This window comes from Desulfonatronum parangueonense (assembly GCF_054656975.1).
In genome coordinates this window covers 2,908,384-3,831,129 of record NZ_BAAHXH010000003.1, presented here as the reverse complement: position 1 = coordinate 3,831,129, position 922,746 = coordinate 2,908,384, and the positions used below count along the sequence as shown (strand labels likewise).

775 protein-coding genes, 10 tRNA genes, 1 other RNA gene, 1 pseudogene and 2 riboswitches (2 of these 789 cut by a window edge) are annotated in these 922,746 nt (G+C 56.0%); of the genes and pseudogenes, 368 read left to right on the top strand and 419 right to left on the bottom strand.

All coding sequences use genetic code 11. The annotated features are described in order from the left end of the window. The 12 genes from ACYQ15_RS17205 to ACYQ15_RS17150 all read right to left on the bottom strand — a co-directional run. Positions 1 to 715 carry the 5' portion of an FAD/NAD(P)-binding protein gene (locus ACYQ15_RS17205; protein ID WP_459938726.1) on the bottom strand. It extends 143 nt beyond the left edge of the window, so 715 of the gene's 858 nt are visible here — the first part of the coding sequence; it begins with the start codon at positions 713 to 715; its stop codon lies off the left edge, out of view. Then, positions 712 to 1,782 carry a 4Fe-4S dicluster domain-containing protein gene (locus tag ACYQ15_RS17200; protein WP_459938725.1) on the bottom strand — a complete coding sequence of 357 codons (1,071 nt, stop codon included), beginning with the start codon at positions 1,780 to 1,782 and terminating at the stop codon, positions 712 to 714. Before ACYQ15_RS17200 ends, ACYQ15_RS17205 begins: the two co-directional genes overlap by 4 nt. Further along, positions 1,782 to 2,738 carry a 4Fe-4S dicluster domain-containing protein gene (locus ACYQ15_RS17195; protein WP_459938724.1) on the bottom strand — a complete coding sequence of 319 codons (957 nt, stop codon included), beginning with the start codon at positions 2,736 to 2,738 and terminating at the stop codon, positions 1,782 to 1,784. The genes ACYQ15_RS17200 and ACYQ15_RS17195 overlap by 1 nt, the downstream gene beginning before the upstream one ends. A 12-nt stretch (positions 2,739 to 2,750) precedes the next feature. Continuing rightward, positions 2,751 to 3,209, bottom strand: coding sequence for a hydrogenase iron-sulfur subunit (locus ACYQ15_RS17190; protein WP_459938723.1), 459 nt, complete (start codon positions 3,207 to 3,209; stop codon positions 2,751 to 2,753). Continuing rightward, positions 3,197 to 5,155: a 4Fe-4S binding protein gene (locus tag ACYQ15_RS17185; RefSeq protein WP_459938722.1), complete on the bottom strand. Its 1,959-nt coding sequence runs from the start codon at positions 5,153 to 5,155 to the stop codon at positions 3,197 to 3,199. The genes ACYQ15_RS17190 and ACYQ15_RS17185 overlap by 13 nt, the downstream gene beginning before the upstream one ends. A gap of 28 nt (positions 5,156 to 5,183) precedes the next feature. Further along, positions 5,184 to 6,146, bottom strand: coding sequence for a CoB--CoM heterodisulfide reductase iron-sulfur subunit B family protein (locus ACYQ15_RS17180; protein WP_459939611.1), 963 nt, complete (start codon positions 6,144 to 6,146; stop codon positions 5,184 to 5,186). 11 nt (positions 6,147 to 6,157) lie between these two features. After that, positions 6,158 to 6,721 carry a 4Fe-4S dicluster domain-containing protein gene (locus tag ACYQ15_RS17175; protein ID WP_459938721.1) on the bottom strand — a complete coding sequence of 188 codons (564 nt, stop codon included), beginning with the start codon at positions 6,719 to 6,721 and terminating at the stop codon, positions 6,158 to 6,160. A 302-nt stretch (positions 6,722 to 7,023) separates the two neighbouring features. Next, positions 7,024 to 8,205: an iron-containing alcohol dehydrogenase gene (locus ACYQ15_RS17170; protein WP_459938720.1), complete on the bottom strand. Its 1,182-nt coding sequence runs from the start codon at positions 8,203 to 8,205 to the stop codon at positions 7,024 to 7,026. Between the two features lie 377 nt (positions 8,206 to 8,582). Then, entirely contained in the window at positions 8,583 to 9,935 is a 1,353-nt protein-coding gene (locus ACYQ15_RS17165; RefSeq protein WP_459938719.1) for a sigma-54-dependent transcriptional regulator, read from the bottom strand. Further along, on the bottom strand, positions 9,928 to 11,136 hold the full coding sequence (locus ACYQ15_RS17160; protein ID WP_459938718.1) for a two-component system sensor histidine kinase NtrB: 1,209 nt from the start codon (positions 11,134 to 11,136) through the stop codon (positions 9,928 to 9,930). The genes ACYQ15_RS17165 and ACYQ15_RS17160 overlap by 8 nt, the downstream gene beginning before the upstream one ends. Next, positions 11,136 to 12,287: an iron-containing alcohol dehydrogenase gene (locus tag ACYQ15_RS17155; RefSeq protein WP_459938717.1), complete on the bottom strand. Its 1,152-nt coding sequence runs from the start codon at positions 12,285 to 12,287 to the stop codon at positions 11,136 to 11,138. Before ACYQ15_RS17155 ends, ACYQ15_RS17160 begins: the two co-directional genes overlap by 1 nt. A 16-nt stretch (positions 12,288 to 12,303) precedes the next feature. Next, on the bottom strand, positions 12,304 to 12,753 hold the full coding sequence (locus tag ACYQ15_RS17150; RefSeq protein ID WP_459938716.1) for a hypothetical protein: 450 nt from the start codon (positions 12,751 to 12,753) through the stop codon (positions 12,304 to 12,306). Between the two features lie 123 nt (positions 12,754 to 12,876). Here ACYQ15_RS17150 and ACYQ15_RS17145 point away from each other — a divergent pair, with 123 nt between their 5' ends. The 5 genes from ACYQ15_RS17145 to ACYQ15_RS17125 all read left to right on the top strand — a co-directional run bounded on the left by ACYQ15_RS17145 (position 12,877) and on the right by ACYQ15_RS17125 (position 18,617). Further along, positions 12,877 to 13,233: a hypothetical protein gene (locus ACYQ15_RS17145; RefSeq protein WP_459938715.1), complete on the top strand. Its 357-nt coding sequence runs from the start codon at positions 12,877 to 12,879 to the stop codon at positions 13,231 to 13,233. Positions 13,234 to 13,484: 251 nt separating this feature from the next. Further along, positions 13,485 to 13,874 (top strand): hypothetical protein, encoded by a 390-nt coding sequence (locus ACYQ15_RS17140; protein WP_459938714.1) that lies wholly within the window; start codon positions 13,485 to 13,487, stop codon positions 13,872 to 13,874. A 160-nt stretch (positions 13,875 to 14,034) separates the two neighbouring features. Further along, positions 14,035 to 15,273, top strand: coding sequence for an MFS transporter (locus ACYQ15_RS17135; RefSeq protein ID WP_459938713.1), 1,239 nt, complete (start codon positions 14,035 to 14,037; stop codon positions 15,271 to 15,273). 303 nt (positions 15,274 to 15,576) lie between these two features. Beyond that, positions 15,577 to 15,936: a hypothetical protein gene (locus ACYQ15_RS17130; RefSeq protein WP_459938712.1), complete on the top strand. Its 360-nt coding sequence runs from the start codon at positions 15,577 to 15,579 to the stop codon at positions 15,934 to 15,936. Positions 15,937 to 16,028: 92 nt separating this feature from the next. Then, positions 16,029 to 18,617, top strand: a complete 2,589-nt coding sequence (locus ACYQ15_RS17125; protein WP_459938711.1) for a TIGR03960 family B12-binding radical SAM protein — start codon at positions 16,029 to 16,031, stop codon at positions 18,615 to 18,617. 311 nt (positions 18,618 to 18,928) lie between these two features. Here ACYQ15_RS17125 and ACYQ15_RS17120 read toward each other — a convergent pair whose 3' ends face one another. Further along, complete coding sequence (locus tag ACYQ15_RS17120) at positions 18,929 to 19,663, bottom strand: FlgO family outer membrane protein (protein ID WP_459938710.1); 735 nt, start codon at positions 19,661 to 19,663, stop codon at positions 18,929 to 18,931. A 258-nt stretch (positions 19,664 to 19,921) separates the two neighbouring features. On the opposite strand from ACYQ15_RS17120, the gene ACYQ15_RS17115 reads away from it, so the two are divergent. Genes ACYQ15_RS17115 through ACYQ15_RS17105 form a run of 3 tightly spaced genes read left to right on the top strand, consistent with a single transcriptional unit; the run spans position 19,922 to position 21,812 of the window. After that, positions 19,922 to 20,656, top strand: a complete 735-nt coding sequence (locus tag ACYQ15_RS17115) for a hypothetical protein (RefSeq protein WP_459938709.1) — start codon at positions 19,922 to 19,924, stop codon at positions 20,654 to 20,656. 12 nt (positions 20,657 to 20,668) lie between these two features. After that, complete coding sequence (locus ACYQ15_RS17110; RefSeq protein ID WP_459938708.1) at positions 20,669 to 21,508, top strand: FlgO family outer membrane protein; 840 nt, start codon at positions 20,669 to 20,671, stop codon at positions 21,506 to 21,508. Positions 21,509 to 21,545: 37 nt separating this feature from the next. Further along, entirely contained in the window at positions 21,546 to 21,812 is a 267-nt protein-coding gene (locus ACYQ15_RS17105) for a hypothetical protein (protein ID WP_459938707.1), read from the top strand. Positions 21,813 to 21,847: 35 nt separating this feature from the next. On the opposite strand, the gene ACYQ15_RS17100 is transcribed toward ACYQ15_RS17105, so the two are convergent. Further along, positions 21,848 to 22,036, bottom strand: coding sequence for a helix-turn-helix domain-containing transcriptional regulator (locus ACYQ15_RS17100; protein ID WP_459938706.1), 189 nt, complete (start codon positions 22,034 to 22,036; stop codon positions 21,848 to 21,850). A gap of 3 nt (positions 22,037 to 22,039) precedes the next feature. Continuing rightward, positions 22,040 to 22,282: a type II toxin-antitoxin system RelE/ParE family toxin gene (locus tag ACYQ15_RS17095; RefSeq protein WP_459938705.1), complete on the bottom strand. Its 243-nt coding sequence runs from the start codon at positions 22,280 to 22,282 to the stop codon at positions 22,040 to 22,042. An 81-nt stretch (positions 22,283 to 22,363) separates the two neighbouring features. On the opposite strand from ACYQ15_RS17095, the gene ACYQ15_RS17090 reads away from it, so the two are divergent. After that, positions 22,364 to 24,100, top strand: a complete 1,737-nt coding sequence (locus ACYQ15_RS17090; protein WP_459938704.1) for a solute carrier family 23 protein — start codon at positions 22,364 to 22,366, stop codon at positions 24,098 to 24,100. Positions 24,101 to 24,233: 133 nt separating this feature from the next. After that, the gene (locus tag ACYQ15_RS17085) at positions 24,234 to 24,356 is read left to right on the top strand and encodes a hypothetical protein (protein WP_459938703.1); all 123 of its coding nucleotides are present in this window, start codon (positions 24,234 to 24,236) and stop codon (positions 24,354 to 24,356) included. A 68-nt stretch (positions 24,357 to 24,424) separates the two neighbouring features. Here the strand turns inward: ACYQ15_RS17085 and ACYQ15_RS17080 are convergent, their stop codons facing one another. From ACYQ15_RS17080 to ACYQ15_RS17065, 4 genes are all read right to left on the bottom strand, one after another. Further along, complete coding sequence (locus ACYQ15_RS17080) at positions 24,425 to 24,631, bottom strand: hypothetical protein (protein ID WP_459938702.1); 207 nt, start codon at positions 24,629 to 24,631, stop codon at positions 24,425 to 24,427. Further along, positions 24,618 to 26,279, bottom strand: coding sequence for a PAS domain-containing hybrid sensor histidine kinase/response regulator (locus tag ACYQ15_RS17075; RefSeq protein ID WP_459939610.1), 1,662 nt, complete (start codon positions 26,277 to 26,279; stop codon positions 24,618 to 24,620). Before ACYQ15_RS17075 ends, ACYQ15_RS17080 begins: the two co-directional genes overlap by 14 nt. Further along, positions 26,162 to 26,992, bottom strand: coding sequence for a PAS domain-containing protein (locus ACYQ15_RS17070; protein ID WP_459938701.1), 831 nt, complete (start codon positions 26,990 to 26,992; stop codon positions 26,162 to 26,164). Before ACYQ15_RS17070 ends, ACYQ15_RS17075 begins: the two co-directional genes overlap by 118 nt. Positions 26,993 to 27,644: 652 nt before the next feature. Then, positions 27,645 to 30,263: a PAS domain S-box protein gene (locus ACYQ15_RS17065; RefSeq protein WP_459939609.1), complete on the bottom strand. Its 2,619-nt coding sequence runs from the start codon at positions 30,261 to 30,263 to the stop codon at positions 27,645 to 27,647. Between the two features lie 364 nt (positions 30,264 to 30,627). Between ACYQ15_RS17065 and ACYQ15_RS17060 the strand changes: the two genes are divergently transcribed. The 8 genes from ACYQ15_RS17060 (at position 30,628) to ACYQ15_RS17025 (ending at position 34,883) form a co-directional block, all read left to right on the top strand. Then, positions 30,628 to 32,142: a hypothetical protein gene (locus ACYQ15_RS17060; RefSeq protein WP_459938700.1), complete on the top strand. Its 1,515-nt coding sequence runs from the start codon at positions 30,628 to 30,630 to the stop codon at positions 32,140 to 32,142. A gap of 71 nt (positions 32,143 to 32,213) precedes the next feature. Continuing rightward, entirely contained in the window at positions 32,214 to 32,441 is a 228-nt protein-coding gene (locus ACYQ15_RS17055; RefSeq protein WP_459938699.1) for a hypothetical protein, read from the top strand. A gap of 68 nt (positions 32,442 to 32,509) precedes the next feature. Continuing rightward, positions 32,510 to 32,902: a DUF7680 family protein gene (locus ACYQ15_RS17050; protein ID WP_459938698.1), complete on the top strand. Its 393-nt coding sequence runs from the start codon at positions 32,510 to 32,512 to the stop codon at positions 32,900 to 32,902. Between the two features lie 88 nt (positions 32,903 to 32,990). Continuing rightward, entirely contained in the window at positions 32,991 to 33,218 is a 228-nt protein-coding gene (locus ACYQ15_RS17045; RefSeq protein WP_459938697.1) for an addiction module protein, read from the top strand. Further along, positions 33,215 to 33,394, top strand: coding sequence for a hypothetical protein (locus tag ACYQ15_RS17040; protein WP_459938696.1), 180 nt, complete (start codon positions 33,215 to 33,217; stop codon positions 33,392 to 33,394). Before ACYQ15_RS17045 ends, ACYQ15_RS17040 begins: the two co-directional genes overlap by 4 nt. A 130-nt stretch (positions 33,395 to 33,524) precedes the next feature. Beyond that, on the top strand, positions 33,525 to 34,007 hold the full coding sequence (locus tag ACYQ15_RS17035; protein WP_459938695.1) for a DUF1156 domain-containing protein: 483 nt from the start codon (positions 33,525 to 33,527) through the stop codon (positions 34,005 to 34,007). 307 nt (positions 34,008 to 34,314) lie between these two features. Beyond that, entirely contained in the window at positions 34,315 to 34,764 is a 450-nt protein-coding gene (locus ACYQ15_RS17030) for a hypothetical protein (protein WP_459938694.1), read from the top strand. Beyond that, positions 34,761 to 34,883 (top strand): helicase-related protein, encoded by a 123-nt coding sequence (locus ACYQ15_RS17025; protein ID WP_459938693.1) that lies wholly within the window; start codon positions 34,761 to 34,763, stop codon positions 34,881 to 34,883. The genes ACYQ15_RS17030 and ACYQ15_RS17025 overlap by 4 nt, the downstream gene beginning before the upstream one ends. Before the next feature lie 341 nt (positions 34,884 to 35,224). On the opposite strand, the gene ACYQ15_RS17020 is transcribed toward ACYQ15_RS17025, so the two are convergent. Continuing rightward, the gene (locus tag ACYQ15_RS17020) at positions 35,225 to 35,374 is read right to left on the bottom strand and encodes a hypothetical protein (RefSeq protein WP_459938692.1); all 150 of its coding nucleotides are present in this window, start codon (positions 35,372 to 35,374) and stop codon (positions 35,225 to 35,227) included. A 350-nt stretch (positions 35,375 to 35,724) separates the two neighbouring features. Between ACYQ15_RS17020 and ACYQ15_RS17015 the strand changes: the two genes are divergently transcribed. Both ACYQ15_RS17015 and ACYQ15_RS17010 read left to right on the top strand, forming a co-directional pair. Beyond that, the gene (locus ACYQ15_RS17015; RefSeq protein ID WP_459938691.1) at positions 35,725 to 36,162 is read left to right on the top strand and encodes an Lcl C-terminal domain-containing protein; all 438 of its coding nucleotides are present in this window, start codon (positions 35,725 to 35,727) and stop codon (positions 36,160 to 36,162) included. 134 nt (positions 36,163 to 36,296) lie between these two features. Further along, positions 36,297 to 36,752: an Lcl C-terminal domain-containing protein gene (locus ACYQ15_RS17010; protein ID WP_459938690.1), complete on the top strand. Its 456-nt coding sequence runs from the start codon at positions 36,297 to 36,299 to the stop codon at positions 36,750 to 36,752. A gap of 825 nt (positions 36,753 to 37,577) precedes the next feature. On the opposite strand, the gene ACYQ15_RS17005 is transcribed toward ACYQ15_RS17010, so the two are convergent. The 14 genes from ACYQ15_RS17005 to ACYQ15_RS16940 form a co-directional block, all read right to left on the bottom strand. Further along, positions 37,578 to 37,653: transfer RNA gene (locus ACYQ15_RS17005), tRNA-Glu, on the bottom strand. A gap of 5 nt (positions 37,654 to 37,658) precedes the next feature. Next, positions 37,659 to 37,734: transfer RNA gene (locus tag ACYQ15_RS17000), tRNA-Lys, on the bottom strand. A gap of 242 nt (positions 37,735 to 37,976) precedes the next feature. After that, on the bottom strand, positions 37,977 to 38,678 hold the full coding sequence (locus ACYQ15_RS16995) for a hypothetical protein (protein WP_459938689.1): 702 nt from the start codon (positions 38,676 to 38,678) through the stop codon (positions 37,977 to 37,979). 101 nt (positions 38,679 to 38,779) lie between these two features. After that, on the bottom strand, positions 38,780 to 39,376 hold the full coding sequence (locus ACYQ15_RS16990) for a hypothetical protein (RefSeq protein ID WP_459938688.1): 597 nt from the start codon (positions 39,374 to 39,376) through the stop codon (positions 38,780 to 38,782). Continuing rightward, positions 39,360 to 39,920 (bottom strand): orotate phosphoribosyltransferase, encoded by a 561-nt coding sequence (pyrE, locus tag ACYQ15_RS16985; protein ID WP_459938687.1) that lies wholly within the window; start codon positions 39,918 to 39,920, stop codon positions 39,360 to 39,362. Before pyrE ends, ACYQ15_RS16990 begins: the two co-directional genes overlap by 17 nt. Positions 39,921 to 40,031: 111 nt before the next feature. Further along, the gene (purB, locus tag ACYQ15_RS16980; RefSeq protein WP_459938686.1) at positions 40,032 to 41,339 is read right to left on the bottom strand and encodes an adenylosuccinate lyase; all 1,308 of its coding nucleotides are present in this window, start codon (positions 41,337 to 41,339) and stop codon (positions 40,032 to 40,034) included. A gap of 205 nt (positions 41,340 to 41,544) precedes the next feature. Continuing rightward, positions 41,545 to 41,862, bottom strand: a complete 318-nt coding sequence (locus ACYQ15_RS16975; protein WP_459938685.1) for an FmdB family zinc ribbon protein — start codon at positions 41,860 to 41,862, stop codon at positions 41,545 to 41,547. 878 nt (positions 41,863 to 42,740) lie between these two features. Then, entirely contained in the window at positions 42,741 to 43,871 is a 1,131-nt protein-coding gene (locus ACYQ15_RS16970; RefSeq protein WP_459938684.1) for a DUF362 domain-containing protein, read from the bottom strand. A 71-nt stretch (positions 43,872 to 43,942) separates the two neighbouring features. Beyond that, complete coding sequence (locus tag ACYQ15_RS16965) at positions 43,943 to 45,118, bottom strand: homocysteine biosynthesis protein (protein WP_459938683.1); 1,176 nt, start codon at positions 45,116 to 45,118, stop codon at positions 43,943 to 43,945. Positions 45,119 to 45,301: 183 nt separating this feature from the next. Continuing rightward, entirely contained in the window at positions 45,302 to 46,063 is a 762-nt protein-coding gene (gene surE, locus ACYQ15_RS16960) for a 5'/3'-nucleotidase SurE (RefSeq protein WP_459938682.1), read from the bottom strand. Further along, a complete protein-coding gene (locus ACYQ15_RS16955) occupies positions 46,048 to 46,632 on the bottom strand; it encodes a 2-oxoacid:acceptor oxidoreductase family protein (protein WP_459938681.1) in 585 nt (194 codons plus the stop codon). Before ACYQ15_RS16955 ends, surE begins: the two co-directional genes overlap by 16 nt. Continuing rightward, on the bottom strand, positions 46,629 to 47,462 hold the full coding sequence (locus ACYQ15_RS16950; protein ID WP_459938680.1) for a 2-oxoacid:ferredoxin oxidoreductase subunit beta: 834 nt from the start codon (positions 47,460 to 47,462) through the stop codon (positions 46,629 to 46,631). The genes ACYQ15_RS16955 and ACYQ15_RS16950 overlap by 4 nt, the downstream gene beginning before the upstream one ends. Before the next feature lie 6 nt (positions 47,463 to 47,468). Further along, positions 47,469 to 48,632, bottom strand: a complete 1,164-nt coding sequence (locus ACYQ15_RS16945; protein WP_459938679.1) for a 2-oxoacid:acceptor oxidoreductase subunit alpha — start codon at positions 48,630 to 48,632, stop codon at positions 47,469 to 47,471. Beyond that, on the bottom strand, positions 48,616 to 48,864 hold the full coding sequence (locus tag ACYQ15_RS16940) for a 4Fe-4S dicluster domain-containing protein (RefSeq protein ID WP_459938678.1): 249 nt from the start codon (positions 48,862 to 48,864) through the stop codon (positions 48,616 to 48,618). The genes ACYQ15_RS16945 and ACYQ15_RS16940 overlap by 17 nt, the downstream gene beginning before the upstream one ends. A 147-nt stretch (positions 48,865 to 49,011) precedes the next feature. Between ACYQ15_RS16940 and ACYQ15_RS16935 the strand changes: the two genes are divergently transcribed. After that, on the top strand, positions 49,012 to 50,052 hold the full coding sequence (locus ACYQ15_RS16935; protein WP_459938677.1) for a 3'-5' exoribonuclease YhaM family protein: 1,041 nt from the start codon (positions 49,012 to 49,014) through the stop codon (positions 50,050 to 50,052). Between the two features lie 358 nt (positions 50,053 to 50,410). Next, positions 50,411 to 51,055: a dTMP kinase gene (tmk, locus tag ACYQ15_RS16930; protein ID WP_459938676.1), complete on the top strand. Its 645-nt coding sequence runs from the start codon at positions 50,411 to 50,413 to the stop codon at positions 51,053 to 51,055. A gap of 106 nt (positions 51,056 to 51,161) precedes the next feature. Here tmk and ACYQ15_RS16925 read toward each other — a convergent pair whose 3' ends face one another. Further along, positions 51,162 to 51,707 carry a class I SAM-dependent methyltransferase gene (locus ACYQ15_RS16925; RefSeq protein WP_459938675.1) on the bottom strand — a complete coding sequence of 182 codons (546 nt, stop codon included), beginning with the start codon at positions 51,705 to 51,707 and terminating at the stop codon, positions 51,162 to 51,164. Positions 51,708 to 51,920: 213 nt separating this feature from the next. On the opposite strand from ACYQ15_RS16925, the gene ACYQ15_RS16920 reads away from it, so the two are divergent. Together ACYQ15_RS16920 and ACYQ15_RS16915 are read left to right on the top strand one after the other, a co-directional pair. Continuing rightward, the gene (locus ACYQ15_RS16920) at positions 51,921 to 53,609 is read left to right on the top strand and encodes an aspartate:alanine exchanger family transporter (RefSeq protein ID WP_459938674.1); all 1,689 of its coding nucleotides are present in this window, start codon (positions 51,921 to 51,923) and stop codon (positions 53,607 to 53,609) included. Positions 53,610 to 54,108: 499 nt separating this feature from the next. Continuing rightward, positions 54,109 to 54,489, top strand: a complete 381-nt coding sequence (locus ACYQ15_RS16915; RefSeq protein ID WP_459938673.1) for a cupin domain-containing protein — start codon at positions 54,109 to 54,111, stop codon at positions 54,487 to 54,489. Positions 54,490 to 54,512: 23 nt separating this feature from the next. Here the strand turns inward: ACYQ15_RS16915 and ACYQ15_RS16910 are convergent, their stop codons facing one another. From ACYQ15_RS16910 to ACYQ15_RS16900, 3 genes are all read right to left on the bottom strand, one after another. Then, on the bottom strand, positions 54,513 to 56,249 hold the full coding sequence (locus ACYQ15_RS16910) for a hypothetical protein (RefSeq protein ID WP_459936306.1): 1,737 nt from the start codon (positions 56,247 to 56,249) through the stop codon (positions 54,513 to 54,515). A gap of 65 nt (positions 56,250 to 56,314) precedes the next feature. Beyond that, positions 56,315 to 56,863, bottom strand: coding sequence for a hypothetical protein (locus tag ACYQ15_RS16905; RefSeq protein WP_459935726.1), 549 nt, complete (start codon positions 56,861 to 56,863; stop codon positions 56,315 to 56,317). Positions 56,864 to 57,460: 597 nt separating this feature from the next. Beyond that, a complete protein-coding gene (locus ACYQ15_RS16900) occupies positions 57,461 to 57,667 on the bottom strand; it encodes a hypothetical protein (protein WP_459938672.1) in 207 nt (68 codons plus the stop codon). 672 nt (positions 57,668 to 58,339) lie between these two features. On the opposite strand from ACYQ15_RS16900, the gene ACYQ15_RS16895 reads away from it, so the two are divergent. Beyond that, positions 58,340 to 59,398: a hypothetical protein gene (locus tag ACYQ15_RS16895; RefSeq protein ID WP_459938671.1), complete on the top strand. Its 1,059-nt coding sequence runs from the start codon at positions 58,340 to 58,342 to the stop codon at positions 59,396 to 59,398. 4 nt (positions 59,399 to 59,402) lie between these two features. Next, positions 59,403 to 61,499 carry a GspE/PulE family protein gene (locus ACYQ15_RS16890; protein WP_459938670.1) on the top strand — a complete coding sequence of 699 codons (2,097 nt, stop codon included), beginning with the start codon at positions 59,403 to 59,405 and terminating at the stop codon, positions 61,497 to 61,499. Between the two features lie 112 nt (positions 61,500 to 61,611). Here the strand turns inward: ACYQ15_RS16890 and ACYQ15_RS16885 are convergent, their stop codons facing one another. Next, on the bottom strand, positions 61,612 to 61,842 hold the full coding sequence (locus tag ACYQ15_RS16885) for a hypothetical protein (RefSeq protein WP_459938669.1): 231 nt from the start codon (positions 61,840 to 61,842) through the stop codon (positions 61,612 to 61,614). A 36-nt stretch (positions 61,843 to 61,878) separates the two neighbouring features. Then, the gene (locus ACYQ15_RS16880; protein ID WP_459938668.1) at positions 61,879 to 63,417 is read right to left on the bottom strand and encodes an FAD-dependent oxidoreductase; all 1,539 of its coding nucleotides are present in this window, start codon (positions 63,415 to 63,417) and stop codon (positions 61,879 to 61,881) included. Positions 63,418 to 63,953: 536 nt separating this feature from the next. On the opposite strand from ACYQ15_RS16880, the gene ACYQ15_RS16875 reads away from it, so the two are divergent. Together ACYQ15_RS16875 and ACYQ15_RS16870 are read left to right on the top strand one after the other, a co-directional pair. Then, positions 63,954 to 64,271: a hypothetical protein gene (locus ACYQ15_RS16875; protein WP_459938667.1), complete on the top strand. Its 318-nt coding sequence runs from the start codon at positions 63,954 to 63,956 to the stop codon at positions 64,269 to 64,271. Beyond that, the gene (locus ACYQ15_RS16870) at positions 64,268 to 65,041 is read left to right on the top strand and encodes an HD domain-containing protein (RefSeq protein ID WP_459938666.1); all 774 of its coding nucleotides are present in this window, start codon (positions 64,268 to 64,270) and stop codon (positions 65,039 to 65,041) included. The genes ACYQ15_RS16875 and ACYQ15_RS16870 overlap by 4 nt, the downstream gene beginning before the upstream one ends. A gap of 126 nt (positions 65,042 to 65,167) precedes the next feature. Here the strand turns inward: ACYQ15_RS16870 and ACYQ15_RS16865 are convergent. Further along, positions 65,168 to 65,244 (bottom strand) — tRNA-Arg (locus ACYQ15_RS16865). A 289-nt stretch (positions 65,245 to 65,533) separates the two neighbouring features. Next, complete coding sequence (gene murA, locus ACYQ15_RS16860) at positions 65,534 to 66,787, bottom strand: UDP-N-acetylglucosamine 1-carboxyvinyltransferase (RefSeq protein WP_459938665.1); 1,254 nt, start codon at positions 66,785 to 66,787, stop codon at positions 65,534 to 65,536. A 558-nt stretch (positions 66,788 to 67,345) separates the two neighbouring features. Here murA and ACYQ15_RS16855 point away from each other — a divergent pair. The 4 genes from ACYQ15_RS16855 (at position 67,346) to ACYQ15_RS16840 (ending at position 70,288) form a co-directional block, all read left to right on the top strand. Next, a tRNA-His gene (locus ACYQ15_RS16855) sits at positions 67,346 to 67,421 on the top strand. A 232-nt stretch (positions 67,422 to 67,653) separates the two neighbouring features. Continuing rightward, positions 67,654 to 68,961: an adenosylhomocysteinase gene (gene ahcY / locus ACYQ15_RS16850; protein WP_459938664.1), complete on the top strand. Its 1,308-nt coding sequence runs from the start codon at positions 67,654 to 67,656 to the stop codon at positions 68,959 to 68,961. Further along, complete coding sequence (locus ACYQ15_RS16845) at positions 68,961 to 69,536, top strand: 5-formyltetrahydrofolate cyclo-ligase (protein WP_459938663.1); 576 nt, start codon at positions 68,961 to 68,963, stop codon at positions 69,534 to 69,536. The genes ahcY and ACYQ15_RS16845 overlap by 1 nt, the downstream gene beginning before the upstream one ends. Continuing rightward, positions 69,521 to 70,288, top strand: a complete 768-nt coding sequence (locus tag ACYQ15_RS16840) for a purine nucleoside phosphorylase YfiH/LACC1 family protein (protein ID WP_459938662.1) — start codon at positions 69,521 to 69,523, stop codon at positions 70,286 to 70,288. The genes ACYQ15_RS16845 and ACYQ15_RS16840 overlap by 16 nt, the downstream gene beginning before the upstream one ends. Before the next feature lie 564 nt (positions 70,289 to 70,852). On the opposite strand, the gene ACYQ15_RS16835 is transcribed toward ACYQ15_RS16840, so the two are convergent. The 6 genes from ACYQ15_RS16835 to ACYQ15_RS16810 form a co-directional block, all read right to left on the bottom strand. Beyond that, positions 70,853 to 70,981: a DUF3096 domain-containing protein gene (locus ACYQ15_RS16835; protein ID WP_459939608.1), complete on the bottom strand. Its 129-nt coding sequence runs from the start codon at positions 70,979 to 70,981 to the stop codon at positions 70,853 to 70,855. A 99-nt stretch (positions 70,982 to 71,080) separates the two neighbouring features. Next, positions 71,081 to 72,238: a baeRF3 domain-containing protein gene (locus ACYQ15_RS16830; RefSeq protein WP_459938661.1), complete on the bottom strand. Its 1,158-nt coding sequence runs from the start codon at positions 72,236 to 72,238 to the stop codon at positions 71,081 to 71,083. 17 nt (positions 72,239 to 72,255) lie between these two features. Next, positions 72,256 to 73,446, bottom strand: a complete 1,191-nt coding sequence (locus tag ACYQ15_RS16825; RefSeq protein WP_459938660.1) for an anaerobic nitric oxide reductase flavorubredoxin — start codon at positions 73,444 to 73,446, stop codon at positions 72,256 to 72,258. 261 nt (positions 73,447 to 73,707) lie between these two features. Next, positions 73,708 to 74,373, bottom strand: a complete 666-nt coding sequence (locus ACYQ15_RS16820; protein WP_459938659.1) for a DUF3341 domain-containing protein — start codon at positions 74,371 to 74,373, stop codon at positions 73,708 to 73,710. 96 nt (positions 74,374 to 74,469) lie between these two features. Beyond that, entirely contained in the window at positions 74,470 to 74,922 is a 453-nt protein-coding gene (locus ACYQ15_RS16815; protein WP_459938658.1) for a hemerythrin domain-containing protein, read from the bottom strand. 416 nt (positions 74,923 to 75,338) lie between these two features. After that, positions 75,339 to 75,935 (bottom strand): hypothetical protein, encoded by a 597-nt coding sequence (locus ACYQ15_RS16810; RefSeq protein WP_459938657.1) that lies wholly within the window; start codon positions 75,933 to 75,935, stop codon positions 75,339 to 75,341. A gap of 388 nt (positions 75,936 to 76,323) precedes the next feature. Continuing rightward, a riboswitch (TPP riboswitch) is annotated at positions 76,324 to 76,425 on the top strand. A 191-nt stretch (positions 76,426 to 76,616) separates the two neighbouring features. On the opposite strand from ACYQ15_RS16810, the gene thiE reads away from it, so the two are divergent. The 3 genes from thiE to ACYQ15_RS16795 all read left to right on the top strand — a co-directional run bounded on the left by thiE (position 76,617) and on the right by ACYQ15_RS16795 (position 79,142). Then, positions 76,617 to 77,270, top strand: a complete 654-nt coding sequence (gene thiE, locus ACYQ15_RS16805) for a thiamine phosphate synthase (RefSeq protein WP_459938656.1) — start codon at positions 76,617 to 76,619, stop codon at positions 77,268 to 77,270. Beyond that, complete coding sequence (gene thiC / locus ACYQ15_RS16800) at positions 77,267 to 78,571, top strand: phosphomethylpyrimidine synthase ThiC (protein WP_459938655.1); 1,305 nt, start codon at positions 77,267 to 77,269, stop codon at positions 78,569 to 78,571. Before thiE ends, thiC begins: the two co-directional genes overlap by 4 nt. Before the next feature lie 85 nt (positions 78,572 to 78,656). Continuing rightward, positions 78,657 to 79,142, top strand: a complete 486-nt coding sequence (locus ACYQ15_RS16795; RefSeq protein ID WP_459938654.1) for a biotin synthase BioB — start codon at positions 78,657 to 78,659, stop codon at positions 79,140 to 79,142. On the opposite strand, the gene ACYQ15_RS16790 is transcribed toward ACYQ15_RS16795, so the two are convergent. The 3 genes from ACYQ15_RS16790 to ACYQ15_RS16780 all read right to left on the bottom strand — a co-directional run bounded on the left by ACYQ15_RS16790 (position 79,082) and on the right by ACYQ15_RS16780 (position 82,296). Then, positions 79,082 to 79,720 (bottom strand): 3D domain-containing protein, encoded by a 639-nt coding sequence (locus ACYQ15_RS16790; RefSeq protein WP_459938653.1) that lies wholly within the window; start codon positions 79,718 to 79,720, stop codon positions 79,082 to 79,084. The two genes, ACYQ15_RS16795 and ACYQ15_RS16790, sit on opposite strands and share 61 nt — an antisense overlap. Before the next feature lie 378 nt (positions 79,721 to 80,098). Next, the gene (rdgC, locus tag ACYQ15_RS16785) at positions 80,099 to 81,205 is read right to left on the bottom strand and encodes a recombination-associated protein RdgC (protein ID WP_459938652.1); all 1,107 of its coding nucleotides are present in this window, start codon (positions 81,203 to 81,205) and stop codon (positions 80,099 to 80,101) included. A gap of 341 nt (positions 81,206 to 81,546) precedes the next feature. Continuing rightward, positions 81,547 to 82,296 (bottom strand): sulfite exporter TauE/SafE family protein, encoded by a 750-nt coding sequence (locus ACYQ15_RS16780; protein ID WP_459938651.1) that lies wholly within the window; start codon positions 82,294 to 82,296, stop codon positions 81,547 to 81,549. Between the two features lie 199 nt (positions 82,297 to 82,495). On the opposite strand from ACYQ15_RS16780, the gene ileS reads away from it, so the two are divergent. From ileS to ACYQ15_RS16740, 8 genes are all read left to right on the top strand, one after another. After that, the gene (ileS, locus tag ACYQ15_RS16775; RefSeq protein WP_459938650.1) at positions 82,496 to 85,342 is read left to right on the top strand and encodes an isoleucine--tRNA ligase; all 2,847 of its coding nucleotides are present in this window, start codon (positions 82,496 to 82,498) and stop codon (positions 85,340 to 85,342) included. Between the two features lies 1 nt (position 85,343). Continuing rightward, complete coding sequence (gene lspA, locus ACYQ15_RS16770; protein ID WP_459938649.1) at positions 85,344 to 85,847, top strand: signal peptidase II; 504 nt, start codon at positions 85,344 to 85,346, stop codon at positions 85,845 to 85,847. Positions 85,848 to 85,919: 72 nt separating this feature from the next. Then, positions 85,920 to 86,135 carry a PLD nuclease N-terminal domain-containing protein gene (locus tag ACYQ15_RS16765; RefSeq protein WP_459938648.1) on the top strand — a complete coding sequence of 72 codons (216 nt, stop codon included), beginning with the start codon at positions 85,920 to 85,922 and terminating at the stop codon, positions 86,133 to 86,135. Next, positions 86,132 to 87,037: a tol-pal system protein YbgF gene (gene ybgF, locus ACYQ15_RS16760; protein WP_459938647.1), complete on the top strand. Its 906-nt coding sequence runs from the start codon at positions 86,132 to 86,134 to the stop codon at positions 87,035 to 87,037. The genes ACYQ15_RS16765 and ybgF overlap by 4 nt, the downstream gene beginning before the upstream one ends. Before the next feature lie 107 nt (positions 87,038 to 87,144). Beyond that, positions 87,145 to 87,594, top strand: a complete 450-nt coding sequence (locus tag ACYQ15_RS16755) for an NIL domain-containing protein (protein ID WP_459938646.1) — start codon at positions 87,145 to 87,147, stop codon at positions 87,592 to 87,594. After that, positions 87,591 to 88,124 (top strand): PilZ domain-containing protein, encoded by a 534-nt coding sequence (locus tag ACYQ15_RS16750; RefSeq protein WP_459938645.1) that lies wholly within the window; start codon positions 87,591 to 87,593, stop codon positions 88,122 to 88,124. The genes ACYQ15_RS16755 and ACYQ15_RS16750 overlap by 4 nt, the downstream gene beginning before the upstream one ends. After that, entirely contained in the window at positions 88,115 to 88,828 is a 714-nt protein-coding gene (locus ACYQ15_RS16745; protein WP_459938644.1) for an ATP-binding protein, read from the top strand. Before ACYQ15_RS16750 ends, ACYQ15_RS16745 begins: the two co-directional genes overlap by 10 nt. Beyond that, positions 88,825 to 89,127, top strand: a complete 303-nt coding sequence (locus ACYQ15_RS16740; RefSeq protein ID WP_459938643.1) for an MTH1187 family thiamine-binding protein — start codon at positions 88,825 to 88,827, stop codon at positions 89,125 to 89,127. Before ACYQ15_RS16745 ends, ACYQ15_RS16740 begins: the two co-directional genes overlap by 4 nt. A gap of 284 nt (positions 89,128 to 89,411) precedes the next feature. Here ACYQ15_RS16740 and ACYQ15_RS16735 read toward each other — a convergent pair whose 3' ends face one another. Both ACYQ15_RS16735 and ACYQ15_RS16730 read right to left on the bottom strand, forming a co-directional pair. Further along, positions 89,412 to 89,825: a Ros/MucR family transcriptional regulator gene (locus ACYQ15_RS16735; protein ID WP_459938642.1), complete on the bottom strand. Its 414-nt coding sequence runs from the start codon at positions 89,823 to 89,825 to the stop codon at positions 89,412 to 89,414. A 434-nt stretch (positions 89,826 to 90,259) separates the two neighbouring features. After that, positions 90,260 to 90,568, bottom strand: a complete 309-nt coding sequence (locus tag ACYQ15_RS16730; protein WP_459938641.1) for a hypothetical protein — start codon at positions 90,566 to 90,568, stop codon at positions 90,260 to 90,262. 1,188 nt (positions 90,569 to 91,756) lie between these two features. Between ACYQ15_RS16730 and ACYQ15_RS16725 the strand changes: the two genes are divergently transcribed. From ACYQ15_RS16725 to ACYQ15_RS16705, 5 genes are all read left to right on the top strand, one after another. Continuing rightward, a complete protein-coding gene (locus ACYQ15_RS16725; protein WP_459938640.1) occupies positions 91,757 to 92,551 on the top strand; it encodes a PEP-CTERM sorting domain-containing protein in 795 nt (264 codons plus the stop codon). Between the two features lie 360 nt (positions 92,552 to 92,911). After that, positions 92,912 to 93,607 carry an acyltransferase gene (locus ACYQ15_RS16720; RefSeq protein WP_459938639.1) on the top strand — a complete coding sequence of 232 codons (696 nt, stop codon included), beginning with the start codon at positions 92,912 to 92,914 and terminating at the stop codon, positions 93,605 to 93,607. Between the two features lie 391 nt (positions 93,608 to 93,998). Next, the gene (locus ACYQ15_RS16715) at positions 93,999 to 95,225 is read left to right on the top strand and encodes a glycosyltransferase (protein ID WP_459938638.1); all 1,227 of its coding nucleotides are present in this window, start codon (positions 93,999 to 94,001) and stop codon (positions 95,223 to 95,225) included. Continuing rightward, on the top strand, positions 95,222 to 96,832 hold the full coding sequence (locus ACYQ15_RS16710; RefSeq protein ID WP_459938637.1) for an FAD-binding oxidoreductase: 1,611 nt from the start codon (positions 95,222 to 95,224) through the stop codon (positions 96,830 to 96,832). Before ACYQ15_RS16715 ends, ACYQ15_RS16710 begins: the two co-directional genes overlap by 4 nt. Positions 96,833 to 96,975: 143 nt before the next feature. Further along, positions 96,976 to 99,243, top strand: coding sequence for an efflux RND transporter permease subunit (locus ACYQ15_RS16705; protein ID WP_459938636.1), 2,268 nt, complete (start codon positions 96,976 to 96,978; stop codon positions 99,241 to 99,243). A gap of 98 nt (positions 99,244 to 99,341) precedes the next feature. Here ACYQ15_RS16705 and purE read toward each other — a convergent pair whose 3' ends face one another. Together purE and purK are read right to left on the bottom strand one after the other, a co-directional pair. Further along, positions 99,342 to 99,848: a 5-(carboxyamino)imidazole ribonucleotide mutase gene (gene purE / locus ACYQ15_RS16700; RefSeq protein ID WP_459938635.1), complete on the bottom strand. Its 507-nt coding sequence runs from the start codon at positions 99,846 to 99,848 to the stop codon at positions 99,342 to 99,344. Then, positions 99,845 to 101,083 (bottom strand): 5-(carboxyamino)imidazole ribonucleotide synthase, encoded by a 1,239-nt coding sequence (gene purK, locus ACYQ15_RS16695; protein ID WP_459938634.1) that lies wholly within the window; start codon positions 101,081 to 101,083, stop codon positions 99,845 to 99,847. The genes purE and purK overlap by 4 nt, the downstream gene beginning before the upstream one ends. Before the next feature lie 376 nt (positions 101,084 to 101,459). On the opposite strand from purK, the gene ACYQ15_RS16690 reads away from it, so the two are divergent. After that, positions 101,460 to 102,263 (top strand): 2-amino-3,7-dideoxy-D-threo-hept-6-ulosonate synthase, encoded by an 804-nt coding sequence (locus tag ACYQ15_RS16690; RefSeq protein ID WP_459938633.1) that lies wholly within the window; start codon positions 101,460 to 101,462, stop codon positions 102,261 to 102,263. After that, positions 102,256 to 103,359, top strand: a complete 1,104-nt coding sequence (gene mltG / locus ACYQ15_RS16685) for an endolytic transglycosylase MltG (RefSeq protein WP_459939607.1) — start codon at positions 102,256 to 102,258, stop codon at positions 103,357 to 103,359. Before ACYQ15_RS16690 ends, mltG begins: the two co-directional genes overlap by 8 nt. Positions 103,360 to 103,783: 424 nt before the next feature. Here mltG and ACYQ15_RS16680 read toward each other — a convergent pair whose 3' ends face one another. After that, positions 103,784 to 104,197 (bottom strand): response regulator, encoded by a 414-nt coding sequence (locus tag ACYQ15_RS16680; RefSeq protein WP_459938632.1) that lies wholly within the window; start codon positions 104,195 to 104,197, stop codon positions 103,784 to 103,786. 216 nt (positions 104,198 to 104,413) lie between these two features. Between ACYQ15_RS16680 and ACYQ15_RS16675 the strand changes: the two genes are divergently transcribed. The 4 genes from ACYQ15_RS16675 (at position 104,414) to ACYQ15_RS16660 (ending at position 109,042) form a co-directional block, all read left to right on the top strand. Then, a complete protein-coding gene (locus ACYQ15_RS16675) occupies positions 104,414 to 104,611 on the top strand; it encodes a MoaD/ThiS family protein (protein WP_459938631.1) in 198 nt (65 codons plus the stop codon). Between the two features lie 2 nt (positions 104,612 to 104,613). Continuing rightward, positions 104,614 to 105,525 (top strand): PP-loop family protein, encoded by a 912-nt coding sequence (locus ACYQ15_RS16670; RefSeq protein WP_459938630.1) that lies wholly within the window; start codon positions 104,614 to 104,616, stop codon positions 105,523 to 105,525. A 27-nt stretch (positions 105,526 to 105,552) separates the two neighbouring features. Next, positions 105,553 to 106,872 (top strand): nickel pincer cofactor-dependent isomerase, group 22, encoded by a 1,320-nt coding sequence (locus tag ACYQ15_RS16665; protein ID WP_459938629.1) that lies wholly within the window; start codon positions 105,553 to 105,555, stop codon positions 106,870 to 106,872. 127 nt (positions 106,873 to 106,999) lie between these two features. Then, a complete protein-coding gene (locus tag ACYQ15_RS16660; protein WP_459938628.1) occupies positions 107,000 to 109,042 on the top strand; it encodes a SpoIIE family protein phosphatase in 2,043 nt (680 codons plus the stop codon). Positions 109,043 to 109,253: 211 nt separating this feature from the next. Here the strand turns inward: ACYQ15_RS16660 and ACYQ15_RS16655 are convergent, their stop codons facing one another. From ACYQ15_RS16655 to ACYQ15_RS16620, 8 genes are all read right to left on the bottom strand, one after another. After that, positions 109,254 to 109,688, bottom strand: a complete 435-nt coding sequence (locus tag ACYQ15_RS16655) for an MOSC domain-containing protein (protein ID WP_459938627.1) — start codon at positions 109,686 to 109,688, stop codon at positions 109,254 to 109,256. A 213-nt stretch (positions 109,689 to 109,901) separates the two neighbouring features. Beyond that, positions 109,902 to 111,029 (bottom strand): cobalt-precorrin-5B (C(1))-methyltransferase CbiD, encoded by a 1,128-nt coding sequence (gene cbiD / locus ACYQ15_RS16650; RefSeq protein WP_459938626.1) that lies wholly within the window; start codon positions 111,027 to 111,029, stop codon positions 109,902 to 109,904. 36 nt (positions 111,030 to 111,065) lie between these two features. Beyond that, positions 111,066 to 111,743: a precorrin-8X methylmutase gene (locus tag ACYQ15_RS16645; protein WP_459938625.1), complete on the bottom strand. Its 678-nt coding sequence runs from the start codon at positions 111,741 to 111,743 to the stop codon at positions 111,066 to 111,068. Between the two features lie 11 nt (positions 111,744 to 111,754). Then, entirely contained in the window at positions 111,755 to 113,173 is a 1,419-nt protein-coding gene (locus ACYQ15_RS16640; protein WP_459938624.1) for a cobyrinic acid a,c-diamide synthase CobB, read from the bottom strand. A 320-nt stretch (positions 113,174 to 113,493) separates the two neighbouring features. Next, positions 113,494 to 114,300, bottom strand: coding sequence for an NYN domain-containing protein (locus tag ACYQ15_RS16635; RefSeq protein ID WP_459938623.1), 807 nt, complete (start codon positions 114,298 to 114,300; stop codon positions 113,494 to 113,496). A 48-nt stretch (positions 114,301 to 114,348) separates the two neighbouring features. Continuing rightward, a complete protein-coding gene (locus ACYQ15_RS16630) occupies positions 114,349 to 114,837 on the bottom strand; it encodes a GNAT family N-acetyltransferase (protein ID WP_459938622.1) in 489 nt (162 codons plus the stop codon). A gap of 31 nt (positions 114,838 to 114,868) precedes the next feature. Then, complete coding sequence (locus tag ACYQ15_RS16625; protein WP_459938621.1) at positions 114,869 to 115,663, bottom strand: class I SAM-dependent methyltransferase; 795 nt, start codon at positions 115,661 to 115,663, stop codon at positions 114,869 to 114,871. Further along, positions 115,623 to 115,928 (bottom strand): helix-hairpin-helix domain-containing protein, encoded by a 306-nt coding sequence (locus ACYQ15_RS16620; RefSeq protein ID WP_459938620.1) that lies wholly within the window; start codon positions 115,926 to 115,928, stop codon positions 115,623 to 115,625. The genes ACYQ15_RS16625 and ACYQ15_RS16620 overlap by 41 nt, the downstream gene beginning before the upstream one ends. Before the next feature lie 450 nt (positions 115,929 to 116,378). Between ACYQ15_RS16620 and ACYQ15_RS16615 the strand changes: the two genes are divergently transcribed. After that, entirely contained in the window at positions 116,379 to 118,841 is a 2,463-nt protein-coding gene (locus ACYQ15_RS16615) for a mechanosensitive ion channel family protein (protein ID WP_459938619.1), read from the top strand. 110 nt (positions 118,842 to 118,951) lie between these two features. Beyond that, positions 118,952 to 120,082, top strand: coding sequence for an LBF_2804 family protein (locus tag ACYQ15_RS16610; RefSeq protein ID WP_459938618.1), 1,131 nt, complete (start codon positions 118,952 to 118,954; stop codon positions 120,080 to 120,082). Positions 120,083 to 120,109: 27 nt separating this feature from the next. Here the strand turns inward: ACYQ15_RS16610 and ACYQ15_RS16605 are convergent, their stop codons facing one another. The 7 genes from ACYQ15_RS16605 to flgB form a co-directional block, all read right to left on the bottom strand. After that, a complete protein-coding gene (locus ACYQ15_RS16605) occupies positions 120,110 to 121,435 on the bottom strand; it encodes a FliI/YscN family ATPase (protein WP_459938617.1) in 1,326 nt (441 codons plus the stop codon). After that, positions 121,435 to 122,163, bottom strand: coding sequence for a FliH/SctL family protein (locus ACYQ15_RS16600; RefSeq protein ID WP_459938616.1), 729 nt, complete (start codon positions 122,161 to 122,163; stop codon positions 121,435 to 121,437). Before ACYQ15_RS16600 ends, ACYQ15_RS16605 begins: the two co-directional genes overlap by 1 nt. Beyond that, on the bottom strand, positions 122,150 to 123,160 hold the full coding sequence (gene fliG, locus ACYQ15_RS16595) for a flagellar motor switch protein FliG (RefSeq protein WP_459938615.1): 1,011 nt from the start codon (positions 123,158 to 123,160) through the stop codon (positions 122,150 to 122,152). Before fliG ends, ACYQ15_RS16600 begins: the two co-directional genes overlap by 14 nt. Beyond that, positions 123,153 to 124,760 (bottom strand): flagellar basal-body MS-ring/collar protein FliF, encoded by a 1,608-nt coding sequence (fliF, locus tag ACYQ15_RS16590; RefSeq protein ID WP_459938614.1) that lies wholly within the window; start codon positions 124,758 to 124,760, stop codon positions 123,153 to 123,155. The genes fliG and fliF overlap by 8 nt, the downstream gene beginning before the upstream one ends. A gap of 124 nt (positions 124,761 to 124,884) precedes the next feature. After that, on the bottom strand, positions 124,885 to 125,190 hold the full coding sequence (gene fliE / locus ACYQ15_RS16585) for a flagellar hook-basal body complex protein FliE (protein ID WP_459938613.1): 306 nt from the start codon (positions 125,188 to 125,190) through the stop codon (positions 124,885 to 124,887). A gap of 58 nt (positions 125,191 to 125,248) precedes the next feature. Further along, positions 125,249 to 125,686 carry a flagellar basal body rod protein FlgC gene (flgC, locus tag ACYQ15_RS16580; protein WP_459938612.1) on the bottom strand — a complete coding sequence of 146 codons (438 nt, stop codon included), beginning with the start codon at positions 125,684 to 125,686 and terminating at the stop codon, positions 125,249 to 125,251. Continuing rightward, a complete protein-coding gene (flgB, locus tag ACYQ15_RS16575) occupies positions 125,686 to 126,096 on the bottom strand; it encodes a flagellar basal body rod protein FlgB (protein WP_459939606.1) in 411 nt (136 codons plus the stop codon). The genes flgC and flgB overlap by 1 nt, the downstream gene beginning before the upstream one ends. Positions 126,097 to 126,422: 326 nt before the next feature. Here flgB and ACYQ15_RS16570 point away from each other — a divergent pair, with 326 nt between their 5' ends. The 6 genes from ACYQ15_RS16570 to ACYQ15_RS16545 all read left to right on the top strand — a co-directional run bounded on the left by ACYQ15_RS16570 (position 126,423) and on the right by ACYQ15_RS16545 (position 132,581). Continuing rightward, the gene (locus tag ACYQ15_RS16570; RefSeq protein WP_459938611.1) at positions 126,423 to 126,986 is read left to right on the top strand and encodes a tetratricopeptide repeat protein; all 564 of its coding nucleotides are present in this window, start codon (positions 126,423 to 126,425) and stop codon (positions 126,984 to 126,986) included. Positions 126,987 to 128,576: 1,590 nt separating this feature from the next. Then, positions 128,577 to 128,984: a hypothetical protein gene (locus ACYQ15_RS16565; protein ID WP_459937797.1), complete on the top strand. Its 408-nt coding sequence runs from the start codon at positions 128,577 to 128,579 to the stop codon at positions 128,982 to 128,984. Beyond that, positions 128,981 to 129,772 (top strand): ParB/RepB/Spo0J family partition protein, encoded by a 792-nt coding sequence (locus ACYQ15_RS16560; protein ID WP_459938610.1) that lies wholly within the window; start codon positions 128,981 to 128,983, stop codon positions 129,770 to 129,772. Before ACYQ15_RS16565 ends, ACYQ15_RS16560 begins: the two co-directional genes overlap by 4 nt. Beyond that, positions 129,769 to 131,277, top strand: a complete 1,509-nt coding sequence (gene istA / locus ACYQ15_RS16555) for an IS21 family transposase (RefSeq protein WP_459937799.1) — start codon at positions 129,769 to 129,771, stop codon at positions 131,275 to 131,277. Before ACYQ15_RS16560 ends, istA begins: the two co-directional genes overlap by 4 nt. Next, positions 131,258 to 132,028: an IS21-like element helper ATPase IstB gene (istB, locus tag ACYQ15_RS16550; RefSeq protein ID WP_459937800.1), complete on the top strand. Its 771-nt coding sequence runs from the start codon at positions 131,258 to 131,260 to the stop codon at positions 132,026 to 132,028. The genes istA and istB overlap by 20 nt, the downstream gene beginning before the upstream one ends. Positions 132,029 to 132,350: 322 nt before the next feature. After that, positions 132,351 to 132,581: a hypothetical protein gene (locus ACYQ15_RS16545; protein WP_459938609.1), complete on the top strand. Its 231-nt coding sequence runs from the start codon at positions 132,351 to 132,353 to the stop codon at positions 132,579 to 132,581. Between the two features lie 428 nt (positions 132,582 to 133,009). On the opposite strand, the gene ACYQ15_RS16540 is transcribed toward ACYQ15_RS16545, so the two are convergent. Continuing rightward, on the bottom strand, positions 133,010 to 133,669 hold the full coding sequence (locus ACYQ15_RS16540) for a 3D domain-containing protein (protein WP_459938608.1): 660 nt from the start codon (positions 133,667 to 133,669) through the stop codon (positions 133,010 to 133,012). A 516-nt stretch (positions 133,670 to 134,185) separates the two neighbouring features. Here ACYQ15_RS16540 and ACYQ15_RS16535 point away from each other — a divergent pair. Then, positions 134,186 to 134,506, top strand: a complete 321-nt coding sequence (locus ACYQ15_RS16535) for a helix-turn-helix domain-containing protein (protein ID WP_459938607.1) — start codon at positions 134,186 to 134,188, stop codon at positions 134,504 to 134,506. 59 nt (positions 134,507 to 134,565) lie between these two features. Further along, positions 134,566 to 134,913 (top strand): HipA domain-containing protein, encoded by a 348-nt coding sequence (locus ACYQ15_RS16530; protein WP_459938606.1) that lies wholly within the window; start codon positions 134,566 to 134,568, stop codon positions 134,911 to 134,913. A 209-nt stretch (positions 134,914 to 135,122) separates the two neighbouring features. Here the strand turns inward: ACYQ15_RS16530 and ACYQ15_RS16525 are convergent, their stop codons facing one another. The 4 genes from ACYQ15_RS16525 to ACYQ15_RS16510 all read right to left on the bottom strand — a co-directional run bounded on the left by ACYQ15_RS16525 (position 135,123) and on the right by ACYQ15_RS16510 (position 141,987). Next, a complete protein-coding gene (locus tag ACYQ15_RS16525) occupies positions 135,123 to 136,454 on the bottom strand; it encodes a helix-turn-helix domain-containing protein (RefSeq protein ID WP_459938605.1) in 1,332 nt (443 codons plus the stop codon). 40 nt (positions 136,455 to 136,494) lie between these two features. Next, complete coding sequence (locus ACYQ15_RS16520) at positions 136,495 to 139,170, bottom strand: DEAD/DEAH box helicase (RefSeq protein WP_459938604.1); 2,676 nt, start codon at positions 139,168 to 139,170, stop codon at positions 136,495 to 136,497. A 333-nt stretch (positions 139,171 to 139,503) separates the two neighbouring features. Then, entirely contained in the window at positions 139,504 to 141,096 is a 1,593-nt protein-coding gene (locus tag ACYQ15_RS16515; protein WP_459938603.1) for an ISKra4 family transposase, read from the bottom strand. A 3-nt stretch (positions 141,097 to 141,099) separates the two neighbouring features. Next, positions 141,100 to 141,987: a Druantia anti-phage system protein DruA gene (locus tag ACYQ15_RS16510; RefSeq protein ID WP_459938602.1), complete on the bottom strand. Its 888-nt coding sequence runs from the start codon at positions 141,985 to 141,987 to the stop codon at positions 141,100 to 141,102. A gap of 444 nt (positions 141,988 to 142,431) precedes the next feature. Here ACYQ15_RS16510 and ACYQ15_RS16505 point away from each other — a divergent pair, with 444 nt between their 5' ends. Next, entirely contained in the window at positions 142,432 to 143,682 is a 1,251-nt protein-coding gene (locus tag ACYQ15_RS16505; protein ID WP_459938601.1) for a NupC/NupG family nucleoside CNT transporter, read from the top strand. Between the two features lie 200 nt (positions 143,683 to 143,882). Here the strand turns inward: ACYQ15_RS16505 and ACYQ15_RS16500 are convergent, their stop codons facing one another. Both ACYQ15_RS16500 and ACYQ15_RS16495 read right to left on the bottom strand, forming a co-directional pair. After that, the gene (locus ACYQ15_RS16500; RefSeq protein WP_459938600.1) at positions 143,883 to 144,989 is read right to left on the bottom strand and encodes a C-GCAxxG-C-C family (seleno)protein; all 1,107 of its coding nucleotides are present in this window, start codon (positions 144,987 to 144,989) and stop codon (positions 143,883 to 143,885) included. A gap of 209 nt (positions 144,990 to 145,198) precedes the next feature. Further along, complete coding sequence (locus ACYQ15_RS16495; protein WP_459938599.1) at positions 145,199 to 145,684, bottom strand: MarR family winged helix-turn-helix transcriptional regulator; 486 nt, start codon at positions 145,682 to 145,684, stop codon at positions 145,199 to 145,201. A 363-nt stretch (positions 145,685 to 146,047) separates the two neighbouring features. Here ACYQ15_RS16495 and ACYQ15_RS16490 point away from each other — a divergent pair, with 363 nt between their 5' ends. The 3 genes from ACYQ15_RS16490 to ACYQ15_RS16480 all read left to right on the top strand — a co-directional run bounded on the left by ACYQ15_RS16490 (position 146,048) and on the right by ACYQ15_RS16480 (position 150,304). Beyond that, on the top strand, positions 146,048 to 147,256 hold the full coding sequence (locus tag ACYQ15_RS16490) for an ATP-binding protein (RefSeq protein WP_459938598.1): 1,209 nt from the start codon (positions 146,048 to 146,050) through the stop codon (positions 147,254 to 147,256). 662 nt (positions 147,257 to 147,918) lie between these two features. Beyond that, positions 147,919 to 148,518 (top strand): ferritin-like domain-containing protein, encoded by a 600-nt coding sequence (locus ACYQ15_RS16485; RefSeq protein WP_459938597.1) that lies wholly within the window; start codon positions 147,919 to 147,921, stop codon positions 148,516 to 148,518. Positions 148,519 to 148,525: 7 nt separating this feature from the next. Next, positions 148,526 to 150,304, top strand: a complete 1,779-nt coding sequence (locus tag ACYQ15_RS16480; RefSeq protein ID WP_459938596.1) for a PAS domain-containing sensor histidine kinase — start codon at positions 148,526 to 148,528, stop codon at positions 150,302 to 150,304. A 440-nt stretch (positions 150,305 to 150,744) separates the two neighbouring features. Here the strand turns inward: ACYQ15_RS16480 and ACYQ15_RS16475 are convergent, their stop codons facing one another. From ACYQ15_RS16475 to ACYQ15_RS16325, 31 genes are all read right to left on the bottom strand, one after another. After that, positions 150,745 to 151,890: an IS630 family transposase gene (locus ACYQ15_RS16475; protein ID WP_459938595.1), complete on the bottom strand. Its 1,146-nt coding sequence runs from the start codon at positions 151,888 to 151,890 to the stop codon at positions 150,745 to 150,747. 99 nt (positions 151,891 to 151,989) lie between these two features. After that, positions 151,990 to 152,382, bottom strand: coding sequence for a DUF4150 domain-containing protein (locus tag ACYQ15_RS16470; protein ID WP_459938594.1), 393 nt, complete (start codon positions 152,380 to 152,382; stop codon positions 151,990 to 151,992). Positions 152,383 to 152,438: 56 nt separating this feature from the next. After that, entirely contained in the window at positions 152,439 to 153,170 is a 732-nt protein-coding gene (locus tag ACYQ15_RS16465) for a DUF3540 domain-containing protein (RefSeq protein WP_459938593.1), read from the bottom strand. Positions 153,171 to 153,538: 368 nt separating this feature from the next. Next, the gene (locus ACYQ15_RS16460; RefSeq protein ID WP_459938592.1) at positions 153,539 to 154,531 is read right to left on the bottom strand and encodes a pentapeptide repeat-containing protein; all 993 of its coding nucleotides are present in this window, start codon (positions 154,529 to 154,531) and stop codon (positions 153,539 to 153,541) included. Then, positions 154,528 to 157,155: a DUF2169 family type VI secretion system accessory protein gene (locus ACYQ15_RS16455; protein ID WP_459938591.1), complete on the bottom strand. Its 2,628-nt coding sequence runs from the start codon at positions 157,153 to 157,155 to the stop codon at positions 154,528 to 154,530. The genes ACYQ15_RS16460 and ACYQ15_RS16455 overlap by 4 nt, the downstream gene beginning before the upstream one ends. Before the next feature lie 8 nt (positions 157,156 to 157,163). Next, on the bottom strand, positions 157,164 to 159,830 hold the full coding sequence (locus tag ACYQ15_RS16450) for a type VI secretion system Vgr family protein (protein ID WP_459938590.1): 2,667 nt from the start codon (positions 159,828 to 159,830) through the stop codon (positions 157,164 to 157,166). Between the two features lie 60 nt (positions 159,831 to 159,890). Continuing rightward, a complete protein-coding gene (locus tag ACYQ15_RS16445; protein WP_459938589.1) occupies positions 159,891 to 160,367 on the bottom strand; it encodes a ribonuclease toxin HepT-like protein in 477 nt (158 codons plus the stop codon). Continuing rightward, complete coding sequence (locus ACYQ15_RS16440) at positions 160,336 to 160,725, bottom strand: nucleotidyltransferase family protein (protein ID WP_459938588.1); 390 nt, start codon at positions 160,723 to 160,725, stop codon at positions 160,336 to 160,338. The genes ACYQ15_RS16445 and ACYQ15_RS16440 overlap by 32 nt, the downstream gene beginning before the upstream one ends. Further along, positions 160,722 to 161,216: a hypothetical protein gene (locus tag ACYQ15_RS16435; RefSeq protein WP_459938587.1), complete on the bottom strand. Its 495-nt coding sequence runs from the start codon at positions 161,214 to 161,216 to the stop codon at positions 160,722 to 160,724. The genes ACYQ15_RS16440 and ACYQ15_RS16435 overlap by 4 nt, the downstream gene beginning before the upstream one ends. A gap of 111 nt (positions 161,217 to 161,327) precedes the next feature. After that, positions 161,328 to 161,783, bottom strand: coding sequence for a winged helix-turn-helix domain-containing protein (locus ACYQ15_RS16430; RefSeq protein ID WP_459938586.1), 456 nt, complete (start codon positions 161,781 to 161,783; stop codon positions 161,328 to 161,330). A gap of 106 nt (positions 161,784 to 161,889) precedes the next feature. After that, on the bottom strand, positions 161,890 to 162,324 hold the full coding sequence (locus ACYQ15_RS16425) for a DUF4150 domain-containing protein (protein ID WP_459938585.1): 435 nt from the start codon (positions 162,322 to 162,324) through the stop codon (positions 161,890 to 161,892). Next, on the bottom strand, positions 162,299 to 162,928 hold the full coding sequence (locus ACYQ15_RS16420) for a DUF3540 domain-containing protein (protein WP_459938584.1): 630 nt from the start codon (positions 162,926 to 162,928) through the stop codon (positions 162,299 to 162,301). Before ACYQ15_RS16420 ends, ACYQ15_RS16425 begins: the two co-directional genes overlap by 26 nt. 68 nt (positions 162,929 to 162,996) lie before the next feature. After that, the gene (locus ACYQ15_RS16415; RefSeq protein ID WP_459938583.1) at positions 162,997 to 163,878 is read right to left on the bottom strand and encodes a pentapeptide repeat-containing protein; all 882 of its coding nucleotides are present in this window, start codon (positions 163,876 to 163,878) and stop codon (positions 162,997 to 162,999) included. Further along, complete coding sequence (locus ACYQ15_RS16410) at positions 163,875 to 166,487, bottom strand: DUF2169 family type VI secretion system accessory protein (protein WP_459938582.1); 2,613 nt, start codon at positions 166,485 to 166,487, stop codon at positions 163,875 to 163,877. Before ACYQ15_RS16410 ends, ACYQ15_RS16415 begins: the two co-directional genes overlap by 4 nt. A gap of 175 nt (positions 166,488 to 166,662) precedes the next feature. Beyond that, on the bottom strand, positions 166,663 to 169,248 hold the full coding sequence (locus ACYQ15_RS16405) for a type VI secretion system Vgr family protein (RefSeq protein WP_459938581.1): 2,586 nt from the start codon (positions 169,246 to 169,248) through the stop codon (positions 166,663 to 166,665). A gap of 273 nt (positions 169,249 to 169,521) precedes the next feature. Continuing rightward, the gene (locus tag ACYQ15_RS16400; RefSeq protein ID WP_459938580.1) at positions 169,522 to 170,205 is read right to left on the bottom strand and encodes an AMIN domain-containing protein; all 684 of its coding nucleotides are present in this window, start codon (positions 170,203 to 170,205) and stop codon (positions 169,522 to 169,524) included. Next, entirely contained in the window at positions 170,202 to 173,705 is a 3,504-nt protein-coding gene (locus ACYQ15_RS16395; RefSeq protein ID WP_459938579.1) for a type VI secretion protein IcmF/TssM N-terminal domain-containing protein, read from the bottom strand. The genes ACYQ15_RS16400 and ACYQ15_RS16395 overlap by 4 nt, the downstream gene beginning before the upstream one ends. A gap of 44 nt (positions 173,706 to 173,749) precedes the next feature. After that, a complete protein-coding gene (locus tag ACYQ15_RS16390) occupies positions 173,750 to 174,466 on the bottom strand; it encodes a DotU family type IV/VI secretion system protein (RefSeq protein ID WP_459938578.1) in 717 nt (238 codons plus the stop codon). 7 nt (positions 174,467 to 174,473) lie between these two features. Further along, positions 174,474 to 175,871, bottom strand: coding sequence for a type VI secretion system baseplate subunit TssK (gene tssK / locus ACYQ15_RS16385; protein WP_459938577.1), 1,398 nt, complete (start codon positions 175,869 to 175,871; stop codon positions 174,474 to 174,476). Then, entirely contained in the window at positions 175,871 to 176,581 is a 711-nt protein-coding gene (locus ACYQ15_RS16380) for a type VI secretion lipoprotein TssJ (protein ID WP_459938576.1), read from the bottom strand. The genes tssK and ACYQ15_RS16380 overlap by 1 nt, the downstream gene beginning before the upstream one ends. A gap of 15 nt (positions 176,582 to 176,596) precedes the next feature. Continuing rightward, the gene (locus ACYQ15_RS16375) at positions 176,597 to 177,373 is read right to left on the bottom strand and encodes a hypothetical protein (RefSeq protein ID WP_459938575.1); all 777 of its coding nucleotides are present in this window, start codon (positions 177,371 to 177,373) and stop codon (positions 176,597 to 176,599) included. A gap of 332 nt (positions 177,374 to 177,705) precedes the next feature. Further along, positions 177,706 to 180,438 carry a type VI secretion system ATPase TssH gene (tssH, locus tag ACYQ15_RS16370; protein ID WP_459938574.1) on the bottom strand — a complete coding sequence of 911 codons (2,733 nt, stop codon included), beginning with the start codon at positions 180,436 to 180,438 and terminating at the stop codon, positions 177,706 to 177,708. After that, positions 180,435 to 181,541 (bottom strand): type VI secretion system baseplate subunit TssG, encoded by a 1,107-nt coding sequence (gene tssG, locus ACYQ15_RS16365; RefSeq protein ID WP_459938573.1) that lies wholly within the window; start codon positions 181,539 to 181,541, stop codon positions 180,435 to 180,437. The genes tssH and tssG overlap by 4 nt, the downstream gene beginning before the upstream one ends. Beyond that, positions 181,505 to 183,235 (bottom strand): type VI secretion system baseplate subunit TssF, encoded by a 1,731-nt coding sequence (gene tssF / locus ACYQ15_RS16360; RefSeq protein ID WP_459938572.1) that lies wholly within the window; start codon positions 183,233 to 183,235, stop codon positions 181,505 to 181,507. Before tssF ends, tssG begins: the two co-directional genes overlap by 37 nt. A gap of 6 nt (positions 183,236 to 183,241) precedes the next feature. Beyond that, positions 183,242 to 183,658, bottom strand: coding sequence for a type VI secretion system baseplate subunit TssE (gene tssE, locus ACYQ15_RS16355; RefSeq protein ID WP_459938571.1), 417 nt, complete (start codon positions 183,656 to 183,658; stop codon positions 183,242 to 183,244). Between the two features lie 308 nt (positions 183,659 to 183,966). Further along, on the bottom strand, positions 183,967 to 184,446 hold the full coding sequence (locus ACYQ15_RS16350; RefSeq protein WP_459938570.1) for an Hcp family type VI secretion system effector: 480 nt from the start codon (positions 184,444 to 184,446) through the stop codon (positions 183,967 to 183,969). A 37-nt stretch (positions 184,447 to 184,483) separates the two neighbouring features. Beyond that, positions 184,484 to 185,965 carry a type VI secretion system contractile sheath large subunit gene (gene tssC / locus ACYQ15_RS16345; protein WP_459938569.1) on the bottom strand — a complete coding sequence of 494 codons (1,482 nt, stop codon included), beginning with the start codon at positions 185,963 to 185,965 and terminating at the stop codon, positions 184,484 to 184,486. A gap of 11 nt (positions 185,966 to 185,976) precedes the next feature. After that, entirely contained in the window at positions 185,977 to 186,462 is a 486-nt protein-coding gene (gene tssB / locus ACYQ15_RS16340) for a type VI secretion system contractile sheath small subunit (RefSeq protein WP_459938568.1), read from the bottom strand. Between the two features lie 1,169 nt (positions 186,463 to 187,631). Then, positions 187,632 to 189,227 carry a type VI secretion system protein TssA gene (tssA, locus tag ACYQ15_RS16335; protein ID WP_459938567.1) on the bottom strand — a complete coding sequence of 532 codons (1,596 nt, stop codon included), beginning with the start codon at positions 189,225 to 189,227 and terminating at the stop codon, positions 187,632 to 187,634. 183 nt (positions 189,228 to 189,410) lie between these two features. Next, the gene (locus tag ACYQ15_RS16330) at positions 189,411 to 190,691 is read right to left on the bottom strand and encodes a CgeB family protein (protein WP_459938566.1); all 1,281 of its coding nucleotides are present in this window, start codon (positions 190,689 to 190,691) and stop codon (positions 189,411 to 189,413) included. Continuing rightward, positions 190,688 to 191,983 (bottom strand): glycosyltransferase family 9 protein, encoded by a 1,296-nt coding sequence (locus ACYQ15_RS16325; RefSeq protein ID WP_459938565.1) that lies wholly within the window; start codon positions 191,981 to 191,983, stop codon positions 190,688 to 190,690. The genes ACYQ15_RS16330 and ACYQ15_RS16325 overlap by 4 nt, the downstream gene beginning before the upstream one ends. A 116-nt stretch (positions 191,984 to 192,099) precedes the next feature. Here ACYQ15_RS16325 and serS point away from each other — a divergent pair, with 116 nt between their 5' ends. The 9 genes from serS (at position 192,100) to ACYQ15_RS16280 (ending at position 201,884) form a co-directional block, all read left to right on the top strand. Then, a complete protein-coding gene (gene serS, locus ACYQ15_RS16320) occupies positions 192,100 to 193,377 on the top strand; it encodes a serine--tRNA ligase (RefSeq protein ID WP_459938564.1) in 1,278 nt (425 codons plus the stop codon). A gap of 97 nt (positions 193,378 to 193,474) precedes the next feature. Continuing rightward, positions 193,475 to 194,665 (top strand): ABC transporter ATP-binding protein, encoded by a 1,191-nt coding sequence (locus tag ACYQ15_RS16315; protein WP_459938563.1) that lies wholly within the window; start codon positions 193,475 to 193,477, stop codon positions 194,663 to 194,665. A 74-nt stretch (positions 194,666 to 194,739) separates the two neighbouring features. Continuing rightward, entirely contained in the window at positions 194,740 to 195,696 is a 957-nt protein-coding gene (locus ACYQ15_RS16310) for a cation diffusion facilitator family transporter (RefSeq protein ID WP_459938562.1), read from the top strand. Positions 195,697 to 195,710: 14 nt separating this feature from the next. Then, entirely contained in the window at positions 195,711 to 195,902 is a 192-nt protein-coding gene (locus tag ACYQ15_RS16305) for a hypothetical protein (RefSeq protein WP_459938561.1), read from the top strand. Positions 195,903 to 195,905: 3 nt separating this feature from the next. After that, the gene (locus tag ACYQ15_RS16300) at positions 195,906 to 196,769 is read left to right on the top strand and encodes an EamA family transporter (RefSeq protein ID WP_459938560.1); all 864 of its coding nucleotides are present in this window, start codon (positions 195,906 to 195,908) and stop codon (positions 196,767 to 196,769) included. A 151-nt stretch (positions 196,770 to 196,920) separates the two neighbouring features. Then, on the top strand, positions 196,921 to 197,634 hold the full coding sequence (locus ACYQ15_RS16295) for a hypothetical protein (RefSeq protein ID WP_459938559.1): 714 nt from the start codon (positions 196,921 to 196,923) through the stop codon (positions 197,632 to 197,634). A gap of 36 nt (positions 197,635 to 197,670) precedes the next feature. Next, complete coding sequence (gene iorA, locus ACYQ15_RS16290) at positions 197,671 to 199,506, top strand: indolepyruvate ferredoxin oxidoreductase subunit alpha (protein ID WP_459938558.1); 1,836 nt, start codon at positions 197,671 to 197,673, stop codon at positions 199,504 to 199,506. A gap of 2 nt (positions 199,507 to 199,508) precedes the next feature. After that, entirely contained in the window at positions 199,509 to 200,099 is a 591-nt protein-coding gene (locus ACYQ15_RS16285) for an indolepyruvate oxidoreductase subunit beta (RefSeq protein ID WP_459938557.1), read from the top strand. A 207-nt stretch (positions 200,100 to 200,306) separates the two neighbouring features. Further along, positions 200,307 to 201,884, top strand: coding sequence for a sigma-54-dependent Fis family transcriptional regulator (locus ACYQ15_RS16280; RefSeq protein WP_459938556.1), 1,578 nt, complete (start codon positions 200,307 to 200,309; stop codon positions 201,882 to 201,884). A gap of 198 nt (positions 201,885 to 202,082) precedes the next feature. Here ACYQ15_RS16280 and ACYQ15_RS16275 read toward each other — a convergent pair whose 3' ends face one another. From ACYQ15_RS16275 to ACYQ15_RS16230, 10 genes are all read right to left on the bottom strand, one after another. After that, positions 202,083 to 203,279 carry a hypothetical protein gene (locus tag ACYQ15_RS16275; RefSeq protein WP_459938555.1) on the bottom strand — a complete coding sequence of 399 codons (1,197 nt, stop codon included), beginning with the start codon at positions 203,277 to 203,279 and terminating at the stop codon, positions 202,083 to 202,085. 447 nt (positions 203,280 to 203,726) lie between these two features. Next, the gene (locus tag ACYQ15_RS16270) at positions 203,727 to 203,999 is read right to left on the bottom strand and encodes a hypothetical protein (RefSeq protein WP_459938554.1); all 273 of its coding nucleotides are present in this window, start codon (positions 203,997 to 203,999) and stop codon (positions 203,727 to 203,729) included. Positions 204,000 to 204,315: 316 nt separating this feature from the next. Next, positions 204,316 to 204,690 carry a periplasmic heavy metal sensor gene (locus ACYQ15_RS16265; RefSeq protein WP_459938553.1) on the bottom strand — a complete coding sequence of 125 codons (375 nt, stop codon included), beginning with the start codon at positions 204,688 to 204,690 and terminating at the stop codon, positions 204,316 to 204,318. A 116-nt stretch (positions 204,691 to 204,806) separates the two neighbouring features. Next, positions 204,807 to 205,034, bottom strand: a complete 228-nt coding sequence (locus tag ACYQ15_RS16260; RefSeq protein WP_459938552.1) for a hypothetical protein — start codon at positions 205,032 to 205,034, stop codon at positions 204,807 to 204,809. Positions 205,035 to 205,639: 605 nt separating this feature from the next. Continuing rightward, complete coding sequence (locus tag ACYQ15_RS16255; protein WP_459938551.1) at positions 205,640 to 206,062, bottom strand: hypothetical protein; 423 nt, start codon at positions 206,060 to 206,062, stop codon at positions 205,640 to 205,642. Positions 206,063 to 206,238: 176 nt separating this feature from the next. Continuing rightward, entirely contained in the window at positions 206,239 to 206,553 is a 315-nt protein-coding gene (locus ACYQ15_RS16250) for a type II toxin-antitoxin system RelE/ParE family toxin (RefSeq protein ID WP_459938550.1), read from the bottom strand. After that, positions 206,541 to 206,798, bottom strand: coding sequence for a type II toxin-antitoxin system Phd/YefM family antitoxin (locus ACYQ15_RS16245; protein ID WP_459938549.1), 258 nt, complete (start codon positions 206,796 to 206,798; stop codon positions 206,541 to 206,543). The genes ACYQ15_RS16250 and ACYQ15_RS16245 overlap by 13 nt, the downstream gene beginning before the upstream one ends. A gap of 699 nt (positions 206,799 to 207,497) precedes the next feature. Further along, on the bottom strand, positions 207,498 to 210,218 hold the full coding sequence (locus ACYQ15_RS16240; RefSeq protein ID WP_459938548.1) for a UPF0182 family membrane protein: 2,721 nt from the start codon (positions 210,216 to 210,218) through the stop codon (positions 207,498 to 207,500). A 300-nt stretch (positions 210,219 to 210,518) separates the two neighbouring features. Beyond that, positions 210,519 to 211,775: an MFS transporter gene (locus ACYQ15_RS16235; RefSeq protein ID WP_459938547.1), complete on the bottom strand. Its 1,257-nt coding sequence runs from the start codon at positions 211,773 to 211,775 to the stop codon at positions 210,519 to 210,521. A 111-nt stretch (positions 211,776 to 211,886) separates the two neighbouring features. Beyond that, positions 211,887 to 212,324, bottom strand: a complete 438-nt coding sequence (locus ACYQ15_RS16230) for a hypothetical protein (protein WP_459938546.1) — start codon at positions 212,322 to 212,324, stop codon at positions 211,887 to 211,889. A gap of 44 nt (positions 212,325 to 212,368) precedes the next feature. Here ACYQ15_RS16230 and ACYQ15_RS16225 point away from each other — a divergent pair, with 44 nt between their 5' ends. Both ACYQ15_RS16225 and cysK read left to right on the top strand, forming a co-directional pair. Then, the gene (locus ACYQ15_RS16225) at positions 212,369 to 212,716 is read left to right on the top strand and encodes a hypothetical protein (protein ID WP_459938545.1); all 348 of its coding nucleotides are present in this window, start codon (positions 212,369 to 212,371) and stop codon (positions 212,714 to 212,716) included. 41 nt (positions 212,717 to 212,757) lie between these two features. Beyond that, positions 212,758 to 213,714: a cysteine synthase A gene (gene cysK, locus ACYQ15_RS16220; protein WP_459938544.1), complete on the top strand. Its 957-nt coding sequence runs from the start codon at positions 212,758 to 212,760 to the stop codon at positions 213,712 to 213,714. Here cysK and selA read toward each other — a convergent pair whose 3' ends face one another. The 3 genes from selA to ACYQ15_RS16205 all read right to left on the bottom strand — a co-directional run bounded on the left by selA (position 213,715) and on the right by ACYQ15_RS16205 (position 217,383). Next, positions 213,715 to 215,124 (bottom strand): L-seryl-tRNA(Sec) selenium transferase, encoded by a 1,410-nt coding sequence (gene selA, locus ACYQ15_RS16215; protein WP_459938543.1) that lies wholly within the window; start codon positions 215,122 to 215,124, stop codon positions 213,715 to 213,717. It abuts the gene before it with no gap. Between the two features lie 230 nt (positions 215,125 to 215,354). Beyond that, positions 215,355 to 216,620 carry a bifunctional folylpolyglutamate synthase/dihydrofolate synthase gene (locus tag ACYQ15_RS16210; RefSeq protein WP_459938542.1) on the bottom strand — a complete coding sequence of 422 codons (1,266 nt, stop codon included), beginning with the start codon at positions 216,618 to 216,620 and terminating at the stop codon, positions 215,355 to 215,357. Next, complete coding sequence (locus tag ACYQ15_RS16205; RefSeq protein WP_459938541.1) at positions 216,598 to 217,383, bottom strand: MBL fold metallo-hydrolase; 786 nt, start codon at positions 217,381 to 217,383, stop codon at positions 216,598 to 216,600. Before ACYQ15_RS16205 ends, ACYQ15_RS16210 begins: the two co-directional genes overlap by 23 nt. 412 nt (positions 217,384 to 217,795) lie before the next feature. On the opposite strand from ACYQ15_RS16205, the gene greA reads away from it, so the two are divergent. The 11 genes from greA to ACYQ15_RS16150 all read left to right on the top strand — a co-directional run bounded on the left by greA (position 217,796) and on the right by ACYQ15_RS16150 (position 228,470). After that, positions 217,796 to 218,269, top strand: a complete 474-nt coding sequence (gene greA, locus ACYQ15_RS16200) for a transcription elongation factor GreA (RefSeq protein ID WP_459938540.1) — start codon at positions 217,796 to 217,798, stop codon at positions 218,267 to 218,269. 20 nt (positions 218,270 to 218,289) lie between these two features. After that, positions 218,290 to 219,720: a 23S rRNA (uracil(1939)-C(5))-methyltransferase RlmD gene (gene rlmD, locus ACYQ15_RS16195; RefSeq protein WP_459938539.1), complete on the top strand. Its 1,431-nt coding sequence runs from the start codon at positions 218,290 to 218,292 to the stop codon at positions 219,718 to 219,720. 350 nt (positions 219,721 to 220,070) lie between these two features. Then, positions 220,071 to 221,303, top strand: a complete 1,233-nt coding sequence (locus ACYQ15_RS16190; RefSeq protein ID WP_459938538.1) for a sialidase family protein — start codon at positions 220,071 to 220,073, stop codon at positions 221,301 to 221,303. Then, complete coding sequence (locus ACYQ15_RS16185) at positions 221,303 to 221,968, top strand: hypothetical protein (protein WP_459938537.1); 666 nt, start codon at positions 221,303 to 221,305, stop codon at positions 221,966 to 221,968. Before ACYQ15_RS16190 ends, ACYQ15_RS16185 begins: the two co-directional genes overlap by 1 nt. Positions 221,969 to 221,997: 29 nt before the next feature. After that, positions 221,998 to 224,022 carry an LTA synthase family protein gene (locus tag ACYQ15_RS16180; protein ID WP_459938536.1) on the top strand — a complete coding sequence of 675 codons (2,025 nt, stop codon included), beginning with the start codon at positions 221,998 to 222,000 and terminating at the stop codon, positions 224,020 to 224,022. Between the two features lie 246 nt (positions 224,023 to 224,268). Next, positions 224,269 to 225,555, top strand: coding sequence for an O-antigen ligase family protein (locus ACYQ15_RS16175; RefSeq protein ID WP_459938535.1), 1,287 nt, complete (start codon positions 224,269 to 224,271; stop codon positions 225,553 to 225,555). Beyond that, complete coding sequence (locus ACYQ15_RS16170; protein ID WP_459938534.1) at positions 225,552 to 226,445, top strand: class I SAM-dependent methyltransferase; 894 nt, start codon at positions 225,552 to 225,554, stop codon at positions 226,443 to 226,445. Before ACYQ15_RS16175 ends, ACYQ15_RS16170 begins: the two co-directional genes overlap by 4 nt. Further along, positions 226,442 to 227,461 carry a glycosyltransferase gene (locus tag ACYQ15_RS16165; protein WP_459938533.1) on the top strand — a complete coding sequence of 340 codons (1,020 nt, stop codon included), beginning with the start codon at positions 226,442 to 226,444 and terminating at the stop codon, positions 227,459 to 227,461. Before ACYQ15_RS16170 ends, ACYQ15_RS16165 begins: the two co-directional genes overlap by 4 nt. Before the next feature lie 224 nt (positions 227,462 to 227,685). Then, on the top strand, positions 227,686 to 227,919 hold the full coding sequence (locus ACYQ15_RS16160; protein ID WP_459938532.1) for a CopG family transcriptional regulator: 234 nt from the start codon (positions 227,686 to 227,688) through the stop codon (positions 227,917 to 227,919). Further along, on the top strand, positions 227,906 to 228,163 hold the full coding sequence (locus ACYQ15_RS16155) for a type II toxin-antitoxin system RelE family toxin (RefSeq protein ID WP_459938531.1): 258 nt from the start codon (positions 227,906 to 227,908) through the stop codon (positions 228,161 to 228,163). The genes ACYQ15_RS16160 and ACYQ15_RS16155 overlap by 14 nt, the downstream gene beginning before the upstream one ends. A 232-nt stretch (positions 228,164 to 228,395) precedes the next feature. Next, positions 228,396 to 228,470 carry a hypothetical protein gene (locus ACYQ15_RS16150; RefSeq protein WP_459939605.1) on the top strand — a complete coding sequence of 25 codons (75 nt, stop codon included), beginning with the start codon at positions 228,396 to 228,398 and terminating at the stop codon, positions 228,468 to 228,470. A gap of 62 nt (positions 228,471 to 228,532) precedes the next feature. On the opposite strand, the gene ACYQ15_RS16145 is transcribed toward ACYQ15_RS16150, so the two are convergent. Beyond that, positions 228,533 to 229,708 (bottom strand): sensor histidine kinase, encoded by a 1,176-nt coding sequence (locus ACYQ15_RS16145; RefSeq protein WP_459938530.1) that lies wholly within the window; start codon positions 229,706 to 229,708, stop codon positions 228,533 to 228,535. Between the two features lie 241 nt (positions 229,709 to 229,949). Here ACYQ15_RS16145 and ACYQ15_RS16140 point away from each other — a divergent pair, with 241 nt between their 5' ends. The 15 genes from ACYQ15_RS16140 to ACYQ15_RS16070 all read left to right on the top strand — a co-directional run bounded on the left by ACYQ15_RS16140 (position 229,950) and on the right by ACYQ15_RS16070 (position 246,342). Beyond that, entirely contained in the window at positions 229,950 to 232,982 is a 3,033-nt protein-coding gene (locus tag ACYQ15_RS16140) for a PAS domain S-box protein (protein ID WP_459938529.1), read from the top strand. Between the two features lie 59 nt (positions 232,983 to 233,041). Continuing rightward, positions 233,042 to 234,754 (top strand): SpoIIE family protein phosphatase, encoded by a 1,713-nt coding sequence (locus tag ACYQ15_RS16135; RefSeq protein WP_459938528.1) that lies wholly within the window; start codon positions 233,042 to 233,044, stop codon positions 234,752 to 234,754. Positions 234,755 to 234,833: 79 nt separating this feature from the next. Beyond that, the gene (locus tag ACYQ15_RS16130; RefSeq protein WP_459938527.1) at positions 234,834 to 235,568 is read left to right on the top strand and encodes a sugar transferase; all 735 of its coding nucleotides are present in this window, start codon (positions 234,834 to 234,836) and stop codon (positions 235,566 to 235,568) included. A 242-nt stretch (positions 235,569 to 235,810) separates the two neighbouring features. Next, positions 235,811 to 236,152, top strand: coding sequence for an STAS domain-containing protein (locus tag ACYQ15_RS16125; RefSeq protein ID WP_459938526.1), 342 nt, complete (start codon positions 235,811 to 235,813; stop codon positions 236,150 to 236,152). Beyond that, positions 236,149 to 237,588 carry a GlgC family sugar phosphate nucleotidyltransferase gene (locus ACYQ15_RS16120; RefSeq protein WP_459938525.1) on the top strand — a complete coding sequence of 480 codons (1,440 nt, stop codon included), beginning with the start codon at positions 236,149 to 236,151 and terminating at the stop codon, positions 237,586 to 237,588. The genes ACYQ15_RS16125 and ACYQ15_RS16120 overlap by 4 nt, the downstream gene beginning before the upstream one ends. A 50-nt stretch (positions 237,589 to 237,638) precedes the next feature. Then, positions 237,639 to 237,863 carry a DUF4160 domain-containing protein gene (locus ACYQ15_RS16115; RefSeq protein ID WP_459938524.1) on the top strand — a complete coding sequence of 75 codons (225 nt, stop codon included), beginning with the start codon at positions 237,639 to 237,641 and terminating at the stop codon, positions 237,861 to 237,863. 43 nt (positions 237,864 to 237,906) lie between these two features. After that, entirely contained in the window at positions 237,907 to 238,152 is a 246-nt protein-coding gene (locus ACYQ15_RS16110; protein ID WP_459938523.1) for a DUF2442 domain-containing protein, read from the top strand. A gap of 76 nt (positions 238,153 to 238,228) precedes the next feature. Beyond that, positions 238,229 to 239,203, top strand: coding sequence for a glycosyltransferase family 2 protein (locus tag ACYQ15_RS16105; protein WP_459938522.1), 975 nt, complete (start codon positions 238,229 to 238,231; stop codon positions 239,201 to 239,203). A 5-nt stretch (positions 239,204 to 239,208) separates the two neighbouring features. After that, positions 239,209 to 239,724 carry a serine O-acetyltransferase gene (locus ACYQ15_RS16100; RefSeq protein ID WP_459938521.1) on the top strand — a complete coding sequence of 172 codons (516 nt, stop codon included), beginning with the start codon at positions 239,209 to 239,211 and terminating at the stop codon, positions 239,722 to 239,724. 417 nt (positions 239,725 to 240,141) lie between these two features. Further along, positions 240,142 to 240,858, top strand: coding sequence for a response regulator (locus tag ACYQ15_RS16095; RefSeq protein WP_459938520.1), 717 nt, complete (start codon positions 240,142 to 240,144; stop codon positions 240,856 to 240,858). Between the two features lie 64 nt (positions 240,859 to 240,922). Continuing rightward, positions 240,923 to 242,329: an ATP-binding protein gene (locus ACYQ15_RS16090; RefSeq protein ID WP_459938519.1), complete on the top strand. Its 1,407-nt coding sequence runs from the start codon at positions 240,923 to 240,925 to the stop codon at positions 242,327 to 242,329. A 222-nt stretch (positions 242,330 to 242,551) separates the two neighbouring features. Then, positions 242,552 to 244,174 carry a glycosyltransferase gene (locus ACYQ15_RS16085; protein WP_459938518.1) on the top strand — a complete coding sequence of 541 codons (1,623 nt, stop codon included), beginning with the start codon at positions 242,552 to 242,554 and terminating at the stop codon, positions 244,172 to 244,174. 43 nt (positions 244,175 to 244,217) lie between these two features. Continuing rightward, positions 244,218 to 244,475, top strand: coding sequence for a DUF433 domain-containing protein (locus ACYQ15_RS16080; RefSeq protein ID WP_459938517.1), 258 nt, complete (start codon positions 244,218 to 244,220; stop codon positions 244,473 to 244,475). Further along, on the top strand, positions 244,459 to 244,815 hold the full coding sequence (locus ACYQ15_RS16075; RefSeq protein ID WP_459938516.1) for a DUF5615 family PIN-like protein: 357 nt from the start codon (positions 244,459 to 244,461) through the stop codon (positions 244,813 to 244,815). Before ACYQ15_RS16080 ends, ACYQ15_RS16075 begins: the two co-directional genes overlap by 17 nt. 234 nt (positions 244,816 to 245,049) lie before the next feature. Beyond that, positions 245,050 to 246,342, top strand: coding sequence for a glycosyltransferase family 4 protein (locus tag ACYQ15_RS16070; protein WP_459938515.1), 1,293 nt, complete (start codon positions 245,050 to 245,052; stop codon positions 246,340 to 246,342). A 45-nt stretch (positions 246,343 to 246,387) separates the two neighbouring features. Here ACYQ15_RS16070 and ACYQ15_RS16065 read toward each other — a convergent pair whose 3' ends face one another. Then, complete coding sequence (locus ACYQ15_RS16065; RefSeq protein WP_459938514.1) at positions 246,388 to 250,842, bottom strand: response regulator; 4,455 nt, start codon at positions 250,840 to 250,842, stop codon at positions 246,388 to 246,390. 195 nt (positions 250,843 to 251,037) lie between these two features. Beyond that, a complete protein-coding gene (locus tag ACYQ15_RS16060) occupies positions 251,038 to 254,235 on the bottom strand; it encodes a response regulator (RefSeq protein ID WP_459938513.1) in 3,198 nt (1,065 codons plus the stop codon). Between the two features lie 686 nt (positions 254,236 to 254,921). On the opposite strand from ACYQ15_RS16060, the gene ACYQ15_RS16055 reads away from it, so the two are divergent. From ACYQ15_RS16055 to ACYQ15_RS15990, 14 genes are all read left to right on the top strand, one after another. After that, entirely contained in the window at positions 254,922 to 256,463 is a 1,542-nt protein-coding gene (locus tag ACYQ15_RS16055; protein WP_459938512.1) for a PAS domain S-box protein, read from the top strand. A gap of 63 nt (positions 256,464 to 256,526) precedes the next feature. After that, complete coding sequence (locus ACYQ15_RS16050; RefSeq protein WP_459938511.1) at positions 256,527 to 256,907, top strand: hypothetical protein; 381 nt, start codon at positions 256,527 to 256,529, stop codon at positions 256,905 to 256,907. Then, the gene (locus ACYQ15_RS16045; RefSeq protein WP_459938510.1) at positions 256,897 to 257,457 is read left to right on the top strand and encodes a DUF6036 family nucleotidyltransferase; all 561 of its coding nucleotides are present in this window, start codon (positions 256,897 to 256,899) and stop codon (positions 257,455 to 257,457) included. The genes ACYQ15_RS16050 and ACYQ15_RS16045 overlap by 11 nt, the downstream gene beginning before the upstream one ends. A 2-nt stretch (positions 257,458 to 257,459) precedes the next feature. Continuing rightward, on the top strand, positions 257,460 to 257,873 hold the full coding sequence (mntA, locus tag ACYQ15_RS16040) for a type VII toxin-antitoxin system MntA family adenylyltransferase antitoxin (protein WP_459939604.1): 414 nt from the start codon (positions 257,460 to 257,462) through the stop codon (positions 257,871 to 257,873). Beyond that, positions 257,857 to 258,276, top strand: coding sequence for a type VII toxin-antitoxin system HepT family RNase toxin (gene hepT / locus ACYQ15_RS16035; protein WP_459938509.1), 420 nt, complete (start codon positions 257,857 to 257,859; stop codon positions 258,274 to 258,276). The genes mntA (ACYQ15_RS16040) and hepT overlap by 17 nt, the downstream gene beginning before the upstream one ends. 58 nt (positions 258,277 to 258,334) lie before the next feature. Beyond that, on the top strand, positions 258,335 to 259,273 hold the full coding sequence (locus ACYQ15_RS16030; RefSeq protein ID WP_459938508.1) for a glycosyltransferase family 2 protein: 939 nt from the start codon (positions 258,335 to 258,337) through the stop codon (positions 259,271 to 259,273). A gap of 64 nt (positions 259,274 to 259,337) precedes the next feature. Continuing rightward, positions 259,338 to 260,480, top strand: a complete 1,143-nt coding sequence (locus ACYQ15_RS16025; RefSeq protein WP_459938507.1) for an SLBB domain-containing protein — start codon at positions 259,338 to 259,340, stop codon at positions 260,478 to 260,480. 64 nt (positions 260,481 to 260,544) lie between these two features. Continuing rightward, positions 260,545 to 262,779, top strand: coding sequence for a GumC family protein (locus tag ACYQ15_RS16020; protein WP_459938506.1), 2,235 nt, complete (start codon positions 260,545 to 260,547; stop codon positions 262,777 to 262,779). A gap of 158 nt (positions 262,780 to 262,937) precedes the next feature. Next, complete coding sequence (locus tag ACYQ15_RS16015) at positions 262,938 to 264,230, top strand: glycosyltransferase family 4 protein (protein ID WP_459938505.1); 1,293 nt, start codon at positions 262,938 to 262,940, stop codon at positions 264,228 to 264,230. Positions 264,231 to 264,485: 255 nt separating this feature from the next. Beyond that, positions 264,486 to 265,865 carry a hypothetical protein gene (locus ACYQ15_RS16010; protein WP_459938504.1) on the top strand — a complete coding sequence of 460 codons (1,380 nt, stop codon included), beginning with the start codon at positions 264,486 to 264,488 and terminating at the stop codon, positions 265,863 to 265,865. Positions 265,866 to 266,072: 207 nt separating this feature from the next. Next, the gene (locus ACYQ15_RS16005) at positions 266,073 to 266,987 is read left to right on the top strand and encodes an Rpn family recombination-promoting nuclease/putative transposase (protein ID WP_459938503.1); all 915 of its coding nucleotides are present in this window, start codon (positions 266,073 to 266,075) and stop codon (positions 266,985 to 266,987) included. A 340-nt stretch (positions 266,988 to 267,327) separates the two neighbouring features. Further along, complete coding sequence (locus ACYQ15_RS16000) at positions 267,328 to 268,767, top strand: oligosaccharide flippase family protein (protein ID WP_459938502.1); 1,440 nt, start codon at positions 267,328 to 267,330, stop codon at positions 268,765 to 268,767. 605 nt (positions 268,768 to 269,372) lie between these two features. Continuing rightward, entirely contained in the window at positions 269,373 to 270,152 is a 780-nt protein-coding gene (locus tag ACYQ15_RS15995) for a lipopolysaccharide kinase InaA family protein (RefSeq protein WP_459938501.1), read from the top strand. Next, a complete protein-coding gene (locus ACYQ15_RS15990) occupies positions 270,140 to 271,636 on the top strand; it encodes a WecB/TagA/CpsF family glycosyltransferase (RefSeq protein WP_459938500.1) in 1,497 nt (498 codons plus the stop codon). Before ACYQ15_RS15995 ends, ACYQ15_RS15990 begins: the two co-directional genes overlap by 13 nt. On the opposite strand, the gene ACYQ15_RS15985 is transcribed toward ACYQ15_RS15990, so the two are convergent. The 10 genes from ACYQ15_RS15985 to ACYQ15_RS15940 all read right to left on the bottom strand — a co-directional run bounded on the left by ACYQ15_RS15985 (position 271,633) and on the right by ACYQ15_RS15940 (position 280,953). Beyond that, a complete protein-coding gene (locus ACYQ15_RS15985) occupies positions 271,633 to 272,589 on the bottom strand; it encodes a metallophosphoesterase (protein ID WP_459938499.1) in 957 nt (318 codons plus the stop codon). The genes ACYQ15_RS15990 and ACYQ15_RS15985 overlap by 4 nt on opposite strands. 197 nt (positions 272,590 to 272,786) lie before the next feature. Next, positions 272,787 to 273,635, bottom strand: coding sequence for a glycosyltransferase family 2 protein (locus ACYQ15_RS15980; protein ID WP_459938498.1), 849 nt, complete (start codon positions 273,633 to 273,635; stop codon positions 272,787 to 272,789). Next, complete coding sequence (locus ACYQ15_RS15975; protein ID WP_459938497.1) at positions 273,632 to 274,810, bottom strand: glycosyltransferase family 4 protein; 1,179 nt, start codon at positions 274,808 to 274,810, stop codon at positions 273,632 to 273,634. The genes ACYQ15_RS15980 and ACYQ15_RS15975 overlap by 4 nt, the downstream gene beginning before the upstream one ends. After that, positions 274,807 to 275,820, bottom strand: coding sequence for a glycosyltransferase family 9 protein (locus tag ACYQ15_RS15970; protein ID WP_459938496.1), 1,014 nt, complete (start codon positions 275,818 to 275,820; stop codon positions 274,807 to 274,809). The genes ACYQ15_RS15975 and ACYQ15_RS15970 overlap by 4 nt, the downstream gene beginning before the upstream one ends. Before the next feature lie 4 nt (positions 275,821 to 275,824). Next, positions 275,825 to 276,682 carry a glycosyltransferase gene (locus ACYQ15_RS15965; RefSeq protein WP_459938495.1) on the bottom strand — a complete coding sequence of 286 codons (858 nt, stop codon included), beginning with the start codon at positions 276,680 to 276,682 and terminating at the stop codon, positions 275,825 to 275,827. Between the two features lie 13 nt (positions 276,683 to 276,695). Beyond that, positions 276,696 to 277,649: a DUF2334 domain-containing protein gene (locus tag ACYQ15_RS15960; protein ID WP_459938494.1), complete on the bottom strand. Its 954-nt coding sequence runs from the start codon at positions 277,647 to 277,649 to the stop codon at positions 276,696 to 276,698. A gap of 58 nt (positions 277,650 to 277,707) precedes the next feature. Then, the gene (locus tag ACYQ15_RS15955) at positions 277,708 to 278,892 is read right to left on the bottom strand and encodes a glycosyltransferase family 4 protein (protein WP_459938493.1); all 1,185 of its coding nucleotides are present in this window, start codon (positions 278,890 to 278,892) and stop codon (positions 277,708 to 277,710) included. A gap of 113 nt (positions 278,893 to 279,005) precedes the next feature. Continuing rightward, a complete protein-coding gene (locus tag ACYQ15_RS15950; RefSeq protein WP_459938492.1) occupies positions 279,006 to 279,338 on the bottom strand; it encodes a pentapeptide repeat-containing protein in 333 nt (110 codons plus the stop codon). A gap of 50 nt (positions 279,339 to 279,388) precedes the next feature. Continuing rightward, on the bottom strand, positions 279,389 to 279,865 hold the full coding sequence (locus ACYQ15_RS15945) for an RT0821/Lpp0805 family surface protein (protein ID WP_459938491.1): 477 nt from the start codon (positions 279,863 to 279,865) through the stop codon (positions 279,389 to 279,391). A gap of 89 nt (positions 279,866 to 279,954) precedes the next feature. Continuing rightward, complete coding sequence (locus tag ACYQ15_RS15940; protein ID WP_459938490.1) at positions 279,955 to 280,953, bottom strand: NAD(P)H-dependent glycerol-3-phosphate dehydrogenase; 999 nt, start codon at positions 280,951 to 280,953, stop codon at positions 279,955 to 279,957. Positions 280,954 to 281,273: 320 nt separating this feature from the next. Here ACYQ15_RS15940 and ahbB point away from each other — a divergent pair, with 320 nt between their 5' ends. The 5 genes from ahbB to ACYQ15_RS15915 all read left to right on the top strand — a co-directional run bounded on the left by ahbB (position 281,274) and on the right by ACYQ15_RS15915 (position 285,772). Then, positions 281,274 to 281,765 carry a siroheme decarboxylase subunit beta gene (gene ahbB, locus ACYQ15_RS15935; RefSeq protein ID WP_459938489.1) on the top strand — a complete coding sequence of 164 codons (492 nt, stop codon included), beginning with the start codon at positions 281,274 to 281,276 and terminating at the stop codon, positions 281,763 to 281,765. A 211-nt stretch (positions 281,766 to 281,976) separates the two neighbouring features. Then, positions 281,977 to 283,245, top strand: a complete 1,269-nt coding sequence (gene hemL / locus ACYQ15_RS15930; RefSeq protein WP_459938488.1) for a glutamate-1-semialdehyde 2,1-aminomutase — start codon at positions 281,977 to 281,979, stop codon at positions 283,243 to 283,245. Then, entirely contained in the window at positions 283,205 to 284,323 is a 1,119-nt protein-coding gene (locus ACYQ15_RS15925) for a cobalt-precorrin 5A hydrolase (protein ID WP_459938487.1), read from the top strand. The genes hemL and ACYQ15_RS15925 overlap by 41 nt, the downstream gene beginning before the upstream one ends. Before the next feature lie 7 nt (positions 284,324 to 284,330). Then, complete coding sequence (cobJ, locus tag ACYQ15_RS15920) at positions 284,331 to 285,110, top strand: precorrin-3B C(17)-methyltransferase (protein ID WP_459938486.1); 780 nt, start codon at positions 284,331 to 284,333, stop codon at positions 285,108 to 285,110. A 110-nt stretch (positions 285,111 to 285,220) separates the two neighbouring features. Further along, on the top strand, positions 285,221 to 285,772 hold the full coding sequence (locus tag ACYQ15_RS15915) for a hypothetical protein (RefSeq protein WP_459938485.1): 552 nt from the start codon (positions 285,221 to 285,223) through the stop codon (positions 285,770 to 285,772). 3 nt (positions 285,773 to 285,775) lie between these two features. Here ACYQ15_RS15915 and selB read toward each other — a convergent pair whose 3' ends face one another. The 11 genes from selB to ACYQ15_RS15860 all read right to left on the bottom strand — a co-directional run bounded on the left by selB (position 285,776) and on the right by ACYQ15_RS15860 (position 299,019). Next, complete coding sequence (gene selB / locus ACYQ15_RS15910; protein WP_459938484.1) at positions 285,776 to 287,683, bottom strand: selenocysteine-specific translation elongation factor; 1,908 nt, start codon at positions 287,681 to 287,683, stop codon at positions 285,776 to 285,778. A gap of 190 nt (positions 287,684 to 287,873) precedes the next feature. Then, positions 287,874 to 288,344, bottom strand: a complete 471-nt coding sequence (locus tag ACYQ15_RS15905; protein WP_459938483.1) for a metallophosphoesterase family protein — start codon at positions 288,342 to 288,344, stop codon at positions 287,874 to 287,876. 58 nt (positions 288,345 to 288,402) lie between these two features. Continuing rightward, entirely contained in the window at positions 288,403 to 289,218 is an 816-nt protein-coding gene (locus ACYQ15_RS15900; protein WP_459938482.1) for a glutaminyl-peptide cyclotransferase, read from the bottom strand. Between the two features lie 19 nt (positions 289,219 to 289,237). Continuing rightward, entirely contained in the window at positions 289,238 to 289,642 is a 405-nt protein-coding gene (mrtJ, locus tag ACYQ15_RS15895) for a JDVT-CTERM system glutamic-type intramembrane protease MrtJ (protein WP_459938481.1), read from the bottom strand. Beyond that, entirely contained in the window at positions 289,630 to 290,523 is an 894-nt protein-coding gene (locus ACYQ15_RS15890) for a hypothetical protein (protein ID WP_459938480.1), read from the bottom strand. The genes mrtJ and ACYQ15_RS15890 overlap by 13 nt, the downstream gene beginning before the upstream one ends. Positions 290,524 to 290,538: 15 nt before the next feature. Then, positions 290,539 to 290,946, bottom strand: a complete 408-nt coding sequence (locus ACYQ15_RS15885; protein WP_459938479.1) for a secondary thiamine-phosphate synthase enzyme YjbQ — start codon at positions 290,944 to 290,946, stop codon at positions 290,539 to 290,541. 99 nt (positions 290,947 to 291,045) lie between these two features. After that, positions 291,046 to 292,506: an NADPH-dependent glutamate synthase gene (gene gltA / locus ACYQ15_RS15880; RefSeq protein ID WP_459938478.1), complete on the bottom strand. Its 1,461-nt coding sequence runs from the start codon at positions 292,504 to 292,506 to the stop codon at positions 291,046 to 291,048. Positions 292,507 to 293,017: 511 nt separating this feature from the next. Beyond that, positions 293,018 to 295,531 carry a sulfide/dihydroorotate dehydrogenase-like FAD/NAD-binding protein gene (locus tag ACYQ15_RS15875; protein WP_459938477.1) on the bottom strand — a complete coding sequence of 838 codons (2,514 nt, stop codon included), beginning with the start codon at positions 295,529 to 295,531 and terminating at the stop codon, positions 293,018 to 293,020. Between the two features lie 3 nt (positions 295,532 to 295,534). Further along, on the bottom strand, positions 295,535 to 297,436 hold the full coding sequence (gene nuoF, locus ACYQ15_RS15870) for an NADH-quinone oxidoreductase subunit NuoF (RefSeq protein WP_459938476.1): 1,902 nt from the start codon (positions 297,434 to 297,436) through the stop codon (positions 295,535 to 295,537). Continuing rightward, positions 297,433 to 297,909: an NADH-quinone oxidoreductase subunit NuoE gene (gene nuoE / locus ACYQ15_RS15865; RefSeq protein WP_459938475.1), complete on the bottom strand. Its 477-nt coding sequence runs from the start codon at positions 297,907 to 297,909 to the stop codon at positions 297,433 to 297,435. Before nuoE ends, nuoF begins: the two co-directional genes overlap by 4 nt. A gap of 84 nt (positions 297,910 to 297,993) precedes the next feature. Beyond that, positions 297,994 to 299,019 carry an Lcl C-terminal domain-containing protein gene (locus ACYQ15_RS15860; RefSeq protein ID WP_459938474.1) on the bottom strand — a complete coding sequence of 342 codons (1,026 nt, stop codon included), beginning with the start codon at positions 299,017 to 299,019 and terminating at the stop codon, positions 297,994 to 297,996. A 272-nt stretch (positions 299,020 to 299,291) separates the two neighbouring features. On the opposite strand from ACYQ15_RS15860, the gene ACYQ15_RS15855 reads away from it, so the two are divergent. From ACYQ15_RS15855 to ACYQ15_RS15830, 6 genes are all read left to right on the top strand, one after another. Continuing rightward, entirely contained in the window at positions 299,292 to 299,447 is a 156-nt protein-coding gene (locus ACYQ15_RS15855) for a hypothetical protein (protein ID WP_459938473.1), read from the top strand. A 285-nt stretch (positions 299,448 to 299,732) separates the two neighbouring features. Continuing rightward, complete coding sequence (locus ACYQ15_RS15850; protein ID WP_459938472.1) at positions 299,733 to 300,821, top strand: ATP-binding protein; 1,089 nt, start codon at positions 299,733 to 299,735, stop codon at positions 300,819 to 300,821. 162 nt (positions 300,822 to 300,983) lie between these two features. Continuing rightward, positions 300,984 to 301,493 (top strand): GNAT family N-acetyltransferase, encoded by a 510-nt coding sequence (locus ACYQ15_RS15845; RefSeq protein ID WP_459938471.1) that lies wholly within the window; start codon positions 300,984 to 300,986, stop codon positions 301,491 to 301,493. A gap of 86 nt (positions 301,494 to 301,579) precedes the next feature. Beyond that, complete coding sequence (locus ACYQ15_RS15840) at positions 301,580 to 302,158, top strand: hypothetical protein (RefSeq protein WP_459938470.1); 579 nt, start codon at positions 301,580 to 301,582, stop codon at positions 302,156 to 302,158. Positions 302,159 to 302,228: 70 nt separating this feature from the next. Beyond that, entirely contained in the window at positions 302,229 to 302,414 is a 186-nt protein-coding gene (locus ACYQ15_RS15835; RefSeq protein WP_459938469.1) for a hypothetical protein, read from the top strand. A 269-nt stretch (positions 302,415 to 302,683) separates the two neighbouring features. Beyond that, a complete protein-coding gene (locus ACYQ15_RS15830) occupies positions 302,684 to 305,035 on the top strand; it encodes a TOTE conflict system archaeo-eukaryotic primase domain-containing protein (protein ID WP_459938468.1) in 2,352 nt (783 codons plus the stop codon). 167 nt (positions 305,036 to 305,202) lie between these two features. Here the strand turns inward: ACYQ15_RS15830 and ACYQ15_RS15825 are convergent, their stop codons facing one another. Further along, entirely contained in the window at positions 305,203 to 305,535 is a 333-nt protein-coding gene (locus tag ACYQ15_RS15825) for a nucleotidyltransferase domain-containing protein (protein WP_459938467.1), read from the bottom strand. Between the two features lie 135 nt (positions 305,536 to 305,670). Next, positions 305,671 to 306,741 (bottom strand): CgeB family protein, encoded by a 1,071-nt coding sequence (locus ACYQ15_RS15820; protein WP_459938466.1) that lies wholly within the window; start codon positions 306,739 to 306,741, stop codon positions 305,671 to 305,673. 336 nt (positions 306,742 to 307,077) lie between these two features. Here ACYQ15_RS15820 and ACYQ15_RS15815 point away from each other — a divergent pair, with 336 nt between their 5' ends. From ACYQ15_RS15815 to ACYQ15_RS15770, 10 genes are all read left to right on the top strand, one after another. Continuing rightward, positions 307,078 to 309,225: a class I SAM-dependent DNA methyltransferase gene (locus ACYQ15_RS15815; protein ID WP_459938465.1), complete on the top strand. Its 2,148-nt coding sequence runs from the start codon at positions 307,078 to 307,080 to the stop codon at positions 309,223 to 309,225. Further along, entirely contained in the window at positions 309,222 to 310,685 is a 1,464-nt protein-coding gene (locus ACYQ15_RS15810; RefSeq protein WP_459938464.1) for an RNA-binding domain-containing protein, read from the top strand. Before ACYQ15_RS15815 ends, ACYQ15_RS15810 begins: the two co-directional genes overlap by 4 nt. Further along, on the top strand, positions 310,682 to 310,819 hold the full coding sequence (locus tag ACYQ15_RS15805) for a hypothetical protein (RefSeq protein ID WP_459938463.1): 138 nt from the start codon (positions 310,682 to 310,684) through the stop codon (positions 310,817 to 310,819). Before ACYQ15_RS15810 ends, ACYQ15_RS15805 begins: the two co-directional genes overlap by 4 nt. After that, the gene (locus ACYQ15_RS15800; RefSeq protein ID WP_459938462.1) at positions 310,816 to 312,024 is read left to right on the top strand and encodes a restriction endonuclease subunit S; all 1,209 of its coding nucleotides are present in this window, start codon (positions 310,816 to 310,818) and stop codon (positions 312,022 to 312,024) included. The genes ACYQ15_RS15805 and ACYQ15_RS15800 overlap by 4 nt, the downstream gene beginning before the upstream one ends. Then, on the top strand, positions 312,021 to 312,257 hold the full coding sequence (locus ACYQ15_RS15795) for an AlbA family DNA-binding domain-containing protein (protein WP_459938461.1): 237 nt from the start codon (positions 312,021 to 312,023) through the stop codon (positions 312,255 to 312,257). The genes ACYQ15_RS15800 and ACYQ15_RS15795 overlap by 4 nt, the downstream gene beginning before the upstream one ends. Positions 312,258 to 312,399: 142 nt before the next feature. Next, on the top strand, positions 312,400 to 312,648 hold the full coding sequence (locus tag ACYQ15_RS15790; protein ID WP_459938460.1) for a hypothetical protein: 249 nt from the start codon (positions 312,400 to 312,402) through the stop codon (positions 312,646 to 312,648). 16 nt (positions 312,649 to 312,664) lie between these two features. Continuing rightward, positions 312,665 to 313,609: an ATP-binding protein gene (locus tag ACYQ15_RS15785; RefSeq protein WP_459938459.1), complete on the top strand. Its 945-nt coding sequence runs from the start codon at positions 312,665 to 312,667 to the stop codon at positions 313,607 to 313,609. Positions 313,610 to 313,636: 27 nt separating this feature from the next. Continuing rightward, complete coding sequence (locus ACYQ15_RS15780; protein ID WP_459938458.1) at positions 313,637 to 314,299, top strand: ATP-binding protein; 663 nt, start codon at positions 313,637 to 313,639, stop codon at positions 314,297 to 314,299. After that, on the top strand, positions 314,296 to 314,457 hold the full coding sequence (locus tag ACYQ15_RS15775) for a Fic family protein (RefSeq protein WP_459938457.1): 162 nt from the start codon (positions 314,296 to 314,298) through the stop codon (positions 314,455 to 314,457). The genes ACYQ15_RS15780 and ACYQ15_RS15775 overlap by 4 nt, the downstream gene beginning before the upstream one ends. Further along, complete coding sequence (locus tag ACYQ15_RS15770) at positions 314,454 to 317,702, top strand: type I restriction endonuclease subunit R (RefSeq protein WP_459938456.1); 3,249 nt, start codon at positions 314,454 to 314,456, stop codon at positions 317,700 to 317,702. The genes ACYQ15_RS15775 and ACYQ15_RS15770 overlap by 4 nt, the downstream gene beginning before the upstream one ends. Before the next feature lie 81 nt (positions 317,703 to 317,783). Here the strand turns inward: ACYQ15_RS15770 and ACYQ15_RS15765 are convergent, their stop codons facing one another. From ACYQ15_RS15765 to ACYQ15_RS15720, 10 genes are all read right to left on the bottom strand, one after another. Beyond that, positions 317,784 to 318,914, bottom strand: a complete 1,131-nt coding sequence (locus tag ACYQ15_RS15765; protein ID WP_459938455.1) for a CgeB family protein — start codon at positions 318,912 to 318,914, stop codon at positions 317,784 to 317,786. A gap of 203 nt (positions 318,915 to 319,117) precedes the next feature. Continuing rightward, the gene (locus tag ACYQ15_RS15760; RefSeq protein ID WP_459938454.1) at positions 319,118 to 320,209 is read right to left on the bottom strand and encodes a CgeB family protein; all 1,092 of its coding nucleotides are present in this window, start codon (positions 320,207 to 320,209) and stop codon (positions 319,118 to 319,120) included. A gap of 228 nt (positions 320,210 to 320,437) precedes the next feature. Further along, positions 320,438 to 321,502 (bottom strand): glycosyltransferase family 4 protein, encoded by a 1,065-nt coding sequence (locus tag ACYQ15_RS15755; protein ID WP_459938453.1) that lies wholly within the window; start codon positions 321,500 to 321,502, stop codon positions 320,438 to 320,440. A gap of 67 nt (positions 321,503 to 321,569) precedes the next feature. Continuing rightward, positions 321,570 to 322,562, bottom strand: a complete 993-nt coding sequence (locus ACYQ15_RS15750) for a Gfo/Idh/MocA family protein (RefSeq protein WP_459938452.1) — start codon at positions 322,560 to 322,562, stop codon at positions 321,570 to 321,572. A 13-nt stretch (positions 322,563 to 322,575) separates the two neighbouring features. Further along, positions 322,576 to 323,535, bottom strand: a complete 960-nt coding sequence (locus tag ACYQ15_RS15745; protein ID WP_459938451.1) for an MDR/zinc-dependent alcohol dehydrogenase-like family protein — start codon at positions 323,533 to 323,535, stop codon at positions 322,576 to 322,578. Positions 323,536 to 323,537: 2 nt separating this feature from the next. Further along, the gene (locus ACYQ15_RS15740; protein WP_459938450.1) at positions 323,538 to 325,628 is read right to left on the bottom strand and encodes an NAD-dependent epimerase/dehydratase family protein; all 2,091 of its coding nucleotides are present in this window, start codon (positions 325,626 to 325,628) and stop codon (positions 323,538 to 323,540) included. Between the two features lie 16 nt (positions 325,629 to 325,644). Continuing rightward, on the bottom strand, positions 325,645 to 326,760 hold the full coding sequence (locus tag ACYQ15_RS15735) for an NAD-dependent epimerase/dehydratase family protein (RefSeq protein ID WP_459938449.1): 1,116 nt from the start codon (positions 326,758 to 326,760) through the stop codon (positions 325,645 to 325,647). Between the two features lie 7 nt (positions 326,761 to 326,767). Beyond that, complete coding sequence (locus tag ACYQ15_RS15730) at positions 326,768 to 327,481, bottom strand: SDR family oxidoreductase (protein ID WP_459938448.1); 714 nt, start codon at positions 327,479 to 327,481, stop codon at positions 326,768 to 326,770. Between the two features lies 1 nt (position 327,482). Further along, positions 327,483 to 329,159: an FAD-dependent oxidoreductase gene (locus ACYQ15_RS15725; protein ID WP_459938447.1), complete on the bottom strand. Its 1,677-nt coding sequence runs from the start codon at positions 329,157 to 329,159 to the stop codon at positions 327,483 to 327,485. Between the two features lie 700 nt (positions 329,160 to 329,859). Beyond that, entirely contained in the window at positions 329,860 to 331,263 is a 1,404-nt protein-coding gene (locus ACYQ15_RS15720) for a sialidase family protein (protein ID WP_459938446.1), read from the bottom strand. Between the two features lie 423 nt (positions 331,264 to 331,686). Between ACYQ15_RS15720 and ACYQ15_RS15715 the strand changes: the two genes are divergently transcribed. The 4 genes from ACYQ15_RS15715 to ACYQ15_RS15700 all read left to right on the top strand — a co-directional run bounded on the left by ACYQ15_RS15715 (position 331,687) and on the right by ACYQ15_RS15700 (position 337,107). Then, positions 331,687 to 331,896 carry a DUF2905 domain-containing protein gene (locus tag ACYQ15_RS15715; protein ID WP_459938445.1) on the top strand — a complete coding sequence of 70 codons (210 nt, stop codon included), beginning with the start codon at positions 331,687 to 331,689 and terminating at the stop codon, positions 331,894 to 331,896. Between the two features lie 385 nt (positions 331,897 to 332,281). Next, positions 332,282 to 334,732 carry a fused MFS/spermidine synthase gene (locus ACYQ15_RS15710; protein ID WP_459938444.1) on the top strand — a complete coding sequence of 817 codons (2,451 nt, stop codon included), beginning with the start codon at positions 332,282 to 332,284 and terminating at the stop codon, positions 334,730 to 334,732. A gap of 20 nt (positions 334,733 to 334,752) precedes the next feature. Further along, positions 334,753 to 335,928, top strand: coding sequence for an AmmeMemoRadiSam system radical SAM enzyme (gene amrS / locus ACYQ15_RS15705; RefSeq protein WP_459938443.1), 1,176 nt, complete (start codon positions 334,753 to 334,755; stop codon positions 335,926 to 335,928). 117 nt (positions 335,929 to 336,045) lie between these two features. Beyond that, positions 336,046 to 337,107: a radical SAM protein gene (locus ACYQ15_RS15700; protein ID WP_459938442.1), complete on the top strand. Its 1,062-nt coding sequence runs from the start codon at positions 336,046 to 336,048 to the stop codon at positions 337,105 to 337,107. A gap of 255 nt (positions 337,108 to 337,362) precedes the next feature. On the opposite strand, the gene ACYQ15_RS15695 is transcribed toward ACYQ15_RS15700, so the two are convergent. The 4 genes from ACYQ15_RS15695 to ACYQ15_RS15680 all read right to left on the bottom strand — a co-directional run bounded on the left by ACYQ15_RS15695 (position 337,363) and on the right by ACYQ15_RS15680 (position 342,951). Then, positions 337,363 to 338,466, bottom strand: coding sequence for a DUF1786 domain-containing protein (locus tag ACYQ15_RS15695; protein ID WP_459938441.1), 1,104 nt, complete (start codon positions 338,464 to 338,466; stop codon positions 337,363 to 337,365). A 146-nt stretch (positions 338,467 to 338,612) separates the two neighbouring features. Beyond that, positions 338,613 to 341,216, bottom strand: coding sequence for an ATP-dependent chaperone ClpB (clpB, locus tag ACYQ15_RS15690; RefSeq protein WP_459938440.1), 2,604 nt, complete (start codon positions 341,214 to 341,216; stop codon positions 338,613 to 338,615). 397 nt (positions 341,217 to 341,613) lie between these two features. Then, positions 341,614 to 341,940 (bottom strand): chaperone modulator CbpM, encoded by a 327-nt coding sequence (locus ACYQ15_RS15685; protein ID WP_459938439.1) that lies wholly within the window; start codon positions 341,938 to 341,940, stop codon positions 341,614 to 341,616. A gap of 18 nt (positions 341,941 to 341,958) precedes the next feature. Further along, positions 341,959 to 342,951, bottom strand: coding sequence for a DnaJ C-terminal domain-containing protein (locus ACYQ15_RS15680; protein WP_459938438.1), 993 nt, complete (start codon positions 342,949 to 342,951; stop codon positions 341,959 to 341,961). Positions 342,952 to 343,196: 245 nt separating this feature from the next. Between ACYQ15_RS15680 and ACYQ15_RS15675 the strand changes: the two genes are divergently transcribed. The 3 genes from ACYQ15_RS15675 (at position 343,197) to ACYQ15_RS15665 (ending at position 344,569) form a co-directional block, all read left to right on the top strand. Further along, complete coding sequence (locus ACYQ15_RS15675) at positions 343,197 to 343,907, top strand: zinc dependent phospholipase C family protein (RefSeq protein ID WP_459938437.1); 711 nt, start codon at positions 343,197 to 343,199, stop codon at positions 343,905 to 343,907. A gap of 154 nt (positions 343,908 to 344,061) precedes the next feature. Then, positions 344,062 to 344,391 carry a type II toxin-antitoxin system RelE/ParE family toxin gene (locus ACYQ15_RS15670; RefSeq protein ID WP_459938436.1) on the top strand — a complete coding sequence of 110 codons (330 nt, stop codon included), beginning with the start codon at positions 344,062 to 344,064 and terminating at the stop codon, positions 344,389 to 344,391. Beyond that, positions 344,375 to 344,569 carry a hypothetical protein gene (locus tag ACYQ15_RS15665; protein ID WP_459938435.1) on the top strand — a complete coding sequence of 65 codons (195 nt, stop codon included), beginning with the start codon at positions 344,375 to 344,377 and terminating at the stop codon, positions 344,567 to 344,569. Before ACYQ15_RS15670 ends, ACYQ15_RS15665 begins: the two co-directional genes overlap by 17 nt. A 266-nt stretch (positions 344,570 to 344,835) precedes the next feature. On the opposite strand, the gene ACYQ15_RS15660 is transcribed toward ACYQ15_RS15665, so the two are convergent. The 14 genes from ACYQ15_RS15660 to ACYQ15_RS15595 all read right to left on the bottom strand — a co-directional run bounded on the left by ACYQ15_RS15660 (position 344,836) and on the right by ACYQ15_RS15595 (position 361,718). Beyond that, positions 344,836 to 346,746: a hypothetical protein gene (locus ACYQ15_RS15660; protein WP_459938434.1), complete on the bottom strand. Its 1,911-nt coding sequence runs from the start codon at positions 346,744 to 346,746 to the stop codon at positions 344,836 to 344,838. Further along, positions 346,739 to 347,179, bottom strand: a complete 441-nt coding sequence (locus ACYQ15_RS15655) for an SMI1/KNR4 family protein (RefSeq protein ID WP_459938433.1) — start codon at positions 347,177 to 347,179, stop codon at positions 346,739 to 346,741. Before ACYQ15_RS15655 ends, ACYQ15_RS15660 begins: the two co-directional genes overlap by 8 nt. Before the next feature lie 127 nt (positions 347,180 to 347,306). Next, positions 347,307 to 348,308: a helix-turn-helix transcriptional regulator gene (locus ACYQ15_RS15650; RefSeq protein WP_459938432.1), complete on the bottom strand. Its 1,002-nt coding sequence runs from the start codon at positions 348,306 to 348,308 to the stop codon at positions 347,307 to 347,309. 305 nt (positions 348,309 to 348,613) lie between these two features. Continuing rightward, positions 348,614 to 351,001, bottom strand: a complete 2,388-nt coding sequence (locus ACYQ15_RS15645; RefSeq protein WP_459938431.1) for a hypothetical protein — start codon at positions 350,999 to 351,001, stop codon at positions 348,614 to 348,616. Positions 351,002 to 351,018: 17 nt separating this feature from the next. After that, complete coding sequence (locus tag ACYQ15_RS15640) at positions 351,019 to 353,181, bottom strand: SUMF1/EgtB/PvdO family nonheme iron enzyme (protein ID WP_459938430.1); 2,163 nt, start codon at positions 353,179 to 353,181, stop codon at positions 351,019 to 351,021. A 151-nt stretch (positions 353,182 to 353,332) separates the two neighbouring features. Further along, positions 353,333 to 353,749, bottom strand: a complete 417-nt coding sequence (locus ACYQ15_RS15635; protein ID WP_459938429.1) for a cyclic nucleotide-binding domain-containing protein — start codon at positions 353,747 to 353,749, stop codon at positions 353,333 to 353,335. Positions 353,750 to 354,126: 377 nt separating this feature from the next. Next, positions 354,127 to 354,378 (bottom strand): nucleotidyltransferase domain-containing protein, encoded by a 252-nt coding sequence (locus tag ACYQ15_RS15630; protein WP_459938428.1) that lies wholly within the window; start codon positions 354,376 to 354,378, stop codon positions 354,127 to 354,129. Between the two features lie 345 nt (positions 354,379 to 354,723). Beyond that, on the bottom strand, positions 354,724 to 354,918 hold the full coding sequence (locus ACYQ15_RS15625; RefSeq protein WP_459938427.1) for a hypothetical protein: 195 nt from the start codon (positions 354,916 to 354,918) through the stop codon (positions 354,724 to 354,726). Between the two features lie 93 nt (positions 354,919 to 355,011). Further along, positions 355,012 to 355,404, bottom strand: a complete 393-nt coding sequence (locus tag ACYQ15_RS15620; RefSeq protein ID WP_459938426.1) for a type II toxin-antitoxin system VapC family toxin — start codon at positions 355,402 to 355,404, stop codon at positions 355,012 to 355,014. Continuing rightward, a complete protein-coding gene (locus ACYQ15_RS15615; protein ID WP_459938425.1) occupies positions 355,394 to 355,630 on the bottom strand; it encodes a hypothetical protein in 237 nt (78 codons plus the stop codon). Before ACYQ15_RS15615 ends, ACYQ15_RS15620 begins: the two co-directional genes overlap by 11 nt. A gap of 200 nt (positions 355,631 to 355,830) precedes the next feature. After that, complete coding sequence (locus tag ACYQ15_RS15610; RefSeq protein ID WP_459938424.1) at positions 355,831 to 356,112, bottom strand: nucleotidyltransferase domain-containing protein; 282 nt, start codon at positions 356,110 to 356,112, stop codon at positions 355,831 to 355,833. Positions 356,113 to 356,131: 19 nt separating this feature from the next. Further along, positions 356,132 to 356,548 (bottom strand): nucleotidyltransferase substrate binding protein, encoded by a 417-nt coding sequence (locus ACYQ15_RS15605; RefSeq protein ID WP_459938423.1) that lies wholly within the window; start codon positions 356,546 to 356,548, stop codon positions 356,132 to 356,134. Positions 356,549 to 357,029: 481 nt separating this feature from the next. After that, positions 357,030 to 358,397 (bottom strand): CoA activase, encoded by a 1,368-nt coding sequence (locus ACYQ15_RS15600; protein ID WP_459938422.1) that lies wholly within the window; start codon positions 358,395 to 358,397, stop codon positions 357,030 to 357,032. A 309-nt stretch (positions 358,398 to 358,706) separates the two neighbouring features. Then, complete coding sequence (locus ACYQ15_RS15595; protein WP_459938421.1) at positions 358,707 to 361,718, bottom strand: acyl-CoA dehydratase activase; 3,012 nt, start codon at positions 361,716 to 361,718, stop codon at positions 358,707 to 358,709. Between the two features lie 507 nt (positions 361,719 to 362,225). On the opposite strand from ACYQ15_RS15595, the gene ACYQ15_RS15590 reads away from it, so the two are divergent. Continuing rightward, positions 362,226 to 362,513, top strand: a complete 288-nt coding sequence (locus ACYQ15_RS15590) for a hypothetical protein (RefSeq protein ID WP_459938420.1) — start codon at positions 362,226 to 362,228, stop codon at positions 362,511 to 362,513. A 16-nt stretch (positions 362,514 to 362,529) separates the two neighbouring features. On the opposite strand, the gene ACYQ15_RS15585 is transcribed toward ACYQ15_RS15590, so the two are convergent. Together ACYQ15_RS15585 and ffs are read right to left on the bottom strand one after the other, a co-directional pair. Then, on the bottom strand, positions 362,530 to 363,240 hold the full coding sequence (locus tag ACYQ15_RS15585) for a queuosine precursor transporter (protein WP_459938419.1): 711 nt from the start codon (positions 363,238 to 363,240) through the stop codon (positions 362,530 to 362,532). A 411-nt stretch (positions 363,241 to 363,651) separates the two neighbouring features. Next, an RNA gene (ffs, locus tag ACYQ15_RS15580) (signal recognition particle sRNA small type) lies at positions 363,652 to 363,747 on the bottom strand. 182 nt (positions 363,748 to 363,929) lie between these two features. Between ffs and pruA the strand changes: the two genes are divergently transcribed. The 4 genes from pruA to mntA (ACYQ15_RS15560) all read left to right on the top strand — a co-directional run bounded on the left by pruA (position 363,930) and on the right by mntA (ACYQ15_RS15560) (position 369,871). Further along, positions 363,930 to 366,959, top strand: coding sequence for an L-glutamate gamma-semialdehyde dehydrogenase (gene pruA, locus ACYQ15_RS15575; RefSeq protein WP_459938418.1), 3,030 nt, complete (start codon positions 363,930 to 363,932; stop codon positions 366,957 to 366,959). A gap of 213 nt (positions 366,960 to 367,172) precedes the next feature. Beyond that, complete coding sequence (locus ACYQ15_RS15570; protein WP_459938417.1) at positions 367,173 to 367,763, top strand: glycine cleavage system transcriptional repressor; 591 nt, start codon at positions 367,173 to 367,175, stop codon at positions 367,761 to 367,763. A 187-nt stretch (positions 367,764 to 367,950) separates the two neighbouring features. Next, positions 367,951 to 369,324, top strand: a complete 1,374-nt coding sequence (locus ACYQ15_RS15565) for a PFL family protein (protein ID WP_459938416.1) — start codon at positions 367,951 to 367,953, stop codon at positions 369,322 to 369,324. A gap of 58 nt (positions 369,325 to 369,382) precedes the next feature. After that, positions 369,383 to 369,871: a type VII toxin-antitoxin system MntA family adenylyltransferase antitoxin gene (gene mntA, locus ACYQ15_RS15560; protein WP_459938415.1), complete on the top strand. Its 489-nt coding sequence runs from the start codon at positions 369,383 to 369,385 to the stop codon at positions 369,869 to 369,871. Positions 369,872 to 369,910: 39 nt separating this feature from the next. On the opposite strand, the gene ACYQ15_RS15555 is transcribed toward mntA (ACYQ15_RS15560), so the two are convergent. From ACYQ15_RS15555 to ACYQ15_RS15515, 9 genes are all read right to left on the bottom strand, one after another. Then, entirely contained in the window at positions 369,911 to 370,819 is a 909-nt protein-coding gene (locus tag ACYQ15_RS15555; protein WP_459938414.1) for a class I SAM-dependent methyltransferase, read from the bottom strand. Positions 370,820 to 370,844: 25 nt separating this feature from the next. Beyond that, positions 370,845 to 372,515 (bottom strand): dihydroxy-acid dehydratase, encoded by a 1,671-nt coding sequence (ilvD, locus tag ACYQ15_RS15550; protein WP_459938413.1) that lies wholly within the window; start codon positions 372,513 to 372,515, stop codon positions 370,845 to 370,847. Positions 372,516 to 372,975: 460 nt separating this feature from the next. After that, the gene (locus tag ACYQ15_RS15545; protein ID WP_459938412.1) at positions 372,976 to 373,857 is read right to left on the bottom strand and encodes a cell division protein FtsX; all 882 of its coding nucleotides are present in this window, start codon (positions 373,855 to 373,857) and stop codon (positions 372,976 to 372,978) included. 6 nt (positions 373,858 to 373,863) lie between these two features. After that, positions 373,864 to 374,544, bottom strand: a complete 681-nt coding sequence (gene ftsE, locus ACYQ15_RS15540; protein ID WP_459938411.1) for a cell division ATP-binding protein FtsE — start codon at positions 374,542 to 374,544, stop codon at positions 373,864 to 373,866. A 13-nt stretch (positions 374,545 to 374,557) separates the two neighbouring features. After that, positions 374,558 to 377,899, bottom strand: a complete 3,342-nt coding sequence (locus ACYQ15_RS15535; protein ID WP_459939603.1) for an LAGLIDADG family homing endonuclease — start codon at positions 377,897 to 377,899, stop codon at positions 374,558 to 374,560. A 283-nt stretch (positions 377,900 to 378,182) separates the two neighbouring features. Beyond that, positions 378,183 to 379,343: an ABC transporter substrate-binding protein gene (locus ACYQ15_RS15530; protein ID WP_459938410.1), complete on the bottom strand. Its 1,161-nt coding sequence runs from the start codon at positions 379,341 to 379,343 to the stop codon at positions 378,183 to 378,185. A 164-nt stretch (positions 379,344 to 379,507) separates the two neighbouring features. After that, positions 379,508 to 380,542 carry a thiamine-phosphate kinase gene (gene thiL, locus ACYQ15_RS15525; protein WP_459938409.1) on the bottom strand — a complete coding sequence of 345 codons (1,035 nt, stop codon included), beginning with the start codon at positions 380,540 to 380,542 and terminating at the stop codon, positions 379,508 to 379,510. A gap of 344 nt (positions 380,543 to 380,886) precedes the next feature. Continuing rightward, positions 380,887 to 381,855 (bottom strand): aldo/keto reductase, encoded by a 969-nt coding sequence (locus ACYQ15_RS15520; RefSeq protein WP_459938408.1) that lies wholly within the window; start codon positions 381,853 to 381,855, stop codon positions 380,887 to 380,889. 206 nt (positions 381,856 to 382,061) lie between these two features. Further along, entirely contained in the window at positions 382,062 to 382,259 is a 198-nt protein-coding gene (locus tag ACYQ15_RS15515; protein ID WP_459938407.1) for a hypothetical protein, read from the bottom strand. A gap of 232 nt (positions 382,260 to 382,491) precedes the next feature. On the opposite strand from ACYQ15_RS15515, the gene ACYQ15_RS15510 reads away from it, so the two are divergent. Both ACYQ15_RS15510 and ACYQ15_RS15505 read left to right on the top strand, forming a co-directional pair. Beyond that, complete coding sequence (locus tag ACYQ15_RS15510; RefSeq protein WP_459938406.1) at positions 382,492 to 382,890, top strand: PRC-barrel domain-containing protein; 399 nt, start codon at positions 382,492 to 382,494, stop codon at positions 382,888 to 382,890. Between the two features lie 92 nt (positions 382,891 to 382,982). Continuing rightward, on the top strand, positions 382,983 to 383,759 hold the full coding sequence (locus ACYQ15_RS15505) for a PRC-barrel domain-containing protein (RefSeq protein WP_459938405.1): 777 nt from the start codon (positions 382,983 to 382,985) through the stop codon (positions 383,757 to 383,759). A 167-nt stretch (positions 383,760 to 383,926) separates the two neighbouring features. Here the strand turns inward: ACYQ15_RS15505 and ACYQ15_RS15500 are convergent, their stop codons facing one another. The 5 genes from ACYQ15_RS15500 to cbiE all read right to left on the bottom strand — a co-directional run bounded on the left by ACYQ15_RS15500 (position 383,927) and on the right by cbiE (position 388,431). Continuing rightward, positions 383,927 to 384,499: a Slp family lipoprotein gene (locus ACYQ15_RS15500; RefSeq protein ID WP_459938404.1), complete on the bottom strand. Its 573-nt coding sequence runs from the start codon at positions 384,497 to 384,499 to the stop codon at positions 383,927 to 383,929. A 52-nt stretch (positions 384,500 to 384,551) separates the two neighbouring features. Further along, the gene (locus tag ACYQ15_RS15495) at positions 384,552 to 385,166 is read right to left on the bottom strand and encodes a Slp family lipoprotein (RefSeq protein WP_459938403.1); all 615 of its coding nucleotides are present in this window, start codon (positions 385,164 to 385,166) and stop codon (positions 384,552 to 384,554) included. 200 nt (positions 385,167 to 385,366) lie between these two features. Beyond that, positions 385,367 to 386,329, bottom strand: a complete 963-nt coding sequence (locus ACYQ15_RS15490) for a GDP-L-fucose synthase family protein (RefSeq protein WP_459938402.1) — start codon at positions 386,327 to 386,329, stop codon at positions 385,367 to 385,369. A 45-nt stretch (positions 386,330 to 386,374) separates the two neighbouring features. Further along, positions 386,375 to 387,163 carry a precorrin-4 C(11)-methyltransferase gene (cobM, locus tag ACYQ15_RS15485; protein ID WP_459938401.1) on the bottom strand — a complete coding sequence of 263 codons (789 nt, stop codon included), beginning with the start codon at positions 387,161 to 387,163 and terminating at the stop codon, positions 386,375 to 386,377. Beyond that, positions 387,160 to 388,431, bottom strand: a complete 1,272-nt coding sequence (gene cbiE / locus ACYQ15_RS15480) for a precorrin-6y C5,15-methyltransferase (decarboxylating) subunit CbiE (protein ID WP_459939602.1) — start codon at positions 388,429 to 388,431, stop codon at positions 387,160 to 387,162. The genes cobM and cbiE overlap by 4 nt, the downstream gene beginning before the upstream one ends. Positions 388,432 to 388,593: 162 nt before the next feature. On the opposite strand from cbiE, the gene ACYQ15_RS15475 reads away from it, so the two are divergent. Then, entirely contained in the window at positions 388,594 to 389,163 is a 570-nt protein-coding gene (locus ACYQ15_RS15475) for a helix-turn-helix domain-containing protein (RefSeq protein WP_459938400.1), read from the top strand. 74 nt (positions 389,164 to 389,237) lie between these two features. Continuing rightward, the gene (locus tag ACYQ15_RS15470; RefSeq protein WP_459938399.1) at positions 389,238 to 390,890 is read left to right on the top strand and encodes an AMP-binding protein; all 1,653 of its coding nucleotides are present in this window, start codon (positions 389,238 to 389,240) and stop codon (positions 390,888 to 390,890) included. 125 nt (positions 390,891 to 391,015) lie between these two features. Here ACYQ15_RS15470 and ACYQ15_RS15465 read toward each other — a convergent pair. The 4 genes from ACYQ15_RS15465 to ACYQ15_RS15450 all read right to left on the bottom strand — a co-directional run bounded on the left by ACYQ15_RS15465 (position 391,016) and on the right by ACYQ15_RS15450 (position 396,998). Continuing rightward, positions 391,016 to 391,106, bottom strand: a tRNA-Ser gene (locus ACYQ15_RS15465). A 336-nt stretch (positions 391,107 to 391,442) separates the two neighbouring features. After that, positions 391,443 to 391,907, bottom strand: coding sequence for a Holliday junction resolvase RuvX (ruvX, locus tag ACYQ15_RS15460; protein ID WP_459938398.1), 465 nt, complete (start codon positions 391,905 to 391,907; stop codon positions 391,443 to 391,445). 19 nt (positions 391,908 to 391,926) lie between these two features. Continuing rightward, positions 391,927 to 393,333, bottom strand: coding sequence for an NAD(P)-dependent malic enzyme (locus ACYQ15_RS15455; protein WP_459938397.1), 1,407 nt, complete (start codon positions 393,331 to 393,333; stop codon positions 391,927 to 391,929). 104 nt (positions 393,334 to 393,437) lie between these two features. Then, positions 393,438 to 396,998 carry an FAD-binding and (Fe-S)-binding domain-containing protein gene (locus ACYQ15_RS15450; protein ID WP_459938396.1) on the bottom strand — a complete coding sequence of 1,187 codons (3,561 nt, stop codon included), beginning with the start codon at positions 396,996 to 396,998 and terminating at the stop codon, positions 393,438 to 393,440. 115 nt (positions 396,999 to 397,113) lie between these two features. Between ACYQ15_RS15450 and ACYQ15_RS15445 the strand changes: the two genes are divergently transcribed. Further along, complete coding sequence (locus ACYQ15_RS15445) at positions 397,114 to 397,428, top strand: hypothetical protein (RefSeq protein WP_459938395.1); 315 nt, start codon at positions 397,114 to 397,116, stop codon at positions 397,426 to 397,428. A 27-nt stretch (positions 397,429 to 397,455) separates the two neighbouring features. Here ACYQ15_RS15445 and hypF read toward each other — a convergent pair whose 3' ends face one another. From hypF to ACYQ15_RS15430, 3 genes are all read right to left on the bottom strand, one after another. Beyond that, complete coding sequence (hypF, locus tag ACYQ15_RS15440) at positions 397,456 to 399,771, bottom strand: carbamoyltransferase HypF (protein WP_459938394.1); 2,316 nt, start codon at positions 399,769 to 399,771, stop codon at positions 397,456 to 397,458. A 123-nt stretch (positions 399,772 to 399,894) separates the two neighbouring features. After that, a complete protein-coding gene (locus ACYQ15_RS15435) occupies positions 399,895 to 400,377 on the bottom strand; it encodes a chemotaxis protein CheW (RefSeq protein WP_459938393.1) in 483 nt (160 codons plus the stop codon). 125 nt (positions 400,378 to 400,502) lie between these two features. Then, positions 400,503 to 402,530 carry a methyl-accepting chemotaxis protein gene (locus ACYQ15_RS15430; protein WP_459938392.1) on the bottom strand — a complete coding sequence of 676 codons (2,028 nt, stop codon included), beginning with the start codon at positions 402,528 to 402,530 and terminating at the stop codon, positions 400,503 to 400,505. Between the two features lie 383 nt (positions 402,531 to 402,913). Between ACYQ15_RS15430 and rpsU the strand changes: the two genes are divergently transcribed. The 7 genes from rpsU (at position 402,914) to gpmI (ending at position 412,319) form a co-directional block, all read left to right on the top strand. Beyond that, positions 402,914 to 403,117: a 30S ribosomal protein S21 gene (gene rpsU / locus ACYQ15_RS15425; RefSeq protein WP_092117883.1), complete on the top strand. Its 204-nt coding sequence runs from the start codon at positions 402,914 to 402,916 to the stop codon at positions 403,115 to 403,117. Next, entirely contained in the window at positions 403,114 to 403,560 is a 447-nt protein-coding gene (locus ACYQ15_RS15420) for a GatB/YqeY domain-containing protein (protein WP_459938391.1), read from the top strand. Before rpsU ends, ACYQ15_RS15420 begins: the two co-directional genes overlap by 4 nt. Positions 403,561 to 403,584: 24 nt before the next feature. Then, the gene (locus ACYQ15_RS15415; protein ID WP_459938390.1) at positions 403,585 to 405,891 is read left to right on the top strand and encodes an endonuclease MutS2; all 2,307 of its coding nucleotides are present in this window, start codon (positions 403,585 to 403,587) and stop codon (positions 405,889 to 405,891) included. An 84-nt stretch (positions 405,892 to 405,975) separates the two neighbouring features. Beyond that, entirely contained in the window at positions 405,976 to 407,751 is a 1,776-nt protein-coding gene (gene dnaG / locus ACYQ15_RS15410; RefSeq protein WP_459938389.1) for a DNA primase, read from the top strand. Then, on the top strand, positions 407,751 to 409,517 hold the full coding sequence (gene rpoD, locus ACYQ15_RS15405) for an RNA polymerase sigma factor RpoD (protein ID WP_459938388.1): 1,767 nt from the start codon (positions 407,751 to 407,753) through the stop codon (positions 409,515 to 409,517). Before dnaG ends, rpoD begins: the two co-directional genes overlap by 1 nt. Positions 409,518 to 409,522: 5 nt before the next feature. After that, complete coding sequence (locus ACYQ15_RS15400) at positions 409,523 to 410,218, top strand: thermonuclease family protein (protein WP_459938387.1); 696 nt, start codon at positions 409,523 to 409,525, stop codon at positions 410,216 to 410,218. 469 nt (positions 410,219 to 410,687) lie between these two features. Continuing rightward, the gene (gene gpmI / locus ACYQ15_RS15395; RefSeq protein WP_459938386.1) at positions 410,688 to 412,319 is read left to right on the top strand and encodes a 2,3-bisphosphoglycerate-independent phosphoglycerate mutase; all 1,632 of its coding nucleotides are present in this window, start codon (positions 410,688 to 410,690) and stop codon (positions 412,317 to 412,319) included. Positions 412,320 to 412,771: 452 nt separating this feature from the next. Here the strand turns inward: gpmI and ygeW are convergent, their stop codons facing one another. The 7 genes from ygeW to ACYQ15_RS15360 all read right to left on the bottom strand — a co-directional run bounded on the left by ygeW (position 412,772) and on the right by ACYQ15_RS15360 (position 419,382). After that, complete coding sequence (gene ygeW / locus ACYQ15_RS15390) at positions 412,772 to 413,971, bottom strand: knotted carbamoyltransferase YgeW (RefSeq protein ID WP_459938385.1); 1,200 nt, start codon at positions 413,969 to 413,971, stop codon at positions 412,772 to 412,774. 244 nt (positions 413,972 to 414,215) lie between these two features. After that, complete coding sequence (locus ACYQ15_RS15385; protein WP_459938384.1) at positions 414,216 to 415,430, bottom strand: YgeY family selenium metabolism-linked hydrolase; 1,215 nt, start codon at positions 415,428 to 415,430, stop codon at positions 414,216 to 414,218. Between the two features lie 55 nt (positions 415,431 to 415,485). Continuing rightward, on the bottom strand, positions 415,486 to 415,833 hold the full coding sequence (locus ACYQ15_RS15380) for an HVO_A0114 family putative DNA-binding protein (RefSeq protein WP_459938383.1): 348 nt from the start codon (positions 415,831 to 415,833) through the stop codon (positions 415,486 to 415,488). Next, on the bottom strand, positions 415,814 to 416,110 hold the full coding sequence (locus tag ACYQ15_RS15375) for a toxin-antitoxin system TumE family protein (RefSeq protein ID WP_459938382.1): 297 nt from the start codon (positions 416,108 to 416,110) through the stop codon (positions 415,814 to 415,816). Before ACYQ15_RS15375 ends, ACYQ15_RS15380 begins: the two co-directional genes overlap by 20 nt. A 121-nt stretch (positions 416,111 to 416,231) precedes the next feature. Next, positions 416,232 to 417,278 carry a TRAP transporter substrate-binding protein gene (locus ACYQ15_RS15370; RefSeq protein WP_459938381.1) on the bottom strand — a complete coding sequence of 349 codons (1,047 nt, stop codon included), beginning with the start codon at positions 417,276 to 417,278 and terminating at the stop codon, positions 416,232 to 416,234. Between the two features lie 255 nt (positions 417,279 to 417,533). After that, positions 417,534 to 418,820 (bottom strand): TRAP transporter large permease, encoded by a 1,287-nt coding sequence (locus tag ACYQ15_RS15365; RefSeq protein WP_459938380.1) that lies wholly within the window; start codon positions 418,818 to 418,820, stop codon positions 417,534 to 417,536. A gap of 19 nt (positions 418,821 to 418,839) precedes the next feature. Then, a complete protein-coding gene (locus ACYQ15_RS15360) occupies positions 418,840 to 419,382 on the bottom strand; it encodes a TRAP transporter small permease (RefSeq protein ID WP_459938379.1) in 543 nt (180 codons plus the stop codon). Positions 419,383 to 419,678: 296 nt separating this feature from the next. Here ACYQ15_RS15360 and ACYQ15_RS15355 point away from each other — a divergent pair, with 296 nt between their 5' ends. Then, complete coding sequence (locus tag ACYQ15_RS15355) at positions 419,679 to 420,953, top strand: phenylacetate--CoA ligase family protein (protein ID WP_459938378.1); 1,275 nt, start codon at positions 419,679 to 419,681, stop codon at positions 420,951 to 420,953. A gap of 92 nt (positions 420,954 to 421,045) precedes the next feature. Here the strand turns inward: ACYQ15_RS15355 and ACYQ15_RS15350 are convergent, their stop codons facing one another. Next, on the bottom strand, positions 421,046 to 421,357 hold the full coding sequence (locus tag ACYQ15_RS15350) for an IscA/HesB family protein (RefSeq protein ID WP_459938377.1): 312 nt from the start codon (positions 421,355 to 421,357) through the stop codon (positions 421,046 to 421,048). Positions 421,358 to 421,455: 98 nt separating this feature from the next. Beyond that, positions 421,456 to 423,978, bottom strand: coding sequence for a heavy metal translocating P-type ATPase (locus ACYQ15_RS15345; protein ID WP_459938376.1), 2,523 nt, complete (start codon positions 423,976 to 423,978; stop codon positions 421,456 to 421,458). Between the two features lie 15 nt (positions 423,979 to 423,993). Here ACYQ15_RS15345 and ACYQ15_RS15340 point away from each other — a divergent pair, with 15 nt between their 5' ends. The 3 genes from ACYQ15_RS15340 (at position 423,994) to pyrR (ending at position 426,173) form a co-directional block, all read left to right on the top strand. Next, the gene (locus ACYQ15_RS15340) at positions 423,994 to 424,194 is read left to right on the top strand and encodes a hypothetical protein (protein WP_459938375.1); all 201 of its coding nucleotides are present in this window, start codon (positions 423,994 to 423,996) and stop codon (positions 424,192 to 424,194) included. Positions 424,195 to 424,245: 51 nt separating this feature from the next. Continuing rightward, positions 424,246 to 425,343, top strand: a complete 1,098-nt coding sequence (ald, locus tag ACYQ15_RS15335) for an alanine dehydrogenase (RefSeq protein ID WP_459938374.1) — start codon at positions 424,246 to 424,248, stop codon at positions 425,341 to 425,343. A gap of 272 nt (positions 425,344 to 425,615) precedes the next feature. Beyond that, entirely contained in the window at positions 425,616 to 426,173 is a 558-nt protein-coding gene (pyrR, locus tag ACYQ15_RS15330) for a bifunctional pyr operon transcriptional regulator/uracil phosphoribosyltransferase PyrR (RefSeq protein WP_459938373.1), read from the top strand. Between the two features lie 125 nt (positions 426,174 to 426,298). On the opposite strand, the gene ACYQ15_RS15325 is transcribed toward pyrR, so the two are convergent. The 3 genes from ACYQ15_RS15325 to ACYQ15_RS15315 form a co-directional block, all read right to left on the bottom strand. Then, positions 426,299 to 426,655 (bottom strand): RNA-binding regulator, encoded by a 357-nt coding sequence (locus ACYQ15_RS15325; RefSeq protein WP_459938372.1) that lies wholly within the window; start codon positions 426,653 to 426,655, stop codon positions 426,299 to 426,301. 306 nt (positions 426,656 to 426,961) lie between these two features. Next, positions 426,962 to 427,038: transfer RNA gene (locus ACYQ15_RS15320), tRNA-Asp, on the bottom strand. Between the two features lie 9 nt (positions 427,039 to 427,047). Next, positions 427,048 to 427,123 (bottom strand) — tRNA-Val (locus ACYQ15_RS15315). 572 nt (positions 427,124 to 427,695) lie between these two features. Between ACYQ15_RS15315 and ACYQ15_RS15310 the strand changes: the two genes are divergently transcribed. The 4 genes from ACYQ15_RS15310 (at position 427,696) to thpR (ending at position 432,821) form a co-directional block, all read left to right on the top strand. Beyond that, positions 427,696 to 429,048 carry an alkaline phosphatase family protein gene (locus ACYQ15_RS15310; RefSeq protein WP_459938371.1) on the top strand — a complete coding sequence of 451 codons (1,353 nt, stop codon included), beginning with the start codon at positions 427,696 to 427,698 and terminating at the stop codon, positions 429,046 to 429,048. A gap of 5 nt (positions 429,049 to 429,053) precedes the next feature. Beyond that, the gene (locus tag ACYQ15_RS15305; protein WP_459938370.1) at positions 429,054 to 431,225 is read left to right on the top strand and encodes an ATP-dependent helicase; all 2,172 of its coding nucleotides are present in this window, start codon (positions 429,054 to 429,056) and stop codon (positions 431,223 to 431,225) included. A gap of 553 nt (positions 431,226 to 431,778) precedes the next feature. Then, positions 431,779 to 432,249 (top strand): cereblon family protein, encoded by a 471-nt coding sequence (locus tag ACYQ15_RS15300; protein WP_459938369.1) that lies wholly within the window; start codon positions 431,779 to 431,781, stop codon positions 432,247 to 432,249. Further along, on the top strand, positions 432,249 to 432,821 hold the full coding sequence (thpR, locus tag ACYQ15_RS15295; RefSeq protein WP_459938368.1) for an RNA 2',3'-cyclic phosphodiesterase: 573 nt from the start codon (positions 432,249 to 432,251) through the stop codon (positions 432,819 to 432,821). The genes ACYQ15_RS15300 and thpR overlap by 1 nt, the downstream gene beginning before the upstream one ends. Positions 432,822 to 432,853: 32 nt before the next feature. Here thpR and ACYQ15_RS15290 read toward each other — a convergent pair whose 3' ends face one another. The 9 genes from ACYQ15_RS15290 to cbiR all read right to left on the bottom strand — a co-directional run bounded on the left by ACYQ15_RS15290 (position 432,854) and on the right by cbiR (position 442,096). Then, entirely contained in the window at positions 432,854 to 433,351 is a 498-nt protein-coding gene (locus ACYQ15_RS15290; RefSeq protein ID WP_459938367.1) for a hypothetical protein, read from the bottom strand. Between the two features lie 85 nt (positions 433,352 to 433,436). Further along, complete coding sequence (locus ACYQ15_RS15285) at positions 433,437 to 434,198, bottom strand: prepilin peptidase (RefSeq protein WP_459939601.1); 762 nt, start codon at positions 434,196 to 434,198, stop codon at positions 433,437 to 433,439. Positions 434,199 to 434,267: 69 nt separating this feature from the next. Continuing rightward, complete coding sequence (gene argC, locus ACYQ15_RS15280) at positions 434,268 to 435,332, bottom strand: N-acetyl-gamma-glutamyl-phosphate reductase (RefSeq protein WP_459938366.1); 1,065 nt, start codon at positions 435,330 to 435,332, stop codon at positions 434,268 to 434,270. Between the two features lie 27 nt (positions 435,333 to 435,359). After that, positions 435,360 to 435,662 carry a DUF1844 domain-containing protein gene (locus tag ACYQ15_RS15275; RefSeq protein WP_459939600.1) on the bottom strand — a complete coding sequence of 101 codons (303 nt, stop codon included), beginning with the start codon at positions 435,660 to 435,662 and terminating at the stop codon, positions 435,360 to 435,362. Positions 435,663 to 435,920: 258 nt separating this feature from the next. Continuing rightward, positions 435,921 to 437,087 (bottom strand): pyridoxal-phosphate-dependent aminotransferase family protein, encoded by a 1,167-nt coding sequence (locus tag ACYQ15_RS15270; RefSeq protein WP_459938365.1) that lies wholly within the window; start codon positions 437,085 to 437,087, stop codon positions 435,921 to 435,923. A gap of 95 nt (positions 437,088 to 437,182) precedes the next feature. Next, positions 437,183 to 439,828, bottom strand: a complete 2,646-nt coding sequence (gene polA / locus ACYQ15_RS15265) for a DNA polymerase I (protein WP_459938364.1) — start codon at positions 439,826 to 439,828, stop codon at positions 437,183 to 437,185. 7 nt (positions 439,829 to 439,835) lie between these two features. Continuing rightward, positions 439,836 to 440,840 carry a DHH family phosphoesterase gene (locus ACYQ15_RS15260; RefSeq protein WP_459938363.1) on the bottom strand — a complete coding sequence of 335 codons (1,005 nt, stop codon included), beginning with the start codon at positions 440,838 to 440,840 and terminating at the stop codon, positions 439,836 to 439,838. 1 nt (position 440,841) lies between these two features. Beyond that, entirely contained in the window at positions 440,842 to 441,357 is a 516-nt protein-coding gene (locus ACYQ15_RS15255) for a bifunctional adenosylcobinamide kinase/adenosylcobinamide-phosphate guanylyltransferase (RefSeq protein WP_459938362.1), read from the bottom strand. Next, positions 441,332 to 442,096 (bottom strand): cobamide remodeling phosphodiesterase CbiR, encoded by a 765-nt coding sequence (cbiR, locus tag ACYQ15_RS15250; protein WP_459938361.1) that lies wholly within the window; start codon positions 442,094 to 442,096, stop codon positions 441,332 to 441,334. The genes ACYQ15_RS15255 and cbiR overlap by 26 nt, the downstream gene beginning before the upstream one ends. Positions 442,097 to 442,318: 222 nt before the next feature. Here cbiR and ACYQ15_RS15245 point away from each other — a divergent pair, with 222 nt between their 5' ends. Further along, positions 442,319 to 442,468: a hypothetical protein gene (locus ACYQ15_RS15245; RefSeq protein ID WP_459938360.1), complete on the top strand. Its 150-nt coding sequence runs from the start codon at positions 442,319 to 442,321 to the stop codon at positions 442,466 to 442,468. Positions 442,469 to 442,929: 461 nt separating this feature from the next. Here the strand turns inward: ACYQ15_RS15245 and ACYQ15_RS15240 are convergent, their stop codons facing one another. The 3 genes from ACYQ15_RS15240 to ACYQ15_RS15230 all read right to left on the bottom strand — a co-directional run bounded on the left by ACYQ15_RS15240 (position 442,930) and on the right by ACYQ15_RS15230 (position 447,197). Beyond that, on the bottom strand, positions 442,930 to 446,070 hold the full coding sequence (locus ACYQ15_RS15240) for a UvrD-helicase domain-containing protein (RefSeq protein WP_459938359.1): 3,141 nt from the start codon (positions 446,068 to 446,070) through the stop codon (positions 442,930 to 442,932). 56 nt (positions 446,071 to 446,126) lie between these two features. After that, positions 446,127 to 446,927 (bottom strand): MogA/MoaB family molybdenum cofactor biosynthesis protein, encoded by an 801-nt coding sequence (locus ACYQ15_RS15235; RefSeq protein WP_459938358.1) that lies wholly within the window; start codon positions 446,925 to 446,927, stop codon positions 446,127 to 446,129. Between the two features lie 111 nt (positions 446,928 to 447,038). Then, entirely contained in the window at positions 447,039 to 447,197 is a 159-nt protein-coding gene (locus ACYQ15_RS15230) for a hypothetical protein (protein ID WP_459938357.1), read from the bottom strand. A 509-nt stretch (positions 447,198 to 447,706) separates the two neighbouring features. Between ACYQ15_RS15230 and ACYQ15_RS15225 the strand changes: the two genes are divergently transcribed. Next, positions 447,707 to 448,864 (top strand): TraB/GumN family protein, encoded by a 1,158-nt coding sequence (locus ACYQ15_RS15225; RefSeq protein ID WP_459938356.1) that lies wholly within the window; start codon positions 447,707 to 447,709, stop codon positions 448,862 to 448,864. Between the two features lie 167 nt (positions 448,865 to 449,031). On the opposite strand, the gene ACYQ15_RS15220 is transcribed toward ACYQ15_RS15225, so the two are convergent. From ACYQ15_RS15220 to ACYQ15_RS15210, 3 genes are all read right to left on the bottom strand, one after another. Then, positions 449,032 to 450,006: an RluA family pseudouridine synthase gene (locus ACYQ15_RS15220; protein ID WP_459938355.1), complete on the bottom strand. Its 975-nt coding sequence runs from the start codon at positions 450,004 to 450,006 to the stop codon at positions 449,032 to 449,034. A gap of 35 nt (positions 450,007 to 450,041) precedes the next feature. Continuing rightward, positions 450,042 to 451,727: an FG-GAP repeat domain-containing protein gene (locus ACYQ15_RS15215; protein ID WP_459938354.1), complete on the bottom strand. Its 1,686-nt coding sequence runs from the start codon at positions 451,725 to 451,727 to the stop codon at positions 450,042 to 450,044. Between the two features lie 195 nt (positions 451,728 to 451,922). Continuing rightward, positions 451,923 to 452,414: a hypothetical protein gene (locus ACYQ15_RS15210; protein WP_459938353.1), complete on the bottom strand. Its 492-nt coding sequence runs from the start codon at positions 452,412 to 452,414 to the stop codon at positions 451,923 to 451,925. Positions 452,415 to 452,554: 140 nt separating this feature from the next. On the opposite strand from ACYQ15_RS15210, the gene ACYQ15_RS15205 reads away from it, so the two are divergent. Further along, positions 452,555 to 453,826 carry an RsmB/NOP family class I SAM-dependent RNA methyltransferase gene (locus tag ACYQ15_RS15205; RefSeq protein WP_459938352.1) on the top strand — a complete coding sequence of 424 codons (1,272 nt, stop codon included), beginning with the start codon at positions 452,555 to 452,557 and terminating at the stop codon, positions 453,824 to 453,826. Between the two features lie 50 nt (positions 453,827 to 453,876). Here the strand turns inward: ACYQ15_RS15205 and ACYQ15_RS15200 are convergent, their stop codons facing one another. Continuing rightward, entirely contained in the window at positions 453,877 to 454,839 is a 963-nt protein-coding gene (locus tag ACYQ15_RS15200; RefSeq protein ID WP_459938351.1) for a bifunctional riboflavin kinase/FAD synthetase, read from the bottom strand. A gap of 686 nt (positions 454,840 to 455,525) precedes the next feature. On the opposite strand from ACYQ15_RS15200, the gene ACYQ15_RS15195 reads away from it, so the two are divergent. The 15 genes from ACYQ15_RS15195 to ACYQ15_RS15125 all read left to right on the top strand — a co-directional run bounded on the left by ACYQ15_RS15195 (position 455,526) and on the right by ACYQ15_RS15125 (position 478,995). Next, a tRNA-Leu gene (locus tag ACYQ15_RS15195) sits at positions 455,526 to 455,612 on the top strand. A gap of 266 nt (positions 455,613 to 455,878) precedes the next feature. Then, positions 455,879 to 456,700, top strand: coding sequence for an SGNH/GDSL hydrolase family protein (locus tag ACYQ15_RS15190; RefSeq protein WP_459938350.1), 822 nt, complete (start codon positions 455,879 to 455,881; stop codon positions 456,698 to 456,700). Between the two features lie 299 nt (positions 456,701 to 456,999). Further along, a complete protein-coding gene (locus ACYQ15_RS15185; protein WP_459938349.1) occupies positions 457,000 to 458,457 on the top strand; it encodes an MBOAT family O-acyltransferase in 1,458 nt (485 codons plus the stop codon). 2 nt (positions 458,458 to 458,459) lie between these two features. Continuing rightward, positions 458,460 to 460,181, top strand: a complete 1,722-nt coding sequence (locus tag ACYQ15_RS15180; RefSeq protein ID WP_459938348.1) for an alginate O-acetyltransferase AlgX-related protein — start codon at positions 458,460 to 458,462, stop codon at positions 460,179 to 460,181. Then, complete coding sequence (locus ACYQ15_RS15175) at positions 460,178 to 461,350, top strand: alginate O-acetyltransferase AlgX-related protein (protein WP_459938347.1); 1,173 nt, start codon at positions 460,178 to 460,180, stop codon at positions 461,348 to 461,350. The genes ACYQ15_RS15180 and ACYQ15_RS15175 overlap by 4 nt, the downstream gene beginning before the upstream one ends. A gap of 69 nt (positions 461,351 to 461,419) precedes the next feature. Then, positions 461,420 to 463,498, top strand: a complete 2,079-nt coding sequence (locus ACYQ15_RS15170; protein ID WP_459938346.1) for a LamG-like jellyroll fold domain-containing protein — start codon at positions 461,420 to 461,422, stop codon at positions 463,496 to 463,498. 473 nt (positions 463,499 to 463,971) lie between these two features. Next, on the top strand, positions 463,972 to 464,334 hold the full coding sequence (locus tag ACYQ15_RS15165; RefSeq protein ID WP_459938345.1) for a hypothetical protein: 363 nt from the start codon (positions 463,972 to 463,974) through the stop codon (positions 464,332 to 464,334). 287 nt (positions 464,335 to 464,621) lie between these two features. After that, a complete protein-coding gene (locus ACYQ15_RS15160) occupies positions 464,622 to 466,982 on the top strand; it encodes a hypothetical protein (RefSeq protein WP_459938344.1) in 2,361 nt (786 codons plus the stop codon). A gap of 20 nt (positions 466,983 to 467,002) precedes the next feature. After that, complete coding sequence (locus ACYQ15_RS15155) at positions 467,003 to 468,205, top strand: glycosyltransferase family 2 protein (RefSeq protein ID WP_459938343.1); 1,203 nt, start codon at positions 467,003 to 467,005, stop codon at positions 468,203 to 468,205. Between the two features lie 100 nt (positions 468,206 to 468,305). Further along, positions 468,306 to 469,154 carry a glycosyltransferase family 2 protein gene (locus tag ACYQ15_RS15150; protein ID WP_459938342.1) on the top strand — a complete coding sequence of 283 codons (849 nt, stop codon included), beginning with the start codon at positions 468,306 to 468,308 and terminating at the stop codon, positions 469,152 to 469,154. Between the two features lie 140 nt (positions 469,155 to 469,294). Continuing rightward, the gene (locus tag ACYQ15_RS15145) at positions 469,295 to 470,395 is read left to right on the top strand and encodes a glycosyltransferase (protein WP_459938341.1); all 1,101 of its coding nucleotides are present in this window, start codon (positions 469,295 to 469,297) and stop codon (positions 470,393 to 470,395) included. Positions 470,396 to 470,452: 57 nt separating this feature from the next. Further along, positions 470,453 to 472,696 carry a hypothetical protein gene (locus ACYQ15_RS15140; protein WP_459938340.1) on the top strand — a complete coding sequence of 748 codons (2,244 nt, stop codon included), beginning with the start codon at positions 470,453 to 470,455 and terminating at the stop codon, positions 472,694 to 472,696. Positions 472,697 to 472,817: 121 nt separating this feature from the next. Beyond that, positions 472,818 to 473,816: a lysylphosphatidylglycerol synthase transmembrane domain-containing protein gene (locus ACYQ15_RS15135; protein ID WP_459938339.1), complete on the top strand. Its 999-nt coding sequence runs from the start codon at positions 472,818 to 472,820 to the stop codon at positions 473,814 to 473,816. A gap of 694 nt (positions 473,817 to 474,510) precedes the next feature. After that, positions 474,511 to 476,376, top strand: coding sequence for a glycosyltransferase family protein (locus ACYQ15_RS15130; RefSeq protein ID WP_459938338.1), 1,866 nt, complete (start codon positions 474,511 to 474,513; stop codon positions 476,374 to 476,376). 57 nt (positions 476,377 to 476,433) lie between these two features. Further along, positions 476,434 to 478,995: a glycosyltransferase family protein gene (locus ACYQ15_RS15125; RefSeq protein WP_459938337.1), complete on the top strand. Its 2,562-nt coding sequence runs from the start codon at positions 476,434 to 476,436 to the stop codon at positions 478,993 to 478,995. Between the two features lie 25 nt (positions 478,996 to 479,020). On the opposite strand, the gene ACYQ15_RS15120 is transcribed toward ACYQ15_RS15125, so the two are convergent. Genes ACYQ15_RS15120 through ACYQ15_RS15110 form a run of 3 tightly spaced genes read right to left on the bottom strand, consistent with a single transcriptional unit; the run spans position 479,021 to position 482,698 of the window. Next, positions 479,021 to 480,211, bottom strand: coding sequence for a glycosyltransferase family 4 protein (locus ACYQ15_RS15120; protein ID WP_459938336.1), 1,191 nt, complete (start codon positions 480,209 to 480,211; stop codon positions 479,021 to 479,023). 22 nt (positions 480,212 to 480,233) lie between these two features. Next, on the bottom strand, positions 480,234 to 481,904 hold the full coding sequence (locus tag ACYQ15_RS15115; protein ID WP_459938335.1) for a glycerol-3-phosphate dehydrogenase/oxidase: 1,671 nt from the start codon (positions 481,902 to 481,904) through the stop codon (positions 480,234 to 480,236). After that, positions 481,901 to 482,698 carry an acyltransferase gene (locus ACYQ15_RS15110; protein WP_459938334.1) on the bottom strand — a complete coding sequence of 266 codons (798 nt, stop codon included), beginning with the start codon at positions 482,696 to 482,698 and terminating at the stop codon, positions 481,901 to 481,903. The genes ACYQ15_RS15115 and ACYQ15_RS15110 overlap by 4 nt, the downstream gene beginning before the upstream one ends. A gap of 312 nt (positions 482,699 to 483,010) precedes the next feature. Here ACYQ15_RS15110 and ACYQ15_RS15105 point away from each other — a divergent pair, with 312 nt between their 5' ends. The 5 genes from ACYQ15_RS15105 to ACYQ15_RS15085 all read left to right on the top strand — a co-directional run bounded on the left by ACYQ15_RS15105 (position 483,011) and on the right by ACYQ15_RS15085 (position 489,008). After that, positions 483,011 to 483,571 carry a metal-dependent hydrolase gene (locus ACYQ15_RS15105; protein ID WP_459938333.1) on the top strand — a complete coding sequence of 187 codons (561 nt, stop codon included), beginning with the start codon at positions 483,011 to 483,013 and terminating at the stop codon, positions 483,569 to 483,571. Between the two features lie 193 nt (positions 483,572 to 483,764). Continuing rightward, positions 483,765 to 485,219, top strand: coding sequence for a B12-binding domain-containing radical SAM protein (locus ACYQ15_RS15100; protein ID WP_459938332.1), 1,455 nt, complete (start codon positions 483,765 to 483,767; stop codon positions 485,217 to 485,219). A gap of 152 nt (positions 485,220 to 485,371) precedes the next feature. After that, on the top strand, positions 485,372 to 486,394 hold the full coding sequence (locus tag ACYQ15_RS15095; protein ID WP_459938331.1) for an NAD-dependent epimerase/dehydratase family protein: 1,023 nt from the start codon (positions 485,372 to 485,374) through the stop codon (positions 486,392 to 486,394). Between the two features lie 113 nt (positions 486,395 to 486,507). Beyond that, complete coding sequence (locus tag ACYQ15_RS15090; protein WP_459938330.1) at positions 486,508 to 487,968, top strand: TolB-like translocation protein; 1,461 nt, start codon at positions 486,508 to 486,510, stop codon at positions 487,966 to 487,968. A 59-nt stretch (positions 487,969 to 488,027) separates the two neighbouring features. After that, the gene (locus ACYQ15_RS15085) at positions 488,028 to 489,008 is read left to right on the top strand and encodes a lysylphosphatidylglycerol synthase transmembrane domain-containing protein (RefSeq protein WP_459938329.1); all 981 of its coding nucleotides are present in this window, start codon (positions 488,028 to 488,030) and stop codon (positions 489,006 to 489,008) included. On the opposite strand, the gene ACYQ15_RS15080 is transcribed toward ACYQ15_RS15085, so the two are convergent. Together ACYQ15_RS15080 and ACYQ15_RS15075 are read right to left on the bottom strand one after the other, a co-directional pair. After that, entirely contained in the window at positions 489,009 to 489,893 is an 885-nt protein-coding gene (locus ACYQ15_RS15080) for a polysaccharide deacetylase family protein (protein ID WP_459938328.1), read from the bottom strand. Further along, on the bottom strand, positions 489,883 to 491,025 hold the full coding sequence (locus ACYQ15_RS15075; RefSeq protein WP_459938327.1) for a glycosyltransferase family 4 protein: 1,143 nt from the start codon (positions 491,023 to 491,025) through the stop codon (positions 489,883 to 489,885). Before ACYQ15_RS15075 ends, ACYQ15_RS15080 begins: the two co-directional genes overlap by 11 nt. Positions 491,026 to 491,503: 478 nt before the next feature. Between ACYQ15_RS15075 and ACYQ15_RS15070 the strand changes: the two genes are divergently transcribed. After that, positions 491,504 to 492,373 (top strand): ABC transporter permease, encoded by an 870-nt coding sequence (locus tag ACYQ15_RS15070; RefSeq protein ID WP_459938326.1) that lies wholly within the window; start codon positions 491,504 to 491,506, stop codon positions 492,371 to 492,373. After that, on the top strand, positions 492,374 to 492,802 hold the full coding sequence (locus ACYQ15_RS15065) for a GtrA family protein (RefSeq protein WP_459938325.1): 429 nt from the start codon (positions 492,374 to 492,376) through the stop codon (positions 492,800 to 492,802). Between the two features lie 679 nt (positions 492,803 to 493,481). Here the strand turns inward: ACYQ15_RS15065 and rfaE1 are convergent. Then, a complete protein-coding gene (rfaE1, locus tag ACYQ15_RS15060; protein ID WP_459938324.1) occupies positions 493,482 to 494,549 on the bottom strand; it encodes a D-glycero-beta-D-manno-heptose-7-phosphate kinase in 1,068 nt (355 codons plus the stop codon). A 196-nt stretch (positions 494,550 to 494,745) separates the two neighbouring features. Beyond that, positions 494,746 to 495,648, bottom strand: a complete 903-nt coding sequence (locus tag ACYQ15_RS15055; protein WP_459938323.1) for a ParB/RepB/Spo0J family partition protein — start codon at positions 495,646 to 495,648, stop codon at positions 494,746 to 494,748. 83 nt (positions 495,649 to 495,731) lie between these two features. On the opposite strand from ACYQ15_RS15055, the gene ACYQ15_RS15050 reads away from it, so the two are divergent. Continuing rightward, positions 495,732 to 496,127: a hypothetical protein gene (locus ACYQ15_RS15050; RefSeq protein WP_459938322.1), complete on the top strand. Its 396-nt coding sequence runs from the start codon at positions 495,732 to 495,734 to the stop codon at positions 496,125 to 496,127. A 415-nt stretch (positions 496,128 to 496,542) separates the two neighbouring features. On the opposite strand, the gene ACYQ15_RS15045 is transcribed toward ACYQ15_RS15050, so the two are convergent. From ACYQ15_RS15045 to ACYQ15_RS15015, 7 genes are all read right to left on the bottom strand, one after another. Then, positions 496,543 to 497,334 (bottom strand): ParA family protein, encoded by a 792-nt coding sequence (locus ACYQ15_RS15045; RefSeq protein WP_459938321.1) that lies wholly within the window; start codon positions 497,332 to 497,334, stop codon positions 496,543 to 496,545. 1,022 nt (positions 497,335 to 498,356) lie between these two features. Continuing rightward, complete coding sequence (locus ACYQ15_RS15040) at positions 498,357 to 498,626, bottom strand: GAK system XXXCH domain-containing protein (RefSeq protein WP_459938320.1); 270 nt, start codon at positions 498,624 to 498,626, stop codon at positions 498,357 to 498,359. 59 nt (positions 498,627 to 498,685) lie between these two features. Continuing rightward, positions 498,686 to 499,420, bottom strand: a complete 735-nt coding sequence (locus tag ACYQ15_RS15035; RefSeq protein ID WP_459938319.1) for a slipin family protein — start codon at positions 499,418 to 499,420, stop codon at positions 498,686 to 498,688. A 2-nt stretch (positions 499,421 to 499,422) separates the two neighbouring features. Continuing rightward, the gene (locus tag ACYQ15_RS15030; protein WP_459938318.1) at positions 499,423 to 500,748 is read right to left on the bottom strand and encodes an NfeD family protein; all 1,326 of its coding nucleotides are present in this window, start codon (positions 500,746 to 500,748) and stop codon (positions 499,423 to 499,425) included. A 402-nt stretch (positions 500,749 to 501,150) separates the two neighbouring features. Further along, entirely contained in the window at positions 501,151 to 501,723 is a 573-nt protein-coding gene (locus ACYQ15_RS15025; protein WP_459938317.1) for a hypothetical protein, read from the bottom strand. 316 nt (positions 501,724 to 502,039) lie between these two features. Continuing rightward, entirely contained in the window at positions 502,040 to 503,266 is a 1,227-nt protein-coding gene (coaBC, locus tag ACYQ15_RS15020; protein WP_459938316.1) for a bifunctional phosphopantothenoylcysteine decarboxylase/phosphopantothenate--cysteine ligase CoaBC, read from the bottom strand. Next, entirely contained in the window at positions 503,263 to 503,739 is a 477-nt protein-coding gene (locus tag ACYQ15_RS15015) for a hypothetical protein (RefSeq protein WP_459938315.1), read from the bottom strand. The genes coaBC and ACYQ15_RS15015 overlap by 4 nt, the downstream gene beginning before the upstream one ends. Before the next feature lie 208 nt (positions 503,740 to 503,947). On the opposite strand from ACYQ15_RS15015, the gene queA reads away from it, so the two are divergent. The 6 genes from queA to aroE all read left to right on the top strand — a co-directional run bounded on the left by queA (position 503,948) and on the right by aroE (position 508,678). Beyond that, entirely contained in the window at positions 503,948 to 505,060 is a 1,113-nt protein-coding gene (gene queA / locus ACYQ15_RS15010; protein WP_459939599.1) for a tRNA preQ1(34) S-adenosylmethionine ribosyltransferase-isomerase QueA, read from the top strand. 96 nt (positions 505,061 to 505,156) lie between these two features. Then, positions 505,157 to 505,414 (top strand): 4Fe-4S dicluster domain-containing protein, encoded by a 258-nt coding sequence (locus ACYQ15_RS15005; RefSeq protein ID WP_459938314.1) that lies wholly within the window; start codon positions 505,157 to 505,159, stop codon positions 505,412 to 505,414. After that, complete coding sequence (locus ACYQ15_RS15000) at positions 505,398 to 506,462, top strand: 3-methyl-2-oxobutanoate dehydrogenase subunit VorB (RefSeq protein ID WP_459938313.1); 1,065 nt, start codon at positions 505,398 to 505,400, stop codon at positions 506,460 to 506,462. Before ACYQ15_RS15005 ends, ACYQ15_RS15000 begins: the two co-directional genes overlap by 17 nt. Before the next feature lie 2 nt (positions 506,463 to 506,464). Further along, the gene (locus ACYQ15_RS14995) at positions 506,465 to 507,226 is read left to right on the top strand and encodes a thiamine pyrophosphate-dependent enzyme (protein WP_459938312.1); all 762 of its coding nucleotides are present in this window, start codon (positions 506,465 to 506,467) and stop codon (positions 507,224 to 507,226) included. Next, positions 507,226 to 507,774 (top strand): 2-oxoacid:ferredoxin oxidoreductase subunit gamma family protein, encoded by a 549-nt coding sequence (locus tag ACYQ15_RS14990; protein ID WP_459938311.1) that lies wholly within the window; start codon positions 507,226 to 507,228, stop codon positions 507,772 to 507,774. Before ACYQ15_RS14995 ends, ACYQ15_RS14990 begins: the two co-directional genes overlap by 1 nt. Positions 507,775 to 507,841: 67 nt before the next feature. Then, entirely contained in the window at positions 507,842 to 508,678 is an 837-nt protein-coding gene (aroE, locus tag ACYQ15_RS14985) for a shikimate dehydrogenase (protein WP_459938310.1), read from the top strand. A gap of 259 nt (positions 508,679 to 508,937) precedes the next feature. Here the strand turns inward: aroE and ACYQ15_RS14980 are convergent, their stop codons facing one another. Then, entirely contained in the window at positions 508,938 to 510,575 is a 1,638-nt protein-coding gene (locus tag ACYQ15_RS14980; protein WP_459938309.1) for a LysM peptidoglycan-binding domain-containing protein, read from the bottom strand. A gap of 157 nt (positions 510,576 to 510,732) precedes the next feature. Here ACYQ15_RS14980 and rlmB point away from each other — a divergent pair, with 157 nt between their 5' ends. Continuing rightward, the gene (gene rlmB / locus ACYQ15_RS14975) at positions 510,733 to 511,497 is read left to right on the top strand and encodes a 23S rRNA (guanosine(2251)-2'-O)-methyltransferase RlmB (protein ID WP_459938308.1); all 765 of its coding nucleotides are present in this window, start codon (positions 510,733 to 510,735) and stop codon (positions 511,495 to 511,497) included. A gap of 12 nt (positions 511,498 to 511,509) precedes the next feature. Here rlmB and ACYQ15_RS14970 read toward each other — a convergent pair whose 3' ends face one another. Next, positions 511,510 to 512,604, bottom strand: a complete 1,095-nt coding sequence (locus tag ACYQ15_RS14970; protein ID WP_459938307.1) for a microcin C ABC transporter permease YejB — start codon at positions 512,602 to 512,604, stop codon at positions 511,510 to 511,512. 194 nt (positions 512,605 to 512,798) lie between these two features. Further along, the gene (locus tag ACYQ15_RS14965; RefSeq protein WP_459938306.1) at positions 512,799 to 514,610 is read right to left on the bottom strand and encodes an extracellular solute-binding protein; all 1,812 of its coding nucleotides are present in this window, start codon (positions 514,608 to 514,610) and stop codon (positions 512,799 to 512,801) included. Between the two features lie 229 nt (positions 514,611 to 514,839). On the opposite strand from ACYQ15_RS14965, the gene ACYQ15_RS14960 reads away from it, so the two are divergent. From ACYQ15_RS14960 to ACYQ15_RS14930, 7 genes are all read left to right on the top strand, one after another. Further along, positions 514,840 to 515,610: a M48 family metallopeptidase gene (locus ACYQ15_RS14960; protein WP_459938305.1), complete on the top strand. Its 771-nt coding sequence runs from the start codon at positions 514,840 to 514,842 to the stop codon at positions 515,608 to 515,610. A 286-nt stretch (positions 515,611 to 515,896) separates the two neighbouring features. After that, entirely contained in the window at positions 515,897 to 516,178 is a 282-nt protein-coding gene (gene xseB / locus ACYQ15_RS14955) for an exodeoxyribonuclease VII small subunit (RefSeq protein ID WP_459938304.1), read from the top strand. Next, positions 516,159 to 517,034, top strand: coding sequence for a polyprenyl synthetase family protein (locus ACYQ15_RS14950; RefSeq protein ID WP_459938303.1), 876 nt, complete (start codon positions 516,159 to 516,161; stop codon positions 517,032 to 517,034). Before xseB ends, ACYQ15_RS14950 begins: the two co-directional genes overlap by 20 nt. Positions 517,035 to 517,093: 59 nt before the next feature. Continuing rightward, positions 517,094 to 519,115: a 1-deoxy-D-xylulose-5-phosphate synthase gene (dxs, locus tag ACYQ15_RS14945; protein WP_459938302.1), complete on the top strand. Its 2,022-nt coding sequence runs from the start codon at positions 517,094 to 517,096 to the stop codon at positions 519,113 to 519,115. Positions 519,116 to 519,187: 72 nt separating this feature from the next. Next, positions 519,188 to 519,391 carry a DUF2905 domain-containing protein gene (locus tag ACYQ15_RS14940; protein WP_459938301.1) on the top strand — a complete coding sequence of 68 codons (204 nt, stop codon included), beginning with the start codon at positions 519,188 to 519,190 and terminating at the stop codon, positions 519,389 to 519,391. 97 nt (positions 519,392 to 519,488) lie between these two features. Beyond that, entirely contained in the window at positions 519,489 to 521,063 is a 1,575-nt protein-coding gene (zwf, locus tag ACYQ15_RS14935; RefSeq protein WP_459938300.1) for a glucose-6-phosphate dehydrogenase, read from the top strand. Between the two features lie 68 nt (positions 521,064 to 521,131). Beyond that, positions 521,132 to 522,070: a histone deacetylase family protein gene (locus tag ACYQ15_RS14930; protein ID WP_459938299.1), complete on the top strand. Its 939-nt coding sequence runs from the start codon at positions 521,132 to 521,134 to the stop codon at positions 522,068 to 522,070. A 66-nt stretch (positions 522,071 to 522,136) separates the two neighbouring features. Here the strand turns inward: ACYQ15_RS14930 and ACYQ15_RS14925 are convergent, their stop codons facing one another. From ACYQ15_RS14925 to ACYQ15_RS14915, 3 genes are read right to left on the bottom strand one after another with little or no spacing between them, the layout of a single operon-like run. Beyond that, positions 522,137 to 522,994, bottom strand: coding sequence for an ATP-binding protein (locus ACYQ15_RS14925; RefSeq protein ID WP_459938298.1), 858 nt, complete (start codon positions 522,992 to 522,994; stop codon positions 522,137 to 522,139). Then, the gene (locus ACYQ15_RS14920; protein WP_459938297.1) at positions 522,984 to 523,565 is read right to left on the bottom strand and encodes a 4Fe-4S dicluster domain-containing protein; all 582 of its coding nucleotides are present in this window, start codon (positions 523,563 to 523,565) and stop codon (positions 522,984 to 522,986) included. The genes ACYQ15_RS14925 and ACYQ15_RS14920 overlap by 11 nt, the downstream gene beginning before the upstream one ends. Next, complete coding sequence (locus tag ACYQ15_RS14915) at positions 523,558 to 524,631, bottom strand: FAD-dependent oxidoreductase (RefSeq protein WP_459938296.1); 1,074 nt, start codon at positions 524,629 to 524,631, stop codon at positions 523,558 to 523,560. Before ACYQ15_RS14915 ends, ACYQ15_RS14920 begins: the two co-directional genes overlap by 8 nt. A gap of 190 nt (positions 524,632 to 524,821) precedes the next feature. On the opposite strand from ACYQ15_RS14915, the gene ACYQ15_RS14910 reads away from it, so the two are divergent. Continuing rightward, a complete protein-coding gene (locus ACYQ15_RS14910; protein ID WP_459938295.1) occupies positions 524,822 to 525,139 on the top strand; it encodes a carboxymuconolactone decarboxylase family protein in 318 nt (105 codons plus the stop codon). A gap of 19 nt (positions 525,140 to 525,158) precedes the next feature. Further along, positions 525,159 to 526,508, top strand: a complete 1,350-nt coding sequence (locus ACYQ15_RS14905) for a dihydrolipoyl dehydrogenase family protein (protein ID WP_459938294.1) — start codon at positions 525,159 to 525,161, stop codon at positions 526,506 to 526,508. Between the two features lie 328 nt (positions 526,509 to 526,836). Here the strand turns inward: ACYQ15_RS14905 and ACYQ15_RS14900 are convergent, their stop codons facing one another. Beyond that, positions 526,837 to 527,361, bottom strand: a complete 525-nt coding sequence (locus ACYQ15_RS14900) for a type 1 glutamine amidotransferase domain-containing protein (RefSeq protein WP_459938293.1) — start codon at positions 527,359 to 527,361, stop codon at positions 526,837 to 526,839. Between the two features lie 207 nt (positions 527,362 to 527,568). Between ACYQ15_RS14900 and ACYQ15_RS14895 the strand changes: the two genes are divergently transcribed. Together ACYQ15_RS14895 and ACYQ15_RS14890 are read left to right on the top strand one after the other, a co-directional pair. Continuing rightward, positions 527,569 to 529,521 (top strand): ABC-F family ATP-binding cassette domain-containing protein, encoded by a 1,953-nt coding sequence (locus tag ACYQ15_RS14895; RefSeq protein WP_459938292.1) that lies wholly within the window; start codon positions 527,569 to 527,571, stop codon positions 529,519 to 529,521. A gap of 56 nt (positions 529,522 to 529,577) precedes the next feature. After that, positions 529,578 to 529,988, top strand: coding sequence for a transposase (locus ACYQ15_RS14890; RefSeq protein ID WP_459938291.1), 411 nt, complete (start codon positions 529,578 to 529,580; stop codon positions 529,986 to 529,988). Here the strand turns inward: ACYQ15_RS14890 and ACYQ15_RS14885 are convergent. Next, positions 529,884 to 531,236: a transposase gene (locus tag ACYQ15_RS14885; protein ID WP_459938290.1), complete on the bottom strand. Its 1,353-nt coding sequence runs from the start codon at positions 531,234 to 531,236 to the stop codon at positions 529,884 to 529,886. The genes ACYQ15_RS14890 and ACYQ15_RS14885 overlap by 105 nt on opposite strands. A gap of 104 nt (positions 531,237 to 531,340) precedes the next feature. On the opposite strand from ACYQ15_RS14885, the gene ACYQ15_RS14880 reads away from it, so the two are divergent. Next, the gene (locus ACYQ15_RS14880) at positions 531,341 to 531,853 is read left to right on the top strand and encodes an IS5 family transposase (RefSeq protein ID WP_459939598.1); all 513 of its coding nucleotides are present in this window, start codon (positions 531,341 to 531,343) and stop codon (positions 531,851 to 531,853) included. Between the two features lie 110 nt (positions 531,854 to 531,963). Then, positions 531,964 to 533,029: pseudogene (locus tag ACYQ15_RS14875) on the top strand (IS3 family transposase); the annotation flags it as partial. A gap of 353 nt (positions 533,030 to 533,382) precedes the next feature. On the opposite strand, the gene bamE reads toward ACYQ15_RS14875, so the two are convergent. Both bamE and ACYQ15_RS14865 read right to left on the bottom strand, forming a co-directional pair. Beyond that, positions 533,383 to 533,772, bottom strand: a complete 390-nt coding sequence (gene bamE, locus ACYQ15_RS14870) for an outer membrane protein assembly factor BamE domain-containing protein (protein ID WP_459938289.1) — start codon at positions 533,770 to 533,772, stop codon at positions 533,383 to 533,385. Between the two features lie 284 nt (positions 533,773 to 534,056). Then, positions 534,057 to 535,043 (bottom strand): thioredoxin-like domain-containing protein, encoded by a 987-nt coding sequence (locus tag ACYQ15_RS14865; protein ID WP_459938288.1) that lies wholly within the window; start codon positions 535,041 to 535,043, stop codon positions 534,057 to 534,059. 337 nt (positions 535,044 to 535,380) lie between these two features. Beyond that, positions 535,381 to 535,467, bottom strand: a riboswitch (cyclic di-GMP riboswitch). A gap of 387 nt (positions 535,468 to 535,854) precedes the next feature. Between ACYQ15_RS14865 and ACYQ15_RS14860 the strand changes: the two genes are divergently transcribed. After that, the gene (locus tag ACYQ15_RS14860; RefSeq protein WP_459938287.1) at positions 535,855 to 536,118 is read left to right on the top strand and encodes a hypothetical protein; all 264 of its coding nucleotides are present in this window, start codon (positions 535,855 to 535,857) and stop codon (positions 536,116 to 536,118) included. A gap of 112 nt (positions 536,119 to 536,230) precedes the next feature. After that, complete coding sequence (locus tag ACYQ15_RS14855) at positions 536,231 to 538,645, top strand: potassium channel family protein (RefSeq protein WP_459938286.1); 2,415 nt, start codon at positions 536,231 to 536,233, stop codon at positions 538,643 to 538,645. Between the two features lie 165 nt (positions 538,646 to 538,810). On the opposite strand, the gene ACYQ15_RS14850 is transcribed toward ACYQ15_RS14855, so the two are convergent. The 8 genes from ACYQ15_RS14850 to hisS all read right to left on the bottom strand — a co-directional run bounded on the left by ACYQ15_RS14850 (position 538,811) and on the right by hisS (position 554,464). After that, positions 538,811 to 542,767 (bottom strand): tetratricopeptide repeat protein, encoded by a 3,957-nt coding sequence (locus ACYQ15_RS14850; RefSeq protein WP_459938285.1) that lies wholly within the window; start codon positions 542,765 to 542,767, stop codon positions 538,811 to 538,813. 279 nt (positions 542,768 to 543,046) lie between these two features. Beyond that, complete coding sequence (locus tag ACYQ15_RS14845) at positions 543,047 to 547,288, bottom strand: tetratricopeptide repeat protein (protein ID WP_459938284.1); 4,242 nt, start codon at positions 547,286 to 547,288, stop codon at positions 543,047 to 543,049. Positions 547,289 to 547,698: 410 nt separating this feature from the next. Continuing rightward, a complete protein-coding gene (locus ACYQ15_RS14840; protein WP_459938283.1) occupies positions 547,699 to 549,024 on the bottom strand; it encodes an RsmB/NOP family class I SAM-dependent RNA methyltransferase in 1,326 nt (441 codons plus the stop codon). 18 nt (positions 549,025 to 549,042) lie between these two features. After that, positions 549,043 to 549,873: a DUF116 domain-containing protein gene (locus ACYQ15_RS14835; protein WP_459938282.1), complete on the bottom strand. Its 831-nt coding sequence runs from the start codon at positions 549,871 to 549,873 to the stop codon at positions 549,043 to 549,045. Beyond that, the gene (gene fmt, locus ACYQ15_RS14830) at positions 549,873 to 550,883 is read right to left on the bottom strand and encodes a methionyl-tRNA formyltransferase (protein ID WP_459938281.1); all 1,011 of its coding nucleotides are present in this window, start codon (positions 550,881 to 550,883) and stop codon (positions 549,873 to 549,875) included. Before fmt ends, ACYQ15_RS14835 begins: the two co-directional genes overlap by 1 nt. Next, on the bottom strand, positions 550,856 to 551,368 hold the full coding sequence (gene def / locus ACYQ15_RS14825) for a peptide deformylase (protein WP_459939597.1): 513 nt from the start codon (positions 551,366 to 551,368) through the stop codon (positions 550,856 to 550,858). Before def ends, fmt begins: the two co-directional genes overlap by 28 nt. Positions 551,369 to 551,374: 6 nt before the next feature. Beyond that, a complete protein-coding gene (gene aspS, locus ACYQ15_RS14820; protein ID WP_459939596.1) occupies positions 551,375 to 553,165 on the bottom strand; it encodes an aspartate--tRNA ligase in 1,791 nt (596 codons plus the stop codon). Positions 553,166 to 553,195: 30 nt separating this feature from the next. After that, positions 553,196 to 554,464 (bottom strand): histidine--tRNA ligase, encoded by a 1,269-nt coding sequence (hisS, locus tag ACYQ15_RS14815; protein ID WP_459938280.1) that lies wholly within the window; start codon positions 554,462 to 554,464, stop codon positions 553,196 to 553,198. Positions 554,465 to 554,641: 177 nt separating this feature from the next. On the opposite strand from hisS, the gene ACYQ15_RS14810 reads away from it, so the two are divergent. From ACYQ15_RS14810 to ACYQ15_RS14800, 3 genes are all read left to right on the top strand, one after another. After that, a complete protein-coding gene (locus ACYQ15_RS14810) occupies positions 554,642 to 554,803 on the top strand; it encodes a hypothetical protein (RefSeq protein ID WP_459938279.1) in 162 nt (53 codons plus the stop codon). Between the two features lie 296 nt (positions 554,804 to 555,099). Beyond that, positions 555,100 to 555,843 (top strand): molybdopterin-guanine dinucleotide biosynthesis protein MobB, encoded by a 744-nt coding sequence (locus tag ACYQ15_RS14805; protein ID WP_459938278.1) that lies wholly within the window; start codon positions 555,100 to 555,102, stop codon positions 555,841 to 555,843. Further along, positions 555,840 to 557,084: a molybdopterin molybdotransferase MoeA gene (locus ACYQ15_RS14800; protein ID WP_459938277.1), complete on the top strand. Its 1,245-nt coding sequence runs from the start codon at positions 555,840 to 555,842 to the stop codon at positions 557,082 to 557,084. Before ACYQ15_RS14805 ends, ACYQ15_RS14800 begins: the two co-directional genes overlap by 4 nt. Positions 557,085 to 557,457: 373 nt before the next feature. On the opposite strand, the gene ACYQ15_RS14795 is transcribed toward ACYQ15_RS14800, so the two are convergent. Genes ACYQ15_RS14795 through ACYQ15_RS14785 form a run of 3 tightly spaced genes read right to left on the bottom strand, consistent with a single transcriptional unit; the run spans position 557,458 to position 558,758 of the window. Next, complete coding sequence (locus ACYQ15_RS14795) at positions 557,458 to 557,910, bottom strand: Hsp20/alpha crystallin family protein (RefSeq protein WP_459938276.1); 453 nt, start codon at positions 557,908 to 557,910, stop codon at positions 557,458 to 557,460. A 48-nt stretch (positions 557,911 to 557,958) separates the two neighbouring features. Beyond that, the gene (locus ACYQ15_RS14790) at positions 557,959 to 558,327 is read right to left on the bottom strand and encodes an Hsp20/alpha crystallin family protein (protein ID WP_459938275.1); all 369 of its coding nucleotides are present in this window, start codon (positions 558,325 to 558,327) and stop codon (positions 557,959 to 557,961) included. 17 nt (positions 558,328 to 558,344) lie between these two features. Next, a complete protein-coding gene (locus tag ACYQ15_RS14785) occupies positions 558,345 to 558,758 on the bottom strand; it encodes an Hsp20/alpha crystallin family protein (RefSeq protein WP_459938274.1) in 414 nt (137 codons plus the stop codon). A 160-nt stretch (positions 558,759 to 558,918) separates the two neighbouring features. Here ACYQ15_RS14785 and ACYQ15_RS14780 point away from each other — a divergent pair, with 160 nt between their 5' ends. From ACYQ15_RS14780 to ACYQ15_RS14770, 3 genes are all read left to right on the top strand, one after another. Continuing rightward, positions 558,919 to 561,543 (top strand): cobyric acid synthase, encoded by a 2,625-nt coding sequence (locus ACYQ15_RS14780; RefSeq protein ID WP_459938273.1) that lies wholly within the window; start codon positions 558,919 to 558,921, stop codon positions 561,541 to 561,543. Continuing rightward, a complete protein-coding gene (zupT, locus tag ACYQ15_RS14775; RefSeq protein WP_459938272.1) occupies positions 561,543 to 562,343 on the top strand; it encodes a zinc transporter ZupT in 801 nt (266 codons plus the stop codon). Before ACYQ15_RS14780 ends, zupT begins: the two co-directional genes overlap by 1 nt. 151 nt (positions 562,344 to 562,494) lie before the next feature. Next, positions 562,495 to 562,974 carry a nucleoside deaminase gene (locus ACYQ15_RS14770; RefSeq protein WP_459938271.1) on the top strand — a complete coding sequence of 160 codons (480 nt, stop codon included), beginning with the start codon at positions 562,495 to 562,497 and terminating at the stop codon, positions 562,972 to 562,974. 236 nt (positions 562,975 to 563,210) lie between these two features. On the opposite strand, the gene ACYQ15_RS14765 is transcribed toward ACYQ15_RS14770, so the two are convergent. The 11 genes from ACYQ15_RS14765 to ACYQ15_RS14715 all read right to left on the bottom strand — a co-directional run bounded on the left by ACYQ15_RS14765 (position 563,211) and on the right by ACYQ15_RS14715 (position 575,457). Continuing rightward, positions 563,211 to 564,665: an NAD-dependent succinate-semialdehyde dehydrogenase gene (locus tag ACYQ15_RS14765; protein WP_459938270.1), complete on the bottom strand. Its 1,455-nt coding sequence runs from the start codon at positions 564,663 to 564,665 to the stop codon at positions 563,211 to 563,213. Between the two features lie 578 nt (positions 564,666 to 565,243). Further along, positions 565,244 to 566,404 carry a UxaA family hydrolase gene (locus tag ACYQ15_RS14760; protein ID WP_459938269.1) on the bottom strand — a complete coding sequence of 387 codons (1,161 nt, stop codon included), beginning with the start codon at positions 566,402 to 566,404 and terminating at the stop codon, positions 565,244 to 565,246. Positions 566,405 to 566,407: 3 nt separating this feature from the next. After that, the gene (locus ACYQ15_RS14755) at positions 566,408 to 566,692 is read right to left on the bottom strand and encodes a UxaA family hydrolase (RefSeq protein ID WP_459938268.1); all 285 of its coding nucleotides are present in this window, start codon (positions 566,690 to 566,692) and stop codon (positions 566,408 to 566,410) included. Between the two features lie 582 nt (positions 566,693 to 567,274). Further along, positions 567,275 to 568,072 (bottom strand): HesA/MoeB/ThiF family protein, encoded by a 798-nt coding sequence (locus tag ACYQ15_RS14750; RefSeq protein WP_459938267.1) that lies wholly within the window; start codon positions 568,070 to 568,072, stop codon positions 567,275 to 567,277. After that, complete coding sequence (larAH5, locus tag ACYQ15_RS14745) at positions 568,069 to 569,352, bottom strand: nickel-dependent malate racemase, LarAH5 family (protein WP_459938266.1); 1,284 nt, start codon at positions 569,350 to 569,352, stop codon at positions 568,069 to 568,071. The genes ACYQ15_RS14750 and larAH5 overlap by 4 nt, the downstream gene beginning before the upstream one ends. Positions 569,353 to 569,356: 4 nt before the next feature. Next, entirely contained in the window at positions 569,357 to 569,632 is a 276-nt protein-coding gene (locus ACYQ15_RS14740; protein WP_459938265.1) for a MoaD/ThiS family protein, read from the bottom strand. A gap of 14 nt (positions 569,633 to 569,646) precedes the next feature. Next, complete coding sequence (locus ACYQ15_RS14735; RefSeq protein ID WP_459938264.1) at positions 569,647 to 571,533, bottom strand: aldehyde ferredoxin oxidoreductase family protein; 1,887 nt, start codon at positions 571,531 to 571,533, stop codon at positions 569,647 to 569,649. Between the two features lie 49 nt (positions 571,534 to 571,582). Next, complete coding sequence (locus tag ACYQ15_RS14730; protein WP_459938263.1) at positions 571,583 to 572,893, bottom strand: TRAP transporter large permease; 1,311 nt, start codon at positions 572,891 to 572,893, stop codon at positions 571,583 to 571,585. Positions 572,894 to 572,911: 18 nt separating this feature from the next. Further along, positions 572,912 to 573,418: a TRAP transporter small permease gene (locus ACYQ15_RS14725; RefSeq protein ID WP_459938262.1), complete on the bottom strand. Its 507-nt coding sequence runs from the start codon at positions 573,416 to 573,418 to the stop codon at positions 572,912 to 572,914. A gap of 30 nt (positions 573,419 to 573,448) precedes the next feature. Then, a complete protein-coding gene (locus tag ACYQ15_RS14720; RefSeq protein ID WP_459938261.1) occupies positions 573,449 to 574,447 on the bottom strand; it encodes a TRAP transporter substrate-binding protein in 999 nt (332 codons plus the stop codon). A gap of 152 nt (positions 574,448 to 574,599) precedes the next feature. Further along, a complete protein-coding gene (locus ACYQ15_RS14715; protein ID WP_459938260.1) occupies positions 574,600 to 575,457 on the bottom strand; it encodes an NAD(P)-dependent oxidoreductase in 858 nt (285 codons plus the stop codon). Positions 575,458 to 575,737: 280 nt separating this feature from the next. Here ACYQ15_RS14715 and ACYQ15_RS14710 point away from each other — a divergent pair, with 280 nt between their 5' ends. The 7 genes from ACYQ15_RS14710 (at position 575,738) to ACYQ15_RS14680 (ending at position 581,147) form a co-directional block, all read left to right on the top strand. Next, positions 575,738 to 577,354 (top strand): sigma 54-interacting transcriptional regulator, encoded by a 1,617-nt coding sequence (locus tag ACYQ15_RS14710; RefSeq protein ID WP_459938259.1) that lies wholly within the window; start codon positions 575,738 to 575,740, stop codon positions 577,352 to 577,354. A 346-nt stretch (positions 577,355 to 577,700) separates the two neighbouring features. Further along, entirely contained in the window at positions 577,701 to 578,069 is a 369-nt protein-coding gene (locus ACYQ15_RS14705; protein WP_459938258.1) for a response regulator, read from the top strand. Positions 578,070 to 578,079: 10 nt separating this feature from the next. Continuing rightward, positions 578,080 to 578,721 (top strand): chemotaxis protein CheX, encoded by a 642-nt coding sequence (locus tag ACYQ15_RS14700; protein WP_459938257.1) that lies wholly within the window; start codon positions 578,080 to 578,082, stop codon positions 578,719 to 578,721. Next, a complete protein-coding gene (locus tag ACYQ15_RS14695; RefSeq protein WP_459938256.1) occupies positions 578,721 to 579,038 on the top strand; it encodes an Hpt domain-containing protein in 318 nt (105 codons plus the stop codon). The genes ACYQ15_RS14700 and ACYQ15_RS14695 overlap by 1 nt, the downstream gene beginning before the upstream one ends. A gap of 23 nt (positions 579,039 to 579,061) precedes the next feature. Next, entirely contained in the window at positions 579,062 to 580,207 is a 1,146-nt protein-coding gene (locus ACYQ15_RS14690) for a PAS domain-containing sensor histidine kinase (protein ID WP_459938255.1), read from the top strand. 224 nt (positions 580,208 to 580,431) lie between these two features. Further along, entirely contained in the window at positions 580,432 to 580,851 is a 420-nt protein-coding gene (locus ACYQ15_RS14685; protein WP_459938254.1) for a pentapeptide repeat-containing protein, read from the top strand. A gap of 98 nt (positions 580,852 to 580,949) precedes the next feature. Further along, positions 580,950 to 581,147 carry a rubredoxin-like domain-containing protein gene (locus tag ACYQ15_RS14680; protein ID WP_459938253.1) on the top strand — a complete coding sequence of 66 codons (198 nt, stop codon included), beginning with the start codon at positions 580,950 to 580,952 and terminating at the stop codon, positions 581,145 to 581,147. 261 nt (positions 581,148 to 581,408) lie between these two features. Here ACYQ15_RS14680 and ACYQ15_RS14675 read toward each other — a convergent pair whose 3' ends face one another. After that, entirely contained in the window at positions 581,409 to 584,678 is a 3,270-nt protein-coding gene (locus tag ACYQ15_RS14675) for an efflux RND transporter permease subunit (RefSeq protein ID WP_459938252.1), read from the bottom strand. After that, entirely contained in the window at positions 584,675 to 585,844 is a 1,170-nt protein-coding gene (locus ACYQ15_RS14670) for an efflux RND transporter periplasmic adaptor subunit (protein WP_459938251.1), read from the bottom strand. The genes ACYQ15_RS14675 and ACYQ15_RS14670 overlap by 4 nt, the downstream gene beginning before the upstream one ends. Positions 585,845 to 586,799: 955 nt before the next feature. On the opposite strand from ACYQ15_RS14670, the gene ACYQ15_RS14665 reads away from it, so the two are divergent. The 5 genes from ACYQ15_RS14665 (at position 586,800) to ACYQ15_RS14645 (ending at position 590,843) form a co-directional block, all read left to right on the top strand. Continuing rightward, a complete protein-coding gene (locus tag ACYQ15_RS14665) occupies positions 586,800 to 587,606 on the top strand; it encodes an MlaE family ABC transporter permease (protein WP_459938250.1) in 807 nt (268 codons plus the stop codon). A gap of 7 nt (positions 587,607 to 587,613) precedes the next feature. Beyond that, positions 587,614 to 588,843 (top strand): ATP-binding cassette domain-containing protein, encoded by a 1,230-nt coding sequence (locus tag ACYQ15_RS14660; protein ID WP_459938249.1) that lies wholly within the window; start codon positions 587,614 to 587,616, stop codon positions 588,841 to 588,843. Beyond that, positions 588,840 to 589,289 carry an outer membrane lipid asymmetry maintenance protein MlaD gene (gene mlaD, locus ACYQ15_RS14655; protein ID WP_459938248.1) on the top strand — a complete coding sequence of 150 codons (450 nt, stop codon included), beginning with the start codon at positions 588,840 to 588,842 and terminating at the stop codon, positions 589,287 to 589,289. The genes ACYQ15_RS14660 and mlaD overlap by 4 nt, the downstream gene beginning before the upstream one ends. An 88-nt stretch (positions 589,290 to 589,377) precedes the next feature. After that, on the top strand, positions 589,378 to 590,019 hold the full coding sequence (locus tag ACYQ15_RS14650) for an MlaC/ttg2D family ABC transporter substrate-binding protein (protein ID WP_459938247.1): 642 nt from the start codon (positions 589,378 to 589,380) through the stop codon (positions 590,017 to 590,019). Continuing rightward, complete coding sequence (locus ACYQ15_RS14645; protein WP_459938246.1) at positions 590,016 to 590,843, top strand: MlaA family lipoprotein; 828 nt, start codon at positions 590,016 to 590,018, stop codon at positions 590,841 to 590,843. The genes ACYQ15_RS14650 and ACYQ15_RS14645 overlap by 4 nt, the downstream gene beginning before the upstream one ends. A 100-nt stretch (positions 590,844 to 590,943) precedes the next feature. On the opposite strand, the gene ACYQ15_RS14640 is transcribed toward ACYQ15_RS14645, so the two are convergent. The 5 genes from ACYQ15_RS14640 to ACYQ15_RS14620 all read right to left on the bottom strand — a co-directional run bounded on the left by ACYQ15_RS14640 (position 590,944) and on the right by ACYQ15_RS14620 (position 597,756). Next, positions 590,944 to 591,312, bottom strand: a complete 369-nt coding sequence (locus ACYQ15_RS14640) for a YidH family protein (RefSeq protein ID WP_459938245.1) — start codon at positions 591,310 to 591,312, stop codon at positions 590,944 to 590,946. Between the two features lie 52 nt (positions 591,313 to 591,364). Next, positions 591,365 to 593,473 (bottom strand): dipeptide ABC transporter ATP-binding protein, encoded by a 2,109-nt coding sequence (locus ACYQ15_RS14635; RefSeq protein WP_459938244.1) that lies wholly within the window; start codon positions 593,471 to 593,473, stop codon positions 591,365 to 591,367. A 276-nt stretch (positions 593,474 to 593,749) separates the two neighbouring features. Continuing rightward, on the bottom strand, positions 593,750 to 594,703 hold the full coding sequence (locus tag ACYQ15_RS14630; RefSeq protein WP_459938243.1) for an ABC transporter permease: 954 nt from the start codon (positions 594,701 to 594,703) through the stop codon (positions 593,750 to 593,752). Between the two features lie 26 nt (positions 594,704 to 594,729). Continuing rightward, complete coding sequence (locus ACYQ15_RS14625; protein ID WP_459938242.1) at positions 594,730 to 596,028, bottom strand: ABC transporter permease; 1,299 nt, start codon at positions 596,026 to 596,028, stop codon at positions 594,730 to 594,732. 75 nt (positions 596,029 to 596,103) lie between these two features. Continuing rightward, complete coding sequence (locus ACYQ15_RS14620; protein WP_459938241.1) at positions 596,104 to 597,756, bottom strand: ABC transporter substrate-binding protein; 1,653 nt, start codon at positions 597,754 to 597,756, stop codon at positions 596,104 to 596,106. A gap of 393 nt (positions 597,757 to 598,149) precedes the next feature. On the opposite strand from ACYQ15_RS14620, the gene ACYQ15_RS14615 reads away from it, so the two are divergent. The 5 genes from ACYQ15_RS14615 to lipB all read left to right on the top strand — a co-directional run bounded on the left by ACYQ15_RS14615 (position 598,150) and on the right by lipB (position 602,173). Further along, a complete protein-coding gene (locus ACYQ15_RS14615; protein WP_459938240.1) occupies positions 598,150 to 598,473 on the top strand; it encodes a hypothetical protein in 324 nt (107 codons plus the stop codon). 105 nt (positions 598,474 to 598,578) lie between these two features. After that, positions 598,579 to 599,550, top strand: coding sequence for a lipoyl synthase (gene lipA / locus ACYQ15_RS14610; RefSeq protein WP_459939595.1), 972 nt, complete (start codon positions 598,579 to 598,581; stop codon positions 599,548 to 599,550). Beyond that, positions 599,547 to 600,446, top strand: coding sequence for a carbon-nitrogen hydrolase (locus ACYQ15_RS14605; protein WP_459938239.1), 900 nt, complete (start codon positions 599,547 to 599,549; stop codon positions 600,444 to 600,446). Before lipA ends, ACYQ15_RS14605 begins: the two co-directional genes overlap by 4 nt. 7 nt (positions 600,447 to 600,453) lie before the next feature. Next, positions 600,454 to 601,521, top strand: a complete 1,068-nt coding sequence (locus ACYQ15_RS14600; protein WP_459938238.1) for an agmatine deiminase family protein — start codon at positions 600,454 to 600,456, stop codon at positions 601,519 to 601,521. Continuing rightward, positions 601,478 to 602,173 (top strand): lipoyl(octanoyl) transferase LipB, encoded by a 696-nt coding sequence (gene lipB / locus ACYQ15_RS14595; protein WP_459938237.1) that lies wholly within the window; start codon positions 601,478 to 601,480, stop codon positions 602,171 to 602,173. The genes ACYQ15_RS14600 and lipB overlap by 44 nt, the downstream gene beginning before the upstream one ends. Before the next feature lie 52 nt (positions 602,174 to 602,225). Here the strand turns inward: lipB and ACYQ15_RS14590 are convergent, their stop codons facing one another. Further along, complete coding sequence (locus tag ACYQ15_RS14590) at positions 602,226 to 602,603, bottom strand: hypothetical protein (protein ID WP_459938236.1); 378 nt, start codon at positions 602,601 to 602,603, stop codon at positions 602,226 to 602,228. On the opposite strand from ACYQ15_RS14590, the gene ACYQ15_RS14585 reads away from it, so the two are divergent. The 3 genes from ACYQ15_RS14585 to ACYQ15_RS14575 are packed head-to-tail and all read left to right on the top strand — an operon-like array spanning position 602,596 to position 606,145. Beyond that, positions 602,596 to 603,012 carry an SH3 domain-containing protein gene (locus ACYQ15_RS14585; protein ID WP_459938235.1) on the top strand — a complete coding sequence of 139 codons (417 nt, stop codon included), beginning with the start codon at positions 602,596 to 602,598 and terminating at the stop codon, positions 603,010 to 603,012. The two genes, ACYQ15_RS14590 and ACYQ15_RS14585, sit on opposite strands and share 8 nt — an antisense overlap. 32 nt (positions 603,013 to 603,044) lie before the next feature. Then, entirely contained in the window at positions 603,045 to 603,983 is a 939-nt protein-coding gene (locus tag ACYQ15_RS14580) for a M48 family metallopeptidase (RefSeq protein WP_459938234.1), read from the top strand. An 8-nt stretch (positions 603,984 to 603,991) separates the two neighbouring features. Then, positions 603,992 to 606,145, top strand: a complete 2,154-nt coding sequence (locus ACYQ15_RS14575) for a CHASE2 domain-containing protein (protein WP_459938233.1) — start codon at positions 603,992 to 603,994, stop codon at positions 606,143 to 606,145. 31 nt (positions 606,146 to 606,176) lie between these two features. Here ACYQ15_RS14575 and ACYQ15_RS14570 read toward each other — a convergent pair whose 3' ends face one another. Both ACYQ15_RS14570 and ACYQ15_RS14565 read right to left on the bottom strand, forming a co-directional pair. Continuing rightward, positions 606,177 to 606,923 (bottom strand): DUF2231 domain-containing protein, encoded by a 747-nt coding sequence (locus ACYQ15_RS14570; RefSeq protein WP_459938232.1) that lies wholly within the window; start codon positions 606,921 to 606,923, stop codon positions 606,177 to 606,179. 229 nt (positions 606,924 to 607,152) lie between these two features. Continuing rightward, entirely contained in the window at positions 607,153 to 607,512 is a 360-nt protein-coding gene (locus tag ACYQ15_RS14565; protein ID WP_459938231.1) for a hypothetical protein, read from the bottom strand. A 332-nt stretch (positions 607,513 to 607,844) separates the two neighbouring features. Here ACYQ15_RS14565 and ACYQ15_RS14560 point away from each other — a divergent pair, with 332 nt between their 5' ends. Then, the gene (locus ACYQ15_RS14560) at positions 607,845 to 608,774 is read left to right on the top strand and encodes a hypothetical protein (RefSeq protein WP_459938230.1); all 930 of its coding nucleotides are present in this window, start codon (positions 607,845 to 607,847) and stop codon (positions 608,772 to 608,774) included. Between the two features lie 443 nt (positions 608,775 to 609,217). On the opposite strand, the gene ACYQ15_RS14555 is transcribed toward ACYQ15_RS14560, so the two are convergent. From ACYQ15_RS14555 to tkt, 4 genes are all read right to left on the bottom strand, one after another. Then, a complete protein-coding gene (locus ACYQ15_RS14555) occupies positions 609,218 to 610,447 on the bottom strand; it encodes an MFS transporter (protein ID WP_459938229.1) in 1,230 nt (409 codons plus the stop codon). Between the two features lie 97 nt (positions 610,448 to 610,544). Beyond that, positions 610,545 to 611,549, bottom strand: a complete 1,005-nt coding sequence (gene gap, locus ACYQ15_RS14550) for a type I glyceraldehyde-3-phosphate dehydrogenase (RefSeq protein ID WP_459938228.1) — start codon at positions 611,547 to 611,549, stop codon at positions 610,545 to 610,547. Between the two features lie 74 nt (positions 611,550 to 611,623). Further along, the gene (gene fba, locus ACYQ15_RS14545) at positions 611,624 to 612,688 is read right to left on the bottom strand and encodes a class II fructose-bisphosphate aldolase (RefSeq protein WP_459938227.1); all 1,065 of its coding nucleotides are present in this window, start codon (positions 612,686 to 612,688) and stop codon (positions 611,624 to 611,626) included. A 274-nt stretch (positions 612,689 to 612,962) separates the two neighbouring features. After that, on the bottom strand, positions 612,963 to 614,960 hold the full coding sequence (gene tkt, locus ACYQ15_RS14540) for a transketolase (RefSeq protein WP_459938226.1): 1,998 nt from the start codon (positions 614,958 to 614,960) through the stop codon (positions 612,963 to 612,965). A 274-nt stretch (positions 614,961 to 615,234) separates the two neighbouring features. On the opposite strand from tkt, the gene glpX reads away from it, so the two are divergent. After that, complete coding sequence (gene glpX, locus ACYQ15_RS14535; RefSeq protein ID WP_459938225.1) at positions 615,235 to 616,227, top strand: class II fructose-bisphosphatase; 993 nt, start codon at positions 615,235 to 615,237, stop codon at positions 616,225 to 616,227. Between the two features lie 320 nt (positions 616,228 to 616,547). Continuing rightward, complete coding sequence (gene rpe, locus ACYQ15_RS14530; RefSeq protein WP_459938224.1) at positions 616,548 to 617,219, top strand: ribulose-phosphate 3-epimerase; 672 nt, start codon at positions 616,548 to 616,550, stop codon at positions 617,217 to 617,219. Positions 617,220 to 617,306: 87 nt separating this feature from the next. On the opposite strand, the gene bamJ is transcribed toward rpe, so the two are convergent. Next, positions 617,307 to 618,086: a BamJ family beta-barrel-assembly machinery protein gene (gene bamJ / locus ACYQ15_RS14525; protein ID WP_459938223.1), complete on the bottom strand. Its 780-nt coding sequence runs from the start codon at positions 618,084 to 618,086 to the stop codon at positions 617,307 to 617,309. 776 nt (positions 618,087 to 618,862) lie between these two features. Between bamJ and ACYQ15_RS14520 the strand changes: the two genes are divergently transcribed. The 17 genes from ACYQ15_RS14520 (at position 618,863) to ACYQ15_RS14440 (ending at position 635,296) form a co-directional block, all read left to right on the top strand. Beyond that, on the top strand, positions 618,863 to 620,017 hold the full coding sequence (locus ACYQ15_RS14520) for an ABC transporter substrate-binding protein (protein WP_459938222.1): 1,155 nt from the start codon (positions 618,863 to 618,865) through the stop codon (positions 620,015 to 620,017). 98 nt (positions 620,018 to 620,115) lie between these two features. After that, on the top strand, positions 620,116 to 621,003 hold the full coding sequence (locus tag ACYQ15_RS14515; protein ID WP_459938221.1) for a branched-chain amino acid ABC transporter permease: 888 nt from the start codon (positions 620,116 to 620,118) through the stop codon (positions 621,001 to 621,003). A 102-nt stretch (positions 621,004 to 621,105) separates the two neighbouring features. Continuing rightward, the gene (locus tag ACYQ15_RS14510; RefSeq protein ID WP_459938220.1) at positions 621,106 to 622,158 is read left to right on the top strand and encodes a branched-chain amino acid ABC transporter permease; all 1,053 of its coding nucleotides are present in this window, start codon (positions 621,106 to 621,108) and stop codon (positions 622,156 to 622,158) included. Between the two features lie 34 nt (positions 622,159 to 622,192). Beyond that, positions 622,193 to 622,927: an ABC transporter ATP-binding protein gene (locus tag ACYQ15_RS14505; RefSeq protein WP_459939594.1), complete on the top strand. Its 735-nt coding sequence runs from the start codon at positions 622,193 to 622,195 to the stop codon at positions 622,925 to 622,927. Continuing rightward, the gene (locus ACYQ15_RS14500; protein ID WP_459938219.1) at positions 622,920 to 623,627 is read left to right on the top strand and encodes an ABC transporter ATP-binding protein; all 708 of its coding nucleotides are present in this window, start codon (positions 622,920 to 622,922) and stop codon (positions 623,625 to 623,627) included. Before ACYQ15_RS14505 ends, ACYQ15_RS14500 begins: the two co-directional genes overlap by 8 nt. A gap of 6 nt (positions 623,628 to 623,633) precedes the next feature. Further along, complete coding sequence (locus tag ACYQ15_RS14495) at positions 623,634 to 624,542, top strand: restriction endonuclease (protein WP_459938218.1); 909 nt, start codon at positions 623,634 to 623,636, stop codon at positions 624,540 to 624,542. Positions 624,543 to 624,568: 26 nt separating this feature from the next. Further along, entirely contained in the window at positions 624,569 to 626,035 is a 1,467-nt protein-coding gene (gene guaB, locus ACYQ15_RS14490; RefSeq protein WP_459938217.1) for an IMP dehydrogenase, read from the top strand. After that, the gene (gene guaA, locus ACYQ15_RS14485) at positions 626,035 to 627,582 is read left to right on the top strand and encodes a glutamine-hydrolyzing GMP synthase (protein ID WP_459938216.1); all 1,548 of its coding nucleotides are present in this window, start codon (positions 626,035 to 626,037) and stop codon (positions 627,580 to 627,582) included. The genes guaB and guaA overlap by 1 nt, the downstream gene beginning before the upstream one ends. Before the next feature lie 73 nt (positions 627,583 to 627,655). After that, the gene (gene tatB / locus ACYQ15_RS14480; protein ID WP_459938215.1) at positions 627,656 to 628,156 is read left to right on the top strand and encodes a Sec-independent protein translocase protein TatB; all 501 of its coding nucleotides are present in this window, start codon (positions 627,656 to 627,658) and stop codon (positions 628,154 to 628,156) included. Between the two features lie 44 nt (positions 628,157 to 628,200). Then, on the top strand, positions 628,201 to 628,929 hold the full coding sequence (gene tatC / locus ACYQ15_RS14475) for a twin-arginine translocase subunit TatC (protein WP_459939593.1): 729 nt from the start codon (positions 628,201 to 628,203) through the stop codon (positions 628,927 to 628,929). Beyond that, a complete protein-coding gene (locus tag ACYQ15_RS14470; protein ID WP_459938214.1) occupies positions 628,926 to 629,846 on the top strand; it encodes a YicC/YloC family endoribonuclease in 921 nt (306 codons plus the stop codon). The genes tatC and ACYQ15_RS14470 overlap by 4 nt, the downstream gene beginning before the upstream one ends. A 62-nt stretch (positions 629,847 to 629,908) precedes the next feature. Further along, positions 629,909 to 630,178 (top strand): DUF370 domain-containing protein, encoded by a 270-nt coding sequence (locus ACYQ15_RS14465; RefSeq protein ID WP_092118652.1) that lies wholly within the window; start codon positions 629,909 to 629,911, stop codon positions 630,176 to 630,178. Between the two features lies 1 nt (position 630,179). Continuing rightward, complete coding sequence (gene gmk, locus ACYQ15_RS14460) at positions 630,180 to 630,830, top strand: guanylate kinase (RefSeq protein ID WP_459938213.1); 651 nt, start codon at positions 630,180 to 630,182, stop codon at positions 630,828 to 630,830. After that, positions 630,823 to 631,536: an orotidine-5'-phosphate decarboxylase gene (gene pyrF / locus ACYQ15_RS14455; protein ID WP_459938212.1), complete on the top strand. Its 714-nt coding sequence runs from the start codon at positions 630,823 to 630,825 to the stop codon at positions 631,534 to 631,536. The genes gmk and pyrF overlap by 8 nt, the downstream gene beginning before the upstream one ends. A 12-nt stretch (positions 631,537 to 631,548) precedes the next feature. Next, a complete protein-coding gene (locus tag ACYQ15_RS14450) occupies positions 631,549 to 632,331 on the top strand; it encodes a tetratricopeptide repeat protein (RefSeq protein ID WP_459938211.1) in 783 nt (260 codons plus the stop codon). 308 nt (positions 632,332 to 632,639) lie between these two features. Continuing rightward, positions 632,640 to 634,292: a single-stranded-DNA-specific exonuclease RecJ gene (gene recJ, locus ACYQ15_RS14445; RefSeq protein WP_459938210.1), complete on the top strand. Its 1,653-nt coding sequence runs from the start codon at positions 632,640 to 632,642 to the stop codon at positions 634,290 to 634,292. Positions 634,293 to 634,567: 275 nt separating this feature from the next. Then, positions 634,568 to 635,296 (top strand): glycosyltransferase, encoded by a 729-nt coding sequence (locus tag ACYQ15_RS14440; protein ID WP_459938209.1) that lies wholly within the window; start codon positions 634,568 to 634,570, stop codon positions 635,294 to 635,296. Between the two features lie 82 nt (positions 635,297 to 635,378). On the opposite strand, the gene ACYQ15_RS14435 is transcribed toward ACYQ15_RS14440, so the two are convergent. The 4 genes from ACYQ15_RS14435 to ACYQ15_RS14420 form a co-directional block, all read right to left on the bottom strand. Next, the gene (locus ACYQ15_RS14435) at positions 635,379 to 636,635 is read right to left on the bottom strand and encodes a M48 family metallopeptidase (RefSeq protein WP_459938208.1); all 1,257 of its coding nucleotides are present in this window, start codon (positions 636,633 to 636,635) and stop codon (positions 635,379 to 635,381) included. 231 nt (positions 636,636 to 636,866) lie between these two features. Further along, a complete protein-coding gene (locus ACYQ15_RS14430) occupies positions 636,867 to 638,714 on the bottom strand; it encodes a GTPase (protein ID WP_459938207.1) in 1,848 nt (615 codons plus the stop codon). 81 nt (positions 638,715 to 638,795) lie between these two features. After that, positions 638,796 to 640,649: a P-loop NTPase family protein gene (locus tag ACYQ15_RS14425; RefSeq protein WP_459938206.1), complete on the bottom strand. Its 1,854-nt coding sequence runs from the start codon at positions 640,647 to 640,649 to the stop codon at positions 638,796 to 638,798. A 68-nt stretch (positions 640,650 to 640,717) separates the two neighbouring features. Then, complete coding sequence (locus ACYQ15_RS14420) at positions 640,718 to 641,785, bottom strand: pyridoxal phosphate-dependent aminotransferase (protein ID WP_459939592.1); 1,068 nt, start codon at positions 641,783 to 641,785, stop codon at positions 640,718 to 640,720. A 1,028-nt stretch (positions 641,786 to 642,813) separates the two neighbouring features. Here ACYQ15_RS14420 and dnaN point away from each other — a divergent pair. The 8 genes from dnaN to ACYQ15_RS14380 all read left to right on the top strand — a co-directional run bounded on the left by dnaN (position 642,814) and on the right by ACYQ15_RS14380 (position 655,254). After that, complete coding sequence (dnaN, locus tag ACYQ15_RS14415; RefSeq protein WP_459938205.1) at positions 642,814 to 643,971, top strand: DNA polymerase III subunit beta; 1,158 nt, start codon at positions 642,814 to 642,816, stop codon at positions 643,969 to 643,971. Positions 643,972 to 643,981: 10 nt separating this feature from the next. Further along, positions 643,982 to 646,363, top strand: coding sequence for a DNA topoisomerase (ATP-hydrolyzing) subunit B (gyrB, locus tag ACYQ15_RS14410; RefSeq protein WP_459938204.1), 2,382 nt, complete (start codon positions 643,982 to 643,984; stop codon positions 646,361 to 646,363). 70 nt (positions 646,364 to 646,433) lie between these two features. Beyond that, positions 646,434 to 648,872, top strand: a complete 2,439-nt coding sequence (gene gyrA / locus ACYQ15_RS14405; RefSeq protein WP_459938203.1) for a DNA gyrase subunit A — start codon at positions 646,434 to 646,436, stop codon at positions 648,870 to 648,872. Between the two features lie 206 nt (positions 648,873 to 649,078). Continuing rightward, the gene (gene lolA / locus ACYQ15_RS14400) at positions 649,079 to 649,708 is read left to right on the top strand and encodes an outer membrane lipoprotein periplasmic chaperone LolA (RefSeq protein ID WP_459938202.1); all 630 of its coding nucleotides are present in this window, start codon (positions 649,079 to 649,081) and stop codon (positions 649,706 to 649,708) included. A gap of 493 nt (positions 649,709 to 650,201) precedes the next feature. Then, positions 650,202 to 651,197, top strand: coding sequence for a tetratricopeptide repeat protein (locus ACYQ15_RS14395; RefSeq protein ID WP_459938201.1), 996 nt, complete (start codon positions 650,202 to 650,204; stop codon positions 651,195 to 651,197). A 27-nt stretch (positions 651,198 to 651,224) separates the two neighbouring features. Next, positions 651,225 to 652,652, top strand: coding sequence for a sigma-54-dependent transcriptional regulator (locus tag ACYQ15_RS14390; RefSeq protein WP_459938200.1), 1,428 nt, complete (start codon positions 651,225 to 651,227; stop codon positions 652,650 to 652,652). Positions 652,653 to 652,761: 109 nt separating this feature from the next. Further along, positions 652,762 to 653,190, top strand: a complete 429-nt coding sequence (locus ACYQ15_RS14385) for a thioredoxin family protein (RefSeq protein WP_459938199.1) — start codon at positions 652,762 to 652,764, stop codon at positions 653,188 to 653,190. A 279-nt stretch (positions 653,191 to 653,469) separates the two neighbouring features. After that, positions 653,470 to 655,254: an ABC transporter ATP-binding protein gene (locus ACYQ15_RS14380; RefSeq protein ID WP_459938198.1), complete on the top strand. Its 1,785-nt coding sequence runs from the start codon at positions 653,470 to 653,472 to the stop codon at positions 655,252 to 655,254. Positions 655,255 to 655,262: 8 nt separating this feature from the next. Here the strand turns inward: ACYQ15_RS14380 and ACYQ15_RS14375 are convergent, their stop codons facing one another. After that, complete coding sequence (locus ACYQ15_RS14375) at positions 655,263 to 656,294, bottom strand: glucokinase (RefSeq protein WP_459938197.1); 1,032 nt, start codon at positions 656,292 to 656,294, stop codon at positions 655,263 to 655,265. 737 nt (positions 656,295 to 657,031) lie between these two features. On the opposite strand from ACYQ15_RS14375, the gene ACYQ15_RS14370 reads away from it, so the two are divergent. From ACYQ15_RS14370 to ACYQ15_RS14340, 7 genes are all read left to right on the top strand, one after another. After that, on the top strand, positions 657,032 to 657,655 hold the full coding sequence (locus tag ACYQ15_RS14370) for a TMEM165/GDT1 family protein (protein ID WP_459938196.1): 624 nt from the start codon (positions 657,032 to 657,034) through the stop codon (positions 657,653 to 657,655). A gap of 40 nt (positions 657,656 to 657,695) precedes the next feature. Beyond that, on the top strand, positions 657,696 to 658,667 hold the full coding sequence (locus tag ACYQ15_RS14365; RefSeq protein WP_459938195.1) for a UDP-glucuronic acid decarboxylase family protein: 972 nt from the start codon (positions 657,696 to 657,698) through the stop codon (positions 658,665 to 658,667). Between the two features lie 393 nt (positions 658,668 to 659,060). Next, positions 659,061 to 659,786 carry an acetolactate decarboxylase gene (budA, locus tag ACYQ15_RS14360; protein WP_459938194.1) on the top strand — a complete coding sequence of 242 codons (726 nt, stop codon included), beginning with the start codon at positions 659,061 to 659,063 and terminating at the stop codon, positions 659,784 to 659,786. A gap of 227 nt (positions 659,787 to 660,013) precedes the next feature. Next, positions 660,014 to 661,027, top strand: coding sequence for an amino acid ABC transporter substrate-binding protein (locus ACYQ15_RS14355; protein ID WP_459938193.1), 1,014 nt, complete (start codon positions 660,014 to 660,016; stop codon positions 661,025 to 661,027). A gap of 198 nt (positions 661,028 to 661,225) precedes the next feature. Continuing rightward, the gene (locus tag ACYQ15_RS14350) at positions 661,226 to 662,407 is read left to right on the top strand and encodes an amino acid ABC transporter permease (RefSeq protein WP_459938192.1); all 1,182 of its coding nucleotides are present in this window, start codon (positions 661,226 to 661,228) and stop codon (positions 662,405 to 662,407) included. A 3-nt stretch (positions 662,408 to 662,410) separates the two neighbouring features. Next, positions 662,411 to 663,853, top strand: coding sequence for an amino acid ABC transporter permease (locus tag ACYQ15_RS14345; protein WP_459938191.1), 1,443 nt, complete (start codon positions 662,411 to 662,413; stop codon positions 663,851 to 663,853). A 209-nt stretch (positions 663,854 to 664,062) separates the two neighbouring features. Continuing rightward, positions 664,063 to 664,791, top strand: coding sequence for an amino acid ABC transporter ATP-binding protein (locus ACYQ15_RS14340; protein ID WP_459939591.1), 729 nt, complete (start codon positions 664,063 to 664,065; stop codon positions 664,789 to 664,791). 193 nt (positions 664,792 to 664,984) lie between these two features. On the opposite strand, the gene ACYQ15_RS14335 is transcribed toward ACYQ15_RS14340, so the two are convergent. Continuing rightward, a complete protein-coding gene (locus ACYQ15_RS14335) occupies positions 664,985 to 665,878 on the bottom strand; it encodes a DMT family transporter (protein WP_459938190.1) in 894 nt (297 codons plus the stop codon). A gap of 411 nt (positions 665,879 to 666,289) precedes the next feature. On the opposite strand from ACYQ15_RS14335, the gene ACYQ15_RS14330 reads away from it, so the two are divergent. Beyond that, a complete protein-coding gene (locus ACYQ15_RS14330; RefSeq protein ID WP_459938189.1) occupies positions 666,290 to 667,390 on the top strand; it encodes an alanine dehydrogenase in 1,101 nt (366 codons plus the stop codon). Between the two features lie 113 nt (positions 667,391 to 667,503). Here the strand turns inward: ACYQ15_RS14330 and ACYQ15_RS14325 are convergent, their stop codons facing one another. The 10 genes from ACYQ15_RS14325 to ACYQ15_RS14280 form a co-directional block, all read right to left on the bottom strand. Next, positions 667,504 to 668,568, bottom strand: coding sequence for a class I fructose-bisphosphate aldolase (locus ACYQ15_RS14325; protein ID WP_459938188.1), 1,065 nt, complete (start codon positions 668,566 to 668,568; stop codon positions 667,504 to 667,506). A 494-nt stretch (positions 668,569 to 669,062) separates the two neighbouring features. After that, complete coding sequence (locus ACYQ15_RS14320) at positions 669,063 to 671,324, bottom strand: GspE/PulE family protein (protein WP_459938187.1); 2,262 nt, start codon at positions 671,322 to 671,324, stop codon at positions 669,063 to 669,065. Between the two features lie 333 nt (positions 671,325 to 671,657). After that, positions 671,658 to 672,647 carry a ketol-acid reductoisomerase gene (gene ilvC, locus ACYQ15_RS14315; RefSeq protein ID WP_459938186.1) on the bottom strand — a complete coding sequence of 330 codons (990 nt, stop codon included), beginning with the start codon at positions 672,645 to 672,647 and terminating at the stop codon, positions 671,658 to 671,660. Between the two features lie 122 nt (positions 672,648 to 672,769). Next, positions 672,770 to 673,255, bottom strand: a complete 486-nt coding sequence (ilvN, locus tag ACYQ15_RS14310) for an acetolactate synthase small subunit (protein WP_459938185.1) — start codon at positions 673,253 to 673,255, stop codon at positions 672,770 to 672,772. A 12-nt stretch (positions 673,256 to 673,267) separates the two neighbouring features. After that, positions 673,268 to 674,962, bottom strand: a complete 1,695-nt coding sequence (gene ilvB / locus ACYQ15_RS14305; protein WP_459938184.1) for a biosynthetic-type acetolactate synthase large subunit — start codon at positions 674,960 to 674,962, stop codon at positions 673,268 to 673,270. A gap of 1 nt (position 674,963) precedes the next feature. Continuing rightward, a complete protein-coding gene (locus ACYQ15_RS14300) occupies positions 674,964 to 675,194 on the bottom strand; it encodes a DUF465 domain-containing protein (protein ID WP_459938183.1) in 231 nt (76 codons plus the stop codon). A gap of 32 nt (positions 675,195 to 675,226) precedes the next feature. Further along, a complete protein-coding gene (locus tag ACYQ15_RS14295) occupies positions 675,227 to 675,544 on the bottom strand; it encodes a DUF167 domain-containing protein (RefSeq protein WP_459938182.1) in 318 nt (105 codons plus the stop codon). A 6-nt stretch (positions 675,545 to 675,550) separates the two neighbouring features. Further along, positions 675,551 to 675,850, bottom strand: a complete 300-nt coding sequence (locus ACYQ15_RS14290) for a YggT family protein (protein ID WP_459938181.1) — start codon at positions 675,848 to 675,850, stop codon at positions 675,551 to 675,553. 14 nt (positions 675,851 to 675,864) lie between these two features. Then, complete coding sequence (locus tag ACYQ15_RS14285) at positions 675,865 to 676,515, bottom strand: HAD family hydrolase (protein WP_459938180.1); 651 nt, start codon at positions 676,513 to 676,515, stop codon at positions 675,865 to 675,867. Further along, entirely contained in the window at positions 676,512 to 677,390 is an 879-nt protein-coding gene (locus tag ACYQ15_RS14280; RefSeq protein WP_459938179.1) for a hypothetical protein, read from the bottom strand. The genes ACYQ15_RS14285 and ACYQ15_RS14280 overlap by 4 nt, the downstream gene beginning before the upstream one ends. A gap of 568 nt (positions 677,391 to 677,958) precedes the next feature. Here ACYQ15_RS14280 and ACYQ15_RS14275 point away from each other — a divergent pair. The 9 genes from ACYQ15_RS14275 (at position 677,959) to mobV (ending at position 686,654) form a co-directional block, all read left to right on the top strand. Next, positions 677,959 to 678,165: a twin-arginine translocase TatA/TatE family subunit gene (locus tag ACYQ15_RS14275; protein WP_459938178.1), complete on the top strand. Its 207-nt coding sequence runs from the start codon at positions 677,959 to 677,961 to the stop codon at positions 678,163 to 678,165. 707 nt (positions 678,166 to 678,872) lie between these two features. Beyond that, positions 678,873 to 679,370, top strand: coding sequence for a ribosome silencing factor (gene rsfS / locus ACYQ15_RS14270; protein WP_459938177.1), 498 nt, complete (start codon positions 678,873 to 678,875; stop codon positions 679,368 to 679,370). Then, entirely contained in the window at positions 679,367 to 679,609 is a 243-nt protein-coding gene (locus ACYQ15_RS14265) for a hypothetical protein (protein WP_459938176.1), read from the top strand. The genes rsfS and ACYQ15_RS14265 overlap by 4 nt, the downstream gene beginning before the upstream one ends. 31 nt (positions 679,610 to 679,640) lie before the next feature. Further along, entirely contained in the window at positions 679,641 to 682,007 is a 2,367-nt protein-coding gene (locus ACYQ15_RS14260) for a cysteine synthase (RefSeq protein WP_459938175.1), read from the top strand. Positions 682,008 to 682,234: 227 nt separating this feature from the next. Then, positions 682,235 to 682,311, top strand: a tRNA-Met gene (locus ACYQ15_RS14255). A 573-nt stretch (positions 682,312 to 682,884) separates the two neighbouring features. Next, positions 682,885 to 683,505, top strand: a complete 621-nt coding sequence (locus ACYQ15_RS14250; RefSeq protein WP_459938174.1) for a hypothetical protein — start codon at positions 682,885 to 682,887, stop codon at positions 683,503 to 683,505. A gap of 11 nt (positions 683,506 to 683,516) precedes the next feature. Then, a complete protein-coding gene (locus ACYQ15_RS14245; RefSeq protein ID WP_459938173.1) occupies positions 683,517 to 683,756 on the top strand; it encodes a hypothetical protein in 240 nt (79 codons plus the stop codon). A 32-nt stretch (positions 683,757 to 683,788) separates the two neighbouring features. Then, positions 683,789 to 684,640 carry a hypothetical protein gene (locus tag ACYQ15_RS14240; protein WP_459938172.1) on the top strand — a complete coding sequence of 284 codons (852 nt, stop codon included), beginning with the start codon at positions 683,789 to 683,791 and terminating at the stop codon, positions 684,638 to 684,640. Positions 684,641 to 685,670: 1,030 nt separating this feature from the next. After that, positions 685,671 to 686,654 carry a MobV family relaxase gene (mobV, locus tag ACYQ15_RS14235; RefSeq protein ID WP_459938171.1) on the top strand — a complete coding sequence of 328 codons (984 nt, stop codon included), beginning with the start codon at positions 685,671 to 685,673 and terminating at the stop codon, positions 686,652 to 686,654. A gap of 764 nt (positions 686,655 to 687,418) precedes the next feature. Here the strand turns inward: mobV and ACYQ15_RS14230 are convergent. Next, complete coding sequence (locus ACYQ15_RS14230) at positions 687,419 to 688,816, bottom strand: winged helix-turn-helix domain-containing protein (RefSeq protein WP_459938170.1); 1,398 nt, start codon at positions 688,814 to 688,816, stop codon at positions 687,419 to 687,421. A gap of 96 nt (positions 688,817 to 688,912) precedes the next feature. Further along, entirely contained in the window at positions 688,913 to 689,119 is a 207-nt protein-coding gene (locus tag ACYQ15_RS14225; protein ID WP_459938169.1) for a helix-turn-helix transcriptional regulator, read from the bottom strand. Between the two features lie 554 nt (positions 689,120 to 689,673). On the opposite strand from ACYQ15_RS14225, the gene ACYQ15_RS14220 reads away from it, so the two are divergent. The 4 genes from ACYQ15_RS14220 to ACYQ15_RS14205 all read left to right on the top strand — a co-directional run bounded on the left by ACYQ15_RS14220 (position 689,674) and on the right by ACYQ15_RS14205 (position 695,141). Further along, entirely contained in the window at positions 689,674 to 690,360 is a 687-nt protein-coding gene (locus tag ACYQ15_RS14220) for a metallophosphoesterase family protein (RefSeq protein WP_459938168.1), read from the top strand. A gap of 264 nt (positions 690,361 to 690,624) precedes the next feature. Next, positions 690,625 to 691,932: a DNA cytosine methyltransferase gene (locus ACYQ15_RS14215; RefSeq protein WP_459938167.1), complete on the top strand. Its 1,308-nt coding sequence runs from the start codon at positions 690,625 to 690,627 to the stop codon at positions 691,930 to 691,932. Positions 691,933 to 691,935: 3 nt separating this feature from the next. Next, positions 691,936 to 693,777 carry an AAA family ATPase gene (locus tag ACYQ15_RS14210; RefSeq protein WP_459938166.1) on the top strand — a complete coding sequence of 614 codons (1,842 nt, stop codon included), beginning with the start codon at positions 691,936 to 691,938 and terminating at the stop codon, positions 693,775 to 693,777. 11 nt (positions 693,778 to 693,788) lie between these two features. Beyond that, positions 693,789 to 695,141, top strand: coding sequence for an LlaJI family restriction endonuclease (locus ACYQ15_RS14205; RefSeq protein WP_459938165.1), 1,353 nt, complete (start codon positions 693,789 to 693,791; stop codon positions 695,139 to 695,141). 363 nt (positions 695,142 to 695,504) lie between these two features. On the opposite strand, the gene ACYQ15_RS14200 is transcribed toward ACYQ15_RS14205, so the two are convergent. The 6 genes from ACYQ15_RS14200 to ACYQ15_RS14175 all read right to left on the bottom strand — a co-directional run bounded on the left by ACYQ15_RS14200 (position 695,505) and on the right by ACYQ15_RS14175 (position 702,005). Then, on the bottom strand, positions 695,505 to 696,761 hold the full coding sequence (locus ACYQ15_RS14200; RefSeq protein ID WP_459938164.1) for a tyrosine-type recombinase/integrase: 1,257 nt from the start codon (positions 696,759 to 696,761) through the stop codon (positions 695,505 to 695,507). 537 nt (positions 696,762 to 697,298) lie between these two features. Next, positions 697,299 to 697,955 (bottom strand): VOC family protein, encoded by a 657-nt coding sequence (locus ACYQ15_RS14195; RefSeq protein ID WP_459938163.1) that lies wholly within the window; start codon positions 697,953 to 697,955, stop codon positions 697,299 to 697,301. 206 nt (positions 697,956 to 698,161) lie between these two features. Further along, a complete protein-coding gene (locus tag ACYQ15_RS14190) occupies positions 698,162 to 699,208 on the bottom strand; it encodes a TRAP transporter substrate-binding protein (RefSeq protein WP_459938162.1) in 1,047 nt (348 codons plus the stop codon). A 177-nt stretch (positions 699,209 to 699,385) separates the two neighbouring features. Further along, positions 699,386 to 700,699 carry a TRAP transporter large permease gene (locus ACYQ15_RS14185; RefSeq protein ID WP_459938161.1) on the bottom strand — a complete coding sequence of 438 codons (1,314 nt, stop codon included), beginning with the start codon at positions 700,697 to 700,699 and terminating at the stop codon, positions 699,386 to 699,388. Positions 700,700 to 700,719: 20 nt separating this feature from the next. After that, positions 700,720 to 701,208, bottom strand: coding sequence for a TRAP transporter small permease subunit (locus ACYQ15_RS14180; RefSeq protein ID WP_459938160.1), 489 nt, complete (start codon positions 701,206 to 701,208; stop codon positions 700,720 to 700,722). 650 nt (positions 701,209 to 701,858) lie between these two features. Then, positions 701,859 to 702,005: a hypothetical protein gene (locus ACYQ15_RS14175; protein ID WP_459938159.1), complete on the bottom strand. Its 147-nt coding sequence runs from the start codon at positions 702,003 to 702,005 to the stop codon at positions 701,859 to 701,861. Between the two features lie 66 nt (positions 702,006 to 702,071). Between ACYQ15_RS14175 and ACYQ15_RS14170 the strand changes: the two genes are divergently transcribed. Next, on the top strand, positions 702,072 to 703,118 hold the full coding sequence (locus ACYQ15_RS14170) for a lipid II:glycine glycyltransferase FemX (protein ID WP_459938158.1): 1,047 nt from the start codon (positions 702,072 to 702,074) through the stop codon (positions 703,116 to 703,118). A 214-nt stretch (positions 703,119 to 703,332) separates the two neighbouring features. On the opposite strand, the gene ACYQ15_RS14165 is transcribed toward ACYQ15_RS14170, so the two are convergent. The 3 genes from ACYQ15_RS14165 to ACYQ15_RS14155 all read right to left on the bottom strand — a co-directional run bounded on the left by ACYQ15_RS14165 (position 703,333) and on the right by ACYQ15_RS14155 (position 708,663). Continuing rightward, the gene (locus tag ACYQ15_RS14165) at positions 703,333 to 704,661 is read right to left on the bottom strand and encodes a hemolysin family protein (RefSeq protein ID WP_459938157.1); all 1,329 of its coding nucleotides are present in this window, start codon (positions 704,659 to 704,661) and stop codon (positions 703,333 to 703,335) included. Positions 704,662 to 705,567: 906 nt separating this feature from the next. Further along, positions 705,568 to 707,190 carry a fatty acid--CoA ligase gene (locus tag ACYQ15_RS14160; RefSeq protein WP_459938156.1) on the bottom strand — a complete coding sequence of 541 codons (1,623 nt, stop codon included), beginning with the start codon at positions 707,188 to 707,190 and terminating at the stop codon, positions 705,568 to 705,570. Between the two features lie 291 nt (positions 707,191 to 707,481). Then, complete coding sequence (locus ACYQ15_RS14155) at positions 707,482 to 708,663, bottom strand: ATP-binding protein (protein WP_459938155.1); 1,182 nt, start codon at positions 708,661 to 708,663, stop codon at positions 707,482 to 707,484. 394 nt (positions 708,664 to 709,057) lie between these two features. Here ACYQ15_RS14155 and ACYQ15_RS14150 point away from each other — a divergent pair, with 394 nt between their 5' ends. Next, the gene (locus ACYQ15_RS14150) at positions 709,058 to 709,258 is read left to right on the top strand and encodes a hypothetical protein (protein ID WP_459938154.1); all 201 of its coding nucleotides are present in this window, start codon (positions 709,058 to 709,060) and stop codon (positions 709,256 to 709,258) included. A 16-nt stretch (positions 709,259 to 709,274) separates the two neighbouring features. Further along, entirely contained in the window at positions 709,275 to 709,937 is a 663-nt protein-coding gene (locus tag ACYQ15_RS14145; protein ID WP_459938153.1) for a Fic family protein, read from the top strand. A gap of 12 nt (positions 709,938 to 709,949) precedes the next feature. Here the strand turns inward: ACYQ15_RS14145 and ACYQ15_RS14140 are convergent, their stop codons facing one another. The 3 genes from ACYQ15_RS14140 to ACYQ15_RS14130 form a co-directional block, all read right to left on the bottom strand. Continuing rightward, positions 709,950 to 711,155, bottom strand: a complete 1,206-nt coding sequence (locus ACYQ15_RS14140) for an efflux RND transporter periplasmic adaptor subunit (RefSeq protein ID WP_459938152.1) — start codon at positions 711,153 to 711,155, stop codon at positions 709,950 to 709,952. Between the two features lie 351 nt (positions 711,156 to 711,506). Further along, complete coding sequence (locus tag ACYQ15_RS14135) at positions 711,507 to 713,870, bottom strand: ABC transporter permease (protein ID WP_459938151.1); 2,364 nt, start codon at positions 713,868 to 713,870, stop codon at positions 711,507 to 711,509. Next, positions 713,867 to 714,610 (bottom strand): ABC transporter ATP-binding protein, encoded by a 744-nt coding sequence (locus ACYQ15_RS14130; RefSeq protein ID WP_459938150.1) that lies wholly within the window; start codon positions 714,608 to 714,610, stop codon positions 713,867 to 713,869. Before ACYQ15_RS14130 ends, ACYQ15_RS14135 begins: the two co-directional genes overlap by 4 nt. Before the next feature lie 342 nt (positions 714,611 to 714,952). Between ACYQ15_RS14130 and metX the strand changes: the two genes are divergently transcribed. The 3 genes from metX (at position 714,953) to ACYQ15_RS14115 (ending at position 718,264) form a co-directional block, all read left to right on the top strand. After that, positions 714,953 to 716,146 (top strand): homoserine O-acetyltransferase MetX, encoded by a 1,194-nt coding sequence (gene metX / locus ACYQ15_RS14125; protein ID WP_459938149.1) that lies wholly within the window; start codon positions 714,953 to 714,955, stop codon positions 716,144 to 716,146. Next, complete coding sequence (metW, locus tag ACYQ15_RS14120; protein ID WP_459938148.1) at positions 716,143 to 716,793, top strand: methionine biosynthesis protein MetW; 651 nt, start codon at positions 716,143 to 716,145, stop codon at positions 716,791 to 716,793. The genes metX and metW overlap by 4 nt, the downstream gene beginning before the upstream one ends. A 193-nt stretch (positions 716,794 to 716,986) precedes the next feature. After that, positions 716,987 to 718,264 (top strand): ATP-binding protein, encoded by a 1,278-nt coding sequence (locus ACYQ15_RS14115; RefSeq protein WP_459938147.1) that lies wholly within the window; start codon positions 716,987 to 716,989, stop codon positions 718,262 to 718,264. 108 nt (positions 718,265 to 718,372) lie between these two features. On the opposite strand, the gene ACYQ15_RS14110 is transcribed toward ACYQ15_RS14115, so the two are convergent. The 3 genes from ACYQ15_RS14110 to ACYQ15_RS14100 are packed head-to-tail and all read right to left on the bottom strand — an operon-like array spanning position 718,373 to position 720,834. Beyond that, positions 718,373 to 719,050, bottom strand: coding sequence for an ABC transporter ATP-binding protein (locus ACYQ15_RS14110; protein WP_459938146.1), 678 nt, complete (start codon positions 719,048 to 719,050; stop codon positions 718,373 to 718,375). Between the two features lie 12 nt (positions 719,051 to 719,062). Further along, a complete protein-coding gene (locus ACYQ15_RS14105; protein WP_459938145.1) occupies positions 719,063 to 720,238 on the bottom strand; it encodes an ABC transporter permease in 1,176 nt (391 codons plus the stop codon). Then, positions 720,235 to 720,834, bottom strand: coding sequence for a Fe-S-containing protein (locus ACYQ15_RS14100; RefSeq protein WP_459938144.1), 600 nt, complete (start codon positions 720,832 to 720,834; stop codon positions 720,235 to 720,237). Before ACYQ15_RS14100 ends, ACYQ15_RS14105 begins: the two co-directional genes overlap by 4 nt. A gap of 361 nt (positions 720,835 to 721,195) precedes the next feature. Here ACYQ15_RS14100 and thiM point away from each other — a divergent pair, with 361 nt between their 5' ends. The 5 genes from thiM to mutY are packed head-to-tail and all read left to right on the top strand — an operon-like array spanning position 721,196 to position 726,220. Further along, on the top strand, positions 721,196 to 722,011 hold the full coding sequence (gene thiM, locus ACYQ15_RS14095; protein ID WP_459938143.1) for a hydroxyethylthiazole kinase: 816 nt from the start codon (positions 721,196 to 721,198) through the stop codon (positions 722,009 to 722,011). A gap of 8 nt (positions 722,012 to 722,019) precedes the next feature. After that, on the top strand, positions 722,020 to 722,418 hold the full coding sequence (locus ACYQ15_RS14090; protein ID WP_459938142.1) for a nucleotidyltransferase family protein: 399 nt from the start codon (positions 722,020 to 722,022) through the stop codon (positions 722,416 to 722,418). Then, positions 722,415 to 722,918 carry a ribonuclease toxin HepT-like protein gene (locus tag ACYQ15_RS14085; RefSeq protein ID WP_459938141.1) on the top strand — a complete coding sequence of 168 codons (504 nt, stop codon included), beginning with the start codon at positions 722,415 to 722,417 and terminating at the stop codon, positions 722,916 to 722,918. Before ACYQ15_RS14090 ends, ACYQ15_RS14085 begins: the two co-directional genes overlap by 4 nt. A 4-nt stretch (positions 722,919 to 722,922) precedes the next feature. Then, a complete protein-coding gene (gene rnr, locus ACYQ15_RS14080) occupies positions 722,923 to 725,121 on the top strand; it encodes a ribonuclease R (protein ID WP_459938140.1) in 2,199 nt (732 codons plus the stop codon). Further along, a complete protein-coding gene (gene mutY / locus ACYQ15_RS14075) occupies positions 725,114 to 726,220 on the top strand; it encodes an A/G-specific adenine glycosylase (RefSeq protein ID WP_459938139.1) in 1,107 nt (368 codons plus the stop codon). The genes rnr and mutY overlap by 8 nt, the downstream gene beginning before the upstream one ends. 228 nt (positions 726,221 to 726,448) lie before the next feature. Here mutY and ACYQ15_RS14070 read toward each other — a convergent pair whose 3' ends face one another. Further along, positions 726,449 to 727,078, bottom strand: a complete 630-nt coding sequence (locus ACYQ15_RS14070) for a hypothetical protein (RefSeq protein WP_459938138.1) — start codon at positions 727,076 to 727,078, stop codon at positions 726,449 to 726,451. A gap of 359 nt (positions 727,079 to 727,437) precedes the next feature. Here ACYQ15_RS14070 and ACYQ15_RS14065 point away from each other — a divergent pair, with 359 nt between their 5' ends. Continuing rightward, a complete protein-coding gene (locus ACYQ15_RS14065; protein ID WP_459938137.1) occupies positions 727,438 to 729,153 on the top strand; it encodes an IS1634 family transposase in 1,716 nt (571 codons plus the stop codon). 31 nt (positions 729,154 to 729,184) lie between these two features. Here the strand turns inward: ACYQ15_RS14065 and ACYQ15_RS14060 are convergent, their stop codons facing one another. Together ACYQ15_RS14060 and ACYQ15_RS14055 are read right to left on the bottom strand one after the other, a co-directional pair. After that, a complete protein-coding gene (locus ACYQ15_RS14060; protein ID WP_459938136.1) occupies positions 729,185 to 729,319 on the bottom strand; it encodes a hypothetical protein in 135 nt (44 codons plus the stop codon). A 228-nt stretch (positions 729,320 to 729,547) separates the two neighbouring features. Then, a complete protein-coding gene (locus tag ACYQ15_RS14055) occupies positions 729,548 to 730,081 on the bottom strand; it encodes a Uma2 family endonuclease (protein ID WP_459938135.1) in 534 nt (177 codons plus the stop codon). A gap of 948 nt (positions 730,082 to 731,029) precedes the next feature. Here ACYQ15_RS14055 and ACYQ15_RS14050 point away from each other — a divergent pair. Beyond that, positions 731,030 to 731,105 (top strand) — tRNA-Phe (locus ACYQ15_RS14050). A gap of 406 nt (positions 731,106 to 731,511) precedes the next feature. Here ACYQ15_RS14050 and ACYQ15_RS14045 read toward each other — a convergent pair. The 5 genes from ACYQ15_RS14045 to ACYQ15_RS14025 all read right to left on the bottom strand — a co-directional run bounded on the left by ACYQ15_RS14045 (position 731,512) and on the right by ACYQ15_RS14025 (position 739,040). Then, entirely contained in the window at positions 731,512 to 733,002 is a 1,491-nt protein-coding gene (locus ACYQ15_RS14045) for a DUF1302 family protein (RefSeq protein ID WP_459938134.1), read from the bottom strand. Between the two features lie 251 nt (positions 733,003 to 733,253). Continuing rightward, on the bottom strand, positions 733,254 to 734,030 hold the full coding sequence (locus ACYQ15_RS14040; RefSeq protein WP_459938133.1) for an outer membrane lipoprotein-sorting protein: 777 nt from the start codon (positions 734,028 to 734,030) through the stop codon (positions 733,254 to 733,256). 278 nt (positions 734,031 to 734,308) lie between these two features. Further along, on the bottom strand, positions 734,309 to 735,196 hold the full coding sequence (locus ACYQ15_RS14035; RefSeq protein ID WP_459938132.1) for an N-acyl amino acid synthase FeeM domain-containing protein: 888 nt from the start codon (positions 735,194 to 735,196) through the stop codon (positions 734,309 to 734,311). A 213-nt stretch (positions 735,197 to 735,409) separates the two neighbouring features. Next, complete coding sequence (locus tag ACYQ15_RS14030) at positions 735,410 to 736,456, bottom strand: NAD-dependent epimerase/dehydratase family protein (protein WP_459939590.1); 1,047 nt, start codon at positions 736,454 to 736,456, stop codon at positions 735,410 to 735,412. Next, positions 736,443 to 739,040, bottom strand: a complete 2,598-nt coding sequence (locus ACYQ15_RS14025; RefSeq protein WP_459938131.1) for a putative bifunctional diguanylate cyclase/phosphodiesterase — start codon at positions 739,038 to 739,040, stop codon at positions 736,443 to 736,445. Before ACYQ15_RS14025 ends, ACYQ15_RS14030 begins: the two co-directional genes overlap by 14 nt. Before the next feature lie 1,455 nt (positions 739,041 to 740,495). Between ACYQ15_RS14025 and prsR the strand changes: the two genes are divergently transcribed. The 3 genes from prsR to ACYQ15_RS14010 all read left to right on the top strand — a co-directional run bounded on the left by prsR (position 740,496) and on the right by ACYQ15_RS14010 (position 744,602). Then, a complete protein-coding gene (gene prsR, locus ACYQ15_RS14020; RefSeq protein ID WP_459938130.1) occupies positions 740,496 to 741,899 on the top strand; it encodes a PEP-CTERM-box response regulator transcription factor in 1,404 nt (467 codons plus the stop codon). A 130-nt stretch (positions 741,900 to 742,029) separates the two neighbouring features. Further along, positions 742,030 to 742,383, top strand: coding sequence for a hypothetical protein (locus ACYQ15_RS14015; RefSeq protein WP_459938129.1), 354 nt, complete (start codon positions 742,030 to 742,032; stop codon positions 742,381 to 742,383). Between the two features lie 590 nt (positions 742,384 to 742,973). Further along, positions 742,974 to 744,602: a sigma-54-dependent transcriptional regulator gene (locus ACYQ15_RS14010; protein ID WP_459938128.1), complete on the top strand. Its 1,629-nt coding sequence runs from the start codon at positions 742,974 to 742,976 to the stop codon at positions 744,600 to 744,602. 135 nt (positions 744,603 to 744,737) lie between these two features. Here ACYQ15_RS14010 and ACYQ15_RS14005 read toward each other — a convergent pair whose 3' ends face one another. The 38 genes from ACYQ15_RS14005 to wecB all read right to left on the bottom strand — a co-directional run bounded on the left by ACYQ15_RS14005 (position 744,738) and on the right by wecB (position 796,036). After that, a complete protein-coding gene (locus ACYQ15_RS14005; protein WP_459938127.1) occupies positions 744,738 to 745,931 on the bottom strand; it encodes a hypothetical protein in 1,194 nt (397 codons plus the stop codon). Then, positions 745,925 to 746,560 (bottom strand): GNAT family N-acetyltransferase, encoded by a 636-nt coding sequence (locus ACYQ15_RS14000; protein ID WP_459938126.1) that lies wholly within the window; start codon positions 746,558 to 746,560, stop codon positions 745,925 to 745,927. Before ACYQ15_RS14000 ends, ACYQ15_RS14005 begins: the two co-directional genes overlap by 7 nt. Before the next feature lie 48 nt (positions 746,561 to 746,608). After that, a complete protein-coding gene (gene cysC, locus ACYQ15_RS13995; protein WP_459939589.1) occupies positions 746,609 to 747,196 on the bottom strand; it encodes an adenylyl-sulfate kinase in 588 nt (195 codons plus the stop codon). A gap of 317 nt (positions 747,197 to 747,513) precedes the next feature. Beyond that, entirely contained in the window at positions 747,514 to 748,809 is a 1,296-nt protein-coding gene (locus tag ACYQ15_RS13990) for a polysaccharide pyruvyl transferase family protein (RefSeq protein ID WP_459938125.1), read from the bottom strand. A gap of 375 nt (positions 748,810 to 749,184) precedes the next feature. Beyond that, positions 749,185 to 750,795, bottom strand: a complete 1,611-nt coding sequence (locus ACYQ15_RS13985) for a hypothetical protein (protein ID WP_459938124.1) — start codon at positions 750,793 to 750,795, stop codon at positions 749,185 to 749,187. Between the two features lie 132 nt (positions 750,796 to 750,927). After that, the gene (locus ACYQ15_RS13980) at positions 750,928 to 751,878 is read right to left on the bottom strand and encodes a glycosyltransferase family 2 protein (RefSeq protein WP_459938123.1); all 951 of its coding nucleotides are present in this window, start codon (positions 751,876 to 751,878) and stop codon (positions 750,928 to 750,930) included. Positions 751,879 to 751,951: 73 nt separating this feature from the next. Further along, the gene (gene pelF, locus ACYQ15_RS13975; RefSeq protein WP_459938122.1) at positions 751,952 to 753,031 is read right to left on the bottom strand and encodes a GT4 family glycosyltransferase PelF; all 1,080 of its coding nucleotides are present in this window, start codon (positions 753,029 to 753,031) and stop codon (positions 751,952 to 751,954) included. A 102-nt stretch (positions 753,032 to 753,133) separates the two neighbouring features. Beyond that, complete coding sequence (locus ACYQ15_RS13970) at positions 753,134 to 754,375, bottom strand: glycosyltransferase family 4 protein (RefSeq protein WP_459938121.1); 1,242 nt, start codon at positions 754,373 to 754,375, stop codon at positions 753,134 to 753,136. Positions 754,376 to 754,405: 30 nt separating this feature from the next. Further along, positions 754,406 to 756,427 (bottom strand): glycosyltransferase family 2 protein, encoded by a 2,022-nt coding sequence (locus tag ACYQ15_RS13965; protein WP_459938120.1) that lies wholly within the window; start codon positions 756,425 to 756,427, stop codon positions 754,406 to 754,408. Between the two features lie 791 nt (positions 756,428 to 757,218). Further along, entirely contained in the window at positions 757,219 to 757,950 is a 732-nt protein-coding gene (locus tag ACYQ15_RS13960) for a hypothetical protein (protein ID WP_459938119.1), read from the bottom strand. Positions 757,951 to 758,328: 378 nt separating this feature from the next. Next, positions 758,329 to 759,489: a glycosyltransferase family 61 protein gene (locus ACYQ15_RS13955; RefSeq protein ID WP_459938118.1), complete on the bottom strand. Its 1,161-nt coding sequence runs from the start codon at positions 759,487 to 759,489 to the stop codon at positions 758,329 to 758,331. Between the two features lie 123 nt (positions 759,490 to 759,612). Next, positions 759,613 to 761,748 carry a hypothetical protein gene (locus ACYQ15_RS13950; protein ID WP_459938117.1) on the bottom strand — a complete coding sequence of 712 codons (2,136 nt, stop codon included), beginning with the start codon at positions 761,746 to 761,748 and terminating at the stop codon, positions 759,613 to 759,615. Positions 761,749 to 761,968: 220 nt separating this feature from the next. Then, entirely contained in the window at positions 761,969 to 763,117 is a 1,149-nt protein-coding gene (locus ACYQ15_RS13945; protein ID WP_459938116.1) for an NAD-dependent epimerase/dehydratase family protein, read from the bottom strand. 2 nt (positions 763,118 to 763,119) lie between these two features. After that, a complete protein-coding gene (locus ACYQ15_RS13940) occupies positions 763,120 to 764,211 on the bottom strand; it encodes a polysaccharide biosynthesis protein (protein WP_459938115.1) in 1,092 nt (363 codons plus the stop codon). Positions 764,212 to 764,504: 293 nt separating this feature from the next. Beyond that, positions 764,505 to 765,728 carry a glycosyltransferase family 4 protein gene (locus ACYQ15_RS13935; protein ID WP_459938114.1) on the bottom strand — a complete coding sequence of 408 codons (1,224 nt, stop codon included), beginning with the start codon at positions 765,726 to 765,728 and terminating at the stop codon, positions 764,505 to 764,507. 145 nt (positions 765,729 to 765,873) lie between these two features. Further along, a complete protein-coding gene (locus ACYQ15_RS13930) occupies positions 765,874 to 766,635 on the bottom strand; it encodes a PIG-L deacetylase family protein (protein WP_459938113.1) in 762 nt (253 codons plus the stop codon). 152 nt (positions 766,636 to 766,787) lie between these two features. Continuing rightward, positions 766,788 to 767,936, bottom strand: a complete 1,149-nt coding sequence (locus tag ACYQ15_RS13925) for a glycosyltransferase family 4 protein (RefSeq protein WP_459938112.1) — start codon at positions 767,934 to 767,936, stop codon at positions 766,788 to 766,790. Further along, positions 767,933 to 769,129, bottom strand: coding sequence for a glycosyltransferase family 4 protein (locus tag ACYQ15_RS13920; RefSeq protein WP_459938111.1), 1,197 nt, complete (start codon positions 769,127 to 769,129; stop codon positions 767,933 to 767,935). Before ACYQ15_RS13920 ends, ACYQ15_RS13925 begins: the two co-directional genes overlap by 4 nt. Then, positions 769,126 to 769,743 (bottom strand): GNAT family N-acetyltransferase, encoded by a 618-nt coding sequence (locus ACYQ15_RS13915; RefSeq protein WP_459938110.1) that lies wholly within the window; start codon positions 769,741 to 769,743, stop codon positions 769,126 to 769,128. Before ACYQ15_RS13915 ends, ACYQ15_RS13920 begins: the two co-directional genes overlap by 4 nt. Next, positions 769,740 to 771,014: an O-antigen ligase family protein gene (locus tag ACYQ15_RS13910; protein ID WP_459938109.1), complete on the bottom strand. Its 1,275-nt coding sequence runs from the start codon at positions 771,012 to 771,014 to the stop codon at positions 769,740 to 769,742. The genes ACYQ15_RS13915 and ACYQ15_RS13910 overlap by 4 nt, the downstream gene beginning before the upstream one ends. Then, positions 771,014 to 771,961, bottom strand: coding sequence for a glycosyltransferase family 4 protein (locus tag ACYQ15_RS13905; RefSeq protein WP_459938108.1), 948 nt, complete (start codon positions 771,959 to 771,961; stop codon positions 771,014 to 771,016). Before ACYQ15_RS13905 ends, ACYQ15_RS13910 begins: the two co-directional genes overlap by 1 nt. Before the next feature lie 421 nt (positions 771,962 to 772,382). Further along, positions 772,383 to 774,209, bottom strand: coding sequence for an ABC transporter ATP-binding protein (locus ACYQ15_RS13900; RefSeq protein ID WP_459938107.1), 1,827 nt, complete (start codon positions 774,207 to 774,209; stop codon positions 772,383 to 772,385). A 90-nt stretch (positions 774,210 to 774,299) separates the two neighbouring features. Then, positions 774,300 to 775,427 (bottom strand): glycosyltransferase family 2 protein, encoded by a 1,128-nt coding sequence (locus ACYQ15_RS13895; protein WP_459938106.1) that lies wholly within the window; start codon positions 775,425 to 775,427, stop codon positions 774,300 to 774,302. After that, positions 775,424 to 776,623 carry a DegT/DnrJ/EryC1/StrS family aminotransferase gene (locus ACYQ15_RS13890; RefSeq protein WP_459938105.1) on the bottom strand — a complete coding sequence of 400 codons (1,200 nt, stop codon included), beginning with the start codon at positions 776,621 to 776,623 and terminating at the stop codon, positions 775,424 to 775,426. Before ACYQ15_RS13890 ends, ACYQ15_RS13895 begins: the two co-directional genes overlap by 4 nt. Positions 776,624 to 776,628: 5 nt before the next feature. Beyond that, positions 776,629 to 777,687, bottom strand: coding sequence for a FemAB family XrtA/PEP-CTERM system-associated protein (locus ACYQ15_RS13885; RefSeq protein ID WP_459938104.1), 1,059 nt, complete (start codon positions 777,685 to 777,687; stop codon positions 776,629 to 776,631). Between the two features lie 4 nt (positions 777,688 to 777,691). Continuing rightward, positions 777,692 to 778,519, bottom strand: coding sequence for an XrtA system polysaccharide deacetylase (locus ACYQ15_RS13880; protein ID WP_459938103.1), 828 nt, complete (start codon positions 778,517 to 778,519; stop codon positions 777,692 to 777,694). Positions 778,520 to 778,602: 83 nt separating this feature from the next. Beyond that, positions 778,603 to 779,517, bottom strand: a complete 915-nt coding sequence (locus ACYQ15_RS13875; protein WP_459938102.1) for a VanZ family protein — start codon at positions 779,515 to 779,517, stop codon at positions 778,603 to 778,605. Positions 779,518 to 779,581: 64 nt separating this feature from the next. Then, complete coding sequence (gene prsK, locus ACYQ15_RS13870) at positions 779,582 to 781,642, bottom strand: XrtA/PEP-CTERM system histidine kinase PrsK (RefSeq protein WP_459938101.1); 2,061 nt, start codon at positions 781,640 to 781,642, stop codon at positions 779,582 to 779,584. A gap of 272 nt (positions 781,643 to 781,914) precedes the next feature. Continuing rightward, positions 781,915 to 782,547 (bottom strand): exosortase C-terminal domain/associated protein EpsI, encoded by a 633-nt coding sequence (locus ACYQ15_RS13865; protein WP_459938100.1) that lies wholly within the window; start codon positions 782,545 to 782,547, stop codon positions 781,915 to 781,917. 187 nt (positions 782,548 to 782,734) lie between these two features. Then, positions 782,735 to 783,583, bottom strand: a complete 849-nt coding sequence (gene xrtA, locus ACYQ15_RS13860; protein ID WP_459938099.1) for an exosortase A — start codon at positions 783,581 to 783,583, stop codon at positions 782,735 to 782,737. Between the two features lie 53 nt (positions 783,584 to 783,636). Then, positions 783,637 to 785,160 carry a porin family protein gene (locus ACYQ15_RS13855; protein ID WP_459938098.1) on the bottom strand — a complete coding sequence of 508 codons (1,524 nt, stop codon included), beginning with the start codon at positions 785,158 to 785,160 and terminating at the stop codon, positions 783,637 to 783,639. A 274-nt stretch (positions 785,161 to 785,434) separates the two neighbouring features. Continuing rightward, the gene (locus ACYQ15_RS13850) at positions 785,435 to 786,643 is read right to left on the bottom strand and encodes an XrtA/PEP-CTERM system-associated ATPase (RefSeq protein WP_459938097.1); all 1,209 of its coding nucleotides are present in this window, start codon (positions 786,641 to 786,643) and stop codon (positions 785,435 to 785,437) included. Between the two features lie 209 nt (positions 786,644 to 786,852). Continuing rightward, complete coding sequence (locus ACYQ15_RS13845; protein ID WP_459938096.1) at positions 786,853 to 787,716, bottom strand: XrtA-associated tyrosine autokinase; 864 nt, start codon at positions 787,714 to 787,716, stop codon at positions 786,853 to 786,855. A gap of 85 nt (positions 787,717 to 787,801) precedes the next feature. Beyond that, positions 787,802 to 789,337 carry an XrtA system polysaccharide chain length determinant gene (locus ACYQ15_RS13840; RefSeq protein WP_459938095.1) on the bottom strand — a complete coding sequence of 512 codons (1,536 nt, stop codon included), beginning with the start codon at positions 789,335 to 789,337 and terminating at the stop codon, positions 787,802 to 787,804. A gap of 89 nt (positions 789,338 to 789,426) precedes the next feature. Next, positions 789,427 to 790,317, bottom strand: a complete 891-nt coding sequence (locus ACYQ15_RS13835) for an XrtA/PEP-CTERM system exopolysaccharide export protein (RefSeq protein WP_459938094.1) — start codon at positions 790,315 to 790,317, stop codon at positions 789,427 to 789,429. A 22-nt stretch (positions 790,318 to 790,339) separates the two neighbouring features. Further along, positions 790,340 to 791,692 (bottom strand): TIGR03013 family XrtA/PEP-CTERM system glycosyltransferase, encoded by a 1,353-nt coding sequence (locus ACYQ15_RS13830; RefSeq protein ID WP_459938093.1) that lies wholly within the window; start codon positions 791,690 to 791,692, stop codon positions 790,340 to 790,342. Positions 791,693 to 791,720: 28 nt separating this feature from the next. Then, positions 791,721 to 794,432: an XrtA/PEP-CTERM system TPR-repeat protein PrsT gene (gene prsT / locus ACYQ15_RS13825; RefSeq protein WP_459938092.1), complete on the bottom strand. Its 2,712-nt coding sequence runs from the start codon at positions 794,430 to 794,432 to the stop codon at positions 791,721 to 791,723. Positions 794,433 to 794,896: 464 nt separating this feature from the next. Next, positions 794,897 to 796,036 (bottom strand): non-hydrolyzing UDP-N-acetylglucosamine 2-epimerase, encoded by a 1,140-nt coding sequence (gene wecB / locus ACYQ15_RS13820; RefSeq protein ID WP_459938091.1) that lies wholly within the window; start codon positions 796,034 to 796,036, stop codon positions 794,897 to 794,899. Between the two features lie 634 nt (positions 796,037 to 796,670). Between wecB and ACYQ15_RS13815 the strand changes: the two genes are divergently transcribed. The 9 genes from ACYQ15_RS13815 (at position 796,671) to ACYQ15_RS13775 (ending at position 807,416) form a co-directional block, all read left to right on the top strand. Beyond that, positions 796,671 to 797,381, top strand: a complete 711-nt coding sequence (locus ACYQ15_RS13815; RefSeq protein ID WP_459938090.1) for a VanZ family protein — start codon at positions 796,671 to 796,673, stop codon at positions 797,379 to 797,381. Between the two features lie 646 nt (positions 797,382 to 798,027). Beyond that, complete coding sequence (locus tag ACYQ15_RS13810; RefSeq protein ID WP_459938089.1) at positions 798,028 to 799,173, top strand: glycosyltransferase family 2 protein; 1,146 nt, start codon at positions 798,028 to 798,030, stop codon at positions 799,171 to 799,173. A gap of 617 nt (positions 799,174 to 799,790) precedes the next feature. Then, entirely contained in the window at positions 799,791 to 800,048 is a 258-nt protein-coding gene (locus ACYQ15_RS13805) for a hypothetical protein (RefSeq protein WP_459938088.1), read from the top strand. A gap of 470 nt (positions 800,049 to 800,518) precedes the next feature. Beyond that, positions 800,519 to 800,926: a class I SAM-dependent methyltransferase gene (locus tag ACYQ15_RS13800; RefSeq protein ID WP_459938087.1), complete on the top strand. Its 408-nt coding sequence runs from the start codon at positions 800,519 to 800,521 to the stop codon at positions 800,924 to 800,926. Between the two features lie 379 nt (positions 800,927 to 801,305). After that, positions 801,306 to 802,580: a glycosyltransferase gene (locus ACYQ15_RS13795; RefSeq protein ID WP_459938086.1), complete on the top strand. Its 1,275-nt coding sequence runs from the start codon at positions 801,306 to 801,308 to the stop codon at positions 802,578 to 802,580. Between the two features lie 12 nt (positions 802,581 to 802,592). Further along, entirely contained in the window at positions 802,593 to 803,786 is a 1,194-nt protein-coding gene (locus tag ACYQ15_RS13790) for a glycosyltransferase (protein ID WP_459938085.1), read from the top strand. A gap of 22 nt (positions 803,787 to 803,808) precedes the next feature. After that, positions 803,809 to 805,179 (top strand): O-antigen ligase family protein, encoded by a 1,371-nt coding sequence (locus ACYQ15_RS13785; protein WP_459938084.1) that lies wholly within the window; start codon positions 803,809 to 803,811, stop codon positions 805,177 to 805,179. Positions 805,180 to 805,279: 100 nt separating this feature from the next. Beyond that, positions 805,280 to 806,095: a sulfotransferase domain-containing protein gene (locus tag ACYQ15_RS13780; protein WP_459938083.1), complete on the top strand. Its 816-nt coding sequence runs from the start codon at positions 805,280 to 805,282 to the stop codon at positions 806,093 to 806,095. Then, entirely contained in the window at positions 806,082 to 807,416 is a 1,335-nt protein-coding gene (locus ACYQ15_RS13775) for a flippase (RefSeq protein ID WP_459938082.1), read from the top strand. Before ACYQ15_RS13780 ends, ACYQ15_RS13775 begins: the two co-directional genes overlap by 14 nt. Before the next feature lie 255 nt (positions 807,417 to 807,671). Here the strand turns inward: ACYQ15_RS13775 and ACYQ15_RS13770 are convergent, their stop codons facing one another. From ACYQ15_RS13770 to ACYQ15_RS13760, 3 genes are all read right to left on the bottom strand, one after another. Next, a complete protein-coding gene (locus ACYQ15_RS13770; RefSeq protein WP_459938081.1) occupies positions 807,672 to 808,958 on the bottom strand; it encodes a right-handed parallel beta-helix repeat-containing protein in 1,287 nt (428 codons plus the stop codon). An 895-nt stretch (positions 808,959 to 809,853) separates the two neighbouring features. Beyond that, positions 809,854 to 811,227: a VanZ family protein gene (locus tag ACYQ15_RS13765; RefSeq protein ID WP_459938080.1), complete on the bottom strand. Its 1,374-nt coding sequence runs from the start codon at positions 811,225 to 811,227 to the stop codon at positions 809,854 to 809,856. A 339-nt stretch (positions 811,228 to 811,566) separates the two neighbouring features. Continuing rightward, on the bottom strand, positions 811,567 to 812,253 hold the full coding sequence (locus tag ACYQ15_RS13760) for a CAAX prenyl protease-related protein (RefSeq protein WP_459938079.1): 687 nt from the start codon (positions 812,251 to 812,253) through the stop codon (positions 811,567 to 811,569). A 165-nt stretch (positions 812,254 to 812,418) separates the two neighbouring features. Here ACYQ15_RS13760 and ACYQ15_RS13755 point away from each other — a divergent pair, with 165 nt between their 5' ends. Then, on the top strand, positions 812,419 to 813,198 hold the full coding sequence (locus tag ACYQ15_RS13755) for an SDR family NAD(P)-dependent oxidoreductase (protein WP_459938078.1): 780 nt from the start codon (positions 812,419 to 812,421) through the stop codon (positions 813,196 to 813,198). Positions 813,199 to 813,219: 21 nt separating this feature from the next. On the opposite strand, the gene ACYQ15_RS13750 is transcribed toward ACYQ15_RS13755, so the two are convergent. From ACYQ15_RS13750 to ispG, 4 genes are all read right to left on the bottom strand, one after another. Further along, complete coding sequence (locus ACYQ15_RS13750) at positions 813,220 to 814,089, bottom strand: M23 family metallopeptidase (RefSeq protein ID WP_459938077.1); 870 nt, start codon at positions 814,087 to 814,089, stop codon at positions 813,220 to 813,222. 131 nt (positions 814,090 to 814,220) lie between these two features. Further along, positions 814,221 to 815,567, bottom strand: coding sequence for an exodeoxyribonuclease VII large subunit (gene xseA, locus ACYQ15_RS13745; RefSeq protein ID WP_459938076.1), 1,347 nt, complete (start codon positions 815,565 to 815,567; stop codon positions 814,221 to 814,223). Positions 815,568 to 815,579: 12 nt separating this feature from the next. Next, a complete protein-coding gene (locus ACYQ15_RS13740) occupies positions 815,580 to 817,322 on the bottom strand; it encodes a proline--tRNA ligase (RefSeq protein ID WP_459938075.1) in 1,743 nt (580 codons plus the stop codon). Positions 817,323 to 817,398: 76 nt separating this feature from the next. Further along, a complete protein-coding gene (gene ispG, locus ACYQ15_RS13735; protein ID WP_459938074.1) occupies positions 817,399 to 818,508 on the bottom strand; it encodes a flavodoxin-dependent (E)-4-hydroxy-3-methylbut-2-enyl-diphosphate synthase in 1,110 nt (369 codons plus the stop codon). A gap of 748 nt (positions 818,509 to 819,256) precedes the next feature. On the opposite strand from ispG, the gene ACYQ15_RS13730 reads away from it, so the two are divergent. Then, on the top strand, positions 819,257 to 820,051 hold the full coding sequence (locus tag ACYQ15_RS13730) for a CheR family methyltransferase (protein ID WP_459938073.1): 795 nt from the start codon (positions 819,257 to 819,259) through the stop codon (positions 820,049 to 820,051). A gap of 121 nt (positions 820,052 to 820,172) precedes the next feature. Here ACYQ15_RS13730 and ACYQ15_RS13725 read toward each other — a convergent pair whose 3' ends face one another. The 5 genes from ACYQ15_RS13725 to ACYQ15_RS13705 all read right to left on the bottom strand — a co-directional run bounded on the left by ACYQ15_RS13725 (position 820,173) and on the right by ACYQ15_RS13705 (position 827,691). Next, positions 820,173 to 821,201, bottom strand: a complete 1,029-nt coding sequence (locus tag ACYQ15_RS13725) for a glycosyltransferase family protein (protein WP_459938072.1) — start codon at positions 821,199 to 821,201, stop codon at positions 820,173 to 820,175. 9 nt (positions 821,202 to 821,210) lie between these two features. Then, on the bottom strand, positions 821,211 to 821,891 hold the full coding sequence (locus ACYQ15_RS13720; protein ID WP_459938071.1) for a phosphoadenosine phosphosulfate reductase family protein: 681 nt from the start codon (positions 821,889 to 821,891) through the stop codon (positions 821,211 to 821,213). 100 nt (positions 821,892 to 821,991) lie between these two features. Beyond that, entirely contained in the window at positions 821,992 to 822,537 is a 546-nt protein-coding gene (locus ACYQ15_RS13715; protein ID WP_459938070.1) for a hypothetical protein, read from the bottom strand. 219 nt (positions 822,538 to 822,756) lie between these two features. Beyond that, positions 822,757 to 826,323, bottom strand: coding sequence for an AAA family ATPase (locus ACYQ15_RS13710; protein ID WP_459938069.1), 3,567 nt, complete (start codon positions 826,321 to 826,323; stop codon positions 822,757 to 822,759). An 87-nt stretch (positions 826,324 to 826,410) separates the two neighbouring features. Beyond that, positions 826,411 to 827,691 carry a metallophosphoesterase family protein gene (locus ACYQ15_RS13705; protein WP_459938068.1) on the bottom strand — a complete coding sequence of 427 codons (1,281 nt, stop codon included), beginning with the start codon at positions 827,689 to 827,691 and terminating at the stop codon, positions 826,411 to 826,413. A gap of 376 nt (positions 827,692 to 828,067) precedes the next feature. Between ACYQ15_RS13705 and ACYQ15_RS13700 the strand changes: the two genes are divergently transcribed. Next, the gene (locus ACYQ15_RS13700; protein ID WP_459938067.1) at positions 828,068 to 828,745 is read left to right on the top strand and encodes a flagellar motor protein MotB; all 678 of its coding nucleotides are present in this window, start codon (positions 828,068 to 828,070) and stop codon (positions 828,743 to 828,745) included. A 28-nt stretch (positions 828,746 to 828,773) separates the two neighbouring features. Next, complete coding sequence (locus ACYQ15_RS13695; protein ID WP_459938066.1) at positions 828,774 to 829,631, top strand: motility protein A; 858 nt, start codon at positions 828,774 to 828,776, stop codon at positions 829,629 to 829,631. A gap of 703 nt (positions 829,632 to 830,334) precedes the next feature. On the opposite strand, the gene ACYQ15_RS13690 is transcribed toward ACYQ15_RS13695, so the two are convergent. The 13 genes from ACYQ15_RS13690 to ACYQ15_RS13630 all read right to left on the bottom strand — a co-directional run bounded on the left by ACYQ15_RS13690 (position 830,335) and on the right by ACYQ15_RS13630 (position 842,004). Next, positions 830,335 to 830,742, bottom strand: a complete 408-nt coding sequence (locus ACYQ15_RS13690) for a F0F1 ATP synthase subunit epsilon (RefSeq protein ID WP_459938065.1) — start codon at positions 830,740 to 830,742, stop codon at positions 830,335 to 830,337. An 18-nt stretch (positions 830,743 to 830,760) separates the two neighbouring features. Beyond that, positions 830,761 to 832,167, bottom strand: coding sequence for a F0F1 ATP synthase subunit beta (gene atpD / locus ACYQ15_RS13685; protein WP_459938064.1), 1,407 nt, complete (start codon positions 832,165 to 832,167; stop codon positions 830,761 to 830,763). A gap of 14 nt (positions 832,168 to 832,181) precedes the next feature. Further along, positions 832,182 to 833,063, bottom strand: a complete 882-nt coding sequence (locus ACYQ15_RS13680) for a F0F1 ATP synthase subunit gamma (protein ID WP_459938063.1) — start codon at positions 833,061 to 833,063, stop codon at positions 832,182 to 832,184. Positions 833,064 to 833,080: 17 nt separating this feature from the next. Next, positions 833,081 to 834,592 (bottom strand): F0F1 ATP synthase subunit alpha, encoded by a 1,512-nt coding sequence (gene atpA, locus ACYQ15_RS13675; RefSeq protein WP_459938062.1) that lies wholly within the window; start codon positions 834,590 to 834,592, stop codon positions 833,081 to 833,083. 5 nt (positions 834,593 to 834,597) lie between these two features. After that, a complete protein-coding gene (gene atpH / locus ACYQ15_RS13670; protein ID WP_459938061.1) occupies positions 834,598 to 835,149 on the bottom strand; it encodes an ATP synthase F1 subunit delta in 552 nt (183 codons plus the stop codon). Continuing rightward, complete coding sequence (gene atpF / locus ACYQ15_RS13665) at positions 835,146 to 835,712, bottom strand: F0F1 ATP synthase subunit B (protein WP_459938060.1); 567 nt, start codon at positions 835,710 to 835,712, stop codon at positions 835,146 to 835,148. The genes atpH and atpF overlap by 4 nt, the downstream gene beginning before the upstream one ends. Positions 835,713 to 835,741: 29 nt before the next feature. Further along, positions 835,742 to 836,167, bottom strand: a complete 426-nt coding sequence (locus ACYQ15_RS13660; RefSeq protein ID WP_459938059.1) for a F0F1 ATP synthase subunit B — start codon at positions 836,165 to 836,167, stop codon at positions 835,742 to 835,744. Between the two features lie 135 nt (positions 836,168 to 836,302). Next, positions 836,303 to 836,677 (bottom strand): bactofilin family protein, encoded by a 375-nt coding sequence (locus tag ACYQ15_RS13655; RefSeq protein ID WP_459938058.1) that lies wholly within the window; start codon positions 836,675 to 836,677, stop codon positions 836,303 to 836,305. Positions 836,678 to 836,743: 66 nt separating this feature from the next. Next, entirely contained in the window at positions 836,744 to 837,862 is a 1,119-nt protein-coding gene (rodA, locus tag ACYQ15_RS13650; protein ID WP_459938057.1) for a rod shape-determining protein RodA, read from the bottom strand. Continuing rightward, entirely contained in the window at positions 837,849 to 839,597 is a 1,749-nt protein-coding gene (mrdA, locus tag ACYQ15_RS13645; protein WP_459938056.1) for a penicillin-binding protein 2, read from the bottom strand. Before mrdA ends, rodA begins: the two co-directional genes overlap by 14 nt. A gap of 37 nt (positions 839,598 to 839,634) precedes the next feature. Beyond that, positions 839,635 to 840,120: a hypothetical protein gene (locus tag ACYQ15_RS13640; protein WP_459938055.1), complete on the bottom strand. Its 486-nt coding sequence runs from the start codon at positions 840,118 to 840,120 to the stop codon at positions 839,635 to 839,637. A 2-nt stretch (positions 840,121 to 840,122) separates the two neighbouring features. Then, positions 840,123 to 841,079: a rod shape-determining protein MreC gene (gene mreC / locus ACYQ15_RS13635; protein WP_459938054.1), complete on the bottom strand. Its 957-nt coding sequence runs from the start codon at positions 841,077 to 841,079 to the stop codon at positions 840,123 to 840,125. After that, entirely contained in the window at positions 840,964 to 842,004 is a 1,041-nt protein-coding gene (locus ACYQ15_RS13630) for a rod shape-determining protein (RefSeq protein WP_459938053.1), read from the bottom strand. The genes mreC and ACYQ15_RS13630 overlap by 116 nt, the downstream gene beginning before the upstream one ends. Positions 842,005 to 842,151: 147 nt before the next feature. Here ACYQ15_RS13630 and mnmL point away from each other — a divergent pair, with 147 nt between their 5' ends. The 10 genes from mnmL to ACYQ15_RS13580 all read left to right on the top strand — a co-directional run bounded on the left by mnmL (position 842,152) and on the right by ACYQ15_RS13580 (position 852,571). Further along, positions 842,152 to 843,063 (top strand): tRNA modification radical SAM protein MnmL/YtqA, encoded by a 912-nt coding sequence (mnmL, locus tag ACYQ15_RS13625; RefSeq protein WP_459938052.1) that lies wholly within the window; start codon positions 842,152 to 842,154, stop codon positions 843,061 to 843,063. 637 nt (positions 843,064 to 843,700) lie between these two features. Beyond that, positions 843,701 to 844,060, top strand: a complete 360-nt coding sequence (locus ACYQ15_RS13620) for a methylated-DNA--[protein]-cysteine S-methyltransferase (RefSeq protein ID WP_459938051.1) — start codon at positions 843,701 to 843,703, stop codon at positions 844,058 to 844,060. 54 nt (positions 844,061 to 844,114) lie between these two features. Continuing rightward, positions 844,115 to 845,035 (top strand): TIGR01777 family oxidoreductase, encoded by a 921-nt coding sequence (locus ACYQ15_RS13615; protein WP_459938050.1) that lies wholly within the window; start codon positions 844,115 to 844,117, stop codon positions 845,033 to 845,035. After that, a complete protein-coding gene (locus ACYQ15_RS13610) occupies positions 845,032 to 845,781 on the top strand; it encodes an acyl-[acyl-carrier-protein] thioesterase (protein WP_459938049.1) in 750 nt (249 codons plus the stop codon). Before ACYQ15_RS13615 ends, ACYQ15_RS13610 begins: the two co-directional genes overlap by 4 nt. 218 nt (positions 845,782 to 845,999) lie before the next feature. Further along, the gene (locus ACYQ15_RS13605; RefSeq protein ID WP_459938048.1) at positions 846,000 to 847,439 is read left to right on the top strand and encodes a sigma 54-interacting transcriptional regulator; all 1,440 of its coding nucleotides are present in this window, start codon (positions 846,000 to 846,002) and stop codon (positions 847,437 to 847,439) included. Between the two features lie 712 nt (positions 847,440 to 848,151). After that, complete coding sequence (locus tag ACYQ15_RS13600; RefSeq protein WP_459938047.1) at positions 848,152 to 849,465, top strand: KamA family radical SAM protein; 1,314 nt, start codon at positions 848,152 to 848,154, stop codon at positions 849,463 to 849,465. Further along, positions 849,462 to 850,481, top strand: coding sequence for a D-alanine--D-alanine ligase family protein (locus tag ACYQ15_RS13595; RefSeq protein ID WP_459938046.1), 1,020 nt, complete (start codon positions 849,462 to 849,464; stop codon positions 850,479 to 850,481). The genes ACYQ15_RS13600 and ACYQ15_RS13595 overlap by 4 nt, the downstream gene beginning before the upstream one ends. Continuing rightward, positions 850,478 to 851,545, top strand: a complete 1,068-nt coding sequence (locus tag ACYQ15_RS13590; RefSeq protein WP_459938045.1) for a D-alanine--D-alanine ligase family protein — start codon at positions 850,478 to 850,480, stop codon at positions 851,543 to 851,545. The genes ACYQ15_RS13595 and ACYQ15_RS13590 overlap by 4 nt, the downstream gene beginning before the upstream one ends. Then, positions 851,520 to 852,026 (top strand): GNAT family N-acetyltransferase, encoded by a 507-nt coding sequence (locus tag ACYQ15_RS13585; protein ID WP_459938044.1) that lies wholly within the window; start codon positions 851,520 to 851,522, stop codon positions 852,024 to 852,026. Before ACYQ15_RS13590 ends, ACYQ15_RS13585 begins: the two co-directional genes overlap by 26 nt. A 305-nt stretch (positions 852,027 to 852,331) precedes the next feature. Continuing rightward, on the top strand, positions 852,332 to 852,571 hold the full coding sequence (locus ACYQ15_RS13580) for an antitoxin (RefSeq protein WP_459938043.1): 240 nt from the start codon (positions 852,332 to 852,334) through the stop codon (positions 852,569 to 852,571). Between the two features lie 338 nt (positions 852,572 to 852,909). Here ACYQ15_RS13580 and ACYQ15_RS13575 read toward each other — a convergent pair whose 3' ends face one another. The 11 genes from ACYQ15_RS13575 to ACYQ15_RS13525 form a co-directional block, all read right to left on the bottom strand. Further along, positions 852,910 to 853,572, bottom strand: coding sequence for an arginase family protein (locus ACYQ15_RS13575; protein ID WP_459938042.1), 663 nt, complete (start codon positions 853,570 to 853,572; stop codon positions 852,910 to 852,912). 30 nt (positions 853,573 to 853,602) lie between these two features. Further along, the gene (locus ACYQ15_RS13570) at positions 853,603 to 854,637 is read right to left on the bottom strand and encodes a TIGR03943 family putative permease subunit (protein WP_459938041.1); all 1,035 of its coding nucleotides are present in this window, start codon (positions 854,635 to 854,637) and stop codon (positions 853,603 to 853,605) included. 13 nt (positions 854,638 to 854,650) lie between these two features. Further along, entirely contained in the window at positions 854,651 to 855,550 is a 900-nt protein-coding gene (locus ACYQ15_RS13565; protein ID WP_459938040.1) for a permease, read from the bottom strand. A gap of 60 nt (positions 855,551 to 855,610) precedes the next feature. After that, on the bottom strand, positions 855,611 to 856,771 hold the full coding sequence (locus ACYQ15_RS13560) for an ATP-binding protein (RefSeq protein WP_459938039.1): 1,161 nt from the start codon (positions 856,769 to 856,771) through the stop codon (positions 855,611 to 855,613). A gap of 717 nt (positions 856,772 to 857,488) precedes the next feature. Next, a complete protein-coding gene (locus ACYQ15_RS13555) occupies positions 857,489 to 858,835 on the bottom strand; it encodes a TrpB-like pyridoxal phosphate-dependent enzyme (RefSeq protein WP_459938038.1) in 1,347 nt (448 codons plus the stop codon). Between the two features lie 211 nt (positions 858,836 to 859,046). Then, complete coding sequence (gene rfaE2, locus ACYQ15_RS13550; RefSeq protein ID WP_459938037.1) at positions 859,047 to 859,550, bottom strand: D-glycero-beta-D-manno-heptose 1-phosphate adenylyltransferase; 504 nt, start codon at positions 859,548 to 859,550, stop codon at positions 859,047 to 859,049. Continuing rightward, positions 859,550 to 860,206: a redox-sensing transcriptional repressor Rex gene (locus ACYQ15_RS13545; protein ID WP_459938036.1), complete on the bottom strand. Its 657-nt coding sequence runs from the start codon at positions 860,204 to 860,206 to the stop codon at positions 859,550 to 859,552. Before ACYQ15_RS13545 ends, rfaE2 begins: the two co-directional genes overlap by 1 nt. Positions 860,207 to 860,306: 100 nt before the next feature. Continuing rightward, positions 860,307 to 860,630 (bottom strand): ATP synthase F0 subunit C, encoded by a 324-nt coding sequence (gene atpE / locus ACYQ15_RS13540; protein WP_459938035.1) that lies wholly within the window; start codon positions 860,628 to 860,630, stop codon positions 860,307 to 860,309. Positions 860,631 to 860,692: 62 nt separating this feature from the next. Continuing rightward, positions 860,693 to 861,385: a F0F1 ATP synthase subunit A gene (atpB, locus tag ACYQ15_RS13535; RefSeq protein ID WP_459938034.1), complete on the bottom strand. Its 693-nt coding sequence runs from the start codon at positions 861,383 to 861,385 to the stop codon at positions 860,693 to 860,695. 4 nt (positions 861,386 to 861,389) lie between these two features. Then, positions 861,390 to 861,812 (bottom strand): ATP synthase subunit I, encoded by a 423-nt coding sequence (locus tag ACYQ15_RS13530; protein WP_459938033.1) that lies wholly within the window; start codon positions 861,810 to 861,812, stop codon positions 861,390 to 861,392. After that, complete coding sequence (locus ACYQ15_RS13525) at positions 861,787 to 862,065, bottom strand: AtpZ/AtpI family protein (protein ID WP_459938032.1); 279 nt, start codon at positions 862,063 to 862,065, stop codon at positions 861,787 to 861,789. The genes ACYQ15_RS13530 and ACYQ15_RS13525 overlap by 26 nt, the downstream gene beginning before the upstream one ends. A 403-nt stretch (positions 862,066 to 862,468) precedes the next feature. On the opposite strand from ACYQ15_RS13525, the gene ACYQ15_RS13520 reads away from it, so the two are divergent. The 3 genes from ACYQ15_RS13520 to ACYQ15_RS13510 all read left to right on the top strand — a co-directional run bounded on the left by ACYQ15_RS13520 (position 862,469) and on the right by ACYQ15_RS13510 (position 866,743). Continuing rightward, a complete protein-coding gene (locus ACYQ15_RS13520; RefSeq protein ID WP_459938031.1) occupies positions 862,469 to 864,949 on the top strand; it encodes a Lon protease family protein in 2,481 nt (826 codons plus the stop codon). A 406-nt stretch (positions 864,950 to 865,355) separates the two neighbouring features. Beyond that, a complete protein-coding gene (locus ACYQ15_RS13515) occupies positions 865,356 to 866,516 on the top strand; it encodes a tetratricopeptide repeat protein (RefSeq protein ID WP_459938030.1) in 1,161 nt (386 codons plus the stop codon). Positions 866,517 to 866,524: 8 nt separating this feature from the next. Further along, on the top strand, positions 866,525 to 866,743 hold the full coding sequence (locus ACYQ15_RS13510) for a hypothetical protein (RefSeq protein WP_459938029.1): 219 nt from the start codon (positions 866,525 to 866,527) through the stop codon (positions 866,741 to 866,743). 38 nt (positions 866,744 to 866,781) lie between these two features. Here ACYQ15_RS13510 and ACYQ15_RS13505 read toward each other — a convergent pair whose 3' ends face one another. Then, positions 866,782 to 867,735 carry a hypothetical protein gene (locus ACYQ15_RS13505; protein ID WP_459938028.1) on the bottom strand — a complete coding sequence of 318 codons (954 nt, stop codon included), beginning with the start codon at positions 867,733 to 867,735 and terminating at the stop codon, positions 866,782 to 866,784. Positions 867,736 to 868,977: 1,242 nt separating this feature from the next. Here ACYQ15_RS13505 and ACYQ15_RS13500 point away from each other — a divergent pair. After that, positions 868,978 to 870,237: a M23 family metallopeptidase gene (locus ACYQ15_RS13500; RefSeq protein WP_459938027.1), complete on the top strand. Its 1,260-nt coding sequence runs from the start codon at positions 868,978 to 868,980 to the stop codon at positions 870,235 to 870,237. 436 nt (positions 870,238 to 870,673) lie between these two features. Here ACYQ15_RS13500 and recR read toward each other — a convergent pair whose 3' ends face one another. From recR to ACYQ15_RS13455, 9 genes are all read right to left on the bottom strand, one after another. Beyond that, positions 870,674 to 871,279 (bottom strand): recombination mediator RecR, encoded by a 606-nt coding sequence (gene recR, locus ACYQ15_RS13495; RefSeq protein WP_459938026.1) that lies wholly within the window; start codon positions 871,277 to 871,279, stop codon positions 870,674 to 870,676. 11 nt (positions 871,280 to 871,290) lie between these two features. After that, complete coding sequence (locus tag ACYQ15_RS13490; RefSeq protein ID WP_459939588.1) at positions 871,291 to 871,602, bottom strand: YbaB/EbfC family nucleoid-associated protein; 312 nt, start codon at positions 871,600 to 871,602, stop codon at positions 871,291 to 871,293. A gap of 187 nt (positions 871,603 to 871,789) precedes the next feature. After that, positions 871,790 to 873,613 carry a DNA polymerase III subunit gamma/tau gene (gene dnaX, locus ACYQ15_RS13485; protein WP_459938025.1) on the bottom strand — a complete coding sequence of 608 codons (1,824 nt, stop codon included), beginning with the start codon at positions 873,611 to 873,613 and terminating at the stop codon, positions 871,790 to 871,792. Positions 873,614 to 873,818: 205 nt separating this feature from the next. Beyond that, on the bottom strand, positions 873,819 to 875,225 hold the full coding sequence (der, locus tag ACYQ15_RS13480; protein ID WP_459938024.1) for a ribosome biogenesis GTPase Der: 1,407 nt from the start codon (positions 875,223 to 875,225) through the stop codon (positions 873,819 to 873,821). A gap of 145 nt (positions 875,226 to 875,370) precedes the next feature. Then, positions 875,371 to 876,399: an S-methyl-5-thioribose-1-phosphate isomerase gene (gene mtnA, locus ACYQ15_RS13475; RefSeq protein WP_459938023.1), complete on the bottom strand. Its 1,029-nt coding sequence runs from the start codon at positions 876,397 to 876,399 to the stop codon at positions 875,371 to 875,373. Positions 876,400 to 876,657: 258 nt separating this feature from the next. Then, a complete protein-coding gene (gene gatB, locus ACYQ15_RS13470; RefSeq protein WP_459938022.1) occupies positions 876,658 to 878,088 on the bottom strand; it encodes an Asp-tRNA(Asn)/Glu-tRNA(Gln) amidotransferase subunit GatB in 1,431 nt (476 codons plus the stop codon). A 406-nt stretch (positions 878,089 to 878,494) separates the two neighbouring features. Next, complete coding sequence (locus ACYQ15_RS13465; RefSeq protein WP_459938021.1) at positions 878,495 to 880,315, bottom strand: ARMT1-like domain-containing protein; 1,821 nt, start codon at positions 880,313 to 880,315, stop codon at positions 878,495 to 878,497. Between the two features lies 1 nt (position 880,316). Next, complete coding sequence (locus ACYQ15_RS13460) at positions 880,317 to 881,222, bottom strand: NAD(+)/NADH kinase (protein ID WP_459938020.1); 906 nt, start codon at positions 881,220 to 881,222, stop codon at positions 880,317 to 880,319. A 15-nt stretch (positions 881,223 to 881,237) separates the two neighbouring features. After that, positions 881,238 to 881,489, bottom strand: coding sequence for a hypothetical protein (locus ACYQ15_RS13455; protein WP_459938019.1), 252 nt, complete (start codon positions 881,487 to 881,489; stop codon positions 881,238 to 881,240). A 154-nt stretch (positions 881,490 to 881,643) separates the two neighbouring features. Here ACYQ15_RS13455 and ACYQ15_RS13450 point away from each other — a divergent pair, with 154 nt between their 5' ends. Beyond that, positions 881,644 to 882,147 (top strand): CinA family protein, encoded by a 504-nt coding sequence (locus tag ACYQ15_RS13450; RefSeq protein ID WP_459938018.1) that lies wholly within the window; start codon positions 881,644 to 881,646, stop codon positions 882,145 to 882,147. Positions 882,148 to 882,228: 81 nt separating this feature from the next. Here ACYQ15_RS13450 and ACYQ15_RS13445 read toward each other — a convergent pair whose 3' ends face one another. After that, positions 882,229 to 883,017: an HD-GYP domain-containing protein gene (locus ACYQ15_RS13445; RefSeq protein WP_459938017.1), complete on the bottom strand. Its 789-nt coding sequence runs from the start codon at positions 883,015 to 883,017 to the stop codon at positions 882,229 to 882,231. A 136-nt stretch (positions 883,018 to 883,153) separates the two neighbouring features. Here ACYQ15_RS13445 and ACYQ15_RS13440 point away from each other — a divergent pair, with 136 nt between their 5' ends. The 3 genes from ACYQ15_RS13440 to ACYQ15_RS13430 all read left to right on the top strand — a co-directional run bounded on the left by ACYQ15_RS13440 (position 883,154) and on the right by ACYQ15_RS13430 (position 886,979). Next, complete coding sequence (locus tag ACYQ15_RS13440) at positions 883,154 to 883,423, top strand: hypothetical protein (RefSeq protein WP_459938016.1); 270 nt, start codon at positions 883,154 to 883,156, stop codon at positions 883,421 to 883,423. Positions 883,424 to 883,695: 272 nt separating this feature from the next. Next, on the top strand, positions 883,696 to 886,278 hold the full coding sequence (locus ACYQ15_RS13435) for a M16 family metallopeptidase (RefSeq protein WP_459938015.1): 2,583 nt from the start codon (positions 883,696 to 883,698) through the stop codon (positions 886,276 to 886,278). Between the two features lie 59 nt (positions 886,279 to 886,337). Next, positions 886,338 to 886,979: a YkgJ family cysteine cluster protein gene (locus ACYQ15_RS13430; RefSeq protein WP_459938014.1), complete on the top strand. Its 642-nt coding sequence runs from the start codon at positions 886,338 to 886,340 to the stop codon at positions 886,977 to 886,979. Positions 886,980 to 887,243: 264 nt separating this feature from the next. Here the strand turns inward: ACYQ15_RS13430 and ACYQ15_RS13425 are convergent, their stop codons facing one another. Next, complete coding sequence (locus ACYQ15_RS13425) at positions 887,244 to 888,803, bottom strand: sigma 54-interacting transcriptional regulator (protein WP_459938013.1); 1,560 nt, start codon at positions 888,801 to 888,803, stop codon at positions 887,244 to 887,246. A 281-nt stretch (positions 888,804 to 889,084) separates the two neighbouring features. Here ACYQ15_RS13425 and ACYQ15_RS13420 point away from each other — a divergent pair, with 281 nt between their 5' ends. The 4 genes from ACYQ15_RS13420 (at position 889,085) to ACYQ15_RS13405 (ending at position 894,698) form a co-directional block, all read left to right on the top strand. Beyond that, positions 889,085 to 889,384 (top strand): hypothetical protein, encoded by a 300-nt coding sequence (locus ACYQ15_RS13420; protein ID WP_459938012.1) that lies wholly within the window; start codon positions 889,085 to 889,087, stop codon positions 889,382 to 889,384. A gap of 100 nt (positions 889,385 to 889,484) precedes the next feature. Beyond that, entirely contained in the window at positions 889,485 to 890,606 is a 1,122-nt protein-coding gene (locus ACYQ15_RS13415; protein ID WP_459938011.1) for an efflux RND transporter periplasmic adaptor subunit, read from the top strand. Further along, positions 890,606 to 893,749 (top strand): efflux RND transporter permease subunit, encoded by a 3,144-nt coding sequence (locus ACYQ15_RS13410; protein WP_459938010.1) that lies wholly within the window; start codon positions 890,606 to 890,608, stop codon positions 893,747 to 893,749. Before ACYQ15_RS13415 ends, ACYQ15_RS13410 begins: the two co-directional genes overlap by 1 nt. A 520-nt stretch (positions 893,750 to 894,269) precedes the next feature. Continuing rightward, positions 894,270 to 894,698 (top strand): hypothetical protein, encoded by a 429-nt coding sequence (locus ACYQ15_RS13405; RefSeq protein ID WP_459938009.1) that lies wholly within the window; start codon positions 894,270 to 894,272, stop codon positions 894,696 to 894,698. Between the two features lie 3 nt (positions 894,699 to 894,701). Here ACYQ15_RS13405 and ACYQ15_RS13400 read toward each other — a convergent pair whose 3' ends face one another. Further along, the gene (locus ACYQ15_RS13400) at positions 894,702 to 895,136 is read right to left on the bottom strand and encodes an NfeD family protein (protein WP_459938008.1); all 435 of its coding nucleotides are present in this window, start codon (positions 895,134 to 895,136) and stop codon (positions 894,702 to 894,704) included. A 193-nt stretch (positions 895,137 to 895,329) separates the two neighbouring features. Here ACYQ15_RS13400 and ACYQ15_RS13395 point away from each other — a divergent pair, with 193 nt between their 5' ends. The 20 genes from ACYQ15_RS13395 (at position 895,330) to ACYQ15_RS13300 (ending at position 914,713) form a co-directional block, all read left to right on the top strand. Next, positions 895,330 to 895,908, top strand: coding sequence for a hypothetical protein (locus ACYQ15_RS13395; protein ID WP_459938007.1), 579 nt, complete (start codon positions 895,330 to 895,332; stop codon positions 895,906 to 895,908). 85 nt (positions 895,909 to 895,993) lie between these two features. Further along, positions 895,994 to 896,422 carry a 50S ribosomal protein L13 gene (gene rplM / locus ACYQ15_RS13390; RefSeq protein ID WP_459938006.1) on the top strand — a complete coding sequence of 143 codons (429 nt, stop codon included), beginning with the start codon at positions 895,994 to 895,996 and terminating at the stop codon, positions 896,420 to 896,422. A 12-nt stretch (positions 896,423 to 896,434) separates the two neighbouring features. After that, complete coding sequence (rpsI, locus tag ACYQ15_RS13385) at positions 896,435 to 896,827, top strand: 30S ribosomal protein S9 (RefSeq protein WP_459938005.1); 393 nt, start codon at positions 896,435 to 896,437, stop codon at positions 896,825 to 896,827. Between the two features lie 94 nt (positions 896,828 to 896,921). Further along, the gene (locus ACYQ15_RS13380) at positions 896,922 to 897,947 is read left to right on the top strand and encodes a DUF58 domain-containing protein (RefSeq protein ID WP_459938004.1); all 1,026 of its coding nucleotides are present in this window, start codon (positions 896,922 to 896,924) and stop codon (positions 897,945 to 897,947) included. Further along, positions 897,947 to 899,941, top strand: coding sequence for a transglutaminase TgpA family protein (locus ACYQ15_RS13375; protein ID WP_459938003.1), 1,995 nt, complete (start codon positions 897,947 to 897,949; stop codon positions 899,939 to 899,941). Before ACYQ15_RS13380 ends, ACYQ15_RS13375 begins: the two co-directional genes overlap by 1 nt. A gap of 493 nt (positions 899,942 to 900,434) precedes the next feature. Next, positions 900,435 to 901,214, top strand: coding sequence for a flagellar biosynthetic protein FliR (gene fliR / locus ACYQ15_RS13370; protein WP_459939587.1), 780 nt, complete (start codon positions 900,435 to 900,437; stop codon positions 901,212 to 901,214). Positions 901,215 to 901,241: 27 nt separating this feature from the next. Then, positions 901,242 to 902,309 carry a flagellar type III secretion system protein FlhB gene (gene flhB / locus ACYQ15_RS13365; RefSeq protein WP_459938002.1) on the top strand — a complete coding sequence of 356 codons (1,068 nt, stop codon included), beginning with the start codon at positions 901,242 to 901,244 and terminating at the stop codon, positions 902,307 to 902,309. Positions 902,310 to 902,396: 87 nt separating this feature from the next. Continuing rightward, positions 902,397 to 904,502 (top strand): flagellar biosynthesis protein FlhA, encoded by a 2,106-nt coding sequence (gene flhA, locus ACYQ15_RS13360; protein ID WP_459938001.1) that lies wholly within the window; start codon positions 902,397 to 902,399, stop codon positions 904,500 to 904,502. Beyond that, entirely contained in the window at positions 904,492 to 905,571 is a 1,080-nt protein-coding gene (locus ACYQ15_RS13355) for a flagellar biosynthesis protein FlhF (RefSeq protein WP_459938000.1), read from the top strand. Before flhA ends, ACYQ15_RS13355 begins: the two co-directional genes overlap by 11 nt. Positions 905,572 to 905,700: 129 nt before the next feature. Then, positions 905,701 to 906,516, top strand: coding sequence for a MinD/ParA family protein (locus ACYQ15_RS13350; RefSeq protein WP_459939586.1), 816 nt, complete (start codon positions 905,701 to 905,703; stop codon positions 906,514 to 906,516). Beyond that, on the top strand, positions 906,470 to 907,300 hold the full coding sequence (locus ACYQ15_RS13345; protein WP_459937999.1) for a FliA/WhiG family RNA polymerase sigma factor: 831 nt from the start codon (positions 906,470 to 906,472) through the stop codon (positions 907,298 to 907,300). The genes ACYQ15_RS13350 and ACYQ15_RS13345 overlap by 47 nt, the downstream gene beginning before the upstream one ends. Beyond that, a complete protein-coding gene (locus ACYQ15_RS13340) occupies positions 907,287 to 907,667 on the top strand; it encodes a chemotaxis response regulator CheY (RefSeq protein WP_092123646.1) in 381 nt (126 codons plus the stop codon). Before ACYQ15_RS13345 ends, ACYQ15_RS13340 begins: the two co-directional genes overlap by 14 nt. A gap of 53 nt (positions 907,668 to 907,720) precedes the next feature. Further along, entirely contained in the window at positions 907,721 to 908,401 is a 681-nt protein-coding gene (locus ACYQ15_RS13335; RefSeq protein WP_459937998.1) for a flagellar basal body-associated FliL family protein, read from the top strand. After that, positions 908,402 to 908,722, top strand: coding sequence for a hypothetical protein (locus ACYQ15_RS13330; protein ID WP_459937997.1), 321 nt, complete (start codon positions 908,402 to 908,404; stop codon positions 908,720 to 908,722). A gap of 487 nt (positions 908,723 to 909,209) precedes the next feature. Further along, complete coding sequence (locus ACYQ15_RS13325; RefSeq protein ID WP_459937996.1) at positions 909,210 to 909,632, top strand: hypothetical protein; 423 nt, start codon at positions 909,210 to 909,212, stop codon at positions 909,630 to 909,632. Beyond that, positions 909,629 to 910,480, top strand: a complete 852-nt coding sequence (locus ACYQ15_RS13320; RefSeq protein ID WP_459937995.1) for a hypothetical protein — start codon at positions 909,629 to 909,631, stop codon at positions 910,478 to 910,480. The genes ACYQ15_RS13325 and ACYQ15_RS13320 overlap by 4 nt, the downstream gene beginning before the upstream one ends. Continuing rightward, positions 910,477 to 911,517, top strand: coding sequence for a tRNA dihydrouridine synthase (locus tag ACYQ15_RS13315; protein WP_459937994.1), 1,041 nt, complete (start codon positions 910,477 to 910,479; stop codon positions 911,515 to 911,517). The genes ACYQ15_RS13320 and ACYQ15_RS13315 overlap by 4 nt, the downstream gene beginning before the upstream one ends. 21 nt (positions 911,518 to 911,538) lie before the next feature. After that, entirely contained in the window at positions 911,539 to 912,396 is an 858-nt protein-coding gene (gene ispH, locus ACYQ15_RS13310; protein ID WP_459937993.1) for a 4-hydroxy-3-methylbut-2-enyl diphosphate reductase, read from the top strand. Between the two features lie 40 nt (positions 912,397 to 912,436). Then, positions 912,437 to 913,396, top strand: a complete 960-nt coding sequence (locus ACYQ15_RS13305; protein ID WP_459937992.1) for a chemotaxis protein — start codon at positions 912,437 to 912,439, stop codon at positions 913,394 to 913,396. A 15-nt stretch (positions 913,397 to 913,411) separates the two neighbouring features. Further along, entirely contained in the window at positions 913,412 to 914,713 is a 1,302-nt protein-coding gene (locus ACYQ15_RS13300) for a nucleotide sugar dehydrogenase (protein ID WP_459937991.1), read from the top strand. 491 nt (positions 914,714 to 915,204) lie between these two features. Here ACYQ15_RS13300 and ACYQ15_RS13295 read toward each other — a convergent pair whose 3' ends face one another. Both ACYQ15_RS13295 and ACYQ15_RS13290 read right to left on the bottom strand, forming a co-directional pair. After that, the gene (locus ACYQ15_RS13295) at positions 915,205 to 916,410 is read right to left on the bottom strand and encodes a pyridoxal phosphate-dependent aminotransferase (RefSeq protein WP_459937990.1); all 1,206 of its coding nucleotides are present in this window, start codon (positions 916,408 to 916,410) and stop codon (positions 915,205 to 915,207) included. A gap of 19 nt (positions 916,411 to 916,429) precedes the next feature. Continuing rightward, on the bottom strand, positions 916,430 to 917,920 hold the full coding sequence (locus ACYQ15_RS13290; RefSeq protein WP_459937989.1) for a sigma 54-interacting transcriptional regulator: 1,491 nt from the start codon (positions 917,918 to 917,920) through the stop codon (positions 916,430 to 916,432). Positions 917,921 to 918,507: 587 nt separating this feature from the next. On the opposite strand from ACYQ15_RS13290, the gene pgl reads away from it, so the two are divergent. Further along, entirely contained in the window at positions 918,508 to 919,254 is a 747-nt protein-coding gene (gene pgl / locus ACYQ15_RS13285) for a 6-phosphogluconolactonase (protein WP_459937988.1), read from the top strand. 195 nt (positions 919,255 to 919,449) lie between these two features. Further along, on the top strand, positions 919,450 to 920,727 hold the full coding sequence (purD, locus tag ACYQ15_RS13280) for a phosphoribosylamine--glycine ligase (protein ID WP_459937987.1): 1,278 nt from the start codon (positions 919,450 to 919,452) through the stop codon (positions 920,725 to 920,727). A gap of 603 nt (positions 920,728 to 921,330) precedes the next feature. Here purD and fusA read toward each other — a convergent pair. Then, positions 921,331 to 922,746 carry the 3' portion of an elongation factor G gene (gene fusA / locus ACYQ15_RS13275; RefSeq protein WP_459937986.1) on the bottom strand. Its footprint extends 648 nt past the window's final position, so only the last 1,416 of its 2,064 coding nucleotides appear in the window; its start codon lies beyond the right edge, outside the window; it ends in the stop codon at positions 921,331 to 921,333.

Here is a 922,746-nt window from a genome sequence, read left to right as displayed (position 1 = left end):
TGTCCTTGAAGCCCAGCTTCTTCAGGGCCTGCAGGGTGAACTTGATCATGATGGGGGGGCCGCAGGTCACGGCCACGGCCTTGCGCGGCTTGGGCGCCATTTCCAGCAGCACGTTGGGAATCAAGCCCACCCTGTGCTCCCAGCCCTCGGCTTCCCGGTCGATGGTCAGCACGGTTTCCATGTCCTTGCGCTCCAGCCACTCCGGCAGTTCATAGCTGAAAGCCATGTCCTGGGGGCTGCGCGCTCCGTAGAGCACCCGGATCTTGCCGTAGTCCGCCCGGTTGTCCAGCATGAACAGCAGCAGCGTACGCAAGGGGGCCATGCCGATCCCGCCGCCGATGAACACGATGTCCTTGCCCTTCATGGATTCGTAGGGGAAAAAGTTGCCCAGGGGGGCGCGCACGCCGACCCGGTCTCCCTTGGAAAGGGTATGCAGCTTGGTGGTCACTTCCCCGGCCCGCATCACGCTGAACTGGAGATACTCCTTGCGCGTGGGCGGGGAATTGATCACGAAGGTGGCCTCGCCGATGCCGAACACGGACAACTGGCCCACCTGACCGGGCTCGTAATGGAAGTCCCGCATCCGTTCTTCATTGCCCAGAACAACCCGAAACGTCTTGATGTTGTGGGTTTCCTGGATGGTTTCAACAATCGTCCCGATTTCCGGGAGATACGGGTTGGCCGCCAGTGGGGATCGTTGCGGATTCTCGGTCATTTTGCGGCCTCCTCAACAGCCTTGGGTTGGTAATCCATGGCCCTGGTCACGATTTCCCGGATGTCCACGCATACCGGACAACTCTTGATGCAGCGCCCGCACCCGCAACAGGCGATGACCTTGTCGTGCAGATCCGGATAGTAGCTGAACTTGTGCCCGACCCGGTTCCGGAGACGATGGGCCTTGGTCGGGCGCGGGTTGTGCCCGCTGGCTTCCATGGTGAACTGGAAGGACATGCAGTTGTCCCAGGACCGGACGCGGCGCCCGGTCAGGCCGGCGTTCTCGTCCGTGATGTTGAAACAGTAGCAGGTCGGGCACAGGTAGGTGCAGGCCCCGCAACTGATGCACTTCGCGGACATCTCTTCCCAGAACCCCAGGTCGTCGAACAGGGCCAGCAGTTTCTCCCGGGCAGGCCCGAAATCCTGCGGTTCGCCCATCTCCTGGAGCGCCTTCTCGCGCACCGACTTGGCCTGATCGGCCTTGTCCCCAGCAGCTTCGAGCAGCGAACTCTCCAGTAGCGGCGCGGCCTTGTCGCTGACCGCCTCAACCACATATCCGCCCTCCACCGGCGTGAGCAGCAGATCCGAGCCGGTTGCATCGCCGGGAGCGGATCCCACGCTGTGGCAAAAACAGGAGTTCTCGGCCCGGCTGCAGGCGATGGTGGCGAAAAGAGTGGCCTCGCGACGGGCCAGGTAGTAGGGATCCTTGTATTTCGCTCCGTCGTAGACCCGGTCGAAAATCAGAAATCCTCTGGCCCCGCAGGGACGGGAGCCGAAAACCAGGGTCGGTTCCGGGGAAATAGTGGGCAGCAGCTCCACCTCCACCTGACCCAGATTCTCGGGATCCTTGCGATAGTCGTAACGCAGAAGTTCCTCGCTGGCCGGAAAAACCGCGCTTTTCGGCGGGGTCGTGGCTTCGGCGTCCAGTTCCACAGGCTGTCCAGGGGCGTAGGGCGCGAAGACCACGGCATCGCCCTGTCGTGTGGGAGCCAGAACGCGCATTTGGCCCGACAGATCGTCCAACCATGCCGTCAGCTTGTCGTTTGCTATGAATTTGGCCTCGGCCATTACCAACCTCTCTCGTTGATGTTCTCTTCCTCCACCTGGAAGGAGAGCAACGGCGGTATCGCCTTGGGATCGACACCGGCGTCGTAGTCGAACAGTTCCTTGATTTCCTTGTTCAGCTTGCGCTTCAAGGCCAGGACGGGAATATCCACCGGGCAGGCCCGTTGGCACTCGCCGCACTCCACGCAGCGTCCGGCCAGGTGCATGGCGTGGATCACCTGGAACATCCATTTTTCCCGCACCTCGTCTTCCTGGGTCACCCAATGGGGTTCCCGGGACTGGGCCACGCAATGATCCCGGCATACGCACATCGGACAGGCGTTGCGGCAGGCGTAGCAGCGGATGCAGCGGTCCATCTCTTCCTTCCAGTGTTCGAACCGGGATTCCAGGGACTGGGATTCGAAGTCCTGAACATCGCTGTAGTCGTCCACCGCGGCATGAGGCTCCCGCGGTTTGCCGGCGAAATGATCGTGAACCAGGGCATTGGGGAACCGACAGCGCAGACACTTGTCCGCCAGGACGTCCGCCAATGGGATGTCGGTTTCCCGGCCGTCGTGATGCAGCCGCAGGCTGTCGGGGGAGAGGTCCACCTGGCTGACCCGGCCGATGTCGCCGAGCTTGCGGCGGACCTTTGTCAAATCGGCCACACCTTCGCAGGGGAAGCCGAAGACCACGATGTTTTCCTGGTTGATCAGCCCTTCCTGCACCAGCTGGACCACGGCCCGGCTGTCGCAGCCCTTGACCACCAGGCCGACCTTCTTGTTCTTCAATCCGGTAAGATATGTCGCGGTATTGTGCACGGCCAACGGACCGATCTGGAGGCGCTCCACGTCCTCGGCGCTGCGCATGAACAAGGGCGTGGCGTGCAGCGGATCAAAACCCTGCTCCCAGCCGATGACCATGTCCAGTTTCGGCAGTTGCGCCGTGATCTGTTCCTTGAGTTGCGTGAGAATCGTCACGGTATCAGCTCCTTAACACGCGGCTGCGGCAGCCTTGTTCTGTTCGTGGACCGTTCCGATACGCGGCGCGGGCCCAAGCTTGTGAATCTGCTCGGTGAAGGTGGTCACCACTTTCTGCCAGCGCTGACCTTCGGACGCGGAAACCCAGGTGTACTCGAAGCGGTCCGGATCGATGCCCATGGTGGGCAGGAACCGTTTGAAGATTTCCAGCCTGCGGCGGGCGTAGAAATTGCCTTCGGCATAATGGCAATCCCGGGGATGGCAGCCGGAGACCAGGACCCCGTCCGCGCCGGACAGCAGGGTCTTGGCCACGAACAAGGGGTTGATCCGTCCGGAGCAGGGCACGCGGATGATCCGCAGGTCCGTGGGCTGGGAAAACCGGCCCACTCCGGCCGTGTCCGCCCCGCCATAGGAGCACCAGTTGCAGAGAAAACCGACGATACGTAGTTCCTTTCCGGCTAGAGCTGACATAATGCATTGACCTCGGCGAGAATCTGGTTGTCTGTAAAGTGCGAGAGCTGGATGGCGCCTTGCGGACAGGTCGCGGTGCACAGGCCGCAGCCCTGGCAGACGGTCTCAATGACTTCGGCCTTGGGCTCGCCGCGAAAATCCACTTCCTTGATCGCGCCGAAGGGGCAGACCTGGATGCACTTGGCGCAGCCCACGCAACGCTTGATGTCCACCATGGAGATCATGGGATCGTTTTCCAGCTTGTCCTTGGCAAACAGGGACAGGACCTTGGCCGCGGCCGCGCTGCCCTGGGCCACGGAAGCCGGAATGTCCTTGGGACCCTGGCACGATCCGGCCAGATACACGCCGGCCGTGTTCGTCTCCACGGGACGCAGCTTGGGATGGCTCTCCATGAAGAAGCCGTATTTGTCGTAGGAAATGCGCAGTTTCTCGGCCAGTTGCGGTGCTCCGACAGCAGCCTCGGCCCCGGCCGCCAGAACCACGAGATCCGCCTCCACTTCCACCTGGGCGCCCAACAACGTATCCACGCCCCGGACCAGCAGCTTGTCGCCCTTGGGGTAGATCATGGAGACCCGTCCCCGGACATAGTTGGTGTCGTATTCTTCCATGGCCCGCCGGGTGAACTCGTCGTACATCTTTCCGGGCGCCCGGATGTCCATGTAAAAGACGTAGGAGGTGGAATCCGGGATGTGGTCCTTGGTCAAAATGGCCTGCTTGGCCGTGTACATGCAGCAGAATCCGGAACAGTACGGCCGGTCCACGCTCTTGTCCCGGGAGCCGACGCACTGCACGAAAACGATGGTCTTGGGTTCCTTGCCGTCCGAGGGTCGCTTGACATGGCCGCCGGTGGGGCCGGAGGCGGAGAGCAGACGCTCGTACTGCAGGCCGGTGATCACGTCCGGCAATCGTCCGCCGCCGTATTCGCCGTATTTGCTGATGTCGAAGAGGTCATACCCCGTGGCCGCGACGATGGCGCCCACTTTTTCCGTGACCACCTCTTCCTGCTGTTCGTAGACAATGGCCTTGGTAGGACAGACTTTGGCGCAGATCCCGCATTTGCCCTTGGTGAACTTAAGGCAGAACTCGGGATCGATTACGGCCTTCTTGGGAATGGCCTGGGGAAAGGGAATGTTGATGGCCGTGGTCATGCCCACCTGTTCGTTGAACCGGTCCAGGGACTTCTTGCTCGGACACTTTTCCATGCACAGCCCGCAGCCCGTGCACAGATCCCAGTTCACGTAGGCGGCCTTGCGCCGGATCTTGACCTCGAAATTGCCCACATAGCCGCTGATGTCCTCGACCTCGGACATGGCGTAGAGCTTGATCTTGGAATGCTGGGCCACGTCCACCATTTTCGGACCGAGAATGCAGCTGCTGCAGTCCACGGTGGGAAACGTCTTGTCCAGCTTGGCCATCTTGCCGCCGATGGTGGATTCGCGCTCCACCAGCACGACTTCGCGGTCTCCGTCCGCGCAGTCCAGGGCAGCCTGGATTCCGGCCACTCCGCCGCCGATAACCATCACCCGCTTGTTGATGTCGAACTGTTTGGCGAACAGCGGTTTGTCCTGGCGCAGCTTTTCCACGGCGATGCGGGTCAGCTCGATGGCCTTGTTGGTGTTCGCTTCCTTGTCCTTGCCGATCCAGGAAACATGCTCCCGGATGTTGGCCATCTCGAACATGAACCGGTTCAATCCGGCCCGTTCCACGGTGCGGCGAAAAGTGGGCTCGTGCATCCGCGGCGTGCAGGACGCCACGACCACGCCGTCCAGTTCGTTTTCCTTGATGGCCTGGATGATTCCTTCCTGTCCGGGCTCCGAACAGGCATACATGGTGTCCGAGGCAAAAATTACGTCGGGAAAGGCGCGGGAAACTTCGGCCACCTTGGCCGCATCCACCGTCCCGCCGATATTGCTGCCGCAGTGACAGACAAAAACTCCGATCTTCATGAATGTTCCTCCGGCTGTGCCTTGCGGATCAGGCGGCCTTCACCTTGCTGGTTTGCTTTGCGGCCTGCGCCTGAGCCTGTGCTTGGGCCTTGGCCGCCGCCTTTTCCTGCTCCTCGTCGCGGGCCTTTTGCATGGCGTCCAGGGCCAGTCTCGGCGAGACGCACAGCTTGGACAGACCCAGTTCGTCCTGGGGCAGCCGCAAGGCTAGGCCGATCAGTTGGGTGTAGTAGAAAACAGGTAATTGAAATTTGTGTCCCGCGGCCGCGGAAGCCTGACCCTGGCGCATGTCCAGATTCATCTGGCACAGCGGGCAGGCCGTGACCACGGCATGCGCCCCGAGGCCCTCGGCCGCTTCCAGAAGCTTGCCGGACAATCTGGCCACGATATCCTTTCGGGCGATGCCGTAGGATGCGCCGCAGCATTCGACCTTGAGCGGAAACGGCACCACCTCGGCCCCCAAAGCCTGCATCAGCTTATCCATGGACGTGGGGTTTTCGTGGTCGTCGAACTGCATCACCTCGGGCGGCCGGTTCATGATGCACCCGTAATAGGGCGCCAGCTTCAAGCCGGCCAACGGCTTGTCCGGCAACATTTCGGCCACGGCTTCGGGGCCGATGTCCTCGGCCAGGACCTGCAGCACGGATTTGACCGGCACGGTGCGCTGCGTAGGCTTGTCCAGCAGCTCATTGACCTGGACCCGGAACTCCCGGTCGCTCATCCGGTGCACGGCCACCTTGAGATTGGTCAGGCAGCTCGGGCAGGGGGTGATCACCGCGGCCACGTCCATATCCTCGGCCAGCGCCAGATTGCGCGCCGCCAGGGCTGAAGAGAGCAGGTGATCCACGGTATGCGCCGGCGTGGAGCCGCAACAGCTCCAATCAGGTATGTCCAGCAGATTGATGCCCAGGGCACGGCACACCGCCCGGGTCGAAACATCGTACTCAACGGAAGTCCCCTGGCCGGAACAGCCCGGGTAATAGGCATAATTCATCGTTTGTCGGCTCATCGGCGCGCCTCCTTCTCCCTGAAGCGTCTGAAGATCTCGGCGACCTTGTCCCGGCCCTCAATTTGATGCGGCTTGAAGGAGAGCTTGCCTTTGGGCAGAATTTTGGGTCCGAGTTCGATGTCCGTCCAGAACCGTCCGGTTTTGGCGACATAGGTAGCCAGCAGACCCATTTCGAAAACCCGTCCATGTTTTTCAACGGAATCCAGAAAGGTGTCCCAGAAGGCTTTGACGTTCTTCTCGGCTGCGTACCCTTCGCGTCGGGCCATGTGCCGCAGCACGTCCATGATTCGGGCCACGTCGATTTCGTTGGGACAGCGTGTGGTGCAGGATTCGCAGGTCGCGCAGAGCCAGATGGACTTGCAGGACAGCAGGCGTTCCTTTTGTCCGGCCTGGAGCAGGCGCATGACCTGGCTGACCGGAATATCATAGGCAAAGGTGTACGGACATCCCGCGGTGCAATTGCCGCACTGGTAGCAGAGACGAACCTTCTGTTCGCTCTCTTCTTCAACCATGGCAATGAATTCGCGGTCGCAAGAGGCGTGAATATCAACAACTTCCATGTGTATATAGCTCCTTGAAGGGAGGGGGTTGGCGCAAGGGACAAAAGATTGCCGGGTCAGGTACGCACGGCAGTCCGCCAGATAATGCCGAAATCCAGCATGACAATGTTTTCACAAAATTTTCTGGATCGATTGGATGTGCAGGATTCAGCAGATATGATTTCCACGTTGAGTATTAGGAATAAATGATGGAAAACACAACCACGGATCATGCCCCCTCACACCGCGGCCATGAGCGGCTCCAAAACAGGAAGGCCGGACATGCGACCCGGCCTTCCCGAACAAACCATGCATTGAATACGTTACAGGGCGGCCTCGTAGATGGCGGTGACATCGGCATCCTTGGGGCAGCGAGGATTGGTGAACCCGCAGGCGTCCTTCTGGGCGTTGCCGGTCATCACGGCAATGTCTTCCTTCTTCACGTCCTTGCCGTAGCGCTTGCCGAGTTCGATCAAGCCGCTGGGGATACCAACGTCGGCGGAGAGTTCCTTGATGGCGTCCAGCGCTTTTTCGGCCGCGGCGCGGGGGCTCAGGCCCTCGATGTTTTCGCCCATCAGCTGAGCCATCTTGGCAAAACGTTCCACCTTGGCAATCAGGTTGAACTTTTCCACGTGGGGCAACAGGATGGCGTTGCACTCACCGTGGGGCAGGTCGTAGAAGCCGCCCAACTGGTGCGCCATGGCGTGGACGTGTCCCAGGCTGGCATTGTTGAAGGCCATGCCGGCCAGGTACTGGGCGTAGCACATGCCTTCGCGGGCGTCGATGTCCTGGCCGTTGGCCACGGCGGGACGCAGATACTTGAAGATCAGCTCGATGGCCTTCTCGGCGCAAGCGTCGGTCATCGGGGTGGCGATAGTGGAAACATAGGCTTCCACGGCGTGGGTCAAGGCGTCCATGCCGGTGGCCGCGGTCAGCGCCGGAGGCATGCCCATCATCAGCAGCGGATCGTCAACAGCGACGCCGGGGGTGACGCGCCAGTCCACGATGGCCATCTTTACCTTGCGGGAGGTGTCCGTGATGATGCAGAAGCGGGTCATTTCGGAAGCGGTGCCCGCGGTGGTGTTCACGGCGACATAGGGAGGCATGGGCTTGGTGGACTTGTCAACGCCTTCGAAGTCATGAATCTTGCCGCCGTTGGCAATGACCAGACCGATGCCCTTGCCGCAGTCGTGGGAGCTGCCGCCGCCCAGAGTGATCAGGCTGTCGCACTTGTTTTTCTTGTAGACTTCCACACCGTCATGAACATTGTTGTCCGTGGGGTTCGGAATGGTTTCATCATAAACGACGCAGTCCATCTTTTCCGACTTCAGAAGCTTGACGATCTGGTCGGTCATGCCGATGCCGGTGATGCCCTTGTCAGTTACCAGCAGAGGCTTTTTGCCGCCCAGGGCCTTGATTTTACCAGGGATTTCCTTGTGGGCGCCAATACCGATCAGGGTAACACTGGGAATAAAAAAACCATAAACTTGCTCACGTACGGCCATAACAACACCATCCTTTCCGGTTAGAAGGGGAAAAACAGGGGATCCATACTCTTGATGATCACGCTGCAGCAACAATTTCCCATTCCAAAAGCAAGTTCAGTGCCACAAATAAAGATCAATTATTTCAATAGTATTTGATACAGATTTGTCTCTGGAGGCTTTCAGAAAGGTGCTCTTTGTCTCCATCTGCCGGACAGGTCCCCACGAACACACGGAAAGAAAAACAAAAGCCTTTATTTTCAGCAGTTTAGATTCCAGTGTCACTTTGACCCTGAAAAATGCGACAAATGAGTCAAAAGGATACACCGTGCATGTTGCTCCAGGCTGGGTATTGATTCGGCACAAACTGCGCAGATACCAAGAGGAACAATTCGGCATCAGTCCAGCTCGTATTCCTTAAGTTTCCGGTACAAGGTCTTGCGTCCGATGCCCATGGCCTTGGAGGCTTGATGCCGGTTTCCCTCGAAGTAGCTCAAAACTCGGGAAATATGGTCGCGTTCCATGGTCCGCAGGGAAAAGACACCTGTATCGCCGGCGAGAATATCGCCTCCGGCCAGGGATTTCTCCACGAGTTCGCGGGGCAGGGCTCGTTCCGTAATGATTCCCTCGTCGCTCAGAATCATGCTTCGCTCCAGAACGTTGCGCAGTTCCCGGACATTGCCCGGCCAGGAATAGCTCAACAGACAATGCATGGCCTTGTCCGTGATCCGGTAACGCGTCGTGGTGCTGGAAAGGCTGGCCAGAAAGTGCTCCACCAGCAAGGGGATGTCTTCCTTGCGTTCCCGCAGCGGCGGCGTCTCGATGTTGAAGACGTTGATCCGGTGCAGCAGAGCTTCCTGAAACCGGCCTTCCTCCACCTCGACATGCAGGTTGCGACTTGTGGCGAAAATGAAGCGGATGTCGATGGTCCGCTCGTCCTTTTCCCCCACCCGGCGGTAGGTCTTGTTTTCCAGGACCCGCAACAAAGAGGCCTGGACCTCGAGAGGCAGTTCGCCGATTTCATCCAGGAACAGCGTGCCCTTGTGGGCGAAGGCCATCAATCCTTCCCGGGATTCCGTAGCGCCGGTGAAGGACCCCTTGATGTGGCCGAACAGTTCGCTCCGGGCCAGTTCCTTGACCAGGGCGGCGCAGTTCTTGATGATGATTGGTTTGTCGGCCCGTCGGCTGCCGGAATGAATGGCCTGGGCCGCCACGTCCTTGCCCACGCCGCTCTCCCCGGTCAACAGAACGGGGACCTCCGTAGGCGCCACCCTTCCCACTAGGTAGCGTATCTGTTTGATGCTCTCTGAATTGCCCACCATGCGATGTGCTTGGCGGCTTTCGCTTGAAAGGCGAAAACTGCGGTTCTCTCGCTGCATGCAGGCCCGCTGCCAGGCTCGTTCGATGACCAGTTCCAGCTTGTCCAGATTGAAGGGCTTGGTGATGTAGTCATACGCACCCAACTTCATGGCTTGCACGGCGCTGTCGATGTTTCCATGGCCGGTGATCAGGATGATCTCCACGTCCTGGAGCCGTTCCTTGAATTCAGCAAACAGGTCCAGGCCGTCCGCGTCTGGAAGGCGGATGTCCAGGATCACAACGTCATAGAGATTGCGCCGGGTCAACTGCCGGGCCTGGGCCGCGGAAGCCGCGCTGTGAATCGTTCGCCCGGGCCCGATGAATTCTTTCTCGAAAAGTTTGCGGATCGATTCTTCGTCGTCGACGACGAGAACCGAATAGTTCTCACTCACGTGCACCTTCTTCGGAATTTAGGGGGAGGCAGACCGAAAAGCGGGAGCCCTTGCCCACCTCGCTGGTTACCGTAATTTCGCCTCCGTGTTCCTGGACGATATTGTAGCAGGAGGCCAACCCGATTCCGATCCCCTTGCCCACGGGTTTGGTGGTGAAAAAGGGCTCGAACATCTTGTCCAGGGTTTCCGGTGGAATACCGCAGCCGGAGTCTTCGACGCAAAGGCAGATCCGTTGCGCATCCGCGGCAAAAGTTTGAATCAGAATGGTTCCCGTGCCCTGGATGGCATCCAGCGCATTGACCAGCAGATTGAGAATGACCTGCTTGAGCTGGGATTCGTCGCCGTAAACTAAAGGCAGTTCATCCGCCAGATTGAGATGGATTTTCAAGCCGTCACGCTTGCGAAGATGATGATCCACCAGACGCAAGGTGTCCGTGACCACCTGGTTCAGGGCCAAAGGAGAGAACGCGGAGGAAAAGGGACGGCTGAAGGTGAGCAGGGTCTGGATGATCTGCTGGCAGCGGCGGCATTCCTTGAGAATGATGTCCGTGTATTCCCGGAAATCCTGGGCCAGTTCGGGCTCCACAGAGGCCTCGATTTTCGGCAGACGGCGCTGCAGTCCTTCGGCAAAGCCGTGAATGGCGGCCATGGGATTGTTCACCTCATGGGCCACGCCCGCGGCCAGCATGCCCATGGTAGCCATCTTTTCCACCTGATAATACTTGGCCTGATATTCCTTTTCCAGGGTCACGTCCCGTTTGAATATCAGCACCCGATGTTCGGGCCATTCCGGATTCTTGAGCGGCGAGGCGACCATCTCGAATTGCTGGTTACGCCCCTTGAGCTTGAAAATCGCCGTGTTCCGGCAGACGGAATTCGTGGCCAGGGACCGAAAAGCCGGACATTCCGGGCAGGGATGGTCCTGGTGACGGAACAGTTCGTAGCAGAACTTGCCCTCGGGACGGGGATCGTCGAACAATTTCCGGAAAACATGATTCACTGAAATGATGCGCAGATTTTCCGACAGGACCATCATCACATCCGTGATGCCATCCAGAATTGCGGCAATTTCCCGGCGCTGCTCCTCGGAACGCTTATGGGAATCCTTCAGTTCCTCGATCTTCTGGCGCAGTTCCTGAAAGAACCCGAGCTTGCTGTGCTCGATGCCGATCAGGTCATTCAGGTCCGTGGGCCGCGGCATCACCACGCCTCCCGGCAGATGGCCAGCAGATCTTCCCAGTCCGCCTTGCGCGGGTTAGTGAGCATGCAGGCGTCATGCACCGCCATCTTGCAGATTGCTTCCAGTTTGGAATCGTCCGGAACGATGTCCCGCATGCGATGCGGAACATTGAGCTCGGCGAACAATTCTTCCAGTTTGGCAATGCCCTCTTCTCCCTGACTTCGGGAGCAACTCTGGGGCGATCCCTGGATAATCCGCCCGATGACGCACATTTTCTCCGGACAGGCCGGCAGATTGTAGCGCATCACCACGGGCAGCACGATGGGATGGACCAGCCCGTGGAGGGTGTCGAAAATGCCGCCCAGGGAATGGGCCAGGGCATGGCCGATGCCCAGCCCGGCATTGCTGAAGGACATGCCCGCCGCGGTGCTGGCGATGGAAAGCTGCTCCATGATCTCCGGAGTGCGGTTTTGAATGGCCGGCTGCAGATTGCGGGCAATCAGTTCAATGGCTTTCAGAGCCTGGATCTCGGTAAACGGCGAGGCAAGAGGCGAGACAAAGGACTCAATGGCATGCGCCAGGGCGTCGATGGCCGAAGAAACGACCAGATTGTTGTCCTTGGTCATCAGCAAGGCAGGATCGATGATCGAAACGTTGGGTACCAGGGACCGGCTGATGATGGACATTTTCACCTGCCGTTCCACGTCGGTGATGATGCAGAACTGGGAAATGTCCGATCCGCTGCCGGCGTTGCTCGGAATGAAGATCATCGGAGGCAGAGGGCGCATCACCTTGTTCGCCCCTTCATAGTCGCGGATTCTCCCTCCATTGCCGGCAATGGTGCCGATGCCCTTGGCGGTGTCCATGGGGCTTCCGCCCCCCAAAGCGATGATCACGTCGGCCTTTTCCCGGAGGTAAAGGTCCGCACCCTCATGGACCTGGTAGTCCCGCGGGTTGGAGTTGACCTTGTCGAACAGCAGGTAATCCAGATCTTCACACCGCAGGATGTCCATGACGTGACCGGCCCATCCGGAACCGATGAGTCCCTGGTCCGTGACCAGCAGCGCCCGTTTTGCTCCCAGTCGCCTGGCGCATTGCGCCAGATAACGGATACTGCCCTGTCCGAAGATGATCTCGGGAATGGCAAATTTCGTAATGGGATGATCAGACATAGTTTTCCGCCCCGGTTCAGGTTTGACCCAATATTTCCGATGCCGGCCCGGAATGGTCAGAATTCCGGGCGAGGACAATGGCGTGGGCTTGGGCGATCCTGTCGAACAGATACTTCTCGTATTCGGCATCTGCACCGTCCACGTCGAAACAATAGCCGTCTTCGCCCAGCAGGCCTTCGGGAACAAGATTGCCCAACTCGTTCGGATCATCGACCGTGTCGGCATAAAAACAGACCGAAAGCCAGCGGCCGTCCGCATCCTCGACAATGTCCACAAGACAGAACAGCGGTCTTGTCGCTTCAGTGGTCGTAACGCCGGCACGCAGGCTGGCGCTGACTCCTTCACGCACCACAAATTCCAATTTCGGCTCGAACTTCTGCAGTTGCTCCAGCAAGCTCGCAACCACGGGGCGGACGCCCCTGGAATCTTCCCGCCATGAATCCAGATATGCATGAATGTCGTTCATGATTGTTCCTTTCAGGTTGTGATTGTTTGTCACTTTCGGTCCAGCTTGTTCGACATAGGAAATTCGTCCTTCAGCACCCGGAAACCGATCCATTCGGACAGGAGCAATACTCCAGGATCTGTCATGTGCCCCTTTACCGAGGACCATCATCAATCGCGATCGCAATCGCAATCGAAATCGCAATCGAAACCCAAACCTGAAATTATCAATAACATTCAACACATCCAGTGCTGGGCCGTCCATCTGCACTGGATTCCGGCTTTCGCCGGGATGACTTGTCGTGGCAAGTCGTACTCCACGGGCACACTCATACCGGCGAAAGCCGGTATCCAGATCTTTTATCGAATCTTGGAACAGATACAACCGATTTCGATTTCGATTGCGATTTCGATTTCGATTGCGATTGCGATTGCGATTGCGATTGCGATTGCGATTTCGGTATCTGCTCCAAAAGGTCAGGTGATTGCGATACCGATCTGAATATCCCCCAAGGATTGAAAACAAATCTGCCCTGGCTCAGCAGCCGACAAGATTGATATTGTCGAAAAAAGAACGCATCATCAAGGCGATTTTTTGTAAGCTCTTTTTGCATGATGCAAGGCATGCATGGTTGCGCGGCTTTTGACTTTTCATCCCGCGCCACATAGACGACGGGTGCCCCGGGATGATTCATCAAAATAGTATTCCCATGAACCCGCCGGTCACAAGTTCCCATATTTTGGAGTAGGCCCATGAAAATCTATTTTTTTCTGCTGTCCGTGCTCTTTGTATCCGCAACGATCACCAGATTGCTGTCCCTGGCAGTGGAAAGCGACCCCCTGCTTTCTCTGAAAGTTCTCGTGGACATCGCTCTTTTCGCCGTATGTCTGGTTGCCTGCCATGGACTGGCCTTCAAGCGGCGTTATCTTTCCCTGACGTTCTGGGCCTGGCCGGGGCGACTGACTTTGGTCATGGGGGGGATCCACGTCATGGCGACGCTCTTCCGGCTGGATAAAACCACCTCGCCCTTCTGGCCCATCGATCTCGGCATGGCCGTCATCATCTACGGCCTGTTCGCCGTCCCCGCAATCCTCTATGCCGAAGCTCTGAAGAACGACCCTGAGTTGAAGCCCAAAACGTAGCTGCAAGACTTTATCGCGAACCTTTCCTCCTTCGTGCTCTTCGTGTCCTTCGTGGTGTAAGATCGTCAGGCAGTCTTAAAACAAGTCCAGATTCTACACTTGTTCAATTTGCTCACGAAGTTGATTCCGAACAGGCATCCTTGTCGAACCCGGATGAACCATGCCGACTCCAGCCATTCCCATTGCTCCAAACAACTCAACACTTCCGCCATTTCGATCCGTGGTTCCCGGGCTGCTCAGCCTGACCGGCATTTTTTTCATCAATTTTCTGACCCGGGTCATCCTGGCCCCGTTTCTGCTCCAGATCCGCGAAGATTTCGACCTGACCAAGGCGGAAGCGGGAGAACTCTTCTTCATCGTCTCCCTGGGCTACAGCATCGCCTTGCTGGGATCCGGCTTTTTGTCCTCCCGTCTGGAACATCGCAAGGTGATTGTCGTTTCCGCGGTGGGCATTACCATATCCCTGGCCTTGGCGGCAATGAGTCCGAACCTGTTCTGGCTGCGCACTTACCTGCTGCTGGTCGGCCTGTTCGGAGGCCTGTACTTTCCCTCGGGATTTGCCGTGCTCACCTCCATGGTGCCGCCCACCAACTGGGGCAAGGCCATCGCCATCCATGAACTGGCTCCCAATCTCAGCTTTGTTCTCGCTCCACTGATTGCGGAGCTGCTGACCAGCCTCGGCTTGAACTGGCGAGCAGCCCTGGCCGGCAATGCTGTTTTCTCCCTTGTTGCCATGCTTTTTTTCCTCAAATTTTGTTCCAGCGGCCACGAAAAAAGCATCCCCCCGCGACCCGCCGCCTACCTGCGGACCCTGGGCCAAAAGGAATTCTGGATCCTGGCCGTTTTTTTCGCCTTGGCCATCGGGGCCACCCAGGGCGTCTACTCCCAAACCCCTCTCTATCTCGTCAGCTCCAGGGACATGCCCCCGGACTGGGTGAACTACCTGCTGGCGGCCTCCCGGTTTTCCGGCCTGTTTTTGGTCTTCTGGGCCGGAATGATCGTGGATAGGCTCGGACCCATTCCGGCATTGCGCATCTTTGTCGCTTTGACCGGAGTCGCGACGATCACCTTCGGTCTTTTGCCGGGCAGCTGGGTCACACTGTCCGTTCTGATCCAGCCGACCATGGCCGGGTGCTTTTTCCCGGCCGGTTTTGCCGTGCTGTCCATGATTTTTCCCGCCCAGACGCGGCCCCTGGCCATCTCACTGATCGTCCCCATGGCCGTCCTCGCGGGAGGCGGGCTGATCCCGGCCGGCCTCGGCATCTTCGGCGACCACGACCTCTTTTCCCTCGGATTCGTGATCCTGGGAGGCGTCATCTTCGGCTGCGCCGCCCTGACATGGGCGTTGAAAGCTGCCGGCCCCGGAGAGCAGCAGCCTGATTCGGCCCAATCAGGGTAAACCAGCCTGGAGAACAAAGCTGACCTAACACGGCAACGACATTTTGATGCACCAATCGTCACAGTTTATGGTTTAACCACGGGGATCACGGGGGGCACGGGAATCTTTTGCGTTCAACCATAACTCCGTTTCCTGTGTTCCCCGTGTGCCCCGTGGTAAATAATACCTGGTCAGACGATGAAAAATGAACGTGTCGCTGTAGTGCAAAAATCAGCCGCAATTCAGCCGCATCATTCCTTGACAGCAGCGTTTACAGCCCATACTCTGCTTTGTTTGTCACTTTTTTGAAAAGGAGAACGATCCATGGCGTACGATATTCGCTTGGTAAAACTGATCACCGGTGACCTGGCCCTCGGCAAGTGGGAAGAAGAAGAGCGTAAACTGAAGGACATCGCCGTCATTCAGACGGTTCCCACCCAAAGCGGCGGGGTGCAGATGATGCTTCTGCCCTTCGGCTACCCCTTTGAAAATGAAATCACCGGAGAAATTTCCCTGGACCATGTCATGTACGTGTACAAGACGTTCCCGGATGAGTTGAAAACCAAGTATCTGGAAGCCAGCAGCAACCTGACCTTGTCCTCCCCCGGCGATCTGCAGCGTCTGAAGAACATGGGCGGCCCCGGCGGAAAACCCGGCGGACCAGGAATGTCGCTGATCAAATAACATCTGTTCATTCATATTCACATCATATTTCCTTGACATCCAAAGGGCGGCGGAAACAACACCGCCGCCCTTTGCTTGTTCTGAGACCAGACATGCAACACCTTCTCCCCCTGCTTCCGCGCCCCAGCCAGTATCTGGGCACCGAACCCAATGCCGTGCACAAGAATCCGGCGGACGTGGATGTCCGGATCGCCATGGCGTTTCCCGATCTGTACGAGGTGGGCATGTCCTATCTCGGAGGCCGCATTCTCTATCATCTGGTCAATGCGCACCCCAGATTTTGGGCTGAACGCGTCTTTGCTCCGCCGCGCGAGGCCGCCCAGATGCTTCGCGATACGGCCACGCCGTTATGCACGCTGGAATCCGACACTCCCTTGCGGAAGATGGACGTCCTGGCTTTCAGCCTGACCCATGAGCTGTGCTATACCAACATCCTGTACATGCTGGATCTGGCCGGCATTCCCTTTCGGGCCGCGGACCGGGATGCAGGCCATCCCTTGATTCTCGGAGGGGGTGGAGTGGTCTTCAATGCCGAGCCGGTGGCTCCGTTTTTTGATCTGTTCGTGGCCGGCGACGGCGAGGAAGCGCTGCCCGAAGTCCTGGCTCTGGTTGCCGAAGCAAAGGTCCAGGGACTTTCCCGCAAGCAGCTTCTGCATGCCGCGCGTAACATAACCGGCTGCTACATCCCGGAATTTTTCCAGGAGGTAGCGCCCGCCGATTCACCAGGAAAAACGTCGGTTCTGCAGGCCGTGCATGCGGACTACACCCAGGTGGAAAAGCGCATTCTGCCCGACCTGAACACGGTGGATTTTCCAGCGGCCCAGGTCGTTCCCTTCGGCCCGGTGGTTCACGACCGGCTGAGCATTGAAATTTCCCGCGGCTGCACCCGGGGCTGCCGGTTTTGTCAGGCCGGCATGATCTATCGGCCGGTCCGGGAGCGACGTCTGGACAATCTGGGTCAAATCCTGGATCAGGCCCTGAACCGCACCGGGTTTGACGAACTCTCCTTTCTCTCCCTGAGCGCCGGGGATTTTTCCCATCTGGACAGTCTGTTCAAGCAAAGTTTCAGCCTGTGCCGTCAACGACAGGTCTCGGTGTCCCTGCCCTCGTTGCGCGTCGGCTCGGTCAGCGGCGAGGTCCTGGACATGATCGCCGACATTCGACGCACCGGCATCACCCTGGCCCCGGAAGCCGGAAGCCAGCGCCTGCGGGACGTGATCAACAAGAACGTGACCGAGGAAGCCCTGCTCACCCATACCCGGGAGTTGTTTTCCCGGGGCTGGTCTTCAGTCAAGCTCTATTTCATGATCGGGCTGCCCACGGAAACCGACGCGGATCTGCGGGCCATCGTCGATCTCTGCCTCAAGGTGGCGGCCACGGGTGGCGAACGGTACAAACGGCTGCAGATCACCGCGGCCATCTCGCCCTTTGTTCCCAAGCCCCAGACCCCATTCCAATGGGAGGAGCAGATTTCCTTCGAAGAAACCAGGTATCGTCTGAACCGGCTCAAGGACCTGTTCCGGCCGCACAAGCGCTTGACCATGCGCTGGCACATGCCGGAGATGAGTTTTCTGGAAGGGATCTTTTCCCGGGGCGACCGCGCCCTGGCCGATGTCGTGGAACGCGCCTATCATAAGGGAGCTCTTTTTTCGAGCTGGTCGGACTCTTTGGAACTGCAGTCGTGGCTGGAGGCCATGCAGGAGTGCGGACTTGATCCTGCCTGGTATCTGCGCGCCAGAAGCCCGGAGGAACCGTTGCCCTGGGACCACGTTTCCAGCGGAATTCGCCGCTCCTTCCTGCTGCGGGAACGACGTCTCGCTCTGGCGTCCAGGACCACGCCCGACTGTCGACAAGGCAAGTGCCTGGGGTGCGGCGTGTGCACCACAACCAGGGTCAAGACCGCGCTCCAGCGCCAGACAAATCTGGATATCCGGCCTCGAGTCGATCAGGACCCTGAAGAGGCCGTCACCAGCACCTCAGTCACCCTGCCGCAAAACCGCGAACTGCCCGGCGAACAGGATCAGGACGATCTGGGATCCAAGGCCGCGGCTTTCCGCATCACCTATTGCAAGCTGGGGCCGGCAGTGCATTTCAGCCAGCTGGAGCTGACCCGGCTTTTCGAACGCTGCATGCGCCGGGCCGGCATTCCCATGAGCTTTTCCCAGGGTTTCCACCCCATGCCCCGAATGTCCTTCGCCCGGGCCTTGCCGGTGGGCGTGGGCAGCGTGCACGAAGAAATGATCATCGTCCTGCGCAGCCCCATGACCGCGACCCAGGTGCAACTGCATCTCGCTCCGGCGATGCCCAAGGGCCTGGAGCTGCGGGCCGTGGAAGAAGCACCGCTCAAGGCCCGGGCCATCCAACCCCCTTTCGAGGAATATCTGCTCCACTGCACCAAAAAGGATTCGTCCCGCATGGATGAAATTGCCGCGACAATGGCCACATGGCGATCATACCGGGATCTTGAGCACTTCGATTTCGAGAAAAAGACCAAACGCGGCACCCGCCGGATCAACCTCCGCCCGCTGTTCCAGGAAATCCGCTTTCTGGGCGACAATAGGCTCCGCCTGACATTCGACTTCCGGGAAGACTATCTCAACCCCTGGATCGCCATCCGCGCCGTGACTCCGGAACTTTCCTTCGAGCACGTCCGGCTGACCAAAATTCGAACTGGAGACTGAGTATTACCGGGAATCAAACACGCTGTGCAAGAATATTCGACACGATCAATCAAAAACAGGGGCATCTCCCACGGATGCCAAACGTTCGGCTTGTGTCGATTGACCTGCGAATTCCTGCCTCAGAATATCCGCGAACAAGAGTTGAGAGCTTCCATAGAGGTTGGCTGAGGCTGAAAGAAGCAAAGGGTTGCAACCAAAGCTTGCACCCTTTGCTCATCAATGAGTTCCACCTGGTTTTTCAAGTGTTCAGCGGTTATGCATGAGCATTTGAAGGAGCCGCCTGCCATGCGGTGAGACGTTCAAACGGGCTGTTACAGTATTCTCTGTGGGGACAGTCGTGTAATTACCGAGGGCTGAATCGTACCGTCAAATGGGTCCGGCAGTTCTTCAGGCAATGTGAGCGGGATGCCTTCCAGAGTCCCTGTGCGCAGCGATCTGCGATCCACGGGAAGATAGTAGTCCAAGGAAGCCAGCAGAGCGCCGTCGGTGCTGCGCAGGATCATGGCCGTGACGTAAACCCGGCCGTAAACCACGGAGTAGGTTCCGGTGAGCACGGCGAAGGCGTTGACGTCCCGGTTGATCTTGTCCAGTTCGCGGGATAGCGCGAACTCGCCTTGACCCTTGCGTATCAGCAGAGATTGGGTGCGCAGGCGCACGTCCACCATGTGCAAACCGTGCTGAGCGAAGCGGGAGCCGATCTGTTGGGGGATGATTCGCCCCAGCGGGCTGGTCCGGTCCAGGTTGTCCAGCATGACGAAGGAGGACATCAGCAGGGGCATCTCACACGTTTCCGGCTTGCACAAAGCCTCGATCAGGGTGTCCGCCACAGTGTAGTTCACGGTGATCAGTTCCACTGGAGGCTGATGCACGATGTAGGACGGCCGCGAACAACCCGCCGACCAGAACCCGACAAGCCAAATCAGGGACAACCAGAACACGGCCAAGGCAAAGCCGCGTTGAGACAAATTTCCGTTCCGACCGGGAGAGGCCCGGTGATCCGACGTCACACTCAATGATCTGGGTTCATGGATTATGTTCCTGGACATGCTATGACTCCATCTCCTCCATTGCGCAATTGAGTACTATACTCCTGGCCCTAAAGATAATCGGACGATCGCCGATAAGATGTTCAATCAAAACAATCGCCCATTCCCCGGCTTCCTGCTCCGTACTCCAGTTGCCGTCTGGAATGCAGATTTTGCCGTTCATCTCCGATTGTTAGCAAGTTTCGATCCAACCCCATGTCGACGAGTCCGGGCCTTCAACGTTGCGAGCCCTGACCGCAACCAAAGGAATCACGTCATATGCGGACAATGTTGCTTGGTATTCTCCTCGGCTGCGTCCTCCTGTCAGGATCGGGATGCGCACATCCGCAACCGGTGCAAATGGTCTATACTCCGCTGCCTGTCTTGTCCCAGGTTCCGGTTCCCACGGCCTATCCACTGAATACTCAACCCAAGATGCAGGCCGTGCATCACTGGGAAGTCCTGGCCGAGGACGTGGCCCGCCGGGTCCATGAAGCCCTGGAACGCCGGGTTCTGGAACGTCAGTTTCCCGTCCATGTGGCCCCGTCCGGCACGACTCCCTTCGCCAAATCCTTTCATGCCCTGTTGATCACCAAGCTGGTGGAGCGAAACATCGCCGTGTCCAGCGGCTTTATCAACGCCATGGTTCTGAGTTTCGACATCGAGATGGTCCGCCACGGCCACCGGATGTTGCGTACGGGCCAGGGGGTCTACAAGGCCCTTGCTCCGGACGTTTTCGTTCAACGATCCTCTTTACTCACACCTGGCGGGCAAGGGGAGCTGGCCAACCAGGCCATGTTGCATGCGGCCGAAGTCAACGTGGAGTCCGGAGCCTATACCCACGAGCTGCCCCGGATGGAGGTCCTGATCACCTCGTCCCTGGTCTTTGAGGAACATTTTCTGATGCGGGATTCTTCCATCTACTACATCAACGATTCCGAATGGTGGCATTACAAGCAGCACGCCCTGCCCAGCCAGCCGGCAACGGTCAACTATCAGCTCGTGGACCGCTAGGGGGAAGCAATCATGCTCAAAAACCTCATCACCGCTCTTCTTGTCAGCGCGATACTGGCCTTTGCCCAACCCGCCGCGGCAGTCCATCCGTATTTCGGCTCCGGCCCCTACGCCTATGTCCACGGATTCCAAGGGCTGACATATGCACTGGCTGACGGCCTGGAGCACAACCTGGTCCAATACGTGGACCGGACCCGGCCCATCCTGTTCACCAGCTTCGTGGACCTGGACGACCTGAACACGTCCAGCACTTTTGGACGCTTGCTGGGTGAACAGGTCGCCTCGCGGATTTCCCAACTCGGTTACCGGGTCATTGAACTCAAGATGCGTCAAGGATCCCTTGTGGTCAGTCAACGAACCGGGGAGATGATCCTTTCCCGGGACCTGCGGGAAGTGCGAACCAACCACGACACCCAAGCCGTACTGGTGGGGACCTATGTGGTGACTGAAAACGCCGTGCTCGTTTCCGCCAAGCTGCTCAGCACCCTGGACGGGACTATTCTGGCAACCCGGGACGCAACCCTGCGCAAAACACGCGAAATTCAAGAACTCGTATCCAAGAACGCAACAACCTTTCAGCCCACGCGCTCCCAACCTTCCGCAGTGCAACCGGAACGCGAGGGGCCTCTTTCCCGCGGAACAATCCTCCTGGACCCGAAGAACTCCCTGGCCGCCCGCCTGATCCAGGCCCGACTTGCGGAACTGAACTACTATACTGACCGGATCGACGGAATCTGGGGGAAAAATTCACGGGCCGCGTTGAACCGTTTCAAGTCAAACCGCCAACTCGCCTCTCCCACGACGTGGGACCTTTCGGCGCAACGGGAGCTGTTCAAGGGAACAGGCCAATAACATCCGGATTTCCTCATCCGACTGCATGGAGAGCCCCATGAAATACCACCTGACGATCATCCTCATTCTGGCCGGCATGGCCCTTGCCGCGTCCTCCTGTTGCCCCGCGCGCATCTCGTGCGGACCTACGGTGGTTGCCCAGCCCATGCCGGCCGCCGTACCCGTCCTCCCCACCTACGGACCTCACCGTTGCAATCCCGGATATGTAGGCTACTGCACGCCATACCATCTGCCCCATGTCACAAGGACCCGTTTTGTGAGTCCAGTGGTGCCGTTCTACGCCCCCTGCAATCCCTGTTACTGAAAGCGGATTCCCCCCAATTGTCAGCTGAAGGGTGTTCAAACACGGCAAAGCGCCACTCGGCCTAGTCCAGCATCCCGCGCCACTACGCCGAGCGCGTGGGCCAGTTCCGAAGAGTCATTTTCTTCAATCACCATGGTCAGGTAGGCAGCGATTGCTTCCGCACTGCCCAGATGTTCAGTGATGTCGAATTTCGGCAGGTCAGCTCTTTTGATTTTTTGGGACATGGTTCAATCCTCCAGGTTGGCAGCAAATTCGATGGACTTGGCGATGTCGGCTCCCTGCGTGGATTTGTCACCTCCGCCGAGCATCACGATCAACGTCGAGCCCCTCTGGACATAGTACATGCGCCAGACATGTCCAAAGTCCTCGCGCATCTCATAAACGCCATCGCCCAACGGCTTTACATCTCCCAGCAGACCGCGCTCCGCTTTACCCAGGCGTTTAGCCACGCGCAGTTGTGTCAGTGTCATGAACGCAACAGCCATTCGGCAAAATCTGGAAGCTGCTCGAATCTCTCATATCTACTCGATAGCAAGGAATAAAAGATTCCCATGAGCCAAAAGCAGGGTCCGTTCAGGCCTGATGGCATTACTTACTGGGTTGATGAGCGCCCGCCTTTGGGCATGACCATTATGGTTGCGCTCCAACAGTTGGCGTTTCTGGGTTCCATAATGACCTTGCCGGTGCTCCTGGCCCGACAGGCCGGACTTGATGCCGCCGGTGCCGCCGGGCTGGTTGCCCTCACCATGGTTGCCGCCGGTTGCGGCGTTATTTTGCAGGCCCTGAACCGGGGTGGAATCGGAATCGGACTGTTCAGTCCCATGCATACATCCGCCATCGCCTTTCCGGCATCCCTTGCCGCCGTCAAGATGGGGGGGCTTGGTTTGGCTTTCGGCATGATGACCATTGCCGCCCTGGTCCAGATTGCCGCCTCGCGGCTCATCACCCAGCTACGTCCCCTGTTTCCCGTTGAGATTGCCGGGCTCATCGTTCTGATGCTCGGTCTTGGCCTCGGCCTCATCGGCATGAGAGCCTTCCTGGCCATTGACACTCCTTTTCATGGCGAACCCTGCGCACTGGCAACCGGGATCCTTACCCTTGCGGTCATCGTGACGATCAACGTATGGGGCCGTGGGAAGATCAGAGCCTTCGCGGTTTTTAGCGGCCTGCTCATCGGGCAGATGTTCGCCGTTTGGCAGGGCGTTGTCGATGCATCGCTCATCAAGGATATCCGTCAGGTTCCCCTTTTCGCATTGCCTCCGGTGGGCCAGTTCGGCTGGTCGTTTGCATGGGAAATGGTGCCGCATTTCGCACTGCTCGGGCTGGCTCTTTCATTCAACTGCTTCGGGGTTCTGACCGTTGCCCAGAGGGCCAACGACTCTTCGTGGAAGCGGCCGGACATGGAGGGGATCAAAAGAGGGCTTCTGGCCGAAGGCATGACAAATGCCCTCTGTTCCATGCTCAACGGCATGGCCCAGACCGCCAGCGGCGGGGCCGTCGGTCTTGCGCAGGCCAGCGGCGTTACCAGCCGCATCGTGGCCTACGTGCTGGGAGGGCTGTTCATCGCCCTGGCTTTTTTCCCTCCCTTCGCGGCGTTCTGGATTTCCCTGGCAATGCCTGTAATCGGCGCTGTACTGATGTTTGTGGCTTCATTCATCATTGTGGGCGGAATCAAGATCATCACGTCACGCCTTCTTGACTCGCGCAAGATCATCACAATAGGCCTTGCGCTCATAGTCGGCATCGGCCACGACCTGCTGCACATGGGACATGAAGGACACCAAAGTCTGCTGTTTTCCCCCCTGTCGACCACAGTGGCGGCTGCCTTGCTGGTGGCGATTGGACTCAATGCGCTTTTTCGCCTGAACATCCACACAACAATAACCAAATATATTGTCTTGGATGCGACCTGGCAGGAAAAACTGAACCAGCTCCTTTGGAGTCTTGGGCACCAATGGGGGGCCAGGACAGAGGTAGTCCGCCGTCTCAATCATGCCGCGCATGAGCTCCTGGAAGCAATTTACGCCTACGATCTCATGGACTCGGGGAGCGAAAAGCCTGTTGTGGAATTCAGGGCCGTATTTGATGAGTATCTTTGCCAGATAGGCGTTGTTTATACAGGACGCCCGCTGACAATACCGCGGAAGCGGCCCGATCCTGAAGAATTACTGAATGGCGCCGAGGGCGGACAGGCCATGGCGGGCTTTCTGGTGAATCATCTGGCGGATGAAGTCCAGGTGGGGCACAAGAACGGCAAATGCACGGTGACGCTGAAATTCCGGGATTAACATATTCACACTTCGGAGCGCCGGTTTTATTTTATCAGCAATCCCAAACACTTACACCACCTGCATCGACTATACAAAAATCTATTCATTTTTTCACGATGTCATCGGCATAGAAAAAAACATGAATCGGCATATGCCCGTATCTCATGACTGTATACATTTTCCAGGAGGACACATGGCCGGAACGCTGAACAAGGTCATCCTGGTCGGCAGGATGGAAGTCACCCTGGAACTCAAGTACACAGGGTTCTTTTAAAATTTGCTTTAATATTTAGTCGTTCTTGATGATTTTTCCTGTGTGCATTCAAACAGCCACCAAATTATTCATTGTCCCTCGACCAATCTCTCCGCATCCGCCTCATCCTTCAGAATCTCCATCGCCTCATGCGGGATAAGGTTCAGCATTTCCTCATACTTCTCTTTCGTCATCCCGGCTTTCTTCCATGCCCTGGCGGAGGCGTACTGCTTGCGGGTGAGGCCGAGGATGGCCCAAGGCTTTTCGGCGCTGAGCTTGGATTTAATGTTGGGCATGGGCTGTGGTTATGGGTTCATCTTCTCTGGCCATAATCAGGTCCCGATTATGCTTAATTTTCGAGGAAACAGCCCGCTCCAGCGCCTTCACCAAGTCTTCCATCTTCACCGGTTTGGCCAGATAGTCATCCATTCCGGCTTCCAGAAACTTCTCCCGGTCTCCGAGCATGGCGTATGCAGTCAGGGCGATGATCGGAATGCCCTTCTTATCACCAAGAGTTGTTGACTCGCGTATGGCCTTGGTCGCCTCAACCCCGTTCATCACCGGCATCTGAATATCCATGAGGATAGCGTCAAAATCGTGAGCCTCGAGCAGATCCAGGACCTGCCGGCCATTTTCGGCTATGGTCACGACATGTCCAACTTTTTCCAGGAGTTTGCCTGCGAGCAAAGAGTTGGACGGTTCATCCTCGGCCAAGAGGATTCTCAGGCTCTGTGTGGCTTTGGTAAAGTGTCTCGGTCCTCGTGCATCGGCAATGCTTGCTCCCTCAGGTAGCTTAAAGCGCAGAAGCACATGGAAGGTGGTACCCTCGCCGAAAGTGCTGGCCATGGAAATTTTCCCGCCCATCAAATCCACAAGCCGTTTGACAATCGCCAGCCCGAGACCTGCTCCCTGGAAAGTTCGGGTATAAGAACCATCCACCTGAAAGAACGGATCAAAGAGATGCTCCAGCTTGTCTTCAGAAATCCCAATTCCTGTATCCACAAAAGTGAATAGCACATTGGCACTGTCATCCTTTCCAGATGCCAACAAATTTATTTCAATACGGACACTTCCCTTATCAGTGAACTTCAGGGAGTTGCCCACCAAGTTGAAAAGAATCTGGCGAACCCGCGCTTCATCGCCGATAAGTCTGTCAGGGATGGCGGGATCGACGATGCATTCCAAGGTCACGCCCTTGGCTCTGGCATTGAAGGTAAACAAACCGGACACGGAATTAGCAATTTCCTGAATTTCAAACTCACCCTCGTGGATCGTCATCTTGCCCGCCTCGACTTTGGAAAGGTCCAAAATGTCCGAGAGCAGCTTGGTCAACCGCTCTGCCGAGGATCTGCATAGCTGGACGTACTGTATTTGATCGTCATCCAGGGTTGTCGGCTCAAGAAGTTGCAGCATGCCCATGATCCCGTTGAGGGGGGTGCGGATTTCATGAGACATGTTGGCTAGAAATCCGGACTTAGCTTGATTAGCGGCTTCGGCCTGTTGTTTGGCCTGAAGCAGGTCTTTTTCGGTCTGCTTGAGACCAGTCAGGTCGATATCAATGCAAAACAATTCAGGCTTTTGACCAGGTCTTTGAATAATGGCATGGCTGGAATAGACATGGATACGCGACCCGTCTTTCCGTTTCAGATAGAGCTCCGCAGCTGGAATAGGTATTCCGGCTTCGGACATGGATTTGATTTCCTGTACAACACCGGCTCTCATTTCGTCTGGTATGATCAGATCGATAAGGTTTTTTCCTATGGCTTCATCCGGTGAATATCCATAAAATTTCTCTGATGCCTTGTTCCAAAAGAGCGTCTCGCCGTTCATTCCATAACCTTGAACAGCAACTGTGGGGACATGTTCAAACAAACTTTGGAAACGAGCTTCACTCTCGCACAGCGCCTCCTCGGCCAGTTTCTGCTGAGTGATGTCCGTGAGCACGCCGACAACGCCGACGACAGCACCGTCTTTATAAGGGGACGACTTGATGTCCTCACCCACATGGTCTCGTCCGGTTTCAGACAGAGCCTAAATTCATCGGGCTGCAACCGGCTCTGCAGAACATTTATCCAAGCGTTTTTGACCAGAGTGATGTCCCTGGGATCAATAAGTTCGAAAAAATTCCGGCCAAGTAATTTTGTGGTGCTGTCTCCGAAGATAGTCTTTGCTGAGGGGCTGAGGTAGGTTATCAGGTTTTCCATGTCTATGGAAAAAATGACATCGTTGATGTTTTTTAAGAGATCCTGGTATAGTTCTTCGGTCTGCTTGCGGTCGGTAATATTCGAGGTGAACCCATGATAAACCACTATCTGCCCATTCCCATCCTGTAGTGCGCGAACATTTCTGGACACCCAGATGATTGTCCCATCTTTACGCTTGAACCGACATTCGTGCTCAACCATCTTCCCGTGCTCTTCCATCAAGCCCATGAATTCCACGCGGTCCGCCGGATCGACATATACCTGCCTGGCGATGTCAGTAATAGACGCTATCAACTCTTCCGGACTCGCGTAGCCGAGCATCCCAGCCAGAGCATGATTGGCCGCAATGTATCTCCCCTCCGGCGTGGACGTGGAAATTCCGATGGGAGCATCCATCAAGATGTCGTGGGGAGCCTCAAAGACTACTTGGGCAGTGTGTTGCATCTCGGTCATGCTGTGTTCCTCGTGGCTGAGCTTTGAGGCAAGAGTTGGTTAAAGAGGGAGCCAAGCCAGGCTTACCTTTCTAATATCTTCAGCCGTAATCTGTACATATTAATTAACCCTGGACCTTCAAAAACTTGGCTCTCGGGGCCAGCTTCAAAACTTCTTCAAGAAAAAAGGGAGCTCAACGGACTGATACAAAATGGCCTCAACCATGCCATCCTTGGACGTATAGAGCACATCTGTCGTGAATTTTAAAACGTTCAAAATACAACATCTGATGTTGTATTTTTTCAAAATATTCATATCATGGCACGAATTTCTTCAGGTAGTTCCATTTCAGTTTGTGCGTCAAGTTAATTCTGAAGGGTTTAGAGATAATTCGAGTGGCACATGGAATTCGAGTTTGGACGATACTTTATCGAAAAATCATGTAGCCAGTTGCTATGGCCGATATGATTTAGTGCCATTCCAGATAGTGGAACAGACTATATTCCTGTGCTGATCTTGTATTCATTATGAGCAGCACTCAATACGGCAGGTCGGAAAGGCGAATGGGAGCCGGAGATGAGCTATGCGAAAGAAGGGATATTCATATATTTTCAAGATGTCCTTCAGCCTAAAGCCCCACGCGTGCTAGTGCTGATATTTACGGAACGTAGCTCTACTTGTCCGCAAGTGGGAGCGCGAATAAGAACGTGCTTCCCTTTCCGAGTCGGCTTTCCGCCCAGATCCGGCCGCCGTGCTTTACGATGAAATCCTTGCACAGCAGGAGCCCCAGGCCGGTACCCAGCTCACCTTGCGTACCCTTTAAAGATTTTTTGCGGGTCAAAATGAACAGGTTAGACAGATGTTCCTCATCAATACCGGTTCCCGTGTCCTGGACGGTGACAACAGCCATGTCCTGATCCTTGAACGCGGAAATGATCACGATTCCGCCACCCATGCTGAACTTGATGGCATTGGAAACCAGATTGCGCAAAATGGTGTCCAGCATCTGCTTGTCCGCGAAAACCAGGAGATTCTGATCAAGTTCGCTTTGCAGGAATACGTTCTTGTTCCCGGCCGTGGTCTGGAACAGTTCGATGGTATTCTCAATGGAATCCGCCAACAGACTGATCACCGGGTCGTACGTCAGCATTCCTCGCTGTAGCAGTGACCATTCCAGCAGGTTCTTCAGCAGACTGTGCAAGGTCTCCGTGGCCTGGGCCAGTTCAGAAATCATCTGCCGCAGATCCTTGATAAGCAGAGTGTTGAATTCGTCAGCCAGCATTCTGGTCAGGACCATGAAGCCGGCCAATGGACTTTTCAGGTCGTGGGCAATGATGGAGAAGAACTTGTCCTTTTCATCCAGAGCCCTTTGCAACTGCTGATTGTTCTGGAACAGGGCCTCCTTGTCCCTGATTCGGTCGGTGATGTCACATAAAGTCCCATACATCATCAACGGCTTACCATCTTTTGTACGTGTTACGACTTGCCCCCTATCCAGGACCCATACCCAGTGGCCACTCTTGTGTCGCATACGATATTCAGCATCAAGAAAGGGTATTTTGCCGGTAAAATGGAGATCAAGTTGTTTGCCCACCTCTTTCTGATCATCAGGGTGTACATTTTTTTCCCAGGTCTGAATGGTAATGGGTTCTAACTCCTTCAGCGTGTAGCCGATTATCTCCGCCCAGCGCTCATCAATGACATGTTCGCCGCTTTGCACGTTCCATTCCCAGGTTGCGACATTGGTGCCCCTGATGATGTTGTCCAAGCGTAATCGCTCTTTCCGTAGCGCTTCTCCGGCTCGCTTACGCTCGGTGATATCTTGATGGGTGCCTATCATGCGAGTTGCCTGCCCTGATGGATCCCTGGAAACAGCTCGACCACGACCTAAAATCCATATCCAGTCTCCATTTTTGGCTTGCATGCGAAATTCGACCGCAAAAGATTCCTGGCGGTTCTCAATGCATTCCTTGTTCGCCTTGAAAGCTTTTTCCATATCTTCAGGATGTATCAGATCAAGCCATGTTTTCACATGCTGAGGTACTTCATTCGGCTCGTAGCCCAACATCCTTGTATAGCCTGTGCTGTAGTAGACATGATTGGTCTGGATATTCCAATCCCAAACGCCATCACTGGTGGCCTCCATGCTCAACCTAAACCTTTCTTCGCTTACTCGTAGCGCCTTCTCGGCCTGCTTGCGCTCGGTAATGTCCGTGCCAGTACAAAAGACCACAGACTGGCCATGCCATGTTCCAGGAGTGAGTGTCAGGACCAGGGTCTTGATCTTGCCATTGACAAAATATTCTCTCTCCAGGACACCGCCTGTTTCCCATAATGGCATTATCTTTTCCAACATTTTGTCATTGTCGGGGGGTATAAAGTCGATCACATTCTTTTTCAGCAATTCCTCGCGTGAACACTCCAGAAATTGCAGGGCAGCCTCATTGGTGTCTATGTAGTTGCCCGTGACATCAATAACCGCGATAGGGTTGACCGTTCTCTCAAACAAGGTGCGGTAGCGTTTCTCACTCTCCCGTAGCGCCTCCTCGGTTTTTTTCTGATCGGTGACGTCCTGAAAAATGCAATGCGTTCGCAGAAACCGTCCTTGGTCGTCGTGTTGAATCTTACCATTGAAGAAGACGAGAATTGTCGAGCCATCCTTTTTGACCATCTCGAATTCAACGCCCATGATTTCACACACTGCCTTGAATTTGGGAAAATTCTCCTTGAAATGCTCACTCCAGTCAGGATGCAGAATGTCTCCAAAATTTTTGCCGACAAGTTCCTCCCGGCTGTAGCCGAGTACATCCAGAAATGTCTGGTTGATGTCCAGGAAATTGCCCTGCTCGTCCAAGGATTGGTAGGGCATGGGGGCATTCATAAACATCAGCCTGAACCGTTCTTCACTCTCTTTTTCTCTCTGCTCGACGATTTTTCGCGCGGAAATGTCCGTGACAAATCCATGAAGGCGCGTGATGTTCCCTTTCTTATCTCGAACCAGGTGGACCGATTCCGAGATCCAGAACGTTGAACCGTCTTTGCGCTGATGAAGGGTTTCGAAATCCTTCGCTGTCTCACTGGCATCGAAGCATTCGAACAATCGGCGTCGATCCTCCGGGTTGACGTATATCTTTGTAGTGATATCCGTGACAGATTCGATCATTTCCTGTGCAGACGCGTATCCGTACATGTCTGCCATGGCAGGATTAGTGTAAAGAAACCTCCCCTCTGGCGTTGACGTGAAAATGCCGATGGGGGCGTTTGTCAGAATGTCGTGGGCGTTGCAAAGCATATCTGAGGGGAGTGATGGTTCTGGGATTTGCTTCTTGACCATACTGGCCTCCGAAGTCTTGCTGGGAGTTAGTGTATAAGAAACCAAGAGCATGCAGCGCGGAGATGTATAGACCTACCTGGGATTGTTTGAATGTGCTGCCAACGTTATCCCATAATTATTCAAGGATAAATTTTTTGCTTTTCCGTACCATTATTCTGGAAATACTGTAAACAACCTAAGAGGTTGCTTTTTGTGATTTTTTTACATCACCTCAAAGAGACGGCCTTGAGTACGAGTTCACGACGGTTCTGGAACTGTCCGTGGACGGGCAGTTCACCTGCACCACATCAACCTCTGTTCCAGCCCCATCCGCCAAGAAATCGTGACCAAGCTCGGGCAAAAGAGCTTTGTCCCGGCGCTCAAGGCAGACGTGGCTGCAGTGGAAGGCGATGCTCCCTCCATAGCCCAGGAAATGGACTCGGCCCAGTACAAGGGCCTTGCGCCTTACGGCTCGTATGTGACCAGGACCATCTTTTTCCACACCCTGGCCTTCAATGAAAACCTCAAAGGGCTCTCTCGGGAGGAGTTGCGTTACGCCATCCTCTCGCCAGGCACGGACGTCAGTTTCGTGGATGACGCTCTGCGCCGCTTCGTGCAGGCCTCGGCCTATCTGGACGACCGGCCCAACGTCCCCTTGCGCTTCCTCACCGAGGCCAATCTGACCCAGATGATCCGCCGCCAGGAACGCCAGGTGGATCACGGCGAGGTCCGTGCCCAACTCAACGACCGGATCAGGAGCATCTTCAGCGGAAACAACTTTCAGCTCGCGCCTTTTCCCAGCCTGCCCAACGACATCACTGACGATGCCGGTGACGGCAAACCCACCCTGGGCGTGATCAGCTATGATGCCGACGAGGTGGACGGGGAACGCGTTGCCTTGCCTGATCTGGTTCGCAGGTTGTATCGAGAAAAGGGATCAAGCGGCGATGTGCGCATGAACCGGAACAACCTTGTCTTCGTCGTTGTGGACGCCCGGCGAAAGGAGGACATGAAACGCAAAATGATCCGCCGTCTGGCCCTGGAGGACCTGCGTCGGCCCGAGCGTCTGAGCGATCTGGCCAAGCACCAGCAGGATCGGCTCCTGGAGTTGTATCACAAGTCCGAGCAGGAACTGGCCGTGGCCATCCAGCAGGCCTATCGGCATGTGTTCTACCCGACCAGGAATCGGGTTGACGGGGCGGATGTGGACCTTGGGCACTCATCCATCGAGGTCCAGAGCGCCTCGGCCAATCCCGGCGATGGACAACGTCAGGTTCTGCGTGTGTTGCGGGACATCCAGAAGCTCCGCTTGTCCGAGGACAACCCGGACTCACCGCAGTTCATTCGCGACAGAACGCCCCTGAAAAAGGGGCAGATCAGCACCGCGGCCCTGCGAGACGAATTCCGCCGTGACGCATCCCTGCCGATTCTGGTGGGCGACGATGTCTTCGTCAAAGGCATCCGCCAGGGCATCGAGCAGGGCGAGTTCGTCTATCGCAGCGGGGAGTTGATCTGGGGCCAGTGCGATCCCTGGGCCGAGATCAAGATCAACGAGCAGTCCTTCGTGCTAACGGCCTCGTTTGCTAAGGAACACAACATCTGGCCCAGGCCGAAAACGAAACCTGAACCGATTCCACCGGTTACGCCAACTGATCCACCTGATCCCATTGATCCCATTGATCCCCCCATCCTGCCGCCCCCGGTCTTGCCGTCGGACAGAAACATCTCCGCCGAGGGCGTGCTCAAGGGGGCGTTGACCAGGATTTGGGATTCTGCCCGGACCAGGAAATATGCCGCTATTTTCTCCCTGCATCTCTCTTTTTTTGATTTGCAGACGGCTTCAAACTCCTGGGGCTGATCAACACCATCCCCAAGAGTAAAAAGAAGGTTGAAATCAGTGGCGACTACGCCACCCGTGAGGGAAGCGAAATGGGATTTGAGTTTTCCGGTCAAATCCAGGACGCCCTGCCGGTCAAGGATTTTCTGGAGCAGCAGATTCGGGCCGCATCGGATAAGCAGGGCAAGATTGTCTTTAACGTGCTTTTTCCTGAAGGGCTGACCATGAAAGGCGACGAGCCGGAAAAACTGACCGAGCGGCTGACCAGGTTCGGGGCCGGGGCTGCCTACGTCACGGCTGTTGCGGAGGGTGATCAATGAGCGCGGCCTTGCCAAGCATTATTACGCTATCAAAACCTGACGCACTTCCTGACAGGAAGAGTGGCGGCATGCCGCGTTACGAGCTGCGGGCTCGCAACCACGGACCGGATAATCTGGAACTGGAGGTCTGGCAGCTTCCCTCTTCTGCTACGCCACATATCAAGTCCTCTCTGCGTCTTGCCGGCCGCAATCTTTCCTTGGTGGAGCATCGTGTGCTGCGCCGTCTGGCCAAGGCGGGGATTCTGATCAGCCCCGCGAACGGCGCGGCAACCCGTCACGAGCTGGACGAGGACCTGGCCCGCATGCGCAGCCGGACCAATATCCGCCAGGTTACGGAAGGCATCGAGGCCATGGGCAAGGAAGAGGCCGCCTACTGGCTGGGCATGGCCATGCACCGCAAATACCCCCGCCGGGTGCTCATGGCCCTGCGTTTTCTGCTGATTGATCCCCGTAGCGAGTAAGACTATCCTTGACTGCGAATGGATCGTTCCAAAATGGTTTCCAGACGGTAGACATACCACACAACACTTTTCGCATACTGAGGCGCTTATGCAAAGCACGGCACGAATCATTGAGGAAGCAAAATCATTGCCCGTCGAGGAGCGGACTCTCGCGGTGGACTCTCTGCTCCGTTCCCTCAATCAACCAGACAGCGAGATCGACAAGAAATGGGGCCAGGTCGCCAAGCACAGGCTGGAGGAACTTCGTTCCGGGAAGGTTCAGCCTGTTCCGGGTGATGAAGTCTTTGCCAGGATTTACGCGCGGTACGCAAGGTGAAATTCACCTTCAACCCCGAGGCGGAAGAAGAATTTGAAGCCACCATTGCGTATTACGATGAATGCGATCCGGGACTTGGCCTCGACTTTGCCCGTGAAGTCCACGCCGCAATTCAAAACGCCCTCAATTACCCCCCCTGTGGTCCGAAATCGAACCCCATGTCCGACGATGCTTGACGCATCGCTTTCCGTTCGGGGTGCTTTACAGCATAGAACAGGATGAAATCTTCATCCTCGCCATCATGCATCTCCATCGTGAACCTGGCTACTGGAAGCACAGGTCTCCAGGCATCGCATAAGGATCATTATGTCCAAACGCCTCATCGAACACTGGCTGCCCATAGCCGAAATCGGAATCGAGAGCCTGCGCGAGCGAACACCAATGACGCCCTTCCCGGCTCCGAATAGGCTGCACGTCTGGTGGGCCAGACGCCCCCTGGTGGCATCCCGCGCCGCCATCTTGGCCTCCCTGCTCCCGGCGGATGCGGATCAGGACAAGTTTCTGCATGCGTTGGGGATTCATGGGGACCCGGTTGCTTCACGACGGAGGATTGATGCTGCAAGGCAAAAAGGTGAACGCTTCGAGGGGCAGGCTTATGAATATCCACGGGCGTTTTCATACAGGCCAAACTATCCGGATTTGGACTGGATTTCCTATGAAACTCGGAGGATTGGGTTAGATAATGCTGTATTTTTAGACCCGACTGCCGGTGAAGGAAGCATTCCTTTTGAAAGTACTCGTCTTGGACTGGAAACTTATGCAATGATATTAACCCGGTTGCAACGCTGATATTGAAGAGCACTATTGAATCGCCTCTTGTGTTTCACACAAAGGTACATAACGCCTTTCTTCAACTTCGGGAAAAATTTCTGAAGGCTCGCGAAGAAAAGCTTACCGAGTTCTTCCCTTCAAAGCCCGACCCCAGCTCCATTCCAACGAACTGGATATGGGCACGCACCATCATCTGCCCCTACTGCGACGGCCTGCTTCCCTTGTCCCCCAACTGGCGACTGGCTCCGGACGGCACGGGAGTCCGCCTTGATCCGCAAACCGCGGACGGCCCGAACACGCCGGGCGGGTCTGTGAGTTTCAGATCGTGTCCACGAACAAGGAGCAGTCCGAAGGCACGGTAGCCCGAGGCACGGCTACTTGTTCCTTCCCGGACTGTGGCCGAGTTGTGGACGGGGACGCCATCAAGGTACAGGCCCAGGCCGGAAACATGGGCGAGCAGCTTTATGCTGTGGTATTCAAGAAGCGGGTCGTAACCACGACAAAGACCAGGAAGAAGCGTGAAAAATGGGAACGCGGCTATCGTGCCCCTCGGCCTGCGGATGATGTCAGTGATCGGATCAAGACTACTCTAGAGGAGAGGCTGCCGGAGTGGGAAGCGCTGGACATGGTGCCCAATGAACAAATTCCGGAAGGCCAGAAAACTGCTGAACCCATCCGCTACGGCATGAACAAATGGCGTGATCTCTTTTCCACAAGGCAGCTTTTGTGTCATGGGACCAGCTTCCAGGTCTTTCGAGAACGGCCGAAGGCTTGAACTTTCAATTCTGCGGGGCGCTGGTCAACTACGACATGCCCTGGAACCCCATGAAGGTGGAGCAGCGTATTGGCCGCATCGATCGCCTTGGCCAGGCTTTCCGTCCCAGCCCCGCATAAACGCCTGACGACGGCCTGGGTCCGGTGGCTTGCGCCGGTCCGACCGGCCATCTCGCAAGATCCTGGGAGCGCCCCTGGGCAAATCCATCGGATACAGGGCCGTATGGATACCCTGCTCGAGACAATACCACTCCAGATCAGGATTACCGAAAGCACAGACCGCCACGCCTTGGACTGAGGCAGGGCTGAAGTCGCGCCTGAACAAAGCCAAGCCCACCTGGACCTGATCGATAACCGTCCTGTTGAGTTTCCGCTTGGCTTCAAGGACATGAACATCCTGCCCCTGCACGGTGGCGGCAATGTCCGCACGGCTATATGAGCCCTGGACGCGGACATGAGTCTCACCGCCAGGAATCAGCAGGCCATCCTAGTCGCCTCGGGCCGCAATAGTCGTCGCCCTGGCCGACCTCGACTTCCAGGAACAGCAGGCCGGGGTTGGCGGCAAGGTAGTGGGAAAGGAGGCGGTCTTCAGGCGTTCTGGGGGTCCACATGGGGGTTGCTCCGGGGTCAAAGCATGAAGAGGCTGGGCGGGTTCCAGGCCAAGTGGTCCAGAAACAATCCCTACGCTGGATCATCCCATCTCATTGCACCACCAACTGCACCCTGATATTCACATCCATCCCAAAGTCACACCACACCAGCGCGGCCAATAAACACCATGGGCGCTTAGATGATTGCCAGAAGTGTCGGCAGTGCCAACAAAATGGGCGCAAGCAGTACGGCCTCGAATGGTTGACACATTTCGTCAACACTTTGGAATAGTGGAATTTATTTTATGGCATGGAACGTGCTAAATGAGATGCAAGACAATACCGGCCCAACCACAACAGGAGAAATGATCATGAAGAAGCTTTTCGCAGTTGCAATTCTGGCGGTTACGTTTTGTCTGGCCGGGCTGGTCATGTCCGGCACGGCTTTTGCCGAAAGATGCGTGGATAACGGGGACGGGACCGTGACGGACAATGGCACCGGTCTGATGTGGCAGCAGGGACATCCGAGACATGGCATAATGACCTGGGATTCAGCCATGAGTTACACATCCAGTCTTTTTTTAGGCGGACATTCGGACTGGCGCCTGCCGACAAAGGATGAATTAGTGGTACTGTATTGGTATTCGCCATGTAGATATTTAACTCATTTGGCACAATCTTATTACTGGTCGTCTACTCCCGCCAGCATGCCGGAAAATATGAAGGTCGTCCCCTACGACACCGGACGCGTGTACTATGCCAATAAGTCGAATAGAAGGCATGTTCGTGCTGTGCGTTACCTACCGTGATCATTGATTTCATTCTGCGGTTATTTGACCATTCAGTTGGATAGGGTTGTCGCTAAAGACAGCATCATCTTACCAAAGCAGAAGGCTGAAAACATTCAACTTGTGAATACCATTCCCAACCAAGGAATATCGCCATGCGGGAAATGTGGAGAAGGATTTTTGGAACAGCAGCCCTGGCCTTCATGCTCTGCCTGACCGGGCTGGTCCTGTCCGGCGAAGCCCAGGCCCAAAGGTTCGTGGACAATGGGAACGGTACGGTGACGGATACAGTGACGTGGCTGATGTGGACAAAGGACGCCAACCCGATTGGACAGTTGAACTGGCATGACGCCATGTCGAGATGCAGCTCTTTCAGCATCTCTGGAATTGGCGGTTGGCGTCTGCCGAGCAGGGATGAACTTGTGGCATTGTACCATCCAATGCAAGGAGGACATCCGTTCTCCGGGGTCCAGTCGTCCTACTACTGGTCGAGTACGACCCACGCGGGCAGCACGGACAACGCATGGAACGTGAGCATGAGCTACGGCTCCGTGTACACCGACATCAAGTCCTACTCCTTCCACGTGTGGCCCGTCCGCGCCGGACAGTGAGGTGCTTCGAAGCTTTGAACATTTGAGTTATTTGGTCCTTGGGCGGGATGAGGATGTCACTGATTCGGCCCCCGCTTCAGGCCGCCTGTCCTTCGGGATGAGAGGCCTTTCTCTTTCTGGCGTGGACAATCCTCCGAGGCTCGAGGATGCCCTGTGCGGGCTCCTGCATACGGCTGACAGGGCTCTCAATATGCTCCAGGGCCGGGGGAGGTGATCAGCGGCGTCTGAGATCGGAAGCGGTCAGGGAGGGGATGAAGGCGATTGCGGTATGAGCATCTGGCCGAGCCTCAGTCACAACGCCCGGATCCCCCTCGGCCCTGGCGTGGGCGGGCTTGGGGGGCAAGGAGCGGCTGGGTGACATGGGTGGTCGGCTGGGGTGCACAGAAGCTGGGGAGTCTGGAAGTGTCTGGGCGAGGGATCGGTGCGGCGGGCGGAGGACATGGAGCGACCGAATGAGAGAGGTCCAGAATCGCCTCAGATGGAATTACATGCCAAGGAAAATCTGAAGGCGAAAAGCTGGGTAACTACTCAGCTGAGGTCCGGGTTGCTTTGATTTTGCGGCCTCGCCAAATCCTTCGCCGGCTTCGTAACACCGAACCATTGCGTGAATAAACAACACTCGTGCTCCAGGAGTCCGGCAATCGTTCGGTGAACGAATCCCGGCTCAGTCAAACAGGCGAGACCGCAAAATCAAAGCAACCCGGACCATCCCTGCTTCAACTGCTGAGTAGTTACAAAGTTGGAAACTGGCCCTGGAGGTTGGAAATAGGGTTGGAAAAGAAAAAGGGTTCCAAGCATATTTGCTTGCAACCCTTTGATATTCTTTGGCGTCCCCAAGGGGATTTGAACCCCTGTTACCGGCGTGAGAGGCCAGCGTCCTAGGCCACTAGACGATGGGGACTGGTATGGTGGGCCGTGAAGGACTCGAACCTTCGACTCTCTGCTTAAAAGGCAGATACTCTACCGACTGAGTTAACGGCCCTAAAAAGGGAATCTTTACGTCCTACGGGGAGTCATGTCAAGTTGTCGTTGGACAAGGTTTCGATTTTGAAGCAGTTGGTCGGATATTACGTGAAAAGTCATGGAGTTGGTCTCGCGGGCATGATTGGACTGGAGTAGCCATGAACTCGACAAGTCATGTACACGGAGCCTGTTTACGTTGTGATGAGGAGAATGAACCAGTTTAAGAGAGGAGGCATCCTAGGAAATATGCTGTGGAGTTGGTCACGTTGTAAGGATGCTGTGCACCGGATAGGTCTGGATGAAAAACACGTCGTCCTTTTCGTTGCCGATGATCACTCTCAAGGCGAAAATTGACTCCAGTTCCATTCCTGAAGGGAGTTCCAACAGCGAGTTGACTCTACGAAAACGTTGGATTTCAAAGGACAACTCGTTTTCATCTCCCTTGGCTTCAATAACATTTGCCTGCTGGGTGACGAAATAGATTCTGATTGAACCGGAAAGCGTGTCGTCGGACAGGTTGTTCAGTTCGAATTGAATGCGCAGATCGTCGCCGGCTTGGCTGAGTTGCAGGTTTGAGACTCCCGCCATCTGCAGATCCCGGGAGTGGAAGACTTCCTGAAGATTGACCACCGGGGCGTTTACCTGCCGCTCCTTGCTTACAGCACTGAACAAGGCTTGAATTTCCCCTGGGTCGCTGGTGTTCAGGATCTCCTGGATGTTTTCCAGACGTTCCAAACGAATGGCCTTGTCGGCAATGTTGTCCTGCAAGGCTTTATTTTCATTTACAAGTTCGAGGTGCTGCCCCCAAAAGGTGATACCGGCATAAGCACCGCCAAAAGCCGCGAGGAGCAGAAATACCTGGATATAGAGAAAAAGCCTGAACCATGCTGTCCTGAACCTGTATCGACGAACCGGGCTGTCATCGCGCATGATGAGCAGGCTAAGTTTATCGTCCTTGTTCACAACAACCTCTTCGGGGTCGGGAGTGGAATGAATTGACGTCAGATGGAAGCATGAAACGTTTCATGGGTTCACGCTGCGATTTCAGAAAAAAACGAGAAAGCTCAGATCCGCTCTCCCCATGTGAGCTGGATTTGGCCTTTCGGTCCGGTAAACACCATCACCAGGGGGCGATCTTTTTTGGGAAACCGAACTGTGTAGTAGCGTTGCCAGGGATGATATTCCGGGTAAAAGGCCTCAAGCTTTGACCGATGGACTTCCATGGGGCGAATTTCCAGAGGAGAAACGGTCTGGTCAGAGTTCTCCAGAAGCAGGATCCGCCATTGCGTCAAGCGATGGGTCAGGCGGGCATCTTCAGGGTAGGTGCTGGCAACGGCCAGAATGAGTTCCGTATATTCCTGGGCGGCGCGGAGTTGATCCGCAAGCATCTTCTCCGTCTCTGCATCCGTCAAAGCAAAGATTTCGGCATAGCGCCGGACATATCCTCTTCTCCACTCTTCAGACTTCAACAGGGCAACGACCCGGGTTTCCGATTCCAGTCCGTGCCGGACGACCCCAGAGCGGCTCCATATATCAGTGAGCTGAAAATAGGGATCATGTTGATCCGGCCAAAGCGTTTCGGGCAGGGAACGGAGTTGGCAACCGGCTTGCGAAACAGCACAGATCAGCAGCAACAAGATCAGGCTACGAGTCAGCCTCATGGAATAACCGGCTCCGCGTGTAAAGGGCGTTGAAAGGAAGACCGGCTGCCGAAAGAGCATCCGCGGCCCCTTCTTCGCGATCCAGAATGCAGCAAACCCGAACCACCTTGTATCCGGCGTCCGCCAGTCTTTGGCAGGCTCGAAGGGCGCTGCCGCCGGTGGTGGCGACATCTTCAAGCACTGCCACCCGGTCGCCGGGTTGAAAATTCGCCACGCCTTCCAGGTAGCTGTTTGTCCCGTGCCCCTTGGATTCCTTGCGAACAATCATGGCCGGCCAGATAAAACCCTGCATCCTGCCCATCAGCGATGTTGCCGTGACCAGCGGATCGGCACCGAGAGTCATTCCGGCAACGCCATGGATTTGTTCGTTCCGTAACATTTCCACGAAGAGGCTGCCGATGAGAAAAGCGCCTTCGGGATGCAGTGCGGTCTGCTTGCAGTCAAAATAGTAATTGCTGCGCTTGCCGGAAGTCAGCACCACATCCTTTTCCAGATAGGATTTTTCAAGAAGCAGGGCAGCCAATTTCTTGCGCCAATCGTTCACATCGCCTCCTGGCAGCAGACAGTATATGTCTTGGATTGTAGAAGTCCGGAAAGTGGCGACTTGTACTGTTATCGAGCACTTAAGCCGCAAGTCAAACCGGAAAGCCAACTCTTATTGCTTGGCGTCCTGGGTGAACACCCGATGGAAAATCAATTCAACATGACGGAAAAAGTAGGACAGGTCAAAAAGGTCGTCCAGTTCCGCGGATGATAGGTATTCACCGACCCGCGCATTTTGGCGCACCAGATCGGCGAACTGCGTTTTATCTTCCCAGGCCTGCATGGCCAAGGCCTGGACCAGTTCGTAGGCCTCCTGACGCTGCAGCCCCTTTTCGATCAATGCCAAAAGAACTCGCTGGGAAAAGAAAAGGCCCTGGGACGCGTTCAGGTTCCGGGCAATGTTCTCCTCGTGGACTCGAATCCCGGAAACAAGGCCGGTCAGACGGTGCAGCATGTAATCCATCAGGATCGTGGAATCCGGCATGATTACCCGTTCCACCGAGGAATGGCTGATGTCGCGCTCATGCCACAGGGCCATGTTCTCCAGGGCAGCCAGGGCATTGCTTCGCAGCAAGCGTGACAGTCCGCTCAGGTTTTCCGCGGAGATCGGATTCTTCTTGTGCGGCATGGCCGAGGAACCTTTCTGCCCCTTGCCGAATCCTTCCTCGAGTTCACGGACCTCGGTTCGCTGCAAATGGCGCAGTTCCACGCAAAGCCGCTCCACTCCTCCGGCCATGACGGCCAGAGTGGTGAAATACTGAGCATAGCGGTCCCGCTGGATGATCTGGGTGGAAATGGGATCCACTTTCAGCCCCAGTCGTTCGCAAGCCAGGGTTTCAAGTTCGGGCTCCAGGTGCGCATAGGTGCCGACAGCCCCGGAAATCTTGCCATAACGAATGTTCTCAACGGCTTCATGCCAGCGATGGCGATGGCGGTCAAATTCGGCGTAGAAACCGGCGAATTTTAATCCCAGGGTGATCGGCTCGGCATGAATTCCGTGCGTACGGCCCATTGCCGGGAGCGTCTTGTACTTCCAGGCCAAGGTATGCAGCGCATCCAACAATCTATCCAGGCCTGAAGCGATGGCCTTCCCGGCTCTGACCAGGAGCAGGGCGTTGGCCGTATCCACAATGTCCGATGAAGTGCATCCCAGGTGGATGTATCTTGCTGAAGGTCCGGTCTTTTCTTCGACGGCGGTGAGAAAGGCAATGACGTCGTGCTTTGTACGCTTTTCAATTTCGAGAATCCGCTCCAGATCGAATCCGGCCTTGTTGCGGATGGCCTGAATGTCCTCGTCCGGGATGGCGCCCAGCACATGCCACCCTTCACAAATGGCAAGTTCAACCTCAAGCCAAGCCTGAAAGCGGGACTCGATGGTCCATAAACGACCCATCTCCGGAAGCGTGTAACGATCAATCATCTTCAATCCTGGAGGTCCGCCTTCGCGGGAATGATTTTATCTGATAAGAGGCAACGCAACATCAACTCTTTCGCGCTCTGCCCCTTCGTGTCCTTCATGGCTTAAAAAACAAGGATCCAAAGCTTAAGGTTTTCTTCCGTTTGCCGGCTCTTGATCCGCAATTTGCAGGAAAACAAAAAGGCAGTCCCGCAAGACTGCCGATAATTTATTCCGTTGAAGTCGAACTCGAACCAGTGCTGGCGGGAGTCGAGGATTCAGCAGGCTTGGTCGAAGATGCGGCGGGCGCATCTTTTGTCGCCTCGGCGCCTTCGGTCTTCTTGCCGTTCCCTTTAGATGGGTTCTCCTTGTTACAGTAGTCCGTAACATACCAGCCGGATCCCTTCAGGACGAAGGAAGTATTCGAAATCAGACGCTGTGCGTGGCTTCCGCAGACAGGACAGATCTTGTCCTGTTCACTGTAATCCTTTTGCCATTGCTCAAATACCTGCTGACATTCCTGACAGCGATACTCATAAATGGGCATATTCTCGGCTCTCCTTGAAAAGTAATGTTGACAAGGGTTTCAAATTATTTGGCGGCCTTTGCTTCCTTGATCCGCTGTTTAAGCCTTTTTTCTCGGCGTTGACGGCGACGATCCAGTTCTTTTTTGCGCTCAATTTTCTTGTGGCTGCCCATTTTGTCCTCCAGATGATTATAAATAGTTAAAAATGCCAAACCATTGGCATGAACGAATGTATAATAAAGACCGTTGTATATATTCCCTTCGACTCATGATGTCTACCTCCCCAAACAAGACAAGCGAATCTTGTCACCCCTCAATCGCAATCGCAATCGAAATCGAAATCGAAGAAACTCCCAATGGGCATTGAATGGCAGGTCGTCAAGGCGGAGACAACATTTGGATTACGACAGAGCTGACTGTATACCGGCCTTCGCGGGCATGACTGATTTGGAGATTTGGAAAAAGCTTGCCTCGATATATCATTCCAGCGAAAGTCGGAATTTAGGGGCAAGCAAGGTGTATGACTCCGCTGTATGTGCTGAATGGTTACCATCATGATTCGATTTCGATTACGATTTCGATTGCGATTTCGAGAAAACAGGCAATTCCGTTACATTGGCTGTAATTGCCGTAACTGCTCAAAAAGATCGGGCGATGAGGTTTCCTGAGCAAGGATTTCCGGTCGACGCAGAGTTTCGTGACCAAGCTAGGGGGGCCATGCTCCAGCCGAAACTTTGTCCGAGTGCGTTACATCGTTGCCGCACTGGGGTGCGGCGCTCCCAGGATTTACCTCGTTGATTGCCACAAGTTTTTGAGCAGTTACCAATTGCCTGATTGTCATTGCGATTACGGGGCAGTCCTCATCAAATCTATTGATTCGAGATGAAGAGTTGCGGCTGTCAGATCTCGCGGATGATGTACTTTCTGGAGCCGAGTCCGAGGTGCTGCGCGTAGTCCAGGCCGTAATCCTCAGGAACATGAGGGTGCATGGCCCGGAACTTGTCCTCACCGGCCGCCAGACCAGAGGGGAGGTGGCTGGGATGCAGGGCTTCGGCCTTGTTCACCATGTCCAGGCAGGCTTGATCCAAGGCAACCGGATCACGCGAAGCCAGGATGCCGATGTCCGGGCAGATGGGTTTGTCGCTGTATCCGGCGCAATCGCACTGCGGGGTGACCTGGGTGACGAAGCTGATATGCGCGCCGGCTCGCAATTTCGTCATGGACCGCGCCACGGCCGCGGCATACTCCATCATCCGTTCCATGAACGCGGTGATGTCGGTCTTCCAGTCAATGGCAAAGCAATTTTCCCGGCAGGTGTGCAGGCAGGCGCCGCAGCCGACGCACAATTCCGGATTCAAACGAATCTTCTTGTCTTTATCAAGATGAAGAGCTTTGGCAGCGCAGACCCCCACGCACGAGGCGCACCCTCGACACTCCTGGGCGTGAACCATGGGAGCCAGACAACCATGCTGGTGCATCTTGCCCTGGCGGGTGGCGCACCCCATGGCCAGATTTTTCAGGCTGCCGCCGATACCCGCCAGCTCGTGGCCCTTGAAGTGCGATATGGTCAGCAGGGAGTCGGCTGCAAGAATATCCCCGGCTAGGTGGGCTTCCCGAATCTGCCGTCCGGAAAAGGGCACCGTGACCTGGTTGCGGCTGTTCAGTCCGTCCGCGATGATCACCGGCGCTCCGAGCAGAAGCGGATCAAAGCCGTGCATGGCGGCCTGCAGGCAATGGGAAACCGCCTCTCCACGGTTGCCCACGTACAAGGTATTGGTATCCGTCAAAAAAGGTTTGGCCCCAAGTTTCCGCAAAAAGGCAATGATCGGGCGAAGCCATAAGGGCGAGACAAAACCAGTGGTCCCAGATTCCCCGAAGTGCAGCTTGACCGCGGTCAGGTCGCCGGATCGCACCGCGTCGGACACCCCCGCGGCCTTGAGCAGACGACGCAATTTCACCTCATACGTCGCCTTGCGGGTCGTACGCATGTTCCAGAAAACGACTTCGCTGGTCATGTCGGCTTTACTCAATTATGATGCTCCCGGATGATCATGATTACCCCGCCGATCCGTCAAGCTGATCGTCGATGAACCGGCCATGCTCACTCGGAATGAATCATCTCCTGGGGCTCGCCAAGGGTGAATGTTCCCTGTTCGATCCATTGCTTGAGGGTCTGGGCGATCTCCAGGGAATACGTATAGCTGGTCAAAGGAACAGTGGCGGTATCCCTGTCGCCCACGCGAATGGTCCCGGAGCGCAGTTCGGCATAGCTTACATGACCATGATTCTTGGGGACGCCATTGGGATAGTCATGGCCGTAATCCACAATGGGAATCATGATGTCCTCGTCCGCCACGCCGGTGAACCAGGCCATTTCCTCATCCAAAATGGGGATGGGGATGCCCAGGCCCACGCTCAGCGAACAGCCATAGCCCAGAAAACTCACGCCGCGCAGGTAGCGGGCCTGCATGCCCTTAAGATCGCCCTTGACCATCAACGTTCCCGAGGGAGTGAGAGGAATGCCCCGCGGAGTCCGTTTGGGCTTGGGATTGTGCTGGGTTCCCGCGCCGATGACCCAGCCGACGCCCCCACCCAGAAAAATCTTCGTCCCCAGGCCGATGGTCCGGAAGTAGGGATCGTTGAAGAGCGGGCTCAATGCACCGGAAGTCGCGTAATTGGCATTGGCGCAGCGGGGTTTGACAGGCCCCATGTAGGTATAGACGAGCTTATCGCCAAAATTCACGGCGCAGTTGTAGTTCTGGTAGCCGTTGCGAGGGTTCAGCAGATCCACGCTGCGGAAATCCTCCAGGGCCATTTCCCGTTCCAGCAGTTTGCGGGGATAGCAGTCGGTGCCGTAACCTGCGGCCTTGACGCGGACCTTCTGGCCATTGAGCAGGTCTTCGATCACATGACCGCCGCCGTACTTGAAACGGCCGGGAAAAACCTTGTTCAGGGGATCGTCTTCAACCGGCTCGGTCACCCCAAGATACCCGTCCGCGGCAGCCAGCCCGCCGTAAGCTGGAACATCGTTGAGCCAGATCTTGCTCGCCTTGATCAGGGGCGGTTCCGGCTGGCCGATATTGAAAAAAATGCCCGAGGAACACATGGGCGAGAAGGTGCCCGTGGTGACCACGTCCACCTCCTGGGCCGCCTTGACCTTGCCCATGGATTTCACGGCCTCGATCATTTCCTTGGCCGTGAGCACCACGGCCTGTCCTTTTTGAATCCGATCGTTGATCTCTCGGACGGTTTTTCTGACTTTTTTCTGTTCACTCATGAATTATGACATTTGGATGCCACTACCGGCTCCAGGTTTTGAAGTTCAGAGCACGCCATATCCCGTAATCGAAACTCAATCGAATCGACCCGATGCGACGGACTGTTTCGTGTTACTTGCCGCACTGGGGTGCGGCGGTCCCAGGGAGGGTCGACTTCCGATTTCGATTTCGATTTACTGGATTTACATTGTTTTTTCCATGGTGCGCTGGAGGTGCTCCATGGTGGCGTAATCCGTGAAGTCGAAGCGCAGGGGGGTCAGGGTGATGAAGCCCTGGCTGAGCAGGCCGCGGTCTGTGTCCTGGCCAACGTCGATGGGGGGAATTTCTCCGTGCAGCCAATAATACCCGCCTCCACGGGGGTCGATGCGGTGGTCGTGCTTGTCGTGATAGACGGCCTGGGTCTGGGGGCAGAACCGCAAGCCCTGAACGGACGCGAGGTCGCACTTGGGAAAATTCAGGTTCAACAGGCAGCGCTTGGGCAGCGATGTCCAGTCCAACTCCTCAAGCAACCGGGCCGTGTATTCCGCCTGGGGGTCCAGGTTCACCGGGTGGAAGTCGTCCATGGATACGGCCAGGGACGGCAACCCGGCCAGGGCGCCTTCCGTGGCCGCGGAAACGGTACCGGAATACAGGATGTCCACGCCCACGTTGGCTCCGTTGTTGATCCCGGAAATGATCACATCCGGCGGTGATGTCAACAGGGTGCTCAGGGCCAATTTGGCGCAGTCCACCGGAGTGCCGAAAACCCCGATGCCTTCGAATTCAGGTTCCTGAATTTTCTTGATCTTGAGCGGCATGCTCAAGGTGATGGCGTGCCCTACTGCGGATTGTTCGGTCAGCGGCGCCACGACATGCACCGTATGGCCGGCCTTGCGCAGGGCCCGGTACATGGCGCGCAGTCCCAGGGCGTATATGCCGTCGTCGTTGGTCAGGAGGATGTCCATTGTGATCCTACATCCGGGTATTTTTTCTTGGCCTGGGTCAGCCCGAGCTGAAAGGCCTTGAGGTTGGATTCCAAAAAGCGTGGCGAAAGGCTGGTTTCCAGCCCTTTTTTCATGGCCCGGGGAAGTATGAAGGGCACCAGGTGGGCCAGAGCGCCCAAGAGAACCATGTTGGCCGCCTGGGCCATGCCCAGTTTATCCTTGGCCAGGGTGGTGAAAGGCAGTCCCCAGTAGATGTTGGTCGGTGTCTGCTTGACCAGGGAGTCGTCCACCAGCAGGAATCCGCCGTTTTTCAGGTTCCGGTAGTATTGGTTGCAGGCTTCCTGGCTCAAGGCCACCAGCAGGTCGAGCTGTTCCGGCTTGGGATAGCTGATGGGATGGGAACTGATCACCAGATCAGAGCGGCTGGCGCCGCCCCGGGCCTCCGGTCCGTAACTTTGGGTCTGGGCCACGTAATAGCCCTCTTCCAGGGCCAAACCGGCGCCAAGCACCTTGCCCAGGGTCAGTATGCCCTGCCCGCCCAGGCCGGAAAGCCGCAGTTCAAAGCGTTGAATCTCTTGAGGGGATTTCATGATTTGGCACCCTCCAGGCGGGATTTCATCATGGCATACCGCTCTTCAAGCGATGGCCTGGTTTCCTCGGAGATGATGCCGATGGGCGTGCGCAATGCCTGCTCGGCTTCCGGAAGTTTTTGGTACGCATCAATGGGAATGGCGTTTTTCTTGTACCACTTGTACATGTCCACGGTGGTCTTGAACTTGTTCTTGCGGCCATACTGGGTATGGCACGGAGTGAGGGCCTCCACGAGATTGAAGCCGGGGCGCTCCAGAGCCGTGGTGATGACCCGGTCCAGCAGTTTGACGTGCAGCACCGTGCTGCGGGCCACATAGGGCGCGCCCGCGGCCTTGGCAAGCTTGACGATATCGAAGGACTGCTCCTGCTGCCCGAAAGGACTGGTGGTGGAGTAACTGCTCTCCGGCGTGGTGGAGGACGTCTGCCCGCCGGTCATCCCGTAGATATTGTTGTTCAGGATCAAGGCGGTGAGGCCGATATTGCGCCGGGCCGCGTGCAGAAAATGATTGCCGCCGATGGACAATGCGTCGCCGTCGCCCATGACCACGATGACCTTCAGTCTGGGGTTGGCCATCTTGATACCGGTGGCAAAGGTCAGGGCCCGGCCGTGGGTCGTATGCACGGTGTTGAAGTCGACGTAGACCGCGATCCGGCCGGAACAGCCGATCCCGGCCACGATGACCACCTCGTCCTTGGTCAGCCCGAGTTGGTGAACGCTGCGCACCAGGGAGCCCAGGACAATGCCGTGGCCGCAGCCCGGGCAGAGCACATGCGGAAAACGCTTGTTGTGCCGCAAGTAATGATGAATCAATTGAGTGACTTCTGCCATGGTCGTCTACGCCTTTTGGAGCTGTTTGAGAATTTCAGCCGGAGTGATGATTTGCCCGTCGATGCGGTTCAGGGTGCGAATCTGGCTTTGACCATTGTTCACGCGCTTCACTTCCCGGGACATCTGCCCCATGTTCATTTCCGGCACGATCACGGTCCGGCACTGCCGGATCAGCTTTTCCACGGCCGGCCGCGGGAAGGGGAACAGCGTTTTCAGCTTGAGCAGCCCGGCCTTGATGCCCAGTTCCCGCGCCTGCAGCACGGCCAGATGCGCGGACCGGGCCACGCAGCCGTAGGCGATGACCAGAACTTCGGCATCATCACAGGCGGTTTCCTCGACGATCTGGATGTCGTAGAAGAACTGATCGATTTTTCGGAACAGCCGCTGCATCAACTTCTGCACTTCCTCGGGCCGCGAAGTGGGGTATCCGTTGACGTCGTGGGTCAGGCCCGTGACATGGAAGCGGTATCCGTCCCCCAGCGCGGGCATGGGCGGAACCCCGCGCATGGACTCCTCGTAGGGCACGAACCATTCCGGCGGCATGGAGGGTTTGATCCGGGAAAATATCTCAAAGGTGTCCTTGTTCGGGATGTGGATCTTCTCCCGGGTGTGCGCCGTGATCTCATCCAGCAGCAGGATGACCGGGCTGCGATATTTCTCGGACAAATTGAAGGCCGTGACCGTCATGTCCAGGCATTCCTGCACGTCGCTGGCCGAGAGCACGATGATCGAGTGGTCGCCGTGGGTGCCCCATCTGGCCTGCTGCACGTCGCCCTGGGCCGGACTGGTGGGCAACCCCGTACTCGGCCCGCCGCGCATGACGTTCACTATGACCAGGGGCGCCTCGGTCATGCATGCGTACCCGATGTGCTCCTGCATCAGGGAAAAACCTGGGCCCGACGTGGCGGTCATGGATTTGCGGCCGGCCAGGGATGCTCCGATGATCGCTCCCACGCTGGCGATTTCATCTTCCATCTGAATGAATACGCCATCAGGAATTCTTGGCAGACGGTCGGCCATGATCTCGGCGATTTCCGTGGAAGGGGTGATGGGATACCCGGCGAAGAAGGAACATCCGGCCAGAAGGGCGCCCTCCACCACTGCCTCGTTCCCCAGCGCGAATAGGGCTCGCTCTTCCTTGCGCTGACTTTTTTTAACCTTCATGGGCATGGTCGACTTCTTTATTGGCTGTGTTGCGTTTCATTTTCACCACAATGGCGAAATCCGGACAGTGATGTTCGCAAAAACCGCAGTTCCGGCATTCCATTCCCTGGATTGCCCTGGCTTTGCCGTCCGGCCCCAGTTCCAGGACATGACCGGGGCAGAAGGCGACACAAATTCCGCAACCCTTGCACCAGTCCGGATAGATGGAGACTTCAGCTGATTCTTTCTTTTTGGTCATAACCGCGCTACATGCGTTGAACAGGTCCGTCGCCATGAACCCAGCGACTTGGAATGCAAGCCGCGGCCTGCATTGGACAAATTACCCACTCCGTCTATTGCAAAAGACGGAGTTTAGCCCTTAGCTCAACCCTTCAAGGATTTCAACATGGTTGCGCAAAAAAAATTATTCATCCCGGATTTCCAAACCGGCTCAAAGATAGACGAGATTTTCGTCCTGGTGGAAGCCAGGCAGGGGCAGGCGCGAAACGGCCCCTACTGGCAGGTCCGTCTGCAGGATGCCCGAGGGGTGCTGGATGGAAAGATCTGGAGTCCAGCCAGCCAGAATTACCCTGAGCTTCCGGTGGGCGAACTGGTTCGGGTTTGCGGCGCGGTGGATCTTTTCCGGGAACAGATGCAACTGCGCATCGACTGCCTGGAGCCCCTGATCATCGCTGCTGAGGAGATCGACTGGTCGCTCTTTCTGCCGCGCAGCGTCCGGGAACCGGAAGAAATGCTGTTGGAGATCGAAGAATTGTGCAAGCGGGAACTGCTCCATGGGCCATGGCGCAAACTTTGCCGCAAGGTTCTGCGGGAGCCGGAGATCCGTTCCCGGCTGCTCCTCGCTCCCGGGGCCAAAAGCATGCACCATGCCTATATCGGCGGACTTATCGAGCACACCCTGGCTGTCTGCCGTCTCTGCTTGTCCATCAGTGAACTGTATCCCCAGGTGGACAGGGAAATTTTGCTGGTGGCCGCGATATTCCACGATCTGGGCAAGGCCTGGGAATTGAACGCCGGCATCCAGCGCGACTATACTGATCCGGGGCGACTCCTGGGGCATATCATGCTGGGAATAGAGGTCCTGGAGCCGTTCCTGGCCAGGACGGACCTCTCTCCTGGGCTGAAGATGCATTTCAAGCATCTGCTGATCAGTCATCACGGGGAGTACGCCTACGGCTCGCCCAGGAGGCCCAAGACCATGGAGGCGCTCATCCTGCACTATGCGGACAATCTGGACGCCAAGGTGAACATGACCGCCCTGCTCGTTGACGCCCTGCCCGAAGACACTTCCTGGACTCCCTACCAACGCAGCCTGGAACGACAAATGTTCCGCCCGGACCGGACTCCGCGGCCGGAAATCAAGCAACCTTCGGCGCCAAACCGCACAGAACGTCCCGGCGTCCTGAATTTCCTGGATCAAATATGACAAATGAACCGCCCGCTCCGCTCGAGACACAAAGGGCGCCAAGAAAAGATGTAACTACTCAATAACTCCGGGCAGTGAACCATAGAAAAAACACCTGGACCCCGGCCTGCGCCGGGGTGACGACCGAGAGAACTCGCTTTCGAGGTACTCCACTCCGTCATACCGGCGCAGGCCGGTATCCAGGCAGCACGGATCCGCGGTGGTTGGTTGCCCTGCTTTATTGAGCAGTTACGAAAAGATTTTGACTTCCGCAGGAAAGAGGCGGAAGTCAAAAAGGTTTCACACCGAACTGCGATGTTTCTATCGCCCATCTTGGAACGGCAAAGCATATCCAATCACAATCTATCAGGGACAGTGAATGTTCATCACCTTTGAAGGCATCGAGGGCTGCGGGAAGAGCACGCAGAGTCGGATGGTCCGCGACAATCTTCAGGACCGTGGAATACCGGTGATCTGGACGCGCGAACCCGGCGGGTGCGAGTTGGGAGTGCGGTTGCGGGCCATGCTGCTGGGGCGGGAAGGAGCCGACCTGACGGCCCATGCCGAATTGTTCCTGTATCTGGCGGATCGTGCTCAGCATGTGGCTGAGGTCATCCGACCGGCTCTTGCGGCAGGCCATGTCGTGCTCTGCGACCGGTTCACGGATTCCACAGTGGCCTATCAGGGCTATGGCCGCGGCCTGGATCTGGCAATGCTGCACGCCATGAACACGGCGGCCATAGAAGGATGCCTGCCGGATCTGACCCTCATCCTGGATCTGCCCGTGGAAACAGGGCTTGCCCGGGCACGCAGCCGCAACACGGAACAGGGTCAAAGTGAAAGCGAAGGACGTTTCGAGGCCGAGAGCCTGGCCTTTCACCAGCGCATCCGGGATGGGTATCTGGCCCTGTCCGCAGCCCTGAAGACCAGATATGCCGTAATCCCGGCGGACGGCTCCCCGGACCAGGTTTTCGCCAGGATCATGCCGCTACTTTCCTCCAGACTCGGCATGAAGACGGAGTAGTCTTGGTTATGGTTATCTGTTATCTGTTATCTGTATCATTTTATCAATATTTATTTCTGCCCCTGATAACTGATAACTAATAACCAATAACATAAAAAAAGCATCCTCACCCCGGCTTCCGCGCCACGATCCGCGCCATCGCCCGGTCGGGATCCGTCAACTCACCCTCGAAATACTCCAGCCTGTCCCAATCCGCGAAGAATACGGCCAGTTCTCCCGGTTTCAGCAGATGCGCCGGATTGCGCGGCGGACCGTATTTGGTCTGTTCCACCGTGAACGTCTCATAGAAGACGTACCCTCCGGGCCGAACGGCTCGAAGAATTTCCGGCATCAACGGCCTGTGCAGGTAGCGGAAAACAAGAATCGCTCCGAAAGCGTTCTCGGGTAAATGGGTTTCGCCTTCAACCTCCAGGTCCTTCCACCACAGCCTGATCTCGACTTCGGCGTCTCTCGCTCCAGCCCGTGCCTGACGCAGAGCCTGCCGTGAACGATCGCAACAAATGACGGTCAAGCCCCGGCGCGCCGCGAAAATGCCGTTTCGCCCGTCGCCACAGGCCAGATCAAGCACGGGGCCGGGAATTGTTCGCGGGTCAAGCAAAGAGCACCACGCCCTGAGCAATACTGACTCTTTTGCACTGCCTTCTTCTTTCATTATTCATCTCCGCATCAGCTTCAAGATTGCCGTTATTACTCCGTCACTGCGGAATTACCTGCCATTTCGAACTGAAAAGGCACATTTTGCATGTTTCTATCTGTTTTTCAGCCCAAACATTCCCTGAACAGCCAAATACTCTGATAATTCCTGCCGAAATCGTCAACATCTCCGGATTTGCAATCAAAACTGAATAGATTTACGCTTTGATACATGGTTATCGATATTGGCGCCCTGTTGCACGCGAATTATCTGTTGGTCTTTTTTCTTGTTCTAGGCCTTGGTTACCTGATCGGCAACCTGAATTGGCGTGGCTTGGAACTTGGCGCCACGTCCGGGGTTTTGCTGGCGGGCCTGTTTTTCGGGCATTTCGGTTTTCAGGTTCCCCATGCCGTCCAGGAAATCGGGTTCGTCCTGTTCATTTATTCCGTGGGGCTGCAGGCCGGTCCACGCTTTTTCAGCGTTTTTGCCCGGGATGGCCTGAAATATCTGGCCCTGTCCCTGGTCGTGGCCGCCGGGGCCATGGGAGCGGTTCTGTTGCTGGGTAGATTGCTGGGCTTTGGGCCGGGCATGATCGCCGGAATGCTTGCCGGAGCCCTGACCAGCACGCCGACGCTGGCTGCGGCCGAAGCCGGCATCCGGGAAGGGCTGGCCCAGGTCTTGTCCGCCGAGCAGGTGGAAATCCTGCTCGGAGACCTCACGGCCAGCTACGCCATAACCTATCTCTTCGGCCTAGCTGGATTGATCGCCTGCATCCGCTTCCTGCCCCTGCTGCTGCGCATTGACCTGCCATCGGAAGCCGCCAAACTGGCCCAGGATAGTCGGCCGGGATTCAGCCCGGACGAAGGTGAGGAACAGGACCTGGAAGAAACCCGCAGTCTGCGGGTGAGGGCCTTTGAAATCACCAACCCGGAAATCATGGACCGCCCGCTTCGGGATCTTCAATTCGTGCGTACCACCGGATGCGTGATCCAGCAGGTGCACAGAGGCGAGGAAATCTTCCTGCCGGATGCCCAGACAAAACTGCAACAGGGGGACACTGTCTCCGTTGCCGGGCCTCTGCCCAAATTGCAAACCCTGTCCGATTATCTGGGTCCAGGAATCTTCGACGCTCAGCTCCTGGAAACACCCATTGACACGGTGGCCGTGGTCATCAGCAAATCCGGGGTCGTGGGCAAGCGCATCAGCGAACTGCACATTCCGGCAGCCTACGGCTGCTTCATCACCAGAGTCATTCGTACCCAGATCGAGCTACCGATGGATTTGGATTTCCGTATCGAGAAGGGCGACGTCCTGATCGTCACCGGCCTGAAAAATCGACTGGAACGGCTGGTGAACGCTTTCGGCTACGTGGAGCGCCGGTTTGTGCAGACCGATCTTTTGACATTTGCCTTCGGCATTGTCGGCGGGATGCTCCTGGGGCAGATCAGCGTCCAGATCGGCGATGTCGCCCTTGGTCTCGGCACGGCCGGCGGCCTGCTCTTTGCCGGCATCTGCGTCGGCTTTCTGCGCTCCATGCATCCTACGTTCGGACGCGTTCCGCCAGCCGCCCGCTGGATACTGCGGGAACTGGGCCTGCTTTTCTTCATGGCCGGTATCGGTGTCACGGCAGGCGCGGGAATCGTGGACGCCCTGCTCTCCGTCGGCCTGATATTGTTCTTGTGCGGCATAGTGATCACCCTCACGCCCGTGGCCCTCGGTTTCCTCTTCGGACGATACGTGCTGAAGATTCAACCCGTCCTGTTGTTTGGAGCCATCACCGGGGCAATGACCAGCACCCCGGCACTGAACGTAGTCACCCAGGCCGCCAAAAGTCCCATCCCCGCCCTGGGCTACGCCGGAACCTACACTTTCGCCAACGTCCTGCTGGCAATGGCCGGGACCATCTTGATCTATCTCTGAGCAGGCCGGTTCGCACTTGACGATGAAAACCGGACGCTGATCCTCAAGCCAAAGCATATTCGTCTTGAATCAACGTGACAGATTTCGGAACCGAAAATTCCTGGACGATCATTGCCGCTGCGCTTATGAACATGACGATAAAAGGGGGCATCGGCGAAAATACCTGACATGCCATCTCAAGGGATTGCTGTACGATACTTCCGCTTCTTGACCATTTACCGACTCCATCATGTCCGACGCCGCTTTTTGCTATTCGATCGCCCAGGCATGAATCAAAAAAATGAAGTTAGGCTGACGGCATCCATCAGCAAAATTCGAGAAAAATGGGCCTGGGTAGCATAGCCACGGCGTTCCCCGGGATGGCTGATGTGGAAACGCCTTGCTGTGACAAGTCATTCCGGCAAACCGGAATCCAGTGCAGGTGAATGACCAAACTCGGGATGTGCCTATAGTTGCGGCAGACGTTGGTGATTACGGAAACATTAAGGGAGGATGCAGGATGAGCGCACAGACACAAGACCATCATCAGGAAGCGAGCCAGGGATTGTTTTCGGTTGGACGGACCAGGGAATTTGTTGATCATCCAAAGTTTTCCGGGGTAAAGATCGCCGTTTTGGTCCGGGGGGCGGATTCAGACAGGGTAAGTGTTTCGCAATTGGAAATTGATCCGGGAGTGGAAATCCCGATACACATCCATGATCCGCAACTGGATTCCATCTTCGTGCTCTCCGGCATGGGCGAGGCGTATTTCAATGGGGAATGGCGGGTCTTTGGGACGGGGGATCACCTTTTTGCTCCGACCGGTGTGGAACATGGGGTGCGCAATACGGGCAATGAACCGTTACGGCTGTTCATCCACCATAGCCCGCCGTTGCTGTAGCATTTTTTCTATGGTTACAAAATTCAGTTGGATTGACTGTCTTGAGCTGATTTCGTTTTCATGAACAACTCGAGGATCTGTTGTGGTAACCCTTGCTTTTTGATGATTGCACGCCCACCAGGGAGTATCCGGTCGGTGTCTCCGTTTGAACTGTTGCTGTCCTTTTCGTCCTCGTACCTGATACTGGCAAAGAGTTCCTCCAGGCTGTCTTTTCCGTTGAGAAGCACTTCCATGTATGCGGGATTGTCCAGGTTTTTGACAAGCGGAGTATCGGCGATCATCGCCTGTAGTGTTCTTCGCATGGAATTGTTGCCGGTTTTGCGGCGATGGCCTCTTCTCAGGCCGCGGAATAAGCGTTCGAGAATGTTATTGGTCCGCTGAGGGTAGATTGTGACAAAGCCTTGCGGACTGGCTACCATAATGGGGTCGGCAAAGAGCTTTTTACCGTATTTATCAATTTGTTGCTCCATTTTGAGGCAAAGCTGGTCATCAGCCAAACGGCTTTCCTTTTGGAGCCTATGTCGGAACTTTTCAACACCCTGGCGGATGGTTGACATGGCTTCAGACGAACCGTCATCGTTGAGGCCGTTATTTTCGTCCGGCGTGGCAATGCGCATGGCGTTGCGCAGATCGTCAAACACTTCGACGCGCCATCGCAGTTCTGTCGTTGCCTGGACCAATTCGGGATCATTGGCGATGTTGGATATCTTTTTTGCCAAGACGCGCAGAGGTTTGTGGTTATCTTCAAGGCCGCAGGGGTGTTCAAGGAGCCTGGGCAAATACCGGTCTAATTCAAGCATTCGCTCAGTAAACTCCAGCAACGGACGATCAAAGGGAAAGCCATATCCGTTGCCGTTGTTTTTGCCCTGCAAGGCCCATAGCGCCAGAGAATACGCGGACAAAGACGGCAGCATTTCGACATTATGGGGCGGAGTTTTTGTATTCACTGCATCAACCAGCAAGGGTAAATCAGGGCTTTGCCCCAGCGATTGCCGTATTTGCCGAATGAGTGCTCGCAGGTTGGTAGTCGCTGCAAATGATTTCAGGCGGTTTCTCAATCGCGAGTATGCCGGTTCCAGGAAGTCTTTGCCGGCATCACGCAGAAAGTGGAAATGGCAGATGAAGTCGGCAATGCCGGGGAAGGTTTCGTTGACCGCCTTGCAAATGCCGGTGCCCATGTCATGGACGCAGGCAACCGGCGTACCATACGTGTCTTGAATGTTCTTCAGGAACGGTTTGATGTGGACGGCGTTTTCGCTGGGTGCTTTGATGTTGCCCAGAACAAATTGACTCAGACTGTCCAGGCCGCTGAACAAGGTTGGCGCATCTCCTTCATGGGCGGCGTCCAGGTGGAGGACATATCCGCCGGCCATCCGCATTTTCTGGCGGATGCAGGGCGCGGCTTGGGCATGAGCAAGGGCCAGATACTTGATGAACTTGCGGCCCAGGTAGTCGATCTCTGAGAGGCTGATGTGCGTGTTGCGCATTTTCAGTTCAGTTTGCACTTCGTCGAGTGTGCGGAAGTTTCTGAACAGAGCCTGGCCGACAAAGACCAAGACGTCATAGGCCACGTTGCATCGAGTCGGCACCATTCGGAGCAGCGTTTCGGAGCCCATGGCTCGTGAGCATTGAGGGCAGTTAAGTACGGTTTCATGTGCGATGAATGGTCCGGCCATGCTGTAAACAACTTTTCTGCGCGTTTTCTGGACAAGTCGCGGATGGGTGCATGTGCAGTTTTCCTGCTCCGGAACAAAAGACACCACTGGCGGTTTTGGGAATAATGCCGCCGGGGATATTTCCCGTTGCAGAAGCGCCTGACATCGTTTCAACGCCTCGATTGCTTGCGGGCCGTAGTTTCTGGAGTTTTTTTTAACCCGTGCTGCGCAAACAGCTTTTCGATCTGGGCTGCTTTGATGCTCACATGCCTTGTGCGCTTTATATGCATTGCCAGTTCCTCGAAGCTGAGATTGGGGGACCGGATGAATTCCGCCAAGACGAAAACCGCGATCTCGGCAGGAAGCAATTCCGATGGCATGGCCCGATTTGCCGCGGATTGGCGTTGCTTGTCGGCAGTGGTCATATCCTGGGAAAAATAGACGAAAGAACGTCCAATTTTGTCCCGCTGCAACCGCCCCTGCCTGCACAACTGGACAAGCACCGAATGACATCGACAACGCAGTATTTCTCCCAAGGCCTCGGCAGTAATTCCCTTGGGGCTGCGATTGACCAGCCTGACAAGGGTTTTGTTGAGATTGCCTACCCTGGAAAAGCCGATGTCGTCCGAAAACCATAACCCGTCGTGGCCGAACTTGGGAATGCTTTTCAGAGTGTACCATTTGCCATTGTGGGAAAAGCTTCTGTGGTATCCAACCACGCTCAAAAAACGCCGTGTAGAGGGAACTGAGTAGTTGAGTCGAGTTGCAAGGGGTTCGATTTGCCAGCATGGTTGTTCCGAGAAGGGAGGGGCAAGCTTTTGATCTGGCGATAGACAAGAAGACATGTTGGCCTCCTGGTAAAGTATTGCATATCGTAGCGAGAGGGATAGCATCATGCAATACTTTGTCAAATTTCAAGCCAACAAGCTGGATCACGATCGAATTGCCCCCACCTCAAAAACCAATTAAATCATCATTGATTTTAAATAATTGTTTGCAAATTATTAAAAAGGTCGCCGCTCGCGCTTTGGTGAATCACTAAACAATAAGATGAGAAAGTATAGCACAGCTTGCCGCCTAACATACTGAAATTTAACGATCCAACCGTATATTGTAATCATAGCATTTTTTTGTGATCAACCAAGATCATTTCCTGAGGAAACCTCCCTGCTTTGTCGGGAGGGCCTGGAATTCCTGGTTTTCCATCAACACCAGAGTTGCTGATGCATTGACGCGACCCGACAAGACGTTCCGGGTCGCGCCAATGCAAATCGGTTGCGCGGCGGCAGATTGATCGGACAAAGCTGCCCAAATACTCAGGAGTACTGAGATCCCGGTTGGCCCTTGAAAAACTCGTTCACTGTTTCGCTGACATACAGCTTGACCTCTTCCTCTCCTTCCTCCAGCAAAACATTGGATTCGGCGAGCAGGCCCAGATCCTCGGCCACATCTTCCCAGTGCTTTTTCGTCCGGGCAATATCCGGATCTCCAACCTTGAAACGCCTGACAGCTACCCACGACATGTTTACTCTCCTCTTTAGATTTTTTCTTCGTTATCGGCCATTGCGCCGACACAGCTGAAAGTTACCAAAGTAATCCTTTGAACCATCCGCTTGGGTGGCTTGAGGGAAGCGGGCGGTTCATTGTTTTTTTATAACTACTCAGCACATACTGTGCATAACCATTCTTCAGCACTGGATTCCGGCTTTCGCCGGAATGACGAATCGGAGCAAGCCGTTTCTTCGTTAGTCATGCCGGCGAAGGCCGATATCCAGGTCATTTTCTGGTTCTGCTGAGTAGTCACATTTTTTTGTAACCATTCAGCTGCGTTCCGGATTATCTCGAATTGCTACATCCCAACTCCTTCTCCGGCTTCGTGACATCGAACCATTGCTCAAATTAACCTTTATCCGGAGCTTCGGGCGTTCGGCAATGGTTCGAGTGAACAATCCTGGCTCAGTCAGACAGGCAATGCCGCAAAATCGAGACAATCCGGAACCTCCAGCCTTACCCTGAAAGTGCTGAGTCGTTTCCTTTTTTAACCATGCTCCCGCCGGATGAGTCGCAATAATTGCAAGAATGGTGCAAGTCAATTTGGTTGCATTTCCTCATTTCCGGCGATAATTGCAATGGATGCAATGGAAGCTTCAGCGAATGTCGATTATCTTCAAAGGCTCAATAAACTGAGGTCGGTTATGGAAACGTGGTGCAACGAGGAAGAGCCGGAAGATCTGAACGTCTCCATCCTCCTGATTGAATCGGATATTGATCTGGGGAGATCAATGGAACTGGAACTGCGAAGGAGCGGTTTCAAGATCTTCACCGCGACGAGCCACCTGAGGGCGTTGAGCCTGTTGGAGGATCACAGGAACTTAAGAATTGTTCTTGTCCAGGTGGAGGCCACGGATATCGGCGGCTTCGATTTTGTGCACCTCCTGCGGCACCGCAACCGCTTTCAGAATCAGCATCTTCAGATCATAATGATCGGCTCGGGGGAAGATTTCGCCAGATTTCCTGCTGATGACAATTCCATCGACGATTACCTGCTGCGGCCGTATTTTCCCGGAGAACTTTGCTGGCGGGTCCGGAAGGCCCAGAAACATCTGCTTCATCAAAAACAGAACACCACCGTGCACCAGATGAACATTTTCGCCGGCATTTTAACCTCTTCGGGCCTGAAGCGGGCACTCCATGAAGAATTGAACAAGGCTTTCCGCAAGCGCAGCTGCTTTTCCCTGGCCGTATTTGAGTTGCACGGCCTGGAAAGCGTTCATCTCAACCACGGATTGATGATGGCCCAATGGATGGAGCGGGATCTTTCCGCCCAGATCCGCAACAGGCTGCGCAGCTATGACCGGCTGGGCAGGCTGGACTGGGGTCGCTACTGCCTGATCGCTCCGGAGATCGATCAGGAGCACCTTCGGTTGCTGCTGACCCGCTTCAGCCGGCAGATCACCGAATGGAACGAATCCGTCTGCCGCAATTCCCACATCCGGATTCCACTGGAACCGCGAGTTCGCCCACTGACTGTCGTCCCCGAGTTTGAACCGAACCATTTGACCCAGGCCGCCAACGTGTTGTGGGACTGGATTATCCGGCTCGACGGCCAGGTTCCTGTCGCTGCCGCCGATTATTCGAGCATCGTGATGACTTCGGAAATTATCGCGGATGTCCTTGTCGCCGGACAGGACGACTCGGCTCAAACCCGTCTCGCGGTCAAGGAACCAGGCTTGACGCAATCTTTACCTCAATGAACCAATGACGACTGCGCCATCAACCAACCTTCAAGGGGAAGCGCTCTTCCGGCAGGGAAGATTTCAGGAAGCCGCCCATTCACTTCTCGACGACTATCGCAGCGGCAAGAGAACCTTTGCCGTGATCACCCTGCTGATTCAGTCCCTGCGGGCGCTGGGCCAGCACCGGGAAATGGCCGACTTCCTGGCCAAGGCCTTGATGGAATCATCCCTGAGCGTGAACGAACAGGCGGCATTGTACTATCAGCTCGGCCAGTCCCTGTTCCAGGCCAAGGATCTGGTCCAGGCCAAGCAGGCCTTTTGGCAGGCCCACCGCCTGAACCCGAACCACCCGGGTTTGGCTGAGAGACTCAAGGCCATAGGTCACAAGGAAACCCGCCCCCAGCATCGCTACAGCCTGCTGATCTCGTCCGGGGCCCTGGCCGAGCAGCAGCTTGCCGAGCTGACACAGTCCGCCAAACAGAACAACGAAGACCTGGACCAGTTGCTCCTGCGTGAAGCCAAGATCAGCAAGCAGGACTTGGGCGAATCCCTGGCCATGTTCTATGAAGTGCCCTTTGTGGATTTCGATCCGAATATGGATGCCCCGTTTGAACTCCTGGAAAAGCGCAAGCTGGACCCGGAGTATCTGAAACGCTCCGGATGGACACCCCTGGCTGTGGACGGGAACACCATTACGGTGCTGATGGCCAACCCCTTCGATCATGCCCGACTGGATGAAATCCGCTTCATATTCGGAACCAGCCGGATCGAGCCGAAGGTTGCCCTGATTTCGGACATCCATGGGTTCATCGAGCTGTTCTACCGCCGCCTGGGCTCCGAGGAACTGATGGAACTCGGAGATTCGGTGGAAGCCCGGGTCGATGAGGAGGTAGAATCGGACCTTGACCTGGAGACCGGAGTCACGGATTCCGAGGTCGTGCGGCTCGTGAACGCCCTGCTGGTGGAGGCTTGGCGGCGCAATGCCTCGGACATCCATATCGAACCCGACCCGCGCAACCGGTTCTGCTCGGTACGGTTTCGGATCGACGGCACTTGCCATGAGTTTCGCAAAATTCGCGCCGGCATGGCCAAGCCGCTCATTTCCCGGATCAAGATCATGGCCCACCTGAACATCGCGGAGCGCCGTCTGCCTCAGGACGGCAAGATCAAGATGCGCCTGCCCGAATTGGGCAAGATCGTCGAATTCCGGGTGGCCATCCTGCCGACCATTGAAAACCATGAGGACGTGGTCCTGCGCCTGCTGGCCTCGGGCAAGCCTCTGCCCCTGGAAAAGCTGGGCATGTCCGACGACAACCTCGCCAAGTTCAAGAACGCCGTCTATCGGCCCTACGGGCTGATCGTCGTGGTCGGCCCCACGGGTTCCGGCAAGACCACCTCGCTGCATTCGGCCATCAGCTACATCAACACCCCGGAGCGCAAGATCTGGACTGCCGAGGATCCGGTGGAAATCACTCAGGAAGGCCTGCGTCAGGTCCAGATCAATCCCAAGATCGGCCTGGATTTCGCGACCACCTTGCGATCCTTTCTACGGGCTGACCCGGATGTGATCATGATCGGTGAGATGCGAGACGCGGAAACCGCGCATATCGGAGTCCAGGCCTCCCTGACGGGTCACCTGGTTTTCTCCACCCTGCACACCAATTCCGCGCCCGAAACCATCACCCGCCTGCTGGACATGGACCTGGATCCGTTCAACTTCGCGGACTCCCTGCTCTGCGTCGTGGCCCAGCGGCTGATCAAAACCCTGTGCACCCACTGCAAGGAAGCCTATCGGCCCGCCAGGCAGGAAGTGGACGATCTGCAAAAGGAATTCGGGCCGGGATTTGACCAGTACATTCCCATGTCCAGGGAAATTTCCCTGTACCGGCCCAAGGGATGCGGCCAGTGCAACCATGGGTACCGCGGCCGGATTGGCGTTCATGAACTGATGGCCAGTTCGACGCGGATCAAGAACCTGATCAAGCGCCGCGGCCATACTGAGGAAATCCGGGATCAGGCCGTGGCCGACGGCATGCTGTCCCTGAAACAGGACGCCCTGCTCAAAGTGCTGCAGGGCGTGACCGACATGTCCCAGGTCCGTTCGGTGAGTGGGTGGTGACGATTGGCTGTTATTTGTTATTTGTTATTGGTTATCTGGTTTTTTTATCATCGACAGGAGAGGGCAAGGTTGGGCAGCTGAACTCATAGCATGCCGAGGGATCATGGCAGCATCAACAAACTACACTGACAATAAAACAGACAACCATTACAACCATTACAACCATTACAACCATTACAACCATTACAACCATTACAACCATTACAACCATTACAACCATTACAACCATTACAACCATTACAACCATTACAACCATTACAACCATTACAACCATTACAACCATTACAACCATTACAACCATTACAACCATTACAACCATTACAACCATTACAACCAGCACCATTAACTATTAACCGATAACTGATAACAGACAACAACCTCACTCCCTCGACAAATCTTCAAATATGCTCAAGGCTGCCACGGAGCCCTGGCCCACGGCCGTGACGATCTGGCGAACGCCGCCCGTGACGTCTCCTGCTGCATAGATGCGGGGGTGGCTGGTGCGCATCCGGTGGTCCACGAAAATGCTGCCGTCCTCGTTCAGTTGGAGGCCGAGATCCCTGGCCAGATCCGCATTGGCCGTCTCGCTAATGGCCACGAACACGCCGTCCGTCGGAACTTCTCGCTGCTCCCCGCTGCGCACGTCGCGAATCCGCACCGCCCGCACCGCCTCTTCGCCCAGGATCTCCTCCACCACGGTGTTCCAGTAGATCGGGATGTGCTCGCGGTCCAATGCGTCCACCAGATGCTGCTCGCCCCGAAAGGCGTCGCGGCGATGGATTACCGCCACGGAAGCGCCAAGGTTCTTCAGGTACAGGGCATCGGTAAGGGCCGTGTTGCCACCCCCGACCACAAGGACGTTCCGGTCCCTGTACAGATAGCCGTCACAGGTGGCACAGTAGTTCACGCCATGACCGAAAAACCTGTCCTCTCCCGGCACACCCAGTTTGCGCCACGTAGCCCCGGTGGCCAGAAGCATGGCCCTGGCCCGGAACAGCCCCCGATCCGTCAGGGCTTCCACGCGCCTGCCGATCTTGGCCTCGCGAACAGGCACGCCCTGGAGGATCTGGACATACTGCCGGGCCTGCTCGGACATCATTTCCACCAGCTTAATACCGGAAATGGAGGTGAACGCGGGATAATTTTCCACCACCGGCGTAATCACGATCTGTCCGCCCACGGTCTTGCCCTCCAGGATCAGCGTATTCAGTCCGCTGCGCGCCGCGTAAACCGCCGCGCTGAGCCCAGCCGGACCGCCGCCCACGATCAGCAGGTCCACCTCCACGGCTTCCTGACCGGAGAGACCCGAAGCCGGGGGCGCGGAGGACTGGGCCACCGGCTGGAGCGTCAACACCTCGGCCGTGAAATGCTCTTCCGGAACCAGGCCGATGATGTTGTGTACGGCATTGATCAACGTGTGGGGAACGGCGCCGATGTTGTATCTCTGGGCCAAATCCTGGTTCTCGCCGGTTTCCACACATTCCGCGGAGATCAGATCCGGGCGCTCGATGGCCGCGCGAAAGGCATGCATCACCTGCTGCGGACAGTAGGGGCAGACGGGATTGACGAAAACCTGGATATCTCGGGGCTCGTCAATCTGCGCCAACACGTTTATGGATGTCTTCGAGAGTCCGCTTTCCTGGCGTGAAACCAGCAGGATGCATTCGATTAATGACTTGCCTTCTTCCCCGGCGGGCGCTCCGGTAAAGCGGATGCGATAGCTCTCCGGCTGTATGAGGATGGTCGGCGAGCGGTGTACGGAGTAATTCTCGGCCTCTTTGGAGTCCATGGAAGCGAACGTCGCCTTGATTTTCGGGCTGATCCGGGTCAAGTCCTTCACAAAATCCATGCAGAACCGGTTATAGGGCTCGTTCTCCCCCTCTTTGGTGAAGACAAAAAGACTTACATCCCGAGTCATTACCCGAAAGAGGTCTTCAAGGTATATACGGCTTTTCTCTGGAAGGAGCCATTTCTGTGGGGATTCTGTGCTTTCGCGAGCATCGTGGTCGGAGGATTTTTTGTTCCAGAAAGCCATGGCAACTCCTCATGATGGGTAATGGCTAATTTGCGTTAGCACGAGGCAGATACACCGGGAGGACGATACTGAAGACCCGAAATCATGACAATTCATGATTTTTTGCCCACAGATCACACTGATGACAGAAAAAAACTTCAACCTCTCAGCGGGCTTTGCCCGCAACCCGGTTACCAGTTATTTGTTATCTGGATTTTCCTGATAACGGATAATGGAACGGATGTTGATAACAATTTCTTGTTTTTTGCGAAAGGGCTTGAAGCAGTAAATCACTAAGAGGTAAATAGTTGCCCCTTGTGGCACGCCCTGATGGGCGCGGCAACACAGGGTCCCAGGCTGGGTCTAACATGTTGAACGCCAGGTTGAGCCGGGGGAATCATTTTTAAACCGATAATCAGGAAAAATCAGGAGAGATAACAATGGAATTATTGTCCGTCTTTGAATTGATGTTCACGGCACAGGGGCCGTCGGAATGGACGCACTGGCCTTTTGGACCAACGATCGTCGGCAGCTGGCTGAATATGTTGACGAAGTTTATCTTCATCGGCCTGATTCTGGCCTTGATGATGTATATGTTGCGCTACCTGTTCGGTCCGGGAGGGCCGATGCGTGAGGAGCCTGAAATGTCCGAGGAACAGAAGGCCGACCTGGCAATGGAACTGCTGCGCAAACGGATGGAGGAGGGACGTATCGATACAGTGGAGTTCGAGCGGATCAAGCAGTTGTTGCGGCCATGACCACAACAGAGCTGGAACGCGGAGTCCTGGAACTGGAGCGCTTTGCCCGCGGACATTTTCCCGAAAAACCGTCGGAACGAGCGAACATGGCCCTGAAGCTGGACCATTGCCTGCGGGTTTTTCAGGAAGCGGAATCCATCGCAACAGAAGAAAAGCTGGAACCGGATGTCCTCCAGTCCACAATGTGGGCGGCGCTTTTTCACGATGTCGGCAGATTTCCGCAGTATCACGCCCACAAGACCTTTGACGATCGCAAATCCGTGGATCATGGGCGCCTGGGTGTATGTGTCTTGAAAAGACATGGCTTTCTGAACGGCCTAAGCGATCAGAAACAAAAGGCCGTACGTACCGCGATCATTTTGCACAACAAGCGGTTCCTGCCGACCGGATTGCCAGAATGGGCAGCCGTTCCGGCCAGGGTTGTCCGGGACGCGGACAAGTTGGACATCTACAAGGTCATGCTTCAGCATCTGCGCCCGGATGCCGCCAAAAACCCTGTCGTCACCCTGGAATTGCGCGATGAGCCGGACACGTACAGCGAGGAGATTGTCCGGCAGATCCTGGCTGGGGAACTGGGAGAGTATTCCCGAATGCGGACCTTCAACGACTTCAGGCTGCTGCTCTGCAGTTGGGTTTACGACCTTAATTTCTCCGCAACGAAAAAAGCCGTTGTTCAGCGCGGCTATCTGGACGAACTTCTATCCAACCTCCCGGACACGCCCCGGATCCGGCAAGTCCGGGACACAGTGCTTGCCCGGATCGAGAAGTAATGAACCGCCACTTCCCTTTGGTTACTCAAGGCGCTAAAACTCATCAGGGAACATTTTGAATTGGTGAGAACAAAACCGATAAATAAAAAAACCACTGCCAAAGGCAGTGGTTTTTTTATTTATATCTGGTGCTCCCGGTAGGATTCGAACCTGCGGCCTATCGCTTAGGAGGCGATCGCTCTATCCACCTGAGCTACGGGAGCGGAATCTGAATTCCTAAACCCCGAAGTACGTTCGCGTCAAGTCGATGTTTTCCGGATCCTTTCCAGACTGGGTCGAGTCATGTTCAAAAGTTTCATGCCACGGAATACAGGTTGCCATTGGGAGCGCCGCACTCCAGTGCGGCAAGTTGCGGATTTTCGCGTCATTCAGGATGTTCCGCGCTTCACCGCGGGCCGCACTGGGGTGCGGCGCTCCCAAGTAAAGCTCGAACGTTCTTATCTCATGATCTATGACATCCGACTTCTGACAACTGACCCCTGACTTCTGCCCCTACTGGGCCTCGCGACGGATTCGGGCACCCACCTGGGACAATTTGGACTCCAGTTCTTCATATCCCCGGTCCAGATGATAGATACGTCGCACTTCGGTGGTTCCCCTGGCCGCCAACCCGGCCAGGACCAGGGAGGCACTGGCCCGCAGATCCGAGGCCATCACGGGCGCGCCGTTATAATGATCTACGCCGCGAATCATGGCGTTCTGGCCGGAGACCTTGATCTGCGCTCCCATGCGCACCAGCTCTTGGACGTGCATGAACCGGTTCTCGAAGATGGTTTCCTTGATCACGCCGGAACCGGCGGCCAGCCCCATCAAGGCCATGACCTGGGCCTGCATGTCCGTGGGGAATCCTGGAAACGGCTGGGTCATCAAATCCACTCCCACCAGCTTTGCGCCGCGTTTGGCCAGCACCCCGCTCTTGCCTTCCTGAATCCAGACCCCCATTTCCCGCAACTTGTAGACCACGGCATCCAGGTCGTTCATGGAGCAATTTTCCAGGTACAGCTCTCCATCGGTGATCACCGCGGCGACCAGATAGGTGCCGGCTTCGATCCGGTCGGGCATGATTTGAAATTCGGCGCCTGTCAGGCGTTCAACGCCCTGAATGCGGATGATGCTCGTGCCCTGACCCTGGATCCGGGCTCCGCAGGCGTTCAGGAAATCGGCCAGATTGACCACTTCCGGTTCCCGGGCCGCATTTTCCAGGATCGTTTCTCCTTCCGCTAGGCTGGCCGCCATGAGCAGATTCTCGGTCCCGCCCACGGTGGGGAAATCGAAATGAATATGAGCGCCTTTAAGACGATCACATCGTCCGATGATGTTTCCGGCCTCCAGATCAAACTGCGCCCCCATCCGCTCCAGGCCCCGCAGATGCAGATCCACCGGCCGCGAGCCGATGGCGCATCCCCCGGGCAGGGCCACCACCGCCTTGCCCAGCCGGGCCAGGAGCGGCCCCAGGCACAATACGGATGCGCGCATGGTGCGGACCAGATCATAGGGCGCTTCAGGTGTCAGGTTCGCGCCGACACAGGTTTCCACCGCATTGCCGTCCTGTTCTGCCTCGCAACCCAGCAGCCGCAACAGTTCAAGAGTGGTGGATATGTCTCGCAGTTTCGGCACGTTCCGCAAACGCACCGGCCCCTCGGCCAAAATGCAGGCCAACAGAATGGGCAAAGCCGCATTCTTCGACCCACTCACCCGCAACCGCCCCCGAAGAGGAACATTGCCCTCTATTACCAGCTTATCCATTAACTTCCTCCAAAATTTCGAATCTCATCATACTCTGCGCAAAATAATCGTACTCAAGGGTTTTACTGTTCTCCTGTTCGCAATCGCAATCGCAATCGCAATCGCAATCGAATATTCTGTCTTCCTGCTCAATACTCCGGACAATTGCTTCTCCTCGTAATAATGCAATCCCGGATTTCAAACACGAAAAGTCTAAGCCCTTGCGTCCACCTCAGGGCGGCCTCAAGAGTACGCCCCTACAGATGCAAGGGATCGTGGGAAGTGGTGGAGGTTACATCCCCTTGCCCGAAATGGGACCTGTAGAGGCTCCCATTTCGGGTGCCCAAGGTTGCCGCGAGATAAAGCTCCACATGATTTCGATTTCGATTTCGATTTCGATTTCGATTTCGATTTCGATTTCGATTTCGATTTCGATTTCGATTTCGATTTCGATTCAATTGAGGAGGGGGATGGTATGAGCAGAAGGGAGAATTGTCACGTCATTATGACGGACATTTTAATTCGGCCTGCATCTTGACGAGAACATGGCGTATGGTTTAATGATACTTCCTTTACACGGTGGGTGTAGCTCAGTAGGTAGAGCACCTGGTTGTGGCCCAGGCGGCCGCGCGTTCAAGTCGCGTCATCCACCCCATGTATTTCCAGGGGTCAATCCAAACACGGGTTGACCCCTTTTTTGCTTTATTCGCTCTTGACCCATGGGATGATATAGGTTTTCCTCCGTTTTTTTCAAACCTGACATCAAAAGTCCGAGTCCATCGCCCATCGCCCATCGCCCATCGCCCATAGCCCACAGCCTCTAGCCCATTACCCATCACCCATCGCCTAGAACCAAAAAAAATTACCAAGCAAAAGGAGTACAACCCATGACGAGAATTCCCGATACCAAAACGGACTTCAAAGTCCGCGATCTTTCCCTGGCCCAATGGGGTCGTCAGGAAATCGAGATCGCGGAGACGGAAATGCCTGGCCTGATGGCCCTGCGTGAGGAATTCGGCGCTGATCAGCCCCTGAAAGGCGCGCGTATTGCCGGCTGCTTGCACATGACCATCCAGACGGCCGTGCTGATTGAAACCCTGATCCATCTTGGGGCGGAAGTCCGCTGGAGTTCGTGCAACATTTTCTCCACCCAGGATCACGCCGCGGCCGCCATTGCCGCGGCCGGGATTCCGGTCTTTGCCTGGAAGGGCGAGACGGAAGAAGAGTATTGGTGGTGCGTGGATCAGACAATCCAGGGACCGGATGGCTGGGTTCCGAACATGCTGCTGGACGACGGCGGGGACCTGACCCAGGTCATGCACGAGAAGCACCCCGACGCCATGGCTTCCTTGCGAGGGTTGTCCGAGGAGACCACGACGGGCGTGCATCGTCTGTATCAGATGGAAAAAGCGGGTACTCTGAAATGCCCCGCCTTCAACGTGAACGACTCCGTGACCAAGAGCAAGTTCGACAATCTCTACGGCTGCCGGGAATCTCTGGCTGACGGCATCAAGCGGGCCACGGACGTGATGATGGCCGGCAAGGTCGTGGTAGTGGCCGGTTACGGGGACGTGGGCAAGGGCTGCGCCCAGGCCATGCGTGGCCTCGGAGCCAGAGTCGTGATCACGGAGATCGATCCGATCATCGCTCTGCAGGCGGCCATGGAAGGATATCAGGTGATCACCATGGAAGAGGCCGCGCCCATGGGAGACATCTTCGTCACCGCCACGGGATGCCGCGACGTCATCACCCGCGCCCACATGGACGCGATGAAGGATCAGGCCATTGTCTGCAACATCGGCCACTTCGATCTGGAGATCGATGTTGCCGGCATTCGTGAACTGGCCTGGGTCAACATCAAGCCCCAGGTGGATCACATCGTTTTCCCGGACGGCAAGCGGATCATTCTGCTGGCCGAGGGCCGCTTGGTGAATCTGGGCTGCGCCACCGGCCATCCCTCCTTCGTCATGTCCGCCTCGTTCACCAATCAGGTCATCGCCCAGATCGAATTATGGACCAATCCCGGCAAGTACGAGAACAAGGTCTATGTGTTGCCCAAACTGCTGGATGAAAAGGTGGCCCGTTTGCACCTGAAGAAGCTCAATGTCGGTCTGTCCTCCCTGACCGAGGCCCAGGCCGATTATCTCGGCGTTCCGCTGGAAGGGCCCTACAAGCCGGATTACTACAGGTATTGATGTCAAAAAGAATTCTCCGCTCCCGGCTGACGGCGCGGCGACGCAGCATGCAGGCCGAGGACGCCCTGCGACGAAGCCATGCCGTTCAGGAACGCGTGCGCGAGCTTCCCAACTGGGAAGCCATGCGCACGGTCCTGGTCTATCTTCCGTTTCAAAACGAAGTGGACACCTGGGAATTGATTCATGAACTTTGGGGCCGGGGCGTACAGACCCTGGCCCCTTGTTGCCGTCCGGACTGCCCGGGGGAGATGGATTTTTACCGGTTCCGCTCTCCTGAAGACCTGCTTCCCGGCAGCTACTCGATTCCCGAACCAGACCCCGGACGTTGCTCCATGGTCGATCCGTTAATATGCGATTGCATCCTGACCCCCGGCGTGGCTTTTGACCGCCAAGGATTTCGTCTTGGCTTCGGCGGGGGCTACTATGATCGGCTCTTGGCCCTCACTGGAGTCGAAGTGCTGACCATCGGGATGGCCTATGATTTCCAGGTCCTGGACGACTTGCCCCGGGAACCCCACGATCAATCCGTGCAGGTCCTTTGCACGGACAAAGAAACGATATGGGCCTGCACATAGACTGCATCCCCTTTTCCTTTCCCGGATTGCCGAAAATTCGCGCTGTCTTCACCACCCGCCGAGGTGGCTTGAGCCGAGGCCCCTATTCCGGCGCCAATCTGTCCTGGGAGGTGGGAGATGCAAGGAATGATGTGCTGGATAACCGCAATGCCTTGCAAGAACTCGCGGGCTTCCGGCACTGGGCCGAAGCGCGACAGGTCCACGGGGTAGAGGTGCTGGTTGAGCCGAACCCCATGTCCTCTGACCAATGTGCCGAGATCCAGGCCGACGGACTGGCAACTTCCCGTCCGGATCTGGCCCTGGTCATCAAGACGGCGGATTGTCAGCCCATTCTCCTGGCCCATAACGGCGGACGTCATATAGCGGCCCTGCATTGCGGCTGGCGGGGCAACCGTCAGGACTTTCCCCAGATAGGCGTTCGGACCTTCTGCGACACCTACGGCTTTCCGCCGCACGAGGTGCTGGCCGTGAGGGGCCCGAGCCTTGGCCCAGGCGCCAGCGAATTCGTAAACTTCGATTTGGAGTGGGGAGAGACCTACAGAAAGTTTTATGATCCACAAAGCCGAAATGTCGACCTGTGGCGTCTGACCAAGGAGCAACTGCTACAAGCCGGCCTGCTCGAAGAACGCATATTCAGCATCGACCTCTGCACCTCCAGTCTGCCGGAAACCTTTTTCTCCTATCGCCGCGACAAGACCACCGGACGACAAGCCGGGTTGATCTGGATGGATTCTGCTGCTGACTCTGATTGAATCTTTTTTTTTCACCACAGAGGCCACGAAGAGCACGAAGGGGCAAAAGAATACAAGACATGGCTCCGCAACTGAGGTCAGATTTTTGTGACGACATCAGTGCGCGAGCAAGTATTAACCTTCGTGTCCTTCGTGCTCTTCGTGGTGAAAACTTCTTGACGCTTCAAATCTTTTTCACCACAGAGGCCACGAAGAGCACGAAGGGGCAAAAGAATACAAGACATGGCTCCGCAACTGAGGGTCAGGTTTTTGTGACGACACAGTGCGCAAGCAAATATTAACCTTCGTGTCCTTCGTGCTCTTCGTGGTGAAAACTTCTTGACGCTTCAAATTTTTTTCACCACATAGGCCACGAAGAGCACGAAGGGGCAAGAGAATACAAGACATGGCTCCGCAACTGAGGTCAGATTTTTGTGACGACATCAGTGCGCAAGCAAGTATTAACCTTCGTGTCCTTCGTGCTCTTCGTGGTAAAAACTTCTTGACGCTTCAAATCTTTTTCACCACAGAGGCCATGAAAAGCACGAAGTCAAAGCCACCAAATGGTCTTCAACGTCATCCAGATCAGTCTATCAACCGGAGAATACCGAAGACAATCAAATAAATGGCGACAATGTAATTCAGCAACCTGGGAAATATAAGAATCAAGATTCCCGCAATGATGGACACGATCGGTTCGGCCGCAATGTTCATTTGCATGATTTCCCACCCTTCACCAGATTTTTTGGAATCAAACGGAACAGGACACGGAACCTGATCATTCCGTGTCCCTCCAGCTTCAGAATTTCTTCACTAAAATCGATAAATCGCTGCTATTCCCGTCTTTGTCGGCATCCGTTCAGCAGGGACGACCACGACTGTTCCGCCTTTTTTCAGAGCAAGTTGCCCCAGGTCGTCGAGCAGATCATCCACCTTGGGATCCATCATTTCGCCTTGCTCGACCTCTCCTGTGGCCGGATCCACTCTGCCGGGAATTTCACGGTCAGCCTCCACCAGCAGCGTGCCGACCCTTCCATCAATAATCGCCTTGGCAACCTGTGACAGGTCGTCCTCACCCAATCCTTCTGCCCTTGCCGAGCCGAATTTATCCACGTACCCCGCCAAAATTTTCAGGTATCTCGGCTCAACCAGCCCCCAGGCGAGTTGGCGCAGTTCGTCCAGGGATGAAAGGGAATCCGGGTGAATGGTGATGCCTTCCGGCAGGAGAGAGGGGTTGCGGCTGATATCGTGAAACAGGTGGTGGTGCTCCGGAAGCGCGGCCAGAATCAGCGGCAATCCGGACGGCTGGGAATGGTGCTCCATGACGGCGCGATCCACGGTCCGAAAGAACCGTTCCGCGTCAAGGTCCACCTGATCTTTTTTTCCGCCATGACCGTGATGCATGGCATTTTTGCCCACGCCCACACCGCCGTAGGAGGAGACGGTCAACCGAGGATCGGTCAACTCTTCTCCCAATGCCTCCACCAGCGTTTTGGGAACACCCGGAGCCGGCATGATCTCATCCAGGGCGTCCCGATTGCCTTCGAACAGCTTCATCTCCTTCCGGTTTACCGCGAGAATCTGATAGCGATCGGCGGATTGCAGAATGCGCCACAGGGGCTTGGTGTGGAAGTTGTCCGCCGCGACGGCCAATTCGGGAACCGAACGCTGGAAGGTGTAAACCTGAAAGAACCCTTTTGAACCAAGCACTGCCAATCCGTCCAGGGTGTGATTCCAAAATTCCCGGTCCTCGCTCAATTCCCGAAACTGCTTGAGCAACGGCCCAACGTCCTCCTTTGGGTATTGCCGCAACAGTGACTCCTCAAGCTTCTTCACCAGATTCTTGAACCGGATGGGATCCTGCTTGTTCTCCGGAAAATTCCGGTATGTCGGCTGGTACAGGGAAAGGCAAGGTGGTTCACAGTTGTCAAACAAACCAGCGGCGTAATCTTTTTCCAATGTGTTGTTCATTCAGACCTCTCTCTGGGTTATGTTAGACTCGACGCGAACTCTCTGCCGAACCGAATGCAATTCTCCACGGCTTCATTGTTGGGATTCCACTTTGCACGAATTCCCTCATTGACCAAATGAAAGCCGCCTTCCCGCAACCTGTCGGATATGATCTTCAGGGATTCCCCGCTCCATCCGAAGCATCCGAAAGCCGCCGCCTTCTTGTTCTTGAACTGCAACCCTCTGATTTCCTCCAGAATTGCAGCGGTGGCCGAAAGGATGCCCTGGTTGATGGTGGGCGAGCCCACAAGAATTGCCTTTGATTTGAAAACTTCCGTCACCACGTCGTTCTTGTCCGACTTGCCGACGTTATAGAGTTTCACATCAATATCGCTGTTTTCTTCGGCTATTCCCTTGGCTATGGCCTCCGCCATTCTCCGGGTTCCGTCCCACATGGTATCGTAAATTATCGTGACCTGATTCTCTGCATAGGCATTCGCCCACTTCAGATATTGGTGCACGATCTGCAGGGGATCCTTCCGCCAGATCACTCCATGGCTGGGGCAGATCATGTCTACAGGAAGCCCCAGCTCCAGGATTTCCTTGATTTTCTTATCTACCAGCGTACTGAACGGAGTCAGAATGTTGGCATAATACTTGATTGCTTCCTGATACAACTCCGCCTGGTCCACCAGATCATTGTACATCCGCTCGGATGCCAGATGCTGCCCGAAGGCGTCATTGCTGAAAAGAATGTTGTCCCCGGTCAGGTAGCACATCATGTTGTCCGGCCAGTGCAACAGTCTCGCCTCGACAAACACCAGCTCCTTCGATCCAAGGCTGACTTTGTCGCCGGTTTTGACGACCTGGAAATTCCAGTCCTGGTGATAATGTCCCTTCAGCGAGTTCACCCCGTTTGCGGTACAATAAATGGGCACATCCGGGATATGACGCATCAGTTCGGGCAAAGCGCCGCTGTGATCCGTTTCCGCGTGATTGGCGATCACGAAGTCGATCTTTTCCAAGGGTATTTGCTGTTGCAGTTCCGCTAGGAATTCATGGGAAAAGTTGCCCCATACCGTATCGATGAGAGCGACTTTTTCATCCCGGACCAGGTAGGAATTGTAGCTGGACCCACGATGAGTAGAGTATTCCTGCCCATGAAACGTCCGCAGTTCCCAATCGACCTTTCCGACCCATGTGACATTGTCATTGATTTTAAAAGCCATCCAAGGCCTCCAATTGGTTGCATGACCAGGGTGTCCGGTCATGATTCATAAAGAATTGTTTACCAATGATATAATTCCATAAACAATAGGCGCAAGCATTGCCGTCACCTTCATCGACTTGTTGCACATATTCCATGTCGGGATCAGCAGGAATGCCGGAATGTTCCACATGATGGCTAAATAGGATTCAAAATCAAGACAATTCAACCAGTAGGCATCTCCCCTGACAGAAAAAACATGCCAGCGTGCCAGACGGTTCATCTAAACGTTTGGGGTGCGCGGATCATTGCTCCACTTGGCCACTGGGTCTCCCGAACTCGTTTCCTGCGGGTCGCCGTGGGCGGTCGTGGTATGCGATACAGCCTTCTCGCCCTCGGGATAGGGTTTGTCCGTTGCATCCAGATCCGCTCTTGATTCTGCCTTGGAACCAATATCTTCCGCTTCCGTCCGCTCCAGGATGTCCATGGCCTTTTTCTTCCAATCCCTGTCGTCGGCATGCACGGAGAGCAGGATCCCGCCCTGCTTGATCCGGCCTTCGTAGCGATTGGCTTCGTATTCAGGGATCCCCATGCCCACCAGGGCTCCGGCGATTCCCCCCACCAGCCCTCCGGCGCCGACGCCGGCCAGTGCCGCGATAATTGGACCCGCGGCAACGAAGGGACCAACTCCAGGAATCGCAAACAACCCTATCCCCGCCAGCCATCCCAGGCCTCCCCCGATTACCGCGCCGGTTCCGGCCCCTGTGGCTGCCCCTTCGGGAGCTTTCGTGGATTTGTCGATGGCGAATTCCTTGTTGCCGATATTTTCAGGAAAAAGGACGGAGATATCCGTGTTGCGGAAGCCTTCATTTTTCAACTCGTCCACCGCCCTTTCAACCATTGGACGACTTGGGTAGATGCCGTAAACGGCGATGTTTTTTGAAGCCATGATCGTTCTCCATTTTATAACATTGCTGCCTGTCAGTTTGCCTTCAACATCGACATGGAGGGAGAAGAAACCTTCAACCTCTTCCCTCCATTGCGCTTACTTCAGTTTTTTCTTGATTTTCTGCTTTTCCTCTTCAACCTTCTCCGCCATCATATCGAGCTCATCTTTGCTCATCGCCTTTTCCGCGGCCTTGAACAATTCCGATTCTTCTTCCTTGATATGATGCTCCACAAGTTCCTTGAACACCTTCACCTTGGCCCCCCACATGTCATCGTCCTTCGCCATCTTATCAAGTTCTTTCAGGACCAGCTCACTCACGTGGTGTTCTTCCATGCCTTCCATGGCCTCTTCACGGGCCTCTTTCTTGGCCATCAACGGCGAGTAGAAGATGGCCTCCTCGGCCTTCATATGCGGCACCAGTTCCTGCTTGAGTGTATGAAACAATTCTTCACGTTTCTTGTGATCGCTTTGCTTGCTCTCCTTCAGTTTCCCGAGGATACCCTTTACCTCTTGATGATCTTTCTTAATCATCTGAAATAACCTGTTCATTTCTGTTCTCCTTGAAGGTTGAAGATTGTACCTGACTCATGAGAATCATGAAACTCAGATCGAATTACAGATGATAGCTGCAACATCGAACTGACGCATCGGGAAGGTTCCAGAGCCGGTTATGCAAGTTTTTACCTTTCCCTCGACAAAATCGTCACTAGGGAAAAGCCGTAATTATGGTGAAGGGATAATGTATAGCGGCATTCTTCATCGTAGCGGAGGCCGATTCGGTTTTCTGACCAAGCTAAACTCTTTGGAAATATTGTGCTTCGCCGTGCGATTCCAGACGTGCCTTCAGCTCAGACCGCAAAAAAAAGCCCGGAACAGGTTCGACCTGTCCGAGCTTTGCTGATAGCCGCAATACGGTACTATCAAAAAAATATCGCAAGCTTGCTAGCGGGATCTCGATGCGGATGCTACTCCACCTTGGCCAGTTCCTGAAAATCCATTGCGCTGACGTACTTCGTCAGATCATCCTTTTCGACATTATAGCCTTTGACCACGACCAGGATGCGGTTGGCCACCACAATGCTGATCTCCCCGCGCCGATCGCCGGGAGTGTAGTTGACCACGGCCCGCTGGCCGGCAATGGTTTCCATCTTCGCACCCGCGGAGGCGGCGATCATCGGATTGCTGAACATCATCATGATACCCTGAAGCATCGGCGAATCGGCCATTATTGAAATGTTGATCTCGCCTTCGCCGTCGTCCCTGTGATAGGCTCGTTCGGCAGTGACGCCTCCGCCCATGAACATTGCCGCCATGGCCGAGGATTGTGCGTCGTCGGCCGTCCATCCCGGCTGAGCATCGGGAAGAAAGCTTTCCAACCTTCCGCCTTTTTTCTGGCGAACCAATTGGGCCGCATAATCCAGATTCCCCGCTGCTGCGGTATAGTCTCCCTGTTTGTACAAAGTGAGCGCCTGTTCAATGGTATCCAGAACATCATCGGCCATGACGGAAAGAGGTGAACAGAAAAGAAACACGGTAAACATCAATACCAAAACACGAAGCATCGCACCCTCCAAGTTAGTAAAGGTTGAAAACCCCAAAGCCTAACTGTTCGCCACACACCGCAACCACTCCAATCAATTAAATAACACCTATAAGGAAGTCGCTCAGAGCGTGTCAATGCATTTGATCAACCGCCAGGACGGATTTGTTCTCTGAAATATTATACTCGCAGAACGGTAGGTGCATGAAGGGTGCAAGGCGTGTCTCCAGGGTGGACATCAATCGAAATCGCTATCGAAATCGCAATCGTAATCGGAAAGTTTCAGATTCGACTTCGATTACGATTTCGATTTCGATTTCGATCCGGATAGCGCCTGAGGATTGGGAGCGAAACTGCCCGGGCCATGCCGCGGCTTCTCTTTACAGGTCCTGAAGGATGCAGTACGTGTCTTTCATTGCTGGGGGAGCCGTGAGGCTGAGAGGGGGCGTCTGCCCCGACCCTTGGAACCTGATACGGACCATGCCGTCGTAGGGAAGCAGCCACATACTGCCTTTTCGGACCGCCATGCCGCATTTCCAGGTCCCGAAAAGGCGTTTTTTTTTGGCCTCCGGTTTTCGCCGATTTCGCCTTCCCCTGCATGACATTTCAAATTTTTCGCCCATGGATTTTGACTGACTCTTGAGGCCAAGCAAAATCCGCATCAATTTCAACCGCTGATTGCGATATAATGAGAGGACCATCCATGAACAATCCGCTGCACAACGTTGATCTCTACTGCCTGACCAGCGAGGAGCACTCCCTGGGACGGTCCAACGTGGCCGTGGTTCAGGCCATGCTGGACGCCGGCGTGAAGCTGGTCCAGTACCGGGAGAAATACAAACATGCCGGGGAGAAGCTCCGGGAATGCGAGGTCATTCGGGAGATGACCCGCAAGGCCGGTGCGCTGTTTCTGATCAATGACGACGTGGCCGTGGCCCAGGCCGTGGACGCGGACGGCGTGCATGTCGGACAGGACGACCTGCCCGTTCCCGTGGTCCGTCGCCTGCTCGGGCCAGGCAAGATCATCGGCCTGTCCACCCACTGCCCGGAACAGGCCCGGGCCGCGGTGGAAGCCGGGGCGGACTACATCGGCGTGGGCCCGATATTCGCCACCAAAACCAAAAAGGACGTTTGCGCGCCTGTGGGATTGGAGTACCTGGAATGGGTCGTGGGTAACCTCACGATTCCTTTTGTGGCTATCGGAGGAATCAAGGAGCACAACATCGCGGAAGTGGTCCGGCGCGGAGCAGCCTGCGTGGCCATGATCACGGAAATCGTCGGCCACAACGACATCGCCGCGCAGGTTCGGATTCTACGCAACCGCATGCACTCAGCCTCAAAGGAGATCGGATCATGAGCTGGACCACTCAGATGGACGCGGCCCGCAAGGGCATCATCACCCCGCAGATGCGCATCGTGGCGGACAAGGAGAACATGGCGTTGGAAACCTTGGTCCAGCGCATGGCTCAGGGCACGGTAATCATTCCGGCCAACCGCAACCACGCCCATCTCGATCCTGAGGGCGTCGGGCTGGGACTGCGCACCAAGATCAACGTCAACCTGGGCATTTCCAAGGACGCCTGCGATATGGACCTGGAGATGGAAAAGGTCCGTCATGCTCTGCGCCTGGGAGCCGAGGCAATCATGGATTTGAGCTGCTTCGGCAAGACCCGGGAGTTTCGCCAGACATTGATCGCCGAGTCCCGGGCCATGATCGGCACGGTGCCCATTTACGACGCCGTGGGGTTTTACGACAAGAACCTGTCCGACATCAGCGCGGATGAGTTCTTTGACGTGGTCCAGGCCCATGTGGACGACGGCGTGGATTTTCTGACCATCCATTGCGGATTGAACAGGCTGACCGCCGAGCGGATTGAAAAAACGCAGCGCCTGACCTCCCTCGTCTCCCGGGGCGGCTCTCTGCTCTACGCCTGGATGAAGGAGAACGACGCTGAAAATCCGTTTTACGAACACTACGACCGGCTGCTGGAGATCTGCGCCCAGCACGACGTCACCTTGAGCCTGGGCGACGGCTGCCGGCCCGGATCGTTGCACGATGCCACGGATGCGGTCCAGGTCCAGGAGATGATCGTTTTGGGCGAGCTGACCAAGCGGGCCTGGGAGCGCAACGTGCAGGTGATGATCGAAGGTCCGGGCCACATGGCTCTGAACGAGATCGCCGCGAACATGGTCCTGGAAAAACGGCTCTGCCACGGCGCGCCCTTCTACGTACTCGGCCCCCTGGTCACGGACGTGGCCCCTGGCTACGACCACATCACCAGCGCCATCGGCGGGGCCGTGGCCGGCGCCGCCGGCGCGGACTTCCTGTGCTACGTCACCCCGGCCGAGCACCTGCGCCTGCCCACGCTGGACGACATGAAGGAAGGGATCATGGCCGCCCGCATCGCGGCCCACGCCGCGGACATCGCCAAAGGCATTCCCGGCGCGCGGGACTGGGACGACAAGATGTCCAAGGCCCGAGCCGACCTGGACTGGGAGGCCATGTTCAGCCTCGCCCTGGATCCGGAGAAAGCCCGCGCCTACCGGGAGTCCTCCCGACCGGCCCACGAAGATTCCTGCACCATGTGCGGCAAGATGTGCGCAGTGCGAACCATGAAACGGCTCAAAGAAGGCAAGGACATACGACTGGATGATTGAGAGGACAAAAATATAACTCAGTATTCCGAACTGACAATCATTTTACGACATGTTCTTCGGAAAGGAGCCTCACATACCATATTCCATGAGCACAAATATTTTCTTTGAACATGCGGCCGAACAGGCTTCACGGCGAGGGCTTTCCCGAGCGGAACTGCATGAACTGACTGAAGCGGGCTACAGGCGGACAGGTCTGGATGGGAGATTCCTCAAGGCGGCTCATGCGTTGAAAGAGGCCTCGTTTCCGGGACAAATCCATGTCTGCGCCACTGCCAGCGCCAAGACCGGACGTTGTGGTGAAGATTGCGCATTCTGCGCCCAGTCCGTCCATTATCCTACAAATCTGTCCCCGCTTCCTCTGCTTCCCGAGGATGAACTGGTCCGGCGAGGGGAGACGGCCTTTGCATCGGGCATCCCCCGCTTCGGCCTGGTCACCAGCGGCGGTCGCCTGTCTCCCAAAAAAGTAACTTACATTGTTTCCGGGCCTCCAGGCAGTGCGAAGCCTTCGAATCATTTGCTGTCATCTTGCAGAAACTCAATAAGACTGCTCTCCACAGCATTATCGTCCTGAATAAGTGGTTCGATAAGGGTGACCAGCACATTGCGCTTGACCCCGATGGAAATCGCCGTGTCCACGTCGGGTACGAGGATATCTATTGATTTGGAGAAACGGGCATTCATCAGGTCGCTGACTATACGCACTCCGAAACCCTCAATGTAGACCCGTTTGCCCAACCATCCGCGGAGATCGTGAGAGACGGCCACTGTCCAGCCAGGTCTGGGCGTCTGCATGATTGCGGTGTTTTCCACGTCATCGTTGGTCTCCTCGGGGCGAGCCGTATACGCGGACAACCTCAGCCGGTGAGTGTTGGCCGCCTTGTATCCAGCCAGCACCGTCTTGAGTTCCTCTATCTCTTCCAGGGCCTGCTGCAACTGGGCGGGATGACTTTTCCCTTCCCGATACCCGTCCAGGATCATCCGCAGGATCACGATTTCATCCCGTGCCTTGAGCAGCTCCAGGTTGTTCGACTCCGTGCAAACCATGGTTGTGTCGCTGTCGAACTGGGTGCCGTCACTGATGACGACCTTGAGAACAAGGTAGAGGTTCATCAGAGTTAATAAAAGTATTATTGGCACCGTGAAACGCATGATTTCTTTCCATTATAAGATCATGGGTAACGACTCAGTGAGGGGCATCGGAAACGATGTCGTATCTGGATCGGTATCGGGATGCGGGGGGGAGCATCCCAATGTTTCCGAGACCAATACGGATTTCGACCCCGACCCGACCCAGATTCCGATGCCGATTACCCGAGGAAGAGCGCAGAACAGAACGTGTATTGAGTTGTTGCGATCAGGAACTATTCAACGGGCGGTTGAGGCGGTGACGGATGAGGTTATGTTTGTCGGGAGCCGGAAAAGACTCTGCTGGCCGGATCTGTTGCTGGCCAAAAATTTATAGATAATGGCCCGGATGAAACCTGCAAGTGGTAGGTCCAGGCCATTGCGGACGCAGCTATGGAAATGTCATGGATTTTGACGATCTGAACGAGGAACGTCGTCTCTGCTTGGAGCAAGGCCTTGGGCCCAGGCTATGATTTCGTTTTCCAGAGCCGGTGTCCAGGATGTCAAAAAATCCCGGTAGAGATCGTCCCACATCTGGAAGAAGCGTTCAATCAGGAAGAACTTTTCCAGAAACAGACCGTCGACGTCTTCCTTGTCCTGGATGTCCACCTTGGGCGTTTTGACCGTGGTTTCAAAGCCCGCAGTCACCCCGGCGTTCCAGGATTCCTGGGTGGATTCATCGTTCAGGATCAGGGTGGCCGCTGATATGCGTTTGGCATCGGCCATGGCGATGAGCAGCTCACCCATGGGATCGCCCTGCCAGCCGGAAACGCTGCATTTTTCCATACTCTCGCCAACGAGCTTTTCCAAGGCCACCTTGCCGCCGCTGTCCAGATGCACGCCGTTGATGGATTCGCCCGCCACCGCTGTTTTCAACAAATGGGCCAGGAAGAGCGCCGGGACGGTATTCGGCAAGGGCACGTCATACGCGTCGATTCCGGCCTCAAAGACTTCCTCGGCCCTCTTTTGCCCTGCCAGTCGTCGCGCCAGCCAGGCCGGGGTCAGACGCTCCAGTTCCGTCCCGAAGGTTTTTTCGAACAGCTCGCTGACCGTCTCCAGGGCGAACTTGTTGTTGGAAAACACGTACAGCAGACCGTCCTGAGGCGCGTGCACCAGATCCACCACCCTGGGCTCGGGCGGGGTCTTGGTCAGCAGGTGCAGCTTGGTCTGGTCCTTGATTTCCTGACGCCGATCCTTGGATAAGGCCTTGCCTTCCCTCTCCGATTCCTCGGCGATCCGTTTCTTGACCAGCCGGCTCAAGACCGCGGGTTTGATCTTGCGGGTGTCGATGCGCAAGGACCAGCCATGCAGCGCCCCACGCTCAACGGGCGAACGCTCAAAGGCAGTGTCGTCCATGTCATCGATGGATGTCCAGCCAAAGGAAAGCTCCTCGGCCGTATCTTCGATATCCTGAAATGAAAAGGCCGTAAGCTGTTCCTTGAGGTCGGAAAGCTCCAGCTTGCCCACTATGAACCGGGCCACCTGCGTCGATGTGCTCCAGAAACCCATTTATGCTCCTTGTTGTTTGATCGTAACCACCCAGCGTATCCGAAAACGGGCTGGATTCCGGCCTTCGCCGGCATGACTAAACTTGGCAAGGACGTGGTACGATACGTCATTCCGGCGAAAGCCGGAATCCAGAGCTGGCGAGTGAGCACAGAGTATGTGCTGAATGGTTACGTTGGATCTTGAAATTTCGTTATCGTGTCGGTTCAATCTGCCCATGATCCCGCAAGCTCAAGCCGGTTCTTACTCGCATGGGGGAGGATTGAACAGAAAAGAGGCGCAACTTGTCCATTTCATCTTGCGTCGGCGTTGCCGGGATAAATGCCGGAATAACGGGTCCGCGTTTATCCCATGATGACCTGGTGAAGCAAGTTGGCACTCAGGACAAGAAGAACCAAGCCGAACAGGATGCGGATCGAACGGCTTTGGAGTTTTTGGATCATGATCCTGGAGCCGATCTGGCCTCCGGCAATGGCGAGCAGGGATGCAGTGAGGATGAACGTCCAGTCGGGAGAGGCCAGACTTGAATGAGCCAGGAAACCAGCGAAGGACGAAAAACAGACGATGAAGGCCGAGGATGCAGCGGCAATTTTCGTGTCGATCTTGAGTACGTAAATCAGCAGGGGCACCACGAAAATTCCGCCGCCGATCCCCAGCAACCCAGCCAGAAACCCGATCAGGATGCCGATCAACACCCCCAGGAAAACTTTCCGCAAAACGCTCATTTCGTTTCGTTGCGGCGTAACCTTGCCGACAAAAAGCATGCGCAAGGCCGCCAGGAAAAGAATCACCGCCATGGCCGCGAAAATAAAATGAGCGGATAGATGATGGGTCAAAAGTGCGCCCAACGGAGCAGCCAGCACGGAGCCGCCGATCAGGGGCACGGAAACGGGAATGTCCACGAGGCCGTTGCGCATGTAAACGAAGGTGGCGGAAAGGGCGGCCAGGCCATTGAGGAGCAACGAGGCGCTCACGGCCTCGGTCTGGGGCATGCCCAGAAGCAGGAAGGATGGAGCAAAGATCAAACCGCCGCCCAGTCCGATCATCGTCAGCACCAAGGCCGCGAAAAAGACAATGGCATATGGGAATATCATCAGATCATTCCAATGGCTGATGTGTTGGAGGTGTATTTCTTTGAAGAAAGATGGTATATCTAGAGGTTGCTGTTCGAAGTCCGAGTTTCGGTGCCGGCAAAGCTGATCACCTTGACTTCCGGGGCTGCATAATTCAAATATTTGCGGTGTTTTTTAAGACTGCTCTTTTCACACGATACCTTAATATGAAAGGCATGCCATGACCGAATACAAAAAAACATTGAATCTGCCGCAGACAACTTTTCCGATGCGTGCCAACCTGAATCAGAACGAGCCGAAGATGCTGGCTTTCTGGGAAGAAATCAATGCATATCAATCCATGATCGAGGCCAATGCCGGAGCACAGGAATATGTTTTGCACGACGGACCTCCCTATGCCAACGGTCATATTCACCTGGGAACGGCTTTGAATAAAGTCCTCAAGGACATTATCGTCAAATCCCGCAACATGCAGGGCTTGCGCGCGGAATATGTTCCCGGCTGGGACTGTCACGGCCTGCCCATCGAATTGAAGGTGGAGCAGGAATTCAAGTTGAAGCAGAAGTCCGTCTCCACCCTGGAAATCCGGCGGCGCTGTCGAGAATACGCCTGGAAATACCTTGACATTCAACGTGAGGAATTCAAGCGTCTGGGAGTGTTTGGAGCATGGGGCGATCCCTACATGACCATGAAGCCGGCTTACGAGGCAGCCACGGCCCGGGAACTGGGCCGTTTCATGGCCAAGGGCGCGGTGGTGCGCAACAAGAAGCCGGTGCATTGGTGCTGCTCCTGTGAAACCGCACTGGCCGAAGCCGAGGTGGAATATGCCGAACACAGCTCACCGTCCATCTATGTCGCCTTCCCGCTGAACGACCCCAAACTGGGTGAAGTTTTTTCAGATACGGACTGCGCCAACGCCTCCATTGTGATCTGGACCACCACGCCCTGGACCATCCCGGACAACATGGCCGTGGCCGTGCATCCGGACTTTTCCTACGTCCTTGTTCGCGTTGCGGATCAGTGCTTCATCGTGGCCGAGGACCTGGTTGCCAAACTGCGGGAAACCTTCGCCTGGCAGGAAGCCGAAGTGGTGGGCAAGGCCCCGGGACAGCAGCTGGAAGGCCTGCAGGCGAGCCACCCCTTTTATGATCGGCCCTCCCCAATAGTTCTGGCCAGTTATGTTACTCTGGAAGCCGGCACAGGCTGCGTGCACACGGCCCCCGGCCATGGACGCGACGACTATGAAACCGGCCTGCGCTACGACCTGGAAACCCTGTCCCCGCTGGACGACCGCGGCTGCTTCTACGCTCAGACCGAGATCGTGGGCGGCTTGAACGTCTTTGACGCCAACCCCAAAGTCATCGAGATTCTCACCCAATCCGGCCGCCTGCTGGCCCAGGAGCGCATCGCCCACTCCTATCCCCATTGCTGGCGTTGCAACAAGCCCGTCATTTTCCGGGCCACCATGCAGTGGTTCATCTCCATGCAGGTCGATGATTTGCGCCAAAAGGCCCTGCATGAGATCGACGAGAACGTGCGCTGGATTCCTTCCTGGGGTCGGGAGCGCATCCACAACATGATCGCCAACCGCCCGGACTGGTGCATCTCCCGCCAGCGCAACTGGGGCGTGCCCATCGTTGCTCTGATCTGCAAGGACTGCGGGCATACTTATACCGATTCGGATTGGGTCTTCTCTGTGGTGGACCGGTTTGCCGATCACGAACGCGGAGCCGACTACTGGTTCGAGGCGCCCCTGGAGGATGTCGCGCCTCAAGGTTTGGCCTGTCCGGACTGTGGTGCGGCAAACTGGGAGAAAGAGGACGATATCCTGGATGTCTGGTTTGATTCCGGCACAAGTTTCGCCGCGGTTCTGGAACAGCGCCCGGAGTGCCGCTTTCCTGCGGACCTGTATCTTGAGGGCTCGGACCAGCACCGGGGCTGGTTCCACAGCTCCCTGCTGGCCTCGGTGGGCACCCGGGACATTGCCCCGTACAAAGCGGTCCTGACGCATGGCTACGTGGTGGATGCCAATGGCCGCAAGATGTCCAAATCCGTGGGCAACGTTATCGCGCCCCAGGAAATCATCAAGCAGTTCGGCGCGGAAATTTTGCGGTTGTGGGTGGCTTCGGAAGATTACCAGGACGATGTGCGTATTTCCACGGAAACCCTGAACCGGCTCGTGGACGCCTATCGCCGGATTCGGAACACCTGCCGCTTTCTGTTGGGCAACCTGTTTGACTTTCGTCCCGCGGAACATACCGTGGCCTTGGAACAGATGCCGCCCCTGGACCGCTTTGCCCTGGACCTTTTCGCCAGGCGGCACGCCAGGATTGTCGAGGCCTACAACCAGTACGAATTCCACAAGGTCTTCCACACCCTGCACAATATGTGCGTCACGGATCTGAGCGCGTTTTACCTGGATATCGTCAAGGACCGGCTCTATGTCTCCGGCACGGACAGCCTGGACCGGCGTTCCGCCCAGACCGTGCTCTGGCGCCTGCTGGAGGGGTTGCTGGCGGACATGGCTCCAGTTTTGAGTTTCACCGCTGAAGAAATCTATCAGCACCTGCCGGAAGAATACCGTGCGGGCTCGTCCAGCGTGTTCGGCTTGCGTTTTCAGGCTGATGCAGCAGGGAAAATGCCCGCCGAGGAGCGTCAGGCCTGGGAGACGGTGGTCCAGGTTCGCTCGGAAGTGACCAAGGCCATTGAACCGGTTCGCAAATCAGGCGTTGTCGGGCATTCCCTGGCCACAGAAGTGACCCTCTACGCCCATGAGGATCTGCTGGAGGTGCTGCGGTCCATGTCTTCGATGCTGCGGGAAGTGTTCATCGTTTCCAAGGTGACGGTAAAACCGGAGAGTGATGCTCCCGAGGACGCCTTCACCAGTCAGGAGGTCAGCGGATTGCGCATCGGCGTGGCCCCAGCGCCCGGAGAGAAGTGTCCCCGTTGCTGGGTGTTCAGCGAGGAACTTGCGCCGGGGATTGAAAATGGCGAGGATGCGGCGAAGCCCTTTATCGGTCCCAGCGAGGTCTGTCCCCGCTGTCAGGCAGCCTTGGAGGACCGATAAGATGCAGCCTCGGTACCGAATCGTTTTATCTCTAGGCCTGGTCGTGCTGGTGCTGGACCAGATCACCAAGCTCTGGGTGGCCTCCGCATTGCCCCTTTGGTCTTCCAAGACCGTCATCCCAGGTTTCTTCAATCTGGTACATGTGTTGAACAAGGGGGCGGCCTTCGGTTTTCTGCACGACCTGGATGCCGCGTGGCGCCCGTATTTTTTCATGGCCGTCACCGCCCTGGCTGTTGTCCTGATTCTGCATCTGCTGCGCACGGTACCCCGGGAAGACAACGTCCTGTTTACTGCCCTGGGATTGATTCTGGGCGGCGCAATGGGCAATCTGGTGGACAGAATCCGGTTAGGGGAAGTGATTGACTTCCTGGATTTCTATATCGGCCAGTATCACTGGCCGGCGTTCAATGTCGCGGACGTGGCCATCAGTATCGGGTCCATCCTGCTTCTGGTGTCGGTATACCGCACGCGGCGATACGGCCTGACCGAGGATAAGGACAGCTAATCGTAACCATGTTCCATGCTGCTTGCGCACGCATGGGGCGCTCTTCAATCACTTCATGAACAAAGGAAGACCATGTTCGACCTGCCGCCGTCGCAACTGATATTGATTCTGGCCTTGCTTGCCTTGCCGATTTTACCAAATTTGTGGGCCATCTGGCACTCTTTTCATGCCGATTTCGCCACGCATCAGGAAAAGATGGTCTGGATCGCGGTCAGTGTATTCGTACCTGTACTGGGCGGTCTGGCATATTTGTTCTGGGGACGTAAAAGAGCTCGGAGGAAGCAATGAAACTATCTTTGATCATACTCATATTTCTCAGCCTGCTCGTATCTGCCTGCACGGTTTCCAGAACCGAAGTCGACACCCTGTCGGCTCGTGTTTGGGATCAGGATCAGCAGCAGCGTCGGCTGCAGGGGCAGTTGACAGCGCTGGATCAGGAGTTAACGAGCCTGCTGGCGGAAATGGAGGGCGTGAGCACTCCTTTGCGCGCCACCCAGGCCAACTTATGGGCTGAAATCGAAAGTTTGCGGATACAGACAGCCACCATGCAGGGTCAGATAGAGGAACTCCAGCTCATGCTCCAGAATGATCGCCGGGGACAAGGCGAGGGGCAGGTCGCCGATCTTGGGCGCCAGGTTGCCTTTCTGGACCGATCCGTGACCATGATCGCCAGCCAGCTGGCTCTGGATCTGGGACCGCGACCGACCGATGCCCCAGGCGCGGAGCCGGGCACAGCGGGCCGACCTGATCAGCGCGCCATGCTGGAGCCTGATCTGTCCGCGCCGGGACGGCCTCAACCGCCCATAACCGACGACACGGCTCAGGCTTTATACGACCGGGCCCTGGATGCTTTCCACAGCCGCGATTATGCGCAGGCCCAAAGAATGTGGGATGAATTCGCCCGCACCTTCACTGATCACCCCCTGGTTTCCAATGCCCTGTTCTGGCAAGGCGAAAGCTTTTTTCAGATGGAGGACTATGGGCAGGCCGTGCTTGCCTACCAGGACGTAATCAGCAAGCATCCACAAAGCAACAAGTATGCTGCCTCGATGCTCAAGCAGGGCGTCTCCTTTTTCCGGCTGGGCAAAGATCGGGCCGGCACCCTCGTTCTGGAAGACCTGATCAACCGCTTCCCGGATCAGCCCGAAGCCGCCAGAGCGAAAAATTTACTGGCTGAGCAGAGGAATTAATAAGGGCGAGGGGCAAGGGGCGATAGGCGATAGTCCAGAACCAACGTTCATCCCATAGCCCATAACCCATAACCCCTTGCCCTTTGCCCCAACTCAAGGACCCATCAATGTCAGAAACCAAGGAAACCATCTGCCTGTCCTTTCCCCCCGACGTCTCCAACCAGCCTGTGGTTTGCAATTTGGCCCGGGTATACGGGTTGACGTTCAACATACTCAAGGCGCGCATTTCTCCAAAGCAGGAAGGCCAGATGACCATCGAGATCATCGGCGAAAAGGAACAGTGTCGCCAGGGCCTCCGTTACCTGCGTGATCATGGTGTCAGCATCACGCCGGTTGCGCACAAGATCCGTCGGGTGGAAAAATCCTGCGTTCATTGCGGGCTGTGTACAGCCCTTTGTCCCACCAAATCGTTGCGCATGGATGTTGCTACTCGTGAAGTCCTGTTTTTGCGTGAAAAATGTTCTGTTTGCGGCTTGTGCACGAGTCTGTGTCCGGTGAAGGCCATGGTGCTGGAAACGGAAAACGGAATCTGGGAGGCGCTTACGGAGGAGGCATGAGCGAGCAAAAGAGGAACTACTCCAGGGTTGACACATTTTTTCAAGGCAGATTGCGCATTCTTCCGCCTGGAGATGCGCTACCCCTATATCGAGGCTGTCACGGCTGCGAACAGACGCAAAGCATGGCTACCCGTCCCAAGGCAGGAAATCTGCCGGAAGCACTGTTGGACTTCCTGGAAACCATCAATTCCAAACTGGACATGCTGCTGAGTCTTGCCAACCAGGAACTTATCCAGAATACCTTTCCGGTACCCATGAATATCATCGAAATCAGCGGAGCCGGCCTGATTTTCCTTGCCGATCGGGAATTCATTTTGGACGAGCGACTGGAGATGGTCCTGTTCCTGAGTCAGTTCCCGTTACAGATTGCCGGAGCCATGGGCCGCATTCATCGCCGGGACGAACGCAATGGGTCGGCGGCCTGGGCCGTTGATTTCACGTCCATTCGTGAGGCGGACCGCGAAGCCATCGTTCGCTTTGTCTTTCAACAACAGCGTGAACGGATCAGGGAGAGCAAACAATGGTCCTGAGCGATTCCGCTTTGGATTTCGCTGCCGAACGCTCTCAGAGTGCTGCCGGAAGCATGCTCAGCGGCATAGTGCACAACCTGAACAACCCCCTGCACGTCCTGACCATGCAGACCGAACTTTTTTTGAACGCTCTAGCCAAAAATGACCTGGAAGCCAGTCGTTCCACCCTGCGCGACAAGTGTACCCGGCTGCAACACATCGGGGAGGACTTGAAGTCACAGCTTGATGTGCTTTCCTGGCGCGATGTCTACACAAGCCGAGATAACCAGTTGATCGACCCCGTACACTACGGAAACTGGTTTCTCGAATTCTGGCGGTGTCATCTTTTTTTCAAGCATAATTTCACGTCGACCATTGTCCTGAACCCGGCACCGCCGCACATTCGGGCAGTGCCTCTGGCCATTACATGGTGTCTGGAGGAACCGTTGATTGCCCTCCTCGATCTCTGTCAAAAGACGCATGCTCAGATCACGTATCGATTGCGCTTGCAAATCCGCCCCATGCCAGAAGGAGTCGAGTTTCAGTACCATATCGCTCCTGAATCCAAGGCGGTGCAAGAGTCAACTTTGCCCATCCGGCATGAATCCGATGTGCTGGCTTTGACGTCAAGCCTGGGTTGGGACTGGAAGGCAGCTTTGGAGGGCGATTCGTTATCCGTGCAACTTATTGTTCCGGCACGTCCCGGAGAGAGAGGAACATCATGAATGTACTGGCGGAACTTTCCATTTTTCCCATGGACAAAGGCGACAGCCTGGCGCCGTACGTGGCTAGGGCCGTGGCCATCATTGAGCAAAGCGGCTTGGAGTATCGATTGGGCCCAATGTCCACAGTCATTGAAGGTGAATGGCATCAGGTTCTGGATGTAGTCAGCCGTTGTCAAAGCGATCTGGCCAAGGACTGTGACCGGATTCTGGTCTATCTCCGTCTGGATTGCCGCCGCGACCGTGTTGATGCCATGCAGGCAAAAGTGCGATCGGTTCAGGCGCATCTGACGTCGACTTGATGTCCCCACACCCAGCTGGTCCTTCAACCTGGTGAGATTTGAAGTCCCAGAAACCGGAACGGCATTGGTGTCGTCACGGTTGTCGATACCGTGGCCCAAAAAAAGGCTCTCTGTTAAGAGAGCCTTTTTTTTGATCCTGTTCCGCTGGAAGATCCTGCCGGAATTCCTTGTCACTCTTCCTGTCGATGGCAATTGCCTGAGTATCGTCGCAACCGAACCCTTCCCTCATCTCTGCATACAGCTGCGTTCAAAACGAGATGATAACGGAGAAATGTCGAAAAACATTATTTCCCGGGCTTGGTTCCGCGTTTCTTCCAAAGCTCCATCTCCTGCATTTTCTTTCGCCGCGCCTTGGAAAGACCTTTGGCGATCAAGGAAGTTCCCTTCTTGTAGCCGTATTTTTCTCGATACTCATCCGGAGTCATTTCGTGAGAGGCAAGGTGCTTTTTTGTCAGCACTTTGAAGTTCTTGCCACATTCTAGGCAAGTTATGGATTTTTCCTTGATCACTTTCCTGGGATCACTCTGCAGCTCGGGACTGGATTCATCCATGCTGGCAATGCCTGATCCGATATCCGAAGCAATCTTTAAGCTGGACGACATCTTCATGACCATGGAAGTCATTTCTTCTTCCGTCATCGGTCGGATTCCAGCCTGTGCTTTCACGATTTCCAGCGATTGTTTCACGAATTCGTCCATGGTTTACTCCTGTGTTGAATGTTGATTCATGTTAAAAGGGAAGTATTTGTCCACAACGCGAGGCATTTTAAACATGAGTCTTTCGCGCTGCATCTCCGTTCACTGATTGAAAAGAAATTTCGCTTGCCGGCGACTCACTGCCTTCGGCAGAACTTACGAGCCGAAAGTCCAACTCAAGGTTCCTGAGAAAGGTGCCGCAGTCCGACTTGATTCGAAGCGTATATCGGGATTGAGTCAGCGGCCTTGCACATCCATTCCTTGTTATCTGCTGCCCTATATGGGGTGTCCACATTTGATCGGCCAAAACCGTTATCCATATTGACGTCCTACTTAGCAACTTCCATGCCCATCTGCTTCAAGTCTTTGTTCGATGCGCCAATGTGTTGTATTTCTACTATGTTGTTAAGGTGTGGCAGGTACATGAAAAGGGTCAATCATGCACCAGACACATGCGTTGCATGCAACAAAAGTGTTGCAAGTGTGGTGTTTGAACACAACAAAAATAAACTGTTCAAGGTACGTGGATAATCGCGTAATACGTTCAGCGGGAGCTGTTCGGACAAAAAAAGCGGTGAATTGAAACCCAGCGGGTTGCAAGCAGAAACCTGATCACTAAAAATTTCATTTCCGTCGTAAACTGCAACTTCCAGAGGGTTGCTGAAAACATGGGATGCAAGGAAACGGATGATGCGGTTGCCGGACACCAGGCGCGCGGTGATTTCAAATCCGGGTTCGATGTACAAGGCTATGGATTGTCAGGCTTTCAAAAACCTTCCTGGACAGGTGTTGAACACTTTTTTCTCTCGTTGGCGTAAAACTCTCAATCCTGCTCTTGAACATTTACCCTGCGGGTAAAGCTTTTGCTCCTGATCAGCCAAGCAATGGACGGCTATTGGCAACGCCATCTCGGTCCTCATCCCAATGAGGCGCGGCGAACACCTGTCGCACGTTTCATGTGTTTGTCGGAGAGGATTGCAAGAGATGCTCATATTTGCCGGACAACCGGTATTTATTCGTATCGGCCTTGTTTTTGAACATCATAGATGTTGTCAGGTTTAAGCTTTACTCCTCATCAACCCTACCCAAGAACAAGTCACAATCCCTTCCATACCGCCAGGCTCAGCAACCCCATGAGCCAACTAGGCGAATCTCTCTCACAGTCTGCAATTCGGCCCTGTGCAAGCAGGATAGAGACCTCATGATTCGCCTCATGGTCAGGGTGCGTGATGGTTTGCCAAAGAGAGAGTCGCTGAGGAGAGAGGGATGGTAGGCAACAACCAAGATTTATAGCGATGCAATTTGTAGCTGAGGCCGGCCGGCGTGTTTACGCCTCGCAAAAATTCCTCGACGCCTTCGTTCCACCAGATGCCTCTTCCGATCTGTTCAAAAACAAACTGGCTACCTGGAGAAACGGGTGTGGGATGAACGATTTTCGAATCAACCAGCCATCAGAGAGCGGAAAAACCAACAACCAGATCCTTCCGTGAATGATCTGAAGGCGTAATTATTTCTTGTCGAGTTTTTTTACACTCAGGCTTGTCAGGATTCTTTACACTTATTTTTCAATGATATCCCGAAGTATTATGAAATATTCAGGCAGATCGCCAGGGAAAGGGATGAATAGGTAGATATGAAACGGCGATGGAAATGTAGTCATTAAAATTGAATGTCGGGGGCGGGCTTCTCACAGGATCTTGAAATATTGAACAGTTTTGTTCTGTCGGATGGTTGCGGACCAAGAGCTTCGACTCGTTCATCCTCCAGGATATATTGTGTCGATAAATTTTACAGTTCATTTTTTGTGTTCATCCAGAGGCATTATTGTTCCATAATTTCAAGTAATTATTTTATGGCATGCCCTTTGCTCTCACTGGCAATAGGACAAAAGGCGGCAGTCATAACTTCAAAATTTTTCAAAAGGAGTGAAAGTCATGAAACGGATTCTTACGATTTTTATGGCAGCGGTATTGTTAAGTGGAATGTTCTTGGTCGGAAATGCCAAGGCCCTTACCTTCACACTGGGTGGAAAGCAGTTTCTCATGAATGGCTACTCACACACGGATGTGGATACAGGTGCGCTTTGGGGAATTTTAGCTGTTCAAACGATCCAGGAGTGGGATCCAGATACTAATGAAGCTTCAAACGAAATCTGGATCAGAGGTGAGGAAACCCAGCACCTAAATGTTCGCTTCGGTGGCCTGACACTTTACCAAGAACCGGTAGCTAACGTCGGATACCTCACAGGCGGATGGGCACAGATGTGGCTGAACGATCCGAGTGTGTATCAGACAGCCAATTCACAGGGCCCATTCCAGTTCGGAAACGCTCTTACCGCAGGAGACCTCATTCTGGATCTCGAATTCGCTCCTGGCTCAATCGAAACAAGACAGAGCGTTTTAGGTGTACCTACAGGTGCTGTACCTGCTGATGAAAATGTCACGATGCAGATCAATCTTTTTGATGGTAGCACAACCAACCAAACCATATCATATTTGAACGTAATTGGCGGAGAGTTCGAGAAGTTATTTGACTCCAACCTCTTCTTCGGCCTTTATGATGTCTTCCTGGAAAGCTTTAATTCGCCTTCCACTGGTACCTGGAACTTCAATACCCAGAGTGCTTCCGCCCAGGCGTACGTGATTCCTGAACCCGGAACGATCCTCTTGCTGGGCATCGGCCTCCTGGGGTTGGCCGGCGTTGCAAGAATCAGGCGGCGTGAAGGCTAGTTTTTGATGGCGCCAATTGCCAAGCGAAAGCCGCCTTGCTATGCAAGGCGGCTTTCTTGCTTTGGAGCACAGAGTACAACCAAAGTTCACATTAAAAATTGGATTGGCCCGAGTCTGGTCTTTGCGCTCTCGAATGTTTGATTGAGTCAGGATTCGTTCACGTATCATTTCCGGACACTTAATGCACAAACGTTGATTGTGAGAGCAATGGATTCAATGTTTACCAAGCCGGCGAGAAGTTTGCGAGGCCGCTAAATCAAGGCAACTGGGTTTTAGCTGCGTAGTTACAGTACATCTACATCTCAAATAACTTCGAGACGCATGAGTAGGTGATTTTTTCATGAACCATTGGAGAAGGTCATGAAGATAACGTTTTCGGATATCCTGCTGAGCACCTGTTGCAGCGCTGCATGTGTGGGCTTGGGGGTGGGCGCCGCCTGGCTGACACATGGTCCGGTGATGTTGCCTCATGGATTTCAGGCTGTTTTCCTGATCGTAATTTTTTGTATTGTCTTCGTCTTGTCAACCATTGGCATCTTGTATTTTCTCCGTGTATTCTGGCCTCTTGAAGAAGGCGTCTTCGTCCTGGGAACCGATAGTCGATCGCTGGTCTGGAAGTTGCTTGGTTTTCTTTATGTGGTTCATCTCTGGCCATTGATCAATGCCAGTCTCGTCCCCGTGAACATGCGCGGCATGGCCTATTCCATGATCGGTGCCAAAGTCGGAAAATCCGTCATGGTCGGAGGTAAAATTCTGGAGCCGACATTGGTGGAAGTCGGCAACTATTCCATGCTTGGAGAGGATTGCATCCTCACAGCGCACACTGTTGTCGGCAATGAGGTGACTTTGGGGCGAATCATTGTCGGCGACGAGGTCACAATTGGCGGGACCTCCGTCATATTGCCGGATGTCCGGATCGGAGACGGAGCCATTGTGGCACCTGGCGCGGTTGTCACGAAGGGGAGCAGGGTCGGGCCAGGAGAAATATGGGGCGGTGTTCCAGCCAAAAAGATCGGACAGCGAGATATGCAGCCTGAGAGATCAACTCAGACGTAACAAACAGATTGGACAACATGTGGGGTACCACGAAGAGCAGGAAGGACACGAAGGATGGAACATCTATGAAACATCTACGGATAGCTTGAATTGGGGTAGCTATTCAGCTCGTGCTCTGTGCTCGCTCGCCAGCGCTGGATTCCGGCTTTCTCCGGAATGACGTATTTTACCATGTTCTTTACCAGTTCAGTCATGCCGGCGAAGGCCGGTATCCAGTCCGATTTTTCTCGGATGAGTTGAACAGTTACGAACTGGGGAATGCCCAGTGCGGCTTCAAGAGTTTTGTTGCTTGCTTTGCCGTCCTTTGTGCATTTTGCGTACTCTGAATTGTATGACTCAACGTCAAATCAAATCAAGTCTGCTTTAATTAGCTGAATTACCACATCCACACATGAACATTCTGATCTTGATCATCGGCATCCTGGCCTTGGCGGCCTCAACCATGCCCATTGTTCTGGCCCACCGGTTCAGGCGAGACATTTCCGAGGATCTCGGCAAGCCACTTGGTCACCACGGCCCCAGGGCTTCCGTGATTGTCCCATGCAAGGGACTCGATCCTGATTTCAAGGCCAACATCTCTGCGCTGTTCAAGCAGGATTATCAGAGTTTTCAGCTCATATTCGTCACGGCTCAGGACGATGATCCGGCCTATCCGGTGCTTCGACAACTGATTCACGAACACCCAGAAGTGTCCGCGCGGTTGGAAGTCGCCGGGGTGGCCCAGGGCCGCAGTCAAAAGGTGAACAACCAATTGCGGGGCCTGGAGGTTGTGGCTCCTGATTCCGAAATTTTGGTTTTTCTGGATTCGGATGCCCGGCCTGATCCGGATTTCCTGCAACGTCTCGTCCAGCCCCTGAATGAGACCGGCGTGGGACTTTCCACGGGATTTCGCTGGTATCTTCCGGTCAAGGGCGGGCTCTGGTCCTATCTGCGTTCGGCCTGGAACGGAGGCGGCGTGGTCTTTCTCACTGATCCCCGGGCAAATTACGCCTGGGGAGGGGCCATGGCGATTCGCAAAGCCGTCTTTGATGAATGCGGCATTGCCGGGATCTGGCGCACGGCCCTTTCCGACGATATGACCATCACCCTGGCCGTACGGGAAAATGGCTTGAAGATCCGGTTCGTGCCCCAGTGCCTGGTGGCCATCCATGAAGACTGCAGCTTTTCCGAAATGCTGGAATGGACCAATCGCCAGACCCTGATTACCCGGATCTATCACCCGGCGCTGTGGCGGACCATTGCCCTGGCGCACGGGTTGGGCAACGCCATTCTTTGCCTCGGTGCGATTCTGGTGGTCGCCTTTTTGTTGGGAATTGTGCGTGATCCGTTGATCGTGGCTGGCGCACTGCTGATGCTGGCCATGGCGCCCATGGAAATGATCGGCGGGTATCTCCTGCTTCCGGCCGTGGAGCAAATGCTGCCCAGATTCAGGGAACGAATCCGTGGCGCGGCCTGGAAATACCTGCTGCTGGCGCCTCCGGCATCCATGCTGGCCCTGGTGAACACAATCCATTCCCTGTTCACCAATCGCATCACCTGGCGCGGGGTGACCTATGAGATGCGCTCACCCACGGAAACCGTCATTATCCATAAGATCTCATCAAAGGATTTGTCGTGAAGCCGGATATTGATCAAGCTTTCCAGGGATGGCAGGCATTGCTCGGTCCGGAACGGGCCCGCCGGGATCAGGACGTCATCAGTTTGTACTCCCGCTGCACCTTGCCGGCAGGCACCACGCCCCTGGGTGTTGTTTATCCCCATACCACGCGGGAGGTGCAGGAAATCGTTGCCATTGCCCGCCGGACCGGGATCAGTCTTTATCCCATCAGCCGCGGGAAAAACTGGGGCTACGGGGATGCCTGCGCCGTGACCAGCGGGCAGGTGATCATGGATCTCGCCGGGATGAACCGCATTCTGGAGGTCAACCGTGAGCTGGCCTATGCCGTGATCGAACCGGGCGTGACCCAGAAACAGCTCTACGATTATCTGCAAAGCAGGAACTTGCCGCTCTGGTTCGACTGCACCGGTTCCGGCCCCGAGGCTAGCATAGTCGGCAATACTCTGGAGCGAGGCTTTGGCCACACACCGTATGGGGATCATTTCTATCACTCCTGCGGCATGGAGGTGGTTCTGGGGGACGGGCGGGTGCTCAGGACAGGCTACGGCCATTATCGGGAAGCCAAGGCCACCCATGTCTTCAAATGGGCGATCGGCCCGTATCTGGATGGTTTGTTCACCCAGTCCAACCTGGGCATTGTCACCCAAATGGGAATCTGGCTGATGCCCAGGCCGGAATGCTTCAATATGTTCTTTTTGTCCATGCCCAAGGACGACGATCTGCCCCGGATGGTTGAGGCCCTGCGGCCCCTGAAGCTGCGCGGACAGGTCAAAAGTCTCGTGCATATCGGAAACGACCTGCGGATCATCTCATCCTTCCAACGCTATCCCTGGAATCAAGCCGAAGGGAAAACGCCGCTTCCCGAGGAACTACGTCGATCCATGCGAGAGAAGGGCGGCTTCGGAGCCTGGAATGTCAGCGGCGCCACCTACGGCAGCAAAAGCGAAGTGCGGGTGACTCGCCAGGAGATCCGCAAGGCTTTGCGCCCATTGGGCCGAGTGCGGTTTATCGGGACGACGTCCCTTTCGTTGGCCCGCAATCTGCTCGGAATGCTGCAACGGCGGGGATGGTTGAAGGAGTGGCAGGTGAAGCTCGGCGCCCTGATCAAGGTTGGAGGTCTGCTCCAGGGACAGCCCACGGATGCGTTTTTGTACGGAACATTGTGGCGCATCAGCGGTCGGGAGGAGCCGACTTCCCTTGATCCACTGGAAAACAACGCCGGTCTGTTGTGGATTTCACCGATCATGCCCATGACCGGGACTGCCGCCGCGGACCTGGTGCGCAAATTGTCGCCGATTTTTCTGGAATACGGCTTCGAGCCCCTGATCACCGTGTCCCTGATTACGGAACGCGCCATGGTGGCCGTATCCACCATCGCCTACAACCGCGACGATCCGGAAGAAACCACCCGGGCGCTGGCCTGTTACGAAACCCTGTTCGATACAGTGATGCGCGCCGGCTACATTCCCTACCGGACATCCATCGCCTCCATGCCCCATCTGGCCCGGGAATCAGATGTCTTCTGGGAGGTTGTGCACGACCTGAAGAAAGCTCTGGACCCGGACATGACCATCGCCAGGGGGCGCTACGATCCATTCGGCGTCTGATTTGGCTTGGTTCGGCGTCTGGTTCGGCGTTTGGTCGTTACATCCCAAAGTCCTGCTCCATCGTGAGGCAAGCCTGAAATGCGGACCCTCGACCTGATTTTTTTCCAGACATCTCCATCAGCCGCTGTCAGCGAGGCGTTGCCATGAAGCGGATCAGTGGATTCGTCGTGGGACACCCCGTGGCCTCCCTTGTGATCAGTGTCCTGGTGGGGCTGTTTTTCTTTCTCCAAATACCTTCGCTGACCACCATCGACAACGTGGATTATTTTGTGGTCGATGATGACCCTGATTTTGCCTACTACCAGGAAATTCGTTCAATTTTCGGGGAGGATGAGTTCTTTGTCATCGCCTTTCGGCAGCCGGACGTCTTTACCGTGCAGAATCTGCACCGGTTGCGTGATCTGACCCGGAAGCTGGAAAGCCATTCCGGCACAAGAAACGTCAAGAGCCTGGCCAATGTGGACTATGTCGACGGAGCCCAGGAATTTTTTGATGTGCGGCCGTTTCTGGAGACCATTCCAGATACCAGGGAAGGATTGGAGCGACTCAGGGAACAGGCAATGTCCACGCCGCTGTATCTGGACAACCTGATTTCCAGGGATGGTCAAACCCTCGCGATCATCGTCTATCCTCATGAATATCCGGAAGACCATGAATTCCGGAAACGGTTCCTGGATGACGTCGCCACCATGTTGGCAGAACATGAAGTCGAAGGCGTACGGTTTCACCTTGCCGGAAACACGGTCAGTAATGTCTTTCTGAGCCGTTATGTCCAGCAGGATCTGGCCACGTTCATTCCCCTGACCATCACCCTCGTGGCATTGGTCATCCTGGCGGTTTTCAGAAATCTTCGGCTGACAATTCTGGCCATGGTCAACATCATGTTCTGTCTTGGAGCCACAATGGGCTTCATGGCCCTCACCGGCACGGCAATGCACAATGTGACGTCGGTGGTGCCCTCATTGGTCATGGCCCTTGCCCTGGCCGACACGGTCCATATTTTTTCTTATCTCGACAGGAATATTTTGGAGGCTGAACCGGACAAGCACGCGGCCCTGAAACGGGTTCTGGACAAGGTGATCCTGCCCTGCTTTTTGACATCGCTGACCACAGCAGTGGGGTTTTTCTCGCTGTCTGTGAGCTCCCTGCTTCCGATCCGCGAGTTCGCCTATGTGGCCTCCATGGGGATGCTCCTGGAATTCTTTTTTTCCTTTTTTCTGCTTCCTCCGCTGATTCTGTTTTGCAACCCATCGAAGCTTTACAGAGACAGACGTACTGATCACGGGCTTTCCGGAATCTTGCATGCGACAAGCCGATTTGTGCGAAAACAGCATGTCCGAATCTGTTTCGTAATTCTGTTTGTAGCCATTGGCTCCGGATGGTTTGCCGGCAAAATCCAGATGGAGACGAATCTGCTGGAATATTTCAAGAAAGAAAGTCCGTTGCGCCAGGATCTGGATTTCGTGCAGCAACACCTGAGCGGTGTGGCAACCATGGACATTTCGCTTCGCGCCGCCTCGGATTTCGCGTTCAGCGAGCCGGAAAACCTGCTGCTTCTGGACGCCATCCAGTCGTTCATGCACGATTTGCCCGGCGTGGATACCTCGCTTTCGTTTGCCGACTACATCAAGGACATGAACAAGTCCTTTCACGATGAAGACCCGCTCTATTACGTCGTGCCAGAGAACAGGGAGCTGATCGCCCAGTACCTGCTGTTGTATGACTCACGAGACATCGACGACTACATCAACAGAAGCTTTGATCATGCCCGGATCGTGCTGCGCCTGTCCGAAACCAGCTCGGCCAGGCAGGCGGAGTTGATTGAGGCGACGCAAATATTTTTGGCAGGACTGGAAACCGAAGGCATCACCATTCGGATCACCGGAAACGTGGTGCAGCAGGTCAACGTGATCCAGGCCTTGCTGGACAGCCTGATGGCCAGTCTGGCCTTGGCGGTGGGCGTTATCGCCCTGATCATGTTCCTGGTGCTGCGTTCCATAAAGATGGGTTTGCTCAGTTTCGTGCCTAACATTTTTCCCCTGCTGGTCAATTTCGGCATCATGGGTCTGTTGGGCATTCCACTGGATACATCCACGGCATTGATTGCAGTGGTTGCCCTGGGAATTGCCGTGGACGACACGATTCATTTTCTGATGGAGTACGACACGCAACGTAAGGCAGGTTTGCCCATTGCGGCGTCTTTGGAACAGGCCGTGGTGAACAAGGGGCTGGCCATTGTCACGACATCCGTCATCCTGAGCATCGGATTCGGCGTACTGGTCTTCAGCAATTTTGTGCCGACAATCTACTTCGGTCTGCTCAGCGCAATGGTGATGATCACGGCCCTGATCGGAGACCTGATTCTTCTACCGGCGATTATCCTGCTGAAAAAAGATCGCCCAGCGACGTAACTACTCAGCACGCGAACTATTGAGTCATTCGAGAAAAACTGCCTGGATACGCGCCTTCGCGGGAAGGAGTCGCCTCATTTTTTTGAGCCATTATCGTGTCATACTTGATTCTGCTGTTGTTCCATGGCGGCGGCCTTTTCCAGCGTGGCTTGGGTCTGGCGGTGCTTGAATGCCTCGACCGCCTCGCGCACGGCCCGGTGCTTCACGCCGAGGATTTGCGCGGCGAGAAGCCCCGCGTTTTGCGCGTTGTTGATGGCCACGGTGGCCACGGGGACGCCCCGCGGCATCTGGACGATGGAGAGCAGGGCATCGAGACCCTGCAACGATGTGGCATTGACCGGCACGCCGATCACCGGGAGCGCTGTGCAGGCGGCCACCATGCCCGGAAGGTGCGCAGCGCCGCCTGCTCCGGCGATGATGACCTCGAGACCGCGCTCAGCAGCGGTTTTTGCGTACTCAAAGAGCCGCTCCGGAGTGCGATGGGCCGAAACAATGGTCATTTCGTAGTGCACCCCAAGCTGCGCGAGAACCTCCGCCGCCGGCTCCATAACCGGCAGGTCCGAATCGCTGCCCATGATGATGCCGATTTCCGGCTTGCTCTTCACTGTTTTTCTCCATGAATTTTAAGGATATTTCTCAGGCGGCGCGCCGTGGCCAGCGCCTGCTCGGGATCGTCATCCACCGCCACGGCATGTCCCATTTTGCGGAAAGGGCGGACTTCGTGCTTGCCGTAAAGATGCACGCTGACGCCTGGAAGGGCGAGCGCTTCAGCCAGTCCCTGGATCACGGGACGACCCTCGGCGTCGGGCTCGCCGACCAGGTTGATCATCGCCGCCGGGGTATGCTGTTCGGTAAGTCCCAGAGGCAGCCCGGCAATGGCCCGCAGATGCTGCTCATACTGACTGGTTCGACAGGCTTCGATGGTGTAATGGCCGGAATTATGCGGCCGGGGAGCGACTTCATTGACCAACAATTCCCCATCGGTGGAGAGAAACATTTCCACGCCGAAAATGCCCACGTCATCCAGTGCCCTGGCGGTTTGCACCGCCAGATCGCGGGCTTGTCGGGCCAGTTCGTCGCTGAGACGCGCCGGCGCGAGCAGCAGGTCCAGAGCGTTGCTGCGCGGATCGAAGATCATTTCAACCACTGGATAGGTTTGAATTTCCCCGTCAGCCCCACGGGCCGTCATGACCGCCAGCTCCTTTTCCACCGCCACATGGCGCTCCAACATGGTAGAGCCCTGCAGAGCGTTTCCCAGGTCGGATTCATCTTGCAGAATTACGACACCTCGGCCGTCATAGCCGCCACGACGGCTTTTCTGCACCAAGGGAAAACCAAAGGCGCGCGCGGCATTTTCATCCCAGGCGTCCAGGCGGGTGAAGGCAGGCTGAGGCAAACCGTTCGCGGCCAGAAGTTCTTTCTGAAGGAGTTTATCCTGCAGGATTCCCAGCAGGCGCGGCGAGGGATGGATGACGGCGCCTTCGGCTTCCAGGTCATGCAGAGACTGTGCATCGATATGCTCCAAGTCGTAAGTGAGCACGTCGGATGCTTCAGCCAGTTCTCGAAGCTTTTCGCGATCAAAAAAACCGCCGACGATCTGCTGGTCGCAAATCTGCCCGGCCGGAGATGCGCCGGTTGGATCGAGAACCCGCACTTCAAAGCCGATTTTCTTGGCTTCCATCGTCATCATTTTCGCCAGTTGCCCGCCTCCGATGATTCCTAGTCGCAGGGGCGGACATATATAACGATCATGGGCAGGGTTCCAACGGGAGCGTTGCGAGGTTTGAGATTGTGACGTCAATTGATATCTTCCTTTCAGCTGGATCAGGTAGAGAAACACATAAACACGGACTCTAAAGCATTATCATCCTCAATTTCCAAGTCAATAACGTCTGCGAAAAATTCAAAAGCGGTTGTCTGCCTGAAGGCATGGGTTTACAATCGATTGTTTTTGCTGTCATCCGCTTCTTTAACCTGTCGGGAGCAAATCATCATTTTTTGCACCTGACTCCGTCAAAGGAAACGAGCGAGAATACAACCAGTCGATAATAACTTATCCCATCCGCCCGCTATTGCCGACCGGATTCAACGGTCTGCCCCTTCGGCGAATGGGAGCCGCTCGAACTTGATTTTTGCAACCACTCTTGAGTAAATCTCTTCACCAGATTCAACATTTCCGCAGTATGCCACCTCAACCGCCTCACAGGAGCAGCGCCATGCATCTTGGAAAACAGATCAGATTGGAACGGATACTGAATCGCAACACCCGGCGGGCCATCATTGTTCCCCTGGATCATGGCGTGACAGTGGGGCCGTTGTCGGGCTTGATCGACATGCGCCAGACCCTGAGCCGGATAGCAGGGGGCGGGGCCAATGCCGTGGTCATGCACAAGGGACTGGTGCGCTGCGGGCACCGGGGCAGCGGACCCGACATCGGCCTGATCATCCATCTTTCGGCCAGCACGTCCCTGTCTCCCTTTCCCAATGCCAAGACGCTTGTCGCCACGGTGGAAGAGGCCATTCGATTGGGCGCGGACGGCGTTTCCGTGCACGTCAACCTGGGGGATGAAAACGAGCGGATCATGCTCGAGGACATGGGCAAGGTCAGCGCAACGGCCGCCTCCTGGGGAATCCCGATGCTGGCCATGATGTACGCCCGCGGCCCGAAAATCGTCAATGAATTCGACCCGGCCATTGTGTCCCACTGCGCCAGAGTGGGCGTGGAACTGGGCGCGGATCTGGTCAAGGTGCCCTACACCGGCGACATGGACAGCTTCCAACGGGTGATCGAGTCCTGCTGCGTACCCGTGGTCATTGCCGGCGGACCGAAGATGAACAGCGTCCGTGACGTGCTGCGCATGGTATCCGACTCCGTCAAGGCCGGCGGCGCGGGACTTTCCATGGGTCGAAACATTTTTCAGGACGATGACCCGCAAACACTGATCAAGGCGCTGCACGGCATCGTGCATGACGACATGAGCGTGGATCAGGCCTTGGAAATGTTGGGACGTGATGACTGAGCATTCCAATACCTTTTCTCAACCCGAGCAAAACGGATCGTACAAGCCCTCACTCTCACCTCGAGGTCGGGGAAGCCGACGGCTGGGCAAGGTCCTGCTTTTTCTGCTGGCGCTCGTGATCGTTGTGGGCGGAGTTGCGGCATGGGACGTCTACCGTTTTCTGCACGTTCCGCCCCAGGAACCGGGAGAGAGCCGGATCGTGACCATCACGCCGGGCATGTCCATGGTCCGAATCAGCAACCTTCTTGAAGAGGAAGGCGTGATTTCCAGCGGGCTGCGTTTTCGCCTCTACGCCCAGGTCATGGGACAGGCAGCTTCGGTTCAGGCCGGGGAGTTCGCCTTGCACACCTCGTGGCTGCCCGAAAGAGTCCTGGACATGCTGACCTCCGGACGGGTCTATCTGCATCGGTTGCAGGTGCCGGAAGGACTGACCTGGTGGCAGGTCGGACAGATCGTGGAACAATCCGGACTGACCGATTTCGAAAGCTTTGCCCAGGCCGTGGCCGATCCGGACATCTTGCGCAAGCATCATATTCAGGCCGAGAATGCCGAGGGGTTTCTCTTTCCGGAAACCTACTTCCTGCCGCGGCCCCGCAACAATGACGCCCGGCCCATCGTGGAAATGATGCTCGCCTCTTTCTGGCGTGTCGCGGATGCGCAGTTGTGGCCCGAAGGCAGACCATCCTGGGATGAGGTTTGGGAGACGGTGGTCCTGGCCTCCCTGGTGGAAAAGGAAACCGGCCTGGCCGAAGAGCGAGAACGAATTGCGGGCGTTTTTGCCAACAGGTTGCGGATCGGCATGCGACTGCAATGCGATCCCACGGTCATTTACGGTCTGGGACCGGATTTTTCCGGACCATTGCTGCGGGTCCATCTGCAGGACGCCGATAATCCCTACAACACCTATGCCCACCCGGGTCTGCCTCCCGGCCCCATCGCCTCCCCCGGGCTGGCGTCAATGAGGGCCGTTCTGGAGCCGGAAGAGCACAATCTGTTCTATTTCGTTGCCGCCGGAGACGGGTCCCACAACTTCAGCCGAACATTGGAAGAACATAATCGAGCCGTCCGGCAGTTCCGGATGCTGCGCAACAATTAGTTGCGGTCAACCATGCAGGAGGCCATTGCAAAAGTCCGTGGCTGCCCCCACAACCTTGCAAGATTCCGTCAACATGTTGAATTTACTGACCGCTAACCACTGATCTCTGACCACTGCTTGGTGCAAATGACTTTTTTCACCAAGCTCATGCAGATGCTTGCATCACAAGTCATCCGACACTGCGTCCCGCAGGGACGCCTCCCCGGAAGGCCCAAAAAAAAACCGGATGAGAATCCGGTTTTTTATTAGCTAATCAGCACATGCGGAGCATGACCATTTCCCAGCACTGGATTCCGGCTTTCGCCGGAATGACGAATCGGAGCAAGCCGTTTCCATATTGGTCATACCGGCGAAGGCCGGTATCCAGATCTTTTTCTGGATCTGCTGAAAGTTACTTTTTTATAATTCGAGAGAGAAACGGAGGTCAAAAGTACGAGGGCTGTGCCTCGCCGGAAGTGGAACCGGACTGTTTCTCGGCTTTTTTGAGGGCTTGTTCCACCTTGCTTTTCAATTCAGTCAGATCCACGGATTTGACGACATAAAAATCAGCGGCGATGGATTTCAGGTCATGCTGGAAACTGTCGTAGGCCGTGCACAGGATCACGGGAATGGATTGATCCTGGCTGCGGATTTCCTGCAACAGATCCAGGCCGGAGCGGTTACCTTCCAGCTTGATGTCCAAGACCACCACCTGCGGTTTTTCCCGGGCCAACACCTCCAGGATATTCTCCGAACCATCAGAAGTGACAACGTCATAATCTTCCACCTGAAGTTCTTCCTGATACAGCAGGCGAATATGATGTTCATCGTCGACTACGAGTATTTTTCCCTTGGCCATAGTGACCTCCTTGGTGGGACGCATTCATTTCCATAGCTTCGCAGGATGATGCGACGGTTAGAGCGGATTGTATGTTGCAGCGCCGTTCATGCGCTGTAATGGACACGGCGGCTTTCATGGTACACAGAACGTTCGTGGGCCTCAACTCCAAAGAAACAGTTGAGTTTGACCGGCCACATGGATAGACAAAGAACAACTTTTTGTCGAGGTAACATTATGATATCTGTTCGTTTGGAACCCAAAGGCCAGGAAATTCAGGTCACCAAGGCGTCGACGGTCCTGCAACTGCTCCGACAACTCGGGCTTGGACCGAATGCGGCACTTGTAATCCGCAACCAGGAGTTGCTCACTCCGGATCGCAAACTCAACCCGGGAGACGACATCATCGTGCGCGGCGTCTCTTCTCGAGGGTAATCATGAAATGCCGCAAATGCAAAGCCCTGGCCGCGGTTGCCCTTCCCAGCCACAACACCGCCTTTTGCGCCGAGTGTTATCCTGATTTTTTCCGTTCCCAGGTGGAACGGTCCATTCATCGCCACAAGATGATCGCGCCACAGGAGAGAGTCCTGGTCGCCGTAAGCGGAGGCAAGGACTCGCTGGCGCTGATCATGCAACTTCAGGAGCTTGGCCATGACGTGCACGGCCTGCACGTGGACTTGGACATTCCGGACTCATCTCCGGAAGCAAGGCGTGTTTGCGAAACGTTTTGTGAAGCCTTGAAGGTGCCGTTGACGGTTGTCGAGCTGCGCCGGGAGGGGCTGTCCATCCCTCTGGTCAAGTCCCGGCTCACGCGCCCGATCTGCTCGGTATGCGGCAAGCTGAAGCGCTACTACTTCAACAAGTTCGCCATGGAGAACAACTTTACCGTTCTGGCCACGGGGCACAACCTGGACGATGAAGTCAGCCGGCTCTTTGCGAATACCATTCGCTGGGACTCAGCCTATTTGAGCGACCAGGGGCCGCTTCTCCCCGCCACAGCCGGATTCGCCTCCAGAATCAAGCCCTTGTATCGCCTGACCGAATTCGAGATCGCCAATTTCTGCTTCCTGCGCGGCATCGAACACGTCACGGCGCCCTGCCCCTACAGCGCCAAGGCCAGCTTTCCCGTTTACAAGGGGCTTTGGTCCGATCTCGAAACGCGCATGCCCGGGGCCAAGGTCCAGTTTTACGAAAACTTCCTGCGCGACGGCCGCCCTGTCTTCGCGGCCTGGGCTGACCGGCAGGAGAGTGAGTTGTTGGCCTGTTCCAGCTGCGGCTATCCCACCTCCGCGGAAACATGCGGGGTATGCAGGATCAAGAACATGGTCGGACAGGAGCAAGAGGCATGAATCGGTAGCAGCGGCATGGAAGACTCCTTGAAATTCGCTGCGCTGAGCAACCTGCTTGCTTCGATCCGGTTCCCGGACATGGCTCTCGTTCGACAAAAGCTGGACAGCACGGAACTTGGCAGTGTCGCCGCAGTCCTGGCCGTCCAGGCCAATGCGTTGAATTTCCGGGAAAAGGTCAAACCCGGTCAGACCGTGGCCATTGCCGTGGGCAGCCGGGGCATCCACCGTCTTGACCAGGTGGTGTGCGCTTTGGGCGATCTGTTCCGAAGCCTGGGCGCCCTGCCGTTCATCGTCACTGCCATGGGCAGTCACGGCGGCGCCACGGCCCAGGGCCAGGAGCAGGTCCTGGCAACCTTGGGCATCACGGCGCGGACCATGGGCATGCCTGTCCGATCAGGCATGGAGACGGTGGACCTTGGAACCACCGCCCAGGGGATGCCCGTGCTGGTGGACGCCCTGGCAGCACAGGCCGATCACCTGGTGGTCGTCAACCGCATCAAGGCCCACACCAAGTTCAAGGGTCCGGTGGAAAGCGGGCTGATGAAAATGCTGGCCGTGGGTTTGGGCAATGACCAAGGCGCCCGTCTGCTGCACGGCCTGGCGCCGGTGCATGGGATGTTCGCGCTGATCGAATCCGCGACCCAGGTCATCCTGAAAAAAGGCAATGTGCTGTGCGGCGTGGGGCTGGTGGAAAACGGGGCAGGACGGCTGCATTCGCTGCGCATCCTGCCTGGCCGGGAGATCCCCTGTCAGGAGCCGATCCTGCTGAACCTGGCCAAACAACTCGCCCCGAAGCTGCCCTTCCCCGAACTGGATTTGCTGATCGTGGACCAGATCGGCAAGGACATCAGCGGCACGGGCATGGACACCAATGTCACCGGACGCAACCGGGACATCCTCGGCGATTTTGCAACGGACACACGGGTCAAACGAATATTTGTACGTGATCTCAGCCCGGGAACCCAGGGCAACGCCCTGGGCATCGGTTTTGCCGACGTGACCACCGACAGGGTGATCCACAGCCTGGACTACTCCAAGACGATAATCAACGCCCTGACCGGCCTCAGCCCGGAAAAAGCCGCTCTGCCCCTGCATCTGCCCACAGACCGGCTGGCCCTGGCTGCCGCTATCCACACCCTGGGCGCAATCCCCCCGGAAGAGTTGCGCATGGTCCGCATCCAAAACTCCAAAAGCCTGCAGCTCCTGTACGTCTCACCAGTTCTCCTGCAAAACTTACCTGTTGATCTGGAACTCCTGCATCCCCCCAGGGTCATGGACTTTATCGGCGATGACCTGGCTCCCTTTGCGGACACGCCTCAGTATCCGGCGGGAGCACTCTCGCCGTAAGCTCAAAGGACGCTCAAAGGATGCTCAAATTGTCGAAGAGCTGCATGATGCCCAGCAGAAAGACCCGAAATAGAACTGCGCATGTTTTTTCCGGCTTTTTGTTCCGAAGCCGCCACGGGAGGAAGAATTGTTCCATTCGTTGAAGTCCAAGATTTTTTTGCTGATCTGCATGATTCTCGCCCTGGTGGCTGTTCTCGTTCTCTACTTCACTCACCGGGATGTGGAAGAAGCCATGTTCGACGCGGAACAACGCAGCGCCCGTAACGTTTTGGAGCTGGTGGAGCTGAACATCCAGAGCGGATACCGGGACCTGTTGCACAGTCGGATGGATGCGGTGAACGCACATCGCCGCACGCTGCAGGGCATGACCATGATGGTCCATACCGGCTTGGACGAGATATTTGCCGCCGACCCGCAAGCCGAGGAAGTCGGGCAAGAGGCCATGCAACGTGCCCTGAACTGGTTGAGCGTTCCCACCTTTGTGGAAGGAACCGAGTTTCTGGTCTTTGACCTGCAAGGCGTGCTTTTGGCCCATCCTCACGAGGAAACCCGGGGCTTCAATCTGAACCGGATTCGGGACATCAAGGGCCTGCCCCTGGCCAAATCCGTGGAGGAGGATATTCGTCGGCAAGGCCAGGCTTCGGCCACCTTTTTCTGGCCCTGGACCGATCACGACCGTCCGGTCAAAAAGTTCGGTTGGTTCGTTCACTATCCGCTCACGGACTGGATTATCGGAGCGGCCGTGGACATCGAAGAACTGGAACGGGAGGGTGAACGCAAGCTGGAGGAGCTGATAAACAATCTGCGGGTCAACTTCAGCAAGATCCGCATCGCCAAATCCGGCTCAATATTCCTGTTCAACGCCCAGGGCGAGATGCTCATTCCGCCGGCATATGAGCTGCTGGATCTTGAAAATGCGGTCAATGAACTGACAGGCGGCCTCATTCTGGAAGAACTCAAGGCCGCGGCTCAAAGCAGGGAACGGACTTCGATCCGCATCGTGCCCCGGACCGAGGAGGGCACCCAGGTCCGTGAAATAGAAGCGTTCAGCGGCTACTTCAGAACCCTGGGCTGGTATGTGGCCGCCATGGGTTATGTGGATGAAATCAACGCCCCGGCCCGGGATCTGGTTTCGCGCCTGAGTCTGATCATCGCCGGCGTGCTGCTGGCCAGTCTGGCCCTGGGTTTGGTGCTGTCCATTCGATTGACCAGGCCTCTGAACGCCTTGACGGAATACGCCAAATCCATGCCCGAGACGGACTTCACCTCTGCCGATCCGCGCAGCACGGCCATTGATCACCTGCCGCGTCAGAACAAGGACGAGGTGGGCAGGCTCGCAGAAGCCCTGATCTTCATGGACCACTCCCTGCGGGACAACGTCCGCTCCTTGCTCGAAACCACGGCCCTCAACGAGCGCATGGAAACAGAACTCAGCGTGGCCCGGGAAATCCAGCTCGGCCTGATCCCCAAAACTTTTCCGCCCTATCCCGACCGTCCCGAATTCGACCTTTTCGCCGTGCTGGAACCGGCCCGGGAAGTCGGGGGGGATCTTTACGACTTCTTCATCGACGAACATCACTTTTGTTTTGCCGTGGGCGACGTCTCGGACAAGGGCGTTCCCGCGGCGCTGTTCATGGCCGTCAGCCGTACCCTGTTCCGGATCGCCGCGGTGGAAGAATTGAATCCGGCCCGGATCATGGAAACCATGAACAACAACCTCGCGCCCAACAATCCCAACTCCATGTTCGTGACCTTATTCATCGGAGTCCTCGACGTTCGCACGGGCCATCTGCGATATTCCAACGGCGGGCACAATCAGCCGGTCATTGTGGACAGGGACGGCAAGGCCCGCTTCCTGGAAGGCCGAAGCGGCCCCATGGTCGGCGCCATGGAGGATCTTCCCTATCGTCCCCTGGAAACGAATCTGGCACCCGATGAACTGCTATTTCTCTACACCGACGGCATCACCGAGGCCATGAACACCAACAAGGATTTATACTCCGACGAAAGACTGCTGGCCACAATGGAGACGTTGCCGGAGCGCGATGCGACCGCTGCAATCCGGCACGTGCAGACAGACCTGGCCCTGCACGTGGCAGAAGCGGACCAGTCCGACGACATCACCATGCTCTGCATCAAGTTTCACGGCCAAACGTCGCAGGCGGCATGAACTTTTGCACGGGGGGCGAATCCGATGGATGTGGACAAAGACATCCACGGATCGCCCCTATCTGAATGTTGAAAAATCCTTTTCCGGCAGTTCACACAAAAACCCAAGTGCAAGGGCAGAAAAAAGCTCAAGGTCGAAGGGTAGTTACTCATACGTGAGAGTTTGAAACTTTTTGCGGCGACGCCGCAATTGGGAATTTTTCAACGGACTGCTATGGGATCACCTCCACCGAGTCCCCGACCTGAATAGGACCGCCCTCGAGCACGCGGATGAAAATGCCCTCCTTGGGCATCACACAGTCCCCGGCCTGATGAAAGATGGCGCACCGGGTATGGCACTCCTTGCCGATCTGGGTCACCTCTCCCAAGGCCTTTTCCCCGATGCGCAACTTCGTGCCCAGCGGCAGAACAGGCAGGTCGATGCCCTCTGTGGTCAGGTTCTCGGCAAAGTCTCCCGGTCCGACCTTCAACCCGGCATCCTGCATTTTCTTGATGCTTTCCATGGCCAACAGGCTGACCTGGCGATGCCACGGCCCGGCATGGGCATCGTCCTGCAGCCCATGTTCCGCCACCAGCATGCCCTGATCAATATTCTTCTTGCGTTGTCCCTTTTTAGGACTGGTGCAAACCGCGATAATCTTTCCCATGCGATCCATCCTCAAAAGTTAAAAATTTTCTTCATGTAACTACTCAGCGATACTAATGTTGTTGCCGGGTTTGGCTTGGAATCGGGGTCGGTATCGGTATCGGGATCGGTATCGAAGCGAACCCATGTGGAAGGGCATTCGTTTTTTTTCGATACCGATTCCGACCCCGATTCCGATTACCGGAGAAAGAACGTGTGCTGAATAGTAACTTCTTCACTTGCCACTGCCCTTCGGGCACTGCATACGTTGCATCACGCATCCGTCATAATCCAGCAAAACCAATTCCAGGTCCATTGCCCCCCGTGCCCAGCAACGACAATGGCGGCAGGCCGCCTCCAGAACCGCGCGGACAGCCTGCTCACAGCAGCAGGAGGTTCGCAACAGCTCCAGGGCGTGCCGCGCCGTGTTCGCCCCGGCGACGGCCGCGGCCAGCTCCTGTTCCACGCCTGAGCGCAGGGCCAATTCGGCAAGCTTGTCCAGATCCACCGGGAACAGGCGGGCATGGGTCTGGGGGCGGCCCTGGGCCATCTTGACCAGCTTGCCCCAGAATCCTCCCCAGACCAGCCGGCGCATGCCCCGCTGGGCAGCCTGACGCAGGGCGAAACCCGGATGATCTCCGGCCTGGATGAAAGCTGACCCAGGAAGCTCCGGCAGGACGGTTTCCAGAAAACGCTGCCCCCTGCCGCCGGTACTCAAGGCAACAGTGTCCAGCTGTTCCGCCAGGGCCACGTCCAGGCACTGGCGAATCGTATCCTTCCACGCCGCATGGCTGAACGCCTTTACCGTGCCCCGGGTGCCCAGAATGGAAATGCCGCCGATAATGCCCAACCTGGGATTGAGAGTTTTCTCCGCCAGGACATGTCCCTCCGGAACCTCCACCAGAACATGGACCCGGGAGGACAGGCCAAGTCGTTCCAACGTCTCCAGCAGGGCGCGTTGCATTTGCCGTCGCGGTCCGGGATTGATGGCCGCCTCGCCCACCGGCACGGGCAGCCCGGGACGAGTGACCGTGCCCACGCCCTTTCCTCCCTGGACGACTATCTCTGGACACGCCGCCGCCTCCAATCGGATGCGAACCACGATGGCGGCCTTGTGCGTGGCGTCGGGATCGTCGCCGGCCTGTTTGTGAACAGTGACGCGCACCGCCGGCCCCGCCGGGTCCTCCGTTTCCGGCTCCAGATGACTAACCGGGATGATCAGACGCTCATGCCCATCCGGACAGGGAATGCAGACCCGTGCAGCCCTTTGTCCGGCAGCCAGAAACAATAGCCCGGCCTTGGCCGCGGCAACCGCGGCGGAACCGGTGGTGAAACCGATGCGGACCTTGCCCCGTCGGTGCATGTCAAGGCACTTCCGGTACGAGCTGGATCAGGAGCATCACAAATCCGCCTGATCCGGCAAATGAGCCGCCTGCAGAGCCATCCCGGCCAGTGCATTCAGAGCGGCGGCGGCCAGGGCGGACCCTCCCTTGCGGCCTCGAATCAGGATGGAGGCAATGTGATTATGCTCCTGCAGCGCCTGTTTGGATTCCGCGGCCTGGACAAAACCCACGGGCATGCCAATGACCAGAGCCGGGACGACCCGGCCGACGTCCACCAACTCCAACAGCCGCAGCAACGCCGTGGGTGCGTTGCCCACCACCCAGATCGCATCGCGGTGCTCCGCCGCAGCCACGTCCACGGCTGCCGCGGCCCGGGTGCTACCCGTGGCTTTGGCTCGCTCCAGGGTTCGGGGGTCGTTGATCAGGCAATACCTCTCGCATCCGAGGGGATCGTAAAGCCGGGCTGAAAGTCCGGCCAAAGCCATGCGCGTATCCGTAATCACCGCGCACCCACGTCGAAGCGCGTACACCGCCGCGACCACGGCCTGGGGATGAAACCAAACCAGATCCAGGAGTTCAAAATCCGCGCTGGCATGGATCATCCGGCGGACCACGGGCCACTGGGTTTCGTCAAATGGACCGGGGGCAGGCGCCTCGGCATCGATGATCCGCATGGACTCATTTTCAATGTCCAGCCCGGCGGCGTTCAGAGGAATCGCTGTATGATCCGGCATGTTCAGGATCCTTATGAAACGGCTCCAGCCCAGTTTTCGCAGGCGCGGACAAAGGAGGCCGCGGCTGGGGGATGGGAACCGAAATGCAGGTGAATGTATGAGGCCAGCACGTTGGCGCGCTGAAAACCCTCCAGGGACTCCCGGCCCCGGCTGTCCGTGACCTTGTACACCGCAGATGCTTCGTCTGCCTGGGAAACGTCGAGAGCGGAATAGTGAAACTCGTGGCCCCGCAGGAGCGTACCGGACGGACCGAAGAGGCCCGCGGAACGAAGTTCAACCTTTCGGTAGCCCAACGCCTGGAATCGGGGATGCATTTTTGAGCGGGCCGGGAAAAGGCCGACCATGGGAAAAACAGCACCCTCCACATCCTCCAGTTCGGCCAGCAAATACTGCATCCCGCCGCACTCGGCATAAATGGGCATTCCGGCCTCGGCTGCCGCGGCCACGGCAGCTCGCATGGCATGGTTTCCCGTCAATTGAGCGGCATGCAACTCCGGATACCCGCCACCCAAAAAAAGGCCATGAACATTATCGGGCAAGGCCCCATCCATGAGCGGCGAAAAAAAGACGAGTTCCGCCCCGGCTTCCTCCAGAAGGCGAAGATTTTCCTGATAATAGAAACAAAAGGCCCTGTCCCGAGCTATCCCCAGTCGAACTCTTCCGCCTTGTTCATTGGCCGTGTCCAGACACGGAACGGTATGCAATGTCGAAGCGGATTGCCGGGAAATCCGCTGCAGCTGATCCATGTCCAAACCCTGTTCGCCCCAGTCGGCCAGAACTTGCCGTTGCGCCGCATCCCAGCCCAAGTCATCGGCCATGTGCAGGCCCAGGTGTCGGGAGGCAAGTTCCAGTTCGGAACGCCGAGGTAAAAAACCCAGGCAGGGCAGTTTCGGGAGATGGATTGTCACGGCTTCGCGCAGCATGGCTTCATGCCTCGGCCCTCCGACCTGGGTGAAGATCACCCCGGCCAGATCCAATTCCGGGTCGAAGTCCCGAAAACCTTGAACCAGGGCCACGGCCGAACGACCTTGAGAACGGGCGTCCACGACCAGGAGCACCGGCAACTTCAGCCATTTGGCCATCTGGGCTGTGGAGCCGGTTTCATCCGCACCGGAAGCTCCGTCGTACAGCCCCATCACCCCCTCTACCAGGCAAAATTCCACTCCCGCTGCATGACGGTGAAAGATCTCCAACACCCTCTCCCGGCTCAGCATCCATCCGTCCAGATTGTGCGCCGGACGGCCACAGAGCGCGGACATGTGAGTGGGGTCGATGAAATCCGGTCCAACCTTGTATCCTTGAACACGCACCCCCCGTTCCCGCAACGCAGCGGCCAGACCCAGCGCGACCATGGTCTTGCCGCACCCGCTCCGGGTTCCGGCGATCACAACACCGGAGGAGATTTGTTTATCTGCATGGGTTCGATTCATGTTCACATCGGCAAATTCAGAAAGCGGAAACGTCCGCTAACGCTCAAGGCGTCAGGTTCGGAAAGTTGAATAATAACTACTCAGCTCATCCGAATAAATACGAGCTGGATACCCGCCTTCGCGGGTATGACTGGTCTTGAGACGGCATAAACAAAGTCATTCCCGCGAAGGCGGGAATCCAGGTCATGCTTGCCCCAAGTTTGTGCTAAACTAACTTCTTCCCGTAATGAAGCTAGATAGTTACGATAAATATTCACCCTGTGCACCCAGTGGTTTAATCTTCAGCGTTGCGACATGTTCCAAGCAGTGTCGCTGCAGAATTATTTCGCACGCAGATACAGAACCTTCTGCCCTGATCCCGGCGACTCCCTTTCCTCGGTTACGAAGAGATCCGTCTTGGCTTTCACGAGTTCGGAAAGTTTCTTGTACCCGAAAAGCCTGGGATCGAAATCCGGCTGCAGCTTGGTGAGGTAATTGCCGAAGGTTGCCAAGTGCGCCCAGCCTGAATCGTCGGTCGACTGATCGAGGGCTGTCAGCAGAAACTTTTGCGGAAAAGCATGTTTTTGCTCCGTTTGCTCCGTTTGCTCAGGAGGCTGTTGCTGGGTGTGGCTGGGACCATTTTCTGTTTTTGATTTTGTCTTGCTCTGTTCTCCGGACGGACGCAGGACTTCCGTAAAAATGAATTTATGGCAGGCGTTGCGAAAGGCGTCCGGTGTTTTTTTTCCACCAAAGCCCAGCACTGTCAGACCCTCTTCACGAATGCGCATGGCCAAACCGGTAAAATCACTGTCGCTGGTAATCAGGCAAAAACCGTCAAATTTTCGCGTATACAGCAAATCCATGGCATCGATGATCAGCGTGCTGTCCGTGGCGTTCTTCCCGGTGGAATAGGCGAATTGCTGAACCGGCTTGATGGCGTAGCGCTGCAAAACCTTCTTCCAGGACGAACTTGTCGGCGCGGTAAAATCCCCATAAATGCGTTTTACGGTCGCTTCGCCGAACCGGGCGATTTCCGCGAGCAGTTCCTCGATCACGGCAGCCTGCGCGTTGTCTGCGTCAATAAGTACCGCCAGGCGAAGCGAGGGTTCTTCCGAATCGTTTTTGGAAATCTGTCGAGCATTTGTCATGGTCCCTCCTGGTCTCGGGGATTATCCGCCGAAAACTGTCCGGCCGGATCATGATTCTATCCGGAGCGGCAGGCGGAAATGGATCAGTGCCGCTCTGCGGCCTGCGTCGTCGCGGCGTTCTTCAACGGCAAACGGCTGAAATCCCAGCTTCGTGTAAAGCAGCATGCCGATGACGTTGGCATTGAAGCACGAGATATGCACCTCTGTGGTCCGGTGTCGGGATACGGCAATATCAATCATTTCCAGAACCAAGGATCGCCCCACGCCGCGGCAGCGGACCTCCGGTGCAACCGCCACATTGCCGATGGCGCAACTGCCTCCGGTTTCCCAGCGATAAAAATTGGCAAAGGCCGCTGCCTTGCCGTCAAGCTCCGCCACAGTGGAATCCGAGCGGACTTCAATGGCCGCGGTCAGCTGTGAAGGCGTTAGCGGGAATGCGGCCCTGGGGAACATAAAGAACAATTCCTTTGCGGTTTGCGGAAAGCTGCAGATGACAGGAATATCCCGCTTCTCCACCGGGCGGAAACGCAAATTCACCAAATTCAAACCAACCCTTTGCGTTCATTGTTCAGTTGGAAGTATCGGTTTTCTTGATGCAGGCGAATGTAAGGTACTCGCTCTCCCCGTCGGCATAGGCAGCCCGGTGAACCTCAAAACCGATGTCGGACAGGATATCCATCCAGGCATCCAGGGAAAAAATCCCGAGTTCGTGCCGATCCGTCTCCACCCGCAACCGGCCCTGCTCCCGGATCAGGTAGATCATCGTCGATTCATACTGTTCATCAAGTGGGTCAGGGTCATAGACATTCTGGACAAAAACCACCTCGATTCCTTCCGGTTGATACTCGCGTACGCCCGGGGTGCAGGTCGTCAGGTTTTGCCGGAAGGTCTCGGTGGTGACGTCCGGGGTGGCGATCAGGACGCCCCCGGGTTTCAGATGGTCAAATGCATTGCGCAGAGCTTCGGCCAGATCAGTCCGGTTCAGCATGTAGGAAATTCCGTCATCCATGACGACGGCGTCAAATTTGCGATCCAGCGAAAAGGTGCGCATGTCTCCGATGACGAATTCGCATTCCGGGTTGAGCGAGGAGGCGAGATCGAGCATTGCCGGACTCAAATCCAATCCGGTGACCTGAAATGCGTGCTTCAGATTGAAAACATTCTTGCCGCCGCCGCAACTGATGTCCAGCAGTGTTGCCGCGGGACGTCGCGCATGTCTTTGGATAAGCCGGGTCACATGAGCACAGTACCGCGCATACTCATCCCTGTAATCCCCCCACATGGGCCAAAGCCACGCCAGATCCGCATACAGGCGCGGTTTTTCACCCACAACCGCCTCCTGATCCGAAAGATGCTCTTTCATGAAGCATTTCCTTACGTTCACGGGTGTAACTCCACCATGGCATGCCCGGCGCTCCTTCCATATAACGGACGGCGGAAATGAAAACGTCGAGCAGGCAGGGGTCGTGCTTCTTTTCCGTCAGATCCTGCAACTGCTCGAAAAGGACATACGGATCCCGGCCGAGGAGATCACCGGGCTGGTCAATGCCGATACAACGAAACTTTTCGGCAATAATCCGCCCGACATTCGGGATGTCCTCCAGTTTCTTGACGTCCTCGTGCTTCATTAGCTGTCCCTTTGCGCATCATGTTGCGATTTCTTGTGCTATCTTCAAGCGCGTCCATCCGCAAGAACTGATTCTCCCACAGGAAGAACCCTGATGACTATTCAACTCATCCGGCGTAGCCGGACCGAATACCCTCTTTCGCGGGCATGACTGGTCCGAAACGGAGTAAAAACAAAGACCTTCCCGCGAAGGCGCGAATCCAGGGCATGCTTGCCATGAGTTTGAGCCAAGCCAACCTCTTCCCGGTCCAAAGCTGAGTAGTTACGAATCCTGAACATCACATTTCCATTATTCCGAACCATTCGACGGAGAAACCTTCAAGCTGAACAGGGCGCTGCGCCTTCCAAGTTTCGAATGAAGGACTTTGACAACATTATCAAGCAAAAGGCAAAATTCCAGACTCCCGCAGTGTGATATCGCATTGCGATTCAAAATATTCAAGGAGATTTCATGTTCCGCCAAGTCATCCTCGCAGGATTCACGATACTGTCCTTTCTGAGTTTATTGATGATCGTCATTCCTCCTGCTTCTTCTTACGCGCAGCAGACGTCAATCCTTGAACAGTTCGGAGTTGCACTAGGCGGCTCGGCACAGCCCGGCATCACCCAGGCTGGCGTTGAACGGCTTTTGAGAGATCTGGAAGACCCTGAACAGTTGGAACGATTGAAAGAAAATCTTCGTCTTCTTCTCGCTGCCCAGGCGGCTGATCCGGACTCCCCGGTATCCGACCCTGAAGGACTTGTCGTGGATCTGCTTTCCTCCGTGTCCGGATCCATGCAGGAGGTGAATCGGCTTTTTGCCGAAAGCATGGACAAGTTGCTGGAGATACCTGCGCTTCTCGGCGATTTGGCCGTACAGGCACAGGATCCTGCCGTACTGCGGACATGGGGAGAAATGCTTGGGAAGATCGTCCTGGTACTGGTGGTGGGCTTGTTGGCCCAGATGCTGGTTTCGCGACTTTTTGGCGGAATCCATAAAACTCTTGAAGACCGCGAGGCGGACAGGAAATGGTTCAGAATCCTGCTGCTGTTCGGGAGAACCTTGCTGGATCTGATACCGATCATTGCTTTTGGTCTTGCTGCCTACGGCATGCTGTTGCTTCTGGATCCACGGGTCGTCACCAGGCTGGTTGCCCTGACCCTGGTCAATTCCAGCGTACTTGTGCGTGTCATCCTGACGTTCACCCGGCTGGTGCTGGCGCCGAAAGTGCCCTCGCTGAGCATTTTGCCCATGCGCAGTGAATCGCAGCGTTACTTGTACATTTGGATGCGTCGCGTCGTCAGAATAGGCGTCTATGGATATTTCCTCCTGGAAGCAGCGTTCATTCTCGGCATTCCCGCCAACTTGCATCTTTTTCTGTTGAAAATGCTCGGCCTGATCATTACGCTTATGGTAATCATTTTTATCCTCCAAAACAGAGCTGACGTTGCGTCATGGCTACGCCGTGGTCAACCCGCTCCAGATCACATCCCCTCTGAACCAGATGCAAGCGACCCTGCCGTCCGGCAGCACCAGGTGGCGGATGCCCTGCGCCGACGTCTCGCTTCATTTTGGCATATCCTGGCGGTGATGATTGTCGTCGGCATTTACGGAACATGGGTTCTGGAGGTTGAAGGTGGTGCATATTTTGTCGTCAGGGCTGTGATCCTGACCTTGCTCATTGTTGGCTTGACGGCGTTGCTCGACCGCATGAGCCGACGAAGCATTTATCGGCTGTTCAAGATCAGCGATGAACTCAAGGAGGATCATCCCCTTCTGGAAGCCAGGGCCAACCGATACCTACCGCTGTTCAGACATACAATCCACACCCTGCTCTATCTTGTTGCTTTTTTCTCCATCATGCAGGTCTGGGGACTCGGAGCCTTCAACTGGCTGCTGTCGCCCCAGGGTTCGGCGATCATTTCCAGTCTGTTGGTCATTTGCTTGATCATTGCCGGGACATTCCTGGTCTGGGAACTCATCAGCGCCAGGATTGAAATTTCCTTGGACAAGGAGCGTCGCAATGCAGCGGACAGAAAAAGCAGTACCCGCGCTTTGACCCTGCTGCCCATGCTCAGCAATGTTTTTTGGATCGTTCTGGTAATTATTGCCGGCATGAGCGTGCTGGCCCACCTGGGTTTCAATATTGCGCCCCTGCTGGCCGGCGCCGGAGTGATCGGCCTGGCAGTCGGTTTTGGCGCCCAAACCCTGGTCCGGGACGTGATCTCCGGGGCCTTTATCCTGCTGGAGGACTCCATTGCCGTGGGAGACTGGGTCGAGGCAGGCGGCCACTCCGGCACGGTCGAGCACCTCACCATCCGGACGATGACCCTGCGTGATTTGGCCGGCACTGTACAGATCATTCCTTTTGGGGAGGTCACCGCAATCCGCAATTTCAACCGGGGCTATGGTTACGCGCTGATCGATGCCGGGGTGGCCTACCGGGAAGACTACGGAGAAGTTGTCCAGGCCTTGCAGGACGTAGCCGCGGAATTGCGCCAGGATCCCCTCTGGGGACCTGAAATTCTGGATGATCTGGAAGTATTCGGACTCAACAACCTCAGTGATTCCGCCGTGGAGATCCGGGTGAGGCTAAAAACACTGCCCAGCCGCCAGTTTTCCATCCGCCGGGCGTTTCTGGAAAAGATGAAGCGAATTTTTGATGAACGCGGCATTGAAATCCCATTCCCGCATCAAACCATCTGGTTCGGTGAGGATAAGAAGGGCTTTGCACCTCCGATGCGCGTCATCAGGGAGTCCAAGGATTACCAATCATCTCCCGCGCCCATCACATCCTCCGAAAGGCCGCGTCAAAAGCAGGAAATCCAGTACACTTCAGAAACCCAGGCTTCCAAGGAAGTGGTCCGGGAACAGGAAAAAAATGCGCTGGAGCAGGAAGAAACCGAGCGGATTGCCATGGAGAGAAAGGGGTAACGGCTCAGCACATTTTTGGCCTGACTGTATCTTCCGCGGGTTGCTGATGGATGAAGGTGTGCTTACCTTTCATGGTCATGAGAACATGTCGGCAAGGAGTTGAACGATAAATGCGTCCAGCGGCACCGCATACGGACACCCTGAACATCTTTGAAAGATGGGGACTGCACTGGATGCGCAGGCATTCACGTTCGGATCAGCCTGCATTAAGCCACTGGCCCAAAGAGGTTCTCCGCAAAATCCAGAGGATGGAGCGGAGCACGATCATCCAGGCATCCATCCTTGGAGCTGTTTCCGGAGCTCTCTTCGGGCTGACTGAAATGGGTCTCGAAGAATGGTTCGGGGACGATCAGGGATGGCGGTACTGGGTGATCTTCTCCGTCCTGGGGCTGGTGATCAGCGGAGCGGAGATCATCATTCTCTATTGGCGGATTTTTCGAACCGTCGGGCGTGCCGCCACCCAGGCCGGTCTGGACATCGACCGTGACGACGTGGAAAGGATGATGGTCCTGGGCTTGTCTCGAGCCGCGTTGGATATGCCGAATCCCCGTGCCGAATTCCACGGCGTCGATCCCTACTCCAGGCTGCCGCGATGGAAACTGCTCATGTACACGGTTTTCTACCGGCTCAAGGTTGGTGCAACCAGCATGGCCCTGCGGGTGATCATGCGTCGTGTTCTCGCCCGGGCCGCTTTGAGATCGCTGATTCCCTTCGCCGCAATTGGAGTCTTCGCCTTCTGGAATGCCTTGATCACCTATTGGATCCTGCGCCAAGCGCGCATCCGGACCGCCGGTCCCGTGGCCATCCGCGATCTGGAAGCCATCACCAAGGATGATTGCGATTCCCTGGACCAGTCCCGGAAAGAACTCCTGTACAAGGCCGTGGGGGAAAGCGTGATCCGCAGCCAGGACGCGCACCCGAACCATGTTCTGCTGCTGGGGCAGCTCCTGGAGAGATGGAAAATTGACGAAGAAAAGATCAAAGGCGAGTGGCGGGAAGGCGCATTGAACGAAACCGAACTTGGCAAGGCCGGCACAAAGGCCTTGTTGCGCATCCTGGTTGCCGCCACCATCCTGCGCGGCCCCCCGCGCAAGGGCCAACGGAAATTTCTTGTCGAGATGGCGGAGCGCCTTGGCCGCCAAGTGGACAAAAAGGCATTGAAAGCTCTGCAAGGCGACGTTTATGACGGGCAGGGCCTGGAACCCGAGCGGCTCGATGCGGTCGCTCCGCAGGTCTCTTGATCGCCAGCGCCTTCTCGGCACGCACCGTCACTTTGCGGCAGTTTTCTCCAGCAGAGCGTGCAGGGCTGTGTAGCTTTCCTCAAGGGTTTGGCATTCATCAACCTGTTGGCGCAAATAGGTCTGGATCGGACCAATGCGCTGCAACGCCAAGTCAATTTCCTGACTGCTGCCCTTGGCGTATGCCCCGATGTTCACCATGTCCTCGACCTTTTTGAAGGTGGCCAGGGTGCGGACGAATTCCTGGCCGCAGCGGACGATGTCCGGCGGAGAGACGTCGGCGCGCAGCCGGCTGACGCTCTTGAGCACGTCGACAGCCGGATAATGGCCCTGATCGGCCAGTTCCCGCGTCAGGACAATGTGCCCGTCCAGAATGGAGCGGACCGAGTCCGCCACGGGCTCGGAAAAATCGTCACCCTCCACAAGGACAGTGTAAATTCCAGTGATGCTGCCTTTTTCGCTGTTTCCAGCCCGCTCCAGCAGCCGCGGCAGCATGGCGAAAACCGTGGGCGTATATCCCCGGGTGGTGGGCGGTTCGCCGGCAGCCAGCCCCACTTCCCGGGCGGCCATGGCGAAACGGGTCACGGAATCCATCATCAGGATCACGTCCTTGCCCTTGTCCCGGAAATATTCAGCCACGGCCGTGGCGGCAAAGGCGGCGCGCATCCGGACCAGGGGGCCCTGTTCCGAAGTAGCGACGATGAGAATGGATCTAGCCAGACCTTCCGGTCCCAGATCCTTTTCCATGAAGTCCAGCACCTCCCGCCCACGTTCGCCCACCAGGGCGATCACGTTGATGTCCGCCTTTGTATACCGGGCCAGCATGCCCATCAGAGTGCTCTTGCCCACGCCGGAACCGGCCATGATTCCCACCCGCTGCCCCTTGCCTAGGGTCAGCAAGCCGTTGATGGCCCGAATGCCGGTATCCAGGGGCGCCATAATCCGGGGCCGCTTCAGGGGATTCAAGGGATTGGCATGCAGCGGATAATACTGGGATGCCCGCAAAGGAGGGCCGGCGTCCATGGGTCGTCCAAAGGCATCCACCACGCGGCCGAGCATCTGGTCGCCCACGGGAAACAACGGCGGCGTGTTGGAGTTCTGGATCAAACTCCCCGGGCGGATGCCCCGCATCTCGCCGTACGGCATGAACAGCACGGACCCATTCCGAAAACCCACCACTTCCGCCGGGATGTCCTCCTTTCCGTCATCAGACAGGAGGCGGCAAAAAGATCCCAGGGAAGCCTTCATGCCCCGACCTTCGACCAGCAGCCCGACCACCTTGGACACCTTGCCGTAGGTTTGGATCGGGTCCGTCTCCCGGAGCACATTGATGCAATTCCGTGGCGACAGGCCCATCAGGTGCCTTCCTCAAGAGTGAGTTGCGCCACGATGTCCTCCAGACCGGCTCTGCGCGATGCAATGGTGTTGTCTACCATGCCGTGGTCGCATTCCAGAATCAGCCCGCCTTGTTCGATCCGCGGATCCTCCTTGACCTTCCAGTTTTCCAGCTGATCCTCCCCGTTGCGGTTTTGACGCAGCATCTCCTCCATCAGTTCGCGATCCCTGGGATGCACGGAAAAGACCATCTTGCGCTTCGAGTCGATCATGTCCACGGCCTGATCCAGGAGCATGGCCAGACTCTCCCGGCGATGCGCTTCCAACTCCACGGCAATGATCTTTTCCACCATGATGTGCAGCAGCGAAATCAGATCTGCCCGGTGCGCCCGCCACACCTTTTCGCCTTGCTCCTGAATAGCGTTCAAAATGGCGGAGCACTGGCTTGCAGCCTGTTCCCGGACCACCATCAGTTCGGCATCCGCTTGGGCCTGGCCGGCACGATACCCTTCCTCGTGAGCCTGGGCGCGGATCTGCTCCGCCTCGGCCATTGCCTGGGCCAGAATTTCCCTGGCCATGTCCTGGGCTCGACTTCGCACACGCGTCAGATACTCCTCCTCGGTTTCCATGCTCCAGGCATCCTGACGCCTGCTGTTCAAGGTCAGCTCACCCAGACCCACGGAACGAGGACCGATAATGATCCTGCCTTCCGGTTTCCCATCGGCGCCCGGCCTGCTAGAGAAGGACATCTCCCCCTCCCTTGCCCGTGATGATGATCCGGCCTTCCGCTTCCAGTCTGCGGACGACCTTGACCACGTTCATCTGCGCCGCTTCCACTTCCGAAAGCTTGACCGGTCCCATGATTTCCAGATCTTCCTTGATCATGGTCGCGGCACGTTCCGAAAGATTGGAATAGAACTTGTCCCGAAGGTCCTCGCTGGCTCCCTTCAAGGCCAAGGTGAGTTCGTCATTGCTGACTTCCTTGAGCAATTCGCGAATGCTGCGATCGTCCAGCTGCTTGATGTCCTCGAACACGAACATCAGCTGACGGATATCTTCGGCCAACTGAGTGGACTCTTCCTCGATGTCCGAAAGGACCTCTTCTTCCGTGCTGCGATCCACGGCATTGAGGATCTCCGCAACCGCGGGGATGCCCCCGACCTTCTTGCCCTCGCGACCTCCCATGGCAATCAATTGCCGCTCCAGGATTCTGCCCACTTCCACCAGCATGTCTTCGGGAACAGCCTCCAGCTTGGCCAGACGGATCAGGACCTCCGCACGCACGGCCGTGGGCATGCTCTGGAGCAGACCCGCCGCCTGTTCCGAATCCAGATGCCCGAGAATCAAGGCCAGGGTCTGGGGATGTTCATTGCGCAGGATCTGGGCCAGCATCTTCGGACTCACGTTCTCCAGGGACTTGAACGGCGCCGGACCGGCGTCCAGATCCAGTGAATCCAGGACGTATTTGGCCGTATCACTGTCCAGCCCCTGCAACATCCGTCGCACCCGGTCCGGACTGCTGACAAGCATGTTCTCGCCCAGCGACAGGATCTGGTTGAATTCCCGGAGCACGTTCTCAACCATTTCCTTGGGAACCGTGTCCATTTCGACCATGGCCTTGCTTACCCGGGAAATTTCCCGCCGGTCCAGGTGCTTGAACACGTCCACGGCATACTTGTCGCCCATGGCCAGAAGCAGGATGGCTGTCTTTTGGGTGCCGGAAATTTTTTCAGCCACGTCAGGCATTCTCCTCTTTCAACCAGATCTTGAGCACGTTGATGCTTTGCTCCATGTTCTTCTGCAACAATTCTTCGGTCTGCTGCTTCAGCTGCTCCATGCGCCGCTGGGCCAGAACTGTTTCGCTCTCCATCGCCTCGGCCTCTTCCAGGGCCATTTGTTCCATATCGCCGCTGGGCAGACCTTCCACCGCCGAATCGTCCTGCTCGGCGACACGGGGCCGAATCATGGCCAGAACCACCGGTCGGAGCACCAGGAGCAGGAAAAGCAGAACCAGCAGAAAATTGAGTATCGGCTTGCCGAACTGCCGGCCGTAATCCAGGATGATGTCCGCCAGTCCCGGCGCAGGAAGAACTTCCGGGCCGCCGAAGGAAATGCTGGAGACCTCCACGCTGTCCCCCCGCGCTCCGTCATAGCCGATGGCGTTGCGCACCAGCTGCTCGATGCGCTGCAGCTCCTCAGCGCTCCGGGGGATGAAAATATGGCCCGAGCCGTCAGGTGACGCTTCATAGGTGCCGTCGACGATAACCGCAACACTAAGCCGCTGCAATTGCCCCATGGGCATGATGATCTGCTGCTCCTCGCGATCGATCTCGAAATTGATCGTGGAAGACGAGCGCATGCTCTCTTGGATCGTTCCCTGTCCCGCGAAGCCCTCGCCGCGAAACTGCGGTTCCGGCACTCCGCCGTCCAGGTTGGACTGCCCTGAACTTGTTTCATCGCTTTTTTGTTCGCTGCGGACCACGGCGCTGTCCGGATCAAACATTTCCCTGCGAATGGTGCGCTGACTGAAATCCAGATCCGTATTCACCTTGGCTATGACCTGGCCGTGTCCGAACAGCGGAATAAGCATCTGATCGATACGGCGCTCCAACGTCTGTTCCAGCTGCAGCTTGTACTCCAGCTGCGTGCTGGACAGTCCTTCGAAGGTATCCGATGCCCTTGGCTGATAGAGCACCCGGCCGCTGGTGTCCGACACGGTGATGTGTTCCGCCGTCAATCCTTCCACCGCGGAGGTTACCAGATTGACGACGCTCTGAATCTGTCGGGATTCAAGGCGGGCGCCCTGGCGCATGGTCAATATCACCGCGGCTGAGGGCGGACTTTGTTCTTCAATGAACAGGCTGCGATGCGGAATGACCAGATGGATTCTGGCGCTGTCGACTTCCGGAAACTCACTGATGGTTCTGGACAATTCACCTTGCAGCGCCCGCTGGTAATTGATGCGCTGGATGAAATCCGTCTGCCCCAGCTTGACGTCGTCAAAGATTTCAAAACCAAGCCCTGATCCGCGCAATGCCCCTTCTCCGGCGATCCGCAAGCGAAGTTCATGCACCCGATCCATCGGAACAAGGATTGTTTGGCCGTTGTCCGTCAATCGAAAGGGCTCGTTGGCGGCTTGCAACGTACTCACCACCCGGTTGGCATCCTCCGGAGCCAAGCGATCATAAAGCACGGCGTAGTCCGGTCTTCCCATCCAGTACAACAAAAGAAAAAAAACAAGGACCATGGAAAAGGCCAGTCCTCCGACCATGATGCGCTGAGAAACGCTGGAATCATTCCAGATGAGGAGAGCTTTGGCTTTCAGATTTTCCAGAAAGGGAGGCATGGTCTTTTCTCCGGATCAGGGGATTATGGTTTGAAATCGACAATCAAGGCAATCAGCGGTCCGTCAGGAATTACAGGGTACGAAAAACAGCACCCGACGCTCTTCAGGCTGCATATACCTTGTCTCAGAAGGGCATGCGCATCACTTCCTTGTAGGCTTCCATGAGCTTGTTGCGTACCGCGGAGGTCATGCTCATGGATAAACTTGCCTTCTGCATGGCAATCATCAACTCGTGCACATTCTGGTTTTCACCTGCGGCAAAGGATTCGATCATTCCAATGGATTCCTGACGCAGATTGTTCACGTTGCGCAATGAATCCTGAAGCGTGGAGGTGAATGACTTTGTCTCGGTATGGGGCTGAACGGTTTCGGGGCGCGGCATTTTTGCCGCTTGAGCGTACGCCTTCAGGGCGATGGGTGAAATGGCCATTTATTCCTCCAAATGCAGGGATGCTCATCGTTGCTGTGATGGACAGTCGTAACGCAGGTTACCTGCCCAGTTCCAGAGCCTTGTTGAACATGGCCTTGGCTGAGGAAACCGTGGCGGCGTTGGCCTCGTACGTGCGCAAGGCCGTCATCATGTTCGCCATTTCCTCAACCACGTTGATGTCCGGCAGGCTGACGTAGCCCTGCCCATCCGCATCAGGATGGCCCGGATCATAAACCCTTTTCAAGGGCCGTTGGTCCGTGACGATTCCGCTGACTTTCACGCCCTGCACCTCCCGCTCAAGCTCGGAACGCATGGCCTTGGTAAATGGTGAATCCAGGGGGGTGGACTGAAAGACAACGCTTTTTCTGCGGTATGGTCCGCCTTCAGGGGTCCGAGTGGTATTCACGTTGGCCAGATTCATGGATATGACGTTCAAATGCGTCCGTTCGGCACTCAATCCGGAAGCACCGATATCCAGTGCGGTCATGAAATCCATTATTTGCCTCCTTCCATTATCACTGTCTTCAATCCTTCAAAATTCTTCTGCAACGTTGTAATCAGCGTATTGTAGAGCAACGTGTTCTTGGCCATGGTTGTCATCTCCTTGTCCAGATCCACGGCATCTTCCCCCTGCGTTACGCGCGGCTTGAGATCCTTTATGAAATCAGCGGAAAAATTTTTGGCATCGAATTCCGCCGGCATGTGTCCTGCGTTGGTTCGGGTCATCTTTCCCCGGGCATCCAATCCCAAAGCACGCTGCAGATCTTCCTCGAATTCCAGCCTGCGGGCCTTGTAGCCAGGCGTCTTGATGTTCGCCAAATTCCCTGCGACGACATTTTGACGTTCAAGACGCATATCAAGAACCTTCGCCTGAAGATGAATATGTGAACCGAACAGGCTTTTCACGTTGTATTTCCTCCATTTTCTTCCACTGTGCCATGACTGTGACACTTGGGTTGCGTGACGATCCAAACGTGGTTTTCGTCCGGAATTAGCAACTCCCGTTCCAAAAAAACGCTCGCAGCCATTTGGCGTTCCCAGTGCAATCTGCCGCCCCATGCGCCGACTGCCGAACCAACAATTAGCGACCGCTATCGGCGTCTTGTCTCTCCAGGAGGCAATCATTGCAGTCCATAATTGGCATGAAAGATGCTTATGCCAAGAAAAACAGTCAGAATTAAGACAGGAGCAATTGTTGAAGAACCCATTATCTATACAGAGGAGATACCATCATGACCAGCCATCTTGATTATGAAATCAACAAAGAACTTGGAGAATGTTATCTGTTTATGGGCGAGCTGGACAAGGCGGAGCAGTACTATGAAAAAGCCGCCAACTCCAACGGTACGCATCCCGATCCATACCTGGGACTGGCAACGGTTGCTGTCCAACGTGGTCACCTTGAGAATGCACTCAGCCTCTACAGGCGGGCGACTGAAATTCAATCAACTGATAAATCACTTGCGGGCATGGCTTTGGTGGAGATGGAGACCGGCGCCATGAATGATGCATATGAACATTTTTCCCAGGCCCTGGAACTCAACCCCGAAAACCTAGTGGCCCTCTACGGGCTGGTCCAGGTTGCCCACAGCCTGAACTGCCTGGACAAGCTCACCGCACCCCTGGAAAATTTCCTGGAACTCAACCCGGACAAGGCCGAAATACGCTTCACCCTTGCAGGCGTTCTGATCAAGCTCGGCAAAGTCACTCAGGCCAAGGAACAGCTTGAGCGGTGCCTGGAAATCGACCCGACCTACGATCCTGCCAAGGAACTTCTTCTCGAGATGGCTCAATAAACCGATCCTGTATTGCTCCTCTGCGGACCATTGGGACGCCTGATTCTGTTACTGGCGTCCCAATGGTGAAGGTATTAGTGATCAGCTTGATGGAGTTTCTACGTTACCAATGTATGATGCGGCCTGTGAAATTCCTCGACGGATCAAAAATCAGTCCGACAGCCTGACATGACCATATCGTCCAAAGAAACCACAACCTGAATTGATCGATTGAGAATCCAAGTAAGCCATTCAGGCCAATCTGAGGTTAGATTTTTGACTTTATGCCAGAACAATTCCCGCTCAGTGAGCAGGTAGACTTAATTTTTTAAGTTTTTGGCAATTTTAATATTTTTTTAGCATTTTAACGTTTTTTGGACGCAATACTCCTGTCTTATTACTACCAAGCACCAAGCTCTGAATTATGTCCAGAGTAAACGCGCGGGTGTAATGTCCAATAAAAAGCTGCACTCTTTCCAGTGACCAAGTCACATAATTTTTTAAGAATCGTGCCACCCAGAGCCAGTATATCGCGCTCATTTTCCCTGCTCGGTCACAGATTTTTTACAAATCCAAGTTCGCGATCAGTTCAAAAACCAACATTCAAGCTATCCAAGCCAGCCGTAGGACGCATCAATCCCTCGACTGCCGTACGCCGATCCGAAGACTTCGAACACTTTCAGGCTTTTGTCCTACGCCCAGGCGTAGCTGTGATGCAGGCCGTTCAGCCAGGAATACGACACCAGCTTACGGCCAGCAAAGCCTTGTGTCAGAACGCGACTCGAGCATTTCTCTTGGGCACGTGACTTTACCGGAGGGAAGCCAGCCTTGGCCATATTGACACTGCCACCCCAGACCGGACCCATGTGAGTCAGTTTGGATGAAATCCTGGTGTGGCGGAAGTGGTGCTTGTGTATTTCCTTCCTTTTTTTTCTTCCGTATCTTCTTTTTTCTCTTGTGTGTGCAAACACACTCGATTTACTTCCTGTTTTTCTTCCGGTTGATATGACGGTTCGGGTTGCTTGCCCCTGACCATCTGACTTCGCCGCACACATGGTGAGGCATAAAAAAGGCTCGGAGTCTGAACCCTCCGAGCCTTCGTCGTGGTCAACCGCTAATGACGGCAGCCCACACTTTCCACTTCCTTTGATACTCCGGCTGTCGTTTCCTTGCAAGGCCGGAGGTCGTCACCATCGTCCCGCTCATCACTGTACCATGCCGACGTTGTCGGGTGAAATTTTGCGTTTGCCGGTCTTGCTGGCGAGGGCAGGCCTTTTGCTGCGCACGTTGCCGATCCGAGGCCAGGCGCGAATCGCTCAATCGTTATCAGAGGCGATACCGCAAGACGCGCAAGGGTAAGGCGCAGCACTGTCTTGGCGAGAGACGTCGCCGGTTGAAAAAAAAATCAAAAGGCATGGATGATCAAGGTTCACCACCTTTGGGCGGTTGCGTTAATCTCCCTTGCAACCTTGGTCCGGGAACCGAAAACAGCGGACCGAGGGCGGGCTATCTCCCGCATCGTTGCCGATTTTGCGGTGCTGCCGGAGAGATAGTGAAGGGGTTTTGGGTCAGGGGCGGCAGGATGCGTCCTGAAAACCACAGGAGGGGACCATGGTGGAAAAGAGAGTGATCAATGCGCAGCGTCAGCGGAGCATTCAAGGCAGCTTTGCCTTCATCCAGCATCGTTTCCTGCGCGACGGCTTCTGGCAGAAGCTGTCCGTGCAGGAGCTGGTTTTGTATTTTTTTCTGATCCTCGTCGCGAACGACAAAGGCCTGTCGTACTACAGCTACGAGAAAATCCTCGCCATCACGGGGCTGAACCTGGATGAGTACATTCAAGCCAGGGACGGGCTAATCGACAAGGATCTGCTGGCCTTTGACGGACGCCTGTTCCAGATCCTCTCCTTGCCGGTGAAACCGGTGGGTCGAGAGTCTCGTCATGTGTCCATTCAGGAAGAACAGTACGCGAAGAACCTAGCCGGGGCTCGGCGCATCCGGCAGGCGGTTCAGGGCAGATGAAAAGCTTTTCCCTGTCTCTGGACCAGATCGACATGCGCCTGCTTCCCTTGCGCAGGCCGCCTCAGGTCGCGGTTGGGCGCATGACCGACGCCCTTAGGAAGCAAGGGCAACTGACTCCGGCCATTGTCGCGGACAAGGTGCTGGTGGACGGCTTCAAGCGGTATGCCGCGTCCCAGGCTCTGGGACGTGACCGCATCGAGGCCATGACCATTGATGCGGACCTAGTGCGGGCCAAGGCCATGACCTTGCTCTTGAATCTCGGAAGATCCCCAAGCCTTGTCCAGGAGGCCCTGCTGGTCAAGGAACTGGTGGAGGTCGACGGATTGAGCCAGACCGAGGCCGCCTCACTCCTGGACAGACACAAGAGCTGGGTCAGTCGGCGGCTGCTGTTCATCAATTCCCTGGGGCCGGAGATCATCAAGGACATCCAGCTGGAACTGCTGCCCCCAGGGTCCGGTGTGCATCTGGCGCGGTTGCACACCTGCAACCAGCCGGACTTCTCCGCGGCCATTCAGGGCCATCGGCTCAACGTCGGCGAGGTCCGGACTCTGGTTGATCTGTGGTCCAAGGCCAAAGACCAGGAACTCAAAAAATACCTGCTCCACGATCCCAGGCAGGCCCTTGCTGTGCATCAAGAACAGCAGAGCGTGCAAAAAGTCTTGAACCGTCTCTGGAAGATGTTCGCATCCTTGGAAAAAAACCTTGCTCACCAGGAACACTGCCGGTCTGCCCTGGAACTGGTCAAAAAATCCCTACAAACCCTCAACACGATACTGGAGGAAACATGAGCCGCATCAGTGAAGAACAAAGAACCATGGTGCGCCGAGTCTTTCAGGAAACGGGCTCGTTACGCGCCACGGCAAAACAGACCGGGGTCAGCCGCAATGCCGTGCGGCGCGAGCTCAAAAGAAGCAGCTCGCCGGCACACGCCGTCAAAAAGGCCTCGTTCAGGAACGGCAAGCTGACTCCGTTCAAAAGCAAGATCGAGTATCTGGCCCGGGAGAAAGATCTTTCCGGGGTGCGCATCCTGGAGGAGATTCAGGAACTCGGCTACAAAGGCGGATACTCCATCCTCAAGGAGTATCTGCGCAAGGTCCGGCCCAAGCCCCGCAAAAGAGCCACAGCGCCCATCGACCATCCGCCGGGACACGAGGGCCAGATGGACTGGAGCGAGCATAAGGTCGCCATGGGCGGTCGCGTTCTGAGCGTACAGACGGGCTCCATCGTTTTGTGCTTCAGCCGGTGGATCTTCACCCGCATCTTTCTGGACCAGACCCTGGAGAGCGTCATCGCCCTGCACGAGCAGGCTTTCCAGGAACTGGGGGCCGTGCCTGAAATCATGACCTACGACAACATGACCACGGTGGGAAGGCATGTCGGGCCGGGAAAGGTTGAGATCAATCTGAGCTTCGAACGCTTTGCCCAGGAGTACGGGTTCAAGATCGTCATCCTGCCACCGGGCAAAAAAGAGCGCCACGGCATGGTGGAACGCCCCTTCCACTACATCGAGAACAACTTCCTCAAAGGCAGGGAGTTCAGGGATTTGGAAGACCTCAACCAGCGCATGGATCACTGGAGGACGAGCAAAGCCAACGTCCGCATCCACGGTACGCTCAGGGAAAAACCCATGGCCCGCCTGGAACGGGAACGGTCGTTTCTCAAGCCCCTGTCCCGCAACCTGTCCGACCAAGTCTACAAGGAAGTCCAGCGCCTGGTCCACGCCGATTTCTGCATCGCAGTGGACCGCAACCGCTACAGCACGGACCCAAGCCTCATCGGCGAGCATGTCCAGGTCCGCCTCTACAAGGAGCATCTGGAAATCTGGCTGCACAACCAAATGCAATGCCGGCATGTCTATGCAACGGGCCAGGATCAAAGACAGATCCTGCCCGAGCATCAACAGCGCTACAAGAGCATGTCCGGGCAAAAGCATCTCCTGGAGCAGGCTTTCCTGCGCCTGGGAGAAACGGCCAGGATGTACTACCAGGGGCTGCTCAACGAAAAAAAAGGAGCTGCCGGCTATCACATGCAGCGCATCCTCAAGCTCGCCGACCGCCACGGCCAAGAGGTCGTACTCGGCGCCCTCAACTACGCTGCCAAGTACGGCGCCTACGACGCGCAAACCGTGTTACGCGTCATTAGTGGCCAAAAGTTGCGGTCTGGGCAAGCCGCGGCCATGCCCGACAACGTCCGCCAATGGCTCAAGGCCCAGGCCGTACAACAGCATGACCTGGGGCGTTACGACAAACTGATTCAAGGCCAGGAGGTACAGGATGGACCAAATCCTGCTTGAGAAAGTCCAAAAGGATCTGAAAACCCTCCTGCTCAAGGATATGGCTGAGTCCCTGGTGGCCAGCCTGCACCACGCCGTGCAGGAAAGGCAAGGCCATTTGGAGTTCATCAGCCACCTGCTGGACGCTCAGATCACCGGAAGGCGGCAACGTGCCGTGCAGCGCCGCATCGACAAGGCCTGCTTTCCCAGGCACATGACCTTTGAAAACTTCGACTGGAACTTCCAGCCTGGGCTCAATGTCGAGCACCTCAAAAACTTGCGCCAGCTCGCCTTTGTGCGCGACAAAAGCCCCTTGCTGATCCTCGGCGCTTCCGGGTGCGGCAAAACCCATATCGCTGCGGCTCTCGGCATCAAGGCTTGTGAACTCGGCATCAAGGTCAGGTTCGCCAGGTTGCAGGAAATCCTGGCCCAGCTTTATGCCAGTCTGGCCGACGACTCCACCGACGAACTCCTGGTCGGATTGTCCAAACTGGACCTTCTAATCCTCGACGACGTCAGTTATATCCGCACCAAGCACGAATATCCCAGCCTGTTCCTGGACTTGGTCAACGCATGCCAGGACAAGGCCTGCCTGGTCGTGACCTCCTACCTCAGCATCGAAGACTGGGGCACGGCCCTGGGAAACCCCTCCGTGATCAACGCCGTGGTCGATAGACTCTTCCACCGCGCCGAAATCCTGCACATCCACCCAGCCGTAAGCTATCGCACTCACGGCCCACACGCCCCTAAAATCCCGACTAGAATCGAGTAAGCAATACTCTCATCCGTCTTCGAAAAAGGGTCAGGCTTTCCATCGAAAGCCTGACCCTTTTTTTACGTTATCCACCCGCATTCAACCTTATCCCTGCAATGCACAGGTCGAACAAGACGTGGCCAGATTGCGATCTCGCTGTACCTGGCTACAGACAACACCGGGCCTGGATGTTGACCTTCATAGTGCATCAAAAATCACTGCGAAAGCGCAATTCAGGTGAAATATCATCAATGCAAGAAAATTGTTGCAAATTCCTGTGAATCATATCCATAAAATCGAATATTAACCAAGCACAAAATAAAAAAAGATATGTAGCAGAATGCTGGAAGGTGGGTTCGATTGGAAACCGGCAGGCAAGGGTCCGGTGCAGACCGGCGGTGACATCCACACCGGGCCGCTCTTCAATCTGGATCCCATTGAGCTGTTGAACGACGTGACAATTCTGCCTCCCGGAGCGTACACCTTGTTCTTCGGTGTCAGTTATCCGAACACCGGGATTTTTGATGGGTCCATATTGGGCGATATGGCAACAATCACAGTGACTCCGTAGGGAAATGACTCCGATGCGAATCTTCTTGCTGCCATGGTAACTGCTCAAAAACTTGCGGAAACATAGGTGGCAAACCCTGGGAGCGCCGCATCCCGGTGCGGCAACGAAGCAACGCATTCAGAGCTGGATTTCGGCAGGAGCTTGGCTCCAGAAGCTGGATCACGAAACGCCGCGCAAGTGGGAATCCTTGCACCGGATATTTCATCGCCCGACATTATTGTACAATTACCTGCCATGGTCGTTTTCAGGTCAGGTCGTTGCCATCGCACCCAGTGACTGGAACCAAGAGGAAACGGCTTGCATCAGGAAACGAGTGGGAAATTCCTGAAGGTCTGCTTGAAGAAGTCAATGATTGTCATGAAGGCCTATCTGGAGATGGAGGACTGACTCAGCGGGCGCAGTGCTGGAATCCAAGCCGAGAGGTCGGGTCAATTCTCTTCCATAACGATGACGGCGGGTTTTGATTCCATTGATGCATGCAGATCGTGATCCAGGCCGGTGTCATCCGCGGCCAGAGGCTCGATGAGCGTGACCAGCACATTCTTCCTGACTCCGATGGATTTCGCCATGGGCACGTCCGGCACCAGGATGTCGATGGACTGCTTATGGCGGGCATGCATCAGGTCGCTGACCAGGCGCACTCCGAATCCTTCAATGTAGACTCTTTTGCCCAGCCAACCGCGCAAATCATGGGAAACGGCCACTGTCCATCCCGGAGTCGGCTTCTGCATGATCGCCGTGTTGTCCACGTCCTCGTTGCACTCCTCTTTTCTGGCCGTGTAGGCGGTCAATCGCAACCGAAGCGTATTCGCCTCCTTGTATCCGGCCAGAATCTTCCTGAGCAGTTCATTCTCTTCCCGGATCTGCATCAGCTCTGCTTGATGATTGTTGACTATACGATATCCTGCGAGAATCATCTCGAGAATCTGGACTTCATCCCTGGCTTTCATCAATTCCAGATCCTTCTCCATGCTGTACCGGTATTCCTTGACGTGACCGTACTCCCTGCCGTTTCCATCAACAGGCTTCAGAATATGATAGGCGTTCCCAAGGGCCAATATCGTGAGGACAGGCAAGAGAAACCGCATGTAAAACTCCTGTTTGTCGAAGATGATCATCCGCTCTCGGCCGGACTTGCATCCGTGTCTGAGGACGGCTCATCTGCCTGGCAACAGGCACTCCATATTCAATTCGTCGCCGATTCCTATTGCAACAAAGGTTGGCGGATGGTTCAAGCCAGTGGTCGGACCAAAGTAGCGTCCAGAATGTGCCAAAACGTGCTGGAAGATAGTGTATACCGGGTAATTTGCGTTGATGTCTTCCTAACTTTATTTCTCTAGCCTCGCAAACTCCCATCACCGGCTTCGTAATACCAAGTCGCCGTGCTGTAACAACAAGAAACCTGTACTCTCTGCGTTTGGCAACAGCTTGATGAACAATGCCCAGCCCGATCAGGCAGTCGCTCCAACAAAATCAGGGCAAACCAGGGTCGTAAGCTGAGGACAAAATTGTCCTTAAAGCACGTCAAGCTTATTGACCTTTTTCGCTTAATGATGTTAATCTTTGGCATTATACAATTTAATGCCAATCTTAATCAGCATATCATGACGAAACTCAAACCTCCATTCAGCGTCCGCCAAGGTCTCGTCCATCTCGGAGAAGATCTCCGTAGGGCCAGATTGCGTCGAGGGTTGAAAATGGCCCTGGTGGCGGAACGGGCCGGCATCAGTCGGGAGACCTTGGCAAAAATCCAGAAAGGGGATCCCGGGGTGAGCATGGGGGCCTATGCCGCGGTGATTTTCGCTTTGGGCATGGGCACGAAATGGATGAGGCTGGCCGATATCGGCAACGATCCGGTGGGCCAGGCCCTTGAGGCCGAACGGTTGCCCAAACGAGCTCGAGGCTTGAAAATACTGGGGGAATAAATCGTCTTGTCCAGGGAAATTTACGTTCACTTCGATTCACGCAAAGGCCCTATTTTCGATTGGCGTTCAATATTCTGATCGCCAACGTGGATGACCATTTACGCAACCATGCTTTTCTCTATTTCGGGCCGGAAGGCTGGCGACTTTCTCCCGTTTACGACCTGGAACCAACGCCGGAGCATGTCAAACCGCGCATCCTGCACACCAGGATCGACTTTCACGACGGAACTGCCAGCCTGGAACTGGCTTTTGACGTGGCCGCCGAATTCGGCTTGGAGGCCAAGGAAGCCAAAACATTGGCCAAAGTCATTGCTACTGCCGTTCAGAGTTGGGAAGAAGAAGGACTGCGCTGGGGAGCGAGCAGGCACGAGATCGAGTTCATGCGGTCAGCGTTTGCCCCTGAATAATCAACGGACCAGCCTGAAGACGGCAGAGACGGTTGTTGCGGTGTGGTATTACTGACAGGAAAAGAGACTGTTTTTCAAATTCAGCCCATTCAGAATATATACCCCTGTTGTTACAGTCAGCAAGCCAGCTTGTGCGTTCCAGCGTGCTCCATGGAAACGAAGAGCGTCAACTTGAACAGGACCTATTTCCACGTAACCGACAACATCGATCAGGCGGTTTCCAGCTCGGCGTGCAGGCGCTGCAGGGCCTCCACGCAGCGTTCGTGAATGGATAACCGGCCGCGGGAGTTTTCCCAGCGGTAGACGCTGCCCGCGCTGACGTTCAGCCGGGCGGCGAAATCCGGGACTGAGAGCCCGGACTGGCGGCGCAGCCTGGCGATGCTCGATCCGCTGGGCACGAAGGGTTTCGGTTTCGGCGGCTGAATGGATGGCTGTGCGGATTTGGTCTTGGCTTTTGACTTTGCCGCCCTGGCCGGCGTTTCGATTCCGGCATCCGCCTGGGCGGACGCTTCAAGAACCGGATTGGATTTCACTTTGCTGGGTTTATCGGGGCCGGTGGCTTTGGAATCTCTGCCGTTGCTCGCCCTGTCCTTGCTCGTTTTCCGAGATCTTGTCGTGGGTTCAGCAGTGGCCCTGCTTGAAATTGAGGGCGGGGATTGCTCTACTGCCGTGGATGCCGCTCTCCTGGTTGCCGTGGTCCGAGATCGGGATTGCTTTTCGGATGCGGCTCCAGCCGCGGTGGCGGTTATGGTCCTGGGTTTGACAGTGGTCTTCTTGGTCGGAGCCTGGGCCTCTGCCGCCGGCAGGTGGTCAGAACCCCGTTTCACGGGCTGAACCGGGTCTTCCAGGTCGATCCCGAATATGTCGGCCAGGGAGTCCTCGTGCAGGACGTCAGGTCGGCTTTCGGCGGCTTCGGGCAGCAGCACGCCCTGGGCGATGAGTTCCTGGGCATCCACTCCGCGCAGGACGAAGAGCAGGCCCGGATCGCTGTCCAGCCGGCTGCCCACGCCGTAGAGCACCGCGGCCACGTGCTTGCACATGGTCGCCCAGTCCGGGCAGGAGCAGTCCAGTTCGATCTCGCCGGGCAGGGGAAACAGACCCTGCTGTCGCTCGGTGACCACGCTCATGACCTCGGAAGACAGCTTGCCCTGCAGCAGTTCGATGAGCGAACCGACCTTGCCGGCGCAGCCCTGCTTGATCCGCTCCCATTTGGATTTCTCCAGCTCCTTGATGGTGATGGTCACCGTGTACATGTCCGAACCGCTGACCATGGCCTCGATCTTCCCCGCCGACACGGCCAGATGACAGACGGACCCGTTGCGCACATAGGTCCGCCCTCGGGGCAGGCGGTTGTCGTAGTCGGAAAAAGACTCCAGGTGGTCGCACCAGCCCTTGCCCCAGAAGCTCTTGGAAATGGTCCGGCCGGCGATGACCACCGGCTCGATGCAGGCCCCCTGCTTCCGCAACTTCTCGATTTTCTTCTTGGCCCGTGCTTGGCGTGTCGCCACTGGCACATAGGGGTTCCATCCCCATCTGGACATGGTCGGTTCTCCGATTATGGTTTGCGATCAGATGACAAAATCACCCCTGCACCGCGCTGTTGACATCCAGGCTGACCAGATGCAGCAGTTCGGCATCGGAGAGTTCGGTCAAATTGAATTCGGCGTCCAGGGAGAGCACCTGTTCCACCAACTGCTTCTTTTCCGTGATCATGGCGTCAATGCGTTCCTCGATGGTTCCTCGGGTCACGAACTTGTGCACCAGGACGTTGCGCTTCTGGCCGATCCGAAAAGCCCGGTCCGTGGCCTGGTTCTCCACCGCGGGATTCCACCAGCGATCGAAATGAATGACATGGGAGGCGGCTGTCAAGTTCAGCCCCGCACCGCCGGCTTTCAGGGACAGGATGAAGAAAGGCGGGCCGTCCTCGTGCTGAAAGCGGTCCACAATGTCCTTGCGTTTCTTGACGTTGACCGCGCCGTGAAGCACCAGGCCGGGCCGACCGAAAATTCCTTCCAGGTGGTCCTCCAGAGCCGGAATGATTTCCCGGAACTGGGTGAAGACCAGGGTCCGTTCCTGGCGGGCCTGCAATTCTTCGCAGATTTCAGTAAGCCGGGCAAACTTACCGCTCAAACCGGCGGAAAAATCGCCGTCCCCGGAAAACTGGGCCGGATGATTGCAGATCTGTTTCAGGCGGATCAGGGTTTGCAGCACCAACCCGCGCCGGGCCATGGCTTCCACCTGACCCAACGACCTGGCCATGCCCTGCACCACCTGCTGGTAGAGTTTGGCCTGGGTCTTGGTCAGAAAGCAGTACCGCACCGTCTCGGTCTTGTCCGGCAGATCGGCGATGATCCGACGGTCGGTCTTCAGCCGGCGCAGGATGTACGGTCCGGCCAGGCGGCGCAGGGGACCAAAAGGATCACTTTCGCGCTCCTCCAGGGATTTCACGAAGCTCTTGAACTGCTTGGCCGTGCCCAGCAGGCCGGGGTTCAGAAAATCGAACAGGCTCCAGAGTTCGCCGAGACGGTTTTCCACCGGGGTTCCGGTCAGGGCGATCCGCGTCCGGCCGGCCAGCTGCTTGACCGCCTTGGTCTGGGCCGTGGATGGATTCTTGATGGCCTGGGCCTCGTCCAGAATCACCAGGCGCCAGGGCTGCTCCTTCAGCCAGGCCAACCGCCCCACCAGGGAATAGGTGGTCACGGCCAGGTCGATGTCGGCCAGAATCTGTTGATGATTTCCGGCCAGGACGTCCAGATCCCGGCGAGGAGTCTCCGAGGGATGGATGAACAACAACCGCAGGTCCGGCGCGAAGCGGGCGGCTTCGGCCCGCCAATTGCCCAGCAGGGAGGCCGGAACCACCAGCAATGACGGCAGGCGAGACGACTGATCCGGAGTCTCCATTTTCAGCCGGTGCAGCAGGCCCAGCACCTGGAGGGTCTTGCCCAGGCCCATGTCGTCGGCCAGGCAGGCGCCCAGGCCCAGGCTGGCCAGAAAATGCAGCCAGACCACACCGGCCTGCTGATAGGGCCGCAGCGTGGCCCGCAAACCGGACGTTTCCGTCTGGGCGGCCAATCGTGCCGGATCCCGGAGATTTTCCAGGATGTCGCGCAAGGCCGGACCGGCACTGATCCGGGTCCATTCCTGAACCGCCTGGTCCCGACCGTCCTCGCGCAGGTCCGCCGAGGTTCCGGCCAGCAGGCGCATGCCTTCAATGAAGGATATCTCGCCGTCCCGGGCTTCCTTTTCCAGCCGCTTCCATTGCTCCAGAGCCGCCTGGAGCTTTTCCCGGTCCACCTCCACCCACTGGCCCTTGAACAGCACCAGGTTCTCGGTTCCGGACAGCAGAGCGCGCAATTCATCCTCGGTCAAAGGCATGTCGCCCAGGGCGGTCTGAACCTGAAAGTCCAGCAGGGCGTCCGCGCCCAGGTTGGCCTTGCTTTGGGTGCCGATGACCACGCTGACCTGAGGCTTGGGCCGTTTCTGCCACCAGTTGGGCAGGCGCACGGACAGTCCGCTCTCTTCCAGCAGCGGAGAGGAACGCAGCATTTCATAGGCCTGGGAGGGACTCCAGGCCATGGGCCGGTAGATGTCCCGGCTTTCCACCAGCGTCCTGACCCATTCGCAGCGTGACGCGGCCTCGTGGACCGGCGTCAGCAGCTTGAGCAGGGCGGCCTTGTTGCCTGCCCCGGCATACACCTCCAGGGCCTTGCCCAGGGGCAGATGCCGGACCTGACCGGCAGCGTCCACGCTGGTGCTGAAGCTGGCCATGAAGGCGAAAGGACGTTCCTGATCGTTCTTGTTCTCGGCGAGATGAAAGGTGACCCGGCCCACCTGTCGCCAGCGCGGGGCGCGCTTGTGCAGGAACGCGGCAACCCCGCCGTCCTCGCGCATCCTCTGACCGGCCCACTCCGCCAGTTCGGACCAGGTTCCGGCCAGCAGGTCCACGCTGAGATACTCGCCGCCGACCATGGGCGGGGCCGTCTCCACCCAGTCGGAAAGCTGCTCCGGAGAAGGCTTAGCGAGCTGCTCCGGGTCCTCGCCCTCAGGCAGGTGGCAAAGCCGGGTCAGGAAGGCCGCGGCCAATCGCGACCAGAAACGCACCGTGGGCGTGGGCGGCATATCGCCGCGAGCTGCCAGCAGGAACAGCCCGTGCCACCAGTCCTGGGCAAAGGCCTCGCCCAGGCCGGCGGGTGCGGGATGTGTTTCAGAGTCATGCAGGACCAGACGGCCGGTGGGTTTCAGGATGATTTCAGACATGGAATGCAGCAGGGAAGTCAAAATGGACCATGAATGTGAATGTGGATGAGACTGAGATGAAAGAGATCAGATATCCGCTCACGTTCTTCATGCATCGGCGGAAAGATCATCTGGTTGTCCTGGTGTTGCGCGTTGAACAACAAAAGCATCATATCCAGAACTGACATAGCAGTACAGGGCGGAGGAGGTGGTGGAATAAAAGACGCCGCATCTGCTTGCAGCTAATCAGCTTAATTGTGTATGACCTTATCCAATTCAGGATATCCCGGTGGGGTACGGCTCTTTTCGGACGCATATTAACGCACAACCCTGCCCAAGCAACATCCGTTTTTTTTAATTTTTGATCAATTTTAACCTGGAGTCTTTCCTCGGGTGTCTTGCTGAGAGGGTTGTTGGGATAATGCCGTCTTTATAACGAGACTGGTGGTTCCGCTCCTGTTCCCTGGTTTCATGGAAGACCCAGTACTCATCGAAGTCCTTGCTATATTGCAAAGCCCGCAATTTAAGCACGGCCTCGGCACCGACCAGACTCCATCGGGCTCCGCTGTTTTCCATGCGTTTTTTGACCAAGTGCCGACAGGCGCCCTCGATGACTCCTGTGGCGATAGGGAAACCCGATGCGAGATATATATCGTACTTGAGGAAATCTTTATGATTTTTCAAATACCTGGCACATGATTCCGCATTTTTTCTAGTATTTGCATCCAGGTTGCGCATTGTGATGCTTCGGCGGATTCCGGCGGCAACATGTCCGGATTTTCCCAGGAGGATGCTCAGGAGGCGATCTTCAACCCAGACCTCCTGTTTAGCTTTTGATTCCGGGTGAAAAACGCGTGCCGCCTTCCAAAGGTATACGAGGACATGGTATATATCCAGGACAATCGTCAGCTCGACATCCTTGTCTTTAGCAATTTTTCGCAGCACCTTGATCTGTGTTTCATTGCCGTCAACAAGGGCCACCCATTTCTTTCTCTGATCAGGGTCTCGGGCAAAGGCTTCCTGGAAGACCACCCTGATCACCTCCTCCGGCTCCTTTTCGAGGCTTGCCCAGACGCGTTTGCATTCAGGCTTGGGGCGTTGGGATTCGATCTTTTTTCTTGCGTCAGCGTTTTTCCTCTTCAGGATGATGTCTTCAGCTTTGCGGACGAACGGTTCGACGGTGTAGACTGCGGCCACCGTGGACATTCGCTTGTTGTTTTTTTTCTGTTCACCATCGGAAAGAGGCGATTTCTCCGAATCAGCTGCCTCAGCAGCCTTGCGTGTTGGCTCTCGCAGGTCTTGCTTGCGCATAACCACGCCCTTGCCGTCCACGGTCAGTACCAGGATATCTCCCGTTTTTTCAGTAGAGGCAGGGTCCCATCGCCGTTGGTCGTAAAAAGCATCGAAATCCACCGCCGCACGTTGCACCAGTTCCTCAGACTGGCGCTTTGGCACGTGTCCGCCCGTGAATTGTTTTATAATTTCAACTGTATCATCAAACGAGTTGCGCGCAGCCTCAAGAGCAACTCGTCGTCTCATCTCCAGAGAATAGAGTTCTTCGGGAAGATTGAGGTCCGCATCCAAGAGATGCAGACTTGTCAGTCCTTCCTGCCTATACCCGATACGACTTACGTTGACCGTCCCGAAAACGCTCTCCAGGTTTCTCTTGTGCAGACGCAACCGGGTGCGCTGTTCGCCGTCTTGGTCCCTCACGGGAATGGCTGCTTCTCCTGGGCCGCGGCTGTCGATATGCTCCTGAAACAACTTGCGCATCAGTTCTTTTGCTCGTTGGGCGAGTTCTCGCTCCATGTCGCTGTGGGACATCGTATGTGCTTGCTCCGATTCGGCAAATCCTACCAAGTGTCTTTCAAAATACGCAACCGAGTCCGCATACCTCGACTGCGGGGGGACTGGGGGATTATTGTACGCTTCAGCTACGGCCTGCATCGTTCACCCCTCCTGCCTGAGGCGGCTGACCGCATTTTTAACCAGGGGACGGACGAAGATCGTCTTCGTCTGCGAACCGTGGAGTTCATGCTTTCGATCCATACGGCCCCGGCCACTGGTCTCCCCAAGCAGTATCCAGTTGGCCGCCACATAGCACCCGCCGTGAAAGCGAGAACGATCCACAAGGGTTTCTACAAGCAAAGGCTCAACGAAATAGCGCTCAAGCCAATCGGCGCGCAATCTTCGCATAACCAGGGAAAGCGCCATACTCGCCAAGTTGCGGACCCTGGGCAAGATCAGCAGACGGCTGTTGTTCACCACGTGCTGCAACCGTTGCGCTCGCACGCTATCGTTCCAGCCGATCCACTCATCACGGGCTTTCATCCGCCAGGCAGGACTGGAAAACTGCACACAGGCCACCACCTCTCTGTGCGGCCGGGTTGCAAAAATCAGATACTGCAAACGAGCCCCAAAGGGCGTGGCATAGCCCAGATAGTGGTGCCGGGCGAGAAGTTCCCGGAATTGTTCCCGCTGCTCCCGACTCTCGACCAGTTCGACATCCAGGGGAGAAATGTGATCAACGCTTCCGGTCAAAACGCTGCTGGAATCTTCTGGAACTTCGGCAACGCACCGCTTGGGGCCTTTCCAGCCAGCGGTGCGGCTTGCCGGAAGATCAAACAGTCCCTGACCAGCCAACTTGTCCAGGAATTCGATGCACTCTCTATCCTTAAGTCTTCCTCCTGGCCGCTTCCAATCAAGCAGTTCGCTTACGGTGTGAGCAAGCTCGGTCCGACTGATACCCGGACAGTTTCGAACTACCTCCTGGATCAGGCCAATCTCCTTCTCACTGAAATTTCTGCCACAAAAACGTTGCGCGGTCGCGATGGTCATGGCTTCCTCCTTGCGGGACGATTTTATCCTAACAAAGAGGTGTTGCCTTGTCCAGCGGTTGGGGAAAAAAGTTATAGATCGCGAGCCATTTTATAAGTTGGCAAAAAGAGTCCAAAATGGAAACAATAAAAACGTAGCACGCTGAATTAAATAGTTAACTTTGCGTTCTGAAAGAGCCATACCCTCCCGGTGTCCAAGGAAGATCAGCTTGGGATTCAGGTTCTGGAAATGCAGCACTCCTTGATTCCGTAAACAGATACATCTTGATGCTACTGCAAAAAGTCCGTGGACTGAATCCACAACCTTGAGAGCTTCCGACAACATGTTGTTTTTCTGACCACGAACAACCAATCACTCACCACTGCTCGGAAGCCTGCATAACCTTTCCGGAACCTCGGCCTTGAAGTCGGGGAGGATGGCAACGACACAGACAAAGGAGAGCAGATGACGCTTCTCACCTTGCAAAGCGCCTTGGGTCTGATGGTCTTTGTACTCATTGCCTGGGCCTTGTCAGAGAACAGGGGGGCAGTCCGGCCTCGATTGATCCTTGCCGGGATCGGCTTGCAGCTGGTCATGGCCCTGGTCCTGCTCAAGGTTCCGCTGTTCACCGACGTCTTTCTGCTTTTGAACAGGGCCGTGGAAGCGCTGGAAAGCGGCACCCGTGCCGGGACCACCTTTGTCTTCGGCTATCTCGGAGGCGGGCCTTTGCCTTTTGCGGAGCCGTATCCCGGAGCGGCCTATGTATTTGCGTTTCGGGCCCTGCCCGTGATCATCGTCACCGGAGCCCTGACCGCCTTGCTCTTTCACTGGAAGATCATCCCCGTCCTGGTCCAGGCTTTTTCCGCCATGCTGCGGCGGAGCTTGGGCATTGGCGGGGCCTTGGGGGTGGGCGCCGCGGCCAATGTGTTCGCCGGAATGGTGGAGACTCCGCTTTTCATTCGCCCCTATGTCGCTTCGCTGACCCGCAGTGAACTGTTCGCGCTGATGACCTGCGGCATGGCCACCATCGCCGGAACCGTGCTCGTGCTCTACGCCGGGATCATCGGTCCCCTGGTGCCGGGAGCGCTGGGACACATCATGGCGGCGTCCCTGATCAGCGCCCCGGCCGCGATCTTGATCTCGGGCATCATGATTCCGGAAACCGAATCACCGACCTTGGGCGAGATCGTCCCTCCGGTGGAGACGGTTTCTTCCATGGACGCCGTGGTCAAGGGAACGAGCTTCGGCCTGCAGATCTACCTGCAAATCGTTGCCCTGCTGGTGGTCCTGGTGGCTCTGGTCAGCATGGCCAACGCTGCTTTGGGGCTGTTGCCCGGTCTGGGTGGAGAACCGCTGACCCTGCAGGGCCTTCTGGGATACGTGATGATGCCTCTGGTCTGGCTGGCCGGCGTTCCCTGGAGCGAAGCCCATGCCGCAGGGGGCCTGATGGGCGTGAAGGTGGTGCTCAACGAACTCCTGGCCTACCTGGAGATGTCCGCCCTGCCCGAGGGGACGCTTTCCCCGCGCAGCGCCCTGATCATGACCTATGCCATGTGCGGGTTCGCGAACATCGGCAGCCTGGGCATCCTGATCGGCGGGTTGACCCGCATTGCCCCGGAACGCAGCCGCGAAATCACCGCCCTGGCACCGCGCTCCATCCTGTCCGGAACGCTGGCGACCTTGATGACCGGGGCCGTGGTCGGCATTCTGAACTGAGAGATCCTCTTCTTATAACCACGAGGGACGCCAGGGATGAGCGCTTTCATGAAACCGCTCATCCCTGGCGGGATACGATGTTTTTCCTGGCAAAGGCCTATTGCTTCCTCCTCTGCGTCCACTGCGCCTCTGCGAGAGAATCACTCTTTCTCCTCTCGCCAAGGCGGGAATAAAAACTTTTGCCCCTTACCCGAACCACCTCAATGCTCTTGTGGACAAGCTGCCCCAAGAACGATCCGCTGCACCATCCCCGCCGTTTCGCGGGTCACCAGGATGCAGCGTCTGCCTCCCAGTCCTTGCTCCTGGAACATCCGTCGCCCTTCGTCCGAGGACAGGTCACACCCCGTGATGTCCCGGCAGTTGATCGAGCCGAAGCGGTTCTTGAATTCCTGAACCAATAATTGAACCGGATCATAACAATCCAGAACGGATTCCTGGGCGCTGGACCGCCCTCGTAGCATGCCCAAGGCCATGACCCCGCCCAAGAGCGCCCCGCAGGGGCCGCAGGTCCGGGCCAAGCCGCTGCCGAATCCGGTAGCCAGAGCCGGAAGCAGTTCACTTTGCACGCCGTGGGACCTAGCCATGGCCAAAAGCACGCTCTCGGCGCAATACAAACCGTCGGCAAAATATTCTTCGGCCAGTTCGGCCACTTCTTCCGGTCTCCGGTGCATGGGATGAGGTTTTTTCCCAATCGCCAGAAAAATGGACACCTTCGCCGCCTGGTCCGTGCGGCACGAAGCGGCGCAGCAATTTTGGCCGACTGATTCCACCCGTGCCTCCTCCAATCCAGCGGCTTGCAGCCATTGGAGCACCTTCTTCCGCTTGAACCCCATCCAGCGATCGTGGTGTTCCGTGCTTAAAAAATCGTGTTCATGTGCGTCCAGATCGGTGAGCGCCATCACCCCGCCGGGCTTGAGCACGCGGGCCATCTCCAGAATCACCGCTTCCGGATCCGAAACATGGTGCAGGAACATGTTCGCGAACACATAGTCCACGCTTTGATCCTCCACGGGAAGACGGTCATCGTGGGTCAGGCGGCAGTCCACCGCAGGCAGTTTTCGTTGCAATGCGTCAAGCATGGCTTGGGATTGATCCACGGCAATGATCCGCAGGTTCCGCTTCGCCAACCCCCGACTGACGAACCCTGATCCCGCTCCCACGTCCAGGGCCGTGGCCGTGGCCTGACTCGTTATCGGACAGAGTCGCATCGCCGCGTTAATGGCGGCTTCGCGCACGTCCTCGCTGAAAAATTCCTGGCGCATGTCTTCCCATTGGTCAGCCACGCTGTCGAAATAGTCCTTGCTCATGAATGTTTGGCTCCTTGTTCAGTAACTGCTCAAAAACTTGTGGCAATCAACGAGGTAAATCCTGGGAGCGCTGCTGGGAGCGCCGCACCCCAGTGCGGCAACGGTGTAACGCACTCAGGCAAAGTTCCTGCTGGAGCATGGCCCCTCATAGCCTGATCACGAAACTCCGCGTCGATGGGAATCCTTGCTCAGGAAACCTCATCGCCCGGTCATTTTGAGCAGTTACCTTGCTCACGGTAACATGCCTGGTTTCTTGCACGGCTCTGGTGCTCGGCCGCCATGGCCGAAACCAGCTTGCTGAATCCCACGACCACCCCTTCACCCTCATCCCCCAATCTTTTCAGGGTCGCCTCAAAGAGCGCGTCGTTGCGCTCGTTGATCGCCCGGCATGTATTTCGCCCTTTCCCGGTCAAGCTGAGCAGGACCATACGTCGATCCCCAGGAGACGGATTCCGGGAAAGCAATCCTTCTCGGACCAAGGCTTCAACGGTCCGGCTGAGCGTGCTCTTGTCCAGGTCCAGGAACGCGGCCAAATCCCCAAGAGAGCATTGCTCCATTTCCTCCAAGGCCAGCAGCGCGTGACATTTGGGCATGGTTATTCCCAGCTCGCAGCAGTCCTGGTTGATCCAGCCGTCCACTAGCCGTTCCAGAATCCTGAGGTGCTTGCGAAACCCTCGCACAATTTCCTGGTCCATACCTGCTCCCTGATGTTGCACAATCCAACTGTTGGATTAAGCAACTAAATTGATATATGTCAAGCCTGACTGACACTTGTCCGAAGATTCATCATGCCAATGACCAGGCCTGTCGGTACAAAATACTATTTCAGTCTCAAAACAGATCACATGAAACAGCGGCACGTCCGCGTGCCATTAGTCATTCCTTCGCAGGCGGGAATCATGTGGCAAAAAACTCTTCAGGGTTTCGACCGGTCTTTTTGAGCAATGACTGGACCGGCACGTCGATTTTTAAATCGCCATGGATGGCTCAAGAAATCCATACGATGTCATCATATAAAATTGTTGCATTTTATACGATGCCATCGTATGGATTCATACATGGACGATCTGCTGTATCAATACAATCCCTGGTGGGAGCAGGCCCATGACCTGTCCATGGTTCGCCCCAGGGATGCCCAGGTGGAGGCTATCCTTGCCAGGATTTCGGAGAAACGCATCGTCTTTCTCTCGGGCTTACGGCGAGTCGGCAAGACCACGCTGATGCATCTCGTCGTCGAGCGCCTGATCGCCGCGAGCACCGAGCCCAGGGACATCTTCTACGTCAGCCTCGATGATTACATGCTTCGCAGCCACTCCCTGCTTGACGTCGTTTCCATGTACAGGGGCCTGCACAAACTCAGCGTGGACCGTCCGATCATGCTTTTGCTCGATGAAATAACCTCCCAGGAGGACTTTCAGCAACAACTCAAGAATCTCCTGGACCGGGAGCGGGTCACCATCATCGCCGGCGCATCCTCGGCCTCGCTGCTGCGGGATCAGAAGGCCTTGCTCACCGGGCGTTCTGTGACGTTCGAGGTCCAGCCACTGAGCTTTCCGGAGTACCTCGCCTTCAAGGGCATTGAACTTCCCCGCCGGGACAGCCGGCTGCTCGATCGGTATTTTCTGGACTACATGCGCGACGGGGGGCTGCCGGAGCATGTGCTGGGCGGCGGCCGGGAATATTTAATGGGCTTGGTGGATGATATCATCCAGAAGGACATCGTCGCCTTTCACGGCCTCAAGGACCAACAGGTTCTTCGTGATTTCTTCACGCTCCTGATGGAGCGCGGCGGAAAGCAGATCAGCGTGAACAAGATTTCCAAAATCCTGAAAATCTCTCCGGACACTGCCCGTCGATACCTGGGCTTTTTCGAGGAGACCTTCCTTGTGCATCTCGTGCCGCGCTGGGGCACGACCAATGAGCGTATCCTCTCGCCAAAAAAGGTCTACGCCTGCGACCTCGGGGTGAAGCATCTATTTATCGGCCCACGTGACCTGGGCAGCTATTTCGAGAACTACATCTACCTGCGGATTCGCAAGCACCAGCCCGTATTCTACTATAAGGACCAGGACGTGGAAATCGACTTCATCACCCAGGACCAGACGCTCATCGAGGCAAAATACAATGCCACGATGGAGGGCCGACAACAAGAAGCGTTCGACAACCACCCGGCCCGAAGAAAATACGTGATTGATTCCGTGCGTTCCCTGACCGTGATCGACGAATTGTGGGATGTTTCGCGGGAGGCGGGCGCTGCGGAAGTATGACGGGCATGCGCATGGACTCCATTGAAGTCGATTGATCCGGCCGCACCGCTGGCCATGTACTGGAAGACCGCCGCGAATTGACGCAGTTGAAGCCGGAGGCGTCTACCTCTTCTGCGTCGAGCACCGCGCTGAATACCTAGTTTACTGAACGGAGTCATGCCGGCTTCGAATCGAACGCGATACCGGCTTATCATCCAACGGGAGGAGGTGCCGGATGAGGCCTTCACGGTCGTGGTTCCGAACGCTTACGCCTTGCCTGATGAAGACGGCGCGGCGAGATATCGGGACGAGTTCGATCAGTCTTGCAAAAATTAAGCAGGGCTCGAGATGTTGAGTCGGGATGCCTTTGCGTATAAATGTATTAACCTCCCGAGTTGGTCGGAAAAAGTTTCGCGCTACATTGATAGAGTTTGCCCTGGCTGCATTATCACAATGAGAAAAACTCAGGTTTGAACAGTCATCCCTCATCATGCACAAAAGGTGTGTTCCGAACAAACATGGGACAAAATTGCAAACGATGTTTGACAACGGCACACCATTGCGGAAAATTGATTTTTTCGTGAAATTACGTTGCGGCACTATAGGCTTCAGCCCCTTCCCCCCTTGCGGATCCTCCCGTCGTTGCGGGAACGGCTCCGTCCGAAAGCATCAAGGAATTCTTTATGAGCCATGAAACAGTTTGCATATTCGAACCCAACGACCACGAATCCGCGCTCTGCCATACAAGGGGCATTTGCGGCAGCCGCAGAAAGCTGCTGCAGGCTGGATTGGGCGCGGCTGGATTGCTTCTGGCATCCCCGGGCCTGGCCTGGACCCGTGACGAATCGTTTGTGCAGGCGCGAGGAACTAGCACGGGACTGAGCAAGGTCGAAGAACTGATAACCATGGCCTTGCAGCATGAACACGGGGCCATGGTCCAATACGCCAACCATGCCGGGTTGCTGTCCCACTGGGTAAACCCGGCTTTTGCCAAGACCATCCAGGAGATAATCGCCGACGAAGTCGACCACGCCGTCACCCTGGCCAATGCGCTGATCGCCTCGGGGGTGACGCCCACCCTCGCGGTCTGGCCGCCTCGTTCCGGGGACGATCCCCGCAAACTTGTGCTGTTGGATATTGCCGCGGAACAAGGCGCCGTGGACCTGTATACGGAAATCCTTGAGCATGACCTGCCTCAGCCCTTGCGAACCAGGATTACGGCCATCCGAGATTCAGAAATCCTGCATCGCAATCTTTTCAACGATCTTCTGGAGAAGGTTTAGGCATCTCGTGACGCATCGCATTTCCAGTTCATCCCTGCGGACACGACTTGCAATCTGGATTGCCCTGATTGCCGCGGGCATGACCTTCATCGGCGTCAGCGTGGGTTTCTTATCCGGCTACAATTATCTGGCCCGCAGCCATGAGCAGAGCATCCGCTCGCACATGCGCCTGGCAGCGGTTTCCCTGGCTCCCGCCATTGAGGCCGTGGACTACCTCGGCTTGCGGCGTCAGCTTGAACTGGTGATGGAATATGAGGGTATTGAAGGGATTCGCATCCAGGACCAGAACGGGCATCAGATCATGGAACGCGGGGTGATGACCGCGCATGTGCTTATTGAACCCATTTTCGTGAACAGCCAATCCGTGGGATGGATCGAGGTCGGGTTTTCCAGATCGCCGCTCCAGACGGGCATCCTGTATATCCTGATGGTCGGCGTGCTCTTGTTTCTTTGTTTTGTCCCCATTTTCATCTATCTGGTCTGGCGCATCAGCGGCCACTACCTCCTGGACCTGTCCCGACTGACCACCCAGATTTCAGCGGATTTCCAGGAGGATTTGCCGGACTACCCAGGTGAAACAAGACGCGATGAAATCGGGGTTCTTGCGTCCGCCTTGCGCCGCCGGGATCAGGCCCTGGCATCAAATATCCGGGCCCTGGAACAATACAAAACGCAACTTGAGGAAATGGTCGAACAGCGGACAGCTCAGTTGCGCCAATCTGAATTGCTGAGCCGGACGATCCTGGGCAGCATACCGGAAGCCATTGCCCTGGTGGATATGGACAGCATGTCCATCCTCGACGTGAATCACGCCTTTACGAAATTTTACCGGATGAGTCGCTCTGAGCTGGTCGGAACGGATTTTCAAAATGTCGCAAAGCGCGCCGGCTTGAGTGACGGTTCCGAAAACGCCTGTCCCATTCAAAAATTTCTGGAAACCCGCTCACCCTGCGTGCTGCAAAAAGAGCATCAAGACGCCGAGGGGGAAGTCCTGTTCCTGGAAGTCTCTGCCTGGCCCGTGTTCAACGATCAGAATGAAATTCGGCAAATGGTCTGCGTTCAACGCGATATTACCGAACAGCGCCGAGTGGCCAACCTGCGCAAGGACGTCGAACGCATTGTCCAGCATGACCTGAAAACCCCACTGGTCGGCATTATCGGGCTCGCAGGCCTGCTGGAAGGGGAAACTCCGGAGCGGCAGAAGGTCTTCATCAGCCACATTCTCGATTCCGCCAGGCGGATGATGGAAATGATCACCAACTCCATGGACCTGTTCAACATGGAAGAGGGCCGATACATCCTGCAGCCTGCTCCGTTCAATCTGACGGCGGTGATCCGGGCGCTGGACCAGGAAACCGAGTCCCTGCGCAACCAGAGCAACCTCAGTGTCGTCTATCTGCTGAACGATCATCCCCTGGACTGGAACACGCCGCTGGAGATGCTCGGCGAGCGGCGCAACATCCATTCCATGCTTACAAATCTGCTGAACAACGCCCTGGAGGCCGCCCCGGCCGGGAGCCAGGTCAGCCTGAACATCCGGCCATCGGAAGAGAACTGGGTCATGGACATCCACAACCTGGGCGTCATCCCCGAAGAAGTCCGGGAACGCTTCTTTGAACGCTACGCCACCGCGGGCAAGTCTCGCGGCACGGGACTTGGAACCTACAGCGCCATGCTCATCGCCCGCACCCACGGCGGCAAGATCTCCTTCACCTCCACCGAGGCGGAAGGAACCCATGTAACGGTTACTCTGCCAAAAAACGACCACACGTCTGCTCTACTCTGATAATTATCAGAATAGGTCTTCGAGATTCTCCTTCATCGCCACAGTTTCGTTAGCTCAAGTCCTTTGGGGAGACTACATTCATCACGATTGAAAATTGATCCGGCTTGCAAGGTATTGTTTTCGATACCGATACCGATACCGACGGCGATGCCAAACTCCGCCCGGCAGTAGCATGATGAGTAGTTACTGAAAAAGTAACTACTCAGCTTCGTTCCGGCTTGTCTCAATTTTTCGGCATCGCAACTCCTTCGCCGGCTTCGTAACATCGAACCATTGCGTGAATAAACACATTATGTGCTTCATGCGTCCGTAAATGGTTCGATGAACGAATCCTGGCTCAGTCAGACAGGCGATGCCGAAAAATCGAGACAAGCCGGAACAATCCAGGTTTTGTTGCAAGATGTGCTGAGTAGTAGATCGTTTCATTAAAATATTTATAATTAAGCGATGCCCAGGTCGAACTTCTTCCATCGGAACACCACTGGTGACTCATTCATCTCCTGTATTCCTTTCATGATGCGTTCTTTTAGTTCCTCTTTGGAAGCCACACGGATATGCCTTAAGAAAGAACGAGCCATCTTCGAGAATGCCATTTCAACCAGGTTGAGCCAGGAGCCGTGCTTGGGAGTGTGAACATATACAAAGCGGTTTGGCCTTGTGGCGAGGTAGCTCATGGTTTCCTTTGAAACATGAGATGAATGGTTGTCGAGGACAAGACGGATAGTGCTTTCTTCGGGATACTTTTTATCAAGCTCTTTCAACAGTTCAATAAATTCTCGGCTACGATGTCGGTCGTGTACTTGCGCTGTCATTTTTCCATCATGAAGATCAAGTGCCGCCAGTATGGAAACCGTCCCATAACGTTTGTATTCATAATCACGGCTTGTACAGCAATGTTTCCCAGGTGATGGAGGAAGGTCTGGAGCAACAAGCCCCAGCGCTTGCACACCAGGCTTTTCATCAACTGATACAGTTATTATTTTCAGAGGTTCTGTCGATCTGGATGCTTCGACGTTTCTGTTTTGAAGATTAACCTCTTGATAGACAACGAGCACTTCTTGCATTTTTTGCTCAAAATCAGGGTCTCTTCTTTCAAGATAATACTTGATTTTGTGTGGACGAATATCATGCTCAGAAAGAATGCGCCAGATAGTGGCCTTGGCCGCATTAGACAGGCAATGGTGGCCATCTGTCGGGGCCTGATTCCTTGTAAACTTGGCAAGTTCACTATATGTCCAAAGTTCAGCTGCAAGACCGTGGTCTTTCGGTTTGGTACATGCAAGATTGACAACCCAGGCCTTGGCAGCATCGTCAATTATAGGTTCAAAAGGTCTATGGTAGTAATCCTTTAAACCGGCTTCAGGTCCGGCAGCCAAGGCCTTCTCAATACACTTGTAAATGGTTGGTCTGCTTGCCTTAGCCAAATCCTGAATCTTCGTAATTGAGTGCCCGTCGTTATGCAGCAATATTATTGAAGCTCTTTGTACTTCTCGAAAAGGAGCAGTTCTGGATTTGCTGATGGATTCAAGTTTTTTGCGATGCTCCTCAGTCATGTTGACTTTTGGAAGGCAGGTTTTTCTGGCCATGACTACCTCCTTTTTGATTTCGATTCAGAGATAGCCGAAAAACTTCAAAATGTAAATATATTATTGAAACGAGCTAGTAGTTACCCGAAAAATAAAATATCAGGACAAAATCATGACCTTGCCCTGACTGGGCTGGAGGACCTGACCCACGGCATTGCCGCCGTTGTGGGCCGTGACGTCATTCAGGCGGACAGCCGGACTGCCTTCGATCATCACCTTGGCGCTGCCCGTGGTGAAGGATGCCGCTCCCTTGACCGCACCGGAGACCACCCCTCCCCCGGTTCCCTGCTCGTTGCCCGAGCTGGGCTCGCACTTGGAATTTTGATGCAGCGCGGGCATGCCGACAACGAGCAGTTTCCTGGCTCGCGGCTGTCCCTGGGCCGGAGAGACGGTGTTGGGGTAGACTGTCGGGGCTGACCCCGCCGGCGAGGGCGTTTGGCAGACATCCAGACTTGTGCCGATCTGGCCGGCATCGGTGGTTACTGCAAACATGACAACTCCATGGTCAAGCTCCTCCTGGAATGCTGTCGCAACATCCCGCGACGATGTCACCCAAGGTGAATTTTTTCGGCATCTACCGTGACCTCGTCCTTGGCCAGGATGCTGACTTGTCCGGCTTGGACGGCGAAACGTTCTTCCACCTCCGTGGATACGGACCTGGCGCGGTGCAGTTCAAAGCCGGTCAGGCGGACAACACGTCCCAGGCGAGCCGTGAGATGCGATGCGGCCAGGCGGATTTTTTCGCAGAATGCCCGCACGCTCTGGATCCGGGCTTCCATGGTCTTGGCCATGACGTCCAGGCGGAAAAAGCGCATCCGCCCTTCCTGTCCGGCCAGGGTCAACTCCCGCGCAGACATCATGCCTGACTTGTTGGCTGTCAGGGCCAACTCTTCCGCCTCCAGCGAACATTTGCCTCGGGAAGCGACAATGGACAGATCCCCGGGAAAACGAAGCAAGGAGGCGGTTTCTTTTTTTTCAAGCACATGGAGCAGGTAATGCACTCTCCCGGGTTGCCGCATCACCAGCACCAGATCCCCTGGCGCAGGTTCCAGCAGACAGCCCGCCGCCCGCGCAGCGACCATTACGTCCTCACCGGCAGCGCCATCCAGCGGCGTCACGTGCCACTCCATCCTGCCATCCCCATCAGCCCGGCCCTCCCGGACCAGGGCCGTGCACAGCTCCGGCGCCTGAACAGGCGCGGCGTTTTGCCGCCGGCAATGCACCACCCGCAGAGGTTGGCGCTCCGGGATGCTCCGCTGAATCACTGCTGAACTGGACATTTCAAGAATACTCCTGTGGATGATTGATCTGAAAGTGCAAGATTGTGTGTAACTACTCAGCACACTTTATGTGAATCGACCTCCGGCAATCGGGGTCGGTATCGGAATCGCTTTCGAGAATGTTGAAGCTCCCTCCGTTCGGCTTCGCTTCCGATCCCGATATCGATACCGATAGCGAGCCGAATTGGGCAACGGCAGCTTATGCTGAATAGTTACGATTTTGTGAGCTGATTCCATTGTCCGAAAAGGATTTTTTTAACCACGGGGCACACGGGGAGCACAGGGGGGGTGACATGCCTGAAATAGTGACTTCTTTCCCCGTGCCCCCCGTGTTCCCCGTGGTTAAACCCCAAGAATGTCGAGTGCGGCTATCCGGGCTGCCACGTTTCCGCCGCGGCCAGTTGCGGGTCGGTCCGGCAGATGGTGGACAGATCCGTGCCGCGAAACAGGGCCGTGGAGACGTCGGCGCGGTGCATGTTGGTCATGTGCAACCGGGCGGCGCAAAAGTTGGTCTTTTGGAGCTCGGCCAGGGAAAAGTCGGCAAAGTCTAGGCCTGCCCGCCGAAAATCGGCCCGCGTGCAATCGGCTTCCCGAAACAGGGCCGCTTCCAGCCTGGCCCCGCGCAAATTGGCCTTGACCAGGGCGGCTCTGGAAAAATTCGCCGTATCCAGGCTTGTGCCCTCCAATCGGGCCTGTTGCAGATCACTCTGGATGAACAGGGCATATTGGCCATGAACCCCGTTCAATTTGGCTTCTCGCAACGAGGCCTCGCTGAAATCGCACTGGGTGAGATCGTGCCCGGCCAGATCGGCCTTGTTCAGCCTGCTCCCGGAAAACATGGCCTTTTGCAGATTGCAGCCGGAAAAGGCACGGCCGGAGAAATCGCTCCCTCCCAGCTGAGCCATGGTCAGATCAGTCCTTTCAAGAATCAATGTCCTGCAATCCATGGACATCAGACTGGCCCGCTGCATGCGCGCGTCACGAAAAATCGCCCCGTTCAGCTCGCAGCCTTGAAACACGGCCCGGCGCAGATCAGCACCGGAAAAATCGGTCCGGCTGCAGGCCGTCTGCCGCAGGCAGGCCATGGGCGCGATGCCGGCGGTCAGATCCGCGCCGGAAAGATCCGTGGCCGTCAGACTGGCCCGGTCCAGCCTGGCCTGGGCAAAGGTCGCGCCCCTGGCCGAACATTCGCTGAAATGCGCACCCTGGAGCAAGGCTCCCCGGAACAGGGCCCCGTCCAGTCGAACACGCTCGAAAACGACATCCCGCAAGTCCTGTCCGGAAAAGTCCAGGCCCGTGCAGTCCGCTCCCTCCAGGCAACGGTTTTCCTGAATGCTCTTGATGATTCCAGACAGGCTCATCCCCTCTGCTCCAGGAGCCCCGGTTGCAGCAAGGTCCGGCCCAGTTCCACATCCTTGAGTTGCGCGGGATCGAGAATGCACCGGTAGAGATCCACGCCGAACAGGTTGGCGTTTTCGATCCGGGCCGCGGTGCAGTCAGCATGGCGCAAGGAGCCCTGGAAAAGATTCAGGCCCACGAGTCCGGCATGCCGCAACCGGGCCTTGATAAAGCGCGCTTCCCTGGCCGTGGCGTGAAACAGGCTGGCCCAGTCCAGATCCGCCTTGCACAGATCCGCGCCGTCCAGGACCGCATGGCTAAAATCCGCCCGGCTGAACGTGGCTCCGGCAAGGCGGGCGCCCTGAAGATTCGCGCCCTGAAAACGGGCTTCGGCAGCGTTTGTGCCCGTGTCGGCCCTGATGCCCTGCAGGTCGGCCCCGCTGCAGTCCGCAAAGTGGAGCATGGCGCTGTTCAGCCGGAGATCCCGGCCCCTGATTCCGGTCAGTCTGGCCTTGCCCAGATCGGCACGGGTGCAGTCCGCGGACTGCAGGTCCGCCTGGTCCAGATCCGCCCGACGCAAGTCCGCCCCCATGAACCGCGTCCGACGGGCCGTGCAGCCCTGGGCCGCGATGCCGCGCAGGCAGGCCTGTTCCAGCACGGCCCCGCTCAGATCGGCGCCGGTCAGAATCGCGCCGCGCAGATCGGCCCGCTGGGCCATGGCTCCGCGCAGGTCGGCCCCGGCAAGAAGCACGTTCGGCCAGGCAACCCCGTCCAGAATGGCCCGCCGCATATCGGCTCCGGACAAGTCCAGCCCGGCGAAGTCACATTGACTCAAATCACAGCCGGCCAGGCCCATCCCCTGGCTGTGACGCTCCAGGGCCTGTTCGGTAGTCAGGGGGCCGGATAATTCGGTCGCGGGCCTGGAGGATTCTTCGCGGGACGATGGATTTGCGCGCAGCGGCGCGGGCAGGATCCGGGCGGCCAGCAGAGCCAGGGCGGCCTGAACTTCCTGAAATCCGGCCAGGGTGGAACGAATTGCCCCGCGTACATCCTCGGGCAGGTCTTCCCGTTCCAGCAGGTCGTTGAGCCCCTGCAACACCTCTTCTTCCGCGACCTGGCCCGACTCGCCGTTCGTGCGCAGCACTTCCTGCACCATTTCCGGATTCAAACCATGTCGCCGGAACAGGGCTTCGGTCTCGGATTCCAGATTCCGCGCTGTTAGCTGGAGCTGGTCCAGCATTTCCCGCGGGGATTCCACGGGCTCGGGCAATGGAGGCTCCTCCGCGGCGGACCGGGTCAGGAAAGTTGCGGCCTGTTCCTCGCTGACGCCGATGGCCTCCAGGTGTTGCCGGATTTCCGTTTCCAGCCGGGCCGCCAGGGACTGTACTTCCGGGATATCCGGTCCACTGACCTGGTCGGCCCGGACCGTTGAGGATGCCGCCATGCCCAAAGTTGCTCCGGCCAAAGTTGCTCCGGCCAAAGTTGCTCCGGCCAAGTTTGCTCCGGGCCAGGATGCCTTGGTCGGGCCGGCCGCGGTTTCGGGCATTCCGGAGCCGGAGGCTTCTGACGGGCCGGCCTTGCCGTCCAGGTCCACTCGCTGTGTCCGGCCGCGCCCCAGGGCCGCGACGCAGCGTTCCTGGTAGCAGGCCGCGGGGAGGGGAGGATGGTCCAGGCTTTCCAAATCGCACAGCAATGCGCCCACATCCGCGCATTCCTCGTCCCTGGCTCTGGTCACGCCCCGAAAGAGCAGCACGCCGGTCTCGGATTCCGGAAACAGCCAGAAGGTTTCCAGGCGACAGGCGACTTCCTCGAATGCGGCACCGGGCCCTCCCGCGGCATCGCCCTTGCGCTGCACGAACAGCCGCGCCCGCAGCCGCGGCAGCGCACCCCGCACATGTTCCTTGTCCGGATGCATCCCGCTCACGGCAACCGGCTCGCCGCCTAGCAGGAATCCGGAAAAACGCTGATCCGGCGGAGCGGTACAGGCGTGTTCGGCCTGATAGTCCCGGGGCAGTCCGGGCCAGCTTCGCTCCAGCCAGCGCGCATCCACCGTGCCCAGATATTGCCGGCGCTGGGGCCAGTGGGACGGAATGGCCGTCAGGCCGACGGGATTGTCTTTCCAGGAAGCCACGTCCGCCGAATGGCCCGGGGCCGTCACCAGGGGCAGGGGCTGGAGGCCGCCTGGCAGACGCGCATGGCCAAGCCCCAGGGGATTATCCGGATACCCCTGGCCGCCATATGCATGCTGCCAGACCACGGGAATCCGGGTGAACTCACGGGGCCGGCCCGGGCCGCGCATGCGCCGGAACCGCGGCCCGGTCACATGCAGCCGCTTGCCCAGATTGCCGACCCGGACCCGGATCTCCTTGCCGGTCACCGGGTGACGGGAACAGCAGGCCCCGTAGACCAGATATTCGGCCCGAGGCTTGGGCAGGCCCTGGTCCAGGATCTCGCCCTCGGGCAGGGCTTCCTGGATGCGCTGCCAAAGGATGTTTTCCGGCAGCAGTTCCGGTTGCCCCGTGGCAAGGGGAAAACCAGCCATGACCGCCACGACCAGACAATGGTCGCCCGGCTTGTCGGCCACGCCGGGAAGATCGGGAAAAACGCTGTAGCGCAGGGAGAGATTGTCGGGTTTGACGACTTTCATGCAGCTGCTCATCCCAGCCTGATGAACCCGTCCGCGTCGATCTGCACGCTGCCTGGCGCGGCAGCGTTATCCGATGTGCCGGCGTCAGAGTCCGGCGCAGGTGGGGCAGGAGCGGAAATGGTCACGCCCGTGGGGCTGACCTGTACATAGTGGTCGCCGCACTCCAGTCTGGCGCTGTTGCGTTTCGCGCTGACAATGCCGGGCACCAGGGCCACGTCCTGCAGTCCCAGATCCGCCACGAGCTGCTGGGCGTCCTCGTCGTCCGGCTCCAGCCGCTCCATCACGGCCCCGGCCTTGTCCAGCACGATCCGCGCCCCGCCGGGCTTGACCAGGGTGATGCCCTTGGCGCCGAGAATGATCCGCACGGCAGCGGCTTCCCCGTCGTCGTCCGCATCAGTCTTGGTGGTATTCTGGAGTACAATGGCCTTTTCCTCGTCCAGGGAGATGGACAAAGTGGACTCCTGGATCCGGCCGAACTTGTCGGTAATGGCCACACGGGTGGAAAAGATGGCGTCCGGACTGACATTGCAGTTGACCACGACATGCGCGCCCGTGGGGTCAAAGGTCATTTCCGCGGTGCTCAAGGCGCCGGTTTTCTCGGCTACCGTGGCCACCAGCTTTTCCACTTCCTTGGCCGCCTGCATGGTCAGCCATCCACCGGCCAGAAGCGCGGCCAGGCCGCCGAAAAAGGCCGAGCTTTTCCAGAGCATGGAAGCGTCCTTCAGAAAGTGCTGGTCAAAGGGCGCGGACACGCCCATGATGCCCAGTCCGGCCGCCGCGGTGCCGCCGATGCCCATGGCCAGCGCCTTCTGGGCTGCCTTGAACTGCTTGTTCATCTCCGGGTCGTAGCCGCCGGAGATGGTAAAGGATTTCATGCCGATGGTGTTGATTTCCTGCTTGACCCGGCTCTCGCTCTCGCCCAGATAGAACTCCGGCCCCTTGTCGTATTCGATCCGGGTGGCCAGGGTGGTTTCAAAACGCATGGCCGCCACCAGGTCGCTTTTCAGCCCCGCGCAGATGTCGTTGACCACCCCGCCGGTCAGGTTGTTTTTGGCTCCCAGCACGGCCTGATTGGCCGCCCCCATCACGAACAGCTCGTAGCCGCCCCCGGTGCTCACGCCGATGCTGCCCCCGCCGCCCGGGACATGGGAACCCAGGACAATCCCGCTCTCGTGAAAAGGCGAGTACAGGCCGATGAATTCCTGGCCCTTCTTGTCGCCCATGACGATCTGGTTGCCGCCGGCGCTGCGGATGGCATTGGCCGGGCTGTTGGCATCCTGGATCACGCTGCGCTTTTCGAAATTGGGCACCGCGTGGGCGATCACCGGTTGATCCGGATCGCCGTCCAGAAAGGTCAGCAGGACTTCCGTGCCCTTGATCAGCGGAAAGTGCATGCCGCAGTTCTCCCCGGCATAGGGCGTGGCCATGCGCAGCCAGGCGGAGGCCTTGCCTCCGCCCCGTTCGGAACGGTCAAAGGGCAGACGGACCTTGTATCGGCCATGCTCGTCCAGTTCCGCGTACTGGCCGGAACCGGCGGCATCGATGGTCGCGGAAATCGTTCCGGCGATGCGCGGCTTCGGCGATGTCCGGGCCGGACGAAACTGACTGGCGGCCGGAATGCATCTGAAGGTGTTCCGATAGGAAGGACTGTGGCTCTCTTCGGCCTCAAGGCCGCCTTCCCGGCCTTCGTGCCGCACGAAGGTGGTCAGGTACTGCTGGTTGAAGTCGGCGCGGAAATGACGCTGGAGGGCGAAAACATATCCGGGACGGATGGCCGGCAAGGCGCTCCGGCCGTGGAAGATCTTCTGCCGCGAGCTGTATTCCCCGGCCCGGACCCGGGCCAGGCGTTCGGCCTCGGCCTTGTTCCGGATCTGCTCGCCGTACAGGTACACCTCGCCCAGTCCGTGCTCCTGCACCTGGGCCTGCCCGGACATTTCCAGGCTGGGCTTGCGATAGTCGTAATCCCTGATCAGGACGTTTCTGGGCTGGCAAGTCTGCCGCAGACTGAAGGCGAGCACGTTCTTGCCCGAAGGAACATCGGTCTGCTCGACCTGGGGCAGATAGTTCAGCATTTCGTATTCCGGCAAGGGCACATGGGCGATGTACGTGTCCGTCACCAGGAGTTTTTCCAGCCGTTCTCCCTGTTCGAACCAGTAGTAGGCCCCTTCCCGTTCCAGCCGGCGGGAAAAGAAGTCCAGGTGGGATTCCGCGTACTGACAGACGTATTCCCAGGGCAGGTAGCGTTCCTTGAGTCGGAATTCGAAATCCTGGTTCAGGGCCAGACCGGCATCCCCGAGCACATCGGCCAGGAATTGATCCACACGCTTGTCCAGAAAGACCTGGTTGTGCCGGATCAGACTCAGCCACCACAACCTGGGCCGGATTTCCGCCCGGTAAAAGACCATCTTCCCGGCCTGGTGCAACTGTTCAAAGCTGGAGAGAATGCCATGGTAGGCCATGTCCGGCCCCTGGGTAACCTGGCTCTTGAGCACCAGCCTGACCGGCTCACGCATCACCATGTCCATGTCCAGATCCACCACGTTGGACTTGAGCAGCACCTCGAATCGGTAGGCCAGCCCCAGCTCTTCCTCCCCGGTAAAGCTGACCACCGTGAAGGTTTCCTCGGGAAAGCCCTGGCTGATGAAGACGAACGCGCTGTCTGTTTTACGTGGCATGGGGACTCATGATTCCCAGCTGCTCCAGGACGGGGATTGTTGGATCTTGCATACGCTGTTCTATTCCTTGAGACGTTCGAGAAATGCCGTAAAATTTTTGAGTTCTTTGGGGTACCGCTGGGATAACTGATCGAATTTCTTGGCGAGATAGTCGATACGGTCCCAGTCATAGTCCATGCTGAAGTAATAGCGCTTGAAATGCCGGAACCTGCGAAACTCATCCAAGAGGGCGAAGGTTTCATCGGATATCACGGGTTCTCTGATGTCCGGGATGCGCAACCGCATCTTATCCAGCAGTTCACGATGCCACTGTTCCTGGGTCAGTGAATTCTCAAAAAACTGCGAGATGCGAAAAAAGAGAGTTTCCAGGCACGTGTAGGTATTGACGAAAACTTCCGAGAGAAAAACGGCCTTTTCCAGTGTCCGCTGGTCGTCGGCAAGCTGGTTCGTGGACCGCTTGTATAAATCTTCCAGCCGTGCCAACTGGTCGAGTGTTTTTTCAATTTCACCGATCAGCAGGCTGATTTTCCCGTTCATACACCACGATACCTTTCATTTTGATGATTTCCGCGAATTCCGGAGCGATCTTTTCGATGTCCAACAAATCCAGTGAGAAGTCCGTCATGCGCTCCGCATCTCCGAACATTCGAAAAAATTGTTCCGGTTCACGCACGCCCTCCACGGCCAGGTCGATATCCGAGTACTCCCGAAACAACTCCGGACGCAACAAGGAGCCCCACTGATAAATACGAATGGGATTGTAGCGCTGGACGATCATGCGCACAATGGCGGAAGCGTCGGCCACGGCCCTGGCATGGAGCCGGCTCAAATGATCCTGGCGGGCCTGCTGCTTGCGCTTGAGGAAGGCTCGCGCCTTGTCGATGGAGACGGTCATGTTCGCTCCGGCGCTTTGGAAACCGCGTCGTGAAATGTGCCGTTTTCGGAAGTCGGCTCCGCCACGTTACTCTCGGACAGTGCCTGCTCTATGTAGGCTTGCTTCTTCTCTTTGGATTGGTTCCATCGGAAATGTCTGGCACAGGCCTGCTCAACCCCTGGATCGCCACTGAGTGAAAAGCGCAGGGTGCGTTTTGTGCCGTATTGCCTGTAGGTGTGCCGGCTGGGGACCATGTTCAGGTCGTGGACGTGAAAACGCAGTATCCGGAGATACCGGTTGGCTTTGGATAGATTGCCCTGGAAGACACGTTCAAGACACGGCACCTGACCACGACGCCAAGCCTCGTAGTCCTTGGGGGCAAGATTGCCGGTTTGCATGAATTCGGCGACCGGCGATATCTCGTCCGAATCCCGCAACAAGGAAGCAACAGCCCGCACCACTCTTGGGTACAGCTTGTCTTTTCGATATGTGCCGATTGTGACGGTCTTCATCATTTTATCCCATCAACGGGCTTTTGGCTTATGATCCTATAGGGCGAACCGGATCTCATGTCCTCAAGCGAGATGGTCTCATCTGCTTCCAGAGAAAGGAAGGGCGAGTCACTACAACACCTCCCAGCGACCTTCCTTTCTTCCTCCGATCCGGCGCAACAAACCATCTTTTTGCAGGTTTTGAATATTCCGTTGCACCGACCGCTCGGTAATCCCGATCAATTCCGCCAGCTCGAAAATGGTAATAGACGGTTTTTCCCGACAGGCATCCAGAATCTTTCCCGACGTTTTTTTTACGCTTTCCCGACACTTTCCCGACACTTTCCCGACGTCTTTCCCGACGTCTTTCCCGACGTTTTTCCCGACACTTTCCCGGCGCTCTTCCGTCTCTATCTGGGCTTTCAATGAAACATCCGGCGCGATGTTCACCAAATCCAGCTCTTCCCTCTCTTTCCGGTGAACCGTGACGGTGAACAGGCAGCCGTCGTGGTCGTCGGAAAAGTCGATGGCCGGCCACTTTTCCAACGCCCGTTTGATGCCCGAGCCCAGGCCGCCACCTTCCAGCACTTCGGACAGATACTCCTGCAGCTTCTTGCTCAGAAAAATCTGGCTGTGATGGGTCAGGGCCAGCCAACAGCCTTTGAGCCGCAGTTCGGCATCTGGTCCCCTTCACTCAGGACATGATCATCACCTTGTTCTGGCTGGGGGCGATGTTGCTGCCTACGGCATTGCCGTCGTTGTGCTTGGTCGGGTTGCCCATGAAAACGGCCGGATTGCCCTGCAGCTTGACCTTGGTGCTGCCCATGATGAATTCCGCCGGGCCCATGATTTTTCCGGACACCACGCCCCCGCCGGCTGTCCCGGCCTGATCGCCGTTGGTGGGCTGCATCTTGGAAGCCTTGGTCAGGGCCGGCATGCCGTTGATCAGGACCTTGGTGGTGGCGGGGTTGCCGGTCTGGGGCATGCCCATGTTCGGGTAGGGAATCGGTACGGGCCCCCCAGGGGTCGGGGTCTTGCAGACGTCGGGCATGGCGAAGGCCTGGCCCTTTTCCTTGGTGGTGGCGAACATGATTTGTCCCTTGTCATCCGATATGGATTCGCTTGCCATCCATGACGACCTCTTCCTCCGCCTGGAGGGAGACGTGCTTCGCCTTCAATGAGCAGCGCTGGCTGACCCTGGTGCGGATTCTCCCGGCATCGAGGCTTTCCGTGTCCTCGACCGTACGGAAACAGTTTTTGACCCGTTGCGTGACCCGCTCCATGACCGAATCCAAAAAGCGAACAACCACCGAGGCCTTCTGGATTTCAGCCCGGCACGATCCGGCCTGGAGGCGCAGATCCAAGAAGCCGACCCTGCCGTTGACTCCGGCCAATTCGACGCTCGGCGCTTGCATGGACAGGGACTCCCGTGCCGTCAGACTGATTCCGTCGGCCTGAATCGTGGCCTCCCCGGGGAGGACCATCGTTGACTGTTTTCCCCGCTTGATCAGGACGCTGAGAATGAAAGCCTCGGTCCCACCGCCCGCGGCCACGAGCACAAGGTCGTCCATTGCCGGCTCAAGCAGACATCCGTCCGCCCTTCTGGCCCAGAGCGAATATCCCGTGTCCGTTTCAACACGAAAGCGCTCTTCCACGCGTCCGCTGATCCGTCCGTGGGACAAGGCCAGGGGGCGGACCTCCCGGTTGATTTCCACCGCGACTGCATTGTGCATTTGATCTCCTGTGCATTTCCAGAGTGGTTGCATCGTTCCCTTCATGTAATCCGAACTTCCATGAAGAGTCATCCATCTGGTTTTGGTTGCCAGCCTTCCGCCTGGAGAAGGTCCAGGTCCGTGCCCATGACTCCGGTCAGGTCGGCTCCGTCCCATAGGGCCTGTCCGGTATCCACCCCGTGCATGTTGGCGTAGGCGAGGTTCGCCTGGGAAAACATCGCTCCCTGCATCTTGGCGTGGGAAAAATCCGTGTAGGGCAGGGAGGCTTTCCTGAAATCGGTCCTGTTTAGGTTGGCCCCGTTGAAAAGGGATTGTTCAACCCTGGCCTCGTGAAAAACGGACCCTTCCAGCACGGCTTTCTGGAATGCGGCCATGAGCAACGCGGTCCTGGTGAAGTTGGCCGATGGCCCCGCGGCTTCCTGAAAATTCGTGTATTCCCCGGTGCTCATGGCAAAGTTGGCATAAGCGATGCGAGCGCCGGAAAAACTTGTCTGGGTCACGTCCAGACCGCTGAAGTCGGCCCGCTCCAGATTGCACCGGTCCAGCATGGCCATGGTCAATGTACAGCCGGTAAAGGATTGGCCTGCCAGATTGGACCCGACAAGCCATGCCTTGGTCAGGTTGGTGGCGGAGAAAACGACGCCGCTGAAGTCCGTTTCCATCGCGCTGATCCTGGTCAGGTCCGCATTGGTGAAATTGGCCTGGGCAAGGCGGCACTGGTGAAAAATGGTCATCTCCATTACAGCGCCGACGCATCGGGCTCCGGAGAGATCGCATTCGCTCAGGTGGGCCCGGGCCAGGTCGGCGTTGTCCAGGATCGCGCCGGAAAGGTTGACCCGGAGAAAGGATGCTTCCTTCAGGTCGGCCCCGGTCAGGTCAATCCCGGCCAGGTCGACATCCTGAAGAAGTCCCTCGACCTTGACCATGTCCAGCACGTCTTGCGCATTCATGACAAAAATCCCATGCTCAGCAGGGTTCTTTTGAGGTTCGCGCCCCCGAGGTCGGCATTTCCGAGGGAGGACTTGTAGAAATCCACCCCGTAGAGGTTCGAGAATCGCAATTTGGTGTTGACCAGACTGGCCTTGCGCAGGTTGCCCTTGAACAGATTGATGGACGTCAGGTCGGCATCGTCCAGGATTGCCTTCATGAAATTCGTTTCCCGGGCTGAAGCCCGGCGCAAGTTCGCTTTGGCCAGATTGGTCCGGGTGAAGTCCGCGTTGTCCAGCACGGCCCCGGTCAGATTCGAGCCGGAGAGATCCACTCCGTCCCAGCAGGCCTGGCGCAGGTCTGCTCCGCTCAGGTTTGCGTCCGCAAAGGACGCTCCCTGGTCTGACCGGGAGGCCTCGAGTCTTGCGTTTCTGAAATTGGTCTCGGTGCATTGGGCGCCATGCAGGCGCAGTTCTGGAGCGATGATGCCCGTGAGATCCGCCCTTGTCAGATTGGCCGCGGAAAAATCCGCCTCTTCCAGGTTGGCCTCGGTCAGGTCCGCTTCGGCCAGATCCGCGGCCATAAAACCGGCCCTGGCCGCCTGGACTCCGCGGGCCTGAACCCCTGTCATGCCGGCCTGCTCGAAGATTGCGTCATGCAGAACGGCTCCTGTCAGGTCGGCGCCGGCCAAATCCGCCTCCGCGAAATCACCCTGAGTCAGGTCGGCCCCTTTCAGGTCGGCCTTGGAGACGCTGGTCCGGGAGGCATGAACATCGCGCAGGTTGGCCTGGTGAAGATCCGCCCCCGTCATGTCCGCCGCGGTGAGGATTGCGGCGCTGAAAACAGCCCCGGCCAGGTTCGCCCCACGGAAAATGCACCGGTCCAGAACGGCTTCCGTGAAGTCGGCGCGGGAGAGATCTAATCCGGAAAAATCCAGACCGGTCAGGTCCAGGCGGGCCAGGCTTTGTCCCGCGGCGTGCATGGCCATGACCTGTTCGACGTTCAGGGGCGAGCCGGCCACGAATGCTTCCGACTCCGCGGAAGAGTCTTCATCCGGCGCCTCGGGAGTCGATTGCCGTTCAGACCGGGGATCGTCAGCCGCGGAGGCGGCCTGTGCCCGCTGGGCAGCAAGGCCGGCGACGATCCCGGCAGCCTCTTTCAAATACCCGTCAGCCTCCAGGAACCTGGCCTCGATTTCCGGATTGTTGATCCCTGAAGCCCGCAATTCTTTAATGATTTCGTCCACGGAAGGTTGATGCGTTTCAGGCCTGGGTTCCAGGAGCTTGAGCGCCTCCTGTTCGTCCACATTGAATCTGGCCAGAAGATCTTTGGACTGTTTTTCCAAATCCGTCATCAAGACGTTGATATCCTCCATTTCGACGGATTCCGGCGCTGACTCTCCGGCAAGGGCCGTCTTGAAAACCTCGTCTGGGTTCAACCCTGCCTTGGTCAACATATCCGCGGTCTGGGCCTGCAGGGTCTCGGCCTCCCGCACCAGTTGCTCCAGCATGGCGTCGGCTGCGGCCAGGGTTCCCGCACCGGCAACAGCGGAGGCGGAGGCAGTGGCCGCCGGGTCGGACACGGCTTGTTCCCTGGAGGCCTGAACCGGCTCTTCCTCCTGGGTCTGCTGGTCCGGGGGCGTTTGCGGATCCTGCGCGGACTGCAGTTCCTCCTGGAAAAGGCTGAAATAGTGCTCCAGGGGCTTTGGCGGTTCGCTCAGGGTTTCCCAGCGGGCAAAAAGGTGCAACATGTCGTCGAGTTCTTCACTTTCCGTTTCAGCCTCGCCCCGAAAAAGAAGGATGCCCCGTTCCTGCTCCGGAAAAAGCCAAACCGTCTCGGCCCGGCAGGGGACTTCCGTAAAAACTTCACGCCCGTCATCAATGCGGTGGATGAACAAGCGAACCCTGACCCCGGGTAGACTGGTGGTGATTCGGGGCCGTTCGGGATGCATGTTCAGGATCTCAACGACTTCATCGCCCTGGAAAAAACCCTGGATGCGCTGGTCTTCCGGGGCAGTGTTGAAATACTCGGGATTCGTGCCCCGAGGCATGGCCGGCCAGTTCTCCAGAAGATACCTTTCATCCACCGTCCCCATGTAGCGCATTCTCTGGGGCAGGGTCATGGACCAGGCCGTCAGACCGGCCGGGAAGGGCCGATCCCCGGGTGCGCCCACAAGATTGCCGGGGGTCTGGATGTTCGGCAGGGGTTGGAAGCCCGAAGCATCGGCAACCGAGCCTTTTCCCTGAGGATTTTCCGGAACGCCCGGGCCTCCGAAGGCGTTTTCGCTGCAAATACGCATGGACTTGAATGGTTCCGGCTGAGTGGGAGAGCCGCCGGCCGACCAGTGGCGATTGCCGAAGACATCCAGGGACTTGGCGTACCTGCCCACCCGGACCTGCACCTGCAACGCCCTGGCGGGGTTTGGCGACCAGGCTGAGCCGTAAACCAGAAACTCTCCCCTGGGCTTGGGCATGCCGAAATCGAAAAGCTCGTCCCTGGCCACGGCGGCCTCGATGGTCGGCCACAGGGTCTGGAAGTCAAGTATCCGCTGGTCCCGCTGTTGCAATGCAAAGCAGGCTGAAACCGAAATGACGGCAGACCATCCTTCGCCCAAGGTAAAAGATCGATGCATGACATTCATGTCATCCGACGTGGAAATTTTCATATGCTTTGAACGGGCTGAATGTGAGATTTTGGTTCACGCAAGTTCGATTATCCGAACGTGCCCACGCTCCAGCTTGGAAACAATTGAAGTTCTGAACCATCTCGGCAAAGGGCTTATGTTAGGACACCGTAAGAGACAGGGGTCAGCCAAGGCGGATGATGGTTGCGCCTCCCCGAATTCCCGCGGGGCTGAGCGAAAACTCATTATTTTGAAATTTCATCTTGATCCCGCTATTATTTATGAATATGGCGCTTGTTCCCTGCTCCATCTTGACCGAAGTTCGCGTCAGGGCAACCTTGCCCTCGGTGCCACCGCCCGCCTGGACCTCTACACCACCATCATTCACACTGATTTTTCCGCTTCCCTTGGTCAACACGACCTTCCCGGCATCCGGACCCGTGCCATTTTCAACGTGAATCGAGCCTCCGCCGGTTTTTTCCAACCCCACTCCTCCACTCTCCACGACAATCTTGCCGCCGTTCGCTCTTTCCAGGACAATGGAATCCTGGGGACTCGGTTTGACCTTGATGGAGGAAGTCGTATCGGCTTCAATGGTGATGCCCTGAGCAGCACTCGGCAAGGTTTTCAAGCTGATTCCGTTGTTGTCCAGCTTGATTTCCGAGTAGGCTTGATCGAGTGCGTCGTTCATTTTTGCCAAAAGGATACGCATGGCAATGAACTGGGCAAGGATTCCCACTCCAACAGGAAGCATGCTCCACAATCCTGCCTTTGCCGCATCCCACCCCTCTTTTTCTTCAGGAAAACCAATGGTCACAAGATCGCCGCCAACCGCTGCCAAAACCGCTCCAGTGCCTGCAAGCGTGCTGCTCAGGCATTTCCTGGTAGCGGATAACTTCAGCTTCTGCGCGGGGGTGAGTCCGGCCCTGATTTCCACCTTATCGACTCCAAGCAAGTCCGAGGAATCCTTGATAGTTTCGGTAGACTTGCCGAATTCCAAATGTTTGCCGAACTTGAGTTCCAGCGATTCAGAAATGGAAAAGGCAAATTTCTCTGCCAGGGTATACTCGGATGCCAACCCCATCTTGAAATCCGCACTCGATCCGATGACGACGGAGTTCTCCGAACCCAGGACAAAGGAGTCGTCCTGACCGCAGACCATCTCCCGCTTGTCGCCTTTGGTTTTGATCTGAAAACTTTCCGGGCTGCGCTTGCCCATCCACATCCAGCTCCCGTCGTCCGCTCCGTTCGAGGCGAAGATGCCGACGCCTTCCTTGCCCTCCTGATCCTGGAGCACGACCTTGTGGCCTGAGCCGGACTCTATCCTGCTGGAGGTCTGTCCGGTCGAGGTGACCACGCTGGGGGTTTCGAAATTGGGCACGGCGGACTGGATCACGGGCCGGTCCGGGTCTCCGTCGATGAAGGTCAGGAGAACTTCTGTCCCCTTGTGCAGGGGAAAGTGCATGCCGTGGCCCTCCCCGGCATAGGGCGTGGCCATGCGCAGCCAGCAGGAGGCCTTGCCTCCGCCTCGGCCGGACAAATCAAAGGGCAGGATGACCTTGTAGCGGCCGTAATCGTCCAGTTCAGCGTACTTTCCTGACCCGGCGGCATCCACCTTGGCCGAAATGGTTCCGGCAATGCGCGATTTGGGGGTGCCGCGGCGGGGGCGGAACTGGGTGCTGCTGGGGATGCACTCAAAGGTGTTCCGGTAGAACAACGCATCCCGATCCTCCAGATCCCGAATGCTCAGCCCGCTGAGCAGGTACCGTTCCTGACTGCCCTCATGACGAACGGCAATGGTCAGATATTCCTGATTGAATTCCTCACGGAAATGGCGGTTCAGGGTGAACAGGTATCCCGGACGGATGGCCGGGATGGCGGACAGGCCGTGAAAGACTTTTTCCCGACACCGATACTCTTCGGCCCGCACTCCGGCCAGACGGTCTCCTTCGCTCTTGCTGGCAAAATTTTCACCGTACAGGAATATCTCGCCACGACCCTTGTCCTGAACAGCGGCCTTGCCCTCCAGGTCCAGGCTGGGCTTCATGTAGTTGTAGTCCTTGAGCAGAACGTTTCTGGGCAAAGGGCTCTGCTTCAGGGTGAAGCGCTTGATCACCTTTCCGGCGCCCGCGGCGTCCAGGCCGGACGGCGGCGAATAGAGGAAGGTTTCATGGCCGGGCAGGGGGGCATGGGCGATCAGCGTGTCCGAAGCGATCATCTTTTCGGATTGTTCACCCTGCTCGAACCAGTAATAAGCGCCTTCCCGCTCCATCCATCGGGAAACAAAATGGAAGTGGGATTCCCCGTACTGGCAGACATACTCCCAGGGCTGGTATCTGCCCTGGAACTGGAAGGCGAAATCAAGACCTGGAGCCAGGCCCCCGTCTTTGAGCACGTCCCCCAGGAACTGATCCACCTTTTTATCCAGAAAAACCTGGTTGTGATGGGTCAGGGTCAGCCACCATAGCTTTGGGCGCAGTTCGGCCCGGTAGAAAAAATAGGTGTCGGCCTGGTGCATCTGCTCGAAGCCCGAGAGAATACCGTGAAAGGGCAGATCCTCGCCGCCGGAAAACCTGCCCTTGATGGTGAAGGTGACCGGATTCTGCAGCACTGCGGTCAGGTCCAGGTCTTCCTTCTCGGATACAAGCAGGATTTCGAAGCGGTAGAGGGTGGACAGCCCTTCTTCCCCGGTAAAGCGAACCACGGTGAAGGTTTCCTTGGGCAGGGCCATGCTTTCGAAGGTGAACGCGTTCTCAATGAGCTGGGGCATGTTGTTTCCTCGAATGTAACTATTCAGCTGCGTTCCGGATTGTCTCGATTTTTCGGCATCGCAACTCCTTCGCCGTCTTCGTAACATCGAACCATTGCTCGAATAAACCTCATCTGGCGCTTCCGGCGTTCGGCAATGGTTCAATGAACGAATCCTGGCTCAGTCAGACAGGCGATGCCGAAATAGAGACAATCCGGAACACTCCAGTTATATCCTGAAAGTGCTGAGTAGGTACCCTCGAATAAGCGAAGCTTCGGGCGATTGCGGCCGATATTACCGTTCCGGAGCCGCGACAAGGATCGCAAATCCATTGTCCTGTCGAGTGACCTGCGGGGCCTTGGCGGTCCTGGCGCGGCCCGTGTCCCGGAAGTGGAACACCACGCGCAAATAGTTTTCATGCTCGCCAAGGACGACCCTGCTGATGAAACCTTCGGCAATGGCGTTGTTGTAACGGGCCGTATTCACCCAGGAACCGGGCACGTCCACCACCCACCGGGCCGGCTCCGCGATGAAAAATATTCTGGGTTCAGGAACGGGACGGTCCGTGACGAAGGTTGCCTGAAGGCCCTGGTCCATCAGCGAGAAGTCGTGCGTCAGGACCCTGCCCGGGATGTCCGCGGCCGGCTTCTGCGCCACGGAAGCGGGGACGGCCGCGGGCGGTGGCGGTTCTGCCGCCTGGGTATCGACCCCAGACCTTTCCTGTAATTGTTGACCGGCATGTTCCAATGCTTCACCCGCTCGATGCGCGAATTCGTGTTCCATCTCCACGATCCGCTCTTCCCCCCGATTGATGACCCGCCGGATTTCGTGGCTCACGGTGCCGGCGCCCCCGGACCTGAACACCGAGGGGATCAGCCCCATGTCCTGCTCCACGGCAAGAAGGAACAGCATCGAGGCGCTGACGGTGAAAATCGCCAGCATCGCCCAGGAAGTGCGGGTGGAGTGCAGGATGCTCACTGTTCTCCTCCAGGTGCAGCCTGGACAGCGGTTGCCTGCCGCAAATCGCCCATGCCCAGACCGGCCCAGCAATGGGCGGCCTGCCTTGGAACCGTCAGCGGCGGATAGTCCGTAATGGCCAGGACCGGATCCACGTTCTGCATGGAGTAGTTGACCTGGATCCGCTGCACGCCGAGCCCCTCCAGGATACTTTTCTGTTGCGGGAAATCATCCGGGGTGTACACCTTGCGCCCGGCCCGGAAGTCGCGCAGAAAATCGCGGAATCCCCATTCCCCGGGCCAGGTCCGGGACAGCGTGGCCTCGCGGAAATAGATCCGCAGGTTCACGTCGTCGCAGGTGGCCGGTTCCCATACGAAATCCAGCGAGTTCGGGAAGTTGAAGTTGTCCAGGGTCTGGGGCTGGGCCGCGCATTGCAGGGTCAAAGTGGTCTGGTAGGGTTCGCTCTTGGCTTCAACGTTCACATTGGTGGGCAGGGTGGTGACGGGCACGATGTATTTGGGCTGGAGCTGTTGGCGCCGAACCGAGCCCTGGTCCAAAAACGTCAGGAAATCGTGTCGAAACGGGAAGGGGATGTTCAGCCAGGTCGAAGGGCCCCAGCCGTCCTGGGTCCGCCGCAGATAGGGCCTGGCCGTTCCGGCCAGAAATGCCGGAACCACGCCTTTATCCCCGAACAAAGTGGGCCAGAGTTCCCGCGCGGGGATGTTCACGGTCTCGGCCAGCACCTGGGATTCCCAAAGCTCGTTCACGGCGCAGGCCGTTTCGTAGATGATCATGGTAACCAGAAAATACAGCGGTCCCTTCACTATGTTCCAGAATTCAACGTTTTCCGCGGACCTGCCTTTGACCAGCAAGTGGGAGATGGTGTCCGCCGCGGCCAGGGCGAGATCCACCGGAGATTGCACGTTGCCGTCCATGCCGAATTCCTGGGAGGCGAAACGGAAGGCCACCTCCGTGGAGGTGCTGATCTGCTGCAGGGCCTTGAGTTGCTCCATGTACGTCTGGAAATGCTCCACCGCGGCTAGGCTGTCCTCCAGGTTGAACACCCGGGCTTCAAGCTGCCTGATTTTCTCGGAAATGCGCGCGTCCAGGCTGGTTCCCATCTGTTTGGCCCGGTAGTTCTCCACCAGGAACTCGATTTCCCGGTAGTTCCGTTCAGTCATTTCGACGACCTCGGGTTCGTAGAGCACGTTTCTGATGGCCGAGTATTCGTCCCGCAACCGCCAGATCAGGTTGAAATACGGATTGTCCAGGGTGGCCATGCCGGCGCTGGTTTTCAGCCAGTCGTCCCGGGTCACCAGCTTATCCATGCCCAGGTCGAAATGATTCACGATCTCATCCCACTGGAGGTCGAACTGTTTGGCGTACCACTTCCAGAAAGCCTGCTTGCGCTTGCTGAAGGCCTCCGGATCCGCGGACGTCAGGGCGACCTGTTCCAGGAGCTTCTGGATTTCCTGTACGCCCCTGCGGGTGAACGCCCTGGAGACCCACGGTTCTCCAGGGACCTGCCCCAGGCCGGCCCAGAAATCGTTCAGGGTCACGTCATGCAGGTTGGGCCGGGAGGCGGCCCAGTCCACCAGCCAATGCAGATCCTGGCCCTCGATCTCGATGATCCGGTTGGCCCACATCTGCATTTCCCGGCGCTCCCGGCTCAGGATGCCCACGTCTCCCTCCCAGACGGCGTAGGAACGGTACATGTCCGGGAAAAAGGCGGCCACATAGGGCAGTCGACCGCCAAAGGCCAGGGCCAGGGCCTGGATCGGGCCGTCCTGTCCAGGCTGGTCCGTGCGGGGGCGGCCGGCCTCCCGTGCCTTGAGGGTGTCGATCCGCCAGACCAGGTACTCCAGGTACGGGGCAAGGATCTCTTCCTGATCGTGGATGCCCAGGTTGACGAATTTCTGGCCCATGGCCTCGTCCGTGGGCGTGAGGATGTAGTCGCGAAACCAGGCGTTGTAGGTATTTTTCAGCCTCGTCAGGGCCGACTGCCCCTGGTAAAAGCCCATTTTCGGCCAAATTCCGGTGTGCAGGTCATGCTGCATCCCGGCAATCCGATCCCGCATCAACCCAACGGAGACCATGTCCTGAGCCAGGTCAGCGCCCATGGGCGGAGCCTGGGGAAAGGCCTCGTGCACGGGCTGCATGGCTTGGCGGATCTGGACGTAGGACAGGCTGGACAGGCCGATGAACGTGAGCAGCAGGAGCATCCACGCCCCCAGGGCCAGGTTGGTGGTGGCCGTGCGCCAGGACATGTACTCCCCCAGCATCCGGAAGCCGAAGCGGTCCTTGGGCAGGATGGCCGAGAAAAAATCGTGCAGAAAAAGACCCAGGCCCGTGTCCGGCAGCCGCCACTGGCGATCCTTGAAGCTTTCCAGGGCTCCCAGCACGCCGGAGCGGGTCAGGCCGGACTGCCGGCCGCTGGAGATGAACAGCCCGCGGAAAAACGGGGTCTCCTGATAGGGATTTTCATGGAACGCGCCCTGGATGAATGCCCGAATCTGAGGCGTCAGCCGTTCGAATTCATCCGGGAACAGCGCGGCCCGGCCTCCGGAAGCCCCGGCGCCGCCGGCCAGCAGCAGCCGCAGATCCTTGAGCCTGCGGGCAATATGCGCCGTGGCCTCATCCAGGAATTCTTCGGGAGCCCGCTTTTCAATGTCATTGAGCAGCCCCATGGCCTGGCCGCGCTGACTCTCCGGAAGCAGCTCGGCCAAGGCGGTCATGCCCATGACCAGGTCCAGCTTGGTCACCAGCACGTACACCGGAAACTTGGCCCCCAGCACCCGCATCAACTGGTCCAGGCGCATCCGGATGGACCGCCCGTAGGCGACCAGGGCGTCCTCGTCATCGGCCAGAAGCCGGTCCGCCGGCAGGGTGACGATCAGCCCGTTGAGCGGTTCCTTGCGCCGGTACTTGGCCATCAAGGTCAGAAACCGTTCCCACTCCTCCCGGTCTTCTTCCTCCAGGGGCACGGCATAGCGACCGGCCGTGTCCAGGACCACGGCGTTCTCGAAGAACCACCAGTCGCAGTTCCTGGTGCTGGCAATGCCCCTGGTGGGGCCGACGTCCGTGAGGATCGAGGTCAGTCGGGCATGGGAGACGGCCGTGGATTTCCCGGAACCGGTCTCGCCGAAGACCATGAACCAGGGCAGGGTGTACAGCGGGTCGCCCCGGTGGCGCAGCCGGGATGAGCGCAGTGTCTGCACGGCCGCGGTCCAGCGATCCTGAAGCTCCTGGAGCCGGCGGCGTTCATGGGCCGGAGCGGCCTGAATGGAAGCCTGATCCTGATCCACCACCCGCTTGACGAACTTTTCCTCCCTCCTGCGGTAGTAGTAGCGGCGCAAAAACAGGACCAGCACCACCGCGAAAAACACCCCGCTCACGGCCACGCCCACGATCCACCGCGGCCATTGCATATGGTCCGCGAGCAGCAACGCCCCGAAGCCCACGGCCGCGGCCAGGGCCAGAAGCAGAAAAATCTTCAACGCGGTGAACAACAGTCTGGTCATGTCGAGCGCTCAGGAGTGTTCAGGGGCATGGGGTAAGATCTCTCTCACCCCAGCAGCCTCAGCCAGTCGGTGACAAAGTTGGAGAGCATGGACGCATAGGCGATGTATATTCCCAGGGCCAGAACTCCGGGAGCCAGGAACAGGATGACGGTTTGCAGGCCGGAGGAAAGCCGGGAGGAGCGGTCCCTGGGTGCGCCTTTGGCGTAGGCTTCCGGAAAAAGCCTCTCCGCCGGGGAATGCCGCTCGCCCTGAAGCTGATCCAGGTTGGTCCGGGTCAGTTCTTCGAGTTTGGCTTGGCCTTCCGGCCCGTAATACCGACCGGTGAAGCCCAGAGTCAGGCAGGCCACATAGACCTCCAGGACGTCTCTCCCCGCTGATTTCGGGTTCTGTTCGATGTTTTCAAACAACGACATGTCCAGCGGCTCCCGAGTCGGCTTGCCGCACAGGCCGGCCAGCCTTTGATAGAACTCCTCCCCGGCATTGACCGTGTGGAAGTGACGCTGTTGCAGCTTGTCGCGCATCCACTCCGTGCGTCCAGGCCAGGCCGAGGACAGGACAGCCTCGTCGGCAAACGCGCAGACCGCGAACAGGGCCTGCTCCGCCAGGACCGGATCACGACGACCGGCCCGGTCCATGCCTTGGCGCAACAAGCGATCCATATCGGCTCGGGCCGTGGCGTAGGGCGTTTCCGCCAGATTGGTCTCCGAACCGAGCATGGCCGCGAAGGCCAGGGCAGGGAGAAAGTCGTCGATCAGGGCCACGAAGCGCCTACCTTGTCAGCACGGCCAGTTGGGCGTCCAGATCTTCCGGGGCCTCCGGCCAGTGCAAAGCCATGCTGCCGTTCTTTTCGACTTCCCCCCACAGCGGGCTTTCCCGGCCGATGCGGAAATAGATCGCCCCCTGCCGCCTGGGCATTCCAGCCGGCGGGCTATCCGATGCAGCCAGAGGGATGCCCGGCAGGGCCCGGACCAGCAGCGAACTCATGCCGCTGGTGGCGGAAAGCTTGAGCATCCTGGAGGCGGAATCGCGCATGGCTTGCGCACTGGCGGAGCTGGAATGGAGCACCAGCCAGAATTCGCCGCCGGAGGTCCGGGTTTCGGCCAGGATCTGGTTCGGAATATCCGCGGTCCAGTAGGGATCGCGGAAATTGAAATGGGTCACGAAACGCGGCCCCGCTGAAATGCCTTCCAGCAGGTTGACGATCAGATCCCGGATTCCGCGAAAACAAAAACCCAGATCAGTGTGCGCATAGTCGGGGACCAGCTTCTCGTCGTGCCAGTTTTCGCCCAGGGCGCTGATGTCCAGGGAAAACACCGAAAGTTCGGCCACCAGTTCACGCAAAATGCCGTAGGCGATCCAGGGCGAGAGACAGGTGGTTTCCACGGCATGGTCCAGTCTGGCGGTGAAACGGGACAGGGAGCGCAGGGCCATCAGCAGCAGGGTGAAATCCGGGGAGGCTCCGCTTCCGGCGGAAAGATTCTTGTACCCTTCCAACTGGCGAGCCTTGCCCAGCACCCTGTCCCGCAGCTCCTTGAGCAGGGCGGACAGGGCCGGGGAGCCGGAAAGCGTGAGGCAGGGCGGAACAAAGGATCGATCCAGCACGGCCATGTCGCCGTCACGGACCAGACGGGCCACGGGCAGCAAGTCCAGATCACCGGCCTGGGACAGTTCGTGCTCATAGACCAGGTTCACGACATAGGCCATTCGACGGACCTGGGCCGATGGCCCGTCGCTGTAGCTGTCCGGAACATTTTCCGGTTCCACGGGCACGGCCAGGCGGGTCGGCGCCGCGGCCATCTGAGCCTGGGTTTCGGCCACGGTGACATTGGGCTCGCCCGGCTTCAGGGCCCGGATGCCCAGATAGACGGTCAGGGCGCCGTCCACCGGGATGGCTTCCAGCGGGAGCTGGCGGCCCGCGCACACGGCATTGCCGGGATAAACGATCATTTCCGCCGTGGAAGGAAACAGGGCCTTGACCTGGTTCAATTCCAGACGTCCTCCGACCAGTGCGGCCTCGTTCACGCTGCCCTCGGCCAACCCCCAGAAGTACGGGGTCAAACTGTCGAGCAGGGGGGCCAGCGTGTCCCCGAACTGGCGATTCAGGATCTGGAAATGCTGGGGCTGCAAAAAGAGGCCCTGATGCCAGTAGATGGGACCATTGCCCATTATTCGACCCCCATGCGCTGGATGGAATTAGGGCCCAGCAGAATGTCCATGGTCAATGTTCCCGGATTGTACACATTGGAGGACCATGGCCAGATCCCGGCCCGGGCGGTGGTGACCGGAAACGTGTACATGGTCGTGACAAGACCGGGCTGAAGGTCGAAGTAGCCGGCGACCAGCCCCACATGCCGCGCCCCCTCGGCCCGATCCAGGACAAAGCTGGATTCCTGGCCGGGGCTGATGAACCGCCGCTCCACGTGGACCACGGTCTGGTCGAAACGGGCGCACTCCAGCAGTTTACGGATTCCGCCGACATTGGCCGCCAGTTCCTGGAACGCGGCCGGAGCGCTCATCTGGTAGGTGCACAGCAGGATGTTGTGGGAAAAACCCTCAAAGAGGTTCAGATTCCTGTCCGCCTTGAGGTTCATGGTCAACCCGCCGGGCAGGTAGGTCCATTTGACCTGGTCCGGACTGGCCGCGTTCTGCGGCGTTTCCCAGGGCTTGGGGGGCTGTTTCGCCCCCGGAGGGGGATATCCGTGACAGGCGGTGAGGGCGAACAGCAGCAGGAGAATAAGGGCTGAAAGCTGAAGGCTGGAAGCTGAAGAGGAAGCATCGCGAGGTGCGGCCAATGTTTCTCGCTGTCCCATCTGAACAACCTTGAACCGTGAACCGTGAACTTCATTACACCACGTCCTTTTCACGTCTGTACGCATATCCGGCACCCTGCCTCAAACCAGAGACACAGTAAAGACGTCGGCGGCGTCCTGGTCCGGGAACGGACCGAAGACCAGGCCGTCAGGAGTGCCGGCGACGCGGACATAGTAGGATTCGGCCGGGGAGAGTTCGTTGTGAACGCCCCAGGCCGTGGCCTCCCTGTCGGCCAGGGCCATTTTCATGCCTTGCACCGGGTAGTTCAGGGTGGAATTCCGGGGGATGGCTCCGGCCAGACCCACGCCATGGGCGTCCGGTACGGCGTCCTGGTCGCCCATGCATCCCAGAAAAGCTCCCTTCCAGGGATCACGTCCCGGGCCGACCTCGAACCAGAGGCCCAGGCCAGGCAACGGATGGACGGTCAGGCGGTAGTCCAGAGCCGGCTCCGCGGGTTTGGCGTTGGCCCGGGCCACGGCCTTTACGCCCAGGCCGCTCTGAACCACCTCGGCCCCGCGCAGCGGGGTGGGCAGGTCCCCTGCCTCAACCTTGCCCCCGGAGGGTGAAAGCAGGATCGGAAAACCGTGCCCGTGGGCGGTCTGGGCCGCCAGGGCCAGCAGGGCCAGGCCCCGCCGGATCGTGGGCTCGGCAAAACTGGCGGCCTGGCCCACGATCAGCCAGACCCTGCATTCGTCCTTGGCCAGCTCCGGCACGGCCCCGGCCCAGGCCTGCCTGGCCAGGTCGTCCTCCCAGAAATGGCCGCCCGGATTCAGGCCGTACCTGGCCGTCTCCTCGAAAATCATCCGTCCCAGCCCCTCGTTCTTTTCCAGAATGGTGATCCAGACGCTTTTTTTCATGCATTCTCCTGGTGACTATTCAAAATTCAATGTAACTATTCAACACAACTCAGTGGTCACTCGCCAGAGCTGGATTCCGGCTTTCGCCGGAATGACGTATCACACCAAGTCCTTTCCAATTTAAGTCATACCGGCGAAGGCCGGTATCCAGTTCGATTATTCTCGGATGAGCTGAGTAGTTACAATTCAATGAAGCCTGGAAACCGGTCCGGCCAGCGGTTGGTCCTGATGATGCGCCGAGGCATTGATTGCCGGCCGCGCCGCGGTCAAGGCCGGAGGTCCCGCGGCCAAAAGACCACTTGGGCGCATGGATGCGATTTGAACGCATTGCGTCAATCCGCGAAGGTCATGGCGAATGTGCCGTCCTGGGCCACGTCCAGGGCCATGGACCGGGGCATGCCCCCATCGGTCATATGTCCAAGTATTTCCTGGGACATCCGCGGCAGGATGGTTCCGGAAAGGATGTACTCGATGTTCCTGGCCCCGGTTTCCACCTCGATGCAGCGGGCCGCGATCTGCTCCGGCACGAGGTCCGTGTAGGTCATGGTCATCTTGTTGTTGACCTGCAGCCGCCGGACCAGGGCGTCCAGCTTGAGTTTGGCGATGCGCTGCATGGCTTCGCCGGACAGGCTCCGGTAGGGCACAATGGACATCCTGGCCAGCAGTGCCGGCTTGAAGTGCTCCGAAAGGATGGGCCGTATCGCGGAAAGCAGGGTGTCCAGTTCCAGTGCCGTATCGTCCCTGGTCATTTCCTGGATCACGTCCGAGCCCAGGTTCGAGGTGAGCATGATCACCGTGTTCCGGAAGCTGATCTCCTTGCCCTCCCCGTCCGTGAGCAGCCCCTTGTCGAAGACCTGGTAGAACAGGTTCATCACGTCCAGGTGGGCCTTTTCCACCTCGTCCAGCAGGACCACGGAATAGGGGCGCTGGCGCACTGCCTCGCTGAGCATGCCGCCTTCGCCAAAGCCCACGTAGCCCGGCGGGGAGCCGATCAACCTGGAGACCGTGTGTTTTTCCTGGAATTCGCTCATGTTGATGGTGACCACACTCTTTTCGTCCCCAAAGAGGACATCGGCCAGAGCCAGACCGGTCTCGGTCTTGCCCACGCCGGAGGGTCCGACCAGCAAAAAAACGCCCGCGGGCTGGTCCGGGCTGCGCAGACCGGCCTTGGCGGCCTTGATGGACTCAGCCACGGCCTGCAGGGCCGCGTCCTGGCCCTTGATCCGCCGGCCCATGCGCTGCTCCAAATCCGCGACAACAGCCGCCTGCTCCCGGGCCACCTTGCCCACGGGAATGCCGGTCCAGTCGCTGACCACCTTGGCCACCACGTCCGGAGTCACCTCGATGGACACCAGACCATCGCCCACCCGGGCCGCGTCATATTCGGCCTGGGCTTCGACCAGGGCCGTGCGCAAGGTATCCTGGTTCGCGGTTTCTTGTGGGGGTGTCACATGGGAGGAATGGGACTCATGGGACGAATCCGTCCCATGAGTCGTATCCGTCCTATCCGGTGCTCCGGCTTTGTCGCCCTGCACTGACGCGCCTTCATTCAAAGCCGTGCGGGCGTCGATCAGGGCTCTGGCCGCCGTCAGTTCCACCTGCCAGGCGGCACGCAGTTCTTCGGCCTGGGCGCTCAATGCGTCAATTGTTTGTTCCAGCTCCTGAATCCGGTCCATGTCCACCGGAGCGCCGTTGGTCAGGTCCCGCTCCAGGGCCTTTTTTTCGCGCTGGGCGGCCTGGATGGACCGCTCCTTGTCCTCCAGCTCGCCGGGTTTGGAGGACAGGCTGACCTTGACCCGGGCACAGGCGGTGTCCATCAGGTCAATGGCCTTATCCGGCAAGAAGCGCCCGGTGATGTAGCGGTTGGAGAATTCCGCCGCGCATTCCATGGCGTCATCCCGGATGACCACGCGATGGGCCGCTTCGTAGGAATCACGGATCCCCCGCAGAATCAGGGCCGTGGTGGTCACGCTGGGCTCGTCCAGTTTGACCAGTTGAAACCGACGGGCCAGGGCCGGATCCTTCTCGAAATACTTCTTGTATTCCTTCCAGGTTGTGGCGGCGCAGGTCTTGATCTCCCCCCGGGCCAGGGCCGGCTTGAGCAGGTTGGCCGCGTCCGAGCCTCCGGCCGTGCCGCCGGCGCCAACCAGGGTATGGGCTTCGTCGATGAACAGGACAATGGGCTTTTCGCTGGACTTGATCTCGTCCAGCACCCCTTTCAGGCGACGTTCGAATTCGCCCTTCATCCCGGCGCCGGCTTCGAGCAGTCCTATGTCCAGGCCCAGCAGGGTGACGCCCTCCAGGACCTCGGGCACGTCCCCCTGGGTAATGCGCAGCGCCAGCCCCTCGATGACCGCGGTCTTGCCCACCCCGGGTTCGCCCACCAGAATCGGGTTGTTCTTGCGCCGCCTGGCCAGAATGTCCACGATCTGTCGGATTTCCGCATCCCTGCCGAAAACCGCGTCGATTTTGCCCGAAACGGCCTTGGCCGTGAAATCTTCACAGAACTTGGCGATAAAGCTTTCCCCGGTGCCGCCGGGACCGCGCACGGCGTCCCCAGAGGTTTTCGCGGATTCGCCGGGACCATCGCTTTCCGTGGAAATTTTGGCCAGATCCCAGAAACTCCTGCGCATCTCCTCCCGGTTGATCTGCCCGATCTGGTCCGTGTATCCACCCTGGGCATACAGGGCGGGCTTGCCCAGAAAGGCCAGCAGCACGGCGCCCGAGCGTATCCGGGTCAGGCCCAGATCCACCGAGGCCACGAGCCAGGCCGCCTCCAGCAGTTCCATCAGCAACGGAGAAAATACCGGCCGGGAGGAGTTGCCGGCCCGAAAGTCTTCCATGGCATCGTTGATGGCCGCCTTCAGCCGACCCATGTCCACATTGTAGCGGGCCAGGGCCAAGGGAATGTCCGCGCCCTGATCTTCCATGCAGGACAGCAGCAGGTGCTCCACGGTGACTTCATAGTGGGTGCGGTTCACGGTCAAGCCGGCGGCCGTGTGCAGAGCCTGCGTGCAGAAGCTGTTGCACTTTCCCAGAAGAGCTTTCATGTCCACGCCGATCATAGCACGATGCTCCTTTGTTGATGGTCATCCCAGATGCGTCTGCGCTCGGGAAAAACAGCCCGGCCCTGAGACAGCGGCCGCGAGGTCAGCCATACGTCGCACCCCAGCCGGGACCACTGCTCCTCGCCCAGGCGTCCGGGCAGGGCCTCCTCCGGGGCCAGAACGAATTCCAGGTCGAATTCCAGGGGCTGGGTGCAGTAGAAACGGACCAGCTTGAGCAGTTCGTCATGGTCTGTCCTGCCTGGAATGAAGCGGGCGAAGGTTGCTCCGTCCACGGGACCGATGATGATCCGAATCTTGCCCATGGCGTCCCCGACCTGGCTGCCCAGCCAGGCATTGAGACCCAGGGCGTTGGCTTCCCGGCCGAGTCGGCACTGCTGATCGGCGGGAACTCCGGCCACGCGGGGTTGACAGGACAGAACCCGGACCGGTGCACCGATCCGGTCCGCCAGTACGCCGCGCAATCCCGCGGCGGAACGGGGAAACTGGGTCAGCAGCCCTGTGGCCCGCAGCAATGATCCGGGCTGGCGGAACGAGGCGTCCAGCATCTCCTGATGGCCAAGCCCCACCAGGGCATAGAGACGCAGCAGGATATCCTCGTCGCCTTCCTCGCAGGCCTGATGGCAGAGATTGTAGTGGGCGTCAGCCAGGGCAAAAAGGGCGAAAAAGCCATGGTTCAGGATGTCCAGAAAGTCCCGGCTGACGCTTTTGTCCTCGCCTTGTTCATCCAGCAGCTCTTCGGTGTAGAACGTGGGCAATGGCGAGGACGGGCCGTACAATCCCAGAAAGGTGGCCGTGACCTGGAACCGGTGCAGCGGGTTGCCATGCTGATCCGTTTGCGACGCCAACTCCTTGATCTCCACCAGATCCGTGGGCGGGAAACCCAGGGAGAGATAGGGCCGGACCCGGAGCTGTTCGCGCATGAAGGTGCGCGCACCCGCGGCGCCGCGATTCCCATGGGCCTGGCGCAGCAGGCGCACGGCCTGCAGAAAGGAAAAACTCCGCGGATTCCGGAACAGCTCCTCCAGTACGGAAAGCTGTTCCCGATGCGACCGGGTTGTTTTGCCTACAGGAGGATTCTGTCGCCCAGGCGAATCGGCCATGAAAACTGCTCCTTGCGCAACGAATCGTCCACGGTCAGCCGGGTATAGGCGTTGATGGCCGCGTAATTGCCCAGAAAAACATCCAGAACCGAGCCGAACAGGTACATGTCGCCCTCCCCGGTAAAGCCCTGCCTGTCCAGCTGGACCCGGATATCCTGCCCGCGCAGCAGATACCCCTGAACGAAGCGGTCCGAAGCCCGCAGGTCCATGCCCACGATGCCCTCCACCCGCTGGGCGTTGGCCAGCACGCTGGCCCGGTCCCGGGTTTCCGTGAAAATGTAGAGTTTTAGAACCGAACGCAGATTCTCCGCCGTGGCCACGGAGAGATAATTCAGAAACAGGTGCGAAAGAAGCCGCCAGAGCAGGTTCTTGCCCAGGGGCGGCTGGACAGGTGCGGTGGGTGAACGGATATTGGCGAATTCCGCCAGTTCCGTGGAGGATTCGGTGGGCATGCGCACGTCGCCCACGCGTAGGGTTTCCGGGAGCGAGGCATTGGTGCAGAGAATGTCCAGGGACAGGGTCTCCAGGCTCAGTTTCTTGTCGCTGCCGGGATAGGCCACGGAAAGGTGCAGTTCGGCCTTGCCGTCCAGGGGAGAGAGGCGATGGTGCACGGCATAGACGGGAGTCGCCTCCACTTGCGGGTTGAACAGCTCAAAGGGCAGGTACTCGCGTTCCTGGACCGTGCCCTGCACGAACCCAGTGACTTTGTTCACGCCGTAAATCTGATAGTGCCGGGGGTTCTCGCCGCTGGCGCGAATGGGGTAGTCGGCCCGCTTGTGGTCCAGGAGAATCGGGTCGGCATGATGCGGGAAGAGGTTCAGGGCCGGGGTGACGAAAAGCTGAAAATGCTCCCCGCGCATGGGCGGAATGTCCTGGGGCAGGTCGGCGAAATCGAATTCCAGGGCAAACCCGGAGTCCGTCCCGCGATTGCGCCACTGGTCCAGGCCGTTGACGTCAAAAAACAGGAATTTTTCGGGCAAAAGGAAATATTCCTGCAGGATGCGATATCCCGGAAAAGAACGGGCCGGAAAGGGGATCAGGGATTCGCTTTCGCCGAAGCCCACCGGGGTCACGCAACGGCGTCCCAGCTGGACAACCCTTCCGTCCGCGGCAACCAGACGGACGTCCCGCAGGCGGGTGAAAAGCAGCCAATTGCGCCGGGAGGCTTCGGCATAAACGCCGGCCAGATGAAAGCGCAGGGTATCGGTCTTGAAGGAACCAAGGTCCATGCCGCTCAGGGTCAGGTCGATCCGCAGTCTGCCCTGGCCGCCGCCGGGAGCTGAAAAATTGACCGAAGCCACGGACAGCGGATAAAGCCGCACATCGTAACTGGTGGTGAAGGTGCAGCGCGTGCCTTCGGATTCCACGGAATCCACGGCGGTTCCCTTGGGAACCACGATGCCTTCGCGCAAGCTGCGTTTGGGTGTGAAGCGGATCAGGGTGGCCGAGGGAATAGGCCGCAAATAATGCGGAAAAATGAGCTGGATCAGGCCGTGGACGATTTCCGGAAAATCATCGTCCAGTTTTTCATAAATCAGACCCGAGAGAAAGGCAGTCCCTTCCAGGAGGCGCTCGGCGTCCGGATCGGCGGACTGGCCGGAAAGCATGGGGGCCAGGGCCGGATGAGCCTTGGCGAACTCCGATGCCAGGTCGCGCAGATTGGACAGCTCCCTCTGGTAGTATTTCTCGATCAATTCAGGCTACTCCTGAACCGTGATATGACCGTCCGGATTGAGCACGGTCTCGAAAACCACGGGCATTTCCTTGTCTTCCACCCGAACCCTGGCCGTCAGCTTGAAGGCGATCATGAACGGCCTGTCCGGTCGCGGCTCGAAATTCACTTTCACATTCACCAGGCGTGGTTCATATTTGCCGATGACCTTGCCGATGGCGTCCTCGATTTCGGGCAGGGAGTCCGTGCCAAAGGAGCTGGCAATGCTGGAGAAGTCTGGCACGCCGTAGTCCGCGGCAATAAGTGCGCTGCCCTGCCGCGTATTCAGGATCTTGGCCATGTGATCCAGAACCGAAGAGATGGCGATTTTCGGATCCGTCTCGCCGCGCCAGTCCGGGTCCTGTTCAATGGCCCGCAAGCGTTCCAGAAGTCGTTTCTCGCGCATCGCTCCTCAATGGGTTCAGTAAGACCTATGGTAACTGGTCAGCATGCTGCCGCCCTGCGAATGGTATCAGAGTCGGGGTCGGTATCGCAGGCAGAGCCATGTGTAGATCTTCTCAACATTTTTCGAACCGATTCCGACCCCGACACCGACCCCGATGTCGGAGGCAGATCGCACAACATGTACTGAATAGTTACTCAACTTTGCCCCATGATCCTCAACCCATCGAAACTTGAACGGGCACGAAGAGTCATGTCTCCGCTCTTCGTGCCCTCCACGGCCAGGAACAGGGGACTGCGTCGGCAGTCAGACTACTTCTTCCAGTCGTCCGCGTACTCGATGTTGCCGTCGTTGTATGTCCAGGTGATCTTGGAATAGGTCATGGAGACCTCCTCCATGTCGTGATAGGGCTTGTTTTCCGGGAGAAAGGTCAGCGGGGTGTGCTCTCTCATGCTGACGATGATCGCCGACTCCATCTTGATGGTGTAGAATTTTTCCTCGGTTCCGTCGTCCTTGATCCGGTAGTAGTCCAGGGTCACCTCGCACTGTTCGCCGGTGCAGCAGGCCATGAACAGCTTGGGGGAAGCCTGGTCCTTGTGCTTGGTGATGGTGAAGGGGTGATGGATGCGCTGTCCCGTGGGCAGGCCGGTATGGGTGTCCTTGGGGATCTCCACCAGGTGATCCGAGCCGTACACCAGAATCTTGTCCTTTTTGTCCCCGCCCTGGGCGCAGTCGCCCTTGATTTCCCCTTGGGAATTGCCCTTTACCGCCATGTAAGCCGTCATTGCCATGGTTCCGACCTCCGGTTGAACGAGTTAATCAGGATTATTATTCCTTATCCAATTTGCCGACCAGGGAAAGAGTGAAGCTGGCGCCCATATATTTGAAGTGGGGTCTGGCTTTCAGGCTGACCGAATACCAGCCGGGGTCACCGGCCACGTCCAGGACCTCGACCTGGGCCATGCGCAAGGGCCGCTTGCTGCGGGTGGTGGGATCGGGGTTGTCCATTTCCGTGACATATTGGCTGATCCATTTGTTCAGCTCCCGCTCCAGATCCACGCGCTCCTTCCAGGTGCCGATGTTCTCGCGTTGGATCACCTTGATGTAGTGGGCCAGACGGTTCATGACCATCATGTAGGGCAGCTGGGTGGAGAGCTTGAAGTTCAGTTCCGCGGCCTTGCCCTCCGGGGTGTCCGGAAAAGTCTTGGCGGCCTGGGCTGAATTGGCGGAAAAAAATGAGGCATTGTCCGAACCCTTGCGCATGGTCAGGGCGATAAAGCCCTCTTCGGCCAGTTCGTATTCCCGGCGTTCGGAAATCAGGACCTGGGTCGGGATCTTGGTCTGGGTCTGACCCATGGCCTCGAACTGGTACAGAGGCAGGTTGTCCACCTCGCCGCCGCCCTGGGGGCCGATGATGTTCGCGCACCAGCGGTACTTGGCAAAGCTGTCCGTGAGCCGGGAGGCAAAGGCAAAAGCCGTGTTCCCCCAGCAGAAATGCTCGTTCTCCTCGGCCTGTTCCTTGAATGTGAAGGATTTGGCCGGAACCGTGGTCGGCGAGTAGGGCAGGCGCAGCAGGAACTTGGGCAGGGTCAGCCCCACGTAGCGCGCATCCTCGGATTCCCGGAAGGAACGCCACTTGGTGTATTGGGGCATCTCGAAAATGGAGTGCAGATCCTTGAGGTTGGGAAGTTGCTCCCAGGTGTCGATGCCGAAAAAATCCTTGCCCGCCGCGGCAATGAACGGGGCGTGGGCCATGGCCGAAACCGAGGCGACATACTGGAGCAGGGATACGTCCTGCGGGCCTGGACCGAATTCGTAATTGGCCACCATGGCCCCGATGGGCTGCCCTCCGAATTGCCCGTATTCCGCGGTGTAGACCTGCTTGTACAATCCGGATTTGACCACTTCAGGAGCATCCTCGAAATCCGACAACAAGTCCTCCTTGGACACGTTGATGAATTCCAGCTTGATGTTCTGGCGGAAATCCGTGCGGTCCACCAAAAATTTCAGGGAACGCCAGGAACTTTCCAGTTGCTGAAACTGCCCGTCGTGCATCACCGCGTTGACCTGGGCCGAGAGCTTCTGGTCGATCTCGGAGATCATGTTATCCACCAGCGCCCCGGAAATCTTGGCATCGGTATTGCGCTCAACTATTTGGCGCAAAAAAGCCTGCAGTCCGGTCTTGGTCAGGGAGTAGCCCTCGTCCGTGGGTTTGACCTTGGAAGCTTCGACAATTTCATCCAGGAGGTTGACCTCCCCGGGGGTCTGCGCGGCTTCGGCCTGCTGCGCTTGAACCTGTTCTTCAGCCATGACTTTTCTCCTTACTCCTCGATTCCCAGTTCCTTGAGCAATCTGGCACGCGCCCCTTCATCCTTGACCATCTCCTGGACCTTTTTGCGGAAATCCGGGACGTTGGCCAGCGGGCCCTTGAGCGCCTTCAAGGCCTCGCGCAATTCCATGAGCCTGGCCAGTTCAGGAATCTTCCGGACGATGGCGTCCGGTTCGAAATCCTTCATGCTGTCGAACTTCAGGTTCACGGCCATCTGGTCATCGTCCTGGCCGGAAAGCTTGTTGGGCACGTTCAAGGTCAGTTCCAACCCCTGGCCCTTGAGGACATCATTGAAATTGTCCTTGTCGATGGATATCGGGTTGCGATCCTCCAGCATCCGATCGTCGGCTTTTTGGGTAAAATCGCCCAGAATGACCATCTTGAGAGGCAATTCCACCTCTTCCTTGGCATCTCCCGTGGCTGGGCGATAGACGATGTTCACCCGCTCCTTCGGAGCTATGGATCCTTCCTTTGGCATTTCAGACCTCCTCGTCGCTGAGAATGAGCGATATCTTCAAACAGTTTATGCCGTGCTACTCCTCATCCGCGATTGCGGTTTGCCCTGATTTTTGAATTTGCTGTATCTACGGATTTCGAGTCACCGGTCTCTTGCGTGAAAAAGTGCAGCATTTGGTGCTTCAGATTTATGCAAATTCGATGAACAATTTTTGTCAGGCAAGGGATGTCAAATCAGAACAAGACGGACCATTTCATGCCCTGCAACGTCAGCGGGTCAGCAATGCCCGCCTGCCTGCCTCGTTATAGATGCAGCGACAACTTTCTTCATTGCGGCACACGAATTTGATGCGAATATACATTGGCAAATCTTCATAAACCATTACGCTTCGCAAAACGAGAAGTCAACAAAACCGCCAATATTCATAGGGTTGATATGTTCTGACGATGGGATACGCTCTTCTGGCCGGATCGAAACGCCCTCGCCTGCCTCGCTACATCAAAACCATGAGCAAAATAAACAACAAACTTTGCCCCTTGCTTTGGCAAAGGCTTGATGAAGATCCAAGGCTCGGTTAGATGTCGATACAAATAGTGAGACCCAAACCTCAGTGTTTCAGGAGGTCAGCTGAAAATAATTGCCATACCAGCAATCAGTCACACAAGTTTTGGCTGAAAGAATGATCTTTTGATTGGGGAGATTGAGAGGGATATGGCTGCAAGGTACCGGCTTATAAGGCAGAAAGGTTTGACCGAAAGAGGCCGGTTGCCGTGCCGTCCGGGACGGCTTTTGCATGCCGGGTGGCGCAATTCTGCATTGTCGCGGCTCATCAATGCTTTAGATGCACATAGGCAGCACATATCCGAGTTGGATCATGAAACGAGTCGATGATTTCACACAGCGAAGGCGATGCCGGATATCCAGATATTCCTGGATTTTACCCTTGCATGAATGTTCGAGTAGTTGAGGATGCCTTGAGTAACTGCTCAAAAACTTGTGGCAGTCTATGGGATAAAACCCGGGAGCGCCGCACCCCAGTGCGGCAACGGTCTAACGCACTCAGGGCAAATTCCGCCTGGAGCATGGCCCCCGCAGCTTGGCCACGAAACTCCGCGTCGACGGGAATCCTTGCGCAAGAAACCTCGTCGCCCGATCTTTTTGGTTTACTGCCTTGAACATCTCAAAACATGTCATGCGGGAAGATTCAAAGCCGCGGAAGGATGCAAACGGGCGATGCGGGCGGTCAATTCCCGGGATATGGTCAGATTTTTTTCCCCACCGAGTCCGACAAAGGCCTCCTGACAGCCCTGGAGCGCCTGGACTGCCAGAACCGGATCCCAGGTTTCCAGCCCCCGAATCTCGATTTCCCCCAGCAGTTCCTCCGCCAGGGCAGTGGCCAAGGCAAACCTGCCGGCTCGGCACATGAATGCTACCTGAAGCATGCGCAAACGCATTGCGACAGGACCGTTGCGCGTAGTTTCCCTGGCTTTGGAGAGCACATCCAGCGCTCCGGCTTCATCTTTTTTGACAAATCGGGATTCAGCCTGCTCACGAGCCGTTTGCACAAGCCCGTCCTGTCTTGAGGTCTCGCCGGCCTGCTCAGGGCCATGATGACCTTGCGTCGCAAGTGAATTAATCCAGGCTCGGGTCTCCGGGTCGGCAAACGGCGTTCCGTCGGCAAAACAGAACTGCTCCAGCCCCCGGAAGCGCTGCACCAACGCCTGCGTCTCACCGCGGACGACATCCGCGGCCGCTGCGAATTCATCGCCAAGACCGGCCAGGGCCTTGGCAATAATGCACTGCAAATCCAGCCAAAAAATGGAGCCGGGAAAATGGCTTTCCGCCTGCATGGCGGCTTCACGCAGTTTGCCGTCGCTGAGCTGTTTGTGGAGCGCAGTCTTGATGATCGTGTCCGGTGCGGGGATCATGGTCAGCCCGCCCTGGGCCGGGGGCAGGGCCTTCAAATTGATCCAGGCTGCCATACGGGTTGCTTTCCAGACCCAAGGATCAGCAAGATTTTCAGCCCGCCCCAGGATGGCGAAATTGACTGCTGCTTCGATCAAAACCTTGCGGGCGGCATTGACATTCTCCGGCAAGATTCCGCGTTCAGATCCTGCCGGCGCAGTTTCAGACCGGCCCTGTTCCGTCGGCTGCTTCTTCTGCACGGTATTGTGATCATCCGACTGATCCGTTTTCTCGGACAAGTTGCCCTGTTGTTCCATTTCCTGCGGGTCGCTCCGGGGCGAACGTTCCACAGGTAAACGGTTCAGGGCGTTCAGCAGATCCCGCATGGGCGGCAGGTCCGGCATGACCTGACCAAGAACCTGGTCAAGAGCCTGCACGTTCTCAATGATCCGCTGGTGCAGCTCACGGGGCACGGCCTGGTCGGAGGGCAGCTTCTTTACCCAGACAACGGTTTTTTCCTGCCACCAGGAAAATGCGTTCATCCTGCCCCGCAGGCGGTTTTTGGGAGGAAATGCATCTTCCCAAAAGGTGTCGACCATGTTCCGCAAGAACTGTGTCCCGGAGGCCAACCCCTCCAGCCCGGCGTCGTGCGTCAGCCCCACGCACGTATATACGGCAACCAGCAAATCCTTGGACTTGGCAGCCAGGATGCCTGACCCCAAATCCACAACCCGTTTCCAATTCACATCCGCGATATTTGTCACGGAATTCAATTTATCAATCTCACCCTGAAGCTGGGCATAGTCCGGATCGTAACGGGCATCCTGCCCAGCGGGAGATTCGTTGGAAACAGGTTCTCGACCTAGCTCCTCCAGATGCATACCATTGCTCCTGACGGTGTTTTGCAAATTATTGTCCGAGGGTAACAACTCAGCATATCTCGCAACAAGATTTGGATTGTTCCGGATTGTCTCGATTTTTCGGCATCGCCTGTCTGACTGAGCCAGGATTCGTTCATCGAAGCATTGCGGACGGCGCCTTGCATCCAGTCGTTCTGGCTGAGACTATCCCTTCCCAACATATTGCTTGCGCCACTCGTCCAGAAACAGCAGGGCGGTTTCCAGTTCGCTGAGGGTGCCGCTGCGTTGGCGAATGGCCCAGATCAGGTCGGGAAAGCTGACCGATGACCGCAGCTCGAGAGACTGGAGCAGTTGCAGAATATCCTGGCTTAGGTCCGGGGAAAGCTCCGACAAGGCGGAATCATTCAGGTCCGTCTCGGCTGCCGCTTCCTCGAGCGCCCCGCGTTCGCGGATGAAGGCCAGCAAGGTCTCCATCCGGTGCTGATAGGTATGTTCCCGCAGCACCCGTTCCCTGGCTCTGCGGCTCATTTCCAGCCGCTCCTCCGGGCGGGCAAGATAATGATGCACCGCGGCGTGCAGCCCCTCCATGTCCTCGAACACGGCCACCTCCCCGTCCGTGAACAGCTCGCCCAGCAGGGAACGGCGGTCCACCAGCTGAAAAGCCTGGCAGGAGGCCAGCTCAAAGGTCCGGGGATTGACGAAGTCGCCACCGGAGACCATGGGCTCCACCTTCACGCTGGAGTGCAGATTGAGATTGATCCTGGAGGCATTGAATATTTTGACCGCTTCCTCGGCGCTGATGCGCTCTCCCGGGCGCTGCAGGAGCGGGGTCAGCGCGCCGTGAGCAGGCCAGTCGTTGCCCCAGATCTTGAAATCCAGGGACAGGAACTGCCGGAAAGCGGCCAAACGGTTCGGATATCCGGCGCCCAGAAAGGAAATGTCCGCGCCGTAACGACGCTGCTCCACGGCGGAGAGTTCCAGAGGTCGATGGAAATTCGGATCCGCGGCCAAGGGCAAATACAGCGCATTTTCCTGCCCCAGCTCCGCGAGCATATCCAGAAACGACGCCTTTTGAATGACCGCGAAAAAGTCGTAATGCCGGGCAAAGGCCTTCCAGTAGGGAAACACCTGAAAGTCCTCCACGAACCACATGGCCGTGGGCACCTTGTCCCGGCGCAGGCGCTGCAAAGCCTGGCGGCTCAACGGCGCCTGGGCCAGGGCCAGGACCAGGTCCGGCTGGAACGATTCCACCTTGGCCAGGATGGTCTGGGCCACGACCTGCAGAAAGCTGTTTTCCAGGGATATCAGTCGTTCCGTGGCAATGCGCTGATCCTTCAAGGCCACAAAGGCGCCGTGAAAGGCCGGCGCGTCGAAGATTTCCACGATATGGCCAAGCTCCTTCAGGGCCTGGGCGCAGTAGCGGCCAATGGGCAGGGAGCCGCCGTACATGGGGAGAACCGTGAGAATACGCAGGGAATGGCTCATGTCTTGTCGATCATCCAGTCGGTTTCGTGATACAAGGCGAAGGCGGATTCCTGTTCCAGGGCCGGGTTGCGCGGCGGCATCCGCAAACAGTGGGACCGGAGCAGTTCCCGCCTGCCCAGACGCGGCCCCTGTTCAGGCAGCTCACCCGCGAGGATATTGAATTCAACCCCGAAGTCGTCCAGCCCTGTCCGCAGCAGGCAGAGCGCCTCGGGAAGCGGCCGACGATCATCTCCGCTGAGACGGGCCAATACCGCTTTGTCCGCGAACGGCTGGATACAGGCCGTGGCACGCGGACAGTTCTCCGACTCCAGGCAGGGGGCACAGGATTCCACGGCCTGCCAGACATGGTGACCCTCGCCGTAGGGGCCTGTTTCGAAACACCAGGCCGAAGAAAGAAAAAAGGCCGTGACCGGGATTCCCAGGTGCGCCGCAAGGTGCATCGTTCCCGTATCCGGAGTCAGCAGGAGGTCCAGCCCCTGGACAACATCGCACAAGGCCGCCCAGTTCGTCTTGCCTGTGAGATCCTTCAGCCGGCTTTGGGTCGTCGTGGAGAGATGGTTCCGAAGCTGTCTGGCGGCTGAATGCTCGACCTGTGTTCCCAGCAGATGGATCGGTCCGTCCGATCCGGCCGCGGCCGCCTGCACAAGACGGCCAAGCACGGGAATGGGCAGACTGCGCCGGGCATGCCGCCCGGCCATGACCACGCCCAGACCGCCGCCCCTGGGCCGGGCAGGAGGATTCACCAGTTCCGGCGCCAGGGCAGGCTGAAGAAAGTGGCCCCAGTAGTCCATCAGATTCAAGGGATTGGCGAGCCGGTTGGCACTCAACCGGAAAACCGTCTCCGGCCAAGGCCCACGAAGGGTCTGCCCATGGTGCCAGTGATAGCCGATGACCTGCTCCGGAGCGAAAAGCCCGGCCAGGACATGGTTGCATCCGCCATGGTTGCAATTGAAGACACGGTGAAAATCAGCACCTTTCCAATCCGCGAAGATCGTCCTGCAGGTGCGGAGCAGAACGTGCGGATCGAACCGGGAACCATGCACCGGCAGACCGTGAATCCGGACATCGGGATAAAGCAGCCCGGCCAAATCGGCCAGACCTGCATCCACGGCCAAATGCACCTCATTCTCCTGGTCCGCGCACAACCCCCGGATCAGCCGCTTCGTCTGAACGATGTCCCCGAACCGGGCCAGTTGAATGACCAGATATCTGTTCATGATGAATCGTGTTTGGTCGAGAGCCTGCCTGTTGAGTGCCCGCCTCAGGGTCTTGATGCAGCGGGCAGCCTGCATGTGTTTTTCGCCTAACGCCATTACCGCAGAAAGTCGAGCTTGTTCCGGAGTTGCGGCATGGGGGACGGGGTGGTAGACGCACAACTTTACGACAAATTCAAGGACAGAGGATTGCCATGCTTGACGCGAAATTTATTCGTCAGTCTTCGGAACGCGTACGCAAGGCCCTGGAGGATCGCGGGGCCGATATCGACCTGGATGCTTTTCTGGCCATGGAGGAGCGGCACCGCTCATTGCTGCAGGAAGTGGAAACAGGCAAGGCGCGGCGCAACCAGGCTTCCGCCGAGGTGGCCAAGCGCAAGCGGGCCAAGGAAGACGCGTCCGCTCTGATGGACGAACTTTCCGAGCTGTCTCAGAGGATCAAGTCTCTGGATACCGAACTGAAATCCCTGGAGCAGCAAGTCCAGGACTGGCTGCTCAGCGTGCCCAACCTGCCGCACGAAACCGTTCCTTTCGGACGCAGCGAAGCCGATAATCCCGTTCTGCGCACCTGGGGCGAGCCGGCTACGCCGGATTTTGCCCCCCTGGAGCACTGGGAACTGGGCACACGCCTGCAGGGGCTGGATTTTGAGCGGGCCGCGAAAGTCACCGGAGCCAGGTTTGCCCTGATGACCGGCTGGGCCGCCAGGTTGGAGCGGGCACTGATCAACTTCATGCTGGATCAGCATACCCGGCGCCATGACTACCTGGAAGTCCTGCCGCCGTTCATCGTGAACAGGGACAGCATGACCGGTACCGGCCAGCTGCCCAAATTCGCCGACGATCTCTTCAAGCTGGAGGAGACCGACTACTTCCTGATTCCCACGGCCGAGGTTCCCCTGACCAATATCCACCGGAGCGAAATCCTCGGCGAGCACGACCTGCCCCTGGCCTATGCCGCCTACACGCCCTGCTTCCGCTCCGAGGCCGGTTCCTACGGCAAGGACACCAAAGGGCTGATCCGGCAGCATCAGTTCAACAAGGTCGAGCTGGTCCGGTTCACCCATCCCGATTCCTCCTACGACCAGTTGGAACTGCTCCTCGGACACGCCGAGGCCATCCTCCAGCTCCTGGAGCTGCCGTACAGGGTGATCACCCTGTGCACCGGTGATATGGGTTTTGCGGCGGCCAAGACCTACGACATCGAAGTCTGGCTGCCCGGCCAGAATGCCTTTCGGGAAATCTCCTCCTGTTCCAACTTTGAAGACTTCCAGGCCCGGCGCGCGAACATCCGGTTCAAGCCCGCCGGCGGCGGAAAGAATCTCTTCGTGCACACGTTGAACGGCTCGGGACTGGCCGTGGGACGAACCGTGGTGGCCATTCTGGAAAATTGTCAGCAAAAGGACGGCAGTCTGGTCATCCCAAAGGTGTTGCGGCCCTTCATGGACGGGAAGGAAGTCGTGGAGCCTCGATGATTGCCGCCCCCAGGGCACGACGGGCGCGGCGGGCGCGGCCCCAGTAAGCCTCCTGCGGCACCAGGCAATTGCAACAGCAAAGGTGTGAACTGAAAACATGTATGCCATCGAAGCGGAAAACGTGGGGAAGCGCTACTATGTCCAGAGCATCGGGCAACAGACGTTGTTCAGCACCCTTGCCGGAGCCTTCAAGGGCGGTTCGAGGCAGGAATTCTGGGCTCTGCGGGGCCTGAACTTCAAGGTGCGCAAGGGCATGACCGTGGGCGTGGTCGGCCCCAACGGCTCAGGAAAAAGCACGCTGCTCGGCCTCGTGGCCGGGACCATTACGCCCACCGAGGGCGAAATACGCACCCATGGCCGAATCTCGTCCCTGCTGGAACTGGGCGCGGGTTTTCACCCTGATCTTTCCGGGCGGGAAAACGTGTTCCTGAACGCATCCATTCTGGGCATTCCCCGGGACTATGTCCTGAAACGCTTCGACCACATCGTGGATTTCGCGGGCCTGAGGGACTTCATCGATACGCCGGTGAAGCATTACTCCAGCGGCATGTACGTGCGGCTGGGATTTGCCGTAGCCGTGGAGATGGATCCGGACATCCTGCTCATCGACGAGGTTCTGGCCGTGGGTGACGCGGCGTTCCAGATGAAATGCCTGGACCGGGTCCGGCAGTTCCAGAAAAAGGGCAAGACCCTGTTTCTGGTTTCCCACGCCCTGGAAACCGTGGGCGAGTTCTGCGACGAGGTCATGCTGATCCATGACGGCCGCTTGCTGGACCAGGGCGATCCATCAACGGTGATTTTGAGTTATCTGAAGTCGTACATGGTGCGCATCGGCATGCTCAACGTGGAGGAACACGGCACCAAGGACGTGGAGATCGAGGAAACCCTGCTCCTGGATGAATCCGGCAAGGAGACGAACATTTTCGAGGCAGGGCAGGAAATGATCGTGGAAGTTCATTACCATGCCAGGAAACGGATCGAGATGCCGGTTTTCGGCTTCAACATCAAGACGGGCAACGGAATCTACGTTTTCGGCTCCAACACCCAGATCGCCAAAACATCTTTGGAGTTCATCGAGGGCCGCGGCGTGATGCGCCTGCGCATTGCCCCGCTGACCCTCAAACGCGGCAATTTCTTTCTCTCTCTGGCCATCCACTCCTGGGACCATACCGTCCAATTCCACCGCCGCGAGGACTGGTACCCCTTCATCATTCGCGATGCCAGCGAGTCTCCGGGCCTGGTGCACCTGAACACGACCTGGAAGCTGGAGCCGGAACACGCCGAATAGAATCGCCGCCAGATACGCATCGAAGATTTCCTGATCCATTAGACAGCCAGCCCCTTGTGTCTTACAAATCATCCATGACCATACTGAAGACACCCGCGCGCTACGCCCTGGTTTCCGTGGCCGCCTCGTTGGTGACCATGGCCCTGAAATTTTGGGCTTTCTGGATGACCGGCTCCGTGGGCATCTTTTCCGATGCCGCCGAATCCGTGATCAACCTCGCGGCAGGGCTGGTCACGTTTACAGCGCTGATCCTCGCGGCGCGTCCCGCGGACAAGCGGCATACCTATGGGCATGACAAGGCAGAGTACTTTGCCAGCGGCGTAGAGGGCACCCTGATCCTGATTGCAGCCGTGGCGATTTTCTACACGGCCCTGCAACGGCTGTTCGCGCCGGAACCCCTGATGAGCCTGGGGCTTGGCGCCGTGGTGCTGACTGTCGCCGCCTTGATCAATCTGGGTGCGGCCCGGCTTTTGTTGCACGGCGGCCGCAAGTTCGACAGCATCGCTCTGGAAGCGGACGCCAGGCATTTGATGACCGACGTCTGGACGTCTTTTGCCGTTATCCTGGGCGTTGCGGTGATCATGGTGGCTCCGGAAGAATGGGTTTACCTTGATCCGCTGATCGCCATGGCCGTGGCCGTGAATATTTTGCGTTCCGGAGTCGACCTGCTGCGCCGTTCCTGGTGTGGCCTGATGGACCACACCCTTCCCGCGGCCGAGATCCAGATCATCAAGGATGCCCTGCAACAGCAAGCGCCGGACGCTCCCTTTCACGGATTGCGTTCCCGTAAATCCGGCTCAAAGCGCTTCATCGACGTCCATTTGCTGATTCCAGGAAAATGCACGGTGAAGGAGGCACATGATCTGTGCGACCGCATTGAAAAACGTGTTGAATCGCAGCTGGACAATGCCTTTTTGACCATTCACGTGGAGCCGGTGGAAGACGTTTCTTCCTGGGACGGGCACTGCATCGGCGGCGTAGCCAATGACGGATCGGATCAGGAGGCAAAACCAGCCAAGAACTATTCATAACCACGGAGGACGACATGGAGTTCGGACGGATGATCCAGCTTGCCGGCGTATTGGGAGTTCTTGGGCTGCTCGGTTTTTTCAAGCCCATGTTCAGTGCCTTTTCCGCCTTTGCCGCCTTTGGCGCCTGGGGGGCTCCAGGACGGTGGCGCTGGCTCGGATACTTCGGCTTTCTCGGCTTTCTCGGCCTGCTCGGATTTTTCCGCTAACGCATGCTTTGGGCTCTGCTCGCCCTGGGCACGGCTTTTTTCGAGGCCGTCAAGGACACGCTCAGCAAACGCCAGTTGGTGCTGGGCGATGAATATCTGTTGGCGTGGTCGTACTGCGTCTTTGGATTGCCCCTCACCGGTCTCTATCTCATGTGGGACGGCATCCCGCCTATCGGGGACGACTTTCTCTGGGCGCTGTTCCTCGGAGTCGGCCTGAACATGGTGGCCGTGACTCTTTATATGAGGGCGATCAAATCTTCGGATCTTTCGTTGACACTGCCCATGCTTACGTTCACTCCGCTGTTCATGCTGGGCACCTCGCCGCTGATCCTGGGAGAATTCCCTGAGCTGCGCGGGGCGATGGGCATGCTCCTGATCATCACCGGGGCCTACGTGATGCATCTGGGGCGCCAGGCGCCGGGTCTCCTGGCTCCATTTCGGGCCTTATGGGACGAACCGGGCCCCAGGATCATGCTGCTGGTGGCCTTTTTGTGGAGCTTTACGGCCAATCTGGACAAGGTTGGCGTGACCAACTCCTCCCCCGCCTTCTGGCTCTTTTGTTTTTTTATCGCCATGAGCCTGGGCCTCCTGCCGGTGGTGCTGCTGAAATCGCACCGTCCGCGGCAGCAACTGCGCCGTAATTTCAAAGCCCTCTCTCTGGTGGGTCTGTTTGGGGCCTTGGCTCTGGTCCTGCAGATGTGGGCCATTACCCTGACCTTGGCAGCCTATGTGGTTTCCATCAAGCGCATGAGCGTCGTCTTTGGCGTTTTTTTCGGCCACTTCGTTTTCGGCGAGAAAGACTTGGGGCGACGAGTCGCCTGCGCCGCCTTGATGGTGGCTGGAGTCGCCTTGATCTCCATAAACTAGATTGAAGCGAAATTCCTCATCCGTTATCCACATTATCTCCACGTTTTTCATCGAAATAAGATGTCTGTATGTCGGACATGCTTTACCTTTATTACATTTCTGTGTACCTGAGCACTCAGTCACAGTATTCTAATGCTTTCATGAGGGAGAAATGATGTCGCAAAAATCTGCAAAAGATCACAAGTCCGCTCCGGAGCAGGGGCCGATTCCGGATAAGGGTCTGACCGATAAAATTGAAGCGGAAATCGGCGCCCAGTCCAGACAATTTTATGACAAGCTTGTGGAGCACTGGCAAAAGTTTGCCGTTGCTGTTGCGGCGCTGGTGCTGCTGATTTCCGGAGCCGCGGGCTGGGGCGCCTATCAGGAAAGGCGGCTGGCCAACAGCGAACAGGCTCTTGATCAGGTGTTGCTGTCAACTCAGGGCACGCAGCGACTCAATGCCCTTATGGAAATCGAAGGACGAATGGTCAAGCCCCTGTTGCCCCGCCATCATCTGGAGACGGCCAGGACGGCCCAGGAGGTTCAGAACTGGGCCACGGCACTGGAGTACTGGAATCAACTAGCGGCGCTGACCCCGATCAACTGGATGACCACGGCTCGACTCGGTCAGGCCACGGCTCTGCTGCACCTTGGTCAGGCCGGCGAGGCCGTGACGGAATTGCAGTCATTGCGCAACAGCGTTTCGGAAGAGTTCTTGCCCATTGTCCTCTGGCAGCTGGCCGAAGCGGCGGAAGCAGCCGGGAACTGGGAAACAGCCCTGAACACCTATGACGAACTCAAGGCTCGCGGCGCCACTCAACATGCGGAATTCCTTGAGTTCCGGAAGACCAGAATTCGTCAACAAATGGCCCATGAAGCATCATAAAAAGTAAACCCTAACTGTTACTGAACAGGAATTGCCATGGACTTACTACTTACAGGACAAGCGGGAGAAAAACATCTCCTATTGGGCAATGAGGCCATTGTCCGCGGCGCTTTGGAGGCAGGCATCAACTTCATTGCATGCTATCCGGGAACGCCGTCTTCCGAAGTGCCGGACACTTTCTTTCGCTTGAGCGAGAAGGGTTCTTACACTTTTGAATACTCCGCCAATGAAAAGGTGGCCCTGGAGGTCGGCATCGGCGCCACGGTGGCCGGCGCATTGACTCTGGTCACCATGAAGCATGTCGGCGTGAACGTCGCGGCCGACGCATTGATGAGCGTGGCCTATTTCGGTTCGCCCGGCGGCCTTGTGCTGCTCAGCGCCGACGATCCCGGTTGCCATTCCAGCCAGAACGAACAGGACAACCGCTACTATGCCCGCCTGGCCGGCCTGCCCTGCCTGGAGCCCTCCTGCGCCCAGGAGATGAAGGACATGACGAAAACGGCCCTGGAACTGTCCAGAAAGCACGAGCAGCCGGTCATGCTGCGCACCAGCACCCGGGTGAACCATCAGCGCGGGGAAGTGGTTTTCGGCGACATGCGTGAACCTCTTCAGGTCAGTGAGTTTGTCACGGACCCGCGGCGCTTCGTCATCATCCCCGCGGTAGCCCGGGCCCGGCACAAGATTCTGCTGGAAAAGCTGAAGCAATACCGGGAGGAAGCCGAGAATTCGCCTTACAACACCGTCTCCGGTCAGGGCGAGGTCGGCTGCATTGCCTCGGGGATCAGCCGGGCCTATCTGCAGGACGCACTGATGGACCTTGACCTGAAGGACAAGATCCGGGTCCTGGAGCTGGGTTTTTCGTACCCACTGCCCGAGCGGATGATCGAGGACCATCTCCGGAAGCTCTCCAAGGTAATCATCGTTGAAGAGGGCGAGCCTGTTCTGGAAACCGAAATCCGGGCCATGGCGCAACGACTTGGCCTGTCCCTGGAAATCCATGGCAAGGGAGAGCATCTGCCCCTGTTCGATGAATACTCCTCCCTGATTCTCAAGCAGGCCCTGACAGCGATCCTGGATCTGCCGGGCGGGATGGCCGCCTCCTGTCCCACGCCCCAGCAACTGCCCATGCGGCCGCCGAACATGTGCCCGGGCTGTCCGCATCGTTCCGTGTTCTACAGCGTGCGCCAGGTCTTTGGCGATGATGCGCTCTATTCCTCGGATATCGGCTGTTACACCCTGGGTGTTCTCCCGCCGCTACGGGCCGCGGACACCTGCGTCTGCATGGGTGCCTCCATCTCCACAGGCTCGGGTCTGGCCAAGGTCAGCGGACGCACCGTGGTCGCCTATATCGGCGACTCCACCTTTTTCCATTCCGGAATCACGGGGTTGGCCAATGCCGTCTACAATCAGCGCGACATGCTGGTGATCATCCTGGACAACAAGACCACGGCCATGACCGGCCAGCAGCCGCATCCCGGCGTGGAACACAGCTTGCTGGGGCCCAATCCCGCAAGAGTGGACATCCTGGCCCTGGTCAAGGCCTGCGGCGTTGAACACGTCCTGGTGCAGAACCCTCTCAACCTGAAGGCCACCAAGCAGGCCCTGGAAGAGCTGAAAGCGCTCTCCGGCGTCCGGGTGCTGATCACCGAAGAGCCCTGCCCGCTCTTTGCCCGCAGAGCGCTGGGCCGGAAACGCGCCGCCGTGGCCGTGGTGGAGGAAGGTTGCGATGAGTGCAACGAATGCATGGACCATCTGGCCTGCCCCGCTTTCTACGTTCAGGACGGGAAAATGGCCATCAGCGAGAGCCAATGCAACGGATGCATGTTCTGCGTTCAGATCTGCGATCACATCAAACCCCGGAAAAGGAGCTGACCATGTCCCGCATGAGAATTTTTTTTACCGGCGTGGGCGGACAGGGCACGGTCACGGCAACCCGGCTCCTGGCCCAGGCCGCTCTGGATGAAGGCATCCAGGTCGTATCGGGCGAAGTGCACGGCATGGCCCAGCGTGGTGGTATCGTCGAGTCCACCGTGCTGATCGGCGGCTATGTCAGTCCGCGCATCAGCCCCGGTGAAGCGGATGTCCTGCTCGGCTTCGAACCCTTGGAAACACTGCGCGCACTGGCCTACCTCGCCCCTGGCGGCCTGATCCTGAGCAGCAGCGACCAGTTGCCGCCCATCAGCGTGACCTGCGGCCGCGAAAAGGCTCCGTCGTTTGAGGACATGGAGCGCATGGTCAGGGAATGCACAAGCAATGTGCACTTCCTGCCCTGCCAGCGCCTGGGCTCCGAGGCCGGATCATTGCCAGCGGGGAATCTCGCCCTGCTGGGCGCGTTGTGCGCCCTGGACCGCCTGCCTTTCGGCCTGGAGAGAATGGAGAAAACCGTCTCCTCATCCATAGCCCCGAAACTGGTGGAAGCAAACATCAAGGCCCTGCATCTCGGCGCGCAAGCCGTACGTAGCTGAACGCGATGCGCTGATTTCCCGGCCGAAACATGCTGGAAGTCAGTCGAAAATATAAATCCCAAACAGCCGACTGCCGGCTACTGAACTCTCGCTGCTCGACAACCGGCGGTCTTCACCCATGGAAGCAATTCCTGATGAAGACCGCCGGTCCTGTTGCCGAGCCCACCAACACGAACGCCTTCTCCATCCGAACCGTCAAAGGACGCCATGCCATCCCGTGCAGTAACACTGGACAATCTTTCCCTTTGCCTGGACACCTTGAAACAGATTCTGGACCAGATGCAGCCGGATGTGCATCTGGAAACCAGTCTGAAATCGGTGCTCCAAGTCTTGTCCCACAATCTGGGATATGTACGCAATTTCCTGGCCATCTACGATTCCGAAACCCACAGTCTGAAGCTGAGCCTGACCCACGGACCGCAAAAACCGACCCAGGTATCCTATGGCGAAGGACAAGGGGTGACGGGGCAGGTGCTCTCCACCGGCGAGCCGATCATCGTCCCGGTTATCGGAGAGCATCCTGAATTTCTGAACTGGGCGTTCGGGCGAAGCAAGGAGGAAATGGCCAGCCTGGCCTTTGTCAGCGTTCCGGTGGTGCATGAAGAACGAGATGGGCAGGGGCGGGAAATTCTTGGCGTGCTCAGCGTGGATCTGCCCATCGCGCCAATGCAGGTCCTGCAGACCCATTGTCGATTTCTGGAAGTGGTGGCCAGGATTATCGCCCACCGCGTGGCCCGCCTGCAGGAGGACATGGCCAGACAGCAGCACTTGATGGCCCAGGGTCTAGCCATTTACGACGCGGGTTTTTCGCCGAAAAACATTGTTCATGCCTCAAAAAGCATGCGGCTGGTGCTCCAGCAGATCAGTCAGGTCGCCCCAAGCAGAGCCACTGTGCTGCTGCGGGGAGAATCCGGCACGGGCAAGGAACTGCTGGCCGAGGCCATTCATATGGCCAGTCCGCGCGCCGGAAAGCCGCTGGTCAGGCTGAACTGCGCCGCCCTGCCCGCGGAACTGGTGGAGAGCGAACTGTTTGGGCATGAAAAAGGCGCCTTCACCGGAGCGGTGCAGAACAAGAAAGGTCGCTTTGAGCTGGCGCACCAGGGCACCCTGTTTCTTGACGAGATAGGGGAATTGAGTCTGGATGCGCAAGCCAAGGTGTTGCGGGCGATCCAGGAAAAAGAGATTCAGCGCCTGGGCAGCGAGCAGACCATCATCGTGGATACGCGGCTGGTGTGCGCCACAAACCGTCAGCTCGAGGACTTGATTGCCGCCGGACAGTTCCGCGAAGACCTGTTCTACAGAATCAACGTCTTCCCGATCTACGTTCAACCCCTGCGGGAGCGCCGGGAGGACATCCTGCCCTTGGCGGAACATTTCCTGGATACCTTTTCCAAGGAATACGGCCGGCAGATCCGGCGCATCTCCACTCCGGCCCTGGACCTGCTGACCCAGTACCACTGGCCCGGCAATGCCCGGGAACTGCGAAACTGCCTGGAACGGGCAGTGTTGCTGTGCACCGAGGAGGTCATCAGGACGTATCATCTCCCGCCGACCCTGCAGACTGCGGAAAGCTCGGCCACGGACACGGATCTGTCCTTCGGAGAGGCCGTGGCCAAGTTCGAGCAGGAGATCATCGTTGATGCGCTGAAAAAGGCTCGCGGCAACATGCTGCAAACCGCCCGCGATCTGCGCATCAGCTACCGCATCGTGAACTACAAGATCAAGAAATACGGCATCGATCCCAAGAAGTTCGCCACCCGCCCCGTCGCTCCCCAGCCCAAATAACCATCTCTGCTCGTAAACCGCTCAGCTTCAGTGCGAGAAGAGGTTAAGCTGAGCGCAAACTTGTGGCAGGCAGGACCTGGATTCCCTACCTCGCGGGAATGAATGGCCTTGCTTTATGCCAACGTCAGACCAGTCACACCCGCGAAGGCAAGTATCCCGGTTAATTCGGATGAGCCGAGTAGTTACCCCGGCTCATGTTCACGGTATCAGCGAAGCCAGGATCTTGTCATGCGTCAAGGTCAGCAATGCCGGCATGCCGAGAGTTGTTTTCAGGAATTCTTTCATGACCAGGCTTTGCAGGGCATAGTCGGAGTAATGCTCCAACGGATCTTCCTCGGCCAAAAGCCGCTGGAATGAGCGTCTGGAGAGAACGGGGTCCTCTACGCTGATATTGCGTAGATTTTCAATATATGGGCCCAATGTTCGCGACAACTCCAGGCGGTCCATGTCTTGAACATGCCTGGTCATGGCTTGGAATGTTTCGATGTCCGGCAACCTGTCGGACTCCATCAACTTGATCAGGCTTTGAGCATATCGCTGACAGCCCTCGCGGACATGCCCGCTACGCACCATGTTCATCCCGGACCAACCGGCTCTGACCCACTTGAACATGACATGCTGTGAGCGTTCCGGGTCGGATTTGTCAGCGGAAAGGACGGTCACGGAAAATGAATCGAACATATAGGAGTTGACCCAGCCGAGTCCGCCTTTTGTCAGTCCCTCTTCATCCGTATAGAAATAATTCCAGTCCGCATCATCGCCGATGACCACGCCCTTTCTGCCCACACTGGACTGATCTTTCTGTTTGCTGATGGAAAGCAGATATTTTTCGCCGCCATGGTTGACCAGCAAGATCAGCCTGTTGGTCTGATAGGTATAATATCCGCCGGTAGTCACGTCCGGCGTATTCTCTTCCGTTTCCTGACCGTAAACAGGGACCACGGCATTTTCGGGCAAATCATGCCAGAGCGCGGGGATGTCTTCGGAGGGTTGTTCATTCCATTTGCCGACACGAACCACAGATGGATGAAAAATTGAAGGCGGCAATTCGGGGTGATAGAGATATTTCACGATCCGATCCACAGGTGATGCAATAGTGTAGCCGAAGTAGGCGCCTGTGGCTTCATGAAAATTCTCCACTTTCCAGTTGTCGTTGGACAAGGCGGTATTCTTCGCGAAATCAAGAAGTGGCGCCACTTCACCGAGCATGATTTCTCCACGATCCTGGACCCGTTGGACAAGGGCGGCAAGACTCGTGGAAACTGTTTCCGGAAGCTCTTTCTCCATTGAATGGGAAGCCCGAAGAGCTTGAGGATTGAATAAAAAGGCGGTCATGATCATTAAAACCAAAGCCATGGTACAGAAACCGGATCGCTGTAATTCTCGTCGCGTCATGCCGTCGTATGCTCCTCAACTAGAGGTAAAAAAGAAGGACCGTGCGGGCTCGAGCAGGCCAGCAGGTCCTGGACCATAAACTTGCCATGTGCCAAGTGCAAACCAAGTAACAATTATCACCACAAAACAAAAGGCCGCCGCGGTTCGGGTCGGCTGTGCCACTGGCGCTTCGGAACAGGCACGGCAGGTAACTGCTCAATAACTTGTGGCAAGCATGACCTGGATAGCGGAACGCGCCGGCTTTCGCCGGTATGACGTCATCATGCAATGACTAGCCAACTCAAGTCATTCCGACGAAAGTCGGAATCCAGATGTTTTCCTTCGGCATCAAATTGCCCGGTGTTATTGAAGAGTTACCACGACAGGACAAAAAAGAGGATAAACTGATCGCTATTTTTTGACGCCTACCGTGACAGTCGAATAATTCGCTCTGACAGAAAAAATGGCCTAAATGTTCAGCACATACAGACCAAGAAAACTTGTGGCAATCAAAGGATAAATTCCTGGGAGCGCCGCACCCCAGTGCGGCAGCCATGTAATGCACGCAGGGCAAAGTTTCGGCTGAAGCATGGCCCCCCTCGCAGCTTGGTCACGAAACTTCGCTAAAATGGGAATCATTGCACCGGATTCCGTGTCGGCCGATCTTTGAGCAGTTACATTAAAATTTTGTAACTGCTCAGCATCAAAGCAGGAAAAGGTTGCTTTTACATCTTGTGGCAAGCATGATCTGGATTTCCGCCTTCGCGGGAATGACTTGTTTTTCAATGCGTCACCGAGTCCGTCATACCCGCGAAGCCTGTCCTCGTGCGGACGGGGATCGGGTATTCGGTCCACTTGTGCTCGGATGAGCTGAGCCGTTACCTTTTTCTTGAATTTGCTGAATAGATAAAAAAAAAGCCGCTCAAAAGGAGCGGCTTTTTTTGTGAAAAAGTGGCAAGTTAATCGTCAGTATATCCATGTCCCTGCATCATTGGACAATGCATCATGCGGCCCATTCCGTGTACACCCTGGCCTTTGCCAAGGGCACCGGCTCGGATCAAATGACCTTTTCCTCGAAAACACCACGCCGCAAGTCCGTATTCACCCTCAAGATGTCGCCGTACAACTGGGTAATTTCCTGGATTACCTCATTGGCGGCATCCTGATTTGCTTCGGGAGAAGCCAGAAGGACGTCCAGTTCCGCCTGCTTGGCGCGCATGCGCAAGTTGTAATGCATGACTTCCTTGCGGTGGGATTCGATCATGTTCGTGAGAGCCTCACGCTGTTCTTCGGACAGATCTCCAAGAACCGGATGCGCTGCCATACCCTGTGTTTCCTGATCTTGAACTCCATGCTGGTGCTGAGCGAAAACAGGAGCGGACAACAAGGCCAGTACAAGAAGCGCAGCGCTGATGGTAGTGAGTTTTTGCATAACGACCTCCGGAATAGGTTGCGGTTGACAAACGTATGATACGCAGATGAGTTCGCTTCGTGAAAAACGCTGAAAGATAATGACTCAACTCAAGCTGTACATGCCCAGTCTGAAAACTATCGCCATGATCCAGGGCCTTCCCTGTAGACCGTGGACAGTTCCTCGCTGATCACCACCCGTACCTCTTTCTCCCCCTCCTGGAGAAAAACGTTCTTGGCAGGATCCAAGCCTTGATCCAGAGCCAGTTCCTCCCAGTGCTTGCGAACCTTTTCCGCTGCGTCGAGAATTTCTTGATTCTTGGCGGGGAGTTTGATGTGCCGGAATACCGGACTGTAATCGATCATGGTTCCACCTCCTGTTGGCGTTGGGCCGTTGGGCGTCTGATTGTTTTCCTTTTCATAGATTCGTGAATCTTGTTGTCAAGTAATCAGTCGTGTGGCTGCATTACAGGAGAAACAGACCATTCATTACCTGGCGCCCAAGTGGTAAATTGTCAGGAAAAAAACCGGGTGTTCAACTCAGTTGCGGCTAATTGCTATAAAAGTTGTCTTATCGAAAATGGATGTCTACGACCGGTCCACATGAGTTCGGCGGCGGCGAGCAGAGTTGCAGTAACTGGCCAAAGGAGTTTCCTCTCTCAGCCCGGTCCAGGAAACGGGAGTCGAAACGCTCAGTCTCTGCCCCGACAAGATCAAGATTCGCTCGTACTTTCGCAAGGGTGGGAATATCTCCTCATGGCCAACGACACCTTTCTTGGCTTGACCAATTTTAGCGATACCTTGTGTAGGGATTTCGGGACAAATGCCACAGCTCATTCAGCGCTGGGCCGGTGTAGCGGTGCGAGGTCGGTGAAATTCATTGCCCGTCGTGGGGCTCTTCATTCATGAAATCTGAAATCTATAAGATTCTGATGGCGGTTCGTCTGAGTCATAGTTGAAATCAACCATCCTTACATCGTAAACGCCACCCTTCTCAAGCCCCCGAATCTCAAAAAGTCTGACTGTCCCAGATAGATTACATGTTCATATCCAATAACATGCTCCACCAATGCAGCGGGTACCCAGCCTTTTTCGTCATACGTCTTGTTCAAGTTCACAATAGGCCTAATTTCAACCGACGCATTGAAGTGTGATGTCAGCTTTCCCCAAAAAGAGTAGTAATAGATTCGCACCACTACCCTGCCACCGATTTCTAGGAACTCCACCCGTTCGATTGTGGCGATGTGTTTTTTTAGATATCTTTCATCATATTGGTCCTTCTTTTCTTCGGCCTCCCGTACATCATTGAACGCCCTGAGTATTTCTTCTCTTACACCAGCCTGTCGCTCTGTGTCATTCCCGCCTGAAATCCAAGAAACAATAGCGAACAACATGGAAACGATGCTGATTACCAAGCCTACCGTCGTGTATTTGCTTGGGAGGCTCCAGTCTTTCCATTGTTTTCTGCTCGGAATCATTTCTTATCAGCTCACCGGCGCAAGTCGCCTGACAGAGAAAAGACAGCTCGGCGCTGTTTCACTGGCACGGTAAACCTAGTTTGTTGGAAGCATCACTTCTGGTGTTTTCTTTGGTCGAGCAAGTACGCTTGGAGTAGTCGTTCTGACCGTATTATATGCAGAATGTAGACAGTTTCTCCATCGACACGGTAGAATACGCGACATGGAGGAACAACGACTTCGCGATACGATGAGCGAGGGAGTTCCCGAGGTATCTTCCCCGAATTCGGGTAGAATTCGAGTCGCTCGACGCAATCGAAGACCCTCTGGACATACCGAGATGCGGCATGGGGATTGTCGAGCGCGATGTACTCGGCGATCTCATCAAGATCGAGCAATGCGGGCTCAGTCCAGATCAGCCGAGCCATTTCCTCATTTTCTGCTTGGCCTCAGCATTCGAGAAGGTGCGGTTCTCCATCACTGCGCGCTCCCCACGCGCGATTCCCTCCAAAATTTGCATTCGGGCCAGCATGTATTCGTAGGAATCCACGTCGACAAGGTAAGCAGAGGGCTTTCCGTGTTCTGTAATGAGTACCGGCTCGCCCGTCTCGCGAAGCTCGGCCAGCACCCGAGTGGCTTGGCGTTTAAGCGTGGTAACGAGTTCAGTTTTCATGTTGTAATGATACTATTGTGTCACTTCCGCGTCTAGTCATTCTTTCGCATTCAACGCTGCAGGTCCGGAAACTGAGCGCCACTGCTTGAGTTCACAATCTTCTTGAACAGATTATGGCACTTTGTTTCGATGTAACTATTCAGTACATGATGTGCGACCTGCCTCTGACATCGGGGTCGGTGTCGGGGTCGGAATCGGTTTCGAAAAATGTTGAGAAGACCTATGCATGGCTCCGCCTGCGATCCCGATTCCGATACCGACCCCGACTGCGATGCCAAAGTCCGCAGGGCAGTAGCATGCTGAACAGTTACGTTTCGATTTCGAATTAGATATCGATCCGACAGCGCGTGAGACTCGAGAATAATCTTCATTAGCCAGGGCAGACACTCATGGCCTGGGACTCCTGTGCGAGGGGGGGCGATCAATGTCGAAAAAGATTTTTTGACCAGGAAAAAACCGTTGCTTAGGCTCGAGGCCTCCAATTAAACACCACGAAGAGCACGAAGAAAGACGAAAAGGATACACCTGTCGCCGTGCTGCGCATTCGCAAGTATCACACAGACCCCGCCTTCGTATCCTTCGTGCCCTTCGTGGTTAATCATCCTGAACATGGATTAGCTGAGTAGTTGCGCCTCAATAAAAAACGAGCCGGCAACCTTTGAGGTTGCCGGCTCGTTTTTTTGTTGTTTGGAATGGGATCTACTGCATCAATCTGCGCAACTGGTCCACAACCTCTTGGAGCTTGTCCACCGCGTCGCGCAATCCCTGGTTGAAATCAGGGAGTCTCAGGAAAGGCTCGGGTTCGTCTTCCGGAAGCTCCACCACCGGCGCAACCGGAGGCAGATCGCCGACCAGGGCGCTGATGGACGCGTCCAGGGTCTGGTGCATGACCACTTGCCTTGAGTCCGCCAGAATGATCCGGCGCAGTTCCGGAAAGTCGATGGTTTCCGGACGCAGGAAGACCGGTTCGGCGTAGAGGATGGAATCGCCGATGGGGATGACCAGGAGAATGCCCCGGAAGACCTCCGATCCGACCTGGCCCCACAAGGTGAACTGCTCGGAGATGACCGCGTCGTTGTCGATGCGTGCCTCCACCTGGCTGGGACCGTCCACGTGTCTTCCCGTGGGGAAGCGGTACAAGACAAGGTCGCCGTAGTGCTCCCCGTCGCTGCGCGCCGCCATCCAGCCCACGAGATTGTGCCGGTTGATGGGCGTGAAGGGCTGGATCAGCAGAAACTCCTCCCGCTCGGCGCCGGGCAGACGGGCCACGATGTAGTAGGGCCGCAGGATTTCCGTCTGGCCGAAGGAGTGCTGCATGGGCACGGACCACTGGTCTTCCTTGTTGTAGAAGACCACCGGATCTTCCATATGGTACTGCAGAAGCATCTGGGTCTGCACCGTGAACAGATCCTGGGGAAAGCGCACATGACGCCGGAGATATTCCGGCAACTCATCTTGCGACTTGAACAGGTCGGGAAACATGTCCTGATAGGTGCGAATCAAAGGATCGTTTTCGTCGTAGACGTAGTAGGTGATGGTCCCGTGATACGCGTCGACCACGGCCTTGACGCTGTTGCGTATATAATTGAAGCGACGGTCCCAGGGAGTGGAATAGGGGTAGCGGTTCGTGGTGGTGTAGGCGTCCTGGATCCAGAACAGCCGGCCGTCAGCCACCACGGAATAGGCTTCACGATCACGCATCAGGAACGGAGTCACCGTGGCGAAGCGTTCCGGCACGGTGCGGCGGTACTGGATTCGGCTTTCGGGGGTTACCTCGCCGGAAATGAGAATGTTCACGTCTTTGAACTGCCAAGCGTACATCAGACGACGGAAGAAGGAACTGAGCTGAATTCCTCCGTCGCCTTGATAATGCGTGTACACAGGACCGTCCGGGCCGGGAAAGTTGAATTCCTGCATCCGGCTGTTCACGATGAGGTATTCCAGGCTTTTCAGGCCGTAATATATCTCGGGACGCTCCAGGGGGATTTCCCCTGCCGGAGGCAGATCGCGGATGAAGAAGTCCGGTCGGCCGCCGGGCTGGATTTCAGTCACCGGACTCATGGCCACGCCATATCCGTGGGTGAACTGGAGATGGCGATTGACCCAGCGCTGGGCCTCTGCCGGCAGTTTTTCCGCGGAGAGCTCTCGCGAAGCCAGCATGACCTGGCGCAGTTCGTCGCCCACCTGATAGCGGTCCGTATGCACGGCCAGGAAGTCGTAGTAGAGCCGGAAGAATTGAATCTGGTTGTAGCTTTGGAGCAGCGGCCCTTCGTCCCAGAGGCGGATATTCTGAATCGTGCCCTGGTTGGCCTCCAGCGTGGCGTGATCAACCTCGCCTATTGCCGGGTGGCTCATGGATCGGAGCCGGTCCAGGCCGAAAGCCTGGCGCGTATGAGAGATGTTGTTGGCCAGAAACTCGGTTTCCCGGGCCAGTTCGCTGGGCTCGACAAGCAGGCGCTGGACCACGGCCGGAACCAGACTGCCGAGAACGATGTTCAAGCCGAACCATGCGCCCACGGACCAGATCACCAGCTCCTTGCGGTGGGAACGGGCGGCAACGAGCAGCGCCGCGGCGACCAGCAGGGCCACGACGGCCATGAACGCCCTGGAGGGAAGATTGACCAGATTGTCCGTATAACCAACTCCGTAGACCGCGCCCATGGTCGAATAGAGCAGGTCGTAGCGGCTCAGCCAGTGCCCGGCGGCCACCAGCACGAACAGGAACGCGCCCAGGATGGCCAGGTGGGACAGGATCGCCCCCTTCAGGGCGAAGAACTCGCCGCGCAGCATGCTGTTCAGATAGTAGAACGCAGCCACGATGACCATTATCAGGACGGTCAGGCCAACCAGCCAGGAACGAAAGAATTCCAGGGCCGGCAAGGTGAAGATGTAGAAGGAAAAGTCATTGTTGAAGATGGGATCCGTGGTGTCGAAGGGTACCTGGTTCAAATAGCGCAGAACCGTGTTCCATTCCGCGGCGGGACCCGCTGCCAGAAGCAGGGCTGCCACCGCGGCGACGCCGCCCGTAAGCCAGATCAGCACGTTTCTGGCTGCGTTGTAGATGTGTGGCGGTAATTTATGGCCGCCGAGGGGGAACATTCGCCCCGTAACCCGTATGGCTGCTACAATGTTGGGTACGGCAAGGGCCAAAAACAGCAATGCCGCGCCGAGATACAAGGCCGCACGCGTGGAGACGATCTTAAAGAGCACCGCCTCATGGCCGACCTCGCTGAACCAGAGCCAGTCCGTGTAGAAGGACATGGCCCAGTTCAGTCCGGACCAAAGCACGATCAATGCCAGAACAAACAGACCCAGGCGGAGCATGCGATGGAACTTGGAAAAGTCGATCTCTTCGATCTTGAACTGTGAAAACGGGTCCTGAGGACCATGCGGCCCTTGGGGACCAAAAGAGAACAACATCAATGGACCTCCTTGATGGAGATTTTAGGTTAAATTGGACCGAGTTGGTTGGATATGGTTATGTTGCGGTCTTTATCGAATTTTCCTGGAAAAGGCCAGACGAAAGTCTCTTCAATGTGAGATCATCTACTGAAAACCGGAGCGGGAGTGAGGGATGATTATTGGTGCGGGGGTGGGTGGAATGGTTTTGAAGTTAGATTCGATTGCGATTGCGATTGCGATTTCGATTTCGATTTCGATTTTAAATTAAACGTATTCGCTAGAATTGAAAGGGATGCTGTTTGTATCAGCCTGCGGCTTTTACCGAGGGTGCAGGAAGCCGCGTACCAGTATTAGAACGACAAGGCCGGTCACGGCCGCGGACGCGGCCACGGCGCTGAAGCCGTAGGCAACGTAGAGCCAGCCGGACAGGGCGCCGCCCGCGGCATACCCCATGTTTTCGAAGGCCGCGGACAGACTGAGGTAACGGCCAAGATCACTCGGCGGAACCAGTTCGGTCTGCAGGGCTCGAAAAGCGCTGCCTCGGGCAGCCGCGCAACCCATGATCAAGGCGAAAAGAGGGTAGGCGCCCAGAGGCCAGTAGGCCAGCAACGGCGTGACCAGCATGAACATCCCGACACCGAGGGATCCGAAGATAATCAAACCCTGTCGCCCGATCCGGTCAGAAAGTCGCCCCAGGACAACGCTGCTGATAACCACGGCAACCCCGCCAACAGAGAAGACCCAGGCCACATCCTGACTGGAGAACATCAGGGAGCGCTCCATCCATAACGGGAAAAACGGGATGAACAGCCCCATCCCACCGAAGAGGCAAACTCCCACACCGCATGCGGCCAGGAGGCGGGGCGACGACAGGTAGCGCCGATAATCCAGAATCATTGTCGCCCAGGCAATGGACGGAGCGGGATCAAGCCGGGGCAACAGGCGCCAGGTCAGCCACGTCGCTCCGACCATGACCAGGCCGAGCAGGACAAAGGGCAGACGGTCGTCCATGAAGCCGGACAAGAAGACGCCGGCCGGGATGCCCACAATCTGTCCGGCGGCAAAGCCGCTGATGATCCACCCTGTGGCCCATCCGCGATGGGAAGGCGGAATATAATCGCCCACGGCGGCCAGGGTTCCCGTGGTCAATGCGCCGGCAATGGCGCCGGAAAGCACCCGCATGACCAGCATGGCCGTAAAGCTGGTGGCCCACCAGTGCGCGAAAAGTACAAGGGCCAACAGCATGCCGGCCAGGGTCAGAAGTCGGCGGCGCCCCAAGCGGTCGGAAATCGGTCCCCAGAGCAGCGTGCAGACGCCCATGGAGATGCCGTATCCGGAAATCAACCATCCCAGGTGCATCTCCGGCACGTCCAGCCGGATGCTGATGCGCGGCAGCAGCGGCGCAATGAGCATGAACTGGCTCCATGTGACAAAAAGGAGCACCCATAAAACCAGCAGAACCGCCCGGAAGGAAGCTGGATTGAACTGTATTGGAGCTCCGGGCGAAGGACCCGGTGAGGATTCTAGGGGAGGTGACGCGGCGGAAACGGAAGCCGATGATTTAATGGGGGACATGGCGGGATCAGGCTGCAGGAGGCATGGCGACCGTCAATGCCCTTGTCCCGGCCCTGAGCCATGATCCCCCTGGTTCATCGCTGTGATCCATTTTTTGGGATCTGTCGGACCTCAAGCGCAGCAGCGCAGCATCTTCACGCTGTCCTGAAAAAGCACTTCGATCATGTTCGGCTTGATGAACTGCTGGACGTAACCCGGGCCAAAGGTGGCGTGATTGATGACGTCACCGGGCTGGAAGGCTCCGGACATGGAATAGGGCAGCATGTTTTCCTGGGGAATGGTCTGAACCATTTTTTCCCAGTGGGCCGTCACTTCGGGAGACAATTTTTTGGGTGCGACGGCTTTCTTGCCCGTGGCCGCTTTTTTGACGCGAGGGGCCTTAGGCTGGGGTTCTTCCTTGGGAGGACGATACGCATGCTTTCCATTACAAACCTTGCATTGCACTTTTCCAATTTTATCATCAATCATGACCACAACATGGTGGTCGGTTACGGTTTTGCATTTCCGGCAAGCGGACTCCACCGAGCTGCCCGCCTGTATTTGTTCCATGATCATAACAATCCTTTCGGCTCTGCCCGGCGCGGCCGGACTTGGTGAGTAAAAAAAGCCACAAGGAGCAGCACCCTTGTGGCAAGTACGGAATGGTCATTCTATCCGTTTCCAGGGAAACAGGCAATGGCGGGCCGAAAAATACGACAAGACACGATTATTTCATCAATTTTTTCCGCTGGCGGTCTGGGATGCTTGAAGCCTGGCATGGTTGCAAGGTACAGGTTAATCAGCTTTCTGAAATGACACATGATGCTTGGATCATCGCCACGTGCCTCAACCTGTGCCGTCCTTCCTCCAAAGCGGGCTTTGCCCGCAACCCTGTTATCAGTTATTTGGATTTCCTGATAACCGATAACAAACAACTGATAACAATTTCTCGTTTTTTGTGACATCCTTGAAGCAGTAAGTCACTAACCACGGAGGTTTCATAATGGGTCGCGTATATGATGATAATTCCCTTTCCATAGGCAACACTCCCCTGGTGCGGCTGAACCGCATCATTGGGAACAGGAAGGTTCGAGTGCTGGGCAAAGTGGAAGGGCGCAATCCGGCCTATTCCGTCAAATGCCGCATCGGCGCGGCCATGATCTGGGATGCGGAAAAGCGCGGCATGCTGAAGCCGGGGGTGGAAATCGTCGAGCCCACCAGCGGCAATACCGGCATTGCCCTGGCCTATGTCTGCGCGGCGAGGGGCTATGGTTTGACCCTGACCATGCCGGACACCATGAGCATGGAGCGACGTCGGGTACTGGCGGCTTTCGGCGCCAAGCTGATCCTCACGCCGGGCACGGAAGGAATGAAAGGCGCCATCAGCCGTGCCGAGCAAATGGCCGCTGAAGATCCTGAGCGCTGGTTCATGCCCCAGCAGTTCATGAATCCGGCCAATCCGGCGATCCATGAAGCCACAACCGGACCGGAAATCTGGAACGACACCGACGGTGAGGTGGACGTGCTGGTCTCCGGTGTCGGCACCGGGGGGACCATCAGCGGCGTTTCCCGCTTCATCAAGCTCCAGAAAGGCAAGAAAATCCTGTCCGTGGCGGTTGAGCCGGCGGAAAGTCCGGTGATTTCCCAGACGCTGGCCGGACAGGAGCCGCAACCCGGAGCGCATAAGATCCAGGGGATCGGCGCGGGCTTCATCCCGCAAACATTGGATTTGTCGTTGGTGGATCGGGTGGAAAAGGTGGAGAGCGCCGAAGCCGTGGAATACGGCCGCCGTCTGGCCCTGGAAGAAGGCCTGCTCTGCGGCATCTCCTGCGGCGCGGCGGTTGCGGCGGCGGCCCGGCTGTCCTCCACCGAGGAATTCGAGGGCAAGACAATGGTCGTGATTCTGCCCGATGCCGGCGAACGGTATCTTTCCAGTGTGCTCTTTGAGGGAATCGGGTAGCTATTCCCGGATTTCCAGGGCAGCCGCCAGGGCCCTGGCTACCAGGGCGTGTTCCTTGGCGGCCAGAGTCCGGGGATCCAGGCAAAGGGCATCCTGTTCGATCCGTCCCACCAGTGGAGGGTCGGTTTCCAGGAGCCTGTCCCGCAGCATTTCCACGCCCAGATTCGGATTGCTTGGGCGGATGGCCACCAGGGTCGTGGGCAGATCCCGTTCCGGATAGGCCCCGCCGCCCACCCTGGACGCGCCGGGCAACAGCCGAACCTCGGCCTCCCCTCCCAGAACCCGGCGCAGGACTCGGGCCAGCTTGTCGGCCTGGCGTTTCAATTCCTCGGCCGAAGCGGTGATCATCCGCAGCGTCGGGATTTCTTTACGGGCCGACTCCGGGTCAAGATAAAGGCGCAACGTGGCCTCCAGAGCGGCCAGGGTCATCTTGTCGATGCGCAGAGCCCGGTTCATGGGGTTCTTTTTGATGGGGTCGATATATTCCTTGCGTCCGACAATGATGCCGGCCTGGGGGCCGCCCAGGACCTTGTCTCCGCTGAAGGTGACCACATCCGCGCCGGAGGCCACGGTTTCCTGCACCGTGGGTTCGTGATCCAGGCCGTAGGGCGTGAAGTCGAACAGGTTGCCGCTGCCCAAATCCTCCAGCACGGGCAGCCCGTGTCTGGCTCCCAAAGCGACCATGTCCCGCAGGCTGACCTCCTTCTGGAAGCCGATGATCCGGAAATTGGAGGTGTGCACCTTGAGCAGGGCAGCGGTTTCCGGTCCTATGGCCCGTTCGTAGTCATGCAGGTGCGTCCGGTTGGTGGCGCCCACTTCCCGCAGCACGGCTCCGCTTTTGGCCATCACGTCCGGGATGCGAAACGACCCGCCGATTTCCACGAGCTGTCCCCGGGAAACCACCACCTCCCTGCCCTTGGCCAGAGTATCCAGCATGAGCAGCACCGCGGCGGCATTGTTGTTCACCACCAATCCGGCCTCGGCCCCGGTCAATTTGCACAACAGCTCTTCCACATGCGCGTATCGGCTGCCCCGCTGCCCCGTGTCCAGAGAAAATTCCAGGTTTGAGTAAAAGGCGCAGGCCTCGGTCACGGCCTCCACTGCCTGCTGGGCCAGCAAAGAGCGCCCCAAATTGGTATGAACCACCACGCCGGTGGCGTTGATCACCCTCCGGAAGTGCGGCCGGGAAGAACGTTCCAGAAACGCGAGCAACGGCGCCTGCAACGCCGCCCAGTCAAGCTGCCCGGGGTCGGCGATGCGCCCGGAACGAATATCCGCACGCAACCGGTCAAGAAACACGTTCACTAGGTCCTTGAGCAAGGGTCGGGGCAGATGGGCGTAATGTTCCGCCTCGTCGATACGATGCAAAATCAGATCAACCGAGGGCAAGAGGCGGAAAAGTTCAGACATGGGGGCTCCATTGGAGATGATGCAGGAATTAAAACAACTTAACAATCAAGTCAGTAATTGCTCAATAAGATCGGGCAGCCTATCGTCGGGACTCGTGCTGCCTGGATACCGGCATGCGCCGGTATGACGGAATGGAGTACCTCGATAGCGAGTTCTCTCGGTCGTCACCCCGGCGCAGGCCGGGGTCCAGGTGTTTCTGTGTCATCCACTTGCCCGGAGTAATTGAGCAGCTACTCAAGCCATTCCGGATGCAGAGCATACGTCTCGGCCAGCAGGTACAGCGACCCACAAATCAGGATTGAACCGGTCAGCTGCCGGGCCTGCAGCAGCGCCGTCGCCGTATCCGGGACGGCCTTGGCTTGATGGCCGATTTTTTGGCAAATCTCGGCAGCCTGGCGGGTACGTTGATACGAGGGCAGCTCAGGAACGAGGATCGGCCCACGTGTCAATGCGCGGACAAGCGGAGCCATGGCTTTCAGATTCTTGTCCTGAAGACAGGTGAAGATCGCGGCCGCGGGACGAATTTTCAGCTCTGCCAGAGCCGCGACAAGGGCTTTCAGGGCCGGGGGGTTGTGAGCGCCGTCCAGGATAAATTCCGGAGTTCCGGGAATGCGCTGCAGACGCCCGGGCCAGCTCGCGTCGGCCAGAGCCTGGCAACATGCCTCGGGCCCCATGGTCCAGCCTCGATGGTTGCAGAGTTTTTCCCAGCCTTTCAGGGCCAATCCGGCATTGGCTTTTTGATGCGCGCCCGGCAACCCGGGGAACGGTTTCCATTGCTCTTGGGGACACGTGTCTGAAATGCCGGAAACATCCCGCTGTTCTTGGGTCAGGAACAGATTTGCGCCGTCCAGGGCGGCCGCTGTTGCCAGGGTGACCAGTACCGAGGGCTCCTGACGTGCGGAGACGACCATAATCCCAGGCTTGATGGCGCCGGCCTTGTCCAGGGCGATGTTCACCATCCCGGGACCAATGATCTGCTCGTGATCCAAACCTATTGGAGTAATCAGCAGCAGATCCGGGTCCCAGGTGGTGGTGGCGTCATTGAGCCCGCCCAGGCCGGCTTCCAGCACAGCCAGGTCAACCTTCTCCCTGAGAAAGCCCACCATGGCGATCAGCGTAATGGTTTCGAAATAGGTCAAGCCCAGGTCGGAACACTTCGCCTGCACGATATTCGCCCACTCCAAAACCTTTTCTTCCGAAGCAGGCCGGCCGTTGATGCGGATCCGCTCCCTGAGCGTCAGAAAATGCGGCGAGGTGAACAAGCCTGTGGTCAGTCCGTGTTCCTGGGCAATCCGGGCAAAGTAAAAGCTTGTAGACCCTTTGCCGTTGGTGCCCACCACCTGGACCAGGGTCATGAACGGACGGGCAATATCCAGCCGCTGCACGGCTTGACGCATCCGGTCAAAGCCCAGACGCATGTGAAACATGCCCAGTTGGTCCATGTGCCGCTGGAAGGCTGTGTAGTCGGGAAATTCAGAAATTGATGTCTTCGCCATCGCGCAACAGGTGGTAGGTATACCCCTCAAGGGCATGGTTGAGCTGTTCCTGGATCTCGCTGGAAAACGTCGACTTCATGTGCGAAATGCAGATCTTAGGTCGTGCATGCAGCTTTTCCAGTTCGGTACGCAGCAGGGCCGGGGTCAAATGCTTGGACAGCAACGCCAGCTCCTCCATGGAATTGGGAAAAGAGGCTTCAATGATCAGATGCTCCAAGTCAAAAGGCAGGTCGTTCAAAAAATGCCACCAGTCCTCGGTTGGACCGGTGTCTCCGGTAAAGGCGAAATTCGCGCCGCTTGCCTGTTCACGCAAAACGTAACCCGAGGCCGCTTTGGCATGGTTGACCGGGAATGTCGCCACCTGAAGGCCGTTGACGTCAACCCATGCACCCGGATCCAGCGGATTATACGCCAGCACGGGATTGCCGATGGCGGGCAGAACGGTAAAGTCCGGCCAGATCGTATCATTGAGCAGGTGGGTGCGGATGCTCTCCAGCACCGGAGCCAGGCCCTGGATGCGGACAGGACCATGCTCGTTGCGGACCACCAACTCGATCAGGTTGTCGGCCAGGAAAAGAATGTCCTTGATGTGGTCCAGGTGGGCGTGGGTGACCAGGATATCCTGTATTTTAGCCTGATCCGTCGAGGACAGGCTGGAGGTCACGGAGCCGGCGTCCAGGAGTATGGTCTTGTTCACAAGGAAAGAAGTCAGATTGTATCCCGGAAGATCTGAACCGGAACAACCCAGCACGTGCAGACGCATATTCTCCTTGCCTCCTGTGATTGATTGGGTAGGGAAAGTCAGGCCCCGCCTCACATGAAGTGAACCGCCCATTCCTCGTCCCGCAACAACGTCCGACTGTATCCGAAACTCTCGATGATGTCGCCCTGCATTTTTTGCACAATGCGGAGGCCAAGGTCAATTGTTTGCCGCTGGTTGCGGAAGCAAGCCGGAAGCCGCCCGGATGCGAGGAATCGCGAGAATTTGTCATTGAAACACGGGTTGACCACGTCCCTCCCATGGGATACCAGTCTGAAAAAAATATACGACTTCCCCGAAGGGGGAATTTCATGGCCAGGGCTGCCCAAACCAATCCAATGGGCGTCCTGGCTTTTCGTCATTGGGAAAACGAATTGAGCGCAGCGCTCACAACCGTCAACCAAAGGAAAACGTGATGGATTCCATCCCCATTTCCGTCGAAGGATTCCGGAAACTGGAGAAAGAGCTTGACCGGCTGAAGAGAGAGCGTCCGGAGATCATCGAGGCGATCAAGGTGGCCCGCGAGGAAGGCGATCTCCGGGAAAATGCCGGTTATGACGCGGCACGGGAACGCCAGGGCATGCTTGAGGCCAAGATCAAATTCATTGAATCGCGGATGTCCCGCTTCAATGTCATCGATCGCAAGACCCTCGGCGGATCGCGTATTGCTTTCGGGGCTACCGTGGAGCTGGAGGACCTGGATACCGAAGAACAAAAAAAATACACCCTTCTCGGTCCGGATGAGGCCGATCCCAACGAAGGCAGCATCTCTCTCGCCTCTCCCGTGGCCAGGGCGCTGATCGGCAAGGAGGAGGGAGACGAGGTGGTTGTCGACGCTCCCCGGGGCAAGATCCGCTACGAAATCGTTTCCGTCAGCTACGAGTTTTGATCTGAAAAGGAAACCTGGACTTGCGGATTGAAACCGGCCAAGAACTGCTGCTGAGCGTGCACAAGCCGACCCTCGGCGGCGATGGTCTGGCCCGTCATGAAGGCATGGCCGTGTTCGTGCCGGGTGTGCTGCCGGGGCAACGGGTTCTGGCTCGAGTTGCCTCGGTCAAGACCCGTCATGCCAGGGCGGAGCTGCTGGAGGTGGTGGAGCAGTCCCCGGAGCATGTTCCTCCGGAATGTCCGCATTTCGGAATTTGCGGCGGATGCGACTGGCTGCACATGGAGTACGGCCGACAGCTGCACTGGAAGCGCGAGCTGGTCCGCGAAACCCTGCGCCATATCGGCGGAATAGACGTCGAGGTCGCATCGACCATTGCCTCGCCATCCATCCGCGAGTACCGCAACAAGATGGAGTTCGCCTTTTCGCCCCGGGCCGTGACAATGAGCCGGCCTGACGATTTCAGCAAAAGCCCCCGGATCCTGTCAGCCGGCCCGGCCATCGGCCTGCGGCCCCGGGGCATAGCCAACCTGACGACTCCCATCCGGACCTGCATGCTCTGTCCGCAAGAGATGGTGGACGTTCAGAAGATTGTCGGCCAATGGGCCGCAAAGTCCGGCCTGGACGCCTATGATCCGGACTCCGGAAAAGGGTTTTGGCGACATCTTGTGCTGCGTCAAGGCGACGACTCGAATCATCTCATGGCCTGCCTGATCACCAGCGACGATCTCCGTGGAAAAGACATGGGCCCCCGTTTGGCCGAACACCTCGCCGGCCATGCCCCGCGGGTGAAGACCGTGGTGCATGAAGTGCGCAGGGGACGCAGCCCAGTAGCCCAGGGAGAACGTGTCGTCTCGGTTACCGGCCCGGACGAACTGCTCTACGAACTGGGCGGCATGACCCTGGCCATCTCCAGCCGGTCATTTTTTCAGACCAACACCCGTTCCGCCCTACGCCTCTACGAAGTAGTCCGCGAATTCGCCGGGTTGACCGGCGGGGAAACCCTTTGGGATCTGTACTCCGGAGTCGGCGCATTGGCATTGTATCTGGCAATCGGAGCCTCGGACGTTCTGGGGTTCGAGGTGGAGCCCGCGGCTGTGCGAAACGCCGAAGCCAACGCAGCCCGCAACGCCCGAGGTCTGGGTCAGACCAGGTGCCGGTTCCTGGCCGGCGATGTGGCGAAGACCATCCCCCGGGCCATGAATGCCAACCTGACCACCAAACCCGATGTGATCGTGGCCGACCCGCCTCGTGCAGGCATGCAGCCCGCCATCATCGCAAAGCTTCTGGAGATCGGCGCACCAAGACTGATCCTGGTCTCCTGCAACCCCGCCACCTTGGCCCGGGACGTCAAAAACCTCTCACCACATTATGTTCCCGGACGCATCCAGCCTGTTGACATGTTCCCCCATACATCGCATATCGAATGCGCTGTGGAATTGATTATGCGGTAATGTGGGCCTTCTTCATGATCGAGCAATTCCATAAATGACAAAACGACATTATAGCACCGCCTTATAAAGCTCATTCTGAAGTAAAAAATCGTAACTACCCAGATCATCCGGTAAAATCGACTGGATACCGGCCTTCGCCTGTATGACTGACTTGGTAAGAACATAGTACGATACGTCATTCCGGCGAAAGCCGGAATCCAGCACTATTGAGTGTCCACAGAGTATATACTGATTACTACAAAAATCTTTGGAACATGTTACGATTCATCCTCAAACCGCGATTCAAATTCTGGATAGGAGCATTGTTCCTCGCTCTTGGCCTGGTTGTCGCATTTCACCACCAGGGACAGATGCAACCGCTTTCAAGTTCCTTCCTCGCTCCGAAAGAACCCGCCGTTGATCCGGAAGAGCCGTTCTACAGAACCCATTTTGTCACAGATGGAGACACTCGGCTGGTCCATGCGGCCACCTCCGTGCATCGCCGCGACGGAATGCTGCAGGCCTTCTGGTTCGGCGGCACGCGAGAGGGGCACAAGGACGTCAAGATATACACGGCTGAGTTTGATCCCGATGAACAGCACTGGCATGATGAAACGGTCCTGGTGACCAGAGCATGCACCCAGGCCGGTGAAGGCCGATATATCAGGAAGCTCGGCAATCCGGTGGCCGGGATTGATCCGGACGGCCGGATCTGGCTGTTCTACGTCAGCGTTTCCTTCGGCGGCTGGAGCGGCAGTTCCATCAATTTGATCATGTCCGAGGACAACGGCCGGACCTGGACCGAACCGCGGCAGTTGATCACCTCCCCGTTTCTGAACATCAGCACCCTGGTCAAGGGGCCGCCCGTCTTTTTCACGGACGGAACTCTGGGGTTGCCCGTTTACCATGAATTCCTTCGTAAATTTTCTGAATTTCTGCGCCTGGATCATCAGGGTCGCGTCGTAAGCAAGACCCGCATTACCTGGGGCAGGTCGGCTATTCAGCCTGTGGTTTTTCCCAAAGATGAGCACAACGCCGTGGTCCTGATGCGCAACGTTGATTCCGATTGGCCACGTAGAGCCTGGATCAGCGCCACTACAGACGCGGGGCGAACCTGGTCTCAACCTGAACGTACTGAAATCGCAAACCAGGACTCCGCCCTCGGCGGCCTTGCAGCCGGACCGAGGACGCTGCTGAGCGTGGCCAATGTTTCGGAACACCGCCGCTCCGCCTTGAGTTTGCTGCGTTCACGTGATCAGGGTCGATCCTGGTCCTTCGTGCATGACGTGGAGCCTCCTCAGGCTTCACTGACACCAGAACATTTTCCCAACGAAGTGGTGCGCATTCTTGCCGACCAGTTGCCTGCCGACCTCTCGCCCGGCACGGTGGCTGCCGCGGCCGCCGACACCCAATGCGAATACGGTCGGCCGCATTGCCACTTCCGCTTTGATTACCCGTGGCTGATGAAGGACAATATTGGGCGTTTCCATCTTTTCTACACCTGGAACCGATCCTTCATCCGCCATGTGACCTTCAACCAGGCATGGCTGGCTGAACAATCCGACCAGTCTCTGACCAAACTCGCGTATCAAGAATATCGGTGATGATTCCGTCCCCAGTCCATTTTGGTCTCCTGATCAGTGCCGTGGTCGCCGCCTGTTGCCTGGCAGTGGCTGTTCCCGCATTGTCCTCCGTCTTCCGCTTTCCCGCTGCCTTTTGGACGCCAGGCAGGCTGTCGCTCCTGTTTTTTGCTGCACTGACAGGACTTTTCGTTCCCACCTCGGGAACTTCCGCCCTGTACCACCTGCGCGGACTCGTGGGGGAATTCAGCATGACCACGCTGATCCTGGCCATGGTTCTGTTCATTTCCCGCCTGCGCGGCCAGGCATTGATCGATCCGGCGCAGTGCCTGATCATCCTGTTCGGTCTTTCGGCAACAGGTCTGTTGTTCTATCCGCCGGCCCTGGGCCTGACGCGGTTCGATCCCTATGTCTGGGGGTACTTTACGACCCCGCTTCTTCTTGGACTCGGCCTGGCGGGCGGCATCGCCCTGGCTCTGCGGCTGTACTGGATCGTCTTCATCCTCGGCACGGCCCTGCTCGCCGCGAGTCTGGAATTGCTGCCGTCGTCGAACATCTGGGACTACCTGATGGATCCTGTTGTCGTCATCGCAGCCATCGTCGCCGCCCCCGTTTTCCTCTATCAACGACGAGCGAGCGCCCCCCGAAGCATGGCATCGCCCCGCTCCGAGCAATCAACCTTTCAGTAAATCCCCCCAATCATGATTCAGGTTCAACCATGATGCATCGCATTCCGCCCCTGATACGCTTTCTGTTGACCATCACCATTTGCTTCCTGACGGTTTTCACCCTGGCCCGGTTGGCCTTCTGGCTGACCTTCGACAATCCGCACGATCCCCTTGGCCTCGACCAACTGCTCACGGCGATGTACATCGGCCTGAAATTCGATCTGCGGCTGACCCTGCTTATCCTGGCGCCGATGTATCTGCTGGCCTGGATCAAATGGATCAATCCCCTGACGACGCGGTTCGGTCGCCTGCTCTGGGGCGTCTACCTGGGGCTGATCAGCCTGGGCGCCGTAGCCTTCTACGTCACGGATTTCGGCCATTACGCCTACCTGATGACCCGGGTGGATTCCACGGCCCTGCGATTCCTCTCCAATCCCATGATTTCCGCGCAAATGGTCTGGGAGAGCTATCCGGTCCTGCCCTGGCTGCTGGGACTGGCCGCATTGCTTTGTCTGTTCGCCATCTTATACACGCGCCTGCTGCGCCGCTGTGCGGGGGCAGCCTATACGCCCCTGCGCCTCCGGGATCGCGCCGCCATGGTGTTGATTCTCCTATTGATGATTGCGGGCGGCATTTACGGCAAGCTGTCCTGGTATCCGCTGCGCTGGAGCGACGCCTTTTTCTCCACCCACGCCTTCGCGCCCGCCGTGGCTTCCAATCCGGTGTTGTACTTTTTCGACACGTTCAAGACCGGGGCATTGGAGTACGATATCGCCGCTGTCCGCGATTCCTATCCGCTGATTGCTGAACACCTGGGAGTGGACCAGCCTGACCCGGAAGATCTCGATTTCGCCCGTTTTGTATTGCCCGTGCTTCAGCCGGAACGTCCCCAGAACGTGATCATCGTGCTCCTGGAATCCTTCACCACCTACAAGACCGGTTTGACCCGCAATCCCCTCAACCCTTCGCCCCATTTCGACCGCCTGGTCTCGGAAAGCCTGGTCTTCCAAAATTTCTTCACTCCCACGGCCGGCACGGCCCGCTCCGTATTCACCGCGGTCACGGGACTGCCCGACGTGCAGTTGCGCAGCACAGCCTCGCGCAATCCGACGATCATCAACCAGCACACGATCATCAATGCCTTTGAAGGATACGAGAAGTTCTTCTTTCTGGGCGGCAGCGCCAGTTGGGGGAACATCCGCGGTCTGCTGCAGGGGAACATTGCCGGCCTTCGCCTCTACGAGGAAGGCGATTACGCCTCCCCTCGCAACGACGTCTGGGGCATCTCCGATCTGGCCCTGTTCAAGGAGGCCCACGCAGTACTCGAGAAAGAGACCGGGCCTTTCCTGGCGATTTTGCTGACCTCTGGCAATCATCGTCCCTACACCATTCCGGCGGACAACGAGGGTTTTGAGATCGTCGGGGACGTCCCCCAGGACGCTCTGACCCGCTACGGTTTCCACTCCCTGGAGGAATATAATTCCTTCCGGTTCATGGATCATGCCCTGGGACATTTCATGGATCTGGTCAAGGGATCGGCATATTACGAAGATACCGTCTTTGTCTTTTTCGGTGACCATGGCCATCTCACCGAGGCCGCGGTCCACACGTACCCCTCGGAAATCCAGCTCGGCCTGGCCCAGTTCCGCGTCCCCCTGGTCATCCATGCGCCCGCCCTGTTCCCCCAGAGCCAAATACTGGACACCGTGGCCTCGGAAATGGACGTGCTGACCACCGTGGCCGCCATCACCGGCCATGCCCATCTGAATACCACGCTGGGGCGGAACCTGTTCGACCCGCAATTCGATCCGGATCGCCATGCCTTTGTCATGACCCACGGCGCCGTGCCCAATATCGGGGTGATCAACGACGAGTTTTATTTCCGAATGAACCTGGACGATTCCGGACAAGGACTGTACCGGATCCATGCGGATGATTCCCGGCCGGATCTTTCCCACCGGTATCCGGACCAGGCGCTCCGGATGCGGGAACTGACCCGGGGGCTGTACGAGTCCACCCGCTATATCGTGAACCACAATCCACACCGGGACCACAGGCCTGTTCCGGTCGACTGAGCTTGCGGCATGCGCGCCACCTTGAGCCAGTCAGTGGATGCCCTTCGATATTTATCAGGTCGGACGCAGTCTGAAGTACCCTTGTATCAGGATTACCGCCTTCGCGGGAATGACTCCAATGGGCGTGCATTCAAGCTCGTGATGCCCACGTCGACAGGCATCCAGGCCATGCTTGCCACAAGTTTTTGAGTAGATGCGTCCCTCCTTGTTGACGCCTTGACAGAAAACGGAAATTCTACGCGCCGCATGCACCCAAGATACCTTCTGGCCCGTCTGAACGAACTGCGCCACCACTCGGACCTGGAAAAGGTCAATTTTTTCTGGGCGGTGGTTTTTTGTCTTTTTCTGGGCTCCATTTTTCTGACCGCCAATCCCCGCCTGCACCGGAACATCTACTATGTTCTGGTGGTCGTGCCGTTTCTTTTTCTGGCGCCGTGGTCCTTCTGGTCAGCGATGTCCAGATCACCGGTGTTTCTCGGTAGCCTGGCCTTTCTGGGCTACCTCTGGATCAGCCTGCTCTGGGTTCCGGATACCTCGCTATACACGTTCTATAACGAGGCCCGGACCCTGGCCCTGCTGCTCATCTTTCTGGCCATCAGCGCCTATTGTTTCCTGAGCATCGAAAATTTCACCAGGATGCTGGCCCGTACCCTGGCCTGCGTAGCCGGCGCGGCGTCCATGATCTCGATATACGTTTTCTATTCCGGGAAAGACATTCCCATGATGGGCGGCCTGGAGAGCCGGGCTGTGGACATCGGTTTGGCGGCCCATCCCATTGATTCCGCCGGCTTGTATGGGGCCGTGGCCATTTTCCTGATCTTCTCCCTGTTCGTGCAGGCGGAAAAGAAGGGCATCTGGACCTGGATCTCGGGCATATCCTTGCTGAGCATCCTGACCTTCGTGGGGTTGACCCAAACCCGCGGGGCCATCGTGGGAATCGTCCTGGTTCTGGCTCTGGGACTTCTGTTCCAGGGCGGCAAGCGGCTTTGGCTGGTCCTCGGGGCCTTGACCGCCGTGATCCTTGGCGTGGTGCTGCTCTCCTTTCACCATCCCGAGGGCATGATCGGATTCGAACGGCGGCTGGGCGTGCGTGGTGAAATCTGGATTCTGGCCTTGGAGCGGGCCTGGGAGCAGCCCTGGTTTGGTTTCGGGCTCAATCAACACCAGCAGTTGTTTCTCTCCGCCGGCGATTACCACGGCGTGGCCCACAACCTGTACCTGGAGAATCTCCATTTTGGGGGAGTGGCCGGAACGGTGCTACTTTTCGCCCTGATCGTCCTGGCTGGCCGGGGCGCCTGGCGGGAATACCGCCGCACCGGCAGCTTTCTGTTGCCGGCGATCTTCATCTATCCCTTGATATTCGGCTTGTCCGCCGGTTACCTCACCCTGTCCAAAATTTCCCCGATGTGGATTCAATTCTGGCTGCCCATCGGCCTGATCATCGGCTCCGAGATTCGCCAACGGCAAAAGAGTGCGCGGACTGGCGGTCATGACAGCCGGCCCGCGCCGGAACCAAATTCGGCAACCACATGAGCCAAGAAACCGGCCAGAGCCCTGAAGTCACTCTTTCGGAGCCGTGCCGGATTTGCGGCCAAGGCATGGAATCCATCTTTCAGGCCCTGATTCTGGGCAAATACCATGTCGACTACGGACGCTGCCCCGGCTGCGGCCTGATCCAGACAGAGACGCCATACTGGCTGCCCGAGGCCTACGATCAGGCCGTGAGTGCGCAGGATGTCGGACTGGTGCGCCGGAACATGGAATTGTCCGCGCGGCTTCAGGACATCATTCTGTCACACTTTGATTCCAGGGGTCGTTTCCTGGATTATGCCGGCGGCTACGGCTTGATGGTCCGCATGATGCGGGACGCGGGATTCGATTTTCATCGTCATGATCCCCTGTGCGCCAATATCTTTGCCCAGGGCTTCGAGATCCCGGAACTGGCCGGGAAGCGGTTCGAGCTGATCACGACCTTTGAGCTGCTCGAGCACCTCCAGGAGCCGGTCCGGGAAGTCCATCGCCTGCTGGAACACGCGGATTCCCTGCTCTTCTCCACCCGCCTCCAACCGGACCAAACTCCGAAATCCGCGGAGGACTGGTGGTACTTCTGGCCGCAAACCGGGCAGCATATCACCTTCTACACGTTGTCGGCCCTGCAGATACTCGCCGAAAAGACCAACTCGCAGCTGCACTCGGACGGAACAGCCCTGCATCTCCTGACCAGACGGGATTTCTCGCTCAACCCACTGGGACGCCCCCGGGGCGTGGTTCGCCTTCTGGAGCGGTTCTTGAAACGATTGTTGAATTCCCTGCGCAAACGCATGTACCGCGTCAAGCCGCCCGCAAGTCTGCTTCCCGAAGACAGCCTACGGATCGCCACGAAACCGTCCGCAATCAGTGCACGGAGCGGAACAAATAAATGACTCCGCTGCCCGCTTTCTGCATGCCCTGGCATACTTCGGTCAGCAATGCCTTCCAGGAAATCCTCGTCGATCCGTTGCGGGAATTCCTGCCGATCAACCTCGTCCCGTGGGACCAGGATCCGCGGCTGCCGCTACGATATTACCACGACGATCCCCAAAGCCCCCTGATCTTCTGTCAGCTTCCCCCTCCGCCCGAACTGCTGCGCGAAAACAGTGCACGAATCGTCTGGCTGCCGATGTGGGACAACATCGCCAAATGGCCCCATTCTTTCTGGGCAGGCCTGCCCAAGCAACTACGCATCGTGGCCTACTCCGCTCCGGTACGACGACTTGCCGAACAATTTGCGCTGCCGGTGCTGCCGGTGCATTTTTTTCTCGATCCTGATCGATACCAGCCCGTCCCCCATGACGGGCAGCGGACCATGCTCTACTGGAACCGGGTCGGGCTCTACAGTCCGCGGGCCCTTCTGCGCATCTGTCAAGCCCTGGACATACAGCGCCTGATCCACATCCATCGCCCCGATCCGGGATACGATCATCCTGCCCTGAACCTGCCCGATACCCTCGCCAGCACCGAAGTCGTCACCATCCGTTCATTCCTGCCGGATGCCGAACATGCCCGGTTGCTGGATCAAAGCACGCTCTGCCTCGGCCCCAGACCCTTCGAGGGAGTGGGCCTTGCGGTCCTGCAATCCATGGCTCGCGGAGCCTGCGTTTTGGCCTATGACGGTCCGGCCACCAATGAGTACGTCATCCATGGCCGCAACGGCCACCTGTTCCGAGCCTACTCAAAAACCATGCACAAATGGCGCAAATCCCTGGGCAAGCGCTGGCATCACCTGGTGCACCGGCACCAGGCATACCATTACCACATGGTCAGCGCCGGCCAGGTTGGAAACCTCGCCGGGATCAATCCGGAAGCTCTGGGCAGAACTGCCCGATCCGACCACGAACACGGCTACCAGCTCTGGCAGCAGGGTCTCAAAGCCTACGCCGAGTTCATCACGTCCTGGTAACCACCGCAGCCACCCATTATTTCGCTTCAAATGGGCACCGTGATTTGAGCGCACACCGGGGCAATCGAACTGAACTCACCGGGAAACTTTTTTTAATCGCTCCATTGCAACCTGGTTCAGCCGGCCCTGAATGCCGAGGACTTCACAATTGCTCAAGGTGCAAACGTCCTGATGCTAAAACGTCATGGCGCCATAATGCATTCAAAAATGGAGGAGGCGAAAATATGGATTCAACGGTGAAGCGCACCACGATATATCTGGACGAGATTGTTCATAAGGCGCTGAAAATGAAAGCATTGGCGACATCACGATCCGTTTCGGATCTTGTCAATTCCGCTGTGAAAAATTCACTTGCCGAAGATGCCGAAGATCTTGCGGCGTTTGAAAACCGGGCAAACGAGCCTCTGCTCAGTTACGACGAAATGGTGAAGAGGCTCAAGAAAGATGGTATGTTATAGCATATTCTTCAGAAAATCCGTGGAAAAGGACCTGTCCAAAATCCCCAAAAAGGATGTCCCGAAAATCCTTGACCGCATAAAAGACCTGGAAAAAGACCCCCCTCCGCCGGGCTGCGAAAAGTTGACCGGGCAGGAGCGGTACCGCCTGCGCCAGGAAAATTATCGCATCGTTTACTCCATCCAGGATGGTGAACTTACTGTATGGGTTGTCACGATTGGCCATGGAAAAGATGTTTATCGCTGAAGTAACCAGTTTCGTGGCGTGACATCTGGAATACGGACCTGCAGCATGGTCACAGCATCCTGCGCCGGATTCAGTCCAGGCTGAAGGTGAACAAGGTCCTATTCCTTGCACTTTCTGGACTTTAAAACCATGCAGTTCGCCGTTCCCATCTGGATTGGCACCCGACCCTACGAACAGCTTCCGTCCCAGGGAAATTGCCCGCTGGACACTCTCCTGGGGCGGCGACGCCGAGGTGCTTGCGCCGGAGGAACTGCGGAAGATGGTGGCGGAAGAGGTAGGCAAGATGGCTGGAGCGTATCGTCTTTAACTCAGATGAATGTCTCTTTGCCAGGCCCGCCTCTGCAGTTCCGGGTTCTGGAGCTTACATTTTCAGAACGGCCTGGATTCCGCCCTGGGTAATGACATCCTGACCCTGGTCCCCTCCCCGCTGCTGCTCTCAATGCTCAATGATCCGCCATGATCAGCCAAGATGCGATGAACCATGGCCAGCCCCATGCCTGCGCCAACAGCCTTGGTGGTGAAAAAGGGATCGCAGACATAGGGCAGGTCTTTTGCCGGAATGCCGCGGCCCTTGTCGGTGATGATAAGGGCAACCTTTTCGTCCTGGCTCTGGACTGAGATGGTGATGGAACACTCCTGTCCCGGCAGGTTGTCATACGCTTCAAGCGCATTTTCCAGGACAGCATCCAAAACCCGACCGATTTGTTCAGGATCGGCCTTGATGCCCCATTGCGGTGAAAGGTCGTGGCTGACCTTCAGGGAAACGTTCATCTGCAAGGCTTTCGCCTGCACTCGTCGCAGCGCCGGAAGGAGAATGTCGGACAGGGAAATGTGTCGGATGTCGCCAGAGGCAATAGAAACATATTCCCGTACGGATCGGGCCATGCGTTCCATGCGGGCTGCTGATTGCAGCACGGTTTCCAGATAGGTTGCCACCTTGGCCGGATCGTCCCGGTTCTTCACGGCCAGATTGGCAAACCCGGCAATGGCCATGATGGGATTGCGGATCTGGTGGGCAATGGACAGGGCCAGGTTGTTCAGGCTGTCCGCCCGCTGCTGCTCGGCCAGTCGTTTCTGCTCCAAGGCCGACTTCTCCCGTTCATGCATCAAGTGGAGGTCTGTCAGGTCCTGGACCAGCACCACCAGGACCCAATTATCCTGATCGACCTGGAGAAAGGATGAGATGATCTCCAGGAAAAGGCGTTGGCCATCCGATCGACTGTACCAGACCTGGCGGCTGTGCCGGACCTGTTTCTTTTGAATGACGTCCAGGAGGGTATTGTTGAAATCCTCGTTGTCTGGGTGTTCGATGAACAAGACGCTCCAGCCCTGTTCGATCAGGATTTCTTTCGAAAAACCGAGGATGGATGCCAATATCGAGTTGACCTGCAAAACCCGGCCATGTTCCCCGACAATCATCAACCCTGAGGGCATGCTTTCCAGAACGTTTTCCCGAAGCATCTCTTGCAGGGCAGGTGCAATTGGGGCATTTTGCAGCAAGGCTGAATTATCGCGAAACTCATCGATAGTGGTTGGTGCGCCCACGATTCTCACCTCCGCTGTATTAGCAATGCAGTCATATCCATTGGCATGTGTGATTTTCAGCCGTTTCGTTACGACAGAAGCATCCAGTTTTTCAATACCTGAGCTTGGTGCGAAAGACTTTTCGCACTGCACTCATACCAGCAGAAGGTCAAACTTTCCACAGCACCACTTTTAAGCCCCGCCATTGCTGTAACAGGGTATGCCTGGATGAAGACAAGAACGACAATCCCGCGGTTGGCCCATGCATTCTGACACCATACGACGCAGCATTCTGCTCGAGTTGGCCATGTCCATCGGAGGAGAATTCGATCTGGACATTCTTCTCGACAGATGTCTGCCAATTTTCCTGCGCAAGCTCAACTGCACCATGGCGGGCGTCATTCAAGTTGAAGACCAGGCTTGGGCAACGGTCAAGGTTCTGCCCACCATCATGATCCGCATGCCGCAATGGCAGCAGGTCGCTGCTGATTTTTCCACAAAATTCATAAGCAGTCACGAAACCTGTTCGGAATTGGCGTCCGAGAACAGAAAGATTTATGGATTCTGCCTCAATGACTTTGGTCTCCTGATTTTGGGCCGGTCCACCGAATTCAGCACGGATTTCCAAAAAGAACTGCTTCCTGTCGTGGACCAGCTGGCCAGGGCCTGTCGGTCCTGCCTGGAGGCCCAGCGAAGACGGGAAGCCGAAGAACGGTTGCTGTTCACCCAGGCTCAGCAAAAGGCGCTCCTGGACAACCTGCCGTTCATGGCCTGGCTGAAGGACGATCAGGGACGGTATCTGGCGGTGAACCAGATTTTCATCGCCGAATGCGGACGCTCCATGGAAGAGATCATCGGCCGGACCACCGTGGAGGTTTGGCCCGGGCTTCTTGGCGCGCGCTACCACGAACAGGACAAGCACGTGCTGACCTCCGGCGAGCAGCTGAGATGGGAGCAGAAAGGCGGAGCAAAGGATCCGGACAAGTGGATGGAATACTACAAGGCGCCGGTCTTCGGCCCGGATGGCAAGATTGCCGGCTTGGCCGGCTTTCGGCGCGACATTACAGAAAACAAGCGCAAAGAGCTGGAACTGGAAAGCCAGAAGAAACTGGTCAACGCCTTGGTGGACAACGCGCCCATCAGCATCTGGCTGCGCGACGCCCATGGCGGCCTGCTCCTGGTCAACAAGCATTTTCAGAGCCAAACCGGCCTTGGCACGGACAACCTGAGCATCACAAAAGAGGAACTGGCCGGATGTGATCAGACTGACTTCCTGACCCTGGAGGCCGACGAACCCCAACAGTTCGAGGAACACATCACCTTTCGCGACGGAAACCGGCATATCCTGCAAACCATGAAGTCCAAGCTGCGGATGCCCGACGGCAAGACCATGGCCGTTCTGGGACTGGGGCTGGACATCACGGACAAACGACGCATGGAAGAGGATCTGCGCCAGAGCGAGGAACGCTACAGAGGCATTGTGGAGTCCCAGGCTGACCTTGTGGTCCGGGTGGACAGCCAGGGCCGGTTCACCTTCGTCAACGAGGCCTATTGCCGGACGTTCGGCAAAACCCGGGAAGAACTCATCGGCCGGACCTTCATGCCCCTGGTTCACGAAGACGATCTGCCGGCCACTCTGAAGGCCATGCAGGCCCTGGAAAAACCTCCTCACCGGACCTCCCTGGAACAGCGGGCCATGTCCGTGGACGGTTGGCGCTGGCTGGCCTGGGAAGACTTTGCCATCAAGGATGAAACCGGAACCATCGTTGAAATCCAGGGCGTGGGCAGGGACATCACCGCGCTCAAGGAGGCCGAGATCCGGCTTCGGTTCCAGGCCGACCTGGAAGCCTTGCTTGCCCGGATTTCCACCCGATTCATCAACCTGGGCGCCGAGGACATGGACCAGGCAGTCCAGTCCTGCCTGGGAGAGATCGGGGAACTGCTGCGAGTGGACCGGGTCTATGTGTTTCAATGCGCCCCGGACCATCGGTTCTGGAGCAACACGTTTGAATGGTGCGCCGAGGGCATCCCGCCGCAGATCGGCAAGCTCCAGGACATTCCCCTGGACATTCTGCCCTGGTGGCATGACAGGATGTCGCGTCTGGAAAGCATTGTCATCCCGGACATGACCGCATTGCCGCCCGAGGCCGAAGTCGAGAGGCAATTCCTGGAAAACCAGGAAATCCTGTCTTTGCTGGCGGTGCCCATGATCTGGGACAGCGCCCTGGAAGGGTTCATCGGCTTTGACTCGGTGCGCCGACCCATCGATTGGCAGCCTTCCGACGCCGTCCCGCTGGAAATGCTGGCCAGTATTCTGATCAACGCCCTGAAGCGCAAGGAGACCGAACAGCGCCTGATGCTAAGTCAGATGCAACTTCAGGAGCTGAACACGTCCCTGGAAGCGCAGGTCGAAGTCCGGACCAGACAGCTGGGCGACGCGCAGCGGCAGTTGATACTGGGCGAAAAAATGGCCGCCATCGGCCAGTTGGCCGCGGGCATCGCGCATGAATTGAACAATCCCGTGGGCTTTGTTTCCATGAACTTCCAGACCCTGGAGGAGTACATCCCCTTGATCGTGGAGGTCTTGCGGGACTACAAGCAGGCTCTCCATGAACCGCCGGGTTCGGAAAAACAGCGCGAACTCCTGGAAAAGGCCCGTGCGCTGGAGGAGGAGTCCTCGATGGACGTGATCATGGACGACATCCACGCGCTCTTCGATCAGTCGCGGGAAGGCTTCCGGCGGATCACGACCATCGTGAACAGCATGCGGGACTTTTCCCGGACCGATCCCCGCGAGGAGTTCGTTCAGGCCGATCTGAACAAGGGGTTGCGCGACACCCTGGTCATCGCGCGGAACAGTTACAAGAACGTTGCCGAAGTTGAACTGGATCTGGGAGAAATTCCGCATGTGGATTGCATTCCCGGCCAGATCAACCAGGTTTTTCTGAACATCATCATCAATGCGGCCCAGGCCATGGCCAATGCCGAAATGGACCAGAGGGGCATTATCCGGATCCGGACCTGGTTTATCTCGCCCGATGTTTTCTGCGCCATCAGCAATACCGGACCGGTCATTCCCGACCAGATTCGCGGCAGGCTGTTCGATCCGTTTTTCACCACAAAACCTCCCGGGCAGGGAACCGGGCTGGGGTTGAGCATTTCCCACGATATCGTGGTCCGGAGCCATCACGGAAGCCTCACGGTGACGAGTGATACAGAAAATGGAACGACCTTTTTGATCTCCCTGCCCATGAAGCAGGCCGTGAAAAAGAAGGGCCTGAGGGCTGAAGACTGAAACCAGACAAAGGTTGTCACTGCCCGGCACGCCGGTGCACGGGCAACTGGAGACCCGCCATGAATGACATGCCTCTTGCTCCCCCGAATCCGGAACCTACCGCCGTGGCCGACGCCCCGGACGCTTCCCGCGTGACGGTTCTGTTCGTCGACGACGAACAGGAAATCCTGGACTCCCTGCGGCGCAACCTGATCCGGGAACCCTATCGCAAGCGGTTTGCCTTGTCCGCCGCGCAGGGGTTGCAAATCCTCGATGACGAGCCGGTCCACGTCGTGGTTTCCGACATCCAGATGCCGGAAATGGACGGGTTCGCGTTTCTGCGGGAGGTACGCAAACGTCGCCCGGATATCGTGCGCATGGTCCTCAGCGGCACGGGCAACCTGGATCAGGTCGTGAACCTGATCAACACCGGCGAAATCTATCGCTACGTGACCAAGCCCGTGCACAACGTCAAGGAGCTGCGCACCATTCTGCTCCAGGCCGTGGAGCTCCACCAGATCAAGAGCCAGCGCTGGGAACTGATGCGGGAGTTGGAGCAGCGCAACCAGGAGCTGCGGCAATGGCAGACGAAGATCCAGCACGAATTGACCCTGGCCGGGGCCATGCAGCGCAAGATCTTCAACCTGAATCCCTTCCTCCACGATCGCCTGGAGATTTCCGCGGCATACGAGCCCCATATCTCCGTGGGCGGGGATTTTTTCGATGTCATCGATCTGCCCGGCAACCGGGTCTGCCTGTTCATCGGCGATGTTGCCGGCCACGGCGTCGCCCCGGCCATGATTTCGGTTCTGCTCAAGGTGCTGGTGGAGGAAACCGTGCGCAGTATGTTCGATCGGGGTCCCGCGACGATCTGCAACGCCATCCACCAGCGATTTCAGCAATACGTCCAGAATCCGGAATCCTACGCCACCATGTTCCTGGCCATGTACGACCCGGATGCCTCGACCTGGAGATGCATGAACTGCGGCCATCCCCCGCCGCTGCTGCTCGGGGCCCCCGCCGGAATCGTTCTGGACAAGGGCGGGTTTCCCGTGGGCATGTCCGTGGCCGCCGGGAACATCTGCAGCCCGGAAGACGAGATCGGTATCCCGGCAGATCCGGGAATCGGCATCCTGCTGTACACCGACGGATTGTCCGAAGCCCATCCCAAGGGCAGGGACATTCTCTGCGACGGTTCCGGCTTAGAGTCCCATGCCGCCATGGTGTTTTCACCCGCGGTTCTGAATCCGGCCCGCGCGCTCCTGGACCGGGTCCAGGCCCAGGGATGCGACATCAGTCAGGATGACTGCAGCATCCTTTTCGTCCAGATGACGGACCCGGCCTCTCTAATCTGGTCCGGCAGCTTGCAACAGGACCGAAGGGTCGTGGAAGACGTGGCCCGGGAAGTCCAGGAGCTGCTGATGGGCCGGGGGGAGGCGGAGCATGGCGCCTGGGCCGTGCGGATGGCGGTCCATGAATACGGGATGAACATCATCGACCACGCCAGGATGTCCCCGGAAGTCCAGTTTCAGCTGCATGTCCGCTGCCAGGGCAATGTCTGCCGAATTCTGTTCCGTGACACCGGAATGGAGTGGGATTATCAGGCCCGCAAGGCCATGCTCGCCCACCGCCCGCTGGATTCGGAACGCGGACGCGGCCTGGAGCTGCTGGCTCACCTGAGCCGGGAGATCCTGTTTTTTCGCCGGGGAACCATCAACCACGCACTGTTCATCGTGGCCCTGAACGAGGAGATGGCCGTAGATAAGGATTTGGTTCGAGCCGAGGAACAATGATCTTTACCGGTCCCGAAAACATGAGTACCAGCTTTCTGAAAGACCTTTTCCCAACAAAGCTCCGAGAGCGAGGCACGCCATGAGTGAGGAAAGATTCCGGGCCCGTCAGGCCCTGTTCGCCCAGCTGGACCTGCCGACCTCCCGGGCCAGTCTGCGCTTGCTCCGCTTTCGTCACCAGGTGAAGATCCTGGTCTGGGAGATCGGTCTGGGCAGCCTGTTCGCCGTCAAGCGGGTCATGGACATCCTGGGGGCCGGCCTGGGCCTGCTGCTGCTGTCCCCGTTGCTGATCCTCGTTGCCGTGGCAATTGTTCTCGAGGACGGCCGCCCCTTCCTGTTCCGGCAGCAGCGCGTCGGTCTGAACGGTCGTGTCTTCCCCTTCTACAAATTCCGCTCCATGTACCGAAACGCCGAGGCCATCCGGCAGGAGCTGCTGGCAAGCAACGAGTCCAGCGACGGGGTGATCTTCAAGATGAAGCAGGACCCCCGGGTGACCCGGGTCGGCCGGTTTATCCGCCGATTCAGCATCGACGAGCTGCCCCAGCTGTTCAACGTGATCACCGGCGACTTGGCTCTGGTCGGTCCCCGCCCGCCGCTGCCTTCGGAAGTGGCCGAATATACTCTGGAAGACCGCAAGCGCCTCCACGTCAAACCCGGCCTGACCTGCTTCTGGCAGATCCAGGGCCGCTCCGAGATCCCCTTCAAGGACCAGGTTCGCCTGGATCTGCAATATATCCAGAGCCAGAGCATCCTCACGGACATCTGGATCCTGCTCAAGACCATTCCCGCGGTCTTGACCGGCAAGGGTGCGTATTGACCATGTTCATTCGGCTCATTTTGCCCATAATCCGTAATTGCTCAAAAAGGTCGGCAACCAAACCATCGCGGGTCAGTGCTGCCTGGATAGCGGCAACGCGCCGGCCTGCGCCGGTATGACGGAATGGAATGCCTTGTTGGCGAGCACCCTGGGTCGTCACCCCGGCGCAGGCCGGGGTCCAGGAGAGGCTGCCCAGAGTAATTGAGCAGTTACCACAATTCCTCTCAACAAGTGAGTATATTATGCAAACAGCCAAAGCCGGCGAAGGCGTCATTGTCCTGACACTGCCGGAAGGAACGCTGACCGCGGCCAATGTGGATCCCTTTCGGGAGCAGTTTCATGGCGCACTGGCCGGCATGGCCAGTGTCAAGACCGTCGTTCTGGATCTCAGCGGCATTTCCTTCATGGACAGTTCCGGCCTGGGCGCGCTGATCGCCATGCTCAAAAGAACCACCGAGTCCGGGGGCGACATCAAGCTGGTCGGATTGCGCAAGGAAGTCCGGCTGGTTTTCGAGATCACGCGGGCCTACAAGATTTTCGACATTTTCGACTCCGTGGAGGAGGCCCTGCGGGTCGCTTCATGAAAGCCGTCATCCATACCGGCGTCCTGACGGCCTGGACAGCGCAACTGCGGCCGACGCCCTGGCCCCTGCTTCCCTTCGGCAACCGGCCCTTGCTGGAATACTGGCTGGAGTGGTGCGTTGACCTGGGCATCAGGGATGTCCGCCTGGTCCTGGACGAAGGCGCCGACCGGATCGAGGCCTATGCGGGCGAGGGGGAGCGCTGGGGGCTGAACATTGCCTACAGCTTCCTGCGCCAGGGGCAGGACCTGGCGGCGTTCCTGCGCCGCGCCCCCGGGGAATGGACCGGGCAGGGGCTCCTGCTGGTCCATGGCCCTGTTTTCCCGCGCAAGACGCAGGACGGTCCCGCAACCCAGCCGCCGGAAAAGGCCACGTTCCTGCACCGGGATGCGCAGGGAGGCGGCTGCATGCTGACCACGGATCAGAATTTTTTGGAGCACCTGGTTCAGGATTCCGGGGCCACGGCCCAGGATTCGCGTTCCTTCACGGAACTGAGCCGGGAAATGATCACTGTCGACTCCGTGGCCCTGTTCCATGAGCTGAACATGCGCCTGGTGTCCGGGGAGATGGAGCGGTATCTGCGACCCGGCTACGCCTCCAGGGACCAGGCCTGCATCGGCTACAACGTAATCACTCCGGCCACGGCAAACCTGCTCCCGCCCCTGGTGATCGGCAACGACTGCCGGATCGGCCCCCTGACCACCATCGGTCCCAACGCGGTCCTGGGCAACCATGTTATCGTGGACCGCCAGGCCGAGGTGGCTGACGCGGTGATCCTGGACGGGACCTTCATCGGAAGGAACATGGAAATCCGGGGCAAGATCGTCTCCGGGAACATGGTCATCGACCCGGGCAGCGGCGCGGCGGTGGCCATTCCGGACCCCTGGATGGTCGCCGCGGTGCATCGCCTCCCGGGACCCGCGGAATTGATCCACCGGCTGTTCAGTCGGATCGCGTCCGCCGTGATCGCCCTGACCCAGACCGTGCCCTTTGCCCTGCTCTTCGGCTGGCTGTTGACCAAAGGCGCGTCTTTTGCCGTGCGCCCGGTCCAGGGCAGGAAGGACAGCACGATCACATTGCCGATCTTCACGCCCCATGCCGAAGCCGTCGGCCCCGCCCTGAAGCTGTTCACGGCCCTGGGCCTGGATCGCTACCCCCAGTTCCTGCTGGCTGCCGCCGGCCGGCTCTGGCTGTGCGGCCATCGCCCCAAGGCCGACAGCCCGGCGCCGGTAGCCGCCTTCGCGGAGCGGCCCCCTGACGCCGAACCGGTTCCGTTTCCCGCCGTACTCAGCTATGCCGACCTGCGGGACGACCCCGGCGATCCTGTGGTGGACCGGGTCGAGGAGCACTACTACAGCCACCACCGCTCCATCCTCGAAGACCTGCGCATTTTGGGACGCTTCGTGGCCAGGCGGTTTGCGGGATTGTTCAGAAGCTGAGCCGGCCAATTTTGCTTCCGGAAACCAGTCTTGGAAACAAGAGGTATCAGATGCCCCGTGTATCCATGTTTTTTGGAATCGTGATCTACTTCTACTACGATGACCATCCTCCACCTCATTTTCATGCGCTGTATGAAGGTCTCGACGCGCAATTCGACCTGCAGGGCAATCTGATCCAAGGCTACATGCCGTCAAAACGGTGCGGTTATCCAGGAATTGGCGCTGAAAAACGGCGAGGCCCTTATGGAGAATTGGAAAAGGTCACGAAACAATGAGCCTCTGAACTGGATACCGCCGTTGCGATAAAAGGAGGTCGCCATGAAAAAATCACCTCATGTTATTGATGCAAGATACCTGGAAGGTTTTCGCGTGGAGGTCTGGTTCGACGATGGAAGTCAAGGCGTTGTCGACCTGGGGGACTATCCTCGACGGGGAGGAGTGTTCGCGCCTCTCTCCGATCCGGGGTATTTTCGATCCTTTTTTATCGACTTGAACACCCTCTGCTGGCCCAATGGCGCGGACATCGCGCCGGAGCGGATATACGAACGTCTTGCGAAGCAATGATCTTATCCGCATTCCATGCGAGAGCAATGAACCCACTGTTGCCACTTCATCCATCGCTCATTCCACAGGACTCCGCATGATCTCAGTCGTCATCGTCAGCTACAATACCCGTGACATTCTGCGTCAATGCCTGGAAGCGCTGTTCGCTCACGCATCCGGTTTGGAGATGGAGACGTTCGTCGTGGACAACGACTCCCGGGACGGTTCCCCGGACATGGTGCGCCAGGAGTTCCCCGGGGTCACCCTGCTGGCCAACACCGTGAACCTGGGCTTTGCCGCGGCCAACAATCAGGCCTTTGCCCTGGCCAGGGGCGAATTCATCCTGCTGCTCAATCCGGATGCCTTCGTCAAGGAGGGCGCCATGGCCGGCGTCCTGGATTTCATGCGCCGCATGCCCCGGTGCGGAATTTGCGGGGGGCGCATCGTGGACCAGGATGGCGGGGTGCGTCCCTCGGCCCGGCGCTTTCCCAACGTAATGGCCAAGTTTTTCGCGCTGAGCGGCTTGAGCACCAAATATCCGGACTCCCCGCTGTTCAACCGGCGTGATTTCGGGGGCTTTGCCCATGACCAGGTCCGGGAAGTGGACTGGGTTCCGGGCACCTTCACGCTGCTGCGCCGGAAAATGCTCGAGGAGATCGGTTTTTTCGACGAACGGTTTTTCATGTACTACGAGGAAACGGATCTGTGCCTGCGTGCCAGAAAGGCCGGATGGCAAGTCTGCTTCACCCCCGAGGCGGAGGTGGAGCACATCGGCGGAGCCAGCAGCAAGACCAGGGAGGACAAAGCCTACGATCAAACCTCCTCCCAGGTGGTCAATTTCCGGATCCGCAGCGAATACTTGTACTACCGCAAACACGGCGGGCTCGTCTCGGTGCTGGCCAATGCCGGCCTGGAGCTGATCTGGCACCGGTTGCGCATTGCCGTGAAGTCCTTGTCCAGGGACGCGCTTTCCCAGGCCAAAACCACACATTCCCAGGCAATCATCCACTTGATCCGTCAGGCCCTGAAAGACACGCAATGGGGCAAGACCGCTCCCGCAACCCCCTGGTGACGATCATGATTTTTCCCAACATCCGCGCGGACTTGAAGGCCCACAAGGGGGACTGGGCTGCCCAGGGATTCTGGGCCATGGTGGTTTATCGCTTCGGGCGCTGGCGCTACGGCCTGCGCCCGAAGATCATCCGGATGCCCTTTTCCCTGCTGTACAAGATCCTGTTCAAGCTCGTGCAGATCGTCTGCGGCATCCAGATGCCCTGCGAAGCTCCCGTAGGCCGCAACTTCCGAATCGATCATTTCGGCAACATCATCATCAGCGGTTACGCCTCCTTTGGCGACGACTGCGTGGTCCGCAACGGCGTTACCATCGGCATCAAAAACATGGATGAAAAGGTCGCCCCCCGGATCGGCAACAATGTGAACATCGGAGCCGGAGCGAAAATCCTGGGCGGAATCACCATCGGCGACAACGTGTTCATCGGTGCCAATGCCGTGGTCATTACCGACGTTCCGGACAACAGCATTGCCGTGGGCGTTCCGGCGAAGATCAAGCCGAACAGGAAGTTGGGTGGGTGAGGGGTTATCGGTTATCGGTTAATTACTATTCAGCATGAGCCGCAGTTGCCCAGTTCGGCTCGCTGTCGGTATCGGGATCGGGATCGGAAGCGAAGCCGTGCGGAGGGAGCCTCAACGTTCTCGAAACCGATTCCGATACCGACCCCGACCCCGATTGCCGGAGGTAGATCACATAACGTGTGCCGAGTAGTTACATCGGTTATTGGTGCTCGATGGCGGTATTATGTTGGCCTGCAAGGCTGCTGAAGATGAAACCACAGGGGGCACGGGGCACACGGGGAAGGACAAGCTGGCATTTTGCTAAATGTTCCCCGTGCTCTCCGTGTCCTCCGTGGTTCAATATCCTGATCCGGCGATTAAAGCGAAACAATGCAATTGTCATTGGCGATGCAGAAGTTGTGCTATGGGTGAGTGGGCATGGGTGAGCATGTGTTGAGCAGGGAGGGACTGGTTCGGGATTCCGTGGTGCTGATAGCCGCCGCTGACGAGTCGGTGCGGTCGGGATTGGCCTCGGCCCTGGCAGCGGATTTTACCGTCGTTCCGGTGTCCTCGGCCCACGAAGGAGAGCGGGAACTGGCTCGTGGAGGGGTCGGCGTCGTGCTCTGCTCCACATCCCTTGCGGACATGTCCGGCCTAGCCTGGCTGGGGCAGTTGCGGCGCCGGAGCGAGATTCCGGCAATCCGGATCTTCGCGCCGGATACGTCGCGTGAGGATCTGGCCGTGGCTGCCGTCAACGAGGCCGGGGCGTTTCGCTATATCGCTGATCCCCACGATCACGGCGCATTGCGCAAGGCCGTGGCCGAGGCGCTGCTTCTGGTGGGACACCGGGCCGGGCCACCCTGCATGCGCGAGGCCGTGGGCAAGGCCATCAAGGCCCATGCCCTCTGTCGCGGGTCCAAAACCGGTTGCCTGCTCACGGCCAAGCAGGAGGAAACGGATCCGCCTCCCTGGCTCGTGCGCCGGTTCAATGCGCTGCTGGGCTGGACCGGCATGGGCATCCTGAGCATGGCCCTGCTGATGCTGGCCGGCCTGTTCATTGGCATCGGGGTGTTCACCGTGCTCTACGTTTTCAAGTCCGCCCTGGGCATCGACCTGGTCCAAGGCTGGCATTTGATGGACTGGCTGCACCGGTGAGCTGTCGCGTCAAGGAAAGAGCGGAATTTGGAACTGCTGGCGGAGTTGAAGGCGATCCTGGAGAATGATGATGCGGCTCGATGAATTGCAGGAACTGGTCACCAGTGGCGAGTCGGCAACACTGGAACTGAAAAAGTCCACGGCCCAATTGCGCCGGGCGGCTGAAACCCTGTGCGGCATGCTCAACGCCAGCGGCGGCAAGGTGCTGGTTGGCGTGACCGCTGAAGGCCGGATTGTTGGGCAGCAGTTCACGGACAAGACCCTGCGGGAGCTGGCGGATATCCTGCAAAAATTCGAGCCTGCCCCGACCATTGCGCAGCAACGCGTCATCCTTGAAAACGGCCTTGCGGTACTGCTACTGGAGGCATTCACCAACGTCGAAAGCCAACCGTACATCTTTGACGGCCGACCCTATCAGCGCATCGAATCCACGACGTCCATCATGCCCCGGGAAGTGTACCAACGGCTGCTCAGCGAACGCGCCACCGGGCGGCTGCGCTGGGAAAACCAGCCTGCCGTGGCGGTTCAACTCGCTGACCTGGATCAAGAAGAAATACTGCGCACTGTTCGTCTTGGCCTTGCCGCTGGTCGATTGCCGGAATCCACTGGCAGCGACGTACCTGACATCCTGAACCGCCTGAACCTCGCTCTATTGGACAAACCCAACAATGCGGCCATCGTCCTCTTCGGAACCCGCTTCATGCCGGATTATCCGCAGTGTCAGTTGCGCATGGCCCGTTTTCGGGGTGTAAACAAGTCCCTGTTTCTGGATCAGCGCCAGATTGAAGGCCATGCCTTTGCTCTTCTTGAGGAAGCCATGCTCTTTCTGCGCCGCCATTTGCCCGTGGCGGGCCGCATCATTCCCGGGCTGTTTGAACGGGAGGACGAACCGCTTTTTCCTCTGGAAGCCCTGCGGGAAGCCCTGGTCAACGCCTTTTGTCACCGGGATTACACCATCATCGGCGGCGCGGTCAGTCTGGCCATCTATGACGACCGCCTGGAAATCTGGAGCGACGGACTTCTGCCTTTCGGCCTCAAGCCCAAAGATCTCAAACGCGAGCACGCCTCCAGACCACGCAACCCACTTATCGCCCAGGTTTTCTATCTTCGCGGAATGATCGAGCGCTGGGGGCGCGGCACCCAGAAAATCGTGGAACTTTGCGTCAAGGCCGGTCACCCCGAACCGGAATTCGGCGAACAAGCCGGCAGCGTCTGGGTTCGCTTCCTCCCCAGCGGCTACACCCCTCCACTCCGGGTGGCCCACAACCTGACCAAACGGCAACGAATCATCCTCCACGCCCTCGCCAACTCAACCTCGTTGGCGTTCCGAAAAATCCAGGAAAGCCTTGAAAACCCCATACCCGAGAGAACGTTACGAGACGACCTTCAGCACCTTAAGCGCCTGGGTTTGATTGATTCTTTCGGGCGAGGCAAAGGGGCTGCCTGGCGTCTGAAAAGAGCAGAGGAATAAGGCGGAATAAGGCGGGAATAAGGCGGAATAAGGCGGGAATAAGGCGGAATAAGGCAATCATCTGCAATCATTTATCTTTTCTGAAACCAAAGTGGCGGGTCTACAGCCTCACGCATATTACGGAAAGATGAGTTGGAGATCAGCATACTGGATCTGCGGCAAAAGGTCACAAATTCAGAACTTGCGAAGTATGCCGACAAAAACATCCCTCCAGGAGATCATATGAGCGAAAGTGATCACGCCTTGCAGATTCCCGTGGGCCTCGTAGTCATCGGCCGCAACGAGGGGGAGCGGTTGCGGGGGTGTCTGGAGTCCTTGCAGGGGCAGGGGGGGCCGCTGGTGTATGTGGATTCGGGGTCCACGGACGGCAGCACGGAGTTGGCCCGCAATCTGGGTACGGACGTGGTCGATCTGGACATGGCCAGGCCTTTTTCCATGGCCCGGGCGCGCAACGTCGGGTTCCAACGAGTCCGAGAGCTGGTGCCGGACGTCAAGTACGTGCATTTTTTTGATGGCGACTGCAGCGTGGTTTCCGGATGGGTGGAAACGGCCTTGCGCTTTCTGAAGGATCATCCCGAAGTCGCGGCCGTGTGCGGACGCCGCCGGGAACGCTATCCGGAACGCTCCATCTATAACGCCATGGCCGACCGGGAATGGGATGCGCCGCTGGGTGGCGTAGCCTCCGTGGGGGGAGATGCCCTGTACCGCGTGGCGGCCTTTTCCAGCGTGAATGGTTTTGACGAGACGCTCATCGCCGGCGAAGAACCCGAGCTGTGCTTCCGGTTGCGCCGGGCCGGCTGGAAAATCCAGCGCATCCCTGGCGAGATGACCGTGCATGATGCCCAGATTCTGCGCTTCGGCCAGTGGTGGCGGCGCATGGTCAGGGGCGGGTACGGGTCCATGGACGTTTATCAGCGCTGCCTGAAAGTGGGCGGAGCCAAGTCGGATGTCCCCTTTGCGGCCATGGTCCGCAGTACGCGCACCTGGACTATGGGCTGGTCGGCTCTTGTCGTAATTTTGGTGCTCATATCCGCATTTTTCGCGGGTATGACGGGCGTTCTGCTCGCCCTGGCCATTGCTCTGATGATGTGGACGACCCAGGTGCTGCGCATAGCCCGCAAAGAAGGAGCATGGCGGCACGACCGGCGCCAGGCCCTGCTCTTCGGCCTGCTGACCATGCTGGGCAAGTGGGCCCAGCTTGTCGGCCATCTGCGCCATGCACGGGATCACCGGGCTGGACGACAGGCCCGGCTCATCGAGTACAAAGGCGCGGCTCTGGCCGGCGGACCGGCAAGCGATCCGCCTACCGGCGGCGTTCCCCGGAGCGAGGCTTCAACCTGGGCCGCGGACCGGGCCCGCTATCCGCATCATGCCTTTTTCCGGGAGCAGTCCCTGTGGGCCCTGGCCGTGTACCGTTTCGGCCAGTGGAACGACCGCCGCGGGCGCGGCCCGTCCCGCTGGTTTCTGGACCGTCTGTACTGGCTGCTGTTCCGGATCGTGGAAACCCTGACCGGGGTCAGCTTCACCAAGGAAACGGTCATCGGCCCCGGCTTGCGCATCCACCATTTCGGCAATATTTTCATCCATTCACAGGTCCGGATGGGCGCGGGCTGCACCTTGCGCCAGGGCGTGACCATCGGCAACAAGGTCGAGCACGGGCCGGTCCCGGTGATCGAGGACAACGTGGAGTTCGGAGCCTACGCCCAGGTCCTGGGCGACATCCGCATCGGCCAGGGCGCGAAGATCGGGGCCATGAGCGTGGTTCTTCAGGACGTGCCTCCTGGACATACCGCAGTGGGCATCCCGGCCCGGATAATTCCGCCCGCTGAGGAGAGAGGTTCTTGAGCAGGGGCGGAACCATTATAAAAATTGAAAATGGAGAGAATCCATGCGTTGGCAAGACAGAATTATCATTGACCCAGGCATCCTGGTCGGAAAACCCGTGATCAAGGGAACGCGAATATCCGTTGAGTTTGTGGTTGATCTGCTGGGACGCGGCTGGAGCACTGAACAAATACTTGCGGAATACGACCATTTGTCACGCGAGGATATTCTTGCGTGTTTGGCCTATGCCGGGCAAATGTTGCAATCTGAAAGAGTTTATTTGACGCCAGGAAGTGAAGCTTTTCATGCGCATTATCGCTAACGAGAACATCTCGGCGGGCGCGATTCAAAAACTCCGTTCAGCGGGGCATGACGTGATCTCGGTTAAAGAAACCATGCGCGGTGCGAAGGATACGGAAATTCTCCAATATGCCCAGTCAGACCAATGTCTTGTCATCACCAATGACAAGGATTTCGGTGAACTGGCCTTCCGCTTCAGACTGCCCTCGCGGTGTGGAATCGTGTTGTTCCGATTGACTGGAAGCGATCCGCAATCGGACAATCAACGTATGCTTGAAGTTCTTGATAGCCGTGACGACTGGCAAGGTCATTTCGCCATCGTGGATGATTGGAGAATCCGTATCCGCCCTTTGCCAGCGTGAATCACCAGCTTTTGGTCCTTTGCTTCGGCTTTTTGTAACTGCTCAAAAAGGTCGGGCGAGGAGGTTTACCGTGCAAGGAGTGTCTCCGGGATGGAGTTTCGTGACTCAGCTACTGGGGCCACGCTCCAGCCGGAACTTTGTCCTGAGTGCATTACACCGCTGCCGCACTGGGGTGCGGCGCTCCATGGATTCAACCCGCTGATTGCCACAAGCTTTTGAGCAGTTACGTCTTATTTGACCAAACGCTCCAACAATACATTTCACGTGATCATGCCCAATTCTTCCTCGATCCTCTTCATCGCCCCCTGGCTGCCCAAGCTTTCGGAGACCTTTGTCTACCGGGAGCTGTTCGGCCTGCGGGACTATGGGGTGTCGGTTCTTGGGGCGTCGGTGCATGCTCCGGAGCAGTCCTGGGACGAACCCCGGCTGCAAGACCTGGCCAGGGAGGTTGTGCCGGTCTATGGCCCAGGGCCGTTGCGTTTGCTCCTGGATGCCGCCCTGGAAACGCTTGGGCACCCTGTGTCCGCGCTACGGACGGGAATGATTGCCCTGGGTGACGCGGTCAGGGCTGGGGACATATCCGGCATCAGGCGGGTCAAGGTGCTCTGGCAGGGGCTGGCCGGTCTGGCTCTGGCCCGGCGCATTCGCGGACGCGGCGGCGTGGGCCATATTCATGCCCACATGGCCCATGTGGCCACGACCATTGCCATGTACACTGCCCGGCAGCTTGGTGTAGGCTTCAGCTTTACCGGCCATGCAGCGGACATCTTCCGGGATCGCTCCCTGCTGGCGGAAAAGCTGCAACGGGCTGTGTTTGTGAGCTGCATCAGCCATTGGCACCGTGAATTCTACAAGACCATCGTGGACCGGCCGGACCAGGAGTATCCCGTGATCCGCTGCGGGGTGGACGTTTCCGAGTTTGCACCGCCCTCTGACAGCTCGGCCGGGTTTTTGTCCGAACCGCCGCTGATCCTGGGCGTGGGGCGCCTCGTGCCCAAGAAGGGTTTTGACCTGCTGCTGCACGCCGTGGCTGCCGTTCGTGACCAGGGTTTGCAGTTGTCCTGTCGTATCGTGGGCGATGGTCCGGAGCGGGAGGCCCTGCACAGGCTGGCCGCTGACCTGGACCTGGGGGACGTGGTGACCTTTCTCGGCTCCCGGCCCAATTCCGAGGTCCGAAAACAGTTGCGCCAGGCCGCGATTTTCGTCCTGCCCTGCCGTACCGACGCTTCCGGGGACAAGGACGGGATTCCCGTGGTCCTGATGGAGGCCATGGCCTGCGGGGTCTGCGCGGTCAGCGGCGACCTGCCGACCATCCGGGAACTGATCGACCACCGGGAAAACGGCCTTCTTGTCCCCCCGGACGACGTCCCGGCCCTGGCCAACTACCTGAAAGATCTCCTGGCCGATCCGGACCTGCGCAGGACCATGGCAGCCCGGGCGCGGCTGCGCATCCAGGAGGAATTTGCCCTGGACGTGAATGTCGGCCGGTTGCGAAGGGCGCTCAAACTGGATGCGGACAACCAGTAGCCCGTCATTTTTTCCGTCCATGGGCATCATGACCTCAACACCCGGCTACTCCGATTCCAGTACAGCGCACAGGCGCTGAAACTCAAACTCCACTTGCGGCATCAACTCCCGACAGGCGGCAAGGTCGTCCGCCCTGCCGGCCTGCTCCATCCGGCTGGCCGCATCACTCAGGGCTTCGGCCGAGACGAGCAGGGCCGTTCCCTTGAGGGCATGGGCATGTTCCCGAACAGCAGCGATGTCGCCTTCGTCGGCCACCTGGGCCAGTTTGGCCACCCGCGTCCGATTCTCTTTCACGAATCCTTGAAGAATCCTGGCGGCCAGCTCTTTCTTTCCGGCAACACGAGCCATGAACGCCGCCCTGTTGAACACCGCGAGTTGGGCGTCTTCATGTGCCGCGCCACCTGTATCCAGTCCTCCGGTCTCGGCTTCCTGAAGGCCGCTTTCTGATTTCCCGTCATCCTCTCCAAGCCTCCCCGCTTCATCCCGCGCCGTCTGCACCTCGTCCCGCACCGGCAGCCATTTCTCCAACATTTCCGTCAATTGCGCCGGTTCCAGCGGCTTGGTCAGATAGTCGTCCATCCCCGCCTCCAGGCACTGCTCCCGATAGCCCTGCATGGCGTGGGCTGTGAGGGCGATGATGGGGATTCTGGAATGGTGGGATGCTGGAATGCTGGGATGCTGGGATTTTTGAATGGTGGAATGTTGGGATGCTTTCGGTAATGATGTTGGTTCTGCCTTGTGCTGGTCTGACTGGGAAGGGGATATGATATTCGTCACCCCGCCTTCAAATCCAGCATTCCAGCATTCCAGCATCCCAGCATTATCTTTTTCTCTTGCCCTGATCTCCCGCGTCGCGGCCAGCCCGTCCATGACCGGCATCTGCATGTCCATCAACACCAGGTCGTAGGGGATGGTGCGCAGGGCCTGGACGGCTTCGGCGCCGTTGGCCACGGTGTCGGCGGTCAGGCCGAGGTTGTCCAGCATGGCCAGGATCACCTGCTGGTTGGTGGGGTTGTCCTCGGCCAGGAGGATGCGGGTGTTGGACCGGGAAAAATCTCTGCGGGCTCCGGCGGATTTTCCGTCCGGACGTTGGGTGATCAGTTCCGCGGATGAGGCTCCGTCCCTGGCCATAACCATGGTCAGGCAGTCGAAGAGTTCCCCGTGGAGTACGGGTTTGGTCAGGTGGGCGGAAAAACCGGCTTCCTGCAGACGCTTCGCATCGCCCTCACGGCCCGTGGAGGTCAGCATCACGGTCCGCAGGGAGTGCAGCGTGGGCTCGGAGGAGATGATTTGCCCCAGGGTTTCGCCATCCATGCCGGGCAATTGCATGTCCAGGATGGCCAGACGGTACGGGTCACCCTGGGCCACGGCCTTGTGCAGGAGGTTCAGGGCCCGAGCGCCATCCGGGGCCTCGTCCGGACGCATACCCCAACCTTGGCAGCGGTTCATCAGGATTTCACGATTTGTCGCGTTGTCGTCCACGATCAGGGTGCGGACGTCTCGCAGATCAGCGGGTTCCGGCTTCTGAGCGGCCTTGGCCAGTCCCAGCCGGACCGTGAACCAGAAGGTGGAGCCTTGGCCTTCGACGCTTTCCACCCCCACTTCGCCGCCCATCATTTCGGCCAACTGTTTGGAAATGGCCAGCCCCAGCCCGGTGCCGCCGAACTTCCGGGTGATGGAAGCGTCCACCTGGGAAAAACTCTGGAACAAATCGTCCAGCTTGTCCGCTGGAATGCCGATGCCGGTGTCGCGGATGGTGAAGAGCAGTGTGGTTTGTAGCTGGTGGCCGGCGGCTTCCGCATCAGCGTGGCCAACCACGTGCCGTTCGCTTTCCCCTTCCCGCTTTCCGCTTTCCGCTTTATCAATTTCAGCATTCCAGCATTCCAGCATTCCAGCATTTCCATCCGCCACCTGCACCCGCACCACCACCTCGCCCTGCTCGGTGAACTTGACCGCGTTGCCGACCAGGTTGGTCAGGATCTGGCGGAGGCGGCCGGAGTCGCCGGTCAGGCGGTCCGGAACGTCCGGGTCCGCGGCGCAAATGAATTCCAGACCCTTTTCCTCGGCCTTGAAGGCCATCATGGTCGCGAAGCTGTCCAGCATGTCCCGGAGGTCAAATTCCAGGGCTTCCAGTTCCAGCTTGCCGGACTCGATCTTGGAGAAGTCCAGAATGTCGTTGAGCAGCGCCAGCAGGGTCTGGCCGCTGGCGCGCACGGTTTCCGCGTAGCGACGCTGAGTGTCGTTCAGGTCCGTTTCCAGAAGCAGTCCGGTCATCCCGATCACGCCGTTCATCGGGGTCCGGATTTCGTGGCTCATGTTGGCCAGGAATTCACTTTTGGCCCTGCTGGCCGCATCGGCCTGTTTTCTGGCCTCGAGCAGGCGCTCCTGGTCTTGGACCCTCTCGGTGATGTCCTGCTGGATTCCGAACCAGCGGCTGTCGCCGTTGTCAAAAAAAACAGGATTCGATTCCAGCAGTGCAAAGCGGACCTCCCCATCGATGACAACCCGGCCTTCCCAATGAAAGCGCTTTCGTTCTCTGACAACTTCCTGGTTAAGTAAAATGAAATTTTCCAGCTCTTCGGGATGGATCATATTGAAGGCAACCGTGGGATCGGCCAGCACTTCTTCGCGACGCAGGCGGGTCATATCGCACCATCCGTCGCTGAGATATTCGAACTCATGTCGTCCATCGGCCCGGATCCAGAACACGTACACCCCCACAGACATGTAGGCGACCAGGTCGCTGAAGCGTTGCAAACTTTCGCTCAGCTCGACCTCCGCGTGTTTCTGGGCGCTTTGGTCGTACATGTAGCTGCGGATACCCGCCAGGCGTCCTTTTTCATCACGAACCAGCAGGGTGAAATCGTAAACCCAGATGAAGTGACCGGTTTTGGTCCGCAATCTGTAGGATGTTTCGAAGGTATCAATGTGATTTGCGATATTGTGTTTGAGTTCGTTGATGATACGGTCCTGATCATCAGGATGAATGATTTCTGGATACAGAAAATCCAGGTGCATCATTTCTTCCGGACTGTATCCAAGAATCCTTCCAACATTGGATGAAGCATACTTTACAGGACATTTTCCATCTCGTTGCGAAGTCCATTCCATGGTGAACACGGGACCGGCGGCAAAAAGATTCCGTTCATTCTCCAGGTCTTCAACAGCTTTCTTGTGCTCGGTAATGTCCCTGCTGATGCCGAAAATGCCGATCACTTTTTGCTTGTCGTCAAAAACCGGCCATTTGTTGGTCTGGACATATCCTGTTTCACCGTTTTCCTTGTAGTATGGATTGACCTTGTTCAGAACCGGCTTTCCTTCTTTGAAGACAGGTTTTTCTTCCTCATTGTAAATCGTCGCAGTATCATGCGGAAACACCTCAAAATCGTGCTTTCCGATCATCTCCTTCCAATGCCCATGATTGGTGATATCAGCCAGCGTCTGACTGCAGAAAATGAACCTGCTGTTGATGTCCTTGTAATAGACAAAGTCAGTTGTTTCTTTCAAAAAAACTTCGAGACTGCGGGCAAAAATGGTTTGTTCAATCTCCATCCTGTCCTTCTTGCGCAGCAGGAAAACGATGAATGCGGTGAAGGCAAGAATGGTGACTGCTCCAAGAACATAGACCCAGAGCAGGGGCGTGAAGAGTATCGGGGACGCGTGCCACCCCGCGGAAGGTATCGCCGCGATCTGCCAGCTTCCGTAGGGCAGTTCCATCACCTTGGTCAGTGGAGAATGTTCAAAGACCACCGGATCTCCAAAAAACACATCCCCCTTGTCCCCGAGAGCGTCCCTGCCCCGAATGGCGACGCGCAGACCATCCCGCTCTTCCCGAATTCCCGCTCCGGCAAAAATTTCGTCACTGTTCATGACCACCGAAGCCATGCCCCAAAATTCTTCCTGACCAGTGCCCTCGTCCCTTCTGGCTATGGGAATCCGGGCGATGATTCCCTCACCCCCCTGGACAAGTGCAAGAGGTCCGGCAAGCACGATTTCATTGACTCTTCGAGCCAGATCCACGGCTTCGAACTGGGCGGGAAGGGTCGTATAGTCCAAACCGACCGCGGCTTCGTTGCCTTCGATGGGGTACATAAATTGAATGACCATGTCGCGGGCAAGGCCGATGTTCCGCAGATCTTTTTCTCCACGAAACTGGACTTCCATGGCCCGGGCAAAATCATCCTGGGTCAGATCGGGGTTCATGGCCACCAGGGCTTTCACGGCGGAGACTTTATGGATGTTCGCGAACAGTCGCGACGCGAGGGACGACTGCATGACATCCAGGGCCTGCTGGACGTTTTCCCTCTCCTGCCGCTTGTGACGATCAGATTCAAAATGGGAAAGGAGCACGCCGATCAGGACAAAGAGCCCAAGAAGCGTGACAAACAGGAAATTGGCCAGCACGACCGGGCTGTTCTTGGGGGTGTTGGAATCCAAGGTTTTTTCAGGGGAAATTTTGGAGGTCTGGGCCAAATCTTCAGATGTCTGTCCTGGTTCCACTTTCAAACTCCCAAGGAATGCAAGAAGTTACGAATTTGACTCACAACTGCTCAAAAGGGCCGGGCACTTCCTGAAAGCAGCCTTGTCTCTGGATACCCGCCTGAGTGGGAATGACGCGAAATGTTCATGTCGTCATGCCCGCGAAGGCGGGCATCCAGGTCGTGCTTGTCGCATTTTTTGAGCAGTTGCCTTGACTCATCCGGGCTTCGTGATGCCCGGTTCCGCGAGCAGACGCTGAAATTCCCATTCCAGCCGCGGGCCCAGGACCTTGCAGGCAGCAAGATCTTTATCCTTCCCGGCAGCTTCCAACCGCCTGGCCACTTCCGCCAGGGCATTGGCGCTGATCGTCAGCGCCGAGCCTCTGATCGCATGGGCATGCTCGTGCACGGCCGCAAAATTCCCCTCCGCGATGTGCCGCAGCAGGAGCCCCGGACGTTTCATGTTCTGCTCCACAAATCCCTGAGTAATTAACTGGATAAGCTCCTGGTTCCCACTCATTCGGCGCAACAGTTGCTCCCCGTCGTAGACCGGAATGGCATCAATCCCCTGCACCTCATCCCGTTCCCCGCATTCCACAACCGTTTCTCCGCCTGGTGTATCTACAGGCCGCCCGGCGGAAGCAGGGGCATCCCCATGAACATGGTCCCGGGGCTCCGCCTCTTCCTTCCCGAGCCACTTTTCCAGCATCTCCGCCAACTGGCTCGGCTCCAGCGGTTTGCTCAAGTAATCGTCCATCCCCGCCTCCAGGCACTGCTCCCGGTAGCCCTGCATGGCGTGGGCGGTGAGGGCGATGATGGGGATTCTAGAATGCTGGGATGCTTTCGGTAATGATGTTGGGTCTGCCTTGTCGTGGTCTGACTGGGAAGGGGATATGGCATTCGCCACCCCGCCTTCAATTCCAGCATCCCAACATCCCAGCATTCCAGCATTATCTTTTTCTCTCGCCCTGATCTTCCGCGTCGCCGCCAGCCCGTCCATCACCGGCATCTGCACGTCCATCAGGACCAGATCATAGGGGATGGAGCGCAGGGCCTGGACGGCTTCGGCGCCGTTGGCCACGGCGTCCGCGGACTGGCCCAGGTTTTTGAGCATGGCCAGGGCCACCTGCTGGTTTGTGGGATTGTCCTCGGCCAGGAGGATGCGTGATCTGCGCGGGATGAAGGTTTTTTGGGAACCGGGCTCCCGGACCAGCCGTCGAGACATGATCTCCCTGGAGGAACTCTGACCATCCCTGGCCAGAACCATGGCCAGACAGTCGAACAGTTCTCCGTGAAGCACGGGTTTGGTCAGGTAGGCGGAAAAACCGGCTTCCTGGAGGCTTTTCGCATCGCCCTCGCGGCCCAGGGAAGTCAGCATCACGGTGGGCAGGGGTTGCAGCGCGGGTTCTGAAGAAATGACCCGTCCCAGAGTTTCCCCATCCATGCCTGGCATTTGCATGTCCAGAACTGCCAGCCGGAAGGGGTCGCCCTGGGCCAGGGCCGCGTATAGCAGCTTCAGGGCCGTGGGGCCGTCGGGCGCCTCAGCCGGGCGCATGCCCCAGCCCTGGCAGCGGGCCAGCAGGATCTCCCGGTTCGTGGCGTTGTCGTCCACGATCAGGGTGTGGACCCCGTGCAGATCCGCGGGATCGGACGCGGGCGTCTCCACGGCCTCGCCCAGCCCCAGCCGGACCGTGAACCAGAAGGTGGAGCCCTGGCCTTCGATGCTCTCCACCCCCACTTCCCCGCCCATCATTCCGGCAAGTTGCCTGGAAATGGCCAACCCCAACCCCGTGCCGCCGAACTTCCGGGTAATGGAGGCGTCCACCTGGGTAAAACTCTGGAACAAGCCGTCCAGCTTGTCCGCTGGAATGCCGATGCCGGTGTCCGAAATCCTGAAAAGCAGTGTGGTTTGTGGTTGATGGCTGGCGGCTTCCGCATCAGCGTGGCCATCCGCGTGCCGTTCGCCTTTCCCTTCCCGCTTTCCGCTTTCCGCTTTATCAATCCCAGCATCCCAGCATTCCAGCATTCCAGCATTTCCCTCCGCCACCTGCACCCGCACCACCACCTCGCCCCGTTCCGTGAACTTGACCGCGTTGCCGGCCAGGTTGGTCAGGATCTGGCGGAGGCGGCCGGGGTCGCCGATGAGATTGTCCGGGACGTCCGGGTCCGCGGCGCAGATGAACTCCAGGCCCTTTTCCTCGGCCTTCAAGGCTGTCATGGACGTGAAATTGTCCAGCATGGGTCGCAGGGCAAAGTTCAGGGACTCCAGGTCCAGCTTGCCGGACTCGATCTTGGAGAAATCCAGGATGTCGTTGATCAAGGCCAGCAGTGCCTCGCCGCTGGATCGGACGACTTCGGCGTAGCGCCGCTGGGTAGCGTCCAGATTCGTATCCAGCAGCAGGCCGGTCATTCCGATCACCCCGTTCATGGGTGTTCGAATTTCGTGGCTCATATTGGCCAGAAATTCGGACTTGGCCTTGTTGGCCTGCTCGGCTTCCTCCGCGGCCCGCCGCTGGTCAGCGAAGCTTTTCCGGAGCTGTTCCAGGCTCTCTCTTCTCAGAACCAGCAGCCGGCAAGCCACGGCCACGGGCAGGACCAGGGTCAGCCCTCCGACAAGGAAGAACAGCCTGATCACCCAGGCATTGGAGGCCTGTCGCGGCCAGCCTTCTTCCGGAACCGCCGCCACCTGCCATGAACCATACGGCAGATTGACCAGGGCCAGCACCGGATCAGCGTCAAATACCTCCTGGGAACCGAAAAACAGATCTCCATCCGGCCCCTGGGCGTCATTTCCACGAATGGCGATCCGCAAGGCCGGTTCAACCTGAAACAATCCACTGGCCGAATAGAACTCCTCCAGGTCAATGACCACCGAAAGAAGGCCCCAGAACGTCCGGAAGTCGTCATCCAGAAAAACCGGGATGCGGCCGATAAGCCCCTGCCCTCCCTGGAGCAGGTTCACCGGGCCGGCCAGAACCAGCTTCCCCGTCTCCCTGGCGTGCAGGGCCGCGGCAGCCTGCTGAGGCACGTCGCGGAAGTCGACGCCGATTATGGCCTCATTGCCCTCAATGGGATACATGTACGTGACAACCAAGTCCGGAGCCGCGCCGATGTTGCGCAGCTGCGGATAATTTTGGATCAAGGGGGCGGCCAGGGCGGCATACCGCTCCAGGGACATCTCCGGCTCCAGGCCAATGGCAATGACCATCCCCTCCACCCTGCTGGAATTGACATGAATATTTCTCTCCATCTCCGCCCGCAGCGAGCTCAGCTGATAGTGAACGGAGCGGCGGGCTTCTTCGATCTGCTCATTGGTGGAGAAACGCTCAAAATAATACCACCCACAGAACACGGCCAGGCCGACCAGGACAGGAGGAATCCAGAATTGAATTTTTCTCAAGAGAACCAAGGTCATGGCACACTCCTCTGTAACTGCTCAAACCTTACGGCAATTTACGAAGCAAATCCTGGGAGCGCCGCACCCCAGTGCGGCAACGGAGTATCGCATTCAAAAACAGGTTTCGGCTGGAGCCTGGCTCCGGAAGCTGGATCGATCACCGTGCAAAATTTATCTTGCACAGGAAATCCATCGCATGATCTTTTTGAGCAGTTACTCTCCTCTTGGGCAATGCTCCTTTTTGTCGTCGCCTTGCCGGTGGCAATTTTCCGTCTGTTGGAACCTATGCCATAATTTATGCAAAGCTGTCGACAATGTGGAATCCTTCTTTTATGAAATTACCGGGATGGTGTGGAACACATTGACGCTGGAGTACGGGTTGCCTTTAGGGCTGTTTTGTTCTCGAACCTTGTGCATTCTGCATGCTATCGATATCGAATCCGGCAACTTTTCGATTCGATATGTGCAAGGGCGAACGACCGATCGCCCCTGCACATGATTGAAAAATTGTAACCATTCAACACATACTCTGTGGTCACTCGCCAGAGCTGGATTCCGGCTTTCGCCGGAATGACGTATCATACCACGTCCTTTCCAAGTTAAGTCATGCCGGCGAAGGCCGGTATCCAGTCCCTATTTTTCTCGAATGAGCTGAGTAGTTACAAAACAAATCCTGAATACAGGGATGGCAAGGAGGTCCGACCATGTGGACGCACAGCAATGGGCAACGCCTTAAATTCCATCGTTCCCTGCGCGGCCTGACCCAGGATCGGCTGGCCGTCCGGCTGGAGACCAGCAAGCAGCATCTGGGCGAGGTGGAGCGGGGGCGCTGCAACCCCTCCCTGGATTTGCTGGCCAAGGCCTGCCGGGAGCTGAACATCGACCCGGCCAGTCTGTTCGTGGTCCGCGATGGGGAGTCCGACCGCCCGGCCGGGGATGGTGCGCTGGAGAGCCAGGCCAATCGCCTGGTCGCGGCCGCCGCCACATGGTCCATTGATCTTGCCGACGGCAGGACGGTCTGGTCCCGGGCCATGTATCGACTGCTGGGGGTTATTCCCAGCCGCAAGCCGTCCCTGAAGCTTTTTCTGAAGCGCCTTCGCGAGCAGGACGCAAAGACCTTTGCCGCCTTTCACCAGAAACTGCTCCAGGGCGAGCTGCCCCGGCCCATGACCTGCCTGTTGCCGCGTAAAAACGGCAGGCACAGAACCCTGCATGTCCATGCGGACCTCTTGCCGGGCAACGTTCCGGGAGAAATAGGCCGCGCCTGCGCGGTATTCCTGGATGTGACCGCTGGCATGGCCTATCACCGGCACATCCTGGAGCGGCAGGAATCGCTGCAGGAGATCATCGAGGACAAAGTCCGCGCCCTGACCGCGGCCATGGTCCAGACCCGGAAGGAGCTGGAGCTGCGCACCGCCACCGAGGCGGTTCTGCGCCACAGTGAGGCTACGCACCGCGCCGTTGCCGAGGACACGCCGGTGATGATCTGCCGCTACACGCCGGATTTTCTCCGAGATTACGTCAACAAGGCCTATTGCGACTATTTTGGCGCATCCGCGGAATCGTTGCGCGGAACGTCGATGCTGGAAATGATCCAGGAAGCGGATCGGGCCGCATTCATCATGAACATCACCCGGCTCACTCCGATATCCCCGGTTATGGTCAACGAATACCAGGTTTTGGCCCCCGGCGGGGAACTCCGTTGGCAGCGCTGGACTGACCGGGCCTTGTTCGGTGATCTTGGCGCCGTCGTGGCGTACCAGGGCGTGGGTGAGGACATTACAGAGCGCAGGCGGGTGGAGGATGCGCTGCGGGAGAGCCTGGCGCGCTACGACGATCTGGTGGCCAAGGTGCCGGTGGGCGTTTATTCCTTCTGGATCCGGGCGGACGGCGCCTTTGAATTCGAGTTCGTCAGCGACCGGTGGTGCGAAATCCACCAGCTCCGACGCGATGACGCCCTGGCGGATACCATGCTGGTCCACAACCTGGTCCATCCTGATGAGCGGGCGGCATTTGACGCGCGCAATCTCGAGGCTTTTCGGGAGCGCAAACCCTTCTTCTGGGAAGGACGATGCCTCATCGGCTGCGAACTGCGCTGGCTGCGCGTGGAGTCCACGCCCACGATTTACGACAATGGCGACATCCGCTGGTCCGGCGTGACCCAGGACGTTACCGGGCAGCGTCGGACGGAAAAGGCCTTGCGGGAATGCGAAAAGAGACTCAAGGCCTTGCAAGGAATGCAATAGGCCATTATTCCGCTTTTTGGTGTTACTTCTGGACATGACAATAAAAAACAGGAACAAAGGGCCATGGATCGCAATGAACGTCCCCCCGGCTACGGCCTGTTCAAGTCCCTGCGCTATCACGCCGTCATTGCCCAGGAACTGCGGAAAAGGCCGGAAGCAGTCATGGCCCAGGCCAGGGCGATCATGGAGGGATGGGGGTGGTATGATCCCAGCCATGAGGCATATCATGCCAAGTATGCTCGTCAGTGGCGACTGGCCTTGGAACGGGGGCCGGAGCATGTTGTCGAACTGATTGAGCGTCCAACTGGCGACGAGCATTCGGAATGGATGCGGTCGTGCACTCCCTTGATCGGCATCCTGGACAGACGCGTGATCCGGGATCTGCAAAAGCAATGGCGCCGGGAATATCAGGCGTTGCATGGGAGCCCTTCCGATGCGACATGATGAATTGGCCCATGTTCTGATCACGATCATGGCCCTGACCAAAGGCGAAAAGGCCATTGTCCTGGGCAGTCAGGCCGTGCTGGGCGGCATTGCCAGAGAACAGGCGCAATTGCTGGACGACGCCGCCAAACAAGCCCTTTTCCAATCCATGGAAGTGGATGTGGCCTTTCCCGGCAGGCTGGATCTGTCGGCGCTGGTGGATGACACGATCGGACTGGATTCTCCTTTTTATGAAAGATTCGGGTATCATGCCGAAGGCGTTGAAATGGAGATCGCGGTTTTGCCCAGGGGGTGGGAACAGCGATTGACGCCGTTCACGGATCAAGACAAGAGTCTTCTCGGCTACTGTCTCGATCTCCATGACCTTGCGACAGCCAAGCTCGCGGCCGGTCGGAACAAGGACGAGCAGTTCATCCAGGCCCTTGTGCGGGCAAAATTGCTGCATCGCGATGTCCTGAAAACGCGCATCCTGTCCACGACTCTCCCGGAGGATCGCAAAGAACTGCTTGCGCAGCGGGCCGCGTTGTTTTTTGAGCCGGAGGATTCTTGACGATGGAGCACCAGGCTTTTTCCCAGCTCGAACAACACAAGCTGCTCGCCCTGCGGCAACGCCTTCAGCAGGACCAGCGGGTGCTGGCGGCATACTTGCTGGGCAGCGCGGCTTCCGGGCGGATGCGTCCGGACAGCGACCTGGATCTGGCCCTGATGACCATGCCGGGCAAGACGCTGCCTCCCCTGGACCGGATTGCCCTTGCCGCGGAACTGGCCTTGGAAGCGGGTATTGTCGTGGATATCGGGCATCTTTCCTCAGATAATCTGGTCTACGCCAAGGAAGCCATCCTCACCGGGAAACGCATTTTTGCCCGTGATCCACTCCAGGCGGATTTAACCGCTTGTACGCTGCTGGGGATGTATGTGCGCTTCAACGAAGAGCGACGCGAGGTCCTGGATGCCTATCGAACCTGATGATGTCTGCCTGAACAAGGCTGCCATCATGGAGCGGGCGATTCGTCGAATACACGAGGAACATGCCTTTGATCCGGAACTCATAAACTGTACCCATATCGATGCCCTGATTCTGAATATAGAACGGGCCTGTCAGGCTGCCATTGATCTGGCGCTGCACCTGGTGGCCAGGGAACATCTGGGCATGCCCCAAAACAGCGCTGATGCTTTCAGGCTGCTGCGTAACGCCGATCTGATCAGCGAGCAAACAGCTCTGGCCATGGTGGCCATGACGGGATTTCGCAATGTGGCCGTTCATGAGTACCAAGGATTGGACATGGACGTGGTCCGGGCCATTGCCCAGGAACACTGGAAATCCTTGGTCGTCTTTTGCGCCGAGGTTGGATTGCGCATTCACCCGTAGCCCTGGCTGGGGTTGTTGACTGGGCTGTCCTGATTCTTTCACTCGCTTGGAGTTTGCCATGCCTTCTTCCAATTACGTCCTGATCACCCCCTGCCGGGACGAGGCCGAGTACGCCCGGCAATGCCTGGACAGCGTCCTTGCGCAAACCGTTCCTCCGACCCTGTGGGTCGTGGTGGATGACGGTTCCAGGGATGAAACCCCTGCCATTCTGGCCGAGTATGCGGCCAAGGTGGACTGGATACGCGTTGTCCGCCGGGAGGACCGCGGGAAGCGGGCCGTCGGTCCGGGAGTGATCGACGCCTTCTATGCCGGGCTGGACACCGTGGACCTGAGCGGCTTCGCTTATCTCTGCAAGTTCGACCTGGATCTGGACATTCCGCCGCGGTACTTCGAGACCCTGGTGTCCTGGATGGACCAGGACTCTCTGCTGGGGACGTGCAGCGGCAAGCCGTATTTCACCGATCCGCAAAATGGGAAACTGGTCAGCGAAAAGTGCGGGGACGAGATGTCCGTGGGCATGACCAAGTTCTACCGCCGGGAGTGCTTCCAGGAGATCGGCGGCTTCGTACGCGAGGTGATGTGGGACGGAATCGACTGTCACCGCTGCCGCATGCTCGGCTGGAAGGCATGCAGCCGTGACGCTCCGGAAACGCGGTTCATTCATCTGCGGCCCATGGGCTCCAGCCAGCAGAACATCTGGGTGGGACGGATGCGCCACGGCTTCGGCCAGTATTTCATGGGTACGGGTCTGGCCTACATGACCGCCAGCGCCCTCTACCGGATGACCCGCCCGCCGCTGATCGTCGGCGGCCTGGGCATGTGGTGGGGCTATGTGCGCAGCATGCTGGACGGCAAGGCCCGTTATGAGGACCTGGAGTTCCGCCGCTTCCTGCGCCGCTACCAGTGGGCCTGCCTGTTCCAGGGCAAGCACCGGGCCACGCGCAAGCTGGATGAAACGGCCATGCAGCGCAAGAAGATCGGCCCCCGGGGTGGGTGATGAAAGCAACAACGACTCGCTCCCTTGAGCAACCTGTCGCATTTCGCGGCAGGACGGGTGAATCATGCGCATGATTTTACTTGTTTTGATGGTCCTGGTGCTTCCAGCCTGTACGCATCCCACGATCAAGCCAGGCGTCTATGGTCCGGATGCGGCGGCCCTGCCTGAGCAATTGCCGGAGACCACGGCATATGTCCGTCTGGACCAGGAGGTTCCGCCGGATTTCTTTACGCCGAGTACGGCCAAGACCTCCGCGGATTATGCCACCGCCGACCAGGTGGCCGATTTTTCCGCGGACCTCTCCACGACCTATCGTCTCGGTCCCGGGGATCGGTTTGCCTTTTTCGTCCGGGGCCGGGAGGACATCAGCGTGGACGAGGTCATTGTCGCTCCGGATGGGCAGGTGGCGATCCCCCGCGTGGGCCTGGTGAACATCCAGGGCATGAGTCTGGCCGAAGCCACGGACCAGATGCGGACGGTTCTGGAGCAGTTCTACGAGCATCCGGACGTGACCCTGATCATGCAGCAGTTCAACAACAACAAGGCATACGTCCTGGGGCGGGTGGCCAATCCCGGAGCGGTGCACTTTCACGGCCCCGGAACGGTGCTCGAAGCCCTGGCCCTGGCCGGCGGACTGCCGGCGGACACCCAGAAGTCCTTCCTCAGCCGGTGCATGATCGTGCGCGGCAACGAGATGGTGGTCTGGATCGATTTGCGGGAGCTGCTGGAGAACGGAAACATGGCTCTCAACGCCCGGCTGCAGAACGGCGACGTGATCTACATTCCCCAGAGCGAGGATTCCGTGGCCTATGTCATGGGCCAGGTGTTCACCCCGGGGGTCCTGCTGCTGCGTTCCGAGATGACCGTTCTCGACGCCCTGATGAACGCCGGAGGGGTCACGGCAAATGCCGACCCGGAACAGATCTTCCTGGTCAGGACCCAGCAGGAAGGCGGCGTGGTGGAGCAGATCGATCTGACCGCCTTTGTCATGCACGGCGACCTGCGCAAGAATTTCGTCCTGCGCGAGGGGGACATCCTCTTCGTCGGCGAGCGGGGCATCAGCCGGTTCAACTACTTCATGACCCAGCTCCTGCCCGCCATGCGGGCCATCGACTTCACCTTGGACACGGCCGAGCGTTTCGGGCTGATGCAGCAACTGCGCAACAAGATCTGGGGGCAGGAAGGCTTCGTGAACACGTCGCACTAGATCTGAGAAGCGACAGGAAGTCCCGGCCGCCTTTGAGCGGATATTCATTTTCGATTCAGATTCCATGGCCGACACGCAACAGCAACCATCCATCCGTCCTGGAAGCGTCCTGGAAGGAAAAAAAAGCAAACCTTTCCAGGTGGTGGGCTTTGCCCTGCGCCGCGGGCCGTTGATTTTCCTGCTGGGCGGACTGCTGTTTCTTCTGCTGTTGCCGCTGCTCATGCAACGGGCCAGCCCCATCTATGAAACCGACGCCCTGCTTCTGCTCGATCCGGCCAAGGAGCCGACCCTGACCGGACGCGAGCGTGATGCCATTCCGGGCACTATTGCCGACTACATGCGCACCCTGGTCAACCGGATCAACAGCCATGACGTCCTGGCCGAGGCGCTTTCCCGCCTCGATCCCGCCGAATATCCGGCCTTCCTGAATCCGGATCACCCTCTCGAACGCAATGTCCACCGGCTGATGAGCCGCATCCGGGTGCGCGAGGTTTTACGCACCTATCTGATTTCCCTGACCATCACCGCGGATCAGCCCCAGGGCCTGGGTCCGGTGTTGAACCAGGTCATGCTGGTCTTCGTGGAAAAAATCCAGGCGGAACAGGAACGCCAGTACGAACGTCGGCTGAGCTACCTCAGGGACGAACGGGACAAGCTCCTGGCACGGCTGGATGACGAGCGCAACGCCTTGCTGGTCCTTGCCGAAGGCATGGACCAGAAGGCCTTTCTCCACGAGACCTACTCCCTGCACGTCTACAAGCAGGACATGATCCAGCGCCTGTTCTGGGAAGCCGAGGCCAAACACTCGGAACAACTCTCCCTGCTTGAAAAGGCCCTGGCGGACAGGGAGGCCGTCCGCCAACTCGATCTGCAGCCCTTTGCCGACGAGCGGGTGGCGGACAACTTCGGCATCAACCGGATCGAACAATGGACCTACGAGCAGCTCCAGAGCCTGCGCACGAGCATTGACGGCCTGACCCCAAGCAATCCGGATCGGATTTACGTCGAGGAGCGGATGCGGGCCATGAACGCCTTCCTGGAGTCCTACAAGCAGCAGGTCAACGAGGAAACCATTCGCAACATCCGGGAAAAACTGGAGTACGAACTGGACCTGGACGTGATCAGGGCCCGCAGTTCCTATGAAGCCGCCAAGTCCAACGCGAACCGCCTCAAGATCTTGCTGGACCAGGCAACCGTCGAAGCGGCCGAGACTTCCGAAGCCATCTATCTGGCTTCGGAGATCCTTTTTTCCATGGAGCAGTTGCGCAGCCGCCTGGCTGCACTGAACAACCGCATCGACGACTCGGAAATGGAAGCCAAGGCTCCGGTTCGCCTGGATATCGACAAATGGGCAGTGTCCCCGGTCGAGCCGGCCAGAACCAACACCAAATCCCTGGGCATGATGGCGCTGGCCTTGAGCTTCGGGTCGGTCTTCGGCTTCATTTTCGTCTTTGATTTTCTGGACAACCGGCTGCGTGAACCGGAGGAAGTGACGAAAGGGCTGGGTGGCTCCGGTCCGGCGCCCATCTGGCACATGGGTCTGGAGGACGTCGAATCCGGGAACATTGCCGAAGCGAGTCTGGTCAACCCTCTCGCGCCTGCTGTCCAGGCCATGCGCTCCCTGGCCGTGCGCCTGGAACGGGAGCGGGAAAAACACGGAGCCAAGGTCGTCGCCCTGGCCGGACTCAACCCGGCGTGCGGCGTCAGCTCGCTGGCCTTGAACCTGGCCCATATCCTGCGCTTCGGCTGTGAACGAGTCCTGGTGCTCGAATGCAACCTGCTGCGCCCGGGGATGGCCAGGCTGGAGAGGGGACTCAAAGAGGCTCCAGGACTCTGGGAACTGTTGTCCGATCTGGAAGTGGACGACTGGAAGACGGCTGTCCAGCACGATGCGCAACGGCGGATCGACGTGATCACCGCGGGCAGGCCTTTGCCGCTCCTGCCCAGTCGGGCCAGGCTGCTGACCTTGCTGAACCAGGTCCGCCAAGACTACGACATGGTTTTGTTAGACGTGGCTCCGGTATTGGAAGACGAATTTTCCAGCCATGCGGCGATGCATGCGGATGCCGTCCTGCTGGTGGGCCGCGAAGACGTCAGCCTGTTCCGGGACCTGCGCCAATCCATCGACCTCCTGGTCCAGGCCGAGGTTCCGGCCGTGAGCGCGGTGCTCAACTTTGTCCGCCCCAAACGGTCCGAGCAGATCCGAACGATAATGCAGCATCACATGCAGTTCATCTCCAGCGTCCACCGCAAGCTGCACTCCATGGTCCGCCGAACGTTGCGCCGGGCGCCGCGTTAGGAGCTGCTTTGGTTATCAGTTGTCAGTTATCAGTTATCAGTTATTTGTTATCGGGTTATCAGTTATTTGGGCTATCGGATGTCAGGTAAGATATCGGAACAACTGCCTTCTTATCCCCAGATAACAGATAACCAATAACAGTCATACAGGAGACACCGGTGATCGCTGCGCCATATCAGGAAACGGCCGGCCGTCGGCTTCGCGTTCTCGTCATTGCCGAGGCCGCCAATCCGGAGCTGATCAGCGTGCCCTTGGTGGGCTGGTCCCATGCCGAGGCCCTGGCCAGGGTTGCCGACGTGCATCTTGTGACCCAGGTCCGCAACCGCGATGCCGTTGTTCGGGCCGGATGGCGGGAAGGAAAAGACTTCACGGCCATCGATTCGGAACGGGTGGCCGGTCCGGCCTATCGCCTGACCCGCTGGCTGCCGGGCGGCTGGACAACCAAGATGGCGGTCACGGCTCTGACTTACCGCTACTTTGAAAGACTGGTCTGGCAACGCTTCGGTCCGGATCTGCGGACCGGGCGGTGGGACATCGTCCACCGGCTCACGCCGCTTTCGCCGACTGTGCCCAGCAGCATCGCCTCCCGTCTGGCCCGAATCAACGTGCCCTTCGTGATTGGCCCCCTGAACGGCGGCGTGGCCTGGACCAGGGAATTCGACGCGGCCCGTCGCTCCGAGCGGGAATGGCTTTCCTACGTCCGTGATGCGTACAAACTGATTCCGGGCTACCGCGCCACCAGGAAGCACGCTGCGGCCATCATCTGCGGATCCCGGGCCACTCTGGAGCAGATGCCCGTCTGGTGCCAGGCCAAATGCCGCTATCTGCCGGAAAATGCCATCGACCCGGCCAGATTTTCCCGGCAAGTGAACGGTCCGGTGCGGATGCCCCTGCGGGTGGCCTTTGTCGGCCGTCTTGTGCCCTACAAGTGTCCGGACATCCTGATCGAAGCCGCGGCTCCCCTGATCCGCGCGGGAAAAGTCGTGGTTGACATCCTGGGCGACGGGCCGTTGATGCCCCAACTGCAACAGATGGTCGCGGAATTGGAGGTCGGTCCCGGAGTCCGCCTGGACGGCTGGGTGCCCCATGAAAACCTGCAAGTCCGGCTGGCCGAATCGGATGTTTTCGGTTTTCCGAGCATTCGGGAGTTCGGCGGGGCCGTGGTCCTGGAAGCCATGGCCCTGGGCCTGGTTCCGGTGATCGTGGATTACGCCGGCCCCGGCGAGCTGGTCACCACGGATACCGGCTTCAAGATGCCCATGGCTTCCCGGGAAAAGCTCGTGGCCGCGCTGCGCGGCATTCTCGAGGATCTGGTCACGCACCCCGAAACCATTCGGCCCATGGGCCAACGGGCCCGGGAGTGGGTATTCCGGGAGTTCACCTGGGATGCCAAAGCTCGGCGGGTGCTTGAAATCTATCAGGAGTGCCTGCCTGAACCGTCGCGGGCTTAGCCGCGGGTGAGGTTCGAGTAACTGCTCAAAAAGATCGGGCGAGGAGGTTTACCGTGCAAGGAGTGTCTCAGGGGTGGAGTTTCGTGATTCAGCTACTGAGGGCCACGCTCCAGCCGGAACTTTGTCCTGAGTGCGTTACACCGCTGCCGCACTGGGGTGCGGCGCTCCCAGGATTTGCCCCGCTGATTGCCGCAAGTTATTGAGCAGTTACAGGTTCGACGCTTAAGGAACTGCGATCAAGGGAAAAACCGCCCCATGACTCCGATGATCCCCGTGGCCATGTTCGGGTGGCTTCCCTTTTCCATCTGGCTCTTCTCCAAGCTGCAGGCCCGTCATGCCGTCATCGCCGGATTCCTGCTGTCCTGGATGTTCCTGCCGCAATACTCTTACAATTTTTCCGGCATCCCCGACTACACCAAGGTCAGCGCCATGAGCTACGGCGTGCTGCTGGGCACGCTGTTCTTCAACAGCGAGGCCTTTTCGCGATTTCGACCCCATGTTTTGGACCTGCCCCTGGTCATCTGGTGCGTCATCCCTTTTTTCACGTCCCTGTCCAACGGGCTCGGGGCCTACGACGGGTTGTCCACGACCCTGGCCCGGTCCACCATGTGGGGCCTGCCCTACTTCATCGGCAGGCTGTACTTCTACAACCGCCAGGCCCTGACCGAACTGGCCTTCGGCATTTTCCTGGGCGGCCTGATCTATATTCCGTTCTGTCTGTGGGAAGTGGTCATGAGTCCGCGGTTGCACCGGATCGTGTACGGGTTTCATCCGCACAGCTTCGGCCAGACCAAGCGCGGGGGCGGCTGGCGGCCCGTGGTGTTCATGGAACACGGCCTGATGGTGGCCATGTGGATGGTCACGGCCTGGCTGAGCGGCTACCAGCTCTGGAAATCCGGATGGCTGGGAAGGAAGTTTCCCCGGTGGAAACAGCTCTGGGGACCGGTGGTGCTGGGCCTGCTGGTCACGGTGGTCCTGTGCAAGTCCACGGGAGCGCTGGGGCTGCTGGTCTTCGGCGTGTTCGTACTCTACCTCGTCCAGTTGACCCGCTGGGCCCTGCCCATGAAAATCGTCCTGCTGCTGCCGATCCTGTATGTCCTGGCCCGGGGCAGCGGATACTGGGACGCCCAGAACCTGATCGACGCCGCGGGACGCATCGCCAGCGAGGATCGCACCGCCTCCCTGGCCTACCGCCTGCAGAACGAGAACATTCTCTCCGACAGGGCCCTGGAACGGGCCTGGCTGGGCTGGGGGGAATGGGGCCGATCCTTTGTGCGCGACGAGGATGGCCGGGCCATCTCTGTTCCGGACGGATTATGGATTCTGGCCTTTGGCCAGAACGGGATTGTCGGGCTGAGCGCCCTGCTGGTCACGCTGCTCCTGCCGCCGCTGCTGTTTCTGATCCGCTATCCGCCCCGGCGCTGGCGCGACCCCCCGGTGGCCGCCATGACCTCCCTGCCCCTGCTGATGGGGCTGTTCACCATCGACAGCCTGTTCAACGCCATGTTCAACCCCCTGATCCTGATTCTGGCCGGAGGGCTCACCGGACTCTGGCTGGAAGGACCGGAAACTGACGCCGCGTTCGCGGCAAGCACTGCTCCTCATCCGGTGGAACCGAGAACACGGTTGTTTTAAGCGGATTTGATACTGTCGTCGTCATCCGCCGACTGTCAGTTTCTTACCACCGGTCTCCCGTGGCGGCTTTTCGACACATCATGTCAGAATAATCCCGAAATGATACGCACAGATCCCCTGTACAACGGCTTTTTTTCAAGCTAACTCGGAAGATGAGCAAACCCGACAACTAACTGCTCAACCATCAGCCTTTCGGGAGAGAATACGATGACCTACCTGACGGATAGATATGTCAATTTCTTCACGGATTACGGCTTCAAACGTCTGTTTGGCGAGGAACCGAACAAGGATCTGCTGCGGGATTTTCTCAACGAGCTTTTGAAGGAAGAGCAGGGCCGGATTATCGACCTGACATATCTCAAGGATGAAAATCTGGGTGGCACCAGCCTGGATCGCAAGGCCATTTTCGATCTGTACTGCGAAAACGAGCGTGGGGAAAAATTCATTGTCGAGCTGCAAAAGGCCAAACAGAATTATTTCAAGGACCGCAGCATCTATTACTCCACTTTTCCCATCCAGCAGCAGGCCCGGCGAGGCGCCTGGAATTATGAACTCAAGGCTGTCTACACCATCGGTATTCTGGACTTCGTTTTTGACGAGGACAAGAACGATCCGGAAAAATACCGCTACGACATCAAACTTCAGGATATCGTCACCCACAAGGTCTTCTACGACAAGCTGACCTTCATCTATCTGGAACTGCCCAAATTCACGAAGACGCTGGATCAACTGGAAACCCGTTTCGAGAAATGGCTGTATGCCATCAAGAACCTGGACCGTCTCGACCGAGTTCCGGATGCCTTACGTGAACAGGTCTTTGAGAAATTTTTCGCCGTGGCCGAGATCGCCAATTTCACACGGGACGAGGTACTCAAATACGAAGATAGTCTCAAATATTACAGAGATTTGAAGAATTCCTTCGATACGGCTCGTGAAGCAGGCCGAGAAGAAGGCCGAGAAGAAGGCCGAGAAGAAGGCCGAGAAGAAGGCCGGGAAGAAGGCCGGGAAGAAGGTATTCTGACAGTGGCTCGGAATCTTCTGGATATACTGGATGACCGAACAATTGCCGCGAAAACGGGTATGAGCGAAGAGGCCGTCGCGGCATTGAGGAAGGGAGCGTAGCCATAGAAAAGCCCATCCTCTTCCACAAGCCCTTTTCCCCGCCCCTCACCCATGGTCAGAGGGAAGAAATCACTCCGTCATTCCATTTGGAACCACCGAGTCCACTGCTTGAAACCACCGAGTCCACCGCTAAATCGTTGTCCTCAACCTGCGCAATGTATCGAATTGGCCACTTTGACACGATGAGTTCGCGTTGGAGCTCGAGAGGGCAACATGTGCGAAATCTTCTTTCAATCTGTCACCGCGTTTGGAGTGATGACCGGCGAGAGCAAAGCTTTTCACATTCTGTTGGTGGGGGATGGGTGCTCGATTTCGACGAAGATGCTGATCTCCCCGCCCCATGACCGCTCCTGACACCTCGTCACGCAAGGACCAGGCCGTGCGCGGCTCCCTCTGGACCCTGGTCGGATATGGCGGGTCCCAGGTGTTGCGTCTGGGCAGCAATCTGGTTCTGGCCCGGCTGCTCTTTCCCGAAGCCTTCGGCCTGATGGCTCTGGTCAACGTGTTCCTGCACGGGTTGCAGATGTTCTCCGACGTGGGCATCGGGCCGAGCATCATCCAGAACAAGCGCGGCCAGGAGCCGGCCTTTCTGCGCACGGCCTGGACCATTCAGATCGGCCGGGGAATCATTCTCTGGCTGGCCACCTGCGCCTTGGCCCTGCCCGTGGCGGCGTTTTTCGCGGCCAACGATCCCATGGCCGGGATGCTGACCGTGATGCTCCCCGTGGCCGGATTGACCGCCCTGATCAGCGGGTTCGCCTCCACCGGGGTCTTTCTGCTCAACCGGAAGATGGCCCTGGGCCGGGTCACGGCCCTGGAGCTGATCCCCCAGTTGTGCTCCATTGCCGTGATGATCGGCTGGGCCTGGATCGACCGGAGCGTCTGGGCCCTGGTGGCCGGCGGCCTGGCTTTCAGCGTGGTCCGGGTCCTGCTCAGCCATCTCTGGAACCCGGGCCCGGGGGACAGGCCGGGCTGGGACAGGTCGGCCCGGACCGAGTTGTTCAGTTTCGGCAAATGGGTCTTCCTGAGCACCCTGGTCACCTTCCTGGCCTCGCACCTGGACAAGCTGATGCTGGGCAGGCTGCTGACCATGGCCGAACTGGGCGTCTACAGCATCGGCCTGACCTTTGCCCGGGTAGCCATCCATGTTTCCAGCCGGCTCAGTTCCGTGGTCATTTTTCCGCTTCTGTCCCGGCTGCAGGACGAACCCCGGCGTCTGGTGGACGCCTGCCTCAAGGCCCGCGCCCCGGTCCTCTGGCTGAGCAGCGCGGTCTGTGCCGGGTTCGCCCTGGGCGCGCCCCTGTTCTTCGGCACCCTCTATGACAGCCGGTACGCGGATGCCGGGGTGATTTCCCAGTGGCTGGCCTTGTTCACCTGGACCCATGTCCTGGTCTCCAGCATGGACCGCATTCCCCTGGCCCTGGGCAGGCCTAAGGTCCTGTTCTCGGCCAACCTGCTGACCACCTGCGCCATGATCCTGGCCCTGCCCGGATACCTGATCCTGGGGCTGCCGGGCTTCATCCTGGGCATGGCCGCGGCCAATCTGGCGGCCCATGTCTTTCTTGTTTCCGCCCTGCCCATGCGGAACAGGGACATGGCCAGACAAAGCGCCCTGTTTTCCCTGGGCCTGCTCTGCTACACCGCGCCCCTGGTGCTGCTCCTGGATCACGTGCGCGTCACGGCATCTCCCTGGACCTACGCCCTGGCCGTCTGCTGCGCCGCGGCCCCGCCCCTGCTGCTCGGAGCCTGGAAGGCATGGGGGACGATCCGGAAACGGTAGTTCGGAGAAAAAGCGGCATGCGAGAGCCGTCAAGACACAAAGGCGCATCAAGTCGGAGACTGACGTCCCCTTACGGCGTAACTGCTCAAAAACTTGTGGCAAGCAACGGGTTCAACCCTGGGAGCGCCGCACCCCAGTGCGGCAACGGTGTAACGCACAAAGGGCAAGGTTCCGGCCTGAATATGGCCCCTGCAGCTTGGTCACGAAACTCCGCGTCGATGGATACAGGAAACCTCATCGCCCAATCTTTTTTGAGCAGTTACGATAAAGTCCTGGGAGCGCCGCACCCCAGTGCGGCAACGGTGTAACGCACAAAGGGCAAGGTTCCGGCCTGAATATGGCCCCTGCAGCTTGATCACGAAACTCCGCGTAGATGGAGTCGTTGCACGGAAAATCTCGTCGTCCGATCTTTTTGAACAGTTACGGTCGATTAACGCAATGTGCTGCATAACGATTTTTTCAAGACTTGTGGCAAGCATGACCTGGATTCCCGCCTTCGCGGGAATGACTTGTACTCATGCCGCCACCGGGTAAGTCACACCCTGAAGGTGGATAGTCAGTCCGCTTTTACACAGATGAGCCGGATAGTTACGGAGTGGCATGCCATGCAAAACACTGAATGGATCGAACTGGCTCGGACCGTCAGTCTGGGGACGTACCAGGGCATGGAAATCTTGCGGGAGCGGGGCGGAGATGTGCGCATCGCACGGGTTGCCGGGCCGGACGGGGACAGCGTGGTGGTCAAGCTCTGGAACCGTCCCGGGCCGCGGGGCGCCCTGCGGCGCTGGACCCGGACCAGTTCGGCCCGCCGGGAGTGGCGCACTCTGTGCCGACTGCACCGGTCCGGCCTGTTCGTTCCTCGGCCTCTGGCCTACATGGCCAGGCTGGGCCAGGGCGCAGCGCATACCGAAGGGGTGGTGAGCGGGGATCTGGGCCGCTGTTCCGATGCCGTGGAACACTTCAAGGAACTGATCCGGTCCGGCAGCGGCGACCAGGAAGCCGAATTTGTCCGGCAGGTGGTGCGGGCCACGGCCGTCATGGTCCGCCTGGGTCTGCTGGACACGGACCACCGTCTGCCCAATTTCGTGGTCACCCCGAACGGTCGCCCGGTCCGCCTGGATTTCGAACTCAACGTCCGCACCCCCTGGCCTCGATGGTGGACCAAAAAATACGGCCTGATGCTGGGCACGCTCCTGGGCAGTTTCGTCTTTGCCGTCCAACCGGACCGGGAACGGGCCGTCGCCTTTGCCGCGGCCCTGCGGCGGGAACTGAATCCCCCCCTGCGCGTGCTGCGGGCAGCCGAGACCCGGATGCGGGAAATGCTCCAACGTCAGGAGCGGGAAATCGGATTGCGCATGGAGGTGGACAATCCATGGAAGCTGTAAACGAAGCCGGCAACAAGAAAATGCCTCACCACCCGACCCCGCTGGTCATTCTGGGCATTCCCTTTCACGACGTCACCTTTGCCGAGGCCGTGCAGTGGTGCCTGGAACGGATGCGTTCCGGCCGTCCGGGCTACGTGGCCACGGTCAACCTGGATTTCGTGATGCAGTCCCGCCGGGATCCGGAACTGCAACGGATTTTGCTGGAAGCGGACCTGGTGGTGGCCGACGGCGCGCCCTTGATCTGGATGTCCGGCCTGTTCGGGCCCCGGCTGCGGGAACGGGTCACGGGGAGCGATCTGACGCCCCTACTGGCCGAGGCCTGCCGGGATCACGGCTTCGGCGTCTTCGGCCTGGGAGCGGCCCCGGGCGTGGCAGAAAAAGCCCTCAAGGAACTGGAACGCCGCTATCCCGGCCTGCGGGTGGCCGGCTGGCATTCCCCGCCCAAGGCGGACATCCTGGACATGGATCACGAGAGCATCCTGGACCGGTTGCGCCAGGGCGGGCCGGACCTGCTCCTGGTGGCCTTTGGCGCGCCGAAGCAGGAAAAGTGGATCAACATGCACTTCCGGCAGTGGCGGATTCCCGTAGCCATAGGCATCGGAGGGACCCTGGACTTCCTGGCCGGAGTCCAGCGCCGAGCTCCGAAGCTGGTGCAAAAGATCGGCATGGAGTGGTTCTGGCGGCTGCTCACCGATCCCCGCCGGCTCCTGGGCCGCTATGCCGCGAACCTGCTCTTTCTGGCAACGGAATCGATCCGCCTGAAACGCCTGGCCCGGCCGGACACCCGGTCCGGCCCGAAACTGCCCGCCCCTGACGCCGACATCCTGCGGCACGGCCAGGCCCGGATGATCCCCTTCCAGCCGCTGACTTCCCCGGAGCAGGCAACAGCGTTTTTGGAAACGGCCATGCCCCTGATCGCCACCCATACCCTGGTCCTGGACCTGGCCCGGGTCGAGGCCTTGAGCAGCATCGAACTGGGAACCATGATCCATCTGGACAAGGCCTGCCGGGCCCGGCAGCGACGGTTGCTGCTGTGGAATCCGCGGCCCAGAGTTGAACAGTTTCTCAAGGCCAGTGGGCTGGCCGACTATCTCGGCGTGGTCTCCTCCCGGGAGGATCTGGAGAGCCATCTGGCCAAGCTGAACGTGCTCATCCGCGACGGCACCGTCCTGGGCCTGGGCAGCGGGGTCATGACGATCCGCCTGCCCCTGGAATTGACGGTGACCAACCTGGACGCCTTCCGGGAACGCATTGAACGGGAGTGGAAAAAAATGACCCGGACGGGCCGGTTCTTCGAGATGGACATCAACGCCGAAGGGCTGGAATTCCTGGACAGCGCGGCCCTGGGATACCTAGTGGGGTTGAAAAAACAGGCTGATCACGCCGGGCTGGCGTTTCGCTGCCACGGCTTCCAGGGCGCTGCCGGCCGGACCGTCAGACTGGCCCGGCTGGAAGCGCTGCTGGGGGGCGCAAAGAGGGGTTAAGCCTGCCTGGCCAGGACATGGATGGCGACTTCCGGGGGGCAGTTCAGCCGGGCCGGCAGACCGGACGCCCCGGCTCCGCGGGAGGTGTAGCCCAGCATGCGGTCGTACTTCCAGGGGCCGCTGACATAGCGCCGGGGAACCGCGGCATTGGTGATGACCGGCAGGCCGCCGGGCAGGCAGAGCTGGCCGCCGTGGGTGTGCCCGCAGAGGTAGAGGTCGATCCCGGACAGGGCCGCCTCCTGTTGCGCCTCCGGGGAGTGACAGAGGAGAATGGTCGCGGCGCTTGCCGGTACCTCGGACAGGGCCTTGGCAATGTCCTGGGCCGCATAGAAATGCGGATCATCCGTTCCGGCGATCCAGATCCGCCGGCCGCCGCGTTCCAGGAACAGAGCTTCATTGATCAGCATCCGTACACCCAGGGCTTCCAGCCCAGGAACCATTTCCAGAAAATCATGATTGCCCAGAATGCCGATCACGCCCAAGGGGCAGGATATCGGCTCGAGCAGGGGGACGAGGCGTTTCAGGCTGGTATCGTACTCCCGGCTGGTCTGGAACCGGTAGTCGCCGGTCAGGACGCAAAGATCGTACGTCCCATGCAATTTCTCGAGCAGGCCGGCCAATCCGGCGCCCTGATCCGGGATGACGTCGGCATGAATGTCCGACAGATGCAGGATGCGCAGCCCATGAAACGGCTCGGGCAGGTTCCGGATCGGGAACGTCTGCCGTTCCACCCGATACTCCAGGCAGTTGCGCCGCGTCAGGCCGGCCAGGCCGGTCAAGCGCAGGGCGAAACCGACCACCATGGGCAGCAGTTCGCTGTTTTCCGGATGCAAGCGCAAGCGCCCCCGGCCGCCATAGACGTTTGCCGAATGCCGGGCCTGCAGCATCATCCGCCGACCGACATGTTCACGGCCGAGACGGGAAAGCAGCAAGGCGAACTGGTCGTTGTTCATGCGGTGGTCTCAAGTGAAGAGCAATATAGGTCGAATGTCCATATACATCCCCAAAGAAAACTTAAATCACGCAAAACACCGTCGCGTAACTACTCAGCACTTTCAGGTCGTTCCACCAATGAAAAGAGTCGCCCTCTGCTTGCCAAATTGAAATGGGCGGCTTCATTATTGGATTTTCTCCTGAATGAACGCCAGAACTAGAGATCAATCCATGCCATGGGATCGGGATGCAATGCGCCGTTTTTTTCGCGCAGTGTTTGAATCTTCAGTCGCAATGGCACGAAGCAGTTCAGGAGGGTCGCGCCGAAGGGAACCTTGCGCAGCAGGTTGCGATACAGCCGGGCAGCCTTGATTTCCCGCCGGGAAAAATATCTCTGCGTCACGAGCTTGCGCTCCCGGCGATGGGCCTGAGCGGACTCGCCGTCGTTGGATACACCGCCGATTCGAAAGACGGCGACGGGTCGTTTCAGATAGGCGCCTTGAATGTCGTGGTGCAGGAAAGCCCGGAGCAGCCATTCATGGTCTGCGGCAATGCGCAGTTCCTGGTCAAAATTGCCGCATCGTTCGAAGGCCTCTCGACGGTAGAGAATGGCCTGCTGGGTGATCGTCCGCTCCACCAGGGTCAACCTGTTGACCTGTCGGTGACGGCGATAGTTGCGTCCCCCCGTGAGACCTTCATCAAGGAGAACCACATCCCCAAAAATGATGTCCGCATCCGTGAATGCCAGACACCGTCCCATCATGGACAGCACCTGGGGGTCGTGCAGCATGTCGTCGTCGTTCAGAAAGTGCAGAGCCTCCCCCGTAGCAAGCGCAAGACCCTTATTCATGGCCTGATATATGCCGCCGTCCGCCTCCCGGACATGGCGCACCGGATAGGGCGCTGTTTCGGCGTACTCCAGAACAAGTTCCTGCGTGCCGTCCGTGGACAGGTTGTCGACGATGACGTGTTCCCAGGGCAAGGTCTTTTGGCGGGCAACGCTTTCCAGGGATGAACGCAATTGCGCCATCCGGTTCCATGTCGGCGTGATAATGGAAATTTTCATGTCGCAACCGCCTTCCACCATTGCCTGGACCGCGATTCCCAGGAAAAATCATGTCGCCGATCGTGGCAGTTGGACACCAGCGTGTGCGCGAGAGAATGGTCCTGAACCAGTCGGCTGATGGTGGCGGCCAGGCCTGCGGCATCTTCCGGCGCAAATAGCAGGGCCTCTTTTTCCGGACGCAGGACTTCAGCCACGGAGGGCAGATCGGAAGCCAGGATGGGCCGGTTCAAGCCAAGATAGTCGTAGGCCTTGGTCAGGGCCACGTAAGGCATGCGTCCCCGATACAGTGCCGGGATGACCAGGGCATCCACGTGCTTGAGCATGTCCGGCAGATCTCGAGGCTGAACCGGGCCGCGCACCTGGATCGATCCCTGCCGCTTGTTTGCCAGCAACCGTATTTCCTCCACCTCTGCCGGCTTGCCGCCGGCAATGATCAATTCCAGGGGCACACCGACATGACGGGATATTTCGTCCCAGGACAGAACCAGCCACTGCACGCCTTGTTCCGGATACAATGAGCCAATGTAGCCCAAGGTGAACGGACGCGTCATGTCTAGAACCCGCTCAGAAATCAGGCCGGGTTCAAAGCCGCAGGCCAGGCCGATATTCACGACATGTCTACCCGGAACCGTCTTTTCCAGCTGCCGGCGCAACTCCGAAGTGGTGGTCACCAGTATATCGCTGGCGGCAAGCACATCGCGCTCGATCCCAGCATCCGCGGACCGTGCTCCGCGCTCCAGGCACAGCAGCTGATGCGCTTCGTAGACCCGGCGCAGACCGTCTGTCGCCTTTTTACGGCGATAAAGAAAACGCATTAATTTCGGAAAACCGGCCCCGGCCAGGATATCTCGAGGCTGTTTCCATTTTCGCAGAAAAAATGTCAGCGACCAGTAGTAGACGGCATTGACGGTTATCCCGCGCCCGCCTCTGGGCTTGCGCAGGGCAGGCAGGGCGTGCAGGCGAAGGTTGGGCAGCGGGGCAAGTCCGGCTCGGTGGAGCATTGTTTCGGTAGTGCTCTCGGCGGCGAGACCACGAGAACGTGGACGTGGATACGCCAAAAGAACCGTCTCCCGCGGCTCCATCGCGGCCAGCCACCAGCAATGGCGCAGACAGTACAGGCCGTGGGCCGAACCGTCGCCGGGGTCCTGGTTGATGACGAAAAAAACAGTGCTCATGGCCCCGGTTCACCCTGGAGCAACGTATCGCAGGCATGGAGAACCTGTTCCAGGGAAATCCGCTCCGCGGGCGATTGCTGCCGATCCGGGTCCGCTTGTCCGGGCTGTACCACGATGTTCCGGGTCTGCCAGGGCGCCCACTCCACCGGGCTGGAGCCGATGAACAGGGCCACGACGGGAGAGGAGCAGGCCGCGGCCAAATGCATGGCCGCGGTATCAACGCCGACGAACAGTCTGGCCCGGTACAGCAGTCCGGCCAGCTGGGCCCAGGATGCGCGCCCGGAAGTGCTCATGATGCGCCTGGGCTCCACCTGACTGAGTCGCGCACATAAATCCACTTCCCGGACATCCGGACCGCAACTGAGCACGATGGCCGGAACACGGCGCAGCAACTGGACGCACAATTCCCGCCAGCGTTCCTCGGGCCAGCGCTTGATGGACCAGCGTGTTCCGGGGTGCAGCAGGACAAAGTCAACTAACTCGCGGGCAGGCGGCCAGTCTTGAGTTTTTTTCCTGACGAACTGCAGCGGAGGCAGTGGAGGGGTCAGTGGTGCAGGCAGACAGTCGCTGACCGTATGAAATTCCTTGTCCACCTGATGGCTCTTGTACCACCAATAGGTGGAAAAATCAGTGAAAGTTCGCCGCCACCACCAATGCAGGGGCCGACCGGCGGCATTGGCGCAACGATGACGCGCGCCGCTGACAAGGGTCAGCCAACGGCCTCGATCTCCATCACCAAGTTCAAAGGCGTAGTCGAACTTCTCCCGACGCACTGCCGCGGCCAGGGCAAGGTCGGAAACCCAGTTCCATGGGCGGCGTTTTGCTTTTTCCGGGGCAGCGGCCGTCAGAATCCGGTCAATATCCGGGCATCCGGCCAGGATGCCCTCGCAGCCTTGACGCACCACCACCCAGATCACGGATTGGGGATAGGTTTGCCGGACCTTGCGGATTACCGAGGTCATCAGCAGGGAATCGCCGATATGTTTGAGCTTGACGAACAGAATTTTCATCTGCTCAGCGCTCTCCCACCAGCCAGCGCCAGTACCAGGATTTCTGCCAGAGCGGATTTTTCCTGCGCATAATTCTGACTGCTCTGGATCTGTCCAGCAGGATCTCCCAGCGGAATCGCAAAAACATCCGGCTATGTCCGGCGTCGCCGCCATACTGCTTCATCTCGTACTCTTTGCGGGCATCAATGGGCGTATTGTGGGACAGGTCACGCTCCAGACCGTGATAGGCCTCTTCGCGGTTCACGTCGATGCGTGGAATGCAGCGATATTTCTTTGGAAGATAGCGCTGCCGTGACCCATGATATTTCTGGAACTTCACGAACCGGTAATCCTCGGCGCCGTAGTGGCCGCAGAATTCCTCGTCGTATCCGTACAGGCGCAGGAACCTGGCTCGCGAAAGCAGAAACGTGTTGGAATGGCCGTGGCGCATTTTGCCCGTGGTCGGATCCGTCCTGTAAATTTTGAAAAAATCGCGCCCGCACTCCCGCTTCCGCACCATATACTCCAGGGTGGGTTCGGGAAATTCATGGTCGATGTCCGTGAGCAGCACCTTGTCCGAGGCCGCGTAGACCACTCCCAGATTCCGCGCGCCGCCCTGGTTCCAGGGAATGTCGTCCGTGATGCGCAGCCAGGTCAGGTTCAGATCCAGGTTCGGCAGCGGAAAGCGCAAGGGGGAACAATCGTCCACGACCACGAACTGAATCCGGTCCAGCAGCTCCGGTGCGTACTCCTGGTACCGACGGAAAAGGTCCAGGACCGTGTCCGGCTTTTTCTGGTCCAGGTAGAAGTGCGTAACGTAGCTCAGGCCGATATGTGATTTGTCGACCACCTGTCTGGACTGGCTGGTGGAAATGTCGTTCATGGTGAGTACCCAGTCACATGACGATATTGGCGGTAGGCGCTGCCAACAGTCTCAACGCGAGATAGACAATGGATGCCGCGGATGCAATCACGAACACGAAAAAAAAGACTACCTTGAATACCAGGCCATGAATCGCCGAGCCGCCGTGGTACAGGCAACCCTCTCTGGAAAATGGCGGGTAAAACCTTTTCAGTTTTTGCATCATTCCGGCTCTCCGCAATCGGCGACTGCTCAGATCGAGACGTCCAGCAACGGCCTGCGTAATCGAAAGGACCCGAACGTCATCGAGCGCCATGAGCCAGGCAAGCAGCCCGTCAAGCTCCCCAAGGGACAGATGTCCCCGCGAGGCATCGTGCTCAAGGAAGTCGTAGACGTGGAAAAGAACGACAATGATTGGCTGGGGATCACTGGATTCTCGAGCGATATGGATCGCATCCCGAAGCTGATGCAGTGAACATGTGGCCGGAACAAAGGCCAACGCCGAATTCTTCGGGGCCACGCCGCGGCAGTCGGCTGACATGGCAGAGAAACCAAGTTCCTCGAGGGCTGTCAGCGTCTGGAAATCATATGCGTTCCATGGGGGAACGAACACCTGGGTGCGAACTCCGACAACCTGTTCAAGGTGTGACCTTGCACTGGCCAACTTTTCAAGCTGGACCGCCCGCTCGAGCCCGGCAAACTCGCTCCTCCGGTCAGGGCAAGATGATTGGTGCGCATATCCATGCAGTGCAATTTCGAGCGTGCCGTCCTGATGGCCGCGCCTGAGAATGCCGGCCTTGTCTTCCTGCAGCGGAACAAGGGCTTGCGGGGACGGGTCGAGCACATTTCGGGATGCAATGAACGGGATGGCGCCGATGGTCAATGAAGCAGCATGCTTTTTAAACAGGGCGATGATCTTCTGCTCCATCCCGGTTGGACTGACGGAAGAAAAATCGTCATATCTGAAGATCACGTGAATAATTTTCATCCTGATCAAAGTGCTCTTCTAAAAGCAACAATTTTTGACGTCTGAATCGTCGATTGTTTCAGGAGCGCCATGTCCCAAGGCCGTGCGGCTTGTCACGAGGACCGTTCTTGGTGTTCCGCCCGGCGTCGGCTTCTCGCATGACTCTCTGCATCAACTTCGCTACCTCCTGTCCCATTCGCTCCAGGGAAAAATGTTCCCGGACCAGTGCCAGGGCACTGCGCGTCATGTTGCGTACCAGGTCCGGTTGATGCAGAACCCGTGCAATCGCCGCGGCCAAGGCTTTCGAATCGCTGGGCGGGACAAGAAGTCCGGTGCGCTCGTGATCGATGATTTCCGGGATTCCACCGACAGCGGCGCCTACGAATGGACATTCGGCGAACATGGCTTGCAATCCGGCTTGGGGAATGCCTTCGTTTTTCGTGCTGGCCAGCACGGCTACGTCGAGGCCCCGGAAAAACTGCCAGACGTCATCCTGATGTCCGGGCAGAAGGATGCGCGAGGCAAAAGGGCTTTCCCGGCTGCGCTTGGAATAATCCCCCATGACCGGCCCGCCGCCCACCAGAAGCAGACGGGCCTCGGGCAGTTCGTTTGCCAGACGCTCGAAAGCGTCGATGAGCACATATTGCCCTTTCCAGCTGCGCAGAACAGCCACTTGGCCGATGAGCAGGGCCTTGTCCGGGAGGTTGAACCGCTCCAGTAGAGAGGTCCGAGCCAGCTTTCGCGAGGGCAGATCCGGATGGGCGATGCCGGTGGGGATCGAGCTGATCCGCGTGGAAGGCAGATCAAACGCCTGTTGGATGTCCTTCTGGATCGCGACGGCCGTTGTCACGACATGGTCGCACAGCCGGCGATACTGCCAGCGGTTCATGAAATTGCCACCCACCGGTGTGCTCACGTGGCGGTAGCGTATCGTCGCCGGAACCTTGCAAGCTCTGGCCGCGGTCAAGCCCACCCAGCTGTCCACGCTGCTGTGGGTGCAGACCACGTCAGGTCGAAGGGCCTTGAACCGCCGCGCCAAGCGCAAAAAATCGACCGCCTGGGTCCGCTTGGCAAAGGGGATCGCCTCGCAATCCAGTCCCGCTGCACATGCCCGCCGGAACAGTTCGCCACGGGCCGGAGTGAACAGGTGCACCCTATGCCCCTGGTCTCGAAGCCAGAGCGCTTCGTTGAAGACCCGAATATCCTGTCCCCCCCAGGCATCGGAGGCTTCGGTGTGGATGATGGTCAGGGGAGGAGCTGACATTCAGGAATTGAAAAAAGTGCATGTAACGGTTCAGGCCGCCTGAGCGGCGGCCTGAACAGAAGGGGAAAAAGTTGGAAAATACTGAAGGTTCATGAATATATTGCAGCAGTCTGCTATCTGCAGAACCCGATGGAGTCGAACCCGCAGGTTCGGCCATCCGGCCAGATGGCCTTGCTGAAATTGGCGCCGTCCATTTGGGCGCCGCTCAAGTCGGCGTCATACAGGTAGGCATCGATGAGAACAGCGCCTCTGAGATCGGCGTTTTGAAGCTTGGCGCCTTTGAGATATGCTCCTTGCAGATTAACGCCCGCCAGATTCGCTCCCTGAAGATTGACTCCAGGGCAATGGGTGTAGGGCTGGATGGGGCAGTTGTCGATGGTCTGTTGCGCGAAAAGTGGAGCAGCTGCCAACAATATAGCTAACATCAATAGCGTGACCCTGGTCATCGTCTTTGTCCTCCTGTCTGCAGATCCGGGCAAAGCCACCCGTATCAGGTTTATCCTTGAACTTTCCAGGACCCGTCCGGCATGCGGCAGGCGGTTCCAAAGGCTTCTTCTATCTTGCCGCCCACTTCGACCTGGGTTCTGAATTCACGGCAGTACTGCCCATCAGGACGTTGAAACGTACTCACCGGAGTGACATGAAACTGATGGCCCGTATCAGGGTTTCTCCATTGGGACGTTTGTCCCGTGGGCTGGGTTTCCAGGGTGCGGCTGACCTGTTGCTGGTCCATCCGATCCATGTACCCGCCGACATAACTGCCAAGCGCGGCTCCCAGGATGGTGCCGCCGATAATCGCGGCCACACGACCGCTGCCGCCGCCGATCTGGGCGCCGGCAATACCGCCGCCGATGCCTCCCAACAGTCCGCCGCCGATCTGGTGAACCTGGCCTCCTCCCTGTACGCCTCCGCATCCGGCGGCCAAAAGCGCAAGGATCGCCAACAATGCCAAAGTCTTTCTTGTTGATCGCATGATTTTACCTCCAAAAAAACAGGATATGCGTTCTCTGACAATTGATTGAATGTGAGCTGTTACGACGAGCCGAACTCATTGCCTCTTTTCTACTGCTGTTCACTCTTCAGTTCCCGGTGCATCAACTCATGAACAGCCTTCAAGGGATCTTTGTCTTCATAAAGCACCTGGTAGACCTGTTCCGTAATGGGCAGTTCCACCTTATGCTTGCTGCCCAGGGCATGCACGGATTCCGTGGTCTTGACGCCCTCGGCCACCATTTTCATCTGACCGAGAATATCCAGGAGCTTGTGCCCTTCGGCCAGCTTCAGGCCGACCTGGCGGTTACGGGAAAGATCTCCGGTGCAGGTCAAGACAAGATCGCCCATGCCTGACAGGCCCATGAAGGTCTGCGCCTGCGCCCCCATGGCCATTCCCAGACGGGACATTTCCGCCAGGCCCCGAGTAATCAGCGCGGCCCGGGCGTTCGTGCCGAAACCGAGACCATCGGAAATGCCCGAGGCAATGGCGATGATATTCTTGAACGCGCCGCCCAGTTCCACTCCCCGGACATCCTTGTTGGTGTAGACCCGGAATGTCTCCGTGGAAAGCAGATCCTGGATGGCCCGGGCCGCGGTTTTATCCTTGCAGCCCAAAGTGACTGCCGTGGGCAGGCCCTTGCTGACCTCCTTGGCAAAGGACGGACCGGAGAGCATGGCAAAAACAGGCTTCAGGCCGAGCAGTGCATCTTCGGTCACTTCGGACATGGTCTGCAGCGTGTCCAGGGTGATGCCTTTGCTTCCAGAGATAATAACAGGTTTTTTGGGGAGATACTCTCGGACCGTCTTCAAGACGCCACCGTAGAACTGACTGGGAACCACAAACAAAAAGTACTCCGCATTCTCCGTTACCTGGGCCAGATCGTCGCTCACGAAAAGATTCGGCGACAATTCCAGTTCCGGCAAGTACCAGGGGTTGCATCCTTTGGTCCTGATCAGCGACGCAAGCTCCTTTTCCCTGACCCAAAGCCGTGCCGAGCCGTTCTTCCGCGCCAAGAGATTGGCCAGAGTCGTACCCCAGCTTCCACCTCCGAATATCGCCGTTTGCATGATTTATGTCTCGTTATTGAAAGGAGTTAAGAGGATTTTGAGCCGCGTTGCCCAGATTTTGGCTGAAATTAAAATCCGCGTGATTTATAGTGCGGTTTGATGATTCACGACGGCACTTGTTGTCGGCAAGAGCTTTCAATTATTACCCCAAGGCGTCAGCTCAATCAAGTATAATGCGCTTGAATAAGGGCACGTCCTTGCGATCAGACGCGGAAAGCTCTAAATGGGGAGGTGCCCAGGTGATCATCCTCACAAATGGATCGATCCGCAAATCGCACGAACACCCTCCACTTCAACGCAAGAATTCAATGGATCAACACATGCCTAAAACAGACCCATCTTCAGCCCACAGCGAGGCGGAGCAGGTCGCTCTGCGACTGCTCCAGGCGGATATTCCGGATTCGGTTCAACCGTACAAAGACATCGCCGATCAGGCCGGCATGACCGAGGAAGCCGTGATGGAGCTTCTCCAAGGACTCAAGGAAGAGGGCATCATCCGCCGATTCGGGGCGACTCTGCGTCACCAGCAGGCCGGGTACGGCGCCAATGCCATGGTGGCCTGGTACGTAGAACAGGACAGGAACCTGGACGAAGTGGGGGCAATCATGGCCCAGCGTCCGGAAATCACCCATTGCTACGAGCGGGTGAACTGTTACGATTGGCCTTACAACCTCTACACCATGGTTCATGCCCGTAGTCGTGAGGAATGCCTGAACGTGGTGGAGACCCTATCCAAAATCGCCCAGGTGCCGCAATACGATATCCTGCTCAGCCGCAAGGAACTGAAAAAGACGTCCATGGCGTATTTTTGATCATCGCCTGCAACGGAAGAGATCTATCCGCAGATTACGCAGATGTTCGCGGAACATAGGGCAGCATGATTCGGTATGGCGTTTCGTGTAACGTCGGAATCCCGGCTGCACTGTGATCCTTATTTCCGCGGAACATTTATCTGCGAAAATCTGCGAAATCTGCGGTTAAACCCTGCCATCAAGATAATTAAACATATCGAGAGGTAAAATCATGACGGACTCCAGAACATTGTTTTCCAAGGCCCAGGAACTGATTCCCGGCGGCGTGAACAGCCCGGTGCGCGCCTGCCTGAGCGTGCAAAGCGAACCCCTGTTCATCAACCGCGCCAGTGGTTCACGGATGTGGACCGTGGAGGGCCAGGAACTCATTGACTACGTCATGTCCTGGGGACCGATGCTTTTGGGACATTCGCATCCCGCCGTGGTGGACGCCGTGCATCAAGCCGTGGATCGGGGAGCAAGCTTCGGCGCTCCCTGTCCGGCCGAAATCGAGCTGGCTGAAATGCTGGTGGCCGCGCTGCCCGGGGTAGACATGGTGCGGATGGTCAACTCCGGCACCGAGGCCACCATGAGCGCATTGCGTCTTGCGCGGGGTTTCACCGGCAGGAACAAGGTGCTCAAGTTCGAGGGCTGCTACCACGGCCACAGCGATGCATTTCTGGCCAGCGCCGGCTCGGGTGTGGCCACCCTGTCCATCCCCGGCACTCCGGGAGTGCCGGAAGCCGTTGTCGCGGATACGCTCCTGGCCCCGTACAACGATCTGGATGCCGTGGAGGCGCTTTTCCGAACCCACGGCGACGACATTGCCGCGGTCATTGTCGAGCCGGTGGCCGGGAACATGGGCATGGTCCTGCCGCAACCCGGTTTTCTGCCCACCCTGCGCGTGCTGACTCAGCGCCATGGCGCCCTGCTTATCTTTGATGAGGTCATCACCGGCTTCCGCCTGACTTACGGCGGAGCACAAAATGTCTTCGGCATTGTTCCGGATCTGACCTGCCTGGGCAAGATCATCGGCGGCGGTTTTCCCGTGGGCGCCTATGGCGGACGCCGCGAGATCATGTCCCGCATCGCGCCCTGCGGCGACGTCTATCAGGCCGGAACGCTCTCCGGAAACCCCGTGGCCATGGCCGCGGGCGTGGCGACTCTGCGGGAACTGGCCAAGGCCGATTACATGGAGTTGACCAGGAAAACCAAGGCCCTTGCCGGCGAGTTGAAGAGCATTCTGGAAGAGCGCGGTGTGCAGGTGCAACTGAACTGCATGGCTTCCCTGTTCACGCTGTTCTTCGCAACCAACCCGGTAACTGATTTCGCATCGGCCTCCAAGGCGGACGCAACAACCTATGCCTCTTTTTTCCGCCAGATGCGCGAAGCAGGCGTGGCCTTGGCTCCGTCCGGCTTTGAATGCGCCTTTACTTCCTTTGCCCATACGGACGAGGATTTTGAGCAAACCCTGGACGCCTGCCGCACCGTGCACTTCTAGCGAGCGCCTGTCCGCTGAGGGCTCGGAAGCATCCACCGCGGTCTGGGCCCTGAGCGCAAAGGGTTGCGATCTCGGGCGGGCGCTGGCTCAGCGATTGGGAGCTGCCCTTTTTGTTCCGCAAAAGCACCTCCGTCGGGATTCGGAACGGTCGTTCCAGGGTTTCGCCCAGGCTTTTGCTACGCAGTTTCACTGCTTCCGGCGCCATGTCTGCATTGCCGCAACCGGCATTGTGGTCCGCTGCGTGGCTCCTGTCCTGAACAGCAAGATCACGGACCCGGCCGTGGTGGTCCTGGACCAGAACGGGCGCTACGCGATCAGTCTCCTGGGCGGGCATCTGGGCGGAGCCAATGCCCTGGCCGAAAAGATCGCGCGGATGACAAACGGAGAGGCAGTGATCACCACAGCCACGGATACCGAAGACCTGCCGGCTCTGGATCTTCTGGCCAGGGACCTCAACCTGGTGCCGCATCCACCACAACTGCTCAAAACCGTTGTCGCGGCCATGCTGGACCGGGTGGCCGTCCAGATCTGGGATCCAGAGAATCACCTCTGGCCTTCGCTCCGCGTGTCCGGCCATACGGCGCATTTCACGCCAGTGGACAACCCCGCGCAATGGGAGGATGAGCAACCCGGCATCTGGATTTCCTGGCGAACGGATACTCCGGAGGGCGCTTTGCAGACCTTGTGCTTGCATCCCCGGTGTCTGGTGGCCGGATTGGGCTGTCACCGCGACATCAAGGGTGAGGTCATCCTTCGATTCATCGAACAGGTCTTTGCTCTGAATGGGCTGGCTCTGCAGAGCTTGGCCGTTCTGGGCACGATCCGGTCCAGGGCTGACGAGGCTGGAGTGCGGGAGGCTCTGGACGTATTGCAGGTCGATGCCGCCTTTTTTTCAGCTGAGGAACTCGCCGGGGTGTCCACTCCGCACCCATCGGCCGTCGCACACCGGTTGGCCGGCACGGCCAGCGTCTGTGAAGCCGCGGCGCTGCTTCTCGGAAAGACAACATCCTTGCTGGTCCCCAAGGTCAAGGGCCATGGCCTGACTGTGGCCGTGGCGCGTAAGAATTGTGACAATTGAATGAAAAATGACTGGAACTGAAAAATCCCCCGCAAATGCTCCCTGGCTTGGCTGGTTGAAGATCGTCGGTCTCGGACCGGGAAGTACGGATCTGCTGACGCCCCAGGCTTTCCAGGCTCTTGAGCAGTCTCGGGCCATTGTGGGCTACAGCGTGTATATCGACCTGATCCCCATGGAGATTCTGGCCGGAAAAGAGGTGCTGGCCTCGGGCATGCGTCGGGAGATTGAGCGTTGCCAACAGGCTGTTGAACTGGCCCTGCAGGGAGTGGATACCGCATTGGTCAGCAGCGGAGATGCCGGGATCTACGGCATGGCCGGACCATGCCTGGAAGTCCTGGAACAGCTTGGCGCCTTGGACCGGGTGGAATGTGAAGTCATTCCCGGCATTCCGGCTCTTGCCGCGGCGGCAGCACTCCTGGGCGCCCCATTGATGCATGATTTCGCGGTGATCAGCCTCAGCGATCTGCTTACGCCCTGGGAACGAATCGTCCAGCGCATCGAGCACGCCAGTCGGGCTGATTTCGTTCTTGTCCTCTATAATCCCCGCTCCAGGGGCCGAGACCGACAGCTTGCCCAGGCAGTGGACATCGCATTGCGCTTCAAGCATCCTGAGACCCCGGTGGGCCTGGTGCGTAATGCTTATCGTCCGGGTCAGGAAGTATCCGTCTTCCCTCTGCACAAGATGCCCGTCGAGCGCGTTGACATGCTCAGCATTCTGTTCATCGGCAACAGTCAGACCCGCTTTCTCGGCAACCAAATGCTCACGCCGAGAGGTTACCCTCTGTAATGCATTGTCCAGAACATCCCCATCTGCCGTCAAATTGCCATTGTCGCTGAGGGTATGTCGATGCGAAGCGCTTTCTTTATCAACAAGAATATTCCATGGAGCTCTGAATAATGGACGATACAGTCACCCAAGATGCCATCATCAACCCCTATGCGGAAAATCTGTATAATTTTGCTCTGGAACGCGAAGACATCAAGTGGCTGCTCCAGGGCCTGCCCCAGGATGGGCAGGTGGATCTGAACACCGTGGAGTATGAACTACAGCTGCTCAAAATCGTGAGCACGGGATGGGCTATTTCCTTCTATCTCCAGGAGGATCCGCTCAAGGACCAGATCCAGGAACCGTATTGGCAGGCGATGCGGGATTTTTCCGAGAACATTTCCCAGACCACGTCCCTGCTTATCGGCAAGGACATCGAGTACTTCAAGATCCTGAAGTCGCGCCTGGAAACATACGTCCAGGCCATGGCCGCCCTGGAGCAGGACAGCGATCCCACCCAGGCCATCGGACCGGCCTTCGCCTATTGCTGCGGAGACCGGGACAATCCGTTCACCTCTCTGGCAGGGGCAAAGCTCTTCGCGAACACCTTGAGCAGCGTCCGCGAATACCTGGTCAAGGCCGTGGGCGAAGACGAGGGTTCCTGCAACGTCACCGTGCAGTGAACCTCATCCTCCGACGCGCAACCGGCGCTTGTCGCCGACGCGCACGGTCATCTTCTCCTTGTCCAGGTATTCCAGCACGGGAATTGAATATTTGCGGGTCAGTCCGGTGACGGTCTTGAAATCCGAAGGCTCCATTTCTTCCTTGTCGCGGAAGAAGCTCCGGATCATTTCCTTGAGCTGGTTCATGGCCCCGGTAGCGAAGAACATGTCCTCCTTGACCTTGACCAGCTCGCCCTGCTCCTGAAGCAGGCGAAAGACGGGCGCGGCGTCCTTCATTTCCAAATTCAACGGCCCCAGAACATCCTTGACGTTGGGCGGAGTCACACCGCCTTTTTGATACGCTTCCAGAATTATTCCGCGCAGCTTGGCTTGGTCCGAAGCCAGGGAAACCTTGTGGGTAGGAAGACGAAACAGGTCGCCGTCCGCGGTCAGTTCGTCCTGCTTCTGGGTGCGTTCCAAAACGAAATGAAACAGCTTCGGGTGCAGCTTCCTGCCCCATCCGGAAGCCAGGGCGCTCCGGGAAATACCCTGCTTCATGGGTTCCTTGCGGTGAAAATCAGCCGTGAACTCCACGATGCCCGCGCACAGATCCTGCACCAGTCGGCCATGGACATAAGTCCGGTTCTCCCGTTCAAACAAAAAAGCCTCCTGTCTGCCGCCCAGGGTCTGGAGGCTTTTTTCCAGTTCCCTGGTGTCCAGGCAAGTCAGGGCGCGCAGTTGGGCGAAAGTCAGTCCGGACAGGCCGGCAAGCTCGAGCTGGAGCAGAATGCGCTGGTCTCCTGAAGCCTCGCCCAGTAGAGCCAGCTTGTCCACGACGGTGGAAAAACGCTTTACCTTGCGGCCCAGAGGATTGACCACCTTCCCGCCGGCCACGGTGCGCAGTGGGGAAAAGGACCGTAGTACGCACCGGTCGCCGTACATGCCGACCATGGGTTCTTCGAAGCGTATCTGGGTCATGGCCGTATCCCCGGGTTCCAGTTTGTCGCGGTCCAGGAAATAGATACGGGCCAATGTCTCCCTGGTGCCGTGGTGAAAGTGGATCTGGGTGCGGTGTTTCAGGGCCTTGGGCGTGGAGGGCAGGCAGGTCAGTTCCACATCCCAGGTGGTGCCGGGGAACAGACTGCCCGGATGGGTCAGCACCATGCCCCGTTCCAGGTCTTCCACCTCCAGTCCGTGCAGATTCACGGCCGTTCTCTGCCCGACCTCGGCCCGTTCCTGGGAATCGCCGTGCACCTGAAGGCCGCGGACCTTGCTTTTCAGGGCCCACGGCGCGATCTCAAGATCGTCGCCCACCTTGAGCGTGCCGGAGATCAAGGTGCCGGTGGCCACGGTACCATGACCGCGCATGGTGAAAATCCGATCAATGGGCAGGCGAAAAACATCTGAGCGGGAATCCCGCTGAAACTCTCCCGCCAGCACGGCGATCTGTTGCCGGAGTTCCTCCAGTCCCAGCCCCTTGTGCGCGGAAACGGGAATCACCGGGGCTTCACCGAGAAACGTCGGCGCAAGAAAGGCGCGCACATCTTCCTGAACCAGCTCCAGCCACTCCTCATCGACCATGTCCACCTTGGTCAAGGCCACCAGCCCGCGCGGGATGCCCAGAAGGGTGCAGATTTCCAGGTGCTCCCGGGTCTGGGGCATGACGCCTTCGTCCGCAGCAATCACCAGAACCACGAAATCGATTCCCGCGGCGCCGGCCACCATGTTTTTTACGAATCGCTCATGGCCGGGCACGTCCACCACCCCAAGCCGAATGTCGCCGGGCAGATCCAAAAAGGCAAAGCCGAGTTCGATGGTGATGCCCCGCTTCTTCTCTTCCTGCAGGCGGTCGCAGTCCGTTCCGGTCAAGGCTTTGACCAGGCTGGTCTTGCCGTGGTCGATATGGCCCGCCGTGCCCATGATGATCGGCATTATGAGTTTGCCTCCATTTGCTTCGGATAATGTAACTATTCAGTACATCACGTGTTAACTCATACACATGTACTGGATTCCGGCTTTCGCCGGAATGACTTGTTGCAGCAACCTGTTTCCACGTTGGTCATGCCGGCGAACGCCGGCATCCAGCTCAATCATCTCGGCTGGCTGAAGAGTTACCCGATAATTACCGTTGCTCGTTCAGAGTAATAATTTCGGGATGCAGAGTCTGGTTCTCGATTCGGATCACCGCCATGGAAATGGGCAGTGTAAATCGTTTCGGACCTATGCTGCCGGGATTGAGAAAAAGGACTCCGTCCCGGTAGGCGATGTCCGGGCTGTGGGAATGGCCGTAAATTACCACGTCGATTCCCGCGGCTATTGGATCCAGGTCCAATTCGGACACGTCATGGAGCATGAAGAAATGCTTTCCGGCGAATTCCACGGATGCGGTGCCGTGAATCGGACCGCCGGGAGGGAACCGGTCCATGTTGCCGCGCACAAAGACGGTCCGTTGCAGGGCCTGCAACGCGTCGATGATCTCCTGGCCGCAGATGTCGCCGGCATGGAGGATCAGGTCGCAGTTTTTGAGTATGTTCACGGCGCTGGGACGCAGCAGCCCATGAGTATCCGAAATCACGCCGATGAGTTGATTCATGTACATGCCTTTGTGCGCGCACCCGCTGGTTGTTGTAATTGCCAGGAAAGAGGTGTGCTTACCCGGGAATGACCTGAATTTCAAACAGAAGCGGCCATAGTTTGCCCGTGACGAAAATGCGTTGCGTTGCGGCATCGTAGGCAATACCGTTGGGCACGGCTTCCGAGGACCGCCGCCGCGGGCCGAGAATGCCGGCAAGGTCCACCCGGGACAGGACATGTCCGGTTTGTGGATCAATGCGGACCATATCGTCCGTGGGGAATACCTTGGCCCATATCTCGCCCTCGATATATTCCAGTTCATTCAGGCCACGCATGGGTCGACCCTCAAAATGCACCGCGATCCGACCCGTCTCCTGAAAAGTATCCGGATCGATCCGTCGCAGGGTGTTGGAGCCGTCGCTGAGAATCAACCCCTGCTCGTCCTGGGTCAGCCCCCAGCCTTCTCCGGAATAGGAAAAGGTCTTCAACTGGGCGAAGGTATTCAGGTCATAGACAAAGCCGGTACCGGATTTCCACGTGACCTGGATCAGACGATTTTGCCACAACGCCAACCCCTCTCCGAAGTATTGCGCGGGCAGATGATGTATTCTGAGAACCCGGCCTGTCTCCAGTTCGACTTCACGTAACGAGGAGCTGCCCCACCCCCCGGTGCTCTCGTAGAGCAGGCCGTCGTGAAACAGCAAACCCTGGGTGAATGCCTTGGGGTCATGAGGAAAGGTGTTGATCACCCGAAACGTTTTCTGACGAGGTATGGGGAAAACCTGTTCCGCGCGAAGAGCCTGGGGAGCAAAAAAAGGAACGCCGAGGGCACTCACCGTGATGGCTCCGGCGGCCAATCCAGCGGCCATGATCAGGAATTGACGGCGTTGCATGCTGGTTGCATTGAAGTGGTTAAAATCGGTAAAAGAAACAGAGATTGTAAAAGAAATGAATCACGGTGCAGGGAAGAATCCGACCATGCCGGTCCCATATCCACCCGAAAATCAACGACGGAACAAAAACAGCCGCGGCCCATGCAGGGGGTTGCGCGACCAGATGCGCCAGCACGAAGAGGATGGAAGCGCCCACGTTGGCCATGGTCAGCGGTCCAAGGCGGTGTTGAAACCAAGGCCGGCGCAATAAGAACTCTTGGATCAACGCGCGAAAGAGCAGTTCCTCGGCCAGGGCCATGACCGCCAGACGCCAAATCGCGATGCCGAACACGGGCTCCGGAAGCAGCCAGGCCAAGGGGCCCAGAGCCAGGAGAGCGTAAAACCACGGGTCCCGGTACCACCAGCCGGAGGTTAGAGCTTGCAAGGGTAGCCGCAAACCCACAAACTCGCTCCAGCCAGCTTGCGGGCCAGCAACAGGCTGATAGCCCCAAATTGCTGTTCGGCCATCATGCCCCGGCCGGATCCGGCGCGTCCCACGGCCACAACGGCGTATTCGCCTCGTTGCGCCTCTTCAAGAATGCCTCGGGAATAATCCTTGTCCACAAGAACCTTGGTCCTGATCCGGGATTCGGGAATACCGTTCACCTGGAGCATCTTGACCGCATTATCCAGAATCAGGATTTCATCCCGATAGTCCCGCTTAGCCGGATCGGCAATGTAGGCGACGCAGACCTGGTGCCGGCTCTCGGAAGCACAAATCCAGCCGACGTGGTCCGCGGCGCACAACCCAGGCTTGGAACCGTCCACGCAGAGCAACACGTTGACGCGGGTCGTATCCGGCTCCCTGCAGATCCAAAATGGAAAGTCCAGGTGCCGGTCAAAAACAGTCTCGTTGAATTCCGTATCCAGGTGCTCTTCCAGGTGATGAATCGCCCTGCGGCCAAGAATAACGGCATCGTATCGTTTTTTTTCAGCGATCCGGGCAATTTCGCGGATGCTCAGAACAGGCTCCCAGACGTCGTCGCTGCGTGGCGCGTCCACGATGAAACCTTTATCCATGAGCATGGATGTGGCCCATTTCCGCGCCTCATTCGCCGAGAGGCGGTTCGGATCGCCATTGCGGAGTCCGGTTCCGGGCGTGAAGGCCAGATAGATGCGCAGATCAGGGGCCGGCTGGAAGAAACTGCTCACGAATCGGACGCCATGAAGCAACGCTGGGTCCTCCCCCACACAGATCAACAATCTTCGATCCGTGACGCAATATTCCGGCATGCTCTGCAGCAGGTCGTCAGTTGGCTTGGGCATGGAGTCAGACCATTGTCAGCCGGCTGCCGAAGAGGAGAACCACGTGACCCATACCTTGCGGGATCGCGGTCCGTCGAATTCCGCCAGAAAGATTCCCTGCCACATCCCCAGCACCAGTCGACCTTCCTCCACCAAAATCCGGAGATCCGAGCCCAGGAGACCGGTCTTGACATGGGCGTCGCTGTTGCCTTCGGTATGCTGGTAATCGCCCCGATGCGGGACAAGCCGCCTCAGTGTCGTCAGAATATCCCGAGTCACAGTCGGATCGGCATTTTCATTGATGGTCAGCCCGGCAGTCGTATGGGGACAGAACAGAACCACCATGCCGTTCTTGAGGTCTCGATTGCGCACAAAATCCTGAACCTGGGCCGTGATATCGACCATGAACTCACGTTGCGGAGTCTGGACGGATAGTTCATGCATATTTCCATCTCCTTTCAGGGTTGAAGCTTCCCGGCGTATAGGACAGCCCGACGAGAGCATCCGAAGGTTTGGAAAGGTAAGTCTGTTCGGGTCTGAAAATCAGGCGCACGGAGGCTCTTCGCCGGTCATGTATTTGTGCATGGCCCGGGCGGCCTGTTTGCCTTGGCCCATGGCGCTGATCACGGTGGCTGCGCCGGAAACAATGTCCCCGCCGGCAAAGACACCGGGCTTGGAGGTCATCATGGTATTTTCATCCGCGATCACGGTTCCCCAGCTGCTCACTTCCATGCCCGAGGACGTTCTCGGCACCAGGGGGTTGGGGCGGTTGCCGATGGCAACGATGATGGTGTCCGCCGGAATGATGAATTCGCTGCCTTCCACCGGGACGGGGCGCCGGCGGCCGCGGGGGCCGGGTTCCCCCAGTTCCATGCGCAGACATTCCATGCCCGTGACCCGGTTTCGGTCATCCGTGACCACCCGTTTGGGTGCGGTCAACAGATTGAACTCCACGCCTTCCTCCTGGGCGTGATGCACTTCCTCGACCCGGGCCGGCATTTCCGCCAGTCCGCGGCGATAGACGATCACGGACTTTGCACCCAGGCGTAGCGCCGTTCTGGCCGAATCCATGGCCACGTTCCCGCCCCCGACCGTTATGGCTCGTTTCGGACGGATCGGAGCCGTGGCGTATCGCGGAAAGTCGTAGGCCTTCATCAGGTTGATCCTGGTCAGGAATTCATTGGCCGAAAAGACTCCGATGGCGTTTTCCCCAGGAATGTTCAAAAACATGGGCAACCCGGCCCCGGTTCCGACAAATACGGCGTCGAAGCCGCCTTCCAGGAGCTGATCCACGGTTTGGGTCATGCCGATGGCCATGTCCGTGCGGATCTCCACGCCATGCTTTTTCAGGTTGTTGATCTCGTACTGCACGATTTCCTTGGGCAGCCGGAACTGCGGAATGCCGTACATCAGCACGCCTCCGGCCAGGTGCAGGGCCTCGAAGACAACCACATGATGCCCCCACCGAACCAGATCCCCGGCTACGGTGATGCCCGCCGGACCGGCGCCGACCACGGCCACCCGTTTGCCGCTGGGCTCAGCGGCGCAAGCCAAGGGTTCATGGCCATGAATCCGGGCGTAATCCGCGGCAAAGCGTTCCAGACGGCCGATGGCCACAGGGTCGCCTTTTTTGCCCAGGATGCATCCGGCCTCGCACTGGCTCTCCTGGGGGCAGACTCTGCCGCATACAGCCGGCAGGGCGTTCTGCTCCTTGAGCTTGTCCGCGGCCTCGACAAATTGGCCCTTGGCAATCAGATCGATGAAGGCCGGAATGTCGATGCTCACCGGACAGCCCTTGACGCAGCCGGCCTTCTTGCATTGCAGACAACGGCCGGCCTCGGCTTTGGCGATTTCCTCGGGATATCCCCGGGGAACCTCCTCGAAATTGTACCGTCGCCGCCGGGGATCCTGCTCCGGCATGGGCTGACGGGGAACCATCGGCCGCTTGGCTTTTTTCGGCTTGGACGGGTTATCCGGAGATGATATTGCTTCTTCAGCCTGCATGTAGCCTCGCTCTATAAAAAACTGATATAACTGTTCAGTATGCTACTGCTGTTGCCGAGTTGATATCGGAGTCGGTATCCGGGTCGCTATCGGTATCGGTATCGAAAGCGAAGCTATGTGAAGGCTCCCCAACACTTTGAAACCGATTCCGATACCGACCCCGACCCCGATTGGCATAGGTAAAACACAATGTGTGCTGAGTATCTACAAACTGATATCCTGTTCAGCAGATGTAGCGTGATCATTCGTAACTGTTCAAAAAGGTCGGGCACAGACTGCTTGTTGCCTTGAACTGGATGCCCGCCTTCGCGGGAATGACTTCAAGGAAAAGCACACGTCATGCCCGCGAAGGCGGGCATCCAGACCATGCTTGCCACAATTCATTGAGCAGTTTCGATTATTCACCTGCACTGGATTCCGGCTTTCTCTGGAATGAAGTCTCGTTGCAAAGCCTTTTCAAATTGAGTCATACCTGCGAAGGCCTGAATCCAGTGTGTTCTCAATCCTGATCCTAACGTCCGCACCCGCAGCCCTGATGCGCGGCCTCGGGGAACAGCAGCGCATTCAGGTCCACGACCTGGGGCAAGGCTTCCACTTCTTCCCGGGCATAGGCGCTGCGCCGGCAGTCCAGTTCGTCCCAATCCACGCCGTGAGCGTCGAAGAACGGACCGTCAATGCAGGCGAACTTCGTCTCCTCGTGAATGGAAACCCGGCAGGCTCCACACATCCCGGTGCCGTCGACCATGATCGGATTCAGGGCCACGAAGGTGGGTACCTTCCAGGGTCTGGTCAGCTCCGTGGTCATGCGCATCATGAAGGTACAGCCCATGGCAATGATCATGTCCACCGGCCCTTCGTTGCGGTACAGCTGTTCAAAGACTTCCTGCACCCCTCCCCGGGTTCCTTTGCTGCCATCCTTGGTGGCGATGCGCGTCTCATCGCTCACGGCCCGCAGTTCCTCTTCCCAGAAGAGCAGATAGGAGCTGGATGCCTCGATGACGCTGATCACCTTGTTCCCCGCCTCTTTCAATGCCCTGGCCAGAGGCAGAATGCCGCCGATGCCGTAGCATCCGCCGCCCAGGACCACGGTGCCCTTCTTTTGGATGTCAAAGGGCTGTCCCAGCGGCCCGCTGACGTGGGCCAAATGCGCTCCGACGGGCAGGGAGATCAATTCCCGACTGGAGCGGCCCACTTCCTCGATGATCAGGGTAATCTCGCCCTGGTCGGCATTCCAGTCGGCAAGGGTGAAGGGCGTGCGTTCCGAAGTTTCCCTGGCCATCAGGATCACGAATTGGCCGGGCTTGGCATGGGCGGCGATCTGCGGCGCCCTGATCCGGAGCAGGTGCATGTTCGGGACAAGTTCCCGTTTCTCCAGCAATTCGAAGCCGTCCACCGGCGCGACGCCAGGAGCCACCTCCGGAACGGACGTGATTGGAAGCCCAAAAGCCTCCAGAGCAGGAACGATGTCCGCCACACGATGTCCCCGGTAGAAGGCCGGCAGGGCAAAAACATCATGGCGCGGCGCGCCGGGAAATGGTTCGGGAGCCGGTTCATCGCCTATGGCGCGGTTGACTTCCTCCAGGGAATCGAAGTGCATGGCCTTGGAATCCAGTCGCTGCCCAAGGTCGCGCAGGATTTCCCACTCCGGTCTGGCCTGTCCCGGCGCGGAGCTGACCTGGACCAGGGGCTTGACCTCGCCCGCAGCGTTGCGAAATGTGCCTGAAGTTTCGGAAAGCAGGGCCACGGGCAGCAGCACGTTGGCTACTTCCAAGAATCGGCCCGGCAGCCCGTCGAGAACCACAAGAAAATCCAAGGCGTTGAGCTGTTGCTCTTTCAGAAAATCACCGCCGAGAAGCATCGCCGTGAGCGTGTCGGTTCCGATTTCAGCGAGCCATTCCGGCAAGGGTGATTCCTGACCGGCGGGTACGGAGGGTACAACCGCGAACCTGGCGTCCAGCGCCCGGGCAAGCTGTTCGTAAAGATACCGCTCCTCGCGGGATATGGCGGCGCTGACCACAATGCCGATCTTTCCGACATGCCCGCGAAGTCCGCTGGCGGCGGCATCCAGAGCCGAGGTCCAGTCCACCGTGAAGGCATCGCCGTTTTCTCGGATCGTGGGACGCAGCAGCCGCGTGGGCGCGTTCACTAGCTGGGCGTAGCCGAACCGTCCCAGTGCGCACAGGCTGGCCTCAGGTTGGAAGGCGGTCATGGTCGCAGCCACCAGTTGCCCGGACCGCGCCTTCGCGATCATGGAGCACCCCTCCGGGCACAGCTGACAGGTGGAGACGATCTTGGTGTCCGGCTTGCCGTGCCAGCGGGCGAAGCGGTCCGTGAGGGTCCCGGTGGGGCAGATGTCGATGCACGATCCGCAGAAGGTGCACCCCGAATGGACGTGGCTCTTGTGAAACGACGTGCCCACGCGGGCTTCCTTGCCCCGGTTGATGATGCTGATGGCCGGTTTGCCGTGAATCTTTTCGCAGATCCGCCAGCACCGGGCGCAAAGGATGCACAGATTGTAGTCCCGGTCCATGAACGGATCGCCGCGTTCAAGGTTATGCGCGCCGTAGAGAGTCGGCAGGTTCAGATCCCGCTCGCCGGCTTCCAGGGCCATGGTCCGCAGATCGCACTCCTCCCTGTTGCTGCAGAATCCGCAGCGCGTGCTCCGGCCGGCCTTGGTCGCCTTGGGTCGGAAGGACTCGCAGGCTTCCCGATGCGCACAGACCAGGCAGCTGTTGGGGTGCCCGGAAAGCATCAATTCCAGGGTCCGCTTGCGCAGCGTTTCCAGTTCCGGCGACTGTGTGCGCACCTGCATGCCCTCGGCCGCCGGAGTGGTGCAGGACGTGGGATACCCCCGCACGCCCTCGATCTCCACGATGCACATCCGGCACGCGCCGTAGGGGCTCAAGTCCTTGTGATCGCAAACGGTGGGGATGGTGATGCCCGCCTCCCGGGCCGCGTCCAGCACGCTGGCCCCCTCCCGCACGGCCACAGTCCGGCCGTCAATGGTCAAATGTATTGCATTCATATGCTATTCCACCACCACCGCACCGAACTTGCAGGATTGGCGGCAAGCACCGCACCGGATGCAGATCTGTTGATCGATGTGATGCGGCTGCTTTTTCGTTCCGGAAATCGCCTCCACCGGACAGACTTTGACGCAGGCCATGCATCCGGTGCAAGCCTGGGAATCAATGGAAAAGCTGATCAGAGCCTTGCAGACCCCGGCCGGGCATTTGTGATCCCGAATGTGCGCCAGGTACTCGTCCATGAAGGAGTCCAGTGTGGTCAGGGCCGGGTTCGGAGCAGTCTGGCCCAGGCCGCAGAGCGAAGCCTTTTTCATGGTGTCCCCGATCCCGCGGATCGTTTCCAGATCTTCGGCGCTGCCACGGCCCTCGGTAATGCTCGTGAGCAGGCGCAGCAGATGCTGGGTGCCCATGCGACAGGGCACGCATTTGCCGCAGGACTCGTTTTCGGTGAAGCCCAGGAAGTACTTGGCCACATCCACCATGCAGGATTCCTCGTCGATCACGATCATGCCTCCGGATCCCATGATCGAGCCGACCTGGGCCAGGTGTTCGTAGTCCACGGGCAGATCGTAGTGTTTGGCCGGCACGCAGCCGCCGGAAGGCCCGCCGGTCTGCACGGCCTTGAAGGCCTTGCCGTCCAGCACGCCGCCGCCGATGTCCTCGATGATCGTACGCAGGCTGATGCCCATGGGCACTTCGATCAAGCCGGTGCGGGTGATCTTGCCGGCCAGGGAAAAGGTCTTGGTGCCCTTGCTTTTTTCCGTGCCGATTCCGGCATACCAGGCGCCGCCTTTTTCCATGATCGCAGACACGGCGGCCAGGGTTTCGACGTTGTTGATGTTCGTGGGTTTGCCGAAGAGGCCGGATATGGCTGGAAAGGGCGGTCGCGAACGCGGCATGCCCCGCTTGCCCTCGATGCTCTGCATCAGGGAGGTCTCCTCGCCGCAGACAAAGGCGCCGGCTCCCATCTTGATGGTGATGTCGAAGTCGAAGCCGGAACCGAGAATGTTTCTGCCGAGAAATCCTTTGCCGCGCATCTGCTCGATGGCGGTTCGCAAATGCTCCAGGGCCAAGGGATACTCGGCCCGGCAGTAGACGTATCCATGGCCGGCGCCAATGGCATACCCCGCGATAAGCAGCCCCTCCAGCACGGCATGGGGATCGCCTTCCAGCACCGAGCGGTCCATGAATGCTCCGGGATCGCCCTCGTCGGCGTTGCAGATCACGTACTTCACGTCCCCTTGGGCCTTGCGGGCGAAACTCCACTTCAGGCCGGTGGGAAAGCCTGCCCCGCCCCGGCCGCGAATGCCCGACAGCTTGATCTCCTCGATCACGGCGTCCGAGCCCATGTCCACGGCTCGGGCAAAGCCGGAATAGCCGCCCCGGGCAATGTAGTGGTCGATGTTCGTGGGATCGATGAAACCGCAGTTGCGCGTCACGACGCGCAACTGATGCCGGATCATGGGCAGATCGACAAATCCGGGCAGTTCCTCGTTCTCAACGTCGTTCTCAGCGTTGTTCTTGGAATCGTTGTTCTTGGCGGCCTTGCCTTCCATTCGGCAAAGGGCATGCTTGTCCACGGGCCGACCTTCAAGGAGGTGACCACGGACCAGGTCCGGGACCATGTGAGCCGGCACGCCCTGGTACAGGATTTGTGCCCCGTCCGGTCCCTGGATTTCCACCAGCGGCTCGGCATGGCACATGCCCAGGCAGCCCACCTCGCAGATTTCCACGTCGCGCAGTTCAGGAACCTTGGCGCACTCCTCACGAAAAGCCCGCACCACTTCCACGGCCCCGGCGGCCCGGCCGCAGGTGGCCGCGCCGATGAGCACGCGCATCCCTTGCGGACGATTGAAGCGATCCCAGACCTGCCGGGCCTGTTCCTGGATATTGGCAAAGCTCATTCCAGATCCTCGAGCAATTTTTCCGTTTTTCGGGCGGTCATCTTTCCGTACACCTTGTCGTCCACCACGACCACAGGAGGCAGGGCGCAGGATCCGAAACAGGCCACCCGCTCCAGGCTGAAATTCTTGTCCTCGCTGGTTTCTCCCGGCGAAATGCCGATCTTGCGCACGATGGCGTCCAGGACCAAGCCGCCGCCGCGAACGTGGCAAGCCGTGCCCTGGCAAACCTTGATCCGGTGCCGTCCCGGCGGATGAAACCGGAACTGGGCGTAAAACGTGGCCACTCCGTAGACGTCGTTCTCCGAAAGGTTGAGGTGCGCGGCCGCCATGGCCACGGCCTCCGGAGACAGATAGGACATGCGGTCCTGGATTTCCTGGAGCATGGGAATGAGATTTTCGCGGCCCCGATCGTATTTTTGAAGAACTTCGGCAAGAATTATTCTGTCGTCTTCCGAAGTCGGCATTGTTGTCATACAGTCTCCGTCAACCCGGCTCTGAGCGCGGCATGATCATTTTGATGTCTTTTCGCAAGCTCTTACCTGTCCCACAGGTATTTCTCAACCATTATCCGGTCCCCGAACATGATCACCGGCCACCGGCCAGACCAGAAAATCGGGGTTTACCTTGAAGCCGACACCCAGCGCCCCTTTGTGCAGATAGAGCACCCAGGCCCAGTCCGTCTCGAAATAGCTGGTGGTGGACGACCAGTATCCTTCTCCGACATCCGAAAAGGGATGATCCGGCGGAAGCGCCGGGTTGTGCCGTGAACAGTCCACCAGGGATTCAAGCTCGTTGATGTTGGGAAGACGCCAGTCGCTGATCCCCGCAAAGCGCTCCAGACGCAACGCTTCAACGGCCTCCAGGCAATGCTTCCAGGAGACAGGCCCCCGGGTTAAATCCGCGCGGCGCAACCAGGTCAGACCGGTCAGGCGGTCCAGGACAACCTCGCTCCGGGTTTCAAGACGAGGTTGCGGCCAGTGCGCGCCAAAGCCAAATTCGCCGTCGTGCCCTGTCCCTTCACAGGCAATGGCTTGTCCGTCGGGATCGTAACAATGCCGCTGGCCTGTCCGGGGCATTATTTCCGGGTTGCCCCCGCGCACCGGCCACAACATATAGTATTGATTCTTGCGCCCATAGAACATCCGCGCTCCTTCCAGATGCACATACCACGCGTAGGCAGGATTGATCGCAGCGGAAGTGGAGGTCCAGTACCAGCCCAATACGACATCCGTGAAGGGATGACCCTCCGGCAAGGATGGTCTCTTCGTCTGGTAACTCATCAAGCTCCGCAGTTCTCGCCGGTTGGGCAACCGCCAATCATCATGCCCCAGGGCCTGTTCCCGGTTCAATTGCGCCACGAAGTCCAAGGCCTCGGACCAAGTCATGGGGAACTCGCCCAGGTTGGCGTTGCGCGGCCAGACCAGTCCGGTCAGGCGGTCCAACACCAGGTCCGCGTCAACTTGAAACCGCGGTTCCGGCCATATCAGGCCATGGCGGAACCGCCCATCCTGGATGGTTTCTCCGCAATCCAGCTCCCTGCCTCGCTCGTCATAGCACTTCGTCTGTCCAGTCTGAAGAATCATGGTTGTCGCAATAGTCCTTTTTGGCTCAAGCGTATGTATTCAAAAACCGATACGGATACTGAACCGCTTTCATCTCTTGTAGTCACTCAAGCCCCTAAGGGGATCCAAATTTTAGACTCAAGCAGATAGATAAGGCCAAGCAGTTGCCGGCGCAATTTAACGTGATGGAGCGGGTCCAGAGGAGCAGATCCAAGTACCACTCGGCAAGTTTCTCGTCCACGAAACTGTCCTTGATGATAATCAGCTTATCCAGCCGGATATGCTGGAGCTCCTTGGCCGGAAGAGTTGTCCTGGAAGTCGGCGGCGGCTTCCTGGTGGATCATGGCCTCGAAAGAACGTGCATGGATGTTGCACTGGACCAGCAATACATGTCAAAGGGTGAATTTGATGGCAATTATGAGAAGCCTGAAGAGCCAGAGCCGCAATGAACCATTGCGAAAAATTTGTGAGGCTGGAGAATCAAGGCAAACCAGTCCTCAGCTGTTGGAGTATAGAGCAGTTACGGACGCGGAAGCAGAGATAATAGGAGGTATGGCACCACATTTTTCACCCGACGTTTTTTTGTCCACCTTGATGGACAAAGATATTTTTGTCCACTAGAATGGACAAAAAAACGACTGGACAGAACGATGCTCGACGACGAAATTCTGCAACGCATAATAGATGACTGGTCAGATTGGTCACAGCGGCCCACTGACACCGTGCCGCGCGCCATGATTGAACAATGTGTGCTGACGCCGGAAGTCGTGACGGTGATCCAGGGCGTACGCCGTTGCGGCAAGTCCACGCTTTTGCGCCAGTTGGTGACGGCCAAACGCATTCCGGAAGACCAGGCGTTTTTTATCAATTTCGAAGATCCGCGCCTGGTGAATGACCTGGATTCTGCCTTGCTGGAACAGCTTTTACAGCTGGCAACGGCCCGCGGTGGTGAGCGACTGACATTCTTTCTTGATGAAATTCAGAATGTGGCCAACTGGCAAAAGTGGCTGAACACCCAACTCGAAAAGAAAAGCGGGCACTGCTTCGTAGTGACCGGCTCCAACAGCCAATTGATGGGCGGTGAACTGGCCAGCTCTCTCACCGGACGCCATCTGCGTCATGAACTGTTTCCCTTTGATTTTGCGGAGTTTCAGCTCTGGGGCCAAGCTGCCGAACTGGAACAATTTATCCATTTGGGCGGCTTTCCGGCGGCATTGGGTTTTCCTCAGCCGAAAAAACTGTTGCAGCAGTATTTCTCGGATATCATTGAAAAAGACATTCGCGAACGGGTTTCGGCCCGATCCAGCCGCCCACTGCAGGCAGTGGCCAAGATGGTCATGGAATCAGCGGGCTCGACGTTGAGCCTGCGGCGCATTGCCGGCGCATTGCAATTGAGCCCGGAAACCGTCAGCCATTATCTGCAAGCCTGCGAAGATGCCTACCTGACTTTCAGCTGCTCCTACTTTGCCTATTCCGAGGCGAAACGGGTGCGGCACAACCGCAAATACTACGCCATCGACACTGGACTACGCCGGGCAATCAGCACCCGGGTCGGGCAGGACCTGGGCAAGGACTTTGAAAATCTCGTTTATCTGACACTACGCCGCAAAACCACGGATATCAGCTACTGGAAAGGCAAAGGGGAAGTGGACTTTGTGGTCAACACCACGAATGGCATTACTCCGATTCAGGTGACCTACAGTGAACCACAACAGCGTCACGACGATGCCCTGGCAGAGTTCTACGGCCAATTCCCCCACGCCAATGAAGCGATATATGTGTCGCCCGAGTCTTTCGATGAGTTGATGAGTATGAGGTTGTGAGAGAAATTTCATGGACATCGCTTCACCGCATCGCACGTCTTGCCGCTCATGATGCGGAAATGATCGTGGAGAGGTCCCGGCTGAAATGAAAGCGTGGTGACGTGAATGGCCAATGAGGAGTACTCATCCGCGTTATGCAATCACCCAGGAATAAGGACCCCAATGATCAAAATCAGACCAGAAAACCCTCAAGATCAGGAGGCAGTCCATCACCTGAACCTGGCCGCCTTCGAGTACGGCCCGGAAGCGGCCCTGGTGGACAAGCTCCGTAGTTCCTGCAACGAGTATCTTGCCTTTGTCGCTGAGGAAGACGGTGATGTGGTCGGCCACATCCTGTTCACCCCGGCCACCGTGGACGGCTCGGACGTTGCGGGAATGGGCTTAGCGCCCATGGCGGTGCTGCCCTCCCATCAGCGCAAGGGCATCGGGTCTCGGTTGGTCCGACACGGGCTGGACCATCTGCGCCAATCCGGCTGCCCTTTCGTCATCGTCCTGGGCCACCCGGAATACTACCCGCGCTTCGGCTTCGAGCCGGCATCCAGATATCGGCTTCGTAGCCAATGGGAGGGGGTGCCGGATGAGGCCTTCATGGTTGCCGTGCTGGATCGCGACGCTTTGCCTGAAGAGGGCGGCACAGTGCGGTATCGGGACGAGTTTGATGCCGCGATGTAGGCGATTGAAAAGCGCCATTCGTGAAACTATTCACCCTTGATGGCAAGAGTCGAATACATAAGTATTTTTTAAAAGGCGGTTAAGACATGATCCTCCCTCGCCCGAGAGCATATATTGACTGGACGGTCCCTCTTGACGAATTTGGAAACGAAATCGGCGTGTGCCAAGACACGGCGACCTACCTCAAATATATCGAATGGCTCGCTGATTACCTTTACCACGCTGAGATTCCAGTTCCGGAAAACCAACTGCAAGACTTGGCGGAATTTGAGGCCAAAGAAGGAATCGCAAGCGCCGTATTTTGGCTTTCCGACGACTTGGGCTATTCAATTTGGCAAACTGAAATGATTGAAAGGTGCTTTCTGGATGGCATGTCGTACGAAGAACTTCACCAATCAGAAGTGGAACATTGGAACGAGATGCCTAATAATGAACGCGAAGCGTTTGAGGATACGGGAGAGGAATTCTTTACGCCAGAAGCGGAGTACAAGAGAATTGGCCAGGAGGCGGTTGAGGCCAAAAAAGTTCCTCCACATATTAGTCATGCCGACATTGCTTACCGCCCAATATTTGCAAAATTAATCAAGAAAGTGGCAAGCAAGGAGGAGCGGATAAAACATCTGAACTATTTTTATCACAATTACAATGAGTGCGCATCAAAATGAAGGCGGTGATACGACGGATCACCAGGGAGAAAAAAACTGAAATTTTGTACAAGTGCTCTGGAGGAACGCCATGTCCACGGCAAAAGAACCTGTTCGCGAGGTGCTGGAAATCCAGCCGGATGACGCTACTTATCCGAAGATCATGCAGGAACTGGCCTTTGATCGAATGGTGGCCAGGGGACTGGAGGATGCCCGGGCCGGTCGGATGATCGACAACGAAGATCTGCAAAGACGGATCAGGCAATGGCAAGACTGAAATGGACGCAGGAGGCCGAGCACTGGCTGCACGACGTTTTTACTATATCGCGCAGGGCAACCAAAACGCCGCGGCTTGTGTGGTCCACGGCATATACGACAAGGCCCAAATCTGACCGTTTTTTCTGAAATTAGCTACCGTTACCGAATCGTGGATGAAGGGGAAATACGTGTGCTGCTCTATGGTCATTACCGAATTGCCTATCTTTGCCACATCAATGCGGATTATGTCGCTGGTCGATATTTTTATCAGGTCAAGCGGTGGCAGAGATGGAAGATGAATTGTTGCGACTGCGCAAAGAAAACGCCCACCTCAAGGCTTTGCTGACCCAGCACGGCATTGAATGGGAAGCGCCTCCCGCCCCAGAACCCGTCACGACATCTCAGAAATCTCTATCCCCTGCCGCTCACTTCACCATTGCCGACAAAATTTCCCTTTTCCGCCGCCTGTTCAGGGGACGTGAGGATGTCTACCCAAAGCGTTGGGAGTCGGCCAAGAAAGGCACTTCCGGTTATTCTCCGGCCTGCGGCAACGAGTGGAAGCCTGGGGTCTGTCACAAACCCAAAGTCAAATGCGGCGACTGTAATCAGCGTTTGCTGCAACCGGTGACCGATCAGGTGTTTTACGATCATCTTGCCGGAAAACAGACCATCGGGGTCTACCCGCTGTTGACCGACGAAAACTGTTATTTTCTGGCGGCTGATTTTGATGAGGTCGGCTGGCGCGAGGATGCCGGGGCCTTCATGCAGACTTGCCGAAAGTTGGGAATTCCAGCGGCACTGGAGATCTCCCGTTCCGGCAATGGCGCGCATGCTTGGATATTCTTCGCTAGCCCGATTCCAGCCTACGAAGCTCGGCAGCTCGGGTCAGCGTTGATCAGCTACACTTGCGACCGCACCCGGCAACTGTCCTTGACCAGTTATGATCGCTTGTTTCCCAACCAGGATACACTTCCCAAGGGCGGCTTCGGCAACCTGATCGCGCTTCCCTTGCAAAAACAGCCGAGGACTTTGGGGCGCAGCGTATTCGTTGACGAACAGCAAGAACCTTATTCAGATCAATGGGTCTTTTTGTCATCGATCCGCCCCTTGTCGCGGAGAGATGTGGAGGATGCCATGCTTCGGGCCAGCGGTGGTCGTCATCCTATGGATGTGGCTTTCGCGACCGAGGATGAGGACAGCAAGCCTTGGCAACGCCCAACGCCCGATTCCAACAAGATACCTGGCCCGTTGCCGGACTCTCTGCACTTGGTGCTGGCCAACCAGATTTTCATCTCCAAGGCCGATTTGCACCAATCGCTGGCCAATCGCCTGATCCGGCTTGCAGCTTTCCAGAATCCGGAGTTCTACAAGGCCCAGGCCATGCGCTTTCCGGTTTGGAACAAGCCCCGCGTTATCGGTTGCGCCGAAAACTACCCCCAACATATCGGCTTGCCGCGTGGCTGTATCGATCAGGTGATGAGTTTGTTGCAGGAGAACGGCGTCCGCCCTGAACTGCAAGACGAACGTCTGCTGGGGCGGAAGGTAAGTGCAACGTTTTCCGGCTCGTTACGGAAGGATCAAAAAGCGGCGGTGCGGGAGATGCTCAAACACGAGGTCGGCGTACTTTGCGCCCCTACGGCATTCGGCAAAACCGTCACCGCCGCCGCTCTGATCGCCCGCCGCAAGGTCAGCACGCTAGTGCTGGTGCATCGCACCGACCTGCTGCGCCAGTGGGAGGCGAGATTAGCCGGTTTTCTGGAGCTTCCGAAAGACGAACTGGGCATTATCGGCGGCGGCAGGAAGAAACCTTCCGGCAAGATCGACATCGCTGTCATGCAGTCGTTGTCTCGCTGTAAAAATTTAGGACTACTCCTGGACGAATACGGGCAGATCATCGTGGACGAATGTCATCATCTGTCGGCCTTTTCCTTTGAGTCGATCCTCAAGCAGGCCAAGTCCAGATACGTTGTCGGTCTGACTGCCACGCCGATGCGACGGGACGGGCATCAGCCGATTATCTTCATGCAGTGCGGACCGATTCGCCATAACGCCGTCCGCCCTGAAACCGCCCCTGCTCAACTGGAGGTCTGGCCGAAGATGCTGCCCACTCCTGAGATTCCGCCGGATTCAACTATCCAGGATATATTCCGTATCCTCGCAAATGATCCCGAACGCAATCGACGGATTGCCGAGGACGTGTTGGCCGCTTATCGGGAAGGACGAAAAGTGCTGGTTCTCTCTGAACGAACGGACCATCTGCAGCTGTTGCGAGACTCTATGGGGGACGAGGTGGACCACTGTTTTGTTCTGCATGGCCGTTTGTCAAAAAAACATAGAACGGAAGTGCTCACTGAATTGAATGCACTGGCGGAATCGTCCCCCAGAGTTCTTTTCGCCACCGGTCGCCTGATTGGAGAAGGATTCGACCACCCGCCGCTCGATACCTTGACCCTGGCCATGCCGATCTCCTGGAAGGGAACCTTGCAGCAATACGCAGGACGTCTGCACAGGGAACATGCCGCCAAAAAAGATGTGCGGATCTACGATTATGTCGAGACGGATAACTCCCAGCTTGCCCGCATGTGGGAAAAGCGTCAGCGTGGCTACCGGACGATGGGGTACCAAGTCCGTTCCATGTAGAAATCGATTCGATGCCCCTTCATTCCACCACACCAGGACAGCGTCCCGGAGTTGATGGGCGAACTTGAGAAGTTCTGGCACAACGAGAAGATCGTGGTCCCGCATCTGGTACGCTTCGCCATCAGCCACTACCGATTCGAGACCATCCGCTCCTTCCTGGAGGGCAACTAGGATATTCGAATTCCAACCTGCTTTATATTCAGATAGAAATGTGAAGGGTCAGTCTGTACGTCATGCAAGGCGAATGGATGGATTTCCAAACGCAGATCAACCCGTCTGCGATGCTTGCCGATTCTTAGCATGTCAAAATATGGAACACCTTGAAAATCCTTGGAAACCACAGCGACATCAATATCGCTCTCGTCGCTGGCCCTGCCCTCCACCACGGAACCGAACAGGTAAGTAACCGCGACATCAATGCCGTCCTGGCGCAAGAAGTCGAGAAACATTTTTGCCTTGTTTATGAATATATCTTTTTCAGTAGGCATTGCAGTGGACATAGGGCATGGCGGGTCTCCTGGGGAGCAGAACGGACGAAAGGGCAATCGGTAAACTGATTTTTTTCATACCCTGTGGTCAAAAAGAGGGCAAATGAACGATAAGGTGAGAGGTTAGGCGATTAAGCGCCTAACCTCTCACCCAATGATTTCCTCGAAATACCCCACCAATTCCCGAGCCCGCTGGCGGGCGGTGTGTTTGGCCAGGATTTTTTCTCTGGCGTTGTGGCCGATCCGGGTTCGTTCCTCTTCGGGGATCTCCTTCAGAAAGGCTAGGGTGTCCGCGGCGGAGTGGGAGATCAGGATTTCCTTGCCGGGCGCGAGCAGCTCGTCCAGTCCCTGCCAGTAGTCGCTGATGATGGGCACGCCGCAGGCGCCCGCCTCGAACAGGCGCACGCTGGGCGAATATCCAGACCTGATCATGTCAGATCGGGTAATGTTCATGGTGTAGCGCTGGGAGCAGTAGAAATCCCGGTGTTCGTCGGGGGGGACATGGGGCAGGTACCGCAGGTTCTCCGGCCACTGCACGCTTTGCGGATACTGGGCTCCGGCGGCCGTGAACCGGCCTTCCGGCCAGCTCCGGGCTGCATCGAGCATCAATCTTTCCAGGGGCGGCTGACGGTCGTCGCTGTAGGTGCCCAGGTAGCCGAGATCCCAGCGCATCGGGGCGGGCGTCGGATAGTAGAAGTCCGGGTCCACGCTGCAATACAAAGCCCTGGCCGCCGGTGAACCGTACTTGCGTTCCAGCAGTTCCAGGGTTGGTCCGCCGGTGAAGGACAGGTACAGATCAAACCGGGCGATCTGGTCAGTGGCCAGGTAAGGACAGTCGTTGTTTTCCAGTCTTGCCAGAGTAACGGGCGTGTCGATGTCGTAGAAGGCTTTCACTCCCCTGGCTTGCCGGATCACGAATGCGCAGACCTCCACTCCTTCCGGCACGTAGGAGCCCACGATCACCAGGTCCGCGGTCCGGATTGTTTCAGCATGCGCACCCTGCAGTTCGGCAAGGTCCTCATAGAGTACCAGGCGGCAATACTCCGGATTGGGTAGATCCCGGTTGCCGGAGTACCAGGGCACGTTGCGTTCCAAAAACGTCACCGCGTGCCCGGCTTTGTCCAGTTCCTTCACCAGCCCCCGGAACGTGGTGGCATGCCCGTTGCCCCAGGACGAGGTGATGGACAGGCCCAGGATGGTGATTTTCAGAGGCGTCATCGGCTTTCTTCCTCCTCGGCGAAAAATTTGCCCGAAAACGCAGAATGCAAGCTTCGGACCATGGTTGTCGACCCGCCATACCCATTCCGCCGACCCATTCGCCCTTGGCCCCTTCTGACAGGGCCGACTCGTTGCCATTGCGGCGTTAGCGGAAAGAATGCTAAGCGGACACACATCACCCACATTCTTGTCAAGGGATAGGCAGGGGCGCTTTGCGTACCGCCCCTCCGGCAGGCCGTGCATCCGCATGGGGTTGCCCAAGACAGCTTTCGACCGCCAAATGCCAACCTGCTCTGAACCATCCCTTGCCAAGACACCCAAAACCGGAGCACCACCTTGGCCCAACTGGAACATATCGAAGCCATTGAAAAACGACTCTGGAGCGCGGCGGACACGCTGCGGGCGAACTCCAACTACGCCAGCAACGAGTATTTTCTGCCCGTAATGGGCCTGATCTTTCTGCGGCATGCCTACAGCCGGTTTCTGGCGGTCAAGGACGCCATCGAGGCCGACCTGCCCACGCGCGGCGGAAAGACCCGTGCGCTGACCAAAGAGGATTTCTCCCAAAAGAGCGCCATTTTCCTGCGTCCCGAAGCCCAGTTCGACTCTCTTGTCGCCCTGTCCGACGGAGACGACCGGGCCAAAGCCATCATCGAGGCCATGGAGTCCATCGAGGCAGACTATGAAAGCCTGCGCGGCGTCCTGCCCAAGAGCGAATACCAGGAGTTGAGCAATCCCGTCCTCGGCCAGCTGCTGCGCACCCTGAATCCGGATGAACTGAAACAGGTCTCCGGCGACGTGTTCGGGCGGATTTACGAATACTTCCTGACCCAGTTCGCGGACCAGAAGGCCCACGACGGCGGCGAATTCTTCACCCCGGTGTCCTTGGTCTCGCTCATTGCCCATGTCATCGACCCGCAGGGCGGCAGTTTGCTCGATCCGGCCAGCGGCAGCGGCGGCATGTTCGTGCAGAGTGCCCGCATCGTGGAGGAGCAGGGGCGGAATCCGGTGGACAGGCTGACCTTTTACGGCCTGGAAAAGAACGCCACCACCATCCGTCTGGCCAAGATGAACCTGGCGGTGCACGGCCTTGAAGGCGACATCAAGCGAGCCATCACCTACTACGAGGATCCGCACGAACTGCTGGGCAAGGCCGATTATGTTATGGCCAACCCGCCATTCAACGTGGATGAAATTGATGCGGACAAGGTCAAGACCGATCCCCGTCTGCCCTTCGGCCTGCCCGGTGTGAACAAGAAGGGCAAGGTCTCCAACGGCAACTACATCTGGATCAGCTACTTCTACAGTTACTTGAATGAGCATGGACGGGCAGGATTTGTCATGTCCTCCCAGGCCTCCAGTGCCGGGCGCGACGAAGCCAAGGTTCGTCAGAAGCTGGTGGAGACCGGCGACGTGGACATCATGATCGCCATCCGCTCCAACTTCTTCTACACCCGGACCGTCCCTTGTGAACTCTGGTTCCTCAACCGGGCCAAGCCCGAAGCACACCGCGACAAGGTGCTGATGGTCGACGCCAGGAACATCTATCGGAAAGTCACGCGCAAGATTTACGATTTTTCGCCGGAGCAGGAAAAGAACATCCTGGCCCTCGCCTGGCTCTACCGTGGCGATACAGAGCGATATCTCAGTCTCGTGGCTGGTTATTGCCAACGTGTGCTGGCCGAGGGCGCGAACTGTTTTGCGACAATGGCCGACAAGGGCGATACCGGGGCGACCGGCCGGTCGCCCCTGCCGGATTTCACGGACGCAATGGCCACGCTACGTGATGTCGTTGATATTGAGGCGACCGGCCGGTCGTCCCTACACGAAGAATTCGACGAGGCCATGTCTTTGTTCACGGCGGACGCAGACGCCTTCCGGAAATCCATCACCCAGCAGCAGGCGCAATGGGACGAGCAAAATCCAACCAATGGCGAACTGAAAGCAGCCGTTGATCGGCTTTCCCCGCTGGTGGAAACAAGCCGAAATCTGGTCAAGCAGAGCGACATGCTGTTCAAGCTGGCCTCCAGGCTGACACAATCCGAACCCTCAAACGGGCAAGACCATCCCCCCTCTCCCCCTGGGAGAGGGGCCGGGGGTGAGGGTGCGCCCGCATGCATACGCCCCAACGACCTCCGCAAACGGATCAAGGCGCTTGATGAAGCCCGCGCCCTGGCCGTGGAACAACTCAAGCAGGTCCGCTATTTCTGGAAGCAGGCCAAATGGCTGACCGAACGTTTCCCGGATGCGGAACTGCGCGATGTGGAAGGGCTGGCCAAGCTGGTGGGCCGGGCCGAGATCGCGGCCAATGACTGGAGCCTGACCCCCGGCCGCTACGTAGGCGTAGCCCCGGAAATGGAGGAGGATGGCTTTGACTTCGAGGAAGCCCTGCGGGAAATCCATGTCGAGCTGGAGGACCTGAACACCGAAGCCGTGCGTCTCGCCGCGACGATCAAGAAGAATTTCGAGGAATTGGGGATATGAGTATTGCCGAGCTGCTTAAGGCCGACGAGGGCAAGACCCTGGAGTTTAAGCAGGATCTTTCTTCTCCCAAAAACCTGCTCAAGACCCTGGTGGCCTTTGCCAATACCTCGGGCGGCAAGATCGTCATCGGCGTGACGGACACGAGTCGCGAGGTGGTGGGAGTGGACAATCCACTGGATGAGGAGGAGCGGCTCTGCAATCTGATCGCGGACTCCATCAGCCCCCACCTGGTGCCCAATGTCGAGATGACCACGGTTGAGAGCAAGACCCTGCTCGTGATCGAAGTTTTTCTCAGCAACTCCCGCCCGCACTATCTTCGCTCCGCTGGACCGGAAACCGGGGTCTACGTCCGGCTTGGCTCCAGCAACCGCCAGGCCGACCGCGAGCTGATCGCCGAGCTGCGCCGTTCGGTGGAAGGCGTTTCCTTCGACGCCCTGCCCATGCCGGAGTTGAGCCTTGCCGATCTGGACCACGAAGCACTGCAAGCAGCCTTTGGTACGAGCCGGAAGCTGGATGACCAGGCCTTGCTGACGCTGAAACTGCTGACCCGCCATCAAAACAGGCTGGTGCCCACGAAAGGTGGGATTCTGCTTTTCGGCCGACAACGGACGCAGCATTTTTTCGATGCCTGGATTCAGTGTGGCCGTTTCTATGGAACCGAGAAAATTGATATTTACGACCACATTGAGATCGACCTCCCCCTGCCCAGGGCCGTTGACGAGGTCCTGCTGTTTCTCAAAAAACACGCCTACCGCGGAGCCGATCTCTCCGAGGTGCGCCGCAAGGACGTCTGGAGCATTCCCCTGGGGATTTTGCGCGAAGTGATCATCAACGCCCTTGTCCACAGCGACTACTCGCAACGGGGCGCTCCCATCCGGGTGGTCTTTCTGGATGACCGCATCGAGGTGGAAAGCATGGGTATTCTCCTGCCCGGCCTGACCATCGAAGAAATGAAGGAAGGCACCTCCCGGATTCGCAACCCGGTCATCGCCCGCGTTTTCAAGGAACTCCACCTGATCGAACAATGGGGCACCGGCGTGCGCCGCATATTCGCGGAAGCCCGGGAAATGGGACTACCGGAACCCAAGATCGAAGAAGTCGCCATGCGCCTGCGCTTCACCGTCTATCTGGCGGAACCGCACCGCATTTCGACAGACATACGTAAGGCGGGGCCTGAAGAACAGGCAGAGGCAACCACACAGCAAGTAACCCAGCAAGTAACCCAGCAAGCAACCCAGCAAGTAAAAAGACTGCTGGCCGTTTGTATTGGAGAAGTAAGCAGGGCCGAACTGATGAAAGCCACTGGCCTGAAAGATCGCGTAACGTTTTCCAAAAACTACCTGGACCCGGCCCTCGCAGGAGCTTTCATCGAAATGACCCAGCCTGATTCCCCCACAAGTCCGACACAGAAATACCGGTTGACCGAAAAAGGGAAACAGGTGCTGGAGGATGGGATATGAAAAATTGTGAAACAGCCTGTTTCGCTTTTTGTGCAAGAGAGGCTTACACATTCTCCGTAATGGAAGACCTGAACGCCGGATCCATGCGCCTCGCCGCGACGATCAAGAAGAATTTCGAGGAGCTTGGGGTATGAGAACCAAGGTTCAAACAGTCCCGCTTGCCTCTGAAGTTTCTTTCCTTTCGGGCGGCACACCTCGGATGAGTGATTCTCGATTTTGGGGAGGCGACATACCGTGGGTATCTTCAGGAGAAATGACCGAAAGCCGCATTTCGCTTACTGAGCGCCGCGTCACAGAGGAAGGAGCGCAAAACGGTACAAAGCGAGTGCCTGCGAATACAGTGTTGGTGGTTGTTCGTGGAATGTCGCTGGCCAAAGAGTTTCGCATTTCGATTACAGAACGAGATGTCACGTTCAACCAAGACATCAAGGCTCTACGACCGTCTGAAAGAATCGACCCTTGGTTTTTGTTTTATTATCTGAAATCTCAACGGCATTCCATCCGAGATTCTGCCACGGATGCTTCGCACGGCACCAAGAAACTGGAAACCCGTGTGCTTGAGCAGTGGCCTCTTCCATTACTCGATATCCAGACTCAACGGTTCATCGCTTCCGTCCTCTCCACCTACGACAACCTCATCGAAAATAACCGCCGTCGGATTCAGTTGATGGAGCAGGCGGCGCGGCTGCTCTACAAGGAATGGTTCGTTCACCTTCGTTTTCCTGGCCACGAGCACGTCAAGATTGTGGATGGGGTGCCGGAGGGGTGGGAGAAGAAAAACGCCTTTGATGTAATAGATGTACTCAGTGGCGGAACACCCAAGACAACGAATCCGTCTTTTTGGAATGGGGATATCCCTTTTTTTACTCCTAAAGACGCGACCGATTTTGCTTATGCGCACGACACAGAGAAGTCCATCACCGAAGCCGGATTAAAGAACTGTAATAGCAAACTTTATCCGAAGGGTACCGTTTTCATTACTGCCAGAGGGACGGTTGGCAAAATCAATCTCGCCCAACGCCCCATGGCAATGAACCAGTCCTGCTACGCGCTTGTTGCTCATCCACCACTTAACCAGCAGTTTCTCTTTTTCGCCTTGGTAGATGGAGTAGAACAGTTTCGTAGCCGTGCTGTCGGCGCGGTATTCGATGCGATCGTCCGGGATACATTCAAGTTGATTCCTTTCGTTGTGCCGGAAGAAAAGCTGATTTCAGCTTTTATGGGGCACGTATCCCCAATGCTTGCTCAGGTTGATAACCTTTCTGGACAAGTTCGAAGCCTAAGAAAAGCCCGCGACCTCCTCCTGCCCAAATTGATGAACGGAGAGATAGCCGTATGAGCCATGAGGACCAGCATACAGACCGCAAATCGATCAGGGTCGTTACCGGCAAGAATCCAGCTTGGCAGGAGATCGCCAAGGATTGTGTGTGCTTTGCCAACGGCAGCGGCGGCCGACTACTGATCGGCATCGAAGAAGGTGAGAGCGAGCCTCCGCAAGGTCAGCGTATTGCCCCCGCCTTGCCGGAAAAAGTGCAAAAACGGGTTGGTGAATTAACCGTGAACGTTCCTTGAACTCATCATTCATCGTGCTCCTGGCGTCGCCTCCACCAGCGATGGCCGCTATTTCCTGCGGATTGGTGATTCCTGCCAACCAGTACTGGGTGATGATGTCTTGCGGTTGGCCAACGAACGACCAGGACGCCCATGGGAGACAATGGACAGCTTCGTTTCCCGCAAAGCGCTGGATGCCGAAAAAATGACGTATTTTGCCTCGGCCATTCTGACTTCGGATCGCGTTAAAGAGTCGGTCAAGGAAAAAAGCGCCGATGAATTGCTGTACCATTATGGCCTTTCTATGGAGACCAACCTGACCAACCTCGGGGTCCTCTGCTGGGAACGGCCGTACAGCGTCGCAATCTTGGGACCGCTCCGGTGGTACAGGCTATCAAGTATGACGAACTGAACAACAAGATTAACAAATGGGTGTGGGACGATCACGCACTGTCGCCTTTGAGCAGATTGATGCCATCTGGCGCGAAATCCCGGATTTCCGTGAATCCTACGAAGTCGCGGAAGGATTCTTTCGACGTAACGTACCCGCTTACGATGAAAAAGTGGTGCGCGAGTTGTTGGTAAACGCCTTGGTCCACCGGCCATATACGCAACGAGGCGATGTCTTTATCAACCTCTATCCGGAACATTTGGAGGTAATCAATCCAGGGCGCTTGCCATTGGGGGTGACGCCACGCAACATTCTTCATGCAAGTCGCCGCCGCAACGACGAATTGGCTAGGGTTTTTCATGATCTTGGTTTGATGGAGCGAGAAGGTAGCGGATTCGATCTAATCTACGACCGTCTTCTTTCTCAAGGCCGGGCCATGCCTCACCTTGAAGAAGGGGCAGACTGGGTCAAGGTGACCATTCAAAGGCGTATTTTGAAACCGGAAGTGATGAAAATGTTGACCGTCGTGGATGCACGATATCGTCTGACCCAGCGCGAGCGCATTACTTTGGGAATCCTGGCGCTCAGCGAAGGCATGACGGCAAACGAACTGGCTGCAGGTTTGGAACTTGGCAGCACTGATGCGTTGAAGCCTTGGCTTGGACGTTTGCAACGGTTTGAGATTGTGAATCAAACAGGCAGGACCAAAGGCACTCGATATTTCGTCGCACCTGGCCTTTTACGGCGGCTTGAGTTTCCCTCTCAAACCAGCCTTGCCCGGATTGAGCCGCACCGTCTGGAAGCCTTGATCTTGGAGGATCTACACCGCTATCCAGGATCAGCGATCGGGGAAATCCATCATCGAATCGGAAAAGAAATTATACGGCGACAGGTGAAATCAGCACTGGATCGACTGCGGATCAAGGGGAATGTTGAACATAAAGGTGATAACCGTGGCAGAAGGTATTGGGCAGTCGGGTAAAGAAATCAACATGGATCCTCTCAAATAATGCATAATACAATCGCCCGAATCGACGCCAGACATCCATTCCTCATGAATAACAAACAGTTAAACCTCCCCAAATCAAGGTCTACAACGTCGATAAACGTTGATAAGCGTCGATATCTTCCAAGGCTTTTGTTGAGAGGATTGATTGATGGGCTACAGCGAAGATACTTTTCCACGGCCAGCGTGCACGTTTATCTGTTCAAGGACCGGCTTGAAATCGTCAGACCCGGCGGCCTGCCCGCCGGAATGACCGAGGCCGATCTCGGCACGAAGAGCATCCCGCGTAATCCCTCGCTCTTTGCCATGCTGCACCGCATGGAGGCGGTGGAACACATCGGCTCCGGCATCAAGCGCATCCGCAACCTCTGCCGTGAGTACGGGGTTGCCGAACCGAAGATTGAGGTGTCGGAGCATTGGTTCACCATGGTTTTCCCACGTCCGGATTTGCCGGAGGGCGGTGAGCAGGCTGGAACTTGGGCGGAAGGAGGTCGAGACCAGGTGAAAGCCCAAGCGGACCAAGTTGGGCCCAAGTCGGGACCAAGTCAAAAAGGAAGAGAAAGCAATGCGACCCAGTCATCGACCCAGTTGCCGACCCAGTCGTTCGGTTGCTGCGCGAACTTTAGCACGGGGAGAAATCATCAAGCGAACTGCGAGAGGCATTGAATCTTCGCCATCGGCCCACGTTTCGCAGCAATTACCTACACCCGGCCCTTGAAAACGGCCTGATCGAATTAACCATGCCCAAAAAGCCCACCAGCAGTAAACAGAGATTCCGGTTGACGGCCAAAGGCAAGCAGGTGTTAGGGGGGGACGAGGAATGACCTCGACCCCTTACACCGAAGACACCCTTGTCCAACAAACCACTGCCGAGTTCATGGAGCAGGAACTCGGGTGGAAGTCCGTTTATGCATACAACAACGAGGACTTCGGACCAAATAGTCTTTTGGGGCGTGCCTCGGATCGGGAGGTGGTGCTGGTCCGCACGTTGCGGGTCAAGCTGGTGGAACTGAATCCACGTTTGCCGGATGTTGCCTATGACGAGGCCGTGCGCCAGATCACGACCACCAGTGCGACCCAATCGCTCCTGGCGACGAACCGGGAGAAATACAACCTGTTCCGGGACGGGGTGCAGGTGGGCTTTCGGAATGCCAAGGGCGAATTGGAACGCCAACGGTTGCGCCTGTTCGACTTCAACGAGCCCTTGAACAACGACTTCCTTTGCGTGCGCGAGCTGTGGGTGCGCGGGGATCTGTACCGTCGCCGGGCCGATATCGTGGGCTTTGTGAACGGCCTGCCGCTGCTCTTCATGGAGTGCAAGAACGTCTACAAGGACCTGCAAACCGCCTATGAGCGCAATTACAAGGACTACCTGGACACCATCCCCCACCTGTTCCACCACAGTGCCCTGATCGTGCTGGGCAACGGCATCGAGGCCAAATTGGGCTCCCTGGGCAGCCCGTACAAATTTTTCCACGACTGGAAGCGTTTGGACGAGGGCGAGCCGGGCGTCGTGGATATGGCTACCCTGCTCATTGGCGTTTGCGCCAAGGCCAATTTCATGGACCTGGTGGAAAACTATATTCTTTTCGATGAATCCGTCGGGCAGGCCAGGAAAATTCTGGCCCGCAACCATCAGTTCCTGGGCGTCAACCGGGCGGTGGCGGCTGTTCGCGACAGGGAGGCCAGGGATGGAAAGCTGGGGGTATTCTGGCACACCCAGGGCGCGGGCAAGAGCTACTCCATCGTCTTTTTCACCCGCAAGGTGCACCGCAAGCTGGGCGGCAACTTCACCTTCCTGGTTTTGACCGACCGAGAGGATCTGGACACGCAAATCTACAAGACCTTTGCCGGCTGCGGCGTGGTGGATAGCGACCGTGATCCATGCCGGGCATCCAGCGGTGATGATCTCAGGCAATTGCTGGGCCAGCACAAGTCCCATATTTTTTCGTTGATCCAAAAATTCCACAAGGATGTCACCCCGGAAGAGGGGTACACCTTGCGGGACGATCTTATCGTGATCACGGACGAGGCCCACCGGACCCAATACGGCACATTGGCCCTGAACATGCGCAATGCCCTGCCCAATGCCGGCTACATCGGGTTCACCGGCACGCCGCTGTTCACGGACGACGAGATCACGCGGCGTGTGTTCGGCGATTATGTCTCGACCTACGACTTTCAACGGGCCGTGGAGGATCATGCCACGGTTCCGCTGTACTACGACGCCCGGGGAGACAAGCTGGGCGTGGCGGTCAATGACCTGAACGAACGAATCGCCGCGAAACTGGAAGAACTGGAAATCGACGCCATTGATGTGGAGCAGCGCCTGGAGCGGGAACTGAAGCGGGACTACCACATCATCACGCATGGAGATCGGCTCAACCAGGTGGCCCGGGATTTCGTTCTCCATTATTCCTCGGCCTGGGAGTCCGGGAAGGCCATGTTCGTCTGCATCGACAAGATCACCTGCGTCAGAATGCATAAACTGATCGAATTCTACTGGGATCAGCGCATTCGTGAGCTGGAAAAAGAGCTGTCTTGCGCAGCGGACGAGCAGGACGAACAGTACCGGCTCCGTCAGATCGAGTGGATGCGCCAGACGCGCAGGGCCGTTGTGATCAGTGAGGAACAGGGCGAAGTGGAGAAATTCAGAAAGTGGGATTTGGACATAAAGCCGCACCGCCGACTGATCAAGGAAGGCATGGACCTGCCCGAGTCCATGCGCGGCCTGCCCCAGTACAGGAATATGCAACGGCTGGCCCTGGACGACGCCTTCAAGGAGCCGGAACATCCTTTCCGGATCGCCATTGTCTGCGCCATGTGGCTGACCGGCTTCGACGTGCCCTGCCTCTCCACCCTGTACATGGACAAACCGCTCAAGGCGCACACCCTGATGCAGGCCATCGCCAGGGCCAACCGCGTTCACGAAGGCAAGAACAACGGTATGGTCGTGGACTACTGCGGCATTCTGAAGAGTCTGCGTAAGGCGCTGGCCACATTTGCCGGGAAAAGCGACGGCGCAGGCGATACGGGCGGGGAGATCAACCCGACCAGGCCGGGCGAGGAGTTGCTGGCTGAGTTGGCCGAGGCCATTGGCTTTGTGCGGACATTTCTCGCTGAACGGGGAGCCTCTCTGGACGATATCATCAGGCAGGGAGGTTTTGACCGCAACGCGGCCATTTTGGCGGCCAAGGAGGCGGTCAACGAAAACGACGAGACCCGCAAGCGGTTCGAGGTCACCTGCCGGGCCGTTTTCGTGAAATTCAAGGCCTGCATCAATGAAAAAGGCGTAAACGCCCATCGGGCGGACCGCGATGCGATCAATGTGATCTACAAAAGCCTCCAGCAGGACCGTGAGGAAGCGGATATCACGGACATCATCCGGAAATTGTACGAGGTGGTGGACAAGGCCATCAAGGTGCGGCCGACTCCCGCGACAGAAAACACGGAACCCTATGATATCAGCAAGATCGACTTTGACAGGCTGCGCAGGGAATTTAAACGTATCCGGGCCAAGCGAACCACTGTTCAGAACCTGAAAGCCGTCATCGAACTCCGCCTCCAACGTTTGCTCCGGCAAAATCCGCTGCGCACGGATTTCCAGAAACGCTACGAAGAAATCGTTGCCGACTACAACCGGGAAAAGGACCGGGTAACCATTGAGCAGACGTTCGAAGAACTGATGCGGATTATTCGGGATATTGACGATGAAGGGAGCCGGGCCGTTCGTGAAGGCCTGGATGAAGAGTCGCTGGCCCTGTTCGACCTGTTGCGCAAACCGGAGCTTTCGGCCCAGGAGATCAAACGGATCAAGTCCGTGGCAGTGGACCTCTTGCAAACCGTCAAGAACAGGATCAGCATGATCGAAGACTGGGAAAGCCGGGAAGCGACCAGGGACAGTATCCGTCTGACGATCCGGGATTTTCTGTGGAGCGACACAACCGGCCTGCCAGCCGACCACTATTCCGAGGACGACGTGCTTGCCAGGGCCGAGGAGGTCTATCGTCACGTCTATCGCGTCTATCCGACTCTGCCTTCGCCCTTCTATGAATTCCGGGCTGCATGAGTTCGTGGGGATATCCCCTGCTTTGACCTGATGGAATGTCGCTGTATAGTCAACCAACCTCTTCAATGACAAAGGGCGGCGTCACGATTTGTTGCTCCCTGTCAGGGTCATCGAATGCTGCTTGCGTGCCCCGGCCATTCTGGCGAGAATGCCCTCCAGATGATCGGTTCGGTGGGCATAGGTATGTTCGGAGAGCATGCGCCGCAGTGCCGCGTCGCCGATGGACTTGGCCCGTTTCGGCGACAGATCCTTGAGGATGTCCACGACATCTTCGCCGTTGCGGGCGATGAGCACTTCCGTGTCCGGCTCCAGAAACAGCTCGATGCCCTCCCAGTGATCGGTGATCAGACATGCCCCGGCACCCGCGGCCTCGAAGACCCTGGTGGCCGGGGAGAATCCCGTGCGGGCCATGCTGTCCCGGCTGATGTTCAGGACCGCCTTGGGTGACGCATTGAAGGCGTTGTGATCCCTGGTATAGACATGGTTCATGTACCGGACGTTGCGGGGCAGCTGCTTGTCCGCCCATCCGTTGCCCCCCAGGATGAAATCACTGTCAGGAAGCCGTGCAGCCGGCTTCAGGAAAAACTCCTCCACCCGCGCCTCCCGGTCCGGAAGCCGGTTGCCGAGAAAGGCAAGATCGGCCTGAAATCTGGCTTCAGCCGAGACGCGGTGATGGGTTTCCGGATCCAATGCATTGTAAATGGGAATGCACTCCTGGGCTCCGAAAGCCGTATAGGCATCGACCACCGGCTGTCCTCCTCCGTAGGTGAGTATAGCATCGTAGCGCGGCACAAGGTCACGGAAAGGATCATGCGGATTTTCCTCCATCCGCTGGAGTGTGGCCGGAGCGTCCACATCCCAGAAGACGCACGCCTGTTCCCTGCCCCGACCATGCAGAATCTCAGACTCCAGTAATTCATCGAACACGCCCACCCCGCTGGCCTTGATCAGAATGTCGGCATCCATGGCCCTGCGCACCATTGCCAGAACCGTCTGTTCCTCTGGCTCGTAAACCACTACTTCCGCCCAATCCGGATCGGGCAGATCCCGGTGTTTCTGCCGCTCGTAGGCGTCAGGTTCATAAAAACTTACCCGGTGCCCCTTCCTGTGGAGCTCCTTGATGATCCCCCGGTAATAGGTCGCCGCGCCGTTCCAGTATGCGGACACCAGGCTGGAGCCGAAGAAGGCGATGTTCAGGGAGAGTTGATTCATGAGTGGTCGTACCTCGCGGCGGCTTAATCGCGCTTTTCGTAACTATTCAGCATATCACTTATTTGGTCGTTCACCTGCACTGGATTCCGGCCTTCGCCGGAATGACTTGTTGCGGTAAGCTGTTTCCACGTTAGTCATGCCGGGGAACGCCGGCATCCAGTCCAAATCATCTCGGCTGAGCTGAAATACTTACCCACTTTTCTTCAGGACCTGAGCTGGTCCAGAATCACCAGCAGTTCATCAACCCTGTGGGCGCAAGAATGCCGACTCCGAATGGTTTGCAGGCCGTTTTCAGCCAGGGCGCCTGACAATTTGCCGTCATCCAGGATTCTCGAAAGATGCATTTTCATTTCCTCCTTGTCCCTGGCTACAAGATAATCCTTTCCCGGAGCGAACAGATCCTCCGTGTCCTGCCAGGGCGAGCAGACCAACGGGATGCCGCAGGCCAGGGCCTCGAAGGGCCGGATGGTGGGGATGCCGGGCAGGGTTTCGACATAGGGCTTGCGGGGTACATGCACCGTCACTTTGTACTGGGCGAAAACTTCAGGAACCCTGTAGTTGGGCAGCCAACCGCCGTACTCGATTCCCGCGTCCGACAGCGCTTGCAAGGCGTGCTCCGGGTACCTGACACCGTAGACCCTGGCCTTGAGGTTCAGCTCCCGAACCGGAACGATGAGGAACTCGAACAGCTCCCGCGTTCTCTCCTCGTCGCCCCAGTTGCCGATCCAGACCAGATCTCCGGCAGGCGTTCCATTCTCGCGGGGATAAAAAACAGCGGCATCCGCCGCTTCATGCCAGGTCCAGGCGTGTTTGGCCCATCTGTTGGCGAGATATTTGTTCCGGATCACCTCGCCGAACGCGAGCACGCCGTCATAGGCCAAAAGATCATACCCGCTGATTCCCTCCTGATCCGTCATGGATCTGTGATGCGTGTCGTGGAACAACAGAACGTACTTTCCGCCGGAGGCCTTGTGGCGTCCGATGGCGTTGACCACGGACAACTCGTTCCATTCATGGACAATGACCAGGTCCTGGTCCTCAAGAATCTTTTCCGGCTCCAGGCTGCCGGGATCATAAAAAATGCTGCGCAAGGAAGGAAAAGAATCGTTGAACTCCGCAACAGCCTTCTCGCCCGCGGTTTGCAGCAGATTGCGCAGGCTCCAGTTGTTTTCCGGCTCATAGATCGAGACATCATGTCCGCGCCTGACCAGCTCCGATGCAACTCCCCGCAGGAAGTGCGCATTGCCGTGATTCCAGTCCGAGATCAGGGAGTGGTAAAACATGGATATTTTCATGGATTTCCCAGCATGCTTTGCAAGTAACTGTTTCAGTATGCTACTGCTGTTGCCGAGTTGAATATCGGAGTCGGTATCGGTATCGGAATCGCTATCGAAAGCGAAGCCATGTGGAGGCTCCTCAACGTTTTAGAATCGATTCCGACCCCGATTCCGACCCCGATTCCGACCCCGATTCCGATTGTCGGAGGCAGATCGCACAAGGTGTGCTGAGTAGATACACAATGTTTAGGCAATAAGCTCATGATACAGCCTGATATAGCGCTCGGCCATCCGGTCCGAGGAGTAATGTCGCGCCTTTTTGACCGCCAGCTTTCGACGCTGCGCCAGCAGTTCCGGGTCCGCGATCAGGGTCTTGAGATGGCATTCCAGTTCATCCGCATCATCGGGACGGAAATAGATCGCCGCATCGCCCCAGATCTCCCGCAGGGTGGGAATGTCGGCCAGGACCAGCGCGCAACCTGAAAATGCGGCTTCCAGGGCTGAGAGCCCGAAAGGCTCGTACTTTGCCGGAAGCACGTAGATGGGCGTCCTGCTCAGAACTTCCCGTATCTTGTCCCGGTCCAAACGCCCAATGAAAACTCCGGCGCCATCCTGGCCATCCTCGGCGCCATCCTCGGCGCCATCCTGGTCCACGCTTCCCGCAATCCGCACCGGCCACGCTATTCTGCCGTGCATTAACGCCAGGGCCTGCAGATTCTTGCCCTCGTCCCAGATCCGACCCATTCCGAACACCAAGTCCTGCTTTTCCTTGATCTGATAATCGGTTGGATCAAGTCCGTTATGGATTATTCGGGTCTGCTTGAACGGGCCGTACAGTGCGACCATGTCATCCAGAAAAGCGCGGCTGACGCTCACGACCATGTCCGCGTTGCGCAGACCCGCTCCGACCTGGTCGTAATATGTTTTCCATTCATCAGGCGGTTCTTCGCCCTTGACCGACCTCCACCAGGTGAAGACGCAGGAATGGGCCACCATGAACACGGGAACGTGCCGTTCCAGTTCTCCGTGGACATAGTTGTTCAGGTGGACGAGGTCCGGCTCAAGGCGGGCCTCCAGTTCCTTGAGCCAGTTTCCGGCCTTTGCAACGTCCTCCCAGGGATCGGCCATCCACTCCAGCTTGTAGCTGCTTGAATGGATGTGCAGGTTCCGGATTTTCGCCGCAAACAGCGCCTGGTCAGGAGACAACGGCTTGCCCATGCATGCCAGGTGGACCTCCACGCCGTATGGGGCAAGCGCCCTGCTCAGTTCGCAGGCATAGGTCCACACCCCGCCGATGGTGTCCGTGGTCATCAGAATCCGCATCAGGCCGAGGGGTAAGGATGAAGAAAAGAACCGGACAAATCAGCCTGCACCATGATCAACCCCTGCCATAGACTGCATCAATAACTCGTGCCACATCCACATAATGAAAGGCTTCCTCACTGAAATCACTGTTTCGTGACAATTTTACGAGCCAGTCCACCGTGGTTCTGCCTCCCCAGTCATCAGGACCATTGCTGATCATTTGTGTGGATGTTCCGTGAAATTGATGGGCGACGAAATCGTAGAAGGAGCCGTCGATGTTGACGAAAGAAACGCCGCCATTTTGGCCGTAGAATTTCGCCTTGATCACGGCATCGCGTCCGGCCGGCAGGTTCCAGGAGCAGGCAAGACGAACCGAAAGGGCACTCTCGAACAGCAGTTGAGCGGAGACGTAATCCTCCACGGCGCTCTCTCCGGGCGCCAGCACCCTGCCTCGCGAGAAAACATGGCTCTGGACGGCGGTCAATCGCGGCGAATCGAACAGCCACAGGACAAGATCAACCAGATGAATGCCCAGGTCGATCAGGCAGCCGCCGCCGGAAAGTTCCGGGTCATAATACCAGGGTTTGTCCGGCCCGTATCCATTGTGGAAGACGAGATCCACGGCGTAAATTTCCCCGAGCTCTCCGGAATCAAGAACCTGTTTCACGGCTTGGATGGTGCGGGTATGGCGGTAGGAAAAGTCGACTCCCAGCAACTTGTTGTTTCTTTTGGCTGCATCGACAACTTCCTTGGTTTCCCGGGCATTCCTGCCCAGGGGTTTCTGACAGAAGACAGCCACGCCCGCATCCAGGGCCTGGATGCACTGCCGCGCATGCAGGGCGCTGGGTGTGGCGATGATCACGCCGTCAATGTTTCGGCTGGTCCATTCTTCTTCGTTGTCGAGAATACGAGCCGTGGAAACCATTTCCCGCGCTTTAGCGCACAACTGCGGGTTGATATCCTGGATCCAGACGATTTCCGCGAGATCGCTCCGGACCACGGCCTCCATCCTGTTCCGGCCGATCCATCCGACCCCCGCAAAGCCCAGCCTGATTTTTTTCTTCATAGCCAATGTCATATCAGCGATACTTCACGATTGCCTTGACAAAACCCGGAGGCGCGGCGGCGTGAACCTGAAACGCTTTCTGAATGTCATCGAAGTCGAACTGGTGCGTGAAAAGAGGGAACGGATTCATCCGGCCGCTGACCACCGCATTCATGGCCTTTTGGATCCCGGTCACGTATTTGCGAGGGTCCCGTTCATGGGCGTTGATGATATCCAACCCCTTCCAGTTCCAAAGCTGAACATTGACCTGGCGCAGGCCGTCCTGGTGATAGCCGGCGATGATGATCTTCCCCCTGATCGCGGCCAGTTCTCCGGCGAGATTCAGGGGGCCTTCCTTGCCCGTGGCCTCGATCACCTTGTCGCAGAATCTGCCCCGGGTCAGAGATTCCACCTTTTCCACGATCCTCTCGTCGTCCAGGCTGATGGTTTTTTGCGCTCCGAAACTTCTGGCCATGTCCAGGGAGGAGGCGCGACGGGAAATGGCGATCACTTCGGCTCCGGCATTTTTGATCAATTGGGTCAGCAGCGATCCGAGAAAGCCGATTCCGATCACGGCGACGCAATCCCCAGCCCGGATTTCGCTGCGTTCAAAGATGTTCCAGGCACAACCCAGCGGTTCGCCGGGAAAAGGGCGGTTGTGAAGCTGCTTTGAAAGTACGGTCACGTTTTGGGCATCCGCAACGTCATATTCGGCATAGGCGCGGTAGGACACCACCGCGACTTTGTCTCCGACCCGCGGCACCCGGACTGCATCGCCAACTGCGGCAATCTCGCCCCAACCCTCATGCCCAGGAGATCCGGCCTCTCGCGGATACGTAAACCAGTCCCTGCCCTGCCATACGGGAAGATCCGAAGCGCAGACGCCGCACCCTTCCATGCGGATCAAGACTTCATTCGGGCCCGGCTTTGGAATGGGCCTGGACTCGAGAACGATGCTCCCTGGCGCCGAGATGACCGCCGTCTTCATGCTCATCGTCAATTGGCCAGCTTTTGATACGGTTGACGGATCCGGTCCCATGCAGGTGGCCATTTCGCGGGATGGACCAGATTGCGTACCGGCTGCGCCTCCTTCAGCCACCGATGGAGCATGGGCACGCCCTGACCTGCTGGTATTCGCGGTTTCCAGCCGGTTAAAGCCTGGAATTTGCGGCAGTCCGCGACAAAATACTTCTGATCGCCTTTTCGCCAGTCGCCATATTCCACGTCCACATTGGTCCCCTGAAGCTTTTCGACGACCTGGATCAGCTCCCGAAGGCTGATGCTGTTTTCCGTCCCGCCGCCGATGTTGAATGCCTGCCCTGCCAGCCGACTCATGTTCTTGACTGCCAAGTCGAAGGCCCTCAGCAGGTCGTCCACGAACAGGATGTCCCGGACCTGCAGACCATCTCCGTAGATGACGATGGGTTCGACCTTCAAGGCGCTCAGCAGAAAATGGGCAACCCAGCCTTGATCCTCGGTGCCGCATTGGTGTCGGCCGTAGATGCAACTCATCCGGAACACCACGGCCTTGATGCCGTATGTCCGCGCATAATCCAGAACGTACGAATCGGCGGCGCCTTTGGAGCACCCATAAGGGCTATGGAAGTCCAGCGGCCTGTCTTCATCAATGCCGTGGGCCGCATACTTCTTGTCCCGGGGCATGTAGCGGGACGCGGCGGTCTGCATGGGAATGTCTTCGAGGGCGCCGTAGACCTTGTTCGTTGAGGTAAAAATCAATGGCGGCGGGTGGTCCGCCTTGCGCACGGATTCAAGAATGTTGAGGGTTCCCCGGGCATTGACGTCAAAATCGCCCGCCGGATTTTCGCAACTTGTGGTGACAGCAACCTGGGCGGCAAGATGGTAAACCTCGGAAGCCACGTTCACCAATTGTTGTATGGCGTATTCATTTCGGATGTCCGCGACTTCAACGCCAAGCCGGCCCGTATTCATTCGGCGTAGCCACAGCACGTTGTCTTCAACGCCGGGACGCGACAGATTGTCGAGGATGGTGACCTGCGCGCCCTCCCGCAGCAGTTTTTGAACAAGATTGGTTCCGATGAATCCGGCGCCTCCGATCACCAGTGCATGTTTTCCGGAGGTGGTCTCGACCGATGCCCGGTACGGTTCGGCCAGTTGCCGGCTGTTCCTGATGTTCTTGATTCCCTGCGCCGCCAGCAGCCTGCAAAGCAACTTCTTGTGACCATGCTTCCCGATCAGACCAAAATGGTATTCCCGCTCATCGAGATGAAACCCGTTGACCGTCGGCAGCCCCGGATCCAAATCGTTCAGGCTGTACCAGTAGACACGTTGGACCGGGGCTTCGAGAGCATCGAGAAAGGTCCGCAGCTGCTGTTGCTCGTCGTGCTGCCACGTGGAAAATCCGGCTTCCGTCACCCAGATTTCCTGATTCCCTCCGTAACGGTCAACAACCTTGCGGATTCGCTCCGCGTTCTTTGCCCATCCTTCCCACACCGGGTCGAAGACATTGGGAAATCCGTGAAAGCCAACGGCATCCACATACTGCATCACCCCGTTCTGGTACATCATTTCCAGCCAGTTCGGATCCACCGGACTCATCCCGCCCAACAGGGTTTTCTTTTCCAGCCGCCGCATCCAGTAGGCGGCCTTGCCGATCATCTCGGAAAAAATGCTCCAATTCTGGTCAAAGGTGAAGTCGTATTCAGCACGATTGTTCGGTTCGTTCCATAGTTCCACCCATTCGAAGTACCCGTCGAATCTGGTGATCATGACGTCAAGAAAGTCCGCGTAGTCTTTCGGGTTTTTCGGAGGAGAAGAAGCCTTCGGCTCTATCCCGAGGGAAGGCGGCGTATACAGGAAACAGGGCAACATGTTCATCTTCCGACAAATGGTGGGGACCAGCCAGTCGAACCATTGCCGGCCACCTTCAGCATGGTAGTCGGCCCAGGAGATCCCCGTCCTGATGTGCTCAAAGGAGAGCGCCGACAGCTCTTCCAGTGCTTTTTCCACCTGCTCGTGCTCGCCGACCCGGAACCATTCGACGATTCCCACGGCTTGAGGCGTTACATGGCCTTGGGACGTCCTGTTCGGGAATGGAGATGTCTTCATGATGTTCCACGCAGTGCTAGATGGTCAGGCCTCGGGCAGCGAGTTCGGTTCCCGCATAGTCCACCCTGTCCACGGCCAATTGCGGATCGAGCCAGGCCGACAACTCTTCCAGGCCCTCTTCCAGCGAAACCTCGGGCTGGTACTTCAGGATCTTTTGGGCCTTGGAGATGTCCGCGAAACAGTTCCTGATGTCTCCGACGCGGTACTTGCCGTTGGTGACCGGCTCGATGCCGGGCTTGTCCAACAGGTCGCACATCCGTTGGGCTATTTCGAGAATCGTATAGCTTTGGCCGCTGCCGATGTTGAAGACCTCGTGTTCCGCCGCGGCCGTTTCCAAAGCCAGCCGGCATGCCCGCGCCACATCGAGAACGTTCACGAAATCTCTTCGCTGCAGGCCGTCCTCAAAGATCAGCGGCGGGTTGTCGTTCAGCAACCGTGAGGCAAAGATCGCCAGTACGCCGGTGTAGGGATTGGACAGGGACTGCCGGGTTCCGTAGACGTTGAAGAATCTCAAGGCCACAGTTGGAATGCCGTATGCTTTCCCGCACAGGAAGCACATGGTTTCCTGATCGTATTTCGACAGCGCGTAAATGGAGGCAAGAGACGGTTTTTTCGATTCCGGGGTCGGCAGAGGGCGCAGCGTTTCGCCGGCACGATTCTTCAGTTCCCAATCGCCCGCCCGGAGCTGGCGAAGTGTTCTTTCCGCATCTTCATGCAGCGTTTTGTCCTCGCCAGCGTACAGCCCTTCTCCGTAGATGCTCATGCTCGAGGCCACCACCAGCCTGGCCACAGGACGGCGCATCAGGCATTCCAGCAGCACGGCGGTGCCCATGTTGTTCACGTCCGTGTATTTCCGGATCTGATACATGCTCTGTCCGACACCGACGCAGGCCGCGAAGTGGAAGACAGCATCCATGTCCTTCAGGGCTTGATCCACAATTTTCGGGTTTCGGACATCGCCATGCATGAATTCCACATCATGGAGATGAACCTGCCGTGCTCCATTGTTGCCGTGAACCTGCTCCACAAGGTTATCCAGCACACGAACCTTGTAGCCGTGCCGAAGCAGTTCGTCGCACAGATGCGAACCGATAAAACCGGCTCCGCCTGTTATCAAAATGTTCTTGCTCATTTTCGCCTCACATGGGTTGCGCCACGGGCCTGATCACCAGATTGTTCACGGCCACGCCAGGGGGACGACTGATGGCGAAGCACACGGCTTCCGCGACATCATCCGGTTCCAATGCACCCCAACCGATGCTTTCGGGAGTTTGATCGCCATGGATGATGTTCACAAAAAAGGGGGTATCCACCACACCCGGAGCAACATTCGTGACCCGAATCACCGGCTGGACTTCAAGCCGCAAGGTTTCGGCGATCATGTCGATGGCGGCCTTGGTCGCGGCGTAGACGCCGCCGCCTATGTACGGGCGTCGTGAAGAAACCGAAGAAATGAACACGATGTCTCCGTGACCCTTTTGGAGCATTCCCTCCAGAAATCCCCGGACGATCCGCAGCGCCCCGAACACATTGATCCGGAAAATCATTTCCCAGTTTTCCGGATCACCTTCCTTGAGCAGTTCGTGAATCCCGCGGCCGGCGTTGCAGACAATAATGTCCGGAATACCCAGAGAATCGCCGACATCATTGATGAAGCCGCACACCTGCACCGGATCGGCGATGTCCACCTGATAAAACGCCGCTCCTTGGATTTCTTCCCGCGGCACGGCAATGTCCGCGAACGCCGTCACAATTCCTTCGTCACGGAATTTCCGGACCAGGCTGTTCCCAATTCCCGAGCTTCCGCCGGTGACGACCGCGGTCCGTCGGTCGTTGGAATCCGATTCACGCATCTCAATCTTCCATCTTCGTGAGATCCTTGTTCGCCGGTCCGTTGATTACCTTGCCGCGGCTGTCATAGCGCGACCCATGGCACGGGCAGTCCCAGGACTTCTCCAGGCTGTTCCAGCTCACGACGCATCCCAGATGCGTGCACCGGGCCGAGAGCTTATGCGCCGTTCCCTGCTCGTCGCGGTAAACCGCCATCTTCTTCAGGCCCTGCCGCAGGACCGCCCCTTCGTTGACCGGGATTTTTTCCAGAACATCCATGCTCTCACCCGCGGACAGATCCTTTACGAAGCGGGATGCGACGTTCAGATTCTCCTCGGTCCATTTGTTGAGCGCGCGCAGTGTCCTGCGAGAGGGATCATACAGTTTGGCCCACGGATTCTGTCGTTCCATGACCAGATCCGTGATCAGCATGCCGGCAATGGTGCCGTGGGTCATGCCCATGCCCGTATCTCCCGTGGCAATGTAGATATTCTGAAAACCTGAAGGGTTGCGGCCAATGAAGGCAATGCCGTCAACCGACTCCATGACCTGTCCCGACCACCGGAACTCCACGCTCTCCAGCATGGGAAATCGTTCCCGCGCCCAGGTCTCGAGACGGGCATGGCGCTGCGTGCCGTCGTCGAACTGCCCGGTCTTGTGGTCTTCGCCGCCCACGATCAGCAGGTCGTGTTCGCCGTTTTCACCAGTAACGCCATGGATACGCACATAATGATACGGATCCTCAGTGTCCCAATACAACGCCCGCTGGACCGATCCGCGGGGGATGCGGGCGGCGACCACATAGGTTGTGTACGGGGCCTGTTTGGTGTGGATCGTTACGATGTCGTTGATCGGGGAGTTGGTGGCAATGACGATGGACGCAGCGGAAACCGTCTGCCCTGCATCCGTGCGAACATATGCCGAGGAGCCGCCCTTCATGTCCGTCACTCTTGTTTGGAGAAAGATTCGACCGCCAAACCGCTCAATGGCTTTGGCCAATCCGGCAAGATATTTCAGGGGATGAAACTGGCCCTGATCGGGAAACCGCAGGCATGGGCCGGTTCGCAAGCCTTGTGGTGGCGAATCTTGCAGCAATTCCACGCCGGTCAAACCCGCCCGATGCGCTGCCTTCAATTCCAACTCAAGTTCCTGTTTGGATTCGCCGGGAGAAGTGAAAAGGTAGCCATCCACGCGCTCGAAATCACAGTCGATGGCTTCCTCGGAGCTGACCTGCCCGATGCGCTCAATGGCCGCGGTATGGCTTTGCGCTGCGATTTTGGCGCCTTCCTCTCCGTGGAGTCGCTCGATCTGATGGTACCCGCCGTCGATGGCATTGGAGAGATGAGCCGTGGTCCGCTGGGTCATGCCGCCGCCGATTTGTCCCGCATCGAGAACGATAACGGACTTGCCCTCCCGGGCCAGGAGATAGGCTGTGGTCATGCCGGCTATGCCCGCACCCACGACGCAGACGTCCGTTTGCGTATCCGCGGTCAGAGATTTTGCATCCTGTGCTTTCGAGGATTGCCGGCCGATCCTGAACGATGTTTCGCAACTCGCCTTGATATCCTCGCCCTGATGTTCAGCCTTGGGAAACCGAGCGACGTGAACCCCCTTTTGGGGCTGTTCCGCGAGAGGGCGATCTTCCTGAACCTCAGGCGCGTCCATCCATACGGATCGTGTTGTTTGAGATGAGGAGCTCATATTGTTCTCTTTACCTGATTTTATAGTTTGAAATCCGTAACTATTCAGCACATACTCTGTGATCACTCGCCAGAGTTGGATTCCGGCTTTCGCCGGAATGAGGTATCATACCACGTCCTTTCCAAGTTAAGTCATGCCGACGAAGGCCGGTATCCAGTCCGATTTTCTCGGATGAGCTGAGTAGTTACTGAAATCCTTGTATTCGATTCGACCCAACCCATTTTGCATCAATGCGTCAAGCAACATCCAAACAAAGGAGGTGCGTTGATATGATCGCATTATTGTACCTGAGTTCAACGGGCGGATGAGAACCAACAACAGGCAACAACAGGACACAAATGGAATTTTTAAGAACACATATTATGATTTTATTGATACTGTTCGGTACGAATTGGAACAATAAGGGGAACTACCTATTTTTTTCCTTCAAAACCTTTAGATGAAGAACATCCGTTTCATGAAAGACTGATGCCGAAATAGGTGCGCTCAGTTGGGAGGCATGCGCTGAGGACGAAGGAGAGATGGTCCGTGATTTGTCCGTCTGACGAATCTATGGACACCGCGGAATTTGGGAGATGAAATTGAAACGGGCTGGACGCATTTGATTGCGCCCAGCCCGTTGATTGGTCCGAAAACGGTTCAGTGAATGTGAAACAGGCAACGGTCCCCGGCTGGAAGCTGGTGAACGAAGTTGTTTGAACTACTCCTGCGTGGCGATCCTGCCGCGAATCAAACGGATACGACTGGATTCGCCGTCTTTGAAGGTGCTGTTGACGATGGCCAGCTCACCATTATGGTTCACGGCCAGCTTGTTCATGAACATGCCCTGCTGACTTCCGTTGAAGCCCAACTCCGGATCATCCGTTCCGGGAACGATCACCGGCTCGACAAAAGTCCGGCCATTGTCTTCGGAAAAGGTAAAGCCCAATCCGCTGGGATGCGTGAATCCTTTTTCCGGAAAGATTTCCCAGAGAACGTAAATGTTGTCCTGGCCGTCCAGCGCCAGGGAAGGAAAACCGGCGCCGGCGAAGGTTTCCGTGTGGGCCTGGGAAATTTCCATGGGTTCGGGAAACAGGCCGTCGTTTACGGATTGCGAGTATCGAATGTGCAGGCCCTGTAACGGTCCAAAGGGGCCCTCGGTGTAGGCGATGTGCACGGTTCCTTGGTCGTCCGCAACAATTTTCGGTGCATCGGAGAATCCGTCACTCGGGACGATAAACCGGTGCTCAGCGAAAAATGATCGGCCATGATCCGTGGATCTGGTGTATCGAATATCTGCTGCACCTTCCTCCCCCACGGACCACGCCAGATGGATCACGCCGTCCGGACCGACACTCAGGCTGGGGCCCCGGGCCGGCGGGTCGCTGCGACCACCCGCGATCAGCAATGATTCGGAAAAATTTCTACCCTGATCCGTTGAATGGCTGAAGCGCAGAGAGCCCTCAAACTCGGTCCAGACGACATAAACATGTCCCTCGAGGCCTACAGCCAGGTCCAGACTGCCATTGAACCAGATATCCCGGGAAAGACGCCCCTTGCCGGCTCCGGCAATGGTATTGGAAAGATTCAGCGGTTCGGAAAAGGTGCGTCCGCCGTCTTCGGACCGGGCGAAGAGGATGTCCCCTCCATGGGAACCGCCGGAGAAAATAATCTCCTGCCAAAGAACATGCACAGTTTCCGGTTCGCCGCCGGTCATGATCACCCGGGGCAGCCAGGAAAAAATGTCCGGACTTTGGGATACGTTCACCGGCTCGTTGAAGCGCGGTTCTCCGTCAGGGCCGTATACCTGAAAAAAAAGATCCTGCCGGGCCTGATCGATCCAGACCACACCGGCCTGACCGTCCTCCGTGAGCGCCACGGACGGGTCGTCCACGAAGCGCCAGTCCGACTCGTTCATCTTCCAGGGCCCACGAAAGGCCTCGCCTTCGGCCACTTCAATGGGATCGTCCCATTGAATCCTCTGCGCGTCTCCCCAGGCTGGAACAGCCATGAAGATCGCAATGACGAACAGGAGCAAGGCCGGCAACACGAAAGACAAGAGCCCATTCAACGCGTTCCGTAAGGTCAATAATTCCTGAGAAGAGATAAATCTTTGAATTTGCATGGTTAACCTCCCTTTCTCGTTGGCTATGCCGCTGGATACCATCTGACTGCCCTTTTGTACTTGATTTTTGAACAATCTGCCGTACAAGAATCTTTGCAACTATTCAGCACTTACGTCGCATGACCATTCTCCAAACCTGGATTCCGGCTTTCGCCGGAATGACGAATCGCAGCAAACCTTTTTCTTGTTAGCCATACCGGCGAAGGTCGGCGCTGACGTTATCCAGGTCTTTTCTCCGGCACTGCTGAGTGGCTACTGATCTTTTTGAGCGACAGTAGAAAAATACGGCGGGATCAGGCAAAGGCAAGAGAAAGCGGATCAATCTTGCCGCAACCACTTCTGTCGTCTTGGATGTTTGAGCCGGCTTGCATATCATTGGAAAAGTGCGGCAGGCGGCCGACATCATAATTCCGGAGGCATCCCATGGCTCGACTTCTGATCATCGCAGGTTGCCTGCTCATCGCCCTGGGACTCGTCTGGCAATATGCGCCCTGGCTTTTGAACTGGTTTGGAAAGCTCCCCGGCGACATCCGCTACGAGTCCGGGCGCAGCAGGGTTTTCATCCCCATAACGTCCATGATTCTTGTCAGCATAGTGATATCGGTGCTGATCAACCTTTTTTTCAGGCGATGAACCGTTTGTCCTGAAGAAATCGTAGCATTTCATCAAGTTGGAACCGGCCTTTACCGGGAAGTTCCTGACCAGATGTCCCCCGGCTCTGGAAAATGAAATCTGAGCCTGTCCCAAAGCCTTGCCCCGGCCAACGAGCAAACTCCTGACGCGCCGGCTTCGCACGAATCAAAATCAACGTCGTGCCGATGCTCTCACATCGGGGAGGCGTGCCACCCTACGAAAACCAAGACAACCTGACATTCATTTTCTGGCTGGACTTTTCGCGCCCCTTGCGGTTCACTGTCATTTCATGCCTCATGTCGAACGCTCCAGCCCTCCAATGAGCCCACCAGGGCAGGTAACAAACCTGCCGTTCCCTGCGCACCGGCTGCTTGCTACGGTTCTCATGCTGGGCCTCGTTTCACAGCTGGCCCAGGTAGTTCTGTTGCGGGAACTGCTCATGGTCTTTCAGGGCAACGAGCTGTCCATCGGGATCATCCTGTCCTCCTGGCTGGCCTGGACTGGAGCGGGCAGCTGGCTTGGCGCCAAAATCGCGGAACGGATCAAACATTCCCAGTGGCCGCTGACCATCAGCGCCGGCTGTCTGGTTCCCGTCCTGCCGGCAACTATTGCCCTGATCAGAAATCTGCGCGGGTTCTACGACGTTCTGCCAGGCGCCTACCTTGGGCTGAGCGAGATTGCCCTTTCCTGTTTCCTGGTCATGGCGCCGGCCTGTTTGCTCCTCGGGGCGCAATTTGTCTTTCTCGCCAGGATCTGGCGGGAACGGGACAAGACCTTGGGCGCTTCCGGGGCAAGCAAGACCTACATGGTCGAAGCCGTGGGCAACATGACCGCGGGCATCTTGTTCACCTTCGTTCTGGTCCGGCTGCTGAACCCGTTTCAGATCATCACCCTGGCAGCCCTGCTCATGACCGCGGCAGCCGTGTTCCTCCACCGACACGACTCGGTCATCTCCAGCAAGAGTCGCGGTATCGGCTTGTTCGGCCTCATGTTGGCTGCTTTACTGCTCAGCGGCTTGGTTTCCGCTCTGACCCATGTGGACCGCTGGACCGCTGAGATGCAGTGGCGGCAGTTTGCCCCGGATCATGAGCTGGTGGAAACCCGCCCTTCACCACACGGCGCTATTGCAGTCCTTCGCCGCGACGATCAGTTCAGTTTCTTCCAGAGCGGTCATCTGATTTTCAGCACCGCCGGTCTGGAGACGGCCCTGCCGGGACTGGAGGAACAGGACGCCGTGACCGCGGCTCATCTGGCCATGGTCCAGCACCCCGCCCCCGAACGCGTCCTGCTCATCGGCGGCGGACTTCGCGGCATGCTCGCGGAAATCCTCCGGCATCCGGTTCGGGAGCTGGACTATATCGAACTGGACCAGGTGCTCACCGATACGGCCCGGCGCTATGCACCGGCCAGGACTTTCGAGGCCCTGGAACACCCCACAGTGCGCATGATCCACATGGACGCCCGGCTCTTCGTCAGGTCAGGTTCCGCGGACGGCTACGACATGATCATCGTGGATGCTCCGGACCCGGCCACCGCGGTTCTGAACCGCACCTACACACGGGAATTCTTCCTGCAGGTCAGGAATCTGCTCGCCCCGGACGGCGTGCTGGCCATTGGCGTCGCCTCCACGCCGGATTTGAGGGGGCGAGCCATATCAAACCGCAATGCTGCGATCCATCATACCCTGAGCGACGTATTCAGCCATGTAGTCGCCGTGGGTGAACGCCAGCTCCTGTTTTTCGCCACTGATGAACGGGACAACGTATCCACGGATCCCCGGCTGCTGCAGGAGCGCTTTGAGCAACGTGAAATCACCGCTGAAGGTTTTTCGGGCCTGCACTACCATCTTCTGCTGCACGACCCGACCCTGCGCCGGATCAACTGGATCTTGCGCCACCACGGACGCAGCCCGGGCGCCCACTTGGACGGACCGCCGGCTCCGCCCCTGCTTCCTGGCCCCCTGGAGACGCAGATCCAGGCCCAGGACGCTCTGCCCCCGGTAAGTGAGCGTTTCTTCATCAACTCCGATTTCCGGCCCATAGCCTATTTCTACACGTTGATGTTCTGGAACGAACTGACCCGGACCGGAACCAGGAACACCCTGGAACCCGCACTCCATGTTCGCCCCTGGTGGATCCTGCCGATGCTGCTGCTTCCGGCCTTGGCGGTACTGGCGCTGACTTTTTCGCGAGCTGCGAATCAGGCCGGCCTGAAGAGCGCCGTGCACCTTGCCGCCCTGACAACCGGCATGTCTACCATGCTGATGCAGGTAGGCTTGCTCTTCGCCTTTCAGAGCATATATGGCTTCGTATATGAGACCGTGGGCCTGATTGTGGCCGTGTTCATGTCAGGTCTGGCCATGGGGACGTTCCTGGGACAGCGGTATGTGCTTAAGGCATCAGACGAAAACCCATTCAAACCCCGCGCTCTTGCGCTCATCCAGTTCGGCATTGCCGGACTTGCCTTGACCGTTGCTCTGCTGCTGCCCCAAATCACGGAGCTTGCCGCTCCCTTGGCAGTGTTGACCCTGTTCGCGACCCTGACCTTCACCGCCGGGTTGGCGGGCGGAATTGACTTTCCTCTGGCCGCGGCCTGTTCCACGGCCTTGACCGGAAGGCCCGAACACTCCGCTGGGCGGATTTATGGCCTGGAACTGACCGGAGCTTGTGCCGGCGCAGCCCTGGCCGGCGCGGTAATCGCTCCGGTCCTGGGCATTCCAGCCTGCTTCCTGCTCGCCGGGGCACTGAACGCCATGGCCGGGTTCACGCTCCTTGGAGCGCTCCTCCTCGATTCGACCCGGGGGAGCGGCCCTTTCGCCGCCATGGCCAATGAATAGCACAATACGAGGTTTTTCGCATGACAAACAAATCTTCTTCCGACTCGACCATGACCAGAAATCAATTCCTGAAGCTGGCGGCCTGCGGAGCCTGTGCACTGGCCGCGTTTCCACTCATGGGACGGACGGATCACGGGCACGCCGGAGAGATTGCTTCCTCCCAGGCAGCTCAGAGAGGTCTGGTCCGGCCGCATCCCTCGCCTTGGTTCAGTCCAGTTGCGGACGGCGACTTGCAGTGTCGACTCTGCCCCCACCAATGCACCTTGGCCGTGGGGCAGCGATCCGCTTGCCGAGCCCGGGAAAACCAGAACGGACAGGGCGTCACCCTGACGTACGCCAACCCGGCCCTGATCCAGGAAGACCCTGTGGAGCGCAAACCTTTTTTTCACGTGGTCCCAGGCAGCAGGGCCCTGTCCGTGTCCACGGCCGGCTGCAACCTGCATTGCAAGTTCTGCGAAGTCTGGGACATGGCCCTGGTCCGACCGGAGGACGTTCATGCCTACGACATGCCGCCGGAGGCGGTGGTGGCCCATGCCCGGGCAGCGGGTCTGCGCTCGGTGAGCTTTGCTTTCGGCGAACCTGTGATCTTCTACGAATACATGCTGGATGTGGCCCGGCTCGCACGGGAAGCAGGCATGCTCAACCTGCTGCATACGGCGGCCTACATCCGTCCTGAGCCGCTGCGGGAACTGTGCGAGCTGGTGGATGCCGCCAACGTGGATCTGAAGGGATTTGATCCGGAATTCTACCGGAACGTGGTCGGGGGGGAGCTGCAGTCCGTGCTGGACGCGCTGCGAATCATCAGAAAGTCCGGGGTTCATCTGGAAATCACCAGCGTCGTGATTCCCACGCTCAATGACGACATGAAAGTGCTGGGTGAAATGTGCCGCTGGATTGCCGGGGAGCTGGGACCGGACACTCCGTTGCACCTGGCCAGATTCTATCCCCTCTATCGGCTCTCGGCTTTGCCCCGCACCCCGGTTTCCATCCTGGACAGGGCCAGGGATACGGCCCGGGAAGCCGGGCTGCGGTTCGTCTATCTGGCCAAGGTACCGGGCCATGAAGGCGAGAATACGTTCTGTCCGGACTGCGACCGGGCGATCATCACCCGAGTGGGGTTCATTGTGGATCAAATGGAGGTCAGTGAAGGCCGCTGCCCTCATTGCCAGCGAGAGATCCCGGGCATCTGGGTCTAAGCGGGCTTTTATGCCGTCTCCTCACCAGTCTTACTCGCGAATACGGATATTTAGCCCGGCTTCATTCGGACGAGCTGAGTAGTGACTTCTTTTTTTCTCAAGTTTGGGAGGGAACATATGTCGACGACACGCAGACGCTTTTTGCAAATGATGGCTCTGGCAGCCGGATCATCATATATCGGCTCGGGGTGTGCTTCTGCACTGGACAATGGTTTGGGCGACGATGCATGGCTTCCGGCCTACTCAAATCTGGAGGATGCCGGCCTGCTGTCCGGACGGGTTGAAGAAGCGTACGCCAAGCTTGAAAAATGCGATCTCTGTCCCCATGAGTGCGGTGTAAACCGGCTTCAGGGAGAAAAGGGCTTTTGCGAGGCCCTGGGGCAGGCCGTGGTCCACAGCCATGGCCCGCATTACGGCGAGGAACTGCCCCTGGTCGGCAGGGGAGGCTCGGGAACCATCTTCTTTTCCCACTGTAACCTGCGATGCGTCTTCTGCCAGAACTGGCCCATCGCTCACCTGGGCCGGGGACGGACGGTGGAGGATGCCCAGCTGGCCGAGATGATGCTGGATCTGCAGCGCCGGGGCTGTCACAACATCAATCTGGTCACCCCCACGCACTTCCTGCCCAACATCCTGGGCGCGGTACGCATCGCACACGGTCAAGGTCTGCGCTTGCCCTTGTGCTACAACACCGGTGGCTATGACAGCGTGGAGAGCGTCCGACTTCTGGACGGGGTGGTGGACATCTATCTGCCGGACTTGAAGTTCATGGGCCGGGAGGAGTCATCCATGTTCGTGATCAAGGGACGGGGAGACTATCCGGAGTCGGCCAAGGCGGCCATTCTGGAAATGCACCGTCAGGTGGGTGATACGAAGGTGGATGGCGAGTCTGTAGCCCGGCGCGGCCTAATGATTCGCCATCTGGTGATGCCCAACGGGGTTGCCGGCACCAGGGAATTCGTCAATTGGGTGGCCGCCGAGCTGCCCCTGGACACCTACGTGAACATCATGTCCCAGTACCGGGTGGAGCACATGGCCTTTGACTATGAACCCATCTCACGGGCCATCACCTCCCGGGAGTACGTGGAGGCCATGGAATGGGCCAAGGCCGCCGGGTTGACCAACCTGGACGTCCGTTCCCTGGCCAACCTGGAAATCCATCGCCGAATGCTCGGTTAGTGACTTATTCCTAATAGCCCGCAAAAAAAAGTTTTGAACCGCCCCCGCACTCACTTTGTCCGGCTGTCCGTGGCAAATGACGACTTTCCTGAACAAAGTGAGGGCGGGGCAGGCCGTTATGCTCAAGGCGCAGGGGTGATGTCACTTCGCCGTCAGGCGTGAAGCCTTTTGCCTGCAGCATTTTCAGCGGAAGACAAAAATTCCTCTTGGCGTCCTTCCAGCACCTCGAGCCAAGCGGCCTGCCCCGGCATCACTTCATAATGCTTCTTCATGGTATTCATTCCGCCCAGCGGCGAACCGCCAGCCCTGGAGCAGGCCGAAGCATCCGGCAAGCATCATGTCCCCGCCGGGAGCGAGAAATGTCGCGCCTGTATTTTGCAGCAGCTCCCGGCGCGGGCCGAGGACATAGGTGGGGGTGAAATTTCCGGCTTCGGGGGGCAGATTCAGCGTCAGGCAGCCGTGACCGAAATGGTCCATGACCTGCTCGTGGGGAAGTTCACCGCGACGGAAAAGATCCAGGTCGGACAAAACGTCCTCCCGGCTTCGGTTGGAATGTTGTTCATAGACCCCCAAAACCTGATCCTGGTAGAGCAGGAAGCCCAAGACGTGACTGTTGCCTACATTGACCACGCAAATGCCTTCCCGGCGGTTGCGTTCCCGGACATCGGTCTCGTGAAGCGCTCCCAGGACCGCCGCCGCGCCGGTATCCGCAACCAGCCCGGCGCCGATGCGGCTTTTGAGAGTTCGCAGTCGGGTCAGTTCCTCCGGGGGCTCGGCAAAGACCAAAGCCTCAGGTTGGCCCCGTGCCTGGAGCAGGAAGTTCCGCCAGAGCCGAAAACGGCCGATGCGGTTGCTGGAATCCGGATGATAGCCGTGATCCTGGGCCGCGGCCAGGATCAGGTCAGGATAGTCCAGGCCCGCGGCGGCCAGGAATGTCCGCCAGAATCCCGGATCAAAATCGCACAGGTGCAGCGGTGAGTAGCCGGACGGGCACTGCGTCGCCAAAGTCACTCCCAGAGCCCGCACCCGGTCCGGATTGTCTCCCAAGGACATTGCCGCCTCAGGGTGAGCGGCCAGGGGCAGACCCTGCTCCAGGTGGCGCTTTACATCCCGGTAGAATCCACCGCCCATGTTGTCTCCGTAAAGCCAGACCGCTCGGCGAGCTTCGGTCAGGGCACCCAGGCGTTTGGAAACCATCCTGGCCGGAGAGGGAAGGACGAACTTGGGACAATTTTCCGGCTGCTCGCCAGGAAGGTGAAGCAGGACGTCCTGGGTCCCGCTGCCGATGTCCAGGCACAGCACGGAACGAGGATTCACATCCATCCCACCGGACTTCACGTTTTTCTCTCCAACCATCATGTAACCCCGTCCTTTACCACAATCTCCACCTCATGCTTCCCATGCTTCCACTTAATCGCAATTTCCTTGCGTCCATGACGCATTCAACTCATTACACTGCCATGACTCGAGCTTCCAGCTTGCTGCATTCCACGACTGCTTGAATCTCAGTTCCCCAAAACAAGCCCTTCGTCGTCGACATCAATCCGGATCGACTGGCCGCCCATAATCCGTCCGGCAATGATCTCCTTGGCCAAGGGCGTTTCCAGTCGGGCCTGGAGATAGCGGCGCAGGGGCCTGGCGCCGTAAATGGGATCATAGGCCTCGCGGGCGATGAAGTCCCGGGCCTGATCGGTCAGCTCGACCTCGATCTTGCGATCCGCCAAGCGTCCGCGGAGCCCCTGGAGCAGCAGATCGATGATCTCCTTGATCTGCTCGAGCAGCAGCGGCTTGAAGAGCACCACCTCGTCCACCCGGTTCAGGAACTCCGGTCGGAAATGCGCCCGCAGGGTGCCCATAACCTCATCCCGCGTTCCGGGACGCAGTTCGCCTTCCGGCGTGATGCCCTCCAGCAGGTACTGGGAGCCCAGGTTGGAGGTCATGATGATGATTGTGTTCTTGAAATCCACGGTTCGACCCTGACTATCGGTCAGTCGGCCGTCGTCCAGGATCTGGAGCAGGGCGTTGAACACGTCCTGGTGCGCCTTCTCCACCTCGTCAAAGAGGACCACGCTGTAAGGCTTGCGGCGCACCGCCTCGGTGAGCTGGCCGCCTTCATCGTAGCCGATGTATCCCGGAGGCGCGCCGATCAACCGGGCCACGGTGTGCTTTTCCATGTATTCCGACATGTCCAGGCGAACCATGTTCTCCTCGGTGTCGAAGAGCGCCTGGGCCAGGGTCTTGCAAAGCTCTGTCTTGCCCACTCCGGTTGGGCCGAGAAAGATGAACGAGCCGATGGGCCGGTTGGGGTCCTTCAATCCGGCCCGGGCACGGAGCACGGCGTCGGCCACGGCCTGAACCGCCTCGTCCTGACCGATGACGCGTTCATGCAAGGTGTCGCCCAGGCGAAGCAGCTTCTCCCGCTCCCCCTCCAGAAGGCGAGACACCGGGATGCCGGTCCAGCGCGAAATGATCTCGGCCACGTCGTCCGGACCCACCTCCTCCTTGACCATCCGCGCTCCGCCGGCTTCGGTGGTCATCTGGTCGTCCTGTCGGGCAAGGGTCTGCTCCAGTTGGGACAGCTTGCCATAGCGCAGCTCGGCCACGCGGTTGAGGTCATAGGCCCGTTCGGCCTCCTCGATTTCCAGCCGGACCTTTTCGATTTCCTCCTTGACGCTTCGCAGTTCGTCGATGGTCTTTTTTTCCTTTTCCCACTGGGCCAAAAGCTCGTTTTGGGAGTCCTTGAGATCGGCCAGCTCTTTCTCCAGCTTGCCCAGCCTGTCCTTGGAACTTTCATCAGTCTCGCGCTTCAGGGCCTCGCGCTCGATTTCCAACTGCAGGACCTTGCGGTTGATCTCGTCCAGCTCCGAGGGGAGGGAGTCGATTTCCGTACGCAGCATGGCCCCGGCCTCGTCGATCAGGTCGATGGCCTTGTCCGGGAGCTGGCGGTCCGTGATGTAGCGATGCGAAAGCACGGCAGCCTCGACAATGGCGCTGTCGTTGATGCGCACGCCGTGATGCACCTCGAACCGCTCACGCAATCCGCGCAGGATGGAGATGGTGTCCTCCACGCTGGGCTCTTCCACCAGCACGGGCTGGAAGCGTCGTTCCAGGGCTGGATCCTTCTCGATATGCTTGCGGTATTCGTCCAGGGTGGTGGCGCCAATGCAGTGCAGTTCGCCCCGGGCCAACATGGGCTTGAGCAGGTTGCCCGCGTCCATGGCTCCTTCGGCCTTGCCCGCGCCGACAATGGTGTGAATTTCGTCGATGAACAGGAGAATCCTGCCCTCGGACTGTTGGACTTCCTTGAGCACGGCCTTGAGCCGCTCCTCGAATTCTCCCCGGTACTTGGCGCCGGCAATGAGCGCCCCCATGTCCAGTGAAAAGACGGTCTTGTTCTTCAACCCCTCGGGTACGTCCTGCTTCAGGATGCGCTGGGCCAGCCCCTCGACGATGGCCGTTTTGCCCACGCCGGCCTCACCCACAAGCACGGGATTGTTTTTGGTTCGCCGGGAAAGGACGCGGATGCAGCGGCGGATCTCCTGGTCCCGCCCTATGACCGGGTCCAGCTTGCCCTTGCGGGCTTCCTCGACAAGATCACGCCCATATTTCTGCAGCGCTTCGTAGGTGTCCTCGGGATTGGCCGAGGTGACGCGCTGATTGCCGCGCACTTCGGTCAAGGCTGCCAGGATGCGGTCCGCGGTCAGGTTGAACTGGCGGTTGACCCGCCCCGCGGCCGTGGACGACGGCTCATCCAACGTGACCAGCAGGAGGTGCTCCACGCTGACGTACTCGTCCTGCATTTTCTTGGCTTTTTCCATGGCCTTGAGCAGAACGGCGCTCAATCGCTGGGTGATGGTGATCTGTCCCGGCTGTACCCCGGGTCCGCTGACCTTGGGCAGCTTGCCGACCTCGGCCTCCAGGGCCTGGAGATAATTCTGTGGAGAGATGCCGGCCCGATCCAACAGCCGCGGGACAAGTCCATTCTCCTGCCCCACCAGGGCCAGCAGGAGATGCTCCACATCCGCCTGCTGATGGCCGAACCGGATCGCGACTCCCTGGGCTTCGGCCACGGCTTGCTGCGATTTTTGCGTGAACTTGCTCATTTCCATGCGGATTCCTCCTGAGGATGATGAATTGGTAACTACTCAGCTCATCCGAGTAAAACCGGGCTGGATACCCGCTTTCGCGGGTATGACTGATTCGGAGACGGCATAAAACAAGTCATTCCCGCGAAGGCGGGAATCCAGGTCATGCTTGTGTCACAAGTTTGTGCAAAGCTAACCTCATCCCGTTCTGAAGCTGAGAAGTTACATGAATTGTATGATGCTATGAGGCCACTGCAAAAAGTCCGTGGGCTGAACCCACAACATTGCGAGCTTCCGGCAACATTTTGATTTTACTGACCACTAACCACTGATCACTGACCACTGCTTGGTAGCCCGGATATCAGGGCCGCCGTCCATGTCATTTCAATTGCTTGCGAAAACAGTGAGCCGAGAGCCAGCGTCACAGCAGCCGACGCAGATCCCGGACCTGACGGTCCAGATCGTCGATGCGTTCCAGCAGGTCGACGATGATGGTCCCGGCCAGGGCCGGCAGTTCGAAATCCCGGCACAATCGCTCCAGTTTGCTGACCCTGTAGACGTCCCTGGGATGAAAGAGATAGCATTCACCATCCTGCTTGTCCGGCATATCCGGGCAAATCCACCCCAGTTCCACAAGTTCTCCGAGACGGGTGGGATGGATACCGGTCAACTCTACGAACTCCCTCCAAACGACCAGTTCCGAACGAACGGGAAGCTCTCCGTCGTCAACTTTGATATGTAGCGCCATAGATCATGCTCCCTTGAATTACGATGAGGAATGTTCCCTGGGTTGAAACCCGGAGACCTGGGCAAGCTGTTCCCACAGGGCCCGCTCCTCGTCCGAAGGCACGGGCGGTACCGTGATCATGATCCGAATCAGCTGATCGCCCTGATCCGCGTCCTTGCCCAGTCCCTTGCCGCGCAGACGCAACTTTTTGCCACTGCTGGAACCGGCCGGAATGTTCATATCCACGGCGCCGGACAGGGTGGGAATACGCACTTTGGCTCCGAGAGCCGCTTCCCACGGCGCCAGCCTCAGATCATAGACAATGGAATTGCCTTCCAGCTTGAACAGGGGATGCTGCGCGATCTGTATTTTCAGGTACAGGTCGCCGGAAGGACCGCCGCGCAACCCCGGCGAACCCTGCCCGGCAAGACGGATTCGTGAACCGTTCTTGATCCCGGCGGGAATGTTCACCTGGAGCGACTTGGTCTCCATGCGCGGCATGCCGTCCGGCCCCACCACCTGCTCCTGGAACGAAATGGTCTTGGAACCGCCTGAATAGGCATCCTCCAGCGGCAACTCCATGCCCACCTCCACGTCCCGACCCTTGGTCTGCCTGGGCCCGAAACCACCCGAACCGAAGGGATCACCCTCGTAACCCTGCTGGCGGAACTGACCGCCGAAGATGGTTTCAAAAAAATCACTGAACCCGCCGAACCCGCCGGCTTCAAACTGCGGGCCTCCGGCCGAGCGGGAGCGGAAACCGCGCTGATCAAACCCCGGCGGCGGCTGGAAATTCTGGCCGTGCTGCCAGTTCGGTCCCAGAGAATCGTACAGTTTCCGCTTTTCAGGATCCTTGAGCACTTCGTACGCTTCATTGATCTCCTTGAACTTCTTTTCCGCCTCCGCATTGTCCGGATTCAGATCCGGATGATACTTCCGGGCCATCTTCTTGAAGGCCTTGGATAGCTCATCCTGGGACGCGGTCTTGGGCACGTCCAAAAGCTGATAGTAATCCTTGAAAGAAACGCTCATTGTGCTTGTTCTCCTTGCGCCAAAGTCTTGGAAGGCAAGATGGTTACGTGTGGTGAGATATGAATGATTTTTTTCAGGTCAAGCTTTTGACATAAAAGTCCATACTCTGTTGCCCTGGACAAATTCGAAGAATTCCCTATTTTCAGCTACTACCTGCTGGTGAGAATGGGTAGGTTCAGGTCTTGTGAAGTCATGCTTGATCGGATATTGAACTTGAAACGTATTATCGGAGGAAGCTGAATAGAATGATCATCAAGTGCCTGTTTGTCCTCATCTGCCTGCTCGTCATCCCCTCCTCGGCCTGGGCCTGGGGGCCGTTGACGCATATTTACGTGGCCAGTGAACTCTTTGCCTACGCCTCCATAATCCCGCCCGCCATATTTGGGTTGTTGTCGCGCTATCGTCAAGACTTTCTGTACGGAAACCTGATGGCGGACATGATTTTGGGCAAAAGCCATCTGCCGGAGGACAAAAGTCCCCACAGCTGGGCGACCGGGATGCGCTTTCTGGAACATGCCCAAAACGAGTCGGAACAGGCCTTTGCCTACGGGTATCTCTGCCACCTCGCCGCGGACACCGTGGCTCACAGGGTCTTGCTGGAGGAACAGCAGGACGTCTCCCACGCCTGGCTGGAAATGCAGGCGGACGCCATGATCCACAAGGCCTACTGGCTCCAATCCGTGAGCTTCAGCCGGGCCGTGCAGCGCCGCAACGACCGCTTCCTGGAAAACTCGCTGGACAGCTACATTTTTTCCTTCAAGACCAACCGCAGAATCTACAAGAGCTTCGTCTTCCTCTCCCTGCTCAACTTCCGCCGCAAGAAAACCTGCGTGACCCAGGACTACATCCACGAACTCCACGATCATTCCCTGGCCAGAATGATCTGCGTGCTCCGCGACGGCGAAAAATCCCTGGTCCTCCAGGAAAACCCCATGGCCGCCAAGCCTGTCGTATAAATTCCTGCAAATGCCCGGTGAGGCCTACCCATTTGAGACAATCCGAAAGTGATTTTCACGAAATCGATCCGCGGTTGACGCTTCCGGCTTTCTGATAGATGGCTTGCTCATGCCCTGGTCCGTCATATTCTGTGAAGAGTTCGTTGAGGACTTCATGGCCATGCCGGAAGAATGGCAGGACGAAGTGAGAGCCAACGCGGGCCTCCTGGAAGAGTTCGGTCCAGCCCTCGGGCGGCCCAAGGTGGATACGCTCAGGGGATCGGCCTTCCCGAACATGAAGGAATTGCGGTTCGATTGGATGAACGGCATATGGCGCATCGCTTTCGCCTTCGATCCACAACGCAAGGCGATCTTGCTTATGAGCGGCGACAAGCGAGGGACTGACCCAAAAAAGTTCTATCGCAATCTTGTTCGGCATGCTGATGAACGATACCAGAGACACTTGGATAAAATAGCGGGTGCAAGCCATGACAAAAACTCTTGAAGAAATGATGGTCGGTCTTTCCCTTGAACGGCGGGAACGAATCAAAAAGCGGACGGCTGAATTGATTGCTGAAGAATATGCCCGGCGTGAACAGCGGGCCAAGAATAACCGGTCAAAGGCCGCAAACGGCCCTGGTCGGTCTTCTAACGATTTGCCACAAGCAGCGGCAAACGGATAAACTCCGTTTGCATGATGGCGAACGTCGTCTGCACGGCCTGGGGCTTTTGAGGACCCCGGTTAAATCGCCGGATGGATGTCCGGCTGGAAACGTTTTTTTTTGTTCAGGCGATGACGGGCCAAGCTCGAACGTTCCTGAATACCTGAATCCACGGATTTCGACCAGCCCCCCGAACCCACCTGCTTCGAACTCATCCCTGGCTACCCGGCAAGCTGCTCACGCCAGTTTGGGTGAAAGAGAGTGCCCATCCCGGACGAATCTCCGGATCACGCACATCCACGCAGCTTTTCCATGAACTCTGCCCGTGACTCGGCTATGGCCTCCATGATTTCGGCCTTGAATTTTTCACGGCTGAAAGCTGATTCCAGCATCAGCAGCATCTTGTCCATGGTTACACCCGCGGCAATGCCGCCGATAATCCCGCCGGCAACCGCCCCGGCTGCCGTCCCCAGGACGGGAATCACGGAACCCGCGGCGGCCCCCACCGCTGCGCCGGCCGCTGCCCCGGTTGCGCTGCCCGCGGCTTTGCCGGCCGTGACCTTGGCCAGGGCTTTGGCGCCGTATTTCAGCGCCCCCTTGCCGGCCACCTTTCCCGAAACTTTCTTGGCCACCACGGCGGAAGCCATGCCCGCGGCGGCCCCCGCGCCGCCAAGTCCGCTGCCCGCAAGCCGGGTTTTGAAGCCGATCAGGTCATCGTGCTGCAAGACATCCCCCAAGGCGATCCGCCGGACCACATGCATGCCTGTGGTCTGGCCCGGATCGATCCGGTTGTCGGACATGATTCGCCGGGCATGCTCCTGGTACGCCTGCACCGCGGCCTCGTGCTCCGCCAGCATTTCGCGCAGCGCCACCTCCACCGGGGCGAACGGGTCGCCCTGGAGCAGCGAATCTTCCAGTTGACGGGCCATGTAGTCTTCCAGTTCGCCGAGCAGCAGGTTCATGATCCGGGCATACTCGCCGGGCAGGCTGTAGTACCAGTCCAGATAATGGTCTACATTGTTCTCCATCCGGTCAAAGGCCCGTTCGGCCTCGACCTCCACCCTGGCCAGGGAGAAGTCCAGACGGCGCAGGGTTTCCAAGCGAGCCGATTCCAGTTCATCGAGGGTCCCTTCCCGGAAAAAATCCTCGCCGATCTGCTCCACCCGGACCACCTGGACCTCGGTCCAGGCCCGGGCCTGCGTCACCTCCGGCGTCTGGCGGACCCAGGCTTCCAGGGAGGTCATCAGGGGCAGGTACAGGAACAGGACGCCAAAGGTGAACACGGCCGAGACCACCGCCATTCGCATAGGGCGCAGCGGAGGAGGGATTTCCTGTTCGGTCAATGGCCCGAACACCCTGCGGTACTCCGCGATTGGGATCAGGAAACAGGACAGCATGGCACAGGCGTTGAAGAAGATCACCATGCTGCCCACCCCCAGCATGGCCGCGGCCGGCAGGGCGTCTTCCCGACCCAGATGCCCCAGGGCATAGACCTTGGCGCCGTTGAACACCGCGGCATATTGGGCCGCCTCGAAGACCAGGGCGCTGCCGGTTATGTGAACGCTCCTGGCTTTCTCGGCGTCGATGGCGGCCTGCAGGGAGTCGAACCGGGGCTGGTCGGACAGGAAAAACAAGGCTGCCACGTATAGTCCGGCCATGAGCAGCGGCGCGATTCGCCGGGCCCCGGCCAGAGCCATGCTGGTGACCAGATACGGCTTCAACTCCCGGACGATCATCCGGCGACAGACCAGAAATACCAGCCAGAATACGGGCACAACCAGGAAAAAGGCCGCCCATTCCCATTGGCCGTAGCCGTGGAACTGAACAAGCATGAAAAATGAGCTGACCAGGGCCCAGCAGACCCAGAGCACTCCCTTGAGCAGCCTGCGGGACAGGAGCATGTACAGCCAGCCCCGGCGCGTGAAAAACGCCAGTCGCTGGATTTGGTTGATGGTCGCGGCGTAGAACCCGCTCAAGGCAATGGGCAGGCCGAGCAACAGGACGCCCAGCACGTACACCCAGTATTCATGCCCCCGGGCCGCATTGCCCAGCAGATAAACGACCACCCCCCAGGCCAGGGCCTTGAGTACAAAGGCGAACAGCCCAACAGTTCCGGCTTCCGGGCCGGCGGATTCGCCGTGGTGGTCGCACGTCGGCCGTGTGGAACTACCTTGTTGTCGGATACGAACTTCAGTCATGATCATCTCCAGGTGCCCGGCCATGTGACCCACAATCCTTCCGTGACGTCCAGCCTCTCGCGATTCCTTTCCACTGCTCCAGCCCGGCCACCCAGAGATCGAAGGACCGGGCCACGACATGCCGGTGTTCCAGACAATCCACCTCCAGCACTGCTCCGTTGGCGCAATCCAGGACGTACAGCGAACCATTTTCCTGGGCCAGAACCAATTCGTCGCGGCGCAGTCCATGGATGGGACGCAATCTTTTGGTGGCTCCGATGACGCAGGGAACGGCTTCGGGATCGGTCATTTCCTGGCTGTAGCCGTAGATCGTTACTCCGGCTGTCACGGCCTGGCCGTGCCGGTCGATAAATTTGGCGTAATCGGTTGGCAATCGAATCCCCAGCTCCGCCTGAACACGTTCCACGCGATGCGAAGTGCCGTCCTGATCCATGATGAGCCTCCTTGTGCTGTACATGAAAAGGAAGCTGTTCATATCATGAACCGTTGGCCGGGCAAGGCCGCCCGGTTCACACAGGTGTGGACCGGGAATGAATTGGACGACTGGCCGGCAAAGCAGCTCAAATCCGAGGAGGTGCTTCGTATTGCGTCATCAGGGTCCGGGCCTGCGCGGTCGCTTCCCGGCGCAGCCACTCCGGCTCCAGGACCTCGACCGCGTCCAGGCCGAAGCCCGTGGCCCAGCGCAACACTTCACCGGGCGCGGCAACCTGAACAGTGAACAGCAGACAGCCGTCGGGTTCGAAACGCAGTTTCTGGCTGTGGTGCCAGAGCCCTTCAGCCACATACTCCGAGGCCTGGGGACGGAAGCGGATCACCACCTGCTCGGTTTCGTCGCCCATGATGTGGATGAAGGCGTTTGCCTGCTGACGATGGAAGCATTTCTCGTAGGGGATTTGGGGGGAGCGGACCGGGGTGAAGCGGACTTCGCGCACCCGGTTCAGACGGAAAGTCCGGAAACTGGGATTCTTGTCCGGACAGCGGGCATAGAGGTAGAGGCTGCGTTGCAAAAAGTAGATCCGCAAGGGGTCGATCTCCCTCCAGGAGTACTCCCCGGAATGGCGGGATTCATAGAGAATGCGCACCCTTCGGCGTTCGAGCACGCTTTGTTCCAGGGCGTCCAGCACTTCCGGGCGGCAGCCGTACCCCTCGTGCATTACCACCCGGTCGAACTCGTCCAGCACCTGGCTGCGGAAAGGCTCATCCAGCCCGGCGGCCAGCTTCCGCCCCACCCGCAATGCCCGAGCCACCAGATGCCCCTCCCCCGAGGACCAGAGATGCCCCAGGGCAAACATCAGCAGCAGACGGTCCGAAAGGGTCAGATCCAGGGTCGGAGCCAGGGCGTCGGCCGTAATGGAGAAGCCGTGCTCCGTGCTGTAGGTAAAGCTGAACCCCATGTTCGCCAGAACCTTGCGATCCTTGTAGAACTGGGTCCGGGAAACGCCCAGCCGCTCCAAAAGTCCGGAAAGTTCCTGGCGTGGATTGTCCCGGATTTCCCGGATGATCAGCAAAAGGCGATGAATGCGGCGGGCATGAACGGTATCATTGCGTGTCGTTTCGGGCACGACGTCCTCCTTGCGGCATTTGCCGACGGCCCCCACATACCACCGTCCCCAGCCAACACAAGCCCTTGCGGTTCACTCAGGGGTGGACCGGGCAGAAAAAGACGGTCACAACCCCTTTCAAAATCTTATCAGTAATGGATAACTATTGAAGGGCTTACCATTGGAAGGCATTTCATCAACTATATTAGGACTTACAGCAGTCCATGACTGGGTTGGAATAGAAAGTTGTTGTCTTCGCGGTCTCTACCTGCGTTCTCTTACCCTCTCTTCGAACCAGAGCCAGATGTCGAAAACGAAATATCGATTCACGTCTGGGCATCAATTTTCAGCACAAAGTCTTTGGCTTCCCGTGAGTAGGTGGGATCGGTCAGGACAAGGTCCCGAAGTTGACGATAACGAGAAATGTCCAGCTTGTTCAGAAGCAGGAGATAGGCTCTGATGCGAAACGTGTCGTCCTGGACGGGGTGTTCGCTGAGGACGTAAAGGGCGTCGTTGTAATAACCGTCATGGATCAATCGGCGAACGGCGAATTTGAGCAGTTCCGTGTGCCGGTAGCGGTTCAGAATCTGGAAAAAATCCATGGGTGACGGCCTGTCGGCGAGGATGTTGCGAACGGCATCCGTATCCGCTTCAGCTGGAGCCATTGGCCCACCTTCAGCCAGCACCGCCATCAGCAGCCGAAAATCATCATCCTCTAAGCCCAAAAGGCCGACCTGATCCCTGCCGCTGGTAACGAATTCGGCCACGGCTTTTCGAAATTGACGCGCTTGATCCGTACCCAGGAGGGATTCCAGGTAAAGGGCCTGAGCGAGGGCCATATCCATCTCCCCCACTTCCAACTGGTGACGAATAGATTCCTCGGCACGGGATTGGATGATGCCCGCTGCCTGGTCCTCGGTGTCCGCGTCCAGAATCGTCAGGTAAGCCATGATCAGAAAATCGAGGTTGACGCTACGCTCACTGAGAGTGACAAACTCGGCCACGGCGCTCTGAGCGTACCCGGTATTGCCGGTTTCCGTGAAATAGTCGGCATGAACCGCGCCACGGTAATATCTGGCCAACAGCAACAACTCATCTTCTTCCATGGTCTTGGTGCCGATTCGTTCGAACGTGTTGATGAATTCGGTAAAGTAGCCCAGGGATCGCCCAAGATGCCGTCGCTCTCCGGTCTGGTCGTACAGGTTCAAGAATTCGAGACCACTGTCGAAGGCGGACTTGAGAGAAGCGTCCAGCCGCTCCAGTATCTGATCCACCCGCGCCGAAATGGAGTCCAAGGTCTGGACCATGCTTTCCAGTTGCAGCCCCATGGCCTGCACGCCGCCGAGAATGTCCATTCCCAGGCCATGCAAGTCCGCATGCAGCGCATCCACCTTGCCTTCCACGCGCAGGGCTATTTCCTGGTTCTTCACGATCTCGGCCAGATTCAGGCCAATGGCCGCCATCTGGGCTTCATGCCTGTACTGGATGTCCTGCCCCAAAATGGCAAACTCCTGGACCATCCGGTTTTCGACCTGACTGATCCGCTCCTGCGTCTCACGGGCCGTTTTCTGCACGACCCGACGCACTTCATCAGGGCTCAAGGACGATGCACCAGCGGTTTTTTCGGTTTCAACGGCCTGTTCATCGGGCGCGACCGCCGCGTATGCCGTATCAACGGTTGCATCCATCAGGTAGTCCGCGGCCATGCTCACGGCAACGCCGCCCACGAATCCGGCAGCTATGGCGACAGGGCCTCCCAAGGAAAGGGATGTGGCGCCGGCAGCACCGGTTTTGAGGTTGCGCCCCAAGCTTTTTATAAAACCTTTTGAGGCCCGTTTGGTTGCCGGCGTCGATTTCACTGTAGAAGTGGATGGATTAGCAAGCTGTTGGCGTCCCGTGCTTGGCAAGGATCCGGGAGGCGTCCGCAAACTGTACTGACGCAGACCTGTGGTGATTCTGGACGGATCATTTCTGAAATCTCGCATCATGCGGGCACGGTCAGCATCAGGAACGCCCTGTGTCTTCAGGCTGTTATCCAGGTTTGTAAAGTAGCTGTCGGCAATTCGCTGCTGAAAGGAATTTTGCGGGGTCTTCAAATCGATAAGCGTGTTTCCTTGAGATTGGATACGATATCGTTCCCCTCCGGACAAACGACGCAAATCCACCGACTCCCCTTTGCTTTTGACGTCCTGAACGTCCACGCTGAGTTTGCCGTTTACCACGTTCGCGTTCCACAAGCGGCCACGGTAATTATTGTTTCCCACATGCCTTTTGATCTGCTCGTACTGACGAATCTGCTCCGGGCTGTTCCCGCGTCTTTGCGCTTGCTTTATCAAATCGTCCAGCTTGCAGTTCAACCAGGATTGAGACATTTGTTGCCCGCCACAAATCAGGTTGCCGCCGAGTCGGCTTTTTCCATACTTGCTCTCGACCATCATGACATCCCTGACCACGCCGTTCTCGACTTTGACGAACAGTCCATCGATGCCCTGCCTCCCGACCTGCCCCTGCTTGGACTGCCACCCCCCGGCCTTGAAGTAGTCCTGCATCAGGCCCTCGGCCGAATCGCCGAGAACATGCCGCGTGTCAAAGGCCCAGGAAGGCTGGGACGCGAGGAGGATGAGCAACAGAGCAAACAGCGAAACGGTGCGCTGAAATAACCGCATTTCCTGATCAAGAGTCGGGAGTTTGGCCAAGATGGTGGAGGAAAACATGGCAAAGCCTCCTGTTCTTACGGAACAAGTTCCGAACCACGCCGCTCGACTCGCACTTGGCTGCCGTCAAAGGCAAACGTGAAGTCATGCGTTCTGCCGTCCTCGGCCAGGATGTTCAGACGCATGGGACGTTGGGATCTGGCTTTGGGGATGCGGAAAGCGAGGGTGTATTCCCGACGTAACTGCGGCTGAAACACGACACGTCCCACGGTCATCGTCGCCAGGGACAGTTCCGCACCATCCAGCAGGATTCGCTCCGGTGTAAAGTCGGAGAGCAGGCGTAGCGTAAAGACGACCGTATTGCCGACAACTTCGTGTTTCCCCAGCGCTTCCACCGAGTTTCCGGCAGCCAGGCTGCCCGGGGCTAATGATATCCCCGGATACGGATACCGTACCTCGCCGCTCCGTGGATCAAAGAGCAGCCCCTCATCGCTGAAAACCATCTGTTGTTCACCATCAATGATGAGAAACGTGGGGCTTTTCAGATAGCCCACAGTATAGGTTTGGGCGTGGGCTATCTGTTCTTGATTGTTCACAGGGCCGACTTCCAGGGGGACGCCTAGCAAGGCCGCTGTTTCCATGACCGGAACCAGGCATTGCGGGCAGTGGGTCACAATCTGACTGTCGGTCTCTGCTCTCAATCCTTCCTGAGTCACATTTTGCATGGCCTCTTCAGCCCTCGAATAATCCTTCAGCATGAAATGGGCATGGGCCATGCCAAGACTGGTCAGAGACTTTCCCGACCCCTCGTCATGCGCTTGAGTGAAACATGCCAAGGCATCCGAGTACTCCCGATTGCTGAGCAACAGCCAGCACTCCAACGAGTGAACCTCTTGCGCTACGCTCGGCAACTCATCACGCAAGCTCCGGAGTGTCCCCAAAGCTTTTGCTCTCTCGCCCAAGCCCATCTGGGCCAAGGCCAATTGAGTCATGATCTCCCCGCACAGCTGCTCTTGATTGCATGAACCTTGAAACAGTTTCAAGGATGAGGAAAGAGCTGTTTCCGCCTCGGCATATCGGCCATTCTCAAGGTGAATCCGACCAAGCAAGACAAGGGCGGATAAGGATTCGGCCTCCAAGTCCAATACCGTAGCAAGAACCGCACGAGCACCGTCCGTATCCCCAGCTTTGAACTTCATTTCGGCCTGCAGCAGGAACATCGGTATAAATTCTCGTAGTTTTTGCTGGGCTTCGAGATGGCCGAGTGCAGCAGCCTTTTGGAGAAATTTGATTCCTGTCGGGATATCTTTATCAGTGCCTTGGCCTTCAATTTTCATTCTGCCGAGATAAAAAAAAGCTATATCATTATTCTGTTTTTCATAAAAATGAAATATATTCATTGCGCCAATATAATCATTATTATAATATTTTGTTAATGCTTGTTCAAGATTATCTGTTGTAATTACTGAAACAAGCCTAAATCCTATCGCGCTACTTCTTTCATTAATACCATTATAAAATCTAAATAAAGATCTATTTCCAAACGACTGGCTCATGAAAGAACCACCTCTGGATATTTTAATAACATGGCTATCAATATTTGAAGGGTTTCTCTTATTAAACCTTCTATATGCCTGCTGATTGTAACTGTCCGAGGTCCATTCTCTAACGTTTCCACTCATGTCGAATATGCCAAGATCATTGCTTTTTTTTCTTCCAACAGGATGTGTTGACCAGTAGCTGTTCAGGACAAACCACGAAAGTTCATGAATATTTTCTCCTCCACAAAATTTTTGATTTTTTCCCCCACTTCGACAGGCATACTCCCATTCAGCTTCCGTAGGCAGGCGGAACTCATAAAGATGGTTTTTGGTGTTGAGTTTATGGATATATTCTTGAGCATCATTCCATGAAACGTTTTCCACTGGATAATTGTCACCTCTCTGGAAGTGTGCGGGGTTATGGCCCATAATGGCTTTCCATTGGCCTTGTGTGACCTCGTATTTGCCCATCCAGAATTCATCAATGCAGACATTTGTAGCTGGTTTTTCATTGTCATAGCAATTATTAGCCCAAGAACCGCAACCCAAATAAAAACATCCATCAGGCACCCGAACGAACTCCATGCCAGTAATTGGCTCCGTGAAACTGTCCTGAGCGATAGCAGGGAGGTTTGACAAGAATAGAAATGCTATGGTTAGTGCGACTGCTGTGTTGCTGAACCGAGTGATGGTCCACATGATGGTTTTGTTCCTGAAGTTGTATAACGATGAATTATTGGAAGGCAAAGCATCAACATAATATCAAAAAAGTCATTTTTTCGAAGGTTCAATGGCTGCTCTTGAACCTTTCCTGGCTGGAGTCATAACCTTGGAACCTTATGGGATCAACCTATTTTAACAATGTGAGGCCAAGGAAGCATAGCAGGAATAAATCGTCGGGCAATCCCCTCCAGTCCTCCCAGGTGTGGACTGGGTATTTTTTCATTGCAGAAACGACTCTCGAACCGCCCCTGGAATCATTGACCGGATTCTGCAGTCTTTGCCGATTGACGCCCGCTTTCCCAAACCGGACGCTTTCGCCGCATTCATCGCCTGCTTTAGACGCAGGCCCAAAGAACTGATGAATTGCGGGACACGGAGAGCAGCTGTGGGACAGGAGGCCTTCGGACGTGTTGGCGGAAAGGAGCAAGAGTTCGGAGTCGGTTTCGGCTCGGGCCGTGGAGAGGCGAGGTTGGTCCAGGAGGTAGGCGCTTTCACCAAAAAACTTACTCGGTTCGATGACAGGCAGGGGCTTGGAATTCGACATTGGTTTTCGCCGAACACACCTTGCAAACCTTGTAGAATCAAGTCCGGGAAACGCCCAGACGCTGCAGCAACCCGGAAAGCTTCTGCCGTGGATTGTCCCGGATTTCCCGGATGATCAGCAAGAGGCGATGAATGCGGCGGGCGTGAACGGTGACGTGTGGTTTCAGGTAAGGCGTCTGCTGGGGGGAATACTACGAGTTTGGGAAGAGTCCCTTCAGATAAAAGGATACCCCTGAAAGGCGATCCTTACACCACCTTGGCAATACGCCGTCGAGGGCGTCCCTTCATCCCCGTGCAGGCGTAAATTCAGCTTCAAGGTTATTATGGGGCCGTTCCCGGGACTCTAACCCAGGCTGCGAGTGAGCGTTGCATCGTTTCTCATATTTCCACCCCATGCTCGTCGATATGTTGTTTCAGAGCAGGGGACTCAATTTGAGCGTAGTCAACAAGATCAAACTGATAGGGAAGAGGCAGGTGCTCGTTGAGGCAAGCTGACAGATAGACGATGGTTTGCGGAGACACGCGATCTCCCTTGATGGCGATATCCGACCCTTTCCGGTAACTACCCATTGCCCGGAAGCCGAACAAAATGGCCCGCTCCACTTCCGGAAACCCGGCAAGAGTCTCCAAGAGGAGCCTCCAGTAACGCTCGTACAGAAACCAGGCGATGCATGTTTTCCAGACGGGCCGCTACCAGTTCATTCGAGTGTCCCTTCCCGCAACACTTCACCGGGTGCGGCAATCGGACAGTGAACAGCGGGCAGCCGTTCGGCTCGAAACTCGGTTTCTGACTGTGGTGCCAGAGTCCCTCGGCCACATATTCCGCAGCCTGGGGACGTAAACGGATCATCACCTGCTCGGTTTCTTCGCTCATGAAATGAATAAAGGCATTGGCCAGTTGGCGATGAAAGTTAGAGTCCAACGGCGTGGTCTCGTTCGCCGCGGTTTCGTGGCCCGCAAATTGCCGCTTGTCCGTTACCCCAGGCTTGTCCTGGCAATCCCACGGCCCGTCAAATCCGGCCCCTGGCCGCCCTGCTTCGCATCGGCCGATATGCTTCGCGTCAAAGCTCTGCCGCTCTCCCGGCACGTCGAATCCGCCGCGTCCCTAGCTACTTTGCGTGCCGCCTCGTCCACAGCCTTTCTGCCCATATCTCCAGCCAGTATGCTCATGAAAACGTCTCATTGCGCAGGCTCGAAACACGGCGTGGCCAGTTTCCTCGTAATCACTCGGAAGCATGGAGTCATGCCCCCTGTCGAAATTGCTCACCAGATACTTTGGACATGCCGGGAACTGGTGATAACCGGATCATTGGTGATCAATACGGCGTTCAGGCACAGTGCCGTGGCGGCTATCAGCCTGTCATGAAGTTCAGGGATATCGGGAATGAGGAAAGCCTGCTCGACGACATGGCCAGTCATTGCAGAGATGGAGCATCGTTCATGCTGCCGAACATACTTGAATAGCTCGGGCAGGGTTGCGTCAATCCGACGCCGTTCGGAGAGATAGGCCAATTCCGCGACGGTCATGGCTGGAACAGCAAGCGATATCAGACCATTCTCAGCCTGCTCGAAAATTTCCTTGACGCTTCCGGGAAGTCTGCGTTTTTCAAGCCGTAAAATCACGGCCATGGTGTCGGCGACATAATCAGTCTTCACGAGGATATATCTCTTGGTAGGCGGCAAACTCCTGTTCCAAATGCCTGGCTTCGGACATGTCCAGTTGCCGCAACTCCAAATCGATGTCCGTGGAGCAAGACTGCCTCGCGGCGGCCTCGCGCATTCGCAGAAATTCAATAAACAGCTTGACCTCTTGCAAGGCGTCTCCAGGCAAGGATTGAATGCCTTGCTGAATATCAAATTGAAGCTGATCCGTTGTAGGCATGATGTTCCTCGCTATTGTGTCGTTGCGTGGATTTTTGCGTGCCGCGCTCTCCCGGCTCATCCCGGACCGAGCACGCAGTAAGGCAGTTCGCTGCCACCTAGCCAGTCGTAGGAATGAAATAGGCACACAGAGGGCTCATCACGTCTGCCTCGTTCAAGCTGCAAAAAACAAGGTCATGATATCGGTGAGTAAAACAGTCTTCAAGAGGAGAAATCTTCACTTCTCCAAATTTCCACGCCATGCTCGTCGATGTGCTGTTTCAGAGCCAAAGACTCAACATGTGAGTAATCAACAAGATCAAAGTGATAGGGAAGAGGCTGACGCTCGTTGAGGAGGACCGACAGATGGGCGATGGTTCGCGGAGATACGCGGTCTCCCATGAGGGCGATATCGATATCCGACCCCTTCCGATAATTCCCCATTGCCCGGGAGCCGAACAAAATGGCCCGCTCCACCTCCGGACACCCGGCAAGAGTCTCCAAGAGGAGCCTCCAGGAACGCTCATACACTCCGAAGGTGTTCACGCTCGAAATACCGTTGCAGTTCAACAAGTTGATCAAAGTACACGGCAACGATGGCCTCCACCGAGTGTCTGAAGTCGGCCTCGTTGTACGTGTGGGCTAGGCGGTTCCGCTGGTCCAGCATGTCCAGCCATGCTTCGCCGTTGTCGATGACCCCTTCGCTGAACGCCCTCTTGATGACATCTCGCGGAAACCGCACGTCCACGCCCTTGGCGTTGAGAAAGTCCTTGAGAGTCTTCCAAGCCAGTTCAAAGGTGTACTCGAACCGTTGCACCAGCCCTTCCTTGCTCAGATCGTCCAGACCGTCAATCCGCTCCACGGCCTCGGTCAAAAGACGCAATGCATGCTGATAATTTGCAAACCGCTGCTCCCAGCGGATCTGCTTGAGATTGTCCATCTTCTTTTCTTGTCGCTCAGGGTTGCTCACGAATCAATTAAAAATAGTTCAGCATTTGGTGAACATTGACATGCTCTGCCTTGTGGTCGTTCAGTGTCCTACATTTTGTAGGGGCAGCCTCTATTTGAGTGGCACGGTAAGGATCAATCAGGCACGTGGCTTTCGTGGCCAGCCATGTCCGGCTGGAAAAGTTGACTCTGGTCGCAAATGCAAGACGCTGACTCGCCATGTCCGGGATGCTATGCCAACGTCATCTCCCGCTGTGAATTCATCTTGAAAATTCAACTGCTCAAAAAGATCGGGAGATGAAGTTTCCTGTGCAAGGATTCCCATCGACGCGGACTTTCGTGACCAAGCTGCGGAGGCCATACTCCAGCCGGAACTTTGCCCTGAGGGCGTTACACCGTTGCCGCACTGGGGTGCGGCGCTCCCAGGATTTATCCCGTTGATTACCACAAGTTTTTGAGCAGTTACTTGAAGATCATGCCCCCTCCCGCGCTGCCTTGTGCTGGGCGGCCTGGTACATGAACGTGCGGAGGGCGACTTCGCGGTTGGGTTGGATGGCGCCGTCGTAGGAGGCGTCGATGTAGGGCACGTTTTTCTTGAGGAGCAAGGGTTTGAGCACGGCCGAGGCAATGGTGCTGGGCATGCAGGTGAAAGGATAGACGTTGACTACGCCGTCGAAGTTGTCATGCACGAATCCCAGCGCTCCGCCGATGCTCAGCGCTGCTTCGGTTCCGATATCGAAGGTGAAGAGACGGTCGTTGTCCAGTTTTTTCTCCACATCTGGGATTGGGTGGTCGCCCTGGATGTCCAGATGCTTCATGGCCTGTTCGTAGACCTGGTTCTGTCGCCATCCCTGCCAGGCCATTTCGATTTTGCTTTCCGCCCACTTGCGTGTGGCATCGGCCAGGGTAGACATGTCCTTGCGCTGCCAGGCCTGCTTCCAGTCCTTGCAGATTTCGCGGTACTGCTCAAAGGCCACGTAGTTGACCCACTCGCCAAGGGAGGCGTCGACAACTTCCGCGTCGAAACGTTCCAGTTCGGCAATGATGTTCTGGTTCGATTCCGGGTGGGTGCGCAGGTAGATTTCTCCGATGATTCCGATCCGCGGCTTTCGAGGCTTGGCCGGATCGATGATGGTCTTGGCATGGGCTGCGATCCGGCCGAGCAGTGCGTAGATGGCGTCAAAATCTCTGGCTGCGCCGCGTTTTTCTACCAGATCCATCATTTCCCGCAGAGCCGTGGCCATATAGGCGTCGGCCTGCCCGGGCTCCCGCTCGTAGGGCCGGACCCGCCAGGTGATTCGATCCAGAACATCCGCCACGATCATGGTCACATAGGCCAGCCTTCGAAAGTACTTGGACTTTTCCCCGGGCAAAATGCCGGTGGAGGCATAGCCGTCCGACGTTGACATGTAGAGAATGGGAATGTCCTTGAAATCCGGAAAACGGTCCAGAACCAGCCGGTGCATCTTGTTGTACATCCCGAAACGGCAGGGGCCGTCGGCTTCGGGCATGAAGTAGACGTAGTCGGAGACGTTGAAGCTGTCGCCCTGACGCTTTTTCTCCTCCTCCAAAAAGCCGAGAATGTCGCCCAGGGTGACCTGACAGGGAAAACACTCCTTGCCGGAGGTGAACTCCTTGCCGAGATGGAGATGGGTATAGGTGGGCATGACCACGGCGGGAACGCCGAAAGCCCGAAAACTGGCGGCCAGGAGTCTAGAGCCCGTGGGCGACATGTCCGGTATGAGCAGGGTTCTGCCGGCAACATCGAACCTGCCGACCTTGTTGACCATGCGATCCGCAAAAGACGTTGAGGGCTTAGGCTTGTGGGGTGACATTTCCATGAACGTATCCGTTGGTTCAGGTGGGTTCAGCGAAAGGCGGAATATGACGGAGCAGGTTTGTGAAGGCCTCCGGATCTTGAGGGGTGGCCGACTGAAAGCTTGTTCGCGTTATCCGGGCAATTCGTAACTGCTCAAAAAGGCCGGGCACTATCGGAAAGCTCCCTTGAAACTGGATTCCCGCCTTCGCGGGAATGACTTTGGAATGTGGTGTTTCACCATAGCGCGTCATGCCCGCGAAGGCGGGCATCCAGGGCATGCTTGCCACATGTTTTTGAGCGAACGGCAATTCTTCGCAGACAAGGACAAATATCAGTTCTGGCTCGCTGCATTCTGGACATTCTTGACCACGTTTTGAAACGCCTCGATCCGGGTGAGCATGCCGGCCACGGCGCTGTGTTCGTCGAGTTCCAGGATCAGGAAAGGCTTGTCGTTGAGCACGTGGCTGTAGAAATGCTCGATGAACGAATCCGGACCGCAGGAAAAATTGGTCAAATGAAGACCGTACCAGTTGGGCATGCGGGCGATTTTCTTCGTGGCCCGCAAAATCCGCGCTCCCAGTCCCCAGTACATCCGGGGAAAATCTTCCAGCGACTCTTCGTCAACATCCAGAAAGTCCAGTGGCAAAGCCTTGATACCCAGCTTGGCCATCTGGCGGCCCATCTGCAGATTGAGTCGTTCGTCGTAGAGGTTGTAGGGCCGGCCGGTGATGATCCAAACGGTTTCATCTTCAGTGGTACTGTTCAGGATCTCCCGACCGCGGCTGCGCAGATCCTCCCGGAAGGCATACTGGCGATCCCAGGCTTGTTGCAGGGCGGTGGCGATTGTTTTTTTCGAGGGCCGCAAGTTCACGGGCAGGCTGTGGTACATGGCGTCCACCTGCATCTCAGGACCGTCCTTGAGGAAAAACGTCGGCTTGATGATGCGATGGTCATCAATACGCAAAGCCGACCGAACCAAATATTGCGAACTTTCGACGAGCGGGCACAACTGGCCTTTTTCCTTGGGATCCGCCGTGGCCATGTTGATCACGTTGGGCAGGAAAAGGTAGTCCGTGTTCTTCAGGAGATGATCGACATGACCGTGAAAAACTTTTACCGGAAAACACATTTCCGCGGTCATGCTCTCCACGCCGGCCATGGCCATGGCCTGTGTGGTGGGTGGGCTGAAATAGACGGCAAATCCCAGACCTGAAAGCAGGTGAGACCAGAATACTCCCCAATCCATTGAGTGCAGGCTGAGGGGCACTCCGACCAAGGGACGGTTGTCACGTTCCGGAATGCCGTTGCCCAACTGCGCGCCGGTGCTGGTCACGGCTTCATGAAACAGCTTCCAGCGCAACTGAAAATAATCGGTTTCCTTACGATCGCTGTGCTGGGTCGTTTCATAACGGCCGCAGTCGCCGCCCCAGACGCTTTTGCGCCCGCCGAAGTTGTAGATCTTCAGCTTGCATTCGTTGTGGCAATTCCTGTCGACCTGGCAAACCTTTTCCTTGAAAGCGACCTCCAGGCCGGCGAGATCTTCCAGGTTGCGGGGTTTTTCTTCCATCTTCCCGGCTTTTGCCTGTTCCCGGACCGCCAGGGCCGCTCCGAAGGCACCCATCACCTCCCGGTGCTTGGGCACCAGGATGGGCTTGCCGAGCACCTTCTCAAAGGCGGCAACGATGCCTTTGTTCAGGGATGGTCCGCCCAGGAACATGATCCGTTGCCCGATGTGCCTGTTTTCCACAACCCGGTGGAGGTAGTTGCGCACAATGGCATAGCAGAGGCCGGCGATCAGATCGTCCCGCTCCGCCCCTTTCTGGGCAAAGGCGGTCAAATCCGATTCCATGAACACAGTGCAGCGTTCAGCAAGGTTGACCGGCTTTTTTGCGGAGAGAGCCACCTCCTGAAACTCGCCGAAGATGTTGATCTTCATCTTGTTGGCCAGTTCGTGCAGAAAGCTTCCGGTACCCGCGGCGCAGACCTTGTTCATCATGAAGTCAGTGGGATGGGTCCGGTTGATGGCGATGTACTTGGAATCCTGTCCACCGATCTCAAAAATGGTGTCGATCTTCGGGTCCACAGCCACCGCGCCGCGGGCATGGGCAGTGATCTCGTCGATGATCAGGTCCGCGCTGACAAAATCCCCGACCACGTTGCGACCCGAACCGGTAGTGGCCACGGCCTTGATGCGGACTTTGGAGCCCACCTCGTCCTTGAGGTGCCGCAACAGATTCTGCGCAACCTCAATGGGTTTGCCCTGGGTGGGAACGTAGCGTTTGTGGATGATTCGCCCCTGGTCGTCGATCAGGGCGTACTTGGTGGATGTGGAGCCGATATCAACTCCCAGGTAGGCGTCAATGAACTCGTCCGTATCCGGGAGCGGGTCCAAGGTATTGTCCGGGTCAAAGTTTGTAAATTGCAGGGAGAGCGGTTCGGCCCTGCCGATGGCGTCCACCTTGGAAGCCGCGGGTGAACGCAGCGAGGCCGGATCAAAAGAATTGCGAACATCATTGCGCAGAGATTTCAGGGCCGTACCCAAAGCGCCCAGCGAGGCATGGTGCTGGGGAACGGTCAAATTGGGATAATATTTGCGGAAAGCCTCCACCTGCAGCCGATTGGACGCCATGCCGCCGACGAAAACCACGGGTTCGGCCAGTTCCCGATTAGCTACGATGGTGCTCATGTAGTTGGCCGCCGTACCGTGATGCAGTCCCGCGATGATGTTCGGCAGGCTTTCGCCCTTGTTCTGCAGGTGGATCATGTCCGATTTGGTGAACACGGTGCAGCGGCAGGCCACGGGAGCCGGATAGGTGCTGGCGGCGCCCAGCTCGATGAAATCATCGAGAACCTTCTGCAGCTTTTCCTGATCCATGTCGAAATTTTCGCCGTACATGGCAAAGGTGAGGCGTTCGGCCTGCTGATCGATGAAGGAACCGGTTCCCGAAGCGCATGGGCCGTTGACATTGAAGGCCGACAGCCGCCATTGGCCCTGGTCATAGTCCAGTTCGAAAAGTGCTGCGTCCTGGCCTCCAATGCTGATGATGCTGCGTACGTCGGGAACAACCGTGGTTACGCCAAGAACCTGGGCAATGGTCTCGACTTCAAAGGGTGCGTCGAACAGTTCGCTGATGGCCTGGCCCTGATTGCCGGTAAAGGAAATGGAGCGGACTTGTTCTTGCGGAAACTGGGCGAAAACTTCTTCCAGAACTCTGGCGGTCTCTTCAAGGACCAAACCGAAATGGCGGCGGTAGGGGGCTTCGTGAACAAGATTTTCAGATTCGTCGACAACAACGCAATTGACGCTGACGGATCCGACGTCGACGCCGATATGATAGGCCATGTGAAAGGACTCCTTCAAAAACGGAAAAACCTGCGTGACAACCGAAATAGCATATTGCCGGGCCGGTGGCGGACATGGGCAACACCCATTCGCCCCGACTTCATATAACCACCTGACAGCATTCGGGCAAGTGGAAGCTGCCCCTTCACAGGCCAAATTTGCTCTCCAGGCTGGTTTATCCTGTTTTTGCCGGATCGAAACTTCCTCTCGGTCTCGCTACAGGAACCGGCCCCATTATCCTATAATAATCGGCTGGGAACAGTGCCCGGATCGGGTGCAAAGCTGCTGGACAAAGATGCGACAAGTCCTTTAGAGGCCGACTGATCACATGTGGTGCGGCAAACGAAAATGTCCATAACTACTCAGCTTCGTTCCCGCCTTCGCCGGAATGACTTTTGTTTGAACAGTCTCCAGACCAGTCTTACCCGCTAAGGCGGGTATCCAGCACGGTTTTACTCGGATGAGTTGAGTAGTTACAAACGTCCAGCGACGTAATGAAGGTGGCTGATGCGCGAAAAAGCAAAGCAATATCTGGAATACTTCACCCTGGAGTTCTGCAGGGACGAAATGCAGATCCGACTGGCCGAGGATGCCCCCCGGCCTTTGTCGAAGCTGGTTTCCCGTATTGAATCTGGCAATGAAAATGTGCTGGTTTGCATCTACGAGGCGTTGAACTCCATTGCGGATGCGGATGCGCCGTCATGCTGCGAATTTGATGAGAAAGTTTGCCCTGAGGAGATTTTCCGGAGCGTGCTGGCTGAACTGGGCAAAACGAAGCATTCCGAAATCTCGTAGCTTGCGCGGGGAAGACTCAAGCTGCCGGGCCAGGCTTGTTTGCGCGGGCCGAAATTACGTCCCGCGGCTTGAAACGCGCAGCCAGGTAAATGAAGGGCGTGTCCAGGAAAGCGACCAGCAGCTTGATCACATAGGTGCTGACAACGATCTGTATCCAGACGTCCATGGGGAAGATCCCGATAAAGGCGATGGAGCAGAAAATCACCGTGTCCAGCAGCTGGCTGACCAGGGTGCTGGCATTGTTGCGCAACCAGAGATGTTTGCCGGCGGTGCGGTTTTTCCAGAATTGAAAAGCCCAGATGTCGTGCCATTGCGAGACCAGATAGGCAACCATGCTCGCCAGAACGATGCGGGGCAGAACGCCGAAGATGGCTTCCAGGTGCGGCTGGGCAAAGTCCGTCGGAGAAGGGATAAAAATCAATGCGATCTGCATATAGGCCATGGCCAAAATCAGGCTGAGAAACCCCAGTATGACGGCTTTCTTGGCCTCTTCTTTTCCGTAGTGCTCGTTCAGCAGGTCCGTGGCGAAAAAGACGCTGGCGTAAAGGATGTTGCCGAGAGTGGTGGTCAAGCCGAACAGTTCGATGGTTTTCAGCACCTGGACATTGCACAGGATCAGGTTGAACACGATCAAGGCAAACAAACCCGGTTTGCCGAAAAATCGAAAAACCACCAAAACCATGATCAGGTCCACCAGGGCGAATCCGATCCATAGCGCTTCGTTCATTTGCTTTGTCCAATCCTTTTTGTTTGGTAACTACTCAGCTCATCCGAGAAAAATCGGACTTGATACCGGCCTTCGCCGGTATGACTTACCTTGGAAAGGACGTGGTGTTACGTCATTCCGGCGAAAGCCGGAATCCAGTTCTGGCGAGTGACCACAGAGTATGTGATGAATAGTTACTTTGTTTGTAAATATGTAACCATACCAGCACTTTCGGCATTTTGCCATTCACCTGCACTGGAGTCCGGCGTTCGCCGGAATGACTTGTCGCAGTATGCCGGTTCCACATCAGCTTGCCGGCGAACACCGAGATCCAGGTCCTTGCTTGTATGGTTACGTTTCTCATGTGAACAGCTTCAGGTTACCCAGAGCCGATGTCCGAGTCATAAAAAAAGCACGGACAATTCGTCCGTGCTTTCAAGGAAGCCAGGCACCCACAAGCCACTGTTACCGCTGCTCCCTTTCGGGCCTGACGGGGTTGGCAGCACTCATGCCACCCGGCTTCCTTCACTTTTCTTGCAACCATTGCTCCAAAAAAATCTATTAACAAATGGCGCTGTCTCTGTCCATCATCGATGTAGCCGCAATTGACCCGAAAACACTCCCGGCTTAGAGAAGAACGTTTCCAGACGCCGCATTATATTGATAATGGATTGCAGACAACAAATTCAACCTTCTTGGAGGTGAAATCGATGCATGACAAGGATTTCGAAGGCCGAGTCGTTGCCCGGGGGCGGCAATTTTTTGGTTCAATCAAGGGGGAGGCGCCCAGCGTTTTCAACAAGGGATTCTGGACCGGCAAGGTCATGGATTGGGCCATGCAAAACGAGGATTTCAAGATCCAGCTGTTCCGTTTTGTGGACGTCTTGCCGTACCTGAACACTTCGGAATCCTTGCAACGCCACATCGAAGAATATTTTTCCGGTCAGGGCAGCGGGGACATCCCTCCGGTTTTGAAGTGGGGCGCGGAAAAATCCGGCGGGCTTTTTGGTTCGTTTGCGGCCAAGGCCATGGGCAAGCTGATCCGGGCCAACATCGAAGGCATGGCCCGGCAATTCATCATCGGCCAGAACACCAAGGAAGCCGTGTCCAGCCTGCAGAAGCTCCGCAAGGACGGGTTCGCCTTTACCGTGGACCTGCTCGGCGAGGCAACGGTCAGCGAGGAGGAAGCCCAGGCGTACATGCAGGGCTACATGGAACTGCTGGACGCCCTGGCCAAGACCCAATCCACCTGGCAGCCGCTCAAGCTTAACGGGGTCGCTCCCCTGTCCGAACTGGACTGGGGGCACACGCCCAAGCTGAATGTTTCCATCAAACCATCAGCGCTCTACTCCCAGGCCAAGGCCGTGGACGTGGAGGATACGGTCCTGGGCATTCTGGCCCGGCTCAGGCCGATATACCGAAAGGTACGGGAGCTGGGCGGCGCCTTGTGCATCGACATGGAGTCGCTCAAGTTCAAGGAAGCCACGCTGGAACTCTTCAAACGCCTGCGCACGGAACCGGAATTCCGGGACTACCCACACCTGAGCATCGTGCTCCAGTCCTATCTGCGCTGTACGGACGACGATCTGTCCGACCTGCTGGCCTGGGCTCGGGAGCGCGGTCTGCCCATCGGCATCCGCCTGGTCAAGGGCGCGTACTGGGACCAGGAAACCATCGTCGCTGTACAGAACGGCTGGCCGGTTCCTGTCTGGACCAGGAAACCGGAAACGGACGCGGCCTTTGAGCGCCATGCCAGAATGATTCTGCAGGACCATGAACGGGTCTACTTCCAGTGCGGCTCGCACAACATCCGGTCCATCGCCATGATCATGGAAACGGCGCGGGACCTGGGCGTCCCTCCGGAACGCTACGAATTCCAGGTGCTCTACGGAATGGCCGAACCGGTGCGCAAGGGCCTGAAGAACGTGGCCGACCGGGTCCGGCTGTACTGCCCCTACGGCGAACTCCTGCCGGGCATGGCCTATCTGGTGCGCCGCCTTCTGGAGAATACGGCCAACGAATCCTTCCTCAAGCAAAGCTTCGCGGACCAGGCGGACATGGATCGGCTGCTGGAAAATCCCCTGACAACCCTGGAGCGGGAAAAGAGCGCGGCCGCTTCGCCCCAGGCCGCGGCTCGGGAGTTTGCTCCGGGTGGCGCTTTCAAGAACATGCCCCTGGTGGACTTCACCGTGCCGGAAGCACGCAAGGCTTTTCCGGATGCCATTGCCCACATCCGGAATCAACGCGGCAGAACCTGGCCGCTGTTCATCAACGGCCGGGAAGTGGTTACCCAGGATGCCATAGCCTCCTACAATCCCGCGAATCCGGATGAAATTCTGGGCAATGTCTGCCAGGCCGGCCGCGACGAGGTGGATCAGGCCCTGCTGGCCGCGCAGCAGGCCTTGCCGGCCTGGCGGGACACGCCGCCTGACGAGCGGGCCGCCTACCTGTTCAAGGCCGCGGACATCTGCCGCCGCCGGGTGTATGAACTCTCGGCATGGCAGGTTCTGGAGGTGGGCAAGCAGTGGGATCAGGCCTACAACGACGTGGCCGAGGCCGTGGATTTTCTGGAATACTACGGTCGGGAAATGATCCGTCTGGGAACGCCCCGCCGGATGGGCAACGCTCCCGGCGAGATCAACGAGCTGTTCTATCAGCCCAAGGGAATTGCCGCGGTGATCGCGCCGTGGAATTTTCCCCTGGCCATATCCGTGGGCATGGTTTCCGCGGCCATTGTCACGGGCAACCCGGTCATCTACAAGCCTTCCTCCCTGTCCTCCATCGTGGGCTACGGTCTCGTGGAGGTCTTCCAGGAAGCCGGACTGCCGGCCGGAGTGTTCAACTACTGCCCGGGCCGCAGTTCGGTGATGGGCGACTATCTCGTGGAGCATCCCCAGGTCAGCCTGGTCGCGTTCACCGGATCAGTGGACGTGGGATTGCGGATCATGGACAAGGCGGCCAAGGTCCACCCGGGCCAGGATCAATGCAAGCGGGTGATCGCCGAGATGGGCGGCAAGAACGCCATCATCATCGACGACGACGCGGATCTGGACGAGGCCGTGCCCCAGGTGATGTACTCGGCCTTCGGCTTCCAGGGCCAGAAGTGCTCGGCCTGCTCCCGGGTGATTGTTCTGGACGCGATCTACGACCGGTTCATGGACCGGCTGCGGGAGGCGGCCCTGTCCGTGAAGATCGGCCCCAGCGAACATCCCGGCAACTTCATGGGGCCGGTGGTGGACCGCAACCAGCAGAAAAACGTGCTCGCGGCCATCGAGACGGCCAAGGAGGAAGGCCGGATCGCGGTGCAGCGGGAAGTCCCGGAAAATGGCTGCTACGCGCCCATGACCATTGTCGAGGGCATCCGCCCTGAACACCGCACGGCCCAGGAGGAAATCTTCGGCCCGGTGCTGGCCGTGATGCGAGCCAAGGATTTCAACGAGGCTCTGGAAATGGCCAACAATTCCCGGTTCGCCCTGACCGGCGGGGTGTTCTCGCGCAGCCCGAAACGCCTGGAGCAGGCCAAAAAGGATTTTCGCGTCGGCAATCTCTACCTGAACCGCAACAACACCGGCGCGCTGGTCTATCGCCAGCCCTTCGGCGGCTTCAAAATGTCCGGCGTGGGCTCCAAGGCCGGCGGCCCGGACTACCTGCTGCAGTTCATGGATCCGCGAGTGATTACGGAAAACACCATGCGCCGCGGCTTTGCACCCATCGCCAGCGACGACGAATGGGTGGGTTGATACGACGGATATAAATAACTTTATAACTACTGCAGCTTTAGAGCGGGAAAGAGGGTGGTCATCACAAACTTGTGGCAAGCATGACCTGGATTCCCGCCTTCGCGGGAATGACTTTTTTATGCCGTCTCCCGACCAGTCATATCCGCGAAGGCCGGTATCCTGCCCGGTTCTACTCGGATGAGTTGAGTAGTTACACAACTGTTAGGAAATACAATGCAAGACAATGTTCAAAAAATGATGATCGCGGTTTTCGGCCGGGATCGGCCCGGGATCGTGGCCCGGGTGTCCGGGTTGCTGGCCGCCATGGGCTGCAACATCGAGGATGCCACCCAGACCATCCTCCATTCCCGCTTTGCCGGAATGTTCGTGTTCCAGCCCAAGGCAGACAGCCTCTCCCCGAGCGATGTGCTGCGCGCCCTCGAAAAGGGCTTCGCGGGAGAGGAACTCACCTTCTGGGTCTCGCCCCTGGATGAGGCCATGCCGCCAGGTTCGGCCGAGGCCGGGCAAACGGGCTCCTCCGAAACAACGGATCCCTTCGTGATCACCACCATCGGCCCGGACCAGGTGGGGCTGGTGGCCGGGATCACCGAAATCCTGTTCCGCTTTGGCGTGAACATCACGGCTTTGCGGGCCAACGTCAAAACCGAGGATGCCTCCCAGTGGGTGATGATCTACGAGGTCGACGTGCCGCGGCAGGTAGACCGAAAACATTTTCGAGAAGCGTTGTACGGCAAGGCTCAGGAACTGCAACAAGTCCTGAGCCTGCAGCACCGGAACATTTTCGAGGCCGTGCATCGAATATGACGAGATATTTTATTTGTAACTTCTCAGCTCATCCGAGAATAATCGGACTGGATACCGGCCTTCGCCGGTATGACTTAACTTGGAAATGAATGGTATTATACGTCATTCCGGCGAAAGCCGGAATCCAGCTCTGCGAGTGACCACAAAGTATGTGCTGAATAGTTTCTTTCATTTGGAGAAATCATAAATGCTTACAGAAAAGGAAGTGTTGGGCACGCTGGAAATGCTGCGCAACGAGCACCTGGACGTGCGCACCGTGACCTTGGGGCTGAGCCTGTTTGACCTGGCGACCCATGACATCGGACGCTTTCAGGATCGATTGATGTCCAGGATCACGGGGATGGCGGCCACGCTTGTGGACGTCTGCGACGAGGTGGGCGACGTCTACGGCATCCCCGTGGTCAACAAGCGGATTTCCGTGAGTCCCATGGCCGTGGTGGGCGCGCCGTTTTCCTCCCGTGAACTGGTTCAGGTGGCCATGACCCTGGACCGAGCCGCCCAGGAAGTGGGTGTGGATTTCATCGGCGGGTTCAGCGCCCTGGTGGAAAAGGGGCTGGCCCGGGGTGATCTGAGCCTGATCGAGGCGGTACCCGACGCCTTGACCGCCACTTCACGGTTGTGCGCGTCCTTCAATGTGGCCACCACCGCCGCCGGAATCAACATGGACGCCGTCTTCTTGATGGCCAAGACCATCAAGGCCGCGGCGGCCATGACCGCGGACAAGGACGGCCTGGCCTGCGCCAAGCTGGGCGTGTTCGCCAACATTCCGCAGGACGTGCCGTTCATGGCCGGGGCCTATTTGGGCGTGGGCGAGCCCAATGCGGTGATCAACGTGGGCGTCAGCGGGCCGGGAGTGGTCAAGCGGGCCCTGGAGCGGGCCATGCAGGAGGACGACCATCTGGCCCTGGACGAGATTTCCCACGTCATCAAGCGAACCGCCTTCAAGGTGACCAGGGTGGGAGAGTTGATCGGCCGGGAAGTGGCCAGGAGACTGAACGTCCCCTTCGGCGTCGTGGACCTCTCACTGGCGCCGACGCCCAACGTCGGCGATTCCGTGGGCGAGATATTTCAGGTTCTCGGGCTCGCGCACATCGGCGCGCCCGGTTCCACGGCCGCCCTGGCAATGCTCAACGACGCGGTCAAGAAGGGCGGCGCTTTCGCCAGCTCGTCCGTGGGCGGGTTCAGCGGAGCCTTCATTCCGGTGAGTGAAGACCTGAACATTGCCGAAGCCGCGGCTCAGGGCCACCTGACCCTGCACAAGCTGGAAGCCCTGACCAGCGTCTGTTCCGTGGGCCTGGACATGGTCGCCCTGCCCGGCGACACCTCCGCCGAAACCCTGGCCGCGATCATTGCCGATGAAATGGCCATCGGAATGATCAATCGCAAGACCACGGCGGCGCGACTAATCCCCGTTCCCGGCAAAAAAGCCGGCGAAAAAGCCTTTTTCGGAGGACTGCTGGGCGAGGCCGTGATCATTCCCGTGTCCGGAGCCGGCGGCTCCAACCGGTTCATCAATCTGGGAGGACGGATTCCAGCGCCGCTGCAGAGCATGGGGAACTGATCTTTCGTACCAAGCATATGCCTGGTCCGGGAAGCGCGGAATTGCAGGAGGCTTGAAGATGAACCAGCACAGGTCTCAGTCCGGCTTACATCCAGAAATGTATGCCGACCACGCGAAGCAGGGGCACTCCAAGCCAAACAGCAACCTTGCCGCCGATGAGATCCGGGCGACGCTTCAGCCTGTGCTGGCGCGGGAGGACACGATCATTGCCTCCTATCTCTTCGGCTCAGCCGCCAAGGGACAGATGCGGCCCGGAAGCGACATAGACGTTGCCCTGCTGCTTGATGAAAACGAACAGAGATTGGATCGGAAACGACTGCTGGACCGGTTCATTCCACTTTTGAGCCGCGCTGTGCGACATGACATCCATATTTCCATTCTCAATGACGCATCCTACCTCCTCCGAGTCCAGGTCATCCACACCGGCAAGCTGATTCATGTCACGGACAAGGAAAAGCTGGCTCAATTTCAGATGATCAGCACGTCCCTGTATGCGGATTTCGCTCATTACCTTGAGATGATGCGTAACGGGCTGCAAAAAAAATGAGGCGACATGATGGTGGATAAATCATTAACGTCTTCTGTACTACAGCAATTGATGATTATCAGGTTTGCTCCTGTTGGCCCCGGATGACGCGGGTTGTTCAATGGGGCGGAGTTTGGCCTTTTCTTTCCAGGCCATGATCGGCGTGAGCGGAGTGTCGCCGACAAGGTCGCAGCGCACGCCGGCATAGGCCCCCAGGTACGGCGGCCACAAACTGCAGTTGAGCCTGCGCCATCTGGACTTGGCCGACCAGGTCCGTTGCGGGCCGATGAGCACGGAGCGGGAGTGCATGGGCCGCGGCCCGGCCTGTTTCCAGAGCAGCGAGTTGATCTGCCACCAGGAGAACCAGCGGGCCTTGTCCAGGAATCCTTTTTTGTCGCGTCGCAGGGAATTGCGGCGGGCCATGGCGTAAAGGGAATGCCTGTTGAGGAAAGTGACCAGGATGGCTTTTCTGGCCACACGCAAGGCTTCGCTGATGACCTTATCCGGATCGGAGCAGAATTCCAGGAGCGTCAACAAGGCCACCACATCGAATTCCTTGTCTCTGAACGGCAGGTGCTCGGCCTGTCCCAAGTGCAGATCGGCACGATTTTCCATTCGCTCTCTGGCCAGTTCAAGCATGGCCGGAGACGCATCCAGGCCAGTGATGTCGAATCCGCTTTCCCAGAAAAACTGCAAAAAACGACCTGGCCCGCAACCTACTTCCAGCAGTTTTTGCTGCCTGCGGGTCCAGGGGGCCATGAAATGCTGCAGCAGGCGTTTTTCCTGGGCCAGGGCAAAGGTCCCGACTTCGGTCTCGTGCCAGCGGTCATAAACCACGGCCTGTTCACGGTTGATGCGCTCAGTGATGGAGGTTCTCCGGCGGATTTGCGTGTTGCATGCATGTCGGCCGCCCGCTAGGGGCGCTCCTGCATGAAGGATGAAGATCGAGACACTCTGGTGATCCCTCAATGCTCTCTCACGAACAGCCCCCTTCCTACGACGTCTTGAACACCGCGCCCTTGGCCGCGGATGAAGCCAGCCGGGCGTAGCGCCTCAGAAAAGGCGACGTGATGTCGCGGTCCCGCGGCTGCCACCGTGCGCGTCGTGCGGCCAGCTCTTCTTCGTCCACCAGCAGGTTGAGCTTTCGCCCCGGAATGTCGATTTCAATCCTGTCTCCTTCCTGAACCAGGCCGATGGGGCCGCCCTCCACCGCTTCCGGCGAGACATGGCCGATGGCCGCGCCCCGGGTGCCGCCGCTGAACCGGCCGTCGGTGATCAGAGCCACGTCCTTATCCAATCCCATTCCGGCAATGGCCGAAGTGGGAGTCAGCATTTCGCGCATTCCCGGACCGCCCTTGGGGCCCTCGTTGCGGATGATCAACGCATCTCCGGGATTGATTGCGCCACCCAGAATCGCGGTTACCGCCTCCTCTTCGCCCTCAAAAACCCGGGCAAGGGATGTCCGAACCAGCATTTCCGCGGCAACGGCTGACTGCTTGACCACGGCGCCGTCCGGGGCAAGGGAGCCTTTAAGAATCGCGATGCCCCCTTCCGGACTGTACGGCGCATCAATGGAGCGGATCACATCGTTATCCAATATTTTGGCCCCGATGGATTCCAGGTTCTCACCGAGGGTTTTCCCGGTGACTGTCTGGACGGAGAGATCCAGTAGGCCGGCTTTGGCCAGTTCGGTCATCACCGCCGGGATGCCCCCGGCACGCTGCAAGTCTTCCATGTGATGGCTGCCGGCGGGAGAAAGACGGCACAGATTGGGCGTCCGCCGGCTGAGCTGGTCGAAGATGTCCAGGCTCAGATCCAGACCTGCCTCGGCAAAGATGGCCGGCAGGTGCAGCACCGTGTTCGTGGAGCAGCCCAAGGCCATGTCCGCTGCCACGGCATTGCCCACGGACGCAGGAGTGACGATGTCCCGGGGCCGAATATTTCTGTCCAGGAGGTCCATCACCCGTGAACCGGCCTGCTTGGCCAGCCGGACCCGGGCCGCGGTGACTGCGGGAATGGTTCCGTTGCCCGGCAGGGCCAGACCGATGGCCTCGGACAGGCAATTCATGGAGTTGGCCGTGAACATGCCCGAGCAGGATCCGCAGCCAGGGCAGGCGCAGGCTTCCAGCTCCTCCAGTTCCTCGTTGCTCATCTGACCCTGGCGCACCCGGCCCACGCCTTCGAAAACCGAGATCAAATCCACGGCCTTGCCCTGCCATGCTCCCGCGAGCATGGGGCCGCCGCTGACGAGAACGGCCGGAATGTTCAACCGGAGCATGGCCATGAGCATGGCCGGCACGACCTTGTCGCAGTTGGGCACGCAGACCAGGGCGTCGAAGGGATGCGCCATGGCCATGGCCTCGATGCTGTCGGCGATGATTTCCCGGCTGGGCAGGCTGTAGCGCATGCCTTCGTGGTTCATGGCCAAGCCGTCGCAAATACCAATAACCGGAAATTCCATGGGCGTGCCTCCGGCGGAGCGGATGCCGTCCTTGACCGCCCGGGAGATGGTATGGAGGTGGATATGGCCGGGAACAACCTCGTTGGCGGAATTGACCACGCCCACCAGCGGCCGTCGCATTTCCTCCCTGGTCATGCCCAGAGCGTGCAAAAGGGAACGATGGGGTGCCTTTTCCAGGCCCTTGGTCATGATCTCACTGCGCATGGGAACTCCTTGTCTGTTGTACTGTGACGAATTGACGGTAACAAAATATCTTTTGGTTGAAAAACGGTAATTACTCAGCACACGTTCTTTCTCCGGTAATCGGAATCGGGGTCGGGGTCGTAATCGGTATCGAAAAAAAATTGAATGCCCTTCCACATGTCTTCGCTTCGATACCGATCCCGATACCGATACCGAGCCAAACCCGGCAACAGTATTAGTATCGCTGAGTAGTTACGAAAAACGGTAATTACTCAGCACACGTTATGTGATCTACCTCCGGCAATCGAGGATCGGGGTCGGTATCGGAATCGGTTTCAAGAGCGTTGACGCTCCCTCCGCACGGCATCGCTTCCGATCCCGATATCGATACCGACAGCGATGCCGGAACTGAACATCTGGCAGCGTATGCTGAATAGTTACGAAAAAAGGACCCGGGAGGGATCGGAGTGATTGTGAAAGGTTATTTTTCACGCAGGGCCACCCAGCTGCTGAGAATGCCCACGAATACGAGGACCATCAGAAAAAGCAGCGTCTGATCGGCCGGCAGATAGTCCAGTTGCAGCCACAGGGGCGGGAAATGGAGCAGATCCTTCAGGCTGAGCTGGACCCCCTTGAGCATGAGCAGGGCCAGCACACCGCCCGCGAAACCGAGCAGCCCCCCGGAAACCAGCATGGGCAGTTGAATGTACCAGCGGGAGGCCCCCACCAGGCGCAGAATTTCCACTTCATTGCGGCGGTGCAGTTGGGAAAGCTTGATGGTGTTGCCCACCACCAAGGCCAGGACAAGTCCGAGAAACAGGATCAACGGCCAGATGACCTGGCTGCTGAAGCGGGCCCACCCCCTGGCCAGATCCAGTTGCAGCGGATTGAAGCTGACCTTCTCTACCCCTTGCAGGGCCTCCAGATAGGCATAGGTGGACTTGGCCCAGGTCTGCTGATCGTCGTCCCTGACTGCAAAAGTCAACAGCGCGGTGGCCGGTAGCGGGCTCTGGCCCTGCAGCCAGGAGAAATCGCCGGAAGCACCCAGGCGCTGCATGAGCAGATCCAGTCCCTGGTCTGCGGAGTAGGTTTTCATTTCCACGAGATGGTCCATGGTGCCCAGGGCGGTCTCCCACTGGGCCTGGATGATCTGCTGATCCGTTCCGGGATGCCAGTAGACCTGGAACTGGATTTCGCCCTGGGACCGTTTCAATTCCTGATCAAGATTGTGCAGGACCAGAAGGAACAGGCCGGCCAGAAAGGCCACCAGTGTCACGGCCGCCAGGGTCAGGACCTGAATCCAGGGATGATGGCGGATATCCGTCAGTCCCTGCAAAAAGAGCTTGCCGATGATCTGGAACACGTCAGGCTACTCCGTATCGGACAGAGCCCAGTTGGCCCAGGTAACGGAACCGTCCTCGAGATGCAGGATCTTGGCCGAGGGGAGGCAGGAGAGGATTTCCTGGTTATGGGTCGCCAAGACGATGGTGCTGCCATGGGCGTGAAACTGGAGGAAGATGCTCATCAGGCGCATGGCCAGCTCCCGGTCCAGATTGCCGGTGGGTTCATCCGCCAGCAGCAGCTGCGGCCCCACCACCACGGCCCGGGCCACGGCCACGCGCTGCTGCTCGCCTCCGGACAGTTCGGCACATGAATTCTGGGCCTTGGCTTCCAGGTCCAGTCCCCGCAAAACCGCCCGGACCCGGCGCTCGGTATGCGTCCGGGGCATGTTGCGCACTTCCAGGGCCAGAGCCACATTGGCGAAAACCGTCCGCTCGGGGAGAATCTTGAAGTCCTGAAAGACAACGCTCACCTCGCGCCGCAGCCGATGCACATTGCGCGAGGTGAGCTTCTGGAGGTCGAAGCCCGCCACCGTGGCCTGTCCGCGTTGGAGGGGAATGGCGCCATGCAGCAGGCGGAGCAGGGTCGTCTTGCCCGCGCCGCTGGGGCCGACCAGGAAGAGGAAGTCACCCTTGCACACATCCAGGGAGATGTTTTTCAGGGCCCAGTGGGTCCCGAAATTGTGAGACACATGACGCAGGGTGATCATATCCGCCGGAGAATCAACCGCATTTGGTATATCCGCATCCCGGGCATACAAAGCAGCCTTCCTGAAAGATCAAGGGCTTTTTACATTCCGGGCACTCCGGTGAGGACAGGGTGTCGGTCATTTCCGCCTTGCGGCCCTGAAGATAGCGGGTTTCCAGAACCCAGGACACCGCGTCCGGAATGGAAAGCAGAATGTCCTTTTTCTGAAAGACCGGATGCTCGCCGCCGATGCCCTTGAGCTGGCTGACGATATCCTCGACGCCGATCCCGGAGCGCAGAGCCAGTGATACCAGGCGGCCAATGGCCTCGGCCTTGGCCGTGATGGATCGTCCGGACTTGCCGATGGTGGTGAAAACCTCGAAGGGCCGCCCGTCGACCTCGTTGACCGTGAGGTAAAGAAATCCGTACCCGGTCTTGACCTTCTGGGTAAAGCCGTAGACCACGTCCGGACGTTCCCGGACCACCCGCTGCGCCTTTTCAGTCTCCTTGGGCTTGCCGCCGTCCCCGGTGCACAGCACCTGGGTGCTCTTGCAGCCGTCCCGGTAGACCGTGACGCCCTTGCAGCCCATTTCATAGGCCATCCAGTAGATCTGCCAGATGTCTTCCCGGCTGGCCTCGTGGGGCAGGTTCACGGTCTTGGAAACCGCATTGTCCGTGAATTTCTGAAATGCGGCCTGCATCTTCAGATGCCATGTGGGCTGGATGTCGTGGGCCGTGACAAAGACCTTGCGGACCGCTTCGGGAAGATAATCCAGGTGATGGATGGTCCCCTTGGCCGCGACTTCTTCCATCAGTTTCGGGCTGTAACACTGGGCCGCATGCAGCGCCTTCTCGAACCAGGGATTGGCTTCCAGCAGCCGTTCGCCGTCCATGACCTGACGCACGAAACTCAGGGCGAAGAGCGGCTCGACTCCGGAGGAGCAGCCGGCCAGGATGGACAGCGTGCCTGTTGGAGCAATGGTCGTGGTCGTGGCGTTGCGGAACGGGCCCTGCTTGTGTTCGGCGAACGTCGATTCCTCGAATCCGGGAAACGGACCGCGCTCCTCGGCCAGGGTCTTGGATGCGCTCTGGGCCTCGAACTGGATGAAGTGCATCACCTTTTCCGCAAGGTTCAAGGCTTCCTGACTGTTGTACGGAATGTTCAGGCGGAACAACATGTCGGCCCAGCCCATCACGCCCAGGCCGATCTTGCGGTTTTTCTGCACCGTTTCCGTGATCTTTTCCAGAGGATAGCGAGAGGCGTCGATCACGTTGTCCAGGAAACGAACCGCCAGATGAATGTCCCGCTTCAACTCATCCCAGAGAATGTCGTCCTTTCCGGAATTCTGGATGTACCTGGAAAGATTGATGGAACCCAGATTGCAAGCTTCGTACGGAAGCAGCGGCTGTTCGCCGCAGTTGTGAACCATGAATCCATTGGCATCAAATGCATGCACCTGGGGCACCGTCACATCGAACACCGGCTGCTCGCCTATCAGAGAAAGCGAATCAACCGTGGCCAGAAAGCGTTCGCGATTCATGTTGCGCCGGTAACTCCCGAGCAGGGTTTTCAAACGGCTCTGTTTTCGGGTGTCGCGAAACCCGATGATGTCGGCGAACCGTTCCAGGTTCTCGGCACTGATGACTAGTTCATGCTGCGGCAGAATCGGATATGATATCTGCCCTCCCTTGCCGTCGGGCAATATTTTATGCCCCGCCGGGCGTCGGTTTTCATAAATGGTGCTTGCGATTCCCAGCCGCAGCAGCATGCGCTGCACGACCCGCAAACGCTGCATGTCGCTCTGGGAGAGCCGAATACTGACCCCTTTGACCTGATTGCCCTGAATCGATCCGTCCGCATCGAACACCCCGCCCAGAAAACCCTTGTAGAATTCAGAAGACGTTTGTTCCAGTTTTTCCGTCAGCGGCTTGCAGCCTGGGGACATTCCGAGCGCAAAGGCAGTGTCTCGGATGGAACTGAGGCTGAGGCGATATTCGCTCCGGCCGGCAACAGGATGCCAGCCCTGAAAATCACTGCGATGGGGCAGTGTTCGAGCACAATCGAGGGCCGCGGTCATCACGCCGGTGATCCCGCATGGTTCGCAGGAACCGTTCACCGCCTGGGGCTGGGTCCAGACGGACAACACGACCTTGTCCGATTTCAACGTGCCGTCGCCGACCAGCAGGCCCAGGAGGTAGCCCTCGGCTTGGCCGTATGCCCCCGGCCAGCCCGCCAGCCGACGATGGTCGTGCAGCACGATCTTGTCGCCGGAAACAAGGTTTTTGGCGGGGGTCCACTGCGGGTTCAATGCGTATCTGGTCGGCGATGCAGCCAGAAGAACAGGATGGTCCTCCGTCAGCAGCAGACTGTATCCCTCTTTGGTCTGCAGGCGGTAAACCGGTTTCACTCCCGTGGAAAAAAATCCTTGACCCGTGCTGGGGTAAACCTGTCCGTTCACAATCAGGTTCACGGGTTGATGCAGCAGATCCCGGACCTGGCGAGGTCCGGCGTCCGTGAGGACAAAGGTGTCTCCTGTAACGCAAGGGTTCGTACTCTCAATTTCACCCTGGCTGGGGGTGGGATTGTCGCGGTTGATGCGGTCCAGGAAGATGATCCCGGGATCGCCGCTTTCCCAGGCTTTTTGGACCAGGAGGCCGAAGACCTCTCTGGCCTTGAGTCGTTCCTTGACCTGCCCTGTATGGGGCGCGATCAGATCATATTCCTCGTCCTTTTCAACGGCCTGCATGAAAACTTCAGTCAGTCCTACGGAAAGGTTGAAATTGTTCAGGTCGCCTTCCCGCTCCTTGGCCCGGATGAATTCCAGGATGTCCGGGTGGTCCACCCGGAGGATGCCCATGTTCGCGCCGCGCCGCGTCCCGCCTTGTTTCACCTGTTCCGTGGCCGTATTGAAAATCCGCAAGAAGGAAATCGGGCCGGAAGCGATGCCGCCGGTGGAGCCGACGCGGCTTTTCTGGGGCCGGAGGCGGGAGAAGGAAAACCCGGTTCCGCCGCCGGACTTGTGGATCAGGGCGGCGTACTTGATGGCGTCGAAAATATCCTCCATGGAATCGCCCACGGGCAGCACGAAGCAGGCAGCCAACTGGCCGAGATCCGTGCCCGCGTTCATCAGGGTGGGTGAATTGGGCAGAAAGCGGTAGGTGATCATCAGATCATAAAAATGGCGGGCCAGCTCTTCCACGGAGTAGGATGAATCGGCATATTTGGCCTCTTCGGAAGCAATGGCCGCGGCCACGCGCCAATAGAGCTGCCGCGGCGTTTCCAGAACTTCACCCTGAGGGCCCTTGCGCAGATAGCGCTTGGTCAAAACCACTTCTGCATTGGGCGGCAGAACTGGATCCGGAAGGTTTGCGGGCATATCAGGCAAAGTGGACAATTCAATGGACGACGTCACGAAAAGCTCCTCTAAAAAAAACAATATGTTAATCTGGTCATGGTTCCTGGCGATCCCAGCAGGTTCACTTGGCCGGGCATCCTGTCATGAGTCCGGAGAACTGGCAACAGGCGATCAGGGTAGCCATAAGCCTGCCGTGCATTCCACCATCTCTCATCATTTGAAGGGGCGCCCCATGTGGGTGAACGCCGTCTGTGGGGTAGCCGGCTCATGTGCAAAAACCAAGGGCAAACGCAAGATTTGCACCTTACTGCATGACCCAAGCGCCCTGTTCTACCTTGACGATGATCAGTGAATCAGTGTCCAGGCCGTTATGATCTTCCTCGGACAGGGTGAAAATTCCGCTGACCCCGACAAATTCTGAAGTTTGGCGCAGGGCGTCGCGGATCGCGGTGGGGTCGCTGGGGCCAACCTTGCGCAGGGCTTCGGCCAGAAGCATGATCGCGTCCCAGGCGTATCCGGAATGGGTGTTCATGGGGTACTGACGTTCGATCTGGTAGACGTCCTTGTACAGGCGGATGAACTCCATGACCACGGCCTTCTGGGGATCGTCGTCGGGCAGTTGGTCCGCGGCCATGAGCTTGGTTGAAGGCATGTAGGTTCCCTCTGCCGCATCTCCAGCCAGCTCCAGATACTTGGGATCGGGAATGCCGTGGCAGTGCATCAGGGGAATGGTCAGTCCCAGCTGCTGGACATTCTTGCTGACCAGAGCGGCAGCCGGACCGATGGTCCAGCAGATGATGAACTCCGGATTGGTAGCCCGGATTTTGACCAACTGGGTGGTCATGTCCGTATCCGTGGGGGCGAATTGTTCATTGGCCGTAATGGTGATGCCGTAATCTTCAGCCAGGCTGATCAGCCAGGACAGGCCGTCCCTGCCGAAGCCGTCGCTGGCCGTGAGCAGCCCGACCCGGGTCACGCCGCGGCTTTGCAGGTATTCATAGACTCGGCTCACGGCCACGGAAGATCGTTGCGGGCTCTTGAAGATCCAATCAAAAGGACCGAAACGGTCGCCCATGATCACCGGATCGCCGCCCACGGTCATCACAGTCGGTACCCGTCTCTGATGCAGATATGCCTTCACGGCCATGCCGGTGTCCGTGCGGGTGGGTCCCACCAGGGCCGTGACCTTTTCCCGCTCCACCAGTCTCCGAGCCGCCAGCAGGGCTTTCTGAGGATCGCTCTCCGTGTCCGCCACCACCAACTCCAGCGGGCTGCCATTGATGCCGCCGTCCTTGTTGATCTGCTCAACCACCATTTCAGCCACCAGCTTGGTGGGCGTGCCGATAAATGCGGCCGGCCCGGACAACGCGAAAAACGCCCCGATCTTGATGGGCTCGGCACTGAGGGCGGAACCCGGAAGAGCGATCAGGGCCACGAGCAGAAAGGCAACCAGTTGTTTTTTCATACTTCAGTTCCTCCAGCTAAATGTAAGTCACACCGAAACAAGTCGCACCCGGGCCACATGTCCAACAGGGAAAACTGCTTGAGATGGATTAACCCTTCAACATGACCATGTCTTGCAGGAGTCGGCCCGATCGAGTGGCTGCGAGAGATGGAAAGGCAACGGGGCTACTGGCCGAAATGATCAAAACCCAGAAACTGAAGCCTTTCGTCCCTGAGCATGATTCCCGGGGTCGAGGTCACATCGCCAAGTCGCCGGGCATTGGGTACAACGGTTTGCAAAGCTTTCCAATCATCCGCGGCAACGGCGCCGAGAAGCGCATAGTCCTCGCCTCCCAGCAGCGCCCACTCCATAGCGTCGATTTCTTTATCGACGGCGAAACCGCGTAATTCAGGATGCAAGTCATGTTCAGTCAGTATGATGCGGCAGCCCAGCCGCGGGCCGAGAAACCGCGGCAGATCCCGGGCCAGGCCGTCGGAAACGTCCATCAGGCCGCGGATTGATCGCATGGCTCCCAGGGTGCAGGCCTCCGCCACATGCATGGCGGGTCGGAGATGGGCTTGAATTGCTTGTGGGTACAGGGCCTGTGAGCGTGGGTTCTCTTTTCCGAATTCATTGTGCTGAGCTTGGCCTTTTCCGCTTTGATCCAGACTTCCTTCCAACTGAGTCAAGCCCAGACGGGCCAAACCAACATCTCCGACAATGAAAAGCACGTCTCCGGGCAGTGCCTGGGCCCGTTGCAGGTACCGACCGCCGGAAACCCGTTCTCCCCAGATGGTGATGGCCGCTCCCAGACAAGAGGCTCGGGACAGATCGCCTCCGGCAAGCACAAGGTCGTGCTCCTCGGCCAACTCTGCCATGCCCTGAAAGAATTCGCTCCAGTACGCGTCGTCAACTCCCCCCGGAATCATGAGATTCAGAACGAAAGCAGTCGGCCTGGCGCCCATGGCGGCAATGTCGCTGATGTTCACGGCCAGGGCCTTGTACCCAAAATCCCCGGCGCTGAAATATTCACCGCGAAAGTGCACGTCCTGCAGGAACAGGTCGGAGGAAACGCACAGGGAATCGGTGCAGAAAAAAACAGCACAGTCGTCGCCACGGCCCAAAAGCAGCCCTTCCTGCCTTGGAAAACAGCGATTGATGAGAGCCAGAAAGGCATCTTCGGATTGCAAATTCGATGTTTTGGGAGTCTGATTCTTCATGAAGCTGATGGAAGACTTCCAGAAAAGGCATTTAATTCAAGGAATTGTATCGCAGTCGCTCATTCAGCGGGGACGACAACGGTAGCGCAAGTGCGTTTGTCTTTTCGCTTGAACCGCGAGAAAAAGCAAATGGATTTCTCTTGACTCGGAAAATCTTCACCGAATGAAGAGGGTACTGTAAAAAGTACGTGGGTTGAAACCACTCATTGTAAACTTCCGACATCATGATGATTTTGCTGACCACAAACAACTGATCACTGTCCCTGCTTGGTGCAAAAAGACTTTTTGCACCAAGCAGGGGGGAGAGTTTGGAACTGAGCGTGTGCTGAGGGATCACGCTCTCCCTACCAATAATGTTTGAAGAAATTTGCATCGTCGTGATACGGTTGCACCTTGGACTCTATGGAGGCCATTTCCTGCCTGGAAAACGGTTCGAATTCCTTGGCTATTCGAACGTTTTCCTCAAGCTGCTCAAGGTTGGAGATTCCCACGATGGCGGTACTCACGGGAAAACTGAGGACATACCCCAATGCTTCGCGCATGGAATTCAGTCCGTCTGACCGGAAAATTCGATTCACCGCGGTTACCTTCATGGCTATGATGCCCATCTGTTTTTCTTCGGCCTTTCGCAAGAGATCCTTCTGAAAAGGCTTGAAATGAATATCCCCGGCGTTGAGGCTCAGGAGAACGGCGTCAAAATCGTATAATCCCAGGGCATGCAGCAGCACCTCCGGATCCCGGTGGCCGGTGATGCCGATATGGCGGATCACCTTTTCGGAGCGCAGCCGCTCCATGGCTCGGAGGGCGCCCTGCTTGCCCAGGGCCATGTCGACATCATCCATGATCCGCACGTTATGGATTTGATACAAATCCAGATAGTCCGTCTGCAGTCTCTCGAGACTTTGCTCCACAAGCCGCATGGTTCCGTCGTAGCCACGGTCATGGGTTTTGGAGGCCAGAAACACCTCGCTGCGCCTGCGCGCCATGACCTTGCCGATATTGGCTTCGCTGCCTCCCGCACCGTAAGTCGGTGCGGTGTCAATGTAGTTGACCCCAAGGTCCAGGGCGCGATCAATCAGGGCAACGGCTTCGTATTGATTCCCCCTTCGCTCCAGAGCCGACTCCCCACCCAGACTGAACACTGAAACTTCAAACCCGGTTGTTCCCAGCTTCCGCCTGGGCATTGTGGCCGAAGGCATCTTTGCCGCGGATATTCCTGAACGATCAGTTGAGATGAGACTGGAAAGCCCCAGTCCGGCAGCCGCTCCCACTGTGCTCCGCAAAAATTTTCTGCGATTCATTATTCCGGACATACGCACCTCCATGCACTTTGAGCTTAATTATCGAGCCGGTTTTTTGGCTCAATATCACTTGGTCGCCGATAATTTATGCTGAGTTGATAATGGAAGAGTTGCTGTCAGCAGGCTCAGAGTCAACCCCTTCCAGCCAAAACCTGCTGTCCCCAGTGTATTCTGCTCAACAATATAAACAGATGTTGCGCATAATCCCGGTCCTTTCATCAATTACGTGCTTCCATAAAGCCGGATACAGGAACGCCCTCATTTTCATGAGCGTGAAGATTGATGATGGTAAAAACGAAAGAGGGGGTCGATCGTGCATCAACGATGGATGGGCGAAAGGCTTTTCGGGTATCTTGTACCCACTCATCAATATCAAACTGAGGAGGTTTTTTTATGAAAACTTTGATCATCAGCATGATCGCCGGCTTGTTGTATCTCAATCCTGCATTTGCACAGACCCAGGACACTGGCCCCATGCCCGGTCAGCCCGGGCAAGACACGGGTATCCATAGCGATCGTACCGGACCCGCCGGCTCGAATGATGGGATTTGGACTCCCGGAGAACAAAGAGAAATTGATCGAAACCGATCAAAACCTGATTTGGAGAGAGACACCAGGGACCAAATGAGCCCTGCTCCGGGGGAAGGAATGAACTATAACCAGCAGCCCCAGCCGCGTGACGCACATGAGCAACAAGAGCACGCAACGGATGCGACTCGTCCGCACCAGATAACCGAAATTGAGCCCCAAGAGGGGTTCGATCGGGTAACGCCCGACAAGATCAACCAGGACGAACTCCGAAACGCTGTTGTTTATGATGACAACCATGAAAACGTGGGCCGGATTGATCAGGTTCTGGTCAACCCCGATGGCGAAGTCGAGCGCGTGGTTGTGGATGTCGGTGGATTTCTTGGAATCGATGCGCACAGCGTGGCCTTCGACATAGCAGACGTGGATATCCACAAGGATGAGGAAAAGGATGAATTGCGCGTCTACATTCCCATGATCGAAGAATTGCGGACTCAGCAGGAAGAAAGAGACAATTAGCCGTTGTGCTCAGCCACATCTGTAGTTCGGGTGCTGAACGTAAAGATTGTTAAACTTTTTTTGTCACCATTATCAACCCAGGGAGGGTTCTCATGAAAGCTTTAGCCATCAGCATTATCGCCGGCTTGTTGTATTTGAATCCAGCATTTGCTCAAACCCAGGACACCGATCGCACGACCCGTCAAACCCAAGAAGACAGGGGCATTCAGAGCGACCGTACCGGTCCCGCTGGCCAGGATGACGGGATGTGGACTCCGGGTGAACAGAGGGAAATTGATCGGAACCGTGCAACTCCAGACCTGGGCAGGGATGCCGAGGATCACACCGGGGAAGCAGCTCAGCCAGAAATGAACAGGGAGCAGCGACAAACTGACCAGGACGGTCGGCAGACCTACGGCGATCAGCAAGAGCAGCGGATGAACGAAACAAATCGTCGTACTGCTCCGGACGAAGGCATGAACAATGATCAGCAAGTCCGACCGCGCGACGCTCATGAACAAGAACAACCCACCACGGATCCGACTCGTCCGCATCGGACCAGACAGGACGTGGAGCCGCAAGAGGGCTACGCGCGGGTTTCGCCTGACCTGATCAGCGTGGACGATTTGCAGAATGCCGATGTTTATGACAGCAATCACGAAAACGTGGGCAATGTGGATCAGGTCCTGATCACGCCTCAAGGCGACATCGAACAAGTGGTCGTGGATGTCGGCGGCTTTCTCGGCATCGGTGCGCACAGCGTGGCCATTGACATAGACGAGGTGGAAATCCACAGGGGTGAAGGGGATGATTTGCGCGTCTATGTTCCCATGACCGAGCAGGAACTGGAAGCCATGCCTGAATACCAGGAAGGCAACGGCATCTGGTAGCAGTCAGCATAACCAAGCAGCAAAGCCGTCCAGGTGCGGAGCAATCCCGCGCCTGGACGGCTTTTTTACGTCCTGCGCCCAACGCTAAGACCGTAATTCCAGCGAGCGCGAAATACCAAAACTTGCCGCACTTAGGTGCGGTGCTCCCAGGGATGAATGGGATGCGCTCACCACCACCAGGGCGAATAAAACGGGTGCCGCCGGTAGGGGAAAAAAGCGGGATGTCCGCGATGCCTTCCGTACCAGGGGTCCCAGAAAGGACCGTAGAACGGATCATAATATGGATCATGGCGAGGCTGCGGTCTCTCTGACCAGAGTTGGATTTCCAGGGCCTCGATATAGGGATACCGGTATTCCAGATTACCCATATCACCGACCATTTGGCCGATAACTCGCCCTGCCACGGTCACCCTGCGCCCTTTGCGATAGATTTCCGGCTCCAGCACCGTGGGGTGATAGACCATGAAGCGACCGCCCGAAATGTCCAAATCCACAGGCTCGCCCAGGTGATTGGTCCTGGTCTGGTAGACTTCCAGCAAGGAGCCCTCGTCGGAGTGCAGAACCTGGACGATGACGCCGCCGAGAACGACAACTTTCCCTTGATGAGCTTGCGGGTGTTGTCGCAGTTCAGCAAACGTCAGATTCCGGTCCGCCATGTTCAGCAAGGCGGGGGAAACGGCATGCGTACACCCTCCCAAAAAAGCGAAAGCCAATATCGACAGCACAACCACTATCCGCATGACTCACCTCCTCATCCTTCCCTGAGGATGAAAGTGTCTTTGCAGTCCACAGTTATAGGCCAATGCCGATTCCCAGGCCGAAATGGAGCCGGCTCCTGCCTGGAACATTCTGGTCCAGAGGCCATAGATGCAGTTCCTCGCCGGAAATAACCGGGTAAAGATAGGAGGTCTGTTGCAGGGGACGTTGTTCTCCGCCGATCACGGCCCCCAGCACGGTGATCCATCTCCCGGGAGAGTAAATCGCCGGATCGAGAAATTGCGGCATTCGCGCCAGAAATCGTTCACCGGAGGGGCGGCGATGGTTGGGCCTGTTTGTGAAGCCGAGTTCATGGTGCAAAACCACAAGTTCCGTATGGTCGGCGAAGTTCTCCACGGCAATGATGGCACCTCCCAACAGGACGGTGCGTCCCACATGCATCTGCGGATTTGCTCGCAGTTGCTGAATGTTGATATCCGCATCCACGGCGCGTAGTCCTTCCCTGGTGAAGGTGGGGGCGCAACCGGAAAGCATGAGGAGAGAAGAGATCAGGAGCAGGGCAATGAAAGATGAAGCAGGCTTCATGGCTGCTACCTCCAGAAATGCCGCCATCACGGAAAACAGTCGCAAGGTTGAAAGTTGCACATGACGGGCTTTCGAATTGTCCCGGCTTGATCGTTCGGAGAGCATGGCAGGCTGCTTGGAACCGATCGGGATCAACGGCTGATGCCAAGCGCTTGTCGCGCAGGAATGAAAAAACCAGGAATGGGATGCGAGGCGGCCGTGCTGGCGCCGCCTCGATTGCAGTTCTGAATTAAGTATTTCTCAGGAGGGGGAAGTCAATCGGAAAGGGAACGTGGACTGGGCGTCGGTAGAACCGGGATGCCGGTTCAGTTGACCGGGCGAGCGAGAAAGTCCTGGTATGTCATGACCAGACCTTCGCGCAGGCTGAGACTCGGCTGCCAGCCCATGGCATTCATCTTGGCCACGTCCAGCAGTTTGCGCGGCGTGCCGTCAGGTTTGTCGGTATCCCAGACAATCTCGCCTGTGTAGCCCACGACCTCACGCACCAGCTCCGCCAGTTCACGGATGGTCTGGTCAATGCCGGAGCCTACATTGATTAACGGCACATTTGCCGGATCCAGCAAGGCGTCCTCGCCTGACTCCTCCAGGCGCATCAGGTGCATGCAGCCCCGAGCCAGGTCGTCAACGTGCAGGAATTCGCGCCGGGGGCTGCCGGTGCCCCAGAGCACTACCTGCCCGGAGCCGGCAGCCTTGGCTTCGTGAAACTTGCGGATCATGGCCGGAATCACGTGGCTGCCGGTCAGATCGTAATTGTCGTTGGGTCCGTACAGATTCGTGGGCATCACCGCCAAATAGCGGGTGCCGTATTCCCGGTTGTAGGCCCAGCACATCTCAATGCCCGCGATCTTGGCAACGGCATAGGGCCTGTTGGTGGGCTCCAGCGGTCCGGTGAGCAGATACTCCTCCTTCATGGGCTGGGGGCATTCCCGTGGATAGATGCACGATGATCCCAGAAACAGCAGGCGTTGCACGCCGTGTTGCCAGGCCGCGTGGATCACGTTGGTCTGGATGGCCAGATTGATGTGGATGAACTGGGCCGGATAGGTATTGTTGGCCATAATGCCGCCAACTTTGGCCGCGGCCAGAAAGACGTATTCCGGACGTTCGCGCTGGAAGAATTCCCGCACCGCAGCCTGATCCGTCAGATCCAGCTCAGCACTGGTCCGCTTGAGAATCCGGGAGTAACCCTCGCCTTCCAGGGCCCGTACCAGGGCCGATCCCACCAGCCCACGGTGGCCGGCAACGTAGATGGGTGCATTTTTGTTCATGGTAGTTGTTCCAGATCCGGGTGACGGTGCAAGACAAAAAATGGGTCACTCTCCCGTAGCAGGATCGACGGCATCGCGAAACCCGTGTTCAAATTCCGGTGCATAAAGACGCGAGGATACGGATTGCTCCTGTCCCGGCAGAACAAGAAAAACCGTCTGCCGCTTCCAGTGGTTCTTTGCCTCGGTTGCGGCCAGTTTGTCCAGAGTCAGGCGCTCAATCCGCTCTTCAGGCCAGCCGACCCGATGCGCCGCAATGACCATCGTGTCCGGCGGATAGCCGCCCTGCAGCAATTCATTGGCCATGTCCAAGTGGCTGGGGCCGCTGAGATAGACAGCCAGGGCCGCCCGGTGCACGGCCAGACCACGCAAACGTTCGCGTTCCGGCACGGTCGTGCGCCCGCCCATTCGCGTCAGAATCAGCGTCTGGCAGGTCTGCGGAATGCTGAACGAAACCTTTGCCGCGGCCGCCGCGGCCATGGCCGCGGTGACGCCCGGAACCACGGCGTAGCTGATCCCCTCCGCCTCCAGCAAGCGGGCCTGTTCGCGAACAGCCCCGTAAAGACCGGGGTCGCCGGTGTGCAGCCGGACCACGCGCCTGCCGGAACGGACCGCGCTCCGAATCAGGTTGTGGGTCTGTTCCAGGGTCAGTCCGGCGGAGTCGTGAATTTCTGCTCCAGGCTTGGCCTGCCACAGCATGGTCCGGGGCACCAGCGAGCCGGCATAGATGATCAGATCCGCCTCGCGGATGAGGCGCTGAGCCTTGACGGTCAGCAGTTCCGGGTCGCCAGGGCCGGCGCCGACGAAATGGATGAGGGGGTGGTGATGATCGTTCATGGTGCTTCGTTTCCCGGTTTGCGGCCGCGAACAAGGAAGACCGGATTCTGAGCCTGCAGGCGATGCCCGCCGGCCAGCGGCACGGCAAGGCTGGCCTGGACCTGCAGTATTTCCAAAGGCCAGCCCAGGTGCTCCAGATGGTTTCTGATCCGATCAAGGCTGTGCAGGAGAACTGCCGCGGCCACGAGACGCCCACCGGGTCTCAGGCGTGAACAAGCCACCTCCAGGATGGACGTGCCGCCGGACAGGCCTCCGCCGATAAAGATGCGATCCGGAACCGGCAACCCGTCCAGGCAAGCCGGCATCCGGTCCTGAACCACCTGCACCCAGAAGGCATAGGTCAGGCGGATGTTCTCCCGAATCATGGCCGCTCTTTCCGGATCCTTCTCCACGGCCACAACGCCGCCTTGGGGCAGCAGCAACCCGGCCTCAATCCCCACGGAGCCGCATCCGGCTCCGAGATCCCAAAGCAGATTGTCCGGCTGCAACGCCAAGGCCGCGATCACCGCGGCGCGAACCGTCCGCTTGGTGATCAGCCCCTGCTGATGGATGTAGGCTTCTTCATCCATGCCCAGGCAAATTCGCAACTCCGGCTCCGCGGTACGTTCCAGAAGAACCAGATTCAAGGGTGAAAACTCAAGTTCCCGGGCCTGCTCCAGAGAGTATTGCCCCCAGCATTGTTCAGGCGTACCCAGGTCTTCAAAAACCCACATTCGAAAATTATCACCGTCGCGCTCCAGGACCATTGTCGCGACGGCTGCCGGTGTATTGCGGTCGTCGGTGTACACGGCAACATGTGGATGACGGGCCAGAGCGGCAAAAAGCAACGTTGCTCCATTTCGGCCATGCAGGGAGACCGCGGCGATATTCTGCCATGCCAGGCCCAACAGGGAAGCCGCGGCCTGGAGCGTGGTGGTTCCGGGATAAAGCCGCACCCGCTCAGGGCCCAGCCGTTGCACCAAAAGCGGACCTATGCCGAAGAAACAAGGATCTCCGCCAACCAGCACCACGACCCGAGGACCATGATTGACCACGATCCGTTCCAGTTCATCCAACACCTGGACCAAGGGGGCCTTCAAGTTGATTCGCCGACCCTGGTAGTCGGGAAATGCCTCATGCAGCCGTTTCCCGGCCACAAGCAACTCCGCGGAGCTGATCAGCTCCATGCATGATGTGGAAATCTCTCGAACCGACTGCCCCAGTCCAATCACATGGACAAGGCCGTTTTCAGCTGAGAGTAAATCCTGATAAGTATTGTTGAGGCACATCGGGTGAACTTGGGGTTGCACGAGGGCGGGATGCTGAATATGACAACCTTTTTTTAACGACACGTACATCATTGGTCCGGCCGGATTCTCGAAGAAGAGTAACCGGCCGGCGTCCGTTCAATCAGATCGCTGCCGCGGTCATGCATACCAAAGGTAACAAACATGAGCAAAGAAAACGTCGGTGTCAGAATTCGGATATTGCGCGAAGAACGTGAGCTGAGCCTGGAAGACCTGGCCGAACGCAGTGGCCTGGCCGCGGATTTTATTGCCAGGATGGAAGATTCGGGAAACCCTCCGTCCCTCGGGCCGCTTTTGAAAATCGCCCGGAGCCTGGGCGTGCGCCTGGGGACATTTCTGGATGATCACGTCAGTCATGACCCCCTGATTGTCCGTCTTGAAGAGCGCCAGGCCGGCCTGAACATGCATCACGATCACGGCGGCCCCGTGGCCCTGCGCTTCTTTCCCCTTGGCCAGGGCAAGACCGACCGACACATGGAACCGTTCTTCATTCAGGTTCTTCCCGAGTCCTCCACGGAAAAAAAGCTGTCCTTTCACGAGGGCGAGGAATTCATCATCGTGGCCTCAGGTGAAATCGAGATCCTTTACGGCCAGGAAACCTATCGCTTGAAGGCTGGAGACTCGGTATACTACAATTCCGCGGTGCCGCATCACCTGGGAACGGCAGGTCCGGACCCCGCTGAAATCTACGCCGTGCTCTATATCCCGGAGTAGCGGTCTGCTGAAGGGTTTGGTCGGTTCACCCACCGACCGGTTGTCAATAGTCGGATCAATGCGAAGGAGCTCTTGTGGACGATTCCATTCTTCGAGAAATAACTCTGGGCCAACTCCTGGACGAGGCCGTCAGGAACCATCCGGATAATGACGCCGTGGTCTATGTGGACCGCGGCTTTCGCCTGACCTATCAAGAATTCGGCGAGGTGGTCGACCAGCTGGCCAAGGGACTGATGCACCTTGGCGTTCGTCGCGGCGAAAAGGTAGCCGTCTGGGCCACCAACGTGCCCTACTGGGTGGCGCTGCAGTTCGCCACGGCCAAGATCGGCGCGGTGCTGCTGACCGTGAACACCAACTACAAAACCAATGAACTGGCTTACATTCTTGAACAGTCCGAGGCCGAGAACATTTTCCTGATCGACGGTTTCCGGGATACGGATTACGTAGCTACCATTAATGAACTGGTCCCGGAACTGCGCACCATGCCCCGCGGTCACCTGAAAAGCGCGCGCTTTCCAAACCTGAAGCGCGTTCTTTTCCTGGGCCCGGAAAAGCATCGCGGCATGTACTCCATTCCGGAGCTGCTCGCCCTGGGGCACATGACGCCGCAATCCGATTACCAGGCCCGGCAGGACTCCTTGAGCCCCCACGACGTTGTGAACATGCAGTACACTTCCGGCACCACGGGTTTTCCCAAAGGGGTGATGCTGACGCACTACAATATCGCCAACAACGGCTACTGGATCGGCGAGAACCAGCTTTTCACCCACAAGGACCGGATCTGCCTGCCCGTGCCCCTGTTCCACTGTTTCGGATGCGTGCTCGGCGTGCTGGCAGCGGTCAGCCACGGCAGCACCCTGGTCATTCTGGAGGGATTCAACCCGGTGCACGTCATGGCCTCGGTGGAGCAGGAGCGCTGCACCGCCCTCTACGGCGTGCCGACCATGTTCATCGCCGTGCTGGAGCACCGCCTGTTTCCCAAGTTCGATTTCAGCTCCCTGCGCACCGGAATCATGGCCGGATCGCCCTGTCCGGTCCGCGTGATGCGCCAGGTCATGGAAAAGATGTACATGAACGACATCACCATCTGCTACGGCCTGACCGAAACATCGCCGGTGATGACCCAGACCAGGGTGGACGACGATATCAACCGCCGGGTGGCCAGCGTGGGCCGGGCCATGCCGGCCATTGAAGTCCGCGTGGTGGATCCGGATACCAATGAGCCCGTGCCGAGCGGCGTCCAGGGCGAAGTCTGCTGCCGGGGCTACAATGTGATGAAGGGCTACTACAACATGCCCGAAGCCACGGCCCAGACCATTGACGCGGACGGATGGCTGCACTCGGGAGACCTGGGCGTGATGGACGAGGATGGCTATCTGGCCATCACCGGACGCATCAAGGACATGATCATCCGGGGCGGGGAAAACATTTATCCGCGGGAGATCGAAGAGTTCCTGTACACCATGGAGGGCGTCTCGGACGTCCAGGTGGTGGGCGTGGCCAGTCGCAAGTACGGCGAGGAGGTGGGCGCCTTCATCATTCCCAAACCCGGCGTCACCTTGACCCCGGAAGAGGTCCGCGACTTCTGCCGCGGCAAGATCGCCCGCTACAAGACGCCGCGCTACGTGGCCCTCGTGGATTCCTACCCCATGACCGCCAGCGGCAAGATCCAGAAATACAAGCTGCGCGAAATGGCCGCCAAGCTGTTCCCCGAAGCCATGCGCTGACCCCGCGCGGTTCGCCGCACACCCTTGCCCTGGTTCCGCTCCACCCCAGTGAACCATACACTGTGGTGCGGTGGTCCCAGGGCACAAAAAAAGCCGCCCTGATGGGCGGCTTAAATGCCTGATAATGGCGGAGAGGGTGGGATTTGAACCCACGGTACGGGGTTAGCGTACACACGATTTCCAATCGTGCTCCTTCGGCCGCTCGGACACCTCTCCACGCGAAACGCTGATACTTAAGGTAATATTTTTGAATTTGCAAGCAAATTTTCACTGGGATATTTTACCGATGTGGGGGATAGAAAGCATAGCTTCTCGGTATACAGAAACTCTCAGCGAAAGCGCTTATTATACTCCAAGGATTTTCCTTCAGATAAGGTAGGCTCAAAGTACCTGAGTTAGTCGCCTAACCGTTTTTGCTTTTCCCCTTGCCTTGCGGCTTCTTCTCTTTCTGCTCTCCAGGTTGCGGACCGCAACCCTTGGCCGGGCCTCAGCCGGAAAAACCGCCGCCGCGGCGCATGATGTACGCAAAAATGAACACTACAAGGATGATGATTATCGGAGATAGGATTGATTCCATGGACCCTCCTGAGAGACGTCGGTTCGGGATTCTCTGGCGTACTCCAGATAGTCATTGAGTATAATCACGGCGGATTGCCGGTCCAGCACCGGACGCAGCTTTCGGCCGCGGCGTCCACATTGCCGCAATTGGGATTCAGCTTCCCGCGAACTGAACGCTTCGTTTTGAAAATATACCGGGACCGTGGTGCGCCGTTGCAGGCTCTGGGCGAAATTGCGAACCTGGCGTGTCGTCTCGGTATCTTCTCCGCTCAGGGATTGGGGCAAGCCAAGCACCACTGCCCCAACGTCCTCCTTGGTGATGATCGCCAGCAGATCGGAAAAAAGCCGATCCCGGGTGGTTTTTTCCAGGGTTGCATACGGGTGGGCCAGAAGCCCCAGGCCGTCGCTCAATGCCAGGCCCACCCGTTTCGTGCCGTAGTCGATGCCCAACAGGCGCATTCATTTTCCCTTGAAATCCTTAAATCCTGGCGACTCCGCTGTCCCGTGCGGCCTGCTCGACGCGCTCGGCCACGGCGTCGGCCACGCCGGGATGGAATGCGCTGGGGATGATGATGCCCTGAGCCAGTTCTTCATCGTCCACGCAGTCCGCAATGGCCTGGGCCGCGGCGAGCTTCATGGCCTCGTTGATGTCCGAAGCGCGGCAGTCCAGCGCCCCGCGGAAAATGCCGGGGAAGCAGAGCACGTTGTTGATCTGGTTCGGATAGTCGGAACGTCCGGTGGCGATCAGGCAGTCCAGGTCGGCGATTTCCTCGGGCAGGATCTCGGGAATGGGGTTGGCCATGGCGAAAATGATCGACTTGGGCGCCATCTTCAGGACATCCTCCCGCTTCAGGGTGCCGGGCCCGGAAAGGCCGATAAAAATGTCCGCCCCCTGGATCACCTCGCTCAAGGAACCTTGTTCATTATTCGGGTTGAAGAGCTGGGAGCATTCTTCCTTGACGGAATTCATGCCCTGGGTGCGCCCGCGGTAGATCGCGCCGGCGCGGTCGCAGGGCACGATGTTCCTGATCCCGGCTTGGGCAAAAATCTTGGCGCAGGCCACGCCCGCTGCTCCAAAACCGTTGATCACCATCTTCAGGTCCTCGATTTTCTTCCCGGTCAACTTCAACGAGTTGAGCAGCGCGGCCAAGGCGACCACGGCCGTGCCGTGCTGATCGTCGTGAAACACCGGAATGTCCAGACGCTTTTTCAACTCCTGTTCCACCTGGAAGCAGGCCGGCGCGGCAATGTCTTCCAGATTGATGCCGCCAAAGGAAGGAGCGACTTTTTCCACGAAGTCGATCAACTCCTCCGGCGTCTTCGTTTTTACGCATAGCGGGAACGCGTCCACCCTGCCGAAGGCCTTGAAGAGAACGGCCTTGCCCTCCATCACGGGCATGGCCGCCAGGGGTCCGATGTTGCCGAGACCGAGTACGGCGGTGCCGTCGGAAACAACGGCCACGCAGTTCTGGCGGATGGTCAAATCAAAGGCCCGCTCCGGATTCTTGTGAATCTCCTGGCATACTCTGGCCACGCCAGGAGTATAGGCCATGGCCAGTTCGTCGGCATTATCCACGGAGGATGTGGGAGCGATTTCCAGCTTGCCTCCGTCATGGATGGCCATGGTCGTGTCCGTGGCCCAGGATTCCAGCACGCCTGGCAGGTCCTGCAGGGCGGCAACCACCTTTTCCCCATGCTCCACGGAGGTAGCATAGAACTCCAGGGTGATTTCTTCGGTCTCCATGTTGTCGCCCATGCGGAAAAACTGGATCAGTCGGGCGCCCTCCCGGCCCAGGACCTCCAGCAGTCGAATGCGGTTCTCCTGCGTTTTTTCCAGTCGGATGTCCATGGTAAAGCTGTAACTTGCCGAAAAATGCGTGCTCATCGATGATCGCTCCTCAGTGGTTTCTGGTTCAATGCCGCTCTGAAAGAATGCCTTTCGTTCTGCTCAAAAAATCCGCGAAAAGTCTCTGCCTGAAAGAAACTTCATCAAGTTCTGGTTTCACGCTGGGCAAACCGGGACAGAGCGATCTCCTTGGCGGCGTGCTTTTCCCAGTCCTTTCCGACAAGAAGGCCAGCCATGTATTCCATGGTATGCAAAACCTTTTTCTGCTGCCCCAATTCCTGCAGGCACCTGGTCAGGCCGATCCTGCAGGATGGACATCCCACCAGGATCGGTTCCGGTGTATCCATCTGCTCCATGTCCGACCGCAACTGGTCCTTTTTTCGCAACCGCAACTTGTTGTAGACGGCCGGAGACGTCATGGCGCCCAGGCCGCTTTCGCCGCAGCAGTGAGGGCTGATCCGCACGTCTGTTTTCAGCAGCTTGGCCAAGGCTTCGGCATAGATCTTCCCGGATTTGACGCCCTCCACGCCGGACCATTCGTTATGGCAGGCGGCATGATAAAGCAACGGCGACGGAGCCTGAAGCGATTCCGGCAGCTTGTGACCAAGACGCTGCAAAAGAAACTGCAGGGAATCCTGATGCTTCAGGGCCAGTCCGGCTTTTGTCGCCAAATGGTAATCCTTCACGCCTTCCCGGCAGGATCCGCAGGCCGTGATGATGTGCGACACGGTGAACCCCTGTCCCTTGGCCTTGTTCAACAGGCGGGTCAGGGCCGTGACGTTTCGTTCCTTGTTGGCCTGGAACGCCTTCTCGCTGCCGCCGGCCAGCAGGGGATAGCCGCAGCACAGGTGGTTTTCCGGGAGAATGACCTGACAATCGGCCTTCAAGAGCAGGCTGATGGTGGCCAGGCCGATGGAGCGGAAAAACAGGCCGGCTCCGCAGCCCGGAAAATAGAGCACCGCCTCCTTGTTCTGGACGGATTTTCCGTTGCCGGAGGGAATAAAGATGCTGCCCTTGGACAGGTTCAAGCTTTCGGACAGATTCTTGAATTCCAGCTGCGGTCCCTTGCCGCGCAGCAACGGGCTTTCGGCCCGCTGCCGCCACTTGGTCGGAACAAGACCAATGGCCTTGTTCTGGATATTCTGGGCCACGGCCATGAACTTTGCGGCCCGCGGCAGGCGGCAGGGCGGATCCTTGGCCAGATATTCCAGGATCCGGTTCTTGAAGGGATGGCCATCCGCGCCCTTGCCCTGCAAATAGCCCCGCAGTTCCAGGACCACGTCCGGGGTGTTGATCTTGACCGGACATGCGGATGTGCATTTTCCGCATCCGGTGCAGTGCTGCATCAGTCTGCCCAGTTCCTTGAGCAGACGCGGCTCGGGCTGACCGGTATGCGTCTGGCTATAGTAGATCGCCTCGATCATCGCTCCCAGGCTGATGTTCTTGTTGCGGGGATGGAACAACAGCCCCTGAGCCGGATGATACATCGGGCAGACCTGCTTGCATTTGCCGCAACGCGAACAGGTCTGAATATTGGTCAGCAGTCTGATCAACCGCTCCCGTTCCGGCAAACCGCTGCGGCTCAAATCCTGGATCAGACGATTGAAGGAAAAGGTGAACGGAGGCTGGGGCTGCTCGCGCAGGGTCAGCTTTCCGGGATTGATGATATTGTTGGGGTCCACCTTGTTCTTGTAAACTTTCAGGGCCTGGATCTTTTCCTCGGGCAGAAAGGCGATCTTGGTGATTCCGATGCCGTGTTCGCCGGACACCGCGCCCTTGAGTTCCAGGACCTTCTTGAAGACTTCGCCCGCTGCTTCCTCCGCCAGGTGCAGCATCTGAGCGTCATTGGAGTTGACGGGGATGTTGACGTGGCAGTTGCCGTCCCCGGCGTGCATGTGGTTGGCCACGATGATCCGCGTGTTCCGCATCCGGGTCAGGATCTCGTCCAGTTCCGGCTGCAGGCGGGGATAGCGGTTGCGCAGGTCCTGAAAGAAAAACTGGGTCTGGATCTCGAACTCCTGGTCCGAGAGTTCCTTGGCCGTGATTTCGTCTTTCAGAATCCGAGCGCAATAGTCCAGCTCCATTTCCACGAACTCATCCTGATCCGCAACGCCCTGCAAACTGGCGACTTCCTGCAGGGCCTTCCGATAGGCCTTGGCCAGATACCGCAGATTCAGATGCTCCAGAAAGTCTGAAAACTCGGGAATCACCTTCAGCGGGATGACGATGTCCTCGTTGATCTTGAAACCGCTGGTCCGGCGGGTGATGGCGCTGAGGCGGTGGCGGTCCTCCCAGAATATTTCGGCCTGCTTGGCGTCCGTGGCCACGAAGACGTCCACGTTCTCATACGGACCGACAATATCCACCACCGTCCCCACGGCTCCGTCCAGCGCGGCTTCGTCGTCCGAATCCATCTGGATCAGGAGCACCGAGATCGGATCGCCTTCATAGCGGGTGGATTTCTTCTGGTACTCGATGGCCTGGACATATTTCGTACCGAACTCTTCCAGGGCGGACATCTTGACCAGGTCCCCCTGCTCCCGAATGGTGTCGCGCATGGCCACCAGGTCGTTGATCACCAGCATGGCCGGGTGCATGCTCCGTCCGTAGAACTCCAGACACAGCGTGCGGGAATGCACGGGCTTTTGATACAGAATGAAGCAGGCTTCCGTGATGATCCCGTCCACGCCCTCCTTCTGGATGCCGGGCAGGCCGCCGAGAAACTTGTTGGAAACGTCCTTGCCCAGGTTCTCGCCGCGAATGTCGCTTCCGTGCAGGGAAATGGTCTCCCGCGGCTGTCCCTTTTCGTCCAGCACCTCGAATACGGCGACTTCGTTGGGCAGTATCTTGTGCTGGGGGTGATTTTGCCGCCGCACCTCGATGCAGTCGCCGCTGGGCAGGACCATGACGTAGCTGAGAATGTTGTCCAGGGTGGTCCCGTATTCAAAGGCAAAGGGACCGCCGGCGTTCTCGGAGATGTTCCCGCCCAGGGATGAGGCTGCCTTGGACGCCGGATCAACGGTGAACAGCATTCCCTGAGCGGCAGCGGCCTGAATCGCGTTCAACGTGATCACGCCGCTCTGGGCGCACAGGATTTTCTCCTGCTTGTCGACATTGATGATGTTCTTCATCCGGCTCAGACTGAGCATCACGGTGCGCTTCCCGGCCGGGATGGCCCCTCCGGTCAGGCCGGAGCCGCCGCCGCGAGGCACGATGCTGAAGCCAATTTCATTGGCCAGACGGATGATGCACTGAACCTGTTCGGTATTTTCCGGAGCCACCACCAGCAGCGGCAGTTCCAGGCGCAGGTCCGTGGCATCCGTGGAACATTCGACCAGGGCATTGGGATTATTATTGATGCACTCCATGGGCAGACATTCCTGGAGGCGCTTGATCAGATCGGATTTGAAATTCTGTTCAGCCTCGTAATCCTGCCAGAAATGATCCACGGCCTGTTCCAGAGCCGTGGCGTATTCCGAGTCCAGTGAGGGAGCGTTGGCGGACAGTTGCGCGTTCACGCTGCGCCGAACCATGTCCGGAGCAATGAACGGATTGTAACGCAACAGGAAAAGTTCCGCGGCCATTTCCACGGCCAGAGTACGAACGCTTTCCGGCCAGGACTCGACTTGTTCCTGCGTTAAGTTGAATACCCGGGGCAAAAGACGAATATGCGGAATGGAAAGATGCGGTCCACGTGATGTCATGAAATACCAACCTGAAAATTGCGAAAAGGAGTGGATGTTAGTTAAGACTGATGGGAAACACAAGGTGATAGTCTGGGACTTAAAGGCAATCCCGATTTAATCATGAAAAACCGGGATGATGAAGACACATCCGAACGCGATGGTCCACATATTCGCAATCGAAATCGAAATCGAAATCGAAGGCCTTATACATAAGGATCACGCGCAAAGGCGGGAAAGCTTTTTTCCGATTTCGATTGCGATTTCGATTTCGATTGCGCAAATGAAGCCCGGACAGATAAAGCCCGAGAAATGTCCTACGAATCCTTGCCCGGAGACTTTGCCAGGCGGCCATCAAGGTAATAGGAACAAGGATCGAAAAAGCAAGCGAATAGCTTGCGATGAAGGCGTCGAAGTTGGTGGTCGAACTACGGCCGCTGAAAACGGCTGACCGGATCTTAAACTTGCCGCAGCGATTCTAACCCCGTTGCAGCATGATCCGCCCATGAACCGCCTGACCCAGGGCGATGCAGGCATCATTGGGCGGCAGATGGACATGGACCAGAGGGGAAAGTCCTTTTTTCGCCAGGGCAGCCGGAAGGAGAGACGCCAGTGTGGCGTTCTGCATCACTCCGCCGCTGAGACCCACGTCCTTCACGCCGGTTCGCTGGGCCAAGGCAAGCGCCAACTCGACCAATCCCTGAATCAGGCCCAGGTGGAACCGGCGACTGATCTCTCCCGCGGGCACGCCTTTCTCCCAGTCGGCATGAACCTGGGAAAAAAGTGACAGGGTGTCCAGCTGCACCGGTTCGAGGTCAGCACGCAGCGGACAGGAATAGGGTTCCAGATCGCCGGGATGCTGGATCCGTTCCAGAATGATCGCGGCCTGGCCCTCATAGGCCATGACGTTCTTGAGTCCCAACAGGCCGGCCACCGCATCAAAAAGTCTGCCACAGCTCGTGGTTTGCGGGGAATTGATCCGCTTGCGAAGCATGGTCTCCACCATGACGTCGGCCTGGGCATGGTTTTCAAGCCAGGGCCAGGGCCGACCCGACGAAGCGTTGATCCCGATGCCCCACAGATAACTGCGAGCCATGCGCCATGGCTCCCGGGCCGCAACTTCCCCGCCGGGCTGCATCACCGGCGTGAGATGTCCCAGCCGGCCATATTCGGGGCCACATGGATCAACCAGCAAGGCCTCGCCGCCCCAGATGGTGCGATCATCACCCAGTCCTGCCCCGTCCAGAGCCAGACCCAGCGCCGGCCGATCATGCCGGTTCTCGGCCAGGACCGAATGGATATGAGCCACATGGTGCTGGAGTTGAAACAGCGGACCTTCCAGTTCCCGGCCATGCCCGGTGCTCATGTAGTCCGGATGCAGATCGCTGACCTGGGCTTCAGGGCGAACCTGCAGAATGTGCTGCATGTGGCTGATGGTTTCCCTGTAAAAGGCAAAGGTCTCCAGGTTCTTCAGGTCGCCGATATGCTGACTGACGAAGGCCTGGTCGTCCTTGGTCAGGCAGATCGTGGCCTTCAATTCCGGTCCCAGGCCGAGCACGCAGGGACCAGGCTGATTCAGGAAAATTGGAGACGGCGTGTATCCTCTGGCCCGTCGAAAAAACTCGGTTTGCCCGCTGCCGGCGTTCACGCGCAAGACGGAATCATCGCAACGAATCAGGATGTCCCGGTTGTGCAGGAGAAAGAGATCCGCAAGCGGCGCAAGGCGGTGCAAGGCCTCCCGGTTGCCCAGGGCAATGGGCTCACTGCTCAGGTTGCCCGATGTCATTACCAGAACCGGCGGCCATTTCGATCCGACGGCACGGCGGAACATATCCAGAAGAACATGGTGCAGCGGCGTATAGGGCAGCATCAGGCCCAACTGGTTCGTGTCCGGAGCCAGATGTTCGGACAAGGTACCGTTGTGAGCCGCGGGCAGCAGCACGATGGGGCGCTGAATAGAGTCCAGTTGCTCCTGCGCCGCGGGAGACACCCCGGCTATACAACGTGCGGTCGCCACATCCGGCGCCATAACGGCCAGTGGTTTTTCCCAGCGCTGCTTGCGCCGCCGCAGTTCAGCCACGGCCTGATCACTTCCCGCCGCGCAGACCAGGTGAAAGCCGCCAAGTCCCTTGACGGCGAGGATCTTGCCGCCGGCCAGAGCCAGGGCAGCCCCTTCCAGGGCGCTTTGCGCCTCGGCCAGACGGTCGCCCTGGGGCGAGGAAAGCCAGACCTGGGGGCCGCAGACAGGGCAGCAGTTGGGCTGGGCATGAAAACGGCGATCCAGAGGATTTTCATACTCTTGCAGGCAATCTGGACACTGCGGAAAACAGGCCATGGACGTCAGCGGACGGTCGTAGGGAATGCCTTGCGTAATGGTCAGCCGGGGGCCGCAGTTGGTGCAGTTGATGAATGGGTAACGGTAGCGCCGGTTTTGCGGGTCAAAGAGTTCGCGTCGACAGTCCGCGCAGGTGGCGGTGTCAGGACTGATCAGTACCTGGTGACCCGTTGCGGAGACGCTTTGCAGAATCCGGAACCCCTCCTCCCCAGGTTGAGCCGGAATGGAATTCGTTGAAAGGGATGTGATCCGGGCCAAAGGAGGAAGGGAATTTCGCAAACGATCCGCGAAGGTCGCAGCCAGCGAATCCGTCCCCTGGATCTCGATGGCCACCCCTTCTGAGGAATTGAGCACGAATCCGGTCAGCCCCGACTCCAGAGCCAGCTTGAACACCGTGGGCCGAAACCCCACGCCCTGAACCTGGCCGGTGACGAGTAGTCGATAACGTTGCAAACCCATGAAAAGTAAAGAAGCGCCATTAAATACTGAATGGCTTTTAAATACGTTGAAACCCCGAGGCGCGAGGACGCCCCGGGGTTAAGGAGGAGGAAGAGAAAATTGTCACACAGGCAACTGACGTCGCTAGACTCCGGCCAGCATGCTCTGCTCGCCCTTGCTCAGCAGTCTGTCCAGATCCAGCAGGATCAGCAGGCGATCGGCCAGCTTGCCCACTCCGCTGATGTACTCTGACTCGATCCCGGAAATGATGGGCGGCGGCGGTTCAACCGTACTCGCCGGAATGCGCAGAACCTCGGAGACGGAATCCACGACAAAGCCGACAATGACCTTGTTGATTTCGATGACGATAATCCGGGTGTGCTTGTTGTGCTCCTGGGCGGCCATGCCAAATCGTTTTCGCAGATCAATGATCGGAATGACCTTGCCCCGCAGGTTGATCACGCCCTCCACGAAATCCGGCGCCTTGGGCACCCGCGTGATGCCCATCATCCGGATGATCTCCTGAACCTTGAGAATTTCCACGCCGAACTCTTCATCGCCAATGTTGAAGGTGACCAGTTGAAGCAGTGCGCTGTCCTTGTCCTGTCGCGTGTATTGCTCTTGCATGTGATTTCTCCGGAAACGATGAATGATGCAGGGTCCATATCAGTTGCGCTAAATGTCGGCAACTCCGGCGCACATGACGAACATCATCAACGAATGTCGGGCCATGTGCGCCGGATGGACAATGATCAGGAATCTTTCATCTGCCGCACGAGATTCTGCAGATCCTGGGATTGCCTGGCCAGATCGGAAACGGCCTGGGCTGACTGGCTCATGACTTCGTTGGTTTCCGAGGCAATCCTGTTGATGTCCTCCACGCCGCGATTGATTTCTTCGCTGGTGGCGGACTGTTCCTCCGCGGCCGTGGCAATGGAGCGGACCTGATCCGCCGCCTGCTCCGCCAAAGCGAGAATCTCCTTCAGAGCCTGGCCGGATTGGTTTGCCAGATCCGTGGCCTGCTCGATGGCTTGCACGGATTGATCCATGCCCTGGATATTGACCTGGGTTCCCTGTTGAATTGCCGAAATGGCCTGGCCGACTTCCTTGGTGGCATTCATGGTCTTCTCCGCCAGCTTGCGCACCTCGTCGGCCACTACGGCAAATCCGCGACCGGCATCTCCGGCCCGGGCCGCTTCAATGGCCGCGTTCAGCGCCAGCAGATTGGTTTGGTCGGCAATGTCCTCGATCACGTTCATGATCCGGCCGATCTGCTCGGCCTGCTGCCCGAGTTGATTCAAATTGTTTTTCATCTCCGTGGCCTGTTGCTGGACCTTGTTGATGGCCGCAACGGAAGCGGTGACCACCTTTGCCCCGTCCTCGGCCTTGGTTCGGGACTGATCCGAGGCTTCGGCTGCCTGGGAAGCATTCTTGGCCACCTCAAGCACCGTTGCGTTCATTTCCTCCATGGCCGTGGCGGTTTCGCCGGTTCTGGCCCGCTGTTCCTCCGAACCGCGGCTGGCCTGCTCCACCTGGGCGGCAAGCTGTTCCGAGGCCGAAGTCATCTGCTCGATCACGCCTTCAAGTTGCCCGGCGGCCTGCAGCATCCCCTCACGCTTGGCCCTTTCAGCCTGATCCTTCGCCTGCATGGCCTCCTCGGTTGCTTCACGGGCCTGCTTGGCAGCAATATCCGCCTCTCGAGCCTTTTCATCCGCCTCCCGGATTTTGACTTTCAGATTGCCGACCATGGTATTCAACGCCCCAGCCAGGACACCGACCTCATCCTTGTTCCTGATCTCAAGCTGCTCGTCCAGGTTTCCCTCCGCAACATGAGTGGCGAAATTGGTAGCTTTGCGGATGGGCAGGGCAAGACTGCGGGCGAACAGGATTCCCGCGGCGATCATGATCAATCCGACCACCAGACTGACCAGCAAAATTGACGTGAGGATGTTGTTCTGGGCTTGCTCCACCACGGTTCTCGGAACGCCGATAAAGAACATCCCGCCCACTTCGCCCCTGCTGTTGATGATCGGCCAGTAGGCCGTGTCGTAATTCTGACCGAGGATCATGTTCCTGTCGAAATAGGTTTGGCGCTGCTGCAGAACCGTGGAAAGAACACGGGGATTGTCCATCCGGGTGCCCACCACGCGCTGGCCGTCGCGCATGATCGTGGTGGCCAGACGGGTATCTCCCTCGAAAATCGTGGCCTCGACCCCGAAACGGCGCTTGAGGTCGTCCACGAAAGCGAAGGAGCCAAGATTAAAGCCGGGCGTGACGACCCCCAAAATCCGGTCGCCCATCTTGACTGGAAAACCGGCGCGGATGGAAAATTTGACTTCCGTCCCGTGCTCGATCCCGACGCTGGATTCCCCTTTGAGCGCTCGCTGCACGTTGACCTGATCGGCGACGCTGTCTCCGGTTCGTTGCGAATGGCCCCTGGCCAAGACCACTCCGTTGCGATCGGATATGGTGAGAAAATCGACACCGGTTTGCTGCATGACGTCTCTGGCAAAGCGTTGCAGGAACTGGGCGTTGTTATCCTGTAAGGCATGCTGAACATCGAAGTTGGAAGCCATCAAAAACCCTACGCTTCCAAGCAGTACTTCCCAATCTTCAATCTGCGCCTCCACAGCACCCTTGAAACCGCTCAGTTCCTCCAGAGCTTTTTCATCAAAACCTCGGGAAACATAATGGTTGGTTGTGAAAAACAAGACGCTGCTCGTCAGCAGCACCGCCAGGACGATAATCCCGATCAGCTTGCCGAAAATCGATACTCTCATTGACTGCTCCCTTTGGATGATTGTTTCGGCTGTGCATGTTTCCCGGAAGCCTTGAATGCCAAACCCACTGCATGCTGAACCGTCAAGCCCAAAAATCCTTCTTTCCCAAGAACCGAAGTTATGCCGCATATTGGCCATTAATACCCGACCAAACAGGTAAGAATTACACATATGACGGAGGCCTTCTATCATCCTTCACTCGACCTGTAAACCCCCCATATGAAATACTTTGCTTGGAACAGCAACCTTTGCGTCGTCCCCGCGATGCAAGTAAATTTTTATCGCGCAACCACTTGCCTCTTGCCGACAATTAAGCTACAGTCGAAATCTTTTGAAAGTTCCCCTCGCGTCCCCCCGGCGTGAGGCCGGGAGGTGAATACAACTTGCCAGGAATTGTTTTAAGTGAGAACGATCACTTTGATTTTGCATTGCGAAAGTTCAAAAAACAGGTGGAAAAAGCCGGCATTCTTTCCGAGCTGAAAAAGCGGCAGCACTATGAAAAGCCCAGCGTCCAGAAAAAGAAAAAGGAAGCCGCGGCCCGCAAACGTGCAATCAAGAAAAGCAGAAAGACAACATCTTTCCGATGAGCCTACTCGAGCGGATTGAGGGCGACTACATCGTCGCCTACAAAAAAAGAGATCACGATTTGACGGCTGTCTTGAGAATGCTCAAGGCAGCCGTCAAAAATCGTCAGGTTGAGCTGCGACGTCCCTTGACGGACGACGAAGTTCTCGACCTCCTACTCAAGCAGATCAAGCAACGCCAGGAGTCCATCGACATGTACTCCAAGGCCGGCCGGACCGAGCTGGCTGCCAAGGAGGCCCTGGAGCTGGAACTCTTGCGGGCCTACCAGCCACAGCCTTTGTCCTCCGATGAACTGTGTGCGCTTGTCGAGGCGGTGACAGCCGAGCAAGGCGCCACATCCATCAAGGATATGGGCCGGGTCATCCAGGCGATCATGAACACCCACAAAGGGCGGGTAGACGGCAAGACCGTCAGCGAACTGGTGCGGAACCGCCTGTCTTCCTGAAAAACACGCCCGGTTCCATTTCCGATGGAATCACGAACATATCTTCTTTTAGAATTTCCCAAAATCCTTGAGGCCCTTGCCGCCTGTTGCCGTTCCGATTCCGGACGGCAGGCGAGCCATACGCTGACTCCGGCCGGCGATGTCGCAGACGTTGCCCGCCGGCAGAGTCGTCTGCGCCAGGGCATGGCCTGGGCCGGGGAAAGCCGCGTGGATTGTCCCTCTTTTCCGGATCTGGCCGGGGTTTGGACATATGTCCTATCCCCATCGCGCATACTTGATCTGGACGCGCTCTGGGCAGTTGGACAATTCATTACCGCAGCCAGGCATGTGCGGCAAGCTCTGCTTGCAACGGAGGGCTCCCGCTGGCCTGATCTGCATGAAGAGGCCGCAAGCCTGACCTGGCCGGAGATGACCGCGGCCTCGCTGAAGCGTTGCCTCAGCGACGACGGAAACCTCAAGGACGAAAGCTCCCCGGAACTGTGGTCCGTGCGCCAGGAAATCCGGGCAATCCACCAGCAGTGTACACGGCGGGTCAAGGACTACGTCACCGAGCAGGGGATCGGCGCCTATCTGCAGGACGACTTCATGACCATCTCCTCGGATCGCTATGTGCTGCCGCTCAAAAGCAACTTCAAGGGCAAGGTCCCCGGAATCATCCATGATTATTCCCAGACCGGGGAAACCTGCTATATTGAGCCGCTGTTCCTGGTGGAGGTAAACAACAAACTTCAGGAATTGAAACAGGAAGAACGCGAAGCCGAAGCTCGGGTCATGGCCCATCTCACCAGCCTGATCCGCCAGGAACTTGACCAGTTGCAAGCCCTTTTCAGTTGGCTGGCGTCCATGGATCTGCTCCTGGCCAAGGTCCGGCTCGCGGACCAAATGCAGGCTCGTCCCATCGATGTCGTTTCCGACGGCGAGTTGAACCTGAAAACGGCCCGGCACCCCCTGCTGATCCTGGCCGGGCATGCAGCCAAGCCGGTGGATGTCCAACTCAAGGGTGAACACCGCGTTTTGATCATCAGCGGCGGCAATGCCGGCGGCAAGACCGTGGCTCTGAAATCGGCCGGGCTGCTGGCCCTGATGGCTCTGTCCGGGCTTCCGGTGCCCGTGGGCGAAGGCAGCAGCCTGCCTTTTTTGCACGACATCCATGTCTTCATGGGCGACGAGCAAAGCCTGGAAGGTCAGCTGAGCACCTTTTCCGCCCAGATCAGCCATGTGGCCGCGGTATGGGAACGCATCGATTCGCGAAGCCTCGTCCTGCTGGACGAGTTTGGCGCCGGCACCGACCCCAGCCAGGGCGCCGCCCTGGCCCAGGCCGTGGTGGACGGGTTGCTGGAAAAAGGGGCCTGGGCCGCCGTGGCCACCCATTTTCCGTCCCTGAAGGCCTATGCCTTGACCAGGGAAGGCGTGCGCTCCGCATCCGTGCTTTTTGATCCAAAAACCAACAAGCCGCTCTACAGTCTGGCCTATGATCAGGTGGGAGCCAGTCAGGCCATGGAAGTGGCCAAGGAATATGGACTGCCGGAAACCATTCTGGCCAAGGCGGAGCAGTACCTCCTGGTGGACGGCGCGGATACGAGCCGATTGATCGAACGACTCAACGCCCTGACCGTGGAACGCGAGGAGGAACTGGACAAGGCCCGGGAGCTGCGCCGCGCCCTGGACGACCAGAAGGCCAAGCTGCGGGCTGGTTTCGAGCGGGAGAAGGCGGCTCTGCTTCAGGAAATCAAGAAGCAGGCCCAGGACGTGCTGGTCCGTCTGCGGGAAGAGAAAATTTCCCGTCGCCAGGCCCTGCGTGAACTCGCCCAAACCCGTAAAGAGCTGGAGGCCGAGTCCAAATTGCCGCCCCGGGGAATGGAAAAGGCGTGGGAAGATTTCCAGATTGGTGAATCCATTTCCTACCCCGCTTGGAACAAATCCGGAACCATCCAGGAAAAGGATGAGCGGCGCAAGGCGTTGAAGGTCGAACTGGGCGGCGTTTCCTTGTGGCTTCCGTACCAGGATGTCGCCTCGCTCGGCCCAGGGAGGCAGGCCCAGCAGCCTTCTTCCGGAGCGGTTCTGGTCAAAAAATCGCCGGATCAAGCCATGCCCCTGCGCCTGGATCTGCGTGGTCAACGCGCTGACGAAGCCCTCAGCCTGCTGGCGGGTTTTCTGGACCGCGCCCTGTTGCGCGGTTCGCATCAGGTGGAGATCATTCACGGTCGGGGTACCGGCGCCCTGCGCCGGGAAGTGCACCAATTCCTGAAGAATCATCCCGTAATTGCCTCGTATGCCTTGGCCAACGAGGACGAGGGCGGCGACGGGATGACCATGGTCACGCTGCGCTAGATTCACGATCCGGATGTGATCGATGCCTTCGGCGGCGTCACCCATCCGAACCTCGGACTCCCATTATACCCTTATTCCGGCATTATGAGCAAAACCGCCATCCAGCAGATCAAATCACGGCTCGATTTCGTGGAGCTGGCCGGGCGCTATCTGGAATTGCGGCCCAATGGCGAACGGTGGAGCGGTCCCTGCCCCTTTCATCACGAAACCCACCCCTCCTTTCACGTCAATCCGGGCCAGGGTTTCTACTACTGCTTTGGGTGTCAGGCTTCCGGGGACGTCATTGATTTCTATGCCCGCATCAACGGGCTGGACTTCCGGCAGGCCCTGAACCAGCTGGCCCGGGAGACCGGCGTGGAGATGGAAGGCGGGCCCATGAATCCCCAGGAAAAAAAGAACCTGGAGGACCGGGATGTGTACCTGCGCATGTATGCCCGAAGCGCGGTCCATTTCCGGGAAAATCTCGCTTCTTCCAGGGGGGGGACGCACCACAAGTATCTGCTGGATCGCGGTGTCAGCCCGGAAATGATTGATGCCTTCCAGATCGGTTGCAGCCATGAGGATTGGCACGGGCTGGAAAAGTTTCTGCTCTCCGAGGGATATGGTCTGGATAAGGCCGTGGCCTGCGGGCTGCTGGTGCGCAATGACAAGGGCAAGGTCTACGACCGTTTCCGGAACCGGATCATGTTTCCCATCCACGATCTTTCCGGTGGAATCATTGCTTTCGGCGGCCGGGCCATTGACAGTTCCGAACCAAAATATATCAACAGCAGTGAAACGCCGATCTACACCAAAGGCAAGCATCTCTATGGGTTGTACCAGGCCAGACGGACCATTGTCCGCGACAAGCGGGCGCTTCTGACCGAGGGCTATCTGGACGTGATGGCTCTGCATCAATTCGGATTCACCGGCGCGGTGGGAGTCCTGGGAACGGCATTGACCCAGGACCAGGTCAAACGCCTGGGCGGTTTGTGTTCCCGGGTCGACCTGCTTTTCGACGGCGATCAGGCCGGGATAAAGGCCGCGGTGCGTGCCGCGGAAATGTTTTTGGCGCAGGGAATTGCCTGCTATGTGGCGACCATGCCCGAAGGCCGGGACGTGGATGACGTCCTTCATGACCAGGGGCCGGATGCGCTGGGGAAAATTCTCGATTCCTCACGGGCCGGCCTTGAGTTCTGTATGCAGACCATTTCCAGGTCCTATGCTCCCAGGGATATCATGAACTGGGTGCGTCATTTTCTGGACTCCATACCCGGCGATGACCTGCGGGCCTATTATCTGCCGCGCCTCGCCACCGGACTCGGCATGTCCGAAACGGAACTGCGCCGCAGCAGATTCGCGTCCACATCGCAACCAGTTTCCGAAGCGGCTGTCGCAACCCCGGCTGCCGGCCAGAGCACTTCCGGAAAACCGCGGCTCACGGGCCGCGACCGGCAGTTGCTCGCCTTTGCCGTGAGTTGTCCGGAATACCGTCCTCAACTCGCCGCCGGCGACCTGGACGCGGTCCTGGAAGATCCATGGGCCAAACGGCTCTGGGCTAAATTGCGCGCTCTGGATGCGGATCTCCCCGCCGGAACAGAAGACGGCTCGTCCGGGAGTTCCGTGCAAGCCTTTGATTTTTCAAGTTTGGATGAGGACGAACGCCGCGTCTGCTATCAGTTGCTCGCGGATGTGCAACAGCGTGGAGAGCCGGATCGAAGCGTACTCTGGACGGAAATCCAAACTTGCCTGAACAGGAATCTTCTCAAGAAAAAACAACAAGACATGTTGCGGGCCATGCGTGAAGCCCAGAACCAGGGCAACCAGCAACGTGTGGCCGAACTGCTTCAAGCCTATCAAGATCTCGCCATGGAGGCATAATGAGCAATATCAAGGAAATCCAACAGATCAAAACGTTGATTGCCGAAGGCACGAAAAAGGGCTTCCTGACATTTGAGGAGCTGAACAAGGCTCTGCCTTCGGAAATCAGCAATCCCGAGCAGATCGAAGAAGTCATCAATATTTTTGATCAGTTGGATATCACAATCATCGATGCGGGGAAGGTGACCAAGGGCATCCTGACCGAAGAGATTGACGAAGCGCCGGCAACCGAGAGTGTCGGGGTCCAATTTGCCGAAGGCGATGATGCGGAGTACGCCCCCCGCGGATCCGATCCGGTCCGGATGTATTTGCGTGAGATGGGCGCCGTGCCTCTCCTGGACCGGGAGGGCGAGGTGCATATCGCCAAGAAGATCGAGGTCGGCGAAATGGAAGTGCTCTACGCACTGGTGGAAGTTCCCGTGGTCATCGACGAGTTGATCAAGATCGGAGAAGACCTGAAACAGGGTCGGATCAAACTCAAGGACGTGGTCAAAACCATTGAGGAAGACGACCCGTCCGAGGATCAGATGAACCAGCGCCAGCGCGTGCTGTTCCTGCTGGATGAAATCCGCGGCGTCTACCGCAAAAAACGCAAGGTATACATGAAGCTGGACCAGTGCGCCCGGCTGGACCGCCGGGTCTATGGCCTGCAAATGGAAGTTATGGTCTTCAAGGAAGAAATCGTGACCTCCCTGCGGGACATCAAGCTGGAGAAAACCCTGATCGACCGGCTGATTGAAACCGTGGAAGATTTTGTGCGACAGATGCACAACTGCCAGCGCGACATCAGCGCGTACATTCTGTCCGTGGGCAAGAACCAGAACGAGATCAAGGAGATCTTCTCCTTGTTGGACAAACGGGAGATCAGTCCCGTGGCCGCGGCGGACTCCCTGAACATGACCATGGACGAACTCTTTTCCTTCAAGGAAATGCTGGCCGGAAAGATGGAAATTCTGGAACGGCTCCGGGACCAGTGTCACCATAACGTTCATGACCTGGAAGAGGTGCTCTGGCGAGCCAAACGCGGCAACATCGCGGCCATGGCCGCGAAGCAGGAGCTGATCCGCTCCAACCTACGTCTTGTGGTCAGCATCGCCAAAAAATACACCAACCGCGGCCTCCAGTTCCTGGACCTGATCCAGGAGGGCAACATCGGCCTGATGAAAGCCGTGGACAAGTTCGAGTACCAACGCGGGTACAAGTTTTCCACATACGCCACCTGGTGGATCCGCCAAGCCATCACCCGGGCCATTGCCGATCAGGCCCGGACCATCCGCATTCCCGTGCACATGATCGAGACCATCAACAAGCTGATCCGCACCTCCCGCTACCTGGTCCAGGAACTGGGCCGCGACCCGTCTCCCGAGGAAATCGCCGAACGGATGGATTATCCCCTGGACAAGGTCAAGAAGGTTCTCAAAATCGCCAAGGAACCCATTTCCCTGGAAACGCCCATCGGCGAGGAAGAGGACAGCAGTTTGGGCGATTTCATTGAGGACAAGAAGGCTCTGGCTCCTGCTGAAGAGGTTGTCAATGCAAAGCTTTCCGAACAGATTGCGGAGATCCTGTCCGAATTGACTCCCCGGGAGGAACAGGTGCTGCGCAAGCGGTTCGGCATCGGCGAACCATCGGATCATACCCTGGAGGAAGTGGGCAAGCTGTTCAACGTGACCAGAGAACGAATCCGACAGATCGAGGCCAAGGCCTTGCGCAAACTCCGCCACCCCGGTCGCAGTCAGATCCTGCGCTCGTTCTACGACGGGTGATCTCCATGACGCGCCGTCACGCCATGAATCATGCTCACGCCATCGCGGCCGGACGGATCAGCCTGCGAATCATTTCGCTGTTTCTGGTCTTGTGGCTGCTCTGGCCCCTGCCGTCTCAAGCCGATGAAGCGCGGGTGAAATGGGTTCCGGACGGCGACACGATTCATCTGGAGGACGGTCGCCGGGTCCGGCTGCTGGGCATCGATGCACCGGAATTCGGCCGGGACAATGCTCCGGATCAATATTATGCCCGGGAATCCCGTGATTATCTGCGCCGACTGGTTGGCTCCAGGCCGGTTCGCCTGGAGACCGACGATCAGGGTCCGGATCGGTACGGCAGGGTTCTGGCGTACGTTTTTCTGCCCGACGGACGAATGGCCAATCAGGTTCTCGTGGAAGAAGGACTGGCCTTTTTCTATCCCCATGCCCACCAGAGCCGGGACTTCCAAAGGCAGATGCTCGAAGCCCAGAACCGGGCCATCTCGGCTCAGAAAGGGTTCTGGCCGCGCATCCTCTCCCTGCCCCAACCGCTGACCGGCTGGGTGGGCAACCGCCGCAGCAAACGCTTTCACCACCCGGACAGCCATTATGCCGCGCGCATCAGCTCCGCGAATCGCGTAGTCCTCTTTTCCCTGGAACAGGCCTTCCGGGAAGGCTATGCTCCGGCCAGAACCAGTTCGCCCTGGCCGGACGCCCGCTGATGTCTCAATCAAGTCCAATTGTGACGACAACTTGAAGCGGTAAAAGGGCAACTGCTCAATTAGGCAGGGCACCAACCACCGCGGATCCGTGCTGCCTGGATACCGGCCTGCGCCGGTATGACGGAATGGAGTGCCTCGATAGCGAGTTCTCTCGGTTGTCACCCCGGCGCAGGCCGGGGTCCAGGTGTTTTTGTGTGGGTCAGTGGCCCGGAGTTATTGAGCAGTTACGTAAAAGGCAGCTTCAATAAATTAGTGACAAGCATGACCTGGATTCCCGCCTTCGCGGGAATGACTTTTTAAATGCCGTCTTCGAGTCATCATGTCCACGAAGCAAGCATCCACCCCGCTTTTACTCGGCTGAGCTGAATCGGATAGTTCGCTTAATCAAAAAAACTACCGAACAAGGCTGTGCGCTGCCGGAGAACCGGCAGCAACGCTTTGCTTGGCTTGAAAAATAAGGAGACTCTTCATGTCTACGCACCAGCTTACTCCATTGCCCGGAGCCCGCCCCTGTCCCGGCCCGCTGGTCCTCGTCATCCTGGATGGCATCGGACTCGGATCACGGGATGAACGCGACGGCGTGTTTGTTTCCCATACCCCTGTGCTGGACGCCCTGCTGGAGGAGCCGCTGACGGTTTCGCTGAAAGCCCACGGCACAGCTGTTGGATTGCCCTCGGACGATGACATGGGCAATTCCGAGGTCGGCCACAACGCCCTTGGGGCTGGCCGGGTTATCTCTCAGGGCGCGAAATTGATCAACGAGGCCATTGCCACGGGCCGTGTTTTCCAGGGTGACGCCTGGCAGCGGGTGATCCAGGCCGGGCTGGACGGCAACACGGTCCACTTCATCGGCCTAGTGTCCGATGGCAACGTACACAGCCATATCGACCAGCTCCATGCCCTGCTGGACGGATGCGTCCGGGCAGGAGTGCGCCGGGTTCGGGTGCACGCCCTGCTGGACGGCCGGGACGTGGACCAGAAGAGCGCGCTGCGCTATGTCGAACCACTGGAGGCACGGCTTGCCGAGCTCTCCACCGACGGCCGCGATTACCGGATCGCCTCGGGAGGAGGACGCATGGTCACGACCATGGATCGGTACAATGCCAACTGGCCGGTAGTGGAAAAAGGCTGGCAGGCCCACGTTCTTGGGCAGGCCCGGGAATTCCCGTCGGCTTCGGAAGCCATCAGCACCTATTACCGGGAAGACCCCAAAATCACTGACCAGTACATGGATTCCTTCGTGGTCGCCGACAAGGACGGTCCGGTGGGTCCCATCGAGGACGGCGACGCCGTGATCTTCTTCAACTTTCGCGGAGACCGGGCCATTGAGATTTCCAGGGCCTTTGAGGAGCATGATTTTACGGAATTCGACCGGATCCGCGTTCCCAAGGTCTTTTACGCGGGCATGATGCAGTATGACGGAGACGCCATGATCCCGAAGAACTTCCTGGTGGAGCCGCCCACTGTGGACAGGACCCTGGGCGAATATCTCTGCGGCTCCGGCGTCACCTCCTTTGCCATTTCCGAAACCCAGAAGTTCGGGCATGTCACCTATTTCTGGAACGGCAACCGTTCCGGATACATCGATAAAAACCTCGAATCCTACGAGGAGATTCCATCAGACCGGATCGCCTTTGATCTGCGGCCCTGGATGAAGGCCGCGGAAATCACGGACCGCGTCCTGGAGATCATTGCCGAAGGAAAGCACCGTTTCATCCGGCTGAACCTGGCCAACGGCGATATGGTCGGCCACACCGGCGTGGAACCGGCAATCCGTATTGCCGTGGCCACGGTTGATTTCTGCCTGGGCCGCATCCTGGATTCAGTGCGCCAGGCCGGGGGCGTTGCAGTGGTCACTTCGGACCACGGCAACGCGGACAGCATGTGGTCGGAGAAGAAAGGCCAGGTCGCTCCCATGGTTGCCCACACTCTCAACCCGGTGCCCTTGATCATCAAGGACTATTGCGGTGCCAACAATTTCCGACTGACCGGCGTGAACCAGCCAGGGCTGGCCAATGTGGCCGCGACCCTCTGCACCCTGCTGGGCTACGAACCGCCCGAAGGATATGAGCCGTCTTTGGTGATCCTGGACAGCCAATAACAGCATTGCGATCACCAACAATATAATAAATAAAGCGGTAAATACTCAGCATACGTTTTTCCTCCGATATCGGTATCGGGGTCGGTATCGGTATCGAAAACATTGGATTGCCTACACATGGCTTCGCTTCGATACCGACCCCTACTCCGATACCGATACCGATGCCAAACTCGGCAACAGCATTAGTTTTTCTGAATAGTTATAAAAAGCGTAACTTTCAGCAGAGTCGGAAAAAGATCTGGATACCGGCTTTCGCCGGTATGACCACCATGGAAACGTCTTGCTCCGATTCGTCATTCCGGCAAAAGCCGGAATCCAGTGCCGGGGAATGGTCATGCACCGTATGTGCTGAATCGTTACAAAAAAAAGCGGGCTCTTTGAGCCCGCTTTTTTATATGGCAATCACTACCCAGCCGAACCGGTACTGACCGCTGTCATTGATACCGTTTGTTTTACGCAACGCGGCGCGTCCGACTCCTTTCCAGGATTCCCTGCAAGGCATCCGCCGGATGCTTCAGACGGGCGAGGAGGATCATGGCGGCAACGACATAGGGCTTATAGCCGGCCTCTTTGTAAGTGTTGATCCGGTGGCGTTCGAAGACCGACGCCTGAACCTCGCCCTGTTGACAACTGACGCCGGAAATATCCGCGGGCAGGCAGTGCATGTACAGGGCGTCGCCGTTTCTGGTTTTTTGCATCAGCTCTTCGGTGCATTCCCAGTCCACGAAGCGCTTGTTGTTCTCCAAGCAGCGTTTTTCCAGTTCCTTCAGGCCGGCGGTATCATTGTTTGTCAGCAACTCTGTTCGTTCCTGCATCACCGCAAAGGGCGCCCAGCTTTTGGGATAGACGATGTCCGCGTCGGCAAAGGCCTCGGCCATGGAATTGACAACCTGGAAGGAACCACCGGATTCAGCAGCCTGTTTCCCGGCCATGTCCTCCACTTCCGGCAGCACGTTGTACCCTTCCGGATGGCCCAGAACCACGTCCATGCCCAGCCGGGTCATCAGGCCGATAACTCCCTGGGCAACGGAAAGGGGCTTGCCGTAGGACGGCGAATAGGCCCAGGTCATGGCGATCTTCTTGCCCCGAAGCTTGTCCAGGCCGCCGAAATGATGGATCAGGTGCAGGGCGTCGGCCATGGTCTGGGTAGGATGGTCCAGATCGCATTGCAGGTTGACCACGGTGGGCCTGGTGGGCAGCACGCCCTGCTGGTACCCGTCCTGCAGGGAGGCGGCCACTTCCCGCATGTAGGCGTTGCCCTGGCCCAGGAAGATGTCGTCGCGAATGCCAATGGCCTCGGCCATGAACGAGACCATGTTCGCGGTCTCGCGCACGGTCTCCCCGTGGGCGATCTGGGATTTTTCCTCGTCCAGGTCCTGAACGGTCAAACCCAATAGATTCGCCGCCGCGGCAAAGCTGAACCGGGTCCGGGTGGAGTTGTCCCGAAAGATGGAAATGGCCAGGCCGGAATCAAACAGGCGCGGCGAAAGGTCCTGGCCGCGCATGGCCCGCAAAATCTCGGCCGTATCAAAAATCGCGGCCAATTCCTCCATTGACTTTTCCCAGGTCAGCAAAAAATCCTGATGATGCATGCCGTCGATGCGACGGTCGGCCAGCCGACGGATGGCCTGCTCGATACCGATTTTAGCCATGATTGGATCCTTTTTAGAAGTCAGATTCAGGAAACAGTTGAAAAAGGGACGAGGCGATTGGACCTTGCCTTCCCTCTTTGTAACTACTCAGCTCATCCGAGAAAAATCGGACTGGATACCGGCCTTCGCCGGTATGACTTAACTGGAAAGGCCGTGTTATGATACGTCATTCCGGCGAAAGCCGAAATCCAGTGCAGGTGAATGACCACCCTCCGGATGAACTGAAAAGTTACCCCCTCTTTTTCTATTCTTTGGTTCGCTCAACATATACCACAGGGATCATGGCGTACATGGCCGCGGCCTGAACCAGTTCGTTCTTCCATGTTTTTTCGTTGGGCGCATGGGCCTGATCTTCGTGTCCAGGACCGAAGCCGACGCAGGGGATGCCAAGGCGGCCCATGATTGACACGCCATTGGTGGAAAAGGTCCACTTGTCCACCAGGGGCTTTTTTCCAAAAAGTCGTTCATAACTCTGGACAAGTGTTTCGCAGACCGGGTGGCTTTCTTCCAGGACCCAGGCGGGAAAGTAGCATTCCGTGGGATAGACCAGGCCGGTGTAGGACTGCTTGTCGTAGTTGTACATGCTCACTTCGGCTCCGGCCGCCTGCACCGCGGGCAGGTCGCGGATCTGCTGCAGCGCTTCCTCCCAGGTCTCGCCCCAGGTCAGGCGACGATCCACGGAAATCCAGCATCCGTCCGCCACGGCGCAGCGTGACGGGGAGCAGTGACCAATTTCGGAGACAGTCAGGCTGCCCTTGCCCAGAAAGGGATCAGTGCGCAGGTTGCCGTGCAGGGTCTGGAGTTCGCTCAGGATCGGCCCCATCTTGAAGATGGCGTTATCCCCGCGTTCCGGGGCCGAACCATGGCAGCTCACGCCCCTGGTACCCACCCGGATTTCCATTCGTCCGCGCTGACCGCGAGAGATGTTGCAGGAGGTGGGCTCGGTGGAGACCACGAATTCGGGCCGCAACTTGCCCTCGTTGATGATGTACAGCCAGCAAAGCCCGTCGCAATCCTCTTCCTGGACCGTACCGGCCATCATCAAGGTCACGTCCGGGGGCAACAGATCCAGTTCCTTGATGATCTTGCCTGCATAAACCATGGAGGCCATGCCTCCTTCCTGATCGCTGGCCCCGCGTCCGGTAATGGTTTCCTCGTCTTCATCGCCGAGAAAAGGGTCAACGTTCCATTGGGTCCTGTCGCCAACGCCCACGGTGTCCACATGGGCATCCAGGGCAATCAGCCTCGGTCCGTTGCCGATGAACCCCAGGACATTGCCCATGGGATCGATTTCCACCCGGTCGAACCCGACCTTTTCCATCTCGCGCTTGATCAGTGCGCAGACTTCCTTTTCCTGCCCGGATTCGCTGGGAATGGCGATCATTTCCCGCAGGAACCGACTGATCTCCGGCTTGTAATGCTCCGCTCGTTCAAGAATACGCTTTGGATCTACAGTCATGCCCGCCTCATTGTAGCATTATAAGTTAGTGCAACACCGCGTTTAGCCGCATTCATCATGCGGCCTTCAGATAAAACTCCACCTTCACGGCATCGAATGGAAACTCTATACCCCCGGTTTCGGCACGACTCAGCAGGCCGGCTTGCAGGAGGGCAGTGACATCTCCATGAACGGCCTTGACGTCGCGATCGACCCGACGGGCGGCTTCTCGAATGGAAACCGGTCCGATACCGCACAACGCCTTTAATATTTCCCAACGCTTTGCTGTCAGCACCTGCCAGAGCAACTCAGGTGATGCAAAGGCTATATGCACATCCTCATCAGCCTGACCGGTTTTCATGGAGTGCGCTGCCCGAGCCAGGGTTTTCTCCAGTGTGCTCACCTCAAGAACGACCGTGCTCATGGTTCCACCTCGCAATGGCGGCCTGAAAATCATTCATCAACTGTTCAGGACCTGAAAAGACATATGATTCTTGCACTTCTCCAAAATGGCGATGATCCCCTTTGCCTCGTTCATTGTCGAACCGCACCACGCATTCCCCGCCGACGACATACGCCAAGCGGTACTTGAATTCATGATTCGATGGCGACACAGACGCCGGAACGCGCCATATCACGACTTCCGCGAAGGCATCCGGAGCAAGAACGATACGATGATGGAAAATCGAAACAGCCTTCATGTTGGATTTGATACCAACACAAAAAGCCTCCTGTCAACAACTATCGAGATGATGGTCGTGAGGCTGCGCAAAAACAACGCGCCCGGAAAGCCGGGCGCGTTGTGGAAAGTGGATACTGCGATTAGTTGCCGACCTGCTCGATGGCCTCCAGAAAAGCGTTCATCATGGCCACGCCTTCGTCGCCGTGCTTGTCGGCAATGATCTGTTTGACCGCGGGCATGGCCTGGGCCTGGAAGGCGGCTTTTTGTTCCGGGGTCAGGGCGTTGACTTCCATGTTTTTGGCCAAGGCCGGAAGGCCGCGGTCCGAGGCTTCGATGATCCGGGAAATACCGCGACCGGCCACAATGGCGGAGCGGGCGGCGTTCTGGACAATGGTCTGCTCTTCAGAAGTCAGGGAATCCCAGAATTTCATGTTCACGGCCCAGACATACGGGGCGAACAAATGTCCGGTCAGGCTGAGGTACCTCTGGACCTCGTTGAACTTGGCAAAGGCGATGATCGGCACCGGGTTCATCTGGCCGTCGGCCACGCCGGTCTGCAGGGCGGTGTACAATTCGGCCCAGGCAATGGGAGCAGGCTGGGCGCCCAGGGCATTGATCATGGCCTGGTGGGTGTCCAGGGTCATGGTCCGGATCTTCAGGCCTTTCATGTCATCCGGCGTGGTGATGGCCCGCCGGGAGTTCGTAAAGTGAAAGAATCCCCCGGAGTCGCCGAAGCCCAGGATTTTCAAACCAGTCTTGGCTTCCATGTCCGCCGCGAACTTCTGACCGAAGGGGCCGTCGAAAACTTCGTAGGTGGCGGCAATGTCCGGAAAGGCGAAAGGCACGTCGATGATGCCCATCATGGGATAGATGCTGGCAAATCCACCAACGGTGTGAATGCCCATTTCGATCACGCCGGCCCGGACCTGCTGGAGCACTTCGTTGTCCTTGCCGAGCTGCCCGTTGGGAAAGGTCTGCACCCTGATCTGGCCGTTGGTGCCGGCTTCCACCAGACTCTTGAACACCGTGGCCATGGCTCCGGTGGCATTGTCGAAGGGATCGTCATTGTTCAGGTGATGCAGCTTGATGGACTTCTGGGCCGCGGCCTGGGGAGCCGTTCCCAGTACCAGGGCCAAAGCCAGAACAGGCGCCAGAGCCAGCACGAAAAACTTGGTCGAAAGTTTCATCCTCATCCTCCACTCGGTTGATTGTGCAGCAAAATTTATCACTCATCTCATCCAAATCCAAATCGAAATCGAAATCGAAATCGAAAAAATTCAGTAACTGTTCAGCAAACAAATCGACCCCGACCCCGGCCCCGGCCCCGATACCGATACCGATACCGATACCGATACCGATACCGATACCGATACCGATTACCAAGGATGAGCGTGTGCTGAGTAGTTACAAGGAACAACGACATATCCCCTTCATCGCCAAACCTACCCTATCCCCAACAACAGACGCGGCAGGAACATGGTCAGCTTTTCAAAATACGCCACGCAAAACAAAATCCCCACCTGCAGCAGCAAAAAAGGCCACAGGGCTACGGCGATCCGCTCGATGCGTTCGCCGGTGACCGAGGACAATACAAACAGACAAGCTCCCACGGGCGGGGTCATCAGGGAGATGTTCAGGGCCAGAACGATCATGATTCCGGCATGGACCGGATGCATGCCGATGGCCTGGGTCAGGGGAACCAGGACAGGAGCCAGAATGATCAATGCCGCGTTGATGTCCATGAACATCCCGATGATCAGAAGCAATCCCAGAATCATGGCGATGATCATGTGCGGGTCCTGGCTGATGGTCAGAAAAAAAGCCGCAATGGACTGGGGGATCTGCATGAAGGTCATCCACCAGCTCAGGATCGAGGCCGAGGCGATGATCAGAAAGACCACGCCGGTGATCCGCGCCGTGCGGATGAGCATTTCCAGAATGTCCTGCAGAGACAGGGATCGGTAGATCACAATGGCGATGAAGAGGGCATAGAATACGGCAATGGCCGCGGCCTCGGTGGGCGTGACAATGCCGCCGAGAATGCCGCCGAGGATGATCGCCGGCATCAGCAAGGCCAGGATGCTGTCCTTGAAGGCTTGCAGGATTTTCCACAGACTCGGCCCTCCTTCGCCCTTGGGCAGTTTCCAGCGCTTGCCCATGGCCGCGATCAAGGCCATGCACAGCAGGCAGATCAGCAGTCCCGGCAGGATGCCCGCGGCAAACAAACCGGCAATGGAGACGCCCATCAGGGAGCCGTAGATGACCATCAGGTTGGAGGGGGGAATGGTGGGCCCGATGATAGAACCGGCCACGGTCACGGCGCAGGCAAAAGGCCGGTTATAGCCCTTTTTGACCATGGCCGGAACCAGGGTATTGCCGAAGGCAGCGGTGTCGGAGACCGCGGCCCCGGTCATCCCGGCGAAAAGCACGGAGGCGACCATGTTCGAATGGGCCAGGCCGCCGCGCAAATAGCCCACCAGAGCATCGGCGAAATGGGCCAGGCGTTCGGTGATCCCGGACCGGTTCATGATCTCCCCGGCCAGGATGAAGAAGGGCATGGCCATGAAGGTGAACAGATCCAGTCCCTCGAAGAAACGCTTTGGTGCCATGGTCAGGAACTGCTCCCCGCCGATCTGGAGCAGACCCACGGTTCCGGCGATGCCCAGGGTGAACCCGATGGGCAAACCCAGGAACAACAGGCCGAAAAACACCGTGGCGACGAGGATCATGCTAACTTCCTGGCAAGGATCACGGTTTCTCCTGAACAGCGACGTTCGGGGCGGACATGGAAAAGAGCGGGGGCGGAAGTTCCGCGAGGTCGCGAATCATGGCCACCAGGATTTGCACGCAGGCCAGACCGGCGCTCACGGGCACGGAAGCAAAGGGAAAGAACATGGTCATCCCGAAGATCGTGGCAAACTGGGAAGCCCCGGCCTGAGTCATGCCGATACCGTAGATGGTCAGGAACAAAAAAAAGGAAAAGCCCACCAGGTCCAGCAGGGCGCGAAACCATTTCTGGAGCTTTTGCGGAAAAAAGCGAAACAGGATGTCCAGGCCGATATGCTCCCGGCGGTAGGCGCCCACTGGAATTGCCAGCAGAGCGGCCCAGATCATTACGTACCGCGAAAGCTCCTCGGTCCAGATACCTCCGGAGCCGATAAAATAGCGCGTGACCACGCCCCACCAGATGATGACGACCATGGCGGCCACCAGCAACGCGCAAACCCGCTCCGTGACCCAATTCAACAAGGCCCCGAAACGATCAATGGCGACAGCGGTCTGGTGGAACATGAGCACGTAAGGAAATGACGGCCGGAATGAATTGTAGTGTGGCGGTATTGCGAAAGGTTCATTTCAAACAACAATAATTCGTGGATGTACTTACGCATTTTGAAAATGACGTCAAGACAGAAACCAAACTGCGGCCCATACATAATCTGACGGCCAAGACATCCATGCCGGTCAATTGAACATTTTTCGAGTTCAGGGTAACAATTGCCGGAGGAAGCTGGGGACGCCAGGCTCCGACACACGTACTTGCGGATAATCAAATCCAAACATCATCCGACCAGCAGAGGGAGCGACGCATGGACGACGCAACGCGACGAAACGGCATGTACCACGATCTGGAACAGGAACCCGAAGAGCAGCGCCGGGAGCGCAAGTGGCGGGAGGCGGTGGAACTGGTCCGTCAGGCCTGGACTTCATCCCCGGCGTTCAAATCCAGACTGGAGAGCGCGGGAATGAATCCGGAGGATCTGCGATCCGCACAGGACTGGCCGCGCATTCCGATGCTGCGCAAGAAACAGTTGATCGACCTGCAGCGCTCCGGACCACGTCTGGGCGGCCTGCTGACCACGGATCTGGGAGATCTGCAGCGGCTCTACTTTTCTCCCGGTCCCATCGCCGACCCTGAAGGCCGCGGCAAGGACTTCTGGGGCTGGACCGAGGCCTTTCACGCCGCTGGATTCCGAAAGTCGGACCTGGTGCAGATGACCTTCGGCTATCACCTCACTCCGGCCGGCCTGATGCTCGAGGAACCGCTGCGCGAACTGGGTTGCGCCGTGATTCCCGCAGGACCCGGTAATACCATGCAGCAGGTGGAGATCATGACCTCCTGGCCGGTGACCGGATTTGTGGGCATGGCCAGTTTTCTGAAGATTATCCGGGACAAGGCAGTGAGCCAGGGCAGAAATCCCCGCGCGGACTTTCACTTGCGTACCGCCTTCGTGGCCGCGGAACGGCTTACCGAGGCCGTGCGCGAGGATCTGGAAACAAGTTTCGGCATGCTGGTCCGCCAGGGTTACGGCACCGCGGATCTCGGCTGCATCGCCTACGAATGTCCGGACCTGGGAGGAATGCACCTTTCTTCCCGCTGCCTGCTGGAAATCTGCGATCCGAAAACCGGCGAACCGCTTCCGGCCGGGGAAATCGGTGAAGTGGTGGTCACCCCGTTCAACCCGGTGTACCCGCTGATCCGCTTCGCCACGGGCGATCTCTCCCGGTTGGTCACCCAACCCTGCGCCTGCGGACGCACGGCGCCCAAGCTGGCCGGCATCCTGGGACGGGCAGACGACACGGCCAAGGTCAAGGGCCAGTTCATCTACCCCCATCAGGTGGCCCAGGTAATGTGCCGCTTCCCCCAGGTTGTCCGCTGGCAGGTGGTGGTTACCAACCCCAAGGGCAAGGATCGTCTGGAACTCCGCCTGGAAATCGCCGACAATGTCGACCTTGCGATCGTACAGGCCGCTTTTCAGGATGGATTGAAGCTCAGGCCGGAGATCTGCGTACTGGCTGGATCGGAAGGGCTTTCCGAGAATGCGCCGGCCATGGTGGACGAACGAAGATACGAAGACGCATAAGCATATTCATCGAGCGTTGCGTCAAATGCAACAAAAAAAAGGCACGCCGATGGGCGTGCCTTTTCAGCGTCGTATGAACGCTTGAATTCAGTTTAACATGAAGAACAGGATCCGCTGCAACCGCCGCCACCGCCGCCACCCAAATTGACAGCGGAACTGACGGCAAATCCGTAGGGGGTCATGTCCACCTTGATGCCGCCGGAATTTTTGAGAAGTTCCTGTTCAATGACAAACTTGTACCCATCAACCTCATGCACGCTGTCGGAATCCTTCTGCTCATCCAGAGCAAGAGCAAGCTTTGGACCGCCTCAGCCGGGCGCCATATAGACACGAATCGGCGAGGTGTCCTTGTCCTGGAAATAACTATCCAACTGCTGCTTCGCAGACAATGTCAGTTCGAACATACAATCTTACCTCCAAGTGAAATATTGTGTTCAACAGCTTAGATAAATACACCACTTTGCTTTGTCAAACATCGGAACCAAAACGTAACGCCAATCCGTTATGAAGGCTGAAAAAATCGCAGCCGCAACGCATTGCTGACCACGGAGACGGAACTCATGGCCATGGCCCCGCCGGCGATCATCGGGCTGAGGGTCGGCCCGCCGAAAGCATAGAGCAGGCCGGCAGCCACGGGAATGCCCATGACATTGTAGGCAAAGGCCCAGAACAGGTTCTGCTTGATGTTGCGAACCACTGCCCGGCTCAGGGTCAAGGCCGTGATCAGGCCGTTGAGATTGCCGCTCATCAGCACCATGTCCCCGGACTCCATGGCCACGTCAATGCCCGTGCCCATGGCAATGCCCAGATCCGCCTTGGCCAGGGCCGGCGCGTCGTTGACCCCGTCTCCGACCATGGCCACCTTGAGACCCTGCGCCTGCAGCTCATCGACCATCTCCTCCTTGTTTTCCGGCAGCACTTCCGCCCGGACCTCGTCAATGCCCGCCTGCAGGGCGATGGCTCCTGCCGTGCGGGCATTGTCTCCGGTAAGCATCACAACCCGCAGGCCCATGGCTTTCAGATCCGCGACCACCTGCCCCGCCTCCGGCTTGATGCGGTCCGCCACAGCCAGAATGCCCGCGGCCACCCCGTCCACGGCCACCAGCAACGGGGTTTTGCCCTCACCGGCCAGTCTGTCCCGGGTCTCCCCGAGCACGGCCGCACCACGTCCGTCGACGGCATTGCCTTCAAACAGCTTGTCGTTTCCCAATAGCAGCGTCCGTCCATCCACCAGGGCCCGAATGCCCTGCCCCGGCACATAGACGAAATTTTCAGCTTGCGGCGCCTGGAGCCCGCGTTCCTCCGCCGAACGGACCACGGCCGCTGCCAGCGGATGCTCGGATTTGGCTTCCGCCCCGGCTGCCAGACGCAGCAATTCATCTTCCGGCATGGATTGTCCGGGAAGCAGGATGATGTCCGTCACCGCCGGCCGGCCTTCAGTCAAGGTGCCTGTCTTGTCCAGAATCACGGCCTGGATACCTCTGGCCGTCTCCAGGGCTTCCCCGCCCTTGATCAACACCCCGAGTTGCGCGCCGCGTCCGGTGCCGACCATGATCGCCGTGGGCGTGGCCAGCCCCAGGGCGCAGGGACAGGCGATGACCAAAACCGTGATGAAAATGCGCAGGGCAAAGGTAAAGGGTTCGTTGCCGACAAAATACCAGGCCAATCCTGATACTACGGCAATAACGATCACTGTTGGCACGAAGTACAGACTGAGCTGGTCCACAAGTCTGGCAATGGGCGCCTTGGAGCCCTGCGCCTCCTGGACCAGCCGAATGATCCGCGCCAGCACCGTGTCCTTGCCGACGCGCTCCGCGGTCATGGTGATGGAGCCGTGACCGTTGAGGGTGCCGCCGATCAACTGATCGCCCTCCTTTTTGGCCACGGGAAAACTCTCGCCGGTGAGCATGGATTCATCCACGCTGGACTGACCTTCCGTCATCCGACCGTCCGCGGGAATACGTTCCCCGGGCTTGACCAGAAGCACGTCGCCAGGGCGGATCTGTTCCAGGGGAATGCTCTCAGGGCGTCCGTCCCGAATGCGGGTGGCCGTGTTGGGGGTCAAGGCCATCAACTGCCGAATGGCGTCCGAAGTGCGGGCCTTGGAACGGGTTTCCAGATATTTGCCGAGCAGGACCAGGGTGATGATCACGGCTCCGGACTCAAAATAGAGGTCCATGGCCCGAGACATTGCATCATGGCCAAGAGCGATTTCCACAAGGTTCCAGATGCTGTAGATCACGGCGGCGCCGGTGCCCACGGCAATCAGGGAATCCATGTTCGGAACCCGTTTCCATAAATTTGGAAACCCGCGCAGGTAGAACTCCCGTCCGGCCCAGACCACGGGCACGGTGAGCAGGAACTGGGTCAAGGCAAAGGAGAGTGGAGCATGATGTGGACTGAGAAAACCCGGCATGGGCAGTCCCACCATTTCCCCCATGGAAACAATGAACAAGGGTACGGAAAAGAATGTGGCCAGCAGGAGTTTCAGGCGCAAGGCGGCAAGGCGTTCCGTCATTTCTTTGCGTTGGGCGTCCACGAGAGAATCCGGACCGGATTCCAGCGGAAAAGCCTCGTACCCGGCATCCTGGATGGCCTCCAGAATGGCCTGAAGATTGACCTTTTCCGGTCGGAAGCGTACCTGAGCCGTTTCAGATGCAAGATTCACGGTGGCCTCTTCCACACCATCCAGGGAACTGATCGCGCTTTCCACTCGGCGCACGCATGCAGCGCATGTCATGTCCCTGATGTTCAGTCCCATAAGACCGTCATCGGTTTTGGAACGCAGACCGTACCCGGCCTCTTCCACCGCGGAGACGATTTTTTCCGGCTGGAGAGCTTCCGGATCCCACTCCACGGACATGGTTTCCGTGGCCAGGTTCACCGAAACGGTGCGCACGCCGGGCAACTCGGACACGGCATTTTCCACCCTGCGTACGCAGGCGGCGCAGGTCATACCCTGGACGGCATATTCGGATCTGCGATTTTGCTGTGCGTCAAGACGCACCTCGGGCTCGGGAATCATGCGAAGCTCACCTCCATGCGTGACGCATCCATCCGCAAGAGCAATTTCTTCGCGACGGATTGCGCCCAACGGTTTCGAAGTGTAGTGATTTTCTGCCCTGATTTGGATATTGTCGGCTTTGGCTTCCGTTTGACAGCCCCAGGCTACCAGCCTGTGATCACGGCGACGTCCATGGTCAAGGTCCTTTTTGAGTACGTTTTTTCTCCGTCATTGTGAATCTTTTGCCGCCGGTTTCGGCCAAATCATGCTTTGCAAAGGAGAGACGACATGCGGGTTGGAGTGCCCAAGGAGATCAAGGCCCAGGAACGCAGGGTGGGGTTGTTCCCCTCCGGGGTGAAGGCGCTGGTGGAACATGGACACCAGGTGGTGGTGGAATCAGGCGCCGGCGACGGTTGCGGCGCCTCGGACGACGTCTACCGTTCCCAGGGCGCCCGGATCGGAACAGCCGAGGAAGCCTGGAGTCAGGAACTCGTGGTCAAGGTCAAGGAACCCCTGGGCCAGGAATACAGGCATCTGCGGGAAGATCTGTGCCTGTTCACCTACCTGCATCTGGCCGCTGACAAGCCCCTGACCGACGCACTGGTCCGCTCCGGGTGCGTGGCCATTGCTTATGAAACCGTGCAGCTGCCGGACAACAGCCTGCCGCTGCTGGCGCCCATGTCCGAAATCGCGGGCCGGATGTCCGTAACCAAGGCCACCGAAATGCTCTGCCACAACAATGGAGGCTGCGGTGTGTTTTTGGGCGGGGTGACCGGAACCCTGCCGGCCCGGGTGATTGTCATCGGCGCGGGCATTTCCGGAGCCGGCGCGGCCCAGATGGCCGTCGGTCTGGGAGCGGACGTGCTGGTCCTGGATGTGGACATGGCCAAGCTCTATCGCCTGTATCACCATCTCAACCAGCAGATCAAAACCCTGTTCTCCAACGCCATGAACATCGAGGACCAGGTGATCAAGGCGGATGTGGTCATCAGTTGCGTGCTCATCCCCGGCGCATCGGCGCCGAAATTGATCACCAGGCAACTACTGGATGCCATGAAGCCCGGAGCGGTGATCATGGACATCGCCATCGATCAGGGCGGCACCACGGATCTTTCCCGGCCGACCACCCATGACAGTCCTTGCCTTCAGGTGGGCAACGGGGTCAACCTCTATTGCGTCTCGAACATGCCCGGCGCCTACCCCCGAACCGCTTCCGAATCCCTGACCAACGCCACGCTGCGGTATGTGCTGCAGTTGGCCGACAAGGGCTGGAACAGGGCCTGTCGGGAAGATCCGGCCTTGGGGCGAGGCCTGAACGTGGTTGGCGGCAAGGTCGTCTACAAGGCCGTGGCCGAGGCCTGCGGCTATGTCTGGAAAGAATTGTAATAAACTACTCAGAAAAAAACGAACTGGATACCCGCCTTCGCGGGTATGACTGATCCGGAGACGGAATAAAACAAGTCATTCCCGCGAAGGCGGGAATTCAGGGCATGCTTGCCACAGATTTGTGAAAAACCAACCTCTGCCCGCTCTGAAGCTGAGCCGTTATGAATTATAAGCTCATTCGTCGAGAAGAGATGAATCAATTACTGCTCATCGCCGCAGCTCGCTTCTTTGGAAATAAGGTATCTGATTTCGTGCTCGATTGGAGGTGAAACATGACCAGATCAACCACCCACCCCCGCGGAAAAGTTTTGTTGCAGGCTGAAGAGGTCCGAAGGACCATGGAACGTCTGGCCTATGAAGTCATCGAACGTCATGGTGAAGGCGCCCCCTTGGCTTTGATCGGCATCCAGCGCCGCGGGGTGGAATTGGCCAAGCGCCTCAAGAGCGTTCTGGAAAGTCGATTCGGGTCCGAGATCCCCTTGGGCAGCCTGGACATCAATCTCTACCGGGACGACTGGACCAATATGGACAGCCAGCCCCAGATCCACAAAACGCAGATTCCCTTCAACGTGGACGATCGCGAAATCATCATGGTGGACGACGTGCTGTTCACTGGGCGGACCATCCGCGCGGCTTTGGAGGCGATACTGGACTACGGTCGACCGAAACGGGTGGAGCTCCTGGTTCTCGTGGACCGCGGCCACCGTGAATTGCCCATTCATGCGGATTATGTCGGCAAGAAAGTGAATACATCCCAACATGAAAAAGTGGATGTTTTCGTGCGAGAACAGGACGGCGAGGACGTCGTGGTCCTGAACGGACAGACGTAGCCTTTCGGATTGCTATCACATATATTCCGGACCGGGTCGAGTGCCTGGACCAGTTGCATAAAAAAACCGGCCGGACTTGTCACAAGTCCGGCCGGTTCGTGAATCAAATTCCGTTTCGGGCAGTACTACCAGCCGCGCTGTCTTCCACCGCCACCGCCACCAGAACGACCGCCACCGGAGCGGCCTCCTCTTCCTCCACCTTCATACCGATCACCGCCACCGCGAGGACGATCTTCACGGGGTCGGGCGATGTTCACCGTCAGTGGACGGCCCTCGAAATCTTTGCCGTGAAATTGCTCAATGGCCTTTTGCGCATCATCCGTCGAGTTCATCTCGACAAACGCAAAACCTTTGGAGCGGCCTGTGTCGCGGTCTTTGATCAAGGCGACTGACTGCACCGCGCCTGCTTCCGCGAAAAGTGAGTGCAGGGCATCTTCGGTGACTGAATAGGAAAGGTTGCCAACGTACAGTTTGTTTTCCATGCGAGAATCTCCAGTTAACGTTTGACCGCTTTCTACTGAGGCCGGTCGCCCGAATTCGGGCCAATTCAGGTAATGTCCTTTCCAACATGCCAAAAAGCCAAGAAGATCGGAAAACAAACGCACGATGATCTTCCGTCCTCATTTCCGGCTACTTGAAAATCAAAAAAGGCACAAGTGGCAGAAGTGCAGCTCGGCCCGTAGCGACGGGAGTTGCCGGAATCTGGGACAGATAAAATCTAAACATAAAAAGGCCGGAAGCAAGCTTCCGGCCTTTAAATAAGTCCTCTCGAAGAGGAACTTGAAATCTGGCGGGGCCGACGGGACTTGAACCCGCGCCCTCCGACGTGACAGGCCGGCGTTATAACCAGCTTAACTACGGCCCCGCATGGTAATGGTGGGCGGAACAGGGATCGAACCTGTGACCCTCGGCTTGTAAGGCCGATGCTCTCCCAGCTGAGCTATCCGCCCATCCCGCCCTGAAGGATTTGGTGTATAGTCAAAACCCGACCATGTTGTCAATAAAATCTTCGCAACAGGAAAAAAATATTTTCCTTCGCTACGAGCCACAGCAAAATCATAACCGCCGCCAAGTTCGCAAGAAAAAAATAGCAAGCCATACCTAATCCAAATCCAAATCCAAATCCAAATCGAAATCGAAATCGAAATCGAAAAAATATCTTCCCCCCTCACTCGACAGATCGTTCTGGATTCTGTTCATTTGTAAATGTTCAGCTTATCCGGGTAAAAACGGACTGGATACCCGCCTTCGCGGGTATGACTGATCGGAGATGTCATTGAAAAAAACAAGTCATTCCCGCGAAGGCGGGAATCCAAGAGATTGCCACAAGTTCTTGAAAAACTACCTTTTCCCGCCCAAGCTGAGTAGTTACCTTTCAGGATGAAATTAAGATCGATTTCGATTGCGATTGCGATTGCGATTTCGACAAAGAATGGGGGTCGCGATATGACCCCTCGTGCCTTGCGGGGGATGAGCAACTCGCATAGGTTGCGGTTTTTTTATCGCCGCAACCATAATAATCATGTCCCATCTCCCGCAACGCACCAGGCTGCTCGTGCTCGGACTGGATGGTTTGCCCTTCAGCACGGCTATCCGGTTATGCCGAGAAGGGCGCCTGCCCAATCTGGCGCGGATCGCCTTGACGACCGAAGCCCGTTCCTTCCAGGCAGAGCTTCCGGAGTTGTCACCCGTGAACTGGACCTCGTTTTTCACCGCTGCCGGACCGGAGGAGCATGGGATTTACGGCTTCACCAGCCTCGACCCGCACAGTTACGCCTTGCGCTTTGCCGACTTCACCCAGATCCGCGTCAGAACGATTTTCGACCGGCTGGGCGACCGTGGCCTGACCAGTCGAGTGGTCAACCTGCCCAATACCTATCCGGTCAAACCCCTCAAAGGCATGCTGGTGGCAGGATTCGTGGCCCATGAAATGAGCCGGGCGGCGTTTCCTCCGTTTCTGGCCCACCAGCTCCGCGCGGTGGGCTATATGCTGGAGGCCGACACAAGCCGCGGGGGCAAAGACCCGCAATATCTGCTGACAATGCTGGACGCTGCCCTTCGTGGACGCAGGGCGGCCCTGGACCTGCTCTGGCCGGATCTGGCCTGGGATCTGTTTGTATTCGTTCTGACGGAAACGGATCGCCTTGGCCATTTCCTCTTTCCGGCCTTGGAAGATCTCGGTCATCCCCAGCGGGATGCATGCCTGGCCTTCATGCGTCGTTGGGACGACCTGATCGGTCACGTGCTGGATCGGTTTGACCGTCTTCCAGAACCGAAACGACTCATTGCCCTGGCCGATCACGGCTTTACGAGCCTGACCGTCGAAGTTGATCTCAATGCCTGGCTGCGCCAACAGGGATACCTCACCCTGGACGCACCGCCGGATCACGAACTGGACTGCTCGAACATCAGTCCCCGGAGTCGGGCCTTTGCCCTGGACCCGAGCCGAATTTATCTGCATACTCCCCGCTTCAGCCGGGGACGTGTTTCCCCTGCTGAAGCGCCGGGACTGCGTGAATCCGTCCGCGCCGGCCTTCTTGACCTGCAATGGCATGGGGAGCCGGTCATCGCCGAGGTCCTGCGGGCGGAAGAGCTGTATCCCGACCTGCGGGAGAAATCTTTCCCCTCCGCCTTGGCGACCCACGACCCCGCCATCCCGGACCTGGTCTGCGTGCCCCGCAAGGGCTTTTCATTGCGGGCCAAGTTCGACCAGACCGCCATATTCGGCCGGGCCGATCGTCAGGGCTGCCATACCCGGGATGATGCCTTCTTTTATGATTCCAAAGGAACGCGACCCCAGAGGGTTCGGGATGTGGGCCGAACCGTGCTGGAACATTTCAACGCCTTGGATTCGGTCATTCTAACTGCTCAATAAACTTGATGTCCATTGATTTTGAAAAACAACTCAATCCCGCCCAGTGGCAGGCAGTTCGTGCCCCCCATGGACCGCTTCTGGTCATTGCCGGGGCCGGCAGCGGCAAAACGCGCACCATTGCCTACCGCCTGGCCTATCTTGTCCAGAACGGCGTTGCTCCGGAAAACATCCTGCTGCTCACCTTCACCCGTAAGGCAGCCCAGGAAATGCTTTTTCGGGCCTCCAATCTGATCGGCCAGGAACTTGGCGGTGTGGCCGGCGGCACATTCCATTCCTTTGCCGGCTCGATCCTGCGACGTTATGCCCCGGTGCTGGGGTATCCGGACCGGTTCACGATCATGGACGGCCCAGACATGGGCGAAATCCTGGGACAGGTTCGCGCTGAACTGGGAGTGGGCAAGGGAGACAAGGCGTTCCCGAAAAAGAAGACCATTCTGGGCCTGATCAGCAAATCCCGGAACAAGGAAATCGACCTGGCGATGCTTCTGGAGCGCGAATCCCCGCACATGCTGCATTACGCCGAGGACATGATCCGCATCGCCCATACCTATGCGGAATTCAAGCTGCGGCACGGATTGATGGATTACGACGACCTGCTGTTCAATCTGGAACGTTTGCTTCTGGAGCGAGAAGACCTGGCGGAATTCTTGCGCATACGCCACAACCACGTGATGGTGGACGAATTCCAGGACACGAATAAGGTGCAGGCTCGACTGGTCCGGCAGGTGGCCGGCGACGGCCGGGGAGTGATGGCCGTGGGCGACGATGCCCAGTCCATCTATGCCTTTCGCGGGGCCGAAGTTCGCAACATCCTGGCCTTTCCGGAAACCTTCCCGAACACGACCATCGTCCGGCTGGAAGAAAACTACCGCTCCGCCCAGCCCATCCTGGAATTGACCAACGCCTTGCTGCGGAACGCGACCACGAAGTTCGACAAGAATCTTTTCTCCCGCCGGACGGAAGGCCACAAGCCCCAACTGATCAACACGGTCAGCGACCAGACCCAGGCCAAGGTGGTGGTGGATAAAATCCTGGAGCTTTCCCAGCATTGCCGCTTGCGGGACATTGCCGTGCTTTTCCGGGCCGGATACCAGTCCTATCCCGTGGAAATGCTCCTGAACAAGATCGGCCTGCGCTTTCGCAAGTACGGCGGCCTGAAGTTCACCGATGCCGCGCATGTCAAGGACGTGCTGGCCTACCTGCGGCTGATCGTGAATCCGGCCGACCTGCCGGCCTGGCAACGGGCAGTGGCCCACGTCAAAGGCATGGGGCCCAAGACCTGCAACAGCTTTTGCCAGGCCCTGCTGGAAGGGGAGCAGAACCAGATCGCCCGGACCGCCAAGAAATTCCCGGACGTGGCCGCGGCCTTCGGTCTGATCAATGCCCTGCGCCAGGAGAAGCCCGCTCCCACCGCTGCCTTGCAGCGCATTCTGGAGTTCTACGCGCCGCTCTTCCAGGATCGCTATCCGGACGATTATCCCCGCCGCCAGGCCGGACTGGATCAACTGCTCCAGATAGCCTCCGGATTTCATGACCTGGACGCCTTTTTGGCCGAACTGACCCTGGAAAGCCCGGAGGAGGGCCGGGAAGAGGATTGCGACGTCGAGGACCACGTGGTCCTGTCCACCGTGCACTCGGCCAAAGGCCTGGAGTGGTCCGCCGTCCTGGTCATTGACTTGGTCAACGGACGATTCCCCTCCCGCCATGCCATGGAGAACAGCGACGATCTGGAAGAAGAGCGTCGCCTGCTCTACGTGGCCTGTACCCGGGCCAGGGACTACCTTGGTCTGTTCGTCCCTTCCTCGGTCTACAACCGGTTCATGGGCGGCAGTGAGCCGGCCCAGCCCAGCCTCTTTGTCAGCGAACTGCAACTGTCCTGCTATGAGGAATTGCGGGAAAACTACCTCGGCCAGGTCAAGCCGCGCACACCGCTCCCGGCGCGGGAGTCGCGGAAGCCGCGGCAGTCCAGCGACAGGCCCGGCACGCCGTCTCGCTCGGTTCCCCCCTCACCTCCCGTCGCCGCCTCGCACAGAAAAAACACCTTCGGCCATTGCCGTCACAAGATCTTCGGTCGCGGCAAAATCGTCGAGTTCCTCCCCCCCAACCGCTACCGCATCAACTTCCCCGGCTTCGGCCTGAAGATCATCATGGTTGATTTTTTGACCATGGAGGACTGAAATGGGAGCCTCAACACCCTAGCCGATAACGACCCAGCCCATCTCTGCCGAAATGAACATGTCTGGGAGATTCTAAATTGTGATGACGGTAATTACTCAGTGAAATGCAGTTGCAGAGTTTGGCTTCAGAATCGGGGTCGGAATCGGTATCGGGGTCGGTATCGGAAGTGAATCCATGTGAGGCATTCCCAATGCTTTCGAAACCGATTCCGATTCCGATTACCTGAGAGGAAGAGCGGTAACTGCTCAAAAAGATCGGGCGACGGGGTTTCCTGTGCAAGGATTCACATTGATGCGGAGTTTCGTGACCAAGTCTACGGAGGCCATGCTCCAGCCGGAAATTTGCCTTAGTGCATTACACCGTTGCCGCACTGGGGTGCGGCGCTCCCAGGATTTATCCGTTAATTGCCACAAGTTTTTGAGCAGTTACGAAGAGCGCAGACAGATCGTGCTCTGAATAAAGTTACTCTGGCCGATTGAAAAACAAAGGGCAAAGCGCGAAATGTCTTACCGTGAGCTGACCCTGACTGACTCAGGATGGGCAGGAAACTTGATGACGCTCTCAACTCCTTTCGATGGCTCTACCGGACGCGACGTCTGGAAACCGGCAACGGGATATACCGTACTGCCGGCAATGTTGTTGCGTCTGGATCAGGGCAATGGTTCCGATCAGGATCTGGGCGAAAAAGCAATCGATGAATCGAGAACGGACGATGAACGGGCACTGCGCTGTCGCAACTGCGGATTGGTGGTCACGAAGGATGAGAACCGCATTTCAGTGAACGGGCGTCACGATCACGTCTTTTTCAATCCCCATGGCCATGTCTTTGAGGTCGGCTGCTTTGGGCAGGCCCCCGGAGCGACTCCCCTGGGCCCAAGCAGCGCGGAGTTTTCCTGGTTTTCCGAATGTACTTGGCAAATTGCCCTTTGCAATCGTTGTCGCAATCATCTGGGATGGTTTTTTGCCGGCCCGAATGGCTTGTTTTTCGCCCTGATTCTGGATCAGCTGACCAAGGAAGGATAGTGCGCTGTTTTTTCGGATTGCCTCTGCCGGCGCCATACCAGGAAGCCCTGGAGGCGCTCATCCGCAACTTGAAACCGGGGCTGCGTTCCAAAATATCCTGGACCAGGCCGGACAATTGGCATTTGACGTTGAAATTTCTGGGGGAAGTTTCCCCTGAAAAGCTGGAATCCCTGTTGGGATCTTTTCAGGCTCCCCTGGGCGAGTCCTTCACCTTGCAGGGACAGGGAGGAGGTTTTTTTCCGGACCGGCGACGCCCCCGTGTCGTATGGGTGGGCGTGGGGCAAGGAATGATCGCCGTCCAGGATCTGGCTGCTGAAACCAATCGAAGATGCGCCACCCAGGGCTTTGTCCCTGAAAGCCGCCCCTTTCAGCCCCATCTGACCGTGGCCCGCATCAGGCAAGCCCTGGATGACCCATGGGCAAGCCTGCTGTCGGAGTTGCAGGGAGTCTCCTGGCCGGAAATCAGGATGGATAGGGTCGTGCTATGGCAAAGCCGGCTGACTCCGGTCGGTCCATGCTATCAGCCTTTGGCCGAATTCGAACTTCAGCCGGCGAATGATCAGGTTCCATGAGACGAACAGCGGAAATTGGAGTAAACTCGGCGCTACAGATAGTCCCCGCGATTGAACTTGATTCTCTCGGTGACCGCCATGACTTCCAGTTCGTCAAGCATGCCCCGCAACTCCGGTCCCAGAGGCTGTGCTGATCCCTGCTGTGGCCAGTTGGCTTTCAAGGTTCCAATCTCCTCGGAAATCTCTTCAAGAATGCCGTTGGCGTTCCGCAGCCCTTGAGGATCAGCGGACAACTGGTGGGCATAATTTTCCCACCTTGAAAGCAGATTGTCGAAGGTGTCCATGGCTTTGCTCTGGAATGCCGGCGCATTTTCAACAGGAAACAGCATTTGCGTCGGCGTGAGGTGCATTGGGGACATGGGGCCTGACGGCTGCGACACGGCGGAAGACGGGGAATCCTGAGGCGATGCTCCGCTTCTCGAAGCACGGAAGAGAAGATCTTCAAAGCGTTCGCCATTCTTGTTCACCTTGCGGGCATCCCGTTCCGCATCTGCCTTGAGAGCCGAAATTTGTTCGGGATTGATTTTCATTGGCATACTCCTGGTGACGGTGAAATCCGGCTGCTATCCGCTTTGCAATTAAATTGCCAATATTACTGCTGCTGGTCAAGCCGGATCAACCCAGGGGCATCCAAAGCACCATGAGTTGTTGACCGTAAAGGATTTGCAGCATTGCGCCCAGGCTGAGAAACGGGCCAAAGGGAATCCTGGTCTGCATGCCTTGATGGGCATTTTTTGCCATATACCCCAAGCTTGCAGCCAGTGCGGTGAATGCGGCCAGAAAAATCATCATCGGCAACCCCTGCCAGCCCACCAGGGCTCCGAGCATGAGCATCAGCTTGATGTCTCCCGTGCCCAGTCCTTCCACTCCCCGCAGTAGATAATACCCTTTCTGCAGCAGCCAGAACGCTCCGGCGCCGAACAGGGCGCCCAGCAGGGAATCCTGCCAGGACACGTCCGCCAGGAGAAACGAGCCACCAAACGCGAGCAGCGCTCCGGGGAAGGTGAAGACGTCCGGCAGGATGTACTCCTGAAAGTCGATAAAGCTCATGATGATCAGCAGTCCGCCTGCCGCCATGTACACGAGCCATGCCCAGCCGAAACCGAACTGCAAGGCCAAAAGCAGGGCCCACAGCCCGGAAACCGCCTCGACCAGTGGATAGCGCCAGGAAATGCCCTCGCCGCAGGAGCGGCAACGTCCCCGTAGCAAAAGAAAGCTGAACAGAGGGATGTTCTCCCACCAGGACAGCCCATGCCTGCACTTGGGACAGTGCGATGCCGGGAGGATCACGGACTGTCCTGTCAGATACCGGTGAACGCAGACATTGTAAAAACTTCCCAGCAGCAGCCCCAGGGTCAGGGAAAGCAGCGGAAACACGGAGAGCAAGGGAGTCACTTTTGTGAGGGCAAGTATTTATCTGGAACGCCGGACGGCGAGGGAAAGCCTCTACGGCACCAGGGGCGCGACAGGCAGCCCCTGATCCGGGGCCAGCCCGAGCATCAGATTGGCATTGGCCAGAGCCTGGCCGGAGGCGCCGCGGCAGAGGTTGTCGATGGTGCTGACGATGAGCAGGCGTTTGGTGCGTTGATCCACCAGCAGGCCCAGATCACAGTACATGGTTCCGCGGACGAATCGCGTTTCCGGCCAGACGCCCGGCGTCTGGATGCGCACCCAGCGGACATCGAGGGGCGTCTGGGCATAAAAATCCTGGTAGAGTGCATGCACATCTTCAGTGGAAGGAGAGCTTGTCAGCCGTGCGTAGATTGTGGAAAGAATTCCCCTGCCGATGGGCAGCAGATGGGGAGTGAAGGAAAGCTGAACCTGCTTGCCTGACAACACGCCGATTTCCTGTTCCATTTCGGGAGTGTGACGGTGTTTCCCGAGGCTGTAGGCCCGGAAATTATCCTGCACTTCGCAAAAAAGGGTCGCCGTGGATGGCTTGCGCCCCGCGCCGGTGGCTCCGGACTTGCTGTCCACGAGGATATCCTCGGGGTCCACCAGCCCGTGGCGCAAAGCCGGCGCCAAGGCCAGCAGCACGCTGGTGGGATAGCAACCGGGATTGGCCACGAGATTGGCTGCGGCGATCTCCTTGCCGTAAAGTTCCGGCAAGCCGTACACGGCATGTTCCAGCAAGGCGGCATGGCGGTGGTCCAGGTTGTACCACTGAGAATACGTCCCTGGATCGCGAAGGCGAAAATCCGCGCTCAGATCCACGACCCGAACATCTCTCTGCACCAGGTCCGCGGCCAGATCCATGGCCGTTCCATGGGGTACGGCCAGAAAAACAAGCTTGCAGGTCTGAGCCAGGTCCTGCGTATCCGGCGCGGTAACCACAAGTTCCGCCAGCCCGGTTCCGTGCAGATGGGGCAGGATTTGCCCCAACTTCTTGCCTGCCTCGGTCCGACTGGTGGCCCGGACCAGTTCCATCTCCGGATGTGCGGCCAGCAACCGGCACAGTTCCATGCCGGTATAACCGGCCACGCCTACAAGTCCGACGGGAATGCGTTGCATTGGTTTCCTTCTGGAGGGTGTTGGTTGTCAGGACGACTTGCGAACGAAATGCATGCGCAATTCGAAAAGCATGTCCTTGAGCAGCTTGGATTCTTCAAAATCGAGATTGCCTTTGGTCTTTTCCTCAAGCATGGCCAGGATATCGATGGTGTGTTTGGCCAGGGAAATATTGACCGCTGTATTTCCATTGTCCGGATCCGGAACCTCCCCCAGGTGAACCAGGGCGGAGGAACTCAAGGAGAGTACGAACGTGGAAAAACAGACATGGGGCATGAAGCATTCCTGGAATGCCCCCCGTTGAGCTTGATGATCCGCCTGGGCTTGTTCCATAACGGACGGCCCCTGTTCCGTGCCGACGGTTCCATGATCAATGCGGCGGTCAGTAATTCTAGCGTCTCCGGTCATCACACACCTTCCTTCTTGAATATTCTCAGCGCTGTTGCGCCTGCCTTCTCCCGGAGAACAAGCATGGAACGTACCAGTTCATGCTGACACTCCAGGTAAACCCAATGCAATAGATGGCTTTTTGCGCAGATAGTGGCTTTGTGCCATTGCGAATACGTCACGCAACTGCACCGCGACGAGCGGTCACCCGATCATGTTCCGTGGATCAAGCGCCTGCTGGTACGCGGCCAGGCTGATTTCCAAATAATCCCTGCTCCCGGAATGTCCACCGCAGGCCTTGAAGGATTGGCGCAAAGCGTAGATGCCGGCCAGAATATCCGCGTAATCCACATGCCCCATATGGCCAAGCCGAACAATTCGCCCTTTGAGATGATCCTGTCCGCCTGCCATGACCACGCCGTAATCCTGGGCGGCAATCTCCAGCAAGCGTTGGCCGTCCATGCCCTGCGGCAGCAGAATGCTGGTCAATCCCCATGTATAATTTTCTTTGACCAGCAGATCCAGCCCCAAGGCCTGAACGCCGGCACGGGTCATAGAGGTCATGGCCCATTGCTTGCGAAAGACTTCCTCCAGGCCTTGTTGCCGGAACAGTTGCAGGGAAACATCCAGACCATTGAGCAGATTGATGGCTGGAGTGAACAGGGTCTGATTCTTCCTGCAGTTCTCCCGCTCCCGGAGCAGATCAAAATAGCTCACGGCGCTGGGATGGCGTTCCACTACGTCCCAGGCCCGCCGGCTCAAGGCGATGAAGGCCAGTCCAGGCGGCAGCATCAACCCTTTCTGGGAGCCGGTCAGCAGGCAGTCCACCCCCCAGTCGTCCATGGGACAAGGAGAAATGGCCACCGCGGAAATACCGTCCACCACCAGCAGCGTTTCCCGCGCCTTTGTGATTTCCGCGATTTCCCGGATCGGGTGGAGCACGCCGGTGGACGTTTCCGAAGCCTGGACCAACACGCCTCGAATGGATGCGTCATTCTCAAGTTCTTCACGGATTTGTTCCGGTGAAACCGCTGCTCCCCATGGCAGACGGATTACCGACACTTCCAGACCGCGGGACTGGGCGATATCCGCCCAGCGTTGGCCGAATTTTCCGGCATCGACCACCAGCACCCGTTCACCCGGAGCAAAGAGATTCCACAATGCCGCGTTCATGGCCCCGCTACCGGAACAGGTCAGCGGCAGGACCGGCTGACGCGTGCCGAACAGCCACTGTAAGCCTTCCTGAACGCGGTGCAAGACTTCCTTGAAACCCGCCTTGCGATGATGAACCATATCCTGGGCCAGGGCCAACCGCACCTCTTCGGGCAAGGGGGTCGGACCGGGAGTGAGGAGACGAAGTTTATTGCGCATGTTGTTCTTTTTCCTTCATTATTGATATCTGAGCTGCCGATCCTGATGCCAGCACAGAAGCTGGTCCGGCTGCAATTATGTCAGCCAGGATCTATTCAGCCATGCCCCGTGGCCCAGTTGGGTCCGTATCCCCAGTCCACGATCAGGGGGACATCCAGATTGACCACTGTGGCCATCAGGTCGGCGATCCGGGCTCCGGCTTCCCGGCAACTTGCCGTGGGAACCTCCAAAAGAAGTTCGTCATGGACCTGCAAAACCATTCTGGCGCCTAGATCACGCAGGATTTCATCGTGATGCACGCGGATCATGGCCATTTTGATGATGTCCGCCGCCGAGCCCTGGACCACGGTATTGATGGCCATCCGGCGAGCAGTTTGGGCCATGTTGTCGTTGCGGGAATTGATGTCCGGGAGCATCCTGCGCCGTCCGGCCAGGGTGAATACCGCGCCCTGTTCCTTGGCCTGGGCCACGATATGTTCGTAGAAGTCGCGAACCTTCTGCAGCCGCATGAAATACAACGCAATGAATTCCTTCGCTTTCTGAAGACCGATACCCAGGTCCCGGCCGAGTTTCTGGGGGCCCATGCCGTAGAGCAGCCCGAAATTGATGGTCTTGGCCTTGCGACGTTCATCCGCTGTAACCTGCTCCGGATCCTTCACGAAAAGAATGGCCGCCGTACCGGCATGAACGTCAACTCCCCTGGTGAACAGGTCCCGCAGATGAGGGTCTTCGGAAAGATGGGCCAGCACCCGCAGTTCAATCTGGGAATAGTCCGCGCTGATCAGCTGATGCCCTTCCGGCGCGGTGAAACAGGAACGCATCCTCACGCCCAGCGGCCCGCGAATAGGAATGTTCTGAAGATTGGGATTGCTGCTGGACAACCGTCCCGTGGCCACGGCCAACTGGTTGAAGGTGGTATGCACCCGGCCTTGGCGATCCATCAACCTGGGAAGGGGCTCAAGATAGGTGGAACGCAGTTTTTCCAGTTTCCGATACTCCAGGATTTCAGGAACGATGGGATGCTCTCCGGCCAGTTTTTCAAGAATCTCAACGCTGGTGGAACGGCTTCCGCCGGGTGTCTTGCGTCCGGTTTTCAGACCCAGACGCTGGAAAAGGACTTCCGCCAGTTGCTGGCTGGAGCGCAGATTGAATTTCGTTCCGGCCTTCTCGCAAATGGAACAGGAAAGCCGGGCCAGGGTTTCTTGAACCTCATCAAGAAAAGCGCTCAAAGCTTTTTGATCCAGCAGTACGCCGTTGCGTTCCATGTCCACCAATACCGGGATCAGCGGCATTTCCAGCGAGGCGACAAGCTCACTGAATCCGGCCTGCGCCGTGCTGCGCCGCAGGATGACGGCCAGTTGCAGAACCAGTTGAGCAGGGTTGGCCGGCGAGGCTCCCTCGGCAAGTTCATGCTGATATCTGCGTGCCAGAGCAGTCAATCCATAGTCCCGTTCCTCAGGCTGAAGCAGATAGGCCGCCAGGCTGACGTCAAACCGGCGGTCCATGTCAATGCCTGCCCAGGCAGGCTCTGCGGCCAGCAGATCCTTCCAGGAATGCGCCGCAACCAGATCCGAGCCCTTCGCCGCGGCAATCAAGGCATCCATTGGACCGGTCCAGAGCAGTTCGCGGCCATCCATCCCAAGGCCCCACCCATCGGGAATTCGAAAAATGCTGATGGTTTTCCCGGCAAGATCAGGCAGTTCCTTCAACTGCTCGGCACGACCTTGCGCCTCATCATGCTGCGTAAGGGATTCGGGGATGGCCAATCCCACGGACTGCGCCGCCTTGGAAGTGCCAGCCGGTCGAAGAGGCTTTGTCGTTCTCGGTCGAAGCACATCGCCACTGCCGGACGGCTCAGGCGTCAAGGCCAGAACTTCCCGCTCCAGGGAACGAAACTCATAGGTGCGCAGAAAATCCCTGAACGCATCACCTTTGCGTGGTTTGCAAAGGTATTCGGAAATCCGGGCTTCCGGCTGCAGATCCGTACGCAGGCGGGTCAACTCCCGATAAGTGAAGATATTTTCCAGGCTTGGCTCGATTTTCTTCTGTTCCTTGGGCAAAAGGGCCGAAAAATTGTCCCGCAAGGCTTCCAGCGAGGGAAAACGTTGCATCAGGGTCTTGGCTGTCTTGGGGCCGACACCGGGGACACCGGGGATATTGTCGCTGCTGTCGCCCACCAGAGCCTGAAAATCCGGCCACTGTTCCGGATCGAGCCCGTGTTCTTGCCGAAAAGATTCCTTTGTGACCAGCTTCTCGTTTTTCAAGCCTGGATCCCAGAGAAAAACGTTGGTATCCAGACACTGCAGCAGATCCTTGTCCGAGCCGACAATAATCACCGGGCGCTGTGATTTGAACCGGGAGCAGAGGCTGGCAATGAGATCGTCCGCCTCGACGCCATTGGATATCCGTGTCGTCAACCCAAAAAGACGAACGCCTTGCACCAAAGGCTCGATCTGCTGCACCAGCCCCTCCGGCGTGCTCTGACGTTGCGCCTTGTAGGGGGTAAAGAGTTCATGGCGAAAGGTCGCCCCTCTTCCGTCCAGGAAAAACCCGGCGTACTCCGGGTTTTCCTCTCGCTGCAAGCGCAAGAGCAGGCGCAAAACAATGAACAGGGCATTGGTGGGGAAGCCATCCGAGCGTTTCAGGTCCGGAAAGGCGTAGAAGGCCCGATAAAGAAACGACGTTCCGTCGATCAGGAAGATGGGATCCGCATTCAGGTTGAGTCTGGATTTCAAGCTCATAAGTACTCTAAGATTGGACGGGAACGGCAACAGGGCGGACCTTCGAGGGGCACAAACGGTGCAGAATAAAATCCTCCGGCTCTTGATCCCCGATATTTTCCAGCGGGATTTCCGCCCGGGCCATGGTTGCGTGTCCTCCGGCCGAGCCAACGTCACCGAAGAGCTTGGCGGCCAGCTTGCCCATGTCCCGGTGCAGTCCGTCGCCACGGAAAATCAGGATCATGGTATTGTCGCAGATGCCGCAGGTCACGGTCCAGGAAATGCCGTAGAGACGCAGGAAAAAATCGCCAAGTATGACCAGAATGTCCGGGGAATCCAGGCGGCCCATGAACACATGAAGGCAGTGACCGCTCACCCTGAGCTTGCGAAAGGCCAGCGAAAAATATTTCAGCCAGTCCAGCCGGAACTCGCTGCGCGTGATCTTGCGCAGCAGGTTGTGGTTGCCGAACTTGCTCAAGTATCGAAAGGCACGCACGTCGATATCGGAAAACGAACGTTCAAAACTTTGGGTATCGGTTTTGATGCCGTAGAGCAAAGCCGTAGCCAGCAGTTCACCGGGCCGGATCTTCAGGTTGTAAAGATACTCCGTGAGCATGGTGCTGGTGGCGCCGTAACCCGGCTGGATATCCTTGAACTCCGCTTCCACGGGATTTTCCGGAACCAGTGGGTGATGATCGATGACCACGGAAAATGCATACTCCCGGAAAGCCGGATGATGGTGCGGCTGGGAATCCACCAGGGCGAACCGATCGTATTGCGCGGCCAGGTTCGGCGTCAGGCGCTGCGTCGGAATGCGCAGGGACTTGATCATGGTCAGATTGTCGGGACGCGAAATCTCGTTCACCTGGGCACAGTCCACAGCAGCCACTTTTCTGGTCATGATCCGGCGCAGGGCCTGAGCTGACGCCAGCGCGTCGGGGTCAGCGTTCATCATGATCAGCCAGCGATCCGATTTGCGCCATAATCCGCTCAGCACCTCCAGCTTGGCTTCCAGTGAACGAAAATAGCCCATTTCAATTCCTCCCCTTCAACCAGAGCGGCAACCCGGCCACAATCAGCGTGACTTCGTCCGCAAGAGCGGCCACCTGCTGGTTGAGCAGACCCAAGGAACGGACAAAAGACCGAGTCTGCGGAGATGTTTGAATCGGTCCGAAACCGATTTCGGAGCTGACCAGGATTATATGCGTGGTGGACGTCGCAACGCGCAGACACTCCAGCAGGCTTTCGCGAAGCGACTCCTCCTGATCAGCCTGGATGCAGGAGAAAAGCCAGAAGTCCAGGCTGTCCACCAGAATCGCCGCATGATTTGGAATTTCCTGCGCCAGGATGGCGGGCAGGTCGATGTCCGCCTCCCGGGCCGGCAAATGGGCGGGGCGATCACGGCGATGCTCCCGGATGCGCCGTCGCATTTCCAGGTCCTGGGCTCTGGCCGTACCGACAAACAGGCGCGGCTCTGGGGCTTGCAGCAGATGGTGCAGTGCCCATCCGGATTTGCCGGATTTTTCACCGCCAAGAATCAGGGTGATCATTTGCGGGACCTATCAAGGCTAGAAGGATGTCGAGTGATTCCATAAAGTCTTTGGGGTTGAACACTTCAACCATCAATACGCAGTCCCGGTGGACCTGACGCAGGATTTCCCGCAGGAGGGTCAATCCACGTTCATCCAGTTTTCGCAACGAATGATGCTCTCCGTGTGGCCCTGGCGCACAAAGATGAAGCATCCGCACATGGGGCCAGACTCCGGGAATTTTGTGCGTCTCTTGGCCATAGGCGAGCAGGTGGCCCAAATCAAGACAAATACCCAGCTTGAACGATTGAATCAATGGCCACAAGACGATCAAATCATTTTCCCTGATATTCTCCAAGAGCAGATTTCGCGCTTGTGCCCCTGATTGCAGCCAATACTTCGCAATAGTCTCCAATGGTTCGAGCACATTCTTTTGCAGGGATTGTATTCCCTCCAGGGAGGGGGGATGAAGAACAGCCCCCCAGGGATTGAGAAACTCCGCTTTCTTTATGAGACCGCCAATAATGTGCCACACATGATCCGGCCCGTTGTGCCATGGCAGGTCCAAAGGCAAATGGATATGAAACCGCAGTCCCGTCTTTCCAAGAAATTCCGGCAGGTCGAGGTCGGTATAGGCCAGACAGGTTTGCGATTCCAGGAAAAGCAGGCCGACTTCATCGACAATTTTCCTGAGACGAAGGCAGTTGCCGGCGATGTGCTCCGGCCAGACAAAGGACGGAGCGGCAATTATTGCTCGCATTATGGCAGGATGTTCCTGCTTTTCAGAAATGAGCGAACTGACACAAAAACTGCCGGTTTGTTTACCTGTCATGGCGTATGGCTGATTGACACAAGGAATATTTTACAGCAATAGATTCCTTGCGCAAGTTTTGATGAGCAAGAAATGGCACATACGTTGCAGATGTATACAGAGATCAAAATCTACATGTAGTTCGTCACTGAAACGAAAGGCCATTCGGGAATGCGCAAAGTTCGTATCATTTTTCAACATTATTTCAACCCCTTGCACGTCTACTGCAGGTTGCGGGAGATCGGCGTCGGCACCTGCACGGCTCAAAAGGTCTGTACCATCTACGAACGTCTCATCTACCGTGCCTTGCGTTTTTTCTAGTTCCAGCTGCATCTTTCTGACAGATCAAACTTCCTCTTCGCTTCCTTTCCTGTTGCACTCAGTTCGGACATGGGTTTTGGTTGCTTTTTTTTGCCCAATCGACCCTATGCTGACATTTACCTGATTTTCTCACAATAGAGAATCAACACGTTGTTGAGATAAATCCAATCCTTCTCAGGCATTGCATATTGAGCATTTGGACAACGAACCATTCAGCAGACAATGCTGTTGCCGGGTTTGGCATCGGAATCGGGGTCGGAGTTGGGGATGGTATCGGAAGCGAAGCCATCTGACGGGGCATTCTCATGTCGCAACCGATCCCGATCCCGATTCCCGGGAAGAGCGAAGATCAGAATGAGTGCGCAGTGGCGACTCACAACCACACGGACAAGCCGGACCACTTCATGCCTCGCAATGAAAATCTGCAGGCATGTCCCATGAGGAAAGGGAGTAGTTTCTCTTCATGAAAGGAGGGAAATACGCTTTTGACGACGTACTGTCCGCTCCACGGTTTTACTGCGCTGGATTCCTTGCTCCGGTAAATTATCGAGAAAACGGGAGGGCTTGAGTCTCAGGCTTCGCCCAAAGAGATTACGTTTTCCGGCATGGCTGAGAAACAACCATCTTTTGGCCCTGCTCAATCCCACGTAAAACAGCCTGCGCTCTTCTTCCAGGTCCGTCGAGCGTCCGGCAAGCATATTGGCCGTGTTCCCGTCTGACCCTCCAAACAGTTCCAAGCCAATCATGGGCAGCAAACCGTCTTCCAGGCCCGACAGAAAGATCGCCTCGAACTCCAGGCCCTTGGAAGCATGCAGGGTCATCACCTGCACTGTTTCCGCGCGACTTCGCACAAGTTCCAATTCCGATTGAAAATTGATCCAGGTCAGCAACCCCGCCCAGCCTTGATGTCGTGCATAGGCCTTCTTGAGGGCCAGGAACTCCTTGCTTTGCCAGAACAGTCGATCAAACGGCATCACATCCTGAAGGTGCGCCGCCAGAGCCACAGGACCTTGAACGACAACCTGTTGCGGACACTGCAGATCGCCTTCTTCCTCTGCGCCAAGCCCAAGGATTCCCGATGCCGCCTGGAGCAGCATCGCAATTCGGGGTTCTTTCCAGAAGGGCTCTGCTTCCGGGGCTGAACAAGGTATCCCAGCCCGCTGCAAGGCTTGCATTATCGGTGGAATCAGGGTTTTCATCCGAACCAGAATTGCGATGTCGCCGGGGCTGATGCAGCCATGCCGCCCATGATCCGATTCCCAGTGTCCCGTTCCGCCAAGCAGTCCCCGGATCTGGTCGGCAATCCAGGCCGCTTCCCGCATCTCGGTGGATGCTTGAAACAGCGCAATTCGCCCGCTTGATTGCTCATGGCATTGCATTGCCTGCTCTTCAGGAAACAATCCGCGGCAGAGTTGCGTCAGATTGGAGGCGGAACGGTAGTTGACGTTCAGGGGGATGATTTCCAGATTTGACCATTTGGAGCGCATGGCTCCGGAAATATCCGGCACGGCGCCCCGAAACCCATATATGGATTGACGAGGATCCCCGATGGCCCAGAACCCGGCGCCGTCGGCAGGGGTCAAATGCTGCAGCAGTTCCCATTGCAGGAGTGAAAGATCCTGGACCTCGTCCACCAGAATGTGCGTATAGGGGCTGGAAGCCTGATCATTCGCGGCATGAGCCAGCCAGAATTCCAGGAGATCGGTATAATCAACCAGGTTCCAGTCCTGTTTTTGGCGCGCATAGCGACCAGCGGATTCCATCGTATTTTCGGAAAAGATTCGCCGTTCCCTGGCCTGGGAAAGTTCATCCCACATCTGCTTCAGCTGAGCGGAAGTCAACTCTGGGTTGGCCGCGGCAAAGACGCGCCGGGCCGCGTCTTCGGAGAGCAGGACCGGAGCCTCGCCCTGAACACGGGTCCAGGTTTCATAAGCCATGGCATGCAGCGTATCAGCCTGGGGTATGGCCTCGGCTTCGCCCTGCATGTGCACCAGTCGCTCGCGAAGTTCCTGGGCGGCGCGGCGAGTGAACGTGACCACCAGCATCCGTCGGGGATGGACTCCCTGGCGCAGGAGATGGGCGATTCTGCCCATCAATGTTCTGGTTTTTCCCGTGCCCGGTCCGGCAAGTACCAGAACCGGATGCGGACCGGCCCGAAGAGCCCGCTCCTGCTCTTGATTGAACGCAAGGACGGGCGCGGCGTCTTGAAGCGGGTGTTCCGCAATCCTGGTATCCGTGACCGAGTATGGTTCCGCGCCCTGTGCCGCTGCCGCGGGAGATGCAGCCGCTGCCGGCTCAGGGACGAAGAAGGACCGGCCGCGAAGAAATTCACGTTGTTCCTGTGGCGTGAACATGGAGATCTTGCCGTAGTTTCCGTCAAAACCGGATTGACGAAGGACCTTTCCCTGGCGCATGCGGCTGATGGATTCGGCCAGGACCGGCCTGTTGCGACTGAGCTGGTCCAGCGGCAATGCACTGAGAATGTGCAGCTCCGACCCATGGGAGGCGATCAGTCTGGAATACTCGTTGCGTACCCGTTTCGTTGCCGGCCCCGTGCCCACGATCTCGGCAATCAACTCGTTGAGCGGCACCAGGGAATGAAAACCAGGTTGATTATCCGGCTGCAGGGGCAAGTCCCGATCGGCGAGTTCGAGTACGCGGTGCAGTACACCCAGGGTCAACGGCTGCCCGCATACCGGGCAAATGTTCCGATGAGCTTTGGACTCTTTGGGATCCAGCACCACATTGCAGTTCCGATGGCCGTCCAGGTGATACTTCCCTTCCTCGGGAAAGAATTCCATGGTGCCCAAGAACTTGTGACTATGGTCTTCACCGCGCAAGGCTCGATAGATTCCTTCAAAACTTATCTCGCCACTGAACAGGTTGGCTTCGCGGGCCAGCTTCTCCCCGGAGTGGGCATCAGAGTTGGAGATCATCCGGAATCGGTCCAGGGCGCTCCATTGCCAGTTCATCGCCGGGTCCGAAGAAAGTCCGGTTTCCAGGGCAAAAATTTCCGAAGCCAGGTCGCCGTAACATTCCTCAATGGTGTCGAAGCCGGATTTGGAGCCGAACAGGGAAAACCAGGGCGTCCAGATATGAGCTGGAACAAGAAAGGCCAGCGGATGGATTTCAAGGACCATCTCCAGCAGATGGCGGGAGTCGAGTCCCAAAATAGGTCGACCGTCCGATCCAAGATTGCCGATCTGGGCCAACTTGGCGTTCAGGGCCCGGACCTGCTCCAGGCCGGGCAGAAAAACCAGGTGATGGACCTTGCGAACCTTGTCTCCCCGCTTGTAGATGGTGCTGATTTCCGCGGAGAGGATGAAGCGGACTCGAGATTGTGGAGGATCGACCTCCAGCCAGGGAATTTCAGCGGCGACATCAATGGGCTGCCTGGGAGCCAGCAGTCCTGATCCGTCTTCTTCCAGATCGTTTTCCAGTTCCGACAGCCATCCGGGATGGGTGAAATCACCGGTGGCCACCACATCCAGCCCCTTGACCCGAGCCCAGGCCGCGAGCAGGCGGGGCGAGAGGTTCCGGCTGGTGGCGCGAGAATGGCGTGAATGGATGTGCAGATCAGCTCGAAACAGGTCACTGGACATGGTAGATGCCAATCGGGATTTGCGAATAATGCTCGTTTTTGGAAGTCCGAGCGCCTTCAGCAGACTTGGGCGCAGTCGGATGGATCGCCTTGGAGCTTGGCCAGAGTGTGAGAAAGAGCCGGCAGGAGCGCTTCGAGATTTTCGCGGACCGCCTTGGGAGAACCGGGCAAATTGATAATCAGGCTTTGTCCGAGTGTGCCGACAACGGCCCTGGAGATGACGGCGTGAGCTGTTTTGCGCAATGCCGCCTGGAGCATGGCGGTTTCCATTCCCGGAAGCCGCTTTTCAATCACCGACAAGGTCGTTTCAGGAGTGAAGTCGCGAGGGCCGACACCGGTCCCTCCGGTGGTCAGGATCAGGTCGAACTGCTGTTCCAGGGCCAATCCCACAAGGAGCGAGCGCAGTCGCTTTGGATCATCCGGGATCAAATACCCTTGCACAAATACCACCGGAAGATCCCGGCCGATCAGTTCGCCAATCAGGGGGCCGGCCTGATCTTCCCGTTTGCCGGCATAGCCCTTGTCGCTCAGGGTAATCCAGGCCAGAGCGTAGCCTGGCTTCTGTACCGTCCAGGGTTGCGCAAGGGAATCCGCTTTGAAATCATTCAGTGCCTTCGCCCAGCAGCACTCTGCGCTCGGAAGGGTCGCGGAATCCCGTGGCCAGTAGAATTTGCCCACCACCTGGAAGCCTCCTGCGCCATCCGGACTCCTCAGCATGGAGCCTACGCCGGGCAACGCCCCATGATCGAGAATGCAGCAGAGTTCGGTGCAATTTTGCGGAGCAACGGAACTGAAAACGGGGAGGAGTTGGTCGCGGACGATCGCCCCGTCACGTGACGACCGGAGGATCACGTTCATGGCGGCTCCCGTCGGTTGGAAAGCCGAACATCCTGGCTGACACGACAGAAATGCCCGGCTTTGATGAAGATCACGTCCTGATCAGCACAGTCAGGACGTTGTCGGGATGGATCAATGATCCATGTGCTTGCCCTGCTTGATGCGAACCAGCGCAGTGACGACGATAACGGTCAGGTAGGTGAAAATGAAACCGACGCCGATGACGCTGGTCAGAGAGGCTTCCTTGGCTGCGTTGCTGATCAGGGTGGGGATGATTTCAGTAATGCCCATGAGTGCGCTCCTTTGCGATAAAGTTCACATGCGCTTGTGTTTGGTCAATCTCCGGAAAAAAGTCAAGGCGATGATATTCGGATTTTTAAGCCATGCCTGTTACGGCGGGTCACACATGACGTTCAACTACCTCAGCAGCTTGCTCTCCTTTGCCGCCCGGTGTAGATTGGCGGATTACAGCCAGTCGATCGGGGCCGCTGGATCGCTGTTCAGCGTCCATACCAGTTATTATATGCAAGTTTATGCAAGTAACTGTTCAATAAAATCTGGCAAGCATGGCTGGATGCCCGCCTCCGCGGGCATGACGTGACTCAAATTCGTTCTCACTGAAGTCATTTCCGTGCTCTGCGGGAATCCAGCTCCAGAGTAACACGTGGTCCGTGCCAGACCTTGGCGAGCAGTTGCGCTGCAAGGAACTATCACTTTTCTCCAAACTTTTTCCGGCAGATCCCATCTCCATTTTCCGCACAATGAACCAAGCACAAATTCCTCCCACCGAGACCCCTGAATTGCCATCCTCCGTAAAACTTGTCCGCGTTGATGATCGAGACGTGTATCTTGTGGGGACGGCCCATGTTTCCAAGCAAAGCGTGCAGGATGTCCGCCTGACCGTCGAAGCCGTCCACCCGGATACCATCTGCGTTGAACTGTGCGCGTCCCGCCACCGGGCCATCGTTGACCGGGACGGATGGCGCAAGATGGACATCATGCGCGTGATTCGCGAACGCAAGACCCCTTTTCTTCTGGCCCAGCTGATACTTTCCTCATTCTACCGCAAACTGGGCGACCAGCTCGGCATCCAGCCGGGAGCGGACATGGCCGAGGGGATCCGCCTGGCCAAGGAGACAGGGGCGCAACTGGTTCTCGCGGACCGGGAAGTGGAAATTACCTTGAAGCGAACGTGGCGGCATCTGGGATTTTTGGAAAAATTCAAGATGGTCGGCCAATTGCTGATGGGACTGTTGTTTTCCGCCAAAATCGACGATCAGGTCGTTGAAACGCTGAAAAGGAAAGACCAGCTGGAAATTCTGATGGAGGCTTTCGCGGATGAGTTTCCCCAGGTCAAACGGCGCTTGATCGATGAGCGCGACATCTATCTGGCCCAGAAAATTCGCCAGGCGCCGGGAAAAACCATCGTCGCCGTGGTCGGTGCCGGCCATGTCGGCGGCATTGAGGCCCACATTCACCAGGACATGGACCTGAAGCCCCTGACGGTTCTACCGCCCAAGACCAACACCTCCACATTCCTGAAATGGGGCATTCCCATTGCCATTCTGGCCCTGATCGCGTGGGGTTTTTTCAAGGAAGGCCAGAGCCACGCCGTGGAATCAGCATTCATCTGGATCGGCCTGAACAGCGTCCTGGCCGGACTGGGCGCCGTACTGGCCTGGGCTCATCCATTGACGATTCTCACGGCCATGGTCGCCTCGCCGTTCACCAGCCTCAATCCGATGATCGCCGCCGGATTCGTGGCCGGGTTCGTCCAGGCCGTAATCCGCCGCCCCACCGTGGCCGACCTGGAAGATCTCCCCCAAGCCATCACGACCTTGAAGGGCTTTTGGACCAACCCCCTCTGTCGCATCCTGCTTGTGGTCGCTCTGGTCAACCTGGGCAGTTCCCTGGCAGCCTTCATCTCCGGGGGATGGATCGCGGCTCGGACTTTTTAAAATCCCGGTATTTATTCAGCAAATCCGCGAAAAAGATCTGGATACCGGCATTCGCCGGTATGACTGGTGTAAATACGGCTTGCTTCGATAAGGCATTCCGGCGAAAGCCGGAATCCGGTGCAGCTGAATGACCATCCCCCGGATGAGCTGAATATTTACAAATCCCGTCAGACCCCAGTGGTCCCGCAACCCAAATCCCCCCGACCCGGCATCGCGACAAACTCCCTGGTTCGTTGCAGCAACACGGACTCGGAAACAACCCGCGTAATTGCCCAGGGTCCCTGCCAGTCCGGCAAAAGCTGAAACTCCCGGCCAGGCCAGCAGATGTGCCAGGCGTGCAGCAGCATGCCTGACGGGCAGGATGGACCACCGTATTTACGGTCGCCGATCAAGGGATGACCACGGCTGGAGAGTTGGATTCGGATTTGGTGGGTCCGTCCGGTAATCGGTGCAATCAGCACCAGGCTGCCGGAATCGGAGTGATGGATGGTGCGAACCAGGGAACGACAGGGTTTGCCGTCGCCGACAACCATTCGCTCCCCAACGTCGCTTGGAACTTTTCTTGCCGCATCGTCGAGAAGAGTCGGCGCCGGCCAGTGAGGCGCCCCGTGAACCCATGCCAGATACGATTTGCTGACGCGCCCCGCGCGCCAGTGATCGTGCAGCATGCGCAGGCAGGAGTAGGTCTTGGCGACAATCAGCAGGCCGGAAGTATCACGGTCCAAACGATGGACCAGGGTCGGCTTCCATGAACTGTGGGCAAATTTGGCCGCTAATCCGGCAACAACGGAGTCTTTGTGCCCGGTGCCGGCATGGACGGGCAAGCCCCGCGGCTTGGCCAATACAAGCAGGTCATGGTCTTCGTAGACGGCATCCGGCTTGAGTTTGGCTGGCGCACTCACCACCGGCGTATCTGACCGCACCGCTTGTTCAGCGGAATAGGGGGGAACGCGAATCGCCTGCCCTTCATCAAGACGGGTCCCGGGCTTGGCCCGGGACCCGTCGACACGCACCTGGCCGGTGCGGATCCAACGTTGCAACGCCGAAGGGGGAACGGCTTGGTCCAGGCGTCGGCGCAAGAACTGGAGCAGTTTCTGTCCCGCCTCGGCCCTGCTCACCTTCCAGAATTGAACCGCGGACATGGAGTTGCAATGCCCTTCCGTGATGATGGCTCCCCCTAGTTCAACCCCATGTCCAGCGTGGCTCCCTCTTCCATTTCCGTATCCATATCCAGAGTATAGGAAAGCAGCACTGTACGGCGCTGGGTGAAACCGGTGGCTCCGGGGTGGGTGTTCACAAGTACGTACAGTTCCGTCCTGCCGTCATTCATCACATCTGCCAGCCCGTAATCCACCACGGTTCCACGGATGCGACGGGTCTTCCAATTGATGTTCAGGTTGATGCCGTCCCAGAACAAGGCATGAATTTCGCCCTGCGGGAAATACCGATACCGAGCGAAAAATTGGGCCGAAAGGGAAATATTCCGGTTCACGAGCAGGTTCCAGGAAGCGCCCTGTCCCAGTCTGACCGGTACCAGACGCGACGGAATATAGTAGTAGCTCGTCATGTCCCCATCCAGATCCTGCCGAATGCCAGGAAAAGACTCGTCCACTTCCAGCCCCAGGGAAGATCCGGCGTAGGATTCCTCGGTAACGGACTGAAAGGTGTTGCCGGATGAAAAGACGCGTAATTTGTCCCTGTTGTCGGCAACGACGATCTTGAAATCATCGTCCTGGGGCAGGAAGGCAAAATTGAAGACGTTGGTCCCCTGCGGCAGATTCAGGGCCCGCCCCAGGTCGAGCTTGCCGTTCATGCGCAAAATCTCATGGACTCCCGAGTCGAACAACCGTACGCGCCCCTTGCGCTGCCCGATCAGCGTGGTCATGTATTCCGGGGGAATGCGAACCACGTTCATATAGAGAGGAATGCGGTCTTCGGCCAGAACAAATCTGCCGTCAATGAAATTCAGAATAAAGGATCTGGGTGTTTCATCCATGATGGCGGAGACAATAATTTCCTGAAAGCCGTCGCCATTCATGTCCATCAGGTTGATGTTCAAGCATTGCAGGCGAAGAGGCGCGGCAAATTCGCCCAGGGGCATCAGCCTGTTGTCGACGACATGATAAGCCAGAACCTTGTTGTCCGTGAGGATGAAAATCTCATTTCGTCCATTGCCGTCGGCGTCGCCGACCACCATGCCGAGGGAAGCAAACGGGAGGGCCTGGCTGCGCCAGCGCCCCGGGGAATCAGCGGCGCCGGAGTAAATGATGTCCGGATTGAGATGATAGGGAGTCCTCTCCGGTCCATATTCGTTGTAGATCAAGTCGGGATGCACTGGGCCCGCGGGTCTGGCTGGCTGGGCCTGCTGTGGAGTCTGGGCCTGAGGCCTCCCAAATACCTGGGCATTGATTTCTCTGGCCATGCCTTCCAGGGCCGGAATCAGATCATTCAATTTGACCTGCGCCGATTGCGGAACGTCCCGTCCCTGCGCATCCACAACGTGAGCGTCCAAGCTGGCTTGATCGCCCAGGATGGTCACGCTGCCGAAAATCAAATAGTCCACTTCCAATGCAGTGATCGCCGAAAGGGCTTCTTCCTGCGAACGCGGAATGGAGGTCACGACCTGGGCAATGGCCGACCTGTCCAGATCCTCGAATCGATCAGTCCACTTCAAACGCGAAGTGAGCATGGTTTGGACGCCCTGACCGAGATAGGCATACTGATCCGGTCCATGGACCGCGAACGGCAGCACCGCGAAGCGTTTGAGCCCTTCGTCCGTGTCTGCGGCGGACTGGGCCCAGGCAAATGTCGCGCTGCTGAAAAAAATGAATGCAACAATCATGAAGCGAAACAAATGACGCATAAATTCTCCTTTCATTGGCGGGGAGAGAAAGAAATGAGGATTAACGAATTATTCACCATAGGCAACGACTCTTCAGAACCTCTCTGTAAGCAATTGGCAGCCGTTTGCAGGAAGTTGAGCCAATGCTGAAACAGAAAAACCGGGAGTTGTATCTGCTGACGCAGTGGGCTTGCCGACAGTCATCACATCTTCAGTTCAGCACAAAATCACGGCGAGATGACCAGGTTGGGATTCTTTGACGACAACATCGGCCGACGCGTTCACGGTTCGCGCCAATAGCTGCATATCTTCAACTATTGCCGAGGGTGTCACGGAGACGCTGCCCTGCAGGATCAATCGAAGATGACTTCCCGTATCATCACTGAACAGGTCCGGTCCGATCCAGATTTGCACATCACCCTGGGGATAGGCTACAAAGGAAAGATACAGCAACCACAAGCCCTGAATTTTGTCCTGGCTGTCCAGTTCGGGAGCTAGCAAGGCACGAACCTTGCCGGACAAGTCATCATGAACAGACCCAAGCCGGGGTTCCAGCGTATCGAGAATGGTCGCCCGTTGTTGCGGATCACAGGACTCAAGCGCCTGAAACAAGGCAGCGAACAAGGCGGCCGGAATGGTGTGACTGGACGTATTTTGAGAATTTGCGGAAGGAACAGAATGGAACAATGGCGCACGCAACCGTTTCATGGTTTGGGACAAGTGCCTTTACTAAACTCTTTCCCCCACCAAAGCAAATAACCCACCGCCTGCAAACCAAAAACTCCACGATGCAAGTCCGAAAATGACGACAATCTCCCATCAAATTCACGTATAAGGGCATGAAGCGAATGCCGAGAAGCTTTCGAATCGTCTGCCAGCCTGAACAGGTTTCCCTGGTGGAAGATCTGCTCCGATCCCAGGGGTATACTTTTTCCCCCGAACCGTTCTCAGCCTTGGCCTATCAGGTGCATAAACAGCCCAGGCCTCTGGGTTCGTCCATCGCGGCGGCATTCGGCCTGATCTACATCCAGGACCGTTCGTCCATGCTCCCGCCTCTGCTGCTCGCCCCTCCCGCGGGAGCCATGGTTCTGGACATGTGCTCCAGTCCGGGCAGCAAAACGGGTTTGCTGGCCCAGCTTGTGGGGCGAAAGGGCCTGGTTTTGGCCAATGAGCCCAACGAACAGCGGTTGGCGACACTGCGACACAATCTGGCGGCCTTGAACCTGGCGCATGTGACCACCTGCCGCTATCCAGGACAGGACCTGCCTCTGCCGGAAGGGATGTTTAGCCATATTCTTCTCGACCCCCCCTGCAGCGGCTGGGGAACCGTGGAGCGCAACCCGCGGATTCTGGAAATGTGGCCGCCGCACAAGCTCAAGCCGCTCATCTCCCTGCAACGTGAACTGCTGCGCAAGGCCTCCCTGCTGCTGGCTCCGGGCGGTCGATTGCTGTACTCCACCTGCACGACCAATCCCCAAGAAAACCAGGACCAGATCCAGTGGGCCTTGGCCGAACTCGACCTGAACCCCGCGCCCCTTCATTTTCTGCCGGGGTTTGACGATTCCTCCACAAAGTCCGATCTGGCCGGCGGCTGCATGCAGGTCCGTACCGAGGCCGGAGAAGGGCAGGGCTTCTTTCTGTCGGCCCTGATCCGGGAGAAGGGCGACGACCCTCCGGATATGCTTTCGGACCGGGACGATTTGCCCGGCAAGCCCCTGGATATGAACAGGTATGCCGACACGGAGGATATTGCCTGGGCAAATCTGCCCTCCGGCGAAGTGCGCGACTTCAAGGGCCGGATCATGTTTTTGCCCCAGCGCACAACTGGCTTCCCGCATGCGCTCCGGTGGCAAGGTTTCGAGCTGGGCCGATTCCAGGGCGGGGCACTGCGTCTGAACACCCGGCTGCGCATGCTTCTTCCGGAATACTCGCCGGAACGCGGAATAAACATCGATGATGTCGATGACCTGGTCAGACTACTGCAAGGCCAGAGCCTGCATCTTTCAGCCGGACAAATCCCATCACGCAAAAAGAGCGGGCCGTTCGGCCTCTACTGGCGTGGACTGCCCTTGGGCTGGGCAACGGTCAAGGGGAATCGCTGCCTCTGGTCGCCTCGTTGACGCGAAAACTTGCATGATGAAGTTTTTTCTTCCGCCATGGCCTGAGACTGCTAAACGCAGTGCCGCGCTTCGACCAGGTGCGCTTCCGGAGAGCCGAGAATGCGGCGGGCCAAGAGGATGTCTTCCTGGATGCGGGAAACCAGGGCCTCCAGATTCTCGAATTTTTGTTCGCTGCGCAGTCGTTGCACGAAATGGATACAGACTTCCTGATCGTATATGTTTTGATCAAAGTCCAGAATATGGGCTTCCACGGAAAGCACGTCGTTACCGAACGTGGGGTTGAAGCCGATATTGGCCACCGCCGGATAGGTGCGGCCGAGATATTCGGCCCAGACCGCATATACTCCTGTCTTGGGGAACAATTCGTCCAGAAGCCGCAGATTGGCCGTGGGAAAACCCAGCAACTTGCCTCCCCGGTTGCGTCCCGTCACAACCTTGCCCTGAACACGATAAAATCTGCCCAGCAGAGGACGCACTTCCCACACCAGACCGGCCTGGACCATGTCCCGGATCCGTGAAGAACTGACCACCGCGTCATCAATCAGGACAGGACCGATTTGTTCCACGTCAAAGCCGTAACGCTCACCCAGTTCGCAAAGCATGACATAATCGCCCTTGCGGTTGCGCCCGAAAGCGTAGTCGTAGCCAATGACCATATTTCGCATACCCAGTCCATGGATAAGGTGGGTGCGGACGAATTCCTCGGGCTCCAGCCTTGCCAGTTCTTTTGTAAACTCGACGCAGAAGGTGAAGTCCATGCCCAGAGTGGCGATGGCTTCCAGCTTTTGGTGGGGCAGGGTGATGAACGGGGGTGTATGCGCCCCGACAAGGACCCGCAACGGGTGCGGCTCAAAGGTCACGGCTACGCTGGAAAGACCGTTCAGTGCGGCTTTCTGTCTGGTTCGGCAAAGCAGTTTTTGATGTCCCATGTGGACACCGTCAAAATTGCCGATGGTGACGCAGGACTTCGAAACGATATTCAAGGCCTCTTGAAGGCTACGCAAAACTTGCATGCGAAGGGGATGCTCCTAAAAAGAAAGGTCTTGCCTTTGCCGACCTAGGAAAAACCGGGAGGCAAGTCGGCAGGAGGCGAATCTCTGTTGTGTACTGGAAAGCGGTGGGACCTTCAACCGGGCGATCATTACGATGACTGTCTCCGCAGCATGGCAGCTCATCGCCTGAAACCGCCAAACCAGCCTCTGTACGGGAACTTGTGGTAACTACGCAGCGCTTTCATGCCCAGGACTGGAGTGATCCGGATTGTCTGGATTTTGCGCATCGCCTGCCTGACTGAGCCAGGAATCGTTCATCAAACCATTGCCGGACGCCCAAAGCGCAAAGTGAATTTTATACGTAACTACCCAGCTCATTCGAGAAAAATTGGACTGGATACCGGCCTTTGCCGGTATGACTTAACTTTGAAAGTACGTGGTATGATACGTCATTCCGGTGAAAGCCGGAATCCAGCTCTGGCGAGTGACCACAGAGTATAGTTACGTTTATACAAGCAATGCTTCGATGCTCCGAAGCCGGCGCAGGAGTTGCGATGTCGCAAAATCCAGACAATCCGGAACGCCGCTGAGTAATTACAACTTGCCCAATTGAGCAGCAGACCTGCTGCCTTTGAAACCATGTTGAAAAAAACTTTTGCCCAAACCCTTGCCAACGGAAATCAATCAGCGTAAATGCTTTCCTTCGTGCCGAAGTGGTGGAATTGGTAGACACGCTAGGTTCAGGGTCTAGTGGGGGTTTCTCCGTGGGAGTTCGACTCTCCCCTTCGGCACCAAAATCATCAACAAAAGGCTTCAACTGCAACAGTTGGAGCCTTTTTTTGTTTTTCTCCAAACGGCACGAAAACTCCAACCATCGGTCATTCACCAATCCGAAATTCACGTACTACTCCAGTTTCCTCAAAACGCTGAGACGCGCATAGCGACTTTCTCCTCTATATTGACAATTCTTTCATACCAGGACAAAGAGCTGTGGGTCATAAAGATCATCCGTGCAACAACTTTTGCCCTACGGAGTACTTTCATGCCACATCTTAAATCCATGGTGCTGGTCTTCTATTTCGTTTTTTTTCTTTCCTTGATACCCAATGCGTCCGCGGATCAAGGCCAGGTTCCCACCAGCAATGTCACACCGGTTTCTGAGCAAGCTCCCACAAGTCCTTTTTTACCTGGACTGCAACATGACTTCGGCGACAACAATCCAGACGTTTATCTCTGCCTTGGCGACAGCATTACGTACGGATACGGCCTGCTCGACCTTTCGCAATCCTATCCGGCCCAGCTCCAGGCGCTTCTTGGAAAGACGGTCATCAATGAAGGAATATCAGGTACCAGGAGCAGCTTTGGCGCGATCAGAGTGAACCGACTCCTGGACAACAACAAACCTGGATACCTGCTTACGCTTTATGGAGTAAATGATATTGGTGAACGCAGAAATGATGCCATTGTCGAAAGTCTGCGCCAGATTATCCATGCCGCAAAAGCCAATAAAACCACTTCTGTCGTAGCCACCTTGACTCCGGTTTTCCACGGACGCGCCTGGAAAGAGCCTTACGTCCGCGACCTGAACATCAGGATACGCGCCTTGGCCGCCGAAGAAGGCGTTCTCTTGGCTGATCTTGAAGAGGCTTTTGCCTGGGATCCCAGCTATCTGCTTGATGATGGACTTCATCCAAACAGCCTGGGTCATGAACTCATGGCCAAAACCTTCCATGAGGCATTGAAAGATGAGCCAAGCTCAGGCGGGGGATGTACCGTTAACCCTCAGGGATCTTTAGGACTGGAATGGATCGCCTTGTTTCTCGCAATATTTTTCAAGCTCGCATGGGGTCAGTATAGCCGGCGTTATAATCAACACCATTAAGCTCTGCGTTTACGATATCCCTGCTGAACTCGAAACATCTGAAATCCCAATGTCCTCAAAAATGAATTATCAGATATTTCTTCACGACATACTCCAATAATTTCCTCCCCTTTTTTTCTGTTGATGGCCTCCGCTTCGCAGGCCCCTTCAGAATACCCCCCTTCACTGCTTTTCTTTGATCGCAAGTGGCGCTTTGATTTTGCACTTTCAAGCGTTCAAATTGATCTTTTTATTCTTGCCAAGTATTAATTTACTCTTCAGTTCAGTCTTGCGGTAAACAAGGTACCCATAGTTCCTCAATGGTTTTCAGTTCTCATATTTTCCTTTTTTATTTCCTGCCTCTGGCTCTCGCCGTCTACTATCTGATGCCGCAACGCGGCAGGCATTTGAGTCTGGCCGCGCTCAGCTACCTGTTTTACGGCTGGGCGAATCCCCTGTTCATGCTGATCCTGTTGACCTCGACAGTGGTGGACTACTTCTGCGGCTTGCTGATTGCCCGACGAGGCCTCTTCCGTGACTCCCGGCCCATTGAGGAACTCGACCCCAAAGGGGAACGAACGAGGGGACAGAAAATCGCACTGGCGATTTCCATTGTCACCAACCTCTCCCTTCTGGGTTTTTTCAAATACTTCAATTTCGCCGTGGAAAACTACGACCTGCTGCTTGGCTGGTTCGGATTGCACGGTCTGCAGCTGGAAACGGCTCTGCGAATCACTCTGCCCCTGGGAATCAGCTTCTATACATTTCAGTCCATGAGCTATTCCATTGACATCTACCGTGGTCAAGCCAAGCCCCTGCGCAACTTTATCGATTTTGCCTGCTATGTTTCCATGTTCCCGCAATTGGTGGCCGGACCGATCATCCGCTTTCGTGAGGTGGCGGATCAACTCCTGCACCGCTCGCATACCCTGGTCAAATTCGCACGGGGCACAGCTTTCATCAGCCTTGGTTTGGCCAAGAAAATCCTTCTGGCCAATCCTTGCGGAAAAGTGGCGGATACCATTTTCGACGCTGCCGCCATCACAACCGTGCAAGCCTGGTACGGCGCGGCAGCCTATGCCTTCCAAATATACTTTGACTTCAGCGCCTACTCGGACATGGCCATCGGACTTGGATTGATGCTCGGCTTTGTCTTTCCCAAGAATTTCGACTCACCATACATTTCCAGATCCATCACTGAGTTTTGGCGACGCTGGCACATATCCCTGTCCACGTGGCTGCGCGACTACCTCTACATTCCCCTGGGCGGAAACCGCAAAGGTCCTCGGCGCACGGCCATCAACCTGGGGCTGGTCATGCTCCTGGGCGGTTTGTGGCACGGCGCCGCCTGGAACTTCATCATCTGGGGCGGTCTGCACGGCGTTCTGCTGGGCCTGGAGCGGACCAGGGGCAAGACCAGTTTCTATTACCGCCTCCCGGTTGCGGCGCAAATTGGGATCACCTTTATCCTGATCTTGATCACCTGGGTCTTTTTTCGGGCCGCCGACCTGCCCGCGGCCCTGGCCTACCTCGGCGCCATGTTCGGCATGGCCGGCGCTCCGCCGGAGGCTGAACTTTTGAACGGCTTGATCTACCAGCCGTATTATCTCGGCACGTTTCTCCTGGCGGCTATTGTGACCTGGTGCTGCCCCCAGACCTGGGACTGGACGCGAACCATCACGCCGATCAAGGCGGCCCTGATCCTGGCACTGTTGCTTCTATCCGTGGCAATCCTCGCCACCCAGGCCTACAATCCTTTCATCTATTTCATTTTCTAGCCATGGCCGATTTTGATCTTCAGCGCTCCCGCGAACAGACAGCAAACGAGCAAGTCGGTGTAACCCATATCTCGCGGGTCACAGCCTGGATCCTGTCCGGGGTCCTGCTCCTGCTGATCGGACTTGTACCGCTTAGTCAAAAGTTTCATGAAGTGCGCGACCATGTCCTGGGTGAGCGCCCTATTTTACTGCCCCAGGCATTGGAAATATTCACCGTTTTTCCAATGGTCTTTCAGACTCTGCTCCACGGAGACGGCATGTTTTTCTCTCGCGTTCTGGAGGCCAATCGACTGCTGCTGCGCGAGATGAGCCGCTTTGAGGATGATTTGGAAGATGAATCATTGCTGGGTCAAACAATTCGCCCAGGGATGCAAAGCACATTGGTCCGCCTTGGCGTGGGCAACGAACAGGCCTATGTCGGACGGGACGGCTGGCTGTTCTATCGCCCGGGACTTGAGTACCTGACAGGTCCCGGTTTTCTGGAACCACGACAACTGGCGGGACGATCTGGCGTCGGCAACGAGTGGCAGCCCGCTCCTCAGCCCGATCCGCGCAAGGCGCTGGTTGACCTGCACCGCCAGTTGCAGGACCGGGGCATTGCTCTGGTGGTCATGCCGACCCCCGTGAAGCCCATGATCCACCCGGAAATGTTTGCTGCCGGCATTGCCGGGACCAAGCCCCTGAACAACTCATCCTTCGATGTTTTCATCCGTGATCTGAAAGATGCCGGAATTCCTGTTTTCGACCCCACGCCCCTATTGATTCGAGAAAAAACAGTCACAGGACAGCCGCAGTTTCTGGCCACGGACACCCACTGGCGACCCGAAGCGATGCAGATGGTCGCGCAGCATTTGGCTGACTTTCTGCATCAAGGCAACCTGGGCGACGATGCTTCGCCCAGCGGACAACAGGCATCTTTCACGGCTGTGGAAATGGAGCTTGCCAACATTGGCGACATTGCGGCCATGCTGGATCTGCCCCATGATCAACGTCTGTTTCCGCCGGAATCCGTTCGGCTGAAGCAGATCCAGGATGCCAGAGGTGATTTGTGGCGGCCGGACCCGGATGCGGAATTGCTTCTTCTGGGTGACAGCTTCACCAACATCTTTTCCCTGGAACCCATGGGCTGGGGAGAGGCTTCCGGTTTTGCCGAGCATCTCAGCCTGGCCTTGCATCGTCCCGTGGATCGCATAGCGCGTAATGACAATGGTTCCTTCGCCACCCGGGAGATCCTTTCCCGGGAACTCGCTCGCGGCCGGGATCGATTAGCCGGAAAGAAGGTGGTTGTTTATCAGTTCGCGATCCGTGAGTTGGCAATAGGTGATTGGAAAATGATTGATCTGAAACTGGGCGACCCCTTACCGGATCGTTTTTTTCAGCCGCCGCCGGGCCGGACGGTGCAGGTCCGGGCCATTGTCGCTGCCACGTCCCCGGTTCCCAGACCGGGAAGTGTGCCCTACGCCGACCACATCTTGAGCCTGCACCTTGTCGATCTGGAGCAGGACGGCCTGCTCCTTGAAGATCCGCAAGCCGTTGTCTATACATGGGGTATGCGGGATAACACCTTGACGTCCGCCGCAAGGTTGAGGCCTGGGGATGAAGTTACCCTGCAGCTCAAGTCCTGGATGGATGTGGCGGACATCTATGATGGGATCAATCGCAGCGAACTGGATGATTTTGAATTACAGCTGGTTGAACCGGCATGGGGAGAGATGGCGCCATGAAAAGAAATGATGTTCAATTAATCAATGATGGCCACAAGATTGTTGAGGACGAAGTGACCGCAACGTCAAGGAACAGCGATCAGCAACTCAGGTCCACCGCGGTTTCTTCAAACTGGCTTTGTGGTTTTATTATCTGGGTCATGTTGACAGTCATGCCGGCAACCCAGGCCGCTGCGGATGAATTAGCTGATTCCTTCTTCTCCGAGGCAAATCGTCTGGCTGAGGAGGCAAGAGAGCGACAAACCATGACGATCCAGGGGAAGGATGGATGGCTGTTTTTTGACCAGGAACTGGCGCACATCGGCGCCGGCCCGTTCTGGGGAGAACAGGCAGCTCAGGTCAGTCGTGCGACCAACCCCGACTTTGCCGATCCCTTGCCGGCCATTCTGGATTTCCATTCCCAGCTTCAGGCCCAGGGAGTGGATTTGCTGTTGATCCCTGTGCCGCCCAAGGCGATCATATATCCGGACATGCTCAGCGATGCGATTTCCTTTGACTCCTCGCCTCCGCGGCTGGACAAGGTTCACCAGGAGTTCTACGCCCTGCTGCGCGAGAACAATGTTCAGGTGCTGGATCTGACCGAGACATTTCTCGCTGAGCGTTTTCAGGAGCAAGGTCCTCTGTATTGTCGGCAGGACACCCATTGGTCGGGACTCGGTTGCGTCAAAACAGCCCAAAAGATCTCCAATATTGTCCAGGGAATGCCTTGGTTTGCTGAGCTTGCCCAGCAGTCGTTTGAACATCAGTGGCAGGATGTCCAGATCAGCGGAGATCTCTGGCGCGCCCTGAACGAGCCTGGACTGGAGCGTGAAACCCTGGCCCTGCGACACGTTGGTCATGAATCCGCTTCCAGCCTTGAGCCTATGGAACCGGATCAGGCCAGTCCAATCATCCTGCTTGGCGACAGCCACAACCTGGTCTTTCAAGCCGGCGGCGACATGCATGCCCGGGGTGCCGGACTGGCCGATCAGCTGGCCCTGGAACTGGGAATGCCCGTGGATCTCATCGCCGTACGCGGCTCCGGCGCCACACCAGCCCGAATCAATCTTTTCCGACGGGCTCAACGTGATCCCGACTACTGGCAGGGCAAGAAGCTGGTCATCTGGGTGTTTACGGCGAGAGAATTCACTCATAGCGACGGCTGGCGCATGGTACCGATTCAACCGTAACGCTGTAAAAAGGTTTTCTTATTTATGATGATTTTTCGAATATGGCTGGCTTTTTTTTGTGTATTGTTCATGGTATTAACCGGATGCTCCCAGGAGAAGGATCCTCGTTCCGAAGAGCAAAGAGCAGCCGACTTTGGCCTTGCAAGTGAAGTTCGTGAATTGACCGGCGGGCCGACGCGACTTGTCTGGATTCAGGACATGGGGCAAGGTACGGATTTCCTGGCGCAAGGCACGGAGTTGCGCATGATGGCCCTTGACTCAGATGATGGCCGCGGCAAGCGTGTGTTGCTGGACGGTCCGCGCAACATGGCCAAGCCCATGTTCACGGCAAACGGTGAATGGATTGTTTTCTCCGATCGTGACAACCATCGCGTCCACGCCCTTCGCTGGGATGGGGCCAGGCTTTTAGACCTGGGCCCAGGGTTTGGGTTGACTTCGTGGGTTGATCCGGAAACGGGAATCGAGTGGCTTTATGTGGCCAGGGAGCAGGTGGACAAACATCGCACGCTGGCTTCCTATGAATCATTGTGGCGGTATCCTTTATTCAGATCCGCGAGAGCGAGCAGACCGCAGCAGTATTCCAAGAGGACCAGATCACGCGAAGAGTTGGTTTGGAACCAAACCAAGGTCAGTGAAGACAGCTTCCAGATTTCCATGGACGGACGCTACGCCAGCACGGCATTCCCCTGGCCCCATATGGGGATTCTCGATCGAGAGACCGGACTTTGGAACCGCCTCGGCCAAGGGTGCTGGGGGGCCATGTCGCCGGACAATGACCATCTTTTTTGGATTTTTGACGGTCCACATCGCAACGTGTCCATGTTTCGGGTAGGTACGGACGAGAATTGGACCGTGAACGTGAACAGCGCCCCAGGCATGGACGGATACGAGGTCTATCATCCACGGTGGTCAAATCACCCCCGGATTATCGCTGTTACCGGCCCCTACAAAGTTGGGGAAGGTTCAAACAAGATTCATGGAGGAGGGAACGAGGTTAAAGTCTACCTGGGGCGGCTCAACCAGGAACGGACCGAAGTCGAAGCCTGGGTCATGGTCACGGACGACAAGCTTCCGGACTTTTATCCAGATGTCTGGGTCCAAGGAGGTCTTGTCGAAAAGATGGCTGACCAGGAAGTTCAGCAAACGAAAGAACCTGTCGCCTTTGCATCAAGATGGCCGGCGAATCCTGAAGGCCTTGTGTATATTTGGGAAAACGCCGCAGGCAAGCATGAAGTTGTCGACCCCCAAAGCAGGTCGCAGTTCATTTTTCGCCCCGAACCACGTCACCTTGCCCGGTACGACCGGAATCATGCCATGCTTCTTGATGGTGGTTTTTTTATCGATGATACGGCCGGCAGCCATTTGACAAGGCATGCACCCATGGACTCTTTTGCATTGGAATTTGTTGCCACGCAATCAATGGTGCAACCTTTCGACGAAAGCTGGTTTTTTTCAGTGATCACAGCTACCGGGCCTGAATTGACCATAGCTTCCAGCCATGGAACCTGGAAAATGCAATCCCGGGATATGGAGATCAATCTCGGACCGGCTGATGCGGAACAGCCTGCCCACATCGCCCTGTCTTATTCAGCTGGAAAATTGCACGCATTTATAAATAGTGAACTCGTGGTTTCCGAAACAGTTGCCTTGGATCCCAATAGCTGGGGAGACGCCGCATTTCTGTTCGGGGGGAACAGCAACGGCAATTTTGACTGGCAGGGCAGCCTGGAGAATTTTGCCTTCTATGACAGATCGTTGGGCAAGGAAGAAATCATAGTGAATCACCAGCTTGTCGAGACCAAGCTGTCGCAGCGCGACGTTCCGAACAGGGTCCTGGTCCGGGCAAGTGTCAGCCAGGCATCGGCCGTGCCCGCCCCCAAGGATATCGCACCGTATCAACGAGGTTTGGTGGTTAACGAGTACGAAGTGATCGAAGTGCTGAAAGGCAAACTCAACGCTGACCAATTTCTGGCTGCGCACTGGGCGATTCTGGACGAAACGATCCTGGATACGGCCTATCGTATTCCTGGATCAGAACACGTCATGCTTCTTGAACGCTTTGACGAGCGTAAGGAACTTGAAGGGGAGCGCCTGGCCCAGGAAATAGATAATTTTTTTCTGGAATTGTATTTTGATTTGTACCTATGATGCCTGTGCAATGTATTTCCGAAGGCCATCATCTTCGACATGGACGGCACATTGTACGATCAGCCTCAATGTGTCGAAAAATGCGCCGTGAGCTTGCAATTCACTTTATCCATTCTCCACTAACCGGCTTGAGAACCATCAAAACTCTGGCCACCTTTCGCCGTCTGCGCGAAAACTTGCCATCAATGGAAGTCCAGCAATCTGGCTCAGGCACAGTATGCAATGGTCGCGCAACGTATCAACTATCCTCGCAACTACTCAGTTGAGGTCCGTGTTACTTTGATTTTGCGGCCTCGCCAACTCCTTCGCCGGCTTCGTAACACCGAACCATTGCTTGAATAAACAACACTCGTGCTCCAGGAGTCCGGCAATGTTTCGGTGAACGAATCCTGGCTCAGTCAAACAGGCGAGACCGCAAAATCAAAGCAACACGGACCATCCCTGCTTCAACTGCTGAATAGTTACCTACCCTCTTGAAAAAGGTCTACACTCATTACACTCATTTAAAAGTCGAGCTTCAACGGTCTTTACGTCATTTGCCATCCTGTAAATTCTCCGGTTTGGAATCGTTTCTCAATCACTTGGCCGATCAACGTGTTGCAACGACTGTTTTTTCCGACTATCCGTCACAGGCAAAAGTTCAATGCATGGAGTTGGAGTTTTTCTTGCTTCTGGAAGCCGAAGATGAGCGGAGTGAACCGCTTAAGCCGGATCCTAAAGGATTAAATGTCTGCGCTGAACTCCTCGGTGTTGATCCGGCGGAATCTCTTTTGTCGGCGACTGGGATGGCCGGGATGGCGAGTGCGCACGAAGATCCGGCGTGCCGTATCTTTTAGATTCCACAGCATCGACATCAGAATACATTTTGTTCCTACAAGCAACTGCTTGAGTCATTTCAGTAAAAACTGTATGGAAATCATCCTGATTCTGCAGAAGCACAAAATCCTTCGCCGCATCGCAATATCGAATCATTGCGTGATGAACTACATTTTGTGCTTCAGGTCCTGCAGTGGTTCGACAACCAAAACTTGGCTCATTCAGTCATGAGAAGCTGTAACCCAAGCAAGCCGTAGTTTTTCGGTCTGCGGCAGGTTCGCTGGATTTATTTGCCAAAGCTTGAGAGATGAAAAAATTTTTGGTTGAATTTCGTTATTTTTTTGCCGCGCTGGTCGGCATCTCCCTCGGTATCTTTTATACCGTTTACTTCCTTCTGCATCCCCCGGTGTACGCCTTTCGTCTCAAAGCAGAGGGGTTGAGTTTCGCGCTTTGGCCATCAGACCAGATTATGAATCTGCGTTGGATTTTGGCGTTTTTGGCTCTTCTCCTGGCAGGCGCGGCCGTGACCCTTTGCCTTTGGGCCGCGAAAAAAGCGCAATCGTGGGAGCACCCGCGGGTTCGACGGGCCATTGATGCCCTTACCCCTCTGAGTGTGCTGCCAATCGCATGCGTGCCGCTTTTCACGGCCGATCTTATCCCACCAGTATTGAGCACCAATGTACCGCTGTTCATTCTGCTTGGAGCGTTTTCCCTTTCCCTGGCAACATTTCTCACTCCGCTGCTTGATGCGGGGACAGTCAGCAATCAAAAGACATGGCCTTGGGCATGGAGCATTTTCTTGATTGCCCTGATCGGCTATGCGCACGGAGGCTACCAGTTTTCCAAAGCCGTTGGCGAGCATATCGGTGATGAAGGGCACTATCTGATTCAGGCACAAAGCCTTTACGAAGATGGGAACCTTGATATCAAAAATCAATTAATGAGTTCTTTAGGTTTGGACCCTTCTCATATTGATCGAGGCTATTATCACGTCGCCTGGCAATCACGTGACGACGCTTGGTATAGCTGGCATCCCTTTGGCCTGTCACTGCTATTGGCGCCATCCTGGAAGTGGGGACTTGGTGGCAGGCATATTGTTTTGGGTATCATATCCGGGGCTGGCTTGGCGGGCCTTTTTTTGCTTTGCCGCCGAATGGGCGCCGGAACAGTCGCTTCCTCATTGGCTGTTCTTTCTTTGGGAGCCAGTACCTATTGGATCTTGTACTCATTTCGAGCATTACCAGAAGTCCTGGGCGCAACACTGATCATTTGGGCTTTTTGGGCAATAGCTGCACAGAATCATCGGCCTTGGACGACGCTCTTCGTTGCGGCAGCCTGCTGCATATATCTCCCCTTTGCGCAAACCCGTTTCATTCCCATGAGCTTGATGGCGATTGGGCTTTACGGGCTGTTCGGCCTGCTTGGAAACGAAAAACTCCGCCCGAAGTTGATCCGCCTGTCAACCTTTACTGCTTGTTGCCTGGCGGGATATGGAATTTATCTTGCCGTCCAGCTCTCCATGTTTTCAGGAGGAAGCTCCTACCCGATAAGAGACGTCCTGCTTTCTTATCCCTTCGGTGCATGGGCTGCGATTGCCAGTGATCGTGGCATCATATCTTTACTACCCGTCTTTTTCTGGCTGTTCGGGGCCATGGTCGTCTGGTTTTGGGTGGACAAGAAAAATCGTCTTTTTTGTTTTGGGATTAGTGCGACGTTTCTCGCCTGCCTGCTGACGTCTACAACATATTATGGCTGGACAGGAGGTTCCAGCGTTCCCGGACGCTACCTTGTCGCTGTTACGCCTCTACTCTTTGTTGGTAGTGCCGTGATGCTTGAGAGGGTTAGTGTTGTGGCTCGTTCATGGTTTATTTTTCTGAGTCTCTTTTCCGTGATGATTTTCTTTCTGTTGTGGAATCATCTTCCCCTGATAGGTCGATCATTCATTTTTCCAAGACATGAAATCAGCATGTTCCCGTTATTGCAAGATTTTATTTTTCCACATTCTTCCTTTTTGAATCCACTCAGTGAATATTCAAAATATACCCATCTATTCGTTGTTTTTTCTCTTGCTTTAACTATTATGGTTATAGCAATTCGCAATAAGTACCAACAAATCTCTTACTTTTTAATAACATCAATGCTATTATTGGGACTTTTTATTCATGATAAGATTTCCCTTGGTAGATTTTCATTTCAAAAATATATCAGATCATTAGAAATTGATAAAATGAGCACCATAAATATAAATCATGGATCAGAAAGATCCCCATGGAAGCAGCACCTCGGGTTACACGCAATGCCTGCATTCACTGGGAAAAATTTTCATCTTGATGGTCTGAATATACGTGTTGCCTCACAAGATACAGATCCTGCAGGCTTTATGGCTTTCGGAAACTATATCTACATTTTTCCTGGAAGTTTCAAAGTGAACTTTGGTTTCATGACAGAAAACTGTTTCGATAGCTGTGTCGTCGCGTCGCTGGATGTTTCAAGTGACGATGGACGATCTATTCTGCAAAAAACCGATATTCCATGTCAAAACAACAAGAATACGGAAAAACTACATATATTTGCAGATCGTTTCCTGGTGGTCGAGCCAAGAGTCTATTATCATGGATGTGGTGATGTTGTTTTAAAAGATATTTATATTGAAGAGGTTATAGATTGACAGCGAGGGGGAGCAAGCTGATGCTTCAAAAGGAGAATGTCGAAGTCAAGTGTCCGGAATCAGGCGTGTGCGAGCTTTCCATCATCATGCCATGTCTCAATGAAGCGGAAACGCTTGCTGTTTGTATTCAAAAAGCTCAGCAATTTCTGAAAGCACATTCGGTTGCCGGAGAGGTAATCGTCGCGGACAATGGAAGCAGCGACGGTTCCCAGAAAATCGCCCGCGACAACGGTGCGCGTGTTGTTGACATTGCTGAGCAGGGCTACGGGAGCGCCTTGATGGGCGGGATCAATGCGGCACGGGGCAAATTCGTTATCATGGGTGATTCGGATGACAGTTACGACTTTTCCGCATTAATGCCTTTTCTGCAGAAACTCCGCGAAGGAAATGAATTGGTCATGGGCAACCGGTTTCGCGGTGGAATCAAGCCAAGGGCCATGCCCTTGCTGCACCGATACCTCGGAAATCCCGTATTGACCGGCCTTGGCCGTCTGTTCTTCAAGAGTCCGATAGGCGACTTTCATTGCGGACTGCGCGGATTTCGCAAGACAGCCATCCAAAACCTGAACCTGCGGACAACAGGCATGGAGTTCGCCAGTGAAATGGTGGTCAAGGCAACCCTGAACAAGCTGCGCATTGCGGAGGTTCCCACCACGCTCTCTCCGGATGGCCGCAGTCGTCCCCCGCATTTGCGCAGTTGGCGCGATGGCTGGAGGCACCTTCGGTTTCTCCTGATCTACAGCCCTCGCTGGTTGTTCCTGTATCCCGGGATCGGCATGTTCTTGCTGGGCGCACTCGGCATGTTCGGACTGGCTCTTGGCCCCGTCCGGATCGGGGGCCTTGGATTGGACATCCACTCAATGCTGTATGCAGCATTGTTCATCATGCTTGGGCTGCAAAGCATTTCTTTTGCGGTTTTTTCAAAAATTATTGGTATTTCCATGGAGTTCTTGCCCCGAGACGAAAAGGTCGACAACTTTCTCAAATTATTTACCTTGGAGCGTGGTCTTGTTCTCGGGCTGACCATCATTCTGGCAGGACTTGCAGGATCGGCGTATGCCTTGGCGATTTGGAAAAATACTTCTTTCGGCCCACTTGCCCCCCAACAAGTCATGCGCATCACGATTCCGTCACTGACGTTCATCGTTATCGGGATTCATCTGGTATTCAGCAGTTTTTTCCTCAGCATTTTTTCAGTTCGGCACAAGGCATGTGAATCGTGACTTTTTCTGTTCTAAACGGCTTGCGACAACGTCGTCTCATCCTCACCGTGGAGAGCATCCAGCTTCCGCCAGGGAGCCCCTATTCAAAATAATAATTCCTATGAGCAGCCACGACGTTCCTCTTTCCATTTGCATTCCAGCGTACAATTCTGAACGCTTCATATCCGAGACCATCCGGTCCGTTCTGACGCAGACACGCCAAGATTTCGAGCTGATCATCGTTGACGATTGCTCAACGGATAAGACTTACGAGATTGTCACATCCCATGACGACCCGCGAATCCGCCGTTACAGAAACCTGCGCAATATTGGCGCGGAGGGGAATTGGAACAAATGCCTTGAGTTGGCAAGAGGAAGATATATCAAGATTCTGCCGGGAGACGACACACTCTACCCCACCTGTCTGGAGCGTCAGGCTAACGTTTTGGACGATCCGGACAACACGCAGATTGCGTTGACCTACTGTTCCCGCGACGTGGTTGATGCGAACGGGGCTTTTGTCATGAAAGCGAGATTTTCCCGGACCGGAAAAGTCGGCCGTCGAGAAATGGTCAAAAAAAACGTTCGCCATGGCATGAACGTAATCGGGGAACCGGGTGCCGTGCTTTTCCGGTCTGAAGCAGCCAGAAAGGCCGGCCTTTTCGATGCCGGCCTGCCCTACATCATCGACCTGAACTACTGGTTGCGACTGCTTGAACACGGCGACGCCTACGCTATATCCGAACCTTTGTGCACATTCAGGCTGACCAACGCGAACTGGAGCGTTGTTCTCGGCAAGTCGCGCCGCGGCAATTATCTGCGCTTCATTGACCGTCTTCGAAACGATCCAGCAAACGGCGTCACATTCAGCGATGCCTTCATCGGAAAAGGACGGGCGTACATCAACGAGTTGCTCCGCTCCCTGATTTACACCTATGTTCGAAAACGCACTGATGCAGCCATTCGGTAACAGACCTGCATCTTCACTCGATCATTTTCCTGTTTTTCGGAGAGAGGTCTTGGCGTACCCAATTTCCTAAATTTCGCGTTGTATGAAAGCGCCATGACAGGAATCACGCTTTATTGCTGAGCTCTGCCTTTCGTTAAGATATGAATATCACTCTGGCACATCACTGGCTCGTGGACATGCGAGGCGGAGAAAAAGTTTTGGAACAACTGTGCTTGTTGTTTCCGAGAGCACAGATCCTGACCCTTCTCGCGTCGCCAAACAACTCCAGTGACATCATTTCCCGCCACTCGATTCGACAAACACTGCTCGGACAACTACCGCAGGCACACCGTTACTATCGCTATTGCCTGCCGCTGTTCCCGCTGTTTCTTCTGAACAAAAAGGCCTCCGGCGATTTGCTGATCAGTTCCGACGCCTCACTCATCAAGGCCATTGGCAAAGCTCCGGGAACTCAGCATGTTTGTTATTGTCACTCACCGCCACGTTATCTTTGGGATCTCCAAGAGGAATACCTGAAGAGCATGTCCAGGGGCCTGGGAACTATTCTTAAAATGTGCACGGGATATCTTCGTGCTTTTGACCGCAGGGCATCCCGCAACGTAGATCATTTTATTGCCAATTCCTCCTTTGTCGTGGACCGAATCCGCAGATGCTACGGCCGAAAAGCCAGCGTAGTCTATCCACCCGTCGATGTGTCCGGATTTACTCCTGGTGCCTCGCCGGAAAACTTTTATCTCATTGTTTCAGCTTTGGAGCCCTATAAGCGCATCGACATTGCCGTGAAAGCTTTTAATCGACTCGGACTGCGGTTGGTTATTATCGGTGAAGGACCGGAACGCCGAAGACTTGAATCTCTGGCCACAAGCAGGATCACCTTTCTCGGAGCGCAACCCTTTGAGATTTTGCGAAGTCACTACCAGCGGTGCAAAGCTTTTGTTTTCCCTGGCATTGAAGACTTCGGTATATCTCCTCTGGAAGCTCAGGCTGCTGGGCGTCCGGTCATTGCATTGGGGCGTGGCGGCGCCCTTGAAACCGTCATTGATAATGCGACTGGAATATTCTTCACCGAACAGACGGAAGATTCCTTGATCGAAGCCGTTGGACGCATGGAGCGAGAAGCCGGGGATTTTGATCCTCGCAGCTGTCGTGAAAATGCGTTGCGATTCAGGCCGGAGGTTTTTCGCAGCCAAATGTTGGCAACGTTGGCGGCCTTCTATCCAGATCTTTTTAGAGCCGGGTGAACTGTGCGAGCAAGGGAATTGCGAGAAAAAGAATTACTCTGTTGGGCCTTGTGGTTCATGTCTCTGGCAATCGGCGGCGCATCTGTTGCATGGTCTCCATGGATGCCAGAGGCCGGATTTGAATTGCTTAATCTTGATGCGTCGGCCATGACGTCCTTCCAGGTACGTTTTATTTCAACGATTCTCCTGGCCGTTTTTCCACTGACTTTTGTCTGGCTTTTCAAAAAAAAGGATTCACTCGGGCACGGTCCACTTAACCTGCTAGCACCTCTTGCCGCCTTGCCGATCGTGGGCATTGTCTCCATCCATTATGAACTCTTGACGATTTCTTTTGCCACCAACTTTCGTTTCTTCTTTCCCTTGGCCTTGCTCGCGATTGTCATCGGACGCTTCTGGAAAGGGGACCTTCCGTCCACGCACCCTGCGCGATACTGGTTGGCGATTTTCCTGCTTCCAGTCTGGGTCTTTTCAGCTTGGCTCTGCTTTTACACGGACCGACAAGTTGGAACGAGTTCCGGGGATGAAGTTGTCTACATCATCAAGACCGACAGTCTATTCACGGATAGAACTCTGGATATGAAACAATCCTGGGCGCGCTTGCTGCATGGGGGGGATGTCGAGCAACTTGTACCTCGTGAACACATGCATCTGGACCCAACAGCTCGTGACGGTCACTGGTATTCCTGGCACCCCGTCGGACTTCCGCTCCTCCTGGCCCCCTTTTGGCTGATTGCTGAAGACCAGGCCAACCTGCTCGGGCGAAGTATAGGAATGGGGCTGCTAGCCACGCTGGGTGTCTTGGGGCTTTGGCTGCTGTGCAAACGTGCAGGTGCCTCGGACAAGGCAACACTGCTGACGCTGACCATCGTTTGCGGGAGCGTCTACTGGCTGAGTTTTTCGAGTCGGGTTTTGACGGAGATACCCGGCGCTGCCTTGTTGATCTGGCTGTTTTGGGCGATTTCCGCCACGAAAGATCGTCCATGGTCCGCACTTGTCGTCGCCATCCTCACCACCGCCTACTGTCCTTTTATGCATCTCCGTTTGCTCCCACTGGGCATGACCGGAGGTTTCTTCTACCTGCTTGCGGTTTTCAAAGGTCCTGGTGAACGTAACGACAAACTGCTTCGTACTGGCCTGTACGTCGGTGCGGTGGCTGTTGCGTATGCTGGATGGGTGTATCTGCAATGGCGACTATTTGAAACCCCGTCCCGTCCGGTCTCAGAAAACCTCTTCTACTACCTGCCGGGGGTATGGCAAATTTTTTTAGACAGGTACGCCGCTGGCGCAGGTTTTTTGGCTTTGTACGCCCTGCTTGCCGCACAGGTGGTCTGGCTGCTTCGCGAAAATACTCAACGGTTGGTTCAATACGGTATCATGGCGGTTTTTGTCGTTTGCGTAATTTTGAACTGTACGAATATCTACATGTTCGTTTCCTGGTGGGACAGCACTCCAGGGCGATATCTTTTCTTTGTTGTTCCATTGCTGGCACCTGGTCTTGCCGTCACCCTGACAACTGCCTCTCGGCCGGCACGAACTTTTTTTCTTTTCTTGGGGCTGGTATCCCTGGCCACCACCTTCGTCTACTTCAGTAACCTTTCTGAGGCACCTAAACGGACACTGGCCCACCACCTTTTGTTTCTGGCCCAACAGCCGGAAATGCTCGGTTTTTTCATGCCCTTCGCCACCTACTATGAACACTCTCCGCTGGTCGCGAGAATTGCCACCGCAGTTTTCGCCGTAACGTTTTTCTTTTGCAGTTATGTCCTTCTACGTCTGAAAACGGATTATTGGGGCGCTAAAGGGCTGACTTGCGTCGCCTTGCTTGTGCTCACGGGAGTCATCGCACACGCCGCACAACCCGTTAACCCCAACCTGCGCGTACTTGAGCCGACTCGTTTATACATCGAGATACTGGCTGTGAATACGCACCAACTGACCGGAAAGAACGCGCCCAATCCAGATCGTGATGAGCATATGGTTCGCATAGGCCTTACTGATGAACATCTACCTGACTACTTGGCTTTCGGGCGCCACACGGCCCTTCCGGAAGGACAATATCTTGTCGAATTCGATTTCAAATTAGAACCGGAATCAGTGAACGAACCAATAATTACCCTTGAAGTGGCAACTGATGAAGGAAAACGAATACTCCTCAAGGAGTATGTCTCAGGACAGTCCGGATGGACGACAAAACGGTTGAATCTAAATATTGATGAACCGACGATTGTGGAGCCGAGGGTCTTTTATCATGGCACTGGTGACGCAATGTTAGCTGAAATACGCATTCGCCAAAAGGATTAAGTCTCTTTCACTGATCAGCAATGGACTCCATAGAGCGTTTCAACGCATGGTCTATAACTCACTTCTTTTTCAACAAACCTCGCGCATCAACATGTTCAATTGGAATTTGTAATCACTCACCGTGTCCAAAACAAAACTCCCTTCTTTAGTCAAAATTTTTATAATTATCGTCTGTTTTTTGGTAATTTCCTACTCTGTTGATCTTTCTGAAGTTCCATCTACAATTCAAGGGATTACAAAGCCATATTTGATAGCCTCCTTTCTATTTCTGTTCGCGGATACGTTTCTGATGGCAATCAGATGTCTTATTTTATTTAAAAGTAAAAACATATTAATCAAACCACTTCATTTGCTAAGAATTTTTTTTGTAAGCAATTTTTTAAGTTTGGCTGTTCCTAGCAGCGTTGGCGCAGATGCTTTGCGAATCATCATGCTGAAAAAAGAGAACTATTGCCTGACCCATAGCACAAGCATAATGGCCATGGACAGAATCATATCCGTTTTGTCCATGGCCTTGTTTTCACTCATCGGCGTGGCAATTATCTGGAACACGTTTCCTGACACTAGAACTCTTTATTTTGTTGTTTTTGCATGCCTTTCTTCGGTGCTTGCATTCGCAATGGCAGTTTCCCGCTTTCCTCAAGACTTCTTGCGGTGGCTGCTAACTCGCTGCGTCTATTTAAAAAATTCCTTTTTGAATCGATATCCAAGAATAATATCTTCGATCGAAAAACTGCTTCATTCTCTCACTGAGATTCATCGCTCCTTCGTTGACTTTCTCTCCAAACCACTCGTGCTTGGGCATGTTTTTTTATGGAACGCCCTGAACCAGATATTCCGGATATTTCAGGTACATTTTTTGTTTCTTGCTTTAGGTTTTCCTGTATCCTTGTACCTGGAATTTGCTTTTGTCCCTATCATCATGCTGCTGACCTTGCTTCCAATCACCTATTTCGGCCTCGGTGTGCGAGAAGGCGCCTTCATATTCTTTTTCTCCCAGGTCGGTGTACCTCCCTCGGTATCTCTTTCCGTGGCTCTACTGACGTACCTTCTGATTGTCGTAGGAATGCTTCCTGGCGCCTTGCTGTTGTGGTATCGCCCTCCAACTGAACCGAGCTGACAAGCACTCGTTGCTTGTACTCTCCATTCAAATAATCACAGCAGGAACCGATCATCATGTATGTATTCAGCTTGCACCATATATCCATATTGCTCGGCCCGATCACTGGATCAAAACTTCTTCGTGGTGCCTGGCGATCAATAGTTCTATCCGGTTTGCTCTGGATGGTTCTCGTAAGCATGGTCGCTGCCCCCCCTTGCACTGATCATAGCTTACTGGATGTTCGGAACTTTTCTCATGGCGGCAAAACGATTTGCCGAGTATCGAGAAATTTATGATCCTGCTCGTGCCGCTAAGCACGCGAAATCACTTTGGATACTGAAATGAACGAAGGTTGATTGTAAATATACTTTATTATACGACATTGTTCTTCTTGATGAGTGGTTATTTCATTTCCAGTTATCGTTTTGAACTGCTCCTCGCGGCACCGCTGATAGCGTATTCCATGGCATACTATCTCCGCCTCGGCTTCATCAAAAACAACTTTATTCAGTATCCGGAACGCCTTTTTCGTGAAAAGAGGCTGATGTTGACTGTCGGAATGGTATTCTTGGCCTGCACTGTGCACCTCTTTTTTGATATGGAGTGGCTCAAACTGTTCCTTGCACCAAGAATACAGCCTGATGTGTTTCTTCAGGTTTGCATATCATCCCTCTCACCAGCATAAGTCATACTCACAACCTTGGATTAAACAATGAAACATGATGGCGGGTTGCGTACGCTTGTCGCTCCCATTGCCCTTGCCGTACTTGCTGCTGTTTTTTCATACGGCATAGCTACGCTTGTTTTTCAACGGGCAACCCTTAATGCCGACGAAAACAGTTATGTTTTCCAGGCCTATAATTTTCTGGATGGTGTCGTCGCAAGACCATCACCTCCATATCCCGAGGCATTTCATCATGAAATGATCATTACTTCTCCCGAGGTGGGCTGGCTTTCCAGATATCCTTTCGCACATTCCCTTTTTCTGGCTCCAGGAGTTCTGATTGGTGATCCTTACCTTGTCGTTGCCCTTGCAGCGGGCCTGACCGTCTTTGTAATTTTTTTATCCGGGCGAATGCTCCTTGACCCATCGACTGGCATTATCGCTGCAATATTACTTCTTTTTTCCCCATTTTTTCTGTTCTACAGCGGAACTCTCTTGAGTCACTCCAGCGCATTGCTGGCTGCATCAGGCATGCTTTACGCCTACATCTACTGGCGAAAACATGGCGATATTCGCTTTGCGTTCTTGTCTGGATTATGCTGGGCATTTTTGTTCAACAACAGGACCTATACCGCGCTTCTGATGGCAATGCCCTTCGCGGTTGACTCCCTCTGGCACCTCTATCGCGAACGTACCTGGCGCATGCTCAAAGCCACCAGCTGCTTCGCTCTCGCATCAGGTACCGGAGTCATATTGCTGCTTGCTTACAACTATTTGTCCACCGGCGATCTTTGGACAATGACCTACCTCAAATACACCGACACCCAACGTCTGGGCTTCGGAATTCGACATTTTGGCCGGATCGATCATTCTTTTTTACGTGGAGTTGAGGTTCTTTTTACCAATCTCACGTTGTTGAATACCTGGCTGTGGGGGTTCGCAGGCTCTCTTATTCTATGGGTTGGTCTGACGGTTTTCGGTTGGCGAAAGCAATGGACTCCTTTGTTTGTCGGCACCATCCTTTCGGTATGTCTTGGATATATCTATTTTTGGTATGCTGGGCCACGGGACGCTGGGCCGAGCTACTACTTCGAGTTGCTCCCTTTTTTTGTTCTGAGCGCTGCGTTTGGTGTTCAAAAGATGCTCACCCATGTCCGAACAAGACACGTCGTCGTGGTCATGGCTGTCTGGCTTGTTTTCAACGCCGTGTTCACCTTGGATGCCGCGAAAGGATTTTATGAGCGAAACGCACCGCGCAGAGACTTTCTCGATGCCCTTGAGCACGCTCCCCGACCATCTTTGATCTTCATTTCCAAAGCAGAGCACCATGAAGCATTCAAGGACGGCAACGACATGGTCTTCAACCCCCGTGGTCTCAAGGAAGACATTGTCGTCGCGCGTTGGAACGAACATTCCAACCAAGCCTTGATGCGTCGTTTCGAAGATCGTGTTTCCTTGAAATTTGCTATGAGCAATGGGATGTTTTCGTTCATGCCCATGCCGGAAAGAATGAACATCGAAAGCCCCATGGGCGGTTTTTATCGCTTCACAGGCACGGATGTCTCCGACTCGAATATTCGCGGCGGATTGCTGCGGGTTGCTCGGGAAGGTGAGCATGTCCAAGGCTTTCTCGCTTTCGGCAGTTATTATCACTTGTATCCAGGACGATTTGCCGTGGAGTTTGACATCAAAGCCAACTCCGGTCATGGCGACTCACCAGCGATGCTTCTCGAGGTGGTTCATGACAGCGGGCGTGAAACAATTGCCTCAAGAAAGGTCGGGTTTGGCGAAGAATGGAGAGTGGAACGTTTTGAGTTCGATGTGGACGAGTTCATAACCGCGGAGCCGCGAGTATTTTTTTACGGCAATGGTGAAGTTCAAGTTGCCGCGGTGCGCGTTATGGAAATCCAGTAATTTGGCTGAGGATGTGGATCTTGCATTCCCAGCAAAGCGTTTAAAAAAAGAGTTGACATGAAAACACGACAGTTGATTCCCGTAACCCTGTTGTTGTCGATATTCGCATGGATAGTGCTCTCATGGCCGCTCCCCATGCACATGAACAAGGCGATCACGCTTTCAGCGCACCAAAGCACGGAAAGTATCGTCTACATGATCCCTGGTGACTCCCTGCAGTTGCTGCACTATTTTGAGCTTGTCCATGAATGGATTACGGGGGGGACGCCCTGGTTTTACAACCTTTACGAATTCAACACCGGCGACGATTCCGAGCGTTATTCTCCTGGCGGATACTATGTACCTTTTTCGGTGATTTACAGCGCTGTCAGGTCGTTCACCACGCAAGCCCTAGGAATGAACGTGGCCGGAATCTTTTCCCTTTGGGCTACGGTTTTCGCCACGTGGTTGCTGCTGCGGCGCTACACCAAGGATGAATGGGTGGTCGCGCTGTTCAGCCTTTTCGTGATCTTTTTTCCGTATCGCTGGTCGACGTTATTCGACTCCAGTCCTACAGGTTACGCCATGATGTGGGTTCCAGTCTTGATCCTGGGCCTGGATATCGCGATTCGGGATGGAAAGGCACTAGGCGGGATGTTGGCGGGAATTGCCGTCATTTTTACCTATCTTTGCGATAGTCATGTTTTTTTCTTCAGCGTTCTTATCATTCCTGCATGGTGTTTGCTGGCCATGACCGCTGAATCACGGATTCCTGCACTGGGCATGGAACGAATCAAGCGCATTATTCGCGCCCTGATCCCCGTTGCCGCGACCGGTGGCGTCGTGGTCCTCGCGGTACGAGCTCAAGCCAGGTTTTTGAGCGAAACATCCATGGCTCAGGGGCGAAGCGTCTCCGAGGTCATGCTCTTTTCCCCCCAGGCAAAAGGCTTCTTTGCCTGGCAAGGTTCAAACATTTCCAGTCAAGTCTATGTCGGGTGGAGTATCACGATAATCATCTGTCTAGGCTTGCTTGCCATGACGTGGTCGTTTCTGCGGCGCCCTCGCGAGCAATTCCAATCCATTGTTTTTATCAGCTTGCTCTGTCTGGGCATACTCACTGTAGCGGTTCTGGCCCTGGGACCACACGGACTCCGGTCCGGCGGACTTTTCCTGTTGGCGCGCGAGTTGGTGCCTCCCTACGCCATGATTCGCCAGGCCGGTAAAATTTTCAGCATCATGCCGACATTGCTGGCCGTTGCCGGAGTTCTGGCTTTGACGGCTCTTATCAAGGTCGGCGTCGCGAAAGCCTGGTGGCGCGGGTTCTGCGTCGCCGTTGCGGCTGTGGCATTGTTCTGGGAATACACGGCCCTGAGCACTCCGGATCTCTTGTATCTGCAAGACGAGCAATCGGCATACAGGGCAGTGGCTGAGGACGCACGGAGTCGCGACGTGAATCCTCACATTCTGGTGATTCCGTTATGGCCCGGCGACAGCCATTATTCAGCCACCTACCAACATTTTGCCCTGATGTACCGAATCCGGATGATCAACGGCTATACCCCGGCTGTGTCCATGACCTATTTTGAAGAGGTCTTTCTGCCTTTCCAGAGCATCAACCAGGGTTATCTTTCCACGGAGCAGGTTGGATTACTCCGATCCATGGGAGTCGGACATATTGTCGTGCATGAGGATCTTTATCCTGAAAAAGTCGCACCTTTCCCTGTCAGCTATGCTATCAAACAGTATCTCCAGCATCCTCATCTGGAGTTTTTAGCCCGGGGTGACAGCGTATGGGCTTTCAAAATCCATGAGAGCCCCCAAGTGCAGGACGGATATGTGAGCAAGACGGCTCCAGAGCACAAGCCACCACTTTTTCCCGCCAGGCATTGGGAGATGGAGTGGTCCGCCCACGAAAAGGCAACGCTGATTGAAGACGCCTCTGCAAGCAACAAGAACTACATCATCTTGGATAGGGAAGGGTCCTCGGTCCATCTCGCCCATACAGGGGCTCCGCCTGCCCCTGGATTGCGGTGGATGATCAGGTGCCGGGGCCAGGGACACCTCAAAGCGGAAACACGCTCCGGACCTCACCTCATCAAGGCGGAGCCCGTTGCCGTTGATCATCAGGATTGGTTCTGGCTGGAGTTGCCTGTGCACATCGAGACGCATTCCGATTTGTCCCTGCGTCTGCTTCATGTTTCCGGAATTGTGGAACTTGATTCGGCCTTGATGTCAGCCGGGGATTGGCCACTGCTCCAGCCGGGCGAGACGCTGACCCTCCCGGCCGCGAGCTTTTTCAGGGCGGGTTATACGGATCTCGATCAGCATCAGGTTGTATTCCTGAAGAAATTCTATGCCGAAAGGGTGGTGTTCTATGGCCCGAGAATGCCCTTGGAGCCTGGTCTGTACGAAGTGAGTCTGGCCTACTCCTCAGATGCGGCGCCAGGGGTTGAGATCGGCTCACTGCACGTAACGTCGGACACAGGAACCATGGCCAAGGAAGGCAAGCCTCTCTACCAGGGGCAGGATTGGCGGTTTGAGATGAGGGTGGACAACAATCTTCCGTTCAATATGGATCTTTTTTTCACGGGACAGGCCGACTTGCTCCTGGATTCCATAACGTTCAGACGTCTCGAGTAGCCTTCAAGCCGGTACCGGCACCGGTTCACGCATCTGGTCCACGATCCGTCGTCAGGCGGCGGTATATTACTTCTAGTGCCTTTGCCTGATCTGATGCCGAATAGTTCGCGAATGCCCTTGCCTGATTGTTTGCTCCGATACGCTGTGCTTGCTGGGGATCCTGGAGGAGTCCGACAATTTTTTCCGCAAGATCCCTGGCATCGCCCGGAATTGCGTAAACCCCGTCGTCGCCGAGCAAGGCGTGGTTGGCGGGAGTGTCAAAACAGACCACGGGCAATCCGGCGGCCATATAGTTGAGGATTTTTCCGCTTCCTTCTCCCGTCCCTTCCTCTTTCGGGTCGACAGCCACGTCGATCACGGCCAGGTGGGAGAACAGCTGAAAATAATCCACTTTGCCGCAGAGGGTGGTCACGTCGCCGGCGCCCATCGCGGTTACGCGTTCCCGGCACTTCTCGAACGGATATCCTGCCAAAAGAAAATGGACGTTTTCCACGCGCTGTCGGATGACGGGCATGGCCTGGATCAAGAGGTCAATCCCCTTGGCCTGCACAAGCGAACCAATGTACCCGACCACCTTTTTTTCCCGCGGGATGCCCAAACGCTTGCGCACGGAGCCCGTGTCGTCCACTGAACAGGTGGATGCGTCGATACCTTCGCGAATCACACTGATCTTGGCTTCCGCCACGCCAAATTCGGACTTCAGGAGATCTGCCGCGGCCTCTGAACTGCAGACGAAAAAATCCGGCAGCCTGCAGACCAGCTTTTCCAGCCAGACAAAGAGAAACACCAGTTTTTTGAGCGGTCCCAGCGAGCCGTAAGCTTTTATTTCCCCGCTCAGGCTGCCCTGCACGTCGAAAACCACGGGGATTTTGCGGGCCGAGGCAAGCAGGCTCGTCGCCCAGCCGAGGGCGGCGCCCTCATGCAGATGCCCGTGAATGACGTCGGGCTTGAAGGTCAGGCAGGCGCGCAAAACCGTGAAGAACAGCAGCACGTCAAGGTACATTTTGTGCCAGGAAAAACCGGCATCAACCTTGGTATACCAGGGCACGCGCAAGCTGCGCCGGGTCGGAATGCCCGGAACGTCCCGCCCGTGATGATAGGTCGTCAGGAGTACCTCATGGCCTTGGCGCTGCAATGCGGCGATCTGATCGTGGATGCGGATGTGGCAGCCGCGATCGGAGAAAAAAGGCGTGGGCGCGATGTGCAAAATTTTCATGGTCACGTCCGTGAGCCAAGGCTCATTTGACCAGATAGCGTGCTTCAACCGCGAGGACTTCCTCTTCCAACCTGGCGTCGTCCCACCCCAGTTCCTCGCCCATGATTCGAGCCAAACCGCGTAGGGCTTCGGGAGCAGGCCGGCCCATACAGCCTAGAGGCGTGCGCCGAAAGACGACGTCCTGAAGGGTCTGAGCCATTTCCCGACGCACGGCATACACGACTTGGGCTTTGAGAAGAGGGCTTGCCGCGTCAGTGCTTTCGTCAAGTCCCAGTTCTTGATGGTATAATTCGATAATTTGCGTGTAGTTCGTGCCATAGCAGTTTATCAATTCAGCAACCTGGGATTCAGAGAAAACGCCCTCCCATCGCCCGGATTCACGCGTGACAAAGCCCTTGAGGTTCGAGATGTCGCCGCCAAACAAGGACGCGTTTTCCGTGCGACAGGGTCTGGCCGATTGCGCGAGCTTGCGGCATGCCAGGTCCACGATCTTCTGGGCCAGGAAGCGGGCCGTGGTGTACTTCACCCCGATGACTGAGATGAGGCCTTGTATTTTCTGGGTGTCGCCGTGATCGATGATGTTGTCCTCCCGGGATCCCTGATAGCCCGAACCGGGAGGACGGGACGGATCGTCCGGATAGAGGCCGCCGTAAAAATATCGTACATCGTCACGGCAAAGTCCGGCCGCCGGATACACTGAATTCACGTCATCGATCAGACCAAGAATATCCTCCTCGGTGACGATGCCGTCGTCGGGAGATCCGTTGAAAGGACTGTTGGTGGTTCCGATCAGGGAAAGGTCCTGCCAGGGAACGATGAAAAAATGCCGGCCGCCTCTGCTCAGCCACGCACCGGAGTGCTTGTGGCGGGTAGCCAGGGCAAGCGCATGTCCATTGGTCAGGGCGCGGGTGATGATGTGAATCCCTTTGGAAAGAGCCCTGGCGGCGCCTGCGGCGGTATCAGCCAGCCCCGCGGAATTCAGCATGGAGCTGACCCATGGGCCGGCGGCGTTGACCGTTACGTCCGCGTTAACATTCAGTTGCCGCCCCGTAAGCACGTCCAAAGCATCTGCCCCGGTGACCCGGCCGTCGCTTACACGCAGATCCTTGACCTGCAGGTAATTCATGACCACGGCTCCTTCTTGCTGCGCGGCAAGGACAATGGCCAGAGTCAGCCGCTCCGGAAAAGGCATCTGGCAGTCGTAAAAGCGGATGGCGCCGGTGAGCCCGTCCGCGGACAAATGCGGCTCCGCGGCCAGGGTTTCGCGGCGGGAAAGCCGCCTGTGACGAGGCATTGCAGCAGGAAAGTCCTTGCCGCCTTTGGCCCGTGAAAGCAGATCGTAGATGGTCATGGCCAGTCCCAGAGCCTCTTTGCCCTTGAGGCCATGGCCGGATGTGGGAATCAGAAAGGGGACCGGATGAACCAGGTGCGGTGCTGAGCGAAGAAAAAAATTTCTTTCGTGCAGGGAAGACCAGACCCTGCCCAAGGCGAGATGTTGGAGATAACGAATACCGCCGTGGATCATCCTGCCAGTGGCCGCGGACGTCGCCGCCCCGAAATCACCTTTGTCCACCAGGGCCACGGACAACCCGCGCATGGCCGCGTCCCAGGCGACGCACGCGCCGTTGATACCTGCGCCGATGACCAAAAGGTCAAAGTGTGTTGAGGCGAGTTTCCGCAGGTCCCGCATCATAACCCGGTTTGTTCCGAAGGCTGGTTTTTGCCGGGCAGGGGACGATATCTCACGATTTTGGCGGGCACGCCCATGGCCACGGCATAGTCGGGCAGATCCTTGGATACAACGGCTCCGGCACCAATGACGCAACCCGTCCCAACCCGCACGCCGTCCGGTATGACGACTCCCGCGCCCATCCACACATCGTCTCCCACCTCGACAGGCCCACGGGACGTCCAGCCCAGATCCATCATTGGGATATCAGATCTGTCAATTTTGTAGTGCCCTCCGCCAATGAGACAATGGGGGCCGATCAAGCCGTATTTTCCGATTTCAACCTTGGAGATGGATGAAATGATCGTATTGGCGCCGACTTCCGTACGTGAGCCGATGGTGGTGGAACCGATCTTGGCCTGGACCATGCAATTACGGGAAACGATCACCTCGTCGTGGATGAAGATTCCTTCGCTTTCCAACCCGGATGCGTCCAACAAGACGTTGTCGTCCACGCCGACCCTGTGGCCGAGGGTGATTTTGCCGGGATGACGAATGCTCACGCCGCGCCCGATGATCAGGCCGGAGCCGGCGGAACGAAACATGCGACGATAGAATGTCCGACGCAAAAAAAAGCCCAGGCTCGAGGGCATGTTGCAAAAAAGCAGGTTGACGAGTTCATAGTAGACGAGGGACAGCACGCCCACATCGCCGACGACCTTTCTGGCGTAGCAGCGTAGCGGCGATGAAGACACGTCATGAAGTTGCTCCGCCAGAGTGCGATGGACAGGTGGTTTTTGGGGAATAGGGTCGGTCATTTTTTCTCTGAGGAGGTGCGTGCCGCAGGCGAGGACTTTTCTTGAGCTACTCTCGAGGCGAGACGACGGATGTTGGTCGGAACGCGGAAAAGATGAATTGAGAATCGGCTCCGGTTGCTTTGGGCGGGTTGCCTGGGATGGCGGCTTCGGGTAATGAAGCGGGATTTATAATTCCATGAACATGTCTTCCGACAACTGCCATCAGTGCTGTGCACCAGAGAATGTTTAAAACAGCGCAAAGCTGAATTACCTGCCAGAAATCGAATCGGAATACAAGATTCACGACTGCCGTCTTTCAGGACCAACAGAACCATGCCTTCACCGCTCGCCCACCTTGCCGCAGGTGCAGCCGTCGCGACCTTGTTCGTCCGCAAAGACGATTCCACGCTCCACCGTCAGTACATCTGGGGCACGGCCTTATTCTTCTCTATCGCTCCGGACCTGGACGCGATCCCCGGGTTCATCACCGGCAACATGGCCATGTACCATAACCAATTCACCCATAGCTTTTTTTTCGGGTTCTCTCTCTGTCTGCTTGCGGCAGGCGTGTTTGGAGTGTTTTCCAGGCGCTTTCTTGACTGGCGGAGTTATCCGCGTATAGCCTTCGTGGCTTTGTTTTCCTATGGCTTGCACCTGGTCATGGACGCGATGACGCTCGGCCCCGGTGTGAAGCTGCTGTGGCCCTTCTCGGATGAGCGTTTTTCCGCACCCGTAACGCTGTTTTACGGCGTGCGCCATTCCGAAGGATTGTTCTCCCTGTCTCACCTTATAACCATCGGCAATGAACTGATGATTATTGGAGGCTTCCTCCTCCTGGTACGCCTTGCCTTACGGACTCGGCAGCACTTTTTCGGCACGGTTCCCACTAGGTAACAGCAGCGGCCGACAACCCAGACTTATTGACGGCCCTGCCCAACAGGAACACGAACTGTTTCCGGTCACCGGTTTCAACCGGACTCCAACCATTGGTCAAACTTCAAGATCACGGACAAGGGCAAACTGGCGAAACGCTGCACTGCGCGTTTGTAACCCAGGAAAGCCTTGATCCGCTCAACAGGTAATTTGCATGAAATGTTTGTTCATCTACCGCACTGCATCTTTGGACATCACCGACCCCATGGGCATCATGTGCCTGATCGCCAGCGCCAAGCAGGGCGGACATGAAGCGGATCTTATGTTGACCAATCTGGAAAAGGACCTCTTCAAGGCCGTCAAGGCATACCAGCCCGACGTGATCGGCTTTTCATTGACCAGCGGTTCCGAGGATTACTACCTCGAACTGATCCGTCGGCTGCGCAGGCACGTTTCCTTCCTGTCCATTGTCGGCGGTCCGCACCCGACCTTTTTTCCCGAGATCATCGAGGCGCCCGAAGTAGACATCATTTGCCGAGGCGAAGGGGACGAGGCCATTGTGGAACTGCTGGACAGCCTCCAGAAGGGCGAAGACTATTCTGGCATCCGTAATTTGTGGGTCAAAAAGGATGGGCAGGTAGTCAAGAACCCGATGCGCCCGCTGGTCCAGGATCTGGATTCGCTGCCCTATCCGGACCGGGACTCCTTCCTCAAGTACTACGCCTACGCCAACAGCAGCACGAAGCATTTTCTTTCCAGTCGCGGATGCCCTTACGACTGCACCTACTGCTTCAACCACATGCTCAAGCGGTTGTACAAGGACGAGGCCGGGCCGGGCAAGTATTGCCGACTGCGCAGCGTGGAGAACGTGATCCGTGAAGTGGAACATGTCCGGGACAACTACCCGCTGAAGATCGTCTACTTCCATGATGATCTGTTCATCATGAACAAGGAGTGGCTCAAGGAGTTTTCTGCGGCCTACAAGGCCAGGGTCGGCCTGCCCATGATCTGCTACGTCCGGGCCAATCTTGTGAACGAGGAGGTTGTCCGCTACCTGAGCGAGGCCAACTGCATCACCATCGCCATGGGCGTGGAAAGCGGCAACGAGACCATCCGCAAGAACGTGCTCAAACGGAACATGACCGACGGACAGATTCTCAACGCGGCTCGCCTGTTCCACAAGTACGGCATTTCCATCATGACCCAGAACATGGTCGGCCTTCCGGACGAGACCATCGAAAACGCCTACGAGACCATCCAGTTGAACATCCTGGTCAAGCCGTCCTACGCCTGGGTTTCCATTTTTCAGCCCTACCCGCGCACCGAGATGCACGCCTATTGCATCGAGAAGGGCTATCTCGATCCGGCCCACCAGCAGCACGCGTCCTATCAGGTGGAATCGCCTATCAACACGGGGATGACCAAACGCGAGTTCGAGAATCTGCACAAGTTCTTCGCCCTGATCATTGAATTCCCCTTTCTGATGAACCTGTCCCGCAAGCTGATCCGCTGGCCCGGAAATATCGCCTTCAACGTGATTTACCGGGCGTTCAAGGGGTATACGCACATCTTCCGTCTGAAGATGAGCAGCGGGGAGATCGGTTTCCTTGGATACCTCTGGGATCTCATGGGTTACAAGATTCGGCGCTGGCGGGGCAAAACGTTTTAGAGCAAGCAGGCAACCTTCCCTGGTTCTTTCCGATGTAAGAGGCGGATTTTGCGCTTTTGTCTGATTGGAAAAACAGCGAAATCACGCCGAGTCTCCCTTATTCGCGTCTTGTCGCTTTTTTCATGCAAGACCGTAATGCAGCAAGGAATGTCATGAATCAATCCGTATGCAACATCCCCGCGGGCGCCCCGGTCCTGGTCACCGGCGCCACCGGCTTTACCGGTCTGGTGCTGACGCGCAAGCTGGTGGAGGCAGGAGCGAAGGTCAGCGCCGTGGCTCGTTCGAGTTCAAATCTTGCCCCTCTCAAGGATCTGGACATCAAATGGTTCACTGGAGATGTCCATGACGACGACCTGATTGCCAGAGCGGTTTCCGGTCAGGAGTACATATTCCACGTGGCCGCCGCGTTTCGGCAGGCTCGCAGCTCGGAGCGGGACTACTGGAACGTGCATGTCAAAAGCACGCAACTTCTGGCAACCGAGGCTTTGAAGAATCCCCGGTTCAAACGGCTGGTACACTTCTCCACCATTGGAGTGCATGGACATATTGCATCTCCACCCGCCACGGAGGATTCCGCGTTTGACCCTGATGACGAGTATCAAAAAACAAAGCTGGACGCCGAACTCTGGTTGAAAGACTTTTCCGGCAAGCACGGCCTGCCATATACGGTAATCCGCCCGGCAGCCATCTACGGCCCTGGCGACAAACGACTGCTGAAACTTTTCCGAATGGCTCTTAAACCGGTGTTCATCCTTCTGGGCAAGGGCAAGTGCATGTACCACCTTGTACATGTGGACGACCTGACCAACGCGGCTCTTGTCGCCTCCACCCATCCCGATGCTTCCGGCGAGGCGTTTATCGTTGCCGCTGATGAACCATTTGCCATTGTTGACATTGCTCAGATCGTCGCTGAGCATTTCGGCAAGACGTTCCGTGTCTTGCGCCTTCCCATCGGACCTTTTTTTCTGGCCGCGGACCTTTGCGAACGGATATGCCGTCCCTTGGGAATCGAACCGCCGATCTATCGACGCAGAGTGGCGTTCTATTCCAAGGACCGGCATTTTGATGTCGCCAAAATGAAGAACGTTCTTGGATACCACCCACGACACACCAATAGAAACGGAATTGTCGAAACGGCTGACTGGTATGCTGGACAAGGCTGGCTGACACCTTAAATGAAACCTGTACTGTGACGATTCAATGGCATCGTCGTTATTTTCGTGCATTCGCGACAACCAGACTAACCTGATGTGGGAGACCGCCTCAGTACAGGAGATTCGGCTAGGCAATGAATTTATATTTCCTCAGATTGACGAACGCGATTGCTTTCTTGGCCCTGCTGGTTTTATTTTCTTTTGGCTGTTCACGGGCCGACGAGGCGCACCAGGTCTACCCGGAAGGCTCTTCGTACGCTCAAATTGAAGTTATGACCGATTCCCACACTCGGGTTGTCTGGGTTCGAGACATCAAGGAGGGCTCGGATACATTCGCTCAGGGGACTGATTTGGTCTTGATGGGTTTTGATTCCCGAGACGGACGCGGAGAAAGAGCAATTCTTGAATCATCCGCGAACTATTCCAAACCCTTCATCACGCCTCGAGGAGACAGGGTCGTCTATACCGACCGCAGTCGGGAAGCAGTCATGATTGTTGATTGGGACGGCTCGAACCAGACACAGGTTGTTCCCGGGGTGGCCTTGGCCGTCTGGATCGATCCTGAAAGCGGAAACGAGTGGCTCTACGTTGGGACTGAACGTACCCAGGACAGGGCTCCCTCGTATCATCGCATCGAACGCCTGCGCCTGGACGATTGGGCCGTGCGGGAGTTGGTCTGGGACCTGACTCCAGTCAGCGAGGACAATTTTCATTTGTCCGTGGACGGCAGGTTTGCCAGCGGCCTTTTTCCCTGGCCCGATGCCGGCGTTGCGACCCTGCCCAACGTTGGGCGCACGGTCCTGGGGCGGGGGTGCTGGGTCTCCTTGTCTCCGGATGACAGACGTTTGCTTTGGGTCTTCGACGGCGCGCATCGCAATCTGACCATCTTCGAGTACGGCACAAACCAGCGATGGCAATTGCCCATCAACCAGGCCCCCGGCATAGATGGTTATGAAGTCTACCATCCCCGCTGGTCCAACCACTCCAGATTCATGGCCATGACCGGCCCCTATACCGTTGGCGGCGGTGGGAACAAGATCCGCGGCGGCGGCAAGGACGTGTCCATCTATGTCGGCCGGTTCAGCGATGACTTCCGGTCCATCGAGGGTTGGGTCCGATTGACCGGCGACCAATGGGCGGATTTTTATCCGGATGTATGGCTTGAATCCGGTCTGAACGCATCTCTAGCCCATGCAACCACGGAGCAGGTTGCGCGGAAAGAGAACATCCCCGCCACTGAGGCACAGGAATCCATGGACACTCTTCCAGGCCGAATTCTGGAGATTCAGGCCCGCCTTGTGGAGAACAGCGTCGTTCCGTCCCTTGAAGCCATCGCCCCCTACGACCAGGCTCTTGTGGCGAACAAATACGTTGTGGAGGAAGTCATTTCCGGTGAGTATCCACATCCTGAAATCATGGTCGCTCATTGGGCCATAAGGGACGGAAAAAAACTTGATACGGCGGAGCGGACCAAGGGGGAGACATTTCACCTTGTACTTGCCCCTTACGAGGACCGTCCCGAGCTGGAAGGAGAGCGACTGGCCATGGATAGCGACGAATACATGATCCCGCTCTTTTTTGACCTTCAGAGCTAAAACGGATTCACGGGCATGCTTTTCCATCTGTCGCTTTGTTGCGGCGCACCGAGCGACGCGTGAAAAGCGCACCAAAAAACCACATCAAGCTGCTGATCAGGGTTGTCATGACCCTGGGCCTCTTGACCCTGTTGGCCATCAGCATTGACCTCACTGAAACAGGCCGGCTTCTGGCCGGCCTGCGCTTTGAAATCTTCGGCCTATTGATCGTCCTGTCCGTATTCGAGAGGATTCTGAGCACGTGGAAGTGGCGGATCCTTCTGGCCCAGGGCGGGTGTACCCTGAGTTTGTGGCAGCTGTTCCGGATTCAAATGACATCCGGGAGCTTTGGGCTGTTTCTCCCTTCTGCCTTGGGCATGGATGTGCTGCGCATGGTGGCCGTATCCCGGTGTTCGACAAACCCGGCCCAGGCTGTAGCTGCTTCGGCGGTGGACAGGGTGGTATCGGTGCTGGTGACCCTGTTGCTTGCGGCAATTGCCGCCCTTTTCGCGGCAGGGACGTATTTACCCTGGTCCGTGGCCCTCGTCTTCCCAGCTTTTTTTCTTGGGTTTTGCGGCGTGGGGGCGGTATTGATGCAGCCGGCACTCAACAAATGGGTCGCGCCCCTGCTTCGTAAATTATTGGGAGAACCAATAACGGAAAAGTTGCGGGGGTTCTATGCCGGTCTTGTGATGTTCCGCCACCAAGTGTGGCCTATGATCCAGAACAGCCTGATTTTCGGGCTGATGATCTGCGTCCGGATCGGCATGGTATATCTGCAGGCTTTGGCCTTGAATATTCATGTGGACCCACTGCTGCTGGCACTGGTTCTGCCCTTTGTATGGGTGGCCTTGATGCTGCCCATCTCCATCGGCGGACTGGGGCTGCAGGAGGGTGCCTATTTCACCTTCCTGGGGGCTATCGGCGTGGCCGGTTCCGCGGCTGTGGCCATTTCAATCCTTGAACATGTGATCGTACGGGTGGCCAGTCTCCCCGGGTTTTACTTCTATCTTCGAGGTGGTCTTGTCGGCGGGGAAGTCAAGCCGGTAAACCCAGCCTGATCACATCTCGCCACGCATACGGCGCAGCGCGAGTCCGTACCTTGCACGCAGGATTTCCGCCAGTGGCCTGCGTTCTGTACCGGGCAACCTGCGCAGAAATTCACCGCTGATGCGCACGATGCGCTCCGGTGCATCACCAGGTCGGTTGGTCGGACGTCCGGGCAGCACCCCCCACCAGAATCCTTCATAGCCCAGGGCATGTCCGATCCTGACGGCCTCATCGGTTCCATCGTACCTCGGAAACGCCAGATGCCTGATTTCTCCTCCCAGCCGCTTCTCCAATATTTCCTTCGATTCGCGCAGATCCTGTTCCATGGAGCGGGAGGCATTTTGAGAAACCGTGGCGTTGAGAACCGAGTCCGCGCCACAAAGCGGTACGGGCTCCGGCCAACGAGGGAAATAGCGATGTTCCAGAGAGTGGGACTGAAAATTTACAATCCCGGATAGACTCATGATCTTCATTTCTTCCCATGTACATGGTCGCAGTTCATGATTTGCGCCTTGTCCGGCATGATCATGGAAGTGCGGAGCTACGAAGGCCACAGCATGGAAACCGTATTTTTCAAGCAGGGGAAAAGCCGTCGTAAACAGGTTGCGTGAACAGTCGTCAAAGGTCAGCACCACCGAGGGCTTTTCCACGCAAGCTTGTCCGGACAGGTGCGTTAGGAGGGCGTCCGCGGTTATCGTGCCGTAGCCGTTTTTTGCCAGGTAGCGCAGATCATCTTCAAAATCTGAGCTGTCCACCACATGGTAGCAAAACACAGGCACCGAGATCCCAAGTGGTTCCGGGGTGCGGGACAGGACGAAGTCCGGCAAAGAACCGGTAACAGCGCAGCGAATCTCCGGCCAGTTTTTTTCCCAGCTGTTCTGGAGTTTACGGAGCATTACGCGCCCCCTCCCGAGGTTGTGAGAGGACTTCCTGATAAATGTCGAGCAGGCGATCAACGTGTCCGGTTACTGAGAAATTACTAGCAAAAGACCGAGCATTGGCGACGATTTCTGCCCTCAGGGCCTGATCATCAAGAAGACGGCGGACCTGATCCAGGAGACCCGCCACATCCTCTCCTGGGGCCAACAGTCCGGTCTGCTCGTGGTTGATCAGTTCCGGCAGACCTCCAACCCGAAAGGCCGCCACAGGCCGGCCGGCCGCCATGGCTTCTATTGCGCTGAAGGAGAGCCCCTCCATCAGCGACGGGATCACCAGCACGTCGATGGCAGCGAGAATATCCGGAATATCGTTACGGTGCCCACAGAATCGTACGGCATGAGCGATGTCAAGTTCGGCAACAATCTTCTCGCACGATCTGCGAGTCGGTCCCTCGCCGACCAGCAGGAAGATACTCTTAGGATGGGTCGTCAACATGAGTGGTATTCCTTTCAGGAGAATTTCCTGACCTTTTTCCGGAGACAGGCGGCCGACAACTCCCACCACCGGTACGTCCAAGGAAATATCAAACTCACGGCGGATACGCTCTCTTGCCCCTGCAGCAGGGGTGGCAATCTTGTCCAGGGCAATGCCATTGTAAAGTACCGTCACCCCGTCAGGGCGCAGACGGAATTCCGCACGGGCCACCTCACTGACAGCATTGGAAATAACCAGACACCGGTCAGTCCAGCCAGCCATGGCACGATGAAGATATCGGAAAAGGGGGCCGGGTACGTTGGTGTCGTGCAAATGCATGATGAACTTGCAACCACGGGCGCGACTTGCCGCGCGTCCAAGCAGGATGCCTTTCATACCCGCGGCGTGGACAAGGTTAACGTTGTGCTTTTTGATCAATGCGATCAAATCTGACAAAGCCCGTGGATCCCATTTCCCACGTTCCAAAAACTTGGGTTGAATACCATGCTCTTCCAGTTGGTCAGCCGCTGAATGGCGTCCACGCAGAAAACATACATGGAGATCAAGTTCTTTTGTTTTCAATTCCGGCAATACATTCATGAAGTATGTTGTTGCCCCATGAGTCACGCCTGAGGAATATCCAAGGTGGTCGCTTAAAAAAAGAAGTCGCATCATATTTAATTCCAATTAATTACAATTAATTCTGCTTGTCTTTTTTTTTATGAAAACTTGCTATCACTATCCATCTTCTATAACTAGCAAGCAAAAAAAACGTAGATGTCTTGTGACTATTCAGCATATGCTGCCGTTGCCCAGTTCGGCATCGCTGTCGGTATTGGGTTCGGGATCGGGATCGAAAGCGAAGCCGTGCGGAGGGAGCCTCGACGTTCTCGAAACCGATTCCGATACCGACCCCGACCCCGATCGCCGGAGATAGATCACTGAACGTGTGTTGAGTCGTTACGATGTCTTTTCCCTTGTAACTACTTAGCAGAACCATAAAGAAGATTCGGACAGTTATAGCGCCGGCCTTCGCCGGTACGATTATTTTGGAACGGCTTGCTCCAGTTCTTCATCCAAAAAGTCGGAATGCAGACCCTGGGAGGGGTATTAACCGTATACGGTGTTTTTTTAATTCAAAGCTACCACTGCCATGTCAGTTGGTTTAGCCTTTCTTGCCTATCAGACGTCAACCAACAGCTTAGTTTATCGCAAGGTTTATATGGGTATTTTTCAAACGATATTCCAATTCAGAGAACTGCTTCTCAACCTCGTAAAAAGGGAACTGAAAAGCAGGTACAAAGGATCTATCCTCGGCTTCCTGTGGAGCATCCTCAACCCTTTGTTCCTTGCGATCATCTATATAGTCTTTCTGCGACTTTTGGTTGGGCGAGGGGTTCCCACTGAGGAGATCATCATCGGTGTGTTTGCATGGCAATTCACCGCTATGAGTGTCTCCAGCGGAATGACCTGCATTACCGGCAATGCGACTCTGATCAAAAAAGTTTTTTTCCCGCGGATTGTCCTTCCCATTTCCGTCGTCGCCGGAACGCTGATCAACTTTGTTCTTACGCTGATCGTTCAGACAATTCTCTTGATTGCCATCCTGGTCTGGAAGGGCAGTTTTCTCAGCATGGGAATCATTGCTGTTCCGATGATCATATTGTACCAGTCCATGTTCAATCTATCCCTGGTCTTGCTGGTTTCTTCCGCAAACGTCTATTACCGTGACATTCAGCATCTGGTAAACCTGTTCCTGACGGCATGGTTCTTCATGTCTCCGGCCATGTACAACCTCAGCTTTATCCAACCATTTTTTGAAAGAGCTCCATGGCTTGCGAACATCTATTTTTTGAACCCCATGGCATCCATCATCACCGGATACAGGGCTCTCATCCTGCCTGATAGTGCCTTCATCTGGACTTGGGGCGCCGTGGCTGGGCTCATCTGGCCAGTACTCATCTTTTTTGTCGCATTCAGGATATTTCAGCATTCACAACGAAATTTTGCCGACCTTGTTTAGTTGGAAACACCAATGCAACATCCGCAAGAATCCAAAAAGATTTGCCTGCAGGTTTTTGATTTCCGAGTTATTCGCTATTTTTTTGTCGGCGGGATCGCCGCTGTTGTTGATATTGGCTTATTCTTTGTGTTCGCCAAGATCCTGGGGTTCAATTATCTGATTGTGGGTGCAGCAGCGTTCACTGTAGCCGCCGTAGTCAACTATATGTTGTCGATTCGCCTCGTCTTTGTCAGCGGAACGAGATTCTGCAAAGAAAAGGAGTTCTTCTGGGTATACATAATCAGTTTTATCGGCTTGCTTTTCAATCAAATTATCCTGTTCATCGCCATTGAATTCCTGGACATGGAAATGATGATCTCAAAAATGGTTGCCATTGGAATGGTTTTTACATGGAACTATCTGGCTCGAAAACATTTTGTCTTCAAGTAAAATTGTACCGGGTCAACATCTGAATTTTTCCTGAGTATCTGTCCCAGGCATTTTTTGCGGCACGGAGAGACTCCAGGCATTGTGTGGCAGCATAGACCTGGTTGAGTCCGCCCCTAATAAACCATTAAAATTTTGTAACCATTCAGCACATCATCCGTTTGGTCATAACTCCCCACTGGATTCCGGCTTTCGCCGGAATGACATATTGAAGAGCACGTTTCCACGTCATTCATGCCGGCGAAAGCCGGTATCCAGGTCTTTTTTCTGACTTTGCTGAATAGTTACAATTATTTTTTAGAATCTACTCATCTTCTGAGCGGCAAGATGTTTATTTCGAAAACTTGTACCAGCATGACCTGGATTCCCGCCTTCGCGGGAATGACTTCTTGTCGCCATCCGTTTCCACTTCCTTCATACTAGAGAACGCAGGTATCCAGCGCATATTTCGTCTTTGCAGAATAATCGTAATTTTTTGGTAACTGCTCAATAAGGCAGGGCAACCAACCACCGTGGATCCGTGCTGCCTGGATAGCGGAACGCGCCGGCCTGCGCCGGCATGACGGAGTGGAGTACCTCGAAAGCGAGTTCTCTCGGTCGTCACCCCGGCGCAGGCCGGGGTCCAGGTGTTTTTTCTATGGTTCACTGCCAGGAGTTATTGAGTAGTTACATTTTTTGTTGGTCAGGACGAGAACTGACGAACTTCTGGAAGCGGCCATGTAAGAATGGCTTCATTGAGTTGTTCCGGGCTCACTGCGGTCGCGCCGACTTGGCCCACCACGATGCCCGCTGCGTAATTTGCCAACAAGCATCCACTCAAAGGATCAAGTCCCGATGCCAGAGCCAGTCCGAGAACAGCAATGACCGTATCCCCAGCACCGGTCACATCATAAACCTTGCGAGCCGCTGTTGGTATATGGATGGCTTGGTGTTGCGACATGAACAGCATCATCCCCCTCGCCCCCATGGTAATGAGCAAGTGCTGACTTTGCAGTTCTTCCATCAGTCGGTAACCTACGGCAAAGATTTCTTCATTCATGGCGACTCCGTCCTCTCGCCTACCCGCCACGGGGAGCAAATCAATGCCGGCTTCTTTGGTATTCGGAGTCAACATGGTGACCCCTTTATAAAAAGGAAAATTCCTGGGTTTGGGATCAACAATGATTCGAGGCTTATGCTCTAAAGCTTCACAAATCAATCGAATCTCATTCATCACTGAATCAGTAATAAGACCTTTGCCATAATCGGAAATGATCAAGATTGAACTGGTGCGCAATGCATCCGCCACGCCGAGCAACAGTTGCCGAACCCCTCCCTCCGACGGAATGCAGGCGGACTCACGGTCCACACGTACCACCTGCTGCTGCTGTGCGATGATCCGCGTTTTACGTGTTGTCGGTCGCTCACATTCCTGAATGCAACAATCGTCTATTGCATGGGCTGAAAACATGTCAGAGATACGTTTTGCTGCCTGATCCTGCCCCAGAAAACCGAAGAGTTGGACCTGTCCGCCAAGAGCGGTTATGTTTTTGGCCACATTACCCGCTCCGCCGAGTCGGAATTCCTCATTCTCCACGCAGACAACGGGCACAGGGGCTTCCGGAGAAATCCTCTCCACCGAGCCAAAAATATATTCATCCAGCATGACATCGCCAACGATCACGACCTTGTTTTTTATCATGCTTTCAATCGCCGCAAGCAATGCGCCACGGGTGATGTTGAAGTCTGCTTTATCTTGATAGTTTATCAATTGATTCTCTCTGGCAAATGATGGAAGCGAGGCAGCAAAGCCATACGTTTCGAGCCGAGCCTCTGGTGAAAAGAAACAAGCTGATCACGGTCAACAAGTGTATTACGTTTAATGTATTCGAAGCCGAATCGTCAGAATTCCTCAATGCCCAATTCACCTGCCAAAGCGGTTGCGGTACATAAGCCGCTCCTCTTGATCATGAATCCAGGCTTTCTTCGTTAACACCCAATTTCGCCAGCAGTCGTTCAAATTCCTCTTTTGACCCGTAACTCATGGACATTGTACCTTTTTCTTCTGATCCGCGAAAAGTGATTTTTTTAATTCCGATCTCCTTGAGAAGCAGCGACTCATACTTCATTTTCAAGAGATTTTGTGATTCACGGCTCTTCACACCGGCTTCCCTGGCTTGAAACGTAAAACAACCATTGGCTTTCCAGTATGCTGCATGCTGTTCACATTCGCGCACCGAAAGCCCGAAATCCATGATTCTCTTTCGGAGGATGTTCTGATATTCAGGATCGGTAATGGCTGCCAACGCCCTGCCATGACCGGCTGTGTAACTATTTTGCTGAATATCCATTTGAATACTTTCCGGCAAGTGCAACAACCGCAGCAGATTGGTGATATGGGAGCGGCTCAGTCCTGTTCGTTCCGCCAGATCGTTTTGAGTCGCCTTGAATTCTGTCTGCAGTTGTTGCAATGCCATTGCCTGCTCGATGGCATTCAGATCCTCGCGCTGCACGTTTTCAATCAATGCAAGGGCAAGGCTTTCGCGGTCGCTCAAATCGCGGATAATCGCCGGTATTTCTTTTAAACCAGCGATCTTGGAAGCTCGCCAGCGGCGTTCACCGGCAATAAGCTCATAGCTGCCATCATCCTGACCTGGACGGACAATTATCGGCTGCAAGACCCCTTGGGCCTTGATCGACGATGCCAACTCCGCCAAAGATTCCTGTGAAAAAGTTTTTCGGGGCTGGTATCGATTCGGATGCAGAGCATCTACGGAAATCAAAGTAGAATCACGTGCAGGAAGTCCCTGCTCTTGGCTATCCTCGCCAAGCAAGGCTCCAAGCCCTCTCCCCAATCCGCGTAAAGCCATTTATCTTCTCCCATTGACTTGACATTATACACAAAAAGATAATTTCTTTTCAAAGCAAACGCATAATATTCAAAGGAGTCCCCATGTCTGAAAACTCAATCATTCATGCATTTGATGCATCTGGAAAACGTTTAGGGGTTTTTATTCCTTCATCGCTTTGGGATCAACTTGACAATCAAGTCAAGAATGCTCTCACCAATCCAGTGATAAAACCCAAACAGATCAAAGAACCCATCGCTGACTGGGATACACTCGTGGCATGCTGGGATTTCCCCTACCCTGTGGACAAAGATGTCATTTGCCAGCATTGCGGAATGACAACTGAAGATTGGCAACACGACACGCCGCGCAAGTTCCACCTCAAGGCCGCAAATCTTGGCGGTCTCGTATCATTTGAATGCTGCGCATGTCATACCCGAATCCGAAAAAACCACTTCAAGGATGCCATTGAAGTAACTTGCACTCCACCTATCAAGTAAAATCCTTGGACTTTCTCCTTGCTGCAAAAGGCATAAGCCCGGGAGGCTTTAATACCCAGGTATGACTCAACTTTGAAAGGACGTGGTATGATACGTCATTCCTGTGAAAGCCGGAAACCAGTTCCGGCGAGTGACCACAGAGTATATGCTGAATAGTCACCCACACCTAATCATCCACCCGTGTTTGATTCCTGCTTTTGCCGCAAAGGCTTGTCGCGTCGTGTGTGCCACAGCAATACCGGCAAAAGCAGGTATCCAGTTCTTTTCTTGAGTTCTACTGGATGGATCTATTCAGCAGAACTTGGGTAGCTATCATTCCGATTCGCACAACCGTCACTGCGGGAATGACTTTTTTCGGATCTCAGTCATCCCAAAGATGGAGACACGGCTTTCGTTTCCGGTTGGTTGATATGCTTCAGGTAGGCGGATCAGGCATCCGGGCTTGTCCCAGACGGCTGATACACTCTTCGGCAAGCTTCAGATAGGCTTGGGAGCCTTTGGATTTGATATCGTAGTTAATGACCGGCAAACCATGACTTGGCGCCTCTGATAACCTGACATTTCTTGGAATTGTTGTTTCGAAAACCTTCCCGGAAAAGTGACCTTTAACCTCACTTTCAACATCCTTGGTCAAATTGCTCCTCGCATCGTGCATTGTCAAAACAATCCCCAGCATCGACAAATTCGGATTCAATCGCTGCCGGATCAACTTGAAAGTACGCATCAACTGAGCCATGCCTTCCAAGGCGAAGAACTCGCACTGCATGGGGACGACGAGATATTGCGCGGCGCACAAGGCATTCACGGTCAACAAACCTAAGGAAGGAGGACAATCAATTATGACATATTCAAAATCATCTCCAACCTGATTGATTCCATCCCTTAAAAAAAATTCCCTACCTACCCTACCCACAAGCTCGAGCTCAACTCCCACCAAATCAGAAGTTGCCGGAAGAATTGAAAGGTAAGGAAACGAAGTTGCATGAACGGCATCCTGAAAACAAGCCGGCTCAAAATATGCTGAAAACAAGTTCTGCTTTCGTGAAGTCTTGTCCCACCCAACGCCACTTGTTGCATTCCCTTGCGGATCGCAATCCACTAAAAGAATTTTCTTTTCCATCACGGCAAGGCAGGCCGCCAAATTGACCGCAGTGGTGGTCTTGCCCACCCCGCCTTTTTGATTGGCAACAACAACAACTTTGGCCACCTATCCCTCACTTTCCATTAATGGATTAATAACCTACTGCCACTATGTGAAACAACCAACTGCTGCTGAACATGGGGGTTCGCGAAACTGCCCCAGAACATTACCCAAAAATAGACGTAACTACTCAGCACATCTTGCAACAAGACCTGGATTGTTCCGGCTTGTCGTGATTTTTTGGCATCGCCTGTCTGACAGAGCCAGGATTCGTTCATCGAACCATTGCCGGACGCATGAAGCACATAATGATGTTTATTCACGCAATGGTTCGATGTTACGAAGCCGGCGAAGGAGTTGCGAAGCCGAAAATCGCGACAAGCCGGAACGAAGCTGAGTAGTTACAAATAGACGCGCATCCGCACCAAGAGAGCCTCTTACTCGCCCAAGGCCTTATTCCCCTTCTGTAACCACTGCATTAGAAAGAATTCTCCTGCCTTGCCTGGAACTGCTGACCAGAGGCGGGGATTTGCCGAACCACTTTCCGTCTCACGTTCAAAAACACAAAATGCCATACACTCTCTTTTCACGCAATGGCTCAGAGTATAAGCGACTAGGGAGCATTGACGTGGTGAGTAAGATGCTCTCATACACTGTCTCAGGAAGATCAACTATATCTTAGTGGCGACCATCAACTTACCCGAGAATATTCCTCACTGGATAACTGCCTTCACCGGCATGTTGACATAAACGATGATACGCCACGTCATTCCAGAGAAAGCCGAAACCCAATGCTGGAGGGCGGCCTCTATCGTGAGTGCTGGATGGTTACATTTCGATGGCTTGTTATGCGGGGATATTGGTCAAAATAGAAAGAATGGTCCGGCTTGCCGTAATTCATGGCCTCGCATGACGACTGAGTCAGATTGCTCACCTGCTCATCGAACCCTTGTCAGACGGCACATATGCTGATGAGAGCCGCAATGGTTCAAAAACTTCAAGCGGTGATGAATTCGAGGCCAAAAATTGCAGCGCAAGCCGGACCTTGGCTGGCGGTTAGGTAGAAAGTCAATGTTTCACGTGAAACATTAACTTTCTACCCTGAATGACTTGTGGCAAAAGGTTTGTGCATCATGAAGGGCATCAATCAACAAGACTGTCTCCTGAAAATTTTGTTTCTTGACAACCATGAGTAACTGCCGGGTTAAATGCAAAAAATCTTCTGCCTCGGAGTGCCATGAATCATCAGCATGCATGGCCATCTTTTCAGATAGGTGCAGAAAAGAATTGACGTCATTTACTGTTGGCAGTTCGCCCGATTCAGCGGTTTGCTGAAGGGAAGCAAACAACTCACGCATTTGGTTTTTATGAGCTGCAAAATTCATCGGGATTAAGGTGTGGTTAGAGGATTGGCAGTTTAAGATTTATTCACAAACTTGAGAAAATCGAGTGGTATAGGAAGAACCGTGGATTGACTGGAAGAGGCCATTTCACGCATGGTCTGAAGGTATCGGAGTGAAAGGGCATCTGGATTTCTTGAAATAATCTCAGCAGCTTGTGTTAACTTCTCAGCCGCCTGGTATTCACCTTCGGCATTAATGATTTTTGCTCGACGTTCACGTTCAGCCTCAGCCTGCTTTGCCATGGCACGTTGCATTTCCGTTGGAAGATCGACATGTTTCAGTTCAACACCGGAAACCTTGATTCCCCATGCGTCGGTTTGCGTATCAAGAATGGTTTGGATTTGCATGTTGACTTCTTCACGTTGTGACAGAATTTGATCAAGCTCAACAGATCCACACACGCTCCGTAATGTGGTCTGCGACAATTGAGATGTAGCAAAAAGGTAGTCTTCAATTTGCAGCACAGACTTGGAGGGATCAACCACACGAAAATAAATGACTGCGTTAACTTTTATGCTGACATTGTCCCGGGTAATGACATCTTGATGCGGAACATCCATGGCAACGGTACGCAAACTTGTCTTGACCATCTTATCTAGTACTGGAATTAAAATGATCAATCCAGGACCCTTTGTCGCTACATAGCGACCTAGTCGAAAAATAACGCCACGTTCATACTCATTCAAGATTCGAATTGCCGAAAAAAGAAAAAAAGCGACAATGAGTATTAATGGTAAAAAAGAAGCCATGGTCATCCTCCGTTATCGTTAGGTTGTTGATTAAGGGCTATTTTCAATACAAGGCCGTCGGCTTCAGTCACTGTTACCATGTCATCAGATTCAAGATTCAGAGGCCTGTCGCTTTCCGCGCTCCAGGATTCACCATGTAAATGAACCATGCCTCGCTGCCCTGACCAGCGTAAAACTTTCGCGTTACTGCCAACAAGCTGATGCGGTCCTGAAAAAGGTTTCCGTTGATGCGCTCTAGCCACAAGGTAAACACACAAAACCATAAAAGCGGAAATGCCTGCTGTGGTGACCAATATGGTAGTCATGTGCACGCCACCAAGTCCGTACTCGAAGCGAAAAAGTATTACAGACCCGAAAAATATGGCAATGGTTGCGGCAATACTCAATAAACCAAAACTTGTAACCATCAATTCCAACCCAAAGAGCATAAGCCCGAAAAGGATTAAAAGAAGGCCGGCCACGTTTGTCGGCAGGATGGATAAAGCATAAAGTCCTAGCAGTAGACAAAGGCCTCCAAGGACACCTGGAAAGATTGCCCCGGGATTGGTCAACTCGAAAAAGATGCCGGCGAGTCCACCCATAAGCAAGAAATAGGCAATTTGCGGGTCAAGCATCCAAGATAAAATGGAATACCAAAGCCCAGGTTCAATGTCGATAAATTGAACGTCATCGAAATGGAAATAAACTCTTTCATTTTGCCATTCAAAACCGCGGATTCCGATTTGCTCTACAAAATCAGGAATGCTGATGGCGACATACTCGACGACGCGCTCCATAGCAGCTTCCGTACCGGTTAAATTGGCACTTTCGGTGACAGCGCTGATGTACCACTCTACGTTTCGACCGCGGCTTTGCGCTGATGCTCGAACCAGACTGAGAAAATCATTAAGGATCTTGTCAGCCATGGCTTCGGGGATATCCTCGCCGCCAACACCTACGGGACGTGCGGAACCAATATTGGAATTTGGACTCATGCCGGCTACTGCCGAAGCTGCTACGAGAAAAACCCCTGCTGAAGCGGCTCGAGATCCATCAGGACCTACCCATATTGCGACAGGCAGAGGAGCGTTCAGGATTTGACTGACCATATTTCTAGTGGTTTCGCCGAGACCGCCCGGAGTGTCGAGTTGGACTACAAGCATCATGGATTGCTCCCTGAAGGCTTGCGTAATTGCTTCTTGCAAAAGATCTTCCTGGGCTGGATTAATGGAACCGCGAATTTCCAAGGTATGAACAGACAGCTTTTGACCTGAGTGGGCAATTGCTGGAAAGAAGGAAGTCCAGCAGAAAAGAAGTAAGGAAATAAACAAAATTGGAAGATGTGGCATATTCAACTCTTGTGTTTATGGATATCTATTCAAAAGATAATCACAAAGAACAGATAAACGATTATGGTAATTTAATTATAGAGCAGGATAAGGGCAAAATTCAAACTTGTGGCAAGCATGTCCAGATGACTCCTGCCTTCACAGGAATGGATGGTTTCATATACTTTCGAAACAGTCATATCAGGCCGGAGGATCTTAGCGCTTTTGGCTCTGGTAAACTTTGGTCATGATAATACGGCAACTTCTCTGAACATCAAATCTTTGGTCAGTCAACAGCGATGGATTCAAAGGTTTGCATGAAAGACTTGGCGCAGTTAACCATGTTCACTTCTCTGATTCCGGTAAATGCCGCGGTGTTCGCTAAATCCTCTACTCAATTATGCTGAATGAATATTCAAATTACTAAATTTCCAAAGGGCGTAACAAATCCCAGGCTTTTCTTTTTGCGGCTTTATTATCTGGCAACATTTCATCAGCTCCCGGGAGGAAAACGATAGGTACGGGTGGGTTGGAGAAAAGTGCGCTTGATTGCTCCTGAAGCAGTCTCTGGGCAGCATAGCCGAAACAAAATATAAATCTTGGATGTATCTGGCTAATAAATTTGAAAAAGTAACTCACACCTTGCGTTGTCGGCTTGGTGTTGAGAGGGTGTAGCTCAATGGGCCAGAAAGCTACTTGGTGCTTTTGCAAGCCTTTCGCCTTCATGATTGAGAACCAAAGATTCAAACGTTGCATATTTGGGTTGACTCGAAAATCCTCGTCAAGCTCAATGTATGTCCATACGACTTTAACGGGTTCAGAAATCTTTTTCAGGTAAAAATTGTAGGGTTCAGGAAAACCTCCCTCAGAATTACCCTGTTCTTGATTCTGAATGGGTATGTTTTTGGAATCAATTTCAGTGGAAGATCCTTCCTGAGCAGGCTGGTAAATATACACCAGTCCCATTTCACGAAAAATCCTGACATATTCTTCCAAGTAAGTGTTCGACATTGTTCAATCGTGAAAAAAATTATTTTGGTGAGTATGCGTTCAGGTCGTATGGTTATAAGAATTGTAACTACTTGGCATTTTCAAGATGGGACTGGAGTGTTCGGGATTGCCTCACCATTAGACATTGCCTGTTGACTGGGCTTGGATTCGTTCATCAAGCCATTGCTGAACTACCGAGCGCAAGATGAGGCTTATACGAGCATTGATTCATTGTTACGAAGCCGTCGAAGGAGTTGGGATGCCAAAAAAATCGATAATATCCGGAACATAGATTAATAATCTAAAAAGATGTGATATCATGCTAATTAGAAGAATCAATAATCCACTCCACAATCCGCATTCCGACTTCTGGTTTTGGAAGAACAGGCCAACTCTCTTGCCTGCCATGAGCATCAGCTATAAAAACCGAATTCCGGCTGGAACCGAATCCGCAATCAGGAATGGTAATGGGATTGGCAACAATCATGTCCAAATTTTTAGCACGTAATTTTCGAAGTGCTTCAGTCTGAATATTACAGGATTCAGCGGCGAACCCGATAATAAACTGGGAAGATCTCCTTCCCTTGCTGATATCGAGAAGAATATCAGGGTTTTGGTGCAATTCAAGTACCAGGGTTGACCCAAGATCAGCCTTTTTTGCCTTTTCCTGCGGCCTGTTCGCGAAACGATAATCAGAGACCGCGGCGGTACAACAAATAATATCCATGTTCGCAGCAATGTCGAGACACGCTTCGTGCATTTGCAATGCACTGGTAACTGTGTTGATGTCGAGAAAGCGTGGGAGCCACAAGGACGGAACAGGCCCAGCGACCACGGTGATCTCCGCTCCTTGCAACCATGCAGCCAGGGCAATGGAAGCACCCATTGTTCCGGATGAAGCATTGGTCAAAACCCGAACAGGATCCCAAAATTCTTGAGTTGGCCCGAGATTGACAAGGAAGCGCTTTCCGGCGAGTTTTTGCGGTAACAGTGCTTTTAAAGTCTCCAGAAAAATTTCCTCGGTTTCCGCGAGTCTGCCCTCTCCCACTTCTCCACACGCCATTTGCCCCGTTTCAGGGGGAACGAAGACAATGTTCCGGTTTTTCAACACGGTGACGTTTGCCTGCACGGCTGGATTGGACCAGATTCGAGGGTTCATCGCCGGAGCATGAATAGTGGTCCCTGCAAACGAGAATAACTGTGAACTGAGGAGATCATCACCAATACCATGGGCGTGCTTGGCAAGCATGTTTGCTGTTGATGGGGCGACGAGCAAGACGTCGGCATTTTGCGCAGGTTCGAGATGCGCATATTCAGCTTGATTCGTCGCGAAAAGTCCTGCATAGACCGGTCCGGAAGTCAGGGCTTGAAACTGAAGCGGGCGAATGAATTCCTGCGCCGCCTCGGTCAACGTCACACCGACAGTTATGTCCGCACGTTGCAATCGGCGCATGATATCCACGGACTTAAACGCAGAAATGCTGCCGCAGACGCCAAGATGGACTCTTGTTCCCGCGAAGCCGGTAAAATCAGTATGGCTGAGATTCATTGGGTCAATATCCGCTCATGTCGGACCGGGCCAGCCGCGACATTGCCCTTGGGTGCGATCCAGATCTCCATGGTTGTTGTAAATCGCCCATCCTGTATGTTGATAATGCAGTCTCGGTCAGGCTTCGTAAAAACCATGATCGTCCTTTGGTAGCGAAAGGAACTGCTCATTTGCCAGCCATCTTTGAGCATGTTGTTGGTGAAAAAGGTGGTTAGCGAAACAGGGTCGACCCTGCCCCTGAAGACGAGAACTCCGGCTTTGACACCGGGTGTCTCAACGACAAAGGATGATCTAGGCTGAAGCTCCATGTCCCTGGGTACAAGAATATCGTCAAAATCATAGTAATAGTTAGCTAATCCTTTGGATGTTACTTGGGGATCGGAGACATCATTTTCTGACGCCAAAAACTTACCAGAGCAGGAAAAAAGAAAAAAAGTGAGCATTACTGGAACAAGACGAGGAAACATTTTCATGGCTTTCTCCATAAAGATTGCATGTCATTAATCTGTTGAATGGACATAAAATGATAACTTTTCGACAAATTCAAAACACCAGGCGTGAAAACGAGTTGCTCTCATATTTCATTCCGACGAAAGCCGGAATCCAGCGGGAGTTATGGCCATACGGATAACGTGCTGAGTAATTACGTTAGATGAACTAATAATGAGATTCAACAAAAATTTGAAGGACATGGAAACAGTGTGTGACTCAAGTAAAGACTTCCACTTGGATGATTACGATTATCACCTACCTGAGGAATTGATCGCTCAAACTCCTCCTCCGAGGAGAGGCGATTCCAGATTGCTGGTTGTCTCGCGACATGATTCTTCCGTTCAATTCAGCACGTTTAATGACCTCATAACCCATTTTCCGAAAAAAAGCCTTGTTGTCGTAAACAATTCCACGGTTGTTCCGGCCAGACTCAGGACCAAGACCGTAACGGACAGCGAACTGGAAATGCTTTTGCTGACCCCCTTGGATCTTTTGCAGCAAAACTTGGCGGTAACAGGGTCATCATCCCATGTTGACGCAACGGCCCTCCTTCGGCCGAGTAGGAAAATCAAGGTAGGACAAAAAATAAATTTTGGTCAGCTTTCAGTTGAAGTAAAAGAAAAACAAAGATTTGGGCATTGCCGAATCGTACTCCATTGGACTGGAGATAATCTGGAAAGCCTCCTGAATCAAGCCGGCGAAATGCCCCTGCCTCCATACATTCGTCGCAAACCAAATTCGGGCGACTCGGATCGTTATCAGACGATCTATGCCGACGCGTCAGAAAAAGGTTCCATAGCCGCACCGACCGCTGGTTTGCATTTCACCCGTGAGATGCGGGAGAACTTGCTCGATGCGGGTCATTCATGGGCCGAGGTTACTTTGTATGTAGGGTACGGCACCTTCAGCCCCATTCGTGAAGCGGATATCCGCAATCATCAGATGCATTCCGAATACGTGAAAATTGACGAGTCTTGCGCGGAGATGATTCTCAAGGCCAAAAAGGATAAAAATCCCGTCATAGCCGTGGGTACGACATCGATGAGAACACTCGAAGGGGTCGCAGCAATGAAAGGAAAGATTGAACCCTTTAAGGGATGGCTGAATACGTATATCTTTCCTGGATTCGAGTTCAAAATAGTTGAGGGTTTGATCACTAATTTCCATTTGCCGAGATCCAGCCTTCTCGTTCTTGTCAGCGCGTTTGCCGGTCGAGAGCGAATGCTCGCCGCCTACCGAAAGGCAGTGGAAGCACGCTACAATTTTTTTTCATATGGCGACGCGATGTTTATCAAGCCGTAATTCGATAGAATTTGCTGAATAGTCTTCATCATCTTTTCAAAAAAAGTCGGATCGAGTAAGAATCATGAATCAGACCATATCAGAGGAGTGTGAGTAATGAAACCAGTTACATTTCGGGAAGATCGGTGCAAAGGATGTTCCTTGTGCATCACGGTTTGTCCCAAGGAGATCATCACCGTGTCGCCGCGTTTCAACAAATCAGGTTACAAGGTTGTTGAAGTTACTGACGACAGCATGGAAAGCTGCACAAGTTGTGCCGCCTGTGCTTTGATCTGTCCGGATTATGCCATATCCGTCTGGAGAAATCCTGCCAAGGATAAAAAAGGAGTACAAGCAGATGTCCTCGAAGGTTGAACGAATCCTGGTCAAGGGCAATGAAGCCATTTGTCGAGGCGCCGTGGATGCCGGCTGCCAGTGTTTTTTTGGTTATCCTATTACACCCCAGAACGACATTCCGGAATACATGTCCAAGGTCATGCCGCAGTTGGGGCGGGCTTTTGTGCAGGCTGAAAGTGAAGTTGCCGCCGCAAACATGCTGCTCGGCGCAGCGGCCTGTGGTGTCCGCGCAATGACGTCATCTTCAAGCCCGGGAATTTCCTTGAAACAGGAAGCCATTTCCTACATGGGCGGAACCGAACTGCCGGCCGTTATCGTGAATATCAGCCGCGGCGGTCCCGGACTTGGCGATATCGGCCCCTCCCAGGGCGATTATTATCAGGCCGTCAAAGGCGGTGGGCACGGTGATTATCGGCAGCTTGTCCTGGCTCCGGGAACGGTTCAGGAAGCCTATGACCTTGTACTCAAAGCGTTTGATTTGGCTTTCGCCTATCGCAATCCGGTCATGGTTTTGGGCGACGCCATCATCGGACAAATGATGGAACCTGTCACTATAGCACCCAAAAAAGCTGCCGAGGAATCAACAGACCTCGGCTGGAACCTGACCGGCAAGGGACAGCGTGATCCGAGGCTTTTGAAATCCCTGCACCTGGTCGACGGTGCCCTGGCGGGGCATAACTCGCGTTTACGTGAAAAGTATTTGAACATGGAGCGTGAAGTCCTGTTCGATAATTTTCTTGTCGACGATGCGGAACTCGTTGTCGTGGCCTTCGGATCCATCGGACGGATCGTGAAAAGCACTGTCCGCAAGCTCAGGGCCAACAGTCATAACGTGGGCCTGCACAGGCCGATCACCTTGTTTCCGTTCCCAAATCTGGAACTTGAACGTCTGGCGAAATCCGGTAAACGCTTTTTGACCATCGAACATAACCTGGGACAAATGGTTGATGATGTTCGGTTGGCCATCCGAAGACATGCGGATTCGGACTTCCATGGTCATTTGCCTGGAAATCTGCCGACGCCGGATGATTTTGAACAGCCTATTCTTCGGGCATTGGGAGTCTGATCATGAAAAATGGAAAAGCAGCTTTCACCTTGCCAAGCGTCCTTGCGGACATCCCCACCCACTATTGCCCTGGATGTCAACATGGCGTGGCCCAACGACTGGTAGCGGAATGTCTGGAAGAGCTGGGACTTGTGGAAAAGGCAATCTGTGTCGGATCCATAGGATGCTCTGTTTTTATCTATAACTATATCAAGGTAGACGCTGTTGAGGCGCCGCACGGCAGAGCACCGGCCGTGGCTACCGGCGTCAAACGGGCAAGACCCGAGGCAGCCGTGTTTACGTATCAGGGGGATGGCGACCTGGCATCCATCGGTTTGGCGGAAACAATGCACTGCGCCAATCGCGGAGAACGCGTGAGCATCATTTTCGTAAACAACACAGTGTACGGGATGACAGGCGGACAAATGGCTCCGACAACCATGGTCGGACAGAAAACCACGACCTGCCCTGGAGGCCGATGCGCCGACAACGAAGGCGAAGCCATAAAAATGACGGAAATCATTGCTTCTCTCGGCGGGACAGCTTATGCCGCCCGTGTAGCAGTGGACACGGTGAAACGGTTAAGAGACGCCAAGAGGGCCGTACGAAAGGCATTTGAGGCGCCCTTGAACAATCTCGGTCTTGGTTTCGTGGAAATCCTGGCCACCTGTCCGACAAATTGGAAAATGACCCCGGTCCAGGCGAACAAAAGAATATCCGAAGAACTGATTCCCTATTTTCCATTGGGTACGTTCAAGGATCTTTCGGATAAGGAGGTTGCGTAATGAACTCCTATCAGGATGTAATCGTGGCCGGTTTCGGCGGACAGGGAGTCATGCTGATCGGAACGTTGCTGGCCTATGCCGCCATGGAAGATGGTCAGAATGTAACGTATCTTCCGGTCTACGGCCCCGAAATGCGGGGAGGAACGGCAAACTGCACCGTGGTGGTGTCAAAGGAAGATATCGGTTCACCGATCATTCACAATGCCCGCTCGCTTATCGCCATGAACCGTCCCTCGCTGGTAAAGTTCCAGCCCAGGGTCCAGGATGGTGGCATTGTGGTCATTAATTCATCCCTGGTCGACATGGAGCTTGCTGATGCCGAGCGCGTGCGTACGGTCGGCGTGCCGGCAAATGAAATTGCCGACAGCCTCGGCAATACCCGCATGGCGAATATGGTCGCCATTGGTGCGTATGTGCAGTTGACCGGAGTAGTCCCATTGAGCGTTGTCAAGGAAAGCCTAAAAAAGGTGATCTCGCCGAATTACGCCAAGATGATCCCGGCCAATGAACAGGCAATCCAAGCCGGGGCGGATGCGGTCAGCAAATAAGCACCAATCCGGAATCTTTCATATCAATGGCCCTGGGGCTTATGCATCAGCCCCAGGGCAAACAACCATGACATTCACTGATCAAGAAGTCTTCGTACCCAATGCTCTTTACGGGATCATTGGCCATCCCCTTGGACACACCCTGAGCCCGCTGCTGCACAATTGGGGCTTTCAAAGATACGGGCTCAAGGCCGCCTACTTTCGCTGGCCCCTGCTGCCCAAGGATCTGCCTGAATTCATTGTCGCGATGCGGACCCTTCCCATTTCAGGCATCAGCGTGACCATCCCCCACAAACAGACTGTCATGCCCTACCTGGATGAATGCTCTCAGGATGCCAGGCAGGTCGGCGCGGTAAACACATTGTATTGGAAAGACGGGAAATTATGGGGCGAGAACACGGACGTGCTGGGATTCCTGAAGCCTCTTGAAAACCATTTGGCATTGATGAAATCGGCCCTGATTCTCGGAGTAGGAGGAGCGGCGAGAGCGGCAATTCGTGGATTGAAACAGGCAGGACTGGAACAGGTTGCAATAACTGGTCGAAAACCCGAGGTCGTCGCGCAGTTGGCTCAGGAATTTGGCGTGAAGTGTCTGGAATGGAGTGAGCGTGGTGACTGGCGGGGAGATCTTTTGGTCAATGCCACGCCATTGGGAATGATGGGGCACTTGGTTGAGCAATCGCCATGGCCCGACGAAATAACGGGTATCCCGTTTGTTTACGATCTCGTCTACAACCCTCGCAAGACCGTATTTCTGCTTCAAGGCGAATCCTCAGGCGCACATGCCTTTGAGGGCTTGGAAATGTTTTGCGCCCAAGCCCTCGCCCAGTTCCAACTCTGGACCGGGATCACTCCAAATTCTAAAGAATTTCGCGATTTTGTAGGATTCGCCTTGCCTGCCTAGCAGTCCGTTTCACGAGTTTGGCTGAAATGCTTAACGAGGTTTCCGTTGGCCGGCAATCGCAGTGGTCGGCAGAGCATCGTACGCAAAGAGGATCTTCACGTTGGCCAGTTCCTCATGTGAGCCAACTGATGATGTAACACTTCAACACACCTGAGCAAATACGTACCGGATTACTGCCTTCAGGTATCCTAGACAATCACGGCATTATACAGCGAAGGTCGGGTATCAAGATCAGACTTTCTCGAGAAACCTAAAGCAGTTACGGGACATAAATCTTCAAGTTGTCGCCTGGACGAATTAGGCCGTTGCGAGGCAACTTGTTCCAGGCTACCAGATTGTTGGTAGTAACGCCGAAGCGCTGGGCTATACGCCACAAGTTGTCACCGTTACGGACTCTGTATTGGACGACTTTGGGCGCAACGGAAGCACGACCAGTGGCGCCGGAGCGATCAACCTGGGGTATATACATGCGTTGTCCAACCATGAGAGTCTGTTTTTCAGAGATCCCATTGGCTTGGGCCAAAGTCTGGACAGTTACTCCGAACTTTCGCGATAATTGCCAGAGTGTATCGCCGGATTGAATGACATAATTGGCTCGCTGGCTGGCCCTCTCTCGCGTTGAAGCCGTATTGCCGGCACCCTGCGCCGTCGCGACGGCTGCTGGAGAGCCGGGAACCATGAGCGACTCGCCAATGCGCAACGTATTGGAGGTTTTGTTGTTGATGCGTTTCAAGACATCAATGGGCGTATTGAATCGCGATGAAAGCACCCACCATGAGTCGCCACGCCTGACCTGATAACGTTGGAAGCCGGTTAACGTAGTGGATGTCGGCTTTTTCAAATAGGCAGCCACAAGCTGCTGCTTTTCCTCGGGAACATAAATTTTCAGCTTGCGCTCAGGAGGGCTGACCTGACGGCGAAACGTGGGATTGAATCGGCGGAAGGTCTCCCAATCCATGCCGCATGAGTTGGACAACGCGACCAAATCCGTTCCGCCCTTGATCTCCATCTCCACCAGGGCCGGCCCATTGGACCAATTGATGGGTTCAAATCCTAGCTCTTCAAGATTCTGGATTATTTTGAGGATAGCCATGAATTTGGGAACATAGTGACGCGTTTCGTTGGCGAGAAGATTATTGATGGCGGCAAGATCAAAATAGTTGTCTGTTCCGCTGCGCTGCATGGCTCGGGATATGCGCCCTTCTCCGGCATTATAGGCAGCCAGGGCCAAATGCCAGCAGTTGAACATTTCATAGAGCCGAGAGAGATATGCGGCCGCAGCATGGGTGGAGAGTCGCGGATCGCGGCGCTGGTCTATCCACCAGTCAAACGTCATTCCATACATTTGTCCGGTTGCGGGCATGAATTGCCACATTCCGCCGGCGCCGGCTCTGGAATAGGCCATGGGGTTGTATCCGCTTTCCAGGAAGGGCAAGTAGATCAAGTCATGAGGCAGTCCATAACTGGCAAAAATTTCACTGACCTCGGGCAGAAACTGCTCGGAACGTTTCAACCACATTTCAAATCGGTCACGACCCTCGTGGGTGAAATAGCGAAAAAACCGCTCGACATCCTTTGTTTCCTTGATATCGAGCACAAATTCAAACTGCGTGGGTGTGTCTAATGCCCGCTGTTCCGCTTCCGTCAGAGGTGTCTCCAAATCAACCATGGGTTGTCCAAAGGCATCAAGCGGCGGATCAGGCAGATACGTCAGATCTTCTTCATCAAACAATATCAATGAACTGGATTGATCATCCGGAACTTGTTTGACATCCTTGCCTTGTTGCGCATGCGAGGGTAGCGGAAGTGGAGATATGGGCGCCTGCTTTTGATTATTGGCGCAGGCCGAGAGAAGTAGAGTCATTATCAGGACAAGAAGGGTGGAACGTAGGGGCATGCGTAGTCTCCATCAGGTTGACATTGACGACTTCTCGACGCTCCCATCATGTGAATAATGGGGGTAATGGCAGGCTGTCGACGTATTTTCTATGGCGAATGATTAGCGGAAAAAAAAATGAAGTGCAAGATAAAAAATATCAGGATGTTGGGAAAACATGCTCGACAAGACTAACCATGACCAGGATTTTTGGACCATTGGCAGGAAACCGGTACAGGAAATTCTGCTTGCCAAGCCGGAACAGGTCGATCTCGTATACGTTCAGGAAAACATTCGTTCCAGGGCTTTGGAGCGGATCATGGAAATCTGCAAAAGCCGGAAGGTGCGATATCGCATGGTTTCTGAGGGAGAACTGCAGAAAATACACCCGGGCAATCATCAGGGTGTCATTGCTCGAATTTTCCAGCCCGGCTTCACGGATATGGGAGCCTTGATTGAACAGGTTGGGAGAGCGCCACTGCCTCTGATTCTTGCCCTGGATCAGGTCCAGGACCCGGGAAATCTTGGTACTCTGGCCCGAACCTTGGTCGCACTGGGTGGAGCGGGGATGATTCTTCCCAAAAACAGGTCTGCTTTTCCCGGAACAATTGCAGCAAAGGCAGGCGCCGGGGCACTGCATAAACTGCCCATCACGCATGTGACCAACTTGGCCCGCAGTCTTGATTATTGTCAGGAACAGGGATTCACGATTTACGGGTGTTCCGTTGATACGGAAGGAGAAAACATCTTCAGGATGACTCCAGTCTACCCGGCCATCCTTGTCCTGGGCAACGAGGACAAAGGAATCCGGCCAAACGTTCTGAAACGCTGCGACCACAAAATTTACATCCCCATGCCCGGTATCATGCAATCCCTGAACGTGGCCCAGGCCGGGGCCATTGCTTTGGGCATGTTCGCCAGAAGCAGGAGCGAAAAAACCTGAATCCGACCTGGATCAACCTCTGGATTCGAAATCGATCCGTGGATCGATCAGGGTGTACATCAAATCCCCGACCAGATTGAGAACCAGTCCGAGCAGGGTGAAGATGTACAGCGTGCCGAACATCACCGGATAGTCCCTGTTGATGGCGGCCTCAAAGCCCAGGAGTCCGAGTCCGTCCAGGGAAAAGATGACCTCGATGAGCAACGCGCTGGTAAAGAGGATGCCGATGAAGGCGCTGGGAAAGCCGGCGACCACGATGAGCATGGCGTTGCGGAACACATGACCGTAGAGCACCTGGGATTCGTTGAGCCCCTTGGAGCGGGCGGTGATCACGTACTGCTTGTTGATCTCTTCCAGGAAGGAGTTCTTGGTGAGCATGGTCAGGCCGGCGAAACCGCCGATGACCATGGCCGTAACCGGCAAGGTCAGGTGCCAGAAATAATCCAGGATGCGCATGGGCCAGCTCAGTTCATGCCAATGCTCCGATGTCAGGCCGCGCAGCGGGAAGAGATCCAGGAAGCTCCCGCCGGCAAAAAGGACGATCAGCAAGACCGCGAACAAAAAACCCGGAATGGCGTATCCGATGATCACCATGGCGCTTGTGGCCACGTCAAAGGTGGAACCGTCGCGAACCGCCTTGCGAATCCCCAGCGGGATGGAAATGACGTAGACGAGCAGCGTGGTCCACAGCCCCAGAGATATGGAAACCGGCAGCTTCTGAAGAATCAAGGAAATGACGCTTTGATCCCGGTAGAAGCTTTCACCGAAATCAAAGCGTGCATAGTTGCCGATCATCTGCACGAATCGAGTCAGGGGCGGCTGATCAAAACCGTAAATCCGTTCCAGTTCGGCAATCAGTTCCGGATCAATGCCCTGGGCGCCCCGGTATCTGGATTCAACCGGACCGGTCATGTGCAGGGCCTGATGCTCCCCCCGCTCCGACCCGGCAAACCGCGCCGTTGCCGTGACGTCATGTCCGCGCAGTTCCGCGATGACGCGTTCAACCGGGCCGCCTGGGGCGCCCTGGATAATGATGAAGTTCAGGACCATGATCCCCAGAAGCGTGGGGAACATGAGCAGAATGCGGCGCAGGATGTAGGCGGACATAACGTTTACGCTGTATTGAAGATTCGAGTAACGACTCAGCTTGAGAGAGAGGGGTAAGGGCAGCGCTAAAAACTTGTGAAAACGTAACTACTCAGCTTTAAAGCAGGAGAAAGTTACTTATAAAACCTGTGGCAAGCATGATCTGGATTCCCGCCTTCGCGGGAATGACTTTGTTTTTCATGCCGCCTTCCGAATCAATCACCCCGCTTTACCCACCACGCATCAAGAGCCAGCCCATACTTTGGAGTGATTTCCGGCCGGGCGAACTTGTCCCAATAGGCCACGCGGAACACCCTGGAGTGCCAGTGCGGAACCACGTAGTGGTTCCAGAGAAGAATTCTGTCCAATGCCCTGGTCCGGGCAATCAGGCTGTCCCGGTCAGGGGCAGCGATGATCAGATCCACCAGCTTGTCCACCACCTGGTCCCGGACCCCCGCGATATTGCGTGAACCAGGGGTCGCGGCGGATTCGGAGGTCCAGAAGTCGCGCTGCTCATTGCCTGGAGAAAGCGATTGCGGAAACAGTCCCACGGTCATGTCGAAGTCGAAGTCGTTCATCCGATTCTGGTATTGGGTCGCGTCCACGGTGCGCACCCGGGCGACGATGCCCAGACGTTCCAGATTGCGCACATAGGGAAGGCAGACCCGTTCAAAGGTGGGGCTGTTGAGCAGAATTTCGAACTCCATTAATTCCCCGGTCACTGTGTGCCGCAGTTGGCGATCCCGCTCCGAGACGGACCATCCGGCTTCCTGCAGCAGGGCCAGGGCGCGCCGGATGTTGGGCCGAATGTTGCCGGTGCCGTCCGTTTCCGGCGGCTGGTATTCCATGGTGAACACCCGTTCCGGAAGCTGATCGCGATGGGGCTCCAACAATTCCAGCTCATACTCTGAAGGCAGACCGGTGGAGGCCAGCTCTGAATTGGAAAAATAGCTTCTCGTCCGGGCATATGCTCCGTGGAAGAGATTCTGATTGGACCACTCGAAATCGAAAACTTCCGTCAGGGCTTCACGAACCAGAGGGTCCCGGAAAGCCGGACGCCGGGTATTGAAGACGAAACCCTGCATTCCCGTCGGCAGTTCATGGGGTATCTCCTCCATGATGATCCGCCCCTGGCGCAGCGCCGGCCCATCATAGCCCGTAGCCCAGAGTCGAGCCACGTTTTCCTGCCGGAAGTCGTATTGTCCGGCCTTGAAAGCCTCCAGGGCCACGTTGACGTCACGGTAGTATTCGTAACGGAAGCGATCGAAGTTGTGCCGCCCCTTGTTCACCGGCAGGTCCGCGGCCCAGTAATCCGCAACGCGCTCATAGGTGATAGATCGCCCGGCATCCACTCGCGCAATGCGATACGGTCCGCTGCCCAGGGGGATGTCCAGCGTGGTGCGGTCAAACTCCCGATCCTGCCAATACGCCTTGGACAATACAGGCATCTGCCCGACAATCAGCGGGAGTTCGCGGTTCATCGTCCCGCCGAAGTTGAAGCGAACCTGCCTCGGACCGATTTCCTCCGCGGAGACGACATTGGCGTAATAGGCGCGATAAAATGGATGTCCCTGGGTCTGCAGGGTTTGCAGGGTGAAGATCACGTCGTCCACGGTGATGGGCGACCCGTCGTGAAACCGGGCTTCCGGACGCAGAGAGAAGGCGACCCAGGAGTGATCTTCAGGAACCTGAATGCTTTCGGCAATCAGCCCGTATTCCGAGAATGGTTCATCCTGGGACTGGACGGTCAGCGTATCAAAGGTCATGCCCAGCCCAATTGGCGGTGTTCCGCGCAGAATGAACGGATTCAAGCTGTCAAAGGTGCCGATTCCAGCCAACCGCATCTCGCCGCCTTTCGGGGCCTCGGGGTTCACGTACTCGAAGTGGGTGAAGTCCGGTCCGTATTTCAAGTCTTCATGCAACGCGAAGCCATGTCTCCAGGGAGCGTCTTCCGACCAGGACAGGGACGGAAAAAAAAGCAAGGCGAGAACAAAAACATGTATGAAATAATAATTTTTTGATGGCATGATACCTCTCGGAAAAAAGCGATGTGGATGAGCCCTATTCGCTGTCGGGGCAAAAACAAAACGAAGATACTTCCATTGGTTTCACGAAGAATAAGGAAGCATTCAACGGGAAGCAAGCTTTCAATCATTGACGTTCCATGACGATAACCTGAACGGTTCAAGGCAGCGGACTATTCCTGGTACTCATATGACAATGACATCGAAGAGCAAGTCGAGTAAGGATAAGGACATGCACAGCATTCAGCTGGATGACGGGCGATCATGCACGTACCGGATCAGGGAATCGATCCGGGCAACGCGGATTCGGCTTCGTCTTTCTTCCAGGGAAGGAATGGTGGTGATTGTTCCCAAGAGCGTGTTCACCCCGAAGGTCGATCTGGAAATGCTGATTCGGAGCAAGTCATCCTGGATCATCCGCCATCTGGACAGATTCAGGAGCAGGAAGACCGAATCGGACTCTCCTGAGTCGCTGAAGCTCCCGGACTCACTCGATCTCCAGGCCATTCGGGAACAGTGGTTCATCACCTACGCCGCGTCGCACGGTTCAAGGCATAATGGTCAGGTGCGGATACGTGAAGCAGGTCCGAATACGCTGCACCTGACCAGTGCCGTGGCCCAACCGGCGACATGCGCCGCGGCATTGCAGCAGTGGGTCCGGCAACGGGCTGCCGGATTCCTGCCTGCCTGGCTGAAGCAGATATCGGATGAGCTGGATCTGCCATTTTCCAAGGTGACGATCAGGAATCAACACACCCGCTGGGGAAGCTGCACCCGAGGAAAAAACATCAGCCTGAACTGCAAGCTGCTTTTTCTTCCTCGGCAGTGGGCGAGATATGTGCTCGTCCATGAACTCTGCCACACCAGAGTCATGAACCATGGCCCTGACTTCTGGAGCCTCATGCACAAATATGAACCCCAGTCGAAACAGATTCGCCAGGCCATGCGCCTTGCATGGCAGGAACTCCCGGCTTGGATGGTCAGGAAGGATCGCATAAATTGAACCTGGATACATTCTCGGCATTTGTACCGATCATTACATTGTTCTTTTTGTTCCGAATAAAGCCCGCGAACTTGTATCCATTTATCATTTTTCTTCTTGAGTGTTCCAACTCCCGCTGTTAATGGTGTCAACAGTCAATCACTTCATTATGAGAAACTTGCAGTGGGTTGATGCCAGAATGAATCAAGACTACCGGATGTTTCGTCCGATATGCGGTTCAAAGACCTTCAGTCCGGGTTACGGCATGGTCCGCTTCGGTTGCAGAGATACGTTGAGGTAAAAAACAATGAGCGGCAAGAAGAAAGAGCCGGGCTTCGACGTCCGGCTGTCGGAGTTGCAGCGGATAGTCGCGCGACTCGAGGCAGAGGATCTGCCCCTGGAGGAAGGAGTGGCCCTTTTCAAGGACGGCGTTGTCTTGGCGAAAAGCTGTCGTCGGCAATTGGAAACGGCCCGCAACGAAGTGATGGTTTTATCCCAGGGCCTGCTCGAACCCTTTGAACAGGCGGATGGGACCGTTGATCAGGAGAGCGCTTTTTCGGAGACCAAAGATGAAGGCATACCTTTCTGAACTTGGCAGCGAGGTGGATCGCTTCCTGGCCGATTGTCTTAAACGCGCGGGCGTTCCGGCCATTCTGCTCCATGCCATGGAATACAGCCTGCTGGCCGGCGGAAAGCGTCTGCGGCCCGCGCTGTGCATAGTCTGGGCCGAGATGACCGGTGAAAACAGAAAAAATGTCCTGCCTGCCGCCGCGGCCCTGGAATGCATCCATACATATTCCCTGGTGCATGACGATCTTCCGGCCATGGATGACGATGACCTGCGCCGCGGCAAGCCGTCAAACCACAAGCAGTTCGGGGAGGCCATGGCCATCCTGGCCGGGGACGCCCTGCTGACGGAAGCTTTCGGCTTGTTGTTTTCATGCAATGTCTCCGCGGATCGGATTCTGGGTGCTGGGCGGGAACTCGTCCTGGCTGCCGGCGCGAGCGGCATGGTCGGCGGACAGGTTCTGGACATGGAATGGACCGGCCGTGATGCGGTTCAAGTACAGGATCTGTCCCGGATGCAGGAGTTGAAAACCGGAGCCATGATCAGGGCGTCCTGTGTTTGCGGGGCTTTGCTTGGCGGGGCAGGGGCGAACGATGTGGAGCGAGCCGAAGCCTATGGAATTCACGTGGGCAAGGCCTTTCAAATCACTGACGATATCCTTGATGTTACCGGAGATGAACGCGTGCTGGGCAAACCCGTGGGCAGCGATGAAGGCATGGGCAAAGTGACCTACCCCGCCCTGCTTGGTCTCGACGCCAGCCGCCGCCTGGCTCGGGACCATACCGATCAGGCCTTGGCGTCCTTGCAGTCGTATGACAACCACCATGCGCTTTTTTTACGTGAACTTGCCGAATACATCCTGATCCGAGCTGCATGAGCAATGACTCTTTGTCAGACAATTACCACTAAAACCAACAGAATCCACAGCAAAAAATCATGCATAGCAATTCCACCGCCACGTACATGTCCAGGGAAGCCACTCAATTGCAACAGTCCGCGGACGGCAACACTCCGGCTTTCGGAAACGCGGCACCAGAAAAAGGAAAAACAGCCGCCCCCAAGTCCGGAAGATTGGATGGACATGCGCTGTTCTCCGTGATCAATCATCCCCGCGACGTCACTTCCCTGGCAATTCCTGAACTCGAGGCCGTAGCCTCGGAAGTTCGGCGAATGATCATCTCAACGGTTTCGGCAAATGGCGGCCATCTCGCACCATCCCTGGGAGTGGTTGACCTGACACTGGCCCTGCTCAACATCTTCAATCCCGAAAAGGACCGTCTGGTCTGGGATGTGGGTCATCAGGCCTACGCCTACAAGATTCTGACCGGCAGGCGGGAGTCCTTTCACACCTTGCGCACCATGGGCGGAATCAGCGGTTTCCCCAGAATGGCCGAAAGCTCCTTTGACCATTTTGGCGTAGGCCATTCCAGTACCTCCATTTCCGCCGCCTTGGGCATGGCCATAGCCCGCGACCTCGCCGGCCAGGACCATTCCGTGGCTGCCATTATCGGCGACGGATCAATGACTGCCGGACTGGCATACGAGGGTTTGAATCAGGCCGGAGATCTGGGTGTGGATATGACTGTTGTGCTGAACGATAATGAAATGTCCATCTCCCGAAATGTCGGAGCACTTTCATCCTTCCTGAGCCGTAAGCTGTCCAAACGCTGGGTGCAGCGGTTCAAACAGCAGATGGAAACATGGATGCGCCAAGTCCCGCGGTTCGGCGACGACCTGGCAAACTATGCCCGGCTCAGTGAATCGTCCTTGAAAAGCTTCTTTACGCCGGGGATGATCTTCGAGGCCTTCAAATTCAACTACATTGGGCCGATCAACGGGCACAACATGCAGGACATGGTGAATATTTTCCGGCAGGTGAAGGAACTCGACGGACCAGTTCTGGTGCACGTACTCACGACCAAGGGCAAGGGCTATGGTCCGGCGGAAAAGAACCCCACCTATTTTCACGGTGTCGGATGCTTCGTTCCCGAAACCGGCGAAGCAAAGAAATTATCCAGCTGCCTGCCCCCCTATACGGATATATTCGGCCGTACTCTGGTCGATCTGGCCGAACAGAACCCGAAGATTGTCGCCATCACAGCGGCCATGCCGGAAGGAACAGGATTGAATTTTTTTGCGGACACTTTCCCCGACAGATTTTTTGACGTGGGAATTTGCGAGCAGCATGCCGTAACCATGGCCGCCGGTTTGGCATCACAGGGCTTTCATCCCGTGGTAGCCGTCTATTCGACCTTTTTGCAGCGATCCTACGATCAGGTGGTCCACGACGTCTGTCTCCAGAATCTGCCGGTAACCCTCTGCCTGGACCGCGCCGGCCTCGTCGGCGAGGATGGAGCCACACATCATGGCACTTTTGATATTTCCTATCTGCGACATATCCCGAACCTGTTGTTCATGGCGCCAAAGGATGAGAGCGAGCTTCAGCAGATGCTGGCCACGGCCATGAGCCATGACGGTCCATCTGCCATTCGGTATCCGCGCGGGGTCGGAATCGGCGCCAAGTATCAAGGGACTCCGCACCCCCTGCCCCTGGGCCGGGGAGAATTGCTGCGAAGCGGTGAAGATGCCCTGATCGTGGCCATCGGCAGCAGGGTACATCCAAGTCTTGAGGCGGCCGAGGAAACGAGCATGGAAATGGGCAAGTCCGTCGCCGTTTTCAACGCCCGCTTCATCAAACCCCTGCCGATAGAACAGCTTCTGGACTTGGCCGCCCGGTATGAACGGATTCTCATGGTGGAGGAAAACGTCGTCGCCGGTGGATTCGGCTCTGCCGTACTGGAACTGTTTGCCGCCGAGAACATGCTCAAGGGACAGCGCATCAAGCTGCTGGGCATTCCGGATGCCTTCGTGGAACACGGTCCCCAGCGATTGTTGCGCAAACAGCTCGGCCTGGACAAGCATGGAATTAAAAACGCATTGTCAGATCTCTTTGCTTGAATCCGGCAGAATTCATGATGGTCACACAGGAGTGGTCGTGCCGCATGCCCGGAACAAAACCGGGATATCCCCATGTTGTTGAAGCTCTTGACCTTGATTGTCGTTTTTCTTGTGCTCACCGGGCTGTACCGAAAGGTGATCCAAAAACTCAGACTCGGCAGGCTTCCCGGCGACATCCTGATCCAACGGGGAAACCTGCGCCTCTATCTCCCGGTGACCACCTCTCTCCTGGTCGGTTCTGCGGCATTGCTGTTGATATGGTTGATGCGTCATTGAACCCGCCTGGCAGAAACAAATTCTGAAGTCGCCTGTGTCGCTCCACATACCCAGGCACAGGCAGAACCGTCGGCTGTAGCACCGACCAATGGGAGCCATGACAGAACACGAACCCCAAAACCTGTTCATGAACACGGTCGTACAAACGGATTTTTCCGGCGATCCGCTGCTGCGAGGCCGGAGTCGCCTCGCGCCGTGCGTCATCGTTGTGTTCGGCGCATCCGGCGATCTGGCGACACGCAAGCTGTTTCCGGCATTGTTCCACCTCTTTTCTGAAGGTCACCTGCCGGATCATTTTGCCGTTATCGGGTGCAGCCGAACCGCGTACACCGACTCCGCCTTTCAGGACCGCATCAAGGCCATCTTGCCTCCCCCCATCGAGGGCCTGCATGACCGACGAGAGGAGTTCATCGGCAAAATCCGCTACCAGACCCTGATTTATGACAATGTCCAGGACTATGATCGATTGAGCCTTCGGCTGGAATCGGTCAACGCCTCATTCGGTACTCAGGGCAACAGGCTTTTTTATCTGGCCGTGCCTCCGCAACTGTATCCGGTGATCTCCACCCTGCTTGGCCAAAGCGGGCTGTCCCGTGAGCGGGATCGGCATCATGGATGGTCCCGAATCGTTCTGGAAAAACCTTTCGGCCACGACCTGCCCTCGGCCCAGGAACTGAGCGATGTGCTGCACCAGCATTTCAGCGAACACCAGATTTTCCGGATCGACCACTACCTAGCCAAGGAAACCGTGCAGAACCTGCTCATGTTCCGGTTTGCCAACACGATTTTCGAGCCGCTGTGGAACCGCAACTTTATCGAATACGTCAGCATCACCGCGGCGGAAACGCTTGGAGTGGAAAAAAGGGCCGGGTACTACGAACAGGCCGGGGTAATCCGGGACATGTTCCAGAACCACATGATGCAACTTCTCTCCCTGGTAGCCATGGAGCCTCCCTCCCGCTTCCAGGACGAGTCGGTTCGCGACGACAAGACCAAGGTCTTCAACTCCCTGCGTCCTTTTGAACTCCAGGGCCGGTTCAGGGATCTCGTCCTCGGACAGTATGCTTCCGGAAGCATCAACGGCCATGCCGTGCCCGGCTACCGGCAGGAAGAAGGCGTCGCTCCAAACTCCCTGACTCCCACATTTGCCTTCTTGCGCTCCTACATCGACAACTGGCGCTGGCAGGGAGTGCCCTTCTATATCTGCTCGGGCAAACGCCTGGCCCGCAAGTTGACCCGGATCGTCATCCAGTTCAAGGACGTGCCGCATTCCATGTTCCGGCATATTCTCGGGGAAAAAATCTCTTCGAATCGCCTGATTCTGGGCATCCAGCCGGATGAGGTGATCAACCTGACCCTCCAGACCAAGTCGCCGGGGATGAGCAGCATCCTGCGCACCGTGACCATGCGCTTCGACTACAGCCATGAAACGGTGGATTCCAGGTTGAAGGATGCCTATGAAAAGGTGCTCATGGATTGCCTGCTGGGCGACCAGATGCTGTTCTGGCGCCAGGACGCGGTCAAGCGCTGCTGGGCCTACCTCACTCCAATCCTGGAAATGTGCGAATCTTGCGGAGACAGGGCCGAGCATCTACACTTCTATCCAGCCGGCACATGGGGTCCCAAGGAAGTCGAGGCTGCCTACGAGAACTATCTTCAGGATCATTTGTAGCATCCAAAAAACCGCCAGACCATCGGGCAAAAAGCAATCAGTTTCATCTTCGCCAAGGAGACGATCCAATGCATACGGCGCTGCTTTACGATTCCGTATTTGCCGTTCATGACGCCGGTGCTGGGCATCCGGAAAGCCCGATGCGCTACACCGCCTTGGTCCGCGGCCTGGAAGACGATCGGACGGCCTCTGTTCTGCCGCGATTGTCCCCCAGGCCGGCGACGACTCGGGAACTGGCCTACTGCCATGGCGAAAGGTACATCGAGCTGGTTTACAGGCGCATCACGGAAGGTCACCGCAGCCTGGGCTACCCGGATACCAACGTCGGCCCCGGCTCCTGGGACGCGGCGCTGCATGCGGCCGGAGGCGCCATGACGGCCGTGGATGCCGTGATCAATGGCCCAAGTCGCAGCGCCTTCTGCGTCATGCGGCCTCCGGGACACCACGCCCGCCCAAGGCAGGGCATGGGGTTCTGCATTTTCAACAACATCGCCCTGGCTGCCCGCCACGCCCAGTTGGCGCACGGCATTGAACGCGTCCTGATCGTGGACTGGGACGTGCATCATGGCAACGGCACCCAGGAAATGTTTTACGATGACCCCTCCGTGCTCTTCTTCAGCACCCATCAGAGCAACTGGTATCCCTATTCCGGTGCGGCCAAAGAAACCGGTGAGGGTGCCGGCGAGGGCTATACCATCAACTGCCCTTTCCCCGCCGGTACCGGTGTGGAACCGATTCTGGAGGCGTTCCGCGACCGGCTTCTTCCGGCGGCTAGGGAGTTCAAGCCGGAGCTGGTCCTCATTTCTGCGGGATTTGACGCTCTTTCCGTCGATCCCTTGGGCGCTTTCCGGCTGCATCCCGAGGATTTCGACGAGCTGACAAAGCTGACCATGGAAATCGCCGACGAAAGCGCCAAGGGGCGCATCGTCTCCCTCCTGGAGGGCGGGTACGACCTGGAAGGCCTGACCTCGGCCGCCTTGGTTCACGTCCATGCCCTTGCCGCGTGAAGTCCTCGCGACAAAAGCAGGTGCCCCGGACCTCAGCTGAACAGTTGCCCGAACAGTTGCATGCGGTCAGTCCTCGCCATGCGGCGACTGCGCGGCATAAATCGTCAGCATCAGTTCGGAGTCATCAAGAAGCCTGTATTCCGGTTTCCTGCCTGACAACTTCTCGCTTTCAGCGATAATGATCGGAACCCCCTCGCCACGCTTGTCCATGATGTAGTTTCGCTGGCTGCCGATGGCGTCCACATTCATTGGGCATCGGGCCAGCAGGGAGCTGATCAATTCATTCCGTGACGATTGCCGTTCCGAAATACTCTCGATGGTCATGGTGTTGGGGATCGAACCAGGTGAGAAGATCTCCAGCCGATCCGAAAAGAGGTGCAGGCGAATCTTGGAGCCATAGATGGAGTAATCCCTATGGGCTACGGCATTGACCACCGCTTCGAAGACCGCGTTCATGGAAAACTGTGGGGTCTCAATCCGATAAGGCGCTTTGACGGCAAAGACCCGCATGTTTTTCTCGATAAACTTGCAGGCGTCCCGTATCTGTACGTCCAGTGGACCTACGACATCCTTGGCGTCCAGCTGATAGGCGCCGTTGCGCTCGGCGCCCCGATAAAAGACAGCCTGGATGAACGCACTGGACATGAATGATTCCGGAACATCCGAGGCCATCAGAATGCCGCTGACCGTTGCCCGAGTGATGCCGTCATCATCCCTGGCAACCAGTTTCATCTTCTCGAGAAATTCCTCATCGTCCTTGGGTGAAATCACCGTCCTGAAGCGACGCCAAAGCTTGGGATTCAGATCGTTGACCGATGTGCCCGGCACGGTTTGTTCATCAAAGCGGATGAGTCGCGCCTGGCTGCGTTGCTGGAATTGCCGCCCAAACGTATTGACCATAAGGTTGCTTATTTCATTGTTCATCTTCTGTAACCTGACCCGTTCCCGCGGAATACCCTTCCACGTTCACGGACTTTTTCATGGCTCTCAGCCCGACCTGGGTGCCGAAGCGTTCCGGGTGCATGTGGGCCTGGACGATTCCTTCGGCGACCCGTTGCCGGAGTTCGGATTCGATCTCTTCCGGACTGCCGAAAAGAATGGCGCCGCAGGGACAGATTTCCACGCAGGCCGGGATCATGCCTTTGGCCCGTCGTTCGGCGCAGAGGTCGCATTTGGCAACGGGATTGGGGCCCGTGCGGGAATGGGAAATGGCCGCGAAAGGACAGACCGAGAGGCAGACCATGCAGCCGACGCAGGCCTTGGGCTGCAGGATGACCGCACCCTCCTCGTCCTGGTAAAAGGCGTTCACGTTGCAGGCCTTCATGCAGGCCGGATTGGAGCAGTGGTGGCAACTGATGGGCACGGTGATCCCGTCGCTGGTCCGGGTCATGTGAATCCGCGGTTGCCCGTATAGATAGCCGCAGACCGCCTCGCAGCTTTCGCAGCCGATGCACAGGTTGTAATCGATGTAGAGCGTCTTCTTGGATTCAGGCATGGGCTTGCTCCTCGGGGGCTGTTTCGGCTTGGCCTGCGTGGGCCTTGATCCATCCATCCAATGATTCCGCCGCCCGCAAGCCGCTGAGAATGGCCCGGCCGATCTTCGAGGGGCCCGTCAGCACATCCCCCGCCACGAACACTCCCTCGAACTTGGTCATCTGCAGCCAGCCCTCACCCTTTTTGGAAATGTCTTCCAGCCGCAGCTCGCGGGGAAAAGGATTGGTGGGCACCTCGCCGATGGCCGCCACCACCAGATCCACGGCCAGTTCCCGTTCCGCCTGCTGTTGCGATCCCGAATCACCAGCCTCGGATTCCCCGTCCTGCCGGTAGATCAGCCTTTCAACGTTTTCCTCGCCCTCAATGCGCAATGGCGTGACCCGCTCCACCCAGTGCACGCCGCGCTGGCGCAGCAGCTTGATCTCCATTCGACCGGCCGGCGCCTCGTTCACGGTTTTGCGGTAGAGCAGATACACCTTTTTCGCACCCAGCCGCAGACAGCTCTGCACAACGTCCACCGCGGACAGGCCCGCCCCGATGACGGCGACCCGCCGTCCCTCCACCTGGGGAGCGACCACCTGACTCTGGGACATCCTGCACGCCCGGAGCGGAAACAGAAACTCAAGAGAGGTATAGACGCCGGGCAGGTCCTCTCCGGGGATGTTCAGCTTCCTGGAACGCCAGCTGCCCGTGCAGATCAGCACTGCCGCGCACTCGTGGAGCAGTTCGGAAAGGCTGACCATTTCCTGGACAAACTCGTCTCCAGATTCGCAAACCTTGTCCTGGGTGCATATTTTGGTGCAAAAGTGAAATTGCACACCGTAATCCTCGCTGAGCTTCAGGGCGGCATCCTCAATACGCCGGGCAGGAATACGAAAACCCGGGATGCCGAAAACCAGCAGTCCTCCGGCCTTGGGCAGCTTGTCGTAAACATGGACCTCGTAGCCGGCGCAGGCCAGCCACCCGGCCGCGGACAGTCCGGCCGGACCGGAACCGACAACGGCCGCCTTCAGTCCGTTGGATGGAGCCGGAGTCGCGCACATGAACGCGTAATTCATCGTATTCATTCGTACCCGCCTTTGTCTTGGTATGGCTGGGGTTGATCGTCTCTCGACACGTACTATGTTGCTGGATAACCTATTCCTTCTTTGATAGATTGCAAGTCTGCCAGCACGATTTCATTGGTCGACGGACGATTCGCATGGCAGATGGTACAGGAGCACCCTGCCATAACCTCAAACGCAAGGAGAGACGAACATGTCCGCTGAAAAGCTTCCCCCAAATTTTCAGAGAATGATGGACAACTACCCTGGGTACATGTCAGCGGTTGCGGATCTGGGCAAGGCGGTACGGGAGGCCGGACCTCTGGATGAAAAGACCGTCAATCTCGTGCAGCTCGGGGCCGCGGCGGCATTGCGTCTGGAGGGCGCCGTCCACAGCCACGCCAAAAGGGCCATAGCTGCCGGAGCAACCCAGGAGGAGCTGCGTCACGCCTTGATCATCCTCACGTCGACCATCGGATTTCCGGCCGTGGCCGCGGCCATGAGCTGGATCAGCGACTTGAAGGACGTTTAATCCTCAACCGGGAGGAGCCATGGAACATTTCGACGTCATCGTTATCGGAACCGGCACGGCCGGCTATACAGTGGCACATACTTGCCGCAAGGCCGGACGCAACGTTCTGGTGGTGGACAAACAGCCTTTTGGCGGCACCTGCGCCATGCGCGGCTGCCAGCCCAAGAAAATGCTCGTGGCCGCGGCTCAGGCGATCCATGGCGCTTCAGCATTGCACGGGCAGGGTGTTGCCGGGGAAAGCCGCATGGACTGGGCGGACTTGATGCGTTTCAAGCGCGATTTCACCTACAGCGTTCCCGAGCGCTCCGAAAAGGGCTTCCAGGACGCCGGCATCCGTACCGAACATGGCCGGGCTTCTTTTACCGGACCGCGTCAGATCAGCATTGGGAAGAAGTCTTTTTCGGCGGACAAGATCGTCATTGCCGCCGGAGCCGTGCCCAGGAAGCTTCCGGTTCCGGGTAACGAACTGCTGCTAGACAGTGACGGATTTCTTGAGCTGGACAACCTGCCCTCCGCCATTGCTTTCATCGGGGGCGGTTTCATCAGCTTTGAGTTCGCGCATGTCTGCGCCCAGGCCGGAGTGCGGACAACCGTGATCCACCGCAGCAAATCCTTTCTGCGCGGCTTTGACCCTGACCTGGTTGCCCGGCTGATGGAAGCCGGACAGGCCCAGGGTATTTCGTTCCTGCCGGAAACAAGCGTAGAGCGGGTTGAAGAAGACGAAGGCGGGCTGAGGCTGCACATATCCGGAGCGGACCAGCAGGCCCTTCGAGTGGGGAAAGCCGTGGTCGCCATAGGACGCGATCCGGATATCGAGGACCTTGGACTGGACGTTGCGGGCGTGGAACACACTTCACGGGGCGTCAGCGTGAATTCCTTCCTGCAGACGTCCAACCCATCCGTCTATGCCATGGGAGACGTCGCGGACACGCCGCACCTTCTCTCCCCCACCGCGGACATGGAGGCCCAGGCCGCCGCCACGAACATCCTGCACGGCAACAGCGTTCACGCTGACTACACAGCTGTACCCAGCGTGGTCTTCAGCATCCCCGCGCTGGCAGCCGTGGGCATGAGCGAGGAACAAGCCCGGACTCATGCCGGGCAGCAAGGAATCGAGTTGGAAATCAATGCCGGAGATGCCGCGGAATGGATGTCATCCAGGCGTATCGGCCAGAAACACGCAGGCTATAAAATAATCCTGGACAAGACCGAGGGCACGGTTCTGGGAGCGCATCTCCTGGGTCACAATGCTGAGGAAATGATCAACATTTTTGCCCTGGCCATCAAGTTCGGGCTGACCAGGGAGCAGTTGAAAAGCCTGTTGTGGGCGTATCCGACCCATGTATCGGACATCAAGTACATGTTGTAGCAGTTCAATTTCATTTTTTGATAACTACTCAGCACATACGGTGCATGATCATTCTCTAGCACTGGATTCCGGCTTTTGCCGGAATGACTATCTGGGCAAGCCTTAACCAAGCTAGTCATACCGGCGAAGGCCGGTATCCAGGTCTTTTTCTGGCTCTGCTGAGTATTAATATTTTTGAAGAATCTGTGACCGAGGCATTGAACCGCCCCCCTCACTTTGCTCTGACAGATTGTAGCAACTGTCGACCATCCTGAACAAAGTGAGTGCGGGGGCGGTTCCAATGCTTCTGACTCGCTCCGGTCAACTACGCCTGAACCGAAAACCCCGGTCAGACCTGGGACATCGCCCGGAGCACGGCACGCATAAAGGCCGGCAGGTCTTCCGGGGTGCGGCTGGTGATCAGCTTGCCGTCTTCCGCCACCTCCTGGTCCACCCAGTTCGCTCCGGCATGGATCAGGTCGTCCTTGATGGCGAAAAAGGAGGTCACGGTCCGGCCCTGGAGAATCTTGGCTGACGCCAGCATCCAGCCGGCGTGACAAATGGCCGCCACGACCTTGCCCTGCTTGTCCAGTTCCCGGACCAGATCGACCATGGCCGTATTGCGGCGCATGAAATCCGGAGCATAGCCGCCGGGAATGACCACTCCGGCAAAATCGGCTGGATTCAGATCCTTGGCCGCGGCAGTGCTTTTGGCCGTGGTCCCGGCCTTGCCCGAATAAACGACACCGGATTTGGCGCCGACAACCTGGACCTCGGCGCCTGTCTCCAGAAGCCGGTAGTACGGATAGATGAACTCGTAATCGTTATACATTTCCGCAACCAGAATCATGACTTTCCTGCCCGACAGTTCCATGATCTCCTCCATGTATGCGTTTAGCGAACTGCAAGTTGACAAACGATCAATTCCTGACTGGATTTCCTGACTTGCTTCAAGTGTACCGCAAAAATTATCTTGCCGCAAAACAGGCGTAACCGCCTTGATCATGCGGTATGCGGACACTCAAACCTGCGCCCCCATTCCCATAACTCTTCAACACGAACAGCTTCAATCGCAAAAACAATGTCAAAACTCACCATTCACGCCCTGACCAAATCCTATGGCGGTCGGGACATCTTCAAGGATTTCAATCTGGAAATCACCGGCGGGACCCGCCTGGCTGTCGTGGGCGCCAATGGCGCGGGCAAGTCGACCCTCCTGCGCATTCTGGCCGGGGAGTCCGCGCCGGACAGCGGACGGATCATTTTTTCCACTGGCGCCCGCCTGGGCTATGTTGCCCAGGAACTGGAGACAGGGGACCTGGAACGGGGGCTTCTGGCCTGGATCATGGACGCACTGCCCTCATGGGCTGGATTCTGGCAACGCTGGGAAGACGCCGTCCGACAACGGGACGAGGCCGGGCTGAAAAAATTGGCCGAGGAACAGACCGTCCTGGAGCATCAACTGGGCTACAGCCCGGAACATCGGGCCAAGACGATTCTTTGCGGCTTGGGTTTCAGCGACAACGACCTGGACAAGCCGCTGCAGGCCTTAAGCGGCGGCTGGCGCGAGCGGGCCAAACTGGCCCGGGTGCTCACCGCGGGCGCGGACGTGCTGCTCCTGGACGAACCCACCAACCATTTGGACCTGGAGGCCGTGACCTGGCTCGAGCAGTACCTGCTGGGTTTCGACGGCGTTCTGGTTTTCGTGGCCCATGACCGGGTCTTCCTGGACAAGGTGGCCACCCAGACCCTCTTTCTGGGCGAAGCCAAGCCCATCCTGCGGCCTGGAACCTTCACCGAATTTTTGGCCTGGCGGGAGGAAATGGAACAGCAGTGGGAGCGCCAGGCCGCGGCCATCGACGAGAAAATCCGCCACCAGACCGCCTTCATCGACCGCTTCCGGTACAAGGCCAGCAAGGCCAGACAGGCCCAGAGCAAGCTCAAAAGCACGGACAAGCTGCACAAGGAACTGGAGGAGATGCGCAACCAGCGTCCGCAAACCCGCACCAGAACCCTCTCCTTTTCGCTTCCCGAGCCCAGCCGCGGCGACCAGACCGTCCTGGCCGCCGCTGACCTGGATTTTTCCTTTGACGGCAGTCCCCTCTGGCCGCCGCTGACCTTTCAGCTCTACCGGGGCCAGAAGGTGGCCCTTGCTGGTCCCAACGGCGCGGGCAAGACCACCCTGCTCAAGCTGATCAGCGGCGACCTGACGCCCCGGAACGGGCGGATCAAGATCGGCCCGAACACGGTGATGGGCTATTTCAGCCAGCACCAGACCGAAATCCTCAATCCGGACACCTCGGTCATGTCCGAGATGCGCCGCCTGGCCGGACCCAAGGCCACCTACTTCGAGGCCTGCTCAATCCTCGGGCTTTTCCTGCTGGGGGAGGAATACTGGGAACGTCCGGTGTCCAGCCTGAGCGGCGGCGAGAAAAGCCGACTGCTCCTGGGCTCGCTCTTTGCCGCCCGGGCCAATTTCCTGGTTCTGGACGAACCCACCAACCACCTGGACCTGGAAAGCCGCGAAGCCCTGATCCGGGCCCTGGAAGAATATACGGGCACACTGATTTTCGTGGCGCACGACCGTAATCTGCTGGCCGAAGCCGCCCAGGAGATCTTGGCCGTGGGGCAGGAAGGACTGCGGGTTTTCACCCGAGGATATGAAGAATACGAGGCATATCGGCAACAGGGGAGCCAACCGGACTGCCCGGTGGATCAGCCGGTTCAGAGCGTCAAGGCCTCGCGCCAGGATGAAAAGGAGCGTCGCAGGATTGAGGCCGAACAGCGCAACGCTCTCTCCCGCCAACTCAAGCCCTTGAAAAACGATTACGCCAAGGTTGAATCAGATCTCGAAAAAGCCCTGGCCCGCCAAAGCGAACTGGAACAGATCCTGGCTGACCCGGAAACCTACGCCCGCGCGGAAGAATTCACCCGCCTCAGCAAGGAATATCACGAGGTGGAACAACGTGGAGAAAAGCTGTTGCTGCGACTGGAAGAGCTGGAAAGCAAAATAGGTGCTCTGGAAAATTGCTAGGGCCTGTTTCTAAAATATTGCTAGGCATTTCGGCTTAATATGGCAAAAGTTCCTTGATGAGCCGACACGACATTTCCGATGAACATTGGCAACGCATCGAAGCACTTGTTTGTCCACGTAGAACGTCTTTACAGGGCAGGCCGGCGAAAGATCCACGTTTGATCTTTAACGGCATCCTGTGGATTCTTCGCACCGGCTCTCCTTGGCGAGACCTTTTGCAGGATTTTGGCCCTTGGCAAACCGTATACAAGCGGTTCAATGCATGGGCTAAATCCCCGATCTTGCATAATGTTCTTAACGTGCTCGCCAAGGATGCGGATCTTGAGTCCATTATCAGCCCGTTGAGAAAAAGACATTTTGATTCAGGCATTATTGGCTGTGTGAAAGACCAAAACGACAAATTTATAGTCGCCGATCACAAAAATGAGCGCCAGAAAGCAAAAAGAGTCACAGTTGATCATTATTAAAGCCGATTCAAGCTCATCTGCGGCCCCTTTCGGGGTGCCGAATCCTATCAGTTTGCGCATGAGCAGGCCAAGGTTGAATCCGGCAACATGAATCAGGTAGCGTTTTCGGACGTTTTCAAGGCCGCGAAGCCAGACGCGCCGCATGCCTCCTCGATCCAGAGTATGCGCAAAGCTTCGTTCCACAAGCTCCGTGCGCAATTTACCGACACATTTTCCAGTCTCCGACGAGATGCGGGCACGGTTGTTGTAAACAGCTCGTCGGGCCTCATGATCGCCTCTCCAATTCAGAAGACCTTTGGGCTTGGGTTCAGCTATCCGTGTTTTCCAGGGGCCATCTTCCAATTCCTTCAGAACTTCTCGAGAATGATACCCTTTGTCGGCGCAAAGCTCCGCCGGGTCGTCCGGACAAGGTGGAGTCGGGGTTGTTTTCTTAAGCTTCTGAGCGGTTGTAGCGAGAGTTTTCTTCAAGGTTGTCGTGTCGCCTTGATCGGCCGGATAAACATCTACGGCCACAATGGCTCCGGTGTCCAAGTCAACAGCATGTTCCGGCTTGTACCCCATATGAGTGCGGCCATCCTTCATCTTGGCGATCTTGGAGTCCGGATCTACCGGCGACTGCCAGTCCTGGTTGGAAAGCTTCTTGCCTTTCCTGTTCTTATCCATACGGACCAAGTCTTCCGCCTTGGGCGTCTCAATGCCGCTTTCCTTGGCCATCCTGGTCAACATCTGCCGATAATTCTCTCCCGTGTCCCGTCGAACAATCGTCCTCAAAGCGGCGTTGGCCTCCATGGTCGAGGCGTCCACTCCGATTCTGCCGCCCAGAACCAGACCAGCATCGGCGATCTTTTGCAGAACCCAAGTGAAAACATCAGCATGCACCTCAATCGGAAGCCGACTCCGAATTCGGCTCAAAGAGGAATGATCCGGCACGGACTCGGAGGTTTTGAGCTGCAGGAATTCCCGCAAAGACAACGAATCCGCGCAACGCCATTCAAGGCCTCGCTCGCTGTCAATGCCTTCAAAATAGCCAACCAGGTGCATGCGGAAATACCGCCCGGGAGGTATGGAAGGTCGCCCCTTGCGGGATGCGTAGTAGGGCTTACAAAGGTTCTCGACAAACCGATCAAAGCCGGACTTGCGAAGGACAGACTGAAGACGATCGAAAAAAGCATGTCCCCTGGACTTCGGTATCTGATCCCACGTAATGAACAAGTCTGTTTGCCGATCCTTTTGTCGTCCCAACCCCATGGCAATCTCCCCTGGCTACGATGAAAGAATAAAACCACAAGCAAGATATGCCATTTATATCAATTAATTTAATATATTGCAATCATTTTTAGCTTTCAAAAGGTCTGCTCGTTGAACGACTTTTTCAACAGACTGTTATGCTGGACGCATCCTATGTCCGAGTCCATCAGCATGCGTCTGGAGGCAAGGGAGGAAGAGTGCTTCAAGAAATTGGCCGTAGCCGGGGCGGGTTGACGACGAAGATACATGCCGTCGTCGACGGACTTGGCAATCTGGTTCGTGTCCGCCTCACCGCCGGCAACGTCAATGACTGCGTACCAGCCGTGGAACTCATCGGGTGCTTGCCGGCCGAAAACGTCATTGCCGATAAGGCCTACGACGCCCAATACATCTTTGATCACATCTTGAAGCAAGGCTCTAACCCTGTGATTCCTCCGAAGAAAAACCGACGCGAAAAACGTGAGTATGACAAACATCTTTATAAAGAACGGCACCTTGTCGAGAATTATTTCTGCAAGCTCAAGGAATACCGACGAGTTGCTACTCGTTACGAAAAATTAGCTGCCACTTTTCTCGCCATGGTTACCATCGCTTCATGCCTCATGTGGCTGCAATAATTTAGAAACAGGCCCTAGCGAATTGAAGTGGTCCCCAAAAATTGGATAGCCTGTTAAGGTGGAGTCCTCGACACGGGAGGGACCATGAATAGGACAAGTATTCAGCTGAGTTGAAGGCGAATGTTGGCTTTGGAGGCGTTGGCGGGCGATCTGACTACGTCTCAGCTTGACGCGAGACACGGAGTTCATCCGAACCAAATCACACAATAAAAAGCACAGGCTCGGATCGGCATGGCCGAGGTTTTCTCAAGAGGGTCTGAAAATAAAGCCAAATCCCACGAGCAGGAGATCAAGGAACTCCACGCCAAGATAGGTCAGTTGACGGTGGAGCGGGTTTTTTTGGCCAAGGCCTCCGGGCGTTGAGCCAGGCCCCGAGGAGGGGTATGGTTTTGGTAGACCACCCGAGGCTCAGCATAGTGAGGCAGTGTGCGTTGTTGGGATATGCCGTTCGACATACTATCACCAGCCCAAGGGGGAAGCGGCTGAGAACCTTGCATTAATGCGGCTATAGACGCGAAGTATCTCCAGTCGCCTTTCTTCGGGACTCGCCAAATGACGCTCTGGCTGGGCCAGAACGGGCACTGCGTGGGTCGTAGACTCGTTTGCCGTTTGATGGGGCGTTGATGGGATTGAGAGCGATTTATCTCAAGCCTCGCACGACGGTTCCTGATAAGTCTCATCAAGTCTATCCGTATCTTTTGCGGGACCTGTCGGTGACCGTCCGAATCAGGTCTGGTGCTCGGACATCACCTACATTCCAATGCAGCAAGGTTTCATGTATCTGGTGGCGGTGATGGTCTGGTACCGCAAAGTATTGAGTTGGCGTCTATCGAACACGGTGGACACGGCGTTCTGTGTCGATGCTCTGGAAGAAGCCCTGAGATGATACGGCAGCCCGGAGATATTCAATACGGACCAAGGTTGCCAATTCACAAGCCGAGAGTTCACGAGCGTGTTGATTTCGGCTGAAGTGCGGATATTGATGGACGGCAAAGGCCGCTGGATGGACAATGTTTCCATAGAGCGGCTATGGCGAACGGTGAAGTATGAATGCGCCTACCTATATGGGTTCACAACCGACCGAATGCCAGGGCAATTCTTGACGATTGGTTTGAGGGTTACAACTCGGACAGGCCGCACTCGAGTTTGGGAGGCATGGTGCCGGACGAGGCCTATGCAGCTGAGATGCTGCCGGATTCGGTAGAGCCAGAGGACGGCGTAAAGTGTAATATCACGGATGATCGCCGGTTTCTGGGACGTTCTCCGACGAGCTTTGTGAGGCCCATTCTCGACCGTCCCGAGAAACCGGCTTGTGCTTGAAGCCGGGATCAACTGCTGACGAGGGAGTAAGGGTAGCGGCATATACAAAACAGGTCTCCACCTTAAAAGAGCCGCTAAGCTGTCCAACGAACCGGTACCACTCGCCAAGTTCATCTGCAAAAAATCTTTAGCTTGCATTCGGCATAAAGAGGGCTCGTAAATGCACTTAATCCTTCAATGAAATGCTTTAATGATCAAAGTAATACCATTTATTGATACAAAGGATTACCACCCCTATTTTGTCCTCTAACAACATTTTTTACAATTTCATTTTCATCAAACAAAATATTTACATTATCTTCTTTGTTATCAACACCTCCCAAAAAAAATCCAGCAATAGGTATGAAAGTGGAACCACGTATAGTAGCTTCAGCATAAGAATAATGCCATACTTGGTTGGTACCTGAAAAAGAAACGTTGTTTGGTTCACCAATTAACAGTCGAACATCATCCATATTTGAAACTCCTGGCCTAATTTCTTGCACTATTGAGGTATCCGACACTCTTCTGTCGCCTTGTGTTGTTTTGCAGCCAGTAGCTAGAAATAAAACAAAAGAAACCATTGTAAAACAGAAAAAATAATAAATGAATGCCTTCATAATAAAATCCTTAAAATAATGTTTAATTACAAATGTCCAGATGCTGTAGCCATAAATGACTATGTCGACCTACCGTCATAAAAACTTTCTTAGCGATTAAATAATCCTGATCCAGGGGTACATTATTTTAATTAGAAAGATATACATTTCAATCCATACATTTTCTCCGTAATTTAATATCGATCTTAGGGTATATGCGGTTATAAGCAAGATATTTCTCAATCAACACGGCAATTGTACAATGTTTCTTTCAAAGAAATTCAGACCATTTGATACTGGTATAGTTATTCCTGGCCAAAAATTTTAGTCTTAAGTATCTCCAAAGCTGTAATGTTGTTGTGCTTCGACATATCAATTAATGTATTTCCATATATATCGGCCATTCCAATTGCTGGTATATATACATTGTTTTGTGGAACCACGGCTAGTTCATCAGCCGAATGAAAAGCAACAACTGGCCAAGGAAAATTCATTTCCGCAGCATATTTTTGAAGCTCCAAGCTAGACTTTTCTGCTGGCACATAGACGAGTTCATACTCTGGATTGTTTTGCTTTATTTCTTTATATAATTTTATGACTTCAGGTGTAAGCTTACGAGTGCCAGGACACCATTGAGCACCCCTATAAATAATGATATAACGCACTGCAGGATCAATTTGAAACTGTTTACCAGTTACAGCATCAATGAGTTTACCTTGCAGATCCTCTAAAAGACGACCCGGGGCACCAGATTCCAAATTCTCCCTTGCACGTACAAAAAAATCAGTATATACAAAAGGATACTCGGAAGAAAAACTATGATCAGGTTGAGTCAATAAAAGACTATGGTCATTTACATCTGTTAAATATAATTCAAGTCCTCTTGGATTTTTTGACGATGAATAATAGGTGCTAATTAATTGTTTAACTTTATAAGGCCACAGTTCAGGGCTTTGGAGCACCTTTTCCATGGTTAAAGAACGTTGTTTGGGAGTCAATTTTGAAAAAATTGATCTGGATATATCAAGAATGTCGGTATCGTCATAATCGACAGTAAACGCGGTGCGACCATCAAGATTAATCAATAAAACCTGATCCTCCCTGTACTCCAAAATTACCATTTTTTGGCCAGCATTGAATTGAACACCGCTTGTTAACGATATGTTTCGTGTTAATGTACACTCCGTAGGACCTAATTCTGGTCTTTGCAAAATGTCATGCAAAGTCAACTCTTCGGACATTGCGGCAACAGGAAACAAAAATGTTACAATCAAGAATACCAAGACTCTCATATTATGCTCACATGTTATGTGTTGAAACAATAAATATCCACATCCATTTAAAAAAATATCAACACTTCTTTTTATCCAAAATATATCACTTCCATCGTTACTTTCATACCGTACTTTATAAAAAGTAAAAACTATAATATTATAGAAGATGCCCAGCTGTGACTTCTTAAAGAAAACTCTCTATTATATAAAGAATAGAAATTTTTATGATCGAGAACACTTGCGAAGACGAGGCTTCTACCACAATTTCAATCCATCTTCTGATGGCCTTGGGGTTTCCCAACTCTTAATATATGAAATAAAAAAACCTCTGGGGATTGCCAGAGGTTTTTTTTAAATTGGCAACCCGGCTGTCATATCCTTAACGAATTTAGACCCGTAGCTTTGCGTAGTCACCTTTCGAATGACTTTGCCTTTTACAAACAATCAAATTGTTCAGTATGTTATTTGTGAAGATCTCCTTTTCCAAACGGCATATACACTGATTTGAAATGCCTGCCATAATTATTAAAAAGAAGCAAGCACCATCTGGCGGGTTTCCTGTTTCTGCCCTCATCAGAAATTCTTCCTAGTAACGTTCATGAAGCCGTTGCCTTTTCAATACAACATATTGTACTTAATCAGCATGGCAACGACTTGACGAACAAACCTAGCTCAATCAATGCCAGACCCATTATAAGCATGGAATCAGAATATAGACGAGCAAGAAATTGCTCCGCAAAAGCTATCCCAATTCGCGTCTTAAACTTTTTTTCAGCACATTATACTGCTAAGCGTTTTTATCCTTTATTCACTTTCACAAGGAGTTGTCGTGCGATACAGAAAAAAGCCTGTTGAGGTTGATGCGGTTCGATACGAACCCGGCATGGAAGATGGCTTTGTGGTGGATGGGATGTATTTCGATAAGTTCGCCTCTCTCCCAGAAAACGTGCTCTACAAACCCGCCATCAAGACTCTTGAAGGGTTTCATGAAATCACGGATGGGGACTACATCATAACCGGCGTCAAGGGTGAAAGGTACCCATGTAAACCTGATATTTTTGAAATGACATATGAAAGAGTTGAAGACCAGTAGTATTTTTTTGCAATTCATTTCGAATAACTAGCACATGCGTAATCTAAATTGATTCTTACGGGTGTCATGTGCAAGTTTAATTTTATTCTTCTCTAATATAAAATCAATACAAATGAATAAATCACAAAAATCCGACAATTGTTCTTCTTCTGAATCCTCTTCTCCTTTCTATTGCTCTGTTCTTAAAATACCTTGGTACAAATCAGACCTTTTTACTCATGTTGTTTTGCCGGCTGTAGCCATTGTATTGCTGCTTTATCTCGGTGCACAAGGATTTCGTGAGTATTATGAAGAAATTCAAACCAGTACGTTGGTGGGCCGCAATGATGCTGGCATTGTCAAGGACGACATTACCACGGAAGAATCGACCATTGCTTCCAGCGAACGTCCAGATTGGTGGAAACCCTTGCCGGAGGTCGGTTGGTGGGATGCCTTCCTGCTTGCCTGTGGACTGCCTATCGGTGAATCAATGCTGGAGCCCGGTCCGGGAATCGGCGTCCCTTGGAAACTTCACCTCGCCAGGGCCATGGGATTGCTGGTCCTGCCAATTGCTTTTTTTGTGCTGGCTTTTCGCATTTTGCGGGAAGACGGATTGCGTCTGAAGATTTGGTGGTGGGGGGTCTCTCCGTGGCGCAGGCTGAATGTGTTGTGTGGGCTGGGCTGGCAAGGGCATGAAATTGCTAGGTTGATTTTGGGTGGTGCCCGTAAAGGGAGACAACAACGAAATCGTTTGGCCATCCTGGAAAAAAATGAGGCAAATCCGTTTGCCGATACCATAAGTCGTCTTGGGGCCGCTTTGCTTGTCCGGGATGCAACCGTCAAGCGGTCCCATGAGGATGTCTCGATACTGCGAGCCGAACGAATTTTTGTTGTCAGCAGCGATGATGAAACCAACTGCAGAATCGTTCGTCAACTTGTCGGAATTTTCGGTGCAAAGTGCAAGGCCACAGATCTGCCGTGTCTGCCAAAAAAACGAAAACCAGAAGGCCCCTGTCTGGAAAAAGAGACTAAACTAAAAGACCTTTGCCCGTGTTACATTGGCATGAAGAGAGTCGTCTGTTACGCCGCCGTACGTCACCCAAGCACTCGGGCCTTCCTCGAAAACTCCACCAGAGTCGGCGCTCTCACTGTCCAAACCTTTAACCTGGAACAATTGACAGCCCGCCACCTGCAAGCTCGGCGGCCCTTTAGTCCTGTGTTGAATGGAAAAGGTCCAGAGCATGCCCAAGTTGTTATTATCGGGTGGACCCCCATGGCCCAGGCCCTCCTGCTCAACACCTTGCAACTTGGGCATTTTACGAAAGGCCACACCTTGGAAATTACAGTCATTTGCCCAGACCATGCAGCGGCACGTGAAGAATTTTACAACTCTTATCCCTGTCTGAAACCAAAAAATGAATACATCACCGAAGATTTTCAAACACATATCTTCCCGACAGTTTGTTTTTACGAATTGCCAAGTTCAGATGCCGACCTGCTCAGTGAAGCATTTCCACTCTATCAAAGCATCCACCCTGAATATTTTGTCACTGTATACATCTGTCTTGACAATGGCGTGAATTCACGAGTTCTAACAAAACGACTTTGTCCTAAAATTGAAAACGATTTGAAAAAAATCGGGAAATGCAAGACAGAAATTCAAATTTTTTTCTACTACAACTATCCTGAAGACTTTCTCACGAAAGATGACCTCGATTGGAGTTACGGAACCAAAAAAGATTGCAAAATTCCTGTCGAATCATTTGGGGGACTGGGCAGAGATTTTGACATCAACACAATTACACATTTTTTCCTCGACGATCTGGCTGTGCAGGTCAGCAGTTTATTCGATAAAGAATCCGAAGAAGAGTTTTCAAAAAAACTCACAAGAATTAATAATCAAGAAATAAAAGAGAAATATCTTGTGTGCCGTTTGCAACGTAAATGGGATTTGGAAGAGGATTGGAAGCATGAATCCAACCGCTATGCGGCGGACCATATTATCGTCAAATTACGCTGCCTTGGTTTCAATGCCAAAATCAGCGACCCTGCCACTGACAATTCGTTAAGTCACCAAAAAAAGCGATGGCTCATTGACATTTTATGCCGCCCTGACAAGGCAAAAACCAGCTATTCTGCTCCTGATGGTTCACCAAAACAGCTAGATAATTCATGGCTAATTGACATTGGGGACGCTGACCCAGGCATCACAGCCAAACTGTCCAAGAACCTGAGAAACTTGTCGGAGGCCGAGCATCGCCGCTGGTGCGCTGAGCGCTTGCTCCTGGGCTGGAGCCCTTTTCGCTCGTCACCTGAAGAGCCCAGGATCACGGATGATGAAATCAAAGCTTGGTTTGACAAAAATAATAAACAACTCCGTGTTGCGCAAAAAAAAGAAAAAAAACATATCGACCTGGTTCCTTTTGATTGCCTGCCAGTTTGTGCCGAACTGAAAGTTGACGAAAAAATAAAGGACAAAGCCATTGTCATGGCCATTCCTGACATGCTCGAAAAGGCCCGCGGAATGCAAAAGACTGCCGACAGGTGACTCGGCGGCACCTGACGGCAGTCCGAGCGAGATCCTACCGCCTTTGGCTCTTAATCCAATGCACCAGCTCCATGAACAATTCCGGATTCTCTTGTTGAAGCTTTTCAGCTATTTCCTGCTGTATCGATGGATCGCGAGCGATTTGCTCGATCTCGGCTCGGAGTATCAGGGATGACTCGTTTGCCCATTGTCGGTGCCGCCGGCACTGCCCACGCTCATGCCAAATGGTCGCATCAGATCATTCAGGGCGGCACGGATTTCAGCATCTCCGCGACCCATCTTTTTAAAACATCCGGCGTAATTATTAATGCACACTTGCAGATTTGGATGTGTGTTACCAATCGCAGCTGAGATCTTCAGCAGCCCGTTCAACGCCCTCTCATACAACGGTTGTGCACCGGCGAAGTCGCCTTTGCTCGACAGCAATCCTGCAAAATTGATCACACTCGTCAGCGTGTCGGGATGCTCTGGCCCCAACACACGATTAAAGACCTCCAGCGTCCGCTCATATAACGGCTTCGCACCAGCGCAATCGCCTTTATTCACGAGCAATGCCGCCAGATTGTTGACGCTCTTCAGCGTGTTGGGGTGCTCCGGCCCCAGCACACGCTCAAAAATTATCAATGCCCTCTCATACAACGGTTGTGCACCAACGTAGTCGCCTTTGCTCGACAGCAATCCCGCAAAATTGATCACACTTGTCAGCGTGTCGGGATGCTCTGGCCCCAGCACACGCTCGCAGACCTCCAGCATCCGCTCATACAACGGCTGTGCACCTGCGTAGTCGCCTTTACGTAATAGTAATGCCGCAAGGTTGTTCACACTCACCAGCGTATCAGGATGCTCCAGACCCAGCACACGCCCTCGGGCCTCCAGCGCCCGCTCATACAACGGCTGCGCACCAGTATAGTCGCCCTTATTTACGAACAATACCGCCAAACTGTTCATACTCGTCAGCGTATCGGGATGCTCCGGACCCAGCACACGCTCTCGGGCCTCCAACGACAGCTCATACAACGGTTGCGCAGCAGCATAATCGCCCGTGTTCTCCAGCAAGTTCGCTAAATTATTTACACTCACCATCGTATCAGGATGCTCCGAACCCAAAATACGCTTTCGGGCCTCCAGCGTCCGCTCATACAACGATTGCGCACCAGCGTAGTCGCCCTTACTCATGAGCAATACTGCTAAAGAGTTAATACTCGTCAGCGTATTGGGATGCTCCGGCCCCAGAATACGCTCGTTGACCTCCAACGCACGTTCACAAAACGGCTGGGCACCCTCGTAGTCGCCCATGTTTCTCAGCAAGTTGCCAATATTGCTCACACTCATCAACGTATTGGGATGCTCCGGCCCCAAAATACGTTCGCTGGCCTCCAGCGCCCGCTCATACAACGATTGTGCATCTGCGTAGTCACCCATTTTTTCAAGTAATGTTGCCAGATTGTTCACGCCTCCCAGCGTATCTGGATGCTCCGGACCCAGCTCACGCTCGCTGGCTTCCAGCGCCCCTTCATATAACGACTGCGCATCCGCGTAGTCACCCTTGTTCACTAACAATCCAGCCAGATTATCCACGATTATCAGCGTATTGGGATGCTCCGGACCCAGCACACGAACGCTGGCCTCCAGCGCCCGCTCATACAACGGCTGCGCGCCAGCGTAGTCACCCTTTTTCTCCAGCAATGACGCCAGATTTTTCAAGCTCATCAGCGTATCGGGATGCTCCGGTCCCAGCACACGCTCGCGGGCCTCAAGTGCCCGCCAATACAAAGGCTGCGCGCCAGCGTAGTTGCCTTTTTTCCCCAGCAATACAGCAAGATTGTTCATACACGTCAACGTATCGGGATGCTCCGGACCCAGCACACATTTGCGGGCCTCCAGTACACGGCAGAGCAACGGCTCGGCGGCGGTGTAAAGGCCGTTTTCGAAAAGAAACACTCCAAGGTTTGCGCCTACAGAATGGTCCGCGGAATGAGCGTAATCCTGCGTCCAGGCATCATATGCCGTTGTGTAGCACAAACCCATGTCCCGTTCGAGTGGCATGGCGCGCAGCGGATGCCAATAGCCGACCAGTTCCACCTTTGTTTGGGCGTTATCGAGAGCCAGGAAGAGCGGGATGTTGGTTAGGCAGGCTTCGAGGCGGTCCCAGGATTGCGCGGCGTGGAGATGGTACGGCCATTCGGCGGCTTTGCGCGGTGTCATGTCCGCCTGGTTAGGGTGTTGTTCGAAGTAGTCGGCCAGCGCAAGGTGAGCTGCGTGCTGAGCTGTGGGCTCGGCCAGCCATTTCTGTTCGACCGCCTGGCGCAGGAAGTCGTGGCCGTAGGCAAAGAGGCCGGAGCGCTGGCTCAGGTGCGGCTCGAGGGCCAGGAAGAGGGGGGTCCAGAAGGCGCGGGGGAGGGGGGAGAAGCGATCGGTGGGTGGGGGCTGGTAATCCGCGGTGCCGAGGAGGTCGAGCCATTCAGGTTCGGAAAGTCCCTGGCGGACGGCACAGAGATGGGTCAGGGCGCGGCGGACAAGGTCGCGGTCTCGGCCTTCAGAGTCTTTGTCGTCGAAATCATCCTGCCAGCGTTGGATCACCCGCAGAAACAGATCTTTCGGGTCGTTGGCCTCAAGGTAATGCGCCACGCGATCGTTCAGATTCTCAAAGCTACCGAACTGCCGGAGTTCCTCCAGCACCGTGCGCAGGAAGAGCGGGTTCCGGGAGCCGGGCGCGGCAGCGATCTGGCAGCGCAGCGGAGTCTCGATGGGGCGGCCCTCGGCGTCAACGAACCGGCCGATCTGCTTGAGGTACTTCGCGACCATCGCATCCGCTTCCGCCTCCGTGGCAAGGGGCAGCTCGTACATCATCCACTCGCGCTCGCGCAGAGCGTCGAGGGCTGGACCAGACAGCGCGGAGGCCAGGACAGTGACATGCGCGGGAAATGTGTACGGCACGAAGCGCAGGCGGCAATCCGCCTCGCAGCCCTGGACTTGGTTCAACCCGTCGAGCACGAGCACGATCCGCCTCTCCGGCGGCGTCCGCGCCAGCCAGACCGGTAGGGCGTCGCGCAGCTTATCCGGGTCAGCGGGAATATCCTCCGCGATGCCAAAGCGCTGTTTCAGTTCCCCCATCAGCCTCCGCAAAAAGCCTTCTGGCGCGGCGCTGTCCGGCGTGGCGCCGAAGTAGTGCTGGAAAAGCCACACGTCGGGGTTGTCTCTCGCCACATCTCGTGCCCAGGCAGCGAGCAGCGCGGTCTTGCCGCCGCCGCTTTCACCGGTGAGAACGATGCCCTTCCCGAGCTTGTCGTCGCTGTGGGCTATTTCCGTGAGCTTGGCCATGTGCGCCGGACGATCAATGCAGCCGTAGAGCTTGTTCTTCGCGTGGGCTTCGTGCCTCATGCGCTCCTGTGTCAGCGGGTCAGGAGTCTGGCCTTCCGGGTAGAGCTGGTCGATCAGCTCGTCAAACTGTTGGAAAACGATCTCCGCCAACGCCTCGGGGTTGGCGTAGGGTTCGACCAGATCCAGCTTGCTGTCCCGGATGCGCTGCTTGAGCGAGGCGAGCCGGGCCTTGCGCTGCGCGGTGCGACGGGCAGCCTCGGCCATGCCGTACTTCTCGATCTCGTCGGGTATGTCCTGCTCGACTAGAGCCCAACGTTCGTCGTCAGTGAAATCAGGATACCTTTCCGGGTCCTGGCCATAGGATGGGTCACGAAAATAGAAGAAGGCGTGACCTGTCATCTCGGGATTGCGGAGTACCCCGTGAAGGATTTCCAACTCCGTGACCGATGTGCGATCCTCAACGTGCTCCCTGATCCACGGCTCGCGCTCGAGTACCTCGGGCCGGACGGTATCGGGTATCCAGCCGTACCGTTCGCCGAGCAGCCCAAGGAAGTACGGTCGGCTGCGTTCAATCTCCGCAAGGCATAACGGCAGAACCTGGCCCACGGCAGACTGTTCCTCGGTGATGCCCCAACGCAGATCCACCTCGGTAAAGGTGACGAACCGTTGCGCGCACTTGCGGCGCAGTTCCGGAAAAACCCGCTTCACCAGCAAATCTCGCTCCCGCATCATGTCGCGGAAGGTCGAGGAGATGAAAACGCGGATTTCACGGCTGCTGATTTGGGTAAGCTGGTTGTTCACAATCAGTTTCTCCTTCAATGATACAATTAGAATCAGATTGACAGATTCACGTATCCGTTATTGAGGTAGATGAACGAAACTGGCTTTCTTCGGCCAATTGGACTAGATCAATCACAGAGCATACTTGTCTTTTTATCGGAAATACCTACGGAATCCGTGGCGCCTACCGCCTTTGGCTCTTAATCCAATGCACCAGCTCCCTGAACAATCCCGGATTCTCTTGTTGAAGCTTTTCCGCAATCTCCCGCTGTTGCAACGGATTATGAGTCATTTGATCGATCACGCTGCGGAGTTTAGGAGACGGCACGTTGGCCCATCGTCGGTGCCGTTGGTGTCGGCCGCGCTCATGCCGAATGGTTGCATCAGCTCATTCAGAGTGGCATGGATTTCAGCATCTCCGCGTCCCAACTCCTTGAGGCAACCGGCGTAATTATTGATGCACTCTTGCAGATTGGGATGTACTTTCCCGGTCGCAGCGGAGATCTTCAGCAGCCTGATCAGCGTCCGCTCAAGCAACGGCTGCGCGCCTGCGGAGTCGCCTTTCCTTCTCAACAATACTGTCAGGTTGTTCAGACTCGTCAGCGTGCTTGGATGCTCCAACCCCAGTACCCGCTCGCGGGCCTCCAGCACCCGCTCATAAAACAGCTGTGCACCTTCGTAGTCGCCTTTGCTCGCAAGCAATCCCGCCAGGTTGTTCACGCTCACCAGCGTATCGGGATGCTCCGGTCCCAGCACCCGTTCGCGAGCCTCCAGCGCTCTCTCATACAACGGTTGGGCACCAACGTAGTCGCCTTTGCTCATCAGCAATCTTGCCAGACCGTTCATGCTCGTCAGCGTATCGGGATGCTCCAGCCCCATTACTCGCTCGCGGGCCTCCAGCACCCGCTCATACAACAGCTGTGCACCTTCGTAGTCGCCCTTGCTCTGAAGCAATCCCGCAAAATTGTTCACGCTCTCCAGTGTATTGGGATGCTCCGGCCCCAGCACACGTTCACGGACCTCCAGAACATGTTCATACAGCGGCTGCGCACCCGCGTAGTCGCCTTTGTTTCTCTGCAATGCTGCCAAGTTGTTCATGATCATCAGTGTGTCAGGATGCTCTTGCCCCAGCACTCGTTCGGAGACTTTCAGCGCCCGCTCATGCAACGGCTGCGCACCCGCGTAGTCGCCTTTGAGTGGCAGCAATGATGCCAGAATGACTAGGCTCGTCATCGTGTCGGGATGCTCCGGACCTAGCACCCGCTCACGGGCCTCAAGCGCCCGCTCATGCAACGGCTGCGCACCCGCGTAGTCTCCTTTACTCACCATTAAATCCGCCAGATTTTTAAGGCATGACAGCGTGTTGGGGTGCTCCGGCCCCAGTACACGTTCGCTGGCCTCCAGCGCCCTCTCATACAATGGCTGCGCACCCGCGGAGTCGCCTTTGCTCTTCAGCAATACTGCCAAGTTGTTCACACTCGATAGCGTGTCGGGATGTTCCGGACCCAGCACACGTTCGCGGGCCGCCAGCGCCCGTTCAGACAACGGCTGCGCTCCTGCGTAGTCGCCCTTGATCTTCAGCAATGTCGCCAGATTGTTCACACTCGATAGCGTGTCGGGATGTTCCGGACCCAGAACACGTTCGCGGTACGCCAGCGCCCGCTCAGACAACGGCTGCGCACCTGTGTAGTCGCCCTTGCTCTTCAGCAATGTCGCCAGATTGTTCACACTCGATAGCGTGTCGGGATGTTCCGGACCTAGAACACGTTCGCGGGCCGCCAGCGCCCGCTCAAACAACGGCTGCGCACCTGCGTAGTCGCCCTTGCTCTTCAGCAATGTCGCCAGATTGTTCACACTCGATAGCGTGTCGGGATGCTCCAGACCCAGAACACGCTCGCGGGCCGTCAGCGCCCGCTCAGAAAACGGCTGCGCTCCTACGTAGTCGCCCTTGATCTGCAGCAATGCCGCCAGATTGTTCACACTCGATAGCGTGTCGGGATGTTCCGGACCCAGAACACGCTCGAGGGCCGCCAGCGCCCGCTCAAGCAAGAGTTGAGCACCCTCGTAGTCGCCTTTTCTCTCAAACAATGCTGCCAAGTTATTCATGTTCGTCAGCGTGTCGGGATGCTTCGCCCCCAACACGCGTTCGTGTACGTCCAGCACCAGTTCAAGTGACTGTTGCGCGATCGCGTATTCGCCTTTGTAGAACAGTAATGCCGCCAAGTTATTCATGCTCGTCAGCGTGTCGGGATGCTCCAGACCCAGAACACGCTCGCGGGCCGCCAGCGCCCACTCACACAACGGCTCGGCGGGGGCGTAGTGGCCGTTTTCGAGCAAAAACCCCCCAAGGTTTGCTGGTACAGAATGGTCAGCCGCATTGCCGGGCTCTCGTGTCCAGACTTCATATGCCGCTGTGTAGCACGCACCCATGTCGCGTTCGAGCGGCTTGGCACGCAGCGGATGCCAGTAGCTGGTCAGTTCCCACTTTGTTTGGTCGTTATAGAGAGCCAGGAAGAGCGGGATGTTGGTCAGGCAGGCTTCGAGGCGGTCCCAGGATTGCGCGGCGTGGAGATGGAACGGCCATTCGGCGGCTTTGCGCGGTGTCATGTCCGCTTGGTTAGGGTGTTGATCGAAGTAGTCGGCCAGCGCAAGGTGAGCTGCGTGCTGAGCTGTGGGCTCGGCCAGCCATTTCTGTTCGACCGCCTGGCGCAAAAAGTCATGGCCGTAGGCGAAGAGGCCGGAGCGCTGGCTCAGGTGCGGTTCGAGGGCCAGGAAGAGGGGTGTCCAGAGGGCGCGGGGGAGGGGGGAGAAGCGATCAGTGGTCGAGGATTGGTGATCGGTTGGAGGCTGGTAATCCGCAGTACCGAGGAGGTCGAGCCATTCAGGTTCGGAAAGTCCCTGGCGGGCGGCCCAGAGATGGGTCAGGGCGCGGCGGACAAGGTCGCGGTCTCGGCCTTCAGAGTCTTTGTCGTCGAAATCATCCTGCCAGCGCTGAATCACGCGTAGGAACAGATCATTCGGGTCGTGGGCCTCAAGGTAATGCTTCACGCGATCATCCAGCTTCTCAAAGCTGCCGAACTGCCGGAGTTCCTCAAGCACCGTGCGCAGGAAGAGCGGGTTCCGGGAGCCGGCTGCGGCAGCGATCTGGCGGCGAAGCGGGGTCTCGATGGGGCGACCCTTGGCGTCAACGAACCGCCCTATCTGCTTGAGGTACTCCGCGACCATGGCATCCGCTTCCGCCTCCGTGGCAAGGGGCAGTTCGTACATCATCCACTCGCGCTCGCGCAGACTGTCGAGGGCTGGTCCAGGCAGCGCAGAGGCCAGGACAGTGACATGCGCGGGGAATTTATACGGAACGAAGCGAAGGCGGCGATCCGCCTCGCTGCCCTGGACTTGGTTCAACCCGTCGAGCACGAGCACGATCCGCGTATCCAGCTGCGTCCGCGCCAACCAGACCGGTAGGGCGTCGCGCAGCTTTTCCGGGTCGACAGGGATATCCTCCGCGATGCAAAAGCGCTGTTTCAGTTCTCCCATCAGTCGCCGCAAAAAGCCTTCCGGTGCGGCGCTGCCCGGCGTGGCACCGAAGTAGTGCTGGAAAAGCCACGCGTCGGGGTTGTCTCTCGCCACATCTCGTGCCCAGGCAGCGAGCAGCGCGGTCTTGCCGCCACCGCTCTCACCGGTGAGAACGATGCCCTTCCCGAGCTTGTCGACGCTGTGGGCAATTTCCGTGAGCTTAGCCATGTGCGCCGGACGATCGATGCAGCCGTAGAGCTTGTTCTTCGCGTGGGCTTCGTGCCCCATGCGCTCCTGTGTCAGCGGGTCAGGAGTCTGGTCTTCCGGGTAGAGCTGGTCGATCAGCTCGTCAAACTGTTGGAAAACGATCTCCGCCAAGGCCTCGGGGTTGGCGTAGGGTTCGACCAGATCCAGCTTGCTGTCCCGGATGCGCTGCTTGAGCAAGGCGAGCCGGGCCTTGCGCTTCGCGGTGCGACGGGCAGCCTCGGCCTCGCCGTACTTCTCGATCTCGTCGGGTATGTCCTGCTCGACCAAAGCCCAGCGTTCGTCGTCAGTGAAATCAGGATACCTTTCCGGATCCTGGCCATAGGCTGGGTCACGAAAATAGAAGAAGGCGTGACCCGCCATCTCGGGATTGCGGAGTACCCCGTGAAGGATTTCCAACTCCGTGACCGACGTGCGATCCTCAACGTGCTCCCTGATCCACGGCTCGCGCTCGATTACCTCGGACCGAACGGTATCGGGAATCCAGCCATACCGTTCGCCGAGCAGCCCAAGGAAGTACGGCCGGCTGCGTTCGATCTCGGCGAGACATAACGGCAGAACCTGCCCCTCCGCAGCCTGTTCCTCGGTAATTCCCCATCGCAAATCCACCTCTGTAAAGGTGACGAACCGCTGTGCGCACTTGCGGCGTAGTTCCGGAAAAACCCGCTTCACCAGCAAATCCCGTTCCCGCATCATGTCGCGGAAGGTCGAAGAGATGAAAACGCGGATTTCACGGCTGCTGGTTTGGGTAGGCTGGTTGCTCACAATCAGTTTCTCCTTCAATGGGTAGATCGATCAATAATTCCTCTGCCGTAAATTGACTTCGTTTCCTTCAGTAAGAGCCAATAGCTGCTTCTCTCAGTTTAGCTCAGAATATGCGTGTATCGTCATATCAACAACTTGCAACATAAGAATGCAACTGTGCGTGACCACAAAATAATGGCGGTCGGTTGTGCAGCGATATGCCTTAATATTACATTGGACGCAATAAAAGAAACCCGGGCCGATTAGCATGCAACTTGCCGGGAGGATGTCAGCAAAGAAGCCTACAAAAGCTAATGGTGCGAAGGGGAACAAAGGGACAAGAACAGACATAATGTTCTTGTTCTACTGGTCGGAACCTTACCAGGAAGCGAAAAGTCGATAGCTTCCAGCCAGGAGCAGTTGCCGGACGGCTATCCTTTCTCCAGCACGACGCCCCAGAAAAACTCTCTCACTGTGGTATCGAAAGGCGTTTCATAATGACCTGTATTGAAGAACATTGGATGTTCGGCCAGAAAATGTTCGATCCTGGCCTGATTTTCTGACGGATTCAGCGTGCAGGTGATGTAGACGATGCGTCCGCCGGGACGCAACGCCTCGGCGGATTGGCGGAGAAGCTGGTCCTGAAGGGCGATCAGCGGAGGAATGTCCTTTGACGTACGTTTCCATTTGATGTCGGGTTTTCGTGAGAGCACGCCCAGCCCGGAGCAGGGGACATCCAGGAGAATGGTCGCTGGATTTTCCTGCCACGGCAGCCGAACATCTCCCCTGGCTACTGCAAGCGGGATGCGAGGCAGTCCCAGACGCGCCAACTCCCTGGACAAGCCAAGCACCCTGAACGAATTCGGATCACTTGCGAGGACCTGCTTTTGTCCACGCTCAAGGAGGTAGCAGGTCTTTCCTCCCCGTCCCGCACACACGTCCCAGATCGGCTCCGCCCAGGAACCGGCACCCAACTCCATCAATATCCTCTGGGCTTCCAGACTTTGTCTGGACAAAGCACCAGCCTGGATGTCCGCCGACAGCTCCGGAAATAGACTTCTGGCTGTTTCGCGAGAACAACTGACACTGAAGGGATCAAGCACTTCCAGGTCATCGAACTCAGCCTGTCGATCGCTATATTGGCAGACAAGCTCGTCTCTTCGGGCATGGTGCGGATTGATGCGCAGCCCGAGCGGAGCCGGATGAATCTGGGCCTCGGCGAGTCGTTGCGTGGTCTCCGGACCGTAGGCTTTGTCCCACAGATCGATGATCCAGGCCGGCAAGGAATAGTATGCGCTGAGAAAGGTCCGGTCGTTAGGGGCGCCTTCGTGATAAAATTCCGGCTCGTGCAAAGTCGGCTTGTTTTTGAAGATGTTCGTCATGTAGGCCGTGGCTAGGCGGGTCAGCCCGGAGCCCCATTGTTGACGAACCAGATTTGTCAGCCATGACCTGGTGGCGAATTCCGGGATCCGCTCCAGAAACAGGGTTTCGTAGGTGGCCAGTTCAAAGGCCGTGCGACATAGCGGCGGCAATTTTCCGGGCTTTTGCAGGAAATGCTCCAGGCAAAAGGAGATGCGTCCCTTGTGCCTGAGGTAGCCGTAGCAGAGTTCCGTGGCCAGGTTGGCGTCCTTTGGTGAGACGCGCAGACGGCGGAGTTGAAAATCCAAGGCAAACTGAAGATCGCTGCCCTGCTGCAACGTCTGTTGCAGAGCCTGCATGGCGGCAAATCTGGCTGGAGGAGTACGGGGAGCAGCCATAAGAGCTATGACCTAAGGTCAGGATTTGGCAGGATCAGCCAGAAAACGTTCCAGGGCGGATTCGATATTGGGCAGATCCACCAGCGTGTCCAGGCAGGGACCGAAGGGGCGCTGATTCAAGACTCCGTAGACGGGAATGGGATAGGTGTCCTGGATGCCGCTGGACAGATCACGGTCGCAGGCCACGGCGATGATCAGCTTGGGCTTGTTCTGGACCACGATGCGCCGGGCAATGGTCCCGCCCGTGGCAATGGCGATCTTGATCCCGTATTTTTCGGACAGCCCGAGGAGGCCGTCAATGGGACATTCCCCGCAGCGTTTGCAGTGCTTGATATCGTAGGTCAACCGCCTGGGGCATCTGGAATTCTGGAGGCAGTGAGGCAGAAGCAGAAGAACTTCATGGGGCTGAAATCGCCCTCGTTCCGAGGCGACCAACTCATTGTTCACCTTGATGAAGGAAAGCCGGATATCATCCTTGGGAATGTTGAAAAAACGCCCCAGCAAGGTCATCAAGGGCAGAAACAGCTTGATGGTAATGCCTCGAAATCGCGAGCTGAGCGGAAAGCTTCTGCCGATGAGGATGTTCAGGACAAGACCGATGGACGACCACATGATCATGGAGATCATGGCCAGCAGAACCACCGCGAGCACAATGGGAGCGAAAGCGTGGATATTTTTCAGACCGATGTAGGGAATGACCCAGAGAATGACCAGGAACAGACTCAGAAGGGCTGAAGTGCCCAGTATCAGCCCAATGAACAGGCGCTTTCTGGGGTCAGAGGCTTTTTCGAGCGTCAGGTCATCCCCGGGACCTGATGTATGGGGCGGAGGCGATGGATGCAACGGCATCAAGGCTCCGTAGGTTCACGCAGAGTTTCACATAGATTGTCGCCCAGCGACAACTGCTGCAGATAGCCGCATCGAAACGCCAAGGCATCCATACGCTTGGCATCCGACGGGTGCAGGTACTCGACAAGATAGGTCTTATCCTGGCAGGCGACGGCCAGCATGCCGTCCTGGATCCCGATAAATGAACCCGGCGCATGGGTGCCATCGGGAAGCGGTTCGCCAACCTTGCCGGGATGCACGGCAACCTTGCGGGGCGGTTGCTGGCCTCCGGGCAGATAGAAATACGCTCCAGGCCAGGGATGCATGGCCCGGATGTGATTATGCACCGTGCGAGCCGGCTGGTTCCAGTCGATAAGCCCCTGGTCCTTGGTTAGACGAGACGCATAGCTGGCCAAGGCATGATTTTGTTCCTGGGCGATCAACGTCCCTTTCCGGTGACGGGACAAAGCTTCGCGCAGCAATCGACCACCCAGTTCGGCAAGCTGATCGTGCAGGGTTTGGGCTGTGTCGTTGATGTCGATGCCCATGGCCCGCTGCAGCAGAATGGGTCCCGTATCCATGCCTTTGGCCATGCGCATGATGGTGATGCCTGTGACATGATCCCCGGCCAGCAAGGCCGCCTGAATGGGGGATGCCCCCCGGTAGCGCGGCAGAAGCGAGGCGTGGACGTTCAGGCAGCCATGGCGCGGCAACCTCAAGACGGCTTCGGGAAAAATCAGACCATATGCGGCCACGATGAAAAAATCGGACTGAAAGGCTTCCAGTTCCGCGCGAACCGTATCGTCCTTGAGGGTTGTCGGCTGCAGAATGGGATATCCCTTGGCCAATGCCGCTTCCTTGACCGCAGACGGCTTGCAGACCCGCCCCCGGCCGCAGGGCCGGTCCGGCTGCGTGACCACGGCCTGGACGCGCACGTCCGGATCGGCGGCGAGTTCGTCCAGAATCCGGGCGGCAAAGGGAGGGGTGCCGAAAAAAACGATGTTCAGGTGAGCTTGTCTTTCTTGATCCATTTTTTCAACTTCTGCTCGTACAGGGAGCGTTTCAAACGGCTGATCCGGTCGATGAACAGCACGCCGTTCAGGTGATCGAGTTCATGTTGCAGGCATATGGCCAGCATGCCATCCATCTCCATCTCCACGGACTGTCCCTCGAGATTCAACGCTTGCAGGCGAACCCGCTCCGCCCGCTGCACCTTGGTTCGATAGTTCAGAACGCTCAAACAGCCTTCACTGGAATCGACCTGGCCTTCCGAGGACACAATGCGTGGATTCAAGAAAACAAGCGGCTCTTCCCGCTTATCCGGACCGGAGATGTCGATCACCACCAGCCGGCATGATTCTCCGACCTGCGGCGCGGCCAGCCCGAGCCCTTCTTTGCTGTACATCGTTTCCAGCATGTCCTCGGCCAGTTGGCAGATCTCCGGCGTGACGGTTTCGATTTCCTTCGCCGTCTGGGCAAGGATCGGATTCGGGTAGGTCAGAATGGGACGAATCATGGCCATTTATTTCACCGCTTCACGAACCTTCAGCCCAAGCTCGCGCAACTGCACGTTGGATACGCCCGAGGGAGCCTGGGTCATCAGGCATGAAGCCTTTTGCGTTTTGGGGAAGGCGATGACGTCGCGAATGGATGCGGACTGGGTCATGATCATGATCAGCCGGTCCAGCCCGAACGCAATCCCCGCATGGGGCGGCGCGCCGAACTCCAGGGCCTTGAGCAGGAAGCCGAACTGCCGCCGGGCCTCGTCAGGAGCAATGCCCAGGGCGGCGAACATCTGTTCCTGGATTTCCGCTGAATGGATCCGCACGGATCCCCCGCCGATCTCGTATCCGTTCAAGCAGAGATCATAAGCCTTGGCAAGGGCCTTTCCCGGTTCCTCGACCATCACCCGTTCATGGCCCTCCTGGGGACAGGTGAAGGGATGGTGACGGGCCACCCAGCGCTTGGCCTCGGGATCGTGCTCCAGAAGCGGAAAATCCGTGATCCAGACCGGCTGAAAGACCGTCTCGTCGATCAGCTTGTATCGCTGCGCCAGTTCAAGCCGCAGGTTGCCCAGGGCCGTATTGACCATGTCCGGAGCACCGGCCTGGAAAAAGACGATGTCGCCCTCCCGCAGGCCCAGCGCCTGGATCAGTCCGGCCCGCTCCTCCTCGGAGAGGAATTTGGCGATGGGCGACTGCCACTCGTCCGCCTTGATCTTGATCCAGGCCAAACCCTGGGCGCCGTAGATCTTCACGAATTCCGTCAACTGGTCGATGTCGTTGCGGGACATGCCGCCGCCCTGGGGCAGAACCAGGGCCTTCACCAGTTCGGAGGAAGCGAACAGGCGAAAGTTGGAATTTCGGACAATGCCCGTCACGTCATGCAAGAGCAGCTCGAACCGCATGTCCGGCTTGTCCACGCCGTAATCGCGGATGGCCTGCTCGTGGGTCAGCCGGGGAAAAGGATCCGGCAGTTCATGATCCAATGTCTGCTTGAAGACATGGCGGATCATGCGCTCGGCCAGCTGCATCACCTGCTCCTGGTCCACGAAGGAAAGCTCCAGGTCGATCTGCGTGAACTCGGGCTGACGATCCGCGCGCAGGTCTTCGTCGCGAAAACAGCGCACCACCTGGTAGTAGCGGTCCATGCCCGCGACCATGAACAGCTGCTTGAACAGCTGCGGCGACTGGGGCAGGGCGAAAAAAGAGCCGGGGCTGAAGCGGCTGGGCACCAGAAAATCGCGGGCTCCTTCGGGGGTGCTGCGGGTCAGGATCGGGGTTTCCAGCTCCAGAAAGCCTTCCTGGTTCAGAAAATCCCGGAAAGACTGGGAGGCCTTGTGCCGGATGATCAGGTTCCGGGTGCACTGGGGGCGGCGCAGATCCAGATAGCGGTATTCCAGGCGCATGGACTCGGTAACCTCGACCCGGTCTTCAATGGGGAAGGGAGGCGTCTTGGCGCTGTTCAGGAGTTTCCACTCCTGCACCTCCACCTCGATGTCGCCGGTGGGCAGATTGGGGTTGCGCATGCCTTCCGGACGCATCCGGACAACGCCTTGAATGGCCAGAACATACTCGGACCGCAGGACATGTGCCCGAGCATGGGCGTCGGCATTGATTTCCGGATTGAAAACGATCTGGGTCCGGCCGTGCCGATCCCGCAGATCAATAAAGATCAGCCCACCGTGATCCCTGCGAAACTGGACCCAGCCCATCAGGCAAATCTTCTGGTCCGTATCCGTTGCGCGAAGCTCCGAGCAGTGGTGGGTGCGCTGCCAATCGCCAAGGGGCTCGCTTTCTCGTTGCGGCGACATTACGTTCATGTGCGTCAATCCTTGAGGGAGTTAATTTTGAAGAGAGGAGGACAACCGCTTGCGCAGCTCCAGGGTCAGTTCCGCCTGGGGAATGGAAAACTGATCGCCGCTGGTCATGTCCTTGACCTGCAGTGCGCATTGCGCCACGGACGCATCGTCCAGCATGACGGAGAACCGGGCGTTCAGCTTGTTCGCTGAGCGCATCTGGCTTTTCAGGCTGCGGAATGCATAGGGAAATTCCACTGAAAAATTCGCGGCGCGTAGCACCTGGGCGATTTCCAGGGCCTGTTCCAGAAAGACGTCGCTGTGCATGGTAATGTAGACGTCGATTCCGGGTTCCGACGGATCCGGAGCCAGCATGGCCAGCCGTTCCAGACCGCAGGCGAACCCGATGCCGGGCATGTCCGGCCCGCCCAGTTGCTTGATCAGGCCGTCGTAGCGGCCGCCGCCGGCCACCGAAGCCTGGGCGCCGATGCCTTTGGAAACGACCTCGAAGGTGGTTCCCTGATAATAGTCCAGTCCTCGCACCAGCAACGGATTGAGGTTGACCTTCAGCAGGGACCGGTCCAGGAGGGAAACCACGGCGTCAAAGTGCTTCCGGCATGGTTCGCAGTTGTTCTGCGTGATCACCGGGGCGTTCTTGGCGATTTCCTTGCAACCTGGGACCTTGCAGTCCAGGACGCGCAAGGGGTTGGTGTGCATCCGCCGCTGACAGTCCGCGCACAGGTCGTCCTGTCGGACGTCCTTGAGATACGTATCGAGAGCCATATGAAAAGCCGGACGGCACTGGGGGCATCCCAGGCTGTTCAGCTCGTATTCCAGCCCGGTCAGGCCGATTTCCGAAAGAAAGCGGTGCAGCATGAACAGCATGTCCACATCCGCAAGATGGGAGGCGGAGCCGAGAATCTCGACGTTGATCTGGTGGAACTGGCGCTGGCGGCCCATCTGGGGACGTTCATAGCGGAACATGGACCCCAGGGTGAAAAACTTAAGCACCTCGTCCTTACGCAACAGCTTGTGCTCGATGCAGGCCCGGAGCACCCCGGCGGTGGCCTCGGGACGAAGCGTCAGGGAGCGCCCCTTGCGATCCGGAAAGGAATACATCTCCTTCTGCACCACGTCGGTCTCATCCCCGATCCCGCGCACGAAAAGTTCCGTGTATTCGATAAGCGGCGTGCGCAGCTCCCGGCAGCCGTATCGGGAGAAAACATCGCGGGCGGTGTTTTCAATGGCAGTGAACTGATCGCTTTTCGGCGGAAAAAGGTCGTAAAAACCTTTTCCGCTCTGAATCGTCGTCATGCAAAAATGTCCTTCATGAAAAGGGGTTTGATACCGGTACGGAAGGGCTGCCGTCAACGCATATGAAGTATGCGCCGGGATCGGCATCATGAGGTGCTCGCAAAATGTGATATCGCCTAAAGAGAAATTGAGTTATCTAACGCAATCAACATGCACTGTCAAAAAAAATGGATTGACATGTCTGTTGCCGACAATCAGGATTTTGGTATTCTGGATAGAGCACACAGTCGGCAAAATGAAAAGATTTGGGGTAACTATTCAGCACCCTATTGCCATGCGAAGTTTGACATCGCCGTCGGGATCGGGATCGGTATCGAGATCGGAAGCGAAGCCATGTAAATTGCTCCTAAACGTTTTCAAAACCGATTCCGCCTCCGACCCCGATTGCCGGACCAGATCGCACAATTTGTGTCGAGCGCCATACATCGTGTAACTACTCGACACATACTCTGTGGTCACTCGCCAGAGCTGGATTCCGGCTTTCGCCGGAATGACGTGTCATACCACGTCCTTTCCAAGTTAAGTCATACCGGCAAAGGTCGGTATCCTGTCCGTTTTCTCGGATGAGCTGAGTCGTTACATATCGTTAACGATTACACTCCAACCGGCTTCATCTTCAAAGGAGCGTCCTGCAAATGACCAGACGAGCCATGAGCTTTGTTGGCTATCACAATTCAGGCAAAACAACGCTGGTGGCCAAGGTCGCCGAACATTTACGCGCCAAGGGGCACCGCGTGGGCATCATCAAGAGCAGCCGGCACGGATTCGATCTTGGCGCTACGGATACCGGCAAACTTGCAGGCACGGGGTGTCCGGTGGCGGCAGTCAATCCGGAGCAGACCATGATCGTCCTGCCCAAATCCATGCCGATCATGTCCATCTGGGCGCTTATGGAAGCGGACATCCTGTTGGTGGAGGGCGGAAAATCACTGGATTTTCTGCCGCGAATCCTGTTGCCCCGCATTCCGGATGCGGGCGAGGAGCCCAAGGCCCCCCCTCGAGATAGCCTTGATGCCTTGAATAACGGACTGGCTCTCGCCAGTTGGGGCCGAGAAGGAATCCCCGGACTTCCGGTGCTTTCAGAGATCGAGGAAGTTGCCGAACTGGTCCTCCAGAGCGGATTTCTCCTGCCCGTCTTGAATTGCGGGGCCTGCGGACGGGAGGACTGCGGCTCGCTTGCCCGGGACATCGTGGCCGGCAGAGCCGATCCGGAGGAATGCCGGGCCGTGCAGGATTCCTTTTCCATTACCGTCAACAATGTTCCCCTGGCCATGAACCCGTTTGTGGCCACCATCATGGCTTCAACCATCAGGGGCATGCTCTGCCAGTTGAAGGGCTACGCCCCAGGAACCATCGACATTCACCTGGAGGAATCGTGAAGGAATCATTTTTCCAGGTCGTCTCCGTCGCCGAGTTCATCGAACTGCTGACAACGTTTCCCAAGGCGGCCGTCCAGGAGCGGGTACTTTCCGAGGCATTCGGCATGGCCCTGGCCGAAACCGTCACGGCCGGGGACGATCTGCCCCAGGCGAATCGATCCAGCGTTGACGGGTATGCGGTCCGGGCCGCCGACACCTTTGGCGCCTCCGAATCCAATCCGGCGTATCTGGACTTGGCCTTTGCCGTGGAGATCCAGAACCCGACGGACACTCCCCTGGTCCCGGGCTACTGCGCGAAAATCACCACGGGCGGATGCCTTCCTCAGGGAGCAAACGCCGTGGTCATGGTCGAACAGACCATGGAACTCGGCTCCGATACCATCGAGATCCGCAAGTCCTTGTCGCCTTGGGACAACGTCATGCTCCGCGGCGAGGACGTGCAGGCCGGAGAAATCGTCCTTGCGCCCGGAACCCGGCTCGACGGCGCCAGGATCGGCCTTTTGGCGGCTCTTGGTATTTCACGGGTCCGCGTCCACCGTCCAGTCACCCTGGGCATCATCTCCACCGGCGACGAGGTGGTGGGGATTGACGAACCGGTTCGACCGGGCCTGGTGCGCGACGTCAACTCCCATACCCTCTCTGCATTGGCGGTCGCCGCGGGAGCCAAGGCCCTGCGACTCGGCCTGGTTGAAGACAATCTGAAGGCTCTCATCGTCGCGCTGCAACGCGGCCTGGAAGACTGCGACGTGGTGATCATCTCCGGCGGCAGCTCCGTGGGCACGCGGGATCATACCCTTGAGGCGATGCAAAGCATTCCGGACAGCCGCATCCTGGCGCATGGGATCGCCATGAGCCCAGGCAAGCCAACGATCCTGGCCGCCGCGGGCCACAAGGCGGTGCTGGGGCTGCCCGGCCAGGTCGCCAGTGCCCAGGTGGTCATGCAGGTGCTGGTCATGCCCTTTCTGGCTCACCTTGGCGGACATGAACATCCCTTCGACATGGGGCCGACGGAGCGCATTCCGGCCACCCTGACCCGCAACGTCGCTTCCCGCCAGGGTCGCACCGACTTTATTCGCGTGACCCTGGAACAGGATGCTCAAAACCAGCTGAGGGCCACGCCGGTCCTGGGCAAGTCCGGGCTGCTGAAAACCCTGCTCCAGGCCCACGGACTCATGGAAATCCCCGAAAACCAGGAAGGCATGACCGCTGGAAGCCAAGTCATGATCCGCCCCCTGATTTGAATCGGTATCGGAGTCGATATCGGTATCGGAATAATAACGATTGAGTTCACCCGGCGGATGATCATTCACCTGCACTGGAATCCGGCTTTCGCCGGAATGACTTATCTAAGCAAGCTGTATTTACATCAGTCATACCGGCGAATGCCGGTATCCAGACCTTTTTGCTGAATAGTTACTCGAAATCAAGCATACGAATATTGATCCACAACTTTTTCAAAAACTGATTCGATCCCGATTCCGATTCCGACTCCGACCCCGTTAGCCGGAGGCTGATCACACAAACTGTTCTGGGTAGATCCCTTTACTTATGAGTCCCAAAAAAAAGGGCGGATCAAGTGATCCGCCCAAATGAATGGAGAAGCTGAAAGCTTCCTCAGCTTTCTATGGATATGCGTTTTGTCTTGGCCTTCTCGCCCTTGGGCAAGGTGATCTTGAGGACGCCGTTCTTGAATTTTGCCGATACCTTGTCTGCCTCAATATCAGTGGGTATGGGGATTGAACGGCTGAAGCAGCCATAGGAGCATTCCTTGTGGACGGAGTTCTCCTTTTTTTCCTCATGTTCCGACTTTTTTTCGCCCCGTACGATCAGATAGTTGTTCTCAACCTGAAGATCCACATCTTCCGGCGCTATTCCGGGCAGTTCCACATTGACCAGTACCGCTTCGTCTGTTTCGGAAACATCCATGGCCGGCATGATGTTCCCGAACGACGAACCTGGGGTCATGGACGACATGAAAAACGGTTCCATCATGCTGAAAATGTCTGATCGGCGTGAACCCTCACCCTGCCTCCTTGAGCGCAAAGCGGGAAAGTAACGTTCCAACATGAAACACCTCCTGCAATCAGTATCCTCTATCTCTTGCGAGTTTTTGATCTATTCCGCCTCAACCTGAATCTTGCGCGGCAGCGCCTTTTCGGCTTTTGGCAGATGCAGCTCCAACACGCCGTTTTTCAGGGTCGCCTTGATCTTTTCCCGATCAACGATATGCGAAAGCGTGAATGCCCTGGTGTATTCCACATTGCCGAACTCGACATGGATGCGGTTCTCGTTGGTCACGCCCTGGTAGGTGGATTTGCCGCCAATGCGGAGTTCGTCATCGGAAAGATCGATGATCAATTCTTCCTTGCTCACGCCTGGAAGATCGACGTAAATGAAAAACCCTTCACCGGTTTCCAGAATGTCGGTGGCCGGCTTCATCCTGGGCAGCCCTTTGGACTCGCTTTGTACGATTTCCTTGTTCATGTTGCTCCTCCTGATGCCTACTGCAGGTCGATGGAAATTTTGCGGGGTTTTGTTTCCTCGGACTTGGGCAACCGGATCTCCAGCAGACCGTCCTTGGCAATGGCCTTGACCTGGTCGACATTGATGGGCGCATTGACGTTCACCACCCGCTGAAAATTCCCGGTTGGCCGTTCCTGACGGAAATACTTTCCTTTCTCGATCTTGCGTTCTCCCTTGATCACCAGGGTCGAATCGGTAAAAGTCAGGTCGATGTCCTCGATGTTCACGCCGGGAATCTCGCAGCGCACATAGATGGCATCGGCATCCTCGCTGATGTTCAGCGGAGGATAGGCAACCTTGCGTTGACTGATGTTCAACGGCCCCCAAAGTTCGTTAAAAACCCTGTCGAAGTTGTCCATGCCGCCGTAAAAAGGACTCGTGTCAATTACCATATCCTTTTCCTCCTTAATTAGATAATGTGCCATGGTTTCCACCAGTTAAACACCAATAATTATCAGTCAAGATTTCATCCATGAAAAAATTGCATCATGTTCTTCCGCATACATCAGTCCTAAAACATTGACGAATCACTATCCACAATTTCATAATCCCATGATGGATCTTCAGAAACATGGCGGCAACATCTGGCGCCTAAGCCGTGAAATGAACTGCGGCCCACGTGACATTCTCGATTTCTCGGCCAGCATGAATCCCTTTGGCCCACCGGAATGGCTTTGCGCTCTCATCCGGGACAATATTGCGACATTGGCTCACTATCCTGATCCGGACTGCCACGATCTGCTTCAGGCCGCATCCAAACGTTACGACGTGCCTGCGCGGGAACTGATCGCTGACAACGGCACCGCCGAGATCCTTTTCCGCCTGCCTCCGTTGCTGGGGCCGAAACGGGCAGTCATTCCCGGTCCGGCCTACGCAGACTACCGGAAGGCCTGCGCGGCTCACGGCATCAGTGTCGAGCACATGCTCCTTGACCCAGACAATGGCTTTACCCTGGACTGGGAAGAGCTGAAGAACAAGTTGCGCCAGCCCGCCCTGGTGTTCCTGGGCCAGCCCAACAACCCCACGGGCCGCACCTTCCGCGCCGAAACCCTGCGCCGCGTGGCCCGGTCCCATCCCCGAAGCTGGTTCATCATCGACGAAGCCTTTGCAGATTTCATACCCGACCTGGACCGCCTGACCCGGGACCGTCCGGACAACGTCATCGTCCTGCTCTCCCTGACCAAATTCTACTCCATTCCCGGACTGCGCATCGGTCTGGCTGCCATGGACTCCCAACTTTGCCGGCGTTACATGGCGCAGGCTCCGTCCTGGTCCGTGAACACCCTGGCCCAGCTTGCCGGAGCAGCATGCCTGTACGATGCCGACTTTGCGCGGCGAAGTCGTGAGCGGATCAGCGAGGAACGAGGGAACCTGGCTCTGGCTCTGGCTCGGCTGCCGAACCTGCGAGTCTATCCATCCGCTGCCAATTTTGTGCTCTGCCGCACCGCCCACTCTCGTCTCAGTGCCCGCCGGCTGGCGGAAAAACTGCTGACCCGACGCATGTCCATCCGGGTGTGCGCCAATTTTCCAGGTCTGGACGAGACCTTTTTCCGGGTGGCCGTGCGCCTGCCCGAAGAGAATCAGCGGCTTTGCGAGGCATTGTCGGAAACATTGCGCGGAGGCAGCCCCGCCCGTTCCAGAAAGCGGCGAACGCCTGCCCTGATGTTCCAGGGCACCAGCTCGGACGCAGGAAAAAGCCTGCTTGCCGCGGCCATGTGCAGGATTCTGCGCCAGGACGGTTTTTCACCGGCGCCCTTCAAGGCCCAGAACATGGCCTTGAATTCCGGCGTCACGCCGGACGGAGGGGAAATCGGCCGGGCCCAGATGCTCCAGGCCCAGGCCAGCGGCCTGGAGGCGGATCGGCGGATGAACCCGGTACTGCTCAAGCCCAACTCCGAGACCGGCTCCCAGGTCATTGTTCTTGGCCGTCCGCAGGGCAACATGAGCGTGTCGGACTACATCCGGGCCAAGGAGAAGCTGCGCGGCGTCGTCCATGAGGCCTATGACGCCCTGGCCGCGGAGCATGACGTGATGGTTCTCGAAGGCGCGGGCAGCCCGGCGGAGATCAACCTGAAGCGCCACGATCTTGTAAACATGACCATGGCCCGTCACACCGAGGCCGCGGTCTATATCGTCGGCGACATCGACCGGGGCGGCGTTTTCGCAGCCCTGAGCGGGACCATGGACACACTGGAGGGATGGGAGCGGGAACTGGTCCGCGGCCTGGTGATCAACAAGTTTCGCGGGCAGCGCTCCCTACTCGATCCGGCCCTGGAGTGGGTCGCCCGCCGCACGGGCCGGCCCATGATCGGGGTCGTGCCGTATCTTGCGGACCTGGGGCTGCCCGAGGAGGACTCCGTGGGGTTCAAGCAGGGCCGTTTTTTTAACTCCGGTCTTCCGCGCAGGGAAGAAAACGGAGCCGCAAGCAGTGCGTTGCTGGACGTTGCCTGTCTGGATCTGCCTCACATCTCCAACTTTACCGATCTTGATCCCTTGGCAGCGGAACCCACGGTTTCCCTGCGCCTGGTCCGCACAGCGAACGAACTGGGAAGGCCGGACCTGCTCATTCTGCCCGGCACAAAAAATGTCATGGCAGACATGAACTTTCTGCGTGAACGTGGCCTCGTCGCGGCCATCTTGGATTTGGCAGCAACCGCGCAAGCGCAGCTTGTCGGTATCTGCGGCGGCTTTCAGATGCTCGGCGAAGTGATTCATGATCCCCAGGGGCTTGAGTCCTCGACCATGCATTCCGTTCCCGGACTGGGGCTGCTTGCCATGACCACCAGCCTCGAGCCGGACAAGACCTTGTGCCGGACAACTGCGCGGCACCTCCCCTCCGGACTTGAAGTTGCGGGGTACGAGATCCATCACGGTCAATCCGCGGTCCGGCAGTCCGAGCAGGAGAACAATCTGATTCCCGTCCTCCGAAGCCTGGAAGGTCAGGACATCGGCTTCTGCCGACGCGACAAGCCTGTCTGGGGCTCATATTTGCACGGCATTTTCGACAACACGTCCTTCCGCCACTGGCTCCTGAACAACATGCTGACCGCCAAGGGGGAAGATCCCCTGTGCGGTGGCCAGGTCTGGGACCTGGAGCCTGCCCTGGACCGGTTGGCGGACCATGTCCGGCAGCACCTGGATATCGATCGAATCTATCAAACCCTGGGAGTGCGTTGATGGAAAATCACCTGTTGCTGGCTTTTGCCCTGACCACCTTTGCCGGACTGTCCACCGGTTTCGGCAGCTTTCTGGCCATTTTCGTCCGTCGGGAAAACAAGATGTTCCTGGCCGCGGCTCTGGGTTTTTCCGCCGGAGTGATGATCTACATCTCCTTTGTGGAAATGCTTCCGGAGGCCCTGGAGCTGCTTGAACCGGTCCACGGCGAGCATGCTGCGGCCTGGCTCATGGCCGCGGCCTTTTTTGGCGGGATTTTTTTCATCGGCATTATCGACCGCCTGGTTCCGGAACATGAAAACCCCCACCAGGTCCGTTCCATCAGCGAAATGGAGCCCAAAATCGCGAACCGCAAGCTGCACCGCATGGGCATCTTCGCGGCTTTGGCCATTGCCATCCATAATTTCCCGGAAGGCATGGTCACGTTTTTCGCGACGCTGCACGACCCCACCCTGGGCGTGGCCATTGCCATTGCCGTGGCCCTGCACAACATCCCCGAAGGCATTGCGGTGGCCGTTCCCATCTACTATGCCACGGGCAGCCGTCTCAAAGCCTTCTGGCTTTCCCTGCTTTCCGGCCTCGCCGAACCTCTTGGGGCAGTGATCGGCTACCTGATTCTGCGCCCCTTCTTCTCGGATACAGTTTTCGGCTTAATTTTCGCCGGAGTCGCCGGAATCATGGTCTTCATCTCCATCGACGAACTTTTTCCCGCTGCCAAGGAGTACGACCAGGGTCACGTTCCTGTCTACGCCCTGATCGCCGGCATGATGGTCATGGCGTTGAGTTTGCTGCTGTTGATGTGAGGCACGGGCGGAGCAGTGATAGTGTGGAAAGGAGAAGTTTGCCATTGTTTCCGTTTTCCCGGTGGGCACGATTGAATCAACCAATTTCCATACAGCGACCGTAATACATCCAGTAATGGCTTGATCGGTCTCCACATCACCAAGGATTTTCATGATCGAAGACCACACGGCTGAATACTTCATGCGCAAGGCGATCGCCCTTTCCCTGACAAGTGTAAAGCAAGGCGGCGGGCCTTTTGGGGCCATTGTTGTCAAGGGAGGGAAGGTTATTGCCGAAGCTTCAAACAGCGTCACGCGCGACAACGACCCCACAGCCCACGCCGAGGTCAACGCCATCCGGCAGGCCTGTCGTGAATTGAACACGTTTGACCTGTCAGGATGTATGATATTCACCACTTGTGAACCTTGCCCAATGTGCCTGGGTGCGATTTATTGGGCTCGCCTGGATTGTGTCTACTTTGGAAACAACAAGGAAGATGCCGCTGACATCGGATTCGATGATGCCTTCATATACCAGGAACTGGATACCCCTCTTGAAAAACGAAAATTGCCGATGATCCGGCTTTTGCCTCAAGAAGCCAGGGAAGCTTTCAAGGATTGGGAGTTGAAGGAAGACAAGGTCATGTACTGACACCGGTCTTTTAATTACTCTACCTCATTTGAAGAGAATTCGGTTAATATCCGTCTTATATTAGCAGCAAAAAACTCATAAAGGCAAAATCGCTGCTAGAGTGCTAACCTTTTTGCCAAAATAAAGCCAAAAGCTGTTCAGCGCAGGGCGCCTTTGCGTGAGAAGATGTTTTTGGTTAGGGCGTGGCCGCGTTTGATCCAAAATTTAAGTGAAGACCAGCGGCGGCTTCATCTCATCTAGGCGAGCCCGGCCATGCAAATGTACTTCAGCGTGGTGTAATCATCGAGTCCATAGTGTGAGCCTTCCCGGCCGAAACCACTTTCCTTGATTCCTCCGAAGGGCGCCTCACAGGTGGACATCAGGCTTTCATTGACTCCCACGAGACCGTATTCCAGAGCTTCGGAAACCCGCCAGGCTCGGCCCAGGTCGCGGGTGTAGACATATCCAGCAAGCCCGAATTCTGTGGCATTGGCCATGGCAATGGCTTCCTGTTCGGTGTGAAAGCGATACACCGGGGCGAGGGGACCGAAGGTCTCTTCCGTGCTCACAAGCATTTCGGTGGTGGCATCCGCGATGACCGTGGGCTCGAAATAATTCCCTCCCAAGGCATGCCGTCGGCCTCCCGTGACAAGGCGACCGCCTTTGGCCTGGGCATCCGCAATCTGGGTTTCCATGTGCAACACGGCCTTCTCATCGATCAGCGGCCCCTGGCTCACGCCTTCCTCCAGTCCGTCCCCAACCTTCAATCGGCCCACCTCTGCCGTGAATTTCTCCAGAAAGGCATCGTACACGCCGTCCTGGACCAGAAACCGGTTTGTGCAGACGCAGGTCTGTCCCGTGTTGCGATACTTGCTGCCCACCGCACCAGCCACGGCCAGGTCCAGATCCGCATCCTCAAAGACGATGAACGGCGCATTGCCACCCAACTCCAGGGAAACCTTCTTCACCGTTGCGGCGCACTGCTTGAGCAGTTCCTTGCCCACTTTTGTTGAGCCGGTGAAACTGAGCTTGCGGACCACCGGGCTTTGCGTCAGTTCCGCGCCAATTTCCCGGGATGAACCGGTCAGCACGTTGAAAATGCCCTTGGGGAAGCCCGCCTGATCGGCCAGTTCCGCCAGGGCCAGGGCCGAGAATGGGGTCTGGCTGGCCGGCTTGACGACCACCGGGCATCCTACGGCAAAGGCCGGGCCAGCCTTGCGGCAGATCATGGCCGTAGGAAAATTCCAGGGAGTGATGATCCCGACCACGCCCACCGGCTCCCGGGTGACCAAGATGCGCTTGTCCCTCCAGGGGGCGGGAATGATGCTTCCGTAGGCCCGCCGCCCTTCCTCGGCAAACCAGCGCAGAAAGCTCGCGCCGAATCCGATTTCCGCTCTGGCCTCGGCCAGAGGCTTGCCCTGCTCCAGGGTCATCAGGCGGGCCAGTTCCTCGCGCTCGGCCAGCATCAGATCGTGCAGGCGCAGGAGCAGCTCACCGCGCTCTAACGCGGTCATGGCCCGCCAAGCTGGCCAAGCTCGGGCAGCGGCATCAATGGCCCGAGCCGTCTCACTTCGGCCGCAGTTGGGTACAACACCAATCACTTCGGACGCGGCCGGGTTGATCACATCCAGGGTCTGTCCGGAATCGGCACTGATCCAATGACCCGCCACAAGGCAGGCATTTCGGGACAATATTCTCTTTGCAAGGCTCATCAGATTTCCCTCCATGACGAGGATTGAATGTCACCGCAACGTCGATGCGCCATCAGCAATGCTCCTTGCAGGTGCGTATGATCCGGCGGGCAAGGATGACTGTAGCATCATACATTGGCAGGGAGGAAGCAACAGGGACCAGACTTAATTTCGTACATGCGACAACCACGGCCTGCGCATCTTTACTTTTCAAACTGATCATGGCCACGTTCAGCACGGGGGCTGCCTAGTCCATAAGCCCGGGATTCGTAGACGCGACTCCCTTGCCCCCTCCCCCGACTCCGATGGACAGGGTGCTAGAGAAGTTTCTTCATTGCTCCTTTCCGCTGCGCTGTGGGGTGTTTCATATTGAGTTGGGCACATCCAATACGGCATACAGGCGCTGAAATTCACGCTCCACCCGCGGACCCAAAGCTCGGCAAGCTTCCACGTCTCCCCCGGTCGATCCGTACAACCAGACAAAGACAAGCCAAAATCCTGCCATTAGAGGGCCATTGGCAATGGGGTGAAGGACAAAAAAAACGGGGCGACGGTTCAACCCGCCGCCCCGTGCTGTTTTTGAGCCGGTTTGATGCTGGCTATGCGCTCTCGTACAACCGGGTGAAGATGAATTCCCGGTGCCCGAGGGCCTCGGCGGCGGTCAGGCGGCCGTTGGCCGTGCGCATGGTCATGTCCATGAGCATGTCTCCGGCCTGATCAAGGTTGATCTCCCGGCGCACCAGGCCGGACACGTCCACGTCGAAATGCTCGCTCATGGTCCGCAGGGTCCGGGGGTTGGCGCAGAGCTTGATCACCGGGAGGATGGGGTTGCCGATGATGTTGCCCTGGCCCGTGGGGAAGTGATGGACCACGAAGCCGGCGGCGGCGCACAGGGTGACCATTTCCGCGGCGGCGGAGGAGGAGTCCATGAACCACAGGCCCGGACCGGTGGGCGTTTCGGCCTTGTCCAGGCAGCCGACCACGGGGGCCTTTGTCCCGATCTTCTGGATGTTGCCCAGGGCCTTTTCCTCGATGGTGGTCAGGCCGCCCTCGATATTGCCCTTGGTGGGCTGGGAGTCGGACAGGTCGCTGGTCTTGTGGTCGTCCACCACCTTGGCGTAGCGGTCGAAGAAGAACTGGAACTGCTTGCGCACTTCGTCGTTGACGCAACGTTCCAGCACCAGATGCTCGCCGCCGGTCAGCTCCGTGGTTTCGCCGAAGAGCAGGGTCGCGCCCTGTTCGTAGAGCTTGTCGTAGGCGTTGCCCACGGTGGGATTGGTGGCAATGCCGGAAGTCGTGTCGGACTCGCCGCACTTTGTGGAGATCCACAGTTCCTTCACGTCGCACTCGGTGCGCTGAATTTCACTGGCCCACTGCACGTATTCCATGGCCTTGCGGGACGCGGCGCAGATGGTGTTGAAGTCGCCGTTCTGCTCGATGGCGAATCCGGTCACGGGCTTGCCGGTCTTTTTGATGCCTTCCACGACCCGGTTCGTCCACTGGGGCTCGATGCCGATAACCACCACCGCGGCCACGTTGGGGTTGGAACCTGTGCCGATCAGGGTCCGGAAATGCAGATCCAGGTCCTCGCCGAACTGCAATCTGCCGTAGGCGTGGGGCAGGGCGAAGGCGCCCTTGACGTTGTTGCCCACGGCCTCGCAGGCCGCGTTGGACAGGTCGTCCAGGGGCAGGATGATCACATGGTTGCGCACGCCCACCCGGCCGTTTTCACGACGATATCCGAGAAACTTTGTCTGCATGACTTACCACCTTTTGGTTTTGACGTTGTGAACGTGGAGATGCTCGCCTTTCTTGATGGGCGCGACGACTTTCCCGATGTCCGTGTTGTACTTGATGACCGTGTCGCCCGCGGCGAAATCCTTCAGGGCCAGCTTGTGGCCGATGGGAATATCATTGAGGACCGTTGTCTTGATGGTCTGGTCTTCCTTCATCACCCAGCCGGTAAGTTCCTGACCGGCCTTCACTCCCTCCACCACCACGACGCCCACGCCGTCCGCGGATTCGTGCACAAGAAAATCGATAGCCATGCTGGCCTCCTTCAAGTGGTTGAAACGTAATTACCGCGAGCAGGGTCCGCACCCTGCTCCCTTGCCGGCCACCCGGCTCAATCCTTCTCCATCAGGTTCCAAACAACTACTCGGCAAAGCCAAAGAAAGACCTGGATCACGTCAACAAGTCGGCCTTCGCCGGTATGTCCCACGCGGCAAGGCTTGCTTCGATTCGTCTTTCCGGCGAAAGCCGCTATCCGGTGCCGGTGCATGCCCATGCACCGAATGTGCTGAGTAGTCAGGGTTCCAACGCTTCACCTTCAGGGCGAAGCCGCGTCGCTTCGCGACGCCCTTGGTCAATGCCCGGGCCCAGGACTTGACCAAGGAAATTTGTAACTACTCAGCTGTGTTCCGGATTGTCTCGATTTTGCGGCCTCGCAACTCCTTCGCCGGCTTCCTAACATCGAACCATTGCTCGAATAAACATCACTCGGCGCTTCGGGCGTCCGGCAATGGTTCGATGAACGAGTCCTGGCTCAGTCAAACAAGCGATGCCGCAAAATCGAGACAATCCGGAACACTCCAGTCTTATCCTGAAAGTGCTGAATAGTTACGGAAATTTTAACTGTCCCGCGTATGCAGACTGACCGTTGAGAAACGCATCTCGACCAGGTCGGCCATCAACAGGTTGCCGCGCAACGCCGAGGGAATCCCAAGCAGGATATGAATCAGTTCCGTGGCTTGCAGGGACGCGGCCAGGGCCACCGTGGAGCAGGGATTGCCCTGAAGCTGCTCCGCGGAGGGCACTGTTCCGTTGCCCATGAATTCACCCAGTCCCGGCTCCCCGGGCCACGTGCTGCCCACCAGCACGTTCCAGCCGGACACCGCCGCGGATACCAGGGGAATCCCGGCCTGAGCCGCCATGGCCTGCAGACCGGAACGATGTAACGCCCCTCCCAGGCAGTCGGCCACGGCCTGCGCACCATACAGCCGGTCCAGGCTCACTTCCTCGGCCACGGCCTGAACCTCGACCAGGGGGTTGACCTCTCCGGCCCGGGCCTGGGCCGCCTGAGCCTTGAACCGGCCCATGGTCCGCGTGGTGGCCAAAAGCTGACGATTGGCGTTGCTTGGTTCAAAGACGTCCGGATCGATGGCCGTGATCCGGCCCACTCCACTCCTGACAAGGGATTCCAGAACATGACCGCCCAGTCCGCCGCACCCAACCAAGGCCACGTGCGCCCGGACCAAGGCGGCCTGATCCGAAGGACTCAGGCATTGACCGTTGCGCTGGTAGCGCTGGGGCATTTCCCCCTGCTCCAGAGCGAGCAGCACTTCCTGGCGGATCGTCCGCCCGGAAGCCCGGGCCCGCTCCAGAATTGCGCTGTCCGTGAGCTGGTTCTGCTTGTCGGCCTGCGTCACTGTTTTTCACTCCCCACTGCCGTGGACCGATAAAAAAAGGTGGTGTTGGCGTTGGGCACCACGGCAATGCGCGGAAAACGGCCCTCCGGGTACATTGCCAGCCAGCCGTCCAGCGTGGCTTGCGCCTCGCCTTTGGTCAGGTGACACTTGGCCAATGTCGGGGCGTCCATCTCCGAATCCACCACCACGGTGAAACGGCTCAGGGTGCGGCTGAACAAGAACGCCTTGTGCGCGCCCATCCGGAACCCCTGTTCCGCGAACTCGCGCATCTGGTCTTCCGGGCAGGAAAATTGGCAGACATATTGTTCGTAACACGAATCACCAACACCTTGACTGCAGGCGGCCAGAAGCAGAATCCTCCCGCCTTCCTCCGCGCACTGGGAAGCCATGTTCAGCCCCTTCTGGGCCTGATACAGACAGATATCCTTGGGATCCCCGCCGCAGGAGGCAATGACGATCTCAAAGGGCCGATCCAGGGGCAGGCCGTAAACCTGTTCCGTGACCGCGGCTCCAACCCGCAGCGCGGCCTCGGGCTCGCCCACGAACAGACCCACGGCCTGCTTGGCCGGGTTCAGGCAGACGTTCACGGCCAGGTCGATCCCGATCATCCGCCCGGCCTCGTTCAGGTCCAGCCGGGTAGGGTTGTCCGCGATGTTCCCGACCCGGGACGCGGGATCGGCCATCAGGGAGTGGTTGCGCTCGATCATGGCCTTGGAGGCGCAACCGATGGTGATGCCCTTGGAGCCGCCGGTCATGCCCTGGAACTGGTGCGGATCGACCATGCCCACCACGATCTTCAGGTCTGCCTCGCCCACGGCCGCATTGATCTCCACCGGCGTTCCCCGGGACGTGGTTCCGAAGGAGGTCATGGGCGAAGTCAATGCGTCATGGGCCACCACGGCGCAGCCGTGCAGCTCCTCCGGCAGGATGCGGGCCATCTGGGCCGCGTCCGGTGCCGGATGCAGCCCTCCGCCTACCACTATGGACACGTTCTCCGGGCTCAGCTTCGGCCAGGACCGGAAAATGCGCTTGAGCAAGACCGGAAGCAGCCGCTTCAACGGTGCGGGCCGAGTCTCATCCGGAACGGCGATGGCCACCTTGGCCGGCATGGGCCGCTGTTCCAGGGGCAGGGCGTCCAAGGGAGCGTCCAGGGCCGTATGCAGGGCCACCGGAAGATCGCCGACCACCGGCAGGCTCCGGGGCGTCATCACCACCACCTCGGCCTGGTCAGGCAGCCGAAGCGTTCTGGTTCCTTTTCCGTACTTGAGCTGAATGTCCATGATCTCATCCGCCGCAAATATATGGACAAAGCGATATGGAGGCCTTGTCCGGAAGTCTGGTCTGCAGTGTGGCCATATGACCATTGACAAAGGCGAACATCACCTGATCCTCGCGCAGCCCCAGTCCGCGGATCAGCTCCGCCAGGGTGCAGCCCTCAGGTATCGGAAACGCTTCCGGATTCGCCGGGGCATGCTCCGCCAGAATCGACTCCAGCCGCACCCTGACCGTCAACTCCGCCTTCCCAGATTGCCCTGCTCCCTGTTCATTATAGCCCGTCATTCCCTGACCTGCCTTCAAGCCTCTGTCCTCTGCCTGCTGCCTTCCGCCAGCCAATCCAAATGCAGCCTGTACAACGCCCCTTTGCCCGGAACACCGCTCTCATCCCAGCCCATCATGGCATAGTACATGTCCAGGGCCTGCTGAAAGGATTCAGGATCGATGGTTTGTCCCTTGAGCACCCCTTCGGGCAGCGGTTCGAACAATCTTCGGAAAAGCTTATCGTCCTTGCTGGACATGCCCTCGCGAACGTTGAACATCCGGCCCAGGACAATGGAACGCTCTCCGGCCAGAAGCAGCTCATGCAGGCTTGTCGACCATCCGGTGATCGCCTCCACTGCCGCGCAGAGCTTGTCGTAGGTCATGGAGAACAATGGGGCGACCACGAAGTTGCACAGACCAAGCGTGTTGTTCATGGCCCAGGTCTTTTCTCCGGCAATGAAGTAACGAACCTTGTCCGGCCCGTTGTCCAGTGCCTGGGGCGCGACGAAGATGCCCAGCGGGTTGATCAGCTTCACTCCCTCGCCCTGAAAGGGCACCTCGTGAGGAGCCTCGACATGGTCCGCGCCAGTGGGGGAAAGGGCAAATCCCAACCCGACGCCGGTCTTGCCCCGTGGGTCATGAAAAGCCGGTTCCTGCCCCTTGACGTGAAATGCATATTCCTCCGCTCCATTGCCGATGCGCTGGGCCGCGCGCTTCACGCCTTCGGCCAAAATATCGCCAATGCCGTCGCGTGCCGCGATTTTCTCCACCAGCTCCAACATGCCTTGGCCATCGCCAAAAGTGATCGCCCGGCCGCCAATCTCTTCGGAGGAGAGAATGCCCTTTTCCACAAGTTCCATGGCAAAGGCCACCACCGCGCCCGTGCCGACGGTGTCCAGCCCAAGGGCGTTGCAGCGTTCATGGCCCTTGGAAACCGCGTCCAGGTCTCCCACGCCGCACATGGAGCCCAGAGCGGCAAGCGTTTCATATTCCGGCCCTCCGTAGCGCCTTTCCTGGGTGTTGTTCACCCTGCGCTTGCAGGCCACGGAACATTTGTAGCAGGTATGCGTGCCGTCCTGGACCTTTTCGTAGCCGTCCCAACCCAGTTTCGGCGCGTCCTCGAACTGGCAGTCCTTCCAGTTGCGGGTGGGCAGAATGCCGGAATTCTGCTGGGCCATGAGGTGCTGAACCGTACCGAACTTGCGCATGTTCACCGAGGGCATGTGCTCGCCGATGCGCGCCCGATGCCACTTGTTCAGCTCCTTGAGTGCCGCCGGATCTGCATATGTAACGCTTTCCGCATTCCCGCGGGCCACAATGGCCTTCAGATTCTTGGAACCCATCACCGCGCCCATGCCGCAACGGCCATTGGCATGGGCCAGCTCGTTGATCACGCAGGCCAGACGGACCATTTTTTCGCCTGCCGGCCCGATGGAAGCGATGCGGACCTTTTTGTCGCCCAACTCCTCGCGGATGGCGTCCAGGGCCGGGGCATTTTCCAGACCCCAAATCCCGGCGGCGTCGCGCAGTTCCACCTGTCCCTTGTTGATCCACAGATAGACCGGCTTGGGGGCCTTGCCGGTGAAGACCACGGCGTCGAATCCTGCATGCTTCAGCTCTGGTCCGAAATATCCCGCGGCCTCGGATTCCCCGAATCCATGAGTCAGCGGATTCATGGCCGCCACGGTGTAGCGGTTGAAACCCGACAGCCCCGAGCCGCAGAGTACCGATGCGGCGAAAACCAGGACGTTGTCCGGCCCCAGGGGATCGGCCTTGGTCGGAATGTGCTTGAGCATGTACCAGGAGGCCAGGGCCCCGCCGCCCCAGTAGGTGCGGTACCAGGCCTCGTCATGCTCATCCACGGACCAGGTTTGATTGGTCAGATCCACCACGAGAATTTTTCCATTGTAACCAAACGGCATGTGCGGAACTCCTTGAGTGTTGTTTTTCTTCCCGGCTCATCGTGAAGTGCTACCTGACAATGTACCCCAGGAAGATTTCTGGCAGGATTGTGGAAATCTTTGGAACAAAAGTGATCAACAGAATACAGGCGAACAGGGCCACCAGGTACGGCAGGACGCCGATGGCGATCCGTTCCACTGAAACATTGGCTATTCGTGAGGCCACGAAGAGGTTCACGCCAAGCGGCGGCGTGGACAGAGCCACCTGGTTGGTGAGCACGAGAACCACCCCAAAATGGATCGGATCGATGCCCAGCATGTGGATCATGGGCATGAACACCGGCACGAGAATGATGATCGTGGACAGGGTCTCCATGAACATGCCCAGAACGACCAGCACGCCGATGATCATCAGCAGGACCACGTAAGGATCCTCGGAAATGCCCATGACCAGGGCCGCCAGACGTTGCGGGGCTTCCTCGAAGGTCAGGATGCGGCCGAACAGGGTGGAGGTGCCCACGATGAGCAGCACCGCTCCGCAGATCAGGGAGCCTTCCAACAGCGATCTGTAGACCGCGGAAAACGTCAGGGCGCGGTTGATCACGAACCCGACGAACAGGGCCCAGGCAATGGCCAGGACCGATGCTTCCACGGGCGTGGCCAGGCCGGTGTAGATGGAACCCAGGATGATTACCGGCGTGATCAGGGAGAAAAAGCTTTTCAGGCAGCAGCGCAGGAAATTGCCCAGGCAGAAAGGCTCGATTTCTTCACTGGCCCCGAACCCTTTTTGACGGGCCACCAGCCAGGCGGTCATGCACATGGAGAAGCCGACTATGAAACCGGGCAGAAATCCGGCGGTGAACATGGCCGTGACCGAGACGTTGCCCAGGATGGCGTAGATGATCATCGGGTTGCTCGGCGGTATCAGCAGGCCGATGGTCCCTCCGGAAGAGGCCACGGATGCGGCGTAATCCTTGCTGTAGCCGGTGCGGATCATGGCCGGAACCAGGATGGTGCCCACCGCGGCCACGGTGCCCGGTCCGGAACCGGAGATGGCCGCGAAAAACGTACAGGCCAGGATGGTGGTCACGCCTAGGCCGCCGTGCATTCGCCCCACCAGCTGCTTGACCACGTTCACGATCTGGTTGGTGATGTTGCCGTACTCCATCAGTGTTCCGGCGATGACGAAGCACGGAATTGCCAGCAGGGGAAAGATGTTCAGGCCGTCGAAAATGGAGTTGTGGATTACGGACATGGGCAAATAGCCACCGTAAATCAGGGCTACGGCCGAGGCCACGGCCAGGCTCATGAACACGGGCATGCCCAGCAGGAACAAGGCCCCCAGGGACAGAAGCACCATTGCCAGGACACTGATTTCCATCTCGCTTCCTCCCTGATCCTATTGAACCTGTTCTACCAGCGTCAGGAGCGTCCCCCGCCGCCAATGGTTGAGATATCCCTCGATGATCCGCCAGCTCATCAGGACGAAACCGAAGGGAATGATCATTTCCACGTAGGCTCGGACAATCCCCAGGACCGGAGAGAGTTCCGGAAAGAGGAGGTTGCCCTGGATCACGGTCCAGCTCAGCCAGGCAATATAGAGATTGAAGCAGACCCAGAGCAGGTCCGTGAACATTCGAAAAGCCAATCGGACCTTCAGAGGCATGAGCAGATATTGGGCCGTTATGCGCACATGGGTGCCATGCTTGGCCACCAGGGCCGCGCCCACGAACACCGTCCACAAAAAGGAATACCGGCTCAGCTCTTCGGTCCAGGCCATGCCGGACCCGGTGGCCCAGCGCACCCCGACCTGGATCATCAGACAGGCGACCATGGTCCCAACGCTCAGGGCGCAGAACACTTCCTCGAAATTGTCGTAGACAAACCGTAGGCTTTTCAGAAACATGATCGCCTGCCTCCTTGTTCAGTTTTCCGGCTAGTTGGCCATGATCGCCAGGGCTTCGTTGATCACTGCCTCGCCGCCCACCTGGTCATGGAACTTGGGCCACAGGCCGCGGGCGCGCTCCATCCATACTTCCTCGTCCTCCAGCTCATGAAATTCCATGCCGTTGTCCAGGCACTCCTGCAACGCGAGCTGGTCCTGTTCCGCGGCCCACTCCCATTCGTACCGAGCGGCTTCCGCGGCAGCCTTGACCAGCAGATCCTTCACGGGCTGATCCAGACGCTGGAACCAGGGCTCGCTGACCAGCATCGGGCCGACCCAGAGCAGATAGTGCAGTTGGGTGATGTACTTCTGAACTTCCCAGAACTTCTGGTCACGGTTTACTGCATGGGGGTTTTCCTGGCCGTCGATGACCCCCTGCTGCAGGGCGTTGAAGGTCTCAGTCCAGGCCAGGGGATGCGGCTCCACTCCCCAGGAACGGAAGCTCTCCATCTGGATGGCCACCGGGGGAGTGCGGATTTTCAACCCCTGGAGGTGTTCGATCCTGGTCACGGGTCGCACAGAGTTGGTCAGGTGCCGATACCCGCCGATCAACCAGGACAAAGGCCTGCCGCCGCTCTGTTGGGCGATGGTGTCGGCCATCCTGGCGTTGAAGGCCTCGTCGCTGAGCAAGGTGTAGGCCGTGTCGATGCCCGGAAACATGTAGGGCAGGTAGTAGATGTTGGCCTGGGGCGAGAAAGGCGTCAGGTTGCCCACGGCCAGCACGGCCAGATGGATTTCCTGAGTGCGCAGCTGCCGGACGTTGGCCTGCTCGTCGCCCATGGAACCGCCGTAGAAGGTTTGGACGCGGATCTTGCCGTCGGATTCAGCCTCGACGATCTCCTTGAACTTGTTGATGGCCGTCACGTGCAGGCTGCCTTCCGGATTGGCCGTGGCCGCCCGGATGGTCATGCTCGGGTATTCGGCCGCAAACGCCGGAATGGCGCTCAACAGCAGGGCCAGAGACATAACGGACAACAGAACTCGTTTCATTTCGTTGCTCCTTGTTTGGGGTTGCTATCACACCGGCCCGAAACGGCCCGCGCCGAATCGGTTTGTGACCATTATTTGGAATGACCTCGGACCATGCGGGCCGGCTCGCGAATTCACACCCCTCAATCATCTGCCCGCACATTCCCACCTTGCTACTCAATAGCCTTGATAACCGCGTTGCAGTCCTCCTTGCCATATCCGGCGGCACTGGCCTGTTTGTAGTACTCCAGGCCCGATTCCATGACCTTCAGGTTCTGATCCCAAGCCCGAGCCATTTCCAGTCCAAGACGGACGTCCTTCAGGGCCAGGTCCAGGCCGAATCGTGGAGCGTAATCGTCATTGGCGATCCAGGGACCTCTGACGTCCATCTGAAAACTGCGCGCCCCGGTATCCGTGAGCAGTTCCAGCAACAGCTTGCGATCCAGTCCGGCCTTGTCTCCAACGCGGATGCCCTCTGCCAGGACCGCCAGATTGGTCATCCCGATCATGTTGGAAATCAGCTTCACGGCGCAGGCCGCGTCAACGGACCCGACATAATTCGGGATGCCGATGATCTTGAAAATGTCGCCGAGCTTGTCCACCAGGGCTTTGTTCCCGCCGATGAACATGGGTTCTTCGGCCTTTTCGGCATGGGCCGGAGTCTTGCCCAGAGTACATTGAATGTAGCCCAGTCCCTGCTTCTCGGCCGCGTCCTTCAGTTCATTGGCCGTGCCGGGATCAATGGTGGACAATTCGATGTGCGTGGCCCCTTTTTTCATCTTGGCGTACAAGCCGTCCTCTCCAAGCATCGCCCCGGCGACGTGTTGGGGCAGGGGCAGGCTGGAGAAAATCACGTCACAAACGCTCAAATCTGAAATATCCATGGCGGCCTTGCCGCTGTTTCCCGCGTCCAGGGTCCGTTGAACGGCCTCGGCGCTCAGGTCGTACACCAAGACGTCCTTGCCGGCCCGAATCAGGTTCCTGGCCAAGGGCCCTCCCATAAGTCCGGCACCGATGAATCCGATCTGCATGACAGTCTCCTTTTGAAGGATGATTATTTTTTATGTCGTAGTACTGAACGTCGATCACCCACGTAACCTGCATTCAAATAACATTAAGAGCAAAGACCATTCCAAGATGAACCTTTTTGTAACACTTACTACAACACATCGACATTATTACACATAAATGCTTGCCACACCAATGATCTCTCGCTGCCGTCTGTCCATATATGGACAATATCGCCAAATTATGGGTAGACATGGGCACCGATTCAGAATGATCCGCCATGTCGCAAAAAAAGAGGCCTCCATGCAGAAAAGCAAAGCCCAGCGTCTCGTTGTTTCCCACGTCTTGAGTAAGGAACTGGTCATGGAACTTTCCCGGACCACGTCCCGATCGACCTTTTTCCAATCTCTCTCGCGACTGCTCCAGCAGCAGTTCAGCTTCGACCGCCTGTGCATCAATCTTTATGACCCCAACAGCGAGATGCTCAGTTATTTTTCCACGGCCGAGGGCACTGTGGTCAACTCCCTGTCTCCGGTGCGCAAGGCCGAGAAGAGCACCGTAGCCGGGCACGTGATTGCCACGCGCAAGCCGGTGGTGATCACGGACATTGCCCAGCATTTCGCTGAATCCACGCTCCATCCCATGGCCGAGGCCGGACTGACCACGACCATGGCCTTTCCTCTGGTGCTCAATGACGAGATCCTCGGCACCCTTCATTGTTCGTTCGTCCGCAAGCCCGACAATCTCTACTCCGTCATGGAGCTGTTTCTGGAACTCTGCCCCTATGTGGCGGTCTGCCTGGGAGCTCTGCTGGCCCTGGAGCATCTGGAACAAGGCGGAGCCGCAAACCCCTTGCACCTGTCCTGTCCCCTGCCCGAGGCCAGCGAGACGTTCATTTTCGAGAGCAAAAGGATGCGAAGGTTCATGGCCATGGCCGGCAAGGTGGCTTCCCTGGATATTCCGGTCCTGCTTCTGGGCGAGACCGGGACGGGAAAAACCCTCTTGGCCCAGTACATCCATACGGCCGGTCGGCGCAAAAACCAGAATTTCGTCCGGGTCAACTGCCCGGCTCTGGCTTCCAGCCTCTTTGAAAGTGAACTTTTCGGGCACGCCAAAGGCGCCTTCACCGGCGCGTCCACAAAACGGGTCGGCAGGATCGAACTGGCCCACCAGGGGACGCTGTTTCTGGATGAGATCGCGGAATTGAGCCAGGAGATGCAGAGCAAATTGCTGCATGTGCTGGAGAACCTATGTTTCGAGCGGGTCGGGGAGAGTGTCTCGCTGAACGTGAATGCGCGGCTGGTGGCGGCGACCAACGTGGACACGGCCCAGGCCATCAAACAGGGGAAGCTGCGCCAGGACTTCTACTACCGGCTTTCCACGTGCACGCTGGAACTCCCTCCGCTCCGGGAACGGCGCGAGGACATACCGGTCTTGACCAACTACTTCATCAATCAGATCTGCGCCCAGCACGGGCTGCCCAGGATGCTCCTGACGTCTGCGGCCAAGGATCAGTTGCTCGACCATCACTGGCCGGGCAATATCCGTGAACTGCGCAACGTGTTGAGCAAGATGCTGCTTAGGAACTGCATAGCCGGAGAACTCGCCGCCGGCGATATTTGCGAAATCCTGAATCAGGATGGCGAGGCTCCCTTGCCGGTCGGTGTGTCAGCCGGTTCCAGCGAAGCCGATGCCAACGGCGCACTCCCCTTGCAAAGACCGGAGCCCGGCGGCGCTGCAGCGAACGGTTCGGCACGACTGGAAGACATGGAACGCCGACATATCCTGGACACTCTGCGCCGGACGCGGGGCGTTGTCTCCGGGCCCAAGGGCGCAGCGGCCCTGCTCGGCCTGCCCCGTTCGACTCTCCAGCACCGAATGCGCAAGCTGAGGATTGATTGGAAGAAAGAAATACATTGAAGTTATGGAGCGTTCAATTTACGTCGTTTCGTATTGACAACCAGTGCGCAGATGCGAAGCATATGGCCTCCCCTATGCAACAGTTCCGGCCCACTCACCAAAGCAAGAACAATAACCAGCCAAACCCGCTGCAACATGATCAGGCTTCTTTTGCTTTCCGGGCATGACTGATATGAAGGCTTCCGGATTTGGCTGAATGATGCAGACTGGCTCGCCGGTGAGAGGGCTTTATTCACTGACAGGTCCGCGAGTTCCATTGCGCAAAGACATACGTTACAGGTTGTTTCAGTTTGCCGGAGTCGGAGAGGATCATACAATTTTTACCAAAACACATTATGGAGGCCCAATGCCCAAAGTCATGGTTGCGGATGATTCTATGTTTCAGCGATTCACTCTGGTGAAGATGCTCAAAAACCTGGAGTATGAAGTCATCGAGGCCAAAGATGGTCAGGAATGTCTGGATTCCATCGCCCGGGAAACGCCGGACGCCCTGCTTTTGGATCTGAACATGCCGATTCGTAACGGTTTTGAAGTCCTGGAAACCCTCCAGTCCCAAGGCGCTGACTTTCCGATCCTCGTCATTTCCGCTGACATCCAGGAGAGTTCCCGGCAGCGGTGCCTGGACCTGGGGGCAAAGGCCGTTCTCAGTAAGCCGGTCTTGGAACAAACCCTGGCCCGGACCCTTGCCGAACTGACCGGTCCGTCTTCCAGCTAGGCGGTGCATCATGAATGATCTTTCCCCTCTCCAGCTCGACGTCCTCCAGGAACTGATCAATATCGGCGTGGGACATGCCGCTTCCACGCTGAACCAGATGAGTGGTCGGCACGTCCATCTGCATACCCCTGAAGTCAGATCCAGTACGGTCGAGGAGTTGTTGTCCGAACCGATTCTCGACCTGAAACGCCAGGTCATGGCCATCAAGCTGGACTTCGGCGGCAGATTTTCCGGCATGGCGACCCTGATGTTCCCACCGGAAAGCGCGAACAAGCTGATCTCCATCATCCTGGGCGAAGAGCCCGTGTCCGAAGACATGGACATGATGCGCATGGGCGTCCTGCAGGAGGTGGGCAACATCGTGCTCAACGGAGTAATGGGGTCCATCGGCAACCTGCTGTCCGAGCATATCGAATACCTACCGCCGGACTACTATCAGACAAGCATCAACGACCTGCTGCTCAGCGACAGTGAGCGGAACTACATGCTGCTGTTGGCCAGGACCAACTTCTATCTTGATGAGCGACTTATCCAGGGCGACATCCTGGTTTTGTTCAAGCTGCAAGCCTTTGATCATCTTCTGGATGCCGTGGACGCATTGATGGCCAGGCAGGGTATGACGTCAACCAGTGTACAGGCGGAGGCCTCGTAGTGAGCGATGATTTGGAATTGCTGAACGTTTTTCGCTACAGTAGCCAGGAGCACCTGGACGCCATGGAGTCCTTCGTATTGGACATGGAACACAGCAACGGCGATATGGACCTGGTTGATGCGATCTTTCGCCTGGCGCACACCCTCAAGGGGGATGCCAGGACGTATGGTCGGAAGGACATCGAATCCATGGCCCATGAAATGGAAAACACCCTTTCGGAGATCCGTACGGGACAACTCGAGGCAGATAAAAGCATCAGTGTGCTGCTCCGCCATATCGACCGGATCAGGTCCGTCATTGACCACCTGAACAGTTGAATACCCTCTTGCACAGGAACCCCATGCATACCGCTCTGGCTGACGTCACAAGCGAAAACCTCTGGATACTCGACCACATGCCCCTGGGGGCAATGGTCCTGGACAACGAATATCGGGTCTTTTTCTGGAACAAATGCCTTGAGTATTGGACAGGCGTACCTGAACATCAGATCAGAGGACAAGATGTCCGCGAGTACTATCCGCAGTTTTCGGAAAAACGATTTGCCACGCGCATCCAGTCCATATTCCAAGGCGGACCGCCGGTCATTTTTTCCTCGCATATCCACAAGTACATTATTCCGGCCAAGCTGCCGGACAATTCCATGCGCCTCCAGCATGTCACCGTCACCCGCCTGCCGCAAAAAAACGGCAACTTTCTGGCCATGTTCACGCTTCAAGACGTCACGGAAGCAAATTTACGCCTGCTTCAGCGCAAGCGGGCCGAGAGGGAAATCAGAAAAATCAATCAGCAGCTAGAACAGGTTAATGCCGAAAAAGACAGACTTTTCGCGATCATTGCGCATGACCTGAAGTCGCCCATGTCCGGTCTCCTGACTTCAACAAAGATTCTTGCTGAGCAACCTGAATTATTGTCTCCACAGAATCAACACGCTCTCTTAAAAGAACTGCACAAAAGCGTGAAGAATACCTTCGCGCTTCTGGAAGACCTGCTGCAATGGGCGCGCATGAGTCAGGGAGGCATGGACTTTGAGCAAAAGCCATGCCGCCTGGATGAACTTATCAGCATGAGCCTTGCCTCGCCCAAGGACGAGGCGAGACGCAAGGAGATCACCATCCGGCTGGACCTTGCCCAGGGCCTGACTGTTCTCATCGATCAACCCATGATCAAGACCGTGTTCCGCAATATCATCTCCAACGCGATCAAGTTCACTCCTCGCGGGGGCGAGATCGTCATCACGGCCCGTCAGGATGGTCCATCAATCACCATGGCGATTCAAGACAACGGAATAAGCATGGACGAGCAGACCCTGGCCACCATTTTTTCCATTCAGAACACAAAGAGGCGTTTGGGCACGGAAGGAGAGAAAGGCACTGGACTGGGAATGGTCCTTTGCAGGCAGTTCATCGAGCGGCATGGGGGGCGGATTTGGCTGGAAAGCGCTCCGGAACAGGGTACAACTGTATTTTTTACCCTCCCAACAGCATAATTCATCTCCATGACGTAAAGTCATCCGACCGGTTTCGCTGCAATCACGGACATGCTGTTACCGCGCATGACCGGTAGCGAACGATCAGCCTCATTAGACAGGTCAAGGCGCGTAGTATATTCTGATATACTCCCAGGGTGCTTTTCGCACGTTTCCCTGAAACTTTTCGGGTTATCAACCAACAGACAAAGGGAGCCAACTGCACACATGAGAAGAATACACCAATGACCAAGCATATTGTCGCGACGATCATCACCAGCTTGTTGCTTTTGAGCCCGGTTGGCACTCTTGAGGCTTTTGAGCAAGCCGATCTGGATCAGTTGCTGGGGAGCAGGCAGTGCCCGAAATGCGATTTGAGCGGAGCGAACCTGAGTGGAGCAAGGCTGAACAGGGCCGACCTCAGCGAAGCGAATCTTCGCAATGCAAACCTGAGCTGGGCCAATCTCAACGGCGCCAGGCTGATGGGAACCGACCTGAGCAATGCCAACTTGAGCAGTGCCAACTTGAGCTGGTCCGACCTGAGAGGTGCAAACTTGACGGAAGCAACCCTGACCCGAGCCAACCTGACAGGTGCCAAGCTCAGCGGGGCCATTTGGACTGACGGACGCGAATGCGCCGAGGGTTCCACGGGGGTCTGCGGTTGAGCATGTTTCATCCGCAATGCAGGTCCATGCCGATTCATCTTCCCTGTTCCCGCGTTTGAAATCACCCAAAAACCATAAACCACGCAAGGAGCGATGAGATGGCCTATTTCAAGTGCGACAACTGCGGAAACACTCTCGAAGCAGCCACGTCTCCGGAGACCTGCCCGGCATGCTCGCAAAAGTGTTCATTCGTGGATGTGACCTGCTACACTCCGGAATGCGGCGGCCAAAACTCCCAAAACATCAATCCGGAAATGTTCAAAAAAGAGAACACGGCCGACAAAACAAAAGATTGATCCCGCAGATGGCCAAATCTTCTGCCGCTTTTTTGATTATCAGTAACTGCTCAGCTCATCCGAATAAAAGTGTGCTGGATCCCCGCCTTCGCGGGTATGACTGACTCGAAGACGGCATAAAAAACAAAGTCATTCCCGCGAAGGCGGGAATCCAGGTCATGCTTGCAACAATTTTTGAAAGCTGCCCTTATTCCTTTCTTTCAAGCTGAGTAGTTACGATTATCAAAAAATATCGCCGGAGTGACAGTTGCAGCCATGTCATCAGCTTTCGGTTATTTCATTCGCGGGCTTGAAAAGGACGTAGTAGGCCACAGGAATCAGGATCAAGGTAAAAGCCGTGGAGGCGATGAGGCCGAAGATCAGGGCCCAGGCCAGGCCGGAGAAAACCGGGTCCAGGGTGATGGGCCAGACGCCCAGGGCTGTGGTCAGGGCCGTGAGTACGATGGGCTGCAGACGGATGGCCCCGCTCTGCAGAACTGCCTCGCGGAATTCCTGGCCCCGGGCCACGGCGGCGCGAATGAAATCGATGAGCACCAGGGAGTTGCGAATCACGATCCCGCCCAGGGCGATCATTCCAATCATGGCCGTGGCCGTGAAAAAGACCGGATCGGCAAATCCCTGCACCTCACGTCCAGTGAGCAGGTTCAGCAGCCAGAAACCGGGCATGATGCCCATCAGTGTCAGCGGGATGGCGGTCATGATCAAAAGCGGCAAGGCCAGGGAACCGGTCTGGACTATCAGCAGGAGATAGATGCCGACCATGGCCGCGCCAAACGCCAGTCCCAAATCCCGGAACACGTCCACGGTGATTTTCCACTCTCCCTCTCCGGTCCAAACCGCGCTCAACCCCTGAGGCAGGGGCATGGCGCGCAGTTTGGCCTGCAGGGCCAACACTGCCTCGGCCGGAGGCAGACCAACGGTTTCCGCGGTCACGTACACCACCTGCCGCAGATTCTTGTGCAGTATCGGTTGCTCTTCCATTTCCCGGACAAACGTCCCCAGTTCGCCCAGCGGCAGCATCACGCCGCCGTCCCCACGCACGTAGAGAGCTTCCAAATCCGCGACGGATGAGCGCAGTTCGCGGGGCATGATCACCCGCACGGGAAGAGTCTGGCGCTCATGGGGTGAATGGATCGCGGCCACGGACGCACCGCCCACGGCCAGGCGCAGGGCGTGCAGCAATTCCTGGGCGCTGATCCCGTGCAGAGCGGCCTTTTCCCGGTCCGGAACAAAGGTCAGGCGTTGGCGCGGAGCTGTCCGGCTGTCGTCCACATCCACCACGAATTCCATTTCTTCCATCAACTCCCGAACCTGGGCCGCGCCGGCAAATAACTGCTCGTAGGACTGTTCCGGTCCGCCGTAAATTTCCGCCACCAATGTCGCCATGACCGGCGGGCCGGGCGGTATTTCCACAATCTTCAGGCTGGCGGACCATTGCCGGGCGATGTCTTCCAGGCCGCGGCGTACGGCCAGGACAATCTCGTGGCTTTGCCTGTCGCGTTCGCTCTTGGGCGTCAGGTTGACTCGAATATCGCCCAGATGGCCGCCTTCACGGCTGTAATACCGGCGGACCATGCCGTTGAAATCCATGGGTGAGGCAGTGCCGGCAAACGTCAAAATGCTGGTGGCCTCGGGCAGTCCGGTCAGATACGTCGCCATATCCCGCAGCACCGCATCCGTGGTTTCCAGTGGCGTGCCCTCGGGCATGTCCACGACCACCTGGAATTCATTGCGATTGTCAAAGGGCAGCATTTTTAACGGCACCAAACGCAGCAGAACCAGGGAGACAGCCATGGCCAACAGTGCAAGAACAAGGAAAAGCAAGACCATGCGCAGGCCACGGGAATCCAGAAACGGTCCGACCACCTTTCGATAAATTCGCGGTATCCAGTCCGGGATCCCGGTTGCGGAAGACACGGTTCGGGACTCTCTCAGTCGGCCCGATTCCCCTTTGGCTTGTCCGCGCAGCAGCATGTTGCACAGCCAAGGCACGATGGTCAGGGCACAGATCGTGGAGAAGATGACCGTCAGGGGCACGTTGGCGGCCATGGGCTCCATGTAGGGCCCCATCATGCCGGTGATGAAAAACAGCGGCAGGAAGCAGGCGATGATGGCCAGAGTGGACATCAACACCGGGACAAAAACCTCGGACACCGCGGCCATGGTGGCCCAGGAGGGGCTCGGATGGCCAAGTCGCATGTGCCGCTTGATGTTGTCCACGTTGGTGATGGGATCGTCCACCACCAGCCCCAGGGAAAGAATCAGGGCAAAAAGCGTGACCCTATTGATGGTGTAGCCCAGCAGGTAACTGCTGAACAGAGCAAGGGAAAAACTTACCGGAATGGCCACGGCCACCACCAGGGCGGCCCGCGGTCCCAGAGTCAGGGCCAGCACGATCACCACCGTGGTTACGGCGAAAAGCAGCGACCAGAGCAGTTCGTCGACTTTGTTCTGGGCTGTCTGACCGTAATCCCGAGTGACTTCCAAATACACCTCCTCGGGCAGCAGCAGAATCTGGTATTCGTCGGCCGCGGCCAGCAGATCGCGGGTCACCGTGACGGCATTGGCTCCGCGCTGCTTGGCCAGAGCCAGCGTCACGGCGGCCATTTCGCCATAAGCCCCATCAACAGACTGAGCCGGCAATCCTTTGGCCTGGGCATATTCATGTCCAAAGGCGAGCCGGGTGTACGTGGACGGTTCACAGGGACCGTCCAAAATGGTTGCCACATCCCGCAAATATACCGGACGCCCCTGGTGCACGCCCACAATAACCTGAGCCACATCCGCGGCCGAGGTGAAATGGGCATTGCCCAAAAGGTTGATCTCCTGGTTGCCCAGGAGCAGGCTACCGGCGCTCAGAGCCGTATCCGCCGCGGCCAAAGAGCGTTCCAGATCCGCAAAGGAGATGCCTCGGCCGGCCATGCGCAGAGGATCTGCCTCCACCCGGATTTCCCGGTGGCGGCCCCCGAAGATCTCGGTTCGGGATACGGCGGGAACCTCGGACAGCCGGGCCAGAAATTCCTCGCCGATGCGGCGCAGGGCAAAGTCGGACTGTGTCGGGGAATAAAGGGTCAAGGTAAGAACCGGAACGTCGTCGATTTCCACGGGCTTGACCAGCCAGCCCGTGACCAGGGGCGGAACCTGGTCCTCGTGCATCATGATCTGATTGTGCAGCTTGACCAGTGATCGCTCCCGGTCCTCGCCCACAAAAAAGCGCACCGTGATCACAGCCTGATCACGGTGGGAAATAGAATAGACATATTCCACGCCATCGATTTGCCAGAGCAGCTTTTCCAAAGGCGTGGCCACCAGCTTTTCCACTTCCGCCGGTCCGGCTCCCGGTGCCTGGACGATGACATCGGCCATGGGCACGACGATCTGCGGTTCCTCTTCCCGGGGGGTAATCAAAAGGGCCGCCACTCCCAGGGTCAGGGCCAGAGCCAGAAAGACCCCGGCCAGATGCGAGGACAGAAAAGGGGCCACCAGGGCGGCGGCGAACCCGGAAGGGCGATGGGATGAGGACTCGGTCATGGGCGTTGTACAGGATGCAGCCAGACGGTTTCACCGCCTTCCAGGCCGGACAGAACCTCGATCATGTCGCCCCAGGGCCGGCCCAGACGCAGATGGCGCAGGGAATAGACGTCGCCATGGACCACGGCGGCCATTTCCAGTTGCCCCACGCGCAGAATCGCCTCTTGGGGGATCAGGACCGTTTCTGTATCCGGCAAAGGGATGCGTACCCGGCCAAACATGCCGGGTTGAATCCGCGCCATTGCTTCCGGCGGCTCCTGATCCAGGGACAGCTTGACCAGAAACGACCGCGAATCCGCGGCGGCAAAGGGCTCGACCTCGGCCACCACGGCTTCGAATTTCCGGTCAATAACGTCCACCCGTGCCGCAAGCAGCGATCCGGGAGCTATCGACTCGTGAAAGCGTTCAGGAACCTGAACTTCCAAATGGAGTTGCCGACTGAGCAGCCGGAACAAGGTTTGTCCGGGACGGACCACGTCACCGGGTTCCACGTTCCGCTGGGCAATGGTTCCGTCCTGGGATGCGCTGATTTGCGTGTGCCCCAGGGCCACGTCGAGTTCTTCCACAAGTTGGCCGGCCCTGCGGACCTGGGCGCGCAGTTCAAATATGGCCTGCTCCGCTTGCCTTGCCTCGGCCTTGGCCTGCAGGAATCGTGTCCTGGAATGATCCAATTCGCTGGTGGCGGAAGCGCCCTGATCATGCAGCGCGCTGATCCGCTCATATTCCGCGCCGGCCAGATCAAGTCCTGCCCTGGCTGAATCCACGCGCATTTCTGCCTGCTCCATGGCGGACTCCAGGGCTTCGATTTCATGACGGCCCTGGGCCAGCCGAGCCCGCAGCTCGCGGTCGTCCAGGGCCAGAAGCAGATCACCCCGGTGAACCCCTTGGCCGGAACGGACCAGCACCTCCTTGGCCATAGCCTGAATCTGGGCGCTGATGGTCATCTCGCCCACCGGACGGATCACGCCCACGGCCTCCACCCATGCCGGAATTGGAACCCGCGAAATCAAAACCGTTTGCGCGCCTTCCGGCAAGGCTGTTCGCCGCACTTCCGTTTGGGATGGGACCAAATCCTCACCGTTGCTGAAAAAAAGCCATAATCCGGCCAGGACCACAATAGACGGTACAACGACCAGCACTGCCCGCCGAAGGTTTTTTTGAGACATTTTCTTGATCATGGTTTTTCAATTCTCATCTTTGCAAGATGGGTAGACACTCACCCCAAGCATATTATGTGATCTGCCTCCGGCAATCGGAGTCGGGGTAGGTATCGGTTTCGAAAACGTTGAGGATCCTTTTCGTAGCTTCGCTTGCGATCCCGATTCCTGATATCGAATCGACAACTGACGGATTCGGCAATAGCAGAAGCATCCTGAATAGTTACCAAGATGGAATATTTCCCTTTGCAGACTTTGTAACCTCTTGTTTTAAAATCTACAAACCACCGAATACTGACCACTACTCGGTGGAATACAGTCCTGCAGGGCTGTCTTCGGCGCTATTCATGCTCGTGTCGCTGCACAGGGGATTGCAGGAATCGGGAGAAAGTCCTGGACGCTGGAATGGATGTTTATTGGGCCAACCCTGGACATATACGTTTGAAGCCGGAGGCAAAGGCATGGGGTTTGGCCTGATCGAGGAAACGTAAACGGGTTACTTGGTCAGGGACGGCAGGAGGTCGGATATGGTCGCGTTCTGCCGCTGTGGCTGTTCGGTTTTTGTATTGACGCATGACGGCGGGAATGGACGGACCAGGATGAGGTCATCAGTTTCCTGATATGTAACTGCTCAGCTCATCCGAGAAAAATTGGACTGGATAGCGATAGCGCCGGCCTTCGCCGGTATGACTTAACTTGGAAAGGGCGTGGTACGTACGTCATTCCGGCTAAAGCCGGAACCCAGCTCTGGCGAGTGACCACAGAGTATGTGCTGAATAGTTACCCTGATATCATCATTAACCAAAGCGGTGGACAAGGCTCCAAACAGTCAATACGTTAGTGTACCACCCCAACCTGTTTTCGACAAAGAATTATCCTGATTGGCCGGTTGGTGCGGCAAGTCGTAATGTGGTGATTGACTTGCGCGATAAACGAACAAACATATTTCCAGGGGCCTATTGTAATGGCTGAACTTACAAATGCACGCGAAAACCCTTTTGCCGCTTTGGGTCGGCAGGGCATCGCCCTGGTCAATGAATTGGGCGCAATGGCGATTTTCGCCGTTCTTGCCGTCGCGAACATATTCACTGCACCTCTCCAGTTCCGGAAAATTCTGAACCAGCTGTATTTCATCGGCTTTCGATCCCTGCCCGTCATTCTTTTGGTTTCCGTGTTCACGGGCATGGTTTTGGGCCTGCAAGGTTACTACACCCTGGCCAAGTTCGGCTCCACGAGCCTGCTGGGGCCGGCAGTTGCGCTGTCCTTGATCCGTGAACTTGGCCCTGTGCTCACAGCCATCATGGTCATTGCCCGGGCGGGTTCGTCCATGGCCGCGGAAATCGGCATCATGCGCATTTCCGAACAGATTGACGCACTGGACACGATGAACATCAATCCGATCAAGTTCCTGGTAAGTCCCCGCATTGTGGCTTCCCTGATCAGCTTTCCCCTTTTAACCGCCGTGTTTAACGTCATGGGCATTATTGGAGGGTACCTGACCGGTGTTCTGCTGCTTCACCTCAGCGCCGGCACCTATTTCACGCAGATCCAGGCAAGCGTCGTCATGCATGACATTACCGGAGGTTTTTTGAAGGCCGTGGTTTTCGGTTTCCTGGTGACGGTGATCTGCTGCTTTCAGGGATTTTTCACACATATGCGGCCGAACGGGTTCGGTGCCAAGGGAGTGAGCATGTCCACGACTTCCGCGGTGGTCCTTTCCTGCGTGGCTGTTTTGGTCGTGGACTATATCCTGACCTCGTTTTTGCTCTAGGAGCGTTATGCAAGAACCAGTCATTCGCTTTGAAAGGGTCTCCAAAAGCTTCAACGGCAATATCGTCCTGAAGGACGTGGACCTGAAAATTTTCAGTGGACAGGTAACGGTCATCATCGGAAAAAGCGGGGTTGGAAAATCCGTTTTTTTGAAGCACATCATCGGACTGCTCAAGCCGGACAGCGGGGAAATATATTTCAAGGAAAAGCCTCTTTCCGGCATGAATCGGGCGAGCATGTTCGCATTGAAGAGCCGTTTCAGTTACATGTTCCAGAACAACGCACTGTTCGATTCCATGACCGTCTTCGAGAACATAGCCTTGCCGTTGAGTGAGAAAACCAGCCTGGGCTCCAAAAAAATCCGGGAAAAAATCCTTGAACGGACAACACAGCTGGAGATATCCGATGTGTTGGACAAGTACCCTTCACAGATATCAGGGGGGATGCAAAAGCGTGTTGCTCTGGCCCGAGCCTTGATTATTGATCCGGAGATCGTATTGTTCGACGAACCGACCACCGGACTCGATCCGATCAGAAAGAACGCGGTTCTGAACATGATCGCCCATTATCAGCGGAAACTCGGGTTCACCGCTGTCGTCGTCAGCCATGACATTCCTGATGTGTTTTACATCGCGGACAAAGTGGCGATCATTGATTCCCAAGGGATTATTTTCGAGGGATCGCCGATTGTTCTGGAGCAATCCCCCGATCCAGACATCCAGGCATTTCTGAACAGCGTTGAAATGCTCAAGGACGATCTGACCGGCTTGGACAATCGCAAAGAGTTCATGACCAGCTTCAAACAGCTCAGAAACAGCATCCGGCTTGGAGAGCGTTTCGGCTTCATGCTTCTTAAACTGGACGGATTGGATGAGGTGGGCGAGCACGTGGGGCATATCGCCGCGCAACGCATTATTCAGAGCATTTCAGACGGATTGATCGCGCAATTGAACGACCGGGGGCGTGCCGTACGGATCGGCAAGAATGAAATCGCCGCCTATTTTCAGGTGAGCGATTCCAGCCAGATTGACGCCTTCCGCTCGGAAATGCTGGACCGCATCGGGAGCATGAAGCAACTTACCGATGGCACAGAGCATGACGGATACATGAATTTTTGCATCAACCTGGGCATAACGGAGATTGATGAATATCCTGACTTGCAGGCCCTGATCACAACGGCTCGAGACGATGAGCAACGAGTGGTTTGTCCGGTACGGGAGAAAAAGGAAAACAAATGAAAAAATTCGGAATGGAAACAGGAGTCGGCGTGTTCATGCTCATCGGGCTGCTCTGCCTTGGCTATCTCACCATCAATTTGGGAGAATTCGAGCTGCTTGGGACCGGAACATATGAACTCAACGCCCGATTCACTTCCGTCGCGGGATTGAATCAGGGAAGCGCCGTGGAAATGGCCGGAGTCAAAATCGGCAAGGTCGAGGGAATCCGCCTGCATCCAGAGGACCTGGTGGCTATCGTAACCCTGCGGATTGACAAAAATGTTCCGATTTTTGATGATTCCGTCGCATCAATCAAGACCCGCGGACTGATTGGCGAAAAATACATCGACATAGCCCCTGGTGGTTCGGATTTCGTTCTCGGTCCCGGTGAAACAATCGTGGACACCATACCGCCGTTGGATATTGAGAGGCTGATCGGGCGGTTCGCCTTTGGGGAAGTTGAGTAGCGCACGCATTGCGCAAAATGCGTGGAAGGGAATACAATTGGACAGGTCTTGTGAAGTGAAGACAAAGACCTGCGATAGGAGGTTTACCATGATGAAAAAAATAATTGTCGCTGCCTTGCTGCTGCTTTTTGCAGCGCCGGCACTGGCCGGTACGCCAATGGCCACGGTTCAGACCGCTGTGGATCAAATCCTCAGCATCCTGCGTGAGCCCAACGGTTCCGACCAGAAGATCATCGACAACAAATTTGAGCGGATCAGGGATATTGTCAACGAATCATTTGACTATGAAGTCCTCTCGCGTGTTACCCTTGGTCGCGGGTGGAGACAGTTGGACGATTCGCAAAGGGCAACATTTGTGTCGTTGTATTCGGAATTGATCGAACGTACGTACCGCAACCACATCGTCGATTATTCCGATGAAGAGGTCGTCTATATTCGGGAGTCCATGCTTACGGAGCCGGGAGCGCGCGTTCCCCGGGCCGAGGTGGAAACCAGGGTATTGCTCGATACGGGGCCGATCACGGTTCTGTATCGACTCTACGAAGAAAATGGGGTCTGGCGGATCTTCGACATTCATGGCGAAGGCATCAGCTTGTCCCAGAACTTTCGCGCCCAGTTCGAGGACATTCTTCACCGCAGGGGTGTCGAGGGGTTGCTGGATGCGTTGCGCAACAGAGTTGAACGGTTGCGGGCCGACCCCGGCGCGGAAAGGGTTGAGGTGGTCAGGTGACTCCAAGCTCGTCCCGCTCTGGATTGATCTGCCTCCTGCTGGCAAGCCTGCTCGTTTTCGGAGCCGGATGCGCCGCCAAAAACAATCCCAACCCGGAACTTCGCGATATGGCGGGCGTTGACAGCAGCGCCTCGGACGGGCTGGAACAGGATGACGGTTTCGAGGACGATGATTGGTGGGATGCGGAGTGGGAGGATCTGGGCGAGACGCAGGCGCCCGCACGTGTCTCCGACCCACTGGAGAGGTGGAACAGGGCTGTGTTCACTCTCAATGACAAGTTATATTTCAATGTGTTTAAACCGGTTGGAGAGGTATACGCAATGGTGCTTCCGAAGCCCTTGCGGATCGGGGTGCAAAACTTCTTCACCAACCTTCGTTACCCCATCCGCGCCGTGAACAGCCTGCTCCAGGGCAAGGGGGGCAAGGTCGCCAAGGAAACAGGCAGCTTTGCATTGAATACGACCTTCGGTTTTCTTGGCCTAGTCAAGATTTCCGACGCGTTTCCAAGTCTGGCGGTTACTCCGGAGGACACTGGGCAAACCTTCGGATTTTGGGGCGTGGGCAAAGGGCCATATATTGTCTGGCCAATACTGGGACCATCGACGTTGCGCGATTCCGTGGGTCTTGTCGGTGACTATTTTCTGGACCCTCTGCGCTATGCCCCTCTGAACTATCCATGGGTTGAGCTCAAGGCCGTGGATCAGGTCAATACCTTTTCTTTGGATATCGGCAGGTATGAGAATTTGACGGAGACGGCCATTGACCCGTACATCGCCTTGAGAGACGCCTATATCCAGTACCGGAGCAGGTTGGTCCAGGACTGACGCGACACGTCTGCTGCCGGATGGTGGAATTGCGGCATATTGGGCTCGCCCCCGGATGCTTTACATGAAGCCTCGGTTCCGCGGCTATGCTTCCCTCCGGCTACTCCTCGAAAATCAGCAGCAACGCCAGCGCGGAGCTGAACATCAGGCCGAAGGTGATTGCGCCGATTATCCATAGAGGAGCGCCGCGTATGCCTACTCTGGCCAATCTTTGGAGCGCCTTGCGGTAGCTGAAAAATCCCACCCCAAAGATGATGCCGCCGGTCACGATCAGCACCGCACCCAGGGAGCGGGCGATCCATGGCGAATCCACGGAGCCGAGAAACCGGGCGATGGCCAGTCCGGCGGCCATGGCCGATATTCCGGTTCGTCCCCAGGCCATGAAGGTGCGTTCCTTCGCAAGCAGGGTCCTCTGTTGTGCCCATTCCGTTCTGTCATGGGCCATTTCATTCTTGGACTCGGTGCTCACATCTTCTCCTTATACCGCCTTCAATAGGCGACACGTCGGGTCATCTTGTTCGTTACGCGCCAGTTTTCTGTTCGCCACGCTGCAATGCCGCCAACTCTTCCAGCGGAATGTGACAGAGGATGCGGTGGCCACTCCCGTTTTCCCGCCACGGCGGGACTTCATGTTCGCAGACCCGGCCATTTTCCGGGAGGACCACGCGTCTGGGACACCGGGTATGAAAACGACAGCCGGAAGGAGGATCCAGGGCGCTGGGAACATTTCCGATCAGTCGGATGCTGTTCGGCTCCGCGTCCGGATCCGGGACGGGAACGGCGGAGAGCAGGGCCTCGGTATAGGGATGCGAAGGGGGGGCATAAATGGTTTCCGCGGCTCCGGATTCCACGATCTGCCCCAGGTACATGACCGCGATGTCGTCCGAAAAAAAACGCACCACGCTCAGATCGTGGGCGATGAAGATCATGGCCGAGCCGAAAGCCTGCTGGATTTCCAGGAGCAGGTTGATTACCGCGGCCTGCACCGAAACGTCCAGGGCCGAGACCGGCTCGTCGCAGATGACCAAATCCGGCCTGCTGGCCAGGGCCCGGGCGATGCCGACTCGTTGCTTCTCGCCGCCGCTCAATTGGCGCGGCAGGCGTTGGTAATAGGATTGATCCAAACGCACGGCGCGTAACAGCCGGATCACTTCCTCCTTGATTCGATGCCTTGGAACTGTTCTGAATCGTTTCAAAGGCCTGGCGATCTGCCATCCCACCGAGAAGGACGGGTTGAGCGTGGAGTCGGGGTTCTGAAAGACCATCTGCATTTCCCGAATAAGATTTGTATCCCGTCGGGAAACCTGATGCGTGGCGTCAAGCCCGAGAAAATGAACTTCGCCTCCGGTTATCGGCTCCAGACCGATCAACCCCTTGACCAGGGTGGACTTGCCGCACCCCGATTCTCCCACGATGCCCAGGGTCCGCCCCTTGGCCACCCGCAGGCTCACGTCGTCCACGGCCTTGACGAACTTTTGCTCCCCCAGACCGAAAAGACTGACCAGGGAATTGGACTGCTGTGGGTAATAGATCCTGATTCCGTCCGCGGAGAGGACATCGCCCTGAAGAATGCCCTTCGCCAGAAAGTCACCCTCCATGCCCGGCTTTTGGGAAATGCGCCGCTGTTGTGCGATATCCTCCGCAAAGACGCACCGGACGACATGACCAGGATCAATCTCCCGTAACTCCGGCCTCCCTGAGGTGCATTCCGGGGCGGCATGATCGCAGCGCGGTGCAAAGACGCAGACATTGCCGGGCCTTTGCGCCGGTGGCGGAATTCTGCCGCGAATGGGCATCAACCAGGAATTGTTCTTGCTGTCTCCAAGCCGGGGTATGCTGGCCAGCAGGCCCATGGTGTAGGGATGTCGCGGGCTGTGGAAGATGTCCTGCACCGGCCCCTGTTCCACCTGTTCCCCGGCGTACATCACGCATACCTGGTCGCTGACCCGGGCCACGACGCCCAGATTGTGGGTGATGAAGAGGATGGCGGCCTGGAATTCGCTTTTGAGTTCCGTGATCAAATCCAGCACCGCGGCTTCCACGGTCACGTCCAACGCCGTGGTGGGCTCGTCCATGATCAGCAGCGCCGGGTTGTTGAGCAGGGCCATGGCAATGACCACCCGCTGCTGTTGGCCCCCGGAAAGCTGGTGCGGATAACGCAGCATCATCTCGCCGGGGTCCGGCATGTTCACCCGCCCCAGCATGGCCACGGATCGATCCCGGGCCTCGCTCCAGGGCAGGGCCTGATGACAGGTGAGCACCTCGGCCAGTTGCTCTCCAACTCTGACCGATGGATTGAGCGCCTGCATGGGATCCTGGTAGACCATGGCGATACGGTTGCCCCGTAACCTTTTCAACTCCCGCTCGGATCGGCCTACCAATTCCTGGCCCTGGAAGAGCACGCTGCCGTGGACGATCTTTCCGTTGCGTCCCAGGAAATTAACCAAACCGTAAGCCACGGTGCTCTTTCCGCAGCCTGATTCGCCCACCAGCCCCAATGTCTCACCGGCACGAACAGCAAAGGAAACGCCGCGCACAGCCTCCACATCGCCCTGCCGGGTTTCGTAGGCGATCTTCAGATCACGGACCTGAAGCACTGCATTGCGGTCCTGTGGGGCATCTTTGTTCAATATTCGATCCTCGTTCTCAATCGCCTCTGGCGGCTTTTCGTCATTTCCCCATAACAGCTAAAAAAGGTCGGGTGATGAGATTTCCTGTGCAAGGATTCCCACCTGCGCAATGTTTCATGATCCAGCTCCTGGGGCCAAGCTCCAGTCGGTACTTGGTCCTGATGCGTTACTCCGTTGCCGCACTGGGGTGCGGCGCTCCCGGGATTTGCCCCGTTGAGACAGGGAGCGAGTATCCAGTCCACTTTTACTTGGATGAGCTGAGTAGCCACTTTCCCTCTATTGGTATTTTGTGGATTCTTCCCGGATCCCGTCAGCCAGCAGATTGAGCCCGACCACCAGGGAGGCGATGGCCAGGGACGGCCACAGCGCCGCCCAGGGACTGCCGGCCATGATGAATTCACGGCCCTTGGCGACCATGCTGCCCCAGTCCGGCGACGGCGGAGGAAGCCCCAGTCCCAGAAAGCCCAGGGTGCCCATGGCGAAGACGGCGTAGCCCACGCGCAGCATCCCGTCCACGATGATCGGTCCCCGGGCGTTGGGCAGTATCTCCACGAACATGACATACCAGGGACTCTCGCCCCTGGTCTGGGCCGCGCGAACGTATTCCCTGGTCTTGATGTCCATGGTCAGCCCGCGGACCAGCCGGGCGATGCCCGGGGTTCCGACAATGGTCATGGCGATCACGATGTTCACCGCGGATTGGCCCAGAGCGGACATGATCAATAAAAACAGAAGGATGATCGGTATGGCCAGCATGGCGTCGAGCAGACGCATGATGATTTCGTCCGTCCAGCCCCCATGGTAGCCGCTGACCAGTCCCAGCGTCACTCCGGCCATCATGGCGACCAGAACGCCCCAAATGGCGGTTCCGCCGGGAATCCAGATATTTTCCGTCACCGGCAAAATGACCAGCACCACCCTCGCCCCGTAGATCAGGCGGGCCCAGAGATCACGCCCCAGTTCGTCCGTGCCCAGAATGTGCTCCCGGGAAGGCCCTTGGTTGGGAGCCTGCCAATTCTGCTCAAAGGGGGTGTAGCTGGTGAACACGGGCGCGAAAATCGCTACGATCACCCAGAACATGACGATTGTCAGCCCGATCATGGCCGAAGGGGAAGATCGCAACAGTTCGAAAGTGCGTCCGGCGGCGGAGAACCGGGATGCCCCAACCGGAGCTGAAATCGGGTCCGAGACCAGGACGGAGGACTGCTCGTCACGAGGTTGTTTGGACATGGATTCTTGATTCGCTTGCTTCATGCCTACCCGTACCGAATTCGCGGATTCAGGAAAGTGTAGATGATGTCGGCGACAAGCTGGGTGCCCACGGCAAGAACGACCAGCACCATGGAACCGGCCTGCAGGGCGTTGACGTCCTTGGACATGGCCGCGTCGAACAGGTACTTGCCCAGGCCCGGATACCCGAAAACCACCTCCACGATCACGATTCCGCCCATCAGCCAGTTTACATGGAGCATGATGACCGTAATGGGAGCCATCAGCGCGTTCTTGACCGCATGCCGAAAGACGATGCGCCGGTATGGAAGTCCTTTCAGAAAGGCCGTGCGAATGTATGGGGAGCGCATTACCTCCACCATGCTCGCCCGGGTGATGCGCAGAATGTAACCCAGTTCCACCAGGGTCAGGGTCAAAACAGGGAGCACGAGCATGTCCAGCCGCTGCCAAGGGGCCGCTTCTCCGAACACCGCGGCGCCGGGCAGCCATCCCAGCCACATGGACATGATCAGGATCAAAAATATTCCCGTGACGAACTCCGGGATCACGGAAAAGATCATGCCTCCCACGGAAAGCACCCTGTCCGCGGGGCTGCCTTCCCTGAGTCCGGCCAGCATGCCCAGGCACAGGGCCAGGGGCATGACCACAACAAATGCCGATCCCGCGAGGACCAGGGAATTGCGCAGACGGACGATTAGGCTTTCCGCCACCGGTCGGCCCGTGCGCAGAGACACGCCCGGATCGCCGCGCAGAAATCCCTTCTTGAGTGGGATGTATTCCACCGGACCACCGCTGGTCTGCATCCAGCCCGAGCCCATGACAAAGCTCCAGACCGGGTTATCCACGCCCTTGCGCCACTTCACGGCACTGTTGGCATGGCTGACGCCCCAGAACACTCCCACGCCCTCCTCATCCACCTCCCACCGGTCATTGTCCACAAAAACCTCATCCGGGCCGTCCGGGTTGCGGACCACGGCCAGGAGATCCTCCCCCTGCAGCTTCCAGCGGACCAGGCGACCGTCCTCGAGTTCGGCCCACCATTCCAGGAAACCGTCTTCGGATCTGATTCGCCGCAGGGGCAGGCCCACTTTTTGTGAAGCATGCCAATCGCTCCCCAGCAGCCAATAGGCGTACCGCAGATAAACGGGCTTATCCAAGCCCATCTGCGCCAGAAAAGACTCCTCCTGCTCCTGGGTGACGAAGCTGCCGAGCACGTTCCGAGCCACGTTGCCGGGGGATGATTCAGTGATCAGAAAAACGGCTGCGGAAACCAGAAGCATGGTCAGCAGCAGAAGCAGCAGACGCCGCAAGATGAATCGGGCCATGAACTCAGATATGACCAGCCGAATTTCGGCGTCGGATTATTCTGATTCCGTCCAGACAGGTTGCTGGTAAATTGATCAGGGCCAGGACAGCCACAGGTCCGCGCAGAATATGTAGCGGTTGGGATGCGAAACCACGTTCTGCACTCGCTTGCGCGTCACCGACCACATGTTCTGCCAGTAGCTGATTCCGATAGACCCCCTGTCCATCTGGATCTGTTGCAGTTCGCAGAAGATTTTCCGGCGTTCATCCACATCCAGGGTTCCATTGGCCTGTTCCAGCAGTGCGGAGAACTCCTCATCCACCCATCTGGTTTCATTCCAGGCTCCGGGATTGCCGTCTTCATCCGCCGTATAGGCCAATGACAGGTTCATGGTGCCCAGCGGACGATGGGTCCAGGGCGTGATGCCAAGATCCACCTCAGTCCATTTCTCCCAGTACTGGCTGGTGGGCATGGTCCGGATGTTGATCCGGAAGCCGGCCGGCGCCGCATCCTGCTGCAGGATCTCGGCATAGCGCACCACATCGCTCCAGTCGTTGCCCACGGCAAGATCAACATTCAGGCCGTCAGGGTAACCCGCTTCCTGCAACAGCTGCCGGGCCTGTTGCGGGTCATAATCCGGTATCTGCTGGGGACAGTATTCAGGATGATTCTGATAGACGTGGGTGTCATGGGCCAAAAGCCCCTGCCCGAAATAGGCCAAAGCGAGAATTTTTTCCCGATGCTGGCAGAGCCTGAGAGCGTGCCGCACCCTGTTGTCGTCCCATGGCTTGAGATCCACCCGCATCCGCAGCACCCGGGCCGTACAGGTGGTCACCGGAATGATGTTGACTCCCGGATCGTCCTTGAGCACCTGATGAACGTCCGTACCGGCTGCGTCGCTCAAGTCGATCATGTCGATCTCCCCGGACTGCAGCGCCGCGATCTGGGGCGCCATCTCCGTGCCCATGTCGATGAACTCGACGGCATCAATGTACGGCAGCGCCTCGCCGTCTTGTCCTTTACGCCAATATCCGTCCCTGCGCCGGAGCATGCAGCGTTCGCCTTCCCTGTATGCCTCCAGAGTGTATGGTCCAGTTCCATGGGGTCTTCTGAGAAAATCGCCTTCAAAGGTGCGGTGGTTGAGCACGATGGCCGGGTAGTGAAAAAAATGCTCGGGAACGCCGATCTCGGGCCGCTTCAGGTGCAGCTTCACCTGATGGTCGTTCACGCGTTCAATATCCGCGGCATCAAGATAATCGCCGACCATGCCCAGCAGGGATGAGCCCACATCCTTGTCCAGCCATTGGCTCATGGTAAAAATCACATCATCGGCAATAAATGGGTCGCCGTTGTTGAACTCGACTCCCTGACGCAGGTTCAACGTCCATGTTTTCAGATCATCGGAAACTGCCCAGTTCTCAAGAAGATAGGGATGCGTGACATTGTTCTCGTCGGTCAAGGTCAGGTATTCCGCCACCTGCCGGAGCTGTTGCGAAGGCGCCACCCAGGAGAATTGGGCCGGATGGGTTACTTTCTGGATGGGAGATGAAATCTTGAGCGTGCCGCCCCGCTGAACGGAGGCCAAGGCACTTCTGGGTTGAGAGAGGTTGACCATCGAGGCAGCGGCGCCCACGGAAAGGCCCAGCAGGGCGGCAAATCTGATGAACTCCCTGCGGGACAGTTTTCCTTGCGTATGTTGATCGAGCAAGTCCGGAATTCCCGGATGCATTTCAGGCTTTTTGTTCATGAAATCCTCCTTGAAAAAAATGGGCATTTGGCCGCGACAACCTCGGAATACCAGGCCGGATGCGGTGAAACAGGAGCAAGGACAGGATGAAAAATGACCCAAAAAACAAAAATGCAAGTTCTATGCCGCGAACGTATTTCTTGAGCATCGCAAGCGTCATGCACCTCTTTCTCGCCTTGAAAGAAAATTGAATGTGTTATAATTCAGAATGATGTGCTGTATTTTCTTGTCGCACTCTTCTTTATTCCAATACATAGGATGGTTGCCAAAGGCAAATTTTGAATTACAGTACACTTTACATCCCTGTACGAAAGGGGCATGGTGTAACTACCTCATCAAAGAAGCCGGATGCTCCGAAAGGACCCTTCGGCCCAAGCCAATAAAGGAGAGGGCATGGAAAAAAACAGATGTGACCATTCGCGCTGCAAGAGCAATCCTGTAGCAAGTTTGAACAATCAACCATCCGCAAAAATCGGGTTTGATCCGGAATTGATGTTCGTCGAATGCCATAAATGCGGACGCCCCCTGATCTGGAACCAGGGTGAAGCCAGCCAGATCGTTGAACAATCCGGAATTGACACCAAAAAATTGGATTCGCAGTGTTTGATCTTGGCCGAAGGATGTCCTCACTGTGCCCCGGGCGAAGGCGGCTACATGGTCCGCGTGGTCCGGCTCAGGGAAGACGGTTACAAGGACGTCAAGGAACAAGGCCATTAACGATGTTGCCGTTCAGGCGACCGTTGATTCAACACAAGATCCTCCTTACAAATACCAACCTTTACCGCACGGGGCGAACATGTTCGTCCCGTGCATTTATTTCAAATGCTCCCCAGTTCGCCGGAAACCGCCACTCAGCCCGCCCTCATGCGCAAGCCGAAATGGCTGCGCATGCAACTGCCTCGGGATTCCAGTTTTTCCAGCATGAGGACCATGTTGAACGATCTGGGTTTATCCACGGTCTGCCGAAGCGCACGATGCCCGAACATTTGTGAATGCTTCAGCCATGGAACGGCCACATTTTTGATCCTGGGGGACGTTTGCACGCGAACCTGCACCTTTTGCAACATCGCGTCCGGGAAACAACCGGCCCCTCCCGCCGAGGACGAACCGGATCGGGTCAGCCGGGCCGTGGCCCATATGGGCTTGGCCTATGTGGTGATTACTTCGGTCAGCAGGGATGATCTGCCGGATGGCGGCGCAAGTCATTTCACACGGGTTGTCTCCCGGCTCAAACAGGATATCCCGGACCTGACGGTGGAAGTCCTGATCCCGGATTTTCAGGGAAGGGAAGAGTCTTTGAAAACCGTTTTGGCTGCCGGAGTGGACGTGCTGAACCACAACCTGGAAACGGTTCCGGAACTGTATCCCCGGGTCCGGCCGCAGGCGGAATATCATCGCAGCTTGGAACTGCTGAGCCGAGCCAAGGCGTGGTCCAAATCGCACAACAGTGTCTCCACGGCTGTGCGCACCAAAAGCGGCCTGATCTTGGGTCTGGGCGAAACAAGGGACCAATTGCGCCGGGCGATGAGCGATCTGGCTGCCGTGGAGTGCGACATCCTGACCATGGGCCAATATTTGGCCCCATCCACACGCCATCATCCGGTAATGCGCTACCTTCCTCCCGAGGAATTCAGTGAGCTTGCCGAACTCGCCCGGATGGAAGGCATCCCCACGGTTTTCTCCGCGCCCCTTGTCCGCAGCAGCTACCACGCCCGAGAAGTGGCGTCCGCGGCGCAAGTCGGCAAGAATGCGGCCGCGATTCCTTCACCCGTAACCCCCACTCTCTCATCATGAACATTCATACCAATCAGCCCTTCACCATCGGCCTGGTCCAGATTTCCATTCCCACAGATCCCACGGAAAGCCTGGCCAAGGCCGAAGACTACGTCCGCCAGGCAGCCCGCAAGGGCGCCCAGGTGGTCTGCCTGCCAGAACTTTTTCGCGGGCCCTATTTCTGTCAGCACGAAAACCACGACCTGTTCAACCAGGCCGAACCCATCCCCGGCCCTTCCACGCAAACACTGGGCAAAGTCGCCGCGGAGGAAGGCGTGGTCATCCTGGCATCGCTCTTCGAGCGACGCGGTCCCGGCGTCTATCACAATTCCCTGGCGGTCATCGACGCCGACGGAACCGTGCCAGGTATCTACCGAAAGATGCACATTCCGGATGATCCCGGCTATTATGAAAAATTTTTCTTCGCCCCGGGCGATACCGGATTCAAGGCCTTCGACACCCGGTTCGGCCGGGTCGGCACCCTTGTCTGCTGGGACCAATGGTACCCGGAAGCCGCCCGCCTCACGGCCCTGCAGGGAGCGGTGACCCTTTTTTATCCCACGGCTATCGGCTGGCACCCCGAGGAAAAAGCCGAATTCGGCCGGGAACAGCTGGAAGCCTGGATCACGGTCCAGCGCGGCCATGCCGTGGCCAATGGAATCTATGTGGCCGCGGTGAACCGCATCGGGCACGAGATCTCCGTTGATGGCGGACCGGGCATCGAATTCTGGGGCAATTCCTTCGTGGCCGGTCCCATGGGGGAGATCATCGCCCAGGCCTCGCCCGATCAGGAAGAAATCCTCCTGGCCGAGGTGAATCCCACCCGCCTGGAAACCGTCCGCCGCCACTGGCCCTTTTTCCGCGACCGCCGCATCGACGCCTACGGCGGTATCACCAGCCGGTATTTGGGAGGTTGAGTCGACCATGCAGTTATTTCCACGCCTTCCCGCGGAATGGGAACCCCATGAGGCCACTTGGTTGGCCTGGCCGCACAATGCTCGGGACTGGCCGGGCAAGTTCGCGCCCATCCGCTGGGTGTACGCCGAGATCGTCCGTCATCTGGCCGAGTCCGAACCGGTACGGATTTTGGTTCGATCGCAGCGCCAGGAACAGGAAATCCGGGGTCTGCTCGCCAGGGCGCATGCCGATCTGGACCGGTTTTCTTTCTTCCACATTCCCACGAACAGGGTCTGGACCCGCGACTACTGCCCGGCATTTGTCCAGGACCAGGATGGAAATGTCGCCGCTGTTCACGCGGGGTTCAATGGCTGGGCGAAATATCCGGATCACGAGTTGGATGCCGCCGTGCCGGATAAAATCTGCCAGGCCTTGAACATGGACGTCACGCCCATGCTCTTCCAGGGCCGGTCTTTCGTTCTTGAAGGCGGCGCCATCGATTCCAACGGCAAAGGGACCCTTCTGACCACCGAGGAATGCCTCCTGGATCAACAGACCCAGGTCCGCAATCCCGGCCTGTCGCGCGCGGACACCGAGGAAGCAATGCGGCAATACCTGGGCATCTCCAATGTCCTCTGGCTGGGCCGCGGCATTGCCGGCGACGACACCCACGGCCACGTGGACGATCTGTGCCGCTTCGTGAACCAGGGCACCGTGGTCCTGGTCCAGGAAGACGATCCCGGGGACGTTAACTACGAACCGCTCCAGGAAAACCGCGAACGGCTGGAAAGCGCCCGCCTCGAAGACGGTTCCAAAGTGGAAGTCGTCCCGCTGCCCATGCCCCGACCGCTGTATTTTGAAAACACCCGCCTGCCGGCCAGCTACGCCAACTTCTATATTGGCAATACCGTCGTGATCGTGCCCACGTTCAATGACCCCCAGGACAGGATAGCCCTGGGCATCCTGGCCGATCTGTTCCCGGACCGCCGGGTGGTAGGCATTCATGCGGTGGACCTTGTGTGGGGGTTTGGCACGCTGCATTGCCTGACCCATGAGCAGGCCGCCGACCAGAACCGTCAGAATCGTTCGGCATGAACTGCCGGCTGGAGGGGACAATCCACTGACGCTGCCGGTTCATGACTTCGGGCTGATGCCTTACCGCACGGCCTTGGACATCCAGATGGAAGCCGTGCGGGAAGCTGCCGAGCATGGATCGGAGCGCCTGCTGGTCGGAGAGCATCCTCCGGTTATCACCCTGGGCCGCAACAGCGGCTCGGACCACCTGCATGTTTCCCCTGAATATCTCGCCGAGAAGGGCATCGATCTGGTGCAGGCATCCCGTGGCGGCAGCATCACCTGCCATTTTCCCGGGCAGTTGGTGATCTATCCCATCCTGCGCCTGGACCGCCGTCCCGGCGGCTTGCGCCGACTGGTCCGGGATCTTGAGGAGGCCGTGATTCAGACCCTGGAAGAACTCAGTCTTGCCGCGCACCGCACCCAGTCCCGGCCAGGGGTCTGGGTCGGCCCCGGCAAGATTGCCTCCATCGGCCTGGCGCTGAAGCATTGGGTCAGCTACCATGGTCTGGCTTTGAACGTCGGCGCGGACACCAGCCTTTTTGACCTGATCACCCCGTGCGGCCTGCACGGCGTCACAGTCACCTCCGTGCACCGGGAATTGCACCGGGCAGAGCAACAGACGATGTCAGAAATAAAGCACCGTCTGCTCCAGCACGTCCGGAAGTTTTAAGCGAACATTGGCAGGGCATTTTTTGTTCAGTAACTGCTCGAACTTGCGGCAATCAACGAAATAAACCTGGGAGCGCCGCACCCCAGTGCGGCAGCGGAGTGACGCACTGGGAACCAAGTTCCGGTTGCAGCATGGCCCCAATATCTGGGTCACGAAACTCCGCGTGAAGTTGGCCCTTACACAGGAAATCTCCTTGTCCGCCCTTTTTTGAAGCAGTTATGCCGACGAGAGATTTTCGAGCCGACCAAAACAAGTCAACCAGACGGAACAAATCTGCCCATGGAACACCCGCGGCGTTTCTTGCCAGTTGTTCGCCAAGAATATATTCTTGAGTGCACATTCCGGATATTGCCAACCCTGTCCGATGCCGGATCATGTATTCCGCCATCCCATCTTCAAACTGAACTCGCGCGAGGTAGATCATGTCCACGCAACGAACCATGAGCGTGCAGGTCCAGACCGGCCAGCTCCGGTCAAGTCCCTCCTTTCTCGGATCCATAGTCACGGAAGTGAACTATGCCCAGCAGGTTCTTGTTCTGGAGGAGCGTGCCGGGTGGATGCGTGTCAACATACCTGGGGTCGCAACTGCCGGCTGGATTCACGGTTCGGCCCTCAGTCCCCGGCGGATCGTCCTTCAGGCCGGGGACGAGGAAGTGCGCAGGGCCGCCACCACCGGCGAAATCGCTCTGGCCGGCAAGGGCTTCAACCAGGAAGTGGAACGTGAATTCCGGGCCCAGAACCAGGACGTCGACTTCTCTGTGATCGACCGGATGCAGAGTACGGAGGTTCCCATATCCCGGATCGCCCAGTTCGCGCGGGAAGGGCAGTTGAACCTGTAAACCGGCCGTGATGACGTTCAGGAGAGAGAGCCATGACCAGTTGGAACAGAAGAGAATTTCTGGAATTGACCGGCAAGGCCGGTTTGGTGGGTCTTTGCGCCGGACCATTGCTCGGCGGCTTGCTGTCCGGTTGCCAGACCGTGGATCTTGCCGCCGGAGTGGGCAGGGCGGCCGGTGTGCTGGACGAGCAGCAGGCCGAATCCCTGATGCGGGTTGGCGGGGCATTGGCCCGCAGCTTCGAGGACATTACCCCGGAACAGGAATATTTCATCGGCCGGACCGTGGGAGCGGTGTTGCTGGCCTCCTACAAACCCTATCCCGACCCGGCGGCCAACGACTACATCAATCTGGTCGGCAAGCTGGTCAGCCTGAATTCGGACATGCCGGAAACCTTCGGCGGCTACCACTTTCTGATTCTGGACTCCCAGGAAATCAACGCTTTTGCCGCACCCGGCGGATTGGTCTTCGTCACCCGAGGCATGTTGCGCTGCTGCACCTCCGAGGATGCCGTGGCCGCGGTCCTGGCGCATGAGGTCGGTCACATCCAGCATCACCACGGCATTCAGACCATTCAGCGCGCCCGCCTGACCTCGGCCTTCACCATCCTCGCGGCTGAAGGCGCAAGAACCATCGGCGGCCGCGATCTGGTGGAACTGACGCAGATTTTCGAGCAGTCCGTATCCGACGTGGTCTCCACCCTGGTGGTCAACGGCTATTCCCGCACCGCCGAACTCGAGGCCGACAGCGCCGCGGTGAACATCATGCACCGGAGCGGATACGACAGCGCAGCCCTGGTGGACATGCTCCAGGTCATGGACACCCTGCTTCAGCCCGGCGGCCGAGACTATGCCCGCACCCATCCGCCGCCGACCAGCAGGATCCGGGACATCCGGCCGATGCTGCCCCCCCGGCGTCCTGAAATCACCGCCACCAGACAACAACGCTTCCGCCAGGCCCTTCAGCACGTCTGATTTTCCATATGGCCCGCCGCTCCTCCGGAAAGATACTGCTCCAGGCTCTGATCACCGGGACAGGCGCGGCGATTCTGGCACTGCTGCCCTGGTTTTTCGGGGCATTGGACAGCTGGGAAGCCCAGACCTGGGACATCCGGGTCGTGCGCCTGGCTGAACCGGGACCGGCCACCGGAGAAATCGCGCTGATTCTCCTGGACCAACAGAGTCTGGACTGGGGGCAGGAACAAATGGGCCTGAGTTGGCCCTGGCCCAGGGAAATCCATGCCGCGATCGTGGATTTCTGTCGCCGCGCCCAGGCCGCTTCCCTGACCCTGGACATCCTGTTCCTGGAGCCTTCGGCCTACGGCGTTGAAGACGACGCGCTGCTGGCCAGAGCCCTGGACGATTTCGGCTCGACGGCTCTGGCCGCTTTTCTCAGCCGAGCCGAGACAGGGGGCCGCACCACCTGGCCCGAGAATGTTCCTCGACCCGCGTGGACCATCGACGGCCTGGACCAATGGCTTGCCACTGCGGACCCGGATTTATTCGCCACTCGGATCAGCCCGCCGCTGCCGGAACTGGCCCGGTCCGCCTCCACTCTGGGGAACGTGCAGCAACGTCCTGACGCGGACGGTGTGTTCCGGCGAATGCGCCCCCTGGATTTCTTCGACACCGCTGCCGTCCCTTCCTTGGGCCTGGCCGCCTGGCTGGCGGCTGATCCCGAAGTCCACGCGCAGCTGACACGTCATGAACTGCACCTCAACGACAAGACCATCCCTCTCGACCCTCAGGGGACGACCATTCTGCGCTTCCGCGGACCGTCGGGAACACACGCGGCCTACAGCGTTGCCGCCGTGTTGCAGTCGGAGATTCGACTTCGGGAAGACCCGGCCGCTTCTCTTGAGCTTGTTTTGGATCCGGAACTGCTCCGGGACAAACATGTTTTTTACGGTTTTTCCGCCCCCGGCCTTTTCGATCTACGCCCCACCCCGGTCAGCGGCGTCTATCCCGGAGTGGAGATCCAGGCCACCTTTCTGGACAACTTCCTGTCCCAGGACTTTCTGCGCGACTTTCCGCAAAAATTGACCATCGCCCTGTTGATCGGCCTCTGCCTGCTCACTGCCCTGGCATTGGCCGTCTGGCGTTCACCTGTCACCGGAACGCTCATCGCCCTGGTCCTGCTTCTGATTCCCATTGTTCTTGCCGTGGCGGCATATCATCTCGGCTGGTGGATGCCCTTGCTGGTCCAGGAAGCCGGCGTGGCCGCGGCGGCCTTGCTGGGACTGCTCTACAACTACTCCACTGAGGGCCGTCAGCGGCGATTCATCAAGAACGCCTTTCAGCAGTACCTGAGCCCGCAGGTCATCGAGCAACTGATTGCCAATCCCGAGAAACTTCGCTTGGGCGGCGAACGCAAGATCCTGAGCATCTTCTTTTCCGACCTGCAAGGATTCACCACCATCTCCGAGAAACTCGATCCCGAGGAACTGACCGCACTGCTCAACGATTATCTCTCGGCCATGACCGACATCATCCAGGAGGAGGGCGGCACAGTGGACAAGTACGAAGGCGACGCGATCATCGCCTTCTGGAACGCCCCCCTGGACGTGCCGGATCACGCCCTGCGCGCGGTGCGCGCAGCCTTGCGCGCCCAGGCCAGACTGGCGGAACTCAGGCCGGAATTCCGTCAGCGCACGGGACACGACCTGTTCATGCGCATCGGCATCAACACCGGACCCGCCGTGGTCGGCAACATGGGTTCGCACAATCGATTCGACTATTCCATGCTCGGGGATGCCGTGAACCTGGCGGCGCGACTGGAGGGAGTGAACAAGCAGTTCGGAACCTACACGATGATCTCCCAGGCCACGAGAGATGCCGTTGGCGGCGCATTTTCCATGCGCGAATTGGGCCGCGTGACAGTCGTAGGCCGCACGGAGCCCGTGACCGTGTATGAACCCCTGCACAGTAAGTTTGCTGAAACCAACGCCTCAAGGCTGCAGGACTTCGACCAGGGTTTGAAGGCCTATTACCGGGGAGATTTTGACGAAGCTGTCCGGATCTTCAGCTTTTTAGCTCAGGACGATCCCGTGGCCGCCAGATATTTGGAAATTTGCCGCGAACTTCCGCAGGAGCCGCCTGAAAACTGGAACGGCGTCTGGAAGATGGCTTCAAAATGACCTGCGACGGCAGCCGCCCCTCGCCATGAGCCTACTCTGCGCCTTTATCCCGATGGACCGTGGTGGGAAAGACCATCTGGCCGCCCAGGTAGCCAAGCCCCATGACCAGCACAGCCAGAAGCAGGACAAGGAGGCTGTACGTCCAGCCGAAGAAGGAATACCTGACAAGATCCGCGGCACGAAGGATGATCGCAGCGACTCCTGCTCCCAGCAAAACCATGGCCAGGCGGATCTTCCAGCGGACCAGCGATGGCTTCTTGAAACGGTAGTTGATCCATAACGTCAAAAAGCCGGTGCCCATCGCTGCTGCCGCGGACAGCACGCCCAGGACGAGCATGACGAAGGCGAAGACCTCGAAGTTCAGACCGAGGTCCGGTCCGAAAGCGAAATGCAACAACAGGAACAGCAGGGCCGTGGTCAGATAGGCCGTAGGGTAATGCACGGTGATGGGATGGGGATGGCGGCGCAACATGGGGAAATAGCGCAACAGGGGCTTCATGAAGCCCGGCATGTCCCTGCTGCGCTGCTCCGGCTTCAAAACTCCCACTTCCTTGACCCGCTTGCTTGCGAAAACCTCGGCGAAATGCGGCGCGGCAGCCAGCTGATCCGTCAGGTCGACGCCGGACAGATGCATGTGCATGTGCGATCCGTTCCTCCACAAAGGACTGTCGGTCAGATCGTATACCGTCCCCTCAAAAACGACGTACACAGGCCGGCCTTCCTGCCCGTCTCCCTTGCGCACCTCTTCGAGCGTGAACTGGCGGGTTGCTTTAGACATGGCTTCTTCCTTCGACGTAACGACTCTGCTCATCCAGGAAAAGTCGGACTGGATACCGACCTTCGCCGGTATGACTTGATTTGGAAAGGACGTGGCATGATACGTCATTCCGGCGAAAGCCGGAATCCAGCTCTGGCAAGTGACCATAGAGTATGTGCTGAATAGTTACCCTTCGACAAGCAATGACGCGTTCAGGATGTTCATGGGCCGCACAATCGGCCTTGGACTATCAGATTTGCGGCTCAGCCAAGCTGCGGAACTCAAATTCCTTCCGCCAACCGCGGACCCAATCCGAATCCTCTTCCGCCAATCCTTGGTCCTCACCGCGCAGCTTTCGTTCCTCAACGTTTCTTTTGTTTTTCGCTTCAATGGCAAGCTGCTGCAGCTTTGTCTGAAATTCCTCATCCTTTTCCAAGGGGATCGTCTCCTGGGCATAGGCTTCGATGATCAGAAGGTGCTTGCGAACACACATCTCACTTTCCGTTTCACAAGGACAATCCTGGTCTGTAAGATGGCTCTGCAACAAAAGCATTTCTTTCAAGAGCTGTTCATACTGCCACTTCAGAATGGGTGTTAGGGCTTCCGTCATAAGTTACCTCTCTGTGGTGATTGATTGGAGCCTGGCCAAGGATGGCAGGTTCCGTGAAGGATGGGGTGACTCCTTTCGTCATCAATAAGAATGCCAAAAACAGTTTAATAATATCCATCCGGCAATACTACCATAATTTGAATTACGCCGAGTCAGGAGCACATACAACCTGGACCCCAAGAATTAATTCTTAAGATTTAAGAGTCAGGTCCAGGTCAAGATCTCCAAAGACATGGTTGGGCTTGGACATGACACATCAATTGAGTATGGTCTCAATGCCATTCATTAAAAGATCAGATTGAGATAACCTTCACAGGATCATCGGCTACTTCATGAGAATACCCATTACCCAACTTGCAGCCGTATTGAGAACCATGCTCCACCAGGGCATGCGCCTGGATGAATCCACGGTCAAGAACATGCTCCAGGTCCTGGCTGCCCAGGATGCTGAGGAGCTGGTGTTGAGATTGACGGATCACGAGGATGCCGAGGCATGGTCCATGCGTGATCTGGCGCTCTTCCCGGATCATGAGTTTGCACTTGCCGTGGAGGTCTGGCTGCTGGAGCAGGAAGCGCGGCTTGGGGAACTGCCGGCGGCGAATCACCAGGAACGTAACGACCTGGCGGCGATGCTGGATCAGGCTGTTCTCACCCTGCGCCTCCCGGACCAAAGCAGTGTTCAACTCGTGCTGGATACAGAGGATGCATACCGCTTCGTGACTCGCCTGAATTTGCAAAAGACAATTCCTTCGACAATCAAAACCTATCTTGCTGAATTGCGGGAGCCTGACAATGCCGATCTTGTTCCAGCTGTCCGCCTGGCGTGCAGACAGGCTCGCCTGACATGGACCACGGCGAACGAGACGTTCATCCTGAACCTGTTGCAGGGCTGTTTTGCCGCCGATGAAAATGACGCGCTACGTCGCCAAACCCTGGATCTGGTACGGTGGAGCCTGCTATTTCTGGAGCATGCCGGTGAAGACATTCCGGGCGCCCTGGCCCGCCGGCGCGATGAACTGCTCAGGAATCTTGATCAGGCGGAGGAGATGGAGAAAATCCGGAAGAAGTATAATTTTGAAACCCGGCGAATGCTGGGCATCGTGGAGCAGCACCTGGAAGAGAGCGCGCTACAAGATGAGCTGGCCCTGGTGGAACTGGTCGCCCGCGCAACCGGCGGCTTTCCGCCGCAATACCAGGTCATTCGGCGAAATCTCGGAGAAGCACGTAAATTGGAGGACATTCAGGATCTCATGGGCGGCTGAATCGGCTCAGCATTGATTCATTGAAATCGGGGTACGGGATCAATGTTTTTCTGTAACTGTTCAGCATGCTGCTGCCCTGCGGACTTTGGCATCGCAGTCGAGGTCGGTATCGGGATCGGGATCGCAGGCGGAGCCATGCATAGGTCTTCTCAACATTTTTCGAAACCGATTCCGACCCCGACACCGACCCAGATGTCGGAGGCAGATCGCACATCATGTGCTGAATAGTTACATTTTTCGTAACTATTCAGTTCATCCGGAGGGTGGTCATTTACCTGCACTGGATTCCGGCTTTCGCCGGAATGACTTATCGTGGCAAGCTGCATCTATACAGTCATACCGGCGAACGCCGGTATCCAGATCTTTTTCGCGGATTTTGCTGAATAGATACCATTTTTCTTTTCCTGGGATAGCCGCCTCCTGTCGGCGGCCCCAGGATGCAGTCACCGCTCGATTACCGCACCCATGCGCGCGGACAGGGAGGCCAGACCTGCCAGAACCGCCAATCCCAGGGCCAGAGTGGCGATAGTTACGTCCCTGTCCAGAAAATATCCCATTAATATCGGCGAAATCGATGTCGCGACCACCATGATGGATTGATTCATGGAGCGAATCGCGCCCAGGTGCAGAACACCGTACCGCTCCGCCCAGATCGTGCCCCCGGCCGTTGCGGCCAGTCCATGGGTGGCCCCCACCAAACCCAGATAGGCATACAAAACCATGCTTCCCGGCACCAAGGCCAGAAGCACCAGACCAGTGATGATTGGGATCAGTGCCACGGGCAGGGCGCGTCCGGCGCCCAGTCGGTCCACCAGCGGTCCGGCAGTGAAAAGCGCCCCGAAATGGCAGAGCGCATAGAAGGAAAATCCCGCACCCAGCATTTCCAAAGACCAGCCACGCTCGGCGGCAAAGGCCGTCTGGTGAAAAAACAAGGCGGTTACGGCAAACGGGGTGAACAGCGTTGCCGGCAAAATAAGGTAGAAGCCGGGGTCCCGCAAAACTTCCCGCCGATTGAAGCGACTGCGATCCGGTCCGGGCTTGGAACCCGCTGGATTTTTCCCGGCAAGTTCCTGTGGCGGCGGCGCATTGCGGGAGAGCGACACCAAAGCAGGCAGAACCAGGAGGCAGAGAAACACCGCGCCAGCCAGCCAGGGCATTCGCCAGTTGCTCCAGACAACCAGGAGTGCCGCGGCTGCCGGAAGCACGGCCTCGGCCAACGGGAACCCCATGGCGGCCAGGGCCACAGCCCTGCCGCGGTGGACCGGAAAATATCTGGCCGCGGTGGTCATCCCGACGTGGGAGATCATGCCCTGTCCGCCGAAGCGGATGCAGATGAAACCCAGTCCCAGGATCAGAACACCTGGAGCGAAACCGATCAGCAGGCAGCCGCCCGCCAGGATGAAGACGGCCAAGGCCGTGATCCTTGGCAGGGACCAGGTATCCACCAGTCCGCCGAACCGGAGCAACAGGAACGCGCTGCAGAGGGTGGCCGCGCTATACAGGCTGCCGTAGGCGGTATGTGACAAGTCGAAGGCGTGGCGGATATCAGCGCCGAAAATGGACACGAAGAAGGTCTGCCCGAAGCCGGATGCCGCGGTGGCTCCCAGGGCAAAGAATGCCAGACGGGGATTGGACGCCATGAAGGCCGGAAGTCGATGATGCAGCGGTTTCATCGAAAAATCGTACCTCCAAAGCAAAAAAACGACAAACGCCGCCCAGCCCTCAGGCTGCGCGGCGTTGTTCATGGCGGCGACGCTTTTCAGCGTGAACTCAGGTCAGGTCCTTGGCCACCATCTTTGTCAGACGCAGCAGTTGGTTGCAAAATCCGGATTCATTGTCGTACCAGATGATGACCTTGGCCATCCTGTCCCGCAGAACCGTGGTGCACGGCCCGTCCACGACTCCGCCGTAGGTGCTGCCGTTGAAGTCGATGGAAACCAGCGGCTCCTCGGTGTAGCCCAGAACATTCAGCAGTGGGCCTTCGGCGGCTTCACGAAAGGCCTGGTTCACGGTTTGGGCGTCGGCGTCCCTGGTCAATTCGACCACCAGGTCCACCAGGGAAACATTGGGCGTGGGTACCCGCACGGCCATGCCATCCAGACGGCCCTCCAATTCCGGCAGAACCTGGGTCACGGCCCGGGCCGCGCCGGTAGTGGTGGGCAGCATGGACATGGCCGCGGCCCGGCCCCGTCGCAAATCCTTGTGCGACCCGTCCAGGATGCGCTGGCTCATGGTGTAGGAGTGAATGGTGGTCATCAGGCCGTGCTCGAAGCCGAACCGGTCGTTCAGCACCTTGGCCACCGGCGCCAGACAGTTGGTGGTGCAGGAAGCATTGGAGACGATGTGGTGCTCTCCCGCCTGATAAGACTGGTCATTGACACCCATGACCACGGTCAGATCTGGATCTTTTCCCGGAGCGGCGATGAGCACTTTTTTTGCCCCGCGATCCAGGTGCTGCTGGCAGGGCTCCCGTGACGTGAACTTTCCCGTGGTTTCCAGAACGATATCCACCCCAAGGTCTTTCCAGATCCATTCACCGGCCTGTTTCCGGGTTACCGCGACCTGTTTGCCGGCCAGCTCAAAACCCTTGTCGTTGGCCTCGGCCGCTTCGCCCAACCGACCATGAACCGAGTCGTATTTGAGCAGGTGCACCAGGGCAGAGTTCTCGGCCCGTGCATTTACGGCAACCAAAGTGACTTCGGGATCCGCGGCCAACAGGCGGGTCATGTACCGGCCAATTCGGCCGAACCCGTTAATTCCGATGCGAACAGACATGGTGTTCTCCCTTTGAGAAGATGATTATGTAAATGACAACCTACCTGACGTTTGAAATCTCCTTCACAACCCGGCTATTTGATCTGGTGGGTCAGCTCACCTTTGGCGTATCGAACTTCCATGACCTCCATGGACACAGGCCTGATCTTCGAGGCGTAGCCGGAAGTACCGAACGCCTTGAACCGCTCCAGACAAATGCCTTTCATCGCATCCATGGAAACCTTGAGATACTTTCTGGGGTCGAAGTCCTTGGGCTTCGTGGCCAGGTGCCGGCGAATGGCGCCGGTGGCGGCCAGGCGCAGATCCGTATCAATGTTGATCTTGCGCACGCCGAACTTGATGCCCTGCTGGATTTCCTCCACCGGAACCCCATAGGTCTGGCCCAGATCGCCGCCGTATTCGTTGACGGTGGCCAGCCAGTCCTGGGGAACGGAGGATGAGCCGTGCATCACCAGGTGCGTGTTCGGGATGCGCTCGTGAATCTCCTTGATCCGGCTGATGGCCAGGACTTCGCCGCTGGGCGGCCGGGTGAACTTGTAGGCCCCGTGGCTGGTGCCGATGGCAATGGCCAGGGCGTCCACTCCGGTCTTTTTCACGAAATCAGCCGCCTGCTCCGGGTCCGTGAGCATCTGCTCGCGGGTCAACTTGCCTTCAGCGCCCACGCCGTCTTCCTTGCCGGCAATGCCGGTTTCCAGAGACCCCAGAACGCCCAGTTCGCCTTCCACGGAAACTCCGCAGGCATGGGCCATTTCCACTACCTTGGCCGTGATCTCCACATTGTACTCGTAGGTCGCGGGAGTCTTGGCGTCCTCCATCAGGGATCCGTCCATCATCACCGAGGAAAAGCCGGCCTGGATGGACCGGGCGCAGACCGCCGGAGACGCGCCGTGATCCTGGTGCAGACACAGAGGGATATGCGGCCATTCCTCCATCGCCGCCTGGATCAGGTGGCGGATGAACACGGACCCGGCATATTTGCGAGCGCCGGCTGAACTCTGCAGAATCACCGGGCTGTCGGTTTCATTGGCCGCGAGCATGATGGCCTGCACCTGCTCCATGTTGTTCACGTTGAACGCGGGGACCCCGTACCCATGTTCCGCCGCGTGGTCCAAAAGTTGTCGTAAGGTAATCATTGCCATGGGAACCTCCAAGTTTAATCGAATAAAATCATTTATGTTTATCTTCCCAGGAGATAACTACTCAGCAGACTCTGATGAATGACAGAAACTGGTCCGGTTTGCCTTGATTTTGTGGTCTCGCATGTCTGACTGAGCCTGGATTCGTTCATCGAACCATTGCCGGGCGCTTGGAGCACCAAATGTTGTTTGTTCATGCAATGGTTCGATGTTACGAAGCCGGCGAAGGAGTTTGCGAGGCCGCAAAATCAAGGCAAGCCGGACCTCGGCTGAGTAGTTACCCCAGAAGCTGCTCCAGGCGCTGGGCAGCGGCCTCGGGAGTAAAGTTGAAATGCTTGAACAGCTGGTTGCCGGGAGCGGATTCGCCAAAACGCCGCATGCCCAGCACATCCCCGTCCTGTCCCACCAGATGCCGCCAGGATTCGGGCACCCCGGCCTCCACGGCCAGCCGGACGCCGACTTCCCGGGGCAGGACGGACTGACGGTACTCCTGATCCTGAGCGTCGAAAAGCTCGATGCAGGGTATGGACACGACGCGGACTTTCAGGCCCTTGGCGGACAACAGGTTGGCCGCTTCGACCGCGACGTCCACTTCCGATCCGGAAGCCATGATGATCGCCTGGGGGATACTGTCGCAATCCTTCAAAACGTACCCGCCGCGCCGAATGTTCGCCATGGCCTGTTCGTCGCGCTCCTGATGGGCCAGATTTTGTCTTGAGAGAATCAAGGCCGTGGGACCGTCGTGGCGCTGCAACGCCTCGGCCCAGGCCGACGAGGTCTCCACGGCGTCGCAGGGCCGCCAGACCCTCAGATTCGGGATCAGGCGCAGTGAGGCAGTGTGTTCGATGGGCTGGTGCGTCGGGCCATCCTCGCCGACTCCGATGGAATCGTGGGTCAAGACATGGATGGAGCGCAACCCCATCATCGCGGCCATGCGCAGGGCATTGCGGGAATAGTCGGAAAAGACGAGGAACGTGCCGCCGAAGGGGATGAACCCGCCGTGGGCCGCAATCCCGTTCATGATCGCGGCCATCCCGAATTCGCGTACACCGTAGAAGACATAGTCGCCGTTCCATACGGTCTTGGCCAGGGGCTTCGCGCCGGACCATTTGGTCAGGTTGGACGCCGCCAGGTCGGCGGAACCGCCCAGAAGCTCGGGCAGGACAGGGGTAAAGTGCTCGATGGCCTTTTGGGAGGCCTTGCGCGTGGCCAGCTTCTCCGCGGCCGCGGCAGTCGTACGCACGAATTTCTGAGCAGTTTGCATGAACCCTTCAGGCAGTTCCCCGGCCATTCTCCGGGTGAACTCCGCGGCCAGCTCCGGGTAGGCGGCGGAGTATTCCCGGAATTTTGCGTTCCAGGCATCCTCCAGTTCCTTGCCTCGCTGCCGGGCATCCCAGCCTGATTTGATTTGCTCCGGAATATCAAATGGCGCATGAGGCCAGTCCAGATTCTGCCGCGCAGCCGCGATCTCGGCATCCCCCAGAGGTGCGCCATGACAATGCTCGGTGCCGCAGACATTGGGTGCGCCAAAGCCGATGACGGTTTTGCAGCAGATCAGTGAGGGGCGATCGTTTTCGGCCCTGGCTTCAAGTATGGCCCGCCGCACGGCCTCTCCGTCATGTCCGTCCACGTTGCGCACCACATGCCAGCCGTACGCCTCGAATCTGGCCGGGGTGTCGTCCGCGAACCAGCCGCCGATATTGCCGTCAATGGAAATTTGGTTGTCGTCGTAAAACGCCGTCAGTTTGCCCAAGCCCAATGTTCCGGCCAGGGAACAGACCTCGTGGGAAATGCCTTCCATCAGACAGCCGTCTCCGAGGAAGACATAGGTAGAATGGTTCACGATGTCGAAATCGTCCCTGTTGAAATGCGCCGCGAGAACCCGTTCGGCCATGGCCATGCCCACGGCGTTGCCCAGTCCCTGACCCAGCGGCCCCGTAGTCGTTTCCACGCCGGGCGTGATCCCGCGTTCCGGATGCCCGGGAGTTTTTGATGCCAGTTGCCGAAAATTCTTGATGTCCTCGATGGTCAGATCGTAGCCGGACAAATGCAACAGGGCGTACAGCAGGATCGAACCGTGTCCGTTGGACAAGACAAAGCGATCCCGATCAGCCCATTGGGGGTTGGCCGGGTTGTGACGCAAAAAATCGTTCCACAAAACCTCGGCAATATCGGCCATGCCCAGTGGGGCTCCCGGATGCCCGGAATGGGCTTTCTGAATGGCGTCCATGCTCAATGCACGAACGGCATTGGCCAACTTTCTGCGCTGAGACATATCTACTCCTTGATACGTATGAAGGCATGAAGAGAAAAAAGAACGAAGAGGATCCATCACTCTATTATCACCCGGAGTGGGTTCAGCATCCCCGAACCGGTTTTTGGTAGCACCGGTTCATGGTCAAGCGCAATATGCAAGTCTGCCCAAACAAGCTTTGCCATCTTCGGACATGACGGATACAAGCAGATCACTCGGTTCGGCGGCCTTGAACGGGCTGACGACCGCATGCAATTCATTGTCCCCATGAAACCTCGATCCAAGGAGATTTCTCATGTCCCAGGAAACCCCGCAACGCAACCTTGCCCTTGACCTTGTCCGTGTAACCGAAGCCGCTGCTCTGGCCTCTTCCCGGTGGCTGGGCAAAGGCGACAAGGAACGCGGGGACTTTGCGGCCGTGGAGGCCATGCGTCTCAGTTTCAGCGCCATTGACATCAAGGGCACCGTGGTCATCGGAGAAGGCGAAAAGGATGAGGCGCCGATGCTTTATAACGGTGAAAAACTGGGAACCGGCAACGGTCCGGAGGTAGACGTCGCGGTTGATCCGGTGGAAGGAACCCGGCTGCTGGCCTTTGGCCGTCCCAACGCCATTGCCGTTGTCGCGCTGGCTCCCCGAGGAACCATGTACAACCCCGGTCCCGCGTTTTACATGAAAAAGATGGCCGTGCCCTCCGAGGCAAAATACCAGGTGGACATCAAGGCGCCTGTGGCGGAGAATCTGCGTCGCGTCGCCAAGGCTCTAGGGAAGTCAGTGGATGACATGGTGGTCTTTGTCCTGGACAAGCCGCGTCATGCCGGCCTGATCAGGGAAATCCGCGAGGCCGGGGCACGCATCCAGCTGCACACGGACGGCGACGTGGCCGGAGCGTTGATGGCCATTACGCCGGGGGGCGAGGTGGACATGATGATTGGAACCGGAGGCACCCCGGAGGGCATCCTTGCCGCCGTGGCAATTCGGATCATGGGCGGAGAAATGCAGTGCATGCTCGATCCGCAGTCCGACGCCGAGCGTGAGAGCGTGCAGCAAGCCGGATACAACCCCGAACGGGTCCTGACCGTGGATGATCTGGTCAAAAGCGACGACGTCTTTTTCGCGGCAACCGGCATTTCCGGCGGAACGTTTCTCAAAGGCGTGGAATTTACCGGCAAGGGCGCCGTGACCCATTCCATGGTCATGCGCGGCAAGACGGGCACGTTCCGGCTGATCGAGGCGCAGCATTCCTTTTCCAAGTTGATGCGCATCAGTTCCATTGAATACGGAAAGTAGAACGTAACTACTCAGCAGTTGAAGCAGGGATGGTCCGGGTTGCTTTGATTTTGCGGTCTCGCCTGTTTGACTGAGCCGGGATTCGTTCACCGAACCATTGCCGGACTCCTGGAGCACGAGTGTTGTTTATTCACGCAATGGTTCGGTCTTACGAAGCCGGCGAAGGATTTGGCGAGGCCGCAAAATCAAAGCAACTCGGACCTCAGCTGAGTAGTTACAGTGGAACATCCTCGCGGCAGCACGACCCGCTCATGTTTATTGTTTTGCAATGCTGCGTCGGCCTCGGCCGTACCAGCTGACAGCGACCAGGAGGAACACTAATGTCCCGCAATGAAAACATCATTCTCGCACCGTCATTACTGTCTTCGGATTTCAGCCGCATCGGAGAGGAGCTTGTCGCCCTGGAACGGGCCGGCCTGCAATGGGTGCACTGGGATGTCATGGACGGCGCCTTTGTTCCGAACATCACCTTTGGGCCGCCGGTGATCAAGGCCTGCCGCAAAAAGAGCAGCCTGTTCTTCGACGTGCACCTGATGATCGAAAACCCGGATCGCTACCTGGCGGACTTTGTGGACGCCGGAGCAAACCTGCTCTGCGTTCATGCGGAGGCCTGCGTCCACCTGGAACGTACCGTTTCCGAAATCGCCCGCCTGGGCGCCAAACCCGGCGTAGCCCTGAATCCGCATACACCCCTTGACGTGGTGGAGTACCTGCTGCCCCAGCTGGAGATGGTTTTAGTCATGAGCGTCAATCCCGGTTTCGGCGGCCAGAAGTTCATTCCCTTCAGCACAAAAAAAATCAAGCGCCTGCGGGCCTTGATCGAGGAACAGGGGTTGACCACCAACATCCAGGTGGACGGCGGCGTTACGCCGGAGAACGTCCGCGAGCTTGCGCAGTGCGGCGCAAACATTTTCGTCTCCGGCTCGGCCTTCTTTGGTTTTCCCCCCTACGACAAGCGCCTGGAAACGTTCATGCAGGCCGTGAATTTATAAGGGGATCTTTTGAATGAACAGAAAAAGCCCTCATCCGGTCGGATGAGGGCTCTTTTATTTTTATGTCCATCACGTGGAGGGTTTCAATTATTCTACGGAAGCTGTTCCTTCAACATTGTTCGCCTGGATGACGTCCAGCAATTCGATCTCAAAAATAAGGGTGGAGTTGGGCTGGATGATCGGACCGGCCTGTTGCGGACCGTAGGCCATATCCGGCGGAATGACCACTTCCCATTTCGAACCCTGGGGCATCATCTGCAGAATTTCGGTCCATCCGGGGATCACGCCCTGAAGGGGAAAGGTGGCCGGCTCGCCGCGTTCCACCGAACTGTCGAAAACGGTTCCATCCACGAGTGTGCCCGTATAGTGCACGGTAACGATATCTTCGGTGGTGGGAATTTGTCCGTCGCCTTCGGTTATGACCCGGTATAGAATGCCGCTTTCAGTGGCTTGAACTCCTTCCTGCTCCTGGAACTCTTCCATGAATGCACGGCCCTCTTCGAGGTTTTCAGCCGACTGGCGTTGAATCATTTCCATCTGACGCTGCATCAATTCCTGCTGCAGGGCCATCAGCACCTCTTGCTGCTCCGCCTGGGTCATCAGCGGTTCGCCGCCCAGCCCCAAGCCGTCACGCAGGCCCTGTGCCAGTGCATCAGCGTCCACTTCCAGATCGCCTTGGGAAATGTTCGTCCCGATATCCAGCCCGATGGCGTAACTGGTCTTCTGGACTTGAGTGTCCAGCTGCTGAACCGTCCGCGGGCCATTCCCGGCCTGCGGCGCCGGTGCCGGCTGCTGGCCGCAGCCCAGGACCATCAGGCTCAGGCCGATGCTCAAACATGACGCGATGGTCATTTTGCGGAAACTCATAAGAACTCCTTATCCATTTAAGAAGGTTGACGTAAAATCTTATCATAGAGCACGAAAAAAATGTTGTCCATGCATCAAAAAAACGCTAAGGCGACCTGATCTTGGCAAATGTTTCCCGGTTTGATGTCTGATTTACAGCAGATCCTGCCGCGCAAGCACCTTGATATATCGCAACCACTCAGCCGAGGTCCTGCTTGCCTTGATTTTGCGGGCCCGCAAGCTCCTTCGCCGGCTTCGTAACCTCGAACCATTGCGTGAATATACATCTTTTGGTGTTCCAAGCGCCCGGCAATGGTTCGTGAACGAATTCTGGCTCAGTCAGATCTGCGAAACCGCAAAATCAAGGCAAGCAGGACCAGTTTCAGTCATTCATCAGAATCTGCTGTGTAGTTACAATGTATCAAGGAATGTCAGCTTGTTATCCATCATCTGTTCAAAGCACGTATCCCTCGTGATCAGCATGCTTTTGCGCTCCCGACTTGCGAAGACCCAACTTCTCAAAAATACGACAATTATTGCAATAAACTACGGCTTTCCTTGAAATTTCAATTGACACACTTGTTTTTTTCATGGCAATAGCTCTTTTGGTCCATGAAGTGTCTTGAATATGGTAATGGCCTTGTCCCGTTGACTGAACGCTCCGACAACTTTTCGGACGCATCCGGTCCCGGTGAAGCCATACAAGGCCTTTTCTCGCCGGAACACCTCCTAAGTGGCCCTGCGGTATTTCGTTTTTTTATTGAACACCAATAACAACATCAACGTGGAGGAAAGCAATGAGTGCAAAAAGTTGGATGAAGACCATCACGGCCGCCTGCTTGCTGGTACTTGTTTGTTCCCCGGCCTGGGCGCAAAGAATCAAGATCGCCGTGGCCGCCCCTTTGACCGGCCCCGCTGCTTCGTACGGGGAAAACATTAGATCCGGCGTGGAGACCAAAGTCGAGGAAATCAACGCCGCGGGCGGCATCAATGGTACGATGATCGAGATCGCCTACTTTGACGAACTGTGCGAACCCCGTGAAGCCGCCGTTGTCGCTCCCCGCATTGTCGGCGACAGAGACATCGTCGGTGTTGTCGGCCACGTCTGCTCTTCCGCTCACCTGGCTGCGCTGCCCACCTATGTCCGCATGGGCATGCCCGTCATCTCTCCCACGGCCACCAACGTGACCATCAGCCAGCAGAACAGGGACAACCAGGGCCGGGTATGGTCCTTCCGCAACGTGTACCTGGACGACTACCAGGGCAAGTTCCTGGCCAACTACGTCAAGGACATTCTCGGCCTGGAAAAGATCGCCGTGTTCTTCGAAAACAACGACTACGGCATCGGCCTGAAAAACGCGTTCGTGGCTGAAGCCAAGAACATCGGCCTGACCGTTGTCGGCGAGGAAGGCTACGTGAAAGGCGCCACGGACTTTACTCCTCAGCTGACCAGCCTGCGCCGGCACTCACCTGACGGACTGTTCATCTCCGGTTACTACAACGAAGGAGCCTTGATCGCCGCACAGGCCGCCAATCTGGGCATGGACGTGGTCAAGTTCGGCGCGGACGGCCTGGACAACGTGGACTACATCAACCTGGCCGGAGCAGCCGCGAACAACACCTACATGACGGTTCCCTTCCTGGCCGACGCAGCTCCGGAACAGGCCCAGGACTTCATCAGGAAGTTCGAGGAAAAATATCAGCGCGACCTGGACTGGATGAGCGCCAACGCCTATGACGCAACCGGCAAGTTCATCGCCGCCGTGACTGCCGTGGGTACTGACCGGGCAGCAATCCGTGACTATCTGGCCGGTATCAATTCCTACGAAAATGCGTACATTGGCATCACCGGAGCGACCTATTTCAATGAAATCGGCGATCCGGAGAAAAGCGCCTTCGTGAAAATGGTCAAGGACGGCCAGTTCGTCGCCGCTCCGAAGCAGATGCAATAAGCTAATACCTCAGTAATCACACCGAAACAGGCTGGGCCGCTCCCAGCCTGTTTCGGTTTCATGCAGTCCCTCTCATTTTCCGGCAGGAGATCCCCCCTTTGCTTGAACAACAACTCATCAACGGTTTGACCCTGGGCCTGATTTATGCCCTGATCGCCGTCGGCTATACCATGGTCTACGGCGTCATCCAGCTCATCAATTTCGCCCACGGTGAAATCTACATGCTCGGGGCCTTTTTTTGCGTGACCTTCATCACCATGGTCGGGCTTCCCTTTTACGTGGCCATTCTCATGGCCGTGATCTGCTGCATGCTCTGCGGCATCCTGCTGGACATCATCGCCTACCGTCCTCTGCGCAAGGCCCCGCGTCTGGCCGCCCTGATCACGGCCATCGGCATGTCCATATTTCTCCAGAATGTGGCCCTGATCATCTGGGGCAGCCGTTCCAGGCCCTTTCCGCAAATGGCCGTTCCGGACTACCTCAAGGCGAAAGCCCTGGTCATGGGCGATATCAGCCTGACCTGGCTCCAGTTGTTCATTTTCGCCGTGGCCATCGTGATGATGATCAGCCTCTATCTGACCATCAACAAGACCCGCATCGGCACGGCCATGCGCGCCTTGGCCCAGAACAAGACCGCCGCCTCTCTGATGGGCATCAACGTCAATTACGTAATTTCCTTCACCTTCGCCCTGGGTTCGGCCATGGGTGCGGTGGCCGGAATCCTGGTTTCCGTTTACTACAACACTCTCTATCCCACCATGGGCTACACCGCAGGCGTCAAGGCCTTTGCCGCGGCCGTGCTCGGCGGAATCGGTTCGGTGCCCGGCGCCATGATCGGCGGCGTGGTTCTGGGCGTGGCCGAAGCTCTGGGCGCGGGCTATATCTCCTCGCTCTACCGCGACGGCGTGGCCTACGCCGTGATGATCGCGGTGATCATCTTCCGGCCTTCGGGAATTCTTGGGCGCTCCGTGGTGGACAAGGCCTGACGCTGAAGAAGAATTTGAAATCTCAAATTTGAAATTTGAAATTATTCGTTCAACAAATTACCCCTTTGAAACCTGATAACGCTCTCTCAACGGAACCATATCGTGAATTTTGGAAAATCCCTTACCCTGCTGATCGTCGCCGCGGTATTGACCTATCCCATCGTTCCGCAGTCCAGCGACTATATCATTCATGTCATGACCCTGGCCATGGTCTACATGATTCTGGCCATGGGCCTGAACATCGTTCCGGGTTTCTGCGGTCTCCTGGACCTCGGCTATGTCGGCTTCTACGGCATCGGCGCCTATACAGCCGGTTTGCTGACCATTCATTACGGTCTGTCCTTCTGGGTCATCGTGCCCCTGGCTGCCCTCAACGGAGCCTTGTGGGGGGCGCTGCTGGGCGCACCGACCTTGCGCCTGACCGGGGACTATTTCGCCATCGTCACCTTCGGGTTCTCCGAGCTGGTGGTGCTCTTCCTGACCAACGAAATCTGGCTGACCAGAGGCCCCTTGGGTCTTCCTGGAATCCAGCCCATCACCGTGAACCTGACCTGGCTGAACGAAGCCTGGTACTTCCAGTTCTACGACAAGACCCCCAATTTCTACGTCGCGGCCCTGATGGTCGGACTTGTGTTCTTCATCATGCGCCGCATGGAGGATTCCCGCCTGGGCCGGGCCTGGTACGCCATCCGGGAGGACCCCCTGGCCGCTGCCAGTTGCGGGGTGAACATTCTCAACTACAAGGTCATCGCTTTTGCCATTTCCGCGGCCATCGGCGCGGTGGGCGGATGCTTCTACGCCCGCTGGTCCATGTTTCTCTCTCCGGACATGTTCAAGTTCTGGGAATCCTTCCTGGTATTGTGCATGGTTGTGCTCGGCGGTCTGGGCAATATCAAGGGCGCCCTGATCGGCGCGGTGATCCTGGTCAGCCTGGGCGAGGTGCTGCGGGAAGTGCTGACTTCATTCGGTCTGCCTCCCGAGACCCGCTTCATGGCCTATGGTCTGATCATGGTCCTGATCATGCGTTTCAAGCCCGCGGGCTTTTTCCCGGCCATCGCGTCCAGCGGGCGTTCCAATCCGCTGCTGTTGGACCTGCAGAAACGATACGTCAAACGCTCCGCGGTCAAGGAAGATCCCAGTGACACCGTTGCTTAAGATCGACTCCATCACCAAGCGTTTCGGCGGCATCATGGCCCTGGCCGACGTCTCCTTCAATGTTTTTGAAGGGGAGATTCTCGGCCTGATCGGGCCCAATGGAGCCGGGAAAACGACCATGTTCAACTGCATTGCCGGCGTATACAAGCCCACGAGCGGCGACATCGTCTTCACCCAGGGCGATAACTCCAAACGCATCAATGGATACAAACCGGAGAAAATGACGGAACTGGGCATCGCCCGGACTTTTCAGAACATCCGTCTGTTCAATGCCCTGACCGTCCTGGACAATGTTCGGATTGCCCGGCACTGCCGGACCAAGTCCAACTTCTTCCGCTCGGTGTTGCGCACACGGTTCCAGAAAAACGAGGAAAAAACCATCGTTGAAGATTCCATGTACTGGCTGGATTTTGTCGGCCTGGGCCACCATGCCCTGGCCGACGCCAACAGTCTGTCCTACGGCGACCAGCGCCGCCTGGAAATTGCCCGCTCCCTGGCCACGGAGCCCAAACTGCTGCTGCTGGACGAACCGGCCGCCGGCATGAACCCCAAGGAAACCAGAATGCTCGTGGATTTGATTTACTCCATTCTGGACAAGGGTATTTCGGTGATGCTCATCGAGCACGACATGAAGCTGGTGATGAGCATTTGCAAACGGCTGGTCGTACTGGACCATGGAACGCTGATCGCTGAAGGCGGCCCCAAGGACATTCGCGAGAATCCGCAAGTCATTGAGGCCTATCTCGGAAGGGGGGCCGCTCATGCTTGAGTTACGCGACGTCCAGGCCTATTATGGCAATATCCAGGCCCTCAAGGGAATCACCCTGAACGTCAATGCCGGCGAGATCGTCACCCTGGTCGGATCCAACGGCGCCGGGAAATCCACCACGCTGATGACCATCTCTTCCGTTGTCGCAGTCCGGTCCGGGAGCATAACGTTCCAGGGCAGGGACATCACGAAATTGGCCACGGACAAGGTCGTGGCCATGGGCATAACCCAGGTGCCCGAGGGCAGAATGATTTTCCCGGCCCTGACGGTCCTGGAAAATTTGCGCATGGGCGGTTATCTGCGCAAGGATAAAGTCGGTCTGAAACAGGATGAGGAAAAAGCCTTCACGCTCTTTCCCATACTCAAGGAACGCCGCAAGCAGTACGGGGGAACCCTGTCCGGCGGCGAGCAGCAGATGCTGGCCATTGGCCGCGCCCTGATGGCCCGCCCCAAGCTGCTGCTCCTGGATGAACCATCTCTGGGGCTGGCGCCGATCATCGTGGAGAACATCTTCGACGTCATCGTTCAGATCAACAAGGAAGGCACTACGGTGCTCCTGGTGGAGCAAAACGCCCAGATGGCCCTGCAAATCGCCCACCGCGGCTACGTTCTGGAAACCGGCAAGGTCACCATGTCCGGCAAAGCCTCCGACCTCCTGGCCGATCCCAAGGTCCAGGCAGCATATCTCGGAATGGATTGATCGCTGATGGCCATACCGGACTTCCAGAGCATTATGCTTCCACTTCTGAATTTCTGTGCCGATGGAAGAGAGTATACGAATCGGCAAGCGGTGGATGCGCTGGCCGAGAAGTTTTCTTTGTCTGAAGAAGACCAAAAGCAACTGCTGCCCAGTGGGCAGCAAAGAACGTTTGAGAATCGAGTTGCCTGGGCGCGAGCGCACATGAAGATGGCAGGTTTGCTCAAGAACACCAGACGCGGTGTGTTCAGCATCACTGACCAAGGGATAAGAATTCTTGAACAAAATCCGGCGACGATCAGTCTGAAGTTCCTGCGGGAAATCCCTGAATATAAGGCTGCAAGAGGTTGGGTATCGGAAGAATCCGGACTTTCAAATAGCTGTAACGACCAGGAAGCAAGAACTCCAGAAGAACGAATGGAGGAAGCCTATCTCTCGTTAAGAGAAAGCCTGACAAGCGAACTCATCGCTCAACTCAAAGCTGCATCCCCGCAATTCTTTGAACAGGTTGTCGTCGAGGTCCTGGTCAAGATGGGCTACGGCGGATCGCGCAAGGATGCCGGACAGGCCATTGGAAGAAGCGGGGATGAGGGAATTGACGGCATCATCAAGGAAGACAGGTTGGGTTTGGATATTATCTATATTCAGGCAAAAAAATGGGAAAACACCATTTCTCGTCCCGAGATTCAAAAATTTGCCGGTGCGTTGCAAGGGAAAAGAGCCCGGAAAGGGATTTTCATTACCACATCCGATTTTTCTCAAAGCGCTCATGACTTCGTGAACGCGATAGACAGCAAAATCATCCTCATTGATGGAAATCAACTCGCACAGTACATGATCGACTTCGGCGTCGGCGTATCCACTGGCTCGACATATGAAGTAAAGCGGCTGGATTCCGACTATTTCGTGGAAAATTAGCCTTTCTATTTCTATAAGGATCCTTCATGACCCAAGATTCAGACATACCATTCGGTTTGACCTTCGACGACGTCCTTCTGGTTCCCAATTATTCGGAAATCCTGCCGGACAAGGCGGATGTGCGTACCCGGATCACTCCGGAAATCGATTTGAACATTCCCCTGGTCAGCGCGGCCATGGACACGGTCACGGATGCGCGGATGGCCATTTCCATGGCCAGGGCCGGGGGCATGGGCATCATTCACAAGAACATGCCCATCGAGCGTCAGAAGATCGAGGTGGAAAAAGTCAAAAAATCCGAGAGCGGGATGATCATCGATCCGGTGACCGTCCATCCGGATGACAGCGTGGCCAAGGTTCTGGAAATGATGTCCGATTACCGGATCTCCGGTCTGCCCGTGGTGGAAGACGATCATCTCGTGGGCATCGTCACCAACCGGGACGTGCGGTTCGTCACGGACATGGAGACCAAGGCCCGGGAGATCATGACCAGCGAGAACCTGATCACCGTTCCCGTGGGTACGACCCTGGAACAGGCCAAGGACCTGCTGCACAAAAACCGGATCGAAAAACTGCTGGTGGTGGACCACAATCAAAAGCTGCGCGGACTGATTACCATCAAGGACATCGAAAAGGTCAAAAAATACCCCAACTCCTGCAAGGATTCCGTTGGCCGTCTGCGCGTTGGCTGCGCCGTGGGCGTGGGAGTGGATGGTGAGGCCCGTGTGGCGGCCTTGATGTCTTCGGGAGTCGATTTGTTCGTTGTGGACTCCGCTCATGGTCATACGAAGAACATTCTGGACACGGTGCGGGCGATCAAGGGCAGCTTCCCCACTTGCCAGCTCGTGGCCGGCAACGTGGCCACTTATGAAGGCGCCCGGGATCTGATCCGGGCCGGGGCGGACGCGGTCAAGGTGGGCATCGGTCCGGGTTCCATCTGCACCACGCGCATTGTTGCCGGAGTGGGGGTGCCCCAGGTTACGGCAATCATGGAAGCGAGCAGGGCCTGCCGCGAGATGGACAAGTGCCTTGTCGCGGACGGCGGGATCAAGTTTTCCGGGGACGTGGTCAAGGCCATTGCCGCTGGGGGTGACTGCGTGATGATCGGCAGCCTGTTCGCCGGCACCGAGGAAAGCCCCGGCGAGACCATTTTGTACCAGGGCCGTTCCTACAAAATCTACCGGGGCATGGGCTCCATCGATGCCATGCGCGAAGGCAGCTGCGACCGTTATTTCCAGGAGAAATCCTCCAAGCTGGTACCGGAAGGCATTGTCGGCCGTGTGCCCTACAAAGGGCCGGTCACCGAAAGCCTTTATCAGCTGGTGGGCGGTCTGCGCTCCGGCATGGGCTATCTGGGCTGTGCGGATCTGAAGGCATTGCGGACCAACTCCAGGTTCGTGCGCATCTCCCCGGCCGGATTGCGGGAGAGCCACGTGCACGACGTGATCATCACCAAGGAAGCCCCCAACTACCGTGTGGAGAATTTTTCATAATGGACACCGACAAAGTCATTATCCTTGATTACGGCTCCCAGTACACGCAGCTCATCGCCCGCAGGGTCCGCGAAGCCGGCGTCTACTCTGAAATTCATCCCTGCACCATCACTTCCGACGAACTCAAGGCTTTGAAACCGCAAGCCCTGATCCTTTCGGGTGGTCCGGCCAGTGTTATCAATCATGAAGCTCCGGCCCTGGATCCGCGGGTTCTGGAGTGGGGGCTGCCAATCCTTGGCATCTGCTACGGCATGCAGCTCCTGGCCCACATTGGCGGAGGCGAAGTGGTTCCGGCGCAGGACAGGGAGTACGGCCGGGCAGAACTGTTCATCACTGAAGACTGCGCCCTGTGGGACGGTTTGGCAATCAAGGAAGGAATCAAGGTCTGGATGTCCCACGGGGACAAGGTTCTCGCGCCGCCATCGGGGTTTACCGTCCTGGCCAGGACCAACCGGGTGGATGTCGCGGCCATGGCGGATCCAACCCGTAAAATCTACGCCCTGCAGTTTCACCCGGAAGTGGCCCACACCGAGGACGGGGATCAGATCCTGCGCAACTTCCTGTTCCGGATCGCCAATCTCAACCCCAACTGGAACATGGCTTCCTTTCTGGAAGAACACCTGGCCAAGCTGCGCGAACAAATCGGCGAGAACGAGCAGGTCATCTGCGCGCTGAGCGGCGGCGTTGACTCCACTGTGGTCGCGGTGATGCTGCACAAGGCCATCGGTCACCGGCTGCACTGCGTCCTTGTGGACAACGGACTGCTGCGCCTGGGAGAAGGCGAGGAAATCGTGGCCTATCTGCGCCAGCACTTCGATTTGAATCTGCATTTCGTCCAGGCCCAGGATTTGTTTTTGTCCCGCCTCAAAGGTGTCGAGGATCCGGAAAAGAAACGCAAGATCATCGGACACACCTTTATTGAGGTCTTTGAGCAGGAGGCCAAGAAACTTGAGGGCATCAAATACCTGGCCCAGGGCACTCTTTATCCGGACGTCATTGAAAGCATTTCCTTCAAGGGGCCGTCCGCGGTCATCAAGAGTCACCACAACGTGGGGGGCCTGCCCGAAAAGATGGATCTGGCCCTCATCGAACCGCTCCGGGAACTGTTCAAGGACGAGGTGCGCAAGGTGGCCGTGGAACTGGGCCTGCCGGACTTCATTGTCTGGCGCCATCCTTTCCCCGGACCGGCCCTGGCCATCCGCATCCTGGGCGAGGTGACCCAGGAACGGCTGAACATCCTGCAGCAGGCGGACAAGATCGTGCACAACGAACTGATGGCCTCCGGCTGGTACTACAAGGTCTGGCAGGGGTTTGCCGTGCTGCTGCCCCTGAAGACCGTGGGCGTGATGGGCGATGAGCGGACCTATGAACACGTCATTGCCCTGCGCATCGTGGACAGCATCGACGCCATGACCGCGGACTGGACCAGGGTGCCCTCGGAAATTCTGGCCCTGATCTCCAATCGGATCATCAATGAAGTCAAAGGCGTGAACCGGGTGGTTCTGGACATTTCCTCAAAGCCGCCCAGCACCATAGAGTGGGAATAGAACATCTGTTTCCACGCAAAATTTGAAATTCTTTTACACAATAGGACATATTGTTGCTAGCTAGGACCACATCATGTTCGGTATCGGTACAACGGAACTCATAATTATCCTGCTCGTGGCGCTGGTGGTCCTCGGACCAGCCAAGCTGCCCGGCATCGCCCGCTCTCTTGGCAAGGCCCTGGGAGAATTCCGGAGAGTAACCACGGATGTTCAACGCACCCTGAACCTGGAAGCAGCCAGGATTGAAGAGGACGAGCGCGAAAAAGCCAAAAAGGCTACTCTCAAGGAAACGGAGGAACCCAAGCCGGCTCCGGCCAAGACGCAGACGGATGCCTGCGTCCCACCGCCCCAGTGCGTCGATCCGGCTCCAGCCTCAACACGGGTTGCTCAGCAAGCGGAACAGCCATCCCAGGTGAAGTCATCTTCCGAAGTCCAAAAATCTTCCACTGAGCCTTCCGCCACGAACCCCACGGTCCAGCCCACTCCTGGCGACAATGCGCCGACCACTGTAGCTCCCGAAGACGCTGTTGCCAGGGGTGAACAGAACCAGCCGAAAACAAAGGACGAGGCATGAGCGAAACTTCCCAGCAACAGGAGCAACCAGGGGAGTTGAAGGAAATGACGCTCATGGACCACCTGGGGGAGCTGCGCACCCGGCTGGTTCGGTCGGCCATTGCCGCCCTGGTGGGCTTTCTGATCTGTTACGCCTTTTCCAAACAGCTCTTCGCATTGATGATGAAGCCGCTGCTGGAGGTCATGCCTCCGGACAGCAGCCTGATCTTCACGGCTCTGCCCGAGGCATTTTTCACCTACGTCAAAGTCGCTTTTGTGGCCGGCCTGTTTTTGGTCAGCCCGTATATTTTCTATCAGATCTGGAAGTTCATCGCTCCGGGTTTGTATGAAAGCGAACGCAAGTACATGATTCCGATAGCCGCGATATCCGCGCTTTTTTTTGTTAGCGGGGCACTGTTCGGCTACTTTATCGTCTTCCCCTTCGGCTTTGAGTTTTTCATGGGCTATGCCGACGAGATGATCAGGCCCATGCCGAGTTTGCGGGAATATTTCAGTTTTTCACTGAAACTGTTGCTGGCGTTTGGATTGATCTTCGAATTGCCACTGTTCATCTTCTTTTTGGCCAGAATGGGTCTGGTCACTGCCGCGTCATTAAGAAAAAAGCGCAAATACGCCATCTTGTTCTCCTTTGTCGTTGCGGCGGTTCTCACCCCGCCCGACGGCATTACCCAGATCCTGATGTCCGGTCCGCTGATCATCCTGTATGAATTCAGCATCTTCGTGGCCCTGTTTTTCGGCAAGAAACCCAAGGCGGCCCCGGAGGCCGAAACATGAACGTTTCCCCGGGTTCAGCCCGGAGCATGACGGGATTCGGTTCCAGTCGCCTCCAGAATGAGGACGGGGTTCAATCCTGGGAAATCCGGACCATCAACTCCAGGTATCTGGAGGTCAAGTGGCGTATTCCGGGATACTGCCGTCGGCTGGAGAATGGCTGGGATAAAATTGTCCGTACCTATCTCACAAGGGGGCGGGTGGACATCAGTCTCGACGTTCGCCTTACTCAGCCCGACGCGGTCTGCCCGACCCTGGACACAACCCAAGCCAGAGGAATGCTCAACCAGATGCAGGAGCTGGCAAAACTGACTGGTCTTCCATTTGTGCCCGACCTCAATCAGCTCTTCCTGCATTCCGGATTGTGGCGCGATCCTTCAGGCGATCTTTCCGAAATTCTGGTTGATTCCATGACCCAGGGCCTGCACGCTGCGCTCAAGGATGTTCAACAGGCCCGACTCCGGGAAGGCCAAGCCTTGAGCCGGGACATTTTTTCACGACTGGAACGGATGACGGAAATCATGACCAAAATTCGGTCCCAGGCCGTGGAACTTGCTCCGAAGCGGATGGAGCACCTCCATGAGCGTATCGATGCATTGCTTCAATCCTACAACGCGAACCGGGATGGCGCGCCACTCGTCCTGGACGAATCCAGGATGCTCCAGGAGCTTGCCCTGCTGTCCGACCGCCTTGACGTGAGCGAGGAAATTACGCGCTTGGCCATGCATCTGGAGGAGGCCCGGCGCATTCTGGGTCATGTCGCTGATCCCGGCAGGCGACTGGACTTCCTGTTTCAGGAATGTCTGCGGGAAATCTCCACCTGCGGCAACAAGACCCAGGATGCCGAAATCAGCCGCGATGTCGTGGCTTTCAAGGCCGAACTGGAAAAATGCCGGGAACAGATCCAGAACCTGGAGTAGTACTTCCCTTTTGTCGCCAACAGGCCAATCGCTGCAAAAAATACATTTGAACAGGAATTCATATGTCCAAAACGAGTTTGTTGAACATTGGTTACGGCAACTTCGTGGTCAGTTCCCGGATCATCACCATTGTCAATCCGACATCTTCCCCCATGCGCCGTCTCCGCGAGGAAGCCAAAACGGACAAACGCCTCATCGACGCGACCCAGGGCCGCAAAACCCGGTCCATTGTCATCACGGATTCGAACCACGTCATTCTGTCCGCCATCCAGGCCGAAACCATCGGTCAACGATATTCCCTGCGCGACGAGAACGTGGACGAGGAGAAGTAACATGTCCAGTGCACGGTCGGGACTGCTTCTGGTCATCAGCGCTCCGTCCGGTACGGGGAAAAGCACGCTGATCAAGCGGTTGCGTCAGGAATTTCCCCGGCTGGCATTCTCTGTCTCCTACACCACCCGCTCTCCCCGGCCCGGAGAGGAAAACGGTCGGGAGTATCATTTTGTATCGAGACAGGAATTTCAGGAGTTGCAAGCTGAAGGAAACTTTGCCGAATGGGCCCAGGTCCATGGCAATCTCTACGGTACCTCCCGGCCGGCGGTTCTGAAGATGCTGAATCAGGGCAACGACGTGCTTTTCGACATCGACGTCCAGGGAGCCCGTCAGTTGCGGCAAGCATTTGACTACGGCGCATTCATCTTTCTTTTTCCCCCGTCCCGGCAGGTTCTCGAGCAGCGGTTGCGCGGACGCGGAACGGAAGACGCAAGGTCCTTTAATCAAAGGCTGACCAATGCGGGTCAGGAACTGGAGCAGGCGCAGTTATTCGACACCTGGATCATCAACGACGACCTGGAACAGGCATACCAGGATCTGCGCAGCGTCTATCTGGCCGAAGGACTTCGCAGTCGGTATAACGGCGATATCATGGCGCACATATTGTCAACCTGGTCAAGAAGTCCTTCCGGGAGTTTGCTGGATGGCTGAACTGATCGTCGCCCTGGATACGCCCGAACTGGACTACGCCCTGGAACTCGTGGACCGGCTCCGGCCTCGCGTGCAATGGTTCAAGATCGGTTTGGAACTGTTTTCCGCACATGGCCCAAGGGCTCTGGAAGGCCTGCGGAAAAGAGACTGCAAGATTTTTCTGGATCTGAAATACCTGGATATTCCGAACACTGTCCGCTCAGCCACCCGTGTTGCCGCCGGTCTGGGCGTGAACATGCTCACGGTGCACCTGTCCGGAGGCCAACGTATGGTCCAGGCAGCCATGGACGGGTGCAGAGAAGGCTCGTCATCGCTTCAATTTGTACCCCAGGTTTTGGGCGTGACCATGCTCACCAGTCTGGATCAGCCGGATATTGCCTGGATGGGCAATAGCCGCACTCCTTCGGAGCTCGCGCAGATCCTTGCCGAACATGGACGAAATTGGGGCGTCCAGGGCGTGGTCTGCTCGGTGTTGGAGGCATCACGGATCAAAAATATTTGGCCCTCCTGCCTGTGCGTCACTCCGGGCATCCGTGACCAGACTCCCTCAGCCTCCTCGCTCCCTGATGATCAGTCCCGAATCGCCACTCCCGCGGCGGCTGTCGCGGCGGGAGCCGATTTCCTGGTTGTCGGCCGGCCGATTACCAAGTCGGCAAATCCCGAGCAGTCCGCGGCGGATTTGTTGGTCTCCATGGCAAAAGGATAAGGAGCCATACCCATGACGAAAGCATCGGCACCCCCGAAAGAGAAAAATAACATCGTCAAGGACCGCATCAAGGGAGTTTTTTCGACGCAAATTTTGACCAAAGTCGGTACGGGCACGACGCTTCGCAAGACAATCCAGAAAAGTTATTGGTTTGCAAATGAACTTGAGGATGGATCAATTGAAGTCCAACCGCTGAACGTGAATTATGTTCCTTCAGGACCGAAGAAAGCTTTGGACAAGAATGAATTTCTGGATAAATTCTCTCCCGAACCGGAATTCTACACCGGCACGGTCATGCCGAAGATGCGTGAAATGGAAAAAGCCGTTGCCCGCGGCGATCGGCACCGAAAACGCGGAGAATCATTCAGTGCGGAATTCGAGTACAACAATGCCGTCAAGGTGGACGAAGAAAACGTGCGCGCCAATTTCGGCCTGGGACTGACCTATCTGGAGCGTGGAGAAAAGGACAAAGCCCAGGACATCTTTGAACGCCTGATCAAGATCCAGGCGGCCTACGAGCCGGAACACAAGCACCTGTTCAACGATTTCGGGATAAGCCTTCGTAAAAGCAAAATGATAGACCAGGCAATTGTCTACTACGGTCAAGCCCTGAATCTCTCCGAGAATGATGAAAACCTCTATTACAATATCGCCCGAGTCTATCTGGAAAGCCAGGACATCCCCAAAACCATTGAGATGCTCAGAAAGGCGCTCGAAATCAATCCGGAAATGCCTGAGGCCAACAAGTTTTTGGATTTTCTGAAAAAAAAGGGCCTTGTGTTGCAGGACAATTAGCTTGCGGTATCTTTCGTCATCCTGATTTCGCTGGCAATCCCGGCGGAAATCATTCGGCTGTTTTTGGTTGATTACGTCAGTCAAGTAACGGTTGAGCCGTTAGTCTAACCTTTTCTCTTCATCCCATCCGTAATGTTTTCTAATAGCTTCGAATGCTGTGACAGGCACGTTCGCGCAATCAATAATCAAAAAATTCTTTTGTGGTGATCAGTATCATCTCGGATTCATATTTTTCTATTATGAACACTTTGCCCCTTTTTTCGGATAAGTCTTGGATATTCCGTTCCACATTGCCTGGGGAAGAACAAGTGCGCGCATTGTCCGATGATTTGGACGTTTCGCCCCTCGTGGTCCGTCTCCTTTGGACTCGGGGACTTCGTTCCGCAACGGAAATGGATCTTTTTCTTTCTCCCCGAATCCGCGATCTTGCCCATCCTGACCAATGGCACGGTTTGACACATGCCGCCAAAACCATTGCCCAGTCCTTGGCAGCCGGAAATAAGCCGGTCGTCTGGGGCGATTACGATGTGGACGGGATCACCGGAACCGCATTGCTGCTGCTTTTTTTTCGTGCCCGTGGCATTTTTTCGGAGCATTACATTCCGAACCGCCAAACAGAGGGCTACGGATTGAATTGCTCCGGCATAGAATCGTTGGCTTCCAGGGACATTAAACTGTTGATCACGGTGGATTGCGGCATCAGCCACATCAAGGAGGTGGCCAGGGCCAAGGAACTGGGGATGACCGTGGTCATTTCCGACCACCATCTGCCAGGTCCGGAACTTCCGCGGGCAGATGCGATCATGAATCCCAAAATCGGAGAATGTCCATGCTCCACTCTGGCAGGAGTGGGCGTGGCGTTTTTTCTTGCCGCCGTCCTGAACAGGATGCTCCCCGGCGAGCATCTGGACATGCGTCAGTTTCTGGATCTTGTTGCCCTGGGCACAATCGCGGATATTGTCGAACTGACAGGACAGAATCGTATCCTGGCCAAAAACGGACTGACTGTTCTCAAAGACGGTTTGCGTCCTGGAGTTTTTGCGCTGAAGGAAGTCTGCGGATACAAGCCCAGTGCTGTATTGGACGAGGACCGGGTCGGTTTCGGCCTGGCACCCCGGATTAATGCGGCGGGCAGGCTGGGGAAGGCGGAGACCGCGCTGCGTTTGCTGTTGACCGAGGACCTTACCGAGGCCAGGGAACTGGCCAAGGAACTGGATGGATTCAACGTTCAGCGCAGGGGCATCGGCAGGGAAATCCAGGATGAAGCCCTGGGCATGGCCCTGGAACAGCAAGGCCGTTTTGGGCTGGTGCTCCATGCACCTCACTGGCACGAGGGGGTGATCGGAATCATCGCCTCCAAAGTGGCCGAAACGCACTATCGACCGACAATCATTCTGACGGACGACGAATCCGGGGCGCTGAAGGGATCTGGTCGGAGCATACCGCAGTTTTCCCTGTATGACGGTCTCCAGGCCTGCGAACATCTCCTCCTGGGCTTCGGGGGGCACAGCCAAGCCGCAGGCTTGCGCCTGCACAAGGAAAACCTGGATCTGTTCCGGGATGCATTCGACGCCGTGGCGGCCCGGGCGCTGAACAATACACCGCCCAAGCCCACCTTGATCCTGGACGCTCCCCTGAGCTTCGGAGAAATTGATTACGATTTACTCAAGGAACTTGAACTGCTGGCCCCCTTCGGGGCGGACAATCCCAAACCCCTGTTCATCTCTCCCCAGGTGGTGGTGCGAAACCGCAAACCCGTGGGCGTGGATCACGTCTTCCTGGATCTGCGCGACGAAATTTCCGGCGTGACCATGCGCGCCAAAGCCTGGAACCAAGCCAAGGCCCTGCCGCAAAGCATCACCGGAAAAACCATGTACTTGGCATACACGCCCAAATTCAACGAATTCAACGGAGTCACCAGCATCGAACTGGCGCTTCAAGACTGGTCGCTGCAGGGATGAGACGTATCTGACGGGCCTTGATGAACGTCTATTACCATCTAAGTCATTACATCAGCCATCGAAATGCCGGCCTGGACTACATTGCCGCACTGAAAAATCTGGGTGTGAAACTGGTTGATGAAATCAATAATGCGGACGTGATCATTCTGCATGACGACCCGTTGAATTATTCCCATGCACTTCGTTCAGCATCCAAATCCCGGTACCGGAAAGTCATTGCCTACAGCGTCTGGGAGACGGAAGACCTGCCGCTGCAATACCTTGAACCGCTGAGAATGGTGGACGAGATTTGGACTTGTACACCATTTTCCGCAACGGCTTTCCTGAAATATTTTGAAAAGGTAAGGGTACTGGAACATATCGTTGCCCGTTCTGAACCAAGTCCTGAAGACCTAATGCGGATCAAGTCGAAAATCGGTCACCGTGAAGATCAGTTCTACTTCTATTCCATTGTCGATTCGGTCAATCCGAGAAAAAACCTGCGATCGCTACTGGATATCTTTGTCAAAAATTTTCACTCCAACAAGAACGTTCATCTCGTCATCAAGCAATATCGACATGCGGTAGACCTTGGTTCATTGCCTCAGGTTATCAGCATCGACAAGGATTTAAGCCCAGGCGAATTGTCCGCGCTGCATAAGAGTTGTGACTGCTATGTGAGTCTACACCATGCGGAGGCATGGGGTCTGACTATTTCCGATGCGATGTTCTTTGGAAACCCGGTCATTGGCACAGGGTTTTCCGGAAACATGCATTATATGAATGAAGCGAATTCATATCCCGTGAACCACTCCCTGGATCATGTCCATGAGGAGATGTGCCGGCGCATTCCCCTCTACAGGCCGGAAATGACGTGGGCCTATCCAGATCTTCGACATGCCGGATATTTGATGAAAAAACTGTCCCGCCATAAAACAAATCCAAAGATGCAAAAAGCGATCAAGGACATGTCGGCTTTCAGACCGACTGAAATTTCACGCAAGATGCAGGCTCTCCTTGAATAATTTCTGGTAAGCTCATCAGCTGAGGCCCGGATGTTGTTCAGGATTACATTGCTGATTATGAACGACAGCCATAATCATGCTATCAAACAGGCCGCTGCTTCAAGGCCGCCTCGCGCTCCAAAAGGGTGGGATGAGAGTAGTGGAAGGCGCTGTAGAGGGGGTGGGGTGTCAGGTTGGAGAGATTTTTTTCGCTCAGTTTGCGCAGGGAACTGATCATGGGTTCGGAACCGCCGACATGTTCGCGAGCAAAGCGGTCCGCCTGGTATTCATGAGTGCGTGAGAGGCGGTTCATGAGCGGGGACAGCCAGAATGTGAAAAATCCGGAGAGCAGCGCGAACAGCAGGAAGGCGGGAGCATATCCGCTATCGGCAAAGGAAAAACCGAAAGCCTCGACAAATGCCGGTGCGTTCAGCAGCCATGCCAGTACGGCAAATGCCGCCAATCCGAATCCAGCCGAAAGCATCAACATCTTCGGCACGTGCCCTTTCTTGTAATGTCCGATCTCATGGGCCAAAACGGCTTCCAGCTCGTCTTCAGTGAGCTGATCGATCAGTGTGTCGAAAAGCACAATTCTGCGAAATCTCCCGAACCCGGTAAAAAAGGCATTGGAATGGCCGGAGCGCTTGCTACCGTCCATGACCTGGATCGTTCTGGCCTTGAAACCGGTTCGATCAGCCAGGTTCATCAATCGATCCCGAAGCTCCCCCTCGGGCAATGGAGTCAACTTGTTGAACCATGGCAGGATCAGCATGGGATAGAGGATCATCATCAGGAGTTGAAAGACGAAAAAGACCGCGAATGCCCAGATCCACCAGTAATTCCCGATCCAGTCGACCAGGAAGAAGATCAGCGCCAGAAGCGGCAGGGCAATGGCCACACTGATGATCGTTGCCTTGATCCGATCGCTGATCCACAATCCGACACTGCTTTTATTGAAGCCGAATCGTTCTTCAAGACGAAACTGGGCGTAATAATCCAGCGGCAATCCCGGCAGGGAAAGCAGGAAAAAAACCACGATCAGGAATAATCCCTCCAGCCACACGGATGCATCCGGAACACCGATCATCCAGTCGTACAGCCATGGCAGCACGCCGAACAATAAAACAAGGACAAGCAGCAACGCGCCGAAAACTTCGCTGAAAAGACTGAAATGACCTTTGGCCAGGGTGTACTGCACGGATTTCTCATATGTCTGCTCATCCATCACTTCCCGCAAAGCTTCCGGTGGAGCATGACGTCTGCGTTGGACTTCGCGCATGTTCAGGGTGAGGAGAAAGGATTCCCAGGCCACTTTGGCCACAAGGGCAAAAAATACGACGACGATGATGAATGTTTGCATTATTATTGAACAATCAATGGTTTAAGTGAATTTACGGTAACTGCTCAAAAAGATCGGGCGATGAAGCTTCCTGTGCAAGGTTTTCCATTGACGCGTAGTTTTGTGACCAAGCTACGAGGGCCATGCTCCAGCCGGAACTTTTCCCTAAGTACGTTACACCGTTGCCGCACTGGGGTCCGGCGCTCCCAGGATTTAGCCCGTTGATTACCACATGTTTTGAGCAGTTACAGTTTACTGTTCAGTTCTGTCCTGGCGGATTGTCGCACCGAATCGGCTGGGATCAAGCTCTTGCCGCAGCACGTCAGTCCTGATCCGCAAGATGTCGAGCAAGGTCTGGATTTCCTTGAGCAGTTCCTCCATAGACATGCGCACATGGCGCAATCCCGATGTCTCCGATGGATTTTCAATCGCCCTGACCAGGGTATCGGTTTCAGGCAGGTCCGTCCTTCGGGCCAGGGAAAAGGATACCAGAAGATATCCAGGTACCAGGCTGATCAAAAAGACCGCAACGGCCGTCAGATAGAAATCGAAGGGAAGCCAGGCCCCTTCGATCCATCCCGATACCAGCCGAAAGGCCGCATGACCGAAAACAAGAACCGGCAATAGGTTTCCTGCCAGAGTATGCAGCATCCCAAGCCGTGAATAGACCATGTTTGAAGCGGACACGACCACGGCCTCTTCCAGTCGCTCCTGGAAAATTTCCCTCGTTCGTACATTCTCGGACGGTCGAATGGGACCAAGCACTCCTTGGGAACGGAGCAGACGCAGAAATCGCGCGGCCCACACCGCCTGTTCCTCATCGCCGGAACTCCCGACCTGGTCCTGCTCGAAATCAGGCTCATGACCGTGAAGTTGATCAAGCCCCATGTCCTGCAAGACGCGCTCGGCATCGCGTCCAATTTCCTGAAGCCGACGCTCCTGATCGGATGTGAATCCCCTCAGGAGCGTCTGCATGGGCAGGATGCCCTGCCATGCGGCTTTTGCGGCATGCCAGCCGGCGCGGATCATTCGCCCAAGAGAAGGCCCCCCCGTTGACATGCGGGCGAGCTGATAGGCAAGTCCGGAAAAGGCCATCCGGCTGCGCAACCAGACGGGCAAGGCAAGAAAACCTCCCACGCGACCGGACGCGGATCGCCAAGCCTGTTCACGGATGATCCGGCGCAACATGTCCTGACTTTGCGCCCCATGAACGACCTGCGAAAACACTTCCCGAACCCGATTGTTCAGTGTCTGTTCATGGTCCAGCGCCAGATCCCGTAAATTATCAATGGATTTGACGACATCTCCAGCCAAGGCAAACCGGATCAGATTGTATGAATCTTCCAGACGCAGGGCATGAATCTGCTCCATGGCCCGGAAGGAAAACAGGGCGTTTCGGAAACGATCAAATTGGACCGATTGGGGCTTGATCGCGCTCAGGTGAAAGAAAGCGCTTTGATCAACGTCAAAACCCAGTTCATGCAAACGCGCCAGAAAATCGCCGATGACCGACTCCTGATCCCGTTCCGCAATCTGGTCCATCTTGTTGAGTACAAAAAACCATCGCTTGCGCAGGGACCAGCGACGGACTTCATCATTGATTCGAAAATTCGCGCGCTTGTCCGGGCTGCCCACATGAACCACAATGTCGGCGATCTCGATGAGCTTGCGGGTACGTTCCAAATGCTCGATCTCGACGCTGTCCACGTCTGGAGCGTCGATCAAGGCCACTCCGGGCAACCTATGTTCCTTGAAGATCAAATCCGCGGCGTTGATATCCGGGAAGAACTGACGGTCCGCGGAAGAAATCGCCACATGGGCAAGCATGGTTTTCGGCCGGATGGACGCCGACGTCGGACTCAATCCGGCTTCGCCAAGCAGCGCATTGAACAACTCCGATTTGCCGACTCCCGTGCCGCCCAGCAAGACGATGCATACCGGATGCTGTGCACGGACTTGACCATGCTTGAGCATGTCCAGAACCCGCTCCAGACGCAAAGCCATGACCTGGGCCTCGGGCAGGCGCTCCAGGCGACGAGCCTTGCGGATCAAGGTCTGAACTCGGTCCAGGATCTGTTCTGACACTGCTTGATGTTCCATGGTGACGTTCTGCTTATTGGAAGTTTGTCATGCCGTGACTGCATGCCCCACCAAAATGGACGAGCCGAAATAGTATCACAATCATGGCTTTGTCTTGCTCATCCATTGCTCACGAACATTTTGGCAGGCAAGAAGACATTGCTTTGGATTAGCATCATTCAAGGCATTCACTTTATCAGTCCAGGGCTGGAGAAACAGCGGAAGGGCCAGATGTTCCCGAAGATGGGCGGCCAATTCCGCACAGCGTTGATCTCTCCATTTGGCATCGGCCTTGATCAATATCTCCTTCAGCTTCAACTCCTCGAACATTTTCATGACCGTTCCAGCGCCAATGCTGCCCGCGCCCGCCGCGCCCGCAATTCCCAACTGTCCCACGGCGCCGAAGATACCTCCGGAAATTGCCAGATCCAGGACCAATGCCGCTCCGCCAAAAAGGACGAGCATTTCCGACAACGTCCCAATCAGTGAGCCGAACCAGGGGTGTTTTCCGGCCCATTCGCGGACATCGCCACGCATAGCCTCTTTCCATTCACCGCGCACCCGGGGCAGTTCCTGTTGCCGGAACTGCTGAGCCGCTGCCCTGCATCTGCCCGTCTGAAGCAATCCCGTGGCGGCTTCGGACGGAAAATCAATACGCCACCATTCCAGGAGCACCTCTACCGCATCATCGAGTCGCTGTCTTTCAAGAAGTTGTCGCTCCTTCAAGATGGCATCCCGATCGGTTCTGCGAAACCTGGCTATCAATTTCCGCACCGAAAGGAACATTCTTGCTCCCATGGCAAAGGGCAGCGTGACGGCTCGCAGCCACCCCGGTCTGTTTTCCTTCACCGTTGAGATGATCAATTCCACCAGTTCGCCGGCAGGAAACTGCGAACCGGCAATGCGCGCGCTGACGTCGGTAATCCGTTGCTCCGCTCTGTGCTGTTTGTCTTCCAAATCTCGTATCAGATCGACAGCCTGTTGGGACAGGAGAGAAGCCGAAGCAATTCCCTGGTCTGAAACCTCCAGCAGGTTGGACCAGTAGATCGCCGCGGCGTCTTGACCCTTGAGCAGAGATCGAAAATCCGGTGTGGTCGGATTCAATGGCTTGACGTCCGACAAAGCCGGCGAATCATTGCGCGACGAGTAATAGACGGCAGCTTGTTCAAGAAAATCGGCAATGCTTCCGCCGTCGCTTCGCAACTTCTGAAATTCGGGCGCATGACGAGCATGATTCAAAACATCCTGCCAAATTTCCCGCGCCGTATCCGCAGCATCCTCAGGAGGAAGCTTGGTTATGAGATACGCCAGATGGCCGGCCTTGGACGCGCATTTGAGAAGCTGGTCAATGACGGCCGCATCCTTGTAGGCTTCCGGATAAACGACAAAAACCACGGTTTCCGCACGGCCAAGCATTTTTTCGGCCTTGGACCAATTCTGGCGGACCACCGTATTGAAATCCGGAACATCGGCCAAAACCAGCCAGGCCGATGCCGGGTCGGATTCATGATAAAACGTAAAAAAAAGTTCATCCCCGGATCTTTGGGCATCCTTGAGCATGTCCACATCGGTCAGTGGCAGCATCGAATAACCAGGAAACAACCGGGCAACATCCACCACATCCTGCAACGGCTCGGGAACGGCCACGGCGCAGTTGTGCGTCATGGGTCGGCGTCTTTCACCGGAAGGCACATCGATTGTCGTCAGGAGCTTGAAAAAGGTACTTTTTCCCGCCCCGCTCGGGCCGAACAAAACGCAAACCAGACAGATTCTCCCATCATGAACCAGCATTTGCCGCGGCTTGTCCTTCAGATCGGTCCAGCCCGGCAGATTGTCGGTCATAGCCGGATCCGCTCCCATGGCATGGGAAATTTTTTGGACACATGAGGTTATGGTGACGAGTTGCTCCTGGAAAGCAGCAAAATCCGGCATGACGACTTGACGTTCTGGAGTCATTGGAATGACCATGCTAAAATTTCAAGTAATACAAATAAAGTAAATAGTTATATTACTTGGTGACATAATTAGGCACACTGGCATTGTTCGATGTATTTTTCCAGGCGAAACATGCCTTCTTCCAGCTTCTCCAGGGAATTGGCATAAGAAAACCGCAGGAATCCTTCTGCATTGGAGCCGAAATCTATGCCCGGCGCAACTCCAATGCGGGCTTTTTCCAGAATATCGAATGCCAGTTTCAAGGAATCATGGCCCAAATGCCGGGCGTTGGCCAAAATATAAAATGCGCCTGTTGGTTCGACCGCTACACCGAGGCCAAGCTCGCGCAATCGGCTGATCATGAATTTCCGCCTGCTGTCATATATCGAGCGCATTCGGGCGACATCCGGTCCGGCGGATTCCAGGGCGGCGATTCCGGCCCATTGGGAAACGGAATTGGCTGAAATGAAGAAGTTTTGGTGCAATATACGTAATGTTGGAATGAACTGCCTGGGGGCAATGATATAACCCAGCCGCCATCCGGTCATGGCGTAGGCCTTGGAAAAACCGTTGAACACAAAGGCCCTGTCCGTGAATTCCAGAATACTGCGTTCGCGACCTTCATAAACCAGACCATGATATATTTCGTCGGAAAGAATCCACGGCTGCTCATCACCCTGGATTCGCAGATTCGTCATGCCCTGCATCCGTTCACCGGAAAGAAGCGTTCCCACGGGATTTGAGGGTGAATTGATCAAGATTGCTCTTGTTTTATCGGAAAGATGGGTAGCCACATTATCGGGACGATACTGAAAACCGTCTTCCTCCCGGGTGGATACGCACACAGGCACGCCGCCGACAAATCGTATGAAATTCAGATAGCAAGCATAATGAGGATCAGAAACAACAACTTCCTCACCCATGGCCAGCAGCGCAGAAAAAACCAGAAACATCCCCGGTGAAGTTCCCGCGGTTACGATGATCTGGTCCGGATGAATTTCCACGTCGTAACTGTTCGCGTAATGGCGGCATATGGCCTCGCGCAGTTCGATGATGCCTTGACTGTGAGTGTAATGGGTATGGCCGTCAATCATTGCCTTGCAGGCAGCCTCTTTGATGCAATCCGGCGTATCAAAATCCGGTTCGCCGATTTGCATATGGATCACGTCCTGTCCTTGGCAGGCAAGGGTTTGGCATTTTTCAAGAACTTCCATCACATAAAACGGCTTCATTGTCGCGCAGCGGTTTCGACTCATGCATGCTCCAAGTTTGAAATCAGAATTTCATGGATTTTATCGCCAAGGCAAACTCAAAGCTTATGCCATGCTGCCCTGAAAAGAAAGATTTTAAGCTTCCCACTGCTCATCTGATCACCAAAAACCTCGCATCAAGGGAATGTTCTTATTTCAAAATTTACGTACAAGCCACTGGAATTTAATTATGAATTCTGATAAATTTCTTTTTCGTTTCAACCGGGCAAGCATTCTTTCCCATCAGAACCCACGTGCAATATTTTCCTCTTTCCTCACAGCAAATTCTGCTGCATCACCACCAGCGCCTCCTGAACGTGGATGGTGAGCTTTATTATCTTTCCTGGTTTGACAGAGAAGCAATACATTGCCTCGAAAGCCAGTGGATTTCTTCACCCAGTTCGGCTTTTGCGCTTCACGAACAGATGCTGGATCGAATTTTGGTCATCCTCCAAGTTCATATTCCCGAGATCGGTTCCCATGGCTGTGCGCCATTGCCGGTGTACACGCCGAAAACGAATCTGATCCTCCGGCGATTTGATCTTGAACAAAAAGTGAATGGACAATTGAACCATCCCTATGCGGTTCTCACCTTCTGGCCGTGGCGTGGCGGATGCGACTGTTGCTGCTTGCAACATACCTGCTCGACCCAGGGTTTTTCACGGTGTTCCTAACTTTTGCGCACATGCCTGTCTCAACCCTGAAAAAGAACAAAAAAACTCAATAATTTTAAACAAGTGACATGGTAAGTAATATTGTGGTACATAATCCTGTTTTTTGCGCACATAATCAACGCTCCCTTTCGACCATACCTTCTGAATGAACAATGCCAACTCACGGAAAAACATTACTAGAAACATAATTATGAATATGTTATCAGTAACTTACCATAATTATCTACATAGTGACAGCGGTTACAACAAGAGGAGAAAAGAATGAAGTTTTCTATTCAGAGAGAAGAGATTCTTCCCGCATTGCAACAAGCAGCTCAGATCACAAGCGTGAAAACAGGCGCTGTCTTTCTGCGGTCCATCTGGCTCAAGGCGGAAAACGCCAAGCTGCAAATCATGGCCACGGATTCCAACATTGAATTCTTCGGTTTTTTTTCTCCGCAAATCCAGGAAGACGGCCTTGTCGGCGTCAATGGCCGGCACCTCTACGAGTTGATTCGAAAACTCCACCCAGGTGAACTGCAATTTCACGTTGAAAAAGACGCTACCCAATTGCTGATCAAGCAGAACAAGCGCAAGTATGTTCTACCCATCAATGAAAATTACTGGTTCCAGGCACTTTCCTCCTTCCCTGAGGAAGGCGCTGTTAATCTCTCCGGTGAGAACCTCTCCAGAATCATCGACAAGGTTTTTTATTCCGTCAGCGAAGATGAGACCATGCAGGCCGTGAACTGCATGCTCATCAAGTACGCGCCCAATGAACAAAAAACTGATTTTTGCGGTCTGAACGGCCACCAGCTCGCCCTCTACCGCCTCGAGCATGACGGCCTGCGGGATCTTCTTCCGGAACAGGGAATTCTGATCAGCAAGAAGTATCTGCAGGAACTCAAGCGCATGATTCCCCAGAAGGAAATCCAGCTGAACATTTTCAACAATCGCCTATATTGCCGATCCGTAGATCAAAAGGAAAACATCAGTTTGCCTCTCTCACTCTATCAATACCCAGACCACAATCAAATGCTGGCGCGATACGAAGCGGAAAATCCGAGCAGTATGGATATCGACCGCAAAGGTCTGATGGATGCACTGGATCGGATTCTGATCTTCAATACCGAAAACAGCATCTGCACATTTTTTGAGTTCAACGACGGAGTGGTGCAGATGGACGTTCAGTCCGAGGAAAAAGGGGAAGCAAAAGAGTTTCTTGATAGTGTCTTCAGCGGGAATTTGCAAAAAATTGCCTTTCCGACACGTGATTTGATAGAAATTCTCTCACATTTTGAATGCGATATAATCCATTTTCACTTTACCAGCAGCGAAGGACCGTGCTTTATCGAAGACAAAAATGACCTGGACTACAAGGTCCTGATCATGCCGATGAAGATTACGGACGATATTGTTTACTCGGATACAGACTATTAGAGGTTTAATAATGCAAAACGATCCCAAATATACCGCAAGCAACATAACTGTTCTCGAGGGACTTTCCGCTGTCAGGAAAAGACCATCGATGTACATCGGCAGCACAGGTCTGCAAGGGCTGCACCATTTGGTGTATGAAGTCGTGGACAACAGCATCGACGAATCCATGGCCGGTTATTGCAGCAAAATTACTGTCCAGCTGCATTTGGACAACAGCATCACGGTCAGCGACAATGGTCGCGGCATTCCCGTGGATATTCATCCGAAAGAGAAACGGCCGGCTGTTGAGGTCGTCATGACCGTGCTTCATGCCGGCGGCAAGTTTGACAAGGATACCTACAAGGTTTCCGGTGGACTGCACGGTGTAGGCGTTTCCGTGGTCAATGCGCTTTCATCCTCCCTGGAAGTAATCGTCAAACGGGACGGCAAACGCCATTTCCAGCGTTATGAACGCGGCATTCCGGTCACGCAACTCAAGGAAATCGGAGAATCCAAGAGCACTGGGACCATCATTCGCTTTCATCCGGATGAAGAAATTTTTGAGAGCGTTGAGTTCAACCCGAACACGCTCAAAAAACGATTCGATGAGTTGGCGTACCTGAACAGCTCCATTGAGATTGAATTCATCGACGACCTGAACAATGCCGTACATTCCTTCAAGCATGAAGGAGGAATCGCTTCATTCATCAAGGACTTGAACGCGACGGAACAAACCATCGGCCAGATCATCTCCGGATCCAGCGAAGCGAACAGCATCATCACGGACTTCGCCCTGCAGTACAACACGACCTACAAAGAAAACGTGCAGACTTTCGTGAACAACATCTGCACCCACGAAGGCGGATCACATCTTGTTGGTTTCCGGACAGCCTTGACCAGGGCGATCAATAATTATGCCCAGAATTCGGAAATGGCCAAGAAAATCAAGGTCAAGATTTCCGGGGACGATGTTCGCGAAGGGTTGACCGCGGTGATCAGTCTGAAACATCCCAACCCCCAGTTCGAGGGCCAGACCAAGACAAAACTTGGCAACAGCGAAGTCAGCGGTATCGTCACCGCCTCGGTCTACGAGACCCTGACTAGGTATTTTGAGGAAAATCCGAAAGACGCCCGGGCGATCATCGAAAAAATCGTCGATACGGCCAGAGCGCGGGAAGCAGCCAGGAAGGCCAAGGAGCTGGTCAGACGCAAGGGAGCGTTGTTTGATTTTTCCCTGCCCGGCAAGCTCGCCGACTGCCAGGCCAAGAAACCCGAGGAAAGCGAGCTGTTCATCGTTGAGGGTGATTCGGCGGGCGGTTCGGCCAAGCAGGGCCGCAACCCGAAGTATCAGGCCATACTTCCCTTGCGTGGAAAGATACTCAACGTTGAGAAAACCCGGATGGACAAGATCTTGTCCAACAAGGAGATCCAGGCTTTGATTACGGCCATGGGCGTGGGCACCGGCGATGAGGATGTGGACTTGAACAGGCTGCGGTATCACAAGGTGATCATCATGACGGACGCCGACGTGGACGGATCCCACATCCGGACTCTTCTGTTGACCTTCTTTTTTCGCAAGTTCCGGTCCCTGATCGACAATGGCTATGTGTATATCGGACAACCGCCTCTGTATCGCATCCACAAGGGCAGTTTCGAAAAATACATCCATGATGCGGAGGAAATGGACAACTTTCTCCTCGAGAAGACCTCGGCCCAGTTTTCCCTGCAGGGTGAGCAGGAGGATCTGATTGAAAACTCCAAGCTTTTATCTTTGCTGAAAATGGTCAAGAGCATTCACTCGGCGGCATCGGAATCACGCAATCTCGGGCTGACCACGGAATTGTTTTTTCGCCTTGTTTCTTACCGGCAACGTCTCGATGAAGACCTGCGGGACATCAACCTGCCGGCGTTCCAGGAATACATGAAGCTGCACGGTTTTTTCGTGGACCTCACTCATGAGACGTCGGAAATTGAAACCGTGGTCATTATGCGCTTTACCCATGAAAACGGATACTTTCTGAAGCTCAAAGGCGAATTTTTCAAATCCAAGAATTACGTTAAATCCTATGATTTGATGAGCACGATCATTGAGGAGTATGGAACGTCCTTTTTCAAGGTATTCAAGGGCACTGAGCAGGTTGCGGAAATGGATCTTTTTGAAATTTATGAATATCTGCTCGGTGAAACCCAGAAAATGTTCAATATTCAACGCTACAAGGGCCTGGGCGAGATGAATCCTGAACAGCTTTGGGCCACGACCATGAATCCGGAAGCTCGAACACTGCTGCGGGTTGGGGTGGAGGATGCCGGCGAGGCGGATCAGATTTTTTCCCGACTCATGGGCGACAATGTCGAACAACGGCGATTGTTCATCGAAAAGAACGCTCTGTTCGTCGACCAACTGGACATTTGATCAAACCGTCAATTCAATTTTTCATGCCTTACGGCAGGCCCATCGCGAATAATCTTTTTCGGGAGTCATTGTGAAGAACAGCATATTTATTGAAGAAGAGATGCAGCGCTCCTACCTGGAGTATTCCCTCAGCGTCATCATCGGGCGCGCCATTCCGGATGTCCGGGACGGTTTGAAGCCGGTCCACCGCCGCATTCTCTACGCCATGCACGACCTGGGAAACACTTATAACCGCGCCTACAAGAAATCCGCACGAATCGTTGGTGACGTCATCGGTAAATACCACCCCCACGGTGACAGCGCGGTCTATGACGCCATGGTGCGCATGGCTCAGGATTTCTCGATGCGCGAACCCCTTGTGGATGGACAGGGCAACTTTGGATCCATTGACGGCGATGCTCCCGCGGCAATGCGGTATACCGAAGTACGGATGGCCAAGCTTACCTCCGAGTTCCTCCAGGACATCGAGAAGCAGACGGTTCCCTTCCGTCCCAACTACGACAATACCCTGCAAGAACCGGAGGTCCTGCCGACAAAGGTCCCCAATCTGCTGCTCAACGGTTCCTCGGGTATTGCCGTGGGCATGGCCACCAACATTCCGCCGCACAATCTCGGAGAATTGATCGACGGTCTGCTGTTGCTTTTGGACAAACAAAATGTCGAGGTGGCTGATCTGCTGGAGTACATCAAGGGACCCGACTTCCCTACCAGCGGTTTCATCTACGGCCGCCATGGCATCATCGATGCGTACAAGACCGGCCGCGGTTCAATCAAAATTCGGGGCAAAATCGAAGTCGAGGAACGGTCCAAACAGACCGAGTCCATCGTGATCACCGAAATTCCCTACGCACTGAACAAATCCAACCTTGTCGAGAAAATCGCCCACATCATCCATGAGAAAAAAGTGGAAGGGGTCAGTGATCTGCGCGACGAGTCCGACCGCAACGGAATCCGCATTGTTCTGGATCTGAAAAAGAACGCCATTCCAGAAGTGGTCATCAATGCGCTCTACAAATTCACTCCCCTGGAAACATGGTTCGGCTTCAACATGCTCGCGGTGGTGCACAACCGCCCTCAGCTTCTGAATCTGAAAGAAATTCTGGAACTGTTCATTGAGCATCGCAAGGAAGTGGTCCTGAATCGGACCCGCTTCGATCTGAACAAAGCCGAACAACGGGCCCATATTTTGGAAGGATTGAAGATCGCCCTGGAAAATATCGATGAGGTCATCGAACTGATCAAATCCTCCAAGACACCGCTTGAAGCCAAGGAAAAGTTGATCGACCGTTTCGGATTCACTGACGTGCAGAGCCAGGCCATTTTGGACATGCGACTGCAGCGTTTGACCAACCTGGAGCGGGACAAGTTGCTGGCAGAGTATCAGGAATTGCTCAAACGTATCGAATATCTGAAAAGCATTCTGCAGAATGTGGACGTCCTCATCCAGGTGATCCGCGAGGAATTGGTGGAAATCAAGAAGCTTTACGCCACGCCGCGAAAATCGATCATCGTGGAAGAGGACGCCAGCAGCATCAACATGGAGGATCTGATCGGCGATACGGAAGTGGTGGTCACACTGTCACAGCGTGGTTACATCAAACGAACGCCCATGGACATTTATCAGCAGCAAAAACGGGGCGGAAAAGGCATCTACGGCGTATCCATGGTTTCCGAGGACATCATATCCCAGGTTTTTACCACCACGAACCACAATTACATTCTCCTGTTCACCAACAAGGGGCGGATGTATCAAATCAAGGCCTACAATATTCCCGAAGGGTCGCGAACAGCGCGAGGAATTCACGCCTCCAACCTGTTGCCCCTGGACAAGGACGAGAGCATTGCCACGGTGATGACCATCAAGGACTTCTCCACAGACAAGGATTTTCTCTTTGCCACCAAGAAGGGCATCGTCAAACGCTCTCAGGCGCAACTGTACGTCAATTGCCGCCAGAGCGGTTTGAAAGCCGTGAACCTCAATTCGGACGACGAATTGATCACGGTTCGGGAAATTTCAGCCCATGCCGAAGTCCTGCTGGTAACCAAGCACGGCAAATCGATCCGTTTCTCCAGTTCTGAAATCCGCCCCACCGGACGCGCCACAGCGGGGGTCAAGGGCATCGTGCTCGCCCATTCCGATCAGGTTGTTTCCTGCGTTGTGACGGACGATGACCAGCGACATGAAGTTCTGACCGTCTCCTCCAACGGCTACGGCAAGCGGACCCTGCTGGAAAACTACCGCAGTCAGTCCCGGGGTGGCAAAGGCGTGATCAACATGCGCGTGACCCCGAGGACCGGGCACGTGGTCGGATCAGTCCTGGTGCAACCCGAAGATGAATTGCTGCTGCTGACCAGTGCGGGAAAGATCATCCGCATCAATGTCGCGGGAATCAGTCGAGTCGGTCGGGATGCCCAGGGGGTCACGCTGGTGCGGATGGAGGCGGACATGATGGTGGTCGGTTTTGACCGGATTGATGAGAAGGAACTGCTTGAAAACGGTGCGGAATAGATCGCAAACATGAATGACAAGCCGTGGCCAAAAGTTTCATTTCCTGTATTTTGTTCACCTCCGGTCCGGCTTGTCATCTTGGTTTTGAAATATTACCCTTCATGAATCCGGAAAACTTCTCGTTCAGTTCGGTTATCCGTTTAAGTTCGAGAAAATCATCGTGATTCCGCCGTCCTTGCCGGCTTTGGAGTAATATGGAGGAATGAATGAAATTTCTATTGGCAATTTTTTCTGTGACGTTTTTCCTGACGGTAACGTCTGTTTATGCCGACGAAGGAACCTTGGCCAAGATTCAACGGCAGTATGAATCCATTGAGTCCTTTCAGGCTGAGTTCACCCAGGAACTGTCCGTTGCCGCCAGTCGAGAAATTGATGAGCGGCATGGACAATTATTTTTTCAGCAACCAGGTTTGATCCGGTGGGAGACGGTGAGCCCGGAAAAGGAACTACTGGTTGTCGGGACTGAATTGGTATGGAACTATTTCGAAGAAGAGGAAACCGCTTATCGTTATGCGGTCGAGGATGTTCTCGGATCGGCCATGGTGCTGCGCATTCTTTCCGGTCAGGCCCGTCTGGATGAGGATTTCATCACCGAGGAGGATCTCAGTGATGATGCCAAATATACGGTTATTCGGCTGCGTCCGCGCAATCCTGAACCAAACCTGGTGGAAGCGACGATCTGGGTTGATCCAGACACTTATTTGCTGCGGCGCATCAAGGCCGTGGACTTTTACGGCAATACCAACCAGGTGGAACTGGAAAACCTGCGTTTGAATCCCGAACTTGATCCGGATCTGTTTGAATTCACTCCCCCTGACGACGTGGTAGTTCGGTAAGCGTGCAACATCTTGCATCTTGCGCAGGATTCCGAGTTTTTGTTCAGTTTCTTTCCGGAAATCGACAATAAATTTGTAACTATTCAGCACATACACTGTGATCACTCGCCAGAGTTGGATTCCGACTTTCGCCTGAATGACGTATCATACTACGTCCTTTCAAAGTTTAGTCATACTGGGGAAGGCCGGTATCCAGTCCGATTTTTCTCGGATGAACTGAGTGTACATAAAATTTTACTATTCAATATGCGGTACCTGATCATTTTCCAGCACTGGATTCCGGCGTTCGCAGGAATGACGAATCCGAGCAAGCCGTACCTGCTTTAGTCAGACCGGCGGTATCGCTATCCGGATCTTTTTCTGGCTCTGCTGAGTAGTTTCAAACTTTAACTTTAGCCCCTCTATGCCCAAGCCGATATTGATTTTATTTTGCATATTGATGGTGGCTTGCCTGGTAATTCAGTCAAGAATCGAAGTCCGGGCGGAAACCGCCATGGACGAGTTGGAGCAAGCCATCTCGGCTGATCCGGATAACCCCCAGCTTCTGTTCCAACGGGCAAAGCTGCATTTGGATAAAAATGCCTATCCCAGAGCGGTGTTGGATCTGGATCATGCATTGCGATTGAATCCGCAATTTGTCCAAGCTCTGGCCTTGCGGGGCGAGGCGTATTTGCGGATGGGAAATCCGGCGCGTTCCAGACAAGACTTTGCTCAGGCCCTTGTTCTGTCCCCGGTACATGAAGCTGCCCGCTTCGGCCTGGCGGACGCCCTGCTGCGTTTGGGTGAAATCAATAGGGCCCTTGAGGAACTCAACCAGCTCATTCGAACCAATCCAGAACATGTCGAGGCCCGGTTAATCAGGGGGAAATTATTTTCAGATCGTGAGGACCATGCCCAAGCCGTATCCGATTTTGACATGATTCTCTCTAAAAATTCCGGGATGCCGGAAGCCCTCCTCGGCAGAGGGAAAAGTCTGCGCGAACTCGGTCGACTGGAAAATTCCCTCGCGGACCTGAACGAGGCTGTTCGCCTTGATCCTACTGCCTCCTCGCTCATGGAGCGCGGTCTCACTTTTGGTCGTTTAGGCGATTTGGATTCCGCGTTGCGTGACTTCAACCAGGCACTCAACATTTCTCCAAGAAATCCGGAAGTACTTCTGCATCGGGCCAAGCTGTATGCACTTGTCGGGGATCATCGCCGTGCTGCAGCGGATTTCTCACAGGTTCTCCGGGATAATCCGAATAATATCCACGCCCTTTTTGGAAGGGGATTGGCTCATCAGGAACTGGAGCAATTTTCGCAAGCGTTGGATGATTATTCCCAGGTGATCCGACTGGATCCCACCAGCTCCAGCGCATTGAACAATCGAGGCATGATTCTTCTGCAACTTGGGCAATTGTCATCCGGGTGCACGGATTTGCAGGCCGCCTGTGATTTGGGGTTGTGTACCACGTTGAATTTTGCTCGAAAGGAAGGATTTTGTCCGTGACACTCGCTCCCAACCGAGAGGTCTACCATGGCGCAAATAGTGATAGTTGACGACGAAGAGGACATCCGCATCACCTTGCGCGGCATTCTGGAAGATGAAGGGCATGAAGTTCTGGAAGCGGGCAGTGGTGAGGAAGGCTTGGCCCTTTTGGCCGGACTGAATCCGGATCTGTGTTTTTTGGACATATGGCTGCCCGGAATGGATGGCCTTGACGTCCTGGAACATCTGCAGATCACCGCTCCGAATTTGCCGATGATCATGATTTCCGGACACGGAAACATCGAGACGGCTGTCACGGCCATCAAGAAGGGCGCATTCGACTTCATCGAAAAGCCCCTGTCTCTGGAAAAAGTTCTGGTAACCACGGCCAAGGCCGTAGAATTCAAGGAACTTCGGCAAGAAAACATGGTTCTGCGCAGCCAGATCCGCAATAGCCGAGTCCAGAATCTGACCGGTGAAACGCCGCAAATTCAGCAACTGCGGCAACAGGTCCTGCAGGTTGCTCCCACTGAAGCCTGGGTCTTGATCACCGGGGAAAACGGCACGGGCAAGGAAATCGTGGCGAGGTCCCTGCATCATCTCAGCCGCAGGAACGGGAAACCGCTGGTGGAAATGAACTGCGCGGCCATTCCTGAAGAATTGATTGAAAGCGAACTTTTTGGTCATGAAAAGGGAGCGTTCACCAGCGCCGACAAGGCGCAGATCGGAAAATTCGAGCTGGCTCACGGGGGTACGCTTTTTCTGGACGAGATCGGAGACATGAGCCTGAAGACCCAGGCCAAGATCCTACGCATTCTTCAGGAGCAACGCTTCGAACGGGTGGGGGGGCGAAAGACGATCCAGGTGGATGTCCGGGTGATCGCCGCGACGAACAAGGATTTGACAGAAGAAATCAGAGCCGGTCGGTTCAGAGAGGATCTTTACTACCGGCTGAAGGTTTTTCCGTTGCATGTGCCGCCCTTGCGTCATCGTACCGAGGACATTCCCTTGCTGTTAGCCAGTTTCATGGAAGATCTGGTCAAAACCCAGGGCTTCAAGACCTTGCGGTTTCCACCGGAGACGATGCGCCGGTTGCAGCAATATCCGTGGCCGGGCAATGTCCGGGAGTTGAAAAATTTTCTGGAACGGCTGTGCATCATGTTTCCCGGTCAATGCATCACGGTTGAAATGCTGCCTCCGGAGATGTTCTCAACAAGCAGATCGGTATCGCTGAAAACACCAGCGTCCTCTGCCGGAGAAGGGGCTGTCTGCAACGCGTACAGCCCCTTCGAAGCGGATTCCTATCCATGGCCCGCGGATTTTAAGGCTGCCCGGGCTCAATTTGAAGCAAAGTTCCTGGAAGACAAATTAAATGGCTGCAATGGAAGCATTACCAAGCTGTCCGAGGTCATCGGGATGGAGCGCAGCTATTTATACAAAAAGTTGCGAGGGTTTGGGTTGTTGGCTTCGGAGTAGTCAAATCCAGTCGACAAGAATATCGTAATTGCAAGAGAACCTGGACCTGATATTTTTCTTTCACTCGTCCATGTTGATCATGTTCCATCAAAAGAGAGAATAAATCGAAATGACCACCTACAGTAAAGCCGGAATATTAGTTGTTATTGTTGCCCTGTTTGCCTCCGTGGCGATGATCCAGCATTACACCGCCACCCAGTCGCTGCAACATGCTCAGGAGGTCGATCCGGGACCCGCTCTTCCCGGAGTGGCCGCGGAATTGCCAAGGTTGGTGAATTTGAAAACGCAAAATTGCATTCACTGCAAACGAATGGTTCCGGTGTTGCGGGAGTTGGAAGAGCAGTATGCCGACGCATTCTCCATCTATACATTTGATGTCGGCGTTCGTCCCGAGATCGGGCGATCCTTCGGAACGATCCGAACCGTACCCACTCTTGTCTTCATGGATCAGTCCGGGCGGGAGATCTTTCGCTTTGAGGGCTACATGTCCAAGTCCGAAGTCCTGGAACGCTGGCGCAGCCTGGGCTTGACCGTCTGATTCAGTTCTGCCCGCCCTTCAGAAAAATCCTCGAATCATGTAACTATTCAGTTCATCCGGAGGGTGGTCATTCACCTGCACTGGATTCCGGCTTTCGCCGGAATGACTTATCGTGGCAAGCTGCATATATTCAGTCATACCGGCGAACGCCGGTATCCAGATCTTTTTCGCGGATTTTGCTGAATAGATACCGAATCATCAGCTTTTTAGCCGGATGAATCCGGACATCCGGCTGCTGTAAACAGTTACCTGCCTGCAACCCGGGGAATCGAGTTTTAAATGCAAGTGCAAGATCAGGAACACGACCATTCCTCCTCCCTGGGCACCTATCTCTGGAAGATTTTTCCTTTTGTAGCCCCATACAAAGCCCGCATCGGAACCGGTTTGGCCTTGAATGCCATGGCACGGCTTTTTGACTTGCTGCCCATGGTGATCATCGGACTGGTCGTGGATGCTGTCACCAGGCAGGATGCCTTGGGCGTCAATACGGATGCTTTGATCTGGTTCGGTCTGGCGATCCTGGGCACATACCTCGGCCTGGCCGTTTTTCAGAGCCTGAGCGACTATTGTCTTGATTCCATGGCCCAGCTGGTTCGCCATGATTTGCGGCTGGCCATATACGGTCACATGCAAGGTCTCGATGCGGGATTTTTCGAGGAACGCCAGACCGGAGATCTTCTGGCCGTGGCTTCCAACGACGTGGACAATCTGGAACACTTCTTTTCCGACGTCACCACCAGCATAGTCCGTCTGGTGATCACTTTCGTCGGGGTGTATGGTTTCTTGTTCTGGCTGGACTGGCGGCTCGCCCTGCTCCTACTCGCGCCACTTCCCTTCGCCGTCATAGCCGTGCGTTTTTTCGCCATTCGGGTCCAGCCCCAGTACCGCAAGGCGCGCCAAGCCGTGGGGGAAATCAACAGTGTCCTGGAAAACAACATCCGCGGCATCGGCGTGATCCAGGCCTTTACCGCGGAACAGGAACAGCTTCGCCTGGTCTCGCGACGTTCCCAAGAATATGTGGATGCCACGATTACCGCGGCCAGGGAACGAGCCAAATTCATTCCGTTGATCTACATGGTGGCCGGCGTAGCCTTTGCCTTGCTGATCACCGTGGGGGCAGGAATGACCGCGATGGAGGGTGGACCGAGTCTGGGCAATTTCACCACGTTCATCCTTTTTGCGGTGCGCCTGGTTCTGCCCTTGTTTGTCTTCGGCATGCTGATCAATCAGATCCAGCGTTCCGAGGCCTCGGCGCGGCGGATTTCCCAGTTCCTGGGCACCCAACCGCGAGTCATGGACAAACCTGACGCTTCAAGTCTGAATGCTGAACCGACAAGCATCGCCTTTCAAGGTGTCGGGTTTGAATATCTGCCCGGCAAGCCTGTGCTGCGGGATGTCAATTTCCAATTGAATCAGGGCCGCGTGCTGGGGATAGTAGGACCGACAGGCGCGGGAAAGAGTACTCTGGTCAAGCTGTTGCTCCGATATTACGACCCGCTTTCCGGCGCAGTTCTGGTGAACGGCCGGTCCCTGAGCACGCTTGGGCTGCAGAGCTTCCGGCGTCACGTTGGATATGTTTCCCAGGAAGCCTTTCTTTTCTTTGGCACCGTTGCGGAGAATATCCGCCTGGGTTCTCCGGACGCGGATCTGGGCGCAGTTCGCCACGCTGCGCATATTGCCGGCGCGGATGAATTCATCGAACAGTTGCCCAAGGGGTATGATACCTTGATCGGAGAACGGGGCATGAAGATTTCAGGAGGGCAACGCCAGAGGATCTCCCTGGCGCGGGCGATATTGCGCGATCCGGCTTTGATCGTTCTGGACGAGGCGACCTCAGCCGTGGACACGCGGACGGAAGAATTGATTCAGGCCAATCTGCTGCGCTTCAAGCAGGGCCGGATGACCGTGGCCGTGGCCCATCGTCTGTCCACGATTCGACACTGCGACGAGATATTGGTGCTTGTGGAAGGAACCATTGCCGAGCGCGGCACCCATGAGAGCCTGCTGGAGAAGGGTGGAGTCTATGCCGGGCTGTGGCGGGTTCAGAGCGGAGAGATGCAATAAAGCAATGTTTAACTGCCTGAATCATCGCCATGAACAAGCTTGTCGCGTTGTGGTGCATCAGCCGCAAGCCGAGCGGCCAGGGCCGCTCCCCACAGTCCGCTGTCCTCGTTGGTGTTCAAAAAGACAGGAATGGCCCGCAGGAGATCGCCGTAATTCGGGTTGTTGTGAAATTCAAGCATGAATTCCGGATGCTGGACCAGGATCGGGTTCTTTGCGGCCACGCCGCCGGCAATGTACATTCCCCCCGTTGCCAGAACATTGAGGGCAAAATGGCGGCAGGCACGACCGTAGAACCGTGCAAACCACAACAGAACCGGAGAATCATCGTTCATGGCCGCGGCAGCCTGGTGCGGCAAAACCTTGTTTCCGAAATGGAAATGGTGCAACAAGGCCAGCCCCTGCCCGGAAACGATCACATCCGCGTAGACATAATCCAATCCCAAGCGCTGCATCACAAAGCGTTCAAAGCTGCGTTCCTCATGATTGGTGAACGCAAACGCGACATGTCCCGCTTCCGAAGGCAAGGCGAGATAGCGCTCCTCCGGCAGAGGCACCAGCATGCCATGTCCCAAGCCCGTTCCGGCTCCGATCACGCCCACCACGCCTTGAACGTCGGGATGGCCTTCATTGATCGGCACTGCCTGATCCACCGCCCCGGTTTTGCACGCATACGCCTGAGCGGCGAAATCGTTCAGGATGATCGTTGTTTCGGGCAAGCCTTGCAGATCCGTTCCTGGAATGTCGATGTCCCAGGGAATGTTCGGGGGGTTGGCATAGACCCCGTGCTGAACGGCGCCCGGAACAGCCAGGGCTGCCGCCCGGCATTCGTTCATCAAAGGGCCCAGGCGGCTCTGCTTGAGCAGGGATAGCAGCTCGACGAAAGATCCGGCCTGACGGGTGGGAATGCGGACCACGTCCGTTTTTTTCAACATGTGGTCATGGTATTGGAACAGAGCGAAACGACTGTTGGTTCCGCCGATATCCGCCGCAAGGTAACACTGTGGGGTGTGCCGTGGCAAGGAATGTGATGTCAAAGTCATGTCCGTGTCTGATGTTGGAATGAGATTGCAAAATGGGCGGGATCACCGTGCTTGGTTGAAAAAATCTATTTTACGTTAACGCACAGCGTAAGAGGAGACAACCGGATAGCCCATCTCCTGGTGGCTGAGCAGAAAATCATGACTTGTTTGTACTTCGGCCAGTTACGACATCGAAAAAAGATGAATTCTGAAGAAGATGCTTGCCCTATCTCAACTCACATTGTTAGAAGCATGGCCATGCGAAATGCATAATCAGATGAGTGGCCCGCGAATTAAATTTTTGTAACTATTCAGATGTGTTCCGGATTGTCTCGATTTTTCGACATCGTAATTCAGTCGCCGGCTTCGTAACATCCGGCACCTACCCCGCTATGTTGAACAAGGAAGATGTAAATTCATAATCGAGGGATAGGTGCCGGATGAACGAATCCCGGCTCAGTCAGACAGGCGATGCCGAAAAATCGAGACAATCCGGAACACTCCAGTCATGTAACTGCTCAATAAACTGAGGGAATCATGGTCTGGATGCCCGCTTTCGCGGGCATGACATGCTTGGAAAAGCGGTCGCATTGAAGTCATTCCCGCGAAGGCGGAAATCCAGCTTCAAGGTAGCGCGCAAGCTGTGTCCGACCATTTTGAGCAGTTACCCAGTCATATCCTGAATGTTCTGAGTAGTTACAAAAATCTTGATCGGATCCTCCGTCGTGGCGACAATAACTTCTGATGGAGGAATATGTATGGAACAATTTTTATTTGATTGGAAGTGGATGTTCCAGCTTGAATTCCTGGTTGCGGGTTGTACGAGTTTTCTGCTCATCTTCGTGGCGGAAATGGGCGACAAGAGTCAGCTGGTCTGCATGGTTCTCGCGGCCAGACATCGGGCTTTGCCCGTCTTGGCCGGCAGTACGGCGGCTTTCGCGTTTCTGAACGCCCTGGCGGTGATCTTCGGGGTGGCCATTGCCGGATGGATCCCGGAGCCGGTTGTATTCGGCATTGTTGCCCTGCTGTTTCTGATCTTCGGCATCCAGGCGCTGCGGACTCAGGAAGATGTTCCTCAGGAATGCAAAGCCCCGCCGAGCAGCCAAAGCATTTTTCTGACCACCTTTATGCTCATCTTCATGGCGGAATTCGGCGACAAGACCCAGTTGGCGGTGGTCGGGTTGAGCAGCACCAGCATTCCTTTTGCCGTCTGGACAGGAGCCACCCTCGCCCTGATCACCACGTCGGCTTTGGGCATCTGGGCCGGCTGCACCCTGTTGCAACGCATTCCCATCGCTCTGCTGCACCGGATCAGTGGTGTCTTTTTTATCATGCTGGCCTTGTTTGCCGCCTATCAAACATATCAGGCGCTGTTAATCTAGATTGGGCCTGGCCGGCTTCAACATCCAAAAGGACAAAATCATGCACATTCACAAGCGGGTATTGGTGACGGGCGGAGCAGGTTTTCTGGGGTCATGGCTGTGCGAACGGCTTCTGGAGCGCGAGTGCATGGTCCTGTGTTTGGATAACTACTTCACGGGCACGCGCATGAACATCGAGCACCTGATGGACAACAAGAATTTCGAGATCATGCGCCATGACGTGACTTTTCCACTGTTTATCGAGGTGGATGAGATTTACAATCTGGCCTGTCCGGCCTCGCCGATCCATTATCAGCATGATCCTGTGCAGACCACGAAGACTTCCGTCCACGGCGCCATCAACATGCTCGGACTGGCCAAGCGCACCCGGGCCAAGATCATGCAGGCGTCCACTTCGGAAGTGTACGGCAATCCGGTCATCCATCCACAGGAAGAGAGCTACTGGGGCAACGTGAACCCCATTGGACCCCGTTCCTGCTACGATGAGGGCAAGCGCTGCGCCGAGACCCTGTTTTTCGATTATCGCCGCCAGCACAATCTGCGGATCAAGGTGGCCAGGATTTTCAACACCTATGGTCCGCGGATGCACCCCAACGACGGCCGGGTGGTTTCCAACTTCATCGTCCAGGCCTTGCATGGTAAGCCTATCACCCTGTACGGCGACGGTTCTCAGACGCGATCGTTTTGTTATGTCGACGACCTGATCGAAGGTTTCCTGCGACTTATGGACTCGCCGGACGAGTTCACCGGTCCGGTGAACCTGGGCAATCCCGGCGAATTTACCATCCGGGAATTGGCGGAGAAGGTCATCGCCATGACCAATTCCTCTTCTGAAATTGTCTTCAAGCCGCTGCCCAAGGACGATCCCGAACGCAGGCGTCCGGACATTACCTTGGCCAAAGAGCGACTGGGCTGGGAGCCGACCGTCAAGCTGGAAGAGGGGCTGGTCAAGACGATCGAGTATTTCGAGCGTTTGATTCGGGAATACGGCGATACCTGCAGGGCGACCTGATCATCAGGAGCGAATGTACTGACACGCGCCAGGCCAAAAAGGACGGTAACTGTCCAGCATGCTACCGCCCCGCGGACTTTGGCATCGCAGTCGGCGTCGGTATCGGTATCGGGATCGCAGGCGGAGACATGAGTAGGTCTTCTCAACATTTTTCGAAACCGATTCCGACCCCGACCCCGATTTCGGAGGCAGATCGCACAACATGTACTGAGTTAGTAACAAAGGACGTAAACTCCAGCTCCATCCTGAAAGTAACTGCTCAATCACCCAAGGCAGGCAGACGCCGGATGCGCTTCGCTTATCCGGCCTGACGGATGTTCTCTGGAGTTTGCCCTGAATTCTTGAGCAGTTCATCCTGAAAGCACAAAGTAGTAGCCATAAAGGATTTTTTTCATGAATCAGCCCGGATACGAACATGATACCTTGTATCTTTCCGCGCCGGTAAACGCCCTGGTCGAGGGCATCTATCGCCAGAACACCACCCTGGGCCAGCTCAAGGAACATGGTGATTTCGGCTTGGGGACATTCAACGACCTGGACGGGGAACTGGTCCTGCTGGGCGGCTCGGCCTATCAGGTCACAGGAACCGGAGAGGTGCTCAGGCCGACGGATGACGTGCTGACCCCGTTTGCCTGTGTTTGCTTTTTCCGGGAACTGACCTTCGAGGATGTGGATAGCGGGTTTGTGGACATGGCTGCCCTAATGGCCCTGCTTGAAGCAAGTTTACCCTCGCCGAACATGATGTACGCACTGCGGATCGACGGCGACTTCGAGTTCGTGCGCACCCGTTCGGTACCCAGGCAGGATCATTATCGGCCCCTGGTGGAAGTGACCAAGGACCAGCCGACCTTTGAGATGAACAGTTTGTCAGGCACCTTGGCCGGCTTCTATACGCCCCGGTTCATGGCCACCATGAGCGTGCCCGGTGTTCATCTGCACTTCATTTCCGAGGACCGCGCGTTTGGCGGTCATCTGCTGCAATGCCGGGCCGTGCGGGCCCGGATCGGCATCCAGATCCTGCGCAGCCTGCGTATGGACCTGCCCGTGACGTTGGACTACATGACCGCTGACCTGCGGCGAGATTCCGAAAAGGATTTGGAAACGGCGGAAAAGGAATAATCGGCATCCAGTTGTTTTCGAGGTGTGTTCGGCTGCCCGCTTTTTGAGCAGACATCAGCAATGGAATGCCGGCTTCAACTTTTTTCTTGACTTCCCACCGCCTCCTGAGGAAATAGGGTCGGTTCTTTTATATCCTGCTCCTGAATTCGAACGGCGGTTTATGGGTTGCTTCCGGCGGACGGGAGTGGCCATCGTTGATCATACCTTTACCAATTTGGAGGAAGCAGATGATGCGCAAGGTTTTGTGTTTGGTTGCCCTGGCAACTGTTCTGTGGTCCGGTGTAGCCTGGGCGGACATGCTGGCAAACATCAAGTCCAAGGGGTTCATTTCCTGCGGCGTGGCCGGCAGGGTGCCCGGCTTTTCCGTACCTGACGAGCAAGGCGTCTGGAGAGGCCTGGATGTGGACTATTGCCGGGCCCTGGCCGCGGCTGTGTTCAACGATCCGGAAAAGGTCCGTTTCGTGCCCCTGACCACCTCGGAACGTTTTACCGCTGTGCAGACCGGCGAAGTGGACGTGCTCTCCCGGAACACCACCTGGACCTTCCAGCGCGACGTGGAACAGGGCATTGATTTTGCCGGGATCATCTTTTTCGACGGCCAGGGCTTCATGGTCAACAAGAACCTGGGTGTCTCCAGCGCAAAAGAACTGAACGACGCCTCCATCTGCATCCAGATCGGCACCACCACGGAAATGAACGTTTCCGACTACTTCACGACCCACGGCATGACCTACAAGCCCGTGGTCTTTGAAAGCGCGGACGAGGCCACGGTGATCTACGACTCCGGACGCTGCGACGTGTACACCACGGATGCCTCGGCCCTGGCCGCGCGGCGAACCACACTGTCGAACCCTGATGATCATATCATCCTGCCGGAAATCATTTCCAAGGAACCCTTGGGACCGTCCGTGCGCCAGAGTGATCCCCACTGGAGCAAGATCGCCCGCTGGACCCTGTTCGCCCTGATCAATGCCGAGGAACTGGGAGTGAATTCCCAGAACGTGGATCAGATGCTGGAATCTCCCAACCCCAACATCAAGCGCTTGCTGGGGCAGGAAGGCAATTTCGGCGAACAGTTCGGGCTGACCAATGCCTGGGCCTATCAGATCATCAAGCATGTGGGCAATTACGGCGAGATCTTCGACCGCAACGTCGGTCCGAATACGGCCCTGAAGCTGAGTCGCGTCCAGAATGACCTTTGGACCCGCGGCGGCTTGCTCTACGCTCCGCCGATTCGCTGATCCCCGGCGGCAAAGGCTGAACTCCGAATTGATCCGGCCGCCCCGCCAAGGCGAGGCGGCCGTTCTCTTGGCAATATCTCGGCACAACACGAAATGAACACCGCGGATTCATCGGTAAGAGCACTGCTACCGCTGGGGATCACAGATTGAAGCTCGTTCCAATCCATGCCCGTCTCTTCGCCTGATCCAGCCTCCGGTATGTACCGTACATCCCGGTTTGCCGCTCTTTCGGGACTGGCGAACAAGCCTGCGTTTCGCTCCGCAATCATTCAGCTGCTGGTATTTGCCGCGGTGGCCGCCGGGCTGTTCTGGCTGGTTTCCACCACGGCGGAGAATCTGCAGAGGGCCGGCATTTCCTCGGGATTCGGTTTTCTGAACCAGACCGCGGGGTTTGAGATCAGCCAGACCCTGATCGAATACTCCCGGGCCAGCACCTATGCCCGTGTCTTCTGGGTGGGCCTGTTGAACACCATGCTGGTCTCGGTGATCAGCATCGTGGCCTCCACCCTGATCGGGTTCCTGGTTGGCGTGCTCCGGCTGTCCTCCAACTGGCTGGTTTCGCGTCTGGCAGCGGCCTACATCGGCCTGGTGCGCAACATTCCCCTGCTGCTGCAGATTCTGTTCTGGTACATCGCCATCCTGATGCCCCTGCCCGGACCGCGCCAGGCCTATAGCCTCTGGGACGCTTTTTTTCTCAGCAATCGGGGGCTGATCCTGCCCCGACCCGAATTTCATCCCGGTGCCTGGCTGATCTTCGCATCCACCATCGTGGCCGTGCTCTCCGTGATCGCCCTGATCATCTGGGCCAGACGCCGCCAACGCCTGACCGGACGGATCTTTCCGACTTTTCTTTCGGCTCTGGGACTGCTGATCGTCCTGCCCGTGCTGGGCGCAGCCTTGGCCGGCTTCCCAGTCACCTGGGAGATACCGGAACTGCGAGGCTTCAACTTTCAGGGTGGGGTGACCCTGCTTCCGGAACTGACCGCCCTGATCCTGGCTCTGACCCTGTACACGGCGGGATTCATCGCCGAAAACGTCCGGGCCGGCATCCAGTCCGTGGACAGGGGACAGGAAGAGGCCGCCGCGGCCCTGGGGCTGCGGCCCGGTCCAATCATGCGCCTGGTAATCATCCCCCAGGCCATGCGGGTGATCATCCCGCCGTTGACCAGCCAGCATCTGACCCTGGTCAAGAACTCCTCATTGGCCGTGGTCATCGGCTATCCGGACCTGATCTCGGTCTTTGCCGGAACGACGCTCAATCAGACCGGGCAGGCCGTGGAGATCATCGCCATGACCATGCTCTTCTATCTGACCGTAAGCCTGCTCATTTCCCTGTTCATGAACTGGTACAACAAGCGGATGGCCCTGAAGGAGCGGTAGACCGTGTACGTGAAGACAACGCGCCATCCGGACCTGCCGCCGCCCCTGGCCGAAGTCGGGGTTCTGGGGTGGCTGCGCAAAAACCTGTTCTCGTCATGGCTGAATTCGTTCATGACGCTGGCGGCCGTGGGCCTGCTCCTGCTGACTCTGCCACCGCTGCTGAACTGGGGCCTGTTTTCCGCCAACTGGATCGGCCAGACCCGCGACGCATGCCTTCCGCCGCACGGCAACCCGGACGGGGCATGCTGGGTGTTCATCCGGGTGCGCTTCGATCTGCTGATGTACGGTTTTTACCCCCTTGGCGAACGCTGGCGCGTCAATTACACCCTGTTGCTGTTGATCGGCCTGGGCGGTCCGCTGATTCTTTCCACGTTGTTGTCGTTCCGGGAACGAATCAACAAGATCCTGCTGCTGCTTTTGCCGGTGGGCATCGTGGGCTTCAGCCTGCTTTCCTACGGCATCTTCGCCGGACTGGCTGCCGGGGCACTGCTCATGGCTCCGGAAGTGCTGGGCCGGGTTTTCAGGAAAAAAATCCTGCCGCCGACCATGGCCCCCAGGCTGCGCCAGGCGATCTTTCTCATTGTTCCGCTCCTGGTCTGGTATCTGACGGGTCAGGCCCTTGTCAGCGTGGACCCGGGCGGGGCCGGTCCTCTGGCCCTGATCGCCGGGGCATCGGCGTTTCTTGTTTTCGCCCTCTCCGGACAATCCGTCATGACCTGGCGCTTCTACCTGCTCTTCACCATCTACCCCTGCGTCGCCTATATTCTCCTTCTGGGAGGCGGGTTGGGCCTGCCCCTGGTGGAGACGGACCGGTGGGGGGGCATGTTCCTGACCCTGGTCATCGCCGGAATCGGCATTGCCGTGTCCCTGCCCGTGGGCATTTTGCTGGCTTTGGGCCGGCGCAGCCAGATGCCGGTGATCAAGGCTCTGAGCGTCAGCTACATTGAATTCGTGCGTGGCGTGCCGCTGATCTCGGTACTGTTCATGGTTTCTGTGATGCTGCCCCTGACCCTGCCCCAGGGCGTGCACTTCGATAAACTGTTGCGGGCCCTGATCGGCGTGTCCCTGTTCTATGCCGCCTACATGGCCGAAGTGGTCCGCGGCGGCCTGCAGGCCATTCCCAAGGGGCAATACGAGGCGGCCGAGGCCCTGGGCCTGGGCTACTGGAAATCCATGCGCCTGGTCATCCTGCCCCAGGCCCTGCGCCTGGTCATTCCGGGCATCACCAACACCTTTCTTGGGCTGCTCAAGGATACGACCCTGGTGGCGGTGATCAACCTGATGGACATTCTGGGCATTCTCAAGAGCGCCCTGGCGGACAGCAACTGGCTGGGCTACACCAAGGAGGCCTATGTGTTCGCCGGCGTGGCCTTCTGGATTCTCTGCTTCAGCCTGTCGCGCTATTCATTGCATCTGGAAAAACGGCTCCGTCCCGGCAGGTCGTGACGAACCGTTTCGAAAAGCAGCACGGGCAATAGCTCATCCGAACTGATAGAAGAAGGTTTCGAGGGACATGAAGGCCTTTGCCGGGAACGCGAGGCTCCGCATTCGCGGCTCTTGAAGAGCGGGTACGGAGCCCCGCGTTCCCGGGGTTTACCTTTCCCTTTAGATTTTGAGGAATTTGGAGAATGAAGGAACAGATACAAGACAACGCCATGATCCGGATCCAGGGGCTGCACAAGTGGTTTGGCGTCTTTCACGCCCTGAAGGACATTGATCTGGACGTGGCCCGGGGCGAACGGGTGGTGATCTGCGGGCCGTCAGGCTCGGGCAAATCCACCCTGATCCGCTGCATCAACCGGCTGGAGATCCATCAACGCGGCCGGATCCTGGTGGACGGGATCGAACTGACCGACGACCTGAAGCGCATCGATCGGATTCGGCGCGAAGTGGGCATGCTTTTCCAGAACTTCAACCTGTTTCCGCATCTGACCATCATGGAAAACTGCACCATGGCACCGGTCTGGGTGCGGCGCATGCCCCTGGCTGAAGCCCGCAAACAGGCCATGCACTACCTGGAGCGGGTGCGCATTCCCGAACAGGCGGACAAGTATCCGGTGCAGCTTTCCGGCGGCCAGCAACAGCGCGCGGCCATTGCCCGCTGCCTGTGCATGAGCCCGAAGATCATGCTCTTTGACGAACCCACCAGCGCCCTTGATCCGGAAATGATCAAGGAGGTGTTGGACGTCATGGTGGATCTGGCCAAATCCGGGATGACCATGCTCTGCGTGACCCACGAAATGGGCTTTGCTCGGGAAGTTGCCGACCGGGTTGTGTTCATGGACGGCGGGGAAATCATCGAGGCCAACACTCCGAATGACTTTTTCCGGAATCCACGTTCGGACCGGGCCAAGCTGTTTCTTTCCCAGATTCTTTCACATTGACGGTTTTATCCGTTGTACTATTCAGCATACGTTGTGCGATCTGCCTCCGACAATCGGGATCGCGATCGGAATCGGGGTCGGAATCGGTTTCAAAACATTGAGGAATCTTCACATGGCTTTGCTTTCGATACCGACCCCGATACCGACTCCGACTCCGATATCAACGCAGCAACAGCAGCATACTGAATAGTTACTACCCGTTGAATATGCAGGCGGCGCCGATCACGGCAATCACGGCGCCCAGCCAGGCAAGGCCGGCCGGACGCTGTTTTGTGGCGATCCAGAGGATGGGCAGAATGAGGATCGGCGAAGTCGCTGAAAGGGTGGAAACCACTCCGGCCGTGCCTCTGGCCAGAGCGGCCAGGAGAAAGGTCATGCCCAGAGCCATGCCCACGAGTCCGCTCAGCGCGGTCAGGCCGGCCACCCTGGGAGTGATTCTGGTTGACGCATGGAACATGGCATGGGGCAGCAGGGTTGTGGCGGACAGAGCCAGGGCCGCCGTTCCCACGCGCAGGGCCGAGGCGGCAACCGGATCCACTCCGGAAGCCAGGACGGGTTTGGCGATAATGGTTGAGACAGCCTGGCAAAGGGCCGCTCCCAGACCGATGAGCACTCCCACGGTCAACCGGCCTCGGACCTCTTCGAAGGCATGGCGATGCACCACCCCGGTTCCGTGGTAGATGGCCATGATCACCCCGGTCATCACCAGGGCGCACCCGGTCAGGGTGAGCAAAGACATTCGTTCGCCGAGAATGATCATGCCCAGCAGGGCGGTCATGGGCGCATTGGTGGCGAACAATATCCCGGAACGCCGCGGCCCCAGACGGCGCAACGCCGCGAAGAGCGCCGTGTCGCCCATGAATATGCCCACCATTGCCGAGATGACCAGTACGGAAGAGTGCTCCACGGTCAGGCTCCACCAGCCGCCCGTGACCAGGGCGGCCAGGGCGAGCATCACGAAGACCATGGACATGCGCAGGCGATTGAAGGGCAAGGCGCCCAGCTCCCTTGCCGGAACCAGCGCGATCAACCCGCCGAAGGACCAGCACAGGGCAGCACACAAGGCCAGAATCTCTGCAGGAATCATTTATCGCCACTCTCCATTTCGTATCCTGTTCCCGGCATGTTCTTCCTGTAATTTTGAATTGTGGCCCAACAGTCCGATGAAAAATCCCCAAGTGCTGCGTCGCTGCAAAAATTCAAACTCTCCTGGGGGATTGCCGGGAAGGCGATGCTCTGCACTCGCGGTTTTTGAAGAGGCGGGTACGGAGCCCCGCGTTCCCAGGTTTGCGTTCCAGGAATTGCGGTTTCGACGCTGCACCAGGGCTGTCTTCGGGTCGGGTTCCTGGGTGCGCACCGTGGTTGAAACACCTTCCCTGGACGATGAATATGATATTTCGCCGTGGAGCCAAATCGAAATCCAACGTCGCCAATTGAAAATGACCGGGCTTCCTACGCCCAAGTACAACAACCGTCAACGAAGAAACACGAGGAAGTAATGCGGATCGGCATACCCAAGGAAATCAAGCCACAGGAAGGACGGGTAGCGTTGCTGCCCAGACAGGTGGAGCGTCTTGCGCAGGCAGGACATACGGTGTTCGTGGAAACCGGCGCAGGCCGGATTTCCCGCAGCGAGGACAGGGAATACGAGCAGGCCGGCGCCACCATTTTGCCGGGAGCGGCGGAGGTGTTCGCAGCGGCGGAACTGATCGTCAAGGTCAAGGAGATTCTGCCCCCGGAATTTCCATTGCTGCGCGGTGAGCACATCATCTTGACCAACATCCATGCTGCCATGAACAGGGAGCAGTTGGATACCTTTCTCCAGGTCGGGCTGACAGCGATCTCCGCGGAAAATACTCACCGGTTCGGCTCGCCCAACTGCGTATTGGCCGGAGAAGTGGGCGCACTGGAGGCCGTTCGGCTGTGCCTGGCCTGCTACGGCGGCACGGGCAGGCACTTCATGGGACATTTCGGTGAGTCAGCCCTCAAGGTGCTGGTACTGGGTCTGGGCAACGTGGGCCGGGGAGCAGTGCGCACGCTGCTGGGACTGGGTGCAACCGTGATCGGACTGGATGTGTTCGAAGGAGCGCGCAAGGCCGCGGCCCTGGACTGGCACGACCGCAAGATGATTGTCGGTGGAATCGACGAGCTGTCGAAATACCTTGACGATGTTGATGCCGTGGTCAATTGCGTGCTCTGGCCCAAGGAGCGCAGGGACCATCTGATCACTCGCGAAATGCTGGCCCGGCTCAAGCCCGGTGCCGTGGTCGTGGACATCTCCTGTGACCAGGGCGGCGCCGTGGAAACCTGCCGCCCCACCTCCTGGGCCGACCCGGTCTACGAGGTGGACGGAGTGCGCCACTTTTGCGTGGACAACATTCCCGGAGCGGTGCCGGTCACGGCCTCAGCCGGTTACGGTGAAGCCCTGATGGACAAGATCCTGGCCATCGCCGCCAAGGGCGTGGTCCAGGCCTGCAAGGACGACCCCTGGTTGGCCCGGGGCCTGACCTGCTCTGGCGGCACGCTGCTGCTGGAGGAAGCTGCTCGGTATCAAAAGCGGGATTTTAGGTCTGTGCAGGAATGGCTGGAATCAAGGTAGGAATTCTCGCAGGTCTGCTATTGCAGGCCTGCGAGAATTCAATATAAACCTCATGATTGTACCTTGCGGGCGTACTCGCGTACGCCCAGGTGTCGGAGTTTTGCGTAGGGCTATCAGGCAATGGTCACGCTGGAATCGAGATAGACGTCCTGGATGGTGTTCAGCAGTTTCGCGCCTTCCTCCATGGGTCGCTGAAAGGCCTTGCGTCCGGAGATCAGTCCGGAGCCGCCGGCGCGTTTGTTGATCACCGCGGTCACGGCGGCTTCGACAAAATCGTTTTCCGCGGATGCGCCGCCGCTGTTGATCAGACCGGCTCGGCCCATATAGCAGTTGGCCACCTGGTAGCGGCACAGGTCGATGGGATGATCCGAGGCCAGTTCGGTGTAGATGCGCTCGTCGAACTTGCCGTAGCTGGAGTCGCCCATGTTCAAGGCCTTGTAGCCGCCGTTGGTTTTCGGCAGTTTCTGCTTGATGATGTCCGCCTGGATGGTCACGCCGAGATGATTGGCTTGGCCGGTCAGGTCCGCGGCGGCATGGTAGTCCTTGTCCTTCTTGAAGGCTGAATTGCGCAGGTAGCACCACAGGATCGTGGCCATGCCCAGCTCATGGGCCTGGGCAAAGGCCTCGGCGATTTCGATGATCTGGGTGTCGCTCTCCTCGGAACCGAAGTAGATGGTCGCGCCCACGGCCGCGGCTCCCATGTCGTAGGCCTGCTCCACGGTGCCGTAGAGAATCTGGTTGTACCTGTTGGGCACGGTCAGCAGTTCGTTGTGGTTGATCTTGACGATGAACGGAATCTTGTGGGCATATTTCCGGGACATGGCGCCGAGCACGCCAAAGGTTGAGGCCACTGCGTTGCAACCGCCTTCGATGGCCAGCTTGATGATGTTCTCCGGATCGAAATAGATCGGATTCTTGGCGAAGCTCGCCCCTCCGGCGTGCTCGATGCCCTGGTCCACGGGCAAGATGGACAGATAACCCGTGCCGCCGAGCCGCCCATGGTTGAAAAGCCAGGCCAAATTGCCCAGCACGCGGTTGTTGCGGTTGGATAGGGCATAGACCCGGTCCACGAAATCCGGTCCGGGCAGGTGCAAGAGATCCTTGGAAATTTTCGGCGAGTTGAATGTCAGCAGATTTTCAGCCCGTTCACCCAACAACTCTTCGACATTGCATCCCATGATTTCATCCTCCATCAGGTCGTTTAAGTTTGGCCGGCATGAGATCCCAAGCCGACAAGTTTGCGATATCGGACAAGCCATCAGGTTACATAATCACCTGCTCGTCGAAATCCAGTCCTTGATGGTTCACAAAATGTACCTACTCAGCATACCTTATGTGATCTACCTCCGGCAATCGGGGTCGGTATCGGAATCGGTTTCGAGAACGTTGAGGAGCACTTTGCATGGCTTCGCTTCCGATAGCGATCCCGATACCGATACCGACGGCGAGGTCAAACTCCGCACGGCAGTAGCAGCTGAATAGTTACCACAAAATCAAGGCCACCCGGACCAGTTCCTGTTTTTCATCGAACCTGGTGAGGAATTTCGATGGTTCTTAGAGTGAAATCTCTCAGCCAGAATAGTGTCTGATGCAATGCACCGTGTATGCAAATCCAGCCCTGTCGTGATTCTGGTGGAATGGATGTATCAGCCCTGGAATACACCTTTGCTCGTTAACCCGCTATCCGCCGGAGCTGATCAAAATCGCTGAAGCCTTGCAAAACCTTCTGGATCCCGTCCTGCATCAGGGTCCGCATGCCCTGGGACATGGCCTGGCTGCGCAGGGCCTGGGCCGTGGCGTTGGCCGACACCATGGAGCGGATCTCCTCCGTGCCCACCAACAGTTCATGAACCCCCATGCGCCCCTTGTAGCCGCTGTCGCCGCAGGCCTTGCACCCGTTGGCCCGGTGCAGGGTCAGGTGTCCGGACGCAAAGGGCAGTTCATGAAGATACTCTTCACCGTAATGGCGGTGAAGGAATTGGATTTCCTCTTCAGAGGCCTGATAGGGAATCTTGCACTTGCCGCACAGGGTGCGCAGCAACCGCTGGGCAAGCACACCGAGCAAGGCATCGGCAAAGCTGACCGGCTCCACACCGAGGTCCAGGAGCCGGACCAGGGTTTCCGGAGCCGAGTTGGTGTGCAATGTGGAGAACACCAGGTGGCCGGTCAATGAGGCCTCTATGCCGATCTGAGCGGTTTCGGCGTCGCGCATCTCGCCGATCATGATCACGTCCGGATCAGCTCGCAGAAATGAGCGCAGGGCCGAGGCAAAGGTCAGACCGATCTTGGAATGGACCTGGACCTGCTGCAGGCCCGGCTGAGTGATTTCCACCGGGTCTTCCGCGGTCCAGATCTTGCGGTCCGGCTGGTTGATGTGACCGAGAACGGCGTGCAGAGTCGTGGTCTTGCCGGATCCCGTCGGCCCCACCACCAGAAAAATGCCGTGGGGCCGGGAGACGATATTCAGGATTCGTTCGTGATTTTTTGACGACAGGGACAGACGGTCCAGGGGCATGGCTTCGCTAGCGGAAAGCAGGCGCAAGACAGCGGATTCTCCATGCACGGTGGGCATGGTCACGACCCGCAGCTCCAGAGGCTTGCCGCCCAGGCGGACCAGGCATTTGCCGTCCTGGGGCTTGCGGCGTTCCGCGATATCGAGACCGGACATGACCTTGATCCGGGCAATGACCGCCCGGACATGGCTTGCGGGTATCTTCAGGGTCGGATGACACAGGCCGTCCACTCGATACCGGACCTGCGCCCCCAGATTGCCTCCCTCGGGTTCGATGTGAATATCCGATGCGTTTTGGCGATGCGCTTCCTGGATCAGCTTTTTGACCAGGATGATCACGGTTGCCGTGTTTTCGCTTAACGCGTCTTCCAAATGTTCTTCGCGTTTCAGATCTCCGCCTTCCTCTTCCAGGCGATCCACGAGATCGGAAATGCCGGCCTCGTCTGATCTGTCCAGATCATGGCGAAGATAGCGCTGAATATCCTCGGGCAGTCCGATCCGCAGAACGTATCTGTCCGCGGGGATGATTTTCTGGATCTCCTGGATACGCTGGCTGTCCGTGGGATCGTCGATGAGAATAACCACCTCCTGGTGATCCCCGGAAATGGGCAGCCAGTTGTTGTTGCGCAGATACTGTTCCGAAACTCCGTCCACGAGATGCAGCGCAGGGATGATTTCCGGATCATAAGACATGAACGGTACCTGATGGAACTGTTCCAGGGAGTACCCGACTTCCTCGGGCCGCAAGCCGGCATCCGTGATCAGCAGGTGCAAGATGGAAACCTGTTCCGCGGCGGCCCGGTGCTGAAGTTCGTCAAGTCTTTCCCGAGAGACTCTTTTTTTCAGGACAAGGTATTCGTAAGGCCCGTTGGTGCCATGAAATTCATAGGAAAACTGGCGGCCGACGATCATCCCGATCTTCTGGGCGTTGCGCAGGTCAACGTCGCTGAACACCGGTGCACTGGTGCAGTTCAGCAGTTGCAGCACGCCAAGGCCGACGTTTTTGTGCTGGATGGGAACCACCACCATGGATCTGCTCCGAAAACCGGTTTGGCGGTCAAAGGCGGCATTGAAGCGCAGGCAGGAATGGATGGCTTGAAGCTCGTCGGAATCGTACACGTCCCTGATCAGCAGGGAAGCATGGTTCAGGGCGACATACCCGGCTATGGAGGTCGGCGAGAGAGGGAGGCGGATTTCCCTGATTTCGTTGCCGGTCTTGAACTTGGAAACGATTTCCTGCTCGTTGCGCAGGCGTTGATAAATTGTAAGCCGTTCAGCCCGCAACAACCGGAGCAGGTCCTGTTCAATGGTGGGCAGGATATCCTGAAAGCTGTCCTGGGTGGAAATGCGTTGGACAATGGAATTGAACAGGGCTTGATAATCGCAGGAAACATGTCCATGACTTGCGTCCGCTCCAGGCATATCGAGATCCTTCGTAAGACGGGTAGAGGGTATCCGGGTTTTGCACTGATGAATTTATTGCGAACAGACAGCGCTTTCACAAACCTCGATATCGCAATCGCAATCGAAATCGAAATCGCTAAAAACAGATTATGAAAATGGAGTGTTATCGATTACAATTCGATTGCTATTGCTATTGAGATTGCACGCCTGAGCAACAATGCCAAGTTGAACCAGGTAAATCTTTTTGATCACCGGGATGCCAAAATAAAAATCCCACCTTCGGAAATTTCGAAGGTGGGATCAAACATGCGTTCCATCCGGCGGGCGCGGTTCAGGAACCGGGTAGCGCAGCTATTTTTTCAGCCACGCCATCATGCCCCGCAGGCGCTCTCCGACCTCCTCGATAGGGTGTTCTTCCACCTGGCGGCGCAGGGCGTAGAAGCTCGGTCTCCCGGCCTGATTCTCCAGGATCCATTCCCGGGCAAAGTGACCCTGCTGGATCTCTTCCAAAACGCGCTTCATTTCCTGCTTCACCCGGCTGTCCACCAGGCGCGGGCCACGGGTCAGGTCGCCGTATTCCGCGGTATCGCTGATGGAATAATGCATTTTCTTGAATCCGCCCTCATAAAGCAGATCCACGATCAGTTTCAACTCGTGCATGCATTCGAAGTAGGCCACTTCGGGCTGATATCCGGCCTCGATCAGGGTTTCGTAGCCGGCCCGGATCAGGGCGCTGACGCCGCCGCAAAGTACGGCCTGTTCGCCGAACAGGTCCGTCTCGGTCTCTTCCTGGAAGGTGGTCTGCAGCACGCCGGAACGGGTTGAGCCGATACCGCGGGCATAGGCCAGGGCCGTGGCCAAGGCGTGACCGGAAGCGTCCTGGTGCACGGCGATCAGGGCAGGCACGCCGCCGCCGCGCTCATACTCGCGACGCACCAGGTGCCCAGGACCCTTGGGAGCGACCATGACCACGTCCACATCCTTGGGAGGAAGGATCTGGTTGAAATGGATATTGAAGCCGTGGGCGAAAACCAGGGTCTTCCCCGCCTTGAGATGGGGCAGGACTTCCTCGTTGTAGACCTTGGGCTGGTACTGGTCCTGGACGAGAATCTGGATTACGTCGGCTGCCTTGGCCGCATCTGCCGCGCTCATAGGCTCGAAGCCGTGTTCCTTGGCCAATTGCCAGTTTTCACCACCGGCGCGCTGGCCGATGACGACATTGCAGCCGGAATCCCGCAGATTCTGGGCGTGGGCATGGCCCTGGCTGCCATAGCCGATAATGGCTACGGTTTTTCCGGCCAATGGTTCCAGGGGGGCGTCCTGTTCATAAAATACGCGCATTCCTACTCCTTTCATGCTCAAGATACGTGCTGATGTAAGACGGTTTACGGGCGCAAGACGTTGCGCCCGTCTGCAATGCAGGTTTCGTAGTCATCCTTGGGGTAATTATCAAGAACCGCTGATCATTCCATCTGCATGCTGCGGCGCATGGCCACGGTGCCCGTGCGGGCGAATTCCTTGATGCCGAAGCGTTGGAGCAGACTCACGATGGCCTTGATCTTGCCCTGATCCCCGGTGATCTCCAAGGTCAGGTCGTTGCTGCTCACGTCCACGACCTTGCATCGGAAGATGTCCGCGATGCGCAGGATTTCCGCCCGGCGATCGTCCTCCGCGTTGACCTTGATCAGGACCATTTCCCGTTCAACGGACTGGAGATGAGTCAGGTCCACGACCTTGACCACGGTGACGAGTTTGCGCAACTGCTTGGTGATCTGCTCGATGATCTGCTCGTCCCCTGAAGTGGTGATGGTCATCAGGGAAATGCCGTCCTCCAGGGTCGGGCCGACATTGAGGGTTTCGATGTTGAACCCCCGGCCGCTGAACAAGCCGACAACCCGGGAGAGCACTCCGGGTTCGTTTTCCACTAGTACCGACAGCACGTGACGCATGAGAGGCCTCCTTTACACCAGCAGCATGTCGGTCAGCGCAGCGCCGGCCGGAACCATGGGATAGACGTTTTCTTCGGGTTCCACGACCACGTCCACAATGACCGGCCCGGGTGTCGCAAAAGCTTCCTGGAGCACGGTTTCGACGTCCGCCGCCTTGGTCACCCGGTATCCCCGGGCTCCGTAAGCCTCGGCCAACTTCACGAAGTCGGGGTTGATATGCATGCATGTGGCGCAGTAGTTCTTGGAATAGAAAAGCTCCTGCCATTGGCGGACCATGCCCAGATAGCCGTTGTTCAGGATGACGATCTTTACCGGGATGTTGTAGCTCACCGCGGTGGCCATTTCCTGGATGTTCATCTGGATCGAGCCGTCGCCGGCGATGTCGATCACCAGCTTGTCCGGAAAGGCCACCTGGGCTCCGATGGCCGCGGGAAAGCCGTAACCCATGGTTCCCAGACCGCCGGAGGTGAGAAAGGTCCGCGGGCGGTGAAACTTGGAAAACTGGGCCGCCCACATCTGGTTCTGCCCGACTTCCGTAGTGATGATCGCCTCGCCTTTGGTCAGCTCATAGATCTTTTCGACGACGAACTGCGGCTTGATGGGCTCATCACTGAAGGAATAACGCAAGGGATGATTTTGCTGCCACTCCTGAAGCTGGTTCAGCCAGGGGCCATGCACTTCGGCCCAGTCCGGGCAGTCCGCGCAAACCTCCAGCTCTTCGCGGATCGCGCGCAGGGCATGCAGGCAGTCCGCCACGATGGGGATGTCCACGTTGACGTTCTTGCGGATGGAAGTGGGGTCCACGTCGATGTGCACCACCTGGGCCGAAGGGGCGAAGGAACTGATCTTGCCGGTGACCCGGTCATCGAACCGCGCTCCCACCGCCAAAAGCAGATCCGTGTGCCCTACGGCCATGTTTGCCGCGTAGGTGCCGTGCATTCCCAGCATGCCCAACCACAGCGGGTCGTCGCCGGGAAAAGCGCCGAGGCCCATCAGGGTGGAAGTGACCGGAATGCGCAGGTTCCGGCACAGCCAGGTCAGTTCCTCTGAAGCGTCCGAGGAGATGACGCCGCCGCCCGAATAGACCAGCGGTCGTTTGCTGCTGCGCAGCAATTCCGTGGCTTTGCGTACCTGTCGACGGTTCGGTGCGAGATTTGGATTGTAGCTGCGCATGCTGATGGACTCGGGATATTCATATGTGCTTTTAGCCTGGAGAACATCCTTGGGCAGGTCGATAAGCACGGGGCCGGGGCGTCCGGTCCGGGCCAGATAGAAGGCCTGCTTGATGATCCAGGCCAGGTCCTTCACTTCCTTGACCAGGTAGTTGTGTTTCACGCACGGCCTGGAGATGCCGACGATGTCCACTTCCTGGAACGCATCGTTGCCGATCAAGGGTGTCGGGACCTGGCCCGTAATGATGACGACGGGGATGGAATCCATATAGGCGGTGGCGATTCCGGTAACCGTATTCGTCGCCCCCGGTCCACTGGTTACCAGACAAACCCCTACGTTGCCCGTTGCCCGCGCGTATCCGTCAGCGGCATGGATGGCCCCTTGCTCGTGGCGGACCAGAAAATGCCGTAGCTTCGGATAATCGGGCAGGTGGTGGTAGATGTCGATGACAGCTCCGCCGGGAAATCCGAATATCGCGTCCACGTCTTCCTGGAGCAGGCACTCCAGCAGGATCTGCGCCCCCGTCCTTTCCATATCAGGCCTCCGTTTGACGATGCTTGTCCAAGATCGCCTGGATTTTTGTCTTGCCCGCCAGTTTTTTCTTTTTCAAAAGCTTCAACTCAGCGTCTTCCGCGGGCGAAAGATAAGGTTTACCCTCGAACCGCGCCAACTGTTTCTCGTATTCCTGGTGATCATTCCATAATTCGGCAAGTTCCGGTTTTTCATCCACCAATTTGCCAATGAGCTCTACTTCATGCTGTTCCATGGGCATCACTCCTTAAGGTTGTCGTAAAAATGTTATTCTAGGTTCTGCCTGCGGGGGAACAACTTTTCCCAATCAGGTTTTACTTCCGCGAAAATACGCAGCATTTTTCTTCTTCCACTCATGCCCTTGACGATTTGCACCTGATCGCGGCGCAGTCCCAGCAGCGACGCAACGAAAGCGGTCAGGGACCGATTCGCCTTGTTGTCAACGGCTGGAGCGGCAATGCGAACCTTCAAACAGCCGTCCATGATTCCGACGGCGCCGTCTTGCCTGGCGCCGGGTTGAATCCAGACCGGCAGCAGCCAAGTGTTGTCAGCCTGCTGAACAATGCCGTCGAGAACATGATCCATTTCGGATTACAGTCTCGCCGCGAACTGATACAGGGAATTGATGAAGAAAATCTGCACGAACCGAATTCCCAATAACAGGACAATGGGAGAGAGATCGAATCCTCCGATCATGACAAAGGGTATTGTCCTTCTGATCTTGTTCAAGACCGGATCGGTGAGCGAGCGCAACGCTCGGACAATCGGATTGTACGGGTCCGGATTGACCCAGGAAAGCAGCGCCGAAATGATCACGATCCAGAAGTAGATGCTCAGGATCGAGTTCAGAACAAAAGCCAGCGCCATGATAAAGTTAGCCAGAATACCCATTCACCCTCCTTGCCTCAGGCTCGTTTCATCAGCCATTGGCTTAATATGAAAAAGTTTGGAATATGCAGGTTGCAGCACAATCTTTCATTCTTGTAGGCCCAAAACCGAACCCCGGCTGCAACAGCGGTTTGTTCATCCACCTTCGTATCGCCGATAAAAGCGATCTCTTCTCTTCTGAGGCCCCATACCTTCAGAATTTTGTGCAAACCCTCCGGATGCGGCTTGGGAAAGGTTACGGTGGCCGCGGTTTCCACGGGATGAAAAAATCCGGTCAGGGCGTAATGGTCCAGAATTGCACCCATGGTATTCGTTCTATTGGTGCAAACGGCCATGCGCAAGCCTTTGGAACGAGCGGTGCGCAGGGCGCGTTCCAGTCCCGGCTCCAGACGCAGATAGGACATCAGGTTGGCGTAGTTGATCTTTTTTCGAATGGCATCGAGCTGATTCCAGTGTTCCCGCGGAATGATCCGACGCATGGAATCATGAACCGCATGGCTGTGAACGTAGGATTCTTCCTCTGCGTTCATGGGACCCAGGCCGACGGCCCGGCGCATGGTGTTGTAGAACTCCATGTTGGCATGGAACGAATCCAGAATGACCCCGTCGCAGTCCAGGACGAGGCCTTTCAGTTGCGGATCGATAACCGCATCCAGAGCGGTTCTCATGAAGAGGCATCTCCATCCAGGTCGGTTCCTCGGGCGACCAGGAGCATGAATCGCGGCTGCGCGAGCCAGGGTTTATGCTCCGGACAGCGGGTTTTGCCCATCAGTTTCCAGCCCGGAGCATGGATGATCCGGGCTTTATTCAAGCGGGCGGCAGATCGGAACGAATCAGGGGCCGGGAGTGCGGTCAGCTCTTCCTCGGAGCAGGAAGCAGTGTCCGCCAAAGCGTCCGCCACGTCCTGATGTCCGGAAACCAGAGCGGCGGACTCCGGCAGGAAAAAGAGAAACGCCTCCAATATGCCCTGCCAGGCTATGGCCTGGTCCTGGTCCGGTGCTGCCATGGCAGTGCGGATGCCGGAAAGGTCGCCCTGATCCTCTTCGTCTCCGACGCCAAGGGACTCTTCAAGGCGCGTGAAGCCGGCGTCAATGCCTCGCTGGATGCTTCGGATTTCGAGCATTTGTTCTTCATGTTGCCACGCCAGCAACAGGGTCTGCTGGGAGCGCAGAGCGGGATCCTCCCTTCGCGGCTCGGCTCCCCCCGTGAGCTTGGACTGAATTGAGAAGACCGTTTGGGAATAAAAATCGTCCCCGGTCATTGCCGCTGCTTTGAGCGCCCCGACGCTCCGACCGCGTTCCATGGCAAATGAAGCGGATTCCCGCAGGAAAATTTTCGCCGACTCTTCGGATAGAGGCAGGTTGGAAGGACGCCATCTTTTCTCGGATTGTATTTCACTGGTGCCCGGATCAAGAAACAGCACCTCTTCAGGCAGACCTTCAAGAAGATCCGCGGATTCCATTTCCGGATGCAAATTCGGGAAATTAAGGATCAGAGGGTGTTGCCGGTGCTGGAAGGTCTTTTCTTTCGGTTGAGACGTCATGTTTAATGATGCTCCGGTTCTTTCGGCAGTCCGGATGAACGTAGCGTAAAACTTCTGCATGCCCCGGTACAGGAGGGCAGCGCCTTGATACATAAATGGCCATGCAAAAAGATGCAATCCAGTTCAGAGTCTGTTCCCGCACGGCGGTACTGTGGACAAAGCAGTAGGGGCTCCAGGTCCAAAACAGTATTTTCCGCGAAAAAGGTCATGGACTCCTCCATTGTCAACGCGTACTGCTCCGCCGTGTCCAGCATCCCGGAGTGCGCAGTTTCCCATGCCGTAAGTATTCGGCATTGCAGGCGCCTGGAGCCGAGAGGATGAAGGATGTCGTCCTTGGCACATTTGTCAACAACTGAGAAGCGGCAGGATCTGGCTGGAAAGGCAAGTATTTTCGCATGCATGCGCAATGCCTTTGTTTGTGGTGAGAAAAGGGACGCCGATGGTTTAAAGGGAAAATTCAGGTTATCATAACCGGATGAAATGTCCAGGAATCTTTTTGCGCATGAATCATTGACCTCTTGTTCAAGCCGGAGTAGAAATTGAAAATGTTTCTTAAGGAGGAGATTGCATGTTCGGAATTGGCATGACAGAACTCATCGTGGTGCTGGTGATCATCCTGGTCATCTTCGGTGCAAACAAGCTGCCCGAAATTGGGTCCGGCATGGGCCGAGCCATCAAGAATTTCAAGAAGGCAACAACGGAGCCTGAGGAAATCGAAGTTTCCTCGAAAGACAAAGAGTCCGCGGAATCCAAGGAAACCAAGGGATCGTCCTAGCCTGCGCATCTGCCGCAACGCAAAAAAAAGCTCCCGGGCAATCCTCCTGTTTGGAGGATTGCCCGTTTTTTTTGGCAGCGTCGACGTAACTGCTCAATAAGGCAGGGCAAACAACCACCGCGGATCCGTGCTGCCTGGATACCGGCCTGCGCCGGTATGACGGAGTAGAGTACCTCGAAAGCGATTTCTCTCGGTCGTCACCCCGGCGCAGGCCGGGGTCCAGGTGTTTTTTCTATGGTTCACTGCCCGGAGTTATTGAGTAGTTACGCGTCGACAACTTCGTCGGCTGCTGGTGCAGAACCATAATTTTGTTCTATAACTGCTCAATATCTTGCGGCAATCAACGGAGCAAATCCCGGGAGCGCCGCACCCCTGTGCGGCAACGAAGTAACGCATCGGGACCAAGTTCCGGCTGGAGCTTGGTCCCAGGAGCTGGATCATGAAACGCTGCGCAGGTGGGAATCTTGCATGGGAAATTTCCTCGCCCGACCTTTGGGGAAGTTATTTTGTTCTGAGTTAACCAACTGAAATACTTGGTTGGGATGTAACACGTCACTCCGGCGAAAGCCGGAATCCAGTGCCAGCAAGTCACCAATAGTGTATTTGCTGAGTAGCTACGCCCTGAGAACGAATTTGCCCTGGCGGCTGTTCGATTGCATCTTGTCAGCGATGACGGAGCAGGGTAGTCAAAAAAGCAGGAGATAACCATGACACGACCGCTATCAAAAAAAGATACCCTCAATCCGACGGACCGGGAACAGTCCAAGACGGCCAATCCCGAAACCAGGGATTCAGCCTTGGCCATCGCCGCGTGGCTTGAAGAAAAGAAAGGCGGGAACGTCAACGTCCTGGATGTTTCCCCGTTTTCTTCCGTGGCCGACGTGATGGTCATCGTCACGGCCCAGGGGCCGCGGCACGCGCAGGCTCTGGCGGATTGGCTTCTGGAAAAATTCGCTGAAAATGGCGTTTCTTATCTTGGCATGGAAGGGTATTCCGAAGGTTCATGGATCCTCGTTGACGGCAACGACATCCTGATTCATATCTTTCAGGAGGAAATGCGGAAGTTCTATAACCTGGATGGTCTCTGGTCCCAATGCCGGTCCCTTCTTCCCGAAGCGAACAAAGATGATGGTGTCGCTGAGGCAAGCGAGGCCAAGGCGGCCGCCGCGGAAGATTCATCCGGAACTGCTCGGAAAAAGCCATGAACACTGGAAGAAAAGCCATGCTGCCGGTCAAGCCGGTGCGCATGGAAATCATCTATATCTATCCGTGCCCTTTTTGCGGCCGTGAACTCCCGCTTGCATCGCCCACGCAACCGGCCCTGGCTCACTGCGACATGTGCAAGAACCAATACCCCATCGTCCCCATCGACGAACGCATGACCCGCTTCCTGAAACTGGTCAACGCCGACGGCAAGGCCGCAATCGACCAGGATTATCTGTAGATCATCCTCCAGACCAAACATCTTTTGCCCCATGATTCACGACCACATCCTTTCCCTCATCGGCCGCACGCCTCTTGTCGCCCTGGGTCGGCTGAATCCTTATGCCCCGCGGGTCCGGATCGCGGCCAAGCTGGAAGAATTCAATCCGGGAGGTTCGATCAAGGATCGGGTGGCCCTGGCCATGATCGAGCAGGCCGAGGCATCCGGAATCTTGACGCCGGAAAAGGTGATCATCGAGGCCACATCCGGTAATACCGGAATTGGCCTGGCCATGGTCTGCGCTGTCAAGGGCTACAAGTTGAAGCTGCTCATGCCGGAATCCGCCTCTGAAGAGCGAAAACGAATCATGCTGGCCTATGGGGCGGAAATTCATCTTACGCCCGGTCATCAGAGTACGGATGGGGCCATTGAAGAGGCCTACCGGCTGCACCGGGAAGCCCCTGACCGGTACGTGCTCATGGATCAGTTCAACAATCCCGCCAGCATCGCCGCCCATTACCGGACCACGGCCCAGGAAATATGGGATCAAACCGAAGGCCGGGTAACCCATGTCGTGGCGACGCTAGGCACTTCCGGAACCGTGATGGGGCTGACAAAGCGGCTCAAGGAACTCAATCCTGAGATTTGCATCGTGGCGGTGGAGCCCTTTGCCGGCCATAAGATCCAGGGGCTCAAGAACATGCAGGAGTCGTATCCGCCGGGAATCTACGACAAGCATGCTCCGGACAGAATTCTGAACGTGGAAGATGAGTCAGCCTTTGACCTGTGCCGCAAACTGGCAGCCCAGGAGGGAATTTTCGCTGGAATGAGTTCCGGCGCGGCTCTGAGCGGGGCTTTGCAACTGGCCCGGGAACTGGACCAGCAGGTTGATCAGGAAGCGAGACAGCCTCTGGTGGTGACCATATTCCCGGATGGCGGGATTCGGTATCTGAGCACTCCCCTCTTCTCCCCGCCCCAGGAGCAGGGGGTCCAGGTTCGCGACCTGAAACAGCGAGGGATGGTTTCTCTACGCCCTGGCAAGACAGGACTGCGTTTTTTCACTCCAGGTCCGAGCCTGGATCAGTGGGCCGACATCAGCGCCTGGCGGCGGATTGTCCTGCTGGATGTACTGGCCAGGTTTCAGCGGCAGAAGGACATCCAGGCCGAAGTGCTGGTGGCTGTTGCCGATCTTGACGACCGGGCCGTGTCCGCGGCCCGCATTGCGGGCAAGAGTCTGGATGAATCGGGCCGAGAAATTCTGGCCGGGATCAGCGAGCTGGCGGGTTTGCTGGGAGTCAGCGATACGGTTCGCTTTATCCCGGCCGGCCGGGACATTCCGGCGCTTATGTCCGCGTGTCGGAAACTGCTCAGCAAGGGACTCGGCTACGAAAAGCTGCGTTCGGTGTATTTCGACGTACTCCGTGATAAGAACTACGGCTCCCTGCTCGGTGTTGATCCGGAAAAGCTGCGGTCCGGCATGACCGTGGACCTGGACGGCTACGTCAAGGACAATCCCCGGGATTTTACGCTGCTCAAGCGCACCTCCCTCGCCGAACTCAAGGACGGGTATTTTCTCCAGACCGAATGGGGCAACGTGCGACCGAGCTGGTACCTGCAAATGGCCGGAGCCGTTCTGCAGGGCTCGTCGCCCGAACTGACCCTGGTCCTCGGCGATGAGGACCATAGATTCCCCCACCTGGAAAATCTCTCCTCCATCTGGCGCGGCGCGGCCAATTTCCAGCCCCAGGCCTGGATTACAGCCCAGTCTTTCCTTTGTGCCGAGCCGGCACAGGATTGTTCGCTGACGCACTTCCTGGGCGGAGGACTCGATCCCTTGGCCCTGCGTTTCTGGCTGCTCTCAGGTTCATATCACTCCACTCTGCAGTGCTCGGCGGACAATCTGGCAATGTGGTCCAGAAACCAACAGCGGATTCAACAGACATTAGTCCGGCTGCATGCCATGTCCGAAACGGATTCGTCGCCCAGGGCACCTGCTCTGAACAGGAGCGTCGGTCAGAACATCAGTCAGAACATTGGGCAGTTGCTGTTCAACGTGAAACAGTCCTTCACGGATTGCCTGGAAAAGGATCTCAACCTCCCCGCTTTCTGGCCGACATTGTTCCAGTGCTCCAGGGACATCAACACGGCCATCAACCAAGGTCGCCTCGATTCCGGCGAAGCCGCGGCCTGCATGGATCTTTTACGCCATTTGGATGAAGTCCTGGGGCTGCTGGATTGGACCATCATTCCTTGCCGCCAAAAAGACATTCCGGAACACGTCCGCACGCTGTGCACTCTCCGCGACGATGCCCGTCGGCAAAAGAACTACGTCGAAGCAGACCGGCTGCGCCTGGAAATCGAAACCTCCGGCTACCGCATTCAGGATACAGCAGGCGAACCACTGATATTCGTCCGCTGATCCCTCAATCTTTCAACTTCGCAAATCCAGCCGTTCGGCTTCAACCTTGTCAGCGATAGCGCCGGTTTTTGTCGGCATGACTGATGTGGAAAGGGCTTGCTGTGATTAGTCATTCCGGTAATCCGGAAACCAGAAGCGGTGAAGGACCAAAAAACGGATGCGCTGTAGAGCTGCAAAAAAAAACATTGACATGGCTGCGCCAAAACAGTAAATATAATTTTCTTTGACGCGGGGTGGAGCAGTATGGCAGCTCGTCGGGCTCATAACCCGAAGGCCGGAGGTTCAAATCCTCCCCCCGCTACCAGAAATTTCAAGGGATTACGATGAAAATCGTAATCCCTTTTTTCTTGATCAAATTCCAGCCCAACTCTAAACCCAACAATTTTTGAGAAATCTCTCCTTTATGAATTCCTTCGGGGGGACGTCGTATGTCGTGCCTTCATGATTCATAACCGGACACTGGTTCTCCTTTCCCCTTGATAATGGCACGAGCACCAAAGCCCTTCATGCAGGCCCACTCAGGGTGGCTAGTCATGCCATGACGGGCTCAGCCTCTCTTGCCCTATAAATCGTGGGCGACGGCTGACTGGAGCCCCAGCGGAAGCACAGAACAGATATTGATGAGCATCCAGACTGTTATGTCAATTCCATATCAGCCGTCGAGGGTCCTGTTTTTGAAAATTTCTCTGTGGTGAGTAGTTACTGATGAGAACAGTTTGCTCCAAAATGATAACATAGTATTAATAAAATTCAGATTATGGCAAGGGGACTTGATGCCTGAGTTAATCTATGATAAAATTATAAATCTCAAATTTTACAGCTATTTGGCTGATTGTGGGCAACGGTTTGGGCAATCTTGATTATATAAGGATAGATTATGAAGATTGATGTCGATGGATTGTCAACAGTTGTTGTTGGAGCCTGGAACTCTCGAATATTTAATCCCAATTGGCTCACGGAACATTTAACTAAATCTGTTGAAATCACTGTAGAAATGCCTTTTGGAAATCCTACTCTCCCACCGAGGATGCGCTTTGATGGAATAAAGTTGATTGTTACCCATAACAAGCTTGTTACACAGCCTGATGATAGTTTAGATGAATCAATAAAAAAATCTCAGCAGATTGCAATGAAGAGTGTCCAGATCCTTGGACATACACCAATTACGGCTACTGGATTTAACTATCAATTTATTGAAGAAGATATTAACGATAAATTAGCTGGTTTTTTTAATCTAAATGACATTGATGATTTATCAGATAATCAAGCTTTAATTATTGCTACTGAGATAAAAAGGGGATTTCTATTCAACGATAAAGAAATTTATTTAACATTTCAAAATGATTCTTCAGGTAAGATAATAATTCATGTTAATGTGCATAAAGATGTGAAGGGATCTCATGAAGCACTAGAATTTTTATCAAGCCATGACCCAATAATATTAAAAGATGAAATTTTATCTCTATTAGATAATGTTTACAATCTTAAACTAGAGTAAAGGAAAAGATAATGGAACCAAAAGATTCTACTTCTATTAACGATTTAAAAGCAGCTGGTTATCGATCGATAAAGAATTGCACTCAATCTTCTATCAATATTAAATCCAAAGAAGATGAATATTTTGAAAAATATTTATCTTTTGATTACATTCCTACAAGAAAAGATTCTTTATATCACACCGTCACATACAACAAAAAAGTTGCTAATTTGCGTGAACAACATAAACGTTTGCTAAAAATCCTTAAATAATGAGCCTCCACTTTACTTACTGCGAACTTGATGTGAATCGTCTTCAACAAGGCGATGTTTTACATAGAACTTCAAGGCTCGAGGATCTTCTGTCAGAATATTTCCCATATTATGTGTCTCACGTTGAGAACAAATTCTTTATAGTTTTGACACAGAGTTGTGATTTAGCCATACGTGAGAACGGTCAGTGTGCAGCGCATTATATTTCAATTTCACCAGTAAGGCCACTTAAAGCCGTGATAGAGCGAGAAACTTTCAAATTAAGGTATGATAATAATGAATTAAAATTTAATTTTGCTGACCAATCTAGAATGAATAAGTTACGTGATTTTATGGAACGACTTATTAACAACAATGAGCCAGATTATTTTTTTTTATATAGGCAGCAGGATAAAGGTCTCGATAATGATTATTGTGCTTTTTTAAAATTATCCATTGCTTTCAAAGTTGACCATTACAAAACCTTACTTGATGCAAAGATTTTACAGCTAGAAGATTCTTTTCAGCATAAGATTGGATATAACATTGGGAATTCATATTCACGGGTCGGAACAAAGGACTGGTTATCGGATAAAGTTAAAGATAGGCATGAATTTTCAAGTATTATTTCAGCTATGCTCAAAAACGTAGATGGATATTGGCTTGAAAAAAGTGTTTATAACGATGTAAAAAAACAATTAAAAAATAGATCGAATGAGGATTTGTCTTTTGAAGATTTTGTAAATATTGTTGAAGATGTAAAAAAGAAGAATAAATCAAATAAAGAGAGAGCAATAGACATAATATCATCCGTATTGTCTTCACGTAGCATACCTGATGATGAAGTTAATAAGATAAAAACTGCTTTGAAAAATCGTCCTGAGTTAATGTCTCTAATAAAATGAATTAAGATGTTTTGCTTTATTTTTCGATGATTTTACGGTTCTCCTGTTTGATAAATTGGGCAAACATCCCAAATACATAATTTTAAGCCCTTCTTGCTCATCCGCAAGACGGCAGTCATCATCACGCTAATTTCATATGTGTTCTCTTCTAACGAAAAAAACTAATTAAACGATTTATAACATGCTGCTTATTTTCCAATTTATAAGGTACTTATAACTATTTTTAAATAAGCAGCTGTACCTCCTATACAGCAAAATCTCGCCTTCAGCACAATTTTGTTTTTTTGAACGATTCCCGGCGAATTAAGCACGAACCTGAAGTAAACCCCCTTTACGTAATTAAGACCGGCAACATGCGCGGTCCCAAAAGCCCGCTGCAAGCGCTCACGACATCGGAACGATGTGTAGTGAGTACTTTTGCTTGCAAAACTCCCGCGAACGATACAATGAGAGTCATTAGTAATACATCATAAATCAGTCCAGATATCCAAACAGAAAGGTTACGAATTCATGAATCAGCCAAGCATTCTTTCGAGGTATCGACACACTCATCACTGACAATTCCAAAGCTGAAAAATATACTTGGTCGCTTCCCTGGCCACAGGGGAAGTGATCGTGGCCTTTAATCATAAACTCCCAGGCTTAAGATGGTTGGGCCTGATCCTCACAAATTTTACGCACAAACGAAATTAACACCTTCTTCCAATTCCCTGCTTCCTTGGAGCGGTCAAGACCAGCATTGATCAATCTCCCTCTTAATACATACGCCTAACATCTCGACGGCATTTTCCTCGAATGTCACCTTTGTTCGGAGCTGTAATATATAATCGATGGCTCTAAGCTACTCTGAGGGATTCACATGGTTCGGCTCTCCTTAATTCGAGCCTGGCGCTACTATTAAGCAATCACATGAACATGCTGATGGTTAATCACGATCAGATAAAGCCACAGGCAGAGCGTAGATGATATGATATTCAACATGTACTGATTAATCGCTTGCAAAAATTTTCTAAAGTGTTATAATGTATGTATGAAAAAAACATACGCCATTTTACGAATAAAGAAACTGAAACGTGGAGAAGTTGTTAAATCCGCAAGGCATGCATTCCGCGAGATTGAAACGCCGAATGCCGACCCTGACTTACGTCAAGATAACGCAGTCTACGGGGAGAGGACTGCAAAAAAGGTTGACGAGGCAGTTAAAAAGCGGATTGATGAATTGAACCGAAAATCCAAAATACGCAAAGATGCTGTTTATTGTATCGAATTTTTGGTAACATATTCTCCGGGAGCTTTGGAACCCAAGGAAGCACAACAGTATTTTATGGACGCTTTACGCTGGATCGGGAATAAATTTGGAAAGGAAAACGTAGTTTCTGCCGTTATCCATCATGACGAAAAAACACCACATCTTTGCGTATTTCTGACGCCAATTTTTAACAGCAGGTTGAATGCCAGAGATAGGTTTGGCGGGCCAGCTAAAATGTCCAAAATGCAGGATGATTTCGCCGCTCAGGTTGGGGGGAAACACGGGCTTATACGTGGTAAAAAGAAGTCAAAGGCGAAGCACGCAAAAGTGAAACAATTTTATGGGCTTTTAAACAAAGAACTTGCTGATATTCCAAAGCCACAGATCGGGATGGTCATCACCCGGTTCAAGGCACAGCAGCATATTGATGAGGCCCACGAAATGGCCCAGGCAGCCATTGCAAAGAATTTGGCTTTGCGCCTTGAAAGCGAACGCATGCAACAGCAGCTTGCCAGAATTAACGAGTTGGAACGGGAGAAAGAAGTTCTGGCTGCAAAACTAGAAAAAATACAGGAAGTGTTTGCAAAGGCCAATGTTAATCAAGAAAATTTGTGTGTTTGGCTAAATTACGCTCAAGAAATCGTGGCCAAACATGAAAAAGATATCGATCGTAATTGGTCCGAATTATTACGCCGAAATGAGGATATGATGTATGATAACGAGGACCCGAAATTACACAGACATAGCCCTCATCTTCAACACTAACAAATATATCTTTTAATTTATTTCACAAGATTTTCAATTGGGGAATTGGCTATCAGTCCCATGTGCGACTGAATACTGATTTGGGATTTATTATTCATTTTTTAGTTTTTTTTAAAAAATTATTAAAAAGATTAACAGAAAAGCAACATAATACTTATATGGACAAGAAGGTATCATAATAAATATATTATTTTAAATTAAATTAACATTTTGCCGTAATTTTTTTGAAACTTTTTAATATTGTATTTATATTAAAATGTATGTTCAACAAATCTTTGTACAAACAATTTACATTTTATTGAGGATAAGAAGTTTTAAATTGAAGAAAATGAATTACTTCAAACATGTTCAGAACGCCTATGGTGTTTAGAGGATGGATTGAACACAGATAGCGCGAGTTTCCTTGCAAGTATCATACTAAATAAGTTTAATAATCGTTGATTTCCTGATGTTAAATTGAATGCAATACATACTATTTTAAGATTTCAAAATCGCGAGCTTGCTCTAGCTTTAATTATGTTTCCTGACGAACCGCAGGTGATTTTTGGTATTGATTGTTGGAAATTTATAGATCAAATAGCAGACATATATGTGAAAACGGAAGATGTTTTGTAACTACCGGAGCAGGCTGGTGTATTAGTTACATGATCAGAACATAAAGTTGCTTTCAATATGTAATTATTTATAGTCTGAATGGTTAACATTAATAAAAATAAGCCCTACGCACCCTGAGATGGATGCGTAAGGCTTGGGGCACAGGTACCTTATTTCTTATTCATCAATGAAAGCGAATAGATATTTCTGTTTCTCCCTTCAGTGGTTTCGGTTGAACAAATCAACAAGCCTTTCTGAGTAAGTTCTGATAAAGCTTTTTGCAATTGCGCAGATTTCAGATTGTTTTTAAAAATTTGTTTGCTGATTTCTGTAGTCGTTAGCGGCTTTGATTTTAACCCCTCAAGTATGCGCATTTGGACAGGGTCTGCCACATTATTGCCAAAAATATACATGGCTGTATCTTCGCAATATTGCCAGAAAGCAACCGCCGCCATAAGATGAGGCAAATCAATATTTATCGAACCGTCTAGCAGTGCATATGCCATTGAAATTCGGATAACTTGAGCTTCAGCCCGGCTGGTCACTGCTCCAGCTAATCCATACCCATCATTGCTTAGTTGCGGATATATTCCAACCCAGAATTCAGTAGCCCTGGCAGACATTTGCATACGACCAACTGTTCGAGCATGCTCAACAAGCTGCCTCAAATCACTCCGAGCAGCTTCAACCTCATTTTCTGGCATCGGACAAGGCATTGGAACCAGTTTTTGACGTCGAGCAAACACCCATAGAAATCGGTTAGAATAACCTGTGAATCCCTCAATTTCTGGGAGAGTACTTTTCAACTCTTCTACAGTAATATGTGTACACAGACATATATGTGCGTTTGTTGTTGTGGTTCGATCACGTTTGATCAGTGGCGAAAAATTTCCATGATCCCAAAAAGAGCGTAGAGCCATAGACAGTGTATTTCCCTCCCGTTTGGTACATCTGATCCCTGCCCCCATCTCCTCATCCAATACAAAAAGTCGCTTGTCCTTAATGCCTGGATCTACTGTAATCCATGAACCACCCCCTTTATTGTCTGATTTCCAAGCCTTAACTTCATCGCGCACCGCATAAGCCAAACCTTCTCCGGTTGATAAGGGGCCACCGGTGCAATTAATGACTGAGTCTTCAAATAGCGACTTTAAGCAACTTCCGGATGTTCCTTTTCGCGCTTTAGAGGTTGATCCGACGATTGCTACAAAGAACCGTACGAAGTGCGTGGCATCGCCAACTTTAAAATGAGGGTTCGCTCCGATTTCTGCAGCGAACCTAGTCAAGATAGTCGCAAGCACAGCTGCTGGGTCTGCCTCGCTGCTGCGAGTTGCAAGCTCAACAATTTGTTTCAGTATACCACCGGCTGGCAGAGCCAGCGGTGAAAGCAAAGGTGGGCTGGTAATCTCCAAAGATTGAGCCTCGAGAGGACGGCTGACATCTTTTGAAGAGTGTGGCAAATTGACATTATGTTTAGATAAAAGTATATTATTAGTGTTTTTGTCATGATTCTTTTCAAAAAGCCCGGAGTTAGCCGCTCCGGGCTTTTCATTTGTAACATTCTTCATAATTTTTCCTGTTTGTGTTATAAATGAATAGGTTACGCCTCTCACATTCAACTACCTTTCTCATGATTTTGTTTTTGAAACTATCACAATTTTATATTATGATGTAACTCTGCTTCTTTTTTTAAAATCTTCGAGAGCCGCAATCTCGTAACGCACTGCCGCACAACGCCCATCTCCAAATTTTAGATAATCAGGTCCGCTTCCTTTCCATCGCCAAGATTGAAGTGTCTTAGCACTTAATCCTAAAAATTTCGCTGCATCTTTTTCATTTAAGACTTTTTGTGTGACTTGTTCATTGCTCATTCTATTCACCTTCTTCTGCAGTACAGTAAAATGCACTGGTTATAGATTAATAAAAAGTATATTATAATATTACGTATAAATTGGTTGTTAAAAAAAAATATATTGAAAATTATAATGTACATTAAAAATTTAGTTGACAAATATATGCAAATGGATTATTATTACCATTAATATTCCCATAAAAAAATTGATGACAAATTACAATAATTCGAAGTCAGATTGAGTATTTTATAATAATGGACAGTCATGTCAATACATTTTTAAATTTTTTTTACCTATAATTGTTTTCTCATCTCAATACATTATTGTTTGTTGTGAATGAAATATTTAATCCGTAAAAAGTATAATTAAATCAGATGTTTATATACACATATGTGTTTATGCTTTCGATTTGGAGTAAATAGCAATTACTTTTTGCTGGTAATGAAAAACAAATTACCAATGTGTCGCTTAAGAGGCTAACTGATCGCTCTTCGCTATCGCAGAGTGTGTTAAGCGATAAACAAACGGCTATAATTTGTTAGGTAAAACTTTGATTTTCAGGGAGTTGATTCATGCCAACACTTGTTTTCGGAGATTTACATGGTGATTTCAGTCAAATTCTGGCTCACGGTCTTTATGCAAGTGACATTATATTACTTGGTGATCTAGAACCGCCACAAGATTTACGATATATCCTAGGGTCGATGGCTGACAAAACATGGTATATATTAGGCAATCATGATGTATACAAAGCTGAATACATTCAGAGATTGGACTCTATGCGAGAGCGCTGTCTCCACAGGAATGTAGTTATAATTGGTGGGTTGCGTGTGGCTGGAATAAATGGTGTGTTCAACAAAGAAATACTTGATATTTCTGAATTTGACAGGTTTGAAGAGGTGAGAGATCTTCACCCATCCATACTAACCAGAACGGATTGGTCGCATAAGAACCAGTCCGGCAATGATCATCTTGCTGAAATTTTTATGGAAGATCTGGAATATTTAGCAAACATGAAGGCAGATGTACTTGTCCTACATGAAGCCCCTGAATCGCATCCCAACGGCTTCCATATACTCGGCGATCTGGCCAGATGTATGGGAGCACGGTTAATAATACATGGGCATCATCACGAACGTTACGAAAGATATATCGAAGGAGGAGTCAAAGTTCTTGGCCTGGGCTTGCCGGGCCAGATTAATTCGAGGACACAATTGGATGAAGGGCTTGAATGGATGGAAGATGTTTTTCCTTGCTAGGCAACGCCAAAGGACTTAATGCCAGACGACTGCAGCTTGATCGTAGCATAAGATAATATTATTTATATCAATTTTATTCAATTAATGAAAAATAATATTATGATTCTTTATTTTGAATAAAATCTTGATGGCTTTTACATTTTTTCGTAGAGGTCAGTAAATTGTTGCTTGTCGGGAGTCAGGGTAGTCCCTGATGAAAAAGAATTGTCATCACAACATGATCATTACACCATTATCATTCTCATCATCAAATATTAAAGAATCATGATAACCAAGAAAGAATTACCCGCCTCCTTCATTCCTTTTGTTGACCTCTTTTGCGGGGCTGGAGGGCTGTCGGTAGGATTTGAGAAGGCTGGATTTAAACCTATTTTTGCCTTAGACAATGATCCTGCGGCGATAGAGACGTTCAGGTTTAACCACCCAGACTGTAGAACTGTTTGCTCTGACATTGAGCAAATTCAGGCGTCGGATATATTTGAAGCGGCTGGAACAAGAAATATTCCGGTTATCGTTGGTGGACCAAACTGCCAAGGTGTAAGCCTTCGTGGGAAACGGGACCCCAATGACCCCAAAAATAAGATGTTCCACCACTTTCACCGTCTTATTGCAGAAGTCCAGCCTGAATGGTTCGTAATGGAGAATGTGCCTGGATTGCTCCATAAACATAATCGTGATCTAATATCAGATATTTTCAGGGCATTCGAAAAGATCGGGTATCGCTGTGGTGCTGATATCCTACTGGCCGCAGATTATGGAGTTCCTCAACTACGATACCGACTTTTTCTCATTGGCAACCGTCATGGAGCGCCTATTGTTTTTCCAAGCCCGACGCATTCTTATCCGTTTGAGCAGTTAGACCTTCAGGATACGATTTTTTCAAAATTTGAACGCGAGAAACCTAGTTGGCGAACTGTAGCGGATGCAATTGCAGACCTTCCACCGATTGAAAATGGCGGAGGGACGTCAGAATTGGCTGGATATTTCAAAGGCAGACGTGCAGAGAATGATTTTGTAAAGTGGTGCCGCGGAAAGGAACGTGATTTGAAGAATCACGTTTGTCACCGCACAAATGATTATAATATTAACCTTATACAATATATTCCGCAGGGAAAAAACTGGAAAAGCATCCCGGAGGAGATCCGGCCTCCGCGATTCAAGCGTGTTGCGTTAAAGGACCACACAACGACATACGGTCGTTTGAGTTGGAAAATGCCTGCAAGAACAATCACCTGTTACTTTAATAATATTACATGCGGTGCGTTTACACACCCTGAGCAACAAAGAGGTATTAGTGTGAGAGAGGGTGCGCGTCTTCAAAGCTTTCCAGATAATTTCAAATTTTTTGGCCCACTTGCCCGCCAGTACCGGCAAGTTGGCAATGCGGTCCCTTGTTTACTGGCGTCACACATCGCAAGGACTCTTGCCTATCAAATTAACTGTGAGGTAGAGCAAAGTGAAAAACATTTGCAAGCCACAGTGGAGTTTTCTAAAAAAAATAATGAACTTGTTTTTAACCGTCCATTAAAGGGCATGCGTTTTAACCTCGATAAGCACCTTGTTACAAAATAACATATGGGCTTTCCTAGCATACAACAGGTTCTTGAGGCAGCGAATCATCTCACCTTTAAAGGTGATGGTTTTTTTATCCGCACTAATGGGCTTTGGCATGTTCTCATGTTTCTACGTCACAAGGCCTGTCATGGTGCAAGTAAAGAGTATACTTTTGAATCATACGACTTGGCACAAGCCGCGTTTGATTTGAATGGAGTGACCTTGCCGATTACGGAGGACGCCCGAAATGTATATTTTGAGCCAGGAGCGACACAAGGGAATGAATTTCGAAGACTGTTTCGCCACAGAGAGGGGCCGCGACAGACATACCTTAATAGAATTTATACAGGATTGGTTGGCTCTGGACCGCGACAACCAAAGCTCTTCGACGCATCAAAAAATGCTCTGCCGACAACTGTAAGCCTCGTAAGTAATTGGATTAATGCACTTCGTGCCATTCATGACAATAAACTTGTCCTGGATGTACAAGTCCAGAGTTTGATGACTTGGGTTTTCAGGTTTGGAATCCCAACTCTTAATGGCAATACAGCTCATATTGCGGAACATCTAGGGAACGGCCGGTTGACGGAGGCAAGTGATGTAGCGCTATCGCCCATCCCGACAAATCGGGACGATTTCCGAGTTGAGCTGTCTAAGTATTTAGGGTTAACAGATCAGGAATTAATTTTGCTTTTTCCTAATTTAATTGAAGTAAACTCCGAAGTATGGATTGAACATTCAGTCATTCCCACCTCTGTCTTAGGTTCTGAGCTTTTGACTTATCTTGACGCACCTCTTTCAGGTAAAAACGCTGATGCTGACAACTTTAATCATAGCGCAACCAGTAACGAAGTTGTGGGATGTAACCGCATATTTTTCGGACCGCCAGGGACTGGGAAAAGCACAGAAATTAAAAAGAATGTCAGATCTTCCCTAATGTTTCGTACTCAATTTCATCCTGAATATAGTAATGCTGACTTTATCGGGAGTTATCGCCCGGTGGTTGGTTCTGAATCCGACTCTACCAATCAAGTCGTCGGTCACGATGGCGTCATCATTTCGAGACCAGTTAACTATTTTGCTTTTGTTCCTGGTCCGCTTACGCTAGCGTTAGAGTCCGCCTTTAGTACCGATGACCATGTTTTTTTGGTAATCGAGGAAATCAATCGTGGTGACTGCGCGGCCATTTTTGGAGATGTGTTTCAACTCCTTGACCGCGATGACGCGGGCTTCAGCGAATTTGGCATCACGCCCAAAGCTGAGTTGGTCGCTTACTTCAAACAAAGATCCGTTAAATACAATATCGCTGAGGATGATAAACTGTATTTTCCATCGAATCTTTCTCTTCTTGCTACGATGAACACTAGTGATCAATCTCTCTTTCCGATGGACTCTGCTTTCAAACGTCGATGGCAGTGGGTAGCTTGTCCTATAGATTTCAATCAACTGCTTACATACACGGATGGTGTCCGTCCATTTCTCGATGATGGAAAGACCAAGTGGGACTGGATAAAAATTGTAAAGAGGATAAATAAAAATATCGTCCGTGACAGAATGGAGGATAAACAACTTGGGCCTTGGTTCATTAAACCGGCGAGGGACGGCTTGGTGTCATGGGATGCATTCTTGAACAAGTGTCTCTTTTACCTCTGGCACGATGTTTTCAAAGATGAACAGTTGTCCGACCTTTCACCGTTTAATTCTGACGGACCGGAAGTCTTCGGTGAAGTGCAAGCAAACATTCGAGAAAACGGTTTGCAAGCTGGATTCAAACCGGAACTTTTAATCATCCTTGAACCAGCATCAGGGTTTTCAACCACCAAAGTTGAACAGGCATCAAGCCTACTTCAGGCGCAGAATTAATTCAGAATGTCATGAGTATCCCTAACCGACTTGAGTTTGTGGTAGCCGGTGACTCTCGCGAAGACATCGAGAAAAAATGCAGCAAATCGACATGGCGGAGTCTTGCCGATAATGGATTCGTTGAACGTACTTCGGTGAGTTGCGTTGGTTTTCACCGCGAAATTGAAACAAACTCACTCCTTATCGTTCTCCCGAAGGCCTTCAGTTCACCAGATGCGCGAGCACGCCTTGAAGAACCAGCATACAAACGGGAGCAGATTTACCGGTTAATACGGATTTTCAAGAAGGTCAGGCGAGAAACCAAATTTTCGTTGGGTTATAGCAAGACCAACCTTCTTTTGGACCGGGAGCTTCGCGCTACAGACCCAGTGCTCGATTCTTTCGAAGCGGCACTCAGACTCAGAGGGGATTATCGTGACAACGGCTTGTATATTCGTAAATCTTTTCGGCAAGCGTTAAACAAAACAAATCTTCCCGTTAACTGGGCTCGCACCCTCCGCTCCTCCACAACGGCATTGAGCGGGCGAGAGATATTCTTCGACAACACAGTCCATCATGCAAGGAAGCGGGATATGGCGCATCCTTTGTGCCTGCTCCACATTGCTTGCTTAAAGGAAATCTTCGCACTTACTGGTGAGCATAATAACTTAGAAGGGGCAAAATCGCTTGATGCAAACGTTTTTCGCGAGGTTAAGGCCAAGCCGCGTAGTTATCTCCGTGATCTGAGAGCTTCAACTTATGATGAACGTGGCCGTTTTTTAATCAACGCGATTAGTTCATTTTTGTGCGAGTCCAGCCTTTTTGGCGCAAAGCATCAAATTCGGGAGGAGCTTCTTTCTTACACAAGGGATTTCGAGGACATTTGGGAACAAGTGCTTCGCGACCTTCTAGCACCTGGTTTGAGCAAGCGCACACTACCGCATGGACAATGGTATGGATGGCCCAACACACCCGCTAAAAAAGGCATGCAGCCAGAGTTCGATATCCGCTTTAAGAGCGGAAATTTTAATGTCCTTGTTGATGCCAAAGATTATCGGTTTCTAAATGGGGCCAAGTGGCAGGGGAAGAACACCGACCACTACAAGCAGATCATTTACCGTCAATTGCTCACTGAGCCGAAAGACACGCAGGTCATCAACATCATAGCTTTTCCAAACATAGGGCAGAAGTCTCTGTTTGCAATTTGGGGTTGTCACCATTGGGAAGATATTCAGGGCTCATGTGTCTTTGAGGTGACTGTGGATTATGACCTTGCGATCAAGCGATGGCTTCGTGAAATATCCTTAGACGTGAAGAATGAGATTATACAAATGTTAAGCGCGATACGGAAGTTTAGCGCACAGTTGATGTTGAGCAACAAATGATTCAGCAAAAGATGAACAAGGTGCTGCACCTTGGCCGAAATGGGCTAAGTAATTGGTGCACTACTTAAGTAAATTAAATCTTTGTATCATCTTGACAACTCCTTTTGAATTTTTTGGTTTGAAAAAACGGATAAATTATCTAATCCATTATTTCTTCAAGTAGGTCAGGCAAAACAGAAAAAATATGAAATATGGAAGATAGCGAGTTCTAAAATGGCTTCCTTAAAGGCTGCCAGATGGACTGGCTTGTTCAAGAAAATGGAATCACAACGAACGGACCTAGTTCGTTTAATACGTTTAATCAGTAAAACGCAATCTTTTGCAGCATCCGCACCGGTATATAATCATCGCCTATCCTGCTTATCACCCTGCAAAGCGCCTGGCCTCGTCCAAGCTGGTCACTTTGCTTAGCTCCTCTGAGGTCTGAGCATTGGTCAGAATATCATCCATAACACTTGAGGCATTGCTCAGCCTTTCGCACCTTACTTTCGCATATCGCAGTGTCATCTGGGGACTTTTATGGGTCAAAAGTTTTTGTAATGTGGCAAGGTCAACCTTGCCAGAGCTAATCAAAGCGCAAGCGAAGGTATGACGCAATCCATGCAATGGTCGGAACCCCTCGGGCAGTTGGGCCGCTTTCCTAATATTCTGTACTTGCCTTTTCAAGCATGAAACATGGTTCAGGGGATTTCTACCAGGGAATACCCATGGAGAATAAACTTGACAACCATCTTCCACGATTTGAACCCTCTGGATACTCTCGAATATTGCACGCGCTGTGCTGTTCAGAGGAATTGTTTCAGTTTTACCACCTTTTGGGCCTGTGATCCGAATGTGCTGCTTGTCAAAGTTGATATCATCCCAACGTAACTTGAAAAGTTCTGACTTTCTCATGCCTGTTGCCAATGCTAAGCGCATGACGTCCGAGCCTTGCCGGTCAGTATCCGGGGCATTTTGGACAACATCAAGAAATTGTCGCAACTGGTCGGGGGTCAAGTCTTCAGTGGTTTCATTGTCAATCTTGCCGATCTCGGTCTTAACATCGATTTTGAATTTCGCGCTATATGGAGGATCAATCCGACCCATGTCTACTGCATAATTGATTATTCTTTTGAGCAAAACTAAAACATGTTTCCGAGTCTGTGGGAAGAGTCCCTTGTTACGCATTGACATATTGATCCTCTGAATGTCCAAGGTCAAAAGCTCATTAGGCATCTTGTCTGCCAAGAAGGGGGCAAGGTGAAGATTCCAACGCCCCACTTCGCTGTTTAGGGATTTCCGGTCAGACTTTGCTGTGTAAAATTCTTCCCACAATCGAGCCATAGTGGGTCGATTCTTTTCCGCCTCACTGGCAATCCGGATCGCTTCCTCTTCAGCAATTCGCTTCTCCCGCTCCTGTTTTGGAGCGAGGGTCTTCCCTTCGATTAACTTGCCACGTTCAATACTGGCCTGCTTAGGGTTCATCCCGTCACGATATTGGCGACCAACGCGAGCCTCGATTTGCTTTCCTGATTTATCCCTGTAGCTGACGATAAAGCTTTTCTCTGTGCCAGGGCCGCCAAGCCTGGGCACCTCGACATAATAAACGCCAGCATACTGTGTTTTGTGTCGCTTGCTCATAGTGCCTCCCCCCTTGATAAAATCCCAACATTCGCTGTTGGTATAAGTAACAAACTGATTTTTCTTGATCTTAATTCTATTTCAACCCAACACTGAGCCCAACATTTTGAGCAAAAATATAGAGTGAAGTATAGTCAGAGAAAGAACATTAGTCAAGTATTTATTTAATAAAATCGAGCTATTATAGAAATATTCATCATGTTTTAGTATATAATAGTAAATGGCGGTAAAGCTATAACCATGGCCTCATAACCCGAAGGCCGGAGGTTCAAATCCTCCCCCCGCTACCAGAAATTTCAAGGGCTTAAAGCTAAAATGCTTTAAGCCCTTTTTCTTTTGCTACCCTATTGCTACCCACTTGTCCGATATAATTACTGTAGCGGTAATGGACCAGGACAGTCGCGGAGAAAAGCCTTGCGGCAGTTCTCCACCCTTTGGGCATTGGGCAACGTTTTTCGGTTGGTCAATGTTACCTGTGGCTACTGGAGTTGAGGCTCGGATTCTGAGATCGTCAACAGAACTCCGCAAGATGGCGAATTACTTCTCCCACGGGAAAGGGGAGAGGGTACGTGTACCTTGTGGCGTGCCCAAGACGGCGCGCAGGTGCGGAGCCTCGCCCAAGGAGGGAGTGCAAACCTTTAACGGCCCTCTAATATTCAAGGAAGCCAACAGTTGGGTGATCCGGTTCGGGTCCGGATGGACCAGTTGCAACTCGATCAAGGAAAGACCCTGGTCTCTGAGATTCTCTGTCGGGTGGACGCCTTGGGGCCACTCAATGAGCGCCGGAGCGACCCCGTCAATTGGAGCCCGACCGGTTGCCGGGATGGTGATCAGCCACTGCAGTCCGCCGCGATGCATGGTTTCAATGGCGCCTAGATCCTCGGTACTGGAAGCGACCACGGAACGAATATCCTCGGTGCGGGCGATCCATGCAGAAAGTTCCGGGGAAGAGTCGGATTGAAGCTTGTCGAGGCCGAACCAGCGTGGCCTACCGGGCTGTGGTGCTTTTGGGTCTGGGGCAATGACTTCTAGATAAAGGGTTGCATCAAGGCGGAGCAACAGGTTGTGCGTCCCCATCCGAGGATGCTTCCCGCCCGGCTCCAAAGTCACGCCCAGAGATTCCTGGATGAATTCAGCCCCGATCTCCAAGGAGGGGGCCGTCACCGCGATGTGATCAATGCTGCAAGCTGCCATGCCGTGACCTCCAGTGAGAAACGGATCATCAAGGGTAGGGTAAACTGGGTGAAATCGCTGGGAACATCTCGCCATGTCGCTGGGGCGAAAGGCGTTTCATCCAAGGCAAAAATCTTGCTTGCGCTTGTCCGGAGACGCGTCCAACACCAGAAAGGCCGCCCCCATGAGGACGGCCCTTTTTTCAAGAAGCAGGTCCAGGGCCTGAGTTATTCCTCGTAGCCCAGTTCCTTGGCCTCGGCCTTGTATCCCAGATCCCAGAGGGCCGTGCGGTAAATCTCCAAAAACTCTTTTCCTCCGGCGCTCTTCTGGGCCTCTTCGTACACCAGCTTGTGCCCGACGCTGCGGGCCTGGGCCTCCTCTTCAGGACTCCACCGGACCACGGTGATGTTCGGCAGGGCTTTCCACTTCTCGCGGGCCATGATTTCATGGTTGTAGACCATGGCTGAGAGGTAGCGGATGCGATCCCGGGCAGCCAGGACGATTTCCTGATATTCCGGAGAAAGGGCGTTCCAGCTGGCCGGGTTGACCACCAGCGGAAAGTATTCGCAGGTTCCGTTCTGGAAGGCAGGATCCTTCACGTAGGAGACCACTTCATGGAATCCCATGCGCATATTCTCGTCCCAGAAGGTCCATTCAGCGGCTTCGATGCTGCGGGTCTGCAACGCCGTGTAAATCTCGGGAGCGGACAGTGAAACCGGGGTTGCGCCCAGCGCCCTGTAAAACTGGCCGCCCATGCCCGACGCTCGGATGCGCAGCCCCTGCAGTTTGTCGATGGAGTCGATGGGTACCACGGACATCAGCTGTTCGTAGATCGGGCTGACCATGGCGTGCCCGAGATAGGTGATCCTGTGCTTGGCATACAGTTTTTCAAACCATGGCTCGAGTTTTTCCACCAGATAGGCCCCCTCGGCGTAGGTGCTCAGCGGCGAGCCCGGCTGGGTCGTAAAATTGAAGAGCGGGTCTTTGCCGGTCCAGTAGGCGCTGTAAACCATGGCCGCGTTCACCACACCGTTGGCCAGGTTGTCAAAGGTTTCAAAGACAGGGAATAAGACACCCGCCGGGAATGTTTCGATGGTAAATTGCCCATTCGAAAGGGTCTTCACCGTCTCGCTGAAGACCTCGGCAATGCGCTGCTGTTCTGTCCCAGGCATGGCGTGGGTCACCAGCCTCCATCGCACCTGTTGTGCATAGGCCGCATGGGACAAGATCGCCAGAAAAACGATTGTCATACAAATCGTAAAAATCTTTTTCATGCTACACTCCCCTCTTTGATAGTGAACTGTTGATGTGTATGGGCCGATCAAGCCCTAATGTCACGCAGTCTCTGGATCTTTACTCGGTTGCTGTGTGTGCATACTGTGGTTTGTTGAATCCCTCCTTGTCGGAAATATCTCATAATTTTCCCGCAAAACAAATGTATGGCCAAACTGCTACCCAAACAGGTACCTGGGCAGCCACATGACGATTCCGGGGAAAAGAAAGATCAAGGTGATGCATACCGCTTGCAGGAGCAGAAAGGGGATACTCGCTTTGTAGATCTCGACGATGTCAGTGTCGGCAGGCGTGCATCCCTTCAAATAGAACAGGCTGAACCCAAACGGCGGGGAAAGATAGGCGCTTTGCAACAGTACGTTGAAGGCGAGGCCGACCCAAAGCGGATCAAAGCCCAGGTTGGCGAGAATGGGAGCGATAATCGGAACGGCCAGAAAAATAACGGCGCCCGGTTCGAGAAACATTCCCAGGAAGAAAACAAAAACAGCGGCCACGAGGAAGACCATGTTTGCCCCGCCGGGCATGTTCATGGCGAGGTTGGATACCAAGGTATTGCCGCCCAAGCCGGCGAAGACTGAGCCGAAGGCGCTGGCGCCAATCATCATCCATCCGACCATGGCCGTTACGCTCAGGGTTTGTTGACAGCTGGAGTAGACGATGTTCCAGGTTAGACGCCTGTTGAGCACGCCAATCAGCAGTGCGCCGGCCGCCCCGTAAGCGGCGGCTTCCGTGGGACTGGCCACACCGTTCAGAATGGAGCCGAGGACGATGACGATCAAGAGTATCGGAAACAAGACGCTTTTCGTGGAAACGACCTTTTCCTTCCAGCTAGCTCGCTCTTCCGGCGGAAGGGAGGGGGCGAACGTCGGGTCCAGGAGCCCGCGCACAACCACGTAGACGATGTAGAGCGAGGCCAGGAGTATTCCCGCGGAGATGCCTCCGGCGAATAATCCGCCGATGGACACCCCGGTTACTGCGCCGTAGAGAACCATGTTCGTGCTGGGTGGAATAAGTTGTCCCAGCGTACCGCCGCCGAGAACCGAGCCCAAAGCTATACGGCGGTTGTAGCCGTGCTTGAGCATTTGCGGAAGACCGATCAGTGCAAGGCCGATAACGCCTGCAGCCACCACTCCGGAAACCGCCCCGAGGACCGCCCCCACGAGAATCGTGGCGATGGCCAGTCCGCCGCGCAGTGCTCCAGACCACTTGTAGAAGGTATCGTAGAGGTCTTCCACGATATTTGTTTTCTGGAGGACGTAGGCCATGAAAATGAACAGCGGGACGGCGATGATCACAAAATTGTTCATGGTTCCCCAGGTTGCCGAAACCAGGATGTTCAAGGCGCCAGGTCCCCAAAGGAAGTAGGAGAAGACGATGGCTATGGTCGCCAGGGAGAAGGAGATGGGAACACCCAAAGCCAGGAGGGGGATGAGGCAGAGAAACATCAAAAGTGGGTACAGTTCACGGTCCATAGTTGATCACTTCCTGGTTCTCACTTTGGGCATTGGGTTTCCGCGGACTGTCTCGGCTTGTTCAGGATCAGGGCCAGCATGTCCTTGAAGGCCTGCCAGGAGATGAGCGCGCAGGCAATGGGGATGACCCACCTGAACCACCATATTTGGGGGTTGAACGGAGTCTGGTGGGTGGAGCGCTCCAGCATCATGGTTGAACGCCAAGCATTGGGAATGCTGACATAAATGAGCACCAAGGCCACGAAAAGCACGACTCCTTCAGAAAATATGCCCTGAATCCGCCGCCACTTCGGGGGAAGGTAGTGGTTGAGGACGTCCACAGCCACGTGCCGTTTGTCCATATGGCAATAGGCTGCCCCGAGCATGAAGAAGGAACCGAACAGGAAGAGGGACATTTCGAATGTCCAAATAGGCGGGTCTTTGAAAAAATACGACCGAAGCGAACTGTAGACGATGATCGCGATGAGAGGCAGCAGGAGAAGGGAAATCAATCCGCCAAGACGCCGCATGCATGGTCCTCCTCAATGGGTAAGTGTTCTGTCACCATGTTTGGCGAAGATATGGATAAAACATTCAAATTCCTTTGTCATGTTCCGAATATGAGGGTCAAGGCTGTAACTGCTCAAAAAGGTCGGGCGATGAGGTTTGCCGTGCAAGGGGTATTTCCGGGATGGAGTTTCGATTCAGCTACTGGGGCCACGTTTCAGCCGGAACTTTGTCCTGGGTGCGTTACACCGCTGCCGCACTGGGGTGCGGCGCTCCCTGGATTCAACCCACTGATTGCCACAAGATTTTGAGCAGTTACTCAAGGCTCAAGCGATGATCTTCAGCATCGTCGCTTCTCCTTTTTCTGTCTCTCTTTCTTGCCATCTTTGTGTTGTCCTTGGCCTATTCTTTTTTCCCTTTCGTGTCGCCCATGAGATGACTCATTTTTGGTTCATTCAGGTTATGCGCGTGAAAAACGCTTCAGCATACTGCCACTCTCACTCAACTCGTCCCCAAACTTCTTCGACAACCGCAACACGGCCACATTGCCCTCCGGAAATAGGCAACCATGCCGGATGTCCGGAAGCGCGCACACGGAAAAATGGGTCCACTTTAATTGAATATGGATCGTGATGGCGTGTTCCTAAATTCCGTTGTTTTCGTACCCAGCGCCTCAAGGATCATCACCTCCCTCAAACCCAGGTCCATCATCAACAATATCATTTTTAAAAAACATAATTCCAGCAAGCTTGCTTTGTTTGAATTGCAGGTATAAGGTTGCATGAATTTTTCTCGACAAAATACTTGTACTTTTGTGCATGATGGGCTCCGGTTTTGCCGGAGCCCATTTTTTTGTTTTTAGAAAGACTCAAAGAAGGAGTTCATTATGATTCAACTTTCTTCGAAAAGTACCTGCGAGCTGTATCCAACAAACATTCTTTATCAAAGCCGGTATTGGGCACAGGTCAAAAAAACAAGTGGATTGCAGACCTTGGCCTACGAAATCGTTTCGTCAAAAAACTGGGGCGATGTTTTGGTGCTTATCCAGCGAAACAAGGACAACGATCTGTACGCCTGCATTCCCCAAGGTCCGGAGTTTGCTCCGAGAGTTGATGAATACGGGCCGTTTCTCGAGGACTTTTCCGAGTCTTTGATCGATAGCTTTGACCAAGACATTGCCTTTATCCGCTTTGACCTGCCTTGGGCGTCTCCGTATGCCGAGGAAATGCAGGAGAATGGTTGGAGTGCTTTTCCCGAAACCAGGCTTCAGGAATTGCGAATGAACATGGGCACACGGAATTGGAAGTTGAGGAAAGCGTCCATGGACATGTCCGTACCCAGTTCCCTGGTTGTGGAGATCAGTGGTTCAGAGCAAACGATCCTTTCGCGCATGAAACCCAAGACTCGGTATAATATCGGCTTGGCCCGACGCAAGGATGTCCTGGTCCAGAGAACGACCATGGAGCGACTTCCGGCTTTTTATGATCTCTACCGGCAAACCGCTTTGCGGAATGGTTTTTTCCTTCAGGAATATTCCAAATTCGCGGCCATGTTCCTCGTTCAAGCCCGCAATCCGATGAACTCGGAAGTTTCATTGCTGCTGGCGCACCATGGCAGTGATCTTCTGGCCGGAGCCATCGTCGCCATATCAGGGCGGACCGCGTATTATCTTTACGGTGCTTCAGCGGATATGAAACGCAACTTCATGGCTCCGTATCTCCTGCACTGGGAAGCGATGCTCTACGCGAAAGATCATGGATGCACGGCCTACGACATGGGAGGAGTATCGCCGGGTTCGGATCCGCGGCATCGGTTTCATGGACTGTACCGGTTCAAGACAGGCTTTGGAGGCAAGGTTGAGCTGAGAAGCGGCTCTTGGGACTATCCAGTTGACCAGAAGAAATACGAGGCGAACAAGCAGGGTGCAAGATGAAACAGCAGCCTTGTTGCCAAGATGAATGATTGCGTCGGATTATCGTGCTGTGGCAGGAGGATGGCCATAGCTCTCAGAGAATTGCCTGGGTTATTACAGAAATAGAGTTTTTTGAGTGGGAGATCTGAGCAAGGCGGCCTGACCCGTGAAACGCCTCTGTAAAACCCATTGGTTCGGTTTTTCGCTGCTACTTTGAGTCAACGCGATCATCGCCCTACGGAATGGTCTCTGGAGGCGGCTCGGACGGTTTGAGGCGAATGGCAAGAACTTGCGTAATATGAAAGTGTTCCACCGCGACGACTTCGAATCGGTAACCGGCATGCTCGACGGCGTCGGCGAGGCGGGGAATCTTGCGCAATTTCCACATCAGGAATCCGGCCAACGTTTCGAAATGTTCGTCTTCTTCGAAGCGTTCGATCTGAAGCACCGAACAGACTTCGTCCACCGGGGTAAGTCCATTGATGAGCCAAGAGTCCCCCTCGCGGCGGACGATCATGCGTTCTTCTACGGCCCAATTGCTTGCGGCCATGACGGTGTCCATCACGTCGCGGAGCGTGATCAGCCCCACCACCATAGAGTATTCGTTGATAATCAGGGCGAAATCCTGACCGGCCTCCTGAAACGCTTCCAGTGCTTCGAGCAGAGTCAGCGTATCGGGAAAAACCAACAGGTCCCGATGAATTGTCTCGGGCGTGAGGGCCATAGGTTCACCAGCCAGCAGACGGGAGAGCAGATCGTGTGTCTCGACGTAGCCCACAGGACGATCGAGCGACTTTTCGCACACAGGAAAACGGCGTCGTGGATGCTTGCGCATCAACTCCGACAGCCGCTCCGGCACGGCCTGCATGTCCAACCAAGCAATGTCGTCGCGACTCGTCATTGACGACGTGACCAGCCGTTGATCGAGAGCAAAGATTTTTGAAATCAACGTCTGCTCTTCAATGAGCACTTCGCCGGACTGCGCCGCGGCTTCGGTTATCGCGATGATTTCGTCCGCGGTTACGGCTTCCGTATGCTTGAGCTGGATCCCAAGACGTCGAATTATGCCTGAGGCGATGCCGTCAATGACCCAAGCGATCGGACTCATTACCCAGATCAGCAAGCGCATCGGCTTGGCAGTGTGCCTTGCAACGGTCTCGGGAACAGACAACGCAATGCGTTTTGGGATCAAGTCAGAGAACAGTACAAAGGCCAGCGTGACCAGAAAAAAAGCTGCTATTGAGGCCACAAGGCTGGTTTGAAGCTCAAAACCGCGGGGTAGACGCCATGGGTCGGCACCGCCCATCAGCGCCTGAAACCAAGGCGCCAAGACCGCCTCGGCAAGCATTCCGCCAAGCACCCCGAGAACGTTCACGCCGACAAGAATGACTGTGAAGAATCGACCTGGCTGCTCGCGCAGCTGCAATGCCAAACGTGCACGCCAGTCGCCCTCGCGAACGCGCATCTCCAAACGCATCCGCCGAGCCGCCGCAAAAGCTATCTCCGAAAACGACAAGAACGCCCCTGCCGTAACCAGTAAAGCCAGCCAGAACAGGCCGTCCATTTTGATCCCTCCTGGGTATAGGAAGAATGAGTGTAACTACTCAGCACATACGGTGCACGATCATTCTCCAGCGCTGGATTCCGGCTTTCGCCGGAATGACGTACCTGGACAAGCCTTTGCCACGATAGTCATACCGGCGAAGGCCGGTATCCAGGTCTTTTTCTGGCTTTGCTGAGCAGTTACGAATGAGTCCGCGAAATGCCTTCTCCGATATCCGCAGAAAGCTCTTCAAGACCTTCATGGGCGAGGGTGTTGAGCTGTTACCCGAATCAAGGATGAAAACAGCATGACATCAATCGCGGAAGCACTGCTGGGATTGGCGGCGCGATCTGTTTTCATGATAACTATTCAGTACAAGGTGTGCGCGCTGCCTCCGACATCGGGGTCGGTGTCGGGGTCGGTGTCGGGGTCGGAATCGGTTTCGAAAAATGTTGAAAAGACCAACGCATAGCTCCGCTTGCGATACCGATACCTACGCCGACTGCGATGCCAAAGTCCGCAGGCAGTAGCATGCTGAACAGTTACTTTTCATGAAACCCGGATCGTTTCGATTCCGCGATCGATCATGTACTCCAGATCCTTGGGGTGCAGGCCATCTGGTCCATGCGAATTTGATCGCCTCCACGGGGTCTGGAAGTTCCATGGGTAAAATATTGTAACTACTCAACACTTCTCCCGACAAGCCGGAACGCAGCTGAGGAGTTACGAAATATTTTTGTTCGTAAGCTTCAACCAAAGTTGTCAGAATGTCGAGACCGACACCCATTTGTCAGGGCGGCCACGGGATGGCACGCCCTATAAGATGCAACGGTGGCAGCGTGATGCATGAACGTACTGACGATCCATAGGTCCGATCTCAATTCGCGAGAAGGTCCCGGTGCATGCCTGCCGTCTCGAGCCTTGAACTCACTCATCGTCCTTCAGATACATCTCCCGCAAGGCGATCTTGTTGGTTTTTCCTACGCTGGTCTTGGCGACGGTCTCCACCAGGCGGACCTTGATCAGCACGGCCTCCTTGGGCAGTACGCCCTTGTCCACGAAACTCTTGACGTGATGGACGATTTTCTTTTCCAAAGGCGTGTCTCCCTGCCTGGGCACGACCAGGGCCAGGGGCGTTTCTCCCCAGCGCAGGTCCGGCTTGCCGATCACCGCGGCCTCGGCCACGTCCGGATGGCGCAGGATGATGTCCTCCAGTTCCAGAGAGCTGAGCCATTCCCCGCCGACCTTGATCACGTCCTTGGTCCGGTCCGTGATCCGCAGGCTGCCCGATGCGTCGCGGCAGGCCACGTCTCCGGTGTTCATCCAGCCGTCATGATAGAGTTTCTCCGAGTTGCGTTCATCCTTGAGATAGGACGCGGTCAGCCATGGCGCACGCACCTGCAGGTTCCCCGGCGTCTTGTCGTCGTCGGGGACCTCCTGCCCCTCGTCGTCCAGGCGGCGCAGCCGGACCAGGGGCAGCGGGCGTCCGGTGCGGGTACGCAGGGCAACCTGTCGCTCCTGATTCAGAAGCATCTCGGCGTCCGACAGGTGGCTCAGCGTCAGAATGGGGCAGGACTCGGACATGCCGTAGCCCGCGAATATGTCCACGCCCCGGTCCAGGGCCGCCTTGCTCACGGACTTGGGCAGGGCAGCCCCGCCGACGACCACCTTCCATCCCGACAGATCGTACCTTGAGCATTTGGCATCCGTCAGCAGCATGTGCAGGATGGTCGGTACGCAGTGGCTGAACGTAACCTTTTCCGTGCTGATCAGCCGGGCCAGAACCTCGGGGATGTACCTGCCCGGATAAACCTGCTTCACGCCAAGCATTGTCGCCATATAGGGGATGCCCCAGGCATGGACGTGAAACATGGGCGTGATGGGCATGTATACGTCCTCGCGGTGGAAGCGACCCTGGGTGGCATTGGAACTGAAGGCGGCCACCGAGGCCAGCGTGTGCAGGACCAGTTGCCGGTGGCTGAAGAAAACGCCCTTGGGCAGCCCCGTGGTGCCGGTGGTATAGAAGGTGGTGGCGCGGGTGTTCTCGTCGAGGTCCGGGAAATCGACGACTGGTTCGGCGGCGGCCAGCAGGGCCTCGTACTCCCCGGACAGGGGCAGGGAGGTCTGTGGCGCCTCGTCGTTGTCCGTGAGCAGGATGAAGCTGCGCACGGTGTCCAGCCGGCCCTTGATCTGCTCCACCAGGGGCAGGAAATCTGAATTGACCAGGATGACGTCGTCCTCGGCATGGCCAATGGTGTAGACCATCTGCTCCGGGGAAAGGCGGATGTTGATGGTGTGCAGCACCGCCCCGATCATGGGCACGGCGTAGTAGCATTCCAGGTAGCGGTGACTGTCGTAATCCATGACGGCCACGGTATCCCCGGGCTTCACGCCCCGGGCCAGAAGCATCCCCGCCAGCCGGGCCACCCGTTCCCGGAACTGGGCATAGGTGAAGCGCCGGGATTCCGCATATACGATTTCCTGGTCCGGGTGGTCTTGTATGGGGGCCTGAAACATGTTCTTGATCAGAAGTTGCTGGGTAAAATGCATGCGTTGTTCCTTGGTTTGTCGTTAACGAGCAATCAATAAAAGCGCATCGAAGAAAATCGTGAACAACCGTGAGGGGTCGTATTCCGGCCCCGACTGGGATGAGCAGGCCTGGAACAATGCCCTGAGGGAATCGCCCTAATCAGTTCGTTGAAAAATCCCCAATTGCTGCGTCGCCGCAAAAAGTTCAAACTCTCACGTATCAGTAAATACACTTCGATCTTGAACTTCTTTTGCTCCTTGCACTTGGGGTTTTTGAACGAACTGCCGGAAAAGGACTTTTTCAACACTCAGCTAACCATATTTTCGCGGTTGATCAGGATGGAGGGCATCGTCCCAGAGGAGGTCGAGGAATGCCTTCCAGGGTAGGATTTCAATCTCGTCGTCGGTGATCCGGGGCGCGGCTGCCCGGCTGACCAGGATGCACCGACTGGCCGGGTTTTCCTCCTTCCAGGCCCGCAGCCCTTTCAAATGATCGACGTTTGGGCGGTCGGAAGATTTGATTTCAATGGCAACGTCGCCTTGGCCAAGGATGACGTCCACTTCCAGGCCGGAAGAGGTTCTCCAGTAGGATAGGGGATAGGATTTGATTGAGTAGGCGCAATGGGCCCGCAGTTCCATGAGGATGAAGTGCTCAAAGGCCGCGCCGAATTCCACGGAACCTGGACGCAACGCACCGCGGCGAGCCAAGTCGTTGACCAGACAGATGTCGAAAAAATAGAATCGCGGCGTGGAAACTGTCCGACGTTTTTGACTTTTTTGCCACGCCGGCACCCAGAAACCGAGCAGCGTGTCGGTCAGAATTTCAAAATGTCCTCGCACACCGGGACCCGAAAGCCCGACTTCCCGCGCCATGGTCGCGAACTGGATCGGTTGACCGTTGGAAAGCGCCGCCACTTCCAGGAACCGTTGAAAGACCGGAAGGCTGCGAACCAGGGACTCCGCCAGAATTTCTTCCTTGAGATACGTGCCGACGTACGCCGCGATCAGATCGTCGGGGTCTGCGTCTAGATAATGAGCTGGAAGCAGGCCGTGATTCAAGGCGCGTTCGAGGTCGAAGTCCGGAATTTCCTGTGATGTCAGGGGCAGGAGTTCTCGGCTCACCGCCCGGCCTCCGAGCAGGTTTCCTCCCCCCTTGCGCAGCTTCCGGGCGCTGGAGCCGCTGAGAATGAAGCGCCAACCGTGTCTGGCCATGAGTCGGTGCACTTCATCCAGGAGTTCCGGCAACTTCTGGACTTCGTCAATGATGACCGGCCAAGGTTGCCGCCCCTGCTCCCAGCCCTGGGCGCTCAGCTCCTCGCCCAGAAGGGCGGGGTTGGCGCTGAGACGTCGGAACAAGGCAGCGTCGAGCAGGTCATAATATGGGGCCTCGGGAAAGAGTCCCCGCAACAACGTGCTCTTCCCAACCTGACGTGGCCCCCAGAGAAAGCAGGATCGCCGGGCCAATCTATCGGACTGGAGAATTCGGGAAAACATGATCCGTCAATATCCAGTTTTCAATTTTCATGCAAATCGAAAGTAGTGGTTTCTTCTGTTGTAATCGGGCTGCGTCCGGAGTATCTATTCACCCTCGGTGGACGTGGTCAATCTGGGCATCTTGGCGGATACCACAGCGATTTACGACCCGCGTCATACCAACGTCACCGTTGGGTTCCCGAACTTGACTCCCGTTTACCGGTGGTCAAAATCTGGGCTGGGAAGCCCGCTGGAAGCAACTTGAGAGGAGCGACAACGTGTTCTCCCTGGCGGTCATGGTCTCCACACATCCATTCCAGAACTTGCCAAAATGGGTCCGTCAAGGCTTCCAGGGAATGAATCTCTTTATCCTTCTCGAACAAATGGATGAATAATCGGATAAGCGGCTGATCATATGGAAAAAGATACCCTTCCAACCCTGCGCACCCTGGTCCGCAGCGGCAGGGACCAGGGGCTCTCGGAGAAAATGATCGAACGAATCGCCGGTCTGGAAGTGGCCATAAACCCAAAAAGCCTGCGCAACGAGCCCATCAACCTGCCCCCGCACCTGCTCACTCCGGCTGATGCTCCGGATTTGGGGCGCACAGCGCGGTAACCCGAGCACCTCCTCCATGCGCACGGACATTCTTCGAGCGGTATTCATCGCCAAAAAACTCTTCGCCGAGTTGGTCTACGACGTGCAGGCCCTGGAAGGCATGCCCTTTAGCATGCCGGAGGTGCAAACCTACCTTCAGGGCATCACCGTGGGCGGGCATAAGGTGGCGGACGAGGAAAAGTTGAAGCAACAGGCTCTGGGCTGGAAAAAGCTGATTTTCCTGGTGGAGGAGGATGCCTTTCAGGTCAGCAAGCAGGTTGCCTGCGAGTTGCAGTCAATCATCGCCAAGGATGAAGCCCTGGAGGTCGGGGCCTTTCGCTCCGGCCGCGTCGGCATTTCCGGGACGGACTATCAACCGCCGGAGCCGGAAAGCCTGGACGACCTTTTCCAGGCCATGATCGAAGCTCTGGAGCAATACAGCCTGCGCGACCAGGCCTATGCCCTGCATCTGTTGTTCGCCCGCAATCAGTTCTTTTTTGACGGCAACAAGCGTACAGGTCTGCTGATGATGAACGGCTTGCTGATGAGCAACGCTCTCCCTCCCATATCCATCCCTGCCAAGTGGCTGCATGAATACAACGCCGGCATGATTCGCTACTACGACACCGGTGACTTGTCGGAAATGCTCGCCTTTTTGCGACAGTGTCACGATAGGATGCATGAACGTTTTGGATTGTAGACGGACTCGGCCCTACCCATCCCCCGCATTTCTCATCCGCACCCTGACGCCGTCCTGGACGTCCCGGTCCGGGTGGACGACCACGATTTCTCCCTCTTCGACTCCGGACAGGATCTGCGTCCAGAAGCCGCCGCGCCGGCCCGGTTCGACCATCCGCAGTTGGGCGCGGTCATCTTCCACCGTGAACAGAGCCCAGCCGTCGCCGTGGCGGAACACCGCATTGGTGGGCACGCGCAGTTCGTCCTCCGCCTCCCAGAGCATGAACCGGGCGTTGACCCGGTAGCCGTGGCCCAGCCTGGCCCATTGCTCCGGGGGCGAGATCAGGTCGGCGATGACCAGGACGCGCTGCTCCTCCACGCCCAGGGCCGAAATCTTGGTGAAGCCCAGGGGCTCCACGCGCCGGACCCGGGCTTCCAGGGCCTCCGGGCGGCCCCAGCGCTCCAGGGACACGCGCATGCCCGGTTCCAGGCGCACGGCATCCGAGGAAAGTACGTCCACCTCCACTTCCAGGACCGTCGTATCTCCGATTTCGAGAATCGGCTCGCCGGGCTGCACCACGCGGGCGCTCTCGATATGACGGCGCAGAATGCGGCCGGAAACCGGAGCGCGCAGTTGCAGAAATCCTTCCTCTTCCTGCCGGGAGTCGCCGGCAAAGCGCAGTGCAGCTTGGGCCACTTCCAATTCGGAAGTCAGGGTCCGCACCCGGAAGCGGGCCGAATGCTCCTGGGCCCGTGCCCTTTGGGCCGCTGTTTCTGCCTGTTCCAGATCGCTGCGAGCGATCAGTTCCTGGTCGGCGAGCCGACGCAGACGTTCCAATTCGCTCTCGGTGAAACGAGCCGAGGTCGCTGCCGCTTCGAGTTCGGCCCTGGCCATGTTCACCGCTGATTCCGCGGCCCGCACCCGCGCCTCGGCCTCGGCCGTGGACCGGGCGTCCAGTACGGGCGAGGGCAGGGGCATGAGTACGGCAAGCACGTCCCCGGCCTGAACAGCATCGCCGACTTCCCATGTCACCCGCTGAGCCTGCGCCGCAAGGGGCGCGGAAAGCACATACCTGTCCACGACCCTGGTTCGCCCCTCCTCCTCGATCACCACTTCCACCCGGCCGCGGGAAACCGGTTCCGTGTCCACCAGGATCGGGGACGGACGAAAAGACCAGACCAGCAGCGCCGCCACGCCGGCCAGGATCAATACGTACAAGATGCGCTTGCGCCAGCTCATAATGCTGTTTCCTTGGTTGCGGGTCACGCCCAGTCATCAGTGATTTTTGTTGTTAGGAAATCGTAACTGCTCAATAACTTGCGGCAATCAACGATATAAATCCTGGGAGCGCCGCACCCCAGTGCGGCAACGAAGTAACGCATTCAGGCCCAAATTTCGGCTGGAGCTTGGCCCCCGGGAGCTGGATCACGAAACGCCGCGCTGGAGGGAATCCTTGCACTGGAAATCATATCGACCGACCTTTTTAGCAGTTACAGGAAATCCAGATAACTGATAACCAATAACCGATAACAATTTCTTGTTATTTCTATCCGGATTTCAACGCTTCTGAGGGGCTTGCCGTGGCAACCATCAATTCCGGCTCTTCAACACTCCCACCAGATCCAGGTTCTTCAGCCGTCTGGCCACCACCAGCCAGGACACGGCACTGGCCGCCAGGATGACCGTGGCCGCGAAGGCGAAAATGCGCGGCTCCAGGATCATCGGGATGCGGTACAGTTCGGAATCGATGCCCTGGACGATGTACGCGATCAGACCGATGCCGATCAGAAACCCCACCGGAATGGCCGCGATGGTCAGCACGGCCATCTCGCCCAGCAGGATAAAGCCGATCTCGCTCCGGGTGAAGCCCAGCACCCGCAGGCTGGCCATTTCCCGGGAACGCTCGGTCAGCGCGATCCGGGCGCTATTGTAGACCACGCCAAATGCAATGCTGCCGGCCAGCAGGGTGCTGAAAAACGCAAAGGTGAGCACCATGTCGGCCATGGTGTCGTAGAAATTGAGAATGGCCGCCTGCCGGTCCGTGACCCCCGCCACACGCGGCGAATCCTTGAGCCGGCGCAGCACCTCGCCCCGCTGTTCCGGGTCAACCGCCAGATAGGCTCCGGACACGGCCTGGCCTTCTCGCAGGATGCGGTTCAGGGCGTCCAGGCGCATATAGGCCGAGGCTCCGGTGAATTCGCGAACCATGCCGGTCACGGGAACCGTGAGCCGTTCCCGGCGTCCTTCCAACAACTCCACCTCCACTGTTTCTCCGATGCGCACGTCCAGGATTTCCGCCAGATAATCCCCCAGCACCAGCCCTTCCGGAGGAACGGCGATCACCCGCAGATCCTCGTCCAGGATGCGGAACAGATCCCCGTCCTCCTTCAGCCCCTGAATCGTGGTCCGGTGGCTGGCATGGCCCCGGTGCAGGCGGACCCCGGCTATCCGCATCGGTTCGACGAGATAGACGCCGGGCAGGGCTTCCAGGTCGTGCAGGACCCGGCGGGAAGTGGGCTCGACAAAGGTGACGGTCAGATCGTCGCGCTGGGCCAGACCGAACTGCACCCTGATCAGGTAGTCCACTGAGCCTTCCTGGAACCGGCCGACCATCAGGATGCCGCAGGCCAGACCGATCCCGGCCACGGACAAGAGCGTCTTCACCGGGCGGCGCTCCATGTTCCGCAGGATCATCCGCGCGGGCTGAGCCAGAAACCGCTGCATTCCCAGGCGTTCCACAAGAGTGGTCCGAAAGACCGGCGGCGGCTCCGGGCGCATGGCCTCGGCTGGAGGCAGTCCCACGGCCTTGCGCACGGAGAACAGAACCCCGAGCAGACTCGCGGCAAAGGTCACCGCCGCGCCGATGGCGATCACTCGCGGGGAGATATGATATTCAAGATAGGGAAACCGAAAGAAATCCCGGTAGATTTCCGCCAGCTGCTGCCCGAGCCAGCCTCCGGCGGCCACGCCGAGAGAGAGGCCCAGCAGGGAGATCAGCAGCGCCATCTGGGTGTAGTGCAGGCCGATCCGGGGATTGGCGTAGCCAAAGGCCTTGAGGATGGCGATTTGCTCCCGCTGGGTGCTGATCAGCCGGGAAAAGACGACGTTCAGCAGGAAGGCGGCCACTCCCAGGAAAATGGTCGGGAACAGGGTGGCCATGTTGGCCAGCTGGTTCAGCTCCTCCGAGAGATAGCGATGCGAGAGCTGCTCCTCGCGGCCCACCGCGCCCAGGCCGCCGTAAGGCGCCAGCAGCTCGTCCAGACGTTCCAGCACGTCCCCGAGCCGGGCCTCACGGGTCAGGGTCAGCACCACGTCGTTGAACGCGCCGTCCAGGTCGTAGGCCGCGGCCAGGGCGGAGCGGTTCATCCAGAATACGCCGTGCCGTTCGAAATCCGGGAACATGTCGCCGGGCTTGAGGTGATAGATGAATTCCGGAGACAGGGCCACGCCGACGATTTCCAGCTCCTGCCGCCGTCCGTTGATGATCGCGGCCAGATGATCGCCGGGCTGGAAGCCGTGCGCCTCGGCAAAGGCCTCGCCGACCACTGTTTCCCGGTCCTGACCCGCCTGGGGCAGGCGTCCGGAACGCAGATGCAGGCTGTTCAGCTCGGCGTTGCGGCCGTCGGGCAGGGACAGGAACTGCCCCGTGGCCGGATCTTCGTATCCGGGAATGTCCAGATTCGCGCCCGCCTGGATGCGCGTCTCCACGGCCAGAACTCCGGGGATGGCCTGGATGTGTTCCTGGAGGGACTGAGGGGCGCGCTTCAGGGAGGCGAAGACGTCGCTGAACCGGGAATCCCTGTAGAAGGCGTCCCGGGTCAGGGTCAGGGATTCGAGGCTGGTCAGGGACATGATCAGGGTGGCCACGCCGCCGGCGATGACCACGGCAATGGCCAGGGCCTGGCCGCGCATCCCGAACAATTCGCGCAGCAGCTTGCGGGTCAGGACGCTCACCAGAACAGCTCCCTGGGCGCGATCTTGTCCGGGTTGTCGGAGATGGAGGCGATCCTGCCGTCGCTCAGGGTGACGACCCGGTCGGCCATCCGGGCGATGTCCGCGTTGTGGGTGATCACCGCGGTGGTGGTGCCCAGGTCTTGGTTGGCCCGCTGCAGGGCCTCCAGCACGGAAATGCCCGTTGCCGAGTCCAGGGCGCCGGTGGGTTCGTCGCAGAGCAGAACTTCCGGTCGCTTGGCAATGGCCCGGGCAATGGCCACCCGCTGCTGTTCTCCGCCTGATAGTTGCGCCGGGAAATGATCATGGCGTTTGGACAGCCCGACCAGATCCAGAGCCTCCTCGGGGGTCATGGGCTTCTCGCTGATCTCGGTGACGATGGCCACGTTTTCCCTGGCCGTGAGACTGGGAATCAGATTGTAGAACTGGAAGACGAACCCGACGACTCGCCGCCGGAACCGCGTCAATTCCCGCTCCGTTGCCTGAACCAGATCCAGTCCCCGGCAGAGCACTGTGCCCTCGGTAGGCCGGTCCAGCCCGCCCAGGATGTTCAGCAACGTGGACTTCCCGCTACCGGACGGCCCCAGCAGAACCACGAACTCGCCGCGAAAAAGATCCAGATCCACCCCGCGCAGAGCGACCACCTCCACCTCGCCCATCGTGTAGATCTTGGTCAGCCCCCGGGCGTGGAAGACGATGTGTTCGTCACGCGAAACATCGTTGTTCTGATCGGAAGAGCGCATGCGCGGTGACTCCATTCCCTCATAAGCTTCAGGTCGTCAGAATTCCAAGATGAGAACCAATTTCCGCCCGCTTACCTCCTCAATCGTCGAAAAACAACAGCCGACGCCCATGCTCAGATCTCATCGCAATCGAAATCGAAGTTGACTTTGACGAACGACATCTCATTTCAAGCGATATTCGCAAAGGTTGAAGTTGTCGAAGATTAATGCAAAAATAACGCCTTTTTAAACGACACTATTCAGCAAATTCTGATCGCAAAACGGGAACTGGCCCGGCTTGTCTTGAAGCATCCTCTGCGGCAAGTTTGAGAGAATCCCGTTCAATAAGTTCATGGAGTTTCAATGAGTGAAATCGTCAAACGCCCCCAAACCCTGCCGGAGGTTCGCCCGCCGGATGTGGAGCGTCTGGAGCCGGTGCGGACGCAAACCGTCACCTTCGAGGGGCCGGGGGAGACCCTGCACCTGGAATCCGGCCAGACTCTGCACCCCGTCACCGTGGCCTACGAAACCTACGGCGAACTCAACGAGCGCCGGGACAATGCCGTACTGGTCTGCCACGCCCTGTCCGGCGACGCCCATGCCGCCGGATACTACGGGCTGGAACGCGATGAAAAGCCGGGATGGTGGGATATTCTGATCGGTCCGGGCAAGCCGCTGGATACCAGAAAGTACTTCGTGATCTGCAGCAATTTCCTCGGCGGCTGCAAGGGCACCACCGGACCTTCGTCCATCAATCCGGCCACGGGCAAGCCCTACGGCATGGATTTTCCCTTTTATACGGTCAAGGACATGGTCCAGGTCCAGCGCCGGCTGCTCAAGCACCTGGGCGTGCCCCGCCTGCTGGCCGTGATCGGCGGTTCCTTGGGCGGGATGCAGGTCCTGCAGTGGGCCATCAGCTTTCCGGAAATGGTCCGCGGGGCAATCCCCATCGCCACCACGGCCCGACTGTCGCCCCAGGCCATCGCCTTCAACGAGGTGGCCCGGCAGGCCATCATGAGCGATCCGGAGTGGAACGGCGGGGAATATCCGCTGGATGCCCAGCCGGAACGGGGGCTGGGACTGGCGCGGATGATCGGCCACATCACCTATCTTTCGGAGCAGGCCATGCTGCGCAAGTTTTCCCGGCGCTACATCAACGATCAGGGCCGCTCCTTCTGCCTGACCAAGGATTTCCAGGTGGAAAGCTACCTGCACCATCAAGGCTCCAGCTTCGTGCGCCGGTTCGACGCCAACACCTATCTCTACATCACCAGAGCCATGGATTATTTCGATCTGGAAGCGGCCTACGGGCGCATCTCCACGGCCTTTTCCGGATGCCGGTCCTCGTTCCTGGTAGTCTCCTTCACCAGCGACTGGCTCTTTCCCCCGGACCAGTCCCGGGAACTGGTCCAGGCCCTGCGCCGGGTCGGGCTGGACGTCTCCTACTGCAACATCGAGAGCGACCAGGGACATGACGCCTTTCTGCTGCCCGGGCACCGCATGGGCGACGTGGTCTCCGGCTTTCTGGAACGGCTGGCTCGGGTGGATGCATCATGAACGCGTTGTGTGAGATCCCACAGCAAGTGGACTGGAGCCGAAGCCAGCCCCGGGACCGGGCTCTGGACGAGGCCATCAGCGGACTGGTCCCGCACAAGGCCAGGGTGCTGGATCTGGGATGCGGCAACGGGGATTTGCTGATGCGGCTCAAGGCGGACCGGGCAGTGGAGGAGCGGGGAGTGGAGCTGGATCCGGACGCAGTGGCCGAATGCTTGAGCCGGGGCCTGTCAGTGATCCAGGCCGATCTGGAGGAAAGCCTGTGCGATTTGCGGGAAGGGTCTTTTGATGTCGTGGTGCTGAACCAGGTCCTTCTGGCTACGGCCAACCCGCTGCACCTGCTGACCGAAGCCCTGCGCGTGGGCCGGCGGGTCCTGGTCAGTTTTCCCAACTTCACCTACTGGCGGATCCGCTCCCAGATCGTGTTCAAAGGCCGTCTGCCGGTCAACCCGGCTCTGCCCTACCAATGGTACGACACGCCGAACATCCGGCTGGTCACGGTCAAGGATTTTCGCATCTTGTGCCGGGAAAAAGGCTGGTCCGTCTTCCGGGAGATCTTCGTCAACCTGGACCGCCACGACCAGCCCCACTCCGTCCGTTTCTGGCCCAACCTGCGGGCCTCGTTGGCGCTGTTCGCGCTGGAACGGTAATGCGTCAGCTGTCTTTGGAAAGAACTTCTATATCAAATTGACCAAGGGCTTCCAGGGCACATGGCGTTGGGAGGGTAGTTGACAAACATGAGCACTGTGGGGATATGGAAAGTGTAAAATCTGGCGAAATGGTAGCGTACAGACTGGCGAAATGGTAGCGTACAGGCTGGCGAAATGGTAGCGTATAAATGGAATGAAAAAAAGTTATCGACGGCGAGTTGTAGATGACGAACTTGACGAGCTGATGGAGGAGCTTCCGGCTATTGCCGTGGAAGGTCCACGCGGCGTCGGAAAGACCGTCACTGCTGAACGTCGGGCGCGCACGACATACTATCTCGATGACCCGGCTCAACGCGCAGTGGCTGAGGCTGACCCGGCTCAAATGCTCGTAGGCGATCCTCCGGTGCTGATCGACGAGTGGCAACGCATTCCGGCTGTTTGGGACGCAGTTCGACGAGCAGTTGATCGAGGCAGCGAACCAGGGCGATTTCTTCTGACGGGTTCCGCCGGCCCTGCCACGCCGCCGACTCATTCCGGCGCTGGAAGGATTGTAACGCTCAGAATGCGGCCAATGACTCTGACTGAACGGGGAGTTGGCAAGCCGCTGGTCAGTCTTTCCGGACTGTTGAAAGGAGGTCGAGGCGACCTGTCCGGAGCCACTGAAGTTGCCTTGGCGGACTACGTTGGTGAGATTGTCCGTTCAGGTTTTCCCGGCATCCATCAGCTTACCGGAAGAGCCTTGCGTCGGCAGCTTGATGGGTATTTGCGGCGTATCATTGATACAGATTTTCAGGAACAGGGCTATGCTGTTCGTAAGCCGGAAGCTCTTACTCGATGGATTGAAGCCTACGCCGCCGCGACAGGTACGACAGCCTCTTATGAAACACTCCGTGACGCCGCTACTGGAGGGCACGGCGACAAACCAGCAAAAACAACTACGCAGCCGTACCAGGATATTCTCGAACGATTGTGGATTGCTGACCTTGTACCGGCATGGTTGCCGTCGCTAAACCGACTGAAGCGCCTTGCCCAGACTCCAAAGCATCATTTGGCAGACCCCGGACTTGCCGTACGGGCACTTGGCCTTGATGTCGAAGGGCTGCTCGCTGGTGATGAACCCAGAATGCCCGTGCTGCGTGATGGAGCTTTTTTGGGGCATCTTTTTGAATCGTTGGTCACCCTCTGCGTGCGCGTCTACGCACAAGGGGCTGAGGCCCGTGTGCGCCACCTGCGTCTGCATGGAGGTCGTAGAGAAGTTGATTTGATTATCGAACGCGCTGATCAGAAGGTCGTTGCCGTTGAAGTGAAATTGAGTCGAGTGATCGAGGAGAGCGACGTCAAAAATTTGCACTGGTTAAGCGAGCAAATCGGCGAGGACCTGATTGACGCCATCGTCATTCATACTGGCCCTCGCGCTTACCGCCGAAAAGACGGAATAGCCGTCGTGCCCGCCGCTTTGCTTGGGCCTTAAACCGGCGAGGAAGAAACATCAGTCGGACCGCGACGTTCGAATAAGGATATTCGTTGCCCTGCAACTTCTTCGCGCTGCATCCATCCTTTGCGCGGGAACGGATACCATTCAACCTGAACCATTGAGCAACCGCCCGTCCGCCAGCCGCAGGATCCGCCCCGCGTGCCGGGCGTTGTCTTCACTGTGAGTGACCATGACGATGGTCCGGCCCTTGGCGTTGAGGCGGCCGAGCAGGGCCATGACTTCGGCGCCGGTCTTGCTGTCCAGATTGCCCGTGGGCTCGTCGGCCAGGAGGATGGGCGGATCGTTGACCACGGCCCGGGCTATGGCCACCCGTTCTTGTTCGCCGCCGGAAATCTCGCTGGGCAGCCTGCGCGCCTTGTGTTCCAGCCCCATTTCGGCCAAAGCCTCCAGGGCCCGCTCCTCCTTGCGTTTGCGGGGCTCATTCGTCACGGCCAGGGGAATCATCACGTTTTCCATGACGTTCAGATAGGGCAGCAGGTGGAAGCTCTGGAAGACGAAGCCCAGAAATTCCCGACGGAAATCCGCCCGCTGGTCCTGGTTCAATTCGTAAATGCTCAGGTCGTCCACGGTGCAGGTTCCGGACGAGGGCGTGTTCAGCGCGCCCAGGATGGATAGCAGGGTGGATTTGCCCGAACCGGACTTGCCCATGACGGCCACGAATTCGCCGGAGTCGATGCGCAGGCTGACCCTGTCCAGGGCGGTGACGGCCACGTTTCCCCTGCCGTATTCCTTGACCAGATTCTCGGTGATGATTGTGCTCACATTGACCTCTTATCAGATGGCCCGCAGGGCCTCGTTGGGATCCATTCTCGACGCCATGAGCGCCGGGTAGACGCTGGCCGCCAGTCCAACCAGGACGGACAGGGCCATGGCCAGGATGGGCAGCAGGGGATCGAAATGCGCCCCGTGATGCAGGACGTCGTCCGCCTCGCCCAGGATGAACAGCGGCAATGCCAGGCGCATCGCGACCTGCCCCAGAAGGTAGCCCAGGGCTCCGCCGGCCAGGGCAAGGATTCCGGCCTCCAGGAAAATGATCCGCATCACATGCCGGCGGCGGTAGCCGATGGCCCGGAATACTCCGATCTCCGAAGCCCTCTCGCGGACATTGCCCATCATGGATACCAGGACCATCAATCCGGATACCATGATCACCACGCCGCTGACGGCGTAGGCGAATTTCTCGAAGTGATCCATGGCCTGCATCCTGCTTTCCACGACCTGCTGGATGGCCATGACCTGGGTATTGGGCAGGGCCATGGCAATATATTCCACCATGTCCTCGATGGGGCAGCCGTGGCAGAGCGCGGCAACCTCGACCATGGAGATCTGTCCCTCCTTGTCCAGGATGCCCTGAGCCGCGGCCAGACGGGTGAACAGCAGATGGTCGTCCTGGGAGCCCGAGGGTTCGAGGATTCCGGACACCGTCAGTTCCCGGCCCCCGACATGCAGGGCGTCGTTGGGTCCCAGCCCCAGCAGCCGAGCGGCCTCGGCGCCCAGCAGAGCCTGGCTGTCGAGGCCGGGGGCCTGCCCCTGGATGCGCCACCAGGGCTTGAGCACGGCAGTCGCCTCAAAGTCCAGGCCGGTCAACAGCACGCTGTGCCCCTGCACCTCCACCACGCCCAGGACCACCGGCCCCACGGCGGCCAGGTTCTGGCGGTAGGGAATGGAGTAGATCTTTTGCAGTTCGTCCTCGTGAATCTTGCGCACGTCGAAGGAAACCCCGCCCAGGGAGATTCCGCCGTAGCTCAGGGCCAGATTGTCGCTGCGCGGCAGGATCACGATGTTGGCGCCGTACTGCTCCAGCTGAGTGATGATGTTGGACGAAACGGCCTGACGCAGGCCCAGCAGGGCGACCACCGTGGTCACGGCGATGAGCAGTCCGACGAGGACGAAGGCCGCCTTGGCCTTTCTGCGTTTGATGTTCGCAATGGCGATGGTGTTCAGGTTCATCCGCTCGCGCTCCCCGCACCCAGGTCGAAGTAGGTCCGACCTTCCAGCACGTCGCTTTCCCGGATCACCAGACTGCCGTCGCGGAGGAAGGCGGTCAGAGGAGTGGGGTTGCAGCCTCCGCGCACCTCGCCGATGACCCGGGTCGGGAAGCGCATGTTGCAGTTGCGGCAGATCATCACGTCGCCTTCCTGAACATAGCCCATGTTCTCCCGCCAGCAGGCGTCGCAGGCGTCAAAAGCGGTCCGGACCCTGCCGTCCGCCGTTTGCAGCACGAAATACCGGATTCCCACGCCGTCCGCGGTTTCCAGGACGAAATGCCGGGCCTGGCCGTCAGCGAACATGCTCGCGGCATGAATCAGTTCCCCCTCGACCGGAACAACCTGAACCGGGGCGGCCGCGGCCACCACCTTGTCCTTTGGACCGGAATGAGAGAAAACGAGAAACAGGGCCGTGAAGGCCACGACCAGAACACAGCCCAGAAGGATGAATTTTCGCGACTTTGGTGCGGACGAGGTCTGCGACGCGCCCAGAACCGCATTTTTCTTGGCGTCGAGCTTGCTGCGCCGCTGTGAGGAATCGTGATGCTTGTCTTTCATTGTGCTTGAGCCTCCATCTGGTTCCCAAGGATAAGGGGGGTTGGTTTAATCTCGACCGCCAAGGTAAGGATTGAATACGGCCTTGGCAAGCATGGCCGCAAACACTAAAAAAATGAGCAACTACTCAGCAAATTCATGTTCAGGATGATTAACCACGAAGAGCACGAAGGACACGAAGGGATGGATGTCTGAGCGGGTAATTGCTCATGCGCAGTGCGGCATCAAATATTTCGTTTCCTGTCTTCCTCCGTTCTCTCCGTGCCCTTCGTGGTGATAAAATCGACTTGAAATCAGCAATAAATTCCGGATCAGTAATTTACTGGAATAGTTCCAAAATATGTGAATATCGGACGGAGGAGAGATGGGCGACAAGGCGAAAGACTGGCCCGGGATCGCGGCGGAGCAGCTTGGCAATCTGCGCGGGGCAGGCCCGCTGGTGCACAACATCACCAATTTCGTGGTCATGGGCGTCACGGCCAACGTACTGCTGGCCCAGGGCGCGTACCCCGTGATGGCCCATGCCGTGGAGGAGGTTGAGGAGATGACCGGGATCGCCGGAGCCCTGGCCCTGAACATCGGCACCCTGAGCCGCGAGTGGGTGGAGGCCATGATCCTGGCCGGGCGCAAGGCCAACGAACTGGGCAAGCCCGTGGTCCTGGACCCGGTGGGCGCGGGCGCGACCCGCTACCGGACCGAGACGGTCAGCCGGATCATGGACGCCGTGAACATATCCGTCCTGCGGGGCAATCCGTCCGAGGTCCTGGCCGTGTCCGGCGCCCGGGCCGGAGCCCGGGGCGTGGACGCGGTGCACAAGGTGGAGGATATGGCCGACGCAGCCCGCGAACTGGCCTCCCGGCTTGGCTGCGTGGTGGCGGTTTCCGGGGCGCGGGATCTGGTTACCGACGGCACGCGCACCGTGCGCTTGACCGGAGGCACGCCTCTGATGACCAAGATCACTGGCATGGGCTGCGCGCTGAGTTCCACGGTGGCCGCATTCACGGCAATTGCCCCCGACGCCCTGACCGGCACGGTGAGCGCCATGGCCCTGTACAACGTGGCTGGCGAACTGGCGGCCCAGAAAGCGTTCGGCCCGGGCACTTTCGAACCCGCCTTCCTGGACATCCTGGCCCGGCTCGGCGAAAATCAAATTTTGCGCGCGGAGATCGAGGAAGAGTGAGGTAGACCATGCACGGGACGAAATCCGGCGAGTTTTCCGTTGATCCGGCTGAAGCCGCCCGAACCATGCGCCGGCGGGCCAGGATGATCGAAAGTCGCAGACGCAGCCTCGAGGAACAGGCCCGAAGCGATGTCCAGCGCATCGTTCAAATGATGATCGAGGATTTTTCTCCTCGTCGCATCTATCAGTGGGGTTCTCTGACCCGGCAGGGTGTTTTCCAGGTTTTTTCGGACATCGATCTGGCCGTGGAGGGGGTGACCGATCCGGAACACTTTTTCCGCATGCTTGGGAAGTGCATGGAGATGACGGAGTTCCCTTTGGATCTGGTACAGCTCGAACGGATCAATCCATTGCACGCCGAAGAAATCCGGGCCAATGGTCTGCTGCTTTGGGAGGCTTCTTCATGACGGATATGGATGCCTTGCGCACGCTTCTCGGATACGTCCGCAAAACGCTTGACCTGCTGGAACAACAGCGTCTTGCTCATGCCGAATTCATCGCCCGCGACGCCCCCAAACTGGACCAACAACGTTCGGTGGCCATGCTGCACACCGCCTTTCTGACCGACTACTACACCTGCGCGGAAACCTGTTTTTGGAGGATAGCGCAGTGTTTTGAAAATCATCTTGACGGGAGTCGCTGGCACAAGGATCTGCTGGACCGGATGCGGATGGAAGTTCCCGGAATGCGGACCGCGGTCATCCGGGACGAGGTGCATGACGCGCTGGTGGAATTGATGCGCTTCCGGCATTTTCGCCGCTACTACTTCGAGATGAACTACGACATGGAGAAAATTGATTTTCTCCTCAGGAAGCTGGAATTTCTGCACCGGGAACTGCCGGCGGATCTGCTGCGTTTCGACCGGTTCCTGCAAAACATGCTGGATCAAATGCTCAAGGAGGAGTGACTGCATGGCCCGAAGAAAACGATCAGCCGAACCAATGGGCGTTGAATCCCTGCTGCGGGTATTTCGCAAGTCCCGCAAGCCGCTGGGCTTCGGGGAGCTGCAGAAGCTCCTGGGATTGCATAACCGGCAGCGCAAGGAACTGGACGAGGCCCTGGACATCCTGGTCCGGGAGGGGCGGCTGATCCGGATGCGCGACGCCTACGGGCTGGCCGACAACATGCAGATCATCACCGGGGAACTTGAGGTCCAGCGTTCCGGAGTGGGTTTCGTGCTGCCGGAGGACAGTCGGCGCAAGGACGTTTTCGTCAGCACCAGGGATCTGGGCGACGCCCGGCACGGGGACAAGGTGGCCGTGGCCCTGCTCCCCAGACGCGGCGGCTCCCGCAATCCCGAAGGGCGGATCGTGCGCGTGCTGCAGCGACGGACGGAAATCTACGCCGTGCGCATTCTGGACGCCCGGGGCAAGGGCTACTGGCTGGCCCAGGCCACGGACCCGAAACTGGGCTTCCACCTGCTGCTTACCGCGGAGGACGCCGATGCCGCGCCGCAAAAAAACGATATCGTGCTGGCCCGGATCGGGGAACGTCTCGAAGAGCACCTCTGGGCCGGGACCGTGGTTTCCACCCTGGGAACCGAAACGGATCTGGCCGTGCAGGAGCAGTTGGTCAAGTTCAACCACCATGTGCCCACGGTTTTTCCGGAAACGGTCCTGGAGCAGGCCGCGGCCCTGCCGGAGCGTCCCGCGGAGGAGGATTTCACGGGCCGGCGAGACCTGCGCGACCTGCCCCTGGTGACCATCGACGGCGAGACAGCCAAGGATTTCGACGACGCTGTCTGCGTGCTGGAAACCGGCCAGGGTTTCACCCTCTGGGTGGCCATCGCGGACGTGGCCCACTACGTGCCCCCCTACACGGCCCTGGATGAGGAAGCCCGGGAACGCGGCAATTCCTACTACTTTCCCAAATCCGTGGAACCCATGTTCCCGGAACGACTCTCCAACGGGCTGTGCAGCCTGAACCCTTTCGAGCCGCGCCTGGCCATGGCCGCGGAAATGGAATTCACCCGGGACGGCAAGATGACCGGAGCCAGGTTCCATGCCGCTGTGATGCAAAGCCACGCCCGGCTGACCTACGAGCAGGTGCACCAGGCCCTGGAGGAGCGCGATCCCCGGGTCCGGAAAGAGCTGGAGCCGCTTATGCCCATGCTGGAACAGGCCGAGGCCCTGGCTAGGGCCCTGAAGAAACGCCGCCACGGCCGCGGCAGCCTGGATTTCGATCTGCCGGACCCGCAGGTTCTGCTGGACGTGCAGGGCGAGGCCATGGACATCCAGTCCCGGCCCCGTCATTTCTCCCACCAGATCATCGAGGAGTTCATGATCGCAGCCAACGAGGCCGTGGCCGAATTCCTGACTAAAAAAGACATGCCCATGCTCTACCGGGTCCATGACGCGCCCGATCCGGAAAAGCTGCGCGGCCTGTTCGAGGTTCTGGGTCGGACCGAGCTTGCCGTGCGCCTGCCTAAAAAAGGCGAGCCCGCTGACCCCGAGATGCTCCAGACCCTGCTGGCCGCTGCCCGAGACACGGAGATGGAGTTTCTGGTCAACCGCCTGCTGCTGCGCAGCCAGATGCAGGCCAAGTACAGTCCGGACAACATCGGGCATTTCGGCCTGGCGTCCAAGTGCTACGCCCACTTCACCTCGCCCATCCGGCGCTACGCGGACCTGGAACTGCACCGGGCCCTGAAAACAACCCTGGCCGGTCGCGGGCCCAAGGTGTCGCACAAACAGCTCAAGACCCTGGGCGACGCCCTGAGCGTCCGGGAACGGCGGGCCATGGCCGCGGAAAGGGAGATCCTGAAGCGGGTGACGGTCATGTTTCTCATGGACCGGGTGGGTGAGGAGTTCTCCGGGGTTGTTTCCTCCCTTACGGATTTCGGCTTCTGGGTGGAGCTCTCCGATGTCATGGCCGACGGATTGGTTCGCCTTTCCTCGCTCTCGGACGATTACTACAACTTTATTCCAGAACGTCATGAACTGATCGGTCGGCGGACCGGGCGGACCTTCCGCCTGGGCCAGCACGTGCAGGTCGTACTCGAGGAGGTCAGCCTCTCGCGACTGGAGATCACGCTGGTGCTGGCACCGGAGGAGGAGAACGGGAAGAAGCGCGGGAAATCCAAAAAAGGCAAGAAAGAGAAGCGTGGCTGATCAGAAGTCCTTTTCCGAGCCGCTCCTGGCCTGGTTCGCGGACCAGGCCAGGGATCTGCCCTGGCGGAGAAGCTACGAACCCTACCAGGTCTGGATTTCCGAAGTGATGCTCCAGCAGACCCAGATGGACCGGGTGGTCGGCTATTTCCACCGCTGGATGGCCCGGTTCCCGGACGTCCGGGCTCTGGCCGCGGCCCGGGAGGATGCGGTTCTCGCGGCCTGGGAGGGCCTGGGCTACTATACCCGGGCCCGCAACCTGCACAGGGCCGCCCGCTTTGTGGCGGACCGGCTGGGAGGCGAACTGCCGACGGACCATGCCTCCTGGCTGGCCCTGCCCGGCGTGGGACCCTACACCGCGGCCGCGGTCTGCGCCATCGCCTTCAACCAGCACCATGCCGTGGTGGACGCCAACGTGGGCCGCGTCTTCGCTCGGGTATTCGATCTGGACACTCCAGTCAAGGAACGCGCGGCCCGGGATTTCATCGCCCATCACGCCCTGCGTCTGACCCCGCCGAACCAGGCACGCCACTTCAGCCAGGCCCTGATGGAACTGGGCGCCCTGGTCTGCCTGCCCCGCCGCCCCCGCTGCTCATTCTGCCCCCTGCACGACCTGTGCGAGGCCCGCCGCCTGGACATCGTGCTGGAACGCCCGGTACCGGCCAAGGCCGTGACCTACATTCCCATCGACGTGGCCACGGGCGTGCTCATGGCCAAAGGCCTGATCTTCATCCAGAAACGCCCGCCCGACGGAGTCTGGGGCGGGCTCTGGGAATTCCCGGGCGGAACTATCGAGGGCGCCGAAACCCCGGAACAGACACTGATCCGCGAATACATGGAAGAAACCGGCTTCCGGATCGCCGACCTGCGCAAACTGGCCGTAATCCGCCACGGCTACACCAAATACCGCGTCGCCTTGCACTGCTTCTGCTGCCGCCTCCCCGACGACACCCCCCAAACCCCGCCCATCCTTACCGCGGCCCAGGAATTCCGCTGGGTATCGCCGGACGAACTCGACCAGTACGCCTTCCCCGCCGGCCATCGCAAACTCATCGACCAGACGTTTGCAGGCCGGATAGCGAATATGTTTATGTACAGATAGGCCAAAAACGAAGTGCATAGCACACAACGACTTTTGGGAAAAACATCCGACACCGCTGGAGATTTAACCACGGGGCACATGGGGGGCATAATCAGAAAAAATCAGGATTTCTTTCCCCGTGATCCCCGTGCGCCCCGTGGTTAAACAACTTGGTCAGACGATGGAATGGAAGTGGCGCTGTAGTGATAGAAATTGTTTATTTTGTAAAATCCATTAGATCCGCTTCAATCACAGTGTTTCGATTTTATCATTATCAACATTATATACAGGCATTCCCTTGATGGCGGATAATCTATCATTCCCAGATAAATAATTAAGCCTGCCATTTCTATCCCTGCTGTCCCGGAATTTGGAAAGTACATATCCGTCTTCCAAGGATTTTTGGCGAACCATGTCGTTGAGTTTGTCGTTTCTGGCGAAATACGCGTTGATGCCGGAACTGTTACAGCCAACAAGAGAATAGCCTTTGCTTTCAGATAATTGATTAAGAGCACGCAGGGATGCACCCCAATATAAATTACTGTAATGAGCATTTGTCCTGTTGAAGTTTTTATCGTAAGGAATCGTTATCGATCTATTGATTCCAAAAACACTGTTATATTCCAGAATAACCACGACAGGTGATATTACGTTGATTTCCTTCCATATCCAATAGTCATTGCCATCCAGATCAATATGTAGAATGCCAACATCTTTATTAAATTGATGCATTGAAAGAAGACTGTTGATATTGTCCTTGTCTATAAAAGCCGCTTTTGCTGACAAATCATACTTCCAAAAGTACCCGGCATTCACTATTTGTAAAACGTTTGATTCTGAACCATCCATCACTAACCCAGACCAATTATTATTCATCATCAGGAACCGGGTGTTGGATTCTTGATAATTTTCGACTCCAAATTCTATAAAAGTTTCGTTTGGGAACTCTATATTGTTTATTAGCCATTGAATGATTCCGTCGTCACCAAATTGGGAAAAAACCTTGAACTCTACGTCACTTAAAGATTTGACATCTTGTTTTGACTTAATAATCTCTGACAGGACTTTAGCCGAATCATCGCCTTCCCACCTTTTTTTGTCGTAATTTCAGGTTGTTAGCCTTCTCGTCTGCGTAAGACCCTTCTTTTCTCTCCAAACTTAATGAATAAGATTTAATATTTTAATGTATTATCGAGTTTTGTGTTGACATTGTTAGACCCTACTGATATGCCTTGCGCATGGCTCACCTGCACAAAAAAATCAAAAAGGGTAGACCCTACTACTATGTCCGGGAGATGGCGCGGATTAATGGCAAGCCGAAAGTCACCAACCAAGTCTATCTTGGTTCGCCAGAGAGAATCATGGAATTGGCAAAAGGCGTTGGCGCTACGTTAGAAAAAATTCAGACCCAAGAGTATGGGGCGCTGTGGTTGGCTAACTTGATCGACCAGGGTGTCGGGATTGCCAAGATTGTGGACGAGGTGGTTCCCAGGGCAAAGAACGAGACAGGACCATCTGTTGGCGAGTACTTCCTTTACGCAGTCTTCAACAGGATGGTTCACGCCCAGTCCAAAAGAGCTCTGACGGGTTGGTACGACAAAACTGCCGTCCAGCAGATCAGGCCTGTGGACATCAAGGCATTATCCTCGGAGAAATTCTGGAAGAAATGGGATAGGGTCAGCCAAGGCCAGGTTGAGTCTATCGCAAGGAAGTTCTTCGCAAAGCTGGCGCAAATTGAGATATCCCAATCCGACTGCTTTCTTTTCGACACCACCAACTACTACACTTACTTGGCCGGCAATACCGAGTCTGATCTCGCTCAGACGGGGAAAAGCAAAGAAGGCCGCTACTGGCTTCGCCAGGTAGGGCTTGCCTTGTTGGTGGCCAGGGATACCGGCCTGCCTTTTTTCTATCGAGAATATGAGGGCAACTGCCATGATTCCAAGGTGTTTCAGTGCGTTCTAGAGGACGTTGTGGATGCCATGCGTAAATATGGTCGGCAAGACGTGACTGTGGTTTTGGACAAGGGCATGAATTCCGAAGACGCCATGGCCGTCATTGACGCCATGGACGGCGTGCATTTCGTGACCAGCTACTCGACGTACTTTGTCGAGGAGCTTATCCATGTCGACAGGAAAAAGTTTATCGTCGCGGATACCGAAAAAAATCGGCGACTTCGTGAACTCGGCAGAGAGGACGATCAATTGACTGCTTGGCGAAGCACCGGGGAGTATTGGGGTCAGACGCGCACGGTGATCGTGACCTACAACCCCCGGACCGCCTCCAAGCAACGGTATAAATTCGAAAAGAAAATGCGAACACTCCTATCGGCTTTATACGAAATCCGATCAAAGGTTCGTTCCAGGGCTGCCCAGTGGCGCGACGAAGACACGATCAGGGAGCGCTACCGAAATATTTGCCGGGATCTGTATCTTCCAGACAGTCTTTACGATCTGAGTTTCGCCGTGAAAAGTGGAGGCTTGGTCATGAGCTTTCGCAAAAACTATTATCGAATCGAGCGACATATCGATAGGTTCGGAAAGAATGTGCTGATCACGGACAGAATGGATTGGAGTACTGATGAGATTGTCAGGGCCAGCCTGGATAGGTACATGGTGGAGCAAAGCTTTCGCCAAACCAAGGACAATGACTTGGTCAACATGAGACCTATGCGGCACTGGACAGACAGCAAGATCCGCTGCCACATCCTGTGCTGCATTGTTGCCCTCTCCTACCTGCGCCTCTTGGAATTGCGCTTGACAAAAGCCGGACTGAAGCTCTCCGCGGCCACGACAATGCAGCAGATGCGCGCACTCCATTCATGTCTTTGTTGGAATGCCGGCGCCCGAAAGGCGATCCGTAAACTTGAGGAACCAAACCAAGCCCAGGCCCAGATAATGAAAGCTATGGGGTACGAAGTGAGCAATGGGGTCTTACAGGAATTGTCCGGATAATGCACCGGAATTGTGAGTTATTTTAGAAAATCTAGGTGCGATCTGCTAAACTCCTGTCTGACATCATTCTGCCAAACATCAATGATTGATGTTCTGATTCTTTTTCAAAACGCTCAACTTTTTTTATTGTTTTTTTCATGTTTTGTATAAATCTCATTATATTCATCGAAACCTCGTTCAAAGGTGCTTGGTGACTACTCAAAAAACTCTGTCAGAAAAAAAGAAATGTAATACTGATTGCAATATTACAAGTCGCTAAGGCCAAGTGCTTTCCGACATAATCGGCTGATGATTATTCTTGCGGCTTCTTGCTCCCTTGAGAAAATAAATCTTACAATCTGTGTAACCCGTGGACAAGTTTCTTTATTTTTTCCACTTTAGCTGTGCATGGTCGTTATTCAAAATAACCTTGCCAAATAGGAAGCAAAGGCACCAGTTCATCCAAGATCTCGTCGCGCAAGGTCCAGACGCCCCCGTCCGTACGCCGATACACTTCCACGGCCAAACGCTCCGGATCGATCAGCACGTACTCTTGCAAGGACGGGATCAACCGATACCTCGCAAACTTCTCCCCCCGGTCGTCGGCTTCGGTGGAAGATGGAACCTCCATCACCAGGACCGGCGAGCGCATGATCCGGTCCGCCCGATGATCCGCCGGATCGCAGGTCACGAACAGGTCCGGATAATAATACACCTCGCCCGCCACCGCCTCCACCATCATGTCCGCCATGTAGGCGCGGCAGGGGGTGTCGACCAGGAGTTGGTCCAGTGCCGAGAAAACATTACCCGCGACGGTCACATGCCGCCGCGAAGCGCCACCCATGGCAAAAACTTCGCAGTAATAATACTCGTGCTTGCCCGCCTGCTCCGCCTCCCAAACGAGATAGTCCTGGGCGGACAACGGGGATTTGGATTCTGGTTGGCCCATGACGTTTCCTCCTTCTTTTTCCGCGAAAATATGCCGTCGGCGGGCAGTTAACGTTCTTGTCCGCGACGGGCTGTAGAGGCGAAAGATTTTCGCCACTACAGTTGAACCGTGTTGCGACGGTGTATTTTTGTGTAACCGTGAAATGGCCAAGCCTGGCCATGAACATTTGACGGTTGATGGAGTGCAAGGTCAAGTCGGGTTTGGCCGAGGGCTCCGGATCAATACCCGCCCAGTTCGAAAAGAAGCGTGGTCTTGCGGACTGCCGGGCGGTATGAATCACGAAAAACTGGTCCTTCCGGATCAAATCCATGATCCCACAACACCGGCTACGGCTTGGGCTATGGCCGGCAACATACGGTATTTGCGTGGACGCATAGTCCGGCGATGTTGCAAGAACAGGACATTGGCCCCCGAGTGACCGGCCGGGGCTGGCCCATGACGATTGCTCCTTTCCTTGGCTACCACTTTCATCTTCAGGCTTGTACAAGTCTATCCCTTTTACTCTACTTTCTTCTGGCAGTCTCTTTCTTCACGTACCGTTTACCGATCAGCAAGGAAACCTCATGGCGAACATCCGGATGCCCAAGTTCTCGCATGCCTTGAAAACAAAGTGATCTTCGGAAAAACTTTCAATGCGCTTTTGAAATATCCACAGCCCTTGCCGAGCTGCAATCGTCAGAACGATGGCCTGCATACGCAATGCGTAAGACCGAGCCTGAACAAAAGCTTCCTTGCGATCTTTTGCCGTGGCCATGTCATGTTTGGTTCGATCAAAACAACAGCACTTTCCTCGCCTTTTGTCGGATCGACGCCAAGCACATAGTCCGGCACGTTCCGCTCGTTCCTGCCCATGCAGGAAATCTCTCACACAAAGACCTGTTTTTTTCTGCGAAAGAAAAACCTTGCCAAAGGCAAAACTCTTGGCTATATATCCAATCTTTCGTTCGCGCCGAGGTAGCTCAGTCGGTAGAGCAGGGGACTGAAAATCCCCGTGTCGGCAGTTCAATTCTGTCCCTCGGCACCATAAAAATCAAGGGGTTAGGCCAAAAGGCTTAACCCCTTTCTTCGTTTTCACTAATGGCAAGCTTCTACCAATCCCCACCGGTGGAATGCCATTATTGGTTTGTTCGGGTGCTGATTCTCGAGAGGCGGCATTGGAAAAAGTCATTCTCGCGAAGGCGAGAATCCAGGCCGTGCTTGTCGCAGGTATTTGAATAGCCATTTTTTTCTGTTCAAGCTGAGCAGTTGCCAAAAAGCTATGTAATCGTTCCCCGGTACTCTGTAGCGGTACTCGGCATCGGGCTCGGGATCGTTTTTTAATAAAACCTGGCGAACCCTCAACATGGTTTCGCTTATTACTCGTCAATACGGCAGTAAGCCGAGTAGCTTCCGCTTTGGCGACAAAAGCCGACGACCTGAAAGGGAAGGTGCTAGAAATAGTATCTGATCATGCAATAGATCTGGTCATTGTTTTGATACTGTCCCAGAAACGTATCCGCACTGCCTTCAAAGAAGTCCAGTCCCAGGGTCAGTTCCCAGTTCTGAAAATACCGCAGCACAAGATGGGGATTCAGCATGACGCTTTTATCCCGAAAATTATAGTAGTACCGGATCACCGCCTCAAAGTTGCCCCGCCAGAACTCCTTGCTGATTTCTCCGTTCATGGAATAGTCGTGGCGATTCCAGTACAGGATTCTTTGATCATATCCGAAGATCACGTGATGCCCGAACTGAAGATTGACATACCAGTCCCGCTCTCCAAGATAGTCCACCCCAAGGACGTAATGCAAAACCGCCTTGTCCATGGAAACAAGGTCCCGCGTCAGGAATGAGCTGCGGTCGAAATATGCGCCTTCGCCGCGCAAGCCGAACCCGTTGACGGTTGTTTCCATCTCCAGTCCGAAAATGTTGGATCGTCGGTATTCAACATCAATCCCTGAGCCTGTCCGCTCCGTCGACAACACCGGCAAATGAGGGTGGAACGGGTCCGATGTGAGATGCGTCAGCGGGTTGTTGAGAACGTGCGGCAGCTTTTCCCATGCATACAGATAGCTTGCCGCGACGTCCCAGCCATCGAACGTCCTGGCTGTCCTAATGCCCCAGTCTCCGGTGGTCAGCCGACGAGGGGGCTTGTTTTCGGTTACCGAAATATGATCGATCCGGGCTTGCAGATCCTGCGGCAGGGGGGATTGCCGGAGGACTTCCTTGATGTGCCCGAACATGGCCCAGTCCGTTCCGAAGTAGTCCAGCCTGGGGGGCTCGAAAAAGGGGATGTAGACGCCTTCCAGGGTGAACCAATCCGAAAAGTGGCGGACTCTGGCCATCCAGTTGGGCAGCTTGCGTTCCTCGATCTCGGGGAGAAGAAATTCGCGTAGATCATGCGGATTGAGGTTGTCCACCGGACTGATTCCGTCCGCCTTGCCCCAGCGTACCCGCTGCCTTCCCAACCGGATCTCCCACGGGAACCTGGACCAATGCATGAATCCTTCGAAAAGTTCCAGATAATAGTCATCCGTCTTGTTTTCCGGCCCGAACCAGAGATAGTCGGACTGCACCGATGCCAGGAAAAACAGATTCGTGGGAGTTGCTGCTTCAGCCCGTTGGATATTCGGTGTCCACCTGCTTTCCAGGCGAATCCGGTTGCGCAGCATTCGGGTATGTTCGAAATCAGCGGACTTTCGAGTATCCAAAGCCGTCTTCAGTTCCACGATGCCGCTCAGATCGATGGTTTTCGGCAAAAAGGCAGGAGTTTCCTCAAGAGGCTGGTCGGCTGGCGGGGAAAAAATCAGCACCCCTGGGCCTTGGGTCTGGGCAATCGTCTGCTCGGTTCCGGCCTGCTCCGTTGCCGGAGCATGGACGGGTAAACCCAATTGCCAGAAAAAAAGCGCAACGATGAACAAGGTGAAGCGAATAATCTGCATACGCATATCCGTTATTTCTCGTATCAACTCTCCTCAGCCGAGTAGCTGCGAAACCTTGCTGAGGGATTATTGCTCAACGGGTTCCTCGTGCCATTGCGTCTATTTTAGAGACGTCTGCAAGGGTACGCCTCTACAATGCAAGGAATCGCGGGAAATTGTGAATTCGGGAAGTTTATACCGTCGCACCATCCACGGACCTGCAGGGCGCCTCTTGCGGGCGTCCAACGTTATCGCTGTATCTAGAAGGAACGCTACCAGTTTTCCAAATTCTGCTGCGTGAACAGGCTGTCCGCCAAACCCAGATTGTAGCGAATCTCCTTAGTTTTCAGGATGGTGCTGTGACCGGAGGTCAGATCTTCCATGACGACCTCGGTTTCAGTCCAGATTCCCTGGATGTCCTCCAGGCGCAAGACCCGGTACTGCTTGATATGCTGATCTTGCCTGTCAAAGTAGTCGATTTTCAAGGGTACATCCAATTCCTGAGCAACCCAGATTCTGAGAAGCCCGTATTGTGAGTCACTGTCCGGCTTGGGCCTGCTTTCCAGGATCCAGGTGGCAACACCTTCGAGAGTTTCGCTGCCCGTGAGTTGATGTTCTGAATCGTCCACAGGCCGTCGCTCCATGTCCTCGTAAGTGAAATCCGAATTCACGAAGCTACGCCCCTTCTGGGATGCGGCAATGCGGCGGGTGCGGTTCAGGGCGGGCAGAAAAATGAACTGCTCCGTTGCGCCCCGGCCGTCTTCAATGGAAAGAAAACCTGTTCCGCTGATGTCAGCCGGAGCAGTAAAGCGCATGAATGTTTTCCGAATCGGTCCGTCCTCTTTGGTCAGCATCGTCATTTCACGGACACGCCTTTGGCCCCCCGGGCTGACAAGCTCCATGACCACACGACTCTGCGAATCCTGTCCTACATCACGATCATGTACGCGTTGGGCAAGTTCCCGGCCTGAGGGAGCCTGCTCCATACCCAGGGAAGTCAAAGGCATGTACATCAAAATAAAAAAGGCTGTAGCTATGATTGTCCTCATGAAAAATCTTCCAGGATGAAATGTTTCAGTATAAGCGGCCAAATACTTGATTTGCTGAGTAGTTACGGCCAATTTTTGTAACTACTCAAGAAGGTAGGGCGATGAGTTTTACCGTGCAAGGAGTTTCTCGGGATGAAGTTTCGTGATTCAGCTACTGGGGCCACGCTCCAGCCGGAACTTGATCCTAAGTGCGTTACACCGCTGCCGCACTGGGGTGCGGCGCTCCCTGGATTTAACCGTTGATTGCCAAAAGTTTATAGCAGTTACTCAATTTATTTTCATAATTTGATCCGACTTTCCGGAAAGTGCAGGGTTGGATACAAATTTTGGAAATACTCTCTCTGTCTTGATGTCAGTTTGTCGAAAATTTTTGGTTTTTTGTTCAAGAAATAGAGGAATGTTTCCTCATCCATCCGTGAACAGTTTTTGGCAAAAATCCTGTCTACAAACAACCTCTCCGCGACGTTGCTCATTTTGCAAAAAAAATTATACAAATTGCTTTCAAAATCATAATCTTTATAGACTTCCATCAACCTCTTATCGATCTTGTTAAAATTGATCCGCAAGGCAACAGCTGGAGCTTCAACAGCAGGATAATACTTTTCTTTTCCGAAATCTTCGAACAACAATATGGCTTTATAAAACTGTACATGTTTCGGGTTGACCATGATGCAGATATCGTTCACCTTGGCCAATCTTGAATATTCAAACATTGTTTTCGCTAGATAAATCATGAGATTGCACCAGCGAAGCTCCTTGGGAGTCGCCAGTGCCGAGAGTTCGGTCACCTTCCTGCCACGGTTACGTAATTGATCAACTTCCCTCCGGTACAGGGAGTCCATGGGAAGACCGAATTCGCGGCTGTCTTCAATCTGGGTCAACGTGGAAATGACCGTTAAATAGCTTTTGAAAATATAAACGCAAGTGGAGGGCAAGAAATTGTAGATATTATAGGCAAGCTCTGAAGGATGGGGTTTTATGTATCCCTTTTCAAGATATTCTTTGTAGACCAAAGAGTATGCTTGTTCCAGTTCACCTTGAGTTTCAGCGATCTTGATGCTGGGTCGATCTATTTTGTCCAGGTTCGCCTTGAGCAGGGCTGAACGCCGAATTCGGATCGTTCGTCGGCGCTCTTGATGTAAATTCGAATCGTATTCCTGCTCCATGAAGACGAAACCTGTGATAATCGTTTTTGAAGCTCCAGGTGACCTGATTTATCCAGGGGGGGGCGCTATCCCAATAACTGGATGACAATGCCGACAATCGGCACTTGTTGATGTCGATTCTCCGAGAAAAAAGGCGAAGCGTACCTTGGGGCATATTGATGTGCGACGTATTTGCTTCTCCGGAAAGCCGGCGTCGCGACTCCTTGCTGAGGATCAATTTGGTTGCTGACCGGTGCCCATCTCGCGGACATACCATTGAGCGGCCCTGTTCAGGCCGTCATGGACCGAGTATTTCGGGTCGTAGCCCAGCAACCGGGCGGCTTTGGAAATGTCCGCCAAGGAGTGACGCACGTCGCCGGCCCGGAAGTCCCGGTAGCGGGGCTTGATTTCAGCGGCAGCCGGATTATGCGCCGCAACCAGGTCGCGGATGAACCCGAACAACTCATTCAAGGTCGTACGCTGACCAAAGGCCACGTTGTAGACCTGGTTCGCGGCGCCTTCGTTCCGGGTGCAGGCAGCCAGGATATTGGCTTGCACGGCATTATCCACAAAGCAAAAATCGCGGCTGGTCTCTCCGTCCCCGTTGATGAACGGCTCCTGGCTTTGCAGCAGAACCGCGAACCATTTGGGTATCACCGCTGCATAGGCTCCATCCGGGTCCTGCCGCGGGCCGAAAATGTTGAAGTAGCGCAAACCGATGCTCTGAAACCCGTAACAACCGGAGTAGACCTCGGCATACAATTCGTTCACGTATTTCGTCACCGCATAAGGAGAAAGCGGCTTGCCGATGACATCTTCATGCTTGGGCAGGCCAGGGTGGTCGCCGTAAGTCGAACTGGACGCGGCATAGACAAAGCGGTCCACTTTGGCGTCCCGTGCGGCAGTAATCATGTTCAGAAAGCCGGTGATGTTGTTTTCATTGGCTTCGATGGGATCTTCCAGAGAACGCGGAACACTGCCGAGAGCCGCCTGATGCAACACATAGTCAACATTGGCGACGGCATGCCGACAGGCCCCGTGATTACGGATATCCGCTTCCATGAGCTGGAATTTTTTCCATTGTTTAGGAGAGACGAGGTTCCGAACTTCATCCAGATTCTTTTGATAGCCGGTGGAAAAGTTGTCCATGCCGACCACCTGCTGGTCCAGCCGGAGCAGGGTTTCCACCAGGTTGGAGCCGATGAAGCCAGCTGCACCGGTGACGAGCCAAGTTTTTGGGGCGTGTCGCAGTTCATTCAGGATACGGTCATATGAGGAAATGTTGTTCATCTGGCAAGTTCCGATACATCCCGGGTTCGAGTGTTTTGCGCGCCTGAGCCATTTTGGAGGACCATGGAAGCGCACATTGTGGTGTCAGGAGATTATTGTGCAGCAACTTCCCCGCTAACTTGCCCTCCAGGGGTTTGGAAAAAAGATACCCCTGGACGTAATCGCAATTCATTTCCTGCAGCAGGGTCAACTGTTGGCGAGTCTCCACGCCTTCGGCGACAACTTCGATCCCGAGACTATGGGCGAGCATGATCGTGGTCCAGACCATCTCAAGGTAATCGTTGCCTTCAGTCAGCCTGCCGATCACCGAACGGTCGATCTTGAGATTGTCGATGGGCACGAAAGGATAACGCTGGAGATGCAGCAATGCTGAACAGCCGAGGCCAAAATCATCAATGGAGAGCTGAACGTCCAGTTCCTTCAGCCTGATGAGCAGCTCGCCGACATTCTCCGAATTCGCCAGCGCCTTGCCTGAAAATTCAAGTTTCAGGCTCCGTACATCCAGTCCCGTGGCCTCGAGTACGGACTGAACGCTGTCCACGAGTTCAGGGGGGGAAAACTGGTCCAGGAAAAGGTTGACGCTGATGGTCAACGGAGGCTCGGAAGCGTGGTTCAACTGCCAGGTGCGCATTTGCGAGCAAGCATCGCCGAGTACCCAATGGGTCAACGGGATAATTTGTCCGTTTTTTTCAGCCAATGGGAGAAACTCGTCCGGTAGCAGCAAACCAAGCTTGGGGTGTTTCCAGCGAATCAAGGCCTCAAATCCGACTATCCTATTGCCGTTGATTCGATAGATCGGCTGGTAGTGAAGCCAGAATTCACCATGATCCAAAGCTCTGGAAATATCATTCATGAGCGAGTTGCGCCGGTGCGCCAGCCGCCCATTCGTGGGCCTCAGAAGATGGATTCCGCCCTTGTTTTGAGTTTTGGCCTTGTACATGGCCATGTCCGCATCCCGCAACATCTCCGTCGCCGTGTCGTATCCCAGGGAGAGAACCAGACCAATGCTTACGTTGCAGACAATTCCCTGCTGCCCCTGGACAGGAAAAGGAACGGACAAGCCCTCGCGAATCCGGTTCAGGATACTCACGGCTTCGTTTTCATCTTCAATGCCATCCAGCAGCGCGACAAACTCATCACCGCCGAATCTGGAAACCGTATCCACGTTTCGCACGGATTTCACAATGACTTGTGATACATGGACCAGCAACTGGTCGGCCAGGAGATGACCATAACTGTCGTTCACGGTCTTAAAATTGTCGATGTCCAGAAAGGCCAGGGCAAAAAGATTATCTTTTTTGCGCTTGGTCTGCTGCAGGGCCATGTCAATCCTGTCCAGAAGCAGGGTCTTGTTGGGCAGCCCCGTGAGGTGGTCGTGAAATGCCTGATGCAGCAGTTTCTGGTCGGTTCGTTTCTGCTCCGTGACATCTTCAACCATGGCTATGAAGGAGCAGTCGGGATCGTTCCATGTGCCCGTGGCGAACCCGTCAAACTGCAACAGGCGAGGTTGCCCGTTCGCTGCAAGCATTTCCATCTCATGTTTCGAGACAGAACCTTGTTCTTGAAATTTGCGAAATAATTCCCGGCACTGGTTGATCGAGACGCAACTCCTCTTCCACCAGCTCATATTCTGCCCCTGCAGTCCATCCTGGTTTTTGTAACCAAGCATGTCGGCAAAAGTCTGGTTGACGTGGATGATGGTGCCGTCAGCCGATATCCTGACCAAGCCACGTCGAGACATTTCGAATAAACGCCGGTATTGCAACTCATACGGATTCTCCGCTTCTTGACCCATGAATGGAGAATCATCTTCACGAACGACCACGAGTCTGTTCCAGAAATTTCGTCCAGCCGTTTCAGGAATGTGGTGCATGTACAAGGTGACCGGGATTCCTTTTCCGCCGCGGGTTCTGATGGTTCCGGATATCGCACGGCGCTGCGGATCCGAATCGGCAGGAAGATCATCGCAAGCCGCCGCAGAGTCGATCACGGATGCAAAAGAAACCGGCGCACGGGTACCGTCCTGGCCAAGTCCGGTCAAGACGCCAAACGCATGGTTCCAATGAAATATTTCATCATTGTGGTCGACTATGCACAGGGCCGGCCCATGCTTGTCCAGCAAGGTAAACAGTGCCGCATTCTGGTCCATCATCTGATTCCACTGTTCGATGACATGCAACACCTCCCGGGCCTGCGCTTTGGATCTTATCGGATGGTGCTTCAAAGGAAGCTGATGCGTATTGCGTCGGATGCGTCCCTCAAGAACAATAAATGGGCTGAACTGAAGCAGGGTTTTGAATATTTCGGAAGGCAGGCCCTCTTGCGGAAACTGGAGAAGGATGGCTGTGGGGTGGCGTTTCTGAAACCCATTGGTGATTATCTTTAAGAAATCTTCCAATTTTTGCAGGAGCGGATGCAGTATGGCCATGTCAAAGCTGATGTCCACCGCGCAAAAACCCTGCTCAATGCCGGCCACGATCGTCTGCTCAAGCTTCTCCATGAACAGCGGCAATATCAGTTTGCCATACTTCATGTAGTTTCGCGGATCTATGAACTCGACCTGTTCTTTCCGCAATCCATGTTCCTGTAGCTCGCTGTACGCCGAGAGAAAGCAAGAATGGCCTTGGGATTCGGGATCAGTGATACAGATGCAGATCGCTTCTCTCTGCATTGCGCCAAGCCAGTGCGCCCGATTATTGACCCGCAACTCATTCAAATTCGAATAAACCACGGCAAGACAGTCTCGGGGCCGGATTGAGGAAAAATTTTTTGGAGTATGCAGTATCATATTGGAGTGTGTTTTTCCGGCCAGGAGAAATTCCCGTCACGCATGCGACACGGTTCCTGGTTTATGGTATCTCGGCAAGCCAGAAACAATGCCCTGATGGATACGTCCGGATGTGTTGAGCAATCTTCAAGATGTATGCCAATATTCGAAGCTGTTGCATTTTTTGATAATCCTTTGTCTGTGCTTCGTGTGAGGCGTCTCTATTTTAATCACCCTGCTGTTGCGCAACCGAGGCAGAGTTGCTGCAGTTTTTGATTTGCATTTGATTTTAAGGGGTTGTCGTTCGATTTATCCGGCGCAAACAGAAAGTCCGCAAGTCCGAAAAATTTGGATTTGAAAGAAATGGCTGATCTGTCAGGTGCCTGCGTTGTCGAATTTTTTTACACTGAATGATCAAGATTTTTGCTGACGGAACACGTGTGCATGGCCGTCAACTTTACAGTAACGCTTTACTGTTATGAAATTTTTTGAGTAATTCTGTTTCGTCACCATTGCAGGTGGCGCACTTTTTTCCACAATCAGGTTTTGTCGGGATGGTTTACAGTTGCTCGAAAAAAAATATTTAGCCTCGCAACAACTCTGGAGAGGGATACTTGAAGTCAACTGGTGCTGTTGAGAATTGCCAAAATGAGACGCTCCCGAACCTTTGGGGTTGGCATAAAAGATGCTATCAGCAGGGGTGGGGACTAATCAGCAAAATTCGAGAAGAAGGCCTGAATAGGGATAACGCCGGCGTTGACGGGGTGACTGATATGGAATCGACTTCTTGCGACAAGTCATTCCGGCGAAAACCGGAATCCTGTGCAGATAGATGCTCAAATCCGGTTGGTTAAGCCTGTGGCCAGCGTAACACTCCTTCGGTTTCGTGCCATCAAGCCGTTGTACAACCATAACACGAGACTGTGCTCCTGGCGTTAGCCTCCGGCGTTGATGAACGCTGCCCGGTTCGGCCAGATAGTCGATCCAGCCAAAACAGGTAAACCAGCCTCAGTATCCCCGGGAGTTGGCTGAGAACAAATTTGACCTGCATGAACACGCCTTGTCTTGTTCTTTGCGTCCAGGTTTGTGGTGAAGGAGTAAGTTGCTCATTCAACGGGGAGTTCCATTTCTTGAATCAGCTTGGTTTCGAAATACCGTTTCCAAGTATGCCCGCACCTTGCATCCTGTCCAAGTTTTCTGGAACGTGGATCATGCAAAGCACCATTCCTCCTGCGGTTGCGAGGTAAAGCCCGGAACGAAAACATGAACAAGCTGCTTGTCGTCGACGACAACGAAGACATTCGAAAACAACTCCGATGGGGCCTGGGGCGGGACTACAGTCTGGCGCTGGCAGTCGACGCGAATGATGCCCTTGAGCATTTTCGCAAGCACAAGCCTGCCGTGGTCACTTTGGACTTGGGGCTGCCTCCGCATGAAGACAGCTCCCAGGAAGGTTTTCGGTGTCTCTCGGAAATTCTCAGACTCTCCAGTACCGCGAAGGTCATTGTCATCACGGGAAACGACGGTCATGAAAACGCTCTCAAGGCCATCCAGATGGGAGCATACGACTTCTACCACAAGCCCATTGACCTGGACGAACTGCGAATCATCATCAAGCGCGCTTTTCACCTTGCCTCTTTGGAAGAAGAAAATCGCCATCTGCTCAGCCGTTCCTGCCAAGGGCTGGAGGAAGGTCATGGAATCATCGGCCAATGCCAAAAAATGCAGAGCGTCTTTGACTCCATCCGCAAAGTTGCTGATTCCGATGCTTCCGTCCTCATCACCGGCGAGTCCGGCACTGGCAAGGAGCTTGTGGCCAGAGCCGTTCATGCCACGAGTTCGCGTCGCAAGAATGCCTTCGTGGCGATCAATTGCGGCGCCATTCCGGAAAACCTTCTTGAATCCGAATTGTTTGGGCATGAAAAAGGAGCCTATACCGGTGCGCATTCCCGAACACAGGGGAAGTTTGAGTTTGCGCATCAGGGAACCCTTTTTCTTGATGAGATTGGCGAATTGCCACTTTCCTTGCAGGTCAAGCTGCTCCGTTTTCTCCAGGAAAAAGTGATCCAGCGCGTTGGAGGACGACAGGACATCCAGGTGGACGCACGCATTGTTTCAGCCACGAACATCGACATTGCCCAGGCATTGGCCTCTGGTTCCTTTCGGGAAGATCTGTTTTACCGGATTGGTGTCGTGACCATAGACTTGCCGCCGTTGCGGGAGCGTGGGGACGACATTCTTCTTCTCGCAAACCTTTTTTTGCGAAAAAATTGTCGAGAATTGAACAGAAAAAGCGCCGGCTTCAGTCAGGAATCCACTTCATGTCTTTATTCCTATGAATGGCCTGGCAATGTGCGGGAATTGGAAAACAGGATTCAACGTGCAGTGATCATGACAAATACGCCATTCATCGAACCGGAAGATCTGGGCTTTTCGGAAAAAACGGAAAAGCCGGAAAGCTCAAGACCCAGGGTGCAAGCGTCATTGGCGAGCACGTTGCGCGAGAGCCGGGAAATGCTGGAACGGCAGATGGTTCAAAACGCCCTTATAGACAATGACGGAAATGTCGCCAAGGCCGCGGAAGCCCTCGGCGTTTCCAGGCCGACATTGTACGATCTCCTGAAAAAATACCAGATCTCGCCTGCAGCAATGCACAGAGGCGGATAGGCTGTCGAAAAGAACGAGTTTAGAGCAGAGATGAACAGAAGCTGCGTTTAGCACATTAATTGCATTGGCGCCAGAGGCTTGAAAACAGCGGATATGCGCTACGTCACGTCCAGCCCTATCGAGGTATAAAATGCAACAAGCGAAAGCGGACATGCGAAAGTCTCCCCGCAAAGAAGTACTGGCGCCAGCGGTTATTCACATGGAAAAGGATGGGAAAGTTTATAGATCACAAGCAATTGTGAGGAACATTTCTCCGGAAGGAATGCTTGTTGCGCTTTATGATTACGACGAGGATCTGAAAAACTTGGATTTGGAAAACGTAACTGCCAGGATCCGTTTTCGCTGCTCGGACGCGGATATGGAGTATGTCGCTTCATGTCTCACCAACCGGGCGGAGAAGTTGGCCTATTCGATTCAGATCAGCGCGGTGATTACAAATATGAGCCCGGAGCATTTTCAGGCAATGAAACGTTATTGCTCCTGAATGCTTGAAATATCAAAGGTTTGTCTTTTTTTCTGTGCCGACGGCATTGCTTCTGAAGGCATGTTCGGATTGTGATCTGAACAGAAAAGCATTTCTATCCTCATACCCGGACGGAAATGGTTAGGGCGTGCGATGATCGGTCCATCTCCCACTGTCCATAAACTTCAAAGCGTTGCGTGCAACAAAACAACAACATTTTTGTTGCATGCAACATTCTCTTGGCGGACAGCGACAAGTCTTGAATCTGATCCGCCAAATCTTGCATTCCGCCGTAAACACATACATTTCAGTCCTTCGAACAGAAGGCGGGAGGGGGGGCATGGAACTTGCTCCCTCTTGCTGGTTGAAATTGTCTAAATCATCTCCAGTCAGCGTGTTACTTTTTATTAACAATCTGCAGGGACAAAGGGCGACCAATGAGCGCTCAAAGAGGCGCTATTCCGTTTTTTCCGGACGATCAGTCACCACTCAACCAGCAGGACTTGGGGCGTATTTATAATATAATCAGAGCTGGGATCATCAACACACGAGCCTGAAATAAATTATCGCCAGGCTGATTCTGACTTGCTAAATTTTTCCATGGGGTTGATATGGCTCGCGTTTTAATCATTGATGACGACCAGATCATTTGCAACGTACTCTCAAAAAAGATTGAGCGGCTTGGGCATGAAGTTCATTGCTCCTATACCATCAGCAGGGGATTGGAGATCGCCGCCTGCACTGATTTTGACGTCGTCTTTCTGGATGTGCGCCTGCCTGACGGCAATGGTCTTGAAGCCCTGCCAATGATCAACAAGGGAACCATGCCACCCGAGGTGATCATCATCACCGGGGATTCGGATCCGGACGGCGCTGAACTGGCGATCCGCAGCGGAGCATGGGACTATATCCAGAAACCATCTTCCTTAAAATCGATGGTGTTCCCGTTGATCCGGGCATTGCAATACCGAGAAAAACGAAAGGCTTCCTCGGCTTTGAAAGCCTTGAAGGTTAACGGAATTATCGGCAACAGCGCCAGGATCAAGACGTGTCTGGACCAGGTGGCCCACGCCGCCGACAGTGAATTGTCCGTACTCATCACCGGGGAAACAGGAACAGGCAAAGAGCTGTTCGCCAGGGCCATTCATGACAACAGCGACAGAGCCGGTGCACGTTTTGTTACCGTCGACTGCGCTTCCCTGCCCGAGAATCTCGTGGAGTCAGAACTGTTCGGTTCCATCAAGGGAGCCTTTTCCGGAGCTGTTTCCAACCGGGACGGCCTGATCATGCGAGCCAACGGAGGTACATTGTTTCTGGACGAAGTAGGGGAACTTCCCGTTGCTGTGCAGAAGAAATTTTTGCGCGTGCTGCAGGAGCATTGCTTCAGGAAGGTCGGCGATAATCGAGAAATCAGGAGCGATTTTCGTCTGGTTTGCGCCACCAACCAGAATCTCGAAGCCATGTCCGATAATGGAGACTTTCGTCCGGACCTCCACTTTCGGTTGAAAGCAATGCATGTCGAGCTGCCTCCCCTGCGAGAGCGGAAGGAGGACATCAAGGAAATCGCCGTACACCACATGAACAAGATCTGTGAACATTACAGGATGCCGACCAAGGGCATGTCGCCGGAGTTCGTGGAAGCCCTGCTAAGCCATGACTGGCCGGGCAACGTCCGGGAGCTGCTGAATACCCTGGAGAACATTCTGGTTGGATCAAAGGATGAACCAATCCTCTATCCGCAACATTTACCCATGAACCTGCGAATCAAGGCCAAACAGGCAAGCCTGAACCGGGAACCGTTACAGGATCACACACCGGATCAGCTGAACTTCCAGAGCTTGAGTCCTGATGACGACGATTTTCTCGTTGACAACAACCTGGCCCAAAGCGTCAATGCCGACGAGATGTTGCACAGTTCAGTGGAGAAGCCCTTTGCCCAAACCATCTCTCCAAACATGCCGTTCCCGACCCTGCGGGAACTTCGCGAAGTGACCGTCAGCGCAATGGAAAAAAAATACCTCGAGGAACTCCTGCACCGCTCCGGCGCCGACCTGAACGCCGCGTTGAACCTTTCCGGTCTCTCCAGGGCGCGATTCTACGAGCTGCTCAAGAAACACTCCATGCCGTTTCGAGTATCTTCCGCCAACGGCCAGGATCACATTTCCGGTACATCATCGAAGTACATGACCAACTCTTTTCAAGAGCACAATGAGTGCTCCAGTTCATGTCATACATCCTAAAACGGCTAACCTGGTTGCTCTGAGGGTAAATGGAATTTCTGATTGGTTACAGATGTTTTGTTAGCTGAAAAAGCATGAAGCATGTTGATGTTCTCTGAAGTTCGGCCAAATGATTCAAAAATTTGAAGCCATAATTTATTTGGCACGGCTAGATAGCTTAATTATCTTGGAATAGATGGAATTAAAATTCTTGATCAAAATTGGAACAGGATCATGCAAGTTGAGCATCGAAAAGACGACTGGAAGACGAAAAATTCGTAAAAGGTCACGAAAAACTAACTTTATTTTACGCTCTTTAAAAAGAATGAGCAGGTAGTGCACCTCGTTAATATAACTGACTTTTCTGGTTTGTTTTTGTTTTGCGCCATTTTTAAGTCCGATCAAGTCCGCATAAGCAGCCCATACGAGATCCACTCCAGCGCTGATGGCGATTGGGTGAAACATTTCGGGGCGAATGCTCATTTCAATGAAATACAGCTTATCTTGATGTCTTTTAAATTCAATGCCACCGATCCCACGTGCATCGATATTACTCAAAAAAAGTGCGCTCAGTTCCTCCAAATCCTTTATTTCTTCCGTGACACCTGAAGCCATAACGCCGTTGCCTATAGGGTATTGACGGATTTTTCTGCCAGTGCAGGAGTAGATATTTTGACCGTCCTTACTTCTGTAAAACAAGCAAAATTCCACGGTATCATCATCACCCGGAATGTATTCCTGGGCAATAAGCATGGTTTGTCCATCAATATACCTACGGGTATTTTCTAAGAAAATAGTCCTATCTTTCAATATTTGGGTTTTGAATAAAAATTTCCCTTTTTTAGACCAGACAGATGGCTTCAACAAAACTGGAAAACTTAATTCATCAGCTGCTAAAGACATGTCTTCGAGGCTACAAATTACTTTTGACTGAGGGACAAGTAAGCCGTTTTTTCTGGCAATGATATCTGCTTGATCCTTGCTGAGCATGGATAGGGCAAGTTTTGGATGCATAGAACATGGTTTAGACCATTTCTGAAGATGGTCATCTTCTTGAGCTACCCATGTGGCGACTACATCATCATTAAAAAATAAAATTGGCTTATCAGGAATCTTAAATGTTTCCCACCAATGCTTAATTGAATCAAATGTTGATGCGGCAGTGGCAGCCTTGTAAATATTCTTGCTTGAAGTGCAGTAGCGGCTTACTGCAAGAGGCCGGATGTCCGTATCAACTCCGGCGATAAAAACGGACACACCATGTTGATGAAGACTCCGCATGATCGCCAAGGAGCTTCCAAAAGATTTGTTGTTGGTGACCAGCAAGGCAGGCGGGTACTTTTTCAACATACACCAACAAAATTATTGGTTGATGTTGGTAATATTTTATAAGATTCTTTGCCAAAGCGTATAGAAGTTCGCAACTTTCCAACATGCTTAAAACCTATCTTTTTATGTATAAAGATGGATTTGCTATTTGAATGATGTATTTGGCCAAAAATTCGGACACCATTTCCAATCTCTTGGCAAATGTAATGTTCTAGGATTCTAAAGATTCTACGTCCTCTGAATTCCGGATCTGTAAATCCTTTGGCAACTTCTCGTGCAGGAGATCCACACCAAGCGGAAGCGTCTTGCACGAAGATCACGCTCACCACTTTGCCTTCAATTTCAGCCACATAAAAAGCAAGAGATTTTTGTACTTGCGATAGAACATATTGGTCCGATTTTTTTTTAGCCGCTTTAGGCACGAATTGATCCGGCCAGATTCGTATAATATCAGGGATATCATGGTGGTTTCCCTTGCGTGTAATCAAACCAGGGATCGGTTCGAGGGTTTGTGAATTGTTCACATCGTATTCAAATAGTTCCATATCCCACTGGTTCCAGATATTCCTGTGCAATAGGCTGATGAAAAACTTTAAGTCTCCATCCGAAATCACTTTTACGGTTTGACGAATTTTTCTCAATAAGGACATATTGCACCTTTGTATCAATAACTTGAAACAAGTAAAGAAAACTGCAGATCACAATGCATTTGCTGCTTTTCGCATAATAATGACTTTTTCCTTCACCAGAAACCTGACCAGTCGGTCAACGCATTCATCCAACGGATATTGATCCGTTTCAATGATCAGTTCAGGTGATTCCGGGGGGTCGTAAGGTGCGGTGATGCCGGTCATGCCCGTAATTTGGCCGGCCCTGGCCTTGAGGTACAACCCCTTGGGGTCTCGTGCCTCGCAGGTCTCGAGTCCGCATTTCACGTAGCATTCGTAGTAGGGCACATCGGCCATCAGTTCACGGACAAACAGACGGCTTTCGCGGTAGGGCGCGATGAACGCGGCAAATACGAGAATCCCGGCATCCACCATCAGCTTGGCCACTTCCGCGATACGACGAATATTTTCCTTGCGATCCTCAGGCGAGAGCTTCAGGTCTTTGTTCAAGCCGTGGCGGACATTGTCGCCGTCCAGCACATAACTCCGTACACCCATCTGGTACAGGCGCTCTTCCAAGGCATGGGCCAACGTGGATTTCCCGCTACCGGACAGTCCGGTAAACCAGACCAAGGCGCTACGATGACCGTTTAAAAGATGACGATCGCCGCAGTGAATCTGGGACTGGAAGGGATGGAAAAAAGCATCTTCAGTCGATGAGTCGGGGAGCTTTGGATTTTTGCAAGGTGTGATCATGGCGTGAATAGTTGTACGTTAAAGAAGGAATAATCACCTGTACCAGTCGGTTACGAACCCGATTCGTAACTGCTCAAAAAGGTTGGGCACAGACTGCGCGTTACCTTGAAGCTGGATTCCCGCCTTCGCGGGAATGACTTCACTGAGAACGCTTTTACAAGCACGTCATGCCCGCGAAGGCGGGAATCCAGACCATGTTTGCCACGGTTTATTGAGCAGTTACCCCAATTCAGATTCTTCTACTTCAGCAAGGCTTGAATACGTGCTTCAATGTTCGCAAACATTGGTTCCCAGTCATCCTTATGTGCTTTACGCAACTCCGCATAACTGGATCGGATCCGGCCGGGCAGTTCGGAGTTGGAAAAAATTTCTTCGATTTTTTCTTTTGCCCAATCGTATGTAAAATCAGTAACAGATGCCACATAGTCGGCGAGACCCACAGATTGAAAAAAATCGTTGCACTTGGGGTCGTAGGAAATAATCAAAGAGGGCACTCCGGCATCCAGTGCAAGGATCGTGGGGTGTAGACGCATGCTGATCATCAAGTCGAACTTGCCGTAAAGGTACTTCAAAGCCGCCGCATTTGAAACCTCCTCCTCGATAATCACCGCACCTTGAATCTTCATGCGAGATCGCACCAGATGAGCGATCTGCAGGTCTGTCTGCTTGGTGGGTTGTGGCTGATGATCGGTGCCGAGAAAAAAAACGTCGGCATGCGTCTGCTGGACATAATCCAGGACTGAGGCAAGGGTCGACAAGTTCGCCTCCCTTGCACCCAAAGCCTCGACGTAACGAGGCTGGTAGTCACGAACGCAAACCACCGCCCGTGGCCGGCCTTGTGTGGAGTATATTTGCTGCTCTACATGGGAAAAGGCTTTATCCGGTTCGGCTTTGAGAAAAACCGCAGCATCTGTGGAATCAACCACCCGCGTTGCAATGCCGAGTCGGGTCAGGGCCGGCCGGGAGAATTTGTCACGCACAAAGAGGATGTCGTAACGATTTAGAGCATTGCGAACTAACGGTGCCCGCCAAAGACGTTCGGGAAAAGACCAGGCAAAAGGCCCGCAACTCACTCCCACATGATACCGTCCGGCTCCGTAGTATTTTGCTGCCTCAAGAAAAAGCCAACGTGAGGCAGCCATTTGCGAAGAAACCCATCGATCATTCCAGTTGGGCCCCCCTTGATAGATGACTCCTGCGCAACCCTGCAGCGTATCACGCAACGCCTTAAATGCCGAGTGCGGTAATGATCTGCCTCCGCTGGTTCTGATATCTCTCATTCTCTTTGCCAAATGCATAGGGAAAGTCCAGCCGCCGTGACAGGGGATTGAAGGTAACACGCCAAGAACTCTGTCTTTTTCCGAAATTTCAGGAAGGCTTCCGAAAACATCAGCCCGTGGGCTATGAACATGTATCGGTATTGAAAAGCGAGACTTCAAAGCCTGGAGGATACCTTGCCCGATTGCCGTGTCCCCAACTGTAGGAGCAATGCCTGAAAAACAGATGAACGGTTCAACGCTCGTTTTTTGATACATACAAGATGTCCGTGTTGAATGTCAGCCTCATAGGCAACCAGATCCATCTTTAATTAAGGCAGGGCATTATGGCTAAATTCGTCTAAATTCGCCTGTCATTTCAGATTCTGGCTACTGCTCTGGGGTGATGCTGTTGAGAATACTTCTCGCGACGTAACTATTCAGCATATACGGTGCATGGCCAGTCCCCAGAACTGGATTCCGGCTTTCGCCGGAATGACGGATCGGAGTAAGTCGTTTCCATGTTAGTCATACCGGCGAAGGCCGGTATCCAGTTCTTATTCTGGCTCTGATGGTAGTTACCTCGCGACGAGCAGTCTGAACGACAGGACCTGTTGCAAGTGGTTCGTGCGTCAGGACGTATTTGCCGACTTGCTAAGCGCGCCGTATGGCTCGACGCAGGGCACGTAATCGATCACGAGCTCGCTCACGAAGAGCCATGAAGCGAAGGAAACCACGAGGTTCGTTAAATGGAACAGATAGCAATTCCGGCCAACTGAAAGCGATCATATCGTGCTGCAGTTGGCCGGATTTGCGATAGGCACATGGAAGGCGAAGCATTTGTTCGATATTGAAGCCCGAAGCCATGAGACTGGCAGTATGAGGAGTGCCCGGATACAAATAGCGAACTGGAGCCTCCCAGCATCCCAACCTCTGTTCAACGTACAGCAGATCAAAGACATCCGGCGGTGAGTCACGGATCCATGCAGGGAGTTCGGCGAGCCATCGTTCTGCGGCAACAACGGTGGATTCAGCCACCGGTGCACCAACGCACTTGATCACTTCTTCCACGGCAGCCGGTTTGTCGGAATCCCGGGCTGTCCAATAATAGGCGCGCCCTGTTTCTCCGGCCATGCCTGCGAGATTGAGCCCGGAGAAGGTGTCGCCTTGCCCTGACGTGGCGGCACTTGCCAGACTTGGCCCGGAAACCGCCTCGCCAATCCGGACGAAGCCTTTCAAGATGCCCAGTCGGGGGACCTGTCGAATCACGCGCCGATGCACATCGTGAGGGAGTCGCATAATTTTGGCCAATTTAACGGCGGCTTGAAGATCTACGCAGCTACCGAGATCCGAGCCGAATGACGTGTTGAGTCGGAAATCAAAGCGTTCTTCGTGGATCAACGGTCGTGCAATCGCTGCGATTGCTCTTGAGTCGCGTCCGGCCGACATAAAAATTTTAAATGATGAGTGCCGGTTGGAAAGTCCCCAAAGGAGCCGTCGGGAGTGCTCGACCATGCGCTCCGCTCCTGTCGCTCCATGTTCGAACTGCTCCAGTTGCTGGAGAGGCCAATGCCGAACGGCAACGAATGAATCGAGATCAAGATAGTGATTCGGCAACAACCTTTTCACACCCTTGAAAGCCGTCAGTCCGAGGGAATAGAACCTCTGCCGCGCGGGCAGGTTGAAGACGCGACTGATCTCGATGTCTCGTGCAGTTTCGGGGATGAGGTTATGGCTCGTCGCCACCACCTTCGCCGAAGGACTGTACAAGACGGAATGCGTGGGACCAGGATATACGCGCTGAAATGATTTTTCCCCATCTCTTCCAAATATGACGGCAATCCACATGCCCTCGAAGCCTTCTTCACTCAACGATGCGCCCGTGTCCGTTCTCCCGAAAAGAATTCGCTCCACATCCTGAGAACACGGCTGTCCCCGCACGGGTAGGTTAATCATTTTCTCTGGTAAAACAGCTTCACCGGCATGCAGATAAAGTTGCGGCTGAAAAATCCAGCCAATAAAATTGCCGTCCATGCATTCAAGCCGGCACACGTGTGTTTGGGGATGAGCGCCTAGATGCCAGCCATCGTGGTGAAAATGATTCCAGGATTCCGGAAGCCATTCCCGACAAGGCGTAAGCAACCATTGCCGGTACAGCTCCTGGACAGGTAACGGCGAGATGCGGTCGAGAGCGTCAAAATCTGATTTTTCAGGAAATCCATATTCAATCGCTCTTTGCAATTTTGTTGAGGGAATGGACGTCACAAGCACTCCTTTTCGGCCGCGGTTTTTTATTTCCCGATGCAGTACCCCCTAACTGGAGCACTTCTGAATAATCAAGGGTTCAAGTGTATATTATCTATTCTGCATGTTCATATCTATGATTCCATGCAAGGGCTATGTAAAGATTTTTGATAAATACTGGGATAATCTGGTTTTGTTTTTTATTCCAAGAAATGTTAATCCTATCCAATTCATGTAACTTCCATTTGGCTTCCTCAATCCACACAGCCTTCGATATTGACGATAGCAATGTTCTGCGTAATCGGGGAAATCAGCAATTGAACTACGCGCCAAGGCATAATATCCTGCACCTAATGCGTTTCTATATTTGGCGTTCAACATATTTTTTTGGTTCAAAATTTTTTCCAATTTGATAAAAACAGCAAAACGTGAATCCAAAGTTTTTTTGCTTTTAGTATCTGATATGGACGCTTTTATATTCTTATGTGAGGTAATAAGAACGGGTGGAGCATTCTCAGCGTAGATAAATCGGGCCCCCTCAATGAGAGCTCTCATCGCAATATCCCCATCCTGGTTGGCATGAAGAGTTTCGTCCCAGCCACCAGCTTTCAAAAAATTTTCACGCTTCCAGAAAACGCTGGATGTGAAAGCCCACCATTCGTGCTTGATCCAACTTTCAAGCAGATCCGAAGAAGGACAACGTCTCATTTCCAAGGTTTCGATAAATTCGCCATCAATAAAATAACCTTTTCTCGATGGCCCATATATATTTGCATCCCTATTAACGGCGGCCTCGTTCAAATACTCTTCAAGATGGTTTACAGCTAAAATATCGTCTGAGTCCAGAAATATGACATAGTCACCGGATGATTCATTGAAACCACGATTTCGAGCAACGTTGGCCCCCCGATTTTCCTGATGGATATATCTGACTTTGGGACCAAGAGTAGCACCTATAATTTCACGAGTATTATCTTCTGAACCATCGTCAACAACAATCAATTCATAATTTGTGTAGGATTGATTCAGGACACTTTCAATGGTATTCAGAATACAAAAACCATAGTTATGGGTAGGAATAATGATACTTACCATAATATTCATTATATTTCTACGAAATATTCGGTATCTTTTGCATACAAAATAAATAAAAAACTAAAGTAAGAATTGATTCAATTCAAGAATTCATGTATAATGATGCATACTTTGAAATCGATTTGTCGAGTGAATAGTTATCTTCAACATATCTTCTGCCCGCGGAACCATATCTTTCCATATTGTTTTTATTGAAAAGCATTTGAAGAATTGCTTCGGCCATTGCTTCAGGATTGCGATGTGGAACAATTATTCCTGAATTGGAATTGTTCACGACAGAAGGTACCCCCCCAACATCGGTAGCAACAACAGGTTTCCCCGCAGCCATGGCTTCAAGAATACTGAGCGGCAAACCCTCTTTCCATGATGCCAGAACGAATAAATCAATACAGCTCAAGATGTTGGGAATGTCGGAGCGCGTACCAAGAAATTTCACATTATGCTCAAGGCCAAGCGCATCACGCTGTTTTTCAAGATTCTCCCGTTCGGCGCCATCACCAACTATCAACAACTTGGCCTTTGGCAGCTTGTCGACCACTGTTCGAAATGCATGCAACAACATCGAATGATCCTTTACCGGATGAAGCCGAGCAACAATACCAGCCACGAGATCATCTGCCGCAATACCAAACTGCTCTCGATTGCACGACGAGTTCTTAAATTTTTGAAGATCTATGCCATTTACGATAGTATGAACCTTGGATTTGGAAATCTTTACTTTTTGAACGAGGAAATCGCTGGTCTCCTTGTTCACACCTGTGACTGCATTGCAGAATCGAGATATTCTGTGCAGCCTTGAGCGATATTTTTCAGGAAGAAGCGAATAATATTCATGCTCTGTATGGATTAAGCGAGCACCGCATAATAGAGCTCCAGGCCAGGAGTAGAACAATTGGTACAGGTGGTGGGTATGGACTACATGCGGCTTGAAGGACCGCATTGCGTTCCAGATACGGAGCATTGGACCCAAAAATTCAGTTGGCTTTCGGTCAATGACGTATGTTCTCACATTATTCGTATCGAAAACTTCTCTGAAATGTCCATCATATTCCAGTGAAGCAACAGCATGCTCCACGTTTGTATTCAACTTCAATGCGATATCCCTTGCAACAGATTCGGACCCACCAACATTGAAAGCATATATGACCTGCATCACGCGCATATTTTTTTTCATAACATCAACTATTTTTATAGCTATCTAAGTTTTCCTGCATCACTCTCAGGTTTATCTATAAATTGTTTCTCCAAATTGTCGTGCTCTCATCTATCTCTCCAATAACTTCTGTATTTCAAATACAAGCGATCGGGTACATTTTTCACGATCAAACTCATCTTCCACCTTATTTCTGGCTGCATGACTCATTTCTCTCAAAGATTCCCTGTTTCTCTCTGCCCAGCAAATCGCATCAGCCAGTCCAGCTACATCCTCCGGTTCCACAAGAAGCCCGTTTTGCTTGTGCTGAACAAGTTCCGGGATTCCGGAAATACGTGTGGCAATGAGGAATACCTCCATGGACATTGCTTCCATGCAAACTATGGGCAACCCTTCGTTTCGAGATGAGAGAACAAAGACATCTGAATTCCGCAGTGATTCGATGATCATTTCTTGCGGCTGAGCCCCCATAAATTCTATCAACTCATAGATGTTCAGGGTTTGAGCAAGATCTTGCAGCTGATCCTGAAGCGGCCCCGCGCCGATCAGTTTGAGACGGAACCGCACGCCTCGCTTTTTAACCTCTGCCAAGGCATGCAAAAGGACGTCCTGCGCCTTTTCCGATACAAGCCGGCCGACAGTGATGATTCGCAGCTCATTTCCCGAAATAATTTGTGATTGATGTTCCCGTTTGAAAAGTTCAGTATCAATCCCACAATGAATAATTTTAATTTTTTCTTTAAAGATCCCGAATTTCTTGACCATCAGATTTCTATTGTATTCGCTGATTGCAACGACCAGGTTTGCTTTGGAAAGAAGTTTGGAAACTTCTTTTGCAGGAATCGGATCATCGCGCAGGTCGTAACCGTGAGTGGTTACGCCGAAAGGCAATCCTGTCCAATCTGATAATGCCTTGGTCCATTTCAGATTTTCATCGGCAAAATGCGTGTGCACGTATTGCACCTTGTAATCTAGCAGAAACAAGGCATAGGGGGCGGAACTCATGTAATGCCATCTGTGGTTTTTCTTCAGGGCACGAAAAAAACAAAAGATGGTTTTGATTGGCTTCCGTATCGCTAGGTTCATTATCGCCCGCAAGGATTGTACTTTCGAAGGCGTTTCAATCTTTTTGAACATTCCCTGTTCGAGTAATCTTCGCGCCGAAGGCTGAAGAACTGATCTGTTCAAGCCATGATTGAACGTCAGAACATAAGGCATGATGTTAAGATTCATCATGGAAGCCGCTTCATCCGAAATGAAAGTCAAACTCGGTTCCGGGAAGTAATTCAAGATGTAACAGATGCTTTTCAATTCAGCAGCAAGATGAAGCCCGTCGCTTGAACTATCCAGCATTGTAAACCAGGAAATTGCGTTGAATGAAGTTCATTTCATGAATCCCAGTCGATTCGAGACATGGCTGAGCCGCCGTCGACTGTTTCTGAGGAACATACGCAGCGCGTCCGGGATAAAGATCTTTTTCATCACATCGTGCACTTCCCTGGAGTTCGGCGCAAGGAAGAAGGCCTGCAGAGCGAGCCTGCGCGCTCCATTGACATCGTCCCATCCCGGTGTCAGGTGGCGATGTGCGCTGTCCACCAGAAACAGATGCGCGAGTCCGTGCTCCCGCATTTGTGCGCCATGCTTTCGGTAGAACTGGAGCCGAGCCGCCAGATTCTCCTTAACCTTCTTTGAACGTCTTGCTTCTACCCGGTATCCTTTCGAAAAATCATGATCATTATACCGGGCAAGGGACATGGCGACATAGTCGACCTTGTACAGGCGACTAATCCGCAGCCAATAGTCATAATCTTCGATTGCCGGCAAGGTTTCATCAAAAAAACCAACCACTCTGATGACATTGCGCCGCATCAAGATACTGACAGGTCCACCGTGGAGGAGATTCCTCACAAGCAGTTCTTGATAAAGTTCGCCCCGTGCGCAGGGGATGGTTACTGTACGGCTTCCGTCTTCGAAGACGGTTTCCACGCCGGTGTAGATCAATCCTACATCCTCCGGGGAGCGACGCATCAGTTCAACCTGCAGGGCCAGCTTTTCCGGAAACCATTCATCGTCGTCGTCCAAAAACGCGACAAGGTCTGCCCTTGCCTCACGCAAACCGCGATTGCGGGCCGCGGCAACGCCGCAATTTCGTGCTTGCCGGAAATAACGCAAACGCCGGTCCTGATAGCTTGCAAGTACTGATGCTGGATCGTCTCCGGAGCAGTCATCGACCACAATAACTTCAAAATCCCGAAACGTCTGACCAAGGACGCTGTCGATCGTGCGCTGCAGAAGATGAGCCCGGTTGTACACGGGAATGATCACGCTGATTTCAGGTCGATCGACGTGTCTGGAACGCTTCGTCTCCATGACAGCGGTTACCGAGAATGAAGTATTCAGCACCTCTCGCGCCCGATCGAGGCCGAACCGGAAATCTTCACCCATCTCCCGCGCCTCGGCGGGGATTGGTCTTGCTGCGGCAGGCTCCCTGCGCAAGCAGTTCACGAAGGATTTCGTTCTAGTCAAAAGCGAAGGAGCGCATTCCCGGCTTCTTCTTCGGGCCCTCTCGCCAATGCCGCCGTAATGCCAGGCTGCGTCAGCCGCTATCATGCTGAAGGCCTTGCTTACTGATTCACGGTAGATATCGATTTTACCCTGCTCTTCGAGCATATTGACGATCTTTTCAATCACCAACATCCTGCTGGCAAGACCATCATATGAAAACCTGCGGCCACTCAAAGAAACCTGTCCCTCAGGAAGTCTGCGGTAGTACGCCAACCCAGAGCGAATCTCCTCTAACGCAATGCCAAGGGTCAGAGCGCGCATCATCAGATCGCCATCATCATTGACATGGATTTCCGTCCCCTCGTCCCATCCGCCAGTGCGGACGAAGGCCTCTTTCGACCAAAGAACAGCGCAGGGAGGATAATACCAACCCGTCATCCAGGCAGCGAGGGCGTCCTGATGAGGTTTTCGGGGAGTGCAACTGGCAGGTCGGCTGAGCCACTTGTCCCCCACGAGTTCCAGACGGCGCCATGGGCAGGCGACGATCCGCCCAGGCTTTGCATTCAAGGTGTTTGAGAGCGACTCCAAGACATTGGGCGAAAGCACGTCGTCCGCGTCGAGAAACATCAGGGCATCACCTTCAGCAATTGAAGCTCCAAAATTCCTCGTTTTCGTCGCTTGCCCAAAACGTTGTGAAAAAACCTGCACGAGACCGTCGCAAGCTGTTTCGAAACGGCGAGCGATGGCGAGGCTTTCGTCAGTGGATCCGTCATCGACAACGATGATCTGATCAGGAAGTCTGCTCTGATTCAGCACCGAGCCGATCGTTTGCCTCAAATACGGTTCCGCATTGAAACATGGGATTATGACGGAAAGCTTTTGTTGTTCAGATATTGGCATTACGGTATTGAAAAAGGTTCATCAGGTTTTGTTGATGTTCGAAAGTCCGCTAACTTTCAGCACACCTGTGATGAATCACCCATCTGCACCGGATTCAGGCGACCACAGGAATGACTTGTGACAGCATTCTTTTTTACATTTGTCATGCCGGCGAACCCCGGCGTAGCACTATCCCTTTTTCTTTTCGAATCTTGCCAAATAGATCCGAAAGTTCAAAATAATATTTGGCATTACCCATGTCTGTTTTCTTCAGACTATGGCGGGATCCAGACATGTGATTCAAACTTTAGGCCAAGGTGTTGATAGTAAGTAGTCGAATATGAATTTCGTATTCAATTGTGGTGTTAAAGTTTTGTGCGTAGCAGGTGTAACCGCCACTATAAAATGGTTGATTAGCCTCATTTTTTTCCACTAGCTTGTTCAGTTAATTATAACAATGACTTCAGCCGACCCTTCGTCGGTGAGGCATCCTGCTGCGCATCCGCAGGGCACAACTGCAAGGTCGGCAGAGTCACCTGTTCTTGAAGGTTCAAGGCGACGCCAAGAAGCACAGGTAGCTATGCCCTCAAGTCATGCATTCCAGGGCACATGAGAGCGATTCAAATGTCCTTGGAGCTAGCTAGCACAGGCCGGGAACACCAAAGCAGTCTTATTCATTAAACAGACGAAAATGAGGACTTGGGTCAAATTTTAGACTAAGCTTTTGATGTAGATTCATGTAGATTATTGGATCACAATAGTTTTTGAAGATCTGAAACTCCGTCTTCATTATGCCTGTAATGAATTGTGCATTATAACTTTTTTCTAATTTTTGATAATTTTGTTGTAATTACGTCAGGCCAAACCTTCTCTACATGGCGCGGCTGCCGACCTTCAATAATACGATCAAACAGATGAAGCGCATGTTCAGGCGTAAAATCGCCCGAAGCCACGGCAGGCCAACTATTCACGGATGTTCGGTCAGTAAATCTATTTCGGTGAAAAAGCATAGGAACATGAGTGAAGCCTAATGCGGCAAGTGCAGCCAAGCGGTGTTGTCCGCCCCATGGGAGAGCCACGTAGCTGTTATCATCTTTCAGCAAGTAACCGAGTAAATGATTTTTTATCGAAGAAACCCGGTAACCGGTTTTATTTATGGAACCAATGATGAGTACGATTCGCCTCATTTCTAAATCGGCTTTTGCTGAAGACAGTGGGCCAAAAAAATTGAAACCATCTTCACCCGTCAGTTGCTTGCCAAACTGGACTGCATCTCTTTGCATAAATTCAAAACGACGTGATTTCACCTGTGGTCCAGGTGTGGCAAGCCAAGGAAAGTCGAGTTCGACAGCCTCCTTCCAATGCAGCTTTGAATCGTGGTCATTTTCGGAAACACCCGCGAATTCTGCTGCGGTCCGAGGTTGGACGTGTTCAAAATAATATTTAAGGGAAGATTGATTGTATTCATGGATATTTCGTTCAAGATATTCCTTCATGGCCAGGACATAAGGGTGATAAGCTGTTGCCGAAGGTGGAAATCCCATTGGTCCTAGTGTCCGGCAATTTTCCAAAGGCACGTTGAGTAGCACAAGTTGCCTGGGATCCGACCGCGAGAGCGCATCGAATGGATCAGAAAGAACGTTGCGGAAGTCTACGGGGTCTGGGACGTGCCGCTTCTGGTCGACTCTCTCAGCTACGGCAAGCAAGAACTTTTTCAACCTCTTTCTAACGGAAGGGGGCAGACATCCCGCAAGTGTGAATAGATACCGCATCTTTTATAGACTGAAAGCTGAAAAGGATCGAGTTACACCTGATTGAATCGATCCTCCATTAAGCGCAAAATGTTGTCCACTGGCCCTCTGTTTCAATATGGTTGTGTCGACTACACTCACGATTTTGCTCTGCTGTCGCACAACCTCGCCTCACCCGGCGGGAGGTGGTGTCAAGCGGCGAATGACTTCGCTGACTGCCGCCGGATCAACGCGCAGGTCTTTTTCCAGCGGATGGAGATCCCCGACAGATTCGGCCCGAATCAGCCAATAATCGTGGCCCATGGCTGAAGCCAAGGCATAGAAGTTGGGGTTGGGAAAGCTCAAGTCGGCGATCTCGATAATTTGCGCACCTTCCGGACAGAAGATCATGTTGGTCAGCCCGGCTCCGTGGGGGGCAGCCAGTATCGCGGTTTCGCGCATCAAATTAACCTGATCGGAAAACGGCAACTCCTCCATGCATACCCGTTGAAACCCCTGCCGCTCGAGCAGCGGCCACACCTGGTCCTCGTTGATCAGCCGCCGCCGCTTCGCTTTGGTACGGCTGATGAACACCTTCCTGTCCGGGGGAGCCGCATCGACTATTCCCAGAGCCTCGGGAATCAGCCGTAAAAGTTCAGGCCGGAAACGATCGGTTCCAATGATGGTAAGATTTTCCACGAAAAGTGGACGACTTGGGTCATAGGTATGAAAATCTTCAGGATTCATGCCCAGCAAGCGCAGAGAACCATCCATGGCCCTGGTCCGTTCAGGTGGCAGAAGGACTCCATCCAGCAAATTCCGCTTCTGGAGCAGAAGCAACTTTGGAAGATGGGCCGTGAGCCAATGTGAGTAATTGTGATAGACCCGTTCGGCGAACCATGTCGCGTTTTTCAATCTGACCGGTGGCTGCGACTGGCGTAACGTGAGCGCATGCAAAGGCCGGAATCGGAACTCGCGCATTTCCAGTGCGCGAGAGTCGCGGTTGAGAATGGCGGGAAAAAAATCATTGTCCTTGGACGGATCTCTGTACCAGGTAATGAGGCAATCCGGTAATGTCGCGATGAACGTCTCATCGCTGATTCGGCGCGGCACATCCCGAAACGAATAGCCCCACCAGCCTCTGTCGTCAGGAAGCTCTTCCCCTGAATGCACATTGCAAGGGAGCGGATTTCGGGCTTCGGTCACGGGGTGCACGATTTCATATCGAAGTCTTTTGTCGTTGGGACTTCGACGACGAAAATATTCCTGCACGGTTTCATGTTCCACACGTCGATAGCCGAACCAGCTTGAAGGGACCCCGCGAGCAACGCTTGCAGCGGCGATCGTGCCCATTATCCCGCGGAGGTAAAGATTTGTTCGGGTGAGAAAAGTCGAATGGTGCATTGTTGGTCAAATAGTAGTTAAGATTTGATGTATGGGCCTTTGGTGGAATTGTCGCCTGAACAGGTCGAGCATCTACTCAAGAACCCGCATTCGCTTGATGACCGGCGGCTTACCTTTATCGCGCGGGTTGTTCTCTCTTCCGATATCGGGAGAATCACCCGGTATGGAGTCATACATGTGAGGGACGCGAGCCCGGGCAGGACCGACACCGGATAGCGTCGATTGACTCATTATCCAGGGAGCGTCCTGGCTGATGCCGTAGTACTGACCAAAGTGCTTCCATTGCCAGATCAGCCCGCCCTTGTTTGAGGAAGGGCTGTTGTTCGCGGTGTTGATGACGACCTTGTAAGCGTCAGACAAGCGCATGCCGTTAAGCTCCACATCGCCATGCGTCTTGAGAGTAAAGGCGATCAGGCGCGCGAATTCCGGCAGTTCCCAATGATTTCCCGGAGAAGAGGGTGGATTGACCATGGAATAGGGCTGTCCGTGTGTGACATAACCCCATGTCGAATTACCGGATTGATACCGGGTATGGCCGGGAGGGAGTTCATGGATGTTTTCCATGACGATCCGCGTGATTTCATATACCAAACCGGGAATTCTCTCGTCCGCCTCGATGTTCAGGTAGTAGTCGATCAGGAAATTAGCCGGAAATATGCTTTGAAACACGGGAATCGGTCTTTCTCGATTAAAACCGTTGCTTCGAATCCCCACGAACTTGTTCCTGTAATCACCCATAGCGGCTCCACTGACGTCAGCATTCAGACCACCGGTTAAGGGTCCTGTAGAAAAATTACCATTGGTAATGCTGCTTCTTCGAATCTGCATGTAACCGCTGTAGGGAAAAGGTCCCAAATCCTCCCAATCAGATTTGTTCGAACTCCATTTGAATAGATTACCGTCCGACGTTCTGTGCCACATGTGGTTGTGGATGGGCGAAGATGGTTCCTGATCGCTTTGCGTCAGGCTCCGGTCGAGCCTGGTAGTGGCATTCATGTTGAAGTACAGGGCAAGGCATTGCGCCTGGACATCTCCCTGGCTTACGACAAATCCATCAAGATAGTGGTCCGGAATGTTACCATCCCAGTTGTTGAACGGAACCCAGACAATATCCCATTGATGCTTGACCAGAGAATTGAGCGCCCATCCAATATGATCCACGTAATTCACCTTTGCCCCGGACCAGAAAGTATGTACAGGGATTGTAGCATCAACCATCAAAGCGGAAAACAATGGTGCAAACCTATTATAGTTGAAGCGTGGGTAGTCCCAGTGACCAGTAAGCAATCTCTGGTCGGAGGATTGTTGGTCGACAATTTGCGAGCCTTGAAAAAGAGTCCTCTGGGCGAAAGCAGCCACCGCTCCCCAAAAATCCCTATAGCCCGTGAGAAGATAAGCTATAGCATAGCTTTGCGTTCTCGGGCCCTGCGGTTCGGTTCCGCTCACCCAGCAACCATTGTTTGTGTGGTTGGGCCACTCCACATTGTCCGGATTCGTCACTGCGGCATCCTTACAGCCGCTGTTTTTTTGGGGAAAATTGTACCCAGCCCAGTAGTTCGTAATGTGGAAGAGCATTTCATTATAATACTTGATGTCCCCGGTTCTTGCCCATAATGCGGCCATTGCCTTCGGGTTCTCGTAAACGGAACGGCCTCTGTTCTGGTTTTGGACCAGGGCATTGAATCGATCCGCGGCAAGTGCGGTAAACTGTTTCTCCTCCTCCGGCGTGCCCTGGCCAGCGGGAAGTAGGTACTGGAAAACGATGCGGGTGGACGAGATATAGCTGGGGTCCGTGGGCAGGATGACGTTGTTGTTCATCACGGTTTCTAGAGTCGGCCGGCGATATGGGGGATCGGGAAATAGGCGAGGCGTGCCGTCGATTACTATTCTTGCCGGTATGGATTCATCCTTACGCATGGAGTACTGAAACTGGATCAGCGCCGACCGAAGGGTCCCGTCATGATGGCGTCCCCTCAGGGCCGTTACATTCGCAGGCACTTCATTCCCGGCAACAATGACCTTTAACTTGCCTTCGCGGATCATGTCTTCCGTAACAAGCCCCTGCGGAAAAGGAAAACCGCTGCTGATCTGGCACATACCGGAGCCGTCCTGGTGGCGAATCACTTGGGCGTCAATGAGGACGGATGAGAAGCCTGATGAAGGAAAATACAAGAATATCAAAAAGAAAAAAATTATTCTGGCCAACATTAAAAAACTCCTGATTCAAAAAATGAAAAAATACTACAAAATGCAACTTAAGCGGAGCCAATGACCTACTCGGTATTGATAAAGAAACATCACGGGAATGTTTCGCCATATCTTTGATGCCATGCTATGCTTAAACGGAGGATTTTTTACATTGTGTGGAGACAGAGCTGCCTGCAGATCGCGTTTCAAGATGTAATCAAGGATATGTATTCATCACTCTTCAACTCCATTTGATGCTTTTGAAAATGATCTCCGGCCGTATGGCCGCACTAAATTTCATGACAAGGTGCATCATTTGAGCCAAAACATCATCGGTCAGGTAATTCGGTTGCAAGCCAAGATCCAGCAGGCCTGTATGGACCGGGTTATAGTAGTGTTCTTCCGCTTCTTTACGAGGATTGGGCAAGGACCGAACACTGACATGAAGGCCGAGTTCCTTGCCGACGCGAACAATTTTATCCGCCAGATCATTGACGGAAAAAGTTTCCGTGAACTGGTTGAAGATCCGCAGTTCTCCTTTCCGCGCAGGCTGTTCCAACGACAAGCGGACACATTGAAGGGTGTCCTTGATGTTCAGGTAACCCCGGGTCTGCCCTCCCTGTCCGTACACGGTCAGGGGGTATCCCACCACGGCCTGTACGACAAAGCGGTTCAGCACTGTTCCGAACATTTCGTCATAGTTGAAAAAAGGCAGCAGTTCCGGATTGTTCTCGCTCTCGTCGGTCATGAATCCGTAAACCGGACCCTGCATTAGGTCCGTGGCTCGCAAGCCCCAGGTCCGCACGTAGAACCACAACAGGTCGGTATCCATGACCTTTGTCGTATGGTAGAGGCTGGAGGCTTGACGAGGATAAAGAAACCTGTCCTTGCGTCCCTTGTGATCGATTTCCAGCCAGCCTTCCTCGATATCAATGTTGGGCGTGCCATATTCTCCCATGGTTCCGATCTTGACGATTTGTGCGTCGGGACAAAACTCCCTCACGGCAAAGATGACGTTGGCGGTAACCCCGATGTTGTTGGACAAAGTAAGGTCCGCGGCGCGGCGATTGAGCATGGAATAGGGTGCCGAAGGCTGCTCCGCATAATGGAGAACGGCATCCGGCTTGACGTTCCGAAAAACTTCGCTGACGAAATCCCAGTGCCGAAGATCTCCAACATGGACCGCGATTCGTTTGCCGCCGTCCTTTTCCCAGATCGCGGCGCGCCGATGCATGTCCGGAACCGGAAACAGCGGCTCAACACCTTGCTCAAGACACATCCTGCGCCGAAGATAGTTGTCCACTATCGTCACTTCATGGCCATGAGCCGAGAGGTGCATGGCTGTGGGCCAACCCAGATACCCGTCTCCGCCGAGAATGAGAATTCGCATGCTTAGAGCCCCTCTTGCTCGTCGGAGGGGGGCCGTCCGTTTTTTCCTTCCGTCTTTTCATCCCCTTGAAGGAGGTTGTTTTGGCGCAGAAACATCGCGATCCGCTCCTGGGATAAAGCCTGTTCATTCCCCGAGTGATAAGGATTGGTCACCTCTTTGGAAACGAGATCGTCATATTTGTACTCAATGTTTCGGTAGAGGTTCGCGAATGCGGGCAACACAACGAAATATCGTTCCAGCTCCCATGCTCTTCTGGTTTCCTCCATGCTCATCAATTCCTCGTACATTTTTTCGCCAGGTTTTGTGCCGATAGTCTTGATTTCGATGTCTTGCGGATCAAGACCACAATCCGGAGCGATTTCCCGAATCATGACCACGGCTAGATCCTGGATGCGGATGACCGGCATTTTGGTAATCAAGACCTCTCCGCCATTGGCGTACATCGCCGAATCGATGACCAGCCTGGCCGCTTCCTGAATGCTCATGATGAACCGGGTCATGTTTGGATCGGTCAACGTGACCGGACCTCCCTGGCGAATCTGCTTGACAAAGAGCGGGATCACCGATCCCCTGGAGCCGAGAACATTGCCGAAGCGGGTAGAGGTATAGATGGTTCCTCCATCACGGGCGCTGGAATGGGCGGAGGTCATGAGACGTTCGCCCATCAGTTTGGAGGTGCCCATGACATTGGTCGGGTTCACGGCCTTGTCCGAACTGGTGAAGATGACGCGTTCCACATGATTTTCCCCAGCGGCCACGATGATGTTCTGCATGCCGAGGATATTGGTCTGGACGGCATCAAAGGGCGAGCGCTCGCACAGTTCGACATGCTTGAACGCGGCGGCATGAAATACCATGTTGATGCCGCGCATCTTTCGGAGCAGCTTGTCCCTGTCCCGCACGTCCCCCAAGCTGAAATATGCCTGGGACCGACCATGGAGTTGCTCCATGAAAAATAGCTCGGACTCGTTGTTATCCAGGCCAAGCAGTTCGCCGACCCGGTATTTTTCCAAAAGCAACCGAACCAGCTCCGACCCGACAGTGCCGCAACATCCCGTCACCAAAACCCGCTTGTCACTGAAAAATGATTTCACTTCGCTTCCTCTCGATTGATCCGTTTCTGTTTCCAACTGCTCAGCAGTTACGATTTTTCATGATGCCGCCGAAACCACTGAAATGTTTCGCGGTCTCGCCAGACCAACCGTTTTCCTCTTATGAATAGCTACATCATTCGTAACTACTCAGCAGAGTCAGAAAAAAGATCTGGATACCGGCTTTCGCCGGCATGACTAACATGGAAACGGCTTGCTCCGATTCGTCATTCCGGCGAAAGCCGGTATCCATTGCTGGGGAATGATCATGCACCGTATGTGCTGAATAGTTATCATCATTCCTGACTTTTTTTTATTCCTGCACTTGGAACTACGGAATGGATTGCCGGATCCGGATCAGGATTGATTTCAACACTCAGATTGGAGGTTTGATCAACAACCTCCATTTCGCCTTTCATGACTTGTTCGAGAAAGGCGTTGTACAACCGGCCATACCGTTGGGGAGAAAATATAGTTCTGGCTCGCTCATGACCCGCCTCGCCCATTCTCATCGCAAGAGAAGGATCATCAAGCAGGATTCGCATTTTCTGCGCCAGATCGGAAGGGTTTTCACTTTCGAAAAGCAATCCAGTCTCATTTTCCGCGATAACTTCTGGTATGCCGCCCACTCGGGAGCCGATCACGGGCTTGCCGCAGGCCATGGCTTCGATCAAAACCCTGCCCATGGATTCGGTGCGGGATGGTAAGACTAGAAAACGGCAGTTTTCGAACTCCGAGACTATCTTTTCAAAGAACATGCCGTTACGAAAAGATATCTTGTCATTCCCAGTGGCTAGACGTTCATAACGGTCTCTATCCTCGCAATGACCGATTATTTTCAAGGTCACGTCAGGATAGTCCGAAAAGATCAGATTGAAGGCCTGCAACAGCACGTCCACCCCCTTGACGTCATAGGGATGGCCGACGCACAGGATCGATCCATTTTGCGTATAGCCTGTCTTGCGAAATGCCTCTGTGGCAATGAAGGAAAAATAGGTCGCAACGGGTATTTTTTTTTCATGAAAGTCGAAGGTATTCGCATACTTGTCTGTCAAATGTTTGTTGATGCATTTGACGCCGTCGGCAAAACGGAACGTCAAACGCATGCAGGCCATCTTGATCCAGTTGATGATCCGCCTCTTGGTTCCGGGCATTCGACCCGTATCGTTCCAGAAATGATCCGTATTCACCTCAACCACCAGCCTGGCCCCGGTGAACAACTTGATCAATACTCCGGTCAACCCACAGATCAGCGGATCGTAACTGACAATCGCATCAAAGGGGCCTTTCTGCTTCGCTTTCCTTAGACAGAACAGGACATATCCAATCTGACGCAGAAGGATGTTCTTTTTCCACTTGACGGAAATAAATTGAAATTCTCCGGCATCCGCAATCGCGCCGGTACCCAGATGGAGAATGATTCCTTCATAGTATTTTGAAAGCTCGACAAATTTGTCCTGGAAACCAGGATCAGCCGGTTTCCAGATCAGGTAATTGAGAAAAAGAATTCTTTTTTTCATGTTGTGGCAAAAGGGCGTTAAAGGGATGGTTAAAGGGCTTGTCCAGCATTTACGCAAAGCAGGAATGGGCTTATCGTTGCTGTATCTGATACAGGGTTAAGATATTTTACTTTTCAACATGTGATGTGAAACCATCCGGGACATTTCAAGCCCCTGAGACCTTCCTGGTGAAAGCGATGAATTCCTTCCTCGGAAGAGCAAAAAATCGTTCAACATACTTAGTATCTATTCCACCAAATTGGTGCGAATGGTACATAGCAAGACCTTTGAAGCAATGTGCATAATCATTATTTCGCACTTGGCTTTGGAAACAATTTATTAATTCACACTTTTTATCGACAAAATCATCAATGAAAACAGCTATGTTCGGAATACATAGCCCCCATACCTCATAAGAATATATGTTGAGATTAAAATCTATTCTCTCCAGTGCCAGAGCAAGGGCTACCGATACATTTTCATGCTCGTAATTATGATCCAGGATAAATGGTGAGAAAATCACATCCGGTTTGTAGTCCTTGACGATTCGTTCCAAATCTGCGGCCAGTTGATCAACACTGTCATCTCCAATTCTTGCGTAACGTAGAAACAGCGGTGAGTTGATTCCCAGTCGCTTGGAGCACTCCTTTGATTCCCGTTCCCGAATCGCAATCAGATTATCTCTGCTCAAACCCAGTGCTGCCTCTGCCCCGGACCCGTCCTGCACAATGATGATCCTTGCGTCTCCTTGCTTGCTCAAATGGCTCAAGATACTCCCACCGCAGCCAATAGCCTCGTCATCGGAATGTGGCGCCACGACTAGGCATCTTTTTCCAAAAGGCGGCCGGACCTGAACCGGCTTGATGTAGCGTCCCAGGATATTTGTGGAATGAAATACGGCCTGCGTTTTTTTGTCGAGTTCAAACAAACTGCTTGTCAGGAAAAATTTGAAATTCCTCCTAGCCCACACCCAAGGTAATATCGTTCGATAAGCTCTGCGCATATAGTTTCTTAGCATAAATCCGCCGTGGTCTTCGGTATTTCTGCTTCTTTAGTCACCGGTCGATCCAAGATCCAAGTTTAGCCCTGACGATCTTGGGCGCTTGCAAGGACGTTTTCGTAAATTTTCGTCATTTGCTCTGCCCGAACCTGCGGAGAAAACTCTTTTAAAATTCTGTTTCGCCCATGAACCCCATGAGCGGCCATCATCGGTGGATCGGCAAGATAGGCCAGAATAGCCCTGGACATGGCATGTGCATCGCAAGGCGGAACAAGGCTGCCAGTCACTCCGTGTTCCACAACTTCCGGAATGCCGCCAACGTTCGTCGCCACCACCGAACGGCCAAAAAGCATGGCCTCCATTGCTGCATTCGGCAAACCCTCGCTCAACGAAGGCAGGACGACCAGGTCCAGGAGAGGATACCAGCGTGACATGTCGCTTTGAAATCCAACAAAATGGACATTCTCGTTTAATCCTGTTTCAGCGCATATCTGTTTCAGTCGGTCTTGTTCCTGACCTGACCCGATGATCAGCAGCTTGGCATCCGGATTGGTTTGCAATACCTGGCGAAATGCCTCCATGAACCAGGCATGCCCTTTTTCCGGACTCATTCTGCCCACAATGCCCAACAGAGGATTGCCATTGCCGCAACCGAGATCCTTGCGCAGTCGTTCCACTTCAAAATCCTGGATGTTTGTCTGAAAAGATTGCGGATCAATGGCGTTGCGCAGAGAGCTGACTTGTGATGCTCTTAAACCATAGCTCAGCATGTCTTGACGCATTTTTTCGGAAACTGTGACCACGGCATCGGCTTTACGTACAACCATTCTTTCCAGCCGAAAATAAAAGCGGACCTTGAAATTTTCCGCGGTGTTTCCATGTAGAAAAGCAATCCAGGGCAGACCGAGTTCGCGTTGCAGGAAAAAACAGAGCACGGAAGGCTTGTACCCGTGGCTTTGCAAAAGTTCGATTTTTTGGGCGGCGATCAGGGATTTTGCTTTTCTGAGCAAGGAAAAATCCAGACAGCCGTCTTGCTCAATGATCTGCGGATCAAACCCGCGGGTTCTCAATGTATCGAACAGTTCCTGTCGCGGTTGGGTGGACGGCCAAGTGAACCCAAGATTATATTGATATGGAAACCTGTTTTGAACGTGTTCCACGAGCTGCAGGAGCTGGCGCAACGGTCCGCTTAGGTGGTCCGTGGACATTAAGCTCAGAATACGTTTCATGGCGCTTCGGGAAGGGACCGCAGATCACGGTGCAATCGCTCAGTGATCGAGGACCAGTCATAGTTCCGGCGGACAAAGGTGGCGGCTGACTTCCCAAGGGAGCGGCAGAGATCGTCATCATCAAGCAGCCGGCATGTCTTCCGCGCAAAATCATCGTCATCTTTTGCAAGCAAGAGATGTTCGCCGTCTCTGACCGCGATGCCCTCCGCGCCGAGGGGGGTCGCGACAATCGCTTTGGCGCAAGCCATAGCCTCAAGAATCTTCAACCTGGTGCCGCCGCCCACCAGCAGGGGGACCACCACCACGCGAGCTTCGGCTAGGTAGGAGCGCACGTCCGGAACTTTGCCTGTGACAGTAATCCGCTGATCGGCCAACCGCTGAATGGACTCCGGCGGATTCTTGCCCACAATGGTGAATCGCGTCTGCGGTTTTTTCTTCCAGACAAAGGGTAAAATGTCGTTGACGAAATGAAGGATACCGAAGATATTGGCATGATAGTCCATGCTGCCGACAAAAACCAAATCTTGAGCAGAGGGATTCCACGGCTGAGGATGAAAATAATCGCAATCCACGCCGTTGGGGATGACCTTCACCGGTGTCCGCAGCCCATAGCCTTCGAGCATGCGCCCATCTTCCACCGAACATACCAGGATGCGGCGAAATAAGTCTGCGATTTGCCCTTCGTATCTCCGCAGCTTTGTTGCGGTGATCCGCGCGTATAGGGCTTTCAGCCGGCTCTGTTCTCCGTCGGCGAAGCGCTCGAGAAGGCTGGATTCCACATTATGCATGTCCAGTATGCGTCCACCGCGGCTTCTTGCCTTGGCAGCGTACTGGGCCATGACCACATCTTCGATCTGAATGCAGTCATAATTCGTGGAGGCGGTCGTCTTTTGCACCGCCTTGACCATGGCCGGAACATGATAGTTGTAAACATGAAACGGCAAAGGCATGACCAGACCCAACAGCAGGTCTTTCGGAGAGTAGGCCTTGGTACGGACGATCAGGAGCACACGGTTGCACAGTTCTTGCAAATTGGGGAAGTCGGATGCATTCTGTTCTGGTCTACAAAAACTGAGCAGGTCGACCTGCCAACCTTCCAAAACATAGCCCTTGATCAGATGGAAGGTGCGAATTTTCCATCCGTCGTCCAAGGGGGCCGGAACACGAGCCGTAAGAAACAGGACTCGCTTCATGACGCGCACACCTTTGTTCGGCCATTGAACGGTCCGAAGCTGCGAACCCTTTTATCCTTACGAAAGCCCGAGCGTTGCACGGCCTTGATGGAGGCAATGTTTGCATCATGAACAACGCAAAAAAAACGCCGCACGCCTTCAGCGCCTAATTCCCGCACGGTATGTGATACAACAAGGGAGCAAAGCCGCCTACCGCGGAAATCGGGCAGGGTAAGCATGTAGTTCACTTCCGCGCAACCTGGCCCCAGTTCAAGGAATCGACTTGATTTTCCGGCTTGAAAGATCCAGTGTAGATATGCAGGGGCGTCGTTCCAGAATCCCAGAAAAAAATCCTCTACATTATGATTGAGATCGCAGTAGAATTCCTGTGGCAGGGAGTAATGGCGACGCACGGCAGCAAGCTGTGCGAGATCACCGCGCACGATACGAAGCTGAGGCGGCATGACCTGCTTCGGCGTTTCTTCTGGGCCGCACGTGAAGACGATAAACGTATTGATCCGTAACAGGCTATAATAGCAGAATTTGTAGACACCCACCAAGCCTCGTCCGTAACGAGCTTGAACGCTTTGCCGGAAATGACGCATCATGGCGCCGGCCTCTCCCATGAATCTCATCCCCGAGCTCCGGCGATCTGGAGCCCAGGCGCCAGTTCCAAAGGACATTCCTGAACTTGTTCCTGAAGTTCGGCGAGCATCTCCAGCTTCTTGAGTATGCAGCACATGGCGATCATAAAGTAAAACATGGCAAAGTAGGCCGCAGAAAGGAATATTGCGGTGGTGACAAAGCCTAACAGACTGATTTGCAGGGCTGTGGTCATCCACAAGTGGTCCTTGAATTCATCCTCCCTCAGGGCGAACCTTGCGCGCATTCGGCGCATCGTCCGAAGGCTCGTCAAAATAAGCAAAATGAACAGGGTGAAACCGCCTATGCCCAATTCTGCCCCAATCTGGACAAATGCATTATGGGCGGTGAGCCACCTTCCTCCTTCTTCGCCGTAGGAGAGCCCGAGGCCTGTCGTGAATGCCGCGGCGCCGACGCCGGTAATGGGATTTTCCAACATCAGTCGCAATCCTCGCAACCATAAGGCCTTACGACCGTATTCCGCGGTGATGTTGTAGTCTTCTTCATAGGTCAATAGCGTACTCATTCGGTCCCGGTAGTGATCCGGGGAGATTTGCACAAAAACGACGAAGAGCAGGCCCAGCAAGGCAAGCTTTTTAAACCACGACGTGTACCTGTCCATCAGGAAAATGCATGCCGCGACGACCAGCAGTCCGATAAAGCCGCCCCGTGAGCCTGTCAGGATCAAGGCGTAAAGCAGCATGCAGATTCCACCTAAAAGGCCGAGTTTGACCAACCCCTTCCGGCTTTGCATAAAAAAATAGAGGATTGGCAAAGTGATTACGAACAGCATGGCGATGTCATTGGGATCGTAGGTCGCGCTCGCGGCCGCCCGACCAGTGCCGGATGCGGTAATTGTAAAAAAGACAAGGAGAAAAACACCGATAATGAACGCCCAAAGAAGTTTGCGCAGGTCAGAAAAGTTGTTCACGGCGTAAATCAACAGCAAAAAAAAGAGGATGGTGCGCGGAAATCCCATAACCGCATGGTTAAAGCTCTGGCCCGTGTAGACACTGAAGGGCACGGACAAGAGAGCGAGGGCGAAAATCCCGAGAACCATCTTGACCTGGGGTATCCGAAATGGGGGAACGTATTGTTCAGGTCTGGGAGATATCATGAACAAAGCCAGCGCCAGGAGAATGGAGATTTTTCCAAACTGCAGTGGAATGAGGATTGGAAAAAGCTCCTGGATCCTTGCCACATAGACCAGAACAAGCAGCATCATGCCAAAGATCAGAGGATTCTTTTGCGTTGACTCGCTCATTAATTCCGGGCTCCGAATAAGGGTTCTAGTTTTTGGGCAGCCGATTTCCAGGTATACTGGTGCGCAACCATCTCCCGCGCGGCATGACCAAGTTCACGGCACCGTTGCGGGTCTTCCAGGAGACGGAGAATATTATGGGCAAATTCTACTCCGGTGTTCGCGCGGACATAATGAACGCCTGCTTCGGCCTGAACGGCTTCCATGCCCAGATCAGTGGAAATGACGGCGCGCTCCATGGAAAAGGCTTCCAGAACCTTGTTCTTCAGCCCGCTGCCGATGCGCATGGGATTGACCATCACGGGAATGCGGGACGCAAGACCCTGCAAGTCTTCGACAAAACCATGCAATTCAAGGCCGTCCCCGTTCCTCCTCGTAGCATCCTGCAACCACTGCGGAGGATTTTTGCCGGCCACATGCCAGCGGACATTCTTCATGCGCAGCAAGGGCCAGACCTCATTCAAAAAAAAGCGCATCGCGGTGGTATTTGGCGGAAAATCCAGCGCACCCCAGAATATTACCGCCCGCTCCATCTCCCGCTGCGGGGGGATTGACGGAAGCTCGACGCCGTTGGGAACGAGGTGGAGCTTGCCGTGCTGCCGATTCAGGTCTTTGAGCCGAGTCAGGTCAACCGGAGAAACGGTTGTCACGGCATCGAACTTTTCCGTTACGTTCCGTTCATCATATCTGGCGCGGGCCAGATAGAGTCGGTTACGGATCCATTCACCGGGGCCGATTGACGAAAGATGCGCATACTCCCGCTCCAGGGTCAGGGTGCGACTGTCGCAAATATCCAGCACAACGGGAATGCGATCCAGATGCATTTCTGGGATGAACTGGGCCATCTTCGTACTGGCGATGAACAGGGCGTCCACCTTTCCCTCATGGATCACTGCGGCCAGAGTCTCGCGGACATGATCATGGGAATCCGGATTATAGCGCTTAACCAAGTGCCCCTCCAACGGATGCAGAAAACGTTTCCAAGAAGCCTTACCGGTTATATCCGGGAGAGGAATGCATTTCTTGAAAACCTTCGTGTCCATCGGCTGGCAATGTTTCATTTCCGTATCGTTTTCCGGGAAAAAGGCTGTCAGCAGCACATGTCTTTCAGCCAGAAACCGGCAAAGGTTGAATACCCGCAACGTATTTCCGCATCGCACCGGAAAGGGCAATCGATGATTCAGAACCAGGATTGTGGCCATTAACCGTTGCCCACAATATTGGAGATCATAGGGCAGAGAACGGCTGATAACACTCCGGAAACCCTGTTCCTGGAAGGAAGGATTACCACGGCAAGAAGGTCTGGCTGTACTTGGATGGTCATCATGACGAGACTCCATAAGGTGTGCTTGTTTGCTGTATCACAATTTTTCAAGCAACTTGCGCACTCTCCCCATTGCCTTCCTGAACAATGCGCCGTGCGATTTGCTGAAAATGCGCATTGCCGGCGATCAGTTCGGGATAGGACCCGGAAGCCACCAGACGGCCCTTGTCCAGCATGAAAATGGTGTCGCAATTTTGGACCGTGCTCAACCTGTGCGCGATCATCAGGATGGTCTTCTTGCGGGCTAGCCTCTGAATGTCCTGCATGACCTGTTCCTCAGTGACATTGTCCAGCGCACTGGTGGCCTCATCCAGAATCAGCACCTGAGGATCATGGTACAAGGCTCTGGCGATACCGATACGCTGCCGCTGACCACCGCTGAGTCGCACGCCGCGTTCACCGACAATGGTCTGGTAGCCTTGGGACAGTTCATCAACAAATTCGTTCAAATTGGCGATCCGCGCTGCACGCTCCACGGCATCCAGATCCACTTCGGCTTCAGGGACTCCGAAAGCAATATTATGGGCCACCGTATCATCGGTAAGGTAGATGAACTGCGGCACATAGCCGATATTACGTTGCCAGCGAACCATCAGGTCGCCATCCAGGGGCGTGCCGTCCACGATCAGCCGCCCGCGTTTTGGAGAAAGCAGGCCGAGAATCACATCCACGGTGGTGGTTTTGCCGGAGCCTGTGGCGCCGACAAATCCGACAGTAGTGTTCGCCTCAATGCGTAGGCTTAGTTCGTGCAGAACGGGATCTGGCGATTGTGGATAGTTGTAGGTTATCCGGTCCAGAACTAGGTCGTTTGTGATGGGAAGCCGTTCCATGGTCCCGGTCAGCGGAGCATCAAAATTGTCCGCCTTTTCGTGCATGTCTTCAAGCAGGGCGTCCAGTGCCGCGGAATTGAACCGCATCGTGCTGATGTTCATGAACAACGTCTGCACGGCGGGCATGAGCCGATAGCCTGCGAAAGCATACAGGGCGAGCAGAGGGATGATTTCTTCGGCTTGGCTTGTCGATGACAGAAAGTAGATCACAATGAGGATTATGCCGCCGAACCCTATGGTTTCCAAAGCAAATTTGGGGGCTTGCGTGATCAGTGCGAGCCTGCTCTCAGTATGCGCCAAATCCCGATTATGCATGGCGAACGTATCAAGAAAGTTCTTTTCCCGACCAAGTATTTTCAGATCCTTGATCCCACAAAGAGCTTCCGAAGAGGCCTGGAAACGGCCTTTGTTGGCCATGACACGTTTTCGACCCAGCTTTTCCAGTCCCCGACGTACTGAAATGAAAATCAAGGCGTAGCTCCCGCCGAGAACCACAACCACAAGCATGGCCAGGAAGGGATCCACCGCCACCAGCAGGGCGCAAATGAGCAACGTGATTGCTCCTCTGGCAATGATCGTCAAGATGGGCTGCAGCACGCTGCCGATGACCCGGGCGACTTCCTCGAGAATATTCTTGCCCATGTTCGAGGTGTTACGCGTCAAGAAAAACTGATAGGGCTGTACCATGTAGAACTGAAGCAGCTTACGGGATAGATTTGCTTTGCAGAAATGCACGAAGCGGGTGTTGAACCACAGTGATGCCAGACGCAGTGCATTGGAAAAGATAATCAGTACCAGTACGATAAATCCGAGAAAAATCAGGAATTGATCCGGTCTGGTGAACTGCATGCGCTCATAGATGAACTGCAGATATGGATTGGTTTCCACAACCTGCGGATTCGTAACCACGGCCATGAAGGGCATTATGGAAGCGATACTCAGCATGTCGATCAAGGCCGTGGACAACATTGTCGCAAACAGCAGACAGACCTTGAATCGTTCACGTCTGGTGAGCAGAGAGAGAATTTTTCGAAATTTACGCATAGTTCCGGTGAGGGTTGGAAGTCGTATTGCAAGTGGAAGAACAAATCTCAAATGGACCGCTTCGTGACAAACCCGATCCAGGCTCGGCGCTCAACTCTTCCGCGGGTCCCATGTTGTGTAGACCTGCCCGGTAACCAGCCTGAACAGTCCAAGCACGGCAGCGGCATGAAGCAAGATGAACATGGCTGGAACGTGCAGCAGCCCATGGGGTTGCTTCCAACCAAGCACTACCACCAGATAGAAAACGACCTGGAGCGCGAAGGTAATTTGGTATGCAAGGCCTTTATCCATTAAAAAAAGGTTGCAGAGCATCAATATGGCCATCAGGGGCAGGGTCATCCAACGCAGGATCTTATGGGAAACAACAGCCCAGAGATGCCCCAGGCGACCGCTCCGAACCAAATCTCCGGCCTGGGAGAGCACAATCAGCCAGGACTGAGCCATGATTCGCGTCTGGCGTTGCAGTTCCTTGCCGGCATCGTCGTCCTGGACTTCCCGGCATAGGGCCTCGGAGTCCTGTATCGCCCGAAACCCCTTACAGACTACTTGCAGAGGATGGATGAAATCGTTGATGTATTGTGCCGACAGCGGCTGGTAGAGATTCGCGCGTAGAGCGTAAATGGCGCCGTCCGCCCCGACTATGGATACCGTGCCGCTCTCCTGTTCCTTGATGAAATCTTCGTATCGTCGATATACTCCCCCGGAATGTTCCGCACTGTTCCGAACATCAAGGTAGACGGACCGACCGCTGACAAGCCCGACATTCGGATCCGCGAAATGTCGGGTCAGCTTGCGCAAAGCATCCGGAGCAAAAATGGTATTCGCGTCCGTAAACACCAGGATGTCGCCTTTCGCCTCGGCGGCCGCCCGGTTCAGAGCCAACGTCTTGCCGCCGCGCTTTTTCTGGATGATCAGCCTGATTCGCGGCGATTCGAATGAAGCCGCAATGGCTTCGGTCTCGTCCGCAGATCCATCCGAGACAATAATCAACTCCAAGGCCTCCGGCTCATAATCCAACTCCAGGAAGTTCTGGATTTTCTCCCGAATGACCTGTTCTTCGTTGTAAACGGAAAGAAGCATGCTCACCCTCGGCTGATGACGGTCATCGCGTCTCGTTTCCTTTCCCGTTGTTCGCGCCAGGATCCATATCAGCAGTGGGTAGCCGATGAACGCGTACACGAGGAGCAGCAGGCAAGCCCAGAAAAAGGTTTCAATCATGAGGTTCTCATTGTTTCTGGGTTTTGCGTCACGGGTTCAACGGTTTGAATGTCTGCCAGCAAAGCTCGGGCTTTTTCCACGATGCTCCGAGCCATTCGTTGACTTACAGCCATGTGCGTAGGCAGCGTAATCAGCCGCCTGGCAATCTCCACGGCGCCGGGGGTGGCCGAAACAGACTCCGCGAGCCGGGGTCGCAGTTCCGGAAGGTCGCCCAGGGCCAGAGGATAAAGGCGTCTGGCGCCATAGGCCTGCAGCAGGCGTATCTTGTCCTGGCGCCGGACCAGGATCGGAAACCGGATACAACTCGGCGTCCGGTGCATTGTCCCTGGCCGCGACGTTGACTGAAATCCCTGGGTATAGATCGTTCCGATCTCCGCGCGATGAGTGTTCAGCAATTCGAGATCGGCCAGGGCTGTTGTCCCGATCCGCTGCAAGGCAGGAGCCATGGCCGTGACTGGGAAGGCGGGGTCATAAATTGTGCGTCCCAGGCCCAGGGGCAGTTTTTCCAGCATCCAGTAAAGGCGCGGCCGGGACATGATTCGGATCATTGCCGGAGCAATGGGACTTTTGTTCTTCTCCGGACATGCTCGAACCGTCTCCGATATGCGGCTCAGTGCAATTGGCGCCTCGGCGCGGTTTGCGAAAAGCGCTCCGCCACCACCCAAAGGCAAAGGTTTCCCCCGGCCAAAACTGTAGACGGTGTAATCAGCCCACGCCGACCGCTTGCTCTGACCGGCATCCATGCATTGCGCTGAATCCTCAATCAAGCAAACGCCATGCCGCTTGGCAGCATCCGTCAGCCCCTCCGGATCAAGGGGCATCCCCAGCAAGCTCTGGCCTACCGCGGCCAAGGTTCTATCAGATAATGCTTCTTCGAGGCTTCCCGGATCAGGCTGAAAGGTATGCGGATCCAGATCGTACAGGGCTACGCGCAAGCCGGCCTTGACCGCTGCCGCGGCCACGGAATAGCAGGTATAGCCCGGGAGCAGGACTTCAGATCTTTCCGGCCCGGCGTGGGCGCGCAATTCCTTGAAAAGCAAGTACAGCAGAACCCTGGCGCTGCCTGCGAGGATGCATGGGCGGCCAAGCGTCTCCCGCATTTTTCCGGAAAAATCGGATCGTCCCGGGATGAAGCCCTTGGACAGTGCGATCCAGGACAGGCGTGTTTCGGCGGGAGGAATATTGTGGAAAAACATGATGATCAGCGATCGATATATTTGCGCAGGCATGGACCCAGAACATTCGCCGCGGGCAACGGAAGACATTGCCAGACGGACTCCAACGTGCGCCGGAGTGCTCCGTTCGAACCCTGCTCTGCCCGTGAACTCGTCGTCGCCAACCTGTACCATGACAAGGGAACCGGCGCCGCGCCCCACTGTTTCTTGAAGGCATATGTTCCCTCTTCGGGGGTGGACCTGCCGAAATCGAAGGACGCAAAACCGCTGTCCGCGGCAAACCGCAAAAAGGTCCAGTATAACAGCATGTTCGGGCTGAGCCGATTGAATTCCCGCAGGGCCGAAGCCCAGGGGATGGATACGGTTCGACCATGGCAGAGAACAATTCCGGCGGCAGCTGGAATATTTGCTGAATAGACCACCCCCACCACAGCCTGCCTGCCAAAGGCATCAACAACCGCTTCCAGCCAAGACTTGCCGTGGACAGGGGAACCCAGGTCGCGCATGTTTTTAGTAAATACGTGATAAAAGTCGTTCAGGAGTTCACTGCCGCCCAGGCGACACGTCAGCCCGTTCTTCCCGGCCCGATTGATCTGGCTGCGCAATTTGGACTTGAACCCCGTCCAGAGTTCCTCCGCCGTACCCGGCAGTTCCAGCAGCATTCGGCACTTGTCCGTAACCTGGATGAATCCGCCATGGGACAGGATGGCCCCTGTCGGAGCCGGGCAGCGGATCTCCAGATCCGCGTGGAGATCCGTTGCCAGTTTCTGTGCATTGCTTAACAGAACGTCCGCCACCGTCGGATCATCCGCCAACAGGCCTCCGAAATCGCAAAACGGCAAGGAGACCAATCGTGCTCTGGTCAATGGAGGCTTGAACAGTACCAGGGGCAAAGAGCCGACAACATTAGAACCAGAAAACGCCGCTAGGTAGAGGGTTTCATGGCCATAGCCATTCTGCACCGCCTTTTTCCAGGCTGTTGTCAGGTATGGGCTCCCATGTTCGTGATGGAGTACGTATTCGTCCCAGGCAGGATACCCGGACTCCGTCAGGATCTGACTTGGCACTGCGGATCGCTGCGTCATGACTTCATGAATCCTGTCCATATCCGGAGGGCAGCGGTTCAAAGGAGAAGTCCCTGAGCAGCCGGCAAAAACGGGTTAGCGTCTTGTCCAGATTGTTGTAGTGCCGAAACCTGGACACAGCGCAAGCCTTGTTGAATCGGGGCTGCTCCGGATCGATCTCCCAGGGATGGAGATAGAAGACGAAGGGCCGTCCCTCGATATTATTGATTCGTTTCAAGGCCCACTTGCTGAACCAGTAGGGAAAGAGCCGAAAATAGCCGCCGCCGGAGACGGGGATGTTCTTCCCCATGATCATGACCGTTGAAACGGGAAACTCGACCATACCCTGGGGCAGATTGTACTGGAAACGTGGTGCGTCGGGGATGCCGTAAGTATCGTGATGGATGGGAAAGATGCTTGAATCAGTGGTAAAACCGGAAGCGTGCAGGATGTCCAGGGCCCAAAGAGACTTGCGGGTTATGGAATAGCTGGGAGCGCGGTAGGCAGTGACGGATACCCCGCTGAACTGCTCCAGGAGCGTCTTGCTCCGCTGCGTATCCGTACGAAATTCTTCCGGGGTCAGATCGAAGACGTTGCGATGCCAGTAGCTGTGGCAACCGATGACGTGGCCGTGTGCGGCAATGCGCCGGACCAGATCCGGCTCTTTTTCCGCTATCCAGCCAAGAATGAAAAACGTGGCCTTCACCTGGTATCTGTCCAGGATTTCCAGAACGCGGCAGGTATTGATCGAAACCCGCCGGGTCAGGTGGTCCCATTCTTCGCGTTTAATGATTCGACTAAAGGCGTTGACCTGGAAATAGTCTTCCACGTCAATAGTCAGGTAGTTCCGCATCCATGAGGATGAGCAAGAACGGTGCCGTGGCTAATGTATGCATTGACGCCAAACGCAGTTCGGTCATGGCTGCAAATTACGCGTTATGGAATCAGCCGAACATGGTCCAGATGAATGACTCGTGGTTCCTTCATTTGAATGGCAAAAACGGCCAGCGAAGTCACCTGCGACAAATCCAAGCGCCTTCCGGCCGGGGCGTTTTCAATGTTCTCAAGGGGAATGGACAGGTCGTTCCATCCCTTGGCCAAGCGGAATTCACGGTTATAGCGGTCGTGATATCCTCCCCCACGGCGGAGATGTTCCTTGTCCCGGATGGAAATGGTCATCCGCAACGGTCCCGGGCCCGGATTGTGAATCCTCATGGCCAAAGCAGCATAGCCCTGCCAGTCACCGAAACTCCTGATCATGGTGGTGCCGGAATAATATTGGGTGCCCAGCCGCACGCGCAGTGACGAAGCGCCATGTCCAGCGAAACCGGAATCGATCACCCCTCTGGACCAGCGCCTCGCTTCGAAGGGGGTTTCAAAATCACTGAGCATGGGAAATTGCCGGGCCGCCAGCTTCATGTCCCAAAGATTCGTCATCGGCTTGTAGAACTGGATCAGGCAAATCGCCAGTACCGCGACCTGGGCGGCTCTGAGCAGGTATCGGCCCAGGCGGTATCGTTGGGGCGCCAGGAACAGCAGGGCGAAACACGCTCCGAGAAGATTGACGCCCAGATCCCGCCATGAGGCAGTGCGGTTGAAATACGGCTGGATCAACTCGATTCCGCCGCCCAGAATCGTTGCAACGGCCAGAATCAGTCCTGCCAACTGCGCAAAGGAATAAGTGCTCAATATCCGCAAACGCGACAGAGACCAGGCCAGCAGGGCAAAGAAAGTGAAGTGGACCAGGCTGTTCACCTGCGACAGGGGACTGGACGCGTCATGAACTGAGCTGATGAAAAAGAGCGGCAACCCCGCCGACAAAAGCAGGAGCGTGATGTGGGGGAGACGCATTGATGCTTGAGAGAAGGTTTAAGGTTTTGTGATGTGAGGTTTCAGACAGGCGGATGGATCAATGTCATTCTTGCTGGTGCAAGGGAAGCCAGACCGTGAAGGTAGAGCCTTGCCCTTGGGTGCTTTGCACTTCGACTCTTCCACCATGGGCCGTGATGATCTGCTTGCACTGATACAGTCCAATACCCAGTCCGCCGGGTTTGGTGGTTTTGAAGGGTGTGAACAGGCCGTCACGCAAAAACTCCGTCGAAATGCCGCATCCTTTATCCTGGACACGAATTCCAGCCTCCTCCCCCTGGCGGATGATGTCAACATGTACGGGACCTTTTTTTTCCGTGGCATCCAAGGCATTGAGAAGCAGGTTGAGCATGACCTTGTGCAGTTCCTCCGGATCTGCCTCCACCATCAATGAGTGGCCGGTGATGGATATGGGGGCCGTATTGACCATGGCCGCGGTCTCTTCGGCCACTTTCTTGATATCGACCATCTGGAGGCGCAGGCTGATGGTTCCGGGCAAGGTCTTCAGGCGAGTGATGAGCATTTTCATTCGATTGATCGTGTTGCCAAGGGATTGAAGCATGTCGCTTTGGAATTCCGGATCAGCCATATAGTCCTTGGCATTATCCAACATCAAAGAAAGGGTGTAGACAAGATTTTTCAGATCATGAGCCACGAATGTCGAGACCTTGCCCACGGCTTCCATTTCTCGAGCCTGGGCAAGCTGATCAGCCAGGCGGAAATTCAGCAAGGCCAAAGCAACTTGGCGGGACATGGCCTTGATCAGGTCATAATCCTCAAAACCGTAGGACTCGTTTTTGTCCAGCGGATTACCCATGGCGATAAACCCTTCCAGTTGATCGGCCAGGATAAAAGGAGCGAGCAGAATGATCCCGTGTTCCCTGATGTCCCGTGCCAGACTCGGCGCATGTGTTTCCCAGGATTCCGCGGATAAATTCCTGACCCATGTTGAATTCCGCATCGGCGAAAGCAGTGGATCGTCATGGGCTATGAATTCGTTCCCACGGTCCATGGCCAGAACGAATTGGCGCCTGAAGGCGTTCGACTCGTAATCCCGCAGATACAACGCGGCACATCCCATGCCGAACGTGTCGCAATACTCTCCAAGCACGGCCGTTAATAACTCTTCCCTCGTTTTGGCCCGGGACAAATGGGTGGTGAACTTCTGCCATTCCTCTCGGTAGTCGTATTTGTTTTCATAAAAATGCTTTACGAGAAACACCTGGATCTTGCGCTTGAAGCTGGCGGACATCAAAATCACCAGGAGCATGACGCCGGAAAGCAGCGAGATGATGGCCAGAAGCACCTTGGGGAAATCCTGCCCGAAATATTTCATCCCTTCGCCAAGAAGTCCCAGCCCCAGGAGGTAGAGTCCCACCGTCAGGAGCACCACGGATTTGAGGGCCATCTGTCGGGAAAGGTTGATGTGCACATCACTACTGCGTTGGATCATCGAATAGCCGATCAGGCCTGTTCCCAGAAGCAAGGCTAAGGATCGCACCGGAACCAGTTGCATGTTGATGGTCCGGTACAACAGCCCCTGGCTATAGTAAAAGAGCAGCCCGACCAGGATCACGCCGGCGCCTGTCAGTGCCAGTTTCACTTTCCATCGATCTTCCCGGGCGGAACCGATCAAGGTGGTCTCAAGATTGATCAGCGGCAGAACAAGGATGACGAGTATTCCGACATAGAAGAGAAATGCCGGGCCAGTGAGGAAGAGGATGCGTTCCTCCGCGAAATCCGGCGAGAAATAGAATGTTTCATATGAATTCAGTATGGCTGTGGTCGGAAAAGCCATGGTGAACACCAGGGCGAGGATCTGAAAAGCTGAGATGTTGTTCAGGTTCACCTTTCGGGCGAAGATCAGGCTGAATCCAAGCCAGGACATGGGCAGCAGGGCCTCGGCGAACATGGCCGGGCGCCGCCAGAACGGCATCTCTTCAGGATTGCGCAAGGCAAGCAGGTCGAACAGTTCAAGGCATGCGGTGCAGGTCAGGGCGATAAAAAGCAATATGAGGTCCGGCGACAACCTGCGTCGCGCCAGAAGGTAAAGCGGCAGGCCGATCGCCGCCATGATCGCCGAGATGGAGAGGATGGTCTGCAGCATCTGTGTTCAGTGACAGGCTCAGTGAGTGCGTATCGCCGACATCAAAGATGATGGGGACGATATGGAGTCAAAAAAGCGCATGTGCTTTTTGGTTATTCCAGCGCTGTGACATCAAATGTTGAATTTCGGTAACTATTCAGCACATACGGTGCATGACCAGTCCCCAGCACTGGATTCCGGCTTTCGCCGGAATGACGGATCGGAGCAAGCCGTTTCCATGTTGGTCATACCGGCGAAGGACGGCGCTATTGCTGTGAGGAGTTGCGAATATTTTACGATGGCAGAAATTCACGGATGACTGGATAAAAGTCTCTGGCAAAATCCTGAGTACGCCTCAGACCTTGCTCGAGATCGCCGTCGTAACGGGTGGAGATGCGGATAAAAGCGGTGTCCCGGCGGCCGTGCAACAGAGCCCCGGTTACTTCGCCCAGTTTCAGGGCATATTCGCTGTTCAGGCTCTTGTCTCGAGTCTGAAACCAATACAGAAATACTTCCCTGGTCTCCCCAAACTGATACACAGCCTGGACCATGTTCACCTTTTCAGTGCCAATAGTCATGGTGAGCCTTTCACTGGAAATCATTTGCCACCCTCCACCCGGCAGACAATGCTTGGGGGAGTGGATGACGCCTGTTCCCTTGCCTCCGTCATAAAAACCGATATGCAGATCAACCGGTCTTTCACCGTCCCGGATATATGTTCGATTGAGAATATCCGTGGGTTTCAGAATTTCCATGACAGTATCGCTGAAATCATAATTACTGACCATTTTCCAATCCGCATGGGATTGAGGAAACTGGTAGAACGGCTTGTTGACAGGGGGAGCCGTATCAGCATGGACATGCAGGTAGAGCATGGTCAGCAACAGCAGAGCGTAAAGCAGGATAAAACGTTTTGAGTTCAACATGTAATTTCCTCTCATATTGTCATTGTTCAAGGTAACTACTCACGACACGCTCTTTCTCAGGCAATTGGGGTCGGAACAATTGTGGCATGCTCCAGTGGCTCTGCTTCCGATTTCGATACCAATACCGTATCCGATTCCAATTCCGAGCGCAGCAACAGCATCAATTTGCTGAACTGTTGCAATCCACTCAGCGCTGGCGGTCCCGATGTCCAATGCTCAGAATACCTCCCAGTGCCAGCAGGAGGATCATGGCCACGGCAAAGACGGCGAAGCCTGCAAAGTCGTGGAAAAAACCTTGGGCTACCTGAGCCCCCCAGTATTGTGCCAGGAATCCGGTGACGATGACGCGCATGGCATTGGTCGCCACGGCAATGGGAATGGCCGAAGCAATGATAATCGCTCGTTTGGTGTTGCTCTTCTGGGTCAAGAAAGCAAAGGCTACTGCCAGGGCCAGGAGTGACATTATGGATCGCAACCCGCTGCAGGCGTCCGCGACTTCCAACACGGTGTTGGTGAACATGATGATGTTGCCCTCGTTCCAGACGACCACACCCAGCATTTTCAGTGTGGCTACAGAGATATTCGTTACGAAAAGCTTCAGAGGGAACGCCGCGGCATCATAGACGATGTAGGGGATGGGAATCATCAGAACCAGAAAAAGCAACGGCAACGCCATGATCTTGAAAACCCGTATACCGAACAGGTAAATCGTCATGCCGCAAAGAATCACCACCAGCGACAGGCGCATATTGAACAGTTCCGTACCCAGCCAGCCCAGGACTAGTTGGCATAGTCCAAGAAAAACGACAAACAACCCAACATTTGACGGATCAACAGGTGCAGTTCGAAGTTGATCCCACCGTTGATAGATAAAAAATCCTGAAATCAATGGCACCAAAAAACCATGTGAGTAATTTTCATCATTGGCCCATTGGAAGACCATAAGCGATATGATATCAAAATACATTACTGCCAGAATGGGTATGAGCAGCAGCAAATAGAACCGAAATTTATATAGAGCTTCCGTAAAGGTCATGGACAATCCTTGATGCATGAATTGTTGGAAAATCGGTGCCGGATCATTGGGGCTCAGAACGACTTGCTGAGCATCAGGATCACCCTGTTTTCTCGGAAATTGTCATCGGACAAGGGAATATTGCTTGAAGAGTCGATATAGAAATAGTTCAGGCTTGCGGTAAAATTCCGGCCGAGTGGGCGGATCAAACCCAAACCAAGCCGCCATTCATCGACCTTGTTCTCAATACTCTCTCGGACGGAATCCACGATAATAATACGTTCTTCCTTGCGGCGGTTGTAGGTCACGCCGACTGTGCCAGTCAGCAGTCGGGTCAATTTGTGCTGGAGGGCGAATCCAACACTGTAGCGGGTGTCGTCGGGATCCTTGTAGTCGATGCTTGACGCAAAAAGCCGCATATTCCCGCGGGGATAGGGACGAGCAAGAGATGCGGTATGGTTTATCTGGCGTCGTGATGTGTCGCGCAAGGGATCTTCCAAATATGCAACGCCTGACGTAAGGGTCGCGATCATGGTGGGAAAGGCATGCCGAATGCCAATGTTCCAGTAGGGGTTGGTCGTGGTGTTTTGATCCTGATACCGGCGCCAGGTTGTTCCGTAATCACCATGGATTCTTGATCCAGGTCCATAGGCATAGCTTGCCCCGCCATAGATCGTGTGGCGGTCTTCCCGTCCCTGCCGGGAACGCTCCTGCCGTAGTTCCTCGAGAAAAACCTCCTCAGCGCCCGCTTCGTGGATGGTCATGCCGTTGATCACCTCATTGGCGCTCACAAATGTGCGGTCGGCGGTGATAACGACCTCCCTTCCGTCGTCTTCGTTGCGTCTCCAGGTGCCGGTATATCCTGCATCGAGAGTGATTCTTGCGGTTAAATCGTAACCACCTCTCAGAAATATCTCGTGGATGTCCACATCCCGGACATCATCCTCCTTGTACCAGATATTTCTGTATCTGTAGCCGGTACGCAGCGATGAGCGTGGTGACGGCCGCAGTTCAATGAAGGGGGAGATGGCAAATTCATTGCGGTCAGATGTCTCGCGTTCCCTGCTGGTTACTTCTTCGTACTGGGGAACCAGAATTTCGTCTCCTGGAAAGACCACCGGAACCGGCTCCTGTTCCACGGGCGCCTCCGGTTCAACAAGAACCTCAGACGAGCGCACCAGATTCAGGTCGACCCGCCTGTAGTCGTTGCGAACGTCCAGGTAGAACAGATTGGGAACAAGATTGGCCAAGCCGCGTGCACTGAGAGTGTGCCTGGTATCGTCCTGGGTAAAGCCTCCGGAACGCCTTTTATTTTCCCGTGCGTAATAAAGGTATTCGAAGGCATACTGAAGGCTGAAATCCCAATGACGGGCATCATGGCGCAACACAAGCTGAGGCATGATGCGGGTCGTGAAATCCGACAGCTTTTCTTGCTCCTGGTTGATATTGTCAGAATACTCCTGACTGATCGAAATTGACGGATCAATGGAAAACCCCTGGGCCGTAAGAACGGAAGGTCTCAAGGTCTGGATGAAACAGAGCGTGATGAGGACCAGCAAATAGAGAAAGAGATCACGCTTGCAAGCGCAAAAGGGCATGGGGCAGCCTCCTATGTTCTGTGTTCATCACGAGTGACTTGAGCACCGAAATACTTTTTGTCTGTAAGGCCATAACTACTTCTCTCGAGCAGGAAAGATGACCTTCCAAAAACTTGTGGCAAGCATGACTGGATTCCTGCCTAAGTGGGAATGACTTGTTTTCAATGCCGTGTCCTGTGTGTCAGTCGTATCCGCGAAGGGGGGGTATCCAGTTCGATTGCTTGGGTGAGATGAATAGAATGTAAGGCAATTCTGTGTGGTTTTCGTTGAGGTTTCACCCACTGAACAGCCTCCTGAAAAAGCCTTTGCGTTTACGTGCCTGAGGTTCTTCCAGGTTCAGTTCTACCAGATCCTGTTGAGTGAAATTGGAAACCGGTTTGATCACGGTATCCTCCAAATCCAGGATGACCGGATTGAATTTTGTCTGCAGTTCGGCAAGTTCGCGGGCTATTGTTTCATATGAGTCTTCCAGGACGGAAAGGCGATCCTGGTGGTCCAGAATCTTGGATTCATCGGCGTTGACAATACTTTTTTCAATAATGTCAATGCGTTGGGTTATGTCCCGCAAAAGGGATGTCAGCTTTATCTTGGATCGCTGCAGATCCGGCAACACATCCAATGAAAGGGGCTCTTTTTCAGCAGATTGTAGAGAAGGCGAACCGTTTTCCCAAAATTGCTGTTCAAAATCGAGTTCCCGAAAAACCTCTTCAGCCATGACCGGGTCAACATCGCGGGTATCCGCAGAAAACATGGAAAGCATCAGAAAGTCACAGATGATATTGATCAGCCTGGGAACGCCGCGACTTTGGGAATGGATCAGGGAGAGTGCCTCGGGAGAAAATGTCGCGGCATTGCGGTCGCCGGCGATTTCAAGACGATGCAGGATGTATTGCTCTGTTTCTTCCAGTGAGAGAGGCTGGATATGGCAATTGATGTTGATCCGCTGTCTGAGCTGACGCATCTCCGGGGAAGCCAGAATTTTTTTCAATTCGGGCTGTCCTACGAGGATAATCTGCAGCAACTTGGCTTGGTCGGTCTCAAGGTTGGAGAGCATGCGCACCTCCTCCAGGAGTTCGGAAGAAAGATTTTGTGCTTCATCGACAATCAACACCGGCTGCATATCTCTTGCAAACTGCTCAATGAGAAACTCGTTTAATTCCCGTAGAAGAGCTATCTTGTCTTTTCCGTCAACAGATAGGCCGAAATCGTCGTTGATCATGGAAATAAGCTGTTCAGAGGAGACTTTGGTATTAAACACCTTGGAAAGGATAACCCGGTCCAGCTTTTTTTTAATTAAGTCACGAATAATGGTCGTCTTTCCGGATCCGATCTCACCGGTAATAAGGATGAATCCTGCACGGGCCTTTATGCCGTAGTCCAAATACGTCATGGCCCGTCTGTGCGATTTGCTTTGGTAGAGAAAATCCGGGTTGGGCAATAGTTCAAAAGGTTTGTTAAGCAGGCCGAAGAAAGATTCGTACACGAATGCTCCATGTTTTTTGGGGACGTACAGAGTGAGTTGATGAGTAAACAACTGCAGAAGACAGCCACTCGGAAATAACATGCTAATACTTACATTAATTGATTTTCGGAACCAATTCGCTCCGTGAAAATTTCCGGGCGAGATGTTATGGTGGCTTTCAATTCAAGCCGGATGCACTTCCAGGGCGCTTGCCTGCTTTTTGGGGTGGATCATTTCGTCTGCACTTGAGCGTATTCGACATAGTCCTTTTTATAATAATATGAATAACTGCTACTTAGGGATTCCTGCCTGGCGTGATTGTAGACTAAACCCAGTATATGCGCTCCGCCCATGGCATATTGGGCGTCGCGGATATTTTCCAGAGTGGACAGGCCGGACTTGACGACCATGATGACGCCATCCACGATTCCGCTCAAGCTTCGTGTTTCAGCGAAAGGGAGCACGGGCGGAGTGTCGATGATGATGTAGCGCTCGGCGTAGCGATGCTTCATCTCACGGATCAGCTCGCGCATCTTGCGGGATGAAAAAAGTTCCCCAGGGTTGGGAGCTTTTTGTCCGGCAGGCAGAACAGCCAGTTTGCCAATTCCTGTCTTGACCAGCACATCTGAAATCTGGGCCTTGTCCAAAAGAAAATCGGTCAGACCTGGTCTGGAGCCCAGCCCCAGATATTGCATTATGGAAGGTCTGCGCAGATCAGCGTCGATGAGCAAAACGGTATGGTCATACTCCTGGGCCAGACTTATGGCCAAATTGAGTGCGGTCGTCGTTTTCCCCTCACCGACCATGGAGCTTGTGACCATCAATGTGTTTTTGGTCAGATCGTTGCGCGTCAGTTTGATCACCATTTCCTTGAGTTTGCGATACTCTTCAGCCATGGGCGACTGCGGATTCGTTGCTGTGACCAGGGTTGGATTGGTGATCGTGAGCGAACCTTCAGGGGGAGTGAAGAATTCTGCGGATGCTTGCGGAGGATCTGGCTTCAACCGGGCAGCGGAGACATGTTTTTCCTGATTTTGCGTTACATCCAGGCGCAATTTAGCGGCTTTCTCCAAGGCTTCTTCAATTCTGCTCATAATTATTTTCCAATGCGATTAGGTGTTTAGTGTAACGTGGTGCCGTCCCCGATTCACAATATTGTGCTGGGATTCAATAGTCCGCTTAATTGAATATCCTCCAATAAATTCCTTTTGCATATTCTAAGGCCCGCTCCATTTCCGGAAGTTGGACAATGTTCTGCACGTGGTCGTAGAGGATGGTAACTCCCATGAATTCCAGTAGCATAACTCCAAAAATCAACATCATAAAGGCGCCAGCCAGCAGGTACAACAGCAGATTCCTAAAACGCATCCTCCGAACACTAGCGGGATTGCGCATCTCGGGAACCACGGCGAGCACCGGCAGCCCCAAGTCCTTCAGGGTGTCCACATGGCGCACGGATCGATCAAGGTAATTCAGTCCAAGGCTCACTCCCACGCTGGCTCCCAACCCTCCGAACATGCCCATGAGCATGATTATCAAGCGGTTCGGACTCGACGGGTGCATTGGCAGAACAGCCGGATCAACAATTCGAAACGTGGTTGTTTTGTCCTGAAGTTCCATCTGCCGCGATATTTCGGCCTGTCCGAACCTCCCCAATAACTGTTCAAGGACCTTTTGCTGTTCCGCACGCTTGTGCTGTACTTCGGCAAACTCAGCCTGGGCCAGAGGAATGTTCTCAAGAAGTTCGTTATAGTAGTTGATCATTCGCAGCAGACGTTGTTCCTGGGCCCGGAGTTCCTGCACCTGGACGTCAAAGACGCTTGATCCCCTTGAGTTCCTGGTTTGGGGGCCGAAGTTGGTGGAACCTTCCGCATCTAGCCCTTGTTCCAGCATCTGCATTTCGGCCTTGACCCTGATGACTTCCGGATAGGATGGACCGTATCGCAACTGCAGCTCAGCAAGTCTTCCCTGGAGGGCGTTGAGACGTCCCTGGTGACCGTTCATGGGAATGCCTTCTGCGGCAGCCCTGGCAAGGAGTTCATGACGGCGGATCGACAACTCCTGCAGCCGATCTTCGGCCATGGCAATCTGCTCGAGCAACTGGCCGGGATCCCTGTTCAGCAAATCTCCCTTGCGGACTCGCAGATTCAGGACGGCTGCATCCGCCTCTTCCAAACGTGCCCGGTGAATTTCGATCTGCTCGGCCAGAAAGCCGAAGGCGGCATAGGTATCGTCACGACCGGCAGAAATGTTTTCTTCGATATACCGACGAACGAGCGTATTCACGAAATCACGTGCCTCACGAGGATCTTCATGCGTGAACGAGATGATGAACAGGTCTCTAGCACGCAGGCGAATATTCATATTCCTTCGAACCTCGTTGATCAGCGCTTCAAGCTCGGCGTCGCTACTGGCATGCAAATCCAAGTTCATTTCTCGGAGAACCTGCAGCAGCATGGTTCGGCTTTGCATTGCCGTGGTCAGCACCCGGATTTTGGCATCCATGGAAGGCGTGACGGCAACCCCTTTCATCAGGCTCGCCATGACATTCTCCTCAATGAAGACAGTACTGCTCGCGCTGTACATGTTTCTCAAGGAGAGACTGTATGCTATTGCAATGAAAGTAAAAAAAATCGTTATAAAAATTATCAAAAAACGTCTATTGTAGGCTATCAAGAGATATTTCTTGATATCCAGATCATTTTGAGCAGACATGAGTACTCCATAAAAAGTGGCTATTCGCGATATGATGTGACAACATAGCAAAAGATACTGATGATCGTTAGGCTACTGATACGCTTCTGCTAGAAGAAGCCCTCGCGGATAATTATGTAGTCACCGGGAAGAAGTTCGATATTTTGAGACATATCGCCCCGGAGCAAATCCCTGGCACGAACTGGGATGTTTATTTCTTCATCACCTTGTTTACGAACGATCATGGTGCTGTTCTCGCGGGCATACGCCGAGAAACCGCCAGCCAAGAGCACCGCTTCAAGAACTGTCAGTCCTTCACGATATTCAATGAATGTAGGATTTTCCACGGCTCCAAGAACATACACGTTCGGCTCCCGCAATGGTGGAACAAAAATTACGTCATTGTTGCGAAGCTGGATATCTTCCCGGACGTCTCCCTCGATGATCAGTGCGTGAAAGTCCTGCTTGATCTTCTGCCCATCCCGCATGACGTATGCTGCCCGAAGATCGGCCGTCTGCAGGTTGTTCACCGTGCTCAGCATTTGTAACAGCGACGTCTGTCGCGTCAGGTCCTGAGTGCCAAGTTCAAGACCGCCTCCGAAAAAAAATACCCTGCTGTTGGTGATCTGGGCCACCGATACGGTAACAATGGGATTGTGAACCAGACTTTTCATCTTTTCTTCCAAAGATTTCTGTAACTGACTCGGCGTTAAGCCACTGGCCGTTACATCACCAAGACCAGGAATCGTTATTTTTCCATCCGGCCTCACTGTAGCCGTTACACTTAAATTTGGCTCATCCCACACGGAAATAGCCAAACCGTCTCCTTCGCCGATGATGTAATCTTGGGCAGTCGCTGACAATGGAAGAAGTAGGCAAAAGATCACCAACAGAATACCTTTTTTCATGATAACCTCGTGTTTTTGGAAAGGTTGAAAAATTCTGCTCATTATAGTCTGGGTCACAATGGCAATCGCCAAGCCATTTTTATCAATCATCATGCTGCGGTGTCGTGAAAACGCATCACCGGCTTCCGTCTCGAAACAGGACCACATTTATGGTTCTGAGTATGACCCGAATATCAAAAAGCAAAGACAAGTTTTTAATGTAGTACAGGTCGTAGCGCAGTTTTTCTACGGCATCCTCGACCGATGAGCCATAGGGGTAACTGACTTGGGCCCACCCCGTAACACCGGGTTTCACGAAGTGGCGTTCAGAATAATAGGGGATGACTTTCCTTAATTCGGTAACGAATTCCGGCCGTTCCGGTCGTGGTCCGACCAGACTCATGTCTCCCAGGATCACGTTGATCAATTGCGGAATCTCGTCCACGCGCGTTTTTCTCAGAACATGCCCCAGGCGGGTGATTCTCGGATCATCTTGTTGAGCCCAAACCGCACCGGTGGCATTTTCCGCATCCTGGCGCATGGTCCGAAATTTTATCAACGTGAATTCCTCATCACCCTGGCCGATCCGTGTCTGACGGAAGAAAACCGGCCCCTGAGAGTCAAGCTTGATCAACAAAGCGATTACGGGAAACAGGGGCAATGTCAGCAAGAGGCCCAGCCCGGCGCTTATCACATCCAATATGCGTTTTGTGAGCCGTGTCAGGCTGTTGATCCGAAATCCATTGGAAAATATGAACCAGCTTGGAGTGATATTTTCCAACAAAAGTTTACCGGTTACCTGTTCATAGAAGGAAGGCGCGTCAACGATGTCCACGCCGCTGATCTTGCAGCTGAGCATGTCCTGGAGGGGAAAGGTCCCGCGACGCTGCGGCAGGGAAACGACAACATGGTCCGGTCTGAGCTGCTGCACGGTATGAAACAGCCCAGCGCCATTTTCCACGATTTCCTTGCGCGGCACCTCGATGGGCTCGCATTCAGGGTCATAGTAGCCGGCCAGGATGAATTGCCGCCCGTTGGCGTTCACGAGATTGCCGATCTCTTTGGCCAAAGGCCCCGCGCCCAGGATCAACACTTTTTTGGCCAACCCAGGAACGGCGTCCATACGCTTGAACAGCAGGTGCCATGCGAACTGAAACAGCCCAAAAATCAACAACGTTGGAAAGAGCACTCCTCTGCCGTACATGGTCGCGGGATAAACATAATACAAAGCCGAAAGCAGAAAAAAGGACAAGATCAGGCCAAGAATAATTCTCATGGCCAAATCCCTTGCCGTAACGTTCTGGCGCTGGTTATACATCTCCACAACAATGGAGGAGAAGAGAATCGTCAATACAATGGCTCCTGCCTGTTCGAGAGTGACAAGCGCGACTTGAAGTTCTTTGCCAAAGCGAATCATCAATGCCGTATACAAGGCAATAAACGCCAGAGCTATGTCTCCGGTCTTCAACGTGATGAGAAATCTAGTCATTGCCGCCTCCATTCGAGGAACACAGTACCTAGTTCGTGCCGGTCAGCTTTTGATTCAGCGCCCTGGCTTCCTGAAGTTCCGGAAATTCCTCGTTCATCAAGGCCACGTTCAGTTCGTTCAATGCCTTCTCCCGTTCACCGGTCATGCTGTAGGCCAAGGCCAGGTGGTAGCGTATCGTGGGATGATTCGGCAGCAATTGTACGGCTCTTTCAAGGATGCGGCGCCCTTCCTCAGGCTTGTTGTTTTGAAGCAGGGCCAAACCAAGGGTATCCATGACGCCGGGGTTGTGCTGCTCCAGTCGAAATGCCTGTGTTGCGAGCAGCAGAGCCTCTTCCGGGTTTCCGTGTCCCTTGAGGGAAAGGTAGGCTACGTTGTTCAGGGCAGGAACGTGGTTGGGGTCGATCTGCAGAACAAGTCGATACTTCTCCTTGGCCTGGTCAATTTCTCCCTGGTTCTCAAGGAGACTGCCGGAGCTAAAGAGCGCTGGAATGAAGTGAGGATTGAGCTCTAACGACCTCGAAAATGCTCGCATGGCCTCTTCAAATGACCCTTCTCGCGCTTTCAAACTGCCGAGACGGAAATGCGTTTGCGGATTGCGCGGCTCAATTTGAATGGCAGCCTGGATCGATTCCTCGGCTTGGTCCGGATTTGCCGTGGCCTCATGGATCCCGGCCAGCAACAGGTATCCTTCTGCTTTATCAGGATGAATTTTGATCAGTTCCCGCGCTTCGGCCAAAGCTCCCTGCACATCGCCCTTGAGCAGGAGGGATTGGGCGAGGAGCCGGATGCCGCCTTCCCGCTGGCGGGACTTGATCTCCCGATGCAAGGCAATGGCCTCGTCCAAGAGTCCCTGGGCGATGAGAATTCTGGCCTTGACTTCCATCAGCGAGAGGTTGTCGCTGATGGAGGCAATGCCTTCATCCAGGATAAGTTTGGCCTGTTCGGGTTGACCGTTGCGGACCGCAAATTCGGCATGGCTGAGATATGCCTGCGGATCACCGGTTTGTTGAGCTTTGACAAAATACTCTTGTGCCTGTTCTTCCTGTCCGAGTTGCATGGATATGCCCGCCGCGGAAAGCAGGGCCCGAATATTATCCGGATGGTGAGCAAGCATAGCCTGATATTCCGACAAAGCTTCATCCAGCTTGCCCTGGGTCTGATAAAATGAGGCCAGGTTAAAATAGGCTGATGCGAACCTCGGGTCTGTTATTTTCGACTTTTCCAAGAGTTCCAAGCCTTCTTCCGTTCGATTCTGGGCAAGTCGGACAGCAGCCATGTTGTTCAACAACGCTGCGTCGCCCACCTTGCCGGTAAGGCCCTCCTCAAGGGTGGCATAGGCTTTCTCCAGTTCCCCCTGCTGCATCAGATTGGCGAATTGGAGCATGCGGATATTCAATTGCTCCGGAGCGACGCGAATGGCTGCGTCCAGATTTGCCGTGGCATCACTGATTTTGCCTTTGTCCAGATGAAAAACGCCCTGCATCAAAAATGCATTCGCCAATCCCGGATCAAGTTCCGTGGCCTTCTGTAACAGTTGCATGCCCTGATCATAATTGCCCATGGCCATCTGGAGGCTTCCCATCATGTTGTAGGCCATGGCATTTTGAGGTTCCTGCCCAAGAACTCTTTGGATCTCTCTCTCCGCCAGATCCAGGCGTTGTTGTTGCATCAAAATGAGACCAGTCATCAGGCGTGCTTGCGTGAACTCAGGAATTTGATCCAGAATGATCCGAAACTGGCTCAACGCGCTTTCCAATTCTCCCTGTTGGTGCAGGCTCAGTCCAAGAAAATAGTGTCCGCTCAGGGAAGGACGAATACTGTTGGCCTGTTGAAGAGATACGACCGCCTCCCTGAAGTTGCCCTCCTGAAAGTGATGCAGGCCGGACAGCCGATAGCCCTCAGAACGATTGGAGAATCGCCTCTCCAGCCGTTCAGCTATGGAACGGACTTCATCCAGTTCTCCTTTTCTTAGGTGGAGCACACCTTTTTCATAGAGAGTTTCGGCATCTTGAGGGTTCAGATTGATGATTTTCTCATAGGTAACCAGCAATGCCTCCGTTTCACCATGTCGGCGCTGAAGTTCGGCCATGGCGCCAAGAGCCTCGAGATTGTCCGGGTCGGTTTCCAAAGCCTTATTCAACTCTTGTCCGGCTTGATCATGCTTGTTCTGGAGTAGAAAGGTCTTTCCGAGTCCGAGATGGGCTGCCGGCATGCCCGGTTCCATTTGCAGGGCCTCTTGAAAGCTCCGCTGCGCATCCTCAAGGTCTCCCAATCTGCCCTGGATCTCTCCAAGGATGATCAACGCTTCCGCTGACATCGATTGGGCTTCCATGTATCTGCCCGTCTCATAGCCAGCCTGCTCCAATCGGTTCGTGTTCAAGAATATGCGGGCCATATCCAGTCCGAGGCCCGGATAATTGGGGTTCTGGAGCTGAACCTTGCGCAATTCCTGCTCCGCAAGATCGTAGCGCTCCATCTCCATGTAGGCTTTCGCCAACTGGTATCTGGCATCAATGAAATTTTGATCCTTCTCCAGTGCATTTCGAAAAGCCACGATGGCGCCTTGAGGGTTGCTTTGCTCCATCTGCCTCAAACCTTCAGCGTGCAAGTCTTCTTTGGTCCCAGCCCCACATGCGGAAGCGATAATCAAAAAGGCAAGAAGAAATATGCATTTAATTTTCAACAAGGTATTACCCTCCGTTGTTGGTCGGGTTGTGATATAGAGGTGGCAGAAATTCATCCCTCATGTTTATCAAGAAGCGTGCCGTAAATATGAGGCAATCATTTTTCTTGTAATTTGTTGATTTGATGAAAAATCTGTGTGCAGCCCCACCATTATAAATGGATGGTCAACAGCTGTCCGAAAAGATCAGACAGTGAAAGTAATTCTGCTCAGCGGCTTTGGATACCGAATGCAGTCATAATCCAGGAAAAATGGACGTAAGATTACCGAGAGGGGTTAGCTGAAATGAGGGTGAATCAGGCACAGGCGGTGTGTGGGTTTTGATTGAAATGGGCACGCGTCATGAGCGAGTGCAGTTCGAGAGGATGTTACTTTCGACTCATCACTGGCATGCGTGAAGAGGTGTGGGGGATATAATTCGGAGAAGGACAGAAATGCCTTATAATCTGGCATCCAAATGAATATGGTATGCGAGGCCACAAATCGAGGCCAACTGGAACGGCTGTTGTCTTCATCAGAATTTACTGAGAAGTGACCAAGATTTTTGCTATCCTTTGACTGGCTCGGCCATCCCAGAAAGTTGGGACCATCGAGGACTTACTTTTCCCAGCAAGGATCTTCTCCACTACGTAGTGGAGAAGATCCATATCCCGGCCTATCAGGATGTTGCTGCCTTGCTCCATGGTGACGGGGCGCTCCGTGTTGGTGCGCAGGGTCAGGCAGGGAATTTTCAGGGCCGTGGTTTCTTCCTGCAATCCACCACTGTCCGTAAAAACCATTGTTGCGTCCTTCCAAAGATGCAAAAAATCGTCATATCCCAGTGGGGGGAAGAGCTGGATGCCTGAAGTGATCGGCCTTGTGGAGCTATCAGGGACTTCCAACCTCTGTTTCAGCCCAAAGGCCTCCAGCCTAGTCTTGGTGCGCGGGTGGCACGGAAAGACTATCGGTATGTCTTGGGCGATGTTCAGCAGGGTGGTCATAATCGGCCGCAGGTCTGCTTCCTGATCCACGTTGGAGGGACGGTGCAAGGTCAGACAGGCGTACCGTTTGGGAAGGCGCAACTTGAATGGGTGTGTGGCTAAGCTGTCCACGGGCCGCTCTTCCAGACGCCGCAGTTGGTAGAACAGGTTGTCGATCATCACGTGGCCGACGAAATGTACACTGTCCGCGGGTTTGCCTTCCTGGAGCAGGTTTTGCGTTCCCTGTTTTTCGGTGGTGAAGAAAATGTCAGTGATGGCGTCTGTGGCCAGACGGTTGATTTCTTCGGGCATGGAGCGGTCCCCGGAGCGTAGGCCGGCCTCTACGTGGATTAGACGAATATGCATTTTTTTGGCCACCAGTCCGGCGGCAATGGTGGAATTGACGTCCCCAACCACCAAGACCATGTCCGGCTGCTCCTTCCGGCAGACCAGTTCAAACTTGACCATGACCGCGGCGGTCTGTTCGGCGTGGCTCCCGGACCCGACTTCCAAGTTGTAATCCGGCTGGTCGATGCCCAGTTCGGCAAAAAAAGATCCGGACATGTTCTCGTCGTAATGCTGCCCAGTATGGACCAAAACCGGATGGATTGCCTGGGAGTGATTCAGACGGACTTCGCGCAGTATTGGCGCTATCTTCATGAAATTCGGACGGGCACCCGCGACGAAGAGGATCTTGAGCATGATGTACCCTATTACTGGGTTGAAAGATTGGCTTTGTAGGACAAGAGGGTGGACCAGTGATGCCGCGCCTGTAAATTCAAGAATAATGCCATGGGCGCTTAACACCAATGTGGAGTGATAACATAATAGAATTCATGGCTTTATCGCATTGATTGTTGTTGGCCACGGACGGTAAAGGTATACAAAGAAGGTCTTTTCCCCAATCGACTTGGCTGGTTAAAACACCACTTCACCGTATGACTTGTCGTCCATATAGTTTAGTGAAGCGTGGTGACCACAAATAGTATTCTTGTGGTCCACAATTGCTTAAACCGTGCTGAGAATAACACCTGATGCTCACTAGTTTTCGCTCATGATTGCGAATCCTCTTTTCATCGCATGCCCTCAATTTTGCATGGCCCAGCCCATGGAAGTATCGACCGCATTTTTTCGTTCTCGTCTCTGGCTGCCAATAATCTTGTTGGCAATTCTACCGTTCTTCTTTCTACAGTTGACTGACAATCCAGCCAGCCCTGTGAGACAGTTTTATGTTTTAGGTCACGTATTTTTTTTCGCCGGATTGACCGGGTGGCTGGTAAGCCTGTCCATACTTTGCGGACGGACCTTCCTACAGCGGGGTCTGTTAGTGCTAGGGATGGTGTTCGTTGTTGGAGGAGGCATTGAACTGGTACAACTCTTCATAGGCCGGGAGGCCTCTCTGGAGGATATGGGGGTGAACTTGGTCGGGGCTGGCATCGGATTGGCGTTGGCCGCATCAGCTCAAGGTGTGCGGATCGGACTGCTGGCCCGCGGGGTGCAGGTTCTGGTGTTCGGAGCGGGGCTGGCACTGATTGCTGAGCCGGTCGCGACCCTTTGGGATATGCGTCAGGCTTCGCGACAGTTCCCCATGCTCAGTGATTTTGAGAACCGACTGCAGGCCAAGCGCTGGACTAGTGGGAAGATTGTCCGCAACATCTCCAGGCAAGGCCAAGCGTCCCTTTGCGTCCACCTGGATTCCGGGGAGACCTATCCAGGCACGACGTTGACCCATAGCTTCGGGGACTGGCAAGGATATGCAGCTCTGGAGCTGAGCATCCTCAACCCCGACCCACTCCCCCTGCAGATGTTCGTCAGCATCCGAGACCTGGAGCACAGACGTCACCAAAAAGGGATGCGGGATCGTTTTGACCGATCTTTCTTTATCCAGCCCGGGTGGAACGACCTGCGTGTTCCCATTGAAGAAATTCGCACCGCCCCGAAAGACCGCCCCTTAAACCTCGGCCAACTTTCCTCTCTGGTGATCTTCACCATGTCCCTAACTGATGATCGAATTGTCTATCTGGATCAGGTGCGTCTTGTGCAGTAGTGGCACCTTTATTGCTTGTGCCCACTGACAGCAGTAATGTAGTGTGGAAACATCTGGAGAATTCGGATTATTAGCGGGGTATCCATTTGGCGCAAGCTGATTCTCTGATGCATCACATGGCACATTGGTAAGGACGAAATTTTTTCTCGTATTACGGCGAGTATCATGAACGGAGCGAAATTCTTTACGTATATGCAACGGGCTACCCTCCTTGCACCTAGGTGGCAGGCGTCTCCTGGGTCACGAACTCTGTCCCCCAAGCGCACGGGGATAGCTTAAGAAGCGTTGGAAGCGCTCTGTCTTTGTAGGCGACAATGCCACACTTTGCAACCTCGTTTTTATATTGTGTTATCAAGCCACTAGATGGACGGCAACTTGCGCCAAATGGATACCCCGCTTCGGATTAAATGGATTTTACCCGCCGCAAGCACGCTCAAGCCTCCGAGTTCGCAAAAGAAACGAATTTATGTCTCTTGCCAAGAAAGACTCAAGAGCAAAGGCTTCACGTCTATCAGATACATTGTGCATTTATCACCAGGGTCGGTTACCATTATTGGAAAGCAGCTTTTTCTCTGCTTTAAATTATGCTCTTTGGGCTCTTGGAGTATTTAGTGACCGCAGCTAACGGGAGATAAAACAATAAATCATGCAAACCATCTTCCTCCTCTCCCTCACCTTTATCCTTTACACCTACGGGGGTTATCCGCTGTATCTGTTGCTTCGCGCAAAACTTCATTCCAAGCCAGTGCGCAAGGCCGTACCCTCCACCTGGCCCATGGTTTCGGTGGTGGTGGCCGCCAGGAATGAGGAATACACCATTGCCCGGCGCATCCAGAATCTTTTGGAACAGGACTATCCTGCGGACTGCCTCGAAATACTCGTGGCTTCGGACGGTTCGGATGACGCCACAAACCTGATCGTGACCGAATTGGCAACCTCGGGCCACACTGGCAAGCGGGTACGCCTGATTGCCTCACAACCAGCTCAGGGTAAGCCCGTGGCCTTGAACAAGGGCGTAGGCGAGGCCCAGGGAGAGATCATTGTTTTTGCTGACAGTCGCCAACACTTCGAGCCAAATGTTGTGACAGAGTTGGTGGCCAACTTCAGCGATCCAAGTGTGGGCTGCGTCAGTGGGGAGCTCGTCTTAGTGCAAGGGCAAGGCAGCGACATCCGAGCCGAAATGGATGCCTACTGGCACTATGAGAAAAAGGTACGCAAGCTGGAGAGTGCCAGCGGTTCAGTGGTCGGGGCTACAGGGGCCATTTACGCGATCCGCAAGTCGCTCTACAAGGATTTGCCTGCGGCTACAATTTTAGACGACGTGCTCACGCCCATGAACATCATTCTGCAGGGTAAACGCTGCGTGTTCGATCCCAAGGCCGTTGCCTCAGACGTGGTCTCCAGGAATATCCAGTCCGAGATGACCCGCAAGATCCGCACATTGGCCGGCAATTGGCAGTTGATCCATCTGGCTCCGGAGTTGGCCTCTCCGTTGCGTAATCCGATCTGGTGGAGGTTTTTCTCCCACAAGATTTTTCGATTGATCGTGCCGGTAATGCTGGTGCTGGCGCTGGTCTCGAATTTTTTTCTTACAGGCGCGTTCTTTGCTTTTACTTTGCTTGCCCAGATTTTGTTTTATGCCATTGCGATCTTCGCGCATTTAAGCAAAAAAATTCGGACTAGAAAGCTTGCCAAATTTGTCTATTTTTTTGTTAACCTGAATTGGGCGGCTTTATTGGGAACTTGGCATTTCTTGATTAAAAGTGCTGAACATACATGGAAAAAAATATAATCATGTAACTTGAATGAAATGAAGATTAAATTATTAAAATATTAGTAGAAATTTTCATTATTTGAAAGTTTCTCCAATTCATGGTTTTTTTTGACCCTTTCCTAGGGATTTAAAGCTCCCTACCTATGTGCGCGAACGCTTAGAAATCGAATTTTGAACTTTTTGCTCGCATTCTCAAGGAAAACCTGCTCTGGATGAGGCATTTCGACACCGTGAAGCCTAACGCCAGGCACTGCTGGAGTTTAATGATACCTACAACCGACGATGGATTGTGGCCCGACATGGCTATCGAACACCTTCAGCTATTTGCGAGTAACAGGCCATGTATGCACGGGCGGCGTGAATAAGGACCAGATGTCCAAAAAAACCTAGACAGCTACAAGCGGTCTCAAAAGGTTTTTGATTTTGGAATGGCAACGGAAACAGTTACAAAATTGAAATTTCAGAGGCCAAATACGGAATTGGTCATGCTCTTTGTCGAAGTATGAGTGCCTCCCCAGCGGCCTCAATTACAGGTCTCAGTAGAAACATGATCAACAGGTACCTCAAGGCGATTCGAGTCAGTTTTGCTGAGCAGTGCCAGAAAGAATCGCCCTTTTCTGGCGAGGTTGAGGTTGATGAATCATATTTTGCTGCAAAAGAAACAAATGACGCCGGGGCATGGAGCATTTGGAAAAACCATCGTCTTCGGTATCTTCAGAAGAAACGGCAAGGTGTTCACGGAGATTGTCCCTGTCTGCAAAAGAGCCCCCATTCAGCGATTGTTCGTGTACGATACGACCTCGAAAGCATTATTCTTTCCGATGGGTGAACGAGAATACTACGGTTTGGTCAATATGGGCCATAAAACACTTCCGGGGTGCGGTACGGTGTAAAGAATTTTCTCGAGGACCAAGTCATATCACGAATTGATAGCTTTTGGGCGTATGCCAAAAAATAGTTTAACAGTTTCCTGGGGCTGAATAGGTTGGCGTTCAACTTGCGACTAAAGAATGTGTAATTCAAGTTTAACCACAACTGTAAATCTGGGAAGGTCATCCTCAAAATGCTCAGGGAAAAACCTCTGTTGTTCCTGGATTGATCGATTCAGTTCACGCAGGTCAATAGATCGTTTTGAGTTTCTAACTTTATGCCAAAATAATTTTAGCTGCCATCAAGCAGGTAGTCTTATTTTTTTCACAATTTTAAACAATATTTTGCATATGTACCTTTTTTTTCGGAATACTCTTGGCTCCGCTTACGAACATCAGGCTCTGCATTTGCGTCCAGGGTATTTACTGGCCAGTGGCTACTTTCTGTTGTAACCTCTTTATAAAATGATGAAACCGTATTTATGAGGTCGACAATGAAAAATAATAGCCTAGAGGAAGAAATAGAATTTCACAATAAAAGATTTTCTGAAGATAATAGCAACAGATCTGCAGTGTCAAAGTATTATGCAATAAGAAAAGGGTTGCGTAAGAAATATGACTCATTATTACAAAAATATTGTGATGGAAAAAAAGTTTTGGAGTATGGATGTGGAAGCGGCACTGGTTCTGAGAGGTTGATTAAGTATGGAGCAATTCTTACTGGCATTGACATATCTAACGAAGGAATACAGTCTGCAATCAGGTGGAGCAAAAAATATGACTATAAAGTGGATTATTTTGTAATGGATGCAGAAAGAACAGACTTTGATGCAGAAACTTTTGATATAGTTGTGGGCTTGGGTATTTTACATCATCTTAATATGGAACAAGCATGCAGTTAAATATCCAGGGTGCTAAAAATTAACGGCCATGCTATTTTTGAGGAACCTTTGGGGCACAATCCTTTTATTAATTTATACAGAAAGATTACCCCAAATTTGAGGACTGCCAGCGAACATCCTCTCAAGCAAGAAGACATTTATATCTAAAAAAATATTTTCATATTGTTCAAATTGAGTATTTTTCATTAGTCACCATTTTCGCAGTTCCATTTAGAAATATGCAAATTTTTGAACCTTTATATAATACTCTTGAAGCATTTGATAGATTAATTTTTCGTATCCCTTTTGTAAAAAAATATGCCTGGACAATTTTAATTCATGCAAGCAATCCAAAAAAATAGCTTATATTTCCTCTTCTACCTTTATTATAGACAAATATATGAAAAGTAAAAGGGTATTGCATGTTCTTGACTGCTCGATTCCCAATCAGAGTGGGTACAGTATTCGCAGCAAGTACATAGTTGAGTTCCAAGCAAAAATAGGTTTTTTGCCCTATGCGGTCACAACACCGAAGTATGAACGGTCCAAGACAGACAAGATCAACGGCATCACCTATCATCGTTCTTACTCGCAACAATTAGTTCTTGGAAAATTGCTGCAGCGTGTTCCTTTTCTGCGAGAACAGGTAATGATGCGGCAGGTGGAGCTGAAGGTCCGAGAATTAATTCAACAACTCAACGTGGACGTTGTTCACGCCCATTCTCCATCATTGTGCGGCCTACCCGCCCTGAAGGTTGCCAGACAGCTCGGAAAATCGATGGTTTACGAGGTGCGGGCGTTCTGGGAAGACGCGGCAGTTGACAGGAATCGGTTTGCCGAGAATTCCTTCAAATATAGGCTCAGTAGCAGGACCGAGCAGAAGCTGTTCGACCAAGCTGATGCAGTGGTCTGCATCTGTGAGGGATTGCGGGGTGAGATTGCTCGCCGCACCAATAATCGAGAGGTAATAGTGGTACCCAATGGTGTGGACACTGCCGTTTTTGTGCCCCGGGAAAAATCACAGCACTTGATTGAACAGCACCAGCTTCATGGCAAGGTGGTTGTGGGGTTCATTGGGTCGTTTTTCACTTTTGAAGGACTAGCGGACCTTCTCCAGAGCATGCCCCTTGTGCGTCGAGAAAACAAGAATATTGTCGCGCTCATTGTCGGTGCCGGAGTCGAGAATCATAATCTCCGAAAGCAGGCTGAGATTCTTGGCGAAGCTGGGAAAAGCATAATTTTCACCGGCCACGTGCCCCATGAGCAGGTCCAGGATTATTATTCCGTGATGGATATCCTAGTCTACCCACGGATCAGCAAGCGGATCACCGAACTTGTCACACCGCTTAAACCCTTGGAAGCCATGGCCATGGAAAAAACTGTCCTGGTCAGCGATGTTGGTGGGTTGCGAGAATTGGTCGATGACGAACGGAACGGCTTTGTCTTTAAGTCTGGTGATGTCAACGACTTGGCCAGTAAATTAATTCATTTGGCCGCTAATCCAGATCGGTGTCTTGAGATTGGTCATCAGGCCAGAAAGGATATGATCGCGCATCGCGATTGGTCTGTTATAGTCAATAAGTATCCTGATATTTATCAGAATGTCTGCCGCGTAGTTGAGGACAGTGATTCGAGTGTCGATGTCATCGTTAATTCTGTTCCATTACAGAAATGACATGGGTGGAGGATGAAGAAAATTCTCACGATATCCATGCTCTACCCTAGCGTTGAAGCCCCTCACTTCGGAGTTTTTATCAAGCGAGAGGTCGATTCAGTGGCTACCTATTTCGATCAAATGGTTGTTGTACCACAGCCATGGCGATCTCCCTGTCATTTTTTATCTTCCTGGCAAAATGATCCACTAAAAGTACGGGACAATCATGGCGTAGAGGTGATCTACAAACGCTACTTCCCATTACCCGGTAGATGGCTTCAACCGATCAAAGGGGTTTGGTTTTTTCTCTTTCTGATTCGAACTGTCATGAAATTGCGGAAGAATTTTAATTTCGACCTTATCCATGCTCATAATGTCTACCCTGAGGGGTTCTGTGCGACCCTGATCAAGAAGTTTGTTCATCGGCCGGTGATCATTTCCAGTAGAGGCAACGATCTGCACAAACTTCCGGAAAATGTTTTCTTGCGTCTAATGATAAAAAGCGCCCTGCTAAATGCAGATAGCGTGATCACGGTTTCCAAAAGCTTGGCCCAGAAGGCCATCCAGCTCGGTACTGATTCAAACAAAATTTTTGTCATGCCTAAAGGAGTTGATACTCATGTTTTTCGGCCTATTCCCAGGCAGAAGGCTCGTGAGGAGCTTGGTTTGCCTTTGGAAAAGCAGATCGTCCTGTCTGTTGGCTGGCTGATTCCTCGCAAGAACCCTTTTTCCTTTGTCGAGGTATTGAAGCGGTACGATAAAGCAAAGCGGGAGCGTTTGTTATTTGTCTGGGTGGGAGAAGGACCCATGCAGTCAAAACTTGAATCCGAGTTGCGAGCAAACGGTCTTGAGCGGAATGTACTTTTGGCGGGCAGGCGTCCCCCTGAAGATATCGCATTGTGGATGAATTCCGCGGATATTTTTATGCTGGTCAGCTTTTCTGAGGGCATGCCGAACGTATTGTATGAAGCACTAGCCTGTGGAATTCCGGTGATTGCGTCCAATGTTGACGGAGCCTCAGAAATCCTTAAGGACATGCAAAATGGTGTACTCGTAGATCCAAATAATTACAACCAAATCTACAGTCGAATGCAGAAACTTCTAGAAGATTCTGATACTCGAGATGCGATTGGCCAGAAGGGAAAGATGCTTTTGGATGAAAAGCAGCTGACTCTTGAACAGAATGCGGCTTGGATCAAAAGAAAGTATGAAAGTATAGTTCTGTAACGCAACCCGGAGAAACTGATAGATGAGTGGACTGACTATCTTTATATTAGGTACGGTTGGATCGTTTACACTGACCATCATAAATCCTTTCCTAGTGTTGCCGGTTTTTATTTTTGCGCACTTTGTCGAACCTATCCAATATTTTCCTGAACTTCGCAATTACAATCCAGGATTGATAGTGGGTTTGGTTGTTCTTCTGGCCTTGATCATTCATTTTATGGTAAAGGGAGTCAATGTTTCTTCGCAATCAAAGCAGACGACACTGGTTATCTTGCTGATATTCTGGACTATATTTTCATATATTTTTAATTCGCATAATTTACTTACCGATACAAAATATCAAATTCAAACTATGATTCCTTTTTTTCTTTTTGCGTATGTTGTACAATCTAGATCCCAGGTTATTTTAGTTTTCTGGACTCTTCTTTTTTTTGGAGTAATTTCATCTTTGTATGGTATATATTGTGCGATGAATAATATTGGCATTTCGGACCGAGGGATGTTAAGGATTGGTGGTTTTTTTGAAAATCCTAACGACTTTGGATTGACTATGGCACTATTGATACCTTTTGCCATCTCCTTTCTCTTCAGCTCTTATGGAAAAATTGTAAAGATTATTATTATGGGCAGTATCTGTCTTTTTCTGCTTTCAGTTATGTATTCTTATTCCCGAAATGCTTTTTTTGCTTTGCTTTTGATTTTAGCCATCTTTCCCTTCGTATTCTTTAATAAAGTGTACATGAAATTTTTAACATTCGGGGTAACAATATTTTGCCTTCTTTTTGCTTTCTACTTTATGCCAAGTGGCCCAAAATATCGGATTTACTATCGTTCAATCGGAGTTTTTGAAGCAGAAAGCGCTCAAGAATTGGATTCAGGGAGGACAGAAACTAACAAGGCTGGTATCCGCATCATGTTTCAAAATCCTATATTTGGTGTAGGGCTCGGTGGATTCAAAGATGCCTACATTGATGTTGCTCTGAGATCGGATGATATCGATCTGGTTGGTTCCGCTCGCAGTCCGCAGGCGGCGGGAGCACACAATGTTTTTGTTCAAATCGGGGCGCAATTAGGAATAGTTGGTCTCATTTTATATCTTCTGTTGGTCTATTTCTCGTATATAGAAGCAAGACGCACTGCCCGGCTTTTCACTGCGGGTGGCGATAAATTCCTGGCATTGTTATCATCATCGATCCAAGTCTTTATTGTGGTCGCCATTTTTGTCGGAATGTTCACACAGATGTTTGGTGCTAAGATTTTCTGGGTGGTCATCCCACTGGTTATTGTCTTGAAACGGCTTGCCTTGCAGCAACAGGAAGAGCTCGCCAGGGTTGCCAACAAGGAGAAAGTCGTCTTAGTATCGTCACAGCCCTTAGTGGGCCATCCCGCATAGGTGAATAACGAATTCTTTCTCCACTCATGAAACCTTCGGTATACGTTTACTTTCAAAAAAGGTCGGTGCGGTGTTGTCCCTTATCGTAAAGAGGCAAGCGGTGCTCATACTGAAACGTCTCAAGGTTACGGGACTGGTTGTGCGAGGACTGGTTGCCGTGCCGCATTCAAATCCTGTTTTCATCCTGGGCAATCAGAAAGCCGGGACTTCGGCGATAGCCGCATTGTTGGGCAAGGCCGCAGGGTGTTCAACAAGTATTGATCTGGTCCGTGAGTATCTTTCTGATGGGGCCATCTACCCTCAAATCCAAAGAGGACAGGCTGATATTGAGGAACTAATTCAGCGCAATCGGTTGGACTTTTCGCGCAAGATCATCAAGGAAGCAAATCTTACGCCGTTTTTCGAACACTTGGCTACTCGTTTCTCTTCTGCGAGGTTCGTGTTTATCGCTCGTGAACCGGTGGATAATATCCGTAGTCTATTGAACCGTTGGGATTTACCCGGAAACAAGAAGCATCTCAGCGTTCAGGAACTAAATGCAATCAAAAAAAGTTGGCATATCTTGTTCAACGGGGATTGGTTAGGGCTGAGCGGGGATGGGTATATTGAGATGATGGCGGAGCGGTGGCGATACCTTACGGATATCTATCTGAAAAATGCGGATCGCATGACGTTGATACGTTACGAGGATTTTCGCGCGGACAAGCAGAACGCCATCGAAAACTTGGCGAAGCAACTGTCCTTGCCGGCGGAAAACGATATTTCAACTTTGCTCAACGTCCAGTTCCAACCCAAAGGACGGCGCGATACAAATCTTTTAGATTTTTTTGGGGCGGAGAATCTGCGTAAAATCGAGCTAATATGTGGGCAGAACATGGAGCAACTCGGCTACAATGCACGTCATGCTCCAGAATAGACTGAAAAATCTTTTTTTAGACAAGAACTTCTCTGAAATTCTCACGGGATCAGCTTGGGCGCTGGGGGCAAAGGTAATCGCCACAGCCCTGGGGCTAGTCAGTTCCATGATCATCGCTAGACTGTATGGCCCAGAAACCCTGGGCATCGTCGCGGTCATCCAGTCCTTTCTGCTCTTTGCGACCCTGTTCACCCTGTTGGGAACGAACACTTCCATCCTTCGCCTGATCCCCGAGCATCTGGCCAAGTATTCTCCTTCTTCGGCGTCCGCCGTCTATCGCAAGGTTCTCTTGTTGGTTCTCAGCACTTCGATGGTGGCTGGTGGCGTTCTCTTTATAGGGTCGGACTTCGTGTCCAGAGTCATTTTTTCCAAGGAGCACCTGCGGTTCTATTTTGCCTTGGCCTCGGTTTTTATTGTTTGCAATTCCCTGATGCTGCTGACGCAACAGTCTGTGCGCGGGTTGCGGTTGATCCGGGCATTCGCGTTGATGCAACTGATGCCTCAGCTTTCGAAGCTGCTGATCCTCCTGCTCTTGACCTTCATCATGTTCCATCAGGACAATCCCGTCTATGCCCTGATGGGATCCTACGCTGTTACTGCGATAATTGGACTGTGGATCATGCACCATGTATTTTACGGTAAGGTCCAGTCCTCGGATGTGCGCCACGAGCTGCCCCTGCGAAAGATTCTGACGGTTTCCTTCCCCATGCTGATGGCAGCGACTATGACCTTCATTATCGGAGAAACCGGGGTGTTAATGATCGGCATTTTCCGGCCCGAAGCTGAAGTGGGCTACTATTCCATTGCCGTCAAACTGGCCACCTTGTCTTCGTTCGTACTTACGGCCATAAATTCCATGGCTGCGCCAAAATTCTCCGAACTTTTTCACTCCAACAGGATTGAAGAACTCTTTGCCATTGCTAAGAAGTCCTCCAAGCTGATCTTCTGGACAACGACGCCGATTCTCCTGTTTTTTATCTTCCTAGGCAAACCGGTCCTCCAAACCATCTTCGGCGAACCCTTCAGCGCCGCCTATCCCGCGCTGGTACTCCTGATTCTTGGTCAGTTCGTCAATTCCATTTCCGGGGCCACCGGGTATTTCATGAACATGACCGGGCACCAGAAAGTCTTCAGAAATATCGTCTTCATCGCCGCCATGCTGAACATCGGGCTGAACATCCTGCTCACCCCGACATACGGCCTCTACGGCGCGGCCATCGCTGCCATGGTCAGCACCATGACCTGGAATATTGTCACACTAGTCTATATCAAGTCCAGATTCGGGAAGACCACCGGCTACTTTCCTCTGTGCACCCGTTAAGGGCTCTCCATATTGAAATCTTGACACTTCCGATTCAAAGCGTGTTTGCCCTGAAAATGGAAAGGAGGAATTCCTGGCCTTCCTTTTTGATTCATCAAGGCTGCTAATTCACCAAGGGCAATTACGCCGACAGTTGTGAAGCCTTTCGGTCATCGCTCTTTCCAGCGAAAGAAAAAATCTCTTCTTGGATCTCTTCGCGCCTTGATCGGAGCGGGCTATTTATTTTTCAAGGCACGCCTCCATTAGAATGAGCTGCTACCTGGAACCCAGATCATACGCACCCAGGTCTGTTACAGAGGTCCTGCCCACTTCGAGAGGTTCATAGGCTGGTGTTTCGCCAAGTGCGGGATTGGCTTGGCCCTTGGATGCCCGAAACGGGTCCCCGCCAAAGATGTTGTTGTGCATCACGGCTTGCCACTCGCTATTTGCGGCCTCCCACCAGTTATTTTGAATGTCCACATCGTAGAGAGGTCCGGTGACGATATGATCTTGTTCCAGTCTGAGCGGGGTGTGGTTGTTGATAAAGATATTATTGTAGACATGCGCGCCGAGTTTCTCCGTCCCATTCATGTATTTCAATTGGACAATCGAGCCCTGATTTCCTTTTGCGCCTTCAAAGGTATTGTAGAAAAGATTAGCATGCATCCTGTTGCCCTGATATCGATTGCTGTTCATCAGGATCAGGAACTTGGACATCTGATTTTGGTGATGCCGGATGCCGCTGAGCTTGTTCCCAATCAGCGTAATGGTTTGCTGATAAGACTCGCCTTTAGTTTGCTGAGCTTTGTTGGTCAGAACTTGAATGGAATGGGAGGCTGCGGAGAATGCGCCGATTTCTGAGTACTCGATGCGCAGATCCCTGGTGCGGAGATTAAAATTGGCTCCGTGAGAGGGGTCGTATATTTTACAAAAACGAAAGATCGCGCTTCCGCCCTGCAGGTAGACATTATGGCGAGGGTTCCTGGATGTCTCGCTGCCGTTATCAAAGATTTCACACCATTCCACTATTGTCCCTTCCGCCGTGCCCTGCAAGCCCTCCTCGCAACCATGAATGGCGATATTGCGCAAGGTGATTCCCGTGGGGATCGTCTCCACGGGCGTCGGTTCCTTGTAGATGGTTTCCGGACCCAGGAAGATCCCGGCCGAAGATCGATTGGCCATGGAATCAATTCTGGCATTGCGGATGATCAGATTTTCAAGTGTGACATCGCTGGCTTGAATCTGCCAAGCCCAGTTGTGCAGCCTTCCAGAATTGCTGCCAGGCCACTGTGGTACGTCCCGGCCAGCATAGTCAAAAACGGGCCGGTTCTCCGGGTCGGATCCTCGAATGGTCACTCCATCCTTCTGCAAATAGACCCTGAACTGGTATATACCGGGCTGAATCCATACCACATCACCGGCTTCAGCGGATTCGATAACTTGGATGGCTTCCTGCGGGGTCATGTCCGAAGTCACCGAGAACTCCGCTGCCACGGAAGGAATAGAGAACAAGAGAAGCATGGCAAGAACAATAGAAAAACGTATGGTGATGATGGTCATCATGAATTCTCCTGCGGTAACTTTTCCATGAATTAAGAACAAATGAAAAGGTTTCTATCTACATCCCGTTACTTCAAGCCAGTGATCCGTACTGCAAAATCCCCCCACCGGTAGCTACTGAAAGCTCCAAGGTAAAGAACTCTCCCCATCTGCATGGCAAGGAAAGAACTGGTCAAAGGGTATGCACGATATCGAAATGTGTGCTCATCCTTTTCAAACTGCAGTGTCTGGACTAGGTTTGGAGCGAAATAGGTTGGAAAATGGCTTTCAAGGGCCGTAAACAGACACTCCAGTCGAGCCTCCATAACCCAGTCTCCTTGGGTGTCATATTCCACGACGCCTAGGTTGCTAGCTGAGGTCCTGGAGGGGCCAAGTGGTTCGAAAAGTGAATCTCCCCCTGAGAAGGGATCGCGGTATTGAGGTGGGCAACCTTGGGAGTGCCACCAATCTGGTTGTTGGCCATGATTGAATTCCAGGCACTATAGTCACTCTTGGGGAATAGGTCAGTCCGAGGAGTAAAAGGTTGCGCACGGCAGCGCATGTCATAATGAAATCTCCGTGTGTGTTCAGAAGTGGATAGGACAGCTAATTAAGAGTGGCCACTCCCTATTTAAAAGTCAACAACCTTTCCCTGAGGTTCCTGAAAAAAACTGTCATCCCTAGAAGAGGTTCATGTTTGTCTTCAACTACTTAAGAGTCCTGGATTCCTGCTCCCGTATGCACGGTATCAGGCTTCGCAAGAAATGAGTTATTTCGGTGTATCGTGGTTTTGCAGGAACAATCTCTCAATTCTTGCTCCCAATACCCAGCAACACACAAAATTGTATTTCCATATCATGTATGACATATTTTTTATAAGCATTTAAGTCATTTGTATATCATAATTAAAGAAATAATGTTAAGCTATCTTGTTTTTCCAAAACATATTGGCCATGGCATGTCCAAACATGGCCCCGGCAACCATGAACAGCCAGTCTGTGATGTCAGGATAGCGCTGGGGAATGAATATCTGTCCGAATTCGATCAGGCCAGCCACCAGGCAAACCGCGACGAAAAAAAGCACGGTCACTGCCCTGGCACCGTCACCCTTGAAATGCCTGGTGACTAAGCTGGAAAAAATAATCCCAAGGGGTAGGAAGTAGACAACAACTTCCAGAATGTTGAAGGCGGAGTGCAGGTACCCTTTGCCTACGTAGAACTGCATCGGGATCAGCCCCACATCCCTGACCCGTCGGGCCAAAAAGGCCTTGTCGAAACAGAATATGAACGGCGACCAGAAAGCCTTGATCGTCAACCCGAACCAGCCCAGGAAAAGCCCACAACCTAACAAGATCCTTTTGGAATGAGACAAATAGCGGACGGCCTCGGTGGTGGGAGAAGCAACTCTAAGGTTCACTCTCGTCCATTGTCCGGTCAGCCCTCCGCTGAATCCCCCCGCGGCTCCAAGCAGAATTGCAGTGGCGTCTGTTGTCCGGCTGAGGACGAATATTTGCATGAACTCCAGTGAAGCGGCACCCAAGGTCCCCGCAAGCATGGCCGTGGCCGGGGACCAAGCCCTGACTCCGACCAGAAACCAGCCTATCGGAACCCATGCCAGCAGGCTCGGCAGGCTGTTGAGCACGTCCTTCGAGCCTGTCCATGTGCTGAAGGGGATCAGAATAATCCGGCCATCCTCCAGTTGACGGTACAGGGAGCCAAGCTTGGCCGAAATGTCTAGCGGCAGGGCGTGCATCAGAACCATGATGCCAATGTATGACCAGATCAAAAATGTCCCGGCCCGGATTGCTCCTTCACTACTGAAGATCAGCGATTTTAGCACGGACTTGGTGTACGGGCCGATTAGCAGCCAGCCAAGAACACCAATGGCGCCACCGCAGGTCTGGGCGATGATGTCACTAAGCGTGGTGATCCGGCTTGAAAAATAAAGCTGCAAGAACTCCGCAATGGTAGCCAGCAGTGCACTGTAAGCTACTGCCAAAAAGAACATGATCAGGGTCGAAAGCCGGCTGTTTCGATTCAGAAAGGTGGCCAGAAATAGGAAAGAACCGGGAATGCCGATCAAGATATTGGACAGCAGGTTGGCCCGGGAAAAAATTCTGGGCGGTGAAAAAATAATTCTTTGAAATTCCTCCCAGGCCTGGGCCAGGGGGATGAACTCAAACCTGAAAGGCACCAAGCTACCGTAAATGATAAAGCAGGCATGGACCAGGAGCAGAAAAAGAAAGAAATACCTGATTCCGTGGTCTGGATTTATCGTTGTTCGGCGGGGCATTTTTTGGTTGTCTTGAATGTTATGGAACGGCACAAGATAAATGTATGCACAGTGCATGGACGCAAGTTTTAGCCGTGGATAGCCCAGCCCTCAGCGTTGCGTCAGAGAATGGGCAACGGTTCGGCAGGTAAGGGTGAGCTCAGACGTGTGGGTAATTTTTTCAGGGGTCAAGGGGCATTATGACCGATAGGTGATGTGAACCAACTTTGGCAGCAAATGCTTGGCAAATGTAATTGACTATGGATGTTTGGCTCTCAGAAAAACCAACAGACTCAGAAAGGATGAGAGCTCAAAAACGTATCGAAATCTGAATGCTCCACCAATATATGACGTAAATGGCTACCAAAAATACCACTGTCCAGAGTGCATCACGTACAAGGCTAGTGCCAAGTTGGTTACGGCATGGGCCAGGATGCACTGGGCCAGGCTTTTCGTTCGGTAAAGAAGCCAGGCATAGGCCAAGCCGGCCATGATGCCGGCGAGGATGAAATGATGGGCTAAACCGAAAAGCAGAGAGCTGATCAGCAGCGACGGCCAAGTGAACGTGCCCAGGGGAACTTTGGAGAAGGAGGGGTTGGTGATGTAGCGGAGGAGAAAGGAGCGCCAGAATAACTCCTCCATTATCGGGACAACGAGCACGGCGCCTGCCACCCGGACTGCGATCATGGACCAACGATAGGCTCCTTCGGAAAAAACATTCGGATTGAAACCCGGCGGCTCGCTTACGGCACCGAAGGTCCAGTCCATGTGGATCCACAATACAAAGACGACCAGTCCCAAAATAATGCTGAACAAGGTATGCCCCAGTCTTGCCAGATCAGCCCACCGCAGTTCGGTATACGCTCTGTATAACAGAAGGAGGGCGATCAATGCGACCAGCGGCCTGAGCGGGTAGAGCAGATCAAATGTAAAATCCTGAAGGTCCAGCCATCCCCGGCTGTCCAGAAAACGTAGACCCTCTTCCAGGCCGATAATGACCATGAACAGGGCGAAGGGCAGGATGCGCGGCCAGGCTTTATCGTGCATGGATGCTGGTGTTGCCAAATGTATGCCAAAACCAAATTTCTATGCAACTTTCCGGGTAATCCAACGCTTGTTCGTGTTCCGCTGAGCAGCTACCGCTTTACAACCAATTCCCTGACGTGCAGATTGTTTTGGACGAATTGAGAATGCCGAATCAGGGAGGATAGTATGAGCACGCACAACAAAGCTTCAACAAAACATGCTCTGCACGGCAAGACGTTGCTTGTCACCGGTGCTTCCATGGGTATCGGACGTGCTTTGGCCGTGGCACTGGCCGGGGAGGGGATCAACCTGGTGATCAATGCCCGGAGCGCGGATCGTCTGCGGGAGACGCGGGAGATGTGCGCCGGTTCCGGCGCGGTTGTCGAGGATGTCGTCGGCGACGCTTCCAGTTCGGAAACTGTTGATGCCATGGTCGCCAAATCAGGCGATATCGGCGGACTATGGGGGTTCATTCATGCCGCCGGACTGCTGCACCCGGGCCCGAATGCCTGGGAGTTGGCCGAGAAGGACTTTCAGGCCGTTTTTCAGGCCAATGTAATCGCTGCCTATCAATTGATCCGGGGCTGCATGCCTCTGCTGTTGCGGCAGGGGGAGGGTCTGGCCGTGTTTTTCGGTTCCGGGGCCGCCGTGAAGACCCAGCCCGGCATCGCGGCCTATTGCGCCGCCAAGGCCGCCGAGGAGCACCTGGCCCGGCAACTGGCCGCCGAGGCGCCGCAAATCATTTCACTGGTCTACCGCCCCGGCGTTGTCGAAACCAGGATGCAGTCTCAGGCCCGTGAATCCGAGGGCGGCGCGGCCCGGCAACTGCAAAAGGTCTTTAGGTCCTTTCAGGAGCAGGGACAGCTGATAACTCCCGAAGAATCCGCGGCCGGACTGGTCCGGCTGCTTTCTGCAAACCTTCAGCGCCTTCAGGGTGGGACCTGGGATGTGCGGGACATGAACTGAACTGACTCAACGGTCCGGGAGCTAATCCAGGAGGGCAAGCGGATCGACCCAGACGCCCAGAATGCTCAAGCCAAAATGCAGGTGCGGCCCGGTGACCCGGCCGGTGGCGCCGACCTTGCCGATGGGTTCTCCCGCAATGACCTTCTGGCCTTCCTGGACCGTTATCTCGGACAAGTGGATGTACTGGGTGACCACGCCCAACCCATGGTCGATATACACGGAACGTCCGGCAAAAAAATGATCCCCCGTCAGCACGACCTTGCCATTGCTGAAAGCCCGCACCAGCGTGCCTTCCGCACCCCGCAGATCAACTCCCCGGTGCGGAGCGCGAGGCTGATCGTTGAAAAATCTGCGCAGACCGAACTCGCTGGAAACACTTCCCGCCACCGGCCGCACAAAAGGCATCTCCCAGAACCTGTCCGCGGTGATGCGTTCCAGCGCGGCGCGAACCTGGCGACGCTCCTCCTCGATCCGGGGATGGAGGCTTTGATCCGGTGAAACCATCTCCCTCGCCACCTGCAGTCGCTGTTCCGGGAACGAACGGGACTGCACACGGACCTCATGACTGAACGGCAAGCGCTGGTCGCCCTTGCGAACGCTACCGTCAATCCGCTGCACACCCAACGGGGACTCCAGGCAGACTCCCAGCAAAATGACCGCCTCCCGCCCATGCTCGCCATCAACGGCCGGAACGGTCACATTCTTGCCCTGCCAGCGCAAGGTCAGTTCCTGAAAGTTTTCCGGACCCAAGACTCGCAGAAAAAAAGGCATGCCCACATCCACATGATCCGGACTCTCAATACGAATCCCGGCCCAGGCCGAAACCGTCGTCATGCAAAGCAGGCAGGCCACGACCCAAAGCTTTATCTTCAAATACAAAAACCGTTTCATTCCTTATTTTCCTTTTCCCATATTGATGCGCCTTTGACCTGTGAGATTCATTCCCATCGACAGGCACACCGATCTTTCATGTTCAAGAAACCAGCGCCCCGCACAAACTCTCTCAATGGGGCACCCGGCGCTCATTCCTGATCTTCGGCGACGACTTCGGCCGTAATCATGCCTGAGCGGGGCATGATCCGCAGCGTGTCGCCCCGGGCCACTTCCCTGCTGTCGCGAATATACCGGCCGGTCCGCACGGACTCGACCAGGCAGAAGCCTTTCTGCAGCGGACGAACTGGGTCATGGCTGTTCAAGGATATTTCCAGCTTGCCAAGATCGTCTTCGCGAGCACGGACGGCCTCCAATACCGAGGAGCAGAGCATCTTGGTTTGCTGCTCCAGGTGGACCTGCCGGGCGTTCCAGTGCCGGGTGTCCATGGTCCTGCCCAGGGCAACGCGGCTCTGCTCCAGACTGAGGCGTCGGTTCTCCATCATCCGTTGGGCGCTGCGGCACAAGTCCCGCTCCAGAGTTTCCAGCCGTTCCATGGCCCTGAGCACCCGCACCCGGGGTGAAAGCCAGGCCAGGGCTTTTTCCTGGCCGGAAAGCAGGACTTCCTTGCGCCGGAGCAGCTCCCGTCCCGCCTTTTGCAGTCGGCATTCCAGCTCATCCGCGGTCTGGATCAGTTCGCGGCGTTCCGGCCAGAGGAGTTGGGCCGCGTGGCTGGGAGTGGATGCCCGCACGTCCGCTACGAGATCGGCGATGGATGTGTCCACCTCATGGCCGATGCCGGTGAGTACCGGAATGTTCGAGGCAAAGATCGCCTTGGCCAGATCCTCGCTGTTGAAGGCCCACAGATCCTCCAGTGAGCCGCCGCCTCGGATAAGCACGATCACCTCGGCCCATTCCTGCAGATTGGCTTCCTGCAAGGCCCGGACAATCTGTCCCGGCGCCTCCTCTCCCTGCACCAGTACGGGATGGATGCGGATGGACGCGCCGAAGCCGCGCTCACCGGACAGACACAGGAAATCCCGCAAGGCCGCGCTGCGCGGGGCAGTGATCACGGCAACGCGTCGCGGATGAGGCGGCAGGGGCCGTTTGCGGATGGCATCGAAATAGCCTTGCGCGGCAAGTCGCTTTTTCAGCGCCTCGAAAGCCAGGTACAGAGCCCCGAGTCCCTGGTCCTGCAGCATTTCAACCACCAGCTGGTAGGTTCCCCGTGGAGCATAGACCGTTATCCGCCCCACGCAGACCACTTCCTGGCCGTCGACGATTTTCGCGCATTCTCCCGGTCCGATCTGCCACTGCTGCGACTTGAACCAGACCGCGGCCAGGCAGGCATCGCCGTCCTTCAGCGTAAAATAGATATGCCCCGAACCCGGCCTGGACAGATTGGACACCTGCCCCCGGACCCAGACAAGGGGAAACTCCCCTTCCAGGGTTGCCTTCACGGCCTGGGTCAGTTCACGAACAGAGAAGATGTAAGCCATATGCCGTGAGTATTAACCAGCCTGCCCCTCGTCCAATCCCCAATCCCTGAGAATGCCCCGCCACCACTGCCGGGCCTGGGCTTCCAGGTCGTCCAGCACCAGTTCGGTACGTTCCCCGGTCTTGCGGTTCTTGGCTTCCAACACGCCTCGGGCAACGCCTTTCTCGCCCAGGATGAGCTGACCGGGCAGGCCGATCAGGTCTGCGTCCTTGAATTTCACGCCGGGTCGTTCGTCCCGGTCGTCCAACAACACTTCGAAACCCATGGATTCAAGACTGTCGTGCAAGGCCACTGCCAGATCCAGGAGTTCCGGCTTCTTGCTGTTCAGCAGGATCAGCTCGATCTGGAACGGAGCGATGGGCGGCGGGAACAAGGCCCCGTTCTCATCGTTGTTCTGCTCCAGGCAGGCAGCCATGATCCGGCTCACGCCGATGCCATAGCAGCCCATGATGATCAGCTGCTCCTTGCCGTTCTCGTCCAGGTACCGAGCCCCCATGGCCTCGCTGTACTTGGTGCCCAGCTTGAAGACATGACCGACCTCGATGCCCTTGGGCAGCTGCAGGGACGCTCCGCATCGCGGGCAGGGATCGTCGGCCGTGACCTGGCGCAGATCAACGTATCCGGCAATTACGGCGTCACGGGTCAGATCGACATGACGCAGATGGGTGTCCGGCAGATTGGCGCCGGCAATCCAGTCCCGGCTCAGTCCCACCTCCCGGTCCGCCCAGATGGCGTCTACATGCAGGTCCACGGGGCCGGCGAATCCCACCGGAGCCTTGGTCCAGGCCTGGACCTGCTCCGGCGTGGCCAGGTTCAGTTCATTGGCGTCGAGCACATTCTTCAGTTTGGTCTCGTTCAACTCGCGATCACCACGGATCACAACCGCCACGGGCCGTCCGTCGACCTCATAAAGCAGGGTCTTCAGGAAGCGTGTGGGTTCCACTCCCAGAAACTCGGCCACGTCCTCCACCGTATGTTTGCCCGGCGTGGCCACTTGTTCCATGGGTGGAGCTTGGGCTTCGTCGCCGACTCCCCGCAGAACCGCCTCGGCCTTCTCCAGATTCGCGGCAAAGTCGCAGGTCGTGCACACGGCAATGGTGTCCTCCCCGGTGTTCGCCAGAACCATGAACTCGTGGGAAAAGCTGCCTCCGATGGCCCCCGAATCCGCTTCGACGGCCCGGAAGACCATGCCGAAGCGGGTAAAGATGCGCATATAGGCATCGTACATGGCCCGGTAGCTCGCATCCGCGCCTTCGTCGTCCCGGTCGAAGGAATAGGCGTCCTTCATGATGAATTCCCGGCCGCGCATCAGTCCGAACCGGGGCCGGATCTCGTCCCGGTACTTGGTCTGGACCTGGTAGAGGTTGACCGGCAGCTGGCGGTAGGACTTGATTTCGCCGCGGATCAGGTCCGTGATCACCTCCTCATGGGTCGGCCCCAGGCAGTAATCCCGGCCGTGACGATCCTGGATGCGCAGCAGCTCCTTGCCGTAGACCACCCACCGCCCGGACTCCTTCCACAGATCCGCCGGCTGAACCATGGGCATGAACACTTCCAGGGCCCCGGCCCGGTTCATCTCCTCGCGTACGATCCGGGCGATCTTGTCCAGACAGCGCAGCCCCAGGGGCAGATAGGTATAGATCCCGGAAGTCAGCTTGCGGATCATGCCCGCGCGCATCAGCAAACGGTGACTGATTACCTCGGCCTCAGCCGGATGCTCCTTCAGAGTCGGCAGGTAGTAGTTGCTCCAACGCATGTAACAATCCTTTTTGAAAATAGTTAAGGTAGTGCAGACCTTAATATGATGTCCGAAACAAAAACCGACTGATGGATTACTCCTTGCCGCATCCGCTGCGCTCCGCCAGAAACGCATCCAGCTCGCGCATGAATTCCGGAAGCAGCTCATCCCGTCCGCGGACCTTGCGCAGGATTTCGCCGCGGCGGAAGATCAGGCCGCAGTCCCGGCCTCCGGCCAAGCCGATGTCCGCTTCCCGGGCCTCGCCGGGGCCATTGACCACGCAGCCCATCACGGCCACGGTGAAGACCTCGGTCACTCCGGCCAGCCGGCGCTCCACTTCCTCGGCCAGGTCCTGCAGATCGATTTCGGTTCGGCCGCAGGTGGGGCAGGAGATGATTTCCGGACCGCGCTGGCGCAGGCCCAGGCAGCGCAGGATTTCCCAGGCCGCCCGAACCTCCAGGACCGGGTCCGCGGTCAAAGAGACCCTCAGGGTGTCTCCCAGCCCCTCCCAGAGCAGGATGCCCAGACCCACCCCGGATTTGACCGCACCCCGGAGCAGGGTTCCGGCTTCCGTGATGCCGATGTGCAGCGGGCAGTCCAGTTTGGCGGCCAGGAGGCGATAGGCGGCCACAGTCCGGGGGACCGAGGATGACTTCAGGGAGATCTTGAAATTGCCGAACCCGCGATTCTCCAGCAGCAGCGCATGACCCAGAGCGCTTTCGACCATGGCCTCGGGCGTGGCCCCGCCGTAGCGTTGCAGCAGCTCCTTTTCCAGGGAGCCCCCGTTCACGCCGATCCGGATGCATGCCCCATTGGCCGCTGCCGCGTCCACCACCCGGTCCACATTGGCTTTGGAGCCGATATTGCCTGGATTGATGCGCAGCCCCTGCATTCCGGCTTCCAGGGCTTTCAGGGCCAGGCGATGGTCGAAATGGATGTCCGCGATCAAGGGCGCCCGAGCCGCGGCCCGGATTGCCGGCAAAGCTTGCGCGGCGGCCTCGTCGGGCACGGCCAGCCGCACGAACTCGCAGCCCGCCTCGACCAGCTCGGATACCTGCCGAATGGTAGTCTCAGCATGCCGGGTATCCGTGTTGGTCATGCTCTGCACCCGGACGGGATGCCCTCCGCCCAGGGGCACGCCGCCCAGGGTGATGGTTCTCGCGGCATGGCGGGGGGGAATCAAGACAGAGTCAAAAGGATGCATATTTGTTAAAGGTAGGTTTCGTGTTTGTAACTATTCAGCATGCTGCTGCCGGGCAGAGTTTGACATCGCAGTCGGCACCGGTATCGGGCCGGTATCGGGCTCGGTATCGCGAAGCCATCCGAAGACTCCTCAACGTTTCGAGCCCGACCCCGATTGGCAGGAGCCAGATCGTACAACGTGTGCTGAGTAGATACACGTGTGTATTGGCGACAGGCATGTTCCTGATGCCGTTTCCCGCGGCCTTCTCGTTTTCTAACCCCAGTCCCCTTCCACGTAAACACGTCTGTTGGTGGGAATTTCAGATGTCAACCGGACATTGGTGCAACTGCTCAAAAACTTCCGGCACTCAACGGGATAAATCCTGGGAGCGCCGCACCCCAGTGCGGCTGCAGTGTAACGCTCTCAGGGCAACGTTCCGGCTGGAGGGCGGACCCGGCTGGGTCGTGTAACTTGTAACTGCTCTAAAGATCGGGTGGTTAGGTTTCTGTGAAGGGGTCCCACCCTGCGTTGAGTTTCGTGAACCGGCTACCGGGCGCAAGCTCCAGCCGGAATCTGGTTCCAAGTGCCTTACACCGCTGCCGCACTGGGGTGCGGCGCTCCCGGAATTACACCAATGATTGCCGCACGTTTTCTGAGTAACCGCAACTCCGTCTAGCTGGTAATCTGAGCACAGGAAATTCCATCGTCCGCCATTTTTGAGCAGTCATCCATTGTTGATTGTCAGCCGTTCCCGTGGGAGATCAGGACCATGAGCAGAGACTTTGATCGGTTTTTACGGTCCGCCTGTCCCGGACTTGACCTGAACTGGCGCAAATACAGGCGCAAGGGCGCACGCAGGCGCGTCGACGACCGGATCAGGGAGTTGGGATTGTCCGGGTATGACGAGTATCTGGATTACCTTCAGGCAAATGCAAAGGAAGCTGCCGGACTGTCATCACTGATGCTGGTCACGGTCAGCCGATTTTTCCGTGACCGGCAATGCTGGAACGGGCTGATGGATCTCCTGCCTGGGTTGTCGGTCGCCGCTTCGGGAACGCCGAGAATCCTCAGCGCGGGATCATGCGGCGGGGAGGAGCCATATTCCCTGGCCATTGCCTGGCAGGAACTGCGCCAGGACGAGATTGTCGAAAATGAATTGGCGATCATTGCGCTGGACCTGGATGAACGCAGCCTGGCCCGTGCCGAGCTTGGGCTTTACGAGAAAGGTTCGCTTCGGGAATTGGCTCCGGCTTTGCGCCAAAAATGGTTTCACCAGGAAAAGTCCATCTTCTGCCTGGACCCGCGGATCAAGGAGATGGTCGAGTTCCGACGGCGCAACCTGCTGCAAGACGATCTGGGGGGACCGTATGATATGATACTCTGCCGGTACCTGTTTTTTACCTATTTTACAGGTCAACTGCGACGCACGGCGGCCTCTGTTCTTTGGAACGCGCTGCATCCGGGCGGCCTGTTGATGATCGGCGCCAAGGAGGAGCTTGGCCCGGATGAGCTGGCCCTGTTTGCGCCGCATCCCGAGAAACGCTGTCTTTATCTCAAGTATTAAAATCCGTGAAGCAATCCCCAAGGATTGACCGCTGGAACACCAAGCCCGTTAGCGAGTGAACCACCGAGCGCACGGGGATCACGGGGAAGGACATCCGGTGGCAAAAAACCGGGATACGTTGCTAAAAACGACTCAGCAGGGCGTCGCGGGCGGCCTCGCTGTAGAAGCGACGGTGATCCGATGGCAAAGGCAGCTTCTCATCCGATGCCAGAAACGTGTAGGTCTTGATCATGTGCTCGCGAACCAGACCAGATCCGGCCTTACGTCGATTATCGGCTTGTGATGCAAGAAGTTTATCGGCCAGACGGATGATTTCCCTGGCTCTGACCGTGGCGCTGTGCTCCCGCAACACCCGGCGCCTGCCTTGCAACGCGATCTTCAGGAGTCGTTCCGGGTCAGCCAAGGCATCGAGTGCGATCCGCGCCGCTTCACAGGCATTGTCTCGAGGATAGACCAGGATCTCCTCATCGACCAAAAAGGCGTCGCGCAGACCGTTGGGCACGTCTTCCGTGAGCACGACAGCCCCGCAAGCCGCAGCCTGGAAGAGACGGAAGTTCAGTTCACCCACCGCACTCTGATTGAGCACGATCATGCTGCGACCAAAAATGTTCGTATAGGCGCCCTGCTGGACAACTGCCGGGCATCGCCGCTGGAACTGCCGCAGAAAGGGATGCCTTGACCGGTTCAGGGGCGGATCCAGCGTGCCCACGAAACTCACTGGAACATCGCGCTCCAGTCCCTCGTCCCGATCAACATCCGGCCGGCAATAGAGCGGAAACCAACGGCATTCCCGCCAGGCCCGATGATCCGCGAAGAGCGGCAGGTAATCTTTCTGCGCCACCAAGAAGAGGTCAAACGCCCAACTGTAGGGCACATGCCAAGGGTTGCAGTACTGGTCGATGGAAAAGCCGATCACCACTCCCGGCATCCGCTCCAGCCCGAAAACCTCTAGGGGCCGGCAACGATCCACCCAGACCGTCAATTCCGGGCGGAAACCCCGTGAGGAGAGGATATCCCAGAGTTCTCTCAGACCAATGGGATGTTCCAGCGCGACATCCAGACCCGCCCCTTTGCCCAGAGTCAGGACCTCATGGCCCATGTTTTTCCAGGCCGGGACAAAATCCGATCCGCCGACGCTCAGGATACGCATCCGGGAATCCTAGAAATAGCCAAGGCTGCGCAACGTCTCCATTTGGCGTTCCTTTTGCGGGTCCCGTCCGGCCCGTTCCGAACTGCCTTGCACTTGATCCGGAGCCAAGGTGCAGGGCATGCAGCCCAGGGATCGATAGCCCACGTTGTACAGACTGCAGTAGGGCAGATCATGTTCCATGATGCAGGCCCAAACGTCCATTTCCGTCCAGTCCAGGATCGGATTGACCTGGACGTGGTCCGGGTTGCGGCGCTGTTCCAGATAGTCCCGGTCGGTGCGGTTGGGATGTTCGTCCCGACGCAGGCCGGTTATCAGGGCCAAGATACTGCATTCCTGAATGGCCTGCTGAAGCGGCAGGATTTTCAGATCCCGGCAGCAGGACAATTTGTCCGCGGCGACGGGATATCCGCTCAGGTCGATATTCGGCTTCTGGACATGCAGTGCGATGTCCCATTCCAGAGCCATCCGGTTGCGCAACTCCAGGATTTGAGGAAACTTCAAGCCTGTATCCAGGTTGACGGCCCGTAAGGGGAATTTTCCATGCTCTTGCAGAAGCCCGCGCCACAGCCAGAGCGCCACCGTGGAATCCTTGCCGCCAGTCCAGGCCACGGCAGTCCGGTCGGGGCCGTATTGGCTGAAGACTTCATCCAACATTGTTCGGGACTGCTTGAGTCTGTCTTGAAGCAGCATCACACCCTCATCTCATTCGGCACAAGCAAGCGGATCAAGCCATCAAAATATTTGGATTCCTCCGCACCCCCCCGCAATTCGGCCCACTGGTGCGCAGTACCTATTCCAACAGATATCTGAATCGCGATGCGACCTTGTCCGTTTCAGCGACCAGAACTTCCGCCTCCTGGGCGACAACATCCGCATCAACAAATCCCAACCGATCACTCAGGTAGTATGCCAGCACCTCTCTGGACTCCACATAGCGCCAAACTACCGCATACTTTGACCCAAGGAAAGGTCGCTCCGGAAATTGCGGGCGGGTGGTCAGCCGCAGATTGAGATGCTTTTCCTCTCCTCCGGCCAAGCGGAACAGGGAAGATTTCTGAAAGGTTTCCTTGAGGTGAAGCGCCAGACGCATACCCACCGGATCGTTTCCAACATGTTCAACAAGCACGGGAATTCCCATGTCTGGAATGTCCGTGGGTTCCTCATCGGCGGGTGGCGCATGTATGGGCTGCGGAACAGGTTGATCCTGCGTCTGGTGTGTTGACTCAGGCGATTGTTCCGCTGAATCCTGTGCTGATGCCTCGCCAAAGTAGCCCACCAGGAACAGCATTCCGAACAGTATCCACAGACAACCAATTCTACCTACTGCATTCATCATAAATCCTCCGGCGGGTGAACAACGCTCGTTTTCTGTTGCATATCCTGCGTCGATTAAGGAGATTGAGCTCGCATCACGCATCTTCCATCTCCTGGGTTCGTCGTCATGTCTCTGTCGCTACTCGACTGCAATCCATCTTATCTGGATTTTCCGGCTTCGCAAAGGTTGGAATACCGACAAATGGCGGCTGCACATGGCCGTAGATTGAGCTGTGTGGGATCAGTCGACTGGTTCATTTTCTCGTACGGCCATGGGTCCCAAGTGATGGATTTTGACAAGTTCCCGAATATGCCCATGGGCCTCGTCGGGTATATCCAGATTAATAGCCGCATCCACGACCCAGCCATGGTGGGTGAAAAGGATGACCTGATTTTTTCGACCCAGGTCGGCCAGCGCCCGGAGAGTGGCCGTGGTTCGATGATCATCGAAATTGATCAGAATGTCGTCGGCGATCAAGGGCATCGGCTCGTGGGATTCCAGCCGCCATTCCAAGGTAGCCAGGCGCAGGGCCAGATAGAGCTGATCCCTGGTGCCGAAACTCATTTCCGAGATGTTTTTCATGCTTCCGTTGGAGCTGACTCCCACCAGAACGGGATGTCCTTTGTCGTTGATGTCCGATCGCAATCCTGAAAATGAACCAAGTGTCAGGGCGGCAAAGTAGCGGGAAGCGATGGCCAGAATCGGTCCCTGATGTCGGCGGCGGTACTGTTCAACTTCCTGTTTCAGCAGTAGCGCGGCCAGGCGGACCCGGGTGTATCGGTCGGCTAATCGACGGATCAGGGACAGAGCTCCCTGGATTTCAGTTTCCTTGGCAGCGGCTGCGTCGCTGCCGTCCATGCGTTGCAACTCGCTTCGAGCTTCGCCTTTTTGCTCGGACAACGCCCTGATCCGCGGTTCCAGTTCATTGGCAATCTGACTCCGCAAGGCATCGATGCGTCCCGGCAGGGTGTCCGGGTCAACCTCAGCGCGTTGCCGATCCAGTTCATCCAGCGGCACGCCCTGAGCAATCTCCATCAGGACCTCCTCCTGTCGGGTCAACTCGGACCGGACGGCCAGCCACTGCTCATAGCGCTGCCGGGTTTCCCGCAGCCCTTCATTCGTCTCCTTTCCAGCCACACGTCGCAATTCGGTGAGCTGATTCTCCGTCATTTCCATGGTCACCTGGAAATGACGGATTTCTTCTTCAAGGCCTTCCAGGTCAGCGAGAAGCTTATCCCGGATTGTTTTCTGGGATCCGGCTTGTGTGAGCAGGGATTGCAGCTTGACTACGGCTTGATCCATGGTCAAGCCATCAAGCTCCGGAGCTGCGATGGATCCTGTCAGAGCCGCGGCCGCGGCTTCGAAGTGCTGGATGCAGGCATCAATATCATCGATCCGACCACGACACTGATCAGCCTGGTTGATTTTTTCCAGGCAGGTGCTCAGGGCTTCCAGAACGCCCACGGCCGCATCCGGAGTGGTTTCAAATGGCAGACCGAAACTGGTCAAGGCTTCCTTCCAGATCTGTCGCCAATCGTCAATTCTTTTTGAACATTGCTCTAGTGATTTGCCGCTCCTGTCCAGCTCCTGGGCAAGGCGAGCCAGTTCCTTGCGCAGGCTCACGATCTGCTCCCGCAGGGCTTTCAATGAGCCCAGATGCTGTTCCGCGTACTCGAGCAACGGGGCCAATTCTTCCGCGGAATCCGGATGCCGGCGGTTCAGCCGTCCCAGTTCCTTTGCCAGAAGAGCCAGCAGGTTCCGGCGTTGGACGAGAACCGGAGTTTTTTCGGCATTCGCTTTGCGGGCTTCCAGGAATTTCCGGCATCCTTCCTGACATTGCTCCAGCCACCCTCGCATTTCGGATGGAGTACGGGGCTCCAGTTCGAGAGGGGCCCAGAGTTCGCGCCACTGGGTTTCCAGGCGAATCTGCTCTTCCTCAGTCCGTGCCGCTTCTTCAGCCAGTTTTTCCAGCCGGCTTTCCAGTTTGCAGGCCTCAGTACGTTTCGTGACGTATTGATGAACCCTTTCAGCGGCTAAACGCAGGTGATCCGCGGCTTCGTCGGCAGCCTGCATCCCCTCTTCGAAAGCGGCCGGAAGGCTCATATTCCCGGCATAAGCCATGACATCCTCCGCCAGGTCTTGACCTTCCAGCCAGACCCCGCGAATCAGATGCCAGCCCTGATCACGGTGCCTTCTCCGCTGGAGCAGGTCCTCTTCCGTCACCACCTGGCCGGTCTGTTCGATGATTGCAATATCTTGCCGAATTCTCGTCAGATCTTCCTGCAGGGATTCACGCAGGGACAAATTGGTCTTCATGCCATCAGCGGTTTCCTTGAACCGGTCCGCGAACCAGGCAATGCTTTCAGCAGCGGGCAGGGGACGATTGGCAATCGCTTCCGGCTCGCCCTTCCAGAGACCGATGCGGGTGATTACTGCAGCCGCATTCTCCTTGAGCAGCAACGCGTCCTTGTCCAATTTGCGAATCTGGCTGTCCAGGTCTCCGGCTTTCTGGGCCATGTTCACGGCAGTGGCCAGCCCCTCCAGATCCGGCGCCTCCGGCAGCTGACTCAGAGCGCCTTGCACATTTTCAAAAGCCGTTGTCGCCTCCTGGAATTGACGCCGGGCTTGGGTTTCGGCCTCCGTCAAAACGGCAAAACGATTGCACAGAGAGTGAATGGTCTGGCGCTGCGCCAGCAGGTTCTTGATCTCATCGCGATGGTTCAGGTCGAGGGCCGGAGCGGACTGGGTCAGCAGGGTTTCGGCCTCTGTGCGCAGCCGCAACTGATCGGCGTGCAGGGCAGTTCGGTCCCTTCGGGCCTGATGGACCATTCCCAGTTGTTTATGCAAACTGTCGATGCTCTCAGCCTGATCCAGGATGTCCTGGCGGATTTGGGTTCCAGCGGTGCGCAGTTCCAGTCGCTCACGTCGGGAGCGGGCTTCCTGCAGGCTTTTGGCGGCGGCAGTGTGGTCTTCCATAGCCTGCAGCACACGCGTTGCAAAGTCTTCGCTGAGCGTGGCAACATCGGCCAGTGCGGCAAAGGTTTGCCGCAGCGAATCCCGCTTACCCATGCAGGGCAGGGCGCGCTGCAGGCGTTCCAGACGTTCCAGTTCGGTTCTCATGTGCTGGTTGATCTGTTCCGTTTCCTCCAGCTGCCTGGAAAGTTCATCCAGAACCTGGCGGCGTTTCTTCCATTCGCTTCCTGCCAGGCAAAGGTTGCGTATTTCCGCTTTCAAATCCGTGTGTCGTTTGATGGCCTGATTCAGTTGCGGATTGCGGCCGCTTGGCTTGAACAGGTCGGCTTCTTCCTGTTCCAACCGAGCAATGATCCCGTGCAGCGAAGCCAGCCCGACGCCGGCGGAGAACAATGCCTGGCCCACGTCGCCCTGCTGCTCCAGAATGGCCTTGCCCCCGGAGATCAAAGTCTCGTGGTCTATCCCGAAAAGGGAATTGAACAAGGGCTCTTCGATGCCGTTCAGGAATGCGTCCAGGATACGTTGATCCATGACTTGTTCGTTTCTGTCCAGCAGGTCGCCCACGTTGCGCTTGCGCCTCCAGAAGCTCAATATTCGGCCGTCCCGGTTCTGAAGCTCTCCCCCGATACGCAGCTTGTCGTATTTATGCTGAAAATTGTCGCTGGTTCTGGACTCGATGCCGTAGAGCAGGGCCCGGATGGCCCGCAGCGCCGTGCTTTTCCCGGCTTCATTCGGGCCGTAGACGACATGCAGCCCCGGATCCCGGGAAGTGAAATCCAGGCAGAGATTCGTAAAATGACCGTAGGCTGCCAGTTCCAGGCGGTTAATTTTCATCCTCCGCTCCCATTTCAGTAAATTTGCGTGAAGAGGAAAAAAAGAGAAACTGCGATTTGCCGACTTGTTCCGTTTGACAGAGGGAGATCAATGATCCCTCGGGTCATGTATCTCGGTTTCCAGCAGTTGGGCGACCAGAAGATTTTTGACATCCTCACGGATTTCGGCCCATTGCCCGGGGTTGGTCGGCGTAAAAGGATCTTCTCCGGTGAACAGTTCCGCCGGAAGCTTGCTCAAGAACACGTCGAAATCCGGATCGATATTCCGGAGAGCATCAGCGTCCATTTCCAGGTGCTGCAGGCCGGAGATCAACCCGCCCAAGGCCTCGTTGCTCTGGATCAACGTTTCCAGATCCAGCCGCTCATGGGTCCGCATGCGAATTTTTTCCAAACACAGGTCATCCCCGCCCAGATCCGCCGCCAGGGATCGCATGGCGTCTTCCCAGGAGGCCGGATTGGCCTGGAGTCGTTGGTGCATGGATGTCGTACCGTACAGTTCCAGACGGGCCACCATCGGCCGCCCGTCTCCGTCTTTCAGGACATCCAGCAATTGGTTCCGGGTCCTTTCCATGATTTCCTCCGGACCACGGCATCCGGAGACATCAACCCGGCACAAGTCCCAGCGCAGCACGTCCAGGTCCACGTGCTCCAGCCGGCTGACCTGTCCATCATTGACCGTGACCAGCGTGCAGCCCTTGGCGCCTGTTTCCCGGATCGTCCGGCCCTGGGTATTTCCGGGGAAAAGAATCCACGGATCTTCTTCCAGCACTACTTCCCGCTTGTGGATATGGCCCAGAGCCCAGTACTGATATCCTTTGCACCGCAATCCGTCGACGGTACAGGGGGCATACGGTTCGTGACCTTCACGTCCGTTCAAGCATGTATGCAGCAGACCGATGTTGAAAAAACCTTCCACAGGCGGCGGATAATTGCGGCTGAGGTCCTCGGAAACAACCCGGCCGGCGTATCCTTGTCCATGAATGGCGACCTGAAGGGATTCCAGCTTGTGCGTCTGGGCCTTACGGGAAGAAAAAAGAGAAACGTTTTCGGGCAGACTCAACGCTTTGCTGATATGGCTGACGGCGTCGTGGTTGCCCGAGACGATGAACACCTGAACTCCAGCCTCCCGCAACCGTGCCATCCGCTTGGCAAAATACAGTCCGGTGTTGAAATCCTTCCAATCGCCATCGAACAGGTCGCCCGCTATTACGATGAACGCGACCTGCTCACGCAGCGCCAGTTCCACCAGGTTGTCGAACGCACGGCGCGTGGCGCCCCGGATTTCATCCCGGACCCACTCCTCCGGCACCTGGACTCCCCGCAAAGGACTGTCCAGGTGAATGTCCGCAGCATGAATAAAGCTGAACATGAATTCTTCCTCCATGAGAACGCAAAAAACTCAATGAACGTGTTCACTGTTTGACGCAAGGCAGTCCGACACAGGAATTATGTGCCCGCAATTTCAAAGGGGGCATCATGCCATACCGGCAATTTGTTGCCAAAATGCTGACGTGATTATCAAGCGGCCGCAAATGGCATGAGCAGTCACATTCTCACGTAATGAGGCATTCTTCTCAATATTCTATGATTATTGATTATTTAACAAAAGGACAGACAGCGCATCATGGGCAAACTCTGCTTTTAGAACAGGCATTTAACTTGCAAATCGAAAGCACGCAACCAACGAGCCTGTTATGCTTCGAAAGAAAACAATTACCGACCATATCCAAACATCCGAACACCGGATGCCTATGAACCTGCCGGAATTCGCTCTGGAGCAGGGCGAGCAGCGTCACGCTACCTGGTCCGTTCCCTGGTCTGACCTGATGATGGTCATGTTCATCCTGTTTCTGGTTCTGTTTGTCTTTTCCCTTCGCGAAAAGGATCGCCTGGTGCTGAGCCACCGTTCCAGCGCAACCATTCAGACCGTTACGCCTTCGAGCGCCCAACTGAACATGCTGCCCCTCTACGATGTACTCCGGGAGAGACTGCTGGGCCATGAACGGATGCTGAACATCGCCTTTGCGGAAGACGCATCCATTGTCATTACACTCTTCGGCGAGAATATCTTTGATTCCATGTCCCACGAAATTGAACATCGCCCGGGTATTTTGCTGTCAAAGATTGGACATGCCATCTCCCTGGCTCAGGGAACAATCGTGATTACAGGTTTCGCCGATGATGCGCCTCCCGCTTCTCGAGGTTCTGATTCCCCTGAACGAGGAGTGTGGAAGGTCGCTGCGCTCCGCGCAGCTGCGGTCGCGGAGCACTTCGTGCTTCAAGCCGGCGTTAACCCGGAAATTTTGATCATCCAGGCGCGTGGCAATGCACCTCTTCCGTTGCCGGAATTCATGGAATCAAGGAATTCACAGCGCCGGCTGGAAATTCGGATCACCCCTGATAAACCTTTGATTGCACGCTGACAGCAAGTTTTACCCCAGGAGCACGTTCATGAAGAGCAGAACCCTGATTGCCGCGGCAATCTGCTTTATTGGATTCAGTTGCGTATTTTTTTTCTCGGGACAAGCTTCCATCTACTTTAACGCCACTGCCATGCTTGTAGTTGTCTTCGGCACACTGGGATCCGCCGTTCTGGGCAGTGGTCCTGAGGGGGTTCGCCGGGCCTGGCGATGTGCCGGGGCGGCATACTCCGAGGAGAGCATTTCCGAGCGGATTCTGGTCAAGGAACTGCTGCGTACAGCCCATATGTACAAGCGCTCGGGGCGGATCTGTTTGAGCGAAGAAACTCCGCACTACCCGCCTTTGAATCATGGTTTGGAAATGATTGAAGATGGGTACACGGAAATGGAGATTCGGGAGATCTTTCAGGCCGAAGCCAAGGCGTTCGTCCAACACCGGGAAGAGATGGAAAGAATCTTCAGAAACATGGCAACGTATGCTCCATCATTCGGAGTTGCCGGCAGCGTCATCGGTCTTGTCGGCATGCTTGTTGGCTTGGGAGATACTTCCCTGATATTAAGAAGCATTCCCGTCACCTTGGTTTCAACGCTTTACGGCATTGTATTGGCAAACTTCCTCTTTTTGCCACTGGCGGAAAAAATTCGCGAAAGCACACGTGGCGAATTGGCCTTGCGCCGACTTGTCTTGGGAGGAATGGTAGGTATGATTCGCGGAACGGATTTCCTCAAACTGCAGACAATGCTCAATGCGATCACGACGAAACAGGAAGCCCAGGTGGACGGTCTCCAGATCCTTCGTGAAATCAAGGCCGGTCTGCCGCACAAGCGCAGCCAACCCGAATCTCCCGCAACTCCCCTTGACATGGCCAATGCATTGAAACGCACCTGATGTGTTTGGTGTGCCTGGTGTGCCTGGTGTGCCTGGTGTGCCTGATGTGCCTGGTGTGCCTGGTGTGCCTGATGTGTTTGACTAGGCGCATCCGATATTATGATGCAGGCCGCAGAATTTGCGAGGCCGAATAATCGAATCAAGACGTGATGTAGCTGAGGAGTTGGGAATCAAAAAAAGTAACAACTCAGCAGAGTCAGAAAAAGATCTGGAAACCGGCTTTTGCCGGTATAACTAACATGGCAACGGCTTGCTCCGATTCGTCATTCAGGAGAAAGCCGGAATTTTCAGTGCTGGGGAGTGGTCATTCACCATATGTGCTGAATAGTTACAAGAAAAGTAACTGTTCGGCATGCTACTGCCCTGCGGACTTTGGCATCGCAATCGGCGTCGGTATCGGGATCGGGGTCGCAGGCGGAGCTATGCATAGGTCTTCTGAACATTTTTCGAAATCGGTTCCGACCCCGACACCGACCCCGATATCAGAGGCAGATCGCACACCATGTACTGAATAGTTACCAAAAAAAGACTTCTACAAACTCATGAAGTTGCCGCGCATGGCTCGGTATCGATATCGATACCGAACGCGATACCGATTTCAGAAATAGAGCGTGTGCTGAATTGGTGAGTCAAAAATGGAAACGGGAGCGAATCCGCTGGATTCGCTCCCGTTTATGCGTCTTATGCCAAAGCTTCGCTGCAGTTACGCAACCATGCTTCTTGTTTTCATTCTTGCCAATGCACGCTGCAGGGCAGCCTGTGTTCTGGCAAAGTCGATCTGAGCTTTTTGCTCGATCATTCGCTTTTCAGCGCGTTCCTTGGCCTTGCGAGCCCGCTCCGCGTCAATCTCCTCGGCACGTTCAGCAACTTCCGCCAGTACGCTCATCTTGTTCCCGGATACTTCCGCGAAACCGCCGGAAAGAAAAATCCAGTATGTTCTTCCATCCTTGTTGTAGTGCAGACTGCCAACACCAAGGGCGGACAAAAAAGGAGCGTGATCGGGCAGAACGCCAAACTCGCCGTTGTAACCGGGTGCGCCGACAAACTCGACGTCCTCACTTAAGAGTTTCCGGTCCGGAGTGACAATTTCCAAGTGTATGGTCTTGGCCATTTTCTGCCACCTTCAAGCTTAGAAGTTCTTCGCGTTTTCCAAAGCTTCCTCAATGGTACCGACCATATAGAAAGCCTGTTCGGAAATTTCGTCGTGCTTGCCTTCGATAATTTCCTTGAATCCACGAATGGTGTCCTCGAGTTTCACATAGCGGCCTTCCTTACCGGTGAACTGCGCGGCAACAAAGAAAGGCTGGGAAAGGAAACGCTGAATTTTCCGAGCACGCGATACGGTCACTTTGTCTTCGTCGGAAAGTTCGTCCATTCCAAGGATGGCGATGATATCCTGGAGGTCTTTGTACTTTTGCAGGATCATCTGCAGCTGCCGAGCGGTATTGTAGTGCTCGTGACCAAGAACAAGAGGGTCAAGGATGCTGGATGTGGAATCCAGGGGATCCACCGCGGGATAAATGCCCAGCTCGGCGATCTGTCGGGACAATACGATGGTTCCGTTCAAGTGAGCAAACGTGGTGGCCGGTGCAGGGTCGGTCAAGTCGTCCGCGGGAACGTAAACGGCCTGAACCGAGGTAATAGATCCCTTGGTAGTGGATGTAATGCGCTCCTGGAGTTCACCAAGGTCTGTTCCAAGCGTAGGCTGATAACCCACCGCGGAAGGCATGCGGCCAAGAAGAGCGGATACCTCGGAACCGGCCTGGGTGAATCGGAAGATGTTGTCAACGAAGAGCAATACGTCCTGACCTTCCTCATCGCGAAAGTATTCAGCGGAAGCCAGGGCGGTCAAAGCAACGCGGGCACGGGCTCCCGGAGGCTCGTTCATCTGACCGTAGATCAACACGGCCTTTTCGATAACGCCGGCGTCCTTCATTTCGTGATACAGGTCGTTTCCTTCACGAGTCCTCTCTCCAACACCGGCGAACACTGAAATACCACCGTGCTGCTTGGCGATGTTGTTGATCATTTCCATCAGGATAACGGTCTTGCCAACGCCTGCGCCACCGAACATGCCGATTTTTCCGCCCTTGGGAAACGGGATCAGCAGGTCGATAACCTTAACGCCGGTTTCCAGCAGTTCAACCTTGGTGCTTTGTTCGGTGAAGCTGGGTGCCTTGCGGTGAATGGGCATCATTTTGTCGGATTTGACTTCACCCATTTCATCCACGGGGCGACCGACAACGTTCAATATGCGCCCCAGGGCAGGCTGGCCAACGGGAATCATGATCGGCTTGCCCGTGGCTTTGGCGACAGTGCCGCGAACAAGACCGTCCGTAGCGTCCATGGCGATGCAGCGGACTAGGTTGTTCCCAAGGTGCTGAGCAACTTCGACCACGAGGTCGGGCGCATCTTCATTATTGGGATTATGAATATTCAAAGCACTCAAGATGTATGGCAGCTTTCCCTCTGGAAAGGACACGTCAACGACGGGCCCAATGACTTGCGCCACCTTTCCTTCCATAAGTTCACTCATGTACTACGCCCCCTTTAGGCTGATTTCAGTGCTTCAGCACCGCCGACGATATCCATCAGCTCTTTGGTAATGGTGCTTTGCCGTGCCTTGTTGTAGACCAAGGTTAATGATTTTGCCAATTCGTCACAATTTTTCGTCGCATTGTCCATGGCCCGCATCCGGGCGGCATGTTCACTTGCGTTGGTATCCAAAAGACCGCGGTAAATCTGAACGTTTACGAACCGCGGCAACAATTCGGATAGGATGCCTTCGACGGAAGGCTCATAGATGTATTCGCTGGGAGCGGCCTCAACTTCCTCAACGGCTTCGGCAGCCGAGACGATAGGCAGCACCTGGAGAGTGGTCACTGACTGCTTGGCGATGCTGATGAACTCGCCGAATACGATGTTGACTTCGTCGTACTCCTGGTCCAGGTAGCCGTTCATCAGCTTGGTTCCGAGTTCCGCTCCCAAATTGAAGTCAAAGGTATTCATCACGTTGACGTATTCTGAAATGATGGGCCATGGCTGCTTGCGCATTACGTCACGACCCTTTTTGCCGACGCAGATGAATTCCACTGTTTTGCCCGCTGCTTCCTTTTCCAAGGCCAGCTTGCGGGCTTTCGTGGTCAGGTTGACGTTAAAGCTGCCGCAAAGCCCTCTGTCCGCGGTAACCAGGACGATCACAACCTTTTTGATCTCCTCGCGGACTTCCAGCAAAGGGTGCGCGGAAGCATCAGTGCGGCTGCTCAGGTCAGTGAGCATGTCATAGAACTTGTCGGCGTAAGGTCGAAACCGCTCGATGCGTTGTTGGGCCTTGCGCAACTTAGCCGACGCCACCATGTTCATGGCTTTGGTGATCTGCTTGGTCTTCTTGACCCCGCTGATCTTGCGCTGAATGTCCTTTAAAGAAGGCATTATTCTCTCCTCAACGGTTATTCAGCCTGGAAGGTCTTCTTTACAGCTTCGATAGCCTCGCGCAGTTTCGCTTCAAGATCCGCATCCAGAGCCTGCTTGGTTTTGATGGCATCCAGAATGTCCGGCCGCTGGTTGCGCATATATTCCTGCAATTCGTTTTCAAACTTGGCAACGGAAGAAACCGGGAGATCGTCCATCAAGCCTCGGGTTCCGGCATATAAAGAGACAACCTGCTCGGCCACGTTCATGGGCTGATACTGAGGCTGCTTCAAGAGTTCAACAAGACGCATGCCGCGGTTGAGACGCTGCTGAGTGGATTTGTCCAAATCCGATCCGAACTGGGCAAAGGCGGCCAACTCACGATACTGAGCCAGATCCAGACGCAATGTGCCGGCAACCTGCTTCATCGCCTTGATCTGAGCAGCGCCGCCAACGCGGGATACGGACAAACCGACGTTGATCGCGGGACGCACGCCGGCATAGAACAAGCTCGGCTCAAGATAGACCTGACCGTCCGTGATGGAGATGACGTTGGTCGGGATGTAGGCGGATACGTCGCCGGCCTGGGTTTCAATGATCGGCAGAGCGGTCAGGGATCCGGCGCCCATGCTGTCGTTGACTTTGGCGGCACGCTCCAGCAAGCGGGAGTGGTTGTAGAAAATGTCGCCGGGGAAAGCTTCGCGTCCTGGAGGGCGGCGCAGAAGAAGGGACATCTGGCGATAGGCTACGGCCTGCTTGGAAAGGTCGTCGTAGATGATCAGGGCATGCTTGCCGCTGTCCCTGTAGTACTCGGCCATGGTGCAACCTGCGTAGGCAGCGATGTACTGCAGCGAAGCAGGTTCGGAAGCCGTGGCTGAGATAACCGTGGTGTATTCCATGGCGCCGTACTTGCGGAGCGTATCCACGACCAGGGCAACTGTGGACTTCTTTTGGCCGATGGCAACATAAAAGCAGAAAATGTCGCTGTCTTTCTGGGCCAGGATGGCATCCAGGCAGAGCGCCGTCTTGCCGATCTGACGGTCGCCGATAACCAGTTCGCGCTGTCCGCGGCCGATGGGCGTCATGGCGTCAACGGCCTTCAAGCCGGTGTACATGGGTTCATGAACGGACTTTCGGGCGACGATTCCCGGCGCCTTGATTTCCACTTTCCGGAATTCCTTGCCTTCAATGGGGCCCAACCCATCCAGCGGATTGCCGAGAGGATCGATGACGCGTCCGACAACGGGATCGCCAACGGGTACGGAAAAGATCCGCCCTGTACGCTTGACTGTGTCGCCTTCCTTGATGTGCGTGTCTTCGCCCAGCAGAGCAACACCAACGTTGTCCTCTTCCAGGTTCAACACCATTCCATAGACGCCGCCGGTAAATTCCAGCAACTCCATGGCCATGGCGTTTTCAACGCCGTAAACACGCGCAATGCCGTCACCGACGGAGAGAACGACGCCAGTCTCGCTCATCTCCACGCGCTGTTCGTAATTCTCAATCTGGCTTTCAATAATTTTGCTGATTTCATCTGCTTTAATTTGCATGGCCGTTACTCACCCCTCTTGATGGTTTCTCTCATCGCGACCAGTTGGGCCCGAAGGCTGGCATCCAATACCCTGTCCCCAATTTTCAATACCAATCCACCCAGTATGTTCGGGTCGACCGCGTAGTCGAGAATCAACTGGCGGCTGGTCTTTTCCTCCAGTGATTTCTTCAGCTGTTCTTGAATTTCCGGCTCCAGATCAATGGCCGTAATCATTTTGCCGCGAGCTATGCCTTGGTGCTCATCCAGCAGTTCGGCGTAGTAGGCCTGAATGTCGGCCAGAAAACCTAATCTGTTGTTGTCAGCAAGAAGATGACAAAAATTAACGATCATCTGCTGAGGTTTGATTTTTGAAAGAATCGCATCAACAACCGCTTTTTTTTCTTCCACCTTGAAAACAGGATTTCGGAATATGCGGTCCAGTTGTGGCGACTCGTTCAAGGCCTCAACCAACCCGGAAAGATTCTCGCCGTAGGCGACGAGTTCAGCTTCTCCCTGAGCCAAGCCCAAGGAGAACAAAGCCCGGGCATATCTTCGCGCCACCAGGTTTCCAATCAATGCAGCACCACCCTTGTTAAGGATTGTTGGATCAATTTTTCATGGCCTTCTTTGGTCAACTGGGCTTGAATCATTTTCTCAGCAGCCTCGATGACCATATCCGCAAGCTCTTCACGCAGCTTGTCCGTTGCCAGCTTGTACTCCTGGGTGGCGGAAGACTCGGCCTGAGCCTTGATCTGGGCGGCTTTCTCATGCGCCTGGGCGATTATTGCCTGCTTCAATGCTTCCCCCTGCTGCTGAAAATCCGCCAGGACCTTCTCGCGCTGGGTGTCCAGATCCTTGATTTGGGCCTCTACTTCCTGGAGCTTCTTGTCAGCCTCGGTCCGGCGCTGGTCAAGTTCCACAAGTTCATCACGAATCTTCTCGCGACGGTCCGAGAGAAGCTTTCCAATGCGCTTCCCGGCTGCCCAGTAGAGAATCGCGACGAAGATGATGAAGTTGATCACCCGCCACATGAAATCTCTCCACTTGGCCATGTCTCCTGCCTCCGCGGCAGACCATGCCAAGCCGGCGCTCACAAGCACCATAATTACCATGATCAAAAAAATCGCTATCCGTTTCAACTCCAAGCCCTCCTTACGGTAAAGTGCTGTTACACGGCCCAGCCGACAACTTTCTTTGTGACCTTTTGCGCATAATTCTCTACCCGGGACGTGAGAACTTTTTGACTCGCGCGTACCTGTGACGCGGCATCATTCCGGGCGGATTTCAAATGTTGAGCGGCCGCACTGTTGGCATCCCCCAGCAGAGCTGCTTCTTCCTGGAATCCTTCAGCCTTGAGCTGGGCGCGTATATCAATTCCCTTCTGCCGGGCGACGGTCAACGCGTCTTCGTAGGATTTAATTTTATCAGTGGCTTGAGCGGTAAAGTTTTCCACGTCACTCAATTGCGCGGCCATTCTTTGCCCACGTTTCTTGATGACGGCACGGATGGGCCGATAGAGGACAGCATTCAAGACCGCCAAAACGATGAAGAAGTTAATGAGCTGAATGATCATAGAAATGTTGACATCAATCATAATCTGTCCTCCGGGTGGATATGTGAATTTTAGTGCAAGCCAAAAGGCCTCTAGCTAATTTTAAGGTCTCTGTCAAAACATTTCATTTTTATTCTTGGACTTGATGAGAATCACCATATGCAGAACCTGATTTCATCAGGGTTGTTGCTCTCCAAATTCTTGCTCGGACAAGGTTGTCTCGTTTTTTTTGGACATGAGCACTTCTCCGTCCAGGATCGCTCCTTCCTCGATGACCAGGCTCGGCGTGCGCATTGTTCCCTGCATATTCGCTGATTTGTTCAGAACAACCTTGTTGTCGGCAACGACTTGACCTTTGAGGGAACCGCTGAGAATCAAGCTGCCGACATGCACATCGCCGTCGATCTTAGCGTCCTGACCGACGATAAGCGTCCCTTCCGAATCAATTTGGCCCAAGAAGCTGCCGTCGATCCGGACCGAGCCCTGAAACTGCAACTTCCCCTCGTAGGAAGTTCCCGCACCCAGGAACGCATTGATTTCGTCCTTGGCCATGATTGGTGATCCTTTGTTTTGTTTGAAGAAAGTATGCATGTTCGCGACCGGTTTGAGAGAGAAAAATCAGTTCTTTTTGAAAAAGAAACGCCGCATGGACACGTTCAGGGCGAGCCCTATCAAACAAAAACTGGTTAAGGTGGAGGTGCCGCCGTAGCTGATCAGCGGAAGTGGTATGCCCACCACGGGCATCAGTCCGAGCACCATGCCCATATTAATGGCAATCTGCCAAAAAAAGTAGAAAAAAATCCCCACGGCAAGGTAGCAGCCAAAATTGTCCTTGGCTTCCGCGGCGGCGCGGATAAAATTTAGCAAAAACAGACAGAGCAGGAGCAAAAGAATGAAGCAGCCGATAAATCCCCATTCTTCACCGAAGACTGCGAGTGCGAAATCAGTATGCTTTTCCGGCAAAAAGCGCAATTGACTTTGGGTGCCTTCCAGAAAACCCCGTCCCCACAATTGGCCTGAGCCCACGGCTATCTGGGACTGGATGATATGGTAGCCCGATCCCAGGGGATCATTGCTCGGGTCGAGAAATCCCAGGATGCGCTGGCGCTGGTAGTCGTGCAGAACATACCATCCAAGAGGCAGAATAGCTGGAGTAACCAGTGCCAACACCTTCAGCACCGGCCCGCGTACGCCCCGGAACAGGATCATGCCTCCGAGAATCAGGAGTAGTGTGATTGCCGAGCCGAGATCCGGCTGCTTGACGATGAGCAGAGCCGGTGGCAGGCCGATGGCCGCAAATATCAACAACTGCCGCCACCCGAGCTTGCCCTGATCCTGGGAGAGAAGTTTCGCGCTGATGACAAGCAGGGATATTTTGGCGAATTCGCTGGTCTGGAAATTGAACAGTCCCAGATCCAGCCAGCGCTTGGCTCCCATGATGGTCTTTCCCCAGAGCAGTGTCATCAGCAGCATGAGGATGGTCAGGATGAACAATGGCCAAGCCAACGTATGCAAATGACGGTAATCGACCACCAAAAAAAAGATCATGCCGCCCAGGCCGATCATGCCCCAATACAATTGCTTGCGGTAAAACGACGAGGTCAGGGTGATGCCGTCTTCCATGCGGAAACCGCTGGCTGAATACAGGTTGACGACGCCCATGGCGAAAAGGATCAGGGCCAGACCCATGAGGGTCCAGTCAAAATGGGAGATCAATCGACGATCAATCAGCGTCATGAAATTGATCCTCGGGAAACAGGTAGTCATAGATGGTTTTAATGATCGGGCCGGCTGTAGAACCTCCGCCTCCGCCATGTTCGATCATGGCGACGATCACATAGCTGCGGCCGTCTTTCTGTCCGAAAGAGGTCATCCAGGCATGATCCCGAAGGTGGTAGGGAATGTCCTGAAGCTTGGCCCTTTCGAATTCAGCCATCAACCGGACCACTTGTGCCGTCCCGGTCTTGGCGCCAAGCCGAACATCGGGCCTGGCGATACGACGGGCCGTTCCACGGCTGTCTTCAACGGTATTGACCATGGTTTGAACCAGGAAATCCCGGTGAGAGGCCAGCAATGGAAGCTCGCTTTGCACTTCCGGGGGGGCATCGGCAAGCAACTGGGGTTTGAGCAGCTTGCCGCCATTGATCAACGCGGCATTGTATCTGGCTACTTGAATCGGAGTGGTGAGCATGAATCCCTGGCCTATGGACATGTTGAAATTTTCGCCGCGATGCCAGGGTTCGTTGAATCGACGACGCTTCCAATCACGACTTGGCACGAGTCCGCTGGATTCATGCGGCAGATCAATGCCGGTGCGCACGCCGAATCCGCTCTGTACGGAATAAGGATGCATTCGATCCACCCCAAGCTTGTCCCCCAGGGTGTAGAAATAGGTGTCGCAGGATTGCACCAGCCCCTTGTTCATGTCCATCCAGCCATGGCCGCCCCGCTCCCAGCATCGAAAAAGCCGATTGCCGAGACGAAGCCCGCCGGAACAAAAGACCCTATCGCTGGGTACGGCTGTCCTCTCAGTCAACGCTGCTCCTGCTATGACCAGCTTGAAGACGGAGCCGGGTGGGTAGGCGCTTTGGATGGCTCGGTTCTGCAGGGGATGGGCCGGATTGTCGCGCAGTTCGGCCCAATCGGCATGGCTCAAGGTGGTGACGAACAGGTTGTTGTCAAAAGAGGGCTTGCTGACCAGGGCCAAAACCTGTCCGGTATCCGCCTCCAGGACGATGACGGAGCCGACATGATCGCCCATCTGGGCATCTACATACCGTTGCAGTTCCAGGTCGATACTCAATCGAATATCGTTTCCGGCCTGGGGCGGGGTCAGCAGGGTCGTTCCGAGTTGGCGGCCGGCAGCGTCCACGTCAACCTGGCGCAAGCCCTTCTTCCCGCGCAAGACGTTTTCCATGGTGAGTTCCATGCCCTTCTTTCCGATGCTGTCGCCCAGGTTCAACTCAGGATCGGCATTCATCTCCTGTTCGTTGGCCTCCGCCACATACCCGATGACATGGGCCAGCAACGGACCGTCCAGGTAGGTTCGTCTGGGTTTGGTAACGATCTTCAGTTCCGGCCAGACCAGCGTATTGGCCTCAATTGTCGCCAATTGCTCAAAGGTGAGGGAATGAACCAGGATTTGCGGCTCGAAGCGCCTGATTCTGAGACGGCCCTTTTCAAAGGTTTCGCGGATTGATTCAGGATCCAAGTCCAGCCAAATCGCGACCTGGTTGAGGACTTCAGGTATGTTCCGGGAGTCCTCGCGTACGATGGCCAGTGCATAGGCCGGCTCATTGACCGCCAACAACGTCCCGACCCTGTCCCTGATCAAACCGCGTGGGGCATAGACAAGCTGATGCCGGATGCGGTTGTTTTCCGCTCTGTTCGCGAATTCCTGACCTCTGTGCAACTGCAGATACCAGAAGCGCAAAATGAAGATCAGAAACAGCCCCAGAACCAATAGTTGCAAGAACAGCAACCCGTTTCTGGGAAATTGCTGGTCGGTGTCACGAGAGAGATTCATATCGGGAGAAAAATCGGTAGCAAGCGTTCAGGATCAGCCAGCTCGCCAAAAAGGTCACGAACACAAAGGCGCTTTCCCATAGCAGGCGCTGGCTGGAAATGGTCAAGGACTGCAGACCGGCCATGGTTTGCAGGATGATCAAATGCAACAGAGTGAATGCAAAAATCAGGAAGAAAATGAATATCGGGCTGCGGCTTTCAAAGAAGCTTCGACCAAGAAAAAAAAGTCCGATCAGGCTGCCATAGCGTAGAATGGAGGTGCCGAAGACAAGGGGTCCGGTTCCTTCCTGAATCAGGACGCTGAGCAGTACGAGAAACAGGGCATGCCGCAATCGTTCCTGTTGCAGACACAACAGGATGCCGGGCACAAAGAAATCCATTCCGGAGACAAAGAGCTGAAGCCAGACCGCTGTAATGAAGTACAAACTCCAGAAAATTCGCAGAGGGGTCAGGCCAATGGAGGACGTCACGATTATTCTTCGTCAAATCGGGATATGTTCAACACGAGGAGGACTTCCTCGAGGTTCCGAAGATCCACCAGCGGGACGGCCTGAACAATCTGGAACAGTGACGTGCTGGGGCGGTCGATGTGTTCGACCCTGGCCACGGGCAAGCCCTTGGGAAAGACGCCGTCCATGCCGGACGTGATCAAGATTTCCCCTTCTTCGAGCAGGTCGTTCAAGGGGACGTACTGCATGGACAAGTTGTTCTGGGGGCCCTGCCCGACCAATATGCCCTGGGTCCGGAAATCACGGCCCATGATGGCCACCTTGCTGTTGGGATCATTGATCAGCAGCACATTGGAGAGGTTCGGTGAACTGCGCAACACCCGACCGACGACTCCAAGGGGGGTGATGACGGGGGTGCCTTCATGGACTTCAGCCCGAGAACCCTTGTCCACAAGCAAGGATTCCACCACCGCATGGGGACCGAAACGCTGGGCAACGACGCGCCCACCGACCAAAGTCCATTCTTCCGGCGGCTGAAATTGATACAAGGTGCGGAGCCTGGATATCTCCGCGGCTTCCTCATGCAGTCTGGACAGCTGCAGGTAAAGATCCGTCACCTTGAGCCAGAGCCGCTCGTTTTCCTGACGTACCTCGCTCAGATCAATATACTTCTCCCGAATGGTGCGGTACTGCTCCCGGGTCCACTGCAGGGGCAACGCGACCCAGGCCACGATCTCCAGTCCGGTATTGCCGGCGATCCGATCGAGTAGGCCCGTGCGCCAGTTCCACGTATAGACGCCCAGGAGGAGAAATATGATCAGGAACAGGAAAGCGATGAACCGCTTGGAGCGGACCGGAAAGAGGCTAATCGATGGTAACCTCGCGTAAGATGTCCAAGCTGTCCAGAGCCTTTCCCGAGCCGAGAACCACAGCGGAAAGCGGGTCGTCCACGACCGTGATGGGCAAGGATGTTTCTTCACGCAAGAGCTGATCCAGGCCGCGTAAAAGCGCGCCGCCTCCGGTCAGGACGATGCCGCGGTCCACGATATCCGCCGCAAGTTCCGGAGGGGTCTGCTCCAGGGCGATCCGGACCGCCTGAACGATAACGTCCACCTGATCGGCAAGAGCCCTGCGAACCTCTTCGGAGGTGATCAGGATGTTCTGGGGAATGCCGGTGACCAGGTCCCGACCCTTGACCTCCATCTCCTCTTCGGAGTCCATGGAGAAGGCCGATCCAAGCTTCATTTTTATGATCTCAGCAGTGCTTTCGCCGATGAGCATGTTATATTTGCGCTTCAAATGCTGCATGATGGATTCGTCCATTTTGTCCCCGCCCATGCGCACGGATTTGCTGTAGACGATTCCGGAAAGCGAGATGACCGCGACTTCGGTGGTGCCGCCGCCGATATCCACCACCATGTTCGAAGTGGGTTCGGTAACCGGCAGATTGGCGCCGATGGCCGCGGCCATGGGCTCCTCGATCAGGTAGACTTCACGTGCTCCGGCGCTTTGCGCGGATTCCCGCACCGCGCGCTTTTCTACCTGGGTGATGCCCGTCGGGACGCAGACAATGATCCGGGGGCGAATCAGGTGTCGGCGATTGTGCACTTTGGATATGAAATGGCGAAGCATGGCTTCCGTGATTTCAAAATCGGCAATGACACCGTCTTTCATGGGCCTGATGGCGCTGATGTTGCCGGGAGTCCTGCCCAGCATGCGCTTGGCTTCCGCTCCGACGGCCAGGACCTTGTTTTGACCGCGATTATCTTTCTTGACGGCAACGACGGAAGGTTCGCGCAGAATAATCCCCTTGCCTTTGACATACACGCAAGTATTGGCGGTACCCAGGTCAATCGCCAAATCGCTGGAAAAGGGCGCCAGCATGATATCCAGAATTCTCGACATAGACCCTCTCTTGGGGATAAGATAAAACTATGCGCGGCAAGCGCGTTAACGGGCGAAACTAGCAAATATGGCAGGTGCAAGCAAGACAGTCTGAAAATCACTGCCTCTCGCATCGAAAATTTCATAAAAAAAGGCAGTTGTGCATAATTGCGGTACAATTCTCTTTCCGCCTACCTGCAATCGAGATACGGCAAACGGGTTCGGAAGGTTCCCCTGGATGCCGGATCGACCTGCCCGAATCGAGATGGAACTGCCTCCCGGTCCGGCTGCGTATTCTGCAATCCTCGAGGAACGGGAACAGGTCTGCATCAACGAGGAATGTCTCTTGGCCAACAATGGTCTTTTTTGACTGAACGTATCGGAAAAAAATACAAGACGGACTGTTTCTGGGCCTACCTGCAGTCTTTTTCCAACACCTATGGACCGCTGGCGAGGGTGCGGACCCTGATGCGCGAGATTGCGGACCTGCCCAACATGCGTCTGGTCAGCCTCGGTACTCGTCCGGATTGCATGGACAAGGAAAAACTTCGCTGCATCGCCGACTTGGGCATTCCGGAAATCTGGCTGGACATCGGGCTCCAGTCCAGCAACGACCTGACCTTGCGGCGCATCAACCGCGGCCATGATTTTGCCTGCTTTGCCCGTTGCGTGGAAATGGTTCGAGCGCAGGGGTTGCATGTCTGCGTGCATGTTGTTCACGGCCTGCCGGGCGAAACCAGTGCCGACTTCCTGCGGACGATTCAAGACGTGAATCGACTTCCCATCTCGGGCATTAAATTTCATAATCTCTTCGTAGCGGCGGGCAGCACATTGGAGGACTGGTGGCGCAAAGGAGTATACGTGCCGGGAGAAATGGATGAGTATGTCCAGGTTGTGGGCAAAAGCCTGCGTTTTCTTCGGTCGGAAATAATTATACACCGTTTGAATGCCGATCCCGGGCCGGGAGAACTGCTGGCCCCCAGTTGGGCAGCGGACAAGACCCGAGTTCTGAACGCAATCCAAAGGCATCTGGAGGTAATGAATTACCAGCAGGGCAGTCAATGCCCAGACGCGTCATAACCACGGCAAAAGGATCTTTTCGGCAGCTATTCACTGAAAATGATTGTCTATTGCGCGAGCGTCTTTTTGTAGTGTTCGCCTCCAAGATGATCAGCCGCGGGACGCATGGAGGATCATGGGGACAAATGGTTGCTTGTTGTCCATGGCCCCCAAATGTTTTGATTGCATTTCGACGGCTGTCACAGTCGACACGTTGCCGCGGGAGGTTCAATCCGGACCGGGGGGATCATAAATGTATGCAAGAGTAACCACTCGGCTTGATAGAGTAGGATGGGGGCAGCTTTCAAACTTGCGGCAAGCATGACCTGGATTCCCGCCATTGGGAATGACTTGCTTCTCTATGCCGCCGCCGGACTAGTCATGTACGCGAAGGCGGGTATCCAGTGCTCTTTTTCTCGGTTGAGCTCAATAGTTACCATGCCGTTTCCGAGTCAGTCACCCCCGCGAAAGCGGGGATCTAATTTCTTTTTATTCGGATGAGCCGGGTACTTACATGCAGGATACAATAATAGTCGATTCGTTGTTGATGCAGTTATACTGGCAGAATGGACTGCTCCTGAACATTTCGCTGCGTTGGAGTCGTTTCAACGATAAGCGGGAATTTCAAACGGAATGGGGGGGATTGTTCCAGGAGAGCATGGAACGCTATCATGCCCGGGAAGATGCCGGATGGCCGGATGTCCTGCTTGCCTGGGAAGGGGTCAGCGTTTTTTCCCGGCTTGTGCTTCAGGAACTGCGCAAGCTGCCGCACGGTTCTTGGTTGAGCTACAAGGAACTGGCTGACCAGTGCGCAAAACCAGGGGCGTCCAGGGCCGTGGGGAGGGTCATGGCTCGCAACCCCTGGCCCATGTTGATTCCGTGTCATCGCGTCCTGGGCAGTGATGGCCGGTTGACGGGCTTCGGGCCGGGCCTGGATATGAAAGCGCATCTGCTGCACCACGAAGGGATTCCCTTCAAAGCACATCATGGAGCCATTGTTCGCGAGTCCGGATTCTGATCTCCGTGCGTGATCAAGAATAATTTGACCGGGACCAAACAACAGGGAGGCGATATGCAATTTTTTATCATGGGCGGAACCGGATTTGTCGGAGGGCATCTGATCGCTCATCTTTTGCGACAGGGGCATGCTGTTCAGGCGCTGGGGCGGAGCAGCAACAGCCTGGAGCGATTGCCCCAGGGATGTAAAGGCGTGCTGGGCGATCCGTCCCAACCCGGGCCGTGGCGGGACCAGGCCTCGCAGGCCGACGTGGTGATCAACCTCACGGGCCGATCCATTATGACCAGATGGACCGAGCAGGCCAGAAAGGAGATCATGGACAGCAGGGTGCAGTCCACTCGCATGGCCGTTTTGGCTCTCGCCGAATCTCAAAAAGAGGGCAAGACGCTGATCAATGCCAATGCCGTCGGCTATTATCCCCAGAATTCAGCAAAGGAATTCACCGAAGATGGTCCCCGAGGCACGGGATTCCTGGGCGATGTGGCGCAGGCCTGGCAGCAGGAGGCCGAGAAAGCCCGGACTCATGGAACGCGTGTCGTTATTGCCCGTTTCGGGACGGTGCTTGGGCCGGACGGCGGCGCCATGGCCAAGCTGCTTCCGGTGTTCCGCAAGGGCCTCGGCGGACGCCTGGGCAGCGGAAAGCAGTGGTTCCCGTGGATTCATGTCCAGGATCTGTGCGCTGCCCTTGAATTCGCGGCCCTGAAATCCGAAATGGACGGGCCGGTGAATTGCTGCGCGCCCGAGAACGTTACCAATGCGGAATTCACCAGAACCCTGGGCGGTGTGTTGCGGCGTCCGACCATATTCCCGGTTCCGGGCTTTGCCATCAAAGTCGCGATGGGGGACGTCGGGCAGGTGCTTCTGCAAGGGTCGAAGGTTGTTCCCAAGGCTTTGCTGGATGCAGGGTTTTCATTTCGATTCGGCACAATAGAGAGCGCATTGCGCGATATTGTCCAACAGGCTTCAGCTTCATGAGCCGGTCAGTCTGGAGTGAATCCTTCCGTGTCCGGAGCAACGAGACGGATATCCATGGACTTGTCCGTTTGGACGGATTGTTCGGCTATTTCCAGGAAGCGGCCGGCCATCATGCCCAGGTTCTTGGAGTGGGCAGAAAGAGTCTGGAGGACCAGGGCTGCTTCTGGGTGCTTTCCCGGTGCTGGATGCAGGTTCGCCACTATCCTGCCTGGGGACGGGAATTGGTTGTCCGAACCTGGCCTCAAGGCGTGGAGCGCCTTTTTGCCCTGCGCCATTTTCGATTTCTTGCCGAAGACGGGCAGGAATTCGGTTCCGGGATCTCGGCATGGCTGATCCTGGATCAGAAAAAGCATCGCCCCATGCGCCCCGGCCCCTTCCTGGAAGGAATCGTCCTGCCGGATGAGCCCCGGGTTGATGGTGATGTTCTCGAAAAACTGGGCTCAATTTCGGACCCGGAGGAACTGCGACATGTTTCCGCGGCCTACAGCGATCTGGACGTGAATAAACATGTGAACAACGCAGCCTATGTCCGCTGGATTCTGGACAGCTTCAACCTGGAACGGCATGGCCGCCGGCAAATCCAATCCATCCGCATCGACTACCTCTCGGAAACCCTCTCCGGTGAATCCATCTCCGTTCGTGGCCGGCCGGAGTCCGCCGGCTGCCAGGACATTCTCGGGCTGCGTTCCACAACTGACCAGCCGGTATTTCAGGCCCGGATCACCTGGCAGGATCGCATGCCTTGATGGGGCATGGATTCATGCTCTTGCCCAGCCAGCCTGGTTTCGCTGGATGTCCGGCACTCAAGGCGGCAGCAAGTTAGTGTGAGCCAACCCGGTTAATCATTTGGCATCATCTAGGCCGGAATACAGTCCTTCCTCTTCCAGTTCGCCACTTTTGGCGCCGATCCCCGTTGCAGCCAGCACAGATCGGATCACCGCAACCCTTTCACCATACCATCTCCATGAAACGCATTCTCCTGGCCTCCAATGATCCCGCTTGCCTGAAAGTCGTCATCGAGGCATTCGCTCCTGATTGCAGGGTGGATGCCGCCGGTTCGAAAAGTTTGCTCCAGGAGAAGGTGTCACGCAAAGAATATGATTTCGTGATGGTGGACATCGAATTTCTGGATATCAAAACTGACAAGTCGGTCTCTGATTACTGCAAGGACTTGCAGTGCTTCTGGCGCAACAATCCCCATGCGGAGATCATCGTGCTGACGCCCCCGGAGCGGATTCGCGACGCCGTATTCGTGGTCAAGGCCGGAGCGGGCAACTACCTGACCTATCCCCTGAACAAGGATGAACTGCTTTTCGTTATGGAGAGCCTCTATGAGTCCTTGAAGGTGCAGTCCGAGTTGGACCACTTTCGGGATGAGGCCATGGTCGGCGGTCTGTTGCGCATGAGTGAAATGAGAAGTTCCGCCATGCGCAGGGTGTCTGAAAAAGTGCAGTTGGTGGCCAAGTCCAACGCCACGGTTCTGCTCAGCGGAGAAACGGGAACCGGAAAGGGAGTCATCGCCCGCAGCATTCATTCCCAGAGCACCAGGACCCAGGGTCCGTTCATCGGCGTCCACTGCGGGGCAATTCCAGAGACACTCATCGAGAGCGAACTGTTCGGCCATGAAAAAGGCTCGTTCACCGGAGCCGTGCGCCGTAAACTGGGCAAGTTTGAGTTGGGCGCCGGAGGCACGGTCTTCCTGGATGAGATCAGCACCATCAGTCCGGCCATGCAGATCAAGCTGCTTCAGGTTCTTCAGGACAAGGTCTTTCAGCGGGTGGGGGGAGAGCGGGACATTCGCCTGGAGGCCCGGATCATCGCGGCGTCCAATGTGGACCTCAAGTCCTTAAGCGCCCAGGGCTTGTTTCGAACGGACCTTTTTTATCGCCTGAATGTCTTTCCCATCGAAATCCCTCCATTGCGGGAACGACGGGAAGATATCCCGCTGCTCGTGGATCATTTCCTGAAGCAGTTGAACAAACTCCACGTCAAAGAGATCCATGGCGTTCATCCTTCGGTTCTGTCCGTGCTGGATCGCTATGAATGGCCGGGCAATGTCCGAGAACTGGAAAACATCATCGAGCGGGCCTTCCTGTTGGAAAGGTCTCATGTTCTGACCCCTGAGAGCTTCCCCCAGGAAATGTTGGAAGGTCCGGGACAGGGAGTGACCTTTGCCCTGGATATTTCCCAGCCTCTGTCCGAGGTCCGGCGACTCGCCCTGGATAATGTGGAAAGATCATATCTCAAGGCGCTCCTGACCAAAAACAGGGGGAGCATCAAGCAATCAGCAAGCCATATCGGCATCACGCCGCGCCAAATGCACAACCTGATGAACCGCCACGGCCTGCGCAAGGAAGACTTCAAGTCCGACATTTCCGCAGGTGGACGGCAACAGGCGAATTGATGCTCTCGAAATTATCTGTTTTTTATAGCTGATACCGACAGACAGCTTCCATTCACTCAGCCATTTCACGAACATTCCCGCTGCCGCGAACCAAATGCGAACTCGCACTTCTGCTTTTTCGGAATGCGGCAAAGTCGCTTCTCATCACCATCTCCAGGTTTTTCTGCAAACTTCGTTATTATTCAGAACGCTAGGCTGCTGGCCATTCACTCGCGCTGGATTCCGGCTTTCGCCGGTATGACTTATCGTAATCAACCGTGCCTCGTCAGTCATACCGGCGAACGCCGGTATCCAGGTTACTATCGTTTTATTTTGAATAGATACCAAACTTCATCTCATAATTATTCGTAACTATTCAGCACATACTCTGGTCACTCGCCAGAGCTGGATTCCGGCTTTCGCCGGAATGACGTATCATATCAAGTCTTTTCCAAGTTGAGTCATACCGGCGAAGGCCGGTATCCAGTCCGATTTTTCTCGGATGAACTGAGTAGTTACAATTATTCTTTCCTTTTTGGTTCCCCCAAAACAGGAAATCTCGTTTCTTGTCGCCAAAGACTTTTAGAAAATTAACTACATAATATCGATATGTTATGACTTGGCGTAATGATTGCTTTGCGTATGGGTTTGATCCACGCCTGTTCAACCTTCAACCTTCAACCTTCAACCTTCAACCTTCTCCTGCGCGTCAAGCCAGGGGAGAGAGGCAATCATGGATGAAATTCTGGAATTGGACGTCGAGCCTCCTGCTCAATCAACGTGCCTGGAGCCTTGTTCCATGGCCGTGTCGGGTCTCACCGAACTGATCAATGTTGCCATGGGCGGCTCAATGATCGGACTGCCCCGACAGAAAACCACAAAATCCACCTTCCCGCTCAATTCCCATTCTGCCGCGTTTCTCGCCAAACACCACCCGCATGCGACTTCCAGCCAATGGAACGACTGGCGTTGGCAGCTCAAGCACCGCATCACGTCCCTTGCGGCCCTGGAAAAAATCGTCGCCCTTTCCCCGGAAGAGCGTGAGGCACTGCAACCTGGCAAAAACATGCTGCCCATTGCCCTCACCCCGTATTACGCCGCCTTGCTGGACAGGAACGATCCACTCCAGCCTCTACGCCGGTGCGTCATCCCCACCATTGCCGAGCATGTCGCCATGTCCTGTGAGGAAGGCGACCCGTTGGGTGAGGAACATGACAGTCCGGTTCCCGGCATTGTGCATCGCTATCCGGACCGGGTCCTTTTCCTGGTCACGGATTATTGCTCCACCTATTGCCGCTACTGCACCCGTTCCCGACGGGTTGGCAAGGAGGAACGCGGGCAAGGCCCGAGTCATTGGGAAATGGGCCTGAACTACATTGCGAACAATACAACCATCCGGGACGTCCTTATTTCCGGCGGCGATCCCCTGACCATGACGGATCATGCTCTGGAATACCTGCTGCAGCGCCTCAGAGCCATTCCCCATGTGGAGATCATTCGCATCGGCACCAAGGTTCCCATGGTCCTTCCCCAGCGGATCACGCCACGACTGGTTCGGATGCTGCGAAATTACCATCCTTTGTTCATTAGCATTCACTGCACTCACACCGAGGAATTGACTCCGGAGGCTGCTCTGGCCTGTTCCCGTCTGGCCGATGCCGGCATTCCCCTCGGCGGGCAGACCGTTCTGCTCAAGGGCGTGAACGACTCCATTCCGGCGCTGACCAGCCTGTTCCAGGGATTGTTGCGCAACCGCATTCGCCCCTACTACCTGTACCAATGCGACCAGGTTGTCGGGACATCCCACTTCCGGACCAGTGTGGAAAAGGGCCTGGACCTGATCCGGGGCTTGCGCGGGCATACTTCGGGCTACGCCATTCCCCACTACGTGGTTGACCTGCCGGGGGGCGGCGGAAAAACGCCCTTGTGTCCGGAGTACTTTCGGGGACGGGAAGGCAGGGATTTGGTTTTTGAAAACTATAAAAGGGAACTCTACCGAGTGCATGATATGGCGGAACCTGATTTCTCTTCCGGAGGCCCGTTGTGAAAATCGGACTGACCTATGACTTGCGTCAGGATTACCTGGCCCAGGGCTACAGCCTGGAAGAAACCGCGGAATTTGACAGTCCGGCCACCATCGACGCCATTGAAGCCGGTATCCAAGCCATGGGCTTTGCCACGGAACGCGTCGGCAACCTGAAGGCGCTGATGCGTGCATTGACGGATGGGAAGCGGTGGGATCTGGTCTTCAATATCGCTGAAGGCATGTACGGCTACGCCCGCGAGGCCCAGGCACCGGCGCTATTGGAAGCTTACGCCGTGCCCTGCGCCTTTTCCGACCCCATGGTTCTCGGCCTGTGCCTGCACAAGGCCATGACCAAGCGCATCCTGCGGGACCTGAAACTGCCGACTCCGGATTTTGCCGTGGTCGAAACCATGGCCGACGTGGCAAATGTACGTCTGGATTATCCTCTTTTCGTCAAGCCCGTGGCCGAAGGCACCAGCAAGGGCATTTACGGCGCCAGCCTGGTCCATGGCAGGGAACAGTTGCTCCGGGCATGCATGACCCTGCTGGAACGTTTTCGACAACCGGTTTTGGTTGAGCGGTTTCTTTCCGGACGCGAATTCACCGTGGGCATCGTGGGCACTGGCGGGAAAGCCCGCTCCTTGGGCGTGATGGAGATTCTGCTTCTGGAAACCGCCGATCAGCTGATCTACTCCCAGGACAACAAGGAAGAGTATGAAGACCGGGTGCGGTATATGCTGGTTCAGGATGAACTCGCGGCCGAACTTTCCATCCTGGCCCTGGAGGCCTGGCGGGGACTTGGCTGCCGGGACGGCGGGCGGGTGGACATCCGCCTCGATGCGAGCGGCAGTCCCCACATCCTTGAAATCAACCCGTTGCCCGGCCTGCATCCAGTTCGCTCGGACCTGTCCATCATGTGCGATTTCCAGGAAATCCCACATGGGGAACTGATCCGGATGATCATGGAGTCAGCTCTGGAACGGGCTGGTCATGCTGACCCTTCAACCGTGAAATCGGAACAGGTTCTTGCGGCATGAACATCCTGATCGTGCATAATCCGGTAAACGGGACGACGTCCCCGGATGACGCGGACGTGTTGGATCAGGTGCGCACAGTGGAAATCGCCTTGGCCGAACTGGGCCATGAGGTGCAGATCCAGGACTGGCCGCAAGACCTGATCCAGGCCCGGTCCATGCTCGAAGAGCTGGGACCGGACTTGGTTTTCAATCTTGTCGAGAGCATCAAAGGATCGGCGAGGTATTCATCCAGGGTTCCAGCGCTGCTTACACAGATGAACATACCTTATACCGGATGTTCAGCCGCGGCCATGGAACGCTCCACCGGCAAGCTGAACGCCAAGCAGGTGCTGGAGGCCCGTCGGCTGCCGACTCCCCTGTGGCTGGACGATAAAGGATGCGGGCCAGCCACCTTTCCCGGCGTCTTCATCGTCAAATCCGTATGGGAGCATGCATCCCACGGTCTGGAGGCGGACAACGTATTGACCGCCGGGAATGCGGAGATGCTGCTGACGGCCCTTCGTGAACGCACTGCTCGCTTGGGAGGGCAATGGTTTGCCGAGGGTTATGTTCCGGGGCGGGAATTCAGTCTGGCCGCAGTCGAGGTGTCCGGAGCTCCCAAACTCCTGAACCCGGCTGAGCTGGTCTTCACTGATTTTCCCGAGGAAATGCACCAAGTTGTTGGCTACCGGGCCAAGTGGCTGGAACAGAGTTTCGAATACCGGAACACGGTCCGCAGGCAGGCTTTTCCGGTGCAAGACACGGCTCTTCTGGATTCCATGCGCACCCTGACCGAGGCGTGCTGGCACGGTTTCAGTCTGGCCGGCTACGCCCGGGTGGATTTCCGTGTGGATGCGGACAATCAGCCCTGGATCATCGACGTCAACGCCAATCCTTGTCTTTCTCCCGACGCCGGTTTCCAGGCCGCCTGCCGGGCCTCGGGGCTGCACTTCACGGAAGTCGTGGAACTCCTGCTCCAGGCTGCACTTTGTCCTCGCTGCCATGCATCACGAAGAGTCCATCGTTCGCCAACGCACCAATCAAATCCTGAACAGCGTCATGGATCAGATCAGCTTGCGGCGTGAGGTCCGGGAATCGGACGTCGAAAAAATCCTCCGGCTGACCGCATCGACCGGTTTTTTCAAACCTCAGGAGGTGGAAGTCGCCGCTGAACTTGTTTTGGAGCGGCTGAACAAAGGTCCATCCAGCGGATATCATTTCCTCCTGGCCGAGAACAACGAAGGCGAAATCCTGGGTTATTCCTGTTTCGGCCCGATTCCCTGCACCCGCTCCAGCTTTGATCTGTACTGGATCGTCGTGCATCCCCAAATGCAGGGCCAGGGGCTCGGCAAGCGCCTGATGTCAGCCAGCGAGGCCCGGATTGTAACCCTGGGCGGCACCAGAATATATATCGAAACATCATCCCAGCCCCTGTATCATCCCACGCGACGTTTCTACGAGCGCTGCGGATACTCGCTGGAAGCAGTGCTCAAGGACTTCTACGCACCGGAGGACGACAAGCAGATCTATTGTAAAATATTTGATAACTACTCAGCACTTTTATGACAAACTTGGATTGTTCCGGCTTGTCTCGATTTTTTGGCATCGCCTGTCTGACTGAGCCAGGATTCGTTCATCGAACCATTGCTCAACGCCTGAAGCGCCAATGGATGTTTATTCGAGCAATGGTTCGATGTTACGAAGCCGGCAAAGGAGTTGCGATGCGGAAAAATTGAGACAAGCCGGAACGAAGCTAAATAGTTACAATATTTGTTTCATATTCGATGGAGCTACTTGCTGAGTCTCCTTGACTTGCAGGGCTGAGGCTGCATTTGCAATAATATATGTTGGTCATTAACCGGAGGGGAACCATGGAAGCTGAACGACATGTTCGACTCTTTCGCAACGGCAGCAACCAGGCTTTGCGTATTCCCAAAGAATTCGAGTTGGACGCCGACGAGGCAATCATTCGCCGCGAAAATTCCGGCCTGATCATCGAGCCGGTTCGAAAAAAAGGGCTTCTGACGACACTCGCAACCCTGCCGGACCTTGAGGATGATTTGCCGGACATCGATACAGGGTTGCGACCGATCGACGAGCATGTTTTGTGATGCCGATACAGCGCCACCTCCTGGACTCGAATATCCTTTCCAACCTCGTGAGGCGCCCGCGTGGCATCATCGCCCACCATATCGCAGCTGTCGGCGAGACTATGGTCTTCACCTCCATCGTTGTTGCTAGTGAATTACGATTTGGCGCTCTCAAAAAAGCTCTCCAAGATTGACGGCGCAGGTTGAGATGATTCTCGCGGCAATTCCGATATTGCCTTTTGAGACCCCTGCAGATCGTGAATACGCCGGATTGCGCCTGCACTTGGAGCAGATCGGTCAGCCTATTGGGCCAAACGATATGCTCATTTGAAAGAACCATTTTCTGCCGCAAACAAAGGTTATCGACCGAACAATCCCGCTGCCAGACCGAGGAAAAAGTGTTTGGCGTTGTTGCCCAGGGATTGGATGCGGTAGCCGCCTTCCTGGACCACCAAAGTGGGCAGGCGCAATTCCCCGAGCATTCGGCCGTTGCGTTCAAAATCCTTGGCCGTGAAGGTCCAGGAATCGGTGGGATCGTCCTTGGCCGGATCAAGTCCCAGGGCGATGACCAGGGTCCGGGAAGCGATTTTTTTGATCCGCCGTACTGTCCTGGCCAAATGCTCACGATATCTTTCCCCATCCAAAGCCTCAGGCGAGGTAATGTTCATATTGCAGCCGATGCCTGGACCTTCCCTCTTTTCTTCTTCATAGCCGCTGAAATACGGGTAAGTAACCCTGGCGTAGAGCGCTCCGCCGACTCCGGCACCGGTTTGCAGCTTGGCCGCGGAAATGGAATCGAGATACCCGAAATGCAGATCCGGAGCGTGCATGAACAGGGCAAATCCCTTGAGCCGGTTGTCGGAAGCCTCGGCAGCGAAAAGGATGGTGCGGAAACGGAATTTCAGCGGATTGCTGAGCTGTTCCGGAAGCTTGGCCAGATCTTCGGCGGACAACAATGGAAACTGTTCCCGCAAGAAATCCTGGACCTGGCTGATGACCCGCGCGTCGCCCGACCATGTCACGTCTGGACGCGGCGGATACGGAACATTCGTTCAGGGTTCGGCGTCGAAAACGTAGGAGGAATAAAGGCGGGGATAGACGTAGGGCTGGTCCGGGGGCGGAATCAGCTCCAGCCGATCGGCCAGAACCATGGGAATGTCCTCATCCATGAACCGCGTCGCGGCGATACGACCGTGAACCCGCACCCAGGCGTCATTGGCCGGCAAAGGAAGCGTGTCTACACGCACCAAAAGTCCGTAAACCGTGGCGTCGGCTAGGCAGCACGTCACGGCAATACGGGCCACGGCCAGTTCGTTCTCGGCCATGGTTCCGTCATGGTAGACGAATCCGGAAAACTCCACGCGTCGCCCCTGGAAGCGATCCAGGTAGGCGGAAATGATCAGCATGGAGTCCAGAAAATTCTCGCTGGTAATGATCAACGAACTCTTGGCCAGCAGTTCCTCGGTCATTTCCTGATAGGTGTCCCGGTCATACCATATGCCAAGCTCCTCCCGCAGCATGGCCTGCTCCTCGTCCAATTCCGGCCCGAAGTCCATGGCCTGTCCGCTGTCCCACGGGATGTCCTCCTGGAACAGGATGTGGCTGTCCGGAGGGAAACCGATTTCCTGTTGTGGCCCGAACATGGACCTTTCGGGGGCGCGGCTCAAGGAAATTCCTTTTTTCTGCGCCACCCGGCTGTCCAGCAACTGATGCGGCAGAAAGAATCCGGCAGCCAGAACGAGGCCGAAAAGCATCACCACCACGGCCTTGGCCTTTCCGGAAAAGCCGTGTTCATGCCCGCAGCCGCAACCGGCTTCGACAGAAGCCCCGGGCCGAAACAGCGTCCACAATCCATAGATCCCCATGATGCAGAAGCTCACGGTGGAAAAAAACAGAAACGGTTGCATGCGTGGGGCCATGTAGAGCAGGCTCTCGCCGCTGTGCAGCAGTGATGCCTGAAGTGCGGCCAGGGCAAAAAGTATCAGGGTCTGAATCAGGCCGAATGAAGCATCCGAAAAGCTCGGAATTCTGGCATCTTTCTTCTCAGCGCCAGTTTTTACGCGATTGTTTTGATGAAAAGTCGTCATTGTCCGGAATATCTCACTGGAGGCCCAGGAAATGCAAGCCCATGACGAGGATGAACACGGCCAATGTTCCGGTGGCAATGAACACCCCGACAAAGCGCAGCGGAAAATAGCCCAGCAACATGGCGGTGTTCTTCAGGTCCAGCATGGGGCCAAAGACCAGAAACGCCAGCAGCGAAGGCAAGGTGAAGGCGGCGCCGAAGGATGCGGCCACAAAGGCGTCGGCGGCGGAGCACAGAGACAGCAGGTAGGCCAGAATCATCATGACAATGGTTGCCGACCAGGGCTCGGAGCCGATTTCCAGAAGCACGGCCTGGTGCAAAAAGGTCTGGAAAAGGGAGGCGATCAGCGCGCCGAAGATGAAATAGCAGCCCACGGTAAAGAATTCGGACGTGGTGTGGCGCGCGATTTCATGCCAGGTCTGTGCTTTCTTGAGGCTTTTGGGCGCGTGACCATGGTCCATGGGCAGTTCCCGCGATATGCCGTGCTCCAGCGGCTTACGCAGAAGGCAGATTACGGAACCGACAAACAAGGCCGCCATCGCGGACAAAGCCAACCGTAAAACCAGAACGTCCGGATTGAGCCCGAAAGCAAACAAGGTGGACGCCGCCACCACCGGGTTGAGCACCGGCGCGGCAACCAGGAAGACCGCCCCGGCTGCCAAGGGCATGCCCTTGCGCACCAGGCTGCGAATCACCGGAATGATGGCGCACTCGCAAATGGGAAACAGGGCGCTCAGCAACACCGCCGGAAACAGCGACAGCCAAGGATTGCCCGGCAGCCAGCGCCGGAAAAAATTCTCCGGGATAAGCACCAGAACCAGCGAGGAAAAAAGCGCTCCAAGCAGAATGAACGGAAAGGATTCAAAGATGATGCTCAAAAAGATCATCTTGGCGTGCAAAAGGGCGTCGATCATGGTGGGGGCTGTAATGTGCTCGTGAAGGGGAATACGTGTCTCTCAAGTGAGAAGGTGCGGCTATTGACCACGGAACAAAGCCGCGACGGGAATCAGGTCAACATTGTCCACTGTGGCATAATCATCACCCATGTAAAACAGGAATCGTCGGACTTCCAATCCCTTGGGCGATGAAAATTCTTTGAGGTTTCTGATGTCCTTCGCGTCGGGACGGCTGGTGGCCTTGACCTCCACCGCATACAGCACTCCACCCGCTTCAAAAGCAAGATCGATTTCATGGCCGGCGACGCTTTTGTAATAGCAAAATTGCTCGGCAAAAATAAAGCCCAACTTGCGACGCTTTTCCAACTCGGCGATAACAAAGCTTTCCAAAAGCTGACCTGACGTGACGGGAATACCCAGGCCATAAATCACGCCATTATCGGCGAAGTAGGTTTTGGACGCCTTGATGTGTCGCTTGGCCGGTCCGTACTGGTATCCCCGCAACTGGAACGTCAACTGGGCCTGCTCCAGGGCATTCAGGTATTTTTTTGCCGTGGGGTGGCTGACGCCGGCCTCTCGCGCAAAATTGGAAACCTCCAGGTGCGATCCCAGGTTGTGCACAAGGTTGTGCAGGATGCCCAAAAGCCCCCCCAGATTCTCGATGTTGGACAGCTGCATCAGGTCTCTGGTGAAGTAGGTGTTCTTGTAGCGTGAGAGTATTTGATGTCTTTTTTCATCATCCGCACAGGCAAGGACTTCCGGAAACTGGCCAAAGGTCATGGCCTGGTCCAGGAGTCGGGTGGCTTCCTTGATCTGTACGGGATGTGCCCGCTCCGTGAAGATGGAATGGGTAGGCGGGCCGACCTCCTCCCCCCAGCACAGGGTGGGCAGGGAGTAGATGTCGATCCGTCCAGCCAGGGTATCCGCCGCAGCATCTAGCAGGCCCAGTGTGCTGGAGCCGGTCATCAAAATCACGGCCCGGTGCTGGTCAATGGCGTATTTCACGGCCACGGTCAGCCGAGGATGCCGCTGAATCTCGTCAATAATCCCGGCCGCCCCCAGATACTGGACAAGCCCCTTGGGATCCTTCTCGGCCCAGTCCAGAATATCCAGGTCATCCAGCGTCGCGTAGCGAAAATCCGGGAAGCGCTGCCGCAGCAAAGTCGTCTTGCCCGAACGACGCGGACCCACGAGCAGACAGCTTCTGTTATCGGAGAAGGATAGCCATCTTGAAAACATGCTTTCAATCTATCCAGGACATTTTGAAAGTCAAGTTTGAAAATATCCATGGTGAAGGCCTGGGTTTACCCGGAAAGATTGCAAACCGAGGAGGACTAGCCACCTGCCCAGTTGAAACCTTCCTCTGCCTGATCGAGGACAACAGCGGTGTTATCCCAGTCGTGGACCACAGGTTCGACTGTTATTTTTAACGTAACTATTCAGCTATGTTCCGGATTCTCGATTATTTCGGCATCGCAACTTCTTCGCCGAATTCGTAACATCTAAATAGGATCTAAAAATACCTCATCGGACGCTTCGGGCGTTCGGAAATGGCTCGATAAACGGATCTGGCTCAGTCAGACAGTCGATGCTGAAAAAACGAGACATCCGGAACACACCGGTACTATCCTGGTAGTGCTGAGTAGTTACTTCAACAATTGTAACTACTCAGCAGAGCCAGAAAAAGACTTGGATACCGGCCTTCGCCGGTATGACTACTAGCGTGATAAAGGCTTGCCCAGATGCGCCATTCCGTCGAAAGCCGGAATCCAGTGCTGGAGAACGATCATGCACCGTATGTGCTGAGTAATTACCGACAATTAAGAGAAACTGTTTGCACATTCACCATGAGGCGAAAACGGCGGGCAATTGTTCCGTGCATGCCTTGCTGGCAATGTTTTAGATTTGGTTCTACATGCTAAGTCACCTTTAAAAGGAGTTGAATGCAGGTAATCCCTAAACGTTGATCTTCGGGCAGGTGGCCAATGCGTTTTGGAGGTCGCATTCGGAGAATGTGTCGTCCTTGAGGTTGCCCTGGTTGTAGGCGTCGTAGGCGCCGAGGTCCAGGAGGCCGTGGCCGGAATAGAGGAAGACGATGACCGTGCCCGGATCGCTTTCCCGGGCCACGTCCATGGCTGCCTTGATGGCGTGGGAGGTTTCCGGGGCGGGCAGGAAGCCTTCGGTCTGCAGGAACAGCTTGGCCGCCTCAAAGACGTCGTTCTGATAGTATGAGCGCGGTTCCACCATGCCCTGGTCCACGAGATGGGACACGATGGGCGCGTCTCCGTGGTAACGCAGGCCTCCGGCGTGAATGGGCGGAGGAAAGTAGCCCGAGCCCAGGGTGTGCATTTTGAGCAGTGGGGTCATCTTGGCCATGTCGCCGTAATCGTATCGGAATTCGCCTTTGGTCAGGGTCGGGCAGGCCTTGGGCTCCACGGCCACGAAGCGTGGTCCCTTGCCATGCATTTTCTCGGGGACAAAGGGCAGGACCAGACCGCCGAAATTGCTCCCGCCTCCCACGCAGCCCACGAGCACGTCGGGCTTTTCCCCGGCCAGGGCCAACTGCTTCTGGACTTCCAGCCCAGTGATGGTCTGGTGCAGGAGAACATGGTTGAGCACGCTGCCCAGGGAGTATTTGGCATTGTCATGGGTGGCCGCGTCTTCCACGGCTTCGGAAATGGCCAGTCCCAGGCTGCCGCCGGAATTGGGATTCTCCGCCAGGACCGCTCTGCCGGCATTGGTCTTGTTCGATGGTGAGGGAAAGACTTCTGCACCATACGAGCGGATCAAGATTCCCCGGTAGGGTTTTTGTTCGTAGCTGCAGCGTACCATGTACACGGTGCATTCCAATCCGAACATCTTGCAGGCGAAAGAGAGGGCGGTCCCCCATTGCCCGGCGCCGGTTTCGGTGGTCAGGCGCTGAACGCCTTCCAGCTTGTTATAGTATGCCTGAGCAATGGCGGTATTGGGTTTATGCGATCCGGCAGGGGAAAGGGATTCATTTTTGTAATATATTCTGGCTTTGGTTCCCAGGGCAGCTTCCAGGCGATGTGCCCTGACAAGCGGCGTCGGTCGGAACAGGCGATAGATGTCCCATATCGGCTCGGGTATGTCGATCCAGCGCTGGCTGGACATCTCCTGCTCGATGACGGCATTGGGGAAAATGGCCTGCAGTTTTTCCGGACCCAGCGGTTGATGCGTAACCGGATCAAGGGGGGGCGCCAGCGGTGGTTTAAGATCAGGCAGCACATTGTACCACTGTTTCGGCATTTCTTTTTCCGGCAGATTGATTCGGTAATCCATGAAGATTCTCCTCGATGTGATTCACATTCTCACGGCGGCTTGTCCAGTCCCAGCTTCCGGAGTTCGTGTACGGTGCTCTGGATATTCAAAAGTCAGCTGGAACCAAGTCTTGACAGAATAGCGACATAGCCAAGAACCAAGATAAATGGCGTAGGTCGTCCTGAGACAGAATTTATTGTCTGGAAGAGAGAAGTGTGTCAACTGCTGGAAATCAAGGACAACTGCTCGGACGGGCCGAATGCAGAATGCGCTCGACAATGGCGGTGGTTGAGTATCCCGGCAAGAGTTCCAGGCTCAGAGCCTGGCCGCCCCAGGCCTCGACTTCTTCGGCGCCGACAATGCGATCCTTTGGCCAGTCGCCGCCCTTGATCAAAACATGGGGCCGGATAGCCAGGATCAAATTCAAAGGAGTGGCGTCCTCGAAAGCAATGATCACGTCCACGCACTCCAACCCGGAGAGAACGTAGGCCCGTTGCTCGAGGGGCGTGATGGGTCTCGTTGGTCCTTTCAGTCCCCGAACCGAGGCATCACTGTTCAGGCCGACAATCAAGGTTTTGCCATGGCTTTTCGCCCGCCTCAGCAAGTTGACATGTCCGGCGTGCAAAAGGTCGAAGCAACCGTTGGTGAAGACGATGGGCGCGGGATGAGAGTCCGTATCGTCCAGGAACTCCTGCAAAGTCAGGATTTTCTCGTCACCAAGGAGTGGAGGAGACATCAATTCGGAGAGGACCCATGACCTTGAAATTCACCGGCATTCAGCTTGAACGTCAAGGCATAAAGGTGGTGGAAAAAATCGACATACTCCACATGAACGTGGTCGGGAACATGGATGCGGGCAGCCGAAAAATTCAATATGCTGGGGATTTCTGATTCAACAAGATAATTGGCCGCGCGCTGAGCCCGATCCGTTGGAGTGGTGATGATGCCGATCTCGATGTGCAAGTCCTTGACGTTCTCTTTCATCCGCCGCGGGCACATCACTTCCAGGCCGGCAATTTCTTCACCAATCTTGAACGGATCGCAATCAAAGGCGGCGACAATCTTGAAGCCACGCTTGGGAAACCCCTGGTAACGAAGCAATGACCTGCCGAGATTGCCGACGCCGATCAACGCAACGCGCCAAATGCGGTCGGTACCCAGCGATACCTTGATGGAATCAATCAGGTTGGGAACGTAGTATCCTACACCGCGGACACCGAACTCTCCAAAGTATGCAAGATCTTTTCGAATTTGAGATGGATTGACTTCGCAGGCGCGCGCCAAGGCTTCCGAGGATATAACCTCCACGTCTTCGCCGTGAAAGGCTTCAAGAACCTGAAGATAAACGGCCAAGCGCTGAATCGTGGCCCTGGGGATGTGTTTACTTTTCACAGTAGATCTGTTGTGAAAAAATGAACTTATTTAAGGTTAAAAAAGACCGTCTCCTTGAGGAGACGGTCTTTCGGCAGTGTCTTGTTAAAGCCCGATCAAATTAACCGATGAAGGGGTTGGCGAACAGCAGGATCAGGTTAACAACCAGAGCGTAAATCGCCAGAGACTCGATGAAGGCCATGCCCAGGAGCAAAGTAACGGTGATCTTGCCGCTGGCCTCAGGATTGCGGGCTGTACCTTCGCAGGCGGCCTTCAGGCCCAGGCCCTGACCGATGCCGCAACCAAAGGCGGCAATACCCATGCCCAAAGCAGTGGCAAGAGCGATCATGGAGATGGTCGCGGGATCAGCATCAGCTGCGAAAGCGACAGAGGCCAAACCCATCAGGGCAACAGTGTTCAGGGCGATGAGAAACAGTTTACGCATTGGACGAAGTCCTCCTTGAGAAGTGTGTTATAGTTTTGGTCAATTGACCATTTCCCCCGGAATTAGTGGGCTTCTTCAAAAGCTCCCTTGAGGTACATCAGCGAAAGCATGAAGAAGATGAACGCCTGCATGGTCTTCATGAGCACGAAGAGCATAAAGATGGGCAACGAGCCGAGGATGGGCGCCAGGAAAAACATCAAGGCAATGACGATTTCCTCTCCGCGGATGTTACCGAAAAGTCGCAGGGTGAGTGAAAGCGGGCGGGCCAGATGGCTTATCAATTCAATGGGCAGCATCAGTGGCGCCAGCCACCAGAACGGGCCGGTGAAGTGCTTGATGTAGTGCAGGCCGTGCAGTTTGAAACCCCAGTAGTTGTAGTAAAGGAATACAAATATGGCCATGCCGATATTGGTGTTGATGTTGGCCGTGGGGGCGTCCGCACCGGGAATCAAGCCCGAGAGGTTGCAAAAGAGGATGTAAATGAACAGCGTGAAGAGCACCGGGAATACTTTTCGGCCGGCTTCTCCCATGTTCTGGACGACAAAGTCCTCCATCCCGCCGATCATCGCCTCCCAGACATTTTGGCTTTTTCCTGGAACAATAGTGAGCCTCCTGGTGGCCAACCAGCCCAGCAGGATTAGTACGGCCATGATAACCCACGAGTACACGATATGGATGTACTCCTTGGGAAAATGAACGCCTACCGCATCCAGGCCTTCTTTTAGAATAAGAACGTATTGAATGTCTCCAGCCATTTGGTCAAGCCTCCTTCACTTTTTGCCGGTGAAACCGGAAAACGCCCCAGAACAATATATTGATGATAACCGTAGTGAGCCCTGCCACCAGTGCAGCAACCGGGAGTCCGCTCCAGACGATCAGCGCAAAAAGAATAAGTCCGGTGAGGATCATGCGCCCGTAGAATCGAATCAACGAGAGGGCCATGAGTCCTTCCTGCTGCTGCGTAAGGCTTTGCAACCCCTTGGCCAGAAACCAGAAATTTGCCGTTGCCAGTGCGGTTCCGGCGGCAAAGGCCAGTGCCGCGGGATGAAATCCGGCAGCAATCATGATGAGGGATGCCAGAAAAAGCAAATAAAGTTGGTTTCGGATCAAGGTCCGGACATCATCCAGGAAAAATCCCTGCCGATGAAGTATTCTTTCAATCCTGAGATTTATATTTCGCATGTTTTTCAGCTTCCTGCCTGTCCAGTTCTCTCTGGATCTTTTTGGTTTCCATGTACATGTTCTTGAAACCGGCAATGATCCCGAAAACGAGGAATATCAGAAAAAAAACAGGCTTTGTTTCCAGCCACTTATCCAGATACCATCCGATCAGTGCACCCACGAAGGTAGAGGCGACCAGGTGAATGCCCAGCAGCCCGGCCTGGGAAAAAGGCTGCATCAGATCTTTATATTTTGATTTGGATCGAAAAAACATTGGGTACGACTCACCTCGAGCAGGATTTGGCAGGCATGTCACAGGAAGGCCTGGTCCTCGACACGTGCTCAATACATCTTTCAAACAGACAATAATTCCTGCTCTCTCGTGCAAACATTCACATGACTCCGGCGTCTATCACAGCGCTTTGGAGCAAGTCAACGTGATGAGGAAAAAAAAACCGTTGAACATCTTGTCGCCATTTCAGGAAAATCAGGCGGCTGACAAGGTTTCCTCTCCCAAGCCGTAGCCACTTCAACCGGAAGGCCATTCCCTGGCAAAGGCGAACCAAACCGGGATGACAAGATTCGCTTAAATGAATAGATAATCTTTGTTTCAGTTCGCGGAGCTTGCTTCGTTGACCAGACTACACTCTTTTTTTTTGGAGGAACCAAAACACGCCATGGCCATTCTCAAAAGTCTGTCCGCTTCAAAACTTCGCGCCCGACTCGCTCCGGAACAAATCCCATACCGGGACAGCACGGAAATATGCTCCACTCACCCGGCTCCCCCCATGCAGCCGAGAGCCCTGCATGCCTTGGAGCTGGGCCTGAACATATCCAAAAAGGAATACAATATTTTCATTGTCGGCGAACCCCAACTCGGCCGCACATATCTGGTGCAAAATTTTCTTACGCCCCGGGCGGCCAAGCGAGCCACGCCTTCGGATTGGATCTACGTCTTCAACTTTGACGACCCGGATCGACCGCTGGCTCTATCCCTGGCTTCGGGAGCCGCCAGAACCTTCAAAACCGAGCTGGCTTCGCTGGTACACCGTATCCGCGACGAAGTTCCCCAACGATTCGCCCAGGATCATTATCTCCGCCAGAAGGAAAAGCTTGTCCGCCAGTTCCAGAATTCCAAGGAAGAACTTATTCTGCAAATGGAAGAGCAGGCGGAATATCATGGCTTCAACCTTTCCTTCGATGAGCAAGGCAACGTCAATCTTTTTCCGGTGGTGGACGGCAAGGTACTGAACAGTGGCGAAGTCGACAAGCTTGAGCCTGGGATGCGCCAGAAACTTCGCAGCGAGGGCGATCAGACCCTGGATGCGATGCTCGGGCTGCTTCGTCAGATTAATTCGCGGGAGCAGGAACTCCGGGATGCCGAACGCAGCCTGGAGCGAGAACTCCTGGAAGAGGTGCTTGTCGAGGCTCTTGATCCCTTCATTGAACAGTTCACCGACCACGAAAGGCTGCATGCTTTCTTGTCATCCCTGCGCCAGGATCTTCTGGAGAATCTGGATCAATTGAAACCCAGGGAAGCTGCCGCCGTCCAGATGGGTGGGCCGGAAGCAGCAGCCTCCAATGAGGGATTCTTCGACCGATATTCTGTGAACCTGTTTGTGGACAACAGCAAGCTGGCCGGCGCACCAATCATTGTCGAGGACAACCCAACTTTCTTCAACCTTCTGGGTTGCATTGAACGCGAGGCCGAATGGGGCGCCCTGTTCACGGATTTCACGCTTCTGAAATCCGGCGCTCTGCACCGCGCCAACGGAGGTTTTCTGATCCTGCACATTGAAGACATTCTCCAGCATCCCCAGGCCTGGGAAGGTTTGCTGCGGGCGTTACGCTCGATGCAAATCCGGATCGAGGATCCAGGCGATCACCATGAAACCATTCGCACCAAAACCATTGTTCCCGAGCCCATCGCCCTGAACGTCAAGGTCATCCTCGTCGGAACGGACGAAGCTTACGACATGTTGCTGGCCTACGACGACCGCTTTCCAAAGCTGTTCAAGATCAAGGGCCAGATCCAGGATACCGTTGGCCGCGATGAAGATTCAATCCTCAAGTACGTACACTCCCTGGGCCGGATGATCAGCGAAGACGATCTGCTGCCCTTTGACCGGAACGCCCTGGCTTGGCTGGTGGATTTTGCCTCCAGGCTTGCCGAGGACCAGAAGAAGCTCTCCCTGCGCCTGCCTATTGTCCGGGAAGTGATGATAGAGGCTTCAGCCATGGGTGCGATGCACGGCGCGGACATGGTGAACAGGGGAATTCTGGAGGAAGCCTGGAAGGCCAAGAATTACCGCGCCAACCTGTACGAAGAGGAATTTTTGTCCGAATACGACCGTCAATTGATCAAGGTGGCCACCAGCGGCAGCGCCGTCGGCCAAGCCAATGGCCTTTCGGTCACCTTTCTGGGCGACTATGAACTCGGTCTGCCCCACCAGATATCCTGCAGCGTCGGAGTCGGGCACGGCGGGGTCATCGACCTGGAGCGGGAGGCGGAACTTGGTGGCCCGATTCACACCAAGGGAATGATGATCCTCAAAAGCTACCTGCTCAAGCTCTTTGCCCAAAACAAGCCTGTGGTCATTAATGCCAGCCTGTGCTTTGAACAAAGTTACGCCCATGTCGACGGTGATTCCGCCTCCGGAGCAGAGCTGGCCGCCCTGATTTCCGCCCTTTCCGGTTGCCCGATCAACCTCGCTTTGGCCTTCACCGGCGCGGTCAGCCAGTCCGGTGCGATCATGGCCGTGGGCGGGGTGACGTACAAGGTGGAAGGTTTTTTTGAAGTGTGTCGGCGCAGGGGATTGACCGGGAACCAGGGGGTGATCATTCCCGAGGACAATGTGGTTCACCTGATGCTCAAGCAGGAGGTTGTTCAGGCCGTGGAAGAAGGCCGGTTTCATATCTATCCGGTGTGTTGTATCGAGGAAGCCCTGGAAATCCTGACCGGCCTGCCCGCGGGACGGAGGTTGAAAAACGGCTCCTTCAGCGCTGGGAGCCTTTATCGGCATGTGGATGACCGTCTCAAGGAGCTGGAGGAACTGGCAACCCGGGACATCACCACCAGAAAGACAAGGCGCTCTTCTCCAAAGACCACGACAGCCGACTCTTCTGGAATCGAAGCGAGAGTCCGCCGCCTTCGTTGACCAGCCCCTGCTGCTTGATGCGCCAAGTCCTTCGACGCGAGAATGGCTTCCGCTTTATGCAGGCCTTCACCGCCGTCTTTGATTCCCTTACATTGTCGTGCTTACTGTCACTTCGGGCAGAGTGAAGCCACGGCCAATGCATTGACGACGATCACGCCAACAGGTAGCGCCTGGTTACACTTATTTTTCATTTATGGCCTTGATTTCTATCTGTAACATAATGTAGGTATAGCGACAGTGTTCTTTTGATTTTTTGTCTACCGATCGAAACCACCTTTTGCGTTCAGGCGACGAATCCCGGGATTGTTGCTGTGCCGGTCGGCCGCCTGTAAACAGCCGCTTTGACATGCCCAGGGGGCGAATTTCGGCAACAACCACCATCTACCAATTTGATGAAAACTCTCCCATGAAAAAAGTTGTTTCATCGTCCTCTTCGCCACCGCAAGCGCCACATCCGGCTGAAGTCATGCGAGTGCCCGCATCAGCAACTGCAGCCGAACTCCTGCCGTCCTATGTGATTGTGACGTCCAATGAAACGAACTATGACATGGATCGGGAGAATCTGCGCAAAATCGGCATGATTCTGAATTGTCGGTTGACGTCTTCGAGCGCAGTTCTGGATTACATCCGGCATAATACCATCAACACCATCATTCTTGATTCCGCGATTTCAGGTTGCCACATCCATGAGCTGGTTTTTCAAATCCGCAAATATCTTCGCGGCTCGCCGATGAACCTCATTGTCATATCAGACATTTCCGATGAAGGCTTTGTCATTGACGCCATCACCGCGGGCTGTACAGGCTTTATCATCCGCCCCTACAATCTGGAAACATTGGCGCGTCATGCGCGCGTCAGGCAGGAAGCCGACGCAATCTGCATCAATGAGGAAGTTTTGGCCGAAGGCCAGAGCCAGCTTCTTGCAGGCAATTATGCCGCGGCCATTGAAGGTTTTGAGGAGATCGTCGCGGGCAACACCAATGACGAACATGATGAAGCCCGAAAATATTTTGATCTGGGCAATCAGTTTCTGATGGAGAGAAAATTCGGCAAGGCCATCGCGGCATTCAACAAGGCCTTGCGGATGAATCACCTTTTCATCAAGGCTTATGAGGGGCTTGCGGAGTCGTACAAAGGCAAAGGGGACTTGAAGAATTACCAGTTGTATTTACAAAAGGCCGCTGATGAGTATGCCCGGATGGACAACTTTGCCGACGTGAAACGGATTTTCGCGAAAATTACAAAATATGATATTCATGCGCCCAATGCCTACAATACCCTGGGAATTGAATTGCGCCACAAGAAAATGTACGTTGAGGCTATTCATGCCTATATCAACGCCTTGAAGCTGACGCCCAAGGACGAAAACATCTATTACAATCTGGCCAAAGCCCAGATGTTCGCAAAACGATTTCGGGATGCCCTGTCCAGCATTCGCAAGTGCTTGTGTCTCAACGAGGATCATTCCGAGGCCTTGGAACTCTACAAGTTTTTTACAAAAGTGGAATGGGTGGATGATAAAAATGCGCTGTTGGAAACCAACGTCGAGTCTCTCCATCAAGCCTGAGAATCTCCATGTCTCCACTACGCCAGTCTTCCATCCGAGCATGCCCAATCTGCGGCAAAATGGTCCACATTCAGGAAGAGCGACATACGCTGTTTCATTGCCGCAATTTTTTGCTCAAGCAACTCTACCAGGAAATCAACCCGAAGAAGCGAGAAAATTTGAGTGAAAAAGTCGACGTACTGAATGCACGGCTCTCTCTCAAGGGGCAGAACCTGCTCGACACATGAGAAGGCTCTTGAAATATCGGACATCCGTCCGGCCTGATTTAAACAGCAAAAAAATATACCACCCCCACGAAAATCAGACTGGCGACGCGCAACCCCTGGCTCCAGAAGATCAGCTTGGCTGCCAACCCAGGTTTGAAAATGCCTGCATAATACGGAAATTGATGCCGAATGGCCCTCATGGGCGAGGAAAGGATATTGCCCACCAGCAGGGCAAGGACCACTTCTTTATGGGCCAAGGCGCCATCCGCAAGCAGGGCGCCTGCGGCAGCCGCGCCGGCGGAGAATTCGGCCACCATTTGAAAAACAACCACGCCAACTGCCTGGGGCGGCAGCCATGACAGCCAGCCAAGATTTTCAGACATGTATTGTTCTATTGCCGAAAACATGCCCCAACGATTCAAAAAATAGAACAGCACATAAATTGGCACGGTCAAATAGAGGACGCGGCTGATTCTTTTTTTGAAACGCTGCAGGGTGCGCTTGAAAATGTCCCGAAAACCCGCGGCTTCTTTTTCATCCAGGCGGCATGTAACGCAACGCTCCCGCGGCACCGGAAGGAAAAATCTTGAGAAGAGCAGAATAAACACGGTTCGCAATACCGCCGAACCGATCGTCAGTCCGAGATATGTTACTGCCGCGGCTCCGATCAGGGGCGCAAGAATGAAGAAAACGCTTGGCAAGTGCAAAAAATAGGTGGGCAAACTGTTGAACAGGTTGCTCATGATCAGTTCGCGACGACTGATCTTGCCCTGCTCATAAGCATCCGCGAGCATGGAGTTTGCTGAAATTCCCGAAAAAAATGCCAGTGAAAAACTTGCACCGGCAATGTCCGAAAGCCGTCCAAGGCGCAGCAAGGGAGAAACACCGGCTGCGACAACCTTGGTCCAATTCATTGCTTCGATCAATTGTCCGATGAGCAGGCCAATGCTGATGAACATGGTCAGTCTGGCCAACGGCCACACTAAAGAATTCCAAATTTCCGCAAAATCCATGATTTTTCTCTCTTGATGATCGTGATGACGAATATTGCTTGATTATTTTAAGAAATGTCCTGGTACCGGCTCCCCACCGGGTTAATGTCAAGTATGCCGCGATTCTCACATGGTCCCTCCTGTCTTTCATTCAGGCGAAGCCTGAACCCAGGATTTAAATGAGGTTTGGAAAGCAATTTTTTATGAGCGTACAAAATATGCTTGACAGCAGCTGGAATCTCTTGAAATCTGAAGATTACTGAATTTTGCCCGGGACATTGGTTTTGCTTGCAAAATGCCAGTCGGCTCGAGGCATCGATTGTTTATTCAAAAAAGCCACTTTGGCATGTAAATATCCAAAAATATTATGCTAATCGGTTACTGCTTCTGAAAGGAAACAGAGACAGCCATTCATGACGAACCGGGCCAGCTCCTGTTTTTGCTAGAGTTGCGGTAACTATTCAGCACATGTAGTGCGATCTGCCTCCAATCGGGGTCGCGGTCGGAATCGGGGTCGGAATCGGTTTCAAAACGTTGAGGAGTCTTCACATGGCTTTGCTTTCGATACCGACCCCGATACCGATACCGACTCCGATATCAACGCGGCAACAGCAGCATAATGAAAGTTACGAGGTGCGTTACTTTTCAGCTTCGTTCCGACTTGTCTCGATTTTTCGGCCTCGCAACTCCTTCGCCGACTTCGCAACATCGGACCATTGCTCGAATAAACATCCATTCGCACTTCAGGCGTTTGGCAATGGTACGATGAACGAATCCTGGCTCAGTCAGACAGGTGATGCCAAAAAATCGAGACAAGCCGGAACAATCCAAGTTTGTCATGAAAGTGCTGAGTAGTTACAAGTTTGCTGCATGGATACGTTATTCGCATGTCAAGGCTTGCCACAGCTGAATCATTATGGTTATCAGACCGCGGGAGTTATAGTTGCATCCACTTCTGAAATACTCTTCTTATTGGGCGCTTGAGGCAAATACTGAAATCTGGTGCCGAGTCCGTGTTTCATGCGGATCTTTGGAACTCCAACCGCTTTTGACGAGGCGAACTGCTACTTGCCGGAGGCAATCGTGAATCGCAATAATTATCATTATAGGTCAAGGCTCGTGCAACCAAAACGAGTTCGTTGGAAAAGGATTTTTTTCGCAATCCTTCTGGTTTTGGCTTTTCCAAAACTGATAATGCTTATCTCATCCCCATCCAATGACAAAAACGGACCGACCCTGTCCGTTACTCAGACGCTCAACGCCGTGAAACAAAACCAAATCAATATCTCACGGCAAACTCCCGTTCTTTTGGATGAACCTGATGAGCAGTTGCTGGACGTGATTGACGAAACACTCAATGCAGAGTCCGACAGCGTTTTGGAGCGCATCGTGCGTGTAGCCAGGGGGGACACGCTGATGGGCATTCTTCTGGAAGCCGGTCTGGCCCGCTCGGAAGCGCATGCAGCTGTTTCCGCCTTGCAGGAAATATACAACCCACGGGCATTGCAGCCCGGTCATGAAGTCGTCTTGACGTTTCGTCCCGCCGGTGAAGACACGGAGGAGGATCTTTTCGCCGGCCTGCGGGTGCAGGTTGATGTAGACAGAAATGTCATGGTGTTGCGCGAGGACGAAGAAGTATTCCTGGCCAAGGAAGAACAACTGGAGCTAGCTGTGGAACAGGTCGCGGCCCAAGGGGAGATTACGTCCAGCCTCTATGCCGCAGCCATGCAGACCGGCATGCCCAGCGCCGTGCTGATTCAGATGATCCGCGCCCTTTCCTACGACGTCGACTTTCAGCGTGATCTGCAACCCGGTGATCGTTTCGAGGCGCTTTTCGAACAGCAAGTGGACGATCAGGGACAAGCCGTGAAAGACGGGCCCCTGCTGTTCGCCAACCTGGAGATCAGCGGACGATCATACCGGATATTTCGTTTTACAACTCCGGACGGAGACACCGATTTTTTCAATGAACGCGGCCAGAGCGTCAGGAAGACCTTGATGCGTACTCCCATCGACGGCGCAAGGATCAGCTCTGGTTATGGAATGCGGCGTCATCCGATTCTCGGTTATAGTCGGATGCATCCGGGTCTTGATTTTGCCGCACCCACCGGCACGCCGATTATGGCCGCCGGAGACGGCGTGGTCACCCATGCCGGCCGCAAGGGCAATTACGGCATCACCGTGAAACTTCGCCACCCGAACGATTATACCACTTTGTATGCCCATATGAGCCGTTTGGCCAACGGTATGACCAAGGGCAAGCGTGTTAAGCAGGGGGAGATCATCGGCTACGTCGGCAGCACAGGGATGTCCACTGGACCGCATCTGCATTACGAAGTTCACCTGCGAGGTCAACACGTCAATCCGGCCGCCGTGAACTCGCCCCCCGGCCGCACATTGGCGGGAAAAGATCTGGAACTGTTCAAGCTGGCAGTGCTTGACGTCGAGTCCCGTTATGCCGCTCTGGCTGGAAAAGTGTTGGCTGAAATCCAGGACCAGGATGCGCCTGTTCAAACGCATTAGACTCGGCGTATCTCTTCGGCCCTTGCGGGACAGGTTGTTTAAATCAGCTTGATGGCGCTGGATAAGGAATAGATTTCAAAACTTGTGGCACGCATGATCTGGGTTCCCTCCATCACGGGAATGACTTTGTTTGTAACTATTCAGCACATACTTTGTGGTCACTTGCCAGAGCTGGATTCCGGCTTTCGCCGGAATGACGTATCATGCCACGTCTTTTCCAGTTAAGTCATACCGGCGAAGGCCGGTATCCAGTCCGATTTTTCTCGGATGAGCTGAGTAGTCACCTTTGTTTTTCATGTTGTCTCCAAAACAGTCATATCCGCGAAGGCGGGTATCCATCCCATATTTTTTCGAATGAGCTGAGACATTACGCGAATCAGGTTGTATGCTGCGAGTGCTGGATGCCCGGATAGCCCTCCGAGCCGGCTGCGAGAGGTCAGATTTTTTGGCGGTAGGCGATGGATTGGCGGAGGGTTTCCTTGTCGATATATTTCAAGTCCGTGCCCAACGGGATCCCCTGGGCGAGCCGAGTCACCTGGATGAGCGGGAATTCGCGCTCGACCAGATTCTTGACATACGAGCCGGTGGTTTCCGACTCCATGGTTGTTCCCAGCGCCAGAATCAATTCCGACACCTGATTCCGGGACAACCTTTGCCGCAAACGAACCATTTCCAGGCTTTCAGGCTTGACCCCGTCCAGGGGCGACAACAATCCCCCCAGGACGAGGTACATGCCTTTGTATATCCCCGACTGTTCCATGATCAGCATGGAATCCCATTCCGCGACCAGGCAGAGCTGCTCGGCCCGCCGTTCCGGGTCTGCACAGATAGCGCACGGATCCTGATCCGAAATCCCGGCACATGAACTGCATAGGCAGAGCTTGTCCCGCAGCTCCAGAATGCCGCGGCCCAGGTCCATGGTTCTTTCCTTGGGCCATTTGAGCAGTGTCAAGGCCACACGCAGTGCCGACTTCGGGCCGAGTCCCGGCAACGTGGCCAACTGATCCACGACGACCCGCAGGGTTTGGGGCAGTTCCCGCATCCCAGGCAACCCTAGAACATTCCTGGAATCTTGAGTCCGCCTGTTACCTGGGCCATTTCATCCTTCATCATGTCCCCGGCCTTTTTCATGGCCTCGTTTACAGCGGCCAGAACCAGGTCCTGCAGCATTTCCACATCCTCCGGATTGACAACGGCAGGATCAATTTTCACGGACAAGACCTCCTGAGCGCCATTGGCCGTCACCGAAACCATTCCCCCTCCCGCGGACGCTTCCACGGTTCTTTTGCCGACTTCTTCCTGCAATTTGCTGATCTTGCTTTGCATCATCTGGGCTTGACGTACCAAGTCTCCCATTCCTTTCATCATGATTAGATCTCCTTGAGGCTATAAAAAATGCAACTGCCAATCGAGACTTTATTTATGGGCCCGCGTACAAGCAAGGCAACCAAGTCTCAGCTGATCGTTGCACCGTGAAAACTTACAAGCCGGACCTTTTCCGGCTTGCGATCAAACGATTTGAGTGGATTTTAATTGTCATTGCCGGTGCGTATTAATGATTTGGATTGAAATGCGTTCGCGGTTCGATGGAGACAACTTTCGCCTTGAACTGTTCGACAAATTCGTTCACCAGTGGATGCGCTTCCGGGGAAATCGATTCCTTGACCGGTTTCGCCGCCTGGGGAGTATCAGGCGGAATCAGTTCAAGCTTAATGGGAGACCCATAGTACTCATGGACCAGGGTTTCCAGCATCCGCCATTTTGCGGGATCATTCAGCCCATCGTACAAAACACGGTGGGCACAGCGTAAGGTCAACCCATCCTGGCTTCGGGAACACTTCACCTGACGCAGGCCGGGAAGGCAGGCCTGATTAGTGCGGCACAGCCGGTCATAATGTTCCAGAAATCCGTCCCAGGTTTTGGCCTGGGAAGAAGTCGCGGCGGAAGAAGATGTCGGTGCGGCGGCGTGGCTTGGTGATTCCTTCCGCATTTCTGCCGGCATGGACTCATGCGCGCTGGCAGGCGGTTCCCCCGCGCCGCCGGCGGAAGGATAATCCACGCTGGGCTGCTTGGGGGCATGGTTCGGAGGAGACGTTCCAGGCTGTACCGGTGAAGCCGGTTGCCGGGGGGCGGTCACGGCAGGCCATTGATTTTGAGAATTCGGAACCTGTTGCGAGGGCTGTGCATGTTTCTGGCGAGCCACACCGGCCTGGAGCGGAGCGCCTTCTGGCCGCGCAGCATTTGGATTGCCCGGACCATGCTGCAAATCTTCCAGGGACACCAACTGCGGCAGGTACGTCAGGTTCAAGAGCAGCATTTCCAGTGACTGGGCAGGCTCAAGACTGTTCAAAACCTTGCGTTGGGCTTCCAGTGTGATCTGCCAGGCCGCATGGATATACGTCGGCGACAGTTCCGAGGCCACGGTCAGCCAAGCCCGACCTTCTTCATCCGGCAGCTCCAGCAGTGGCAAGGCCTTTTCCCCGATTTGGCGCAACAAGAAGAGATTGCGCCACAGTCCGGTCAATTCACGCAGAAAAAAACCAAGGTCGAGTCCTTGATTCAACAGCACCTTGAGCACGTCATGGACATCGAGGCAATCCTGCGCGCGCATCGCGTGGACCAGGCGCTGGAACAACTCGCCGCCGGCAAGGCCGAGAATCCGGCGCACATCCTCCAGGCGCAGGGATTGGTCGCTAATGGTCAGAACCTGTTCCAGAAGAGACATCGCATCCCGCACGCTGCCCGCTGCGCGACGGGCCAGTAGAGCGGTTGCCGCCGGCTCAAATTCGCGCCCTTCCAGTTCCAGAATCCGCTGCAAGTGGGCCTGCAGCTGGGTCTGGGGAAGCATCTTGAAGACGTAGTGCTGGCTGCGGCTGATGATTGTGGCCGGGAACTTGTGGGGTTCCGTGGTGGCCATGATGAAGGTCACTCCCGGAGGCGGCTCCTCCATGGTCTTCAGCAGAGCGTTGAAGGCATCCCGGGTGAGCATATGGGCTTCATCAATGATGATCACCTTGTACCGACACTCCAGGGGAGCATAGCCGACATCTTCCTTCAGCCGTCGGGCCTGCTCGATGCCCCGGTTGGATGCGCCGTCGATTTCAGCCACATCCACGGCTGAGCCGGCGGTGATCTGACGGCAATGATGGCATTGGTTGCACGGCTCGCTGGTGGGGGCGGAAGCACAATTGATGGCCTTGGCGAAAATCCGGGCCAATGTGGTCTTGCCAACCCCTCGCGTTCCGCTGAACAAATAGGCGGCAGCGACGCGATCCTGGACGGACGCTCTGGAAAGAATTGCCCGGATATCCTCCTGTCCGCAGACCTGCGCGAAAGTTTGCGGGCGATGCTTGGCTGTGAGCTGGATGTGGGACATGAAATCGGCCTTGGCCTGAAGCGGGGTGTTGGGTGTCAGTGGGAAATCTTTTGCGGGACAAAGGCAGCCGTTCGCTGTCTTTTATAATCGATACGGCTGCCGGAGACAAATCCGTTCATACGAGCAAACCCGGCGGAGGATGCCGCCTGCAGCGGCACATCCAAATGCGTTGCCTCGCCGCGGTCCTTCCATACCCTTTGACTCCCTACTTCTTCGAATTCTCGTGACTGGACCGGAAATGCAACTGCACGGGCGTCAGATTCAAGCTGAATCGTTTCCGAATCTGATTTTCAAGGTACCGGGAATACTCAGGCTTCACCAGCTGGGGATCGTTAACGAAAAAAACAAAGGTCGGTGGTGCAATGTCTGTCTGGGTGACATAAAAAAACTTGGCCCGCCTACGGTTGACCACGGCCGGCTGGTGGCGTTGCGTGGCTTCGCCGAGAATGCGATTCAGCTGACCTGTGGAGATTCGGGTCTGACACTGGTCCCAGACCCGTTCAGTGAGCGGGAGCAGCCCGCCCAGACCGGCCCGGGTTATTGTCGAAGTGAACATGATCGGGATATGCCCGGCGAAGGAAAGTTCTTCCTGAAAAGCCTTCTTCAGTGCATTCAGTTCGTTGCGTGGGATAAGGTCAATCTTGTTGACCACGGCGATCAAGGGCGTTTTTTCCCGGTCCAGAAAGGAAAGCAGCTTCTTGTCCTGTCCCGTCAAACCGTCCACGGCATCCAACACCAGCAGCGTAACCTGCGCTTTCTTGCTGCTGCGCAAGGATTTTAGCACACTGAAGCGTTCCAGGCTGTCCTGGATCCGGGTCCGTTTCCGCACCCCGGCGGTATCGACCAAGGTATATTGTTTGGAGCCGGCCTGCCATGAAACGTCCACACTGTCCCGCGTGGTTCCGGCCTCACTGGAAACAATGACCCGGTGATAGCCGATCAGCGCGTTGACCAGGGACGACTTGCCCACATTGGGCCTCCCGAGCAAGGCCAATCTCAGACCCATGATCTCAGTTTTCATCTCGGGATCCGATGTGCCGTCGACTTCTTCAGGAGAGGTCGGCTCAGCGGTGACAACCGGTGGCTCCGAAATTTCTTCTTCCGGTGGAGCCGGCAGCAGATCAATAATAGTGTCCCGCAGAAAATTCAGGCCATGACCGTGTGCCGCGGATACGGCGACGATCGTGAATCCGAGCTGATGGAATTCGGCGGTCATCAAGTCTTCTTTTTCCGCTCCGTCCACCTTGTTCACAACCAATAGCATCGGCTTGTCGGCCGTACGCAAAAGAGCCGCCACCTGTTCGTCAAGGGTTGTCAGGCCTTCCCGTCCATCCACGATCATCAGCACCAGCGAGGATTCATGAAGCGCCTCCCGGGCCTGGGAGAGTACAGCCTGCTTGATGTCTTCATTTGATTCAGGCTCAAGTCCTCCTGTGTCCACAAGCGCGTAGGGTTTTTCACCTCGCTTCACCTCGCCGTAGATTCTATCCCGGGTAACGCCGGGCATATCATGCGTCAGCGCCTTGGATGACCTCAGAAGGCGGTTGAACAAGGACGACTTGCCCACGTTGGGCCGGCCTATCAAGGCGACAATGGGCAGTTCATAAGACATGGATGTACGGGATCCTGTGGTTGATGTTTGGTTGGGGAACGAGTGTACATTTCGAATTTCAAATTTCAAATTTCAAAATTGAGATTTGAGGTTGAGGTTTGTAATCTGAGATTTGAGCTTGAGTCTATTATTTCAGATTTCATACTTAAGATTTCCAATCCACCAGTTCCCCAGGCTTGATCACGCCTTTCTCCGTTATCAAGGCGGTGATCAATTCGGCGGGAGTGACGTCAAAGGCGAAATTGAGCACGGGAACTTCGTCCGGAGTGATTTGACGATCCTGGATATGCGTTACTTCGAGAGCAGTCCGCTCCTCGATGGGGATATCCTCGCCTGAAGCCGTTGCAAAGTCGATGGTCGAGAAGGGAACGGCCACGTAAAAGGGAATGTTATGGCGTTTGGCCAGCACGGCCACGGTGTACGTCCCGATCTTGTTGGCTGCGTCGCCGTTGGCCGCCACCCGGTCCGCGCCGACGACCACGGCCTGAACCATTCCTTTGGCCATGAGCAGTCCCACGGCATTGTCGCAGCAAACGGTCACCGGGATTTTGTCCTGGGCCAGTTCATAGGCCGTCAGCCGGGCACCCTGCAGGAATGGGCGTGTTTCATTGGCCAGAACGTGAATATTTTTGCCGGATTTCACGGCTGCCCGGATTACGCCCAGAGCCGTGCCGTAGGCGCCCGTGGCCAGGGCTCCGGCATTGCAATGCGTCATCACGGTGTCGCCGTCCTGGATGACGGTCGCGCCATGCCTGCCCATCTCCCGGTTGATCATGTCATCCTGGCGATGCAGCTCCTCGGCTTGAGCGACCCATATCCGGTGCAGTTCCGCAAGCTGGATGTCCGGCCTCGCGCTCCAGGTTTGGCGCATCAGGTTCACGGCCCACTGCAGGTTGACGGCCGTCGGCCGAGCCTGGGCGAGTTCCGTCAGCTGGTCGTCCAGGTCCGAAGCCCAATGGGAGGAGGATGGATCGGCGTTGCCCGCGGCGATGCAGCACCCGTAGGCCGCTGTCACGCCTATGGCCGGGGCTCCACGGATGACCATCTCCTTGAGGGCGAAAATGATGTCGGCCATGTTCCGGCAGACGAACCATTCTTCTGTCTGCGGCAGCAGACGCTGGTCCAGGAGATGAAGTTCGTTGGTTTCGGGCTTGAAGATGATATGTGGCTGCATGATGTTGTCGGATGGTTCAGGTTGGATATGCTTGAAGTGCTCTGGAGTCAGAACGTTATGTTGAAGTGACTATTGGCAACTGCCAACAACTCCGGGCGATTGAACTACACGAAAACACCTGGACCCCGCCCTACGACGGGGTGACGACCGAAAGAACGTGCCAACGTGGCACTCCATTCCGTCAAACCGGCGCAGGCCGCTATTCAGGCAAAACAAAACTTTGACGGCATGCTGCCCTGTCATATTGAGCACTTACGATTATTGCAACTTCTCCAGGATCAGCCTGTTCACCATGTCCGGGTTGGCCTGGCCTTTGGTCTGACGCATGACCTGACCGACAAAGAATCCCATCAGCTTGGTCTTACCGTTCTTGTAGGCCTCAACCTCCTTGGGATTCGCCGCAAGAATCTTGTCCACCTCGGCTTCCAGGGCGCCGCTGTCGGAAATCTGGGTCAAGCCTTTGCGCTCCACGATGGATTGCGGTGAATCCTTCGTGGCAAAGATTTCCGGAAATATCTGCTTGGCAATGCTCGTGCTGATCTTGCCGAAATCGATCATGGCCAGCAACTCTGCCAGGTACTCTGGGGTCAGCGGCGATTGCGCGGCTGTAATCTTGGCCTGGTTCAATTCGCGCAACAGATCGGTCAGCATCCAGTTGCAGGTTTTTTGCGGTTCCGGACCCAGTCTGACTACGGCTTCGAAATATTCCGCCAGATCCTTTTCAGCGGTCAATGTCTGGGCCGCGGAAGCCGGAAGGCCGTGCTCGGAGATGAAACGGGCTTCCCTGGCTTGCGGCAATTCCGGGATGGACTGCCGCAGCGCATCCAGTTGCTCCTCCCGGACCAGCACGGGCACGAGATCGGGATCGGGAAAGTAGCGGTAGTCGTGGGCTTCTTCCTTGCCGCGCATGGAAACGGTGATGCCCTTGTCCACATCATAGAGCCTGGTTTCCTGAACGACCTTTTCCCCATCCTCCAGAAGCGCGGCCTGCCGGGCGATTTCATATTCGATCGCCTTGTGCACATGGCGAAAGGAGTTGAGGTTTTTCAGTTCTGTGCGCGTTCCAAGTTCCGTCTCGCCCTTGGGGCGGATGGATATGTTGGCGTCGCAGCGAAAACTCCCCTCCTCCATGTTCCCGTCGCAGATTTCCAGGTAGACCAGAATGGACCGCAATGCCTTGAGATAGGCCACGGCTTCGTCGGCACTGCGCAGATCAGGTTCGCTGACGATCTCGATCAGCGGCACCCCGGTGCGGTTCAAATCCACAAAGCTCTTGTTCTCCGTTGCAGAATGGATGGATTTCCCCGCGTCCTCTTCCATGTGGATGCGCGTAATGCCGATGGTCTTCTCCACGCCGTCCACAGCGATTCGCAAGTGGCCATGTTCCGCCAGCGGCAGTTCGTATTGGGAAATCTGATAGGCCTTGGGCAGGTCTGGATAAAAGTAGTTCTTGCGGGCGAAAATGGAACGGTTGTTGACCCTGCATTGGACCGCCAAGGCCATTTTGAGCGCGTATTCCACGGCTGTCCGGTTGAGCACCGGCAGCACTCCGGGCATGCCCGTGCAGACCGGACATACGTTGGAATTGGGTTCCCGACCGAACTGCGTGGAACAGCCACAGAAAATCTTCGTCCGGGTGCGCAACTGCGCATGCACCTCCAGGCCGATCACGGCTTCATATGCGGACACGACGCGACTCCTTTGTCGTTCATGGTTGAATCATGCGAATCGAAAACTGAAATTGGATGGATCCCGGCGCTGGATTCACGTCTTTGCGGAGATGACTTGTCATGCCGGTCCCGAATCGTAACTACTCAGCAATTCATATGACAAACTTGGATTGTTCCGGCTTGTCTCGATTTTTTGGCATTGCCTGTCTGACTGAGCCAGGATTCGTTCATCGAACCATTGCCAAAGGCCTGAAGCGCCAATGGATGTTTATTTGAGCAATGGTTCGATGTTACGAAGCCGGCAAAGGAGATGCGAGGCCAAAAAATCGAGACAAGCCGGAACGAAGCTGAATAGTTACCTCGAATCAAGGAATGGAAACGCAAAGCTGAAAAAATGGCCCCGTGGATGAGCAGTTGCCACACGGCTACCGCCAGTTCCGTTCCAGACTGATATCAAAATACTTGCCCACGCCATACTCCCTGCGCCGGAAAAACTTGGCCGGATCCGGGCCGATGATCTGCAGTTCCGGGTGCTTTTTCTGCATGTCCAGGGCAATGGTCATTTCCTTGGTGCAGCCGGTGGAGTACGTGGCGTCCTTGCCGTTCCAGACCGCGGGCATTTTCTGACCAAGCAGCTCGAAGCTGCGCTCAATATCCTCCACCGTCTGGAAGCGCCAGACATCGATGAACCCGCTGCGCTGAACCTTTTCCCACATGTACATCAAATCGTCTCCGTCCATGCCCGGCCTGAAATGCTCGGCGGGGTTGATGATCAGGCACTGCTCCAGCCGGGAGCGCAGATAGGAGACAAAGGTGTTCAAGACGGAAATTGCCACTTTGGTCTGCCCGGGAATGGATCCGATAATGGCGCTGTAAAAGATGACGGTCTTGCCTTCCGCCCTGGCCAATCGCATCGATTCAATCAGCTTTTCGGCCATGAGCAGCAGTTCCCTCTCGGTAACATGGCGAATGCGCTCCGAACGGGATTTGCAATAAAAGTGCATTTCTTTCTGCTCATTTCGATGAAACGATACAATATCTCTCGTGAATCCCTGGTTCACGGCGATCAGGCGGCGATAATTCGAAGCTCCATTGGCCATGATCAGGTGCGATTCCTTCCAGGCCCGGGCGAACGTCAGGCTGGTCCGGTAGAGATTCAACCGTTCCCGTGTGCCGTCGGAAATGACCAGGAGCTGGTTCTCGCGAATGCGTTTGAGCAACTCGTTCTTTGATACCTGGGTATCAGTGAGAAAATACGCACCGTCCAGACATTCCGCGAGTACTGGATCATTGTCCTGATCCCAGATTGTCGGCATCATGAAATCGAAGCCTTCACGCAATGCAAGAATCACCCGGTGCCCTTGCCGGATCAGGGAGCGCACGATCAGGATGTCGAAGATCACGGCCCCGCTTTCACCTGGCAAATAGAGAATCTTCAACGCGTCATGGCGTTTTTGGAACAAGTATTCCCGCAATTTCTCGAACTCCGGCCAGGGAGCATCCATTTCATCGACAAGAGCCTGGGCGTCAGGCTGAATTTCCTTGGACTCCCAAACCGGAATCACATCCGACCACTCGGCAACGGTCTTGTGCAGCCGAAACTCCTTGGCTTCCCAAATGCCGCAAAGCGTAGCGAGGCGCACAAGACGCTTCAATTCCAGCAGATCAAGATCTTCGCGGAGCTGTTCCATGCTTGTGCAGGCAATGAGTTCTCCGGGACAGGCACTGGTGATCTGACGGTACAAAGCGGTCTGGGTAAAGGCGTAGGCCCGGGCATTTGCCCGGCGTTTTTGATCCCGCAAGGGATCATCCAGTCCGCTGTAGCTCATGTAAATCGTCAACATCCATTTGAGCAGCCGGGAAGGGATGACAATGGAGGAATGCAGAGCCGATCGGAATTTGTAGCGGCACAGGGCAGTAATCTTGCGGCGCAGATATGGGTCGGCGATCTGGTCTTGAATCAACCGAAAGATGCTCCTCCAGTGCTTTGTATATTCAACCCGCAACTCCGGGGCAATTTCGTGTTTCAGCAAATGACTCAACATCGAATCAGTGCATGCGGGAAAGAATTGGTCCTCATCCAGATCCACCATGAAGCGAATCTGTTCTGGAGAAGCGTTCTTGTCCGGGCTGGTGGCGTGATCCAGGTTGTTTTCAGTGAGAAAGTGCAGGATCCAGGCATCCAGACGTGGGTCGTGCCCCAGTCGAATCTCCTGGGATGAGGCAACATGCTGTTGAGGTAACACGTCAGCTTTCCTGTAGAAAACCTTTGGCCCGGAGCTTCTGGAAATACGAGTGGCCGGAGGATGTCACGAGATTCATCCTGGATTGGGATCTGGTGACGTACACCTGATCACCCCTTGTGAGCGGATATCCGGATTGTCCGTCCAACGTCAGGAAAGCCTCCATGGTGTCCTCGTCTATCCGGACTTGGATTGTCCGATCCGCAGGAAAGACAAACGGCTTGATCTCCGTAAGAAACGAACAGATAGGGGTTGTACAGATCACGTCCATTTCCGGATACACCAGCGGGCCGCCGGCGGAATAGGAGTAGGCGGAAGAGCCGGTGGGCGTGGAGAGGATCAGTCCGTCGGCCCGCAGTGCGGCAATACGTTCGTCCTCGAAAAAGAGTTCCAGGTTGATCAGTCTGGCCAGTCTTCCTCGCCCGACAACAATGTCGTTGGCGACGAGGGTTGAAAGCATGGTCCGGCCGTCACGGATCAACCGCACATCAAGAAGCATTCGGGAAGAAATCATTGCTCCATGCTTGAAAATCGCATCCAGCATAGGCTGCCAGGAATCTTTGGAGCATTCCGTGAGAAAACCGACCCGTGCGAAATTGATCCCCAAGATGGCGATATCATTCGAGGCCAGCTTCCGGATAACGCTGATCATGGTTCCGTCGCCGCCAAGGACGAGAATCAGTGTCGGCAAGGGCCAGGACCGCGGCAGACAGGACGCAAGATCGTCGATGTTTTCCGATACGCTGTTCACGACACCGCGTTCGGACAGCCATTCGGAAATTTCCCCGGCAAGTTTCAATGCCTCGACATGGTGGCGTTTCGCCACAAGAAGAACCGAGCCGGGATGAAAGCTATTCATGTCTCGTTCCTGAATATGTTCCGGAACATGGACGGCCTTGGTGACGTTCATCGATGATCAATCGCATCAGAAGAAACCTGAACTTATAAAAAAATAGCGGTAACTATTCAGCACATACGGCGCATGACCATTCTTCAGAACTGGATTCCGGCTTTCGCCGGAATGACAAATCGGAGCAAACCGTTCTTGTTGGTCATACCGGCGCAGGCCGGCGCTGACGCTATCCAGGTCTTTTCTCCGGCACTGCTGAGTAGTTACAAATAGCGAAATATTTTGATTGCCTCTGCCGTGCGCCGTCCCCAGGATTGCGCGTTGCACGGAAAGCTCTTACCCTTTACCCCATCATGGATCAAGAACGGGTTGGCGGGGCGGCTTGTTGAAAATAAACATCGCACTGATCGACCAAACATCGTACTGATCGACCATGAACGGCCGGATCATAAGCCGATTCACACTGGAAGGGAGTTCGTCAATGGCGAAAATATGTGAGGAAGGGCACGAAAAGCTGATCCTGGAATTGGGGCAAATCCTGAAGGATCGCGGCGTCATGTTGGCCGCGGCGGAATCCTGCACAGGAGGATTGGTCGCCCACCTGGCTACAAACATTTCCGGAAGCTCCCAGTGGTTTGCCGGAGCTGTAGTGGCTTATGCAAACCAGGTCAAAAGCAGGGTGCTGAACGTGCCTGAAGCCGTCATCGCAGCCCGGGGCGCGGTCAGCCGGGAAGTGGTTCTGGCCATGGCCTCCGGCGCCCGGCAACTGCTGAACGTCCAGGCGGCTCTTGCCGTCTCCGGCATCGCCGGACCCGACGGAGGAACGCCCGACAAGCCGGTAGGCACCGTCTGGATGGCTTGGTCCTATCAAGTAACCCAGCACAGTGCATGTCTTCATTTCTCCGGTTCGCGCTTGGAAATCAAACAGCAATCAGCCCTGGCGGCCCTGAAGGGGATGCTTGAGATGCTGCGGGAAAAAAACTGAGCTGGGACACGTTTGTCACGGCCCCCAATTTTCTGGATTCGGCCTGATGCGATCAGCCGGTCGCACCTGCTCGGCAAAAGATCATTCCAACCCGTTTTCCCGAACTTCCTCACAAAAGACTCGCACAACTTCCGGATCAAGATGCGTTCCGGCAATCGCCTCAAGGATCTCCAGTCCTTCCTGCATGGACTTTCCTTTCTTGTATGGCCGGTCCGTGGTAATTGCGTCAAAAGTGTCGGCCACGGCCACGATCCTGGCCCAAAAGGGTATTGTTTCGCCTCTCCTCCCTTCGGGATAGCCCGAACCATCCAAACGTTCATGATGATAGCGGATGATATCCTGCACAGGGTCAAGAAAATCCAGCCACTGAAGAATTGAACAGCCGATTTCCGGGTGCGCTTTGACGGCCTGCAGCATTTCCGAAGAAGATCGGCAATCTTCACTGCTGAACAAGGCGTCAGGAAAGCTGAACTTCCCTATGTCATGCAGCATGGCGCCCAGATAGATGTATTCCATTTCCTCCATGGACAAACCAAGTCGACGCGCAATCCGCATGGCATACCCGGCGGTACGCTGTTCATGGCCTTCGGTGTAGGGATCACGGGCTCCGAGGGCCGAGGACATGGAGAGGATGAAGCTGGTGACGGCCCGCTTGAATTTTTGGTTGCCCTCCCTGATCTCCTCCAGGTCCATCAGGATGCGCTGCTCTCTGGCTTCCACCTTGACCATCATCATGCCCATGGCTTCTGCGAGCCGGCGAACCATCTCCGGTTGATCCTTCGTGCAAAATTTGAACAAGTCGTTACTGTATTCGCCACGGGCAATATTTTCCATGACCCGTATCAACTCATCCACGGCATTCCGGTCCATTGACCCCCCTACAATAACAGCAGATATGGTTGAACCTTGATTTGACTAGGTGAATCAAGAAACTTACATTGGATGGAGAAAGACGTAAACAAGGCAGCTTGCGTGGTTTATTTGAAACCCTTTTCAAGGAGGAATCATGAGCGTTGATCCCAAGGCACTGCTGGCGAAAATTTCTGAATTCTATCCCGAACTGGAAAAAAGCGGCGTCGACATGTCCACTGAATTCGACGAGAACAAGAAAGCTTGGCTGGTGAAATTGCACAAGGACGGCCATGAACAAATAACCCATATCGAAGAGGAAGATGCGGAAAAGTGCATGCAGGGGGTGGAATGCGTCCATCTAGGCGTTCATGTGGCCGATTTCATCCGTGCCTACTGCCAGATCGGCGGAGTTTGCAAGAGCTGATTCTTCAATTTTTTGCGGTTTCAAAAGGCACAGGCGCTTTCCGTCTGTGCCTTTTTTCAATAACAAAACGTCAGGCATTTACCTGTCAACATTGTCAGCCGTGGCAAAAGGTAAGCTTGCCCTGCGATCACTCCATTTGACCATTCCCAAAACAGCCTTGCGTGGATAAAGTCCGGACCGGCTCGGCTTTGTCCACTCCCGCCTTGCTGTTCCATCATGCCTTGATGGGCCCGTATTCCATTTTTCTTAATCCAGATTCCAGGAGAAAGTTCATGGCGCAACGCCCAAGTCCCAAAGATCATTACCATCAGACTCAGGTCGCCACTCTCGCCAACGGCTTGAACGTGCTCGTCCATGAGGATGATCGATTTCCCCTTGTTGCGATTCGCTTGTTCGTCCGGGCCGGGTCTGCCCATGAACTTCCAGAGCAGGCCGGGATCAGCCACATGCTCGAGCACATGGTTTTCAAGGGCACGTCCAGGCGCGGCAAAGGCCGGGCCGCATCGGAGATTGAATCCGCGGGCGGGGAACTGAATGCGTCAACGGGCTTTGACGCCACTACATACATTATCGATCTGCCGGCCGAACATTGGGCCTTGGGGTTGGACGTACTTCAAGACATGATTTTCAATGCGACCATCGACCCGGACGAACTGGAATCGGAACGTCAGGTAATTCTGTCCGAGATGGAACAGGGCGACGACGATCCGCACCGCCGGATTTTCAAGTCCATTCAGGGAAGCATCTGGGTGGATTCGCCCTATGCCCGGCCTATTATCGGCTATTCGGAAACGGTTCGGCGTATCACTCGCGAGGATATTCTGGATTATATCCGGGATCGATATCAGCCCGCGAACATGTTGCTGGTCCTGTGTGGAGACATCCGAATGGATCAGGTGCTCGGGCAGGTGGAAGTTCTTTTCGGGGGGTTGCTTAATCATGGCGGAACCCGCTCCGTCGCTTCCCTTCCCCGGACTTCGGTCATCCGCCCGCCGATCGTCAAAGTCGAGCAGGGGCCATGGCAGAAGGCATACGTCTCCCTCGCAATCCCCATTCCGGGTTTGCAGGATGTCCACAGCGTAGGCTTGGATGTCCTGGCGCAGATGCTCGGCGGAGACAGGACATCCTTATTGTACCGGACCTTCAAGTACGAGCAAGGCATCGTGGATGTGATTTCGGCCTCGGCCACGACCCTGGATCAAGTCGGGATGTTCTTCATTCAGGCCAGGCTGGATCCCCAGAATATTACCCGGCTCTGGACGGGGCTGCATGAGCTGCTCGGCAGGCTGGACGTCGCCGCATTTCCTCCAGAGGCGTTGAACCGGGCCAAGCTGAACATGGAAGACAGCCTGTTTCAATCCAAGGAGACGTTTTCAGGGCTGGCGTCCAAACTAGGTCATTTCCAGTTCCACGAACACACGTTCAATGCCGAGCAATTCTATCTGCACCTGGTCCGCACCATTGACGCCGAACAGTTGCGGGACCTGATCCGCACCTACATTCGGACGCAAGGCCTTGTCGGCTCGGTGTTCACGCCAAGGCCCGAGGAACTGGAGGCCGCGGAGCTGACTCGGATTTTGGAAGAGAAATGGTCGCCGCAGGAGTCGCCCAGGGCGCACGTCCATTCCGTCGCCACGCAGGCGGAGCGGGAAGTGATCCATCTCAGCCCGGGGCGAACCCTGATCATGCTTCCGGATGCATCCCTTCCCTATACGGCTCTGTCGATGACCTGGAACGGCGGTGATCTATTGCTCAGGCCCGGCGAACAGGGCCTGTCCGAGCTGACGGCGCGGGTCTGGACCAAGGGCACTCGTTCCAAAACCGCGGTGCAGCTGCAGGATTTTCTGGCGGATCGGGCAGCTCGATTAAGTGCCGGCGCTGGATTGGAACATCTTCATCTCAACGTGCATTATCCCAGCAGGTTCAGTACGGAAATGCTCGCCTTTCTGCAGGAACTGATTCACGAACCCGCCTGGGCGCCGGAGGAGCTGGTCAGAGCCAAACAGGAACAGTCCGCGGCCATTGCACGCACCGAAGACAGTGCCGTGGGGTTGGCCTTTCGGCAAACCTTCCCCTTTCTCTTTCCAGAACATCCTTACGGCTACCAGCGATCCGGCACAAGCCAGGGGATCGAGGCCATTGAACGGGAGCAGGTCATGTCTTTCTGGAATCGCCAAAAAGATCGTTCCTGGGTCCTTGCCGTCAGCGGTGACTATGACCGAGATGCCGTTCGAACATTTGCCGAAACCCTTGCCCGCCCCGACGCCATGGCCGCTCCGGCTCCCCCGTCTCCGCGGTGGGGCATGGATCGGGAAATGCTGCTCCAACTCAAGGATCGCAATCAAAGCCATATCCTGGTGATTTTTCCCGTTCCGGGTCTTGGACACGGGCACACCCCAGGACTGAACGTGCTGCGGGAAGTCCTGGCAGGCCAGTCCGGCATTCTCTTTCGTGAGTTGCGGGACGTCCAAGGGCTGGCCTACTCCGTAACCGCATTTCTCTGGCAGGAAACCCATGCCGGGTTCATGGCCTTCTACATCGGCACGTCACCGGAAAAAGAAGCCGTCGCCATCCAGGGATTTCAAGACGTGGTCCAGCATCTCTTCGACAATGAGCAACCCGAATCGGAACTGGAGCGGGCCAAGAATCTGCTCTGGGGGGACTACCAGCGCAATCGGCAACGCTTGATCGTCAGATCCCATGAAACTGCTGAAGAAATCGCCCGGGGCTTCGAAATGGACCATTCCCTGAAACTCATCGAGCAGGCTCGACGGTTGACCATCCAGGACCTGGCATCCCTGATCCAGGAATATCTGCAATGGGACAAGGCCTACCTGGTCAAGGTTCAGCCGTAGCCGAGAATGGACAGTACGACCCAGCCGAAGCCCTTCCGGACATCTTGAGTGCCGATTGCATGAGCCACATGATTCCAGCCTGTCGTCGTTGCGGAACCTGCTGCGTCAAGGGTGGTCCGGCCCTGCACGAGGCGGACCTGGTGCTCTTGAACGACAAGGTCCTGGGCAAGGAGGATCTGTATACGCTCCGCGTGGGGGAGCCGGTCCACGATCAGATCCTGGACCGGGTCGTGCTGCTGGAGGCGGAGTGCATCAAGGTCAGTTCCATGGAAAGGGGAACGACCTGTCGTTTTTACAGTACCGCGTCCGGTTCCTCGTCTTTGGGCCGATGCGCCATTCATCCAGCCAAGCCGCAGGAATGCCTGGCCCTGAAGTGCTGGGACACCGCGGATCTGGCCGCGACAAGCACCCGGCCGCGCATCGAGAGGTTCGACCTTGTGGCCAAGGACAGTGCCCTGGGCGAACTGATCCGCATTCATGAGCAGCGCTGCGCCGTTCCAACTCTTCTGGAGCTTCTGCGCTCGGATCACGCGGATGCATCCGAAGAAATTCACCGGGCCGCGGCCTTTGATGCCGCGCTGCGTTCACTGATCCCGGAACGTTCCGGAGCAGCGCCGGAGCTGCTGCCCTTTCTTCTGGGTAGGCCTTTGGACCAGGTCATCCGAGGATTGCAACGTTGGCTGGGTCTGAAGCATCGTTAACCACGTGTAACTACTCCGCTCTTTATGAAAAACTTGGATTGTTCCGGCTTGTCTCGATTTTTGGCATCGCCTGTCTGACTGAGCCAGGATTCGTTCATCGAACCATTGCCCAGCGCCTGAAGCGCCAATGGTTGTTTATTCGAGCAATGTTCGGTGTTACGAAGCCGGCGAGGGAGTTGCGAGGACGAAAAATCGAGACAAGTCGGAACGAATGCTGAATAGTTACACCGTCGTTGCCCTCTTTTACTTGTAGAAATCCGCTCCTCAACTTCCCCTTTTTCTTCGCTCCACGGCGATGTTCAGCTTCCGCATCTTGCCCCGCAGCGTACTGGGATGAAGCCCCAGCAGTCGGGCTGCGCCGCCGGGGCCGATGATTCTGCCGTCGGTTCGTTCCAACGCCCTGGTGATTATTCGGGACACGGCCAGATCAAAGGGCACAGTCTCCTCCGCCTGATCCACGCCGGAAACCGGTCTTATCGCAACAGGTCCCGCAGGATGCAGTTCCAGGATCAGGTCGCCGGAAACGGGATGAATGGACTGACAGTGGATCAGGGAGCGTTCCACGAGATTCTGCAGTTCCCTCACGTTGCCCGGCCATGCGTGCTGCTTGAGCCGGTCCATGGTCCCGGGCGCGAGCCGGACCTTGCGGGCGATCTTCATTTCCCGGCACTTCTTGGACACGATATAGTCCAATAACGCCGGGATGTCCTGAGGGCGATGGCGCAGGGGCGGGATCATGATCGGAAAGACGTTCAGCCGGAACCAGAGATCCTCGCGAAAGGTTCCATCGCGCACCATCTGCTCCAGATTGCGGTGGGTGGCGCTGACGATGCGCACGTTCACGGGAATGGTCTGCGTCCCGCCGACGCGTTCGATCTCCCGTTGCTGCAGAACCCGCAGCAGTTTGACCTGAGCACCGGGGCTGAGTTCCCCGATTTCATCCAGAAAGATGGTTCCTCCCTGAGCCCGCTCGAACCGGCCGCGCTTCAAAGCCAGGGCTCCGGTGAAAGCGCCTTTTTCGTGACCGAACAGTTCGCTGTCCAGCAGACTTTCCGGCAGGCCGCCACAGTTGACCTTCACGAAAGGCCCCTTGTGCCGCGGCGAGACCATGTGCAGGGCATGGGCCAGCAATTCCTTGCCCGTACCGGTTTCTCCCAACAGCAACACCGGGCTTTCCAGCGGACCGACCTGACGGACCAACTGCATCACTTCCCGCAAACCCAGATCAGCGCCGATAATCTTGTCTCCGGCAACATTGCGCAACTCGCTGGACAGATACCGGTTGTCGTCCTCGAGCATCTCCTTGAGCCGGACGACTTCCTGGTATTGAAGCGCATTGGCCACGGCAATGGCGAAGGGTTCATTGAGCGTGTTCATCAGCCGGGCGTGTCGTTCCTCGTACCGGTTGCGCCCCTGAACCCCCAGCACCAGGATGCCTATCCGCCGCGACTCCAGTGCCAGGTCGGTTCGCAACAGGGAAACGTCTTCCGGCCAGATCATCCTCAACAACGGCAGGATATCCGGCTCCCGGCCACGCCAGTCGTTGATCACCTCGAAGCTGGGCTCGGATCGCCACTGCCTGAGCACGCCGGCCATGGCTCCTTCCGGAACCGCAATGGTGGTCTGCAGGTCCGGCCAATAATCAGGACGGATCCGGACAATGGACCGCAGCACGCGCAGATCCGGATCGAAAAGCCCGATTTGCAGCGAATCCGCCGGGATGTATCCCCGAATGTATTCCAGAGTCCGTTCCATGGCCCGTTGCAGATTCAGGCTGCTGCAAATTCGAAGCGTGGCCTCCCGGAAAAAGACATTTTCATCCATCCTTCCCTCCGCTCAAAGTGTCATATTTGAACAAAACACATCCAGGATCATATTTGATATCGTAATGGTGTCAAATGTGACATAATATTCTGTTGCTATTTTTAACTACTTGTTTTTTCGAGAAATTATTTCTGGCATGATTCATGTTTATCGTGATGTGCGTCAGATCTGAAAAATCGGTCATCATGTCCGATCCGTGCATCCTTTTGCCCTGGAGGCGAGGGTATGCGGGAATCCTGGTTCTGACCATAACCACAGCTTCAATAAAAGGGATAAGCAGTATGGAAATCATTTATGTCAGTCCACTGAACAACGAACACGAACTCAATGCATTGAACGCTGCGCGGGAACTGCTTTCCTCCGGCGCTGAAACAGCTGATTCATTCGAGGTGTGGACATGCGTGGAACGCGAGGGGGACATCGTCATTCTGTTGCCTGGGGATGGTAAACAGGGAGGTGATGCCGGTCCGGAGGAGGGATTGCGAATAGCGGATATTTTTTCTCGCTTCGGCTGGGTCTCTCATACGCACTGGACAAAGGTGAAGAGTGAGACGGCGGACGGGGACCGGAAGCCGGGCTGAGAAGACCGCATTCAGGGACGTGAGTTGGGGATGCCGGGCATGGCGGCAAATGCCGCTGCATTGAAATCAGCAAGTTGTGCGAGCAAAACGGAGGAATTGGATGCAAAGAGGTATTTGCAACATTCAGGTTGGTGCTGCCGTGACAGTATTTTTGTTGCTGGCGTTGGGATTGGCGGGCTGCGGTGAATCGCCTGAACCCGGGCAACGGCAGATGCCTCCCGCGCCGGTCGTGATCATGCACGTCCAGGAGCAGAACGTGGAGGTGATGCGGGATTATCCCGCCCGCGTCCATGGCTCGCGGCAGGTCCAGGTCCGGGCCAGGGTGGAGGGCATCCTTCGCGAACGGCATTACCAGGAGGGACGGATGGTCAGCCAGGGCGAACTGCTGTTCCGGATCGACCCCGAGCGATATGAAATCGCCTTGCGCCGAGCCGAGGCCGACCTGGCGGACGCCCAGGCCAACTTGAGCCATGCTCGACGGGAATGGAACAGGTACTCGGCGCTGTACGCCGAGGCCGCGGTGAGCGAGCTGGAGCGGGACCGGGCCATGACCGAGATGGAACGCGCCCAGGCACGATTCGCGCAGGCCGAAGTGGCCGTGGCCGATGCCCGGCGGAACCTCGGCTACACCGAAGTCCGCGCCCCCGTCGCCGGCCTGACGGACATGGAAAGCCTGTCCGAGGGCAATCTCATCGAATGGGGCGGCCTGCTGACCACCATCACGCAGCACGACCCGGTCCATGTTCGCTTTTCCATGCCCGAAAGCGATGCGACTCTGCTCAATGGAAGCGGTGAGAATCGTGGGCGGGTAAACCTGCTGCTCTCAGACGGCCAAATGCATCCCGTATCCGGAGAAATCGACTTCACCGCCGGCACCATCGACGCCCGGACCGGCACCGTGGCGATTCGGGCGGTTTTCGCCAACCCCGAACAGCATCTGATTCCCGGCCAGTTCGTGCGGGTTCAGATGGCCTTGCAGCATCTTGAAAGGGTATTTCTCGTGCCTGAAAGCGCCATTGGCCAGGGCAGGGAAACCACGCACATTTTTACCGTGGACGCACAGGACACGGCCCGGGCTCGTCCGGTTCGCCTCGGACCGGTGATCAATGGCCGGCAGGTGATCCTGGACGGCCTGCAAAGCGGCGACCGGGTCGTGATCAGCGGTCAGGTGGCGCTGCGCGAGGGCGCGCCGGTGAACATCATCGGCGAGGAGGCCCTGTAATGTTCCGCTTCTTCATTGATCGGCCGATTTTCGCCTCGGTCATCTCCATCATCATTGTCATGGCCGGGGCCGCTGCCCTGCGCATGCTGCCCGTGGAGCAGTATCCGGACGTGGTGCCGCCCCAGATCGTGGTTACGGCCATGTATCCGGGGGCCAGCGCCGAGGTCGTTGCCGCGTCCGTGGCCGCGCCCCTGGAACAGGAAATCAACGGCGTGGACAACATGATCTACATGGAATCCAGCGCTACGGATGCCGGAAGCCTGCGGATCACCGTCTCCTTCGAGATGGGCACGGACCCCGATGTGGCGGCCATCAACGTCAACAACCGTGTCCAGGCGGCCCTGTCCCGGCTGCCGCAACGGGTCCGGGATCTTGGCGTGCGCGTGGAAGCGCGGTCCACGAACATCCTGATGGTTCCGGTAATGTACTCGCCCGGCGGCGAGGAAAGCACCCTGTTCATCAGCAACTACGCCCTGCTCAACGTTCTGGACGAACTGGTGCGCCTGCCCGGAGTGGGCGAAGCTTCCCTATTCGGTTCCCAGGACTATTCCATGCGCATCTGGCTCAACCCCGACAAGATGGCCCAGTACGATCTGGTCCCCTCGGACGTGGCCGCGGCCATCCGCGAACAGAACGCCCAGTTTGCCGCCGGACAGCTCGGCGCGCCGCCTGCCCCGGAAGGACAGGCCTTCACCTTTGCCGTGACCACCGCGGGACAGTTGAACGATGCCCGGGAATTCGAGCGGATCATCCTGCGCTCCGATGCGGACGGGGCCGTTCTGCGCCTGGGCGACGTTGCCCGGGCCGAACTGGGCTCTCAGAACTATGCCTTTTCCGCCACCTACAACGACATGCCCGCCGTGCCCATCGGCATCTACCTCCAGCCCGGCGCCAACGCCCTGGATACGGCCGTCGGCGTGCGCGAAGCCCTGGACGATCTTTCCCAGCGGTTTCCCCCCGGAGTGGATTACACCATCGCTTATGACACCACGGAATTTGTTGAAATTTCCATTCGCGAAGTGATGGTCACCCTGCTCATTGCCGTGGCGCTGGTGATTCTCGTGACCTACCTGTTTTTGCAGCGTTTTCGGGCCACCCTGATTCCCGCCGCGGCGATTCCGGTCTCCCTGATCGGCACCTTTGCCGGGATGCTGGCGCTGGGTTTTTCAGTGAACCTGCTCACCTTGTTCGGCCTGGTGCTTTCCATCGGCATTGTCGTGGACAACGCCATCATCGTCCTCGAAAACGTGGACCGATTGATGCGCGAACAGAACATGCGAGCGAGAGAGGCGGCCATCGAGACCATGAAGCAGGTCTCAGGCGCCGTCGTCTCCTCGACCCTGGTCCTGGTGGCGGTCTTCGTTCCCGTGGCCTTTCTCGGAGGCATGACCGGCGAACTCTACCGCCAGTTCGCGGTGACCATTTCCGTCTCCGTAGTGGTTTCCGGGATCGTGGCCCTGACCCTGACCCCGGCCATGTGCGCGCTGCTGCTGGACCGCAAGACCGGGAAAGCATCCCGCCCCTTCGCCCTGTTCAATTACCTCTTTGACGGGATCACCAGCGTTTACGTTTGGACCGTGGGCAAGGTGCTGCGTCATGCCGTGATCGCTTTTCTGCTCTTTCTCGGCATCACTGCCGGAACAATCTATGCAGTAAGCCTCCTGCCCTCCGGACTGGTGCCCCAGGAAGATCAGGGCGTGGCCATGGTTGTCTATCAGCTGCCCCAGGGCTCGGCCCTGCCCCGGACCGAGGCCGTGCGGCGCACCGCCACCGCGATGCTGACCGGACTGGACGAGGTCCAGGAATTCACCGCCATTGCCGGATTCGACATCTTTGATTCCGCTCTGCGTCCCAACATGGGCCTGGGGTTCGCCAATCTGACCGATTGGCGCGAACGCATGGCTCCAGGCCAGGACGCCATGTCCCTGACGGGACGCATCATGGGCATGGGCATGGGGATTCCCGATGCCAACGTGCTGGCCTTCACCCCGCCGCCCATCCAGGGACTTTCCCTGACCGGCGGGGTGCAGGGCTACCTGGAGATCCGGGACGACTCCTCGCCGCGGGAGATCGAGGCCCTGGCCGCGAATCTGATGACCGCGGCCAATGCCCGGCCCGAACTGGTGAACGCCAGGAGCACCATGGACACCGCCATTCCGAGGTATCATGCCCATGTGGACCGTGAAAAGGCGCGGGCCATGGGCGTACCCATCAACCAGGTCTTCGAGGTCATGCAGAGCACCTTCGGCTCCCTGTACGTCAACGACTTCAGCCTGGCCGGACGCAACTGGCAGGTCAACATGCAGTCCGAAGGGGAATTCCGCAGCAGGCCGGAAGATCTGAACCGGGTCTTCGTGCGCTCGCAATTCGGGGAAATGCTCCCCTTGAGCTCCCTGGTCACTTTGGAACGCAGCCCTGGCCCGGACATCATCAACCGGTTCAACGGCAATGTCGCGGCCAAGTTCTTTGCCGACCCCGCTCCCGGATACACCACGGGACAGGCCAAACAGGCCATGGAAGAGTTGGCTGAGACAATGCTCGATCGCAACAAGCAGCTCGGCTGGATCGGCGAAGCCTATCAGCTGGATGCGGCGGCCGGAGCAGGAGGATTGGCCTTCGGGCTGGGACTGCTGATGGTCTTTCTGATCCTGGCCGCCCAGTACGAACGCTGGACCCTGCCCTTTGCCGTGGCTTCGGCCGTGCCTTTTGGCGTGCTGGGCGCGGCTCTTTCCGGCTTGTGGCGCGGATTTCCCAATGACATCTATTTTCAAATCGGTCTGCTGGTGCTCATCGGCCTGGCCGCGAAAAACGCTATCCTGATCGTGGAGTTCGCGGCCCAGAACAGGCAGGAAAAGGGTCTGTGCGCCTTTGATGCGGCTCTGGCAGCGGCCCGGCAGCGATTCAGGGCGATCATGATGACCGCGCTGACCTTCATCATCGGCTCCCTGCCCCTGGTCTTCGCCACCGGCGCGGGAGCCAACAGCCGCCAGGAAATCGGCATGGTGGTCGTTGGCGGCATGATCTTCGCCAGCTCGCTGGCTCTGCTCTTCGTGCCCCTGTTTTACAAACTGATGGACGATTCCTCCTTCTGGTTTCATAACCGCAAAATGCTCGGCCCAAAGAAGGAGGTCTGTAATGCATAGCCGAACCCTATTCCGTTTTTTCGCGGGATTGCTGGGATTGGCGGCAATGATGCTCAGCGGCTGCGGAGGTTGGGGATAACCACGATGCCAAACTCACCTTCGCACGCACGTAACTATTCAGCATGCTGCAGCCTGCGGAGTATGGCATCGCAGTCGGCGTCGGCGTCGGTATCGGGATCGCAGGCGGAGCCGTACGTAGGTGTTCTTAATATTTTTCGAAACCGATTCCGACCCCGACATCGACCCCGATTGTCGGAGGCAGATCGCACAACATGTACTGAGTAGTTACATTCGTAAGGACGCAGAGGGCAGGAACTGAATGGGGACAGGACATAATTATCAAGAATCTTTCGATTTCGATTTCGATTGTGATTCGATTGCGATGGCGATTTGATTTCGGTTGGACTACGATGGCGGGGCGTTGATACGGCTACTTGTCCAGGAAACTATTGCTCTTAACTTTTGCGTGGGATAGGTTTTCGTCTTGTTTCCTTAACCCGCATCCCATAAGGGACTCCCTATGCTTCCGCACTGGACTCGTATTCGGATACCGTTTCGCGGCATCCTTTTTGGCATCATCATCCTGTCCGCTATCGCCATGGCCTGCGTTCCGGGGCAGCAACGCTCCGCAACCGGGTCCACGGTCGTGCAGGACGTGGATTGCGGACCGTTTCCCGTACGTTTCCGGGACGTGGTCATGGATCATGTCTTCGAAATCTATCCCGGCGACTTGGTCCTGCGCAATGTCGTAGTCCATCCGCCCTCTGTGGGATTGCTCCCGATGGACGGGGAGAACGTGCCCGGGTATGTGGGGCAGGTTCGGTTTTCTCTGAAGAGCGAGGAGCATCAGTCCTATTTACCGGTGACCTACTGCTATTTTCTGCGCGAGGACAGGGTTCTGGCCTTTGAGGATGCGCAAAAAGCCGAATGGTGCGAAACGGCGAAATAGGGATCAGCCGTCTTGATCGGGGTTTGGGGGAGTCAGTGGGCGCACGAGCAACTTGATGCCCTCTCTGCCCACGACCTCGATCTTCGTTCCGGGCAGGATCGGGCAGCTCTTCGGATCGGCCTTGGCTTTCCAGAGCACGCCGCCGATGCGGATGTACCCCTCAGGGTGCAGTTCGCCTCGCACCTCCCCGTGCATGCCGACCAGGGAGTACCATCCGTCTCCCTGGCTTCCCTGGTAGGCCGGCCAAACATAAAAGAACATCAGGGAGTCTTTGACCAGCCAAAGCAACAGCAGGGTCCATGCGGATCTTTCTGGAAGTCCAAACACGCCGTGCATGAACCAGAGCGCGGCAGCGACCAGAACAATACCGGGGATTTGCATCAGGGCGTAGCGAAGCACCGTGATCCTGTCCCATGATGGCTGGTTTCGTTTGTTCAACTTGTTGACCATCGCGTATACATCAATAGAGCTTGTCCATGCGTGATCCCTTCAAGGCAGGTTCGGTGCGGACGAACAGTAATGGATTTAGCGCTGTGTTTCCCGTCTAACCCAATGGATCATGAATTGAAAGAATCCCGTCCGCCTTTCACACCCGCTTGGCCCATATCAATTGACAACAACGGAAGAACTCATGGATTTCAAGAAACATCTGGTGCTGGCCTGGGAAATGACGCTCCGGTTCATCGTGCCCCTGGTCCTGATGACCCTGGTCATGTTTCTGGTTTCATTTCTGACTCTGGGCATTCTTGCTCCGGTGATGATGGCCGGCTACATGCACGCCGTGCTGCTGATCATCCGTGAAGGGCGGGAGCCGAAAATCGGCGACCTGTTTTCGTTCATGAGACTGTTCCTGCCCCTGTTGATATTTGCTGTGCTGGCCGTCCTGGCCGTGAGCCTGGGGCTGGCGCTTCTGGTTTTGCCCGGTCTGGCGGTGATCGTCGGTCTTGCCGTGGGCGCGGTCTACATGCCGCCCCTGATGACGGACAGGGGGCTGGGGTTGCTCGACGCCCTCATGGAAAGCATGCGCATGTCGTTCAAGGACAACATCGGAGAACATCTCGTGGTGGTTCTTATTTTCTGGACCATCCAGGCCATCGGCGGCTCCTTCGCCATCGGCGCATTGTTCACGACCCCCATTGCCGTGATGTTCCTGATGTCCGTGTATGAGGAACGAATCAGCGCTGTGCCGGTGAGCCCGAGGCAAAAATGATGCTGCCGTTTTGGAACATGCTTGACATCTTTTGCCTGCACCGAGTATAGACCTCCTCTTTCAGTTTTGAACGAGGAGATGGAGCATGAAAACATATTCACCCACCGCGGCGGAACTTAATCGCGAATGGTTTGTGATTGATGCCGACGACAAGGTTCTCGGCCGCCTGGCATCAATGATTGCCGATCGATTGCGTGGAAAACATAAGCCTGAATTTGTTCCGCACATGGACAACGGCGATTTCATCGTGGTGATCAACGCCGAAAAGGTAAAGACTACGGGAAACAAGCTGGACCAGAAGATGTACAATCGCCACTCCGGCTATATGGGTGGGCTGAAGCAGACCAATCTGCGGACCATGCTCCAGACCAAGCCCGAGTACGTCCTGGAACATGCTGTCAAAGGCATGCTTCCCAAAAATCGTCTGGGGCGCGCCTTGTTGAAGAAATTGAAGGTCTATACCGGCGCCGAGCATCCGCATTCGGCCCAGCAGCCTAAAACTTTGGATGTCTAAGAGAGGTCAGGCATGAGCAGTGATTTTTTTTATGGAACCGGACGACGCAAGTCCGCCGTGGCCAGGACCAGAATCTATCCGGGCAGCGGCCAGATCCTGGTGAACAACCGTCCCTTCGACGAGTATTTTCCCCGGGCCACTCTGCAGATGATCGTGCGTCAACCCCTGAACCTGACCAAGACTCTGGGCAAATTCGACATCAAGGCCACCATTGACGGCGGCGGCGTGGCCGGTCAGGCCGAGGCTCTGCGTCACGGCATTTCCCGGGCGCTGCTTTCCTATGATGGTGAACTGCGCCCAACCCTGAAGCGTGCCGGCTTTCTTACCCGCGACGCCCGGATCAAGGAACGCAAAAAGTACGGCCTGCGTTCGGCCCGCGCCCGCTTCCAGTACTCAAAACGCTAATTCATTCTTTTTCCGCAGTATCTTCAGGCAGGCCTCCCCAGGAGGCCTGCCTTTTTTTATTGCCGTTCCAGGCCCTCTTCAGTATTGAATCCTCATGTATCTGTTCTCGCTTTGGAAACGTCTGCGCTACAGCTTTGATTCCAATTCCCGCCCACGAAGGGCCACTCAGGGCCCCATCCAGCTGGGTCACAATCGAATTTATATTCTGCCCACAAAAATCGGTTTTGTTTTTTTCATCCTGCTCGGGGTCATGCTGCTCATCTCCATCAACTACAACAACCCCCCAGGATACCTGCTGACTTTCCTGCTGGCAGGCATTGCCCTTGTCGGCATTTTTCACACCCACCGCGGCCTGTCCGGCCTGCTGGTCAGTCATGGCCGGGCCTTGCCGGTTTTCGCGGGCTCCCAAGCTGTCTTTCCGATCATCCTCGCCAATCCCACCAGCGTCCCCAGGCATGCGATTCGGGTCGGCTGGTCCGGGACAGATGCTGAATCCGGAGATATTGAAGCATGGCCCCAGGAGCTTGCTCTCTGCCGGGACATCGAAGCCCGCCGGGAGGTGGTCTACAATCCAATGCTGCCCGCGGAAAATCGAGGCTTGCTGCGTCCGGTCCGGATTGTCGTCAGCACCGTCTTCCCCCTGGGCTTGTACCGGGCCTGGTCTTGGGTCCTGCTGCCCTTGAGCTGCGTAGTCTACCCAGCTCCGGCCTCGCGAACAGTTCTCCCGGCGAGCACAGACGCGCCGGGGCAGTCGGCCTTGACGCAGACCGACCGGAATGGCGACGAATATGACGGCTTGCGCGGGTACCGGGATGGCGATTCCGTGCGGCGGATCGCCTGGAAGGCCGTGGCAAGAGGCGCAGGTCTTGTATCCAAGGATTTCAGCGGCGAGACGGAAGGCGGTGTGATCCTCCTGGATTGGGACGCTTTGGCCGGGGAGGAAACCGAAACCAGATTGTCGCTGCTCTGCCGCGGAGTCCTGGATGCGGAACAAGCCGGTCGCTTCTACAGTCTTCGGATTCCCGGGCGTCATGTCGCCGCGGGTCTCGGTCCTGCCCAGATGCATGGTTGCCTGAAGGCCCTGGCCCTTTACGGACTGAAAATCAGCGAGCCGACTTGATGCGCCGTATCCTTGACTCCGTCCTGCAAAGCCCCTTCGGACCGTGGTGCTGGATCCTTTTCCCCGTCTTCCTGGCGGCTCTGCCGCATTTCCTCAGGCTGCCCGCATGGATCGGGTTGGTCTGCGTGCTGCTTTGGGTCATGCGGTTATATGCCGTGGTTCATCCCAAGCTCCTGCCGTCCAGAGTGACTCGACTCGCTCTGACCCTGGGCTGTATCGCCGGAGTTTACGCTTCCTACGGCCGTTTGCTGGGGCCTGAGCCGGGGACGTCCCTGCTGCTCTTGCTGATGGGCCTCAAACCTTTCGAGGCCGGCAGCCGGCGGGATTACCTGCTGATCCTTTTCATGGCCTATCTGCTGATCCTGTTGCAGTTCCTGCACAGCCGAAGTCTGCTTGCCGCCGCGTACATGATCCCGGTGTTTCTTCTGGTCACGGCTTCCTGGATTGGAACGGCTCACCCCGCCAGTCGGTCCAGCCTCCTGTTTCGGCTGCGTCGGGCCACCGTCATGACTGTCCAGGCGCTGCCGGTGATGTTGATCCTGTTCCTGCTTTTTCCCCGCATGCCCGGCTCGTTGTGGGGCTTGTTCGATCGGCCGGAAACAGGGCTTACCGGACTGAGCGACACCATGAGCCCCGGCGACATCAATGAACTGCTCCAATCGTCGGAAGTGGTCTTTCGGGTTGCTTTTGATGATTCTGCTCCCGATGTCGGGCGCATGTATTGGCGGGTTCTGGTGCTCTGGGAGACAGACGGACGGACCTGGCGCGCCGGAGCGCCGGATCGGGAGGCCGAGGCCTGGAATCTCGTTCCGCTCCAGGAGCCGATACAGTACGTGTTGACCCTGGAGGCGCATGGCAAGCGCTGGTTGCCGGCCCTGGAAATGCCGACGCAGGTTCCTCCCAATGCGGAACCGGCGCCTGATTTCAGGCTCCAGGCCATGGAGGAAATCAGACAGCGCGCCCAGTACAGATTACTCTCGTCTCTGGAATACCGGACCGAGGATCTCTCGCCGGACGACTTGCGGCGCGCCCTGATTCTGCCTTCGGCGGGCAACCCCCGCGCGAGAGTCTTGGCCCGGGAGTGGTCTGAGGCGAGCAGGGACAACCGGGAGATCGTGCAGCGGGCACTTGACCATTTTTACTCGAATCTTTTTGTCTACACCCTGCGTCCTCCCCTGCTGGGAGAAGAAGCCGTGGACGAATTTCTGTTCCGGACCCGCAGCGGATATTGCGAACATTATGCATCAGCCTTCACCTTCCTGATGCGTGCGGCGGGTGTTCCGGCACGTGTGGTCATTGGATATCAGGGCGCGGACTTCAATCCTCTCGGCAACTATCACGTTGTCCGCCAATATCATGCCCATGCCTGGAGCGAGGTGTGGCTCGATGACGCGGGATGGACCCGGGTTGACCCCACCAGCGTCCTTGCCCCGGACCGCATCGCGGTTGGCGCCGAGGCTCTGGTGCCGAACATTGATGTGCCCGACATTTTCTCCAGCCGTGAAGTGCGCTGGATGATCAGCGCCTGGCGCGGACTGAGCCAGGGATGGGATGCGGCCAACACATTCTGGAACCAGTGGGTGCTGGATTTCGGTTTTGAACGCCAGCGTCGGTTCCTGGAACGGTTTGGCCTCAGCGGGACCACTCGTATAGAGCGGTATGGATATCCGGTACTTGCTCTCGCCGGAAGCTTTGTCGCCGTGGCCGTGATGTACGCAATCTTCCTGATGCTTGGCCGGCCTTCCAGGGATCTTGCGGACCGGTCCTATGCCCTGTTCTGCAGGCGACTGGCCCGGATTGGCATTGTCCGCAAGCCCCAGGAGGGTCCCCTTGACTTCGCTCGGCGAGCAGCCAGACTCCGCCCGGATCTGGCCGGGTCGATCCACTCCCTGAGCAATGTCTACATCCGGCTGCGGTATGCTCCGGACGCCGAGACCGGGGAAAAGACCGGCTTCGCCCGCATGGTCCGCCGGTTCCGTCCTCGGAAAGATTAGGGCCTTCCTCCTGAGGTCCTGGCAGGAGAAAAAGGAAAGGTTGAACCGTAAAGGCGCAAAGTACGCAAAGCTGAAAAGTCTTAGACTCGATGCAGGAGTATTGTCAAAAAATCCTTGCAACTACAGCATAAGCTGCCCTTGCCCAGTTCGGCTCGCTGTCGGTATCGGGATCGGGATCGGGATCGGAAGCGAAGCCGTGCGGAAGGAACCTCAACGTTCTCGAAACCGATTCCGATACCGACTCCGACCCCGATTGCCGGAGGTAGATCACATAATGTGTGCTGAGTAGTTACAAATCCTTAACTACTCAGCATTTTCTTGGCGCCTCGAGCGTAGCGGCCCCTCCCGCCCTCACTTTGTTCAGGAAAGTTGTCATTTGCCACGGACAGCCAGGACAAAGTGAGTGCGGGGGCGGTTCAAACATCTTCCATCTGGTTGGGGGCATGGCCCGCGTTCGTGGGCTCTGGTCCGAAACTTGCTTTTGCTTCGGGCCATGGACCTGTTTTCATTTGATCCGCAAATCTTTCTCAGTTTTTTCCTGACCCTGTTCCGGATCAGCCTCATCGTTTTCATGCTGCCGTTTTTTGGTGGCGAGAACATTCCGCTGCCGGCCAAGGCCGCTCTATGTCTGGTCCTGACCCTTGGCTTATGGCCGCACCTGTCCTTCTCCGCAAACTATTTCCCGGCACATCCCTTCATGATCGCCCTGATGATTCTCGGCGAGCTGCTCCTGGGGCTGGCCCTGGGCCTGATCGTGCGGGTGCTTTTTGCGGCCATCCAGACCGGCGGCCAGTTGATCGGCTTTCAGATGGGGTTTGCCATGGTCAGCGTCGTGGATCCCAGCAGCGGGGTGAGCATGGCTGTTACCGCGCACTTTCTGTACATGACCTCCCTTCTTATCTTCCTGAGCCTCAACGGCCACCTGCACCTTCTGAGCGCCCTGACCGACAGCTTCAGCCTGGTTCCTCCCGGCGGCCTGCTGCTCACACCCGCCCTTTCGGAACAGATGATCCACTATTCCAGTCAAATTTTTGTCCTGGCCATCAAGATTGCCAGCCCGGTGATGGTCGCCCTGTTCTTGGTTGATCTGGCCCTGGCCCTGGTCGCCAAGGCCGCGCCGCAGATGAACGTCATTTTCGTCGGCTTTCCGTTGAAGATCGCGGTGGGTTTTCTCTTCCTGGGCACGATGTTCACGATCATGGGCCTGTACGTCCAGGAATTCATCCTCCTGCTCGAATTCATGTTCCAGGGCGTGATGCTGAGCGGGCGCTGAGATTGTTGCTGCCGCACGGAGTAGGCCATGCCCCAGAGCGATCCGAGCAGAACCGAACAAGCCACCCCGAAACAACGCAACAAGGCGCGGGAAAAAGGCAATGTTCCACGCAGCCAGGAACTGTCCAAAGTTACGGTCCTGTTGGGCGGATTTCTGGCCTTGTTTTTCATGATCCAGTTCATGATCGTCCACATGCAGACGCTGTTCATCTGGACCTTCAGCGACAACCTGCACACGGAGTTCACTCCGGAAACCATCTATCTCTTGTTCCAGACCATTTCCTGGAAGATCGCGGTGATGGTCCTGCCCGTGATGTTCACTTGCGCCTTGGTGGCGTTTCTGACCGTACGCCTGCAGGTGGGACATCTCTGGACCCTGAAGGTTTTCGAGCTTTCCAATTTCTGGAAAAAGCTCAATGTAATCGCCGGAATTCAACGGCTTTTCATGAGCACCCAGACCGCCGTTCGCCTGCTGCGCAGTCTGTTCATGGCCATTGCCGTGGGATACGCCCCATACCTTGTTCTCAAACAGGAAGCGCCCAACTTCATCCCCCTGTTCTATCAGGATGCCATGACCGTGGCGACCTACATGCTCCTGACCGGTGCCAAGATGGTCATGTACGCCCTGGTCCCCATGCTGATCATCGGCATAGCCGATTTGGCCTACACGCGCTGGGATTATGAAGAAAAGCTGAAGATGACCAAGCACGAGGTCAAGGACGAGCGCAAACAGGCCGAAGGCGATCAGACCATCAAGAACAAGCAGCGCCAGAAAATGATGGCCGTGATGCAAAAAAGGATGCTGGAGAGCGTGCCCAAGGCGGACGTGGTCATCACCAACCCCACCCATCTGGCCATCGCCCTGCGCTACAACGCACTGGAAGCCCCGTCCCCGGTGGTGCTGGCCAAGGGGGCGGACTTCATGGCGGAAAAAATCCGGAATATCGCCAAGGAAAACAACATCCCCATTCGGGAGAACAAGCCGCTGGCACAAGCCTTGTATAAAAGCGTTGACGTCGGGCAGATGATCCCGGAAGAACTGTTCCAGGCCGTGGCCTCCATACTTGCCCAATTGCCAAAATTCCGGCGCGGATAACCTCTCCGTCCCTCCCCCAGCCGGAATCGTCCGCGGCAGTTTTTTTTGACAAACCAGCTTCAGAATTCCTTTTCGAGCGTCAAAACCATGGCTCAACTCGCGGCGCCCCTCTCCAACGTCGACTATTCCCGATACGCCGGTATCGGCAACATCCTCCTGGCCGTCGGCGTGGTGACCATCCTCTTCGTGATGCTCATCCCGATGCCCACGATCATTCTGGATGCCATGTTCACCTTGAGCATCTCCCTGGGATTCGTGGTTCTGCTGTCGGCCATGTACATGCGTTCTCCCCTGGAATTCTCCATTTTTCCAGCTCTGCTCCTGGTGACGACCCTGCTGCGGCTGGCCCTAAACGTGGCCTCCACCAGGCTGATCCTGTTGAACGGCGACCAGGGCCCCGGCGCCGCCGGCAAGGTGATCGAGGCCTTCGGCCAGTTCGTCGTGGGCGGAAACTACGTTATCGGCGTGATCATCTTTCTGGTGATTTTCATTTTGAATAAAAAGGTCATCACCACCGGTACGACCCGCATCGCCGAAGTGGCGGCCCGGTTCACCCTGGACGCCATGCCCGGCAAGCAGATGGCCATCGAGGCAGACTTGAACGCCGGCCTGATCGATGAAACCGAAGCCAAGAAAGCGCGGGAAAAAATCCGCAAGGAAGCCGACTTCTACGGCGCCATGGACGGTGCGGCCAAATTCGTTTCCGGGGACGTCACCGCCGGCATGATCATCACCGCCATCAATATCGTGGGCGGGCTGTTCATCGGCGTGTTCCAGCACGGCATGGGCTGGGGAGACGCCGCGGCCACCTTCACCATCCTGACCATCGGGGACGGCCTTGTGGCCCAGATCCCTTCGCTGATCATCTCCACTTCCGCGGGCATTATTGTCAGCCGGGCCGCGGCCGAAGCCGACATGGGCCAGGAGTTCCTGGGCCAGCTGACCCTGCACTCCAAGGCCCTGCGTTTGGTATCGGCCATTCTGCTGGTCCTGGGCCTGGTTCCGGGCATGCCCACCTTCATCTTTCTTCTGTTTGCAGCCATACTCTACGGGTTATCGCGATATGCAGGCCGCGGCCTGACCGAATCCCAGGAGCTTGCGGAGCAGGCAGCCAAGCCCAAGGCGCCGAGTCTGGATACCCCCGAGGAAGTGCAGGCCCTGTTGCCCCTGGACGCACTGGAGCTGGAAGTCGGCTACGGCCTGATTCCCCTGGTGGACGAAGACCAGAACGGCAATCTCCTGGCTCGCATTCGCTCCATCCGCCGCCAGTTTGCCCTGGAAATGGGAGTGATCATTCCTTCCCTGCACCTGCGGGACAATTTGCAGCTCAAGCCCGGCCAGTACGTCGTGCTGATCAAGGGCAATCAGGTCGCTTCGGCGGAAATCCTGATCGACCATTTTCTGGCCATGGATCCCGGAGACGCCAAACACCGCATTCAGGGCGTGGAAACCCGTGAACCGGCCTTCAATCTGCCGGCATTGTGGATTCCGGAGAAGCAGAAGGACGAGGCCATGCTTGCCGGCTACACCGTGGTGGACCCCTCTACGGTCATCGCAACCCACGTCACCGAGGTCTTCCGCCGCAACCTGTTCGAATTTCTCGGCCGGCAGGAAGTCCAATCCCTGCTGGACAACCTGGCCAAGCGCGCACCCAAGGCCGTGGAGGAACTGGTGCCCGGCATCATGTCCCTGGGTACGGTGCAGCGGGTGCTTCAGAATCTGGTGCGGGAACAGGTTTCCATCCGTGACATGCTGACCATCGTGGAAACCCTGGCCGATTTCGGGCCAAGCATCAAGGATCCGGATCTCCTGACGGAATACGTCCGCGGGCGGATGGCCCGAACCATCGTCAAGCCGTACCTGGCAAGTGGAAACAACCTTTCGGTAATCATTCTGGATCAGGAATGGGAACGTTTGCTGCAGGACAATCTGCGCAAGACGGAGCAGGGCGTCTACCTGAACATCGATCCGGCCCACGGGCAGCAGCTCATTCAGCAACTGCAGTCGTCCATGGAAAAAGCCATGGTCGCGGAAGGCCAACCCGTGGTGCTGACCACGCCGAGTTTGCGGACCCACCTGGCACAGCTCATCACCCGATTCATTCCCACCCTGCCCATCATCTCCCAGGCCGAGATTCCCGCCGGCATCAATCTGCGGTCCGCGGCAACCGTGAGGATGGGGCATGCAGGTTAAGACGTATCGCGGGCCGAACACGCGCACGGTTCTCAATCTGATCCGGGCCGAGCTGGGCCCGGATGCGGTTATCCTGAGCACCCATACCAGCACGGAAAATGGAAAACCCTGCTGCGAAATCATGGCCGCCCTCGAGCCGTCAGCCAACGGAAAACCGGCTCAGGTTGCGGTCCAGCCGGAACCGCCGAGCGCCGCCCCTTACCCTGGCTGGAAGCAGATGCACCAGGAGTGGAGCAGCCTCAAGGATCACCTTTTCAGCGTGCTCAAGCCCCAGGCTGATTACAACCTGCTTTCTCCCAGGCAACGCCAATCCCTGGAATACCTGGAACGGCAAGAGATCCTGCCCGAGGTGGCCATGTATCTTTGGCGCGCTTTGAAAAACGCTCCGGAAAGATCCATTCTGGAAGAACTTCGTAACATCGTGGCCGTAAAACCATGGACCACCCGCAACTGGCCGGAACGTTTGCATGCCTTCATCGGTCCCAATGGTTCCGGCAAGACCTCGTCCCTGCTGCGCCTGGCCCTGAATTTGCGCCGCGAACAGCCCGACAGGCGCATCGTGCTGGCCAATGCGGATCAGCATCATGGAAAAGGACGCATGCTGCTCCAGCATTATGCGGAACTGGGCGAATTTCCCTTTATCGATCTGCGCAATCCCGAGGACTGGCAAAAGCTGATTCGGGAATCCCCTGAACACGAGATGGTTTTTGTCGACCTGCCGGGACTGCCGCCCGGAGAACATCTCGATGCCTGGCTGATGCACAAGGAAATCCCCCTGCAGGGCAATTGCGCGGCGCATCTGGTGCTCAGCCCACACTACTCCAGCTCCAGTCTCAGCAATTTCATCAGGAAATTCCAGATCCCGTGCCTTGCCAGTCTTATCTGGACCAAACTGGACGAGTCCGACAACTTTGGTTCCCTGATCAATATCGGCTACAGCACGCGATTGCCGGTTTCCGCCTTTTCCTACGGCACATCCCTGAGCACCGGTCTGGCCGCAGCGGATCACCAGAATCTCTGGAAACTGATCTTCACCCATCGCTTCCCGTCCCAAACGGCCACCGAGTGAGTAGAGATAAAAAATGCAATCATCCCCTCAATCATCAACCCATAAAGTCATTTGCTCATCAGGAACAGGCGCAATATTTCTTTGCACTGATGGCGAATATCACGTAATCGTGAGGAAATCATGACGTACATGAACGAGCAAAATCCACTTGTACTCTCCATAACTTCCGGCAAGGGCGGGGTGGGCAAGACGAACCTTTCGGTGAACCTGGCCTACACGTTGCAAAAAATGGGCAAGAGAGTCCTGTTGATGGATGCGGATCTCGGACTGGCCAATGTGGACATCCTCCTGGGCCTGGCTCCGCAATACAATCTTTTTCATCTCATTTTCGAGGAAAAGAGTCTCAATGATGTCCTGGTGAACACGGAGTATGGTTTCCGGATTCTTCCGGCATCCTCCGGCGTGCCCGAAATGCTCAAGCTCACCACCGGCCAGAAGCTGGAACTGATCGAGGCCCTGGAGCCTCTGGGCATGGAAACGGATATTCTGATCGTGGACACCGGAGCGGGCATCGGCGACAACGTGATGTATTTTAACCTGGCCGTGCAGGAGCGCGTTCTGGTCCTCACGCCGGAACCAACCGCCCTGACCGATGCCTATGCAACGATCAAGGTGCTGCACAACAAGCATGGAGTCCACAGGTTCAAGATTGTCGTGAACCTGGCCGCGAACCCCAAACAGGCCAAGCAAACCTATGAACGGCTGGCGGCCGCCTGCGACAAGTTCCTGGACGGAGTTTCTCTGGACTTGATCGGCTCTTTGCCTCAGGATCCGGTGGCCAGGCAGGCCGTGACTCGGCAGACGCCGTTCTGCAGTCTTTTTCCTTCCTCGGCCGTGGCCCTGGGCGTGCAAAAGGTGGCCGAGAACATCTTGAAATGGCCCCAATCAGCCAAAACCGATGGCAATATCAAATTTTTCTGGAAAAAGCTCCTCTTCAACAACTGATGACTGGCATCGGTTTGAGACGGGTCAGACGGACTGGGCCTCGGCTGGTCCTGTTGCCCGCGGAGCCATTGCGGAGCATTATGCCCCGAAAGTGAAAATCATTGCCCTGCGCTTGAAAGCCAAGCTCCCCCAACACATCGAACTGGGGGAACTGCTCAGCGCCGGCAGTCTCGGGTTGATCGAGGCGCTGGAAAAATTCGATGCCGGGATGGGCATCAAGTTCGATACCTATGCTGAAACCAGAATCAAGGGCGCCATGCTGGACGAATTGCGGCGTCTCGACTGGTTTACCCGCGGATTGCGGCAAAGAGTCCGCGTGCTTGAGGAAAGCGTACGCAAAATCGAGCAGCTTTCCGGGAGAACTCCAAGCATGGATGAATTGCAGGAATTGACAGGTTTTTCCAGCAAGGAGATCCAGGAGGGACTCGAGGCCCTTCAGAACCAGATCTGCATCAGCCTGGACGGCCTGGAAGAAAGTCTGCTGCGTTCCCAGAGCACCACGAAGAACGATCCCTTCGCTCACGCCTTGCACAAGGAAATGATTGACAAGCTTGCCCATCTTATTGATGAATTGACGCCAAGAGAGCAAATGGTTCTCTCGCTGTATTATGCCGATGAATTGAATATGCGCGAAACTGCCTTGGTGATGAACATTACCGAGGGCAGGGTCTCGCAACTGCACTCCCAGGCTCTGGCCAAACTGCGCGACAAGTTCGCCCGGCTGCACCAGGCAGGCAATCACACCCACCCGGTAAAAGGAGAAAAATCTGATGGGTTACGATAAAAACATGCGCGTTCTCGTGGTTGATGACTTTTCGACGATGCGCCGGATCATCAAGAACATTTTGCGCCAGCTCGGGTTCACCAACATTGTCGAGGCCGACGACGGCACCACGGCCTGGGAAGTGCTGAACAAGGACCGGATCGACTTCGTCATTTCGGACTGGAACATGCCGAAGATGACCGGCATCGAGTTGCTGCGCAAAGTCAGGGCCAGCGAGGAATATGCCGACGTGCCGTTCTTGATGGTCACCGCGGAAGGCCTTCAGGAGAACATCATCGAGGCCGTTCAGGCGAAGGTGTCCAACTACATCGTCAAGCCCTTCACGCCGGAAACCCTTGGGCAGAAGATCGACAAGATTTTTGGATGATCCGCCGGAATGAACCGGCAAACGCGGCATGACCTGAGCGGTGGCCACCGGCTATGAACAAGCCTTCAGATTCATCCCTGCCCATTGAAGTCAACCCGCTGGAACGGGATGAACAGATCCTTGACCATGAGCCGGTTGCCAAAGAGACGACCCAAAAGGTCGCCCTGGATCTGGACGACGCGCCTTTTCTTGATGATCTGCCCGACGAAGCTCCCCCGCCCAAGCCGACTCAGGATAGTAAACGGGACGGAGTTGATTCGGAACCGGAATCGGAACCGCCGGCCAAAACGCCCCGACGACTTCTGCTCATTGCCGGAGTACTTGTCGCCATCCTGCTGGCGGGCCTGATAATCTGGTTCACCCGACCTCCCCCAGCCCCTGAAGTCGTATCCCTGCCCGAGGCGCCTCCAGTTCCCGAACCGAAACCGGTCGTGGAGGAATTCAAGCAACCCATGGACCCCTTCTGGGTGGCGTTCGCCCAGGATGACGGGGTGTTCTTTCTTTCGCTGCGCATAGTTCTGGTCATTGAGGATCCGACCCTCTCCCTGGAAATTCAACGCAAAACCATCATTCTCAGGGACGCGGTCTACTACTTTCTGAACAACCGACCATTGCCGTCCCTGAAGCATGCTGATGCCGCCGAAACCTTGAAATCGGATTTGATGTCGGTGATGAACCAGCACCTGAGTCAACCCTTGAAGAATATCCTCATCGAGGACTACCTGGTGCAGTAATTGACGCAACAGATTCAGCTTCCCGTTTTGCTTTCCCTTCTTCCGAAGGTTGGGAAAATGATCCAGGCCGAGCAGGATCGTCCACCGATGCAGCAGGCCTTGACGGCGCAAATGATGAAGGAGGCCCTGCAACGGGAACGGGACAAAATCGCGGAACTTCGGAAAACACAGGAAAGTCAGCAGATTCGCTCCGAGGACGAGCATGGTTCCGGCCGCGGCCATCGTCATCCTCGCGATCAGCGACGTCGGGGACAATCCGATCAGGAACCCATGGACAGTAATGAACCCTGGTCCGGGCAGATCGTGAATATCAAGGTATGATCCCGGCCCATCAGCCAGGCAACGTCGCAAAAAGTAAAGCAACGACTCGGCACATTCGAGAAAAGATCGGACTGGATACCACTACAGCGACACCACTATTTTCATCGTCTGGTCAGGGTTTATTCACCACGGGGCACTCGGGGACCACGGGGAAAAGAGTTTTGGTTTACCGCAATATGCCCCGTGCACCCCGTGATTCCGGTGGTTTAACAATCAGCGGTGACGATTGGGCATCAAAATGTCGTTGTAGTGATTCCGGCTTTCGCCGGTATCACTGAATGGAAAGAACATGGTACAATACGTCATTCCGGCGAAAGCCGGAATCCAGCGCAGACAAGTAACAACAGAGTATGTGAGAGTCTGGGCTGCATAGGTATAGTGAAATCTGAGCCAGATTTTGTCTGGCGAACTTACAAGTCGCCAAACGCGAGCATGTCCGTGAAACAATCCGTTAAGTTTTTGTAAAGAATCCCGTATTTGACGTTCAATGCATATATCCTACTGGGTCATTCTGGTCGTGAGCCTGCTCGAGGTCGTTCTTCTGGCCGGCGTGATCGTCTTTTTTTTGCGGTTGCGCAAGTCCGAGCAGTTGCTGGCCAAACTGCAGCAAAACCAGCGAGAGTTTCTGGCCCGAATCGATCAAAACGTGGACCTTGAACAGCAGATCCTGGACAACTTCTCAGCTCGGCAGAGGGAACTCCTCCAGCTCGACAGTCGGCTCGCCGAACGGGAAAAGCAGGTCCGCACCCTGCTCCAGCAGGCCGAGGGTCTTTCGCGATCACCCCAATTTCTCAGACAGGTCATCATCTCCGGCCACCGCAAAGGCAACTCGGTTACGGCTCTGGCCCAGTCCACGGGACTGAGCAACGAGGAAGTTGAATTGATCCTGGCGCAAGGGCGGTCGTCATGAGGACCTGGAGCCCTGGGGCTTCTATCGCGTCCGGATCGGCGCGGGCCGAGCGGTTCCGGAGCCGGAATCGTCTCGGGGATCAAATATCGGGAAATTTTCTCGGCTGGGAGGGGCAGGGGCTGGGCTGGGTGGATTTTCAGGGAATTCCCCTTCTGGCCAGCATGGCCTCGCGTCCGGATGTCGGAGTCCGCCTGTACTTCCTGGTCAAGCAACTCTTTCCGGAAATTGTTCTCCAGGAACTCCTGCCCCGCAATCTTCCCGGGGGGTATGCGCTCCTGCAACGGTTCTGGTCGGTACAGATCCGCCTGGAAACACTGCTGGCCGCGCAATGGACTCCTGATCTTTCCGAATCAGGGGACGCCTGTGCCCGAACTGCTCTTTTTCGAAAACAGCGTGAACAGCGACCCGAACTGGAGCTTGAATACAGCAACCTGCAGGAGGTCTTGCGCCTCGTCAACGACGAGTTGCGGTCCCAAGGCAAGGGCCGTTTTATCCCCATGCCCTGGCTGATTGATCGTGTTCATGGGGCCGGGATGTTGCTGGCTTCCGCGGATTCGGCAGTCACGTCTCCCCTGGCCGAATTCGGCTGCATCCATCCCTGTCTGGGCCGAATGGAGATCCATTTCTTTTTGAATTCACACAAAAACGGTTGGATGCTGCTATTAGAGGATGACGCACAGCGGACTGGGGCGAAGAAACGACTCGAGGACTGCTTCCCCGCGGCGGCAATGCAAAAAATGCCTTTTCTCGGCATCAAGCCCCTGCCCGAGGATGGACGTTCCGGCATCCTGGACCGCGTTCTTCTGACTTCCGACCCCGGACGCTTCCGGCTGCATTTGCGAGTATGAGCATCCCGTCGCTTCCCATCACCCCGGAGAGCCCATGGCTGGCGCCTCTGGCCGGTTTCTCGGATCTGCCCTTCCGCCTGCTTTGCAGGGAGCAGGGATGCCGCGTCGCCTGCACCGAAATGGTCAGCGCCAAGGGATTGATCTTCGGGAATGTCGGCACTGAGCGCATCCTGGCCACCAGCGAAGCGGATGCTCCCCTGGTTGTTCAGCTTTATGGGCCGGACCCCAAAACGCTGGAGCAGGCCATGGATCTGCTTCTGGAACGGGATGTCTCGTATTTTGATTTCAACTGCGGCTGTTCCGTACCCAAGGTGACCAAAACCGGTTGCGGCGCGGATCTCTTGCGCACACCGCAAACCCTTCAGGAAATTGTCCGGACCATGGTTTGCCGGGCCGGGCCGGGCCGGGTAGGGGTGAAACTGCGCCTGGGTTGGCGGCCTGGCGAGGAAGTTTTCCTGGAATTGGGGCGCAGATTGGAGGACATTGGGGTCGCCTGGCTGACCCTGCACCCCCGGTGGGCCACACAAGGATTTTCCGGTCAGGCCGATTGGGACAGCCTGGCTCGATTGCGGGCTCATGTTTCCATCCCGGTTATTGCCAGCGGGGATCTCTTCACAGCGGAAGATGCCAGGCGCTGTCTGGAGCAAACGGGTGTCCATGGGGTGATGTTCGCTCGGGGTGCATTGTGGGATCCGGCCATATTTCGAAAATTCCTGGCACTGAGCCCAGACGGTGAACCTTTTTGTTTTTCCCCGGATTATTCTATCATCGTGGTGCGCCGGCATATGGCTCTGGCTCGAGAATACCTGGACGACAGGCGGGCCCTGCTGGCCATGCGGACCATTGCGCCGCGCTATCTGCGGCATTTTCCGGGAGCCAAGGCATTGCGATCCAGTTTCACCATGGTTGATTCCTGGGAACAACTCGATGACCTGCTTGGATCACTCTGTGACAATGTGGAAACCCGCGATCCGGATTCGCCTGTCCTGACCGAAAACTGGAAAGCTGGAAAGCTGGACCTGACTACTGACTTTTGACTTCCGATAAAGGTGTTGGCGATGAAAATCATACTGGCTGAAACCGCCGGGTTCTGCATGGGCGTGGACATGGCGCTGCGTAAGCTGGATTCCCTGCTCCTCAAGCCTGAATCCTCGGCACCTGTCCATACCCTCGGTCCAATCATCCATAACCCGCAGGTGCTTCAGGCCTATGCCGATCGTGGAGTGCGCAGAGTGGATGATCCCGATGTCCTTGAGCCGGGACAAACCGTGGTCATTCGGGCTCACGGCATTCCCAGGACCATCGAATTCGCGCTCAAGGACCGGGGAGTCCAGCTCGTGGACGCAACCTGCCCCAAAGTGAAGAAAGCCCAACTCCTCATTGCAGCCCAGGCAGCCCAGGGCAAGATCATGGTTCTCCTGGGCGAGGGGGACCATCCCGAGGTCCGGGGGCTTTTAAGCTATGCCGATCACGGCGCCTATGTGGTGGAATCGGACAAGGACGTGGAAACCCTGCTCGAGGAAAACATCGGACCCTGCTTCCTGGCGGCTCAGACCACCCAGGATCGGCAGCGCTATGCCTGGTTGGCTGAAACCCTGCGCGGTGAACTGGATCCGGACATCCCGGTTCTGGATACGATCTGCGCCGCGACCCGAAATAGGCAATCCGAAGCCCGGGCCATCGCCGAACAGGTCCAGGCCATGGTTGTGGTCGGCGGACGCGAAAGCGGCAACACCCGCAGGCTGGCTCTGGTAGCCGAACAGGCCGGTATTCCTTGCTACCTCGTGGAAACAGCGGCAGAGCTGAATTTGAAGCAATTTCGAGGAGTTGAGTCAGTCGGGATCACAGCTGGAGCATCCACCCCCGGCGAAGTCATTCTGGCCGTAGTCAACCACCTGAAGGACCTTCCGGCATGATTGCCGCATAACGTTGCTGAGCCTGACAAGAGAGGGATGCATGAGCCGGACGAACATCCTGCTGGAAGTCGGAACCAACGAACTGGAAGTGGTGGAGTTCACCTTGAATGAGCATCTTCCGGGGCAATCTTCCGCCTACCATGGCCATTATGCCGTCAACGTGGCCAAGGTCCTGGAAATCATCCGCATGCCCCGGATCACCGAACTGCCGCAGGTTTCCGATCCTTCGGTCCTGGGCGCATTCAACCTGCGTTCCCATATCATCCCGCTGGTGGACCTGGGAGTCTGGCTGGGCAAGGCCAAAGCCGAGCCTGAGGAGCAAGGCAAGGTCATTGTCGCGGAGTTCAACAGCGTTGTCACCGCCTTCCGGGTTTCGGGGGTGAACCGCATCCACCGGATCAGCTGGGAGGAGGTCGAGTCTCCGGGGCCCTATCTGGCGAGTTTCAGTTCCGATTGCATCACCGGAGTGATCAATCTGGAAGGGCGGATCGTCTTTGTTCTGGACATGGAAAAAATCGTCGCGGATCTGAATCCGGGTATGGCCCTGCGCATGGATGTGGATCTGGAAGAACACCGCGGCAAGGCTCTCAAGGCCCTGGTCGCCGATGATTCCTCCCTGATCCGGAACATGCTCCGGGATCTGCTGGAAAAGGCCGGATTTGCCGTGGAAACAACGTTGCACGGCCTGGAGCTCTGGGAACGACTGCAGACCTTGCGGCACAAGGCCGAGGCCGCGGGTGAAGCGTTAACGGATCATGTGCAGATCGTGATTGCCGATATCGAGATGCCTACCATGGACGGCTTGACTTTGTGTAAAAAAATCAAGGAAGATGCATATCTGGGCCAGTTGCCGGTGATCCTTTTTTCCTCGCTGATCAGCGACAAGCTCCGGCACAAGGGTGAGGCGGCCGGCGCTGACGATCAAATCTCCAAGCCGGAGATTACCCAGTTGACGCGTCGGGCCCGCGCCCTGATTGAAGCCCGTCGCACCAACAAGTAACCAAACTCATGGACCATGCTCACTCAACTTGTTGACAAATTGAACTCCCGGGACGCACTCATCGGCATCATCGGGCTTGGCTATGTCGGCTTGCCTCTGGCGTTACGGTATCTTGAGACGGGATATTCCGTGCTGGGGCTGGACGTTGACCAGCGCAAGGCCGACATGCTGATGGCGGGGCAAAGCTACATCAAGCATATCCCGGCCGCTCCCATCCAGCAAAGCGTGCAGTCCGGAAAGCTGCTGGCCAGTACGGATTTTTCCCGGGCCAACGAGGCAGACGCCCTGATCCTGTGCGTGCCCACCCCCCTGGACAGCCACCGTGAGCCGGACCTGAGCTACGTGATCTCTTCCCTGGAGGCCATCCTGCCCTATCTCCGGCCAGGCCAGGTCGTGTCCCTGGAATCCACCACCTATCCCGGAACCACCGAGGAAGAGTTGCGTCCGCGCATCGAACGCGGCGAACTGGTCGTCGGCCGGGACGTTTTTCTGGTCTATTCTCCGGAACGAGAGGATCCCGGCAACCCCGACTTCCATACCCGCACCATTCCCAAGGTTTGCGGGGGCAGCACGCCGGCTTGCATGGATGCCGGCATGGCTTTGTACGGACAGGTCATCGACCAGGTCATCCCGGTTTCGTCCACGCATGCCGCCGAAGCCGTGAAACTGATGGAAAACATTTTCCGCAGCGTGAACATCGCCCTGGTCAATGAGCTGAAGGTGGCCTTCATGAAAATGAACATCGACATTTTCGAAGTCATCCGGGCCGCCTCCACCAAGCCCTTCGGCTTCATGCCTTTCTATCCAGGTCCTGGGCTGGGCGGTCACTGCATCCCCATCGACCCTTTCTATCTGACCTGGAAGGCCCGCGAATTCGATGTGGCCACGCGCTTCATCGAACTTGCCGGCGAAATCAACACGTCCATGCCTTACTTCGTGGTTCAGCGAGCAGCGGAAGTGCTCAACGATCATGAGAAGCCGCTCAAGAACTCCAGGATTCTGCTTCTCGGTCTGGCCTACAAGGCGGGAGTGGACGACGACCGTGAATCTCCTTCGTATCGGATAATGGCCTTGCTGGAACAAAAAGGCGCCGTCGTCTTCTACAACGATCCCTATGTTCCAAAAATCAGACCGAGCCGCGAATATTCCCACTATGCCGGCCGTACCTCCGCCGCCATTCACGACGCATACGACCTGATCATCCTCTGCACGGCCCATGACCAATACCGGGACATCGACCCGACTTCCCTGGACGCGCCCGTGCTGGACACCCGAGGCTTTTTTCCGGACATCCCCGGCAAAATCCATCGCGCATAAGAAACGTCACGCCCCCCTAAAACGCGAACAGGCCCGATCTTTCGGGCCTGTTCGCGTTGCGCGGTTGAAATATGCGCTTTCGTGACTATTCAGCTCATCAGAATAAAAAACAGACTGGCTCCCCGCCTCCGCAGACATGACCGACTCGGCGAACGGCATAAAAAAAGTATTCCCGCGAAGACGGGGAGCCAAGTCATGCTTGCCCCAAAACCATTTGTGTCTCACAAGCGAATAATGAAGCGGTAACTGCTCAAAAACTTGTGGCAATCAACAGGACAAATCCTGGGAGCGCCGCACCCCGGTGCGGCAACGGTTTACCGCACAAAGGGCAAAGTTCCGGCTGGAATATGGTCCCCGTGGCTTGGACACAAATCTCCGCGTCGATGGGATCGTAGCACAGAAAAACCTCGGCGCCGGATCTTTTTTAAGAAGAAGCAGTTACGTGAAGCGCGGTCAAAAAAATATTTCCTTCTTCCGCCCTTTGTCCTCTGCTACCGAAACTTGGCCGCTGCTTTCTTGAATCCAGCGCCGGAACGGCGGATGACGGTTTCGTCCACGCAAAAAGCCAGCCGGAAGTAGCCGGGGGCGCCGAATCCTCTGCCGGGGACCGCCAGGATCAGTTCCTCCTGCAGGGCTTGAACAAAGGCGACGTCGTCCCCGCCGGGAGCTTTCGGGAAAAAATAGAATGCACCCTGGGGCTTGAAGAAGGAGATCCCCGCGTCTTCCAGAACCTCGGCCATGGCCGAGCGCCTCCGCGCATACTCCTGTACATCCACCTTCGCGCCCAAGGCGTGCTGCATCAGACGCTGCCCGACAGCCGGCGCATTCACAAAGCCCAGGATGCGATTGGTCAGGACCATGCCGGCCAGCAGCTCATCCTTCCCCGGCATGGCCGGGTTGACCAGGGCGAAGCCGATCCGTTCCCCGGCCAGGGCCAGGCTCTTGGAAAAAGAGCTGACCACAACGGTGTAGGGGTAGATTGGCAGCAGCGAGGGCGTATGATGGTCGTCAAAGGTTAAAAAGCGGTAGGGTTCGTCCGAGAGCAGGTAGATGGTCCGACCGAACTCACGGCTTTTGGTCGTCAGGAGGTCGGAAAGAGCCTGAAGTTCGTCCCTGGAATAAATCCTGCCTGACGGGTTGTTTGGGGAATTGATCAGCAGCACCCGAGATTTGGGATTTATCGCATCGGCCATTGCCTTCAGGTCAAGGCCGAAGTCGTCGGGATTCGTGGAAACGGGATGCAATACCCCGCCGTGATTCTCGGCATAGAAGCCGTACTCCACGAAGTACGGCAACGGACAAAGCACTTCATCGCCGGGCTCCAGCACGGCCCGGAAAAAGCTGTTCAAGGCGCCGGCCGCGCCGCAGGTCAGGATCACGTCGTTTGCCGATACGGGCGTTCCCTGCTCGTCGGAAAGATATCCGGCCAGGGCTGTCCGGGCTTCCGGATATCCCGCGTTGGGCATGTAGCCGAAACGCTGATCCCGCCGGGCAAGTTCCTCCAGAGCGGTGTAAACGGCATCCGGCGGTGAAAGGTCCGGATTTCCCAGGCTGAAGTCGCAGACTGCGTCCACGCCGTGGCGGGCCTTGAGTTCGGCGCCGGTTTCAAACATTTTTCGGATCCACGAAGAACGTTGCAGATAGGCCTGAATTTGCGGCGCAAGGGCGCTCGCCGTGTTCATTGCGGTTTCTGACATCGGGCTGCCTCCATGCAGATCAGGGGACTTCCAGTCCCATTTGACGGTATTCGTTCAGTTTGTTGCGTAAGGTGCGCACGGATATTCCCAGAAGCACGGCTGCCTGGGTTCGATTGCCGGCAGTGTGGTCCAGGCTCTTGAAGATCAAATGGCGCTCTACTTCATGCAGGGGCAAAATCGGGCGCTGGTCGTCGGATATGTCCAAAGTTGCCGCTTCTTGCTGCGAGTGGTCGTCGGATGGAATTTCGGCCTCGCCGGGCTGTTCCTCCTCTTCGGAGTGATGGGCAAGACCCTGCTGATCTGCTGGAAACGCTGTCGCCGTCGCCCCCGCGTCCTGCCAGTCGCCGCTCTCGTCCAGGAGAAAGTGCCGGGGCTCGATGGGCGATCCGCCACAGAGCAAGGTCGCCCGCTCCATGAGATTCTGCAACTCCCGCACATTGCCCGGCCAATCATGGCTCTTGAGCCATTGTCTTGCCTCCGGGCTGACAACGATGGCGCCCAGGGAATACATCCGTGCGAATCGGGACACGAAGAAGTCCGTCAGCAGCTGGATATCGTCGCCGCGCTCGCGCAGGGGCGGAAGACGCAGCGGAATGACGTTCAGGCGGTAGTACAGATCCTGTCGGAATTCCTTGGCCTGCACCGAGGCGGCCAGGTCGCGGTTGGTGGTGGCCAGAACCCGCACGTCAACCGGAATGATCTCGCTGCCCCCGACCCGGTCGATCTCTCCCTCCTGGAGCACGCGCAGCAGCTTAGCCTGCAGCCCCAGATCCATTTCGGATATTTCATCCAGGAGCAGAGTGCCTCCATGGGCAAGCTCAAATTTCCCGAGTTTGCGGGTGATCGCTCCGGTGAAAGCCCCTTTTTCATGGCCGAAAAGTTCGCTTTCCAGAAGATGTTCGGGCAGGGCCGCGCAGTTCACGGCAATGAACGGATGCGCGGAACGGTCGCTGGAATTGTGCAGAAATCTGGCAAACAACTCCTTGCCTGTTCCGGAATCGCCCGAAATAAGAATGGTGGCCTTGGAACGGGCCACCTGACCGGCCAGGGCCAAGGCGCGTTGCATGGTGGGATGACGGCCGATGATGGCTTTTGCCGGTTCTTCTCCGGCATCAGCCACGGGCTGTCTTGGCGGTTCCTTGGGCTGGGGTTCGGCTGTGGCGGTGAGCAGAGCGCGGACCTTGTCCCAAAGCAGCGGTTCGAGCCAGTAGTCACGGGCGCCGAGTTCCATGAACTTCTTGGCGTCTTCAGCCGAACCCTTGTCCGTGAAGATGATCACCGGCGGGGCGGGGGTGTTTGACTGGTGGATGGCGCTCAGCAATTCCTCCGCCTGGAAGCCGATCAGCCGGTCCCGGCAGAAGATCAGGATGGGTTGCTGCCGTTGGATGAACTTCAGCGCCCCAGGGATGGTTTCGGCCATGCCCACGTCCAGACCGGCCCGTTTGATGGGCTGAAACAAGGGAGTGACCACGGATGTGGGGGCAAGGAAGAGTATGCTCGGAACAGGCATGCGTTTATCTAGCTGGAACAGGATTGTTTTTCAATCATTTCTCGTTGATGATGTTTCAGGTCAAGTTGCAGAAAGCAAAAGGCAAAAGTCAAGATTCAGAAGTCAGAGGTCAGAGGTCGGTCAGGGAATGAGCGAGGAACTGCGCATCCTCCTTGACTCATCTCGCATCACGCTTTTCGCATTACCGGCGTAACTACTCAGCAAACGAATGCTGTTGTCGGGTTTTGCTCGGAATCGGGGTCGGTATCGGGGTCGGTATCGGGATCAGTATCGAAGCGAAGCCCATGTGGAAGGGCACCCCATTGTTTTCGAGACCGATTCCGACCCCAACCCGGCGATTGCCGGAGAAAGAACGTGTGCTGAATAGTTACTTACTTACCGGCTTGCCACCTTGCTTTGTAACTACTCAGCTCATCCGAGAAAAATAGACTGGATACCGGCCTTCGCCGGTATGACTTAACTTGGAAAGGAAGTGGTATGATGCGTCATTCCGGCGAAAGCCGGAATCCAGCTCTGGCGAGTTACCACAGAGTATGTGCTGAATAGTTACCTTGCTTTTAACATTTGGACACCATCAGGAGGTTACCATGATATCCTCGGCAAATGTACATGATTTTCAAGAACCGGACCAGGCAGTTGCCCATGCGGCAAGATTGGTCGCTTCAGCGCTTTCCTCCATGACCGGACCCAAAATCACCCTGGCTCTCAGTGGGGGAAGCTCCGCGGCGAGGCTTTTCGACAAGCTCGCCGAACAATCCGGAGCGAACATTCCCTGGGAGCGGGTGGTTGTCTGCTGGGTGGACGATCGATTCGTGCCCCAGGATCATCCGGAAAGCAATTACGGCCTTGCCCGAGACCGTCTGCTCACCAAACTCCCCATCCGGCCTGACCATGTCTATCCCATGCCCACCACCAGCTCTTCTCCGGAACAGGGGGCCCAGGATTACGAGCAGACCCTGCGCCGACTTTTCGACGCACCTCCCGATTTGCCCGAACAGGGTGATGCAAGCAATTGGTTTCCCCGGTTCGACCTTCTTCTTCTGGGCATGGGGCCGGATGGGCATATTGCATCGCTTTTTCCCGGCAAACCTGCCCTTGAGGAACGCACTCGCTGGGTAATCGGCGTACCGGAACCCGGGATGGAGCCGATGATTCCGCGCATCACCTTGACCTTGCCCGTGTTGGAACATGCCCGGAATGTCATCGCCTTGATCACCGGCGCAAAAAAGCAAGCGGCCTTCCAGGAAGCGCTTACCGATCCCCACAGCACCCTCCCCGTGGCCCGGTTTGCGCCGCAAGGCAGGATTGCCTGGGCGACCTGTTTTCAGGATTGACAATCGGGGCCTCTATGGTCCCGAACAGCAAGAGTATGCGGCTTTGGGCACCTTGACAGGCAAGGGGCATGCACATAACCATACGCCGAAACAAAGCCTGATTCCTCGCAATACAATCATCTATTGGACCTATTGCTCGGTGACGCGGCGTCGATCACCAACATGAACTTCATAAAACATCAACTGGAGTGCTCCATGCGCATTCTTCTTGTCGGCTCCGGCGGGCGTGAACATGCTTTGGCCTGGAAACTGAAGCAGAGCCCGCTGGTCGAAACCCTGTTCATCGCCCCGGGCAACCCCGGCACGGCCCAGGAAGGCCAAAACCTAGCCATCACCGACGACGACATTCCCGCCCTTGTCCGGGCCGCCAAGGAACATGCCGTGGATATGGTGGTTCCAGGGCCGGAACTGCCGCTGGTGCTGGGACTCAAGGACGCGCTGACCAACGAAGGCATTGCCTGCTTCGGACCCAACGCCTTCTGTGCACGGCTGGAAGGCAGCAAGGTTTTCGCCAAGAACATGATGCGCCGCGCCGGCATCCCCACGGCGAATTTTCGCGTCTTCGAGGAAGCCTATGACGCAAGAGAGTACGCCAAATCCCATCCTCTGCCCATGGTCGTCAAGGCCGATGGGCTGGCCGCCGGCAAAGGCGTGATCATCGCCAAAACCCTTGACGAGGCCCTGGAAGCCATTGACAGGATCATGGTTGAGCGCGTCTTTGACGCCGCAGGCGAACGGATCATCATCGAGGAGGCTTTGATCGGCGAGGAAGCGTCGCTGCTGGCCTTCTGCGACGGCAAGACCGTCGTACCTTTGCCTTCGGCCCAGGATCATAAACCGGTAGGTGAAAACGACACCGGTCCGAACACCGGCGGCATGGGCGCGTACACTCCGGCGCCGATCCTTCCGGAACAGAAGCTGGCAGATCTTACGGAACTGACCATTACGCCGCTGATCCGCCTGCTGGCCGAAAAGGGACATCCTTTTCAGGGAGTGATCTACGCCGGCCTGATGTTCACGGCCGACGGTCCCTTCGTGTTGGAGTACAATGTCCGGTTCGGGGATCCGGAATGCCAGCCGCTGATGGTCCGCCTGGAGTCGGATCTGGCTGAAATCATGTCCGCCTGCTGCCGAAGCGAACTGCACCGGACTCCGGTGCAGTGGTCGCCAAAAATCGGCCTCTGCGTGGTACTTTCCGCGCCCGGCTATCCCGGCTCCTACTCCAAGGGAATGCCCATCACCGGCCTGGAGCAGGCTGACGAGGTTCCCGGCGTGAAGGTGTTCCAGGCAGGTACGTCGCAAAAGGATGGCCGTCTGGTCACCTCAGGCGGCCGTGTTCTGGGAGTGACCGCTGTGGCCCCCGATCTGCGCTCCGCCCGAGATGCCGCCTACCAGGCCGCGGACCAAGTTCACTTTGACGGCAAATACCTGCGCCGGGATATCGCCGCCAAGGGCATGGCCCGGGACGAATAGTTTTATAAAGAACCACAAGCAACTACTCAGCTCATCCGCCTAAAAGCTGACTGTCGATCGTTCTCACGCTCCAGCGTGGGAATGCAGCTCCCAACGCTCCAGCGTCGCGATTTCAGGTGAAACGCAGCACTTTGACAAATATTTTCACGCTGAGGCGCAAGGAATAGAAGGAGTTTGAGCGACTGCGCCGGTAATGTCTTTGCGCTTTGGCTTTGCAGGACAATAAATTGAATACAGGGCGCTGGAACGCCCATGGCTGCATTCCCACGCTGGAGCGTGGGAACGATCGTTTAACGGAATGTACTGGATAGTTACAAAATTTGTAACTATTCAGTACATGGTGTGCGATCTGCCTCCGATATCGGTGTCGGGGTCGGAATCGGTTTCGAAATATTGAGAAGACCTATGCATGGCTCCGCCTGCGATTTCGATACCGATACCGACGCTGACTGCGATGCCAAAGTCCGCAAGGCAGTAGCATGCTGAACAGTTACCGAAATTTTACAATAAAAAAGGGCGGCCTTCGGCCGCCCTTTTTTATTGTACATGACTCAGCCCGAACAGCCGGCTGAGGTCGGGCATGGTTAAACATGCCGTAACCAGCTAGTCTTCCTGAGCCTTGGCCTCGGCCACCACCTTCTCCGCCACCGGCGGCGGGCACTCCTCGTAATGATCGAACTCCATCACGAATGTTCCCTGACCGCCGGTCATGGAGCGCAGCGTCGGCGCGTATTCCAGGACCTCGGACATGGGCAGGTGGGCCCGGATCTCGGTGACGCCGGCGTGGGAATCCGTGCCCAGCACCTTACCCCGGCGACTGGAAAGATCGCCGATGATGTCGCCCATGAATTCGTCCGGCGTATAAACGGTCATCAGGACAATGGGCTCCAGAAGCACGATTTTGGAATCCTCGGCGGCTTTCTTGAAGGCCATGGAGCCGGCGACCTTGAAGGCCATTTCCGAAGAGTCCACAGTGTGAAATGAGCCGTCGAACAGGGTGACCTTGAAGTCCACCAGCGGATAACCGGCCAGCACGCCGCGCTGGGATGACTCCTGGATGCCCTTGTCCACCGCGGGAATGTACTGCCGGGGAATGGCCCCGCCCACGATGGCGTCCACGAATTCATAACCCTGTCCCCGGGGCAGCGGCTCCATCCTGATCCAGCAGTCACCGAACTGGCCGCGGCCGCCGGTCTGTTTCTTGTAGCGCCCTTGAACCTCGGCCCGACCCTTGATCGTCTCCCGGTATGGAACCTTGGGCGGCTTGAGCACAACGTTCACCTTGTAACGGCGGCGGACCTTTTCCACGGCGGTTTCGATGTGCATCTGCCCCATGCCCGACAGGAGCATTTCCCCGGTTTCCTCGCCTCGGCTCAGGTTGAGGGTCACGTCCTCGTCCAACAGTTTCTGCACCGCGGCGTAGACCTTGTCCTCCTCGCCCTTTTCCGCAGCACCCAGGGCATAGGTGATCATGCTCGTGGGCAGCTTCGGCGCTTCCAGTTGGAAAGGTTTCTTTTCATCGCACAGGGTGTCCGCGGTGGCCGTGTTCTTGAGCTTGGCCACGGCAATGATCGCTCCCGGGCCCAAGGTATCCTTGCATGGTACTGTGGCTTTGCCCTGGGGCAGCAGAAGCTGACCCAGCCGCTCTTTGCCGTCCTTGGCGGGATTGAGCAGAGTCATGTCCGGGGAAACCGTTCCGGAAAGCACCCGCAATATGCTCAACTGTCCGGTGAACGGATCGGCGATGGTCTTGAAGACAAAACAGGCCGTCGGTGCGTCATGGCTGGAAGGCCGCTCGTTGCCTTCGCTGTCCAGCCATGGGGCGGTCCGGTCCAAAGGCGAGGGCAGCAGATCCTGGACTGCATCCAGGAGGAGTCCTCCGCCCCGATTGACCAGAGCAGCGCAAACCGTCACCGGCACAAGTTCGCCGCTTAATACGCCCTTGCGCAGAGCCGGGAGCATTTCTTCCAGGGACAAGGCGCCTTCCTCGAGATATTTCTCCATGAGGTCCTCGTCGCT

Excerpts from the sequence above, each read along its gene's own strand:
- ACYQ15_RS15240 (WP_459938359.1), bottom strand. The coding sequence starts at position 446,070 with ATGTCCAGTGACCTGTTTCGAGCTGATCTGCACATCCATTCACGCCAT.
- ACYQ15_RS14105 (WP_459938145.1), bottom strand. The coding sequence starts at position 720,238 with ATGAACCTGAACACCATCGCCATTGCGAACATCAAACGCAGAAAGGCC.
- aspS (WP_459939596.1), bottom strand. The coding sequence starts at position 553,165 with ATGTCGCCGCAACGAGAAAGCGAGCCCCTTGGCGATTGGCAGCGCACC.
- ACYQ15_RS15695 (WP_459938441.1), bottom strand. The coding sequence starts at position 338,466 with ATGATGGTTGGAGAGAAAAACGTGAAGTCCGGTGGGATGGATGTGAAT.
- ACYQ15_RS14960 (WP_459938305.1), top strand. The coding sequence starts at position 514,840 with ATGCACAGCATTCAGCTGGATGACGGGCGATCATGCACGTACCGGATC.
- ACYQ15_RS13720 (WP_459938071.1), bottom strand. The coding sequence starts at position 821,891 with ATGCTGCTTCAAGACAGACTCAAGCAGTCCCGAACAATGTTGGATGAA.
- ACYQ15_RS15125 (WP_459938337.1), top strand. The coding sequence starts at position 476,434 with ATGAAAACACGACAGTTGATTCCCGTAACCCTGTTGTTGTCGATATTC.
- pyrF (WP_459938212.1), top strand. The coding sequence starts at position 630,823 with ATGGCTGAACTGATCGTCGCCCTGGATACGCCCGAACTGGACTACGCC.
- ACYQ15_RS15160 (WP_459938344.1), top strand. The coding sequence starts at position 464,622 with ATGAAAAAATTTTTGGTTGAATTTCGTTATTTTTTTGCCGCGCTGGTC.
- coaBC (WP_459938316.1), bottom strand. The coding sequence starts at position 503,266 with ATGAATCTCAGCCATACTGATTTTACCGGCTTCGCGGGAACAAGAGTC.
- gmk (WP_459938213.1), top strand. The coding sequence starts at position 630,180 with ATGTCCAGTGCACGGTCGGGACTGCTTCTGGTCATCAGCGCTCCGTCC.
- flhB (WP_459938002.1), top strand. The coding sequence starts at position 901,242 with ATGCCCCAGAGCGATCCGAGCAGAACCGAACAAGCCACCCCGAAACAA.
- ACYQ15_RS14735 (WP_459938264.1), bottom strand. The coding sequence starts at position 571,533 with ATGCCGTTTGGTTACAATGGAAAAATTCTCGTGGTGGATCTGACCAAT.
- ACYQ15_RS16280 (WP_459938556.1), top strand. The coding sequence starts at position 200,307 with ATGCCATCCCGTGCAGTAACACTGGACAATCTTTCCCTTTGCCTGGAC.
- ACYQ15_RS14055 (WP_459938135.1), bottom strand. The coding sequence starts at position 730,081 with ATGGGCCAACCAGAATCCAAATCCCCGTTGTCCGCCCAGGACTATCTC.
- ACYQ15_RS14245 (WP_459938173.1), top strand. The coding sequence starts at position 683,517 with ATGGAACCAAAAGATTCTACTTCTATTAACGATTTAAAAGCAGCTGGT.
- ACYQ15_RS14295 (WP_459938182.1), bottom strand. The coding sequence starts at position 675,544 with ATGGATCATGTTCTCGACGGCATTGTTCAGCAGGCTGACAACACTTGG.
- istA (WP_459937799.1), top strand. The coding sequence starts at position 129,769 with ATGAGCCGCATCAGTGAAGAACAAAGAACCATGGTGCGCCGAGTCTTT.
- ACYQ15_RS13835 (WP_459938094.1), bottom strand. The coding sequence starts at position 790,317 with ATGATGATTGATAAAAATGGCTTGGCGATTGCCATTGTGACCCAGACT.
- ACYQ15_RS14370 (WP_459938196.1), top strand. The coding sequence starts at position 657,032 with ATGGAACAATTTTTATTTGATTGGAAGTGGATGTTCCAGCTTGAATTC.
- mntA (WP_459938415.1), top strand. The coding sequence starts at position 369,383 with ATGAACCAGCACAGGTCTCAGTCCGGCTTACATCCAGAAATGTATGCC.
- ACYQ15_RS14395 (WP_459938201.1), top strand. The coding sequence starts at position 650,202 with ATGGACGAGTTGGAGCAAGCCATCTCGGCTGATCCGGATAACCCCCAG.
- ACYQ15_RS14040 (WP_459938133.1), bottom strand. The coding sequence starts at position 734,030 with ATGAGGACAATCATAGCTACAGCCTTTTTTATTTTGATGTACATGCCT.
- ACYQ15_RS13335 (WP_459937998.1), top strand. The coding sequence starts at position 907,721 with ATGAACAAGCCTTCAGATTCATCCCTGCCCATTGAAGTCAACCCGCTG.
- ACYQ15_RS14100 (WP_459938144.1), bottom strand. The coding sequence starts at position 720,834 with ATGAAAGACAAGCATCACGATTCCTCACAGCGGCGCAGCAAGCTCGAC.
- ACYQ15_RS15625 (WP_459938427.1), bottom strand. The coding sequence starts at position 354,918 with ATGAGCATACTGGCTGGAGATATGGGCAGAAAGGCTGTGGACGAGGCG.
- ACYQ15_RS13520 (WP_459938031.1), top strand. The coding sequence starts at position 862,469 with ATGGCCATTCTCAAAAGTCTGTCCGCTTCAAAACTTCGCGCCCGACTC.
- ACYQ15_RS16830 (WP_459938661.1), bottom strand. The coding sequence starts at position 72,238 with ATGAACAACACATTGGAAAAAGATTACGCCGCTGGTTTGTTTGACAAC.
- ACYQ15_RS14140 (WP_459938152.1), bottom strand. The coding sequence starts at position 711,155 with ATGAGCTGGCGCAAGCGCATCTTGTACGTATTGATCCTGGCCGGCGTG.
- ACYQ15_RS14715 (WP_459938260.1), bottom strand. The coding sequence starts at position 575,457 with ATGCAGATCGGATTCATCGGTGCCGGACTTATGGGAGGGCCCTTGGCC.
- ACYQ15_RS13380 (WP_459938004.1), top strand. The coding sequence starts at position 896,922 with ATGTATCTGTTCTCGCTTTGGAAACGTCTGCGCTACAGCTTTGATTCC.
- ACYQ15_RS15955 (WP_459938493.1), bottom strand. The coding sequence starts at position 278,892 with ATGTCAGCTCCTCCCCTGACCATCATCCACACCGAAGCCTCCGATGCC.
- ACYQ15_RS15680 (WP_459938438.1), bottom strand. The coding sequence starts at position 342,951 with ATGAGCGTTTCTTTCAAGGATTACTATCAGCTTTTGGACGTGCCCAAG.
- ACYQ15_RS13755 (WP_459938078.1), top strand. The coding sequence starts at position 812,419 with ATGAGCACGCACAACAAAGCTTCAACAAAACATGCTCTGCACGGCAAG.
- ACYQ15_RS14980 (WP_459938309.1), bottom strand. The coding sequence starts at position 510,575 with ATGCCCCTACGTTCCACCCTTCTTGTCCTGATAATGACTCTACTTCTC.
- ACYQ15_RS13295 (WP_459937990.1), bottom strand. The coding sequence starts at position 916,410 with ATGTCAGAAACCGCAATGAACACGGCGAGCGCCCTTGCGCCGCAAATT.
- ACYQ15_RS16380 (WP_459938576.1), bottom strand. The coding sequence starts at position 176,581 with ATGCGTACAGACGTGAAAAGGACGTGGTGTAATGAAGTTCACGGTTCA.
- ACYQ15_RS13970 (WP_459938121.1), bottom strand. The coding sequence starts at position 754,375 with ATGCTGGATAGTTCAAGCGACGGGCTTCATCTTGCTGCTGAATTGAAA.
- ACYQ15_RS14705 (WP_459938258.1), top strand. The coding sequence starts at position 577,701 with ATGCCCAAAGTCATGGTTGCGGATGATTCTATGTTTCAGCGATTCACT.
- ACYQ15_RS14650 (WP_459938247.1), top strand. The coding sequence starts at position 589,378 with ATGATGAAAAAAATAATTGTCGCTGCCTTGCTGCTGCTTTTTGCAGCG.
- ACYQ15_RS15215 (WP_459938354.1), bottom strand. The coding sequence starts at position 451,727 with ATGCGTCATTTGTTTCGCTTCATGATTGTTGCATTCATTTTTTTCAGC.
- atpA (WP_459938062.1), bottom strand. The coding sequence starts at position 834,592 with ATGCAAATTAAAGCAGATGAAATCAGCAAAATTATTGAAAGCCAGATT.
- ACYQ15_RS16175 (WP_459938535.1), top strand. The coding sequence starts at position 224,269 with ATGCACCCAAGATACCTTCTGGCCCGTCTGAACGAACTGCGCCACCAC.
- ald (WP_459938374.1), top strand. The coding sequence starts at position 424,246 with ATGCGGGTTGGAGTGCCCAAGGAGATCAAGGCCCAGGAACGCAGGGTG.
- ACYQ15_RS16525 (WP_459938605.1), bottom strand. The coding sequence starts at position 136,454 with ATGTCCAGATGGGGATGGAACCCCTATGTGCCAGTGGCGACACGCCAA.
- ACYQ15_RS15670 (WP_459938436.1), top strand. The coding sequence starts at position 344,062 with ATGGCCATGCCGGAAGAATGGCAGGACGAAGTGAGAGCCAACGCGGGC.
- ACYQ15_RS15765 (WP_459938455.1), bottom strand. The coding sequence starts at position 318,914 with ATGAATCAACTCTCCCTGAACATCGCCTTCTTCGGCTCCAGCCTGGTG.
- ACYQ15_RS16705 (WP_459938636.1), top strand. The coding sequence starts at position 96,976 with ATGAAGCGGATCAGTGGATTCGTCGTGGGACACCCCGTGGCCTCCCTT.
- ACYQ15_RS17065 (WP_459939609.1), bottom strand. The coding sequence starts at position 30,263 with ATGCTTTGCAACGCCCACGACATTCTGACAAACGCCCCCATCGGCATT.
- tssE (WP_459938571.1), bottom strand. The coding sequence starts at position 183,658 with ATGCGCGAGAAACGACTTCTGGAACGCTTGCGGGCCATTGAACAGGAC.
- ACYQ15_RS15490 (WP_459938402.1), bottom strand. The coding sequence starts at position 386,329 with ATGAACAAAAATGCACCCATCTACGTTGCCGGCCACCGTGGGCTGGTG.
- ACYQ15_RS16000 (WP_459938502.1), top strand. The coding sequence starts at position 267,328 with ATGACCGCTCCTGACACCTCGTCACGCAAGGACCAGGCCGTGCGCGGC.
- ACYQ15_RS13695 (WP_459938066.1), top strand. The coding sequence starts at position 828,774 with ATGAAGAGCAGAACCCTGATTGCCGCGGCAATCTGCTTTATTGGATTC.
- ACYQ15_RS15840 (WP_459938470.1), top strand. The coding sequence starts at position 301,580 with ATGATCCTCCCTCGCCCGAGAGCATATATTGACTGGACGGTCCCTCTT.
- ACYQ15_RS15820 (WP_459938466.1), bottom strand. The coding sequence starts at position 306,741 with ATGACGCCTCTGAAAATCACCATCCTGGGCCTGTCCATCACCTCGTCC.
- flhA (WP_459938001.1), top strand. The coding sequence starts at position 902,397 with ATGGCTCAACTCGCGGCGCCCCTCTCCAACGTCGACTATTCCCGATAC.
- ACYQ15_RS13875 (WP_459938102.1), bottom strand. The coding sequence starts at position 779,517 with ATGCGTCTCCCCCACATCACGCTCCTGCTTTTGTCGGCGGGGTTGCCG.
- ACYQ15_RS14720 (WP_459938261.1), bottom strand. The coding sequence starts at position 574,447 with ATGAAACGAGTTCTGTTGTCCGTTATGTCTCTGGCCCTGCTGTTGAGC.
- ACYQ15_RS15075 (WP_459938327.1), bottom strand. The coding sequence starts at position 491,025 with ATGATGCGACTTCTTTTTTTAAGCGACCACCTTGGATATTCCTCAGGC.
- ACYQ15_RS16170 (WP_459938534.1), top strand. The coding sequence starts at position 225,552 with ATGAGCCAAGAAACCGGCCAGAGCCCTGAAGTCACTCTTTCGGAGCCG.
- ACYQ15_RS17085 (WP_459938703.1), top strand. The coding sequence starts at position 24,234 with ATGCCCGTATCTCATGACTGTATACATTTTCCAGGAGGACACATGGCC.
- ACYQ15_RS13895 (WP_459938106.1), bottom strand. The coding sequence starts at position 775,427 with ATGATTGAAACCTTTTTCTGGGCTTGCCTGCTGCTCCTCGTGTACGCG.
- ACYQ15_RS16780 (WP_459938651.1), bottom strand. The coding sequence starts at position 82,296 with ATGATATTCCCATATGCCATTGTCTTTTTCGCGGCCTTGGTGCTGACG.
- ACYQ15_RS16520 (WP_459938604.1), bottom strand. The coding sequence starts at position 139,170 with ATGTCTGAAATCATCCTGAAACCCACCGGCCGTCTGGTCCTGCATGAC.
- ACYQ15_RS15505 (WP_459938405.1), top strand. The coding sequence starts at position 382,983 with ATGAAAGCTTTAGCCATCAGCATTATCGCCGGCTTGTTGTATTTGAAT.
- ACYQ15_RS16640 (WP_459938624.1), bottom strand. The coding sequence starts at position 113,173 with ATGAATCGAACCCATGCAGATAAACAAATCTCCTCCGGTGTTGTGATC.
- ACYQ15_RS16560 (WP_459938610.1), top strand. The coding sequence starts at position 128,981 with ATGAAAAGCTTTTCCCTGTCTCTGGACCAGATCGACATGCGCCTGCTT.
- hepT (WP_459938509.1), top strand. The coding sequence starts at position 257,857 with ATGCCTATCGAACCTGATGATGTCTGCCTGAACAAGGCTGCCATCATG.
- ACYQ15_RS13725 (WP_459938072.1), bottom strand. The coding sequence starts at position 821,201 with ATGCGTATCCTGAGCGTCGGCGGATCGGATTTTGTCCCGGCCTGGAAA.
- ACYQ15_RS13605 (WP_459938048.1), top strand. The coding sequence starts at position 846,000 with ATGAAACGCATTCTCCTGGCCTCCAATGATCCCGCTTGCCTGAAAGTC.
- ACYQ15_RS17080 (WP_459938702.1), bottom strand. The coding sequence starts at position 24,631 with ATGCCCAACATTAAATCCAAGCTCAGCGCCGAAAAGCCTTGGGCCATC.
- ACYQ15_RS15860 (WP_459938474.1), bottom strand. The coding sequence starts at position 299,019 with ATGATTCTTCAGACTGGACAGACGAAGTGCTATGACGAGCGAGGCAGG.
- pgl (WP_459937988.1), top strand. The coding sequence starts at position 918,508 with ATGATATCCTCGGCAAATGTACATGATTTTCAAGAACCGGACCAGGCA.
- ACYQ15_RS13795 (WP_459938086.1), top strand. The coding sequence starts at position 801,306 with ATGAAAAGTAAAAGGGTATTGCATGTTCTTGACTGCTCGATTCCCAAT.
- tatB (WP_459938215.1), top strand. The coding sequence starts at position 627,656 with ATGTTCGGTATCGGTACAACGGAACTCATAATTATCCTGCTCGTGGCG.
- ACYQ15_RS16375 (WP_459938575.1), bottom strand. The coding sequence starts at position 177,373 with ATGAAAAAAAGCGTCTGGATCACCATTCTGGAAAAGAACGAGGGGCTG.
- ACYQ15_RS17070 (WP_459938701.1), bottom strand. The coding sequence starts at position 26,992 with ATGACCGAGATGCAACACACTGCCCAAGTAGTCTTTGAGGCTCCCCAC.
- ACYQ15_RS15995 (WP_459938501.1), top strand. The coding sequence starts at position 269,373 with ATGCAAAACACTGAATGGATCGAACTGGCTCGGACCGTCAGTCTGGGG.
- ACYQ15_RS14340 (WP_459939591.1), top strand. The coding sequence starts at position 664,063 with ATGATCCGGATCCAGGGGCTGCACAAGTGGTTTGGCGTCTTTCACGCC.
- zupT (WP_459938272.1), top strand. The coding sequence starts at position 561,543 with ATGGAAAATCACCTGTTGCTGGCTTTTGCCCTGACCACCTTTGCCGGA.
- ACYQ15_RS13765 (WP_459938080.1), bottom strand. The coding sequence starts at position 811,227 with ATGCCCCGCCGAACAACGATAAATCCAGACCACGGAATCAGGTATTTC.
- ACYQ15_RS14320 (WP_459938187.1), bottom strand. The coding sequence starts at position 671,324 with ATGCCTGGAGCGGACGCAAGTCATGGACATGTTTCCTGCGATTATCAA.
- ACYQ15_RS13710 (WP_459938069.1), bottom strand. The coding sequence starts at position 826,323 with ATGAAAATTAACCGCCTGGAACTGGCAGCCTACGGTCATTTTACGAAT.
- ACYQ15_RS13350 (WP_459939586.1), top strand. The coding sequence starts at position 905,701 with ATGAACGAGCAAAATCCACTTGTACTCTCCATAACTTCCGGCAAGGGC.
- ACYQ15_RS15180 (WP_459938348.1), top strand. The coding sequence starts at position 458,460 with ATGGCCGATTTTGATCTTCAGCGCTCCCGCGAACAGACAGCAAACGAG.
- ACYQ15_RS13790 (WP_459938085.1), top strand. The coding sequence starts at position 802,593 with ATGAAGAAAATTCTCACGATATCCATGCTCTACCCTAGCGTTGAAGCC.
- ACYQ15_RS16635 (WP_459938623.1), bottom strand. The coding sequence starts at position 114,300 with ATGACAAATGCTCGACAGATTTCCAAAAACGATTCGGAAGAACCCTCG.
- murA (WP_459938665.1), bottom strand. The coding sequence starts at position 66,787 with ATGGATAAGCTGGTAATAGAGGGCAATGTTCCTCTTCGGGGGCGGTTG.
- ACYQ15_RS16235 (WP_459938547.1), bottom strand. The coding sequence starts at position 211,775 with ATGTCCCCCATTAAATCATCGGCTTCCGTTTCCGCCGCGTCACCTCCC.
- ACYQ15_RS14385 (WP_459938199.1), top strand. The coding sequence starts at position 652,762 with ATGACCACCTACAGTAAAGCCGGAATATTAGTTGTTATTGTTGCCCTG.
- ACYQ15_RS16765 (WP_459938648.1), top strand. The coding sequence starts at position 85,920 with ATGTTCGACCTGCCGCCGTCGCAACTGATATTGATTCTGGCCTTGCTT.
- ACYQ15_RS15960 (WP_459938494.1), bottom strand. The coding sequence starts at position 277,649 with ATGAAAATTATTCACGTGATCTTCAGATATGACGATTTTTCTTCCGTC.
- tmk (WP_459938676.1), top strand. The coding sequence starts at position 50,411 with ATGTTCATCACCTTTGAAGGCATCGAGGGCTGCGGGAAGAGCACGCAG.
- ACYQ15_RS17105 (WP_459938707.1), top strand. The coding sequence starts at position 21,546 with ATGAAATACCACCTGACGATCATCCTCATTCTGGCCGGCATGGCCCTT.
- ACYQ15_RS17100 (WP_459938706.1), bottom strand. The coding sequence starts at position 22,036 with ATGTCCCAAAAAATCAAAAGAGCTGACCTGCCGAAATTCGACATCACT.
- ACYQ15_RS14890 (WP_459938291.1), top strand. The coding sequence starts at position 529,578 with ATGAGCCGACACGACATTTCCGATGAACATTGGCAACGCATCGAAGCA.
- ACYQ15_RS15665 (WP_459938435.1), top strand. The coding sequence starts at position 344,375 with ATGACAAAAACTCTTGAAGAAATGATGGTCGGTCTTTCCCTTGAACGG.
- ACYQ15_RS15565 (WP_459938416.1), top strand. The coding sequence starts at position 367,951 with ATGCTTACAGAAAAGGAAGTGTTGGGCACGCTGGAAATGCTGCGCAAC.
- ACYQ15_RS15660 (WP_459938434.1), bottom strand. The coding sequence starts at position 346,746 with ATGACTGAAGTTCGTATCCGACAACAAGGTAGTTCCACACGGCCGACG.
- ACYQ15_RS14915 (WP_459938296.1), bottom strand. The coding sequence starts at position 524,631 with ATGAATACGATGAATTACGCGTTCATGTGCGCGACTCCGGCTCCATCC.
- ACYQ15_RS14010 (WP_459938128.1), top strand. The coding sequence starts at position 742,974 with ATGGCTCGCGTTTTAATCATTGATGACGACCAGATCATTTGCAACGTA.
- ACYQ15_RS16795 (WP_459938654.1), top strand. The coding sequence starts at position 78,657 with ATGAGCACAAATATTTTCTTTGAACATGCGGCCGAACAGGCTTCACGG.
- ACYQ15_RS13960 (WP_459938119.1), bottom strand. The coding sequence starts at position 757,950 with ATGGGATTTCCACCTTCGGCAACAGCTTATCACCCTTATGTCCTGGCC.
- ACYQ15_RS14675 (WP_459938252.1), bottom strand. The coding sequence starts at position 584,678 with ATGACCGAGTCCTCATCCCATCGCCCTTCCGGGTTCGCCGCCGCCCTG.
- ACYQ15_RS16190 (WP_459938538.1), top strand. The coding sequence starts at position 220,071 with ATGCAACCGCTTTCAAGTTCCTTCCTCGCTCCGAAAGAACCCGCCGTT.
- ACYQ15_RS15760 (WP_459938454.1), bottom strand. The coding sequence starts at position 320,209 with ATGAAAATATCCATGTTTTACCACTCCCTGATCTCGGACTGGAATCAC.
- gyrB (WP_459938204.1), top strand. The coding sequence starts at position 643,982 with ATGCAAAACGATCCCAAATATACCGCAAGCAACATAACTGTTCTCGAG.
- ACYQ15_RS16110 (WP_459938523.1), top strand. The coding sequence starts at position 237,907 with ATGAAAAAATCACCTCATGTTATTGATGCAAGATACCTGGAAGGTTTT.
- ACYQ15_RS14585 (WP_459938235.1), top strand. The coding sequence starts at position 602,596 with ATGTCCACGCAACGAACCATGAGCGTGCAGGTCCAGACCGGCCAGCTC.
- ACYQ15_RS16670 (WP_459938630.1), top strand. The coding sequence starts at position 104,614 with ATGAAATGCCGCAAATGCAAAGCCCTGGCCGCGGTTGCCCTTCCCAGC.
- ACYQ15_RS13555 (WP_459938038.1), bottom strand. The coding sequence starts at position 858,835 with ATGGATTACCGAATCAATCTGCCGGAAAAAGAAATGCCGAAACAGTGG.
- ACYQ15_RS14795 (WP_459938276.1), bottom strand. The coding sequence starts at position 557,910 with ATGTTGGAACGTTACTTTCCCGCTTTGCGCTCAAGGAGGCAGGGTGAG.
- ACYQ15_RS16350 (WP_459938570.1), bottom strand. The coding sequence starts at position 184,446 with ATGGCAATGACGGCTTACATGGCGGTAAAGGGCAATTCCCAAGGGGAA.
- ACYQ15_RS16030 (WP_459938508.1), top strand. The coding sequence starts at position 258,335 with ATGCCTTCTTCCAATTACGTCCTGATCACCCCCTGCCGGGACGAGGCC.
- ACYQ15_RS14580 (WP_459938234.1), top strand. The coding sequence starts at position 603,045 with ATGACCAGTTGGAACAGAAGAGAATTTCTGGAATTGACCGGCAAGGCC.
- ACYQ15_RS15055 (WP_459938323.1), bottom strand. The coding sequence starts at position 495,648 with ATGGCTTTACGCGGATTGGGGAGAGGGCTTGGAGCCTTGCTTGGCGAG.
- ACYQ15_RS14505 (WP_459939594.1), top strand. The coding sequence starts at position 622,193 with ATGGCCCTGGCCGACGTCTCCTTCAATGTTTTTGAAGGGGAGATTCTC.
- dnaN (WP_459938205.1), top strand. The coding sequence starts at position 642,814 with ATGAAGTTTTCTATTCAGAGAGAAGAGATTCTTCCCGCATTGCAACAA.
- ACYQ15_RS16845 (WP_459938663.1), top strand. The coding sequence starts at position 68,961 with ATGTCAAAAAGAATTCTCCGCTCCCGGCTGACGGCGCGGCGACGCAGC.
- ACYQ15_RS14220 (WP_459938168.1), top strand. The coding sequence starts at position 689,674 with ATGCCAACACTTGTTTTCGGAGATTTACATGGTGATTTCAGTCAAATT.
- ACYQ15_RS13715 (WP_459938070.1), bottom strand. The coding sequence starts at position 822,537 with ATGATGAATGCAGTAGGTAGAATTGGTTGTCTGTGGATACTGTTCGGA.
- ACYQ15_RS13300 (WP_459937991.1), top strand. The coding sequence starts at position 913,412 with ATGCTCACTCAACTTGTTGACAAATTGAACTCCCGGGACGCACTCATC.
- ACYQ15_RS16750 (WP_459938645.1), top strand. The coding sequence starts at position 87,591 with ATGAGCGAGCAAAAGAGGAACTACTCCAGGGTTGACACATTTTTTCAA.
- ACYQ15_RS16295 (WP_459938559.1), top strand. The coding sequence starts at position 196,921 with ATGATGTCGCAAAAATCTGCAAAAGATCACAAGTCCGCTCCGGAGCAG.
- ftsE (WP_459938411.1), bottom strand. The coding sequence starts at position 374,544 with ATGATCACCCTGCGTCATGTGTCTCACAATTTCGGGACCCACTGGGCC.
- ACYQ15_RS14470 (WP_459938214.1), top strand. The coding sequence starts at position 628,926 with ATGAACGTTTCCCCGGGTTCAGCCCGGAGCATGACGGGATTCGGTTCC.
- ACYQ15_RS16330 (WP_459938566.1), bottom strand. The coding sequence starts at position 190,691 with ATGAGCCATTCCCTGCGTATTCTCACGGTTCTCCCCATGTACGGCGGC.
- ACYQ15_RS14380 (WP_459938198.1), top strand. The coding sequence starts at position 653,470 with ATGCAAGTGCAAGATCAGGAACACGACCATTCCTCCTCCCTGGGCACC.
- ACYQ15_RS13560 (WP_459938039.1), bottom strand. The coding sequence starts at position 856,771 with ATGTTTTCAAGATGGCTATCCTTCTCCGATAACAGAAGCTGTCTGCTC.
- ACYQ15_RS16540 (WP_459938608.1), bottom strand. The coding sequence starts at position 133,669 with ATGCGGTTTCTCTTGCCTGTCCTCACGATATTGGCCCTTGGGAACGCC.
- ACYQ15_RS15970 (WP_459938496.1), bottom strand. The coding sequence starts at position 275,820 with ATGAAAATTCTGTTCGTCAAGCTCAAACATATCGGCGATTCCCTGCTG.
- surE (WP_459938682.1), bottom strand. The coding sequence starts at position 46,063 with ATGGACATCCTCCTGACCAACGACGACGGCATATACGCCCTGGGACTG.
- ACYQ15_RS14275 (WP_459938178.1), top strand. The coding sequence starts at position 677,959 with ATGTTCGGAATTGGCATGACAGAACTCATCGTGGTGCTGGTGATCATC.
- ACYQ15_RS16325 (WP_459938565.1), bottom strand. The coding sequence starts at position 191,983 with ATGCAGGCTGCCCGCTGCATCAAGACCCTGAGGCGGGCACTCAACAGG.
- ACYQ15_RS14435 (WP_459938208.1), bottom strand. The coding sequence starts at position 636,635 with ATGCAAACATTCATCATCGTCGTCGTATTTTTTGCCCTTGTGGCCAAA.
- ACYQ15_RS15145 (WP_459938341.1), top strand. The coding sequence starts at position 469,295 with ATGAATATCACTCTGGCACATCACTGGCTCGTGGACATGCGAGGCGGA.
- ACYQ15_RS13565 (WP_459938040.1), bottom strand. The coding sequence starts at position 855,550 with ATGATCGACGCCCTTTTGCACGCCAAGATGATCTTTTTGAGCATCATC.
- ACYQ15_RS14600 (WP_459938238.1), top strand. The coding sequence starts at position 600,454 with ATGCAGTTATTTCCACGCCTTCCCGCGGAATGGGAACCCCATGAGGCC.
- ACYQ15_RS15735 (WP_459938449.1), bottom strand. The coding sequence starts at position 326,760 with ATGAGCAAGAACATTTTGATAACAGGCGGAGCCGGTTTTATCGGTTCG.
- selA (WP_459938543.1), bottom strand. The coding sequence starts at position 215,124 with ATGTCTGAACTTTTCCGCCTCTTGCCCTCGGTTGATCTGATTTTGCAT.
- ACYQ15_RS16460 (WP_459938592.1), bottom strand. The coding sequence starts at position 154,531 with ATGAGCCTGTCTGGAATCATCAAGAGCATTCAGGAAAACCGTTGCCTG.
- ACYQ15_RS16645 (WP_459938625.1), bottom strand. The coding sequence starts at position 111,743 with ATGCCGGATCATACAGCGATTCCTCTGAACGCCGCCGGGCTGGACATT.
- ACYQ15_RS14620 (WP_459938241.1), bottom strand. The coding sequence starts at position 597,756 with ATGAACAAAAAGCCTGAAATGCATCCGGGAATTCCGGACTTGCTCGAT.
- ACYQ15_RS16105 (WP_459938522.1), top strand. The coding sequence starts at position 238,229 with ATGATCTCAGTCGTCATCGTCAGCTACAATACCCGTGACATTCTGCGT.
- ACYQ15_RS14570 (WP_459938232.1), bottom strand. The coding sequence starts at position 606,923 with ATGTCTAAAGCAACCCGCCAGTTCACGCTCGAAGAGGTGCGCAAGGGA.
- rpe (WP_459938224.1), top strand. The coding sequence starts at position 616,548 with ATGTCCCGCAATGAAAACATCATTCTCGCACCGTCATTACTGTCTTCG.
- ACYQ15_RS14145 (WP_459938153.1), top strand. The coding sequence starts at position 709,275 with ATGCGCACGGACATTCTTCGAGCGGTATTCATCGCCAAAAAACTCTTC.
- ACYQ15_RS15090 (WP_459938330.1), top strand. The coding sequence starts at position 486,508 with ATGAATTTATATTTCCTCAGATTGACGAACGCGATTGCTTTCTTGGCC.
- ACYQ15_RS14335 (WP_459938190.1), bottom strand. The coding sequence starts at position 665,878 with ATGATTCCTGCAGAGATTCTGGCCTTGTGTGCTGCCCTGTGCTGGTCC.
- ACYQ15_RS14085 (WP_459938141.1), top strand. The coding sequence starts at position 722,415 with ATGACGGATATGGATGCCTTGCGCACGCTTCTCGGATACGTCCGCAAA.
- ACYQ15_RS15095 (WP_459938331.1), top strand. The coding sequence starts at position 485,372 with ATGAATCAATCCGTATGCAACATCCCCGCGGGCGCCCCGGTCCTGGTC.
- ilvN (WP_459938185.1), bottom strand. The coding sequence starts at position 673,255 with ATGCGTCACGTGCTGTCGGTACTAGTGGAAAACGAACCCGGAGTGCTC.
- ACYQ15_RS16505 (WP_459938601.1), top strand. The coding sequence starts at position 142,432 with ATGACGCTTCTCACCTTGCAAAGCGCCTTGGGTCTGATGGTCTTTGTA.
- ACYQ15_RS14015 (WP_459938129.1), top strand. The coding sequence starts at position 742,030 with ATGCAACAAGCGAAAGCGGACATGCGAAAGTCTCCCCGCAAAGAAGTA.
- ACYQ15_RS16135 (WP_459938528.1), top strand. The coding sequence starts at position 233,042 with ATGAATGACATGCCTCTTGCTCCCCCGAATCCGGAACCTACCGCCGTG.
- ACYQ15_RS14730 (WP_459938263.1), bottom strand. The coding sequence starts at position 572,893 with ATGGAAATCAGTGTCCTGGCAATGGTGCTTCTGTCCCTGGGGGCCTTG.
- ACYQ15_RS16955 (WP_459938681.1), bottom strand. The coding sequence starts at position 46,632 with ATGAAATCCCCTCAAGAGATTCAACGCTTTGAACTGCGGCTTTCCGGC.
- mobV (WP_459938171.1), top strand. The coding sequence starts at position 685,671 with ATGAAAAAAACATACGCCATTTTACGAATAAAGAAACTGAAACGTGGA.
- rfaE2 (WP_459938037.1), bottom strand. The coding sequence starts at position 859,550 with ATGTCTCCTCCACTCCTTGGTGACGAGAAAATCCTGACTTTGCAGGAG.
- ACYQ15_RS16435 (WP_459938587.1), bottom strand. The coding sequence starts at position 161,216 with ATGAAGACCGTCACAATCGGCACATATCGAAAAGACAAGCTGTACCCA.
- def (WP_459939597.1), bottom strand. The coding sequence starts at position 551,368 with ATGATTCGTCCCATTCTGACCTACCCGAATCCGATCCTTGCCCAGACG.
- ACYQ15_RS15905 (WP_459938483.1), bottom strand. The coding sequence starts at position 288,344 with ATGAATCAACTCATCGGCGTGATTTCGGATACTCATGGGCTGCTGCGT.
- ACYQ15_RS16965 (WP_459938683.1), bottom strand. The coding sequence starts at position 45,118 with ATGAGTGAACAGAAAAAAGTCAGAAAAACCGTCCGAGAGATCAACGAT.
- ACYQ15_RS15310 (WP_459938371.1), top strand. The coding sequence starts at position 427,696 with ATGTCCCATCTCCCGCAACGCACCAGGCTGCTCGTGCTCGGACTGGAT.
- ACYQ15_RS15255 (WP_459938362.1), bottom strand. The coding sequence starts at position 441,357 with ATGATCACCCTGATTCTTGGCGGTGAAAAATCCGGCAAATCCGGATGG.
- fliE (WP_459938613.1), bottom strand. The coding sequence starts at position 125,190 with ATGGCCATTTCACCCATCGCCCTGAAGGCGTACGCTCAAGCGGCAAAA.
- ACYQ15_RS15370 (WP_459938381.1), bottom strand. The coding sequence starts at position 417,278 with ATGAAACTTTCGACCAAGTTTTTCGTGCTGGCTCTGGCGCCTGTTCTG.
- ACYQ15_RS13705 (WP_459938068.1), bottom strand. The coding sequence starts at position 827,691 with ATGTTCAGCTTTATTCATGCTGCGGACATTCACCTGGACAGTCCTTTG.
- ACYQ15_RS14855 (WP_459938286.1), top strand. The coding sequence starts at position 536,231 with ATGAATAAATCACAAAAATCCGACAATTGTTCTTCTTCTGAATCCTCT.
- ACYQ15_RS16115 (WP_459938524.1), top strand. The coding sequence starts at position 237,639 with ATGCCCCGTGTATCCATGTTTTTTGGAATCGTGATCTACTTCTACTAC.
- ACYQ15_RS14710 (WP_459938259.1), top strand. The coding sequence starts at position 575,738 with ATGCAGAAAAGCAAAGCCCAGCGTCTCGTTGTTTCCCACGTCTTGAGT.
- ACYQ15_RS16060 (WP_459938513.1), bottom strand. The coding sequence starts at position 254,235 with ATGACCTTGGTTCTCTTGAGAAAAATTCAATTCTGGATTCCTCCTGTC.
- ACYQ15_RS14950 (WP_459938303.1), top strand. The coding sequence starts at position 516,159 with ATGAAGGCATACCTTTCTGAACTTGGCAGCGAGGTGGATCGCTTCCTG.
- ACYQ15_RS15980 (WP_459938498.1), bottom strand. The coding sequence starts at position 273,635 with ATGAAAATTTCCATTATCACGCCGACATGGAACCGGATGGCGCAATTG.
- tssG (WP_459938573.1), bottom strand. The coding sequence starts at position 181,541 with ATGGCCGATTCGCCTGGGCGACAGAATCCTCCTGTAGGCAAAACAACC.
- ACYQ15_RS15000 (WP_459938313.1), top strand. The coding sequence starts at position 505,398 with ATGTCCTCGAAGGTTGAACGAATCCTGGTCAAGGGCAATGAAGCCATT.
- thiC (WP_459938655.1), top strand. The coding sequence starts at position 77,267 with ATGAGCTGGACCACTCAGATGGACGCGGCCCGCAAGGGCATCATCACC.
- ACYQ15_RS15495 (WP_459938403.1), bottom strand. The coding sequence starts at position 385,166 with ATGCTCTCCGAACGATCAAGCCGGGACAATTCGAAAGCCCGTCATGTG.
- ACYQ15_RS16440 (WP_459938588.1), bottom strand. The coding sequence starts at position 160,725 with ATGACCGTCTCCATCGACAAGGCGCGAGCCTTCCTCAAGCGCAAGCAG.
- ACYQ15_RS16180 (WP_459938536.1), top strand. The coding sequence starts at position 221,998 with ATGATGCATCGCATTCCGCCCCTGATACGCTTTCTGTTGACCATCACC.
- ACYQ15_RS14205 (WP_459938165.1), top strand. The coding sequence starts at position 693,789 with ATGAGTATCCCTAACCGACTTGAGTTTGTGGTAGCCGGTGACTCTCGC.
- ACYQ15_RS15005 (WP_459938314.1), top strand. The coding sequence starts at position 505,157 with ATGAAACCAGTTACATTTCGGGAAGATCGGTGCAAAGGATGTTCCTTG.
- ACYQ15_RS15655 (WP_459938433.1), bottom strand. The coding sequence starts at position 347,179 with ATGGATCAGGACGGCACTTCGCATCGCGTGGAACGTGTTCAGGCGGAG.
- ACYQ15_RS16470 (WP_459938594.1), bottom strand. The coding sequence starts at position 152,382 with ATGTTTGCAGTAACCACCGATGCCGGCCAGATCGGCACAAGTCTGGAT.
- dnaX (WP_459938025.1), bottom strand. The coding sequence starts at position 873,613 with ATGTCCCACATCCAGCTCACAGCCAAGCATCGCCCGCAAACTTTCGCG.
- gltA (WP_459938478.1), bottom strand. The coding sequence starts at position 292,506 with ATGCAGGCTGAAGAAGCAATATCATCTCCGGATAACCCGTCCAAGCCG.
- zwf (WP_459938300.1), top strand. The coding sequence starts at position 519,489 with ATGACAGAACACGAACCCCAAAACCTGTTCATGAACACGGTCGTACAA.
- ACYQ15_RS13760 (WP_459938079.1), bottom strand. The coding sequence starts at position 812,253 with ATGCACGATAAAGCCTGGCCGCGCATCCTGCCCTTCGCCCTGTTCATG.
- ACYQ15_RS15940 (WP_459938490.1), bottom strand. The coding sequence starts at position 280,953 with ATGCAAACGGCGATATTCGGAGGTGGAAGCTGGGGTACGACTCTGGCC.
- ACYQ15_RS15570 (WP_459938417.1), top strand. The coding sequence starts at position 367,173 with ATGCAAGACAATGTTCAAAAAATGATGATCGCGGTTTTCGGCCGGGAT.
- ACYQ15_RS14700 (WP_459938257.1), top strand. The coding sequence starts at position 578,080 with ATGAATGATCTTTCCCCTCTCCAGCTCGACGTCCTCCAGGAACTGATC.
- fmt (WP_459938281.1), bottom strand. The coding sequence starts at position 550,883 with ATGGATCAAGAAAGACAAGCTCACCTGAACATCGTTTTTTTCGGCACC.
- ACYQ15_RS16725 (WP_459938640.1), top strand. The coding sequence starts at position 91,757 with ATGAAACGGATTCTTACGATTTTTATGGCAGCGGTATTGTTAAGTGGA.
- tssC (WP_459938569.1), bottom strand. The coding sequence starts at position 185,965 with ATGGCTGAAGAACAGGTTCAAGCGCAGCAGGCCGAAGCCGCGCAGACC.
- ACYQ15_RS15500 (WP_459938404.1), bottom strand. The coding sequence starts at position 384,499 with ATGCGGATAGTGGTTGTGCTGTCGATATTGGCTTTCGCTTTTTTGGGA.
- polA (WP_459938364.1), bottom strand. The coding sequence starts at position 439,828 with ATGAGCTTGAAATCCAGACTCAACCTGAATGCGGATCCCATCTTCCTG.
- thiE (WP_459938656.1), top strand. The coding sequence starts at position 76,617 with ATGAACAATCCGCTGCACAACGTTGATCTCTACTGCCTGACCAGCGAG.
- ACYQ15_RS16745 (WP_459938644.1), top strand. The coding sequence starts at position 88,115 with ATGGTCCTGAGCGATTCCGCTTTGGATTTCGCTGCCGAACGCTCTCAG.
- ACYQ15_RS13375 (WP_459938003.1), top strand. The coding sequence starts at position 897,947 with ATGCGCCGTATCCTTGACTCCGTCCTGCAAAGCCCCTTCGGACCGTGG.
- ACYQ15_RS14300 (WP_459938183.1), bottom strand. The coding sequence starts at position 675,194 with ATGGAACAGCATGAAGTAGAGCTCATTGGCAAATTGGTGGATGAAAAA.
- clpB (WP_459938440.1), bottom strand. The coding sequence starts at position 341,216 with ATGGAAATGAGCAAGTTCACGCAAAAATCGCAGCAAGCCGTGGCCGAA.
- ACYQ15_RS14250 (WP_459938174.1), top strand. The coding sequence starts at position 682,885 with ATGAAGATTGATGTCGATGGATTGTCAACAGTTGTTGTTGGAGCCTGG.
- ACYQ15_RS15130 (WP_459938338.1), top strand. The coding sequence starts at position 474,511 with ATGAAACATGATGGCGGGTTGCGTACGCTTGTCGCTCCCATTGCCCTT.
- ACYQ15_RS14605 (WP_459938239.1), top strand. The coding sequence starts at position 599,547 with ATGAACATTCATACCAATCAGCCCTTCACCATCGGCCTGGTCCAGATT.
- aroE (WP_459938310.1), top strand. The coding sequence starts at position 507,842 with ATGACATTCACTGATCAAGAAGTCTTCGTACCCAATGCTCTTTACGGG.
- ACYQ15_RS13440 (WP_459938016.1), top strand. The coding sequence starts at position 883,154 with ATGAGCGTTGATCCCAAGGCACTGCTGGCGAAAATTTCTGAATTCTAT.
- ACYQ15_RS15605 (WP_459938423.1), bottom strand. The coding sequence starts at position 356,548 with ATGGACAATCTCAAGCAGATCCGCTGGGAGCAGCGGTTTGCAAATTAT.
- ACYQ15_RS16245 (WP_459938549.1), bottom strand. The coding sequence starts at position 206,798 with ATGAAAACTGAACTCGTTACCACGCTTAAACGCCAAGCCACTCGGGTG.
- rpsI (WP_459938005.1), top strand. The coding sequence starts at position 896,435 with ATGAGCAGTGATTTTTTTTATGGAACCGGACGACGCAAGTCCGCCGTG.
- ACYQ15_RS15475 (WP_459938400.1), top strand. The coding sequence starts at position 388,594 with ATGAGCAAAGAAAACGTCGGTGTCAGAATTCGGATATTGCGCGAAGAA.
- ruvX (WP_459938398.1), bottom strand. The coding sequence starts at position 391,907 with ATGCGCCTGTTGGGCATCGACTACGGCACGAAACGGGTGGGCCTGGCA.
- rdgC (WP_459938652.1), bottom strand. The coding sequence starts at position 81,205 with ATGGGTTTCTGGAGCACATCGACGCAGGTGGCCCGGTTCATAGTGGGC.
- ACYQ15_RS15710 (WP_459938444.1), top strand. The coding sequence starts at position 332,282 with ATGCTGGGCCTCGTTTCACAGCTGGCCCAGGTAGTTCTGTTGCGGGAA.
- ACYQ15_RS15585 (WP_459938419.1), bottom strand. The coding sequence starts at position 363,240 with ATGAACGAAGCGCTATGGATCGGATTCGCCCTGGTGGACCTGATCATG.
- ACYQ15_RS13410 (WP_459938010.1), top strand. The coding sequence starts at position 890,606 with ATGTTCCGCTTCTTCATTGATCGGCCGATTTTCGCCTCGGTCATCTCC.
- gpmI (WP_459938386.1), top strand. The coding sequence starts at position 410,688 with ATGTCTACGCACCAGCTTACTCCATTGCCCGGAGCCCGCCCCTGTCCC.
- ACYQ15_RS16140 (WP_459938529.1), top strand. The coding sequence starts at position 229,950 with ATGCATTCTGACACCATACGACGCAGCATTCTGCTCGAGTTGGCCATG.
- dxs (WP_459938302.1), top strand. The coding sequence starts at position 517,094 with ATGCATAGCAATTCCACCGCCACGTACATGTCCAGGGAAGCCACTCAA.
- fba (WP_459938227.1), bottom strand. The coding sequence starts at position 612,688 with ATGGCAATGATTACCTTACGACAACTTTTGGACCACGCGGCGGAACAT.
- ACYQ15_RS15380 (WP_459938383.1), bottom strand. The coding sequence starts at position 415,833 with ATGAGCACGGTCGTTCTTGAGGTGAGCACACTGGAGAAAACCCTGGCT.
- ilvC (WP_459938186.1), bottom strand. The coding sequence starts at position 672,647 with ATGCGCGTATTTTATGAACAGGACGCCCCCCTGGAACCATTGGCCGGA.
- ACYQ15_RS15825 (WP_459938467.1), bottom strand. The coding sequence starts at position 305,535 with ATGTCCACTGCAATGCCTACTGAAAAAGATATATTCATAAACAAGGCA.
- ACYQ15_RS16840 (WP_459938662.1), top strand. The coding sequence starts at position 69,521 with ATGGGCCTGCACATAGACTGCATCCCCTTTTCCTTTCCCGGATTGCCG.
- ACYQ15_RS13700 (WP_459938067.1), top strand. The coding sequence starts at position 828,068 with ATGCCTATGAACCTGCCGGAATTCGCTCTGGAGCAGGGCGAGCAGCGT.
- ACYQ15_RS17175 (WP_459938721.1), bottom strand. The coding sequence starts at position 6,721 with ATGGAAGTTGTTGATATTCACGCCTCTTGCGACCGCGAATTCATTGCC.
- rplM (WP_459938006.1), top strand. The coding sequence starts at position 895,994 with ATGAAAACATATTCACCCACCGCGGCGGAACTTAATCGCGAATGGTTT.
- ACYQ15_RS15755 (WP_459938453.1), bottom strand. The coding sequence starts at position 321,502 with ATGACCACGGACACCATCGGCGGGGTGTGGACCTATGCCTGCGAACTG.
- recR (WP_459938026.1), bottom strand. The coding sequence starts at position 871,279 with ATGCGGGAACTGCCCCAAACCCTGCGGGTCGTCGTGGATCAGTTGGCC.
- ACYQ15_RS15175 (WP_459938347.1), top strand. The coding sequence starts at position 460,178 with ATGAAAAGAAATGATGTTCAATTAATCAATGATGGCCACAAGATTGTT.
- ACYQ15_RS16260 (WP_459938552.1), bottom strand. The coding sequence starts at position 205,034 with ATGATCGATTACAGTCCGGTATTCCGGCACATCAAACTCCCCGCCAAG.
- ACYQ15_RS13415 (WP_459938011.1), top strand. The coding sequence starts at position 889,485 with ATGCAAAGAGGTATTTGCAACATTCAGGTTGGTGCTGCCGTGACAGTA.
- ACYQ15_RS16535 (WP_459938607.1), top strand. The coding sequence starts at position 134,186 with ATGACGAAACTCAAACCTCCATTCAGCGTCCGCCAAGGTCTCGTCCAT.
- ACYQ15_RS15950 (WP_459938492.1), bottom strand. The coding sequence starts at position 279,338 with ATGACCAGGGTCACGCTATTGATGTTAGCTATATTGTTGGCAGCTGCT.
- pruA (WP_459938418.1), top strand. The coding sequence starts at position 363,930 with ATGCATGACAAGGATTTCGAAGGCCGAGTCGTTGCCCGGGGGCGGCAA.
- ACYQ15_RS16925 (WP_459938675.1), bottom strand. The coding sequence starts at position 51,707 with ATGAAAGAAGAAGGCAGTGCAAAAGAGTCAGTATTGCTCAGGGCGTGG.
- ACYQ15_RS15685 (WP_459938439.1), bottom strand. The coding sequence starts at position 341,940 with ATGGCGCTACATATCAAAGTTGACGACGGAGAGCTTCCCGTTCGTTCG.
- ACYQ15_RS15430 (WP_459938392.1), bottom strand. The coding sequence starts at position 402,530 with ATGAGAGTATCGATTTTCGGCAAGCTGATCGGGATTATCGTCCTGGCG.
- ACYQ15_RS15445 (WP_459938395.1), top strand. The coding sequence starts at position 397,114 with ATGATGAAGACACATCCGAACGCGATGGTCCACATATTCGCAATCGAA.
- ACYQ15_RS15015 (WP_459938315.1), bottom strand. The coding sequence starts at position 503,739 with ATGAAAATGTTTCCTCGTCTTGTTCCAGTAATGCTCACTTTTTTTCTT.
- ACYQ15_RS15595 (WP_459938421.1), bottom strand. The coding sequence starts at position 361,718 with ATGGCCTATCATATCGGCGTCGACGTCGGATCCGTCAGCGTCAATTGC.
- ileS (WP_459938650.1), top strand. The coding sequence starts at position 82,496 with ATGACCGAATACAAAAAAACATTGAATCTGCCGCAGACAACTTTTCCG.
- ACYQ15_RS14755 (WP_459938268.1), bottom strand. The coding sequence starts at position 566,692 with ATGGCTATCGATTTTCTTGTGCACGAATCCGCGGACGGCGTGGGCGTC.
- ACYQ15_RS16655 (WP_459938627.1), bottom strand. The coding sequence starts at position 109,688 with ATGGGAAAGATTATCGCGGTTTGCACCAGTCCTAAAAAGGGACAACGC.
- ACYQ15_RS16045 (WP_459938510.1), top strand. The coding sequence starts at position 256,897 with ATGCGACATGATGAATTGGCCCATGTTCTGATCACGATCATGGCCCTG.
- rpoD (WP_459938388.1), top strand. The coding sequence starts at position 407,751 with ATGAGCAATATCAAGGAAATCCAACAGATCAAAACGTTGATTGCCGAA.
- ACYQ15_RS14060 (WP_459938136.1), bottom strand. The coding sequence starts at position 729,319 with ATGAATATAATGAGATTTATACAAAACATGAAAAAAACAATAAAAAAA.
- ahcY (WP_459938664.1), top strand. The coding sequence starts at position 67,654 with ATGACGAGAATTCCCGATACCAAAACGGACTTCAAAGTCCGCGATCTT.
- ACYQ15_RS14200 (WP_459938164.1), bottom strand. The coding sequence starts at position 696,761 with ATGAGCAAGCGACACAAAACACAGTATGCTGGCGTTTATTATGTCGAG.
- ACYQ15_RS15190 (WP_459938350.1), top strand. The coding sequence starts at position 455,879 with ATGGTGCTGGTCTTCTATTTCGTTTTTTTTCTTTCCTTGATACCCAAT.
- ACYQ15_RS13775 (WP_459938082.1), top strand. The coding sequence starts at position 806,082 with ATGCTCCAGAATAGACTGAAAAATCTTTTTTTAGACAAGAACTTCTCT.
- ACYQ15_RS14520 (WP_459938222.1), top strand. The coding sequence starts at position 618,863 with ATGAGTGCAAAAAGTTGGATGAAGACCATCACGGCCGCCTGCTTGCTG.
- ACYQ15_RS14910 (WP_459938295.1), top strand. The coding sequence starts at position 524,822 with ATGTCCGCTGAAAAGCTTCCCCCAAATTTTCAGAGAATGATGGACAAC.
- ACYQ15_RS17020 (WP_459938692.1), bottom strand. The coding sequence starts at position 35,374 with ATGTGGACCCCCAGAACGCCTGAAGACCGCCTCCTTTCCCACTACCTT.
- ACYQ15_RS15270 (WP_459938365.1), bottom strand. The coding sequence starts at position 437,087 with ATGCGCAATAAACTTCGTCTCCTCACTCCCGGTCCGACCCCCTTGCCC.
- ACYQ15_RS14350 (WP_459938192.1), top strand. The coding sequence starts at position 661,226 with ATGTACCGTACATCCCGGTTTGCCGCTCTTTCGGGACTGGCGAACAAG.
- ACYQ15_RS14965 (WP_459938306.1), bottom strand. The coding sequence starts at position 514,610 with ATGCCATCAAAAAATTATTATTTCATACATGTTTTTGTTCTCGCCTTG.
- guaA (WP_459938216.1), top strand. The coding sequence starts at position 626,035 with ATGGACACCGACAAAGTCATTATCCTTGATTACGGCTCCCAGTACACG.
- ACYQ15_RS13730 (WP_459938073.1), top strand. The coding sequence starts at position 819,257 with ATGAGCAGAGACTTTGATCGGTTTTTACGGTCCGCCTGTCCCGGACTT.
- ACYQ15_RS14970 (WP_459938307.1), bottom strand. The coding sequence starts at position 512,604 with ATGTCCGCCTACATCCTGCGCCGCATTCTGCTCATGTTCCCCACGCTT.
- ACYQ15_RS16500 (WP_459938600.1), bottom strand. The coding sequence starts at position 144,989 with ATGAGCAAGGACTATTTCGACAGCGTGGCTGACCAATGGGAAGACATG.
- ACYQ15_RS16130 (WP_459938527.1), top strand. The coding sequence starts at position 234,834 with ATGAGTGAGGAAAGATTCCGGGCCCGTCAGGCCCTGTTCGCCCAGCTG.
- ACYQ15_RS14565 (WP_459938231.1), bottom strand. The coding sequence starts at position 607,512 with ATGACGGAAGCCCTAACACCCATTCTGAAGTGGCAGTATGAACAGCTC.
- ACYQ15_RS15785 (WP_459938459.1), top strand. The coding sequence starts at position 312,665 with ATGGGTGTGGGACGATCACGCACTGTCGCCTTTGAGCAGATTGATGCC.
- ACYQ15_RS16080 (WP_459938517.1), top strand. The coding sequence starts at position 244,218 with ATGCGTTGGCAAGACAGAATTATCATTGACCCAGGCATCCTGGTCGGA.
- fliR (WP_459939587.1), top strand. The coding sequence starts at position 900,435 with ATGGACCTGTTTTCATTTGATCCGCAAATCTTTCTCAGTTTTTTCCTG.
- ACYQ15_RS16425 (WP_459938585.1), bottom strand. The coding sequence starts at position 162,324 with ATGGCAAGCGAATCCATATCGGATGACAAGGGACAAATCATGTTCGCC.
- ACYQ15_RS14130 (WP_459938150.1), bottom strand. The coding sequence starts at position 714,610 with ATGCGCTCTTCCGATCAGAACAACGATGTTTCGCGTGACGAACACATC.
- ACYQ15_RS17115 (WP_459938709.1), top strand. The coding sequence starts at position 19,922 with ATGCGGACAATGTTGCTTGGTATTCTCCTCGGCTGCGTCCTCCTGTCA.
- ACYQ15_RS14290 (WP_459938181.1), bottom strand. The coding sequence starts at position 675,850 with ATGGGTATTCTGGCTAACTTTATCATGGCGCTGGCTTTTGTTCTGAAC.
- ACYQ15_RS15120 (WP_459938336.1), bottom strand. The coding sequence starts at position 480,211 with ATGAAAATTTTGCACATCGCGCCCACGCCTTTTTTCTCCGATCGCGGC.
- ACYQ15_RS15400 (WP_459938387.1), top strand. The coding sequence starts at position 409,523 with ATGACGCGCCGTCACGCCATGAATCATGCTCACGCCATCGCGGCCGGA.
- xseB (WP_459938304.1), top strand. The coding sequence starts at position 515,897 with ATGAGCGGCAAGAAGAAAGAGCCGGGCTTCGACGTCCGGCTGTCGGAG.
- ACYQ15_RS14940 (WP_459938301.1), top strand. The coding sequence starts at position 519,188 with ATGTTGTTGAAGCTCTTGACCTTGATTGTCGTTTTTCTTGTGCTCACC.
- ACYQ15_RS15200 (WP_459938351.1), bottom strand. The coding sequence starts at position 454,839 with ATGCAAGTTTTGCGTAGCCTTCAAGAGGCCTTGAATATCGTTTCGAAG.
- ACYQ15_RS13315 (WP_459937994.1), top strand. The coding sequence starts at position 910,477 with ATGAGCATCCCGTCGCTTCCCATCACCCCGGAGAGCCCATGGCTGGCG.
- ACYQ15_RS16940 (WP_459938678.1), bottom strand. The coding sequence starts at position 48,864 with ATGACCAAAAAGAAAGAATCAGCTGAAGTCTCCATCTATCCGGACTGG.
- ACYQ15_RS14210 (WP_459938166.1), top strand. The coding sequence starts at position 691,936 with ATGGGCTTTCCTAGCATACAACAGGTTCTTGAGGCAGCGAATCATCTC.
- ilvD (WP_459938413.1), bottom strand. The coding sequence starts at position 372,515 with ATGCGCAGTGAGATCATGACCAAGGGCCTGGAAAAGGCACCCCATCGT.
- ACYQ15_RS16450 (WP_459938590.1), bottom strand. The coding sequence starts at position 159,830 with ATGCCACGTAAAACAGACAGCGCGTTCGTCTTCATCAGCCAGGGCTTT.
- ACYQ15_RS14390 (WP_459938200.1), top strand. The coding sequence starts at position 651,225 with ATGGCGCAAATAGTGATAGTTGACGACGAAGAGGACATCCGCATCACC.
- ACYQ15_RS13490 (WP_459939588.1), bottom strand. The coding sequence starts at position 871,602 with ATGAAAGGAATGGGAGACTTGGTACGTCAAGCCCAGATGATGCAAAGC.
- ACYQ15_RS14215 (WP_459938167.1), top strand. The coding sequence starts at position 690,625 with ATGATAACCAAGAAAGAATTACCCGCCTCCTTCATTCCTTTTGTTGAC.
- ACYQ15_RS13395 (WP_459938007.1), top strand. The coding sequence starts at position 895,330 with ATGGATTTCAAGAAACATCTGGTGCTGGCCTGGGAAATGACGCTCCGG.
- ACYQ15_RS15245 (WP_459938360.1), top strand. The coding sequence starts at position 442,319 with ATGCGCAAAGTTCGTATCATTTTTCAACATTATTTCAACCCCTTGCAC.
- ACYQ15_RS15150 (WP_459938342.1), top strand. The coding sequence starts at position 468,306 with ATGAGCAGCCACGACGTTCCTCTTTCCATTTGCATTCCAGCGTACAAT.
- ACYQ15_RS16005 (WP_459938503.1), top strand. The coding sequence starts at position 266,073 with ATGACCTACCTGACGGATAGATATGTCAATTTCTTCACGGATTACGGC.
- ACYQ15_RS15170 (WP_459938346.1), top strand. The coding sequence starts at position 461,420 with ATGGTATTAACCGGATGCTCCCAGGAGAAGGATCCTCGTTCCGAAGAG.
- ACYQ15_RS16870 (WP_459938666.1), top strand. The coding sequence starts at position 64,268 with ATGACCACAACAGAGCTGGAACGCGGAGTCCTGGAACTGGAGCGCTTT.
- cbiD (WP_459938626.1), bottom strand. The coding sequence starts at position 111,029 with ATGCACCGACGGGGCAAGGTCCGCATCGGTTTCACCACCGGTTCCGCC.
- ACYQ15_RS13620 (WP_459938051.1), top strand. The coding sequence starts at position 843,701 with ATGGAACGCTATCATGCCCGGGAAGATGCCGGATGGCCGGATGTCCTG.
- iorA (WP_459938558.1), top strand. The coding sequence starts at position 197,671 with ATGGACTTACTACTTACAGGACAAGCGGGAGAAAAACATCTCCTATTG.
- ACYQ15_RS16120 (WP_459938525.1), top strand. The coding sequence starts at position 236,149 with ATGAAAGCCGTCATCCATACCGGCGTCCTGACGGCCTGGACAGCGCAA.
- ACYQ15_RS14170 (WP_459938158.1), top strand. The coding sequence starts at position 702,072 with ATGATTCAACTTTCTTCGAAAAGTACCTGCGAGCTGTATCCAACAAAC.
- ACYQ15_RS17140 (WP_459938714.1), top strand. The coding sequence starts at position 13,485 with ATGAAAATCTATTTTTTTCTGCTGTCCGTGCTCTTTGTATCCGCAACG.
- ACYQ15_RS13915 (WP_459938110.1), bottom strand. The coding sequence starts at position 769,743 with ATGAGATTCATGGGAGAGGCCGGCGCCATGATGCGTCATTTCCGGCAA.
- ACYQ15_RS14990 (WP_459938311.1), top strand. The coding sequence starts at position 507,226 with ATGAACTCCTATCAGGATGTAATCGTGGCCGGTTTCGGCGGACAGGGA.
- ACYQ15_RS16600 (WP_459938616.1), bottom strand. The coding sequence starts at position 122,163 with ATGTCCTTCTCTAGCAGGCCGGGCGCCGATGGGAAACCGGAAGGCAGG.
- purB (WP_459938686.1), bottom strand. The coding sequence starts at position 41,339 with ATGATTGATCGTTACACGCTTCCGGAGATGGGTCGTTTATGGACCATC.
- ACYQ15_RS16945 (WP_459938679.1), bottom strand. The coding sequence starts at position 48,632 with ATGCCCATGAAGGTTAAAAAAAGTCAGCGCAAGGAAGAGCGAGCCCTA.
- guaB (WP_459938217.1), top strand. The coding sequence starts at position 624,569 with ATGACCCAAGATTCAGACATACCATTCGGTTTGACCTTCGACGACGTC.
- ACYQ15_RS16310 (WP_459938562.1), top strand. The coding sequence starts at position 194,740 with ATGACCATACTGAAGACACCCGCGCGCTACGCCCTGGTTTCCGTGGCC.
- xrtA (WP_459938099.1), bottom strand. The coding sequence starts at position 783,583 with ATGACCTTTACGGAAGCTCTATATAAATTTCGGTTCTATTTGCTGCTG.
- ACYQ15_RS15800 (WP_459938462.1), top strand. The coding sequence starts at position 310,816 with ATGAGAACCAAGGTTCAAACAGTCCCGCTTGCCTCTGAAGTTTCTTTC.
- fliF (WP_459938614.1), bottom strand. The coding sequence starts at position 124,760 with ATGCCTCCCTTTCTGGAAAATCTGAAAGCCAAAGCTCTCCTCATCTGG.
- ACYQ15_RS13290 (WP_459937989.1), bottom strand. The coding sequence starts at position 917,920 with ATGCCTGTTCCGAGCATACTCTTCCTTGCCCCCACATCCGTGGTCACT.
- ACYQ15_RS14365 (WP_459938195.1), top strand. The coding sequence starts at position 657,696 with ATGCACATTCACAAGCGGGTATTGGTGACGGGCGGAGCAGGTTTTCTG.
- ACYQ15_RS15900 (WP_459938482.1), bottom strand. The coding sequence starts at position 289,218 with ATGCAACGCCGTCAATTCCTGATCATGGCCGCTGGATTGGCCGCCGGA.
- ACYQ15_RS16885 (WP_459938669.1), bottom strand. The coding sequence starts at position 61,842 with ATGGTGCTGGTTGTAATGGTTGTAATGGTTGTAATGGTTGTAATGGTT.
- ACYQ15_RS13525 (WP_459938032.1), bottom strand. The coding sequence starts at position 862,065 with ATGTTTTTTCGATCCAAATCAAAATATAAAGATCTGATGCAGCCTTTT.
- ACYQ15_RS13955 (WP_459938118.1), bottom strand. The coding sequence starts at position 759,489 with ATGGGCACGATCGCCGCTGCAAGCGTTGCTCGCGGGGTCCCTTCAAGC.
- ACYQ15_RS14885 (WP_459938290.1), bottom strand. The coding sequence starts at position 531,236 with ATGGGGTTGGGACGACAAAAGGATCGGCAAACAGACTTGTTCATTACG.
- ACYQ15_RS16125 (WP_459938526.1), top strand. The coding sequence starts at position 235,811 with ATGCAAACAGCCAAAGCCGGCGAAGGCGTCATTGTCCTGACACTGCCG.
- ACYQ15_RS15945 (WP_459938491.1), bottom strand. The coding sequence starts at position 279,865 with ATGCGATCAACAAGAAAGACTTTGGCATTGTTGGCGATCCTTGCGCTT.
- ACYQ15_RS13590 (WP_459938045.1), top strand. The coding sequence starts at position 850,478 with ATGAACATCCTGATCGTGCATAATCCGGTAAACGGGACGACGTCCCCG.
- ACYQ15_RS16625 (WP_459938621.1), bottom strand. The coding sequence starts at position 115,663 with ATGAAAGAGCATCTTTCGGATCAGGAGGCGGTTGTGGGTGAAAAACCG.
- ACYQ15_RS17200 (WP_459938725.1), bottom strand. The coding sequence starts at position 1,782 with ATGGCCGAGGCCAAATTCATAGCAAACGACAAGCTGACGGCATGGTTG.
- ACYQ15_RS16090 (WP_459938519.1), top strand. The coding sequence starts at position 240,923 with ATGATGATGCGGCTCGATGAATTGCAGGAACTGGTCACCAGTGGCGAG.
- ACYQ15_RS14150 (WP_459938154.1), top strand. The coding sequence starts at position 709,058 with ATGGAAAAAGATACCCTTCCAACCCTGCGCACCCTGGTCCGCAGCGGC.
- pyrR (WP_459938373.1), top strand. The coding sequence starts at position 425,616 with ATGACCAGATCAACCACCCACCCCCGCGGAAAAGTTTTGTTGCAGGCT.
- ACYQ15_RS15700 (WP_459938442.1), top strand. The coding sequence starts at position 336,046 with ATGTCGACGACACGCAGACGCTTTTTGCAAATGATGGCTCTGGCAGCC.
- ACYQ15_RS16620 (WP_459938620.1), bottom strand. The coding sequence starts at position 115,928 with ATGAAGCACGAGGACGTCAAGAAACTGGAGGACATCCCGAATGTCGGG.
- ACYQ15_RS15305 (WP_459938370.1), top strand. The coding sequence starts at position 429,054 with ATGTCCATTGATTTTGAAAAACAACTCAATCCCGCCCAGTGGCAGGCA.
- ACYQ15_RS16100 (WP_459938521.1), top strand. The coding sequence starts at position 239,209 with ATGATTTTTCCCAACATCCGCGCGGACTTGAAGGCCCACAAGGGGGAC.
- ACYQ15_RS17155 (WP_459938717.1), bottom strand. The coding sequence starts at position 12,287 with ATGTCTGATCATCCCATTACGAAATTTGCCATTCCCGAGATCATCTTC.
- ACYQ15_RS16490 (WP_459938598.1), top strand. The coding sequence starts at position 146,048 with ATGGACGATCTGCTGTATCAATACAATCCCTGGTGGGAGCAGGCCCAT.
- selB (WP_459938484.1), bottom strand. The coding sequence starts at position 287,683 with ATGCCGATCATCATGGGCACGGCGGGCCATATCGACCACGGCAAGACC.
- wecB (WP_459938091.1), bottom strand. The coding sequence starts at position 796,036 with ATGCTCAAGATCCTCTTCGTCGCGGGTGCCCGTCCGAATTTCATGAAG.
- atpE (WP_459938035.1), bottom strand. The coding sequence starts at position 860,630 with ATGCGTAAACTGTTTCTCATCGCCCTGAACACTGTTGCCCTGATGGGT.
- ACYQ15_RS13910 (WP_459938109.1), bottom strand. The coding sequence starts at position 771,014 with ATGAGCGAGTCAACGCAAAAGAATCCTCTGATCTTTGGCATGATGCTG.
- ACYQ15_RS17190 (WP_459938723.1), bottom strand. The coding sequence starts at position 3,209 with ATGTCAGCTCTAGCCGGAAAGGAACTACGTATCGTCGGTTTTCTCTGC.
- ACYQ15_RS15110 (WP_459938334.1), bottom strand. The coding sequence starts at position 482,698 with ATGACCGACCCTATTCCCCAAAAACCACCTGTCCATCGCACTCTGGCG.
- ACYQ15_RS13980 (WP_459938123.1), bottom strand. The coding sequence starts at position 751,878 with ATGAATATTATGGTAAGTATCATTATTCCTACCCATAACTATGGTTTT.
- ACYQ15_RS14160 (WP_459938156.1), bottom strand. The coding sequence starts at position 707,190 with ATGCATTTTACCCAGCAACTTCTGATCAAGAACATGTTTCAGGCCCCC.
- gap (WP_459938228.1), bottom strand. The coding sequence starts at position 611,549 with ATGTCTGTTCGCATCGGAATTAACGGGTTCGGCCGAATTGGCCGGTAC.
- ACYQ15_RS13430 (WP_459938014.1), top strand. The coding sequence starts at position 886,338 with ATGAGCCACATGATTCCAGCCTGTCGTCGTTGCGGAACCTGCTGCGTC.
- ACYQ15_RS15790 (WP_459938460.1), top strand. The coding sequence starts at position 312,400 with ATGGACAGCTTCGTTTCCCGCAAAGCGCTGGATGCCGAAAAAATGACG.
- ACYQ15_RS14285 (WP_459938180.1), bottom strand. The coding sequence starts at position 676,515 with ATGAGAACCGCTCTGGATGCGGTTATCGATCCGCAACTGAAAGGCCTC.
- ACYQ15_RS15035 (WP_459938319.1), bottom strand. The coding sequence starts at position 499,420 with ATGGCTTCTTTTTTACCATTAATACTCATTGTCGCTTTTTTTCTTTTT.
- tssA (WP_459938567.1), bottom strand. The coding sequence starts at position 189,227 with ATGCATCTGGAGGAGCTAGGTCGAGAACCTGTTTCCAACGAATCTCCC.
- ACYQ15_RS15185 (WP_459938349.1), top strand. The coding sequence starts at position 457,000 with ATGGTTTTCAGTTCTCATATTTTCCTTTTTTATTTCCTGCCTCTGGCT.
- ACYQ15_RS16230 (WP_459938546.1), bottom strand. The coding sequence starts at position 212,324 with ATGGAACAAATACAGGCGGGCAGCTCGGTGGAGTCCGCTTGCCGGAAA.
- ACYQ15_RS16250 (WP_459938550.1), bottom strand. The coding sequence starts at position 206,553 with ATGGCTCGGCTGATCTGGACTGAGCCCGCATTGCTCGATCTTGATGAG.
- ispG (WP_459938074.1), bottom strand. The coding sequence starts at position 818,508 with ATGCATCCTTTTGACTCTGTCTTGATTCCCCCCCGCCATGCCGCGAGA.
- ACYQ15_RS13900 (WP_459938107.1), bottom strand. The coding sequence starts at position 774,209 with ATGCGTAAATTTCGAAAAATTCTCTCTCTGCTCACCAGACGTGAACGA.
- ACYQ15_RS15040 (WP_459938320.1), bottom strand. The coding sequence starts at position 498,626 with ATGCGTGAGTTGTTTGCTTCCCTTCAGCAAACCGCTGAATCGGGCGAA.
- ACYQ15_RS14260 (WP_459938175.1), top strand. The coding sequence starts at position 679,641 with ATGATTCACGACCACATCCTTTCCCTCATCGGCCGCACGCCTCTTGTC.
- ACYQ15_RS14905 (WP_459938294.1), top strand. The coding sequence starts at position 525,159 with ATGGAACATTTCGACGTCATCGTTATCGGAACCGGCACGGCCGGCTAT.
- lspA (WP_459938649.1), top strand. The coding sequence starts at position 85,344 with ATGCAGCCTCGGTACCGAATCGTTTTATCTCTAGGCCTGGTCGTGCTG.
- ACYQ15_RS17170 (WP_459938720.1), bottom strand. The coding sequence starts at position 8,205 with ATGGCCGTACGTGAGCAAGTTTATGGTTTTTTTATTCCCAGTGTTACC.
- ACYQ15_RS14185 (WP_459938161.1), bottom strand. The coding sequence starts at position 700,699 with ATGGACCGTGAACTGTACCCACTTTTGATGTTTCTCTGCCTCATCCCC.
- ACYQ15_RS13435 (WP_459938015.1), top strand. The coding sequence starts at position 883,696 with ATGGCGCAACGCCCAAGTCCCAAAGATCATTACCATCAGACTCAGGTC.
- ACYQ15_RS14840 (WP_459938283.1), bottom strand. The coding sequence starts at position 549,024 with ATGGCTGCTCCCCGTACTCCTCCAGCCAGATTTGCCGCCATGCAGGCT.
- ACYQ15_RS13845 (WP_459938096.1), bottom strand. The coding sequence starts at position 787,716 with ATGAGCAGAATTGAAGAAGCCTTGGAGAAAGCCGCTAAATTGCGCCTG.
- ACYQ15_RS16820 (WP_459938659.1), bottom strand. The coding sequence starts at position 74,373 with ATGGCTTCAAAAAACATCGCCGTTTACGGCATCTACCCAAGTCGTCCA.
- ACYQ15_RS17130 (WP_459938712.1), top strand. The coding sequence starts at position 15,577 with ATGGCGTACGATATTCGCTTGGTAAAACTGATCACCGGTGACCTGGCC.
- pelF (WP_459938122.1), bottom strand. The coding sequence starts at position 753,031 with ATGCGCGTGATGCAGGTCATATATGCTTTCAATGTTGGTGGGTCCGAA.
- tatC (WP_459939593.1), top strand. The coding sequence starts at position 628,201 with ATGACGCTCATGGACCACCTGGGGGAGCTGCGCACCCGGCTGGTTCGG.
- ACYQ15_RS13340 (WP_092123646.1), top strand. The coding sequence starts at position 907,287 with ATGGGTTACGATAAAAACATGCGCGTTCTCGTGGTTGATGACTTTTCG.
- ACYQ15_RS15385 (WP_459938384.1), bottom strand. The coding sequence starts at position 415,430 with ATGACTGTAGATCCAAAGCGTATTCTTGAACGAGCGGAGCATTACAAG.
- ACYQ15_RS14495 (WP_459938218.1), top strand. The coding sequence starts at position 623,634 with ATGGCCATACCGGACTTCCAGAGCATTATGCTTCCACTTCTGAATTTC.
- ilvB (WP_459938184.1), bottom strand. The coding sequence starts at position 674,962 with ATGGAAAGGACGGGGGCGCAGATCCTGCTGGAGTGCCTGCTCCAGGAA.
- ACYQ15_RS14425 (WP_459938206.1), bottom strand. The coding sequence starts at position 640,649 with ATGACTCCAGAACGTCAAGTCGTCATGCCGGATTTTGCTGCTTTCCAG.
- ACYQ15_RS16790 (WP_459938653.1), bottom strand. The coding sequence starts at position 79,720 with ATGCGTTTCACGGTGCCAATAATACTTTTATTAACTCTGATGAACCTC.
- ACYQ15_RS14355 (WP_459938193.1), top strand. The coding sequence starts at position 660,014 with ATGATGCGCAAGGTTTTGTGTTTGGTTGCCCTGGCAACTGTTCTGTGG.
- flgC (WP_459938612.1), bottom strand. The coding sequence starts at position 125,686 with ATGGATTTCATGACCGCACTGGATATCGGTGCTTCCGGATTGAGTGCC.
- ACYQ15_RS14765 (WP_459938270.1), bottom strand. The coding sequence starts at position 564,665 with ATGAGCCTTGCAAAGAGAATATTGTCCCGAAATGCCTGCCTTGTGGCG.
- ACYQ15_RS15885 (WP_459938479.1), bottom strand. The coding sequence starts at position 290,946 with ATGCATGAACTATCCGTCCAGACTCCGCAACGTGAGTTCATGGTCGAT.
- ACYQ15_RS14500 (WP_459938219.1), top strand. The coding sequence starts at position 622,920 with ATGCTTGAGTTACGCGACGTCCAGGCCTATTATGGCAATATCCAGGCC.
- ACYQ15_RS16990 (WP_459938688.1), bottom strand. The coding sequence starts at position 39,376 with ATGAGGCTGACTCGTAGCCTGATCTTGTTGCTGCTGATCTGTGCTGTT.
- ACYQ15_RS16205 (WP_459938541.1), bottom strand. The coding sequence starts at position 217,383 with ATGCGTCTGCACGTGCTGGGTTGTTCCGGTTCAGATCTTCCGGGATAC.
- ACYQ15_RS16275 (WP_459938555.1), bottom strand. The coding sequence starts at position 203,279 with ATGACGCGACGAGAATTACAGCGATCCGGTTTCTGTACCATGGCTTTG.
- ACYQ15_RS16735 (WP_459938642.1), bottom strand. The coding sequence starts at position 89,825 with ATGGACGAATTCGTGAAACAATCGCTGGAAATCGTGAAAGCACAGGCT.
- ACYQ15_RS15535 (WP_459939603.1), bottom strand. The coding sequence starts at position 377,899 with ATGCCCGCAAACCTTCCGGATCCAGTTCTGCCGCCCAATGCAGAAGTG.
- ACYQ15_RS15300 (WP_459938369.1), top strand. The coding sequence starts at position 431,779 with ATGACGCTCTCAACTCCTTTCGATGGCTCTACCGGACGCGACGTCTGG.
- ACYQ15_RS16475 (WP_459938595.1), bottom strand. The coding sequence starts at position 151,890 with ATGGCCAGAAAAACCTGCCTTCCAAAAGTCAACATGACTGAGGAGCAT.
- rodA (WP_459938057.1), bottom strand. The coding sequence starts at position 837,862 with ATGACGCTGATTGATCGTCGATTGATCTCCCATTTTGACTGGACCCTC.
- ACYQ15_RS14725 (WP_459938262.1), bottom strand. The coding sequence starts at position 573,418 with ATGTTTCTGAAAAGCCTACGGTTTGTCTACGACAATTTCGAGGAAGTG.
- ACYQ15_RS16515 (WP_459938603.1), bottom strand. The coding sequence starts at position 141,096 with ATGCAGGCCGTAGCTGAAGCGTACAATAATCCCCCAGTCCCCCCGCAG.
- ACYQ15_RS13585 (WP_459938044.1), top strand. The coding sequence starts at position 851,520 with ATGGATCAGATCAGCTTGCGGCGTGAGGTCCGGGAATCGGACGTCGAA.
- ACYQ15_RS14465 (WP_092118652.1), top strand. The coding sequence starts at position 629,909 with ATGTCCAAAACGAGTTTGTTGAACATTGGTTACGGCAACTTCGTGGTC.
- ACYQ15_RS16690 (WP_459938633.1), top strand. The coding sequence starts at position 101,460 with ATGCATCTTGGAAAACAGATCAGATTGGAACGGATACTGAATCGCAAC.
- rnr (WP_459938140.1), top strand. The coding sequence starts at position 722,923 with ATGGCCCGAAGAAAACGATCAGCCGAACCAATGGGCGTTGAATCCCTG.
- ACYQ15_RS16185 (WP_459938537.1), top strand. The coding sequence starts at position 221,303 with ATGATTCCGTCCCCAGTCCATTTTGGTCTCCTGATCAGTGCCGTGGTC.
- ACYQ15_RS16210 (WP_459938542.1), bottom strand. The coding sequence starts at position 216,620 with ATGGCGAAGACATCAATTTCTGAATTTCCCGACTACACAGCCTTCCAG.
- ACYQ15_RS14190 (WP_459938162.1), bottom strand. The coding sequence starts at position 699,208 with ATGAAAAAGATTTTTACGATTTGTATGACAATCGTTTTTCTGGCGATC.
- ACYQ15_RS14790 (WP_459938275.1), bottom strand. The coding sequence starts at position 558,327 with ATGAACAAGGAAATCGTACAAAGCGAGTCCAAAGGGCTGCCCAGGATG.
- ACYQ15_RS14785 (WP_459938274.1), bottom strand. The coding sequence starts at position 558,758 with ATGGTAATTGACACGAGTCCTTTTTACGGCGGCATGGACAACTTCGAC.
- ACYQ15_RS16950 (WP_459938680.1), bottom strand. The coding sequence starts at position 47,462 with ATGGCAGAAGTCACTCAATTGATTCATCATTACTTGCGGCACAACAAG.
- ACYQ15_RS16565 (WP_459937797.1), top strand. The coding sequence starts at position 128,577 with ATGGTGGAAAAGAGAGTGATCAATGCGCAGCGTCAGCGGAGCATTCAA.
- ACYQ15_RS14670 (WP_459938251.1), bottom strand. The coding sequence starts at position 585,844 with ATGTCTCAAAAAAACCTTCGGCGGGCAGTGCTGGTCGTTGTACCGTCT.
- ACYQ15_RS13805 (WP_459938088.1), top strand. The coding sequence starts at position 799,791 with ATGAATCATATTTTGCTGCAAAAGAAACAAATGACGCCGGGGCATGGA.
- ACYQ15_RS14630 (WP_459938243.1), bottom strand. The coding sequence starts at position 594,703 with ATGTCCAAACAACCTCGTGACGAGCAGTCCTCCGTCCTGGTCTCGGAC.
- ACYQ15_RS13785 (WP_459938084.1), top strand. The coding sequence starts at position 803,809 with ATGAGTGGACTGACTATCTTTATATTAGGTACGGTTGGATCGTTTACA.
- ACYQ15_RS13920 (WP_459938111.1), bottom strand. The coding sequence starts at position 769,129 with ATGAAGCGAGTCCTGTTTCTTACGGCTCGTGTTCCGGCCCCCTTGGAC.
- ACYQ15_RS13615 (WP_459938050.1), top strand. The coding sequence starts at position 844,115 with ATGCAATTTTTTATCATGGGCGGAACCGGATTTGTCGGAGGGCATCTG.
- istB (WP_459937800.1), top strand. The coding sequence starts at position 131,258 with ATGGACCAAATCCTGCTTGAGAAAGTCCAAAAGGATCTGAAAACCCTC.
- ACYQ15_RS16875 (WP_459938667.1), top strand. The coding sequence starts at position 63,954 with ATGGAATTATTGTCCGTCTTTGAATTGATGTTCACGGCACAGGGGCCG.
- ACYQ15_RS15750 (WP_459938452.1), bottom strand. The coding sequence starts at position 322,562 with ATGAAGAAAAAAATCAGGCTGGGCTTTGCGGGGGTCGGATGGATCGGC.
- ACYQ15_RS13655 (WP_459938058.1), bottom strand. The coding sequence starts at position 836,677 with ATGGCCAAGGACGAAATCAATGCGTTCCTGGGTGCGGGAACTTCCTAC.
- ACYQ15_RS16395 (WP_459938579.1), bottom strand. The coding sequence starts at position 173,705 with ATGACCAGACTGTTGTTCACCGCGTTGAAGATTTTTCTGCTTCTGGCC.
- cysK (WP_459938544.1), top strand. The coding sequence starts at position 212,758 with ATGGGTCGCGTATATGATGATAATTCCCTTTCCATAGGCAACACTCCC.
- nuoF (WP_459938476.1), bottom strand. The coding sequence starts at position 297,436 with ATGAGCTTTGCCAATATCCAGGAACAGGCCCGGCAGGTCTGGGATCGC.
- ACYQ15_RS13830 (WP_459938093.1), bottom strand. The coding sequence starts at position 791,692 with ATGACTAGATTTCTCATCACGTTGAAGACCGGAGACATAGCTCTGGCG.
- ACYQ15_RS14115 (WP_459938147.1), top strand. The coding sequence starts at position 716,987 with ATGAAAAAAAGTTATCGACGGCGAGTTGTAGATGACGAACTTGACGAG.
- ACYQ15_RS13405 (WP_459938009.1), top strand. The coding sequence starts at position 894,270 with ATGCTTCCGCACTGGACTCGTATTCGGATACCGTTTCGCGGCATCCTT.
- ACYQ15_RS14000 (WP_459938126.1), bottom strand. The coding sequence starts at position 746,560 with ATGTCCTTATTGAGAAAAATTCGTCAAACCGTAAAAGTGATTTCGGAT.
- purD (WP_459937987.1), top strand. The coding sequence starts at position 919,450 with ATGCGCATTCTTCTTGTCGGCTCCGGCGGGCGTGAACATGCTTTGGCC.
- ACYQ15_RS16155 (WP_459938531.1), top strand. The coding sequence starts at position 227,906 with ATGGTATGTTATAGCATATTCTTCAGAAAATCCGTGGAAAAGGACCTG.
- rlmB (WP_459938308.1), top strand. The coding sequence starts at position 510,733 with ATGCTCGACAAGACTAACCATGACCAGGATTTTTGGACCATTGGCAGG.
- ACYQ15_RS15450 (WP_459938396.1), bottom strand. The coding sequence starts at position 396,998 with ATGACATCACGTGGACCGCATCTTTCCATTCCGCATATTCGTCTTTTG.
- ACYQ15_RS16305 (WP_459938561.1), top strand. The coding sequence starts at position 195,711 with ATGGAGTTCGGACGGATGATCCAGCTTGCCGGCGTATTGGGAGTTCTT.
- ACYQ15_RS15975 (WP_459938497.1), bottom strand. The coding sequence starts at position 274,810 with ATGAGCACTGTTTTTTTCGTCATCAACCAGGACCCCGGCGACGGTTCG.
- ACYQ15_RS13325 (WP_459937996.1), top strand. The coding sequence starts at position 909,210 with ATGCATATATCCTACTGGGTCATTCTGGTCGTGAGCCTGCTCGAGGTC.
- ACYQ15_RS13935 (WP_459938114.1), bottom strand. The coding sequence starts at position 765,728 with ATGAAAAAAAGAATTCTTTTTCTCAATTACCTGATCTGGAAACCGGCT.
- ACYQ15_RS14195 (WP_459938163.1), bottom strand. The coding sequence starts at position 697,955 with ATGGCAGCTTGCAGCATTGATCACATCGCGGTGACGGCCCCCTCCTTG.
- ACYQ15_RS14225 (WP_459938169.1), bottom strand. The coding sequence starts at position 689,119 with ATGAGCAATGAACAAGTCACACAAAAAGTCTTAAATGAAAAAGATGCA.
- ACYQ15_RS15590 (WP_459938420.1), top strand. The coding sequence starts at position 362,226 with ATGCGCGAAAAAGCAAAGCAATATCTGGAATACTTCACCCTGGAGTTC.
- ACYQ15_RS16915 (WP_459938673.1), top strand. The coding sequence starts at position 54,109 with ATGAGCGCACAGACACAAGACCATCATCAGGAAGCGAGCCAGGGATTG.
- ACYQ15_RS15810 (WP_459938464.1), top strand. The coding sequence starts at position 309,222 with ATGAGTATTGCCGAGCTGCTTAAGGCCGACGAGGGCAAGACCCTGGAG.
- ACYQ15_RS14930 (WP_459938299.1), top strand. The coding sequence starts at position 521,132 with ATGCATACGGCGCTGCTTTACGATTCCGTATTTGCCGTTCATGACGCC.
- ACYQ15_RS16680 (WP_459938632.1), bottom strand. The coding sequence starts at position 104,197 with ATGGCCAAGGGAAAAATACTCGTAGTCGACGATGAACATCATATTCGC.
- budA (WP_459938194.1), top strand. The coding sequence starts at position 659,061 with ATGAATCAGCCCGGATACGAACATGATACCTTGTATCTTTCCGCGCCG.
- bamJ (WP_459938223.1), bottom strand. The coding sequence starts at position 618,086 with ATGAGTTTCCGCAAAATGACCATCGCGTCATGTTTGAGCATCGGCCTG.
- ACYQ15_RS15740 (WP_459938450.1), bottom strand. The coding sequence starts at position 325,628 with ATGAAGACATCTCCATTCCCGAACAGGACGTCCCAAGGCCATGTAACG.
- ACYQ15_RS16740 (WP_459938643.1), top strand. The coding sequence starts at position 88,825 with ATGAATGTACTGGCGGAACTTTCCATTTTTCCCATGGACAAAGGCGAC.
- ACYQ15_RS16420 (WP_459938584.1), bottom strand. The coding sequence starts at position 162,928 with ATGCACAATGCAGTCGCGGTGGAAATCAACCGGGAGGTCCGCCCCCTG.
- ACYQ15_RS16465 (WP_459938593.1), bottom strand. The coding sequence starts at position 153,170 with ATGTCCAGTTCAGCAGTGATTCAGCGGAGCATCCCGGAGCGCCAACCT.
- ACYQ15_RS15890 (WP_459938480.1), bottom strand. The coding sequence starts at position 290,523 with ATGCCCAAGCCAACTGACGACCTGCTGCAGAGCATGCCGGAATATTGC.
- ACYQ15_RS15530 (WP_459938410.1), bottom strand. The coding sequence starts at position 379,343 with ATGAAAAAACAACTGGTTGCCTTTCTGCTCGTGGCCCTGATCGCTCTT.
- ACYQ15_RS14180 (WP_459938160.1), bottom strand. The coding sequence starts at position 701,208 with ATGCGGCGTCTTGGCGGATTGATTTCCCTTCTCCTGCTGCCTCTCATC.
- ACYQ15_RS16255 (WP_459938551.1), bottom strand. The coding sequence starts at position 206,062 with ATGTTGTTCGCTATTGTTTCTTGGATTTCAGGCGGGAATGACACAGAG.
- ACYQ15_RS14895 (WP_459938292.1), top strand. The coding sequence starts at position 527,569 with ATGTCAAAACTCACCATTCACGCCCTGACCAAATCCTATGGCGGTCGG.
- ACYQ15_RS17150 (WP_459938716.1), bottom strand. The coding sequence starts at position 12,753 with ATGAACGACATTCATGCATATCTGGATTCATGGCGGGAAGATTCCAGG.
- ACYQ15_RS16445 (WP_459938589.1), bottom strand. The coding sequence starts at position 160,367 with ATGAACGGGAAAATCAGCCTGCTGATCGGTGAAATTGAAAAAACACTC.
- ACYQ15_RS16050 (WP_459938511.1), top strand. The coding sequence starts at position 256,527 with ATGGATCGCAATGAACGTCCCCCCGGCTACGGCCTGTTCAAGTCCCTG.
- ACYQ15_RS14810 (WP_459938279.1), top strand. The coding sequence starts at position 554,642 with ATGTCTGTTGCCGACAATCAGGATTTTGGTATTCTGGATAGAGCACAC.
- ACYQ15_RS13965 (WP_459938120.1), bottom strand. The coding sequence starts at position 756,427 with ATGCCAATATCTGAACAACAAAAGCTTTCCGTCATAATCCCATGTTTC.
- cbiR (WP_459938361.1), bottom strand. The coding sequence starts at position 442,096 with ATGCGAGCAATAATTGCCGCTCCGTCCTTTGTCTGGCCGGAGCACATC.
- ACYQ15_RS16825 (WP_459938660.1), bottom strand. The coding sequence starts at position 73,446 with ATGGCTTTTAAAATCAATGACAATGTCACATGGGTCGGAAAGGTCGAT.
- ACYQ15_RS14760 (WP_459938269.1), bottom strand. The coding sequence starts at position 566,404 with ATGCAGACAAAGTTTCTCGGATATCGTCGTGAAAACGGCCGGGTGGGC.
- ACYQ15_RS15770 (WP_459938456.1), top strand. The coding sequence starts at position 314,454 with ATGACCTCGACCCCTTACACCGAAGACACCCTTGTCCAACAAACCACT.
- ACYQ15_RS13855 (WP_459938098.1), bottom strand. The coding sequence starts at position 785,160 with ATGCCCTTTTGCGCTTGCAAGCGTGATCTCTTTCTCTATTTGCTGGTC.
- ACYQ15_RS16265 (WP_459938553.1), bottom strand. The coding sequence starts at position 204,690 with ATGCAAAAACTCACTACCATCAGCGCTGCGCTTCTTGTACTGGCCTTG.
- metX (WP_459938149.1), top strand. The coding sequence starts at position 714,953 with ATGAGTGAAATCGTCAAACGCCCCCAAACCCTGCCGGAGGTTCGCCCG.
- ACYQ15_RS15730 (WP_459938448.1), bottom strand. The coding sequence starts at position 327,481 with ATGCGTGAATCGGATTCCAACGACCGACGGACCGCGGTCGTCACCGGC.
- ACYQ15_RS15645 (WP_459938431.1), bottom strand. The coding sequence starts at position 351,001 with ATGTTTTCCTCCACCATCTTGGCCAAACTCCCGACTCTTGATCAGGAA.
- ACYQ15_RS17090 (WP_459938704.1), top strand. The coding sequence starts at position 22,364 with ATGAGCCAAAAGCAGGGTCCGTTCAGGCCTGATGGCATTACTTACTGG.
- mltG (WP_459939607.1), top strand. The coding sequence starts at position 102,256 with ATGACTGAGCATTCCAATACCTTTTCTCAACCCGAGCAAAACGGATCG.
- ACYQ15_RS14155 (WP_459938155.1), bottom strand. The coding sequence starts at position 708,663 with ATGTTTTCCCGAATTCTCCAGTCCGATAGATTGGCCCGGCGATCCTGC.
- ACYQ15_RS15360 (WP_459938379.1), bottom strand. The coding sequence starts at position 419,382 with ATGTTCCACCAGACCGCTGTCGCCATTGATCGTTTCGGGGCCTTGTTG.
- ACYQ15_RS17010 (WP_459938690.1), top strand. The coding sequence starts at position 36,297 with ATGCGGGAAATGTGGAGAAGGATTTTTGGAACAGCAGCCCTGGCCTTC.
- tssH (WP_459938574.1), bottom strand. The coding sequence starts at position 180,438 with ATGATCGGCGTGGACATGAAAGCTCTTCTGGGAAAGTGCAACAGCTTC.
- prsK (WP_459938101.1), bottom strand. The coding sequence starts at position 781,642 with ATGCTGCAGACCATCCTCTCCATCTCGGCGATCATGGCGGCGATCGGC.
- ACYQ15_RS14660 (WP_459938249.1), top strand. The coding sequence starts at position 587,614 with ATGCAAGAACCAGTCATTCGCTTTGAAAGGGTCTCCAAAAGCTTCAAC.
- ACYQ15_RS13950 (WP_459938117.1), bottom strand. The coding sequence starts at position 761,748 with ATGTTGGCCAGAATAATTTTTTTCTTTTTGATATTCTTGTATTTTCCT.
- ACYQ15_RS15415 (WP_459938390.1), top strand. The coding sequence starts at position 403,585 with ATGGAATCACGAACATATCTTCTTTTAGAATTTCCCAAAATCCTTGAG.
- ACYQ15_RS15725 (WP_459938447.1), bottom strand. The coding sequence starts at position 329,159 with ATGAGCTCCTCATCTCAAACAACACGATCCGTATGGATGGACGCGCCT.
- ispH (WP_459937993.1), top strand. The coding sequence starts at position 911,539 with ATGAAAATCATACTGGCTGAAACCGCCGGGTTCTGCATGGGCGTGGAC.
- ACYQ15_RS14280 (WP_459938179.1), bottom strand. The coding sequence starts at position 677,390 with ATGACGTCTCAACCGAAAGAAAAGACCTTCCAGCACCGGCAACACCCT.
- ACYQ15_RS13885 (WP_459938104.1), bottom strand. The coding sequence starts at position 777,687 with ATGACGCAGCGATCCGCAGTGCCAAGTCAGATCCTGACGGAGTCCGGG.
- ACYQ15_RS13450 (WP_459938018.1), top strand. The coding sequence starts at position 881,644 with ATGGCGAAAATATGTGAGGAAGGGCACGAAAAGCTGATCCTGGAATTG.
- lolA (WP_459938202.1), top strand. The coding sequence starts at position 649,079 with ATGAAATTTCTATTGGCAATTTTTTCTGTGACGTTTTTCCTGACGGTA.
- ACYQ15_RS16715 (WP_459938638.1), top strand. The coding sequence starts at position 93,999 with ATGAACATTCTGATCTTGATCATCGGCATCCTGGCCTTGGCGGCCTCA.
- ACYQ15_RS15805 (WP_459938463.1), top strand. The coding sequence starts at position 310,682 with ATGAAAAATTGTGAAACAGCCTGTTTCGCTTTTTGTGCAAGAGAGGCT.
- ACYQ15_RS14690 (WP_459938255.1), top strand. The coding sequence starts at position 579,062 with ATGCATACCGCTCTGGCTGACGTCACAAGCGAAAACCTCTGGATACTC.
- ACYQ15_RS14440 (WP_459938209.1), top strand. The coding sequence starts at position 634,568 with ATGGTGGACGAGATTTGGACTTGTACACCATTTTCCGCAACGGCTTTC.
- ACYQ15_RS15640 (WP_459938430.1), bottom strand. The coding sequence starts at position 353,181 with ATGTGGACCATCACTCGGTTCAGCAACACAGCAGTCGCACTAACCATA.
- ACYQ15_RS15850 (WP_459938472.1), top strand. The coding sequence starts at position 299,733 with ATGATTGAACAATGTGTGCTGACGCCGGAAGTCGTGACGGTGATCCAG.
- ACYQ15_RS15515 (WP_459938407.1), bottom strand. The coding sequence starts at position 382,259 with ATGCTGATGATCAAAGTTTTCATAAAAAAACCTCCTCAGTTTGATATT.
- ACYQ15_RS16895 (WP_459938671.1), top strand. The coding sequence starts at position 58,340 with ATGGAAACGTGGTGCAACGAGGAAGAGCCGGAAGATCTGAACGTCTCC.
- mlaD (WP_459938248.1), top strand. The coding sequence starts at position 588,840 with ATGAAAAAATTCGGAATGGAAACAGGAGTCGGCGTGTTCATGCTCATC.
- ACYQ15_RS17120 (WP_459938710.1), bottom strand. The coding sequence starts at position 19,663 with ATGTCCAGGAACATAATCCATGAACCCAGATCATTGAGTGTGACGTCG.
- ACYQ15_RS15915 (WP_459938485.1), top strand. The coding sequence starts at position 285,221 with ATGGACGATACAGTCACCCAAGATGCCATCATCAACCCCTATGCGGAA.
- ACYQ15_RS16615 (WP_459938619.1), top strand. The coding sequence starts at position 116,379 with ATGTTCCGCCAAGTCATCCTCGCAGGATTCACGATACTGTCCTTTCTG.
- ACYQ15_RS13530 (WP_459938033.1), bottom strand. The coding sequence starts at position 861,812 with ATGCGAAATATAAATCTCAGGATTGAAAGAATACTTCATCGGCAGGGA.
- ACYQ15_RS15030 (WP_459938318.1), bottom strand. The coding sequence starts at position 500,748 with ATGCCACATCTTCCAATTTTGTTTATTTCCTTACTTCTTTTCTGCTGG.
- ACYQ15_RS13320 (WP_459937995.1), top strand. The coding sequence starts at position 909,629 with ATGAGGACCTGGAGCCCTGGGGCTTCTATCGCGTCCGGATCGGCGCGG.
- ACYQ15_RS16815 (WP_459938658.1), bottom strand. The coding sequence starts at position 74,922 with ATGAACAGGTTATTTCAGATGATTAAGAAAGATCATCAAGAGGTAAAG.
- prsR (WP_459938130.1), top strand. The coding sequence starts at position 740,496 with ATGAACAAGCTGCTTGTCGTCGACGACAACGAAGACATTCGAAAACAA.
- ACYQ15_RS16410 (WP_459938582.1), bottom strand. The coding sequence starts at position 166,487 with ATGCATCGATCTTTTACCTTGGGCGAAGGATGGTCTGCCGTCATTTCG.
- ACYQ15_RS14005 (WP_459938127.1), bottom strand. The coding sequence starts at position 745,931 with ATGTTGAAAAAGTACCCGCCTGCCTTGCTGGTCACCAACAACAAATCT.
- ACYQ15_RS13630 (WP_459938053.1), bottom strand. The coding sequence starts at position 842,004 with ATGTCGAGAATTCTGGATATCATGCTGGCGCCCTTTTCCAGCGATTTG.
- ACYQ15_RS15355 (WP_459938378.1), top strand. The coding sequence starts at position 419,679 with ATGGACGACGCAACGCGACGAAACGGCATGTACCACGATCTGGAACAG.
- ACYQ15_RS14770 (WP_459938271.1), top strand. The coding sequence starts at position 562,495 with ATGATCGAAGACCACACGGCTGAATACTTCATGCGCAAGGCGATCGCC.
- ACYQ15_RS14165 (WP_459938157.1), bottom strand. The coding sequence starts at position 704,661 with ATGGACGGCCTGTTCTGGCTGGCTTTACTGGTTACGGCAGGGGCGTTC.
- ACYQ15_RS14575 (WP_459938233.1), top strand. The coding sequence starts at position 603,992 with ATGGCCCGCCGCTCCTCCGGAAAGATACTGCTCCAGGCTCTGATCACC.
- ACYQ15_RS17095 (WP_459938705.1), bottom strand. The coding sequence starts at position 22,282 with ATGACACTGACACAACTGCGCGTGGCTAAACGCCTGGGTAAAGCGGAG.
- ACYQ15_RS15105 (WP_459938333.1), top strand. The coding sequence starts at position 483,011 with ATGCCTTCACCGCTCGCCCACCTTGCCGCAGGTGCAGCCGTCGCGACC.
- lipB (WP_459938237.1), top strand. The coding sequence starts at position 601,478 with ATGAGCAGGCCGCCGACCAGAACCGTCAGAATCGTTCGGCATGAACTG.
- der (WP_459938024.1), bottom strand. The coding sequence starts at position 875,225 with ATGTCTTATGAACTGCCCATTGTCGCCTTGATAGGCCGGCCCAACGTG.
- ACYQ15_RS13660 (WP_459938059.1), bottom strand. The coding sequence starts at position 836,167 with ATGATTGATGTCAACATTTCTATGATCATTCAGCTCATTAACTTCTTC.
- ACYQ15_RS16605 (WP_459938617.1), bottom strand. The coding sequence starts at position 121,435 with ATGGGCCTGTCGCCACGGAATTGCATCAATGTGCTCCGGGAGACGGAC.
- ACYQ15_RS15345 (WP_459938376.1), bottom strand. The coding sequence starts at position 423,978 with ATGATTCCCGAGCCCGAGGTGCGTCTTGACGCACAGCAAAATCGCAGA.
- ACYQ15_RS13570 (WP_459938041.1), bottom strand. The coding sequence starts at position 854,637 with ATGACGACTTTTCATCAAAACAATCGCGTAAAAACTGGCGCTGAGAAG.
- ACYQ15_RS16160 (WP_459938532.1), top strand. The coding sequence starts at position 227,686 with ATGGATTCAACGGTGAAGCGCACCACGATATATCTGGACGAGATTGTT.
- ACYQ15_RS15205 (WP_459938352.1), top strand. The coding sequence starts at position 452,555 with ATGCCGAGAAGCTTTCGAATCGTCTGCCAGCCTGAACAGGTTTCCCTG.
- ACYQ15_RS14325 (WP_459938188.1), bottom strand. The coding sequence starts at position 668,568 with ATGGGATGCAATGTCGAAGAGTTGTTGGGTGAACGGGCTGAAAATCTG.
- thiL (WP_459938409.1), bottom strand. The coding sequence starts at position 380,542 with ATGAAGAATCAGACTCCCAAAACATCGAATTTGCAATCCGAAGATGCC.
- ACYQ15_RS13420 (WP_459938012.1), top strand. The coding sequence starts at position 889,085 with ATGGAAATCATTTATGTCAGTCCACTGAACAACGAACACGAACTCAAT.
- hisS (WP_459938280.1), bottom strand. The coding sequence starts at position 554,464 with ATGACGACGATTCAGAGCGGAAAAGGTTTTTACGACCTTTTTCCGCCG.
- ACYQ15_RS15050 (WP_459938322.1), top strand. The coding sequence starts at position 495,732 with ATGTCTGAAAACTCAATCATTCATGCATTTGATGCATCTGGAAAACGT.
- mtnA (WP_459938023.1), bottom strand. The coding sequence starts at position 876,399 with ATGCAGCCACATATCATCTTCAAGCCCGAAACCAACGAACTTCATCTC.
- ACYQ15_RS13445 (WP_459938017.1), bottom strand. The coding sequence starts at position 883,017 with ATGGACCGGAATGCCGTGGATGAGTTGATACGGGTCATGGAAAATATT.
- ACYQ15_RS15600 (WP_459938422.1), bottom strand. The coding sequence starts at position 358,397 with ATGGAAATGTCACCCCACAAGCCTAAGCCCTCAACGTCTTTTGCGGAT.
- ACYQ15_RS16890 (WP_459938670.1), top strand. The coding sequence starts at position 59,403 with ATGACGACTGCGCCATCAACCAACCTTCAAGGGGAAGCGCTCTTCCGG.
- ACYQ15_RS14065 (WP_459938137.1), top strand. The coding sequence starts at position 727,438 with ATGGCTCACCTGCACAAAAAAATCAAAAAGGGTAGACCCTACTACTAT.
- ACYQ15_RS15435 (WP_459938393.1), bottom strand. The coding sequence starts at position 400,377 with ATGCAAGAGCAATACACGCGACAGGACAAGGACAGCGCACTGCTTCAA.
- ACYQ15_RS17180 (WP_459939611.1), bottom strand. The coding sequence starts at position 6,146 with ATGAATTATGCCTATTACCCGGGCTGTTCCGGCCAGGGGACTTCCGTT.
- ACYQ15_RS15875 (WP_459938477.1), bottom strand. The coding sequence starts at position 295,531 with ATGAATGCAATACATTTGACCATTGACGGCCGGACTGTGGCCGTGCGG.
- ACYQ15_RS15290 (WP_459938367.1), bottom strand. The coding sequence starts at position 433,351 with ATGAAAATCAATCCCGAACAAATTTCGGCTCTCAAGGCAGATGCGGAA.
- glpX (WP_459938225.1), top strand. The coding sequence starts at position 615,235 with ATGTCCCAGGAAACCCCGCAACGCAACCTTGCCCTTGACCTTGTCCGT.
- ACYQ15_RS15365 (WP_459938380.1), bottom strand. The coding sequence starts at position 418,820 with ATGATCCTCGTCGCCACGGTGTTTTTCGGCCTGTTGTTCCTGGGTTTG.
- ACYQ15_RS16900 (WP_459938672.1), bottom strand. The coding sequence starts at position 57,667 with ATGTCGTGGGTAGCTGTCAGGCGTTTCAAGGTTGGAGATCCGGATATT.
- ACYQ15_RS16300 (WP_459938560.1), top strand. The coding sequence starts at position 195,906 with ATGCTTTGGGCTCTGCTCGCCCTGGGCACGGCTTTTTTCGAGGCCGTC.
- ACYQ15_RS15835 (WP_459938469.1), top strand. The coding sequence starts at position 302,229 with ATGTCCACGGCAAAAGAACCTGTTCGCGAGGTGCTGGAAATCCAGCCG.
- ACYQ15_RS14420 (WP_459939592.1), bottom strand. The coding sequence starts at position 641,785 with ATGCAAATCGGCGAACCGGATTTTGATACGCCGGATTGCATCAAAGAG.
- amrS (WP_459938443.1), top strand. The coding sequence starts at position 334,753 with ATGACAAACAAATCTTCTTCCGACTCGACCATGACCAGAAATCAATTC.
- ACYQ15_RS13580 (WP_459938043.1), top strand. The coding sequence starts at position 852,332 with ATGGAAGCTGAACGACATGTTCGACTCTTTCGCAACGGCAGCAACCAG.
- ACYQ15_RS15210 (WP_459938353.1), bottom strand. The coding sequence starts at position 452,414 with ATGAAACGGTTGCGTGCGCCATTGTTCCATTCTGTTCCTTCCGCAAAT.
- ACYQ15_RS16455 (WP_459938591.1), bottom strand. The coding sequence starts at position 157,155 with ATGAAAGTCGTCAAACCCGACAATCTCTCCCTGCGCTACAGCGTTTTT.
- ACYQ15_RS17050 (WP_459938698.1), top strand. The coding sequence starts at position 32,510 with ATGCCGCGTTACGAGCTGCGGGCTCGCAACCACGGACCGGATAATCTG.
- ACYQ15_RS16315 (WP_459938563.1), top strand. The coding sequence starts at position 193,475 with ATGTATGCCATCGAAGCGGAAAACGTGGGGAAGCGCTACTATGTCCAG.
- nuoE (WP_459938475.1), bottom strand. The coding sequence starts at position 297,909 with ATGACAACAATGCCGACTTCGGAAGACGACAGAATAATTCTTGCCGAA.
- ACYQ15_RS17135 (WP_459938713.1), top strand. The coding sequence starts at position 14,035 with ATGCCGACTCCAGCCATTCCCATTGCTCCAAACAACTCAACACTTCCG.
- ACYQ15_RS13345 (WP_459937999.1), top strand. The coding sequence starts at position 906,470 with ATGGCAATATCAAATTTTTCTGGAAAAAGCTCCTCTTCAACAACTGAT.
- ACYQ15_RS14615 (WP_459938240.1), top strand. The coding sequence starts at position 598,150 with ATGGAAAAAAACAGATGTGACCATTCGCGCTGCAAGAGCAATCCTGTA.
- ACYQ15_RS13770 (WP_459938081.1), bottom strand. The coding sequence starts at position 808,958 with ATGATGACCATCATCACCATACGTTTTTCTATTGTTCTTGCCATGCTT.
- mntA (WP_459939604.1), top strand. The coding sequence starts at position 257,460 with ATGGAGCACCAGGCTTTTTCCCAGCTCGAACAACACAAGCTGCTCGCC.
- ACYQ15_RS16010 (WP_459938504.1), top strand. The coding sequence starts at position 264,486 with ATGACTCCGATGATCCCCGTGGCCATGTTCGGGTGGCTTCCCTTTTCC.
- ACYQ15_RS17160 (WP_459938718.1), bottom strand. The coding sequence starts at position 11,136 with ATGCCGCGGCCCACGGACCTGAATGACCTGATCGGCATCGAGCACAGC.
- ahbB (WP_459938489.1), top strand. The coding sequence starts at position 281,274 with ATGCCTAAAACAGACCCATCTTCAGCCCACAGCGAGGCGGAGCAGGTC.
- ACYQ15_RS15715 (WP_459938445.1), top strand. The coding sequence starts at position 331,687 with ATGGCTCGACTTCTGATCATCGCAGGTTGCCTGCTCATCGCCCTGGGA.
- ACYQ15_RS16810 (WP_459938657.1), bottom strand. The coding sequence starts at position 75,935 with ATGCTTCGTGTTTTGGTATTGATGTTTACCGTGTTTCTTTTCTGTTCA.
- lipA (WP_459939595.1), top strand. The coding sequence starts at position 598,579 with ATGCTCCCCAGTTCGCCGGAAACCGCCACTCAGCCCGCCCTCATGCGC.
- ACYQ15_RS15115 (WP_459938335.1), bottom strand. The coding sequence starts at position 481,904 with ATGATGCGGGACCTGCGGAAACTCGCCTCAACACACTTTGACCTTTTG.
- ACYQ15_RS13880 (WP_459938103.1), bottom strand. The coding sequence starts at position 778,519 with ATGCGGAACTACCTGACTATTGACGTGGAAGACTATTTCCAGGTCAAC.
- ACYQ15_RS14330 (WP_459938189.1), top strand. The coding sequence starts at position 666,290 with ATGCGGATCGGCATACCCAAGGAAATCAAGCCACAGGAAGGACGGGTA.
- ACYQ15_RS14175 (WP_459938159.1), bottom strand. The coding sequence starts at position 702,005 with ATGCACAAAAGTACAAGTATTTTGTCGAGAAAAATTCATGCAACCTTA.
- argC (WP_459938366.1), bottom strand. The coding sequence starts at position 435,332 with ATGCAACGCATTCCCGTCGGACTTGTAGGCGTGGCCGGTTATACCGGC.
- metW (WP_459938148.1), top strand. The coding sequence starts at position 716,143 with ATGAACGCGTTGTGTGAGATCCCACAGCAAGTGGACTGGAGCCGAAGC.
- ygeW (WP_459938385.1), bottom strand. The coding sequence starts at position 413,971 with ATGGCTAAAATCGGTATCGAGCAGGCCATCCGTCGGCTGGCCGACCGT.
- ACYQ15_RS13815 (WP_459938090.1), top strand. The coding sequence starts at position 796,671 with ATGGTGTTCGTTGTTGGAGGAGGCATTGAACTGGTACAACTCTTCATA.
- ACYQ15_RS15340 (WP_459938375.1), top strand. The coding sequence starts at position 423,994 with ATGCGTGACGCATCCATCCGCAAGAGCAATTTCTTCGCGACGGATTGC.
- ACYQ15_RS16510 (WP_459938602.1), bottom strand. The coding sequence starts at position 141,987 with ATGACCATCGCGACCGCGCAACGTTTTTGTGGCAGAAATTTCAGTGAG.
- ACYQ15_RS13690 (WP_459938065.1), bottom strand. The coding sequence starts at position 830,742 with ATGGCCAAGACCATACACTTGGAAATTGTCACTCCGGACCGGAAACTC.
- ACYQ15_RS14925 (WP_459938298.1), bottom strand. The coding sequence starts at position 522,994 with ATGAACAATGAAATAAGCAACCTTATGGTCAATACGTTTGGGCGGCAA.
- ACYQ15_RS14560 (WP_459938230.1), top strand. The coding sequence starts at position 607,845 with ATGAGAATACCCATTACCCAACTTGCAGCCGTATTGAGAACCATGCTC.
- ACYQ15_RS15220 (WP_459938355.1), bottom strand. The coding sequence starts at position 450,006 with ATGTCCGCGGTTCAATTCTGGAAGGTGAGCAGGGCCGAGGCGGGACAG.
- ACYQ15_RS14865 (WP_459938288.1), bottom strand. The coding sequence starts at position 535,043 with ATGAGAGTCTTGGTATTCTTGATTGTAACATTTTTGTTTCCTGTTGCC.
- larAH5 (WP_459938266.1), bottom strand. The coding sequence starts at position 569,352 with ATGGACATTCAGCTCAAGTACGGAAAAGGAACCAGAACGCTTCGGCTG.
- ACYQ15_RS13515 (WP_459938030.1), top strand. The coding sequence starts at position 865,356 with ATGAAAAAAGTTGTTTCATCGTCCTCTTCGCCACCGCAAGCGCCACAT.
- tkt (WP_459938226.1), bottom strand. The coding sequence starts at position 614,960 with ATGTCTCAGCGCAGAAAGTTGGCCAATGCCGTTCGTGCATTGAGCATG.
- ACYQ15_RS16880 (WP_459938668.1), bottom strand. The coding sequence starts at position 63,417 with ATGACTCGGGATGTAAGTCTTTTTGTCTTCACCAAAGAGGGGGAGAAC.
- ACYQ15_RS15510 (WP_459938406.1), top strand. The coding sequence starts at position 382,492 with ATGAACTATAACCAGCAGCCCCAGCCGCGTGACGCACATGAGCAACAA.
- hypF (WP_459938394.1), bottom strand. The coding sequence starts at position 399,771 with ATGGGTTTGCAACGTTATCGACTACTCGTCACCGGCCAGGTTCAGGGC.
- cobJ (WP_459938486.1), top strand. The coding sequence starts at position 284,331 with ATGACTGGAACTGAAAAATCCCCCGCAAATGCTCCCTGGCTTGGCTGG.
- ACYQ15_RS15140 (WP_459938340.1), top strand. The coding sequence starts at position 470,453 with ATGTCTCTGGCAATCGGCGGCGCATCTGTTGCATGGTCTCCATGGATG.
- ACYQ15_RS15520 (WP_459938408.1), bottom strand. The coding sequence starts at position 381,855 with ATGTCCGGAATAATGAATCGCAGAAAATTTTTGCGGAGCACAGTGGGA.
- ACYQ15_RS14805 (WP_459938278.1), top strand. The coding sequence starts at position 555,100 with ATGACCAGACGAGCCATGAGCTTTGTTGGCTATCACAATTCAGGCAAA.
- ACYQ15_RS17125 (WP_459938711.1), top strand. The coding sequence starts at position 16,029 with ATGCAACACCTTCTCCCCCTGCTTCCGCGCCCCAGCCAGTATCTGGGC.
- bamE (WP_459938289.1), bottom strand. The coding sequence starts at position 533,772 with ATGAAGGCATTCATTTATTATTTTTTCTGTTTTACAATGGTTTCTTTT.
- ACYQ15_RS14685 (WP_459938254.1), top strand. The coding sequence starts at position 580,432 with ATGACCAAGCATATTGTCGCGACGATCATCACCAGCTTGTTGCTTTTG.
- ACYQ15_RS16755 (WP_459938646.1), top strand. The coding sequence starts at position 87,145 with ATGTCAGAAACCAAGGAAACCATCTGCCTGTCCTTTCCCCCCGACGTC.
- ACYQ15_RS14555 (WP_459938229.1), bottom strand. The coding sequence starts at position 610,447 with ATGAAACCGCTGCATCATCGACTTCCGGCCTTCATGGCGTCCAATCCC.
- ACYQ15_RS15635 (WP_459938429.1), bottom strand. The coding sequence starts at position 353,749 with ATGTCGAATTCCAAGCCCCTGCCTGTCATCGAACCGAGTAAGTTTTTT.
- ACYQ15_RS15795 (WP_459938461.1), top strand. The coding sequence starts at position 312,021 with ATGAGCCATGAGGACCAGCATACAGACCGCAAATCGATCAGGGTCGTT.
- ACYQ15_RS15675 (WP_459938437.1), top strand. The coding sequence starts at position 343,197 with ATGATCATCAAGTGCCTGTTTGTCCTCATCTGCCTGCTCGTCATCCCC.
- ACYQ15_RS14070 (WP_459938138.1), bottom strand. The coding sequence starts at position 727,078 with ATGATGAATAATAATTGGTCTGGGTTAGTGATGGATGGTTCAGAATCA.
- ACYQ15_RS15100 (WP_459938332.1), top strand. The coding sequence starts at position 483,765 with ATGAAATGTTTGTTCATCTACCGCACTGCATCTTTGGACATCACCGAC.
- ACYQ15_RS13510 (WP_459938029.1), top strand. The coding sequence starts at position 866,525 with ATGTCTCCACTACGCCAGTCTTCCATCCGAGCATGCCCAATCTGCGGC.
- cobM (WP_459938401.1), bottom strand. The coding sequence starts at position 387,163 with ATGAACGATCATCACCACCCCCTCATCCATTTCGTCGGCGCCGGCCCT.
- ACYQ15_RS17035 (WP_459938695.1), top strand. The coding sequence starts at position 33,525 with ATGTCCAAACGCCTCATCGAACACTGGCTGCCCATAGCCGAAATCGGA.
- ACYQ15_RS15155 (WP_459938343.1), top strand. The coding sequence starts at position 467,003 with ATGCTTCAAAAGGAGAATGTCGAAGTCAAGTGTCCGGAATCAGGCGTG.
- ACYQ15_RS16240 (WP_459938548.1), bottom strand. The coding sequence starts at position 210,218 with ATGTTGTTCTCTTTTGGTCCCCAAGGGCCGCATGGTCCTCAGGACCCG.
- ACYQ15_RS15845 (WP_459938471.1), top strand. The coding sequence starts at position 300,984 with ATGATCAAAATCAGACCAGAAAACCCTCAAGATCAGGAGGCAGTCCAT.
- ACYQ15_RS14680 (WP_459938253.1), top strand. The coding sequence starts at position 580,950 with ATGGCCTATTTCAAGTGCGACAACTGCGGAAACACTCTCGAAGCAGCC.
- ACYQ15_RS16020 (WP_459938506.1), top strand. The coding sequence starts at position 260,545 with ATGGCCGACACGCAACAGCAACCATCCATCCGTCCTGGAAGCGTCCTG.
- ACYQ15_RS13840 (WP_459938095.1), bottom strand. The coding sequence starts at position 789,337 with ATGTCTGCTCAAAATGATCTGGATATCAAGAAATATCTCTTGATAGCC.
- ACYQ15_RS14090 (WP_459938142.1), top strand. The coding sequence starts at position 722,020 with ATGCACGGGACGAAATCCGGCGAGTTTTCCGTTGATCCGGCTGAAGCC.
- ACYQ15_RS14265 (WP_459938176.1), top strand. The coding sequence starts at position 679,367 with ATGAACACTGGAAGAAAAGCCATGCTGCCGGTCAAGCCGGTGCGCATG.
- ACYQ15_RS15325 (WP_459938372.1), bottom strand. The coding sequence starts at position 426,655 with ATGGAAAACAAACTGTACGTTGGCAACCTTTCCTATTCAGTCACCGAA.
- ACYQ15_RS13990 (WP_459938125.1), bottom strand. The coding sequence starts at position 748,809 with ATGTATCAAAAAACGAGCGTTGAACCGTTCATCTGTTTTTCAGGCATT.
- ACYQ15_RS17185 (WP_459938722.1), bottom strand. The coding sequence starts at position 5,155 with ATGAAGATCGGAGTTTTTGTCTGTCACTGCGGCAGCAATATCGGCGGG.
- ACYQ15_RS15780 (WP_459938458.1), top strand. The coding sequence starts at position 313,637 with ATGCATAATACAATCGCCCGAATCGACGCCAGACATCCATTCCTCATG.
- ACYQ15_RS15615 (WP_459938425.1), bottom strand. The coding sequence starts at position 355,630 with ATGCCTACAACGGATCAGCTTCAATTTGATATTCAGCAAGGCATTCAA.
- ACYQ15_RS16285 (WP_459938557.1), top strand. The coding sequence starts at position 199,509 with ATGTCCCGCATGAGAATTTTTTTTACCGGCGTGGGCGGACAGGGCACG.
- ACYQ15_RS15985 (WP_459938499.1), bottom strand. The coding sequence starts at position 272,589 with ATGAACAACGACCAGTTCGCCTTGCTGCTTTCCCGTCTCGGCCGTGAA.
- ACYQ15_RS15745 (WP_459938451.1), bottom strand. The coding sequence starts at position 323,535 with ATGAGCATGAAGACGGCGGTCATCTCGGCGCCAGGGAGCATCGTTCTC.
- ACYQ15_RS14625 (WP_459938242.1), bottom strand. The coding sequence starts at position 596,028 with ATGGCCCGATTCATCTTGCGGCGTCTGCTGCTTCTGCTGCTGACCATG.
- ACYQ15_RS16675 (WP_459938631.1), top strand. The coding sequence starts at position 104,414 with ATGATATCTGTTCGTTTGGAACCCAAAGGCCAGGAAATTCAGGTCACC.
- ACYQ15_RS17055 (WP_459938699.1), top strand. The coding sequence starts at position 32,214 with ATGGGATTTGAGTTTTCCGGTCAAATCCAGGACGCCCTGCCGGTCAAG.
- rsfS (WP_459938177.1), top strand. The coding sequence starts at position 678,873 with ATGACACGACCGCTATCAAAAAAAGATACCCTCAATCCGACGGACCGG.
- ACYQ15_RS14995 (WP_459938312.1), top strand. The coding sequence starts at position 506,465 with ATGAAAAATGGAAAAGCAGCTTTCACCTTGCCAAGCGTCCTTGCGGAC.
- ACYQ15_RS16920 (WP_459938674.1), top strand. The coding sequence starts at position 51,921 with ATGGTTATCGATATTGGCGCCCTGTTGCACGCGAATTATCTGTTGGTC.
- ACYQ15_RS16485 (WP_459938597.1), top strand. The coding sequence starts at position 147,919 with ATGAGCCATGAAACAGTTTGCATATTCGAACCCAACGACCACGAATCC.
- ACYQ15_RS16570 (WP_459938611.1), top strand. The coding sequence starts at position 126,423 with ATGACCAGCCATCTTGATTATGAAATCAACAAAGAACTTGGAGAATGT.
- ACYQ15_RS16085 (WP_459938518.1), top strand. The coding sequence starts at position 242,552 with ATGAGCGAAAGTGATCACGCCTTGCAGATTCCCGTGGGCCTCGTAGTC.
- ACYQ15_RS16165 (WP_459938533.1), top strand. The coding sequence starts at position 226,442 with ATGACTCCGCTGCCCGCTTTCTGCATGCCCTGGCATACTTCGGTCAGC.
- atpB (WP_459938034.1), bottom strand. The coding sequence starts at position 861,385 with ATGGCTGGAGACATTCAATACGTTCTTATTCTAAAAGAAGGCCTGGAT.
- prsT (WP_459938092.1), bottom strand. The coding sequence starts at position 794,432 with ATGAATTTCTGCCACCTCTATATCACAACCCGACCAACAACGGAGGGT.
- ACYQ15_RS16545 (WP_459938609.1), top strand. The coding sequence starts at position 132,351 with ATGCTGGAAGGTGGGTTCGATTGGAAACCGGCAGGCAAGGGTCCGGTG.
- tssB (WP_459938568.1), bottom strand. The coding sequence starts at position 186,462 with ATGCCAAAGGAAGGATCCATAGCTCCGAAGGAGCGGGTGAACATCGTC.
- ACYQ15_RS15235 (WP_459938358.1), bottom strand. The coding sequence starts at position 446,927 with ATGAACGTGATCCTCCGGTCGTCACGTGACGGGGCGATCGTCCGCGAC.
- ACYQ15_RS13425 (WP_459938013.1), bottom strand. The coding sequence starts at position 888,803 with ATGGATGAAAATGTCTTTTTCCGGGAGGCCACGCTTCGAATTTGCAGC.
- ACYQ15_RS13750 (WP_459938077.1), bottom strand. The coding sequence starts at position 814,089 with ATGAAACGGTTTTTGTATTTGAAGATAAAGCTTTGGGTCGTGGCCTGC.
- ACYQ15_RS15080 (WP_459938328.1), bottom strand. The coding sequence starts at position 489,893 with ATGCTCCGTAAACTCCAGAACAGCTGGGAAAAAAACTGGCCGGAGATT.
- ACYQ15_RS14045 (WP_459938134.1), bottom strand. The coding sequence starts at position 733,002 with ATGCAGATTATTCGCTTCACCTTGTTCATCGTTGCGCTTTTTTTCTGG.
- ACYQ15_RS14780 (WP_459938273.1), top strand. The coding sequence starts at position 558,919 with ATGATGGATCTTCAGAAACATGGCGGCAACATCTGGCGCCTAAGCCGT.
- ACYQ15_RS13680 (WP_459938063.1), bottom strand. The coding sequence starts at position 833,063 with ATGCCTTCTTTAAAGGACATTCAGCGCAAGATCAGCGGGGTCAAGAAG.
- fliG (WP_459938615.1), bottom strand. The coding sequence starts at position 123,160 with ATGCCTGACGTGGCTGAAAAAATTTCCGGCACCCAAAAGACAGCCATC.
- ACYQ15_RS15230 (WP_459938357.1), bottom strand. The coding sequence starts at position 447,197 with ATGGGCATTACTGAAATCATCCCCACCCTGATCAGCAACGCAGCCAAG.
- ACYQ15_RS13810 (WP_459938089.1), top strand. The coding sequence starts at position 798,028 with ATGCAAACCATCTTCCTCCTCTCCCTCACCTTTATCCTTTACACCTAC.
- ACYQ15_RS13945 (WP_459938116.1), bottom strand. The coding sequence starts at position 763,117 with ATGCGAATTCTCATTCTCGGCGGAGACGGGTATCTGGGTTGGCCCACA.
- ACYQ15_RS14900 (WP_459938293.1), bottom strand. The coding sequence starts at position 527,361 with ATGGAACTGTCGGGCAGGAAAGTCATGATTCTGGTTGCGGAAATGTAT.
- ACYQ15_RS16075 (WP_459938516.1), top strand. The coding sequence starts at position 244,459 with ATGCGCATTATCGCTAACGAGAACATCTCGGCGGGCGCGATTCAAAAA.
- ACYQ15_RS14920 (WP_459938297.1), bottom strand. The coding sequence starts at position 523,565 with ATGCCTGAATCCAAGAAGACGCTCTACATCGATTACAACCTGTGCATC.
- ACYQ15_RS14230 (WP_459938170.1), bottom strand. The coding sequence starts at position 688,816 with ATGAAGAATGTTACAAATGAAAAGCCCGGAGCGGCTAACTCCGGGCTT.
- ACYQ15_RS15455 (WP_459938397.1), bottom strand. The coding sequence starts at position 393,333 with ATGAGCACGCATTTTTCGGCAAGTTACAGCTTTACCATGGACATCCGA.
- ACYQ15_RS13740 (WP_459938075.1), bottom strand. The coding sequence starts at position 817,322 with ATGCGTTGGAGCAACTACTACCTGCCGACTCTGAAGGAGCATCCGGCT.
- ACYQ15_RS16405 (WP_459938581.1), bottom strand. The coding sequence starts at position 169,248 with ATGCCCCAGCTCATTGAGAACGCGTTCACCTTCGAAAGCATGGCCCTG.
- ACYQ15_RS17145 (WP_459938715.1), top strand. The coding sequence starts at position 12,877 with ATGTGCCCCTTTACCGAGGACCATCATCAATCGCGATCGCAATCGCAA.
- ACYQ15_RS17045 (WP_459938697.1), top strand. The coding sequence starts at position 32,991 with ATGCAAAGCACGGCACGAATCATTGAGGAAGCAAAATCATTGCCCGTC.
- ACYQ15_RS15070 (WP_459938326.1), top strand. The coding sequence starts at position 491,504 with ATGTCAGTTGGTTTAGCCTTTCTTGCCTATCAGACGTCAACCAACAGC.
- ACYQ15_RS16935 (WP_459938677.1), top strand. The coding sequence starts at position 49,012 with ATGGTTGCGCAAAAAAAATTATTCATCCCGGATTTCCAAACCGGCTCA.
- ACYQ15_RS16720 (WP_459938639.1), top strand. The coding sequence starts at position 92,912 with ATGAAGATAACGTTTTCGGATATCCTGCTGAGCACCTGTTGCAGCGCT.
- ACYQ15_RS16835 (WP_459939608.1), bottom strand. The coding sequence starts at position 70,981 with ATGAACATTGCGGCCGAACCGATCGTGTCCATCATTGCGGGAATCTTG.
- ACYQ15_RS16495 (WP_459938599.1), bottom strand. The coding sequence starts at position 145,684 with ATGGACCAGGAAATTGTGCGAGGGTTTCGCAAGCACCTCAGGATTCTG.
- xseA (WP_459938076.1), bottom strand. The coding sequence starts at position 815,567 with ATGGCTTACATCTTCTCTGTTCGTGAACTGACCCAGGCCGTGAAGGCA.
- ACYQ15_RS15965 (WP_459938495.1), bottom strand. The coding sequence starts at position 276,682 with ATGAACGACATTTCCACCAGCCAGTCCAGACAGGTGGTCGACAAATCA.
- ybgF (WP_459938647.1), top strand. The coding sequence starts at position 86,132 with ATGAAACTATCTTTGATCATACTCATATTTCTCAGCCTGCTCGTATCT.
- ACYQ15_RS14740 (WP_459938265.1), bottom strand. The coding sequence starts at position 569,632 with ATGACGGGCTATAATGAACAGGGAGCAGGGCAATCTGGGAAGGCGGAG.
- ACYQ15_RS16055 (WP_459938512.1), top strand. The coding sequence starts at position 254,922 with ATGTGGACGCACAGCAATGGGCAACGCCTTAAATTCCATCGTTCCCTG.
- thiM (WP_459938143.1), top strand. The coding sequence starts at position 721,196 with ATGGGCGACAAGGCGAAAGACTGGCCCGGGATCGCGGCGGAGCAGCTT.
- ACYQ15_RS13925 (WP_459938112.1), bottom strand. The coding sequence starts at position 767,936 with ATGAAACGTATTCTGAGCTTAATGTCCACGGACCACCTAAGCGGACCG.
- ACYQ15_RS13600 (WP_459938047.1), top strand. The coding sequence starts at position 848,152 with ATGGATGAAATTCTGGAATTGGACGTCGAGCCTCCTGCTCAATCAACG.
- ACYQ15_RS13890 (WP_459938105.1), bottom strand. The coding sequence starts at position 776,623 with ATGTTTTTCCACAATATTCCTCCCGCCGAAACACGCCTGTCCTGGATC.
- ACYQ15_RS13865 (WP_459938100.1), bottom strand. The coding sequence starts at position 782,547 with ATGTTGAACTCAAAACGTTTTATCCTGCTTTACGCTCTGCTGTTGCTG.
- ACYQ15_RS15260 (WP_459938363.1), bottom strand. The coding sequence starts at position 440,840 with ATGGGCTATTTTCGTTCACTGGAAGCCAAGCTGGAGGTGCTGAGCGGA.
- ACYQ15_RS15830 (WP_459938468.1), top strand. The coding sequence starts at position 302,684 with ATGGAAGATGAATTGTTGCGACTGCGCAAAGAAAACGCCCACCTCAAG.
- ACYQ15_RS16025 (WP_459938507.1), top strand. The coding sequence starts at position 259,338 with ATGCGCATGATTTTACTTGTTTTGATGGTCCTGGTGCTTCCAGCCTGT.
- ACYQ15_RS14375 (WP_459938197.1), bottom strand. The coding sequence starts at position 656,294 with ATGACTTTGACATCACATTCCTTGCCACGGCACACCCCACAGTGTTAC.
- ACYQ15_RS16415 (WP_459938583.1), bottom strand. The coding sequence starts at position 163,878 with ATGAATGCGCAAGACGTGCTGGACATGGTCAAGGTCGAGGGACTTCTT.
- greA (WP_459938540.1), top strand. The coding sequence starts at position 217,796 with ATGGATTCCATCCCCATTTCCGTCGAAGGATTCCGGAAACTGGAGAAA.
- ACYQ15_RS14430 (WP_459938207.1), bottom strand. The coding sequence starts at position 638,714 with ATGGAACATCAAGCAGTGTCAGAACAGATCCTGGACCGAGTTCAGACC.
- ACYQ15_RS14450 (WP_459938211.1), top strand. The coding sequence starts at position 631,549 with ATGACGAAAGCATCGGCACCCCCGAAAGAGAAAAATAACATCGTCAAG.
- cbiE (WP_459939602.1), bottom strand. The coding sequence starts at position 388,431 with ATGTGCCTCAACAATACTTATCAGGATTTACTCTCAGCTGAAAACGGC.
- ACYQ15_RS16095 (WP_459938520.1), top strand. The coding sequence starts at position 240,142 with ATGGGTGAGCATGTGTTGAGCAGGGAGGGACTGGTTCGGGATTCCGTG.
- ACYQ15_RS15420 (WP_459938391.1), top strand. The coding sequence starts at position 403,114 with ATGAGCCTACTCGAGCGGATTGAGGGCGACTACATCGTCGCCTACAAA.
- ACYQ15_RS14665 (WP_459938250.1), top strand. The coding sequence starts at position 586,800 with ATGGCTGAACTTACAAATGCACGCGAAAACCCTTTTGCCGCTTTGGGT.
- ACYQ15_RS13610 (WP_459938049.1), top strand. The coding sequence starts at position 845,032 with ATGAGCCGGTCAGTCTGGAGTGAATCCTTCCGTGTCCGGAGCAACGAG.
- ACYQ15_RS15375 (WP_459938382.1), bottom strand. The coding sequence starts at position 416,110 with ATGAAGGCTGTTTCGATTTTCCATCATCGTATCGTTCTTGCTCCGGAT.
- ACYQ15_RS17110 (WP_459938708.1), top strand. The coding sequence starts at position 20,669 with ATGCTCAAAAACCTCATCACCGCTCTTCTTGTCAGCGCGATACTGGCC.
- dnaG (WP_459938389.1), top strand. The coding sequence starts at position 405,976 with ATGAGCAAAACCGCCATCCAGCAGATCAAATCACGGCTCGATTTCGTG.
- ACYQ15_RS13800 (WP_459938087.1), top strand. The coding sequence starts at position 800,519 with ATGAAAAATAATAGCCTAGAGGAAGAAATAGAATTTCACAATAAAAGA.
- serS (WP_459938564.1), top strand. The coding sequence starts at position 192,100 with ATGCTTGACGCGAAATTTATTCGTCAGTCTTCGGAACGCGTACGCAAG.
- hemL (WP_459938488.1), top strand. The coding sequence starts at position 281,977 with ATGACGGACTCCAGAACATTGTTTTCCAAGGCCCAGGAACTGATTCCC.
- tssK (WP_459938577.1), bottom strand. The coding sequence starts at position 175,871 with ATGGGCAATGGTCCCATCTACTGGCATCAGGGCCTCTTTTTGCAGCCC.
- ACYQ15_RS15990 (WP_459938500.1), top strand. The coding sequence starts at position 270,140 with ATGGAAGCTGTAAACGAAGCCGGCAACAAGAAAATGCCTCACCACCCG.
- ACYQ15_RS13505 (WP_459938028.1), bottom strand. The coding sequence starts at position 867,735 with ATGGATTTTGCGGAAATTTGGAATTCTTTAGTGTGGCCGTTGGCCAGA.
- ACYQ15_RS17015 (WP_459938691.1), top strand. The coding sequence starts at position 35,725 with ATGAAGAAGCTTTTCGCAGTTGCAATTCTGGCGGTTACGTTTTGTCTG.
- ACYQ15_RS15720 (WP_459938446.1), bottom strand. The coding sequence starts at position 331,263 with ATGCAAATTCAAAGATTTATCTCTTCTCAGGAATTATTGACCTTACGG.
- ACYQ15_RS14835 (WP_459938282.1), bottom strand. The coding sequence starts at position 549,873 with ATGCCGTTGCATCCATCGCCTCCGCCCCATACATCAGGTCCCGGGGAT.
- ACYQ15_RS16975 (WP_459938685.1), bottom strand. The coding sequence starts at position 41,862 with ATGCCCATTTATGAGTATCGCTGTCAGGAATGTCAGCAGGTATTTGAG.
- atpD (WP_459938064.1), bottom strand. The coding sequence starts at position 832,167 with ATGAGTGAACTTATGGAAGGAAAGGTGGCGCAAGTCATTGGGCCCGTC.
- ACYQ15_RS16610 (WP_459938618.1), top strand. The coding sequence starts at position 118,952 with ATGCGTCCAGCGGCACCGCATACGGACACCCTGAACATCTTTGAAAGA.
- ACYQ15_RS13305 (WP_459937992.1), top strand. The coding sequence starts at position 912,437 with ATGAGCCGGACGAACATCCTGCTGGAAGTCGGAACCAACGAACTGGAA.
- ACYQ15_RS15275 (WP_459939600.1), bottom strand. The coding sequence starts at position 435,662 with ATGGAACAAGCCCAGGCGGATCATCAAGCTCAACGGGGGGCATTCCAG.
- ACYQ15_RS14035 (WP_459938132.1), bottom strand. The coding sequence starts at position 735,196 with ATGGAGCAGGAATACGATTCGAATTTACATCAAGAGCGCCGACGAACG.
- ACYQ15_RS13355 (WP_459938000.1), top strand. The coding sequence starts at position 904,492 with ATGCAGGTTAAGACGTATCGCGGGCCGAACACGCGCACGGTTCTCAAT.
- ACYQ15_RS13460 (WP_459938020.1), bottom strand. The coding sequence starts at position 881,222 with ATGAACGTCACCAAGGCCGTCCATGTTCCGGAACATATTCAGGAACGA.